Below are 922,746 nucleotides of genomic sequence, written 5' to 3'. Positions count from 1 at the left end.
GTGTCAGCCAGCGCGTTCAGCATCACGAAATCGTGGATAATGCCCTGGAAGCGCACAGCCGTAACGGGAACGCCTGCTTCGCGAAGCTTATTCGCATAGGCCTCCCCTTCATCACGAAGCACATCGGCTTCACCTGTGATAATCAAGGCTTCCGGCAGACCGCTAAGCTGGTCCAGACTGGCCCGCAGCGGAGAGGCCGTAATCTGTGCCCGCTCCTCAGGATCGGTGGTATATTGATGCCAGAACCATTTCATGCCTTCGCGCTGGAGGAAATATCCTTCTGCGAACTGATGATACGATTCAGTATCGAAGGAAGCATCTGTAACCGGATAGAAAAGCAATTGCTTAGAGATGGCCGGACCGCTGCGTTCTTTAGCCATCAGGGTGATGGCAGCAGTCATGTTACCGCCGACACTGTCCCCGGCGACACTCAGCCTGGATGCATCCAGTCCGTACGTGGAGCCTTCACTAGCAATCCATTCCAGGACTGCGTAGATTTCTTCAATGGCCGTAGGATATTTGGCTTCCGGGGACAGGCTGTATTCCGGGAATACTATTGGCGTTTCGTAAAGAGCCCTTAAACCATTGGTAATAAAGGTTTTTTTCGAAGTTAATTACATGCAAAATCACTCGAAAATCACAACAGCCTCAAATTCTACAGTTTCAGAAGGTCGCCGAACTCAATATTCAGCTTGCTGGCATCGTCCTTTTTCATCTTGTTCGTGACATGTGTATAAATTCTAACGGTGGTTTTATCGTCTTCATGACCGACTCGTTTCATAATGTTCAGCAGATCGACACCAGCCTCGGTGAGCATACTGATGTGAGTGTGCCGAAAGATATGAGGCGTAGCATGTTTCTTGATGTTTGTATATTTTAAGAGCCGGGCCATTCGTTCGTTCACATCCATCGGATTATAAGGGTAGCCATTCGGCCTGCAGAACACAAAATTCTTTGTATGGTGCTCCCCAAACTGATCCTTGTACCTTTGATGGGTATATCGCTGCCGTTCCTGGTAAGTCTGTAGCAGCTTGATGATGGCCTGATCTAAATTGAATGTTCGTATGGACCCTTTAGTCTTAGGCGGCGTTAACTTATATTCCGTCATGTTGTTGTTCGGGTTGTACAGCGTTTTAGTAACTCGAAGCATGGTTGTCTCAAAATTAATGTCTGTCCACTTCAGGCCACATAGTTCGCCTGACCTAAGGCCGGAGAAGGCCAGGAGATAAAAGGTCTCCATGTCTCGTTCCAGTCCATGGTTCGTCGCAGCATCCAGGAAGATACGCAATTCTTCGCGCTCCAAGTAGGAAGCCTCGATGTCTTCCCCTTCAATCTCTTCAACGGTCAGCGGCTTGGATTTGATGATCGCACCTTTACTCGGGTTATCCTTCCTCAGTCCTTCCTTAACTGCCCATTCAAAAATCATATTTGCTGCGCTGTCTACGATTTTGATTGTATTGATCGCATAAGGTTTGTAGATGTACTGGCCGGGGTTCTCTTTGTCTTTGACTCTACGCCCTGCGGTGCTCATCTTATCAATCATGCCTTGGTACTGCTTCTTGGTTATTTTCGATATAGGCAAATCGCCAATGTATCCGTTTAGGAGCGTAATCCCTCGGTCCCGGACATCCATGGTAGAATCTTTGTCAATCTTCTTGCTATACTCCTCGCGCCATTCTGCAGCTGCTTCAGCCACCATAACCTTCTTAGCCTTCTTCATGTTAATTCCGGCTGCAAGGCGGTCATACTCTTCCTTACAGGCTGCCTTAACCTCGCCTATGGTGTCCCGCACCCGGGGAATCTGCGTCCGTTCACCGGTCACTGGATCGGGCGGACCCTCAATGACCAGACGCCACTTGTAGCCCTGTTTGTTGTTGGCGGGTATCTTCTTGGGGACGGGTACGGAGTTGCGCTCCTTTTTGGGCTTGATCATTGGGGGATCGCTCCTTTAGTTGGTTTTTCTATTTACGATTGCATAAAAGAGATTGAAAATAACCCAAAATCCTATAGATATTGAAGTGAAGATTACATAATTAGAGTTGAAACCACTAGAGATAAATTCTTTATACAGCCAGTAAGCTTGCGATAGGAATGGCATGCAAAGAGTAACGAAAAAACCTACGATTCCGGCGTTTGACAAGGCTATAATCAGAGACCAAATATATACTATTGATCCTAATACCCAATAGGAAAAGGCTAGTAAAATTCCCATTGATAAAATTAGGTTAACAAGAAAACCTCTCTTATCTTGATCATCGTTGACTTCTGTAGAAACATGAAGTTTAGTAGTTTTTAGATATGTTCTTTTTACTCGTTTGGAAAAAACAAAGTATGGTATCCAAATAGCAGCATAAATAACAGACCCGTATATTCCAGAATAAAGACCATAATCATCGTATATGATATCCCCCATATCACGTTCGATTGCAACTTTTAACGCAAATAAAGTTAGTTGTAATGCAACGTTGAGCGATATGTAGATGATGGATAATATTTTGAACTTAATGTTTTTTCGTATGCAGAAATACAAGATTGCCAAAGCGAGAAAAATAATCAATATTTGAGTCGATAGTTCAAATACAGAAGAAAAATGTATTAATTTATTATAGTATTCACTCTCTGGGGAAATGATCATTTTAAATCGTTCTGTGTTGAATAATAAAACATTATCATATGCGAACCTTATAGTTTTATATAAGAAGTACAATAGACCGAATACATAAAAATATAACCATCCACCAAACCCACACAAAGGTTCTTTGACAACCATTGCAGTCTGTGTCTTTGGCCTGTTTCTTCTAATCCTCTTCACAAAAATATCAACCAAGTATCCAATTAGCGCTGAAATACCTCCAAATCCAGCAACAAAAATAATAGCATTAAACGTATCTACTTGGTCTCCAAAATAAGAAGAATAAACAAATGCCCCAATCACCATTCCAAATATAGCAAAAATACCAACCATCCAATAATTCCCCTTATAATGCACATAGGCTGTGCTATTTTTCTATAAAAACCCTGTCAGAAATTATGCAATGAACTTATCATCCCCTTATCGTAATATAGTGTCATTCTGAAAAAAAAAGGAGAAACCCTACACCATGAAAATACTAGCAGTCAAACAAGAGGGACGCACCGGTGAAGATAGCGACTTCCGGGAACTGGACCTCATCGAAGAGATCAATGCGATCACCTTATCCCAACGCTCCAGTAACTCAGCCAAGATCCTGGCATTTGACACCAACGATGGAACCTACCTCCCGTTGACCACCCTGGCGGATATCGCCAAAATATGCGGTCACTATGGCTATGAGATGATGGGTGATGCAGTAGTTAACACCCGTAAAATAGCAAAAACAGAAACAGTTCGCAATAATGGGTCTATAGTTACATTTATCGGAGGCCGGAGAATAAAAGTAAAGAAACAGGTATAGTAGCGACTGAATAAGCCGAAGTCAACCCCTATAATGGTGCTATAGGGGGGTGACACAGGTTTATTTTTTTCGACATCAAATGACAGCATTTTCATGATATTATTTGATATAGTTTATGTATGTCCCACGAGTCATTTTGGTTTTGGTGCAAGCACGAAATATTGAATCCTTACGAAATATCGTAATTCCCGGTGGGAGTAGCAAAGCTACTCTGCTTACCGCCATTCCCATTCAAACAGGTCATCCACACTACAACGGAGGTGATAAGCGAACAACACAGCTCTTTTGATAGAGATGTTGTAAAATCTAAGGTTGCAGATTTCCGATATTCGCGGTTCACTCACTTCGGTAACGATTGACAACCATTTTTGGTCCTTGCCGATGCGAATCAGCAAATCGGGAATGCGGCAGCGCACGGGAACGGGTTCCATCGCACGGCCACCTTACTTTATATTTAATTTGAAATGCGTACAACCGTCTCATTGACTTAATCAGCAATACGCACAAGCTTCTCATTTACCGAACACTTGTTCTTGTGTTAAGATTGACAATATTCCGCCTCCAAGGATGGTGACATCTATGAAAGAAGAGTTTGTAATCTTGTGTGATGAGCTTGAAGAATTGGACGAGCAAGACGCTGAAGACGTTTATAGGTTTATGCGAAAATGTATAGAGGAATATGTTAGTCCTCAGCAACAATTCTGATCATTTTTTCCAATACTTCTTTCTTATGCGGATCGCTAAGGTCAATTTTATATTTATTCACCATCTCTTTAATCACATATTCTGTGTAGTCAGCTTTATAAATAGATGGTGAATCCCCTAAATCGCCTTCCTTTATGTCTGTTCTTCCTAGTAAATAATCTGTTGATACATTGTAAAATTCTGCAAATTTATTAAGCGTTTCGTTGTCTGGCTCCCTAGATCCATTTTCATATCCCGAATAAGTGGTTCTTGCCATCTTTAACTTTTGAGACAATTCCTTTTGTGTTAACTTCTTTTCTTTGCGCAACAACGACAACCTCTCGCTAAGCACCGAATCACCTCATTTCTATAATTCATTATACCGACGCAAATTGAATCATAAAATAAACTCTTCAAATCTCGTCAAAAAGGTAAAAATACGTGTTGACATGACGCAAAACGAGTCATATAATAAAGACATCCCCACAGGACGCAAAACGAGTCAAGGAGGTGTGCATCATGCGTCATTGGTTGGTACAGTTCAGAAAAACTAAGGGTTTAACGCAGCAGCAGGTTGCTGAAATTACTGGAATATCTAGGAGCTATTATGCTGATATTGAGCAAGGCACCAAGGGGGCCAGTGGAAAAGCAGCTAAGCTGATTGCAAATGCACTTGGTTTTGATATGAACCTTTTTTTTGCAGATGTTGGACGCAAAACGAGTCAGAAACAGGAGGTGATCTAAATGGCCGTAGTCGTGATGGACAGCGAGGACCTAGCCGCCCTGATCCGTCAGGTGGTGGTGGATACCATCGAAACGCACGCGGTGAAAGTGGAAACCGAGCTAAAACCTTTCCTAAGCCGGACCGAGTTCATGAGGCTAATGGATATCGGGGAAAGCAAGACAGCAGAGTTGTTCAACCGGCCGGACTTTCCAGTAACGAGAGAATTCGGTCATCCGAGAGTTATGACAAAGCTGCTGCTGCAATGGGCTGAAGAAAATACCGAGTGGGTGAGCAAGAATGCCGGAGTTGGATGGAACGCAAGGAAAGCAAGATGAGGGAAACCCGCCGAGCATGTACACACTGCGGCGGGCTGGGGAAAACGTGTGGGGGATAAGGGTTGGTGACCTCTTATCTAAAGAATAGCATAGAGGTCGCCCTTGTCCCATGAGAATACGGCATATGCAAAAATCTCATGAAGGGAGGGTTGACGATGGTAGTCGGATCAATTATGCGCGCATGCCGAGAAAGAGCGGGACTCACGCAGGAAGATATGGGCGAAGAGATGCAGATGGATCAGGCGACAATCAGCCGAATTGAAAACGGACGCCAGACGCCGGATGTATCCACATTCAAGGAATGGGTAGACAAGACGCAATCACAGGAAGTCATGGTTGCTTACTTTTACGGCATTGAAGGCATCAAAATCATACAGCACATAATGAATCAATCACAGGAAGTGAGGGCTTAACAGATGGAATACGATTTCAGAGCAGCGCGGGATGAAATTACCCGGACCGTTAGAATCTACCGGGCGTTGAACGCTAAGGGGATGCTAACACCTGAGTTAGATGCATCGCTGAAATACAAGACGTTCACCTTAGAACGTGAGATTGCAGAGGCCAGACATAAAAAAATAGCCGCCGGGCATGGCAGCCATTTCTTCGGATCAGTAAATTTTCTTAACCCAATTATACCTGAGTCGGAGCAGGTGAGCAAGGCATGACAGAACAGGATATCAAAGATTTCGCCGTAGCACTGGCCCACGAGTACGTGAGGGTCCGGCAGGAGTGGTTTGACGCAATATTCAAAGTAAATGATACCCGGTGGGACCGTGATAAGGAAATCTGGCATTACATGATCGCCCTGGAGCTGAAGGAAAAGACACAAGCCAAATGGGATCAAATGTTCCGGGTATGCGAGGAACTGCTGCCCAAAGAGATTAAAAACGCATTTGAAGCTGAGCTATCCCAAATCGAAATGAGGAGGTTTAGACCATGAGCATGGTAGCCATCCACAAGATTCATCGTCAGTTGGCCTTTTACACGCTGATGTGCACGGACGTCAAAGGGAACATGATCATCGGAGAAGCCGAGATGAAACTGATCATGCCGCTATTGAAGGATAATCTGCTGCTGGTGTTCAACAACGACTCGCTTAAGGCCCTGTCCTTCATGGCCTACGAGATGGGCGACACCGAATGGCACATGGACATATGCGAGAAACTGGACGCACTGGAGGCGAGCTTACTATGAATGACGAGGAGCTGCAGGAGCAAGAAGAGCACGAGGAACTGGCCGAATGGTGGCCGACACTGACGGAGCAATACGAATACAACGGCATGAGCATCAGCGACTTTATCTAAGGGGTGAGCGTGATGGACAAAAATACTTACATTGAATATCTGCGCAATCAAGCGTACTGGATGGAGCAATATGCGAAGGACCTGGAGAACGGAGAAGGCCAGAATAGCTGGTGGACGGTTGACTTCCCGGTATTCCGACCGGATGAACTTCAAGAGGAGGCGAAAGCGCAATGAGAACAAACCGATTAGTCAGTACTCTTGAAATGTCCCATGATGATTGGCTGCAATGGCGCCGTACCGGGCTTGGTGGGTCGGACATCGCCGCCATCTGCGGGCTAAGCCGTTACAAGTCTCCCATGGAGGTGTACCTGGATAAGCTCGGGGAGATCCCGCCGATCGAGGACAATCCAAAAATGAAGGCTGGACGCATCTTGGAGCCGGTGGTCGCGGATTGGTTCGCGGAAGAGACCGGGATGAAGGTTATTCGGCAGAACGCTATCTTCCAACATCCCCGACACCCGCACATGCTGGCAAACATCGACAGATGGCTACCAGGACAGAACGCCGGGCTTGAATGCAAGAACACCGGGGAGTATGCAAAAGGGGACTGGGAAGGCACTACAGCCCCTACAGAGTACATCCTGCAAGCGAATCACTACATGGCCGTCACGAATGCGGACCGCTGGTACATCGCGGTACTGATAGGCGGCTGGGACTTTCAATGGAGAGTCATTGAGCGTGACGAAGAACTCATTAAAAACTTGATTACTATAGAAGAAGAATTTTGGACCAACAACATTTTAGCACAGCAGCCACCAGCGCTCAGTCATCAGGACACGAATTATCTGAAGACCACTTACAAAGACAGTGTTGCCGATTCAACGGTAGATTTACCCGAAGAGGCTTATCCCATCATAAAGTCTCTTGCAGAGGCCCGGCAGCTAATCAAAGTAGCCGAGATGCAGGAAGAGACAGCGAAGAACCAGATCAAAGGCATTATGCAGAACAAGGAACAGGCTTACTGGCAAGGCGACCTTAAATTTACGTGGAAAGCAAATAAAAAAGGCATCCGGTCCTTCCGGGTGATCGGAGGAGACGAATAATGGCAGTAGATCCGAAGGTAGTTAATCAGAAAGACCTTGGTGCTCAACTGGCAGCAAAGGCTGGAGCTCAACCTCCGGCCGAGAAGCCAAAGACGGTGTTTGATCTTATCCAATCAATGGAGAAAGAGTTCAAGCGCGCTTTACCTGAACATGTAGGCGTTGAACGATTTGTCCGCGTGGCAATTACCGTAGTGAGAACAAACCCGAAACTAATGAAATGTGACGGAATGAGCATCGTAGCGGCTCTGATGCAATCTGCTCAACTTGGGTTGGAGCCAAACACCCCTTTAAAAGAAGCGCATATCATTCCCTATAAAAATAAGAGAGTAGTAGACGGCCGCGATACTTGGGTGGATGAAGCGCAGTTCCAGCCAGGATACCGGGGAATTGCGAAACTGGTATGGAATAGCGGCCTGGTTTCTGAACTGGAGTTTGACACGATTTGCGAGAATGACACTGTTGTTTACGAGAAAGGAAACAACGGAACATTCAAGCACACTCCAAATTTCAAAGGGGACCGTGGCGAACCATACGCTTACTATGCCTATGCAGTAATGAAAGGCGGCGGGTTTGTTTGCACGGTTATGAGCAAGGATGCGGTTTTAAAACATGCTCTGAAATTTTCTAAATCACAGAAAAATAAAGAATTGTATGGTCCTTGGAAAGATGATTTTGATTCTATGGCACTGAAGACCGTTCTGATGGCCTTGTGTGATAAAAAGCTTCCAAAGAGCACGACACAAGAATCTGTAAATCTGCAAAGGGCTATCTCTTCAGATGGAACAATTAAGCGCGAAGTGGCAGACGACATGAGTGAGGTTATCGACGTTACTGATTTTTCAGCACAGGGTTACGAACCGGAAGTTACCGAAGGGCAAGAAGAATTACCGCTTACTGAATAGGAGGCGACATCATGCCAGCATACAGCAAGGCACAGCAGCTATACAACAAGCGCCAGACGCTCACAGCGAAGCAACGCGGGGCAATCAGTAATGAAGTGTACGCCGAAGCAGAAGAACGCGCTGACGGATGTTGTGAGAGCTGCAAACGTGGCGACCCACTCCAGGCAGCGCACCTCATGCGGCGCTGGAAGATCCCGCGAACGACAGCCAAGGACATTGCAATGCTCTGCGCGGACTGTCATTTTTGGGGCGATAACACGAAGGAAGGCCGCGAGTGGCTGGAGGAATACAGACAGAAGCTTTATCAGGCGGGGTGAGATTATGGACTTCATAGAGGAAATGCAATCATTCACGATTTGGCTAGAAACAAATCCGTTGGAACCATCAGCACAAACTTTGTGGATGCACCTTATGGTGTTAGCAAATAAGAGCGGATATCCAGAGTGGTTTGCCGTGCGAAATCCCCTGTTACAGGCGAAGGTTGGCATTTCCGAAAACACCTTGAAGAAGCACAGGAACATCTTAATTCAAAAATGCAGGATTGAATACAAGGACATGGGGAAGCAGCAGGCAGGAAAGTATCGCATGTTAAGTCTTACCGCAAATATTGCGGTAAACCCTGCGGTAAATTGTGCGGTAAGCTATGCGGTAAAAGGTGCGGTAAACCCTGCGGTAAGCGATCCCTTATATAAAGATTTTAAAGACTTTAAAGATTTTAAATCTACTGCTACTGCTGCTACTATCCGCGAGGAGACATTTGCCAAAGCCCATGAACGAGTCTGGAAGAGGTCACTTACACCTTTTCAAAACGATCACCTGGGAAAATACCTCGACGATGATCATTTCGAGGAATCGGTGATCATACGGGCCATCGAAAGGGCAGCGCTAAACGGAACGGGGTACAAATTCGGCCTTATCACCAAGATTTTAAACGACTACGCTGCATCCGGGGCCAAGACGCTGATGGCTGCCGAGGCGCTTGACGAACAGTTTGAGGCTGCCAAGGCTGGCACCAGCCGCATATACCCGGCCCGGGACTCGAACGTGAGCCGCCGGCAGCGAGACCTTGATGACTTAGAAAAACGCCTAGAGGAGGCTAAGAAACGTGAACGAAGCGGAAGTAATTATGCTGCTGCAGGAGATACGCAAGGAATACGAATGGGTGGATACCAGTGACCGGGAAATCGCACGATTGCTGAGATACCTGGATGACATCCCTTACGAAATTGCTCAGTCCAACGTGGTTCAGCACATCAAAACCAACCCCAAGCGGGCGCCGAAGATCGCAGAGATCCGGGGAACCTGGGGGGAAGAACAAGACCACATCCGCCTGAAAGAGCAGACCGCCGAGCTACTGGCCCAGCGAGAACAGGCAGAGAAAAACATCAAGCTCCCGCCGGCGGGGCAGAAGGAGGCACTGTATGCAAGACTGGGCATCACACCAAGAACTGCCGAATAGCCTTGAGGCCGAAGTAACGATCATCGGATCGCTGCTGATCGACAAGACCGGAGACGCAGCCAACGCAGCCTCCACCATCAACCCGGATGCCTTTTACGATCCTCGTCACCGGGCGATATTCAGCGCAATGATCACACTGCAGCAGGCTGGAGAGCCGATAGAACTTGCTTCGCTGGCAGCCAAACTCAACCACAGTAAGCAGCTGGAAGAGATCGGCGGGGTCAGCTACCTTACCAAAATCGCCCGTCACATCGACACCCCGGCCACCATCGGGCACTATATCACGCTGCTCAAGCAAAAGCACACGCTGCGGCAGGCGATCCAGCAATCGGATGAGCTCAAGATGCTGGCCTACAGCAGTGACGATGTGAATCAAGTTGCAGCTAAGGTGCAGGAGACCGCGTCACTGATCACGGACCAGACGATTACACAGCAAGGGTTTCAGCCGATCAAGGATGTTGCAATGGAGACGTTCCAGGAAGCTGAGAACCGGGCGTTCAACAAAAAAAACGGAGTGTCCAACGGACTACCTACCGGATTTACCGACCTTGACCGCATGCTGGGGGGGCTCAGAAAGCAAGACCTGATCATCGTAGCCGCCCGGCCATCTGTCGGGAAGACAGCATTTGCTCTGAATGTCGGTCAGAATGTGGCAGGAATCACCGATGAGACGGTAGGCATCATCAGCCTTGAGATGTCAGCTCCACAGTTGGTGCAGCGTATGATCTGTGCTGAAGTGAACCTGGATGCCACCATCATGCGGAACGGAGATTTCCAGACAGATGATGACTGGGGGAAGCTCACTCTAGGCATTGCAGCGCTGGCGGAGCGAAAAATATTCTTCGACGATAGCCCGGGAACCACAGTTTTGCAGATTGCATCGAAGTGCCGGCGGTTGAAACGGCAACATGGTCTTGGATTGATCATCATCGACTATCTGCAGCTGATCTCCGGCAGTGGCAAGGCTGGATCAAACCGGCAGCAGGAAGTATCCGAGATATCCCGGACGCTCAAACAACTGGCCCGGGAACTGGATATACCAATCATCGCCTTATCGCAGCTTAGCCGCGGGGTAGAGCAGCGCCAGGATAAACGTCCGATGATGTCAGACCTTCGGGAGTCCGGAGCCATAGAGCAAGACGCAGATATCGTGTCCTTCCTGTACCGCGATGACTACTACGATCAGCAGACAGAGAGAAAGAACATCATCGAAATTATAATCGCAAAGCAGCGGAACGGTCCGGTCGGAACGGTGGAACTGGTGTTCCTGAAGAATTTTAATAAGTTCGTTAATCGCGAGTTTTATCAAGAACAACCGACGCCTCACCCGGACATTGACAATAGACGCTGGTCAAAATGAGGAGGAAACGAGCATGAAGAACGGTAAGCGACCCACCCGCAAGCAAATGACCGAGTTGAAGAAGGCCGGCTTAATTCCGGATAACTGGCTCATCGAACGGGACACGACAGACCGTCTAGTGGTCATCAACCGGTACAGCGGCAAGGTCCGGGACGTCCGGCGGTGGGCGTGATGGGAACACAAGCAGAACGGCTAATACTAACCGGAACAGCACCCAGCGTAAACCACATGTACCGAAACGTGATGCTCAAAGGAAGGCGCTGCCGAGTGTTAACAGCTCAGGCCCACATATGGGTGGAAGAAACCATTATGAAATCAGTGCTATGGCGAAAGCAAAATCAATGGTCCATGGCAACGGGAAAAGTCGTAGTACGCATCTGGTATTACTTCCCGGACAAGAAGAGGCGCGACACACACAACACTTTAAAGGCCCTGCTAGACGCCTTAGAAGCCGCCTACATCTACGAGGACGACAAATATGCACTGCCGTGGATCATGGACTATCAAGTGGATAAAGAGAATCCGCGCATCGAAATAGAGTTTGAGAAAGTATGACGTTGATTTGCCCAGACTGCGGGAGCGACATGATAGAAACGGAGCCGGACGTACACCGGTGCTGCTGCGGATTTACCGCTGAACAACTCACGATAGGGGATGAAGCGACATGCAAACATCAATCAAACTGCGAGACGATAACGGACGAATTGTAGGCACGGCACGGGTGGAGCAAGACAAGACGCTTCCGCAGGTTGGCACGGACATTGCAACAGCTGTAGCGCTGCTGTGGGTGGCGTGGGAGGCAATCAAGCTGCTGGTGCTGTTACTGCTCTGAGGCAGCATAACAAGGGAGGAAACAGGGATGAAGGTAACGATAGTGACGGTTAATAATCCGATGTGCGCAAATGATTACGAATTCGATTATTCCAAAGCTGAGTTCATGGAAAAATTCGATAGTGAGGTTAGCGATGTTGGGTATTTTGCGGATGAAACGACTCAAGGAATAACAATTATGATAAATCCTAAAAATTGCTCATTCATAGAAGTAAGGGAGATCGAACGCGAATAATCAATGCGCACAGCTAATACAAGCCCCACACAGACGTTATAACCGCAAGGTCAGGCACGAGTTAGGGTCAACCATAATCAGCGCTCTACGGGGCACACAGAAGGTGAGAGGGTGAAGGGAATGAGTGAGTTTACTGGATGGGGAAGATCAAACGAAATTGATTTTGGTGACTATGTGAAGTATCCGCATGGAATGAGCCGTGAATTGCACATATACAAGGTTGTAGGGTCGTTCCAATCAAACGTATGGAGAGACACGCCGGATTGGTTTCAGGCTGAAGAAACTCCACACAGTACAGTAGAGAAGGTGCTGAATATCATCCACTGTGGAATTGACGAAACGAAGGTGTTACGTGTCAGAGAGAGCGATTGTATCAAGATCCGGCCGAAGGCCATCGAGTCGGACGAATCCGCTCAGGCGCAAGCCGGGGGCCGTATCGGGGGTTCCCATGAATAAACTAACAGAGATACGCGAATACACAGCAATGTGCAAAAAGACAGGATTCAGATACCACGGAGCAGTTGAGAACATCGAATACCTCCTCTCTCTCCTAGAAGAAAAGGACAAAGCCCTAGCGTTCTACGCAAACAGGGAAAACCACGCATGGGAGATGGACGAATATAGAAATGTGATCCCAACGCAAATAATGTTGGATGGCGGGAAGATCGCCCGTAAAGCCCTTTGTACATCCTATAACAACGAAGGAGAGGTATAGATGACACCAGAACGGTTGAAGGCAATAAAAAACATGATGGAGGAAGAGTATGCAAGACCAGACTCACCATACAGTGGCAGATTCGTTGCAAACGCACCTTATGCCATCGCTGACCTTTTGGCTGCTCTAGAAGAGACCCAACAACAGAACAACCGTCTGGAAGTTAAGCTCCAAGCCAGCAGAGACAGCGTGTATCCCCTATCTGTAGAACGGGACGAATACAAGTTTGAGTTAGCAGAGGCCCAACAGACCATAGCCCGGGCAATCCAAATCTACGAAACAGCAGACATGGAGTCGGACTTTGATCATGTGCTAACCGGAATGTACGAAACGTTGAAGGGTGGGGAGACACAGCCATGACACAGGTACAGACAATCAAAACCTTCGAGTTGCTGATCCCTGCTGAATTCTTCGGGAAACTTCTGAGTGAGACGCGAGATGCCGAAACTGCCGGTGCAGCCAAGTACAACTATTTTCTCGAATACAGCGATTGCCTTCCAGATGTGACCTTTGGAGATTTCGTTCGCAAGGTGAAGGTCAGAACTATCGGAAGTAGACAGGTTGCTCCACCAATGCCTGAACCAGACAACATTCTGCCGGAAGGGAAAACATGCGGATCATGCCAACATTGGAATCGATGCAGCGCCTTAATAGGCTGTTTGACAGGCGATGAAACCACTTGTGATTTCGCACCAATCCGCTATAAAGAAGCGCCAATTTGCCACCGAGAGAGGGCAGAGGCGGCATATATCACGCTACAAGGGGTGCAGAATGAACAAAATCATCGTTGATTACATTACAAAAAGATCGCATTGCACATGCTGTGAACAGAGGTTACCACAGGTTAAAACTAGCAAGGTCAAACAGTTCACGATTAGAACGGAAGATGTGACAGATTGGGCGGAACAAGAATATTGGGAGAGTTCATATGTCGGACCTGAAGAATTCGCTGAAATGGTCAAAGAATTCACGAATGAAATTATCCAATTCCACGCCGCTGATATGTTTGACCTTGTTGTCATAGAGAAAACGGAACTGGATAGAGTGAATGAGTTTATTGTGCGAGAAGTTTTGCAACAGGCCGTAGGCCACCATCCGGCGGAATAAACCCAGGCTTTAGCCGGGGGCCGAAACAGATCGGGACAGAGAGGGTATACAGCCCTCCTCTCCCACTAAGGGAGGATATAACGATGAATAAAGATGGAATGTGGATGGTTTATGACAGCGAGGATGGACTGATTTGTGTGCTGAACTACGAAAAGTCCCTTGAAGAATACGAAGAGGCTGTGCAGCGCGCAAAAGATTATGTCTCAGATAATGGTGAATTTGATCCTGCTTTATCCGAAAGAGTCATACTGGCAAGAATTGAACGAGATTTGCGGCCGGAGCAAGTAGAAGATGAACTATTCGATTGGAAAGAAGATATTGATGAATTCACGCCGGTAAAGGTAGGGGAGGAAGCCCAATGACACCGAGGGACTGGCAAAAGGATATGGAGCGCATCGAGTGGATGAAACACGCTCGAACTTTATGTAATCAACCGATTTGGCAAGAACAAACTCCACAACTGCCTGAGCCACTAGATATCGCGCTTGAGTACTGGCTGAAAGAAGCTAAAGTATACAAATTATCCTACGAGGGTGTGTTGAAATACGCGGGAATGGTTGAGGACCGGGAGAAACAACTACAGGCCCTGTTGAACGACACATTAGGATGTCTGGTAATGTACAACGGGTCGGATAACGAGCATGTGAGCCGGATTACAGCGGCCTATCGCACCCTATACCCAGATACCCCAGCACCCAAGGAGGGCAGTCATGATGAAACTGATAGCTAAATGCTTCACATGTGAAAAAGAACATAACATTGGCAGATGGTCTGCTAAAAAATATGGTGTTCACTGTGACGCTCCTGGTTGTAATGGCTTTGTCATCAGCCCATCTGGTAAGGTGCAATTCAAGATCGAAGGTGAAATAGAACCTGGAGAGCCAACGCTGCAGTTGGTTGAGGAAGGAGATAACCAATGACACCAGAGTGCGAGAAGTGCGGGGACAAGAAATATTTGCGGGTTGAGGGGACAAACATACTTGTTCCGTGCCTGAAATGCAATCCTAACGGGAAAATGCAGGTTGTCGATCTGGAAGAATGGACTCCTGAGGAAGAGGTGTAGGCCGTGTTCATATTCAGAATTGGGAAATGTAGCGCATGCGGACGAACAAAGCCACTTAAGGGAACGAAGAACAAACGTTGTTATGACTGCACTCTTTCTGGATTCACTAAAAAGTCTAAAAATATTCCGTGGAAATCGGAGGATAACCAATGACATTTAGTAAAGGTGACTTAATTGAATTTCAAACTGGCGGAGTCGGGAAAATCATTCGTATTGCGAAAGACAGAAGTTGGGCAGACATTGATTGCGGACCGTGGTCGAAGAGAGTTCCGGACCCAGATAAGCACCTAAAACCGATTGTTGAACAGGAGACTGCCCAATGACACTCACAAGGGAAGAGATACTGAATGAGCCGCCAGGAATTCAATTAGATCAATGGGTATCCAAGTATGTAATGGGTTATGAAACGAGAAGGTACTATCGGGCTGATGATCCGCAATCGTTTGATGAATTTTATATTGTTGATAACAAAAAGTACGAGAATGTTTACTATACCAGCGAGTGGCAACCTTCAAAATACATTGATGTAGCATGGAAGGTGGAAGAAAGAATCAAGGAATTGGCGAACGGCGCACCGATGTACACCGGATATTACATGACTGAACTGCAATTGATTGTCGGTAATAAAGGATTTGATATGGTGCATGCCACACCTGAACAGCGCTGTAAAGCAGCACTATTAGCCGTACTGGGCTTATAACGGCCGTCAGGCCTCCGATTCGACCGCACTACTTAGCGTAGCGGAGGCCGTATAGGGCTTAACTTATAAGGGGGCAGAGACACACCTCTGGTTGCAAAAACAGCGAAATTTAATAGTTTGGTTGCGAAGAGCATTTTAGGGGGCATAGACCCCAAAGGGAGAGGATACACGTGAGAGAGATTAAGTTCCGGGCGTGGGACACAGAAACCAAAGAAATGAGCTACGACTTCTTGAACAAGCATTGGCTGCGGGTGTGCATTGAATCTCCTTATGTGGAGTTGATGCAATACACTGGACTCCAGGACAAGAACGGCCGGGAGATATACGCAGGGGATCTGGTTCAGAATGAACGGTTCACCGCATTGATAGTATGGTCAGATCATCACCAGTGGGGATACAAGATTGTAAGAGGCGAGACGCTTTTAATAAACGCGGAGTTTCCACTGTGGCACGAAGACGTTCCGACAAGATATACGTGTAGCAATTTGGAAGTCATCGGAAACATTTACGATAGTCCAGAACTACTAGAGGTATAAGGGGGAGAAGAGGCATGGCTAGAAAAGTAATTGTTCATACGTTTTATTCAGGCGGTAAGGCAGTTTTTATGTCCGAGTGGTACGAACCGCTAGATGAGCATAATTTGCGGCAGAAAGCAGCAGAAGCTAAGGAAAGAGGATACGGAGAAATAGATACGGTCACTGACAGCACTGGTAGGCTTGTGAAACTTTCATAATTGAGGGGGAGAAGAGGATATGAGCGATAAAGTGAAATTGACGAAGGAAGAGGCAGCAATTGTACAATCACTGTTGGATGAAGGAAGATCCAGTGTTGAATACACACTTAAACAGCAGGTCTTTGATCCGAATCAATGGTCAGGAAAGTTGTTGCCGCTTAGGAAATTGTCATTTGACAGCCTAGTACGTGCCTTTTACATCGGATATGAAGTTGATGAAACGCCAGAGGAAAGACTGATCATGCTGGTACAGCACTATGAACAGAGACTGAAAACAGCAACAAGTTCACAGGAAGCAGAATTTTTTGATGGCAAGTTAAAAGGAATCAGAGAGGCACTTAGCACGTTGAATATAGAAATAAAATGGATAACCGAATAGCGTAACTCATAGGCCGAAGGCCATCGAGTCAGACCGAATAAGCACAGGCGGAGCCGGCGGCCGGATAGAATTTATCCCATCTGGCTCCCCATAAAGAAAGGAACAACCCATATGTTCTGGAAAAATTTCAAAGCAGAGTTTAAGAAAAACGGCAGGCAGTTAATCATTCCGAGTATCGTACTGGCCGGAGCCCTTGTTGGTTTATTCATCGCAAAATATTGGTAGGGGAGGAAACAGACAATGCCTAACGACAATCAACTTAAACCTTGCCCATTTTGCGGCGGGGTAGCAAGAATCACGGTTAGTGACGCAGAAGGAAACAGACGGGATGAAGAGTATGAACTTGACCCATGGTCTGGACTATCATTCCGAATTTCACATGCTCACGAAGAAAATGAAAACTGCCCAATTGCTGTTTATGAGGTAGATGGGGCGGAATTAGGAGCTTATTTATACGAAAGTCGAGAAGAAGCGGCAGAGGCTTGGAACAATAGAAAAGAGGTCAAGGAGGAGACAGACAATGGCTAAGGCGATCGACGGGGACAAACTAATCGGATTGCTAGGGTACTTGATCGAGGCAACTGACAGCAAATTAGAGAAGAATTTACTTTGGAGTATCTTAGAAGATATTGAGTCTGGTAAATGTGACCCCACACCACCAGTACAGCCAACACTTCAAAGAGGAGACAAGGTGCGGCATAAGGATTTTAAAAATCGAGGTCCAGGCGTAGTCATGTTGGCGATGGGGCAAAAGGCTCAAGTGTATTTTGAGAAAACGGAGATTGGTCAACCCGTAAAGGCCTATTACCGTTTAGACAAACTGGAGGTAATCCCCGATGATCCCTCCACTTAAACAGGTCACCGGATGGCCCGGATACTTTGTATCACAGGATGGGCAAGTTTACAGCACCAAAGACAGCACATCACGCAATTACAAGCCCGTTAAAGTCAATAAGTATGGCAAAGTGGCAATGCATCGCCCTGGGCAGTACAAGCACAGCAAACCAGCAGAGTTGGCAGCAGAGGCGTGGCGGCCGCGATGGTACGACAAACAGGCATAACAAAACCCCCTAATCCGTGGCAGGGCGCGGGGGCTGAGATCCTCACCAACATTATACCAAAAAGGTGAGGGGATAACGACATGAGTAAACACGCACAGCAATTAACTTTTGACCTGCCGGCAATGGACAGCACCGAAACCCGCCGGCAAGTGGAAGAGTACTTGGAAACGATGTTCATCTACCGGCAGGTAGGCTTCATCCGCAGAGAGGCTGCAACAACAGCCAATTGTGAACCGCGCTATCACGGCAACACATACACCGTCAGCAAGTCAGCAGAGGACGTAGCGCTCTACAACGTGAGTAAGGAAGAGGAATTGGAACGGAAGGCGCAGCTGCTGGATAAGGCGCTGTACAGACTCACTAAGACGGAACGGGAGCTCATCGAAAGAAGATATTTGCGGGAAAGAGAAGTATACGACTATAATGTGTGCGACGACATGCACCTGGGTGAACGGAAATACCGGAGGGTGAAGGCCCGGGCGATGTACATCCTGGCGTATGCGCTGCGGCTGGAAGTGTTGATTGATCCGGTAGAAGAAAAAGTGTCCGCATCATGACCGATTAATGACCGGATATAGACCGATTGCACACAATTAAATGTGATAAGATTGTATCGTGGGGATACAGGGCGAGGGCTTAGGCTACTCGCTTTTTTGTTGTCCAAAATGTGCGAGAGGATGTTGAACATGAACTTTGGATCAGCATTGGAAGACTTTGAAGGATGGGTATAAGGTAGCCCGTAAGGGATGGAACGGCAAAGGGATGTTCATTTACTATGTTCCTCCTGGTGAATACCCGGCACAAACGGAAGCGGCCAAGTCAATCGGTGACACTGCAGCCTACAACGCTTATCTCGCCATCAAGAATGTAAATGGGACAGTGAGCACATGGGTGCCATCAATCAATGACTGCTTAGCAGAGGATTGGGAGGTTGTCGCATGAAACTGCATCGAGACGGAACAATTGAAGGCACTCCAGAAGAAATTATGAAGTATCAGCAGCTTAAACCCTTGCAATTAAAGCCATTGGATGCAACAACAAGCGTTAGATCGCCATTGAGTGGGGCAGTAACAGGACAAACATGTCTATCATCTCAGCAATCTTCGGCGAGATATGACGCAAATGCGCAGACTACTTCTGTATGAGTCTCCATAAATGCGGGTGTTATATCGTAAAAACGTGGGAATGAGGTGGAAACAGTGACTTCATATCAGTTCAGTGTATGGAAACGCCGGAGAGCCCGCAGGGCGAAGGAACGGGAAGAGTATAAAGCGAGTATCACAAGGTTGCTGGAACAGATGCCAATACCGAAGGGGTGAACATAATGGCGCGCCCAAGCAAATATAAAGAAGAGTTTGCACAGCAGGCATATAAACTGTGCTTGCTTGGCGCGACAGACAAAGAGCTGGCAAACTTCTTCGAGGTGGATGAGGCAACAATTAACCGATGGAAGCTCAGTAATGAAGAATTTTGCGAGGCCCTAAAGAGTGGAAAGTTCATTGCGGATTCTAATGTGGCTGAAAAACTGTACCAAAGAGCTATCGGATACCAACATGTGGAGACGATCACAGCCTCCTATCAAGGACAAATCACCGATACTCTGGATGTGACGAAGTATTATGCTCCAGACCCAACCTCAGCTATATTCTGGCTGAAAAACCGGCAGCCGAAGCTATGGCGTGACAAGCCGGACAGCGAAGAACGTGTCAAGAAACTCATCGCGCTGCTTACTGGGCTGAACATGAGTAAAGAGGAAATAGACGAACTGATGGAGGAACTCAAATGAGCATTGACCTCCAGCAGTATACAGACCCATTCGAACGCAAGTTGATACAAATGGTGCTGAACAAGCGCAGAGCCTCAGCGAAGACCGTAGAGGCCAACAACGCTTATGACTGGATCGTCGACAATGAATACCGGAACGAGAACGGCGTCCAGATGGAATTCGCCGATCGGTCCTTCATGATCGCACCGCTGCAAGATCAATCCCGGCTACTCGCTGTACTGAAATGCTCCCAGGTCGGATTCAGCACCATGAGCATATTCAAAGCAGCTTTCCATAACATCAAGTTTGGCCACAACATCATCTACACGCTGCCTACGGACTCGGATGTGCAAGAGTTCAACAAGGCCAAAACTAACCTCATCTTAAGCAACAACAGCAGCATCAAAGACAATATGATTGACGACAGCCTGCATGTGAAATCGTTCCGCACCTTGGACGGTTCTAACGTGGGCTTTACCTTTTTCAAGGGGACATTCGGGACATCGGCGGCGATCATGCAGACGGCAGACATCCTCATCAAGGACGAGTTTGACCGAAGCAATCAGCCGGTGCTCAACCAGTACAAGTCCCGTATCAAGGCCAGCAGCTACGGTGCAGAGTGGGAGTTCAGTAACCCCTCATTCCCGTTGTTCGGCGTGGACTACACATGGCAGCTCAGCGACCAGAAGCATTACATCTACTGGTGCCCGCGCTGTGGGCATGCCTCATACATCACCTACGAGCCGGAGAGCTTTGACGGTGGCAATACTCACTACGTGGATAAAGAACGCCGTGAGTACGTCTGTGGCGGCTGTAATGAGGTGCTAGATAGACGGGCGGCGGACAAGGAATGGGTACCAAAGTGGAGAGACAACCCGGACGAGATTAGCGGCTATTGGATCAGCCAAATGATGGCCCCGTGGATATCTGCAGCAGAACTCATTCGTGACGAAAAGCTCATGTTGCCGGATGTCTTCGCTAACTTCGACCTGGGCAGGCCGTATGCCAGCAACAGCAACACCCTGGACCCGTCCAACATCATCAAAAATGTTCAATATGACGAGACCGGATATGTACCGAAGGTCACACCGGGCAAGCTCAATGTGGTGGGCGTAGACCAAGGGGGCACAGATGACAATCCGAAGTTCTACTGTGTGAAGGGTACAGAGATAGGGATCAATGAGATCGTCATGCTCAGCAGCAAAGAGGCCATGCACAATTACATGCGTATGAACAATATCGGCGTGATGGTGATCGACAATGCTCCCCGGCCGGCATGGGCTATCGAGTTGGTAGAGGCTTTCCCGGGCAAGGTGTACCGGTGTGTATTTGACTATGCGGATGAACGCAAGCATCTATTTGAGACGGACTATAGGACGCGCATCGTCAATGTACACCGAACCAGAGCCTTTGACAACCTTGTGGACCAGTACATCACCACTAACCGCAAGATCTACATTGACGGCATGGAGCCGAGCTTATCCAGCATGCAGGGCAGCACGGAGAGCCTATGCAAGCACTGGAGAGCACAGCGCAAGGTTGGTGGCAACGGCGAGACGGCAGAAGATCGCCAGAAGAACAAGGACCTGAAGCTGGACCGGCAGGGAAATGTACGTCCAATGTGGGTCAACGATGGGGCTGACCACTTCAGCCTAGCTGACGTTTACAACCGGGTCGCGCAGCTAATCGCATTAAGACAGTTAGGAGGTGAGCAGTGATGGAACGTATCCAGGAAGACGATAACCAGAAGCTGCGTAAGCGATTCTTGACGGACCTGGACACCAGCAAGAAGTTCATGGACCCGATACACAAGCAGATGGACAAGAACTATGACATGTACCGCAACCGCTGGAGTGACACATCTGTTCCGTTCCGAGTGTCTGACCTATATGACTATGTAGAAACAGTTGTTCCCATACTGACCAACAGCCGCACACGGAGCCGAGTCAAATCAGAATTCCCCGACTACGTCAAGCACGCCGAGGGGATGACCTTCATCCTCGACAACACGTATGACGTCAACAATTGGGATTACAACGCCCAACGCATCGCACGTATGGCTGAGATCTACCGATCAGCTGCAGCGTACGCCGGGTATGATGACAAGGCCAACAATGGCACTGGTCAACTCATACTTAAAGAGATCAACATCAGATGGTGCTACCTTGACCCCGCAGTGACGGAGCTTAAGGACAGCAGCTTCTTTTTTTATACCGAGCCTATGCGCCGGACCAAGGTCATCAGCATGTACCCGGACAAAAAGAAGGACATCCTGAAGTCTATCCGCGACCGCAAAGAGGACGGAAGCATCAACAGCGGAGACAGCCGTTCCAAGACGTGGTTTAAGGAGCTATTCAGCAGCATTCGTAGCTTCGTTGTTCCGGACGGTCCGAATAAGTTCACCGCGCCTTCAGCGGTATTTGACGGGCTGGCAGAACTGGATGAGAACGAGAAGCGAGCGAACAGCGTGGCCTTCATCCACTACTGGTACCGGGACGATGACGACAAATGGCGCGTAAGCTACTGGGCTGATGATGTGATGCTCGAAGACCTGGATAATCCCTTCTGGCACGAGGATCTACCGTATCGGCTGTACAACCCTACTGAGGACATCCTGTCTTCCATTGGGATACCGATTGCTGAGCAGTTCGAGCAGTTGAACTGGGAAAAGAATGTGCTCATGTCCGAGATCATCCGCAATGTGCGGCGCCAGAACGACCCGCCAAGCGTGTATAACACCACCTTTGGCAACATCAAGGACCCACGGGATCTGCAGAACAAGTCTAGAGATGGCGCGCCGATTGGTGTTAACAACCCGGACATGGTGCCACTTAACGCCATATATGACCTGCTGACTGTGCCGGCCGTAGCTGCAGGAGCGTTTAACCTACGTGCTGAACTTGATGCCATGCTGGACAAGACCACGGGCACCAACGACACCATGCGCGGTATGGGCGATGCTACCAGTGGTAAAGAGGTGGCGCTGAAGCAAGAGGCAGCTTACACCCGCATCAAGACCAAGGTAGACAACTTCGAGAAGTTTGTTAAAGAACTCTCGCAACTGACCATCATCAACGCCATGCAGTATCTCAACACCGCCAAAGCGTACCGGGTAAAAGGCGACTACAGGAAGTATCAAATACCCGAGCAGCCGCCAATGCAGCAGGATCAAATGATGATGCCGGAGGGGCCGGAGGAACCAACCTCGCCGTATGACGTCAAGCCAATACAAGAGGGTGTGGACGAGCAAGGTCAACCGGTAATGAACACCAAAGAGTTCTTCTTATATGCCAACCCCAACGAATGGACGCAAGGCACACCGGATGATGATGGCGATCCTGAGACCACCACGAAAGACGAGGTAAAGAAGGCGTACCGCATCATACAACTGACTGTCGAGGTAGAGGCGGGATCATCCTTGCCACAATCCCGGATGGCTCGTAGGGAGGAAGCAAAAGACCTGTACACGATGCAAGCCATTGACCAGCAGGCGCTCCTGGAAGCCTATGACTGGCCCGAAGCAGAGGAGGTTATCCAACGTATGCAACAGGCAGCCAAACAAGCCGCCGCGGCTCAGGCAGCGCAACAGCAGGCTGAACAACAAGCCCAAGCGCAGCAGAAGCAGGTGGAAATGGAGTTCAAGGCACAACAGGACGCACAGAATCAGCAGCATCAGCAAGCCATGAACCAGCAGAACAATCAAGCCAAGATGCAGCAGATCGAGGGCAAAGAGAAGGCAAATCGTCCTGACATCGCCGCAGGGCTGGATAAGATACGAGAGGCAGTACCCGAGTTAGCCGGTGCCAGTGACGAGCAGTTGCTTCAATTGGTAGCCGGATTAGGATCACAAGCACAATAACGCAGGCCGTTGGTGAGAATCCAGCGGCCTTTTTCATGCAGTTAAACAGGCATCGAACAACCCTGACGGGACTCGAGAGGAGATCAATGCAATGGCTGAAGACAACGTAATTGAAGGCTGGGACTTTTCCGGGATTGCGGCCACAGATGAAGAACAACCCGACACGGGCTCGGATGTGGAGACAGACACGGCGGACGAACCGGCAGACGAAACACCAACGGAAGAAGGCGCAGAAGAAGCGCACGCTGAGGAATCTGAGCAAGAAGATCCCGCATTCGGAGACGACACCGAAGTGGACATGGGCGAGGGACGCCAAGCCTTGAAGCTATCGGAACTAAAATCCGGCTACATGCGGCAAAGTGACTACACCAAGAAGACGCAAGAGCTTGCCACCCAGCGCAAAGAGGTGGATTCACAGCTTGAACAGGTGAAACCCATGCAAGACTGGCTGAATTTCGCAACGAGCAACCCCTACTTGTGGACTCAAATCAACACCGCGATTCAGCAGTTCCAGCAATCGGGCTTTGCTGACTTCGAGTCTGTGATGCAAGACGCTGAATATTCCAAGTGGATCAACGGTTATCAGGCCGAAGTATCCTCGCTTAGCAAGCAGCTCGATGATTACAAATCCAAGTACGGCGAACTGGAGTTCAGCACCACCATGGACAAAACCATCGGCGAACTGCGGGGCGAATACGGAGACCTGCTGACACCAGAGCATGAAGCTGAACTGCGGCAGCAGGCCAAGGAGCAGGGCATCAGCCCGGACATGCTCAAGCGCATCGCTAAGGGCGACCTAGCCGAGAAGAAGCTGGCCCAGACGCAGGAGAAAGGCAAGAAAAGCCGCCGTCAGATCGAGGCGGAAGTGACGCAGAAGCAGCGGGAGAACCGCCTGCCACCACAGCCAAACAAACACGGCCAGAAGCCGGGAAAACAAGCGAAGCCACTCTACTCATCCTTTGAGGAAATGGCTCAACATATGACAGGAGGATAACAAAATGGCAACATATGCAGATCAAATCACAGCGTCCTGGTTGGCGGAGATTCCGCGCCAGATGTACGACCAAATCAGTAAGTCGTCTCCACTCATGTACATGCTGATGCGCAAGAAGAAGACATGGGACATGGGCGGTGATGTCATTCAGCCGCACCTTAAGACCTCCCGCAGTACATCGAACGGTTCTTACCGAGGGTATGACACACTGGACATTACGCCGCAAAAGACCCGCCAGCCGGCCACGTTCGGCATGAAGCAATACTACGGGAACATGATCATTTCCGGGTATGAGCAACTGGGCGACAAGGGCGAAAATGCTATCTTCAAACAACTTGCTATTGCCACGGACGATGCCCGTGATGACCTGTTGGACAAGTTTAACCAGGACTTGTTCGGTACTGGCGCAGGTAACGGTGGGAAGAACATCCTCGGCCTTCAAGCGGCAGTGGATGATGGTACGGTTGTAGGCACATACGGAGCTATTGACCGGTCAACCAATACCTTCTGGAGATCCTACGCCAATAACACAACCGGCTCGCTGACTACCGCTAAGATGCGTACAGCGATTACCCGTGCATCCCTAGGCGGTGGTAAGGGCGGCATGGACAAGATGCCTGACTTCATCGTTACTGACCCGGCTACGTGGGAAATCTTCGCGAACATGGTGGACGGCAAGACGACCATTCAGCAGCCACTCGGCAAGATTGGCGAGACGTTCGCTAACCTTGGATTTACTCAGGTGTCCTTCCAAGGTATCCCGGTGGTGTTCGATGAGTACTGCCCAACCGGCACAATGTACTTCATCAACTCTAATTTCCTTCAGTTCTGGGTTAAACCGGGCCGAGACTTCACCCCATCGGAAATGGTTAAGCCGGCCAACATGGACGCTAAAGTCGGTCAGATCTTCTGGGCAGGCGAGTTGATCAATACTGCACCACGTAAGCACTCTGTGCTGCGCGGCATCACAGCTTAAGGAGGGCAATCACATGCCAGATATTCAAGCAACATGGAAACAGACAGCCTTTGCTAACACCAGTGGCGTAGCATCCACAGTCGGTCAAGAGTTGACAGTGGAATTCTTGTCTGCCAACCCTACCAATGTGGCAGGCGTTAATCGTATTTGGTACAACACGACAGACTTCAAACTGTATGTCTATGATGGTACAACTCAAAGGGCATCTGCAGCCCTGGCTTAATCCGAACAATCCGCAAGGAACTCGGGCCGCAACTCTGTAATGGGAGGGGCGGCCCTTATTTTAATTTACAGGAGGCTACAACCATGAGCGAAGTATCCAGAGTATATGAATCAGATGAATACCGTGACGAGCAGCGCCGATTGGAGAACGACCAGCAGCGCCTAGCCGAACTGGTAAAGGTCTCAGCCAAGAAGGAAGTATACCCGGTGTGGGATAGCGTGGAATATGATCTGAGCGGTAAAAATACGGTACAAGTCAAGAGAGGCATTGCAGAGGTATGGAAAGAAAGCTACCCGGAAGCTGGAATCAGCTATGAAAAGGTAGAATCCAAGCAATCCCGGGCCAGCCGCACACCGCAAGACCCTTTGGAGGACAACAACCGCGGCACCGCATTTGCTGATCTGAAGAAGGATAAGAAGGATGGAGAGTAACCGGCGGCCCAACTTTACAGACTGGAACGTAAACATTGGCGGTATGACCATGGCAACGCTGGATTCGGCCACCCATAGGGCTCCGGTTGATGTCGGAGGCACATCCGTCCTGATTGCTCCGGCTAATCCGGCCCGTGTGTTCTGCGCTGTAGCTGTGGCTGATCCAATCACAGATGGTAAGGCGCTCTTTATCTCGCTTGGTGCAACTGCAGTAGCGGATAAGGGGTATCCCATCACAGCACGCGGCGGATACTGGGATTGCAGCCTGATGCAAGGCAACAACTGGACAGGCGCGATCTACGCCATTTACACCGGGACAGGCACAATTAAAGCGCTTGTAACGGAGGGGATAATCAATGCTTCGTAATCCAAATGTGACTAATAACAACACGACGAATGTCACTAACCCGCAACTGGAAAGTCACTTATCAGACGGCACCAAGGCGGTGCTTCAGGAGTATGTAGGTGAGGCTCTGACCACTGGAGGGATTGCTACGTTTTACCTAACGAACGATCGTACATCCGCAGGTGCCGCCCTATTCACCTCATGGGTTCGTGTCGTGGCGTCTGTTGAGATCAGCGGAACAGACATTATGGAGTGTAAGACAACAACATCGGCTGACCGTAAGACGGTGACAGTTAAGGTGGATAAACTGATTTCAACGTCACTCATCACAGCCCTGATACCTGCTGTGCAAGCAGTGAATGGAACAAAAGTAATGCTGATAGCAAAAGGGGTGTAGCCATATGGGGCGCAGCACAGTGAGTCAATTGATTGCACGAGGCAAGGCAGAGAACGGGTATAACAACAGCGGGATTGACCGGGATGACGCCTGGGTGGACTTTTTCAACGATGCCCTGGGGGATCTGGTCGATGATCTGCAGCTAAGGGTCCCGTTATCACTCACCTATGATGGATCAACCCGGCAGATCGTCCTTCCTTCGGACTTTTACGGCTTTGCTGAGCTGTATGATCAGTTTGGATGTCCTGTGCGAGAGCGCCCCGATTATGGTTCAGACCTGTATTGGTGGCCGGAGGGATATTTTATCTTGGACATCGGTGGGAATAAGGTCGTTGACCTGTACCGGTACACCTCAGCCCAATCATTTCAAGGGTTGTACATCCGGTATCCAGCGTACATACCGTACACCACGGTAGGACTGGAGAGTTTCCCGGAGGTTCCAACGGTGGGCGAGAAGGCATTAATCTTCTACGCGATCGGCAAAGCACTACGGAACAATAACCAAATGGGTCAAGCGCAGGAATACGAACGCCTTTACGAACTGGAACGCAAGAAGATCCGCAACGCCACAGCGAGAGCGAGGGGATACTGATGGGACGTTTGGACATATCCGGAAGCCCCACGGTTGAACTGGAGATACCGGCATTCGGTGGGCTCAACACGGCGAAGACCTTCAGCGAAATTGAAATGTCAGAATCGCCACGCATGCTTAATAACCTACCGGGAAAAATCGGCGGGTTAGCCAAAAGAGCAGGCAGCGTGCCCTTAACAACTACTGCCATAGGATCTATACCCACCCTAGCCAACCTACGCAAAGCTGGGAACAACACCATCCTTGCAGGCAGCGGGAACACTCTTTACAAATACAATGCCGGTGCATGGACCGCACAGACCATGACAGCCGCGCTGAATAGTGCCGCGTTTGACTGGGCACAGTTTCGCGATGCCACAGCGCAAGAGGTACTGATGATCGCGGACGGAACCGCACTGAAATACTACAACGGCACAGAGGTCAAGAACGTCACTCCGGCACCCGATGATACAACGCCTACAGATGCACCAGCTAACGTCTTAGCAGCCCGCAACCCTATCGGCGTATTGGTCCACAACAACCGGTTGGTAATCTGGGAGGCCAACAGCGACACCCTATTCAACAGCAAGGTGGGATTCTTCGACTACTTCCGGCAGACGGACTTTCAACGGTTCGTCCGGCAAAATGACTATATTCAGACCTGCGTGACCTATGCAGGCGCACTGCTGGTATTCATGAGGTATAACATCGGCGTACGGTTTGGTGATGGCTACAGCGCAACACCAACCGCAGACGATTGGTCGCAGGACTTCGTAGACACCTCAGACGGCTGCGTAAACCCTCGCAGCGTTCAACTGGTCGTTTATCCAGATGGGCGAGAAGAGGTATTCTACCAGAGCGACAAGGGCGTACACGCAGTGTATACCATTGACACCTTGTCTCTTGATACATCAGCCCGTTACTCTACCCGGAGTGTCACAAAAAATCAGATTGATTTCAAGGCGCTAGGGTTGACCAAGGCAGAGTGGCATGCGGCATCATCGTATTTCTACGACCAGCGGTACTGGCTCATATACAAAAAGGCGGGAGTTTATCACGGACTTGTCTTTGACGCCAACACCAGCCAGTGGTATCCGGTGGACAACATCAAGGCACAAGCATTTCTCAATGATGAAGATTACCTATATTTCGCTGCTGAAGACGGGCACCTGAAGATATTTGATGATGAGCTCACCGATGATTGGAACGATGCTGCCAAAACATCCGGAACACCGATCAACTGGTACTGGCATTCCAAACTGATGACGCCGAAGCTCACAGGGTTTGACCACTTCTGGGATATCCTGCTGATCGAGGCCCGGCAGCTATACGGAACGTCCACCATAGACGTAGAAGTCAACACGTACCGGTCCAGGTATCAGGTTACAGGGGCGATTAAGACGGAGATCATGATTGTAGGCGTGTCCCGTATCGGCGAGGCGCAGATTGCAAACCAGAACCTGACCGACTTTGTGAACAACGCCAAACGCCTCCGCACCTGTGATAACGGCCTACGTGGTCAATACGCTCAGATCAAACTATCCAATCCCCGCAGTGAAAAGGTTGAAATATACAACATTAAGTACGAAGTACGCATGATGACAAAGTATTAGGGGGTGCAGTATGGCTCAGATTGATAAAGTTCAACTACAGTCCTATTATCAGAATCCAGGTGACATCTACAGTGACACAGACTCAGAATCGGTATCCGAACTTATAGCAGATCAACATAATGAGTCTGATGCACGTTTAACTGCAGCAATTGCGAATGCAGTAGCTCCGGGGGCTGTGGATACGGCGAAACTAGCAAATCGGTCAGTAACCCGGCCAAAGATCGGAGTCGGCGCGGTTGGTTCAACTGAGCTTGATCCAGCCCTATTACAGAACTTCGGGGACATTGCGGTGCAAGCAAAGTTTGTACAGGTTGATGCGCAGTTGGCGGATAAGACGAACCTTGAAGGATACCAGTATACCGAAATAACTACGACAGAATACGGAGCGCATAACACCACCTACTTTATCACGCGGATACCAAATACAGATTCTGAGGGACAACTCATCCGGCTGGAGCATGGGATAGCTTTAGACAATATGGCGGGGTATAGCTTGGAGACGGCTCGGTCATTTGCCAATCGTCACCGGGCAACAATTGCGGTTAATGCAGGTATCTTCAACACCAGCACCGGGGCGCTGCAAGGTACATCTATTATCAATGGCACAATTGTTAATAAAGAAAGCTCCGTGTTCTGGCGGTTAGGTATCAAAGCAGATAATACCCTTGTACTATTCCAGCCATCAGCAACAGCTCAAGACATCATCGATGCAGGCTGTCCGAATTGTATTAGTGCCTTTTACCCTCTGATTATTAACGGGGCTAGTGTAGGCACTGACATTTCCTCCTTGATCGACAACTGGGCTGATCCTTATCCTCGCCAGATCATTGCACAGATCTCTTCAACAAAAGAGATATTGATCTTCAGTTGTAACGGTAAAGGGGTTGGCGGCAATGTGGGACTCACTTACCCACAATGCATTGAAATCCTTCTTGCACAGGGCGCCACTCTCGCTTATGCGCTGGATGGCGGCGGTAGTGTGTCTACCGTAAAGAGCAGTGTTCTTGTTAATCAAGCTACAGACAACCGGGGATATACAGAGCGGAGTGTTGCTGACTTTCTCTATGTGACGAAAAATCACCCTGCCAACTTTACAGATACACTCAATAAAGAGTTGGGCAAAATATATAAGGCACTTGCTGACCAAAAATTAATGATGGCTGACACCACGAATCTAACCTACGATTACCTGATCTTCGAGAACATCCTTAACGGTACTCTTGGCGGTATTACTATGCGGGCCGACGGGGTCAACAAGACTAAACTTTATCTGCAATTGGCTGCATTGAGATACTACAACTATGTCACGGGTAAAAATACGGTTGAGTTTAATGACACCTTTAAGCCGGGAAGATTTAAGATGAACGAGCTAACTTATTACGCACCCCCAGACAACATCACTTCATCTAATGCCCAGGCCGTTACCAACCTGAATGACATCAAGGAGAGAAATGAGCTGTTTGTTATCGCGGCCAATGTTTCTAATACTCCAGGAGTAGGAGACGGTATATGCGTTACTCGCTACTTCTCGTCAAGTTCCTGCGTCCAGGAGTACCGTCCCATCAACGGAGGGACATACAAAAAAAGATGGTTCTTAGGCGGGTCATGGGGCGCATGGACTGACATATAGGGAGGATTAGAAATGGCACTAACAATGAAGATTCAATCAAGTATGGGGCTTGAAATTCCAGAGGCTTATATCAAAATTGACAGCCTGTCAGGTAATAAGAACATGCTCCAAATCAATGTAAAAACCTATGTATCGCAGACGGCAGCGCAGGAGGATAGGGTCCCCGTGGAGGATACGTATAAGTCATTTACGCCTTCGGTTGAAGAGGATGCAAAGAATTTCATTAAGCAGGGTTATGAGTTTTTAAAGAGTCTTCCCGAGTATGACGGCGCTATTGATATCCTTGAATAGTAGGATCAAACTGCGCACCACCAGCCCTCACTAGAGGGCTATTTGCTTTTGAAAGGAGGCCTCACATGTCCACAAGACTTGAAGAAATCCAAGCGGCCGTTAGGGCCAAACAGCAAGCCGGTCAGCCTGTATTTAGCACACCAGTCGATGCGCCCAAAATGCCTACTGTAACCGGTACAGTGACACCGCCGCCAACAACGTCCACTATTAGCCCAGGCCTACCACCGGTGACCAATACAAACTATTCTTCTGGTGGCACATCGGCCAAAACTACTTACACCGCGCCCCCGGCAGCGCCCACCACGAACTATGGCGGCACGGGAAACGCACTGAATGAGATCCTGTACAGCAAGAAGCAGTACGATGCCGGGAACAAGGGATGGGCCGCCCAGAACGCACAGCAGTACTATTCCCAGCTTGATCCGAGCGAATCCGCAGCAGTGAGCAAAATGAACACGCAGCAGCTGACAGACTACATTAACAGCAAGAACCAACCAGCAGCAAATACAGGTGGAGATACAGCGGCGCCCGTTCCTAACATTCCTAACTACGGCATGAACACCGGATTTGTGCCGGCCGCACCTGCTCAAGCACCGGACTACACAAATATCATGGACACCATCCGTAACAGCTACATGTCAGACATCAAATCGCAGTCCCTATCCATCCAGCAGGCGCTTGACAAGGCGATTGCAGCGTCTCAGCTCAACGTCAACCAGAACAACAACCAACTGCAGGAGCATATCCGGGGGCTCACCAACCAGAAGGCGCAGCTTGACGATGCCGCCCAGCAGTTGCAGAACCGCCGTGGTGGCTTCTACTCAGGCGGGTTAGACTATCAACTTAGCGGCATTAACAAGAACACCCAGCAAGCCACCAGCGATGCACAGAGGGACGTAGCGACCCGTAACGATGCCATCTATGCCAACAACTCCCTGCTAGCCCAGCAAGCCGCAGACACCATCAAGCAACTGGAGACGGCAGCACCGGATAAGATTCGCGAGTTGATCCGTCAGGCCATTAATGATGAGCGTAGCTTCGGCCTGCAAGAGGGAGCACTGACAGGCTCTTACAACGGGAATCCGACTCTTGCCGCCCAGCAGTTCCAGTGGGGCCAGCAGGTGGATAGTGCGAACCTTACAGGTCAGTTTAATGGGCAGAAGACACTCGCCGGGCAGCAGCAGGCGTGGAACCAGCAGCAGGACACTATCAATAACAACGCCCAGTATGGCGGCACGTACAACGGCAACAAGACCGTGCAGCAGCAACAGCAAGAGTGGCAGAACCGGTTCAATTACGGGCAGACTATCGGCCAGTTCCAGAATGGGCAGCAGACGCTGGATGCGAAAAATCAGGCGTTTAACCAAAATGTCACCATGGCGCAGCTTACCGGATACCTGCCCGATGGCACGCCTACAAGCGCCCAACAGCAGCAGAACCTTGCTAACCTCTGGAATGTGGCAGATGCTACCGGCGTGATTCCGGACTCTCTAGCAACTATGTACGGGCTTCCTAAAGGCACACAGACCCAAGCGGCCTTCCAGTTTGCACAGCAGCTTGCGATCAGCCGCCAGAATGCGAATACATCCAGTAATAGCAATGCCAATAGCAACGCGAATGCTCAGTTTAATCAGCTGATGGATGTGTGGAAAGCCACGGGCACGGCTCCGGCAGGGCTTGAAGCATATGGAGTAAGTCAAGGCGCAGCATATACAACAGGAGCAGCAGCGAAGGCCGCAGAACCTAAAGTTTATGAGGACTACCAAGCCAATATTGACAAAGTTGCCCAGCGCGACAAGAAGGGCAATATAACTAATCCTGAAGCGGTGAAGAAATACATTTCCGGTTCTCCGATGTCGAATTATGAAAAATACAGAGCTTGGATAGCAAGTGGGTTAGAATGGCCTTCAAACGTGGAGATTCCTTCGCCGGGGGAGTAATAAGCCCTACGGCTTCGGCTAGTGGGGCTAAACTAAATAGTAATCTGGGCGGTGCCCTCAAAAATACTGGTGATATTTTCGCTTCAGTCGGTGCTAAATATGGCATAGATCCTGCACTATTGGCAGCTATAGCAGTACATGAAACTGGTAACGGAACCAGTAATGCCGTGAGAAATAAAAATAATGTCGGCGGAATGATGGGAAAGAACGGATTAATGACGTTTGATAGCATCGAGCAGGGAATTGACAAAATGGCATCCAACCTGAAGCGAAATTACTTTGATAAAGGATTGACTACCATTGAGCAGATTCAGAGGAAATATGCTCCAATAGGGGTGGAGAATGATGCTAAAACCAATGTTAATCAGTATTGGGTCAGTGGAGTAAGCAAGTACTACAAGCAGTTTGGAGGCGGTTAAGGATGGCGAAACAATCAGCAAATGATTTCTTCAAAAGCATGAGAGGCTCAAACTCAACCGCAACCGAAAGCGCGGATGATTTCTTTGAGAAGATCCGCACCGGGCAGCGTGAGGAGATTAATACCCAAGGATCACAGATTCTGAAGGATACACTGCAAAGTGTGGGGATCTCTCAGCCTACGCCGTCCCTAATCACTCCACAATCCAAAGACGTCACTCCTTATGCTGTAGACTTCAAAGCCGATCAAACTGCGAAAAAGTCCCAAACAAAGCCTAAAACGAATTTTGAACAAAACTTTGGAGACATCCTGCCATCTGCTTCATCGGTCAATACCATGGAGACACCGATCCAGACAAATTTGAAAGGGAAAGTACCGGCAGCAGAGCTCTTTCGACAGACTGCAGGTGGACCGGAGAACGCCTCACAGATTCCAGGGATTTCACAGTATGAGATCAATAAAAAGGAGATTGAAGAGGACACCGCGCCGGAAGCAGTCAAAGCTTATGCGAAGATTATGAACTACATCACATACGGAAATCCATACGGTTTAGCGTTTTCGCGTGCATTTGCAGGGAATTCCGGTGCAGCCCGTAGAGACACAACCCAATTCCCTGTCATCGACAAGGTGACAGATGCTATAAACGACTTTATTACGCCTATTCTCGTCCCTTCTGGCGCACCGATTAATACAGGACCCAATGTTGGTGCATACAATGTAGCAGGAAAGGCTTTATCTAACAAACCAGGACAGGCCGTCATAAATACGATTGCAAAAGGAATTGAAAAGGTTGTGCCTCGGGTAAACCCTAGCACTGCGCAGAACATTGCTAGACAGGGTCTTACGGAGACCATAGCAGGTCCACTACAAGGCGTAGGCGTGGGATTGCTGAATCAACAGGACAGTAATGAGGAAATTATGCGTAACGCCCTCTATGGGGTTGCTGGAGGTGCTGTGCTTGGTTTTGGAGGAGCGGCGGCAGGTGAAGCACTGGCGCCTATACTTAACAGGTTCAGAAAAAGCGGCATTCCTGAAAATGAGATTGCGGAGATTGCCCCAGAGCTTCTCGCACTGCCTGAAGCTAATCCAAGAACAGTACGGAAACAGTTGGCTGGAGAGATCAAGACGTCATCATCTACCGATTCAATTGTTACACCATACACCCCACAGCTAAATGCAGCATCGCCAGAGACTCAGGCAGCTTCTGCGGCTCGACAGGCATCCCAATCCTTTGACCCGGTTGAGCTTAACACTAGATATGCGCAAGAAGTCATCGACGAATATAAGCGTTTGAAGGACACAAATGCCAAGAAAATCAGTAATAAGAGGCTATATGATCAGGCCCGACAAAACGTGGATGCCAGCCGGCCAACAGATACACAGTTAACCACTCAGAAGCTGAAAGACACCCGGGTGAATGGGGATTCCTATTACGCAGGCGATCCTACTATTAGAAGCACTGAAATGACGCGAGAGCAGCAACTGATGAATAAGGTTAACGCCAAGCAACCATTAACCCAGGAGGACATTGATTTTGCATTAGGACCGGAATGGGACAATAACAAGCTATTCCCGGAATCAACACCGACCGAGTCCACTTATATGAAGCCACGTAAAGATATTAGGACTAATGAAGAATTGATGATGGCTAATGAAAAATACAGAGTTCGTAACGCCATTTCTGACCTGGAAAACAATCTTGCAGAGGGTAAAATAAGCAAGAGCTATTTCGATGAAAGAGTCAATGAACTTGGCACTGGATTAGAACGAGCATATGAGGCTACTGTAGTAGTAAACCCAACCAATAAACCCTCTGCTAAACCTGTTGCCGCAGCTAATTCAACAAAAAAAATAAACACTACAGTTAATAATAAAGGCGCAGCAGGCGAGAGACGGTTCGCTCAAACACTTAGAAACTCTGGAAAAGTTCCTGAAGCCGTCCAAAGAATGAACACCAAATACAATCCGATTTCTAATGAGGGAACATTAGCACAAGCGAACAAACGCATAGATAGAAACATGGACACAGCAACAAAATACGTCCTGCGCGAAAAGGTGGGCGCCACGGCAGAGAGTGTGACTACAGCACAGAGACTAATCCAGGAGTACACCAAAGCAGGAGACCACGAAACTGCCGCGCTGATTGCAGAGAAAGCGGCATCTGACCTTACTAACGCCGGACAGACCATTCAAGCTGCGAGCATGTGGGACAGACTATCGCCAGAGGGGATGTTACTGAGAGTACAAAGAGAGATTTCTAAAGTTAATGAAACCTTGGGCCCAGCGGAAGAAAAAATATCTCTTTCAGCAGAAGATGCAGCTAAAATCACCAATAAGGGAGAGCAATTGCAGGGCGTTCAGAAGGTCCGAGATATTTCACAGGAAGTATTGGATATGGTCAGCAGCAAAAAGCCCGGAGAATTACTTACTGCAGACGAAAAAAAGTTGATATCTGATTTTGAAAAGCAGGTCAAATCAGTTAACAGCTCTGTTAAACCATTCCTTAAGACAGCCCGCCAGGACGCAGAAAAGATTGCAAAAATCAAACCAGAGAACCGGACTCGTGACCAAGTGGTTCAATACCTTGATCAAAAGGCTGCGGAAGCGCAAGCTCGAATTGCTAAACGCCGAAACATTGGCATTGCTGCTCAAGCAAACAACCCTGTTGTCGATTACTCTATTATTGCAGCTGCTAAAATCGCTCGTGGTGTTAGAACATTCTCAGATCTGACAGAAGAAATGATCAAGACTGTGGGACAAGGCTATAGTAAATACGCCGATGAGGTGTTTACGAAGGCGACCCAACGATTTAGACGGGAAAATGGGCTACCTACGACTACTGAACTTGAAAGAGTTATCCGTAATGCTTCTAAAGATTTTGACGAAGAATCAAAGAATGCCCTTCGCCGGATGGCTGCAGAAATTGGATACTATACAGATGAGAATCTGAAGCGTGAACTTACTCAGGACTTGCAGCAAATTATGAAAACATATGGACGGTCAACTCTTGGAGAAAAGATTGCTGGTATTCAGACGGCTGGGCAACTGCTTAGTGTTCCTACGTTCCTTCGTAACACTCTGGGTAACGCTGGGCAGTTTGGTTTAGAAAAAGTTAATAAAGTATCGGCTGTTCCGATTGACTGGGCTCTGTCTAAATTCACAGGGAATAGGACAATTAAGTTCTTACCAAAGAATCAGGAAAAACTTTGGAAAAACTTCGCATCAGGAACTAATTCAGGGTGGAGAGAAGTTAATTCTATGGGCACGCTGGATAGTTACAATGTGAAGCCAAATGTTTTCAGCGACAAAAACCCACTTAAGTATTTAACGAAGCTTACAGGAGCTTCGCTTCAAGGGATGGACTACGCTGCATACAGAGCAGCTTATGGTGATGTGATGGCGACCTATGCAGAACAGTTAGGCAGAGCGCAAGGGATGACGAAAAAACAGATTAAGGCGAATATGCCGGAGTTACTTTCCCGGTTAGATGAAAATATTATGTCAATCGCTGACCAAGCTGGATTATATGCAACATATCAAGATGAAACACTACTCTCAAGAGCAGCCCAGGGAACAAAGAAAGCCTTAAATGCTACTTCAGATAAGGTGTTTAAGGCCGCAGTAGAAAAGGGCTTAATCCCCCGGTCCTTCTCACTTGAGGGTTTTGGCTTGGGAGACATTGTGCTTAAATACGCAAAAACCCCTGCGAACCTAGTAATGAGAGGTATCGATTACTCTCCTCTTGGTTTCATTCGAGCGATCGGTGAATTTATACCATTGCTTAAAAATGGAGGCAAGAATTTCAATCAGTATAATGCGACTCGCGCAATTTCAAGGGCGATTACCGGTACAATTGGCCTTACTTCAGTTGGTTATGCGATGGCTGACGTGGGGCTGTTAACCGGAGCTGCGAGCAGTGATGCAGATAAACGTTCTATTGAAGAGCAATCGGGACAGGGGGCGTATAAAGCTAATCTATCCGGGATATACCGCTGGATTATGAGCGGATTTGATAAGGAGGAGGCTAAATTTAGAAAAGGGGATAGAATGATTGATTATGCTTGGCTCCAGCCGGCTGCAATCTCGCTAGGAATGGGTGTTAATTTCCGGGAAGCCCAGAATGCGAAAAAACCCGGAGAACGGATAAGTAACGTTGAACTTGCGAAACGCTCTATTGTTGGTGGTCTTCGCACAGTGCTTGAAAATCCTATGGTAACAGGTTTATCGGACGTGGTTGGCGGTGTTAGCGATCTGATCACAAGACAGGATACAAAGAAACTGACTGGTATTGTAAAAGGCATCCCTTCATCCTTTGTTCCGGCTATATTCGGTCAAGCAAGAAATGTCGTAGACAACAAGCAAAGAGTCACTTATGATAAAAATGTATTGAAAGAAATGCTGAATTTAGTTAAAAACAGAACCCCTGGGTTATCAAAACAGTTGCCGGTTTCTTATGATTCTTTGGGCAACGAACGTCAGCGGATTCAAGGTGGAAGAGAGAAATCAATCGGTCAATACCTCAATAGTTTCCTTAATCCAACCAGACTCACGACTTACAATGTTTCGCCTGAAGCAAAAGTCATTCTGCAAATTCTGAATGATTCTAATGACTCAAGCGTTCTGCCTCGTGTCATACAGAAATATGTTGATTTCACCAATGAACAAGGACGCAAGGAGAGGTATCCTCTTAGTAAAGAGGAGTATTCAGATCTACAGAGAAAAACGGGCCAGCGAGTATTGGAAGAAATTCAATATGAACAAGATTACCTGTCAGATACATCCGTAGATATTGAAGATCGTGCTGCTGTATTAAAAAACATCATTCAAGATGTAGGGGCTGAAATTCGCGATGAATTTCGTGAGGAAAAGGGGTTAAACGATAGTGAATAAAATCATCAAAATGCTTAGAAATCCGAAAAACGGCGGCAGAAATTTGAGTAATGCTGAAATCGTTTATGGGGGAATCGTCTTAATCCTAGTAGTGTACATGATTGTAGACTCTGCGGTTAATGGTTACGTTTCGTATAACCCCGGATTTTGGTGATAATTTTGTCCTACATGTTACTTAAGGGGGAGTAATAGTGGAATCAAACTTAATAAACTTTCTATTAGAGAAGGGCTCCTATGGGGCCCTTTTTATCGTGCTATTTATCTATGTCATGCGGTCCACAGACACCAGGGAGAAGGCAGCACAGAAACGGGAAGACGAGAGAGACAAACTATCCCAGAGACGCGAAGAGACGCTGCAGCAGATCATCAACAAGTTTGCTGACAACATCATCCCCGCAATCAAGCAGATCGATGAGCGAATGGAGGATATGAATGAAGCTCACAAGAGTCTTAAAATGGTCGATTGCCGGGATTGTCCTCTGCTACGGGATTATCACAGTAGCTCAAACCTTGGACTATTTGACAAGGCAGAGCGCTTATATCCAGCAACGCGACAGAATGCACCAGCGGGTTGAGGCGGGCCAAGACATCACCGAATCCAAGAAGATAACCGCATACTTGCAGGGCCGGGCAACTCGCGGACTAACCGCGATGAAGAGCTCGGCTCTTTATTTTTCCGCCGGCACCGGAATATTGATTGCAGCCTATTGGCTACTCAAAAAGGAGGATTCACATGTTAACCCTGGATCAAGTACAGAAAAAGTCATTATCACGGCTGAACGGATTACACCCGGCAGTTAAAGCGGCTACAACAGCCCTCATCGAACGATCATACGCCCGTGGTGTGCCGATCATCATCACGCAGGGATTGCGTACCAAGGCCGAGCAGAACGCCTATTACGCCAAAGGGAGAACACAGCAGCAGCTTGATGCGGCGGGCTTGTCACACGTGAAGGCACAACCAAAGGAAGACCGAGTAACCAACGCCATTGGGGGTACCAGCAATCACAATTACGGTCTTGCCATTGACTTCGCCCTGTTGCTGCCTAATGGGTCCAGCGTTTCCTATGACATGATCCGGGATGGTGACGGCGATAAGGTGAAGGACTGGGACGAAGTGGTGCAGGAAGCGAAGGCACTGGGCTTTAAATGGGGCGGTGACTTCACCAGCATTTTTGATGGACCGCACTTTGAAATGACCTTCGGTCTCGGCATCAAGGATCTGCAGGCCGGAGCCCAGCCCACGGAGACACAGACTGCAGTAGCGCTGGCAAGAATCGAACGATACATGAAGGAGGCGGAAGATGTGAAGGTAGATAAGGCGGCTACAGTGGTCAACGGGAACCGGCTAAGCGCAGACAGTGTTCTGATTGAAGGACGGGTGTACGCGCCCCTGGCAGCCATTGGAGAGGCTATCGGGGCTAAGGTGGAGTGGAACAACGTGACAAAGACGGCGACCATTACAATGAAGGGAGCGAAGTAACATGAACGACATGCTTGCACAAGTCATGACCTTTGCTAGTGTGCTGTCAGTATTTGTGCTGGCTTTGGTCCAGCTCGTTAAGACCAGTATCAACATCAAACGTAACCTGCTGCCGGTGATTGGCCTGTTCATTGGGATGTTCGTGGGCGCCGTTGGGTTCCTGTTCACGGACCTTGACCTAATCCCCCGGCTCTGGGCTGGGGCGCTGGCCGGACTATCCTCAACCGGACTGTTCGAGTTGGCCTTCAAAGACCGTCCAGGAAGCACAAAGGAATAGCCTATGGACGTTAGCGGGCTGACAGCGTTCTACACCGGATCCCCGTGGTATGTTGTGCTGCCGGTGATCCTGACCATCGCCCTACTGTTCTATGTCCGCCAAAACAGCCAGCTACGGAAGGCACTGGACCAGCGGGCGGACGAAGTGAACAAAGAACGTGAGCAACTGCTGAACCTGCTTCTAACGAAGAAGGAGGACGGCACACATGAAAATACTCCGCATGTTTAGAGCACGCCGGCAACTGGATCGCCTGGAGCACGCCGCCAACCAATACAAAGAGGTCCGCAAAGCAGCCGAGAACAATGACATCCGGCGCTTATTGGACCTCAAACAATCAGGATATGGCAGAAAGGGGGCTGACCCACATGCAAATCGTTGACCTTACGTTGGTCGCTCTGGAGCTGATTGCAGCCTTTACGTTTGGTCGGTACGTATTCCGTTACCGTAAGTATTTCATCGGCAAGGGGCCCCTGCGTACCCGTAACCTTTACCTGCGTAGCGTATGGATCACCTACAGCGCCGTAGCTATCATCTGCATTAATCTGGTGTGGGGCCGGCTAAATATCGTCTTTGGATACAACGTAGATAGCCTGTCCAATACAATCCGTGAGTTTGTGCTGATCCTGACGCTGGTGCATCTGGTGTTTGCCGGACTCACACACAAGGACTTGTGGGATAATAACGAGGAATGATAAAATAGTCATTCGAAGGATTTATATTGCGTGTCCATTCGAAGCCTCTGCCCAGTGCAGGGGCTCTTCTATTTTAATCACAATAAAATCACAATTTATAAAAAGGATACATAAGTAAGCTGAATTAAAATCACTCAACTATGTCCACGAGCGGATAAAAAAAGGACTTAACGGAGCTATAAAAAGCTCTGAAAAGTCCATTACAGTATTCCGGGAATACCACGGCGGCGCCCGTACCCACAGTCAGCTCGCGGATGAGCCGGTCATGCGTGTGACTGTTGCCGAAAACCCAGCCTGCTCCATGGATGTAGAGAATGACCGGCAAGGAAGTGCCGGAGGTGCCTACCGGACGGACAATGCGGACCTTCACTTCACCGCCGGGGCCGCCGGTTACGGTCAGATCCTGAAGATCTGCCTCGGGTTTTTCGATATCGCCAGCTTGGACGGTGTTGACCGTTTCGCGGCCTTTTTCCGGACCCAGATCGGGCAGGAAAGGAGGCTTGGCATTATCATCGGCGAATTTCTGAGCTGCAGGTTCAAGAATAACTCTTTTATGATCAGACATAGGTTACAGTCTCCTTCTTCTAGCAGATTAGGTCATGCTCTCCTCATCCATAACCGCCCGACAAGTTTCTGAAACGTAAAGCGAACGGATCGCCCGGGTCAAAGCGTATATCAAGTAGAGAAAGGGGGAGCGATCGTTGAAGGATTATCCCATCACAGAACAACAGGCCAAGGACATGTTTGAAGCACACTCCGCTTATATTTATGGCATTGCCCTTATGATGACCAAGCAGCGGGTGCTGGCCGATGATATTACCCAGGAGACGTTTCTGCGTGCCTTTGCAAAATATCATTTATATGATCCCTCCAGGCCGCTTCGGCCTTGGCTGTACCGGATTGCCGTCAATACGTCCCGTAATCTGTTACGCAGGAAGACCTGGATACAACTGCTGGCGGGCGTTCCTATAGAGGGAAAAGAGCATTCCGCCGAGAGCATCGCTCTGCATAGTGAGAATCAGCTGGAATTATGGCAGGCGGTCAGCCATCTGTCCGCGAAGCTGCGAGAAGTGATCTCCCTGCACTATTATGCCGGATTATCGCTTCCCGAAACCGCAGAGGTATTAAGTATTCCGCTGGGAACCTGCAAATCCAGGCTTCATGCGGCACTGCGCAAGCTGAGAGAATGCGGCGAACTTGACCCCGGTGTGCTGATGATGAAGGAGGGGCTTAAATGACGACAGCTAAGGACAGGCTGGATGTTGAATCCGAAGTATTATCCGCTCATTTACAGAAGGAAGCAGAACACATCATACACAGTATGCCTTCTTCTGTTGATTTTGATCAACTGTGGCAGCTGCATACTGGAGGAGTAGCACAAGATAGAAGGGATAGACGTCAGGCGTCACTGTTCAGGAAGTGGGTCATCGGCGTCACAGCTGCGCTGGCTGTTACAGCCGGATCCATTACCGGAATCGGATTCATCTCGCCCCAGGTTGCAGAGGCGCTGCGCGTCATTCCGTTCTTCGATTATTTGTATGCCAAAGGTGGGGATCGAGAAGAATTGAAGCCCATTGAAGAGAAGCATCTCAGTAATCCGGCAGGTGCACTAATTACCGATAAAGGCATTACCTTCAATCTGGTAGAGGAATACTATGATGGTATTTCATTGGTGATTAATTATGAGGTGACCTACCCATCTTCCTCAGCGCCTATTACCGGCAAGGAAGCGGCAGTCTTCTATAAGCTTAATTTCGAAGGGCATGATCCGCAAAGAATCTCGACCCATGATTTCACGATTACAGGAGATCATACCTTCGTAGGTACAACCCGTCTAAGCTTTGGGGACAAGGATCTGCCGGATCAGCTTAGGCTGAATATGAGTATCGACTGCATAGGGACGACGAGGGGCAACTGGGATGTATCTGTCATGCTGGATAGAGGGAAGAGTGCCGCGCTAAGCACAACGGTCTATCCCAAGAATTTGGATTTCAGGTATGATAACTCACTATATACTGTAGACAAGCTAACATTGGGGCCTTTAACTTCGCAAGTTATTCTGATGAAAAGTTATCCTCATGATTGGCTTAATGTAATGCTTGAAGATGATATTGGAACCTTGTATATGAATAAAGGAGGAGATGGAGCTACTGATGAGTATTATTATTTCAACTTCTCACCGCTTACAGTGTTTAATCCCAAACCGGAATATATGACACTGATCGTCTATGAGACACTAGAAAATGCGCAGATTAAATCACATGAAGATCTTCAACGCTTAAGTGGTTCGCTCCCGCTGACTCTAAAGGGGAATGAGGGAGGAACGGTTACGGTTACGGCAGTTGATTTTGAGGAAAAGCAGACGGTTGTATATTACGAGGTCAGTCAGGTGATGAGCCAGTTAACTGAGCTAACCTTACTGCAAGGACAAGGTGAGCCGATCACACAAACAGGACAGCGGGTTCGGATTAGCCGGGACAAACTGGCATTTAAACTGATTTTCCCGCCCGTGCAGCCTTCAGATCAGCTTGAGATTAGGGCCCGGTACTTCTCCTATCCAGAGGATATACAGCAATTCCGTCTGCGGATTCCGGTTCAGTGGACCAAATAGTTGCTTAACTACAACGCTTATAAAAGAAAGGCCGCGCCTGTCCTGTTATGGATGGCGTGGCCTGTTTGCGGTTGTAGAGGAATTTTACGAACACAATGGGCAGTGCGGAGGCGTGCAGGCCAAAGGGCTGGAAGCACAGCCCACAGGTTATTTTGTTTAATGCACTTAAAGAAATAACGAAAAGCAAAAAGAAGCGGAGGGGAAAATTGGAACTGGAGGAGCGAATGCGTCCGCCTGAAAGCTTTCCGTAGGAAAGCTCGCTATCTACAGCATAGGCTTGGTTTGGATTTCTACCGCGAAGAGCGGTTATAATCAGGAAATCCAAATACAACAGCGGCCGGAGGGCCAAATGTTCACCGCAGCGACGACCAAGCTTTGAGGCCAGCTCTTAAGTATGTGCATTGATAGTACCATCGAGTTCAATCCTTAAGTGTGTAACAGTAAAATCCCCCTCACCGCTCACCCACACGCCTAGCCCCGGATCTCCAATAGTCCACCCCGGCAAACGCCGCCGTAATCAACAGCGGGTAGAGAATCGCCCAGCCTGTGAACGGGAACACGGCAAGTGTGGCGGCGAAGGAAATGACGCTGATCGTTACGCCTGCACGGCTGCCGCGCAAGAGGCGGATTCCGGCGGCACAACCCCCAATATAGGTAAGAATGAAGGTGGCGTTGGGGAAGGTGATCAGTGTGGTTATCGAGAGCGCCCCGCTGCCGTAGAGCGATAATATCAAGGTGAAGCAGAGCGCCAGGAAGCCGATGGCCCCCACAGGCGTCTGATAACGATCGGATATAAGGCCCATCCAGCCCGGAGCATAGCCTTGCCGGGACAAGGCATACGCCACGCGTGAAGCCGCACCTGCATAGGCAATGATCGTCGCCGTGCAGATGAAGAGGCCGGTAAGTCCGGCGATGAAGCCTCCCCATGCCCCCAGCGGCTGGCTGATGATCCATAGCAGGGAGCTATCTGCCCCGCCGTGCAGATAGCTCTGCGTACCTACGGTAGCAAGTGCCGAGAGGAAATACAGGACACCGACAATGATGGCCGCGAGGGTCACACCCGTAACCGCAGCCCGCTCAGGTTCCTTGAACTCTTCCGACAGATGCGAGACTGCTTCCCAGCCGATGAAGCACCAGAAGAGGATCGCCGCCGCCTGCCCGACACTCATCCAGCCATGCGGCGCAAACGGAGTGAAGTGAGCACGCTCCATCCTTGGAAGCGCAGCGGCAAAAGAGAAGACCAGTACGGCAACAATAGCGATCACCACAGCAATTTGCACTTTACCGGCGACCTGCATGCCGATCCAGTTCGTTAGGAGTCCAATGACCAGCATCCCGGCGGCAAGGGCGATTCTGGCCGGATCGCCCCAGCCCATCGCTGCGGTCATGTATCCTGCACCGGTCAATGCGGCGACTGGCGCACCGATCGGAACGGACAGCAGGAAGAACCAGCCGACAAGGGCCCCGGCCTTCGGCCCGAAGGCTAGAGTAACGAAGTGGGAGACGCCCCCGGCGTTAGGGAACTTGGCAGAGAGCAGGCCCATGGATAAGGCAAGCGGAAGAATGAGCAGGGTCATGAAGCCCCAGGCCAGCAGCGAAGCCGGGCCAGCCATCTCGGCTGCGAGTCCGGGGACAATTAATACCCCCGAACCGAGGACAGCCCCGATGTATAAGGCAACGGCCTGAGGCATGCCGATGGTACGTTGTAACGAGGTGTGTTTCTTCATATGTATAATCCCGCTTTCCTTGTATTTAGTTATAGAGTATCAGATAATAGATCCATTGGAAAAACGGAATTATCAAATAACATCCATTCAAAAAACCGATGGATCAAAGGAAGGTCCGCTATGGAATCGAAGCATCTGTTCACCTTTCTCGTTGTGGTAGAGACCGGCAGCTTCACCCGCGCTGCGCAGAAGCTGGATTATGCCCAGTCCAGTATTACCGCACAGATTCAGGCTCTGGAAGCAGAGCTGGGGCAACCCCTGTTCGACCGGATCAGCAAAAAGATTATGCTTACCGATGCAGGCCGCCGCCTGCTGCCCTATGCCCAGGAAATCTCCAAGATGCACACGATGGCTGAGAATGCCCTCCGGTCTGAGACCGAAATCGCCGGTTCGCTGCGGATCGGCGCACCGGAATCCCTGGCGGCCTTCCGGCTTCCCGGAATTATCAAGGATTTTCGCAGCCGTTATCCGCAGGTGCAGATTACCCTTAAGCCGGGGGCCTGCTGGGAGCTGACCGAATTCATCCGCTCCGGGGAGCTGGATCTGGCCTTCCTGCTGCAGCCGGAAACGGAGTATAAGGATATATACTGTGAGACGCTGATTCATGAAGCTATGGCTCTGGTGGCGCCGCTGGATCATCCACTGCTGGAGCTTGCTGAAGTGGAGCCGCATCAGCTGAAGAACGTAACGATTCTGCATACCGAAGCGGGCTGCACCTACCGCACCTTGTTTGAACGTCATCTGAACAGCCACGGTGTCTTTCCTGATCCGAATCTGGAGTTCTGGAGCATTGAAGCGATCAAGCAGTGCGTGATGGCCGGACTCGGTCTCTCTTTTCTGCCGCAGATTACGGTGAAGCGCGAGCTGGCGGAAGGCAAGCTGGGCCGGCTGAACTGGAATGACCAGTCGCAGCGGGTGGCCACCCAGATCGCTTACCATAACAAGAAATGGAAGTCTCCTGCGCTCAGCGAATTCCTCAGAATGGTAGAGAAGCATGCTGCCGGATGGAGGGAAGCTACTGCGGAGGAATGATATAATAGTTGTACTTAACGAGGGAGGGAACAGATCATGAATGAGCTGGAACGAACATACGAAGAAGAGCTGGAGGCCTTCCTGATCTGGATGAAGGATGCCGGTTATACAGCACATACCCAGAAATCCTACCTTGCGGATGTGCGGGAATTCCTGGACCATCTGAACGGCAAGGAGCTGGGAACGGTTAAGAAGCTGCATGTGGTGTCCTATCTGACCTCGGTCCGTGAGCGGGGAGTCAGCGATGCCACCCGTAACCGTAAGCATGCCTCGGTTAACTGTCTGTTCAAGGCACTGTCCGAGCTGGAGCTGTTATCTATTAATCCGGCGGCAGGGATCAAGAAATCCAAGACCGACAAAAACCGTGAGCCGGTCTATCTGGAGGAGAAAGAGCTGGAGCGGTTCCTCTCAGCGGTGGACGGCAAGTACAGAAGCCGCAATCTGGCGGTCTTCCTGCTTATGTCCTATATGGGGCTGCGGGTAGGGGAAGTACATACGCTGAATCTGAGTGATTATAATGTAGACCGACGCACTCTGCGGGTCTTCGGCAAAGGGCGCAAATGGCGGGGCATACCGGTTCCGGAGGATGTAGCCCCGTATCTCGATCAGGCGATTGCGGACCGGCTGGTCCCTTGGCGCAGCAAAGAAGAGGCCATGTTCATCTCGCAGAAGGGCCGCAGATTGTCGATCCGGGGAATTCAGGGCATTGCTGCGGATACCTTCAGCCGCTTCCAGAGTGAGCTGCCCTCTTCCCAGCAGCGTGCCTATTCGAGCCATAAGCTGCGGCATTCGTTCGCCACTATGCTGCTGCGCAAGGGCGCGGATCTGCGGACGGTGCAGGAGCTGCTGGGTCACTCTTCCATTCAGACAACTACAGTCTATACCCATATCACGAGCCGGGAGAAGGAAGAGGCGATGTCCCGACTGCAAATCAGCAGCGCTGATAAGCTGAGTGGTAGCCTGTAATCGAACTGTCTAGCATTATTATCACTTGAACTATGAATTTTTGTTCATATCCTAACGCATAAATTACATGCAATGTGCATTTTAATGATGACAACTTGTCTATGAATTGCTACCATGAGAAAGGGAAAAACGGAGATGAGAAATCAACCGCATAATTCGCTTTAGTCGCTTAACGCGTCTTCGCGGCTTGTAAATGCTTGGATGCTTAGATTTCAAAAAAAGGCCGCCAATCCCTGCGGATTGGCGGCCGGCTCGTTCCGGCTGGAATTATAGCTCCAGCTTGGTAATTTCACTCTTGAGCTTGTCAGCGGACTGCTGGAATAAGCTCTGTTCTTCTTCGCTGAGCGGAAGATCAAGCACCTCACGCACACCGGAGCGGTCCACAACACACGGAGCGCCGAGGAACACATCGGAGACGCCGTTGTAATTGTTCAGTAGTGTAGATACATTCAGAACGGAGCCTTCATTGTTCAGGATGGACGCTACAATGCGGTCCAGTGCAAGCGCGATGGCGTAGGAGGTCGATCCCTTGGCATCGATAATCTCGTAAGCGGCATTCTTCGTATCCTCGAAGATTTCTTTGCGTTCGGCTTCATCGAAGCCCAGATCAATCCCGGCGACATTGGCGAGACTCCAGACCGGCAGCTCGGAATCGCCATGCTCCCCGATGATCTGTCCATGGATGCTGCGCGGGTCAATCTCCTTGTGCTTCCCGATCAGGTAACGGAAGCGGGCGCTGTCCAGTACCGTTCCTGAGCCGATAACCCGTCTGCGGTCAAAGCCGCTGATCTTCAGGGTGGCGTATGCCAGGATATCGACCGGGTTGGTCGCAATCAGCAGGATCGCGTGCTGGTTGTATTTCGTGATTTTCTGGATGATATCTTTGAAGATCGAGATGTTCTTGCGGAGCAGGTCGATCCGGGTTTCACCAGGCTTCTGGGAGGCTCCGGCAGTGACGATAATAATGTCGGCTTCGCGGCAATCCTCATAGGTACCGGCCCAAAGCTTCACGCCTCCTACAAAAGGCATACCATGGTTCATATCCAGCGCTTCACCAAGCGCCTTCTGGTGGTTCACATCGATCAGTACAAGCTCGGGCATGCGCTTACGCAGCAGCAGCGTATAGGCTGTAGTGGTTCCGACTGCACCGGTACCGATGACTACAACACGATTGGGCTTAAATGGGGCCATGTCAAATCTCCTCCAGCATTTGTATTTTGGTAGTATAAGGAAGGCAGAGCCATTCCACTTGCTGTCCAATCTTATCCATCATAATCGCTAGGGATAGTGTTTTCAAGCTATCCGTTTTTCATCCATTACCCGTAATAGGGTAAGCTAACAACGATTTTTCTGTTATCCACTCAACCACTTGACAGGAGCGAACTGAAGTATGGATTTATTCCGCAAAAAACCGCTGGCCATTCCCCAGAATGCCGGAGCGGAGAAGCTTAGCAAGACACTGGGTGCCTTAGATTTGACGATGCTTGGGGTAGGAGCCATTATCGGCACCGGGATCTTTGTTATGACGGGGGTGGCTGCTGCGGAGCATGCCGGCCCGGGACTGGTTCTGTCCTTCATCATCGCGGGGATTGCCTGTGTGCTATCCGCCTTGTGCTATTCCGAATTTGCTTCGACCCTGCCGGTATCCGGCAGCGCCTATGCCTATAGCTATGTCGCCTTCGGCGAATTGCTGGCCTGGGTGCTCGGCTGGGATCTTGTACTGGAATACGGGGTTGCCGCCGCAGCGGTAAGCAGCGGATGGTCCGGTTATTTCCAGGGTCTGCTGGAGGGCTTCGGGATACATTTGCCCACAGCTTTGTCTGGAGCGTATAATGCGGATAAGGGAACATTCATCAATCTGCCTGCCGTCATCATTATCCTGCTGATCTCCTATCTGCTGACACGGGGGGTCAAGGAGACCGCCCGCTTCAACGCAGTGATGGTCGCAATTAAGATCTCCGTGGTGCTGCTGTTCATCATCACCGGTATTTTCTATGTGAAGCCGGAGAACTGGACGCCCTTCCTGCCGTTCGGGATTCATGGCGTGATGAACGGCGCGGCCACTGTATTTTTTGCTTATATCGGCTTTGATGCCATTTCAACCGCGGCAGAAGAAGTGAAGCGTCCGCAGCGCGATCTTCCAATCGGGATTATCTCATCCCTTGCGATCTGTACAGTCTTATATATCGCCGTATCCTTGGTCCTGACGGGCATTGTGCCTTATCAGAGCCTGAATGTCAGCGATCCGGTATCCTTTGCGCTGCGGTTCGTGGGCCAGAATATGATTGCCGGACTGATCTCCATCGGGGCGATTGCCGGAATGACAACCGTTCTGCTGGTTATGCTGTTCGGCCAGACCCGCTTGCTGTTCGCTATCTCGCGTGACGGGCTGCTGCCGAAGAGCTTGTCCAAGGTTAGCGCCAAGACGCATACCCCGGTGCGCAGCACCTGGATGGTGGGCAGCCTGATCGCTGTGCTTACCGGCTTTGTACCTCTGGACAGGCTGGCGAATCTGACGAGTATCGGCACTTTATTTGCCTTCCTGGTTGTGTCTCTCGGGGTCATTATGCTCCGCCGGACGAAGACAGATCTCCGCAGAGGCTTCCGGGTTCCTTGGGTTCCGCTGGTTCCTCTCCTTAGTGCGGCAGCCTGCGGCTATTTAATGTATAATCTCGGCAGAGAGACCTGGATTGGCTTCATCATCTGGGTTGCGTTCGGACTGGTGATTTACTCATTGTACGGCTACAAACGCAGTAATCTGAATACGAAGAAATAATCTTTTAAATACTCATTAATGTAGAAAAGGAGAGAGAGCATTGTCAGCCAAAGCTTCATGTTCCAAGGTTCTAAGAGTGGCGTTGATGCTTCTTATGACTCTGCTGATTCTCTCAGCTTGCTCGTCCGCCCCACCGCCGGAGGCAACCCGGCCTCCTCAGCCGACTGAAGCGCCGGAAGAAGGGCAGATGATTACAGTCATTACCCCGGATAACAAGAATGTCGAACCCGAAAATGCAAAGAAATACCAGATTCAGACGCGGCTGACCGATTTCCGGCTGCTCAACCCCTCTGCAGGACTAGCCTGGGGGGTAACGCGCAATGAGCTTCGAATGTACATGACGCTGAATAACGGCAAGACCTGGGCGAATATCTCTCCAGCTACGAATGTACAATTTCTAAGCAATCCGGTCTACGGCAAAGAGATTTTCTTCACCGACCCCGAGCATGGCTGGATCATCCGCAGCTCGTTCGGCTCCACTGAGACCGTGGTGCTGCGTACCACAGACGGTGGACACAGCTGGCAGATCTCAGCGTTCCCCGATTCCAACAAGCTGTCCTCCATCTATTTCAGCTCCAGCCGCAGCGGCTGGCTGATGACCAAGTGGGATGCAAGTGCGACCAAAGAGAGCAAAGCCTTGTATGCTACTAAGGATGGCGGAGCTACCTGGAATCTGGTGATGCAGAATGAGCAGTATAATCCGAATCTGCCGACTAGTTCCATTCCGCATGCGGGGGTAACGACCGGGATGATCTTTGGTGACGAGAGCCGGGGGTTTGTTATGCTGCAGACCGGCGCTCTGCCCAAGATTTATATGACCAGGGACGGAGGAGCGACCTGGGTATCGGGTTCGGAATTCCTGGTCAATGATAGCTTTGCCGGATGTGACCGGGTGGTTACCGGTGTTCCTGAATTCTTCGGGGAGAATGCGTCGGGAGGCTGGATGCCGGTCGGCTGTCAGAGGGAAAAGGAAGGCAGCATGACCTATAACGGCTATTTTACCGCCAATGGGGGAGAGAACTGGAAATTCACCACTTTCGGGCGGCCGGCGCTATCCGGCATGAACCGCAATGTGGCCCCCGACTTCCTGAATGCCATGACAGGCTGGTCGCTGGAAGGTAATCTGCTCTATAAGACGGTGGACCAGGGAGTGACCTGGACAGCCCTCCCGGCCAGCACGGTGCTGCAGTCCAAGCTCCTGGAGTATCCGGAGGTAGTGAAGCTGCAGTTCATTTCAAATGATGTCGGCTGGCTGCTGATCTCGAAGGAGGAGGACCGCAAGTCGATCCTGCTTCAGACCACTAACGGCGGCGAGAGCTGGCGTGTAATGTAATACTGTACAAGAGGGTGCCCGTTCTGACGGACACCCTCTTTTTTACATTAAATCCGCTTAAAGGCCTCTACAATATAAGGAAAAATCTTATTTAAAATTTTCTTTAAAAGTGTGAAAAAAATCACATGACAAACTTTGAATCCTGTGATATATTTAACACATAGAGAACAAGTTACTTTTTTCACAAACTTCCAACCCGAAGAGGAGAGATTACAATGACAACTTTTGAAACGGATTATATGACTAGAAACCTGATGCAATTGTGCTACAACTGCGATGACGCTCACTTGTGCCAGACTGAAGAACAATGCAAAGCCTGCTGGGCAGAGAACGGCATGATGCCGGAAGAAACGAACGAAACCAGACAACTGTTAGACCTCGTACATGCTTAATCTAACCGCCACTCGGGTATTATAGAAGGCCATTTGAGTTCCCGGCAGTACCGGAGCCTGAATGGTCTTTTTGCCGTTTCTACCGGTGCTGTCTTGCAGACAAGAGGCATATACATGTAGAGAAGCCTATAGGGGCAGGTGTGCTAACTACTTGGGAATAAGGGGGAAGAGACAATGGGAACGGGGAGTGATCCATCCTGGCTGTTCGATTTTACAGGAACGGTATTGCCGGTCTTTCTCGCTCTGGTCGTGGGGATCATCGCTGTGTCTGCTGGCCGGGGATTGCTTCAGTGGAGCCGGAACAATAATGCCCCCCTGCAGTCCATTCCCGCCCGTATCGTGAGCAAGCGGACCGAAGTGCGCCAGCAGCAGTCCCAGGAGGATAGTCTCTCCAGCCGGACCAGCACCACCTACTATCTGACCTATGAAGCTGAGGATGGGGTGCGCAGGGAATTCAAGGTGGAGGGACAGGAGTACGGGATGAGCGCTGAGGGGGATCAAGGCATACTGACGTATCAGGGGACACGGTATCATGGCTTTCAGCGGCGTCCTCACTACTCCACGGCGGAGTAGCTAAGATGGCAATGTATTATAGATGGTGATAGGACCCCCCGGTTCCCGCTGTGGAGCCAGGGGGTTTTTGCGTGTATCCGGCATAGAGACGGAAGAAGAGGAAGCAGGAAATTGGGCGCAGACTGTCACCTCCTGGGCGAATACACATACAATACAGCGAGCAGCAAAAGAACAACGGAGAATCACATAGTTTGCATAGCTTCACCCGTCCATGAAATGAATGTAAGGAGGAGAACGCGTGGCTGTCATCAAAACAAACTCGGAGGACGTAAGAGTGCTTGCACGGCTGATGCGGGCAGAGGCTGAAGAGGATGGGGAGTCAGGCATGCTGATGGTCGGCAATGTCGGCGTGAACCGGATTCTTGGCAATTGTCTGGATTTCAACAACATCCGCAGTGTGAACGACATGGTGTACCAGAGCCCCGGCGGCTTCGAAGCCCCGCAGAAGGGATACTTCTATCAACGGGCGCGGGAAGCCGATATCCGGCTGGCGAAACGTGCGATTGCCGGGGAGCGAACCTGGCCGGCCTCGAATGCGCTCTGGTTCTTCCGCCCTGTCGGCGACTGTCCGGCGACCTGGTACAATCAGCAGAATACCGGACGCTACAAGGCTCACTGCTTCTTCACTCCGACACAGGGAGATTGTCCGGCAGTATACTAGGCAAGACAAGGCAGTTATTACACTTTAGGAGGTAATCCGTACATGATCGTTCAACCGTACCGCCCAGTTCCTTATATGATGGGCAGCAATCCAGCAGGCAGCATGAACAATATGAACAATATGAATAATATGGAGAACATGAATAACATGAACAACATGGGGCACATCGGGAATATGGGGAAAATGGGAAACATGGGGAATATGGGAAACATGGTCGCTATGCCGCCTCAGGTCAGCAGCGGCAGTCCCATGATGCCTGGCGGCACGGTGGTCTCCACAGCCGCACCTGTGTTTGAACAGTCCTATGTGGAGAACATATTCCGCCTGAACCTGGGCAAGGTGGGCACCTTCTATTTCACATATGAGAACAACAAGGACTGGAATGCCAAGGTCTATACCGGGGTGCTGGAAGCTGCGGGCCGTGACCACCTGATTATCAGCGACCGTGCTACCGGCCAGCGGGTAGTGCTGCTGATGGTTAACTTTGATTACGCTACTTTCGAAGAGCCGCTTGTCTATCAATATCCGGGCGTTGTCGGGAATCCGCTTGGAGTGCGCAACTGCTAATCCGCTTTTTTCGGCCATTTATCCATAGAATCATCCAAAAACGGCTGTCCGCCTTGGTTTGAGGCGGTCAGCCGTTATTTATGCTCCCGTACGTACATATGCTGTATTTTTCGAGGGGACACGCATGCTTGCTGTTTCACCTAATATATTTATATAATGAAAGTATTATTTATAATCCGTGATTTTGTATAGGAGATGAGGGCATTGGGGAATTGATACGCAAGGGTTCTTTTAGCGTAATCGAGTCTGACATTTTGAGCAAACGAAGGAGGTGGGCCTATCCAGCCGTACAGATTACGGTGGATAGGAGTATAAATTGAGCGACCCTTTACCCGGTATATTACATGTAGGACTTATTATTTTGCTTGTGCTGCTTAACGGTTTTTTCGTTTCGGTGGAGTACGCGATGGTGAAGGTGCGCAGCGGGCGCATTGAATCGCTGATTGAGGAAGGCAGCAAGAGAGCGCTGGCCGCAAGGAACATCGTCCATAATCTGGATGGCTTCCTGTCGGCCTGCCAGCTTGGGGTAACCCTTGCTTCACTTGCACTGGGCTGGCTCGGTGAACCGGCCGTGGCCACGATTGTGGGGCCGCTGGTCAGGGGTCTGGGCTTTGATGATACTACTGTATTTGTCATCTCCCTGATTATTGCCTTCATGTTCATCACGGTTCTCCATATCGTACTCGGCGAGCTTGCACCGAAGACCATTGCTGTGAATAAGGCTGAGGCAGTGCTTCTGTTAACTGCGGGACCGATGAACGTTTTCTACCGGATCATGTTTCCATTCATCTGGGTGGTTAACGGGCTGGCCCGGGGACTGCTGCGGATCTTCCGTCTGACACCGGCTTCCGAGCTGGCTACTGCGCATACGGAGGAAGAAATCCGCATCCTGATGCAGGAGAGTAACAAAAGCGGCTTGATCGACAACACAGAAATGACACTGGTGGATAATATTTTTGGATTTGCCGACACGATGGCCCGGGAGATTATGATTCCGCGTACCGAGATGATCTGTCTGAACACGCATCTGGAGACGGAGGAGAATCTGGAGATTGCCTTCGATGGAATGAGAACCCGGTATCCGGTCTGTGACGGAGACAAGGACCATATTCTTGGCTTCATTCATATTAAGGATATGATCCGGGAGAAGGCGCCGAGCTATAATGAATTGATCCGTCCGATATTGACGGTACCGGAATCGATTCAGATCAGCAGCCTCCTGAAGGTCATGCAGCGTGCCAAGACCCAGATCGCCATTCTTATTGATGAGTACGGCGGTACCTCGGGGATGGTTACACTGGAGGATATTATGGAAGAGATTGTCGGTGAGATTCAGGATGAGTTCGACGAGGAGCGGCCCGGCATTGAGCAGCTGGGAGAGGATGAGTTCTCCGTTGACGGCCTGATGCTGATTGAAGAGATTAACGACAAGCTCGGAATCCATATGGATACTGATGATTATGATACGATCGGCGGCTGGCTGTATTCCAAGCTGGAGGTTAATCCGCCGCAAAAGGGCCAGTCCATTGAGTTCGACAATCATTTATTCGTGGTCGAAGAAACCGATAATAAGCGGATTTCCCGGATCAAGCTGCTGAAGCTGCAGTTATTGACGGAAGAAGCCGGAGCATAAGCTGCTGCATACAATATAAGCATGGCGCTACTACAGCGCTGTGCTTTTTTTGTTATAAGGATGAATTGTTCTGACCTATCTCCGATTCGGCCGGATTTAAGGCGGGTAAGGAAGTGTAAATACATGTAATCTATCCGATTCAAGAAAGGGGCGGGAGCGTTGAAGCATCCTTTTAACACTTACAATGATCTGCTTGTCCTCTTGTCGGTGGCGATAGCCTTTCTCTCCTGCTTCACGGCGCTCGATCTGACGGAACGTCTGCTTCGCGGCCAGCGGAGCTCCCGGTTCATCCTGCTCATCTCCCTGGTGCTTGGCACAGGCCTGTGGAGCATGCATTTCATCGGGATGCGTGCAATGGATATGGCCGTTCCGGTATCGTATAATCTGCCGCTACTGGCGTTCTCTCTAGTGATTCCCGTGGCAGCTTCTTATATGCTGTTAGCTATGCTGAATAACCCGCACACCCGCAGCAGGGTCTATCTGGCTCTGGGCGGCCTCTTGTTCAGCAGCGGCATCCTGATTATGCATTTCAGCGGAATTCTGTCGATGAGACTTACGGCAACGTATGAGCAAGGCGCTTTCTCAATTATAATGGCGGTATTATTCGCCCTGATCGTTCCGGTGGTCACCGCTTCCTACGATCCGAAGTGGCTGGAGCAGGCCTACAATATGTTCAGCTTCAAAAAGCTGCTGCTTGTCCTGACCCTGACCGGCGCGTTCACAGGCATCCATTACGCTGCCATGGCGGGCGCTTCATTCTCTCCAGGAGAACCGTCCAGTGCAGCCGCGCACGTGCTCTATTTGCAGGATTCGATACTGGGAATGATCCTCTGCGGCTCCTTCCTGTTCATTGTGTCGATCGTCCTTGCTCTGTTGTACAGGGACCGGCAGCGGGTACTCCAGTCAGCCGCCTTCAATGAGCAGCGGTATACTGCGCTGTTCGAGCATAACCCTGATATGGTAATCTGCATTGATCCTGCCCGTAAGAAGATAATCAGTGCTAATCCTGCTCTGCGGGACATTACCGGATATAGCAGCGAAGAACTGGGGAATTATAAGGCGATACTATACAGCGAACGGGATGAAGCTGCCGTACGGGATGCCATAACGCGCGCTTCACGGGGGCAGTCCTCCAAGCTGGAGCTGAAGGTACGGAGCAAAGGCGGGGAGCAGCTGATCTGTAGTGTCACCGTCTTTCCTTTGCTGCATCATACGGAGCAGTGGGTCTATATTGTGGCCGAGGATGTGACTGCCCTGATGAAGTATCAGTATGAGCTGCTGGAGGCCAGGGATACCGCGGAGAGTGCGGTGACGATGAAAAGCGAGTTCCTCGCCACCATGAGCCATGAAATCCGCACGCCGCTGAACGGCATTATCGGCGTCAACCAGCTGCTGTCCGAGGAGATCAGCAATCCTGAGCATCTGGAGCTCCTGCGGCTTCAGAGTACAAGCAGCCATGCTCTGCTGCATGTGATGAGCGATATTCTCGACATCTCCCGGCTGGAGGCGGATGCCCTCTCGCTGAACAAGGATTCTTTCGGGCTGAAGGCGCTGCTCCAGGGCTGTATGGACCTGTTCATGGTGAGCACACAAGACAAGCCGTTATCTCTGGAGCTTCTGATCGAGGAGGGGCTTCCTGACAAGTTCACCGGGGATGCTGCGCGTATCCGCCAGATTCTCATCAACCTGATCGGCAATGCGGTGAAATTCACGCCATCCGGCACGGTAACGGTTAAGGTGGAGTCCTATGGCGTCAGGGAGACCGCTCAGGCGCTGCAATTCATGGTGCGCGACACCGGCATTGGCATCTCACCGGATAAGCTGCAGCTGCTCTTCCAGTCCTTCTCGCAGGTGGACGGGTCGCATACCCGTAAGTACCCCGGCACGGGTCTGGGCCTTGCGATCTGCAAGAAGCTTGTAGACCTGATGCAAGGAGAGATCTGGGCAGAACCGGCAGAAGGGGGCGGCACACAATTCTTCTTCAGAATTAAGCTGCAGTCGCAGGAGCATTCCCCGGAGGTATTTTTCGGCAAGGATACAGGGGAGGGGGAGTCAGCGGAGGAGAATGAAGCCGTATAAGACAGCGATTGCCAACAAGAGAGTTAACATTATATAATTTGAAAGTAACTATTCTTTTATCACGATAGTCCTGAGGACGGAAAGGAACTCTCTTTGAGCAAAACAAAAAAGAACAATGTCACGGCTCCCCAGATGAGCAAGCAGGAGAAGCGCAGGGCAGAGCAGGAGCAGCAGAAGCAGAAAACGAGAATTCTGATCGTGAGTACGGTGGCCATCGTCATTATTATTTTTGTAGGCTTATTTATGCTGGCATCGAAGGACTCTTCGCCTGCCGGTACAGACAGTAAGCCGGTTGCCTTCAATTACAGCGAAATGATGCGGCTTGGCAAGGAGGATGCTCCGGTCAAAATTGTGGAATTCGGCGATTTCAAATGTCCGGCTTGCGCCCAGTTCACCGGTGTGATCAAGCCGCAGATCGTTCAGGGCTATGTCGATCAGAATAAAGCAGCCTTCTATTTCGTGAATCTGGCCTTCCTCGGTACGGATTCCAGAACGGCCTCCCTGGCAGCGCTATCGGTCTATCATCAGAACCAGGAAGCGTTCTGGAAGTATTTCGATGCGATCTATGCCAATCAGGGGAATGAAGAGAAGGAATGGGCTACACCTGACTTCCTGGTGAGTCTCGCCAAGCAGCTGGAGCTGCCGGTGGATTACGACCTGCTGCGCAAGGACATTGACGAGCGTACCTACGTAAGCGAGCTGGAGCGGGATATTCAGCTTGGCACCGATACGGGCGTAACGAATACGCCATCCTTGTACGTGAACGGCATCAAGGTGAAGGAGCCTTTCAATATGGAGGCGATTGACGCCCAGATTCAGGCAGCAACAGTAGCAGCGGGAGCAGGGGCCGCCCAATGACCGCCTTCTCTGCCTTCTGCCGGCGTAACTGTCTCTACTTGGCCTGGTTCGTCTGTATGGTTGCTGTAGCAGGAAGCCTGTATCTCAGTGAGGTACTGAATTACGAGCCCTGTAAGCTATGCTGGTTCCAGCGGATCTTCATGTATCCGCAGCTGTTCCTGCTGGGGATCGCCACCTACCGGGCGGACAAGCGGATCATTCCTTATGTGCTTCCCCTTAGTCTGATCGGCGGCAGCATCTCCATATATCATTATGCGGAGCAGAAAATTCCGGCGCTCAGCAAGGTGCTTCCCTGTACCATCGGCGTACCGTGCAACAAGGATTATCTGAACTGGTTCGGATTTATAACGATCCCTCTGCTTGCACTTATAGCCTTTGCCTTAATCTCCATTCTGCTCTGGACAGGACGCAAAGAGGAGCCTGCGGAGTAAGAAGCTGACGGGCAGAAGGAAGAGAAGAGAATACCCTTAATTTTAGCGAAAAATAATATGCAAAAACCCTGTAAAATCACGTGGTAAAGGGATAATGAAAGAGAATGAAAGATCAAGACATACCGGATGATGAATTTGGTTGTTTTGAGTGCTTTTCATTCTTTTTTCATTTGTTTCCACGCTTTACGGAAGACGTGTTGTAGCTTAATATTAGTCCTTGTGAGAAGTTGAATATGCGCTGAATTTTCCGGAAGGAAAAACGGGGGAACCACACTTTGGCCAAGGCCAAAAGGGGTGAATCGGGGCAGGCTACTTGACCTGTAACCGTAGGGCTACCACAGTCCGAATCCGCCAGCTAACCTCGTAAGCCACTAGTGGGATAATGACCATGCACACTAAGGCATGCGGATCATTTCCGTATGCTTATTTTGGTGCCTGCATTTATGAAATCCACTTATGAAAACAGCGCAGGGAAACCCGTTTCAACTTAACCAAGAGAGGAACTGTTACTACAATGGTAAGCAAGGTAAAACGACTATTGATCGGGCGTCCGATGAAGTCGAACGAACTCGATCATGAAAAGTTATCCAAGGTGAAAGCACTGGCTGTCCTGTCTTCTGATGCGCTCTCGTCTGTAGCCTACGGAACAGAACAAATTCTGATTGTACTGGTGGCCGCCGGGTTCACCGCTATCTGGTACTCTTTGCCAATTGCATTAGCCGTACTGGGCTTGCTGGCCATTCTGATTCTATCCTACCGGCAGACGATATTTGCTTATCCGCAGGGCGGTGGTGCTTATATTGTAGCCAAAACCAACCTCGGGGTTCATACCGGCTTACTGGCCGGCGGCTCTCTTCTGGTGGATTACATTCTGACGGTGGCGGTAAGTGCCTCGGCGGGGACGGATGCAATCACTTCAGCTTTTCCAAGTCTGCATAATCATAGTGTTCTGATAGCGGTATCTGTTATCGTGCTCTTAACGATTGTTAACCTGCGGGGAGTGACCGAATCGGCCTCCTTCATCGCTATCCCGGTCTATCTGTTCGTTGTTTCCATCTTCGTGCTCATCATCTCGGGGGTCTTCAAATATATGACCGGCGGCGCCCATGCCCATGTTCCTGAGATTGGCTCGGCGGTATCGAACGTGAGTATGTTCCTGCTGCTGAAGGCCTTCAGCTCCGGCTGTTCGGCTCTGACCGGGGTAGAAGCGGTCTCCAATGCCATTCCTAACTTCAAAGCGCCCGCGGAGAAAAATGCAGCCAAAACGCTGATGCTCATGGGCCTCATTCTCGGGGTAATGTTCACAGGTATTACGCTGCTCGCTTACTGGTACGGTATCATGCCTGATGAGAAGGCCACCGTGGTCTCACAGATTACCGAATCTACCTTCGGCCGCGGCGGACTGTACTTCTTCATTCAGGGGATTACGGCGGTTATCCTGTTCCTGGCAGCCAATACGGCGTACTCGGCCTTCCCGCTGCTGGCGTTCATGTTCGCCAAAGATAAATATCTGCCCCATGCCTTCATGGTGCGCGGCGACCGGCTGGGCTTCTCCAACGGTATTATTTTCCTCGGTGTCATGTCGGCTGTGCTGGTGGCGGCGTTTCACGGGAATACGGAAGGACTCATTCCATTATATGCAGTAGGGGTATTCATTCCGTTCACGCTGTCGCAGCTGGGCATGATGGTCCAATGGTACAGAACGAAGCCGAAAGGCTGGCAGAGCAAGTTCGCCGTCAATACAGTGGGGATGCTCACTACATTAACGATCACCCTGATTTTCATAATCACTAAATTCTCCAGCGTGTGGATGGCCTTCATCTTCCTGCCGGCTGTTATCATCGTGTTCCACCGGATTCACCGCCATTATATGAATATTGCCGATCAGCTGCGGATCTGCCCGGCTACCGATAAGCCTTGTATCAAAGGAAGCACCGTAGTCGTTCCGGTCGCCGGTGTGACTCGTGCTGTACTGCATTCGATCAGCTATGCGAAGTCATTGACAGATAATGTAGTCGCTGTATATGTAGGCTTCGATGAAGAAGAGATTCACAAGATGGAGCAGAAGTGGGAGGAGTGGAACCCCGGCGTACGCCTGATCGTCCTGCGCTCCCGCTACCGCAGCATTATCCGCCCGCTGGTGAAGTTCATCGATACAGTAGAGTGGAAGACCTCTTCAACGGATCATATTACCGTCCTGATTCCGCAATTCGTGACCAAGCACTGGTGGCAGGCGGTGCTGCATAATCAGACCAGCTTGTTCATCCGCTCTTATCTGATGAATCAGAAGGACATTGTAATCGCGACTGTACCTTTCCATCTGCATAAATAATATAGAAGATTATTGGAAGACGGCTGTTTCTGCTTAATGCGGAGGCGGCCGTTTTTACGTTATTATAAGTTATTGGTTGACATAGAGAATGAGAATCAATATCATCAGTATAGACAAGATGAAGGTAACAGAGCTTTTGCCAATCATGAGGGTAACATACAGGAGGGGTATTCAATGTTTTCGTTCAACCTGCAAGGATCAAGAAGCGGGAAGCTGGCGGTGGCCGGACTTATGACTACAACACTGCTGCTGTCCGCTTGCGGAAATAATAATAGCAACGCAGGCAGTAACGGTGGAGCAGGCACCGCACCTGCGGCAACTGCAGAAGCGACTGCGGAGGCCACTGCGGTACCTGCAGCAACTGCTGCACCCGCTGTGGAGAAGACCGTAACGGATGCAATGGGACATAAGGTGACCGTTCCCGCTAATCCGCAGCGTGTAATTGCTTCTTATCTGGAGGATTATCTGGTAGCACTCGGTGTGACTCCGGTTGCCCAGTGGTCTACGAAGAACGGTACTCAGGCTTACCTTGCTGCTGAGCTTAAGGACGTTCCGCCGATCAGCTATGACCTGCCGCTTGAAGCCGTTACCAGCTTCACGCCGGATTTCCACATCGTCCAGTCGGAGGGCTCGGTTCAGAACGGTCTTTATGACCAGCTGAATAAGATTGCACCAACCTATGTACTCGGCGATGAGGTCAGCAGTGACTGGCGCGCAGCCTTGCTCAAGATCGGTGAGCTGCTCAATAAGACACCGGAAGCGGAGAAGGCTATTGCAGACTATGACCAGAAAGCGGCTTCGGCCAAAGCGGCTGTATCTGCGGCAATCGGCGATGATTCAGTAGCGGTTCTGTGGCTGGTATCCAAGAATTTCTTCATTGTAGATGAGACCCGCAGCAGCGGTGCGGTATTGTATGGCGATCTTGGAGTGAAGCTCCCGAATCTCGTGACCGACATTCCTGCAGAATCCAGAGCACCGTGGAACCCGATTTCACTGGAGAAATTATCTGAGCTGACTGCAGAGCATATCATTCTGGTGAATAGTGACAAGGCAAGCGGAGCTGAGATTACAGAAGGTGCAGTCTGGAAAGGGATTCCGGCCGTTAAGGCAGGGAATGTTCATGAATTCGGCAAAGATACCAGCTGGCTGTACAGCGGCCCTATAGCCAATTCCAAGACCATCGATGATATTCTGAGCAGTTTTGTGAAATAGGTCTTTACCGGCCGGAGAATTGTGCAGGCTTTTATATCCTCAGGATATAGAAGCCTGCCTCTTTTTTAAGTTGAACAATATTCATATCTTTGCGATAATGAGAATCATAATCATCTATATTTCCCTAATAATCCTGATAAGGAGACGGCATATGGCTTCATCCACAGATTCTGCTCTACAAGCTCCTTCTGTTGAAGGGAACACATCTGTCCGGTCGCGGCCGCTTGCCGCTGCTGTTATTCTTGTGCTGGGAATAGCAGCGATTGTCTTCGGCCTGATGGTATCCGTATCGGTCGGTGCGGCGGATATCCGGCTGGCTACCGTATGGGAGGCGGTGTTCCGGTTCAATCCGGAGCTGCCCCAGCATCAGGTCATCCGGGAGCTGCGGATTCCCCGGGCTGCCGCAGGAGCGCTGGTCGGCGCATGTTTTGCCGTTGCCGGTGCGATTATGCAGGGGATGACCCGCAACCCGCTGGCGGATTCCGGACTGCTTGGTCTTAATGCAGGTGCGGGCGTTGGACTGGCCCTGGCTTTTGCCTTCGCGCCAACATTATCCTTCGCTTACATCATGCTGTACTGCTTCCTTGGAGCGGCTGTGGCCTCACTGCTGGTATTCGGGATCGGTTCGCTCTCCCATAGCGGACTGACCCCGCTTCGGCTGACCCTCGCCGGTGCGGCAGTAAGCGCCATGCTGCTGGCGGTCAGTCAGGGCATTGCTATCCTGTTCAGCCTCTCCCAGGATATCGCCTTTTGGATGGCCGGGGGGATTGGCGGAGCGAGCTGGAAGCAGCTGCAGGTAATATCTCCTTGGGTCGCGGCGGCCCTGATCGGTGCACTGATGTTGTCGCGTTCGATTACCCTACTGAGCCTGGGCAGGGATGTTGCAGCAGGTCTCGGACAGCGCACCGGTCTGGTACAGACTACAGGGATGATTATTGTCGTCATCCTCGCCGGAGCGGCAGTCTCCACGGTGGGGCCGATCGCTTTTGTCGGATTAATGATTCCGCATATTACGCGTTTCCTCGTTGGGGTTGACTACCGCTGGATTATTCCCTGCTCCGCAGTCCTTGGAAGCATTCTGGTCCTGGTGGCCGATATTGCGGCCAGGATGATTAATGCGCCATACGAAACACCAATAGGTGCCTTAATTGCAGTATTCGGCGTACCGTTCTTCATCTATCTGGCCAGCAAACGCAAGGGGGAGCTGAAATGAACCGTTCCACCTCATTCCCCCCGGCCAAGCCGCGCCTTTCCAGAGAGGCTGGTATTCTGACACTGCTTGCTGTGCTTATCGTCATTCTGTTTCTGGTCAGTATGAATACCGGCTTAATGCGTCTGTCACCGCTCGAGGTTCTACATACCCTTTCCGGCAACGGCACCAAGCAGCAGCAGCTGATTTTGTTTGATTTCCGGCTGCCGCGCATCGTGATCTCCTTGCTGATTGGTGCAGGCTTTGCGGTCGCCGGAGTGATTCTGCAAGGCTTGTCGCGTAATGCTCTCGCTGAGCCTTCCACCCTGGGGATCAATGCCGGAGCCGGATTCGCCGTACTGATCTTTATCTCCTTTGTACCGGCTACTACAGCAGCTCCGATCCTCGTGCTTCCGCTACTGGCGCTTGCAGGGGCCTCGCTTACTGCAACACTGATCTACTTCCTGTCTTACAGGAGGGAGGATGGGCTCTCGCCGACACGGCTGATCCTGATCGGGATTGCTGTGGGTGCCGGGATATACGCTTTTCAGCTTATTTTGTCATTAAGACTCGACCCGCAGAATTATCAGTTCGTAGCCATCTGGCTGGCCGGCAAAATCTGGGGCGGAGACTGGCGGTTTGTGCTGGCCCTGCTGCCCTGGATATTGATCCTGCTGCCCTTCGCATTCTACAAAGCCCGGGTGCTCAACGTACTGAATCTGGGCGATGAGCTCTCCAAGGGACTGGGCCTGCCGCTCGAACGGGAACGGCGGTGGCTGCTGGCTGCGGCTGTTGCGCTGGCAGGAGCCTGTGTATCGGTAAGCGGCAGCATTGGTTTTGTCGGGCTAATTGCGCCGCACCTGGCCCGCAGGCTGGTCGGCCCGCGCCATCAGATCCTGCTGCCTGCGGCGGCCCTGACCGGAGCCCTGCTGCTGCTTACGGCAGATACGATCGGTCGCTGGATCCTGCAGCCTGCGGAGGTACCTACTGGTATCGTAGTAGCGATTATTGGAGCACCGTACTTTTTATATCTTTTGGCCACATCGAAAGCGTAGTACAGGGATGTATATATTAAAAAAATCTAAGGAGTGTTTATCATGTCGGAACGTTTAAATACAGAGCAGCTGAGCATCGGATATGCGGAGACTATGATTGTAAAGGGGCTGAATCTATCGCTTCCGACAGGGAAGATTACAGCGCTTGTCGGGGCAAACGGCTCGGGGAAGTCCACGATTCTGAAGACAATGGCCCGGATCATGAAGCCGAAGAGCGGCAATGTAATGCTTGACGGGAAGTCCATTCACAATCTCTCCACCAAAGAGGTGGCCCGCCAGCTGGCGATTCTGCCGCAGAATCCTACTGCCCCCGACGGCTTAACGGTATCTGAGCTGGTAGGGTATGGACGGTATCCGCATCAGAAGGGCTTCGGCAGCCTGACGCCTGAAGACCGCAGCATTATTGCCGAGGCGATTGAATTGACCGGCATGAATGAATTCCGTGACCGGCCGATTGACCGGCTCTCCGGCGGACAGCGGCAGCGGGCCTGGATCGCCATGGCGCTGGCCCAGCAGACGGATATTCTGTTCCTTGACGAGCCGACGACCTTCCTGGATATGGCCCATCAGCTGGAGGTGCTTCAGCTGCTGCAGAAGCTCAATGAGCAGGAAGGCCGGACGATTATTATGGTTGTCCATGATTTGAACCATGCTTCGCGTTACGCGCAGCATATGGTAGCGATCAAATCCGGTAATGTGATCAGCGAGGGCGCTCCGAATGAGGTAATGACACCGGCAGTGCTGCGTGAGGTATTCGGCATTGAGGCAGATATTGTGCCTGATCCGCGTACAGGTGTGCCGCTCTGTCTGCCTTACGAGCTGGCTGCGTACAAAGTTGCCGGGCTGTAGGAGAGGAACATGAATGAATTCCTGAGGCAAGAATATAAGTCTAAATTTGACCTCCATCTTGAGGTGCCGGACGGAGCCGTGTATTCCTTCGCTGCTGCTGAGCTGGCAGAAGAGGGCGGGATGAGGGCCTTCATGGAGGCTTACCGGCCGCTGATGAAGGCGCTCGACGATAAAGCAGCCGGTGCGTACTTCGGCGGTTATCTGAGCATTATGGCACTCGCGGTCCAGTATTCCGTGACCGGCTTCTTGTGCTTACCGGACTTCAGCTTACGGAACCTTCAACTGCATCTTGTTCCGGCAGATGGCTACTGCAGAATTGCCTTCTCGCTTCGTGAATGGGGGATGGTACAAGCTCCGGAAGATGAGCCGGGCCGGAAGGCTTGGCGCAATGAGGCGTTAACCAGCTTCTACCAGAACACAGCCGGGCCGCTGATCCGGATGGCTTCACAGGTGAGCGGACTTTCGCCCGGGGAGATCTGGGGACAGCTGCCGACCAAATTCAACTATTATGCGGAAGCCTTTGCCGCTGAACTGACAGATCCGCTCCTGCTTCGCCGGCTGGAGGAGGACTACGCGTATCTGAAGGATGAGCTGCCCGCTGCCGTATTCGGGATGCCGCGGAATCCGTTCCAGGTGAAGGTCCGGAGAATTGAATCGCTCACGGACCCGCAGCAGACGGTTCAGTTGCGTAACCGCTGCTGTATGTATTACCGGACTGAGGGCGGACGGCTGTGTTATACCTGCCCCCGGATGAAGGAAGAGGAGCGGTCCGCACGGCGGGAGGAATTCCGTGCCGAGCGCGCAGCGGCTGGCGAATAGGGTATAATTAGGAATTTCGAAACATAATAATGCTGTATGCAGCTTCGTAACAGGCTCCTGTCATTGACAAGGGAGCCTGTTCGTTGTTAAAGTTGTGGTTGCTGAAGCCGTAATTAACTGGCAGCGAGCACGACATTATCTTGTTTATAGAGTTAGGAGCATGAAGAATGAATATTGACAACATATATGAGGATTTGCAGCCGCTTGTTACAGCAGGCTCACTGAAACGCCGGGAGAGCCTTAAGAATCTGGTCTATACCCGCATGGGCGGCGAAGCAGATATTTTGGCGGCTCCTGTTACATATGAAGAGATCCAGAGCATCTATGCTTATGCCCAGGATCATCAGATCCCGCTTACGATTCTCGGCAACGGCTCCAATGTGATTATCCGGGACGGAGGCATCCGCGGCATCGTGCTCCAGACCTCGGATCTGTCCGGGATGGGCGTCCGCGACGGGCTGCTGTATGCGCAGTGCGGGGCGAAGATTATCGATGTCTCGGGCTATGCGCTGGAGCAGAAGCTGACCGGTCTGGAATTCGCCTGCGGCATCCCCGGCACGGTAGGCGGGGCGCTATATATGAATGCTGGAGCCTACGGCGGGGAAGTGAAGGATGTGCTGCACAGTGCGCTTGTCGTTGACCCGGACGGCCAGCTTGTGACCCTGCACAGCGACCAGCTTCAATGGGGCTACCGCAAAAGTATCTTCTCCAGCGGAAAGTATATCGTGCTGGAGGCCAGATTTGCGCTTCTCCCAGGCGATCCTGCCGCGATTAAGGCGTCCATGGATGAGTTAACCTATCTGCGGGAATCGAAGCAACCGCTGGAGTATCCGTCCTGCGGCAGTGTATTCAAGCGGCCGCCGGGCCGGTTCGCGGGGCAGCTGATTCAGGAGAGCGGACTCCAGGGGACGCGCATCGGAGGCGCAGAGGTCTCACGCAAGCATGCGGGCTTCATTATCAACGCCGACAATGCAACGGCCAGCGATTATATCGGATTGATCCAGCATGTACGCTCAGCGGTGAAGCATAAGTTCGATGTGGAGCTGGAGACGGAAGTGGAGATTATCGGGGAAGAATTGTAGGCGATAGTTGGGGAAGAGAGGGTGCAGTCCTAAGCCGGAATGTTGGCTTAGGACTGCACCCTCCTTAGATTCTTACGGCCGGAGCCGCCGGATAATCAGCGTACAGCCAGTGAATATTTCGCCCGGCTTGTCTGCAGATCCACTTTGGCCTCGGATACCTCATGTAGCACTAGTCCGCTCACGGCCAGCTCATATCCCGGCTGCGGCAGAGGCACCAGCTCACCATCCGCATTCAAGGTACTACCTGTCCCGCGCAGAATGACCGCACTGTCCAGATAATCATCGATGACATCGTCAGCGTTCCGGTAGTCAACGGTCTCCAGCTTGAAATGGACGGTGTCCAGGTCATCCAGCTCCCGTTTTTCGATGACCAGTGTTGTACCCTTGCGGGCTTCCAGCCAATCTATAAGCTTCTGTACGTTTGCTTCCATCGTATGATCCCATCCTTCGGTTAATAGAGATTGTTAATTCTAAGTTACCCCTTTCCATGCAAATGAATCCGTGCAAATTAGTTGAACTATGCAAGGTGTTTGCCGTTCTTCATTCGTGTGTAAACTATTCTTATGCATTGTAATAATGCCAATATCTTATAAGAAGGTGAAGCGGATGGGAAACGCATTGTTATGGGGCGCAGTCTCCGGCTCGGCGGTCTTGATTGGCGCACTCTTGGCCTTATTCCTGCGGATTCCGAATAAGCTGATCGGCTTCATCATGGCGTTCGGGACCGGTGTGCTGATCGGCGCGGCGGCGTATGAATTGCTAGAGGATTCGGCCAGTGACGGCGGACTGGCCCCGACGATTATCGGGTTCACCGCTGGAGCACTGGTGTTCACGGTGTTCGACTGGCTGATCTCGCGTAAAGGCGGAGCCGGACGCAAGCGTTCAGCCAGAGCCTCTTCAGGGAGGAGCGATGCCAAGGGCGGAGGGCTGGCTATTTTTGCCGGAACGGTACTGGATGCGATTCCTGAATCGATCATGATTGGCGCAAGTCTCATTGCGGGTCAAGGCGTTAGCGTACTGCTGGTCATTGCCATCTTCATCAGCAATATTCCCGAAGGCTTGTCCAGCACGGCTGGACTGAAGCAGGACGGCTATGGCAAAGGCAAGATTATGCTGCTGTGGCTCGGCGTACTCGCTATCTCCACACTGGCCTCAGGGGCGGGATATGAGTTCATGGATCACGCAAGCGGGTATACGGAAGCTGTGATTGCTTCTTTTGCCGGGGGAGGAATTATTGCTATGGTGTCCTCCAGCATGATGCCCGAAGCCTACGAAGAAGGGGGGCCGCTCACGGGGTTCATCGCTGCGATGGGACTGCTGTGCTCGCTGATTCTGGATCAGCTGTGAGGGTTGTCAAGCCCGCTGTAATCATGGTATAGTTCAAGACGCATCAAGATAAAGAAGGAATCTGCGCCGCGCGCAGGAGAGGTTCGCGAACTCCCTCTATAAAAAACTAAGCTATTTTTAGTAGAGCCAGGTTTTCGAAATCTCGTTCTTCTTTCCAGTTCAGGCCAGGGGCCTAGGGAAAAGAGAGGGGTTTTTTGTCATGTCAGAAGGCAGAATGCAAGAGGAAATGCAGGAGGTTACCCTGTTGGGCAACCAAGGCACGCAGTACAAGTTCGGCTATGATCCGGGGATTCTGGAGGCGTTCGATAACAAGCATCCCGGCCGCGATTATTTCGTCAAATTCAACTGTCCCGAGTTCACCAGCCTGTGTCCCGTGACCGGTCAGCCGGATTTCGGGGTGATGTATATCTCGTACATTCCTGATATCCGAATGGTGGAATCAAAATCACTGAAGCTCTATCTGTTCAGCTTCCGCAATCATGGGGATTTCCATGAGGACTGTGTCAACATTATTATGAATGATCTGATCTCGCTGATGGAGCCGCGTTATATCGAAGTGTGGGGCAAATTCACGCCGCGCGGCGGCATTTCCATCGATCCTTACTGCAACTGGGGGCGTCCGGGAACCAAATATGAGGCGATGGCCGAGCACCGGCTGATGAATCATGATCTGTATCCCGAGAAAGTGGACAACCGTTAATCCGCAGAAGCCAGCTTCACAGAGCAATCAGGAGGAGAGATCATTATGGTAAATAGAAAAGCATTAGTCGTCTTCAGCGGCGGCCAAGACAGCACTACCTGCCTGGCGTGGGCATTGCAGGAATTCCAGGAGGTTCAGGTGGTCACGTTCAATTATAATCAGCGCCATGCGGCCGAGATTGAAGTCGCTAAGACGATAGCCGCAAGGTTCGGCGTGAAGCAGCATATTCTGGACCTCGCGCTGCTGAACCAGCTTGCTCCGAACGCCTTGACGCGGGAGGATATTGACATTACCGCAGGCGAAGGTGAAGAGCTGCCCAGCACGTTCGTGGATGGACGTAATTTGCTGTTCCTGTCCTTCGCGGCCATTCTGGCCAAGCAGCTCGGCTACTCCAACATTATCACTGGGGTCTGCCAGACGGACTTCAGCGGATACCCGGACTGCCGCGATGTGTTCGTGAAGTCGCTGAATGTCACGCTTAATCTGTCGATGGATGTGGAGTTCGTCATTCATACCCCGCTGATGTGGCTGGACAAAAAGCAAACCTGGAAGCTGGCAGACGAGCTGGGCCAGTTCGATTATGTGCGGGAGCAGACCCTGACCTGCTATAACGGAATCATCGGCAGCGGCTGCGGCACCTGTCCGGCATGTCTCCTGCGTAAGCGGGGTCTGGAGCAATATGAGGCAGAGCGTCAGGAGGCGGGAGTATAATGCGGGGCGAAGTAGCCGTCTGCAAAATTTTCACCTTCGACGCTGCCCATCAGCTCATCGGACACAAGGGAAAATGCAGTAATCTGCACGGGCATACCTACAGGCTGGAGGTAGTGCTGAAGGGTGTGCCGGCCGCGCTGGAAGGGCAGTCGGATGAAGGGTTCGTCATCGATTTCAGCGATATTAAGGCGGCTGTGCAGGGGGCGGTGGTTGGGCGTCTGGATCATGCTTTTCTGGCGATGGGCAATGAGCCTGTGCTGGAGACGCTGAAGGCGACCGGCTCCAAGGTAGCGATGCTCTCCTTCCGCACCACAGCAGAGAATCTGTCTGCCTACATTGCCTATGAGCTGAAGCAAGCGGCGTTGCCGGTGTATTCGGTCAAGCTATGGGAAACTCCGACCTCCTGGGCTGAGGTGCTGGCAGCAGATATCCCCGAGGAGGGACCGGCTTACCGGCTGTATGGAGGCTGCGATGATGAGTAGAATCCCGGTTATTGAAATGTTCGGCCCGACAATCCAGGGGGAAGGGGCGGTCATCGGGGTCAAAACGATGTTCGTCCGCACCTACGGCTGCGACTACCGCTGCGGCTGGTGCGATTCCGCCTTCACCTGGGACGGCTCGGCCAAGGATAAAGTAACAATGCTTACGCCGCAGGAGATTCTCGCCGGGCTGCTGGAGCTGGCCGGGGAGAATTTCAATTGTGTCACCATCTCCGGGGGTAACCCGGCGCTGATCGGGGAGGCGATGGGAGAATTCATCTCCCTCCTCCACGAGCGGGGCATCCAGGCGGCGATTGAGACGCAGGGCAGCCGCTGGCAGGACTGGTTCCATGAGGTGGATGTGCTGACGATCAGCCCGAAGCCGCCCAGCTCCGGGATGCAGACAGACTGGGATAAGCTGGATGAGATTATGCATAGAGTCGCTGATAACGGCAAGGCTGCGCATAGCCTGAAGGTGGTTGTTTTTAACCAGGAGGATTATGAATATGCCCGCAAGGTCCATTTCAGGTATCCGGAGGTCCCTCTGTTCCTTCAGCCGGGTAACGATAACGTCACCGAGGAAGGGGATATTTCATCCCGCCTGCTGGGCAGACTGGAGTGGCTGTTCGGTCTGGTCATTGCCGATCCGCAGATGAACCGTGCACGGGTGCTGCCGCAATTACATGCATTAATATGGCATAATAAGCGTGGGAAATAGTGCGCCCGCTGCCAGGATGAAGCTGAATAGAGTTACTGAAGGCCGGACTTCCGTTACAGGGGAGTTCCGGTCTTTTGCTGTAATAGAAATGGGACAGAATTGTAGCTTCCGGCTGGTTCAATTGTAATATAATTGAACAATAATGTGGGAGAGGGAGGCAATCATTCCATGAATTCGGTAATCAGCAACATGAAGCCCATCCGGCGTTCCAAGCTGCGACTATTTGCAGGGAAGCGGTATTTCACCTGGAAAAGATACTGGAAATGGATCACAGCCAGTGGACGTCTGGCTGCAGAACAGCGCAGTGAAGCTCTGCCGTACGAAGCGGCCAGCCATGCTACCCCGCTGCTGCGCAAATTGCGCAATGTGGATATGCAGCTTCAGCACAACAAAATTGTAAACCTGAGGCTCGCGGTGGCGAAGCTGGACGGGCTTGTCATTCAACCGGGCGAGAGCTTCTCCTATTGGCGCAGGATCGGCAAACCCACACGGAGAAAAGGCTACCTGGACGGAATGGTGCTCCATTATGGCGGGTTCCGTTCCGGCACAGGCGGCGGGCTCTGCCAATTGTCCAATCTGATCTACTGGATGACGCTGCATACGCCGCTTACGGTTACCGAGCGGCACCGGCACAGCTATGATGTCTTCCCCGATGAGCAGCGGACCCAGCCCTTTGGCAGCGGGGCTACCTGTGCCTATAATTATCTGGATCTCCAGCTGCGCAATGATACAGAGCATGCTTATCAGCTTAAGCTGCACCTGGATGAGACTCATCTGCACGGGGAATGGCGCTGTGCAGGACAGCAGCTCTACCATTACGAAGTCTATGAAGATGGCCACCGCATCAGCCTGGAGCCGTGGGGCGGGTATATCCGGCGCAATGCGATCCGCCGCAGAGTGCTGACGCATAGCGGAGAGCTGGCCGGTGACGAAGCGGTGGCCGAGAATCACGCGCTGATGATGTATTCTCCGCTGCTGCACGGATAAATCCGGACGATTTGGGGCTATAACATAAGATAGTGTAACAAGCAGCCCCATTTCAGAAGGAGTGACCTATACCATGAAGGCAGTGACTTATCAGGGAAAGAAGAAAGTTGAAGTGAAGGAGGTCGCCGATGCGCGGCTGGAGAAGAAGGATGACATCCTCGTCCGCATAACCACAACCGCTATTTGCGGATCTGACCTGCATATCTATAACGGAGAAATACCGGGAATGCATGATGACTACATTATCGGACATGAGCCGATGGGGATTGTGGAAGAGGTGGGCCCGGAGGTTACCAGGGTCAAGAAGGGCGACCGGGTCATTGTCCCGTTCAATGTAGCATGCGGGCAATGCTTCTTCTGCCAGCATGAGATGGAGAGCCAATGTGACCATGCGAATGAAGCGAAGGATACCGGCGGCTACCTGGGCTATTCGGATTCATACGGCGGATTCGCCGGAGGGCAGGCGGAGCTGCTGCGGGTGCCTTACGGCAACTTCGGGCCGTTTGTCGTCCCGGAGGACGCGGAGATGGAAGACGAGAAGCTGCTGTTCCTCTCGGATATCGTCCCGACCGCCTGGTGGGGCGTCGAGAATGCCGGTGTGAAGCCCGGTGATACCGTCATTGTGCTTGGCTGTGGCCCGGTAGGCCTGCTGACACAGAAGTTCGCCTGGATGAAAGGGGCATCCCGTGTCATCGCGGTGGATCATGTCGATTACCGGCTCCAGCATGCGAAGCTGTCAAATCACGTGGAGACGGTGAATTTTGAGCAGACCAAGGATGTGGAGCTGAACCTCAAGGAGATTACACGCGGTGGAGCGGATGTGGTGATCGACTGCGTGGGATTGGATGCCAAGAAGACGGTTGTAGAAAAGGTGGAGACAGCCTTGATGCTTCAGGGCGGTTCGCTGGGGGCTTTCCGTATCGCCTCCGAGGTGGTCCGCAAGTTCGGCACCATTCAGTTAATCGGTGTCTATGGCCTGAATTACAATATGTTCCCGCTGGGCCATCTGTTCGAACGCAATATCACGCTGAAGATGGGCCAAGCTCCTGTGATCCATTATATGCCTGAGCTCTACAAGATGATTAAGGAGAACAAGTTCGATCCCACAGATATTATCACCCACCGGCTGCCGATCAGCCGCGCAGAACATGGCTACAAGGTATTTCAGGAGAAGGAAGAGGACTGTATCAAGGTAGTGCTTAAGCCATAACAGGGGAGAGTAGCCTCTGTCAGCTGAGCTTCTATAAGGCATGGAACCCCTCAGAGGCGGTTCTGTGCCTTTGTTTTGCGTTGAATATGAAAAAATGCTGCTTTTTTCGCCGATTTACGTTAAATTAACATAATGAGTCTTACATCCTATGAAGGGGCGTTCTGTCATGCGTACCAATAAACCGCCCGTTCCCGTGCCACTCCTGATGGTAATCGGAATTGTGGCCATCTCTTTTTCTTCCATCTTTATTAAATGGTCCTCCGCGCCCGTATCGGTCCAAGGGATGTACCGCCTGCTGTTCACCTCGCTGCTGATGCTGCCGTTCGCCCGTCCCTATAGCGGGGCACTCTTTCAGCTGCGGCGGAAGGATTGGCTGCTGCTGGGCGTGTCCGGGGTCATGCTTGCCCTGCATTTTCTGTTGTGGATGGGTTCGCTGAATTATACCTCGGTGGCCAGCTCGACGATGATTATGGCGCTGGAGCCGTTATTCATTATGCTCGGTGCGTACATACTGTATAAAGAGCGTAACTCGATCTTTGCTATCCTGGGGATGGCGATTGCTATCTTCGGCGTTACTTTTATCGGCTGGGGAGACATTGGCTTGTCTGCTGAGAATCTGAAGGGCGACATGCTGTCGGTTGGCGGAACCGTAGCGGTAGCCGCACATATGCTGCTTGGACAAAAGCTGGTGGCGCGTATGCCGTCCTATCTGTACAGCCTGATTGTATTTATCGCTGCGGCCGCCGTATTTGCTCTCTACAATCTCGTGACCGGCACACCGTTCTTCAATTATCCGGCCCGGGAATGGGGCATCTTCGTCTTGCTGGCGGTGGTGCCCACCGTCTTCGGCCATATCCTGTTCAACTGGCTGCTGCAATATACATCGGCGACTACTGTCTCGATGAATATCTTGGGAGAGCCTGTCGGCGCGAGCATTCTGGCGTTCCTGTTGTTGGGTGAGCAGCTTAGCGGCCTGCAGTGGGCGGGCGGCGTGCTGGTCATGGCCGGGCTGGGTGTCTATCTGTATGCCGGGCGAAGGAAAGCTATGAAGCTCCGGCAGTCTCTGCCGAACGCTTCCTAGCTATACGCGGACAGACCCGTGAGGCAAACTTGATTACATTTTATAGAACATAGATAAAGGGGTAACGAAAGCAATGAATGAACCTAATCAGAATGAACCGGATGGCCTCAATAAGGAGGCGGCACCTACAAGCGAGGAGCTGTGGAATGAGGATACCTATGCGGCCTGGACCAGCCGGTTTGGAACCCCTGGGGAGGCTGCGGAGAAGCTGTCGAAGGACCCTGCGGGGAAGCTGTATCCGCTGAATACCTATCTCGGTGAAGTGAAGGGCCGGAGGATCATGAACCTGATGGGCTCCAACGGCATGAAGGCGGTGGCACTGGGGCTGCTGGGGGCTGAGGTGACTGTCGCGGATTTCTCGGAGGCCAATGCCCGTTATGCCGGTGAACTCGCGCAGGCGGCCGGAGTGCAGCTTGACTATATCGTATCGGATGTCCTGGAGCTGCCGGAAGCGCATCTTAACGGCTCGTATGATACGGTTTTTGCCGAAATGGGGATAGTTCACTATTTTACGGATTTGGCTCCGTTCATGGCTACGGCCTACCGCTTGCTGGCACCGGGCGGAACGTTCGTACTGCGGGATTTCCATCCGGTAACGACCAAGCTGATCTCCTCCAAGGGGTCGACGGCCAAGGTGCGTAAGCATAAGGTGAGCGGGGATTATTTTGATACGGCGCTTGAAGAGAAGCAGGTGTCCTATTCCAAATACATGCCTTCTTCAGGAGGAGCACCGGAGGCGGACAAGCCGAATGTCGTCTACTGGCGGCGCTGGACGCTGGGCGAGCTGGTTACTGCTGCCGCAGCCAGCGGACTGGTTATAAGAGAGCTGGTGGAGGAGCCTAATCTGTCGTCGGATGTGTACGATAAGGGAATTCCCAAGACCTTCACCCTGGTTGCTGTCAAAAGATAATAAGGTTCACCACCACACGGTATCCCCGTTAGCGCAGTTACACAGGCGCTCCGGGGATACCGTTTATTTGTGCAGAACCCGCTGCCATCCCGGCAAAAGCCTGCTGGAGCGGGGAAAGCGTATAGTCCTTGCGCCAGGCAAGCACAAAGGAGCCGTCAGCCGGAAGAATTCCGGGCAGCTTCGCATAGGCCAGTCGGCCCGCCGCTACTTCACCCTCAATCCCGGAGCGGGAGAACACGCCCACCATTCTGCCTGTGTAGAGCATCCCCTTGACGGCCTCCGGCGAGCCCAGTACCGCATGGTTCCAGACCCTTACGTTATTAAGCTGTGCCCACTGGTCGGAGATTCCGCGCAGGAAGGAGGCGGCTTCATGCTGCACCCAAGGCTCGCGGGCTACGGCTTGGGCGGTCAGCTCCTGCTCTCTGGCAAAGGGATGCTCCGGCGCAAAGACCAGCACGGTCTCCTCTTCAGCAATCACCTGCGTATGGAAGGTATCATCCTGGCCCTCTGCACTATGCAGCACGGCGAGCTGGATCTCCCGGCTGCGCAGACGTTCCCGGATGGCGTCATCCGGCAGCACGGATAGATAGACATCGATCCCGTCATAATGCTGTGTGAATTGGGACAGCAATTTGGGCACAAGATAACTGGCAGGGATATCGCTGGCGGTAAGCTCCAGATTCCCCGAGGCGAGCGAGGTGAACTGTTTGACCGTCCGCTCGGCCTCGGCGCTCAGCGAGACAATACGGACAGCATATTGGTACAGGGCGCGTCCGGCATCCGTCAGCAGGACCCGGCCGCTCCGGTACTGGAAGAGGGAAGCGCCAAGCTCACTCTCCAGACTTTTCATATGAAAGGAGACGGTTGGCTGCTTAAGGTTCATCTCGGCGGCGACATCCGTTACTTTTTTATATTTTTCGATGAGAACTAGGATCTGCAGCTTTACAAGGTTCATGAAGATTCCTCCGGGGATGGGGCAGAAAGACCCCTATTGTTGTTTCGGTATAGATTTTATCTATTCAACTACTCAATTAATATTATAACTTTTATCCTCCGGTTTACAAACTCAGTACTTTTATCTAACGAACGGGCCCTAGAATAAGAAGAGTCAGAAGAGACGCTGATAGACACACAATAATGCTTCCCAAGTGAGTTTTGTACGAAGCAGATGGAACGCAGCAGACACTCACAAAACCTTTAGGAGGAAAACAAACAATGCAATTCAAAAAATCGTGGATCATGGCTTTGACTCTTACCAGCGTACTGGCACTTTCAGCATGCGGCAACGGAAACAACGGGGGAAATAAGGCAACAACCAATAACGGAGGGAATACACCGGCTGCTACAAACACAGAATCCAGCAGCGGTGCGAAGCTGAGCGGTTCGGTCCTGGCATCAGGCTCCACAGCACTTCAGCCGCTCGTAGAGCAGGTAGCTGAGAAATTCATGGATGCGAATGCAGGCGTGGACATTCAGGTTCAAGGCGGCGGCAGCGGAACGGGCTTGACTCAGGTCTCTGAGAAGCAAGTCGATATCGGGAACTCGGATGTATTCGCTGAAGAGAAGCTGAAGGATGCAGCGAAGGCGGCTGAGCTGGTGGATCATCAGGTGGCGGTTGTAGCGATTGCGGCAGTAAGTAACCCGAAGGCAGGCGTAGACAGCTTGACCAAGCAGCAGCTGGTAGATATTTTCACAGGTAAAATCACGAACTGGAAAGAGGTCGGCGGTGCAGACCAGGCCATCCAGATCATCAACCGTCCGGCAAGCTCAGGTACACGTGCTACCTTTGAGAGCTTCGCTCTTGGCACCAAGACAGAGGACCTGAAGGGTTCAATCCAAGAGGATTCCTCCGGTACAGTTAAGAAAATGATCGGCGAAACACCGGGGGCTATCGGTTATCTGGCCCTGTCCTACCTGGATGATTCCGTAAAAACATTAAACTATGACGGCGTTGAGCCTTCAGTAGACAACGTAGTGGCCGGTAAATATCCGGTATGGGCTTACGAGCACATGTACACTAACGGTGAACCTAATGAGACTGTAAAAGCGTTCCTGGATTACTTCCTGACGGATGAAGTACAGACTGGCGATGTGGTAGAGCTTGGCTACATTCCGGCTTCCAAAATGCAGGTATCGCGTGATGTTGCAGGTACTGTAACACCTAAATAAGCTTCACCGGTTCGCAAGGTTAATTGATTTCAACTTTAATGTGATTAGAGGCGGATAAACTCTGCCTCTCTTTTCACTTTAGAAAGAGGGAGCATCTTGAGGGGACAACCAACAAACAAGCGGCTGGAAAAACATCATATAGAAAATTTAATCGGACGTATTTATATGTCCTTTTGTGTGCTGCTGCTCATTGTCATCATTATATCCATGGTCTATTTCGTAGCCTCCAAAGGCGTGGCCAACTTCGTGAGCGGTGAGGTCAAGGTCTCTGAATTCCTGTTCGGCACGAAGTGGTCGCCTGAAGCAGACACACCTTCCTACGGAGCCTTCCCGTTCATCTCGGGTTCCTTCCTGGTCACGCTGCTGGCTGCGCTTATCGCAAGTCCGCTCAGTATCTGCGCTGCGCTCTTCATGACGGAGATTGTGCCGGGCTGGGGTAAAAAGCTGCTGCAGCCGGTCATCGAGCTGCTGTCAGGCATTCCATCCGTTGTCTACGGCTTCGTAGGCTTAAGCGTCATTGTTCCATTTCTGCGGGATACGCTGCCCGGACAGGGCATCGGGGTGGCTGCAGGCGCGCTAGTGCTGTCGGTCATGATTCTGCCGACGATTACCAGCGTGGCTGCAGACGCGCTTGCATCATTGCCGCAAAACTTGAAAGAGTCATCCTTTGCGCTCGGTGCCACACGCTGGCAGACGATCTCCAGGGTCATTCTCCCGACCACCTTCCCGGCGATTATGACGGGTGTAGTGCTTGGTATGGCCCGCGCCTTCGGCGAGGCTCTTGCCGTGCAGATGGTTATCGGTAACGCGCCGTTCGTGCCTCACTCCCTGTTCGAGTCCGCGTCCACACTTACCAGTGTAATCACGCTGGGCATGGGGAATACAACAATGGGTTCACCGCAGAACAATGCACTGTGGAGTATGGCGCTGGTGCTGATGCTGATGACCTTCGTATTCGTCCTGCTGGTGAGAATGCTCGAAAGGAGAAATAAAATTTGAAGCCGAGAACTGCGAATAAAATAGCCACTGTCGTTATCGTAACCTTTGCATTGCTGATCGTAGCCATCCTGGTTAGCTTACTCGGATATATCCTGATCCGCGGTTTCAATCATATTAGCTGGGACTTCCTGACCTCGGCGCCGCAGAAGATCCGCGCAGGCGGAGGCGTTGGGCCGCAGCTGTTCAACTCATTATTCCTGCTGGTGCTGACCTTGATCATCACGGTACCGCTGGGGCTGGGTGCCGGAATCTTCATGGCGGAGTATGCCCGTCCCGGCAAGCTGACCAACTTCATCCGTCTGGTCGTGGAGGTATTGTCTTCCTTCCCGTCGATTATCGTGGGTCTGTTCGGTCTCTTGCTGATCGTCAACACCTTCAATCTCGGGTTCTCCCTGATCTCGGGTGCGCTCGCGTTAACCTTCTTTAACCTTCCGCTAATGGTACGTATCACGGAACAAGCCTTCCGCACGGTCCCTAAGCAGCAGAAGGAGGCAGGCTTCGCACTCGGATTATCCAAGTGGAAGATCGTTACCTCGGTCTTGCTCCCGGTAGCGTTGCCGACGATCATCACCGGCACGATTCTGTCGGCTGGCCGTGTGTTCGGCGAAGCAGCCGCGCTGATGTTCACCGCAGGGATGAGCAGCCCGCGCCTGGACTTCAGCAACTGGAATCCGCTTAGCCCGTCCTCACCGCTCAATCCGTTCCGTCCGGCGGAGACGCTGGCGGTGCATATCTGGAAGGTCAACAGTGAGGGCCTGGCACCGGATGCACTTCAGATTGCAGCGGGCGCTTCAGCCGTCCTGGTGCTGACCGTATTAATCTTCAATCTGGCTGCCCGTTATTTCGGCAGATTCATCTACCGCAAGCTTACTGCATCCAAGAGAATGAGCTAGGCTTGTTACACACAGGGAGGGCACAGGCTTCCGAAGCGAGTTTTGCGCAGAAGAGTCAGAACGTCTAAGCTATCAGAACTTTTAGGAGGAGTAAGGGATGGGAATAGCAGAGCCAGTCGTACGCGAATCATTTCAAACGGAGGATCTGAGTATTTATTATGGGACGTATGAGGCAGTGAAGGGGATTAGCCTTCCTTTTGCCCAGAATACGGTTACCGCATTGATCGGCCCGTCGGGCTGCGGGAAATCAACCTTTCTCCGTTCACTGAACCGGATGAATGACGATATCTCCGGCTCTACGACCAAGGGCAGCATCTGGATTGACGGTGTGGATATCAATGCTACAGGCACGGATGTAATCAAGCTGCGGCAAAAGATCGGCATGGTCTGGCAGAAGCCCAATCCGTTCTATAAATCGATCTACGACAATATCGCCTTCGGCCCGAAATATCATGGCATCAAGGGCAAGCAGGCGCTGGATGAAATCGTCGAGAGCAGCCTGCGCCGCGCCGCCCTGTGGGACGAGGTCAAGGACCGCTTGAAGGATTCCGCTCTGGCGTTGTCCGGCGGACAGCAGCAGCGTCTGTGTATCGCCCGGGCGCTGTCGGTCAACCCGCAGATCCTGCTGCTTGATGAGCCGGCCTCGGCCCTTGACCCGGTCTCGACCGGTAAGGTGGAGGAGCTGATCAAGGAGCTGAAGGAGGAGCTGCGCATCGTAATCGTCACCCACAACATGCAGCAGGCCGCACGGATCTCGGATTACACCGCCTACTTCTATCTCGGCTCTCTGGTGGAATACGACAAGACCGAGAAGGTCTTCACGAACCCCGAGAACCAGATGACGCAGGAATACATTATGGGCCGGTTTGGCTGATTGGGAGACGGGCCGGGACGCGTATAGAAGGGAATAGACAAATTCGATCACACTGATCGTTCAGGACACCATCCAATGCGGGTGGTGTTTTTGGCTGTTCAGGAGATAATCAGCCGCGAGGGGGGCGGACTCAATGTAATCGAAAAACCGATTACATTGGGCGGAGCGAGGGCGTGCGGACTCAATGTAATCGAAAAACCGATCACATTGGGCGGAGCGAGGGCGTGCGGACTCAATGTAATCGAAAAACCGATCACATTGCGCGGAGCGAGGGCGGGCGGACGCAATGTAATCGAAAAACCGATTACATTGCGCGGAGCGAGGGCGTGCGGACCCAATGTAATCGAAAAACCGATTACATTGGACTGGCGCGAGGAGCAGGGACCGGATGTCGCCACACCGCTGTGTAAGCCGTTAACTTTTGTATGAGTAAATATCTCTTGATAAACTAATCTAATTAGTTTATATTTTTACTAATGATATTAGTTTCGAGGAGGAAGTTACGATGAGAGTAACAAGAGAAGGCCATTTGCATCAGCTTACGTGGCTGCCGCGTATTTTTCCAGTGAATTGCTATTTGATCGAGGAAGAACAGGAGCTTACACTTATTGACGCGGGAATGTCCTATAGTCTGCAAGGGATTCTGAATCAGGTTGCCAAGCTTGGTAAGCCGCTGACCCGTATTATTCTCACTCATGGTCATATGGATCATGTCGGGGCGCTTGATGCCTTGAAAAAGGAGGTGCCGGAGGCTAAGGTCTATATCTCGGAGCGGGATGCTGCATTGTTGGCTGGTGACCGCTCGCTCAGAGCCGGTGAGCTGCAGACTCCTATTAAGGGCAGTGTACCCGCCAAAATAGTGACCCGCCCCGACATTCTACTGCATGACGGCGATAGCATCGGCTCGCTGACAGCGTTCAGCACTCCCGGACATACGCCGGGATCGATGTCTTTTCAGGACCAGCGCAGTGGAGCGCTGATCGCTGGTGATGCGTTCCAGACCTTCCGGGCCACGGCGGTGTCCGGCAAGAAGGTTCCCTGGTTTCCTTTTCCGGCTATGGCGACTTGGAGCCCCGAACAGGCCTTAGTCAGTGCCTACAGGCTGATTGATCTTGCCCCTTCTGTACTGGCGGTAGGACATGGTGATCTGCTTATAGCTCCGGTAGAGGCGATGAAGCGGGCGGCTGCGGAGGCCGAAGGGCAAGTAAAGGGAGGAGAGAGGGTACATGGCTAGAGCAGGTCTGGACACGCACACGCTGGTACTGGCTGCCGCAGAGCTGGCGGATGAATACGGGATGGAAGCAGTGACGCTGGCTGCACTTGCCGCGAAGCTGGGTGTCCGTTCTCCGTCACTCTATAATCACATCAACGGGCTTGCGGGGCTGCGTACACTGATGGCGGTATATGGTCTGGAGCAGCTGTATGAGGTCATATCGGAGGCAACGGAGGGGCTAAGCGGAGAGGCTGCAGTACATGCCATGAGTCAGGCATACATCGGATTCACCAGAGCGCACCCGGGGCTGTATCAGACGACGCTAAAAGCACCCGAACAAGGAGACACCGCTCTGGAAGCGGCGGGCGGGAAGATCCTGTCGCTCATCATCCAGGTGATATCCGCATTCGGCTTGGATGAGGAAGGCAATCTGCATGCCGTCCGTGGACTGCGGAGTATACTGCACGGATTCTCCACCTTGGAGCACCAGGGCGGATTTGGAATGCCGCTGGACCTGAATGTCACTCTCACCCGGCTGATTAACACCTATATTGCGGGAATCCGCTGTATGGGATCGGACGCAGACAGCCTGAAATAACAACAAAGAGCAATCTCCAAGTGAGGTTGCTCTTGTTGTCACGGCTTATGTTGCCTAACGGTGTAAATACAGTTTCTGCCTCCCTGTAAAATGTACTCCCCTCGTTCAATATGAACATCATCTCCTAGAACCGTTCTGAATAAATGCAACTCATTCTTGCATAACCCGGTACATACAGCCGCCGCTTCACAGATCGGGCAATGTTTCTCGATGAATAAGAGACTGCCATCCTCCTGCTCCTTAACCTCGGCCATATAACCTTCATTCGTTCGAATCTCAGCCAATTTCTCCAATTTCTCTCTCACATCCGATGCAGCGCCAAGATGCTGAAGATATTGTGCCTGCATATTTTTATTTCGAACATCCAGAAGCTTGTCCAGCCCTTCATTGCCAAATGCCTCTTTCATCGAATTAATGAGACTGATGGATAAATCCGAATATCCGCTTGGAAAAAAACGATTAGCCGCGGGAGTTAATATCCACAGCTTGGTGGGGCGGCCCATGGGACGCGCCTCTTCCACATTGGTAACCAATCCTTCTTCCTTCAGTGCATTCAAATGCTGACGAATAGCCATTCCAGACAACGAAAATTGAGAGGAGAGGGTTATAACATCCATGCCCCCACGCTCCTTTAACAGATCAATGATCGCTCTTCGGGTACTGGTGGAGACATCCTTTTTGATTTGATTCCGGCTCATGGTGCACCTCCTGTTTGAAGCAACTGAATCTACATCACTCCCTACATTTTAAACAAAAATGTTGACAAAGTCAAAGCCGGACTGTAGCTTAGACATTATAAACAAAAATGTTTACTAAGTATCCGGATACGATGTATACATACCAAACTTTCTTGGAGGTCACCATTCATGTCGTCTAATCATCAAAGTATTTTCAGTCCGCGTTACTTTGCACTATCCATAGGAATTATCCTGTCAGTGATGGCCGTTGGATTCGAAGGTCTGTCCGTAACCACCATTGCTCCTTCGATTGCCGGAGACTTGAACGGTCTTAGCTTGTTCGGGTGGATATTCAGTACGTATCTGCTTGCACAGATTATCGGAACGCTGGTCGTCGGTCGGATCATAGATAAAAGAGGCCCTGCTGCACCCTTCACTTATGCGCTGTTGTTGTTTATCGCAGGACTGGTCGCTGCTGCAACAGCAGGCGATATGTATATCATGATTGGATCACGGGCCCTGCAAGGTTTGGGTGCCGGAGCTATGATGACTTGTGTGTATACGGCTATTTCCTTAAGTTACCCGGATGAGTTACGTGCCAAAATACTTGGAGCCTTTGGTACAGCCTATGTTCTTCCGTCCATGCTCGGTCCATATGTAGCAGGCCTTATAGCAGATCAGTGGTCCTGGCGGTTTGTTTTCTGGGGGATCTTACCTGTGCTGGTTGTTTCAGCAGTGCTTAGTTTACCTGCTTTCAGGAAATTGAAAGTGCAGCAGACGGGAGGGGCTAGCGGATCTTCATCTACTTGGATGGCGTTACTCTTAACGATGGGTACAGGCCTTTTCCTGATTGCTCTAAGTATGCTTCCGAGTATGATGGGATTTGTCTTCGGCCTGATTGGCCTCGTCGGTATGATATTACCGCTCCGTCAATTGCTGCCTAAGGGAACGCTTACGCTGCGAAGAGGGATGCCAGCGATTCTGGCAACACGCGGGCTGTTCTTCGCTGCCTATGCCAGCACACAGAATTTCCTGGTATTGGCTCTTATTGATGTGAGAGGAATTACACCTTCTCAGGCGGGTTTAATCGTAGCGAGTGCTGCACTAAGCTGGTGTATCATTGCGTATGTGCAAGGACGTTGGGATGCGGCAGATCAGGGCCGTGGACGTCATATGAGAATTATTCTGGGGGTATTTCTGCTTGCCATAGGGATTGCCATCGTCTTTTGGATACCGGTTGTTTCTATTGCCGTTGCAGTTATGGGTCAGATCATCGCCGGGGTCGGCATTGGATTGGCGCATCCGGTTAGCGGTGTTGTAGCCTTTTCCCAAACAGGGGAAGGCGGCGCGGGCCAAACCTCGGCAAATCTGCAATTTGCGGATTCTTTTACACCCGGTGTAGTTATCGGGATTGGGGGTTCCATCCTTGTAGTGTGTCAGGCTGCTGGAATGTCACTGCAATCCGGCTTAATTGTAGCCATGGGCTTCCATCTCTTGTTGATCGTCATAAGTATCATTGCCAGCACCCGGATCTCACCGCAATCCATCAAGAATGCTGATCCTAAGAAAGAGGGTGTACCGGTCATTGTCCAATGAGGATAAGGAGAAACTTCTTATAGCCTATGACATCATCGGGTCTAAATGGACGATCCATATCTTATTCACTCTTTCTTGCGGTCCGAAGAAATTTAGCGAAATAACCCGGAGTATCCCTTCCATTACGCAAAGAATCCTTTCCCAGCGTTTAAAGGAGCTTCAACATCATAATCTGGTCAAGAGAACCAGTCCGCAGCGCCCTACAAAAACCATGTATGAACTTACACCAAAAGGAGTAGCCCTCGCTACGTTCATACCTTGTTTAATGGACTGGGGTTGCCAAAACTAAACTAAGCTTGTATAGGAGGAATGAAGATGAATATTGAGGTCAGTGAGATCGCAGCAGAGAAAATCGCCGAAATCTTATTAACCGCTGATACAAGGCACTCTTTTCTTAGAGTAGGTGTTGAAGAAGGGGGATGCAGCGGATTGTCTTATACCCTTGTCTTGGATGAGCAGCAAACAGAGGAGGATGTGGTGTTCAATAAAGATAAATTTCGTCTATTAGTTCACACGAAGAGTATTCCATATATCGATGGTCTCGAAATTGACTATGAACAAAGCGGAATGATAGGCGGATTCACCATGAATAACCCTAATGCCAAAGCCTCATGTGGATGCGGGGCCAGTTTTCGAATGGCTAACTATCGGGGCGAAGTTAAAAAATGTGATTAACCTGCAGGAAGTGAATTTTCCCGTTTATAGTGATAAGCTTAATTTGGTGTACAAGCCAGATTGATGTAGGAGGCTGAATGACGTGGGCAGAGCAGGTAAGCAAGAGAATGTAACCACCTTTGAAGAGATGGCTGAGGTAGTCGCCCGACTGGGGATTGTGCCGCTGGCACCCCTGATCCCGGAGCATCCGTCTGTGAACGGGCTGACGCTGGCGGAGAATTGGCATACGGATACAGAGCTGGACCCCTGGCGCTGGCGGGTCAGATTTCCCGGAGAAGGCTTAGCCGGCTACGGAAAATTCATCAAGAAAAAAGCCGTGCTCGTATCCCGCGAGTGGCTTCCGGCTTACTTGGCAGCGTTCGGGCCTCGGCAGTCTCTAGAAGAGCGGTATCAGAGCGGCCTGGCCACGAGAGAAGCACTGACTCTGCTGGAGATTATCCGGGCGAATGAGGGAATAGAGACACGCCAGCTGCGCTCTATGGCGGATATGAAGGCCAAGGAGAAGAAAACGGCTTTTGACAATGCAGTAACGGAGCTGCAAGGGTCTCTGGATATCGTAATCTCCGGCGTGAAGCAACGGGTGAATGCGGACGGAGAGCCGAATGGCTGGAACAGCACCTCTTTTGAAACCTCGGGGCACTGGATGCATGAAGCGGGCATTCTGCCCTTTGAGGGATCGAGAGAAGAGGCGATAGCCTGGTTGCGTTCACGTATGGAAGCGGCGTGGGCACCGGAGGCGGTTGCCTGGATCAACAAGGCGCTGGGCTGGAAGTAGACAAAGAACGGTAGTCCTTCATATGAAGAGGGCTGCCGTTTTTGGCGTTTTGACATGGGATACAAATAAAAACGGCTAATCTCATTCCCGCAGGAGACTGGCCGTAAGCGCTTACGAATATGTGATTGTACTGCGTATCTTGTGTATATTGAAGCAGCCTTACAGCATGGGGCCAAGGTAGGCAACCAGGAAGTACAGGAATCCGAACAGCAGCATGATGTAGGCGGTGTACTTGATGGCGTCGGAGGCAACGATACTTAAGTCTTTGGGAGCCTGGACTTCCAGACGTTCTGTTTCCATAGAATCCGTGTTGTCATGAGTGAAAGTTTCTTTCATCTGAATTCCCTCCTTAGATTATTCATGGACTAAAACATTCCTCTTTTGGAACTGTAAACACTATCTATAATTGTATTGTGACATATTTGTGAACTAATTTCAACAATATTGTGAAAATTCTTTGACTGAATGTTCACATTTGGGCTATTTGGGTTGCTTTGACCCACTTAACTTCACCTTCGGTTGCACTTTATACAATAGATGAGCGCTATTTTCGCCGAAAAAATGGATCTATTGCACTTTATACACTAGAATTTTGAGAAAACGGGGGTTTGGAGCTGAAATCCGGAAATCTGTTGTACGAAATGCAGCAGAAGGTGTTTTAACCGTAGTTTCCGTGAATTCTATTGCAGAAAGTGCAATCAGCCACTCACTCATTAAATCTCATAGCACTCTCATCACATAGCACTCTCAGGGGAAAAGTCCCCTGGTAAACACAAAGACCCCGCCATATTCCTCAAGAGGAGATAGCGGGGTCTCATTCATAGTACAAAGATTAGGCTTACGCCCAGTCTCCATTACGGAAGATCGGGTCGGTGGAGCCGTCATCGGCAATTCCGTCGATATTCATCTCCGGGGAGCCCATCATGAAGTCTACATGAGTGAGACTTTGGTTCATGCCCTTGTCTACAAGCTGTTCCTTGCTCATATTAATGCCGTCCTGCAGGGTGAAGGCGTAGGAAGCGCCAAGTGCCAGATGGCAGGAAGCATTCTCGTCATACAGGGTAGTGTAATAGAGGATGCCGCTCTCCGAGATCGGGGAGTGGAAAGGCACAAGCGCCACTTCGCCGAAGTAGGCGGCACCTTCATCCATGGCCAGCAGGGAAGCGAGGGCTTCCTGGCCCACTTCAGCGGTAAAGTCTGTAACTTTACCATTCTCCAGGGTCAGGCTGAAGCGGTCGATGATGTTGCCCCCATAGCTGAGCGGCTTCGTGCTGCGGACCGTGCCGTTCGCACCCGTCTTCAGCGGAGCGGTGAATACTTCCTCGGTCGGAATGTTCGCCAGGAAGGACATGCCGCGGCTGTTCACCGCACCCGCCTGACACCAGATATGTCCTTCAGGCAATTCGATCGTCAGATCGGTGCCCGGAGCCGTGTAGTGCAGCTTGCGGTATTTCTTCGCGTTCAACAGCTCACAGCGCTGCTTCAAGCCGGCCAGATGGACACTCCAGGCCTGCACCGGATTCTCCTGGTCTGCGCGCACGGCCTTGAAGATGGCGTCCCAGAGCAGTTCAATCTGCTGCTCAGGCGCAGCATCCGGGAACACCTTCGCGGCCCAAGAGGCGGATGGGAAGGCGAGGCCGGTCCAGCTGACCTGGTTAGCCATCAGCATCTCGCGGTAAGGAGCCATAGCTTGACCGGCGGTCTTCTGATGGTCCGCAATGCGGCTTGCATCTACTCCGTTCAGCAAGTCCGGATTCGCGGAGATGACTGTCAGGAATGCCGCTCCGCCCCGTGCCAGATCCTCCAGCTCATCAGCCTGCCACTTCGGCGGCTCCAGGAAGCTCTCGGACGGTGCGAGATCATATCGGGTGCGGGTGACGAATTCATCGGAATAGTTAACCTTGACGAGCTTCGCACCTGCTTCATAGGCCTGGCGTACAATCAGGCGGACCAGCTCAGCCGATACGATATCCGCATTCACGACAAGGGTCTGGCCGGGTTGAATATTAACGCCGATCTTTACAGCGAGCAGTGCGTAATTCTCCAGCTTTTGGTTGAAATCCAGCAATAGCTTCAGCTCCATTCATTATCTAATGAAATGCAATAGCTTATAAAGGGGTTAGAAGGCCCAGTTGCCCTTCTGGAAGACCGGCTCGCGCGTACCGTCAGCGGTAATTCCGTAGATATCCATCTCGGCCGAGCCGATCATGAAGTCAACGTGAGTCACACTGTTATTGAGGCCGCGGTCGGTCAGTTCATCCTGGTTCATTTCTTTGCCGCCTTCCAGACAGAAGGCATAGGCAGTGCCAATAGCCAGATGGTTGGAGGCATTCTCGTCGAACAAGGTATTGAAGTAGAGAATCCCTGATTCCGAGATCGGCGACTGATGCGGCACAAGTGCAACTTCCCCGAGATACTTGGCGCCTTCATCCAGGCTGATCAGATATTCGAGGGCTTCCTGGCCCTGCTCAGCGCTCACACTGGTAATCCGGCCCTGTTCAAAAGTGATCGAGAAGCCGTCAATTACATTTCCGCCGTAGCTGAGCGGCTTCGTGCTGCGGACCGTACCGTTCACGCCTGTTTTCAGCGGAGCTGTGAACACTTCTTCCGTTGGCATGTTGGCGACAAAAGAATGACCTTTGGCATTGATGCTGTCCCCTTGCGCCCATAAATGGCCTTCAGGCAGCTCAATGCTAAGGTCAGTTCCGGGTGCTATGTAGTGCAGACTCGCGTACTTCTTCGCGTTAAGAACATTGGCCTTCGACTCCAGCGTGTCCAGATGCTCCTGCCAGGCGGCAACAGGGTCCTCACGGTCCAGACGGACGGTATGGAAGATGGCCTCCCACAGCTTGTCTACGCGCTGGTCAGCAGGGACCTCAGGGAACACCTTGTCTGCCCAAGGCTGGGACGGGATCGCTACAATGCTCCAGCTGACTTTGTCGGACATCTGCAATTCACGGTATTTCGTAAGCGCTGCGCCCCGTGTCTTCTGGAAGCTCGCAATCCGCTCAGGATCAATGCCTTTGAGGGCATCCGGGTTCTCGGCAATGACCGACAGGAAGGCGGCACCGTTCTCTGCAAGCTCAGTCATTTCACCGGCAAACCAGGTTGGGGCCTTGGTGAATACTTCGGGTGCGGCATGCTCGAACTGCTGGCGGGTAATGAACTCGTCACTCCAGTTCACCTTCACCTGGCTGGCGCCAATGGCATAAGCCTTGGCCGTAATCAGGCGGACGAACTCAGCCGCAGTGATCGGAGCGTTCACAACCAGGATTTGTCCCGGCTGAACATTCACACCGATTTGTACTGCTAAATCAGCGTATTTACTTAGCTTGTCCTGAAGCTCTGTTTCAGTCATTGACATTTCCTCCATTACCATAATTTTTAGCTCTGTATAAGCATTGTACTAAATTATTAACCGCCGGATGAAAAAAGTCAATTACAGCGCAAAAGGAAAGAGAAATGCTGACATATCAATGTTATACTGAATATTGTGGGCATGATCAGATGAAAGGAAGGAAAGAGGATGAACCTGGAAATCACCAAAGCAGAAATGAAACGCGTAGAGGATAGAAGTTTTGTGGGGAGAACGGTATTTACATTAGAGAATCACCGTTCCCCTTATGAGATTACATTCTTCAGCTCTCGTGGAACCGAATGGGATTACAGTCTGAGCTTCGCCGGTGAACCGGGGAGTGAGGAGCAGTTCCTGGAAGTGGATGCGCTGCTGGAGAATGACGATGATCTGTACAATCAGCTGTTGGATGCAGCACTGGATACCCAGGAGATCCCGGAAGAGGAAGCTTAAGCTTATTCCGGATATAACAATGCGACCCCGTCCCGTCTGATTGCCTTGGACGAGCAGGGTCGCATTTTTAATTGTAGAGGAGATTATGATTTTCTTCTGTTACGTATAAGTGGCGTGCAGGCGTGTGGCTCGAATGTATGCGGAAAACAGCATACATTTGCTGGCGCGCAGGTAATCTCATTCACCCGTTTGTTCTTAATAGTCGCCGGCCCTTAACCGATGGTGATATTGCCTTCCGGGTAACGGTATAACTCCTTGCTGTTCTTAGGCTTGAGGGCATAGGCCAGGGTAAGCGGTCCGGTCCGGCCGACGAACATAAGAATGATCACCAGCACCTTGCCGATCGTGGTCAGCTCTGTGGTAAGTCCCATGGTGATGCCTGAGGTACCGAAGGCGGACACCGCCTCGAACAATACACTCAGGAAATCGGCGCTCTCCGTTACGGACAGCAGCATGGTGGAGATAACCACCAGCATTAGTGATAGTAATGTCATGGTTATGGCTCTGTAGACATTCTCCTTCGAGATCCGGTGGCGGAACATGACGATATCCTCTTTGCCCCGCAGCTTGGCGTAGGCGGTACTGGCCAGAATGGCAAAGGTGGTAATCTTGATTCCGCCGCCCGTAGAGCCGGGAGCCGCCCCGATGAACATCAGCAGAATCATCAGGAATTGGGTAGATTCCCGCAGCAGCGGAATCTCAATGGTGGTCACCCCGCCGGAGCGGGGCGTAATAGCTTGCAGGAAGGAGGCCATAATCTTGCCTCCGGCATGCAGCGGCTTCAGTGTAGCGTTCAGCTCCAGCCAGAAGAAGACAATGGCTCCGACCAGAATCAGCACGGCTGAAGTCGCCAGCACGACCTTCGAGTGCAGCATCAGCCGCTTGCGCTTGGGATAGTCGATCACATCGGATAAGACGATGAAGCCAATTCCGCCAAGGAAGATCAGCAGCATGGAGGTAATATTCACAACAGGATCTTCTACATACCGGGTTAAGCCGCTGAACGGCCCGTGAATATCGCCGAACAAATCGAAGCCCGCGTTGTTGAAGATGGAGATGCTATGGAATAGTCCATAATAAGCTGCTTTGCCTATCGGCATATCTACTACAAATCGGGCAGCCAGCAGAATGGCACCGGTCAATTGAATCACCAGAGAATAGATCAGAACCCGGCGGATCAGCTTCACGATCCCCTGCATGGAATTCTGGTTCATGGATTCCTGCAGCAAGAGGCGTTCCTTCAATGAGATTCGTTTGTTCAGGACCAGCGTAATCAGCGTAGCCATCGTTACGAATCCAAGACCGCCGAACTGGAACAGCACCAGCAGCACGATCTGTCCAAAGGTCGAAAGCTGCGTACCCGTATCTATGACGGCAAGTCCGGTTACACAGGTCGCAGAGGTCGCCATGAACAGCGCATCAATGAACGAGATTCTTCCGCCCGTAGAAGCGGCAGGCAGGGACAGCAGCAGGGTTCCGGCAGCGATAAGCAGCACGAAGCCGAGCGATAGTATTTTGGGCGGCGTTAGCTTCAAATGCCCAAAGAAAAGGTTAGCCAAGTTCATTCTCCTGACAATAGGGATAGGATCTGACAAGATTATAGCATAACTTATATTCTCATCCCTAAACAGGCAGGAAATTGACATATTTTATCGAAATCATTAAAGGCTGTAGGATTCAACAACTTGCACTCTATGAGGAGGCTATACTGCTGTGACAAGTCCGATACGCAATCAGATTGGTGCTGTCTTCATCCCGGTTAGTGATATCGAAAGGTCCAAGAACTGGTATTGCAGTCTGCTCGGACTGCCGCTTGAAGGCGAAGTATTATTCGGGCATCTGTATGAGGTGCCGATGCAGGGGCCGGGGATTGTGCTGGACAGCAAAATATTCACAGCCGAAGCCGTGCTGAAGGTGCCGTCCTTCCATCTGCTTACCGACGATATTGATGCCGCCTATGATTATGTCAAAGCCAGCGGAGCTGAGATCCTTACCGATATAGAGAATGACCATTGGTTTAACTTCAAGGACCCGGACGGAAACGTGTTAATGCTCTGCCGTTATATCAGTTAATTAATGAGATTAATTATAAAGGTTAATCTCATTAATTATTGTACAAGAGGAGGATTATAGATGATAAGAGAAGCACGGGCGGAGGACGCTGCCGGCATAGAGGGCTTATACCGGATTCTGCTGCCGGATTCCAGCGATATTCATGTGTCCCCCCAAAGAATAAGTCAAATTGCCGATAATCCGGATAGTCTGCTGTTTGTCTATGTAGAGGGCGGGGAAGTTGCCGGTACGGTTCATCTGCATCTGTGTATGGATGCGCTTAGCGGTGACCGTCCGTTCGCAGTGATAGAGCGTTTTGTCATCATCGAGGAGCTGCGAGGCAAGGGAATAGGAGCCTCCATGCTGCGGTTCGCAGAAGAGGCTGCCGCAGCCAGAGGTGCACTTAAGGTGATGCTGTCAAGCAAGAGCATCCGTAAGGATGCTCACCGGTTCTATGAGCGTCTGGGGTACGACGGAGAGGGAAGCAAGCTTTTCAAAAAATACATATCGCTTCAACCTACAGGAGGAACTGAACGGAAATGAACGTAACCCTAAGGGAGCTCATCCCGAAAGATGCCGCTGCGCTCTTGTGCCTGCAACACAGGCTGGATCAGGAGACCTCCTACATGATGTTTGCTCCAGGGGAGAGACGGACGGGTATTCCTCAGGTGGAGGAGAGAATTGCAGACTACACTAAGGCGGAAACCTCACTCTTGATCGGTGCCGAAGCAGACGGTGAGCTTGCAGGATATCTCTCTGTCGAAGGCGGAACCTTCAGCCGCAACAAACACAGTGCCTATATTGTTATAGGCATTCTTAAGGCTTATCAGGGCATGGGAATCGGCAGCGGATTATTCCGTGAGATGGAATTGTGGGTCAAACGCAGCGGCATCATGCGACTGGAGCTTACCGTGATGCAGCATAATGAACAGGCGGTTGCGCTGTATAAGAAGCAGGGCTTTGAAATTGAGGGCTTGAAGAGAAAGTCGCTGCTGGTGGATGGACAATGGGTGGACGAATATTATATGGGTAAGATCTATAATTAATTGCATTAACTATATGGATAGATAGCCTACACGAACAAAATCACCCTGTGGGTGAATTGCGGGTGAATGATGTAAGAAGTTATGCGGTCCACACAACTCATCTGGTCAGACCGTCCTTCCCCATCCGCCCACTTCAAGAGGCATCCGGTGAATTCAGGGGCAGGAGTACCCCTCATTTGCTTAATGTAATCGGTTTTTCGATTACATTCGGCCTACGTGGCGCCCCCGATCCAAATGTAATCGGTTTTTCGATTACATTCGGCCACGTGGCGCACCCGATCCAAATGTAATCGGTTTTTCGATTACATTTGGCCTACGTGGCGCACCCGATCCAAATGTAATCGGTTTTTCGATTACATTCGGCCTACGTGGCGCCCCCGATCCAAATGTAATCGGTTTTTCGATTACATTCGGCCTACGTGGCCCCCCCGGTCCAAATGTAATCGGTTTTTCGATTACATTCGGCTTACGCGGCGCCCCCGATCCAAATGTAATCGGTTTTTCGATTACATTCGGCTTACGCGGCGCCCCCGATCCAAATGTAATCGGTTTTTCGATTACATTCGGCTTACGCGGCGCCCCCGATCCAAATGTAATCGGTTTTTCGATTATATTCGGCTTACGTGGCGCCCCCGATCTCTGTGCCTCCCTTATCCACAAAAGAAAGAAACTATGATTTCCTAAATAAGAGCAAAGGCGCTCCCCGATAACTCACGGGAAGCGCCTTTTCCTTTACAGCATATCTATAAGACTTACTCGTGGTGTGCATCTGATTCTTCGGTGACCGGAAGATCGATCAGGATCTCCACCTTGCGGATACGGTGGCGGTTCATCTCGCGGGCCGTCAGGATGACATGCTCGTAGGTGAGGCTTTTGCCGACAGCCGGCTCTTCCATATGGCTGTACAGCCATCCGCCGATTGTGGTGACTTCTTCATCATGGAAATCAAGTCCGGTAAGATCCTTGACCTCCAGCAGGGAGACATTGCCGTCGAACAGATAATGAGTGTCGCTCAGCTTCTCCACATTTCTGCGCTCATCCTCGTCGAACTCATCGCGGATCTCACCGACGATCTCCTCCAGAATATCCTCAATCGTAATCAGACCGGAGGTGCCGCCGTATTCATCCAGCAGCAGGGCGATATGCACACGCTCCTTCTGCATACGGGTCAGGAGGGTCTTTACTGGCGTAACCTCCGATACTGTCACCAGAGGCAGGATCAGGCTTTTGAAATCGAAATCAGGATTATTGTCGTATTGCAGGTAGAGCTGCTTGGTATTAATCATGCCAATGATATTATCTTTGCTGCCGTCAGCTACAGGGAAGCGGGTATACTGCTCCTTGCGGATAATTTCAAAATTCTCCTGCAGCGAATGATCGGTGAACAGGCATACCATATCTGTCCGGGGAACCATAATTTCCTTGGCGAGCATCTCATCAAAGGTGAAAATCCGGTTAACATAACCATATTCCGCTTTGTTGATTTTGCCGCTCTCATAGCTCTCGGACAAGATCAGGCGAATCTCGTCTTCACTGTGCGCGTCGCCGTGTTCACTGGCAGGCTTCATGCCGAACATACGGACGAGCAGGTTGGCAGAACCGTTCATGATCCAAATCAAAGGGTACAATATTCTGTAGAACCAAATAATCAGCGGTGCGGTAATCTGACCAATTTTCTCCGGAATATTAATAGCGGCGGTCTTCGGTGCAAGCTCTCCGACCACGACGTGGAGGAAGGTGGCGATAATGAAGGCCAATGCAAAAGCAATGGGCTTACTAACGTTGTGACTCACACCAGCCAGATCAAACAGTGGAATGAGCAGCTGCTCAAAGGCAGGCTCTGCCAATGCCCCGATCCCGAGTGCAGTAATCGTGATACCGAGCTGACAGGCGGACAGATATCCGTCCAGGTTAGCGGCTACCCGCTGTACTGCCAGTGCGTTCTTCTTGCCGTCCAGCACCATTTGGCTGACCTGGCTGCCCCGTAATCTCACTACTGCAAACTCCGTCGCTACAAAAAATGCGGTTAAAATAATCAAAATTGCCACGAGCGTCAAACTAAGTCCTATACCCATATAATCTTTACCATCCCTTTCGTCCCTAAAATAGGTTATACTCATATTATGAGTTCATATGAACCTATTGTACGAACTTTTCAGTGAAATATCAAATGGTGGAGGGTTGCCAGCTATGGAAGCTTTTACACTTAGCCGGATAGAGATGTCCGGACTATTACTGTCTCTAGGGCCCAACTCGGAGCGGAAGCCGCTCCATATTCTGCAGGAAGCCTGGACCAAGTTCCACCGCGACGAGGTGCGGGAGGGGACAAGCCTGCCCGCTTTTCTGTCTACGGATATCCCCCCGATTCTGCAAAAGCTGATCAAAGGCGGCGGCGTCAAAGGGCTGTCCTTGGGTGAAATTGCTTCGCTTGGCGGTCTGATTGAGTATTCCACTTTATCCGTCTCTGCTATGCAGAATTGGGTGAAGCGCGATTTCAAGGAATATCTCGGGTCCCCGCGTGAAGGGAAGAAGTACTCCATTAATCAGGCGGCCATTCTATTTATAATAGATGATCTGAAGGCGGCGCTTGATTTCGAGAGCATCAGGCAGCTCTTTCGTATGCTGTTCCTGGCGCCTGATCGCGATGACGATGATCTGGTAGAGCCGGCACAGCTGTATCACGGGTATGCTGAGCTGTTCGAGGAGATCAAGACCCGTTCCCCGGTGCCGGCTGAGGGGCAGGCTCTGACCGGAAATCCCAAGGAATACCTGTGGAAATCGGACAGCGCAATCAAGTCGGCCATGGACAAAATGATGAAGCGGCTCAGCCACCTGAGCAGAGGGCAGCGGGATGCGGTGCAGAATATGCTGCTGATCGCTGCGATTTCGGTGCAGACCTGTTATTTTCAGGCGATGGCCCGGCAATATTTCAATGCCGTGTTATTCCTTGATTTTTGAATCATCCGCTTCTAGAATGTGTAAGTGATACTAGTCAGAAACTATTGGATTAGCGGGAATCAGGGGAGAGGGGCCTTAAGTCATGTGGAATCAAATGTCGCTGCTGCAGAATCCGAAGCAGCGGAAGCTGCTCTTCAGTGCAGGTCTAAGCTGGATGTTCGACGCGATGGATGTAGGGATGATCTCGTTCGTCGTGGCTGCACTAGCCAAGGAATGGTCGCTGGGGCCGGAAAAGATCGGCTATTTAACCAGTATTAACTCGGTAGGGATGGCGGTCGGTGCAGCCGCAGCCGGAATTATGGCGGACCGCTTCGGCCGCAAATCGGTGCTGCTCTGGACGCTGCTGATCTTCTCGATTGCAAGCGGACTGTCGGCATTCGCCGCAGGTTATGCCGTATTATGTGTGCTGCGCTTCATTGCCGGCTTCGGGCTGGGCGGAGAGCTGCCGGTGGCTTCTACGCTGGTATCCGAGAGCATGCCGGTTAAGGAAAGAGGCCGTGCTGTTGTGCTGCTGGAGAGCTTCTGGGCGGTGGGCTGGATTCTGTCGGCGCTGATTGCTTACTTCGTCATTCCGGATTACGGCTGGCGGATCGCCTTCGCCATTGGTGCGGTACCGGCGCTATATGCGCTCTATCTGCGCAGGGCGATCGATGACTCCCCGAAGTTCGCGGAGATCAAGAAAGCACCTCCAGTGCCTTTGAAGAAGCGTATAGCGGCAGTCTGGTCAGCAGAGCACCGCCGTTCGACCATCATGCTGTGGATTCTGTGGTTCACCGTGGTGTTCTCTTATTATGGAATGTTCCTGTGGCTGCCGACGGTGATGGTGCTGAAGGGCTTCAGTCTGGTCAAAAGCTTCGAGTATGTGCTGATCATGACACTCGCCCAGTTGCCGGGGTACTTCACCGCCGCTTATTTCATCGAGAAATACGGCCGCAAGTTCGTACTGGTCATCTACCTGCTGCTGACAGCCGTCAGTGCTGCCTGGTTCGGGAATTCAACGACCGAGGGCATGCTGATGGCTGCCGGAATCTGCCTGTCGTTCTTCAACCTGGGAGCATGGGGCGGGATGTATGCTTACACACCTGAGCTGTATCCGACTAAGATCCGTTCCACAGGCGCCGGACTCGCCACCTCCTTTGGACGGATTGGCGGCATTATTGCCCCAACGCTGGTCGGCCTGTTGGTCGGCAAGGCGGTCGGGATCGGCTCCATCTTCATGATCTTCTTCGTCACGATTGTAATCGGCGCTCTGGCGGTGCTGTTCCTGGGGAAGGAAACGAAGGGACTGGAGCTAGAGTAGACTGCTTACGGAACAGATTTATACTTAAAAGAACTAACCAGAACTAACAGGCCAGCCGGAAGATTCCGGCTGGCTTTTGTCTTACTTATTTGATATAACCCCTTACTTTTCTGGATTTACCCTATGCAGGGCGTTCCGTATAATCATTAATGTAACCGCTTACTTCACAAATTTGAGGAGGCAACAGATGACAATCAAGGGGACCAAAGGACTTGTACTGCTTCTAAGCTCCATATTGCTAATGACTACGGCTGCATGCTCATCCGGCGGATCGAATGCACCGGACGGTGCCAAGGCTTCTTCCAAGACAGAGGGTTCGGCACCTGCAATTGAGCTGCGTATGACCTGGTGGGGCTCGCAGACACGCCACGATCTGACCACCAAGATGATCAAGCGCTTCGAGGAGAAGAATCCGGGCATCACGATTAAGCCGGAATATTCCGGCTGGGACGGCTATTTCGATAAGCTGTCTACTCAGGTAGCAGGCTCGAATGCTCCGGATATCATTCAGATGGACTATGCGTTCCTGTCCGATTACGCCAAGCGCGGCACCTTGCTTGACCTGACGCCTTATACCCAGGATGGAACGCTGCGGACGGAGGACCATGACAGCAGCATGCTCTCGGCAGGAAGCATTGACGGCAAATTGTACGCCGTTACGCTTGGAGTGAACGCTCCCGGCGTTGTCTATAATGCTTCCGTACTTCAGGAGCTGGGAATTGCGGAGCCGCAGGAGTCATGGACGTGGAAGGATTTTGCGGAGATGGCGAATGCAATTGCTAAGAAGAAGGGCGACGGCTACTATGGGACGCCGGATATTTCGGGCACTACGAACATCTTCGAGGTATTCGTGCGCCAGAACGGGAGCGGCCTGTTCGAAGGGAATAAGCTGGGTGTCTCCCGGGAGGTCATCGATGAATGGTTCAATTACTGGCAGGGGCTGCGGGACAGCGGCGGCGCTACAACGGCAGAGGTAACTGCCGCGATGACGAATGCTCTGGAGACCCGGCCGCTGTCCGTTGGCCAGTCTGCCCTTGATTTTGCCTGGTCCAACCAGCTGATTACCTATCAGAATGTGCTGAAGGATCAGAGCCAGAAGCTGAAGATGCAGGTGATTCCGCATATGGAAGGGGAGCAGAAGATCGGCGAATATCTGAAGCCCGGCCAGTTCATCTCCGGGAATGCCAAGACCAAGTATCCCAAGGAGGTAGCGAAGCTGATCGACTTCATGGTCAACGACCCGGAAGGCACTGCTATTCTGGGGGCTGAACGGGGAGTACCGGTCAATTCCGCAGTGCGGGAGCAGCTGAAGCCGTCGCTTACCGCCGAGGAGCAGTTAATCTTTGATTTTATCGATGTGGTCTCCAAGCATTCCAGTGATATTGACCCGCCTTACCCGCAGGGCTTCTCGGAGATTGATAAGAACTTCAAGAGCGCCAGCGAGCAGATCTCCTTCGGTCAGGCCGGCATTCCGCAGGTAAGCGAGCAGTTCATCTCCGGTGCTAACGCCATACTGGACAAGGCCAAATAAATACAGAGGAGCGAGAGAGCCATTGAGTGCAGATCTGATGACAGTAGATAGACCAGCAGGCATGAAGCGGCGTAAAACAAAGCTGCGCTACAATCAGAACGGGATTGCCCTCCTGTTCCTGTCGCCCTGGCTGCTGGGGCTGGTGTGCCTGACCCTGGGGCCGATGGCGGCCTCACTCTATTTTTCTTTTACAGATTACAGTATTCTGGAGAGCTCCAGATGGATCGGACTGGATAATTTCACAACGATGCTCACTGCAGATCCGTTATTTATCCAATCGCTTAAGGTGACGTTTATCTTCGTATTCGTATCGGTGCCGCTGAAGCTGATGTTTGCCCTGGCGGTCGCTCTGCTTCTTAACAAAGGAATACGGGGCCTCGGCATCTATCGGACGGTCTACTACATCCCTACGCTGCTTGGAGGCAGTGTCGCTATTGCGATGCTGTGGCGCAAGATGCTCGGCGGCGACGGGCTGCTTAATCAGCTGCTGGCCATGGTGGGGATACAGGCACCTGACTGGGTATCGAATCCCAAATACTCGCTGTATTCGCTGATCCTGCTGTCGGTATGGCAATTCGGCTCGTCGATGATCATCTTCCTGTCCGGGCTGAAGCAGGTGCCGCCGGAATATTATGACGCCTCTTCGGTGGACGGTGCGGGCAAGGTGGGGCAATTCCTGCATATTACGCTGCCGGTGCTGTCTCCGGTTATCTTTTTCAATGTCATCATGCAGACGATCACCGCCTTCCAGTCGTTCACCCAAGCCTTCATTATCAGTAACGGCAGCGGGGGACCGGTGAATTCCACCCTGATGTATTCGCTGTACCTGTACAAGAAGGGCTTCTCCTTTTTCCAGATGGGCTATGCCTCGGCGATGGCCTGGGTACTGGTGCTGCTGATCGGGCTATTCACACTCCTGCTCTTCGGCAGCAGCAAGCTGTGGGTGCATTATGAAGATGGGGGGAAATAAGCTATGGATACAGGCAGCGCATCGAAAAGTGCCATTTGGCTCAAGCACTTCATCATCTGTCTGATCGCCTTTGTCATGCTGTACCCGGTGCTGTGGCTGGTAGGCAGCTCGTTCAAGCCGGCGAATATGATTTTCTCGGAAATCTGGTTCTGGCCCCGGCAGTGGAATTTCCATAATTATGTCAGCGGCTGGTTCGGCTTCCAGGGCAGCTCCTTCGCCAAGTTCCTGCAGAACTCGGCTCTGGTCTCTCTGGGGGCCGTGCTCGGTAATGTGATCACCTGCTCCATGGCGGCTTATGCGTTCGCGCGGCTGAATTTCCGGTTCAAGGCACTGGGCTTCGCGCTGATGCTGATGACGATTATGCTGCCGCTGCATGTGACCCTTATCCCGCGTTATATTCTCTTTAACAGCCTGGGATGGGTGAACACCTTCGCGCCGCTTATTCTGCCCAAGTGGATGGCGACGGACGGCTTCTTTATCTTCCTGACGGTACAGTTCATCCGCGGCTTGCCGAAGGAGTTGGACGAAGCGGCAACGATTGACGGCTGCGGCCCGGTGCAAATCTTCAGCCGGATTATTATTCCGCTGGCGCTGCCTGCGCTGATCACGACGATGATTTTCACCTTTATGTGGACCTGGGATGATTTCTTCAGCCAGCTCATCTTCCTTAGCGATATCGGGAAATACACCGTACCGCTCGGGCTGCGGCTGTTCCTGGACTCCAGCTCGCAGTCGGATTGGGGCCCGATGTTCGCCATGTCGGTGCTGTCGCTGGTGCCGTGCTTCATTCTCTTTATCACGCTGCAAAAGTATTTCGTGGAAGGAATTGCGACATCCGGCCTGAAAGGATAGAATCTTGGGAAAAGCATAGGGATGGGGCAGATGCAAAAAAGAATGCTCGGCACCTGGCTGCTGCGGATCAGGCGGAGCAAGCTCTCCACGCTGATGGCAGCCAGTATTATTACGTTCAATCTGATCTTTCTCGGGTTCATTGTCCTGCTGGCCTACCGGACCTTCTCGGATGTAACCTTCAAAGAGATCAGCACCACCAGGCTTGCCCTGCTGAATGAGAGCACGAAGCGCGGCTTCGACTTCATGACCAATGTGTCAGGCACCGCCTACTCTATTGCCGCGAACAAGAGCGTGATTGAGGGGCTGGAGAGTACTCCTGCCTCCAAGTACCAGATGATCTCCAGAAGGCGGGAGATTACGGAGATACTCCAGCATTCGCTGGTGCTGAACGAAGGGGTAAGCTCGATTGAGATTTACAGTGACTTGTTCAGCGGGGTGCCGCAAAGCTCCACGGACCTTGTCTTTCCGGTCTCTTCGATTAGGAACGAGAGCTGGTATCCCCAGCTGAAGCAGGCGGATTCGCTCTGGGTTCCCCTGGAGGGCAGCGGCGGCGAAGACGAGCCTTATCTGATCGGCCATATTCAGCATCTGTTCGGAAATGAAGGAAAAACGATCGGCTACCTCTATATCCGGCTGTCCGCAGACGATATCCTGAAGCAGTTCAAGGATATTCCGGCTGTGCTGGACGGCCAGATTCATCTGGTGGATACAAGCGGTAATCTTCTGCTGCTGGTGAACAAGGAGGAAGGCTCTGCCGGCAAAACTGTACTGGATGCGGATTGGCTCTACCAGCATACGTATGAGGGCAATGAAGGCTATGAGCTGCTGAACAAGGACGGACAGTCCTATCTCGTCCTGTTCTCCAGACCGAGCACCATCTCCTGGCGGTTAGTCCAGGTCATCCCGACGCGTGAGCTGCTGCAGGAGGTTCGGAAGGCGGACAGGCAGGTGATCGGGATCGGACTGCTCTGCCTGCTCCTGTCGGCGCTGCTGGCGTACTTCTTCATCCGCAATATGATCCGTCCGGTACGCAGGCTGATTCAGGAGATGCGGAAGCTGGAGCGCGGAGATTTCCGGGCTAGTATGAGTGAGTCGCTGACGGAGGAATACACGCAGATGTCTTACGGCTTCAACCACATGGTGAACCGGCTGCAGGAGCTGGTGCAGAGCGAGCGGGAAGCAAGCGCCGCGAAGCGGGAGGCTCAGGCAGGGCTGCTGGAGGCCCAGATCAAGCCGCATTTCCTGTACAACACGCTGGATATGATTCACTGGAAGGCGATGGATTACGACGCCCAGGATATCAGCTACATGATCACCCAACTGGGCAAAATGCTGCGCATCGGCCTGAGCGGTGGCAGAATGCTCATCCGTCTGCGTGATGAGTTGGAGCATGCGCGGTGTTATGTCAGCATCCAGCAGGAACGGCTGCCGATTGCTATCGAGTATACGGAGTCGATTGCGGACCCGGCGGTCCGGAGTTATTTCATTCCGAAGGTTATTCTCCAGCCGCTGATTGAGAATTCAATTATTCATGGCAGCCGGGAGCCTGGCTCCGGCCCTTTGCAGATTCACCTGGAGGTCAGGGAGGTTAAGGAGCCGGGAAGCCAGCCTTACCTGCAAATCACGCTGCTGGATAACGGCCGGGGCTTGGCGGAAGGCTGGTCGATGGAGCAGGTGAGCGGCATCGGCACCCGGAATGTGATGAGCCGGATTCAGTTGTACTGCGGGGAACCGTACGGACTATACTTGGCCAACCGGCCGGAGAGAGGGGTTGCGGCTATGATTACGCTGCCAGTCATTGAGACAGAAGAGCAGCTGGAGCGGCTGCTGCGCGATCAGATATGAGCCGCTCTATACTGCTGGTGGATGACGACCCGCATATTCTGAAAGCCCTTACGAGACATGTGGGCTGGGAGAAGCTGGGCCTGACCCTGGCTGGAACAGCGGTCAACGGCCATGAAGCGCTGGAGCTGTTCCGCAGGCTCTCCCCCGATCTGGTGATGACCGATGTCTATATGCCGGGCATGGGCGGGCTGGAGCTTACAGAGGCGCTAAGGGAGCTGGCGCCGGAGCTGCCGGTTATTATCCTGAGCGGCTACGAGGAATTCGAGAATGCCCGGCAGGCGATGCGCTGGGGCGTCAGTCATTTCCTGCTGAAGCCGGCCCGGGTAGACGAGATCGAAGCAGTGCTTCGCGCTGTGCTGCTGGATCTGGATGCCGGAGAGCAGAAGAAGCGGCTGGAGGAGCGTTATCAGCAGGAAATCGGCCGCACGCTTCCTTTTCTGCGGGAACGCCTGCTTATGGAGCTGTTGACCACCCGCTACAGTGCGGAGGAATGTTCCGAGGAGCGGCTCGGATATCTCCAGATTACCCGTCCGCAGCGGCTGGCGGCGGCCAGCATCCAGCTGAACCGGCCTTCGCCGCTGCATAAGCTGAAGGAGCGCGAATGGCAGCTGCTGCGCTTCGGAGCTGGAAATATCTGCCGGGAGACACTCCAACACAAGCTTGCCGGACATCCCTCTGTGCAAGGTCATGTGCTGGACTATTCCGACGATCTGCTGGTGGTGCTGCTGCTGGACCGTGAGGCGGGAGAGCCAATCCCGGTTCTGAAGGAAGTAGTGCAGGAGACGATGGATAAGATCCGGAATTACATTCAGCTTCAGACCTATGCCGGTATTGGTTCGGTCAAATCTGCCATCCATGAACTGATCGATTCTTATCTGGAGAGCAGAGAGGCGCTTGCTTCCGCGGAGTTTCAGGAGACCAGTCCCATCTACGCCTATGAGCCGTGCAAAAGCACCAACCCGTGGACGCTGGAGGACTATTCCCGGCTGCTCCAGGAGTGGAATGAGGTGCTGCTGTGCAGGGATTCATCAAAAGTATGGGAGACCTGGGAGATCATCTTCGGCAGGCTCCGGCAGGAGGACCAGAATAATATTCAGGACATACAGACGGTGTGTGTCGGGCTGTTCACTACGCTGATGTACTATTGGAATGCCTGCTGCCCGGGCCGCACTCCCCCTATGAGCATGTCCGAATTCCTGCAGGCGGTGACGGGATACTATACCTGGAGAAGCTTGACGGAGTGGATGGGGCAGATTATTCCGGCATTCCTGAACGCAGCGTTCACCGAGATGAATGTCAAGAAGAACCGTCTGGTGGAGAGCGTCAAAAGCTATGTGGAAGCCCACTATACCCAGGAGATCAGCTTCATGGGCCTCGCGCAGGAGCTGCATGTGCATCCGAAATATCTAAGCCAGCTGTTCAAACGGATCAGCGGTGAGAATTTCGTCAGTTACCTGAATCAGTACCGGGTGGACCGGGCCATCGAATTCCTGCAATCCGGCCAGCATATGGTGTATGAGATCAGTGAAATGGTCGGCTTCAACAACCCCGCCTATTTCAGTCAGGTGTTCAAGATGATTACCGGGCGCAGCCCGAGTGATTATTTGAAGGGGTGAGGGTGGGGGGGCTATTGCAGCCCGCAGGGTGAGTATAGTATATTCTTATGGAGACACAAACGAACGTTCTCATTGCCCGGCAGGTAACATCAAGTTGCGGTGCGGTGACAGACGCTCTCATCCAAGATCTTGAGGAGTCAGTCTCTCAAGGTCTTTTTATTGATTTATGGCGGGATGCTGGAGGGTGGGCGTATTCCTGCTGTGCAACTGCATCGGCTGCATAGGCTATATGATATAATGTGAGAATTACCAAGACATACGGGTGGGGCGATGAAGCATGGCTAAAGACAGGCAGGGGCTGCATTTCTCGGAGCTGGTCTGGGAGAGTACGGAGCAGAATGTGGCGATTCCGCCGCGCGGTACTGTAGATGAAGGCAGCCGGAAGCCTAAGTCAGAGCCGGTTAAGAAGACAACGTCCGGTTACGATACAGTCCAGCTTAAGCTCTGGGATATGGAAGAGAGTGTGGAGCCGGTAACCACTACAGAGAGCGAGTTCGTCCAGCGTGCACGTGAGCTTGTAGAGCATAAGGAGCCTGCGGCGCTGTTCGTCCCGTTCAAAAGCTATTGGCCCACCTACGGGCATATGACCGGCGCGCAGAGCAGATGGTATTTCTTTTGGCGGGATGAAGTCCGGCAGGGGAGATACCCGAAGACCGATCTCTCATATATCTTCCTGCATATCTATGAGCTGATTAACGGTGTGGGCTGGGACGAGCCTCAGGAGGGCTGCCGTCAGCTCAGTCTGCTGTGGGAGGCCTACCGTGATAGTTACAAACGTCTGGATCAGTACCTTGGCGGGTGGATTGCGGATTTCTCTTTTGTCCATAAGCTGGATATCCCCCTCTCGGAGATTGTGGCCCGTTCGCGCGGACTGGCCGGGGATCTGGCTGAGCTTGAATTGGTCCGCTGCCTGTCGGCTGCCCCGGAGCAGCTTAGGATCGAGGTACTGAGTGTGATGTCGGACTATGATATCAGCAAGTCCAAATTCTATACCGGCGAGGGTAAAATCGCTGCGGATCGTTATATTCCCCAGGTTGTAGCCCTAATTGATGCTTATGTCGCCCGGAAGCATGGCTCGAATCTAATCACGATGTTCCCGCCCGCCCCTCCTGTCGTCCGTGAGCGTTATTTGTTCCGCAGCGCGGTATACGATATCTCCCTGTATGGCTATTCTGTTCTTGTGCCTGTTATTCGGGTCAGCAAGTCCCCGCCGCTGCGCAGCCTGATTACCCGGCTGTTCCGGCTGTCCGAGAATAAGCTGCGGGCGCTGATGGGATACCGGGGAAGACTGAAGGATGTCCGGGTTGATGCTGATATGGATGATCTCGTCACCCGGTTCCTGGAGCGTGAATTCCGCAAGGCGGAGCAGGAAGAGAAGGGGCCGGCAGTGGTCATTGACCAGCAGAAGCTGGAGCAGTTGGCAAGCGACTCCGAGGTGGTGCGTTCCTTGCTTACGGTGGAAGACACCGGGGAGCCGGGTCATGAGGATGACGCGGAATGGATAATTGAGTCTGAAGGAGCACATGGAGGAGCCGGATTGGCTGGTATCGGAAATGCTGTGGATGCGTTTGGGAGAGCTGAATCAGCGGGCGAGGAAAGCGATGCGAATGCGGATGCAAGAGACGGATCAGCAGATGTGAAAAGTGATGCAGAGGCGGCTGAAAGAACCGGGTCAATGCGTGCGGAAAGTAATTCAGAAACCCATCAAAGAGCTGATGAGCAAGCGGAACGGATGCTCGGTATTGAGCCGATAGAAGGGACACGGCAACAGCTTCCGGGTGATTCCCTGTCTGCCGGACAGAAGCTTGCCGATTCTCAGCCGCTAGCCTCAGATAGGGAAGCGGACCGCTGGACATTGTTCGCTTCGGAGCTGACTCTGCTGCAACGGGAGGTCGTGCTGGCCCTGGCAGAAGAGGACGGTCCTGCGAAGGTGCATCGGCTGGCTGCAGGAGCAGGAACGATGGCAGAGCTGCTCTACGATGAGATTAATGAGCTGGCAATGGACAGTCTGGGAGACCTCATTATTGACGGGGAAGAGCTGACCGAAGAATGTCTATCCATGCTGGACTATATAAAGAGGTGAAATTCGTAAAATGAACCCACTCAAAATACCAAAGCGGATGACCACCGCGCTCGTCAATTCGCTGACAGCGGGAGTTGTACCGCGTATCGGTCTTGAACATATCGCCGTCGGCCGCCGGCCGGAGGTGGAGGCGATTCTCCGCGATATGGAGAATATCGCCGATGGCGGAGCTGCCTTCAAGCTGATTACAGGCAAATTCGGCAGCGGCAAAAGCTTCCTGCTCCAGATCATCCGCAACTATGCGATGGACCGCGACTTCGTGGTTGCCGATGCTGACCTGTCGCCGGAGCGGCGGCTGGTTGGCACGAAGGGACAGGGGCTCGCCACCTACCGCGAGCTGATGAGCCATCTCTCGACCCGGACCCGCCCGGATGGAGGGGCGCTGGAGATTATGCTGCAGAAGTGGATCATGACGCTGCAACAGGCGGTGATGCAGGAGAAGGGCTACAGCCCTGACGCGCCGGAGCTGGGCGATGAGGTTGAGCAGCGCATCTATTCGGTTGCTTCCGAGATGCGCGGGCTGGTGCATGGCTTCGACTTCGCTAAGGTGCTGGCCTCTTACTGGAACGGGCACAAGCTGGCCGATGACGGGCTGAAGCAGGATTCCCTGCGCTGGCTGCGGGGAGAGTTCCCGACCCGTACGGAAGCGCGGAAGGCGCTCGGCGTTGGTGTCATCATCGACGATGACAACTGGTATGACTACATGAAGCTGTGGGCGGAATTCACCGGAGCCATCGGCTATAAGGGCTTGCTGCTGTTTATCGATGAAGGGGTGAACCTCTACAAGATTACCAACAGCATCTCGCGGCAGAGCAATTACGAGAAGCTGCTGACCATGTTCAATGATACGATGCAAGGCAAAGCCGAGCGGCTGGGCATCTTCGTTGGGGGAACGCCGCAGTTCGTGGAAGACCACCGGCGCGGACTGTTCAGCTATGAGGCCCTGCGCTCCCGGCTGGTGGCCGGACGGTATGCAGGCAGCGGACTGAACAATTACACAGGGCCGATTATCGCGCTGGACATGCTGTCCCATGAAGAAATTCTGATTCTGCTCCAGAAGCTGCGGGATATCCATGCGCTCCATTACGGATATGAAGCAAGACTGACACAGGAGCAGCTGGTGCATTTCATGGAAGAGGCGGTCAACCAGCTGGGAGCTGATGAACTGCTCACTGCACGCGAGGTGGTGCGCGACTTCATGGATCTGCTGCACACCCTGCACCAGCATCCGGAGCTTTCATTCGAGAAGCTGGTCGGAGAGCGGACTTCGCGGCCTGCCGAGACGGAACAGAATGAGCTGGACGGCTTCCTGGCGGAGTTCGACCTATGAACGATAACCCGTTCTACCGGCTGGCCCCGTTCATCAAGGAATTCATCTACAAGAACCGCTGGGATACGCTGCGCGAGGCGCAGGTCGATGCCTGCCGTGTGCTGTTTGACACGCCGCATCATCTGCTGATCGCTTCAGGGACGGCCTCGGGCAAGACCGAAGCGGCCTTCTTCCCGGCGCTAACGGAGCTGCACCAGCGTCCGTCTGCTTCTGTAGGCATTCTGTATATCGCGCCGCTGAAGGCGCTGATCAACGACCAGTTCACGCGGCTGAACGACCTGCTGCGTGAAGGGAACATTCCGGTCTGGCACTGGCATGGCGATGTGCCGCAGGCGGACAAGACCAAGCTGATGCAGAACCCTTCGGGAGTGCTGCAGATCACCCCTGAATCGCTGGAGGGCCTGCTGATGAACCGCCCGAATGCGATCCCGGCCCTGTTCCATGATCTGCGCTTCATCGTCATCGATGAAGTTCATGCCTTCATGGGCGCGGACCGCGGCATTCAGGTGCTGAGCCAGCTGGCGAGGATCTCGCGGATGGCGGGCTGTCATCCGCGGCGGGTCGGCCTCTCTGCGACCTTAAGCGATTATGCATCCGTCACGGAGTGGCTGGCGGCGGGCACGCGCGAGAGCGTGGAGGTCAGCGCGCCGCAGGGCGGGCGCAAGCTACGGTTGAGCGTGGAGCATTTCTCGTTCCCGGATGCGCGGAATGAGGAGGAAGCCGAGCACCTGGAGCGGGCGCGACAGGCTTATTATGGCTTCATCTATGATCACACACATGTGAAGAAGGCGCTCATCTTCACGAACAGCCGCACCGATGCCGAAGAGGCCATCCTGGAGATGCGGCGCATTGCCGCTAAGCGGGGCGAGCGGGATGTCTTCCATGTGCATCATGGAAGCATCTCCGCGATGCTGCGCGAGGAGACCGAGGCCACGCTCCGTGAGGGCGCAGGGCCGGCTGTGGCTGCAGCGACGCTGACGCTGGAGCTGGGGATTGATCTGGGCGAGCTGGAGCGGGTGCTCCAGCTCGGCGCGCCTTATAGCTGCGCGAGCTTCGTGCAGCGGCTGGGCCGCTCGGGCAGGCGCGGGGACGCCGCCTCCGAGATGATCTTCGTCACGCCCGAGGAGGAGGACGAGGAGGCGCAGCTCCCGGCGCGCATGCCGTGGACGCTGCTGCGGGCCATTGCCGTAATCGAGCTGTACGTACGCGAGAAATGGGTGGAGCCGCTGGCCGTGCGCCAGCTGCCGGTCGGTCTCCTGTATCATCAGACGATGAGCATTCTGAAGAGCATGGGCGAAGCAGAGCCGGAGGACCTGAAAGAGGCTGTGCTGAGCCTGCCGTCCTTCCGCAGCATCGATCCCGCTGATTATGATGACTTTATGGAGTATATGCTGGGCATGGGCCATATCGAGAAGATGGATGAGGGAAGTCTGCTGATTGGGATGGCAGGCGAGAAGATCGTTAACAACTTCCGCTTCTATGCGGTATTCAAGGACGATGAAGAGCATGTTGTCTATAACGGGACGGAGGAGATCGGGTCCATTACCACCGTGCCGCCTCCGGGCTACTGCTTCACACTGGCAGGCAAGCTGTGGAAGGTCGAGGAGGTGGACAACCGCCATAAGGCCGTCTATGTCAAAGGCTCACGCGGCAAAGTGGACACCTTATGGCTCGGTGCAGGCGGAGATGTCCATACCCGGATTATGACGAAGATCCGCGAAGTATTAGGATCTACGGCCCTGTACCCATACCTTGCACCAAGCGCGGCCGCCAGACTGGAACGGGCCCGCAGGCTCGCGAAGGAGAGCGGACTGCTGACGCGTTCAGTTCTGCCAGCCGGGGGAGACTCCATGTTCATCCTTCCGTGGGCTGGCAGCCGCCAGTTCCGTACGCTGGAGCGCCTGCTCAAGAACAATCTGAAGGAGCCGCTTGGCTTGCGCTCGGTCGTGCCGATGGAACCGTATTACATGGTAGTCGCCGGCAAAGTGGATGCAGAGAAGCTGGAGGATGAGATTATCGCTGAGACCGCTGCCGCTACGGATGCACTCACGCTCCTGAAGCCGGATGAAGCCCCTTACCTCGGCAAATACGATGAGTTCATCCCGCATGACCTGCTGCGCAAAGCCTTTTCGCTCGACGGCCTTGATGTGCCGGGGCTGGTCAGCGTGATCAAACAGTGGAAGCAGCCTACGGCATAATGGATATAGGGATAACCAAATAACGGAGGTGAAATCATGAGCGAGATTGCTAAAACACCACAAACACCTTATTACGCAGTGATTTTTACATCGGAACGGACAGATGCGGATACCAAATATGTGGAAATGGCGGATGAAATGGAGAAACTTGCATCCGTCCAACCTGGATTTCTCGGAGTAGAAAGTGCCAGAGAAGGTGTAGGTATTACTGTATCTTATTGGGATTCTCTCGAAGCTATACACAAATGGAAACAAAACGAACGACATTTAGTAGCCCAGCGCAAAGGGATATCTGATTGGTATCTCGCTTATAAAACAAGGGTTTGCAAGGTTGAAAGGGATTATGGATTTGAAAAGGCTTGAATAAGCGAGTATGGGACTACAACAAGAAGCAGCCGATCCTATAGTGACCGGCTGCTTCTTGTTATACGGCGGGAATTATAACTTTTGCACCATATAGCTAGGATTCATTCCACAATCAAGCGCGGAATCTCTGGCTTGCTTAAATAAACCAGCGGAGCTTCTCTCTTGAACTCTTTATAGAGAATTATTCGAAAAAGTAAGCTCAGACGAAGGGTTACTCTAGTTGTGCAATGAAAGAAGAAAGGGTGAGAATTCATGGAAGCAAATATGTTAGAGCGTTTACCAGATCCAACAATGTTACAAAAGCTAATGAAAATCCAAGCATCACTGAATATTATTCTTTGTCAGGAGGAATGGCTTCGTTACCATAGCTATGTTCAAGATTGGAATGAGGGTGTTTCTATGGCGAAAATAGATAATGGATCAGGGGATCATCTGTTTATTTTGTTTTCCCCTGAAGGCTCCATCATAAAAGGCTTCGATCATGAATCCGGATTAAGCCCATATGCGCAGGATGAACATAAAGTATGGCAAGGGATTTATGATGACGTCCCAATGGAACTATTATCTTTACTTGATGATGCTGCAATTGAAAAAGACGATGTGACTTTTTGTATTTGGCGTAAAAACAGTGACACGAACTGGCACAAGGGAAACGTTGAGATTCCAGAAGGTGCAAGCGATGGTTCTGATTTTTTACTGGGCTGTATATTCCATACACCAGAGGATTTTGAGGAATTTGCATCAGATTATTTTGATTTACCCCTATCCTTAGAGGTTGTTGCAAAAATCTACGATGATGTCCCCATTACGGAAGAGATGATCCATATCTTGAATTCAAGCTGTGATGTAAAGGAAGTTCTTCAAGAATTACATTTATTAAGCCCACGGGGTTAGTGAAACTCATCCAGATAGCAAATTGAGTGGCCGGTCACCCTTGCCTTTGTTGGCGGGATATTCATTATCGTGCAGACAGTCATCCTGAATAAAATGTACGCGAAGCCGGGCTTAGAAAATAGTTGAATCTGGAAGCAGCCGATCTATCGTGATCGGCTGCTTGTACTGAAGATGCACTTCAGAAATTAACAAAAAGCAAAAAAGAAGCGGAGGGGAAATTTGGAACTGTAGGAGCGATAGCGTCCGCCTTTGTCACCGGATTTCCACCGCGATTAGCGGTTAAAATCAAGAAATCTGGTGACAACAGCGGCCGGAAGTCCAAATGTTCACCGTAGTGACGACCAAGCTTAGAGTTCAATTCTTTAGTGCTTTTTATAAGCCCGCCCAAGCATACCCTAGAAAAAACAAACCTCATTTCTGCAGTTCCCACCTTGCCCGGAAGCGCTCTACGCGATGATAATTAGCTTATCACGACAGAGGGGGCTTTAATGAATGGTCAACAGAAAAATGAAGCAAACCGCCACCGTCGCGTTCGCCGCGCTAATGGCAGTAAGCCTTGCCGCATGCGGGAACTCGAACAACAACGCCAATTCCAAGGCTAAGGACACCGCCGCACCGAACGCCGCCACAGGCAGCGGCAATGCCGCTGCTACAGACGCTCCGAGCGACAAGAAGGTAACCATTACCTTCCAGAACATCTACCCTGACCCTGCAACACCGTCTTACAAAATGATCCACGAGCTGACTGACCAGTACATGAAAGAGCATCCCAATGTAAAGATTGAGCTGGATACGCTGAACACGGATCAACAGAAGGTGAAGCTGAAAACACAAGCAGCCTCCAAAGAAATACCTGATATTACGATGGTTAACCCTGCCGCTCAAATGAAGCCCTTTGTAGATGCAGGATTATTAGCCCCGCTGAATGATGTGCTCGATCAGAATGGACTGAAAGATACGTACCAAGCGGGTCTGCTCGACTATTACAGCTTCGATAACAATGTGTATGCGCTTCCTGACGGCAACAATATCGAAGTGGTCTACTACAACAAAGACTTATTCGCCCAAGCCGGAATTGCAGCACCTCCAACCACGTTTGAAGAATTACTGAAGGACGTTAAGCTCTTAAAAGACAAAGGGATTACTCCACTGGCTATCGGTGAAAAGGATTCGTGGACCGGCTCATTCCTGTTCATGAACATCCTGCTTCGTACAAACGGCGGTCCTGGCTTCCTGAAAGACGTAGTGGATGGCAAGAAAACATTTGAAGATCCTGCCTTTGTTGAAGCGGTAGACGCGTTCCAGCAACTGGTAGCAGCAGGCGCATTCCCTGACGGGGCAACTTCCATCGATGCAAATGCCGGCGGGAATATTTTCAGATCCGGTAAGGCAGCAATGTGGGTTATCGGTACTTGGGAGACGGGCGCGAATGATGCTTCTTCCGTAGCCGGTAAAGTGGGAGCCTTCCAATTTCCTACGGTTAACGGTAAAGGTGATCCGAACGAATTCATGCTTGCACCGGGCAGCGCATTTGCCGTGTCTGCAAACAGCGAGCATCTGAAGGAAACGAAGGATTTCCTGAACTTCTTCGCTTCTGAATATCCTAAAAAACAGTTCGAGCTGAAGAATGCTGTAGGTATCGGGCAAAAGGTAGACGGTGACCTGAAAGCTGCCGGTTACTCCGAGCTGGCTATCACTGTGGCTGGTCTGTTCAACCAAGTAAAAGGCGGCGATCTGTCCTTTGACAACACGATGAATCCAGCAACTTCACAAGTCCACCTCAGCAGCATTCAGAATCTGTTCGTTCAAAAGATGGATTCCAAGGCGGTAGCCAAAGAGCATCAGGCCGCATTTGAAGCCAATAAATAAGCCTAAGACTTCAGCGTTTCGTATAAACTAAGCTTCACTCAATTTACGCCATCTAACGCATTCCCTGCAATCGTATAGCCGTCCTGCTCGATGCGAAGCCAGCTGATTCAGGCTGCTTCGCATCGGGTTTATCATGCACTTTTTAAAGTTAATAGCATTAATCATTAATGATATGAATGAGTAGATAAAGAAGAATCTGCTTGATTAGGAGGCGGGAAAGATGAAAGTCCTTAAGGTTCCGGCATACACAATCGCTGCCTTCATACTGCCATGTCTGTTGCTCTATGTGTGCCTCGTATTCGTTCCCATACTGGTCTCATTATACACGGGCTTATTGAAGTGGGACGGTCTAACGACCTCTCAGTTCGTCGGCTTCGGCAACTTCAAGAATATGTTCTGGAATGACCCGGTGTTCTGGCCCTCCGTTCGGAGAACGCTGCTGTACGCCGTGGCTTCCATGCTGGAAATCCCGCTCTGTCTGGGGATGGCGATCCTGCTGAACCGCTATCTGCGCAGAGCCAACACGCTGGTGTCGATCTACTTCACGCCGGTTATCTTATCAGTCGTTATTATTGGACAACTCTGGAAGACCATCTATAACCCTACTTCGATGGGGGGCATGCTGAACGGTGTGCTGGTGTCCCTGGGGCTGGAGAGCTGGACGCATAACTGGCTGACCGAGCCTAACATCGCCATGTATTCTCTGTATCTGGTGTCCCTGTGGCAGTATTTCGGCTACCATCTGCTGATTCAGTATACCGGAGTGCAGAACATTCCCGACGAGCTGTACGAAGCGGCCAGAATTGACGGGGCTGACGGCTTCAAGGCGGATCGTTACATTACGCTTCCGTTGATCATTCCGATTTTCAAAATCTCGATCATCCTGGCGTTTATCGGGTCCCTGCAAGCCTTCGACCTGGTCATGGTCATGACTGGCGGAGGTCCTGCGCATGCAACGGATGTCATCTCCACCCATATGTATAACAGTTCCTTCTTGTCCTTCAAGTATGGCTACGGCAGCGCGATTGCGACCTTCCTCGTGGTGGTCTGTCTCATTTTTACCGGCATCATCAACATGATCTTTAACCGGCTTGAGCGAAAATTCGAATAGGAAAGGAGTGCGCGGACCATGCGTAAGCTTAAAAAAGGAATCGTGTATCTTCTTTTTGCCATTCCTGTCATTACCCAGCTCTACCCGCTGCTGTGGCTCCTGCTATACTCTCTGAAGACGAATGAGGAGATTCAGGACGGGAGCTTCTTTTCTTTTCCGCGAAAATTCCAGTGGCATAACTACTATGAGGCTTACACCTCGGGCAGTTATCTGAAGTACCTGTCGAACAGCGTGTTCGTTACCGCCCTTACGATGATTTGTGTCATTCTGCTGGCTTCGATGGCGGCCTATGCGATCTCCCGGTTCCGGTGGAAATACGGCAATGTCGTGATGACCATTTTCCTGATGGGGATGATGATTCCGATGCAGGCCACGCTGCTGCCGCTGATGATTATTTTCAAAAACATGCATATTCTCAACACCCACTGGTCGCTGATTCTGCCGTACATCGCGTTCTCGACTCCCATCGCCGTGTTCATCTTGAGCGGCTTCATGAGAGCTATTCCACATGAGATCGAAGAATCGGCGTTCATCGACGGGGCGAGCGTGTACCGGATCTTCCGCAGCATTATCCTGCCGGTGTCGATTCCGCCTGTCATGACCGTATGTATCTTAACCTTCATCAATATCTGGAACGAGTACATCCTGGCCGCCACGTTCATCTCGTCAGAGAGGCTCAAAACCCTTCCATTCGGGGTCTATACCTTCGTGAGCCAGTATTCGGTCAACTACGGGAATATCGGGGCCTTCCTGGTGATGGGCGCGCTGCCGGTAATTCTGATCTACTTCTTCCTGTCGAATCAGATTACCAAAGGGATGGTGGCCGGAGCGGTTAAGGGATAAGGTGCGGCGTGCCCAATTCTCTCATTGCATAAAAATGGAAAAGTTTTATAATAGGAAACGGCAGAACAGGTGCGTAAAGGGGAGAGTCTTATGAAGCTCGGCTTTCATTCCATTCATCATCGGTTGTTCTTGCTGTTTCTTTTTTGCATGTCCAGTATTCTGCTTATTGTCAGCCTGCTGTACTATAACCGGACTACAGACCAATTGCATGAGAAGATCGGTGATTTGTCGCAAAAAAACGTCGCCCAGAGCGCAGGCTTATTCACGCTTCTCTATAAGGGGTATGACGCCTTGTCCAAATCGCTCAGCAATAACTTCGAGATGATCCGCTTGATTAATGAGAAGACGGACGGGCCGGCGGTGGCCTATATCAATGAGCAGACGGTGACGAATATCATCGGCTCGATTTTTTATTCGCGGGACGATCTGGTGGGTATTCATGTGATCACGGACCGCGGCAAGATCTACAACTATGGCAACTATATGAATGTGGTCGATCCGAATTATAGGCAGGAGGACTGGTACCGGCAATTGCAGGCTTCCTCAGGGAAAATGGTCTGGCTCGGGGTGTACCCGCACTCCCTGATCGACCAGGTGGAGGACAGTCCGGTCTTCGCCTTCGGGCGGCAGCTCTATGACCTGAATGAGCATAAGCCGATAGGCATCGTGCTGTATGAGACGGACCCGCAGCCGGTGCTGGACGCGCTGGAGAATCTCAAGCTGGGCACGCACAGCCAGGTCTACCTGATGTCCCCGGATGGACGGTTTGTCACCTCGGCCACAGATCCGCAGCCGGACACTGCCCGTCTGCCTAAGCTCCCCGCTTCGGAGCATGTGATGGTTCAGCAGGAGCGCGGCCAACTGGTTGTGGCGTCTAAGCTGTCTTTCTCGGGCTGGTGGGTGATGAGTATTACGCCGGACAAGGATCTGAATGTGGAGCTGGTGGAGATGAAGCGTTATCTCTTGATCGTGATCTCGGCGCTCATTCTGGTCTCCACGCTGATTGCTTCGATCGTATCGCAGACCATCTCTTCGCCGCTGAAGAAGCTGATCCGCGAGATGCGCCAGGTAGAGGTGGGGAACTTCGGCGGCATGGTCAAGGTCTCTTCGTATCAGGAGATTAACATTCTGGTCGCTTCCTTCAACCGGATGGTCCGGCGGATCGAGGAGCTGATTGAGCGGGTCAAGCTGTCCTCAGTCAGTGAAAAGAATGCGGAGCTGCACGCCCTGCAGTCCCAGGTGAACCCGCATTTTCTCTACAATACGCTGGATATGATCTACTGGATGCTCGATGAGGAGGGCAATGAACAGCTTGGCGAGCTGGTGCTGTCGCTGTCCTCAATGTTCCGCTACAGCAGCCAGTGGGAAGACGGGGCTGAGGTGAGCCTGAGGGAGGAGCTGGAGCAGATCGGGCATTACCTGAAGATTATCTCGATCCGTCTGGAGGGCCGCCTCGTAATCGTGACGGATATCGATGAACGCTGGCTGAACATAAGGGTCCCGAAGATGACGGTGCAGCCGGTCATTGAGAATGCGGTCAAGCATGGACTGGAGCCGCTCTCGCGTCAGGGGATTCTTAAGGTATACACCCGGCAAGAGGACGACCACCTTGAGCTAATTGTGGAGGATAACGGGGACGGAATGAACGGGGAGCAGCTTGCAAGCCTACAGCAGTCGCTGAATGTGGATGGTCCGGATAGTTCGGGCTCCAGTGGCAGAGAAGGCGGCAAAAGCGGCATCGGACTCCAGAACCTGCACCGCCGCCTGCGGTTCATGTTCGGGGAGGGCTATGGTCTGCAGATTCAGAGCTTCCCCGGTGAGGGGACGCAGGTGGCGATCGTGCTGCCTATTCCAGTGGAAGGAGAGCTGCCGGGATGAATATTCTTATAGCCGATGATGAACGGGCCATCCGTGAAGGCATCAAGCGTACGATTAAGCAGATTAGTGCAGAGCATCAGGTGTTCGTGGCTGAGCGGGCGGAGGAAGCGGTGAAGATTCTGGAAGAGCAGCACATCCATATCGTGCTGACCGATATTCTAATGCCGGGCATGAACGGGCTGGAATTCATGAAAATCTCGAAACGCCGGTATCCGTATGTGAAATGGATTGTCATCTCTGCCCACAGCGAATTCTCCTATGCCCAGGAAGCGGTCCGGCTGGGGGCACGGGACTATCTGCTCAAGCCGATCGGCAAGCATAAGCTGACCGAGCTGATCGACAGCCTGACCATCGAAATCCAGCAGGACAACCAGCTCTCGCGGCAAGGCGAGCGGCTGAAGGCCAGTCTGCGTTTCCTGCGCGAGGGGGTATTTCAGCGGCTGGCCTCCGGGCTGGATATCGGGAATCTGGACATCGACGCGTTCATTGAAGATTATCACTCCTTCTATCTGGTGATGGTTCAGCTGGAGCCTGGGGATCAGAGCGCCCGGCTGGAGCATTTCATTGTCGAGAATGTTCTCTCCGAGCTGATCGAGCGGTATGGGCGGGGCTTCGTGGTCAGCTATGACCGCCAGCACCTGCTGGGCCTGATCTCACCGGGCGAGAGTGTCCGGGTAGAGCAGTTCCAGGAGGAGGTAAAGACGCATCTGACGCATTATTTGAAAATCCCTTTTCAGATGATCTATTCCGGGCGGAGCTGTGACTTTCATACGGTGCCGCAGATCGTGAAGCGGATGCGGGAGGCTTCGGCCTTCCAGGGGCCGCCGCTGGAGCCGCTCAAGGGGAGTGGGGAGAAGGCCATTGAAGTGGCGCTGCACTACATTAAGGAGCATTTCTACGAGGAGCTGTCACTGGAGAGAATCGCTTCGGTGGTGTTCCTGAATCCGGCTTATTTCAGCCAGCTGTTCAAGCAGAAGACGGGGCAGGGGTACAAGGAATATGTCACCTCGCTGCGGCTGGAGCAGGCGAAGCTGCTGCTACTGAATCCGGGGCTGAAGCTGGCCGATATCGCAGAGCGGGTAGGCTACCAGGACATGCGCCATTTTACCCAAATGTTCCGCAAGAAATACAACCTTACCCCCACAGAATACCGCCAGCAGGAGAGCATCAGCATTCTTAGGAGCAAGGGTACTCTGTGAGGATGTCTGCGACTTCGATTCTTCCGTTAATCAACAGCTCTGGGAGCGCATTATTGTAATTACCTTTCCAGTATTCTCTGGCTTGTTCGATTTTACGGGAGAATGGGGCCCCGTCTTCCTTGGGCAATAGACTGCCATCACCTTCAAAAATAGCTCCAGTGACCTTAAGTTTCACGATCTGCAGCACTTTCCGGTGATACGAATCGAATATGCTTTTCCACATCAGGGCGTCTTCATAGCTCTTTGCTGCGTATAAGCAAGACAAACGTGAAGGATACTCAGGATGTTCCTGTAGCCTTACCATTTCAACGATCACCTCTCGAACCGCTCGGATGGTCTGCTCCGCATACTTAACCGTAACATCTGCATCCTCTTTATCCAATTTCAAACCGTCATTAGTATAATTGCCGTGCAGGATTTGAATAACGTCTTCCCCTTTGGAATTCAACTGTTCTTGCTCAAAAAAGAAGCGATACAAGGTGTTTTTCTGCTGGTTGTCAAAATGAATGATTTGATTCAGGGCCATCTTCTTCCGGGTTACAATGTGGTAAACGTATCTTTCGCTTGCTTGCATTGTCTACCTCCTAGTAGAGCATCAGATTTAAACGTGTGAAAATTACTTTTAACTCATCACTTGCTGAGGGTTGCCGTGCCTGATTAGGTGCAAGGGATAGGCTTAATTGCAATCTGTACAACTAAATCACCGGATGTGCCGCTGAATCTCTGTTTAGCTGTATTTCGTACAACTAAAATGCTTCTGTATCCGTCTTTTCGCCCATTCCGCCAAATTTAGTTGTATGGAATACAGTTAAGAGAGGTGTGCCTTCGTTTTCATTGTTTTTAGTTGCACCGAATACACTTATCTCTGAATATTAGCTATGAACGCAGCTTCATACCTTAATGCAATTATGGAATTAAAATAGTGCAGTGGGCATGTTGAGGCCGTTTCACCTAAAACACAACATAACCCATCGTAGTCTGTGCGCTATTGAATAACAGAATAGCTACAACAAACATTATGATGAGGATGGCGTAAATAAAAGTAGAGGCTATTCCGCAGACCAGCCCGGCAATCGCCAATCCCCGGCCTTGCTCATAGCTGTAACGGATCTCCTTGAAGGCAAGTGAAGCCAGAACGATTGCGGTAATCCCAAACAGGATGCCGACGTAAGGTATTACGATGGAGAGAATACCCAGTACCAGTGCTGCAACCGCTTTGCTGTTCGTCCGCTCCTGCGGAGGCTTAGGGTACTGCTGATAGTAATTCTGTTCTCGATAGGGCGGAGGGGGATTATTCATCATCTAACTCCTTCATAGGTAGTGAGCGAGTGCTCCTATTCAACTATCAATAATTAACCCAGTGCTCCAGCGTAACAGCGCGGGTAAGGCCGATGGATTCGGCGAGGCGGATGGAGGCGAGATTGTTCTCAAGCACCTGGTACCTTGGAATGTAGCCACGCTTCAGGGTATGGAAGACTGCTGTACGGACTACACGCTGTGCCAAGCCTCGCTGTCTGGCAGCTTCTATGGTACGTACGCCGCCTATCTCCCAGATTCGTTCCTCATTGCGGTACACCATACATGTACTGAGTGGCGTATCCCCGTCAAATAACGTCACAGCGAACGCCCCGTCTTCAAAATACTGCGTGATCTCCTCTAGCGAATAATCATTCGCCATCCACAGCGGCAGCAGCCGTTCATCGATAGCTTCACTGACCGTGCAGGCCTTATCTGGGCTAAACTTCTGGCTTTTGGCCGAAGAATACGAGTAGAGACTACGGACCCGCCGCAGCGTGAAATAGGGTTCCAGCGCCTGACGGTATGCATCCTCCTGAAGCTTGAAGACCAGGTTGGCGTCCCGCGGCAACCGCTTCAGCAGGGCAGGGAAGACCTCAGGACTGCTGTAGTCCATCAGCACAACGGTGTCAGCCTCCGGGTAGGTCCGGTGATCATAGCCGAAGGTTGCGGCAGGCATAAGCAGCAGCACGCCCCACTCCTCCTGCTGTTCAATCAGCACGCTGTCGATCTGAGCGTGATAAGCCGTCATCATTTTGAGCAGCGTAACATTCTTCAGCGGATTCCGGCGTAATTTCTCCATTATGGCTGTATAGTGACTCATGCGGGATCACTCCTTTTACTCAGATTAATAGATAGTTCAATGTCATCCAGACGCTTGAACAGGCGCTCATACTTGGATAACAATGCAGGATCGTCTACCTGTACACTGGACCTGTAAAAAAGGATATCGCCCGTCCCCTCATTGATCCGGCCCCCTGCTTGAAGAATCTGCTTCAGATGCCTGGCGGTTCCGAGACTGCCGGAGATGAAGTTCACCCCTTCGGGGAATATCTTCCGCAGACTTCCCTCGAAGTAGGGGAAATGGGTACATCCAAGGACCACCGTGCTGTACCGCTTAAGGTCCAAGTGTGTCAGCTCACTTTTCAGATAGGGAATGATTCTCTCTTCGTCAAAATCAAAATGCTCCGCAAACTGAACCAGCCCGGGAAGCGGCAGACTGTCAACAATTTCCCCGTGATCGATACGGTGCACCAAATCATGATACTTCTTCTCCTGAAGCGTTAAGCGGGTGGCGAGTACCAGCACCTTCTTCTGCTTGCCCTCCGATTGTTCAACCGCAGGCTTGACTGCCGGCTCGATCCCGAGGACCGGAAAGTCATACCGCTGCCGCAGCTCTTCGATTACGATGCTGGTGGCTGTGTTACAAGCGACAACCAACGCTTTGATATGCTGACTAGCCATGAAATCCACCGCTTGCAGGATGTATTCCCTGACTTCGTCTTTCGTCTTCTCCCCATAGGGCACATGGTCTGTATCTGCATAGAAGAGGTAGTCCTCTTGCGGCAAGAGCTTAAGCGCCTGATGAAGCACCGTTAACCCGCCAATTCCGGAGTCAAAAAATCCAATTCGCATACGTCCACTCTTTCCGTCATTATTAAAAGGATTCTATTATTCTATCATTAGACTTATTGTAGAACTATAGCGTATGGATAAAAGACCAGACTTCCGCCTCTGTTGCCGGAGAGGAAAGCCTGGTCTACGAGCATAGCAAAGCTGAAATCAGCTCTCGTTCTTGGTCACGCCGTTTAGACTCGGCACGACATCTGCCGCTTTATCAGGAGTCACCATCTGGGGGATTTCGCTGATGCTGGCGTGATTCTGCTGGTTGTTTTTAGAATCGGCGCGGTTGTCTGCACGATCATGCTTCGGGTCTGCACTATTCTTGGGCATACTGTTCACCTCCGTCTCTGCGGGTTAGTATGAGATAGAGGTTTGTATTTTATTCCAGTGGCGGGTACAGGTTATAGCCGAAGGAGGAGAGGGATTATGGCTGAGAAGACTAAGGTTGTAGAGGTGGTTCCGTATGATCCGGCCTGGAAGGCGGAATATAGCAGAATTGAGAAGCGGATGCTGGAGATCGCCGGAGATCTGATTATCGCAGCGGAGCATGTGGGCAGCACCTCGATTGAAGGACTGTGGGCCAAGCCTGTGATTGATATCGATCTGGTGATGGAGAGCTATGACCAGCTGCCGGAGATCATCCGCAGACTGCAAGCGTTCGGTTATGAGCATCAGGGTAATATGGGCATTGAGGGCCGGGAAGCCTTCAAGAGCAACCAGGATGACGGATTCATGAAATACCATCTTTATGTATGTCCCAAGGATGGCAAGGGTTACGTGGAGCATATCCGGTTCCGTGATTATCTGCGCAGCCATCCCGCTGCCCGGGAGGAATATCAGGCGGTCAAGCAGCGGCTGGCTGAAGCGTACCGTTATGATATCGATGCGTATTGTGACGGGAAGACCGCGTTTGTGCAGTCTATTTTGCAGAGGGCGTCACAGCAGCAGGAGTGAGGGTGAGCTACCGGGCAGCCAAGCGGCGAAGCGCAGTCATGAATTAGTCACATTTTCACTGGAATAGAAGGAAATACTTGTATTATTGTGATTTTTAAGGTAAATTATTGGTAAGACTTTCGGATTACAATTCTTCCGGAAGTGCAACCTAATACTTGGTATATGCAAGCCGAAGAGGAGCATTTCCCCCAAATGCTCCTTTTTGCGTGGGCAGGCTGTTAAGGTGCGAATGAAACGGTCTGAAGCACATAGCGGATGAGGAAGAAGGCAATGATCAGTATGGAGAAGGCGCTTAGCAGAAAAGAAACAATCTCTCTACCTGAACGTCTGGTTCGCCGCATTACGGTCACCTCGGAGTATAGGAATGGATTAGCCGTCACAGGTTATGCTCTATCCATCCATATTATACATAATTATTCCAAGACTGTAATACAAGCCAAAACAGGCTGTGCAGACCAGACTTATGTTTGTTATCGCTGCCCAAAGTAAGTTAGAATGAACCTACGCCAAAACAGCTTAGAAATCATTTACTTCAATGGAGGCATTGCCCTATGTCAGATTTTAATACAGAACATGAGAATCAGCCGCTGAACCGGACCCTGTTGAATGAAGCCGGGCTGGACCCCAAGGAACCCGTGGATCTTAATAACTGCGAGAAGGAGCCCATCCATATTCCCGGACTTATTCAGCCGCATGGTGTATTGCTGGCCGTAACTCAGGACACAGCCCCTAGGATTGTCCAGGCCAGTCTGAATACGGGTAAGTTACTGGGAAAAGCTGCCGAAGCACTGTTAGGAACGCCTATGGCTGACCTGGTAGGCCCGGAGCAGCTGAAGATGCTGCTTGAACGCAGTGTGAATGCGAAAGAAACAGCAGATTTACAATATATAGTTATAACAATTAAAGTGGCAGATCAGCCGGAGGACTTCTTCTGCATCATTCACGAAAGTGAAGGGTTGATGATCGTTGAACTGGAGCCTGCCTCCATCGATCAGAGCGACAGCTCCAATGACTTCGACTGGATCCGCACGTTCTTCGGACGGCTGAAGCATACGGCGAACCGTCTCGAAGCCAGCCAGGCCGCCGCCGAGCAGGTGAAGGAGATGCTCGGTTATGACCGGGTCATGATCTACGAATTCGATGAACAGTGGAACGGCAAGGTGATTGCGGAAGCCAAGGAAGAAGGACTGGAACCGTTCCTTGGCCATCATTATCCTGCGTCTGACATTCCGAAGCAGGCGCGTGAGCTGTATCTGCGCAACTGGCTGCGGACGATCGTCGATGTGAACTATCTTCCGGTTCCGATCACCCCGGTGCTGCAGCCACTTACCGGTAAGCCCCTGAACCTCAGTTTGTCCATCCTCCGCAGTGTGTCTCCGCTCCATATCGAGTATTTGCAGAATATGGGGGTAGGCGCAACGACCACCATCTCGCTGATCAATAATAACAAGCTCTGGGGACTGATCACCTGTCATCACTATTCTCCCAAGTATGTCCCGCACCGTATCCGTAATCTGTGTAATTTCCTGGGTGCCTTCTTCTCCAGTGAGCTGTACCAGCGTCAGCAGCTCGACAATTATCAGACGGAGCTGGAACTGCGGACCAAGGCGATGAGAATTGTTGATATTTTCACAGGTAACGTCAGCTCTTCCCGGGTGATTGAACAGCTCGGCGATGAAGAGCAGACACTACTGGGTATGATGGAGGCTTCCGGCGCAGCCGTGTGTTATCAGGACAAGCTGATGCTGTTCGGAGTAACACCCTCCCAGGAGCAGGTGCGGGAGCTTGCCGGCTGGCTGGCAGGGAAGTCGAAGGATTACACCTACTGCACCTCCAGGCTCAGTCTGGAATATGAATCAGCCAAAGCTTACAAGAATAAAGCCTCCGGTGTCATCTATCTCGCCCTGACTCCAGGACACCAGAATTACATGATCTGGTTCAGGCCTGAGGTGGTCGAGATTGTGGACTGGGCCGGAGATCCGGCTAAGGCTGTCATTCAGGAGAATGACGGACTGCGCCTGTCTCCCCGCAAGTCCTTTGAGAAATGGCGGCAGGTGGTTCAGTCCACCTCACTTCCGTGGAGAGAGCAGCATCTTAACATTCTGCCTCAGCTCAAATCTATTCTGCGCGGACAGACCGAGAACCAGCTGCGTCAGGCGGAAGAACAGGCCCTGCAGAATGCCCGCAGTCTGCGCCACAACGAACAGCGGTATCTGCAGCTGATGGATCTGTCTCCGGTAGCCTTCTTCATGATTACCGATGATGTGATCACCTACTGCAATAACCGTGCAGTGGAGCTGATGGGTGAAGAGAAAGGAAAATCCCTGATCGGGCAGCCGTTCCTGAACTATGTGCAGGAGTCTTACCGGCCAGCCCTGGAGCAGCACTTCACAGACCTGAGCCAGAATGTGACCCAGTTCGTATCCGATCAGGGACAGTTCCTGAGCAGCGACGTGCGACCGCTGGACGTAAGCCTGAGTCTGGCTTCGGTCATTCATGGCGGCAGACCATCCATTATGGCGGTGCTTAACACTGGAACTGGTACAGAGGCGAAGGGTGAAGCCTATATGGATGCGGCCAATCAGATGCAAAGCTATCTGACGACCGATTCACTAACCGATCTGCCGAACCGCCAGGCCCTTGTGCATGAGCTGGATCAGCGCTGGGAGGATACGCTGAATACCCGGGAACCCTTGCTGTTGCTGTCGATTGATATCGATGATTTCCATTCCTATAATGCGGTACACGGGCTGAAGGGCGGCGATCTCTGTATCCAGTCGGTAGCCGATGTACTGAATATCATCAGCATCACGCACGGCACCTTCGTGGCCCGCTTCAGCGGGGCGAACTTCATCCTCACGATGGCGGGTGCGTCCGCCTCCCAGGCGGAGCAATTAGCCGAGTCCGTCCGTCAAGGTGTCTCTGATCTGCAGATTCCCCGCGACCGCTTTGAAGAGGAAGGGGTGGTCACTGTAAGTATAGGCGGCCTGTTGAAGGTACCGGTTCCCTCTGACCGCCCGTCTGACTTCATTGCCAAGGCGGAGAAGGCTCTTTATGAGGCGAAGTCTGCCGGGAAGAACCAGGTCGTGTTTTATTAGTACTATCGTGCATCCAGAGAAGAAGCCGGATGAGTCCATATTGGACTTGTCCGGCTTTTTTAGATAGAGTTTATATGTTTTGGGGTCCCCGCAAAGTTTTTGAGTCATCATCTACGCTAAAGCTCCACTTTGTGGGGTTATTTTGCTGTCCTATTCGTCCAATCCCCCGCAGGTAATCCGCATACATTACAGAGTAACCGTTGGTGCTGTCCAGAATCTTGTATACCATCATCCACATGATCCGCATTATCCAGAGCGAGGTGAACCGCATTGTCTGTAGAGAAGCATACACTGGCGGCAGGAACGCCCTATGCCACACCTTATTATGTCATTAGCAGCGGCGTCCCCGGACCTGTATTCATGATCATCTCCGGTGTTCACGGCAATGAGCCGGCGAGCAGCCGTGCAGCGCAAGGCATCGCCAGCCGGCTCAGCCGGGGAGATCTGATGCTGCGCTCAGGGAAGCTGATTATCGTCCCGCTGGTGAACCAAATCGCACGGCGCAAGGGGATTCGCGGGAATCCTGACCTGAACCGTACCTTCCCGCGCGGACAAGGCGCCCCGGCCCGTCATCCGTTGTCGGCAGCCGTATGGCAGCTTGCCTTGCGCTACCGCCCTTCGTGGGTGCTGGATCTGCATGAGGCGAACGGGCTGTCCGAGCTGAATCCGAAGCGGGTCGGCCAGACCCTGATCATCAGCCCGGTCAGCCGGGCGCATGGACTGGCGAAGCAAATTGTGAAGCGGATGAATCAGACGATCACGAATAGAGCTTACCGCTTCAACATACGGCATAGGGAGCGTGCAGGAACTTCCCGGATGGCCTTTCAGCGCCTGCTCGGTGCCCGGGCGGTGACCGTAGAGACCTGCTGGAGCCTGGACTATGCCTTAAGAGTAAGGCTGCAGAGTGAGATCGTCTACCACTTTCTGCGGTCTCAGGGGATGATCGGCTAATTAAGGGGATGACACAAGGGATTGACACAACTGAATATAGTGTATATATTACATATATACACTAGTTACAACAAACACAAAGGAAGCTGATGCTGCTGCATGAATATCGTGATATCAAGTACATCTGGCGAACCGATCTACGCCCAGATTGTGGGGCAGGTCCGCCAGATGATTCTCCAAGGCGAGCTACTCTCGGGTACGCCGCTGCCATCGATCCGCTTACTGGCGAAGGAGCTGCAGATTAGCGTCATTACCACAAAGCGGGCTTATGAGGAGCTGGAGCGGGAGGGGCTGATCAACTCGATTGTCGGCAAGGGATCTTTTGTCTCCGGGGCCGATCAGGAATATATCCGGGAACAGCGGCTGCGGATGGTAGAGGGCAAGCTGAAGGAGATTATTGACGAGAGCAGACAGCTGGGCATGGAATACGCTGAACTCGCGGAGATGCTGAAGCTGCTCTATGAGGAGGAACAGGAATGAGTAATGTAATTGAACTGGACCATGTGACGAAGCGCTACGACCGTTTTGAGCTGCGGGATATTTCGCTACCCATCAAGGAGGGCTACATTACCGGGCTGATCGGCCCGAATGGCGCAGGTAAGACCTCAATGATCAAGATGATAATGGGCTTAATCTCGCAGGACCAAGGGGACATCCGGGTCTTCGGCCAGAACAACCATCAGGAGCAGGCAGCGATTCGGGGGCGGATCGGCTACGTCTCGGATGAGAGCTTTTATTATGAGAATATGACCGTGAAGCAGATGAAGAATATTATTGCTCCGTTCTATCCAGGCTGGGACAACGATACATATCTGAGATTTCAGGAGCAGTTCAAGCTGTCGCCGGGTAAGAGAATCAAGGATCTGTCGAAGGGGATGAAGATCAAGTTCTCGCTCGCCATCGCTCTGTCCCATGGTGCCGATCTGCTGATTATGGATGAGCCTACTTCGGGGCTTGATCCGATCTTCCGCCGGGAGATGCTGGAGCTGCTCAGTGAGCATATCCAGGATGAGAAGAAGTCGATTCTGTTCTCGACTCATAACACCACGGATCTGGACCGCGTTGCTGATTACATTGTGTTCATTAACGAGGGACGGATTGTATTCAATGAGATGAAGGAGAGTCTGAGCGAGCGCTATTTGCTGGTCAAAGGCGGGAAGGAGCTGCTGGACCGTGATGTCCGCCGGTGGTTCGTGGGGCTGCGGGAGAACGGGCTGGGATTCGAGGGCCTGATCAGCAACCGCGCGGAGGGTGAACGTTATTTCAGGGACACCGCAATCTGCGAGACACCTACGCTGGAAGAGATTATGTATTATACGGTAAAAGGGGACGAAGCCCATGCATAATTCCATTGCGCTGATCCGTAAAGACTTCATGCTTACCCGTAAGTTCATCCTCCTGCTGATTCCCTATTATCTGATTATGGGTTATATGAGCGCTGAAGCCTATACGGTGTTCTCGCTGTTCCCGGCTATGCTGCTGCTCATTAACTCCTGTACCATCGATATGCAGCATAACAACCAGAAGTTTTTGGCCACGCTCCCGGTGCCAAGGCAACGGCTGATTCAGGCTAAATATATGACGCTGATTCCATTCTCCTTGTTCAGCCTGACCTGTACGATTCTGCTGTATCTGGTTGCTTTTACGATGGGCAAGTTGGATGAACCGCTGCGCTGGAGAGAGCTGGGAATAGCTACTGCCGCGTTCCCTTTATTAGCCTCAATTTATCTGCCGATGTATTACTGGCTTGGACAAAAAGGGATGCAGATCGTCAACTTCATCTTTATAATGGTGATCATGCTGAATTTCACGGCAATTACCAGCTTGTCTAAACGGTTTCCGGCACTTGCCGAATGGATTAGCACTGGCAGATTGGATAATGTCTTGCTTATTGCCATCGGCGTGCTGGCATACCTCGTCATGATCTATAGCTCTTATCTGATTTCGACCCGGATTTATGTGCACAAGGATATCTAGCTTCATTGCTGGTATCAGCCTCATCCCAAGAATGACCTCAGCTTCCACTGTCCAGTGGCAGTCTGAGGTCATTCTTGATCATTCACTCATGGTTCGCTTAGCGGAAGGTCCCGCCCCGTTCCAGGTTCTCTACGAAGTCCTTGGCTTCCTTCAGGCCCAGATTCCGCGCTTCACGCATGACCTTGATTGCCTGGATCTTCTTGCCCTCGGCTATCAGCAGGCGGATTCTCCGCTCGAGGTCCGGTGCCAGCTCCGGGTTCTGCACGAACATCGGCGCAGGAATATGGCTGGTTCGGCTGAAGGAGGGGTCAGCGGGCATTCCTCCGTAAGGATCTCTTTGATTGAGCCGGGCTTCCAGCTCATTCACACGCCTCTTCAGACTGAACACGCTGAGCATAAGCAATAGCGCCAGCACCAGAGCCAGAATGGCGATGAGATCGATCGTATCCATATTGTCCATAGGTAGTCTCCTTTCAGTAGCAGGTTTCATCAAGGATGCCTGTGCCATTATACTCTACTACCCCTTAGAGAGAAGAATGAACACTTGAGGCCTGATTGTTGATTGTATCCGCTTGGGCGGGACCCTACAATGAGTTACAGGAACAGTACACATCTTGCTTCAACGGTACGCGGATTCCCAATTCATCTGGAGGAGTGATCGCAGTGAACGAAGCTACACATATGAAGGCGATTCGGATACATCAATTTGGAGGGCTAGAAGAGTTAAGGTATGAGGATGCGCCGATCCCCGTTCCCGCAGCAGACGAGATTCTGATTAAGGTGGCAGGGACCGCATTCAATCAGGCAGATGTCAAAATCCGCAAGGGATACCTGCAAGCTATTTTCCCGCATGAATTTCCTTACATTCCTAACTTTGAAGTGTCGGGTACGGTGGAGGCAGCAGGAGCAGAGGTTACGGACTTTCAGCCGGGGGACAGAGTCTATGCTGCGCTCGATATGTCCCGGGACGGTGCTGCCGCAGAGTATGTGGTCACCAAAGCGCAGCATGCTGCGCTGGCGCCAGTCTCCCTGGAGCTATCCGATGCAGCTGCGCTGCCGATTGGTGTCTTAACCGCATGGCAGGGGTTATTCGATCACGGTAATCTGCCGCAGGGTGGGCGTGTGCTGATTGTCGGAGCCGCTGGCGGGGTAGGCATCTATGCGGTGCAATTCGCCAAGCAGCATGGAGCGTATGTTATCGGGACTTCCTCAGCGGCCAGTATGCCGATGCTTCAGGAGCTGGGGATTGACGAGATTATTGATTACACCAAGGAGAGCGTCACGGACAAGCTGACGGACAAGGTGGATCTGATCCTCAATCTGTCCCCTGAGAGCACTGAGGTACTCAACACATGGCTGCCGCTGCTAAAAGAGGGAGGAGCGCTGATCTCGGCAGTGAATCCTGCGGACGAAGCGCTGGCAGCGCAGCTTGGCGTTAAGGCACACCGGCTGTTTGCACAAGAGGATCGTACGCTGCTGACGCGGGTTGCAGAGCTGGTGGATGCGGGCAAGCTGAAGCTCTGGATTACTGAGCGTCTGCCGCTGGCCGAGCTGGCTGCCTCCCATGCCATGAGCGAGGCCGGTAAGCTCCGTGGTAAGGTGCTGATTACGATTTAAGCCTTAGCGATCAGAGTCGACTGCATGAATAAGACCTCATTATAGATCACCGCCAGCTCCTCCGGAGTATAAGGCATCCCGCTGTGCAGCCATTCTTCCGTAATTCCGAGGAAAATAGACGCGGAATGCGCAGCGAGATACTCTGGAGGAACCGCCGGGTGTTCGGCAAATACGCCATTTATCTCTAGCTTCCGGTAGAAGCTGCGTTTGACAACCTCCTTGAATTGCCCCGGAAATGCCGCATCCCCTTTGGCCCCGAGAAATAACCGGAGCCGCTCGCCGTGCTGCTGCAGATACTCAAGAATATGCACCAGGGGCGGATAGGGTATGCCCTTCAGATAATGCTCCGACATCTCTTCGCGTACGATTTTGACAACCATCACCTGCTCCAGACCTGTCAGTATTTCCCGCTGCAGCTGCTCCAGCAGATCGTATTTATCTGTAAAATGCAGATAGAACGTTCCCCTGTTAATATGTGTTCTAAGCGCCAGCTGGCGTACGCTCACCTTGTGAAATCCTTCCTGCTCCATGAGCTGGAGGAAGTTATCCTCGATCAAAGCCCGGGTTCCCGCTGACATCCTCTCATGTATATCGCCCATACTGTGTTCGCCTCTTCCGTTAGCTGCTGAAACTCTATCTTTTTAAAATAGGATATTTAAAGCCAAAATTCAAATGTTAGCTAAGCCAAAGTCTTTCTGTTTACCATAAATGAGATTAAATGGTGTATAATTGTGGGAAAGGGAGGCGATTTTATGTCTGATTTCTTCAATCCGGGACCTCATGCGAATTCGACTGATCCCGGCGGGCACAAAGCCAATCATGACGTTAATGAACAAAAGCTTCATAAAGAAGGGCCTCAGGGATTATGGCGGCAGATCTCTGATCTGTTAATTGCCGTAGGTGTTATTGCTTTAATTATTGTTGTGATCATGTGGATTGTTTGATTAACATCTCCAAATGAGCGGTGGTCTGGAACAGGTATGTAGTTTCTGGATTGCTGCTTTTTTTGTGCTCATCTAAGCCAATAACCCCGAGCCTCTCTTCCCTCGCCATCAGCCCTGCCCTCGATATTCACTCGGGGTTTGGCCGGTGAACTTCTTGAACTGCCGCATGAAATGGACATCGTTCTCATAACCGCAACTTGCAGAGATCTGGCTGACGGTATAGGTGGTGCTCTTCAGTAAATAGGACGCATGGCCCACGCGGTTAAGGATGATGTCGCTGACGGCCGGAATACCGAAGATTTGCTTATAGATCTGCTGAAAATAGGACGGGCTCATGTTCATCCGCTCCGCAAGCTGTTCGACAGAGTACCAGGTGGAGGGGGAACTGAGCACTTCATTTCTCAGGTTCAGGAATGAATCATAGTATTTGCTGACCGGCTGGCTAGACTCCACATGATGCCGCATATCGCTAAGCTTCATGAACAGGCAACGAATAATGGAGTCGATAATCTCCTGGCGGAAGCTGCCGTTCTGCAGATTCTCCCAGTGAAGCTCAATCACTTTTCTGGTGATATAGAGAGGGTCATGGGCCTTCATTAAGGTGTCCAGCGGCAGCTTCAAGCGTTCAAACCAAGCATTCGCCCCCTCCAGCTCGAAGTGAAACCAGTCATGCACCAGCGGCAGCTCTGCGTCTCTGTAGAAGTAGTGGCTGTTTCTGTTATAGATGATGTAAGTATTCGGTTCAGCGTAGACGCTCCGCGTCTGAAGCCTCAGCTCCATCTTGCTCCGAAAGAATACAAAGACGTAATCGCCGGAGCCTTCCGGGCGGTCAATCGTCATGCCCTCTGGATGAATAACATTCGAACCGCACCGCTTTAGGGTGATCATACACAATTCCACCTTTTTGGAGGATAGATCAGTCAATCAATAGAATAATTCATTTTCTTTCCAGGGACAAGGGAGTACTCTGTGATAGTGAATATGGAGAATACTTCAGTAATGAGAAAGAGGGTTCATTCTAATATGACTGGAACAACGACGAAAGCAGCTACGAAATTCTATACCCCGAACTACCCGAGACCCCAATTTGTCCGTAGCCAGTGGCTGGATCTGAACGGAGAATGGGACTTTAGCTTTGATGATGATCACGCAGGCATTGCGGCGCGCTGGATGGATCATTTTCCGGCCACACATACCATTAACGTTCCATTCACCTACGAGACAGCGGCCAGCGGCATCGGTGAGGAGAACTTTCACCCACGGATCTGGTACCGCAAGCAACTCGTCCTGTCCCCGGCGTTAGAAGGGAAGCGGACAGTGCTGCATTTTGAAGGCGTGGACTATAAGGCGGTCTGCTGGGTAAACGGCGGCTATGCCGGAGAGCATGAGGGGGCGTATGCGCGGTTCTCCTTCGATATTACTGATCTGCTCAGGCAGGATGGCGTGAACGAGATTGTGCTGATGGTGACCGACAGCGACAGCTGTCTCCAGCCCCGGGGCAAGCAGCGCTGGGCGGGCCGGAACCACGATTCGTTCTATGTGCAGACCACCGGCATCTGGAAAAGCGTCTGGCTGGAGCATGTCCACGCTACCCGGCTGGATTCAGTGAAAATGACACCCGACATTAACCGCCAAATGCTCCGCTTGGACTACAGCCTGCAAGGCTTGAATGAAGCACAGGATCTCCGGCTGGAGACGGAAATTACGTTTCAAGGGGAAAGAGTGAATAAGCTTAGCCTGCCGGTAGATAGAGCTTCGATGACCGTGGAGGTCAGCATGATGGGCGGCATTAACGGGCCTTGGCTGCAGAACCTGTGGTCTCCGGGGAACCCGAATCTTTTTGACATCGAGTTCGTGCTGTATGCGGGTGAACAGGAGATAGACCGGGTCGGCTCGTATTTCGGTATGCGCAATATCTCGATCAAGGGCGGCCAGATCCTGCTGAACAACCTCCCGCTGTATCAAAGACTGATCCTGGACCAGGGCTACTGGACCGATAGTCATCTGACCCCGCCGTCAGAAGAAGCGCTGATTCAAGATATTGAAGCGATTCTGGAGATGGGCTACAACGGGCTACGCAAGCATATGAAGGTGGAGGACGCCCGGTTCCTGTACTGGTGTGACGTCAAAGGGGTATTGGTCTGGTCGGAAATGGCGGCCGCTTATGAATATAACGACGAGGCGCTGGAGCGGTTCACCAACGAATGGCTGGAGGTCGTGCGGCAGCAGTATAATCATCCGTGCATCATCACCTGGGTGCCCTTTAACGAATCGTGGGGGGTGCAGAATATCCTTCATGACGTCCGGCAACAGACATTCACGGAGGGCATCTATTATTTGACTAAGTCTATCGATCCTTACCGTCCGGTGATTACGAATGACGGCTGGGAGCATACGGTATCTGACATTCTGACCCTGCATGATTATGTAGAGCGGGGAGAAGCACTATATGAAACCTACAAGGATAAAGACTCTATTACCGGCAGCAGCGGTACGTATAACGAGTGGAAGTTTGCTTTTGCAGAAGGTTACAGCTATAAGGGGCAGCCAATCATCATCAGCGAATATGGGGGGATTGCCTTCAAAAGCGAACACGGCTGGGGCTATGGCCATCAGGTGGATAGCGAGGAAGCTTTTCTGGAGCGGTTCGGCAGCTTGACCCGGGCGATTCAGGCCATTCCATTCATCTCCGGGTACTGTTATACGCAGGTTACAGACGTTCAGGATGAGGTTAACGGGTTAATGACTGCGGATCGCGAGCCGAAGGTGCCGCTGGAGCGGATTAGAGAGATTAATCTAGGCCGGGGGATGTAAACTCTTTCAAAAAATCATAGAAGGGGTTGACGAAAGGAGAATATTAAACTATCATTCATAATAGTTACAAAAAATTAATATTTGTCAGGCAGCATTAGCCGGCAAGAAAGGAGACTGAGTTCTTTTTGAAGAAAGGAATCGTATGGCTACTGAGTATTGTGCTATTGCTATCGTTTGGATCTGAAAGAGCATCTGCGGATGACAGCTCCAGACTTGATCAAGAGGTTAATGATGTGATGGGAACTCCATATAAATGGGGAGGAACCAAGGCATCTGAAGGGTTTGACTGTTCCGGATTTATCATATACATATTTGGCAAGTTTAACTTAGATCTTCCGAGAACATCCAAGTCGCAGGCAAGTGCAGGCGAATATGTAGCCAAGTCCGATTTACGTCCGGGAGATCTTGTCTTTTTCGAAACCGGGGGCAACGGCATCTCGCATGCAGGCATCTATGTGGGCGACAACAAATTTGCACATTCTTCAAGCAACAAGGGCGTTACGATCACCAGCCTGTCATCAGGTTACTACAAGGAACGCTATGTTACCGCCAGAAGAACCATTTCTGAGAGCACTTATCAGAAGATGACTGGCAATTAAATATGTAAGACGAAGAGCCTCTAGACTTTCTAGAGGCTTTATTTATATGATTTGACACGCAAAAGAAGTGTGATTATAATGGTCGTAGCAACTATATTCATGACTGTTATAAAGGAGGCCGACCTTGGAGTTAGAACAATATATTGGTGTGAATGTGCAGCGCGCGGCACTTAAATTGAATAATTACTATCAAAAGGTAGTCAATCCGTTTGACATTACAGTAGATCAGTGGGAAATCCTCATCGTACTATGGGAAAAGGAAGGGATTACGCAAAAAGAACTTGCCGAGAGACTGCACAAGGACCAGACTAATGTTGCACGAATGCTGTTCAAGCTGGAGAAGAAGGAATTCATTTATCGTGTGGTTCATGAGACGGATCGAAGGTCTTTGCGTGTATATTTAACGCCTAAAGGACGGGATATCAAAGAAGAAATCCTTACCCCTTCCAATGAGGCATATAACAAAACGATCCAGGGGTTATCCAAAGAGGAAGTTGAGACGTTTCGCAGGGTTCTTACTGTAATCTACAACAACGTAAAAGATCTATAGTCTTAAGAGGAGACTCTCTATAATCAAAGGGAAGAGAGTTTTCTCGGTTATATACTTGCTGCGGCAACTATAGCTGTGACTATTATAATTCCAAAACTTATTCTTAAAAGGAGAATTGTCAGATGGAACTATCAGCAAAAGAAGCAGGGGTCTTCGACGCCAAGTACAGAGCATTGACCATTGGGATTATTCTTGCTGTAACTACCGTTGCGTTTGAAGGTTTAGCCGTGGTTACGATTGCTCCAAGCCTGGCACAAAAATTGAACGGGCTACATTTATACGGCTGGATATTTAGCTCTTTTCTGTTGGCACAAATCCTGGGAACGATGATCATAGGAGCGCGGATTAACAAACACGGCCTATTTGCCTCGTTTGGCCTATCCATACTGTTTTTTGTGATCGGTATCGTGATTGCGGCGACTTCCGTGAATATGATTACCCTAATCATAGGGAGGGTGTTTCAAGGTTTTGGTGGAGGTGCTATCATTACATGTGTGTATTACAGCATCACTTTAGGTTACCCCGATAAGCTGAGAACGAGAATACTTGCTTTGTTTTCCGGCGCATATATTGTACCTGCCTTAATTGGCCCTTATATTGCCGGGCTTATAGCGGAGCATGTCTCCTGGAGACTTGTTTTCTGGCTGGTGCTTCCCTTCATTGGTTTGGCTGTCATGCTGACGCTTCCCGCTTTCCGCAAATTTACAGTTAGAGTGAATACCTCGTCCAAGAATAACCGAAAAGAAGGTTTGGCAGTCCTACTGACTATTGGAGCGGGAATGTTGCTGGCTGGGCTGGGCTTTATAACCGATTGGAAAGGCATGGTGCTGTCGGCAGCAGGCTTACTTATCATGATTCAGCCCTTGCGGAAGCTGCTGCCAGAGGGCACCTTAAGTGCCAGAAGAGGTTTGCCGGCTACGATTGCTTCCAGAGGATTCTTTGTGGCCAGTTATAATGCGACCGAGAGCTATGTTGTCCTGGCTTTGACAGATGTGAAAAAGCTTCCTGCGGATATGGCGGGATTAATTGTAGCCGCAGGTGCATTAAGCTGGTCAGCGGCAGCCTGGATCCAGTCCAAGTTAGATGCCAAGGATCATGGGACGGGACGGAAGAAGCGGGTAACCGTTGGTATTGGATTTATGATTATTGGAGTGGCTGCGGTCATTCTCGCTGTTGGCCTTCCCGAAGGAGGGATCGCATTTGCAGTGATTTCACAGCTTTTCACTGGCTTCGGCATCGGTTTGGCACATCCTACGACCGGAGCGATTGCCCTACAGCATACCAAGACAGGTGAAGAAGGAGAGATTGCCGCCAGCCTTCAGTTTACCGACGCATTTAGTCCGGGACTAAGCATCGGAATCGGCGGAGGCCTTATCGCCGTCAGTCAATCACTGGATTTGGGGTTGTTGACTGGGATTATATTGGCTCTGTCTCTTCAATTGTTTTTCGTTCTTTTGAGTTTTATGCTTTCCTTCCGTATTAAGCAGGCGAAGGGCTTTTTCTAACAGAAAGATTAACAAACTCCAGATCGATAGAAGTATTTCTTATAAAAAATGCCTGAAAGAAATACGGCGCACTATCGCAGCGGATTCAATGATCATCTACGGATTCCATGGAGAGCAGTTTACTCCTTCCGGTGGCGTGGACTCCTTCATTACCAGTGGCTAGTCTCTGCGGCGGAAGAAAGCGTAGAATTCACCCTGCTGGCGCTGCTGCAAATGGGCAAAGGCAAACCTATTGTGGTTGACACGGATATAGCCCCGGAGTTTCTGCGGGCGATAGCGGGTGACGAGCGGATGGTCTATGTATATGCGGAGGATGAGCTGATCCGCCGGGATTATTTCAATCGGGATCATCTGCGGGGGATGCTGGATCTCTTCCCAACCCTGTCAGATCCGGAGCGTGCCAAGCGTGAGACACTGGAGGGGATTATTGAGAATACCCACAGGTCTTTACAGCGGGCAAGACAGCATCATGTGCAGCATTATATAAGAAATGCCCAGACCACCAAGGAAGAGATGCTGGCCAAGATTGAGACGCATTTTGGACTAAACTAGAACCGCCCGGCCACCCTTCATGAGTTGGCTGGGTGTGTTTTCCGAAAGGACACAACTATGAACCTGTCAGAACTAACACAACATACTGCATCCCGCCTAAGTCCAATGCGACTGATCCCATGGGCATGTAGATGACCGTGAATTAGCCTGATCTCTACTCCTATAATCAGACGGCGACGTTGCCCTGGAATCCACCGGGGGGAGTCGCCGTTTTTGTTAGGGTGTGTAGCTCATAGTGTGCCCTGGCTCCTCGATATGCACCATCACCCGCACCAAATAATCCTCCGGATGCTTTATAACGATCTCATCCAGCAGGAATTCCTCGTAAGCATCTCTTTTAATAACATAAGTTCAAAACCTTCACAAGCAGGAAACCTAACCCGGATAGCAGGACCGATCCGATCAAGCCGGCTCCGAAGGCCTTGAGGCCCATGCGTCTAAAAGCAGCTAAATCTACGTTCAGGCCGAGGCCCGCCATAGCCATTGCAATGAGGAAGTACGCAGCAAGTATAAGCTTATCCGTGATTGCTTCAGGGATGATCTGCAAAGTATTGACGGTGCTCATTAGCAGGAACCCCAGGATAAACCACGGAACCGGTACATACCTCCAATTGGAGGGTCCGGCCTTCGGGTTCGCCTGCCTCTCCTTGCGGTTGGCCCAGATTCCGATGATTACAGCGATCGGTACCAGCATAGTGACACGCGTTAATTTGACGATGACTGCCAGATCAACCGCCTGCTTGCCAGCCGGCCCGGTTGCTGCAATGACATGAGCAATTTCATGGAGCGTTGCGCCTGAGAAGATGCCGTAGCCGAGTGGAGTCAGATTAAGGAAAGGGTAGAGAAGGGTATACATCAGTGTGAAAATGGTGCCCAAGATCGCAACGGTTGCCGCGCTGATCGCCGTTTCCTCGTCACTGGCTTTGAGCTGTGGAGCGATGGCTACAACTGCTGCCGCTCCGCAGATCGCTGTGCCGCAGGCCGTCAGCAGTCCCAGTCTGGATTCTACCTTGAACAGCTTCGCAAGACCAATTACCGTACAGATTGCGAACCCAATACAAACCAAGGCGATCAACAGCACCTTGGGGCCAGCCTGAAGGATATCCTTCAGGCTAAGCCGCATGCCGAGCAATATGATGCCATACCGCAAAAGCTTTTTGGAGGTAAAGGAGATTCCGGGTGTTAAATAACTTGGAACGCCTAGCGTGGCTCTCCAGATCATTCCGAGTAGAATAGCTATGACTAATTGTCCCATAATGCACACGAAGGGGAAGGCGGATACGTATTTGGCGAACAGGGCCAGCATTAGAGGCAAGGCGATACCGAGCGCAAATCCCAGCTTTTTCTTTTCTTCCATGTGCACAGCTAAGTGTAGATTCATCGAGGTCACGTCCAATAGGTTGAATTTGGTTCCTTTAAACACTATATTCAGTTATGATTGATTAGGGAAATACGGATTTTAAATGCACATCATAATAAATTGTTATCTTAAAAGGGGCGTGCGATCCATCATGCTTGAATCCCTGGTGGTCTATGTAACAGTTGTGGAGCAGCGGAACTTCTCCAGGGCGGCAGAGCTGCTGCATCTGTCACAGCCTGGAGTCAGTCTGCAGATCCGTAATCTGGAGAAGGAACTCGGTATGAAGCTCATGAACCGGTCACCCAAATGGGTGAAGCTGACGGAAGCGGGGGAGCTGTTCTATAGACGAGCGAAAGAAATGCTGAATCTCTACGAGTCTGTTAAGCTCGATCTGGCCCGGCTGCATGATACCGTCAGTGGAAGCTTACATATCGGGGCTAGCTTTACAATTGGCGAATATGTGTTGCCCCGGCTGTTCTCATCCTTCGCCAAGCAATATCCCGATGTGGAGATGGGGATGACGATTGCGAATTCAACAGAGATTGTCTCTGCCTTGCGGGAGAATAAGATTGAAGTGGGGCTGATCGAAGGAAGCATCGAGGCGGCGGATCTGCAGGTTGTTCATTTTATGAAAGACGAACTGATTATCGTCGCTGCTGAGAATCACCCGCTCTCGCGAACGGGCGCGGTGGAGGTGGGCGTACTCCAGGATCAGATATGGGTGCTGCGTGAGAGCGGTTCGGGGACGCGTTCGTTCAGCAATCATTTTTTGGCACAGGCTGGTCTAAGAATGAAGCGCTCGTATGAGATCAACAGTAGTCAGGGCGTGAAGGAGGCCGTAGCTGCCGGACTGGGGATTTCCATTCTCTCAAAGTGGGTGGTCCGCAGGGAGATCGAGACCGGTAAGCTCTTAGAAATTCCTGTGCAAAGCCTGAGCCTTGAAAGAGACTTCTCGATTGTGCGGCTGACCGGTCATGTTCCCAGCCGGGCGAACGAGGTGTTCGTGGAGAGATTGGTTAAGCTGGATAGTACATTGGTCTGAATAAGTGACGAGGTTATCTAACGGTCTGGTATACGAGGCCTATGGCTCCAGAATCAAATGTTTTGTTCTCAATAAGCTTCAGATTAATCTTCTCCTGGACACCTTGGAATAACGGCAAGCCGCTGCCGATCACGACGGGGGAGACCGTAATTTTATATTCATCGATTAAGCCAAGCTGCATAAGAGTGTGTGCGAACCGGGGACTGCCGAGAATGACGATATCCTCGCCTGGCTGCTCTTTGAGACGCTGGATCTCTTCCTCGACGTCCTCTTTGACCAGTCTGGAATTATTCCATTCAACGTTCTCCAGGGTTGTGGAAAAGACCACTTTGGCTGTCCTCTCAATCCATTCCGCATGATCCCGTTCGTGCTGCGAAGCGGAGGGATCTGCTGTGACGGAGGGCCAATGACTATGCATCATTTGATATGTACCACGACCCCAAATGACCGTGTCCGCAGTACTCAGAATTTCCCTCGCGTGGCTCTCCAGATCAGCATCATAGGCAACCCAGCTAATATCCATTGGGCCGTTCGGGCCTTCTACAAAACCGTCAAGCGAAGCGTGCAGGAATAGAACGAGTTTCCTCATATTCGTTGATCCTCCGATATTCAATTTGGTTATTAGGCTTAGTATAACTCATTATGTTTTGAATATTAAAGATTTAAGATTTAAGGATTGATTATGGAAGAGACAACATATCTTGAAAATTGCTAAAGATAAGGATTTAGGCTGAACTTGGTCAGGAATATTACATAATATGGTATGGAAATAATCAATTTTATAAGCTGGTGTAAGCTGAATATGATATTGTGGTGTTATAAGAATGTTTGTCAGTATACTTAATGATACAATTGTTATCTATGTTTATTGGATAAGGATTTATGTCCGCGGGTAGATGAGACAGTTGATGCGTTATTGGGATGGAAGCGATAAATACAACGTAGCATGTAAACCGTCAAAATCCTGTCAGAGGACGATTAGTACATGATTTAATTATACGATTGAGTCGCGGTTCACTTTTAAATAAGTACTTATTCACAAAACCCGTATTTTGTACATATGTATCTATGTGTATTTTTGCTTCTGAACTCTTCTTTGGCCTTGATTTGTCGGTGGACAAAAACATAGTCCCTTGTAGGACAAGAACATGATCCCATTGCCGACGAGGCCCCCTTTTGGCCACAAAAAAACAACTCCTTAGGAGTTGTTTTTAATAATCCTGTTTCTTAATATAGGAACTCACGTAATTAATCAATTCATAATTTTGGGGGTAATCCATGGATATTCGAGCCGGTAAATATGATTTCATTTTTGGAATAGCTCTCTTTCTTCTTAAGCTATGATTTGGACATTGATGTTCAGGTATTTTAGTGTTAGCTGTATTCTCATAATACATTTTAAAATTTATACCTTTAGCGCGCTTTCCTTTAATCTCTTGGTATTTGAAAGCAATTTTAAAATTGGCTTTTGTGCTCATGAGGATCTTATCCCAATCTGTATGTTTCTTGCCATGCAGCAAAGTATCGTTGGCATATTTAAGACAGTCATAAAAAAATGCTAAACTAAAACGATATGACCATTGTTCTTGAATCCACACCAATGTATCCTTATTAACCTGTTTACCCTTACTACTAAGAACATATTCTTCTAATAATAATTTAATGTCATCAGTTATTGCATTAGTAAGCAGCTCATATCCGTGTCGTCCTCCACTTCGCGCCACAACACTACTTCGGGTATCAGAACTATAAAAATGTTCAGTCTTTAAAAGTGTTTTACGCCAGTTAATATACGCGTAAGCATATGGACAAATATCAGGGAACTCTTCCTCATCACTTTTTAGTAACTGCCAAAATTGTTTTATACAATTAGAATGATTCCTGAGTAGATTCTTTCTTAAATAACGATTACAAGTTTGGAATGTATTCACATTATTATTATATAGATCTTTGTTAAATTGAGTAGAATAATAAAAATCATCTATAAGTATCTTATTGTTATCCTGAGTAAACGATTTCTTTGTATTATTACGTAAAGTTAAAAAAGGATACTTAATCTGTTTCTTTGCTAAAAGCTCCCCAAACATTTGATGGGAGTAAAGTACTCGACGGATAACCGTAGTCTTCTCCTTTAATTATTATTTCCATCGGCACTGAAAATGCTTCACCTACCAGTAATGCAGAACCTGTTATTAAGTAAGAAATGCGTTGTAACTGTGAATCACTAATATATGGTATACTCCTTCTCATTTGTTCTAGGTCAACATTGCTTCTAATTCTGTGAAGAATGAAATTATTACATTGAGATAACACTGTTTTGGATAACTCGCCGGGTCTCTGACTTGCTAAAAACATGAAAATTCCAAATTTCCGCCCTTCTTTTGCTATTTGTTCAAAAATCTTTATAGAATTATAAAAATCATTATCACTTTCGGTTATATATTTATGTGCTTCGTCAAAAATAAAGTGGTAAAGTGAATTAACTTGTTTATTATTTCGAGAACGTTGTTCCTTTTGATTATTATAGATTATTTTTAATACATAACTAGTAAAGAATAGCAAGTCTTTATTCTCAAGACTGGCGACTTTAAATAGAGTAAAACCTTTATCGAATTTACAAACTTGATTGAAATTATTGATTTTTTGCTGGTCATTATCAAACATTGATTTAGAGTATGAGGCAATTAAATTGCTGATACGCGTCATTAAAGTTGAACAGTATGAACGCACTTGAGAATTTCCTTTACTTTCTTCAAATAAAAAAGTCATTTCTATTCCCAACTCTAAATTTTTTAGTTGTGATACTTTACTATTAGAACTTTCCAAAAGAGATAAAATTAATTCGCTACAATCTTCATAATGATATGTTGATTTATTGCGTATAAAGCTTTTAATGGCATCAATGAAAACTTGTTCATCATAACCTTGAAAATTACCATATTGAGAACTATATCTTGTTAGAATACTTTTTATTGTTGGATCAGTTATATTTTGAAGCAAAGACACTATTTTAGTTCTTTTACCTACAACTTCAGTGTGAACATTATTATATAGTTCTAAAGCGCAATATGCCTTAACCCAATCGCAAAAAGAAGCTTCATTATTTTCAATTAGATTGGCTAAACGTAGCCCATTCATTAAAATAGGAAGTTGCACTGCACTAGCTGGCTGTACTAAATTAATCCAATCATCTGGAGATAATGTGTCAAGAGGGATTGAGATGTCTTTTAGTACATCGGTAATAGTTGATGCTTTATCCGGAAGATTATCATACTCATCGTGAACATCAAATATAATAAAATTAGCAGAGTTAATATCTAATGAGAATTCTTCTGCCGTTAAGATTATTTCATTTAAAAGTTTACGTACAGTTGTTGATTTTCCTGATCCTGTGTTACCTAAAACACACATATGATTTGAAAGTAATTTGTCCAATGAGAATTTCGGAGAATAGTATTCATGGCTCGCTAATAAGCCTAAGGTCAACGCAGGGATATTATCTTCAATTTTGAAAATTAAATCCATATCAAGAAAATCGGTAAGATATACATCATTTCCAATCATCGGAAACTTTGATAAGCCAAATTTAAAGTTATCTCCCTTTATCTCTCCTATAGGTATTGCTTCGAAATATGCCTTATTATAAAATTTTGATTCTTCTTCTACATTATCAAATGGCTTTTCCAATTCAGCTAAATTTATAATTTGATAAATGAATTTTTGATGTAATGATTTATATATAGTAACGAAAGAATTTATCCCTTCGCAAATATAAAGATCCCCATGGAAATTATAATTAATTTTATTGGTATCTGGTATTTCTATAACAATTTTATTCGTTGATACCTTACTTATAACTCCTATGCTATTCAGAGTCTGCATTATTAATCCCATCCTCTAGCAGTTGGATAACGTTACTAAAAAAATGACCATCTTCTTTATTCGCATAATTCCCTCCGATGAAATGAAAGTTGCTTTTTTCTTTATGTTTTTCAATGAAAAGCTTAGCGTTTTGCTCGATTTTATTACCAAATACTATTAAGTTGAAATCATCGTGTTGAAGTGATTGCGAAATTAATTGATTGATATGCTCATCGGGAAAACCATATCCAATTACTATTAGTGTTGAGTTTTTTCTTTGCATATGATTTGTGAACTCTCTGAAAAGTTCAGAATAAGGACTTTGTTGAGATTCAAGGTGTTTATGTAACGTTGGATAAATCAAAATTTGTTGGGAATCATTGGTGAATTCATTATTAAAACTGTTGCTTTGCTTTATTATTTGATCTTTCTCATCAAAAATCCAATCAATAGAACCGTGAATTTTAAATAATTTCACAAATCGTCTAACAGCACTCCATTTTTCTTTGTATCTATTCTCTTCATCGACGAGTCTTAAGCGAAATACAGAAGGATCGAAAGTTCTAGAGACATACCCCTTAAATCCGTTGGTATAGTGTATTCCTAGCATTTCAAGTGATACTTCAGAGAACAAATCGTAATTAGTTGTAAAGACGTTAACAGGAGATACTTGCTTATTAAATTCTCGAAAGCTAAAGATGCTCCTATAAAATCTAAGATATAAGTCTAAAGTTACAATAGTATTCAAATCTCCGGGTGTTGATTGTTCATGTTGTTTTACATAATAATCAAGCATTATAGATTTCAAAAGAAATTTTTTTGTTTTTTTGAAGGCGTCTTCTATGCTATTAAAGTATTCAGAATTTGGCTCCAAAAAATTCAAGCCGTGATTTAAGTGGTTTAAAAAACCCTCAATATCCTTACTGTCTCCATCGTACTTCCCCAAAACTTCAGTTAATTGGGGTTCATTTGATTTTAAATCCATAAAGGTTTTACCCATCAATTGAATTGCCGGTAATGAGCAACCAGAACCAAGCAAAAAGTTTAAATTTTCTGATTTACTGCAAATTTGTTTCAAGATATTAGAAATATCTTTCTTTTGATCTTTAAATTCCATTTCGTCATTAATATCCTTATTGTTTCTTAAATGATATAAATGAGGCACTGGGAAGTAGAATGTCATTTTATCTCACCTTTTTGTTTTTTATACTAGTAAGTATAAAATTCGACATAACTCTCCCCATTTCCTTTTATTTTCATTTTAAAAACACCCATTATACAAATATAGAAAATAGTTAAAAGTGGCTATAGCAAACCTACAGTGTCTATAGAAACAGTGCCTGTAGTTATCGATAATAGTAAAATTGTGTAAGTGATAAGTCTAATTCTTGACATAACACAGCTGCAAATAAGCGGCAAGGTGAATATGAAAGCGTTTTATGGTAATTACTCAAAACGGACTTTCATTTTATATACGAGTTTTTCATATACGACTTCTGCTAAAAGTTTAAGGACCGTATAATAGGAAGTGTATATCTTTAAGTCCGTGGAGCTTAATAATTCTAATTTATTTGCTCAGCTATACAATGAATGTGTCGGTAACTCCATTTCACGACCTCCTATTACAGTAAAGTTGTGTATCTATTCCACATGGTTCTTGTAGTTCCCTGCTTTCGTGAATTTATATGCCTAAAGGTACGGGAATATCATGCCTGACCGAAAAAGCAACATAAAAAAGGCCGCCAATTGGCGGCCTTTTCGCTAAGAGTTACTAACCTCAGTTGCCATTTTCATCGTCTGGACCATGTGATATTCTTTCTTTACAATCTCTTCGAGTTTTACGATCGCTTGATCACGAACACTATTAGATGCGATCATTTTAATAACTGTCGTTCTGTAAATTTCCCATAAACGACCTAGCTCCATGCTTTGTTCTGCTAACTGCTTATAGAGATTGGTATGGGACGATTGATCTTCCAGTAACTTAAAAAGCCTGTTATTCTTCTTATGATTCTGTGCAAAAGAACTGCTTCTCAAGGCAAATATGCTAGTCTCGTTCAAATTACCTACAAGTTCTTCGAATTCCGCTACATAATCGGTCAACGCTTGTAGTCCCAACTGATAATGAAGACCATATTGCTCAAGAAAAACGACTTTATCCTCCAATAGATTGCTTCTCATTTCTGAGATAAACGAGTCCTGTACTGAAAAATCATGATTAAAATTCCTGATCGATCCTTCATGCACAGAAACCATTATGAATCTAACTTTTTTGCCGCTTTGAATTAGATTTTGGGTAGATTCCATAATGACTTCAAGTGGAGTTTGATAATCGTGCATTCGCCCTGGAGATAAGCAATCTTCAATTACCGTGTATGCCTCCCCACTGGCACTTTTTCCATGAATAAAGGTCGGATGGATAAAATGTATTTTTCCGGCTTCTCTTCCACTGGAATAAAAAAAGCGGTCCACATCAAGAAAGACATATTTCTTCTTGTCTAAAGCGCCTTGAATCATCTCATCCAGGAAAGGGATATCAGATTGCTCCAGAAGCTGATCCTCAAAGCGAAGATAATGATAGAGCTGTTCCGTGTCATATTGAACCTTCGGAAGCATTAATCCTTGCTGAAGCAAGCTTTCAAAATTGTCTTCGGGGAATGTCTGGTTGATGATTTTTTTCCAGTACTGCGTTTTAAAGGTCAGAGGCAGCTTCTCGAACGATGAATGATGACTAATGAGAATCGCCATCAGGTTATTATTGACACAATCAAGCCATATGTCATTATAAGGCAAAATCCGATGGGTAGGTATCACATGGTCAACTCCCTATGATGAGCTCACTGATTAGGTGGATAGCCAGCTCACATCATTTAACGTACCGTCAGGGCGGAGAATCACTTCCTTCGGAAGAGCATGAGACAGAAAATGAACATTGCCGCAGGTTAAGCCATATGCCCCCATATGGGGAAACGCGATCCAATCCCCCGGCTCTAGAGGCGGGAGCATGACACTGCCTTGCAGCACATCTGCGGGAGTGCACAATTTACCGCAAACATTGTAGGAGATCCGGCCTTCTCCTTCACCGGATTCGTATAGCCTGCGCTCCCCCGCCTTCCAAAGCTGAAGAGGCAGCGGCTGTTTGAAGCTTCGTCCCATCAGGCTGGAAAAAGCCCGGTGATGGGTTCCCCCATCGATAATGGCGAAGGCTTTGCCTCTGGAGAGCTTGGTGTACAGCACTCTGACCGCATAAATCCCCATCGTTGCGGCAATCCGCCGCCCTGATTCTACGAATACCATTTCCAATTCCAGATCCCGGTTGCGCTCTAACTCCCCGGCAAGATACGCTCCGAAGGCTTCGACAGGAAACGGCTCATCGCCTTCAAACATGGGAACACCGAAACCGCCGCCGAGCCCTAAGCATCGAAGCTGCAGGCCGAATTGGTTTCGCACCTGCCGGGTGAGACCGAACATCATCGGAACGCTCTCCCGATAAAAGTCGAGGTGAAAATTTTGCGTGCCCTGATACGTATGCAATCCGATCAGCTCTAGCCCTTCAAGGTTAATGGCGGTGTGCACCGCTTCATTAATTTCACTGTCGTCGATGCCAAACTGGGAGGCAAGTCCGACCGATGACATACGCGAGCCTTTGGCTCCAGTAGACAAATTGACCCTTAACATAACAGGAGCAGTAATACCAAGCGCAGTAGCTTCATCGTGAATGACGAATAGCTCCGGGATGGACTCCGCATTAATCGCGTAGATCCCATGGCGAAGCACATGATGAATCTCGTCCGCGCTTTTGCCCGGTCCGGTAAACACGATGCTGTTCGGATGTACCCCGTTAGAGCGGGCAATCTCATATTCCCCAACCGATGCGACTTCGATCGGCGAACCCCAGCCGTTGATGAGACGGCATACCTCCGGATTGGGGTTGACTTTCATGGAATAATATAGCGTCACATCCTTGGGTAAAGCGTCTCGCAGCGAAAAATAATCGGAGGCCAGCTTTCCCTCGTCATATACATAAACGGGTGATCCAAACGGCTCGGCTGCTTCCAGCCAAAAGGGTTGGCCCACTTCCTGCTGATTAGACAGTTGTTGTGAAACCATAGTCATATGACAGCTCCCCTCCATTCCATGATTGCTTCCTCCAGCCCTTGACGGGCAAGCTTCTCAGCTTCATCGTCCACACCCCAGCTCAGAGCCGAGACCCTGCAAGGCCGGATACGGTCTGCCGATTCCCCATCACGGTGGAAACCATACACGAATGCCCCACCTTGTTCGGCAGAGATCCTTATCGAGGTCACCTTTTCGGCAAATTCTGCAAATGTGACTCCAGGGTGGAGCTTGAAATCATAGGATTGAGTCTCCATTCTAGGAAACCCGCGTTCAAGCAAGTGCTTGCGGATCTTCAGCAAATACGTGACCATGGTCAGACGGGCGTTGATCTCAATAACCGGTATTAAAGTTCCGTCTTCATCCAGTATGGAGTCTACCCCAATGAAACCCTCGTAGCCCCGGGAATGTAAAGATTTCCCTAGCTGTTGCAACTGTTCGGTATAAGCCACGATCAAGGATTCAGGCAGGTCCGGGTGCAGAAGGCTCCCCCTGTAAACGCCTGCATCCGTAATCCTCTGCTCGGTCATAGCCAGGATCTCGCAATCGGTTCCCCCCAGCCAGAGCTGTGCCGTCAGATGGCGCTCGACCGGATGCCAGCGTTCCACCGTCACCACCGGTTGCCCGCCTCCCCGGGAGATCTGCCTCTGTAAATATCCGAGCAGCGTCTCCAAATCCGCGCCCCGATGGATATGGAACAGCGCTTTGCCGGAAGAACCGTAAGCGGTTTTTACAACCAGCCGGGCTCCAGGATGCCGTCCCTCCAACTCGGCGCAAGTACGGCGGATCGCGTCAAGCCCCTCGCATATCCTGCCGTCGCTGACTGGAAAGCCGATTTCTTCGCATAATTTACGTGTTGCGATCTTGCTGTTCAGTTCCACGGACAATCGGGCTGGCGGGCCGATCCAGCTCCCTCCGCTTTCCTTGAGAAACTGCTCCTCCTGCTCGTCCATCAAGTAAGGAACAGCAATCCGGCTGCGAAACTCACCGGTATATTCAGACCGTGTGCCAATCGCGATGGATGGCATGATTATCTTTTCTTCTTCCAAATAAGCTAGGAATTCAGGATCTGGAGCCTCTTTCAGGAGAACAAGATCATCCCGGTCAGCCAAATAAATCTGGTAGAGATCCATTTGCGATACGAGTCGATCTCCGGACGCATTGTTAATATGGGGTAAGCGAATCTCTTGAGCGGCTTTTCCTTGTTCCCAATTGATATTGGAGTACCAGAGCTTCGGTGCGCGCGTTCCGGTCAGATGCTCCACATAAGGTGCGTTATTCATGTTCCCGTCACCTCCACTTTCCCCAGCTTGAGATTGGACTCCAGCCCTTTAAGCCAGCCTAGCTCCGACTTTAAGATTTGAAAGGGTACGGCTCCGAACCATTCCAGAGATACCGGGGCCTGGGTATTGTCCAAGATAAGGCGCTTCATGATGGCTTGGCAGTCCATTTCTCCATCGGCCAAGGATACGATACCTCTGCGGCTGCCGCTCGGAGAATATATATTGTCAGGAGAGAATACTTCGAGCCATTGCCGGGATTCCACATTCTTCAGATGGATATTGACCATCCATGGCTTCAAGCGTTCGTAGGCGGCAAGGGGATCAGCACCCGATTCCCAAATGTGCAGAAAGTCCAAATTCAGCTTCAAGGCAGGGTGGCCGGTTTGCCGGAGCAGTTGAAGTGTGGACTCTAAGCCGTCGGCAGCGGTTCCCGGATGAGTCTCAACCACGGTATAGACCCCTTCCCTCTCTGCTGCGGTGCAGAGGATTTTTAGACGTTCGGTGCAAAGCTCCCAGTCCTTCTCATCAAGAGATTGACTGCTCAGGCTTCCGGCGAAAATCCTCAGCTTATTGGTGTGGAACGCTTTGGCCGCCTGTACGGTGTCCTGCCATTCCTTAAGCAGAACGTCCATTGGGAGATTCCCCATGAGAGGGATATAATCGCTCAGCATGTTGATCTCGAGCCCGTAGCTGAACATTTCATCCAGCATACCTCCCAGCTCCTGTCCCCGTTGGCGAAGCAAAGCCTTGGCATGCACGCCCCACAGTTCTATACCGTTGAAGCCCGTATCAAGAGCATAACGAAGCAGCTCCTGGAAGGATACCAGCTCGTGCCGAAAAGAAATCGTGCATAGATTATACTTCAGTCAGATCACCGCCTATTCCATTCATCCAGGCCAGGAATTGAAGTTCCGCATCCCGAATCTCCCGCAGCCTGGCAAGAGCTGAGCGTAGCAGCGCTTCGTCCCCGATGTTTTTGCGGTATTTCACAAGTATGAAATTCAGTGTCGTCCATAACTTCACGATCCCGCTGATCCGGTTCGTCCCTTCCAGCACCTGCCCCTTGTCCATCACGCCCAGCCCGGTAAAGCTCTTCCATATGGAGGAGCGGAGCTTGGTTATGGAAGCAATGCCGATCGAGTTCTGGCTCAACCAGTTCGACGTTTGTTCCGGGCTTAAAGCTAGAGATTCCTGCAAATCCCGGGCAAAGCTGTCCAATGCGGCGGTACCCGAACTGTATTGAGAACGGACATACATTTCGTAGTTTCGCTTGGCTGCATAGGCGAAGATATCACGCTTGCCGGGAGACTCGAACCCCTTCCCTTCTAGATCCGGCTGAAGCTCGTAGTAAATGATTTCCTCCTCTCCCGGCTCCGCCGATGCCCGCATAAGCTCTTCACCGGTCAGGAAGCCGTTGAAATCGACAATGGGATCGAATACTCTGAAGGCGTTACGCACTTCATCGAAGCTGTCTGCGAGGATATAATGCTCGAATCCGCTCTCCGCCATGCCCAGCATATGGGGTGGGAAAAAATCCAGATCGGATGGGCGGCATTTCACTACCGCACGGGTCCCTGACTGAACAGACTGCTTTAGCGCCTCAGGTCCAGTTCCCTTGTAAACCAGATGGATGCCGTACAGAAAGGGCAAGCTTTTGTTCAATCGCACATGCTGGCTCGCCGTAATAATGCGCGAGACATAATTGACATTCCAGTAATCCAGCAGAAACAGATCAGGGTTGGCCCCGGACCGGTATAAGTGGGTCAGGATGCAGGAAGCTGCACATTCCATCGCCGCCAGCTTCAACATTTCCGGCTTGGCAGCCGGCGTATCCGTATGAGACGTCATCTCTTCATTCTCCTTCTTCATTTGAGGAAATACGGCAGACAAAGGACGGTATTTTGCCGCTGACAGGATCGGCTTCGAGCCTTGAGACGGTTTCTATGGACAATTTCACCGGCTTGCCCGCCGCTTGGTGAAGAAAAGCGGATAACTTGGTCTGTACGTCCCCGAACTCGCTTGGCGGGGCTTCAGTCGCCAGCGAGACGGAAAAAGAGGTGTACGTATTCTGTACGATCTGAAATTGACGGACTCCTCTGGCTGCAGCAAGCTCCCAAAAAAACTTGTCCAAATACCGGAAGACGGCAGAATGCACCTGCGCTCCAGGCAGCCGGATCTGGGAGGTTCGGACGGGAAGCAGCCCAAGAAGGAGACGGCCGGTTTCAGGGTCCCTGCGTATACTTCCGATATCCCCTGTCCGGTAACGGACATAAGGCAGACTCCTCATGATCAGCGAGGTGACCAGCACTTCGCCGAATTCCCCCTCCTCTACATGGAGTCCGGAGGCCGAATCGATAATTTCCACATATACGGAGGACTCATCGATTTCCAGTTGGCCGCTCTGGCTGGCGAACGCGATACACCAGAACTCTTCCAGTCCGTAATAGTCTACGCATGGAACGCGGAATACCTCCTCGATCCGTTCTTTCTGGGAGCCATGCAGCGTTTCGCCCCAGTTCTGGGTAAACAGGAGGGAAGACGGCAACGAATATCCCTCGTCACGCATATATTCGGCCAACGCGCAGAGAGCGGAAGCTCTCCCCTGGATAAAATGAGGATCTTCCCTGATCATCAGCTCTGCATAATGTCTAAGAGACCTGGGCTCCGCCAGCAGACGGTTGCTCAGCAGCAGCATCCGGTGCCTGAGCGGCAGCCCCCACTTTTTTCTATGCTTATACAGGGTCAGTGAGAGCTTCCATATCTCCTCCGGGGTTTTCACGCAGCGCAGCGGCACTCCGGTAGTTCCCGAGGTGAACGATTCGATCACCCGCCCCGCATCGGGATGTTCGAAAAGGGCGCGGTTGCCTGCGATTAAGTGTTTGTCTGTAATCGGCAGCTGATGGAAATCAAAGTCCGCATAAGGGTTATAAAACGGATAAGTCCGGCGCAATTCGTCGGCCAGCTCTTGCAATTGGCCCGGGGTGAACACTTTCATGAAGCCACCTTGCGTTCTACAAAATGCAATACGGCCTGGACGCTTCGGAACGATTCCGGGCGAATATCGTCCACATCCAGCTCAAAGCCGAATGTATCCTCCAGAGCCGCCAGAAGCTCCAGGATTTGAATGGAGTCGATTCCCAGATCATCTACCAAGGCATGGTCCAGCTCGACCTCGCTTGTTAGCCTCTTGGCCACAGCGGCTATCGTATCTCTCACCTTAAAGATTAGATCTTCATGCTCGATGGACATGCTCTTCCTCCTTCACCATAGATTTCAGGGCTTTGCGGTCCAGCTTTCCGCTGGCTGTTCTGGGCAGAGCCGTAACGAAGCGGAATTCCCTGGGACGCAAGGCCGGGGATAACCGCTTTACGCACCAGGCATGAAGTTCCGAGCTGCTGACAGGCTCTGTGGAAGCTTCGGATACGACCACGGCAATCAGACGATGTCCCCATTGAAGGTCTTCTACGGCCGACACAGCAGCGTCCGCCACCCCAGGCAAGCTTAATAGGACGCTTTCGACCGCTTCCGGATACACCGTGTGTCCCCCGACAAGGAGAGCGTTATCGCTTCGCCCGGTCAAGTGCAAATATCCATCCTCGTCCAGATACCCGGTATCCCGGGTATGCAGGCCGAGGGGGCCTAGGATCTCGCGGGTGCGATCCGGATCGTCATAATAGCCGATCATCACATTCGGCCCTCGAACGACCACCTCCCCACTCTCTCCTGTTGCCGCCTCCCTTCCGTCCTGAACGATGGTCAGCTCGACGCCGTTAATGGGTATCCCGGCGGATTGCGGCTTCGTCCTCAACTGCGCGTAGGGCAAATACGAGACGCGCGGAGAGGCTTCGGTCAGTCCATAGGAGGGCGTCAGCCGCACGTGAGGCAGACGGTCAGCCAGACGAAGCAGCATGACGGCAGGCATCGGGCCGCCGACAATGAGCATCTGCCGAAGCGTGAGCAGATCCTCCGCCGACCATTTGGCGGAATGGATTAGAGGCAGGATCGCAGATGGTACAGTACATAAGAAGGTCACCTTGTTCGTACGGACGCACTGGATCATCTCGAAGGGATGCACGAAGCCCCCGCTTAGCACAAGATTGGCTCCGGAGGCCATGGCAGCAAACCATTCCCCAACAATGGTCGAGCAGTACCCCAGTGACTTCGAGAGCAGAACGATGTCCTTGTCGCACAGAGACGTGTAGTCCAGGATTGCGTCCACATTGGACAGCATGTTGTGGTCGCTCAGCATGATACCCTTCGGCTCTCCCGTCGAACCGGAGGAGAGGAATATCATACGCGCGGCCTCTGGCGGCGTGTACCGGCGTACCGGCCGCGGAGCGGCGCTGATTCCTGCAACCGGTCCGCTTGCCATACCTGCATACAGGCAGAATGGCAGCTCTTCCCCTTGCATGTTCCATTCCGCAAGGATTGGAAGCTTCTCTTCCGAGACGAACACAGCTTCGGGTTCAAATTTGCGGATGAGGCGAAGCATGTCCTGTCCCGGCATGTAGCTGTGGATGGGGAGCGGAATGCCTCCCGCCAGAATGACTGCCCCGATGACAGCCAGACACTCCGGCGTCGGAGCCATCCAGACGGCCCCGATAAAGTTCGGTCGCAGCTGCTCCTGCTTCAGCCGTTCAGCGAGCAGGTCCATGCGGTTTCCGAGTTCCGCATAACTTGTCCAATCGGACTCGCCGCTTCGTGCCGCGTAAGTGATTCCCCGGTCATGCCTTCGTGCACGTTGAAACAATTCCCTGAGGGTGCCTGTGCCATTCATACCGTAACCCCCTCTTTATGAGATGCCTGTCCGGCCACAGATGTATCGCGTTCGAAGGTCGATGCCATAGCATAATACTCAGGCGATTGCTTCATGAGCTCTTCGTGGTCGCCTTCCGCCACCAGACAACCGTTCTCCATCACCAGAATACGGTCCGCGTTCATAATGGTTTGCAGGCGATGGGTGGCTACCAGAACCGTCTTGCCCGCCATGACGTGGCGTATGGAATCCATGAGTTCACTCTCCGTAAGCTGGTCCAAGGCGGAGGTCGGTTCGTCCAGGATAAGAATATCGGGATTGTGCAAGAGGGCACGCGCAATAGCCAGCCTCTGCCGCTGTCCGCCAGACAGCTGGAAGCCTTTATGGTCAATCTTCGTGTGGAGTCCTTCCGGCAGTTGATCCAGCAGAGAGCCGAGCCGCGCATTCAGGGCTGCTTGCATGACCAGCTCCTCCGTTGCGTCCAGCTTCCCGACAGCAATATTTTCCATAAGGGTACCCCGGAACAAGTAAGGCTCCTGGAACACGATGCCAACCTTGCGGCTGATCGCGCTGCGGGTCATCTCCTCCAGATTCTGTCCGCCGATTCGAATTTCACCTTCGAGAACGGGCATCATCCCGATAAGCGCCCGGAAAAGGGTGGATTTCCCAGACCCGCTTCGCCCGACGAAAGCATACACCTTGCCCGGAGACAGCGACAGGGATAGATCCTTCAAGATTTCCGTTCCATCGTACCCGACGCGCAGACTGCACACCTCGATATCGGACGGCGTTCCTTCAAGCTGAGGCTCCCTTGCAGGCGAAGCCTGCTTCCTCTCATTTTCCGAATAGAGATCGATCGGGGTCTGGATGAATTGCTCGATTCTGCCCATTGCAACTTCCGCGCCTTGAAGCTCTCTGAAAAAGTTGTTAATCTGCTGTACCGGATTCAGAGCGTTTTGCAGATAGGTTACGGAAGCAACCATCATGCCAACAGTCATAACTTGGTCAAGCACCTGGTAGCTGCCAATCCAATAGATGGCAGCCAGAATCAGGCTAATCACGAAACCACTGATTTGAAACGACATGACGGCATACAGCGTTTCCCGGGTGCTGGCCTTCACCAGCCCCTTGTACATCGTTTCATTCCGCTTCCGTTCCCATCCCTCTAGTCCTAAAGCCCGGATTTCCTGCGAGCTTTCGATCGCTTCATAGAGATAGGCTCCGATCTCTTCATTGTGGGTTCGAACGTCGGACGAATAACGCACCACAGCGTTGCGGAACAGCCCTGGCACCCATAAGAGGAAGGGGATGCTAAGCGTCGCAATGATGCCAAGCCGCCAGTCCATATAGAACAGGATTCCGAGGGATATCAGCATCATAAACAGCTGTGAGGTAATCTCGACCAGAATGTGATTGAGGAAATTACCCATCGTAGCTGTATCCATCCCGAGCAAGGCCGTGAATTTCCCGGGTCCTTGCTTCTGAATTTCCGGAATGGGAATCTGCCGGACATGCTTCAACAGCTCGTCCCGGATATCCAGCATATTACAGATGCCCAGATAGCGGAACAGACCTACGCGGATAAACAGGAACACGATGGAGAGAACACCTATTCCCAAGGAAAGGCTAAGCAGCGGGACAATCAGCTCACGGTTTCCTTCAATCAGCACGTGGTCGATCAGATAGGCGAAGATTAAGGGCTGAAGCATGACGAGTCCCAATTGCAGGAACGTGCAAACATAAGCGATCAAGGTTAAATTCCATTTGATCTTCACGTAGGGAGCAAGACGTCGGAACAGTTTAAACGTGTGCATGATGGTTCCTCCCGGCAAAATGTTGAATAAGCGGCTTCACCCTGCGCATCCATTCCTCCGTGTCACCGGGCGGCTGCCAATCCAGAACCGACAGCGGCGATTCACTCAAACAGCCTGTCGCTTCCAATAAGCTGCAATGATAGATTTCGTTAAGCGTTCTCATAGAAGCTTCCAGCAGGGCGGTCTCCTCCGCCTCACCCGCTATCTGTCCAAGGGGAGCATTCAGGAGCCTCCTGATCTGCGGCATGATGGTTCGATAGTCGTACATTAGAGCGTTGCGCCGCGCGCCTTGCGAGAGATTGCCGTGAAACTTCTCATCCAGCAGAACCTCGGTGCAGCAGCGAACCAGCTCGTCCAGATCGATCTTAGGATGTTCACCGGACCAGTCTACCTGGACAAAGGAACCGTCCTCGCCGTCAACAAGCAGCTCCCGGAAACCGTCCCAGTTGGTGCAGACCACAGGAAGACCGTGGGCTTTCGCTTCCAGGAGGTTGAAGCCAAACGTCTCTCCCGGATCGGTGGAGAGGTTGACTAGAAGCCTGGATTCCCGGAACAGGCGGTCTTTCTCACTCCCGTGGACGGGACCTGTAAATTCCACGGCTTGCTCCAGTCTATATTTCGCTACGATGGCTTCAAGCCGTTCTTGATACCGGTCAGCTTCCTGCACAGCCCCCGTATATTCTCCGGCAATCGTCAATACCGTGTCCGGGACACGCTGCTTGATTTCCGCCATAGCCTCTAAGAGCACATGAATGTTCTTTACCTCTTCCAGCCGGCCGATGGATAACAGACGTTTACCGGCAAGCGGCCGAACCGGCTCCGCGGCCAGCAAGGTGTCGATGCATAACGGGATCTTATGGGCATGCGCATACCGGGGGGAGAGATTAACCAGCGCCTGTCTGCAAGATTCTGTACTGGCAAGCAGCACATCCTGTTCTGTAATCCAAGGCGCACAGGACAGCCAGGTTGTCAGCCAACGGGCGGATGCGACGGAATGGGCGATAACCATGAAGCGAAGCGGAAGCTTGGCGAAGCTCCGGACCAGCATCAGGAAAGGCATGAAATAAGGAGCGTTCACATAAAGCGTATCGATTCCGTATTCCTCGCATAAGCGGGCCAGCCGCTCCGATGCTTGCGGAAGTGAAGACATCGGCTGCTTGGAGAATTGGCGAAGCGAACCCCCGAAGATCTTGGCAAAGCGCACCGGCGGAATGCGGATGAGCTCCGTATATTCAGCCAGGTACCCTGTCCATTGGTCATCAATCACCCGTTCGTTCAACCGGGGGGAATGGCCGTCGAAGCAGCCCACCCTAGGTCTGCACTCAGCATGCAAATCGAGGTTTCCAGCGGTGATAGACATCGGTCAATTCCTCCTTCAGCTGTTGCTCCGTCCTGTGCAGCTGCTCCACCTTATCCACCAGCAGTCCGATTTCCCCGGTTCGTCCCGGCATGGACGTACGGATCGCCAGGTAGGCGAGCGTGCTCCACATTTTTATGAAGCCTTCCAGCTGCGCCTGATACAGCTCCGTACCTTGATTAAGCGCTTCCGAAAAATATTGATACAGCAGCCCGTAGCTGTATTTGCGTTTGGAGAGGATGCCGAGCTGGGATACAGCATCCTTCAAGGCCCCGGGCGGATACATATCGGGCGACTCCACCGTCTGCATAATCCTCCGCCTCACCGTGCCGGTTAGCGACCGTTCACCCGGATCGGTCTCGATTGTATCCTCGAAGATTCTCGCCACCTCGTGAGCGTCCGGCGCATGGAGCCATTCGGGATGAAGCAGCAGTCCCCCGCCCAGCTCATTGCTTAGAAAAGCATCGTGTACATGGCTCGCGGCCACTAACCCTTCCCACTCAAAATAGCGGTCCAATACCACGAATTGATCGCCCCGCATTCCGTGAACGATGACAAAATGGGGCTGATGCATGGTTTGAAACGTTCTTTTTTGATAAGGCATATGAAACAGGTCGAGCTGTACCAAAACAGGAAGCTCCGGATGACGCCGCAGGACCTCCAGGAACTTCTTCAGGTTGATGAGCTTTTCGGCCCCGTAATCATACCACTCCACGGCCCCTTCCCCGTACAGACGGGTGAACAGCTGTAAATATTCGGACGGGGTGATGTCCGCTGAGAAATAGGTCAGCTTGCCGTCCTCCGTAACGCTGAATGGCGCGTCCCAAGCACCGATATAGAGCGGACGTTCATCCCATCCGGCTTGCTCTAAGCCATAACCGAGTCCGTTCAGAAAGCAATGGGCTTGTTTCACGTCAACCCCCGGTTTGAACGGCCCGTTTGGCCAAGATGCGTTGTGAGATCAAGCGCGCGGTGGCGAAGTTCTCCTGCAGAAGCTCGTCGTCCTCGTAAAAAATCTCGTACTGCTGTTCAATCTGCATCATCAGGTTGACCAGCAGCACCGAATCCACGCCTGCATCCTCCAATGGGGAGTCCCCGTTCAATTCCTCCGCCAGCTCCGGTCTGGAGGTCAAATCGGCCACCCGGTCAATCACGAATTGTATGATGGGCTCCCCCTTAAGGGCATGGATGAAATCGACTAAAGAACCGACCGTTTGGAAGACGGCGGGATCCAAATCCTCCTCGGGAACAGTTACGTTGAACACTTCCTCGATGTAGACCACCAATTGGAGTACCATGATCGAATCTACGTTTAAGTCTTCGTACAGCCGGTCTTCCTCTTTAATGACGTCCGGGAGAGCGAGCTCCAATTGTTCGGACATGAGCTGCCTCAATTGAGATACCGTTTGTTCCTTATCCATGAATACCATACTCCTCCTCTACCATTTGTTTTCGCATAACCTTCCCTGTGCTCGTCTTCGGAATATCCTCCGTAAAAGCAATAAAGCCCGGAACTTTATAAGCAGGCAGAAACCGCGCGCACCACCTCTTCACCTCCTCCTGAGACAGCGCATCGCCCTTCCGGACAATTCGGGCTTTGACAGCCTCCCCCCAAACGGGATGCGGAGCCTTGTGCACGACAGCTTCCTGAACGCCGTCCAGCCTTCGGATGACATCCTCCACCTCGGAGGGAGCTACCTTCAGTCCTGACACATTAATCAGATCATCCATCCGGCACTGAACATGAAGCCTGCCGCCCGACCAATAGCCCATATCTCCGGTATGAATCCGGCGTCCGCCTGTGGCAAAGATGATTTCATCCGGCTGCTCCCGGGTTCCGGGCCTTTCAATTGCCATATGTTCCAGCAAAATCCCGGCATCCGTGGAATCGGAGGGCCGGTCGCCAAGCGAGATGCAGCCCGCCTCAGAGCACCCGTATTGCTGGATCACCTCCACCCCTGCACCCCCAAGCCTGTTCAGCAGTTCTGCAGACATCGGGGAACCAGAGGATACCAGCTTTCTAAGAAGCACCTTCTCTCTCATCAGACTGAGCAGAATTTGAAAGAGGAAGGGCACCGCATACACCACATGGCGATCATGCTGCTGCATGAGATGCAGGGCGAATTTGGGGTTCTTGTCCGTCACGATAACCGGCTCTACACCGCGCTTAAGTGCGGAAAGCGTGCCTGTGATGAATCCGAAGGAATGGGATACGGGCACCAGAATGATCGGTGTATCCTCCCCGCTGCAGGGCAGCAGCTTGTTGTAGGCCTCGATTTCCATTTGCACATGAGACCAAGACCGTTCCACTAACTTGGGAGCGCCGGTCGTGCCGGAGCTGAATTGAAGCAAGGACGGCTCCCCGTTAATCCGATCCAGGCGTGAGTGCAGAGGGTGAAAGACGGTGCTGCCTCCTGCGTCGGTCAGCAGACCCGTACAGCCTGCGTCATCGGCTTGACTGAGAGCGGTTTCAATCGGGGTGTCGCCGTTTATCAGAAGCACCGAACCCTCATTCCTAATAATCAGCTCCGTGGCGGCCAGAATATTCGCCGGCTCCTTCATGCATACAGCTGTCCGCCGTTCCTTCCAAACAGAGGAACCCAATAATGCGTATATCGCGTTTATTCGACGTTCCAGTTCATGCTGGTCATAATGTTCTTTATTAACAATGAACATGGGGTCTCCTTTCCCATGAGATTTTTTTACTTCTTTGAGTATTTTCGCCACATAACGACGTTTTCCTTCCCTTGTATTCAGGATTGCTAAAAAGAGACCCTTCCGGCTGGATCTTGCTTAGCCGAAAGGGTCCGCATGTTTCTGTTTACGCTTTTACTTAGCGAGATATTCGATGAACTTTATAAAGATAGTAGCTACTTCAGCGCGGGTGGCATTGGCTTGGGGGGCAAAGAAGTTGCCCGGCTTGCCTGATACAATTCCGATGCTCTGCTGTGCCTGAACGGCCTTCAACGCCCATGAGCTGATATGACTCTCGTCCGCGAAGGACTTAGATTGACTTTCAGGTATCTCATAGCCCTTGTACTTCATGTAATTGTACAGCATCACCAGCATCTGCTCGCGTGTAATCGGTGAATTGGGTTCAAACAGGTCTGCGTTTATACCGTTGACGATGCCGCTTTCGGCCGCCCACTCGACTGCCGCCGTGTACCACTGCCCATCCATCACGTCGCTAAAACGGGAATTCGTGTAGCCGGAGCGGTTGACGTTCTCAAGATTGGCCAGTACCTGCACGTACATCGCACGCGTCATTGAGGTGCCCGGTGAGAACGTCGTGGACGTCGTGCCGTTGAAAAGACCGTAGGTGTAGGCGGAGTTTACGTAGCTGTAGAACCAGTCGTCCATGTTGACATCCCTGAAAGGATTGCCAGACACCACACGGAAGCCCAGCGGGGTGTCGTCATCGAATACAAATTCCGTACCCTCATGGATGTTCAGCGACATGCCTTTGTCTAAGCTGGCACTCGCGCCGCCGTGTAGTGTCACTTCGGCGCTCTTGCCCGCCGGAATGGTCACCTTACCTTTTGAGTCTATAATCGTGCCTTCGGGTACCTTAATCTTCGTCCCACCCTTGGTCGTAATCTCTCCGCCGCCGGGCAGGATAGTATTGCCGTTCTTGTCCGTGACCGCGGGCTTATCCTTCGGTGTGTTCACTGTGTAGGTCGGCTTCAACGATCCAGTGACTGTCCCAGTGCTGGTATTGCCCGTATTGCCGGTATTGCCCGAACTGCTGGTATTGCCGGTATTGCCACCAGAAGCACCGGGTACGCTCGTTTTTCTCTGCGCGAACATCCAATCAAAGACGTCAGTGTAGTCATTGTTCCAAGTCGGCAACTTAGAGGACTGCGCCGTAGGCTTAAGGCTCCACTCTTTGTTGGAACCTACATTGGACAAAGTATCTGTGTACCCTGAAATATTGTTCCACAGAACTGAAGCTTCCATCTCATGGCCGGAAGGAATCCAATTGGTTCCATTAACAGGTGCTTCCGCCTTGGTCCATTGGTCATAAGGCCAGACGAATATTTCATTTCTGTCGATGAACGTGTGCCTAGCGTTTTCCAATAGGGGCATTATATTCGCTATATAAGTTTCCGCCCCTGTTTTTATTGTTGAAGAATCAGTTGTGTTAACGAATGACCAGTATGCAAAGTTTTTAAGAGTTTCGGCTTGTTTCGCGTTGATTGATGGTGGAAAAGACATAGGCGCCGCGGCTGCGAGCAAATCGGGATATGTCGTCAAGAAAGTATTCGTATAAGCGGATCCCATAGAGAAGCCTGCCATGTAGATACGGTTGGGGTCAACAAGTCCCTTACTTACCAGATCATCGATATAAGCCTTTAAGGTAGCGGGTGTTGCCTGAACGTTGTTTTGAGCCCGCAGAGCGATGATATGACTAGCGTATTTAGCGTTCTTCTCCATTTTTTTCATAAGCGCGGTGGCTCCGTTGGCGGACCTGATGGGCGCAAAGGTATCCCCGTCCTGTGTACCGCCGCGGGTAGAACCGTGAGCATAGATGTAAAGGGGAAGCCCTTTTACCGGAGCGCCGTTGCCGTCCTTATGAATATAGAGTCCATACTGCATCGCGTCCGCTTTATCAATTTTGGGACCCACTTCAAATTTGTCGATGATTTCATTGACGGTACCTGACTGTGCGAAAGCCGACTTAACAATGGCAGCCTTGCCATCAAGCTTGATATCGCCACTAGATACAATGCTGTAATTCTGGACGGTGGATTTGGATGCTTCCAAAGTGGATTGTCCGCCGGTTAATGTCCAAAATTCCAATTCTACAACGATGTAGCGGCCTTTAGTAAGTCCAGCTTGATAATCAGGGGAGTTCTGGTTCACACCCTTATACCCTCTGGGTCTAGGTTGGTCATTGACGTATACTCTATTGACGGTGCGTGTGCCTTGATATGCCAGGCTACCGTCGAACAAAGTATTCCTCGCCGATACTGTAAACAGGTTTGAACTAAGGCCGGCACCCACAGCTTCATTTCCCGCACCCAGATCAATGATAACAGCTGTGGTAAATTCTCCGGTGGCAAAGTTATCGTTGTATACGATAAAGTTAAGTAACGTTGCGGCCGGATCGGGTTTGAAGGTAACATGGATTACCTTGTCATCGGTGTTCACATTATTCAAGGTATAGGTATTGTTTGCAATCTCTACAGACTCTCCATTTACAGTTACGGTATCCACGACATAACCGCCGATCGGAGTGAATGTAAAGGATTGGCTTCCGCCGTCAGCTACCCGAATCAAGCCGGATGGCGAGATGGTGCCGTTTAATCCTGCCGTGGCGTTAACGGGGTGTCTGGTTACCGTGGAGCTCCCAAGCAGCAGCAAGCTATTTTTGAAGCTGTCAGAACTGCCATAACCCGCGTCGGGCTTACCTAAAGCGGATACAACCTCATAACGGTCATTCCCTGCACCAGTTGAGTTATTGATGTACACATCAAACGTAATCGGGGAATTGCTCGTGAATTCAATGGTTCTTCTAGGTATCTTCACTTCCGCGATATACCCGGTATCCGTTCGTGTAACTGAACCGTCGCGGCCCTCAGCGGCTTGACCTGAGAAAATACCGCTTGCGCCAATACGCCACTGGTTTGAGCCACTTCTTCCGTCACCAACATAAAATTCCACACTGTCGGTCATGTACTCAGTGCCAGGCGTATGACCGGCACAGACATTCGGGTCTGTAACCACAACGCGTGCATACAGGAAGTCTTCGTCCCAAAATACTTTGGCTTTACCGGTGGCCTTGGGGCCTATTTTCTGGTCGGGTGCGCTACTGTTCTTGATGTCAAACGCTGCAGCTTGTTCCCACAGTTTGTCGTTAGTACCCAATACAGGTGAACCGTATCCGGCAACAGGCCGATGGTTTGCTGCGGTCTGCGCAAACATCCAATCAAAGACGTCAGTGTAGTCATTGTTCCAAGCCGGCAAGTTAGAGGACTGCGCTGTTGGCGCTATGCTCCACGTCCCCATCGTTATGTCATTGTAAAGAACAGCCGCTTCAACTTCATGCGCCACCGAATCACTCAGGGCAGGTGAATGGTTCGGATTCGGTTTCTGATTCGGCTGATCAAATTGATTGTAAGGCCATACAAGAGCCTCATTGCTCTCAAAGCGCGAAGCTTTCGCGTTGATCATTTTTGGCATATTGGTGTTTATGAAGTTAGCGAGGTTAGTCTGGTATACTCCAACGTTATACTCATTGATAAACATCCAATAGGCCAGGTTGGTGTGAACGTAGTTGGCGTTCGCGTTCGGTGAGCCGCTTACCGGAGACATAGGTGCGGCGGACGCGAAGAAGCCGGGATAAGCGTTAATTAAGCTGTTCGTATACTGACCGCCCCATGAGAAGCCCGCCGCGTAAATACGGTTAGGGTCTACTGCACCGCTGGCAACCAGGTCATCTATAACCTTCTTAACATTGGCTGTGGAGGGAGTACTCGTGCCATTATAGGAAATATTCAGGATATGGCTGGCGTATTTCTCGGGGGACTTTTCCATTTTCTTCATCAGAGCGACCGAGCCGTTCGCGGATTTCATCGCCGCTTTTGGGTCAGTCGCAGCGCTTGTGCCGCCGCGTCCCCTGCCGTGGGTATAGACATACAGCGGCAAGCCCCGCGACACTTCGCCGTTTCCATCCTTGTGAAGGTAGAGCGCGTGATTGACCGAATTGCCCGTAGGTGCTGTGAATTGGTCAAGGATCGGATTCACAACTTTGTCCTGTTCAAAAACCGCGTAGTTAAGCGGATCCCCTTCTGTCAGTGGGATCTCGCCGTTTTGGACGACGCTGTAAACCTGTTTTGTTGAGTTCATGTTGCCATCCAGCGTTATATTGCCGCCGCTCTCTGAATAGAACTCAAACTCAACTACGATGTAACGGCCGCGTTCCAGTCCCTCCTGATAATCCGGCGAATGGCTTACCGTCCCCAGATAGCCGCGTACCTTCGGTTCGTCATTGGCGTATACCCTAGTGATCTTGCGCGTCCCTTCAAAGGTTACCGAGTCGCCGTTCAGGGTCGTGTTCCTGGCCGAGACGGTAAACAAGTCCGGATTAAGCTTGGAGCTTTCCGCCGACTTCCCTTCGCCTAAGTCAATGATAACAGCCGTCGTGTACTCGCCACGGGCGAAGTTGTCATTCCATACAATAAAGGGGAGCACCTCCGCGGCCGAATCATTTTTGAAAGTCACTTGAAGGGTATGGTTAGCGGCAACATTTGAGAAGGTATAAGTGCCATCATCGGATAGAGCAACGTCCTCTCCGTCTACCTTTACGGTATCTACAATTTTTCCGTAATCGGGGGTAACCGTAAAGGTTGTGTCTGAGCCGCTGGCTATTCTCAGAACATTGCCGGGTGCGTTCGGCGTTATCCGGCCGCCCGATTCCGCCGTGGCGGTGATTGAGAATCTGTCGTCCGCTCCACTAGCGGCAATGAGATTCAGGCTGTTTGTATAAGAAGCAGCATTGTTGTAAGCCGCGTCCGGAATTCCGAAACAAGAAACGACTTCATAGCGGTCACCGCCCTTTTCCGACGAGTTATTGATATAAACTTCAAAGGTAAACGGGCCTGCCTGCAAGTTCAAGGTTCTTTTAGGGATTCTCATCTCCACGATATATCCTGTGTCCGTGATCTCAGTCCACGCAGCTCTGCCCGGAGCGTTTTGCCCTGAAAACACGCCCGTTGCGCTGATGCGCCATTGATTCGCACCTTGGGTTCCAGCGCCGGCATAAAACTCCAGGCCGTCGTACTGATAATCATTGCCGGGTCCCTGATATAGATTGCTGTCCTCCACGACTACGCGGGCATACAGATAGTCTTGGTCCCAAAGAATCCTGGCTGTGCCTGTGGAATGGGGCCTGGGGTCGCCGGGCACAGTGCTTTTGTTGATGAGATGCTCCATTGTCAGGGCCCACAGCGGGTCGTTTGCCCCGAGTTCGGGAGTGCCAAAAATGGCGGTAGACGTTTCATTTGTCTGCAAGCTTGTAAGATCTGTAGAACTGCTGTCGCTATTAAGTGCTTCTGTATATTCGTTGTTGTCAGTGGCGGCGGCAAAGCTGGCAGGCATTAGTGACGCCACCATTAACAAGCAACATAGGAACACGAGCATTTTGCCAAATCGTTTTGACATCATTGAAAATCCTCCTTTTTCGATCCGTGCACCCACGGCTTACCCATATCGTAAACACCAAGGCTTCAACAGCTTACTTCATCGCAGCGAATATAATAGCGCTTTCATATTTTCTCCTCCATAAATTTGTTATTATTTCACCCTATGCAGAATTTCACAGTTTATTCAAATATCAATCTACAGTGTTGTTATAGTTCTTGTCCTGAGAAAAGGACAAGAACTTGATCCCTTAAAACAGAAAACCCACGCTGGGCGCGGGTTCTAATAGGGCTATGTTCTTGTCCACTGACAAAAGATGTTTGTGTTTGTCAGTAAAAAGTATTTTCGTATAATTTCCCCGTATGCGCATCAAGCACTTCGGGCGTCCGCTCGTACTCGCTACCAATCATTCGATACACTAGTTCGTACGGGGCCTCTTCCGCCCTAGCATTGTGCATCCGTTCCCATTGCAGACGCAGCTTGGCCTGTGCCGTCCATCGGAGGATGGCTTTTTGGGAATCAAATGAAGGCACGGTCTCCAGCTTCTTTAACTGTTCTGGCCTTATCGAGGGGGACATCAAACTTTTGACCCTCCCATTAGAGCGGTCAACAGCTAGTTGATAGCATTCATCCCTGACAGATACGTCTTGAACATATACACCAAAGCGAATGATTTCCAAACGATCTTCGTCGTCGGTCACTTCAGTTAGAAGCTTGAGATACGGCAACATTTCGGCTGCTAGTCCTCGGACATAGTCCATAGCTACTTCTATACATGCGTCCCGATCCCAGGTTAATGGAGCTAGTTGATCTGGTTTAACATGCGAAACAAAGTCAATCAGTTGTCCGGTTTGGCTGTCTACTCGCGCCTTAACCGCTCCCTCCATCTGATCAGCCCAATAGGCCTTCCAAGACCGGTCATTCTTGGCTGGACGCTCTTCATTCTGTTGCTTCCACACCATCAACTTGGTGTTCGAGCCAATATTGTCGTCTTGTACTAACTGAAATTGTTCCTTGTCTACGCCAATCCACTCTTCTAGGCTTCGTGCGGGCGGGAACTCACCTGGCCACTCGTCCAGAGTTCTTGGGTCAGAAGGGACAGCTTCTGCCCTATAGGCTGTCGGAACTTCCTCCTGTGATGATGCAGTATAGATTAGTCCTCTACTTCGGGGGGCGTAAACAAGATGGACCTGATCGTCACCATCCGTGTACACGGCTTTGTCCAATATGCAATATTCCACATGTAGCAAAAAATTCGCCTTCATCCACGCCAACTGTTCCTCTTCTGGTGTGATCATGGTTGGGAGTGCTGGCCCTGGAACGGTTCCGTAGTACCTAAATCCGACCACGCGACCGCTGGGGTGAACCATAATCAGGCATCCCGTCTCAGGAAGCGGCAGCCCCATCGCCTTCTGCTGTCGTGTGTACCCAAACATCCCTTCCATCCACTCCATCTCACAATACGGAAAATTACGCAGTGCGCCGGGATAATGATCTTCCAGGAATTGCTCTGCCTGCTGTTTGAGCTCCTCCTCAGATAGCCGTGTCCCGTTGTCCAATGAGGCCCAGGAAATGGCATAGTCTAGCAAGTTGCCGTCCCTGGAGAGTGTAGCAGAAACGGCGTCATCAGTCCCCGTTTTAACCCATAAGAATCCCGCTTCTCCCTTCCCTGTTCCCCTCAAGGTGTTCTCTTGATAGTCATTGACGATCAAATCATAATCCGGTGAAACGGCAAACTGGTGCTCTGCCTGTTGTCTTAACTGCAGGCGTAATGTATCCAGGTCTCGTTCGGGAAAATCTTGAGCCATTTCGTTGCGCAAATGCTCCAGCCCCTTCCGTAATTGTGTTTTTACAGTACCTAATGGCATGTCCAGGAGATGGGCGATTTGCTGCTGGGTCAGGTCCTTCTTATATTTTAAGAACAGGAGCTGACGCAGCTTCGGATTCAGACTGGCCAATGCACGCTCCAGATCCAGGGTTTGATCGATATCATTAACGACCAATGGCTCTTGCGTCTGCGGGTCTTCGCTCAGGTGAACACGCTTGGATTTCTTCAAATGATTGAGCGCCCGGTTCACCACAATTCTGGTAAGCCAGCTCTCAAACGCTTCGGCTTGCTGCAGCATATGCAGTGACTCATAAGCCTTAACCAGGGCATCCTGAACGATATCCTCCGCATCTTTGGACTCCCGTACATAATGGCGAGCCACTCGGTGCAGCTTATCCGTTCGATCCTTTATAAGAGAAACGAAGGCATCGTGATCTCCGTTTTGTGCGGCATTGATTTGTTGCTGTGCATCGATCATTGTCGTTCACCTCCTGTTATATAGACAGCTAACTCGGGGGTTTGGATTTAATTAATGTAACATTATTCTGGAACTGACCGATCAAGTGACCACCCGCATGCGGCAAGCATGGGTGCCAAAGAGGAGGTCACTCTTGGCGTGTTCCTGCTGAAGCTCCTTCATCCACTGAAGCAGTTCTTCCAGCCCGGTACGGATATTGGAGAACACACAGTCCTTTGTTAGACCACCACATATACATGCTGGGATTCGGGCAGTATTGAGCTTCGCTTTATGTGGCAAGCTCGTTTCACCGCCAAGTTATCATCCATGCCAGGCGCACCCAAAAAACCGACCTAGTAATAAAGGTCGGGTTTAATTTGGAATTTTAGCAAAAAAGATCTATTATACTTTACCTTCAATCAGTTCATGATAATTTACCATTATAGTTTCTCTCCTGTCTCATTAGCAGCAGTTACTCCACTATCGTGACTATTCACCCGTTTCAGCAAATTGTTTGATGCGCTCTCCCACTTGATCACGAACCTGCTGGAAGACTGCCCACTTCTCTTCATCTGTTCCTTGCACTTTTGCCGGATCGTCGAATCCCCAATGCTCACGTTTCACCTGAGGCGGGGTAATGGGACACTTATCTGCTGCATCTCCACATAAAGTAATGACGAGATCAGAGCTGTTCAGCAGCTGCGGATCAATAATATCTGATGTTTGACCTGAGATATCTATACCTACTTCACTCATCGCTTGAACGGCTTTCGGATTCAACCCATGAGCCTCAATGCCTGCACTATACACATTCCATTCATTGCTCAAATATTTCTTGGCCCAGCCTTCGGCCATCTGACTCCGGCAGGAGTTTCCTGTACACAAAAAGTAAATGGTTTTCTTATCCATGAGTCGTTTTCTCCTTTGATTTTAAAATAAGGTCAATGTTATATATAGACCAAGCAGTGTGATGAACAGCGTAGGGATGGTCAAAATAATCCCTGTTTTGAAATACGTGCCCCAGGATATCTTTACTCCTTTGGTGGAAAGCACATGCAGCCACAGTAAGGTAGCTAGAGAACCAATCGGTGTTATCTTCGGTCCCAAGTCAGAGCCAATAACATTCGCATAAATCAAGGCTTCCTTAATCAGTCCGGAAGTGTTCGTAGCATCAATGGCCAGTGCATCGATCATTACGGTTGGCATGTTATTCATTATGGAGGAAATCACAGCGGCAATAAAGCCCATCCCCATCGTTGCTGTGAACAGCCCATGATCAGCCACAGCTTGAATGACATCAGCTAATACATTCGTAAGGCCCGCATTTCTCAGACCATATACGACAACATACATACCGATGGAAAAGAACACAATGGCCCAAGGTGCCCCCTTCACCACTTCTATTGTGGGTACAGTAGGACTTTTCCTTGCCATGAGCAAGAAAAAGATCGCGATGATACCCGCCACGACAGATACCGGAATGTTCAGAAATTCACTGACAAAGTATCCCGCAAGCAGAACCGCAAGTACAAACCAGGATAACTTAAACATCTGCTTGTCTTTAATAGCCGCTTCAGGTTTTTTTAGCTGGGAGCTATCGAAGTTTCGTGGGATACTTTTACGGAAAAAGAGATAGAGCACACTGATGCTTGCCCCTAAGGAAAATAAGGTAGGCATTAACATCCGTCCGGCGTATTCCATAAAGGTTAGCCCGAAAAAGTCGGCCGATACGATGTTCACCAGATTGCTTACAACCAGGGGCAATGAGGTAGTATCTGCTATAAACCCGCTGGCAATGATGAACGGAAAAACCTTTTTCTCATCAAAATTCAGCGCACGGACCATAGCCAGCACAATCGGTGTTAGAATGAGCGCTGCTCCGTCATTAGCAAAAAATGCCGCTACTACAGCACCAAGAATGATGACATAGATAAACATCCGCATTCCATTCCCGCTAGCAGCTTTGGCCATATGTAAAGCAGCCCATTCGAAGAAACCAATTTTATCGAGGATTAACGAGATCAAGATGATTGCTACAAAGGCCAGTGTGGCATTCCACACAATCAGCGTAACATCCAGAACATCATTCAAGCTGACGACACCGGCAATTAAAGCAAGTAACGCTCCGCCGCAGGCAGACCATCCAATGGACAGATTTTTAGGCTGCCAAATGACAAAAATCAAAGTGACTATAAATATCAGACTTGCCAGAGCTACCAATGGTATTCCCCCAGTTTATGTCTAACTCCACCCATCCGAGCACTCCCTTCAAAGAGTTAAGTTTAATCTCAGGCATCATTATATAATTATACACTTATATATTCAATAGAAAACTGTCATTCGCAGCAAACAGCATTAGACGGTTTATTCAAATGCAATAAAAGGTCACTTGCATTCGGGGTAAGATTTAGGATGGCCTTAACATGGGGTTTATCTACTTTATTTAAAGAATAATAGACCCACTGCCCCCTTTTCTGTTCCTTTACCAATCCGCTGCTTTTTAATTTACGTAGATGCTGACTAACGGCTGGCTGAGAAATGTCAAAGAGATCCACGAATTCACATACACACCACTCTCGCTCTTTTAAAAGAATTAGAATTGTGAGACGTGTTTTATCTCCAAGGAGCTTTAAATCTTCTGCAAGATCATTTAATGTATCCAATTTTGAATCTCCTCTCTTCGTATATAAGACAATACTTATATTCTAAAACCTTTATCATCAATTATCAACTAAGCAAAATTTATATTTGCACTTTGCAACTAAATGCAGTATAACTATTTCAAGAGGTGAAAACAATGGAAACTCCAAGAGAACTACTCCAAATCATGAGTCGGCGTTTAGGATTACTCAATAAGGATTGCTGTAGCGTAGGAGGATGTACTCTTTCCGCGGCCCAAAGCCATCTGTTATATGAGATTGATCGGAGTCATAATCCTTCCATGCAACAAGTCGCTGAAACACTTGGCACTGATATTACTACCTTTAGCAGACAAGTGCAGTCTTTGGTGAAAATGAATCTGGTTAAAAAGACACCTGATCCTACAGATCGAAGAATCTATAACCTGTCACTCACTCCTGAAGGTAAAATGGTAGCTACAACTATTGATCAACAAATGAATGAATACCTGAATGAAGCCTTCTCGCATATGAGTGAGTTTGAAGTAGAAACATTGCTACGATCCATTAAGCTTTTTAACGAAGCCATGGAGAAATCCAGCAATTGCTGCGCACCTGTAAAAGGGTGATTTCTCATCGCTTATATTTGCAAATTGCAAGTTTTAGAAAAGGAGTGTTTAATTATGAGCAAGCTTACTAATGACCAGATCCGCCAAAATGTACGGGGACGCTATCAAAAGATTGCTGTAAGAAACGAGACTTCCCCTTCCAGCCGTACTTCTGCTGACAACAGTTGCTGTGACTCCCCATCTGATTTCAGTACCATATCTGCTAAGTTGGGTTATTCCAGTGAGGACCTCGCTGCAGCTCCCGAAGGCGCAAATTTAGGTCTTGGTTGCGGTAATCCACAGGCTATTGCTGAACTGCAGGCGGGTGAACATGTTTTGGACCTTGGGAGTGGCGGCGGATTTGATTGTTTTCTGGCTTCCCGGCAGGTAGGTAATGAAGGCCATGTTATAGGTGTGGATATGACACCTGAGATGATCAGTCGAGCAAGAGATAATGCCCTTAAAGGAAAGTTCAGTAACACCGAATTCAGATTGGGCGAAATAGAGCATCTTCCCGTCGCTGACAATTCGATCAACGTCATTATCTCCAACTGTGTGATTAATCTCTCCCCAGACAAACAGCAAGTATTCCGTGAGGCTTATCGTGTTCTTCAGCCTGCAGGTCGTCTTGCCATATCAGATATCGTAACTACAGCTGAGCTTCCTCCTGAGATCAAAAATGACCTGGATGAATTATATTCGGGTTGTATCTCTGGCGCCTCTTCCATTGCCGATTTGGAGATCATGCTTCAGGAATGCGGCTTTACTGATATCAGCATTGAGCCAAAGGACGAATCTAAAACATTCATTAAAGATTGGGTTCCAGGTGCGAACGTTGACCAATACATCGTCTCTGCTGTAATTAAAGCGAGAAAGTAATCTTAAGGGGATGTTGATATGATCAGTACATTAACTGTCCGTCAGGCCACACCTGAGGATATTCAAAGCATTCTTCGTATCTACAATCAGGGGATCGAGGACCGGGTCGCTACACTTGAAACAGAGACGAAAGATTCCTCATATATGGAATCATGGTTCAATGATCACCAAGGCCGCTTTAGCGTTTGGGTTGCTAAACGCGAAGGTGAAGTCATGGGCTGGGCCTCACTGAACCCATATTCTCACCGTTGCGCGTATAACGGCGTCGCTGACCTTTCCGTTTAATGAGAGTGGTCAAGGATTGTATCGAAAGATGGGCTACCGGCAGGTTGGTGTATTTGAGAAGCAAGGAGTGATGGACGGAGCGTTTATTGATGTGATGATTATGGAGAAGCTACTATAAAAATGAAGATCAAAAGGAGAAGTTCCATCCGCAAACGGAGGAACTTCTCCTTTTGATCTATTCCTACAATCTTACTTTCATGGAGGCTCCGCATATCGGGCCTGTAAACAGGAGGATCTTAAACATTATATCTGATCTTAATATCATGATTAAAGAAGCATTAAGATTCATTTAGCCCCATTTAGGTTGCATTAAAAAGTTAATAAATACGCGATAACTTCAGAAAATCGGGGATGAATGCGAGATTACAAGGGATTTTCTTCATTTTTATATCCTATAGAGTCTTATTTAGTCTCCTAGAGAACTTTCAGCATTTTACAAACAGTGATGCTCAGCGTAAGATTCCTTTTAACAAATGCTGAATTCCCGTCAGGCGGGAAGCAGGGGAACCAAATGGCTGTGACCAGCCGAAATGGGTGAATCCAACGAAGATTGAACTCTTCACTGGTAGGACGACTCTCACCGTCCGAATCCGTCAGCTAACCTCGTAAGCACTGGAGAGAGCCTGCATTAACCATGCTTTTTTGCTGCGATCCCGCAAAACCTTTCCTTTGCACTTGTCCATCGTACAGAAAACCAAATATTCCGTTTGGCTTGAGCATGCTGCTGTATGTGAGAATGAAGCTGAACTGACAGCCTATGTAGCCACAGCTGAGCAGACCCATAATCTGCAGCATTATATGAAATCTATAGACTACCTAGGAGGCATTATTCATGATTAACGCCAGACTGTCACGAATCGAGTTGTTCGCATTTAGCTGCCGCCCTTCCTTCATGCATATTTCAGAGCCTTACGGATGCTGGTATGGGGTGTTGAAGTTAACCTTCGGAGGACAGATCAGCTATGGAAATTGCATTCTTTGTGCGGGTGACAAGCGGTGGATTTAATCAAATGGGGCTCTTTTCTGAAAGAGATATGTCATTGTACTACAGAAGAAGCCACAGAATACGTCCGGATGCACGGACAAGAATGGGCTCCCAATCAACTTAACATGATCAAGACTGCACTCGATAGTATGTTCATTCAAAATGACCAAATCCGAATGAAGGTAGGAGCCGGATCGGAGCGGTATCGCCATCAAAGGACAGAGCAAAGAATCCATTCAATTAATACGGTGAAGAGTCGTCTGAATCCAACCATTTTATTTGCAGAATCGGTATCCTATTATTCACTGCTATAGACATGATCAATTTAAATTATCAAACCTTCAATTGGTCAAAAATCTTAACGAATATTTTTGCAATGTTCTTGGCATCATCGATACCTCTATGGTGAGTACCTTCAAGCGGCAGTTTAAGTATAATCAAGGCTCTCTCCATGCCTACGCCCCGCTTGCGGTCATTTTCCCAACAGGTGGCTTCCAGATCAAAAATGATATAGTTCATATCTGCTCCTTGAAATTCGAATCGATAGACCCATCGCTCCGGGACTATGTCTTTTGTTATACTTCCAAGTGAGGTTTCAAATACTTCATTTCGCACTTTAATATAAACCCACACAGAGGAGCGCAAAGACATGAACTTTTTCAAAAAACTGTTTGGCGGCAAGGAAATGGGCAAATCGGAAGACGGTACTACCATTTATGGTTATGACGCTTCGGATGAGCAGCAGGTTACGCCTCCCGCCAATATTTTGTACATGGAAGATTTAAATGAACATTTTAATCGGGTCTTTCCAAACCGGGAAACCGGCGTGTTCCACGAACTGATTTCAGACGTCGTACATATTGATGTGAATATTATGGAAGCTACACCTGATGAGCCATACCGGGTGCTGTACACCAATGGGATGAGCGATCTGCCGCTGACCCTCCCACAGGAGATCCGTAAAGAGTACAAGCATCTGGAACGCGCGGAGCTGATGATGTTTTTGCCGGCGGACTGGCCACTTACGCAGGAGGATTTTGAAGCGGAGGAGAACTACTGGCCGATCCGGCTGATGAAGATGCTTGCCCGCTTCCCGCATATGTATCAGACATGGCTTGGTTACGGCCATACGATTCCCAACACGGAGGATTACGAGCCATATGCGGATAACACGGAGCTGTCCGGCGTGATTCTCTATGCTCTGCCGGAAGAGGTTAGCACCGTCCATACGAAAGATGGCAATCAGGTTCAGGTTTATTTCCTGGTACCGCTGTACCGGGAGGAAATGGAGTTCAAGCTGGAGTCCGGCATGGACGAACTGATGGCCAGGCTGTTCGAGCTTCCAGAGGATTTCCTCGTTCTGAATCCGAATAGACACAACGCGTGTAAATAACTGCCCGGATGAACGGGCTTGAAAAGGCTGAGCCTAAGTCAAGGATATGACTTTGGGCTCAGCCTTTTTAGGCAATGCTCTGTTCATGTTTCCTAGTACCGCTCATTGATCTGCTCTCCTAACCATGCGCCTTGGCGGACAAGTCTGCGCTGCAGATCCGTGATGTCGATACTGCGCGTTTCCCGTGTGCCCTTCTCGGCCAGAATCGCCGCGGCCGTACCGGAGGCTTCGCCCATGGCAAAGCAATTCGGCATGACCCGGGTGGAGCCTTGGGCCGCTCTATCGGTTGATATCGCTCTACCGGCTACGATTACGTTCTGAATACCGGCCGGAAGCAAGGCGCGATAAGGGATGCCGTGCGACTCTCCCGGCGACAGACGCACCATCGTCATGCCGCTCGTAGGCTTTGCCATATGAATATCAATAAAGTAGGCATTGCGGGCAATGTCGTCCGGGAACGAACGGCACGCCAGAAAATCGTCGGCGGTGACGATATAATCGCCGATGATCCGGCGGGTTTCCCGAATGCCGATCTGTTCGCCCGTCAACGTCAGGAAAGCGTTTTCGAATCCGGGAATCGCTTCCCGCAGCCAACCGGTAATGTGTTCAACAAGTGCGCGGCCTTCGATCGCACCGCGAGTCAGATCATCCGTGTTTGAACCATCTATCCCGAATACATGCCCGAAATTGAAGCCTGCCGTATGATCGTTTAGCCAGGAAATACCGGCCCAATCTCTCGCGACGCGCAATCGCCCTTCGTGCTTCGCTTTGTTGATCGCATGTTTCAGATCGTGGCCGTGCGTCTCAGCACTTGAGAGAAATTTGTTCCGGTCCAGGTTATTCAGGACGAAGCACATCGTCCCCGGCTGCAGCTCTCCATCATCTCCACCTTTGGCGAGCTGCCCGCCCGCAAGATAGGTGAGATCCGCATCGCTGGTTGCATCAATGTATATCTTCCCCTTCACAGCCTGGGTTCCGGTCTTGTTATTAATGATCGCCGCTTCAATGATGCCGTCCTGTTGAAGAACTTGACTGACGAAGGTATGGTACAGCACTTTAACGCCAGCCTCCATCATCTTCTCATCCAATATGCGCTTTAAAATTTCCGCATCAATCGGCACCCAATCCAGGCGATCCTTCCATGCTTCCTGAAACGTCTCCTCCATCTTGCTTTTCATAGCAAGCAGAATTTCCAGCCCAATCCCACGGATTACCGGCTTGATCTGATCGGTATACGGGCAAAATGCAGGAACCTGAGAGACCGTCGCCATGCCGCCCAGGTATCCTCTTTGCTCTATCAGCAATACAGATGCCCCGTTTCTTGCTGCTGCGAGCGCTGCTGCTACTCCTGACGGTCCTCCTCCGGCAACAACAACATCCACTTCCGTGTAGATTGGAATATCGCGCTCGGGTATTTTAACGGTTAGTGCCATATCGGTCATTCTGACCACCTCCACCTGTTTTCTTCCATTGTAGTTTTAACTTACATCAATCGCGGTGAGACTGAACGCTCTTGTTTCTTTAATTCACTCGGGGCTACACCCCAATATTTACGAAACACTCTGGCAAAATAGCTGACATCACGATATCCTGCCGCTTCTGCTGCATCATACACCTTAACGCCGCTGTATAAGAGCTCTTTGGCATGCTCCATACTCCGCTTCAGGAGATATTCCGAAATGGATTTCCCTTCCTCCCGCTTAAAGAGCCGGCTAAGGTAAGAGGGATTGACATATAATCTTTCGGCCAGCGTGTGCAAGGTCAGTTCTTCTTTCCCCAGCATTTCCTCCACGGCCTCGATCATTTGTTTAACGAGCCGATGGCTGGAATGCTTTCGCTCCCGTTCCCGGTATTGGGTAATGCGGCTGGCCACTCTTTTGGACCATTCCACGATTTGCTCTTTGGATAGCAGGGATTCAAAGGATAGAAGCATCGAATAATCCTCTTGCAGCACCTCCTGCATCGACCAGCCCCGCGATTGAATCATACGTGTAAATAAGCTGCTCAAATACAGCAAATGCTCGTATACCTTTTGGGTTGAGACCGCTTGGGAGTATACGTCCTTGAAGTAGCAGTCTATCAGTTCAGCAACCGTTGCCGCGTGATCCGTATGAACCGCGATCTCCAGCTGCTTTTCGAACTCAGCGTCATAGTGAAACGGCTGCTCCATGTTGGTTACGTCCAGGTAAGGAACGAACACCTCATTTCCGTAAATGGCCCGCTCCTGCAGCGCACGGCGTGCCTGCCGGTAGGACAACGTAACATGCTCCCATGAGCCTGGGGTCCCGAGTCCGGCGCTGGCGGTAAGCTTCAGACACTCTTTAACAATGTTGAAGAGACGGGGAACGTGAACATTGATCCGCTGGATGATATCTGGAGCCGGTTCTTCCGGTTTTCCTAAAAAGAGCAGCACGGTTGCTCCGTCCGCATCATTAAAGACCCGGCAGTCTTCATGCTGTAAACATTCAGCCGCTATGCATTCCAGCGAAAACTGCAGCAACGCCTGATCCGAAGACGTAAACCGTTCCCCTTGCTCGTGAATCGGATCGATTTCACATACGGCTACTGCAAACCAGGTATAGAGGGCAAGCTCCAGATTCAGCTCCTCCATATGCTTCTTGAGCTCCCAGTCCGCATACCGGCCCTGTATCCAGTTTCTATAAAAATCATCCTGGAGCTGAGGCAGGCGATCATGCCATTTCCGCTGCAGCTCAATCATGCTGTGCTTTTCCATCAGTTCCTCTCGGATCTCTTCCGCAGCCGCAAGAATAGCCTTCAAAATTTCATCGTCTCCGGCCGGCTTCAGCAAGTACTTCATGACGCCAAGCCCCACAGCAGCCTGCGCATACGGGAAATCGTCATGGCCGCTTAAAATCACGATTTTCATGTTCGGTTCCTGCTGCAGCACCGTTTTCGCCAAGGTCAACCCGTCCATCTCCGGCATCTCGATATCGAGCAGCATGATATCCGGCTTCCTGCGCCCGATCATGGACAGCGCTTCTAAGCCGTTCTCGGCAAGCGCCACTACTTCGATGCCATGCTCATTCCACGGTATATTATTGGCCAGGCTATTCAAAATTCGAATTTCATCTTCAACAATCATGAGATTCATGTTCCGGTTCCCCTCTCTCCTCCCGGCAGCGCTCTGCCGGCAAATCGATGATCGCCGTCGTTCCGTTCCCTTCCCCGCTGACGATCTTCAATTCCGCCGTCTCCCCATAGTAAATGGTGATTCGAGCCTGGACATTGAGCAGCGCAAAAAACTCGGAGTTCTTTTCAGGGGGGGCCGTGTAATCCCCGAACCTGATTCTTGCCAGGGCCTGTTGAATCCACATAAGCCTTGGCCCTGGAATCCCTCTTCCATTATCGGTTACCTGGATGATCAGCCGGTCATTAGACACATCGGTGCGAATGTTCAATGCTCCGCCTTTTTTCCGTTTCTCCAAGCCATGCAAAATGGCATTCTCAACCAGCGGTTGAAGCAGCAGCTTCAGAATATGCAAATGCTGGCTATCCTCAGAAGCGCAGTACTCCACCGTAAATCGCTCGGCAAAACGGATTTGCTGAATCCGAATATAGTATTGAAGGTGCTTGAATGTTTCCTCCACCGTAAACGACTCCTGCCCTTTACTCAAACTCAGCCTGAAGAAGTTCGACAAGTTGAGCACCATCGTACTGATCTCTTCCGCTTCATAATTTTTGGCCGTCCAATAAATCGAATCCAGCGTGTTGTACAAGAAGTGGGGATTGATCTGAGCCTGCAGAAATTTGAGCTCCGTCTTGGTCATTCTGAGCTGTTGCTCATAGATGTCCTTGATCAAATGACGCTGCTGACTCGCCGTTTCGTTGAAAGCCTCCGTTAAATACCCCAACTCGTCCTGCCGCCCGTTCTCCAGCCTGATATTCAGATTGCCTTTACGCAGCTGCCGCATGCCGGACACAAGTCTTGATATCGGAGAAGCAATTCCGCTGTAGATAAACCAGGCAATCCAGACGGCAAGCACGACACTGAGTGCAATAATGCAGTACGCAAAAATTTGCAGCGGCCTCGACTTATCATAAATCTCACGCTCGGGCTGGATCAGCAGCAGCGACCATCCGCTTCGGGGAGAAGTCACCCGCAGAATCAAATTTTTCTCATCTGTTTCCGGGGTTTCCCGGACAAACACACTGCCTGGTTGGACGTCCCTCCATTCGAAAGACAATGTTTCTGCAGGAGCACTCGATACGATTAACCGCTCCCGGGCATCAAACAGATAGACCTTGGAGCTGCTGTTCGCCAGCAAATGGGACAACGAGCGGAGCAGCTGATTTTTGGAAATCGACAGCATGAGGACATTTTCGCCTTTTTCGCCGCGATAGAAATCCATAAGTCTCATCATAATAAGCTGATTCCGGTTATAGATAGGATCCGGGATTCCGGACAAATTTTCTTCATGGCGTTCTGACAAGTAGTATATGCTTGCGCCATTTGCCTTCAGAGCCTCACCGTACCATGGCTCAGGGCCTTGGGATTCACGGTGCAGCAGCCCGAGCTTTGTTGTGATCAGCGAGTTGGAAGGACGATGATAAATCATAGTGTCGCTTAAATATTCATTGACCATAGTTATATTCGTAAGCTCTTTCATGACACGCGTGAAGTCCATAATTGCCCCGGTGGTCAGGGTCTTCTCCTGATGAGACAGCAGGGCGGATAAATTGGTATCAGTTGCGATCAAGGTGGACAGATTGTGGATGCTTTTTAAGGTCAGGTCAACAAACTCCAACGCGGAGTTTGTTGACCTGAGTGTGCGCTCGCCAAGCTCCTGCTCCAAAATCCGCTGAGACTTTACATTGGCAAACATACTGAACGCCACCAGCGGCAGCAGGATAAGAAGAAAATAACAGGTAAGCCTAAACTGAATCGACTGCTTCAAGACGTTGCGGAATTGCGTCAGCCACTTCATACGATTCCCCCACGATTCTGCATGCCTTCATTATAGCTTAGACCCTGTTATCCGTCCTGTTCATTGCTCGTTGACTTCCTTCGTCATTTCCTCGCCGCCGTTTTTCTTCCAGTCTTCAACAAATTGATCAAAGCTGTCTACCGGCTGCTGGCCTATGATGATTTTCGTGAATGCTTCGACCTCCATTTTGGACAGCTTAGGCCCGTATTTACCCATTCCTGGCGTCGGTACGCCCAGATATTGATTACGGATGGCAACCTCGTTAATCTTGTCGACAATCTCATTCAGCTTAAACTCCATACCGAGCGAGTCCAGACGCTCTCTGGATACTTCAGAATTGAACGGTACAATCGCTTCGCCGAGCGTTAGCCGGTAAATATGCTTGTTGTGCTCATCAAAGTTCGTAACCACCTTCCCGTCCTCCATATTCCATACCTCGCCCTCAAATCCGAGCATGAGTGTGCGGTATCCGTCTCCGATCATGAAATCAAGCATCTTAATAACAGCCTCCGGATGTTTGCTCGTAACCGGAATCACATTAAACCCGGCAACATAGCTGTTGCCCCAGGTTCCCTGCTTCCCGTCAGGTCCGGTTGGATATTCGAGGGGAATCCACTCTGCATTGAGATCATTTTTCTGGTTGGTCAGGATCGGGCCGCGGGTATCATACCAGTTCCCGGAGAACAGGCCCACTTTGCCGCTGGCGACTTTCTCGTCAACATTGGCCATCTTATTTAAAGCCCACTCGGGATCAATCAGCTTTTCCTTATAGAGCTCGGCAAGATAGCGTAGTGCTTCCTTCATTTCCGGCAGTGTGCTGGAATTCACCAATTGCCCGTCCCGTTCAGTCCATTGGCCCCGCTGGATTCCCCATGCCCCGATAAACGGAGCTACTCTGCCGAGGTTTTCCTGCAGGATCAGGCCAAACGTATCGTCTTTGCCGTTTCCGTCCGGATCATCCTGCGCAAAAGCGCGAATCACCTGTTTGTATTCTTCCAGCGTTGTCGGCGGCTTGAGCCCCAGACGGTCCAGCCAATCCTTGCGTGCAAACATGATTTCATTGCCCGGGATCGGGTTCAGGCTGGGAATCGCATAGATCTTTCCATCCACAGTGACGACCTTCCAGGCTTCCTCCGGGATACTTTTCTTCAGATTCGGTCCGTATTCGTCGATTAAATCATTCAGAGGGGTAAGGGCTTTCTGCCGGACATAGCTTTCGAACCAATTGGCGTCATAGGACAGGAGCATATCCGGCAGATCATCGGAGGCCATAATCACGTTCAGGGCATCCCCGTAACCGTCCGCAGGAGGCGTGAGCAGCTTGATGTCCAAGCCCGTGTTCTCGCGGATGTAATCAATGTAAGGATTATTGTTCTCGTCCATGCCCGGCGGGAACTTCCGTCCGGCATTGCTTAATACGATATCAATGGCCTGGCGTTCTTCCTTCCCTTCGGCTCCTTCCTTCTTCGTGCCGGATGAACACGCGGACACCAGCAGCATGGAAGTCACCGCCAGAATGGATACGGATCTTTTTACAAAGATTGAGACTTTCATGTGACAATCCCCTCTCTTTTCATGTTACATGCAGTTCTAGCCTTTTACGGATCCAAGCGTAATCCCTTTGACAAAATGCTTCTGCAGAAACGGATACACGAGCAGGATCGGAACTGTGCTGGCAATCAGCGCCGCAGCCTTCAAGGACTCCAGGGCCAACAGGGTGCTGTCGATATTAGCGGAGTACCCGTTGTTATTGCTGATGTTCGATTGATTGAACATGATCAGCTCACGCAGATACACCTGCAGCGGGAAGAGATTCCGGTCCGTCACATACAGGACGGTGTCAAAGAAGGCATTCCAATGTCCGACCGCATGGAACAAGGTAATCGTTGCAATGACCGGCATGGATAACGGAATGACGATCCGGACGAGCGTTCCGATATTGGAGGAGCCATCAATCTTGGCTGATTCCTCCAATTCGGGCGGCACGCCTTGAAAGAAATTTTTCATAATAATAACATTGAACGCACTAACCGCTCCAGGAATGATATAGACCCAGAAGGAATTTAACAGCCCGGTCGCTTTTACGACCAGAAAGGTTGGAATCATGCCCCCGTTAAACAGCATCGTGAATACTATCAGGAACATGATGGCTGATCGTCCTTTAATATAAGCCTTGGACAGCGGATAGGCCAGCATACAAGTGATCACCACATTCACCAGCGTTCCGATGACCGTGCGCAGCAAACTGACCTTGAAGGCGTTCACAAAGGCATGCTCGCGCAGTACCTTCACATACGCTTCGAAACTGAAATCCACCGGCCATAACGTCACCCTGCCCGATGTGATCGCCTGATGACTGCTGAAAGACTGGGCCACGATATGCAGGAATGGCAAAAGCGCAAGCAAAGCAACGAAACCCAGGATCAGGTAATTAAGCCTCGATGCCAGACGTTCTCCCCTAGTAAGCCTCATAGATTCACCCCCTCTACCATAAGCTGTTCTGGCCAAGCTTTCTGGCGGCTTTGTTGGCGAGGACGACCAATACCAGACTGATGACCGATTTGAACAACCCGACAGCGGTTGTAAAGCTGAATTGACCCTGCGTGATTCCGGTCCGGTAGACATAAGTCTCGATCACATCGGCCACATTGTAGACCAGCGGATTGTAGAGCACAAAGATCTGCTCGAAGCCGACATCCAGAACGCTCCCGAGGCGCAGTACGAACAGGATCACGATGGTCCCGATGAGCGATGGCAGGGTAACGTGGATCAACTGCTTCCATTTGCCCGCGCCGTCTACGACAGCGGCCTCGTAGATCTGCGGATCGATCGATGCCAGCGCAGCCAGATAGATGATGGCCCCCCATCCCGCTTCTTTCCAGATATCGCTGACCACCAGCACCGTTCTGAACCATTCCTGACTGCCCAGGAAGAAGATCGGCTCCAAGCCGAGCATGCCCAGAAACTGATTGACGATGCCCGTTGCCGGGGACAGCACGTTGATCAGAATGCCTCCGATGATGACCCAGGACAGAAAATGCGGTAAATAGACAAGCGTCTGGACCCCGCGCTTATACAGCATGTGCCGGACTTCATTCAGCATCAAGGCCAGGATGATCGGACCCGGAAATCCCCAGATCAGCTTGTACAAACTGATCAGCAGCGTATTTTTGAATACCGTGTAAAACTCGCTGTCCGTAAACATATTTTTAAAATGCGTAAGTCCCACCCATTCACTGCCGCGGATGCCGGCAAAGGCGCTAAAATCCTGAAACGCAACGATGATGCCCCCCATTGGCACATATTTAAAAATGATAAAATACGCGAGTCCCGGCAGCATAATCAGGTATAAGTCCCAGTACTTTTTCAGGGCCTGAAACCGCTCCGGCTTTACCGTACGAAGGGGATGGTTCTCGTGCTGCCGATCCGCCGCTGCCAAATCTGAATCCATAGGATACCTCCTTTACCCTTAGTCATAATCTCCTATCCGTGTGACATCCTCATTGTACCTGCCGTTCGGCATTTGCTTTAAGGCCATTTGCATGACCTTTTAGGTGAATTTCTTGACCACTTGGCCGTGAACAACAATATTCCAAACCGAAACTCTCCATCTGCGCAACTTTACATACAAAAAAGCTGGCTAATAAGCCAGCTTCTAGTCCATCCAGTATACTTAGTCTTTTTCTTGTTCTTTCAGGCCTCCCGCCTGGTATCTTTTTCCCAGGAACGGTAGTAATCAATTTTATCCCGCAGAATATCCAAAGTCTGATGAATCGTCTGAACCTGCTCGATTAATTTCCGCTCATGCTCTTCTAGAAGTTGTCTGCGCTGGGGTATGCCCTCATTGCCAAGCCGCATCATATCAGCGAACTGTTGCATAAGTGCGATTGGCATTCCTGTAGTTTTAAGTTTTGCGAGTAATACGATCCATTCAAAATCATGCTCCCGATATATCCGATGACCATTCTCGGCACGAGGTATAGGGTCCATCAGACCGATCCTTTCATAATAACGAAGGGTGTGAACGCTTAACCCCGTCATTTCAGCTGCCTGCTGGATGGTCAGTTCTTTACCGGTCATAACGAGTACGCTCCTTTCAACATCAGTTCAATTGATCAAGCTGTTCTGGGCTAATTTGGAGCTGAAGTGCCCCCAGATTTTCTTCTAATTGCGCTAGACCGCTTGCAGCAACAATGGGAAGAGCTCTCGGATGCTTGTGCAGCATCCAAGCCAGGACAAGCTGATTCGGTGTCGCTCCCAGCTCTCCAGCAACCTTCCTTAGCGTATGCAATCGGGCCATCTGATCCTCTCTCCGGTATGCCTCGGGCAGGACCGCTTCCTTTCTGTTGTACATGCCTCCAAGGAGGGGGGAATAAGCCAAGAGCGTAAAATCATCGTGCTGACTGCAGTAAGCAAGTAAATCCTCATCGGTACTGACCTGCACTCCGAAATCCGCATCCGCTCTAGGCTGCAAATACGTATACCGCTGCTGGATGCAGCAATAGGATTGCCATCCTTTTGACTGACTGACCGCTTTGGCCTCAAGGAGCCTGGACAGCCGGTAATTGCTGCAGCCTATAGCCCTTACTTTACCCGATTTGACCAAGGAATCAAAGGTCTCCAAGGTTTCCTCAAGTTCAGTTTCGTTATCGTCTACATGAGCATAGTATAAATCTACATAATCTGTTCCAAGCCTCAGCAAACTTTCGTCAATTCCCTTCTCAATTGCTTGGCGGCCTAAGCCTTCCATTTTTTCGCTTTTCGGCACGACCGGTTTCGCTCCCACTTTGGTGGCTAAAATGATCTGATGTCTGTTTTTTCTTTCTTTCATCCATTCGCCAAGCAAAGACTCGCTTTCTCCGCCAACACAGCCTTCGTTCCAGATCGCATAATTATTGGCTGTATCCAGAAAGTTTCCCCCTGCTTCAAAAAAATGATCAAGCAGCTGGAAAGAGGTTTTTTTGTCGGTTCGCGATCCAAAATTCAGACAGCCCAAAGAATAAGCACTTACCAGCATTCCTGTATTCCCCAACGTAAAATGTTTCACACGAAATCCTCCCTTTAACATCTATTAAGTTCCACTTACTTGCATCTACGTGACCAGTATATAAGTTTAAGCGCACTCTAAGTCAATACTACTGCTTGCGCTTCGTTTGAAAGCGCCAGCCAGCCTCATCTCCCCGTTACCCCTATCGTAAAGCAGTTATAAAAATAGGCCAACCAGAAATCTCTGGCTGACCCAATAATACGAGATCCGCTAGATTAGCGGTTCTGCTTGTTCATTTACTTGACTAGGTTTAGCGAGGTTCATTTTCGGCGGGATATATCCGAGCTGCCTGCCCATTTTTACAATTTGTCCTCTATGATGAAATTCGTGGGTGATGGTGTGCGAAAATAACCATAACTCGGTTAGCTCTACACTGTCACTATGCCAGGCTGCTGGTTTGGTGGAATCCCATTTGATTTTAAAGTCAGTTAGAAATTCATAAACCAGCTCATCCGTGTTCTTAAACACTTCGCGCATTTTCTCTACATTGTCAACGGATTCCACGTTTATTGTGGGAAGTGATTTGCCAAGGGCGACTCTTTTATATTTAACTCATTCGAAGTATTTTTTTGTATACTTATCTAGCAGAGCCTCTACCTTATTCAATAGCTTAATGCCTTCTGCGCCCTTCTTTTCAGCTGCATTATATTTGGTGAAATTTATTTTGGTCGTCTTCATGCTGTCCCGCATTAAGATGAACGCTTCCAGTTGGAGTTTTGCCCCTGCCAGATGGTAGTTGTAGATTTCTTTCAATTCAGCATTGTTTTTGTTGGGTTTAATGTTTTTCAACCCGGATACATATTTAGTATAGTTGGGCACTACAGTATTGTTTAAAGCCAGGAAGATAGATTTTCTTGTTGAATCGTTTACGATTTTATTATATTTATTAATTGTAGTTATGGCTTTATTTTCATAGTTATTTATGAGATTTAACTGATCAGTATAATCTGACAGATCCTGTGACATGATTTTTGCTTGGATTTCTGCTTGTGTAAGTTCCTTTACAACAACCGGTTTTGTTGGTTCAGGGGTTGGTTCGGGGGTTGGTTCAGGAATGACGGTGTATTCATCCACTACTTGAACAGTGAATACATAAGGTTCAAACTTTTCTCCGATATTAACGGTTAAGGTAGCCGTCCCTTTATTTATTGCATGAAGTTCAGAAACCCATTGTGTTTTTCGGACTACCTTGATTATATTCTCATCCGAAGAGGTTGGAGTGAAGTCATGGTCTGTAACTTCTGCATTGGTCCAGTCAGTGATGGCTATTTCGTAGGACTTCCACTCTCCAACTTTAATCTCAGTAGGTTTGGTCACTTTGACAATATCGGTGATGTTCCTCGCGGCCGCATGGATACTGCCATTCACTGATACAATCGATACTATAATTGCTAGTAATAATGAATAAATCAAACTCTTTCGTTTCATAATATTATTGTCCCCACTTAATTAATAGTAAAGCATCTACCATCTTTGCCAAATCATATCACGAATAGTTTGCAGGCAGCAAAAGCAGCAAATTACTTTCCTCCAATATTATACAACTTAATAGTATGAAGCGTCTCACTAGCAGCGTAAGAAAAGAAGGAATACTCATCCACTTTGCTTCCTAATGAACTTTTTCTAATCAAATCCGGATGAAAGCATAGCATCCAGCCTCCTGAACCGCTATCACTCGGATCGTAGTCAACCGTTAATAGCTCTTCCAGCCACGAAGATCATACTTCCTTCAATGAAATCATAGTAGCGGCGTCCGTATTTGATATCAAAATTCTCACCGTTCTTTAATGATATCGTATAAAATCCGTTTTTACCGGCTGACAAGGTGGGTTTATTTAACTAACGTTCACAATTGGTTCAATCATATGCCTCCACAGGATCAACGCGCTGCGAATCGGCTATATTTGCAACTGCCCGGTACAGATTCGGTGGATATTCGGCGATCCGGTGGCATAGGTACAAGTACCACTCATGGCCATAGGTCAAATAGATCTGAACCGGATAACCGGCTGATTTCAGCCTGCTGCCCAGCTCCGACCGGATGCCGTACAGCATCTCCAGCCTCGCGCCACGCTCCGTCAATAGACCCCGCTGTATCGCTTCCTCTATGATGCGCTCATCATGCGTAGCAACTGAAACCCGGTGTCCGTCTCCGAGCGCCTGTCCCACTAGCTGCAAATACCGCTCATTCAGCGATTCGGATCGGGGTATCGCGACCTCATCCGACTCCTGATAGGCGCCTTTCACGATTCGTATCCGGCCTGGCGAAGCGGATAGCGCGGCCAAATCATCCGGCGTCCGATGTAAATGCGCCTGCAGCGTAATGCCGATATTCGGATAAATGGACACGGCCCGCTTGTATACCTCGAGGATCTGCTCTGTCTTAGCGGACTCTTCCATGCTGATGAATAGCTCCAATTCTGTTCCCTGCGCTCGTTCCGCTAATTTGACCAAGTTCGTATAAGCAAGCTCGGTATCCAGTGTTAATCCGATATGCGACAAATCGAAGGATACGCGGGCGGATGCCCCCTGTTCATTGAGATCATCGATTAGCGCTGTTATTTCCAGAGCGGCCGCCTCGCATTCCTCGGCATTTACCGTATTCTCGCCAATGTACTCTAGCGAAATGGCATAGCCTTTGGCAGTAAGCCTCTGCCCCGCTTCAAGCCCGTCTTTACGGGAGTCGCCTGTTACATACTGTAAAGCAGCCTTTTTCAGAAGCTCGTATAGCAATGGCGATTGCTCCACATAAACCTTGATATCCATTCGTCTGGCGACCGACTTTAATGCGTCTGCCGCTTGCTGTTCCCAGTCTTTGTTATCATGCATATTACGTTTCCCCCTTCTACAAGTATTTCAAGTGTACTTGCGCAGAAGGATGTAATCTTGTAAAAAATTGCTCTTCTAAATCGACATCGCATATTGCCTGGGCGTTGCCCCTACAATTTTCAAGAAAGCCTTGGTAAAATGGCTTTGGTCATAATAACCTGCCTCTGCCGCGATATCAACGATAGGACGTTGCTTCGCCAGCTGGATTTTGGCATGATTGATGCGCAGCAGGTTTTGATAGGCGTGAGGGGGCAGATGGCTCCCTTTCTTGAAGAGCCGGATCAGATGAAAGCGGCTGATTCCGGCTTCCTGTTCCAATTGCTCAAGCGTGACCTGCCCGGTAAAATTCGCCTGTAAGTAGTCTTTGATCCGCTTCACGTATTTTTGCTCCTGAACACCTGATGAGCCTGTGTGCCCCAGGTCATTCTCGTTAGGGTCAACCAAAGCTTGCACCAGTTCAATGAGAGCCGTCTCGGTTTCAAGCGGAGTACCGTTGCCTGCGAGCGCACCCATCGTATGATTTAATCGTTTGCGGCACGCTTCATTCTTGCCTCCGCCCAGCAAGAACGGGATGTGCAGCCGATTAAGCTCCCCCGGTCCAAGCTTGTGCAGCCAGTCGGGGTGGATAAACAACATCTTATAGCGCCATTCCACGTCCGGTGCCGGATGGCAGGCATGCAGCATCATCGGCGGAAAACTGATCATCCTACCCGCTTCCACCTGAATCTGTTCACCGTCGCACCAAGCGTTCGTGTGGCCTGCATCTATGAGCCCGACCGAATATTCTTCGTGAAAATGTCTATGGTAGGCTAGATCGTCCGCCGTACAGTGCTTCCCCTCCAGAAAGGGAAGCGCTTCATCCCGGTAAAACGTAACTTCAGGCATGACTACAGTTCCTTCGTCATAAAACTACTATTCGGATCTGGGATATAATCTGCAAATGGCTCACAATACGTGAAGCCGAAATCTTCATACAGCTTGCGTGCGGGGATGAATGAATCCATGGAGCCAGTCTCCAGACTGATCCGTTTATATCCGCGGCTTATGGCTACTTCAATAATATGAGCAAGAATTTTTCTGGCTACACCTTTGCGCAAATGCCTTTTAGCGGTCCGCATCGATTTGAGCTCAGCATGTTCTTTGTCCAATTCCTTGATCGCCCCGCAGCCCAGAAGCTCTTCATCCTCCCAAGCGCACCAGAAGGTAATTTCCGGCTGCTTCAACCCGTCCAGATTAAGGGCATGAATGCTCTCTGGCGGAGAGTCCTCTGCCATTCCTTGCAGATGCTCTGCAATTAATCCAATCACTTGTGCCCCGCTCAAATCATCTACAAGAATTTTCACTGCAACCACTCCTACGTTAATGTTAGGTATGAATTATACCTGTTAATATTCTGTATTTCATATTACTCCCATGGTAGGTTTTCTGACAACATCTAAAATAAAAAAGCCGCTAAATTAGCGACTTCAATGGGACTATAAATGCTTAACCTTACCACTCAGCAATGCTGCCGTCCCGATGACGCCATACCGGATTTCTCCAGCGGTGGCCGTCCTCCGCCATCTTCCGCACATACTCCTCGTTCACAGTAATGCCAAGGCCCGGTCCGGAAGGAATATGGACATGCCCGTCACTGTAGGCAAAGACGGACGGATCGGTGATATAATCCAGCAGGTCATTTCCCTGATTATAATGGATGCCCAGGCTTTGTTCCTGAATAACTGCATTGTAAGACGTTGCATCCACCTGAAGACAGGCGGCCAGGGCGATCGGCCCAAGCGGGCAATGCGGAGCGACCGCGACATCGAACGCCTCGGCCATGGCAAATATTTTCTTACATTCCGTGATCCCTCCTGCATGGGACAAGTCGGGCTGAATAATGTCAACCACCCCATCCTTCAGCAGATTTTTGAATTCCCAGCGCGAGTACATACGCTCACCCGTGGCGATCGGAGTGCTGGTATGATGTGCGATCTCCCGCAGAACTTCGTTGTTCTCCGGCAGCACCGGCTCTTCTATGAACATTAGACGGTAGGGGTCCAGCTCTCTGGCCAGTCCCCGTGCCATCGGTTTGTGAAGCCGTCCGTGAAAATCAACAGCAATCCCGAATTCCGGTCCGCAGGCCTCCCTAATGGCGGCGACCCGCTCGACGATAGCATAAATCTTGTCATGGGTATCAATGAACTGCATCTCTTCCGAGGCATTCATCTTAATCGCCGTGAACCCGGCAGCCTTCTTCTCCAGCGCCGCCTTGACAACATCGATGGGGCGGTCTCCGCCTACCCAGGAGTACACCCGCATCGAATTGCGGCAAGCGCCGCCCAGCAGCTGGTATACAGGCGCATTGTAGATTTTCCCTTTAATATCCCATAACGCCTGATCGATCCCCGCTATCGCACTCATCAGAATAGCCCCGCCACGATAGAATCCTCCCCGGTACATGAGCTGCCATAGATCTTCAATCCGCTGGGGGTCCTGCCCAATCAAATAATCCATCAGCTCTTCTACCGCGGTCTGCACCGTATGCGCCTTGCCTTCGACCACTGGCTCCCCCCAGCCGGATATCCCTTCATCGGTTTCAATCTTCAGAAACAGCCAGCGGGGAGGAACGATAAAGGTCTCAAATCCGGTGATTTTCATGGTTTTTTTGCTCCTTTGGTGTTGTTCATTCTGGCCTTGCGGACTTCCTCGGCGAAATGGCGGGCCATCTCTGTGATCTTCCCATAGTCGCCCTGCTCCACTGCTTCCCGGTCGACGAGAGCGCTTCCAAGACCGACGGCAACAGCTCCGGCGGCAATGAAGGCTCCTACATTCGCAAGGGTCAAGCCTCCTGTCGGCATCATCTGGATGTGGCCAAGGGGCCCCTGCAGTTCCTTGATGTAGGAGGCACCGAGTGAACCGCCCGGGAAGACCTTAAGCAGGTCTGCACCCGCTTCATGTCCCCTGACTGCTTCGGTTGGTGTCATTACACCTGGAATCGAGATTCGCCCGTGCTGTAAGGTCAGTTCTACAATCGCCACATTCAAATTGGGGGAGAAAATAAAATCGGCTCCTGCCGCGATTGCCTGCTCGGCCTGCGCCAGCTTCAGTACGGTCCCCGCCCCCACCAGCAGGCGATCTCCGTATTTCGCCTTCATGTCTGTGATCAGCCGGTATACTTCCGGGGTATCGGCTGTAATCTCCAGCGCTCCGACTCCGCCGTCTGCCAGTGCCGCAGCAATGTGCTCCACCCGTTCAGGTGCTGGCCTGCGAATAACGGCAACCAGCCCGGAAGTTATCAGCTGCTCAATCCGTCTATCTTTGTCCATGTCCTTCCTCCTCCTCGGGAATGCCCTCACTTACCGGATAATATCCTCCACGCCGCTTCCCCCGGTCAAGAGAAGTTCCACATCCTGCCGGGCCGGGAGACCTTCAACGTCGCCGCTTACCCCGACAACAATGGAACCGACAGCATTGCCGCGCCGCACAGCAGAAGGCAGCTCCTCTCCCTGGAGCAAACCGCTTATAAAGCCTGCGGCAAAACCGTCTCCGGCACCCATCGGATCAATGAGTCTCTTCACGGGAAACCCGGGCTCAGTTCCTGAGATTCGTCCGTTACTGTAATAAGCCCCGTCCGCGCCGAGCTTGATAACGGCAGCGCCGGCACCGGCTTTCAGCAACCGGTCTGCGACCTCTGCAGGGTCACTACATCCTGTCAGGAACTGTCCCTCTTCCATACCGGGGAGCACGTAGTCGGCAAGAGCCGCGATTTCGTTAAGAACACGATAAGCCTCTTCTCTGTTCCACAGCTTCCAGCGGATATTGGGATCAAATACAATGGTTGTACCGTGTTTTTTGGCCGCTTCCAGGGCCCGAAAGGTTAATCTCCTGCACTCATGGCTAAGCGCCGGAGTAATACCCGTAACATGCAGGATGCGGGCACCTTCAACATAAGCCTCATTAAGCTCCTCCGCTTGCATCAGGCTGGCCGCCGATTGTTTGCGGTAGTAGTACACCTGTATTTGGTCCGGGGATATTTGTTCTTTGAAGAACACTCCCGTCGACGCTTCATCTGTAACCCTGACTTCGGAAGTATCAACGCCATGTCCTCTGACGAACTGCCTGATATACCGTCCAAATGGATCATTTCCGAGCTTGCTGAACCAGCCTGTGGTATGCCCCATTCGGGCAAGTCCAATGGCCACATTGGTCTCAGCTCCTGCAACATGCTTGTGAAAACCATTCACATACTCCAGGGGAACCATCCGGTCCGGTGCTAGAAGTACCATGGTTTCCCCAAAGGTTACGACCTCCATTGCCCCTCCTCCTTCTGCTGTTTCACTAATTGAGTCTCCTCGTAAAGATCGTATCTTTTACATAAATTTTCGTTATAGATATGATCTTTACGGTATGATCATATTATCTTGCTCTTCGCCAGTCAATACTAAATCAATGGTCAGACGTATCTGTTTATTGTCACGAAGCTCATATGCTAGAATGAATGTATTCCAAGTCAAAGGGACGGCTAATTATGAAACAGAATAAACAAACCGCGTTTCAAGCGACAATAGAGCTTATGAAGCAGAAAATTATAGGTGGGGAATGGGCTCCGGGAGACCGGCTCCCTACTCTTCAGCAGCTGGCTGTTGATTTCTCTGTTAGTGTCACTACAGTACGTGAGGCGCTGCGGATATTAGAGAGTCAGGGGAATGTCAGCATTGAGCACGGGCGCGGGATGTATGTACGGAATGATCCGCTGCTGCTGGATGATCCGGCGGTCGTCTTAGAGGAATTAGACAACATTTCGATCGTGGATCTGCTGGAAGCCAGACTGCTCATTGAGCCTGAACTTGCCGCTTTAGCCGCGAAGCGGGCCGATCAGGATCAGATCCGCCGGCTGCGGGTACTGGCGGATCGAATGGTGCAGCAAATGGAGGAAGGAGGCTCCTTCTTCGAGACCGACCTCGCCTTTCATCAGTTAATCGCCGAAGGGGCAGCCAATCCGGTGGTGGCGCGGATGCTCCATTCGATTCTTCCCTTGCTGGCCGAAGGACGCAAGCAGACCAATACGCTGCCCAATATGCGGACCAAGGCTTCCAATTACCATGTTCTGATCGCCATTGCCATCGAGGAACGGCAAAGCGAAACAGCCCGGCAGCTAATGGAAAGCCATATTCAGAGTATGCTGACTACCCTTAAGCAGTAGTTATCAAAGTAAATAAGAAGCAGTATGTCCCGTTCCCTTAAAAGAAAAAGACCTGTGCGGGGCACGGGTCTTTTTCTTCTTTACTAACACAGTTCCATCACTAACAGGTTGTGTCTAGTAGTTGGTTCTGTTTAAATGCTGACTCCACCTTGAATTATACAGTTTCGATTTTGAGCCGGCTAAACTCCACTGTGCCCTGGCTAACGAAAACGGCAAGTTTACCATGTTGAATATCGTATATTCTGGCACTCAGCGCCACTTCCCCACCGACATAAATCTCGCAAATTGTATGATCGATAAACACCTTCAGCTCATACTCCTGATCCGGCAGCAGCTTGAGTGGACGTTCCAGTTCCACATCGTAAGGAAAGGTTTTGCCCCCCTCCTCCGTTTGCATTATCGGTCCACGAAAGGTAATCCGGCTTCGTTCGGGTTCCAGCGTGATATAGTAGGCAATATCCAGACCCTTATCTGCCCTTAGCATGATCCCCAGACCCTGAGTCATCTCCGAGAAACGAACGGTTGCAGAAATTTTGCACAAGTCAGGCAGCTCTTCCTGTGAGATACAACCTGCAAAGGCATACGGAGATTCGCAGAGCAGCACATCGTCCGTGATCGACCAATCTCCGATGATTCCCTCAAACTTCGCAGGTACTTTTTCAGCAAAAGCAGAGTCAACCGTTTCCGGAACCTTCACGCCTAATGTCCCATCCGGACGTTGAATAATTTCATGCACAATCATATTGCCGCCCCAATCCCAGGTGTCATAATCTTTGCCTGGAGCTTTGGGCGGGTTCCAGCCGAACAGGTCGTCATCCTTCGTTGGATTCCAGCCGAATAGATAACGCTTCTGCCCATCCGATACCGACTTGGCCGCATAATAAGCCCGTCCATCAAATGCTTCTTCCTGCGGTGTAATCCACGGTCCGTTCAAGGAACGACTCATCCGGTAAAAGGTGCCGAAACGCCCTGTATATGAAGAATAGATCAGGTACCACCAGTCCCCCATCTGGAACAGGTCAGGGCATTCATGCGCTCCCACATGCAGCTTCGGTGCATAGAGCGGTTCCCGGTACTCCCAATGCTTGAGATCCTTGGACGACAGCATACCGGTACAGCCTTTACGGTTAGTCGGTCCTTTGGCCAGTGCGGCGATCAGCATCCAGTATTGCCCTTCTTCTTCATTCCAGAACACAAAGGGATCACGCCAGTCCGCCAGCTCATAAATTTCGCCGTCCGGACCAAAAGTGTCTTCAGGAATCGGCTCCCATGTTCGCAGATCCTTGCTAACGGCATGGCAGGCAAACTGTTTCCCTTCGGGAAAGATACAGTAGAACATGTGATAGACATCGTCCACTTTGAGAATATGTCCGGTCCCGCCTTCGATTTTGCAGGCTCCTTCTTCCCGGTAATTCACAAAATCTTTCGTGCCAAGAAGATGCCAGCCCTGATCAAGACCTTCGCGGTAATTGTCTCTCCACCCGTGCAGATAAAACAGTTTAAACTCTCTATCTTCATAGTAAGGAATTACATCCCCCACCCAAGCGTTGTCTGGACGATAAAAAAATTTTTTCATTAATAATTCCTCCCTCTTCCTTAAGTATGATGATACTCGGTATAAAGCAGAGAAAGCCGGAGTCATGGCGAAGGCGGACATCACCTTGCCTCCCCGGCTTTTCCTTCGCCATTATTGATTGACTGTATCCAGCAACAGCGAGATGATTTGCGCGCTTTCCGCACGATTTACGGTTTCATGTGGCATGAATAACTGGTTGCCGCGCCCGGTAACTAATCCGAGCTCCTGTAAGGCAGCTACTGCATCTACAGCCCATGCACTAATCGTACCGGCATCTTTGAAATTACTCCTTTGACCGAAGACAGGATTCTGCCGTGTATGAAACAAATACGCCTTGTGGATCATGGATGCCATTTCTTCACGGCTTATGGTTTCCTCAGGGGCAAAGGTATCTGTGCTTCTTCCCGTTACAATTCCCGCTTCGTATGCTACGGCAATGGAAGAAGCGTACCATTCCGTGGATTCTACATCTTTGAATGCGGTTAAGTTCGTCCCTGTTATTCCAAGTGCCCGAGTGATCAGGGAAGCGAACTCCGCTCTGCTTACCTTTTGCTTCGGTGCGAAATCCGTCTCACTCACACCCAAGACAATTTGCTTCGCAGCCATTCTTTTGATTACGTCATAGGCCCAATAAGAGGTATGAACATCTTCAAAGGTTTTGTCATAGGTAAGGATGGCAAATTTACTGAAATGGTTCACTTGTGCATTCCATTTACCGTCTGAATAGCTTCCGCCCCTATACTCCAGTCTGCCGTCCGTAGCGATGTTATAGATACCCGTCAGATCCTGGCGGGAATTCTCTTTTGCACTCAGCCTGATGGTGACCGGTTTGGAGAATTTCTCAAGTGTAAGCATCGTTCCATCGGCTTTTACAATAGCCAATTTGAAGTCATAGACCTCTCCTATTGCGGAGATGTCCGCATGATTCTTTTTTCCGGCTTGTGCAAGCAGCTCTTTACTTTGCTCTGAAGATAATGCATCCATTTCAATAGAGATTTTCGACTGCCCAAGCTCGCTGTCAGTAACCAGCGCCTGTAACCCCTTTAATACCTCTGCAGGAACTTCGATTTCCACATCTGTGTTCTTAACTTTCAGAGCATTCTTGCCGTCATTAGCCGCCATAGTCACAGGAAATAGCACCTGCCGCTCGCCCTTTGCCAGTTCGAATGCCAAATTGCCCTGACTCTCCGGTTTGCTTACCGGAACCACCGGCTTCCCCGGAAGATTGCTTGGAACGGCTGTGTCAGTCGGGTTGGCCGTGTGGGCTGGTTCACTTGGAAGGGCTGGATCTGGCGGATCAGTTGGATCAGTCGGGTTATTCGGATTCACCGGATGCTGCACCTTAACCGGTACATTGAAATCATCGACATTAATATGTCCGAACCCGCCTGTGGATTGGTCAACCACCTTAATATAGAGCTCCTCGCCGATATACTGCGAAGCATCCCAGATCTTCCGCTGATACTCCTCATAGTTGGTCGCAGTCTCTTTGAATAGCTCTTTGCCGTCCGATGCCCGGACCAGCGCAACATACAGCTTATCGATATCACGCCCGCCGCTGACCAGGAAGTTGAGCTTGCCGTTCCCGCCAAGGACGAAATTCTGCGATTTCAGCGTTCCCGTCAAGCTGTCACCGCCGGCCGCCTCGTTGAAGCCCCACAAATGATATCCTCCCGGAATTTTATGCGACGGATTGAAGTAGATCGTGTCCCAGAAGAACTTGGCATCGGTCACATGGACATCCTGGAAGGCATCTCCTTCCGTAATCCAGCCTGTTAAGTCTCCTGTAGCAAAATCGTGGTTAGGCAGATCCCTAATATCGGTGTATACAGAGTTGTCCCAGTTGTCAGGCACATCAACGGGAGCAGCCGGTTCACCCGTCAAAGCATTCATATTCCATACTTCCATCGACTTGACTGTAATATCGTTGTCGGCCCAAACTTGCAAGCCCAAGGAATCGTATCTTCCCACGTAGACGCGGGTTGTCAGTTTTTTCTTGTAATTTGCAAAGGCTTCGACAACAGAGCGGTCCAGGAAAATATGCAGCTTCAGGTTCTCTCCGTCCAGATCCACGGCCCCGCCTTGAATCCCGTCTACGCGTACATCCGGATCAATGCTGCTCTTGGTCCGGTCCACATTGAAGGTCCCGTTTGTCTTGTCATAGTAAATCAGTGTCTCCTCCTGACCGTTATCGGAGCGACGCACTTTGAGACCGAATTTCTGGGCTTCACCCGGATCAATTTCCATCACAATCTCCAGCATGTCGCCTTTGACACTCCGGATCAATTGATTGGCGGCAGCCAAATTCTCGTCCGTGAAATCAACCACCTTATCTCCCCGGAGACTCTGCAATTCCTCAATGGGCTCAATGCGCAATTCATCATGCTCATCCAGGCTCAGGGAAACCGGCAGTGCCAGATTATGAGCCCATCCAGCCTGATATTCAGCCTGCGGCGTTCTTACATTTTGCACCATAGAGTATACGACCGTTCTTCCGTCAGGTGTAACCATCCCGCTCTCTGCGGTCAAATATCCATCTCCCACATCCATTTTGGAAGGCGCGTCCTGATCAGGTATAAACTTGTAATTATCTCTATCCCAGGTTCCAATCCAGTAAAAGACTTCAACATCTCTTTGCACATCGTCAGCTGGAGGAACCTGCTCTGGCTTCTCAGGGGGATTAACCATGAAAATGTATTTTTGTTGTCCTGTACTGTCCTCACCTAACGGCAATAATACCGGCAGCTCCCATACCGTACCAAGCTCCGGATAAAGATTTCTGTCACTAACGTATAAAGGCCCCTTATACTCCCAGTTGTACATATCGTCAGACACATACACCAGAGCTGTACCGCTGCTGAAGTCTTGAAGACCGGATGTCACCAGCTGATACCACTTGTCGGTCTCTTGGTCATACCATACAAACGGGTCACGGAACTCATTATGGATGCCGTTGCCGTTCTGCTCCGTTACCGGCTCAGGATATTTCACCCATTGCTCCAGACTAGGGTCGGACAGATCTGCGGGAGTCGCCAGGCCCGTTCTTTGATTTGGTGACAAAGAGTCATTGCCGGCAGTATAGAACAGAACAGGATTGCCGTCACGGTCATACGCTGCGCTGCCTGACCACACACCGTCAGGATCAAGCGTACCCGCTTCCGGCGCAAGTGCAGGCCTCACATTTTCCCAATGCACCATATCGTCACTCACCCAATGTCCCCAGTGGATTTGATGCCAGAATGGCCCCTGCGGGTTGTGCTGATAAAATAAATGATACTTGCCGTTATAATAAATCGGTGCATGTGCTTCATTCATCCAGTTTTGCGGAGGCATCGCATGGTACTGCGGACGGTGCTGATCACCGTCAAACACACTGGGATCCTCGTCAATGTCACCGTTTGGAATCTCAGGAACCACGCCGCCGTGAAGCGCCTTCACATTCTTATACTCAGCAAGGATCTCTTGACCCGTGAGCGCTTTGTTCTGCAGCTTCACTTCATCGATAAGTCCGCTGAACATATTATAGGAGAACAATCCCGCAAACTCTGCAGATTTATTGTTTTTTCCGATAATCAGCTTTTCCGTAGAAGGGGTTATCGGAACGTTGACAGGGGTTGCCCCATAAGCCACTTCTTGACCATTTAGATATAATTTAATGATTCCGTCCGTTTTGTCGAACGTAGCTGCTACGTAATTCCATTTATACTTTTCGAGTGGATGGTCTTTGACCCATACCTGAATCCACTGTCCGCCAATGCCGACCTGCATTGACCATGTGCCGTGCCGGTACATCCCCAAAGCGAAACCTTCGGTCTTATCCTGATCAGACTGGTTCACGATAGCAGACAGCTTGTTTCCGTCTCCCCATTCATAGCTGCGTGGAGCGACCCAAGCCTCAAGCGTTAACGCGTCACTTACTGGAATGGCATCCTTTGCATTAACCTCGATATCATTAGAGTATCCATCGAATAGCAAGGCGCCGCCTTTGACTCCGCGCGGAGTCCATCTTGGATCTTTGGAGTCCATATATCTGGCGTTATTAAATACGTAGTTTACATCATGCTCAAGATTGCTCACTTGCTCAAGCGCCTTTTTTCCTGCGCCTTCATCCAGGTTCATGTAGAAAATGGTTCCCGTACTATTCGCTTGAAAAGCGTCAACGGAGATGCGGGCTTGATCAGATTGATCTATAACTTTGATATACAGACTCTTGTTGTAGTGCTTCTGCATTTTCCAGGAAATTTTCTCATTCGCACTGACTACAGCAGTTTTCTCAAGCAACGCATTAGTGCTGGCATCATATAATGCGACATAGACCTCCTGAGGATTAACGATATCTACAACAGTGAAGTTTATTGTCCCGGTCCCTCGAAGTGTAAAGATATTGGAGGTAATCGAACCCTGTCCTTCCAAAGTGGACTTGGCATAATAGTTACCTTCTTTACCAGCTTGGGCATCATTGTCCACTTGAAAAGCGTTGCCCTGAGCAGTCCAGCTCTCTAAATTTCCGGTTTCAAAGCTGTGATTCTGGATTTCGGTCGGCATAATGTTATCCGCCATAACTCCTTCTTCCGGTACAAGCTCATTGAAGGTGTGGAAGGCGTCCGCAAAGATTACTCCCCAATCCGCGTGAGCATTATCCACGATCTCCACATACAGCTTCTTTCCGATATACTTGGAGAGATCGGCTTTATACTGCTCCATATTCGCAAGTCTCAGGCCCTGTGCCGGATCCGGGAACCCGGACTCGTTAAATTCGGTGTTGCCATACCTGGAAATTAGTTCACCTGTGTCCGCATTGATAACGTTCACATACACTTGATCCGTATGCTTGCCTCCGCCCAGTCTGAAGGTAATCCAGCCTGTTCCGCCCAGCTCGAAGGTACTCGAACGAAGCTTGCCGGTCGCCGCCTCGTTATACTTCAATCCATTTAAATGATAAGTGCCTTCCTGGTTATAAGGGATTTGTTCAACCCAATAGGTGGTTTCGTCCGACACGCTGTTCGGTCCAAACGCTTCGCCTTCGACAACTGTCCAGCCTGTTAAGTTCCCGGTTTCAAAGCCGGGATTCTCAATTTGATAGCGTTTGAAATCCGGCTTGATATCCGTGGCGGTAATTCCTTCCGCAGGCTCGGACTCATGGTACATGAAGAAGGCGTCTGCAAATACCACTCCCCAATCCGAGGTGGCATTATCAACGATTTCCACATACAGCTTTTTGCCCAAATATTCGGAAAGATCCGCCTTATATTGCTCCATATTGGCAAGCCGCAGACCTTGTGCAGGGTTCGGGAAGCCGACATCGGCAAAAGCGCTATTGCCATACCTCGCAATCACTTGTCCCGATTCAGCCTCCACGACATTGATATAAGCCTTGTTTGGATTTTTGGCACCGCCAAGCTTGAAGCTGATCCATCCGCTGCCGCCGAGCTCGAAGATGCTGGAACGAAGCACACCGGTCGCAGCTTCGTCATGCTTCCAGCCGTTTAGATGATAAGCCCCTTCCTGATTGTACGGGATTTGTTCCGCCCACCAGGTGGATTCACCCGATACACTGTCCTGGCCGAACGCTTGGCCTCTGACAACGGTCCAGCCTGATATATCCCCGGTTTCAAATCCCGGATTCTGGATTTGATAGACTGTATCCGTAACTGACAACCCTTCGTCAGCCTGGGTAATTGAATAGACCGCATCCGTAACCGACAATCCTGCGTCAGCCTTAGGGGTGAATGTCTCCCGAGTGCCTACTCCAGCTCCGGCTGCAGCCGAGATTCCGGGAGCTACAAGCTGAAGAACCATCACCCCTGCAACCATTCTGGAGATCCATGCTTTGTTTCTTTTGGCTTCTTTCATCAACGAGCCTCCTTCATCATTTCTTATTCATGAAATCATTCATACGTATTTTTGAAATGACTCTCCGGATACAAGGATGCATAGTCATGAAGTAAGAGAGACGTGAATGAAGCGGTTTCATATCGAGGGAGCAAAGTGGCTTAAGTGTTTGTTGCATTATCCATGGTATAGTAAGGAGCGCCTAGGCGCTCCCATTACCATATAGATTGCATATCCCATATTTCCATGGACTTAACCAGCGGTTCCCCATCGCCCCAGATCTCAAGTCCCAGAGCATCCTTGCGGCTCGGATACACCCGGGTGGTCAGACTTTTCAATCCGTTGGCATATGCTTCGACCATAGAGCGGTCCAAATAGATGTGCAGCTTCAGGTTTTCTCCTAACAATTCCAGCTTGCCTCCTTGAATCCCGCTACACTTTTCACCCGGGTGCAGTGTCGTTTTCGTGCGGTCCACAAGGAACTTAGCTTTATTACAGTCATAAACCAGCAGTGTCTCTTCTTCCCCATCCGGTGTACACCGGACTTTGATTCCGAGTTGTCCGGCATTGCCCGGCTCCAGTTCCAGCTGAATCTCAAGCATGTCGCCTTGTACATCCCCCAGTAGCAGATTAGCTTCAGCCAACGACTTGTCTTGGAGGGATAGCCGCTTGGTGCCCCGCAGCGACTCCAGTTCCTGAATCGGTTCTATTCCCAATCGCCCATCATCTCTTAAATACACGCTTAACGGCAAACCTCCGTTATGAGCCCAGCCCGATTTGTATTCCATCTCTGACGTACGGTCCCCTTGGGCAATTGTGAACACAATATTTCTGCCCGTTTTCGGATCAACCATGCCGCTCGGACCGGTAAAATGGAAATCACCGACATCTATCAGTTGCGGTTCTTCTTGATCCGGAATAAATGACAGCTCATCCTTCTCCAGTTGCCCGATCCAATAGAATACCTCAACATCGGCACCCTTTCCTACAGGACTAACCAGCAGAAGATGCTTGCTGTCCCCTTTGTTGTCAGTGCCTAAGGGAAGAAGTACAGGCAATTCCCAGATGGGGCCAAGATAAGGGAACTTCTGAATATCCGCCTGATAGAAAGGACCTTTATACGTCCAATTCAGCATATCCTGCGAGGCAAATGCTAATGCTGCCCCGCCTTCGCCCTCAATTCCCGATCCTACCAGGGCATACCAGCCGTCCTCATCCTTCCACACGAACGGGTCCCGGAAATCTCCGAATGCGCCCATCCCCTTCTGCTGCACGATGAGCGGCTCCGGGTGTTTAATCCACGTAATGAGATCCGGGTCTCCGTCCTGCGGATAAGTGCTACGGGCAAGTGCGACGCTCTGATTCGGTGAAGCACTATCATTGCCTGCTGTAAAGAACAGAACCGGCAGCCCCTCTGCATCATAAGCCGCACTTCCCGACCAGATCCCATCCGGGGCGAGCTGATCCCTCTCAGGCGCCAGCGCTACAGGGAGATCACGCCAATGCACCAGATCTTCACTCACCCAATGTCCCCAGTGGATATGATGAAAGTACGGTCCTTGCGGATTGTGCTGATAGAACAAATGATATTGCCCGTCAAAATATATTGGCGCATGAGGCTCGTTCATCCAATGTGCCGGAGGGCTGACATGATACTGCGGCCTGTGCCGGTCCGTAAGCAGAGGTATACGATCCAGCTTAATGTCGTCATATTTTAACTTCGGCCGGACGCCTCCTTGTGCGGAATCCAACACTTCCTGATAAAAAGCTGCTGCTTCCTCGTTACTCAGGGCACGGTTATAAATCTTCATCTCATCCATGATCCCGCTGAACATATGAAGGCTGAACACTTCGGCAAGCCTGCTGCCGTGATTATTCCTGCCGATGAACAAATCCGTGTCCATCGCCTCCGCTATGCGGGAACCGCGGGGCACAGCAGCCGATGTGATTACGGTGCCGTTCAGCAGCAGCTTGATTTCACCCGCTTCTCCATCGAATACGGCGTTCACATAAGACCACTCATTCTTGGGAAGTTCATAACCGTCCGGCGACCAGATTTCCTTCCATTCTCCTCCCTCAAGCCCGATTTGGAAGGACCAGGAGCCATGACGGAACATGCCGAGCAGATATCCCTGCCTAGTCTTGTTATTGTAGCGGTTCACTATGGCAGCCAGTTTGCCTTCATGTCCCCACTCATAGGTGCGCGGGGCAATCCATACTCCAATGCTGAGAGCCGATAGAAATTCCGGCTCTCCGTTACGCTCTTCTCCGTGGACAGAATGAGCAATATACGTTGAGTAACCATCGAAGAGGAGAGCACTTCCTGCTACTCCCTGTCTCCACGGCGGAGTACAAGGATCGGTAAACTCCGCATTATTGAATACATAATGAATCTCATCTACCGTCTTAGTGACGCTCTCCATAGCGCTTGCTCCGCTTCCTTCATCGAAAGCCCAATGCATCATTAGTCCCCGGTCACCTTCATGGCCGCTCATTCGTCATTCCTCCCTTGAGACTGCCTTGTACTAACACTTGGAATCTGAATGGACTTCAGCGTATGGATTTGAAGCGAGTTCAGAACAGCCTGTCCTGATTGTGTGCTTACCTGGATATTCTCAATCGGAGCATCCGGGAAAATCTGATCGGTTAGCACAACCAGACCATTAGCTGCATAAACTTCAACTGCATTGCGATCCAGCCAGATGTGCAGCTTAAGCTTGCCGTTCGCAGCGGCCAGCCTGGCACCGTGACGGCTTGCGAACGCCGGGTGGAAATCCGTCAGACCACTTTTTGAACGGTCCGTGAACAGCCATTCCTGAGCAGGGTCATATCCGATAATAATTTCGCTCTGCTGTCCGACAGATTGCAGATGGATATATACCGCGTCCCCGGATAGGATATCAATCTCTCCTTCAATTTCTAAAAGATCACTATTCATCTGCTGTCTAAAAGGAGTCGCCGGCGTAATTGTGATATCGTTCCAGCTCATAGATTCATTCCGCAGCTGCTCTATTTCCCGGACAGGCATTTGGCTCAGCACGACACTTCCGTCCTTACTGGTCAGGGACATGGCACGGGGCAAAGTCATCGCACCTCTCCAGGAGCCGGTAGGCGTCTCGTTGGCATATTTCCAGTTGCTCATCCATCCGATGATTACGCGGCGTCCGTCCTGCTCCGGAATATCGGACCAGGTAACTCCCGCATAATTATCTCTTCCATAGTCAAGCCACAGTATATGATCCGCAGGATTGTCATTGATGAACGTCTTTCCATCGAACTCTCCAATAAAATATTGTGTGCGCGATCCCTCCGGACAATTGGGATGATCTCCGATGCTGATGATCAGCACCCATTTCGAACGCCCGGTGTCATCCACCGGCAGTTGAAACAGATCAGGGCATTCCCAGACGCCGTCATGTGACCCTTCTTCTCTACCGAATTCACCGGTCAGCGACCATTCACGCAGATTCTCGGATGCGTAGAACCGGGCATGATCTCCAGCGACAATCACCATAATCCACCGTTCACTTTCCGCATGCCAGAACACCTTGGGGTCCCGGAAGTCTATCAGTTCTTCCTCGGCCAGCACCGGATTTCCGTTATATTTATGCCAGTTCATGCCCTTATCGCTGCTGTACGCCAGGCTCTGCCGCTGGCGCGGCTGCCCTGTATCCGGATGGTGATCGGCATGCGTAAAGAGCGCGACAAGTCCATCCGAATCTTCAAATAAGCCGCTGCTGTTATTCCAATCCACTACACAGCATCCCGAAAAGATTGCTCCGTGCTCATCCGGAAATAGAGCAATAGGCGCGTGCTCCCATTGAATCAGGTCTTCACTGACAGCATGGCCCCAGTGCATTGGTCCCCATTTATTACCGTAAGGATGATGCTGATAGAATAGATGATAGCTTCCCTCATAATAGACTAATCCGTTCGGATCATTGGCCCAACTGGAGGGTGGTGAAAAGTGAAACCCTGGTCTGAATTGCTCATCATTATTGTGGTTCCCAGACTCTATCATCTGGTTAATCTCTTCTGTCGTCGGCATAGAACCAAGAGCCCCCTTTCGTGTGGTTACTAACGCTCCGCCGGCATTGGAAAAAATCAGCATACTGGTAATTTGCTGGTTGGTCAGCTCCTGCAGGGAACTTCCGCTTTCTAAAAGCTTGTATAACAAACAGCCTAGAAAAGCATCGCCTGCTCCTGTCGTGTCGATTGCTTTGACCTTAAAGCCCGGCACATATCCATCCTGACCAGCCAACCGGTAATAGCAGCCTTTTTCCGCTAAAGTGACGACGAGGAGTCCGATGTCATATTGCTGCTGGAGTTCTTGTACGCCTTTTTCAAGATCGCTGCTGCCAGTAACAAAAGCTAGCTCTTCTTCCGAGATTTTCAACACATCGGCAAAATTCATCCCCCAGAGAATATTCTGTCTGGCCTCCTCCTTACTCTCCCATAACGCAAATCGGATGTTAGGATCAAACGACAGTAGAACCCCTGCTTCCTTCGCTCTGCGGACTGCCGTCCGGGTTGCCGTGCGGGCAGGCTCATGGGTCATCGACAGCGAGCCGAAATGCAGCACCTGACAAGCTTCAATCTGCCCCAGCGAAACATCCTGCGCGTGTAAGAAGGTATCTGCCCCCGGCTTCCGGATGAAGCTGAAAGAGCGGTCCCCCTGGTCATCCAGGTGAACAAAGGCCAATGTTGTACTCGCTTCATTGGTAACCGACACTCCTGTTACATCTACCCCGCTGTTATGCAGTGCATTTTGCAGCAATGAACCGAAGGGGTCTTCCCCAACTTTGCTGATCAGTGCTGATCTGGCACCCAGACGTGAGAGTGCTGCGGCTACGTTTGCCGGAGCCCCCCCTGGATTGCATTCAAACAGCCCGTTACCTCCTGCTGTCTGGCCTGCCGGTGTAAAGTCTATCAACACTTCTCCTATTGCGATGACATCAAGCACAGTTTCTCCCCCACCTAACTTCTATTTATTTTTTCAGATTTGCATTATATCGATCCAACCCTTTTTGATAGATCTCCATCAGTTCATTCAGGCCCATCTTGTCCAGTGTTTTAATGTAGTTGTCCCAAGCCTTATCTGCGCCGCCCTCTACAATGAATCTTCCTCTCTGGGTATTTACATATTTAATCAGCTCTGGCTCGATCTTGTTGATGGTGTCCAGTTCCTCCGGCTCAAAGAAGATACTCGGATAGTTTTCCTTTTCCATATATGGATTGTAATATTGCTCGAGATCTTTAGCGCGCTGCTGAGCCCGGGGTTCCATGTCCACCACTTTACCGAAGTCATCGATAGTAATGACACCAGGTGCGCCCGATCCCGGAGCAACCTTCTGGCGGAATTCACCTGCTGAGGCTCCTTCAGGAAGCGGTAAATTCACCAGTTTTCCGTTTTCGTCCTTCTTGTACACGACATCCAGCGGTCCCCAGTGGATTTGAGCAGCCATGTAAGGCTCATACTGCTGGTCAATCCAGCGCATGGTGATTTCCGGATTGCTGTCCGCTTTGGTAATGGCAAACGACCCTCGGCCTGGACCTCCGCCATTCGCGCGTCCAATCGTTTGCTCTCCATTCGCGCCTTTGAGCGGAGATAAGAGTACATAATCCTTGGCACGTTCGGTTCCGACAACTTCTTCGACTTCCCACCAGATATAAGATCCCAGTGTCTCATCTGTCGTTTTGCCTTTGGCCAGATACTGTGCAGCATCCTGGGTGAAGGATTCCGGATCAATCAGGCCCTGCTTATACCATTTTTCATGGAAATAATTCAGGGCTTCCTTATATTCAGGCTGAGTTGCGGTGAAAATGACTTTTCCATCACGGACGACACGGTGCTCCAGATTATCCGGGAGACCAAAGGCCCCGAATAGTCCGGCAATATCCATGCACCACTGCATATGCATGAAGCTTAACGGGATTTCATCCTGCTTGCCGTTGCCGTTCGGATCTTTTGTTTTGAAGGCAAGCAGCGCTTCCGTGTATTCATCCAGCGTTTCCGGTACTTTTAGGCCCAGCTTATCCAGCCAGCTTTTATTAATGACGTGGAAGAAAGGGTTGGTTCCAAGATTGTTTTCTTCCCAGGACGGCAGCCCGTAGATATGCCCATCCGGCGCTGTGATCGATGATTTGATATCAGGACGGCGATCCAGAAGCGCTTTCAGGTTAGGTGCATACTGATCAATTAAATCCTCCAGCGGAATAAGTGTTCCATCTTTACCGTAATTGATCAGCTCGTAATCAGTGAATCCGGCGGCATAGAAGGCATCCGGCAAATCGCCACTTGCAAGCAGCAGGTTTTTCTTTTCTGTATAATCGGTATCCGGGATGTTCTCCCAATCAATCTTCACATTGGTTTCCTGCTCCAGCCGCTTGAAGATTTCCATCTCTGAGAACTCTGGTGCCAGGGCCGCCTTCGGGGCTACCATTTTTAACGACACGGGTTTGTTTACAACAGGAAGACCAGTTGCATTGAAATTGTCTTTCTGATTGGAATTCTCCGCCTGATTGTTTGTCCCGTTACCGTTACCCGAACATCCGCTCAGCGCAAACGCTCCGGCCAATACCAGAATCCCCGCATTTTTAAATAAAGAACTCATTTTCGATAACCTCCCTTTTATTCATTCCGCCTGCTAATTACTCCTGTTTTGGTTTCACCTATTGCTCTGAATATGCGGTGCATCCCCCCTTTCAAGTACCGCGTCAGAGTACTATCCTTTGATGGAGCCGATCATTACGCCTTTAACAAAGTACTTCTGGAGGAAAGGATACAAAATCAGCAGCGGAAGACTGGATACCATGATGACCCCGTATTTGATCAGCTCTGTCACACGCATCTTGGCGGCATAGGATTCCACATCGATCATCATGCCGGAGTTGACCTGATTCTGGACAAGGATGTTGCGCAGCACTAATTGCAGCGGATACTTGCTCTCATCGTTCAGATAGATCAAGGCATCGAAGAAACCGTTCCAGAAGCCGACCACATGGTAGAGCACCATTACTGCCAGGATGGACTTGGACAACGGAAGAACGATACTCCAGAAGAATCTGGTGTTGGAACATCCGTCAATGGAAGCCGCTTCCCACATTTCGTCTGGTATGGATGACTGGAAAAAGGTTCTTACAATAATGACGTTAAAAACACCGCCTGCCCCGGGAATGACCAGCGCCCACATCGTATTCAGCAGGTGCAGATCCTTAATCAGCAGATAAGTGGGAATCAGCCCGCCGCTGAAAAACATGGTCACCAGCAAAAACCACATAATCACAGACTTCCCGGCCAGATCCTTCCGGGCTAACGGATAGGCTGCAAATACCGTCACGGCTACTCCAATTAATGTTCCCAGCGTTGCATAAAGAATGGAGTTGCCATATCCGATCCAAATGGAGGAGTCACTGAATATCCGTTCATAACCATCCAGTGTGAAGCCTTTCGGGAATAGCCAGACCTCACCGGAGTAAATGTAATTGGGGTCACTGAATGAGGCAACCAGTACAAAATACAATGGATACAGTACTAGCAGCATAATAATGGTCAACAGAATGTAGTTGATGATGTCAAACCATACATCCCCTCTGCTCTTTCGCTTCACTAATTGATTCATCATCATTTCCTCCTTACCACAGACTGGTCTCTGTCATCTTTTTAGCGATCCGGTTAACGGTGAAGATCAGGATAATATTAATAAGGGAGTTGAACAGGCCGACTGCCGTAGAAAAACTGTATTGGGCCTTCTGAATCCCCATCTCATATACATAGGTAGGGATAATATTGGAGGTGGCGTAGTTTAGATCACTCTGCATCAAAAACGCCTTTTCAAAACCGATACTCATAATGTTGCCCAATGCGAGAATCAGCAGGATAACGATCGTCGGCAGGATGCTGGGAATATCTACATACCAGACACGCTTCCATTTGCTCGCTCCATCCATAATGGCCGCTTCATGCAGCTCGGGATTGACTCCCGCAAGTGCAGCAAGATAGATAATTGTGGCGAAGCCTGTTTCCTGCCAGATTCCTGATAAAATATACAAGGGACGGAACCAACCCTCATCAGCCATGAAGAGAATAGGCTGTCCGCCAAACGAGGTAATCATATGATTCACGATTCCGCTGTTTGGAGACAAAAAAACATTGAGCATGCCAACGAGTACTACAGTAGAGATAAAGTGAGGCGCGTAAATCACGGTCTGTACAAATTTCTTATAGGACTTGCCCAGCATCTGATTCAGCATAATTGCGATGATGATTGGAGCCGGGAAGCCAAATAACAGTGAAAGAAAACTGAGTGAGAGCGTGTTTGTGATAATGGTCCAGAAGTTATAGGAATCAAAGAAATCTACAAAGTGCTGAAATCCTACCCATTCACTTCCCCAGATCCCCTGGCTGGGTGAGAAATCCTTAAATGCAATTTGCACCCCATACATCGGATAGTACTTAAATACGAGGTAAAGAATAATGATTGGCAGTAAAAACAGGTACAGTTCGTAATCGCGTTTGAACCTGCTCCATGGTTTGCGTTTTGGTTGGATCATGGAATGATCCACACGGTTGGTTGTTGAATTCACGCATATTCTCCCTTTCGTGTGCAAATATTTTTTTTGAAACGTTTCCAATTTAAATTTAGAAAAACTCAGTCGTTAGATCTCTATCAAGGACTTCATAAAACTGATCTATCTTAATCAATATTGAAACGTTTCCAATTTAGAGTGAAAAACATCAGTTCATAGAGTGCATCCACAGAATAAGCTGAAGTTTTTCGATTAAAGGGATCATGTCGTTTCACCTTGTTTGAATTTAACAGGGATACGATACACTTGTTTATCTAAGGGAATGCCTTCAATCTTGTTATAGAGCAGTCTAATTGTCATACGTGCCATCTCTTCTACCGGTTGCCTGATTGTAGATAGAATAGGATGAAAATAAGGGTTATCCTGAATACCGTCATAACCGATGACCTTCACATCCTCTGGTATACGAATACCCTTCCTGCGTGCTTTGTCAATATAGCTGGCAGCCAGCATATCGGTAATGGCAAAAATTCCATCTACATCGCCATGCTCGTTGAGGAACTCGTGAATATAGGCATTGTCATCTACTATTGGATCCGGCTTCTCATAGATCACATAATCGATACCCAAAGCCTCCGCTTCATGGATAAATCCTTGCCTGCGGTTCATGGTTTCGCTGAAAACGGAAGTAACACTCCCCATAAAAGCCGGTTTCCTGGCTCCTGCTCTCACCAGCTCCCTTAAAGCAAGACGTCCTCCCTCAAAATTATCTGAGGTCACACAGGTAATCTTCTTGTTAAAGTGCCTGTCGATGCTTACAATCGGAATGTTGTTGCTCACATTATTCTCGATATCGTTATAAGTTATGCCCACAATCCCCGCCACTTTGTTCTGCCGGAGCATTTCCAGATAGTACAGCTCCTTCTCAGGCTTACCTCCGCTATTACATAACATAAGCTTAAAGCCTTCCCGATCCAGCTCATCCTCAATGTAATAAGCCAATTCAGAAAAGAATGGATTCCAGATGCTCGGAAGCAGTAGAGCTACCATCTTGGATTTCTGCATCTTGAAATTCCTTGCTACTTCATTAGGGAAGTAATTCAGTTCTTGTATCGCTTCCTCCACTTTTTTGCGTGTCTTGGGTTTAACAGCGCCAGAGTTGTTAATGACTCTGGATACGGTTCCTACAGCAACGCCTGCTAAGTTTGCAACATCTTTAATACTTGTCATATAACACCTCCGAACTCTCTCTGGAAAATATAATATCACCAAAATGGAAACGTTTCAATATTTATTTTGGAAACGTTTCAAAAGGATGAGTCACGAGTGCAGACACACATCGGGGCTGTCTTGCTCCCAGGAATAATGCTGTATACTGACAAGCTTCAGTTCTTTTGAAGCCGCCATGTTCAATTTCAATGTTGCATAATGATTGTTTACTAATTTTATCGCATTAATTGTGATTCTGATCATAGTTGATCCTTACAAACCTAAATATAATGAGAACACTATAATTACATTTATTTCATTTATATCCATTTCGGAGGGTGTAAAAGGATGTAGTTGTAAGTTTCGCGAAAGGGGTTTTGCCGTCTCCACAATTTCCCTCCGTACATTAAGGTTGTTCGCCGCTTAGCCCTAGCACCCCAGATCGCAGCTTGAGTAAGTACACAGGCTTGATAAAGGATGTCTATAAGAACCCGGCATAATTAAAAACCAACCAATTGGATCGGAGGAGTATTCATTATGAAAAAGACTGTAGCTTCACTTCTTGCAGGTGTTGTAGTACTTGGGTCCTTTGCTTCGGTGGGCACTGCGGCTGAAAGCATTGAGCTTAATAATCCCGTAGAGCTCTTCTCAAGCTCTTCCCCTATTTCAATTACGGACCAAGCCTGGAAAGCCCCGGCAGGCTCCGCTTCTGAGGACAAAGTATGGGGATATCTTGAGAATGTTAAAGGGAACCTGCATCTTTCGGCTAAGGAGGATGTCCGGGAGAAATTCAGAATTACAGAGCAAAAAACAAACAGCAAGACCGGCAGCCAGCATTACCGGTTAAGCCAGTATATCTCGGGGATACCGGTATATGGAGCCGATCAGACTCTGCATATCGACAAAGCGGGCAACGTTACCTCCCTGCTGGGAAGTGTAGTGGAAGATGTCTACCAGACCATTCCGCAGCCGCTGATTCAACTCCAAACCATATCCGGAGCAGAGGCCATTCTGGCAGCCAGCCAGGATGCCACGCTGGAACATGGACCGCTAGGTGAGCCGCAAATAACTCCTACAGCGGATTTGTATTATTTTATCGTGGACGGAGAACCTAAATTAGCCTATAAAACGGAAGTGAACGTGCTGGAACCCGAGCCTTTACGGATACGGTACTTCATTTCTGCGGAGAATGGCAGCGTACTGTTCAAATATAATATCTTAGAGAACCTGACGGGTACGGGCACTGGAGTGTTTGGAGATACCAAAACGTTCGAGACACGCCTCTCGGGTTCAACCTACCAGCTCTATGACAGCACCCGCGGCAAGGGCATTGTGACCTATACCGCCAAGAACAAGACTTCTCTTCCGGGGACGCTCTTAACCAGCACTAACAATGTCTGGACAGACAAAGCCGCGGTTGATGCCCACACCTATGCTGAGAGAACCTATGATTATTATCTCCAGCATTTCGGCCGCAACAGCCTGGACAACAACGGACTGCAGATCCGTTCGACCGTTCATTACTATACTTCCTATAACAACGCATTTTGGAATGGTGCGCAAATTGTTTTCGGTGATGGGGATGGATCTACCTTTACACTGCTGTCCGGTGATTTGGACGTGGTAGGCCATGAGCTGACGCACGGTGTGACTGAGAAAACATCCAATCTTGAATACTACGGAGAACCGGGGGCACTTAATGAGTCCTTCTCCGACATCATCGGAAATTCAATTGAAGGTGCGAACTGGCTGATCGGTGATAAAGTGTATACACCGGGTATAGCAGGTGACGCACTCCGCTCACTTGCTAATCCGCCATTGTACGGCCAGCCTGACAAATACAGCGACCGTTATACCGGTACGGCTGACGAAGGCGGTGTGCATACGAATAGCGGCATCAATAATAAAGCTTTCTATCTGGCTGCTCAAGGCGGTACGTTTAACGGTGTAACAGTCACAGGCATTGGCCGTGAGGATGCCGTTCAAATCTATTACAATGCACTTGTATATTATCTTACAACCTCCTCCAACTTCTCTGCTGCACGTACAGCCATCATTCAATCGGCCACTGAATTGTTTGGAGCAGGCTCGGCTCAAGTAACTGCTGTAACCAAAGCTTACAATGCGGTAGGCGTCTACTAAAACAGAATAACAGGCCAATGATCCTGAGGATCATTGGCCTGTATGATGTAAATCAACAATAATAAGCTCTGGATTGATTTACTGAATGGCTCTGTAAATCATCTCAGACAAATCAGTGGCCCATGCCGTGGCTATTGGTTGTTACTGTTGTGGACTGAAATGAAGTGACATCTTCGGCACTTGCGGCAGTCAAAATGGTTAATGAGCTAATCAGCAATACGGTTGTCAATAATAAAAGCTTCTTTTTCAACATTTTCATCATTGAACTCCCCTTCTAAAATATTTCGCATAATTGCATGATACTCTTGTAGCTGTGAAATATTGGCCTCAGCTCTAACAAGCTCATAAAAAGCAATAGCTTTTCTAAAGCCTGTTCTATCAAATAGTTTACCACTTAATACGATATTTTCCAGTGTTAGGTTTATTGCAATAGCTGATTTCCCACGTTTATATAAATAAACTGATAATAGATGAATATATTCTATGTAGTACCTAACATCTACAGCAGGTGAGGTATCATCAGGTTTCTCAACGTCACTTTGCAGTTCTTCTAAGGCCCAGTCCACCGGATAGCTGTATCTTAATGCGGAGTCTAAGATATTTAGCAACCCAGCGGTCAATTCTTCCCTTGCACCCATCTTTAAAAATTTCACGTATTCAGGCAAAACTTCCTCCTTTCCCTCAAGTAGGTCAAGAACGAAGGTGTTCGCTTTAGCGGTATCCTTATAATATTCTATTTCTACCAATGATTCCTCATCTTCAAGTTGAACCCAGCTCAAATCTGAATACTTTTCTATGCAATGTCGGGCGTTTTTGTAATCGCCAAGTTTTTGGAGAGCAATGCCCTTTGCACAAAGACTAAACCCAAAGTAATACACTATAGAACGCTTTAACCTCTGGGCCTCAATTCCCTTGGGGGCTGTAGCATGTATTACTGCGATCATTCCCATAAGTTTGTCAGATATATCTATCATTGCTGTAAAATTGTCTAAGGTGAATGAAGCTTTTAGCATAGCTATTAAAGAGTCGGCATCCATACCATCAAGTTCCAACAACTCCTATTTCACTCCTTACAGTCCATTTTATAGAAATATTAAGTCTTTTCCATCCTGTGGTCAATTAATTTGTTGGCTCTTAAATTGCCATTCCCTCCTCTCAACCCAAAAAACCTGCAACTTGCGCAGGTTTCAAAGATTTCAATCTCCTGTCTCTTCAGCTTCAATCTGCAAGCTCCAGATTTTCTCCAACTGCTGCCTTCACCTGACGTTATATTTAGATGTTTATCAAATCGGCAATAGTACCATGTTCTTGTCTTCTGACAAAAAACAAATTCTAAGGAGTTGCTTTTAATAATCATGGCTGACATCATCAACATTATGGCAATCATAAGCATAACAGTGCCAAACGTAAACATGGGCTGTTTGAATGCCCTCAAGTCCATGTCGTATTAGCCAGCCCCTCGAAAGCTACGGTGGTTAGAACCAGCATAATACCAATCGTCAACGCCCTGTGCTGCCTGTGAAAAATTCCAATCTGATTGTTGTTTGTCTCCTACACCTTCTTTGTAAATTTAAATGTTTAAAAAGTAAATTAGAAATCAAAAAAATGCCGCTTTTAATAGCGGCATTTTCTGAGATTAATTCATTTATTTACAAGTGGTGATATAATTATGCTTTTGGAATTGCCCCTATTTGTTGGAGCAAGCCAAGCATATCGGGTTGACCATACTCTTCAATAATTTGGCCATTAGAGATCCGATAAAAATTCATTGCATTTACTTCAATTTTCTTTCCTGTTGGTGGAAACCCGAGAAACACTCCGTCTTGTGTGCCCTTCATGACAAAATGAGCTGCTATTAGATCCTCTTCTGCTACCAGCTCCTTAACAGTCCATTGTATATCGGAAAAACCAGATCTCATCATATGAATTATGGAGAGATAACCATTTGGACCATTCATTGGTTCTTTTTGCATAGGTACATAAAAAACAGCATCTGGAGAAATCAATTCTTCAGCAAGTTCCTTGCTTGCCGTATTAATGAAGTTCGTGAAACGATGCATCAATTGTTTGTTTTCTGTAATCGTCATATTTAAACCCCTTTCTATTTCGTAAGATATAACGATCTTACCGTTTGCGGTGTTACTTTCCATTAAAAGATGTGCCTCTCCAATCTCCTCGAGTGTAAAGACTCGGGCAATAGGTGGGACTATACCATATTTTTGGAGATGCTCAAATAAAGAGATCAGTGTACTTTCTTTGATAACTTCACTGGTGAACGCTGTAAAATACACACCTGTGGGTATATCCACTAAAGGTTCAAAGGCATCAAGAGTCCATTCATTTCCTAATATTCCTGACATGCAACATATCCCTCGTTCTGAGATGAATTGCAAGGACTCCTTTACAGTTGGTGTACCAACCAACTCTAGAACCTTGTTTACCCCATTTGGAGCAATAGCATACACCTGTTCTCTCAAATGCTCATTATCGAGCAGTACATAGTCTGCTCCAGCTTGTTGGAGAAGTGCAAATTTCTCTTTGTCTCGAGTCGTTGATATAACTGTTGCTCCTACACTCTTAGCTAGCTGAAGTGCTGCTAAGCCTACGGAACTTGTCCCACCACGAATAAGCAGCATCTCTCCTGAAGTCAATTGAAGACATTCAAATAAGGATGCATACGCGGTATAATACATTTCTGGTATCGCTGCAAGTTCAGTCCATTTCATATCCCTAGGAATAGGATACACCTGGTCCGAAGGTATAAGTGCATATTCAGCATAACTTCCGTCAAATGCACGGCCTAACCCTCCCATTAATGAAGCGACGGCCGTTCCCTTTATAAATGTGCTATCAGAAGGGTCTTCAATCTCCCCTACGCATTCGATCCCCATAATACGCGGAAATTGAACGGACGGTGAATGCCCCTGTCTAGTAAACATTTCCGAGCGATTTATTCCAAACGCCCTGATTTTTACAAGTACCCACCCAGGTTTGACTATAGGAATAGGTACTTCAGTGATCTGTAGTTCTTGTGGGGTACAGACCCTTTCTAATACAACTGCCTTCATTATTTATCTCTCCGATTTCAAATGGATTCGTTTCTCAAACAGCATGAATATTGCGTTCGTCACAATGGCAAGTCCTGCTGACAATAAGCCCCCCCACAAAATCTTATCGATATTCATGGTCCGTAATCCATCATTTAATATCGTACCTAGCCCTCCTGCATTAATGAAGGCAGCGATGGTTGCCATGCCAATGGTTGTTACCGAAGCAAGTCGAAGGCCTGCAAACAGAGGCTTGATTGCTAAGGGTACCTGAACTTGAAGTAAGATCTGAAATCGGCTCATACCGACCCCTGTAGCAGCTTCAATAACAGATGGTTCAACATGATTCAAAGCTGCAGTGAACTGACGTAGAAGGATATATTGGTTATAAGCAATGAGCACGGTAATGGCTGTCGTTTTCCCCAATCCGGTCACAGGGATCATGATTGCAAACAAAGCCAAGCTCGGAATAGAATACAAAATTGAAAACATGTAAATGAGTGATCTAGATACCTTATCAGAGGCCAGAGCTAAGATGGTTAAAACGATGGCAATGAGCACAGAGAGCAGCATGGTCAGAATGAGGATCTCCACATGCTCCAATAATGCTTGTACCAACTTATCCGGATGTTTAATGGCATAGTTGATCATGTTAAGTTCCCCCAGAAGCGTTCTTGCTCCTTCGAAGATTGAATGAGTGAGTACACAAAATCATCTGCAGGATGAGTTATAATTTCTCTCGGGGTATCGAATTGACAAACCTTACCCTGATTCATAATCACAACTCTGGTTCCTAGCTTGAATGCTTCATTAATATCATGAGTCACGAACAAAAAGGTTTTTTTCATTCCCCCATGAATCTTTAAGAGTTCATCCTGGAGATTCAAGCGCGTAATAGCGTCCAAGGCCCCAAAGGGTTCATCCAGCAGCATAATATTGGGAGCGGTTGCCAATGCTCGCGCAAGACCGATTCTCTGTTGCTGCCCTCCGGACAATTGTGAAGGATAACGTCGTTTGAAGTTCTCTGAATCTAACCCAACCAAAGCTAACAATTCTTGTACCCGATCTTCGATTTTCTTTTTGTCCCATTTCAAAAGACGAGGAACGGTAGCTATATTTTGTTCAATATTGATGTGGGGGAACAAGCCTACTTGCTGAATAACATAGCCGATTTTCCTTCTAAGTATTACAGGATCAACTCCAGCGATATCCTCCCCAAATATTTTAATAATTCCGTGGGAAGGATCGTTAAGCCGATTCACCATCTTCAATAAAGTTGTTTTTCCTGATCCAGAGGAGCCGAGGATGGTAATAAACTCCCCTTCACTTATCGACAGGTTCACATGATCCACTGCATATTCATTGGAATCTGAATATGTTTTACTCACATCATGGAATTCGATTGCTGTTGGATTCATGTTAACGCCATCCTTATTTAATGGAAGCATAAAATTCTTTGGCCACATCTTCATATTCTTCTTTGTCTACGTCCACTTTCGCGTTTAGTGCGGTTATGGTGTCTGTATCCAATACCGAGCTAACCTTGTTGATCACTTCAGCGATGCCGGAATCCGTTGAAAGCACATTATCACGGATAACAGGCGCCAAGTTATAAGGGGGCCATACTTGTTTGTTATCTTCCAATAGAGTAAACTCGTCTTTGTTTACCAACTGACCTTCAGTGGTATATGCGGGCGCAACATCAGCCTCGTTGTTTCTAAGCACTTCATATTTCAAACTGTTATCATATACTTTGGATGATTTCCAATTGAGTTTGCCATACACTTTCTCCAGTGCTGGAATACCGTCAGCGCGCTGGTCCACCTCTCCTTGGGAAGCAAATCGAATCTCCCCGGCATGTTTTTGCAGGTCAGTAATGGTCTTGATCCCTAATCTTTGTGATACTTCCGTTCGAATAACGAGACCCGCTCCATCATTTGCTTTTGAATAATCGAGCCATGTGATATTGAATTGCTTTTTGTACTCTTCCTTGACTGTTGTATACACTTCATCCGGATCTGTCATCAAATCCATCTGTAATACGGCCAACAACCCAGTACCTGTGTACTCTGGATACATATCGATATCGTTATTAACAATCGATGAATGAATGATAGAACCCGCAATATTAGGAACACGCTCTACTTGGTATCCCGCGTTCTCCAAAGCCAAAGCATATAGCTCCCCGACAATTAAATTCTCAGTAAAGTCTTTTGAACCAATTCGAATTGTCGATCCATGATTATTCGTTTTATTACCACATGCGCTCAACATTATGGACAAAACAAGTGTGATTGAAATGGTTAAAACTAATTTTTTCTTTATGTTCTTTTTCATTTGCGTGAACCTACCTTTGCAAGAATTTATATCTAAACAATACACGTTCAGACACATCTAAAATGAAGCCTATCCCAATAGCCAGAATCGCTACTGAGATAGCACCAATTAAAAGTAAATCCGTTCGATTGAGTCCTAAACCGGTAAAAATGATCTCTCCTAATCCACCAGCTCCAATTTTGGCAGCCAAGGTAGCGCTGGCGATAATTTCAATCGCAGCGGTTTTAATCCCTGTCAAAATCAATGGTCCAGCCACTGGAAATTGGATTTTCCATCTGATTTGTCGTTCAGACATCCCTACACCTTGTGCAGATTCAAGTAAAGACATGGACACACTTTGTAATCCGGATACTGTATTCATTAAGATTGGAGGGATTCCTAAAATAATGAGAGCGACAAGGGCTGGCCTAATTCCAGTACCCATGATAGGAAGCAACAGAAGTAAGATTGCTAGGCTGGGAATGATTCGTAATGTTTGAAATAACGAGATGATCCATTTTTCGGAACGACTGTATTTAGTTGATAAGGTACCTAAGATCATTCCTATAAGTGTAGAAATCATCAATGCCAATAAACTGATCTCTAAATGCTCTTTCCAAGAATTCAAGAACGTTGACATATGATTCGAAAAATAGTCACTCAGTTGCATCCATAAACTTTCTCTCAAACTCCCTCCCCCTTTCATCATTTTCATTTGATTTTTCATCGACAGAATTATAATATAAGCAATGTATTGGTTTTGAAAGTAGGCACCTTTTTGTTATATAGGAACCTATTAGTAACTATTGGAGGCGATAATGTAGTGATTTCAAAAAAAGAGTTGCCGTTGTGTCCCGTCGCAACGACAGTTGGATTGATAGGTAACAAGTGGAAGCTATTGGTTATGAGGGATCTTTTGAAGGGAACTCAACGATTCGGAGAACTTCGTAAAAGTATCCCGGAGATCAGTCAAAAGGTTCTCACTGAAAATTTACGCTCAATGGAAGAGGATGGAATTGTCATTCGTACTGTTTTTGCAGAAGTCCCTCCGAGAGTCGAATACAGCTTAAGTGACTTAGGAAATTCACTGAAGCCAATTATATTCTCTATGGAAACATGGGGACTCGGGTACCAGAAACTCAATGATGAACTTCCGAACGATATTCATCAGAGTGAATGATGTCAGATTGATACTCTCTGCAATATTTCTATTAGCAGTAAAAAAGCAATTCGGATTAAATCCGAATTGCTTTATCTTTAATTACTCCTTTAATCCTTCTGACTCCAGCAGCAGAAGATTGTTCTTTTACAATACGGAACGTTCCTAAGTTTGTGGTATCTTCTACATGAGGCCCTCCACATACTTCACGGCTCCATACTTTCCCTTCGTGATCTTGGATGGTATACACCTTAACGATATCCGGATATTTATCCCAAAAGTTTCCTTCCACATTACTTTCTTTCGCTTCAAGTTTAGGCAGCTCTGAAATAGAGGTAACTGCTTTGGATGAAATTGCATCATTCACATACTTCTCCACCTTAGCTATTTGCTCGGGGGTAAGTTTTTCATCATGGTTGAAGTCAAACCGTAATCGCTCGGAAGTAATATTACTTCCTTGTTGGTGAACATGATCACCTAGAACTTCCCTTAACCCCGCAAGTAGCAAATGAGATACCGTGTGCAGCGCGGTTGTTTCTGCGGAATGTTCAGCTAAGCCACCTTTAAATTTACCTGCAGAAGCAGTTCTGCTCATTTCAGCGTGTTTTTTTGCTGCCTCTGTATAAGACGTCTTATCCTCCATGGTATATCCACTTTCAGTTAGATACTCTTGTGTCAGCTCCAAGGGAAAGCCATAGGTTTCGTAAAAATAAAAGGCATCTGCCCCCGTAACTTTACCCTTATTCTTCAGATGTTTCTGTATTTCAAATTCTCCTTGCTGTAATGTTCTATAGAAAAGACTTTCTTCCTTATTTGCGATTTCAATTACTTTCTTTTTATTGCGGATCAAATCTTCATAAGCTGTTGCTTCATCGATATAAACTTCAGACAACTGACCCACAAAGCTTCCTTGTATCCCTATTTTTTTACCCGCACGGATGGCCCTTCTTAATAGCCTTCTTGTTATATACCCTGCATCACTATTTGCCGGCTCTGCACCGTCATTAATGAGAAACGTAGCCGCTCTCACATGATCCAGTATGATTCTAAAGGACTTTAGATCGTCAGCATAGGATTTACCGCTTAGCTCCATCAACTTGTTCTTGGGATTAAGGAAGAAAGCCGTATTATAAATATCCTTGTCCCCGTTAAGGGCTGTAGCCACCCTTTCTAATCCGCCTCCATAATCCAGATTGGGATTTTGCATTTTTACGAATCCGGTCTCTCCTTTTGTGTAACACATAAATACGTTGTTCCCAATTTCCAGGAATCTGTCGCTTTCAGAAGCAGGATGATCCAGTGGATCACCGCTTGGGTCAAGATCATAAAACATTTCACTATCGGGTCCACCCGGTTCACCAACCGGCATATGGAGAGGACTTCCGGCCCGGCTCCACCAGTTTTCTTTTTCATCGTATAAGAATATTTTCCCGCCTCTAGATGCCCCGTATTGCCAGGGATCATCTTCAATGATGGGTTCTATCCCGACGGATTTGAATTTTGCTGACCAGAGCTGAGTGGCTTCCGTATCTTTCGGTATATTCAATTCGTCACTTCCTGCGAAAGCACTGATATACAGCCTGCCCGGATCCATTCCTAATTCGATGATCTGCCAATGCCAAATGGCATCGATTTGCTTTTGCTTATAGTTAAGTTCATTTGCTTTGAACTCCCAACGGCCTATCATTTCAAAAAATGTCAGATGCGACGTATCTCCTACTTCCTCAATATCCACTGTCCTTAAGCACTTCTGAATATTAGCAATCTCATTGCCGATCGGATGCTTTTCCCCCAATAAATAGGGAACCATCGGCTGCATGCCGCTTCCTGTAAACAACGTTGAGGGATCATTTTCCGGTAACAAGCTAGAAGAAGGCACTTGGCTAGCCCCTATTCTTTTCATAAAATCAACATAGGATTGTCTCAACTCATCTGGTGTCATTGTAAACCCTCCATCAAATATTAGTTATGCTTAAAACAAAAAAGCCCTAAGCTGACATGTTTCTTGTCAACTTAGGGCGAACGATTATGTCCGTGTTACCACCTAACTTCAGATTGCTCTGCGCTCTATCAGTACGGGATTGCTCCGATACTGTTTCCTGAATAACGGTGGAACTCCGTTGAAGCCTACTAAGATTCCTCTGTTCGGTCCACAGCTCCGAGACTGCTTCACTATTAGATCAATGAAGATTCGCACCAACCATCTTCTCTCTGTGAGATCCTTAATAGTTACTATTTCTCATCATAGCCTTTTCGTTTTAAGTTAAAGCTATGCTAGCACAATCAGCTTGCTTCGTCAAATAAAAAGTTACCTGGAGCCGGCGCTTACCATTTGTTTGATCTGCACACGACCTGCCTGTAATAAAGCATCACTGAACTTCTCATCACTAACTGCCCTTGCCAGTGCCACAGTACCCACCATACTGCTCACCAACGCATAACCATTAGAGGGATCGATCCCAGCCATATTTGTAATAAACGCGATGAAACGTTGCAGCTCTTGTGTGTACGCTTGCCTAATATTTTCCGGTAGCTGGGCAACCTCTCCTGATAAAGCAGGTAAGATACAACCGGCTTCCATCTGATCCCGATGCAGAGGGCTTAAGTAAAAATCAATGACGGCCTCAATCGACGTCTGATCTTCATTTTTATTTTGGTCTGCAATTCTCTGAAGTGTGTCGATGGTGTCACTAATTGCGAAGTGACAGGTCTCCATCACAAGCTGATCTTTATTTGCAAAATGGGAGTAAAATCCTCCGTGCGTCAGTCCAGCACCTTTCATAATATGTGGAAGACTAATATTCCGCACGCCGTGGGTGCGAAATGCTTTGGCTGCGCTGGTAATAATATGGCTTCGAACTTTGAGCTTGTGTCCTTTCGGATAAGGCATCCTGCTCTCTCCCTTTTGTATAAGTCTGTATTTATGAATGTTTGTGAACTACCATCCACCTAAGAGGTGGCGGCTTCTTGGTCAATGAAGCTACTGCTCCAAGTTTACCCAAGCTCAAAGGCTAGTCCCTAGCCCAATCATTGCAATATCACATGGCTAGTTTCAGTAGGTTTTGAGCAGCGTTTACATCGCGATCATGATGCACGTTACATTCTGGACAAGTCCACTCTCGCAAGGCGAGATTCTTCACCTCTGCGTTCTTATAACCGCAACAGGAGCAAAGCTGACTACTTGCATAGTGCTTAGGGGCAATAATAAGTTCTCTGCCATACCATTGAGCCTTATATTCAAGCATCGAACGGAACATACTCCAAGCTACCTCGCTAATCGCTTTTGCAAGTTTGTGATTCTGCATCATATTCTTTACACGTAAGTCTTCCATCACGATGACTTGGTTTTCGTTTATCATTTTGGTAGACGTTTTATGCAAGAAGTCTTTACGCTGATTTGCTATTTTTTCATGTAGCTTGGCAACTTTCAGCCTAGCCTTATGACGGTTATGGCTTCCCTTCTTCTTCCGCGATACATCCTTTTGCAGCTTCGCTAATCGCTTTTCAGACGTACGCAAGTATTTAGGATTGGATATGATTTCGCCATTTGAAGTCATAGCAAAGTCTTTCAGCCCAAGATCAACGCCAATCTTCGTATTGCATTTTGGGCAACTGGACGATATCCGTTTCAACCAATACGGAAGCATAATACTTTCCCGTTGGTGTTTTTGAAATCGTGCATGATTTGATCAGCCCCACGAATGGGCGGTGCAGCTTGATTTTAATGCCCGTTTTTAGCTTTGGAATCTTGAGATATCCATCCTCTATAGCCACTGTTCCATTTTGGTTATTCGTTGTGAAGCTATGATTATTCGTCTTCTTGCTCTTGAATTTAGGAAATCCCGTTTTCTTATCCCGAAAAAAATTCTTATAAGCCTTGTCTAAATTCAGTTGTGTATTCGCTAAGGCAAGGCTATCGACTTCTTTCAGCCAGTCAAATTCCTTTTTGTATTGTGCGGGTGTATTCCTCAGCATCGTTTCCGTTTGCTTGTAATGTTCAATTTTATCTGCAAGCATTCTATTGTAGATGAAGCGAACGCATCCGAACACTTTAGCGAAGTAGTGTTGTTGCCCATGGCTTGGATAGATACGGTATTTGTAGGCTTTCAGCAATGGCGATCACCCTTTCACCCCTTGGTTTTCGATGTATTTTTGAATGACGTCTATTGGCGCTCCACCCGTTGTAAGCAAGCAATAGGAGCGTGACCAAAAGGCCTCTTTCCAAAGTGATTTTCGGAGGGTAGGAAACTCCTTCTTGATCAGCCTAGATGATGCACTCTTATAAGCGTTGAGAAATTTAGAAATGTCGGTATTAGGATGAGTTTTCATTAGGATATGAACGTGATCCCTGTCATGATTCCATTCCTGCAAAGTCACATTGTAAGTAGGCTGAATGGATGCAAATATCTCTTTCAGACGTTCGGATATTGGATCTGTAATTACTTTCCTACGATACTTGATGACTAGAATAAGGTGGAAGTGAAGGGAGAACACTGAATGGTTATTCGAGTCTAATTTCATTAATTTCACTGACCTTTCCAAGATACGACTGAATACATTTATTATAGCATCTTAGGCGGTTATAATCCATGTAGATTAGACCGTTTCCATTCATCCCCCACTTAAAGAAGATGGGAGAATTCTGTCAACTGAGGGTTAAAATATTATAATTATCATATTATTTGATGTCAATTTATTATGAAGTGTTGACTCTTTTAAAATATGATGACTATAATATATTACGATCATCATATTTTAATTTGGAGGTACTCATCATGAACTCATTAGAAGCTGTAGATACCCTGGTCATTGGATCGGGGCCTGGCGGTTATGTAGCCGCATTACGTTCATCACAATTGGGTATGAAAACATTCATTGTGGAGCGCCACCAGATCGGAGGGGTATGTACGCATGTAGGCTGTATTACTTCCAAAGCGCTGATTGCTGAAGCGGAGCGTATTCATTTGCGCAGACACTGGTATACTGTTGACGAAGCTTCTTCTTTTCAGGAGGCTCAGTTGTTTAAGCAAGCTGTGGTGGATAAGCAGTCTGGAGGAGTTCGGTTTTTACTTAAAACAGCAGGTGTGACAGTTATCGAAGGAGAAGCCAGCTTGATTGATGCGAATACCGTTGAAATTCATCACGCTGAACAGAATGAGCGCCGAATAGGCTTCAAACATCTCATTCTGGCAACCGGTTCCCGTCCGATTGAAATCAGCGCTCTTCCTTTCGGCGGACGGATTCTTTCATCCACTGAGGCGCTATCGCTGGCCGGTATTCCTAAGAGCCTTGTTGTAGTTGGCGGCGGTTATATTGGTGTGGAACTGGGTCAGATGTTTGCGAGATTTGGAACCAAAGTTACGATGCTTGAGGGCGGTGAACAGATTTTACCCGGATTTGAAGCAGAGATTGTCGCACCTGTCGTTCGTCAACTGAAGAAGGACGGGATAACCATCTTAACGGAAGCTAAGGTTACAGGAACAGACCAATATACGAGTCACATCAATCTACATTATATGCGTCAGGATCAACACCATGTTGTTCAAGCTGAATATGCGTTAATTACGGTGGGCAGGAAACCGAACACAGATGGAACCTTGGGTCTTGAAAATATAGGTCTGTCCCCTACTCCACAAGGCTTGATCGAGATTGACAAGCAGTGCAGAACATCTATCCCGCATATCTATGCCATTGGAGATATTGTTCAAAGCCCTGCCTTGGCTCATAAAGCTTCATATGAAGCAAAAATTGCAGCAGAAGCGATCGCGGGTAAACCCTCTGTCATCGACTACAAAGCTCTTCCGCTGGTTGTGTTCTCTCACCCGGAGATTGCGAGCGTTGGTCTTAGCGAAACGGCGTGTAAACAACAATCGATTCCTGTTGTCGTTGGAAAATCTATTTTTTCTATTAATGGCCGTGCGCTGGCTCTGAAAGAAACCGAAGGCTTTGTCAAAATCGTTGCTCATGCTGTGTCTGGTCTTGTATTAGGTGCACAGATTGTAGGCGCTGAAGCATCTACTCTTATATCTGAGCTATCCCTTGCGATTGAGATGGGAGCAACGGTAGAAGATATGGCCATGACCATTCATCCGCATCCAACGTTAGGCGAAATCATCATGGAGGCCGCAGAACAAGCCCATCGCAGATTGTAACAAACGAAAATTATTGATGCAGGAGGTTTACTTATGGAGAAATCAAACGAAGTATATTGCGTTTCCGACCGGCTTGTTATTCGAAAGTTTGATTTGCAGGATGTACATTCTTTTTATCAATACCGGACGAATCCAGAGGTTTCCCGTTTTCAATCCTGGGATCATTATACGCTTCAAGAAGCTGAAGCATTTATCAGCAGACAAATAGTACATTCCCCGGATCAGCCCGGGACTTGGTTCCAATATGCAATTGCTCTAACGGAGTCAGATCAATTAATCGGTGATTGTGCCATCCACACACTCGCAGATGAACCCCGAATGGTTGAGATAGGATTCACTCTAGCACCTGAGCATCAAGGAAAAGGATACATGAATGAGGCGCTTCGTGTCCTGATTGACTATGTGTTTGGCTTACTAAATAAACATAAGCTGATCGCTTTTACCGATGTAAGGAACACAAAATCGATTCAAGTGCTAGAGCGTTTAGGCATGAGACGTGAAGGACACCTGCTCGAAAATTACATGTCCAAAGGCATTTGGGTAGATGAATTTCAATATGCAATGCTGCGATCGGAGTGGCTTAACAAACAAAACTGATTTCAAAAGAAACTTTCAGGTCAAATAGAAGTTGTTGTATTTACTATTTTCTGGAGACTTTCCTTGATACGATGCGTAACTTCGTTACCATGATAAGTGATCACTTTTTTAATATCCAGCTCTAGCAGTTTGGCAATCGACTTCAACGCAGCAGGATGATCCAACGTGTAATAGTTGTCAAAGGACAGGAGCTTACCAGCTTTTGAATTTAATGCATCGCCGGCAATTAACGTTTGAGTTGGGATATGATATAGCGATATATGATCTGGTGTGTGTCCAGGTGTAAAGACGACTTGAATACCGCCGGCCAGGGGCAGAATATCTCTATCCTTTAGTGCTGTATGAACGTGCACGGACGGTGCAAAAGTTGTACCTCTAATAAGCGGAAGCGCACCCGTCAAATAGGGTACAGTCTCCTCATGTGCGAGCACCGTCACCTCGTTCCCCCTTGCCTGAATAAGCTCCGGCAGACTGCCAATGTGATCGCTGTCTTGATGTGTAATGATGATATGCGTTAGCTGATCAAGTCCAAAGCCTTCCGTTTCAAGTAACTTACGGATCTTATCCAATTGCCCGGGAATGCCAGTATCAACAAGTACAAGATTCCGTTCATCCCACAACAAAGTTGGGTATACAATAAATGATCCCATTTGCAGCTCTATCGCTTTAATTCCGGTATTCGGCTGAGACAGGGACATTCCTTCATCATCCTTTCCTATAAGTAGGTATATTATATTACTTATAGGAAGCCGCAAGTCAACACTTTTTACACTCTCTATTCGGGCAGTCCCTGAAAAGAATTCCCTCGTGTCAGCTTCTGACTCTGATCGGCCCAGCGGATCTGAACCGAACGGGAAGTGAAGATGTCAGGCCCGTCCGATACCTGAAAATGCAAGTGTGCTTCACTGGAGTTCCCTGAATTACCAAGATGTCCGATGAGATCCCCCTGCTGTACGTTATCCCCTTTATTGACGGCTACACTGCCTTTCTTGAGATGTGCTGTGATGCTGTGCTCCCCGTTTCCATGATCAATGACCACAACATTCCCTGCCGGTTCTTCAGCGTTCATCACGCCCGGCGTGTTATCCGGAATGTCATTTTTGACTTCAACCACCTTGCCATCTGCGGCTGCATAGATCGGTTCACCAAAAGCATAATAATTCTCATTGTCCTTTCCCTCACCTTGATAGCTTGAAGCATCCTGTGTGCGGATAATGTCGAGTGCGTAACGCTGGGTTTCATGAGCATAATGATAGTTGGATAACACATCGTTCCCGCCCCAGAACACAAACCATTCGCCCTTCAATGGAAACTGGAATGCAGTTTTGCTCATCGCCTTATCCGTTGCTTCATGCGTTTCAAGCGGCTGAATCAGCAGCCCCGCAATCTGGTGATTTTCGGCAAAAGAGGCTTGAATCCCCTTGGTCCCCGTCTGATCCTTCCATGAGCTTTCAACCAGATTGTTCATTTTAAATTCCGTAACTTTCTCCCATGAAGCAACGCCTTCCATAAAGCTATCGGCAGTCGTCTTGAATTCGTCCAGCGATATGATTTCCTGTAGCTCCGGACTCATCTGTTTGTAGATGTCCTCCTTCGATCCCTTCATTAAGGTATCCATGAAATTGTCTGGTGTAATCATTGCGTCCTCCTCGGCTCCATTCGTAATTTCATCTGATGGGGCGGCACTGGTTGTCTGTTCTACCGGTAATTTCTCTTGTGGTTCAGATGCTTCCGAAGTGCCGCACGCAGACAACATCACACACGTACCAAGCACTACGGCAAGCAGCTTCCAGCTTTTCGAATATCCTCTGGTCATTTCCCTGCACTCCTTTGTTTGAACGATATCTTTACAGTCCAGTGTACGACATCAAGCTTATCTGCCGTCTAACTTACTCTTACGACTATCATAACTTTGCGGCGGGCTACCTCTCCAAAATTAAGCATCCGTTAAGGTTACCGGCAAGCAGCACAGTGTTTCAGAATGGTATGATACTTATATAAAAAGCTTGGAGGCTCTATTTCGCCATGGATGAAGTTTCAATTTTGCTTGTTGATGATGAACAGGCGATTCTGCATATGCTCCGAACGGTATTGCTCAAGGAGCAATTCCTGGATATTGATACGGTCACTACCGGTGAAGACGCAATTGCTGCATGTGAAAAGAAAACCTATCACTGCATCGTGCTGGACGTGATGCTACCAGGCCGAAGCGGGCTGGAAATCTGCCCTTTTCTGCGTCAAATTACAGATGCCCCTATTCTCTTTCTGACTGCGAAAACCACCGATTATGACAAGCTGACCGGCTTTGCGGTTGGCGGAGACGATTATGTCGTTAAACCCTTTAACCCGCTGGAAGTAGTCGCACGGATCAAATCGCTGCTGAGACGATATTTGCCCAGACAGACGGAAGCGGAAAAACTGCCGCGGGAAGGGATCTATGACTATGGGCGCTTCCAGGTTATGGAGCCAGCCGGTGAACTCAGAGTCGAAGGTCAACCCGTGAACTGCCCTGCGCTGGTATACCAGCTGCTGCTATTCTTTTGCAAACATCCCAATCGTATCTTCACCAAGTCTGAATTGTATGAGCGGGTCTGGGGGTCGGAGGCCATTTCGGATGACAACACCGTCATGGTACATATTCACCGGATTCGTGAGCGTATTGAGGCTGATCCCTCCAACCCTGAATTATTGGTGAACGTTCGAGGGCTAGGGTATAAGCTCATTCAGTCCGACATGGGGCATGGGCGATGAGTGTAAGACGCAGATTGATGACGCGGTTCATTGGCCTGCTTGCGGGTACGGTGGTCCTAATCTTGATCATCGGCGGAAGCATTGCTTACTGGGTCATTCAGCAGCTACATGAGGCCAGTCTTGTTGAAGATTTTGCCACTGTCGGGCTCGACCAGCTAATCAGTACAGCAGAGATTTTGCCGGACGGCAGTGTTAAGTATGATCCCGATCTGCTGAAGCGAATCGAGGAGAACAACGGCTGGCTGCAGATTCTCGATGAGCAGGGCCGTGTGCTGGATGCTTTTCATACCCCTCCTGATGTGCCGAATCACTATAAACCTGGAGAACTCATATCTTATTGGCAAGGACAAAAGCTCTTTCCCTACCGGCTATATCTGCTTATCCGCGAAAGAGAAGGCATTAATTTCACCCTGTTGTATGGAGAGAACAACCAGTCTGTAACCATGCTGGAGCAAGCATATAACGGGGGCCGTTATGCCAATAACAAGCTGGAATTGGCATCCGGGCAGCAGGATATCATCCGCTCGGCGGATGCCTATCTTCAGATTTTGGATGAACAGGGACAGGAGATGGCTTCTTTCAACAAGCCCGCAGCAGGCATTCCGGACAGCTACAGCATCCAGGATCTGATTCTGCGTACACGATACCCCATCCGGTATGGAATGACCACAGTGACCAGCTATGATGAGCAGAACCATTCCACCTGGATGCTTAGTGTTCCTCTTGCGGGCAATCCGGCGGGTAGCAACGTGAACCCCTTCGGGTTTATTTTTGGACCTGCCCTGATTGCGCTTCTGGTATCTATTATCGGCTTGCTGATCCTGCTTGCTGTCTGGTATGCCAACCTGTTCGGTTATCCGATGCTCCATATGCTGCAATGGCTGCAGCGGCTTGAAAGGGGACAATATGAGGAGCCGGCCGGCCCCCGCGGCAGGCCGCTTAGCCAGAAGAAGAACGGGAGATGGCGGCGAAACTATCGGGTATATACGGAAGTGTTACATTCCATCCAGACGTTATCCGCTACCCTGAAGCAGGATAAAGAACTCCGCAAACAGACCGACTCTCTGCGGGAGGAATGGATTGCTGGAATTACCCATGATCTGAAGACACCGCTATCCTCGCTCCAGGGTTATGCACACATGCTGGAGGCAGAGAAATACCAGTGGACTACGGAAGAGGTACGCGAATTCGCGGGCATTATGGTGGACAAGTCCATGTACATGGACAGGCTGGTAAGCGACCTGGCCATGACATATCGTCTGCGCAGCGGCGGATACCAGCCTCCTGTTGAGCTAACGGATATCAATGCTCTGCTGCAGGATTTGGTACAGCGTGCTGAGCGGAACCCGGCTTTTGGAGTGGGCCGCATTACGTTCCAGCCTGCCCCGGTTGGGGTACAGGGTTATGTACACGTCCCCTCCTTTGAACGGATCGTTGATAATCTGACCGCCAACGCCTTGCTGCATAATCCGCCGGAGGCGAAGCTGATTGTAAGTGTGCAGCCAGGTATACAGGCAGGCGATTTCATCGTTCAATTTGCCGATAATGGACGCGGTATGGATCAGGAGACGGTGTGGAAGCTGTTCGAACGATACTATCGCGGCACAGATACAGGTGCGCCCGATGTCGGCTCAGGCCTGGGTATGGCGGTAACCAGAGGGCTGATTGAGGCCATGCAAGGGCGAATTGAGGTTCGATCGAATCCCGAAGAGGGGACAGAAATACGTTTGATATGGGATGCCCGTTCGAGGGCTGGAAGAAAATAATCCAGAGGTTCCAATGTGGTATAATCATAAGAAAATATTTGAAAATATATGACGAAGAGGTGTTCTGCTAATGGCATTAACGTCCGCATTCACGAGCCTCAACCTGCCTGTTAAAAACGTAGCCCAATCGAAAGTGTTCTTCACTGGACTTGGCTTTGAGCTCAACCCGCAATATCCGGATAACGAGACTTCGGTAGCCCTCTTGATCGGCGACAACCTGCAGGTCATGCTGATCGATCAAGCCTTCTTTCTTACACTCACGGAGAAGGAAGCCGTCGATACGGGCAAGTATGCGCAGATGACGATTGCTTTGGAATTCGAGAGCCGGGACAAGGTTGATGAAATCGTGAACACCGCACTCTCCTTAGGCGGGAAATTGCACGCTGAGCCTGAAGATCATGGATTCATGTATCATTGGGGCTTCGTGGATTTGGACGGCCATCTGTGGGCGATTAACTATATGAACATGGATGCGGCACAGGGTTGAGGCTAACGACGAATACACTCGTACTAAGGCTGCAAAAGAAAGACGCCGGGCAACTTCCCCGGCGTCTTCTTTGATAGTTTAGTGTTTTAAACCGAATACAATTGTCGGTACAGCGGAATATGGACCGAATGTATGTGAAAAACAACATACATTGTGCTCGCAAGCAGGCATATGGACCGAATGTATGTGAAAAACAACATACATTGTGCTCGCAAGCAGGCATATGGACCGAATGTATGTGAAAAACAGCATACATTGTGCTCGCAAGCAGGCATATGGACCGAATGTATGTGAAAAACAACATACATTGGGCTCGTAAGTAGGCATGCGGCTTGAATGTAAGTGAAAAACAGCATACATTCAGGCCGCGCGAAGGTAATCTTGTTCATCCCTTAGGGTGATTTTGTTCTAATCAGTTTTTTTCAGTATAGGATTTGAAATTGTCCATGATCGCTTGCCAGCCTGCTTGCTGGAGCTCGACGGGGTTGGCGTTTTCCGCATCGAATGTTTGAATGATCTTCGTCTCATCCCCTTGACGGGCGAACGTAATATCCACTCTTCTTCCGTCTTCAATGGTGTAGCTGATTACCTCATGCTGATTCACGACATCGTATACGCCGCCAAAATCAAAGCCCATGCTGCCATCCTTCGCTTCCATGCGTGTCAGAAAGGTCCCGCCGGCCCGCAGATTGTTCTCGGCTCTTGGCGCATGCCAGTCCTCGGACGCCTGATTCCACTTGATGATGTGACCCGGCTCGGTCCAGTAGCGCCATACCTTCTCGATAGGGGCTTGAACCACGGCTTGTACAGTTACTTTCGTCGGTTGATTCGCTTCCATTTCAATAGACACCTCTCTCATGAACTTCGTCGCTTGGTTACTTACCATTGTCTCCCAACTGTTTGTGCAATATCCCCTGGAGTATTACTTCAATGGCCCAGAAGAACCTCTCCTTGGAGGCGGTATCCCCCGAGAATAAATCAGTCTTCAGACTGTTCATGAGCGGAAAACGTACCGGATCTGCTTCATTATAATAACTTTGGGCAGTTTCCATCAGTCCGTTTGCTCTCTTAGCCTTCTCCAAGGCAACGGAAGACACGTACAGGAGCAACAGGTCCGTTCCCCAAGCAGCGGCCGTAGAGGTGATCCCGCCCTTCTGGAGGACGGTAAGTAAATACTCATTCAGACGAAAAGCATGATTCCCAATGGGAATCGTCTGTAGGGATAGCTCCGCTAATCCGGGATGCTCGATAAGCAGCTCCGCATAAGCCTGCAGCGCTTGAAATAACTGCTCCTTCCAATTATCGTCCGTCAGCTCCGGCAGATTCAACTCTCCGAGACCAAGGTCAAGCACATATGAGCTCAATTCCTGCAGATTTTTGACGTAAACATACAGGGAGGAAGGTCCAGTGTCCAGTTGCTTGGCTACCTTCCTCATACTCATGCCGGAGGTCCCTTCCTGCTTCAGCAGCTCATACGCGGTCTTGACAATCAATTCATGACTAAGGGGTTCTTTGGCTGGCCGGTTACGGCGGCTCACAATTTCACGTTTAGGTTTCATCATACTTTTCTTATAACATGCCGGAAGCCAATAGTAAATACATCGCCGAAGATAACATCATCCTTGTTGCTCATACAGGTCTTGATAAGATTGCATGAGTGCTGCGAACTTTGGAGCGGCATTCTCTGAGAAGCTCAGGATGAGATTTTCGTTAGACACATGTGCTTTCTCTGAGGCATACTGGAACATTTTCTCCTCATATTCTTCAATGGCCACAGCTGTCTGCTTGTTCCGTACTATGGCAAGCGCCAGCTCCAGCGCATCCAGCATCGCGAGATTCACCCCTTCTCCGGCAAAAGGAGACATGACATGTGCAGCATCTCCAATCAGCGTGACACCAGCGCTGCGTTCCCAGCGAAACCCGACGGGCAGCATGTAAATCCGTCTGGGTACAACCGCATCTTCGGCATACCGGATATAATTCTTGAGCGGTTCACTCCAATCGTGAAATAGCTCAAGCAGCTTGGCCTTCGTCTCCTGCGGATTATCGTTCCGGATTTCGTCTAACCAGTTCCGCTCTACCTTGAAACTTGCATATACTTTGATCCGTCCGTTGCCGTTCAACTGGCCCAGAATCCCTTTGTGATCATCCAGGGCGAACATCTTGCCACGTGCGTTAAATGCGGCCAGATCCGGGTGATCGGCTGCAATTACGTTAAGCTCCAGCATCGTCAGACCTGAATATTCCACATCTGTATCGGTAAGCAGAGGACGAACGCGGGAAAAGGCACCATCCGCCCCAATGACAAGATCAGCCACTGCGGTATGTCCATTCTCAAAATGAAGCTCCGTCTTACCCTCGCCCAGAGACACCGCCTTCTCCAGTTTATAGCCATACTGTATGGTAGACGGATCTAGTTTGTTTAAGAGCAAGTCACAAAGCACACCACGGTCAATCTCCGGGCGTCTCTGCCCTTCCGAGCTCTCTTCATCGGCCACTTCATCCAGGTATATGGTTCCCGTCTTATCCATGAGCCGGAAGTCTTCGCCCTCAAACCGTGCTGCCTGCAGAAAAGCATCATATAATTCGGCTTCCTTCAAAGCGAGCTGCCCGGACTCTTCATGGATATCTAAGGAGCCTCCACGTTCATGGCTAAGGTCCTCATGTTCACGTTCATAGATTGTCGAGGTAATACCATGCTTTTGCAGAATCAGGGCAAGCGTTAGCCCCCCTGGTCCACCTCCAATAATTGCGATCCGGCGTTGTTCTGTAGAATTAACAGTTGTCATGTGTAGACATCTCCTTTTGTATAGATAGTTATTTTCTTAAGAAACCTGCTTCTTGCCTGCAAAAAACAAAGATAAAACCAATGCACTAACTGCAAACCCCAAAGTAATCCAGAAGGTTGAGCCGAAGGCATGACCTAATTGATCGGGTGAATGCTGTGCGGGAAGTCCCCTGATTTGTTTGGCCAGAAAAGCCATCGTGATGGTAACACCGAAGGAGGACATGATTTGCTGTGCTGAAGTAGTTATGGGCGTAACACGGCTTATTAATTCCTTGGGAGCTGATCGGAGGACATGTGTATTGATCTGCATCATTGTTAATCCTTGCCCAAGCCCTGCAAAAGCAAAGCTGCAAATAATATATAGAGAACTTGTATGGGCATCAATCTGTGTCAGAGCAAGTAAGGAACCGCAAAGTGACAGAATACCCATGATGGCGACCGGGCGAACACCGAAACGGTCAAACAACCGGCCACCGGCATTAATGCCGACAGTAGATAACAGTGCTTGCGGGATCACATATAATCCAGCCTCAAGAGGAGTTAGCCCCCTCACTTGCTGTAAATACAGCGGGAATAACAGAATGCTCCCGAATAAAGCAATTTGATTTAACCAGGCGACAGAAATGCCATGTACAAAGGTAGGCGAACGGAATACTCTTAGCTCCAGCAGCGGGTGCTTTTGCCTAAGCTCATTCCAGATAAAGATGGCCAGTATAACCAGGCCCCAGGCCAGTGGCGCTAACGTCCATAGGTTGGACCACCCCTTCTCACCTGCTTGATGAACAGCAAACACAATGGAAGTAAAGGCAACCGGAGCCAAAAGCGCGCCGATTACATCCAGCTTGTTGTTCGATTTTGCATCCGATGCAGGTAAGTACCTCCAGGCCATGAATAAAGCCAAGATGCCAACCGGAACGTTGATGAAAAAGATCCAGTGCCAATTGATATACTCGATCAGCCAGCCCGACAATAAGGGGCCAAGAATAGGAGCAAGCAGCATCGGGATACCGAGGATGCCCATTACAGATCCTCTTTTGTCAGGTGGAGCGACCATGAATACAGTGGCAATCCCGATTGGAGCCACCATGCCCCCGCCCAGACCTTGGATGATGCGGAAAACGATAAGCTGAGTAGGAGTGGTTGCCATTGCACACAGCACAGAAGCGAGAACGAATAACACAATGCTAACCATAAACATTCGTTTGGGCGAGAAACGGTCAGAGAACCAGCCGGCTAACGGAATGACTGCCGATAAAGACAAGGTGTACGCCGTTATGACCCACTGAATCGTACTAAGATTGGTATCGAAGGCACTTACTAATTTCGGTACAGCTACATTCATGATGGTGCTGTCTAAGATCACCAGGAACATCCCTGAAGCAACTGCGAGAAGTATGGGCAGTATCTGCTTTAAGGAAAAGGCTGCTTGAACACCGCGGCTATTATTTGTCTCTGACATAAACGCTCTCCTCCTTTCCTTTCATAAGCGTATGAATTAGTTAAGTTGATACATTTATAACATAACGAACACCGTTCGTCAAGAACGATGTTCGTTATAGATTGGAGAAAGCCCCCTTCTTATTTCTATTCTCAGAATAGTATAAAGAAAGGGGCTGCTCCCGAAATCGTTTGTAATTATATCAAAATCGTATATGATTCCACACTATGCTTAATTGAAATGGCCTCGTCTTAAAGCTCTTCCGGATTTATAAATTTCACCTCGGGATAACTGTCGTTTGGCCCCTCCAATAGTTGTCCCCCTTCTCCTTTCAATTCCTTATTAAAGAAATCGAGAACATATTGATTTACGACGTCTGATCCTCTTTTACCATTAATATCTCCTGTGATTCCAGTCAGTTTAATCAGTTCAGAATAGAATTGAAGGTCCGTGAAATTGAAGTGCTGGGTACCCTCTATATAAATCGCAGGCCCTCCCTGATTGATCACATTTTTAATAATGTGCAGCTCTTCTTCAAGTTGTTTGGTGACTTCGTTATCCGGATTGGTACCTTTCTTGAAATCTGTCAACCAGTCTTTAAAAACTCCGGATCTTATGAACATAAACGGCTTGTTTAGATCATCTCTATTGTCCACTTCGATCAGTGACCCGTCCATATTGACCCCGGCCTTGATTCTAGGATCTACATAAGTAGTATTAAACGCTGTTGCCCCCCCGAAGGAATGCCCCATTACGCCCAGATGATCTAGATCGATTTTTCCTTTAAATTGACTTTCGATTGCACCTGAATTCAGCTTTTCAATTTCGTCGATTACAAACTCCACATCTTTCGTCCATATCTTACCGATTCTTCTGCGATCTTCTACGGTAGTCGTCTTGGTGGTATAGTCCGTTACACGGCCATCCGGAAAAATAGTAGCAAAGGTGCTATACGTATGATCGATAGTGACCACGATATACCCGTGACTGGCGAGATTCTCGGCCTGTGAAGCATGTAGAACCCGACTGGTTCCCATACCGTGAGATAGCAGTACCACAGGATAAGGACTTGTAGAAGGCAATATTTCTACATTTTCATAAGAGTTGGTTTTACTATACTTCCAGTAATCGAATACAAAGTCTGGTAGGTTTAATGAATTAGAATAGGTCTGGATATACTTTTTGAACATTTCTTTATCTTTGGGAAAAAGAGCTTCACTCTTCTTGTTACTGCTATTTGCAGTAGGGTACCACACTTGAACCATTAGTTCCCTCTTATCGCTAGGATCTTCAGTCAAGACTTCATCTCTGTTCTGATCCGTAAAATGAAAGGTTTGAGTACCCACCTTCTCCGGACCTTTAAGCTTCGGCAAATGAAAGACTGGCAAGTATACAGACAAGCCGGTAGATATGACAAGCAGAATGACGATGATGGAAGATGAACTATATTTCAACAGCTTCCCTGCTTTTATATTCCCTATATTTCCCATCTTGCCTAAATGCCTGAGTATAACGATGAGTATGAGTAATGCCGTCATCATGTATACCAAAAGCAACTGCCATCTGTATCCTTCTACAAATAATTGAACTACCAATATAACGCTGCTTCCTATCCCCAAAACCAGTCCTGTTGTCTTTGCTCCTCTTCTGATAAACAATAGATCTGCGAGCAGCGCGAAACAGGATAGAACTAAAAGTATCTCAAATAATCTCATTTGACACCCTCTCTTTCTACTTCTTCTTTTGCTAAGATGTAAGCTTAACCAATGAAAGTGTACTCCCCGTGACGTCAATATGAACTGAATATGAACGGACAAAAGAAATGCATCAAAAGCTAAAAACCCTCAGGACGCTAGGATAGCGTTCCTGAGGTTTCATCCATTGTACAATGTCTAATGAGCCATTATAAGGGAGGCTGCACCAGTAACAGCTTCCCAAGCAGGATCACCGTTTGATCATACCACTCCGGGTGCTCCCGAATATGCTCGATACTTCGTTCATTGCCGACTGCCTCGAACACTGCCGCCTTGTCTGTCTTGCCGGTATCGAGCTCGAAGCGAACCGTATGTTGCCCGTTCGGGAGCTCCGGCAGGAATACATACTGATTCCGGTTATGATCGTTGTAGAATGTGAAGCGATCGACAATAAAGGGTTCTCCGCCATCCACCGTCACCTTCAATCTGCCGGAATCAGGTCCTCCGATATCGAATAATCCGATACGGGTGCCCTCGAACTGCACCGTAACCGCCTCTCCAGGATCGGCTGCCCGCCACAGGCCGGGAAACAACCAGCTGTACTCGCGAGCTAGAGCAGAATCACCCGATGTAAGATATGACCATCCTGCAGAAAAAGTAGTCAGACTATCCAGTGGCAGCATGGTCGCATACTCCCAAGGATTAGCCGGGACCAGCGGATTCTGAGGCAGGTGATGTACGAACCTTCCCGGCTGATCTTGAAGCTCTCTAATGAGCTCAAAGGACCGGGTGATCGTATCCGTGTAAATCTGGTGTCCTTCGGGAATGGTCGGATGGATCGAATCATGCGTAAAAATAACGGCGCCGGGAATGGATACGTCTTCTCTTGAGGTGAACACGAGTTGTCCCTCCGACACCAGATGACTGACCGCTACGCCCAGATGGATCGAAGGAATTCCATAATAGTCAGCCACTTCCTCTTGCATTAGAGCGCCCCTCTGGTATTTCCCGGACTGGAACAAGGCCACATCCCGCTCCTTCAGCGTATATACGAACAGGATATCGGTAAACCGGCTCCGCTTGCGGATCTGACGGACAATCCCTTCGATCCGCGCCTTGGATTCGGGATCTCCGCCATCGTTACCGACAAATTCAACAAATACCAGATCAGGCCGGTGACGCAGTACATCTGTCTCCACACGGGCACAGCCCAGATCCGAGCCTGTCCCGTTAATACCTGCATTCACCGCGCGGATATCCGCTTTAGGATATTGCCCACGAAGCCAATCCGCCGTCATAACCCTGTATCCTTCAGAACGCGTATTGCTGCCACCGAAATAGACGATGGTGACCGTATCCCCATTTTCCAGCTTCTGAATGACATTAGGGAGCCCTCTTCGAGGGAATACATCCTTCATCTCGACTTCACCTGACCTCACTTATCGTTTTTAGGAGCAAAGCATTTTACAGCAAACACTTCAAAATAAGGCGAACCATACGTTGCATAGAAATCAAAACGGATTCGGGTGACCGCTTTCGCGTCCACCTTATGTTTGTTCAAGGTGAGATAATTGCCGCGGGTTATGATTGTCCGCTCGCTTCCGTCTTCTAAGGTTAAGGTCAACTCATAATCTTGGATCAGAGACTCAATCGGATCGTCGAAATGCTCCAAATTCAGCTGCGGGTTGAAAACAAGCTGGATTTCGTCCACATTTTTGGGGCTGGCCAAACCAAATTCCAGCCATTCCTGTCCTTGCGTACGCTCAGAAATCCAGCTGTTCGGCAGACCATAAGGTCTGGAGAAGCCGTTGACGACATTCCCCGGATTATACATATCCTGGGCTGGCAACAGCTCCTTGAAGCAAATGCTCTTATTGAATTTCTTCAGTCCGGACGGCTCTTCCGGTCTATAATAGAAGCTGACCGCTCCGGTCATTTTCTCTTCATTGCCGTATACGGCAAGGCCCGCCGTACCTTCCAGTACGATGTAGATTTTGTCGTCAGCCGGTTTCTGGCAGCCGAGGTCCAGCGTAATCCAGTCGTCATGACCGGGTGCAACAGCCAAGCTGTACTCTTTCAACCCGCTGACGGGAATATAATTTTCCTTCCGTTCCCCGCCGAACAGCTTCACCTGCAGGGTTTCCGGATGCCCGGACCTGTTTTTAATTTTGATCCGTACGCTTTCAGCTACGGATGTCTGAATCGGCAGGGCCAGACATAACCCTGTCTCCAGGGAAAGCTCTTCGGTTGGATGAAGATTGTCGTAGCTGCGCTGAGATGAAGCACGAATCGTTAATCCGTCAGCGAAGTACGGGTCCAATTCCTCCTGAAGCCCTACAATCGTCTGTCCGTCCCGGAGCAGCAGCGCCTGCAGCTCGCTCATATGATCCTCAGCTATAGCCGCAGGGTCGGCCTCATATTTCAAGCATAACGAAGCAGCCGTTCCCACCGCCTGTCCCATGCAACCGCAGGTTGCCATTACCCTGGTTGATCCGAAGGCCACATGGGTAGCACTTATATTGCGGCCGGCGAACATAAGATTAGGAATATTTCGTGAATATAAACTGCGGAAAGGGATATTGTACAATCCGGGCACGAAATTCCAGGCTGTAGCCGGCCCCTCATCGTAGATGCCCTTATTGGCATGTAAATCCATATACCATCCGCCAACGGATACAGCATCCCCGAAATGCGGCTTTGTGGTAAGATCGTTCTGGGACAGCATGTGATCACCAATAAACCGCCTGGACTCCCGCTTTCCCGGAATCGGGCATACATAATCCAGGATGAGATTGGCTACATCATCAAATTCGCCGCTATTTTTGATATAATCCCAAATTCCGTACACCAGTTTCCGCAGCTCCAAGGCGATGTCTTCATTATTCTTGATAATATCCAAATGCCCGCCGTATTCCAGCCACCACAATCCTCCAAGCCCGTTGATTTTTCTTGGAAAAGACCGGTGGTTTAAGCCTTGTCTGATACTATCGAAAAAAGCCAGCTTCGTAATATCATAAGCAAAGCCAGGTCTTTGGTAGGCAACGGAATATCCTACGTCACGGGCCTGAAACAGGATCGTATCGCCCATGGTGTAATGGTCCGCCACTTCAGGTGCCAATTCTTCCTTATATTCATGCTTCGCCTCTCTCCCCTGCCGGAAGAGAGCCCCTGCCTGATATCCGACAATGCCATCTCCGGAACAATCGATATAGGTCCGGCTTTCGAAACGGAATTTTCTTTCGGAAGCTAATTGAAGACCCTCCACCCACTTAATTCTGCCGTTCTCCATCCCCGTTTCATGCACACATGTATTCAGGAATAGAGCAATGTTAGCCTCACCATAGACCATGTCGAGCAAGACCGTATCCGAAAGTGAAAGCATAAGCTTCTTGTTGTACAACGGATTATAGTGAAAAATCTTCAGCTTGAGCTCTTCCACCAATCCGCCCTCGCGCGCATAATAGGATGGACTGTTTCCGAGATATGCCGACCCGTTGATATGAACCCTGACCTCGCTGCTCGCATTTCCCCCAAGGACCGGCCGGTCATTTATAAGTGAGACCTGCAGCCCTTGGCGTGCGGCAGCAATGGCTGCGCAGATCCCGGCAATACCTCCGCCTACGACGGTTACATCTGCTTTAATTAGCTCCATTTTGATAACCTCCATGATTAGATCCTTCTCTCATGGTAAGCTTTTTGAGGAGCTTTTTTTTACATAATTTCACGAAAAAATTATACGATTGTTGCAAGGTTATCCCGATTCATACCGGGTCATTTTAATCCGGTATTGCTTGGGTGTATCCCCCGTATATTCTTTAAATAATTTGCAAAAATAACCTTCGTTCACAATCCCTACTTCCTCGCACAATTCCAATATTGAATAATCCCGAACATTTAACAGCTCGAGAGCTAATTGGATTTTTTTACGGTTGATGTAAGTGATCACGCCCTCGTTCATTGTTTTTTTGAATAAGCTGCTAAAATACGATGGAGCTAAATTCACTTCCTCGGCAATCGCCTCGAGCGTTAACCGCTGTTTCAGGTTATGCTCTATAAACTGTATAGCACTCATGATTTCAGCGCGGTGTAAAAGCTGGCCGGCGTGTACATAGTCGTAGGTGAAGTCGCCAATATAGGCAAGCTGCTCCCGGAAAGACATACACTCGATGGGAAACTCTGCTACCTCCGTGGTCAGCTTGTTTCCTGATTTAAACTTCACCGTAATGTCTCTGTACAAGTCCCGCAGCATAGGCACCATGATGGACTTATGGATTTTATGGTCCGTAACGAACTGGTTCAGATCAGCAAAGGCCTGCTCCAGCTCATCCTTGGAGACCTTTCTTTTCAGCCCGTCAAGAAATTCAGCCAGCTTCTGCTGAAATTCTTCTTTTCTGTCATTGTGGTAATGGAAGCGGTGCATAGGTGTTTTTACTGCTTTCTCTGTATGATAATAGAAATCATCACTCACCTTTTGTCCCTCCGTGTACGCTTGTTTGATCGATTCCCAGCCCCGGTGCGGACCTCCAAAAGCGACAGATACCCTTACATTCAAGTATTGGTGCAAATGGGAGACGATCTGCCCCCCTAATGCCTGGCAATCATATTCCGTTTCCAGATCACTGCGGTGATTCTCCCAGGAAAGGAAGCCAATAAAACGGTTAGCGGATAAATCCGCAGCTACACCACTGCCCCCATTCATTACCGTTTCCTCGATGATATTCGTAATCGCATACCTCAGGATGCTTTGATCAGACGCTGAATAAGCGTTCCGGAAACTTTCATACCTGTTCATTTCGACAATAAAACAGCAATAATTAGCTTGGAAGAAATGAAACTGCATGCGGTTGGCAAAATCCGATGCCCGGTGAGAAGGAATTTCGCCTCTGATCAGCTCGTTAAAAAACTGCTTGCGGACTCTATATTTATTTTCAAGCACGGATACGTTTAACGATTGAAATTCCGCTTCTTTTTTCTTAAGCTCATTTAAATTCCCGGCTGCCTTATCTAAAGCCCGGTTCAAATCCGCTTCCCTGAGCGGAACCTTAACAATGTACTCCATTACGTTGGCTTGAATCGCTCTCTGGGCGTATTCAAAGGAGGAATAAGCGGTCAAAAGAATGAACTGGGTACGGGGGAGCGTTAGCTTTAGCTGCTCTATCATGGAAATCCCATCCATTCGCGGCATCACAATATCAGATATCACGATATCCGGCTTAAGCTTTACGATCTCCTCTATCCCCTCCAGCCCATTATTCGCTTTGCCCACCAGATGAAATCGCTTATCCCTAAGGGAGAGCTCTTGAAAAAACAATTCCAGCCGCTGAAGGATCAGATCCTCATCATCAACAATGAAGCAGGTGTATTCTCTCACCATCATGCATCTCCTTTAAACAAGCCTGCCGGGAATACGGCCTGAACACGGGTTATTTCCTTAGGTATACTCGTGATTTGGAGTCCGAATTGTTCTCCGTAGTGAAGTCTGATCCGGTCATGAATATTGTTTAATCCGATTCTTTTCCTTTTCACTTCCACATCACTGGGTTCTGAAGTTAAAATATGCTGTATGGTATCAGCCGGAATACCCTCGCCTTGATCAACGACTTCAATGATGACCCTGCCGCCCTCTCTGTACGCATGAATAGTAATAGGGCCTTCGATCCCCCCTCCGTTATAACCATGGAAGATACTGTTCTCCACAAGCGGCTGCAGCAGCATTCTAAATACCGGAAAGTCTGTTAATCCTGCTTCGATATCTTCAATCAATTGAAAGCTCCGGTTATAACGGATGTTCTGGATCGCGATATAATCCGATACATTTTGCAGTTCCTGGCGCAGTGAGACCTTCTCCGAAGCGTCGGCGATCCCGTATTCCAGGATTGAAATCAGAGACTCGATCACCACATCTACTTTCTCAATCTGTCCGAGCCGTATGACATTGCTGATAGAACCAAGCGTGTTATACAGGAAATGAGGGTTGATTTGCGACTGCAGCACTTGAATTTCCAGCTTGCGTTCAAGGTCATGATGAAGCTCTGCTCCCCGGATCAGTTCCACAATTTGCTGCAGCATACGATCGAATGCCCGGGAGAGATCGCCAAACTCGTCGTTTCGGTTAATAGATATAGTAGTTGTCAGGAGACCCTGCTCCACCCGTTTCATTTTTGTTTTGAGTGCGTAGAGCGGAGTCCTTATATATTTGGCAATAAAAAAGGATACGAACAGGCTTAAGAGAAAGCCCGCAGCCAGAAGCTCGATATAATAGGTTTCCAATCTGGACAAAGCCGCTTTCAAGCGTGATTCATCATTGATTGAGATAATGGTCCAGTTGAACTTTTCCGTCGGTTTTTTCAGCAGGGAGACCTGAGTTCCCTCCTTGGTATGCAATTGAAGGCTTGTTTCTGCGGTATCCAGAATTTGTTCCGCTGATGTTTCACCGATTGAAAACGTATGGTCTTGAATATTCAGGGAGCCTTTATTTTCCGAAAATCCGGCAATGATTTTTCCCGATGCGGTGATTAGAGCCAGATTCATTTGTTCTTGTCTATTAATCTTGAACAAGGTTTCTTCAATGGCATTGAGATCCAAATCTACCGCAATAGCCATAGGAAACGGAGTACCGTTCAGATACCGGACCATGGTAACGGTCCAGCCGGAATATTTAGATTTGTAAGGGTCGCTGACAAAGGTAGTCCTTCTGTTCTGGTCAGCGGCAGCAAACAAGGGTTCTCTTTCAGCTAAAGGTTCATCGAATATCCGGGTAGCCGTGCTTCCGCCTAGAATGGATAAATCGCTTTTGATCAGATAAATATTACTGACGTAACTGCTGTTGAGTTCATACAGCTCTCTTAATTGCTTTTTAATTACGTCCGTATTGTCAATATTGGCTTTCACCGATGATTCCACCGAGAACAGGATCGTCTGGAAGGAGGAGAAATTAACGGTGAAATACTGGTCTATCTTGTCAAGAATTTGGTTAGTGTAATACACATCCGTGGTTCTTATTTCCTTCTGGACATAGCGGTAAGATAATTGGCTGATCAAGATGATGCAGCTTAATACAAAGGCAAAGACGATCAAAAATAATTTTAAGGGCAGGCTGATTCTTCTTCGCATCAATCATCTTCCTTCTGCATCGGTATGGAACAAATCATAGCATATGACAATAAAGAGAGGGCTAAGGATAGCCGCTCTCTTCGTTTAATTTTTACTTGATTAAGCCTGCTTCCTTAAATTGTTTGATTACTGACTCCCTATATCTCTGCATGTCAAACTTGGTCGCTAGTGTATCAAGGAAATTGTCCCAGTTCGAAAGAGGTTCCTTGCCAGTCATAAATTTGACCAGGCTCTCATTAATGTAACGCTGGCGGTCAGCTGCCAATGAATCGTTCGGGTCTTCAGTCAATAAGTTCCCGGGCAACGTGGGCGCCACGTATTTCTGATTGTTCTCAAACGCTTCTGCCGTCTTAGGATTCTGGAAGCTGAAGTACTCCGCATCATCCCCGCGGCGCGGCATTCTGTAATGATCGACCCAGAGGTACTTTTCTTTCATGTCCTTCGATAATTCGGAGGTTTTATTTTTGATCTTGCCGTCCACCACATCCCAGTGAATTCCTTTGATTCCGTAGGCAAAATTCGGATAGGCTTCTTGGTCCGTGAAGAAATAATTCAGCATGGACAAGATCCGGATGATTTTCTCCTTATCCGCTTTCTTGGATATGGCCCATGAATTGCCCTGGAAGGATTTTCTCTCTACAATCTGATCACCATAAGGACCTGTCATTGGAGGAATAACGATCCATTCCGGCACCTCTCCGCTGATTTCTTTCATTTTCTGCTGATAATCCGGCTCCAGCCTGCGGGCGTCTCTGATCATGAAGCCCACTTTCCCCTTAAATAACTTTTGGTCGAGCAAATCGGGCGTATTCATCGTCACCCAGTCCGGATCTACAACTTTGGCTTCCATCATTTTATGGATATAAGCGAGCGCTTCCTTCATTTTGGGATCGGTATACAGGAACACCGGTTCATTGTCCTTCACATCAATGGCTGAGGGAGGATTGACACCGAACATCCACATCAGACTATCGAAGCCGTAGGTTTGCAGATTGCCTTCTTTATTCATACCGCCGATGAATCCGTACGTATCGTTCTTGCCGTTACCGTCCGGGTCCTTCTCTGTAAAGGCTTTCATAACTTCAAACAGCTCGTCAGGTGTTGTTGGCACCTCCATATTCAGCTTTGTCAGCCAATCCTGGCGGATGAAGTAGCTTCGGCTGATACCGTTTACATTATCATAACCCGGAACCCCAATGGTTTGTCCCTGATAGGTTACCGCCTCCCAGGAGTCGCTGCTGAAACGTTTCTGCAATTCAGGAAATTGATCAAGATACGGTGTCAGATCCGCAAGAACGCCTTGATCATAATATTGCGCGAGATCCGCCCGGCTTTTCAAGAAGATCAAATCCGGAATATCTCCGCCGGCTATGAGTGTATTTAATTTAGTCGTGGCTTGCCCGGATTGGGGAATCATCATTTCGAGGTCAATGTTTACGGCTTTCTCCAGCATTTGGCGCTGAATATCTTCTTCACGTGGAGGAATCGGAGCAGCCGCATTGAACGTACCCTGGTTAAACATCGTAATCTTCAATTTGGTTTCAAAGGGACTTTGCTGGCCCTCTGAATTCCCCGATGCTGCCGGCGGTTCCTCTTTGGGTCCCCCACATCCTGACAATACCGTTCCCATACCCACTATTGCTGTCAGCATAGCCAATGTAATTGCTTTACGTTGCATAATGACCTCTCCTTTGCTTCTATATTATCACGGTTTCCCCGTAACAACTCAGGTTGGAATGCCTTTTAACCTTTAACCGATCCCAAGAGCACACCTTTGGTAAAATGCTTTTGCATAAACGGGTAGACGATCAAAATCGGAACCGTAGTCACGACAACTGCAGCCATTTGCACAGCGAACGTACTAACCGTGCCGGAATTGGCAAGCGAATCCGCACTTTGTGTGGCGACGTTAAGCAGGATGTTGCGCAAGATCACTTGAAGCGGCATTAGGCCCGAATCATTGATATACACAATCGCATCGAAGTAACTGTTCCAATGCCCGACTGCGTAAAACAAAGAAATTGTGGACAGGACGGGCAGTGACAGGGGTAAAATGATCCGGCATAACGACTGAAGCTCACTTGCACCGTCCACCCTCGCGGATTCCTCGATTTCTGCGGGCAATTGCTCGAAAAACCCTTTGATGATGACCAGATTAAAGGCACTAATAAGCTGTGGAATGATCAGTACCCATGGGCTGTTCAGCAATCCCAGAGAGCGGACTAATAAATAAGTCGGAATTAATCCTCCCCCAAACATCATGGTGAAGACAATGAAGAGCAGGAACGGGCTTCGCCCCGGCAAATATTTTTTGGATAAGGGATAAGCCGCGATTACCGTAAAAAACACATTCAGCGCAGTGCCTGCAATCGTCCGGAACAAGGTGATTTTATACGCCTGCCCGATCCCGTGAGAAATGAATACTTCTTTATAGGCCAGAAAGGTAAAGGTCTCTGGTATAATCACAATTCCTCTTCTTAACACTTCTGATTCCGGGGTCACTGAAACAGCAACCACATAGAGAAAGGGCAGTAAGCACATCAAGGACAGCAAAATCAGAATAAAATAAACGACGGCTTGCCAGACTTTTTCCCCGGTTGTCAAATTGATCATTTGGATCACCCCCTCACCAGATTTGCCCATCGAATTTTTTGGCCAGCTTATTCGCCGCGAGCACTAAACCAAATCCGATGACCGCTTTAAATAATCCCACCGCCGTAGCCAGGCCAATCTTCAGCCGCTCTAGCCCTTCACGGTAGACCCAGGTGTCAATAATGTCGATCTTCTCCTGATTGAAGCTGTTGGCAAACATGAATATCTGGTCAAAACCGGCATCTAGAATATGGCTTAATTTGAGGATCAGCATCAGAATCATAACTCCCCGGATGCCGGGAAGGGTTACATGCCATAGCTGTCTCCATTTGGAGGCGCCATCCATTCTGGCCGCTTCATACAAGCTTGGATCGATTCCTGCTAATGCGGCAAGGTACAATATCGCGCCCCAGCCAATATCCTTCCATATTTCAGATAAGATAATCAGCAGCCGGCCCCAGGCAGGTTCTGTCAGGAATGAGATGGGTTCAACTCCAGCCTCCTTCAAAATCATGTTGAACAGCCCATCCCCCGGGGCCAATAACGCCACCATCATTCCATACACAATGACCCATGACAGAAAATGGGGCAAATAAGTGATCGTTTGTACGATTTTCTTAAACCACTGGGTATACACTTCATTCAGCAGCAAAGCCAGAAGGACCGGAGCCGAGAAGCCGAACAACAGCTTATACAGCGATATGATAATTGTGTTTCTCATGATGTCCCAGAAATAAACGCCGTTCATAAAATCCGTGAAATTTCTAAATCCCACCCACGGGCTGTCCCATAGCCCCAAAGCCAGGTTATAGTTCTTAAAAGCAATAATGATTCCCGCCATAGGAATGTATTTGAATACGGCAAAATAAACTAACGCCGGGAACAGGAGCGCGTACATCACTTTATACTTTTTTATCGTTCTTATCCATGAGTTCCGCTTTTGGGGTAGGGGCATGGCGTCCGCTGCCAATTTCGCTTGCATATCATCACCTCGTCTCTATTTATAGTTGTATAGTAGCACCCCCTGCCCGGATAAATTTCTGTGATTTCTAGAATTTCTTATAAGATATTAATCTGAATTGTGAATGAAGGCTTTACGAAAAAACCCTCAGGACGCTAGGATCGCGTTCCTGAGGGTTCACACGTTGTATATTACTTCAAGCTAAACCGCGCCGAAATCTTTTTCTAAGTTCTCTACAACTACCTCCATTCTGTTAGCTTCTATCCTTAGATTACCCTTTGTGATCTTTAACACACCTTTTTAAAATTTTAGTTATAAGGATAACATCGGGTCAAATGGAATCCGCATTAGCTTGGATAGCCTCATGCTCTTCCAGCAGCTGCTTCAGCTGTTGGCGTTGGCGTTTTTCCCGTTGACGGCGCTCTTTATCCTCCTCCTTGAGCGCTTTAAGCAAGGAGAAGCACATGCCGATCAGAACAATGGCAAAAGGCAGCGCAGCTACAATGGAAGCGGTCTGAAGGCCGCCCAAGCCGCCGCTAATCAGCAGCACAACAGCGATGGAGGATTGCAGAATTCCCCAGGTTAGTTTGACTCTTGCGCTGGGATTCAGCTTGCCGTCTGACGTCAGCATGCCCAGTACAAAGGTAGCCGAATCGGCTGATGTAATGAAGAAGATCATAATCAGGATCGTAGCTATTAACGATACTATGGTGCCTAAAGGCAATTGCTCCAGCATGACGAAAAGGGCGGTGGTCGTGTCTCCTTTAACGGCTTCAGCTAGCTGGACACCATCGAAGAGCTCCATTTGCATGCCCGTTCCCCCGAATACCGAAAACCAGATAAAACCGAACAGACTCGGTATAATCAGCACACAAATGACAAATTCCTTGATTGTTCTTCCTTTGGATACCCTCGCAATGAATGTTCCGACAAAGGGTGCCCAGGCAATCCACCAGGCCCAATAGAATAAGGTCCACGCCCCTACCCAGGTTCCCTTGGAAAAAGGCGTTAACCTCAAGCTCATATTAACGATGTTTTGCAAATAACTGCCTAATGTAGTTGTAAAGGTATCAAAGATAAACGAGGTCGGACCCGTCATCCATACGAACAGCATCAAAAGAACGGCGATCACCAGGTTTGTGTTGCTGAGGATTTTGATACCCTTGTCCAGACCGCTGGTAGCGGAGATGAGGAACAGCACGGTCACAACCGCAATAATTGCAATCTGAGCGGCTACGGTGTTCGGAAGTCCGAATAAATAATGCAGACCTCCGTTAATCTGCAGAGCTCCGAGCCCAAGCGAAGTCGCTACTCCAAAAATCGTGGCAATCACCGCCAAAATATCGATGGCCTTGCCCAGCCAGCCGGAAACGAGCCTTTCCCCTAGTAAAGGGATGAAAGCTGAGCTGATTAAGCCTTTATACCCTTTGCGGAACTGGAAATAAGCAAGCGTCAATCCAATAACGGCATAGATGGCCCATGGGTGAAGTCCCCAATGGAAAAAAGAATAGCGCATGGAGATCCGTGCTGCTTCTGTCGTCCCTCCTGTTACGCCCTCCGGCGGAGATAAATAATGGGACAGCGGTTCAGCCACTCCCCAGTAGACCAGCCCGATCCCCATTCCTGCGCTGAATAGCATCGACAGCCAGGAGACTGTGGAATATTCCGGTTCATCGTCATCGTCTCCCAGCCGGATACTGCCGAACCTGCTGAAGGCTAAATAGAAGGTGAAGATCAAGAAGAACAGAGTCGCCAGCAAATAGAACCAGCCGAAATTATGGATGGAGAAAGTGTACGCGGCATTAGCGGTACTGGCCATCTGGTCAGGCGCCACTGCTCCCCATATGGCAAAAATCGTTACGATAGTAATTGAAATGATAAAAACCATATATGAACCTCCATGAGTAGTGTATGTATACAATAATAAACAAAAAAACCCTCAGGAAAGCATGGAAGGCTTCCTGAGGGGTCCATCCATTGTACTTTTCCGTCAGTGTCCTGCTCAGTTCTGTCTGTTCTCCACCGATTTCATACGGTTCTGGTCGTCAGGCACCCGGTCATGACTGAATTCCTGACCTGCTTCTACTTCCCCATCTTCGGATACAGCCCGGGCAAAGCTAGTGAACTGTCTCTTCTCCTCGTCCTGCTCATGCTTCAGCTTCAAAAGCTCCTTCGGGTCCTGAGTTGTCATCACGCTAACCTCCTGAGAAATCTATTCATGCTGTTTATCTGCACTATAGAAGTTTTTCCATACTATCGGGGTACTTATGCACGAAGCTCACCACTAATGCAAAACACACCGCCAGGTGCCTTAGCGGTGTGTTTTGTCATTTCAGCTAACCTATTGGCTGACCGGCGAGCCTGCGATGATCGGCTTCACGAATACCGATTCGAATTCCTCGGCCAGCATATCCATCAGGATTGCATCATATTTCACGCCTCCGATAATGCGTGCCTGTCTTCTTCTCCCAATCTCTTTGAATCCGACCTTCTTATAGCATTGAATGGCTCTTTCATTAAAGGCGAACGTCCCCAGCATAATGTTGTTCAAATTCAGCAGATTGAATCCGTAATCGAGCAGCAGTCTCATGGCGTCAGAGCCGAAGCCTTTTCCCCAAAACTCCTTATCGCCGATAAAAATCCCTGCCTTGGCATTCCGGTCAACCAGATTGACATCAAACAGCAGGCAGCGTCCAATGGCCAAGTCGCTCTCCAGATCCACAATGCTGAACATATGCGTTCCAGACTTAAGTACATGCTCTATCCCCTCACGCTCCTTGTCCAGAGACGTTAGTAGATAGGCTTCATTCCCAAGCGGCGCTGTTACCTCCAGATCATTGAACCAGCGGGTCCAAGCCTCCGCATCGTCAGTAGCTACCGTGCTTAAGTAACACTTCTTTCCGGTTAATTTCTTATAGTACTTCATGAGCTTCTCTCCTTTTCGGACTCATATGCTGCTGCAGCGGCGAGGCTAATGCTGTCCCCAGATGCAGCGAGTACTGGTCAAATAACAGCCGGGCCATAGCCATGACCTCTGCAGTAGCTTCTTCACTATTGTTAAAGTACTCTGCCAAATTCTCAATAATGTTTTTCATCGCAGTTTTGCCGTCACATGCCTTGATAAATGCGAGAAATACCGGATCATTGCGCAGGGTCTTGGTTTGGAGCTGCTGATCACGCCGTACATACACGATGGTTTCATCCGGGCTTTTCTCCCATACAGTTAATACCTTGTAATCCAGATGAGGGATCGAGCTAAGCAGCTCAACGTCATTATCTATAGGGAAGAAGCTGTAGTTCCGGTCCTTTTTCCAGGCAGCGATTACATGATAGGATAAGCAGCCGCCATAACATAGTCCGCTGCGCTTGTGCTCGCATTCCCGGCACTCATCAAGAATATCAATGTCTGCCAGCAGGCGGGTCCGGCGGTTAAAATACTCCGTGAGGTCTTGAATGCCGGAGAAATCCTTGGTGTTAGCCTTCATGATGGAGTACAGGCTGTAGCATCTCCAGGCTTCACCGCCTTGGGCAATATCCACGACTGCATTGCAATTGAATTTCAGACCTGGCTTAACCAGCATCAGCTCGGCGAGTTGTTCTGGAGTATATGCGCAGGGCGGCAATGATCCACAGTCGGGATTGACCTCTAACCCCAGCGCACGGGCATCCATAATAAAATCATAAACGACATCGGCCAGCTCCCGGAAATCTTGTGCGGGATCAATCTGGAAAGCGGCAGAATCATGGATGTTGGGTGCAGCAATACTATATCTGATTCTCCGGATTCCGAAGGTGCGGGCCATCTCTAAGATATAAGAATAATCGAAAGGATATTTGTAAATGGTAAAGCCAATAAAGGCCGTTTCGGGGTTAACCGCGTCCAGAGCGGCATACAATCTGTTTTTTTGCTTCTCCGTATACATATCGGGCTGTAGCACATTAAACAGATAGACAATCCGCTTTGACTTCTCAAAGGGCAGACCGGCAATGTATTTACGAACCTTCTCAGACCAAGTTCCATTCGTCAACACGTTGATATACTTCCCCCGGACCGACAGTAGCTCCTCCAGCATCTCGGTGAACTTCGGGTGCGTGGTTGGTTCGCCTCCGCACAGATTGGTCACGACATTATGATCAAATTTCAGGATGCTTCGGAACTCATCCAGCGGCATATGCTGGAATTTAATCTCGTCATTGCATTTGGTTTCTGTTGCAAAACAGAAGGGACAGTTCAGATTACAGGAGTTGGTGATGATTACGTTCCCCATTTATGCTACTCCCTCCAGCTTGTGCTCTATATATTCAATCAACTTACCCGCGGTTCTGAACAGATTATAGTCCAACTCTTCCTCGCCAAATTCAAATCCAAATTCCGTTTCGAAATCAACAACAATCCGGATGAAGTTGATGGAATTGATGCCAAGCAGCAGCAGGTCGTCATCAAGCTCCAGGGGCTCCTCTTCGCCAAGCTCCAGATTTCTTTTAAGAATCGATAAGACGCTTCCTTTTATTTTTTGCATTTGTTGCACCTCCGGGAGGAATTTTAGTTAAGTGTCTTCAGTAATTCACCGAAATTAAGGTCATTGCTACGGATGATGCTTTGAAGAAGCTGGGCTATCTGCTTTAATAGCTCATTTACAGCGCTGTATTCATATTGGCTCTCGTTATAGCAGATTAGCAGAGTTAGTGTACTCGCCGGTGTTACATATAATCTGAGAGGAATATTAATTTGCGAGACACGGCCCTCAATGCTCATGGTTATGCCCTCGTATTCCTTTTCCTCCAGCTCCATAGGAATATTCTGAAAGACTAAGGTCCTTTCATAGATCGCCTGCTGAAGCAGATCCATTGCAACACCGGACCATTTGGAGATTTGTTGGGTAGTCGCATACTCGTAAGAACGCATTGCTAGCTGACGGGTCTGAAGCTGCTTCATCCATCCGGTACAGCCTGTTGTCCCGGGGATTGTAATTCTTACAGGAACCACCGTAATGAACAGCCCTGCCATACCTTCAATTCCATCCAGCCCTTCAGATCTGCCGGAGGTTTCCACCCCCATAATGACGTCGCTGCTGCCGGTTGTATGACTAATCAGGACGCCCCATGCTGTCTGGACTAAGGTATTTAACGTCAGGCCATGGTTTTTGGAGAAAGCAGCAGCAGCCTCCATGAAGGATTCAGGCAGTACCAGTTCCTGTGTTACGATATTGAAATCAGAACCTTCCGTTCGCTTCTTGTCTTCCCTTTGCGGTCTTGCAGGCACGTATCCGGCAAATTCCTGCTGCCAGAATTGTCTTGCCGGCTCCAGATCCTGCTGTTGGAGCCATTCAATATAGCTATGAAATGATTTGCTCTCTTCCAGAGCGGGCTCGCTGTGATTCACAAGAGCCTTGTATGCAATCAGCAGCTCATTAATAATTAAATGCATGCTCCAGCCGTCAATGAGCGAGTGCTGAAAGGTCCAGATGAAATAGTGGCTTAACTGATCCGTTCTGGCCAGGCACCCCCGCATTAAGGGGGCCTCTGTTACCTTGAAGCCCCTGCCCCGTTCCTCTGCTATATAAGCCTGTACAGCAAGCTGCTGTTCCCCGGGAGTTAAACAGGACCAGTCCAATTCTCTGATCTCCGGGATAGCTTGCCTGTAGACAACCTGCAGCGGTTCTGGTACCTTCCGCCAGACGAAAGCAGTTCTTAATATCGGATGACGTTTAACCATCTCCTCCCAAGCCCTGAGGAACATTGGGGCATCCATTCCCCCAGTTATCTTGAAGACGAGCGCAAACACATCATTGCCTTTTTTATAAGCGGCAATGTTCTGTGCAAGAATTAAATGCTGCATCGGTGAAAGAGGATATACCGCTTCCGCCTCCGGATACCGCTCCTTAACGCCGTTAATCACCCCGCTGCTTAAGCGACGGCTCTGTTCCGCAACGAATTCGGCCGATATTCTTTGTTCCCGGGCCTTCAAGCCCTCTCTGGCGCTGCGGACGGTTTGTTCTTCCAGAGCAGCAATGGTGGGAAAGTTCATGACTTGCTGTACCCCCACCTTGAAGCCGGATTTGTGCAGCCTGGAGGCTAAGCGGATCGCTTTTATCGAATCCATGGATAATTCATAGAAGTTATCATGAATTCCAATACAACCGATTCCGGTAAGCTCCGTAAGCACCTCAGCGGACAACTGCTGGAACGGAGTGACCGGCGGCTCATAGGGTGCACTTAACGAAGAGCGTTGGTAGTCCGAAGCCAAGGACAGCCCGGTAGTCTCCTTAGCAGCAGGTAATGGATTATAGTCTTCCCCGGATCTGATTCGGTCTTTAAGAAGAACTACCTTGGTATTGTAAGGCTCCCGCTCAAAGGAATAACCAGGCAGGGACATCCGGGGTGGGGAGATATCCATGTATAGAAGCCCCCAGTTCACCTCCCTGCCCTGTAGCCACGGGTTAACTAATTCATGAAGGAAGGGGACGCTGGGTATTAAGCACTCTTCCAGATCTGAGGGATACAACCGCCGGACACTGAGCGGGATTCCCTCCTCTGTTCTCTCGCATATCAGAATGCACCGGTGGACTAAATGCTTCCTGCCCGTCTGCAAAGTATGTGCTGCTGCAAGCAGAGATATATTTGCGTGGCCGTCCAGATAAGCCTCAAGCCGGTCGGCCATTTTTGAGAGCATCTTCCCGGTTAATGCCGAGAGCGGCAGGATATACGGGCCTTGGCCCGTCCCGGTAGGCTGCTCTTTACAGGGGGCTTGCTCCAGGATGATATGCACGTTCGTTCCTCCAATTCCCAATGCATTTACACCTGCACGCAAAGGCTGCGGTCCGCGTTCCAGCTTCATGCATTCATCTGCGACATAGAAGGGGCTGTTAACAAAATCAATATGCTGATTCGGGCATTCGAAATGAAGCGTCGGCGGAATCCGGCGGTGCTTCAAGATCAGGACGGTTTTAATAAAACCTGCAATGCCAGAGGCAGCATCCAAATGTCCGATATTGCTCTTCACGGAGCCGATCCCGCAGAACTGTCTTGACGTTGAACCGAAAGCCTGCGTCAAGGCCTGAATTTCTGTGGGATCTCCAAGTACAGTGCCTGTGCCGTGTGCCTCCACATAACTAAGACTCTCCGGCATAACCCGAGCAATCTTCAAGGCCTGTCTGACTGCAAGGGCCTGAGCCTCTACACTTGGAGCGGTGTAGCCCACCTTTCTGCTCCCGTCATTGTTCATGGCACTGCCCTTAATTACGGCTTGAATATTATCACCGTCTGCCAAGGCATCCTTTAAGCGCTTGAGCACCACAATTCCCGCACCGCAGCCGCCTACAGTTCCTTGCGCCATATCATCAAAAGGGCGGCAATGCCCGTCCGGAGCCATAATCATTCCCTCACTGAAGGTATAGCCTTGCTTGATCGGGGCTGTGATAGACACACCTCCGGCCAGCATTATCCTGGATTCACCTGTAAGGATGGCTCTACAGGCTTGATGAATTGCGGTCAGAGAAGTGGAACAGGCCGTATTGACCACGTAGGCCGGCCCTTTCAAGTCCAGCTTGTAGGCCAAAAGCGTTGCCAGGAAATGAACATGGATATAAGGATACAGCGAGTGATCAAAACGCTCGTCCATATAAGCATGAGCCTCCCAATTGAAATTGGGGGAAGCGCCGACACAAATTCCGATGTTCCCAGGGTACGTATGCGGATTATATCCTGCATCCTCCAGTGCATGCCAAGCACATTCATGGAGAAATCGAATCTGCGGGTCCATCATGTCAGCCTCGAGCGGACTGTATCCGAAAAAATTGGAATCAAAGTATTCCACTCCGCTCACTACACCTCTTGCCGGAACGTATCCGGGGCTGCCGAGCGTTTCTTCATCCCAGCCAGCCTGCCGCAGCTCCTCTGCTTCAAAGTAAGAGATGGACTCCACACCATTTACAAGATTATTCCAGTATTCCTCTACATCTGCCGCTCCCGGAAACCTTCCTGCCATGCCGATTACCGCAACCTCCAGACCTGTATATGCACTAGATGGTGGAAGGTTAGTCATTATGATCACCGGTCAGGCTGTAGATGGTAGCCTGCATTAATTCAATGCCTGCTTCAATGTCAGAGTCGCATTCCTCCAGAGAAGAAGCAGTATGGCTTACATACCCCGCCAAATGGCTGATGGTGGGATGAGCGAATACATCCGCTACCGGAATACTCCGCTGGAACTCCTGCTCCAAGCGGCTGTTCATTTTAAGAAGAAGCATAGAATTTCCGCCGAGTTCAAAAAAGGGGTCATTGGCGCCGACACGGTCCAGTTGCAGAATCTCCTTCCAGATTGCTGCAATCCGCTCCTCAATTCCGGAGGCCGGCGGGCTATATTCCGATTTCAGCTGAAGTAAATCCCGATCGGGGCGGGGCAGCCGCTCCTTATCCAGCTTGCCGTTGACCGTAAGCGGAATGCTGTCAACCTGCAGGATATAGGCTGGAACCATGTATTCCGGCAGATGTTCAGCAGCGTAACGCCGAAGTTCACCAGGCTCGAGTGTGCGGGAAGACACGGCATAGGCGATTAATTGCTTGCTGCCATCACTATTCTCTAGATCCATTACATCGACCACGGTCTCTTGTACTGCAGGAAAGGAAGAGAGAACTCCCTCCACTTCACCTGGTTCGATCCGATATCCCCTGATTTTGAGCTGCTGATCCTCCCGCCCCAGATAGATCATTTCACCATCTGCCATCCTGGCGGTGTCCCCTGTCTTATACATTTTCGTTCCGGCTGCAAAAGGATTGTCTACAAACCTCTCGCCGGTAAGCTTTGGATTTCCAGTGTATCCTTTAGCCAAGCCGTCTCCCGCAATGAATATTTCTCCAGTGACCCCTTCCGGAACGGGCTGCAGGCGCTGATCCAGCAGGTATATGCCTGTGTTCCCTGCGGGCCTTCCTATCGGTACGGACGCCCCTGTCAGCCTGTCCGGGTCAAATAAATAGTGCATGCAGCCAACGGTCGCTTCTGTGGGACCATACTCGTTGAAGATTTCCGCCCGGCCTTCAAAAGCCTGCCATACCTCATTAGCCAATGCGGTTGAAAGGCTCTCCCCGCCGACAATGAACCTCTTGACCGTTGACCCACTGACCTTTCTCCCGCCCAGCAGCTTTAAATGAGATGGAGTCAGCTTCACAGCGCCTACCTTATCGCAGCTGATTACTTCTTCAAGCAGTTGTTCATTCTTGCCATGAAATACGATAATTGCATTGCCGCTAATCAACGGTACAAACAACGAGGTGACGGTTAGATCAAAGGAGAGGGAAGTGAATAAGGCAAAATGCAGCTGTTCACCTCTGACATAGTGTCTGGAAGCCCAGCAGGCATAGTTCGTCAATCCTCTGTGGCTGACTTCAACGCCTTTGGGTTGTCCGGTTGACCCGGAAGTGTAAATAATATAAGCGGTATCCTCCATACCGGCAGCTACTTCCAGATCTGCATAGTCGAAGGCTGAAATCAGCTCTTCATCATCAATCATGACAATCGCTTCTTCGGAAAAGGTTAGCATGTGCGCCTCCTTATTCCATAAGGAGGCTTCTTGAGCAAGCAGCAATACTGCTCCGCTGTCCCGCATAATAAATTGTTGTCTGCCGGACGGATATTGCGGGTCTACCGGAACATACGCCGCTCCCGCCTTCAGCGTCGCCAGGATGGCCGCCACAGCTCCTATAGAGCGTTCCGCCAGTAAGGCTACGACCTGTCCGGTGGCTCCCTTCTGCTGAAGGAGCCGGGCCAGCCGGTTGGAGCGTTCATTTAACTCCTTGTACGTAATGCTGCTGTCACCGCAATAGACTGCAACAGCATCAGGAGTAAGGGCAGACTGGGCTTCTATCAGCCTGACAATACTGCTGTTCCGGGGATAGTCTTCGGCAGTATCATTGAAATGGACCAGTATACGTTCCGTCTCCTCGGCAGTCATCAGCTTAAGCTCACTGACTGAACAGCCGGGGCGTATCAGCGCATCTGCAAGCAGACGCTGATAATAATCTGCGAACCTTTCCACTGTGGAGGCCTTGAACAAGGCGGTGGCGTATTCAAATTCAAAGCATAAGGTCCCGTTTACTTCCGTACATTGCAACGTCAAATCGAACTTCGAGGTATCCCTTTGATAGCTATTGGGAGCGATAGTCAGGTTAGGAAGCATAAGCTCCGGAATATCTGTATTTTGAAGCATAAACATCGTATCGAACAGTGGATTACGGTTTAAGGCTCGTGCCGCACTCACTTGCTCGATCAGCTCCTGATACGGATAATCCTGATGCTCATAAGCCTTCAAGGTCGTTTCTTTTACTTGGCGGAGAAGCTCTTTAAAAGTACTATCAGGTGATACTTCCCCTTTGAGCGCCAAGGTATTAACAAACATCCCGATCACACCCGCCAGATCATCGTGCCTGCGCCCTGCAATCGGGCTGCCGACAATCAGATTCTTCTGGCCTGTAAGTCTGTTAAGCAGCACGAAATACACTGACAGCAGAATCATGAATGTGGAGACCTTTTCTGTGATTGCCAGTTCTTTCAGCGAAGCTGTAACCTCAGCCGGAATAGTGAAGGTTAATGTACTGCCTGCGAATAGGCTGACTGCCGGTCTCGGGTAATCCAGCGGCAGCTCCAGCACAGGGACTTCTCCTTGAAACAGATGGGTCCAATACGCTCTGTCCTTTTCAAGCCCTCCCTTGTTCTGGTCCAGCCAATTCACATAATCCTTATAGCTCACGCTGAGCTCAGGAAGATCAGTGCCGGAATATAAAGCCATGAATTCTTCGATCAGGATTTGAAGAGACACTCCATCTGCAATGATGTGGTGCAGGTTAACGGCAAGCAGCATCCTGTTCCCGGTCTGCCGGATAAGCCCTGCTCTCAGGAGGGGAGCTTCTTCAAGATTAAAGGGCTGCATGAAATCTGAAATGATCGCTTCGGGACGCTCTTCATCCCTGCTGCCGGACAGCAGCATCAGTGAAAATGGAACCTCTGCATGGATACGCTGAACGTACTCGCCGTCCACAAGATGAAAGGAGGTCCGGAATGCTTCATGACGCCGGATTAACTGCCGGAATACCTCTTCCAGTTGCTCCGTATCCACTTCTCCTTCCATCGCCAGCACAGCGCTTAAATTGTATACGGTACTGTCAGGCTGCAGCTGCTGCAAAAAATATAATCTGGCCTGGGCTGAGGACAGAGGGTAGTAGCTCTGTTCTTGTACCTTTTCAATGGCGGCATAATTTATCTTCAAAGCGCTTGTAATAGAATCCGCCTGTTCACGAATGGTCAGCTTTTCAAAAAGCTCATTAATGGATAGCTTCACATGCATTTGCTTGTATACTTTTGCAGCCAGTGCTGTGAGCTTTAGGGAATGGCCTCCCAGCTCGAAAAAGCTGGAATCCCGGCTAATCTGCTGCAAAGGAATTTCCAGAATATCCGCCCAAATGACTGCAAGGGCTTGCTCTGCCTCTCCCTGGGGAGGAAGCTGCTCAGCCGCAATACGCTCTGTATGCAAAAATGCTGATGTATCCACCTTGCCGTTGGGGGTCAGCGCTATTTCCTCCAGCTTATAAAAGGAAGCCGGTATCATATATTCCGGCAAGGAGCCGCGCAAAAATGCTCTGAGCTCTGAATCCGTAACCATAGTTCCGGGGTTCTGCAGCACATAATATGCGCGCAAGGCTTGTTCCCGGTCATCCTTTCCGCCCGCTGCGCTCAGGACAATAGCTTGCTTCATTTCGGCATGCCGCAGCATCGCCTGTTCAACTTCAGCCGTCTCAATGCGGTAGCCTCTAATTTTAACCTGATGATCAAGCCGGCCCGCCAGCTCAATGGTTCCGTCCGGCAGCCACCGGCCTAAGTCACCTGTCTTATAGAGGGTACCTCCGCCAGGAAGATAGGCCTGCCCGCGGAATTTCTCACGGGTCAGCTCCTCCTTGCCGAGATATCCCCGGGAGGAGACGCCTGCTCCTATCACGCATAGCTCGCCATACCTGCCTATCGGCTGAAGATTTCCCTGCTTGTCCAGAATCAGAATGGAGGTATTATCGATGGGTCTGCCGATTCGTACGGTCTCCTCCATCTGTTGATTCCGGTGCACTGCGGATAATACGGAACATTCAGTTACTCCGTATTCTATTGCCAGTTCTACCCCGTTTCCGAGATCTTTAGCTTGGCAGACCAGCGCGGAGGACACTTTGTCACCAGCCAGTACAATGGTCTTTACGGTGGCTAAATCTTCCTGCCTGATGTGCTCAAGCATGGACTCAAGCAGCATAGGCACACAGATGAAATGAGTTACTCCGCCCGTTACAATGGCATCCCGGATACGGTTCATATCCCGGTTCCCGTCTCCGCCCAGAATAATCACACTGGCCCCGGAGATCAGAGGCGTAAAGAAGCTGGCAACAAATCCGTCAAAGGCGCAGGAGAATAATTGCAGGGTAACATCCTGAGGACCTAACTGATAAGCTTCTCTGCGGAACAGCAGCATATTCGCCACATTTCGGTGCTCAATCATTGTTCCCTTTGGATTTCCTGTGGTTCCCGATGTATAAATGACATAAGCCAAGTCTGCAGGGCCAGGCTCCGTCGTGCCGTCTCTATGCTCCTCCATGTGCGGTTCGTCAGTCAGAGGCGGAAGTTCATGAAGAAACAGATATTCAACCTGGGCCAAGCCCTCTACTCGCGGCATATCCCCTGCCGATTCATCACCCAGAACAAGCCTGACCCCGCTGTCTTCAATCATGTATAGAATTCGTTCCCTTGGATACCCGGGATCAATGGGCAAGTAGGCAGCGCCGGCCTTTCCGATGGCGAGCAATGAGACCGCCAGCCAGCGGGAGGGAGAGAGGATGACTCCCACAATACTGCTGCGGTTCACTCCCCGCTTAAGCAGGAGGGATGCCAGCTGGTTAGCCTGCCGGTCCAGTTCTGCATAGGTCAATTCTTCATAGGAGGAACCGTATTGCTGCATTCCCTGTATGCGGACTGCGGTGTGACCCGGAGTTCTCCTGGCCTGCTGCTCAAACAGAGCCGTTATCGTCGCCCTTTCAGGAGCGGGTACAGTCTGGCCTTGAAAAGCAAACAGCAGCTGTTCTTGTTCTTCGGCATCCATAACAGTTATGTCATTAACCGGCAGCTCGGTGTTCAGCAACACCTGACTCAGAACAGATGGATAAGCAATGAACATTCTGCTGATCTGGGAGGCATCCACCTCCGCCGGATTATAGGCGAGCGTGTATTCTATTCTGTTCCCGCTCTTCCGAAGCGTGGTTCTCAATGAGCATTGCTGGAACTCATCCGAGTTCGGCAAATGAAGGGCTTCATACCTGAATCCATACTGGTATACATGCTCATTACTGTCCAGCTTCAGCTCCTCCAACAGCTTGCTTACAGGATAGAACTGATTTGCATAACCGTCGATTACAGTTTGCCTTACCTGCATCAGAACACTTCTGAAGGTAGCTTCGGGACTAAGCCGGTCATGCAGCAGAACTGCCTTGTTGTAATGTTGGGCGCTGTCTTTTAAAGCAGGTGACACGACTAGAATATCTTCGCTACCCATGTAGCGCACAAGCAGCGCTTTGAAAGCAGCCAGCAATAACACATAAAGCGACAAGTCATTGCCTTTGCTCATTTTGTTCAGTTTTTCACATAACTCCTCGTTCAGTTGTACGATTTCATTGCACTCCCCGGAGGCTGTCTCTCCGGTAATAGGTACTGCTGCCGGAAACAACTCAGCTTCAGGGCAGCATCCGGCCAGCTTCGTATGCCAGTATTGTCTGGCCTCATCAAACACTTCAATGGAAGCCAAGCGGTTAATAGTCATCTTCTTACTCTCCTTTTGCCCTAGAGGTCAAAATCAACCTCTACGGTGCGTTTCGTCTCCTCTTCCTCTGAGCTGCACGATTCTATCATTCCGTTGAATTTGTCATATTCATGATAGAAGGTCCGTGCCATTTGAACGACTTCCGTAGCCTTATCATAGTCGATGATCCTTTTAGAGTAGCTGGTACAGTAATTGCAGGAATCACAGCCCTTCTGGCAAAAATGTTCCTTCTCGTAGAAAGGTTTGATGAAGCCTTCTAATTTTTTATTGTCCAGCAAAATTTTGAAATGGTTAACCGAATGGAACATGTTGATAATATCCATTAAATCTCCATCATGGCTTCGGTCAAAATAGCATTTCAAGGTTCTTACAGGGTCGCCCTTCATCACCAGGTGCCGGCCCTGTAGCTTGAAATAACGGATACCGGCTGAAGTGTAATAAGGAATATCCTCAGGCCTTACCCAGGCAATCTTCAGCAGATTCCCAATGTCCCTGTACCTCTGAAGTACACAGCGGTGTTCATAATAGTTCACACTGATCTCACTGGCCGACCCGGTGGAATCTCCGCCAATCTGGTTATAGTGAAACATCCGGTAGACACAGTCCTTCAGACAGATGGGATTGATAATGATCTCAACCTTATCTCCGAAGGCCTTGACGATCTCCCGCAGGGTACCGAAATTGCGGTTAATCGATTCGTCCACAACAATCCTGTCAACACCCATGTCCCGGTAAAAGCTTGCTTTATTTGCATTCGTAATTTGACATAATGTAGAAGATTTTACTGCGAAATCATATCCCGATGACTTTATAATTTCTACCAGCGAAGGTAAGGCTGCCGTAATCGAGCGAACCCCTGCCTGATACAGATCAGCCAGGAAGCTCCGGATTTCCTGTACGCCTTCTCTTGTAAATTCCTTATTATTCAAATAAATGGCGTTAATCGTATAATTAAAATCGATATCCCTAGCCTTGGAATATTCGATATATCTGCGTAAATCCAGCAGGTCAATCCGGGGCAGCTGATTAACGGCCCTTCCTGAAGCCAGCTCATTGTTGACCGTAATATTTCCGTATGTCTCCAGCACCTTCGCATGTGTATACTCTTCATTCATTTGCGCGTACCGGTCAATCGTTTCCATTTTGAAATCAGCGGGAACGCTGTAGTACTCCATGGGTTCACTTCTCCTTTGGCGGAACACTAGGCTCAGCCTAAATATCGAACTCAACCTGCAACTGTAGACGATCACGGTTCAGGGCAGTTATAAGGCTGTCCATTTCTCCGGCTTCCATCAGCTCAATCTGACTCAGCTTCAACTCATTCTCAGTGGATGCGGACATAATATGCTGCAGCACCCTATTCAAATGTACTCCCATGTTCTCTATCTCCGTCTGCGTGTATCTATTGCTGTTATAACTTAGAGTAAGCTCGATTCCGTCCAGCACCGAAATATTGAACACCAGATCATATTCTGCCTGGATAAGCATGGAGTAGGAGGTTACCCGGAGCGCATCATTACCGCAAATCGCAGCATTATCGACCGGATAATTCTCAAGAACAACCATCGTATCAAAGAGGTTACTTCCGCTTCCGGCGTACTTCTTAAGATCTGCCAGAGATACATACTCGAACTCTTCCCGCTCCTGCAGCATCTGCATGACTTGCTTCAGCAGATCAATCACCTTCAGGTTGGGTGCAGTATTCATCCGCAGCGGCAGGGTATTAATGAACAGGCCAACCATGTCCTCTACTTGCTGCACGTGCGGCTTTCTGCCTGACACGGTGGTACCAAATACAATATCCTGCCCGGCATAGTATTTATGCAGCAGGATACCCCAGGCTGTGTACATCAAGACTGCGAGGGTAATTTGATGTTTTTTAAGGAATGCTCTAATCTCTTCCAAGTCAAAGGTTGAAGCCGGAATAAGAACATTTTTAATTGTTTTTTCCGATTCTGGCTTTGGTTGCGGAAGCTGTTCCGCAGCCTTCATCTCCCTGCGGAATCCTTGCAGATATGTCCGCCAGTAGTCATGCTCTGCCTGTATATTTCGTTTATTCAGGCTGCTTACGAACGCCTTATACTTATTTTTCCACGGTGAACCGGGTGTCCTGCCATGGTAGAGCTCATTATAGATCTCGAAAAATTCCTTCAGCAGAATCCCTGTACTCCACCCGTCATAGAGAATATGATGATTGTTGAGAATGACGAGATACCGCTGCTCCTGTGTCTTGCATACTAGAATCCGAAAGGGAACGTCCGTCAGCTCCACCCTTCTGAGGCGGTCCTCGGATAACAGCTTCTCCACTGCATGTAAGGGGGCTTCACCGTCCTGCGCCAGATCAACATATTCTATGACCGGGGGAGCTTCCTTCAAAATAATCTGCACCGGATTCTCGATCAGCTCCCAGCGGAATGTCGTCCGCAGCATTTCATTTATTGCAGCCACCTTCTGCCAGGCTTGTTCGAACAAATGGATACGCAGATCTCCTGTTACCTCCAGGCACATCTGCTCAAAGTAAATATAGCTTGCAGGTTGTTTCAAATGATGAATCAGCATTCCCTTCTGCATCGGAGTCAGCGGCACAATATCTTCAACATTGTCTCTTCGGAGCTTCTTCATAGTTACTCTCCCATTAAGCTGTTCTGTAACTCGTAATTTCCTTCAATTTGGCCCGGTCCAATTTGCCGTTGGCGGTTAAGGGCATCCTCTCCAGCAGGAGCAGCTTGCCCGGCAGCATATAATCCGGTAAATATGGCTTCAGTGCAGCTCTTATTTCTGCCAGTGACAGCTCTTGTGACGAGACAACGCAAGCGACAATATCTGCCGCGACTTCAGAGACCGGTCTAAGGAGTACTGCGCACTCCACGCCCGGATGACACCGGTGGATAACAGCCTCAATCTCTCCAAGCTCAATCCGTTGTCCGTTGATCTTCACCTGATGATCCAGCCGTCCTAAATATTCAATATTGCCATCCGGCAGCAGGCGTCCCAGATCCCCTGTTCTGTACATCCGGCCCGCGGGCCCTTGGACAAAAGCCCCGGCTGTTAACTCCGGCTGATTGATGTAGCCCCTTGCCAAGCTGTCGCCTGTAATACAGATTTCTCCCGGACATCCGTCCGGCTGCCGCTGTCCTTCCTGGACAATCAGAATGTCTGTACAGGCAATCGGCTTGCCGATCGGTACCTGATGAATAGGCCCTTTTTCCGGGCATTCATAATAGGTTACATCGATGGTGGCCTCAGTTGGCCCGTATAGGTTGATCAGCCTTGTATGGTTACGCTGATTCAGAAGGTTATTAAATAGTTGAACACTGGACGGAGTAAGGGCTTCTCCGCTGGCAAATACCAGCCGCAGCGCTGCCAACTGGTCTAATTCCCCGGCTCCGGCCACGTATTTCAGAAATACGTTCAGCATAGAGGGGACGAAGTGTATGACGGTAATATTGTACCTGCTAACCGCCGCAACTATGGTCTGCGGAAACTTCTCGTAGCCCGGCTCCAGCAGGCAAACGGTTGCGCCGGAAATTCCCCACCAGAGAAGTTCCCAGACGGACACATCGAACCCGAAGGGAGTCTTATGGAGTATGGTGTCATTCTTACCTATGGGATAAGCGGCCTGCATCCACATCAGGCGGTTGAGCAGCGAACCATGTTCAATCATCACCCCTTTGGGCGTTCCGGTTGAACCCGAGGTATACATGACATAGGCCAGATCGGAGGAATGGTATTCGTGGATTCCCGTATCCCCGGAGTCAAGATATAGCTCTGGATCATCCAGGCTAAGCTGCTCTCCTCCATAGAGATGCGGCTGAATATATTGCTTCTGGGCCAGCAGAAGGATCGCCCCGCTCTCCTGGAGCATAAAACGGATTCTGGCCTCGGGGAGGGCGGGCGGTAACGGCAGGTAGGCGCCACCCGCCTTCAGAATGCCATATATTCCAATCAGCATCTCAAACGACCGGTCACACAAGATGCCTACAATTGTATTACTTCCCGTCCCTTTTCCTCTTAAGATAGTAGCCAGAGCCTCAGATTTCTCGTCAAGCTGTCTGTATGTCATCGATTCTTCACCCAGCTGAACAGCTGGCCGGTCCGGTGTCCTTGCTGCTTGCCTACGAAACAATTCTTGAACAGTCAGCGCTTCTTCAGGGCGTTCGATCATCATCCTCTCCCTCCATTCCTATGGATAGTAGCAGACGTCCGGACAACGTTTGGCGATAAAGCTGTCTTTGATGGTTTGGCTAAAATCAGAATTATTTACGGAATGTCCGGACATTTCAATAATTTGTTTGAGATTAGCAATGTCATTGGCCAAATATTTAACCGAATAGCCCCGGCCTACCACCTTCAGATGGGTAATCCCAATCTGCCGCAGCTCCTGGACCTTGCACACACCGCAGCCGTCCTTGCCGAAGCTGTCTTTAATCGTTTGCTCCTCACTGCACGCTGTGACCGGATGCTCAGGCGGAAGATTTTTCACCCGGTTTTTCAGATTATAAAAGCGCTCAACCTTGGCAAACCGCTGCTGGCTGTCATTACACCGTGCAATCCGGCTCGGGATATTGCAGCTTGAGACGAATTCATCACTGTGTACACTGTTGCAAAATGACCCGGAGTAAAGACAAAAAGCATTCATGATAAATGCTTCATACTCCATCCCTTGAATGGAGCTGTTATCAATGCAGCTCTTCATATTGTCCACCGTCGTTTTTCTCGGGAATATAAACCGGCTGATATCGAATTGGTTGAAAAATTTCATGCTGACGTGGTTGATTACTTCAAGCTCGCTGCTGATATGAAATTCGCACTTGATTTCCTTCTCCCGCAAATACAGCACAAGCGCAGGATCTCCAATGATAAAGGTACTGAAGCCCATATCCATCAGGCGCTTAATAATATCGAGAATCAGCGGATAATGCTCCTGCAAATAATAATGTGAGTTAAACGTGATTTTGACGGGAACCCGGTATCGCTGAACCATCTTTCCAATAATCCGCATGGAGCTGTACGTCCCGATGTTATAGGACACGATCAGTGTCTCTCTACGGTTCAGCGGCAGGACATTACTGTACTGCTTCAACCATTCATAGGGGACTATGCCGCAAAAAAATTCATCCGCACCTGCCTGCGCCAGCGCTTCATAGCTATCAGCATTGGATAACGGGGCTACTATCTTCAAGCTTGTCCCTCCTTCCTATTCCACTGAAAATACTAGTCTGTCAATTCCGCTGGCTACATATTGACCCAGGACATCCGGCTCCGTCAGCAATGTCCCATCGAACCCGAACACGCTGTTGCCCCGTCCGATCATATTCGCCTGCTTCGGATACAGCTTGCATAGTTCTCCGCAAAATTGCGGACAATGCTCCACCAGCTTCTGCTTATAAATATTGAAATGAACACACTCGGCATAAAGCGGACAAAAGGCAGAGGTATTGATCTGGTAATACGGGAAATGAAGGCTGTGCGCTCCTTCTGGAATGCGGTTACCGGTTCCATGCGCTTCAAATTCGAAGCGGTTGACCCCCCATCTGTTTAGAAAGGTCAAATAATGCGGTGCATTCACATTGTTTTCCTGCAGTTTGTCCTTATGGCGTTCGTAGCCGAACATGAGCGGTGTTCTCGGATCTTTTTTGATTTTGTTGAGCAGCTTGCCCAGAACCGGAATTATAGTCTGTCTATAGGGTTCAAGCAGGATAAAGAGACTCCAGTCATTAACGGTGACTTCAACAGTCTTTCGAGCGGATAAACACCATTCGTTCAAGCTGTCCAGCAAACGCTTTACAGGCTCTAATTGAGCCTCAGTCAAGGAGGGAAGCACAATCGTAACGTCCAATTCTGCTTCTTGGGCTTCTGCCAGCAAAGCAGTAAGCATCTCTTCGTCAGGACAGAGATGAGGACAGTAATCATTGCCGATATAGACCCTTGTCAGCGGCTGCGATAGAAGCCAATGCCGGTCCAGGCTAAGCCGTTCCAACTCGATTTGCATTAACGCTCTATAGCCGTACCGGGACACTTGCTTATATAGCCTGGTGGTATTGACCGCCAGAGCCAGCTGATATTTCACCTGCGGAGACCTGCCGGAAGCCATTCTCATTCTGCTGGCCGGACCGAACCATTCGGCGATTTGATCCTCATAGCTGTCATGGAAATCCGAATCCTGTTCATAGTCATAGAGCTGTGTATTGCTTAAAAAGTCAAGTGATCCCAATCTGCTTTGAACCGGCCCGGAGGCTGCCTGCGGAAATTCCGCCAGTTGGCGCAGGATGCCTGAATAGAAAGGGAAATCTTCCTGCTGGCTTAGATCTACCTTAAGCGTGTAGGTGCAGGAGAATTCCCGCTTCTGAAACTGGACAAGCTCACAATCCGTGAAGCGGAAGGTCTGATATTCGCTCCGGGTCAGATTAAAGAGAGAGACCTCAAGCCCATCCACCTCCGCAAGCTGTTCGTCACTTTCTAAGGTAATCTCATCCCCGCTGATCTTTAAAATCCGATAATCCTGACCGCCTATAAAACCGATAGCCATAAGCGGCGGAATCTCCTGAAATTCCAGTCTCATCTTGTATCCCCTTTGTGAGTTGTTACACGAATATTTGTGAGGCTGTCCTGTCTGCTCACTATTACTCAGTCAGAATGCTATAGACTTGACCAGAGAACGGGAGCTTCTGAAAGCCGGACACCCGCCGGGAAGGCACGAAGGTGTGGATTCCGGTATCATTAGAATAATTAGGCGAAATTTGCAGCAGATACGGCAAATGCCGCGGAACATTCTGGCCGACATATAAGCCGTATCCATTGAAATGCAGGCCGCGGACAAATCCGTTGAACGTTGTCAGTACTTGTTTATTGCAGTAGACGGTTCCTTTTGCCGAATCACAGAATAGAATATCGTTATTAATTTTTAGTAAGGAGTGCGGGGTATTCAGCTGTTCGGCATAAACCTCATCCACAATGAAGCTGTGCATATCCATTCCCATAATAGCGCCGTCGTCCTTGAAAGCACCTCTTGTAAACATCCCGTTCCGGGAAGCCATCGCGATTAGAATCCGGTCGCCCTGAATCAGAATATCGCTAATATGCAGCATTCCTGGCGTACCGTTCACAATGCTTTTCCCGACTTCGATCTGCTCTACCCGCTTTCCGGTCTCCAGATCATATACCGCAATACGGTCCCATGCCGTCTCGATAATGAAAGCGTAGTCTGATCCGCCTACATTACATATATCCATCCCATGGAGATCAGCATCCAGCATTTCTACCGTTCGCTCAACTTCAAAATCAGAATTAAGGTACAAAAGGCCGCGGTCATCCTCCATGGCAACATAGCCGTCCTTATATCTGAGAAGAGTGCGGAAGTCACCGCTAAGCTGCTGACTGTAAGATGAGGCAGCAGTATCGTAGATATAGAGCCCGCCCTTATTCGAGCGGAACGACTCCACCGTAAAGATCACCTTATGGACATTATCGCGTTCAGGGACATAACCGGTATCCAGTTCCTTCAGATCAAAAATATACCTTCCGTCAAATAGCTGGCTCAGCGGGTCCAGTCCCATTTCCTGCAGATGCTTAACAGCCTCAGGGTATTGGTCAGAGAAGATAATGACTTTCAAATGCACTCCATACTGTTCGATGATCCCTGGGAAGCGGGAAGCAGAGATCACGTCAAAGCCGCGCAGCTTTCTCCCCTCCTCCTCTGCACCTTCCTCTTCACTCACAAAAAGCTCAATGCGGGGATACAGCATTTTATTGGATAAGGCGGCATAGTATCTGGCATGTGTGTTCGTTCCGTAAATTACAAATTTAGCCTGGTCCGGGTCGGAGACATGCATGTAGCGGCTGAGACTGTCTCTGCTGTTATAGGTTTCATTTAAAATGCCTCTCGCATAGCGGGTCTGGCATTGTTCTGTGGACATAATTAACCTCCGGTATCTAATTCTATTCTGTAAGCCGTTTGAGCTTTTTAGCTTTACGGGCATAGCTTTTTCCCAGAATCATCTGGCTGATTTCATTGCTGCCTTCGATAATTTCAAAGGTCTTGGAGTCGCGGTAGTATCTGGATACAGAAAAATGTTCATTGCATCCCAGTGCCCCCATGATCTGAACCGCATGGGGAGAGTGTCTGGCTGAAGCGGCTGAAGCGTAATATTTGGCCGCCATAATCTTTTCTGTAGCTTCAGGCAGCCCTTCATCCTTCGACCGGCATGCATCCAGACACAGCAGCTTAGCAGCTTCAAGCTCTACTCCCATGTCGGTAATATATTTGCTGATCGTGCTGTGCTCGGCCAGAAAGCGGTCAAAGGTTCTTCTTCGGAGTGCATGGGCACCACTGTTCTCAAGACATCCCCTAAGTAAACCTACAGCTGCCCAGGCCACGCTGATTCTGCCGAATTCCAGCGCATAGGGAGCCACATAATTAAAAGCAATACCTTCATGGCCGATCATATGGTCTCTTGGTACAATGCAATTGTTAAATTCAAGCACTGCCAGATGGCCTGCCTTGAAGCCAAGCATATGGTTCACGGGAATAACCGTAACCCCCGGCTGAGTGCGCTCCACGATACAAGCCGTCGGCTTGCCGTTCAATTTGCCGAACACGATGAATATATCAGCCAAGCCTCCGCAGGTAATCCAGCGCTTCGTTCCGTTAAGAATCAATTCGTCCCCTTCGGAGCGATATTCCGTAGTGATTCCCTGAATATCACTCCCTGCGCCGGGTTCAGTCAAGGCAAAAGCACCCAGGACAGAGCCCTTTGCCAGACTGGCCATCCATCTCTCCTTCTGCTGCTCCGTACCCCATTTAAGCAGTGTCTGCGCAACCATAGTGTGTACATTAAATAAAGCCGTGAGTGATGCACTGCTTCTTCCTACTGCCTCATTGAGCAGTCCGTAGGTTACTGTGTCCCATTCCTGCCCGCCGTATTGCTGTGGAATCATGCCTCCCAAATAGCCTCTGGCTGCACATTCCGCAATAATGTCCGGGGATAAGGCCTCATCGATGTCCCATTGGTTGGCATAAGGCTCGACCTGGCCTTTGGCGAACTCCTGAAATTCCTTATACCGCTCCAGTTGAATCTCTGTCAGGGAGCTATGCATGATTTACTTCCGCCTGCTTGTTGTTCACAAAGGCAGCGATAGAGCGGACGGATTGAAAATGTTCCATATCCAGATCCGCAATTCTAATTTTGATCTTGAAGCTTTTTTCGAGAAAGGTCATTAATTCAATAGCAAAGAGTGAGCTTACAAGCCCCTCTTCAAAGATGCGCAGATCATAATCCAGATCCGATTGATTGATATGCTTCAGAATGAAGCTGCTGATTGTCTGCTCATAACTGGTTATTTCATAATTCATAATGTATTTCTCCTCTTCTGCATGAATTAGCCGTACACATAAAAGCCTTGGCCGGACTTTTTACCTAAATGTCCTGCATCTGCCATCTTCCGCAGCATCGGACAGCAGCGAAACTTGGAATCCTGATAGCTCTCATATAGCACATCGAGAGATCTAACGACGGTATCGATTCCAATTAAATCAGCCGTTTCCAGGGGACCCATCTTATGTCCATAGCACTGCTTGAATATCCGGTCTACCGCTTCCGGTGAAGCCACTTGATCCATTACGACAAAAGCTGCCTCATTCATAAACAAATGAGAGACCCGGTTGGAGACGAATCCTGGCAAATCCTCTACCAGGATCGCTTCTTTCTCCATCCTCCCCAGAAATTGATTCACGAGCTGTATCGTGGCTTCACTGGTATGATAGCCTTTAATGACTTCAATAGACGGCTTAAGCACAGCAGGATTCATGAAGTGCATGCCGATAACCTGTCCGCTGCGTCCAGTCACGCTCCCTACCTTTGTAATGGAAATACAAGAAGTATTGACTCCAAAACACACCTCAGGCCGGCAAATCTGATCCAGCTTCCTATAGATCCCCTCCTTGATGGTCCAATCCTCTGTCACATTCTCAATGATGAAATCGCACTGGTGAACCTCGGATAGGTCAGTGGTAAGCTTCAAATTCAGTTCTGCTTCCTCCGGTTCCATCAAAGGAAGAGCAGTATTTACCAAAGGAGAGAAACGTATATTACGTATGATCTCCTGAAGGGCAGCCTCAAGAATATCCTCGGATACATCCACGAGTACAACCTGAAATCCATGGAACAGCAGATCAACAGCGATGCTTCTGCCCATGACTCCTCCTCCGATAACCCCCACGCTAGTAATGTTCATTCTTACAGCACTCCCTGCGATAATTAGTTGATTAAGCTTTTGTAGCAGAGTACCTTCCTCATTCTTCGGGTCCGCTCATCCCCCGAAAGACCCTTGGCACTTAGAATCAGATGGAGCGCATGCAGAACATTCTGGAGCTGCAGTTCGGTAGGCCCTCTCTGGTGCAGAATACAGCTCTGATACAAGTCTTTCATTTGCTGATACGGTTCAGCTACGGCAGAGTCATAGCTCTTCATATCCGCATTGTAATTCTTGGTTGCGGCAACAGCAGCGAGACTATTCCGCAGCACTCTCAGATAATCGTCAGGCTCCAGGAGCAGCGCTTGTCGAACTGCAGGAACATCAGCCGGTTTGTCCACGGAATAACGATTGAGCTTCTCTGTATTGATAGCCGTTAAGTAGCAGAGCACGGTCTTAGGCCCAAGCTCCACTATGGAGTCAATGCCTGCGGTAAGCAGGTATTCAATGGAATTCCGCCAGCGCACAGGCTGAATCAGCTGCAGGGATAAATTGTCCTTGATCAAGCCAGCCTGCTCCGGGTAAGGCATTGCATTCCAGTTAGCCACAACCTCCCAACGAGGGGGCGAGAAGCTGTAGTGGTCAAGCACTTTCCGGAGCCGGTCAGCGGCCTGCTTCATGAACATACTATGAAAAGGTCCGCTCATCGGAATGGGAATAACCATTCCCCCGTCATCCTCCAGTCTAGAGGCCACTTGCTCTATAGAAGCCAGTGCACCGGAAATGGAGGCTTTAGCCGGAGCATCTACCGCCGAGACATATACCTCTATGCCTTCATTGCGGGCTTCACTGCAGATCTCCTCTACTCTTGAGGAATCCAGATTGACTACCCAGGCCATAGTTCCTTGTGTTGCAGCGGCAGCCTCATTGATAATCAGCGCCCGCGCTCTTACCATCTCCAGCGTATCCTTGAAGGATATAACTCCTGCGCTGCATAATGCTGTGTATTCACCCAAGCTGTATCCCATAGCTGCAGCAGGCTGCAGACCCGTTTCCTTGGTAAATACCCGGTGACAGGCTATACTTGAGCATACTAATGCAAGCTTGCTGTACTCCAGCTTATTAAGTGTCTCTTCTTCTTCCCGGTCGAAGCAGAGCCGCCGCATATCCATATGGAGCACGTCACTGGCTTCTTCGAACGTTTCTCTAACAATGTCATACTCGTCATACAGTTCCTTGCACATGCCGCTGTATTGCGAGCCTACTCCGGGAAAAGCGAAACATAAACTGTTTGTATATGGAATCTGTCCCTCATGCAATCCCGTTCACCTCACTTTGCATCCTGATACCGGCTGATGCCTGAACCTGTGTCAGCTGTCCTGACTCCATCCGCAGCACCCGGTCAGCTATATGAAAATAACGGTCATCATGTGTAATGACGATGACGCATTTCCCCTGCAGCTTCAACCGCGGAAGCAGGATAGTATAAAAATATTCCTTGAATTCGGGGTCCTGCTCTGCTGCCCATTCATCAAACAAACAAATCGGCCGGTCCTCAATATAGCTGATCAGCAGAGCCAGCCGCTTTTTCTGACCGCTGGATAACTTGAGACTGGAAAATGCCCCATGATTCATCTCTACCTTTCCGTTGAGCTGAAGTTCATGCAAGTGAAGGCTGATTTGCTCCGAATGGGCTTGTGTATCAATTCCGTACAGCTTGTCAAACAAATAATAGTCACTGAACACCGTGGAATAATACTCGCTAAGCTCTCTCGGGTGAGTCCGTTTGCCGTTCACATGAATCTCGCCGCTTAAGGGCTGGTACAGTCCAGTCATTAGCTTAGCCAAGGTGGATTTACCGCTTCCGTTGCCTCCGACTATGAATATAATTTCGCCTGAAGTGCACCTGAAGCTGACGGGTCCCACGGCAAACTCCCGGCCGTCTGCCTGGCTGTACTTGAATTCCACCTTGTGCATAACAATCTCGGTCTGCCCGCAGCGTGAATGGATGTCCTCTGTGAGCAGTGGGGGCGCTTCTTCCCGGAACGCCTCCAATTCCTTCGACAGCTGATTGATTCGCTTCCAGCTGATCCGTACCTTGACTATATTGGGAATCGCATTTAATAACCCGTTAACAGGTCCTGTCATATACAGAAATACAAACACATAGCTCTTCAAGGTGCTGCTCTGAATCTCATCGAACAACAGTGGGAATACAAAGGCGACCACTCCAATGACGAAGGTGAACAGTAGCTCTCCAATAACAAACACATTCGCAAAATTGATATCCCCCTGAATGCGCTTGTTCCTGTACGCTTCGCAGCTCTCCCTGACGTCCCTGCTGAACTCCTGCCGCTTGTCCTTGCTGATATACAGCTCCTTGTACCCATTGATCAGATCGTGAATGAACTTGAAAAAAACATTCTGCATATCACGTGTCTGCTCCCACAATCTTCCAGCCATTTTACCAGCGAGAAAATAGGAGCCTGCAGCTAATAGAATGACGCCTATCGAGACCAGTAAGCCATAGAAATTGATAATGCCCAAGTAAATAAAGCAGCAGAGCAGTGTGACAAAGCTGGTAATTCCGGCAATGAGTACGTTGCTGAACCCGCTAATGGTCTCTGTATCGTTCACCAGTGCCGATTGGATTTTCCCGTCTTCCATGGCTTCGAACTTGGCATAATTGGAATTCATTACCTTGTCAATCAATTCAATCCGTTTGGTGTAAACAATGTCGTTGGCCATAAAGATAACCTTGGATCTGACCAGCCGCTGGCCGCAAACATAAATAACGATACCTGCCACAAAGTAGAGTAGTAATCCGCCCTGAAAGCCGTCCTCCCGGCTTAAAGCCGCATTAATGATGAAGATGATCAGGGCATTGCCCAACCCGCTGACAACACTTAGGATGGAGACTACAAAGATCGAATTGCGTGTATTCCGTCCGAACATTCCGTACAAAATGCAATAGATCCCAAAGATTAAGACGGCTGATAGGAGAGCAGCGGCCGCGTAAGGAAAACTCCGGGGGGCCCACACCATGACAAAGCCCCAAGAGAGGCCGGAGTACATCACCTTAGGCAAGATGGAAAGACAATAGCTCAGAATTGCCGTTATGAGACATAAGACCAGTACCTTGACCCATACACCTTTAACATCGGGCCGCTGCTGCTCCTGCTTCGCTTTTATAAGAAGAGCGGCAATGAAATATACCGTCAATATGCTGAAGCTCAGCATCATCACTATCATTGCACTTGCAAAATAGTCTAAGCTCATGTACGAATCCCGGGATTCCCCCGGAAGCTCTTCACCAGCCAGCAAGCTCATAATGCCTTGGCCAATCTCTTCCGTATAGGCGGAGTTCATGTTGGCAAGAACGGCTACCCCCTGATGCTCCTGCGGACGGATAACAAAAAATGATGAGAAGTTAGGATTAGATCCCCCATGTGACAGCTCCCCTGCTCCTTTTTGATAGCTGTTCCAGCCGAAGGCATAAGAAGAGCCTCTGGCGTTAGGGGCTACTGTCCGGTCTGGAAGATGGGAAGCCTGGACCAGCGGGCTGAAATCAGAGTCTGCTTCGGCTCCAAGCTGTATTTCCAGCCATTTGGCGATGTCTTTCAGATTGGAAATATAATAGCCCGCCGGCGTATTCCCCCGGTAAGTCGGTGCATCATAGGCAGCGGCCCGCAGGAACTGGAACTTATAGCCTGTTGCAAGAGAATTCAGACCTTCCGTCCGGCCTGCGAATGTGTTCTCTAATCCAAGCGGCTTAAGTACATTTACAGTCATGTATTCTTCATAGGATACGCCTGATACGTTCGCTATGATTAATCCTAGAATGTCATAGTTTAGCGTAGCGTATTGATACCGCTCTCCCGGATCAGAATCAAGCTTCTGTCCGGCAAGGGTCCGTACCGTCTCCTCCAGTGCGTTCGGGCTGTTTGAGATGGGAATATCATCAATGGTCCGGGATGGAATGCCGCTGGTATGATGCAATAGTTGACGCAGTGTAATTTCTTTACGGGCGCCTTCATAGCTCATTTCGAACCAGGGCAGGTAAGCCGATACCGGGGCATCCAGGTGAACTCTCCTTTCCTGCTCAAGCTTCAGGATTCCAAGTGCTGTGAACGCTTTGCTTGTTGAACCGAGTTCAAATAATGTGGCATCCGTAACAGGCTCTTGAGTTGCCAGATCAGCGTATCCGAACCCTTTATTGAACACGAGTTCATTTCCGCTTATTATTGCAACTGCAAGGCCGGGGATTCTTCCCTCTTTCATTAAGCCCCGTATATAAGCTTCTATCTCCTGCTCCTTCAAATGGGTTCCCGGACCGGCGAATGCCGGAGCCGCACATAAGCAGCACAGGAAGAGTAAAACAAGCGCTGCGGCCGTATTTCGTATTTTATTCATCCGTTGTCCTTGTTTCCTGCCAAAGCATAATATACTTAAAAAGAGCATCGCTGGATTCCTCGACGGACAGGAGATTAGTGTCCAGAATCATATCCGGCCGCTCCGGCACCTCATAAGGATCAGAGATGCCTGTAAAATGGCTGATTATGCCTTTAAGGGCTTTTTCATATAATTTCTTTGGATCTCTTTGTATGCATGTATCCAGATCTGCCTTTACATATACTTCGATGTAATGTGCATCCCCAATCCGCTGCCGGGCGGCTTCTCTCATTGCAGCGTATGGCGAGATACAGGATACAATCGTAATGAGTCCCGCATCTCTGAACAAATCCGCTACTTCGATAATTCTTCGTACGTTTTCATTACGGTCCGCTGAGGTGAATCCCAGATTTTGATTTAGACCATGTCTTAGGTTATCCCCGTCCAGAACATACACTAGCCGATTACTGTCAATTAGCTTTTTTTCCAGGCTGCCGGATATGGTAGACTTTCCCGCACCTGACAGTCCAGTCAGCCATACTACCAGTCCTGCCTGTCCTGTCAACTGCTGTCTGTCCGCTTGCGTAGTCTCATTGTTGTGCCAGACAACATTTGCACTCTGGCTTGACATTCTGTATCCCTACCTTTCTAAGTTACTCCATTGCGGCAAAGAGACTGTCCAATTCCCTTTGTGTTAACCGGGCCTCCGGAAAATCACTGGGTGTAAACTCCGTTTCCTGCTTACCAGAGCAGTGGTTAATAATATCGGTTAAGGTAACAAGATAACAATCCAGCATAGCAATGAGCTGCTCCTCACTGTAATATTTGCTGCTGCAGGCCAGGCTGACGGTAAGGCGGCGGTTCAGGATATAGACATTGAAATCCATAACCTCCTGTGTGGGGTTCTTATCACCGATTTCAGGACCGCTGTCAACGGGAACTGCCTTAAAATACTCATTCTCCAGCAGCTGATCCAAATCACCTAAGTAGTTGAACCTGATAGGACTGACGGGTGGACGGGCTGTATAGCCCTTTCTGTTCATCAAGACGCCGTAGTCTATCTTGCTTCGGGATACGCTGCGGATCTGTTCCTTAACTGTTATAATCTGCTCAGCCCAATCCTCTACCGCTGCTTGCAGAGTTACCGGGTACATACAGGTAAACCAGCCGACTGTTCTGGAAATATCAATCCCGGCATCAATATCCTCCCGTCCATGACCTTCAAGCTCAACGCAGATTTCACATACCTGCCAATGCTGTGCGCACATGCTTGCCAAGGCGGCCAGTAAGAGATCATTCGTCTGAGTGTGATAAGCCCGGTTCGACGCATGGATAAGTCTCTCCGTGTTCTCTGAATCCAGAGTACAATGCAGGCTATGATGGATTGGCTGCTCTTCCGGATTCAGCTTCCCGCCCTTGCTGAAAGGAACAGCAGGAGGATGCTCCAGCAAGCTGGAATATTGTCCTTCTTGTAGGGATTGTCCATATCTGTCGAGAGACAATGACCATTCCTGGAAGGAATGCGTTTTAAGTGGTAATTTTAAGATATCATTTGCTTTCATCTGTCTTAGCATAGTACCCATGTCCTCCAGGATAATGCCCCAGGAGACCATGTCGACAGCCAGGTGATGCGCCGTCAGAAGCAAAAACGCTCCCCGCTCTCCCAGATGAAACAAACAGGCCTTTAGCAGCACTCCACTGTGAATATCAAAGCTTTGTTTGAGTTGAGTGCCGATTTCCCTTATCCGTATGTCCTGCTCGCGAATCGGATAGCTGCCAAGATCATAGAAGGGAACGGCCTCTGCTGAAGGTGCCGGCAAATCTTGGTTGTAATACAACTGGCCGGATACGGCATCATAGTTCATCCGAAAACTATCATGGTGCCGGATGATTTCCAGCAGCATCTGTTCAAGCTGTTCCGGCTCCAGGCTCTGCTTGATCCGCAGCATAAGCGACTGATTATAGTGATTGGGATCAGGGAAATCCTGAGCCAAAAACCACGAAAGGATCGGCGTTGGTCTAATGATTCCCGCAGCCGGCTGTTGCCCGGACTCAGGCCTTCCCGACCAGTGAACATGCCGGGCCATCTCTCTCAACAAGGGGGTTGCCAGCAGCTCCTTTAGTTTGATTGTGTATCCCGCAGTATTCAATTTGGAGGCGATTTGAATTGCTTTGATGGAATCCCCTCCCACAGCAAAGAAATGGTCATTGCCGGATGCTGTCTCTAATTGCATTACTTCACCGACTACCTGGTATAAGATTTCCTCCTCTGCAGTTAGGGCAGTATCATTGCCGGCACCCGTGCGCTCTGGCCGCACTGGCTTCGGAAGAGAGCGTCTGTTCAATTTACCGGCTCCTGTAAGCGGGAGCTCCTCCAGCTCAATGAAGAATGAGGGAATCATATATTGCGGCAGCTTGGTGGACAGGTATTCCCGCAGCTCTTCTAAAGAGACGGAGCCGTTTTTCACCAGATAAGCGCATAAATATTTCCCCTGCTCTGAGTCCTCCCAATCCTTCACTGCTGCTGCCCGGATAGCGTTATGCTGCAATAAGCTGTTCTCTATCTCACCAAGCTCTATACGATAGCCTCTGATTTTGACCTGATGGTCGTCTCTTCCGAGATATTCAATAATGCCTCCCGTAATAAAACGGGCCAGGTCACCGGTCCTGTACATTCGCTGCTCTGGAACAAACGGATTATCAACAAACTTCTCCTGCGATAACTCCGGTCTGTTCAAATACCCTCTGGCTACCCCGTGCCCGGATATATACAGCTCGCCAATGGCATGTGGAGGAACAGGATTACCGCCCTGATCCAGAATGTAAATCTGTACATTGCCGGCAGGCCGGCCAATAGGAACGGATGGCCCATGATCCAGATCAGGATCATACTGATGTATCATACATCCAACGACAGTCTCAGTCGGTCCGTATTCATTGTAGATTTGCACCTGCGGCTGCCTGAACCGCTGCATTACCTTACTTGCCAGCTCCGTGCTCAGCCTATCTCCGCCAACAATAAATCTCCGTATGGATGAACATGAATAATCCAGATCCCGGATAAGTGACAGATGGGCCGGAGTGAGCTTCAATACTGTCGCCTTGTTATCCCGTATCACTCTATACAGAACAAACTCATCTTCATCGTCACGGTAGACTACGATCTTATTGCCGGTTACCAGCGGAGTGAAAATAGACGTTACCGTTAAATCGAAAGCTAAGGATGAATACAGCGGAAACACCTCGTCATCCTGGCGGATATACATCTTGCATGCCCAGGTTACATAATTACTGAGTCCGCGGTGCTCAATCATGGTTCCTTTGGGCACTCCTGTGGAGCCTGACGTATAAATGATATATGCAAGATCGTCTGGATGAACGGATAATGCGGGGTTGCCGCCTGGGCCTTCAAAAAGCGCTGAGTCATTTAAATGAATAATGATCCCGTTATAGTCCATCGCTTGTTCCCACTCACAATTAATTAACAGAACCGGAACAGCAGCTTCGTTGAGAATAAACCGGATACGTTCTGCAGGATATGACGGGTCCAGTGGGAGATATGCCCCTCCCGCTTTCAGCACTGCAAGAATCCCGATAATACTCTCTAGGGAATGGACGGTGAACAGTCCTGTAACCGTCCGCCTTCCAACCCCTAATTTGCTTAATTTACCGGCAAGCTGATTGCTTTTTTGGTTCAACTGACTATACGTCAGACTATCGTTTCCAAAACTAACTGCAATCTTGTCAGGAAATCTGGCCGCCTGATCCTCAAACAGGGAAATAACGCTCTTGTCTGGGTTATATTCCATCGCTGTGGAATTAAAGTCATAGAGCTCGTAATGCTCCTCGTCTACTGACAATAAGCTTAGACTACCCACAGCGCGTGAGGGATCAGTTAAGACTTTTGTCACAATATGCACGATCCGATCATACATATCCTTGATCTGTTCTTCGGAATAGGCGTCCTTCTGATAATCAAATTGCAGACTCAGCGCACCGGATAGAGACCAGCTCTTGATAACAAGCTGCAGCGGGTATTGCTGCATGCCGTTATAGAACTCCTCATTCTGAACCGAGTAGCCGTTAATCTCAGGGGCAAGCATAGTGTTGTACCAGTTTATACAAGCTTGAAATAAGGACGTATGATTCTGTTTGAATATCTCCACATCTCTGGTTAACAGATCGAAGGGGTATTTTTGATGAAAGAGACCGTCCATCATCGTTCTATGAACCCGCGCTACCATCTGTCCTACTGTCTCCTCGTTACTTAACGAAAAGCGAAAAGGCATTGTGCTTGTGAACATACCGAAGGCGCTCTTCTCTCTCCGTCCGGAGCGGTTCAGCACAGGAATTCCCAATAGCAAGTCAGTCTGACGGAGCATGATGGACGCATACAGCAGATATACAGCTGTAAAAAAGGAATTGCCGGAGCAGCCACACCGGTCCGTATATTCCTTAATTTTCCCGGAAAGCTCTAACGGCAATTCGAATACGGAGCGGCTGCCGTGCAACGATTCACTGTGCCCTGCCAGGGAATCCTGCAGCTCCTGTAAATGCCCGGTCCAAAAAGCTTTGTCTTTGAGGAAGCGCGGAGATTCAAGATAGCGCTGTTCCGTGTCCAGATAATTCAAATAAGAGTAAGAGGTTCCATTCCCGGTATCTTGCCCGGCGTATAATCTTTCATAGTTTGCACCAATCTGCTCCGTCATTAATTTCATTGACCATCCATCCGCAATCAGGTGATGGAACTTAGAGTAATAACCCATTTCGGACCCGGATACTTGAAATAGTGCAAAGTAAAAAAGTGAAGCATCTTCCAATTCAAACGGTGTCGAGGCTTCTGCCTGGCTCCATGTCAGAAGCTCTTGTTCCGGTTCACAGCAGCGTGAAAAATCCAGTCTGTCCAGAGGAATAGGCTGGTATGGATGAACATACTGGCAAGGCCCGTCCTTCCCTTCGGTAAATCTTAATCGTATTCCGTCATGCTCTAGGATGAACAGATGGATAGCTTGTTCCAATAGATCAAGGTTAACTGCCCCATGTATCCGTATGGTCCCGCCAATATTATGAAGACTGGAGCCGGAATGGATTTTATCCACAACCCACACCCGCTTTTGCGGATGGCTTAACGGGTAGAACTTGACATCAGCCTGTCTATCTTCTTCTGTCATGTCGTAACTCCTCGGAATGCAAAGTAATAGGATGTAAACAAAAAAATAATAAATTTAACCATAAGTGTTAAAGGTTGCGCCTACAATAAACATGTAAGGATTATCCGGCAGCTGGATGGAATGCAGCATTCTTGAGCGGTCTAATTGGACTTCACGGACGTACATTACCGTCTCCCAGCCTACTTTTTCATCCTTGTAGCAGAAAGAAGGCATCACCAATGCCGCCGTGTCTACGGAATCACTTTTGAAGAAGCGGTGCCAGTCAAAAAAACCAAATTTCTGTCTCTCTACGTACCCGTCGGAATAGCGCAGTTCGATGTTATCCTCAAATTCGCCCCAGCAGCAAAATCCCAAAAACAAAAGCCGTTCACAATACTGTTGGCATGCAATTGGCAGGACCTGCTCTTCGCAGCTGATTAAGTCCATTGCAGCCGTATCTGTTCTGGGAAAAAGAAAAGGAACACCGCCGACAGGCTGGAGCTGACCATTCGGCATGAATTGACCCGCCAGACTCTCAAAGCCATGATTCAGTATTCCAATGATCCCGAGTTCCGGCCAAGTAACACCCTTCGCATTAAGGTACGGTTCAAGATTGACCGTATGATAAGAACTTGTGTTCAAGCTGAGTTGACATCCTCTCTATATATTGTCTCAGAGCAGCTTCACAGCGCTCTTCATGCAGTATAATTTTGTCAAGCCTTTCGGCAGCTCTCTTCCATTCGTAGGTACCCGTAATTACTGTCTTCATCAACCCGTTCCGCAACGCAAGCCATTTGTTATAGCACTCTTCAAACACTTCAATAAGCGCGTTGTTGGCAGTACTGTACACAGGCGATTGTTCGGAGCATTCCAAAAAATATATGAATTCCAAAAAGCGGCTTCTTACATCAGTCTGTATTTTAAGCAGGTCCCACCATTGGTCCACATAACGGCTCCCTTCTTCCCCCAAAGCCAGTATATCCTTCCGGAACGCGTGCAGACCCGCTAAGCCCGTCATCACGTGCCCGTCTGACCAGCCCGCAATACGGGTCCGGCAATCGGCAAGCAGGTTCAGTACCCTTTGCAGGGTCATATCGAGCTTCGCTTCAGTCAGACGAAATGCATGGGCACCCCATGCAATGAAGCCGTCATTTAGAGCCTCAACCGGCACCCATTCCATCATTTCCGGAATCCAGTCAATGACCAGGGCATGAGTCCGTTCCTGATTGTACTGCTCAATATAGAAGTAATGACCGTCATGCACTCTGTGATAATTGATGGTCCACGGAAGGTACCAGCCGTCCGACTGGGTGAAGAGCCCGCCCCCTTCTTCCATATGATCGATCAGATTGGTATACTCGGCCTGATTCATTTTCATGTGATATATTTCACTTAGGTTGGCGTAGAAAGGCGGATTTTCAGCCCCTTTCTCATAATTCATAAATTCATCCGCAGCATAATAATAGAATCCCCAATTGCCGGAGAAAGTGTACTGATAAGGATGGCCGTTGTTATGAATATGCAGACAAATCAAGTAATCCAGACAATTAAAAATGTCTAATTTCTTCTGGTATACGGGAATTCTTACCGGTGTGCCCGTCATTTTTTGCCTCCTGCTTTATTTCATTAGATTACTATAGTAATTATAAACCCATCAGCTGTAAATGTTTGTCTAAATTGGCTGTTGAATTTTGTCATATTATGAGATCTTTTGCTGATTCCTTCACCTTCACAAGCACTCCATCCCTATTCTCATAGACTCTGCTTTCATTTTTTTCGATCTTGTTCATAATCTCTTCTTCCAGGTTAATCCCCAGAATCTCAGCTAGTCCAATCAGATAAATGGCAACGTCCGCTAATTCTTCGCCGAGGTCGTCTTTCTTCTTCCGGTAAGCTTCGCAGGCCTCAGACAGTTCTCCGTGGGTCAGGCAGAATTCCTGATAAATATCTGTGACATTGAACCCCTTCTCAAGCTTATTCTGATACACTCTCTTCTGGAGTTGTGCTAAATCAATCATGGCTATCTCTCCTATCCGCTAATTTATTGATCTAATCCCATATGCTTGCGTAAATGCACTAGTGACATGGGCCTGATTCGCTTGACTTCGGCGATATTCTCATACAATAGGTGGCTCTTGCCTGCCTGGGCAAACGACTCACGTAAGGCTGCGATCCTGCCTTTTTTGAGATCAAGGAACTGGAAGTCGATCTGCTTCAGATGCTTCATTGCGGTCAAAGGCTCTAGCTCCTTCGCGGTCACGGCTGCTGAAATCTCTCTTAGCTGTAACATTTCAAGCTGCGTTGCGGTCCATAAAGGGTCAATATCCTCCAGGGATTTCATCTGATCGAGTTCAAGCTGTATAAGCCCCGGCATATTCGAAAAGTCACACAAAGCCTCAAGCTTCGGCAAGGATAAGTTCAGGTATGTAAGATTGCTCATGGACTCCAGGGCATCCACCTCCGTTAAGTTGCGGATAGCCGCCAGACTCAGCATGGGGACGGTAGAATCTGCAAGCGCATCCAGTGATCCTTTCAAGATGGAGTCGTGAATGAAGAGGCACAGCAGGTTCGGTAACCGGCGGACAAATTCCAGGTCATGAATCGTAGTCCGCAAGATTAAGGTATCCAGGCTGGCGGCATCGCCTATCGGCGTTAAGTCCTGAAACTGCCCATGGACCGAGAGATATTGTAGCTGCTTGAAGCTTGCGAGGAAGCTTAGGTCTATCGGCTTTTTGGCCGAAATGGATAAAAACTGCAGTCGCTGAAACTTGCCAAGCACACTCAGATCCACACTATGAAACAGATTCAACTCTAAGGCTGTGATGTGCTGTAGTTCCGCTAAGGTCTGCAGCAATTCCTCGGAATAGCGCACTTTCCTGTCGGCTTGGCTAATTGACAAGACCAGATCCGGGCGTTCGGCAAATACATGCTGATCTAATTCCTGCAGATCCTGGAGCTTGTCCACATCGATGACATACGAAATAAGCGCCCGCTGTCTGAGCTCCTTCACCGCTTGATCCATTTTACCTTTTGTCCAAGGTGCTCCATTCATTGAGCTAGTCCATACTCCCATTTCCGTGATCCCCCGTTCCTTCGGATATAAAAAGTCCCGCCTGTTTGTGGCAGACGGGATTTTGATTAAGTCATGCTTATTGAGCGGCAGCCTTATAGCTTGCGCACCACATAGATGAGATTCATGCCGCAATCCAGCGTGCCCGGCAGTTTGGTGAACGCGATCTCCTGTTCGACAAGCAGCTTCCAGAATTCCTGGTCAGCCCGGGCGTTCTCTAAGGCAGCATCTCCAGCTTGCGTATATAGTCCGGCAGAGCTTCTCTCCAGAATATTAACCGGAAACTGTGCAAATAAAGCATCCAGCTCAGAGCTTCTCATCATATGGACGTAATGCTTGCTGGGAACTGGATAATGATCTTCGTCCTGAACCCCTGTATTCATGAGCCATCTTGTAGCATCGATCCCGAACTGGTCCTTCTCATAGCGGATGCCTTCGAGATAATACATAGAAGCGCCGATGAAGCTCATCGACCCGACAATCAGGAGGCCGCCCGGCTTAAGTACTCTTAGCAGCTCCCGGATACCATCCGCCTCTCTGTCCAAGAGATAGTTGATGACACCGCCAATACATACTACTGAGTCAAAAGAAGCATCTGCAAACACGCTCATATCCAGCACATCTAGCACATGGAACGCCTTGATTCTGTCCACCAGGGACAGCTCTTGCATTTTGGACTTGTTGAATTCAATCTGATGGCTGGACAGATCAGCGACGGTCAACTCAGAACACATGGTAGCCAGATCTTTGGTGTACCTGCCTGAACCTGCACCAATCTCCAACACTTGGTCCCCAGGCTTGATATAGCGCTGTAGAATGTCCAGATGCACCTGATACAAAAGCTCGCCGGGACCATCCTTCGTAAGCCGTGTCCATTCACGGTCGCCATAGTTGTCGTACCGGCTTCTCGGGATTTCGGGGTTGTAGCTCATGAAAGCCTCTCCTCTTCATATTCAATTGGGTAATCGGAGTAATATCGCTAATGTCGCTAATATCGCCTGCACTCATACAACCACCTCCTCCTTGGAATCCGTCTGCACTTATTATACTAAGCCTCGGCTTATTTGGCATCCTAAATTCCCCAAATTAAAGTTCCCAAACAAAAGTTCCTCGGTGTGGGATTACCATGACTCCGGAGAAGTTTGGGTCTCCGGCCGTCGCCAGACGTCCCCCTAGTCACCCCATTGTCCTTCTTTGGATAGGTTAGCGTAGTCTATTGCTGTCATTATGTCTCCTCCTCTGATGAATAGCGGCATATACGCTGAAGAAGCCTACTGGCAGCAGGCTCCTCTAGTTAGAACTATAGTTTATTAACAATACTTATTCCAAATTTAAAATCTTAAACTCGCCCGGAGTGTAGGATTGTCCTGCATACTTCCCTCCCCAGTTACAAAGCAGTCTTAATACGGGTTCGAGGGATTGACCCAGCTCTGTCATTGAGTATTCCACCTTAGGCGGTACTTGATTGTACATAGTTCTGCGGATTAATCCGTCTGTCTCCAGTTCCCGGAGCGTTTGGATCAGCATCTTTTGCGAAATATTATGAACAAGCCGCTTCAATTCCCCTGTCCGCTTCGGTCCTTGGATTAAATAGTACAGCACAAGCCCCTTCCACTTCCCTCCGATGACCTCTAGTGTAACTTCCAGTTCACAGTGAAAGATTTTCATAACAATCCATCATCTCCTGAGTTGATACACAAACGTTAAGCTGATTTAGATTTGAGCCACTCCACCGTCTGCGAATAATTCAATGCCGTTCAAATAACTGCTCTCATCCGAGGCCAGGAACATGACTGCATTTGCGATCTCTTCTACCTGCCCTACTCTGCCGAGCGGGACATCTGTTTTGGCCTGTTCCAGGTAATTGTCAAGCTCGGAGCCGAACAATTCATCGTACGCAGGTGTGACGACTGAACCCGGACTAAGGACGTTCATCCGAATCTCTGTCCCTTTCGTATCCAGAATCCAGTTGCGGACGAGTTGTCTGATTGCTGCCTTGGAGGCACCATAGATACTGAACGCGGGTACCCCCATTGAGCCGGCCGTAGAGCCTGTCAGGATAATGGAACCTTTTTGATTAGGGAACAAAGGTAATGCCTTTTGTACGGTGAAAATCGTTCCTTTGACGTTGACATCAAAGGTCTTGTAGTAGTGGGCTTCCGTGATTTCGCCTAACGGCAGGAATGACCCTAGTCCGGCATTGGCAAACAGAATGTCCAAATGTCCCTTTTCCCGCTTGACGGTATCGAATAAGGTGTCCAGATCTTCCAGCTTGGAGATGTCACCTTGAACGCCTGTAACATTCTGACCAATTTGCTGTACCGCTTCATCCAATTCACGTTGTCTGCGTCCTGTGATAAACACGTAAGCCCCTTCTCGTACGAACTGCTCTGCCGCCGCAAGCCCGATGCCGCTTGTTCCTCCGGTTACAACTGCTACTTTCCCATCAAATCTACCCATACTATTATACACTCCTTTTATGATTTGTAGTTCCTATGAACGCTAGTATGGAGGAAAAGTTACAAGAAAAACAGTACCCACTTTTTTGTGATATAGTCACCAAAAGGTGATAATTGAAGCGGTGCAAGCTGTGTTATTCTGCTGAAGCGCTAAATTTTCTGCTTCTCCACCATCTTGTAATACATTCCCTGTTGGACCAGTAATTCGGCTGGACTGCCTTGCTCAACAATTCTTCCCTTATCCACGACCAGGATGACATCTGCATTCTTCACGGTGGACAGCCGGTGTGCAATCACCAGGATCGTCTGCTTCCCTTTCAGGCTCAACAAGGTATCGTTCAAGTCACTCTCTGTCAAGGCGTCGAGAGCTGAGGTGTATTCATCCAGCATCAGAATCCGGGGTTCACTCATGAAGGCCCTGGCTAATAGAATCCGCTGGATCTCGCCGCCGGAGAGATTGTCGCCGTGGCCCTCCACCTTCTTCTCATATTGCTCAGGCATGGCTAGAACAAATGGGTCCACATGGGCAAGCTCAACAGCAGTGCTGAATTTGCGCCATGTCTCTTCAGTCATGTCTTCCTTTTGCAGAGGATAAATGATGTTGTCCAGAATAGACTTGTTCCATAGCACTCCCTTTTGCGGAGAATAGCCGACATATCGTCTTAGTTCATGAATGTCCAGTTCTTGGATCGAGACACCGTCCAGGCAGATCTCCCCTTCATCCGGCTCAATGAACCTGTGGATTAGCTCGAATATCGTAGATTTCCCTGAGCCGCTTAGTCCAACAACCCCCACGAAGGCTCCTGGCTCAATGTCCAGATTAAAGTCCGTGATCCCAAAAGAATCTGCCTTAGCGTACCGGTACGAGACATTCCTCAGCTGCAGGAGGGGGACACGGTGATAGTCGGGAGCTGTGGCTCCCGATGAAATTTTCTCCAGTTCAAGGATGTCATTCAGGTTATTAATAATGACCGTCATGCGGCTCCTATCGATGTTCAGCGTAAACAGCGACTTGAAAATCTGATACAGTCTTGGAAGAATCACAATAAAGGCCAGCAATGTGCCTGGTGAGATGCGGCCTTTTAGAATCAAGAACAGACTATAGCCGTAAATGATGCCCGTAATGATGGAAATGACCGTATCCGCGACCAGGTTCAACACCACATGATGAAATAGCCTAGACTGCCGGGATATCTTCCACGCCTCGTCATTCCACTCCCTCCAGCGTTTCTGCTCCGCCTGTTGTCCGTTACACCTATGGACCGCCTTCAGATTCGTGAAGAAATCATTCAAATAGTTGATGCCCTTATCCAAAATGCCATGATACTGCTTATCCAGGCGCTCCGTCCTGCTCCTGAAGCGCTTGAAGCCATACATACATAGAGGGAATGAGAGGATGGCTGCGAGTGTAAGCTCGGTACTCATGGAGAACATGATCCACAGGGTAGCGATTAGCAGAATAGCATTCGAGACCATGGCCATCAGGGTGTCAATCACGAAAATTTCACATAGCATCCCCACCTGCAAGGTGATCCGGTTAATGATTTCCCCCTTGCCGATGCTGTCCACGTTTCTTGGCCGGGTCTGGAGTACGTCAGAGAACAGCCGCAGGAGCAGATTCTTGGATAAATGGTTGCCCAGCTCATTATTGTAATAAGAGGTGACGCTGTTCAAGGCGGCGTAAATTACGGGAATCAGAATAAGCAGGAGCATATAGAATGCAGCCGTACCGATCTGCTTGTCAGGCAGGATGTCATCGAATAGGTCTTTGAACAGGAGGGGCTGAACAGTCGAGACGAATGCGGCTAAAATATTGAAGAGTAGGATCATAACAAGGATTCTCTTACTATTAGACAATATCTCCTTAATCAATGTCCGGGTCGGATTCATAAGTCCGCATAACCTCCTTCAAAGGGCGCAGCTTATGTAATCATAACGGATCGGGAAGGTGGAATTAACCTGCCTAATAATAGTAAATTACCTTACATATTATAGAATTACTGTCGGTTTACGGTCGCCAAAAAGCCAGCGTTCATAAGGGTTCGCTGGCTTCTCAGTTCTTGTATGAATTACTTTCCTTCCTCCGCCCGCCAAATTCCGGCCGCTGTAGACGAGAAGCCGCACTTCTCATAGAATTCCTTGTGTTCACGGCTATAAGTGAGGGTTACTATGGTCAATCCGCGTCGAATAGACTCGTTCAATAGCTCCTTAACAAGCTGCTGCCCCACTCCGCGCCTCTGATAATCTGGATGGACGATAATGTCCTCCATATATCCGTGCTCCAGACCGGTTCCGGCAACGTAGCCAAAGGCAATGAGTCTCCCTGCGGAATCTCTGGCTCCCGCCCAGAAATTGCATCGCTGAAACAGGGCTGGATAGTCAGAGTCCCTTCTTGACCAGCCCACGGCTTCTCTTAACCCAGGAACCTCCTCAGCACGAATGTTCAAGTTAATTAGAATCATTTTCCAGGTACAACACCTTTGCTTTTTTGTCATAGGCAATCAGTTCTGCGTATCGGCCCCAGTCGATCACAATGTCCAGTTGAAGCGCGGCTTCCTCTGCCTCAAAATGCTTCTCAAAAATCTCCGCGAAAAAGGCCCGTTCCATTTTGTTATTGGATTTTGATTGCAGAATCCAGATGATTTTCTCCATGATAGGAACATGCTCCAGCACCTGGGCCTTGAAAATTTCCTTGCGTATCAGGACGCTTGCATCGGCGAACTGGTGACCCACCTCCGTCAGCTCGATATCTCCTTGCAGAATCGTAGCAAATTGCAGCATTTCCACCGCCTCGACGATGGGCAGGAAATCTTCCAGTTTCAGACTTAATTGATCGGCCAGCTTATACAAATCCACTTGTTGTCCCAAATCCTGGATCAGTTCAATGAAGCCTGTGAGGGCACCTGCCGGAACCGGTTGGATTTTCTCAATGGTATTTTTATGTTCTTCGTTCTGATCGGTAGATTTCACTTCCCTTTGGGTCAGTATGGAATAGATACGGTCCACCAGCGAGGTGAACTGCGGCTCTTGCTTATCCCGCCAGTGCGGCAGCGCAATGGGAATATCGGAGATCACACGGGCGGGATCTCTGGATAAGACGATCGCCCGGTCTGACATATAGACAGCTTCCTCTATACTGTGGGTGACCATAATAATGCATTTGGTAGGGATTTGCCGCTCCGTCCACAGCTCCAGCAAGTCGCGCTTCAGATTCTCTGCGGTCAATACGTCAAGAGCTGAGAACGGTTCATCCATCAGAAGAATATCCGGCTCCATGACGAGCGCCCGGCCGATGCCCACACGCTGGCGCATCCCTCCTGATAATTCTTTGGGGTATGCCCCTTCAAAGCCGTCCAGACCAACCATATCGATGACAGCGAGTGCTTTACGCATTTTGTCGGCTTCGCGCAGCGGTTTGTTCGCAAGTCCCAGCTTCACATTCTCAAGGACCGTAAGCCAAGGGAATAATGCAAACGATTGGAACACCATCCCGACGCCCGGATTCGTACCGGCAATCTCTTGTCCATTATAGAGCACCGAGCCTTGAGAAGGCGGCACAAGACCTGCGATGATGCGCAGAAGCGTCGATTTCCCCGAGCCTGAAGGTCCCAGGATCGAGACTAACTCGCCTTCTTTAATCTGAAGGTTGATATCTTCCAGAATACTCACATTTGCCTGCTTCGGCTGATCATAACGTTTGGTGATTTGCTTTAATTCAATCAATGCTTTGGTCATATTCTACACCTCTAATCCAAGTGATATTTGCTTTCAGCTAAGGCATACAGCTTGCGCCACACCAGACGGTTCACGATCACAACGAGCAGGCACATGACGATAATGCCCCAGATGATCTCCGGCCAGTTCCCGTTCGTGGTGGCTTGCGCAATAAATGTACCTAACCCGGCTGCCTGCAGATCCTGATCCTTCCAGGAGACGATTTCGGAAACGATGCTGGCGTTCCAGGCGCCTCCGCTTGCCGTAATGCAGCCAGTGACTAGGAAGGGGAAAACAGCGGGAAGAATGAGCGTCTTCCAGGTCTGCCAGCGCGTCAATTTCAGAGTTACCGCGGCTTCCTTGAGATCGGAAGGAATGGCCATCGCCCCGGCAATCACATTAAATAATACATACCATTGTGTACCCAGCATCATCAGCGGAATTGCTCCAATCTCCATCGATATTCCAAACTTCAAGTACAGAATCGTGAATATTGGAAACGCCATGTTGGCCGGAAAAGAAGACAGAACCTGCACAACAGGCTGAACAATTCTTGACAGCCGCGGATTCGTTCCGATGAACACGCCTACAGGCAGCGTCCAGAGTACAGCCAGCAGTGTTGAGACGACTACCCTCAGTGCGGTCAGCAGGCCGAGGTACACCACATGCACCAGCTCGCCCCAGCTTAATTGGGCAATCTCGAGAATGCCTGAATACAAATACTTGAGCATCAGCACAGCGGCCGCAGACAGGAATAGCCATTGAAGAGCCTTTTTGACCCTTGACGGGACATGAGGCAGCTTCAACTGTGCGCTTCGGGTGGCAAGCCGCAGGAATCCGTCATGAACGCCGCCGTGCAGCTTACGGTTAAGATAATGAACAAAGCTGGCCCGCTTCAGAAGCTCTAACACCCAGGAGGTTGGTGCTTCGCCTGCTTCCGTCTGTTCATTCTTGAATTTCTGGCTCCAGGCAATAATCGGACGCCAGAATAATTGGTCTACCATCACAATCAGCACAACCATCGTCAGGATCGCATAGATAAGTGCTCTAATATCGCCATCCTCTGCGGCTAGAGCCATGTACGTCCCGATTCCCGGCAGATGCAGATCCTGATTCAGCACGCTGATCGATTCACTGGCCGCCAGAAAGAACCAGCCTCCGCCAAATGACATCATGCTGTTCCATACCAGACCGATCATCGAGAATGGCGCTTCCAGCTTCGTAAACCGATGCCATCCGCCCAATTGGTTCATCGCGGCAGCCTCATTCAGCTCGCGCGGAATCGTCTTAAGGGAATGATAATAGCTAAGGGTCATATTCCAGACCTGGCTGGTAAAAATAGCGAAGATCGAAGCCATTTCCACGCCGAGCAGGCTGCCTGGGAACAAGGCCATGAAGGCCAGCACTGTGGCCGACAGGAATCCAAGTACAGGAACGGATTGCAGGATATCAATGGCGGGAATCATAAACTTCTCTGCAGTCCGGTTATACGCCGCGATGCGGCCGTACACGAAGGTGAAGATCAGGGATGCTCCAAAAGCGATAAACATCCGCAAAAGGGAACGCCCTGCATAATAAGGCAGCCATTTGGGGTCCAGACTGAGCGAAGACAGTTCCTCTGGATCTAGAGGCACCTGCATCCCCGAGCCTAGCTTCGCTGCGGCATACAGGACGGATAACAACAAGGAAATGACGAGAATATCCGCCCAGCCGAAGGTTCTACGCTGATTCCCTTGATGGAAAAAGTTCATTTGCATAATGTACAACTCCAATCTGAGGTAAATAAAAAAACTCTCCGCTGCCTTAGGCAGGGAGAGTTGCACATTCCTTCATTCATAAGAATATAAAGCTATCCTGCTCAGTCAATAAGAGGCGCCAGAAGATAGACTGAATAGAACAGACCTATACTGCAATGGGGGAAGGGTAGGCTTCCTGCTTAACCGGAACATAAAGTTCCTGTAATCGTATATTTGACTGCCGCTGTCCATCGTCTGTTCTCCCCTTCCCGCATCCATATGATAAATGACTAAGTCGCATAGTTAACAATAGTGGCTTCCCCGGTGCGCTCATCGTAGGCAATCCATAATTCATCCCCGGCTTCCACGCCATACACCGGTTCTATAGATTGCCTGATCCGGTAGCTCTGTCCGCCGCGTTCGACGGTGATCGTGGCAAGCGGCCGGTCGCCGGTCGTTCCCCGGTAGTCGACCGACCGGACGCTGGCACTGCCTTGCTTGCCTTGCAGAAGCCGCGATTGAAGCGCAACCTCCTGCGGCTTAGCAGTTACGGGGACTAACGCGCCTACAGTGACTTCCAGATTCTCCGGAACGAACTGGCTGTTCACCTTGCGCAGACTTTCCTTTCCGTTCACCATCACTATCTCAAGCAGCAGCAGATCCTGGCCGGCAATCTTCACCGGCAACCGCTGAACTCTTGTAATTTCAGCCTCTAAGGTGAGCTGGGTTGCCTGATCACTCCGCTCCGCAGGACCATATCTCAACAAACGGGCGTTGCCGCTTGTGATTATCAGATCTGCCCGTTCTCCGGTACGGTAGACGAAGCCGGAGGGCTGCACCACAGGCACACTGTAGCTTTGGCCTGCTGCCTCAAAGTGCAGCAGCAGTGCTTGCCCGCGGTTTACAGGTCCGCAGGCTTCCATCTGTCTTAAGACCGCATCATGAATGATCCGGGGAGGCGCCTGGTTCTTAAGCTCGCTCTCCCGTACCAGGGTCGCCTTATGCTTGCTCCGGTTATAGCTAATCATCACCTGATCGCCTGGACGGATCGGGTTCAGATAAGAAATGACCTGCTTGATCTGGACTTCCTTACTCTGGCCCTGGTCCGTGAAACGGACGGTGAGCCGGACCTGTGGTTGTTCGTTGACCAGCATCCCCGTCTCGGCCATATTAATAACCGTGCCTTGAATCAGAACCCCCTCGGCCAGCTTCTGCCACCGCTTGCGGATGAGAAGCTGTGGCAGCCAGAGTAGTCCCACCACCATCAGTAAAGGAATTGCGAGCCAGATCACCCAGTTCACAACCAGGGCATTCCATGTCAGCACATAGTTCTTGAAGGTCGCTGCAGATAATTGATCCTCCCCGGCAGCCATCTGCCATTGCTGCAGCTCCCCATTGCTGATCTGTCCGCTGAGCCCCTCCTTGACAAGCAGCCAGCCTCCCAATGAATCCGGACTTGAATAGTACAGTGTATCATTATTCGCTTCTTTATAGAAGCTCAGCTTCGGATCTTGCAGCTGATCGTAGGATAATGTCTTAAGCGCGGCATTGACATTCGTAAATTCCCCGGTCTGCCCATGATACAAATAACCGCGCAGGGTACCCTTGATCTCGTCTTCCGTGGTGGACCCAGCAATCAGCGTCTCTTGGTCGTTCAGCGGGAAGAGCCTGGCCTGATAGACCGGCTCCGGCGTCTTGACAGCTTCGCCCCATTTACCCGCAGCCTCATTGTAATAGTGAACCTGTTTTGGATATTCGCTGCTTACCCGCAGTAGCCGGGTATTGTCCAGTCCGAACTGCGCGGCAAACTCCTGCCCTACCCTCTTCTGCGCTTCGGGAGCACTCTCCTGCTCCCCCTTCAGCCCAAGTAGAGGTATGCCATCCTTGCCGAAGAGGGCAGAAGCATAAGCGGTACGCCCGTCCTTGAGTCCCACCTCATAGACGGGCAGAGAATGCTCCTCCTGGAAGCTGAAGAAGGCTTCACGAATGGAGACCGGCCGTGCCGGAAGCCCTGCTGATCCGTTCAGATTCGCGTAGTGGAGCTGAGCCTGGCTGACTTCCGCCACATGGACCGCTGAGCTTTTATCCGCCCCGGCGAATAGTAATCTGCCCCGCCACTCATGCCCGTCGGAGCTCAGAAAGGTCGGGATATCAAAGCTTCCCTGCACCAGCTCTTTTGCGCCATCCGCCGGATCAATAACATTCACCTGCAGGCCCATATTGTCCTTGGTTGCGACCACCAGCTTACCGGCCTGATAAGAGACCAGCCGCTGCCGGTGGATGTCTGAGCGCAGCTCCACCTCCTGCTCAGCTTTATGGGTGCCTACGTCATACAGCGTCGCCATCAGCCCGTTGCTGCTGTCCGTGACCGCAAGCACCTTCTTGCCCTGGTCCAGATAATACAGCGCTTTGACCGGGTGCAGGCGATCCGCTGCACTGCGCACATAACCGGAATAATCGTTCCAGACCAGGAAGCTGAGGATTACCGCAGGAATCCAGAATATTAGCATAAATAGGGCATAAAATGATTTTCTCATCGCCTGCTCCCCCCTCTGCATGTTACGGCGTCTACTATAGCCTTCACCGTAAGGAACGAGAATGAAACGGCCAGAAGCTTTCATGTTGTATAGGATTGCAAACCCAAAAAAGCAGAGCAGCGATTCTCCCGTCACCGGAGTTTCACTGTTCTGCTTGCTTTAAGCATTGTCTATTATCAGCGGTGGCCTCAGGCATCCCGGATACGGTAGACAACAATCGCTGTCGCCACAAAGGACACCATCCAGATCATTACAATACCGGCCCCCTGCACAGGCGTAAGGACATTCAGTTCGCCAGAGGAAGGCAGCAGGTACATGTAACGTCCAGCCGTATCCGGGAAACAGGCCGGCAGAAGCCCCCGCGACCATGGACTGATAATGAAATAATAGCCGAGCAGGATCACCAGGGCCGGAAGGGTTCTTCTCAATAAAGCCCCTATCGCCGCGCTAAGCAGTGTGGTCAAGGTCAGATAGCCCGTTGCCCCCAGCAATGCTTGTATGACTTCATGAGGTTCAATCCCCGCTGCAGGGCCGCCCAGCTTCCTGCCCGCATATAGGACACCGGAGGCCGTAAGGATAAACGCCGCAGGAATCGTAATCAGGGTGAGTGCCAGATGCTTCATCAATAATTGGCGCCCGCGCCAGGGGATTACCGTTAACGTTGTGCGGATCTGTCCGCCCGTATACTCGGAGCAAGCCGCCAAGATCCCCAGAATAATGAACCCTGCCTGAAGATAGCTCATCGAGGCAAGTCCTGTATTCAGGATTACGGGTGCTGCGGCTCCTTCCTGCAGAGAGGCGGAAGTAAAGGCCGCAGTCAAAAGCAGATGAACAAGAAATGTAACCGTAACTGCGGTCCATATCCATGGCAATGTCATCAGCTTGTCCAGTTCAGCCCTAAGGATTCGTATAGTCTTCCTGCCGGATGAGACATTCATGCTGCAACATCCCTCCTATGGAACACAATAGCTGCAATCCCAAGCAGCACGGCCACCCAGGCAAACATGATCAAGCCGCCGGTGAACGGGGTGTGATAGCTGTCGAACAGACTGCCTGTAACCTCGGTCGAGGCACTGTTCTTAGTAAACATAAACATCTCGAAGCCGGCCCGGTCCGGCAAATAGAATGCCAGCTTCGTCACCTTGGCCAGCAGGACACTGAAGGATACCAGCGATGAATTAATCATGAGCACGGTAAGCGGGATCATGCCCTGCTTCGTCAGCAGCGTCAGCCCGAAGGCCAACAGTGCAGTGAAGGTCCAGTAGCAGACGGCACCGGCAAGCCGGGTCCATTCAAGTAGCGGGGCATAGTCACCTAATATATAGTGTGTGGTTGGTACAATCAGAATTACAGCAAGGATACACAGGAGGATGCTGATGACAGATACAGCGCCTGCTTTTGCCAGAAACAACTGAAGCCGCGATGACACAACCATCAGACTTGTGGAAATCTGCTGCCCTCCGGCCCCTTCACTGCTCTCTGTCCGGTACTCGCTGCTGACTGCAAGCACGCCAAGGATAATAACGCCCTGCACACCAAGACCTAATCCGCTGTAGCCCATTTCGGGCAGCCGTGTGCTGACTCCAGCTATAATCGCCTCTTTTTCTGCTATAGCGTCCAAGGCAGCAATGACCGCAGGAGCCAATGCTCCAATAAGCAGGGCGAGCCAAATCCCCGGCAGCGAGAGCAATTTCGAGATTTCTGCATGGAATGCCTTCACCAAGCATCACCTGCCTGTTCAGAGGTCAGGGCGAAGAAGGCATCCTCCAGCGTGGAATGACTGCCGGTTACCTCCTGCAAGGTGCCGTCTGCGACAATTCTCCCCTGCTTAATGATCACCACATCGTCCACCGTTTCGGCCAGCTCGCCCATAAGATGACTGGAGAGCAGCACCGTATTCCCGGCCTCTGCCCGCTTACGCAGAAATGTCCGGATCCAGCGGATGCCTTCCGGGTCGAGCCCGTTCACCGGTTCATCCAGAATCAGAATCTCCGGGTCTGCAAGAAGCGCTGCTGCGATTCCCAGTCTTCTCCCCATGCCGAGGGAATATTGCTTGACTCTAGTGCCCGCTGCCGTGGTAAGACCGACAATATCCAGCACCTCTTCGACCCGTGAGCGGGGCAGACCGGCGGCGCAAGCGATCCAGCGCAGGTGTGCCCGTCCTGTCCGCATCGGATGGGCTCCAGATCCGTCCAGTGCAGCACCTACGGTTCGCAGTGGATGCTGTAATTCTGCGAAGGGCTTGCCATGAATCAAGGCGCTGCCGGCGGTGGCATGATCCAGTCCGAGCAGAATGCGGAGTGTAGAGCTTTTGCCGGCCCCGTTGGGTCCGAGGAATCCCGTGACTCTTCCGGGTCTCGCTTCGAAGGTGATCCCGGATAGAATCTCCTGCGTACCGCGGCGTTTGACTAAGTTATTGATGGTAAGCACCATAACACATCCTTTCGTTATGGTGTTAAGTATACAGATGCAAGGTTACATCCCGGTGGGCAGGCCGTTTACTTCCGGGTTAATTTCAGGTTACATTTTGCCAATGACTACCCGCGTCCCGTGCCCGCTGGAGTTGAAATCAGCCTTCAGGTTCATTGTATTCAACATGTATTGTATGGTAGACAGCCCTATTCCCGCCCCGACAGCGTATGCGGAATGATCCATGCCAGGGCCTTTGTCAGCCACAAGAATCCGTTCCTGCTGCACATCCACAGCGATAGAAGCATATTTGCCGTCCGCTGCATGGCGGATGATATTCTGAAACAGATTATCCAGCACCCGGGTCATCCACCCAGGATCTGCTGTCCAGTGGAAGGTCTCTTCTGCGGGCAGATCGACATCGACCTGAATGCCATGTTCTTCAAAAACCGGATACCACGCAGCAACCGAGGCTCTTACCAGACGCCCCATGTCTGTGGGAGCAGGCTCGAAGGGATATTTTCCTGAGGTAAGCAAGGTGTATGAGAGCAAATCATCCATCAGCTCTCCGGTCCGGGTAATAGTCTGGTTGATCTCGGCTAAAGAGCTCTTTCCTTCTGGACTCAAAGGTTCTTTGTTCAGCCGGGTGACATGTCCCCGCATGATGGTCAGCGGCGTCCGCAGGTCGTGGGACATGTTGGCAATGAGCCGTTGCCGCAGCCCTGCCTCTTCCTGCTCCCGCCTGCGGCTGTCTTCCAGCTGCCGGATCATCCGGTTGAAGGAACCGCCTAACTGGTCTATTTCATCCATGCGGTCCTTTTGAATCAGGACAGGCTCAGGCCACGAATCCACATTAGTTGGAGTAGCGGACATAGCTTCTTGTAAGCGGGTCAGACGTTTGCGGAGTCTCCAGAAGAACAGCCAGGATAGAACAACGAACGCGACAATGATACAAGTGAACATAAGCACTGTAATGTAAAACAGGTTCAATGTATTGAATCTTGGCTCTGTCCCGGAAGTGCCAAAGAAGGATGAGAATACCATCAGCACAAGAGGCGGCAGCAAGATGAACAGAAAGTGCAGCTTCAGAAAATGCCGGAACAAGGAACGGGGCTGCTTCATAGCTTCACCCGGTAGCCGATTCCCTTCAGCGTCTCAATAATCTCCGGGGTCTCCGGGTCGCGCTCCAGCTTGTGCCGCAGCCGGTGGAGATGTACCAGTAACGTCTTGTCTCCAGGGATATAAGCTTCTTCCCAGACGGCTTCATAGAGCTGTTCCTTCGGCAGAACCTGATTCGGATGGCGCAGGAAATACATCAGGATCTGATGCTGCTTCCCTGTCAAAATAATCTCTTCTCCCGTACGCTTGTCATAGATGGTCTGAAGCTTCGTATCCACTTCAATGTGAGTGCCCAGTGTAATGCGGTCCGAAGAGACTCCGCCGCTCCGGCGGATTAATACCTCCAGCCTGGCCACCAATTCATCGGTATGGAAGGGCTTCGTCACATAGTCATCCGCGAATTGTAAGCCCTCTACCTTATCATCGACGGAGGTTCGGGCGGTCAACAGCAGCACTGGAACGGCGGGCGCCGCCTTTTTTAACCGTTTGCCTATAGTGAATCCATCTAAGCCCGGTAACATGATATCCAGAATAACGACATCATACTGCGTAACCTCAGCCTCGGCTCCCTCACCGGATTGCAGCCATTGTACCGAATATCCCCGCTGCTCCAGCTCCTCTTTAACCCAAGTGCCGATTTTCTCATTATCTTCAATATAAAGTATGTTTGTTCTCAAGTGATTTCCTGCTCTCTATTAATCTCTGCTGCTCTCCCTCCATATTATACTGGTTAATCAATTCATCCAATACCACGGATTGCTTAAGGACCGCAGGGTGCTGAAGATCATGATGTTTCTCCGCCAGAATGTGAAGCTGGTTCCGGGCACGTTCAATCCGGACTTGCACGAGCATATTTCTGTTCACCTTAGAATCCTCCCTTTATGCTATCTTAGGGTTTTATGACAGATAATAGGATGTCTTTTGCATTGCACAAAATAACTTCAGAACATAACAAAAGAGGCGCCCCCGAAATGTCAGGAGCACCCCTGTATATTTTCGCGAAAATGATTAAGTTCCCCAACCATGTCCCAGTGTAGTCACCAAGGTTATCGTCGTTGAAATAACAATTGAAACACTACAGGCTGATACACCTCACTTGATAGATTTTTGAATCTTCCCTCCAGTTCCTGATCCGTAAATTCCCTATATTGCTCATAAAGACTCATAAAAACAATGATATTTTTGCTGCTATTGATCGTAATTGATATTTCCAAGCCTTTCAGTACCGTGTTCAATGCCTGTTCCTTACTCTTGCTGTGATTGAAAAAATAGATTGCCAGGTCGATGAGGAATTGCGCGTAGCTCTCTTGCAGGATGGCCTGATTGTATTCACCGAACTCTGTCTTGCTGGATTCATAAGGTATGTATGCCGCGAACCGCTCTAAGATACTGTCGATATTAAGCTTAAATACATTCGCCGCTTGAACCATATAACGCACTGCCACAAATATTTCATCCTCTTGATTAGCTATATAGTCTGCGTACTCATGTATTACATCCAAATCTCCGGACATTAACCGGTACAGATAAGTGTTAGCTACGGCCCATTCCGTAAATTGTGCAATGACCTGCCGGGATTCTTCATCATTCTCCTGAACCCAGCGTTCACCATTTGCATACAATTTCACAAAGGATAATGCCCTCTTGTAGTCGCCGCACTCTTCGCTGGCAGTAGATCTGGCTAAGTATGCGTACAGGATATAATAGTAAAAAGGACGATCAGGACGCTTCACCCTTTCTTCTATTGTGTTAGATCTGCGGCCTTCCAGCTCATATTGAACGGATGCAATCCGGTGCATTTCCTTAGCGAGTTCGTCTACTCTCTTCCACTTGTGTACCAGACCATAAATATGCATTAGCTGTTTCATTGCATCGAGCTGATCGGCTGCGTCTAACCGGTTGACATACAACTCAAATTGAGTGGCTGCACGTAACTTCTCCTCCAGATCCTGTTGTTCTTCTAATTCAATCTGAAATATACGGTACTGGCATAATGCTAACCGTTCGGAATGCTGATACTTTTCGGCTTCGCTCACACCCTGATACAGTATCCTTGCAGCTTGGCTTTTATTGTCCCCATACAAAAGTTCAGCGAATTCAAACAGTAAAGATGCATAAGACAAATCCTCCAGCAGACGGTTCACAATCTGTTCAATACAATCCAAACGATCTAGTTCTGCACATCGGAAAATAAAGGGTCGGATCCTCCGCATGGAGACTACAAAAGAAAAGCATTCATCGATATAGTCTTCAAAAAAATAGTCTTCCGGCAGCTTCATTCCAGCAGTAATCGCAGCAAGCTGTGCCATAGAGATTGGATGTTTACCTTTTAAGATCCGGCTGAGCGTACCTGAATTGAGACCCGCTAACTCTGCAAAATGGGAATGTATCATTTGATTTCTGTTCGTATACGCGAGCAGTTCTTCCCGAATCGAATTGACCGATCCCAAACCAACACACCTCCTCCCATAAAATAGGATTAAAAGCATACGTATAGTTGATACTAAGGCTGAATCAAACGGCGGTCAATATAAAGGGGTATTTTACTAATTATCCCGTTTACATCTATTATTATATACCTAAAAACATTATACGCAATATATTTCGTGTATTATAAAGCGTTAAATTAACGGGTCTCCTCCCCTATCATAAAAACATACCGAAAAGTTGAGGGAGATATTGCATTTTGAGGATAAAGGATGCACGGAAAGCCGCAGGGTATACCCAAGAATCCATCGTACATCAGATTAACGACACTATGAAATGCACCTTGCGCAACTACCAGAATATTGAGTACGGTGTGGTACTCCCGAACGTTACATTGGCGCTTCTAATCAGTCACTTGTGTGGTGTTGATCCCCGTGAAGTAGATGAATGGAAATACTCTATTCAACGTGCAGATGCGCAAAAAAATGGCAATTGAATTTCCAAAGTCAAATTTTTCACGGCAAAAGGTTCATTCTATACGCAAAAAAACCACCGATGAAGGTTCTAAATCTTCACTGGTGGTTTTTGTTTTGTATGAATACAACGTATTAATCCTTATAAATTCTCCTGTAGCTGTCGCGCAAGCGCATACCGTCGCCCTCTAACACAGTGACAACATAATCCTCCAGGTCTTCGGAATAATTAAAATGCACATTGGCCCCTGTATCCAGGAAGACGATCATGACATCCAGGCTGCGGCATTGCTCTAAGATCTGAATGCCGTGATACCGGGCAAACGCCTGGAAATCTCCCCATGTGAGGAATTCGTTATGCTGCTGCCCCTCCTCTTTCCTATCCTCTCCGTGTTCCCCGATGAATTTCATATTCTCGCCTGTGAACTGCAGCTTCTCATCATAAAAAATCTCCAGCAGCCAACGCTTAAATTGAAATCCTAATATTGTGCCTGTGATACTGTTGTGACTTTCTTTGGCGGTGCAAAGTGTGAGCAGCTCCGGGAACTGGAGGTTCCGCTGCCCCGGCAGCTTGAAGAAACCGCCGTGCTTCAGGTATTCGCTGACCGTATAACCCATGCTCTGCATATCCAGGATCATTGGTTCAGCGATAATGCGGTTCAATTTTCTCTGGTTGCCGTAACGGCTGGTGATCTGATCCAGCAGATTATCGCCATGGTCCGCCGAGTATTGGAAAATAACCCGCAATCCGTTGCTCAACTGCGCTCTGACGCTCTTCCGGTTCTGCTTGAAGCTGACAGACGTCAGCCCCAGCCCGGCCACGTAACCCCCGAAATTCTGCCATAGGTGCATGTCCCTCTCCGTAACTCTTCGTCCTCTGCGGCTGAAGTCAAGCTGCGATCCGAAATAGCCTTTTTTTGCGTAAACCACCGTTAACCTGCATTGCCGGAACTCAAATTCCAGGCTGAGCCCGTGCTCACTTCTGTAGCTGACTTGACAGTCAAGCATAAGCTCCTGAAGTGTCCGTCCGTGATTCTCCGGTATTTCCATATAACCGCCGTATGTTATGAAGTCATCAAGCTGGCTGAAGCTGCTTAATTTTCTGGAGGGACTGATGGTCATCACCTCTCTCTCGGCATTAATCGATGGTTTCAATAATAACAGTCTTTCCGAAATCATCATGTACAAGAATTTCAATTAATCTAGACGCTGTGTATTCCGGTGATTGCAGTTTCCCTTCGGCAGAGAGCTGAATGAATTCATTAACATAGGGGAACAGCTCAGCGGGAACGGACCGTATATCCGATTGCAAGCTTGTGTCGATCATGCCGGGATACACTGCTGCAGCTTTTGCCGGATACTTAGCCAGCTTCTGTTCGATGTCTATACACTTGGTAAAAGAGTCTAAACCAGCTTTGGCAGTACTGTAGGCGCTTTGTGAAGGCAGTATGTACTTTGCAGAAGCTGAGGAGATATTCAGGATTCTTTTGTCCACATTCAGATGCTTAGTAAGTCGTAAAAAGTTGGAGGTAATCACCATGGGTGCTAACAGATTCAAGTGGAGGTTCTCTATGATCTGTCCCGTTTCTAACCTATCAATCGGGCTTACAGGCGTCAGCATGGCGGCATTATTGATTAGATAGACGGCTTCCCCGCTGGAATGAAGATCAATTCGGCTGAATATTTCTTCACAAAGCTGATCGAGACCACTGATATCCGTTAAATCATAATTAAAATAATCCATTTGACAATCCAGTTGCTTCGCTCGCTCCATGAGTCCTTGGTTAGCCGTTCTGGATATACATATCAGATGGTGGGACGGGTCGATGAATTGATTAGCCAGGGATTCACCGATTCCTCTGGATGTACCTGTAATAATAATATGTTTCAAGTGTATCTGCCCCCTGTATGTTATTGGTGATCTTCACGAAGTATCATTCTTCGGACAGCCTCTTCCCAAATCAGCTCATATTCGAGATCCATCCTCATCATCTTGCATCTGGATAAATTATCTATAAGCAGAGCAAGAATGGCTGCGTTAACCCCGATGGTTGAAGAAGCAATAAGCCCGTATTCAGCGCCCTTCGACAGAAGTTGAACAAAACCGGTTACAAAATCTTGTTGGATGCTCAAGAATGGAGCTCGAAATTGCTCATCCCGTTCAGCCAGCATGGCAAACTCACTGAGCACCCTTAAAGTGGAGCGATACTCTTCCTCGCCGCTTGGCAGCATGTTTAGACCGCCGCTGATTAGGATTTCTGCAAAATTGTCCTTATTAACGGATTTCGTATCAAAATACGCTGTAAAATGATGATCCCGGAAAATATGCTCAAAGGTCCGGCTGATCAGCTCTTCTTTTGTAGCAAAATGATAATAAATAGAGGATTTGGTGATCCCCACTTTTTTTGAAATTAAACCCAAACTCGTTTTCTCTATTCCATACTCAGCAAAAAGCTCAAATGCTGCCTGGATGATGTAACTGGATGTAATCTCTTTTTTCTTGATAACCCTCAGGCTCCCTTCGATTGAATTAATGTCATTATAAGGATTAACCTAATGAATTGTCAATAATTTAACGACCGATCGTTCAAAAAATAAATTTACGCATAAAATAACCACCTGCAAGGATACAGGTGGTTGTTCTGCTAAATAACGCCTATGCTTATTTAAATAGACAAGAATGTATATGTTCCGGGGTCCCCGCAAAGTACCTGAATAGACATCGAAGCTAAAACCCCACTTTGTGGGGGGATTTTACCGGGAAATACACCTGATAAGGCTCGTACCCGATATCGCGGATTCTTCTGAGCTGAATGCCCGGGTCCTGGCGGGTGGTCTTGAAGAAGTAACGCCAGCTCCCCCACTCCCGTTCGTTCTCCATGGTGATCTCACCGGCTGCATCCGCTAATGGGGTATACAGAATCCGCTCGTTCTCGGTGATGCCGGCCAGCACTTCCGGGCCATAGCGGAACGCGCCGGTCTGCTCGTCGTCGGGCAGAGGGATGAACCGGATGCCCACGGGCAGAATGATGCTGATCCGGTCGCCGTCCTGCCAGTTCCGCAGTATCGTGTAGAAGGCGGAGTGATCCGCAGACTTCCCGTGCAGCTCGCCGTTCACATAGATCACGGCTTCTGACATGATCCAGTCTGGAATCCGCAGATGGATGGCGAATTCACGGGCAGAGGCGGTATGGACGGTGAAGTCATATTTTCTGTAATCTGGCATGTTCTCGTGCAGGGCTGTAATCTCATTCAGCTCCTGCTGCCCGGCTGTGTTCGAGGAGTTCAGCATACTTCCGCTCATATGATCCTGGGATTGCTGAATCCGCACGCTCTCTCCGTGAATCTCGGTGGTCAGCTCCGAACGGAAATACTGGCAGACATAGATATCGTTCTGCTCCTGATAATAGATGCCTCTGTTGAGCGCCGCATTGGCCTGGACCATCGTTCCGTGGCAGCAGAAGAAACTATCTGTCTCCGTACTCCAATCCTTCCGCAGCCCGGCCTTCATCGGCAGGAAGTAGGTGAGCAGCCCGGTTGCCGGATCACTGTGCTTGTTGCCGGTCAGATGGTATTCCTGGTAATAGGCCTGCGCCATAATTCCGTTGTACATATTATATTCGATATACTGCACATAGGCCGGATTTGAAGTGTGCCGGAAAAGAAATTCTGCCAAACGGATCATGTTATACACTGTACAGTGCTCCTGATTCTTATCTCCAAGTCGGGCCTTGATCTTCATCTTCGGCATCCATACTTCACCCGCCGTATTGCCGCCGGTAGCCAGTGTTCCCCGCTCGGTGACCGCACATTTCCAGTAGGCCGTAACGATATCCATCCAGCGCTGCTCGCCGGTGACCTCGTAAGCTCTGGCACAGCCAAGTACCTCGGGAATGGTTGTGTTGGCGTGCATGTTGGTCAGCGGGTCTTTATTCTCCAGTAACGGACGGAACAATCTGCTGCGGTAATACCGTTCCAGCAAAACAGTGTATTTATCGTTCCCGGTAAGCTCCAGCAGATCAGCCCAAGCTTCCAGCATACCGCCTGTCTCCATATCCAGTATGTCATCGAACTTCTCTCTGGTGAAGGTACTGCTCCAATCGACGAACCAGTCGGCGAATCGGTCCGCGATGTCAAGCGCCTTACGGCTCCCGGTGAAATGATGCATATCGACAAGACCCATAAATAGCTTATGAATGTTATATTGCGGCGCCCAGATCGCCTTGCCTTGGGCCACCCAGTGCAGATATTTCTCGGGAATCGGCGCAGCCCATTGCCCTCCGTTGTCCTTCTGGCATTCAGCCAGCTCGTCCAGGATAAGGTCAGCCTTCAGCTTGAGTTCCAGATCACCGGTCTCATGATACCGGATCGCTGCCGCTGACAGCCAGTGTCCCAGGAAATGTCCGCGGATCTGGCAGACCGGCGTCTCCCAGCCCCCGTGCGCATCTTCTGGAATCTCCCTGCCGTCATATCTTCCTGCCTCCACCTTATAGTTAAAGAGGAGATTGTCATTTGTCAGTTTCATCAGATACCGGCGGTTGGCGTCCTCTCTGCGTCTCAAATCATGATCTTGAAGAATGACCTGTTTGCCCTTCAGTTCTCTCATTGCTGCAGCCCCTTAATAGAATGACATTGCTTGCATTGCTTGCACAATGAAATTATAAAGCAGCCCGTCCCGCAAACCAATGATGGATACAACGATAAAATTGATCCATACCGATCAATTCCGGCCGATTGTGCGCTGGATCAGAGCTGCTGCAGATCCTCCTCTGTGACGAACACCGTCTTATCTCCCATATATCAACAATAGTACTATGTTATTCTATCAACACAAATGAGAGCAGACCTCATGTATGGCATGAGAGTCTGCTCTTGAGTGAGTTATTAAGCCTGTCTAACCAACACTTCCGCTAGAGCCTGAAGCGAATAATCGGAGGTGGAGCACAAGAGAATGCTTCCGGCGTTCTGCTGCAGGTACGCATCGTCATACGGGTTACGCAGTACCAGGTTCAGGAGCGGAACGGCCGCCGCAAGCTTCTCGGCAAGTTCGAGCTGGCCCTGGAACAGATGGGCATTCAGTGTTCCCTGAATGACGGTGCGGCCGGCGGCCTTGGCGCACAGGTTCGCAATTTCGGCGGCGTCGGGCTTCATGCTGCAATACTCTGTCTGCACGGACAAGCCCCGGGCTTCCAGCAACGCAGCTAAGCCGATGTCACTACCGCCGGAGTTATCGGCGATGGTGAGCTGCTCCTGGCGCGGCAAGATTAGCATATATTGATGTGCGGCAGTCAGCGGCAGTAATTGCTGCGGATCGCGGCTGATCTTGACCGTGCGGCGCGCATATTGCAGGGCTGCCTCATTCCATCCCTCGCGCGGAATGGGCCGGGCCGCCGCCCGGTATTGCCGGAATTTCGCATAGAGGCGGAGGATGCGGTTGACTGATTCGTCAATTCTGGATTCATCGATGACGCCGTCCAGAACAGCTTTTCGGATACCCGCGATGACCCGCTCCTGGAATTCCGGGGTATGACACATCAGAATCATGTCATTGCCGGCCAGTACGGCCAGTACGCCCACCTCATCCGGATTGAAATTCTTCTTGATCGCGCCCATCTCGATGTCATCGGTGCAGATGATACCCTCAAAGCCCAGCCTGCTGCGCAGTAAGTCTCCGGCAAAGAAGGGGCTCAGTGAAGCAGGCAGTCCTGCCGACTCGGGAATGTTAGGAAATACGAGATGTCCCATCATGATTGAATCGGCCCCGGCTTCGATGGCAGCGATAAATGGCAACAGCGGCCCGTTCATTAATTCCTCCAGCGTCAGTTCACACTCGGGGAGGACGACATGGGAATCGCCGCTGACCTGTCCATGGCCGGGGAAATGCTTGGCCGTTACCGCTACACCTGTCTCGTGCATCCCCTGAATATAAGCCTTGCCGAAGGCGGCCACCACTTCAGGGTCTTCGCCGAAAGAACGCACCCCAACAACCGGATTGTCAATGTTCGTATTCACATCCAGCACCGGCGCCCAGTTCATCGGGATGCCCAGCGCGTGGAGCTGGCTGCCGATGATTTTACCCTGGAGATAGGCGGTCTCAGCATCCAGGCTTAATCCGGCAGCACGGTTGCCGGGAATGTAAGGATAGAAGGTCTTGAACTTGGAGAGCGTGCCTCCCTCCTCATCGATAGACACATAGTAAGGCTGCGGAATGCCGGAGTCTCCGGCAATGGCCTGAACCTCCGCCATCAGCTTCAGCGTCTGCTGCTCATCCTTCACATTATGAGGGAACAGGCCAATCCCGCCGAACCGGTTTCCGGACATCCGTTCACGGAAGTCAGGCTCTGCTGCTGTGGAGGGGGTTCCGACCACACACATCAGGGATATTTTGTCCTCCAGACTCATGGCTGCCGGATCATGCGTTAAATTTGCTTCGTTCAGCTGCATAATTGCTCCATCCTCCTCTCGGTATATTGAGTGCTCATTCTCCCTGGGCCAGCCCGATCTCCCGGTAGAGCGTCCGCTCCAGGTAATCATGCAGATAGAAGCGCGATTTCACGAAATGCTCAGCCATATCCCGGGGCTGGTATTGCAGAAGCGCCTCCTGCATCCGGGGCCGGACCGCTTCGCGTCCGTTATGGTTACGTGTGTAATTGTTCAGCAGAGAACGCCATTCTGCGCTGTCGCCCGGGTACAGCTCCCAGCGGTAGGCATACTTGTGAATCGCCCTGGAGCGGTCGGTGGCCACCTCGAAATCATGCATGATCGCGATCAGCTCAGCGTAGCCGTGATTCCGCTGTACCTCCTCCCGCAGCTTCCAGATGATATCGTAGTAATCCTCTAATTGGTAATTTCCCAGCCGCGCATGACCTGTCTCTGGAGTTATACCATGGAACAGCTCCAGGAAGCGGTCGATGAACGTACTAGCATCTGCCCGCCGGTTCCAGGCGAGATCGGCATGAAGCAGCATCGGATACCAGGTCGTCTCGAACACGCCATAAGGAACGCCAAGGCTGAACGGCCCGGTCCAGTTCGTAGCGACCATACAGCGGATATCCAGCTTCTCAGCTGTCTCTGCCCACTGCAGCAGATTGTCGGTCCGGTTGTCAATGACAGGGTAGTTCTGATGCTCCGCCCAGTCGAAGCTGCGGACCGCTGGTGCACCCATCACCTCAATGCCGAGCGCTCTGAACTTATGGGTCAGGGAAGTAACCTCCGCTTGTATATTGCGGCCGTTATAGATCCAGATCATCGCTGCGCTTCGCGGATCAAGCTTCGCCAACTCCTCGGGCGGGCATTTGTCCAGCATGTCATGCCAGAAGATCGGCTGGCGTCCCCGGCTGGCCGTGAATTCAATCAGGCGGTTCAGGAAGGAGATGAAGGCCCGTTCCCGTACGCCGCCGAATTCCTTCCGGCACGCTTCACATTCGCACAGGCTGTACACCTCGTCACAACCCAGATGAATATAACGTGATTCAGGATGGGCATCCATCATCTCCGCCAGCAAGATTGTAATCAGTTCATAGGTCTGCGGATGGGACGGGCAGATCTCGCCAGTAGATTCCTCTGTCTCCCGTAGATGCTTCCAGGCGTCATGGCGCAGCACATACTCCAGATGGCCGAAGCTCTGCTGCAGCGGAATAATCTCGATATAATGCTCATGGGCCGCAGCCTGGAGCGCCTCCAGCTCTTCCCGGCTAAGCGCGTGCTGCGGATGGGCGAATTCCCCGTGCGTCTGGAATGGGAACTTGTCCTCGTATTCAATGAGCACCGCGTTCGTCTTGTAGCGGGAGAATTCAGCCAGATATTCGATCAGCCGCTCCGGCTTCGAGAAGGTCTGGCGCAGATCGAAATTCATCACCCGAAGCTCCGTATCGGGCCAGTCCGTAATGGACATCGCCGGAATACTGCCGTCCCCGTGCAGGCTCTGCAATTGCAGCAGCGTCTGCAAGCCGTAATAGAGTCCGGGGGCGTCAAGGGCGCGGATTGCTGCACCGCTTGCGCTAACCTCCAGAATGTAGCCTTCCGCCCGGCCCTTCAGTGGGGACAGGTCGGCCTTAGCAGGATCAGCAACCGAAGCCCGGCCGTTAGTCGGTCCCGCTTCTCCAGGCACTGCCTGCGCTGAAGTGCTCTCAGTCTCCTCCGTTCCCTCGATTCTCACAATCTCCTCAATCAGCAGCGAGTATCCCTCGCCTGCTCCCGAGACGGCGGCGGTGACTTCCCTGCCGGGAAAAGCCCGCCGGCAATGAAGCACCAGCCGGGGATCTTCCACTTCCATAGCCAGCCGCAGGCGGAATTCCCCGCCGGCTCTCCATGGCTTCTTCTCTGTACTCCTCACCTGCTTTGGCTCGGGTATTAAGCTAAGCATCGCTCTCTCCTCCTAGTACATCGTCAGGTTTAAATTTATGGATTGGATCAGTAAGGACGAAACCGCCTATTATTGTGATCGGTTTTTCGACTACATTGGGCCTCCGCGCCGTCCCCGGTCGCAATGTGTTCGGTTTTTCGACTACATTGGGCCTACGCACCGTCCCCGGTCGCAATGTGATCGGTTTTTCGATTACATTTGGCTCGCGCGCCGTCCCCGGTCGCAATGTGATCGGTTTTTCGACTACATTGGGCCTACGCGCCGTCCCCGGTCGCAATGTGATCGGTTTTTCGACTATATTTGGCCTACGCGCCGTCCCTGGTCGCAATGTGATCGGTTTTTCGACTACATTGGGCCTACGCGCTGCCCCCGGTCGCAATGTGATCGGTTTTTCGACTACATTGGGCCTACGCGCTGCCCCCGGTCCGAATGTAATCGGTTTTTCGACTATATTGGGCCTCCGCGCCGTCCCCGGTCGCAATGTGTTCGATTTTTCGACTATATTGGGCCTCCGCGCCGTCCCCGGTCGCAATGTGTTCGATTTTTCGACTACATTTGGCTCACGCGCCGCCCCCGGTCCGAATGTGTTCGGTTTTTCGATTACATTGGGCTCGCGCGCTGAGCCTGGTCGCAATGTGATCGGTTTTTCGATTACATTGGGCCGGATGGCCTCATTATGACCACTCCATTACATTTATCTCTGATTGTTCGGCACGAACGCAACGTCCAGCCCTATCGCGTTAATGAAATGGGATCAGTTCTTTTATTCTGTTACTCTCCTAGTCCTTCTTGGCCGCTGTAATCCGGCCATTCTTCCACACTGCCTGAATGTCCAGGGCTCCGCCGTTCCTGCGGAAGCCGATCAGATCTGCTGGCGCACCGGCGGTCAGTCCGACAGCCTGCGGGAGCCCCAGCAGCCGGGCCGGGTGAAGCGAAGCGCAGTCGAGCGCCTCCTCCAGCGTTGCCAACCCGGCCCGGGCCAGGTAGGCCACCTGGTCCGCCAGCATCATGGCCGATCCGGCCAGCAGCCGCGGATGGCCAGCCAGATGCAGCCTTCCTTCCGGCGTCAGCACCACGTCGCCGCCGATATGCAGCCGGTAGGCACCCGGCGCCATGCCGCTCAGCGAGACGGCATCGCTGACCAGAATCGCCCGGCTCTGCTTCACCCGCAGGATCACCTTCAGCAGCGCATCCGGCAGATGGCAGCCGTCGGCAATCATGCAGCCGTACAGCTCATCGGCAGCCAGTTGCTCCCACAGATAGTGAGGATGGCGCGGCAGAGTAAGATGCGTACCGTTGCCCAGATGAGTAGACATCACCGCCCCTGCGGCCACTGCTTGCCGGATCTGCTCCGGTGAGGCTGCCGTATGTCCGATGGAGACCCTGACGCCGGAAGCGGTGCATCTGGAGATGAAGGCTGCGGCTCCCGGCCATTCGGGCGACACGGTAATGATCCGGATCAGCCCCTCCGCCGCCTCCTGCCAGCGGCAGAAGGCCTCCCAATCTGGCGGGCAGATATGCTCCAGGGGATGCGCCCCGCGCGGACCGTCCTCCGGGGACAGGAAGGGCCCCTCCAGATGAATGCCTGCAATCAGCCCGGCGATATCCGGCTGTGTCCGCACGGCTTCAGCAATCACGGATGCTGCCTGGACGAGCTGGTCCGACCCGTTCGTAATCAGGGTAGGACAATACGAGGTAACTCCTCGGGCCAGCAGGCGGTGCGAGAGTCCAGCCACGGTCTCCGGTGCAAGCGGCAGCGTATTGAAGTCAAGCCCCCAGCCGCCGTTCACCTGCAAATCAACCAGCCCCGGCGCAAGCCAGGGCCAATCGGCCATATGCGGACTCTCGGCCAGCGTATGAACCGCTTCAATGACGCCACCGTTAACGTGGACTTCAAGCGGCAGGCCGGTTCTGTAATGTCTTCCCGAAATCACACCGTTCATGAGCCGAAGGCATCCCGGTCCGTGAACAGCGTAATGGCGGGATGAGTCCGTAGGATGCTCGCTGGGCACACGGTACTGAGCGGGCCATGAAGCGCCGCTTGCAATGCGGCCTGCTTGGCCTTCCCGGGTACAATCCCGAACAGATGGCGGCCTGCCATCAAGGCGGGCACGGTCAGCGTCAGCGCATGAGTAGGGACATCGTCCAGCGTGGCGAAGCAGCCGTCATTCACCTGCTGCGTCCGGCAGGCTTCATCCAATTCGACCGCTTTAACAAGCAGCGGATCGGCGAAATCGGCTACAGGCGGATCATTGAACGCAATATGCCCGTTCTCACCGATGCCAAGGCAGACGATATCAATAGGCGCTTCATTCAGCAGCTCCGCGTATCTCCGGCACTCCCCTTCAATATTGCCCGTCCGGCCCAGCAGCTCGATCCGTCCGGGATTGACTCTGCTGAACAACCGTTCCTGCAAATAGTTCCCGAAGCGCTGAGGGGCCTTCTCCGGCAGGCCGATATATTCATCCATATGAAAAGCGTGCACCCGGGACCAGTCAATCCCCTGCTCCCGCACCAGCCCCTCATACAGCTCATTCTGTGACGGAGCTGCGGCAAATACAATGCGGACCGGAGCCTGGGACTTCCCCTGCAAGTCTCTGATTCGCTGCCCAACTGCTCCTGCCGCTGCAGCACCCATCTCGCTGCGCTGGTTATAGACAAGAACGCGCATACGCTCCACTAGATGCTCCGCCGCCGGAGTCAACGTCTCTTCCATGATGAACCCTCTCCTCCTTATTGGGGCGGAAGTGACCGCCCCTTCTCTTTTACAACCCGTCATTAACTAACAGATATGGCTTGTTATCCGAATTCTCTGAACTGGCCAGCGTTACAACGATTCCCGTAGTATTAGGGTCGCTCCACTGAAAGGTCGGCGTAAGTCCAGCCGCCGCTGCCGCGAAAACATAAGCGGTCACATCCGCGCTGTACCACCCGGACCCGGTGACCCGGACTGTTCCGAGATTCGTTCCACCGCTGACAGGGCGGTTATTCCAGGTAATGCCACTCTCGGTCCACTGCGTTCCGGTGTAGCCCTTCAGAGCAAGCGTAACCGGAGAAGCTGGAGCAGCGGTAACATAGACGTTCAGCGTTACGGACTGTACCGCCGTTCCAGAGAGATTCAGTTCCGCCTTCATGAAGGCGATACGGTCCCCTCCGCCCTGTGCATTCGGAAGATCGGCCACCTCCAGCACAGGCTCCTGCCCGAAATTGGCCGAAGGCTGATGCTCATGGACATAAGCATCCATGGTCACCGGGATTACCGGATCTGCCGGGGCACTTCGCTCGATATGCAGCAGATAGAGATCTGCGGTTCCATCCTCGTGATACACCAGGACTGACACATCAGCAGGCTCTGAACCGATCGTAACGGATGCGGCTGTTCCCATTGTTACTGGCATTCCATTTACAAGCACCGCATCCGAGGCCTTGACGGTAACCGGTGTGACCTGCAGCGAAGTTACATTGCTGTTGACTGTTACGGTATAGGCTTTGTCACTTGCAGCAAAAGGCTTATCCCACACTCCTGCCGATAACGTTAATCCACTAAGCCCGCCATGCGACAGTAATGCGGTAGTATGCGGCAGGTCATGGGCGCTGGCATAGTAATAACCGGCTGCCTGAACTCTTCTCGGCTCGAATCCGGCTTGACGCCCCGACAGAATAGCCTCTGAAGTGAAGGCAGCCCGCCCATCCGCTCCTGTAACTGCCGCCGCGTAACGGCCTGCCGAATAGGTGAACCGGCCTTCTATAGCGGCCCCTGCGAGTACCGCCCCTGTGGTATAGTCACGCACTTTCATGGTGGCGGAGGCCGTAGTGCCGTTATACGACAGTTGCATGTCGGTCACAATCATGGGCTGGAGTGTCGTGCTCCCGGTTGTTGCTGACACTTCACCGGAGACCGGCCCGATATTGCCCGCCAGATCACGGGCGGCGATGCGGTAATAATAAGTGGTATCCGGGAGCAGTCCCTTGTCCTGATAATTCAGGCCCCGGGCGAGTCCGGCAATATCCGCAGAGGTTGGCGTGAAGCCGGGTACTGTGCTGCGGTAGATAATGTAGCGGTCTACCTCCAAGTTGTCAGTAGCCATTCCGTAATTCAGCCGTATGCTCTGATAGTCTCCGGAAACGGCGGACGGAGTGCCCGCAGGTGCAGATGGTGCTTCATGGTCTTCCGGCGCTGTCCAGAAGACGCCGCCCGGTCCCCAATATGAAGGTAATGCCCGGTAGGAATCATAATGATGGACAGCGATTCCGCCGAAAGCGCTGCTCTGCCCGGAAGCGGCGTAGACCTTGTCCAGCTCTGCTTCCATGTGGCTGCGGCCTTCCTCCTGGAAGGTAATGGTCTCCGGGTCACCGCTGTTCGCAATATCCAGCGTCTCTACCCCGATGACTACGGAATTCGGCTTGCCGATCGCCTCGGCATAAGCCAGCTCTCCAGCTGCGCCGGCAATGATGCCCGCTGTGCCGTCTGCGGAATCCCGGTAATCCATGATCGAGATATAATCGGAGATATCCTGGATATGCTCGGACAGCCATTTCGTCGTGCCGTTCCACTGGATATTCGCCCCCTGCTCGGAGGAATCATACCATTTAGGGACAGCAGGGCCGAAGGGCAGCTGGATACCGGCTGTATCCCGGCGGTCAATCATTTTTTGCAGACCATCCAGGTACTCCTTTTGCAGGAACTTGCTTGGGTCTTTGAAGTCCGGGGAGATATACGGCTCGATGTCCACATTGATTCCATCGAACTTCTCATCCGCATCCACCGCAAGATTGTAGTTGATAATCTGCTCGATCTCCCGTACGGCATGACTATGGTACCGCTCATAAGCACCCATATAAGCCGGGGAGGTTCCGCCCGCGACAAGGGCATGGACGCTTAAGTTCCGCTCATGCGCCCAGCGCATGAAGGAGCGCAGCTCATCCTCCTGCTCCTCCAGCGCCCGGTAGCCCGCGTAGTTGCCCACAGCCAGATACAGCGTCGTCACCGGCTCTGATCCGAAGGTTGCGGTGTCCGTAACGAAGGACTCCAGCACCTCCCGCGAGCCCGGATTCAGCAGCAGCTTATAGCTCTCCGGCTCCCAGATCCACATAGCCCGGTCCTGGTCGGGCAGAGGCACCGCCGTTTCATGTGTGCCCGCACCGACCTGCGCATAGACGGTCGGGCTGTAGCCGTAGCGTCCGGGCGCATTCGTGGCCCGGGCCTCCAGGCTGATCGTGCGGTCACCGATGCCCGCCGTATTCCAGGCATATACATATTCCGTGCCGTTATAAGCGGCCTGCTGCCACGGTCCCCGGTTCACCCGGACCTGCACGCCCGAGACCGGCGTAGCCGATTCTGCCTGAACGGTGACCGCCACCTGTCCAGTCACGGCAATGCCTTCGTCCGGTCCGGTAATCGTCACCACTGGCGCAACGCCTGCCGGGTTGTTCACCTCAAGGGTGACGGACGGACTCCACACCCCGTAGCGGGTGGTGGTATCCAGCCCGCGCGCCACCAGCTCCACCGGACCGTTGTACCGGGAGGTGTCGAGCGTATAAGACCAGCTGCCGCTGTCATCCCCGTCCGGGTCATCCAGCAGCGCCTCGAACTGGGCCGTCCCGTTCACGTACAACCTGACATCATACAGTCCGGTATAGGTGCCGCTGACCTCCACCGGCCCGCCGGAGGTAACATATCCCCCTGGCGGTTCATCCAGTGTAATGGTACCTGCGGCCCGGGCTGTGCCCGGAACCGCTACTGCTGAGAGTACAACAATCAGACCTACCAAGGGTAGAATCCATCCAAGCCGTTTGCCAGAGCCTTGCAGCCATTGCTTCATAAGCGGCGCCTCCTTTAATGGTCAAGCGATTTCCCTGAATGCCTTGCCTGTGCTTCAGCGGTTCTTCCCTGCGGTCAGTACCCGGTTAGTTGCTGCTCAATTGAATTTTCTGAACACGGTCATATGCTTCCTTGTACGTTGCAAGCAGCTTGTCCACACCCAGATTGTTGATCTCCTCAACATATTTATCCCAGTCCGCCAGCTTACGGGAGCCGGTCACGAATTTGGCAAAGCTCTCATCACGGTGCTTCTTGATCGCCTGTCCGGTGATCGAGATGACTTCATTCTCCTTCTCGGTGAAGGCCGGACGCGGCTGCATGTTGGCCGGATCGTATTTGACGGCTTCTTCATAGGCATGCTTCAGGTCATCCGAGAACAGGGACAGATGGGCATTGAAGTCAATCCACGTATAGGTTCCGCTGGTCTGAAGTCCCGTTGCTTTCCGCATTTCAATCACATCGGTGAATTCCGGCTTGAACTTGATCGTATCGCCTTCCTTCACATACGTCTCGCCTTCCACACCCCAGCTGCTGAGCGTGCGGCCGTCTTCCGAATAGAAAAAGTCCATATAACTCATGATATCTTCGATATTCTTCGAGGTCGAAGCAACCGTCAGACCGCCCTCCATGTAATGGAAGTAAGGATTGAGCTGCTTGCCGCCCTCAAGCCCTGCGGGAGGAGCCATGAACTGCATATTGAATTCAGGGTTCTCCTTGCGCATCGCATTATTGAAGAAGTCCACACGGCTGATATAATCCACGGTTACAAAAGACTTGCCGGTAGACACCATGTCCTGCCACTGCTTGGTCTGCAGGGAGAGGAAGTCCGGCGGAATCAGCCCTTCATCATAGAATTGCTTCCACATGCCGACCATTTCCTTGTAGCTGTCCTCTGTCGGCCCATAGCGCCATTCTTTTGCATCGAAATCGTAGTAAGCCCCTTCGCCCGTTCCATAGTTGACCGTCATATTCGTGTTCATCTCATCGGGGATCTGTCCGTAACGGAGCGACAGCGGGTAGCTGTCCGGGTATTTCGCCTTCAGCGTCTTCAGAGCCGTGTGCAGCTCATCATAAGTCTTGGGAGCCTGAATGCCTTCCTTCTCAAAAACATCCTGGCGGTACATCCAGATCATCCGGTTCGTCTCCCCGAAGCCCTGGTTCGGGAACATATACATCTTGCCGTCAGCGGAGAGCGCCGCCTTCGCCTCATCCGGGTATTGCTTCATCCAGGCGGTCAGATTCGGCAGCTTGTCCATGTATTCCATCAGGTCCACGAGTGCTCCCTGCTGACCGAATTTGTTCGATTCCTTGCGGTTGGGCATATACATCAGATCCGGCAGCGCATTGGAGGCCACCGCGAGATTTAACGCTTCAGCCAGCTTCCCGGATGGTGTCTGCACCTCCAGCGTGACCCCGGTCTGATCCTTGATCCAGCCCCAGACCGGCCAGTCCTTGGAATAAGGGAAGGTGGCATTGTTGTCCAGCAGTGCGGTGAAGGTGTGGGCCTGCTTCGCTTCCGAAGTGGCCGGAGAAGCTTCTCCTCCAGGTGCAGCCGTAGCCGCAGGCGAAGCGGAATTGTTATTGCCCCCGCTGCAGCCGCTCACCAGTATTGCCGCTGCCGCGAGGGGCAGCATTACAGACTTCCATTTGTTCATTCTTCATCTCTCCCTTAAGTAGTAGTTATGGTTCAGACCGGTTCAGCCCTTCACTGCACCGATCATGGCGCCTTTGACAAAATACTTCTGAACAAACGGATATACCGTGAGTATCGGCAGCGTAGAGACCATAATCGTTGCATATTTGAGCGACTCTTCAACGACCTGGTTGTCTCCCCCGATCCCGGTCACATCCCCCGAGCTTGCGCTTCCCGCCAGCACCAGATTGCGGAGCAGCACCTGGAGCGGGAACAGATCCGGAGTGCGCAGATACAGGAGCGGATAGATGAAGTTATTCCACATGCCCACTGCGTAAAATAAAGCAATAGTGGCGAAGGAAGCCTTCGACAGCGGAATGATGATACGCATGAATATCCCGATATCATTCAACCCGTCGATGCGCCCGGATTCCTCCAGCTCCTTGGGAATGCCCGAGAAGAAAGTACGCATCAGAATCAGATTCCAGGTGCTGACCGCGCCCGGCAGGACCATGCCCCATACGGTATCGACCATATTCAGGGAGCGGACCACGAGGAAGGTCGGGATCATCCCGCCGCTGAAGAACATCGTCACGACGATCAGCATCGTGAAGGTCTTGCGCAGCGCCATATCCCGGCGGGAGAGCGCATAGGCCCCGGTAGACGTAACCACCAGCGAGATCAGCGTACCGAGCACGGTGTAGATCAGCGTGTTTTTATAGGCCGTCCAGATCTTCGGGTCTCCAAGCACCAGCTCGTACATCTTCACATTGAAGCCCTTGGGCCAGAACGAGACCGTGTTCTTGATGACATTGATATCGCTGCTCAGAGACACCGCCAGCATGTGCAGGAACGGATAGAGCGTAATCACCACAACGATCAGCAGAAAGAACGTGCTGACAATATTAAACAAGGATATTCTCGGTGATCTCATCACCACACCTCTTCTCTACCATAGACTTGTCTCACTGACGCGGCGGCTGATGTAATTGGCGCTATAGATGAAGATCAGGCTGATGATGCCCATGAACAGGTCAATGGACGCACCATAGCTGAAGTTCCCCTGTTCCATCCCGACCCGGTACACATACGTGCTGATGATGTCAGCTGTATCATAGATCGCCGGGTTCTGCATGAGGAACACCTTCTCGAAGCCAATCTCCAGCACCTTGCCGATATTCAGAATCAGCGTAATGACAATCGCGGGTGAGATGCCGGGCAGCGTGACATGCCATATTTTGCGCATCCGGCTGGCCCCGTCCATGTCGGCTGCTTCATAGAGCTGGGGATCAATCGCCGTTAATGCCGCCAGATAGATGATGGTCTCCCAGCCGATATGCTGCCAGATTTCCGAGAGAACATAGATCCCCCGGAACATCCCCGGCTCATTCATGAAGTTAACCGGTCCGATCCCGAACGTGCCCAGCAGATTGTTAATCAGGCCGCCTGTCGGCGACAGGAACATAATCACCATGCTCGCCACAATGACATTCGAGATGAAATGCGGAAGATAGCTGACGGTCTGCACGAATTTTTTGAACGCAGCCTTACGGACTTCATTTAGCAGAATCGCCAGGATCACCGGAGCAGGGAAACCGAACACCAGCTTGTACAGACCCAGGAGCAGGGTGTTCTTCATCAGCGGCCAAAAGTCAGGATTCTCAAAAAACATCCGGTAATACTTCAGCCCCACCCAGTCGCTGGCCCAGATTCCTTTAAACAGATTATAATCCTTAAACGTAATGACGAGGCCGAACATCGGCGCATACCGGAAAATCAGATAGTACAGCAGGCACGGCAGGAACAGCAGCCATAGCGTTTTGTTATGGTTCCAGGTCCGCAGCAGACGCCCTTGACGCCGGTAAGGATCTTTCATTTCCTTTCGCAAGTTGTCTTGTACTACACTCGTTTGAGCCATAGGCATTCCCCTCTTGTTCTTAATGATGCAGCTCGCTGAATGTCAGCTAACTTCCCCTCTGCTTCCGGGGTTTGTCTCCGAATTATAGCGGCATGTCTTTGGGAAGCGCTATCAGCATGTTATATATCTTTTCGCCCTATTTGCGTATTTCCCTAGAATAGCGTATAAATCAGCAAAAGTGCATATTGTGCGTGTCAGCTTTGTGCCGCTATGATAGGATAAAACGATAACCAAGCGGCTGCACCTGAAGGGGGAATACCTATGAAGAGACCGCTTACCAGCCAATTTGCCCTTAGCGGCCTGTTCGTGAAGCTCATGCTCAGCTTCCTGAGCGTCATCCTGCTGCTGGCTTCATTCAATCTGTTCTCTCATCTATATCTTAGCGGGAAGGTCTATCAGGAGGTGGTCCGGCAGAACGAGCAGAGTCTGAAGCAGACGGTGGAAGGGTACGAGAATCACTTCCGGCTGACGCAGAATATGATTCTGGCGCTGACCCAGTCGGATACGTGGACAGCCAACCTGGGCATTCTCAGCCATCTGAAGGAGAACCGGCGGTATGATATTCTCAGCGAGGTCAAGTCGGATCTGATGACGCTGTACGGGAATCCTTTTATGCACATTGAGAATTTCATTCTGTACTTCAAGGCGGAGGACTATGTTCTTGAGAAAGAGGGACTGAGTACCGCGGCCGACATGTTCGGCAAATATTATTACAGCGGGGAGTATCCGGCAGACTTCTGGAGCGGCCAGACCATGGACAACCAGTATCTGAAGGTCCTCCCTGCCGCCTCTTTTACGGAAACAACAATGAGCTCCACGCGTGCGCTCGGGCGGCTGATGCCGGTTATGATCAAGGCTATTCCTTATGAAGAGGTCTACGGCATTGTGATGCTGAATCCGCAGCGGCTGGAGCAGGCGTACGGGGATGCCGGGAAGAATCCCTTCTATATAATGGATGCGCAGGACCGGCTGCTCTTCTCCACCGCAGAGACGGAGCTGCCGGCGCTGGAGTATGCCGTTACTACAAGCTCGCATGAGCGAATCGGGGATAACTATTATTTCTATCAAAAAGGGGCGCAGACTGGCTTCACCTACGTCCGGGTCACCGAGGTTGCCGCCATCGCGAGCGGGCTGCGCGGCATGCGGCTGCTGCTCGCGGTTCTGCTCGCTGCTGCGGTGCTGGTCAGCCTTCTGTTCTCGCTCCTGTTCAGCTACCGGCTGAACCAGCCGCTCCAGCGCCTGATCGCCGCGTTCGACCGCAAATCCGGCAGCGTCCCCGGCAAGGTGAGCAGCGTCAAGGAGTTCGCCATTATCGGCGACCGCCTAAGCTCCATCCTGGAGAACAACCGGTTCATCCAGAACGATCTGGCGCACAAGAATTCGCTGGTCCGCCAGTATGCTTATACCCATAAGGTGAAAAATATTCCGCTGAACGCAAGTCTGAATGAGCTGGAGGATGCCCTGCATTCCGAACGCCCGTATGCCTCCATCCTGTTCAAGCTCAGCTTCACCCGCCTGCCGGAGGAGCCGGAGAAGCATACGCTGGCGTTATGGCAGCTGATTCAGCGCCTCTTCACCGGGGAGGAATCCGAGAACGTCGCCTTGCAGCCGGAGCAGGATCTGCTCTTGCTGCTGCTCTTCGATCCCGGTCCGCAGAGCGCCATTCTTCAGGTGCTGGGCACGCTGCAGGAGCTGCTGGCAGAGGAGCATTCCCTCTACCTCACGATAGCGGTCAGCCCGGTGTATTCGGGGGAAACCCCGTTTACCGATGCTTACCACAACCTGTCCGAGCTGCTGAAGGAACGCAGACTGAACGGGGAGACACAGATCATCGTGGAGCCGCGGGCCTCGTCGGCTAAGGCGTTTCATCTGAAGGTCACTCACGGGGAAGAGCTGCATAACCTGCTGCAGTCCGGCAGCGAAGAGGCAGTGTTCGGGTGGCTGGATCGCCAGCTGGAGCAGCTGCAGAATAAGGATGCCGCTGCGGAGGATTTCCGGGCTTTTGCTGCGGGAGTGGCAGAACAGACAAGCAAGACCGTCATGAAGCTGAATCTGCCGGAGCTTGAAATGGGGCTGGTCGCGGCCCTGTCCGGTGAGCCGTTCGCCGCCTTCTATTCCACGCAGCAGTATAGTGAATGGCTCCAGGAGCTGGTGACTCCTGTGCTTGCCGCGGTCCGCAGCGGCTCGGAGACCCGGGACCCAGTCATCAGCTTCGTGCTGGAGTATCTGGACAAGCATTACGGTGAGGATATCAATCTGAACATTGTAGCCGACAAGCTGAATCTGACCTCCGGCTATCTGTCGAGCATCTTCAAGGAGAAGACCGGTATCAACTTCAGTGAATACCTCAACACACTGCGGATCGAGCGGGCCAAGGAGCTGCTGGTGAATATCGACCTGCGCATCCAGGATATCGCGCTTCAGGTCGGCTACCAGAATGTGAACTCGTTCATCCGTATGTTCAAGCGTGCCTCTGGCCTGACTCCGGGCGAGTACCGGAAGCGGGTTGGCGGGGATAATCAGGGGCTGGGTTCGGTGGCCGGGGAGGAATGAGGAGGGAGAATCTCAGTTCCTGTCTTTATAAATTATCTCCGTATTACTAACAATAATGTTTCCGTTATTCCCCGTGCCTACGGCTTCACGATCTGAAATAACCGTTGTATCAGGCGGTATAGAATTAGAAGAGCTTCCCTTCTTCTTGTTGTTTTTTACATCATAGAGAAAGTAAGAAGTATCCTTCGCCTTCGGCGCTGAATAGCCCGTGGGCGAAGGCTCTAAAGTATAGGATTTAATCACTGCAATATTAGCATCCCTCCATCCTGTAACCTCCACTGCCGAATCATCATTGCTATCTTGCGCTTGAATGGAAGCAATAAGAAGCCCGTCCTTATCGTAGAAGTGTATGACCTGCGGAGCTATTTTTAAATAATCAATATCGATATCCAGGATTCGCTTGCGGTCATCCAAGGATTGATCCATCCAGGCAATGGTCCCCGCCGGGTTCCACTTTATTTTCTCAGATGGCACATATTGATTCGCCGGCAATGCTACCATGCGTAACGGAACGCCTTTATTATTGTAGAATGTCAATTGTCCGCTCTCATCATCATGGACAAACCGCTCCAACGTTGGAGCAAGAAAGAGAGAAGGCGCTCCACTCGTCGAATGAGGGATGACAGGATATTTCAATAGATGCACATCATCCTTGCCTGTTTTCAGATCAAAGATCCATACATTGCCAAGGTAGCTTTGCAGGAATAGCTTTTGCTCATCCGCTCTCCATTCTTGCTTATAGATATAATCGTAATCAGGTGTAAGCGGCCAAAAGTCTTCGCGGAGACGTTCAATAGCTCCCGTGGTTACATTGTAAGCGGACAAGTGGTATTGTCCTGCCTTCTCCGTCAGCTCCGATTCCAGAAACAACAGATGGTCTTCATCCATTGGAAATAGCATATTGTAACTGCTCATAAATGAATTATTCCAGCGATTGTCTGATGAGTTCAATGTATCGCTCCATCTTACACCTACTTCATCCGTAGAAGGATCATGAGATATTAATGCGTTGATTGCGTTATGGTCTCCGTAAAAGAGGTGCACGGTATTATATTTTATCCCCTGTAATTCAACGGCAGGGCCTCCGCTTAGCGAATAGTTATTTTCCGGCAGACCGATCGGCCTGGCCACAAGATCTCCGGCAGAGTTCCTCACGGCTCTGAACGTCAGATCTTCCAAGCTTGATTCTGCGAACACCTTCTTCTTCAATTCAGCCGTAGCTTCCTTAGTCAGCGTATATCCGGTATGCGTATCTCTCATATCCATAATCATGGCTTGTTCGCTCTCCTCGTTGATCCATAGCTGAAACGCATATTTCTTCTTTGCGGATTCCATAAAGATATCGTAGTTGGCATCAGTCACATTTAGAACCCCTGGTAAGGGGGCTGCACTTTGGATCGCGCGGGTAATCACTTCTATAGATTCTTGATCTGTGTATTCCATGGGATCTTGAGGATTCTCCGGTGCCATGTTGAGTAATTTGGTGACCGTGATTTTCTTGACTGACTCAAAGTCGTAGTTTGTTAGGGTCTGCGTACTGCTGTCGTCATTGGGGCTGGACACGGGATGAACAGAGTTGTTACCTTGTAGGGCTTGGTCATTGTTATCCCCGCCGGTACAGCCCGCCAACGATAGAATAAAAGAAATAGCTACTGCTGGGACTACAAGTTTTCGCTTTATCACATTGAAACCTCCTTCTTTCTTCTATAATTATAGGACGACAAAAATGGGAGATAGTTGCATATTTCCCTGTGTAATAAAAAGAGACCTGCACTAATCCCTAGACATTAGACAGGTCTCTTTTAAAATTGCAATCCCGCAAGGGCGCGGCTATACCGTCCTGCGCCGAAACCGGCTGAATTGGCTCAGCTATCCGAGCTCGCCAAGATTCATTCGTATATCAGCAAGTGTACAAAATCCAACTGTTTGCCGCTAAGTGTAACGACACGCGCCCATGTCCCTACCCATGCGTGAAGTTCTAACCTACTTGCTATCAAGTCATATCATCCCGCAGCGCATCAATGATATTCTCCCGCTTGATTGTGCTGACCGAATACAGCATGGTGACGAATACGATCAGGAGCACGCTGAACACGCTGATTCCGATGCTGACCCAAGGGAAGACATAGTCAATCTGGTCCGCCCCGCCGATGAGCATGCCCCGGTAGATCAGCCAGGAGAAGGCCAGCCCGGCGGGAAGCCCGAACAAGAGCGCCCTCATGCCATAGAAGGCACACTCGAAATTCATCATCTTCTGGAAATTGCGGTCGGACATCCCCACTGAGCGGAGCATCGCCAGCTCCCGGCGGCGCAGCTTAATGTTCGTCGAGATCGTGTTGAACACATTGGCAATCGCGATCAGTGAGATCATGATAATGAAGGTATAGGCGAACACGTTGATGATGAATATCGTATTGCGGCTCTCATCCATCATCGCATACACATTGTACAGCTTATACTCATCCGTAATTTGCGCACCTTGGATCGTCTTCTCCATCTCCGCGACCGACTGTGCCGGATGCTTGGAACGAAAGGTCAGGCCCTTCACTGCCGGCGGACTGTCCGCCGTCTCAAACTTGCCGATGAGTGAATAAGGAGCGATTATCCGGAAGAAGAACGGTTGACTAGAGGCGGGGCTTCCTGTAACCGGCAGGGTATCCGGCGGTACAGTCTCTACGAACGTAACCGTTACGTCATGCCCCTGCCCAGTCTTCGACCCTCCCTCTGATTCAGGGGCAATGGTCAGGGTAGAGGATGAACGCTTGAACAAATTAAGGAACTCGTCAAACTCCTTCAGCCGCTTATCGTCGGCAGGACTCATCGATTTGGCAAAGGCGAGGAACTTGGCGTCCGGACCTGTATATTCCGCTGCGGACAAGCCCAGCCCTTCGAGAATCTTCAGATAGGCCTTGTCATCCAGAAACTGCAGATCTACGGGCAGCGTTGCCTGCTCATCCGACCGGCCCGGCGAAGGAGCATCTGTTTTTCCTGCATTTCCTGCTTTTCCATCATTGACTGCTTTCCCCGAGTCCCCCTCTGTGCCCCAATAGGCATCCGAGAGCTCGCTTGCCTGGGTTGTCCCCGTCACTTTCAGCAGCGTCTGGTAAGAGCTCTCATAGATGCCGCCTGCGGTTCTGAGCTTGTCGTAGAGCGCCAGCATTTCACTGTCTTTCATCGTTGGTGTGGCGAAGCCGATATCATAGGTGGTGAACGCTACTGCCTGTTCCGACATCTGCTTCAAATCAGTGACAAAAGCGCTGGCCGATATAAACAGCACGACGCTTAACATGAGCGACAGCACAATGCTGCGGTAGCGTTTCTTGTTTCTTTTGAAATTCTTAAGTGCAAGGGTGCCTTCGAGACCGTAGATACGCTGCGCCCGGCTGGACGTCTTCAAGGCCTTGGCTTCAACCTTGACCTCGTTCGTCTGGCGGATACTCTCCATCACGGGAGTGCCTGCCGCCTTCCTGGCCGGAATGTAGGCCGAGATCAGAATCGTAACCATACTTAGTGCTGCCGCACACGTAATGGCCGGAACAGACACCTTCAAGCTCAGAGGTACGCCGGAATAGAGAATATTCCCGAAGTTCCTGGATACGGCCATTAGCACAAGTCCCATGCTGCCTATTCCCAAGAGAATGCCAGCCGGTATTCCGGCCGCACCAATACACAGACCTTCGAACAGCACAGAGTTACGCAACTGCTTCGCTGTGGCTCCCACCGATGAGAGAATGCCAAACTGGCGTGTGCGCTCATTCAGGGAGATGGTGAAGGCGTTGTAGATCATGAAGATCGAACCGGTCACAATAATAAAAGCGACGATCCCACCAACCGTGTACAGTAGAGCAGTTAGCAACCCGCTGCTTGAGACGCCCATGAAGCGCAGCACATTATCGTTGTAGATGTAAGTATGGCCTGAAGCGGTGCTGCTTGCGTAAGCCTTCACTTCACGCGGATGCTTCAGGGTAACATATAAGCTGAAGCTGTCCACCCGCTCTGACGGATCGGCTCTGGTAATCAGGGTATAGCCTGGTGCAGCGGATTCCTCAAAAGCAGGCCTTGCGCAGATTCCGACGACCTTGTAGGTTCGCTCTGCACGGGGCACCAAAGCTTCAGCGGCCTTATCCGCCTGATAGGCATCATGCTGGTTCAGCCGCTGGTTGCCGTTCATCCGGTCTCCCACACCCAGTGTGAGCGTGTCGCCCTCCGCGAACTTGATCCCGCCGTTCGCCGCCAGATGTGACGGGACTAGAATCTCACTGCTGTTATCCGGCATTCGGCCGGAGACCAGAGTGACGGGCAAGGTACCAGGGGAAGCTTCGTCTTCACTTACGCCAGCAATGAACAGATAAGGCTTATCCGGGTTCTTGCCGCCGCTAAGTGCTGCATAGCCAATATTTTCGAAGGATGCTGTACGGGCTACGGCCTGATCGTGTGTCCGTTCCTGCAGGAAGGAGGAATCCACAGCCGGGAACCCGATGTGCCAGCCGCCGTATTTGGCAATGGAGCCCTTGATCATATAGCTCTGCAAGGATACGGCGAAGGTGGAGACAGCAGTGATCATAGCGGTGGATAGGATTACTCCGATAATCGTTACAATGGTCCGCGTGCGGCTTTTTTTGAGGCTCTGGAGGGTAACCTTATTGAAAATATTCATGGCCGTACCCGTTCGTCCCGCACAACCCGGCCGTCCGAGATGCCGATAATCCGGTCTGCCTGGAGGGCAATATTCTCGTCATGCGTAACGATGAGCAGGGTCTGCCTATACTTCTGATTACTTAATTTCAGCAAATTAATAATCTCATGTCCATTCCGGCTGTCGAGGCTGCCTGTGGGTTCATCCGCCAGCATGACCGCCGGGGCATTCATCAGTGCGCGTCCGATGGATACCCGCTGCTGCTGTCCGCCCGAGAGCTGATTCGGCAGATGCGTTCTCCGGTCCGTCAGCCCCAGCAGCTCAAGCAAATCGTTCAGCCGCTCCTCGTTGACCTTGCGTTTGTCCATCAGAATCGGCAAGGTGATATTCTCGACCACATCCAGCGTGGGAATCAGATTGTGGAACTGGTAGATCAGCCCGACCTGCCGCCTGCGGAAGATCGCCAGCTTGTCATTGCTCTGCGCATATACATCCTGTCCGTCCAGATAAACATTGCCGCTTGTCGGCACATCAACTCCGCCGATGATGTGAAGCAAGGTAGACTTCCCGGAGCCGGAGGAGCCGATGATCGCCGTGAACTCCCCCTTCTCAATCGTCAGAGACACCTCGTCCAGCGCTGTAACCCGGTTATCTCCCTTCCCGTAGACCTTGCTCAGCTTGTCAATTCTCAAAAACTCCATGCTGCAATTCTCCCTTCACCTGATCTGTCCCTATCATAGAGCCGCAAGCTTACATCTCTGTGACTTTCAGGTGAGAGATCCGTCACTTAGGGAAACGAAGCCTGAAGAGCGCACCGCCTTGCGGATGATTATGTGCGGTAACGGTTCCTCCCTGCCGGGTGATAATCATTTTGCAGAGGGCGAGGCCGATTCCGTACCCTGCATGCTTAGGGTTACTGCCGCGATAGTAGCGATCGAACAGCCGGGGGATTTCTTCCTTGCTGAAGCCCGGGCCGTTGTCATGTACTATCAGCTCGGTATACAGCGGATTGTCTGTGCAGACCAGCTCAATCTTCCCATTCTCCCCTGCGCTTTCCAGGCAATTCTTCAGGATATTCTGGATCGCTTCCGGAAGCCAGGCCGGATCGCCTTGGATCACTACTCCTGAAGGGCAATCGATCCTTAAGTCTACATTGCGCAGCTCCATCTGGATCAGGAACGGACGAACAGCGGTGCGGAGCAGGTCGTTAACGGCGATAGGCCCGCTTTGAAATACAACAATACCCGCATCCAGGCGGGATAGCCTGAGCAGAGAGGTAATCAGCCAATCCATCTGCATCAGCAGCTCCTCGGTCTCCCGTATAAAAGCTTTCCGCTCGTCTTCCGCAGGACTATTCGCAAGCAGCGTCATAATCAGGTTCACCGAGGTGAGCGGGGTACGGAGCTGGTGGGCGATATCAGCCAGGGAATCGGCAAGATGACCCTTTTCCTTGATCAGCTCGCGGTTCTGATCGCGGATGCGCTGCGTCATTTTGGTAATCTCGCTATGTAAGATGGATAACTCGCCCTCTTCCGAATTAGCGATGAACAGATGGTCCGCATTATGCAGCACCCGGTCAATTTCATCGGACAATCTCGCCAGGCTCCTGTATCTGGCCCGGGTAAATCCAACGAACGCTATGCCAAAAGCAGCAGCGCAGCCTATGGCCAGGACGCCCGCTGCCGTGTTCATGACGAATCCAGCCGTTACAGCGGCGGCGGCGAGGAGGACGAACACCACGGCAAACTGCCGGACCTCTCTATTGCGCAGCATCGCTGCCCCCCAGCCGGTATCCCGTCCCCCGCACCGTCAGGATGATCTTCGGGCTTGCCGGATCGCACTCGATCTTCTCCCGCAAGCGCTTGATATAAACAGTCAGCGTATTGTCATTGACGAACTCGCCGGCCGCGTCCCACAATTCATCCAGCAGTCTGCCCCGTGTAATAATGGTTCTGGGATTGTTCACAAATACGAGCAGCAGCCGGTATTCCAGCGCGGAGAGGAATACCTCCCGGCCGTTTTTTTTCACAACTCCGCTGGCCGGATCAACATGCAGCCCGCCGAGATCAAAAGCGGACCCGGAGCGCCCGCTTTTTCGCAGAGCCGTGCCCATCCGCGCGATTAGCTCCCGTGGCCGGAACGGCTTGGTGATGTAGTCGTCCGCCCCCATATTCAGCCCGGTCACCACACTCGCCTCGTCGCCCGAAGCCGTCAGGAAGATGACGGGAATGTCCTGCTCCTCCTTGATCTCCGTGCATACCGTAAAGCCATTGCCGTCCGGCAATGAGATATCAATCAGCGCCAGGTCAAACGTATGTCCGTCAAGCGCAGCCGCTGCTTCCTTGCGCGTAGGCGCGTGCGTGACGGTGAACCCCTCCGAGTGAAGCAGCAGCACCAGGTTGCGCGCAATGGCCGGATCGTCTTCAACCAGCAATATTTGTGTCATATTTAAGGGCCTCCGTTGTAGCCTGTTATGTATAAAAAGGTACTCTTATTAAGAGTACCTGTAAAGAAATCATTAAATTAATACTGGGCAGCCTGCGCCTGATCCGGCGCCTTATGCTTCATGATCGGTAACATCATAAGTGCACCCAGGAGGAACAGGAGTCCGGCTCCGCTGTAAATGGTACTAAGCGGCAAAGCGCTCTTCAGCGCACCCGACAGCGACATGGACACCACCATCATCCCGACGAACATCGGATTCAGCACCCCGTTGACCCGGCCGACAATGGAGCTATTAGACCATCTCAGAATCATCGTACTGATCCCGATATGAATACAAGGGAACATCAGCCCGTTCAGGAACTGGATGGTCAGCGTGAGCGGAATGCTTGTCGAGAACCCGACAATGGTCGTACATACGGCACCTGCCAGCATCCCCATGGCGAGCAGCAGCTGGGGCGGAACTTTTTTGGCGAAGGCGGCTACGAGCCCTCCCCCGATCAGCATGGCTGCACCGTTGACCATAAGCATGTATTGCAGGAACTCCTTGCTTCGGCCAAGCCGCTCTGTAACGATGAACAGATTCAGTGCCTGGGCTGCGCCCACGGCAAGTCCCGCCAGTACAAACGCAAGTCCGAGCATCCGCAGCACCTGGCTCTGCCAGACATACCGGAAGCCTTCGGTGAAGTCCTTACGGAATTGCCCTTTCGCCGCAACTGTCCCGGCTTCCATATGATCCTCCGGCAGACGAATAAGCACGAGCGCCGACAGCAGAAAAGCAACGCCCATTACGGCAATGGAGATCTCAAGGCCGAAGGTGCTGTATACGAAAGTGCCTAATATAGGTCCGAGAACCATGAAGATGGCCATCAGCGATTGGAAGAGCGCCATCCCCTGCTGCAGCTGTTCCTCCGGTACATGGAACTTAAATAACCGCATACTGGAAGGCTGTGAGAACTGCGACAGTATGGCCGAGATGAAGGCAACCAGATACACGGATTCCCACGAACCGAAGTGAATGCTGAGCAGAACGGCGAACACCGATACCGCAGACAGGGAATCACACCAGATCATCGTCCGCTTCGGGCGCCACCGGTCCGCAAAGGTTCCTCCAATGAAGGAAAAAACAAAGATAGGTGCAAATTCAGCTACGCTGATCAGCGAAATGGCGTAGGGATCATTATTGGTCCGCTCCGCAACATAGAGCAGAATGGCGAAATTACGCACCCAGATCCCGATCTGCAGCAGCACACTGGATAATAAAATCGTCTGCAGAAAGCGATTACGGAACAGGCTTGCTGGATTTGCGCTTTGGTCATGCTGATTCAATCGTTTAACCCCCTATTTATCGATAAAATACGCTCAGCTTCTTAAGGCGGGGTTCTCCTTTCACTCTCTATATTATAAGGAGCGGACCGCGATCTTGAAAGCTATAAATGCAGGAATAGACGGGGTCAAGCGATCCTAAAATATTCCTTCAGCCCCGCTACGATAGCAGCCGCTACCCGGTTCTGGAAATCGTCGGAGAACAGGATGGCTTCCTCGGCGGCATTGGACAAGAAACCAACCTCCAGCAGCGTAGCGGGCATGTTGGAATATTTCAATACGATATATTTGTTGTATTTAACCTTGCGGTCCGGAAAGCCGGTGGTCCCTTGCAGATGTCGATGCATGATATCGGCGAAGGCTTTACTCTCCTGGCTGTAATAATAGGTTTCGGTTCCCCGCACCTTGGGCGACCCTGTGACAGAATTGCCATGGATGGAGACGAAGGCATCGGCCTGCAGCTCATTGGCCATCTCTGCCCGCTGCTTGTTGGGCGGATAGGTATCCTCACGGCGTGTCATCACAACATTGAACGCCGGCTCCTGCAGCAGCAGGCGCTCCACCTTCAAGGCGACGCTAAGGTTGAAATCTTTCTCCAGCTTCTTCGTAATGCCGATCGTTCCCGGGTCCGCACCCCCATGGCCGGCATCAATAACAACGGTCTTCTTCCCGTTGCCCGGCTGGACCGGCTCTGCCGGAGGCAATTCGGCTGTGGCAGAGCTCAGATCGACGACCAGGAGCCGGGAGGCGGCATCCTCCTCGATGTAACTGGTATACTTCGTATCCGCAGAGAGCGCAATCACAACCCGCAAGGTGGCGGCGTCCGGTTCGAATAGCCCGTAATACAGCTTGTTGACATTGGGAACGCCGGTAACGGTCTGCTCGCCGGATTGGGTGCGGCTATCCCACGATACTGTCTGTAAGAAATCTGCGGAAAAGTTCGTTCGGGGCAGCTCCACTATAATCTGCAGCGGTTCGTTTCCGGTATGTACAGACGGCTGGACATCGCCGGTAAAAGCAAGCATCAGGCGGTCATCGCTGAAGCTGAGACTATGGACGGTGGAAGTCGCCGCGGCTCCGGCGGGCAGGGGCACCGGCTGGTCCGGGACTTCAGGGCTTGCCGGAGCAGGAGTGATGGCCGGCTGCTCCGGCGGAAGCGGGGCTGAAGTCAAGCCCACCACCTTGAGACTGTTGTCCCAGCTCACCTGGACACCCATGGCTTCGCTGATGAACCTTAGCGGAACCAGCGTGGTTCCGTTACGGTTCCGGGGAGCGGTGGCCAGCGAATGGGAGGCCCCATCGATCAGGGCTTTCTTTTGGCCGATCGTCAGCACTATACTGCCGGATTCCTTCGGGATGGTTACGGTTCCAACCTGTTGATTCCAGAGGACCCCCATTCCCATATTCTCCGCAATGATCCGCAAGGGAACCATCACACTGCCGTTGATCAATTCAACTTTGTCTTTCTTTTGCATAGGGATCGCTTGCCCGTCCAGTATTATGGTCGGACTTGTCTTCACAGCGGCACTGGCCTGCCCGTTGAGCGGGAAGCATAAGAATAGGACAGCCAACAGGAGGAACCAACTACATTTTTTCATAAGTGCATCTCATCCATTTCATCTAATTTGTAGAATTGCTGATTCTTAAATTAGACTCCAATAATTGGAATAGGTTGCGAAATTGAGCATTTATAATTAGTTATATCAAGTGGAAACGGCTTTGCCGTCCTTTTAAAGGACGGTACCGTTTCAGCGAGAAATAGAAGGATAATTATAGCGCAAAGCATATAAATTCTTATCTTTCTACGAAAAAACGGCACCCCGAGGGGCGCCGCACTATAGTATTCCATTCTCCCTACTGGGCTTGCTTCAATTGAACGGTCTTCATGTATTCCTTGAATTCCTCGACGATTTCTTTGTACTTCGTATGGTGCAGGTAATGGGAGCCTACCATTGGGATCAATTTACCCTGTGAAGACTGCTTCGCCTGCTCCTCATGCAGCGGAATCCACTGCTTGTTGTTCTCGTTATTGGATTGTGCGAACAGCAAGACCGGCAAATCCTGCGGGTATTTCAGCTTTGAGCCGTTTTTGAAATTGGAACCAAGGTGGCTAAGCTCATTCATCAGTGTGGAGTTATTGCCGTGTACATTGGTGATCAGTTTCATCTGCTCTTTGGTATGCTCATCATAGTCAAGCGATTTAAACGAATCTCCGCTGAGCTTCGTTAGCAGCCGCATTACACCTGAATCTTTAGCAAACTTCATCGCTCCGAGAGGCAATTTCACATCCATGCCTGGCTGATTGGGCACACTACTGTCAATTCCTACGAAGGCTTGAACTTCATCCGGATAAGCATTTACATATGATACAGCATAGAGTCCTGTAATGGAATGTCCCATCAGAATGTAACGCTTCAGACCGAGCTGCTCCACAGCCTCATGAATTTCACTGATGATATTCTCTGTCGTTCTTTCTTTATCCGTCCCATCGCTCAGGCCATAGCCGAAAGGCTCGATGGCTACGACTTTGTACGAAGGCGTCAATTGATCTATCAGCGGCTTGAAATCAAGCACAGGCGAAGCGGTTCCTTGCCCCGGCAAGAGAACTATGGTCTGTTCACCGCTGCCTTGAATCAGCACATTCATCTTTTTCCCGTCTACATTGACGTATTGCCCGTACGATTCGATCTTCTTCTTCTCTATCCCGTTACTGATGACATTAACGATAAAGGTGATGCCTATGAACAGCACGAGCACTCCGATAATGCCACCTAATATTTTCAACCATAATCTCCGTTTCTTGCGTCCCTTTTCAGGTTTATTTATTTCAGCGGTTCCTGCCATGTCCATCTTCTCCTGTCCTTCTATCTGTAGATTCGCCTTAGCGGTATATGTAGAGTGTACCTGCTTAAGATGTCCTCAACATGACGGGAATATGAACGGAGTATGAACAGGGGGATACTTATCGCGTAATACTCATATTCAATAAGCTGACATCATCCAACTGGTTAACGGGTCTCCCATTGGCTTTGACCAGCGCTGGTGTACCTTTGTAGAGAATATGGCCGTCAGTTATGTCAGCTACCGCTGTAATTGGCATGCTGTAGTTCCTGATAACATCGCTCCCGGTTTGCAGCAGCAGATACACACGGCCGTTCGCCGCCTGGGTCTGGCTGATTTTCCCCTTGCCGAGTTGGCTCGCATGTATAGTCACTTGGGGGAGAGCCATCTTGATTGACAGGTCATAACGGTTGAGTGTCACCGCCTCCTCTGATGTGTGAAGTATAGTGAGCGTATCTCCCTCCAGGATATAATGAGTCCAAGCCCACGGCGCTTGTTCTTTTTCCCTCTTGGCAGCTAACGGCAATTCGTTCACTTCTCCAGAAGCATATTGGTATTCAAAAAGTCTTTCAGAGAACACAACAGAAGTGTTGTCTGTTGCCGCTGGTGTACCATCAGTCCAGATCTTGCTGCGCTCTTTCACCAGAAACAGCACCCTGCTGTTGGCAACTATCGGCTTTTCTTCGGTGATGATCTGTATTCGCAGCTCACGATCCTTTTCGGAAGATTTGCCTAAGGGCAGTTTGACACTGCGGATCGGTGAACCCGTCTGAGCATTATACACGTTGTCGATTATCTCCTGATCTTGGTTCACCTTGTTAACGTTAGTAAGTACATGAATTTCTGACCCAGCCTTCTGTACGTCTTCCACGTTGGCGTATTGTGCGGAATAGGGCTGCTCATCCGTATAATGGACTTGCTTTCGCGTGGTCAGATCCAGCACATCGATGCTCCAGCGAATCTTGCCCTCTTGCTTCAAGTTAGTTGAACCGATAGAAGCCGACTTGGCAAAAATGAGTGCGTCTTGATCCCGGTAATAGCCGCTCGTCCCCTTCTTCCCCCTCATAAATTCTGAATACTCCTCATACAGCGCATTGAACTCGGAATAAGCCTGCGCATCTGAAGGTCCTTTGTTTGTCATCCATTGATCCTTAAATGTTTGCTCAATTCTCTTGCTGCCCGATGCGGACACTTCAATAGCATAAGAGCCTTTCCCGCCCACATAGCTCCCAAGCAGATTCACAGGGGCCGCTTCGGCCGAATCCCCCTCCAGTGTCTGCAACTGATATTCCGGCAGGCGCAACTCTGCCCCATAAGCATAATAAGTTCCAAGCGAAGCCACTATTAACAGAATAAGCGCGCCCGTAATCGTGTAACGTTTCACTAGTCATTCACTCCCTAAACGGTGATCTTCTTCGAGACGAGCCTGAAGCCAAGTGTGAGTGTAAGGCTCATGACAACAATATAAAGGCACAAACGGATGACTGTTATCTCCCGGGGATAGAAATACACATACGGATGTAGGGAGAATGCGAATCCGATTACCGCCGCGCATGAAGCAACATACAAGATTGCATAGATCATACCGGCCAGATGGTAGCTTCGCTCAAGCAATATTGCCGTAAAGATCACAAAGACAGCCAGAATCCCGGTTCCGTAATAGACGGCAAACATTAATCCATCTGGCGGCAGCAAGTATTGCACAAACACCAGGTTAGAAGCGACCGCTTCGGCCAGAAGTGAGGGCATCCGATATTCGGAGGGAACCATCCAGTCGAATAACTGGCGTTCGAGCAGCAGCAGCAACAATTGGAATGAAACCATAGCAAAGACGAATATGAAGATTGCAGTGGCTTTGGCCATGTATACGTGGCGCCTTGCCGCCGGAAGGGTGAATAACCGGTAGGCAAACTTATCTCTGCCAGTCCAGTCACGGTACCAAATCCCAAAGATATACAACCCCAATACGATAATGCTGATCAAAATAGGTATCGTGAACAAGAACTGCGAATCTCCGATGATATCGGCAAATGAAAAGTTACGCGGATGATCTCCCAGGAGGGCTGCCTCTCTCCGCCCCGCAATTCTTAGCCGGGTAGTGTGCACCAGTCCGATCATTTGAATAGTAGCCGTCAGGAACATCAGGCTGAGGATAGCATACCTGAAGCGGTGAACTTCCAGATGGACAAGCTTAAGATATCGATTCAAGGGAGAAGCACCTCCTTCATGATATCAACGACAGATTTGTTCTCCTCCATTCGGACTTGTTCGCATTCAAAACTACGGGCTACAGTTCCATCACGCAGCAATACGGCTTTGTCGATCAGATGCTCGATCTCTCTCACTTCGTGTGTCGTCAGGAGTACACCGCGGTTGCCGACCAGTTCACTGGAGAACACCTCTGCGATCCTCTCCCGAATGAACAAGTCAATCCCGGCAAAGGGCTCGTCCATAATCACATAATCGGAATTCTGAGCCAAGCCGAGCACCAGATTGAACTTCGCGGCATTCCCCTTCGACAAGCGCCCCGCCCGTTCCTTGCCATCAAGATCGAAGAAACGCATAAGTTCGTCTGCCCTCTCCCTGTTCCAGCTGTTATAGAAGTCTTCCATGAACCGAAGTGCATCAGAGAGCTTCATGGAAGCTGGAATAGCCAAATGGTCCGGGATATAGGATATCTGTTCATAAGTATTCGGGCTAATCGGCTTGCCATCAATCTGAATGCTTCCCCCCTGAATCGGTGTAAGTCCCATTACCGTTTTGAGTACAGTGGATTTACCTGCTCCATTAACTCCGATCAGACAAGTGATCTGTCCCTTCTCGGCAGTGAATGTGACATCCTTAAGGACCTCCCTGATTCTGTACCGTTGGCTAACATGCATAAGTTCAATCAAGATTCTTTCCTCCTCTTCCATCATCAACGGAGTCTCCCGGGGGATTCTGGCTGATTTCCGTTTGTGCCTCGGTATATTTCTGTTGAACCACATTCAACAGCTCGTCAAGAGGAACATCGATGTTGCGAATGGAAGCCACGAAGGCCTCAACGGCTGTACCGAGCAGCTCCGCACGGATTTGCCTTAATACATCCAGTTCCAGAGTGACGCGGCTTGGGGAGTTCCCCTCTGTTATAATCAATCGCTGATCCTCCATTTCTTTATAGGCCCGCTGAGCCGTATTCGGGTTGATCTTTAACATTGCTGCCAGCTCTCTTCTGGACGGTATGGTTTGCCCGGACTGAATAACGCCGGTTACGATCTTCTCTTTGAAAAGGCGAACGACTTGAGAATAAACAGGATCACGGCTATTGAAGGAGATGCCGGACCAATCGTTGACTGTGTTCAATATTGACACCCCTTATACTTGCAACTGTGTGTATTAAGTGGTTCATACACTACACAGTGTATTATGCAGTTAATACATCAGATTGTCAATAGTTGGTTAATATCTGAAAATATGTGAACAGAAAAAAATCATCCTAAAGGATGAACAAGATTACCTTCGCGCGAACACAATGTATGCTGTTTTTCACATATATTCAGGTCGTATGCCTGCTTGCGAGTATAATGTATGCTGTTTTTCACATATATTCAGGCCGTGCGCCTGTTTGCGAGCACAATGTATGCTGTTTTTCACATACATTGGTCCATATGCCTGCTTGCGAGTACAATGTATGCTGTTTTTCACATACATTGGGTCCATATTCCACTGTAACAGCCCATTGTATTCGGTTGTAAGCATACCCTCAGCCTTCAGTCACATTCAGCATCAAAGTCCTTCTACGAATCTTTCAAAGAATTCGTATCCACAAATTTACACACACCTTTTCCACAGCAGAAGGAAACTATAGTTTCCTATACAATAAAAAAAGGAGCAGCCCCCTCATTGACCATTCATCAATGAGAGGTGCTGCTCCTTTTCAATCCATCCCCACAATAGACCAGTTATGATCTACCTCCGGTATGATCGTCTGGCGCTCCCTGATGTAATGAACCAGCAGCTCGCGGACGCTGCAATCCGACTCCCAGTGCTTGACGGCGCTGACCAGTCCAGAAGCCTTCAACAGGCTGCTGTAGCGGTAATTGTTAACGGCAAGCTGTAGCTCGTCCGTATCGGCAAGCGGTCTGCCCCGGTAGGCCAGATGGATGATCCGCCGGCCTACCGGCTGGGAGATATCGATCTGATAATTAATCCCGGCAAACATATCGTATAGGTAGCTCGGAACCTCGGGATCAGCGGCAATCTCCGTGTCCCCCTGCTGCCACTGCCGGAAGTGGGCAGCCGAAGCTTCCATATAAGCCCTCAGCTCCTTGCCGGTGACCCTAACGACATACAGTACATTGTCAAAAGGATAAATGCGGTAGACATCTGCATACGTCAGCGGTCCCTGCTTCAGATCCGCCTTGTCGTTGAACAGGCTTGTAGCGGCAACATCTGCTCCGCTGGCCTCCAGCATGGCACGCTGGATCAAGGTAATGACCGCCGTATCCTGCACTCGTCCCGCCGGCAGGCCGGCAGTCTCTTCAGGTTGGAAATCGGCGGCCGCATAGCCCAAGACGCCGCCCTCCCCCTCTATCGAAGAGCCTCCGCCGCCTCCGGCGATGAACCGGAGGGTCTCTTCATGCGCCTCGGCAACCAGATTGTGCAATTCCGGGTCCGGCTCCCAGCCGCTCATATCTACCACCGTGACCTCGCGGCTCACAACCTTAGGCGGGCCGCCGTCCAGCTCCAGCGTCAGGTCGAAGCGTACAACTTCCCGTCCCCGGTCCCGCGGTCCTCCAATGACCGTACTCCCAATCCTCTGGTTCACGGTAATATGCATATGGCCGACCAGCAGCACATCTGCTTCAGGAACAAGCTCCGCAATCCGTCCGGCGGCATCCGAACCGCCCTCTTCATCGAACTCTGCGACCATGCCCGCATGGGCACTGATCACAATCAGGTCCGCCTTCCCTTCCGCGCGGAGGGAGGCGGCAATTGCCTGCGCGGTCTCGGCCATATGTCCGAACCTTAGTCCCTCAACCTTATTTGCATCCCAGCGCGGAACGTTGGGGTTCGTCAGTCCGATGACCGCAATCCGGATGCCTTGCTGCTCAAGGATCACATACGGCTCTGCAAACGGTCTGCCTTCTGCATCCCAGACATTCGCCGCGAGCACCGGGAAGCTCAGCTCCTGCCTGATTCGCTCGATCAGGCCAAGGCCGAAGTTAAACTCATGATTGCCCAGGGTCAATGCGGCATAGCCCATCGCATTAAGTGCTGCCGCGACCGGATGCCTGTCATCCAGCCGCTTATTGTAGACATCGTCAGTCAGCATATTCCCCTGAAAGATGTCACCGTTATCGATCAGCAGAATCTCCGTCCCGCTCTCTCTAAGTTCACGGACGTAAGCGGCTACTCTGGCGAGCCCGTCATTTACGGTATCGAATCCGTCTTCGTAACGGTAGCCCCACAGATTGCCATGAACATCCGAGGTAGCGATAATCACGATCTTGCGCAGGTTACGGCTTGCTGCCGGTTCCATCATCTCTTTTCACCCTTCTCTTTTCTCTATTTCAGAATTGCACCTGCGGTGAAGCTCTTCTCCATCTGATCGCTGAACAGCACATAGGCGAGCAGAATCGGCAGCGTAGAGATCACCATTGCTGCGGCCAGCGGTCCCCAGCTAATGCTGTACTGGCCGCTGAAGTTCATTAGCCCGAGCGGCAGCGTCCGCAGCGATTCCTTCTGGATGAAGGTTGCCGCCATTAGCAGCTCATTCCAAACGGCGAGGAACACGAAGATCGCTACTGAGGCCAGCGGCGGCTTCAGCAGCGGCAGCACGACCTTGAAGAAGGACTTCACCACCCCGCAGCCGTCGATGAACGCAGCCTCCTCCAGCTCCTTCGGCATGCTGCGCAGGAACGCCGACAGCATATAGACGCCAATTGGCAGATTCACAGCAATGTACGGCAGGATAATCGACAGCCGTGAGCTGAGAAGGCCGAGATTCTTCAGGATCATGAACAGCGGAATCAGCGTAGCATGAATCGGTACCATGACCCCCATGAGCAGAATGAACAGAATCAATCCGTTATATTTGAATCTCATCCGTGTCAGCGCGTAAGCCATCATCGAAGCGAACAGCAGCACGCACAAGAGGGTAATCAGCGTAACTGACACACTATTGAAAAAGTATTGATTCACCTTGGCGCTTACCCAGGCTTCTGAGAAATTGCTGAACCGCCATTCTGTAGGGAGCGCCCAGACTACTCCACCTATAATCTCCGAATTATCCTTAAATGCACTGACCACAAGCCAGTAGAGCGGGAACAACTGGAGGACGGCAATGAGGCCCATCAGTAGATAGAGGCCTGTGTTTTTAGTACTCTTCAGCATGTCCGGTCCTCCTTAATATTCAATTTTTTCACGGGTAAGCACTTTATTGAGCACCCAGGCGATGATCAGACACTCCAGCACCATGAACACAGCAAGTGCACTGCCGTAACCAAAGTTCTGCTTCAGGAACGCTTCCTGGAACATTTTCAGGGCAATCATGGTCGTAGAATGCAGCGGTCCGCCGTTGGTCATAACATACACACTTTCAAAAGTCTTGAGCGCATAAATCACGTTCAGCACGACACAGATCCGCAGCACATCAGACAATAACGGAAGCGTGATATAACGGACAGCCTTCCAGCCGACGGCTCCGTCCAGCTTCGCGGCCTCATAGTACTGCTCCGAGATACCCTGGATACCGGCGAACAGGATCAGCATGTTATAGCCTACATAATGCCAGGTTGTTACAATCAGAACAGACAAGAGTGCCGTCTTGGTATCTCCAAGCCAGGCCTGGGCCCAGCTGCCCAGGTGAGCAGCCTCCAGCAGCGTGTTGAGCATCCCGATGTTCGGATCGTAGATTTTGACCCACAGCAGACTGACCATCGTCGTTGACATGACCACCGGGAAAAAGTAAATATTGCGGAACCATTTGCGTCCCTTCATCTTTCGGGAGACCAGCAGCGCCAATCCGAACGAGAGCGGAAGCTGGACGAACACGCCTGTCAGCAGGAAGGCCACACTGTTCCATACCGCCTTCCAGAAGTTTTTATCTGCGGTGAACATCTTGGTGTAATTGTCCAGGCCCACGAAGGCCATAGGGTTAATCCCGTCCCACTCCTGGAAGCTGTAATACGCCGTCATGAGGATCGGCACGAAGTAGAAGACCAGAAATATAGTTAAGCCGGGCACTAGAAACAAAGCGATTAATTTCTTATCCGAGAGCGCTCTTTCCATCACTATCCACCTATCAGAGTGCAGAAAAGCGATGCGGTCCAAGAGACTGCATCGCCTTTCCCCTATTATATTTGTAAAACCTGTCTTACTCTGCCGAACGGAGCAGTGTTTCCAGCTGTGCTGTGTATTCCTCAGGCGTCAGATTGCCGCCATAGAGCTGCTGCGTCATATCGCGGTATTCCTGACCAGTATCTGCCGACAGCAGGCCGAACCACATCGCCTGGGTTTTGGCTGTTTTGCTGATATCTGTAGCATAAGCGGAGAGCTGCTCATTCTGCGACTCCGACTTCACTTCGCTGGCGGCATAGCCCGGCAGGCCTTTGCGTACGAATTCATCATTGAGCTTGAGGGACAGCTTAATAGCGAATTCCTTGGCTTTGTCGAGATGCTTAGAGCTGTTGTTCACGAACAAGGAGTAAGGTGCCGCCGAGTTCTGGAAGCCGATCGTCGCACTGTAGACATCCTCTGCACCAGTCTTCGGGAATGCGATATATCCGAGATTATCGCCCATGGCCTTAGACAGCGCGCCGAAGTTGAAGCTGCCGTCAATCCAGATCAGAGCCTTATCGTTCTTGAACAGCTCCTGGGCATCCAGGTAAGCCGAGCCGAGGAAGCCCTTCTGGAAGGCATTGCTGCTTACCAGGGTGGCTACCTGCTTCGCTGCATCTACAAACGGGGCATCTGTAAACTTCGCATCGCCCTTAATCGCATTGTCTAAGGCGTTAACGTCCTGACGCGCTACGAGCATGTTGTACAGCAGATCGCCCTGCCATCTTTCCTTGCCGCCGAGGGCGATAGGGATGATCCCTTTAGCTTCGGCCTTGGTTACAAGCGCCTGAAGATCGTCCCAGGTTGCCGGAGGCGTAGCGCCCAGATCGCTCATAAGCTTTTTGTTATAGTAGAAGACCAGGGTTGTACTGATGTTGGAAGGAACGGAATAGATATTGCCGTCTTCCTCCTTTACCAGCTGGTTGTCCAGAAATTTCGCGCCAAGTCCCGTGGAATCCAGGGTATCGTTCAGCGGGGCTACCGTTTTCGATTGCAGTACAGGGGTCCGGTAGGACTTCCCGGCATGCTGCTGGAAGACATCCGGCAGCTCATTGGCAGCCAGTGCAACACTGATTTTAGTCTTGTAGGTCTCGTCTTGTATGTACTCATAGTTCAAATCCACGCCGACTTCCGCTGCGGTAGCCTCGGCAGCAGCCTGATACATCGGATCTGCATCGAACATCCATAAGGAGACAGATTCCTTGCCTTCCGCCGGTTTCGCATCCTGATTCTGAGTTGCCCCTTCGTTACCATTGGCTCCTCCGCAAGCACTAAGCACTACACTGCTGAGCGCGATGGATGCTGCAACTACCCCAAGCTTTTTTCCGAACATTTGTGTTGGACCACCTTTCAATATTTCGGGTTTTGACTTACAGGTATCATCTTAACAAGTGAACCGCCGTGCACGAATGGAGATATATTGGTTCTAACAGTAAAATTTTTAGGTATGTCAGATTACTTTACACTCAATTTACGGGGCGTTCCCATGTTAACGGCAGCTTTACATAGGGTTAACTTTAATCAGCGAAAATGTAATCAAATGAAAAAGCCCGGCTGCAAAACACCGGACTCTGAGTATAGCTGCTCTTTATGTATCCGAATAGGAACCGCTGTATACGGTGTTCGGGGTCATTCCGTAACGTTTCTTGAAGCATTTGCTGAAATAGAACGGGTCTTTATAGCCCACCTGCCGGGCAATCGTCGCAATCTTGGGTGCCGGGGCTTCCTCCCCGGTGGCCCCCTGGCTGAGCAGCTTCATAGCCTCCCCAAGACGGACGTTCGTTACATATTCCACAAAAGACTCGCCGGTCTCCTTCTTGAACGCATGGCTTAAATAGCTCGGGTTCACAAACAGGGCGCTGGCCGTACTCTGGAGTGACAAGGTATCCTCGGCATAATGCGCCGTCACATAGGCAATGGTCTTGCCGATTAAGGCCGTGCCGCTGCTCTGCCGTTTCTGCGTACGGGTATCGCCTGCCTGCGGCTCCTGCACATCCCCGGCTTTGATTCTGAGCCGGTTGATATAGCGCTCTGCCTCCCACTTCTCCGTCAGCTGCGTCCGGATCGTGCGGAGGGCCTGTTCGACAGCATCCTCATCGACGGGCTTCAGCAGATAATGGTCCGCTCCAAGCGAAATGGCCTGCTGGGCATAAGAGAAATTATCGTAGCTGGTGATGAAAATCAGCTTGGCCGCCGAATTCAGCTTACGGACTTCCCCAATGAATTCAAGCCCGTTCATATTCGGCATCTCAATATCCGTAATGATGAGATCAATTGGCTGCTCCCCGATGATCTGCAATGCGGCCGTGCCGTCATCCGCTTCTGCGGCCACCTCGAACCCGGCGGCCTCCCAGTCCACCAGACGGATCAGGAGCTGCCTGAAATAATATTCGTCATCCACAATCAGGACGCGGGCTACCGGTGCTGTACTCATAGTCTGACTGTCCCCTCTTCCTGTTCGTTCGTCTGCATAAGCAGCGGCAAGCGCAGCTTCACTTCTACACCCTGGCCTGGCTCAGAGGTCAGAGAGATTCCATAGGCCCCGCCGAAACGCAGGCGGATGCGGTCCTGAATGTTTCGGAGTCCGAAGCTGTACCTCTCCGCACTGTCATGCCCGGACCAGATCAGCCGCTGCTGCTCTTCGCTCATGCCTTTGCCGTTGTCGCGGACGGTGAAGCAGAGCCGGCTCTGTCCATTCGTGGTCTCCGCTTCGCAGGTGATTTCACACCAGCCTCCGTCCGCCATCCCTCTAATGCCATGGTGGATCGCATTCTCGACCAGCGGCTGAAGCAGCATGGTCGGCACCAGGCAGGACTCCAGCCCCGGCTCGATCCATATCCTGTAGTTCAGCTTAGGGAAACGGATCTGCTGAATATACAAGTAGCTCTCCAGATGCTTCTGCTCCTGGGCCACGTTAATCAGCTCCTGTCCATTGCTAAGCGATATCCGGTAGAACTCACCCAGTGCCTTCAGCATCTTGCTGATGTCCTTTGCCCCGGACATCACCGCCATTGAACGGATCGTATCCAGTGTATTGTACAGGAAATGCGGCTTGATCTGCGAATAGAGCAACCGCAGCTCCAGCATCCGTTTGGTCCTCTCTTCCGTCTCCACCTGGACCATCAAGCCCTGGATGCGCTCCACCATTTCATTGAAGGTAGCTCCGAGCCGCCCGACCTCATCCTCAGAATCGGCGGCGGCTCGCCGCTCCAGATTCCCGCTGCCCACCTCGACAATCACCTCGCTAAGCTGGCTGAGCGGCCGGGTCAGTCGGCGGGCGAACAGAATAGACAGAAGCACGGCCGACAGGATGCTGATCAGGCCAAACCCGGCCAGCAGCAGGGCGATTTTCCAGTACCCGTAGGTTAGCTCCGATATCGTCACCAGCTGGACTACCTTCCAGTCATAGGGAGCAAGACTCTGCATGGATACTAAATAACGGTCTCCGGCGATCCTCTGGGTCCGGGTCCCTTGAGAGACTGACTTGACCCAATTCGTGAGGGATTCCTCCGGGACCGGCTGGTTCACCCTTGTGGCTTCATTCGCAGAGATGATTCTTCCGTTCCGGTTAATGACCAGCGTAGCGCTCTCCGGGTTCTGTTCATTATGATAGAGGCGGGCAAGCGTCCGCTCGTCAATGTTGACATAGATATAGCCAAGCGGGGTCCCCTTCTCCATGCTCTTAATGACCCTGCCCACACTGATCATATTCTTATGCTTCATCCCGGACAAAAAGGCAGGCGTAAGCGAATCCGCCCAGACCGCCCCGCCTCTGGCTGCATCGATCTCTGCTTTGGGATAGATTCCCAGACTCTCCCGGGTCACGCCGGTCAGATTGGAGGTGTAATAGAGATTGCCGCTCAAGGATTCTATAATTACGGAATCAATATTCGGCTCGGTTACTAGCATCGCTGCAAGTGTATTGTAGATCGACTTCAGTGCAGCAACATCATTGCCGGTACCGGTATCGCTGCTGAGCAGTTTCTGGGTGTCCTGATTGATCAGCACGAACTTGGTGAAATTCTGGACCGACTGGAACACCGTCTCCATCGACTGCTTAACCAGCTTCACTTCCTGCTGTGAGCTTGCCGTGGTTCTCTCCAGGGTCTGATTGAAGACAATCCGCTGAATGCTGACCATGAAAATCACCAGTGCCAGCAGGACAATCAGGAGGTTGCTTAGCAGAATCTTCCGCCGCAGCGGCATACTTCCGCTGAATAGAAAGGGCATATACGCCCTTAACCTCTTCGAGAGGGATGGATATGGCATGAACCGCTTCATCGTTCCCTCCGTTACATGTATGGTTGTACATGTATTATACACAAATTACAACAACAGAAAAGCAGCGGCTCTCCATAACTTAGAGAAAACGCTGCTTGTAGGGATTGGGCTTAATCAGACTTCCAAGGTATCATTCACAATCTCATTCAGCTTCTTCAGCTCGCTGGCCATCGGTGTAATCACTGACCGGACCTTATGGGCCAGCGGCTTGCCGAGAATATACTTGCTGAAGTTCTCCAGTGTACCCGACGGGCTCAGATCGAGCAGCAGCCGCGGCCCGCCGGCAGTCAGACCCTCCAGGGCTGTGCGGAAATTCATCGGCTTCCTCACCACATCCCACAGGAAGGATTCATCCACCGTCTGCACCTTCCCCCCGGTCATGGCCGATACCAGTGTCACTCCCGGAGCAGGCGTCTTGTAATCGATCTTCTTCATATATGTACGATAAGGCTTCTCCAGTTCATCGATGAACGAGGAATGGAAGGCGTAGTTCACAGGCAGCTTCAGACTGGCCACACCCTGTGCTCTGAGGAACTGCTGGATTTCGTCGGTATGCCCGCTTCTGCAAGCGATAGTGAAGTGCTTGTCGAAATTCACAGCGATCAGTTCGGAGCGGGTGTTCAGCTCGGCGTTCCGGTGATAGAGCTGCACATGATCCAGAACAGCAATCATCGCGCCGTTGTCGCAGGTATCCTCTAGCAGCCGTACTTGCGTCACAATCAGCTCCAGCACCTGTTCAGGCGTCAGTACCTTAGCCACCGCCAGCGCCACATACTCCCCGAGACTGACTCCCAGCGTGTAGCGTGGGGTGATTCCCTCAGCTTCCAGAGTCTCCGCCAGCGCGTATTGCACCATGAAGATTGCAGGATGGGAATAGACAATATTATCGAAGCTGGCGCCCTTACCTCGTGAGTTCTGATACAGCTCTTCGATTACACTCTTGCCGGTCAGCTGATGAACAATCCGGTCCAGGTGTTCCATCGATTGCCGGAATACCGGCTGCTTCCCGAACAATTCAAGCCCCATTTTATTATATTGCGAGCCTTGCCCGGAGAACATAAATACGATTTCGCTATGCATTTCCGTCCCCCCTGATTGTAGAGCGGCTTATTTGAAATCAAGCAGTCTGGCATTATTCTTACGGTTCCTGAATTTCACAAAATGATTGATATCATCAATCTGGAAATACAGATTATTTTTGTAGAGATAGCTCATCTCTTTGCCTGGCGGATCGCCGAAGGAATGTCCCGGGTATACCCGGGTGCTGGGAGGAATCAGCCGGATGAGCCGGTGGATGCTGTTGAACATATCCTCAGCCGAGCCTCCGCTACTGTCGCATAAGCCGCAGCCTTCAATAAATACCGTATCCCCGGAGAACAGATGGTCCTGCCCCCAGTAACAGACGCTTCCCTGCGTATGGCCGGGCGTCACAAGACAGGTAATCCGTGAATCACCGATACGAATGAGGTCCATGTCCTCGACGGTTCGGAGCCGGTTGCAGCGGTATTTATAGTAATCTGCCTCGGTTTTGGAGATGTAGACAGTAGGACGGTAGAGCAGCTCAAGCTTCTTCACCATATTGGTATGATCAAAATGAGAGTGGGTCAGCAGAACAGCCGTGACTGTGGCCTCATGCGAATCCAGAATACGGATCATCTGCGATACATCCCAGGATGGATCAACTACAAAAGCTTTGCGGGAAGTCTTGTCAATACCGAGATAAGCGTAGTTCAGGAAATTCATGCAATGCGTTTTAATCGTAAACAGATCATAGGTTGCTTCCATGCCCGCCTCCTTGAAGATTTGATAGATCTGATTTCCATTATTTATAGGATGAATCTACTAAATTATCATCTACTTTTTCACGAACTGTCAATGAATGTTATTGCTTCCATAGCAAAAAGCCTGCAACCTAGCATTGCAGACTTTTCCAGGATTATTCTCTTTAAGCAGGATACCCGCCCCCTGGCGGTGGCCACGCACCCTGCAGACGGCGGAGCAGAACAATCTCTCCCAGATGGTAGGAGTTATGGGAGGCGATATTGCGCAGCAGTCCGCCCTTGGTCTCCCCGGGAAAATGGGCTAATGGTTCGTCAAGCTTGGCGCTCTGAGCGATAGCAACCGCCTTATCGACACCTTGCAGCAGATGCGCAATGGCCTCTTGAAGCTGGGACTCCTCTGCTGGGGCCTTCTCCGCAGGCCAGCTCTCCTGTACGCTTGTAGGCCGCTGAGGCTGGCCGCCCTCCAGGTGGGTCAGCATGAAATCCTGCCAGAAGCCCATATGCTTCACCAGCTGATAGATGGAGTAAGGAATTCCTTCTATTGTATAACCTGCAAGCTCCAGTGTCAGATCCGGCAAGGCCCGGGCGATCGGAATATGTCCGCGCTCCCCTACCAAAGATTTCACCAGCGCTTGACCAAAAGCATGATTGGATTCGGACATCAGTATGCTCCTCCTATTAATTGCGCGAAATATAATTTACCGAAATTCAATATAGCCGGATTCTGATGATTTGTCAATTCTGATATCGAACCTAATTTGCAACACAAAAAAGCGAAACGTTTGAAGCTCCGTTCCGCTTTTTGATCTCAGGCTATGGTGTTCCATTCCAGTTAACGCTTATAAAGTACGCAGAATACCTAACAGCTCCTCCGACATCCTGCTTACTTCCTCTACAGAAGCATTAACCTCTTGCGTCAGTGCAGCCTGTGCTTCGGTCAAACTAGACATGCCGTTAATGGTGCTGATAATATGGTCGATGCGGTCATTCATCTCCTGTGTGGTTTTCTCAATGTTGTTGGAAGCCATCTTGCTGTGATCTGCGAGCTTGCGTACCTCGCTTGCCACTATAGAGAAGCCCCGGCCATACTCCCCCGCATGAGCAGCTTCAATGGAAGCATTCAGCCCGAGCAGACTGGTCTGATTCGAGACCTCGCTGATGAATTTGGTGATTTCTTTGGTTTCATTCGTTTTTTCTTTCACATCAACTGCAGCCTTGTAGGATTGCTCCTGGACTTCGGCGATATCCTGTGCTTGCTCTGTTACCGATACAATCCCGTGAACAATCTCGTTAATCGCAGTCAGCAAGCCTTCCATCTGCAGGTTTACCCGTCTGATTGTATCCTCTTTATTGAATTCCTGCGTAATATCACGAATCGTTCCTGCTACCCGCAGAGGGATACCCTTCTCGTCCCGGATCGTTTCACCGCCTGCGTGATACCAGCGATACTCGCCATTTTTGGAGCGCAATCTGTAGTTCACTGTATAGTCCGTCTGCCCGGTGTAGTCATTAAGATGATTGGCGAAGGCATCCAGCGTGGGCTGCAGATCCTCCGGGTGTAGCTGGTTGCTCCAGCTGCTTAACAGGTTCGGGAAATCATGCTCGCCTTCAAAACCAATCGTTCGGCGGAATTGCTCCGACCACCAGAACTCATTATCCGGGTTGACCGGATCTCCTGCGATAACCACCATATCCCAGGGTGCTTCCACCAGGGCGCGGTTCACCAGATCATAGCGGACCACCAGTGCGCCCAGCTCGTCCTGTTTGATTTTTTCATCATGAATATCCAGCAAAGCTCCGGCTACCATAATAGGTGATCCGTCAGCGGCACGTACGGTTGTGCCCGTCGCCTGGAACCATTTGTACTCGCCTGCTTTCGTCTTGAGCCGGTATTCAATGTCGTATTTGATCGTGCCCGTCCGGTCCAGCATATGATCTGCGAACAGCTGCAGTACCCCCTCTTTATCCTCGGGATGAAGGCAATTGGACCAGCTCTCCAGCACATTGGGAAAATCATGCTCATCCGTATAGCCGATCATCCGGCGCAGCTCATCCGTCCATCTGAACTCATTGTTAGGATTCACCGGATCACCCTCATATACATCCATCTCCCACAGGGAGATCTCAATCGCTTCAGTGATCATTTCCAACCGAACCTTGTAATAGTCCTCACGCTTATGTATCACGGACGTTAGTCGCGTTAACAATGCTTGCAGTTCATCAGGGACTGCGGCAGAATATATATCGGCTTGCTCTTCTTCCTTGCGCTCAGCCCGCTCCACATAGTTTCGTAATAGGTCGATCAGCTGATGGTCTGTTTGGGGCGGCGCATCTGCGTGTGTGTTTCCTTTGAATCTGTTCAGAATTGGCATGTTCTCTCAGTTCTCCTCATCTCATGGTGTGCGCTGCTTGGGAAAGCTAGATTGAGTATATAACAGGCCTGAACTTTTATATATAAATTCATAGTTAAAATTCGAGATAAAACAGCGGCGGAATAAGACTTGACAAAAGTCTCAGACTGCCGCTGTTATTTGACTAACGTTTTGCATTTTCTCAAAAATTTTCGAAGCAATCTAATCCACTTGGGCTCGTATGCTTGGCTAATTGGAATCCCTTTATAATAAATATTATAAGGATCCATTCCCCATAGTTTTAAAAGTCCTTCAGGAACATCATGCTTATTTACAGGTGAGCTAGGATCTGCTCTGAAAAAATACTCATTACATGCAACACAGTACAAAATCAGCGATTCACCAGAGCCATATGCATAAACATTAAGCTCAGTTATACAGGTTTCACATTTACATATTCGATTGCGGTTTAGCCAATCAAGTAATTGCATGTTATCCCTTCCCCTTAGCTCAAATATACAATGTCAGTCTAATACTTTATTTTATAGATTAGAACTTGTTTTCTATGGATCAGGGAAACAGTTGGATTTTCTACACTTGCTGATGGACGATTAGGCCATAGTAGGATAGCAGTTGGAGAAAAGGCACTTAATTTTTCGCATTTTCTACTAAGGAGCGAGACTGAAGCAATTTAGTTGTACAATTTCCACTTGCTTCCTCCGTTTCTGCCAAAACCAACTGAACAAGATACGTTTATCCACCTACTTGCTGCCAGGTAACATCGACAACTAGGTAGCCCATACCAAAAAGGCACCCCGCTGACGAGGCACCTTACCTTGGATATATAATTATAGACGTTTGAGCTATACTGGATGGCCGGAGAAGGTGCGCTTAAGTCTCCAGCTCCTCCGGGGTCCAGTGCAGCTGAACGCCGAGCTCGATCAGTTGCTGCTGATAGGCCCTTAGATGTTCCGCTGATTCTCTGACTGCCGATGGTTCGACCTGTTGCCTGATGGCATAGGCCGCGAGGGTGCCCGCCGCTTCGCCGATATTCCATTCTGTGGGATGCAGGCGGTAGCAGCCGTTCGCAATCTGGGTCATGGATATGTTCTTGCAAGCCGGGAGCAGGTTCTTGACCCGCACCGGGATCAATGATCCGAGAGGAATCTCATAAGGATGGTTCGGGATATAAAAGGTACGCTGGCTCACTGTCGTGGGATGAAGATCCAGATGATAGCTGCCTACCCCTACGCTATCCTCATAACGCTTAGGCCCGGCCGGGCCGCGCAGCTCCTTGCTCACATCCTGCTCTGCTATCGTATACAATCCGCGGATGCGCCGGGATTCCCGGATATAAGGGGCCTTGGCCAGCCCGTCTTCTGTGCCGAGCACATCTCCGCGCAGGCGCACGCCCGGGTAGCCCTGCCCGCCGTCCATGCGGGGCGCTTCGGTCTGGAGCCAATACACGAGTGAGAGGGTAAGCTGTCTCGCCCCCTCCAGGTGCCGCTCCCGTTCCTCCGGCGATACGCCGATAATTGACCCGGCATAGTAATCGTTCAGTGCCCAGTTCAGCAGAGTGACTTCGCCGTCATTCAGCGGCTCCGTCCAGATGGCCGGGTCTACGATCCGCCGGTAATCCCACAGGGAGACAATCCCCTGCTCATTCGGGAACATTGTGAACTGCTTCAGCTTGCTAGTATCGTCTGCATCTGAAGCGAACCAGCTTAAGATCGGATACTGCGAGAACGAGGGGACATATTCGCGCCAGTAATCATAATCTCTTGGACGCGGAATCGTATAGTCTCCACCCGGCACATAGTCCACCGCCGCCACGTGGGTAATCGACTGCATGTCGAGCGGGTCCTGGGCCTCCAGGGCGTGCGGCTCCCCTGTCTCGCTGCGGGCTTCAGCGCCGCTGACATGCTCCACTCCGGCCAGCGGAAGCAGATCGCCGCACTCTGTGGCATCCAGATAGTAGGCTCCCCGCAGCCTGATCAGGTCACCGCCCGTTCCCTGCCGGACGGTAACTCCAGTAACATAATCGCCTTCGGTATCGGCCGCGACTGGCACCGTATGATAGAGCACCTCGATCCGCCCGGTGTTCACATATGGGGCCAGCATCTCCTGCAGAACAGCAAGTGCCACCTTGGGCTCATGTGCCAGCCGGCTGACCCAACCGTTACCGGGATTCAGTATAGGGTTACTCCTGGCAGCTTCCGTAAGCGGATAATTCCGCCTGTAATACTCCCTGACTCTGCTGCGGAACTCCCGGTAAGACGCGGTACTGCCCGATTCCTCAATCCAGCGGTGCTCATCCGGCGGCACGGCCTGGGAGGTCAATTGCCCGCCCAGCCAGTCCGTCTCCTCTGTCACAAGCACGCGCAGTCCTGCCTTGGCGGCGGCCAGCGCCGCCGCCGTTCCTCCAAGTCCGCCGCCGATAATTACTACATCCGAACGCTTCTCCTGTTCACCAGCCATCTCTCTGTCTCCTCCCTGCCGCAGCAGTTAGATCTGTCTTTCGCCTTCGTCCCGGCGCAGCCGTTCCAGAGCCAGCCGGGCTGCGCCGAAGCAGCCTGCCCGGTTGCCCAGCTCCGCTGGCACGATCCGGCCGGCCAACTCTCCGCCTGCCTTCCCGGCCAGCAGCGGCCACCAGACCGCGCGGCTCTGAATGACCCCGCCGCCGATAATAATCAGCTCGGGGTCTACCGCCGCCCCGATGTTAGCTGTCACCAGCGCAAGATCCGCTGTGAAGCGCTCCAGCACTGCCAGTGCTGACGCGTCGCCCTGCTCCGCCGCCGCCATAATCTCCCGCCCGTGCGCATACGCCCGGCCGGTCTCCTCCAGTGCCAGCCGCAGCAGCGCCTGGCCGGACACATATTGCTCCGCGCAGCCGCGCTTGCCGCAATTACAGGGGCGACCTCCCGGCACCAGCACGCTGTGCCCCCAGTCGCCACCGCTCCAGGCGGCTCCGCGCAGCAGCCGGCCTTCCGCCAGATTAGCCCCGCCGACCCCGGTGCCCAGGGTCAGCATGACCAGGCTCGCCCTGCCGCGTCCAGCGCCCAACCAGGCCTCGCCCAGCAGCGCCGCGTTGGCATCGTTATCGGCCGCCGCAGGCCGCCCGAACGCAGCCTTTGCCCACTGCGTAAGCTGCATCCCCTGCCAGCCGGGCAGATTATCGGTAGCGTAGACCACCTCGCCTGAATCCGCATTTACCCTGCCCGCCGAGCCGATCCCCAGCGCTTCCACCGCAGGATGGCCAGCCAGCAGTTCCTCCACCAGGCTGTGGAGCTGGCCGAGAATAACCTTCCGGCCCAGCCGGGCCTCCGTGTCTCGTCCGGCTTCCGCGAGAATCGTCCCCACTTCATCGGTCACAAGCCCCTTGATGCCTGTCCCCCCGATGTCCACACCTATGACTTGCCGCATTCGCATCACCTCCACTACTCTTTGCGCTAGCACATTGTATGCTGTTTTTCGCATACATTCGCCCCTCTGCCCTCGTAACAGCAAATTGTATACTGTTTTTCACATACATTTGCCCACGCACACTCGCGTTCGTACAATGTATACTGTTTTTCACATACATTGGCCCGTCTGCCCTCGCACCAGCAAATTGTATGCTGTTTTCCACATACATTGGCCGTCTGCCCTCGCACCAGCAAATTATATGCTGTTTTTCGCATACATTTGCCCACGCACACCCGCGTTCGTACAATGTATACTGTTTTTCACATACATTCGCTCGTCTGCCCTCGCACCAGCAAATTGTATACAGTTTTCCGCATACATTCTGCCCACTTGCCCTCGCACCAGCACATCAGCCCCCGCCAATCCCTTAACCGTTACACGGTACATCACGTACCATCGCTTCATTCCCCAAATCCTAATAAATCCGGTCAATGACCGCCCGGGCGGTGAGCTCCTTCATCCGCTTGGTCTCTTCGGCATGGAGCTGCTCCAGCCCCTGGCACAGCAGGTCGATAATGAACAGCTGGGAGACCTTAGCCCCTACGGAGCCGCCTTCCAGCGGGGATTCCTTCCCGGCTGTCAGCAGCACAATGTCGGCAATGGAAGCAATCGGGGACTTGGCATAGTTAGTCATGGCAATGACTTTTGCCCCGTTCTGCTTGGCCTTCATCAGCATGTCATTCGTATCCAGTGTGCTGCCTGATACACTGATGCCAAATGCCACATCGCCCGCCCCCATCGTCACTGCCATCATCGACTGAATATGGCTGTCGGAATTGGCTTCGACACGCCGCCCGATCCGCAGGAAGCGGTTCTTGGCGTCCAGTGCTGTGATGCCGGAAGAGCCTACGCCGAAAAACTGGACATACCGGGCCTGATCCAGAGCGTCTACCGCCTGCTGCAGCTGCTCCCGGTCCAGCATGCCCAGGCTGGATTGCAATACACCAACCATTAAGGCATACAGGTGGTCGGCGTAATCCCCTCCGCCTGCCCCCTGCTCGCCGTCCCCCAGAGTCTGCCGCTTCGGCAGGCCCTGGGCCAGCATCAGCTTGAAATCCTGATAGCCCTTGAAGCCGATTTTGCGGCAGAAGCGCATCACCGTGGTCTCGCCCGTTCCGGCGAAATCCGCCAGCTCAGTCACAGACAGATAGATCAGATTATCCGGATGCTCAAGCACACACCGGGCTACCTTTTGCTCCGACTTAGTCATGGACGGGTAATATGTGTTGATCCGGTCATTCATTTCCATTACGGTTCATCCTCACTTTTCTCGCCGCTGCTGCGAACGGCCGGGTGATCAGCTGCGGCCGGGTAATTGCGGAGCCTACCACCACCGCATAGGCCCCCAGGTCCAGCGCTGCCTCTACTTCGGCGGGCTGGCTGATCCGGCCTTCGGCAATGACCGGAATCTTCAGCCGCTGTGCAGCCTGCTCCAGCAGCTCCAGATTCGGCCCTTCCTGCTGGCGGGAATACGGTGTATATCCCGACAAGGTCGTCGAGACGCAGCTGACTCCAAGCGACTCAGCGTATAGCGCTTCCTCCAGAGTGGAGATATCCGCCATGGAAGCCGCCGGGCTTGCCGTGAGCAGGTCTATGATCTGCTCCAGCGTACAATTCCCCGGCCGGGTCTGCCTGGTCCCGTCAAAAGCTATAATATCGGCCCCCGCTTCCAGCAGCTCCTCAGTCTCTCTAAGCGTTGGGGTAATATAGACGTCCGAATCCGGGTAATTGCGCTTCACGATGCCGATCACCGGCAGCGCAACAGCCTGCTTGATGGCCCGCACATCTGCCGCCCCGTTCGCCCGGATGGCGATGGCCCCGCCTTCCGCTGCCGCCACCGCCATCCGGGCCATAATCTCCGGCCCGTGCAGCGGCTCGTCAGGCAGCGCCTGGCAGGATACAATCAGCCCCAGATGCAGGCTTTCCAGTATATTTTTGCTCAGGGTCCCCACCCTCTCTCCTTATATTATATATAAATTGAACTTGCTACCGCTCCTACAGCTCCCCAATTCCCCTCCGTCACTCTTCCCTGTCTATATTGTTTCAAATTAAATTTATATCATCAGCCCTGCCCTCACGATGGCTCATACTGCACAGTTAAGCCCACCTCGAACATCCGGTTCCATGGCATATAACAATCGGTAATCTTAACCCTTCCCGATGGACTTTCGATCCGTACAGCCAGCTCCTCACTCAGCCGTTCCTGTACACGGGCAGCTACGCGGCCGCGCGGTCCGTCCAGTTCGTATTTGCCATAGCCCATCTCCTGCACCGGGCCCTCACTAAGCTCTCCGCGCACTACTGAACAATAGCATACATCCTCGGCATAGCGGAGCGCCAGGAAATCGAGATGCCCTTGTGTACGTCCGTAGATCAGATAGATCATAGCCTGCGAGATTACGGTCCCAAGCGAATTGGAGCTGGTATTCCAGGCGGCATATCCGGCCAGATCGAACAGGAGGTTCTTCTGCCGCAGCATCTTAACCAGCTTCTGATCACCGCCGTTGGCATAGCCTACGTCCGCAACAGCCACCGGCATCTCCTTGCTCAGCAGAAGGTAGTCCCCGTACTCTACAAGTTCCATCAGGTTCCGGTATACGTCATAACTGTGAAAAGCATGCTTCTGCGACACCGCCTCCTCCATCGTCTCACCCGGCGTGCTGACCAGCAGAACCAGGTCTGCCTCGGCAGCACTGGATGCGATCAGCCCCCCGGCGGCCAGGATCTGATATTTCAGCGTTTCATAGAAAAAGCGGTCCTCGAACAGCGGCGTCACGAATGCCCCCTGCACAGCGGACAAGCGGGGATAGATCATCGGCCTCCGTCCTTCGGCCTTGTTCAGCATCCGGGCGAGCAGCGTGCAGCCTACCTCATCTGCTCCCGGATACATATAGACCTTAAGCTCCAGATCAAGCGCCGTGATCCGTGCCCGCACCTTCTCCTGGTCCTTGGCGGTATGCCCATACGGCGCCGAATCATCCTGCGGAACAATCATGAAGTCAATCAGCCCGTCCCGGACCAGCTCCAGCGCCTGCTTGTTCGCTTCGATATTAATTGCTCTGCGGCTAAGATAATCCTGCAGCACCTCTGCCGGGAGCCGGTGATCAATATCCGCCAGCTCACGAATCTCCTCATCGGTGGCGATTCCCAGCTCCAGCCGGTGGCCGATGAAGCCCTTACGGAAAATCTCCCGGCCCCAGTCGGCATAATAATCCGGTTCCTCGTCTGATAGAGAATACTGCGGACAGCGCATAATCAGCTGGAACGCATACAGCTTAAGCTGCGGATAACGCCGCCGGATCTCCCGCAGCCGCTCCAGGCGCGCAGCCAGCACTTCAAGCTCCAGCTGGTGCAGCCGCGAGGGAATAATGCCGCCGTAGAGCAGCGTATCCAGCGCGACCACCGCCCCATTTGCCCCTTCGCAGGCAGCCTCGAACCAGGACCATAGCTGTTCAACATCTCCAGGGCGTTTCTTCAGCCCCATAATCCCGGCGGGCGGACGCTCTACCCTATAATCTGTTCCCTGAGCCAGCAGATAAGGGAATTCATAATTGCAGGGCCGCTCATCCAGCGGAACCAGAATCAGCTTATGGTGCTTAGACATGCTGGTCCTCCTCCTTTGTCTCCTTCTCCATTTCCGGCAGCTCGATCCCCAGCGCCTTAGCCGCACGCACAGCCGGATCACTGCCGAGCCGCACCCCGTAGCTGCGGCAGGTCTCGAGCCGCTGGAGCACCTCCGCCTGTGCCTGCGGATTCAGCGGGTCCTCCAGTTGTCTGCGCACAGCACGCCACAGTACAGCATCTCCGATGGCCCGGCGCAGCCATGGCCCAGCCTCTTCGATGAACTTAGCATTCTCTAAGCCGCCAAGCCGCACGGCCGTCTGCTCCAGCCGGCTGAAATAAGCGTCCAGCCGGTCCAGATCGCGTTCCGCCAGCGCATCGTCCAGCTCCGGGTAGCCGCCGGAATACAGGCGGCTGTTCAGATTCTGGCGGCAGAAGAACATCATGTCTTCCGCAAGCTCTCCAGCGAATTCACGCACGGACAGTTCCCAGGACAGCTCCGGCATGTAGCGCTCGCTGTTCCACATATAATGGGCCATCGTGTTAAGCGTGATCTTGGAGCATTCCCACTGATTCATCGGATTGGCAACGACCGCTGTATGCCCGTAATTGCCGAGCCGGGAGCTGCGCCCGCGCACCGGATCGAGGAACAGCCGGTCCTTATCGCAGTCATTCACCGGAATATTGTCCCACAGCCACAGTTCATGCCCGTAAAAACTGTAATTATCTTCCGCATGCCCCCGGCCAATCTCCGGAGCGAAGACGAAATAGCCGGTCCAGAACACTTTGACAGCAGGATGAAGCTGCTCCCGGATATCCTTTTTGTACTCCGTATTCCAATACGACCAGTATTCCGACGGACACATCGCCAGGGTGAAGTGCGGCAGACATCCGGCTAAGTAATCATAGACCCGGTTCGTCACATAGGCATGGGCGGTCCCGGAGCGCTCCAGGAACTGCTTGTTATCGCCTTGGAGCACATAATCTATGTCATCCATCAGCAGTGCGAAATGCCGCACTCCAATCGCGATCATAGCCGCAAGCTTCTCCTCCAGCTTCGCGAAGTCGCCATGGCTGCGGAATTCCAGATCATTGCCCGGGCTAATACAATAGTAGAAATCCACCAGATGCTTGTCGCATTCCAGCTTAAGATCATGAATCCTGGTGAACACATCGTCCGGGTACGGCTCACGCCATAGCTTCCGGTGATAGAGATCATCCTTCGGCGCGTACATGAAGGCGTTCATCCGGTGCCCGCTCATATAACTGACCGAATCCATCCGGTCCGCGAAGCTCCATGGCACGCCATAGAAGCCTTCAATAATGCCCCGCACCGGAAAAGAAGGCTCATCCTCCACCGTAACCACCGGCAGGCGGCAGCAATCCTCCTCCACGGTCAGGAGCATTTTCAGCGCATCCAGCCCGTACTTCAGCCCCCGACGGTTAGACGCAGCGACAACAAGCTTCGCATCCTCTCCAATCACCAGCCGGTATCCGTCCGCAACGAGCCCGCCGTCATACTCCAGCATCAGCTGCGCATTGCCTTTATCAGCAGTGGCTACGCCCGGTCCGGCCGGTTCCAGAATTACGATGTCTCCGCCTTCAGCAAGTAGCCCGTTTACATCCTGATTCATCGCATACCGCGAGGCCAGCTCACAGCGCAGCTGCGGGCCCTCTACCACCAGCTCTTTCCCTTGCGTATAATAGTCGCGGAACAGATATTGGCAGTCCCGTAACGAAATTCCCATTGAGTTATGCCTCCTTAGTTAGCCTTTTATCGCGCCGGCAATCCCTTCCATATAATACTTCTGCGTGAACAGGAACACGAGGATGATCGGCAGCACCGAGATCATGGTTCCGGCGGCAATCCAGCCAAAGTTATAGGAGAATTGCCCGTTCAGATACGTAAGCGCCGCAGCGAGCGGATACTTCTCCGAGTCCTCCAGGACGACAATCGGCCACAGGAAGTTGTTCCAGAACGCCATGACCTCCAGTAATCCAATCACCGCAATCCCCGGCTTGACGAGCGGCATGACCAGTTGAATGAAGATGCGCAGCTCTGAGGCTCCGTCCATTTTACCCGAATCCCGGATATCTGCCGGAATACCCAGGAACGTCTGCCGCATCAGGAAGATATTGAACACGGACACCGCTGCCGGAAGAACAACGCCGAAGAACGTATTGCCCAGCTGAAAAGCCTGAATCGTCAGATAATGCACAATCATAGCGGTTGCCGACGGAATAATCATGGTCGAGATCAGCAGCGTGAAGACCAGGTTCCGGCCCTTGAACCGGAAGGCCGCCAGCGGATAAGCCGTCAGACAGGATAGAATAATGTTGAACACGACTCCCAGCAGCGTAATGATGACCGTATTCAGAATGTATCGCGGAAAATTCATGAAGTTCCACACCTGCACATAGTTATCGAACGCAATGAAGGTGGGCAGAATGGCCGGCGGGTTCGCAAACACGTTGCGCCCCGGCATCAGCGAGACACTGAGCAGCCACAGGAACGGCCCCATCATGAACAGGGCAAGCAGGATCAGCAGCAGATAAGTGATTAGAACACGCAAGCTACGCGGCATCAATAGGAATTCACCCCGCCTTTCCGGTTCAGTCTGAATACGAGTACACTAAGCGCTCCCACCATCACACTGACGATCAGCCCGAGCGCCGAGGCATAGCCGAAGTTGAACTGCTCCAGCCCTTTTTGAAAAATATAGACGCTTGAGGTCAGCGTGGACGTCCCCGGCCCGCCCTTAGTCAGAATGTAGACCTCATCGAACACCCGGATCGCGCCCATCACCGAGATCAGCGTGCAGAACAGAATATGCGGGCGCAACAGCGGCAGCGTCACATGTACAATCAGCCGCAACGGCCCTGCACCATCCACTCTTGCGGCCTCATACAGATCTGCAGGAATGCCTTGAAGCCCGGCCAGATAGAGCATCATGTAATAGCCGAGGCCCTTCCACATCGTAATGAACATTAGAACATACAGCGCCGTGCTGCTCGTCGATAGCCAGGAGACCTGCTCACTGATAATCCCTGCCTTCAGCAGCAGGTAATTGACAACTCCGTTATTGCCGAGCAGCCAGCTCCAGATCAGCGCCACCGCAACCATTGAAGTGACGACCGGTATATAGTAGGCGGCCCGGAACATTTTGACTCCAGGAATCCGGCTGTTGACCAGAATTGCCATTAAGATCGAAATGATCTGGATCACCGGCACAATCAGCACATATACCAGTGAATTCCACAGTGAAATCAGGAAATTATGATCCTGGAAGGCCCGGGTGAAGTTCTCCAGACCTACATAATTCGTCTCTGTAATGACAGAATAATCTGTCAACGAGAGCGGTATACCGTAAATAATCGGCCAAAAGGTAAACACCGCCAGAAACAGCAGCCCCGGCGCCATAAACGCCCATGCGGTAAAAGATTCAGACCGAAACCCCTTGTACACCCTCTACACCTCCCACTCCTTCAAATACCCTCAAAATATATCCATCGGGGGAGAAGCTCCCCCGTATCAGCTATGCTTCAGCAGCTTAGGAACCCTGACTGATAATAGTATTGACTTCCTTCTCCACCTTGTTCAGCGTCTCCTTGATATCCGCGCCGTTCATCAGAATCTCCTGCAATCCCCGCGCCAGCGCAGAGTTGATATCTGCGGCGCTTGGAACGCCGACCATGTAATCGGTAGCCTTATCCAGACTCTGCGAGGAAGCCACCTTCGCTTCAGCTTCCAGAGAGCCGTCAGACTCGGTGAAGAACGGATCCTGAATGGACGCCTTGCTCGATGGCAGCGTGTTGGCGGCCTTGGAGAAGGCTGTCTGATTCTCGGCATTCGTAAGGAAGGCAGCGAATTCCACCGCCTGCTGCGGGTTCTTCGACTTCTGCGGCACGACCAGATTCATCGAATTAGAGAGACGCAGGTTCGCCTTGCCTGTCGGCAGCGGGACTGCAATGGTGTTCTTGTAGACATCCGGCGCAGAGGTCTTGATGAAGTTGATGAACGTTGGACCGGACAATTGGAAGGCTACCTGCTCACCGGAGAAATACTGAATCTGCTTGCTGAAATCCGCGTCCTCCTTGAGCACTACCCCTTCCTTCATCAGGTCGCGCATCTGGGTAATCATCGCCTCTGCTTCCGGCGTATTGAAGGCGGCGGCTGTCTTGTCCTCATTCAGGATTGAGATGCCGTCGATGGGGAACAGCTTGGAGACCAGCTGCTGGGCATACCCGGCTGCTCCGGTCTTCTCATGAACCTGACGCGCCCACTCCACCAGCTCCTCGCGGGTCTGCGGCGGGTTCGCAGGGTCGAGGCCCGCCTTCTCCACCAGCTTCTTGTTCATGAACAGCACTTCTGTGCCAGTGTACCAGGGAAGTGCATACGCCTTGCCATCGAATACAGTGGAATTATAAATCCCCTCGAAATAACTCTTCGCCTGCTCATCCGTCAGATACTCGCTCAGATTCAGCAGCGCTCCCTTGCTGCCTAGCTGGCTGGCGAACTCGGTGTTCAGATTCACGACATCCGGGCTCTTGCCGCTGGCCGTGCTGGTCAACAGCCGCTGCGAGATGGCATCATAGGGATAGTCCTTCCACTCCACCGTTACTCCGGGGTGGCTGTCCTCATACTGGGTGATCAGATTATTGAAGTAATCATTGAACGTTGGCTGAAGTGCAATCGTCCAGAATTCAAGCTTCACCGGCTCCGCCGCAGCCGTAGCTTCAGCGCCCGTGCCGGGTTCTCCGGTGCTTCCGGCAGCCGGTGTCCCCTTCGTATTGCCATTTCCTCCGCAAGCCGCAAGCAGCATAGACATGGTCAGCAGCAGCGATACTGTGAAGCCCTTTCTGTTAGTTCCCACACCACATTCCCCCTCAGATTAAGTGTAAGGTGAGCGCCCTTCCCGCGTCAGGCTTCCTGACTTATTGCTCCCTCTTTGCAATGAGTATATCAGAAATTTTAATTAAATGAAGTATTTTTCCTAAAATAAATTAAAAAAAGAAATAATTTTTCTTTTTATGCCCGCAAAACAGCCTCCGCCTGCACCGGAAGCATCTTCCCGGCAGGCGGAGGCTGTGCATAGAATATCCCCTCATTCAGCTCCGGCCTCAGCCAGCCATTGCTTGAGCGTATCGAGATCCCCGATCTCTCCGACTACGATTTTGCTTATCTCGCCCGCCTTATTGATGATATAAGTTGACGGCAGTGCATTGACGCTATACGAGGCAGATATCCTTCCGGTAACATCGATAATGACGGGAAAAGAGAATTGCTGCTCCGCTATATACTCCGATACCGTCCCCTTGGATTCCCCTGCGTTCACGAACAAGGTCTCGACTGGAAGCTCTGCCGATTGGCTTAGTTCATTTAACAGCGGCATTTCCCGCATACAGGGCTTGCACCAGGTCGCCCAGAAGTTAAGCAGTACGACCCGGCCCTTGTATTCGCTGAGACTCACCTTCTCTCCCTGCAAGGTTACCGCTTTGAACACTGGAGCCGAAGCACCTGCGGTCATTCTCCCGGCTGGAGGCTGGCTGGACTGCTGAAGATAAACCCCGATTCCGGCAGCACAGGCAGCGGCAATAATCAGCAAAGTAACGATCCGGCGCAGCTTCATCCCAGCCCCAGACTATGGTGAAAGGCGGCGTACAGCGAACCGAACTCTGTACGGATCTCTGCCGTAGTGCCTGACCCCACATGCTTGCCCTGATTCAAGAAGACAATCTGATCGGCCACCCGATCCGCAATCTCCAGCTGGTGGGTGGAAAAGAGGACCGTATGCCCCTCTTCCCGGATACCCTGCAGCAGCTTCACAAATTCGTTCATCCAGAACGGGTCCAGCCCGTTAGTCGGCTCATCCATAATCAGGAGCGGCGGCTTCGCCAGCAGCGCTTGCGCGAACAGGACGCGCTGGCGCATCCCCTTGGAGAAGGTGGTTACCAGGCTGTTGCGCTTATCCGCAAGTCCGACTAGAGCCAGCACCTCCTCTACCCGCTGTTTGCGTCTGGGAATCCGGCGCAGTGCCGCCCAGAAATTCAGCAGCTCTTCCGCAGACAGCCCGTGGCTGAACTGATAATCATCCGGCATATAGCCGATCTGCATGGAAAAGCGCTTGCGGGATTGCTTCCACTTCAGCCCGTTTACCGTAATTTCGCCTGAAGTCGGCTGTAGAATGCCAGCTACCATCCGCAGCACCGTGCTTTTACCGGCCCCATTCCCGCCGCACAGGGCAAGTATGCTGCCGACTGGAACCTGGAAGCTGATCTCTTCGACCAGTGTTTGCCGCCCTATGAGCTTGGTAATCTCTTTCACCTGAATTAGCGGATTATCCACGGGAACGCCCCCTCTCCCAGATCCAATATACCGCTAAGATGGACAGCAGCACCCAGGCAGCGCAGACCCCGAGGAACAGCAGGCTGCCTCCCGGACGGCTAATCCATTCCACCCACTGATAATATTCCGGCCCCAGAACCGCCCCTCCGCCCAGCTTCACCACCACAAACAGGCGCACCAGCTCAGCCGGATTAAGCATTGTCAGCACAATCAGCGCTGGCTTGATCCAGAGATACGGGAGCAGACCGAGGCCTGCGATCAGGAATGTCGGCCAGCCGATCACCGCGAAGAACCAGACCGCTACAGAGATCGTCAAGGCCTGCCAGCGGTTGCGGGATAACGAGCCGATGATGAGGGCAAGGGTCAGGAACAGCAAGACCAGACCTGCCGAGAAGGCCAGGAACAGGAAGTAAGTGTCCGCCGCAAAAGCCATCCCGAACAGACCGCTGAGCAGCCCCATCAGCCCGTAACCAAACGCTACAATCGTCAGCAGGACAGCGGCTAGCCCGGTATATTTTCCCAGGACGAAGGATAAGGTTCCAATGGGATAGGTGGATAAGAGCTGCCAGCTTCCGTCTTCCCGTTCCGAGGTCAGTGAGAAGGAGCCCAGAAATAACGTCATCAGCGGCAACAGATACAGAATCAGGCTCAGCATGGAGCCCGTAACCGCAGTATAGCCTTCCACCGAGTTATTCGCATGGATCAGCAGCAGCCCGAGACTGAAGGTACAGAACAAGGCCAGGAAGGAATAGGCCCACGGGTTGCGGAAGCCGATCTTAAGCTCTCTGCGGGCGATATGCAGGATGTCAGCCATACTCACATATCCGTCTCTTCGGAATGCGTACCTTCCTCTGAGCTATGCTCCTCCATATGACCTTCTCCGCTCTGCATGTCCATGTTCATCATATCCTTGTTCTGCTTCCATTCATGGGAGGCCAGCTCTCCGGCAGTCAGCACAGTGCCTAGCGCCTGCTCCTTCACGAATGCTTCTGCTGCCGCCTTGTCCTTGAAGCTGATCACTCCATAAGCCATCGGCGTACGCAGTGAAGCGTCATAGACATAGCTCGCCTTGCTGAATTCAACCCAGCTCTTGTCGTTATAGTCGCGGACATAATCCATGCCGATCTGCTCCGTGCCGTTGCTCTTCTTCCACTCATTCATACAGCCGATATCATCGAACTTGTAATTCTTGCCGTCCTTGGTCGTTAGCTGAGTGGCAAAAGCATCATCCTTCACCTGCATATTGCAGACTACACAGATATCGACGTCTTCATTAATCGCTACCGGTTCGTATTTCTTCTGTCCGCAGGCCGCGAGGATCACCAGACTCATTGCTACCATCAAGACCAGACTCCATCGTTTCATAATCGCAGTACCCCCAAGTATATGATTGTAATTACGGATAGGAACAGCAGCAGCCAGCCCGCTACCATGACCGTGCCTTGTCCGCCTGCCGCCTGATCCGGGCTAACTGTACCTGCCTCAAGCTGCATGAGCGGAGCTGAATCGGTGGACCACCCTGCCGAACCGCCGGTGTACATATCGCTCAGGAACGTCATCCCCGGTGACTGGAAAAACAGCTGATACGCTGCATTCCCCGCAACCAATTCCTGATAGAAGGGGTTGATCGCATATTTCAGGTCGCTGACCCCATCCCCCGTGAGATCCAGTCCGCCAAAGGCATCCCAGTAATTCCCGTTCATCTCATTGTCCCTGCTGCCTGTGGCCTGGGCCTCAATGACGTTCGCAACAAACCCGTTACGCTCAAAGCGGTTGCCCTCTGCATTCTCGAACTGCACGCCGATATAGTTGCGGAGCACCAGATTCTGCTGCAGCTTGTTATCCGAGGACTGCTGCATGTAAATCCCCACCCGGTTGCCTTCCACCCGGTTGTTCATAATCTCCGAATTCCGCACATCGTAGAGCAGAATTCCCTGTGAATGCACATTCCGGCTCTGCTTGCGGAAAGAGTTCCCCGACACCACCACATCGGTTACGCCCATCACCATCGCGCCGGTAATGTTGTATTCACCGGTGTTGTTAGTGACCTTCGAGCCATTGATATACATGCAGTGGACCCCGTACCGCAGATAAGTAAGCTTGTTCTGGTCCACCACCGTATTGCGGCTGTTCTCCAGATAGATGCCATCCCGCAGATAAGCGATGTCGTTGCCCCGGATCACAGCGCCGTGAGAGTTATAGAGATCGATCCCGTTGCCTCTCGTTCCCGGTGCTTCTCCTGTGGGGATGAACCAGCTTATTGTATTGTCCGAGATCACCCCGCTATCGGCTTCACGGAGGAGTATGCCGTACCCTGCCGAATGAATGACCAGCCCCTTCAGGGTGACCCTGTCCGCTTCAACGCGTACAGCCGCCGCTTCCCCGTCGTTATTCTGCTGAATCTTCAGATTCTCAAGCCTTACACCGTCTGCCGTGATCTGCACCGCCGCCTGCTCGTCCTTTTCCGTATGCAGCAGAATCGCCTCGCCGTTACCGTTAATCGTCACTCGCTTATCCAGCCGAACCGGTCCCGAATACGTTCCCGGAGCCAGGGTGATGAGATCTCCCTCACTGGCTGAATCGATGATGGGCTGGAGCGGAAGGACTCCGGTGCTGGTGTCTGCGCTTACAATGGTGCCATGATTGAAGGAGCAGAAGAACAGGCATATCATGAACAAGCCTGCCAGCAGTACAGCTCTTACTTTGGTACTACGGGATGGACGAAAGCCTTGTGAGATTAGCATTGTTCACTCCCTCGATGTAGTAATGTTCCCGATTCAAGCTTATAGCCGTGTAATGATAACGCTCCCATTGTAGGTAAAAGGAGATCCGCTGACCATAGCCCATTTTAGCTATCCCGGACAAAAAATGTGTCTAAAATGTGATTAAGTGTCTTGGCCGATCATTTCTTCTTCGTCTTCTTAATCGTATTGTTATCCGTAACGGTATAGATGAAGCGTGCGTCTTCTGCACCGCCGTCATTGTCTGTCACCCGGAAGGTAACCGCGTCCGCAGCGCGCTGCACGCCTCCTGTCCTGAAGCAGAACACCTCATGATCATCCTTGCCCCAGAATGAATTCAGCATACGGAAGCTTTCGCCGTCAATCCCCTTCACCGTGCGGCGGCCGTTGGCATTGTACAGTCCGTGCTTGTCTGCCGCCCAGCTCTCCGGGCCGTGGTCGAACAGATAAACGAAGCTGTCACGGTCCAGCTTCCTGGCCGGATCTCCCCACTGGTACACCCTCTCCCGGTCAACCGCCCAGCTTCCATTCTCTGATAAGACTGTGAAGCTCCCCGGATCGGCTCCAGGTAGCGGCTCCAGAATATAATCCGGGTGACCGAACGGCTGGAAGGTACGGCCGAACCGGGCATGATAGACCTGGCGCTTGTCTTTGGACAGCCCCTGGCTGCCTGTCGGCATCAATACAGTGAAGCTGGCCGGGTCTGCTCCGGCAACCGCATATCCGTTATAAAAGACGTTCTGCGCATCCCTTCCGAACAGGCCCCCGAGGGCCTCGAAGGTCCGTACATCCGCTGCCCGGGCCCGCCTCCAGGTACAGTAGACTCCTTGCGCATCTTGTCCATACTCGTCATCCAGCACCTTAAACGTTACCGGATCTGCCCCTCTCACCAGATTGAAGACCTGGTGCGTCCCTGTCCTTCCGGCAGCACCGCTCTCGGAAGCGTAGAAGACGGCCCGGTCTGTCTTGAACCAATTTCCCTGAATCCGCTTGGCTCTGGCCTCTGGCTTGTCATAGCTGGCATGCCACCAGCCGTACACACTCGGATAAGCATCCATCAGCTGGGAGGCCAGCCCGGACTTGCTGCCGTTGGCATAAGATAAGGATTGATACAGATGCAACACATGGTCCTTGTCCATGCAATAGTCCATATGTGCCACCGCTGTCTCCACATCGATATCCTCCCAGGTATGAAACCGGTCACCGTTCTTCACATACAGACGGTGCTTGTCTTTAGCGAAATACGGTGAGCCCTCCAGAAGCTTAAAGGTCTCAGGGTCTGCTCCGGGGATCTGCTTGTCCTCCAAATAGACATGCAGCGTATCCAGTCCATAGTCATTATCCAGCACACGGAAGGCACCGGCGTCCCCGCTGACTAAGGTGACTTTATTCTTACGTCCGTCAAACCACCATACCCCCCGGACATCCTGCAGATACCCGAACGGCAGCCAGCCGCGATGAAAGGCATGAATGACCGCGAAGCCCTCACTGGTAATGCCGCCCTTAAGCAGCAGAGCGTCTCCTGCTTCCTGCTTCAGCAGAACATGTGCATCTTCGGTTATGAACAAACTATTGGTCATATATCATCCACTCCTTACCCTTCGTTTTGTCTATCATACAACAGTAGTCCCTTCTATAATTAACCACATCCATTCTACATATGGTGTGGATCGCATTGTTGCACATTTTGCAGGATTTCTCTAAAAATGTTATGGGTTACGCTACATTGTTGCATCATTTGCAGGAATTCCGGTGTTTATTGCAACTTAACGCTGACTTTGTTGCATTTCATGCAGGATTTCAGCGTAAGGGGCTTCTATTGGCCAGCATTGTTGCATATTTTGCAGGATTTCTCTAAAATGTTACGGACTACGGAGCATGGAGATGGCTCCCTCACACACACCTTCTCTGCAGAAAATAAAAAAGACCACAACCGGCGGAAGCCGGGTTGTGGTCACTGATTCTGTCTTCTTGCTTATTGCCCAATTGCTTTGAACGACTCGGTCTGGCGGGTAATTCCCTGCTCCGCCGCGAAGCGCTCTATGCTCGATGCGCCGAAGAATCCATGGATGCCCTTCGTCCGCTGAATGACATAAGCCGCATCCTCCGGCTCGGCAATCGGGCCGCCGTGGCAGATAATCATAATCTCCGGGTTGACCGCCCGTCCGGCTTCGATAATCGCCTCGATACGCTCTACACAATCGTCCAGGGTCAGTGCGGTTACTGCGCCGATGGTGCCCTTGGTGGTGAGGCCCATGTGGGCGACCAGAATATCTGCACCCGCCTCTGCCATGGCCCGTGCCTGTTCAGGGTCGAACACATAAGGGGTCGTCAGCATATCCAGCTCATGGGCGATGCGGATCATTTCGACCTCCAGGCCGTAGCCCATCCCGGTCTCCTCCAGATTCTGGCGGAAGACGCCATCGATCAGACCCACGGTAGGGAAATTCTGCACACCGCTGAAGCCCTGCTCCTTCAGCTGCTTCAGGAATACCTCCATCACCCGGAACGGGTCGGTGCCGCATACCCCTGCCAGAACGGGCGTATCCTTGACGACAGGCAGCACCTCCGAGCCCATCTCCACCACAATCTGATTGGCGTCCCCATACGACAGCAAGCCTGCCAGTGAACCGCGTCCTGCCATTCTGTAACGCCCGGAATTGTACACAATCAGCATATCCGCTCCGCCTGCCTCACTACTCTTGGCGGTAATCCCCGTGCCTGCCCCGACACCAAGAAGAATCTTACCCGCCTTCACCTCTTGCTTGAATCTGTCCATAATCTCAGCTCTGGTCTGCTTATTCATTAGTAGCTCCTCCTTAATGTGTGGTTCAGGCCTTCGCGGCCTGCATGAGATCAATCAGCTTCTGGGCTGCTGCCCCGGCAAAGGCCGGATCGTTGATCGCCTCGTCCATTTCAATCAATTCAACCCTTGAGCGGTCCACCTGCCGGCGCAGGGTATCGAACAGCATCCGGTCCTCTTCAGGGCCGTAGAAGGGCTGACCCTCCACATCAATCGCCGAAATACCGCCAAGCGGCAGCATAAGCACCGTAATCTCCGTTGCCATATTGAGCTTCTCGGCGAGCTTCCTGCCGAGCTGTTCATTCTCTTCCACGGTCGTCCGCATCAGGGTGACTGTAGGATTATGATGATAGAATTTGCGATCCTTGAACTTCTCCGGCACGGTATCCGCTGGTCCGAAGTTGCACATGTCCAGGGCGCCCACCGAGACGACCTGCGGAATACGGTTGCGGCCTGCGGCCTCCAGGCGGTGCGGCCCTGCGTTCAAGACGCCGCCGATCAGTTCATCTGCCCATTCGGTGGTGGTTAAGTCCAGCACCCCTTCAATGAAGCCCGCTTCGATCAGCGCCTCCATCGATTGTCCGCCGATTCCGGTAGCATGGAATACCAGCACCTCGTAGCCGCGCTCCTCCAGGTATTTGCGCGCTTCGGTCACACACGGCGTGGTCACTCCGAACATGGTGGCTGCTACCAGCGGCTTTTTCTCCGGTTCATAGTCTGCTTCGAACAGGAGCATGCCCGCGATGGCAAACATTGCATTGCTGAATATTCTCGTCGAGATCGAATTGAGGCCTGAGACATCCACGACAGACGGAATCATCATAATATCGCTAGTCCCGACATAGGGGGCGGTATTTCCGGAGGCAACCGTGGATACCAGCACCTTCGGTACGCCGATCGGCAAGGCTCTCATGGCAGGTGCAACCAGTGAAGTTCCGCCGGTGCCCCCGAAGGATATGATGCCGTCAAATTTGCCCTCCTGGTATAACCGGGGAGCAAGCTTCTCCAGCCCCTTGGACAAGACCTCTGTAGCTAACGCCCGGTCCTTCTTCGCGGCAAGCTCGTCCAGCTCCACACCTGCGGCGGATGCGACCTCCCGGTTAGACACATCGGGTTGAAAGGCTGGCTCGAATACACCGGTATGGATCATCAGGGCTCTGAGGCCCAGCTCCTCTGCAAGCTGCTTGATGTACAGATACTCCTCACCCTTCGTATCAAACGTTCCAGCTATAGCGATCGTCTTCATTCTGTGGCCTCCTCGTATACGAATCATAGATTCATCATACCGGGCAATTTTATGGATGAAAACGCTTTTATGTTCTATGTTTTTGTGTTTAGGTTAGATTTGTACTGCTTGGGCGAGCAGCCCATCAGCTTCTTGAACATTCTGCTGAACTGGGCATAGTCGGGGTAGCCGACCATTGCGGACACCTCGGATAATTGCAGATGCGGGGCCTGGAGCAGGATGGCAGCCTTTTGCATACGGAAGCCGACCAGATAGTTCTGGAAGCTGCACCCTACCTCCTTTTTAAACAAGCTGCTCAAATAACTGCGTGACACATGTGCCACCTTGGCCAAATCCGCGAACACTACTTCCTCGCTGTAGTTCTGGGCGACATACTCTTTGACGAATTCTACGTAATCGTAATGCCGGGTGATGCCGCTGAGCATCTTGACCATGAGATCATCCTCATCCAGCTTGCCCAGGCGCTTGAAATCGCGGGTTATGGCTGTAATCGACTGCTCGGAGGGAATCCGTTCAAAGGCAGAGCCGCCAATGTAGCCCATAATCTGCGTGTTGCTGCTGTACATATACTGGACGTCAACCGGAGTCTTGACCGGGCCGCCGTAGATCATCTTAATGACTTCAGGCTTAACCTCTCCGCAGGCAGTGAGAATACGCAGCGCCTTCGCCTTGGCAGCTTCCAGCGAGACCACCTTCCGTGCCCCCAGCAATCCGCCTACGGTTAGGCCGAGATGCACACAGATCACATCCGCTCCCGCCTCTGCCATCTGGACCGCCTGGGCTTCGTCGAAGACGAAGCCCACCGTGAACAGCTCCTGCTGATGAGCCAGACGTATAGCCTCAACCTCCCTGTCATAGCTGATACCGTCCTCCTCCAGTGCCTCTCTGAACACCCCGTCGATCAGGCCGACCGTCGGATAATTATTCACTCCCGCGAAGCCTCTGGCCTTAATCTCTTCTATATACAGGGACATTTCTCTCGTTGGATCATTCGCATTCAGCCCGAACAGCACCGGAGTGTCTCTAACCAGCGGTACAATCTCCTTCGAGGCAAAATCCATCACCATTTCATTACTGTTGCAGAAGGGCAGGAACCCCGCCAGCGAGCTTCTCCCCATCTGCCGGAACTTGCCGGAGTTCAGCATTAGAATGAAGTCTGCTCCGCTGTCAGCGGCAACCTTGGCTGTAATTCCTGTACCTGTCGAGACACCAATAATATGGTTGCCTTCGCGCAGCTCTGACTGAAGCCGCTCCAGTATGGCTGTTCTGTTCAAGCTCTATCTCCTCATCTCTCCAGCAGAATTCCCAGCAGAACATACGCAAGCATGATCCCGCCGGCTGCATAATCCATTCGTGCATATTTCAGCACCCGATAGGAAGTCCGTCCCTTCCCGTTCCCGTAAGCCCTTGCCTCAATCGTCATCGCCAGCTGCTCCGCCCGCGCAAGGGTGGTGACGAGCAGCGGAATCACTAATTGGCTGTAAGCCTGTATCCGGTTAAAGCCTTTGGTATCCTTGATATCATACCCTCTGGCCTGTTGCGCTACAAGAATGCGGTCCAGCTCCTGGGTAATGGTGGGGATAAAACGAATAGCCAGCATAACCGTCAAGGCCAGCGCTTCTGCCGGAACGCCCAGACGGGATAACGGCTTGCACAGCTGTTCCAGACCTTTGGCCAGATCGAGCGGTTTCGTCGTTAATGTCAGGATGAGAGCAAGCGAGACCAGGAGCAGAATCCGCCAGAGTGCGAAGAGCTCATTCCTGAGCCCTTCCTGGTTGAACAGGAGATGATAGAGCATTGGCAGCAGCAGGATGAACAGAAGCGGCTGCAATGCCCGTAAGAGCATACGAAGCGGAACTCTGGACAAGAGGAGCTGTCCTCCCGCCAGAACTGTCGCAGCAATGTATCCTGTAATAGCCTGGAGATGCATACTGCCAATTGTGAAGGCTACAAGGATGAGCAGCTTGGTTCGCGGGTCAAGCCGGTGGATGACAGAGTCTGAGGGGACATACTGCCCGATTATGATTTTATCCGTCATCGCTCAGAGACCCTTTGCCTGCCAGATAGCATTCACCATTCGGAAAATCTCCGCTTCCCTGTAGCTTGCAGGCTGATGCTTCACTCCAGAACATTCCTCGATGATTCTCAAAAGCTGAATCGGCTCCGGTACAGGCAGACCCGCTTGCTCCATGCACTCCGCATGCTTAAGGAACAGTTCGTTGACCCCCCAATGTCCTAACAACCGCCCCTGCGCCATAACCATCACCTCATCCGAGTATTCGGCAACATCCTCCAGCTGATGGGACAGGAATAGCACAGTCCGCTTGTGCTCCTCCTGCCAGCTTTTTAGCCGCCTGAGCAAGTCGTTCTTGTTCCCGGGATCAAGCCCTGCGGTAGGTTCATCCAGAATAAGCAGCTCCGGCCCGGCGATCAGCACAGAAGCGATAGCCACCAGCCGTTTAAGTCCGCCACTTAGCTGTAAGGGATGCTGCTGAAGCAGCGCTGCGGGTAAGCCCAACTGCTCCATAACCTGCCGGATCGCTTGCTCCACGTTCGCCCGGGATTCGCCCTTCATGGTAAGCGCAAAAGCCAGCTCCTGATTGACCGTTGCCGCAAACAGCTGCTGCTCCGGATACTGAAAGACATAACCGATGTGCGGCACAGCCTTCAGCCTGCCCTGCTGATCCTTTGGCAATGGCTGCCCACGATAGCTATATTCGCCTTTGCTGATCGGTAGCAGACCCTTGAATACTTTGGCGAGGGTGGATTTGCCGGCCCCGGACTGACCGATAACCGAAATCCACTTTCCCTCCTGTAACGTGCAGCTTACGGATTCAAGAATGTCCCGCCCGTTCATCTTCACACTTACATCCTGCAATGCGTAGACCATAAGGTTCTGATCGTCTCCTTCCATTCTGCATGCAGCGGAGCGTCCAGCCCGAGTGCCTGAAATAATCTTACGGCAAAAGGAGGAGCAAGCTGGTGCTCCGTCATGCTTACACTGCTGAACAAGCCGGAGGGCGTCCCGTCAAAAGCCAGCTCTCCCCGGCTAAGCAGCAGCACACGGTCAGAAGGCAGTATCTCATCCATATGATGGGTAATGTGGATGATCGTCTGCCCTTGCCGGTGAAGCGCATGCATCACCTGAAGAAGGTCCTGCCTGCCCTGCGGATCAAGCATGGAGGTGGCTTCATCCAGGATGAGGATGGAGGGCTCCATTGCCAGAACGGCCGCCACAGCAACCCGCTGCTTCTGCCCGCCCGACAGCTGATGCGGAGCAGCATCCATATAATCTTCCATATGAACGGCTTGCAGTGCACGGGTTGCCCGGCTGAGCATTGCGGTTCGCGGGACACGCAGATTCTCCAGCCCGAAGACCACCTCATCCAGCACGGAAGCCGTAATGAACTGATCGTCAGGATTCTGGAAGACCAGTCCGGCCCGCTCGCGGATGCTTACGAGATTCTGGTGCTTCGAGGTACGCAGCGCTCCTATCCTCACCTCTCCGGCTCTTGGCAGCAGTAATCCGTTCATTAGCTTGGCGATGGTGGATTTACCGCTGCCATTCGCGCCGATGATGGCAACGAATTCGCCTTGGCGTATGTCAAAGCTGAGCTGACGGAGAACCGGCTGCCCTCTCCGATAAGCAAAATCGACCTGGTCAAAAACGAGCATGGGCGGAACTTCTTCCTGCACGGCCTTCTTCATGTCAAACCCTCTACCGCGCGGATCTTCATGAGCTGGCGGGCGATTTTGCCGGAACCGGTGTAGCTGAATCCCTCTACGTTAATCAGCTGCTTAGGCAGCTTATAGCTGGCAAGATAGGGGCGGCAATACTTCCTGATCTCATCGAGCGTAAGCCGTTCCTGGCCCTGCCACTGTATCAGTAACGTTACCTGCTCCCCCCAGCGTTCATCCGGTATGCCGAACACCATCGCCTCCCGGATATTCGGATGGCGAAGCAGCACCGCTTCCACTTCTTCCGGGAACACCTTGAGCCCCCCGCTCTTGATCATACTGCCCGCGCGTCCGGCCAGGCGCAGATGCATCTGCCGGTCCTGATATACGTAATCCCCTGTGCGCAGCCAGCCGTCCCGGAATACCCGCGCCGTCTCTTCCGGCAGGAGATGATATCCGGAGAAGATCATATCGCTGCGGATGTATAGCTCCCCCACTGTGCCTTGAGGAACCCCGCGGAACTGTTCATCGCAGATCAATAGCTCTACACCACTGAACGGCTGGCCCAGAGAGTCCTGCGGCTCCGCTCCAGTAAGCTCCAGATAGCTGATGTAGCTGGCTTCAGAAGAGCCGTAATACTCATAGAGCCTAACCCCGTTGAACCTCTCGCGGCACTTAGGTATAGAAGACACAGGCCACTTGCCGCCGGAGCTAATCAAGGCCTGGATGGACACCTCGGCGTTGCTTGACTCCGCTTGGCGCAATAACGCCTCGGTCATAGCGGGCACAACGAACAGAATCATATCCGGTACACGGGAGCACAGGGTGAGCACGTGCTCTGCATCGAATTCCGGAAGGAGATGGAACGTGGCTCTGCTGTACAGGGATTGCAGCAGGGCGAACAGCGACAGCGAATGCACGAACGGCCCGGGCGCAAGCACATGCTGCATCCGGTTCAGGCTGAACGCCTTCTCTGTAGCCTCCAAGCTGCTGAACCACGACTGATGGGTGCGCATATACCCCTTCGGGATACCTGTGGTGCCAGAGGTATACCCGATGAACAGCAGTTCAGGGCTATCTGCGGCTTCAGCCTCCGGCCCGAATCCTGTTACCCAAGCCTCATAGCTGCCGGAGACCTGTCCCCTGCCGAAATATAGCTGAGGAATTCCGCTGTAACGACCAGTCAGATCAGCTGTGAAGCATGCTTCACTGACAATCAGCCCGGGAGCGCATTGCCGGATGACCTGCTCCAGCTCTGCTAGAGACCATTTCGGGTCCAGCAGCACGGGAGTGCAGCCTGCATAGATAGCACCCAGGACAAATTCGGCGAATTCCATGCGGTTACCGGAGAGAAGCGCAACGGTCTGATTCGTGTGTCCGCCCTGCCGCAGACCGCTGGCAACCTGTTGAACCCGCTTCGTGAGCTGCTCATAGGTACAGTCTTCGTGTCCATCTGAAATTGCAATACGGTGAGGGACGAGTGCGGCACGTTCCAGAATGTGTTCTGCCAGATTCACCGGAATCTCACGCCCCCCTCTTCTCCTCAACCGGACTGAACGCCCGGAGCTGCATGGTGATGACAGCGGCCAGCAGAGCCTTGATCAGATCTCCAGGCAGAAAAGCCGCAGACCCGGCAAGTCCGGTCCAGAGCGGAGTATTCGTGATCCAGGCCATGGTCGAAGCGCCGATTAGATTAACGAGCAGAACGCCAAAGATCAGATTAACGGCGAACAGCTTCCAGGCCCGGAGCTTCGGCCAGACCGCTTCAGCGAACCAGCCGATCAGCCCGGCGGCCAGCGGCCAGCTGAACAGATAGCCTGCTGTCGGTCCAACGAGTATGGCCAGCCCGCCGCGTCCGCCTGGTAATACCGGTAAGCCTAAAGCGATAAGGATAAGAAAAATGATCAGGCTGAGTGCACCTGTCCGCCAGCCCAGAAAACAGCCGGCCAGCATGACGCCAAGCGTCTGGGCAGTGACAGGTACAGGAATAATGCCTAGCGATACGGGCGGAACCAAGCCCAGCACCGCGATAAGCGCGGCGAATAAGGCCGCATAGACCAACTCTTTGATTCTCAATTCAATAACCTCCACAAGATAAGATACAGGAATTGGGCGGCCTTCCGGTCAAGGAGTCCAGCCAACAAGCTGAATTATAGTGGAGGACGCCTCCATTGTAAACCATAAATTATTAATAGGTTCACAATGATGATGTGAGTATACCTGATTTTTCTAATGATCCTAAGCATGTTAATATATTTAAAGAGATGAGATCGGAACGTTAGACTTGTGGAGGGTTATAGGCATGACAGTTAAAGAACATATCCTGGCCTTACTGGATAGCAATAAGGGTGAATACTTCTCCGGCGAGGACATCGCCGGGCGGTTATCCGTGACGCGCAGCGCAGTGTGGAAGGCCATCAAAGCGCTGCAGAGTGACGGCTATTCCATTCAGGCCGTCACCAATAAGGGATACTCCCTGTCCCCGCAGACGGACATTCTGTCCGCCGCAGCGGTCGCCAAATACCTGGATGCCAGGGGGCAAACGCTGCGGCTTGAAGTTTTCAAGAGCGTGGCTTCCACGAACGAGCTGGTGAAGGCGCTGGCTTCCGGCGGTGAAGCGGAAGGCAAAGTCATCCTCTCGGAGGAGCAAACCGCCGGGCGGGGCCGGAAAGGCCGGCCTTTCTTTTCCCCTGCGGGGACGGGCATCTATATGAGCATTCTGCTGCGACCCCGGCTGTCGGCGGCAGATGCTACGCTTCTGACTACCTCTGCTGCCGTTGCGGTGGCTCTGGCGATCGAGAGTGTGTCCGGCCTCAGCACGCAGATCAAATGGGTGAATGACGTATTCATGAACGGTAAAAAGGTGTGCGGAATCCTCACCGAGGCTTCCCTGTCCCTGGAGAATGAGTGGCTGGATTATGCCGTACTCGGGATCGGGATCAATGTGGCGCTGCCCGCAGCGGGCTTCCCCGCCGCACTGTCTGAGATTGCAACCTCTGTATACAAGGAGGACAAGCCTCCAGGCGATCTGCGCAACAGGCTTACAGCCGAAGTGCTGAACCGCTTCATGGGCTATTATGAGCAGCTTAAGGAACGGCTGTTTCTGCCCGAATACCGGCAGCGCATGATGTCGCTGGGTGAGACGGTCATGGTTGTTAAGGAGCATCAAGAGCAAGCGGCAACTGCCGTTGATATCGACAACGACTGCCGCCTGAAGGTCCGGTATCCGAATGGCGACGAGGAATATCTGTCCAGCGGCGAAGTTCGTATTCTGCTCTAACACTTAGAAACCACAATTCGCAAGAGTTACATGCGGGTTGTGGTTTTTTGATATGCCGTTGTTCCGGCTCGGATATTTGACATGTGAATCGATTATCGATATAGTGTGAATCAGTTCACACCATGTATTAAAGGAGGAAACGATGCCAAAAAATACGTTCTTTCGATTGGATGAAGCCAGGCGCGAGGAAATATCGAACAGGGCTATGCAGCTTTTTGTGGATCATCTTTACGAGGATATATCGATGAAGATGGTGCTGGATAGCTTGTCTATGCACCCCGGAACCTTCTACCGTTATTTTGAAGACAAAGATGACCTGTATTGTCACTTAATCCGTAATGTGACCCGGAAAAGAGCTGCGTATTTTAATAACAGTACTGAAGATTCCCTGTTCCGGTTTTTCCTTACCGGCTTATTTGGTAACGTGAATGGTACGGTGGCCGAGCCGCTGAATGAGCTGGAGATCAAGCTTACTGAGACTTTTTTACACATTCCCGAGGACATACTGCTGAAAGTATATCTGAACGTGCTAAAGGGCGAGTCCTTCCCCTTGATTAAGGACATTATACGGCGGCTGAGGGTGGACGGATATCTCCGGCCTGATATTGACGATGACCTGATTTCATTTATGTTTGAATCTATGCAGTTTAATTTAGTCATGTTCTATAGGGAATTCGGGATTAAGGATTCTCAGATGCAGCATAAGCTTAGCAAATACTTTGCTGACTTTATGGGTCATGGTCTGCTTGAAGATCATAAATATTCCGAGCTGGTTATCGATATTAAAAAAGCAAAGGAGTAGAAGTGAATGAACAAGCATATGAGAACTTACGAGGTTTTTCCAGCACCTGTTGGCAGCTATACGGTTGGCCGGACTCAGATGGATCTGGAGTACACGGCTTCGGACCATTCCACAAGAGAACTGACAGCGTTCATATTCTATCCGTCTGACAGCAGCGAAGGTAAAGCTACATCAGCATACATGTTTCCTGAAGTCTACGGGTTGTTAAAAGATCAGCCGCTCGTCACCGGGTATGTTACGAGCGATTTTTTCTCCATAGAGTTCAAGACCCGGTGTTACGACGACCTTGCTCTCTCCGCGAAGGAACAGCGCTATCCGGTGTTATTCTATGTCTGCGGCGGGGGCGGCTCTCCGGAATGGGGAACAGTGCTCTGTACAGACTTGGCCAGTATGGGATATGTTGTGGTAAGCATCGGCCATCCGAATAGCACGATGTATAAGCGTAAAGACGGGCGTCTGTTTAATGTATCCAAGGACTTCTCCGATGCCATCATAGCGTTGTCTGAAGATCCGGAGATGCTGGCGCTGGCTGGTACGATGGAGATGAGGCTGGACGATGAAGCTGCCGTTCAGATGTGCCGTAGAGTGCTTGCACTCCCGGTACTTGCCAAGTTAACAGAGTTTAGTGAGTTACAGGCAGAAGATGTGCGTTTTGTAGCCGATGTTCTGCACAAGCTGGACACTGGAGAGCTGGATTCTATCTTTAAAGGCAGACTGCTTGTTGACACCGGCATGGGCATCGTCGGACATTCGTATGGTGGGCTTACGACGGCGATGGTCTGCCGGGACGACGACCGGTTTACCTGCGGGATTGGCTTGGATAGCGGTGCATTCGGTCTCCTCGATAGCGATCTTAATACGCCCTTCCTGCTGCTGTATCGTGAACCCAACTACAACATGAATGCGGTCATTGGCGCTAACAATAGCAGAGAAACCTATTATTTCTCTGTTGACCGGGTTGCGCATTTAGATTACTGTGACATCGTGTTTACCGGTGTTAGTGAGGAACTCAGAGGCAAACGGGATGCGATGGAGATGCGAAATCTGGTTACAGACTATACGAAGACCTTTTTGGATCATTACCTCCGGCAGAAGGCGGCAAGTGTGGAAAGTCTGGCTTACGATGGCGTGGACTTGGTCAGGAAGACCAATAATAAGTGAGCCGTACAGTCTCAATTTTCACCGGCAACAGAGAAATATCTACCCGGCGCTGAAGTCCATATTCTGTCTAAAACGCCAAAAAACCGCACCCCGCAAGCAATGTCTGCGCGGTGCGGTTTTTCAATTACGGCTTATGAATGCTCCAGTGCTAAAATCACTTGCTCCCCTGCGCCTGCTGGGTAGGCCCGTAATTCGCCGCTCCGGTGAAGTGAACATCTTCCGGCGTGGGATACACTTTCGGGATACGCAGATCCCGCTGATACAGTCTCAAATGCTCACCCCGGGGAGCGATATCCACGACATCACAGCCTCTCCAGGATACCTTGTATTCCTCGCCGCGCACGATCTCCTTCACAAGCAGCGTTTCCAGCGGATGCGTAAGCTCAACCGTGTCCCCTGCCCCTACACTGCGGATGACAAGCAGATTTCCTTCCCTCTCAGGTGTGCAGAAGGCTCCGTTAATCTTGATGCTGAGGTTCTGCCCCATCCAGTCATAGACCCTTACCGCAACATCGCACGGCTGCTTGGCTGTAATGGATATATAGCCCTGATCGGGATAGCTCATCGTGACGGCAGCCTCCTCCGTCTCCTTATCCACCGGCATATTGACGATTACCATTCCGTCCTGAAATTCCACCGCCCGGTTCCATACGATCTCCAGAGCCACCGGAGCCATGCCGACGCAGCAGCCCGCAATCGAGCGGAACTTGGATAATGACATGGAATTGACGAGCGAGCCTCCGGTGAAGCCCCCGATCATTCTTTGGTCAATCTCCCTGTAGGTTATGCCTGCTTCGTCAGGCCGGTTGTTGTCTGTGACTACGTAGGAAGATACCTTAAGCTGATTCTCCACCAGCTGGTTCCGCGCAAACAAGGTCATATCCTCCCAATATTCCTCATACCCGGCCAGAATCAGCTCATTCGCACATTCGATCATATCCTTGATGCAGCAGGTCTCGCAATGCTCCTCATGCGGCGGATGCCACTGGGCATACTCAGGCACCCAGCCGAAGGAGGAGGACAGGCTGCGGATATAATCATAGATTCCTTTGCCGGCCTTGATATAGCGCTCTTTCCCGGTAACGCGGCCCAGCCGGACCAGCCCGGAGGCCACCCACCCTGCGGAATGGACATGGCCGAAGAATTCCATCCTGTAATTGAAATATCGCGAAGGTCCGAGCAGATGGTTGGCAATGCCCGTTGCCAGATCAAGCGCGGCCTCATCTCCGGCAATTTCATATCTGCGCACCAGAGAATGTAGGATAATGGCATTGCGTATCGACTGCTCCCCCCGCCCGGTGTGCCTGGACAGCTCGAAGCCGCCGTCCTTCAGGTACACATCATTGGGGAATTCGTACAGCGGTTCCTGCTCCTCATAATCCCCCGACCAGAACGTTCGAACCTTCCGCTCGATCACCAGGGAGCGCATTCCCCTGACCAGCCCGGCCGCTCTGCTCTCCGCCTCCTTATCCCCGGGATCATTCTCCAGCATCCGGTTCAGCGAAGGAAGAATATAGCCCATTTCATGAAAAGAGCTATGATTCGTATGCGTCCACGGATAAGGCTCATGAAAGCGCAGGCCGTGCTCCCCCCAGGACTTCATCAGATGACGGTAAAAGGATTGCTGCACCGCAGCGCCTTCCTCCGTCTTCAGCATTTTGCGCACCGCATCGATGGCCTCATACCAAGAGCCGACCAGCTCCGCATCGTCCACCCGGCAATGGGCAGCCTCGGCTGGCTTCTTATGCGGTAGTATCAGCCAGTAGGGCAGATTGTCTTCCTGCTCATCCACCATAGAGGTCAGATACCCCAGAACGAGCTTGGCGTTGTGTAACGGTGTGAACTTTTCGTAAGCCTGACTTGACATGTTGTCTATCCCTCCGCTGGTTAATCTCCGGTAACCCTAACCTTGAAATCGTCGAAGTCGATGGACGCATTCGCGTAGCCGTCAACACCGAACAGTTGTCCGGTCAGAGTGCTGCCGCCAGTGTGGCGGAAGGCGAAATCCGTAGCAGCCGGAACAGATTCATTGTTGATATACACGCTGTACGTCTTGGCATCCCAGTTCGCTACCATTTTGATGGCGTACCATGTGCCCAGCGAGAAGTCTCTCACCTTGACCTTGTTGGAACCGCCATTTTGCACAAGGATTTTACCGGAATCGAACGCTGTAACCATCGAATAGTTGCTTGTACCGCTATCATTTCTTACCATGGCGCCGTTGGCATACTGGAAGCTGCTGTTTAACCGCACGCGGTACTCTATGACAATGCGCTGATTCCCCGCAGCACTAACCTCCCCAAGATAAGGCAGGAACAGGTTGGCTTTGCCTGATACCGCGGTCGTGGTCAGCCGCAGAAATTTGTTGCCGGCTTCTTCCTGGACTACAGCCGTAGCGCCATTCGTCAAATCCTGCGCAGTAATGCCGTAAGGATATTTGCCTGCTGTATCGCCGGAGAAATCCCGGTACGCCTTATAAGTTATGCCGTTCTGCGTGGTATTCAGCGAATTCAGCAGGGCGGCTTCCGCATTAGCCAGCGCATTCAGTTCTGCATTGAACTGCGCCTCCGTCAGCTCCGCATTGCCGGCCAGCGTCTCCGCTTGATCCACAGCGGCAACGAAGTCCGCATACTTGGCTGCACTATAATTGCCTGCCCCGTTTCCAAGCGGATAAGAGTTATTTGCCAGCTTGCTGCGCAGCTGACTTACGATCTCATCCAGACCATAACCAGGTACAACCTCTACAGAGATAGTGGAGGAGAACTCCTGGCCGCTGATCTTGAGCGTCACAGGAATCTGAACCGTGCCAATGGTGCTGAAGTCCAGTCCTGCCGTCTCGCTGCCGGTCACCTGGGCCTGAACCGTCTGGTTGTGGTAGACGGCATTTACAACGCCCGGAAGCACGGGAACCACGCCTGAAGGTGTCTTCACTGTTGAAGTGACCTGAACGGCATCGGAAGCGGCGATGACTGTTATACGGTGAGTGGTTTGCTTGCCCCCGTATGAGGCAATAATTAGCGCCGTGCCCGGTTGAACGGCATTTACCGTATGGGTAGCCGGGTCGATGACTGCCACGCCTGGATTGCTGCTGGTGTACTGCGCACTTCCTGTTACATCCTGAACTTCATAATTGTTGTAATATGTTGTTGCCCGCAACGGTGAGCTGATCTGGCCGCTGATCAGCACAGGCTCCGGCCCAGTGAGCGCCAAGGACTGTACTGTTTTCGGTTCAGCCTTGACGTTAACTGCAACGGCAGCAGTTTTGCCGTTATAGGTGGCGGTAATCGTTGCACTTCCTGCCCCGGCGGCCGTCACCTGATTCCCTGCTTGAATCACGGCTACGTTCGTATCGGACGAGGTCAGGACCACACCTGCCGTGACAGCAGCATAGGTAGTTCCTGTTACTGTATAAAGGGGCAGACTGCGGGTCTCGTTAAGACCAAGCGTATATCCGGGAGTCCCGAACAGCAGCTCCGATGTATTCAGCCGGGATAGATCCAGGCTGTCGATGTCAGCCAGATTATTCCCCTTGGTGAAGCGGAGAACGTTGTCTCCCTGCTGAAAATAGATTTTCGCCGTGGAGGCTCCCCAGCGGTTCGCGCCGGAATAGACAATATTCATCGACGCTCCGGGCCCGCCGTTGACCGACAGGATATGGGAGGCATCCCCCGCATTCGCCGAGCCGTTGCTGTTGCGCACGGACATCACATAGAAGCCCGCTTCCGGCACGTTGACGTTGAACTGGGCGTAGTCGTAGGCGTTCGCGAGGTTGGTAATTTTCATCCCGCCGGAGGCGGAGCTTTCGCGCCGGACCGCTGGGGATGAATTGCCAGCAGGATCTTTTACAAGCAGAGCTTCTTCAGCTTGATAACGAATCCGGGCTGGCTCGCCTGATGGGATTGCTATCGGACTGTTCGGATTAACGGGCTCTCCTAGGTTCGGCGTATTATCTGCTTTCCAGGTGAACTTCTGTGCTCGGACATTGCGTGTCCAGCCTGAGCCAGGCCAGCGGGCGGAATGGTAGATGATCCAGTCCTCGGTACCGTCCGGTGAAGTCACGATACTGTGATGGCCCGGGCCATAGACACCGTTCGCGCTGGAGAAGATCGGCTGATTACGCTTGGTCCAGGAAGCGGGATTCATCAGATCAGCACTGGTGCTGGCCGTGATCAAGCCGAGACTATAGCTGTCTGTCCAGCTCCCGTTGGCGGAGTAGACCAGATTGATCTTGTTCCCTTTGATCGTAATCTGCGGGCCTTCATTGATCCGGCCGGGTGAGGTCTCCCAGTCATACTCCGGCGTGGACAGGAGCACTCGCTGCGAGCTGATCGTCCATGGATTGCTCATTCTGGCGATATACAGATTCTGAAAGCTGCCATCGGTGTCCTCCCAGCCGGACCAGATGAAGTAGTGCTGGTCACCGATCGTCAGCACAGTGCCGTCAATCGCCCAGCGGTCCGTGGCATCGGTAATCTTGCCTTTGAAGGTCCAGCTTCCGGTCATCGGATCGGCACTGGCATTCTCCATCACATACATACGGTGGTTAGCGTTGGTTCCGTTATCGGCTGCAACGTAGATATACCATTTGTACTGGCCGTCCGTATCTTTGAGATAATGCATCTCCGGTGCCCACACGTTGGAGCTGTACATGGTTCCCTTAACCGGCGACCAAGCCAGACTCCGCTCGCCTGCTTCAATACCGGTAATCGTCTTCGACCTGCGGACCATCACTCCACTGGCATTAACAAAGGTGTTGTAATAATAGCCGTCCGTGTGCTTGTATACCCAGGGATCGGCCCCGGTCTGCATGATGACATTGTAGAAATCCGTCACATTCGTTCCTCCTTGTGCAGCCACTACCGGCTCTGGTAGTGACGTCCCCGACTCTTCCGCCGCAGCTCTCCCTCCCCACTGAGGCAGCATGAGCAGGACCGCGAGGCTGAGCAGCAGAGCTTTGACGCTTGTTCTGGACCACTTCTGTTCTTTCCGGGCTGAATTAACCGCTTTCATTTTTTCATCTCCTTCTCGTTCGAATGATGACTCCGGCTAGCGTACTCATAATACCCTCCAGGACCGCTTAAAAAAATGGACTATCTTAAATTGTTTTTGTAACCGTTTTAGTAGAAAATAATTACATTGCGGCGACGAGCCAGGTCAGTAACCAAACAATTGGATAAACGCAGCTTAATTTCTCGACATCTGGCGATTGCAGGGGAACAAGTGGAAAAAGAGCAACTGCTGCTCACGGATTCAGGCACTTTAAGTAAATAGCGCTTGAGTAAGTGTTGTTTATCCACCTGCTGCGCCAGGCAAGGCCGTATCTCCATCAGCAGGTGGAGTAAATCCAACTGTTCCCCCTTCCCGCCTGAATCATCCTGAAGCCTGCCCTCCCCCATGCAGCCAAACAGGGCACCTCCCGCTAAACGGAGGTACCCTGTCCAAACTCATATACTATTAATTCCTCCCGGCAGCTTCGGAATCTTCACGTTCACGGTTGTCCTATAGCCCAGCCGGCTGTCAACGGTAAGTCCGTAGCCTGCTCCGAACAGATGGCGGAGCCGGTTATGAATATTCAGCAGCCCGATGCCCTGTGCCGATTGCCCGGTCAGAGCCAGCTCCTTATGCTCCAGGCCAAGCTTGGCCTGAAGGGCGGCCAGCTCCTCCGGCTCCATTCCCCTGCCGGTATCCGTAATACAGAAGCACACATCTCCGCGCGCATCCAGGCTCCCGGTAATCTGAAGGCTTCCACCCTGATCCATCCGTTCCAGCCCGTGATAGACCGAATTCTCCACGATGGGCTGGAGGATCATCTTAGGGGTCTGCAGCTCCAGCAAGCTCTCCTCCACATCGAGCGACAAGGAGAATTTATTCTCGTAGCGGATCAGGATGATCTTCATATAAGCTTGTATGCAGTCTACCTCTTCACGGATCTGCACAAGATCATCCTTCTTAATGCTATAGCGGAAGATCTTGGACATGCAGTACGTAATTTGCGCAATCTCCCGGCTTCCATACTCCAGTCCGATGCTGCTGATACAATTCAGCGTATTATACAGGAAGTGGGGATTAATCTGGCTCTGCAGGGCAGAGAACTCCGCCTGCTTCTGGCTCAGCTCGGATTCGTATAGTCTGGCCTGGGTATTGAACATCTCCCGCGTCATTTCGTCCATCTCGTCCATCATCCGGTTAATATCCTGGGCCAGCAGGCCCACCTCGTTGGTGAACCGGACTTTGATCCGGAAGCCTCTGTCCCGCCCTGCCACCTTCTTCATATCCATGACCAATCCCATCAGGGGACGCATCAGATTGTGTAAGAAGAAGCTGCCTGTAATAATCATACTCACAATAATACCAAGGCCAACCATAATGCTGACCTTCCGCATGGGAATCATGTCGGCCGTCAGTTCCTGCACCGGGATCATACTGACCACACGCCACCCGTCAGCCTGCTCCAGCCCCTTAACCTGAACGAGAACCTCCTTGCCGCCGATCGTTGCTTTTACCCCGTTAAGCAATTGGTTCTTGTCCATAGACAGCACATCTTTGATCACATTGCCCCGCGCATAGGAATTGGTGGAGGCAACCACCTCGTCCCGGTTATTCAGAATATACAAGGTGGAGTTCTGCGTTAATTCCGTATTCGCGACCAGTCCCTGCATTTTGTCCATATTGACCATCACCATGCAGTAACCCGTAATCTGTGAGAAATGGACGCCCCCGATCGACTCCACAATGGGAGCAATATAGAAGAACTGATCTGTCCCTGTCCGGTCATCCTTCAGAATGGCGGTGAACTTCCCCTTCTGCCGAAGCGCAGGATCGTTCTTGTACGGGCGGATAAAGGTCTCATACAGGTTAATATAAAAAATATCGCCGCTTGCAGAATCCTCGCTGGAGAGGCGTCTTCCCTGGAGGTCATTGATCATGATGCCGTTCACATAGGAATTGAAGGACCGCATATATTCCATCAGATCCAGGGCATAAGGAGCGCTGTCGAACGCCCTTTTGTAATCATCATCGGCGATGGTGAATTCCTGAATCAGCTTGCTGTTGACCGCAAAGCCGGTGCTGATCCGGATATCATTGAACACCGAATCAATCTTGCGGCGGGTCTGCTCAATCATCTTGTTGCTGTAGGTGACCGCCCGCTTCTGTGTCAGATTCGAGAAGCTGTAGAAGAAGTAGAACTCCATGACCATGAAGATCAGGATGGAGCACACGATGAACAGCCATAGCTGATGCTTCAATTTCACCTTGCCGGTCTTCATGGCCTGTTGCTCCGTTCACTTTCCCTTTTTCTGAATTTGGCGGGCGTCATCCCGCAGTGCTTCTTGAACACCTTATTGAAATAATAGTAATCTACATACCCGGACTGGATGGCAATGCTCTCAATAGACAGGTCTGTCTGCTGCAAAAGCCCGCGGGCTTTCCTGATCCTCAGCTCAGCCACGTATTCAGAGAAGGTTTTGCCCAGATTCTTCTTGAACAATTGACAGCAATACACCTGATTGATGAAAAATTGGACCGACAGCTCCTTCAGATACAGCTTCTGCTCATAATTCCGGTCGATATAGGCGACCATCCGGTTGAAGCAGGAGAGAATATCCCCTTCCTGCAAAGCACGGCTATTCCCTTGCCGGAGCACGGTAAGAACGTCATGCAGGAAGCTGCACAGCGACTCCAGATCCTCGAACCGCTCCTTCAGCTCGGCATAATTCAGGAACTCCAGCTCCATGTCTCTGAGTTCTTCCGAATAAGCGCTCGTCAGAAGTCCGACGGCCTGATTCCATAAGTAGACCACCTCAATCATTCCCAGCTCATGAAGCCTGAAGTATTCCTGCAAGCCCAGGATGTAAGTCTCGATGCTGTCATATTGATTACCATGAACTATAGAGTGCAGCTCATCTATACAGGGCTTCACCAGAGGCAGCTTGGGATTATAATAGTGAAATGCGCCGGAAGCATCATCCACGAATACCCGGGAGGCTGCCAGTTCGGCTTCCTTGATCAGCTTGCTGATCTGCTTAAGCCCGCTGCCGATGCTGCTGATCCCCACCACAGGAAGCCCTGGACTGCCTGCGGCCGCAGGCCATTCATCCGTGATTCCTTCCAGCTCACTCTCCTTCTCTGTGATCAGAACCGCCAGCAGGGTGCTTGCTCCGTTCTCTACCTCCAGCACATGAACCGGCTGCCCGTCCAGCTTCAGCAATTCGCCGAGCTTCGGCCGGTCTGCCTCATAATGGACAGCAAGCACCCGGCAGCAGCCTGTACTCATGCCAGCAGGAAGGCAGCGCCTGATCTCATCTTCATCTGCCGAGGTAAGCGCATCCAATAGAAGATGATTGCGCGCCGCACTTCGCCGGGAGAAGTGCAGGGCGAGCTTCGCCAGGAACGTATCGGTCATATCCACATCCAGCGGCTTCAGGAAGTAATCCAAGGCCCCGTAGCGCAGCGCTTCCTGGGCGTATTCAAATTCCGCATACCCGCTTATAATGACGAATTCCGAGTCTATGCCCTGCGCTTTGGCCCGCTTCATCAGATCGAGCCCGGAAATCTCCGGCATCCGGATATCTGTGACCACCAGATCCGGCTCCTGCAAGGCGATGGCTTCCCACGCCTGATATGCACTTGTGAACTGTCCCGAGATTTCAAAGCCATACTGCTCCCAGTCAAAGGCATTGCTGATCCCTCTAATCGCCCACGACTCATCATCTACAATAATGACCTTGTACATGGATATCCTCCTGAGACTGTGGATTCTTCTGATGTGGTTACACAAAGGAAATGCGGATAAACCAGGCCAATGAACAGCCGGTGGTTTATCCGTATTTCAGGTGTTACTTCTTATTCGCTGTGACTTCCCTGTAGTTCTTCACATTCTCTTCCTGAACCGCTTTACCGCCGGCATCCATGTATTCTTTGACCAGCTTATCGTACAAGGCGTCGAATTCGGACTCCTTGGCCACGATCAACCGGTCAATCATCTGCTTGTTCATATCGCCCAGCGTCTTGCCGTATTTGATGTTGGATTCGTTCGGTACCCCGTAATAGAAGGATGAATAGCCGTCTGTTGTGTTAATTTTGTACGATTCCATAGCGAGTTCCTCATATTGCTTATCCCCGGAGGCCAGGGCTGCGGCATAGGTTTTGACGTTCTTTTCGGTGTCACCCAGCTCAGCGCCGTTAACAATCATCGTATAATCCATGTTCAAATTACTCATCTGCATTTTCTCGCCGGTCTGTGATATCCCTTGCGGAATGCCGTCTTTCAGCGTATGGTGAACGCCTTCTTCACCGAACTGCAGGAAGAACATCACCTCCGGGTCCGCCATCCAGTTCAGATATTTGACCGCCAGCTCCGCGTTTTTGCTGCTTTTAGGAATGAAGGAGAAGATTCCGTTCTCATTATATACCTCTTTGAGGTATTTGCCTTCGGCATTTTTGAAGGTATCCACCGGAACATAGTGGGCATCCGGCGAGTTTTGCTTCAGTGGTTCACGGATTTTCTGGGTCATCGGATAATCCCAGTTGGCGGCATAGAAGCCGACCTTGCCGTTGGTGACATCGGCATCCGCTTGCTTGGTGGTTTTGTCCAGGGCAAAATCGGGGCTGATCAGCTTCTCATTATACAGCTTATTCAGCCATTTGTAGGCATCTTTGTTGCCCGGCTTCAGCCAGTTCGGCGTGGTGACGAATTCCTCCTCTGACATCTGGCCCCAGAAGGATTGAACGAGGTTGCCGAAGGTGTAGTTCATGCCGGCTGCCGCCGTTGCCCAGGGAATGACGCCGTTCACATTGCCCGGGTTCTTGTCGCGGAAGGCCACCAGCGTATTGTATAACTCATCTCTATTGGTCGGAAGCGGCATCCCGAGCTTGTCGAGCCAATCCTTACGGATGAACATCCCGTTCCAGGCCAGCAGGGTGCGCTTGCCCGGGATGGATACCTGCTTGTCGTTATATTTGCCGTAAGCGAGAACGTTCTCCCCGAGATAAGCCTTTAATTGCTGGCCGTGGCTCTCCAGCAGCTCGTCGAGCGTGTAGAGGCCGTCACTTTTGGCAAAGCGGGTCACCAGTGTCCCGTCATAGGTGAACGAGATGTCCGGAGCCTGGCCCGCAGCCATTAATACGTTCAGCTTATCAACCTCCTGGGACCGGGGAACCGGTACATATTCCACAATGGCGTTATTCGGCTTGCCGAAATGCTCATTCACATATTTCGTCCAGAAATTATTATTCAGATCCGGCTGGCCCTGAACCCCTCTGTCGAACACCTCCACCGTCAGCTTTGCAGGAGGATCAGAAGGAGACTTTGCTGCATTAGACGACTCCGGCGCGGCTGTCTCTTTGCTCTCTTTATCATTGCCGCCGCAGCCCGCTGCAACGCCGGCCAGCAGCACGGTGCTGCACAGAACGGCCGATATTTTCTTGATTCCTGTCTTCACGGTATACCACCCTTTCATCTCTTATCATGATAGTAATCCAGATTATAGCTTCCTTGCCCAGGCAGCTTCAACTTCCGCCAGCCAAGCATCCCCCCTTCCCTGGAGTGTACCGCTTCAGCCCTTGATCGCGCCCGTCATTACACCGTCGACGAAATACTTCTGCAGCTTGGGGTAGATCAGCAGAATCGGAATGGTGGTGAACATGACGCTTGCGGCCTTCAGCGACTCTGGCACGATGAACGAGCCGACACTGCCCTCGCCGCCCTGCTGGCTGTCCAGCTGCTGGTTGGCTGAGATGATCTGGTACAGCTTGAGCTGCATGGGATAGAGCTCTTTTTTGGTAATATAAAATAACGCATCCTGGAATCCGTTCCACCGGTCTACGGCATAGAAGAGGCTTAAGGTGGCAATCGAAGGCAGCGAGAGGGGCAGGACAATCCGGAGAAGAATCCCCAGATCCGAACACCCGTCAATGGATGCCGATTCCTCCAGACTCTCCGGAAGGGAGCTGAAGAAGGTTTTCAGGATAATCAGATTAAATACACTCATCGCGCCCGGCAGCACCAGACTCCATATCGTATCCATCATCCCCAGGTTCTTGATCAGGATATAGGAAGGAATCAGACCGCCGCTGAAATACATCGTGAAGACCAGAGCGGACAACAGGAAGTTTCTCCCCCACAGCCGCTTTTTCGTTAACGGGTACGCCGCACAGATGGTCAGGAACATACACACCACCGTGTAAAAAATCGTCAGGACAATACTATAGCCCAGCGTATACAGCATATCGGCATCGCTCAGAATCGTCTTATATGTCTCTACAGTGAAGTCTACCGGCCATAAGCTAACCTTTTGCGAGATAATCGCTTCGTTGGAGCTGAATGATAACGCTATCATATATAGGAACGGGACAATGCAGGTGAACGACAAAGCCACTATAAAGACTATAATCGCAATATCTGCCACACTTGTTTTCCGGCCAATCCGCCCTGCTCGTATCCTACTTGCCGCTCTCACCATATCCCATCCTCACCCAATTTCTTCGCAATATAGTTGGCACCGATCAGCAGGGTCAGACCTACCACAGACTGGAATAGCCCGACGGCCGTTGCCTGGGAGAAGTCTCCCGAGCTGATGCCCACTCTGTACACGAAGGTGCTGATGACATCGGAATATTCGCTGACCAGTGAATTACCCATTACAAACGGGCGGTCGAACCCGATCGATACCATTCGGCCAATCTGAAGAATCAGCAGAATGTTAATCGTAGATTTAATGCCCGGCAGTGTAATATGCCACATTTTGCGGAGTCTGCTGCAGCCGTCCATATCGGACGCTTCATACAGCTCCTTGTTGATACCGGTAATCGCCGCGAGATAAATAATCGTCCCCCACCCGATGTTCTGCCATACCCCCACAGTAATATAGGTGACCAGCCAAGGGGTCTTCTGCGACAAGAATTCAATTTTCGACAGGCCCAGGCTATCCAGGAATAGATTCACCATCCCGCTGTTAGAGAACATCAGATAGACAATCCCGCCGATAATTACCCAGGACATGAAGTGAGGCAGATAGAGAATCGTCTGCGTTAATTTCTTAAATCGGGCCATGCGGACCTCGTTAAGCAGAATCGCCAGGATAATCGGGGCCGGGAAGCCCGCCACCAGATCCAGCACATTCAGGACCAGCGTATTTTTGAGGGCACGGTAGAAGCTGTCCTGCTGAAAAATAAACCGGAACACATCCAGTCCCACCCATTCGCTTCCACTCGTCCCCTGAAAAATATTGTAGTCCTGAAAGGCCATAATCAAGCCGTAAATCGGTGCATATTTAAAAATGGCAATGTACAGGAGTGGCAGCAGCAAAAGGATGTAGAGTAGGGCATCTCTCCTGATCCTGAGCCAAAAGGTGTGTCTTCGCGTGAGTCCGATTTGATCTTGCTGATTGTTTAAAACCGCTTTCATTTCTCCCATCCCTCCGGCTGTATTAAGGAGCTCTCTTGTTCTTTATTATAGCTACCCCGGGAGATATGAAAATGTAATCGCTTAAATGAATTTGGTAATAACTTAAAAGACAGCCCCCGGAGGGACTGCCTTAAGCTTCATTTCATAATCAGATCGATTCTGCCGAACAACAGCTTCACCAGCTCGGTGGGACCCGGCAAGCCTGGTTGAAATAACAGAAGAATGGAAAGTCCCGCCGCAGCAAACGTAATGCCTGCAATCACCTTTCTGGCTTTCTTGTCCTTACTGCCCCGGAATTCAAAAATAATGATCCCGCAGGACAGCAGCAGAATACTTAGGATCATTGCCATTTTCATGCTTCCCACATCCTTGTATGGTTGCTGGAATTCAGGCGTACCCTCCGTCAGTTGGCCGATTGCTCTGGTATGCCTTGGGGCCCGGTTGACCTTCCGTTCCCGGTAATGCTCGTCTTGACGGAGACCTCCACCTGCAGCTCGGGGTACATAGTCTCCCACTGTTCCTTCTTTGCCTTCCACTCTTGCGGGTAATGTTTGCGGAAGGAATCGGCGAATCTGTAAAAGTCGGTCTTCTGCTCCTTTTGGGACATATGGAGTGCCTGATCGGCAGCTTCCTTAAGCCGCTTCTCCCAAGCCTTCTTCAGCGCCAGCACCTTCGACGGATCAGTCAGATTGGCATCAGTTGTATTCAGAACAACCTCTCCACTCGCCACAATCCGGACCTTCATCATCCATTCCCCGTTGACGATGCTTGGCTTCAGCATGGTGGTGATTTGTTTGGACAGGATCGAGAAGGCCCCCTTCTCCCCTTCCAGAGTAACCGGCATGATAATATTATTAAGCTCATTAATCATGAGCAGTACTCCGAGGCTTACCGGTTCTTTTACAGTGAGGGAATAACGGCCGTGCTTATACAGGCTTAACCCCTTGAGTGAGGGGGTTGTCGCATTCGGTCCATCGTTCGGTTCCGGGGGAGCAATCAGGATACGGGTTAGGATGGCCGAACCGCTGGCTCCCTGAATGGATTGGGATAATTCCAGCAGAGTCACACGCGTGCCCAGGTTCATATTCGCCATTTCCCGGAGAGATTCGGAGGTGCTGCGCTCCAGCGGGTCCAGCAGGGCAAGAATATCCTTGGCGGAATCCTTGCTGGAGAAGATATACGCATGTTCGCGGAACTGCGGATAACGGAGGAAGAAATCGACGAATTCACGCAGCCCCTGCTTCCCCGCCTCTTCACTGATCACAATCACCTCACATTGGCCCCAGAACATATGGCGGGCGACCTTCCGCTGCAGCCGGTTCAAGGCTTCCGCAATGTTCACACCTTCAGCAGTGCGGGTCATGGTGACTCCGCTTGCGCTTTCGCCTGCCCCGCCGCTCTCCGAGCCGCCGCTTCCTTTACGCGGAATGAAGATCTGGGCCGTCAATTGTGCCTGGCCGTCTTTATAATCCACACCGGTGGCGAGCACGATGGCCAGGTCATTGATCTCCGTCCGGTCCCAGCATCCGCTGAGCAGTATACTGCTCAGCAGCAGCATAATCATGACTCTGCAGCCCCGCATTGCCCTCCCTCCTTATCATCATCCCTTGCTCAGAAGCTTCAGCCCCTTCTTCAGCAGAGCCAGTCCATAGATTGCGGCGGGAAGCCCCACCAGGAACATCATTGTATATATGTTAGCCGAAGCGCTGATAAGCGCAGCCGCGCCCGCAGCGCCCGTCACTACCCAGTAAGAGAACAACATGCTTACGAAGGCGAGCGGAATCACCAGCGGTTTATAATCGTCCAGCCCGAACCATTCAGCGGCTGAGGTGGCGAAGATGTAGAGAAAGACAGAGATTTTGACAAAGATCCCGAAGATCCAGATCGCAATAATGAGCGCCTCAATATGCTGCAGGAAATCGGCAATCGTAATGTAACGTGCAGCAATCATCACCGGAAAAGCAAAGCTGTCCGTCAAATCACCCATCAGCAGCAGACAGAACAGATTGGTCACCGTCATCGCCATTGTCGTTACGACAAGCGAAACGAGCATCGTCCGGCCCAGATGTTTCTTGCTGTTGATGTAGGGCAGCAGAAAGGCCAGCACAGTATATTCACTGAACCATGCCGCCGGAGCCACCGCACCTTTGACGATAGGAACGAATCCGTTCTCCATGAACGGAAGCAGCTCGGCAGGCCGGAGTTCTCCGGTCAGGAGCACAAAGATCAGGCAGAGCATCACCACCAGGAGCGTAACGAACACCTGGGCGGTCCGGCTGACCACCTCTATGCCCTGCCTTACATTAATCGCGCAGACCGCAACCATCGTCCCCATAATGACAAGCAGCGGCGTCTTGGGAAGTGCATTATTCACAATGAACTCGCCGTATTCCAGAATAATCAGGCCGTTCAAATGGGGCAGAAAGAGCAGAAAACCCAGCCCGATCACCTTGCCCGGCAGCCACCCGGCGATCAGCAGACTGGACTGCATAATGGTCTTGCCGGGATAAAGCCGGTTCAGTCCAAGCGAGATCCCTATAACCGTTACTCCAATCAGCGAGCCCAGGATGGGCGATAACCACATATCATGTCCTGCATAATGCATGGTGATCCCGGGGACAGACAGGATAGCGGTGGCAAGAATCGAGGGAAAAACAAGGAAGGCCAGCTGGGTAACAGATATTTTCCCTTTGTCAGTCAACATAAGAATCCCCTTCTCTGGTGAAGTCCGGCTGCCGTCATTTGCTCCGCGGCTGCGAGATCCACAATACATCCTTCAAGCCCTTGCTGAATGTCGGAGCTGCCGGTGACAGATAGGGCCTGCCGAACGAACGCAGACTGCTAAGATGAATGACCACCAGGATGATGCCGAGCATGACGCCGATCAGCCCCATCGTGCCTGCCAGAATCATCATGGGGAACCGCAGCAGACGGGTTGCGATACTGGCGGAATAACGCGGAACCATGAAGGAAGCAATGCCCGTGATAGCCACGATAATGATCATCGGTGCAGAGACAATTCCCGCAGTGGTGGCAGCCTGGCCTATGATTAGTGCGCCCACGATACTGACAGCGGAACCTATCTGCTTCGGCAGCCGGACGCCGGCCTCCCGCAACGCCTCGAAGGCTATCTCCATAATGAGCGCTTCCACCAGGGCCGGAAAAGGGATCTCCTCTCTCGCCCGCGCGATACTCAGCAGCAGTACGGTAGGTATCATCTCCTGATGGAAGGTGGTGATCGCTACGTAAGCTGAGGGGAGCAGGAGCGACAGAGCATAGAAGATATATCTGAGCCAGCGGACAAAAATACTCATGTAAATGTTCTCGTAGTAATCCTCCGGGGATTGCAGCATGGAGAACATATTGACCGGGGCAATCAGACTGAAGGGAGTCCCGTCGATCAGCAGCGCAAACCGGCCCTCCAGCAGGTTGGAGACCACCACATCCGGGCGCTCCGTGGCAATCATCTGCGGAAACGGCGAAAAGGGCTGGTCAATGATGCCCTGCTCAATATACTGGCTCTCCAGCACATCCTTGATATTTAGGCGGCTTAGCCGTTTGTTGACTTCAGTGACCAGTCCCGGCTGAATGATTCCTTCCACATAAGCGAGGGTGACCTTCGTATGGCTGTACTCTCCAATAGTGTTAGAGTGCAGCTTCAACGCTGGTGTCTTAAGCCGCATACGCAATAAAGACTGATTCATAGCCAGAGCTTCCGTGAACCCGTCACGGGCACCGCGCACAGTGGATTCAGCCGCCGGCTCTTCGGGAGTCCGGGTGGGCACCTTGTATAGAGGAAAGCCCTTACCCGAAGCCTGGCCATCCAGCAAAAGCACAGCTTCACCGTCCAGGATAGCTGTTACGGCTTGTTCTACGGTCCCAATTCGGTGAATCGAGGCGAGCGGAACCTCAGCAGACCCTTGCACAGCCGTTTCAACTGCAAGGCCGGTCTGCTCCAGAGGTGCCAGCAATTGCTGTTCAAGCCGCTCCGTATCACATAATCCTGTACAGTACACACAGAGCGCGGAAGTACGATGAATCGTCTGGAACGAATGGAACACCACATCCTCACAGCCCGCAAACACTCCGCGCAGCACCTGTTCATTCTCTGCCAGCCGCCGGGTCAGCTGGGTCTCCTGTTCTGCTTCCGATGCAGTATTCATCCGTAATCCCTCCCTACGCTATCCTTTGAATTTCATATTCATAGTGATGTTATCCTGTGCTATTGGGGGAAAAATTATGCAAGCCCGGCCTTCCAGGCTTCCCGGTTCAATTCGCCATTCACCGCAGCAGCAGCCAGCGCGCCCGATGCGGCCGCAGCGATGGATTGATGCATCATGGTGGCGGCATCCCCGGCGGCGTAGATCCCGGGCACGCTGGTCTGGCCGGACTCGCCGACTTCAAGGATACCCTGCTCAGATATCCGGCAGCCCAGGGAATGCGGCAGCTCCGTTCCCGGAGCCAGCTCGGGCCGGAAGAAGATTCCGGTACACGGAATTTCTGTTCCATCCATAAGCTTCACATGCTTAACCATGCCTTCCTCTGATGCAATCTCGCGAATAGGAGTATCGAATAACGGAATAGCGTGGGCACGCAATTCTTCGCGTTCTGCTTCTGTCAGCTCATCGGGTCCATTTGTGCAGACCGCAAATTGCTTAGTCCACCCATATAACAACGGAGCCAGATGCATGAGTGCTGCTCCTCTGCTGATGATTACCAGCGGCTGATCTCTTAATTCCCAGCCATCGCAGTACGGACAGACAAAGGCGCTCTTCCCGTAGACCTTGGCCAGCCCCGGAATGTCCAGCCTGCGGTCCTTCATGCCTGCGGCGAACAGCAGCTTCTTGCTGGTCAGCTTAAGCCCTGAAGCCGTCTCCAGCAGGAAGGCGCCATCCGCCCCGGTAATGGACACTACTGTATCTTCAATGTGTGAAACGGATGGATAAGCGCCTAGCTGTTCTATGGCAATCCGCCGGAGTTCGAACGGAGCGATCCCGTCCCGGGTCAGAAAGCCGTGCGCTTCCCGGGTGACCGCATTACGCGGCTGCCCCGCATCTATCACAATCGTCCGTTTGCGTGCACGGCCCAGCATCAGCGCAGCATTAAGCCCGGCTGGGCCACCGCCGATAATTACTGCGTCTGCATTTACTGCATCTGTATTAACTACATTTGCGGCATCATTATTTTTCAGATTCGTCATTTGTAAGTCCTCCCTGTGGTTGGTTTGAGTGGTTGGTGTCTGGTGTGGCGGTGACGGCAGGTCGATTTGTGGACATTAGAGACTTCTGTAGTCCGTGAATATTACAAAAAAATAGACACCGCATCTCCATCACTCACCTGCGTCGCCAGTCTGTATTGCACAACTGCATCGACCAATCTGTACTGCCAATCTGTAATGTACATCTGCGTCGACCAACCTGCATCGTCCAATCTACATCGCCAATCTGCAATGTACATCAGCATCGCCCTTATTAAGGACTATGTGTGTCTATAATAACTTTGAATTTGAATGATGTCAATTGCAGGGATTCTTGGCGCTTAGTCAGCTGCATTCAAACAACCGCTTATGCTGATTGAACAATTGTTAGAAGGATTGCACATTCTCCAGCTCATACCACTCCCTGTCTGCAAGGGGCTGGCAGTGCCCATTGAACTTGGATAGCGGATGAGACTGGGATGTGTATGTTTGCGGGAGCGCATTTAGTTGGATTTTCTCCACTTCCTGAGGAACGTATGGGCCATGCTGGGGAAACAATTGGAAAAATGGCACTTAAATAATCACTCGTTACCTGAAACGGCCTAATCCGTAAGCAGCAGTTGCTATTTTTCCACTTGCTTCAGGACATTTCGCAGAAAGAGGGAAATTAAGATACGTTTATCCATTTGTTTGCTGGCAAGGCAGATTTGCCTTAATCCAAGACGCCTTGATTCGCACTTGTATGGATCTTACACAGGCCAGTCAAGGCTGCAAATAACCGATAATCTCCATTTTACCTCCTACTCTGGACTGAAGGTCGCTAATCCTACGTTCCTCTGCCGCAAAAATCACCGCTGTCGCCGGCCCCCCGGATGCCTGCAGCTTATCCTCTATTCCAGGCACCGGCTGGAAGCCGCAGCCGTTCAACTCCGCGAGTAGCTCCGCTTCATACCCGGCCCCCTTCGAGCCGACCGGATGAATGTCATGGACCTCCGGCGCGCCTGCCAGAAGCTGAAGCTGCCGGAGGGTACACAGGCTTGCTTCCTGCTCCAGAACAGCGCTTCCGACCAGCGGTTCGCCCAGCATCACGATGCAGTCTCCTGTACTTGAACATCCCAGCTTCAGCTGCGTCTCATCCGCCTCCCCTATCACGGTAATACCGATACCGGTCTGGCAGGTCACGAAATTATCCTCGGTGCTGCCGTTCAGATGGGCGGCAGTCAGTCCGGCTTCCTGAAGCAGCCTGTGGATGCCCCGGATAATTTCATTCCCTGTAGGCTCCTTCTCTACCGCCAGGGTGTCGATGACCGTTATGATCTCCGCCCCCACAGACAGCACCTCCATTACTGCAACTCTGGCAGCATAATAGCCTGCGACAGCCGGGGGTGTCTGCACCGCATCCATCGGCTTATTCCCGATGCTGGCGCTGGAATCGCAGCCGATGACCAGCACCCGGCCTCCCCCTCTTCGTACTATGGTCAGATCACGGATTCGCTGAACTTGCGGTTTCATCATCATTTTTTCTCCCCCTGCGGCTTGTCCCTTTCTAATTCCCGTTCCTAAGTGCGGCCCGGTATTCACTCGGCGGCATGCCCGTAGCTTTGCGGAATTGCTTAGAGAAATACAGGGCGTCATTGAAGCCGACCGAAGAGGCTACTTGTTCGATGGTCAGCGGGCTTGCGAGCAGCTCTTTGGCCTTGTCCATCCTTATTTTGAGCAGATATTGCTTGGGTGACATCCCGGTCCGCTGCTTGAAGGCCTTGGATAGATGAACCCGGTGATAGCCGAGCGAAGACGCGATGTGATCAATGCTGAGCTGCTGGTGGAATTGCAGCGTAATCCAACGGATCGCCTGGTCGATCTGCCGGTCGATCATCTCCGGCATTTCAGACGGATGCGGCGGCAATTGATCCAGATTGTCCCGCCCGAAGCGGTGAAGCAGCAGCCGCACCCAGCCGGAAGCCTCCAGGCTCTCCAGCCGTGGATATGCGGATTGCTTGAAGGATTGCCGGATGCCGGTATACAGGCTATGCAGTTCCGGGACATTGCCGGAATGGGCGAAGGGCCGTTCCCTGGTAATCCCTACTGCCCGAAGCTGATCCAGTACGCCGATGCCCTGCAAGGCAACCCAGGCATAATGCCACGGGTGGTCCGTATCCGCCTTGTAGCTGAATAACATGCCGGGGATAATCACGAAGGTGTCGCCCGCCTTGCACTCCGCCGAGAACGTTTCGGTCTCGAACCGGCCGCTGCCCGCAAGAACGGTATGGATCAGGTAGAAATCATGTACGGACGGCCCAACAGTGTGGCCGGGATGCGGCCTCCCTTCCCCGCTGAACAGCACGGATAGCTCCTGCTCCTCCGGCGTCAGGTTGATGCCCAGGGTGAATTCATAATGCTCCGGGTCCATGCAACATTCCTCCATATGTATCTTGTCTTTCTCCATAGCCCGCGCAGCGCTTCTATTCTATAGTGATTATAGTAGAAATCAGCGCAAAAAGCTTCTGTTCCAGCACATTTCTGTCAGTTTCATCCGCAAGCGGCTGTATGACAGAAGGCTTTTCACGCATCTTATAGGAGGCTTATCACTTATGTCTAAAGTTACATTTATCGGTGCCGGAAGTACCGTCTTCGCGAAGAATGTCCTCGGCGATATCATGGCTACACCTGCCCTTCAGGGCTTCGAGCTTGCATTATTCGATATCGATCTTCAGCGCTTAAATGACTCAGCGAGTATGCTCCAGAATCTGAAGAAACGCAGTGGCAGCACGTGTACCGTAACTACCTATACCGACCGCAAGGAAGCGCTGCGCGGTGCCAAATATGTGGTGAACGCCATTCAGGTCGGAGGGTACGATCCTTGTACGATTACGGATTTTGAGATTCCCAAGAAATACGGCCTGCGCCAGACGATCGCTGACACCGTAGGCATTGGCGGGATCTTCCGCAACCTGCGGACCATTCCGGTAATGCTGGACTTCGCGGCCGATATCCGCGAGGTGTGCCCGGATGCGCTGTTCCTGAACTATACGAACCCGATGGCCGTTCTGACTAATGTCATGAACACTTATGGCGGGGTGAATACTATTGGACTCTGTCACAGCGTGCAGCAGTGTATCCCTGGATTATTCGACCACCTCGGCATTGACAAGACAGGGGTTCAAGCCAAGATCGCCGGCATCAACCACATGGCCTGGCTGCTCGAAGTCACCAGAGACGGCGAGGATCTGTACCCGGAGATCAAACGGCGCGCGGCCGAGAAGCAGCTTGAGCCGCACTACGATATGGTCCGCTATGAGATGATGCTGAAATTCGGCTACTATATTACGGAATCCTCTGAACATAACGCCGAGTATCATCCGTACTTCATCAAGCGGAACTACCCGGAGCTGATCGAACGTTTCCAGATTCCGCTGGATGAATATCCGCGCCGCTGCGTGGAACAGATTAAGGGCTGGGAGCAGATGCGCGGAGATCTGGTGAACAACCAGGATCTGACGCATGAGCGTTCCCATGAGTATGCCTCTTACATCCTGGAAGCCATGGAGACGGATGTGCCGTTCAAAATCGGAGGCAATGTGATGAACACGGGGCTAATCACCAATCTGCCGAAGGAAGCTTGTGTCGAGGTGCCTTGTCTCGTGGACAGAAGTGGCGTAACGCCAACCTTCGTGGGTGATCTGCCTCCGCAGTGCGCAGCGCTGAACCGGACCAACATCAACACCCAGCTCCTGACCATAGAAGCCGCTATGACTCGCAAAAAGGACCATATCTACCACGCCGCCATGCTGGACCCGCATACCGCCGCCGAACTGTCGATGGACGACATTGTCAGTATGTGCGACGACCTGATCGCGGCTCATGGTGACTGGCTGCCGAAGTATCAATAATTTCTCCATCACAAAAGCAGCGATCTCCGTTAACAGGGGATCGCTGCTCTACTATTTTTTAGCTGCACCTTCTTGCTGAATCGTCTTTATTTCACATAAATTCGGATTTGATCAGGTGCTGTTCTGGCAAGAACGCGGTACCCTTCGGCAGAAGCGGTTGCTACTCCATTCTCACCAGGCATACAATATTCATTCACCTGACAGGTGCCATCATCACGGACCAGCAGCTTACCCATGGTTCCTACAGCCACCCACTCTGGACGATCCATACGTGACACATAGGTTTGGGAAAGGTCGAATTGGGGATTGATCACAGCAGCTTTCACAGTATACGCATGCGCCAGAACATTGCCCTCGCTGTCTGTCACGGCTTCCACTTCCCGGTCTTCATATTTGACCCTGCCCCATTCATCCTTTTCGTATTTGTCTTTCCAATGCAAAGGACTTGCGTCTCCAAGGACAGAGGGTGTAGCACTGACCACGCCCAGGACGTAATGATCTGCCGGGGTTGCTCTTCTGACCCGCTCCCCATCCGTGGTCACAAAATAACCCGGCTCTATCGGCATTCCATCCACTGTCTCAAACATTTCAGCATAATCCGCCCCAAAATTCTTTACCGTGCCTTGAAGGTATAAATCTCCGGAAGCCGCCTCCAGTGCAGCAGCAAGGCTAGAGGCGGCTGGAGTACCATTGGCTAAATGCCAAGAAGAAGGAAACAGTGTTTCACCATAAGTACCCATAATATGAGCATCAGTGTGTTCTGGCAGAACAACTGTACTGTTCCCTTCAGCATGAGAGTTCTGAGCACCTGCAATTGTACCTGAACCTTCAGCATGAGAAAAGTTTCCATTGGCCTCAGTGAAGGAACCTTCAGCATGAGAAACAAACCCATTTGCCAGCGTTGAGAAGCCTTCTGCATGAGCAGCGGAACCAGCAGCTACAGTTAGGTAGCCTTCTGAGTGGGAATATTCTCCGCTTGCAGTGCTCTGATTGCCTTCCGCATGTGAAGCTACACCCGAAGCAACCGTTTGAGCACCCTCAGCGTGAGATTGCGTTCCGGAAGCAGTAGTTAAACCTCCCTCAGCGTGGGCAGCGTCATTGATTGCAAAGGTCCTGTAGCCTTCCGCATGTGAGGCCGGTCCTGATGCAAGCGAACCATTCCCTTCGGCATGGGCCGTGTCCAAAACTGCAAGGGTCTGGTACCCTTCAGCATGAGCCGCAGAAGCGTTGGCTGTGGTCTGGTACCCCTCAGCGTGAGAAGCAAAACCGCTTGCGGTCGTGGAGTTCCCCTCTGCATGTGAGCAAGATCCGGAAGCGGTTTGATTGCATCCTTCATCTGCCATAAGCCATTCCTCCTAATATTGTGGTTTTTATGGTCCTGCCCTACACAATATTGCGGACTTGATGGAATGGACACGGCATGTCTCCCGGGTACAAAATATTTTTTGTCATGGCTTCCCCGGAACGCCTCTTATATTAGCCCAAAGTCAGCCATCTCCGGTTATGGTGCTCCTGCACCTCAACCGGAGTATCGAAGAATTCGCTGAGCACCTCGGACTTCAGACATTCTGCGGTCTCGTCAGCTTTATAGATTTCCCCTTTTTTAACCAGCAGGGTATGCGTGAAGCAGGGTGTAATCTCTTCGATATGATGGGTCACATACAGCAAGGTGGGGCCGCCTTCCTGTTTCGTGATCTTTTCGATCATCTGCAGCAGCTGCTCCCGCGCAAAAATATCCAGTCCCGTACACGGCTCGTCCAGGATGAGCAGCTCAGGATTTGCAATGAGTGCCCGTGCGATGAGAATCTTCTGGCGTTGTCCCTGTGACAAGGTATCATAAGTGCGTGCGGCCAGAGCCGAGCAATCCAAGAATTCCAGCAGTTCCTCTGCCTGCTTCAGGTCCTCTTTTTCCGTCTTGTCGTATAGCCCGATCGTGGCGAACTTGCCGCTCAGAATGATGTTCAGCGCCGTCTGATGGCCGTACAGCTTCTGCTGCAAAGAGGTGCTGACCCAGCCGATCCGCTTGCGCAGCTCTCTCAGGTCTACATCGCCGAAGCGGTGGCCCAGCACCTCCACTTGTCCCTTCGTTGGCCAGATATAGCCGTTCACAACGTTCAGCATAGTCGTCTTACCTGAGCCGTTCAGACCCACTATACACCAGTGCTGTCCCTTCTCCACCTGCCAATTCATCTCGTGCAGAATCATCGTCTGCTCACGCCGCCAGGATACATTTTCAAGCGATATAATCATGATCTTGATGTTCCCCCTTGCCTCGCAATATTCTTTAATGAAATATTATAGCAGATCAATGTATCCTTGTACTTCAGAATGCGCCCAGGCCAACAATTTTCAAGTACGTATCCTGTTGATCGGCAAAAGACGCCTACAGCAGCTCCTCATCTGTTGCACTGGAGCGCACATCTTACGCTTATGCCAGAACGTTCCCGGGCCGGCAGAGATGCTGTGTAATTGCTGATTGAATTGTATAGATGCAATACGAAAGAACCCGGACGAATGCCCGGGTTCTTTCTTTTGGTAGATAACATGGTTACAGCTACTCACCAGCACTGCCTAGTAGCTCATCAGGTTTAAACGTGTGAGAATTACTTTACTAATGGCATGTTTAGGGGTTACCTCAGCCCGATTAGGGTGGAAGGGATAGGCTTAATTGCAATTCGTACAACTAAATCGTCAAATGTGCCGCCAAATCTCCGTTTAGATGTAGTTCATGCAATTAAAATGCCCCTATACCTGGATTTTCGCCCATCCGGGCAAATGTAGTTGTACAGACTACAATTAGAAGTGGAAAGTCTTCTGTTTCCCTGTTTTTAGTTGTACAAAATACACTTAGCCCTGTTTATTCGTACCGAACGCAGCTCTGTACCTTACCTCATTTATGGAATGAAATCACTTGTTGAATTCTGATGGTCAACTAGTTATTTCGCCCATAGTAAAGCTTCAGGTTCGTTACATCTACCAGGTACAAGATGTCAATGCCCTTCGGGCTGCGGTCTACCGCCAGCCTTAACACCGGGATACCCGGTGCAAGCGAGCTCTCTGTCCAGCCTCCGCCGGTATTCACTGCCATGAACGCACGGTCAGTACCGCTGCTTTTGACATAATAGATTCTGGCTGTTGTACCGGTCCAGGTCACATCGATCGCCGCATTCGTGGGAGCAGCGTTATAGATGGTCTGCAGGTTCCAGCCCCCTGCACCGTAAGTGGCCTGCTTCACAGCAAAGCTAGTGCTGCCCTCCTCACGGTAACGGTAAGCGATTACGGGACGGCCAGCAGAGTCAAGTGTCATCTTGGCACTCTGTACGCCCGGGCCGCCGGGGTCACTGCCGCTTTGCACATAGGCTTCGCTTGGAGCCATAGGCTGCACAATATCCGCCGTAGTCAGGGAGACAGGCGCTGTGACCGGAGTTCCGTCCGCTTTGCTGAATACGCCCGTGGACGGGCTATACTTCATATAGGACAACTGGTGGCGCAGCGGACTAGCGGCGAAGTACGCCCATTCGAACAAGATATGCAGATCGCCGTTTGCGTCGAAGACCAGATCATCCGGATAGACCGACCGATTCAAATGCGCTGCAATGGTCTTGACCTGAGTCCATACGGAGTCGGCATTGTTCCAGCGGAGCAGAACAGCCTCTCTTTTGCCGGCCGGGTCTTTGTCAATGCGCACCAGCAAATACAGATCTCCATTCGGAGCGGTCGTGACTACGGGATAGGTTACCGTCATGCCTGCGGGCAGCTCGTCCGAGTGATTCTGCGGAATCCCGCCCACGGTATCTGAGCGGTAGTAGTGCCAGGGATTGCTGTGCATGGAAGCGAAAACGTGGAACCGCCCGCTCCCGTCTCTGGCTGTAGAAGGCTGGTTGTGCCCGAGATCATCCACATATTCCGCCGGGGTTGTCCCATCCATGAGCGGAAGCTTGCTCCATATCCCGTCGTTGTCTCTTCTTGCAATAGCTACCGTATGCTTGCCGGGGATCGATCCCGGGGCGTTATAAGCCATATAAGCATACTCATAACCAAGCCCGTAAGTGGCAAGAGGGGACCACCATCCCGCCTGATTGCTGGAATCCATCGGAAAAGGCACCTCCTCCAGCACAGCCGCCGCGCTCCCCGCCCCCGCTGGCACTACAGTCAGCAGCAACGTCATCATAAGAGTAAGCATCCATTGTTTGATCTGCTTCAACGATTACGCCTCCCTTAATTCTTGGTCTTACATACATAAATAGATACCGGGTAGCCATGTGAACGCATTACCTGCCTACTGAATGGAATGTTATTGAAGAGAAACGAACACAAAAGAAAAAGACGAATACAAAATTACCGACGAACACAAAACCACCTAAGTGTAAACGCATACATATATCTCCGGTCCCGCCTCCCCGTTCCAGCAACTATCCTGGTGTTCGTATGCCTGGTCCTAGTGTGTGACATGTGCTAATGTACGCAAGTTGCTAGTGTTGCTGTTGCTGTTGCTGGCCCAAGAATAGCATGCTGCTGAAAGGATTGTTACTGTACTATTGCAAGATTGCTGTAACTGAGAGCTTTTATTGTAATAGCTGCACCAAATTGCATGAATGATCACTCTCTTTTACTCTTCGCCTACTTTTAGCGGCATCCTTCGTAGGGAGGTGCACTAGTGCTCCTTATTTGCTCGTTTTGCTCGTATCCGGTACATTCGGGGGCACTAGTGCACTATATTTGCCCCGTCCGGCCCGCATTCGCTGGATTCAGGTGCACTTTTGCTCTTCATTTTCGATTGCCGCCTACTTTCGCTTAATTCAGGGGCACTAATGCTCCTCCCGCCTCTCCTCCATCCCCATTCAGCCCAAGCCATGAGATGCATCTCTTGCAGCACAAAAAGCCCGGTTTCCCGGGCTTTTCCAGTTAATCTCGCACGAACAAGCGCATCATCCGGTCTTCAGCCAGCCGCTCACTTCCCTACAGTCACTGTCATCTTCGCAGATCTGGTCTCGCCTGCTGCGTTGCGCAAGACGGCTTCGTATTCATAGGTTCCGGGGGTTTTGCCGGAGATTGCAGTGACTGCGGATTGGGCATCCGGGGTATGCGCCTGTAGAGTCTGTGTATCAACCAATACTCCATTCTCGTACAGCCGGTATTCCGTTGCATTCGTCCCCCACCACAGATTCATCATCACCGCATAGCTGCCGTCCCCGTCCCAGTTATCGTTGGATAATACCGCTTGCCCAGGAGAGGCATCGGTGACCGTCACCGTCAAGGGTGCGCTCATCACCGATCCATGCAGATTGCTGAGCTCCAGCGTATAGACATATGTCCCGTTCGGTCTGCCGGCAATATCGATCTGCACGGACTGGGCGGACGGTGACTGGTCTGTCAGAGCGCCTTCTTCAATCTTTTCGCCATTCTCATAGAGCTTGAAGCCGGTGCCATTATTGCCCCACCAGAGATTCATCGTAACCGTATAATCGCCGTCCCGCAGGCCCGTATCATGCCCGTTATTATCTGACAGCACCGGCATACCTGGAGCGCTGTCCGCGAGCGGTATTCCCTGACTGATCCATGCAGCCCATCTCGTTAGCTCATTCCCTTGTTCCATCGTAAAAGCCGCAGCGGCCCCAGAGCTGACCTCCTGGCTGTATGCTGCAAGCAGCGTTCTGGCCTTCGCCCCTTCACGCGCCCCCGCCGCTTGCTCCGCCAGCATTAACTTACTGGCGAGCTGCTCTGCAAGCGCAGCTGCACCCGGGTCTGCCGATTCACCCGCGAAGGCACGGGTCAATTCAGCCAGACTCGCAAACGTAGCGTAAATACTATAGCTGAAATCCACACTTGTCTCACGGCCAGCAAGGTCGCTGACGGTGGCCGTTATTTTATGCAGACCGGGTTCAAGTGTATACGCAGGTGCATTCAGCAACTCGCCGCTTGGTTCTGCTACACCGGACACCGTATCGGAAGCCGTATAGCTAAGCTCGACCTGCTGGTCAATCGTATACTGTGCCTCTCCCTGAATAATTACCGCCGGAGGCGAGAGGTCAACCGCTACTGCCAGTGTCTGCTCTGTCTCCTTATTACCGGCTTTATCCACACTCCAATAGGTCAGGGTATGCTTGCCCTCCTCACTTATCGTCAGCTTACTGCCAGTCTGAAGCTCCCCGCCATTCACCTTGAAAAAGGTCTGGTCAATCCCGGACTGCTCATCGCTCGCGGTGAATGTCACTTCCGCCGCCGATGTGTACCAGCCGTTCTGCTCAGCCCCCTTCACTGCCGCAGACGTATGCGGCGGGGTCTGATCCGCTTGCTCTCCTTCCAGAGTAACTAAGGCGGACAACGGAATATTCAGCTCCTTCACCAGCTCCGCTACCAGCTCCGATACCTTAATCGCACCGTTCATCTGCAGATGGGTGTTGTCCTCCGTGGTTCCCGTCCACATGAAGATGGATTTGGTGCCCTCTGTGCCCAGCTCCTGAAAATATTCCCAGCTCGCTTGATTCAAATCAACCAGCAGCGTCCCCGTCTCCTGCGCCGTTTCTCTCATCGCCTGCACGTATGCCGGAAAACTCTTGTTCAGCACCTCTCCGCTGAAATCCCGCCGGTTGACAGGTGTAACCAGCACGGGTACCGCATCTCTCTGCACAGCGCCGTTAATGTAATCCTTCAGATACACCTTGAACTGCTCCGGAGTAAGATACCGTTCCGGGCGGGAAGGTGTGGAATCATTATGCGACCACTGCATGAACAGATAATCCCCTTCATGAATGCCTAGCAGAATATCGTTTAGATATCCGCCGTTCAGAAAGGTTTTGCTGCTTAGTCCGCCGACTGCCCTGTTATCAATGCTGATTTTCTCTGTGTCAAAATAACGGCCCAGCGTCTCTCCCCACCCCGCCTGCGGACGGTAGCTTTCTGCATAATTGGCAACCGTGGAATCACTCGCCAGATAGAGCGTTGGCTTATCAGCCGCCCCCTGCTCTGGCAGCCGCACAATCTTCAGCGCGTTGATCTTTGGCGTACTGCCGGAGAAGCTGAAGTTAAATACGCCATCGATCAGGGCGATATCATACGTGACTTCCTTGAATTGGCCTGAGGGGATGGTGGTGACCGGGAGTTTGTTCATTTGCTCCACCGTAACACCGGTCTGGGTCACTTCTTGCGCATCCCCGATGGTCGTCGTTACCCGGTAATTCGCCGGCTTCATCTCCACTACGAAAGAGGTCCCGTTTACACGGGTGAAGTCCTCTGTCAGCGGGTTGCCGGTTCCCCGGTTCTCGTCCTGGACCAGCGCGGTGTCGGCGAACCCGTATGCGTTCCCTTCCACGTAGGCCCGTTTGGCATCCACCTTCGTATAGCCGTCTGCTGCGCTGCCGGAGCCAAAATCAAATGAGTATGTGCTTACATCACCCGCAGCCTCCCTGGTCAGGGAATCACGCGCAACCTTAAGCATATTCACAGCATGATCGATTTTCGCCTGCGAGGCTGTTGTCCCGATTAGCGCCTCGGCAGCGTTCAAGGCTCTATGCACTACAGCTACAGAAGCTTCCGTGTAGGATGTGAGATCGATAGCCTTCACTTCCTGATGCAGCGCAATCAATGCCGTCATATCGCCTGCCGCCACCGGAAGCTTCGTACCCTCAATCTTCACGTTGTCAATCTGGGTGGTCCAATTCAGCGTGCCTCCTCCTCCTTTTCGCGTACCCAGGAACCGCAAGCCCCTGACGTTATTGTCATAGACTCCCGGACTCAGCGGAATATCGCGGATCGTCTGGGTGACACTTGGGTTAGCGAGACTTGTTAAGGTGAGATCAAGGGTTTTTCCGGCAAAATCAATCTTCAGCTTGACATTCACCCACTGATTCTTGGGAATAGTCGTAGCGGTTCCGCCCCCTGGAATGGCAGTGGTGCCGGTACCATAGTCTGGTGTGTACGGGCCGGTGAAATAATGAATGTTCGTATTCGGGCTTGCCGCTCCAGTCTTGGTGAACAAGGTGAAAATCAGATTCTCATTCGCATCCTGCAGACTTAAATGCCCCTCCGACGGGACAGCGCCCACATTGCCGGAATGCCAGTTGAAATCGACGTTCACAATGTCGCCGTTCACCGCATCGAACAGGCGGAATACCTTGGCGCGGTTGCCGGAGCCGGAACCCGTTACAGACAATACCTTGTTCCCGTTCTCCTCTGTAACCGTCCCCGCCATAGTTCCGGCAGTGCCCGTAGCATTCACCATCGAATATTGTGCTGCGGCCGGGTCACCCTCGAAGTCCTCCGCATATTGCTGCACCTCCGGCTCTGGCTCCGGCTCGGTAATACCAGGATCAATCACGAACGGGGATATGCTGAGGTTCATCTCCTTCACTGCGCCCGCCACCAGACCGGCAATGACCTGTGCGCCATACGTGCTGAAATGGGTATTATCGCTGACCCCGTTCGGGTATTTCGGGTATTCGCCAGGATTGGCATACAGGAAAAGCTTCTCCGTAGCGGTCAGGCCGACACGGTTATACTCCGCAATGCTGAGCTGGCTCAGATCGATCAGGGGCACGTTCAGCGCAGCCGCTGTTTCTTTTGCCGCCTTCACATATTCCGGAAAGCTTACGTTGAATTCCTGAGTGACCGTATTGAAGTCCATGCGTCCTACCGGCGTTAACAGAACCGGAGTGGCCCCGCGCTGCTTCGCTCCGTTCACGTAGCGGGTCAAGTACGCTGCATAATCTGCCGGAGAAGCATAACGGTCAGGAATACCCGCGCTGGCATCGTTGTGGCCGAAGGAGATGAAGAAATAATCGCCCGGTCTGATCCGCTGCAGGATACTATCCAGACGGCCGTCCACCATGAACGACTTGCTGCTTCTGCCGCCGATAGCATCATTTTGGATCGTTACTCCGCTGCTGAAGTAGCTGCCGAATTGCTGGCCCCAGCCTTCCTGCGGAGCCTGCATTCCGCTGTAGGACTGCATCGTCGAGTCACCAGCCATATAGATGGTTGTTCCGGTTCCCGGAGTCTTCTGCGGGTACTTCTCAATCTTGATCTCCTGCACATCGGCCGCCGTGCCGGAGAAAATAAACTCTAACTGGCCGTCCACCACTGCAATGTCATAGGAGTAGAGCAGTGGTGTGCCGGCACGGATTTGAGTGAGCGCCAGCTTTTGCACAAATTCAGATTTGACACCTACACTTGAGTCTCTGTCTTCGCTGCCCAGCTTGAGCGTCACCTTGTAATTGGCATCCGGCAGGTCCACCGCAAACTTGGTGTTCTCCGGCAGGGAAGCGTGGCTCGCGCCCAAGGTGATTCCGCTTATGCTCTCGAAACCATATCCCGTTCCCTCCGTGTAAGGGGTAGCCTGCACAGAAGTTGTTCCTGCTGGCGGCTCCGTACCGAACCCGAAGTGGTAGAGCTGCTCCAGCGGTTGCGGCGCGCCGGTCAGTGCCAGATTCGCTTTAGGGAATGCAGTGGCCTCCGTCCCGAGATAGAAGCCTGTGTGCGGCGGCTGGTTGTACGCTACATTCTGCCAGGCTATTCCCAGCCGGTACACCGGATCTTGCATAAGCGTCGGAATTCTGTAGGTGGTTGGAATCGTGGTGGTATAGAGCCGGAACTCCGTGCTGTCTTCGCTGCGCAGCAGCAGCTCCTCGCGCCAATCGCCCAGGAGATCCGCCTGAAGGGCCGGGTTGCCTTTGGTATGATTATTGGTCAATGAACCGGCTGCCCGGAGAATCTCCTTCAGCTGCTTATTGCGGTAATCCCACTTATAAATCAGCGGAATGCCTTGCGCGGTAGTGTTGTTCCAGTCGTGGTCGAACAGCTCCCGCTGAAGATCCCCGTCCCACCAGATCGCAAAATTCGCACTTCGCGGCACTTCATTCTGTTCATAAATCACCTCACCGTCCGCTGCATAGCCGCGGGATAACGGGTCCATCTGACCATTCACAATCGTGGATGCCCAAGACTCATAACCGGGATGCTCCGGATCGATATCTGCTGACATTCCCCGCCCGGTATCTTTGCCGGTGAATTGTCCCCAGAGGATCTCTCCTGTAGCGGCATCGCGCATCTCCAGTCCGTAAGCAGCATCCTTATGCTCATGCACACTGACAACCTGATACCCTTCCCGGTTCGGATCAAGCTTCCCGGCATGCATCGCATCTCCATGACCAAGCCCGGTGCTGTAGAGCAGTGTGCCGTCATCGTCAATCGCCAGCGCACCGTACATGATCTCATCCCGGCCGTCACCGTCTGCATCCAGTACACTGAGGTTGTGATTACCCTGTGCTTCATATTGTGCGCCAGCTTCGTTCGTGTCAAAGTTCCAGCGCTTCACCAATGCGCCATTCGTGTAGTCGTAGGCGGTAAGTGTTGTTCTTGTATAATAGCCACGGGCCATTAATACGCTCGGCTTCACGCCGTCCAGGTATGCAATCCCGGCCAGGAAACGGTCTACGCGGTTGCCGTATCCGTCTCCCCACGAGCTGACATTACCCCTTGGCGGATCATAGTCAACGGTGGACACCGCAGCGCCGGTCTGGCCGTCGAACAGCGTCAGATACTCCAGCCCGTCCAGGATATATCCGCCGTCATTGCGGTAATCCTTGGTGCCGTCACCGATGACTGTACCTTGACCGTCTTTGGTGCCGTCTGCCGTTTTGACCACGACCTCGGCTTTGCCGTTGCCGTCCAGGTCATACACCATCAGCTGCGTATAGTGCGCCCCGGCCCGGATGTTCACGCCAAGATCAATGCGCCACAGCTTGGTGCCGTCCATTTTGACCGCATCGATGTAGACGTTCCCGGTATAGCCGGCTTGTGAATTATCCTTAGAATTGCTGGGACTCCACAAGAAAACGATCTCATATTCCCCGTCCCCGTCCAGATCCCCGACAGAGGCATCTCCGGCATAATAGGAATACGTCCCCCCGTCTTTGGTCCGGCCATCAGCAGGCTTATCCAGCGGAATCGGCAGATAAGAGTTATGCCACACTGCCGCCCGCTCCGGCTGCATTTCCTCCTTCCCGGCAACAAGCGTAGAAATCTGATATTGCGAGCTGTCCGCACCCGTCGTATCCACATAGTTGGTAGAGTCTACGATCGGAGCCGGGTTCACCTTGATCCCGTTTTTATAGACATTGTAAGCGATTTCATCTGAATCCGTATTCAAGTACCTCCAGCTCACAAAGACGCCGCCATCGGTCAGAACCGCCACCAAGCCACGGTCCAGATATTCTGCCTGCCTGGCAGGAAGATTTCCGGTAGCAGCTGCATGTGCCGGTGCGGGCGGGAGAGCAAGCGGTAAGACCAGCAGACAGGATAATAAGAATGTGAGCAATGATTTCTGAACAGACCTCTTTTTTCTACCCATGGGCTTAACTCCTCCTATTATTCTAAAATCAATTTAGAAATCAGGGGAAACTTGTGCAGATGCTCTCCTAGTTGTCTTCCAGCTTGAGCTTGAGCGTCCCCGCCTCCTTTCCTGGTAACATTCATATGGAGCGTAACAAATAATAGGGATCCGTTCTGCTCAAAAAAAAGCACTTTCAGCCTAGAATCGACTTTTATGAGGGGCAAGCAAGATTCCAATATGTGGTATCATGGTGAATATGTTTGGTTAGGAGGGTGTTTATGGCAAAGGCACACGGAGTTTCAAATGAACGAATGAATCAAGAATATGTACATATTCTTTTCGGCATGTCGGATGCAGGTTCCTTAAAAGTAACGCTCAGTGCCCTTGGCATACGTGAGACAAACCAAGTCCTGGCTTTTAATGAGTCATTCTCAATTGGGCCCTTATCAGGCTTGGACACCATAACCGGAATGCAGAACAGGCAGCTATGGATGATGGAACGTGATGAGAATTACAGCCTTAGTCAGCATCACAACCAAGAGAATCAGCTTGTCCGCATGGTACAGACTGTGAAGAGCATCCCGCACCATGCCAACATCGTCATATGGGTGGCGGATAATGCGCATGACCAGACCGGCCTGCGATTCGTATTGCATGTGTTGCGGGATCGCATACAGCCGGTGCATATAGTTAATGTGACTGAGCTATATCAATCAGCAGGGATTCATGGCTCAGATGGTTTCGTACCCTTTTATAGTGGCGCAATCGATCGTGAGAGTTACTTGCTTATCGTGAAAAAATATAGTCAAGGCGTCCCGCTTGCATCTGATCAGAGAAGGGGATACGAATTGGATTGGCTCAGGCTTGCGGAGGAAAATCAAATGCTGCGTCTGTGGAAAGATGCCGCCATTATTAGCTGTGATGAAAGCGCGTTGGATGAGATAATTCTGAGCTCCGTTACTGAACTGGAAGTGGAGCAAGAGCGCAATCAGGTCAGGAAGGGATACGTTAGTGCAGGGAGTGTCTTTATCCGCGTGTTCGAAGTCTCGCAGCAGCTCTTGGGCACTTCATTTATACTCAGTGGAATGCGGGCATTGGTTAACCAGGGTGTTTTGGTGTCCAGAGGATATTCAGGGGATTTGAATCAATTCTTGCTTAGGCGGGCACAGGTTGATTAAGTTAATGGATTTAAGCTAGTGAAAACAGATGTACCCAGTCACTTGCGTAAGGTTTATCGTGCCCTGATTAAGGTGTATGCGGAAGTACTAGGCTTAACTGCATTACGTACAACTATATCGCCTGATGTACCGCCGAAAATCCATTTAGCTGTATTCCGTACATCTAAAACACCTCTAAAACTCGGTTCTCACCCTTTCGGGCAGTTTTAGTTGTATAGACTACAGTTAGAAGAGAAACTCCTTCCTTTTTACTGTTTTTAATTGCACCGAATACACTTATCACCCAATTTCTGCTCCTAACTATCTACTAACTCCTTTTGTGCGGATGCTCTTGTAGTATGATTACCTAATTCACAGGTTCTGTACAGTCACGAAAATGGTCAAAAAAACAGCGCAGCGGCCCTCCTTACGAGAGAGTCACTGCGCTCTTTGATTACTTCATATACAACTCCACCAGCTTATAACAACGTTCCTTCGTTACAGAGGCCAAGGTCGCCGCGTACTCCAGCCCCTCCATCGTTCCGCCTTTATATTTGGCAGCCGCTTCCTCTGCGGCCTTATCCCGTTCCTTGATCCAGCTTAGCTGCTCCTCTTTCAGTTTCGCCATATCGGCTTCGGGAAGCTGCACTTTTAGCGCCTGGTAGATTTCATTCAACGCCTTGTCCCAGCGCTCATGCTCCTTGGAAGCGGCTTCCTTCATATCAGTCATGACCCCGCTGTCTGACATTGCCTTCAGATCGCTAAGGCCCTCTTCAATCTTATCCAGCTTGTCAAAATAAGTCTGCCGCTGCGAATCCCCCGCCGCCGCACTGGCCTTCGGCGTGGCTTCCGGTGCGGTTGTCTGCGCTGGTGCCTGTGCCGTAGCTTCCGGTGCAGGCTCTGCGGTAGCCTCAGCTGCCGGCTCCGGCGTGACCTCGGGTGTAACCTCAGGGCTTGCCGTCGCTGCTTGTCCGGTCTCTGGAGTAGCCGCCGTACCGCCATTTGCCGCCCCGTTATTGCCGCAGCCAGCCATTAACAGACTGGAGATGAGCATGGTAGTCAGAATTGCTTTTCGCATAAGTCCTCATCCTGTCATTGGTTTATAGTCGAGACTCTCTTGCATATCGGCTTTTAAAGCCGTCTTGAGAGTTATTACCTGATTTCACCCGACTGTAATCATTTTTGTGAGACGCTCGGTGCTGCGGACGGACGCGAATTGCTGCTTGACAGCACTTTGAGATCGGAGTAGTATTTTGAAATACTTCTAAATACAACGAAGCAATACTTACTTTCACAGAAAGGCGGTACACCCATGATTGAAGCATTACGCAAGCTCGGCTTATCCGATCTGGAAGCCCGCTGCTACCTGGCGCTGCACGGCCAGCCGCCCTCCTCGGGCTATGAGGTCGCCAAGCAGGTGTCCGTGTCCCGGTCCAATGTATACGCCGCGCTACGCAGTCTGGTCGATAAAGGAGTCTGCCGGACAGTCGAAGGCGAGCCGGTGACCTTCGCTGCCATTCCGGTCCGGCAGGTCGTTAAGCTGCTTCAGGCGGAATTTGAGCGCACCGCCCACCTACTGGAGAACGAATTGGGCCACCTGCCTGCTGTACCGCCCTTCTTCAGCAACTGGAAGGGAGATGCTCAGGTGGATCTGGCGGTAAAGCGGCTTGCTGCCAATGCCAGCGCAGAGATTCTGGCAGATATCTGGGCGGAGGATCTGCACCGGATAGAAGACACACTGCTTGCCGCCGAAGAACGGGGCATTGCCGTCCACCTGATGGTGATAGGTGACATACCTACAGCGCTGTCGCGTGTCACTGTGCATAGTGTTCCGGCAGGCGGGCCGAAGGCCGCCCGGAACTTCTCGCTCCTGCTGGATAAGGAGACCTCGCTTCTGGGCAGCTTCACCCGCCATTCGCAGGCTTCGGCGCTGGAGAGCAACCATCCGGCTGTGCTGGATGTGCTTCAGACGTCTTATTATCACGATGTCGTGATGATGCGCATAGAGCAGGATTTCGCCCCGGAGCTGGAGGCGCGTTACGGCAAGAATTACGCCTTAATATTCCAGGAACACCCGGAGATGCGCGGGCGGAAGCCGGCCCCCGAATCTGAACCCGATTCTAATCGCTTGGAGGATGACACCCATTGAATACACTGAATACATCGAATGCGAATACTCCACGCTCGTCTGTACTGCATAACCGCTCATTCCTGCGCCTATGGATCGCGCGGATCTTCTCCACCAGTGCCTTCCAGATGCTGTCGGTGGCGATTGGCTGGCAGATGTATGCGCTGACCGGCAGCGCCTACCAGCTTGGACTGGTCGGGCTGGCCCAATTCCTGCCCATGCTGCTGCTGACATTGCCTGCCGGACAGACGGCAGACCGCTATGACCGCCGAACCATAGTGTTCCTGTGCCAGCTTACAGAGTGCCTCATCGTGCTGCTGCTTGTCCTCGGCAGCATCGAAGGCTGGCTCAGCGCGGTCCACCTGCTGGCAGCCGCAGCAGTGCTTGGTGCGTGCCGTACCTTCGAGAGTCCGGCCTCAGCAGCGCTGGTGCCGGACATTGTGGATCGGGAGCAGCTCCCGAAGGCAGCGGCCTGGTCCGCATCTGCTATGCAGACGGCGATGATCGTCGGCCCGTCCCTCGGGGGTGTCCTCGTGGTCTGGGGTACGGCTGCCGCCTATATCGCCTCGCTTGCCGCGCTGCTGGTATCTACTGTGCTGATCTTCTTCGTCAAGACTGTTCATTTCGTCAAGAAGCTGGACGCGGTCAGCATGGACACCTTCCTCAGCGGCCTGCGGTTTGTCTTCGCCCGCAAGATTATCCTGGGTACAATCTCGCTGGACTTGTTCGCTGTACTTCTTGGCGGGGCTACGGCACTGCTGCCGATCTTCGCCGAGGATATTCTGAAGACCGGCTCGTTCGGTCTTGGCCTGCTCCGCTCCGCCCCGGCGGTAGGTGCGATCATCGTCTCACTCATCCTGACCCGCTATTCGGTGGAACGGGCCATCGGCCGGATGCTGTTCGCCTCGCTGGTCGTCTTCGCCCTGGCCACGATGCTGTTCGGCATCTCCCACAGCTTCTGGCTGTCATTGTTCGCGCTCGTTCTGATCGGCGGCTCGGATGTCGTGAGTGTCGTTATCCGCTCGACACTGGTGCAGGTTAATACGCCGCAGGAGATGCAGGGCCGGGTGAACGCAGTGAATTCGTTATTCATCGGCACCTCGAACCAGCTTGGCGAATTCGAGTCCGGCACGATGGCCGGGCTGGTCGGAGCCGTGCCTGCAACCGTGATCGGCGGAGTGGGCACCCTGATTATTACAGTGCTCTGGATGTACCGGTTCTTCCCGGTCCTCCGCACCCAGAAGACGTATACAGCGGAGGAGATTTGAACGATACAAGGGGCTGCCAGATTGGCAGCCCCTTATGGCCGTTCAAGAATGTATATGGTTTTGGGGCCCCCGCAAAGGTTCTGAATAGACTCCGAAGCTTAACTACACTTTGTGGGGATTTTTATTAGTACTCTCCCTTAATCACAAAAAACGATCCCCGTATTGTTCCGGCCAGCTTCGACTTCTGCCGCGCGAACTTGAACTTGTCCGCCAGCTCCTTCGGAATCTCCATCCCCTCCGAGAGCTTGAAGCCGACCGCCCTCTTCTTGGGATCATCCACAGTGTACATTACGTTAAGCGCAAGACCATCCTCATAGAAAACGTAGGCGAACCGGATGTTCTCAACCTGAAATTGCGAGGTTTGGAGTGGCTTGGCAGCAAACTCAAGGCCCCGCTCCTTGCTCAGAATCCCGTTCACGTAATCCAACGTCTCCTGGCTTTCACTGGCCGGAACGACTGTGAATTCATGCTTATACTTGTTCATGAAATAACGCGCCTCATTCGCACGCAGACCCGCCAGCGCTTCAGCAACAGGCGATGACTCCAGACCTTGCACAGACACTTCTTTGAAATCCACTGTATATGGCATAGTTACTTATCCTCCATTACATTATTAATTTCTGAGTACAGGAATCCACATTTCACCATACAGAGAGCCGTGCCTCCGGCCCATCTCCACAGCCGTATTGGGCCCGCCCACGTAGGCGTACCCTTCTGCTTGCGGCAAAGCTTGTCCGAAGGCCAAGCCCGTCAAAGTATTGCTTAATTCCTCCGTTGTCGCTCCTTCGCCTGCCACTACGAGGTATTCCCCCTTCGGGAATTGAATCATTCGGGCTTCCTGCGGAATCTGTGCGGCTGCACCTGCCATTACCCCCGCATAATGCATCATCTTGCCGTTCACCGCTTCGTTCACCACAAACACATAGTCATTCGCCGCAATCCCTTTTAACAAGTCGAGCCTGCCATCTTCACTAACCGCCTGCCAAAAATCCATCTTCTCCTTATAAATCCCGGCATAGTCCGTGTAATCACTCTTAAGATCAACGCCGAGACCAATCACCGTAAAGCTGTCTTTCTCTTCAATAGTATACCCTGCCATTGTCATATCCCGCCTTTATTCATATTTGTGTTCCTCACCTGCTATGTATATGATAACCTTTAACCATGTCAAAAAATGAAACTGTTTAGGAGCCGCCATGAAAAAAGTGGAACGGATCAACATCATCATGCGGTACATTAACAATCGTGCCCATTTTACCCTGACGGAAATCATGCGGGAATTCAATATTTCGCGTTCAACCGCCCAGCGGGATATCCGGGAGATCGAGGCGCTCGGGATGCCGCTGGTTGCAGAGGTGGGCCGGGATGGCGGGTATTCCGTCATGCGTAACTCTCTCCTTCCGGTGGTCCGGTTCACGGATAACGAGGTCAAAGCGCTATTCATTGCCTTCATGGCGACAAGAAACGGCCAGCTTCCTTATCTCAAGAGCCGCCAGTCGCTGACGGAGAAATTACTGGGGCTCATCTCGGAGAATCAGCAGGAAGAGCTTGTGCTACTCAATCAGATCCTGCTGTTCGAGGGCACCCACCCGGGCAATCCCGATCTGCTGGACCTGTCCGATCTCCCCCACCCTATGCTGGACAAGCTGATCCGGCTCCTGCTGGTGGACCGCTATCTGCAGATTACCTGTCAGGATGAACAGACGAACAGGTCTTATTCGGTGTATCTTTTACGTCTCTATCAGGAGAAAAGCCTGTGGCTCATCGAGGGCTTCGACCTGGACGCCTCCAGGAAACGGATCATCCCGGTTGATCAGCTCACTGATGTCATCCCCTACCCGGAACCCAAGAGACTAAGCGCGAAAAAAATTCAGGAGAAGCTGAGCAAGCAGCAGGTGAAGAACAACCTTGTTCTGGAGCTCGGTCCCAGCGCCATTGCCCAATACCGGAAATATCACCCGTTCAGGGTGGCGCTATCCTATACTGACCCCTACCAAACTACCGCTATCCTGAAAATGGAAGTCGAGGTGAACCGCACGGAGGAGCTCAAGGAGTTCACGAATTGGCTGTTATTCCTGGGCGATGACCTTAAGGTGAAGGAAATGCCGGATGAAGTAAGGGAGGAGCTGCAGGATAGAGTAGATCTTTTTTGTACTTAGGAAGCGCACGGCCCCCTACTGTTGCGTTCGCCGCGACCCATTGTAATCGGTTTTCCGACTACATTTCGTCCGTTCGCCTACTTGCTGCTCATTGTGATCGGTTTTTCGATTACATTAGGCTCGTTCGCCTTCCTGCTGCCCAATGTGATCGGTTTTCCGACTACATTGGGCTCGTTCGCCTTTCCACAACCCAATGTGATCGGTTTTCCGACTACATTTCGCCCGTTCGTCTTCGTGCTGTCCAATGTGATCGGTTTTCCGACTACATTGGGCTCGTTCACCTACCCGCGCTCTATTGTGATCGGTTTTTCAACTAGCATTCGGCCCGGCTCCTTCGTAATCGAACTTTCCCATGCCAGTAAAAAGAGCAGCGCCCCATTAACAGGATAATCGCTGCTCTACTCTACTATGCTTACACTCTTATTCTCTTGCTTACAGATTAAGCAGCAAACTCAATACCTTCGCACACTCTGCGCGCGTCGCATTGGCCTGGGGCTTGAGGAATCCGTCCGGAGTCCCCGTGATGAAGCCCAGTGAACCGGCGGCACTCACGGCGTCCTTAGCCCAGCTGTCAATCTTGGCGGCATCGGCAAAAGCAGGCAAGGAACCTGCCGGAGCCTTGCTTCCAGAGCGCAGCTCGTAGGATCTCACAAGTAGCGTTGCCATCTCTTGCCGCGAAATACGCGACTCGGGGGCGAACTTGCCGGTAGTGTCCCCTTTGACGATTCCGGCTGCAAAAGCGGCGGCCACATCGTCCGAATACCACTTGCTGCTGTCTACGTCAGTGAACGAACTCATGCCTTCCGCTTTTAGCCCAAGGGCACGGACAAGCATCGTAACGAATTCGGCCCGGGTCACTTCTCTCTTCGGTGCGAAGCGGCCTTCCCGGTCGCCCTCGATAATATGCTTGGCAGCCATCTCTTTTATCACTGAGTAGGCCCAATCCGCCGGAGTCACATCTGCAAAGCTCTTGTCATACTCCAGTACAGCATAATTGCCGGATTGCCGTACCTGTGAAGTCAATACGGACTGTTCTGTGGTTCCGCCTGCATATTCGAGCGTTCCATCATCTGCCGTGGCATACACACCTGCGAGCTTCGGATTGCCGTTCGCCTGAAGCTTCAGGCGAAGACTGACTGGTTCCGCGAACGAGACCAACGGAGTCTTAACTCCCTGCTGATTCAGCACAGACAGCCTGAGAGTGAACATTTCTCCGGCTGTTCTCAGTTCAGCTTCACTCTTCTTATTAGCCTGAAGTATCCAGGCTGTCTTCTGCTCTGTGGAGCTTGGCTCAAGCCCGATAGACATCATCGAGCCCTTCTGCTGCTGTCCTGCCAACGCTTGAAGCTGCTGAGCAACCTTGCCTGGAATCTCTACAGCCACTGTCTTGCCTTCCACCTTCAGAGCGGCTATTCCCTTAAGGGCCGCAGCGTCAGCGGGAATTCTTACTTCGCTCTGCCCTTCAGCCATTGGAATCACAATCTGGTTCTGGGCATTCACCTTCGGCTCAGTTACAGTCAGAATCTCCGGCTGCGGCGTAGCTTGTGGTGCAGCTGAAGCTTGTGCTGTTGCCAGCGGAGCTGTCCAGCCTGAACCGGAGCCCGTTCCTGGTGCCGTAGTCGGGCTTGGCGCCGGGCTGGCTGCCGGACTTGGTACAGGATTCTCTTCCGGGCTTGTTCCCGGTTCCGTTACTGGAGGTGTCACCGGCTCTGTTACCGGAGGTGTTACAGGTTCACTTGGTTCATTGGGTTCGCTTGGTTCACTTGGTTCGCTAGGAACCTCAGGTGTAGTTGTGCTATTGCGCACGAAGGTCACCTCTTGCAGATAGCCGTAATGATTATCCGAGTCTGTGAGGACTTTGAAGCCCAGCGATGCGCTGCCGTCTTCCCCAATGTGCACATGCTTTAGCGTCAGAGTCCGGGGCTTCAGCCAGGCGCTGCCTGAATAGGTAACCGGCACCGAATACGTCTGCCCCTCGGAGATCACATACATTACCGAACCGGGAGAAGGTTCACCCTTGTCCCCGAAGATTTTGGCCTGGAGGGTATAGGTTCCGGGCTCCAGTCCGGTCATTTCATGAGTAAGGCTGAAGTTAATCGGCTTGTCATCCCCGTAATCGAAGCCGCCTGAAGTCTTGCTGTCTCCGAAGGTAGCGGGCTTGGTGCCGCTCAGATACCAGTCGGACTTAGCGCCGTTCACCGTGAGATTATTGGTGCTGACGGCTCCGGCTTTTTTGACCAGCTTGAAATCATCAATATTCCCCCACTTGTCTCCAGCGTATTTCAGATTAGCGCCTAGTGTCAGCGTTCCATCTGTAACTTCAACGGTATCGATCGTTGGATTACTCCATTGCTGCCAGCCTGTGTTGACGAACGGCTGCTTCTGATTACCCGCAAAAATCTCTGCCGTCTCTTCCCCTCCCCCGCCCGAGACCCAAGCGGATAACTGATAGGTACCATTTTCAAGGCCGGTGACCGTCTGGGAGATTTGGAATTCCGCAGCCCCTGAGCTCCAGTAGTGCAGTGCAGCCGAACCGGAATGGGCATCCGACTCCACATTGACCGCCGCGCTATCGCCGCTTACGGTCCAGCCGTTCAGCCCGTCCTCGAAGCCTGGATTCTGAATGAAGCTTGTGCTTGGCGAGACTGTGATCTCCGTTGAATCTGTAAATCCGCCGTCATACGTAACCGCTGTTACTGTAGAGGTCCCGGCAGCAAGCCCGGAGATGGTTCCTTTATACTTGTCTACCTTGACGATGGCTTCATCCGAGCTGGTGAAGGTTAGCCCCTTATAGGTTGCATTCGCCGGGCTGATTGTTGCCTTAACGCTGCCGGTTCCGCCTACTTCTAGGACAGCGGTCTGCTTCTCTACTTTTACCGACTGAACTGGTACCCGGTTGATTGCCGAAGCACCGTCGATAAAAGCATCCATCGCGAAGGAAGGCTTCCCGTCCGGGTTCCAGGCAGACAGCCCATAGCCGAAGTAGACGCCCTCGGGTGCCCAATAGAACACACCTGTTCCCTGGCCTCCAGGTACAGCCTTTACGCCATCCTGTACAGCAACTAGCATATTGTATACATTATCCACATTCTTGCTCACATCGCCGCCAACCTCGACGACCATGACCTCCTTGCCATATTTTGCAGCCAGAAGATTCATGTTGGAGGATAGTTCATTAATAGAAGAAGTGTAGATAGAATCCGGGTAATAAGATAACCCGATAATGTCATAATCACTGTCTTTAAGCCCTGCCTCGACCAGACCTGCATAGAACGGATCTACACCGGTGTCTGCCCCGTTGGCTCTATGAATAATGATTTTGGTCTCAGGAAAAACAGCCTTGGCCGCATGTGATCCCGCCTGGATCAATTCCACCAGATTCACAGTATTGCTATAGCTGCCCAGCGGATGCATCATCCCGTTATTAATCTCATTGCCAATCTGCACCCACTCGGGGGTTACCCCCGCAGTCTTCAGCGCTTGCATCACCTCTGTGGTGTACTCCGAGACATGTGCTTTGAGCTGCTCCAGATTATCACTGGCCCAGGCGGCCGGAGTAACCTGCTTCCCGGGATCGGCCCAGGAATCACTGTAGTGCAGATCGACCATCACCCTGAAACCAAGAGCGCTTACACGGGAGGCCAGCGTAACCATCTCTTCGGTGCTGTTATGGCCGTTGATCGGATCATCGGATGGATTGACAAAAGCCCGGAGGCGTATCGAATCGATTCCGTGATCTTTTAGAATCTGGAGCAGGTCCTCTTCGTCTCCCTGATCGTTATAGAATTTGTAGCCCTCAGCTTCCATTTGCGGCAGCCAGCTGACATCTGCGCCCTTGGCGAAGGATTGCGGAATAGGAACCGCTCCAGCTTGTGCCGGTAATCCAAGTGCAGTCAGCGACATGATTAGCATTGTAAAAGTAAGAACCGCCGCAAGCCATCTTGTTCTCTTTTTCAAAATATTCCCTCCCTGTATTAGTCTCTCCGTTAGTATAGATGACCAGGAAGGTAACATTAAATTAAGCGAAGCAACGAAAAACTATACTTATTCAATTTTTTCACTGAAATGCGCTTACATTTCACTCTGAAAGACGTATAATATTCTCTATGTGAAATGCTATTCACCCTGGAATATAGATAACGGATCATACCAAAGGAGACCTAGAGATGCTGGATTCAAACACTACCCGTCTAATCACCAAAGCGCTGAGCGCAAGCATTGCCAATAAGGAAATCGCCGGTGCGAACTTCATGGTGATTCAGGACGGACAAGAAAGCTGGTATCACGAAGACGGCTATGCCGATATTGAAGCTGGACGCAAAATGTCCAGAGATTCGATCTTCCGCCTCTACTCGATGACGAAGCCGGTTACTGCCGCAGCCGTTATGCTGCTCCTGGAGCGCGGGGAGATCGACCTGTTCGATCCGGTCAGCCAGTACATACCTGGATTTAAAAATCAGAAGGTGGGGAAGAACGGGGAGCTTGTACCCGTAACTCGTGAGGTTGATATTAACGACCTGCTGAACATGACCTCCGGTCTGGTCTACGGCGGAGCCGACGACCTGGCGGGTCAGTATACGGAGGCGCTGTACCAGGAACTGAACAGCCGCCTGCTGGGCACCAACCCGATGAGCACACTGGAATTCGCCAACAGATTGGGAGAAGGCCCGCTGGCCTTCGAGCCGGGAACCTCCTGGCAGTATGGAACCTCTGCGGATGTTCTAGGTGCATTAGTTGAAGTCGTCAGCGGCATGCGGTACGGCGAATTCCTGCAGCAGGAGATCTTCGGTCCGCTGCAAATGAACGATACCGGCTTTTGGCTGCCCGAAGACAAGAGAGAGCGGCTGGCCTCTGTCTACCAGGATGATGGTGAAGGCGGATTGATACCCTTTTCGGAGAGTCCTCTGGGCGTTAATCATCATATGGACCGGAAGGCGGCTTACGAGGCAGGCGGAGCCGGGCTGGTCTCGACGATTGAGGATGCTGCCAAATTCACCACCATGCTGATGAATCAGGGCAGCTTGAACGGGGTGCAGCTGCTGAAGCCCCGCACCGTTCAGTTTATGACTTCAGCCAGCTTAACCAGCCCGCAGCAGCAAGGCTTCAATCCGTGGCATTCGCTGCAAGGCTACAGCTACGGTAATCAGATGCGCATCCTGACCGATCCGGGTCAAGCCGGAGGGCTCGGCAGCCTGGGAGAATACGGCTGGGACGGCTGGCTGGGAGCTTATTTTGCCAATTGTCCGCTGGAACGCCTGACCATCCTGTTCATGATCCAGAGAAAGGACTCCGGTACCCTGCCCATTACGCGCAAGCTGCGGAATATCGTGCTAAGCGCATTTTAAGCGACGAAGCTGTATGGATTCACTAAATTTGAGAAGCTGGAATTAGGTGCTTCCAGAAACAGATGGATTTTCTCCACCTGCTCATGAACAGAACATCCCTCTCCAGGGAACAGTTGGAAAAAGGGCGCTTAATATACTGTTTTTCCAACTAAATGTGAGAGATCCACTCCTACCATTTGGCATTTGCCCTGTTGGCGGCAATCACCTCAAGGAAGCGGTCGGGATAATTCGTATGCACTCCGTCTACTCCCCAGGAGTAGGCTTTATCCATGTTGAGCTGATAGTTCACTGTGTATGGGATGATCTTGAGCCCCGCCCTCTTCACCTGAGCTACATAAGCTGCGCTGATTCCCTGGAAATTCGGGCTGATGCCTACGGCATAGGTCTTCACGGTATCCAGATAGGACTGAGTCACCCTCGTAGCCGCATAATCATTCCATACCAGCTGGTATAGCGGAATATCCGGGTTAATCGCATGAAGCTGCCGCAGACTGGCTGCGCTGAAGGAGTGAACGGACACCCTTTTGGCGAGATCATATTTCAATATCGTATCATTCAGGATCGCTTCGATCCCGAACTTCGATGCAGGCTCCTTGATTTCGACCATATAGTTGATGTCCTTGCCGAATGTCTCGAATACTTCTTCAAGCGTTGGGACGGTAAGCCCTGTGTATAGATCTCTGGCGAACATCGGGTAGTCCTGATTGAACCATGAGCCTGCATCGAGCTGTTTAATCTGCTCCAGGGTCATATTTTTCACAAAACCTTTGCCGCTCGTGGTACGGTTAACCGTCTCGTCATGTATCACAACAGGAATCAGGTCCTTGGTCAAATGAATATCGAGCTCAATCGAGTCGGCACCCATCTCACGTGCCAGCTCAAAGGCCGGTATCGTGTTCTCGGGAGCATAACCGGATGCGCCGCGATGGGCAATCGTATAGACTTTGTCCGCCGGCTCGATCATCTCCTTCACCTTCACCCGGATGACCGGAGAATACGCGTACAGTGTGGAGAACAAGGAAATACACAATACAATGTGCACTCCGATAAAATAACCCTTATGTCTGAACATCCTCATCATGCTGTTGTCCCCATTTGTGTATGATTTAATCTCCATGATGGAGCCTATCTATAGTATCAGACATATGCGGGGTAAACAATCCATTGTTCACGTATTATCATGTAATACAAAGAAACCAGTTCCCTTAAGCCTTAAGGTCTGGTTTCTTTGTATTTCAGGTGCTGGATGCCATCAACCAGCACATAGTAACCGCTAAGCCAGCATACTATCCAGTTCAGCAGATATCCGGTTCCTGGCCGCATCCACCATGCTAAAATCCATTGCTGCGATATAAATTTCCTTTAATTCATCCCGGTGCACCTTGGCCTCTGCCAGAGCGGCTATTGCCGTTTTCATTGTGGCCTTATATTGTGCGCTTATTTCCTCTAGCGGTCCGGCGAGGCGCTCATCCGTTCCCGGTGCAATAACAGCTTCATACGTATCGATGATTACGTCTCCTTCCCGCTCCGGATAATATTCATGCGGGCTGGTGCTGTCAAAGACCGCAAAATCAAGCTCACGCACAATAACCATATCCAGACTGTGGGGATCGAATCCGCAATGATAGATTTCCGTATCAAAGCCCCTCTTCTCTGCCTCAGCAGCGATTTTGCGGAGTATGGTTGATTTGCCTGTTCCGGCCCGGCCTTTGAGGAAGAAGCGTCTGGATAGTCCTTCGGTCAAATTAGGTACAAAGTCAACCGATCCTGCCGGCGTTGCTGCGCCCAAAAACCGGTGCTTAACATCAGCATGCCTCTGAAGCTGTGCTTCGCCAAACAACTGTTCCAGCATCCGGGCCGTTAATTGATCCGCCTGGCCGAAGTCCATATGCTCGAAGTACATCTTTTCCCATTCGTCATGAATGTTCAGAGCCACCGCAAATCTGCTGTACGCTGCCGCATAGGCATCCGCAGCCTTCCGGTTAAGCTCCTCAATGATCTCCCTTTGACCGATAAGCGCTGCCGAGTCCCACGCTTCCCCCAGGTTCACGTATTCCCGGGCTGCTCCGGGAGCCTTGGGCTCGATCACATGGGGCGCCGTCCCGTCAACAATGCCCACGCCAAGCGCCGGAATAATGACCCCGTCAATGGAATCCTTATCAGATGAACAATGAATCAGCTCAATATCGTATCCCCGCTCCGCCCATTCCGTACCGATTGCTCTCATCAGCGAGGATTTGCCGGTACCGGGACCGCCTTTCAAGATGAATATCCGCCGGAGTCCTTGAAGATTCGATTCGAACAAACTGTAGAAGCCAAGAGCCGTATTGCCGTCTGCAAAATATCTTAAAATTCCCGCAGCCATACACCCACTTCCTTTCCCGTTGCAGCCTGATAGGCTTATAACCATACAATATGCGTCAGGTATTTGTAAGGTTCCAGCAGCGGCGGAAATTCCGTCCATTCCACGTGAAGATGCTGAAACTAAATGCCCGCAGCCGCCATCCGTGCAAGCACCTTCTCCCCTCTCGCTTCCAGCTCCCCGCCGCTGAACTTTGGAAGTACAAGTTCGGAAACGATATTCCCGTCCCTCGTAAAAAGAACCCTGTCCGCCCTGGCGGCGACTTTCGCATCATGGGTCACAAGCATGATGGCTGTGCCCTCTTGGTTGATGCCTGCCAGCAGCTCCATGATTTCCTCTGCGGTCTTCGAGTTCAGCGCACCGGTTGGCTCATCGGCAAACAGAATCTCCGGCGTATTGATTAGTGCGCGGCAGATCCCGGCCCGCTGGAGCTGCCCGCCAGATACCTCAGTAGTATCCCTGTTTTCCAGCCCGGCAATGCCTGTCTGGATCATTAGGTCTCTCGCTTTTTGCACGAGTTCCACTGTATTCCTCTTGCCGTCCTGCACGGCGGGAAGCATGATATTATCCAGCAGATTCAGGTTCCTCAGCATCGTGGGCTGTTGAAAAATAAAGCCCATGCGGGTCCGGCGAAAATCGGCAAGCGCATTTTCCCGGAGCCCGGCTAGTTCCGTATCGCCAAATTTCACGGTTCCCTCAGTAATCTCATCCATGCCGCTGAGTGCGAACAGCAGTGTGGTTTTGCCTGAGCCTGAGGGCCCCATTACGGCAACAAATTCACCTTCTGTTATATCTACGTCTACTCCATTCAATGCCATGGCTTGCTCTGCACCCTTACCGTAAGTTTTCACAATATGGGTACCTGTAATGATGCTGTTCATCTGCTAATCCTCCTTGATATGCCCGGAAATTTGCAAAGCCTGGATGCCGGAACTGCCTAACCTGGTAGCTGCAACGACACAGCCTGCAATCAGCAGGGGCGAAAAAAGATAGACAAACCACGGATTTACCTCGAAATGGAAGGCTGACGCGCCGAAGGACGACACGATCGCCACACCGGCAAGCTCTCCGAGCGTATTTGCCAATAGCGTACCGGTGATGACACCCATCCCCAGCACGGTAACGGAGCGTGTAAGATATTGCCTCCGAATATCCCTGCTAGTGAAGCCTATGGATTTCAAGATGGCAATGGAATAACGGTCCTTCGCCACCAGTAACTTCATGAATAGCGTTGTTACCAGCAGTGTGAGCAGGACGGTTGCCAGAGTTGCGACGATGGATGCCTTTTGTATAGCCTTGCGCATAGGACCAAGCATCTGCCCGATGGTCTCGTCGATCCCGGTAATTTTGGCAAAGGGGAATTGTTCCCGGTACTGTGATATGGCCGCCTGAACACTCTGACGGTCACGGAACGTAACCGCAATTGAGGCGCTTAGAATCTCCCCGTGATTCATCTTGAAATTAGCCTGAGCTGTACGCCCGCCATTCGTGACATCGGAGTAAATTCCGCACACCTTCAGGTGCTTTTCCGTACCGTCAGCGATAACAACGATTTCATCCCCAACATTCATTTCAAGGTCTTCCGCATTCAGTACCGAGACGGCGATCTCCGCTTCCGCTTGCGGTGCACGGCCTTTGGAGTACGTAACCGGAAAAGCGGAATAGTCCCCGAAGGTCACCCGCAGCTTCTCTGGCGTTCCGTCATCCGTTCTCCTCTCTAGCATCCGGCTGGTGAACATAGCATATTTCTCAACGTTCTTATCTTCCGCCAGCCTGGCTGCAACCTCCGCCGCCTTCCCCGGGACATCCTCCACCTGTGTCCGCAGCACTCCGATATTAAGGTCACTGATGCCCATACCCATATTAGTGATGAAACCGGGTGCAGAGATCGTATTGCTGATATTGTACGGCACAATCATAATGAATGAGGAGATGACGAGCACCATCGTCATGGTGACATACAGCTTCTTACGGGACAGCACATCCTTGATGCCTAGAAAGATATTCCGGGTGAACAGCCTGTTGTGACTCAGCCGGAAGCTTCTGCCCGGTTTCGATGATTCCCGTGATGCGCCGAACCTCACCGCCTGCGCCGGGGAGATGTTACGGAAGCGCCGCAGCACACCATTCACATATAGCATGACCACCGCGAAGATGAGCACCGCCCCCGCAAGTCCGCTGAGCAAGCCGGGAAACCGGCTCCCGCTATCACCCATATACAGACGAATATTGTGCATAAAAGGAATCTGGAGTGGCAGAGAAGCCAGAAAACCCAGCACGCAGGCTACACCCGTGATCGCACCGTATTTCGCAAGGTACAGCTTCTTGATCTGTGATACCCGCATCCCGATGGCCTTCAGTACGCCTATTTCCTTGTAATCCTCTTCGATCGTTGCCAGTAGCGTAAAGCGGATACATAAGAAGGCCACGATAATGACCAGCATGCCGATTAGCACCAGCACAGCAATCATAATGCCGTCCGTAATGCCGTTAATCATCTTCACCTGATTGTACGTGATCGCAGGCGGACCGTTGGCCGGGAGACCCGCATCCAGATACGCTGTCTCAAAAGCGGGATAGTTAACCCCCTCAGACAGGCGGAATTCAATCAGGTGCTCCAATTGTCCGAACTCACGGACCCTCTCGAAATCCGTCTGGCTGACCAGGAACCTTTTGGAGCTTACCAGTGCCGCATTCATAGTCGAATCCCGCAAAAACCCCGCAACGTGGAAGGAAATACCGTGGATCGTCAGTGTATCTCCTAGTGCTGCGTTCCCTTCCTGCCTGTAATAGACAGGGACATAGATTTCACCGTCTGCCGGATGAATCACCCCGCCGTTTAAGTCCAGCAGATAGTCGAATTTCTTGCTCTGTACGGAAAGACCATTGTCCTGAATGCTTCCTGCAAGCGAATCGTTCCCGATCACTATCTCTGCACCCTCAATATTTAGGAACTCCTGCACCTGATATTCCTCAACACTTCCATTCGTGTCTGCGAAGCGCCGCAACTGGTCCATATCAACATTGCCTGTATGCATCTGCATGAAATGGAGCGCCTTCGCCGATCGAAGCATGTTATCAATTGCGCCGGACAGATTCACTGTAAGCGATGCAGCGAGCGAGGTTAGCATGGCGGCAACGAGGATGAACGCCATAATCGTGCCGGTAATCAGCTTGCTTTTGCGCAGATCATTTTTAATTAATTTTAGATACATGTCACTCCTCCGTCTATTTGTGACCTTACAGGTTTAACCTTTGGGGAAAATGAGGACGAACTCCTTGGTATAGGGTGAGACTGCGTCTATTACGCTAACTCCCCCGGAATGCTGTTCCATCACCTTGTGCACAATAGCCAGTCCTAGCCCGGTTCCACTGCTGGTGGTTCTTGAAGTGTCGCCGGAGACAAACGGCTCGAAGAGATTTCCGGTGATGGCCTCCGGGATCGCTGCTCCATTATCGGCAATATGGATTGTAATCCGGCTGGGCTCATCCGTCAGTCCTACGAATAACAGGCTGCCTGACGGGTTATGGCGGATTGCATTAGTCAGCAGATTGCCGATAGCCCGGCTAATTTCCAGCGGATCTGCTATATAAAATACGGGCTGGTCCGGTAACTGCAGTTCTAAGCTCATCTGTTTGCTTTCGATTTCACCAAACAAAGCAGCGCAAGATACGCGAAGCAGTTCCACAAGATCAACCTTCGCCAGCTTCAACTTGTATTCAGGCGCACCCAGCTTGGAGTAGGCCAGCAGCTGGTCAATCAATTGGTTCATCTGTCCCGATTTCGCTTGGATCGCCAGATGGTATTCCCGCTGTTTGTCCGGTTCCTCAACCAACCCGCCTGCCAATGCCCCTGCATAGCCGGAAATCGTAGTCATGGGAGTTCTCAGATCATGGGCAATATGCGAGAACAGCTGCATCCGCTCATTCTCCATGCTCATCCGCTGTTCTTCGGCATTCTTCAGCCTTTGGGCCATATAGTTGAACGCATCCCGCATTTCTGCAAATTCCGTTTCCGTCTCAAAATCCAGCCTGGTATTCAAATGGCCCGAGGTCACCGCCTTGAACCCTTCTTCCATCTTCCTTACAGGCTCCATAAGCTTCCTGTTGATCCCGTGCCCGAACAGGACAATCCCGATAAAATACACGGCGGCTGTAATAAGAATCCAGATCACGGACAGCGTGATCTGAAGCGATTCCGTTCCCTTGGCCAGCGGGGAAGAGGCCAGCTCCGCGAAGTTCATCCCGTTCTTCCATGTTAACAGACCGTACAATAGCTCCAGAACCAGGAGCGTCAGCGCAATGCCGAAGGTGTAGCCTATGAATCTGCACATGATGACTCTTCTGAAGCTGCGCTTGTTCTTCATGGATGCACCTCCAGCCGATACCCTAATCCCCGCACAGTTCCAATGGACACCCCGCTGCCGCCGGGAAGCTTGGCGCGCAGCTTACTGATGGCCACCATCACCGTATTATCATCCACGATAGCCGTCTCCTGCCATGCCGCCTCATACAGCTGCTGTTTGGTGTAGACGCGTCCTGGACTTTGCATGAACAGCTTCATCATGTTGTATTCTGTAGCGGTAAGATGGATTGCGGCGCTGCCCAAGCGGAGACTGCAAACAGAAATATCCATACACAGTTCCCCAGCCGTCAGCACCGCCGCTGCGGAATCCGCTGCACCACCGCTATAGCGGCGTAATTGGGCTTTGATTCGGGCAAGCACCTCAAGCGGGTCAAATGGCTTAGTCACATAATCATCCGCACCAAGGTCAAGCCCCAGAATTTTCTCGTGATTCTCTGTCTTGGCACTGACAACGATAATGGGCAGATTGCTGTGCTCTCTCAAGCCCTTAATCAGCTGATAGCCATCAAGCTCCGGCATCATAATGTCGATGACAGCCAGATCAACCCGTGCAGCTGCAGCCTGCTTCAGTGCTTCCCTTCCATTCCCGGCCTGGATCACGGTATATCCATCCTTTTCAACATACAGGCGCAAAAGCTCCCGGATCTCCTGCTCATCGTCAACAATCATAATCGTTTGGTTCATCATTTCACCTCTCCTCCTGCAGGGCTGTAAGCGCATTATGGCGGCCCTACCTTTCAGTTAAACACGGGTAACCTTAACATTGCCTTAAGATTTATCATAGGAAGCGGTTATCCATGCCAAAAAGCGGCATTCCCCATCACCGGATGGTAGAAATGCCGCTTAGCCTATATTCAACTCCCCTTATATTCCCATGAACCGCTCCACACCAGCCAGGTCCATGACGACCATCTGCTTGTTGCCGATCAGCTTGATCAGACCGGAATCTTCGAGCCTGGAGAACTTCCGGCTGATCGTCTCCCGGGTCACTCCGACATAACTGGCCAGCTCTTCGCGGGACAGCGGCAGGTCGATATGAACACGTCCGCCGCGCGGCTTGCCGTATTTCTCACTCAGCTCCATGATCATATACGCGATCCGGATTTCCGGGTCCTTGGTCGCCAGACTCTGCGCCAGATTCTCGGTGTGGGCGAGGCGTTTGGTTACGCTTGAGAGCAGCCGGAGCGAAATATCCGGGTTCTCGGTCATTAGCTGCTCCATATCGCTGCGGGTCAGCAGGCAAATATTGGTGTCCTTCAGCGCATACGCACTGAAGTTGCTAAGCTCGTCGCTATTGAAGATACTGAGTTCCCCGAAGAAATCCCCGTTCGTCAGGATATGCAGAATCTGTTCCTTCCCTTCGGGTGTGATCTTGGATAATTTCACATGTCCCTGCTGAATAATATACAGCGTATCGGACGGCGCGCCTTCGAGAATTAGCGGCTGGCCCTTGGTGAATTTGCGGTGCTTAATCATCGCGCTGATCCGGGTAAGATCCTCATCGGTCAGCGCGGCAAAAATCGGTACCTTGCGTGTACAAGGTTCTGCGGCGTGCTGGCAGGAATGCTCTTTCATACCGTTCCCCCTGTGATGTGAAATGTGAAGCCTAAGTCTCAATCCTCTAATGGGCAATTGTGTTCTTCTCTTCAACCGGAACGAAGTGGCTGGTGTCCTCCCCGCAGACCGGGCAGACCCAGTCTTCAGGCAAATCTTCAAAGGCTGTGCCAGCTGCGACATCCTCATCGGGATCGCCTACCGCCGGGTTGTATATGTAGCCGCAAGGGGTACAGATATATTTTTTCATCGTAATCAGCTCCTGTTATTGTGGTTAGTGAATTAATTCAATACAGCCTGCGCTTCCGCTATAATCTCTTCGATGCTCTTGCCGTCAGCACTACCACTCAGCCGGACGCCTTGCTCAACAGCCGCCTTGTAAGCCAGCGAAGCCGCAGCACCCTGCCAGGACAACGCCCCGACCATGACATGATCCTTCACAAAAATCCGTGTATACGCCCCATTCTCTTCACCGCATACCGACTCATCGCAATTCCGCTCATCGGTGTTGCCGATGGAGAACAAGGACACCCCGAACGCATTGAACAGGGTCACCGGAACCGCTCTGCGGTATACACTCCGGGCTTCAGCCATATTGCTCCCTGCGATCTTGCCCTGTTCCATCGCTCCGCCCCACAGGCCTTCCACCAGTCTACCGAACTCGGCAACGTCACCCGCTGCATAGATATTCGGAGCACTTGTCTGCAGATGTTCGTCCACAATAATGCCGCTGCGGACCTCAATCTCCGATCCGTCTGCCAGAGCAGTATTCGGAACAATCCCAATGGAGTAGACCACGTGGTCACAAGGGAAGTGCGTGCCGTCATTCAGCGTAACCCCGGTGACAACCTCTGTCCCCTCTATGGAAGTCACACCCTCTTGAAGAATCACCTTCACCCCGGATTGCTCAAGGGTCTTTTGCAGACGCTTGGAAGAGTAGCTGTCGAGCTGTCTGCCCATCAGGGCAGGTGCGTATTCAACCACAGTTACCGTATACCCTGCTTCATGAAGCGCCCAGGCGGTCTCGATTCCCTGCACCCCTCCGCCAATGACAGTTACGCGGCTGCCTTCCTTAAGACTGTCCTTCAGCCGGTCTGCGTCAGCTAGCTCACGGATGCTGTGTACATTGGCAAGTCCGGCACCCTGGATGGTTAATGCGCGGTTCTTCGCTCCCATGCAGAGCAGCAGCTTATGATATTCCACGCACTGGCCGTCCTCTGTCTCTACGGTATGGCGCTCCGGGTGGATGGACACGATGCGGGTGGACGACTGTACGGTGATGCGGTTATCGCGGTACCATTTCTCCTTCTTGATCAGTACCTTCTCGCTGTGCAAGTCGGTGAACATGCCCTTGGTCAGCTTGATCCGGTTATACGGCAGGCCGCTCTCTTCCCCGATGATCGAGATTTCCGAATCCGCGTCCTGATCACGGATCGCTTTGGCGGCATGGACGGCGGTTACACCGCCCCCAACGATTACGTAATGCTTCGTCATGTTCGCTTCCTCCTCCCTAGATTGAACTGAGCAGCAGATCCGAGACAAATTCGGTTGCATGCTTAATCTTCTGGACCTTCTCAGGCTCTCTTGGGGAGAATCTTACCCGTACGGGGAACTCCACATGGGTCATGCCGGTGGTTTTGATAACCTCAGAGGTGCTCTGTACAGTCATGTTCGTTCCGTTCAGATAATCTTGAATGACCTCGATCGCTTCTCCGCTCCAGCCGTAGGAGCCGAATGCCGTAGCCAGCTTACCTTCCAGATTCATCTCCTGCATGCCCTTCAGCACTTCCTCCAGGTTCCCGATCATATCCGCATACTTCGTGGAGCTGCCGATGAAGACGGCGTCTGCCGATTCGATGCTGTGCAGGATGTCTGCGGTGCTGCTTTTATCTGCGTTCCAGACTTCAGTCTCAATATTGTTCTCCTTCAGGCAATTCTCAATGATCGCGGCCATCTTCTTCGTGCTGTTCTTGATGGTGGTATAGACAATAACAGCCTTCTTGCCCTGGGTGGTCTCCCGGCTCATTGTAGCGTACAGCCCGATGAACTTAGGAATGTCCTCGCGGATCAGGAACCCGTGGGAGGGTGCAATCATGCGGATCTCCAGATCCTTCACGGCTTCCAGCAGCGTTCTTACATATCTTCTGTGCGGGTGGATAATCGCTGCATAATAGCCTTTGTAATCTTCAGTGATATCGAAGCCTGCTTCATCGCTGAACAGATGCGCAGCTGCCACATGCGTACTGAAAATATCGCAGGGGAACAGGATCTTGTCTTCCACACAGTATGTAATCATCGTCTCTGCGGTGTGGAGGTACGGTGTTTCTTTGAACAGCAGGGTTTTGCCGCCGATATCCAGGGTGTCTCCGTCCTTCACCACCAGAAAGTTGCGGCTGTGCAGCTTATACATCTCCTGCAGCTCCGGTACAGCGATCTCGGTGCAGACAATCGTAGCATTCAGTGCCTGTGCCGCCAGTGCCGCCAGTCCGCCGGAGTGGTCAGGCTCCGTATGGTTAATGACGATGTAATGAATATCCATGAGATCAATCATTCCGGCGAGACACTCGGCATATTCGCGGCCGAATTCCATATCCACCGTATCGATTACGGTCGGCTTGCCGGTTTTGAGGAGATAGGAATTATAGGTGGTGCCTTTGGCGAGAATCAGGCGGTGGAACGGGACTTCACGATTGTCTATTTTGCCTACCCAGTGGATGCCTTCGGCGATTTGTCTGGTTTGTGTACTCATTTGTATTAGCCTCCAATATTTGATTGATAATCCTTATCAGCAACCTCATTCTATTACGCCAGCTGCTTAAAAAGGAGGATTCAAATCAAATTTCGAAAGTTTGTGAAAGCTTTCGTTTGGCCTACTCTTAATGTAGCCGATTCCGCAGAAAAAGGGGTGCGTGTGGTCACAGGCGGGGAGGAAAACTTTAATTTGCTCTCATATTAATCAAAAAAGCCGCTCTCTATAAGATCAGCTTTTCTTGGCGACAAAGGTTATGCAATCAGAGGTTAGCTTGACGGGCTGCCCGTCTCTGTTAATCTCAAAAGCTAAGGATTTTACGATCAGCTGCTCTATCTCCCATCCGGCAAACTGCTGTTTCAATAGTTCGATCATTCTTTCAGTAGACAGATTTACTTCAAACATGGGGTCCAGCTCTTGCTTATTCTCTAGAAGCATTTCCCGGATATTGGACGCGATAATAATGCAATTCGCCCCTCCTGCTCTTGTCCCGGAATTCATTTCACTCAGTTTCTGCTCCAGTACCTGTGCCGACCTCACATGTTCCAATGAAGATACGGCTACGATAATATCATACTCATCTGGCTCAATAGAAAAGTGTTCAATATCAGATAGAATGGGTACAATGTAAGACTCGACACCGAACTGCTGACTGTAACTCTTCAGCTTCGCTGTGGCTGATTCCAGCAGGTCTACACATACCACTTTTCCATTCCTAGGCTTAATCGATTCAGCAATCGGAATGCTGTTCCGGCCAACCCCAGCTCCCAGATCCAGTATGCTTATGTATTCTTGATCCTTATACTGATTAATAAGATTAATAACTGTAGTAACGGGTTTGTGCAGCCAGGAGCCTGGCTCGAATAAATCGTAAGTATCATAACATTGATCATGATATTTCTTCTCTTCCACTCTTATATTGGTTATTCTATCCATTCCCTCACCTCGTAATCTTTGATTCCGTCCACAAAGTAATTCTCCAGTGAAGAGTATTTTCCTCTAACAGCTTCTTCTCAAGCATTCAGCTTCACACTTTTGATGAGATATATTCCTGGTTAGCTTGCTATGTCTAACATTACTCAAGGTGATATAGTTATCCCATTGGTACTGAAGTTATTCCACTTAAGGAGCGATTGTAATGACAGTTGAACGTTATCAAATTCATGTTGCCGATGAAGTTCTGGAGGATCTGAGATACAGACTGGAGCATGTCCGCTGGCCTGGGATGTTCGAGGAAGCTGCTTGGGACAGGGGGACAGATCAGGCATATTTGAAGTCTCTTATTGCCTATTGGCGGGATCAGTTCGATTGGCGGGCCCGGGAAGCGGAGCTGAACAAGCTGGCGCATTACCGCTGCAAGGTGGAAGGGCTGGATATCCATTTTGTGCATGAACGCGGCAAAGGTCCTAATCCCCACCCGCTGATCCTCACCCACGGATGGCCGGACAGCTTCTTGCGCTACGAGAAAATCATTCCCATGCTTACAGATCCGGCGAGCTACGGCGGGAATCCCGAAGATTCCTTCGATGTCATTATCCCTTCTGTCCCCGGGTTCGGCTTCTCAAATGGACTGCAGCGTAAAGGAATTAACAATTCCAACATAGCCGGGCTATGGGCCATATTAATGACCGAGCATCTCGGGTACCGCAAATTCGCTGCGGCAGGCGGAGATATCGGCTCCGGTGTGACCCGGTATCTGGCCTTCAACCGTCCTGAGTTGCTAAGCGGAATCCACCTAACTGACATCGGCCTGATCAAGAATCTGCTAACGGTGCAGGATAAATCGGGGCTGACGGAAGAGGAACAATTGTATATCCGAAACACCTCACAATGGATCGCCGAGGAAGGCGGATATATGCAGATTCAGTCGACGAAGCCGCAGACGATTGCTTACGGGCTTACCGACTCCCCTGTGGGTCTGGCGGCTTGGATCATCGAGAAATTCCGGGCATGGAGTGATTGCAAGGGCGATCTGCGGCAGAGCTTCAGTGAGGATGAATTGCTCACGAATATTATGATCTACTGGGTTACGAATACGGCAGGCTCTTCTGCAAATCTGTATTATGAGAATACGCATACTTTGCCGCCCTTAGGACCTATTGAGGTGCCTACTGCGGTAGCTCTCTACCCTGGAGATGTCTGCCTGCCGCCCAGAGCATGGGCTGAACGCAATCTGAATATTACACGGTGGACCACGATGCCCCGCGGCGGACATTTCACAGCGATGGAAGATCCGGGACCGCTGGCGGATGACATCCGTGAATTCTTCAGACCTTTCAGGGATTAGAACGTGCTTGTGAAAAAAACTGGGGCAGCCTCCGCTTGGGAAGCTGCCCCTGGCTGTGATTATATACCGGCGGTTGAATGCAGGATGTTTACTTTGCCGGTGCTGGAACGATCTCAGCAGGAGCCGGCACCAGCTCGGGAAGTGCCTCTACAATGGCCTCTTTCTGGTCAGGGACTGGTGCAGGGGCAAGCCCGGAATCAGATTGGACAGCGCTTGCTTTCGGCATCGTTACGGGAGCACCTTCAGCAGGGGCTGGTACAAGCTCAGGCAGCGGCTGGGCAATTATCTCTGCTTGAGCAGATCCTGGAGACTGCTCAGCGGGAACCGTTGCAGAATCATCAGATTCAGCTGGCCCAGCAACAAGTTGTCCTGCTTTATATTTCTGGGCGGGGATGGTGCTGCTCTCGGCAGGCTGGGTTCCAGATACTTTGGCTGGCTCGGTTATTTTACCTTCGGGCACTGTAGAAGCTGCAATTTCGGAAGCGGCATTCTCAGAAGAAGTATACTCCGAGTCGGCGACTACTTGCGGTGTCATCTTGGAGGCCAATGCCGCCGTAGAGGTGCCGATCCCTGCAATTAACAGGGCTGCGGTAACCGATAGGAAGAGGGTCTGTCTGTTTAGTTTTTTGACGTTAAGCATATGGGTTAATCTCCTTTGTAATTGTTTGCCGTCACCGGATAATGAGGCGTAGAAGGCTCCGGGTTGACTGGTGGGCCCTGCCATGACATTCAGAATCGTCCCGCCGTAACGTTTGCGGTCGGCATGAGACATCTCTTGCACCACTTCCTGATCACAGGTCAGCTCGCTCCAGGTATGAAGCTCATGACGAACCGTGTGAACTAGCGGGTTGTACCAATGTAATGTACGGACTACAAGCAGTGCAGCTTTGATCCACAGATCCTTCCGCTTCAGATGAACCAATTCATGGCGCAGGACCATCTCCATATCCAGATTGGCATGACTCTGTATAGGCAAATAGATCGACGGTCTCCATAGACCGGCCAGAAAAGGACTGCGTGCGACAGAACTGTACGCTAGCTTCACGCTACATGTGAGGCCAAGCTCCTCCTTGATGCTCCTTAGCATCTTGGCTGGTTCACTATTCTCCGGTACCAAGGTACGGTTACGCTTAAGTACTCTGGTAAACCTGCGGTACGCATACCCTTGCCAGGCGGCAAAAATGACGGCACCTGCTGCCCAGATCCCTAACAGGATATATGCGGTACTTGCGGTAAGTGCTAGAGCAGGCTGCAGAGATTCCGCTACATCCCCGGTTAGCCCCCCACTCTGGAGATTCTGTACACTTGTGGCTACACGCGGCGCGCTTAGGTGTTGGGATAACCACGGCAGGATCAGAGCTATAGGGAATAAATAAAAGACTAAGGCCAGCTTAATGAGTCTGTAACGCCATCGGGCCGGGAAATGTCCGGTCGATAACCTCCCCAGTGCGTAGATGCTGATGGTTACTACACTTCCGGCAACGGTTAGTGAAATCAGAAGATTCAGCAGAGTGTTCATCGTCATCACCTACTTTTCCGAGAACCATTGCTTCAGCTCGTCAATATCCTGGTCCGACAGCTTGTCGCCGTCATACATGGCAGAGATCAGGTTCTTGACCGAACCCTGATACAGCCCGTCCAGGACATGCTGAGTCTCCACCAGCTTATAGTCCTCAGGCGAAATGCCGGGCACATATTTGTTCAGCCGCCCATGCCGGGTAGCCGTCAGAAACCCCTTATCCACTAACCGTGACAAAAAGGTAGATATCGTCTGCGCCTTCCAGTCCCTTCCCTTATGCGCGAACAGGTTCAGCAGCTCCGTTGAAGTGACTGGCGGCGTACTCGCCCAAATGGCTTCCATTAACTCTAACTCTGTATCCGATAGCTTTTGAATCTTGTTCACCGTGAACACCTCATATGTCTGTTATGCGTCCATAACATTATTACTACACTACGTAGTAGTTATAATCTACTACATAATGTAGTGGTTAGTCAAATGTATAGCTGCAATCCGTCTAGAGATTATCAAATTGAACTGAAGCAGTAAAAGACCGCCGGGAAATCCCAGCAGCCTCCACTAGAATGAAATCACAATCCCATGATTCTGTATATTACCGCTGCAGCCTCTTCACGCGTGGTCAAACCCTGCGGTTTGTAAGTACCGTCACCATAGCCCTTGATGATACCGGTCTGCCGCAGATAGTTAACTGCTTCCAGAGCGTACGCTCCGATTTGCTTGTGATCCGTAAAGGACGCGGCAGGGCTGGAAGCCTCCGGCTGCGGTCCGTTCAGACGCATAGCGCGGAACAGCATAACAGCGATCTCCTGGCGGGTAACCGGCTCCATTGCACCGAAGAAGTCCTCGCTCCGCCCGTTAACAACACCTAAAGCCTGAGCCGTAGTAACGGTTTGGTAGTACCAGGCACCTGGAGTGACATCCTTGAACTTCCCTTGGTTATTCCCTCCTTGAAGCTCCAGTGCGGATACCAGCAGTTGAATGAATTCTGCCCTGGTGATCTGCCGGTCAGGTTCATATTTGCCCTCCCCTGTACCGCGAACCAGGCCACGAGCAGCCAATGCCTCCAGGATGATGGAGTTACTAGAGTCCGTATCGGAGAAGTGAACCCCTGCATTGGCAGTGCCATAGAGGCCAAAATTTGGTGTTGTAAATGTAATGCCGCCTGCTCCTGCTACATATTTAGAGTTCTTAATCACTTCGGTTTGCCCTCCACCAGTGACGGAATAGGCGATAGCTTGATGCGACGCTTCTCCCGGCTTCAAGTTGTGTGCAACGGATACCTTCATGGATGCAGACCCGCGTAGTCTTTCTATTTGCTGTCCGTCCACGGTCAGAGAGACCCGGTGTAAGGAATACGTTGTCCATTGCTTATTCATGTCCGCTGGCTGCTGTGAAGTATCTGCAACATGAACGGAAAGCTCCAGCTTTTGGGAACCCTCAGGAATACTATCTACCAGAGAAGCCACGGGAATCGTTAAGGTCACTCCGCCAGCTTGTATGGTCAGCGAGGTTACATGATCCTTCAGCTCTTTTACCGGTAGTTGAAAAGCACTTCCTTTGGTCATAGCATTCTCTGCTGCCAGCTTAAGCACCAGTGCTCCGCTCTGCACACCATCCATGGCTTGCCGGATCTCTCCGTCCCGAAGCTGCGCGTGAATGATTCCATCGGCTCCCGGTTCAGCTTGTACCTGAAGGAGTCCCGGTGAATGAGTAATGATCTCACCACCTACTGTGCCGGGAGTACCTTCACTGCTTCCACCGCTGTTATTATTACTGTTGCCGTTATTGTTGCCGTTATTGCTGCCGGGCGTAGGTTCAGGCGTATCCGTTCCCGCGTTGTCCCCGCTCCGAACCGCATTTACGGTGTAAGTCTTGGAAGTAGTTCCGTCGGCAGCAGTCACTTTGATATCAATCCTGTTGTCTCCTACCTGAAGCCCGCTCCCGCCTGTTACTGTCACTGTGGCCCCGGCATGAGCAGGCGTCCCTGTTACAATCACCTCAGTCTTGGAAAAAGGAAGGTTGATGGTGTAATTCAGCTTATCCTGCTCGAACCCTGAAATATCTGTACCGTCAATACTCAACCGGCTCAAATCGGCATTGCTGCTCAGCTCCGGCTCTTCTTCCCCGCCGGTATTCATCAGCTGAAAGGTGCGGAAGAGAGTCGGGTCCTTCACACCGCCAATGCCTGAGCCCCATTCGATATAACCCTTGCGGCCTGCTCCGTCATTATCATTGACCAGCATCGAGAAGCTCAAGACTTCACCCGGCGCTGGCCGGACCGGGCTGACTTCGCTCCAGGGCAGTGCCAGGGCATAGGAGGTTACCTTATTCTGCTCATCTCTGGTCACCTTGAGCGTTCCTGTGGTCAATATTCCCGTTGCTGCCCCTTTCATGGACAACCAACGGTAAATCTGCGGACCCTCCGGGGTCTGAGAGATCCCGTATTCATACCAGGACTGGCTGTCTCCCGGTACACCGGGAGCAAGGCTGAACTGGATGCTGTCATTCTGCCAGATATTAATTCCGGAAGCCTTATGAGTGAATACATCATCACGGATATCGGCTGTCAAATACAGCTGATCCTTAGCCCAGCGCAGCTGTGCGATTCCACTCAGATCATCCACACCAGTGTACCCCGTCAGTAGAGGCGTTCCGTCTGCAAGATCAATCAGCGCCGGTCTGCCTGTGTCCGACTGATTCGGCATCCGGTTAATATCTATATTCCGCTTCACGTGGACATCCTCGTAACCCTCCAGATCAACGGTCAGCTCCAGAGGATAGTTCACGCCTTCAGAGAATCCCGGCAGTGGAATGGAATAAGGGAATTGGCTGCCCGGTGCGATCTCAGGCAACTTCGATTCGCTGCCGGTAATCTGCTCTTTGCCTTCACCGATAGACCAGGTAATCTTCTTAATGACGAGAGGGTCTGCGGCCGAGCTGTTCGTGAATTGAAGCTGAAGCGATATCCCGCCACCGCTTCCGTCCTTAATATGCGGGACAATCTTCAGGCCTTCATAATACAGCCGCAGATCATCTATGGGTGCTTCAGGCAGCGTTGCCGGATCAAGTCCGGGACCGTTATACGCTCCGATATTCGGCGGAGCATCCGCTGACACGGCATTGCCCCAGTAATCCAGTCCACCATTGTCGGCAATAACAGCTCCGGTCCCGAGTGCAGGCGAGTTGTCTCTCAGCTTATAGCCGTCCACCGTGTTCCAGCCGGTACCGCCGCTGCCTTGGGCGACAAGCAGCGGATTCGCTGTGATGGAATTAGCATTCTCCGGCTCACTTGCAGGATGGTTGCCATACAGCAGATTATGATCGAAGGTGCCGTTCACCCCCGGCAGATTATATCCTCCCTGTCCAAGGTTGTAGACCAGATTATTCTTGAAGGAATAGGGAGCGTTGATATTGCCGCCGTCATCCCATTCATGGTCGATAATTCTGGTGTTCTGCCCTGCTCCGATATAGATTGTATTATTATAGATTTGTGTATCCGGCGTAACCCCGCCCGCGAAGTTGAAGGTGTGCGTCAGATCATTTTGGCTGATATTGTAGCGCACCACATTGTTAGAGGAGCCTGTCAGCACCCCCGGAGTCAAACGCGCATCGACGAAAAGCATGAATCCGCCTTTGTTGCCATGGCTGTAATTATATTGAACCACACTGTCTATGGTATCAATATCCAGATTGAAGCCCTGGCCGTCGCCTTCCGGCTTGTTCGTGTTGAAGGACTCATTGAACTGTACAACGTTATTCCGGCCCCGGGTCGGCCAGATCGCGGCGGAGCCGTTAAATTCACCTTCCTCGGAATAGTTCCCTCCTTCCTCTGCAATGTTATGTTCAATCAATCCCCCATTCACACCAAAGGTGAGAATGCCGTCACTGTCCGCCTGCTTAACATAGTTCCCGCGGATGGTGACATTGACCGTAGCATAATCCGTTCCGTTGAACCGCTGATCCCATACCACAATCCCGGTACGCCCGATCCGTTCCACCGTGTTGCCTTCGATCCATACCCCGTCGAACTTGTCAGTACCCGTTGTTCCTCCGACATAGACAGAGATGCCGCCGAACGCATGCGGACCTCCTTCGGCCCCGGATACGGTAGGATAGCGGAAGCTGCTGGATACATCATGCACATAGTTATCCTTAATGTGTATATTTCTTAAGATTCCTCCATTGGCGTTCTCTACCATAATCCCTTCGCGGTAGACCGTTCCCCTCTCGGAGGCATAGTTGGTAACCTCCAGATCGCGGATCATCCAATTCGAGGCATTGCGTAAATATACGGCCCCGCCGGCCATACCACCGCCATTAATAACCGGCTTGCTTCCGGTGCCGTATGCACCGATAGTGATCAGTTTCTCGTCCGTTCCACTGCCTTTGGGATATAATTGTTCGTTCCAGATGCCGCCCTTCTTCAGCAAGATCCGGTCACCGGCCTCAAAGGTAGTCTGATTGACCACGCTAAATGTCTTCCACGCCGTCTCCGGTGTTCGCCCGTCATTACTATCGCTGCCTGTAAGGGCATCGACGTAATAATCCCCGTCTCCGCCACTGCTTCCGCCGCCTCCCTGCGTTCTATTGGATAAGGAGACCGAGCCTAGCTGCATTTGCCAGGGGGCGGAATCACCGCTTAGTTCGATTTTCAGATAATGAATGCCAGGTGGAATAACCTCTGCAGGCGTATAATTGCTCCCTGTCCAAGCTCCATCACCCGTAGACTGGGGAGCATCTTGAACAGCGGCCAGTTCCGCCCAGCCGGAGGCATCCGCCGAACCGTAGAACTTGATGCTTCCGCTGGAGCCGGCAAAGGAATGCAGGCGGGCTTTGAAGGACTGCAGGTTATGCAGATGGTATACGATAAATTCAGCGGATTCTGCCGTTCTTACCGCCCGGGAAGCATCTCCGCCAAAATAATCGGGATTGCTGGTATCCATGGTCCAGTTATCGCTGTATGCGGAGAGCTGTGAGACATCGTCCAGCTCATCGTTCAACGTTATCGGAGCTAAGGATACATTGGAGAGATTAAGGCTGCCGAGCTGCATCATCCAGGTATCGAGATCGCCGCTGACTTCAATTTTGAGGTAATTAACACCATCCGGCAGTACTCCTGATGGTGTATACATGGTTCCGTACCAGCCCGAACCGGTCGCCGCCGGACTGTCATTGACGGCCGGAAGCTCCGTCCAGTCTGCGGCATCCGCTGATCCGTAGAACTTCACTACGGCGGTTGAGCCGGAGAAATAATACGTTTGAAGCGAGAACGACTGGATGCCTGTCATTGGATAGACTGCATATCCGGCATCCATTGAGGTCCTGACCATTCTGTCAGCATCTCCGCTGAAGAACTGAGGGTTGCTGCTGTCAATCACCCAATTCTCCGAGCGTAACTCCTCTGCCGGAAGGGCCGTGAATTCATTGGTCACCGTCTCTTCAGTATGGGCTGAGACGCCCATTGCGGGGAGCATCGCTGTGCAGATCATCACCAGCGCAAGTATGGTTATTGTCAGTTTTTTCAACATTATTGCGTAATTCCTCCTTAAATTGTTATTGAATCGCCTGCTGTGCCAGATCCTCAGCCATTTGCTTATTCCACTCCACGACGGCTTCGGACCGCTTGTGATCCACAAGAGCTCTGAACTTCTGCTGTGCCAGATCCTGTGCAATCTTATCCTTTACCTGATCGAACGGCAGAACTTCAAGGTCAGCTTCGGACAGGCAGTACAGGAGGTGGACAGCCCTGTTCTCTACAATCAAGCTACTCATCTGTCCCTGTGCAAGCTGCTCCGCAGCAAGTAACACCATTGGATTCTCCAGCGCTGCTGTCCGCCGTGAGGTGCTGGTAACGGTTAGCTCGCGGGCATAGACCCCAAGCTTGTCCGCCTGTTCACGGAGAGTTGTTCCGGTAAGTTCGGTTCCGTTCGATTCTGTTCCGGCCAGTACTGTTGCCTGGAGGTCTTTCATTCTGTCCATGGCCCCGCTCTGATCTTTGTATTCGGATTCCGGTCCGTAGGGCAGCGTAACCCATTCCAGACGGATAGTTCCCTGCCTGGAATATTTCGCAGCCAGATTGGCTTCATATTCCAGTCTCTCCTGTTCAGCAGTGATGACGATAGAGCCATTACGGCGCATCGCATCAATCGTTGCATCCTCAAGATTGCTCATGTAATAGCTGTAGTAAGCCTGTCCATCCAGATGCTTAGGACCATACACCACCTCCTTGTTCACTTCCGCCTGACTCCGCCGTATATTCTCGCGCTCCATTCCAATCAGGAATGCCTCAAAGCTGATGTCTGATATCACTCCAGCTTCCTCTGCAAGCTGCAGCTCTGCTTGCTTGGTCAATAGCTGAGTCTGTGCGTCCCTGATCCATCGTTGCAGCGGAATCTCGCCGGAATAATCGGTAAACCAGAAGTCCTCCGAATAACCGGCATTATAAGTCTTCATGAAATAATCGGCAGTAAGCGCCCGGTTCAGCTGAAGATGCCAGTTGAACTCAGCGGCAGTGGCCTCACGGCCATTGACGATCAGAAGCGGAGCTGCTTCATCGGGCGTTGCCGTGCTCATTGCTCCAATCATTATCAGGCTTCCGGCGATTAATGCAGCCAGAACAGTGGCGAGCACTTTCCTTTTGGAATGAAACCTTTGAGCCATGGGTTGATCTCTCCTCCCCGCTTTTCTGTTAAGCGCTTTCAACACCTTCGATATTAGACATATTGCTCGTGAAAAGACAGGAGTGAAACCTGCGAAATGGTTTGCCATTTCACGATTTGACAGCAGTGTCTGGTTCTTCCTTCCTTAGCTGGAAGCGTCTATAAGGTAGAACAAAGGCAGCCTGGAATATCCGGACTGCCTTGACTGGTTCTTATAGTGGGGCAGGCCCCGGAACCATATTGAAGCTTAAGACTCCGCCTTTCATGATCTCGTCATGCGGCAAGGAGTGATGCTCCCATGGCTTACCGTTCCAGTGAACCGATGCACTATATACATTGGCGGGACTATTATTCTCCGCTTCAATGACCCATTGCCGCCCATTCTCAAGCTGGATGGTAACCTTGTCAAACAGGGGGCTGCCGAGTACGTACTCAGGAATGCCGGGACTTAGCGGATACAGGCCGAGGGCACTCCAAATATACCAGGCCCCCATGCTGCCGTTATCCTCATCGCCGGGCAACCCGTCCATCCTGCTGCTGAACTGTCCGGCCATCGTTTTGCGGACCCAGTACTGTGTTGTGGGCAACGCCCCGAGTCTGGAGAATAGATAAGGGATGTGGAAGCTGGGCTGATTGCTGATGGCAAATTGCCCGAGTCCGGCCGAAGCCATCTCCGACATTTCATGAATTTCCTGTCCATAGGAGCCTACTTTGAATACCGGTTCTTCAGCCATTAGCTGGTCCAGCTTGCGGATGAATGCCTGCTCTCCCCCCATCAGTCCGGCCAGCCCCGGGAAGTCATGGGGGACCGCCCAGCTCCCCTGCCAGGCACCGCCCTCACAGAAGGGATCGCCCCATTGCAGAGGATCAAAAGCCTCTTGCCAGGTGCCGTCCTCATTACGGCCTCTCATGAATCCGACTTCCGGATCAAATAACCGCTTGTAATTCTGCGCACGGCTCATGAAGCGCTCATAGTCATCCATCTTGCCAAGTGTTCTGGCAATCTGGGCAATACAGAAATCCCCGTACACATAATCCAGTGTATTGCTTACACTTTCATGGAACCGGTCATGCGGCAGATAGCCATACTCTAAATATAATTCAAGTCCGCGTCTGCCCAGTCTCTCATCCGCAGCTGGATGGTCTGCGTGCTTCAGCAGGCCCTCATATAGCAGCTCCGCATTGAAGCCTCCGATTCCCTTGACGATGGCATCCGCAGCTGCCGCATCAATCAGTGTCCCGGGCATCGCACTGCGTTCACCCGGAGACAGCCACTTCGGCAGCCAGCCGTTCTCTTCATAAGCCAGCGTCCACGCCTGCATAATCTCGCCCAGTAGAGTTGGGAACAGAACGCTGTACAGCGGGAGGCTCGTACGGTATACATCCCACAGACCGATATCTGAATACATTGGACCTTGGCAAATGCTGCCGTTAAATGGGCTGTAATGGATCTGTTCGCTCTGCTCGTTATATTCATGCCATGTTCTGGGGAACAGGCAGACCCTGTACATGCAGCTGTAAAAGGTGCGGAGATTCTCTTCATCTGCGCTTTCTGCCGTAATCCGGCTGAGCCGCTCTTCCCAGCTTGCCTCTGCTGTGCTTAAGATCTCCCCGAAGCTGCATTCACCAATCTCCCGTTCCAGATTCAGCAGAGCCTGCTCCCCGCTGATGAAGGAGGTACCGCACTTGACCCCTGCAACGCCGGATTCGGGCAGGGCTAATCCTGCATAGGCACCCAGCCGTTCTCCCGTTCCTTCATATGTCCCTAACGGCTGATAATCTCCATTGAAGATGCCCGACTCCTCCATGATCAGGTCTGTATCGAACTGGAAGACGAAATACATGGCGAAGTTATCGGGTACCCCGGCGGTATGGCCTCTGGTATAGCCGGTAATTCTGCGCATCTCCGGCTGGAAGACAAAACGTGACTCCCCCTTCAGGGGCGCTATAATCAGCCTGTTCTGGTGCGGCTCATCATAAGTTATTCTCAGCGCTGCACAGCGTTCGGTGGGCGTCAGCTCCAGCCGGGTCCGGTAACGCTGCAAGTGTACACTGAAATAGTGGGGGGAGACCTGCATCTCCCCCGGTTTGAAGGAGGAGGAGCGTGCGCCAGGGCTGAGCAGCAGCGGCCCGCTCTGCGGCAACAGCGTCAGATGTCCATAGTCCCCGATCCAGGGACTGGGCTGATGGGTCAGGCGGATGCCCTCCAGGTGGCGGTGACGGGGATGGAAGAACCAGGTGCCGCCCGCTTCATGGGTTTGCGGGCACCAAGCTGCCATACCGAACGGCATTGCTGTAAGCGGCAGTGTGTTTCCGTTGGAAAACCGGAAATCCGATTCTGTTCCCTGCATGGGATTCACATAATCTAATAACTTCATACCAATACCCTCCTTAAGCCGGATCGCACCGGCCGGCTCTATAATATCTAGCAGTACCTCTGCCGCTCTAAGTTAAGCGGAATACCTGAATATCCCCGGCTTGCATCTGTACAGTCAGGCGGGTTGTTGCAGACTCCTTCCTGTCCGTCGGCCAAATTTCCGCGTGGCCGCCGGTGAACCAGGGTTCGGCTGAGGTATACACAGCACGCAGCTTAATTTCAGTCGTGGTCTCTTCTTGCCCTTCATTGTGCACATATAGAAATGCGCCCCGGTCCGTTCCTTCGCCCCATTCGGATAGATCCGCACGGACTTTACCGCTTGCCTGCACATAAGTCTCCAGCTTCAGCTCCTGCTGCAGCAGATCCCGTACCAGCTGAAGCGTACCGGGATGCTCATCCTTCCAATAGGCAGCCGCAAGCAAGGTGCCTAACCATACAGCGCGTCCGGTGCCGTAATCGGCGCAGGTTAAGGCAGGCATGAGGTCTTCGGTAAATTGGGCCAGCACCTTCACATGTTCTTCCAGCCCGATATCCGATTTGTAATAGGAACCATGAGCCAGATCGCTTGAGGGTAGCTCTCCTTCCCCGATATGCCCCATCACATTCCGCAGCGGGATCGCCGTCCGGGATTCGAAGGCAACCTGATGATAGCTGTGATCCAGATTCTCGGCAGAGTGAATCCAGGTCTCGCGGACGCCGAACACTTGATCGAATCCGTATCCCGGAACGTTATAGCTATGACAGCCATTCTCTGCCTGAAGAGCACCGAAGGAGCATTCCGAGATCAGAATTCCGCCGTTCTCCACCCACACACGCAGGATGGCGCACAATTTGCGGCTCAGGTAGAGCGGATAAGGCATCCACAGGCAGCGGTATGGCTTCAGTGACTCCTCTGTAACATCAGACTCATGCAGGAACTCAACTTTATAATTAAGCTCATGCAGCAGCTTATGGGCGCCTTGTATGGAGTCGTTGTAGGTATCCAGATGATCATGCGCAGCGAAGTTGGCAATCTGATTCTCCGGGCTGAACAGAATGGCAATCCCGTCCCCGCGGCGTTTGGCCAGCATCAGCTCCCGCTTGTTGCTCTGTACCAGCTTGTTAAGCTGTGCCATGTCCTTGTACCAGGGCGTAGCGCTGCCGTCCAGATAGACACTGCCCCAGGCCGGAGCTTCCTGACCCAATATCTCTGGCCTGTATTGCCAGAACAGATATCCGGTGATGCCGCGGGCAAGCGGGGTCAGAATATGCCGTTTCATCTCCAGAAGATCCGGCTGGCGCGGCTTCATCGCTGTATTGCCCGGCAGCGCGTGAATTTCCGAGTTAATAATCGGTTTGCCCTTGGCAGCCGAGATCAGCAGATCAGCCGACCATGCCGAAGACCCCAGGCTGTTGCCTGTCAGATCACAGGGCTCTGCCAGCTTGAAGTCATCCGAACCGGCCGTAATCATATTGAAGATTGGCGCCGGTACCGTATGAGCCATAACCGGATGCTGCACATCCAGCGACTTCACCACTTGTACCCGCCTCCGCAGCTCCTCCGTCAGCGTGTCCGACATGAACAGCCGCCAATCTATCAGATCGTTGAAGACGCCTTGGCCCCGCGGTGCCTCCACTTCCTCCCAGTCCCCGTAAGTCCGCTGCCACGATTCGTTGAGCGCTTCCAGAGAACCATATTTATGGATCAGCCAGTCGTGAAATGCCGGAATTGAATGCTTGCAATAACAGACCTGGTTGTCAAAAGACAGCTCACGCTTAATCCCCGTAGTCAGCTCCGGCTCATTCCACAAATCCCATACCCAGAGCGCCGGATGATCTTTGAAGGCCTTGACGGTCTCCTCCAGAAAGCGTGCCTTCTCCGCAGCGGCTGGCGCATGATGATAGCAAGGTCCTGGCGCTCCGCCAATCTGGCGGCAGTTAATCGCTCTTGGCTCCAGAATGGAACCGTCAGCTGTGACCATTTTGGAATCCGGATATTTTCTGTAGAACCAGGCCGGAGCCACATCGAAAATCACATTCAAAATGACCTTCAATCCATTCCGGTGAGCTATATCCATCAACTCCTGAATATCATCGAACACGAATGTCCCTTCCCTGGAGACGCTGGACCGCCACTGCACCCAATACTTCACACAATTGAACCCCTGCCCGGCTATATTGCCGAGGTCTTGTTCCCATTGGTCCTTGAAGGGGGTTGGGGAACGGTAATATTGAAACCCGAATGGAACAAATGGATCTTGCATGACGTAACTCCTCCTGAAGCGTTCAATTTCGATAGTCTTTCATCTATAAAAGCGCTTACTGCTTATTCACGCTTAAAGTCTATCACAGTGTATTTTACGAAAGTTAGGATGGAATCCTGTGAAACGGTTTGCGATCCTGACCACCTGATTATTTACGGCTACTCTTAAAGACAATTCATGTTTATACTGACTGTAAGACACAGTAAACTACTACGGGGTGAAAGCTAATGTTGAAAGCGCTTGTAGTCGATGACGAATACCTGGTACGTATGGGCATCACACAAACTATAGATTGGGCAGAATACGGCGTTGAGATCATTGGAGAAGCCAGCAATGGCGAAGAAGGCCTGGAGCTCGCCCTCCAGCACCGCCCGGATGTGATTATTACGGATATCCGCATGCCGTTCATGAATGGTCTGGAGCTTATAGAGCAAATCCGCGAACAGGACATGCTGGTGGGCATTGTCGTCCTTAGCGGCTATGATGAATTTCAATATGCGCAGGCCGCTCTGCGTTATGGCGCTTCCACCTATTTACTGAAGCCCATAAATATAGAAGAACTCGCAGATACGGTACGCTGTGTCGGCACAGAAATTCTGGAGAAGAAGCTGCATTCCAAGCGGTACTCCCAGCTGAACGGGGAAATCGCTTCGATCTCCAAGCAATTCTGGCAGGATCTGCTGCACGGCCAATTGCAGGATGAGGCATTTGTAGCCGGTAAGCTGAAGCTGTTGAACCTTGAGCTCGCACCTGGAGAGGCTGTCATGCCTCTATCTCTCGCCTTCCCTCCCGATAATGGCATGGAGCGGACGGCCGAGGCAACGGGAGCACTGGAGGATGCCGCAGCGGACTTCGTGGAAGCGCATTCTTTGGAGCACCTCTGCCTCTTCCGGGACAGCCATCTGGAGTGGGTTATGGTACTCAGAACCAGAGATATCAACACTGCCGGTGATGCTGCCCGCAGCTTGGGCAAACAGCTGTCCGAATGGAGCCAGCAGCACTTCGGGCAGCCGCTCAGTATAGGTATTGGCAAGCCTGAAAATGATTGGCACAGAATCGCAGACTCGTACCGGCAGGCTGTACTTGCCGCACAGCGGGCCTTAACTGGTGTTGAACGCGTGCTGTATGCCGAGGAAGAGGCCGGAATGCGCTGCCGGCGTGAAATCAGGGAAGCGCTCGCTTTTATCCGGGAGCATTATGCCGGGAATATTACCGTTGAGCGGGTCGCTTCGGCGGTATTCGTGAGCCCGACCCATCTGATGCATCTGTTCCGCAAGGATCTGAATAAGACCTTCTACGAGTGTCTGACGGAATACCGCATCGAGGAAGCCAAGCGTATGCTGCGTAATCCGATGTACCGGGTCTATGAGGTGGGCAATCAGGTCGGCTTTACCGATTCCAAGTATTTCAGCCAGATCTTCAAAAAAATGACCGGTATCCCGCCAAGTGAATATGCGAAAACCTATGGTTAAGCCGAATTTGGAGAAATGGATGAATTCCCGGCTGCGGCGGTTCAAGATCAAGGGCCGGATTGTGATTGTTCTGTTAGCGGGCTTGTCTCTGCATCTGGTGCTGATGCTGGTTATTTTCAATTTCTACTCCTATACCTATCTGCAAAAAGACTTGTACCGCCATGTCGTTCAGACGCAGCGCCAGATTGGACTGAGCGTGGAGCTGATGGCCGATGACATCCAGATGCTGTTCCTGCGGTTTCTGGTGAACAGTGATATCTATCAGATCATCAATAATGACCACCTCCCGGCGGCAGACAAGGAATTGCGGATTGGAACCATTATTGACGATATGCTGGCCGATAATGACCTGGCAGGCAATGTTATCATCCATACCAATGACAATGTGCTCTATTCTTACCAGACCAAGCAGCAGATGCTGGAGGTACCCGAGGCCCTGTTCATCAAGCGTATTCAGGAGAGCAGTATGCCTGTGGTCGGTGAGATCAAACGCGATGGCGAAGGCAATGCCTACATTCCCTTCGGACAGCAGTTCCGCAACTTCAATACGGGGCAGAATATCGGTGTCGTGATTATTTATGTCAGAGAGTCGGCCTTGGCGGCGCTGTATTCCTCCAGCTTCACAGGCATCGGCTACTCCTTCCTGACGTCCGGCAACCGGATTGTTTCCCATCCGGACAAACGGCTGCTGGGCAATTATCTGGAGGAGAGCGCCCCGATTCGTCCGGGTAAGGAAGAAGGCTACCGCACCTGGTCGGAGAATGGCAACACTTATATCATTGCGACCTATCCGCTGAATCCCCGGCTGGCGAGCCTTGGGGTCAGCTGGGAATTCACCAGCGTGATCTCCAGCCACAAGCTGTTTGCGGGAATCGTCAAGGGCAACCGGAATGCGCTCCTGTTCGCCAGCATAACCTTCATTGTGCTGCTCCTGCTGTCCTTCTATCTGGCAGCGCAGATTACCCGCCCGCTGCTGAATTTGAAGAAGAAGCTGGGGCTCTTTGGCAAAAAAGATCTGGCTGCTGTCTATGACCCGCGGGGACAAGTCGATGAGATTAGCCAACTGGAGAACAGCTATTACCAAATGGTGGAGCGGATCAGCCAATTGATGCTGGAGAAGGATGAGGAGAAGGAGAAGCAGCGCAAGGCCGAACTAACTGCGCTTCAATCGCAGATTAATCCTCATTTTCTATATAACACCTTGGATGCGATTGCCTGGATTGCCCGGCTGAAGAAGCAGCCGGACATTGAACGGCTGATTTCCTCCCTGGCTACCTTTTTTCGGATCAGCCTGCATAAAGGGGACAAGTTCGTCACGGTCGAAGAGGAAATCCGTCTGGTGCAGAGCTTCGTGACGGTCGAACAAATGCGGTTCCCGGATAAGTTCGGAGTTGAATATCAGATGGATGAATCTCTGCAAGGCGTCCGCATATTGAAGCTGATTCTCCAGCCTATTGCCGAGAATGCGATCAAACATGGCATCAGCGAGAAGCGCGGCGCAGGCCGGATCTGGATTAAGGGCGAGCTCCTGGGGGAAGAGATCCGGTTCACGGTGACCGATGACGGCGTCGGATTCGCAAATGGGGCCACACTCAGCCAGGCCAAAGAGGATGTGCTGTTTCAGAGCGGATACGGTCTGCGTAATGTGGACGAACGGATTAAGCTGGAATATGGTCCCCAATACGGACTCAGCATCTCCAGCACTCCCGGGCAAGGCACCACCGTGACCATCCGCTTGAAGAAGGAGTTGTCTAAATGATATAAGGGCAGTGCGGCAATTTCCTGGCATTACCATACCTTGACGGGAAATTTGATTTTATTGTTTCGAGTTTTGCCCTGCATCATCTGACGAGTGACCAAATGCTGCTCGCTATTCAGGAGGATTATATTCTATTCCCCAAGCTCATTGATTTATTAGAGGATAGCGGCTGCATCACGAAACACCTTAAAGTGAATCAATTGTTGCATGTTGTTTTAGCAGTACCTATTCGGTAAGGGGAAAACCTTGCCCCAGCGTTAAGGTTCACCACGATAGCTGAAGGGGCGAGTTTTAAGAGCCATCCCGCAAAGGATGGCTCTTTTTTAAAGGATATTTTCCAACTATCTTTGTAGATCGTCATGATTCTCAAAATTTAAATGCCTCTGGTTTTAGGTGAATATAGCTTCTTGAAACTTAATTTCTAGCTCTGCTAAATGACTTAAAGCTTCACCTATCATAAGCCAATCACTGTTTACCGCCAGCGAGTGGCACCTGCCATACACTTCTGACTGCAACAGCTTAATTTCGGCTAAACCACCATTCTCACCTCGGAAGAATTCGCTAAAGTTCAATGCACGTCTTGCCCCTACCTGAAACGCAAAATGTGTCAAATGACCCACCAAACTAGGGTTAATATCGCCACCCAGAATATATCTCTTTAACTCTGCTATGGCATCACTTCCTATTAACCAGTTACGTTCCGAGTATTGTCCTTCTATATCGTTATAAACTTGTCTGAAATACCGGATAGCCTCAACGCATATTTCCTGATGACTCGGGTGCTTAACTCGTTTGGGGGCACACCAGTAATGATAGGTCATATCATGTGGATACAATCGGTATTGAAGATGACTTGTTTTACTTGCTTTTATCAAGTCTTCCATTGGAAGCATTGCATAAGGATATCCTGCAGGGTCATGGAGTCTAACCACTCCATTCTCTATCCCAAAAGCCAGCACATAATGATCGCAGCCATGTAGATAACTATGATTAGGCATATATCTTAAATAACCCATATCCAACGGTCCTAGCAATACTGGATGTTGTTTGATTGCAGTTGTAAGTATTCCTTCAATATTTGAACTATCTATGCTTGAATGTTCGGTAATGGTGAATCCCAGTATATCCAGTGCCTTGCTTACTCCGATATGTGGAACTCCGTTCGAAAAGAATACCATGTTGTCCTCTTTGAACCAGAGCGCTCCAAGTCCAACGCCAGACAAGACTTCAATAGATTCCGCGGGTATTCTTTCCCCGACAGTGTCAAGAAGCATGGAAGTGGAATTGGAATAACAATACGCACCATTTCCTATATAGGTAAACATGAATTTATCCTCCTTCCTCAATTGGCAGACAATAATTACATTTCATTTACCGCGTGAAAACATGGAGGAAGATGAAAAAACGCAATAAGCTTATTCATCCTAGTCCAACCAATCCATCGTATTCCCTCCCTTCAAGGTTATTTTATCGGAAATAAAAAATGAATACCTTGCAATTTCTGCACGAAAAAGTCAGCAAAAAACTCGCCCCTACTTGCGATACGGTTCGCCGTACTGCATGTGCTTGGATCGATGCTGGATTTCTTTTGTGTCGCCTACTCCTTCATCGTTGAATTGATCTTCAGGTACAGCTGGTTCAACGGATTCACAATACTGCTGCTCAGCATAGAGATCAGCAGCCAGAACAATATGAATACTGCGATGTTCAATGCCAGCATTATATATTTGAACGCCTGGAGCTCTGCCTTCATGCCGTCCGCAGAGATATAGGTGACAATCTGATCAGCCGAATCGGGCAGCGGGTAGAGCAGAATTAGGCCACCGGCTGTTTCGCGCACCATGAAGTCCGTTTCGTTCAGGCTGCTCTTTCCCGGTGTGGCCAGCGCTGCTCCGATTTCCTGAAGGCGCACCGGAGGCATGTCCGCTGCCATCAGCAGCTTCCCGTCTTCCTTCAGCAGGTAGACCTCATTCTCCCCGTAGATCGAATTCTTGTCTGACAGGTAGAAGCTGTACAGCTTGCCAATCTCCACTTCAAGGGAGAGCAGACCGAGGACCCGTCCTCCCGCTTCCTGAATTTTCACTTCAAGCAGCAGACGGTCACGCAGATCTGTAGGCGCATTCATCAGTTGTTCGCGGTTCAGGACTGTCCAGCGTAAGGTCTGCTCACGATCTCCCAGGAATTGCTGCATTCCCGGGTCCTTCTTAATCTCGTTGAACGGGAGCAGCCCCGACACATTGCTGGAAGAATAAGCCACGCCTGCTTCACCCCAAATGTAAATGCCGAGTATATCACTGCTGGAAGAACGTATACCTTCCAGTATCGGGGAAATTGCCCCGTCATACGCTGGTTTCTTCAGCGCTTGCTGCACCACCTGATTATTGGAAATCAGCTTGGAGGTCTCTTCCAGCCAGTTCATGAACAGCAGTGTATTCTTATGCTGCTGGCCGGTGTACTGGACAGACAGCTGCCTGAGCATATCCATGCTCCTGTGCTCCATATTGCGGTACAGAATGAAGCTTGAAGCAGAGATATAGACCGTAATGAACAACACCAGGACCAGGCGGATGTTGCGGCCGAACGATCTGAACATAGGGCTTCCCATCCCCTTCCGGTGTTAGAGTAAATCAAGCTGAAATAAGACCCAATTCAACGATAGCTGTAGAATGTACAATTAAAACCAGCCAAAAGGCATAAGAGCAGCGTATACCTGTAGTCTGTGCAACTAAATCAGCCCGAAGGTGTGAGAATCAAGGTACAGTGATAATTTAAATGTACGAAATACATCTAAACGAATAATTGGTTTGAAATCAGGCGTTCTAGTTGTACGAAGTACAATTAAGCCTGCCACTAGTTTAAATCTGACCATATACTAATGCAGAGTCAGATTTAAAAAGGTGGAGTGGGCGCGATGAGGCCTGAAGGACTATAAGAGTGAAGTCATTGAGCCAGATGTATGCGAAAAATCGTGCTCATTATGCTGGAGCGAAGAAAAACCGATCACAATTGGACTGGGTGCACCGCGTAAGCCGAATGTAATCGAAAAACCGATCACAATTGGACTGGGAGCGCTGCGTAGGCCAAATGTAATCGAAAAACCGATCACAATTGGACTGGGAGCGCTGCGTAGGCCAAATGTAATCGGAAAACCGAACACAATTGGACTGGGAGCGCCGCGTAAGCCGAATGTAATCGGAAAACGGAACACAATAGTAGCTGGTTCGAGCTTACTGATTCAATTTACCGTATAAAGTCTGATGCTATACTAGCAGTTAAAGCCCCTAATGTCGATCTCTATCCGGCCTGTGTCACTCTTCTGAACCTCTCCATTCGGCAGAATAACAGTAATGGCTGAGCCGGGTGTCCAGACGGCTTCCAAGCGGAACACTTCGACGCCTTCCTCTGTAGTTATCTCCCAGCTCACGGTGATAAGGCCCTGTTCTGTGCTTACGGCTCCGCTGGCGTATTGTAGCTCTCCGCAATGAGGCTGCAAAATAATGCTATCTATGTCCTGCCGGACCCCCAATATCCCTCTGGTGAATTCAGTAATCGGCAGTGCGCTCCAGGCATGGCAGTCGCTTCTGGTATCCGCAGAGTCGATCTCGGGAAGTGTGGTCAGCCCCAGCTCCAGCTGCTTCATCCAGCGTGTCCATAGCCCGTAAGACCGGTCATACATTCCGCTAAGCTCCAGCGCGCGGAACAGATAATAACTCATCGGCAGCGAGAGCTTAGCCATTGACGTATCGGTCAATACCGTTTGCAGCAGAGCCTCTCCCTCCGCAGCAGACACAGTACCGGCAAGCACTGCCCAGACCTGCGTGTGCTGGCTGAGCTGTACCTCTGGTCCTGCCTCCGGGCTGTCGCGGAAGAGCGGACCGTCCGCTTGTCGGCAGTTATCCAATACCGCAGCGTTGACTGCGGCCTTGCGCTGGCGCAGTTCTGCGGCAAGCTGTGTCCAGCAGCTCACTTCCAGCAGCTCGGCCGCTTGTCCCAGTGCAAAAGCATACATTAGACTCATCAGAGTGGCAGGTGCCTCATTCGTGCAATCCGGAGCGCCAAGCGGCCATTCTTCTACCCAGTCGTAATAATTCCAGTACTGGCGCGGAGTCCGGTCAACCAGTCCTTCCGGCGTCAAGCGCTGATCGAACCAGTCCAGCACGGACAGCATGGCCGTCCGGTAATGCTTCACCAGCGTCAGATCCCTGAAGACCCTGTAGTGGTCATGAATCATTCCGATCCAGTATAGGGAGAAGGAAGGAATGACCTGCGGCAGCACTGAGGGATAGCGGCTTTGCAGCATCCCGCTTGGCAGCTGCGAAGCTCTGTAGTCCTCCATGGCCCTGCGGGCCAGCCTGTCGTCTCCTGACAGCAGGTACGTAAATTCCATCATCAGCCTGGTATCCATTGTGTATTGCAGCTGTTCATAATAGGGAGTGTCCTCATAGGTCTCGTGCATACAGCGCCTGAGCGTCCGCACACTCAGCTCCCAGAGACGGTTATAACGTTCATCCGAGCAGTGAAAGCTTCCTTGCAGCTGGAGCGGATATCCGGTCTCCCTGTAGCTGATTCCGGTTATCCTCAGCGGTTCGGTTCCGGCATGAACCTCCAGCCGCATATAACGGAAGGTACGGAACCAGAACGGCTCATAAACTTCGGGCTGGTCTTCTGTGCCGTAACCGGCTGGCCGGTAGCTGTCGTAACCGCCCCGTAATACCTGCTCCCTCATCTCATCGCGGACGGCTTTGCGGCGGACTTCATCATCCCCTGTCTCTTCTTCATAGCATTCTGCGTATTGGAGTGTAATGAGACTGCCTCCTCCGCCCTGGAGCTTAAGCTGCAGATAACCTGTGGTCAGCTCGCCTGCATCCAGCTCCAGCCAGAGCTGCTGTCCCGCCTGGACAAGTACACCTTCAGCAGCAGGCCCTGCAATAGAAGGGACAGTGCTGCTGGCTCCATCGCGCAGCTCCAGACGATGCCCGGCCGTGAAAAGGGCCTCTCCCTCCCCGCAGCTGCTGCGCATCAGCTTCCAGAAGCATTGTTCCTGCTCATACAGCAGCGGAACCGGACGCCGTTCCAGCTGCCAGGGGGTCAGTTGACCATAGTCATCCCTTACCGGCTGTACTATCCGGGCAGCACTCCAGGCACTGTCATCATATTCCGGCAGCGTCCAGTCCCGGAGTGCTGCGTCCCCGGCGGACTCTTCCAATCCGCCCATCCAGCGCATCATCGGAAACGGGCGGAGCCGGTAGCTGAGATCCCGGATAGCTTTCCAGGAAGTATCCGTAGGCAGTTCCTGCACAAGCTGCCCGTCCGCTGTAATCTCCGCTTCTACTAGCAAACCGCCTTGCTCCGAACGCCATACGGATAAAGGACCGTCTTCCCCCATTTCAAAGGGAGCGGTCCCGGCATAATGAACCACTGTAACAGCAATTACATTGATCCCCGGCTGCAGGATGCCCTCCAGGCTGAATTCCTCATAATATTGTACATGTTCATGCCCCTTGCAAGGCCCCGCCCATTGGCGCTGGCCATTGACGAACAGCCTGTAGCGGCTGTCTCCGGTAATCGCCATATTCAAACTGTACGCCTTGCCTGTACCGGCTGGCAGCTCAAACACTCTGCGGAAATATACCCGCTCATGCCGCGCATCCTTGTCCATAGCTCCTTGCTCTTCCTGCAGCCAGATCCAGCGGGCGCTCCAGTCTCCCCATTCTTTTGCCGCCATGTTATCCGCATCTCCTTTCACCTTCATATAAACGGCATCGCCGCCCTTCAGAAGGACGGCGCCGGTGTTTGACTGTTTTTTTATTTGACTTTATCGAGATAATCCCGCTGGAATTCTTCCGCCGCCTTATCCAGGATCTTCTGCGGATCTGCATTCTTGTCGGTTAGCACGGATTGCAGCACGACATCCAGCTTCTGATACAATTCCTGGGCATTGATGGGCTCCTCCGCCCGCATCCCCTTACTGCCGTTGTCCATATAATCACGGAACATGTCCAGATTCACGTTGTTGTATTTGTCGAGAATTTTCTGTTCCTCCCCAATACGCTTCTCATCGGTCCAGATCCGCAGCCCGTAAGGGCCGATGATCAGCCCCTGATCGCTGAGTGTCTTCTTCTCGATATCCCAGCCGGTCAGAGCCTCCTCTGAGGATTCGGGTGTGAATCCATAGGTCTTCAGCCATTTGAAGCCGGCATCAATCTGCTCCGGGGTTACATTCGGCGAGAACATATACAGGCCGCCCCCCAGCAGGGTAACAGGTTCTCCGATCGGACCTACAGGAAGTGCTGACATGGCAATATTGTCCTTGGACATCTTGGTCTGCTGCTGGATGACCGGAGGCCAGTCGTTGGTGCCGAAGCTCATGGCAACCTGATCAGTTCCCAGCATACGGAACATGTCATTGGTGACATCCACCAGATTGTTATCTGGCAGCACATTGTATTTCCACTTCAGATCCTTCACATATTGCAGCGCCGCGGCAGCCTCAGGAGAATTGAATACCGCCTGCCATTTGCCGTCAACCTGCTTCTCGAATTCCGCACCGTAGGCCCAGGCAATGTTCATGAACATCCAGCCGCCCTGGCCGCTCTTCGTCGGCAGGAACATTCCGGCTTTGCCGGTCTTTTGCTTGATGATCTGCGCCGTTTCCGCCAGCTCCTCATACGTCTTGGGGAACTTCGGAATCCCCTTGTCATCCAGAAGGCCCGCTTCCTTGAAGAGATTCACATTATAGAGCATGCCGATGACATAACCGTCCTTCGGAATCCCGTAATACTTGCCGTCCTTGGTCACCATTTTTAGAAGATCCGGGTTAATGGCCTTGTCATATCCATACTTCTTCATCGTGTCCGTGATATCCGCTGCGTAATTAGCTTTAATGATTTTGCTGGTTTCGGTGAAAAAGGTCTCATATACCGTTGGGAGCTGGCCGCTCGCAGCTTTGGGCAGGAATGAGCTGACGTCATAGCCCCATTCATCCTTGTCCACCGTAATGTTCGGATAATTGGTTTTCATCTTCGCCATGAGCTGTTCATACTGGGCGATCTTGGCTTCCTCATTCGGCTTCGGCCAGTTGCTGACCTTAATCGTTACCTGTTTGCCGGCTGCTGCATTTCCGCTCCCGCCTGTTTGTCCTTCATTGGAGCCGCCGCAGCCGGCCAGTCCGGCGGCCGTAAGCAGGGTGAGCGCCAGGGTTGCGGTTATTTTCTTGTGGTGTGCCATTCTCAAAGTAATTCCCCCTATAATTATTCTTATAGCAATTTTGCTTTTTGTAAAGCGCTTTCTTTAATGCTGAGATCATCTTACCATGCGTCCTTTAGAGCGCCCTACGGGGCAAAACTGTGAAATGGTTTGTGATCGGGTTACATTACCCTTTAATGCTGCCGCCGAAGGCTTGCCCGTTCATGATGTACCTTTGGAAAAAAATAAACAGCACAATCGGCGGCAGGATGGCGAACGTCAGGGCAATAAACTGAATGTCCTGCGGTAATGTTGCTTTCAAATTATAGATAGCCACAATGACCGACCAGGTCGATTTATCCTTTAGTACCATGAAGGGCCAGAAGAAATCCTGCCATACACTATTCATCGTAAGAATCGTAATCGTGGCCATAACCGGGCCGCTGAGCGGAAGAATCACCCGGATGAAGATGCCGATAGTGCTCGCCCCGTCGATCTTGGCCGCTTCCAGCAGCGCCTGGGGAATCGAGTCGAAGAAGTTCTTGAAGATCAGTATCACTACCGGATTCACGGCAGCCATGAACCACATCGGCCAGAAGGTATTGGTCAGATTCACATGCAGCAGCGGGAAATCAATCAGGTTCTTGAACAGCGGCACCATGCCCACCGTATTTGGAACCATCATCGTCCATACAATCAGCACGAACAGAAGCGCGCTCCCGCGCGGCTTCAGTTTGGAGAAGAAATATCCGGCCAGCCCGTTAAAGGTGAGACAGAACAGTACAGAACCGGCAGCCAGGTAAGCTGTATTCAGATAGTAACTGAGGAAATTGAACTCCTGCCAGGTCTCCCACAGCTTGCTGAGATTGAAGGTGCGGGGGATTAAGGTAGGCGGAATCGCATAGAACTCCTTAATGTCCTTAAGGCTTGAGACCATGATCCAGACTGGAGGCAGGATACAGACGGCGGCGAGCGCAATCATCAGAAGGAACAAGCTCCAGTACAACAGGCGCACCCAGGGTGATCTGTATTCAATATTGCCGATAATGCCGTAAGCTTCATTGGTTTTCATGGCTTCTACTCCCTGTTCAATTTCTTATCCAGCCTGAAATAAATAACGGTAAGGACCATCAGGACAAGAAAAGTAATAACCCCCAGCGCCATGGAATGGCCTGCCTCGAAACTGCGGAATGCATAATAATAGCTTTGCAGCATCAGCGTCATGGAAGCATTATTCGGTCCGCCCTCGGTCATGACCAGCGGTTCATTGAAGATCTGAAATACCCCGCTGATCTGCAGAATCATCATCAGTCCGATCATGCTGGAAATTTGCGGAAGGGTAATGCTTCTGAAGCGCCGCCATACATTGGCACCGTCGATCGAAGCTGCTTCATACAGATCATGATTGATACTCTGAAGGCTTGCCAGATAGAGCAGCACCGTCCCTCCGAAGTTCCGCCAGGTGATGGTGAATATGATCAGCATTATGGTCATCTTCGGGTCCTGGAGCCATTGCTGTACCGGGAAGCCCAAGGCACTCAGCATACTGTTCAGCAAACCGCCCTGCCCGGGCTCAAACAGGAACATCCATAACATGGAAGCCGCAATACCGGGAACCATACTGGGAAAAAAGACGGAGAAGCGGAAAAAGGACTTCCCGTGTCTGAGTTCATTAATTACAACAGCGACTACAATCGGGACGGCAAAGCCGATCAGCAGCGACCAGATCACATACATAAATGAATTGACCAGTGTCTGCTGAAATGCCGAATTCTGAATAACATCCTTGTAGTTCTGCAATCCGGCAAAGCTTACAGCATTATAACCCTCGGTGTTGAAGAAAGAGAGCACAATCCCCTTGACGAGCGGTTGCCAGGAAAAAAAGAAAAAGACTAACACCGTTGGCACTATTAATATCCAGGAGGACCAATCTCTGAGCAATCGCCGCAGAGGATTCCCGTTCTTTTTCTTTGCGATAAAAGGCTTTGCTTCATTGATTCTTCCAATCATGCTCCTGTCCTTCCTTCCTCCCGGAACCGTAATTCACTCCGGTCAGGCGTTGTATAGTTGGTATACCTTCTGTACCGGTTAAGCTGCCTGCTCAGGCTTCAGACAGCCCGGAGCTGATGCACAGCACAGCCGCTTCCGCGCGGAAGGCCTCGCTTGCCGGATTGGGCTGCTCCTCCAGAATACGGAGAACCGACTGCGGCTCTACACCAGGCTGCGGCACCCGGGAAGGTGAGACCTCAGTCCAGTCCAGTTCGCCTCTCAGCCTGTAGGACAGCCCATACAGATAATAACCTGCACTTAACGCGTCAGTGGATGGGCTTATCCCCTCCTGCCACGAGCAGACTTCAAGGGGATGCCGCTTGTCCGGCAATCTCCCGGTCGCAAGCGTGATGCGCTTGTTACGGATCACCTGCTTGTTCTGTTCCCATGCCTGCTGGTCCAGGCTCTCCAGCTCCAGCCGGTATTCCATGCCTTGCTCTCCATACAGTGTCCAAGCTACCGGACTGCCTGCGGGTATAATCTTCGGCGCCTCCAGAAAAACCGGCTGACGGGCCGGGCTAAACCGTTCAGCCTGTTCCCATTCTCCTGCAGCCGGACTGCGTCTGCGGTAATGCACCGTTCCTGTGAAGTCAAGCTCCTGATCTTCAAGCAAAGCCTTCAGGCATAGGGCCGCCTGCTCGTAGAGATCCGTACAGTTGTTATGGCCGAAGCGGTAGCCGATCTCATGACGCAGCGGAATGCCATAGCTTCGGACCAATGCGGCAAAAGCAAAGCTGAACCGGCTGAGAGTGAAGGCATCATGTGTACCGTGATTGATCAGCAGCTTCGTACCGCTCGCCTTCAGCCCTTGCAGGAAGAACCCGGATTCGAGTCCGGCAGTTTCCTTCAGAAGGCCGGAGTCACTTTCACCTGTAAGTGTCCACAGAAGAGTCTCAATTGCGGTACTTCCTGTCACCGGATGCCGCCAATTTTGCTTCCAAATATCACGGTAACCGGTGTCCACCTCTGCTACATGCCAGATCAGCGGACAGGCGCCTTCCGCATACTCTCGGATAAGTCCGTTAAGGATGAGCGGCGGTGCATAGCACAGTGTGTAACGTACCCGGTAAGGCAGCCGGTGCGGGTTGCCTCCGGCCAGCAGTGCAGTCAATCCGCCGCGCGAACCTCCCACAGCCACTACCTGGTCTGCATCACCGCCATAGCGGTCCTGGGCGCTGGCAATTGCCGCCCCGATCCCACCATAGATTGAGCCTTGCAGGGAGCGGCTTCCGATGTAGCCTCCGCCGTTCCAGAGAATGCCAACCACGCCTTGGCCCGTACCGGCCAGCGTCTTGCCTATGATCTCCAGAAATGAAGGTCCCACAGTACTGAAGGTGTTCTCATTGGCGTCATAATAACCATTGAACAACAGCGGATACCTCTTGGCGTTCGCCGGATTCCAATAAGGCGGGAGAATATAGGAAGCCAGGCTATACCGGTTCTCCGAATTCAGCAGCCTGTTGCTAATTAGCTGAAATACAGGTGCATCACCTATTAACGCCCCTTCCTCCCTGGATTCATTAACGAAGACCACTGGATATCCGAAAGTCTTGAGCATACGGTCACTCAAGGATACGGCGACCAGATCATCGACGGCATATAGACTGTAACGGTCCCCGATGTAGTGCTCGAATTGCGGAGTTCTCAGTGTTCGCTCCAATTCACCCTCACCAAACAGCTCATAATCTTCCGTGTTATATACATAAGGGCTGTCGGTGTCGCTGTTATAGAGCCTTACATGCTCGGAAATAACCTGCTCGCCCGCTTCGTCCATGCGCAGCGTTCCAATGCCGTCTGTTCCTCCATAGCGGAACCTGCCTCCGCCCTCTGCTGAATCGTTATCCCAGTGCGATACTACCGGGAACATATTGGTAAGCAGCGGGCTGACAAGTACGAACACGCCTTCCGCTGTATTGCTGTTCCAGGCTGCTGCTTCAGCTTCAACGGTATCTTCATAAAGTGTGGACCACCGTGCATTAAGGTAGGTCACCTCGCCGCTGCGCTGACAGGCCAGCTTCAGAATAGAGCGATGCCGTCTTAGATAGTCCGCCACTGCCCGGCTTACCGGAACGGTAACGGGCTCATGCCCGCCCGCTTGAACATACCGGCTTAGCGGTACGAATGGCCCTGGAACATAACATAATGGTCTATTCACGATTCTCCTGCCCCCCGTCCGGTTTGCTTGTGCCCTGGACAGCCAGGAACGATTTGAACTGTATAACCGGCAGGTCCCCGGAGATGCTGTGATTCTTCCCGGCCAGGAATCCTCCCGCCTGTCTCGGCGTGCAGGTCACCGTCACCATTCTTGCCTCACCAGGGAACAAGGTCAGGAACTGCTCGTCTGCTTCCATCCAGTAGCGGTTTCCCTTCTCTTCCGCATGTACATGCAGCAACGCTTCACTGCCTGTATTAGCTACCATGAAGCAGGCTTGCAGACTCAGCTCTCCGGTAACAGCGGGCAGCCATCTATTCTCCTGGCGCACCTGAAGATTGCCGCCTGTAAGCGCTAACGCTGGTGCGTACAGATGCTCCCTGGCGGTAGAGAATACATATACATTCTGCTGCGGTTCTTCTTCACGGTTCATAAAGGACAATCTGACGAAATATAACTGGTCCTCCAGCTCAGGTACTGTGAACTTCAGGGTCCCGGCGCAGACTGCCTGGTCTCTGTCTCCTTGTGTTATGAAATGCTGCCGGTGCAGGCTCCGGCCCGCCGAATCCAGGACCTCCGCATCAGCTTCACACGATTCCCCTTCCCAGCCATGTACGTATACATCTCCCTGGAAACCGGTACCCGGTGTGAGCAGCAGACTCCGGTAGTCCAGTGATACATGCAGTGGACGGAAGGCCTGTTTCATCCAGTGGTAAGCCATCTTCGGTTCACCATAATAATCAACCACATTGGTACAGGACACGTTCGGCCAGGGTTCGTTGAGCTGCCAGACAATACTTCCGCTGTTCCGGAACTTGCGCCGCCGGTTGGCCTCCAGCACGAAGCGGATTCCTTCCGCCTGAATCCACTGGCTGCAGGCGGAGAATTGTGCCAGGTCTGTCAGACTGCCGAATATTTCTTCATCCCGGCTCAGCGTATCCCACCACTCCCCGTGATGTCTCCAGACTGCACTGTTCTCCATGGAGACCGGCTGGCGGTGCGCTGCGCCCAGGAATTTCTCCAGACTCTTGAGTGAACTCAGACCGTCCACCCCAAATTCACTGTGCAGCAGATTATCGTTGCTGCCATATAGCTCATAATGATACGGGTTGCCCATGTACTTCCAGTGACCGTGTACATCATGCCCCTGCCCCTTGGTCTCGCTAATATACTCCACCGGACCGGAAGCCGAGGTTGGCAGGAACAGCCGCTGCGGATCATACTGCTCAACGAGTTCCTTCAGCATTGCCAGATTGGAATCGCTTAAGTCCGAAGGCTTATTCGGCTCGCTCATTAATTCATTGCCGCCGCTCCATATCGTCATGGCGACATGATTACGCTTCGCCTTGAGTGCTGAGCGGGCGGACTGGTGCAGCAGCTCAAGGAACTCCGGCTGCTTGGAAGGAATATTGTCAATCCCCGAGCTCGACTGGATGAATTCCTGCCAGACCATAATGCCGTTCGCATCGCATAGGTCGTAGAAGACCTGCTTCTCAATGATCCCCCCGCCCCATACCCGGACAAGATTGACATGAGCCGCCTTCATGAGACGGACCATAAGCTGATACTGTTCGACTGTTATATTTCCGTAGAGATGGTCCAGAGGGGTCATATTCACCCCTTTCATATAGATCCGGCGGCCGTTGATGACCACTGTATAGGGCAGCGCATTGTCAGGACTGTCAACATTGCGGATATAGTCAAGCTTGCGGATTCCGGTTCGTATAACCCGCGTATCCAGTTCCTTCCCGTCTTCATCCAGCAGCTTCAGTTCAAGACAGTAGAGCGGCTGCGCCCCGTAACCGTTCGGATACCATAGCTCAGGTTCAAGGATATCAAGTGTGGTCTTGAGCACCGCTCCAGCACAGACGGAATGCGTCTGCATCAACAGCAGATTACCTCCGGGATCAGAGCAGGTAATATTCGCCGTCAGTATCCGGGCAGGTTCTGCTCCAGCTGTGGACGGGACGGCTGCCTGTATTTCAATACTGCCAGTCACCTGACGGCTGCCGTCCTCTTCAAAATTAGTATGGGTTGTGATGGACATTTCGCCCCACGAGTAATCCTCATGTATCCTTAGCAGCACATCATCCCAGATTCCAACGTTAACCAGCCGGGTAGAGAAATCCCACTTATAATTGAAACGGCTCTTCTGTGTGAAGGTGGCCGAGGTTTTGCCGATTTGCCCCATTTCATCGGGCGCCTGCTTCAGAAGCACGGAGATCTCAAGCTTCTCCCTAACGGATAGCAGCTCTGTAACATCGTACACAGCCGGATCAAACATTCCTTTATGCTCCCCAAGCAGGATATGATCAGCGTATACCGCTGCTTCATAATCAAGCCCCAGAAAGACCAGCTCAACTCGGGACCCCTTCAACTCCGGTCGTTTCAAGGTCATACGGTACACCCACCAGCGATTCTCTACCCATTCGCAGCTCAAGCTGTTCAAGTCCTCATAGGGATTGGCAATCCAGCCCTGTCTGTAGAGATCGTAATGAACTCCCCCCGGCACCGTTGCCGGCATCCAGTCGGTCACCCCCATTAATTCCTGGCCAAGCTCCATGCTTGTACCCTTCAGCGGCACCCAAGGCCAATATCCTTTGACTTCCCAGTTCAATTCGTTCAACAGAATTTCTCTCATCGCTTCTTCCGTTCCCCCAGACCCTGGTAATTTGGCGCTGCCACTAACCAAGAGCGGCTCTGGCGCCATCCCGTTAATGCGCTTACAATCTACAATACCTGCCGTTTCATTACCAATGATAGCACCGGGCTCCCAAATCCGAAGGCCCCCATATCTGTGAAATCGTTTGTAAATCTGCTCAATTGCGGATGAACCTATAACTTCTTATATTCACACGCAAAAAATGCCCCCAAACTGCATGGGAGCATTTCTCTTTTATGCTTATATGCTTATATGCTTACATTATGAGGTCATTCAGTTAACTGACTTGTCATATTGCAGGTAGACGACATGCGTCTGGAGGTATTCGTTCAAGCCGTGCTTGCCGTCAGCGCCGCCGATGCCGGATTTTCTCCAGCCTGCATGGAAGCCCTGCATCGCTTCGAAATTCTCGCGGTTGATGTACGTCTCCCCGTATTTCAGCCGCTTGATTACTTTCATGGCGACATTCAGATTCTGGGTGTACAGCGATGAGGTTAAGCCAAATTCACTGTCATTGGCAAGAGCAATCGCCTCATCCAGGGTAGAGAATGAAATGACTGGAATGACCGGACCGAAAATTTCATCCTGCACAATCTCCATATCATTCGTAGCATCTGTGATCACTGTCGGCTCGAAGAAACTGCCGGTTCCTGCTACTTTTTTACCGCCTAGGGCGATCTTAGCCCCTTCTTGAACAGCCCGGTCTACCTTCTGCTGAACCGATTCCTGCGCGGCCTTGTTGATGAGCGGTCCCATCTGGATGTCTGTGTCCTTGAGCGGGTCTCCGTACTTCACGGCCTTCATCGCTTCAACCAGCCGCGTAGTGAACTCCTCCTTAATATCTTCATGGACATAGACACGCTCCGCACAGTTGCAGACCTGGCCTGTATTAATGACCCGGGAAGCCACAATCGCCTGAACAGCCAGCCCCAGATCGGCATCCTTCATGACGATGGCAGGCGCTTTGCCGCCCAACTCCAGGCTGACCTTGATGATATTCTCAGCCGCCGCCTCCATAACCTTCTGCCCTGCCGGTACGCTGCCGGTAAGACTAACCATACCTACCTTGGCATTACTGGACAGCTCATTGCCTACTTCCGCGCCTCTGCCAGTAATAAGGTTGAATACCCCCTTAGGCAATCCGGACTGATCCACGATCCGGCTGAACGCCATGGCATTGTTCGGAGATTCCGCGCTGGGCTTCACGACAATCGTGTTGCCGGTGATGAGTGCCGGGGCCATTTTTCTCGCGATCAGGAAGAACGGGAAGTTCCAGGGCAGAATGCCCGTGGTGACGCCAATCGCTCTTTTGAATACAAAAATATGCTCATTATCACGGTCGCTCTGAACGATCTCACCCTCATAACGCCGTGCCCACTCCGCCATATAATCCAAATAATCCGCAGTGAAATGAACCTCTACGGTGGATAATTCCAGGGTCTTGCCGACTTCCTCCGAGATCAGCCTGGCGATGCTGTCCGCCTCTGCCCGAATGCCGTCAGCAATCGCATGCAAATACTTGCCGCGCTCTACCGCCGGAGTCTCCTCCCACGCTGCCTGGGCTTGCTCTGCTGCATCAATGGCACGTATGACATCATTCCTTGTAGCCTTGGGAACCTGTGAGATCACTTCATCGGTTGCCGGATTGGTAACATCCATCCACTCTTTGCCTTCGGATTCCGTAAATTGGCCGTCGATATACATCAAATGCTTGGTCACTGTTTCTCCCCCTCAAGGTAGATTATTCCATTTGCCCAATTACCCAATCATAGTGTAAACGCTATCAATATTTATTGTCAATAAGTTTCACATTTTATATTTGTTTTTGTGTTGTTTTTCATTGACTTATTGAGTTAAGCTGGGGATATAGGTTTTCAATGATGGGAGGGGTAGGAGTGCGAGTCAGTATTTTTTCTACTTGTTTGGTAGACCTTATGAGCCCGAATGTCGGGATTGCCATGGTGGAGGTCCTGGAGCGGCTTGGCTGCGAGATCGATTATCCCGCTTCACAGGTCTGCTGCGGCCAGCCTACCTACAACAGCGGTTATCTGCAGGAATCCAAGCTTGCTATGCAGAACATGATGCTGGCCTTCGAGGCTTCGGATTATGTCGTAGGACCGTCCGGCTCCTGCATCGCTATGTTTCATGAATATCCGAAGATCTTCCGGGGTGACCCCGATTGGGAATTGAAAGCGGTTGCTCTAAAAGAGAAATCCTACGAGCTGACCCAATTCATTGTCAAAGTACTGGGGGTGACCGATGTGGGTGCAACTCTCGAAGGCACCGCAACCTACCATCGTTCCTGTCATATGACCAGACTTCTCGGAGAGAAGGAAACCCCCTTCCAGCTGCTGGAGCAGGTGAAGGGACTGAAGCTTGAGCCGCTCAAGAACAGCGATAACTGCTGCGGGTTCGGTGGAACCTTTGCGGTGAAGATGCCTGAAATCTCGGAGCAGATGGTGGATGAGAAATGCGGCTGTGTCATGGATACGGGAGCGGATATTCTAATCAGTGCAGACATGGGCTGTCTGCTGAATATCGGGGGACGCCTGTCACGTAAGGGTGAGCCTGTAAGGATCATGCATATTGCAGAGGTATTGAATCAACATCAGCCTGTAGTTAGCAAAGGGGGAAGCCGGACTTGAGCCTGCAGACGGATTCACGTAATTTCAGCGAACGGACGACGGATGGCCTTGGGGATTCCTTCATGCGCAGTGCCGTGGGTTCGGCGCAGGACAGTCTCAAGACAAGACGTCTGTCTGCGGCCACTGCGCTCGGTGACTGGGAGCAGTGGCGGAATGTAGGCCAGCTTATCCGCCAGCACACTCTGGAGAATCTGGATTATTATCTAGAGCAGCTTGCCGGCAATATTGAGCGACAGGGCGGGCATATCTATTTTGCAGCGACCAAAGAAGAAGCCAGCTCTTATATCCGGGATGTTATTGTGGGCAAACAAGCCACGAAGATCGTCAAATCGAAATCCATGGTCACGGAAGAAATAGAGCTGAACCGCGTTCTGCTTGAAGCAGGCTGTGAGCTGACGGAGACGGATCTTGGAGAATATATCCTCCAGATGGATGATTGGGACCCGCCCTCGCATATCGTGGCTCCCGCCTTGCATAAGGACCGGAGGCAAATCAAGCGGGTATTCACAGAGAAGCTTGGTTATACAGGCGATGAAACTCCGGAGAATCTGGCCGGATTTGCCCGCACGGTCCTGCGGCAGAAGTTCCTGGAAGCGGAGGTCGGAATCACAGGCTGCAACTTCGCCATAGCCAATCTCGGAGCGATTAATCTCGTCACCAATGAGGGCAATGGCGATCTTACGGCTGCCATTCCCAAGACGCATATCGCAGTAATGGGCATGGAGCGGATTGTGCCGACTCTGGAGGAGATGGAGGTACTGGATAATCTGCTCTGCCGCAGCGCCGTCGGACAGAAACTAACCAGCTATATCACAGTAATGGGACCCTCCATCGCCGGTGAGACAGACGGCCCTGAGGAATTCCATCTGGTAGTCGTCGATAACGGGCGGTCCGATATTCTGGGGAGTGAATTCAACGAAGCTCTTCAGTGTATCCGCTGTGGTGCCTGCCTGAATGTCTGCCCGATCTACCGCCATATCGGCGGCCATGCTTACGGATCGATCTATCCGGGGCCGATTGGGGCGGTCATTACCCCGCTGCTTGGCGGTTATGACGATTATAAGGAGCTGCCGTATGCTTCCAGTCTGTGCGGCGCCTGTACGGATGTCTGTCCGGTGCGGATTCCGCTGCATGAGCAGCTCATTATGCACCGCCAGAATATTGTGAATCAGAAGAGAACCGGAGCTGCCGACCGTATCCAGATGAAAGCCGCCAGCAAGCTGCTCTCTTCCCCTGCCCTGTTCGGCAAAACCCTGCGGTTCGCCCACTCTGCAAGCCGGATGATGAGCAAGCAGGGCCGTATTGTAAGAGGACCGGCCTTGCTTCAGGGCTGGATTCGTTCCCGCGACCTGAAGCAGCCCGTCAAGCAGAAGGACAGCTTCCGGGCATGGCTGGAGAAGCGCAAAGGAGGCTCAGAGCAATGACAGCAACCACAAACACGAGCGCGAACAGAAACACGAATAAGGAGGCTTTTCTGAATACGATTGCCGCCAAGCTGGGCCGGGCACGGAAGTCAGAGGTTCAGCGTCCTGCAATCCGGGAGTTCATTCCTGACAGCTACGGCCCGCTTACCACGGACAATCTGGTGGAGATTCTTAAGGAACAGTGCTTCTTCATCCACACTCAGGTGATTGAGACGACGCGGGAGCTGCTGCAGAGAACGTTAGATGATCTGTTAGAGGCAAATGGCGGCGGGAACGTGATGACTTCCGGTGATCCCCGGTTCAGGGAGTACGGGCTGGCCTTCCCGGATGCGACCGTATGGGAAGAAGCTGCGGGACGGGCGGAGAATATCAGGCGTGCTGAATCGGCGAATACAGCCATAGTCTTCGCCGACTGTGCACTTGCGAAATCTGGAACGGTTGTTCTGGAGAGCCGCCCCGATCAGGGACGGTCGCTCCATTTCCTGCCTGCCCATTATATTGCGGTGGTTGAACGTGAGAAGCTGGTGCTCCGCTCCACGGATGCCGCCGCAGCGCTTAACCGGAGAATTCAGGACGGGGAACCGGTGGGTTCATCGATTAACTTCATCTCTGGTCCCTCCAATTCCGCCGATATCGAAATGAAGCTTGTCGTCGGGGTGCATGGGCCGCTGAGGGCTACCTATGTGCTTATTTAGAACGAATCCTGTCCCTTAAGGACGGTATAGCAGCGATTCTACACGTAGTCCGTGACGTCAAACTCTCTATCCTTGTAATAGAATTTCCGGTCTTCCTCCGTGATCTCACGGACAATTCTGCACGGGCTGCCTACGGCGATCACATTATCCGGGATATCCTTGGTCACTACGCTCCCCGCTCCGATAACTACATTATTCCCGATGGTTACCCCCGGATTCACAATGACATTGCCGCCGATCCACACATTGTTGCCGATGGTGATGGCAATCCCGTATTCATAGCCTGAATTCCGGGAATCGGGATGGACAGGATGTCCTGCTGTGTAAAGCGATACATTCGGAGCGAACATGACATTCTCGCCGATGACCACCTTGCCTACATCGAGAATCGTACAGTTGAAATTGGCATAGAAATTATTACCTACAGTGATATTCGATCCATAATCGCAGCGGAAGGGAGTCTCAATATGCACAAGCTCCCCCGTCTTGCCGAAAAGCTTGCGGATCAGCCCGTCTCTCTCCTCATGAGCGTCTGGAGAAAGTGAATTGAGCTGGTGAACCAGCAGCCTGGCGGCTGTCCGTTCTTCGGTTAATCCGTCCAGCCATGCTTTATAGGGTAATCCTGCAAGCATTCTATCTTTTTGATTCATTAGATTCATAGGTGATTCCTGCCTTCTCTTAGTGTTGTGTGTTCATGGGATAGGTCCAGAAGGCTTCCTGCCCGAAGCGGAGCTGAATCTCCTCCGCCGTCAGCTCCTGATTGCCGACAAGCTCCGCCGCTTGGAATTGCGAACGGTGTGCCTGGATAGAAGCCATCTTCTTGTCCAAGTATGCGGTGACATCGACATGCACATCCGATAGTCCGATATGCTCCTCATGGCCGATGGAGAAGGCGCAACAGTGGACAACCGGCCGATCAGCGGCAGGCAGGCGGTGGACTGCCCGGATGACCGCCGCTCCGGTGGCATCGTGATCCGGATGCACGCTGTAGCCGGGATAGAAAGTAATCACTAGGGACGGCGTCAGCTCCCGAAGCAGGGAAAGTATTGTATTCTCCAGCAGGCGCGGGTCGTCGAATTCGATCATTTTATCGTGGAAGCCTAGCATTCTTAAGTCCTGTATCCCGATAGCTTGACAGGAAGCACGCAGCTCCTCCCGGCGGATCTCCGGCAAGGTTACCCGGTTCGCGAATGGAGGAATCCCCATATTCCGGCCCATCTCGCCCAGCGTCAGGCAGGCATAGGTTACTTCTGAGCCTTGCTCAATATACTTCGCCAGTGTGCCAGCCGCTGTAAAAGCCTCATCGTCAGGATGCGGGAACACCACCAGTATGCGCTTGTGTTCTGTAATCTGTGTGTCGTTCATAGGTTCATTCCTCCCGGTGACATTATAGCTTAGCGAAATATTCGATAACAACCTCGCGGAAAATCAGGCCCGCCTGTGAAATATAGCGGTTCTTATGCCATAACAAGGCGATTTCCCTGACCAGTCCCTCGTCTTCCAGCGGAATCAGACGGATATGATCCTGCGCATTCCTCGCCGTACCCGGGATGAAGGCTAAGCCGATTCCGGCTTCCACCAGGTCAATCAAGCGGGCCGGTTCGTCTCCCTCATACACATAGCGTGGCAGGAATCCTGAAGCCTGGCAGACGGAATCCACCAAATCTCGAATCCCGTAACCTTGTTTGACACCCACAAACCACTCATTCTTAAGCTCTATCAAGGCGAGGCTCTTGCGGTCCGCCAGAGGGTGAGCGGCTGGAACGGCAAGGTAGATGTGATCGTTACAGACCACCTGACATTCCAGCTCTTCCCCTCTGACCGGAGGAGAGGACAAGCAGAAATCAACTTCTCCCCTCTGAAGAAGGGGAATCATCTCCTGCATGGGCAGCATTTGTACGTGAAAATGTATGTCCGGCAGCTTGAGGCGAAACTCCCGGAGAATACCGGGCAAGGTACTCGCGGTGGTTACCGCTAATTCAAGGTTGCTGGACTCCAGGCTGGACAGGTCTTTAAGCTCCTGCCTCCCCTGCTCCAATTCGAACAGCGCCTTCTCTGCACGTTGAAGAAATCGGCGTCCCGGCTCGTTCAACCGCAGCTTCCTCCCGCTCCGGTCAAACAATGGAACTCCGAGATCCTCCTCAAGCCGCTGAATGGTCTTGCTCAGTGAGGATTGGGTAACATGCAGCCTGTGTGCAGCCTCGGTCATATGCTCCAGGCGGGCAACCGCGATGAAATACTGCAATTGAAGAAGCTCCATATCCCGCCTCCATTCATTCCCTCAAGTCTATGAAATCATAACATGAAATGCGTTGGAGTAAATAACTCATATCCTGTACGATAACTGTACAGCACTTGAGGGGGAATAACAATGAATGCACGCAACTGGTGGTTAATGATATCCGTTGGGCTGGGAATCATGCTTAACCCGCTTAACTCTTCGATGGTAGCTGTGGCGATCCCCAGGTTACAGCATGTGTTCGGGCTTGAGTTCACTGTGGTTTCCTGGATCATTTTCTCGTTCTATATTGGCAGCGCTGTTGCCCAGCCTGTCATGGGCAGAGCCAGCGATATCTTCGGCCGCAGGAGAATATTCATGGCCGGACTGGTAATCGTCTTCGCAGCCTCCCTGCTCGCCCCTTGGTCTCCGGGCTTCGGGGGACTCGTTGTTCTGCGGATTATCCAATCTATCGGAACCAGTATGGTGGTGGCTGTAGGGATGGCTATCATCCGGGTGAATATTACAGACAGGCAAGCCTCTGCTCTGTCCGTGCTGTCGATGTTTACATCAGGAGCGGCAGCGGCAGGACCGTTCATCGGCGGGGTCTTGATCCATGTGTGGGGCTGGTCTTCCATTTTCTACATCAACCTGCCGTTTGTAATGGCGAGCTTCCTGTTAGCCTGGAGAACCATCCCGCAAGATAAGCCGCCCGCAGCCTTATTACCCAAGCCGTCCTTGCGGCAATGGATGAGCCGGATGGATGTGCCTGGAATCCTGTTGTTCACTGTGGGGCTGGTGGCTGTACTTGCGCAGATGCTGTCGGCCAAGTCCTCCGGTCATGTCTCCCTATTCAATGTAATCATCGGCCTGTCCGGGTTCATCCTGCTTGCAGTCTTCGTAAGGCATGAGTTAAGAACAGCCATGCCCTTCATTCCTCTGCGTACCTTCGCCGGGTATCCCGGGCTGATCCGTGTCAATGTCGAATTCATGCTGGTTAATCTATTATTTTATTCCGTCTTCTTCGGTCTTCCATCTTATTTGCAGCTCGTTCGTAAGGTCAGTGAATTCCACACCGGGCTTCTGATGTTAAGTCTGGGTCTATGCTCACTCGCCGTTTCTCCAATCGCCGGAAGATGGATCAATGCCTCAGGGCCCCGGCCCGCGCAGGCAGGTTCGGCAATCCTCATGACCATCGGGTCGCTATGGATCGTGATGCTGAATCCGGCATCGCCTGTAATCAGCATCATCCTGGCCCTGGCTGCCTTCGGAATCAGCAACGGACTGAACAACGTCGCCATGCAAGCCGCCTTGTTCAACCACTCGCCAAAAGAGATCATCGGCGTAACCTCCGGCTTATTCAGCACCTCCAGATATTTCGGGACGATCCTCTCCTCCCTGCTCATCGGAATCATTATGGGCGACCAGTTCAGCTTCAGCGGATTCCGGCTGCTGGGAATGATCCTCACCGTGATTGCCCTGTGTCTGCTGTTCATGTCCCGGCGGCGTTCCCGCAAGACTAAAGACTCCCATCACAGTCTTGATGACCGCTAGGGAGCGCTTGGAAGACGGGTCTTACCCCACTGAAAAATCTAGTCTTCGTCCAAAAGCTGCTGCAGCTTGCCTGCAACGGCTTCACTGTCCGGGTATATTGTAGCAGCGCAGGTAAGAATGCGTATTGCTCCCTCCCGGTGGCCGCCATAACTTAAGGTATCAGCAATCCGCATAAATTCAAAATCCGCTTCATAATACTTATCCTGCTCTAAGCGCCGGATACGCTGGTATTCGTTAATGGCCTCACCTGCGCCGCTCGTGACAACGGTCTTGGCAAGATGATGTACCATCGACAGCTTAAGCTGGCGGACCTCCATGCCCAGCAGCAGATCCAGAATAGGACGGGTCACACTGCCCAGCCACACATGGTCACAGTTGGTCATTACAGAGATGCCGAGATTCTCATCCGGCAGCAGAATAAGCTCACTAAGGAATCCGGTATCCCAGCCGGAATGCGAGAGTATCCGTGAGCCATTATAGTGGCCCAGGAACCAGCCCAGCCCCACAGCTTCATGCTCCGGCCCCCAGCCTGTAGCCATAGTAGGGTTCCACATCTGATCATAACTGCCGGGCTGTAAGGCGTTATATCTATCCTTAGCTTTGCCCTGACCGAGCTGCATCAGCATATATTGGCACATCTCCTGCGCATTGGTATACAGTGTGGAGCTGGGAGCATGCGCTCTATTGTAAGGGAACACTTCACTAACGTATGGCCCGTACCCTGCAGAGCTCCTCAGCACATGGGGCGCAGCCAGCACCTGTTCAACCTCCATTTTCAGAAAAGAACTCGTGCTCATCCCAACAGGCTCCAGAAGATGCTGCCGCATATACTCCTCGAAGCTGAGGCCGCTAACCTTGGCAATCAGATCTCCAAGAATTTCATAAGCGATATTACTGTATGCAAAATGAGTACCCGGATCACTCAGCAGGCCGAGATGGCAGATTCCTCTGACATACCTCTCAAGACTCTCTTCATCATATTCAGGCTGGTCCCAGGCATAATCCTCCTCATCCGGCATCCCGGAGGTGTGATTCAACAATTGTCTGACTGTAATCTGATGATAGCGTTCATCATTCATTTTGAAATACGGAAGATAGCTCACTATAGGTGAGTCCAGCTCTACCTGCCCACGCTCTGCCAATTGCATCACAGCCGTAACTACGAAGGTCTTGGAGACGGATGCCTGGTGAAAAAGAGTGCTGTTAGCCACTGGCTCCCCTGTAGACACATTAGCGCTGCCATACTCTCCTGTAAAAAGAATCTTGTCCTCACTAACGATCCCCACCTGCAATCCGGTAAACGGTCCATTCTCCATAAAGCGGGTCAGCATCGTGTGAAGCTCTTGTACTCTGCTCTGATATGTATTCATTCTGGTTCCCCCAGTTCTTATATGTACTGGATCAATATAACATCCGGGGAGCATACAGAATGTGTAAAAAACAGCTTAATCCGAACTTTACTCAGCCTACCCCTCAACCACATCGGCCCGCAGGTCCGTGGCAATCTCAAGGATCACGGGTACAATAGCCTCCGTTGACAAGGCAACGTACAGATCGCCCATATACAGACGGAACGGATACTCCGTCCCCTCATGGCTCCACATGAAAAAATCTCCATCAATCGACATCGTGCTCTCTGCACCTTGTACGGTGTAGACCCCGGAATAGCTGAAGCCGGATTTATCGGCAAAGTATTGCTTGCATTCCTCTAAGGCTAGCGCCTGCTCTGCATTCTCTTCCTGCATGGAACGGGTAATTCGTAAACGCTGGCTCATTGGTGATCCTCCACAATGTTAATATTTAAGCTACTAATCTGTTAGTGTTAACTCCGTTAACTGATATCGGCCGGGTTGATAATCGCGAGAATCTGGTGGTCCTTCCACACCCCGCGGATCTTCACATTCAGCCGGGCAATGCCTTCCTTATGGAAGCCTGCATTCTCCAGCACACGGATGGAGCCGGGATTATCCGGTGAGGCTTCCCCAGTAATCCGGTGGAACTTCAGCTCCTCGAAGGCATAGCGCACGACCTGCTGCACCGCCTCCGTCATATAGCCTTTTCCGTTATAGTCCTTGTCCAGACTGTACCCGATCATACAGCTCTGCAGCGGTCCCCGCACCACAAAAGACAGACTGACAGTACCGATAATCCGGCGGTCAGCCTTGTGAATGACCAGGAAGTCGTATCTCTCATCCGCTGCCCTGAACTCTTCATACTGCGCAAGCTTGTCCCGCTGGTACTCCTCAGTATAGAAATCCCCGCTGATCTCCGGTGAATGTTCTTCAAAAAATTCACGGTTACGCAAATACATCCCCGTCAGCTCCGTGGCATCTCCCGCCTCAGGGTAGCGGATGTATACCCGTTGTTCTGTCATCTTTACGCCTCCATTCTTAATTGCAGCACAATGCCGCTTCCTCCGGCTGTTCCTTGCATTCTGGGAACCGGTAGGTCCAGAAGCGTTCCATACCGTACTTGCCGCAGATTACTGGATCAGTTGGCAGAAGGCTACCAAGCACTTTATCCTCCTGGAACTGGGTGCGGTGCGCCAGAATGGAGTTGATTTTGACAGTGATAAAAGGCGTTACATCGATGACTACATCGGCTGCTCCAATCCGCTGCTGATGGCCGTTCGAGAAGGCGACACTATGTACAACCGGACGTTCCGCTGCGGGCAGCCGGGCCATTGTACGGATCACCGCAGCACCAGTGGCATCATGATCCGGGTGCACGCTATATCCGGGGTAGAACGTAATAACCAGCGACGGGGTAAGCTCCTTCACGAGCGATTCCATCCGCTGATCCAGAAGCGCCGGGTCTTCGAACTCAATCATTTTGTCATGGAAGCCCAGCATCCTCAGGTCTTGAATTCCAATGGCCTTACAGGAAGCTTCGAGCTCCGCTTGGCGGATGGCTGGCAAGGTCGTGCGGTTCGCAATGAGCGGAACGCCCATATTCCGGCCCATCTCTCCCAGTGTCAGACAGGCATAGGTCACCTCTGCACCTGCTGCGATATACATCGCCAGCGTCCCGGATACGAAGTAGGCTTCATCGTCAGGATGGGGAAGTACCACCAGGATTCTCGTATGGTCCATAGATTTATTATTCATGTCTGCTTACTCCTCCAGTATCATTAAAAAGGGCTCCGGCTAAGCTGCAACGCCACGATCAGCTTGCCCATACTGTCATGTCCGGCCAGAATCAGCCGCTCGTTATCCTGCTCATCCACATGGGTCAGGCCTTCTGCATAGATCCAGCCCTTCTCTGTCTTCAAGCCCACCCGGTAGGGTCCTGTCCCTGAGATGGAGCCGTTCGTGTAACGGATCTCGGCATTGCTGATGAACACCGAGCCCGGAGCACGGGAGCTGTCGAAATGGCTGGCATAGGCTCCGTTTGTAAGTTCAAGATGGATATATAGATCCTCAGAGACGAAATCGTCGATCCGGTTCTGAATAGCTTGGGGTTGAATGAGCTGCATAATGTCCTCCTAGAGTGTAAAAGAATAGCTGGTTCCAGTGCATTTATTATACATGAAAAAAAGAGCCTGCCCAAGGAACTCTAAGAATTCCTTAAGCAAGCCTGGAGATGCTAAGAATTAAAGATTAACTATAGAGAAGACCTTATCATTGATAAAATAGACGTATTGGTGGCCGTACACTACATACCCGTCATAAACTTCGTCCGGGTCTCCCCAGGAGAGCAGAAGCTCTGTGATCGTCATGCCGCTGACCGCCCGCTCTTCACGGATGGCTGACCACATTTTATCGCTGATCTTGAACTTCGTTTGCGGATTCTTGAAAAACAGTACCTCTTCGACATACTCACTAGGGTCATCACGAGGTTCAATCTTGAGCGGAACCTCCTGCCCGTTGGCCCGGCGGATGATCATTTCTAAATTACCATTGGCCGGGTTCGGGCGGAAATTCGCGATGGTTGCTTTCTCAAAGTTCTTGAACGGACTATCGGTAATCATGGCGTTGCGGGTCCACACCGTTAGTCCATTATAGTAATACTTCAAATAATCAATATTCTCCATGGTGTACATAGTATTGTCCACAAAATCGTTCAAATCCAGGACCCATTCAGTTCCGGCTTCATTTTGCATCACAAAGTTCTGGTTGTTGTCATCAACGTACTGTACACTTTTCACCCAATGGCTTCCCGGATGTCCATATAAGTAGACCTTTTTGCCAAGCACAATGCCCATCGTTCCAGGCAGCTTGCTGATTGCGTAGAGCATACTGTTGCTCTTATTCTTGCCGTCCTCTGTACTCCAAACGAACAACGCTATGGCGCTGGAGGCATATTTGCCGTCAATCGCTCCGAGCTTGAGCAGGGTTTTGAAGGCTACGTAATTGGTGCTTTTGTACAAAATAGAGTTATCCTTGTTCAGCTTGGCGCTTCCTTTGCTGCCTGTGAGCGTAACGCCAGTAGCATCCGCCGCCACAGTGAAGCCCGGAATCTGTCCGGCCAGCTTAACCGGAACATAGGCAGAGCCATTCACAAGTACAGATTTAACTGGCGAAATAAGCAGGTTGCCTTCGACAAACGTAGCAATTTCCGTGTACGCCGGTGCGGCTGCGGCCGCTGCCTGTCCGGCGCCTCCCGGATAGACCAGTCCGAGCGCAAGCAGCAGAGTGGTGAGCAGTAATGCAAGTTTTTTCATAGATGTTCTAATTCCTTCCCCCGATGTAAGTTAGGTGTCCCGGCAAGGTGCCGGAATCTTCCAGATCAGTACATTCGACAAGAAGTTAATTATTTCCTCTATATAAAATCACTTATCTGTATTCCTTCAGCCGTTCTCTACTTCGGAATACGGATCACAAATACCGTCGGCTCCCCTTCCCTACTCTCCAGTAGCAGCGTGCCCTCCATCTTCTCTACGTTCTTCTTGGCAATGGACAAGCCCAGACCGGTCCCCCCGCTTGCCGTTGTCCGGGATTCATCTCCCCGCACAAACGGATCAAAGATCGTAGTCCACAGCTCCTTCGGAATGCCGACTCCATTGTCCGCAATCTCGATCCTGATCTGTGTATCCTCGGGAATCACGGATACCCGGATGCGCGTCCCTTCGGGATTATAGGCCAGAGCATTAGAAATTAGATTATTAATGACACTGGCGAACAGCTCTGGATCATAACGGGCATAGACCTCTTCTTCGGGCACCTGCACGTGAAGCTCGAATTCTTTTTGCTCAATCTCGCCGTAGGTATCAGCAATAATCTCCCGCAGATGGTCGCCCAGCTCAAGGCGCTCTATCCGCAGGATGAAATCCGGTGAGTCCAGCTTAAGCAGATCCAGCATATGCGTAATGAGCTTCGTGACCTGCACGGACTTGGTGTAGATGTAATTCAAATATTTCGTCTGCCGCTCCGGGTCGGTAACGCGTCCTTTGATAAGGGCCTGCGCGTATCCCTGGATGCTGGTAATCGGGGTCTTCAGGTCATGCGACAGATCGACCATCAGCCGCTGCTTGCTTTTCTCGGCGAGGCGCTTCTCCTCGGTGGTCTTCTCAATCACATCAGCCATGTAGTTAAAGCTGTGGCCGATCCGCAGGAACTCGGTCTCTGCATAGAGAGCGATTCGGGTATTGTAATGCCCTTCCATCATACGGTTCAAGCCTAGATTCAGCACCCGCAGCGGCTTCTTGATCCGTCTGGAGACCCAATAGCTGTACACAAAAATCAGCAGCAGAATCAACCCGCTGACCAGGAATACATAAAAGAACACCGAATGATTCAGATAGGAGACCAGAAACTCGTTGTTAATCGAGACATTGATTACATCGCGGGGAATCTTAAGCAACATCCAGGCTGCCCCGCTATCCTGCTCCGTTACGCTCGTAATAGAATAATAAAAGGGCTGGTCGCTGCGGTTCTCCAGTCCTTGAAACAGGCTGTCCTCGTCATAAACCTGAATCTCATCCTGCTTCTCGCCAACAACACGGATCACCCGCTTGCCGGAATCCAGCAGCTCCAGCCAGCCTCCGCTCTTCAGCAGACGCTCACTCTCCGGCCCTTGGCCCAGCTCCTCCCGGTACGCCGCGGCTTCCACAGACAGATTGGGGTCAGGCGTCATTTGCTCCCGGATAACCTCAGCAATATCCTTTTGTACGAATAGATAGACCACTAACACCAGCATCAGCAGCATACAGTTGAACAGCAGGAAGTCGATGGTCAGCGACGTCTGCAGCGGGCGGTTATCTCTACTTTTCCACGGGTGCTTCAATTTTGTACCCCAATCCCCTGATCGTCTTCAGGTATTCCGGTCTCTTGGAATCTCGTTCGATCTTGTCGCGGATGTTGCTGATGTGCACCATAATGCTGTTGTCCTCATAGACGTAGAAATCTTCCCAGACGGTCTCATAGATCTTCTTGCGTGTAAAAACACGGCCCGGCTGCTGCATCAGCAGCTCCAGGATTTTATATTCGGTAGAGGTCAGAGCGACGGCCTCCCCGGCTACCTCAACCTGACAGGTACTCCGGTCCAGCGTCAGCCTGCCGAGCACGATCTGCTCACTTGGCTTCTCCTCCTCCGGTGCCTTGGCATCGAACTGATGCACCCGCCGCAGCATGGCCCCGGCACGCGCCACAATCTCCAGCGGATTAAAAGGCTTAGCGATATAGTCATCCGCACCAAGCTCCAGACCCAGGATTTTGTCATGATACTGGCTCTTGGCGGACAGAAACAGTACGGGGAAATGCTCATGCTCCCGAATCCGCTTCAGCAGCTGCAGCCCGTCCATCCCCGGCATCATAATATCCAGAAGCGCCAGGTCAATCTTGTTATTCTGCATGAGCTTCAAGGCTTCAATTCCGTTCTCTGCCGTCAAAATGTTATATTCCTTCTCCAGATACAGCTGCAGAAGCTCAACAATCTCCGATTCGTCATCGGCTATGAGAATGGTATACATGGTGAATCCCCCTCTATCTTGTCATGCAAGCCGCGCTCTTTGTAACTATAGCCTGCCATTCTTAATCCAGTCTAAACCAAATCTAAAGAAAAGATAAAGAATTATTACAACTGACATTATAACTCGAAGCTTGGCCGTCGCTGCGGTGAACATTTGGACTTCCGGCCGCTGTTGTATTTGGATTTCCTGAATATAATCGCTACTCGCGGTAGAAATCCAAACTCAAAGGCGGTCGCATTCGCTCCTCCAGTTCCAAATTTCCCCTCCGCTTCTTTTTGCTTTTCGTTTGTAAAACCTTCTTAATAGTTCCAAAACAAATAAAAGAAAAAGGAACAGCCCGCTCAGCCAATGAATGGCTTAACGGACTGTCCTAATAGTAGAGGTTAGTTCAGGCAGAGCTTAACCGTGAAGCTTCACCTTACACCGTAGGTACGGTTCCCCCGTCAATCACGTACTCAGCACCTGTAATGGATGCTGCCCGGTCGGAAGCAAGGAAGGCTACCAGCTCGCCCACCTCCTCAGGGAAGCCGGGACGTCCGATGGGTATGCCACCCAGCGCGTCCATTACCGACTGCAGCGCACTTTCCACACTGCCGGTTACCTCAGCAATGTTCTCCATCATGGCATCAGCTGCTGTAGTCTGAATGAAGCCCGGCGCAACACGGTTCACCCGAATGCCCTGCGGAGAAAATTCTTTGGACAGGCTCTTGCTGTAATTGCTTAACGCAGCTTTGGCGGCTGCATAGGGGATGGTCGATTCGATCAACGGCAGCACTCTTTGAATGGAAGAGATGTGGATGATGACTCCCTTGCCCTGCTCCAGCATGAGCGGAATCAGCCCCCGGTCCAACCGCACAGCTGCCAGCAGGTTCAGATTCAGCGCATCCATCCAGTGTTCATCGCTCGCCGCAAGGAATCCTCCGGGAGGTGTCGAGCTTCCGCCGAGATTGTTCACCAGGATATCAATCCGGCCGAAGCGCTCCTTAACCGCAGCAATTACCCGGTCCACTCCTTCCTGCTTGGACAGATCTGCCTGAACGAACAAATCAGAAGCAGAATCTTCAGCCGGCAGTGTCCGGGCAGTAATCATGACTTTAGCGCCTGCCGCAGTGAATCTGTCCGCGATTGCCTGTCCCATTCCCTTGGTACCGCCTGTTACCAGGACTCTTTTACCTTCGTATTCTGTCAGTGGATTAGCATAAGTTATAGTCATTGTTATGGCCTCAATTCATTAGGGATTCCTCAGGGTAGGCTGCAAGTCCAGCCGTCTAAGGTCTGTATGTCTATCTTAGACTTGATTAATATGTGCGTCTAATTTATTATTTTCATTAAATCCATTAATAATATTAATGTATAAAGGGGCTGTCTGCATGGAGCTTACACAACTGGAGTACTTTCTGACCGTAGCCCGGCTTGAGCATATGACCTCTGCGTCCAAAGCGCTGCGAATTACGCAGCCTGCCTTGAGCCATGCGATTTCCAAACTGGAAAGTGAGCTGGGGGTTCCTTTATTCGAGCGTAAGGGACGCAATGTCCAGCTCAACCGCTATGGGGTTATGTTCAGTTCGCGGGTCGAAGAAGCGCTGCGCAATATCGGGAATGGGGTGCGGGAGATTGAGGAGTCGTCCAATGCGGAGAGTGGAACCGTTCATCTGTCTTATCTGAATATTCTTGGTGTGGACCTGATCCCATCGCTTATCAGAGATTATCAGGCAGACCATCCGAAGGTACGGTTTGATCTGTATCAGGGGAATCACGGGGATATCGACGAAGCGCTGGATAACGGGACCTCGGATATGCTGATTACGTCCAGAGAGACTACGGCTGAGGATAAGGAATGGAAGGTCATCCGCAGATTACCGATTTATATTGTGGTCTCCAGTTCCCACCGGTTCGCCTCGCGTTCTTCATTGAGTCTGTTCGAGCTGTCGGGTGAGCCGTTTGTCGGACTGAAGACGAATTGCGGACTCAAGAGCACAATCACCTCCCTCTTCCAAAATACTAATTTCGAGCTGGCCTCCACCTATGACGCTGAGGATCTGATTACTGTGGCCGGCTTCATCAAAGCCGGGCTTGGCGTCTCCGTGCTTCCGCAGACGCTGGGACTGATGCTTGACGGGCTGGTCTGGATTCCCATCCAGGAACCGGGCTGGGAATGGGAGGTGGGCCTGCAATGGCGCCGGGACCATTATCTGTCCCCCGCCTCCAGAAGGTTCATGGAGTATATTCGGGAAACTAGGGAGGTAGCAGATTTAGCCTTGCGAGTAATACAATAACCCATTAACACATTAACCCACTACAAGCTGAGGGTTTGCCGAGCGTCTGGTAAAGGTACACAGTTGGGCTTAATTGCAATCTGTACAGCTAAATCATTCGATTTTCTACCGATAGTATGTTTAGTTGTATAAGGTACATTTAAAATTCCCTCACAGCCGGGTTTTCGCTCATTCGGGCAATTTTAGTTGTACAAACTACAGTTAGAAGCAGAATGCCTTCCTTTTTGCTAGTTTTAATTGCACGGAATACACCTATCTCCGAATATTAGCTTCAAACGAGGCTTCCGCATTCTAAAGAGCTGCCCCAACCAGCCGCTTCACGGCTGTGGGACAGCTCTACCCAGTCTTTTAACAAATCAATGCCCGAAGCTCTGCAATCGTTGCCCGGTACTGCGGCTGGAAATCAGCAGAATTCATATAACCGCCTATGCTGGTCAAGAATTGTCTGCCTTCAGTGGTCCGGCTCACCTTAGCGGCATCCAGTACACACAGCAGCAGATTACCGTTACCTACGCTGCACTCTGTGAGGAAACTTAGCTTGTGATTACGCTCGAAATTATCGATGGTCTGTACGATGGGATTCCAGCTGCGGTCCGCCTCATCCATGATAAGCGATTTGGAATGCTGGGCGATAGTCCACCACGGGTAGGTGGAATGCGCTTCACTCGGGAAATCGCGCAGCACCGGATGCCCGTTATCGATCAGCAGGCCCATCGTACCGATGGGAACCGGCCGGTTCATGCTCTCCGAGATCGAGCGGAACATCGGGTAGCACCAGAAATCCGTGCAATAATAGCCTTCGATTCCGTTCTGAACCGACTCCGGCTCCGGCATCAGCAGCACGTTGCCGCCTTGCTCCAGCAGGGAGACGGCCTCCTCAGACAGCTCTGTGAACACATAGATGCCTTCAGCTTCAAGCGGGTTATCCCTCTGCTCAGGATATATCCACAAGTCGTAGCTTTTGCGGATATCGGTTCCTTGGACCCGAAGCGCCAGCTCCGCCCGGCTCATCCGGTCAACCGCCGGAAGCTCAATCGCCAGATCACAAATGTCAATGTAGTGGGTTCCGGCAGGAATAAAGGCTCCGGCTGAGCCCGTTGTCCGAACTCCCCCTTCAACCGCAAGCTCCCAGTGAAGCTCGATGGCATCCGGCATACCGCGGCGGAAGCAGCTCAGCTCCACATGGGCCTCGAAGGTCTCCCCGGCGGCGTAGTTATACTTAGGGAATCTTGCCAGCAGCACGGCATCATTACAGAAGGTCCGCCACTCTTCCGGGCTAATCAGCCCCTTGGAATCCATGAAGGCATCCAGAACACCTACCAATGCTGTACCCTGGCCGCTGAAATCCTGGAGATCCAGAAGCTGGAACCCCGCTAACCGGCGGGAACGGAAGGCAGCCTCAAGCTCTTCCTTGTAGCAAGCGACAGCGAGCTGGCCTGAGCTTTTGAAGTATGCATCGGCCAGATGGCCAAGCCCCTTGCTCTCCAGCCGTTCGCGGAAGATGACGAAGTTCCCGGCCTTGAGTGGACCTGTGTACTTCCCGATTTCCTGGAAATCCGGAAACGTAGCATATTGTCCAATCTCATGCGAGATTACCGGAACCTGCGGTATCCATTCACCGGATTCACTGCCGGATTGTACGGCCTTGGCTTCGGTACCGTACTGGATCAGGATCTCGCCGCCTGCCTCGACGGACACTCCTTCACCATTCCCGAAGCCCGGCGGAATAATCTGATCGTCGTAATCCTTCATTGTACTTGGCAGCGAAGTCTGGACATGACCAAGCGGAGCATCGCACATGGCATAGGAGCCTCTGAACAGCCTGTCCCGGGTGAAGCGCACACCGCTGAAGAAATCGTCATGCTCCAGCACCTCCGGCACCCATTGATGATTATTGGAGCCTTGGGTGTATAACGGCCGGTCATCGAATGCCTTGTAGTCCTTCAGGAATGAATCAATCCGCTCCTTGCTGCCCCATAACTCATTGCCTAGCGACATCATGACGAAGGAAGGATGATTGCCGAATTCGCGCAGGATAGCGTATCCTTCGCTGATCAGATAGTCCTGCTCCGCCTGATTATGCCCTTCATCGGTATCTACAGTAATGGTTCCCCAGAACGGCAGCTCCGGCTGCATGTAGATTCCGAGCAGATCGGCAGCGGTGAACGCAGCCTCCGGCGGGCAGCAGGTGTGGAAGCGGTAATGATTGATCCCGTAAGACTTGGAGATCCCCAAGATTCGTACCCATTCCCCCACATCGGTCGGAGCATAGCCGGTGAGCGGGAAGATCAGGCCGTCATGCTTGCCGCGCAGAAAAGTCTTTTCCCCATTAATGGCGAACTTATCCCCCTCAGCCCGGAATGACTTAAGCCCAAAGATCACCTCCTGCCGGTCCACGGTAAATCCATCGCTGCCCTTGAGAACAAGGCTGACAGTATACAGATTGGGAGCGAATTCACTCCACAGCAGCGCATCGGGACCCAGTGCATAGTCTATAGTGAACGGACCCGGTGTGATGACATATTCCTGTTCCTCTACGGAATGTGTTATCTCACTATTGAAGCTATTAGCAGATACCGCGAGTGTAGCACCTTGCATGCTTTCCAGCGTTGCCGAGATCTGCACCGAACGTGCAGGCAGATCAGACTTCAGCCGGATGCCGCTAATCCGGGCTTCCCCATAGAACTGCAGCTCCATCCGGCCGGTAATTCCGTTCCAATTGGTCTGGGTGTCCGGCGAGGTCATATGCCCGCCTTTGGTCGGATAGCCGGTGTTGTCCACCCGAATAGTAAGCGTATGACTCCCGGGCTGCAGCTGCGGCAGCTCATATACATGCGGAGTATTCAAGCTGTCGCGGCTGCCGATCTCCTGACCGTCCAGCCAGAGGGTGGTAAGCCTTGTACGTTCCAGATATAAGCAGCAGCGCTTACCTGCCAGCTCTTCCGGAATCCCAACCTCTCTGGAGTACCAGACCGGTCCTTCATAACGGAATTCATCCGTCAGAGCGCCTACCATAATCTCCTCATTCTTCGGCCCTTTACGGGCGAAGGAGGTAGTTCCCGGCAGCATAATTACATCGGTAAAAGGTAGCACCAGTCCTTGCCCCTTCTCTTCCAGTTGCAGCTTCCATTCGCCTTCAAGGCTGATCTTTGACAGCACAATTATCACTCCTAATCATGGTAATCTCTATACTCTTGCGGCCAGATGCCGCCATGAATCCAGCAGTTCATCACTGTGCATCCAGCTTCCAGTCAAATCCTTAATCAAACGCTCCGGCAGCATTTCCCGGCTTCCTGTTAGTTTCTCCCTGAGCAGGGCTGTTTCCTGCTCCAGCAAAAAGCGCATGCCGGATCATACCGGCACGCGCTCAATGGATGAAGCTGATTCAGTTGTCTACTGAATGGAAATTTTCAAAGCGCACCAACGATAGCATGCGGCACGTAGTGCTCTTCCAGCCGGGCAATCTCTTCAGCTGTCAGCTGAAGGGATAACGCTCCCACCGCATCGGTAATATGCGACAGCTTCGTCGCCCCGATAATCGGCGCAGTGACCGGCTGTTTCTGCAGCAGCCAGGCCAGTGCAACATGGATGCGCGGAACTCCGCGCTCCGCCGCAATGGCAGCTACCTGCTCGACAATCAGGCGGTCCTTATCGGCTGTAGCATCGTATTTGGATCTCTGTACCTGATCCGTTTCCGAGCGCAGCGTAGATTCCGCCCAGTCCCGGGTTAGCCGGCCGGAAGCCAAGGGGCTGTAGGGGATGACCGCAATGCCCTCTTCCTTACAGAGCGGGAGCATCTCACGTTCCTCTTCACGATAGATGAGATTCAGATGGTTCTGCATGGAGACGAACCGGGTCCAGCCGTTCATATCAGCAACATGCAGCGCCTTCTGGAACTGCCAGGCATACATGGCGGAAGCGCCAATGTAGCGGGCTTTTCCCGCCTTCACCACATCATGCAGGGCTTCCATCGTTTCTTCAATCTGCGTAGTATAATCCCAGCGGTGAATCTGGTACAGATCAACGTAATCAGTTCCCAGCCGCTTCAGGCTGTGGTCGATCTCGCTCATAATTGCTTTGCGGGACAAGCCCCCGCCGTTCGGTCCGGTTCGCATAGGGAAGAATACTTTGGTCGCAATCACCACCTCATCCCTGGCAGTCATGTCCTTCAAAGCCCGTCCGAGCATTTCTTCACTCGTGCCGTCAGAATAGACATTGGCCGTATCGAAGAAATTAATGCCCAGGTCCAGTGCGGTACGGATCATCGTCCGGCTCTGCTCTTCATCCAGCACCCAAGGGTGCACCCAGCGCTTGGCATCGCCAAAGCTCATGCAGCCCAGGCATAGTCTGGAGACATCAAGGCCGGTGTTGCCCATTTTTGTATATTCCATTTGCTCGTTCCCTGCTTTCCTGAGAATAGTGTAGATTACAGTCTCTCTTATTGTGCAACAGATAACGGATTGGCGTTATCACAATAGTCGCGAATGATTGCCTAATCCTACTGTTCTCATTAACACTCCCGCCGGATATGCCCTATAATGAAACCATATGAAACTAAGGAGGCTCTCAAGTGACCGAAGCAATCGTAACGCAAAAGCTTGAGCTGTGCCGGCTGATTGAGCGGCATACCGGCCGGGACGGCGCTCATGAAACGGCCGTGCCTGCACTGCAATTCATCCGTTACTCCCAGGCGAGTGAGCCTGCTTACCGGGTGTATAACCCGTGTTTCTGCTTCATTACCCAAGGCGTGAAGGAGATTATGCTGGCCCAGGAGCATTTTGTATATACCTCTTCTGATTTCCTGGTGGCTTCAATGAATTTGCCGGTAGTGGGACAAGTGATTAAGGCGTCCCCGGAGGTTCCCTATTTAAGCTTCAAAATGGAATTCACGCAAAACCAGATTCTGGAGGTCCTCCATGAATCGCAGCTGCAGATTCTCCCCCGGGAGAATGCCCGGCGTGCCTTATTCGTCGGACACATCGACACGGATCTGCTGGATGCGCTTCTCCGTCTGGCGCGGTTGCTCAATACTCCCAAAGACATCCCGTTCCTTGCCCCTCTATATACTAAGGAAATTCTGTATAAACTGCTGCAGGGACCATATGGAGTAACGCTGGCCCAGATTGCCATGGAAGGCAGCAGCACTTACCGGATCAGGGAAGCAATTGAGCAGATTGTCAGCCATAGCGAACAGGCTCTGCGGATCGACGAGCTGGCCGATATCGCCAATATGAGCGTCTCCGCATTCCACCGCAACTTCAAGGAAGTTACGGCTATGAGCCCGATCCAGTTCCAGAAGCAGCTGCGCCTGCAGGAGGCTCGCCGCCTGCTATTAGCCGAGTCTGCAGATGCAGCAGATGTTGCCTTCCGGGTCGGCTACGAGAGCGCCTCACAGTTCAGCCGGGAATATTCCCGTATGTTTGGCGCTCCCCCGCGGGCCGACATCAAGCGGTTGAAGGAACAATTTGAGCTTCCGGTACAGATTTGATACCTGCTTAGTCGAGTACAACCTGCTTAGTTGCAATATTCGCGCAGAATTCGCGGTCATGCTCCACAAACAGGATCGTCGGTGTATATTCCAGCAGCAGCTCCTCGATCTGCATCCGGGAGATGACATCGATGAAGTTCAGCGGCTCATCCCAGATGTGCAGATGCACCTGCTCACTGAGGCTGGCGGCAATCAGCACCTTTTTCTTTTGCCCGCCGCTGTACGTGGACATATCCTTCTCGAATTGCAGCCGCGAGAAATCGAGCTTCCGCAGAATCGACTTGAACAGGCTCTCGTCGATCCCCTGCTCTCTCGCATATTCACTCAGGCTGCCCTTGAGCTGCGAAGTATCTTGGGATACATAAGAGATAGACAACTGGCTGTCCCGTGCGAAGTGGCCGGTATAGTTTATGTCCTCCCCGCAGATCAGCTTCAGAATGCTTGATTTGCCTGAGCCGTTGCTGCCGGAGAGGGAGACCCGGTCCCCCTGTTCCAGAGCGAAGCTAACACTGGAGCATACCGTTTTGTCGTCATAGCGGATCGACAGATCCTCCAGCTCTACCAATTGCTGCTTATGATAAGGAAGCTGTGCAATCTTCAGACTGTCCGCGCTCTCCAGATTACGCAGCAGCTTCGACTTCTCCGCGATGGCGGATTCCTGCCGCTGCTGAAACGACTTGGCACGCTTCATCATCTTGGCGGCCTTGTGGCCGACGTAGCCTTTATCCAATTTGTTGCCGGAGCTCCGGGTGCCATTCTTGGATTTCTCGACTTCATGCGCCCAGCCGCCCGTTCTTTTGGCAGAGTCCGATAAGCGCTTGATGTCCTTCCGCAGCTTCTCATCCTCCGCCAGCTCGAACTGATCCTGTCTGGACTTATTCTCCCACCAGCTGCTGAAGTTGCCCTTCTGGATCTCAATATTGGTCTTGTTAATCGACAAGATATGGTCCACACAGTTATCGAGAAAAGCACGGTCATGCGACACCAGAATATACCCGCTCTTCGTACGCAGATAGTCACTGACCAGCTTCCGGCCCTTCGCATCCAGATGGTTCGTCGGTTCGTCTATGAGCAGGAACTGGTTCTCGCGCACGAACAGAGCGGCCAGCAGCACCTTCGTCTGCTCCCCGTTCGACAGCGATTCAAACGGCCGGTAGAGCGTATCTTCGGACACCCGCAGCAGCGACAGCTCGCGCATCAGCTTCCAGTGCTCCATCTCCGGGTCGATCTCCTGCATGACATCCACGGTCAGAGCAGCAGGGTCAGCCACCGCAAACGGGAAATACTCGAAGCCCACCTGCGATGATATCGTCCCGCTGTAATCATATTTGCCAAGCAGCAGGTTCAGGAAGGTTGTTTTGCCGCGGCCGTTGCGTCCGGTGAAGCCCAATTTCCAATCTGTATCCAGTTGAAAGCTCACATTCTCAAAAATATGTTCGTAAGTGCCCTCATAGGCAAAAGTCAGCTTGCTCACATTAATCAAAGACATACACGTATCCTCCTGTATTTACAAAAATAAAAGCTGCAAGAAGGTTCTCCTCCAGCAGCTCAAATAAACACAGCAAATCCCATACCCGGATACTTATCTCCAGGCGGACTTGAATAAGGATATTTGGACCAGAGTGAAAAGAGGCAGACCCTTCCTGCATATCAACCATAAATTGCGCTCCACAAATAACGCTTGTTTATTGGTCACATTACGCAAGAAATGTCCGCACGATACTCTTCAACTCCAATCGCTTAATTAAGTGCATTCTAACACGAGTCTTCCCGGAGATCAACCCGTTAGTCAGATCAGTCCGTGCTTCAGGAAGCAATTATACAGTCCATCGTTCTCAATAGAATCGGTGATATCATCGGCAATTTCTTTGAGCGGCTCGCGGGCATTGCCCATGGCAATCCCCACCTGGACATATTCCAGCATCTCCAGATCGTTAAGTCCGTCGCCAATCGCCATACTGTCCTCCAGGGGGATATTCAAATGCTGCAGGACATCGGCAATAGCCGCAGCCTTATGAACACCAGGCATCATCAGCTCCCCGCTGTTCTCCCCGAAGATCGGGATGGAGCACTGAATTGCCGTGAAGCGATCCTGTAACTCCTTCTGAATCTGATCAAAGGGCAGGCTGCTCTCCAAGAAGCATATCTTATTAACGTCATCCAGATATAACTCCTCGTCCCCATAAGTAAGTGTTGCGATATAGGGATGGGGCGACAGCCGTTTTCTCTCCTGCGCCTCGGGGTCATTCAGCAAGTCTCCATAGATTCTGCGTTCCAGATGCGGTTGTAAATGGCGGCTGCCGTGAAGTGCTGTATTGGATTCCAGAATGAAATCGACCCCGTTCGCGTTAAAATAATCGATCAAATGCTTCGCATCCTCCGGGGTCACTTTTTTATGATAAAGCATTTCGCCACCGCTCTCCACATATCCGCCTGCCGCTCCAATCAGCCCGTCGAACCCGATCTCCCAGATATAATCATAGATTTCAGCCTTGGAGCGTCCGGTGCACAGGTACAGCAAATGCCCGTTCTTCCGTGCCTGCTGGCATGCCTGCACTGCCGATTCCGGTACTATTCCATTCTCCATGAGAAGCGTTCCGTCTATATCGATGAAAATAATCTTTCTGCTGGTCTGATTCATATCCTCTTCTCCCCTTTGTCTAGTCTTCCACTGAACTATAGGTTATGAAATGCGTTCCAAGTCAAGCGTTATTTCATATGAGTCGCCCGATTCATCCATTCCGGATCTGTCCAAATAAATAGGATAGATTGAACTAATGGCTTTTATGTTTTGGGATGTGCCGTGACTCCAGAGAAGTTTTGGACTTCCGGCCGCTGTTGTCAGCAGATTTCATGATTTATCCCGTTTTTAACGGTAGAAATCCGCAGACTGCTGATGCTGTAGATAGCGAGCTTTCCTACGGAAAGCTTTCAGGCGGTCGCTACCGCTCCTCCAGTTCCAAAATTCCCCTCCGCCACTTTTCCCTTAACTTAAATCCTTAAGTTCAATTTATATAGGCGTTGCAGAAGGCATCTTATCCCATTAGGAGGTACATAATGAGAACATTACCAGAATCCTTAGTAAAAACAGCAAGAGCGGTGCTGCTCGGTACAGCTCTGACGCTGGCCGGCGGTACAGTGATTGCAGGCGTTGGTGGACAGCCCGTAGTTGCAGCGTCGGCATCCACAGCGGATTCTCAGGCGGTCTATAACCAGTTCCGCAAATATGCCAGCAATCCCGCAAGCCTCGCACAGGCACGCAAATATCTTATGAACCATATCTCCAAAGTTGGCTCCTGGTACGGCACGGTAATGACCCTTCAACTGGAGAATGCCCAGAAGGCTGGGCTTGAGCGGTTCTCCGAGAAGCTATATACAGATGCTGTGCAAAAGACATTAATGGATGCCGAAATTAACAACGACATGACCTATACGGAGATCCTGAAGCGGGTGAAAGCGCCTGCGGTCCGCAAGCTGATGGAGGAAATCTGGGAGAAAGGCTACAAGCTGGAGACCAGCGAAGGTATGTATTACGCGGTTATGCATTATGAAGGCTTCAAGGTATTCAAACCCTATATCAGCAAGGATATCGCCGCGTATATTGATATCATGGCAACGGAGAGCAACAAGCCGTCTACCTTCGATGCGGGTATCGTGATCACTTGGGATGAATTGATCGGCAGAGCGGCCATCATGAGCGATTACGTCCAAGATTATCCGAAGTCGAACCGGACCGCGGCCATCCGCAATGAAATGTCTTATACGGTTCCACTAGTACTGCTCGGCTCGGATAACACCCCAGCCTACGATTACGACACGAATGAACTCGACCCTGAGCTGCGCCGGGCCTACGACCAAGCCCTGATGGAGGGGCCGGGTGACAATAAGGTGCTGAATATTCTGGCCAAGCTGGTAACGCTTCTGAATACTTCCGGTAATCAAAAGACGCCTGCGGTTGAATCCTACCTGGATCAGGTGGTAAAACAATATACGGAGCTGTGAATGGTTACAATTTGAACTGAATGATGCTGGCAGGTGAAAATCTGGGAGGCTCAGAGGGCACAATGAGATCGGTTTTTCGATTACATTCCGCACACGTGCCTACGTAGCGCTCCAATGTGATCGGTTTTTCGATTACATTTGCTTACACGCCTACGTAGCGCCCCAATGTGATCGGTTTTTCGATTACATTTGCTCACACGCCTACGTAGCGCCCCAATGTGATCGGTTTTTCGATTACATTTGCTCACACGCCTACGTAGCGCCCCAATGTGATCGGTTTTTCGAATACATTTGGCCTCGGGCCATCACTCCGCAAAAAGGCTGTCCTTCATCAGAAAGGACAGCCTCTTTGTACAACCGCTACACCAAATCCTCTTCCTGCGCTCCAGTAATGACCGTAACAATGCTTGTGCGCAGTTGATCCGCATTCTTGGCCTGATAAGGATCGGCGGCGTAGATGACGGCATCGGCAATATAGCCTTCCGCAATCCGGCCCAGCTCATGGCCGCTTCCGAGAATCCCGGCTGCGTCTTCTGTAGCTGACCGCCACGCTTCAGCGCGGCTCAAGCCATAGTCCAGCAGGGTGTCGAATTCCTGCAGGTTGTAGCCGTGCAGCGCAGGCGTAGCATAATCGGTGCCGAAGCCCAGCCGTACCCCTGCCTCCCTGGCATATCCGAGCGCGATGGCATGAGCATCAGCGGCCCGGGCGGCCCGTTCACAGATAAGCGGACTTAACGCCAGCACTCCCTTCGGATCGGCGGCGATCCGGTAGATTGAAGTGGTCGGCACGTAAGCCACGCCGGATTCGGCCAGTCTCCCGGCCTGATCCCAGGTCATGAACATCCCGTGTTCAATAGATTCCACACCGGCCTGAATGGACCAGTCAATCGTCACCCCGCCCCAGGTATGCACCAATACCTTCTTGCCGTTCGCATGGGCATGACGGACGATGAAGGCGAATTCCTCCCCGGAGAAGTTCGGCTCCGTAACCTTCTCGGTAGGTGCGCCAAGACCGCCGGTTGCCATGATTTTGACCCAGCCTGCCCCGGTCGCGTAGATCTCCGTCAGGCGGTTCTCCAGATGCTTAACCCCCTTGGCATCGGAAGCTCCCAGCATTTCACTGCTGGTCTCTACCCGCAGCGGCTGCTGGTAATACTTCACGAGATGCCGGATCGTGGCTGGCAGAATACCGCCGGCATCGCGGGCTGTAGTTACTCCCGTCCGCAAGGTAGCGGCGAAGGCCTCCGCCTGCATGACCTCAATCTCGCGGGGGTCCCGGCGGAGCTGGTCGTCATGATCAAAGTCGGTCCAGGCCAGATGGGTGTGCAGATCCAGAATGCCCGGACTGATCCATAGCTGCTGCTGCCGGGAGCCTTCCGCCTGTTCCGGGTGCGGACCTACTTCTGCCACTGCGGTGAACCGCCCGTTCGTAATCTCGATATCAAAGCGTTTCTCCGGGGTACCTGCAATATGGATTCCAGTGTACGCCTGAAATTGCGGCTGCTTGAGGATCATTCCGCTTCCCTCCAGATCTGGCGGACGGCCTGCACTGCCGGTTCAGCATCCAGCTTCAGCAGTCTGGCCAGCGTCTGCACCGCTGCTTCGACACTCTCCCGGCTGGCATTCGTTCCGAAATGATTGATCCGCAGCAATTGACCGAATAATTCCCCGTCCCCGGGAGCTACGATACCGACAGGCTGCTTGATCAGCAGAAGCGGCTGCTCGTCAATCCGAACAGTCGTAGTCAGCGTGGAATAATGACTGCTGTCCTTCTGCCAAGGCGCAAGCCCAAGCTCCGCGACCCCTGCGACAGCAGAGGCCGCCGCACGTTCATGCCGCTGGATAACCTGTGGCAGTCCCTCTTCGGCAACAGCCTCCAGGGCTTCGATTAGAGCTCTGGCTTCCAGGACCGGGATATTCGGCGGGACGCGGAGCGGCGCTGCTCCGTCCGGGGACGGCTGCAGATCCAGCAAGGACAGAATGGAATTGCGCGGAGCCCGTTCGTTCGACTCCAGGAAGGCCCAGCCGCGGGGAGAAATACTGACCGCGCTGATTCCGTTAGGACCGGCGAGCGCTTTTTGCGCACCCATTACAGCGAAATCCACCGCCCACTCATCCACAGACAGCGCCTCTCCCCCGACAGCCGACACGGAATCGGTTACCGTAATCAGGTCATGCCTGCGGGCCAGCTTGAAGATCTCCTCCGCAGGGTTCGAGCCGCCTGTAACCACCTCTGCCTGCACCAAAGAAATCGCAACCGGCTGATGCTGCTCAATCGCTGCGGCCACTTCCTCTACTGTAACCACCTGGTCGAAGGGAACCTTCACTTCCTTAACGGTAGCCCCACCACGCGTAAGCCACTCTCCGAACAAGCTTCCGTAAGGTCCGGTTACTACGTTCAGAATCGTACGTCCCGGCGCTGCAATTCCTGCTGCTACCGCCTCAATGCCTAGAATCGCCTCCCCCGGAATGATTACCGGAGGATGCTGTGTCCCTAATAGCCGGGAAAGCTGCTGTGTTAATGTGTCCAGCTCAGATAGCGTGAGTGGTACGAATCCTGTAATTTGACGGTTCATATAATCCTCCTGATGGTATGAATGTTCAATATTGCGGCATCTTGGGCACCGCAGACAATAGCTCCCGGCTGTATTCATGCTGGGGCCGGACGAAGAATTCATCCTTCGAATTCACCTCGACCAGCTGCCCCTGGCGCATCACAGCGACGGTATCGCTGACGGCATGAATGACTCCCAGATCATGGGAGATGAACAGCATCGTCAGATTAAGCTCGGCTTGCAGCGTATGGAATAGCTCCAGCACGCTGCGCTGCACTGAGACATCCAGTGCGCTGGTAGGCTCATCGGCGATCAGCAGACTAGGCTCCACGCTAAGCGCGCGGGCAATGGCAATCCGCTGGCGCTGGCCGCCGGAGAATTCATGCGGATATCTGTCCAGAGATTTGGCATCCAGCTGCACCCGGCTAAGCAGCTCCTTACTTCTGCGCTCAACCTGCGACCGCTCTACAATCCGGTGGAACAGCAAGGCTTCAGCCAGAATCTGCCGGACAGTATGCCTGGGATTCAGCGAAGAATCCGGGTTCTGAAAGATCATCTGAATCTGTTTATGCTGCGCCTTGCTCCGCTTCTTGCCTAACGGCTCCGCACCCAGCAGAAGCTGTCCTTCATCAGGAGTGATCAGTCCGGCAATGACCCGGGCCAGCGTAGACTTCCCGGAGCCGGACTCACCGACAAGCCCCAGTGTGGTATGCCGCGCAAGCTCCAGCCGGATCTGATCTAGTGCGGTGAACCCGCCATAACGGACGGTTATATCCTGTACCTGCAGTGCTACTTCCATGAGATCCCGCCTCCTTCCAGCTCCGGCAGAGGAAGCACCGAATCCATTAACATCTGTGTATAAGCCTCAGCCGGATGCCGCAGCAGGCTATGCGTCTCGCCTTGCTCAATGATCCGGCCTTGCTTCATTACAACCAGTCTGGAGCAGAGATTGGCGGCAATCGCCAGGTTGTGGGTCACAAAGACCATAGCGAAGCCCAGCTCCTGCTGCAGACTCGTAATCGTATCTATAATCTGGCGCTGAACCGTCACATCCAGCGCCGTAGTCGGCTCATCGCAGAGCAGAATGCCCGGCTTGCAGGCCAGCGCCAGAGCAATGACCACACGCTGGCACTGGCCGCCGGAGAGCTGCCCCGGGTAGCGGTCTTTTGTCTTCAGCGACGCTGGAAGACCCAGCCGCTCAAGCAGCTCCAGGGCGATGCGCCGTGCAGCCTTCAGACTGGTTCTCTGTCTGTAATAGACAACCTCCGTCAGTTGCTTCACTACCGGACAGAGCGGGTCCAGTGCTCCTCTGGGGTCCTGGAACACCATGGCACTGCTTACCTTGCTGCGGACCACTCCCCCGGTCTGCTCCACACCACGCGGAAGCAGGCCGAGAATCGCCCGCAGCGTCAGCGATTTGCCGGAGCCGGATTCGCCGACTAGTCCCAGGCTTTCGCCGTGTTCAAGGGAGAAGCTGATGCTGTTGACCAGAATTTCTGTAGACGGGGCCGCGAGTGTCAATTCTTCGAGTTCAAGTACAGGTTGTGTTGTCATCCTTTTCTCCTCCAGATATCGGCCAGTCCGTCTCCCAGGAGAGACAACGCAATTCCCGTATACACGACTGCGAAGCCGGGAACCGCCGACAGCCACCAGGCTGTGGTAATGAAGGGCTGTCCGTCTGCGATCATCGTTCCCCAATCCGGCGTAGGCGGGGCAATCCCTATTCCCAGATAACCCAGCGTAACGATGGCTACCAGGAGTCCGATCATATCCGTCATCAGCACGACAACGGCTTGCGGCAATACATTCGGCAGAAGATGGCGCAGAAGGATACGGTGTCCGGGCAGACCTAGCGTCTGCGCCGAGGCGATCCATTCCTGCTTCCGGAAGGATGCGCTGAGTCCTCTGACCACACGGGCGAATACAATCCAGCCTACCAGAATGAAGGTAATATAGATTCCGCGCTCCCCTGCCCCGCTGGCGAAGGCCACGATAATGACGATCAGATAGAACGGGAAGGCAATAAAAGTGTCCGTGATCAGCGCTATAATTCTATCGGTCCATTTGCCATAGTACCCCGAAATCATGCCCAGCATGACGCCCGTGCAGAACGGAATAATCTCAGCCAGCACCATGATCGTCAGATCCGTCCGGGCGGCATAGATCAATCTGGTGAACAAATCACGGCCAAGCTGGTCGGTACCGAGCCAGTGGGCTGCGGAAGGCGGCTGCAGAAAGGCGCTCAGATTCTGCTCCGTCGGGTTGTACGGACTTAAATAAGGAATGAATATGGCGAGCAGTATAAGTATAGTGAACATAATGATTCCGATCAGCAGTGACGGGGTGTTCAGTACTCTTCGGAGTCCGCTTGCGGGCTTCCCGAGGTCCGGCAGGGTTGTATCTATCTGTGTAGTATTCATGATTTCCCCTTCGTTCTGGGATCAAGCCACCCGGAGATAATTTCGATTAGCAGACTGATAATCACAACAGCCAGCGCACAATAGAGCGCAATCCCCTGAATCACCGGGAAATCCCTGTTTGAGATGGAGGTGAACAGCAGGCTGCCAATGCCCTTGATCCCGAAGACCTGCTCCACAACGAGCGTTCCCCCGATCAGGTAGGACACATTGACTCCCAGCAACATCAGGGTCGGCAATGCCGAATTGCGCAGCACATGCTTGAACAGGATGACTCTGGACGGGATTCCAGCTGCACGGAGAGTGACCACGAATTCGGATTCCAGCACCTCCAGCATTTGCGCACGCAGCGAGCGGACCAGCGTAGGAATCTGTGAAAAAGCAATCGTGACCGCCGGAAGCACCAGACTATGGAGCGTACCCGACCATCCCTCGCCGATTCCCCCTACGGGGAACCAGCCCAGCCGCACACTAAAGAACAGAATGAACAGAATCCCAACCCAGAAGACCGGCATCCCAAGGGTGACCGCTGGAATAATGCGGATCAGATGGTCTAGCAGCTTGTCCTTGTGGGTGGCAGCAACCGTTGCCAGCAGAAGGGCTACAATTATCGCAAGCACCGAAGCAATTACAATCAGCAGTAGTGTGACCGGAGCACGCTCTGCAATCAGCTCTCTCGTCGAGGTGCCGGCAATAATAGAGTTTCCGGTATCTCCCTGAGTGAACAGCAGCTTCACGAACCGGGTGAACTGATCCCATAAGGAGAGATCCAGTCCCAGTGTGTGGTGCATATTCTTAAGCGCCTCAGGTGTGCTGTATTCACCGAGAATCATTTTGGCGGGGTCGCCGGGTACAATTCGGATCAGGAAAAAGACCGCCGTCATTACGCAGAGGATAACAAGTAAGGCTCTTACAAGGGCTAAGGCCAGCCACTTGTAAGAACCGTTGTTTCCAGCTGCACCGCTTAGGGTCAGCTTGGATTTCATCATTTAGCTAGTCGGACATCTTCCAGACGGATGCTGCCGTTAGGCAGAACCACAAGTCCGTCTACAGAAGACCGCGCGCCGATCAGGATATCCGGATAGTACAGCGGAATGTAAGGAACTTCATCGGCAAGCGTCTGTAAAAGCTCGGTGTAGATCGTAGCCCGTCCTTCACCATCAGCTGTCTTCTGGCCTTCATACAGCAGCTTGGTTACCTTCTCATTCGTGTAATGCGTCCAGTACGATTTGCTGAAGCCTTCCGGGTCGGTCTGGAACGCCAAGATCGAGTTCGCTTCCGGGGAATCCGCCTGACCGCTGTTCAGCATCGCCGCGAAATCATAAGCGAAAAAGCGTTCGCGGAAGGTAGCCAGCTCCACCGATTCAATCTCAATCTTGATCCCGATCGCCTGGCCGGCGGCCTGGATAATCTGGGCTTCCTGAGCCCGGGTGCTGTTGCCGGAAGCAACCAGCAGCTTGGTGGTGAATCCGTCAGGGAAGGCCGATTTGGCCAGCTCTGCCTTGGCAGCCGCCGGATCGAAGCTCAGTGCCTTGATCTTATCATTGGCATTGTAAGGAATCGTAGTTGGCAGCAGCGAAGTCGCAGTCTGTGCATAGCCGAAGGTCAAGGCCTTGGTCAGTCCGTCACGGTCAAGCGCCAGTGCCAGTGCCCGGCGGACATGCACATCGGAGAAGTGCTTATCCAGTGTGTTGAAAAAGAGCTGTTCTGTCACCCAGCTGCCGTTCGTTACTACTGTGGTGTCTGCACCGTCCTTGATCTCGCCCGCATTCTGTAGTGACAGGGCTTCAACTGCATTCACTGCCCCCGCTTTAAGCTGGTTAATGGCCTGACTGTCGTCCTGGATCAGCTTATAGACGAGCTTGTCGATATAAGGCTTACCTTCCTTCCAGTAGTTAGTATTCTTGGTGAAGGTCACATCACCTGCCGGGTCCCATGTCTCGATCACGAATGGCCCGGTCCCTACCGGCTTCTTGAAGAATTCCTCTTCGCTCACTCCGCCGAAGTTATTCGGGATGATCCCATTCGAGAAGTTCGACAACTCCGAGATGAATGGGGTGTAGGGTTCTTTTAGCGTGATTACGAGTGTCTTCTCATCCTGTGCCTTCACCGTATCTACCTTGGCCGAGATGGCCAGGGGACCGCCAACCTTCAGATGCCGCTGGAGGGAGAATACCGCATCCTCTGCGGTCACCGGCGTACCGTTCGAGAACTTCAGGCCGTCACGGAGTACGAACGTATAAGTTAAGCCGTCTTCGCTAATTGTATGTGAGGCTGCCAGCTGATCCGTAATTTCACCCTTGCTGTCAAAAGCAACCAGTGACTCAAACACTTTATCAATCGCGAATGCGTTATTCGATGTAATCTGGTTATGCAGATCAAACGACGTTACGGAAGCCGGGCGGCCATACACGAAGGTGCCTCCAGTTGCAGGCTCTGCAGTGCTTGCACTTTCCGTTGCCGCTGGAGCCGTACTGGCCTTAGCCCCATTACTGGAATCTGCAGGATTGGCAGACCCGGAGCAGCCGGCAAGCAGCGATACAAACAATACCGCAAGTGTGCCCAGCCCTGCTGTTTTTCTCATAGAAGCTTTTAAATTAATCACGTGTGATCCACCCTTCCTATAAATCATATATGTTTAGTATGGATTGTATTATGGATCAGACCTTCACTTCTGTCAAACAAAAATTTATCCGGCAAGCCGAATTGAATCATAATGTTCCAATGAAGGAAATGTATTCGCAATCATCCGCCCGTTATGGCTCTCTGAAGGCTATAATCGTCCAGCTCCAGATCTGGCTCTCTGCCGAGTGCCAGCTTCGCCAGCTGATAACCGATATACGGCCCCATCGTAAGTCCTGAGGCTCCCAGACCATTGGCCGCAAGGACTCCGCTCCACCCGGGGACAGCCCCTATGACCGGCAGAAATCCCGGAGTGAACGGACGGAAGCCGACCCTCACTTCACTATAAGTACCGTCCGCCAGTCCAGGCGCTACTTCCAGCCCCTTAGCCAGAATCTCCTGCATCCCGCCGGCGGTCACTCTGGTATTATATCCTTCTACGTCATTCTCATGAGTAGCTCCGATAACAATCTGCTGCCGGGCAAAAGCGAGCAGATATTGATCGCTTGGCGGGATCACCACCGGCCAGACTTCCGTATCTTGTTGGTCAGATACCTGCAAATGCATGATCTGCCCCTTCTGGTAGCTCACCTTGAAGTCAATGCCCAGCGGCATGAGCAGCGGGTTCGCCCATGCGCCTGCACAGATAATAACTTCATCCGCCGGATAATAGTGTCCTCCTGCGTTGACTCCGGTGACCCGGCCCGGTTCAAAGGCAAGCGCAGCGTCACCGCTTATCATGACCGCCCCCTGCTGCTGCGCAGAATGAAGCAGAGCGTCCCGCAAGGCGCGGCCATCCACTCGGGCAGCTCCACTAATATGAACCGAGGCATATCCTTCAGCCAGCAGCGGGAAGCGTTCACGGGTCTGCCCTGCGCTAAGCCGCGTGATGACTCCGATCTCCGGGGCATCTGCCAGCCGCATCCGTGCCCGTTCTTCTATTCTGTCGAGCTTGCTCTCATCCGTATGTATACTAAGCGCTCCAACCCTGGCATAACCGGTATGCGCTTCGCCGCCTTCCTTAAGCTGGCTAATCAGCTCAGGATAGAACCGCGCCCCCGCCTTCGCCAGCCGGTACCAGGCCTGATTGCGCCGCTGCGACAGCCAGGGACAGATAATGCCTGCCGCTGCATCCGTAGCTTGCCCAGGGTCTTGACGGTCTATAATCAGCACCTCTGCGCCCATCACTGCTAACTGGTAAGCTGCCGAGGCTCCGAGAATCCCTGCTCCGATCACGATGACTTTCTTCATCTGTAACTCCTTTCTGGATGTGTATATTATCAGATTTAAACGTGTGAGAATTACTTTAACTAATTGCGTGCCCGATTAGGACGCAAAGGGTAGGCTTAAATGCAATTAATACAACTAAATTGTCTGATACGCCGCCAAATCTCCGTTTAGATGTATTTCGTGCAATTAAAATGCTCCTTTACCTGGATTTTCGCCCATCCCGGCAAATATAGTTGTACAAACTACACTTAGAAGAGGAAAGCCTTCCGTTTCCCTGTTTTTAGTTGCACAGAATACACTAATCGCTTATGGTTCGCTACGAACAGAATGGATTCTTCCTCCGTCCACCCCAATATCAGCTCGTTCATGCTCAGACTTTAACACCCTGAGGTTCATTATTACAGTGTTAAAGCTGATGCTGTACTACTCTCAGCTTACCACAGGTCGTCCATCAGAAGTAGTAACCCGCTCCGCTTACCCGAACAACAGACTAAAAACCCCCGGAATACCATTCCGGGGGAAGTCTGCAGCCCATCTCATTATAGATTCAGTTCTCTGATCCGCTCCGCAAGCTTAGGGAACACGCGGAGTGAATTATTATAAAAGACATCCTCATGATAAGCTTCCGGCACCAGGTGCTTCACGAAGGTAATATAAGCGTCCAGCGGGACCAGCGGCCAGTCGGTGCCGAAGACCAGCCGGTCGTATTTCTCGGCGAACACCAGCGCCCGGCGGAAATGATCGGTATAGGTCTGCTCGGTCAGCAGCCGGTCCACCTTGGCCTGATCGCCGACAATCCAGCCGGATAGATCTGTGTACAGGTTAGGGTTCTTCTCCAGCAGGGCTGCGGTGTCCATCACCCAAGGATCGCCCAGGTGGCAGAGCATGAAGGTAATCTCCCGGTGCTTCAGGAAGGTCTCCTCCATGGACAGCGGATGGGAATACTTCAGCAATCCCTGGTCCGCATAAGTCAATCCGCCATGAATGACCACCGGGAGGCCGTAAGCGGCAGCCAGCTTATAGACCGGATCGTAGATCTCATCCCCCACATTGAAGTGGTAATACCCGGCGTACAGCTTGATGCCAACAACATCGGAGCGCTGCAGCGATTGCTCCAGTGCTTCAAGCTGCCCCTCCAGATGAAGGGTGAGCGGGTTAATACCTACGCAGGTGAACAGATTGTCCGGCAGTGTCTCGCTCAGGTCAAGCAGCATAGGATTCAGGGCAGCGGAATCGGGAAAAGCTCCGGCAACCGTCTCGGTCACTCCCATGCCGACCCCGGCAATGACACCGCTGCGGCGGAACTCCTCCTGGAGTCCCTTGCCGGTATAGTCGATATGCGCCAAGGTCTGCGCCGTTTCGTGGAAAGCTGCAATATTGGAATAATGCACATGTGCGTCAATGATTTTCATAGAAGCTTCCTTTCTCTGACTCACTTCTTGAACCGGATCGACAGCAGATCGCCATAAGCCTGCTCAGGTACCTGGAGATCCGAGATCAGATAGAATTGCGGCTTGCTGAACTGCTCTTTGCCATCCTGCAGATGCAGGTACTCTTCCGCATAAGACGTCAACGCGACGGAATTGACTAACAAGGAAGGTGACGGATGCTTAAATGATGTAACTAATGACAGACGCTGCTGGCGTTCCTTGGAACCCACTTGCAGAATCCCGCTATGGCTGGCATCCTCTGCCTGTCCCCGGCCTGACTTGTAGGTGAGCTCTTGACCTCTGCTGTTCTTAAGATACGCCCTGCCATCCTGTATGCCGGAGGCAGCAGTATAGAAGGTTGAAGTCTCAAGCTTCAATGGGCATAGCGGGCCGCCTGTATTCTGCTCCACATGTACCGTAGAGGCAAGCACCGGAACGCCCGGCAGCAGCATGTAATATTGATGCAGTACGAGTCCTTTGTATTTATCATTCTTCTGAATGGTGACGCTCATCCGTATACCAGACCAGCGGTTCCCCTTGTTATCGGTTAATTCAGCGAAATCAGCCGTTAACGGCTCCTCCATGAAGCTGCGCAAGGCAATGTCGCCCACACTGGTTACGATTCCGCCTACCCATGGATTCCACCAAGACTTTGCAATCGGCTGCGGAAAAGAAGATTCCAGCCATTCCTCGCCCTGATAGGCAAGCGAGAATAACCCCGGTGCAAAGTCAGGGCTGGCCTGTATCCGCAGTATCCCGTTGTCTACAGCCAGTACCTGCGCCCCTTCTGCTACAAGTCTCTCCTGCCGGACACGTTCATCCGCGACAGGCAAGACCAGGAAGGATTGATCCTGCACATAACTGTCCATATCCAGATGCAGGGTCAGCACATCCGGGGCAGCGCCTGCCGGTACTGTCAGCGGCAGAGCCGCTTCTCTGAGCTTCTCTTCCTCTTGAACCGTTAACCGCGCTTCCTCCATGCTGCCTGCTTCGGAAGAGATCCGAATCTCACCCACCAGATAGCTCTTCTTCTGCTCCTGAAGGAGAAGCTTAGCCTCTCCAGCCATGAACGGATTCCCGTTATTCAGGCTCAGCTCCAGCTGCTCTGTAGTGGTCAGTTCCTCAGCATTCCTGTTACCGCTTTGCAGCGCATAAGCACGGAAATCCTGCCAATGGTCCCAGGTTCCCAGAGCGATCCGCAGCGGCTGCGTTTCCTTCCGCCCGCCGGCGGGAATCCGCCCCAGGGAATGCTCCACGGCATGCATCCAAGAGTCCTGAATCAGCTTAAGCTCTGACGGCCAGCTAATCCCTCTGGAGAAGCCTTCATCCGCAGCGAACATCCAGTTCTCCGTGAAATCCTGCGCTTCCCAGTAATCCATGCCGGAGGCTTCTGCCCCTGCGCTCAGATCTATATATTTGCCGCGGTAAGGGATGACGCCTCCATGCAGGTTGAAGCGGAAGCAGTCCTTCAAGACCAGCTCATCCACTTGTTCGGTAGCCTGCGGGTTGTCGATTCTGAAATAACGGGAGACAATCCCGTTGCCGAACAGCTTCACGACCATCGTCAGCAGCAAGCCCTTCCGGATGCCGACCTCATAAGTGGCCTCAAGCACGATAGCCTCTTGATCCCTGGAGATCTTCACATCCAGCGCTGAGAATTTATTGAATTCATTCGTATAAGGCAGTCCAAGCTTCGGATAAGGCAGGTTCATGAGGTATTTACGGTTCTCAAAAAAAGTAAGCCAATGGTTCGTTTTGTTCAGAACGGCGGAATAGCGGCCATTGCTGATGATCCAGTCCTTATCGGTCGGGCCGCCGAAGACCGTCTCTGCTCCGGTGAAGACCAGGCTGAGCTCCTGTTCCAGGATGGCGGCCGCTCCTTCTTCTGCACTGCGGATGCTCACCGTATGGTGCCAAATGCCGTATCCGAGCAGCCGGGCTGCTGCGGTGACGGTTCTCCGGCTCTTGGCAGGAACCTCAACGGTGTACTGCTTTTGACTGAACGACAGAATCTCGTCCTCCGGCAGCTCGAAGCTGAACACGGTGTCTGTGCTGTACTCATTCTCCACTGTCACATCCAGCTCCACCTCTTCGCCCGCGAAAAGCGTTCTGTCCGGTACCTGGAGCTTCACCTTGACCGGGAACTTTGGCTTGATGCCCAGCTTGAATACGGCAGGCAGGCCGTTAATGAGCAGTTCTGCCTCCACCACAGGATGGGTCTGATAGAGATCCTGCTCCTCCTTCACCGGATGGATGAAGAAGCGGCCTTCGATCCGCGCCTCGGATTCGATATCCTGAGCAGCCTCCAGCTCCAAGCGGATTTGCGCATTGCTTTTACCGCTAATCTGGAGCGACAAGGGCTTCCCGCTTTTATTAACGGCTTCATAAATGACAGGGTATTCAGCTCCAAACGGCAGCTCATGCTGCGCAGGAATCGTTACCTGTATCCGGTAATCCTCCGTCTCAATGAGGCGCAGGCCGCGGCCTGTCCGCTCATATTCCATTTTCAGCGACAGGCCATCCTTCAGCCATTCATATGTAAAATAGTCGAAGCCGTTTTCCCCATGACCATCAGGCTCCACCTTGATCTTACGGATGCTGTCGTTATACCAGTCTATCTTCTCGAAATAAGATTTCACCGCTCCGGTCTGAAGCACCGAGGGAATGAAGTTCATCAGGTGAGTCGTGTCATCCCGGTTCTCCCAGAAGAACCCGCTTTTCTTATACGTAGGCACCGCCTTGACATTACCGGGCCACGTATAGAGATCCAGCCGCGGCCAGCCCAGCTTAATCGTCTCTTCGATCGAACGCCTTACCAGCGCCTTGCCCACCTTGCGTCCATGGTAATCCGGTCTCACGTTGAGCAGAGCGATATAGAGCGCCCCGGTATCCTCTTTATAGTGAGAGAAGCTGCAATATCCGATGACCTCTGAGCCGCTTACCGCCAGGAACAACTTGAGCATGGGGCTGTTCTCGTGTTCCCGCAGCACACTTTCCTCTGTCCGGTACGCTCCGTCTCCCCCCCAGCTCTCTGCGCTTCTGTTCCACATCTCGGCAATGGAAGCGGCATGCTTAGCCGGCACATATTCTTCAATCTCGATCTCTTGTAATTCGGGCATTACAGTCATACCTCCTCGGATCGCTATAATTCCTAGCTTCATAGCAATAAATACTACTTGCAGTATATAACAGAACGTTAAGCCGCTGTAAGTTCCTGTTTGATTATAAAAGATTATTACTTAACTCAAGCAAAGGTTAGCCTCGAACCGATCAGATAACCGATCGAGACAAACAGGAGTGACCAGATAAAGGCACCAGCCAGGGTGACCATTAAGTATTTTCGGAAGGACATGGCACTGATGCCGGAGATGTAGCTTGTCACATGCCGGATGCCCGGAACAAAATAAGCGATGAATATCGTCCAGTTGCCGAACCGGAAAAACCAGCGTTTGACATAGGCGAACCTTTTGGGCGTCAGGCCTACCCATTTCCCGTACCGGTCCACGACAGGCTGCCCCACTCTGAGACCGATGGTATAGCTGATCAGCATGCCTGTAATCGAACCTATGAAACAGACCAGAACCGAAAGTGAAAAATCCAGCACCATGGTAGAGGATAGATAGCCAACGAACAGCGTCAGCAGCTCATCGGGAACGGGAAGTCCGACAAGCCCCAGCGCCAGCAGCGCGAATATAGCTATATAACCGTATTGTGAGATCATCTCGATGACCCATGGCATGAACAATCACTTCCTGTTACCGAATTTTTTGAACGAAGGGAACGGAACCCTGCTTATCATCAGTATAGACAACAGTCCCATAATTAAAATGACCATTTCCGGCTTCAGCCGCTCACCTATAAGTGTGGTCATCGACAGAAGCAATCCGGCTGCCGTAATCGGCATGCCCACGAAGCCCTTGGAAGGAGCCGAGATATTGAATCTGGCCAGCCGCAGCGCCCCGCAGATCAGGAATGCGACCGCAGCGACAGGTCCGACCCACTGCACGTTCTCCAGCCGGTATAACAGAATAAGAAAGACGGGAGCGATGCCAAAAGAAATAATATCCGCCAAAGAGTCCAGTTGTTTGCCGAAATCACTGGTGCAATGCAGCATCCGGGCGAGCAGTCCGTCCATAACATCGCATATCGCAGCCAGCAGTATCATTAATAAAGCAAGATCATAACGTTCTTCAATCGTGAATAGCAGGGAAATTGATCCGAAGCCCAGGTTTCCCAGTGTGCACATTGAAGGCAGCCAGCTCCATTTCATGCTGTTCACTCCTTTCCTGACAAGTTAGTAATGGGCGGCTCAGCCTCCAAAGGTTACACTAAAACAGACGCCGTCCGAGGTGTTCATCACTGCATACCTGCAGCCATGCATATCTAAAATCTGCTTAGCAATGGATAATCCGAGTCCGGTCCCGCCCGTCAGACGGCTGCGTGAAGCCTCGATCCGGTAGAAGCGCTCCCAGATATGCGCCAGCTGATCCTCGGGGATTCGCTCCCCTTTGTTGTGTATGGTGAACAGCAGCTTCTTGGGTGAACTCTCCAAGGTGACGGTTATCGTACTGCCCTCTTCAGCATGACGGATCGCGTTGGTCAGCAGATTGCTGAGCACCTGTTCAATCCATGTAGCATCCGCATATACGGGCAATTCATTCGCCGGAATAATGACCACATCCAGCTGCTTATTTTGAAGGGAATGCACCAGTTTATCGGTCACCTTCTCCGTCATTTCGCTCAGCATGAAGGAGCTTTTGCGCAGCTTGATCGTGCCGGACTCCAGCCGGGCAAGGTCCAGCATATCTTTTACCAGGAACTCCATCTTGTCGGCCTCTTCGATAATGACCTTGATGTAATGATCCTGCTTGCCGGCGCTCACCCCATCCTCCAGCCCCTCGGCGAAGCCCTTGATAATGCTAAGCGGCGTCTTCAGCTCATGGGAGGCACTGGCAAAAAAGTCCTGCTGCATCTGCTCCAGCTTCTTCTTCTGCTCCATCTCCTCCACCAGCTGCTGATTCGTCTCCCGCAGCTCGCCCAGTGCAGTGTCCAGACTTTGGGACAAGGTGAACATGCTTCTGGACAGATTGCCCAGCTCATCCTTCTGGCGGATGGAGGCATGGCCGGTGAAATCGAGCGCTACCATTCGTTTGGCCGTATTATTGAGCTTGATCAAGGGCCGGGTCACCATCTTGGAATAGAACAGCGAGAGGACCAGAATCAGCACGAACCCGCCAAGCCCTAAGTATAAAAAGAACCAGCGCAGCGCTTCATTGGAATCCTTAACATCCTGCAGCGAGGTCACTGAGAACAACAGCTCAATCTCCCCGCTGGCCTGCTTCACGGGCAGAATCATCACGGAATTGCGGATACCGCTCCAGGGAGCCGTCCACTCTTCCTTGACCATATTCAGCTTGCCCAGGCTCTCCAGCTGCCCCGTATTTAACGGGAACCAGTCCTCGATGGCCTCGAAAAGGATGCCCTGGCGCGGGTTCCATATTTTCAGATCCGGCAGGACCAGCTCGGTAATCGTCCCGGTAATGCTTGTGTTGCCCAGCTCCGCCTCCTCGCCTACCGGCTGGAACCCCTGTTTGATAATCGTGAGCGGGAAAAACTGATTGCCGAGGTCATTCTCCCCAGTGACAAGCTCTCCCTGGATGGTAACCCGGTCATTCTCTTTCAAATGGGCCGACCGGAGCATATCCCCGAACTGATTCATGAACAAGGACATGGGGATCACCTGAGTCTGGCCTTTATCGTCAATCAGCTTCATGCGGAACGGATCTTCCGACTTCATCCGGCCGTCCAGCTTCAGAATGACCATCTGTGTCTTATTGCGCAGCATGAACCGGACCAGCTCGCGGGAAGTGCGGGTTCTGCCCCAGGCTTCTTTGGTGTAGCTTGTCCCGAAGCTCTTAAGATGCTTCTCTACACGGGACTCCTTCTGCGTCTGGTAGAAGCGGTCGAACAGCAGGAACTGGCTGAGGATTACCATCCCGTAGAAACAGACGAAGAAGATCACGGTCATCACGAACAGTTTGAAGGTAATTCCCCATCTTTTCATTCTTCATCCTCGAATCTGTAGCCGGTTCCAATCACTGTTCGGATGTGGCGGGATTCATACCCCAGCTTGCTGCGCAGTTTCTTGATATGGCTGTCCACGACCCGGGAGTCCCCCTCGAATTCAATTCCCCACACCCGGCTGAGGATGGTATCCCGCGAGACCACATGGCCCTTGTTGCGGATCAGCAGCCGCAGGAGATCATATTCCTTCGGGGTTAGCTCGACATCGGCGCCTTCCACCTCTAGACGGTGCGCCATGGTGTTGAAGATGGCCGAGCCGAATCTCACTACCCCGGATTCTGGCTGATGTGCGCCTTCAACCCGTTTCATCAACGCGGCAGCCCGGGCCACCAGCACCTTGGGACTGAACGGCTTGGTTACATAATCATCGGCGCCCAGCTCGAAGCCGTGTATTTTGTCGTCATCGGCGGATTTGGCGGTCAGCAGAATAATCGGGGTCGCCGATTTCTTGCGGATCTCCCGGCATACCTGAAATCCGTCCATTTTGGGCATCATAATATCCAGAATCAGCAGATCCGGCTCAAGCGAATCGAACCACAGGAGCGCGTCCTGCCCATTATCGGCTTCGCGAACCTCCCAGCCGTCCTGTATGAAGTAATCCGACACCAGCTCACGGATACGCAGCTCGTCTTCGACAAGCAGTAACTTTTTCTTCAATGTACTCCCTGCTTTCAACCCGTTTATACCTCTCAGCATAGTCGAGTGTTATGTCCTTTATGTGTCCTGTTGTGAAATTGGCTGATAATTAAGTGGAAAGTGTGTTCTGAAAAGCATGTTGGAGTTACATGGAAGGCCCTTGGTTTCGAGTATGATATACGTCTTAGCACGGATGAACGCTGCGCAAACGGAACGTTGTTACAATCGCTGTTGTGTCCAGATTTTTTTCATTCCCCTTAGCGGTGAAAATCCGGACACAAAGGCGAACGCTTCGCTTTTCCACAATCGTTCCGCCCGCTCCGCTGTTTGAGTGTAAGGTGCGAGTGCACTTAAAACATACTGAAAGAGATTAGTGTTCTCATGCAACACAAATCTGAAAAAGAAATAGCCGCACTGAACGCCTCAATGAACGCCCCACTGAACGCCTACTGAACACTTCACTGAATATAAATGTTGTACTTTTTGCAGGAACTCCGTTCGTTTGAGCTCAGATCATGCACATTGTTGTATTTATTGCAGGAATTCGGGTAGATTCATAGCTGAGGAGCGCAGATTGTTGTAATTAGTGCAGGAATTCCATCAGCGCGGTGCTGGATCATGCGCATTGTTGTATTCTGTGCAGGAATTCCATCTGTGCGGAGCTGGATAAGGTGCATTGTTGCACTTTGTAACCAATAATATGAACATTCGAAATAAAGCGATACCATGAACGGTCACAAATTCAATAGCGGCTGAAGCAAAAAACGAAAAACAGCAATTCTCTTATAAACGGAGGATCGCTGTTTTCCTGTAATTATAACTTTAAGATACAATATTCGGCATTCGCCGCCTTGGTTACCCGGCTTCAAAGGCTTGCTTGAACTGGCTGTTATACAGCTCGGCATATATCCCTTGCAGCGCAAGGAGCTGTCTGTGGTTACCTTGCTCGGCGATCTGTCCGCCTTGGATGACCAGAATCCGGTCAGCATCCTGAATAGTGCTGAGCCGGTGGGCGATCACGAAGCTGGTGCGGCCCTTCATCAGTGTCCGCATAGCCTGCTGAATATGCATCTCTGTCCGGGTATCCACACTGCTCGTTGCCTCATCCAGAATGAGGATGGCCGGATCGGCCAGGATGGCGCGGGCAATGGTCAATAGCTGGCGCTGGCCGTGGCTCAAGGTGGTCCCGTCCGTGCCCAGCAGCGTATCGTACCCCTGCGGCATCCGCGCAATGAAGCCGCTGACGTTGGCGAGATTCGCGGCCTCTTCCACCTCACGGTCTGTGGCCTCCAGTCGGCCGAACCGGATATTCTCGCGGATGGTTCCCGAGAAGACATGGGCGTCCTGCAGCACCATGCCGAGCTGGCGGCGCAGCCCGTTTTTACCCAGCTCCCGGATATCCCTGCCGTCGATCAGCACCGCACCGCCGCTCACTTCATAGAAGCGCGTCAGCAGGTTGACAATGGTCGTCTTCCCCGCTCCGGTCGGCCCGACCAGGGCGATCGTCTCGCCTGGCTGTGCGGTGAAGCTTACACCGTTCAGAATAGGCACGCATGGCTTATAGCCGAACACTACATCCCGGAACATAACTTCCCCGCGTATCCGCTCCAGCTCCTGCCGCTGCTCCCCGCTGTACTCGGATGGCATATCCATCACTTCAAATACGCGCTCCGCTCCGGCGATTGCCGATTGGATCAGGTTATACTGGTTCGCAAGGTCGGAGATGGGCCGGCCAAACTGCTTGGCATAATTCAGCATACTGACGATGACCCCCACGGTAACCAGCTCATGATAAGCCATCCAGCCGCCAATTCCGGCAATCAGCGCGAAGTTCAGATTGTTAATCAGGTTCATTACTGGTCCTACCAGGCCGGATACGATCTGCGCCTTAATGCTAGCTTGGTTAAGCTCCCCGCTTATTCCGCGGAATCTGGTGACCTCCGCCTGTTCTCTGCGGTATTGCTTAATCACCTTCTGGCCGCTGACCGCTTCTTCAATGAAGCCGTTCAGCTCACCCAGATGCTGCTGCTGATCCTTGAAGTAGATCCGGCTTAAGCCGGTAATCTTGCGGCTCGCCAGCACGACCAGCGGAATGGTTACCAGAGCAACTCCAGTCAACGGCACATTCAGCATCAGCATAATGACCAGAGAGCCGCTAAGTGTAATCAGACTGTTCAGCAGCTGGGTTACACTCTGATTCAGGGAGTTGGAGACGTTGTCAATGTCATTGGTTGCACGGCTCATCAGCTCACCGTTAGCATGGGTATCGAAGAAGCTGACCGGCAGCTCCTGGTATTTGGCGAACAGGTCCCGCCGCAGCTCGTACACCGTGCGCTGGGAGACGGAGGTCATCACATAAGCCTGGACCCACGAGACGGCGCTGCCCAGCAGATAAATGCCACCCAGAAGGAGACAGAACCGGACCAGCAGACTATAATCCTGCGGGAGGATCGCGGTATCAATGGCTTTTCCTAACAGGTAGGGGCCGATCAGGGCAAGAACAGCATTCAGAATCGTGAATACGTAGACCATAATCAGCCCTGTCCGCTGACGGTTCAGATAGGACCAGATGCGGAGGATCGTTGCCTTGCTATTCTTCGGACGTACCTTGGGTGTTACGCCAACACGGCCGGGAGGCCCGCCGCCTAACACTCCAGGTCCGCCGGGAGCCTGCTCCCTTTTACGTTGACTGGACATAGGGCTCCTCCTCTTCCTTCAGCTGGGAGTGACGGATGTCCCGGTAGATCTCGCTGCCTGCCATCAGCTCGGTATGCGTACCCTGTGCGGCGATCCGGCCGTTCTCCAGAATCAGAATCCGGTCGGCATCTATAATGGAAGACACCCGCTGGGCAATCATAACGACAGTAGAGTCCTGAAGCTCCGTCTTCAGCAGCAGGCGGATGCTTGCTTCGGTAACCGCATCCAGAGCGCTGGTGCTGTCATCCAGGATCAGAATGGCCGGCTTAATTAACAGCGCGCGTGCAATGGACAGACGCTGCTTTTGTCCGCCTGACAGGTTCACCCCGCGTTGTCCGAGCTGCGTGTCGTAGCCTTGCGGCATAGCTGTAATGAATCCATGTGCTTCTGCGGCCACAGCCGCCTGCTCCACTTCTTCATCTGTTGCTTCCGGCCGTCCGTAACGGATATTATCCCTGATACTGCCGCTGAACAGCAGGGACTGCTGCATTACGAAGCCGATCCGGCTCCGCAGATGCTTCAGGCTAATCTCCCGGATGTCTGTTCCGTCGATCAAAACGGCACCGGACAAGACCTCATAGAATCTTGGAATCAGACTAACCAGGGTAGACTTCCCTGCTCCGGTAGCCCCCAGAATAGCGATCGTCTCCCCGGGGCTGGCTGCAAAGCTGATGTCCTCCAGCACAAGATTTTCATCCCCGCGGTTATAGGCGAAGGAGACCTTGCTGAACTCAATCCGTCCGAGCGTAATGGCTGCTTGGTCCGCCGCAGGCGCTTCGGTAATTTCACTTGTGGCGGCGAAAACTTCATTCACACGGTCCCCCGACACCTTAGCCCGTGATACGAAGGCAAGCATCGTGCTCAGCATCATCATCGACATGAGCAATTGAGTAACATAGTTAATGAAGGCAATTAGTTCACCAACGGGCAGCGCGCCGTTCCAGTTCTGTAGGCCCCCGAACCAGAGCACGGCAATAATGCTGGCATTCAGAATCAGCATCATAAGCGGCATATTCAGCGCCATCAGACGGATCGCCTGGATTCCGGTATCCGTATAGCCGGTATTTGCGGTATCGAAGCGCTTCTGCTCATGGTCTCCACGGACGAAGGCTTTGATTACACGAATGCCGGTGAGATTCTCCTGCAGTACATTGCTCACCCCATCCAGCTTCTCCTGCATCCGGGCAAATAACGGAAAAGAAAGCCGGATCAGCACAAACAGCAGGATGAACAGCAGCGGAACCGCAGCCAGCAGGATTAGCGCCAAGGACGGGCTGATCCGGACCGCCATGACCAGACTGCCGATCAGCAGCAGCGGTGACCGCACGAAGCTCCGCAGAATCATCTGCACGAAGGTCTGGAGCTGCACGACATCGTTCGTCAGCCGGGTGATCAGCGAGCCGGTCTTCAGCCGATCCAGATTGCGGTTCGAGAAGGTCTGGATATGCTCAAACAGCTTGATTCGCAGATCATTCCCGAAATTCTGTGAGGCGATACTTGCACATATCGCACAGCCCACACCCCCAGTCATCCCGATGATAGCGATTCCAATCATCATTCCGCCTGTTGAAAGGATATGCGATAAATCATTCTTCATCAGGCCTTTATCCACAATGCTGGCCATAAGTGCAGGCTGCAGCAGGTCCATCACTACTTCAACTACCATTAACAGCGGGGCAAGCACGCTCCAGAGGGCGTACGGCTTCATGAAGCCCCTGAGCTTCCACATTCAGTTCACCTTCATCTCATCAGTCGTCGCATCCGTTCGTCCGTTTAGGGTAAATATGTGATTTTATCAGTCATTGGTGTTCTCTGTTTGACAGCAGGCACTTCCGAAGGATACCCTACGGCAAGCACCGCAATAACATCCTGTTCTTGAGGAACACCTAGCACCTCGCGGCCCTTGGCTGTACCGCCGAGTGACGACCAGAACACGCCTGCTCCTGCCGCGTGGGCCGCCAGCATGAAATTCTGGATATAACAGGACACAGCCATGATGTTCTCTTCACGTTCCATTGTGGTAGCGGCAGATTTGGATAAGACTCCAATCAGCAATGGAGCACCGCCAAAATCAGTCTTATGGTTCAGCGCTGCACGGGTCTGCGGCCCAATGAACAACAGCTCCCACGGCTCATTCATCCGGTGGTTCGGAGCATAGCTGGCAGCCTCCAGCCAAGTATTCAGCTCCTCCTCCTTAATCGGGTCCGGCCGGAAGGCTTTGATCGTTCTTCTCGTTTGAATAGTATCGATGATAGTCATAGGTAGTCCACTCCTTCTGTTGTATTTGTATCCACATGGTAATAAGCATATCTCTTTAACACATTAAATTACAAGACTTTATAAGTAAATTGGAATATTATGTATATGTTGCTAATGGCGGTATCCGGCGAATTCATGGGAAATGTTGCTGCATTGGTTGTCACTCAATTGCTCATTTTGGGCAGCAGCATGCTCACACAACTTCAGGCCGACAAATTGTATGTGGTTTTCGGCATACATTGGGCCCGGGCTCCCTCGTACCAGCATATTGTGTGTGGTTTTTAGCATACATTGGGCCCGGGCGCCCTCGTACCAGCATAATGCGTGTGTGGTTTTTAGCATACATTGGGCCCGGCTCCCTCGTACCAGCATATTGTGTGTGGTTTTTAGCATACATTGGGCCCGGGCGCCCTCGTACCTGCACATTGTATGTGGTTTTTAGCATACACATAAGAAAATCATAGTGATTTACTTAATTAGCAAAAACAGCCCAGCAAACTCCGCCTTAGCGGAGCTTCCTGAGCTGTTCTTTTGGAGGAGTTGATCTGTTCATATGTTCATCTGTACTCCGTGCACTCGTTCATCCTAGGCCTTGCTCCAGCGCGCATATTTTCTCATCGTCTGCTGCTTGAAATCATCCCAGACCGGTGTAGACAGATGGGCTTGCTGCATCAGAGGTTCAAAGGCTTGATAGAGCGCTGCAATCTCGCTGAATGAGCCATCGATCAGCTTCAGGAAGGGCAGCTTTTGGACCAGTCTCAACCCTTGGGCGAGCAGTGCCGGGTGCTTCTTCGCCCCGTTAACCAGGGAGGCGGGGTTAACGGGTAAGCCCAGCGTGGAGAGCACGCGGAACCCTTCATCCATTACAGCAACCGCCTGTTTCCAGCGTGCAGAGTCTTTGCTTACTTTTGCCAAATTAAAATCATAGAGATAAATGACCGACATCACCGGGATAATTAAAACAATGTGACTCAAGAGCCAGGCGTTAATATCCTGCGAATAATCCAGCTTATACTCCGTCTTATGGAAGGCTTCTGCAAGCTCCGGCTTGAACGGAACCTCACCCTCCAGACTGCCCAGTACCATCTTGACGCCACCGCTAATAACGATTACGCGCCCGTCTTCCTCACGCGTCCCGCCGTTTATCTGGAAGCCAAACGCAATATTCTGTGGGCTTGTTAAATGAACATCTGTTCATTAGGTTAGCAGCGGGGACTCTACTAGCGCAATTGCCAATGGTGCCAAGGATGTCAATTACTGAAAAAACCCGTGTAAATTGTACATTACCCGCACAGTGCCGTAGGGCCGTATGCAGACAGGTTCATTCCATTATCTGCGTATGAACGGCTACGATCAGCATATCCATATGCCGGGCATGCCGCAGCAGATATTGAACGAAGCTCGTGGAGAACAGGCTGCGCAGGAAGGGTCTGCGGGACTGACCGATAATCACTTGCGTAGTCTGCATGTCATTCATCCGCTGGAGCAGATGCTTGTAGAGATGCTTGCGGCTTCCCGCCTCCGTAATGTCCATTACCCCGCCCAGCCGTTCAGTCAGAGCCTTCAACGTATCCAGACGTTTCTGCTCCTCCGCCGTCTTCATGCGGGCACAGTGCACGTAGTGAACATGCCACTCTGCCTTCAGGCGGTGTGCAATGCGGAAGCCGCGGCGGACCAGCCGTTCAGCCTGCGGTCCTGTGTCTACACAGACGAAGATAACCTCCCGTCTGCTCCAGGGTCCGCGCAAGGCAGGCTCACGCTCCCAGGCCTCCAGCCGCTCATCCACATCATCGGCAATCTCGCGCAGGGCCAATTCACGCAGCGCGATCAGATTGCCGATTTTGAAAAAAGACTCCAGTGCCTGATTAACCTTCTCCTGCGCATAGATCTTCCCTTCCCGCATCCGCTGCTGCAGCATCTGCGGAGTCACATCAATCAGCTCCACCTCACTCGCCATCCGCAGGATGGCATCCGGCACTGTCTCGCGCACACGCACACCGGTTAGCTGCTCCACCGCATCGTTCAGGCTCTCCAGATGCTGTACATTAACCGTGGTAATGACAGAGATCCCGTTCTCCAGCAGCTTGATCACATCCTCATACCGCTTCTTGGTGAGGCTGCCGGGGACATTGGTGTGGGCCAGCTCATCCACCAGCACCACCTCGGGACGGCGGGCGATAATGGCCGCTGTATCCATCTCCGTAAGCTCAGTGGACTGGTAGGCAATCCGCGCTCTCGGAATCATCGTTAACTTGCCCACCTGCTTGCCGGTTTCCTCTCTCCCATGGGTCTCCAGCAGTCCGATAACCACATCGATGCCCCTGCCCAGCAGCAGATTGCCTTCCTGGAGCATTTTGTAGGTTTTGCCTACGCCGGGGGCTGCGCCGATGTACACCTTGAAGGTGCCCCGGCGGATATCCTCGATCCGCCGCTCCAGCTCCCGGCCGGTCAGCCGGTGGAACGGTTCTGCCGCCATCTTCACGGCGGGACGGACCGGCAGAACCCGTTCTCCCTCCTGCTCGGCACGGTCAGCCATCAGGAACACATCAATATTCCGCGTCCTCCGCAGGACACGGCTGGCAATGGAGCCTTGCCACTTCTCCTGCCAGCGGCTTTTCTGTGAATGCCCCATCACAATTCGGGTGACATTGTTCTGAATGGCATAGCGCACAAGCATGGAAGGCAGCATCCGCAGGCGCAGCAGCTCCAGCTCCTCGAACCGGGCCTGAATCCTTTCGGTCAGCTTGCGTATGGAGCGCTTGAATACCTGCTGATCCTTGGTCAGGGGACGTCCGCGCAGGAGGAACGTAACGATTAGCAGGTCTCCGTTCAGCCGTTTGGCAATCTGCTGTCCCCTTCTAATATAGAGGGAACCGTTCCAATGATACTGCGCGGATACCAGAATCCGCTCTGTTGCACCCGAAGGGCCGATCAGTCCTTCGGCCTCGCGATGCTTTTCCAGGGAATCATTGACCCCTTCGGCCATCAGCCGCAGCGACACCTCACGGAGAACGCCAAGGTTACCCCTGAGGGATAGGGCCGGATGCGCACCTTCTCCAAGCACCCCCTCCTCCAGTCGCTTGAGAATCGTCTCCGGCGACACATCGATCAGCCTAACCTCATCGGCGAGCTCCAGTGTATTGAGCGGCACGGTGCACTCCGCACGGATGCCGGTCATTTCATAGATCTGCTCGCCCACACCCGCCAGCTCATAGACATTAATAGTCGTGATTACGCTGATTCCCTGATCCATCAGATAACGGATGTCCGCAAGCCTGGTCGGGAAGCGTGCCTCCGGACGGTTGCGGTGGGCCAGACCATCGACCAGCAGCACCTCAGGATTGCGCTCCACCAGCGCCTCAAGCGGCAGATCCTTCTCCTCCTTGCCGTCCTTCAGCCAGTGAATGCTGGGCACGCGCTCCAGATCGCCAAGCTGCTGGACCGTCTCCGCCCGGCCCATTGTGGAGACCGCACTGATCACCACATCGATTCCCTGTTGCTTCAGCAGCTTGCCTTCCTCCAGCATATGATAGGTTTTGCCGGAGCCGCTGACCGAGCCGATGATGATCTTCAGCCGCCCCCGCTGGAGCTGATAGATAGAATATAGAATCTCCTCAGGAGACTTGCGTTTATAGGGCGCCACGGACTCACCTTCTTTCTATTCTCACAACTCACAACTGGAGGAAGCAGTCTGTGCGGAGGCTTACTTCGCCATCTCCGTCAGCGCCAGATTCAGCTTCAGCACATTCACCCGTTTCTCTCCGAAAAGCCCCAGATCACGCCCTTCGGTATGCTCTTTCACCAGCGCTTCAAGGGTATCTGCCGGAATGCCGGTCAGCTTGCTGATCCGGGGAACCTGCACGAGCGCCGCTGCCGGAGAAATATGCGGATCAAGACCCGATCCGGAATTCGTAATCAGATCCACAGGGAGCTGACTTACAGGGACGCCGGGATTGTCCAGCTTCCACTGGGCAATGGAATCCTTCGTGCGCTGCAGCATATCGGGATTCGATGGGCCATAGTTATTCGATCCCGAGGCTTCAGCTTTGTATCCGATACTGGATACACGGCTCTGGAACATAGCCTGGTTCGTGAAGCTCTGCCCGATCAGCGCAGAACCGACGACTTTCCCGGAAGCATCCTTCAGCAGGCTGCCGTTCGCCTGGGCAGGCATCAGCACCTGGGCAAGCGCGGTGGAAGCCAGCGGATAGATCATTCCGCAGAGAATAATGAATACGATGCTTAACCTCACTGTAGTGAAGACAAAAGCTGCTGGTGAAGCGGAGACCTGCTCTCCGGTTGTCTCATGTGTAGATTGTGTCATGATGATTACGCCCTCCTTATATATTCAATCGTCTGCCGGACCCCTAGATCCATATACTGACGAGCATATCAATCAGCTTGATGCCGGCGAATGGAACAGCGACTCCGCCCAGACCATAGATGACAATGTTGCGCGTCAGTAGTCTGGTCGAACTCATCGGCTTATAGGAGACCCCGCGCATTGCGAGCGGAATCAGCAGCGGGATGATAATCGCGTTGAAGATCAGCGCCGAAATAATAGCGGAGCTTGGGGACCCCAGACCCATGATGTTCAGGGCTTCCATCTCAGGAATAGCGAGCGTGAACATCGCCGGAATGATCGCAAAATACTTGGCAATATCGTTAGCGATGCTGAAGGTGGTCAGCGCCCCGCGCGTCATAAGCAGCTGCTTCCCGATGGCTACAACCTCGATGATCTTGGACGGATCAGAATCCAGATCGACCATATTGGCCGCTTCCTTGGCTGCAGTTGTCCCGCTGTTCATCGCCAGCCCGACATCGGCCTGAGCCAGTGCGGGAGCGTCGTTCGTTCCATCCCCGGTCATGGCGACCAGCTTGCCCTCGTTCTGCTCCCGGCGGATCACCGCAATTTTATCCTCCGGAGTACTCTCAGCTATAAAATCATCCACCCCGGCTTCACGGGCAATCGTGGCGGCGGTCAGCGGGTTATCCCCGGTACACATAATCGTCTTGATCCCCATGCTGCGCAGCTCGTCGAAGCGCTCCTTCATCCCGGGCTTAACGGTATCCTTCAGATAGATTAGCCCGAAGATCCGGTTATCTACAGCAACCGCGAGCGGAGTGCCGCCCAGCCGGGCGATAGCATCCGAGTTGCTGTCCAGATCGGCCGGTACGGCACCGCCTTGCGACAGCACCCACTTCTTCACGGAGTCGACCGCTCCCTTGCGCACAGAGCGTCCGTCCCGCAGATCCATCCCGCTCATCCGGGTCTCTGCCTTGAACTCAATGAACTCGCCGCCGTCCGCGAGGCTGCTATCATACTGATGCTCCAGCTTCTTCGCCAGCTCCAGGACAGAGCGCCCTTCGGGCGTCTCATCCTTCAGTGAGCTGACCGCCGCCCAGGCTGCAAGCTCGGCTACAGTTGCTTCCCCTACCGTGACGAACTCACTGGCCATCCGGTTGCCGAAGGTAATCGTCCCCGTCTTATCCAGAATCATCGTGTTGATATCCCCGGCAGCTTCCACCGCCTTCCCGGACATCGCCAGGACGTTGAACTGCGTCACCCGGTCCATTCCCGCAATCCCGATGGCCGACAGCAGCCCGCCGATGGTGGTCGGTATCAGGCAGACGAGCAGTGCGATCATGACCGGAATCTCCAGCTTCACCCCGATATAATCCGCGATGGGACGCAGGGTGACTACGACAATCAGGAAAATAATCGTGAGGCTGATCAGCAGCGTGTTCAGGGCAATCTCATTCGGTGTCTTCTGGCGCTTCGCCCCTTCGACCAGCGAGATCATCCGGTCCAGGAACGATTCTCCCGGATCACTGGTGATCCGCACCTTGATCTGGTCGCTGACTACCCGGGTACCGCCGGTCACGGAGCCGAAGTCGCCTCCGGCTTCCTTAATGACCGGAGCCGACTCCCCGGTGATGGCCGATTCGTCCACAGAAGCCAACCCCTCGGTCACTTCCCCGTCGCCGGGAATCAGTTCTCCCTGGCTGACGACCACGATATCGCCTTTGCGCAGCTCAGAGGCCGGTACTTGCTTGATCCCTGATCCCGTCAGCTTATTGGCGGTGATGTCCTGCTTGGTTTTTTTGAGCGAATCGGCTTGTGCCTTACCCCGGCCCTCCGCCAGCGCTTCTGCGAAGTTAGCAAACAGCACGGTGAACAGCAGGATGAAGAACACGGTAATATTGAAGCCTACCGCATGCTCCGCATGGAAATACCCCGGCGCCAGCACCATAAGCAATACGATAACCGTCCCAACCTCCACGACGAACATGACCGGATTCTTCATTAGCGTCACCGGGTTCAGCTTCACCAGACTATCCTTGGCAGCACTTAGCAGGATGGGACCCGTCAGCAGCTTCTTTCTGTGTACAGTACTCATTCTCGTCTCTCCCTCTCCCTACCGTAAAGTCAAATATTCTGCAACCGGACCGAGGACAATCACCGGCAGGAAGGTCAGTGCGCCGATAATCAGCACCGTACCGATCAGGATGCCGGTGAACAGGCCGTTGTCTGTGCGGAAGGTTCCAATGGTCTCCGGCACCGGCTTCTTGCGCAGCAGGGAACCGGCAACCGCCAGCATGGCGATCATCGAGACATACCGGCCCAGCAGCATGACCACCCCGGTGGTGATATTCCAGAAGGAAGTATTGTCCGCCAGCCCTTCGAAGCCCGATCCATTATTGGCCGCAGACGATACGTATTCATATAGCACCTGGGTCATTCCGTGGAAGCCGGGGTTACTGATACTGCCTTTACCGAGCTCTGTCAGAAAAGCCCCCGCCGTCGGCACCAGAATAATCAGCGGATGAATCAGAATCGCGATGGCGATCAGCTTCATCTCCCGCGCTTCAATCTTGCGGCCCAGGAACTCCGGCGTCCGGCCCACCATCAGCCCGCACAGGAACACGCCGAGGATCGCATACATGAGCATATTAATCAGCCCGACACCTTTGCCGCCGAACACATTATTCAGCATCATGAGGGTCAGCGGGGTAATACTGCCAAGTGGCGTTAGCGTATCATGCATATTGTTCACACTGCCGGTGGTTGCCGCCGTTGTAACGGTGGTGAACAGCGCCGACTGTGCGATGCCGAACCGGACCTCTTTTCCCTCCATACTGCCCTGTGAAGCATCTATCCCCATGGCGTTAATCGCAGGGTTGCCCGCACTTTCCGCAGCGTAATTCACTCCGAGCAATACCACGAACAGCGTCATCATCGCGCCAAAGATCATCCAGCCCTGCCGCTTGTTCCCGGCGAACTTCCCGTACATATACGGCAGAGATGCGGGCAGCAGCCACATGGAGAGGATCTCCAGCACATTGCTCAGCGGACCCGGATTCTCAAAAGGATGCGCAGAGTTGGCTCCGAAGAAGCCCCCGCCGTTCGTGCCGATGTGCTTAATGGACTCCAGGGAGGCCACCGGACCGATAGCAATCTGCTGGGTCTGCCCTTCAAGCGTAGTGACTTCCAGCGTAGGCTTCAGGGTCTGCGGCACATGAAGCGCTACAAGCGCCAGTGTTACAAGCAGTGCCAGCGGAATGAAGATCCGGATATGCGCTTTGACGAAGTCCTCGAAGAAGTTCCCCACCGAGCGGCGGCCTGTAATCCCTCTGACAAAAGCAACCGCGACCGAAAAGCCGCTGGCCGCCGAGGTGAACATCAGCATCGTCATGACCGCCATCTGTGAGAAGTAGGACACGCCCGTCTCCCCGCTGTAATGCTGCAAGTTCGTATTGGTGATGAAGCTGATCACCGTGTTGAAGGTAAGCGTCTCTTCCATATTGCCAATCCCGCCCGGGTTGAGCGGAAGACCCTTTTGCAGCCGCAGGAAAAGATAACTGAATGCCACCAGTACAAGGTTCGTTACGATGAAGCTGAGCGCATATTTCTTCCAGGACATCCCGCCCCGCTGCTTCAGCCCGATCAGACGATAAATTCCTTTCTCCGTGGCACCAAATACCCGGTCTGTCCGGTTCGGTTCATTAGAGAATACATGATATAGATAAGTGCCCACCGGCTTCACCAGCAGTACGAGTATTAAGATGACGACTATAATCTGCACAATCCCCACGGATGGCCCTCCTTAGTAGTTAGAATTTCTCAGGATGAATCAAAGCATAGCCCAAATACAGAAACAGCAGCGCAGTAGCTGCGAGGACAACCGCTATTACTCCGTCCCCCCTTGCTCATCGGTCACACGGCTGCACCATTGTACAAACGCATAGAATACCGTGAATATCGCTGCCAGCATTGCCGTCATATACACATCCATCATCGTCTTTACCACTCCTCACCTTATGGTAATCTCTCTCTCTTGTAACTTCCGGTCTAGCGTATCATTTCTCCCATTAGTTCAGGGTAAGGGTTTCCTCAGGCGCATTAAGATTGTATTAAGACTTCAGGAGGAATGGTAAATCTCTTCACCCAGCACCCTGTTGACCGCCCCGATAAAAGCACCATAACCCCCGTCCGTTTCCATCCGGTGCGGGAGCGCCCAGGCAAGGATCACTTCCGTCTCCTGACGATCGAACTCGAAGCTGGTCACAAGCAGCTCACTGACCTCACGGGCCGAAGCCCCGCAGGCAAACTGGTATGCCGCAGCGTACACCCCGCTATTCTCATAGGTGCACTCTTGCAGCAGATCAATCCGGTCATAATGCCGCTTGATCAGCACTAGCAGCGCCGTCAGCACCGTCACCCATCCGATATTTCTCATCCACACATCCATCTCCATGCCTTCTCTCCAGTATGTTAACTTCAGAATTCAGCGTACCACTCCCGCCATTAGTTCAGGATTAGGGTTTGGTTCTACAGATTAAGATTACGTTAAAATACCGGAACGCTGCTCCAGCCGCTCTCGCATCATCCGCCGGAACGGCAAAAAAACCATGCCTGCAAAGGCATGGTTAGGAACACTATGAAACACGCTATACGGCTTCCGTAAGCCGGTTCAAATCACTCGGCTGTCGTCTCCCGCCTGCAGCATCCGGTAGCCCACACCGATATGGGTCTGGATCACCTTGGGCTGGGAAGGGCTGCGCTCAATCTTCTTGCGGAGCGTAGCCATGAACACACGGAGCGCCGGAATATCATACGTAGGACTGCCCCAGATTTCATGCAGGATATAATTATGGGTCAGGACCTTGCCGACATTCTTCGCGAGCAGGCACAGCAGCTTATACTCAATCGGCGTCAGGTGGATCTCATCATTGTCCAGCCAGACACAGCCCGCCGCATAGTCAATCCGCAGATTTCCGTTCGCAAAAAAGGCCGAATCCTTCATCAGCTTCTCGCTGTCCCCCCGGATTCGCCGCAGACTGACCCGCAGCCGGGCGAGCAGCTCCTCCACGCTGAAGGGCTTGGTCAGATAATCATCGGCTCCGGCATCCAGCGCTTCGATCTTGTCGCGGTCCTCACTGCGGGCACTGACCACGATAATCGGAAGGTTCGACCACGCCCGGATCTTCCGGATAATATCCACACCGTCCATATCGGGCAGACCGAGGTCCAGGATCATCAGGTCCGGCTGACTGGATACGGCCTCCAGGATGGATGCCTCCCCCGTCTCTGCGGTATGGTATTTATAGCCCTGAGTCTCCAGAGTTGTGGTAATCAGCTTGCGGATCGGCTTGTCGTCTTCGACGACCAGAATCATGGGTTTATTCATGGACATTCACCTCCTCTGCCAGCAGGGTGAAGCGGAAGACCGTTCCCTGCGGTGCATGATCTTGTACTTCAATATGCCCGCCATGGGCATGAATAATTGATTTGCAGAGCGCAAGGCCCAGGCCCAGACCGCGCCTGCCATCTCCCCGCACATTGTCCGCCGTATAGAACATTTCGAACACCTTGGCCTTCGCTTCCGGGGATATCCCCGGCCCATCGTCAGCGACCTCGACCACTACTAGCCCCTTCTCCTGTCTGGCGGATAGGGTAATATGTGAACCCGACCCGCTGTACTTAATCGCATTATCCACCAGGTTGATGATCACCTGAATGATCAGCCGTGAATCCATCCGGGCCATCAGCAGTTCCTCTTCGAGCACCACCCGGATCACATGATCCTCCTTGTTGCGGTTCACATGCAGCAGCGCTTCCGCGATCACTTCCTCCAGCAGCTCCGCCTGAAAGTTCAAATGAAGCGCGCCATTATCAATCCGCGTAATCGACAGCAGATTCTCCACCAGATTGATCAGCCAGATCGAATCGTCATAAATATCGTTGTACAGCTCCTGCTTCTGCTCCTCGCTCAGCACCGCCGAATTGCCGATCAGGATGCCCGCGTTACCGGAAATACTGGTAAGCGGCGTACGCAGATCATGCGAGATTCCGCGCAGCAGATTGGCACGCAGCTGTTCCTGCCGGATTTGCAGGGAGCTTTCTTTTTGCAGCTCATTCAGCTTGTCTTTCTCCAGCGCGAGGGCGCATTCGCCTAGCATGGCAATCATCAGACTTGACTCGAACACCTCCAGCGGCTCTTCCTGCTGCATCACAATTCCTGCTACTGCAAACACCGTATCGCCGCTTCGCACCGCATGATACAGACAATGGGCCGCCGAGAAGGTATCGGTAGACGCTCCGGCCCGTTTGTTGTTCCGCAGCACCCATTCCGCTACCTCGCGTTCCGCTTCCAGCTTCGCCTTTTGAGCGTCAATCGTACTTCCATCCTTGTTGTACAGCAGCGGCTCCGAGAGCCCATCGTCCACAACCTCATAGATGATGATGCTCCGGTCCAGCAGTTTGAGCATTTGCAGCGCGGTCTCGCTCAGAATGGCGGGCGTGTCTTTGGCCTGCTGCAGCTTCCGGCTGGTCTCCAGGAGCACCTCGGTGCGGTAGGCTTTTTGTGCCGATTCTCTGGCCTGCTCTTTCACCCGCAACGTCAACGTACTGGTGATGAACGAGGCGGCCAGCATCACGAGGAAGGTCACCGGATACCCCGAGTCATAGGCCTGAAGCGAGAAATATGGCTCAGTGAAAAAATAGTTAAAGACCAGCACGCTCAAAATCGATGTCACCGCGCTGTACAGCCGTCCTTTTGTAACCATCGCATCCAATAGAACACCCAGAATATAGACGGTGATAATGTTCGCTTCACTGAAGCCGAGCACCTTGAACCACAACCCGATGATCGTGCAGACCAGCAGAATCCCCAGGGTTTTGCCCGTATCAGCCAGGGTGAGAAGCGGAGGTCTGGCATATTGCGGAATTTTGGATTGCAAGGCAGACTCTTGATCCGGGATGATATAGATGTCGATATTCGGGGCAGCAGCCGTCAGTTTATCTACAAAACCCGAACCGACGGACCAGCGGCTGCGATTCTGCGACCGGCCCAGGATGATTTTGGAGACCCGGCTGGTTTTGGCATATTCGGCGATCTGTGCCGGCACATCCTCCCCGTAGACAGTGGCAACCTGCGCATTAAGCTGTTCGGCCAGCCGCAGATTCTCCCGCAGCTCCGACTTGTTCCTTGCCGTTAACTCTTTCGTTCGAGAGGTCTCCACGTAGAGAGCAGTGAATTCCCCCTGCAAATCTTCGGCCATTCTCGCCGCTGTGCGGATGACCTTCTTGTTGGATATTGCCGACGACAGGCAGACCAGGATATGTTCTCTGCTGTACAAGTTGGCTTCCACTGCCCGTTCCCCTAACCTGCCCTCATAACGTTTGAATTGATCCGCCCTGTACCGTTGAGCCAATTCCCGCAAAGCGATTAGCTTCTGGGGAGTGTACAGATCACCGGCCTCCTGCCGGAGCTGCTCCGTGGAAAAGATTCGCCCCTCATGCAGACGCTTCAGCCAAATGTCCGGACTGATATCAATGAACTCGATCTGGTCCGCACGCTCGAACACACTGTCGGGAATACGCGCTGGCTCAGCCATTCCGGTCGTGGATGCTACAACATCGCTCATACTTTCCAGCTGTTCTATACTAACCGTAGTGTAGACATCTATTCCCGCGCGCAGCAGCTCCTCCATATCCTGAACCCGCCGCTTGTGGCGTACACCCGGAGCATTGATGTGGGCCAGCTCATCCAGTAAAATCAAGTCCGGCCTCCTGCGGATCGCCTGGTCCAGATCGAATTCCCGCCGGGTGGTCCCGTTTACAGGAATGTCCAGCGGCGGCAACAGCTCCAGTCCGTTAATAAGCTCCGCTATATCTGCTCTGTCATGGGCTTCAATGTAGCCTGCCAGCACCTGTTGGCCGTTTTTCTGCTCCGTATGGGCAGCCTCCAGCATCGCCCGGGTCTTCCCTGCTCCCGGTACATAACCGAAGAATATCCTCAGCCTTCCGCGCCGCTTCTTCGCTGTATTTTCCCCTATCATCTAAAGGTTTCCTTCCCTCTAAGCCCATCTATAGGCCAGCCATTGTACACTGTAGCGTTAGTATAGCATGTGCATAATGAGCATAGTATTATGGATTCGGCTGTGGCATTAAGATTGCATTAAGATGATCGACCATGCAGCAGCGCTGTATCACATTGCCCATACGCATTACTCCCCGCCGTAACTACTGTGCCATCCTTCTGTAGACCGAGCGTGTGGGTGCAGCCTGCCGCTATGGCAACGATATCCGTCCAGCCGCTTACCTCGCATTGTCCGTAATCATTCCAGCCTGTAGCCGTCACCGTACCATCCCATTGAAGACCTACCGTATGATGACTGCCAGCCGTGATGGCCTTAATCTTGCGCCAACCGCCTACTTCACCCTGTCCGCGCTTGTTCAGACCTGTAGCTACTGCTGTACCGTCTGCTCTAAGTCCGGCCGTATGAAGATAACCCGCTGAGATCATCTTCAGCTCCTGCCAGCCATTCACATTCCGCTGCCCATAGCGGTTGTTCCCCGCCGTAATAGCCGTACCATCGGCCTTGAGTCCAACTGTGTGCCAGTCTCCTGCGGTAACCGCAACGATATCCGACCAGCCACTGACTTCACATTGACCCTCGTTGTTTCTTCCCGCCGCAACCACTGTTCCGTCTGTCTTCAGCCCGACCGTACGCCGCCAGCCTGCCGCAACCGCAACGATATCGTGCCAATCGTCCACGTTGCATTGATTATGCTTATTCCAGCCTGCAGCGATCACCGTTCCATCCGATCTTAGCCCTACTGTATGCGAATTCCCTGTATGAGCATTGCCCGCTGCAACCGCAATTATATTACGCCAGCCGCTTACCTCGCATTGCCCGTATGTATTTTCGCCGCAAGCCCGCGCGGTTTCGTCCGGCAAGAGCAGAACAGAATGGCGGTATCCCGCCGCGATGGCGGATAATGAATCAGTATGCATATGGATGTTGCTCCTTTGGTTTTTTTTCGCGTAAGGATCTCATAATGGTATTGCTAGTATTGCAAAATATTTGTTACATTTCAACGCTCTTGTGAAGGGCATTCTCTATGGCCTTGAGATAGGCTTTACTTGTAAGCGTGGCACCGCTGATGCTGTCTACCTGAAGCGATTGAGCCTGGATCACTCTGCCGAACAATTCATCTGCCGACGCCGCAGGCTGATTCTCCGCATGCTCCAGGAGCTGGATCGCTGTAACTTTGTGCGCTGTGACGGTAACCAGCACCTTATTCGCCCTCCATTTATACATTCCGCCAGCATATTCACCTGTATACTCACCTGCATGCAGCTTGTTGAAGTTCACTTGATCGATCTCTACGTTTCGCGCTTCACGGCGCTCTTTTTCTGTATACAGCAATGCCGCGCCTGAGCCGATTAGTCCCACGAGAATCACGGTTAGGCACACCAGCAGCAGGTTGCGTTTCCACTTCTTTTTCATGTTGACCCTCCTGGTTATGAATGAATATATTTAAGTTCATTCATTATTAAGCGCGTTTAGCCATTCTTTTACCGATTCTGTCAAACAGATGTCCAGCCAAACTTTTGACAGGACCCAGAGAGACCGGATAATAATACGCCGCTTCAAACCAACCGTTAGCCTGGTAATGCCGGTAATCTTTTGACCGCTCATCCAGCATATGCTGAATACTGGTCCGGGACAGCCGGAACATCAGCAAGCGGAACAATGTGGGAGCCGGCGGTGCCGGACACATCAGTCCTTTGTAGAAGCGGGCCGCAGACTTGCGGATTCTCACTGCATTCTTCTGCGCGGCTGCCGGGGTAACTGGCTCCATCGTACTAAGCACACACCCTTTGGTAACCTGGAAACCCAGATTCTCTCCCATGCTGCTAAGATATTTGACAATCGCATTCCCGCCGTGAATCCCCTGATTGACGATCGACGTATACGTCTTGCCAAAGAACTGCGGCCTATGGAACACATACGCCAGCCGGTCCAGCAGATTCTTCATCGATGCCGAGACATGGAAGGCGTAATTGGGAGTCGCCATAATCACACCGTCCGCACGCTCCAGCTTCTCGATCAGCACATCCCTGTCATCTTTGAGCGGACAATATTCTTCGCCCTTACTGAAACAGGTTTTGCAGCCCCGGCAGAACTCCAGCCTATAGTCCTTGAGGAAAATATACTCAAACTCAATCTCCCCGTAGGTTCGGAGCTGTGCTTCAAACTCACGGACCGCTCTGTACGTATTGTTCTTCTGCTGATTGCCGATGATTGCGATGACCTTCTTCATGATTGTCCCTCCAGAATAGAATGCAAAATAGTAGTTCTCTTGATACCAGCCCAGATTATGAATGAATTATTTTATATTCATTCATAACGTATATTAACATAGATATGCGCTGTTGTCTGTACGGACACGGCTTGATTTTGAACGATTGGTGAAGAGCTTCCGGGCCAAAAGAAAGAAGCCACAAGCAGCAATCTGCTCATGACTTCCTGATCCTTGTATTCTAAACGCTTTTCACCGCCACGAGCCTCTTGTGAAAGCTATGGAACCATCGTAATCAATATATACATTTTGAACATTAGGATTACTCAAATACTCGATCTCAGCATAAAACAGGGGAATCATCACCATTTGATCCATGAGTATTTTTTCCGCAGAGGCAAAGAACTGAATACGTTTAGCAGGGTCTGTTACCTGGTTAGCTTGCTGCAAATAACGGTCATATTGTGTATTACTCCATCCGGTGTAGTTGGAACCACTCTGTGAACTGAAAAGATTTAACATAGTATACGGATCATTGTAATCAGCAGTCCAGCTCCCTCTCGCTATAGCATAATTCTGATCATCACGGTTATCCAACAGTTCCTCAAAGCTCTGGACTTCTATACTTGCTTCAATTCCCAAATTCTCCCGCCAATCCTTGATTACATTTGCAGCGATATCTTCATGTAAGGAGCTTTTATTTACAATAATAGAAAATGTTGGAAGTTTAATTAATCCCGCTTCCCTTAATCCCTCCTTCAGCAATTCCTTGGCAGCCGCAACATCCTCTTCAAAATATGCCCTGTCGGACACCTCCGAGCGAAAATTAAATTTGGTGCCATGAATACTTAGCGGCACAAATCCAAACGCCGGATGTCCGAAATTCAGCCCTTCCCGGTTAATAGCCATACTCAATGCCTTTCGGATCTTCAAATTGTTAAAAGGAGGTTTATTGACATTGAAATGATAAAAATAGGCGGTAGAGTCTGCCGCTTTGCGTATTACAAGGTTGGGTTTGTTATCTAATGCTGCATAATCTAATGTTTCATACGCTCCACCGTTACCAGCCCAATCAATCTCATCATTTATAAAAGCCGTAGTCGGATTATCTTGCCAAAGCAGTTGAACCTCTGAAAACTTAATCTCCTTTGCCGCATAATAAATAGGATTTTTAACTAGAGAAATTCCATTACTTTTCCATTCTTTTAACTTGTAGGGACCATTGGTTACCATAGTTGAAATATTTGATGCCCATTTGCTATTGCTCTTAGCGATTTTTGAATAAACAGGGAAATAGGTGCAGTCTGCAAGCATCTGAATGAAATACGAGGATTTCTCCTTCAAAGTCACCTGAAGTGTAGTACTGTTCAATGCCTTAATACCAACAGAAGAAGGATTCTTCAAGGTTCCTTGATAGTATTGCTCTGCATTATTAATGACGAACATAGTATACGAGTAGATACTATCGTTATCGTCAGCTGGGGATAACGCCCGCTTCCACGCATATTCAAAATCCGAAGCCGTTACTTGCTGTCCATTGCTCCATTTCGCGTCAGCACGAAGTGTGAATGTATAAGTCCTTCCATCCTTTGAAAGGGACCAGGATTTTGCTACTGCAGGTACAGCTATACCAGAACTATTCAAGCGGAACAATCCTTCATACAATCCTTTGATAGTCGTAATGCTCCCTGCATCCGAAACGACAGCCGGGTCAAGATTACTAGGCAAATTTTTCATACCAATACGCAGCACCTTATCTGCTTGTAGAGCTGACGCAGTGCCCATCCCTTCTGTGAGCATAACACTCCCAATTAAAACAATCACAAAAATGACATAAAACAACCTTTTCATCAACGTTTCTCCTTTACCAACACATTATGTATTCGGTAATAGGATAACACGGAGAACTGATATTACGCAGTTGTAAATAATCACAAGGAGAATCCAGTGAACCGTTACAATGAAAAGGAGCTCCGCAGAGCCCCCTTATCAATCTTTGTAACTACTGGATCAACAGCCCAAACCCGCTCTGAATAAAATACAAGCTTGGATACGCAATATTGCTGGTCGTCAGGTTGTTGAAGGTCGCCGAGCCGTTGCCGGTATACGTGTAGATTGCCGCTCCCTTATGGGCACCGGAGAATCGTGAAGTGGTTACTCCATCGAGACCGGTGCCGTTAATGTTAATGTTGTTAAATACGATACCTGAGAAGCCGCCGCCGTATCCGAATTGGATCGCATCGCGCTGGGTGTTGATGATGTCGATGTTGGTGAAGGTAACGTTCTTGATCGGGTCACTTGAAGCTTCGAGATCAATTGCGCCGCGTTCCCCGTCATACAAGTCACGGCTGGTGCCGCTGTTAATAATCGTCGTATCCGAGAAAATCATCCCCGTATTGCTGTTGAAATGCGCCCCCGGGAAGGTCGTATTCAGCCGGATACCGGAGCCGCCCACCGTGTCGATAATGTAGTTATGATCCGCCTTGTGACCGCTGCCCCCGAAGATGCCGATAGCGCCGGCACGCCAGTTATTCTCAATTGTATTATACGAAAAAGTGTTATTCACCCCATCCGGCGCACCGAACGTATTGCTCGGCCAGACAGCCAGTCCGTCGTCCCCGTTATTGCGCACATTGGTATTGCGGACAGTAGAATTGCTGGTCCCCTGGGAGAAGTTGATGCCGTCTGCCAGATTGTTGCGGATGCGGCTGTTCTCTACAAGCAGATTGTTCGCAAAAATCGCCGGTGTCCGCGCATAATCCCCCACCCACATACCGCATTCAAAATGCTCAATCCATACGTCATGGATGACCGAATTGTTGCCGAAGTTATCCATCAGGCCTTTGTAGATGGCATTCTGGTTGTAGCGGGACCGCAGATTCGAGTTCATATACAAGTTGCTGAAATCCAGCTTGCCCTGGACGCGGAAGGAGATACCCCCGCCAGCCGCATTGGGATTCGTAAATTGCAGATTGGTGTGCCAATAGCCTGCACCGGTGACCGTGAAGTTGTTGATCATATTGCTAACCGAGCCAATGACCCACATGCTGCTCAGATTAAAAGTTCCAGCTGGAATGTAGAGTGATTTCCCGCTGGAGACGGCGGCTGTAACCGCACTGTTGAAGGCGGCCAGATCATCCTGCCCGTCATTAGCAACCGCACCATAATCAGTCACTGATATAGCATTGGCCGGACGGGCAATGGCTGCCGGTACAGGTTCAATCTCCAGGAAATCCACCCCGTATTCAAGGCTGTCTCCGTTGTTCTTCTGGATACGGATGGTGTCTCCGGGCTGCAGAGGGGTGTCCATCTTCCAGTGAACTTCATCGAACCGGAATAGCGGACGTCCAGCACTTGGCGCATCACCCGGCTGATCTCCAGAAAAGTATTGCCAGGCATAATAGGAGGTGAGCGGAATGGTCTTGGCCTTGGTTCCATTCACATATACGTCAAGCGCACCGGTAAGACCCATTCCGTCTGCCGAATCCGGCATCGTGAATCTCATGGTGACTCCGGCACCGCCTTGCCCCGCTCTCACTGTCCACTGTGCATAAGCTCCGTTAGAAGGTAAAGCCACATAACTCTGTCCCGAAGCTTCGGAGGCAATCAGCGTCTGATCGAAATTGGGAGCGGACTTCACCACCGCAGCTCCTCCGCGGGTCGCATCCTGTGTATCATATCGGCTGTACGGAACACTTGCGCCGCGCAAAGCATATACAACCAGATTCACAGTGTTCACGTTGTTGGCCTGCTTCGTTGTTACCTCATTAGCATCTGCTGCAATGGTCGTAGTGACGGTGTAATTGCCGTTCACTGCACTCCATGTGCCGGGAAGCGACACATTGACAGAAGCCCCGGCAGCAATCACGCCGGTGTAGGAGCCGGTAAAGGTCTGCACGGTTGAGCCTGCGGCGTTCTTCAGGGCTACTGTGATGCCATGGGCGCCGCCTGCGGAAGCAAGGTTGCCCTGATTTTTTAGACTGACGGTGAAGGCCACGTTACTCCCCGCTGCCGGTGTTCCCGGTGACCAGGAAGTCGTCCCGACAAGGTCGGAGCTGGAGACTGGAGCAATTACCAGCGGCGAAGAATTCGTATAGCTGTTGTTGCTTTCGTTCTGCTCAATAATCTGGCCCGCTTCATCTACCTTGGCACTAAGCGGATAAGTTCCGGCTGTTAGCGTTCCGGCATTCAAGGAGACTGTAGCTGAAGCCCCGGCAGCCAAAGCCGCAACGGGTGCCGAACCCGCCAGCTCGTTGTTCAAGTAGAAATTGACAGTGGTGGCTGCCGCTGCGGCATTGCCAATGTTTTTTACCGTTGCATTCAGAGTTACACTGCCTGTCTCCACCGGAGAAGCAGGAGTCCAGCTCATGCCTGTAATCGTAAGATCCGGGTTCGCTGCCGGTGTGCCGAATACCTGGAATTCAGCAATTTGTCCGGCTGGTGCACCGGAATTGGCGGCGATAGCAAGCTGAAGCCGCTTAACAGTTGCCGTCACGGGGATGGTCACCGTGTTGCCCGAAGCCGGATTGAAGGTATAGCTCTGAGCTGAAACGAGGCTACTGAAGGTTGTCGTATTCTGATTGTGTCCGAGCACTTGAATGTTCTGGGTCCGGGCCGCCCATTCGGCTGCCGCATTCAGCTTCAGCACAATCGAAGTGATCGAATGATTGGCTCCAAGGTCGAGCGTAAGGGCGCTTGGATTCCCGCTGCCTTCCCAGTAAGTTGTCGTGTTATTGTCGTTCGCATTCGCGGCAACGAAATTCTGCGTGCTGGAGGAGGCGCTGATCGCCTTACCAATGGCGATGTTCCCTCCAGGGGACACCGTTGGTGTAGGCACCGGTGTTGCTGTCGGTGCTGGTGTTGGTGAGGAAGTTGGTGCCACCGTAGCTGTAGGGGCCGGGGTAGTTACCGGCGTTGGCGTAGGGGCAGTTGTTGGAGCTACTGTAGATGTAGGTACAGGCGTTGCGATGATTGCAGACGCTACCGTAATTAGATCCAAATTAACGTTGCCCGTATCCCCCGCATCGTATTTGTAAGCAATGCTGTTACTGCCAGCATTCAGCGGGAGGGCTTCAGCCTTCGTACTCCAGGTGTCCCAGTTCGCCAGGTTCGGCAAGGTGGTCTGGCGCTGCTTAACTCCGTTCACGTAGATACTGATCGTCTTGTCGCTTCCGCTTGCATTGGCATACTTCAGTGTAACGTTCCGTGTACCCGCAGCAGGTACATTTACCGTGAAGGTGGTGGCTGGACCTTGGGCCAGATAGTTGTCCACAAAGCCTGTGCCGGAGTATCCGGCATGGTCCGTGTTCACTTGCGCTCCGCCGGATAATGCAGCAGCCTCTGCTTCATAGGTGCCTGCTGGAACCGGTGATGCAGTAGGGCTGGCTGTAGGGGCAGAGGTTGGGGTGCTGGTACCGTAGATTTCAAGCTCAGACAACTGGCCCGCAGGCCATGCCGTATTCGTACTGAACAGCAGACGGACATAACGTGTGCTGGCAGCATTGAAGTTCACCGTGACACTGTTGTTCCCCACCGCAGGGTTGAAGACATATGCGGCCGAAGCAACGATATCCGTGAAGGTAGAGCCGTTCGTACTTCCCTGAACAGCCAGCGTCTGCGTCCGGGTCTCCCAGCTTGCCGGAAGCTTCAGCACAAGCTGGTCTATACTGGTGAGCGTACCCAGATCGACCTGAATCCACTGGGGAAAAGCATCATTTGCGCTCTCCCAATACGTATTCTGATTACTGTCCTTAACGTTATCCGGCGTATAATTCTGGGATTGCCCGCTGGCGGTAATGGTTTTGTTAAGTGCCAGATTCGGTCCGCCCGCTGCCGACGAACGGGTAAGCGGTCCAGCCGCCATGAATAGCGTTGAGATGAGCAGCGTAATTACAAGAGACCATGTAACAGACTTGTTGCGCATTCTATTCCTCCTTAATCTGATGTGGAACGACACACAGTGATATTCACAGCCCTCTAATGATAGCGATTACAACTGTTGAGATCCCTTTCCCGCCCTCCCCTCGCTGCAATACACACTCATTATAGGTTTAATGCAGAGCACTCTTTAAGAGCTATTTCTACGGAAAAGATAGGTGATTCTATGAAACTGATCATTGAGCAGGATGGACTAGAATTAAGATAACAAAAACAGGTCACTTATGGTGGTATCTAACCATTAGTGACCTGCTTAATTTATAGGAATTGCATGTAAAGAAACCTAGTAGCCCATTATTGATATTCTACCGTGCCTAAGAATCTCAGGTAATTGGATTGAATTGTAGCTTCAACAATTTCCCCAGTATACTTAAAGTTATAAAGCAAAATTACTGTATTAATATCATTTGACAGTTCTTCCTGCAATAGCGCATCAAATCTTGGGATAATTTTATGATCATAAGAGAATCCTTCAAGTAATTGATCCACATCTTTACTAACTTCTTCATAATATTCTGCTTCTCTTACAGCATCATCATACCTACTAATCTCAAAATGTTTAGCAAATATTGATGGAATAAAATCTCCGTCAACTGAATAAGAAACAACAAGTAAATTATCTAGGTCCTCGGAAGATCGAACATTTCCTACCCATAAGGACACAAATCCTTCCTTTTCCATTCCAAGCCTCCTCTAAGCATTATAAGTATCATATATATATTCTGAATATTCACTACAGCTATAAATCATGTATACAACCTCCGGATTTTACTTCTTTTAACTCGCTTGCTTCATAATGAAGTAAAACTTTTGACTGTCAAGTATATTACTAGCACACATTATAGATCTTTTGGATTTTTGTAACACCAATTTCCATCATACTTATTCGCTATCTTTTGTAAGTCATTTAAACTATAGAACCAATCATCTTCCATCCATATTTTCGAATCTGGATATTTTTTCTGAAATTCAAATAGAATATTAAATAATAGGTCTTCGTTGTCACAAAAATCATCTACTACTATTGCTTCAAAAAACTCAGAATCTTTTCCTAACCAATCGAAGGAAATGCTTTGAAATTCATAAGGCTCATCATAAAAATCAATACATAATTGCCTTGATGTACTTTCAACAAATGGTCGATCACTTATATTTGCTCTGACGTGTTTTAATTGTTTGTTACTATTTTCTTTCTTGTAAGTAATTCCATAAAATAAATTTAATTCAGCACAAAAATCTTCCGTATATTTCAAAAGATCAGTTAACAGAATGTTACTGCCAGTTTCAAATAAGACATATGCAGAAATCCCCATTATTCAATCACCTTCCCTAATTCTTCTAAAGAGTTAACTATTATTATGCCTTTTTCTTTAAGGTAGTTAATCTTAGCTAACGTTTCAGGATTTGTAGTTGTGATGGCTTCATCAATATAAACAATAACTTTCTTGCCCTCATAATTAAAAAATTGAGGATGATTCGGATCAATGAGCCTATCAATTTGATCTATCTTAATTGCTGATGCAGATTTCTTCATTTCAATAATTTGTCTGCTTGTTACTGCATCTAAATCAGTAATTTTTTTCCTGTATCATCTAACACTTCTTGCCCAAAGCCTATTATCTTTGTTTTTTGCTGAACAAATTCTCCAACTTTTCCTTCGATAGCTTTCCCGGCATTCAAACTACTTTTTGCGCTTTCAATTGCAGTCGAAATATTCTTAGGGTTTTGTTCAATCCATTTAATATTAACTCCACTTGGGTTTCTAAATTCAACTTCTAACCCTTTATTCGTTTTCGTTAGTTCTGGATCATTTAATTTTCCCGTCCCCTCAACTCTACCGCCCCCACCCTCCAACCCATCCATATACCGCTGCTGCACCGGCGTCTTCGGCAAGGCTGGCATATCGGGGATCTCTCCTATCTTGAAAACAAACCCTTCCGGCGTTTGCACTGCCCGTCCCAGATCCGGGAGCTTTTGCTTAATCCCTTGCAGGGCATCCTTCGCCGCTTGGCTGACGGCGTCTTCTACCTCGCCTAGGACTTTCCCCACTTTGCCTGCTTTGGTGACCTGGAATCCGGGGACCAGAATCGACGCAACCGAGCCCAGCATTCTCGCTTTCTCTTCCGGGGTGCCCTCGTCAAACTGATGATACGCCATCTTCGCCGCTTCCACCAGCACTTCGGGATGGTCAATTAGATATTGCGCTTGCTGCTTCATTTCTGTGGTGGTTTTGACCGGGTCCACAACTAGCTTGAAAGCAAAGGTTGCCGTATCCGCCACGCCCATGACGACCTCTTTCACCAATCCTTCGGTAAAAGCCAGCACTACATCTCCCGACTGACGGACCTTGCTCTCCCATTTCGTGAGGCCGTACGTCTTATCCAGCCACCCCAGATAACTGGTGTACATGGGGGTGAGATATTCATTCGGCACATAGACTTTCGCCTGATAAAAGTCCCAGGTGGTCTCATTTTCCTTGTTGTCTGCGGTAATTGGCGTGCCGTCCGGCAGCGTAAGCGGCGGCCCGTTCAACCGCCGCTCCGCTTCGATCTGCTCCTGAACCTGCTTAAGAGCCGCTGCGATCTGAATTTCCTGCCGCTTGGCTGCAAGCTGACCCCGCGCATACGCTCCGGCGGCAGTCTTCTCCATCGCCAGCCGCAGCAGCAACAGATATTCTTCGTTATGTAGTAAGGGGACCTTGTCCGCCGTAATGGACGGATCATACTCGCAGGCTGTAACCGCTGGTTGTCTGTAGTGGGCGCTTAGATCCTTGCCGGATTCATAGTAGATCTTGGCTACGCCTAGAGAAGCCAGCTTCTGCCGGGCCTCTTCGGCCTTCGTATGAACAGCCTCCATCTGGGCTTGATTGCCGAACGCCTGATACACTTTGAAGGCCATCTGTGCCTTGGCGATCTCATTCCGCGCCGCGAAGATATCGTTCAGCTTACTTTGTGCAGCTATACTCTCTACGGTCAGCAGGCCGGAGGTCTGAATGACATTCCTGAGCTGCTGTACCACCGGGTCCCTGCTGAGTTCATCCTTTCCTGATAGAGCAGCAATCGAAGTGATGAGGTTCGTCGCACTTCGCTGCACAAATTCGGGGATGGAGACCCGTCCGGCGGCTGGTTGCAGCCCCAAGCTGCCGAAAGCCGCGAGCAACAAATTAAATTGGCCTGTCAGCTTGTCCGCCTGCCGCTTATTCTCTTCCTGCAGCTCCGATACGCCTCTTAGGGCCACCCGGATGATATCCTCTAATTTCTCCGCTTCTACGGTTAATTCATTAATCATGACCTGGGCCCTGACCAGATGGTCGCCCATGGGAATGCCGCCCCAGCTACTGGACTGGCCCTTTAATTGAAGATATAACCGGTTGGTGTCCTGACTCACCTGGCCAATCTTCGACTGCAGGCGCCTGACTTCATCTTCGTTAAATACTAGCTTCCTGGAAGACACTATGATCCCTGCTTCCTTCTCCAGAATGGATTCCAATGTACAATATTAGGATTCAAAATATACCCATAAATGATATACATATCCCTTTATTATCGGATTTATTTTCCATTAAGTGAATAGAAGTAAATTCTTCAATGTGTCCATAGTTCCACTGGAAATCAGATATATAAGTCCCGGATATACCATGCATCGCAGGCATAATGCTCGGAACCGGCCAGCGGACCATCCAGCGGGCTGAACCCGTGCTTGACATAGAAACGGCCAGCGGCCTGCATCGTCAGCAGCGTCTCCAGGTAACACTTGCGGTAATGCTGCTTAGCGAAGGCAAGCGCCGTATTCAGCAGCTTTGCTGCAACGCCTTGGCCGCGGATGGCTGCGGACAGGTACATTTTCTGCAATTCACAGATCTGCTGTGCCTCGTCAAAAGCCGCAATCCCGCAGCCGCCCAGCACCTGCCCATCCACTTCAATAATCCAGTAAGCCCGGTTCGCCGCGCTATTATAATAGGTATATAAGTCATGCAGGCTATCATCTGCCCAAGCCAAGCCTTCGCGGTTGCCGCCGAATTCAATCAGGCACTCCCGGATAATTCCCTCAATGGCTGCATTATCCCTGCGCTCAATGGGACGGATGGTAATCATATCGTTGTCCTCCTCTTACCCTCTATCTGCTTCGTTTCCTGCTTCGATGTATAGTGAACCTATCATATCATTTGCTGCTGATTGCTGTCATTCACTCGCAATAGCTAGGTCACCCTCTCCGGTTTGGCTCCTTCCCCTTGAACGATTCGCCTGCTATACTGGGATTTGCAAGCAGGATAAGGAGTGAGACAGATGAACAAGCTGGTTTTTTTCCTCGGACCTGGAGGGGCGGGCAAAACCACACTAGCCAAGGCTGTTGCAGCCCGGCGTCCGGCGGCAGTGTTCGATATGGACATTCTGCTGCGTCCGGCAGCAACCGCGATCATGACTATGCATGGGCTTGATCCTGACGACAGGGATTCCGATGAGTATAAAAGACTATGCCGCGACCTCGGCTATCGCATTACTATGGATGCAGCGCTCGATAATATGGGCCTGTCCAGTGATATCTACGTGGTGGGTCCCTTTACCAAAGAAGCGGCCGATCCGGAGTGGATCGGCCGCGAACTGGCGCGCATCGGGCGCACACTGGAGGAAGTCGAGGTCAAGGTAGTCCTGGTAGGACTTGCGGATGCAGCCATGTTCCGTGAACGGCTTGAAGGCAGGCATTCCGCGCTCGACACCTGGAAGTTCGCCCATTGGGAGAATTTCAGCGCTTCTCTAGGCTCCCGTACCGTAGCCTGGCCGCTCCCGCCTGAACAGGTGGCGCAGATCGACAATTCCCATCCTGACCGGAATGTCGCTGTAGCGGCGGTGGAAGCTTTTATTTATGGAGAGGAACCTACTGCTTAACCGCATGAATATAATGAATCGTCTCAAAAGCACTTAGTGCATCACTCCGGCCGCTGAACAATCTCTCATTGATCTCTGCCGGAGACAGGTGCTCATAGACCAGCAGCCCGGCCTCGGCCAGCAGCTCCTCTATCTCCGAATAGCTGAACCAGGATTGCATGGGCTCGCCGCTGGCAGCAGCCATTTGCACCATTTTGGCCACCCGGCCGGACACACCCTGCTCTTCCATTAAATACTCATCTGCATAATCCAGAACGATAGAGCTACCTGAGGGAACTTTTGCGAGCAGCTCCTTAATCAGGCGGGCATTCTCCTCCTTGGTAAGGTAGTAGGATACCCCCAGCAGGCTGAACAAGGTCTTAGCTTCGGGATCGAATCCCCGATTAAGCAGACTGGAATACGAGAATTCGCCCGTGAAGTCGATGGGGACGAGATGAAGATTGCCCGGAACCTCAAGCTGTGCGTCCTTAAGCCTCTGCTGCTTGGATGCCTGGGTAGCAGGAGCATCAACTTCAAAAATCGTGAGCTGCTCCATAAGCGTAGGATAACGGTAGGCAAAGCTGTCCAGCCCCGCGCCAAGAATTACATACTGCTTCAGCCCGAGACTCACCTCATGCAGCACAATAGCCTCACAGTAGGCAGCACGTGCCAACGGTGTGGGCGATAACTGGACCTGGACAATCCATCTCAAGATGGCTTCAGGATCGTCCGGGTACCTCTCCGCGATCTCGGGACTGAAGAATGCAATTCCCTGCACCATATTCCTGCGGATATCCGCGAACTCCTGTGGTGAAATCAGCTTCGGCGCCACATCATCATTGAATATCTTGGGATTGTCATATTGACTGTGATAAGCTCGGCCAAAAGCGGCCACTAAGGCAGTCATGCTGGACTTGTTCTGCTTCATTGATGGTTCCTCCATGCAAAAATAAGATTCCCCTGGCCAGGAGAACCTTATTATATACACAAACTATTAATATGTAAATTATAGCATAAAAAATATTTTTTGTCAATGATAGATGTTACAATATTCCTTGTTCATCCCTGATCTAACGAGCCCATTAGCTGGAAAAAGAAATCGGCCTGTGTTCAGTTCTGGGGCTAAATACCCGTATTCCCAGTCTGACATCGTATTGAATACATATAGATAAGCTTGTCTGTTGTGCATATTGCAACTCTCCCATCACTATTTGATATAGCTTATTATAGTAAAACTTCCCTGACAGATGGTGTCAGGGAAGATGGGTAGGTTGTTACAAATATGAAGGGACTGTCCCAAGAGCCATGAAACGGTCGCTTAGGGCAACTCTTTAATGCGGAGTAGAATCTACGTTAGCACTTGGGTGGACGCTCCGCAAACAGAACGTTGTTCCCATCGCTATTGTGTCCAGATTTTTTTTCATCCCCCTTAGCGGTGAAAATCCGGACACAAAGGCGAACGCTTCGCTTGTACACAATCGTTCTGCCCGCTCTGCTGTTCAAGTGAGAATTGGCACTTTTATCCTTAAAAGCAAACAAAAACTTGCGACAACTGAAGAACAACCGGGTCTTCGGGAGATTTCTGCAAAGGGCTATCGCCGCCTCAGAGAAAATCACTTTTGAGACAGCCCCTTCCCGTTAACTCAGCTAGGCTCTACTCTAAGATAAGCACCAGCTTCTCTGAAGCTTGCGATCTCCCCGCTGCCGACAGCGGCACAGAGCGCCGCTCCCACCGCCGCTTCCTCAGCATGTTCACCAAGCTCAAGCGGTAGCCCGAAGGCCGCTTCGGCCTTGGCGCACAACACCGGATTCGCCCGCAGCGCATTGCCTGAGCCTATAAGACAGCTGAATGTGCCCGCGCCCTGCTGTTCCAGATCTGCAAGGAAGCCGTGCAGTTCATCTACCATCCCTTGCAAAAAAGCATGGGCTAGCCCGCCGGGAGTAAAATTCTCCAGCGTGATCCCCTTCACACTGCCGCGCTTCTCCGGGTCTGTCCTTGTCCCCAGGAACTGTGTGTTCACCGTAAGCCCTGTGATGCCGCTTCCCGGCACCTCTTCATTGAGCAGCCTGGACATCAGGGAATAGACATCTGTCGGCGCTTCTCCGGTGTATGAGGTGATCAGTTGCCGGAAGAATCCCTCCAGCAGGGCATAAGACTTGCCGCCGCTCAGGGCTGCGCCAACCATCAGCACCCCGCCGCCAGGGAACGGTCGTACCTCCATCGCGGAAGGAGCTTTGGCGCAGTCAGGCAACCAGGCCGAGAGCTGGCTCCCTGTGCCAATGTTCAGCAGTAGAGATTCTCCGGGCTGGGGCACACTGCCCAGGAAGCTGGCTTGATTATCCCCGAGCGAGGTGTACACGGGAATGCCTTGTGGTGTGCTACCGATTGCCGTCCCGGAGGGGACGACCTGCGGCAAAAACGAAGGGTCGATCCCGGCTAAATGAATCGCGGTTCTATCGAAATCCCCTGTCCCCTGACTGAAGCCCCCGATCCCCGCCGCCTGCGTTGCATCGATCCGCGGCACATCACTGTTCGCCAGCCTCATCGCAATATAGTCCGCAATCGTGCAGAAGCCGACTGCATGCTCAGGGACAAGCTGTCGGCACACATTATAGTAATGGGTAGCGAGTCCATAGCCGGGAGCTACAGTGTACCCGGTAATATTGCTGAGCTGCTGCGCATAGGTAGGACTGCGCATCCCTCCGGTGAGCTGTCCCGCCCGTCCATCCTGCCAGGTATACAGCGGACCGATTGCTCTCCCATTTGTATCCAAATAGACAATTCCATGCATCTGCCCGGTTAGGCCAATTCCTGCTACTTCCGGCTGCTGCGCCAGCAGACGGTCAAGTATATATTCCATATGCTTCACAATCAATTCCGGGTCCTGCAGCCGCTCCCATTCCTGATTCAGGCTGAAGGGCAGGCTCGCTTGTGCTTCCGTAAGGCTATGCAGAATCGTACGTTTCTCCAGATCGTAGAGCAGCCCGGAGATGGATGTGGTTCCGATATCTAGTCCGGCCGTAATCATAGGCTCCATCCTCTTCCCTGTTGTATAGCCCATATGTTAATCCTTCGCGAAGGACAGCGTCAACCAGGCGCATAAAACACTATGAAGCAAAAGATACTAGACCAGAGAAAGATAACTATACACGGAGGTACATATATGAGACTTCACAACAAAGTAGCTGTAGTAACCGGGGCGGCATCCGGGATGGGGAAGGCGATTGCCGTCCTGTATGCGAAGGAAGGGGCCAAGGTCGTAGTGGCGGATATTCATTTGGAAGCTGTGGAGACGGTGGCCGGTGACATTAAAGCTGGCGGTGGGGAAGCCCTAGCGGTACAAGCCAATGTTGCAAATGAGTCTGATATTCAGAATCTGATCGACAGTACAGTCAACACTTACGGCACTGTAGATATTCTGGTGAATAATGCGGGGATCATGGATAACTTTGAACCGGCGGGTGATATTGAGGATGAGAGCTGGGAGCGGGTTCTCGCTGTCAATACAACTTCGGTGATGCGTGCTACGCGTAAGGTACTGCCTATTTTCCTGGAAAAACAACAGGGTGTTATCATTAACGTTGCCTCGGTAGGCGGTCTGTTCGGTGCCCGTGCCGGGGCGGCTTATACAGCCTCAAAGCATGCAGTTATCGGCTTTACGAAGAATACCGGATTCATGTATGCTGCCAAGGGAATCCGCTGCAATGCGATTGCGCCGGGCGGTGTGGAGACCAATATTGGTTCAACCATGACCCATATCAATCCTTTTGGCATGGAACGTACACAGCCGGGCATGGCGCTTAATCCACGGATGGGCCAGCCCGCAGAAATCGCGCAGCTCGCTCTGTTCCTGGCTTCAGAAGAAGCAGGCTTTGTGAATGGGGCAGTCATTACCGCAGACGGCGGATGGACTGCTTATTAGTAAAGGCCATCCCCCGCATGCTACGGGAAGATGGCCTCTTTTCTTAAACTACCTTTATTGCTTCAGCTCCGTGCATCCTGCACCCTGATATTGCTCCCGAACAAGGTGGAATCACTCGTCAGCTTGTAGGCCGGATACCCGGCCTCTGCTTCGAGGCGCATCACGTCATCGAACAGCAATTCCTGCTGGCGGTCACACAGGAAGGTGAACGGCTCGGTCTGAAACACAATATCCGTTGGCGAAGGCTCGCTGACTACCCGGATGACCAGTATGCCATTACAGCCGCAGTCCTCCGTATCGTAGAACATTTTGAATTGCCCGGGCTTCCCGGCCAGACTCTGCTCCAGCCGTTCGCGGGTCATTGCATTAAGCTCAATCTGCATCTGTAAGTTCTCCTTTCAGGACAATCATCCCGGCATGCTATAACTTTAAGCGACAAGTATAATCCCTAAGCTGGACAGACCCGTGTGACAGCAGTCACTAAGAATGTGAAAATGTGACTTTCAGCGTAAACTGCCACATCGGCGATGAATTCCTCCCCCTGAATATAACACAGAAACAGGCGCTGCCATAACCCGGCCTATACCAGTAGCAGCTCCCCATTGTAGTCAGTTTTCCACACATCCCAAAAAAGCGTGCCATCCGCATTCCTGCGGTGCACGCTCTCTTCCGTTAATGCAAATGCTTTCGTTAATCCGTATGCAGCGCTCCCTGCGGCTTGCCGGAACCTGAGTTCCCGGCGGGCTCTCTGGCATCACTTTTGCCACCCAGCTTGAACACCAATATCCCGCCTACGATAATAAGCACGCCGATCAGCTGGTTGAACGAGAACGGAACCTTTGCCAGGCCCAGCCAGCCCAGTGAATCCCAGAGCAAGGCGAAGCCGAGCTGGGCAGTTAGTACAATCGAGATGGCATAGGTGGCGCCAAGAATTCTGGTGGCCTGGACCAGGCAGATCACGACCCCCACGCCGATCATTCCGCTTAACCAGTACCAAGGCTGCATGTGCTGCAGCGTGAACATATTCTTCCCTTCCATAATCAGCCCCATGACAAGGGAAGCGGCGAAGCCCATGCCCAGCACTAGTGTAGTGGTCGACCAAGAGCCTGTATGCTCATTGACTTTGGCGTTGAAAATATTCTGTAAACTGACCAGCGCCCCCGCGATCAGTGCAAGTACTAATCCTGTTAACATATCTCTTGCCCCCTTCGTTTAGAACTTCAGTACGACTACCCCGAGAATCATCATCCCGATGCCGATAAACTGCGGCAGCTTCATCTTCTGCCGGACTACGCCGAACCAGCCCCGGATATCAATGATAAACGTCAGGCAGAGCTGGGCAATCAGCAGCGCCGAGATCGTCAGCGTAACCCCAATGTTCTGAATCGCCGTTACCTCACTGAAAATCACGAAGGCGGCCAGACCGCCGCCGCTGATGTATAGCGGATGTACCTTACGGAAGCCGTGCTTTTTGCCGTCCCGTACCACCAGCGCTATCGCTAACGCCATAATGAATCCGGTAAGCTGGGTAATGGTGGCCGCCTGCCATGTGCCGATATCCTGACTGATTCTGGCATTGGCTACCCCCTGAAGTGTAATGCAGGCTCCGGCCAAAAATGCGAATAGTATCCCTCTCATCTGACTCTCTCCTCTTTTTGCTTCTCTGTACTTATTAAAAGCCAGTTCGCCGGATTCGGGAAGGACATATGTCCTATTCGGTAAAAGTGTGCTTGCCGCGCCGCCTGCATCGCCCTGCTAAAGAGACAACAAGCCCGTTTCAGGCCGGGTTCCGGCTCAAAACGGGCTTACTCTCTCTTCTATATTCAGGAGATGAGGCTCATCTCCCGCAGCTTGTCCATGATGATGACGCTGACCGCCGATACCCGGTCTATGTCCTTATAGGTTAACCAGGCCAGCTCTTCAATCTCCGAAGCCGGGGCAAGCTCACCTGTGAAATCTGCGGTAAGGCAGGTCATCCGCACGAGCACGCCTTCCGCTTTGCCATGGGCCGGAGCCTCGAAGCTTCCGAACTCCGCAATCGTCTCCGGCAGGATCTGAACGGACAGCTCCTCTTCAACCTCACGGATCAGAGTCTCGGCATCACTCTCGCCGGACTCCCGCTTGCCGCCGGGGAAATAATAGGTGTCCTTGCCTGCGGAACGCGCGCCCAGTACCTTGCCGTCCACAACATAGATCCAGGCTACCTTATCTATTACATTAGTCATTGTCAATCTGCACCTTTCCTTCTACGTCACGCTGACACGGTACTGCTCGTTTAAGAACCGTGTACCCGTTCCTGCTTGCTGCTTGAATATGCATATGCTGTCCGGCCTCTTCCCAGGGTACTGCATACCCCTCACCCTTGGCGCAAAAAATAGACGCCGAGGAGTAGGCCGGATCTGCATTTTTATTATAATTCCGCTGCTCCACCACCGCCTTGGTCTGGTGGCAGGGCTCATATCCTGCTACTCTGAGCGACATCGATCCCTTGCCCTGCGTCATCGCCGCCAGTCTCACTCCGTAATTCATGAAGCTTGCCGCCGGAACTGTGCCGGTAATTACAGCCTTGGACGGTGTAATATCCGGGGGATTGAAGCGGCCTCCGGCTTGCTGGATATCACTCATAACCTTTCCCACATCGTCCGGATCTATCCGGATTTTCAGGTCGTAGACCGGCTCCAGCAGCAGATTCTCTGCCTGCTCCAGCCCCTGGCGCAACGCGCGGTAAGCCGCTTCCCGGAAATCGCCGCCGCTCGTATGCTTATTATGCGCCCTTCCCGTAAGCAGGGTGATCTTCAGATCCGTCAGCGGGGAACCGGTCAGCAGGCCGTGATGGCCGCTCTCCAGCAAATGCTGCTCAATCTGATGCTGATAGCCTGCCGCCAGATCATCCGGGTGGCAGCGATTAATGAACGTGATCCCGCTCCCGCGTTCCCCTGCCTCAAGCATCAGATGAACCTCGGCGTAGTGGCCCAGCGGCTCGAAATGCCCGCAGCCATAGACCGTACCGGCAATAGCCTCCTTATAGAGAATCTCCGGCGCGCCAAAAGAGATCTTAAGCTGAAACCGCTCCGCCACAATCTGCTCAAGAATTTCCAGCTGTATCCCGCCCATCACTTGAATATGCAGCTCCTGAAGATCTTCATCCCAGCTTACATTCAGTGACGGATCTTCCGCGCCGAGCTGTCCGAAGGCATGCATCAGCTCCTTCAGGTGCACGGGCGGCTTGAAGAGCACCTTGGATTTCAAGGTGGGAATAAGTCCGCTGCCCTGCGCGTCCTGAAGTGCGCCCACTCCCGCACCCGGAAGCACGGAGCTTAGGCCGACAACGGCGAACAGCTCCCCGGCGGCAGCCCAGTCAGCAGCGCTATAAGCAGTACCGTTGTACTTACGGATTCCGGTAATCCGTTCGGAAGTTTGTTCCGCTTCGGGTCCATACGCCAAGCTCTCGCGGTTCTTCAGGACTCCCTGCAGCGCTTTGATGTAGGTGATGCGGGTACCTCTGGCATCGTGGCGGATCTTGTAGACCCTCCCGGCAAAAGGCAGCGTATAATCGTACTCCGTGAACGTGAGCGCATCCAGTACCTCCAGAAACTCACCCACACCGCGATCCAGCAGTGCTGAGCCCTGCATACACGGAAAAATCTCTCCACGCTTCACCATAGACCCCAGCGCACTGCGGCAATGGCTCTCCGTCAGCGTGCCTTCAAGATAAGGTTCCAGCAGTATCTCCTCGCGTTCGGCAAGGAACGATTTCATTTCCTCGGTCCACGCAGCTTCCGGCTGCTCCGGCAACAACAAAGCATCGCCACTAAGCAGCTGCCGGATCTCTTCCAGGACCCGTTCAGGATCACTGCCTGCACGATCGGTTTTGTTAATGAAGAACAGGGTGGGAATCCGGTGCTGGCGCAACAGCTGCCAGAGCGTTTCGGTGTGGCTCTCTACACCCTCCACCGCGCTGAGAATCACCACTGCATAGTCCAGCACTTGCAGACAACGCTCCATCTCCGGGGAGAAATCGACATGGCCCGGCGTATCCAGCAGGAAATAGCGGGCATCCTTATAGGTGAACTCCGCCTGATCGGCGAAGACGGTAATCCCACGTGCTTTTTCAATCTCATGGGTATCCAGGAAAGTATCCTGATGGTCCACACGCCCCCTGCTGCGGATGGCTTCGGTATGGTAGAGCAGCTGCTCGGCGAAGGTCGTCTTCCCGGCATCTACATGGGCGAGCAGTCCGACAGTTATATTCATACAGTACCGCTACACCTCTCCACGGATATATGGAACCACCTCTGACTGGTAAAAGGCAGCCAAGCGCTCCATATCCCCTGGGCTGAAGGAGGGTACATCCAGAGTGGCCAGATTATCGTTCACCTGAGACTCATTCTTGAAGCCCGGAATCACACAGCTGACGGCCGGATGGTCCAGAATCCAGCGCATAGAGGCCTGTGCCATATTGCCACGTCCTTCAGTGATCCACTCCAGCTTCTGCGCCAGTTCTACACCTTTAACAAAAGGCAGCCCGGCAAAGGTTTCGCCCACATTGAACTGCTCCCCGTTCGCGTTGAACTTGCGGTGGTCGTTGTCCTGGAAGGTACTGGACGGCGTGAATTTGCCGGTCAAGAGACCGCTGGCCAGCGGCAGGCGCACCAGGATGCCTGCACCCTTGGCAGCAGCCTGCGGCAATAGCTCCTGTGCCGGCTGCTGGCGGAACAGATTGAAGATCACCTGCAGCGCCGCAACGCCAGGATACTCCAAGCAGAGCAAGCCCTCCTCGATAGTCTCAACGCTGACGCCGTAGTGACGGATTTTACCCTCGGCCTTCAACTGGTCCAGCGCCGCGAACACACTCCCATCACGCAGAATCTCCATCGGCGGACAATGGATCTGATACAGATCAATCGCTTCCCGCTCCAGACGCCGCAGACTCTGCTCACAGTATTCACTGATCCGGCGCGCGGAGTAATTCTCCGGGTCATGGATATCACCGGCGCGGCAGAACTTCGTGGCAATATGTATCTCATCCTGCTTGCCCCGGGTCGCCTTGGCGAGCAGCTCCTCCGCATGGCCTCCGCCATAGACATCTGCGGTATCGAAGAAATTCACGCCCTGCTCCATCGCCGCCTGCAAGCCTCTCAGCCCGTCCTCATCCTTGCTATTCCCCCAGTCCCCGCCAATCGCCCAAGTGCCAAAGCTGACCTCACTGACAGACAGACTCGTGTTTCCCAGTTCGCGGTATTTCATTCTATGAACCTCCGTTTATGAGTTTGTGTGGAACCGTTCACAACTCTTCTTATTATGAAGGGTTTGGGCGGTCAGGTCCAGTTGGCAGCCGGATTTCACTCGAAGCTTGGCCATCACTGTGGTGAACACAACATTCACATGGACTTCCCGCCTGCGATCTGGACGATCTTCTGAATCGCGCCGGGTACTTCATCGCTGTCGTTGATTACAAACAGATACTCCGTCTCATGGACGGCATAATCCACTAACGTCCGGGTCAGAGCATTCTTGAGCGTATTCGCCCCTTGCTTGGGCAGCAGACTTTCGTACCGGGTATTGATGAATTCAGCCAGATCATCCCGGTCAATGACAACCGATTCAGGTAAGCACCGCTCTAATTCTCTGGCAAATGTGGTCTTCCCGCTATGTGTTTTACCGACTGTAAGGATTGCTAACCTCTTCATCAATACCGCTCCTCTACGATAAAAGTACGAAGCTCTTTCGTTCTCTCTCTGCGGGTAAGACTATCCTTCCATGACAAAAGCAAATACCGGATAACTCTCCACCGGCTCGAAGCCGAGCCTCAGCGCGAGCTTATGTGAAGCCATATTCTCATGCGTTGTTTCCCATAAGGGAAGCATTCCATGAACGAGATAGTGACTAATTAACGATACAGCGGCGAGTGTAGCATAGCCCTTCCCGCGCTCCGATTCTGCATAAGTATCTACATCAATGAAGTACCTGTTATTCACGCTGAAGCCGTTATTTTTGCAAATAGAGACCACTTCATCCCTGATCTTCACTACAGCACCAGTGGTTGTCAGCCCAATGAACCTGTCCTCTCGTACAGACCCCTTATGGGTGAGCACGGGAAATTCCTCGCAGGCGACAGATAGATCTCCATCCAAGGGGATAGCAGCACGCCTGTTTTTTAGCTGAACAAATCGTTCGCTATTGAACTCATAGACCGACTCCATATGTCTGTCTACGCTCAGCCCGGCAATCTCCAGCTTCAATAGTTCCGTCCATGAATCACTATCATCCGTATAGATCTCGAACCATTTCTCTTGCCTCTGTCGGCAATCAGGTACGACTACCGTCTGCAAAAAAACCATCAGCTTCAGCCGGTTGATCTCAGTACTGATATCTCCGGCAGCATACATCCATCTCCCCGTAGCCCATACCACAGCCAGTGTTGGTGCTTCCGTATGATCAGCAAATACCCGCCCGGGATAATTCTCCAGCAGGACGGATAAGGCGGGAAGGTGATGCTTTTTACCGGCATAAAAATCATAAACTGCAGCAAAATTCTCAGGTTGCAGCTCCAAAAGCTTATTCAGCTCATTCATTACGCTTCCCTCCATGTATGTATCTCACTTCAATACCGCAGCACCAGTACAAACCGCATACCCCGCTCAAGCGGCTCCGCGAAGATATCGCCGCCCATCTTCTGCAGCAGCTGCTTGCAGATGAAGAGGCCGAGGCCATTGCCCGGCTTGCCGTCCGCATTGGACCCGCGCCAGAAGCTGGTGAAGATATGGGGCAGCTCGCTCAGGAGCAGCGGCTCTCCCGAATTCTCGATCACAATCAGCTGGCGGTAATCCTCCTCGCGGAAGGTAATAGAGATCGACCTGCCGTCTCCATACTTAATGGCATTCTCAATGAGATTATTCAGCACCTCATGCAGCCGTTCTTCGTCTCCAAGCAGCAGCTTGTCCTGATAAGCACCTGCAGTGAGCTCCACCTTCAGCAGCTCCAGCCGCTCCTTATGGTTACGGATGACCTTGCCGACCAGCCCGCTAAGATAGAACTCTCCCGGGGCCACCTCTATATTCTGCAGAGAAGAGACGGAAGCGGTGATGATCCCGCCGATCAGCTGCTCCATATGTTCTGCTTGCTGACCAATCAGCCGGGCGGCCGATTGCCGCTTGACTTCGCTGTCATAGAGGCCGTCCGCCAGGGCGCTGGCGTAGAGCCTGATCGTGGCGACTGGAGTTTTAAGCTCATGCGAGAGGGACGCGATCAGCGTCTGGCGGTCCTTTTCCAGGCGGAGATTCGTCTCTTTCTGGGCATCCAGTGTCTGCCGCAGCAGGTCCAGCCCCCACACGAACCGGCCGAAGTACCGGCTACGGTGCTCCTTCATACCTATGCTCAGCTGCCCCCTGGATAACTCATAAGGCAACTCCTGCAGAGTATGGAACGGCCGCAGAATTTGCTTACGGATGTAGAACAGCAGCACCATCACGGCTCCAAGCGCCGCCAGCAGGAACAGATCCAGAACCAGAAGTGCATGAACATCCGGCCCGGGCATCCGGTAAGAGAACCTTAAGTATCCTGCGATTTGCTGATCCGCATACAAGGGCTTGACCGTGAATTCATTGGCATCCCCCACCCCGATACCGGCAAAAAAGCGCTGAACCTCATCCGGCCCCGCTTCCTTCCCGATCCAGCTTAAGCCGTTCACGTAGGTATACCTGTTCAGATCAGGCAGCAGTTCCTCCGGAGGAATTCCTCGCTGCACCTGCTCATAGATCCGGTTGATCTCTATCCGGTAAGCCTTCCCGGCCGTCCCTGTCTCCCTGGAGGATACATATCCATTAAGAGCCGCTATGAACGTCAGTCCGAGAAGTAACGCCCAGAGCATCAGCCTGTTAAATGCCTTCATATTTATATCCCACTCCCCAGATGGTAACGATGCGCCTTGGATCTTTGGGGTTATGTTCGATTTTGTCCCGCAGCTTGTTCATATGTACGGTCAACGTGGACGGCTCACTGAAGCTGTCTGCCCCCCATACCTGCTGGAACAGCCACTCCTTGCGAAGCGCTTTGCCCTTGTTGCTCATCAGCAAGACCAACAGCTCGTACTCTTTGGCTGTCATCCCGAGAGGCTGGCCGCTTCTATATACTACTCTTGCGGTCTGATTCACTGTAAGTTCGCCATCCGTCAGCAGCAGCTTGTTCTCGTTCATCTCATAACTCCGCCGCAGGTGCGCCTTGACCTTCGCCGTCAGCAGAGGAGCCGAGAAGGGCTTCTCCAGGTAATCGTCCGCACCCAGTTCAAGCCCGATAATCTTGCTCTCATCCCCGTGGCGTGCGCTCATGATCAGAATCGGCAGATTGAACTTCTCCCTGGCGATTCTGCATACGGCGAAGCCGTCCAGCCCCGGCAGCATAATATCGAGCAGCAGCAGCTTGACGGCATTCGTCTCCAAATAAGCCAAGCCCTCTTCCGCAGAGGCCATACTGCATACAGAATATCCTTCCACCTGCAAAAAATCCTTCATCACCTCCGCCAGCTCCGCATTATCCTCAATGATCAGAATATCCGCCACGGCTCTCTCCTCCTGCTGCTTGCAGCTTCCTACCAGCCCATCTCCATCAGCCAGCCGGTCAGGCTGCGTTCACGTTCCCTCGGGCCTTGCTCCGGCATATATTTGCCCAGCACATGCTCACCCTGAATATTGCCATCTACCATATACAGCACCTTATCACTCTGCGCGGCTACCTTTACATCGTGTGTAACCACCATCAGTGTTGTTCCTTCCCGGTTGATCCGGCAGAGCTCGGACATGACCTCCTGTGCGGCTTTGGAATTGAGCGCACCTGTCGGCTCATCCGCGAACAGCATAGCCGGCTTGTTGATGAGCGCCCGGCAGATGCAGGCCCGCTGCAGCTGTCCGCCGGACACCTCTGTAATGTCATGGCCCGCTGTCTCCATAATGTTCAGCTTCCGCATCAGCTCATCGGCATATTGATTCACCTCGCTGCGGCTGCGTCCCTGTCCGCCTCTCTTGCCGCTCAGCGACTCATAGCCTGATAGAATAATATTATCATAAACCGAGAGATTGCTCAGCATATGCATCTGCTGGAAGATGAAGCCCATTTTGTGCAGCCGCAGTTCAGCCATGCCCTTCTCAGAGAGCTGCGAGAGACTCTCCCCGTCAAATACCACCTCGCCCGCCGTAAGCCGGTCCATCCCGCTGACGGTATAGAGCAGCGTAGACTTGCCCGAACCGGACGGCCCCATGATAGACACGAACTCCCCGGCATGAAGCGAGAAATTGATATTCCGCAGCACGTTATTCTGACTTTTATTGACGATATAGGTCTTACATAGGTTGGTTACTTCCAGTACTGCTGCCATTTCGCCACTCCTTCTTTTCTTTTAATATAAACGCTTGGATCTATTTACAAGAATCACAAAGTTATAAACATTGAGCTTAATCGTCGCTGCGGTGAACATTTGGACTTCCGGCCACTGTTAGGTTTGGATTTCCTGATTTGGACCGCTGCTCGCGGTAGAAATCCAAACCTAAAGGCGGACGCTACCGCTCCTCCAGTTCCAAATTTCCCCTCCGCTCCTTTAGCTTTTTGTTATTTCCCGTGATTCTTATTCTAGAATCCAATCGCCTATTCCTTATTCATATTCCATATCTGCACACGCTTGATCTGGCCGCAACTGGTGTACACTGCCAGCATGACCACGGCAAGGATCAGCAGCGGATACAGCAGATAGACCTGAAGCGGAAGAATATTTAACTGGAGGCTGGTCAGTCCGAAGATCCGGAAAATGAGACCCAGTAGGCGGCTGCCTAGGGTATTCGCAGCGATTACGCCCAGCACCAGCGAGACGGACATAATAATCAGAATGCGCAGCGCCTGCCACCGCCGGATCGCGGCATTCGTGAAGCCGATGCTTTTCATGACAGCAATGCCGTGAACCTCCTTCGCAATCATCAATCGGACGAACAGGCTGGTGATGAAGAACGTAATGAGGCAGATGATTGCCGTAAGCAGCCCGTTGATGCTGTGAAGCTGGCCCATGAAGCCGCCCGTGATCTCTCCCAGCAGTTCAAACGAGGTTTTGAAGCCTTGTTCCGGGAATTGCTGCTGAATTTCCTTCATCATCCCTGCCTTCGCTTGCTCCGGGGCATGGAGTTCGCCGGAGAACATGTAAGCGGGTATTGTCTTCAGCTCATAGTCCCGTGCAATCCAGACCGCGTACCCTTCGTTGGAGATACTTTGAAACAGTCCGCTGATCATGAAGGTCCCCTGAACCCCGCCGATTTCAAAAGTAATATTGTCGCCCACCCGCTTCCCGTATTTCCCGGACATGATGGTCGTAATCGCAATTTCATTCTTCAGCAGCGGGGCCGTTCCCTCCAGAATCTCAACAGACCCGTTCTGATCATTCTTCTGGCCGTTGATCCGCCGGTTGGCCTGCCCGTTATCGGAGATATATTTGGTACTTACCGTATAATTCGCTGTAAGCGTGACCTCGAAGCCCTGATCCTTCAGCCGCTTGGACAGGAGTGCCTTGTCCTGTTGGATCTTCTCAACGGGTTTCTCTGCCACGACGGTTGAGCTATAAAAATCCGCACCAATTGTACCTAAATATTCCAGGAACTTAGGAGTTACAATGGTATTGGTCAGATTGACCGGGATCAGAATGATCGCGGAGCTTAGGATCAGCGTCAGGATCAGCGAAGTGTAGCTCTTGAGCCGGTTCAGCACATCGCTCAGCGCGAGGAAGAACGGGGGCCGGAGGAAACGGCTTTTGTGTAAATGAATGCGCCGGGATGCCTTGAAGCGTTCGCCGGTCTGGCCTTGCCGGATTGCATCGATGGCCGAGGCCTTGTTAATCTTGCGCATGCAGAGTAAGCAGAACAGCAGAATGAATGCGATCATAACCACCGTGCTAAGCGCCGAGATCATTATATTGGTGCTGCCTCCGGGTAAAATCATATATTGCGAGGTTTTGCGGGACATCAGCGCAGTCAATGGGAGACTGATGCCGAGTCCGAGAACGCCGCCGAGACAGGCCAGCCCTGTATATTTTGTCAGGTAGAGCTGCTTGATCGCCCGGTTCCGGAACCCGATGGCCTTCATAACACCAATCTCCTTGTATTCATCCTGCAGGGTGGAGACAATGGTGAAGCGCAGGGTCAGAAAAGCAATGAAGATCAGAAACACGCTAATCGCAAACATCATGGCCGAGATCATCCGGTCCGTCATATAAGTCATCTTGACCAGCGCCTTATCCACCTCGAAGCTGATGGGCAGATCACTGTTCGCAAAAGAAGATGATATCTCAGTAGACGCTACACCCGGTGCCGCCACGAAGCTCCATAGATTCATCCGTTTATCTTCGGGCACCAGCTTCTCTATTTCCTTGAAATCCTCTGCTGACAGCATGAGGCGCTTCAGTCCCAGCAGATCTGCCCCCATGAACGCATCCTTGAAGTAACCGTTCACCGTGAACGTTCTCGTAATCTCACCGAACTTAAGCTTCAGCTGCTCTCCCGGTACGATACCACTGCTTAGCATCAGGCTGGCCGGAAGACCGATCTCCCCTGGGCGAAGTGAATATCGCTCATTGTCTTCACCGAAGACCAGGTTCACCTGCTCAGGAATGGCGGACAGCACGAAGCTTACATTTCCCGAGAAGCTCTTGCGGCCTTCAGGCATCGTAACCTGATTCAGTAAGAGATTGAGCTGCCGTTCTGTATAAGCTGTCTCCACCTTCTTTTCCTGCTTGACCCAGTCTTCTACTGCCGAGTTATAGACGGGGTCATTGGCCAGCGTGATATTAAGATCCGCCACCTTGCTGGCTTCGATGAAGCTGCCCAAGGCGCTGGAGGTGGAATACATCAGGCTGGAGCTGCTTGCGGCTAGTGTGGAGGCCAGGATGATGAGGATCAACAGAACGGTATTCATCACCTTTTTACGCCGCAAATCCTTTTTTAGAATAGTCAGGAACACGTTAATTTTCTCCCTTCGTCAAGCTCTGTCCTGATTATAAGACTTCAAATGTTAAATAATCCTTAAGTCGGTCCAATCCTTGCTTACCCTATGAAAACAGCAAAAAGAGCTACGGAATAAACGCTCCATAGCTCCTTAACTGCCCTACCTCAGAATTGCCCTTTAGCAAAATTGTAAAATGCCAGTGCGTCTTCCCATGCCGGGAATCCGGCCTGAGCCAGCTTGTCGCTGCCCCCGCCCTTGCCCTGGTATCCGCCCAGATGAGCCTTGAAAAATGCCCCGCACGAGAATTCCGCAGAGCCGCTATGCGCGAGTACGGCCTTATTCTCCGCCGCACTCAGCAGCAGCACCGGAAGGTCGGTCAACGCCGTCAGCTTCGCAGCCAGACTCTGTAGATCCTTAAGCGTTCTCCCGTCCGACATATGCGTGAGCACCCGGCTGCCCTCTTCCATAGAAGCTAACAGGTCCCGGGCCAGATAGCTGTCGTTCTGCTCCTTCACGGCAGCCAGCTCTGCTACCAGCAGCTTCTGCTCCTGCTCCCATTTGCTGATCCGGTCCATAATTTCGTCCTTGTTCGTATTGAATTTGGCCGACAACAGACTCAGGATTTGCATTTGATCGTTGAATTCCGCAAGCGCCCGGCTCCCGCATTTGAAGGTAATCCTGATATTGCCCTTCTGCTTCTCGGACCGCAGCAGCTTGATCATCCCAATCTCCCCTGTCGAAGACACATGGGTGCCGCCGCAGGCGTTATGCTCAACACCTTCAATCTCGACAATCCGGATGTCCTCCGTTACCTTAGGAAGCTTCACCAGCGGCAGCTTGGCCATTTCCTCTGCGGTCACGAAGTAGCTGGTAATTGCGCGGTTCAGATAGATCTGACGGTTCACCTCTTGTTCAGCCTCCGCCAGCTGCGCCGCAGATAGTTCCGGCAGATCAAGATCAATCGTGGCATAATCGCTGCCCAGGTGGAAGCTCTGTGTCAGTGCCTGATACAGCTCGCGGAATACCGCCGACAACAGATGCTGGCCGCTATGCTGCTGCATATGGTCGAATCTCCGGCTCCAGTCGATGGCGCAGTCTACTTCAGTCTGCCCGGGAAGCTGCGCTACTTTATGCAGTACCTCCTGATCCTCCAGCACCACATCCAGTACAGCAATCCCGCCGATGGTACCCGTATCGCAGGGCTGTCCGCCGCCGTGCGGGTAGAAGGTCGTCTCCGCAAGCGTCACATAGCTCCCGTCTTCACGCTCTATCGCGGAAGTGATCACGGTACTCCATTCTTGAATATAAGCTGAATCATAATATAGCTTCTTGGTCATCCCTTAAGCTCCTCCATTCGCGTCCGTTGCAGGTCCGAAGAACTTCTCCATGACCACGTAATCCTTGCCGCCTTTGCTGAACACTTCATCCGTTCTCTGCATGCCGAATTTCTTGTAAAAGCCTGCCTTGTACGTTCTGGCATTACAGAAAATCCGCCGCACCCCCGCCTTCTCCGCTTCCGCAAGAACCGTCTTCAGCAGCTTGCTGCCATAGCCCTGGCCCTGCTCCAGCTCCAGGGTAGCGAATTTGCGGAACTGTGCATCTGTGCCGTTGACGAAGAGGGATAACACAGAAACCAGACGCTCCCCCACATACAGCCCGTAATGCTTGCCTTGATCGTCATCTGCCAGCTTAATATAATCCGGCTCCCGCTCAGGCCACATCACTTCATGCCTAAGCTTCCATACTTCTTCCTTATGTATAAGCTTGATCTCCATCTCATCCACTCCATTAGTTGTGCTTAATGCATCGTATCCCATATTTGCTTGCCGATCAATATGACAGTGACTGTAATGAATAACGGCCGAATATACGCTGCCCCTTTGCGGATCGCCATCCGGGAGCCGACAATGGCTCCAATCACCATCGGAATCCCCAGAATCAGCCCGTGGGTGTAGCTGACAGAGCCCAGGGCAATGAATGTAAGCAGGCTTGTGATGTTGCTGGCGAAATTCAGGATTTTGGCGTTGCCTGCGGCGGTGACAAATTCAAACCCCATCATCAGAAAAGCGAAAATCAGAAACGACCCCGTTCCCGGGCCGAAGAACCCGTCATAGAAGCCGATTATGAGCGCTGCCATGCTTCCCGCCAGACGTAATTTACCGTTGCTGGCAGAGAAGGTGGAGACGTCTCCCCAGGCTTTTTTGAACAAGGTGTAGATTGTAATGACCACCAGCATCACGATCACCAGCGGCTTCAGGAACTCGGAAGGCACCTGACGGACAGTCAGCGTTCCGGCCATCGCTCCAATGATCGACAGCGGGATCAGCGTCCGCACCAGCTTGAAATTGATTTTGCCGGAACGCACGAACGAGGCGGTGCTGGTCAGCGAACACATCGAACCGGCCAACTTGCTGCTGCCGAGCAGCAGGTGAAGCGGAATCCCCACCGACAGCAGGGCCGGAATCGCGATCAGTCCGCCGCCGCCCACTACAGAATCAATTAATCCAGCCAGAAATCCACATACCACCAATATAAGAACCATACTGAGTGTCCAGTCTTCCATTACTGAGTCATTCCCCCTGTTACTCTAATCTATTTCCATCCGTGAGCGGCATACCAGACGCCGTCCCTGAATGTATTCCAGGCCTCCTGTACGAACGGGATGATATTCTCCGGCAGCGCATCCACCGGGAACCAGCTTACCTCATCGCATTTGTCCGGCTCCATGTTGTGGATCACTCCAGTCCACTGCTCCGCCCTGAAAAAGAAATCCACCCGCTCATCCCCGGAGGTCCGCAGGTACATCGTTCCGATCAGGGTAAGATCGGCGGGAGCTATAACCGCACCGCATTCTTCCCGGACCTCGCGGATGGCGGCGGTATGAAGCGGCTCGCCGCCATCCAGCTTCCCGGCAGGCAATCCATACTCCCCGTCATGATGTCCTGTATTCTTCCGTCTCAGCAGCAGGACTTGCCCGTCCTTAATCAGAAATACATGAACCACACTGACTAATCGAAAGACTTCCATTCCAATTCTTCCTCTCCATTCTCACTGAACAAAATCACCCTTACGGGTGAATGAGATTACCTGCGCGCCAGCAAATGTATACTGTTTTTCACATACATTTGGTCTATGCGTCTCCGTGCGAGTACAATGTATGCTGTTTTTCACATATATTGGGTTCATGCGCCTTCGTGCGAGTACAATATATGCTGTTTTTCACATATATTTGGTCCATGCGCCTCCGTGCGGGTATAATGTATGCTGTTTTTCACATACATTGGGTCCACAACAGGAGGAAACTATAGTTTCCTGTAAAACAATACGAAAGAATAAGCGGACAAGCCTGGAAATCGGCTTGCCCGCTCATTCAAGTTACCGCTATTCTATTCTTCCGAATCCACGTTGTGGTAGACCTGCTGCACATCGTCCAATTCTTCGAGCGCATCGATCAGCTTCTCGAACTGAGCCTGCGCATCTTCAGGAATAGCTACATAGTTCTGCGGGAGCAGCGTCAGCTCGGCTACGGTGAATTCCGTGATTCCCGCGCCTCGGAAGGCTTCCTGTACCGCATGGAACTGATCCGGCTCAGCATAAACGATTACCGCCTCGTCTTCTTCCAGCACATCGCGGACATCCAGGTCTGCTTCAATCAGCAGCTCCATCACCTCATCCGCTGATTTGCCTTCTACCCCGATTACTGCTGTCGGATCGAACATATACGTAACCGATCCGCTGACGCCCATGTTGCCGCCGTTCTTGCTGAACGTGGAACGGACCAGCGGAGCCGTACGGTTGACGTTATTCGTCAGCGCATCGACTACAATCATCGAGCCGCTTGGACCGAAGCCTTCATAGCGAAGCTCAACGTAGGTCTCATCTCCACTGCCTTTGGCTTTCTCCAGGGCACGGTCAATAATCGCCTTCGGTACATTGTAGGTCTTGGCACGCTCCAGAACGACCTTCAGTGCCCGGTTGGATTCCGGATCAGGCTCGCCCTTCTTCGCCGCCACATAGATTTCTACCCCGAACTTGGCGTAGACCTTACTTGTATTCGCATCCTTGGACGCTTTCTTTTCCTTAATATTATTCCATTTACGACCCATATCGTTACCGCTCGCTTTCCAACATTTGATTAAAAACAGTCTTGTATATTATACCTCTGTTCGATCGATCCCGTAAAGGGCCGTCCACACTCCTTCACAAATCCAGCAGATTCAACATCTGCTCTGTGCCGGCTGCCTGGATTAGCCAAGGCAGACGCGGCCCCTCCTCTGCACCAAGCACCAGCTGATAGATGATGGTGAACAGTCTTTTTTGTTGGATGCGCATCGTCTTTTTGTCTTCATGATGGCAAATGGCGTAGATTTCGGTCATCAGCTGCGTCTCGTCCAGCTCCCTGCTCCGCAGCAGACTGCACAAGCTCCGCAGCCATCTCAGTTCCACTCCAGTAAGGGAGTGATAATATGCATAGTTGGGCGAAGCTTGGATCGTCACCAGCTTGTGCGGCATCCAGTTCCTGATCCAGTACTCCGCACGGTCCGCCACCCTCTGAAGCCGGAGTTCATCAATCTCCACATTATTTATGTTGAACATCTCCCGGAGCTTGTCCCTGTCGAAGTTAATTAAGGGAAGCAGACTGGCTACCTGGCCGAAGCTAACGTTGCTTCCAGCACTCACCGGGGAGTCGCTTCGCAGAGACAGCTCCAGCGCACCTGCAAGATCGCCCGTTAGCGTGCCTGCTCGTGCTCCCGCAGCATACCGCTCGAACTCCGCATAGTTGCGCAGCACATCCTCATCCAGCCCGATATGAAAGGCGGCATTCGGCTGGTATTTGGCGAACAGGAACAGAATGTTCTCCGGGGCGTAGACTCGGAGCAGATCATCTGGAGTGTAATTGTGCCCGGAGGAGCTAGACATTTTAGCGAAGCTACCTTTGATGCTGATGAATTCATATGGCTCATACACCGGCGGCGGATACCCGAAGATCTGCTCTGCGATTACTGCAGCCACATTATAGCTTCCTGTCTCTGACGAATGGTCCCGGCCGCCCGGCTCGAACACGACCTGTTCCTGCTGCCAGCGCATCGGCCAGTCGATTTTCCAGTGCAGCTTGATGTTGTCCGCCTGCGGAATATGTACGGTATCGCAATGACCACAGCCGCAGCGGTAAGCCACGGTCTCCGCCGTGTCGTTGTAATCCAGAATGGTAGTCGAGTCTTTGCCGCATTGCCCGCAATAGAGATGGATGGGATAGAATGCCGCCCGCTCATCCGCCGAACTCTCACCTGTCTTGAACGACATCAGGATATCGTATATCTCACCCCGTCGGCGCAGAGCGTGCAGGATCTGCGGATGATAACGGCCTGACTGGTATTCCCGGCTCTGATAAATGAACTCCGGCTCAATCTCAAATACCTGGAGCGCCTGCTCGAATTCCGACTCGAAATGTGCCGCATACGAAGCATGACAGCCATACGGACAAGGCACCTGCGAATAAGGCAGCCCAATATAATGAGCGAAGCCGGGATCTATATGGGCTGGAACTTTACGGAACCGGTCGAAGTCATCCCACGAGAAAATAAACCGCACCTCCTTCCCCGCCCGCCGCAGCGCCTTCGCCACAAATGCAGTCGTCACCACCTCGCGGAAATTCCCGATATGAATGGACCCGGACGGACTGATCCCAGATGCACATACATACGTCTGCCGCTGCGGATGCTCCGCGATTAACCGGTTTGCCATTTTTTCTGCCCAATGCATAATGAATCACCTCTACTGATAGTATGAATCTTACTTGGAGCCTGCTTGACTGCGCTCGGAGCTGCCCGCCTGTGAACGCAAAAAAGCTCCCGCCCTCAAGATCAATATCTTGAGGACGAGAGCTTGGATAAGCTTCGTGGTACCACCTCTGTTCACGGACAAGTTGCCTGATCCGCCTCTTCGGGTACGGCCATGACGCTTATACCCTATCTCTGTAACGGGAGAACCCGGCATACTATCCTTGGACACTTGTGCCCAATTCCCTATGCAGCTCGGAGACTTTTTTCAGATCAGGCGCTTCGCTGCTCCCTTTCACCACTCTGGAGCTCTCTGTGAACGCTGCCGCCTGCTTACTCTTCTCTTCATCGCTTGTTGCTGTAAGTTGTTATGTGCAATAATACTGCGGGAGGGAGAATGTGTCAATTACTAAATTTAAAATAACCTATAATAGCTGTCAGGGATTTCGCTTGAGCATCTGGAACCAAAGACAGAACTCCAGAAAATTCATCACTCTAAGCCCATGCCATACTTTTATTCGCTATTTTTGATAAAATCATAAGGAATACATGGCAAGCTCAGTTTTGTTAGTAACTTCTGCATTAGATGGGTCTCGTCTCTTCTTATCTGTGTCCTGAACAAAAAAGGAGGATTATTTATGAAAAAAAATCTATTCTTCACCTTCATTAGCTTTTTATTTCTTATTGCTTGTTCTTCTCAACAAAAATATTCTAACGTGAATGAAGCCATAATGTCCCTTGAAAAAAACATTACACAAATTGAATCACCTGACGACTACATTCTTGACGGTATTAAACCTGTTAGCTATAAACTGAGTAATGAGGAAATTATAAAAGTTTACGCTTTCGGATCGGAGGAGGAACGAAAAAGTGGAATAAAGCATTTTGAAGAAAGTATTCAGCTTCTTAGTTCCCACGCACCAATTGTCTACCAATCTGGAAAATATTTAGTTCTGTATTACCCTCTCGTCGATTCAAAAACTCGAACACCCAAGCTAAACGAAACAGAGTTTGGAGTAAAAATAGAAAAAGCTCTCAACAGTATGTAAAGGAATAGCAAAAAAATTGAAGTTTAGGGCTATGCGACTAATAGAATCGAATGTCCCGGCTCCTATGGCCCAATCGATCAGCTCTCTTTGGAGGAGGGTTATTTGTAGTTAGATGCATGCCTTATAACATTCTATTGATCTACAACTGCAAGCACACAGAACACAAGCCATCCGCAGCAAACAAATGGAATAACGTATCTTATTTCCCTCGTTTCTAATAGTTTCAGGTAAACAAGTGGAAAAACAGCAACTACTGGATCGGGATATACCACTATGGCGGAATATGCGAGAATTTAAGTGTTGTTTATCCAACTGCTGCCCCGGCACAGCCATACATATCATCAGCAAGTGGAGAAAATCCATCTATCCTCCGCCCTTAGCCTGGCGATCCCCGCAAAAAGGAGGATCGCCCCCCCGGCAATCCTCCCCACTAACCTACACCCAAACCTCATTCGCCGTCTCAATCACCAGCCGCAGCTTATCCCACTGCTCTTCTTCCGTTAAAATGTTGCCTTCCTCCGAGGAGGCGAAGCCGCATTGTGTGCTTAGGCACAGCTTGTTGATGTCTACGTACTGGGCAGCTTCTTCGATACGCGCAATGAGCTGCTCCTTGCTCTCCAGACCGCCATGCTTGGTTGTCACCAGTCCCAGCACCACGAACTGATCCTTAATGAAGCGCAGCGGCTCGAAGTCACCGGAGCGTTCGTTGTCGTATTCGAGGAAGAACGCGTCCACGTTCGTATTCGAGAAAAGCTCCTCGGCGACCGGCCCGTACCCGCCGGCGGCGAACCAGGTGGAGCGGAGATTGCCCCGGCATACATGCAGGGCAATGGTCATGTCCGCCGGGCGGCCGGCAATGCTCTCATTAATCAGCCGGACGTAATCTTTTGCCAACTGATCCGGGTCAACGCCCCTGCTGCGCAGGTGAGCGCGATGTCTGCCGCTGCACAGCGTCCCCCAGGTGGTATCGTCCAGCTGCAGATAACGGCAACCGGCATCATAGAAGGCCTGAATCGCCGTCCGGTACACCTGAATGATATCTCCGTACAGCGTTTCGGTATCAGAATAAATCTCGTTTCCGTTATACTCCTGCACGAAATGGAACAAAGAGGGTGAAGGAATCGTCATTTTGGCCAGCGTCTCTCCGGCCATCTGCTGCAAGGTACGGAATTCCGCGACCATGGGATGGTCTCCGAAGGCGATTTTACCGGTAATTCTGAAGCTCTCCGCCCGGTTCGTCTTCTCCTTGGAAGCGCCGGGAGTACCGCCAAGAGTGATCTTTCCAGTACCCTCAATCCCCAGGAAGAAGTCCAGATGCCACCAGGAGCGGCGGAATTCGCCATCGGTCACAGCCTTCAGCCCAAGCGCCTTCTCCTGCTGCAGCAGCTTTTCAATCTCTATATTCTCAATCTCCGCCAACTGTCCCGCGGTTAGTTCACCTTCCACATGCAGGTTGCGTGCATTCTTGATCTCCTCTGTACGCAGGAAGCTCCCGACAATGTCGTAGCGGAAGGGCGGTGCATTTCTTGTCGATCCGATCACTGGACTGCTCATACGTCCCTCCTGCTCTTATAGTAAGAAAGATTCAAGCTCGAAAACATTACCCGACACCAGATCATTCAGAATATCAATGTATGTAGACATAATCTCACTCGGTTTGCGGTCCTTGTGGGCGATCCAGCCGACAGAGAATACTTCCTTGCTGTCAAAAGGAATCGTAATCAGCCCCGCATCATCCAGCTCAGAGGCCATAATCCCGGTCCCCACGGTATACGAATCACTTCCGAGCAGCAAATGAGTCAGTGTGGCCCGGTCCGTCACCTTAATATTCTTCTCAATCTGCGTGAAGCTAAGCATCTCCTCCGAGAAATGCAGCGAGTTGTTATCCCCCTGCTCAAAAGTAATGTAAGGATACGGATGAATGTCCTCGGCCGTAATTCTCTCTTTTGCAGCCAAAACATGCCCTTCCCGCACATATACATGCGGATTCGTATTGAACAGCGGAGTGAACTTCAGGTTCCCGTCACTGAACAGCTTGTTCATGATCTTATAGTTGCTCTCGTTGATATACAGAATCCCGATGTCGCTGCGCAGGGTACGCACATCCTCGATGATCTCATAGGTCTGCTTCTCTCTCAGGCTGAAATTGTATTCCTGCACCTTGCTCTCCTTCATCAGCTTCACAAAAGCATCCGTAACAAACGCATAATGCTGTGTAGATACCGAGAAATAGATCGGGCTGCGCTTCTTGCCGGTATAGCGGTTCTCCATGAATTCAGTCTGCTCAATAATCTGCCGGGCATAGCCCAGGAATTCCATGCCTTCCGCCGAGATGCTGATCCCCCGGTTATTCCGTTCGAAAATCGTGATGCCAAGCTCGTTCTCCAGCTCCTTGATAGCATTCGAGAGGCTGGGCTGCGACACAAATAGCCGTTTGGCCGCTTCATTCATAGAGCCGCTGTTCGCAATCTCAATTGCGTAGCGGAGCTGCTGCAAAGTCAAACCTTTTCCCCCTCCGATCATGGACTTCACCTGGCAGGTTCAGCAAAATAAGAATTTACTTGTTATCCTAGCACACCTGCCGCGTCTGATCTACTATTGATTATGAAGCAGGGAACCTAGCGTATGTTACTGGGTGCGCTTCTTGCCTGCGTCGATCTTGGCCGGGTCCAGCCCTTCCCAGATATTCTTGATCTTCGCGTTCTCGGGGTCATCGAATACCAGGAATGCCGTCGGCAAGTAACGCTCCCCATACTGCGAAGAGGGCTTGTTGACAATCTCATTGTCCTTCACCAGCACCGTCGAAGATCCCCCGTCCAGATTGGCCGCAATGACCGCCCCATGCTTCAGCATAATCTGCTGCACATCATACAGGTTCGCCCCGATGCTGTAGCCCGGCTGCCGCCCGTCAATTACTACGAAGATGAGCGCACCGTCCGCCCGTTGGCCCATAGCTGTTCTTGGCGCGATGCCCCAGCCTTCGGCGGCATTCTTAATCTGGCCTTTACCGTTCACAATAATCCGTGGCTGAAAAGAAACCGCCTCCTGCACCCCCATCTTGCTGAGCTGATCCAGAGTGTAGTTACCGGCGACCATTTTGCCTTCCTTATCGATGCCGACAATCTGTGTGGATTTCTTGCCGCCCAGTCCATTGTAGAACAGCTTCCCTTGCGAGATCACCAGCCCGATCGGCTTGAAGCCATTGCCCTTCCAGTTCGGATCGGCGAAGCCGCCGCCGTTCACCCCGGCGATAGCCCCGGTCCGCGCCACCATGCTGGATACCTTTTCCCCGGAGCCGATTTTGCTAGGCACACCCAGGCGCACCTTCTTGGGATCGTTCACAATCATGACATATCCGCTATAGCCGCTGCCCGTGACTTCTTCAATCTGGACGAGCGGAGTATGCTCGGCTTCCTTTATAGGCTCAGGCTTGATCTCATGGGTATCTACCTCGTCGCCCATCTCCTCGAAGCGCTTGGTATAATCGCTGACGCGGTGCTTCAGTTCCTCTTCGCCGATAATATATTTGGCCCAGTGCCGGTGTTGAGTCGTAATCAGCGTATCTGCGATCAGGAAGCGCGTATTCTGGGCCGATGGTGCAAAATAGAGCCAGCCTCCGGCTGCTATAACCAGAATGAAACAGACCATGAACACCCTGAAGAGTGTGCGGAAGAACCCTCTTTTCTTGCGCTTCGGCGCCGGTTTCTTCTTCTTGCGGACAGTAGAACGTTGTGGTAAAGAGCTCACTTCTGAAATCCTCCCTAACATACCGATAATGGTTAAGTCTATAAACTCACAACTTCCATGATAGACGAAATCTCTGATTTAAAAGTTTCAGTTTGTTTAACTCTGTCCAGAAACTGTAAACTAGTTCATATAAGCGCAGGCCGGCCCAATTAAAACATAGGAGGACAGCGGTATGAAACAGCAATTCATCACAGCCTTGGAGCAGAACAATCTGGACAGCATCCGGCAAATACCTAAAGGCGATCTGCACAACCATATCACCCGGGGAGGCAACAAACGGTATATAAGTGCCTGGTGCGGTACGGCTATACCGGAATGTCCAACATATAAGGATCTTGGGGAGATGAACCGGTGGAATGCCCGCTATATCAAGCCTTTACTGACTGGGCGAATCGGTTATGAGAAGCGTATTGAGGCGTCCTTTGTTCAAGCGAAGTCAGACGGTGTTCAATTGCTGCATATGAGTGTGACGATGGGGGAAGAAGAATGGTTTGACGGCTCTATAGCAACACTGATTCAGACCATCCAGGGCATTCACCAGCGGTTTGCACCAGAGATTCATTTTGTCCCGGAGCTTGCTTTTCTCACCCATACGCCGATTCAAGAAACCATTGAGATGCTCGAACAATATCTGGAACATAACTACTTTAAATCCCTCGATATCTTTGGCGATGAGTTTGCCGTTCCCGGATTTAAGCAGGTGTTCCGCATGGCGAAGCAACAAGGGCTAATTCTCAAAGCGCATGTTGGGGAGTTTGGTACATCTGATCTGGTAAAACAAGCTGTGGAGGAACTGGAGCTCGATCAGGTTCAGCATGGCATCGCAGCTGCACAATCACCAGAGACGATGAAGTGGCTTGCCGACCATCATATCCAGCTTAACATCTGCCCTACCAGCAATGTTCTGCTTTCCCGGGTGGCCAATTATGCGTCACATCCCATCCGCAAGCTCTATGATTATGGCGTCACAGTCACGGTGAACACTGATGATATGATTATTTTTAACCAGAGTGTGTCGGACGAGTTCGTTAATCTGTACCGCGCCGGATTGTTCAGTGTGGAGGAGTTGAATACGATCCGGGAGAATGCGCTTACGGACGCAAACCGGAAATAAGGACAGGTGCTTGCATTCCTATACGCAACGCCACTATTCTATAAGTGAAGTTATACTTAATCGTAATATAAGGAGGGTTATAATGAACGCTTTTCTTACTGAATTTGAACAACGGATTCGCGAGGGCTTGGTGGCTGACCTTGAAGCTATATTGGCCGAAGTTGCACATGAGAAGGTATATGTCTGCGCAGTCGGGACCGATAGCGACTTTGTCACTCTGTTCCTTGCTGTCAATACAGAGCAATCACTTGCCAGACATATTGCCGATATGACAAGTGAAGGCTTATGTGATGATGCTGAAACAGAGCTTTATTACAAATGGGCAATTTCCGAATTTCAATATGGTGAGCATTCGCATTTCAATCATATCAGCCGTTTTTTATATGCAGAGGATAATGTATACCAATATAAAGATGAAATGGTCAAAATCATTGCCAAGGTTGTTAATGAAACCAAGGACGATTTATTCAAAAAATATAATCAAACCAAAGAGGACATTACCTTCTTTGTATCCATGACCGACGATGAGCTGGCTGAGGAATTAGAAAATGAATCGGTGTCGCTTATGACAAATCCTGAATTAGTTTCTGAATTTTTGGCACGCTATGATGCTGAAATCTAAAGAAACCTAATAGCGGCAGCCCGGACATTAATATCCCTGACTGCCGCTATAGTAATGGTAATTCGTGCTCTACCTTGATTTTGTCAAGTATAGAGTAAGCTCATCATCCACCCGCACCTGACTTCCAGGAACCACAGGCTTGTTGTCATACATGAGTCCCCGGCCATCCGGAATGTAGCCGCGTTTGGTGTACAGCCTTTGGGCCGTACCGTAGCTGGCATACAGTCCAAACCCAATGCCAATCGTATCGAATGTAGCGAACACTTCTGCTTCGAGAGCTTCCATCAGCACATTCCCTATGCCGCGTTTTCGTAAGGTAGAGATCACATCGAGATTCTGAATCTCTGGAATATGATTCTCTGCAAAATAAGGATAGTGTGACGTATACACGATATGTCCCCAACCTGCAAACTCATTCTCATGGAAGGCTAATAGCGTAAGCCGTTTATTCTCTACGTTCTCCTGCCAACAATGTTCAATATACTCTACGGGTTTGCTGACATCATGCGGAGCCAGCCCCTCATGTATTAATGTAATGTCCTCGGACTTCATCCGGCGGACCCTTATAGTTGTACTCATAAAATCAATCCTTCCTTTCCAGTTGCACTGTGCCTATCCCCTAAGTGTACTTTGTACAATTAAAACGGTCCATTATTGCGCCGGGATTGATTTAATTGCACTTTGTACATTTAAATTCACCCTTATTCGGTAAAAGAGGGCTTTCGACCAATTATAGTTGTACATAATACATTTAAGCTTACAAATCCAGATTTACACCGTCATTTAGCTGCACGGAATACATCTATTTGCTGCATGCCCTCCGTAAGTACGTGTACAATCTGCATTCCTCTTAACTCGTACCATAATTCCTCTCAACTCGTGTTACGCTGCTTACTTAACCACATAATAGCTGTGAAAAGAAGCCGCGCATTCCTGCACGGCTTCCCCTTCTTGTCCATTCTATGCGTGTTACACTTCAGAATGTGGATGAACAATGCCTAACCCTTAACGGGTCAGAATACCAGGCTCACCCATGTCTCCCCACGCCGCCGCCGCTGCTTGCACTGCCGCCACCGCCGGAATTGCTATCATCGTCGTCATCGTTGGAGGAATAACGGCCGGCTCCGCCGCCGCCCGAGTATCCGCCACCGCCACGATTCCGGTCATCATCATCATCATCGTCACGCGAGGAATACCGCCCCGCTCCCCCTCCGCTCGAAGAACCGCCGCCCCCGGAGTTACTGCCCCAGAAGCTGCTGGAGCTGGATGAGCTGCTTCCTGAGGAGGAGTGATGGTGCGGCCGCCGGTATCTTCTTCTCTGGCTGTAGCCATAACCGGGCTGGCCGGTCCAAGCGCCATAACGCCGGATATTGCGCGGGTTATGCGGATTTATCCGTATCCCGTAACGGGCAACATAACGGTTGCGCGCGGCAGCCGCGAGACTGATTAGCGCGACAAGAACCAGGAAAATCCCGAGAATCATCATCCCCTTCGATCTGGAGACAGGCACCAACTTCACAGGTTCCTTCGCTGTCACAGGTGCTTTGCTGACAGTAGAGGCTGCTGCGGATGCGGAGCTGCCTGCGGCTTGTCCCGAAGCAGCATCTGCCCGCGCAAGGAAGAAGCCGTAGAAGGCATTCGCTGTCCCCGTTGCTCCGCCTGCGTAATCTTTTGCCGCAAACTTAGGCTCCAGCACCTTATCCAGAATCCCGCTGATCCGCTCATTCGTCAGCACTCTGTCGATCGACTTGCCCTGTAGCACATGATAGTTATCCCCGCCGATATCCAGCACCAGCATCACATCTCTGGGACCGGCAGCAACCCCGGCGAACTTCGCATAGGTGTAATCCTGCAGGCTCTTGCCGCCAGTATTCTTAACGGTTACCACATAGATTCCGCTCCCGGTGGTAGCCGCGTAACGGTTGCTGGACTGGTTCAGATAATCCTTGGTGACTTGCGGGAGGACTCCGGCATTGTCCGAGACATAGCTTCGGGTGCCTAGTGTTTCCGAGTAGCTTCCGCCGAGCTTCTGAATGAAGGCGCCATAGGTTTTATGGGCACCTGCGCTATACTTCTTGGCTGCGAAGTCCGGCTCCAGCGATGCCGAGAGAATCTTCGAAATTACACCACTGTTCAGTTCATTCTCCAGTCCCTTGCCGGGAACCGCCCAGTAATCATCGTCCTTAATGGAGAGCAGCAGCAGCAGTCCATTATTCTTGTCCGCTGAGCCGACTCCCCATGAATTGAACAGCGAGGTCGCATATTTCTCCATAGAGACGCCGTTCGTCGAATTCACCGTAACCAGCACTACCTGCGCTCCGGTCTCCTGATAGAGCTTCACCCCATAGTTGACCATGTAATTCTCAGTCTTCTCATCAATTACGCCTGCAAAGTCATTCACATAGAATGATTCTGAATGTTTCGGAACAGCAGCCTCCGCCCGCCCGGGTGCCAGCGGCAGCAGAAGCACAATCATCAGGATGGCGGTAAGTGCTGCTTGTATACTTTTACGATTCATAGTTACCCCTCCGGCTTCTCAAATCTCTTCTATTACTATATCGGTTACGCACGGGATGGACGTATAGTTCCATCTCTCTTATGTGTATGTCCGAATCTAGTAATTATTCAAAAGAGTCTGCCGGGCTTACTCGTTATTAAACCGGTCCGGGTGAGAGCCGAAGCGCTGATCGCGGTTCAGGTCGTTGATCCGGCTGATCTCCTCTTCTGACAGCTCAAAGTCAAAAATATCGGCATTCGCAATAATCCGCTCCTCCTTGACCGACTTCGGAATCGTCACGATTCCGTTCTGCAGATCCCAGCGCAGGATGACCTGCGGCAGCGTTTTGTTATGATGGGCTGCAATATCAGCCAGCACCTCATTGTCCAGCAGATGCCCTTGGGCCAGTGGGGCCCAGGCTTCAATCTGAATGCCCTGTGCCTTGCAATATTCCCGGAGCTCTTGCTGGTTAAGCAACGGACTTTACCGTCCGCATACAGCTTCTCAAGGGCGCGCCAAGTGTCTTTGTATTTGGCCCGGATCGGCCAGTGTACCAGATACAGGTCGGCATAATCCAGTCCCAGCTTGCTTAAGCTCTGGTCAAATGCAGCCAGCGTAGAATCATAGCCTTGCTCTGTATTCCATACCTTGGTGGTGATGAACAGCTCCTCACGCGCAACCCCCGATTCACGGATAGCCTGTCCGACCCCTTCTTCATTTCCATATACGGATGCGGTATCAATACTTCTATAACCGGCCTTGATGGCTGCTTTGACCGAATCAATAACCTCCTGGCCCTCTTGTACCTTGAAGACACCCAGCCCGAACCATGGCATTTCTACACCGTTAGCTAATTTCGTTGCCGATTTTAAGTTCATCATAATCACACTACCACCTGTCTATTGGATTGGTTAGATTAACTAGAATAATGAAGCAGGGATCAGCTTGCGCCCGCCTTTGATCAGGGTCGAATCCAGGGCATCCCCTTTATCTCCGCCAAAATACAGCTGCCAGTACACGCCGAAGCGGATGCTGACATCATTCTTGACCAGCTCCGGCGGCGTGACGATCAGCCACTGGAACTTCAGCGCCTTCGAGATCTCGAAGACCGGATCAAGCACGTTATTCGAGACCATCTCACCGAACGGGTTATCGTACAGGAAGACTGTCCAGCCTTTATTTTCCCGGTTAACACGCTTGTGGGTCATTATCATCATCGCCACCAGCAATTGAACAGACTGGCGCTGTCCGCCGCTGCCCACCGCCTCATCCAGCGCGCCGCGGTTGATGACCTCCCAATCGGAATAATGATAGTCCTCGGGAGCGGCATACAGGAAGTAATTCTCCGTCACCGGCTTATACACCTGCAACACCGGGAAACGGTTCTGCAGCGCCGCGTATACCATGCGTCCATCGTTAATCAGCTCTCTGACAGCTGAAGCCGGAACCTGCTCCATCTTCGGATACTTCTCCAGCAGGCTGCTGATACAACGGTTGAAATAGTCGCTGACCAGCGCTTCGATGTCATCGGTCGTACGTGGAACGTTAATATTCTTGTAATTCAGCTTAACCAGCGGGAAGGCATGGCCGCTCTCATTGTGAATGATCATCCGGCGTTCCATCCGCTTCAGAATATCAACGATCTGCACCACACGCTTGGCTGCCCGGCCTACCCACAGCTTGCGGGACAGCTCCATATCCTCTTTATCGCTGCGGATGCTCTCCATCTGATCACGTGAGCTCTGAAGCATGGAATCCAGTACCTGCAAGGCGATAGCGAAATCATCCCAGTGAACATTGTTCAGGCGTTCCTGAATCTTGGTCTCAAGCTCTGCATTCCAGCCGGACTTAGCCACCTTGCCGCTTAGGTCAGTCTTCTCTTCCTTCACCTTGCGGGAGATATCTGCCCGCTGGCTGCGGCTCTCCTTGCTGCGCTGCAGCCAATCCTCCACCAGCGTCTCGCAGCTCTCCCGCACCTTCAGCTGCAATTCTTCCGGCACCTCCCGGAGGGATACACGGTGCTCGACATGGGAATCCATGATCCGGCTCTGATTGCCCAGAACGAGCAGCCATTGATCCATGGAAGCCAGCGCCTGCTTACTGGTATTCAGCAGATGCTCATTCTCCCGGCCCCGCAGACTGATCTCTTCCTCCTTCTGTTCCAGAGGCTCATGCCACAGCTCTACCGTCCGCTCATGCTTCTCCTTGATCGCCTTCTCGGACTTGCCCAGCTCTTTGCGCAGGCTGTCAAGCTCGGTCTGGCAGCGGATAAAGGAATCACGGAGCTGCTGATAGTCCTCGTCCAAGATCATCGTGTCACTCTTCTGGCGGACTCTGGCGGACTGAATCATGTCCGGTGACTCCTGCGGCTCAGGGGCAGACGGCCATCCGGCATCTACCTGCTGCACAGCAGCTTCCAGCTCAGCCAGCTGTTCTCTTGCCGCCTTGATCTGGGCTGTTCTTGTGCGGATCTCCAGCTCATTCTGGCTTAGCGACTGCTGAAGACTCTCAACCGTACTGAGCAGCTGCAGCAGCTTGTCCTGTACCGCCTCATTTAGTACTTCATCGGCAGCAGCTTCATCTGCCTTAACATCCGCCTCAGCATCAGCACCCTGAACCTTCGCACCCGCAAATTCACCGGGGAACTCTATGTCCGGGAACCAGTTCTGCAGCCGCGGGAATACAGAATAGCGGGCATCCCCGATCCATTTCTCGCGCTGCAAGGCGAGACTGTCCATCTCCGCCTTCAGCCGGGCGAGCTGCTGGTCCTTAACCGCAATCTCTTTGCTGAGATTATTCTTCTGTTCCATAGACTTGTGCTTGTCTGTATAGTTCTGCTCGTGCTTCCGGCTCCGCTCACTCCACTCCCGCAGCGCCGCCGCCCGGGTCTCCTGCTCGGACTTCTCCGCTTCACAGGCTGACAGGTCTCTGGAAATTCCAGCCAGAACCTCCTCATAGCGTGCCTGTTCTGCATTCATTTCATTCAGCTGGCTCCGAAGCTCCTGCAGCAGGGTCTCTGCACTCTTCTGTCTAATCCGCAGACTTGCGGTATGCTCGCCCTGATGCAGGCGTTCATATTCCTGCCGGGCGGATCTCAGCTTGGCAAGATACGTTTCCTCCGCCTGAAGCTCCTCCTCCTGCTCACGGAGTCTGGAGGCCATCCCCCGCTTCCACTCCTGGAAATGATCCGGCTGCAAGACCATTTGCGGCCCTTGATGCGCCAGCAGCAGGAAGGTGTCTGCTCCGCCCTCCAGCCTCATCTCCTCACGCACGAAGATCGGGACCGGAGCCTTAAGCAGAAGCTCCTTAAGCAGCTCCGGCTGCAGCTTAGCCGCTTCACGCTTCGTGACAATCAGGCCGTAAGGAAGCAGCGGATGGCGTTCCAGTTCCTCCTCGCGGACCAGATAAGGCTGATCGTTCAGATACATGGTGCCGGTCATGGAGCTAATCTTGAGGGCATCCAGCGTATCCTTCACCGTTACGATATCATGGTTAGGCAGCCAGTAGGTTTCCTGCTGCAGCTCAACATCCAGCAGCTGCTGATAGTAATCCCGCCGCAGCCGCTTCGTCTGCTGCTCGGTATCCTCCAGCCTGCGGATGAACCGCTCCTGGATTAGAGGCTTCGCTTCGAATAGAGCTGTCGCGCCCAGCAGCTGATGCTCCTCATACATCTCCAGCAGCACTACGAGCTGTGACCAGAGCTGTGATTCCTTGTTCATCTGGGCTTCGATGCGTCCGGTAAGCTCCTCTGCCTGGGCCTCGGCCCCCAGCAGCTTCTCAGCCAGCCGGGTATGCTGCGTATGCAGGAGCAGCTTCTGGTCTTCAGCGGTCTTACGCCGTTCGTTCAAGGCCTCAATCTGCTCAGTCAGCCCTCTGGCCGCAATCAGCGTCCGCTGTAGGGCGGCTGCCGGTGAGTGGGCGGCTTCCTGTCCGTGGCGGGAAGCGAACACACCCAGCTCCTCCGTATATTGACGGATCATGGCTGTTAATTCTTGCAGCTTCCCATCCAGCCTGCCAAGCTCCAGCAGTAATTCCTCCCTGCCCTTGCGCAGAATCTGTTCTTCCGCTGCATGGGAATGCTGCTGTCCGCTGTAGAACAGGCTCTTCGCCTGCCATAGCCGGTAGACCTGCTCCCACTGTACCCGCAGCTCCTGCTTGGCCCCTTGAATCACCTCTTGGCGCTCCTTCATCGCAAGCGACCCTTCGATGGCTTCAATCTCCTTCTGCCACTGCTCCATCTGGCGGAGCTGCAGCTTGCGCCGGGCCAGATAATGGGCAACCTCCAGCGACTTCTCCCGCTGCTTGGATTCTTCCAGACGCTGCTTGGCCCGTGTCTGATTGTCAGAGACCGCTCTGAAGTGCTCCTGCTTGCCGTCATGCTCTTCCTTCAGCCGCAGGTACTTCAGATTATCGCTCTCGAATCTGAGCGTCTTCGCTTCCAGATAATGTCCGGCCAGCTCATCCGCCGTTCTGCGGCGCTTGTCTTCCGCCTGCTTCAGTTCATCATGAATAACGGTATAGAGCTGCGCTCCTAGCCTCTCGGTCTCCCGGAAGCTGAGGTCCGCCTCCGTTCCGAGTTTCACCGCTTCATACAGAGGAGCCGCAAGAGAGGTGAACTCGGCAAAAGCCCGCTCCCGCTGCTCCAGCATCGGCAGCCGCTGTGCAACCGTAGCGGTATCCACGAACATCCGCTGAAGCGAGCCTTCATCCTCGCGCATACTTCCCCCAAGACTGGAACCAATCTCGGGGATAATCAGCCGCTCGAACAGATTATGATTGGTGAAGGCGTCATTTTTCTGGAAATAGCCCTTGATGCCGCCCTCTTCCCCGTTAATTCTGCGCATATTGCGCCATTCATCAATATGGATATCATGATCAGCCAGGTAGGCATAGTATTTCTTCAGATCGGAGCTGCTGCTACCGTAGACATTAATCTCACCCCGCCGCTCCCGCACAAACTGCTGAATCGTTTCGAAGCTCGCAGGAGTGTTCAGTTCATGATCATATAAGGGCAGGGTGGATAGTGTAAGCTCAGCCGTCTCCTCATATTTCAGCAGCGCGTATAGGAGATAATCCACTTTGATCTCAAGCTGGTCCATGGAATGTTGAGCAGTCATCGCGATCCCGGTGGTGACATACTCCGTCCGCTCCTTATCGTCGAGCCGCCATTCGATCGCCACGTGGAAGGTGTAGGGCTTCAGCTGTTTTTTGTGATTATGGAAGAAGGCCTCGACCTGGTTCTCATTATCCTTACCCCAGGCCGCTCTAGGCATCAGCAACTGGAAAATCGACTGCAGCAGCACGCCCTTCCCCCCGCCGTTCATCAGCGTAATCAGGGTATTGGCCGGGCCTTCTTCATTACAGAGATCAAGGATCATATCCTCATATTTCTTCAGCATCTTCTCGTATTTCAGTCCGGCGATGCGGATTCGCTCAATGCGCGGCATGGGCTTCACCCTCCTGTTCGCTGAGTGTGCGGCCAACCAGAGCCTTCAGCTCTTTGTACCGGTCCACATCGTGGTAGAGATAACGCATCCGCTCGTACAGCTCTTCCCTTGGGAAAATCCGCTTCTCATTCTCGGAAATGAACACCAGATGCTCCTCCTCCAGCAGCTTCATCCCTTCGTGGATGAGGCCAATCCGGGAGCCTGCACCGCGGGTCAGCGAATCGCCCTCCTCCTGGCTGCGGGTCTGCATATAGAGGCTGGTCCATACTCTGTGCATGGCCTGGATATCCAGCCGCCACTGCTTGCTGAAGCTGCCGTCTTCATCCATACCGATCCAGCCTTGGAACAGCTCGGATACCTGATCAGACAGTTGTATGTAAGACATGCTGTCCTGTCCCGGCTTGAAGTGCTGCTCATCCTGGTCCATCTCCGCCAGAAAGACGAGGATAATAACGTTAATGATATGTAGATGCGTCTTGCGCTCAATCCGTGAATACTTATTGCGCAGCTGAGTGAAGTTGCTGGCGAATCCGGAGCCGATCGGACTCACGAGCAGGTGCAGGCGGTGACCGGAATTCATAATCCGGCAGCCGGCTTCTTTGGCTACGTATTGCAAGGCATCATAAGCGGCGGTATCCTGCAGACATTCGGCGGCAGCGGGATCATCCAGCGGAATCACCTTGCGCTTAAGCAGGTCGAAGAACAGCCGGGAAGCCTGCTGAACTTGCTCTAGGGAATAACTCATATCCGAATCATCTCACTTCTCTCTACTATAGTAATGGTATAAGGGCTGATCTCAAGACCAGGGATACAGATGCGGTCCTGCTGCTGTGAAGAGATGATGGTCCGCAGCCTTGCGCCGCGCAGCACCGCCAGCTCCGGGTGGTCCAGCATCAGCCGCTGAAGCAGCTTCTGGCATTCGTCTGCCACCCCGTGGCCCTCTGCTTCCTGTTCCTCGACAGTAATTACGGTATGGAAAAATTGCACCCACAAATCCACGGCATCCGGGCAATCCGCCCAGCGCCGTTGCTCCTGCTCCGTGAACACCTCGGCAGTGAAGGTGAAGCTGCCGTGCGCAGCCACTCCGGCTATGACCGGCAGCCACAGCTCGCATACCTCGGTCCAGGGAATACCTCTGGGCACATAATGGATGTCCTCGTCTTCCCCAGCTTCCTCCGTCACATCCGGCGTATCCTCCGGCAGGAAACCAACCTCCTGCTCTTCCCAGGCCCAGGCCAGCGGATAGATGAAATCCTGGCTGGGCGAGAACAGCCCGCTGATCAGCGTCTCCAGGCTATCCCCATCCCGCAGCCCTTCGGGCTTCACCCATTCCTCCCACACATGGGTGCGGAAGTTGAAGCCCGCTGCTCCCCAGAATAATTCCGGGAAATTCAGCCGCAGATTCGTCTCCGCTTCGAAGATGCTCAGCACGACCTCGGCCAGCTCGTCATGCACCCGCCGGGACAGCTCCACCCGCTCGGAGAGCTGACGCAGCTCATTGAAATCAATGACATCCTTCTCATCATTGGCCAGCCGGGCCAGCGAGCGGTGGATATTATCGAAATGCTTACGTTCCTCGTCAAACTGCTGGTGGATCTCCTCCAGCCGCTCGTGCCGCTGAGTGCCGTATTCGCTGAAGATATGCTTCGGATTACGGCGCAGGGCATTGCGGTATTCCTGCTGCTGCTGTGTCATTTTGCGTACGCGGGAGATCAGCTCATTCACATCCTGCATCGCCCGGGTAACCCGTCCATGCTTGATATGCATCTGAATCTCCAGCAGCTTGATGCTGACCTGGAACTCATCGATAATCTCGTGGCTCATGAAGATCAGCTCCATCGCATACTCGGAGAGCCGGTAGATGGTCGTCCCGTTCTCCTCCCAGCTGATACGCGTAGCATCCTCGTCCACAGTGAAATACTTGTATTTCTGGACCCCGATCTGCCGGGTGTGATCATCGTAATAATGGGACTCGAAATCCCCGCCGCTGCCGCTCCACAGCAGTCCGTCTACCAGCCGTTCGACCGATTCCGGGCTGCCGAGCTTCTCTATGCCGAAGCGTTCAAGTGAGCTCCAAGCAAGATCCACCAGGTCCTCCCGGGCCCGCTGTTCATTCGATTCCAGCTCCAGATAATAGACCTGCAGCAGCACACTAAGCGCAATCATTTCCTTATACGGCTGCAGCTCACCCAGATTCATGCCTGCGCCCAGACTCCACAAGGGGTTCAGCCGCTTGTTCCGTTCTCCGAAATCATTCCAGTTCATGCTCTTGCCAACCTCGCCATCACTTCATAATTTCCCTACAACATAACATAAACCCATATCCGCACCGAAGGGTGAAGGTTGGGCCGGAACATACACAGTTATAGACGGTTTGTTCATGCTCAGAACCCCGAGATAATGGGAATGTATGTTTCTATTCTCATGTCATTCTATTATATCAATGTTTCATAGATATGGCTATTTGCAAAATAAATAGAGGAGCCCGCGTAGGGACCCCTCTATGTTAAAATGCTATTTGTATTTCTCATTCAATAAATATTGCAGATTCTTCTTCACCGCAGGCCATTCCTCATCGATAATGCTGTACAGCACATTGTCCATAACAGCGCCTTGAGCGGTGATCCTATGCTTGCGCAGAATACCCTCCCGGACCGCTCCAATTCGCTCAATGGCCCGCTGGGAGCGCAGATTGTGACTGACAATGGAGAAGTCCACCCGGATCAGGCCCAGCACTTCGAAGGCATATTGCAGTAAAAGCAGCTTCGACTCTGTATTCACCGCAGTTCTCCAGTATTCCGGTGAAATCCAGGTGCAGCCAATCTCTGCATTGCGATGCGTACGGTCCAGATGCATCAACCGCGTGGTCCCTACGATCCGGCCGGATGGCTGCTCTATCATGACATAAGGTATATCCTTGCCTGCCGCCTGATTCTCCAGAGCCGTATCCACCAGTTGTCCTGCCTCTTCCTCTGAGCTGACCTGCCTCCAGGTGTACTCCCAGATCAGCGGATTGTGCAGCAAATTCTTAAGCTCAAGCTTATGCTCCTCCGCCAAAGGCACAAGCCGGATTACGCCACCTGCAAGCTGGCCTGCTTCTATTACTGTCAACTGACTTCCCCCTATATCTTTTTACCTGTTATGCTTTTCAACTATTATATATGAAGCGATTTATTCCCAACCGTCAATCTTAGCTGTCAGTTGCTGAATGAACTCCTGGGCGGTCAGTGTGAATAATGTGTTCTCCGCACGGCTTCGTACCGAGATTGTTCCGTCATTCTGCTCCTGGTCTCCCAGCACCAGCATATAAGGGATTTTCTCCAGCTGCGCTTCACGGATTCTGTAGCCCAGCTTCTCATTCCGGGAATCTGTCTCCACCCGCAGTCCGGCTGAAGCCAGCTGTCTTCTGACCTGCTCGGCATACTCGTCATGAACCACAGAGACTGGCAGCAGCTTGACCTGCACCGGAGACAGCCACAGTGGGAACGCTCCGCTATAGTGCTCTGTAAGAATACCCATGAACCGGTCAATAGAGCCGAACACCGCACGATGGATGACAACCGGACGATGCTTGTTGTTATCTTCGCCAATGTAAGTCAGGTCGAACTTCTCAGGCATCTGGAAATCCAGTTGAATCGTACCGCATTGCCAGCTCCGCTTCAGGGCATCGAGGACATGGAAATCAATCTTCGGTCCGTAAAAAGCGCCATCCCCCGCATTCACGCGGTACTCGATTCCATTCTTCTTCAGTACACGCTCCAGCGACTCCTCCGCCTGATCCCAGAGCTCTTCGGAACCCATATAGTCCTCCGGGCGTGTAGACAGCTCGACTTTATACTCGAATCCGAAGATCGAATAGAACTGATCGATCAGCTCCAGCACCCGTGTAATCTCAGATTCAATCTGCTCCGGCAGCACGAACAAATGGGCATCATCCTGGCAAAAAGTACGGACCCGCATCATCCCGTTCAACGCACCGGAGGATTCATGGCGGTGAACCTGGCCGTATTCCGCAATGCGGATCGGCAGATCCCGGTAGGAACGGAGGCTGTTCTTGTAGATCAGCATGTGTCCTGGACAGTTCATCGGCTTCAGCGCAAAGTCTGTCTCATCCACCTTCGTGAAATACATCTCATCCTTGTAATGATCCCAGTGCCCGGATTGCTCCCACAGACGGCGGTTCATCATCAGCGGCGAGCGGACCTCCTCGTACCCGTCCGCGCGCTGCAGCCTGCGGGAGAAATCCTCCAGCGCTGTGCGGATCAGCATCCCTTTGGCCAGGTAGAACGGCATGCCCGGCGCTTCCTCGGAGAACATGAACAAGCCCAGCTCCTTGCCCAGCTTGCGGTGATCCCGTTTCTTCGCTTCCTCCAGCAGGTGCAGATGCTCCTCAAGTAGAGCTGTGCTCAGGAAAGCCGTGCCGTATATCCGCTGAAGCACCTGATTGTCAGCATCCCCGCGCCAGTAGGCACCCGCTACACTAAGCAGCTTGAACGCCTTAATCCGGCCAGTGGAGGGCAGATGCGGCCCCCGGCATAGATCCGTGAATTCGCCTTGCTCATACAGGCTGATGACCGCGTCCTCCGGCAGATCCCGGAGCAGCTCCAGCTTCAGCGGCTCTTCCAGCTGTTCAAAGAACTGCACCGCTTCCGCCCGGCTGACCACCCGGCGCCGGATCGGCAGGTTCTCCTTGATGATCTTCCCCATCTCCCGCTCAATCGCAGCAAGATCCTCGCTGGACAGAGGCTGGTCAATATCTATGTCGTAATAGAAGCCGTCCTCGATCACCGGACCAATGCCCAGCTTCACGTTCCGTTCTCCATAGATCCGTTTAATTGCCTGGGCCAACACATGGGCTGTGCTGTGTCTGTGAATCATCAGCCCGTCGCTGCTGTCTGCTAACACAATCTCCACGAGGCTGTCCCCTTCAACCGGACAATCAAGGTCAACGAGTCTGCCATCGATTTTGCCGGCTACTGCATTCTTCCTTAGACTTACGCTAATCGACTCCGCAATCTGCGCAATTGTGGTGTTACGCGAATACCTCCTATTTGCTCCATCCGGCAGCTGCACTTGAATCTCCATGATTATGGCCTCCATTTCTTCAGTGTATATTCGTAAATGTAAACACAAAAAAACGCATCTCATCCCGGAAAGGGACGAGTGCGTCTTAAGCTCGTGGTTCCACCCTAATTCGACTATACGTCACTTCACCCCCGGCTGTTCGGCGGAAACGTGATCAGTACAATCCTCATGGCATCCGTTAACGGGGATGGGTCGGTGGCATTTACAGCCTCGCTAACAGCAGGAGGGTTCAGTGTCACGGCTATAGAGGGGTAACATCCGGCTGGTCTCTGTAAGAAGCTCTCACCTTGCACTTCTCTCTCTGGTCAGTCCTCACGGGATATCCTGTCTCTGGTCATTGCCTTGGTTATGGTGTTGCTGGTTACATAATACGCACGGTCTTTGCCAGAAGTCAATACCACGCAGAAAAAAACTTAAAATCCGCTTCCCGCTTGACCGCTAAATTATTTAATCCTTTACTCCCTTAATCCCTCAGCCCGTGGGCCTTATCCGTTAAGCTCAGTCCGCTGCAACCGCAGAATAATATCCCCTACTTCTTCCACCGTTTGCGCAATAAAATCCGCTCCGGCCGCCGATAATTCCTCCTCGGAACCATAGCCGAACAACACGCCCACAGAGGCTACGCCGCAGGCTTTTGCCCCAATAATGTCATGCTCCCGGTCCCCGATCATCAGCGACTGCGTAGCAAGAAGATTATTCTCGTCCAGCACGTATTGAATGACCTCGCGCTTCTTCGAGCGTGTCCCGTCCAGATTGCTGCCTGCCGCATACTTGAAGAACCCGTCCAGCTCATAATGGCGCAGGATCTGCTCAGCGAATACAATAGGCTTGGAGGTCGCCACATACAGCTCGAACCCCTTGGCTCTCAAGCTCTCCAGCAGCTCTGGAATGCCTGGAATCACATGGTTCTCGAACATCCCCAGCGTCCGGAAACGCTCCCGGTAGAACTCCACAGCCTGTGCCGCTGCCTCCGCCGTGAAGCCCTGAATTTCAATAAAAGAATCATATAGCGGCGGACCTATGTATGGAATCAGCAGGTCGGGATGCTCCACCTCGATGCTGAATTGGTTAAGCGCATACTCCACGCTTTTGGTAATGCCTTCCTTGGGGTCAGTCAGTGTGCCGTCCAGATCAAATAAGATGTGCTTCAAGCCGTTCTTCATCTCTCCCGGATGCTCCCTTCGTGTGCAATTGCTATCTATCATACCTTTCTTCCTGTTTATTTTCTATAGATTTGCCTTTTTAGTCTTTTTGGATTGAATAGACATGTGAAAGAGCCGGTTGCCTGCTTATATTCAGGGCCGGCTCTATATGCGATAGCTCTCATTTGCTGATGATTGAGGAAGCTGTGCTGCTTGAAGCCTTCGGCTCTATCTTACCAGGCCACGCGAATAATTAGACCTTTAGGGTCACCGACTTCCAGATAGGCTGCCTGGCCGTTAACATCGTCATACGGGAAGCCATAGGCTAAGCCGCTGATGCTATGATCATGCCAGAATTTCGCATAAAAGTTGGCGGGAGCCGCATTGTAATAGTTCGCTACGTTGTTCCAGTTACTAGTGGTGTACACATGGCGGTTGATCGCAGCGGAAGTGGCGGCATCGATTAACGAACCGTCATTGCGCAGAATATCCTGGGTGCTGTAGCTGGAATAGCCTGCAAAGTAATTCGCGTTGGCACCGCCGGCCTTGAACGATCCATGGACTGGAGCAATAATCCGGTAAGGCGCCTGATCGGTTGCAAGTGATTTGAAGGCAGCGGGAACTTCATTTTGGTATTTGGTGAAAATTCCTGCACGTGTTTCCGATTCCAGCTCGCCTACCGTCTTGTCATAACCGCCGGACAAGCCGACCAGCCGATGCTGGATCGGGAAGCCGAAGGCATCTACACGGGTCGTATTGCCATGGTAGCCTGTAGCATCCACCGTGAATTCAACGAAGTCGAAATAGAGATTACGGTTAGGATCGGTTGGATTATCGATATCCGGTCCGGCAAAGCCGTCGTCATAGGTCTTAATATACAACGGCGTGCCAACACTTAGGAACATGCGGCCGGAGGTAATTTTGGGCAGCGTTACCCAGTTGGTCTGGCTAACCGTATGATAAATATTGGCATAGTTGACCCCGTTCTTGGTCAGATGGCCGGAAGCATTATTCAGCGCATTCGAGATCGGAATGAGATTGCCGCTAAGATCCAGATAACTCCATTTGCCGTTGGCCGGGTTGATGCCGATGACGCCCCAATAGACCTGGTTATCGGGGTAAGCGCCTCCCGTTCCATTCATGACTTTGACAGACACGGAGCCTCCCGGCGGTGTCGGAATAGAAGAGGCAGCGATAGAATAGATCGAACCGGAAGACCCGGAAGGCGGAGTAGTCGGCGCTGCAGTGGGCGCGGTTCCCGCAGTGTAGTTGAACCAGCCGGTATCATAAGCCGGAGTCCCATTGTTGTAGGTGAAGAAGTACGAGAGTGCTGTGCCGCTGGCGACACCTGTAACCACCTGCTCATAACGCGCTTTACTGTTGTTATAAGTCATTCGGTAGTTTAGCTGGGTTCCCGAGTTCACCTTGTAATGCACATCGGTCCAGCTGGTACTGACCGTAGATTTGAACCAGATGGTAGCTGAGGTTCCCGACAGATCTACCCCTTGGGTATAATCAGCTGCGGCTGCTTTGGAATTGAACAAGGGCAGGCAAGAGAGCAGAAGCACGAACGCAAGCATCGTCATTAGCCATTTTTTGGACATTCTTAGATTCCTCCTGAATAATATTGGCATTGCAGCACTTCCCTTCAACTACAGGAGCTATAGAGCATTCTGTATTTCGCTGAGCTGCTTATTCTATCCCCTGTTCCCTCCTCTCTCTTCCCGCTGCATCAAAACCAGAATTACCAATGCTTGTATCCGTTTACAAATATGATTATAGTTGCACAATCGGCAATTGAGTAGGCACGGAATTTCGGATTTAGGTTCCCATATTTTGGTTTTTGGCATAATGATCTATAGCTTAACCCACAGGATGCTGCGAAAATAGTAAAAAGCCCGCAATTCCCAGATGCCGGGTAATCACAGGCTTTGTCTAACGGATATTCACGAATCACTTGTGCCAGTGCTGCGAAATAAAGGTATCCCGTCCGGATTGCTCACGGTCCTCTTTATAATGCTTCGGATTCTTCTTATGATAGTCCTGATGATAGTCTTCTGCCGGATAGAATACCGGCGCAGGCAGAATCTCCGTCACCACCGGAAGCTCGAATCTGCCGCTGACTGCCACCTGCTCCCGGGAAGCAAGTGCAGCCAGCCGCTGCTCTTCCGTATAATAGAATACCGCCGTGCGGTACTGCGATCCCCGGTCCTGAAACTGTCCGCCGTCATCCGTCGGGTCAATCTGCGGCCAGAATAGCGCAAGCAGGCGCTCATAAGGGAACAATTCAGGGTCATAAGTGATCTGCACTACCTCATAGTGACCGGTTGTACCGGTCTTCACCTGCTCATAAGTAGGGTTCTCTACCGTACCTCCGGCGTAACCTGATACGATTCCGTGAATACCGGGAAGCTCTTCGAACGGTGTAACCATACACCAGAAGCAGCCTCCGGCAAACATTGCCTGTTCCATAGCCACACTCCCACTCCCTGTCTCTCTTCTGCTGACTCTAGGTAAACCCTGTACTGAAGATAAAACCTAACGATCTGAAAGTCAATTTGATCGCTAGTACTGATTGCCCTTAGATAAACTTAAGAAATAGAATATTTATTCTATTGATAGTTCAGAAAGAGAATAATTAAACTTCAAGTATGTTCGGAATGGAAATTCCTTTTTGCAGAATAATGACTAAAATATAGTTTTTCTATTGTCTATTTCACCACAAAATCTATCTTTTTGATACTTGGAAGTGGAATACAAATTCTGTTAATTGACAATTCCTTGCAGGGGTTGTACTATTTTATAGAATGATTTTTCCGCTAGTGAGGTGTAATGATGGGTAAACGCGATGATATTCTTCAGGCAACCCTTGATTTAATTACTGAAGAAGGCTTACAATCTGTTACTTTTGCCAAAATATTTAAGAGGGCCAATGTAGGCTCCAGCACATTCTATCATTATTTCGAGAACAAGGAGCAGCTGGTCAATGAGTTGTACCATAAAGTCCGCATACATAAAAATGAGTTCGTCATGAACGGCTATGATCCCGGCTTAACCATCTATGAGCGTGTGAAGAGCCTTCTGAAGAATACGGCCAACTATTCGCTTCAATACCCCAAAGAGGTTGATTTCACAGAGAACTATTGCTCCTCGCCCTATATTTCCGAGGACTTGCGGAACACGCTGGCCCCCTCAACCTTAGAGATATTCTCCATCATTGAAGAAGGCCAGCGGCAGGGAATCATCCGGGAAATGAATGTCTGTCTGTGCTACCAGCTGATCTACGGGATATTAATTGCTGTCATCAAAGGATACCTGGACGGAAAATATCCGCTTAACGAGCAGCAGATTCAGCAGACCATTGAAGCCTGCTGGCTTGCGATTAAGCTGTAGCGGCTAACACAAGTGGAAACGGCTTTGCCGTCCTTTTAAAGGACGGTACCGTTTCAGCGAGAAATAGAAGGATAAGTTATCGTATGAAACATATAACTTCTATATTTCAAATAAGGCCATCCCTTAAGCAGAACTCTGCCTAAGAGACAGCCTATTCCGGCATCAGCCGGTTGATGAATGCTAGAGCTGAGGGACCAGATTCCGGCTGCCCGAGGACTTGTAGATCTCTGCAATCAGCGTGAGCGCTTTGATGCCCTCAGCACCGTCAATCCAGAACCTGCGGCCTTCACGGATGTGGGTGTAGAAGTCATGAATTAACCGTGAGTGCCCGGTGCCCCAGTACGATTTCCCGCCGCTGCTGATGCTCTGCGGCTCGCAGAGCAGCGTCTCCTCACCCTCTTTCCACAGATAGAGACTGTCACGGCGCTGCTGCAGGGTCCCTTGCTCGAAGACCAGCTCCAGCTCCACCGGCGAATTGGCCTGATACGCATTGGTTCCGTAGAAAAGTCCGCGCGCCTTGTTTTTGAAGTCGATACACGCATGTGCGCTGTCCTCGACCTCAATGACATCGTTCAACACATCGGTGCTGACACTCCCTTTCACGGCAGCGATGTCACCGCCGAACCATTGCAGCAGATCCAGGGTATGGATAGCCTGATTGATCAATACCCCTCCGCCTTCCGTAGACCAGCGGCCTCTCCAGGGACTGTTCGTATAGTACTCCTCAGTCCGGGTCCAGGTTACCAGACCCTTCATACAGAGGAGATTGCCCAGGCTGCCGGAATCGATTACTTGTCTGATCCGCACTGAAGGTTCATTATAACGGTTCTGGAACACTACACCCAGCTGACCCGCTGCATGCTCCGCCGCCTCCTGCATCAAGAGGGCCGAAGGTACATCCAGCGCCATGGGCTTCTCGGTTAACACATGCTTGCCGGCCTTCAGCAGCTCTACCGCCATTCCGGCATGCAGATGATGCGGCGTGCAGAGATGGACAATGCCGATATCTGCACGCTCCAGCAGCTCCCTGTAATCCGTCAGGCCTTCACATTCGTAATCCTGAGCAGACTGTGCTGCCTGAACAGGATCACTGTCCACCACGGCTACCAGCCGCGCATTCTGGATGGAAGCAATGGCTCTGGCATGCAGCGGGGCAATCGCCCCGCAGCCGATAATCGCTGCTCCATTGGTATTCATCTTAACCACCTTCCGATCTTCTGATAGCTGTAATGCAACTATTTGAGCGTATCCGGGGTCAGATTCACCGCTTGACGCTGCGCCTCCAGACACAGCTCAGCAGCCTTGAACGCATGCTCCTGCGTCATCGCCTTCTCCGTCCGTTCCAGGCAGTCCAGAATCAGCTCACCGAAGAACGGGAAACCGATCTTCCCGGCCACATGCTCATAATGCTCTCCCTCGCCGTCTACCCAGTAGACATGGTCCGGTGTGCTGGAGCGGCCGATATCGCTGTATTTGCGCAGTTCAATATAGCCTTCCGTGCCGAGAATGATCGTCCGGCCATCGCCCCAGGTTCCGAGTCCTGACGGAGTGAACCAGTCCACGCGAAAATACTGCGTAGCCCCGTTATCCCCAACCAGCGTAGCATCCCCGTAATCCTCCAGCTCCGGGTAAGCCGGATTGTTGTAGTTGGCGACCTTACTGTGCAGTACCTTGGCATCACGGCAGCCCGCGTAGAAGAGGAACTGTTCAATCTGATGGCTGCCGATGTCACAGAGAATGCCGCCGTATTTGTCACGCTGGAAGAACCATTCCGGCCGGCTGGGTGCATTTAACCGGTGCGGCCCCAGTCCCATCACCTGAAGCACACGGCCAATCGCCCCCTGCTGCACCAGCTGACCGGCATAGACAGCGCTCTCTACATGCAGTCTCTCACTGTAATACGTCATGTATTTCCGCCCCGTCTGCTCCACTTGAAGGCGTGCTGCCGCGAGCTGGTCCAGAGAAGTGAACGGAGATTTGTCCGTGAAATAATCCTTCCCGTGTGCCATCACCCGCAGACCGAGCGGACCGCGCTCCGAAGGAACGGCCGCTGCTGCTACGAGCCGGACCTCAGGATCTTCAAGAATCTCTTCAGCAGAGCGTGCGGCTTTGACGCCGGGATACTTGTTCAGGAATGCTTTTACCTTCTCGGGGTCAGGATCGTATACCCACTTCAGCTCGGCTCCCGCCTCCACCAGCCCGTTGCACATCCCGTAGATATGCCCATGATCCAGTGCCAGCGCAGCAATTACGAATTCACCCGGTCCCACGACAGGCTTCGCCTCATGTACCGGAGCATGCATCATTCCATCCTTGCGGCTCATGCTTGCACCTCCAATCTGGAGTGCAGATGCCGGAGGCTGATCTCCAGGCTCTCGAACGGATCACGCTGGCACACATCCTGCTCCACGATATGCCATTCCACCCCCGTCTTGCGGCAGGCATCAATAATCGCTCCATAGTTCATATTGCCTTCGCCGATCTCGGCAAACACTGCCTTACGGTTCAGAATAGTCATATCCTTGAAATGCACGGCCTGCATTCTGCCTTCCACCTTGTGAATCCACTCTACAGGATCTCCGCCCCCCGCCTGAACCCAGTACAGATCCAGCTCGAACCCGAAGACCTCCGGATCACTGTCCTGCAGCAGCACATCCATACCGGTCAGACCGTCAAAACGTTCAAATTCAAAATCATGATTATGATAAACGAATTGCAGGCCATACTCTTCCTTAAGTGTACGTGCAATGCCGGAAGCCAGCTTGGCGAAGGTACGGTAGCCCTCCTGGCTGGTCTGATATTCCGCAGGCAGCGAGCCAAGACCGATGTATTTGCAGTCCCACAGCTTATGTTCGGCGGCGAGTGCATCCAAATCATTCACCAGCCGGTCCCAGGGAACGTGTGTCGCACATATTTTCAGATTAAATTCATCGGCATATTCCTTCACCAGCCTAGGGTCCATGGGACCGATCCCGGAGATCTGGATAGCCTGGTACCCGATGCTGCTCACCTTCCGCATGCTCTCCCGCAAGGCTTCCGGCGTCTGGGTATATTCACGCAGGGTATACATTTGGGCGGCAATCGTTGAACGGTTCATTGTATTCATCCACTCCTAGATAAGTTTAATTGGCGTAAGAGAGTAAAGTTAATCTAGTGGGTACCCGATACATCAAGGGCTTTCTGGCTGACCGGAGCTTTCTGAAAAGTCGAATTCTCCACCTGCTCCATCAGCTTCTCATAGAACAGCTCGCTGTCGATCGGCAGGTCCACCCAGTTGTCGGTCCACGCAGACAGATACATGGCATTGGACAGGGTCAGCCCGTGAATGCCCTCTTCCCCCAGAGCCAGCAGCGGCTCATCATGCAGAATCGCATTGGTGAAGTTGCGCAGAATCCCCTTATGCTGCTCTCCATTCCCGGCTTCCACGGGAATCTCGCATTTCCAGCATTCCGGCGCTCCGAAGCCCCCGGTATATTCCGCATTGAACTTCGGCTCAGGGGTGCGAAGGCGGAAGAAGGTCAGCGTGCCGTCTTCGATGACGATTTTACCGTTGTCGCCTGTAATCTCGAACCGGTTCGTCCCCGGTGCTTCCCCTGTAGTCGTGATAAACAGCCCGGTTGCGCCATTCTCATACTCCACGTAGGCGGTCACATCATCCTCAACCTCAATATTCCGGTACTTCCCGAACTGGCAAAAAGCGCGTACCCGCTTAGGCATCATTCCGGTAGTCCACTGCCAGAGATCAAGCTGGTGCGGGTCCTGGTTCAGCAGCACTCCGCCGCCTTCCCCGCCCCAGGTCGCCCGCCAGCCGCCGGAATCATAGTAGCTCTGAGAGCGGTACCAATTGGTGATAATCCAATTCGTGCGCCGGATCTCTCCCAGCTCCCCGGACTGAATCAATTCTCTCAGCTTCTGATAGAGCGGATTCGTCCGCTGGTTATACATAATGCCGAATTTGCGGTCAGACTTCGCTGCGGCGTCATTCATCTCCTGTACTGCCTTCGTATAGACACCGGCAGGCTTCTCAATCAGAACATGCAGCCCGTAGCCCAGCGCTTCAATCGCCAGCGGCGGATGGTCATAATGCGGGGTGGCAATCATTACAGCATCAATGATCCCGGACTTGAACAGCTCCTCCGGCGACAGAAAGCGCTGCACATGATCCGGCAAATGCTCCTCTGCCCATTCCAGCCGCTCAGGGCTGATGTCGCAGACGGCGGTTAGCTCGGCCCCCTTAATATCACTCAGCAGACTCTGTGCATGGGTCCGCCCCATACCCCCAACGCCAATAATTCCATAACGTACCTTATCCATCTCCCATTCCCTTCCTGAAACAGTTTATGTTATGAGGATAACCCTATTTGCCGGTGGTGAACATGACTGTAATTAAGGTATATTTGTATAATAATAAGATGTATTAGATAAATGGAAGCGTTATAATAGATTTATATCCTTAATGGAGGAGCCCAGACATGAATATGATTGCGAACGGCAATTTGACCGGACGCCTGCTGCACAACCTGACGGTTACCGTTACCCATGCCCAGTTAACCAGCAGATATCCGGGATGGAACCGGACGAATGAGACCCCTGCCTTCAACCGGCTGTATTATATTGATTCCGGCGAAGGCAAGGTGATTATCAACGGAGTGGCGTACTATCCGAGACCCGGACAGCTGATGATTATGCCCGCAGGCTCTACCCAGACCACGGATACTTCACGTGATGATCCTTATACACGCTACTATTGCCACTTCGATGCGCAGATTGGGGAATGGCCGCTGTTTCATTCGGCGAATAAGCTCTACATCTGTGATGTGCCTGATCCGGAGGCCACCCGGACGATGTTCGCGGAGATGATTGAATGGTTCCAGGATACCGGCTTCCTCGCTACCCTGCGGACGCAGGCCGCGCTGCTTACGCTGCTGTCCCTCTGTCTGGAATCGGGGGGCTATAGCAATTTCCTTGACGATCTGACACATACGAGCGACCAGGGCAAGCTGGCGAATGTGCTGGGCTACATCGATCAACGGTTAATGCGGCCGCTGACGGTCGAGGAGCTGGCAGAGCGGGTCCATCTGCACCCGAACTATTTCATTCCCTATTTCAAGAAATTCATCGGCGTTCCGCCGATGCAGTACGTCCAGCTGAAACGGATGGAGCTCGCGAAGAGGCAGCTCTCCTACACCGATTTCAGCATCTCCAGTATCGCCGAGCAGGTCGGCATGGAGCTGGCCCACTTCTCGAAGGTGTTCAAGAAGTCAACCGGCGTATCCCCGTCTGCTTATCGGAGCAGTACGCGGTAGGATGCACCGGAAGGTGCCAGAACAAATACGCACCAGCACCGAATGTATGCTGTTTTCCGCATACATTAGGGTCACGCGCCTGCGTACCACTTATCCACAACAGAGGAAAATCATAGTTTCCTCAAGAAACAAAAAATCAGCATGCCTCTGTAAGAAGCCTGCTGATTTTTTGAAAATATAATTTATAGGTTTCCGAAACGGTACCGTCCTTTAAAAGGACGGCAAAGCCGTTTCCACTTGTGCTTTTCCAAGCCATGAATGGTATGCTGCGCTCCTGCTCTCTACTTGATCCCGAAATACGCATCCGCATTGTTGTAGCATATATTCTCAATGGTCCGGCCGATCAAGGCATAGTCTCGCGGCAGGTCCCCCTCTTCCATCCACGTGCCGAACAGGTTGCAGAGAATGCGCCGGAAGTATTCATGACGCGTGAAGGATAGGAAGCTTCTGGAGTCAGTCAGCATGCCGACAAAAGGGCTGATCAGGCCAATGCTGGATAGCGCCTTCAACTGCTGCAGCATGCCCTCCTTCTGATCATGGAACCACCAGCCGGAACCCATCTGCACCTTGCCCTTGATGCCATCACCCTGGAAGTTACCGATTGCGGTGGCTATCATCTCGTATTGCGAAGGGTTCAGCGTATAGACGATGGTCTTCGGCAGCTGTCCGCTGGCATCCAGCTCATTCAGCAGTGCGTTGAGACTGCGGGCCATATTGAAATCCAGAATCGAATCGAAGCCGCTGTCCTTGCCGATGGCACTGAACATCCGTGCGTTGTTGTTGCGCAGCGCTCCGATATGCAGCTGCATGCTCCAGCCCCGCTCATGATAGAGCCGGCCTAATTTGATCAGCGTATGGCTCTGGAACTTCTGTTCCTCCTGCGGGCTGATCTCTTCCCCTTTGAAGGCCCGGGCGAATATGTAGGCCGCTTCATGCTCTGTAGACTGGGCATGCGGCAGCTCACCGAAAGCCTGATCCGACAGCCGGCAGCCATGCTTATGGAAATAATCGATCCGCGCGGTCACAGCCTGGAGGAATCCGGAGTAATCGTGGATCTCAATACCGCTCGCCTCACCAAGCAGGCCCACGTATCCGGTGAATCCTTCATCACGGATATTCAGCACCCGGTCCGGTCTGAAGGTCGGGGCAACCACCGTCTGAAGCACATTGTCCTTCTTAATCTGAATGTGATGCTCCAGTGAATCAATGGGATCATCCGTTGTGCAGACCACATCGACATTGAGTTTTTTGAGAATCCCCTGCGTAGTCAGTTCATCTCCCTGGAGCTGCTCATTGCAGCGTTCCCACACACTGTCCGCAGTCTCCCCGGAGAGCAGCTCGTCGATCCCGAAGTAGCGCTTCAACTCCAGATGAGTCCAGTGGTAGAGCGGATTGCCCACCATCTCAGGCAGGGAACGCGCCCAGACCATGAATTTGTCTTTGTCCGGCGCATTCCCGGTAATTAGCTGTTCGTCAACGCCCAGCCAGCGGAGCGCCCGCCACTTGTAATGGTCCCCAGATAAGGCGAGATCAGCGATATTGCGGAACCTGCGGTTACTGCTGATCTCCTGCGGATTCAGATGACTGTGAAAATCATAAATCGGCATTGCAGCGGCATAATCGTGATACAGTCTCTGTGCACTTGGACTTAACAGCAGCCAGTCGTCATGAATAAAAGATGAGGTACTCATATTGTTATCCAGCCTCTCGTGTATGATATTGACGGGCCACGGATACCGTCCTGAAGCGGACAGCAGGCGCTTCTGCCCATTCGCACTACCATACTACCATACAAGTATGGTAGTATGGTAGTGCTTACATTAATCATTAACAGGAGGGTTACACGATGGAATACACTATCGGTACACAAGCACTCTCCACAAGGGACATCGTGTATCGTTCACTGAAGAATCAGATTCTGCTGCTGGAGCTGCCGCCCGGAACCGGGATTTCGGAGAAGGAGATTTCGCTGAAGTTCAGTGTCAGCCGCACTCCGGTCCGTGAGGCTTTTGTCCGTCTGGCCCAGGAGGGCCTGCTTGCTGTATACCCCCAGCGGGGAACGGTGGTCTCCCTGATTGATTCCGAGCTCGTGGAAGAAGCCCGCTTCATGCGCGAGCATCTGGAGCGGGCAGTCATCCGGGAATCGTGCAGCGCCTTCCAGGCCAGGAATCTTATCGATCTGAAGGCTAATCTGGACAAGCAGAAGCTCTGCATCGAGGATCAGGACTATAAGGAAATGTTCATGCTGGACGAAGAGTTCCATCATGTGATTTTTATGGGCTGCAATAAAAAGAATACCTGGGAGGTCATCCAGCAGATCAAGGTTCACCTGAACCGCAGCCGGATGCTCAAGCTCACGGCAGATCACAACTGGGAGCATCTGTACCGGCAGCATTATGGTCTATATGAAGCCATTGAGCAGCATAATATTCAGCAAGGGGATCAGCTTATGCAGGAGCATATGGCCCTGACGATCGCCGATCAGGAGATGCTGATGGAGAAATATCCGCAATATTATAAGCAAAGATCCGCAGACTGATATAACCTGACGCAAGATCATACTTTCACCAAGAAGGGTTGGATCACTATGTCCGAGTTGGCATTACAGCCTGCACTGGCAGGCAAGACCGCTGTAATTACCGGAGGAGCCGGAGCCCTCTGCAGCGCTATGGCGCTGGAATTGGCCCGGCAAGGCGTGAAGGTCGCCATCCTGAACCGTACGGAGGCCAAAGGGGCAGCTCTGTCTGCACAGATCACTTCCGGCGGCGGTCAGTCCCTGGCCTTGGCCTGCGATGTTATGGATGCCGGGAGTGTCCGGCAGGCAGCGGATGAGATCCACAAGCACTGGGGTCCCTGCGACTTGTTGATCAATGGAGCCGGGGGCAATCAGCCTTCGGCGATTACCACCAAGGAGACCTTAGAACCGGGAGACCTGGAGAATCCCGATGTCGTCTCCTTCTTTGATCTGTCCGTGAGCGGGTTCCGAACGGTCCTTGACCTCAATCTGACCGGAACATTAATTCCAACCCAAATCTTCGCCAAGCAAATGCTCGGACGCCCCGGAGCAGCGGTGATCAACATCTCCTCCATGAGCGCCGCATCGCCACTCACCAAGGTTCCGGCTTACAGTGCGGCCAAGGCAGGCATCAACAACTTCACACAGTGGCTTGCGGTTCATCTGGCAGAGTCCGCCATACGGGTGAATGCCATCGCCCCCGGCTTCTTCGTCACTGCACAGAATGAACAGCTGCTGAAGAACCCGAACGGTGAACTAACCGAACGTTCGCTCAAAATCATCTCCCAGACCCCGATGCGCCGCTTCGGCACACCGGAGGATCTGCTCGGCACCTTGCTCTGGCTGGCCGATGAGCGCATGTCCGGGTTCGTAACCGGGGTAACCATCCCCGTAGATGGCGGGTTTATGGCCTACTCGGGCGTGTGAAGGCATTCTGCAGCGGGAAACCGGCATTCAAAAAAACTGAACCCCGTCCCCAGGGTTCAGTTCCAATTAATTAAGGCTATGCGCTTCAACCAGCACGCCATCCTCCAGATGCAGCACCCGGTCGCACCAGTCCAGCATTCGTTCGTCATGAGTAACCATTACAGCAGCCTTGCCTTCGCTCCGCACCTCGTCTGCTATCATCCGTACCACTTCCCGGCCGCGGCTGTAATCCAGGCTGGCTGTAGGCTCGTCTGCGAACAGAATAGCCGGCTTGTTCATCCAAGCCCGGGCAATCGCCACCCGCTGCTTCTCGCCCCCGGACAGCTGTTCGGGATAATGGTTGCGGCGTTCCCAGATCTCCAGACGCTTCAGCAGATAGGCGGAACGTACCTTCGCTTCCTTTTGGCTGAGCTTAGCCAGCTTCGCGACATAGAGCAATTGTTCCTCTACTTTCAGGAACGGCAGCAGCTGCGCACTTTGGAACATGAAGCCGATTTTTTTCAGCCTCAGCTCCGTTAGTGCCCCCTTGTCCTTGTCACGCAGCGATTCACCGTCGAGCAGGATCTCTCCGCTGGTTGGCGTGAGCAGCGCACCGGCTGCGGAGAGAAACGTGCTTTTCCCGGAGCCGGATGGCCCCAGTACTGCTATGAATTCTCCCTCGTTCACCGTAAGGTCCAAGTGGTTCAGAACGGTCATCGCCCCGTCCCCATCCCCGTAAGTCTTGGTTACCTGCTTCATCACTAATTTCGCACTCATGCTCCAGTCCTCCCTATCGCTTCCAAGGCATCCACCTTAGCTACTCTTGCTACCGAAATTAACGAGCCCAGCAGGGACATCCCTATGAACAGCAGACTGGTCATCGCCATCGTCTGTCCGTCCAGCTCAAACGGCATCGTGTCGGGCAGGCCCATATTCATCCCAAGCGTAAGCAATATGCCCAGCACCAGACTGGCGACAGACAGCAGCATCACTTGACCGATTACACTCCAGGCCAGATAGGACATCTTGGTCCCCATCGCCTTCAGGATACCGAATTGGCTGGTCTTCTGGATCGTAATGACATAGAAGAATACAGCAAGAACTACTGCGGCAATCACGAACAGGAACACAATCATCATCAGCAGCGAATTCTGCTCGGCGGAGTAACCGGGAACACTGGCGACCGCCTGCTTTTGCGTAATTACCTCTACGGACTGTAGCTGATCTGCAATCTGCCCAGCTTGAGCCGCCGTTACATCCAGCGCGATCACATTGTACGGGGCATTGGCCTTGCCTGAACCTCCGCCTCCCTGAACCATTCCTTGCTTCATCGCCTGCCAGTCCAGCTGATTGATATAGACTACCGGAGTATGGCTGTAGGAGCTGTCCTTCACGAAGCCGGTAACCGTCCAGCTCATGCCGGAAGCCTGATCACGGATCGTACTGCCAATGGTAACGCCGGACTGTTCCAGCTTGGAGTCTGCAACCGCGCTGCCTTGAACCTCATTGGTGAATCCGGCGCCTTCCTTTACTTCAGGAGCCAGCATGCCCGTCATATCTACGGCAAAAAAAGTAATATCCGCCTTCACATCCGCACCGGCAGCTGTAATTGTACTGGTCTGTACACCCAGCGGAGTCGCGTTCGCCTCTCCGGCTACTGACCGGGCAGCCGCAAGCTCCGTATCCGTTAACTGTGAACGCCTGAAGGTATGATCCGCATCGCTCTGCACGGCAAAGTAATTGGCGGGCATATTTTTCAGCGCCGAAATGTTGGCATAAGCAAGACCTCTAGCCAGGCCGGTGACGAACAGCACCAGGAACGAGACCAGCAGCATAATCACCATAATGAGACTGTAGCGTGCTTTGGAGTGCCTCATCTCCCGTATTGCCAAGAACATATAACCACTCCTTCTAATCTGTATATCCACAGTTTAGAGAGTGAAGATGAACGGAGTATGAATAAAGAATTACACTATATAGATTGAAATTGCTCCTCCAGTTCCAAAATTCCCCTCCGCCACTTTTCCCTTAACTATAAATTATTAGTTCAACCTATATAGTGTCAGGGTGGCAGGGAAGAGTGACAGTGAACGTGGTCCCTTCCCCTACTGTGCTCGTAACCTCGATGGTTCCGCCATGTGCCTGGACGATCTTTTGGGCAATGGCCAGCCCCAGCCCGCTGCTGCCCGGCTCACGGGATCGCGACTGATCCACCTTGTAGAACCGGTCGAAGATCATCGGCAGCTGCTCCGCCGGAATACCCGCCCCGTTGTCGGTCACTGTTACAATACATTGCTGGCCCTCCACATGGGCTGCAATACTGAGGGTCCCGCCCGCCGGGGTGTATTTGATCGCATTCGTCACCAGATTCATCCACACCTGATAGAGCAGATTGGAATCGCCCGTAAGCCGGATTTCTCCGGCATGCAGCCGTACCGCCAGCTCCTTCTCCGTAAGATGCCATTCCATAATCTGAATGACCTGGCGCAGTTGGGCGCGCAGATCGAAGCTTCTCTTCTGCAGGGCATTCTCATCGTAATCCAGCGAAGACAAGGTGAGCAGTTGTGTACTGAGCATGGACAACCGCCGGCTCTCATCCCCGATAATGGACAGATACTCCAGACGCTGGGCTTCTGGCAGAGTACCGTCCTGGAGCGCATGGGCGAAGCCCTGAATAGAGGTTAGCGGCGACTCAATCTCATGCGAGACATTGGCGACAAACTCCTGTCTTGCCCGGTTTGTGCGTTCCAGCTCACGGCTCATCGTCATGAAGTGGGAAGCCAGTTGGCCGATCTCGTCGCGGCGGGCGGTGTAGAGCTTGATGTCATAGCGCCCCTTTGAGATTTTGAGCGTGGCCTCGGTCAGCCGGGTAATCGGCCGCACCACATGAAATACCGTAATCAGCATGAACCACAGGCTTAGCAGAATGATAACCGCAATAATCACGACAAAAAAGATCCGCAGCTCCCCGAACTGCACCTGAGCATCCGGACGCATGAACAAGGCATAGGTCTCTCCGTTAATATGGACCGGCACCCCAATGGAATTGCTGAGCTGGTTATCGAAGAACCCTGTCACGAACAGCTGGCCGGGGAAATTACCCACCCCATGGTAAATCTCCCCGGCCAGCACACTGCGCAGCGCTTCCTCCTTGAGGTCATTTTTACGGAAAGGCAGGCCGTAGAAGCGTTCCTCTCCATCGGCATTGACCAGATACATTTTGTACCCCAGGGAAGCCGTACTCAGGAGATATTCTTCCACAGCATCCGGGTGATCCTCAATGAACTGCTGCAAACCTATGGCCATCCGGGTCAGCTTAGCATCATTCTTCGGCTTGACCTGGGACTGGTAATACAGGTTGGAGACCAGAAATCCCAGCACACTGCTGATCATAATCACCGAGCAGAAGATGATACTCATCCGTACATAGAGCGATCTCATGAATTCACCATGTCCACTTTGTAGCCAATTCCCCGGACCGTGCGGATGATAAAATCATTCTGGTATTCACTGAACCGCTGACGCAGGCGCTTGATATGCACATCCACCGTCCGCTCGTCCCCTTCGTAGTCCGCTCCCCAGACCAGCTCAATCAGCTCACCACGCGTGAACAGGCGTCCCGGATATTGGGCCAGCTGGGCCAGCAGTTCGAATTCCTTCACCGGCAGCAGCAGCACCTCTGTCCCGTCACTGATCTCGTAATTCTTACGGTCGATCACCAGCGAATTCAGGCGAATCCGGTCATCTGAAGCGATGGAATAACGGCGGAACAAGGCCTTGATGCGAAAGATCAGCTCCTCCGGTTCAAAAGGCTTGGTCACATAATCATCCGTCCCGTGCAGATAACCCTGCTCCTTATCACTGAGCTGCTGACGGGCCGTCAGCAGAATGACGGGAATGTCATAGTTCTCCCTTATGTATGCACACAGCTCCAATCCGTCCATATGCGGCATCATCACATCCACCACCGCCAGATCGACCGTCTGCTCCTTCATGCGTGCCGCCGCTTCCAGCCCGTCTCCGGCTTCTATCGCTTGATATCCTTCTCTGGTAAGAACATGCCGCAGCAGCGTGCGGATATGAACATCGTCGTCGGCTACCAGTATCTTTTTCAACTTACATACGCTCCCTCCGGCTTGCCTGATCAATGTCATCATACTAGCAACAAACCCTGCTCAAAACAATAGGACTCCACACCAACAAGCTCTGTTAGGTCGATACGTTCTACACTATAAAAGGCAGAATGCTGTCCCGCAGCGGAGTGACTGGTCTGCCCATAAGCCGCTCCAAATCCCCGGAGGTGGAAGCCGTATCCAGCTTGCTCATAAAAGCATAGATCCAGTGCTGAATTCCGTCATCCTGACGGTGCACCACCGGCTTGCCGGCAACCTCTGTCAGAACTTCGGCCAGATCGCCAAAATCCCAGGTCTGCGGAGCGGTCAATTCATAGATCCGGTTGCCTGTTCCCTCTTCGGCAAGTACAGCAGCAGCAGCCAATGCAAGATCCCGGCGGCCTGCCGAGTTAAACTTCCATTCTCCCGGTGCCGTCACCAGCTCTCCGCTGGAGAGGGCTTCCTTCAGCCCCAGCACCCCTACGAAATCAATATAAAGAGCATTGCGCAAAAAGGTATATTCCAGCCCGGACTCTATAATCGCCTGTTCCGTCAATGTATGCACATTATCCGGCTTGCTCTGATCTGTTCTCCGCCCTGAGAATGCAAAACCAGTATATAGGATATGCCTCACACCGCTTCGTTTGGCCGCATCAATCACCCGCTTATGCTGGGACAGACGAACATTATCATCCGTATGCGAGCTGGAGATCAGCAGGAGCCGGGAAATCCCGCGAAAAGCTTCATTCAGTGTTTCCGGCAGATCATAATCCACCTTACGGACTTCAATTCCCTGCTCCCGGATAAGAGAAGCTTGCTCCACACTTCTTACTCCGGCAATGATTTGCCCTACAGGGATGCGGCTACGCAGATTCTCAAGAATCAGACTTCCCAGTTGCCCGTTTGCTCCCGTAATCAATATTGTCGTCATAGGCGATAACATCCTTTCCTTATTGGAATCAGATTTCTTCACATATCCACCGGCATACTCCAGCCGCTATATATAATCTCTGTCTGCGGGCAGCCTCCCGGCATGCGGAACATTCCACACCTTCTATCCTCTGCTCAGCTTATTCAGCAGCTCCAGCAGCAACTGCAGCTCCGGCTCATCCAGCCGGTTCATTACCGCCGCAACGGCTTTCCGGTTCCCCGGCAGCTGCTCCAGCAGCAGGCGCTTACCTGCTTCAGTCAGCGAAATGACTGTCTTACGGCCATCCTGTGCGTGAGCCGCCCGCGTAATATAGCCATCCTTCTCCAGCGGAGTCAGCAGCAGGCTGATGTTGGCTTTGGTTACCGCGATTCGCTCAGCAAGCAGTGAGGGCAGAATCGATCCCCCGTGCTTCGCAATCTCAACCAGTACGCGGATTCTTGCCCCGTTCAGCCCCTGTACCTGCCAGTATTTCTCGGAGACGGCCACAGTGCCCGCTGTCGCTCCCACCAAGGCGAAAAAAACCTCATTTTCAAGCGGCAGCTCAAGCACAATCTTTTGTAAATCATCCATTAGCAGTCGTCAACTCCATTTAGTTAATAGCTTAACTATTTCTACAGATAGATTAGCGGATTCCGGCAGGAATGTCAAAAGAAAATGAATAACTCCTCCATAACCCGAAAAAAAACCCCTATCTTCCCTAAGGAAGGTAGAGGGTTCAATCCTGCCACATGCAGGTTTCCGTTAGATCAAAACAGGCTTAGCCGCAGGTGACACCTTGTCTGCACCAAAGCTCATGCTGCCATCCAGCACAAGTTCCAGCTTAATCAGCTCTGAGCGGCTGGCCAGGCGGATCGGCGGTCCCCAGGTTCCGTAGCCGGAGGAGACAATGACATGCAGCTTGTTTTTGAGCAGGTAGCCCCAATCCAGTTCGAACAGCCGCCGGGTAATCCAGTGATTCGGTGCAATCTGCCCCCGGTGGGTATGTCCTGACAGCAGCACATCCACTCCAGCCTCCGAAGCGATCCCGAAGCCAGTCGGCTGATGATCCATCATCAGGATCGGCTTGCTGCGGTCCACTCCATGTAGAAGAGTCTCCACGCTGAGCCGTCCACCCTCCATGTGCTCGGCAGTCTTGTCTTTGCGCCCGACCACGAAGACTCCCGACGTCTCCACCACTTCATCCTGTAACACCTGAATGCCGACACTCCGCATAACCTCCGTATACTGCGCAATCGAGCCGCCGTAGTATTCGTGATTCCCCAGCACGGCGTAGACTCCATAACGTGCCTTCAGCTGCTTCAGCTGCTGCTCCATCCCATTGCGGAGAAAAGGCTCAATGCTGTCATCCAGCACATCCCCGGCCAGCAGAATGATATCCGGGTTCATCGCGTTCATCTCCCTGACCATTCTGCGCAGATGGCGGTTGCCGACAATGTTGCCCAGATGGAGGTCGGAGGCTACTGCTACTGTTAGCGGAACACTGGTTCCGATGGATTTTTCCACCTTAAGCCGGTGGGTCCGCACCACAGTACTCCAGGCATTCCGCGATCCCCAGATCAGGAAGATTGCGAGTAATACCAGCAGTGTAGTCCCTGCTTCCGTTACGAATGCGGAAAGTCCTACGCCTGCGAGCGCCAGCACACCATAGAGCAGATCGGTCAGCGGCAGCATGATCACGGCGAACTCCATACAAGCCAGATAATAAGAGCCAATCACCTTGAACAACCTGCCTACCGGTCTCAGCGCCTGCGGCAGCGGCACCCGGCCAATCATATAAGAGAAGGAAATGACAAGAAAGACAGTCCAGTACGCAGTAGTATTCATCCCCGGCAGCCATGCCTGGAGCAATACGGACAGATGCCATCCAATGTAGACATTCACCAGTCCAAGCACCAGCACCATGACCGCAGCCCCGGCCAGCATCCGCATGTTTTTCACTTCATTCCACTCCCTTAAAGTAAGTTTCTATACGATCTACTCCAAATCATAACACAAAGTATTCACCGAGTATAAACTGTGCCGCCAACCTGTGATAAACCTGAGTTCCCCTTGGACAAAAAAGAAAGACAGCCCTGAGGCTGCCGTTAAAGGAATGTGTGCTTTCGCTTATTGTCTCAGTTCCTTAATTTCTTCAAGCAATAAGCCGGTGGCTTCGGAAATGGTTTGCAGGTCTATGCCGCGCTCCAGAAGTTTAATGGCAATTTCTTTACTCGTCTCGGACTTGGCTCCTTCAATACGGGAATGCTCATCGCTCAGCGCCTTCATCCGGGCATCATAAGCCATTCGCGCGGCCGCATCCTGGCTCAGAAACTCCAGGGTGTCCATCGCTTTTTTCAGCATCGGCTCTTTCTCAGCCAACCTTTCCACCATTCTCCGTCTCGTCTCGCCCAGCCGTTCCCCGGCTCCGTCCGGGTGCAGCGGTTCTCCCCACAGTAGCCCGTCCCCCTCATACCGGGGAAGCACATGCATATGATAGTGGGTCAGATCGTTGAATTTACCGCCGTCTGCAATAATTCTGATCCCGTCCGGCTGGTAAAGAGATTTGAGCAGCGCGGAGAGCTTTTGTGAAGCCTCCATAACAGCATGTGCAGTCTTCGCATCCATCTCATCGACGTCCCAATAGTGCTTTTTCGGCAGAATCAGGGTATGGCCTTCATTGAAGGGCTCGATATCGAGTACACAGGTGATATATTCATTCTCATAGACGATATTCAGGTCAGGCTCAAGCCCGTTCGCAATTCTACACCCCAGGCAATCCAAGATGATCCTCCCCCCTTAAACACAATGAATACTATGATAATATCAACAGGCAATAGGGTTCATTGAAGTATTTTGGTAACTCTTATAGAAATGTGATCGGTTTTTCGATTACATTCGGCTTACGCGGAGCTCCCAGTTCAATTGTGATCGGTTTTTCGATTACATTTGGCCTACGTAGAGCTTACAGTCCAATTATGATCGGTTTTTCGATTACATTCGGCTTACGCTACCCACCCGGTTTCAACTGCGTTTATTTTCTGTTAAAATATGTTAAGTGGATGAACAGACGACGTTCTGTTTTTAGGCACGCTGCTCATTTTCATGCTGAAGTTGTGCCTTGAAAGACATGTTTGTTTTCGTATACATCCGGTCCAAGCAGCTAATATAAAAAAAGAAATGCCTTACAGCATTTCCTTGTTCCCGATCATTCAGTTAGCCCGCCCGGTTTCCTTTGGCAGCGATGCATTCACCGATTAGCTTGTCGCATTTGTGAATGTGATTGATCAGCCAATCCGTCAGCGTCCGGTTCAGCTTGATCGTGGATAATACGGATACCCCTTTGGTCTTAATCGTCTCCTCCAGTTCCAACACCGTCTGCACGAATTCAGCGTGTGTCTTCTGATGCTCCGTCAACTCCGGGAAGTCGATATCCTTCATCAGCTGCTCTTCACTGCCGAAATGCTCCACGGTGTAATCCTTGAGGAACCTCAGCGTCTCTTCGATCTTTTCTTTGCCCTGCTGGTTGCTGCAAGCGTCAAAAAAGTCGTTCAGCTTCACCAGCAGCTGCCTGTGCTGACAATCAATCTTTTCTACTCCGATATCATACGAATCCTTCCAGCTAATCATGGGCTCACCCTGTCCTTTGCCATAAACACAATAGTCAAAATATAACTAATTGTCTGCTTTTCCCTATGAAAGTTCTATTAAGAACATCACAAGGCAGCGTTGCCGGACAGAAGGGCATTCTCAAAATAAATTCCATTCCCGGTTATACCGGTACAGCTTCGAGGGACGGTGTCCGGCATCCCGGGTGCTCTGATCCGTCTCGATGACCCGCTCGGCGATTTTGCGTCGGAAGGCGGCGGCGAGCAGCTCTTTGCCGAGGATAATCTCATACACACGCTGCAGCTCGGACAAGGTGAACAACGGCGGCATGAGATTGAAGATAATATCGGTATATTCCGCCTTGCCGCGCAGACGTTCGATGGCATACTGCACCATGAGCAGATGGTCAAAAGAAAACCCCGCGCTGCGCACGATCTCACGGCTGACCTGTCGGACATGCCCTTGAATAGTCTCGGTAAGCTTGACCACCCCGCTTAGCTTCTCCTGCTCACTCTCCAGTATAATCTCCACCAGTGTCTCCTGACGGACGTCCTGCTCCAGCACCTCGCGGCGGGTCTCCAGAATGTGGTACGAGACATCGAACCAGGCAGCTGCGGCTGCATCATCCCCTGCCTGTACGTCCAGAGCCTTGCGGTCCACGAGCGCCATGTAGGAGCAGCTGATCACCCTCATCCGCGGATCACGGTCTACATCGCCCCAGGTATACAGCTGCTCCATGTAGATATTATCGATATTAGTCTCGCTGTACAGCTCCCGGCGGGCTGCTTCCTCTACGCTCTCACTGATCCCTACGAATCCTCCCGGCAAGGCCCACTGTCCCAGAAAAGGATGCTCCCCGCGCTGAATCAGCAAGAGCTGTAAGGACTTATCCGCCAGCTTGCGGTAGTTATTCTGCTCCCGCTCCATCACGGTGAAAATCAGCATATCGACGGTGACAGACGGACGTTCGTAGTTGCCCGCATTATAATTCTGCAGGAATTGCTCCTCGTTCAAGCCTTTAGAGTCGGTTACGGGTGGATTTGGCATGGATATTCTCCTTGTCTTGAATCGATTAATAGGATTCGGTTGTTAATAACATATTGATATTATATACATGGTAATGGAATGCGGGCAAGTCCGGGCCACGGCGAAGAACGTTTTTTCCCAATCTATATAAGACGTACTCAAGGTTTGAACTTGAAGCTTGGTCGTCGCTGCGGTGAACATTTGGACTTCCGGCCGCTGCCCGCCCCCAGATTTCTTGATTTAAACCACTATTCGTGGTAGAAATCCGGTGACAAAGGCGATCGCTATCGCTCCTACAGTTCCAAATTTCCCCTCCGCTTCTTTTTGCTTTTCGTTAATTTCTTTAGTGCGCCTTATCTAGCACAAAAAAATGCCCCACCCTAAGGCAAGGCAGTTCATGTAACCTATTCTTGTTATACACCTGATGATCACAACGGTTCGATGTGGACGAGTACGGTTGAGACCTGATGACGGTCCTTAAGCTGATCTTCGATCTCCTCCGTAATATCGTGACTCTGCACCACATTCAGATTGGAATCCACCAGTACTGTAGTATCGACCAGCACATTATTACCGTGAATACGGGCTTTGATATCCTTAATCGACTCCACACCTTCAATCTCAGCTACCGTCTGCTTCATCAGTTCCAGCTTACCGGCATCGAAGCCGTCGGTGAGGTCATGTGTAGCTTTGCGGAAAATATCCCAGGCCGTCTTGCAGATCAGCAATCCGACAATCGTAGCTGTGAGCGGATCTAACCAGGGAATGCCGAACTGTGAGCCGATAATACCGACGAAGGCTCCCATGCTGACCAGCGCATCCGAACGGTTATCCTGCGCCACTGCATGCATGGCATTGCTGTTCAGCTTGCGGGCAAGCCTGATGTTGTACCGGTATACTGCGATCATAACCACAGCACAGGCAGCTGCCGTCCACGCTGCAATCAGATCAGGGGTCTCCAGCACAGGCTGAATGAATTTGTTCACACCCTGATAGAGCACTTGGAAGCCTACAGCAATCATGATAAAAGAGGCGACCAGTGCGGCAACTGTCTCTGCTCTGAAATGACCATAGCCATGGTTCGAATCCGGGGGTCTGCGGGAAATCCTGAGTCCGGTCAGAATGGCCAGGGAAGCAATAATGTCGGTGCTGTTATTCAGCCCGTCAGCCAGGAGTGCCTGAGAGCCTGACACCGTTCCTATGAATAATTTGACTGCAGATAAGAGTATGTATGCTAAAAGACTTAGCCATGCTCCTTTTTCACTTTGTTTGATATCGCTGTAATTTTCCAAGAAAAAGGACCTCCAAAGATTAGTATTGTTCCATACTACACGCTGACTTACGGGTGGGTCTAGAGAAACAGTGTTGCCGGACAGCGCAAGAGTTAACCCCGCTAAATAGAGTTGGGAGCCCGGAAGTAAGTTGCCACTTCCTACATTCTTTGCCCTTGTTCAACTTTGCAGCCTATCTGCTGCTGACAGGCCGTGTAACTTTTCTCGCAAAACGTAGTCTAAGTATATGGAGACCTTAGGTCGGCCAAGCAGAAACGGCGTTCCCGTCCTCTCAAGGACGGTACCGTTTCAGCGAGAAATAGAAGGATAAGTTATCGTGTGAAACATAGAATTTCTTATATTTGCACAAAAAAAAGCGGCTTCCCCCTCTTCAGGAGAATGCCGCTAAGCTTGCGTATGAATGGTTACCCTAGCTGTCCTCTACTCCGCTGGCGGTGTAAATGAACGTCCTGCAAATTCTGCATCCAGCATATAGAAGGCATTGCTGTCGGTTTCGATCCGTTTGAGCTTGGCGATAATGTTGCTGAAGAGTGCCTCTTCTTCCACCTGCTCATCGATGAACCATTTCAGGAAATAGATCGTCGCATGCTCCCGTTCATCCAGGGCCAGATCCGCCAGATGATAGAATTTCTTCGTGTTCTGCTGCTCATGGGCGAAGGCATGCTCGAATGCATCCAGCATGGAGCTATACTCATTGTTCGGTTCAGGCATCGCCGCAAGGGTGGCCCGGTAATCGCGGTCATTCAGGAATTTGTAGATTTTCATGGCATGGAACCGTTCTTCTTCAGCCTGCACCAGAAAGAAATTGGCGAATCCGTCCAGGCTCTCACCGGAACAATACGCAGCCATCGCAAGATAGACATGAGCAGAATAGAATTCGAAATTCATTTGTTCATTAAGCGTGTTCATTAATTGCTCTTTCATTGACAGGTCACCTCATCCTATAGTATTGATTATGCTTGAAGCAGTTCATATGTAATGTCTTATTCATTCTATCATCCTTATCCGCCAAACCGCAATCGAAAGGAAGATTCCCCCTATGAAATGGTTCAGCCGTCAAAAAATAAACAATACTTCCCCCCGCCGCGCTCTCCTCCTGCTCGCCGCCTCCGCCTGCCTGCTGCTGGCAAGCGGCTGTGAGGGGAATGGAAATGCTGCACAACAGACAAACGCAGGCTCCTCCCAGGCAGCGGTGTCAGCCTCTCCGGCTGCCGCACAGACGCCTGTGCCTGTGGCAACCGATGCCCCAGTGACCCCGTCACCTGAGGCTTCGGCCACTCCTGACCCGGTCTCCCGGAAGCTCGCCGGAATGAATCTGGAGGAGAAGATCGGGCAGATGCTGCTGGTCGGCATCCAAGGCAAGGCGGCAGGAGCTGAAGCGAAGAAGATGATTGCCGAAGATAAGGTCGGCGGAATCATTCTGTATTCTAATAATGTCGGCAGCCTGAAGGAGCTGGTGCAGCTGACTAACGCTCTGAAGCAGAGCAATGCAGGGAATCCCGCACCGCTGTTCATGAGTGTCGATCAGGAAGGCGGTAAGGTCAGCCGTCTCCCCGATGACTATGCCACCTTCCCTTCGAACGCTGCTGTCGGCAGCGGAGACGATGCCACCGCTGCCGGAACGATGGGCGAGCTGCTTGCCCGGGCGGTGAAATCCTCCGGCTTCAATATGGACTTCGCGCCGGTGCTCGACATCAACAGCAACCCGGATAATCCGGTAATTGGTGACCGTTCCTTCGGCAGCAACGCAGAGCTGGTCACCCGGCTCGGCATTGCCGAGATGCAGGGGCTCGAGCGTGAAGGCGTTATTCCCGTGGTCAAGCATTATCCAGGCCATGGCGATACCTCGGTAGACTCACACCTGGAGCTGCCGGTCATCAACAAGACTGAGACCCAGCTGGCAGAACTGGAATGGCTGCCATTCCAGGCAGCGATACGGGAGAAGGCTGATGCTGTAATGGTGGCCCATATTCTATATCCGAAGCTCGACCCGGACAAGCCCGCCTCCCTGTCCCAAGTGATTATCAGCCAGCAGCTCCGCGGGCTGATGGGATACGAAGGGGTAGTTATTACGGATGACATGACCATGGGCGCAATCATTAAGAATTACAGCCTCCCTGCTGCGGCAGTAGAATCTGTATTGGCCGGCAGCGATATCCTGCTGGTCGCCCATGAATACAAGAACGAGCAAGCCGTACGCGCCGCACTGCTGGACAGTGTCAAGAATGGCCGCATCTCCGAAGCACGGATTGACGAGAGTGTCTACCGTATTCTGGCGCTGAAGGCCAAGTATCAGTTAACGGACGAAGCGGTGCCCTTGCCTGATCTCGCCGGACTGAACAGTGACATCCAGGCTTGGCGTAAGCCGTATCAGCAGAACAAGTAGTTAACAAGCGGAATCGGTACACTCTCAACCATTTATATACTTAGGGGGAGTTTACTCCACTAACCCGTGGGATGAACCGTCAGAGTTGGAAAAAAGGCACTTAATTAAGCCGAAACCATGCGCTGTGGGGAAGCAGTTGGAAAAAGTACATTTTATCCACCAAGCCCCATAATCTCAGCAGAATTCGGTCTGATTAAGTGTTATTTATCCAACTGCTATAAGTAATTGTTCCTGCGACCATAAATTAGATGTACTATTTCCACTTAGATGATCCGCCGCGCGCCACTCACGCCTATACTTTCTATTCAAAAAGCCCCAAACCCGGCAATCAACCAGGTTTGGGGCTATATACGGTTTGGGCCCATCAACTGCTATCAACTACTGCAGAACTACCGTGTCTCCTGCCTTCAGTCCCGACAGCACCTCTGTTTTATCGGTCGTTTCCATTCCAGTCTTGATCTCTTTGCGTTCGTATTGGCCGTTTCCTTTGTCCACCATAACGAAGGCCAGATCCCCTTCACGGATGACGGCGATATTGGATACAACTACCGCCTTCTCTTTGCGTGAGGTCTCGACGTCTCCGCTAAGGCTGAGGCCGCCCATCAAATGCTCGTCCGGCTGCATGGAGATGACCACCTCGAATTGCGGAAGCTGACCGGCTGTGTTCTGTCCGGTGGTCGTCGTGGCGAACTTGGCCACTCCGGTTACCTCTCCGTCCAGGACCAGATCTTTTACGGCGGTCATCTTCACCTTTACCTTCATGCCCTTTTTGATACGGAAGATATCCTGCTCCCCGACCTGTGCTATGAACTCTACTTTGTTCGTGTCCACAATCTTACCGATGTACTGATTGTCGGTGACGGTCTGCGGCCGTTCCGTACTGCTGTCGAAGAGGAAGATGCCGTTCTCCGGAGCATGGTATACCGCAGTGCTCAGCTTCGCCTTCTTCTCCGTAAGCTCTTTGGCTTGAATCTCGGCGTTCACCTGGTTCAGCTCATCACTCAGACGGGCGGTTTCCTGGGCAGCCAAGGCCTTCAGCCGTTCCGCTTCCGTACCGGCCGGGGCAGAAGAATCATCCTCCTGCTGCGCGACAAAAGCATTCAGTTCCCCCTCCAGCTTCGCCTTGCGGGCGGCTGCCTCCGCCGAGGCAATCTCATTACGGAGTGTGCTCTGATCCAGGGTGAAGAGCACCTGGCCCTTCTTCACCTGTGCCCCGTTCTCCACCTTCCAGGCAGTCACCTTGGAAGCAAAGGGGGCATACACCAGCGTCTCCTTCTGGTATTGCGATCTGCCTTTGATCTGCACTGAGCTGGTTAACGTCTCTTCCGTTACCGGGAAGCTGATCACCTGCATCGGTTCAGGCGGGAGATCAGCGGTCTCATCCGCCTTGAAGAATTTGGTATATCCGAAATAACCGGCAGTTCCGATGATACCTAAGATTATGATCCATTTCAGGCTCTTCTTTAGAGTCCTCTTCATCGTTTCGGCTTCCTTTCTAGCTTAGGGTTAGTCTCGTTTAATAGCGGTTAATGCATCGGTTCTGGAGGCACTGATCGCCGGATAGATCCCCGACAGTACACCCGTCATAATAGCAAAGGAGATTCCGACCGGCAGATTCATCGCCGGAATGAAGAAATTCATCCCGTCCCCTGCACTGCCTACCAGCTTGTTGAGCCCCATCACAATGAGATAGGAGAATGCAACACCCAGCATGCCCCCGAGCAGCCCCAGAAGCGCAGCTTCGGTAATGAACATGTTACGGATCTGCCCCATGTTAGCCCCCAGGACCTTCATAATCCCGATCTGGCGACGCCGCTGGTGGGTGGACATGGTCATGGCCACTATGATGGAGATGGAAGCGATGATCAGGATGAATACCCCGATTCCGAGAGCCGCCATTTTGATCATATCAAATTGCTCCTTCAGCATCTCCTGCTGGAACAGATTGTCTTGAGCGTTCAGGGACAGCTTCTGAATCATCTGCTCCACCGGCTTAATGTTCGCCACATCGTCCACCTTGACTGTAATCGAGTTATAGCTGCCCTCCGGCGGGAGCGTAAGCACACTGGTGGTGGAATTATCGAACGCAAGCTCCTTGGAGAGCTGCTGTGCGGTCTCGGGAGACACATACATAATCTTCTCATAGGATGACCGCAGTTCATCCATACCCTTGGGAAGCGCCAGAATTCCGGAGATCTGCAGGGGCGAGCTAAGCTTGAACACCGGGGTTGTAGAGCTATAGTCCTGCGCCTGAATCTGAACCTGCTTGCGGTACAGTTCAGTAGGCACAGTGGCCATTTTGTCATATTGCTGGTACAGCTCCTGATTGAACGGATCCGCACTCATCTGATCGAACAGCTTCTGCCGGGTCTCCAGGTCAATCAGGCCCAGTGTAGCCCCGTGATTGAGCACAATGGATCCGAGCTGACCATTCGCCCCTCCCTGCTTGAACTTGTGGTCGTACGCCGTCAGCTTCTGTAAATCGGCGACAACCACCTGAACATCGGAGATCTTGTTGTCTATGGTTACCATCTGCAGATATCCTGCTTGATGAAAAGGCGAAGCCGCCTTCACATGATTCAGCCCCTGGATGATCTTCAGCTTCTGATCGGTCAGCTTGCCGGGGTCGAGGTTCTCATTTACCTCACCCGATCCGCCGCCTCCGCCTCCGCTCTTCCCGTTCGTTGGAAGTCCTCCGCCCGGTGAGACCATAATCTCATCCATTTTGAAGTTGGCATTAACCTGTTCAGTCACATAGACCTGTGCAGACTGGCCTACGCTCAAAGCCACGATAATTGCTGCGCAGCCGATGGATATCCCGGTCATACATAGACCAGTAACCACCTTGCGCCGTTTGACCTGTTCCCAGGCCATCCGTGAAATGTCTCTGATCTTCACGGCTTCCCTCCCTCTGCAGGATCAGCTTCCTCAGCGGTCTGGTGTTCAGGTTCCTCAGCCGGCGGATCTTCATCCGCTCCTGCTGTCTGCGGTACTGGCTCTACAGCTTCCTGTTCAGCTCCTGCAGCTAATTGTTCTTCAACCTCTACCATGGTCTGCGGTTCAGCTTCCTCAGCGATTTGCTCTTCAACCTGTACTTCTGTCTGCGTCTCAAGCTGCGGTTCTTTTTGCAGTTTTATATCTGCTTGCGGTTTTGCCTGCGATTCAGTGACCAGGAAGCCGTCTTTCAGCGTGAAAATCCGCTGCATTTGTTCAGCCACCTTGTATTCATGAGTAACGACGATAAAAGTCGTCTTCATCGTCCGGTTCAGGTTCAGCAGAATACCGATAATTTCTTCTTCAGTCTTGGAATCCAGATTCCCCGTCGGTTCATCGGCGAAGATGACCGACGGCTCTGTGATCAGCGACCGGGCGATACTGACCCGCTGCTGCTGTCCTCCGGAGAGCTGCGAGGGGAAGAGATCTGCCTTGTCGGGAATTCCCACCTGCTCCAGCAGCGCCAGCGCCTTGGCCTTGCGTGCCCTGGGAGAGACTGACTGGAAGACCAGCGGCAGCTCCACGTTCTCGCGGACCGTCAGGCTGGTAATTAGCTCATAGGCCTGAAAGATAAATCCGATATTCTTGCGGCGGAACTCGGCCAGCTTATTCTCGCCCATTTTCACAATGTCCTGATCAGCAATGTAGATATGACCTTTCGTGGGCTTCATCAAGCCGGCCATCAGGTTGAGAAGCGTTGACTTCCCGGAACCTGAACTGCCCAGCAGGGCAACCATCTCTCCTTTTTTGACGGAAAAATTGATTTCATGAAGAACGGAGGTCCATTCATTACCGCTTTTGTACGAATGCGTAATATCTTCAACACGCAACATGGAAGCTGCTCCTTTTATAAAAATATAAGAATGTTTTAGTTGAGCGAATGAAGATTATTCCTGTGTCTTGTTCGGAACCACGTTGGTGACTCCAAAGGCCTGGCTGCCCAGCATCAGACGTTCACCCTGGAATTCATCATAGAAGGCTAACTTATAAGCGCCACCGTCCATCGACTTGTACACGGGTCTGCTGAGGGAGAAGGAATACTGGTTGTTCGTCCCTTCAATCAGGTCTGTGCCCAGTGTAAGAACCTTCTCGGTAGCGATGCCGAACGGATCGGTAATCTGCAGAATCAGCTTATGCTCCAGCACACCTGCATCGTAGAGGTTATCCTTCCTCAGGCTGTAGTTCATAGTAATATCCAAGGTATCCGATGACTTCACCCGCTTGCCTTCAGAGGTCAGAACAGAAATCGTATAAGGATATAATGCCGTTGATTCCAGCGTATTCTTCGGTACGTTAGCCTGCGGATTCAGCTGCAGCGCTGCCACATTGACGAATCCGGTCGCTTCCTCCTTGGCCTCGATCAGCTTACCCTCTTTGATACCGGAACCGAGGTAGAGTAAGACATCCGCGAGGTCTGTAGCCTTAGGCACCTTGGCCCACAGGACCACGAGCTGCTTGGCACCCGGAGACGCGCTGTTCTCCGACTGGCTGGTGCCCGCTTCGAAATACTGGCCGTCCTTGGTCTTATAATAAGCCTGGAGGCGGGCCATTTTGCTCTGTCTTTTCTCTTCACTGCTAAGATAGAGCTCTGTGTATACCAGATTGTGGCTCTCCCCTTGATAGATCGTTGTCCGGTTCTCCTGTACACTGGCCGTTTTGCCTTTGCCGCTAATGGTGTAGCTCTTGCCCTTCTCGATGGTCGGAATACTGTTAATCGAGTTGTTGACGCTGACATCCAGGAACGGAACGGTCTCTGAATTCTGTGTGCCGTTCAGGGCAATCCGCATATTCTGAAACTCTGAGGTATAGGCAATTTTGCCGAGTACATACAGATCCGCAGACTTCCCTGGCGCAAGGACAGAAGCATCCTTATTGTCCATATACAGCTCTGTAGTCACGGGCAGATTCTCTTTATCCAGCTTAATGGTTCCCTTCAGCTCAGGCAGCGTAAGAGACACGTTCTGGGTATTGGTGATTCTCAGTCTGGCAGCTACGATATCATCATCTCTCCAAGGATAACGCTGCAGAGATTGAATACTGTACGAGAAGGATCCGTATGAATTCGTGGTCATATACTCCTGGCCGGTCGTTACCTCCGTACGCAGGGCATAAGGAATGACGAAATAGGCTACCGGGAAAACCATTTTGGCAGTCGGTGTTGCAGGAGGCGAAGTGGACGGCGTTCCGGTATTCCCGGTATTTCCGGTTGTCTCGCCGGTTCCGCCCGGATCAGGTACACTTGTGCTCTCGGCGCCTACCGATTCGATCATCATCAGCTGCAATCCGGATTGATCCACTTCAAGCGGTACGCGGACCGTAAGCGGTACAATTTTGGTCTCTAGCGGCTTGAGGGTGACTCCGCTTACACCTTTGGAATTCACCGGAAAAACCTTGCCCTTCACCGATTTGACCGCCAGGTCGTAGCTTGGCAGGGTTACCGCCTTGTTGCCGGTATTCTTAAGCTGCATCTGGAACGTCCATACCGCATCTGCATCCTGTGCGTACACATTGGCATTGCGGAGCAGCGTGTCTACCGTGTTGTTATTGACTACAATCTTTTTGACTACCCCGCTGCCCACTACCAGATTAGGCGAGCTTGCTGCGGGCAGCTTATAAGAAGATTTAGCCAGCTCCAGCTTCGTGGTCTCGTCTCTCTGCGTGAATTGCAGCTTCATATTATCTGTTTTGAGATAGGCCGGGATTTCCGTAATATAATAAATGCTCCGTTTCTCCTGCGGTTGAATCTTGTAATCCGCCTGTGTACCGCTCAGCGCCAGCTCGAAGGAGGTGCCGCTCGCAGATACCAGATACGCCGAATAGCCCGGATCACTGAGGACTTTATTGCCCTTGTTAGTCAGACTGACCCCTACTTTGGCATAGACCTTGCCGCTGTATTTATAGAGCTGGAGGGAGTCTGCACTGGCCGCGACGGGAATGTCGTTCATGACTGTACTTAGGCTTGTTCCAACTGCAGCCGTAGTTGAATAATTAGCGGGCACTCCAAAAGATCCCGTCTGCTTCAGATACCCCTTTGTCTTGGCATCCCAGACCAGCATCGAGATTTTGATCCCCTGCAAAGAGGAGGTTTGTCCCACATTTACATAATAGGTCACGCTAAGGGTTTCTTTGGCGCCGACTTTCTTCTTCAGGGCATCCGCACCTAAGGGATTACCTGGAAGTACTGATCCTCCCGGAGTGACAACGCGTGAGAAATAATGCATTAGGCTTGCGCTTGAATTGCCGGAATTCGTATATTTAAGTGTGTATGACAAGATGTTTCCGCTGGACTGGCTCCATATGTTGATATTCTCTAGTACTGCGGTCACTCCGGCACCCATGGGAACGGAATTGAACTTGAATGCCGCCGGAGCGGATACTGCGGGGGCCTTCGCCGCCGGGGCTGCATGTGCAGCAGGCGCAGTGATGCTGCCAGCCACCTGGCCGGCAACGAGTGAACTCACCAGCAATGCAGCATATGTAACTCTATACTTTCTCATTTATTTCCCTCCAGATGTATTTACTAGCAATAGTATAGTTGCTTGGCGCGTGGAATTTGTATCCACTTTGTAACCCTTTGTTTCCATTTGTAACTTTTTGTCACCTAACCAAGGCTATCGCGGCGTGAATTCTGCCCTAAATGTAACAAACTTTCTTAATACTTGGTCCTAAAATGGCTTGATTCTATGAGTTGAAGGAACGTCTGTATTGGTTCGGCGGCATCCCTTCGAGCTGTCTGAACACCTTGATGAAATAACTGGATTGTTGAAAGCCGCTTTGCAGTGCAATTTGCGCAACGGACAACTTGGTGGAGGCCAGCAGCAGCTTGGCCCGGGCCATCCGGCAATCGCTCAAATACCGGTTCGGCGTCTTGCCCATAATGCTGCGGAACAGGCGGAGAAAGTGGTAGCTGCTATAACCGGCAAGTCTGGCCATAGACTCCAGCGTCCAGGGCCGCTCACACTCACTATAGATCCTGTCGGCGGTAAGCCGGATGGAATGCCGGATCTCCAGCGGAACGGAGCCGTGGAGCGGCTCGGTGTTCTGCATCAGCGTAACCAGAATCTCATAGAGCAGTGTGGAGAGGCGCGGTTCACTCCGGGTCTCATAGCCTGCACTGAGCCGGTACATTTCCTCGAAGAGCGCTTCATAACCGGTGCCGGGATCGAAGGTGAAGAAGTAGCCGCGTGACTGATCCGCCTCCTCCAGCATAGGCAGAGGCATCGCCGTGGCGAAGTGCATCCAGCGCACATCCCAGGCAGCTCCGGGATCAGAACCGTACTGCTGATAAGCCCCTCTGGGAAAAAGAAACCCGCTGCCCCGCCTCATGGATATCCGCTCCCCTCCCTGAAATACATACCCTTCTCCCCCGAAAACCATGTGGAGATTATAGCTGTTCAGGAACCCCTCACTTCTGCGCTCTGCATGCTCCGGGAAGTCGCTGTAATGCCCCAGCATCTCCGGATAACATACATAGTGGGCATAAGCAGGCTGCGGCAGAACCCAGTGTTTTCTCATGTAAATCTCCTCCTGCCCTGCGCTGAATCAAGCACGCAATATAATGATATAATAGCAATATTATGTTATATAAGTGGATACACTGCTGATAATACAATAGATTGGTAGCTTAATGAAAGCATATTTTTACACTTGGAGGTTAAGATGAAGAAACCTGTTGCAGCAGAACGATTTGAACTGGGCGTCTGCTATTATCCTGAGCACTGGCCTGAATCCATGTGGGCTGACGATTACCGGCGTATGGTTGAAACCGGATTCACCATAGTACGTCTGGCTGAGTTCGCCTGGTCCATTTTTGAACCGGAAGAAGGCGTGTTTCAATACGATCTGTTTGACCGTGCGGTCGACATGGCACACAGCTACGGGCTGAAGGTCATTCTGGGAACGCCTACGGCCACTCCGCCTGCCTGGCTTACCGAGAAGTACCCTGAGGCCTTGAATGTTACTTATGAAGGTGTGACGCTACAGCACGGCATGCGCCGCCATTACAATTACAGCAGTCCCAAATACCGTGAGCTCTGTGCCCGAATTGTAACGAAGCTTGCTGAACATTACGGCAATCATCCGGGTGTTGTCGGCTGGCAGATTGACAACGAGCTGAACTGTGAGATCAATGTATTCTACTCGGAGAGTGATCATCAGGCCTTCCGCCTCTGGCTGCAGGAGAAGTATGTCACCTTGGACAAGCTTAATCAGGCTTGGGGCACGGTGTTCTGGAATCAGACCTATACGAGCTGGTCACAGGTCTGCCTCACCCGGCCTACTCCTTCACCGAATCAGCCGAATCCGCACCAGGCTCTGGATGAGAAGCGCTTCATCTCTGATAACACCATCCATTTCGCCAAAATCCAGGCAGATATCCTCCGGGAATTGGCTCCTAATCAGTGGGTTACCACCAACGGGCTGTTCGGACATCTGGACAGCCATGAGCTGAATGACGAGCTGCTGGATTTCTTCAGCTATGACTCGTATCCGCAGTTCTCCACCATCGGCTTCGATCCGGCAGAGGTGAACCCGATGCTTGACCGCGGCTGGGGACTGTCCCTGTCGGCCGTACGTTCGGTCAGCAGCAACTTCTGTGTCATGGAGCAGCAATCCGGTCCGGGGGGCTGGGTCAACCGGCTGGACATGCCTTCACCGAAGCCGGGACAGATGCGGCTGTGGACCTACCAGTCCGTCGCCCATGGCGCTGACATGCTGCTCTATTTCCGCTGGCGGACCGCCACGATGGGCAATGAGATCTATTGGCACGGCTTGAACGATTACCATAACCAGCCTAACCGGCGGGTAAGGGAAGCGGAGCAGATCGGCCGCGAGCTGGCAAGCATCGGGCAGCAGTTCATCGGCAGCCGGACTCAGGCGAACGTTGCTATCGTGCGTGATTATGACAATGAGTGGGACGGGGAATATGATGTCTGGCACGGCCCGTTCATGTGGCAGAGCAACAAGGAATGGTTCAAGGCTTTGCAGCGGAAGCATATTCCGAATGACGTTCTGTACCTGCGCAGCCATACCACCCTTGCAGAGCTTGCCCGTTATGAAGTGCTGGTGCACCCGCATCCGGCGATTATGACCGATGATACGGCGGCTCTGCTCGACCAGTATGTACAGCAAGGCGGGAAGCTGGTCTTCGGCTGCCGCACAGGCTACAAGGATATTACCGGACAATGCTACATGCGGCCTTTTCCCGGAGCGGCGCAGGAGATGTGCGGGGTAACCGTGGAAGAATTCACGCTGGTCAAAGGAACGCGCAAGCCTACCTCCATCCGCTGGAACCATGATCCTGAGGCGCTGACCGGTGCAGATGCCTTCAATGACATCCTGCATGTGGAAGAGAACAGTGTGGAGGTCATGGCAACCTATGCGACCGACTACTATGCCGGCAAACCGGCGGTAACCCGCAACACCAGGGGCAAAGGCGAAGTATGGTATTACGGCGCCGTGTTCAATGAGCCTGCTGTGCTGCAGATGCTTGGCAGTCTGGGGCTGGTCTCGCCAGCCGCCGATTGGGCGGAGCTGCCGCCAGAGGTTGAGTTGCAGATTCGTGCTACGGGGGAAGACGCCTCTTCCGGTGTCGCCTTCCTGCTCAACTACAGCGAAGAACCGGCACAGATTGTGCTTAAGACAGCCAAGACGGACCTCTTAAGCGGCCAGACCCTGTCAGGGAGCTATACGATGGAAGGGTTCGGCGTACTCATCTTGAAATAACCACGAACTCCAAAAGGGTTCCGCTGCCGCAGATCGCTCTGTGGACGGCGGAACCCTTTTTACAGTTACAACTAATATTCCCTTGCAATTCGCTATGAATTATTAGATATTAATACAATGTATTTATTATCGGCGATAGTAGAGTATCCGATGTAACTCTGTGAATAGGGTCGAATCCCGGAGGTTCCGTAAAACGAAAATACACCGGCCAGAAGAGTGTGTTCCTAACGGACCTGAGATACCCTATCCCCAGTCAAACGCCACTTTTTGCGGTTTAACGGACTGAGTTGGATTAGAATTGAAAGTAGACGACAGTTAACGGACGGAGGGATAATAAGGGCAACGGAGGTGCATCCCTATGGGAGAAAAACGACAACGGTATAACGAAGAATATAAGAAGCAAACGGTAAAGTTCATTCAAGAGCAGACGAAGAGCATAGGGGACATCGCGCAAGAGCTGGACATTCCGAAAAGTACGCTGCACCAGTGGATGGGGCAATACCGGGAGCTAAAGAATGAACCGGTAGCCAGTATGGATCGGGTACGGGAACTCGAAGCCGAGCTCCAAGAGATGCGCCGTCAGCTCCAAGAGAAAGACAGTCGACTTGCCGATACAGAGGAAGAATTGGCAATCGTAAAAAAAGCAGTGCACATCTTCAGCAAACCAAGGAATTAAGATTCCAGTTTATGAAGGACCATCGCTCCGCATTTCGCTTGGAGAAGATGTGCAGTACCCTACAGGTATCCAGGAGCGGATATTACAAGTGGCTGAACGCCAAAGCCAGTGTGCAAGCCCTCCGCAAGGCTGCTGTTATGGAGCGAATCCGGTACCATTTTGACGACCATCAAAAACGGTATGGAAGTCCGAAGATCACCCGCCTGCTGCATCAGGAAGGCTATACGGTCACGGAACGCACAGTGAGTGTGTACATGCGAGAAATGAAGCTCCGCTCTATTGTATCTAAGCCATACCGAGTGCAGACGACCGATTCCAAGCATAATAATCCCATTGCACCAAACACACTGAACCAAGAGTTTAAGGTGCTTAAGCCCAATACCGTATGGGTCACCGACATCACGTATATCCCTTGTCGTGGAGGTCGCTTATACCTAGCTAGCGTCATGGATCTATGCACGCGAGAAATTGTAGGGTGGCGGCTGTATAACCATATGGAGACGAGCCTGGTCTTAGACGCGCTGCAGGCGGCTTACACGGCGAAGCGACCCGGCGAGGGCCTACTGCACCACTCTGACCGAGGGTCTCAATATACCTCAAAAGAATATGTCGACCAACTAAAGACATACCACATGAAATCCAGCATGAGCCGTAAAGGAAACTGTTACGATAACGCCTGCATTGAGTCTTGGCACAGTATTTTAAAGAAAGAGCTCATCTACTGTAATCCGCGCTTCAAAAACCCGGAACAGGCATATGATGCTATTTTCCAATACATTGAGTTCTATTACAATCGCAAGCGAATGCACAGCTCACTGGGGTATCTTTCCCCCGCCCGCTTTGCTAAGCAATTCACTAAAAAATCCGTTGCGTAACAGTCTACTTTCTTGACAGAAGTCCAGAGGAGCCCTTATCGTCTCTCTACGAGAGGTTTAGAGTAGAAAATCCAGGAATAAGCTTCATGAGGTCCGTTACTTGCCCAAGTGGTGACTTTATACTAGAATAAGCGCACCTCAGTCCGTTACGTCAGGCCAACTGTCCCTAATGGACAACTCTCGTCTTCATCTGGGAATGACACCTGTAGGTTGGCTCCACTCTTGTACTCATTCAGGTATGATAGCGCCCCATCTACTAGTTTAAATCGGACACTATACTAGTCATTATTCCATGAACCAGAAGGAGCATGCCCATGAAGCCAGAATCCATTCATCAGGAGCCGCTTTCCGGCGGCAGCCTGGTTACAGATAGCCCAAGTGTGCCGGAGAGCAGCGATACGTTCTGGCAAGGGGTCAAGGACTGCCTCCCCACTCTGCTCGGTTATCTCAGCATCGGGTTCGCCGCAGGCGTTGTGGAGAAAACAGCGGGGCTGACCCTTGCCGAAATCGCCATGATCTCCATCATCCTGTACGCCGGTTCGGCCCAGTTTATTGCCGCTGGCATGATTGCCGCCGGGAGCAGCGCCTCCGGTATTGTCATTACGATTCTGCTGGTTAACCTGCGGCATCTGCTGTTAAGCGCAGCATTGTCGCCATACTTCCGGCATCTGACTCCGCTGCGCAACCTGCTGATCGGCTCACTTCTTACAGATGAGACCTTCGGCGTAGCCATTCAGAAGAGCGCCGCAAGGAAGCAGATCAGCGAGAGATGGATGCACGGCCTGAATATTACCGCTTATCTGAACTGGTTCCTGGCCAATATCGCCGGCGCTATTCTCGGTCAATGGATATCCAGCCCCGAGAAGTGGGGACTGGATTTCGCCCTGCCGGCTATGTTCATCGGGCTGCTGGTCCTGACCATTATGGGACGGCGCAAGTATAGACTGGATATCACTGTCGGCTTAGCGGCTGTTGTTGTTGCCGTGCTCGTCTCTGTGCTGTGGTCACCCAGCATGGGCGTTATAGCTGCGGCGCTGGTAGCCTCAACGATTGGAGTGGTGATGGAACAATGGAAATAAGACTGGAAATTGCCATAATCATTCTCGGAGCCGCGCTCGTCACCTTCATTCCGCGTGTCCTTCCGCTGATGCTGCTAAGCCTGATCACGATCCCGGAATGGGGCATGCGCTGGCTGAGCTATGTGCCGATTGCTGTCATGGCTGCGTTGGTTGCCCAAGAGCTGCTCGTAACCGGCGGCAGGTTCGCAGTCCTATCCACCAATGTGGAGCTAATCGCCGCCCTCCCTACCTTCTGGGTAGCCGTCAAGACCCGCAGCCTGCTGGCCACCGTATTGACCGGTATTGTGACGCTGATGCTGCTGCGGCTGCTGTTCTGACCCTGTTCACTGGATGCACTGTATGATCACTTTCTGACTACGGGTGCTAATCTTGCCTGCCCTCCAGCTGCAATACTCTCTTAATGAAGCTGCCTATGTTCCCGATGGCCTGCTGCGCTTCAGGAAGCATGGCAGCCATCAGCTGAAAGGCGCACCACATGTTCTTCCAGATTTGAAGTTCTACTGTGATGCCCGCCGCCTTTGCCTGTTCAGCCAAGCGTTCTGCATCACTCAGCAGCACCTCATGATCTCCCGCCTGTATGAGCAGGGGCGGCAAGCCCCGGAGATCCATTCTTAATGGTGATAATATTGCAGGCCACGCACCGCCATAGTCCCCCATATATTCCTCAATCATTCTCTGATTCGCTTCCCGGCTTCCTGTCGGGTCCGTTCCCGCACGGCTGTCATAAGACTCCCCGTCCAAATGAATAAGGTCGGCATGGGGAGATAGCAGGCATGCACCGGCAGGGAGCTTATCCCCCTGGTCCCGCAGCGTAATTAATGTCATCAGCGCAAGCGTGGCTCCGACGGACTCTCCGCAGACTATAATATTCCCGGCAAGAACGCCCCGTTCCAGTAGCCAGTGGTACGCTGCAAGGCAATCCTCATTGGCTGCAGGGAAGCAGAACTCCGGTGCAAGCCGGTACTCCACAGTTAAAATGGCAATTCCCCCAGCTGCTTCAGATAGACGGGCTGCAAGATCCCTATAGATCTCGCAGCTGCCAGACACAAACCCTCCGCCGTGATAATAAAGAATTACCTTGTTCTCCGCGGGTTGCGATTGTCCTTCAACTTGTAGACTTTTCTCCTCCGCTCTGACCCACTCTCCGCTGAAGGTCTCCACCTCAACCGGTTCAACCTTCACGCCTTCAAGAAAGGGTAATTGCCTGGAAGCTTCGAGAGCCGCCGCACGGATCTCCTGAATCGATCTTCTGGAGTAACTATTATTGCTTTTCAGATAAGCTGTAATGGCCTGCAACTGTTCAATTGGGGTACTGCTCGGATACAACATACGTGTAATTCCTCCTGTTATCCTGGGATGCCCATACTATAAACCCTGTAGCAGTGTACAGAGTCAAGCGGCAATCCCGGCAGAATTACAGGTGGCAACAGATCAATCATTCATGTTCAACATATTAAGAGTATCCTGCACGCCCGGGTGCCTGTCCTGAACCAGAAGGCCGGACTTCAGTGCTTCAAGCTGTCTGCGTATCTCGTTCCGCCGGGCAATCTCCAGATCGACAGCGGCGATCTTCCGCTCAATGACTTGGGCGAAATCACTGATGCCAATGCTGCGGTCTGCCGATTTATCAAGTGCTTTCTTAATCTCCTTAAGCGTGAATCCGCAGCTCTTGGCATTACGGATAAAAGCAATCCGGAGGAGCGTCTCCTCCGGATACAGCCGATACCCGCCTGCTGAACGCTGCGGCAGCGGAATCAGCCCGTTTTTCTCATAAAACCTGAGCGTCTCCATATTAATCTGAGCCTCTTTAGCCAGCTCACCGCGCAGATAAGGGGTCATGCCTGCCGCTCCTTTCCAGTATTCGCTGAACATAATGATTCAGCTACAGCTTCAGCTGCTCCTTAAGCGCCGCCGCCTCAGCGGCAGTAAGTTCAGGCAGCTCCTCCTCGGTATAGCGGGCCTTGTGGTATAGGCCCAGCAGACGGTCATTGACAGAGGCATCTCCGCCAGAGTGCTTGCTCGAACGCTTCTGGCCTTGCGACCAGGCGGCTACATCAGCTGCTGTCTCCTGCGGGGTCAGGTAGGGCTTCACCTCATACCCTTCCGCATGTCTGGCCCGCAGCCAATGCCGGTAGAGCCAGCGGATGCGCTCACGGCTTCCGTCCATCCCTTCCCAGCGGTCCCGGCGGCTGGCAGGTGTCAGCTTGGAACGAACGTATTGGCGGAAGTCCTGGACGGTCTGCTCCCAGTTGAACAGGCTGGTCTCCTCATCCTGATACCCGGCAGCCGCAGGAGTCTCTCTGCGCAGCAGGGACAGCAGCCTGTCTATCGCTCTGCGCAGGATGCCTCCTGTATTTCTGTACAACCAACGCAGGATAAAATACAGTACCGCAAGAATGGCTGCCGCTCCTAGAATATAGAAGCCTATATTTAGAATCATCGATAGCAAGCCCGGTTCACCCGGCTCCGCTGCCGGCATGGCAGGGATGGCCTCAGGCGGTGCTTCTGCCGGCGGTGCCTCCCCGGAACCGGAGGATAACCGGCTGAGCCAGGCGAAGAATGCCCGCACCATATTCCACAGCAGCATCCCAACCGCCCGTCCGCCCCCCGCAGCAAGCAGTGCTGCCAGGATAATAAAGCCAATCACGAATACCCGGTTATGCCGCCGCAGTCCTTGAGGCAGATTTCCTGCACCTCCGTTCAAGGAGCTATAACGCAGGTGGGTGCTGTTCGTAGCCAGCAGTGCCAGGATCAGGCACAAGCTGCCGCTCCAGGTGAGCACCGGCGCACTCGGCTGGAGACCGGGGATGCGCGAGAAGGCAATCGAAGCGACAAAATACAGCATGATCCCGCTGATATACAGCCACAGCCGGTTCACCCGTGTGGCCGCTGTCATGCCAAGGAAGGCAGACACAGCCGCTCCGGCTGCCAGCGGAAGACCTATAAGTGTCAGCGTACCGGTTAACGCCGCAGATATAGCTCCGAGAATTAGCGCCGCGAGCAGCTGCTTCCAGCGGCGGTTGCATATCTCTCGCAGCAGCACACCAGCTGCGGCCAGTACCGGCAGCAGATAGATCCAGCGCAGCGCCTCGGCCTCCGGCTGGAAATAAGTCTGGAGCACCAGCCATACCGGGAGCAGCAGCAGCCATTCGATGAAGGCTGCCATCCATATGGCGTAATTTTCTTTGAAGGCATCCGGGATTCGGGAAGTCATAGCTCACCGCCCCCTTCAGAAGGAATATCCAGCCACTCTACACCGTTTCCGAGGAAGCTTAAGCCTGAGGCTGCCAGCTGAAGCTCTGCCCCCCGGTGACAGGTAATGATCAGATAATCCTTATCTGCCTCCCCCTTGTCCGCTTCAATCTCCATCAGCCTGCTCATCGGCACGGTCCGGTCCAGATTCAGTCTGGCCAGCAGGCCAAGGAACTCCTCGGTATGAACAATGGACCAGGTGTCCACCGAATCTCTCGCCCCGCTCCCCTCCAATCTTCCATTGCTGAGCAGCCGGACCTCAATCCCGTGGCTGATCGCATACTCGGCTACAGTCGCCGCATAGCGGATTCCCAGCTCTATACGCTGCACATCGGTAACCGTTCTCCACATGGACTCACTCGTCTCCACGTTCAGGCAGATGACCAGCCGGGAATCGGCGGTGTAATCCTTTTGATGCACCTGCATACTTCCCGTACGGGCTGTCGCTTTCCAGTTAATGCTCGCCAGAGAATCCCCGGCGCTGTATTCTCTTGTACCGGCGGTCAGGAACGGATCTTCGACAATCCAGCGCTTGACCGGCAGCTCTCCAAGCCAGCTGTGAACCGGCAACGGAAGGTCATGGAAACGCAGCAATCCGGGGTAGACCAGCAGCTCCAGATGAAGCGGGAAGGTCTTAGCGCTGCGGCTCAGTCCGAACAGATCGCCGGTAGTCATGGTTGCCGTCTCCAGGACGAACAGCCCCCGCTCCCTGCAAGTGATATTATGCCGCCGTTTGATATGGCGAAAAGACCTCAGGAAGAACAGGCTGACATGATTCTGGGAAATCTCTCCGCTGCTGATGCCCAGATTCTCCTGGTTACCGAATTCAAGCCCCTTAGCTATGCTGGATTCCAGCCGCAACCACGGCAGCGGCAGCAGCTTCTTGTTCATGATCTCCTCAACCATCTCTACCTGTTCACCGGCGTACACCGCTTTGGCAGAGAAGTAACGGGTATAGCTGACCTTCTTCAGCGCATGCCGGTCATAGACCAGCGAGATCAGGACCAGCAGGATGAACGTGCTTGCAATGAACCACGGCAGCGACATGGATCACTCCACCCTTCCGCCTCTGGACAGGACAGCAGGTTCAGCCGGGACCTCAATTTCACGCAGCACCTGAAGCACTACCTCTGCCGACTGGCCTTCACGGACTCCGGGACCGCGCTGAAGAATCAGCCGGTGCGCCAGCACAGGGACCGCAACCTCTTTGATATCATCCGGGATACAGTAGCTTCTGCCCTGGATCAGTGCGTATCCCTGCGAAGCGCGCAGCAAGGCGAAAGCTGCCCTGGGGCTTGCTCCCAGCCGGACCGCCGGGGAGGTACGGGTAGCCTCAACCACGCGCATCATATAAGCGAGCAGCTCGTCACTGACAGTAACCTCCGCAGCCAGACGTTGAACGTCCTGAATCTGCCGGGCCGTGGCCACCGCAGCGGTATCTTCCAGCGGGTTATTCTGGCGGAACCGCTGGAGGATATGTACCCCTTCATCAAATGTAGGATATCCGCTGGTAATCCGCATGAGGAACCGGTCCAGCTGCGCTTCCGGCAGCGGAAAGGTCCCCTGGCTGTCCACCGGATTCTGGGTAGCAATGACCAGGAACGGCCGCTCCAGCTCATGCGTCACGCCGTCAATTGTAATCTGCCGCTCCTCCATACACTCCAGCAGGCTGGACTGGGTGCGCGGCGTGGCCCGGTTGATCTCATCCGCAAGCAGAATGCTGGCAAATACCGGACCGGGACGGAATTGAAATTCGCCGCTCTTCTGGTTATAGTAATTGATGCCGCTTAAGTCAGACGGCAGCAGGTCGGGCGTGAACTGAATCCGCTTGAACGTGCAGTCCAGGGAGCGGGCCAATGTTTTGGCGAGCAGGGTCTTTCCGGTACCCGGCACATCCTCCAGCAGCACATGACCATTGGCCAGCAAAGCGGTCAGCAGCAGGTTCACACCGCTCTCTTTGCCCACGATAACTTTTGCCAGATTGCTTCGGATCGATTCAATTAGAGCGGTTGCTTCTTGAAGATTCATGAATAATAACACCATCCTATTCCATAAAAAGGTATGTACATATAAACTAATCATACCAGAAAGCGCCTACATTATATAATAGCGGAAATTGCAGCCCTGGCTTATGCCTGCGGCTGCCGCTTCTTCCGGAGCATTAACGCAAAGAAATAGTACATCGGAATAAACTCTACAATCAGCCACACAAGAGCCATATTGAAGGAGTAATAGTCATGATCATACCGGGCCAGATTTCTGGAATAGAGATAGGCAATCGTTACAGAGCAAACTGTCAGGCCGGGAATCAGCAGCTTCTTCGCTCTCTGCCCGGTAAGATATGCAGCACATTTACTCGCTACATAGATCAGAAATGAACTGTGAATGAACATAGAGGCGGACCAGATTCCAATCAGCAGGGGATCGGAATTGCCCAGAAGCTCGTTGTTGGACGAGCTGCGGACGAGCTGCAGATAGGGGAACGTCAGCTCTTTGCCCAGATAGGCTCCGAAATTCAGCAAGGTCATCACCCAGCCCAGCAGAATCGTCAGCATGACGCACATGCCCCCAAGAGCCAGCTTTTTCATGGTGCTCTTGCTGATTTTGAGCTCCGGGGCAACAAACAGGAACACCACCCATTCCCCCAGCCAGGACATGACGGTTAACGAGTCCTTGAAGGCGATGAACGGATCATGGTAATGGAGAAACGCCGGGAGAATGGCGTAATTGGCATGCTGGATGAACAGATAGATGCTCAGCATCGTCGAACCTACGAAAATAATCGATATGCCGTCAGACATATACACTATAGAGGTGACTCCGAGATGAGCCGTGTACATAATGACCAGTCCTATAAGGAGCTGAATCAGCAGCGGCGGTGTTCCGCGCAGATAGTTAGATCCGAAGAACAGAACAAAATTCTCGATATCATACGAAGCATAGTAAACACACCAGCATAGCAGCAGAAGGACTATAACCCGGTGCATCCACTTCCCCGTAATCTCTGCTCCGAAATCCACCCAGCCCGTCCCGGGCTTCAGCTTCCCGAGCTGAACGGTGAAGAACAGCGGAATCAGCGCCAGGGCACAGCCGGCCACAATCCCGATCCACCCTTGATAGCCGGAGGATTCAATGAGGCCGGGAACTAGAAACATGGTACTCTGGGAGCCCAGATATACGATTGAGAACCTGGTGATTTGCCATTTCGATGTCTGCATAATGTTCTTCCCCTTATTTTTCTGAACCGAAATCCTCGATAACGAATTTCGCGGTCACCTTAATCCGGGCTTCCGAGGTATAGTAGTCTTTCCAGCGCTCCCGCAGCTTCTTCCATTCCGCCGGATAATTCCATTCCACCAGCATACCCAAATGCAGCACATCCACACCCTCCTGCCGAATACGGTCAAGGGCAGCCGTGATTTCTCCGGCCACCTTCTGTTCAAGCTTGCTCAGCAGCAGGGGGCTGAGCTTGTTCGCATCGCGGTGCTCGGAATCCTTGAAGTAGGTGATGCTGGCGTGTCCTTTTATTTTCACATGAAACAACGGACCTTCCGGGGTCATGCTTACGGAGGAAGCTGCGGTGTTCCTGAGGAAGATTGCATTTGCAGCTCCTGAGCCGTCATCATCCCAGTCTATCGAATATACCGGGAACGCGATTTGTCCGGCGAGATTCCCAGCAGCCCAGGCCAAGGCTCTGCCTTCACTGACATTCATCAGACCTCTCATCTTCAACTCCTGGAACAGCATTACGCCGCCGACCCCAACCCAGTACTCCTCCTTCTTCTCAGCGTTATCACTCTTTAGTCCAAAGGATAAATAATCCATGGCATACCCCATATGCGAGGCCTCCGAGAGCATGCAGTCTCTGATCGTAGTGCTGAACAGGAGGTTTTCTTGGGCAATATTGCTGAGTACCTGATCCGGTAACTGTTCGAAGATCGGAGACAATTTGGGAATCTCGCTGGCTTTGCCGGGTGCAGCCATGATGAAGGTTCCCAGGGGGATCTCCGGCTGCCTTTTGAACCATTCAAGCATTTCCCCAATGCCTTCCCTTGCATACTCCTTCCCCACGACAACAATCTTGATATGGGAAATCTCAATCTTGCGGGACAGATCCTTCTGAATCAGGATTACTGCTTCCGGTATAGTGGCGGCTGTCTTGGTGATCATCGAATATGCCTTGCCGTCAGACGCGCCGCTCCCTCCCTGGGTCCCTGACATCAGACGGTTCGGCAGAGGCGAGCTGATTGTGACTTCAACGGTACCCGGCTCCTTCCCTTGGTCAATGAATATTCCATAGATAAAGGTCAATTTATCAAGCTCTGTTTTGGACCAGCAGCCGGTCAGATTGAAGAGCAGCAGCAGTGCCAAGCCCAGCTTGACGGCTCTCATGGCTTCTGCCTCCTTTTATTTGTGCTGTCGGTAAAAGAGCTGCTCCGCTTATTCATATACTGGGAGGGGACGCGAAACAAGGTATCTCTCCAGTCTTCAAAAACAAGCGGCGCCAGCGGCTGCAGGTAGGGTGAGCCAAAGGACCGGAGATGGGCTAAATGCCCATAGATCATAAATACCGCAATAAAGACACCGATCAGTCCCAAGGTTCCGCCCAGAATGAGCAGCACAAAGCGCAGCAGCCTGAAAGTCAGTCCAAGCTCCAGATGCGGAATGATGTACGAAGCGATCCCGGTAATGGACACTACAATGACCATCGGTGCCGAGACAATTCCCGCCTGGACCGCCGCCTGTCCGATAACGATACCTCCGATAATGGAGACAGTCTGACCCACTGGCTTCGGAATACGGGTCCCGGCTTCACGCAGGGCTTCGAACGTAAGCTCCATAATCAGCGCCTCCGTCAGGGCAGTGAACGGGATATTCTCGCGGGCCGCAGCTATCGTTATCAGCAGATCAGAGGGAATGATCTGTGAGTGAAAGGTTGTAATGGCGACATATAATGACGGCAGTATCATCGAGATCAGCGAGAAAAAGAGGCGGACCAGCCGGATCCAGCTGCCTGCATAAAAGCTCTGGTAATAATCCTCGGAGGATTGCAGCAGCGCAAAAAAAGTTACCGGCGCCAGCAAAGCGGACGGTGTGCCGTCCTGCAGAATGCCGACTCTGCCTTCCATGAGCGAGGCGGCGACAGAGTCAGGGCGTTCCGTATATTGATAGATCGGAAAAGGGGAGAATTGCCCCCGGGACATATGCTCCGCCAGATAGCTGATGCCCAGAATTCCGTCCACATCGAGACTGCCCAGCTTCTGTTCCATTTCCGCCAGAATTTCCGGCTTGCAGAGCCCCTCGAGATAGACCAGATATACATCGGTCTTGGTGTATTTGCCGATAGCGAAATGCTTGGTCTTCAGATCCGCATGCTTGATCTTGTGGCGCAGCAGCGAGAGATTCGTCTGAATATCCTCGATAAAAGCTTCCTGCGGACCGATCACCACCAGCTCGTTCTGTGATTCGGACACCGCCCTTTTCTGATAGTGGGCAATCTCAAAATAATACACATACGGCAAACCTGCGATGCTGAGTACAGGATTCCCGCTGACGATCAGCTCCACCACCCGGCCGGGATGATAGGCCTTGATATAAGGAATCGCGAATGCAGATCCGTGATCCAGACGTTCCATGAAATCCGCCCAGTGCGGCTCCGCATTGGCTTCTGCCTTCAGGGGCGTGGCGACAAATTCCTGCAGGCTTAGGGTATCCACGATGGAAGGAATATAGATCAGCATACAGGAATGCCCGTAGACATTAATAGACTGGTAGACCGCATCGCTGCAATCTGTCAGCTGCTCCTTGATTAGCTCCAGCATATCCTGATCAGGCAATCTGGCAGCCTCCTTCCGGTAGTGGGGATTCTGCCTTAGTATTCCAGCTCGTTCCTGGATTTATGCCCGGACATGCTAAAGAAGCCGGATCACCGGCTCCTGCTTGTGAAACTGCTCATGCTGTTAGTTCTGGATAAAAGGCTTCAGCTTCTGCAGCAGCTCCTGCAATTGCTCTGAACAATTTGTGTACATTTGCTTCGCCGCTTTGTTCTTGGTGGACAGACCGAACAGCTCCAGATCGGCTTCACATTTCTTCAGCAGCGCATACAGCTGAGGCTTATCCTGCGGCTGCGGCACCTTGACTTTGTCAGCATAGAGATCCACGGTAAGCTCACCATAAGAGTCTACCTGCCCGAGGAAAACATCCTTCACGGTCAGATTCAGCTTTTCCAGCTCGGTCTGCAGCCACTTCCGGGACAGATTCAGCGTATCCAGAGGCTCGTCCAGAATCTCACCATCCATAATCACAGCGAGTGTTTCCTTCTCCGGGGCGACCTTTATCCCCAGATCCTTGGGGGTGAAGGGCTGATTCTCCTTGGTCAAAAGCACATTAATCGCACCATCCGATTCCATAATCGCAAATTCCACATCGGCTAACTTGAAGACATCCTTTTTGCGCAATTCCTCCAGCAGCTCATCGACGCTCAGACGCTCTTTTTTCATATTATTCTCGAGAATCTTGCCGTCCTTAATCAGCACCGTCGATTTGAAGTCAATGAAATCCCGGGCCTTTTTGCTCTTGATTTGCAGATATTCAATTCCCAGTGAACAGGCAACCCAGACGCCTAAGGCAATCAGGCCCAGATGCCAGGTCTTATCCGTGTCCAGCGAGATATAAGCAGCCAAGCTCCCCACTGTAATTCCCGTAATATATTCAAAAAAAGACAGCTGCGAAACCTGCCGTTTGCCGAGTATCTTGGTTAGAAAAAACATTACGACCACAGCAAACAAGGTCCGCAAGACAACCTCCAGCGCTTCAGGCATTCGAATAACCCCCTGTATTGTGATATTTCAAGTTCTGTGTTGTCAGACATTCCGCTTCAGTATTTGTCAAACCAGGGGTGAATTAACCACAAGATTTCGTGCCGTCTGATTATGCTCTCGTGAGGCTGGAGTGATTTTCCAGAATATGAGCTGCAGGAATGCAGATACTAAAAACCGTGGATTATGATCCATTTCTATGATATGGAGGAGGGTATACCGATGACTGTCGCCTCACAAGTCAAGACGTGCGTAGCTTCGCTAAAAAGCGCCCAGGCCAGCCTGGAGCAATTCGCCATGGAAACGCAAAATGAAGAAGCCAAGACCCTGTTTACCAATGCCGCCGAGCAGACTCAGCAGATTGTTCAGCAGGTAGAAGGACGCGTTACCCAGCTTGAAAAGGAAGAACCGCAATACCGGGGCTTCTAGCCCGGGCGGGTTGATTGAAAGAAGGACAGGCTGATCTCGATGCAGCGCATTGTGCTGGGGAGATCAGCCTTTTTGCTGGCGGCGGATGTTATTTTCACACCTTAACTGCATCCACAATCAGGGAGACAAAGCCAAGCCTTCCCTCTGTATTGCGGTGGTCGAAGCGCCTGGAACGGTAGATAAACCCTCCGCCCTCATCCCAGTAGTTATAATGAAACTTCCCGGATTCATCGCAATACTCCAGCAGTTTGACCTCTAAGCCGCCAGCCGTGAACATGCCTCGCAGGGTATTGTAATTATGTACGATGCGGTGGGACGCCGCCGGATGATCCAGGGGACCCGGTCCTCCGACCTGTACAATTTTCTGATAAGCTTCATCCGGAAAATACCCATCCGGCACAGCACAGCGGATATACCCGCCAGATGCCAGATAAGGATAGCAGATTCTTGCCGCCTGTATCCCCTCCTCATACGTCAGATGCTCCCAGACATGCTCCGCAAGGATTGCTTGTATGGAGTTTTTCTTGAACCTGACAGCCCACTGTTCTTCTTGCAAAAGATTAAGCTCCCTCTCCTCCGTATGCAGCCACCCCTGGTTATGCGAACTTCCGCCGCTCCCAATCACAACTCTTAACCGCTCATCCATCGAGATCACCCCTTGTTAGTTACATCCACTATCTGCTATTTATTCTAATCTTCATTGTAAGGATCTGGAATACAGCGATGTTAGAAAGATATGGAGTTATGTGACTTTTAATATAACAAGTATTATTCAGACTGTCATTGATAATAGTTATCATTTAAAATGAGGAGTAGACAGATAACGGAGGGGAATATCGCATCATGCACATCAGCAATCAATTATTACTTTGGGATCAAGCTGCAATTACACTGGTGGATATCCGGCAGAAGGAGTTAGCCCAAGGCGAAGTTCTTCCTCCATTTATAATACCTGCCAATATATTTTTGCTATCGGTACAAGGAAGCGCACAAGTTCAGTCAGACCAGGCTGAATTTGCTTGGACAGGATTTCAACTTTTACATAGCGGCAAAGGGGCCATCCTAAGCATCGTTCCCATAAAAGATAAATTTATTTACTATATCATTTACTACAAAGCCTTGCTCCATGAAGCGAATCCTCTTCAAGAGCAGTATTGCTTTAGCCCTGAGGCTCCGCTTTTACTCTATAACAAAATTCAGCAGATGCATCAGAAATGGGATCAGCCGGAAGAGCGTCTTCATGTAAAAGCACTTTTTTACCAATTCGTTCATCTGACGTTAAAGGAATTGCGCCTGCAAGAGCATGAGACCGAGGTCAGAACAACTTCTGTTGCAGTGCAGGTAATCACTTATATCCGGGAGAATTATGCGGAACCTATTACCTTAGATTCACTTGCGGAAGTGTTCAATTTCAGTGCTTATCACCTGTCATCCTTATTCAAAGAGCATACAGGCGTCAGTCCGATTGATTACTTAATCCGCTACCGGCTTGACCTTGCATCAGAGCTTCTAATGACAACTAATGCTTCAGTCGGGGAGATTGCGGCGAGTGTCGGGTATAAAGACGTGTATTATTTCAGCAGGATTTATAAAAAGCGTAAGGGTGTAGCCCCTGCTTATCATAGAAATAGCGAGCTGCTGCAGCACAAAGTTGCTGAAAGTCCATTAAACTTCCCCACATCCTCTATTTCTGATAATGTTACTGATCTGTATATTAATAATGATAATCATTATCATAATACGGACAAAGGGGAAATACATATGTTTACATCAAAACCAACCAGATCTGTAGCCATGGCTGCAATCCTGCTGTGCGGCTCCCTGCTGCTCAGCGCTTGCTCCAACGGCACGAACACAGCGGCGAAGAATTCAAGCAACGCAAACAATAAAGTTAATCAGGCAACTCCGATTGCCTCAGAAGAAAGTCCGAAGACGCGGATCGTTTCCACGCCAAGAGGAGACATTGAAGTACCCGCAGAGCCGGTAAAAGTCGCGGCAGACCAATATATGGGTCATTTATTGAAGCTGGGCATTGTCCCTATCGGGGCAAGAACATTCATGCTCGACGAAGGCTGGATGGACAAGGCGGAGATTCCACAAGAAACACTCGATACGATCGAAGATTTAGGGGAATTCCCGATGAATCTGGAGAAATTGACCATGCTGGAGCCAGACCTCATTATCGGTTCCATCGAAGATTACGTTGACCAATATGAGAAGATCGGCACCACTGTTTTTCTGCCATACTGGGAAGAGTTGTCAACAGCCGGGCCACTTGATAAATTCAGACGAGTAGCCTCGATATTCGGAAAAGAACAGCAGGCTGAGGATTGGATTGCGGAATACGAACAGAAGGTTGTTGAAGCAAGGTCAAAGGTATCTAACGTCATCAAGGAAGGGGAGACGGTATCCATCGTTCAGTTTGCCGAAAAAACAGTATATGTGTTAGCAGCAACGGGCGGAAATTATGGTTCCTCCACTATCTACGAAATGCTGCAGCTGCCTCCAACAGAAAGTGCCTTACATATGAAAGAGGGGTTCGAATCAATCTCGCTTGAGGTGCTTCCTGAATACTTAGGTGATTATATCTTTGTCTATAATGGCGATGCTGAGATTACGAACCAAGCAATGGAAAGTGATATATGGAAAAGTGTACCTGCTGTGAAGAAGGGCAAAGTATTTTTATACGGGGATAATTATCATGATGAATTCGTCATGGAGGACCCCTATTCTTTGGAGCAGCAGCTGGATACGGTTGTGAACTTGTTACTGGGGACGGATAAATAACCAGAATTGAGAAGACGGCGGTAAAAGAAAAGGCATGGGGCTTTCCCCATGCCTTTTTGCATTCCATTTTGCTTCTTCTGCTAAAATCCCCTACGCCTTACTCCCCGCCAGCTCAGCGCCCTCTATGAATTCGGCAATGCTCAGCTTGCGGCCTGTCCGCGCACTCTCCAGAGCGCCCAGCACCATGGCCATGCTGTAGCGGTTATCGTGGCAATCCGTCTCAGCCGGACGGCCTTCGGCCAGCGAATGGAACATTTCATCGAGACAGCCCTGATGGAAGGTCTCCTCCATCTGTACCTCCGGCGCTTCCACCCGCTCGAATTCATGGAGGAACTGGCCGGAGTGTTCACTCCCGGCACTAATCACCTCGGCATATGGCAGATCCCGGCCATCCCAGACCGCAGCGCCCTTTTCACCTTGAACCCGCCAAGAAGCTTCCCAGGATGTAGGCGCACCTTCCGCACACCAGGAGCCTTGATAGCAGAACACGGAGCCGTCCGACATTTCAAAAATACAGACCGCCGCCGCATTCCCTGCATACCACGATCCCGGCGGATTGAACTCCTGGCAATAGACACTTACCGGATTAGCGCCGCTGATATAGCGGGCCTGATCGAAGGTGTGGATCGCCATATCCAGCAGCAGTGGGCTATCCATCGCATCCCGGAAGCCGCCGAAATGCGGAGCCAGGAAGAAATTCGCGCTGATTGAGCCTGTCCGCCCTATAGCCCCTGAAGTGATCAGCTCCCGCAAAGAGCGGATGCGCGGATCATACCGCCGGTTCTGCATCACCGCATGGCTCCTGCCGGTACGTTCAGCGATGCTAACGATCGAATTGCACTGCTCCATCGTCTCCGCCAGCGGCTTTTCCGCGAACACATGGCAACCAGCCTCAAGCGCACTGCTGGCAATATTGTAATGGCTGGCCGGCACTGTCACATCAAATACCAGATTAGCCGCTGTATCGGCAATCGCCTGTTTCACATCAGTAAATACCGGACAAGTAAGCCCGTGCTTCTCTGCCATGGCCTGAGCGGACTCCCGCCGGATATCCACGAGCGCTACAATCTCTATTTCATCAGTATGCTTCAGTGCATAGGTAATCCACTCATTAGCCATTGCCCCGCAGCCCGCCACAACCACACGATGTCCTGCTGTCATCACTCTTTCCTCCAGTTACACCGGGTTCGGGATGAAGCTGCCGCCCCGGCAGGTTTTGAGATAATTCAGTGCATGAACCTGACCGGTCATCTCCAGATCGTCACGATAGACAGGGTCATGCCAGCCTTCAATATCAATCGTGCCCTTGTATCCAGCTTGACGGAGAATCGAGATCACATCTGTCCAGTTCGTATCCCCGAAGCCCGGCGTCCGGTGCCATACATACGGCTTAGGCCCGTGGATTCCGTATTCCTTAATAATATCCCAAGCAATAGTTGCGTCTTTGCCGTGGACATGGAAGATCTTGTCCGTCCATTTGCGCAGCTGCGGGATCGGGTCAATCAGCTGCACCATCTGGTGGCAGGGCTCCCATTCCAGGCCGAGATTATCGGCATTGACCGCGTTGAACATTTTCTCCCAGGCTGTAGGGTTATGCGCAATATTCCAGTCCCCTGCCTGCCAGTTCCCATCCATCGAGCAATTCTCAAAAGCGATCTTGACTCCGCGCTCCGCCGCCCGCTTCGACAGCTCACCGAACACCTCAGCGAACTTCGGAATCGACTCATCTATAGATACGCCGGGCAGACGTCCGGTGAAGCCGGAGACCAGGTCCGTCCCGAACAAATGGGCATGGTCGATCAGCCGTTCCCAGCTGGCCACCGTATCCGCATTGTCTCCTGTTCCTGTAAGCGGATTCCCGAATATGCCGACTGAAGAAATTGTGAAATCATGCTCTGCAGCCAGTTCACGCACCCGTGCCGCTGTTTCTGCCAAATCAGTAGTTCCTGTAGTCTGCCAAAAGGTTAAGCTGAAGGATTCGAATCCATGCCCTATAATCTGCGGAATGACTCTGACTGCATCCCCGCCCCCAACCAATGTTCCAATTCTTAATGTATCCTGCATCTTGTATGCCACTCCAATATTGGTTTATAGTTAATGCAACATTCCTAGTATATCGCTCATATTGGGCAAAATCTCTACTTATCTTGTGCTAAACTAGCTGAATCTTGCGGGAGTTGAATAAAGATGACCTATCCGAAGGAACTTAAGGAATATCCCAGGCTGGAAGAGAAAACGTATCCGTTCCGTCTATTCTTCAACACCTGCCGGGAGGTATCGCCTGAACAGAACATCCTGTTTCTGCACTGGCATGAGCATTTCGAGATCATTATTATGCGCGAAGGCCAAGCTATTTTTCATGTGGACAGCAAGCCATATGAGGCCGGTCCGGGGGATGTCCTGATGGTGCCGTCTGGCGGGCTTCATGTCGGCTATAGCCTGTGCAGCGGTGACCTGTCGTATGTCTCCATTGTGTTCCATGCCTCGCTGTTCAAGGACCGGAACCAGGATTCCCAGCATGAGCAATTTGTAGCTCCGTACCTCAATAATCTGAATCAGTTCCCGGTTATGCCTGCCGCCCAGCAGCCTGAATGCGCCGCGTATTATCATTTGCTGGAGCGGGTGATTGCCGAAGTGGAGGCGAAGCAGCCGGCTTTTCAGCTTGTGGTAAAGAATCAGCTGCACCTGTTCTTCACCCTGATGTCCCGGGCCTTCCCGGCCCGGCAGCGCAGCGAGCGGGAGCACAGCGAACGCCATTCAATCCACCGGGAGCGCTTCAAGCCGCTGCTGGAACACCTGGAGAACCATGCAGATCAGAAGATGTCGATTGAGGCTGCTGCCAGGTTCGTGAATCTGAACCCTTTTCATTTCTGCAAAACCTTCAAGAAGCTCACCGGGCGGACGTTCATCGACTATGTGAATTTCTGCAGAATGGATGAGGCGCAGCGGCTGTTGCTGGAGACCAATCTGACGATTACCGATATCTCAGGCCGGGTCGGCTGCGACAATCCGAATTACTTCACCAAGCTGTACAAGCAGTACAAGGGTCTAACCCCTTCTCAGGCACGGAAACAGGAGTAAATCCAAGTGTGTGCTCCGGCCGACCATCAGGCTTACATGGCACGCACAGTCCAATTATGGTCGGTTTTCCGACTACATTTGGCCCGCACACCGCTCACAGTCCAATTGTGGTCGGTTTTCCGACTACATTTGGCCCGCACACCGCGCACAGTCCAATTGTGGTCGGTTTTCCGACTACATTTGGCCCGTACACCGCTCACAGTCCAATTGTGATCGGTTTTCCGACTACATTTGGCCCGCACGCCACTCACAGTCCAATTGTGGTCGGTTTTCCGACTACATTTGGCCCGCACACCACTCACAGTCCAATTGTGGTCGGTTTTTCACACACATTTGGCTAACGCCCCATCGCCTCCCTGACATTCAAAAAAACACCGCAGGCCATCAAGCGCCGGCGGTGTTTCCCTGTCTTCCCTTACATCTCTGATATCTGCACCCAGCGCCGCTGTTCAATCGAACGCTCGACCGCTTCAAGCACCGCCTGGCATTTCACGCCATCATTGAAGTTCGGCTCCGGCTGACGGCCTTCCTCAATGGCATTCGACAGCTCCAGCATCTCATGGATGAAGGTATGCTCGAACCCGATGGTGTGGCCCGGTGGCCACCAGGCCTCCGCATAGTCATGGGACGGATCGGTGGCTAGTACCCGGCGGAAGCCCTGCACATCCTCGTCATCCGAGGTCAGATACACCTCCAGCTCATTCATCCGCTCGAAGTCGAACTTCACACTGCCCAGACTGCCGTTGATCTCGAAGGAATTGGTCGAGCGGTGTCCGGCTGCGAAGCGTGTCGCCTCGAAGCTGCCCAGCGCACCGCTGCTGAAGCGGGCCAGGAACAGCGTTGCATCATCCACGGTTACCGGACCGCGCGGCGCATCCTTGCCTGCCTTGGCACTCAGACCAGTCATCTCCGTTGCCAGCGGCCGCTCCTTGACGAAGGTCTCGCTCATCCCGATAACCTCCTCCACATCCCCTACGAGGAAATGGGCCAGGTCAATCAGATGCGCCCCCAGATCACCATGCGATCCCGAGCCTGCAATCTCCTTCTGCAACCTCCAGACCAGCGGGAACTCAGGGTCCAGAATCCAGTCCTGCAGGAACCACGCGCGGAAGTGATAGATTGTGCCCAGCCGGCCGCTCTCGATCAGACGTTTCGCCAGCCGCACCGCCGGGGAGAAACGGTAGTTGAAGCCAATCATATGCGCAATTCCAGCCTTTTCAGCAGCCTCCAGCATCTCGCGGGAATCCTCCAGATTCAGCGCCAGCGGCTTCTCGCAGAAGATATGCTTGCCTGCGGCCGCAGCCGCCAGTGCAATCTCTTTATGGGCATTGCTTGGCGCATTAATATCGACCAGATCAATATCGCTGCGTGCGATCAGCTCCTTCCAGTCAGTCACACTCTCCGACCAGCCAAGCTGTGCTGCCGCCTCTGTAACTGCTTCCTCATTGCGTCCGCAGATGACCGACATATGCGGCTTAACTGCCTTGGGGAAGAACATCGGCAGACTGCGGTAAGCGTTGCTGTGGGCCTTGCCCATGAATTTATAACCTATCATTCCAATGCGTAGCTGTTTCATTTGGTGCCTCCTCACTGAATAGACTACTCGATGTACACGCATACATTTTCTCATTCAGGCCGCGCTTAAGTCAAATCCCTTCTTCCCGGACGTTTAGATCTGGCTTACATAACCACAATTAAAAACGCCCCTATTGCCAACCGGCAGCAAGGGACGTTCCTCGTATATAGCGATATCATTTTCAGTTAACTGCCCATGTTGTAGAACTTAGCAAGCCCGCCTTCCGAAGTTTCACGGTACCTGCTGTTCATATCTAAGCCTGTCTGATACATAGTCTGAACAACCAGATCAAAGGATATTTTACGGGTACCCGATAAGAATTTGGCCAGACTCAGCGCATGGATTGCCCGCATCGCACCGACCGCATTCCGCTCAATGCAAGGGATCTGAACCAGTCCGTTAATCGGATCACAGGTTAACCCCAAGTGGTGCTCCATGGCCACCTCCGCCGCATACTCAATCTGGTCGATCTCCATCCCGGACAGTTCAGCCAGTGCAGCCGCTGCCATAGAGCAAGCCGTGCCCACCTCCGCCTGGCAGCCGCACTGAGCGCCGCTGATCGAGGCGTTATGCTTGACCAGATTGCCAATGAGCCCGCCGACGGCCAGCGCCCGGAGAATCTGTTCGTCCGGGACCTGCAGCTTCTCCTGCATATAACGGAGCGAGGCGGGAACAACACCGCAGGCACCGCAGGTTGGAGCCGTTACGACTGTACCGGCAGCCGCATTCTGTTCATTGACGGCAAAAGCGTACGCGCTGACGATCCGGTTCTCCCGCGTCTCTGGGCTCTCATCCACAGTCCCCTGATGATACAGATATTTCGCCTTGCGCTCGACATTCAGGCCGCCCTCCAGAATACCTGTGACAGACAGTCCTTCGTCGATCGACCGCTTCATCGCTTCCCAGATGCCTTGGAGGAATTCCCAGATCTGTTCGCCTTCATACTGCTCGACGTAATCGCTCAGGCGGATATGATTCGCTTTGCAGAAGGCACTGATCCCGGCAAAGCTGTTCTCCGGGTAGACATCAGGTCCCCGCGTCTCCTCCCGCCCATCAATCACGATCTCCCCGCCGCCGATACTGGCAACACGCATGGAGGCTGTTTGCTGACCGTCTTTGTAAGCGAACAAGTCCATTGTATTGGGATGAGGCAAATCAAAGTCAGGCTGCGGAACAAATTGAACCTCCGTCCGGACGGGAAAGAGTGCCCGAATAATAGCCTTGTCCGTCATATGGCCTTTACCTGTTTTGGCAAGTGAACCATAGATCCGTGCCTTGAACTGGTCTGCGTCTTCATTTTCTGCTTTGAAGATTCCGGCCGCTTTCTCAGGTCCCATGGTATGGGAGCTGGACGGTCCGCTGCCAATCTTAAATAGCTCAGTCAACGATCTCATAGCACCCTTATCCCTTCTCAGTTGTCATTCCTCTGAAAACGTTCCTTAAGCTTCATCAGCCGTTCATGAATCCCCTCTTCATCAATCGCCATGTCAACCAATTGGTGTGTAAGCTGAAGACCCTGATTCTCTACCAAAGCTTGTTTCCACGGGTGCGACACAATCGAATGCGTCAGATGTCTTGTAGAGCGGGGGGCCTGCATGATCAGCTCTGCCAGCTCCCATGCCCGTGGAAGAAGCTGTTCACGAGACAATACCTCACTGACCAGACCGAGGTCCAGTGCCTCCTCTGCAGTAATGTTCATCCCCGTGTATGCATAGTATGCCGCTTTCTTGGTTCCAAGTATCCTTTGAAGTGCCAGGACGATTCCATCTCCGGGCGGAACACCGCCCAGATAATGGGCATCGAAAACGGCCGTGTCTTCCGTACAGATGGTAATATCACAGAGCGTTCCCAATTGCCAGTGTGCACCTGTGCCATTGATCGCCCCAATCGTGGGGATGTCGATGCAATGAACCATATTTTCAATCATCCGGAGTGATTCATGGTACATTTCCAGCTTCCGGCGATTCGGCCAATCCATGAATTTCGTATTCCAGACTTCAGGAGTGCCGGTCTGCCACAGCTCTCCTGTCCCTGTTAGAATCATGACCTCATTCTCAGGATCACGGCCAATATCTGACCATACATGACCATATGCGGCTTGGACCGGCCAGTCGAATTGTAAAGATCCCCCGTCAGTGTGCATGCGCACTTCGAGTATACCGCCGCGGCGGGTCATGAGGAATAAGTCCTTGTACTTCTCCGAGTACTCTTCGAGCCGGGTAGGTCCCGTCATCTTTCTATTGAACATCGTTGCCCATCAGGCGTCCTTGCATTTTCTTCAGCCGCTCCAGCGCTCCTTCTTCATCAATAGCCATATCGTACATCTGGTGGGCAAGCTGGAATCCCTGATCGGCGACCAGAGCCTGCTTCCATGGCCGGGAGATAATGGAGTGAGACAGATGTCTTGTTGAACGCGGTGCCTGCATGATCATCTCCGCCAGCTCCCATGCGCGCGGAAGAAGCTTTTCACGGGGCAGGACTTCACTAACGATACCCAGATCCAGTGCGGTCTGACCATTGATATTCTTGCCGGTGTAGGCGTAGTAGGCTGCTTTCTTGAACCCGATCATGCTCTGCAGTGTGAGCAGCATTCCATCTCCCGGAGGCGTGCCTCCCAGATAATGCGGATCGAAAAAGTCCGCGTCTTCCGTACAAATGGTAATATCGCAGAGCGTTGCAAGCTCACAGTGCGTTCCCGGCCCGTTTACCGCCCCGATGGTCGGAATATCAATGCAGAAGATCAGATTTTCAAGCAGTCTCAGCGATTCATGATACTGTTCGAGCTTCTTTTGCTTCGGCCAGTCCATGAATTTCGTATTCCAGACCTCAGGGTCGCCAATCAGCCATTTATCCCCGGTTCCCGTAATAATCATGACTTCGTTCTCAGGGTCACGGCCAATATCTGACCAGGCATGAGACCAGGCGGTATGAGCTTCCCAATTGTGCGTGTACGAACCTCCACCCGTGTGAAGACGCACTTCAAGGATTCCGTCACGGCGGGTCATTAACAGGAATTCCTTGTATTTCTCCGAGTACTCTTCGAATTTGGTGGGTCCAATCATACGTCTCTCTGTCATTGTAATTCCTCCTAAGTTTGGTTTAGAGCTTAACTGTTACTTTCAAGCCAGTCTATGGCAAAAGCTGCGTAAGCCGCAGCCCCTCTATGAAGCACCTCATCCGAGAACATCGTCTTAGGATGGTGTACAGGGTAACTATAACCTTCTTCGGTATTGCCTGCGTTAAGAAACACCGTGGTACTTGGCACCGCCTGTGAGACAAAGGCGAAGTCTTCCGAGCCCATTAATTTGCCGCCGGGTACCAGCTCAGTGATACCAATATAGGAGCCGGCGCCAAAGGTATTTTCGATTGAAGCCCTCATTTGCTCATTAAGTCCGCCATCCGTCTTCACCTCAGGACAACCCCGCGTATAGATCACTTCCACCTTGGCCTGAAAAGTTTCTCCGATCCCTGCGGTAATTGCGCGGATACGGGTTTCCACTTTATCCCGCAAAGCGGCGTTAAAGGTGCGTACACTGCCCTTCAATCTGGCCGTATCGGGAATCACGTTGTTCGTAGTTCCGCCTTCCATCACGCCAATGGTAAGGACTGCATTATCAATCGGCGAGATTTCCCGGCTAAGGATACCCTGCAGTGCCAGATGAAGATGAGCAGCCACATTCAAAGGGTCTATTGCGGACTCGGGCATAGCGCCATGTGAGCCCCTCCCCCGGATGATGATTTCGAACCAATCCGACGAAGCAGAGATCGCTCCATCTTCCTCAGGTACTACAAATTGTCCCAGAGGCAGCGGCATTCCGGTCAACACGTGAAGCATCATGGCAGCATCCACCTTGGGATTGTCGAGAATCCCGCTTTCGAGCATCATCTGTGCCCCGTGCAGCGTCTCTTCACCCGGCTGGAACATCAGCCTAACTGCCCCGCGAAGCTGCTGTTCGCTCGCCTTCAGAATCTCCGCCGCTCCCAGCAGCATGGAAGTGTGCATGTCATGACCGCAAGCATGCATGTTTCCGCTCAACGATGCGTAAGACAAATCCGTTTCTTCTTGAATCGGCAGCCCGTCCATATCCGCTCGGATCAGAACCACCTTCCCTTCATGCTGTCCGCCAATGGTAACTGTTAGCCCAGATTCCCCGACGAGAGTGGGCTTAAGCCCCATAGACTCCAGTGCCTCTTTCACGTAGGCTGTTGTCTTGGGCAGACTTAGATCAAGCTCTGGAACCGCATGAAGATGATGCCTGTACATGACCATTTTGTCCTGCAGCTGATGAGCCATACTCATTAAGTCTTCAGCTTCTTCACTCACAATGAACATCTCCCAAAACATAAATTAAATGAACGTTAGATTAGAGTGACCATTCCCCCTTTATCATTTTAAGACTTTTTAAGAACACTTTTATCGTACTGGCATTTTCATACCCTGTCAAGAGATATTAAGACATTTTAAGAACATTATTTTGAGAGGCTGCCGGAACATTGTAATATCACATTTATTGTGATATAACTCTTTTGATTGAACTGTTCATGAAAGGAATCTATTATGAAAATCAAGCTGGGTATTATCACGCCAGAGTCCCATATGGATTATTTCCGCGCCATTGAAGAAGAAATGCGGCCCCTATGCCAGTTCCGCTTCCTTACCATCAGCAATTTCCGGGAAACAACGGACATCTATCTCAAAAACCTGGATTCAGTGGATGGATTTGTGATCAGCGGGAGGATGCTTTACGAGGCCATTGACAAGGAATGCCTGGATGACAAGGTACCTGTTCACATTCTGCATGATGATGAGAACCTGCTGTACAGGGAGCTTTTCCGGTTGCTGGTTACAGAACCTGGACTTGATATCTCCCGGATCTATGTGGATTATGCGTATATCATCGAATCCTTCAGCGAATTCCAGCAATACCTGACTCATGAGGGAAAGCCCGTGGACAGCGGAGATCTGTCCGAACGGGTGGAGACCATGCTGGAGAACCATATCAGTCTGTGGGAAGACAAGAAAATAGATCTGTCCATCACGGCCTTCGGCCACTTTGTTCCGGAACTCCAAAAGCACGGCGTCAAATATATCTTAATCCGGCCCACTTTGGAGAGCGTTAAAGAGACCATCAGCGAGATCATCAAAGAGATTACCATCCTCAAGCTTAAGAACCAGCGGGCAGTGGTAGCATGTTTATCGGCCCAATTGGCTGAGCCTGCATCTGAAGAGCAGCTTCAAGAGCTGAAAGTCCTTGTCGGCAGGTTTCTGCGCAGCGTGAATCTGGCAGACACGGCCCAAATCTCAGATGGCTATGTCAGACTGTACACCACCTTCGGCAATTTCATGAGAATCACCTCTAACGCTCATAACTGTTCCCTGCTGGAGTATCTGGAGGAGTGCATACAGGGCAAGGTAAAGATCGGCTGGGGCTCGGGGCATGAATATTTTCAAGCGAACGTCAATGCCACCAAGGCTCACAGACAGGCGGAAGCCTATACGGGCAGCAGCAGCTTTTTTATAGACGAGAATCAGAAGGTTGCCGGCCCCATGCGGAGCATGAATGTCATCCAGTTCTCCGAACAGGGGGACCCGGACATCCTCGCGTTAGCCAAAACCATCGGAATCAACAACATCAATTTGCAGAAAATCATGTCCTACGCAGAAATCATGCGAACCAATAAATTATCCTCTGAGGATGTTGCAGAGTGCCTGTCCATGACCGTCAAAGGTGCAAACCGCATCCTTAACAAAATCGAGGAAAGCAAACAAGTACAAACAGTATTTGAAAAAAGAGACAACAGTAAGGGGCGGCCCAAAAAATACTACGAGCTGTTGTTTCTCGACAATGAAGGGCGCAAATTAAGCGGATGATACGCGGATGACCATTGGTAAAAAGGCATGTTTTCAAAATAGAAAACATGCCTTTTTTGCGCTTTTTACCAAGTTAAATGGCTCCTTGGCTGGAAGACCAGTGCTGCACATGCTGTAAGAATCGCCGCGTGGCAGGTGAAGCATATTTCATCGAGTTGACTGCGATGCCCAGGGAACGGAAGCTCCGCTCCTCCAGCTCAAGCATGGCTACACGCTCATACTGGAACCGGGTGACCAGCTCTGGAAGGATGCTGATGCCCAGGCCTTTTTCCACCATGGCAATAATAGCGTAATCGTCCCCGGCCGAGAACTTGATGTTCGGCTTAATCCCGGCCTTCTCCAGCACCCGCTGCACATCATAATCCGAGCCGGGCTTCGGAATGATGAAGTCCTCGTAGGCGATCTGGGCCAGCGGCATATAAGGGGCCTTACTCAGCGGATGGCCGAGCGGGAGGATCGCCAGCATCCGGTCCTGCTTCAGCGGAATGACCTCGAACCGCTCCCTTGTAGGCAATGAGAGGAAGCCGCAATCAACCACCCCAGCCTCGATCCACTGCTCAATCTCCAGATAACCGCCCTCCATCAGCTTGAACTCAATGTACGGATATTCCTCACGGAACTGCTTGATGATATCCGGCAGCCAATGGACAGAGACACTCGTGAAGGTTCCTATCGTAATCGTCCCCGTCTCCAGACCATGAATATCCGCTACCTGCTGCTTCAGCTGCTCATTCCAGTTCAGAATCTCCCGGATCGGCTGCATCACCTGCTCCCCGTTTACCGTCAGCTTCACGCCTGATCGGCTGCGCACGAGCAGCGGGAACCCGAACTCCTGCTCCAGACTGCTGATCGTATGGCTGATGCCGGATTGGGTAAAGCCCAGCGCCTCCGCTGCCTTCGTAAGACTGCCCAGCTCCACCACTTTCAAGAACACCTCGTACTTAATCAGACTCATGTCCAGCCCCCTCACTTAGCATGACATTTTCTCATGTATCCTATGATAAACATTCAGTTACCTTATGTATTCGAGCGTATTATACTATACTCACTTGAAATAAAGAAGGATGATGACTGAATGAAGCCGCTTAAGGCCGAGCTAATGCTCATTGTAGTAACACTGTTCTGGGGCTCCTCCTACCTGTTCATGAAGCTGGGGCTGGGTACACTGGGAGAATTCAATCTGATCGCACTGCGCTTCGGGCTGGCCTTCATCCTGGCGGGACTGCTGTTCCGCAAACGGCTGCGCAGTGTGGATGCCAGAACCTTGAAATACGGAGCCTTGCTCGGCTTCCTGCTGCTTGGCGTATTCACTTGCATCACCTTCGGGCTGAAGACGACCACGACCTCTAATGCCGGATTCCTGGTTGCGTTGACCGTTGTCTTTGTTCCTATGCTTGAGGTTCTGGTGTTTAGAAAAAAAGTCGCGCCCCCGCAAATCTTCGGCACTGTGCTCGCCATCAGCGGCATCGGGTTGCTTACGCTTAATGGCTCGCTGCAAATCCGGCCCGGTGATCTCCTCTGCATTCTGTCAGCAGTATTCTATGCGGTGCAGATTCTCGTGACGAGCCGGGCGGTTAAGACCTGCGACTCACTGAATATCGGCATTCTACAGCTCGGCTTCGCCGGGGGCTATGCCCTGATTCTATCTGCTATCTTCGAGACGCCTTCGCTACCGTCCACCCTCCCGGGCTGGATCGCGATTCTGGCTCTGGGGATCTTGTGCAGCGCTTGCGGGTTCATCCTGCAGCCGGTTGCCCAGAAGTATACTACACCGACCCGCACTGGTCTGATCTTCGCCCTTGAGCCGGTATTCGCTGCCTTCTTCGGCTACTTGTTCGTACACGAACAGCTTTCGCTCCAGGGCTACACCGGTGCCGCCCTTGTGCTGCTGGGCATTCTGGCCTCTGAGCTGCTGGGCAAGCTGCATATGGTTCCTCCGGCAAGGCTACTGAGGAAGCGGCGGGCGCATCTGTAGCTCTTCTTCTGCTAGATTGAGTGGAAATGGAACAAACATCTTAGACATCCGTCCACTTTTGGGGCATCCTACGAATTCAGGGGCACTAGTGCTCTTCATTTGCTCCTTTCGCCCATATCCCGCGAATTCAGGGGCACTAGTGCTCTTCATTTGCTCCTTTCGCCCACATCCCGCAAATTCAGGGGCACTAGTGCTCTTCATTTGCTCCTTTCGCCCACATCCCGCAAATTCAGGGGCACTATGGACTCTTCATTTGCTCCTTTCGCCCACATCCCGCGAATTCAGGGGCACTAGTGCTCTTCATTCATCTACCTTCAGCCTTGAGCTGGTCCAGCATCCTCCCATGCACCCCCTCACCCGCACATTGTATTCAGTTTTCCACATACATCCGGCTCGCACCCATGGCCCCTCTATATCTCTTATCCCCACCTGAGCGTTCAAAAAGCACAAAAAAAACGTCCCCCTGCCAACCGGCAGTCAGGGACGTTCTTTGTTAGTCTATAACATGTGTCGCCTATAACAGCTATGGCCGATTAATGCCCCATCATCATGGCGGCATCCGTCTGCTGTTCTTCAGGAGAAGGTGCAGCGCCTGCTGTCTTCGGACGGCGCAGAATCAGACTGAGGACCACTCCGGCTACGGCGATGCAGCCCGAGAGGAAGAAGACATCCCCGAAGCCCTGTACGGCAGCGGCAAGCGGATTGCTTCCGGCCGTCATTTTACCCATATGCACCGCAATCTGGCTGGTCAGGTACCCGGTCATGCCGGCAACAGCGAACGATACCACAACCTGCTGGGCAGCGGCGGTAAGCGGGGTAACCCGGTTCACCCATTCACGCGGCGCAGAGTTCAGAACATGGGTGTTGACCGGCATCATCGACAGACCCATTCCCAGGCCCATCATGACCAGAGACAGTATAATAACAGGAAGACTGGTGTCAACTGTAACTCCTGAGAGCAGGAACAGTGCCGTCGATATAATACTGAGACCTACGAACACTAGCGGACGCGCTCCGATCCGGTCGAACAACCGGCCGCCCAGCGGCATCCCTACTCCGGAAGCCAGCGCCTGTGGAAGCAGGATCAGCCCGGTCTCCAGCGGTGTATAATTGCGGATCTGCTGGAGGTACAGCGGAACGAACAGCATGGAGCCGAACAATGCCGCCTGTGTGACCCAGGACAGAATAATCCCGCGCGTAAAGTCCGAGGAACGGAAGACGCGCAGCTCCAGCAGCGGATGCTTTTGCAGCAGTTCAACAATGACAAAGACGATCAACGCGGCTCCCCCAACCGACAAGCCTAGGATAGCCCCGGTTGAGGTCCAGCTCTCTCCGCCGCCCTGATTGACGCCATAAGCCAGCATCGAGAACGCGAGCGGAGCCAGAATGATTCCGAGGATATCGAGGTGGGCTCTTCCCTTTTTCTCGGTCACCGGCAAATACTTAAGGCCAAGAATAATACCCACAATACCGATAGGCAGGTTAATCAGGAAAATCCAGTGCCAGCTCACATACTCCACCAGATAACCTGCGAGGATCGGGCCAAGGGCCGGAGCCAGCAGCATTGGAATACCGAGCATCCCCATGATCGAGCCTCTGCGTTCTGCCGGAGCGAGTCTGAAGACCATCGCCATCCCGATCGGAGCGACCATGCCGCCGCCAAGACCTTGAATGACGCGGAACAAGACAAGCTGCCCCGAAGTCTGAGCTACCGAGCATAACACAGAGCCAAGCACGAACATGGCAATGGTCGTTAGGAATACCTGCTTGGACCCGAACCGGTCGGTCATATAGCCTGCCAGCGGAATTACAGCAGCGAGCGCAAGCGTGTAGCCGGTAATCGCCCATTGAACAGTCTTCAGGTCCGTATCGAAATACTGCACCAGATTCGGAACGGCCACATTGACTGCGGTGCTGTCCAGAATAACCATGATCATGCCGACAATAATCGCCAGCAATGATGGAATTATAGCTCTCAACGAGAACGGCGCCTCTGCGGCGGCGGTGTTACTTGGATTCATAGGTTTTGACATTCTCTTGTCCACTCTTTTCTCTATTCATGATTAGTTATACTTGTGAAAATACAGCTCAAACAACCCATCAATCTGCTCCTCCAGCGGGGCCAGCTTGAAGATCTGCTGAAGATCCTCACGCTCCTTGGGGAGACTGCTCACCATAATCACCGGAAATACAATGGCCCCGTAGATCTGCATCGTCATCGTCATCAGCTTGTCACGGTCCTGCTCTCCGGTAATCTCGGCAAGTGCATCAAGAATCCGTTCAATTCTCATCAGCTTGGAATATTTCGCATATTCATCGTGGGAGCCCATAATATGGTGTCTCTGATCCAGCATCTGCCGGGCCATCCCGGGATAACGGCTAAGATTCATAATGTAACGGGTAAAAAACAGCTTCATGCGCTCCTTCGGCGGCAACGAAGTGTCCTCCAGTGCCTTAAAAGCATCGTCAAAGGTCGCCACGAGCTGCTTCACAGCATCGCCGAACAGCTTCTCCTTGGAGCCATAGTGGTAGTTCACCAGGGCCAGATTGGTCTCAGCTCTTGCCGCGATACTGCGCAGGGTAATGCATTGGAATCCGTCCTCACGGATCAGCGCAACCGTGGCATCGAGGATAAGTTGCTTCGTATCTTTATCTGAAGAATCAGCTTTGTTGCCCAATTTAACCATAATGCAGCTTGTCGCCCTCCTCTGTCACAGAATCTTAATCATTGATCTAATCAACGATTTAAACATTGTTTAATTCGAATTTAAAATTACTCTCTTTCCGGCATTCTGTCAACAGAAAGTTAAAGGGAGAATTCCTGCAGCTATATTTAAGCCGTGGAATTCTCCCTTGGGAGCAGAGTTATGTCTTATGAGAATCTAGGATGGGGCCGGGCCGGCCAATACTTCACTGGCTGCCTGGACCGGCGTTAGAGTTAGCTTGGTGAGCTTGCCTGAAGCGCCCAGTTCCAGAGTCAGTACAGCCTCCGCTTTGGTGAAGGACAATACGCTCACAATCGTGATTACTCCATCCTGCTGTGTGCTGGTGGTCGATTTCACTCCGCGGTAACTGCCCGCCAGCATGTTAATCCCTTCCCAGCTCTGCTGGAGAACCGGAAGAACAGCGGGTTCTGCGTCCTTGGCGTAATACCGCTCCTTCAGTGCCGGATAGTTACCAGCTGCCAGCAGACCTGCTACGGCACTTGCCATTACCTCCCGTGTGTATACTTCAACCTGAGCGGTTTCCGGATTATAAGAAGTAACCAACCCGATCGCTGCAAAAAAAGACAGCGGCGCGTACGCCTTTTTTTGTTTTAACTCAAAGCCGCCTGTAAACGGTACTTTGTTCTTGCCGTCCAGCACAAGCTCCTTACCGGATAATCTGAACTGAACACTCTCTTGGAACCGTTCCAGCAGGAACGTCCCGGTAGCTCCACTGAAGGTGACCTTATATTTGAGGGCCTCTACCGTCTCCCGCAGCGGGAGCATGACGTCCGGTCCGTTGGTATAGGCCGATGTCTCACCCGTCTGCAATTCCTGACCGTTCACGATAATCCTCAAGCTTCCGGCGGCACTAACGTTATTACTGGTCAATACACCTGCTCCTGCTGCAAATAACATTACACTAAGGAATACGGCTACGATTCTTTTGAACAAATCGATCCCACCTTTCCTATATTCGAATATTATGCACGCATGCTTCAGAGATTAACCTTGCCTAATTCATTAACCGTTATATACTGCTTTGGAACAGCCCTACTCCACTTTGAAGTTGAAATATTGCTTCGGGTAAGGCTCCTTGATCAGTGTGAAATGCCACCATTCCTTGGCGTACGGCTTGAAGCCCTGCTTCACCATCGCATCCTTCAGCAGCTTCCGGTTCGCATGTTGGGTGCTGCTGATGAGATTCGTATTATAGTAAGAGATTTCGCCGAAAAAATCATAAGGACTGCCCATATCCACCAGCTTGCCTGTACTCTTCTGAGCCAGCGTCAGGTCGATCGTGCTGCCCCGGGAATGCCCGGATTTCTTGGCGATGAAGCCCAGCTTGAACAGATTCCGCTTGTCCAGCTTCGGATAATACTGCGCCTTCATCTTCAGATCACCGGCGTCTTGTGACCAGCGCACGAAGTGATTAACGGCTTGCTGCGGACGGTAAGCGTCATAGACTCTCAGGATATAGCCTTTCTGTTCCAGATCTTCGCTAACCTTCTTCAGCGCAGCAGCGGCGGTCTTCGAGAAGATCGCGAGCGGGGCCTTATATCCGTCTACCCTGGTGCCGGTAAAATTATTCTCACTATAGTAACGGATCTCATATTGCGCCGAGGGAATAACCTCATCCAGATAGACAAAACCGCCGGGGAGATTGTATTTCTTCACAACTGTGCTTGGTGTAAACGGTGTCTCAGGAGTCACGGGTGCTGCTGTTGCCGTTGTCATGGCGCCCAGAAACACAGCCCCGCTTACAATTATTGCGCCTAACAGTAATCCCAGTCTTGTGCCTCTATATCTCAGCTTATTCACAATGTTTACTCCTCACCTGCCTCATCCCATATTTACCCTTCCAGTATACGGTGCAGCCCCAGGGAGCGTCTATAGCGAAGATGGAGCTTGACCCGCTGGGAGCATATCTTTACGCCTATAGACCCCCATCAGCAGCCCGAGAGCCGCGAATTCAATGAACACATGCTGTCCGTAGCTCAGAAACGGGAACGGTATGGAGATCAGCGGCATTCTGCCGGTGAGAATAGTCAGGCCATAGATTAGACGAATGGAGAGCATCAGAGCCAGTGCCAGAATCAGTGCCCGTCCATAGGTATCGCTTACGGTGCGTGCAGAGGATAACATTCTGAGCACAAACCAGCAGACCAGCACAAGCAGCAGCAGGCCGCCGGCCCAGCCGAAGCTCTGAACCAGGTACACAGGGAAAAAATCTGTATACGGATAAATCAACCCGTTCTCTGCTCCATCGAACCCCTGGCCCTTCCAGCCGGCGGAGGTAAGCGTACCCTGTATGATCCCATTAATATAGCCTGCACCTGTCACTACATCATAGAAGGCAGCAATGTTCCGGTCACTCAAATGAAGTTGACTCCAAACATAGAGGGCAAGGCCAGATACACAGCTTGCGGCAACAACCACCGCTCTGCCCCATCTCCGGGTTATCCACACATATAATGGTAAAGCAACCGCCAGATATACAACCAGTTCGGCAAAAGAAGATATGACAAGATAGATGGCCGCAGGCAGCAGCAGCAAGCCTACCTCCTTCCAGTTTCTAATCCGGCTGCCTGAAGCATTCTGCACCCCGGGTCTTTTCAAGATCCCTGCCAGTCCGACTATAAAGAGATAAGGACTATATCCAATGAGATCGAACGGGAAGCCCAGAATGAAAGCATAACGCCTCGTACCGTTTATCATATTCGGATTAAACCACATACCGACGGCAATCAACAGCAGCGCTCCGCCATAGATCCACCCCGAGGCCCGCTGCAATTGCTTGAAATTGATGAAGAACATTCCGGTCATGGCTATAAGACCAAGGATGATAAAAACAGATTGACGCAACATTAGAGCATTAGGAATAAGATCCCCAGTAAACCCCGACTCCACAGCCGCCATCCCCAGCAGACTTACGGCCGACAACAGAATAACACCCGCCAGCAGCGACCAGGGAATCCTGGGCTTGTGAATCTGGTGCAGATCCCGGCCGATGGCCTGCGGGTCTCCCATTTGCCTGATCGCATATTGTCGCGCCTCTTCTTCGGAAGCACCAAGCTCCAGCCGCTCCGACACCAGGTCTGTGAAGTGTCCGCTAAGCTCGTCCCGGATTTCACTGTGCATCCCTTTGGCTCTAACCTCTGCGCATACTGTATCCAGATAACGCTCCAGTTCCTTCTTACTCTGTTCCATCAGCCGCTGCCCTCCCCCAGAACGGTATCCATGGCACCCTTGAACAGTGCCCATTCCGCCTTCTTCTCCTGCAGCTTGTGCTTGCCCTCATCCAGTAGCCGGTAATACTTGCGTCTGCGTCCGTCTACCTCCATCCAATACGCTTCCACCCAGCGTTCACTCTCCATCGCATGAAGAATCGGGTAGAGCGTACCCTCCTTCAAGGCAAAAACTCCCTGCGAGCGCTGCTCCAGCTCCTTAATCAGCTCATACCCATACAGCGGCCTGTCGAGCAGCAGCGTGAGGATCATCGTCCCCGTGCTCCCCTTCAGCATTTCTTTGCTGACCTTCATCGGCATTTCCTCCTGTTTGTTTTGCCTATACATCGTTAATCTATGCTTAATATACAGTATTAACCAAATGAAGTCCAGCCTTTCCGACATCCGCCTCCATACATTACACGCACAAAAGAACCTCTCCCGCCAAATGGTTGCCCATTTTAGCAAGGAGAGGTTCTTATTCAATTCCATGATAATTAATGCATAGAAGCCTGAGTCTTGTGCGATACGATGACACGCTTAAGGAAGAACGCAATCACCAGACCTATAATAGCCATGACCATCCCGAAGATGAAGGCATTCTGCACTCCATGAGTGAAGGCAGCGCCGATGTTCAGCGGATCAGCCGGGTTAGTGACGGTCTGCATGTAGCTTTTGGAGCCGGAGGTCATGATGCTTACCGCCAGCGCTGTACCAATCGCACCCGCTACCTGCTGAAGTGTATTCATAATGGCTGTACCATGCGGATAGTATTCCAGCGGAAGCTGATTGATACCATTCGTCTGTGCAGGCATCATAATCATGGAGATTCCGATCATAAGCACACTGTGAAGCACGATCACGAAGACAACGGTCGAAGTAGCTGTAATTCCCGAGAAGAACCACAAGGAGACGGCGACGAGCGCCAGTCCTGGGATAACCAGCCATTTCGGACCGTATTTGTCGAACAGACGTCCCATGACCGGCGACATCAGCCCGTTGATGATTCCGCCCGGCAGCAGCAGTAATCCTGCCTTGAAGGCTGAATACCCTTGTCCCTGCTGCAGATACATAGGAAGAATCAGCATCGAGGAGAGAATAACCATCATACAGATGAAGACCATCAGTACCCCAACCACGAACATCGGGAACTTGAAGGCGCGCAGATCAATCATAGGCTGCTTCATCGTCAACTGGCGGATACAGAACAGAATAAGGGCAATCGCACCGATCACGATGGCGATAATAACCTTCGGACTTCCCCAGCCTTCCGCTTCACCGGCACTGCTGAAGCCGTAGACAATACCGCCGAAGCCGAAGGAGGACAGAATAATGGACAGGACATCAATCTTAGGCTTCGTCACTTCCGTGACGTTCTGCATGAAGAGAATTCCGCTAATTAGAGCCATTACCAGGAACGGCAGGGACAGCCAGAAGATCCAGTGCCAGCTCAGGCTCTCAATCAGCAGACCGGCAATCGTAGGTCCAATCGCCGGAGCTACCATGATTACCAAGCCGATAAGTCCCATCGCCGCCCCTCTTTTCTCAGCGGGAATGATGATTAGAATCGTATTGAACATCAGCGGCAGAAGCAGCGCGGTTCCCATCGCCTGCACCACTCTCGCAGTGAGCAGAAACTCGAAATTCGGCGAAATCGCCGCAAGGAACGTGCCCAGAATAGAGAAGCATAAGGCAGCGACGAACAACTGTCTTGTGGTGAACCACTGCAGCAACATCCCTGAGATCGGAACCAGAATGCCCAGCGTCAGCAGATAGGCGGTAGTCAGCCACTGCGCCGTCGATGGTGTAATTTGCAGGACATTCATAAGATCACTTAAAGCTACATTTAGGGCGGTCTCACTGAACATGCCGATGAAGCCGGCAATCAGCAGGGAGATCAGAATGGGTAAAGTCTTGAATTGCCGGGGCTTACTTGAACCCTTGTCAGTCATAGTTGCATTCACTCTCGTATCCTCCTGGTATCTGTGTATATCTCTCTAGGGTCTTGCGTATTACGGTTAAGCCAGTATTGCCGGAATGCACTCTGCTGCTGCTTCCAGCGGTTGAATATTTCTGCAGGTCAACGCCTGCAGCAGCGCCCCCTCGAACAAGGAGACCACCACCGAAGCTTTGCACTCTGCCGTTTCCTCCTGTACCCCCTCCCGGATCAGACGCTTCGCAATAATATCCTGCCAATCCCTGAAGACACACTGGCAAGCAGTGCGCAGCTCATGGCTGACACAGGAGGTCTCCACGGCTACCCAGAAGCTGAACGGAACCAGTCCTTCAAAAGAGGATTTCTCCGCCTCATTTGCCATAGACATGATGAAATTCTGCACAGCCTGAGCCGGCACCGCTTCACTCTCCATATAATGGCGCAATAAACGGGCTACCTCTTCACTAGTCCGGTTAATGCAGGTCAGGGCCAGCTCCTCTTTGCCGTGGGGAAAATAATAATACAAGGAACCCTTGGGCGATTCGCTGTCTTTAATGATCTGATTCAGTCCGGTAGCATGGTACCCCTGTGTAAAAAACAACCTGGAAGCCGTATCCACAATGGCTTCGCGTGCATTAGGCTTGTTCGACAAGCTCTACACTTCCTTATCTTGACGATCCAACCATTATAACAATTGGTCTACATAATAAAACCACAAAAAAACTCCTCCTGTCAATGGATAATAATTTTAAATTTTAATTTTCACTGTTGGTTCATAAGACTTAAGGATTGCCACGCATCCGTTCTGCCGCTATAATCGAATTAAAATTAATTATTCCAATGTGAAAGGTATGATTAAAATGAGTCAAAAGCCTGCAATGCAGGGAATTCCCCGCCCGCTAGTGAAGCTCAATCAGGCCTTCATTGTCATATCTGTATTACTGGCCTTGCTCACAGATATCCACTGGATTCTCGCCTTCCCGCTTGCTGCCGGATTATCAGGTCTAATCTTCGGATATCATCCCGTCATCAGGCTATGCAGCCCGCTGCTGACGAAGCCACGCTCCGCCTATGTGCTTGAAGACCCGGAGCAGCAGCAATTCAACCAGAAGATTGCCGTCTTCTGTCTGGCAGGCGGACTGGTCAGCTTTCTGGCCGGATGGACGATCACCGGATATATCTTCACCATGATGGTCGGAATCGCAGCAACGGTTGCCATTCTCGGCTTCTGCATCGGCTGCTTCATTCATTATCAGTGGAGAATGTACACTTACAGACGCAAGCAGGCCGGGCTTCACAAATAATCCGGGATTTCCTTCCTGCTGCATACCTCTACCCCTTGTACAGAACAGGCCAGCCAGTCCTTGCAGCAGTGGAACACTACTGTCAAGGCTTGGCTGGCCTGCGCCCTCATCCATATTAAGAATCAGGCCTTGGGAAGCGCCTGCCGGAATGAGACGGACTAAGGTGTAGCCCGTTCAGCGTTCCCTGCCTGCCACATCCCAGCGGTGACGGAACTTCTCGAGGCGCGGATGGACCTCAGCCGGCGCTTCGGAGAGCAGCAGACGCAGCTTGACGATCCACTCCTCGAAGGAGGAGAAGGAGGCGAACAGATTCGCCATATCTGGAGTCAGATAGAGAAAATACGGCGCGGGGTAAATGTCGCTGATATGACGCAGTGCCGAATCCAGCGGGGTATACTTCTTACGCTTACCTTCGAGGCTCTCTACCGTGATGAAGGACTGTCCCTGCTCTTTTTTCCACGCATGCAGCCGGTCATCCCGCTTATACCAGGCCTTCACCGGCTCCTTCGTCATCCGCCGGACGGTTTCTTCATGCAGCGGGTAGAGCACCAGCTTCGTGAACTTGCGCTCCACTGCCGTCTCCGCCGCCTTAAGCAGCTCCATATCCGATATATGCTCGAACGAATCATAGAAGATCAGCGTTCCCTTACGCTCACTGGCTGGCGGGTCATAGCCATAAGGCATATGTTGTATGTCACGTGTCATCATATTACCTCCCGTGTATTACTGCCTATAGCATATCATGCTACCCGGGACGGCGTACAATTCTGCAAGCTTGTCATGAAAAAGCACTGCTGCTCATTTCCCTTGGCTTCATCCGCTAACCCAGCTCTTCACGGAACCATTCTATGGTTTCCCTAATGGCCCTCTTATACGATGTCGGATTGTATTCGGGGAACCGCATCATGAATTTATTATCATTCAGCAGAAGCGGATACTCGAATTCGTATAGAAGCTCATGGAATTCGCTTATTTCCTTATTGAACATACCGGCTAATCCGACTGCCCAGCTCGGCACCGCACAGCACTTTCCCGGACTGCCAGCCGCATGGTGGATATTCATCAGAAATTGCCGCCCCTCAATAGCTCCGGAGCCGGACACATGCCACTCCCCCTGCTCACCGCTCTCCGCCAGCAATACAGCTGCTCTGGCCGCATCCCGGATATAGACCAGATCATGCGGAACGTCCAGCTTCACCGGCCACTTAATCGTCTTCGCCTGGAGGGCTCCGCTAAAGATCGGTCCGAATAAGCGGTTCGTGACATTGGGACCGTAGTAATTCGGATATCGCGGAATCACGTAACGGAATCCCCGCCGTTCAGCCTCCGTCTTCAGCAGCTCCTCCAGTTGATTCCGCAGCTTCCCCTTGCGGGTTCGTGCCTCCTTCGGATGGCGTTCATCCGCCGGAAGATATTGGAGCTTGCCGTAACCGTAGATATTGCCCGGAAATACCAAGGTCTGGCCGGACTTAAGCTGACGGGTTACCCGCTCCAGCGCCTCTGGCATGACAGAGTACCAATCCTGATACGGTACATTAAGGCAGAAATAGACGGTTGTTACCCCATTCAGCGCTTCAGCAAGCACCTTCTCATTCCTTACATCTACTGCCGCCAGGGTCAACAGCGGGCCCTTCAGCCTGCGTAAAGCCTGGCTGGAACGGTGGTAGGTAGCCTTCACCAGTCTGCCCCGTGACAGTAATTCTTGTGTGATGGAATGGCCCAGACCGCCATTGCCTCCAATTACGAGATTCATAACATTAACGGCTCCTTAACGAACGCATGAATACCTTCAGCAAGCTGCATGACGGTCCATTCAATCTGCCCGTGAGTATGGTTCGCAGTCATGATGAACCGGAATATCCATGTTGCTTCCTCAAGAGATGCAGGATATATATACCAGTAAATATGCCACTGTACCCAGTATACCGCCTTCAAGTTCCTGTATTCATTGGGTTAATTTGACGATTAATGTCGATTTCAAGCTTTTATATGGACATATGGTGAATTATTGAAAATCAATAGTTTTGCATCAGGCAGGTGCGGCCAGTAGCACGCGAATTTCCGCTCAATTAGAATGGTCTAGTTGTACATGCTTCTGTTTCTGATAAGCATATACAGCCGCACCCAGCGTACCTGCACGGCTGCCCAGTTCAGCCTGAACAATCCGGCACCGGCTTGCGGACAGCTTCAGCGCATGGGCATTTACAGTATCGCGGACACTGTTCAGGAGACGGTCTCCTGCTGCGGCCATGCCGCCCCCGATAATAACCAGCTCCGGGTTCAGCAGATTAATCACATTCGCCAGCCCGTATCCCAGCAGCTCCCCCGTCTCATGCATAACCTCAATGGCCAAGGGGTCTCCAAGATCATAAGCCTCTGAGATCATCTGCGCCGTAATCTGCTTCTGGGTCTGCTTGGTCCAGGTCTGAATCAGGCTGACCCTACCTGCCTCCAGCTTCTCCTTGAAGGTATTCACCATCCCCACCGCAGATACATACCGCCCCAGGCATCCAGAGCTTCCGCAGCGGCAGGGCCGTCCCTGCCGGAACATATTCATATGTCCGATTTCACCAGCGCTGAAGGTTGTCCCGTAGAGCACCTTGCCGTCATGAACCATCCCGGAGCCGAGGCCGGTGCCAAGTGTGAGCAGAATCAGATGCTTATGCCCTTGTCCGGCACCATTGTGCCATTCTCCGTAGAGATTAACCCGCACATCATTATCTATGTAGACCTCGAAGTCGTAGTAAGGCTTCATTTCGTTGACCACATGGACCTGCTCCCAGCCGGGAAAATTCGGTGAGAAGACCGACAGGCCCTCCTCCGGGTCGAGCAGACCAGGGATTCCCATTCCCATACAGGCAATCTGCGACTCGTAAATTCCGCTTCCTGCACATAGCTGTGTAACAGCAAGCCTGATCCGCTCCAGCACATGTGCCGGACCCTTCTGCGCTTCTGTGGGTATCGACAACTCCTCCAGGGCTGTGAAATGCTTATCAAAAAGGCCTGCCTTGATATTGGTTCCGCCCAGGTCAATGCCGACTATGTATTTATCCATTCTGTCCCATCCTTCTTTCCCTATTAGAATGCTGTACCTCTCTTCTCTTATTATGCGCTTTCAGCATTTAGATAAGTAGCATTTTCCGAGCATCTGGATAGTACGTTTCACTTGAAAGCGAACATCCTGCGGATAGCGATTGCTGTTATTTTATTGACAAAGAGGGCTGCCCCGGCAGCCAATTCAGAAGCTGCGGGACAACCCTCACTGTATATCTATTTCATTCCATTCTCTTAAGAACCGGCACCCTTGTACCGCTTGACACCGAAGCTCCAGGCCATCAGGCCGATGCTGAGGAAGACCACGCCGACCAGCGGGGTCAGCAGCGCCATCGTCCGCATCTCATCGCGGTGCAGGAACAAGGCTGCCGGATATATCCCGACAAAAGCAAACGGGATGATCCAGGTAAGCAGCACCTGAATCGCCCGGTTGTAGATCGTTACCGGATAACGTCCGTACGTCTGGATGTTATACATCAGCGGCAGAATGCCTGTAGGCGCATCCGAATAGAACGACAACGAGGTCAGTGTCGTATAGATCCCTGTATAAATGGCTACAGCGCTGAGCGTCAGAAGAATCAGCATCGGCAGGGTCCACCATTCAAACGGCAGGCCCAGATTGCTGCCGCTGATCGCCATCACAATCAGCCCGATGAAGGAGCCGAACAGGGATGGCGGGTCCACATTCTCCAGGAAGATCTGGAACAGGTTATGCGCCGGACGGGTCAGGATGCGGTCCATTTCGCCTTTGACAATATACCGCTCACTGAAGCCCCACATATTGACGAAGCAGCTGAACACGCCGAATGGAACCATGAAGAAGCCGTAGACGAACACCACTTCGTTCTGATTCCAGCCGCCCAGGCTGTCAGTATGCATGAAGATGACCAGGATGAAGATAAAGTTTGTCGCCTGGAACAGCAGGTCGGAAATGACCTCCACCCAGAAATCCGCGCGGTAGGTTAACCGTGTTTTTATATAATTCTTCAGGTATTCAATCAATAAGTCCAGGTAGTACATAGCTCAGCTTAACCCCCCTGCACGAACAGCCGCTGACGCGCTGCGTGATTTAGCCAGACAATCGGAATGAGCAGAATCAGGAACCAGATGACCTGGATACCCAGCACATTCCAGATGCCCACCCCCTGCACACGGCCTGTAAATACAGAACCCGGCAGATAGGTAATCGCTTGGAAGGGAAGTACCTTAAGCACGGAGGACAACCAGTCCGGGAATAAGGTAATCGGCACAATCAGCCCCGAGAACAGATCCACGACCACACGCTTCATGCGCATCATCCCCTCATTGTTCTCCACGAAGAAGGCAGACAGGCCTGTGATAATATTAATCTGCGAGCTGATCAGGAAGCTGAAGAACAGCATGACCAGGAACCCGGCCCAAGCCGAAGGCTCCGTAGGAAGCTGTACCGGAAACAGCAGAATGGCAATCACCATGCCCGGGATCATCAGCATCATGAAGCGGAACAGGCCTTCGCCGAGGCCCTGCATCATTTTGACCAGAACATAATTATAAGGCCGGATGAACTGGATCGCGATGCTTCCGTCACGGATATCCGTGGAGATCTCCCGGTCCAGATTGTTGAAGTAGAAGGCCCGCGCCATCCAGGACACCGCCACATACGTGGTCATCTGCGCCCCGGTAAAGCCGCCGAGCGATTCACCATCGCCATAGATCGCTCTCCAGGTGAAATAGTTCACCCCGATATTGAGCGTGTAGATCAGAATCCCCGAATAGTAATTCACCCGGTAAGCAAGCATCGTCAGGAACCGGATACGGATAAAATCAAAATAAGCGCCAAGCAGCAGCCTCCGCCCATTCTCCCCGGAACCGCCCCGGGAACCTCCGGAGGAGGGAACTGCCGTTGCCAGCTTCTCAGACATGGATAACCTCTTTCTCATCGCTGAGAGCGGCGATCCGCTCCTCCGGCTTCTCTGCCGAGCCTGACTGATAAATACTGCGGACGATGTCATCCGTATTTGTTTCGATGATTTTGATGTCTGTAATATCGGCCTGTCCGACGACCCGGCCCAGCACATCCGATACATTCAGCTCCAGTGGAATCCAGACCTTCGCCGCCAGCTCATTCTCTGCGGTCCAGGTCACCGGCATGCCTTCCGTCCAGCCGATCAGCTGCTGCAGCTTCGTGGCTGTTCCGAACTGGAATTGCACCTCACGCCCGGTTCCCCAGCGCTGCTTCAGATCATCCAGACCTCCGTCATAGATAATCCTCCCGTCATCCAGCATGATGACCCGCGAACAGAGCGCTTCGATATCCTGCAGATCATGAGTCGTCAGCAGGATGGTTGTGCCATGCTCCCGGTTCATATCCTTCAGGAATTCGCGGATCTCCGACTTCACGACAATATCCAGTCCAATCGTGGGTTCATCCAGGAACAAAATGGACGGATTGTGCAGCAGTGCCGCTACAAGCTCGCAGCGCATACGCTGGCCCAGGCTTAATTTGCGGACCGGACGGTTCAGCAGATCCTGAAGCTCCAGGCGTTCCACCAGCTCATCCAGACGTTTTTTGAAGTCCTGCTCGGACACGCGGTATACCTTGCGCAGTAGCTGGAACGACTCAATCACGCCGATATCCCACCAGAGCTGGCTGCGCTGTCCGAAAACAACGCCGATGTTCTGCACGAACTTCTCGCGCTCCTCGTACGGCACGAAGCCGCCGACAGTCAGACTGCCGGCGGTAGGGACAAGAATTCCGGTAAGCATTTTGATCGTAGTGGACTTCCCTGCCCCGTTCTCCCCAATATATCCGCAGATTTCACCTTCGGGAATGCTGAACGAGATGTCCTTCACTGCTGTTACTTCGGAATATTGCCGCTTAAACAAATCAGCGAAGGCCCCTTTGAGGCCCTCGCGGTTTTTTTGGACTTTGAAGGTCTTGCGCAAGTCCTGCACTTGTATAGCATTCATAGGTTACCTCACTAAGCTAAGTATTGGGTTCAGTACCCCATTATAATGGAACGGATGCATATCCGTCCAGCCTGCTTATTTAGCCACTCTTCCCTCAAAAAACTCTGCACCCGGCACAGCCTCCAGATGTCCAGAACGGGCCACCTTGGTCCGCAGGTACTTCTCATTGAAGGCCGATACGTCGCCCCATAGCGGCACCCGCTTCACTGTATTCATTCCGGCAGCCCGTAGTGCTTCCAGCTTCTTCGGATTGTTGGTGATCAGAGTCACAGGATGGCTGCGCAAATGCTGAAGCACGCTGATCGCATCTGTGTAATCTCTGGAATCATCGGCGAACCCCAGCTCCAGATTGGCCTCTACTGTATCATACCCTTCTTCCTGAAGAAGATATGCCATTGCTTTGCTGAACAGGCCAATGCCTCTTCCTTCATGATTCGCCAGATAAAAGAGGGCCCCGGCGCCATGCTGGGCAATCATCTTCATCGACTGGTGCAGCTGGAAGCCGCAATCGCAGCGCTTGCTGCCGAAGATATCCCCGGTATGGCAAATGCTGTGCATCCGGATCAGCGCATCCTCGGAATGCTCGAAATCTCCGTAGACCAGGACACTGGACTGCTGTCCATCCGCAAGCTTCATCGATGACAACCGGCTGATGAGCAGCTCGGTAGCCTCCTTGCCTTCAGCGCGCTGAAGCTCTTCGTCCGTCACATTCAGCCAGCTGTACCATTTGAAGGTGATCGTCTCCCCGTCCAGATTGACAGGCAGGGTAATAGGTCCGACCAATATATTCGTGGAGTTTTCCATAGGAATCCGGCTGATTTTGTTCTGTAGTATAGATAGGATATCTGGGTTGATCATAAGAGCACCGTCCTAAAAGTTTGATAGCGTACGCTTCTTAGTAACTATTTGTAAGTTAGTTTATCATTGTAATATAACTTCGTCAAGTTATAATATATATTTAAATATTTATAATTACTTATTGTAAGTTTATGATATAATGAATGCTGAGGTGATCCTTATGAATGATTTTGAGATGTGCCCCCGGTTTGAGAAAGCTGTGGATGTGCTGAGTAAGCGGTGGGTCGCCCTGATCGTATTTGTCCTGATGGATGGTCCGCGGCGGTTCGGAGAAATTGAGCATTGCTTGTCCAACCTTAGCGGCAAGGTCTTGTCAGACCGGTTGAAGGAGATGGAGACGGAAGGGATCATACAGCGCACTGTATATCCTGAGATGCCCGTACGAATTGAATATTCGTTAACCGATAAAGGTACGGCCCTGGCTCCCATTCTTGGAGAGATCGGTAACTGGTCTACGGATTGGATCGAGATCGGCGTGACCAAATGATTTCCGCACGGCACGCGAAGCAGCGCCCTTGAAGCTCCTGAACGGGAACCTTCGGGGCGCTGCTTTGTTTGATTTTATAATAAGCTTGTTCGATTCCTACAGATCCTTACGCTGAAAGCGCAGAAGCCCCAGCCCAAAGATAACCACAGTGTAGATTGCAGCGTATACGACAAAGGTATTAGACGGAAATGAATTGAAATTCATCAGACTAAGCGCCCCGCTATCCATCGATAACATACCATTCATATCCTGTAAGCTGAACAGCTCGACAGTCATCCGGCGCTGCAAGGTATCTGCGGGCATAATCATCGAGATCATTCCGGTCAGATTATTCAGCACCTTCAGTCCGTCGTCCTCCAGTCTCAGCGAACCGCTAAGCTTATCTACCATCCCTCCGAGAAATCCCGCCCCGTAGAGCATTGTCATGAACACACCGTTGCCAAGCGCCGAGAATAGTCCTGAACCCAGCATGGATACGGAGATTAACAAGGGAACTACAGAGGCGAACAGCAGGAATGACTTCGCAAGCACGACTGCATCTCTGGGAACATTCGCGTGGGCACTTGTAATCAGCAGAATTGCAGTGAACAGAATGAGGGCATACATCGTTCCCAGCGTGACAAAGCCCAGCCAGCGGCCAAGATACCATTTCCAGCGCGGCAGCGGCCGGGGTAACAGAGCCTGCATGACCCCCTGCTCCGCTTCACCAGCAATCACCGAGAAAGAGCTGAAGATCGCCAGAAAGGCAATAACGAACGCGCCGAAGAAGAAGCCCAGACTCAGAATAAAAGCGCCGTTCATGTACTGCATGAACAACCCGCTGTCATTTCCCAGCGTTCCGGCCCCTTGATCGTTCGTTCCTACGGTATCGGCCACAAACCAGAAGGCAATCAGGAACACCAGGGTAAGCAGGAGGGTTAGCAGCATCACTTTTTTGCGCAGCATTTCTTTCCAGGTCATTGCTAATATGGTTCTCATTCCTTCTCCCCCCTATGACTGAGCCCGGCTACCGCATCCATGAACCAGTCCTCCAGCCGTTCAGTCTGGCGGCTTACCTGGTACAGCGTCATCCCTTGCTCCACCATCAGCCCGTTCAGCCAGCCAGCCTGTTCCTCATGATCCAGCTCCGCCTCCAGCCACACGACGCTTGAATCTGACTCCTCCTGTGCCGGATCATAGCCCGATTTACCCGCCGCAGGCACGGATTCCCGGATGGATAGCCCTGTATGCTCATTAAGCCAGGACAGCAAAAAAGGCGTGTATCCGCCCACTTTGAAATGCCAGCTTGTCCGTTTGTTCAGCATCTCCGCTACTTTGCCGTGCCGCAGGACCGCTCCGTTACTCAGCAGAGCCATCCGGTCGCACAGCACTTCAACATCCTCAAGTAAATGAGAGTTGAGAAAAATAGTAATTCCCCGGTCCTTCAGCCGCTGCAGAATCTTCCGCACTTCCATTCTCCCGATGGGATCAAGGGCTGAAGAGGGTTCATCCAGGAACAGAATCTCCGGGTCATTCACCAGCGCACACGCAAGACCCAGCCGCTGCTGCATTCCCTTGGAATAATGCTTAACCCGGTCCCTTCCGCGCAGCCCGATACCTACCTCCTGCAACAGGTGAGGGATTCTCTGATCCATGACGGATTTCGGAATCCGGCACAGCTTGGCATGAAGCCTGACCACCTCTTCACCGGTCAGCCAATCCTGGTAGCGGTACAGCTCCGGCAGATAGCCAATTTTCATTTTGGCTTCCATAGAGCCCAGCGGATGGCCCAGGATGGAAGCATGGCCGCCTGTTGGTGAGATGAGTCCAACCAGCATTTTGACAAAAGTACTCTTGCCGGCACCATTGGGGCCGAGGAAGCCGAAGGCTTCCCCTTTCCCAACAGTCAAGGTAACATCCCGGCAACCGCGCCCGTTCGGATAAGCTTTGGTCAAGGCGTTCGCATCAATCGCAGGGATACTGCTCATTGTGTGATCAACTCCTGTACCTTCTGAATGAACTGCTCGCGCTCAGGATAGATATCTCCGCCGCTAAGCTGCAGAAGCTGCCCCTTCTGAACCCAGACAGCCGTATAGCTGTTGCCGTTACTGAACTTCATTTCAGTAAGAATGACCGGCGTACCAGCCACCGTAATCTGTTCATCATGATTGCCCTTAATCAGCGGCATCGGCAGATCGCCGGACAAAATCCGGCTCTTCTGCAGACTGCTTCGCAGATTGTCGGGAATCAGCGGGAAGTTCACAACGGCATCAATCGCTTCGTCCAGATCCACAGAAGGATCTACGGTAACGACAGGTGTGTTCATCTGTGACAAGGCTCCCCAGTGCTGATCGCTGCCCAGATCGTAGTTCACCTGCTCGGGGATATGAAGCGTAATCGGCTTGCCATCTACAGATGCAGGCAGCAGATTGTCCGAGCCCAGGCGTTTCAGTGCCTTGTTCACTTCATCCACCTTCAGGTTCAGTGTGATATCATGGGACCCGCTGACCTGAACAAACTTGACTGAATCCATAACGGACCCCTTCAGCGGCTCGTAGCCCAGCAAGCCTTGGATATCCTTGAGCGGAACATTCTCCTTCATCTCACCATTGGTGATGGAGATGTCACCGAAGGCCTCAAGGGATTGCTCAATATTGCCATTGCCATTGCCATTCTGAATTATCTGATAGAACATATCCCGCAGATCGCCTTCTTCAACAACAGTAGCCTCCTGCATCTTGAACTGGTTCAGCAAGGCTGCCATGGCTGTATTCCCTACCGGAGTAGCCAGAATTGCTGCGAAAATCGCTACGCCCGCTGCCGCAGCGGCCCACTTGCGGCTGCGGCTCATCATAGGCCGGCGTGACTTCCGCCCTGTATTCTGCACTGGCTCCGCTGCTGCAAGGTTACCCGCCTTAGCTGCCTGAAGCACAACATCTGCTTCCGGTTCTGTTCTATCTGATCTATCAGCCTTGACAGTCTGTTCCTCTATAGGGGTCTCTTGCTTGCCCCATGTAGCCCACACCGGATTGACCGGCTCGTCTCCCAGCTTCTCCTGTAATTTAGCCCAAGCTTCATCTGTGCTCTGGGGCTGTATCTGCCCGTTTGCTCTATTCATGGTTTCTTTCCTCCCGGATCTCATTATTCTTGCGGAATGGATTTCACCGCATGGTGTTTCAGTTTGGCTGTCGCCCGGCTTAACAGGGTTCCGACTACTGGCGGCTTCACTCCCAGCTCCCCGGCGATCTCTGCATAGCTGTAGCCCGAATACTTAAGCAGCAGGGCCTGCCGGTCCCGTTCGGGAAGATCCTCCAGCCAGCTCCGCACATCTTCCTGATCCAGCTTGCTGAGGACTACTTCTTCCCCTGTAGGAGCAGAAGCCCCCGCATCATATAACAGCTCCTGTTTGTTGATCAGACGCCGCTCTCTCACCCGCTGGTTCAGATAATCATATCCGATCCGTGTTAGCACTCTATGCAGCCATGCCCCCAGAGCCGCGGGATCATCCGGCGGATTTCTGTAGAGTCTGATAAAAACCTCCTGCGCCAGATCATCGGCAGCACTCTCGTCCCTCACAAGTGCCGCCAGCTTGCGCCGCACACTCGGGTAATGCTCATAAAAGATTAATTTGTATGGGTCTGATTCCGGAATATTCATTAGGTAAATCCTCCTTATCCGCTGCAGCTATATGTAAGACGAAGGCTAAGGCGGATTTGTATCACCTTGCCTCAAGATTTCTCTCCAGCAAGTTCCCGATCCGCTGCGCCATTACGTCTGGAGGGAGCGGCTGTCCATTCTTGAACCACCATTCCACTACCCCAACGATCGCCGATCCTAGAAACTGGATGTCCACGTTTCTGATGTTGGCTGAATCCTTGTCGCTCCCTTCAGACAGGCTGTTATCCTTCTCCAGCTCGCCGAGGAAGAATTCAAGAAACCGCCCGCGGAAAAACACGCTGCCTTTACTCCCCAGCAAAACAGAGAAGAACATCGAATGCGTCTCAAAATATTCAAACCACACCAATCCCATTTCGGTATATCCGGCGGCATCGTCTGAACTTTCGCAGATTTCGCGTATATTGCTGATATGCTCTTCTATGAGCTTGTCCAGAAGATCAAATTTATCTGTGTAGTGTAGATAAAGGGTTCTACGGCTGACATCCGCTCTATCAGCAATGTCCTGTATTGTAATTTGATCAAAATCCTTTCCCAGCATCAGCTCAATAACAGCCTTTTTCAGGGCTTCCTGGGACTTGCGTATTCTCCGGTCGATCTTTAACATTCTATCCTCACCAGCTTTCCTGAAGATTACTGCACAATTCCGTTGAAGTCGTGAATTAATGCACAGAATCAGGCTTTTTAAGACTTGTATCGATTCTTGTTCTGCTTATTATTATACATACATGCTTATTAATTCACGACTGTGCATTTAAAGGAGAATATTATAATGAAACTTGCAATTATCGGAGCCACTGGAGGAACTGGAAGAAAAGTAATGGAGCTGGCACTTGCAGCAGGACACGAGGTGATAGCTGTGGTACGCAGACCGGAGGCGCTCTCCCCTGCAGCGGGGCTCACTATCCGGCAAGGGGATGTATTCGACAGATCCAGCATGATCCTGGCCCTCGCCGGAAGCGAAGCGGTCATCAGCTGTATTGGTCCTCCAAGCAACTTCTCCCCGGATGCTGCCGGCAAGAAGGGCCTTGTAAATCTTAAGGCAGGCAAAAATGTCATGGCAGCGAACTTCTCGCCGGGTACCGTCATGTCAGAAGGAATTCCAAATATCCTTGCAGCCTGTCGGCATCATGGAGTTCAGCGGCTGGTGATGCAGAGCGGGATTAATCTGAGTGACGGGAGGGAGTTGTCACTCGTCAACCGCTGGGCTGTCCGCTTGATGCGCCGCATGTTCCGCAAAGCGATTGAGGATAAGGCAGCCGCTGAACAAGCAGTAATGCGCAGCGGATTAGACTGGGTAATCGTACGGGCATCCGTGCTTAAATACGCAGAGAGTTCTTCTAATTATACGGCAGGCCCATCGGCCCGCATCCATCCGCTCCAGGCGCTGCCTTATGCTGCCTGTGCCGATTGCCTGCTGCGTGCGGCAGGCAGCGAACCGTCCTGGACCCGCAAGGTGATCAACGTCGGACGATAAGGAGCAAGCGGAAGAATGAGCAAAGTATAGAAGAGCCTATACAAACGCACAGAAATAGCCCTCCCGCACGCGGTAGGGCTGATATCTGGTGTATATCCATAAAAAGGTTGATCTCACCAATAAAATATAGTAGTTTATTAGGTGTAAACTATTATAAATTGAAAGGTGGAGCTAAGGATGGAACAGAAATGTATGGAAATGATGATGAACATGTGTATGGAAGACATGATGTCGAAGATGAAGAACATGAAGATGTGCATGGAAACCATGAACGAAATGGGCATGATGAACATGGATATGGGTATGGACAAGATGATGACTCAAATGCAGCAGTGCGATGAAATGATGACCATGTGTATGACCATGATGCGTAATGGAATGGAAATGTCCAAGTAAGTCCAAGTACACGACGGCAAGCCCTTGAGAGTGAATCTGCGAAATTCACCTTTACTGTGCATGTCATGGCTGAGCAGACTAACTGCATGCCATTTTTATGTATAACTATATTATCTCTATATCTACCTCTTCATATCTCCGATTATTACTTCTCTATCTAATCTTGATATACCGTGCTTGAAGCTGCTTGGCCACGTGAATCCGCTCCATCTTCAGCTCCCAAATCCGCTCTTTCCACAGAGCGCTATCCGGTGTATCCTCATGCTCTCTCAGCTTATCGAATAATTGCATCAGCAGTCCGTTAATATCATCGAACCGCGTCCATAGCGCTCTCACGCTATCCACTTGTTTCTTTTCTTCGACAAGCGCCTCATAGTTCTTCAATTGCTCCAGGAGATCAGCCTGCCACTGTTCATCGTTAATTGCCTTGGCATAATTCAGCAAATCCAGATAATCATCTATTGACAAAGGGACCGACTCCTTTTTTCTTTATACCAAGTATTATACTCGGTATTGTAGATATTGCAATAGCCTGCGCACAAAAAAACAGACATCCTGTGAAGGATGCCTGCATGGAATTCCCTATTTTGCTGTGCTAACCAGCTTCAAGCTACATCAGCTTCTTAATATCATCCTTGAGTTGCTCGGACTGTGGTCCAAATACAATCTGTACAGCCCCCTGACCAAGCCGCATGACTCCCGATGCACCAAGCTGCTTGAGCGCGGAATCCTTAACCGCCTTGTCATCATTCACGTTAAGGCGCAAGCGGGTGATACAAGCGTCAATGCTACGGATGTTCGCAGGACCGCCGATGTTCTCCAGAATCTTGGCGGCTCTGGAAGAGGACGACGCGGCTGTACCGCTCTTGGACAGATCAATCAGGTCATCTTCCGTCTCATCCTCGCGTCCGGGAGTTTTGAGGTTGAACTTGACGATAATGAACCGGAACAGCACATAATAGAGGACGAAGAAGCCAAGCCCAACCGGAATCAGCACCCACGCATTGGTGGAGAGCTTCATGTTAAGCAGGTAGTCAATGAGCCCGGCGGAGAATCCGAACCCCAGCTTCACATCCAGCACATACATCAGGAATCCGGCAAAACCGGTCAGCAAAGCGTGTACCAGATACAGCAGCGGTGCGAGGAACATGAAGGAGAATTCCAGGGGCTCCGTAATCCCTGTCAGGAAGGAAGCAATCGCCGATCCGATGAAGATGGACGCAACCATTTTGCGTTTCTCCGGTTTGGCTGTATGAATGAAAGCCAGGGCTGCACCCGGCATAGCGAACATCATAATCGGGAAGAAGCCTGTCATGAACATTCCCGCAGTCTTATCTCCGGCGAAGAAGCGCGTCAGATCTCCGTGAACAATATCCCCTGCAGCGTTCGTGAAATCACCCAACTGGAACCAGGCGATAGCGTTGATTACATGATGCAGGCCGAACGGAAGCAACAGACGGTTAGCTGTCCCGAATACAAATGCCCCTGCACCGCCAAGACCAACAACCCAAGTGCCGAAGTCACTGATCACATCCTGAATCGGGCTCCAGATCATCCCAAACAGCACTGCGAGAATCATGGTGGTTATGGCCGTAATGATAGGTACGAACCGCTTACCTGCGAAGAAGCCAAGCCAGTCCGGCATTTTGATATTATGATATTTCTTGTATAGGTAAGCAGCCCAGGCTCCGGCAAAAATCCCGCCCAGCACGCCCATATTCAGCTTCACATCATCGGCGATGAACGGCATTTGGGCTGGAAGTACCTTAAGAATACTGTCCAGCACCTGATAAGCAATGAGGGCAGATAGCGCGGCAACCGCATCCCCTGCGAACCCGATCGCTACCCCAATTGCAAAAATCAGCGCCAGATTACCGAAGATTGCACCCGCACCTGCATTCAAGAAAGGAGCCACATACTGGTTGAGAAATCCCCCTACGGTACTGCCCAAATGGAAGTCCTTCTCATAATTAATCAGTCCGAACCCTTGCAGTATCGCTGCCGCCGGTAAAGTTGCGACTGGAAGCATCAGAGATTTCCCTAACTTCTGTAGAAAAGCCAACATAATGAAATCATCCCCCTGGTTTCATATTAAGTACATATATGTTCTAAGGCTGTGAAGCTACTGCTGTTGTAAGAATACTGCTTGTTCCTGCCGTAACCTGGCCGTAATGGCAATCCACTTCCGGGATGTCCTCCCCGTTGCCCGTTACAATTACCGGAGTGATCGTACGATAACCCGCAGCGCGGATTGCCTCCAGATCAAATTCGATCAGCGTCTGCCCTGCCTGCACTTCATCTCCGGTGGCAATATGGCTGATGAAGCCTTCGCCCCGCAAGCTGACCGTATCAATTCCGATGTGCATCAGCAGTTGCAGACCAGAGGCATGCTCCAGGATTAGAGCGTGATTGGTTTTGACCACATGCGCAATTTTTCCGTCAAAAGGGGCCGTTAAACGTCCCTCTATAGGTTCTATGGCGATGCCTTGGCCCATATGCCCACCGGCAAAGGTCTCATCCGGCACTTCCGTTAACGGTACGGACAGTCCGCTGACCGGAGCGTATATCTCCAGGCGGGTTACCGCCTCAGTAGGTTTCTCTTCTTTTTTAGCTTTCCATCTCGAAAACATAAAAGTCACTCCTTGCTGCTGCTATTTATTCTTCTCTATGGTCTGGAACAGCCGGTGCAGATGCATAGCCAGGAAGCAGATTTCTTCTTCGGGTACGTCTACACTGAGCTTGCCTTGCATGACTTTGCCCATCCTTTGCGCGAGCTTGTATTCATCCTTGTATTCCTTCTTGATATGCTTCACAAAAGGATTGTCGATGAGCGAACCCTGCAGAATCCGTTCAATCGAGAATCTCAAGTGAACCATCAGCCGGACATGATTCATACTGCCCTGCTCAAAGCGGATCTTGCGTTCACTGCGGATCATCTCCATCAGTTCACTGACAATGTTGGAGGCCTTCACAAGCTGGCCCACTGGCACATTGCTGACCGCAGAATAGACGTGGTAAGTAAGGAAACCGACCTCGTCCTCAGGAATCTGCACTTCAAAGCCTTCGCTGATCTTCCCGGCCGCCTTGGAAGCGATCTCAAATTCCTTGGGGAATGTCATCCGGGTCTCCTCCAGGAATGGATTCACAATGTCCATCCCGCTGCGCAAGCGGAAAATGGTGAATTGGATATGGCTGGGGAGCGCCAAATAGATCTTGTCGTTTAACTTGCCGGGAAACTCACGGGCGATATCAGAGATAATCTCATCCGTAATCCTCATGACCTTGGGATCAATGTCCTCCAGCAGAATCTGATACTGACTCCATTCCTCCCGGTCCTCCAGCCGAAACAGCTTTTCAATCCGGGGATCATCCGAATCAATAACACCCGTATCCTTAAGCGCAAACCCGATGCCCTTGCCGATAATTACATATTCCTTGCTCTTCTTGCCGCCCTCTACCATTACGACATTATTCCCAATCACCCGCAGCACCTGAAATTGTTCAGTGTCCCTCGCCAAGTTCCCCCTCCTTTCCGCCCATATCCTGATTTTTTGCACAAAAAAGAGCCAAGACTGGACTCAAAGTATTGAGTACGAATCTTGGCTCATGCCCTGTTAAGGTAACACGCCACTGCATATAAATGATCATTTATGAACCCATCATAAAGCATACCTTGTATTCCCGTCAATGGGTTTTTGGAAAAGTCAAATGTACCGGCACATTCGTGTAATGACGTCCTGTATCAATACCGGCTTGCTGATGAAATCAGTGGCTCCGGCGGCCAGGCAACGCTCACGGTCTTCCTTCATCGTTTTGGCAGAGACCGCAATGATCGGGAGGTCGGTGAGATGCATCTCCTCACGGATAATAGACAGCGTGTCATAGCCATCCAGAACCGGCATCATAATATCCAGGAGTACGATATCCACCTCCGGCTGCTCTCTAACCACTTGAAGACATTCATAACCCGTCTGAGCGGTCATGATGATCATTCCGTAAGGCTCCAGACCCTTCTGCAAGGCATAAATATTGCGCATATCATCATCCACAATCAGGACAGTTCTGCCTTGCAGCATGGCATATTCTTTCTCGAACAGGGAGTCCCCGCTATTACCCGGCTGCCCTGTAACATGAACGGTTCTGGAGTGCTCCGACCCGGCTGCAGTCTGAGCCAGCTCCGCCGGATGGAACGGTTCTTCTTCACTGTCCAGTTCACGGCAAGGGAGATACAAGGTGAATGTACTGCCCTTGCCCTCTTCGCTCTCCAGGCTGATATGCCCGCCCAATAGCTGAGCCAATTGCTGGGAGATGGACAAGCCCAGACCGGTTCCCCCGAATTTGCGGGCAGTCGTTCCGTCCACTTGGCGGAAGGCCTCGAAGATCAGCTCACGGTTCTCTTCAGAGATGCCGATTCCGGTATCCTGGACAGCAAAGGCCAGTACCGGCCCCTCTGCTATGTAACTCTGATCTGAATATTCCGCCAGCTTGGTAATCTCCATGGTAACAGAGCCCTGCTCCGTGAATTTGAAGGCATTGGACAGCAGATTCCGCAGAATCTGGTGCAGGCGCATCTCATCGGTGAAAAACAGATCCGGAACCTCAGGGTTCAGAGTTACGTTAAACTCCACATTCTGCGCTTCTGCAAGCTTGCCGAAATAACCCTGCAGCAGCGAAGGCAGCTCGGTGAGATTGACGGCATCCATTTCCACCAGCATTTTGCCCGCTTCCACCTTGGAAAGATCCAGAATATCGTTAATCATACTAAGCAGATCACTTCCGGAATTGTAAATGACAGAGGCATAGCCCAGTTCTTCCTCGGTTAACGTATGATTGCGGTTTTCCGTCAGCAGCTGTGAGAGAATCAGCATACTGTTCAGCGGTGTCCGCAGCTCATGCGACATATTGGCCAGGAATTCAGACTTGTAGCGCGAGCTCTGTTCCAGCTGTTCATTGTACCGCTCCAGCTCGATCGCTGCATTCTCGGCTACATATTTCTGATTCTCAAGCTCCTTGTTCACGGTTAGCAGCTCGCTGGTCTGACTCTGAAGCTCCTCCGTCTGCATCTGCATCTCCTCGGACTGAGTCTGCAGCTCTTCGGATTGAACCTGAAGCTCTTCGTTCATCACCTGTGATTCATGCAGAAGCCTCTGGATCTCCATCCGGGTCTTCACCGAATTCACGGTAACCCCCATCATGTCCAGCAATTCCTTCAGCAGCTCGAAATGGTAAGGCGCCCAACGGGTCAGCGCAGCAATCTCCAGTACAGCAACAGTCTTGTTCTCAAAAATAATCGGAGCAATCACAGCGAACCTCGGCGGCGTTCTGCCCAGAGCGGAGCTGATGGAGATATAGTCATCAGGCAATTGCTCAATCACATTCATCCGCTGATCCAGCGCACATTGACCTGCCAGGCCTACTCCCGGCTGAATAACCTCGGGCCCGATGCGTTCTTCCTTATTCTCTGCGCCTGCATAGGAATAGATGCGCTCGAACAGTTCCTCGTTATTCACGACGTATATACTGGCATACTGCATTTCCAGCATAACCGACAACCGGCTGACAAAAATTCTGCACAGCGAAGGCATATCAATGGTCTCTTGCAGGGCAATCGACATTGAGGTGAGCTGTTCACTCGTCCACTGCTCCCGCTGCACGTTATCCAGCAGCCCGTTCGTCGCTTCGCCCAGGTCATAGATTTCATCCAGCGTCTTCACCTTAATGCGCTCCGAGCGGTTACCGCCGGAGGCAATACTGTTGATGGCCTGTATGACGCTGTGCAACGGATTCACAATGCTGGCCGAGAGCAGATAAGTGATGAGCAGCGCAAGTACGACCACCAATCCCCACAATATGTACATGGTAATCAGCAGCTTATGATTGCTGTCCTTCAGGTTGCTGATCCGGTCGTTCGTGAGCGTACGTTCGATGTCACGGAAGTAATCGGACTGGGAACGGATCGTATCGACGAGATTTTTTCCCGTATCGTTGCGAAAAAAAGCGTTGACCGCTTCCGTATGACCATTCTTCTTCAGCTCAACCACATGCTGTCCGGCAACATCGACCCACTTCTCGATATTATCCGTAATCGTGTCCAGATTCCGTACCTGCTTCGGGTTATCGGCAATGAGATTATTCAGCTTCGCTGCATTAATCCTCCACTGCACCAGCCCGTCATTATACGGTGCCAGATAGGACTCATCATCGGTAAGGACATATCCCCGCTGTCCAGTCTCCATATCGAGTACATTTTTCTCAATTTGATATGTAAGTTCATGAACTTCTATATCATGATCGCTCAAGAACACGGTTTCTTTCTCCAGGCTGTTAATCCGGCCAGAGACTATAATCAGAAATAGCCCCAGCATTAATAATATGATGACATATCCAAGTGCGATTTTGCCGCGGATCTTCAAGCTCCAAGCATGCTTCTCCGGCAATGGTCCTACCCCCGTCCAGAGTTATACTTATGCTGCATATTGTTGTCTCTCACGCTGTGGCTGCACAGGGCTTACAAATACCCCTCCGTGCGGGGAATGGGCAATCTGTCCTTGAGCTGACGCACATTGGCTTCCAGCTTGATGATAATATCTTCGAGATCCTGCGGATCAATGCCCTTAATAATCGGCACAGGGGCCGGAGTGGTTGCGGTCTTCACCTCTGCCTTCAGCTCTTTCATCTCAATCTGCTGCTCCTGCCATTTATCCATCAGATCCGCTATGGTAGCATAGAACCGTTCATAATCCTTAATGACGCTGTCCAGGAACGTATCCACCTCTTCGGCATCATAGCCGCGAAGCTTCATACTGAATTCCTTTTCATGAATGGTAAGTGCATCAAGTGTAATACCGAGCTGGCTGAACAGCTTTCTCTGCTTATCCAGCCGCCGTTTCATATGTTCGTCCATTTCATAACCTCCAAGTGTATGCTGCATTCATCCGGCAGGTATTATTATAACAGGGTGAAAGCAGCATGAAAATATCACTAAAGTTACAATTCAGCATAGGGATGCCTGCTGATTGCCCTATAACACATTAGGGTAAGGAAAGATTACGACAGTATAACTACTAATCAAGCTGAAAGGAAGATGACAGATGAGCCACTTAACCAAAGACCAATTGACTAAGCTTAGAGCCTCGCTTGAAGAACGCAAGGCTGAACTGGAACAGCATTTCTCCGGCAATGGAGCAGAAGACAGCCTGCTTGGCGATTCCCTTATCCTCTCAACGGGCGAGCTCTCTTCGGTCGATAACCATCCCGCCGATACAGGAACAGAGACGTTTGAACGCAGCCGCGACCTGTCCATCAACACCTCGCTATCCGAAGAATTAACGGAGATCGAAGCTGCTCTTGCGCGGATGGATAACGGAACGTACGGCATCTGCGAAGCCAGCAAGCAAGAGATTCCTTATGAGCGGCTTGAGGCCATCCCCTACACCCGCTATACCGTGGAGCATGCCCCAACCAGCCGTGACACCGGCGCACGCCCTGTGGAAGAAGAGGTTATGACCCCGCCGCCAGCCGGTGCAGGCGAAGGACGTCAGCAGAATAGCGGAAGATTTGATGACGCCGGTGCCTGGGAAGCCGTCGAGGATTATGGCAGCGCAAGCTCGCCGGTAACCCCGCCGGGCCAGGATTCTGAAGATGAGGATTCCTGAGCCGGCTGTTCACGACTTGTGAGGCTTCTGGATAGACTGATATAGATGAGTCCGCCGGAACGTGGCCAGATCGATATGCATGAGCCCGCCAGCTCGTGGATCTCCCATCAGAAGTTGTCTGCTACTGCCTTATTAAGAATACCAAGACAACGGTCCAGATCGGCCTTCACCTGCTTCTTATATAGTTTGGCCTTCTCCTCCCCGTCCGAAGTGAAGTGATACAGGACAATCTCCTGAAAATCGACCTTCGGATCGCTCCCCTTAAGCTGCTTGGTACGGTAAAGTATCCCTTGCTGCACCAACTCATGCAGAGCGCGGTAAATTTCACTTTGGGGAGGCGAATAGCCATGAGCTTTGAAATCTCTGCGCAAATCCTCCAGCATCTGATAACCATACCCCTTGTGTTGCTCCACCATTGTAATCAGATATACCTTTATAAACGCCCGCTGAGCAATCATAAACGCCATAAGACACCTCCCGGGGTGTTTTTTTGTTAGAATCCTTAGAGAAGAACAGCCATAGCCCCTTGTCACTTAATTCCGGCAGTCAAATGATGTGGGTAGCATTTCCAGCTACAACTCTAGTATAAACTCTATTTCCCAGTTTTCACAACAAGTTATATTTTATAGTTTCATTTTTCCGGTGCGGAGTTTAGGTTTACTTTTTCCGTTTTGAAGAAGATAGGTACGCATATGGTGAGACGGTTAGATGGTATTAGTAGATACGGCTGGTGTTTTTATGTACTCTATTGTGAATTTTTCATGTAATGAAATTATATTAATAGAGTGCGACTTTAACTTTCGGCGCCTGACACCCGTTGCTTATTACCTCTGCAAAATAAAGGTTATTGTGGACGCAATAAGTCTTTTATTAATATTTGGGGTCATTATTATGAATTTTTCATATGATGAAATGACATGAATAATCCCCCCCTCTCTGCCTCTCCACAGACGATTACTCTTATTTATTTTGTTGTAATTGCAACAAAAATCATGTATTATTTTAAAACTATAGGCTTGGAAAATACATGATCAATGGGGCTGTGATTATGAAGGAGATTCTACGCGAGGTTGGAATGATTGCCCGGTCACTGGACTCTATCAGCAATATCGAATTTAAGCAATACGACCTTACCAGGGGGCAATATTTGTATCTGATGCGGATCTGTGAGCATCCGGGGATGATCCAGGAGAAGCTGGCTGAAATGATTAAAGTGGACCGGACAACGGCTGCCCGCGCTATACAGAAGCTTGAGATTAACGGTTTTATTGAAAAAAATGAAGATCGGCACAACAAAAAAATCAAGCGGCTGATCCCTACAGAGAAAGGGCAGGCCGTCTACCCTCTGCTCAAGAGAGAGAACGATTATTCTAATAGCGTAGCGCTGTCCGGCTTCTCCGAAAGTGAGGCTGAAACCCTGGTAAAACTCCTACAAAGAGTCAGGTCCAATGTGGAAAAAGACTGGGAATATGTAAAAAAGGGAAACAAACGGGACTATTGATTATACAAAAGGAGAATTATAGATGACTATTTTGATAAAGAGATGCTCTTCCGATGATCTGGAGACCTTGCAAAAAATCAGTATCGAAACGTTTACGGACACCTTCAAAAATCAAAATTCACCAGAAGCTATGGAAGCTTATTTGAAAAGAGCATTTCGTACAGAGCAATTAAAAAAAGAATGCGCCAACCGCCATTCTGAATTTTATTTCATCTATTATAATGAAGAAATTGCCGGGTACCTGAAGGTTAACGCCGATGATGCCCAAACTGAACATATGGACAAGGACTCGCTTGAAGTGGAAAGGATCTATATTAGAAGGCCCTTTCATAGGCTGGGGCTAGGGAAACAGCTGATTGAGAAAGCGGTGGAAATCGCGGCCGAAAAGAATAAGAGGAAGCTCTGGCTGGGGGTTTGGGAACAAAACGGAAACGCAGTTGCCTTTTATACAAAATTGAATTTCGTACAGACAGGAACTCATTCTTTCTATATGGGTGACGAGGAGCAAACAGATCTGATCATGACCAGAATCATCCTCTAGCACAATTAATTTAATCAGCACAAAATCAAGCACAAAGAACTGCCTGGGCATGTTCGCCGCAGGCAGTTCTTAAGTATGCTATAGGAGCGGGCTTAAGCCTGCTCTAATTTTTAGATTTTGTCGCGGTTGTAGAGGTCGGGGTCACGGTCTGCATTCATCGAGCCTCTATTGCCCAAGGTATTGCCAACCGTTGTGTCCCTAGGGACCAGATCAGGGTTAGTTGCTCCGCGGTCAGCCAGCGTATCCTCCGGATACAGGCTGTCGTACCGGCCGGAATTGAGTGAACGGTTACCCCGGAATACCGTATGGATATCTCTTCCACGGCCGTTGTCATCGACCAGGACGAGGATTTTGCCGCTGTCGATGTAGCCTTCGTAATCTCTGGCCTCATCCTCGGGAATGCCGAGTCCGATTAATCCGCCCACCAGACCGCCTGCTCCTACTCCAATGGCAGCCCCTGTTAACGTAGCTGCGATTGGGCCTGCGGCAAGGATTGGACCAATTCCCGGAATGGCCAGCGCACCGATCCCGGCCAGCAGTCCGGTAATTCCGCCCACTACGCCGCCGGTGGCCGCACCTGTAGCAACGCCTTCCGGCGCCATCGTTCCTGTATCCTCGGAGATGTGTTTCAGGTCATCTCGATCCTTCGTAATTACTGAAATCTCATCGTTCGTGAAGCCTTGACTCTGCAAACTTTCAATTGCTCTGGTTGCTTCTTGTTCCGTATCGAATACGCCAATAATTTTCTCTGTCACTTGAAGCCCTCCTTCGTAATTGTTGTTCGCTACTCTATTACCCGTTCACGCGGTGCCCAAACAGGAAAAGCATCACCGGATGAATTAATACCTGATACCCCTCTCATTCTATTTGGTAGGACGGGTACGGTTGGTCGGTACTGCCTCCAGCGGATTATCCGGCCAGTAGTGCTTGGGATAACGGCCTTTCAGATCTTTTTTCACCTCGAAATAGGTGTTCTGCCAGAAGCTGGCCAGATCTGAGGTGATCTGCATCGGCCTTCTCGCCGGAGACAGCAGGTGCAGCAGCACCGGGACCTTCCCTCCGCCGATCCGCGGAGTATCCGTCTGCCCGAACATCTCCTGCAGCCTAACTGCCAGTACCGGCGCCCCGGGATTACTGTAATCCAAGGGAACCCGCGAACCGCTCGGTACCGTAATATGCGTCGGCGCCTCCTTGTTCAGCTGCTGGCGGCTGTTCCAGTCCAGCATCCCCTCCAGCGCCTGCACCAGCTTCACCCGCTGTAAATCACGGAGATTCCGCATCCCTTGTATAAAGGGTGCCAGCCATTCCTCCAATGTATCCGTCAACGCCTCATCCGACATATCGGGCCAGTCGGCCCCCTGCGAGTGCATGAAATCCATCCGCTGCCGCAGCTGGAGGGTTCCCTTCTCCCAAGGCAGCAGCTGTAGCCCTTCCGCCGCGATCACCTTCAGCAGTACGCTCTCCGTCTCCTCGGGAGTAGCCCGCTCATGGGTCGTCTGCTTCAGAATGAGCGCCCCCAGCCGGGTCACTCTTCGCGCCTTCACGCTTCCGCTCTCACTGTCCCAGTAGACTTCGCGCTCCTCAAGAAGGCTGTCCGCATGATGCTTCAGCAGGTCCTGCTCGGAGAGCGCTGCGGCAAGCATAATCCGGCTCTGCCCGGCACGGTCATCCACGCCGGGTGCCACGATGTAGGGCGAGCGCGCCAGCGGCTGCCCCTCGCGCATCGCCGCCCCCCGGCCGCCGGAGAGCAGGAACGCGCCATTGCCGCGCTCCTGCCCGATCCGGTCGGGATAGGCGAACGACAGCAGCAGGCCGCTGCGGCTGATGTCGCCGGGCCCTTCGCCCGGCGCTGCCTGCAGCTGCGCCAGGAAGCTGCGGCTCTCGCGCTGCACCGCGCGCAAGGCCGCCGGGTCCGCTCCGCCGCTGCTGGCGGAGCGCTCGAACCCGAGCAGCGCCTCCACGCGCAGCGTGAGGTCGCTGTCTAGAGCCGCGGGACCCCGGAAAAGGTCCCGCTCCTGCAGCAGCGCAGCGAGCCTGGCGGCGAGCGGCGCAGCTGCAAGGTCTGCCGCGCGCAGCAGCATATGCGCGATGCGCGGGTGCGCGCCAAGCACGGCCATGCTGCGGCCGTGCGGCGTAATGGCGCCGCCGGCGTCCAGCGCGCCGAGCTGGCGCAGCAGCGCCATGGCCTGCGCGTAAGGCGCGGCAGGCGGCGCGTCCAGCCAGGCGAGCGCTCCCGGATCGCGCACGCCCCACAGCGCCAGCTCCAGGGCGAGCTGCGCCAGGTCGGTCTCCATGATCTCCGGCACGTTGTCGTCCGGCAGATGATCATGCGCCTCACGGCTCCACAGCCTGTAGCAGACGCCTGGTGCTGTCCGGCCTGCCCGGCCGCGCCGCTGATCGGCCGAGGCCTTCGAGACCGGCACCGTCGTTAAGCGCGGCATGCCGGTACGCGCAGAGAATACCTGCGTCCGGCGCAGCCCCGTGTCAATCACCGAGCGTACCCCTTCGATTGTCAGACTCGTCTCGGCAATGGAGGTTGCCAGTACGACCTTCCGTTCGCCTTCCACTGCAGGAGCCACCGCCGCATCCTGCTGCGGCTGCGGCAGTTGGCCATAGAGCGGCCGCAGCACCGTTCCCGGCGGCAGACTTCCTGATGCCAGCTCCTGCTCCGTCCGGCGGATCTCCCGCTCGCCGGGCAGAAAGACCAGCACATCCCCCGGCTGCTCAGCAAGCGCGCGCCGGACAGCGGCGGCTGCGGATTTCTCAGCGGTAGCATTGCCTGCCTCCGGCACATAGACCGTCTCCACCGGATACGTCCGGCCCGGACAACGTACGACCGGCGCTTCGCCCAGCAGAGAAGCTACGCGTTCTCCGTCCAGGGTCGCCGACATCACCAGAATGCGCAGATCCTCGCGCAGCACACTCTGCGCTTCAAGCGCCAGTGCCAGTCCAAGATCCGCATGCAGACTGCGCTCATGGAACTCATCGAAGATCACAAGACCCACATCCCCCAGCGAAGGATCGCTCTGGAGCATTCGCGTCAGCACGCCTTCCGTCACAACAACAATGCGTGTATTCCGCCCCACCTTGGTATCCATCCGCATGCGATAGCCTACGGTCTGACCCACACTCTCCCCCAGACAGGACGCCATATAAGCTGCGGCCGAACGCGCTGCCAGGCGTCTGGGCTCCAGCATCAGAATGGTTTTACCGGCCAGCCAAGGCTCCTCCAAAAAAGCAGGCGGCACCGCCGTTGTCTTCCCCGCTCCAGGTTCGGCAATCAGAATGGCCGCTGCACGGTCTGTCAGAATTCTCTTCAGGTCAGGGAGCACCTGCATAATCGGAAGCTGCTTCATTTCATCTCTCCATCATCTGCTAAAAGTTAAGTTAAATCTCCATCTCCCTATCATCGGCGAATTCATTCCAGATATCAAGCAGTTCGTTACTGCTGTAGGAGGATTTACCCGTTCAACAATAAGCTCCCATCTAAACTTTCGCACAAAAACCCCCGGTTCCATGAACCGGAGGCCTCATACTTACTTCAATACTCGTCTACTCACCCGTTTCCTCACCCACTACTCCCTACCATCCCGTTCCACTCCGCCCAGCCGCTGCCCGATCGCGTCCCCGTAATCTGCATATGCAGCATTGCTTTCCAGACCCCGTTCCTGCAAAAGCATCTGAAGACGCAGCCGCTTCAGGGAGAGCTTGCCCTCCAGCTCCTTGCGTTCCCCGGCAGTGCTGTTGCCGCTGGTGTGACAAGCCATCAGCAGCTCTTCGAGCGTCACACACTCTGCGCGCAGCGTGACTTCCTCGGGCAGCAATCCGGCGTTCTTCATAATCTTGTAGGACATCCGCAGCTCCTCGGGTACGCCCGAGAGATCCTCCAGCTCCAGCGGCTTGCCGTGCCCGGGCAGATTGGAGAACTCTCCGCTGCGCATAGCTTCCTGAATTCTTTGTTCTGCAAGCCAAGATAATATAGCCATCCACACCGTTCCTTTCATCAGCGCCCCGGTGCCCTTTTATATTGCAAACGGCACATTCTGCTACAGCTTTGTCCTTATTTTAGCACGGGTGCTGCTGAAATTCATTCCCGGTTTGCCTGTAAGTTATCGCTTCTTATCACCAGGCAGAAAGCTATTTCTGCTTATGATATCCGCGCTCCCCGTAAGGAGACAGCTGCTCCAGCCATTTACTCTCCATGTCCGGCAGCATCTTGCGGTACTTCTTCAGCTCCTGCACATCGGCCACGAAATCCTCCTCCGGCTTAATCTGCTCCAGCACCTCGAAGCGGAAGCCCGCTTCCCCGCGTTCATTCCAGTCTTCCTGCAGTGCCTTATTGTCATGGCCTTTGATATCCAGCATGAACTTATGCTTATTCCAGACCCCGTCCAGATTCAGGCTGCTTCCCACATACATTTTGTCATTGCCGGTGTTCACAATCCGGTATACCCCCATCGGCCTGTGCGAGTGTGCGTAATTATATCCCAATTCCTTGCGTCTGGTTTTATCCGTCATTATTTCTCTCCCCTTCTTCTCTCCGTTATAATTTCACCCAGTAGCTGCTTCCGTCTTCTTCACGGTCCAGCAGCCCGTAATCGATCAGATACCGCCGGAGCGTCACGTAATCGGGGTAAGCGGCTTCGAGCACCGCATTGATTTCCTTCTCACTATACTTGCGCCCGGTCTCAAAACGCTGCAGCAAATGGCGCAGGATAGCCGCCTTCCGCTTCTGCCGCTTAGGGAACTCTGACAACGGGCCGTCCGGCCCCTGTTTGAAATAGGTGCCCAGAATCTCGGCGTTCTCCTGCTCGGTAATCGCGAACCGTTCATCGACCATCACAGCCGTACGCGGAATACTCACAAAAGGCGATGAAGCTCCCGGCTTCTCCTCCGCCAGCTCCATAACCGCCAAAAACAGCTTGGCCTGCTTCACCTTCTCGCGAAGCGTGAACCGGTGGTTACGCACCGTGGAGGTGCTGCCGATCCCCAGCTCCTTGGCTGCTTCTGCATCGCTAAGACTTTGGCGGAAAGCCTGCAGCAGCCCCTTCTGCAATTCGGTTAACCCGCTCAGCTTCTTGTCCAGCGTCAGCAGCCAATGGAACATCCCGCCATGAACCCTGTTCACATGCAGAGCTGCGAACTTCTCCGCTTCGTAATACTGCCCTTCATCCTTATAGATCAAGCCCTTCTCGAAGGCAGCTCCGCAGACCAGACAATAATACTTTTCCGTCCGCTCTTCCGTCTCCACATTATAGCCCTGCTTCAATTCTGCAATGGACGCATTCCAGAATTTCTCCGATATCCGCACTGCTTCATTCTCTTCTGCCAACTGGACCACCACACCCTTTGTTTACTTTTATATAGACATATTATCATTTTGTTTGTTATTTTACAACCATCTAATTAGATTGTTTATAGCAAAAGAAAAACACCGCCAATCATGGCAGTGTCTCTATATCCCGGAGGATCTCTATTTGTCAGTTCTTATAATGCAGCAGAAGCCTGCTTCAGCAAGGTAGACAGCAGTTCATAATCAACAGCCTTGCCCTCCGTCAGCTTGGTTGTGAGACGATCCCCACTCCCCGCCTCGAATTGGCCTTCAGGCACTTCCAGCGCTGCTGCGTTGAAGATGGAGAAGCTCACCCAGCCTTTGGCGGTAGAGAGGACAGCGGCATATTTCCCGTTTTTGAGAAAATGCGGTTTGCCATACTGAATTCGTTCCGCTACCTCCGGTATAGCCTCGTGAATGACCTCACGCAGCTTGGAGCCTATCTCCGACTGCCAGGGCAGCTTGATCTGAGCAATGTAATCCGTCACTTCTTGGTTCATGGAATCACCTTTTCCTGGAGAATGAACTTAAGACAGCAGCGACTCCGCACCGTCAATCACAATCTGCGAGCCGGTAATATGAATGGATTCATCCGAGGCCAGGAACGCGACCAGATCGGCCACATTTTCCGGCTTGCCTGGTCCGTCAGCTAGCGGCTGTGCTCCTTCAGGGAATTCAATTGGAATAACAATCGACTCCACATCATCGTTCCACTCCGTGCTCTCGTCGATATTCGTGGCGATCGCTCCCGGACAAATGACATTGACCCGGATTTTGAACTTGGCCAGCTCCAGTGCAGCCATCTTCGCGAACGCGACCTGTCCCGCCTTAGTGGTGCTGTATGGTGACCAGCCGAAGCTGGTAAATCTGCTGTTGCCGTTGATCGAGCTGGTAATAATAATACTGCCTTTGCCCTTCTCCTTCAGATGGGGAATGGTGTATTTCAGTGTCAGAAAGGTGCCTGTCAGGTTGACAGAGAGGGTCTTCTCCCAATCATCCACGCTCAGCTCCTCTATCGGCCCCACCACTCCGTTAATGCCCGCATTGGCGAACACAATATCCAGGCCTCCGAAATGCTCCACAGTCCTGCGCACCGCTTCCTCCATCCGGCCGGCATCCGAAGTATCCACATCAATAGCTAACGCGCAATCCCTGCGCAGCTTATTCAATTTCTGTTCAAGGATTGAAGTACGTTCGTTCACCAGATCGAACAAGGCGACATTCGCACCTTCACGTGCCAGCTGAATTGCTGCCGCTCTGCCGATTCCCGAGCCCGCACCTGTGATTATGGCTGTTTTCCCTTGAAAACGCTGCTTTTTTGCTATATTGGGGCTCATATGTACACTCTCCTTCCGTGAATACCATTCTGCATGTAATGGCTCTGTTTCAAGATTACCCAAATGATGCTTGATTATAATCATGTTATGCAAAAAATTGCACAAGCTCAGTGCAACATGCACAGCCTATCCGCTTGATAAGCCCCTGCATATCTTGTCTGCAACAGCAAAGACCCCGCAGCTGCGGGGTCTCCTCTGACTCATTCAATTCTCCAGCTGCCGTACATCCACCTTAACCGTAAGCGTGCCCGCTGCTCCGCGGTATACCCCTTTGACCGGAACGATATCCTTATAATCCCGTCCATGCCCAAGCTTGATATACCGCCAGCTTACTTCAGCATTGTTGGTCGGATCGAAGCCCAGCCAGCCCGTACCCGGAATATGTGTCTCCACCCAGGCATGCGAGGCCTGCTCGAAGTTGGCGTTGCCCCCCTGCAGGTCCCCGACAAAATGGTACCCGCTCACATAACGCGAGGGCAAGCCGACACTGCGGCAGACCGCAATCATCAGATGTGCATAGTCCTGGCAGACTCCGCGCTTTAGCATCAGTGCTCTTTTCACTGTAGTGTTGACGCTCGTCGCCTCGGGATCGTACGTAAACTGCTCGTAGATGGTGGACGACAGCTTCCGGGTCCATTCGTACATATCCTCGGCTTCCTCAAAAGGATGCTGCGACGCGAATTCCACCAGCTCCGGCGTCACCTCGGTGTACCGGGTAGGCAGAATAAACTCAATATACCGGTTCTGAAACTTCTCGTCATTCAGCAGCTTCACCTGCTCCTCCAGCGGAATATGCGGAAGATCGGTGCCTTGCGCCTTGTCGAGCGTGACCACGGTCGCTTTGGTGTGAATCACCATTTCCGTGTGCGGCTTGTTCACCGAATAGGCATGGACCCGGTTGCCGAAGAAATCCTCATAAGTCAGCAGATTAGCCGGCGGATGCACCTCCACCTCATGGTGATAACAGGATTGCCGGTAGTTCGTGCGCGGCGTCAGCCGGATCTCATTGACACTGTCCGTCACCGGCTCGGGGTAGCTGTAGGTGGTTGTATGGTTGATCTGTATTTTCATACCGAGACTCCTTCACGGCGAAAAAAAGCACCGTCCATCGTTCGGCCGAGCCTCTGACAGGATATCATCAGTGACTCCAGCACATCCAGGGTCAGGTCCCCGGACATCTCTTCCTTCTCCATATAATCCAGCTCCGCCTTGATCTTGCCCGCCTGACGGATCACCTTCTCATGCCCTGAGCCCTTCTCTGAAGAATCCAGCTCCAGCTTGGACAGATGCTCCTCCAGCTTGTGGAAGGAGAAGCGGATTGAACGCGGGAAGAGCGGGTTCACGATCAGGAATTCCAGAATGCATTCCGGCGACATATCATCGGCGTAATACCGGCGGAAGGACTGATAGCCGCTCACCGATTTCAGCACAGCCTGAAGCTGGGTATAGATGGAATTGATAGCCTTCGACTTGCAGGATACCGTGACGGTCTGCAGGATACGTGTCGTATTCTCCGCCCGTTCCAGAAACCGGCCGCTCTCGATGAAATGCCATTCATTGCCCCGGAGCATCACCGATTGCTCCGCGCCGAGGAACATCGCCGCCCGCTCCTTGACCTGCTGATAGAATTGATGCGGGCCGCGCATGATATCCGTTACTGACTGTTCACCGAGCCACAGGTTGAAGCCATTGATAATATCCCACAGCTCACTCGGCAGATGCTGGCGCAGCGTGCGCAGATTATTCCTGGCCTGATGCACACAGGAGAACAAGGAATTGGTATTCCCCATGTCCAGTGTGATGAAGGATAAGACGTCCTGTTCACTGAAGCTTTCAAACTGCCGCAGATATTCGCTTCGTACCCCAAGTGCATCAATCAGGCGCGACCACTTGTGGCCCTCTTCCTGGTAATCCTCTTCCTGCTGGATATGGTAATGTACATCGATCAGCCGGGCGTGATTCTCAGCCCGTTCAATATACCGGCCGATCCAGAATAGAGCCTCCGCATTGCGATTCAGCATTCTAGCCCCCCCTTTACCTTAGAAAAGTCTCTAGGCCATTACCCAGGTATCCTTCACTCCGCCGCCTTGGGAAGAGTTCACGACCAGCGAGCCTTCGCGCATCGCCACCCGGGTCAGTCCCCCTGGAATGACATGCGGCTTGCGGTCGGCCCCCATCAGCGCAAACGCTCTAAGATCAATATGCCGCGGAGCCATACTGCCCTCCGACAAGACCGGCGCACGGGACAGTGACATGATCGGCTGGGCGATATAACGCTCCGGTTCCGCCAGTATTTTGAGCCGGAAGTCGATAAGTTCCTGCTTCGATGCCTCACTTCCGATCAGCATGCCGTAGCCCCCGGAGAGAGACGTCTCCTTCACCACCATTTCAGACAGATGATCCAGCACATACTGGCGCTCTTGCGGCCGTGACAGCAGATAGGTCGGCACATTGCCCAGAATCGGCTCTTCATTAAGATAATAGCGGATCATATCCGGCACATATACATACATGGCTTTGTCATCGGCTACCCCGGTTCCGGGCGCATTGGCAATCGCGATATTTCCTGCCCGGTAGGCATTCATCAGACCTGCAACCCCAAGAAGCGAGCTAGGCTGAAAAGCAAGCGGATCGATGAAATCATCATCCAGCCGGCGGTACAGCACATCCACTCTGCGCAGACCGTTCATCACCTTCAGGTAGATTTTGTGGTCCTGAGCGACCAGATCACGGCCCTCAACCAGATGAATGCCCATCTGCTGTGCCAGAAAAGCATGCTCATAATAAGCCGAATTGTATTCCCCCGGTGTCAGCAGGGCAATGACCGGGTCCTTGGTCCGGGACGGGGACAAGCTGCGCAGCACGGACAGGAAACGGTTCAGGCTGTGATCCACATCGCGGATGGAGCTGGCAAACGACAGCTCAGGAAACAGCTGGTTCATGAGCGATCTGCCTTTGAACAGATACGAGAAGCCCGAAGGTGTACGCAGATTATCCTCAAGCACATAATATTCGCCGTCATGATGGCGGATCAGATCGATGCCTGAAGTGGTGATGTACGCACCGCCGGGTACACGGAGTCCGGACATTTCCGGCCGGAAATAACAGTTCGAGATCACCATCCGCCGCGGCACAATTCCGTCCTTCACAATATATTGCTCATGGTAAATATCATGAATGAACAGATTTAGTGCGGTAATCCGCTGTACAATCCCCGCCTCCAGCCGTTCCCATTCCCCCTTGGGGATAATGCGCGGAATCATATCGAAGGGAATCGTCCGCTCCATAGGCTGATCCTGTGCCGGGTTGTACAGTGTAAAAGTAATGCCTTCTTCCATCATCCGACGCTGCATCAGCTTCTGCTTGCCTTGCAGCTCTTCGGGGCTCATCCCGGAAAACATGCGGTTCACATGCTTGTAATGAGGCCGGACGTTCCGTTCATCCGCATACATCTCATCATAGAAATGCTGCAGCGGATACGGAGACAGACCGGGCAAAGGATCTAGTTTGGACATGAGCCCGACTCCTCTCGGATCAGTATAATGTGTTATGTTTCTTAACAAATAAGTTCAAATTTTAAAAATTCACCACGAAAATATGATTTACTACCTTCATAATACGTAAATAATATTATCCATGTCAATATATATAACAGCAAAATGGAGTTTCTGAACCATCCTGCCACTTTGGAATCGCTTCCTTTCTCTTAAACTTGCTTTTCGGGGTGCTGCATGATGATTCCACATCCAATTGTATGCGGGGATGCTGACAAGCAGTACTATTATGAATTTTTCATATGATGTATTTTTAATATAATTTCAGCGTATTCTTTGAAACGCCAAAAGGGGAGTAAGCCGAAGGATGGTTATGTACTGGTGGAGGCTCCTTTCGGCAGAGGAGGATATGTCCGTGGCGGGGGATTCTGCGCGGGAAGCCAAGAAGCGGCAGACCCGCAACAACAGGTGGACAAACGTATCTTAATTCTTCGATTTCTGAGGGATAGGGGAAAGCAAGCGGAAAAACTACAACTGCTAGTGTTAGTATCAGCCACATTGACTGAAATGCGCTCAATTAAGTGTTGTTTTTCCAACTCCTGCCCTAACAGAGACCTTTCTTTCATCAGCAAGTGGAGAAAATCCAACTATTTCCTCTTCCCCTCCCCTCTCAGCGGGTCCAATCCGTTCAACAAAAAACCTCCCCGGGAATATTTCATTCCAAAGGGAGGTTGCTTCGCAGCTATCTATTGTTGTGGTTATTCTTCCGAGTCCGCTTCTTCCGAGATCATGCCTGCGAACAGGGCATGCACGAACTGGTCGGAATCGAACGGCTGAAGATCTTCCATTTTCTCGCCCAGACCAACCAGCTTCACCGGCAGGTTCATTTCCTGGCGGATCGCTACCACGATTCCGCCCTTCGCCGTACCGTCCAGCTTCGTCAGTACCAGGCCGGTCACGCCGCTCTTCTCGCCGAACAGCTTGGCCTGGGTGAGCGCATTCTGCCCGGTGGTGGCATCCAGCACCATAAGCACCTCATGCGGGGCGCTTGGAATCTCGCGCTGAATGACACGGAAGATCTTGTTCAGCTCTTCCATCAGATTGCTCTTGTTCTGCAGCCGGCCTGCTGTATCGCAGATCAGCACATCCACACTGCGCTGCTTGGCAGCCTGAACCGCATCGAACATCACCGCTGCCGGGTCCGATCCCGACTGCTGCTTGATCACATCCACTCCGGCACGCTTGCCCCACACCTCAAGCTGCTCAATGGCTCCGGCACGGAAGGTGTCGCCTGCCGCCAGCAGAACCTTCTTGCCTTCCTGCTTGTAGCGGTGCGCCAGCTTGCCGATGGTCGTCGTCTTCCCGACTCCGTTCACGCCGACGAACAGGATCACGGTAATGCCATCCGGATTCTCGTTCAGACTGTTGTCATCATCTCCGCGCAGCAGCTCCATCAGCTTGCGGGAGAGAATCGGCTGAAGCTCTGCCGCGTCCTCGATCCGCTTCTGCTTCACTTCGGCACGCAGCTCCTCTACCAGATTCATGACCGTATTCACGCCGACATCTGCGCCGATCAGAATCTCTTCCAGCTCCTCATAGAATTCTTCATCTATCTTTTTGCGGCGGATAATCAGATCCGAGACCTTCTCAACGAAGCCCTTGCGTGTTTTCTCCAGACCGTCGCGGAACTGTTTCGTTACGCTTTCTGTTTTACCGGAAATGCTGTCTTTAAGTTTTTTGAAAAAACTCATAGGCTTATGCTTCCTCCTAAAGGGTTATAGGGATCACTTCATGAATCCTGCGTCTATATAAATTGTACTATTGTTTTTATGTTATAGGATTAGCCGTGACTCCAGAGAAGTTTTGGACTTCCGGCCGCTGTTGTCTGCAGATTTCATGATTTTTACCGTTTTTAACGGTTGAAATCCGCAGACAAAGGCGGTCGCTACCGCTCCTCCAGTTCCAAAATTCCCCTCCGCCACTTTTCCTTTAACTTTTATTTTTTGGTTCAATCTGTATCGTTAAGCTATCTCTGCCTCTTCATCCTCCAGCCGCACGGATACGAGCTTGGACACGCCGCCTTCCTCCATCGTCACGCCGTAGAGTACGTCTGCTTCCTCCATCGTTCCCTTGCGGTGGGTCACTACGATGAACTGAGTCTGCTCCGAGAACTCGCGCAGGTACTGGGCGAAGCGCACCACATTGGCTTCATCCAGCGCCGCTTCCACTTCATCCAGCACGCAGAACGGCACCGGCTTGACTTGCAGAATGGCGAACAGCAGAGCCATCGCGGTTAAGGCGCGTTCTCCGCCGGAGAGAAGCTGGAGATTCTGCAGCTTCTTGCCCGGCGGCTGGGCAACGATATCAATCCCTGTCTCGAGCATATGCTCAGGGTCCAGCAGCTGCAGATCTGCCCGCCCGCCGCCGAACAGCTTCGTGAACACCGTGCCGAACTCGCGGCGGATGGCATCGAAGGTCTGCTTGAAGCGCTTCGACATCTCCTCTTCCATCTCATGGATGACATGATACAGCGTTGTTTTGGCTTCCACCAGATCATCCTTTTGCCCGCTTAGAAAAGTATACCGCTCATGCACCCGCTGATACTCTTCAATCGCGCCAAGGTTGACCTCGCCCAGACCGGAGATGCTGCGCTTCAGACGCTGCACCTCCAGCTGTGCCGCAGGCACATCCTCCGGCACCGGATAACGCTGCTTCGCCAGCTCGTAGCTCAGCTCGTAGTCATCGCTCAGCTTGCGGAGGATATTGTCCAGTTCTACATCCAGCCGGCCAACGGCAACCTCCGTGGAACGGAGCTTGTCTTCGACCGCCCGGAGCGCCTGACGCTGGTCTTTGGTCTCGCCTTCGGCCAGCTCCAGCTTGCGCGAGATCGCCGCGCGGTCGGCACGGGCCAGGTCAAGCCTCGCAGACGTATCTTCCTTGCTCAGCCGCAGACTGTTGACCTCTTCCTTCTGCTTCACGGTCTCCCGTGCATTCTCTTCCAGATCCTGCTCGATGGTCATAAGCAGGCTGCGGCTCTGGCGCAGCTCCTTCTCCTGGGAGCCGGCGTCCTGCCTCATCCGGCGCAGCTGCTCCTCCAGCGAGAAGATCTCCTGATCCAGCTTGCCCTCCGTGACCTTCATCCCGGTCAGCTTGCCCTGCAGCTCTTCCTTGGCCGATTCATTCGCCTTGCGGTCCGACTCGGCACTGCGGATTGCTGCGTGCGCCTCCTGCTCTTCCTTCTCCAGCCGGGACAACTCTGCTTCCGCCTGCTTGCGGGCCTCATCCAGCCCGCGTACCTCCTGCTCGAAGCCGCTGCGCTCCGCGCCCGCGCCCTCGACCTGCTCCTGCACATGCCGCAGCTCCTGCTCCAGCTGCTTCAGATCGCCGGATACGCGCTGTTCCTCCAGCCGCTTCTCATCACCGTCATGCCGCAGCTGCTCCAGCTTCTGGGAGCCTTTGTCCTGTTCAGCGCGCAAGCGGCTGATCCCCTGCTTCAGCTTGGCAATCTGCTGCTCGCTCTCTTCAATCTCGCCGGAGAGCTGGTCAAGCTGACGCTTGCGGCTAAGCAGGCTGTTGTTCTTTTTATGCTGGCTGCCGCCCGTCATTGAGCCGCCTGCATTCACCACATCGCCTTCCAGCGTAACCACTCTGTAGCGGTATTGGCATTTGGCCGCAATGCGGTTCGCCTGCTCCAGACTCTCAGCGATTACGACATTGCCGAGCAGGCTTCCGATAATGCTTCCATACTTGTCTTCATAGCCGACCAGCTCCGAGGCGATACCGACAAACCCTTCAGCACCTTGAACCATGCTGCGGTCACTGCCGGTAATCTGCCGGGGCCGGATCACATCAAGCGGGAGGAAGGTCGCCCGTCCGAGCTGACGCTGCTTCAGGAAAGCAATCGCCTGCCGGGACACCGCTTCATTCTCCATAACCACATGCTGCAAGGAAGCGCCCATGGCGGTCTCAATCGCCATTTCCAGCTTTTCGGGAACGGAGATCAATTCGGCAACCGCCCCGTGTACACCGCTTAGCTGTCCTTTGCGCGCGCCCTTCAGCACCTCTTTGACCCCAAGCATGAAGCCGTCAAAATCATCCTGCATTTCCTTCATCGTCTCATGCCGGGACACCTGGGCTTCGCGCTTCTGCTCCCATTTTCGCAGGCCGCTCTGCGTCTCTTCGAGCAGCTTCTGCCGTTTGCCGGTCTGCTCGCTCTCCGTAATGTATGCGCCGCGCAGCAGCCCGATTTCCTTGCCTAGCGCGGCAATCTTATCCTTCAGCCCGCTCTGTGCAGAGACCAGCTCCTCCAGCCGCGCTGTCCACTTGCCGCTCTCCTCCTGGCTGCGGCTCATCCGCCGCTCCAGGCTCTCCTTCTGCTGATCCGCATAGCGGATCTCGTTGCGCGCCTGAGCCATCAGGTTCATCAGCTCAAGCAGAGCGCTCTTCAGCTTCTCTTCCTTGCTCTGGCTGATGCCTCCGGCCACACCCTGCAGCTTCGATTCCTCATCCGCCAGCTGTGCCCGCAGCTCCGCAAGCGTCTGCCTGGTCTGCTTCAGCTTATGCTCAAGCTCCGCCAGCTCACGCTGCCGCCCCTCAGAGCGTTCGCCTACAGAACCCAGAGTCTGCATGAGCTGTTCCCGGTTCTGCTCCAGATTCCTGCGGCGCTCCTTCAGCAGCTCTCCGTAGCCTTCGCTCTTCTCGTTGGCTTCGCTGCTGCGCAGCAGCTGTTCCTGCAGCTTCTCCACTTCCTGCTCCAGATTACGCAGCTCCGCCCGGCCGCTCTCCAGCTTGGCATCATGGGCAGAGACTATAGTGGACAGCTCCAGCTGCTCCGTCTTAAGCACCTCCAGGCGGGCGTTGCCCTCCTGCCAGGATGTATGTATGCCTTCGATCTGATGCACATATACCGAAATCTCCAGATGCTTTAGCTGCTCCCGCAGCTCCTTGTATCTTATCGCCTTCTCGGACTGGTCCTTCAGCGGTCCCACCTGATCCTCCAGCTCGCTGATCAGGTCATGAATCCGCAGCAAATTCTGCTCGGTCTCATCAAGCTTGCGGCCGGCATCCTTTTTGCGTGACTTATATTTAACAATACCTGAAGCCTCTTCAAAGATCCCCCTCCGGTCTTCCGAACGGGTACTGAGAATCTCTTCAATCCGGCCTTGTCCGATAATTGAATAAGCTTCACGGCCGATACCGGTATCCATGAACAGCTCCGTAATATCCTTCAGCCTGCAGGCCTGCTTATTGATCAGATATTCACTGTCGCCACTGCGGTGGACACGCCGGGTCACGGTCACCTCGCTGAAATCCAGCGGCAGCACATGATCCTCATTATCCAGCGTCAGCGAGACCTCACCGTAGTTGACCGCCTTGCGGGCATCACTTCCGGCAAATATAATATCCTCCATCTTGCCGCCGCGCAGGGATTTGGCACTCTGCTCCCCAAGCACCCAGCGGATGCCGTCGGATATATTACTTTTGCCGCTGCCGTTCGGGCCGACTACAGCCGTTATTCCGCGCACAAATTCCATCTCTGTTTTGTCGGCAAATGATTTGAAGCCTGCTAATTCAATCCGTTTCAGAAACATAACTCGCTACTCACCTCTGACCCATTATACCATAGTGTTTCCTTGCCAAAACAACCCCATAAAGTGGTGCACCTGCTTCGATGTTTACCCCAAAACATATCATTTCTGATCTTTCGAAAAAGAGCAGCAAAAGTCTGACTTCCGCCGAACCGCCGGCATTCAGACCATTGCTGCTCTACTCCGCATTTCAGATGTTCATCTGTGCCTTCAGGCACCATCTTCCTTCAGTAGCAATAATGCCGCCGCCGCTGCCTGCTGCTCCGCTTCCTTCTTGGAGCGGCCGCTGCCGCTGCCGAGTGAACGGCTGGCCATATATACTTCTGAGACGAACTCACGCTCATGCGCCGGTCCGCGTTCTTCAATAATCCGATATTCCAGCGTACCCATCCCATGATGCTGTATCAGTTCCTGAAGCTCTGTCTTGAAGTCGCTCATCTGCATTTGCAGCTTACCGTCGGTTTCCACCAGCGGAAATACGTGATTATCCAGGAATCTCCGGGCCGTCTCCAGTCCCTGATCGAGATAGAGCGCTCCCACGAAGGCTTCGAACACATCAGCCAGCAGAGCCGGGCGGGTACGTCCGCCCGTAAGCTCTTCCCCTTTTCCCAGCAGTACATACCGCCCGAAGCCCAAGGTCTCGGCGAACCGGACCAGCGACGGCTCACAGACAATCGCAGCACGCAGCTTGGTCAATTCTCCCTCGGGCCTGTCCGGGAGCAGATTATACAGATATTCGGACACCGTCAGCTCAAGCACCGCATCACCCAGGAACTCCAGGCGCTCGTTGTCCTGATGCTGATTGAACCGGTGTTCGTTCACATAAGATGCATGGGTGAAAGCCTGCTTCAGAAGTACAGGATCGTGAAATTGGATTTGAAGTTGGCTTTGTAACTGCTTCAGGTCTCCTTTCACTGCACTGTCTCCCCTTACTTATTATATTTTTTGAGAATAACGGTCGCGTTATGTCCCCCGAATCCGAAGGAATTCGACATCGCGATATTCAGCTCCGCCTGACGTGGCACATTCGGAACATAGTCCAAATCGCAATCCGGGTCAGGGTTGTCCAAATTGATGGTAGGGGCAATCATACCCTTCTGCAGGGACAGCCCGCAGATAATCGCTTCCACCCCGCCGGCAGCGCCAAGCAAGTGGCCTGTCATCGATTTGGTTGAGCTGATCGCAACCTTGTACGCATGCTCTCCGAGCGCCTTCTTCACAGCGGCTGTCTCAGATTTATCGCCTACCGGTGTAGATGTACCATGCGCATTGATGTAGTCGATATCCTCAGGATTAATACCGGCATCACGGATCGCCATCTTCATGCAGCGTGCTGCACCGTCAGGATCAGGCTCCGTCATGTGGTGGGCATCGGCGCTGAGACCGTATCCGATAACTTCGGCATAGATCTTGGCTCCGCGCTTCTCGGCGTGTTCCAGGGACTCGAGAATCAGGATTCCCGCACCCTCGCCCATGACGAAGCCGTCACGGTCCACATCAAACGGGCGGCTGGCCTTCTCCGGCTCGTCATTGCGGGTAGACATGGCTCTCATTGCACAAAAGCCTGCCATTCCTGTAGGACGAATGGTGGCTTCCGCACCGCCGCAGATCATCGCATCCGCATCACCGCGCTGGATCAGACGGAAGGATTCTCCGATGGAGTGGCTGCCTGTTGCACAAGCGGTCACTGTCGTTGTATTCGGTCCCTTGGCCCCGAGATTGATCGACAGCTGGCCGGAGCCCATGTTGGCAATCATCATCGGAATGAAGAACGGGCTGACCCGCTTCGGGCCTTTTTCGAGCAGCAGGTTGTGGTTATCTTCCCATGTGCCGAGGCCGCCGATTCCAGAGCCGACAGATACCCCGATCCGCTCTGCATCGATATCTTCACCGATCGTAAGTCCGCTGTCCTTCAGCGCATCTTCACCGGCAGCAACTGCGAATTGTACGAACCGGTCCATCTTGCGGGCTTCCTTGCGGCCGAAGCGTGCTTCCGCATCGAAATCCTTGACCGAGGAAGCAATTCTTGTTGGATATTCACTGACATCAAAAGCTTCAACCAGGGATACTCCGGACTTGCCGCTCATGAGGCTATCCCAGAACGTCTCAAGATCCTTACCCAGCGAAGTCATTACACCCATACCAGTTACAACTACTCTATGATTCAAACATAATCACCCCGTCTATAGGCTGTGTACCTCTACAATGTGTAAACGCAAACATACCAGATGTCTATATAAACTGCAGTCGCCGCAGGATTAGTTAATCTGCGGTTCTGTTATTATCACTGTAAAATGAGGAGAAGTCCCGCCCTGGCAGGAACGGGACCCTCAATCATATGACTCTAGGTATGAGATTGTATGTACTTCACAACTTCACCCACGGTCGTAATTCTCTCTGCATCTTCATCAGAGATTTCCATGTCGAATTCATCTTCCAATTCCATTACCAATTCTACAACATCAAGAGAATCAGCACCTAAATCATCTTTGAAAGACGCTTCTAATGTTACCTCTGCTTCATCGGCACCTAAGCGGTCGATGACAATGCGTGTTACACGCTCCAATACATCGGACATCCGGTTCACCTCCTCTTTTGGTATTATACGAGATATGAAGTCAAAATACCATAGAGCATAAAAAACGCTGCCCTGGCTGCCTCTGTCCATCTTCACCCGTAACGATCTAACGCCCTGCGAAGCCTTACATGTACATTCCGCCATCCACATGAAGCGTCTGGCCTGTCATGTAAGCTGCCCCTTCCGAAGCCAGGAATACCGCCGCATTCGCAATGTCCTCCGCCCGCCCAAGCTCTCCCAAGGGAATCCCCTTGATCAGCTCGCTGCGAACCTCATCGGACAACTCGCGGGTCATGTCGGTATCAATGAAGCCTGGTGCGATGCAGTTCACTGTGATTCCACGTGAAGACAGCTCGCGGGCCGCAGACTTCGTCATGCCGATTACCCCTGCCTTGGCAGCGGTATAGTTCACCTGTCCGGGATTCCCCGTCACGCCCACAACCGAGGAAATATTGATGATCCGGCCATAACGCTGCTTCATCATCGGGCGGGTTACTGCCTTCAGGCAGTTGAAGACGCCCTTCAGATTCGTCTCGATGACCTGATCGAATTCTTCCTCTTTCATACGCATGATCAGATTGTCCCGGGTAATGCCCGCATTGTTCACCAGGATATCGATTTTCCCCCAGGTCTGGATAACCTCTTTGACCAGGTTCTCGGCGTCACTGCTGCGGCCGACATTCCCCTGCAGAGCGATTCCTTCCGAGCCCAGCTCGTGAATCCGGGCCACGGTCTCTTCAGCCGCCTGAAGGCTGCCGGAATAGTTCACCGCGACCTTCACGCCATGAGCAGCGAGTGCCAAGGCAATGCTGCGACCGATCCCCCGGGACCCTCCGGTTACAAGGGCGGTCTGACCTTTTAGTGCTGCAAACATGCTATGTTGTCCCCCTTCGATAATCATGCGGCTGCGGTTAGGCCAAGCTGCTTACCAGCCAGCCTGCACGCTCTCCAGACTGTTGATATTCACAACCTTGACCTTTCTGTCAATCTTGCGAATCAGGCCAGCCAGCACACTGCCGGAGCCAATCTCTACAAAAGTATCTACACCTGCGCCAATGAGCCATTCCACGCTATCCTGCCAGAGTACCGGAGAATATACCTGTTCTACCAGCAGCTTGCGGATTTCTTCAGGGTCTGTCACCGGAGCAGCGGTGACATTGACCACTACCGGCATAGCAGGAGCATTGAAGGTTACCTTCTCGAGCTCAGCAGCCAGCCGCTCAGCCGCACCCTTCATTAATGAGGAGTGGAACGGCCCGCTAACCTCCAGCGGAATCGCCCGTTTGCCCCCGGCTTCCTTCACACGCTTGACCACCTCATCTACACCGGCTACGGAACCGGACACCACAATCTGTCCCGGACAATTGACATTCGCCAGTTCAACGGGAGTACCCGCTGCTGTAATACTGCGGCATAATTCCGTAAGCGCCTCACGGTCTGCTCCAAGCACCGCTGCCATAGCCCCCTGTCCTCCGGGAACTGCTTCTTCCATGAATTGTCCGCGCAGACGGACCAGCCTTACAGCATCTTCATAGGAGAGCACGCCGGCTGCCACAAGAGCGCTATATTCGCCAAGACTGTGGCCTGCCACATAATCCGGCGTAACCTGGAGGCCGCTTAGCGCTTCCAGATAAGCCACACTGGCTGTAACCAGTGCCGGCTGCGTGTTCACCGTCTGCTTAAGCTCGCTGTCCGGCCCTTCAAATACAAGCCCGCTCAGCGGAAATCCAAGCACCTCGTCACCCTTTTCAAAGACTGCACGGCTCTGAGGCAATGCTTCATATACATCCTTACCCATACCGATTGCCTGTGCACCCTGACCGGGAAAGACAAATGCGATTTTGCTCATGAGGGTTAAAGCTCCTTCCCGTTAGCTGCAGCTCCACCGGAGAAGAGCTGCATCGTTGCTATTATTAATTCCGATTATTCACTAGTAATGCCCCGATTCTTACCAGATCAGCACAGAAGCGCCCCAGGTAAGTCCGCCGCCGAAGCCAACCATAAGCACTGCATCGCCTGCCTTCATCCGGCCTTCCTCAGCTGCTTCTACAAGAGCCAGCGGAATGGAGGCAGCGGAGGTATTCGCGTATTTATCAACGTTGACTACAACCTTCTCCGGCGGCAGATCCAGACGCTGCATAGCGGATTGAATAATCCGGATGTTGGCCTGATGCGGCACGAACAAGTCGATATTCTCCTTAGACAATCCCGCCTTGGTAAGCACACGCTCCGTAGCCGATCCCATGACGCGAACTGCGAACTTGAAGACCTCGCGGCCATTCATATAGATGAAGTGCTTCTTGTCTTCTACGGTCTGCTGGGAAGCCGGGAGACGTGAGCCGCCCGCTTCCAGATTAAGCAGGCTGCCGCCAGAGCCTTCCGCCCCAAGATCGAAGGACTGGAAGCCGCGTCCCTCCGGAACCTCGCCGACGATTACCGCACCGGCACCGTCACCGAACAGCACGCAGGTGTTGCGGTCTGTATAGTCTGTAATACGTGACAGCGTATCCGCACCGATCACCAGCGCATTGTTATACATTCCATTCTGGATAAAGCCCGTGGCTGTAGCCAGGCTGTAGACGAATCCGGAGCAGGCTGCCGACAGGTCAAAGGCGGCTGCGTTCTTGGCCCCCAGCTTGTCCTGAAGAATGCAGGCAGTGGATGGGAAAGCACTGTCAGGTGTAACTGTAGCGACAATAATCAGATCGAGCTCCTCGGCCTTCATGCCTGCGGATTCCAGTGCCTTCAGGGCCGCTTCATAGGCCAGATCAGAGGTAGCCTGCTCCGGGGCCGCAATATGCCGTTCCCTGATTCCTGTGCGGCTGACAATCCATTCATCATTCGTTTCGACGATCTTCTCCAGATCGCTGTTGGTTAATATTCTCTCAGGCACATATTTCCCAGTCCCAATAATTCCTACCGGACGTAATTGTCTCATGTCTTCACTCACTTCCCGCTAATTTCCTTCGATATACTAGGCACCAGATCCGCCTTCAGGGCAATCCGTGCCTGTCTTACCGCATTCTTCACCGCATTGCCGTCGGACGAACCATGCCCCTTGACTACCAGGCCGCTAAGACCAAGCAGCGGCGCTCCGCCATGTTCCTTATAATCCATCTTGCCCTTCAGGCTTCTAAGCTCCGGCATCAGGATCGCCGCACCCAGCTTCGTCTTAAGCGATTTGCTGAACTGCTCCTTCAGCAGAGAGAACATCGCGCCGGCTGTTCCTTCCAGCGTCTTCAGAAGTATATTACCGGCGAAGCCGTCACAGACCAGCACATCGCAGCTTCCGGTGAGCACATCCCGTGCTTCCACATTGCCGACAAAATCAATGCCCTGCAGCGCCTCCAGGAGCGGATAGGCTTCCTTGGTCAATTCATTGCCCTTGCCCGGCTCAGTCCCGACGTTCAACAGGCCTACCCGGGGCTTCGCAATGCCGTGCACTTTGTTGCGGTATATGCTGCCGATCTGGGCATACTGTGCCAGATGCTGCGGCTTGGCATCCATATTGGCGCCAAGATCCAGAGCCAGCACACCGACATCATCCAGCGTAGGAATCATCGGAGCCAGCGCAGGCCGTTCGATCCCTTCCATTCTTCCGACTACCAGAAGTCCTGTGGTCATTAAGGCTCCGGTGTTGCCAGAGGAAATCATGGCATCGGCCTCACCCTCGCGGACCATCCGTCCGGCTACGACCATGGATGAGTCCTTTTTGCGGCGGACCGCCTTCACCGGCTCTTCATCCGAACCGATCACATCCCCCGCATGACGTACGGTAACGTTAGAAGGCTTAGTCTTCAGCAGCGGCTCAAGCCGCGCTTCATCACCGACCAGTACGATCTCTATGTCATTCCACTCCGCAGCCGCTGCCAGCGCGCCCTCCACATTACATTCAGGAGCATTATCCCCGCCCATGGCATCAATGGCGATCCGCACTCCGGTTTCCCCCTTCGCTGTACTCTTCAGTTGCTGAACGATACACTATAAAATGGCCTTGAAATACCAGCTCTTCTCCGACATATGTAAATACATCCACTTCAGCCTTGCCGTTCCGGCCCGCAAGTGAACGCACCTGCGCCTTGGCAATGCATTTCTCACCCAGCCGGACCATGCGCACAAACCGGATGTCGGCCGAAGCCGTTAAGGCAATCTCATCATTAATTATAGCTACTGCCAGCGAATTCGCCTGGCCGAAGACGTAGTGGCCACGGGCAATCCCGTTGCGGGAGAACACATGCTCATCGCGGATCTCGAAGATCGAAATCCCGCTCTTATCCAGCTGCAGATCCACAATATCACCGACCACTTCATCGGCTGGCAGGGAACGCACCTGATCATAGGAATGCTCCGCCATCTGCTTCATCCGCTCACGCAGCTCGGGAATCCCCAGCTCCAGCCGGTCCAGCCGGATCGTCTGGATACTCACCTTCAGCTGGCGGGTCAATTCCCGGTCCGTTACAAACGGGTTCCCTTCTATTATAGCCAGCAGCTGCTGCTGACGTTCCTTCTTGGACATCCGCTCGATAGCGGCTCACCTCCCGGCACAGGCCTGATGTGCAGCTTTCCGGCCCGTAAGAGTGGCCGCTGTAATCATATCTCTCTGTTCTACCTTATCAATTAGAACCAGGTACTAATATGTAGTATAAAGCATGCCGGCGCAAAAATAAAGCTTTGGCTTGAAAAGCGCCTGAAAACCCGCGCAGCGCAAGGCATATAAGCTCCGCCCCAGCTTTATTTTCACATAAAAATAGCACTCCACCGGCAGATGAAGTGCTACTCTTATGTGCAAACTATTGTTTGATGATTTCTCTTGCTTTGTATGTTCCGCAAACTTTACATACGTGGTGAGCAAGCTTCAGCTCTCCGCATTGTTCGCATTTCACCATACCTGGAACAACCAGTTTAAAGTGAGTACGACGCTTGTCACGGCGAGTCTTGGACGTTCTGCGTTGTGGTACTGCCATTGTTAGACACCTCCTGATTTTGTTGTAACCCAATTCCTTGGGATTTGTTCTTAGTCATCTTGCCTGGTAAAGAATCCTTTCAACGCAGCGAGTCTTGGATCGATCACTGTGTTGTCGCAACTGCAGGTGCCTTCGTTCAAGTTCTGTCCGCATTTCTGACAAAGACCAAGACAGTCTGCCTTGCACAATACCGAATCCGGTAAGTGCAGTACGAAATTTTCTTCCACATACGGGATAAGATCCACAATCTCATCTTTGATGTAAATGAGTTCCTCATCTTCATCTTCCGGAAGAATTGGCTGCTTAAGCCACTTGAAGGTCTCAGCGAAAGGAATGTTCAGCTTACTCTTGACCTCAACGAGACAACGTGAACATAACATGTCCACTTCTCCGTTCAGTGTTCCCACCACGTTCACACTATCGGTTCCCGCGGGCAGCGCTTTAAGGTCTACTGAGAGTGGTGCAACAGCAAGTATATCCTTGCGCCCTGTGACAACCCCGCTGACATCCACAACTTCGTGGAGGACCAGAGGCTCGTCGGCATTCGCTAATTTGCGAAAGTGAATGTTCATTCTTATCACTCCAAACAAACAAAATTTATTATACCTATTATTCCCTGAGTTTGTCAACCATTTTCCCTTTATATTGTTTCAGGGAGCGTGACAATTTATGATATACAATATATCTTCCAGAATGGGGCGTGAAGCAACTGTGGCAACTGTAGGTATTATAGCCGAATATAACCCTTTACATAACGGGCATGTCCATCATTTCACAGAGGCCAAAAGAATATCGGGAGCGGACCGCTCCGTTGTCATTATGAGCGGACCGTTCACCCAGCGCGGCGAGCCGGCGGCGGTCAGCAAGCGCGCCCGTACCGAGATGGCGCTGCACATGGGCGCCGATCTGGTCATTGAGCTGCCGGTGGCGTACGCCGTCCAGCCGGCGGAATGGTTCGCCTTCGGAGCGGTGTCCCTGCTGGAGGCGACCGGCGTCGTCGACAGCCTGTGCTTCGGCTCCGAAGCAGGGACTTTGGGCGTGCTGCTGCCTCTGGCCGGCTTCCTGGCCGAAGAGAGCAGCGCGCTTAAGGAGGAGATCCGCGCGCGCCTCTCTGAGGGCGCGGGATTCCCCGCCGCCTACAGCGCAGCGGCGGCGGCGGCCTGGAAGGCCTCTTTCCTGGGAGAGGAGAAACCGGAAGATGCCGAAAGTATATTGCGGCAGCCCAACAACAGCCTCGGCCTGCACTACCTGATCGCGCTAAGGCGGCTGGGCAGCGTGATCAAGCCCTTGACCGTGCCGCGTACCGGCGCGGGCTTCCACGACCCGCTGGAGGGCGGGTCGGCCATTGCCAGTGCAACAGCCATCCGCAGGCTGCTGCAGGAGGGCGGATCACCGGCGGATTACATGCCGGAGTACGCCCTGTCGATCCTGGAGCGGGAGCGTGACGCAGGCCGGGGCCCGGTACGGCTAGAAGACTTCGCCGGGCCGCTGCGCCATGTGCTCTATACGCGCTCCGCTGCGGAGCTGCACACAGTGCAGGATATGAACGAGGGCTTGGAGAACCGGCTGCTCCGAAGCATGCGCCAGCTGGATAAGTTCACAGTCGGCGGTCTGCTGCAGGAGCTTAAGAGCAGACGGTATACCCTTACCAGGCTCCAGCGTCTGCTGCTTCACACCCTGCTGAACCACAGCAAAGCAGAGCTGTCCCCCTCCGTTCTCTCCCGGGGTCCCGGCTACATAAGAGTTCTTGGCTTCCGCGAGAGCGGACGGGAGCTGCTGAAGCAGATGAAGCAGACAGCGGCGCTTCCGGTGATTACAAGCCCTGCCCGGTGCACCCATCCCATGCTGGAGCGTGACCTCCAGGCGGCTGCTGTGTTCGCCGGGGCTTATGCCGACCCGCTGCGCAGCGATCTGTACAGTGATTATCTTGAGCCGCCGGTCAGGATTTGATGACCGGCAGCTCCTGCATGTATTTCAGGGCATCGGGTAGGGTTGAGACAGGAACCAGCTTCATATTCGTGCCGATCTGATCCGCTTTTGCCTTGGCCTCGTCGTAGTTCTTAAGCGGAACGAAGAAGATCTCCGCCCCCTTGCGATCGGCCGCTACAATCTTATGCTTCACACCGCCGATTGGCCCCACGTTCCCCTCGGGATCTATCGTACCCGTGCCTGCTACCTTCCGGCCCTTAGTGAGATCCCCCGGCGTAAGCCGGTTGTAGATTTCCATGGTGAACATCAGACCGGCAGAGGGTCCGCCCACGTTAGTATCCACGAAGCTGACGGCTTTGCCTTCCTGCTTAGGCTCCACTTTTTGAACCGCACCAATAACGACTCCAAAGCCCGGCCGGGCAACCGCAGCTTCTTTATCCTTGACCCCCACCAGCTTGACCTGCTCCTTGATCTCTTTGCCGTCACGCTGGAGCGATACCTCCACGCTATCTCCAATCTGATGAACCGACAGCAATTTGGACAGCGCGGCCGGATCGGTTGCCTTTTGTCCGCCTACACTGATGATTTTGTCCCCCGGCTTGAACCGGTCCTGATTAGCAGTCTCTGGTACCGAGAACACATACAGATAATCCACGACATCCTCATAAGGTACACCTGCCGCATGATAGGCCGCCTGCACGGCATAGGACTGCGAACTATTCATATAGAATACCTGCTCCGCAGCATACTCCTGCTCTGTCTTATCCTGCAGGCGGGTTTCTTTCAATACTACCTCGGCATTCGAGTTGAACACAGAGGCGATTAGAAGAGCCACATTCGCATAGCTTGCAGAGACCGTGGTCATCATGAAGGTTCCTTGCTCCTGCGGATCGGCATTCTCAACCTTGATCATCGGTGCCACCTCGGAGGCGCTTCCCGGCTGATATACAATGTAAGGCGTGTTCATAAAGACGACAACATAGAGAATGACCACGAATGAAAATAAATAGGCTGAAGCGCGGATGCCTACCCGGCGTTTGTACTGCCTCAAGTCTCTTCCCCTTCTTTCCTGCGGATGATGCCCCGGCACTTAGAATGTGGTACCTTAGCCTGGAGCTTCACTCCGGCTGTGGCATGATGGTTGTCTCCCCTGCATAAATTGATAACAAGATCTGCCCATGTCCTAAGCTATGAAGAGGGGATAACTCTAATGATAAACTTTAGATCCAGACGCTTCCTGTCGGGTTCAGCTCCATTTATACCCGGGGCTGCAGCCATTCTGCTAGCTATAGCAATAATCATAGCACCTGAAGCCTCATTCAAGGCTTCACTTACGGGCCTTACGCTCTGGTGGACCCTGGTCTTTCCGGCGCTGCTGCCCTTCCTGATCCTCTCAGAGATGCTGAGCGCATCCGGCTTCGTGCATGGTATCGGCGTCCTGCTGGAGCCACTGATGAAGCGTTGCTTCCGGCTTCCCGGGGCGGGCGGCTGGACGCTGGTGCTCGGCCTTACCGCCGGCTTCCCGGCAGGAGCCGGAGGAGTGATGCAGCTGCACAAGCAGGGGGACATTACGGACAAGGAGGCCGGACGGCTGGCGGCTATCGTGCATTATGCCAGTCCGGTCACACTGCTTATTGTAGTCGGGACAGCATTCCTGCACAGTCCAGCCGCCGGGTATGCCTTGCTGGCCATCCACTGGCTGTCAGGGATAGCCGCAGGTATTCTATCCGCCTGCTTCAATGGCTCCCGTAAGATAACCTCACCTATTCCGCTTCCGCAAGTTCTTCCGCAAGTTCCGCAAGAAAGAGATTCCAGCCTGACGGGCAGCCGCCCCCGCAGCAAAAAAGCATCCTTGCCCCGGCGTATCCATCAGGCAGCAGCGGATGCCCGTTCAAGGGATGGACGGGGCTTCGGCAAGGTGCTCGGTGAATCCGTATCCTCCGCCGTACAGAGCCTGATGATTATAGGCGGCTATATGATTATGTTCGCAGTTGTCGTCAGTATTGTTACCCGGCTGTTCCCTCAGCTGCCTGCTCTGGTTACAGCAAGTATGCTTGAGATTCATCTCGGGGCCCGGTCAATGACTTCAGCCGCAGCAGGACTTGAAGGTTTTCTAATAGGCGGTCTTCTTGGCCCGGCACTGCTGTCGGCCGGATTGGCCTGGAGCGGCATTTGCGCCCAGCTCCAGGCACTGACTGTGCTGAAGGCAGCGAATGTCCGCTTCCTTCCGTTCACCGCAGTCAGGTTGCTGCATGGACTATTTGCCTTTGCGTTCACGCTCCTGCTGTGGACACCGCTGCTCCATATTCAGTCTGCGGTGCTGCCGGTTCTAGCCGGCTCACCCCCGGCCGTACAGCTGCAAGACATAGGCACTTCACTGAGAATATGGACTCTAGCCCCACAGATCCTGGGACTTATGGCCCTGCTTGTTATGCTGCTGTTGTTGCTGTCTGCTGCCGTGAAGCTGTTTACTTCGAGCCGCCGTCCATCCGGCTGAACTTCAGCTTCATGGCCTGCTCCACCTCAGGGGTTACAAAATCCGAGACCTTCCCGCCGAAGTGGGCAATCTCCTTCACCACACTGGAGCTAAGGTAGGAGTATCTCGGATTAGTCATCATAAATATAGTTTCCGCTTCAGGGTCAAGGTTATGATTAATGGAAGCATTCTGCAGCTCATATTCAAAATCCGTAACGGTCCGGATTCCACGGACAATAACCTGCGCATCCTTTTGCCTCACATAGTTAACCAGGAGATCACGGAAGCTGTCCACTTCAACATTCGGTATATCTGCTGTCGCCTGACGCAGAAGCTCTGTCCGTTCCTCGACCGAGAACAACGGATTCTTACTCAGGTTGTTCAGCACCGCCACAATCAGCCTGTCGAACTGCTTGGCGGCCCGGTGAATAATGTCCATATGGCCCAGCGTAACCGGATCGAAGGTTCCCGGATAGATAGCGACACGTTCTTTTCTAATTTGCAGACTCATCATTAACCTCCTTGCCGCTTGCGGCAGCCTCTGGAACAGCAGCTTCATACCGGTAGATAGAGATCGTAACCTCTCCATAGACAGATTGCTTCGTTCTAACGAACCCCGGTATATCCTCGGGATAGGTATACCCCGATTCATGCTCCAGCACGATCACTGCATCAGGGTTCAGCAGCAGCTTGTCCGCCAGCGTAACCATCAGCTCGTCTGCATGCTTCATACGGTAAGGCGGATCCAGAAAAACAAGATCAAATGCTCTCCCCCGCTTCCCGAGTGCACCAAGCGCTCTTCCCGCATCATTGCGGTAGACCTCAGCCTGCGCTTCCAGCCGGGCCGCCTTCAGGTTCGCACGCACCGTGTCAATCGCCTTCTGCTCCATGTCCACAAACACCGCAGCTTCCATCCCTCTGCTTAGGGCTTCAATTCCCAGCCCTCCAGTACCGGCATACAGATCAAGCACTGTACCTCCTTCAAAATAAGGCCCGATCATACTGAATAACGCTTCCTTTACTTTATCGGTAGTAGGCCGTGTGCCATTGCCTGGAACACTTTTAAGCGGCCTGCCTTTTGCACTTCCCGATATGACTCTCACCGATCATCCACCTGCTTTTTAGCTTTTGTCTCTACATTACTATGCCGTTACAGGGCATAAGTCCAAGCCTATAGTACCACAATTATTCCATGAAATAAAAAGATTGTCCGACTTTGTCACAATGCGGAGCAGAAGAATATTCGCAAGCAAATGTATAAAACTCCCGCATCCGGGTCATCCTGTAATTATCGACATCACAAAATGTCGTAGACAACCGCGGAGCAGGCTTACGTTTCCCCATAAGCTCTTCGTCCGGTTTCTCCTCTCCCATGAAAGAGGCTCCCGAAAGGGAGCCTCGATTTTTGTTTTACGCAAAAAAAGCCCCCGCCTTGAAATCAAGATACGTGGGCTTGCTGTGTATATAGTTATATAATCCGCTTCAGTTTGGCTTCCTGCTCAATGGAGCGCGCTGAGAGCAGTTCGATAATTCTGTGCTGATTCTCCAATAAAGACTCGACGTTGATGAGCCGCTCGTTTGTTTCCAGCACAGCACGTTTAATCTGTTCCTGATCTTGCATCATTGTTTGCAGATCTTGTTTCATTGTTTGCTGATCTTGTTTCATGTTCTGCTGCTCTGTCTCTATTCGATCCAAACGCTCCTTGACGGTTCCTAATTCCGCCTTAACGGGCTCCAATTCTTCGCGAAAAACGGATCTTAATACCTGCACCAAATCATTATCCATGTGCTCCGCTCCTTCAAACTTAATATATAGATTGTACCAGAATCCAATTTATTATTCTACATCATTTGACCTTGTCGATCTTGACAAATATACATATCTATTAGTCACATTAGCGAATAAATTCAATCCGTCCGGACAAGGTTACATATATAGTATAGGAATATCAGATAGATTCAGGAGGAACCGCTATGAAGAAGTCCTTGTATAAAAAGATGTCGTCCCTCGCCCTAGTCATCCTATTCAGCGGTGCCATTGGACTGACCGCAGGCTGCAACACTTCGGCTAATCAGGCCACCCCAACTCCCGCCGGGACAGCACAGCCGACAGCAGCGCAACCCACGTCAGCACCAGCCACTGAACCCTCCACCGGGAAGGCGTCCGTGAACTGGGAATCTGCGATCCAGCAAATCGCGACTACGGATACGGAGGCCACGCAAAAAGCAGATGCCGCGGAAGTTTTGGCGAAATCGTACACTCCGTCGGCTGTGGAGCTTAAGGATTTTGAATCCCAGATCGTGGAGGAGTACACCGCCGGGAATTATCTCGCGCATAGCGAGGATGCCGGATACATGCTGACGAACCTGTTCAAGGCTACCGTTGTTGAGCGCAATCACCCTGACGGTGAGGCTATTAAGAAGTTTGCCTTTGACTTTTATCAGAACACTAAGAATGTCTTCCGCGGAATTGATGCTGTGGACAGCGAAGCCGTACAATCGAATGAAACGCAGATGGACAAGGCGTTGTCGGAGATTACAACCAAGTAAACCTCCTTATGTCTCCGGCATGGGACCTCCCGTATTTATTGACAATTCAGGAATGATGGTGATACCGTTCATTAGGGTAAGGGAGCTCAGGGCTCCCGCATTCATCATAAGAATTCAATTGATCAGGAGGTCCCATGTTCAAAAAAACAATCCTTTTCCCCGTCATCAGCATGCTGCTTCTCAGCTCTGCCCCGTCTTCATCCGCAAGTGCGCAAAGCTTGTACTCCGATGTCAACGAGCAGAAATATTCCTGGGCGATGGAATCCATTCTTTTCATGACGGATAACGATGTGCTAAAAGGGTATTCCGACGGCACCTTTAAACCTGAAACAACGGTTACCAAGGCCGAGTTCTCCGTTATGCTCTACCGGCTATTCGATAAATACCGACCCAATGTAAAGCCCTTATTTTATGAACAAAAAGTTACCAGCTACCTTGATGTCCCCAAAGATCACTGGGCCTACAAAGAAATATCTGAGCTATACAATTCCTCTGCGGCCAGCGGCGGCGGGATTTCCCAAAACCCTTCAACAGGCAAGTATACCTTCCAACCTGAAGCCCGGCTGACACGACTCAAGCTAACGTCTATGCTCTACCAATTATTCGCTGAAGATTTCGACAAGGGTGCGAATACCGATGATCCTGACAAAGAGTTATACCAGCGGTTAAGTAAATTCAAGGATATTCCCTTGAGAAAATTCAATACTCAGAATGCTATGGATCAATACATGGATACAGAAAGAGCAAGGGCCGGCACCAGATGGGATACATACATACCCGGGGATGAGCTCTCCCCAGCGATTTTTTATACATACCAAAATGGATCTATCTCGCTAATTGGAGATTTCACCTTTCTGCCGGTATACGCCATTGCAGCGATGGACTCCCAAAGGATTATTACAGCAGATTCCCGTGGATACTACAGACCACTCGCCCCTGTTACCCGGGCAGAACTGGCAACGATTCTGGACCGCGTCTATCTGTTGTTTGAGAAGAAAGGGGTTCTGCAAAAATACAGCAATAAATAGCCTTAAGCGTTGATTCATCAAGCAGGGACCCTAGTCAACAAAAATAGCCCGGCCTCTTACAGTGCCGGGTAATGACATCTATTTTCCGATCAAATTCGGCCGGACTCCTTCAATAAAATAAAATCATGACCACGCCGGGTCAATTTGATGTCAGTAGTTCTGACTGTCACGATTCCGCTGCCTGACCGGGAGATCTTAATATTCTCCACCATCCGGCTGTCGATAAGCTCCTCCATAATATCGGCGAAGGCCTCGGCTCCGAGTTCCATTACCTCTTGATTAACCGCCTGTTCCGCTTCAATCCGCTTGAGGATGGCATATATCTTTTCCTTCTCTTCCATCGTACACCTCTTTCATGCCAGCACTAATTGCCCTGAAGACAATGACCTCTATTATCGCACATCCATTCGGGGCAAGGCGAATTTAAATTTACCGTCATGCAGCATAGCTTGTCCATCCTGCATCTGCAACAAGAGCAGTCCCGGTAATCCGGGACTGCTCTTACTGATTGGATCTCCTAGTAGAAGCAGGCACTCAGAATAATAACGAGCAGGATATAAAGAACCAGAATCGCACCTGTAGATGTCCAGGGACCTACTCCACACGTATTCACGCCGCCTACATTGCCACCGTATCCGCAATCTGCACCCATGAGATTACCTCCTTCATAATGTTGACTACAGAACAGCATATGAGCCGGTTGCCTCATCAGATTGGGCGAAACGGACATAATTTGGGGCGTATGTACAAGGGCATCCTGCCCGCCCTCCTTGCGGGCAGCCCAGGATGTCCCATGCTATTGCTTAATCGGATACCAGGATTCCATCGAAGCTCTCCGGACCTACACGGATTGTACCCAGAAGGTTCGAGCTGACAAACGCAGTATACGTTAACTGCGGAGTAATTGTCGGAAGGAAATCATCTGCAGAGAATGTGATAATCTGTGGAGCCAGAACACTAAGATTGAAGGTAGAGGTGGCGGAATAGACCAGCGGGTCAGTTGGTAGTGTTCCTCTAACAATTGTTACAGTTATGCCTAGCAGCGCAAGCGGAAGCTGCAACGAAATGGTTCCTTTTAGTATTACGCGAGGGTTCGTGCCTACCCCTGCAGTGATCAGCCCAATTTGCCCGAACAGCTGCGGAGTATTAATTACTAGGATAGGTATTGCAATAGAGTTAGCAAAACTAGCATTCTGCGAGGTTCTTCCATCAACATAAGTTCCCATATCAAGCACCTCCTTTCTTCTTAATTAATATATTCGCGTTCCTTCTAAATCGCTTGGATGATATCACCATTACTTATTCCCCATCTTATATTACCGCCTGAAGCCGCCGCTCTACTAATCTTCTTTGGTAGTCCCGCTCCGCTTATTGAACGCCAGTTCAAACAGCCCCGTTGCCGATAATCCGGCCAAGCCTCCGGCCCATAGACGAAGAATGAGATTCATGTCTGTAAAAGGGTACGCAGCCGCTCCTACCAGCAGGCCGATGGCCAGCCCCACAGCAGGAACCACGTTGCGCGGAAGATTAACGCTGTTCTTGACGAACTGGACCAGCGCCATAACGAATACCGCCAATACGGATGCAAAAGCTAGTACATTGTTAAGTGCATCATTGTACATAACGGCTACACCCCCTTGCTTGTAATCAGCAGACCGGCGCGGTTCAATACGGTCAGCATCCGGTAGAAATCATAGCTGCCTCCTGACGGCGTATCCAACAGACCGGCGGCAGACGCGGCCTGTACCGCAGGCTCAGCCCAGGCCGGCACATTCATTACTGTGCGGCCCTCAATGACCGCCAGCCGCTCCGTGACACCTTTAATGGCCTGGCCCTGCTCTTGAACGCCGGCCTTCAGTGTATCTCTGCTGACAGACAGCCCTGCCAGCAGCTCCTTCAGTTCCCGCAGCTCGGTTTCCAGCGCCGCAATTTTTTGTTTATCTTCAGCTGACATCTCTTCATCCTCCTTCAGCTCGTCATATTGATACAGGTTATATGAATCCATAATCTGAATCAGCTTGGACGCATAACCCGGGTCCGTTGCGTAGCCTGCAGCAGCAATCTCGCGGGCGGCTGTTTTGCCGTCGACTCCAATAGCCTTGCTGTACAGCTTGGGGTTCCAGGACACTCCCCCAGTAATCAGTGCGGAATGATCCGCTATAGATTCTCCCCAGTTATGATAGGAACGGAACTGGGCAGTCACCTGTACAGCTTGGCCGTTCCTGTATTCCGTTGTCGGAAGCGCCAGGCTGCCCGCAGGCCCGCTGCCCTTGATGCCGAACAGATTGCCTGCCTTCAGCGTCAAGCCGCTCGTTCCCCAGCCGGATTCCAGTGCCGCCTGGGCAATCGTCAGCGAAGCTGCGATACGGGTGCGCTGCATATCCGCTACTGCGAAAGAAGCGATCCGGGCGATAAATTCGGAGTTCGTCATTGCTTCACTTCCTTTCCTACTATATTAAATGCCCCGCCCTGCCAAACTGCCTGTGCTTATCCCTGTTATGATGTATATGGAAGTGAGCTGCACCTTATACGCACGCAAACAGCGCCGGAGCAGGTGCACCGGCACTGTTTCAATAACCCACTATATTCCCTTCCACTAAAATACGCTAAGGATAATAATCAGCAAAATAAACAACACCAGTATGGTAGCCGTTGACGTTCTCAGACCTCCACTCATCCGGAGCCCTCCTTTCTTACGCACATGCCCAGCTTTGATTCCTCTACATCATATGCCTGTAGTCCCAAAAAAACTGGGCGAACGCACAATATGGGATTTATATGTAAAAAAAGTATTGTTAAATCTTCCATCCTGGCTTAAACTAGTAATAATTAACTATATCGGAGGGACTAATTTACTATGCCTTCATATTATTTCAAGGAAATTTGGACACCGCTGAGCTGGATAGGCATTAAGTTTTTCCGGGACGACGAAGGATTTCTGTGGATAAAGAGATGGTCTAATCCACGTAAGCGGTTACGCTGAACGTAATGAGATAACGTCAAACAACCTTTTTTCCGGCACAAGAGAAGCATCCCCGTCCTGCCGATAAAAGGTTGTTTGTTGTTTCTGTCTGCTGTTGATTGCTGATGCTAAGATGCCGCCTCGAAGGTAATCCGGTTCTTCCCGCTCCGCTTGGAGATATACAATGCTTCGTCTGCAAGCCGCAGGGTCAGGGTGGTATCTCCGCCGTCCGGAGTCCATACAGCAGCACCTACGCTGCAGCCTACACGAAGCTCCTCGCCTTTAATCAGAATCGGCTGGTTGATCTTGCTGATAATCCGCGAAGCCACCACCTCCGCTTCCTTCATCGGTTTGCCCGCCGAGGTATTCAGAATAATCACGAATTCATCGCCGCCCAGCCGGGCAACGATCTCATTGTCCCGCGTACAATCCATCAGCCGGAAGGCCACCTCCTGCAGCAGGGCATCTCCAACCGCATGGCCGAAGCTGTCATTCACTTTTTTGAAGCCGTCCAGATCCATGTACAAAAAGCTTAGTGTCGTCCGCTTCTGCTTGGCCTTACTGACCGCATGGGCCAAAAACTCATCCAGTGCTGCCCGGTTGGGCAAGCCGGTAAGCTTATCATGCAGCGCCATATCCGACATATAGCTCAGCTTAGTCTCTGTCTTGGTCAGGTTGTTCACCAGACTCCGCAGGGAGGCCGACAGAATCGCCACATCCTTGAACCGGGTAGAGGCCGGGATCTCCACATCGGCACCGGAGCTGAGCAGGTCGGCTGTACGGGTGATATCCCTCAACGGTCGGCTGATCCATCCGGCCAGCAGCCAGCCGATTAGTGCGAAGGCCGCAGCGGTCAGCAGACCGCTGATCAGGATGAAGCGTTCAAGCTGATGGACTGAGGCAAAAGCGATGTCTGCCGGCTGACGGACAATGACCGTCCAGCCAAGGCCCGGGTAGTTCATGTAACCATCGCCATAGGCGTATCCCGTTAAATAGGAGTCACGGCCCCGCTCCTGTTCGATCACGTATGAGCTCTTACCGCTGCGGGCCTGCTGCAGGACCGCGTCCGTCATTCTTTTGCCGGTGAGCGCTTCTGGTCCCAATAGAATGGTGTCGTCCTTCTTACTGACCACGAACACCTCCACGCCCTTAAGCCGTTCCTTGAGCGGATTCACAATGGAGGCCTCGACCTGACGTGACCACTCCCAGCTAAGATGTGCCGCCAGCACGCCGCTTGTCTGTCCTTGCTTGTCCATGACCGGCACACTCACATCAACAAACTGCAGGGCTTCCCCTGTAGGAGTAGGCAACAGCTTAGAGAGCAGCACCGCATCGTGGACATCCCCGACGAAGGTTCCCTTAAGCGCCTGCTGAAAGACAGGCCTCTGGCTGATATTCGTTCCTTGTAGAATCCGATCCGTGGAAGCAACCACATTCCCTGTCTTATCCAGGAAGCCCACCCAGGTGAATACCGGCAGACTCTTCTTCAGCTGATTCAGCAATCTGCCGGCCTCTGCTTGTTCAACGGGCTCCTGAAAAGCATTCAGCTTACTCAAAACTTCTATTTCACCGGAACGTGACCACATGAACTGATCAAGCTTCTCGGACATTTGATTGGCCTCTGCGGCCAGGGAGCTGCCGATACTGACTTCCACAGAAGTGGTGGAGCGGTTGCCGATCACATAGCTGAGAATAGCCGTGAGCAGAATGATAATAACCGCAAATGCTGCTGAAAATAAAGTGCGAAGACTTAATGACATGTACACTCTCCTCTTCCGATGACCTTGTTCATGCTTCCGACCACTGAAGATATCTTGCGGCAACATGTCGAACTGGGTCGATATTTCTTTATCGGAAGAGTCCGGCAGAAATATAATACAGCTTCCGGCACACAGCCGTTTTTTCTTGAGTCGTTACCCTACCTTCGCTCCCATAGAACGGGCCAGCAGCACAGCCTGCTCCACATCCAGCCGCACTCCTTTGAGCTCCAGGCTCTTCAGGTCAATCCCCTCCAGCTTGGCGTCACGCAGATCGGCCCCTGTAAGCTTGCACTGCGCAAGCTGCACCCGGCTTAAATCCGCCCCGCGCAGATCCGCCTTTTGCAAATCGCAGCCCTGCATGTCTGCCTCGGTGAACCGGATGCCCCGCAGATCCTGCCTGCTGAGATTCAGATGGCGCAGATTCGTATAGGCCCAGTCCCCTCCGCTCAGTGTGATTCCGTCCATATAGGCATTGGCGAAATCCGATCCGACCATCTTGCAGTTCTCGAACTTCGCCACGAACAGATTGGCTCCGGTGAACTTGCAGTTGGTGAACGCGCCATCCGTGTGCAGCGAAGCATTCAGCAGGGCACCGGTGAAATCGCAATCGACAAACCGGCAGCCGGTGGAGGTCATCTCTTCCATAGAAGCTCCCCGAAAGGAGCAGCGCTCAAAGGTGCAGCCGTTTATTTCTCCATCCTGCAATGCTGCGTAATCAAAATTATGCTCATTAAAGGTTTCATTATGGTATTGATACATAGTTTAAGCACCTCTTTATCTGGGTATTGGAGCAAAGGTATGGTATAACAGATACTATATAATTCTTTAAATATACTACTTTAGGAGATTGTCCAAGTGTAGCCGTTTCGATATAATAGCAAATAAAATAGCGGAGGTAAATGATGGATGACTCCAGCAGAAAAGAACCATTCCGATATGTAATGAACCAGCCCATCGATTGCTGGCTTGAAATTCCCGCCAGTAATTCGGGACCGGGAGCGGGCAAATTGACTGAGGGTATCCTGCTTGACCTTAGCCGCTCCGGCTGCAAGGTCCGCACCTCGCTGAACCTCCGCTTCACCGCAGGGGATACGAAGCTGATTATTCATTTTCAGCTGGCGGAAGAGAAGCTACAGTATGAAGGCAGTGTCCGCTGGGGCTGGATGTTCGGTCTCGGGCAATACCAGTATGGGGTAAGGCTGGACCTGCAGGAAGACGAGGAAGAACAGCTGCTGCGGGAGCTGGAGCTCTGGACCAGCGGAAGAAGCGCGCAAGGCTTGTAGCCTTTGCGCTCCCTAATAATGCATACAAACGCAAGCAAGGCTGATTAGGAGCCTTGCTTGCGTGAAATAGGAACGATGGATTATCCCTCTGCTACACTTCTCTTTATACTTCGATTCGTCTCTTCACCAGTGCAACCATTCCATAGATCATCAGGCAGACCACCGCCACTTCAAACAGCAGCGCCCCTTGATCAACCGGAAGGTATGGTATAATAAATTCACTGCCGGATTGGGGCTCTCCAGTGTAAATCTCGAAGTTAAAGGCAATATCCAGACCAATGAAGTAGGTGTCAAAGAGCAGCTTCTCCAGATAACCTATTCCGTTCTGCAGCAGGACCAGAAGGACGATGCCAAGCCAGACTCTCCCCTTCATGCGCAGACTAAAGGCTACTGTAAAGGAGAACATCACCATCACCATGAGAAAAAGGCTGGACCAGACCGATTGAAGCAATGCTCGGAATCCAACCGTCAATAGATTGCCGGGCAGTAAATCCACCGTGTACAGCAGCTTGAGGATTCCTAGATGGGCTAGGCCGAGGAGGATGACCACCCCAATCAGCAGCAGCGCCAGCAGCATGGGAGACAGGACCGTCTGCAGCGCAGTAACCGGCAAAAGCCGCCGCTGATAGGATTTAAGATTACGGAAATATCCGGTAACGGCTGTAAATATCATTGCGATGGCCAGTATACAGTAAATAACCAGATTCAGGGAGGCCAAGTCTGCGTCTATCCTAGCACTGGAGATCCACAGCCCGGCCTGCACGAGTAAAGCAATGACGATGAAGACGAGAATACGTTCTTGTCGGCGTTTAAGATCATATTTTAATAGCTTCAGCATTCGGCAAACACCTCTCTGAACAGCTCATCTACACTCTTCCCGTGCTCCTGTCTCAGTTCTTCCACCGGACGATGCAGCACAATCTCCCCCTCCTTCAGGAAAATCACCTCATCAAAGATCCGTTCGATATCCGTCACCAGATGGGTGGAGAGCAGAATACTGCTGTCCTCCTCATAGAACTCCATCAGCGCATTCAGAATCTTGGTCCGTGCCACCGGATCAACGCCTCCAATCGGTTCATCCAGCAGATATAATCTGGCCCGGCGGGAGAGTGCTAAGGTCAGCTGCAGGCGTTCGTTCATCCCTTTGGATAACGTCCGCACCTTATCCGCTGTACGCAGCTTCATGAAATCCAGCATCCGCAGTGCCTTAGCCTGATCGAAATCCGGGTAGAAATCCTGCTGGAATCTCAGCGCATCCCCGATATTCATCCATGACTCCGTGACCGGCACATCCGGCATGAAGGAGACGAGCTTCTTGCTCTCTACGCCCACGGGCATCCCGAGGACTGAGATCCGGCCCGAGGCGGGCCAGGCGAGTCCTGAGATCAGCTTCATGAGCGTGCTTTTGCCGCTGCCGTTACTTCCCAGAAGGCCGGTGATGGTGCCGCTGCCCAGCTTGAAGGAGACCTGGTTCAGCGCGTGTCTAGGGCCGAACTGTTTGCTTACATTCTGAATGTCAAGTATATCGTCCACTCTTCTTACTCCCCCTGTTCTTGGTCCCGCTGGTGGATGTTCTCTGCTACTGCAGTAAGTATATCTTCGCCCTGGAAGCCTAGCTCCTGCATTCCGCGGATAAAACGGTCCAGCACATCCTGTGCCATCTCCTTTTTGACGGTCAGTATCGTCTCTTCGCTTCCGGTCACATATCTGCCCATGCCGCGGCGGGTCTCCACGATGGTCTCACGCTCCAGTTCCTGAAATGTTCTTTGCACGGTATTCGGGTTAATCTGCAGTTCAGCGGCCAATTCACGGACAGAAGGGATCTTGTCTCCAGGCTTCAGCTTGCCGGTGATAATCTCTCCCTTGATGTAATTCATGATCTGGAGATAAATCGGCTGGTTATTATCGAATTCGATCCCCATCAAGCAACATCCCTGCGTCTGAAGACGGCGAAGCCTGCAAGCAGGAACAGTGTCATGTAGATGCACAGCAGGATAATGGAGAAGGTCAGTGTCATTCCCTGCATCGGCGCACCGCCATCCTTGTAGGCTGCGAGATTAAGATTAGGGAACAGCACATATTTGTAGAACTCACGGGAAATGACCAGCTTGTCGATGGTGGTGGCGAAGATGGTTGCTCCAATGGTTACGCCAGTCGATTTCGTCAGAATCCCCAGCATGAAGCCGATCGTAGCGTAGACGATGCAGTACACAGTTGAATACAGCAGCGAAGTTAGGATCTCACCGATTCCCGCTTCCCCTCCGCTGAGTCCGAAGAAGACCGCTCCTGAGAGGAAAAGCCCCACCGTCGCAACTACCTGCATGCTAAGTGTATAGAGTAGTACAGTTACATATTTGGAGGCCAGAATCGCCGTGCGGCTGCGGGCACGGATCAGCAGAAATTTGATCGTCCCCTGGCTGTATTCCCTGGATACAATTCCCGCCGTCCCGACGATCACCAGGATGGCCAGAAGCTGGCCAATGCCTCTGGGCTGCAGGGAATCCGCTGTAAAATCTGCCGCTGAAGCATACATATCTGCGGCAAATGTACGAGTCATATAGCCCACTGCCAGCGACAGCACCAGCAGGATGACGTAAGGAATGATATTGCTGCGTTTCTTCGATATTTTGAGCCATTCATTCAGCACAAGCAGATTAAATTTACGCAATGCGGTTGCCCCCTGTCCATTTCAGGAAATCCTCTTCCAGACTTTGTCTATTCTCAGTAATCCGGTATATCCCGACCTTGGCTTCGCTAAGTGCCGCCACCAGCTCCGGTACGGCTCCATCCGGCAGCTGCACATGCAGCTCGGAATGGGCTTCATCCGCTCCAGTGACCTTGACGCCCTGCAAGGCTCCGGCCACAGTCCGTGCAGCTTCAATCTTGTCTACCCGGATGGCAAGCGCTACCTCACTCTGCGCCTCTGGTGCTTCCGTAAGCTGTGTCACCGTTACAAGCTTGCCGTTCTGAATGACCACCGCGCGATGACAGATCTGTTCAATCTCAGCCAGCATATGACTCGAGATTAGAATGGCAATGCCCTCTACCTCTGCTATTCTCCGCATATAGTCGCGCATCTCCCGGATGCCGGCGGGGTCCAGCCCGTTAGTCGGCTCATCCAGAATGAGCAGCTTCGGCGAGTGGAGCAAGGCCTGAGCAATCCCCAGACGCTGGCGCATACCGAGGGAGTAGGCCCGAACCTTCTTGTTCATCGCCTCCTGCAGCCCCACCAGCTCCACGACCTCCTTGATCCGTGATACCCCGGCTCCATCACTCATGCGTAAATATTGCAGCAGGTTGTCGTACCCGGTCATATGCGGATAGAACTCAGGATTCTCAATGATCGCCCCGATCTGTGAGATCGCCTGCTTGAATTCCTTCCGGATGCTGTGTCCATGAATCAGAACATCCCCTCCGCTCATGCGGATCAGTCCGGTCATCATCCGGATGGTGGTCGTTTTGCCGGCGCCATTCGGTCCCAGCAGCCCGACAATCTCTCCCTTATGGATCTTGAAGCTTAGATTATCTACAATGGCCTTCCCTTTTATCAATTTGCTGACGCCTTGCATTTCCAGTACGGTTTGTTCTTGCGCAGGGCCTGACGGCTCCTGAACATTATGAGCGGTTGAATTCATGACAGCCTCCTTGTGCGGATCGGTATAGGTGGAGTATTAATTCCACGGGTTATTGCTAAGCTGGAACATGTGTATTTTCAATGTTGTATTGGTGTGTTAGTTAAATAGTACACTAGTAATTTTGGTTTGTAAAGCAGGTTTGTGAAAAATTTCCTGAAGCACTGTGTAAACAGGCTATCCGTGCAGGGGTTCTAACCATACCAATCTCTATCAGCATACATAGAATAGTATTGCAGGTGGCAGTATCATGCTGCTTTTGCCAAAACGGCTTCAAGGAGGAATACACATGAATAAAGAGGTTCATATCTCGCAGACTTATCCAAGACTGACAGTGTACAGCGAAGAAAACTTCCGGGGAAGAAGCAGAATCTACAGAGGCAATCTCGGCATCCGCGATACGGACAATATTCTGGATGGCATCGAAAGTCTCCGCTTCTTCTCCACCAGCAGCAATGCTACGCTCGTCCTGTTCAGCAGAACCCGGTTCAGAGGCAGCTTCCGCGTGCTTCGCGGCAACCACAGCATCCGTGATCTGGATGATTACATCTCCGGCAATGACGTAGAATCGATCATCTCTACCAACCAGAGACTGACGCTGGACCAGATCCGCCGTATCCGCAGCAGCGGGGAACTTCCTCCAGGCTACCGCTTAATCTAACAGAATAGGCACGCTGAACAGGGCACCCTCTGGTATCGCCAGCCGGAGAGTGCCCTGTTTGGTATTGGATTATCGTGATTAACGTACTTTTTAGCACAACTAAATGATTCCTTTTTCGTTAAAGTTATAGGGGGTGAGATCATGCGGAGTATTTGCTTTTCCATTCTGGTATCTATTTTTCTGATGAGTGGATGTAGCAACCCAACCGGAGAGCGAATCATAAACATGAATTACAGCTTCAATGAACCACATCTTTTTCCGTTTGAGATCAATGAAGTTCGTACTGAAATCGCAGTTGATAACCCGTATGTGCTACAACAGTATGTTTTTCATTATAAAAACAAGCAGACCCTGCAAGAAATAAGATACATCCTGAGCAAGGTTATGAGTGCACCAGAGAAAATTTCCACCCAAGGCAAGCAACGCTTAGAACTTGATAATGGAAAAGAAGCATACTATGACGAAGACGAAACTACTCAATCCATCTGGTGGGAGGGGGAGAACGGATTTTTGGCGCGATTTGTATATTATATCAACGGAAATCTAGATCCGATCCACACTAATAAATTAGAGGTCTCCGCCTTTATAGACTTAGCTAATCAAATTCAATAGTATCTTCAGACCAGATCACCGGGCCGGCAGTATATACTGTGAAAACTAGCATTCCACGAGGAGGACCAACAGAATATGAAGCCACTGGATATCCATCCAACAGCGTTGTATGAGCAGGTTCAGTCCGACATTGGCAGCTTTCAGGTCTTGAGAAACTACAGACCGAATAGTGTGAGAACCGGGGTTTGGAAGCTGCAATCCGATCAGGACTCTAAATGTTATTACTTAAAAACGTACAGCCGCAAACAGAGATGGCATCCTGAGGTTTATGCATACCGTCACTGGATAGGTCAGTTGAAACCGTATGTACCAGAGTTAATAGCTGCTTACGAGGGGGAGGGCTGGCAGGCTATACTAATTACTGCAATCGACGGGTCCATTATGAGAGAGACGCCACTAAGCCCAAGTGCTGCTAAAGCTGCTTTTTATAAGGCTGGTGAGTTAACAAAGATTCTGCATCTATCGCAGACAGGCCGCTGGTTCGGCCGCCCCGATCAATATGGGAATCCGATAGAGCTAAGTCACCATGCTGACCCGGTGCAGTATGTTGCTGATGCAATACAGGACTTAACTTCTCGGTGTGTTGTTGAGGGGCTATTGCAGGCCTATGAAATAAGGTTAACCGAATGGGCACTTCAGAACGTTCATGTATTCCGGCATAGCAGACCTGTTCCTATTAGCTGGGACTCCACACCAGGCAACTGGCTGGTGGATGAGCAGGGTATTTTGACAGGAATGATAGACTTCGAGAATATGCTGTGGGGGCTGGCTGTGGACAACTTCTCCATTCTGTTCGCCAGATATTTCATAGATCATCCATCAGCCAGAGATTCCTATTTTGCAGGGTATGGACCTGAAGTGCTTAAGGACCAGTCTGCTGAAATACAAATATGCTGCATCAAAATGGCTCTCGGCGATATCTGCTGGGGCACTCACAATCATCAACCCGAGGTCGTCCGATCTGGCAGAGAGCTTATGAAAAGAATACATAATCAGCAGCTTTTCCTGTAAGAAAGCTTGAAGGCAGTGCAAGTTCCATACAGCTTCCCGCCTACATCGCAGCTACCTCTGCCGCCAGCTCACGGACCTGCTGCTGCAGGACATTCACCTCATCCGTTCCTTCCCAGTAACGGGTGGCGAAATGCAGGAATACGTCTATCTTGCGCAGGAGCATGAGCACCGGAATCGCCGCCAGTTCCTCAGGAGTCAGCGTAACCCTGCGGTTATAACCCCGCCAGAAATCACGGATGATCCGCTCCGAGTCCTCATGACTGAGCAAGGCCGACAGAATCACAGCAGCATCCATAACCCTTAAATCCCGGGTGCAAAATTCAAAATCCAGCAGCGCTGTCACCCGGGCGGTATCCGCTCCATCCACCAGCAGATTGGAAGCGTTCAGATCGCCGTGCACCAGCTGATGCGGCAGGCTCTGAAGCTGTTCCAGCGAGTCAGCCACATTGTCGTAGGCATCCACTAATAGGGTCAGCTCCGGCAGCAGCTCCTTCAGAGACTCGGGCGGGTCCGTCACCAGACCATGCAGCGCTTCACGGGTGCATAGCGGATACGAGGTCCGCAGCTCATAGTATGGACGGTATACGGACGGGATGCCCGTATCTATCTCAGCCAGCGCAGCGGACAAGATGCCTGCCGCTTCTCCGAAGGACTCATAGTAATCCGCAGCTTGCCCGGACGGGGATTCCCCTTCAATATAAGCAAACAAGCAAGCGAATTTCCCGCTCTCTTCAAGTTGAACCAAGGTCTCTCCACTGGCAGTACGGATCGGAAGAGGTGTACTGAACGGCAGACCCGCAGCGGCCAGCTTCAGCAGCACCGTATGTTCAAATTCTATTTTGTTCCTGTCCTTATGGGTGTCATAGATACGCAGCACAGCGCGGCGTTCCCCGCTCTCCACGAAATACGTTGTATTATTCCATCCTCCGCTCCGCTTGCGCAGCGAGCCCTTCCATTCAGGCCAGACCTGACTCACTATAGCTTCCGTAGGCTTATGCCCCTTTCTATTAGGTTCAGAAGCAATTGTAGAATCCGGGTACGGCTATGTCAAATCTACTAGGATTGGGGCGGTTCGCTAGCCTCTGATCCAGTCGCCTTTTTTAGCTGCAAAAGACAATTATACAAAACAAACTATCAGATTTACATATATTACTGTATCAAGAGAAAAGGAGGACTTCCAAATGCCAATTTATACTATCGGTGCAGTGCCCAACCTTGAGCCTACCGGAACAGTAATATCGCAATTCGTCGAGCTTCGAATCACCAACACAACCGTTGCAAGGCTGGAACCTATTGTAGTCAATGCTTACAGTGTCGCAGATTCCGGCCCGGAGGGGATAGCTGAAACTCTGAATTTCACAACAACGTTCGGGATTGCCGCTCCAAATGGTGTGGTTACGCTCATCATACCAACGACAGTGGCCAATTACAGTATCACCGTTTCTTCACCTGGTGCTCCCGGATTCGTGAACGACATCTCGCTATACGCAGTAGCCCGGGATGCAGCCGGCTTCATAGTGTTTGATCAGGTATATCCATTCGGAGACTGGAACATCATCGGTCCCGTCCTTAGTTAACTTCATTTCATTGCTCAGGCGAGTCCTGAGCTTTTTTTGTTTCTGGTAAAACTGTACAGAATAGCAGCACGCTCACTATCACGATCACTCCTGATCTGATAAGCCTATGCTTGCACCACTTCAATAATATGCGGAATGCCTGATTATCCGCTATAATGTAATCCATACAATACAAGCAAAGGATGGGATACATATGGACGCAACCGTTAGCAAACGCTGGCTGCTCGCCAGACTCTACGAGCCGGAACAGACCATCGTAGACTGCCGGTTCACATTAGGCCAGCCTAAGGCCGGCAGAGACAGCTATCAACAAGAGCATATTCCGGGCGCGATCTATCTGGATCTGAAACTGGATCTGTCCTCTCCGGTGAGCGAGCATGGCGGTCGCCATCCCCTGCCTGACCCTGAAGTGCTGGCTGCACGGCTCAGCAAACTCGGAATCGGTAATGATACTCGCATTGTCGCCTACGACGATGAGAACGGCATGAACGCCGCCCGTCTGTGGTGGCTGCTGCGTTACCTGGGGCATGAGCAGGTATTCATTCTGGAGGGCGGCTTCAGCCAGTGGAAAGAGGGTAAATATCCGGTGACGGATCATCAGCCGGTGCGGGTGCCTAGTACCTTTACAGCTAATGTTCAGCCGCAGATGCTGGCGGGAGTTGAGGAGGTGCGCGAGGTATCGGAGAAGACAGTTAATAATGCTGGCGCTGAGTCTGAGAGTGACGTCAACGTTGCGGATGCCGTGCCTGCTCTTCCCGTGCTGATCGATTCCCGGGCCAATGACCGCTATCACGGCCAGAATGAGACCCTGGACCCGGTCGGCGGGCATATCCCTGGGGCGGTCAACTACTTCTGGAAAGACACGCAAAATCCGGACGGTAGCTGGAGGAGTGCGGAGCAGCTTGAAGAACATTTTGCCGGACTGGACAAAGACCGTGAGGTCATCGTCTACTGCGGCTCCGGCGTAACTGCCTGCCCGAATGTACTGGCGCTAGAAAAGGCCGGATATACGAATGTGCGGCTGTATGCGGGAAGCTGGAGTGACTGGATTAGCTATGAAGATAACCCGGTGGCCACAGGAGACGAGTAAAAGCCGATTGACCGCATCGGATTTGAGTTTTGGGGCTGTGACAGGTTGCCGGAAGGCAGGCTGCTCACGGCCCTTTTTCGGCATTTTCGCGCGCGCTGTTCCAGAGATCGACAAGCTGGTAATTTGAGGATTGACAATATGACAAGTTAAATTTAAAATAATCACAGCGGAAAAGTATGATTTAATTTATTATAAACTAACCATAGAAGGAGATTTTTAAAATGACCGCTCTCCAAACCTTTAAAGCATCTGCGCATTTGCAAGACGGAGTCCAAGTGAAAGTAGCATCCCGAAACTTTGAATTTATTATTGACGAGCCCAAAAGCTTGGGCGGAACTGATACCGGTATGAATCCGGTCGAAGCTTTGCTGGCCTCGCTGGGAGCATGTCAGTCTATCGTGGCCAGAGTGTATGCGCCTAAATTCGGCGTGAACCTCAAGGATTTCTTCGTGGATGTAGAAGGCGATCTTGATCTGGATGGCTTTTTCAACAAGTCGGAGGTGCGCCCGGGCTATTCAGAAATTCGGTATACCTTCCGTATTAAAACAGATTCACCCAAAGAACAGGTTGAAGAATTTGTACGATTCCTGGAAAGCAAATGCCCAGTTGGAGATACGCTCGCAAACCCGGTTAATCTCAAGCTGGAAAGCATTATCATCGAAAGCTAAGCAACCGTTCAGAACCGAGAAGCTTCCACACTATGACCTCTTGCCACGGAGCACAGAATGGGACCAGGGGTAGAGACCGTATAGGCGCAAGTGCACGATCTACGGACAATGTACAAAGCGGATCATGGTTACGTATATTAAAAGCAATATCACGGCTTTTTAGTGAAAGCTGTCTTTTAAAGAGGTGAACCGTGTGCCTATTAAAACAGGTAGCCAATACATCGAACGTATCGACCGGCAAAATATCAATATCTTTTACAAAGGAACACGGATCGAAGGCCCTTTATCCAAGCATCCCGCATTTCAAGGTCTCATACAAACCCAAGCCGAAATGTACAACATGCAGTGTGATGAGCGTTATTTAGCACAGATGACCTACCCTTCACCCGATACAGGAGAGCCTGTCGGTCTATCTTTTCTTCCACCCAAGAATGCTGAGGATTTACAGCGCCGCAGAAAAATGATTGAACTCTGGTCCAACTGCCATCATGGGTTTTTAGGACGTTCCCCGGATTATATGAATACAGCCCTCATGTCTCTGTTTACAGCTGCCGATATCCTTGAGGAGCTGAATCCGAAATATGCTGAGAACCTCAGGAAGTACTATGCTTACTGCCGGGATCATGACATTACCTTATCCCATGCCTTCATCCAGCCTCAAGCAAGCAAAATATCCGGCCAGATTGATGCTACAGAGGATTCTATCGCTGCTAAAGTCGTTGAAATCAATGCTGAAGGGATGATTGTAACCGGTGCTTTTATGATGGCAACACAAGGGGCTACATGCGATGAAATGCTTGTATTCCCAACGCCTTCCCCCTCGTTTGTGGATGATGATAATCCGTTCGCGTTTGCCTTCGCCGTGCCTAATGATCTGCAAGGGATGACTTTTTTTTGCCGTGAAAGCTACGCAGCTTCATCTGCCTACGACCATCCGTTAAGCTCAAGATATGAAGAAATGGATACCTTAGTCATATTTGACCGCGTTCTTATCCCTCATGACCGTGTATTTTATTACGGAGATGAAATGTACTGTTCCCGATTGTTCGGCGAGAGTCACTTCCATACGCATATGGCCCATCAAATCATCACCCGCTATATTGCAAAAACAGAGTTCTTTCTCGGGTTGCTGGAATCTTTGGCGGAAGAACAAAACGTTATCCCTGAGCCCCATACTATTCAGCCTATTTCCAGAACGATAACCTATTTGGAGACCTTCAAAGCCTTAAGACTCGCTTCTGAAATAGGCGCTTCCCCGGACAAATTCGGATATCTCGTTCCAGACAAAGGTCCACTTTTGGCTTCGTCCGTTCACTTTTCGGAGTTTTATCCGGACCTGATTGAAATGGTTCAACATCTCAGTTCAAGCGGTCTCATCATGATCCTCTCGGAGTCCGACTTCGATACAAGCGCTGGTGCATACCTCAGTCAGTATTTGAAGGGTACGGCTTCGGAGGCGTGGTTCCGAAACGCTTTATTCCGGCTTGCTTGGGAACTCGGAGCGGGTGCATTCGGCGGGCGACAAATCCAGTTTGAGCGGTTATTTTTCGGCAGCTCCCACACACTGGCCTGGCGCATGTACAACAGCTATGATAATCACGAATCCTTCCGTCAAATCATTCACGAGTTCATTGCACCAGAAGAAACCCGATTCGTTATGAGGGGAAGCCGGTAACTCAAAGACACTCTTCTCATTGTTCTGAGGAGAGTGTCTTTTGTCAAAAAAATCATCATTTCAAAGTCTGATGTCTCCATTTCCGGGGCAGCTTCAGATCCAGCCGGCTTGTCCACCAGCATCTCCATGGACAGTACCGTTCCCCCATTCGCATAGGGCTTGAATTGTTCAGGCATTGCAAAACCGAAATCCTGATAGACCAGCTTGCCCAAGGTTCCTCCTTCGCCTCCAAGCACAGCTCAGCCATAGCTGTCATAGAGAGGGGCTGGCGATAATATTCCCGGATATAACGGGCGATCTGTTCAGCCAGATCCGGTTCCGTCTGATGCGCTCCCGTACCCGTCCAGCATGACTTTGGCGTCTCCCTGATTCGTGAACACAAACGCACTTGAAGGCAAAGTATAACTCTGAAGCTTCTCTCCCGGCTGCATGATCACATGACGGATATCCAACACTTTCACAGGCACATGATTCCATAATCGTATTCTTTCTGACCACTCCATAAAAGCACCTCTATAACTAATAAGCTTACATATTTGTATAACTCTCTTCATTTATCCTTGATCCGCTTGAGCAATCAGCTTGGTCATTTCCTCTGCCTGCAACAGAGCCGAGAGCGGGTCGGACAAGAAGTAGTTCTCCCATTGCAGCTCTATGATCCCGCAGCCGGCTGCTCGGTGAAGTTCAGTCATATCCGGCATGTGCCCCTCCCTCCCACTCTGTTTGCTTCTTAGAACCAGCAGATAATCCTCCGTGTATTGGGCAATGTCCTGCCGATCAATCCAAATCGACTCATGTCCTTGCTCGAACAGCTCCTGCCACACTTTCCATGGCGGCTGCAGCCCCAGCACTTCATAGGCAGCTCTCCCGCCCCGGGTGGCTGCATTGCCTATAACCCGAATCTCCTGACTCCAATTCGGGTCAATCACAGTGAATGTCCGCCGTTCCGGACATTGCCGCAATATCGCATTCCGCACATAAGCTGCCCGTGTCTCATATTCGGCACTCCACTTCGCCGCTTCCTGAGCGCGGTTCAGAATATGCCCCATAGCGGCGATCCCTTCCCCGGCCGAACGGAAATGATCACTCTGAAAGACTACTGTAGGAGCTATCCTCGCAAAGGAAGCAAAGGCTGTCTTGTCCCAGGTAATGATCAGATCAGGTTCAAGTTCAAGCACCTTCTCTATAGATACCCGGTTGTGGTTGCCGATATCTTGTACCTCAGAACCTATATACTGCCCAAGCAGCCGGTTGCTGTCCAACAAGGTATGCGGGGCTCCCACAGGTGTCAGACCCAGAGCCAGTACTTCTCCCAGGCTCCAATCTATAACTACCCGCTCAGGCTTGTCCGGAATAATAATCTCACCCATCACCGTTTGTATATTTCTTCTTTTGTGCCCGATACCCGCCATAGGGGAAGTACTCCCTCTTGTCTGTTCTATAAGGGGCTCATGGGCCATCTGTATAGTGCGCGGTTGCAGGGTTATCCCGTCCTGTATGCCTTCTCTTTCACAATCGCTGATCTGCCGCCTGTAATAATCGGGAGATACACCCTCGTGCTTCTTGAAAAAACGGCTAAAGGCATAGGCGTTGGCATAACCTACCCGCTCTCCGATTTCCTGCAAGGTTGCTTCCGTATGCAGCAGCTCATAGGCTCTATTCAGACGAATACGCGCCAGTACCTGCCCGGGGCTTGTCTGCAGCTTGCTCTTAAACAGTCTGGTTAATAATCTCGGACTGCAATGGGTCACAGCAGCAACATGTGCTACAGTCAGGGGTGTACCGTAATGATCCTGCATATATCGAACAGCCAGACGGGTACGGTCAGGACCAAAGATGCTGATCTCCTGCTGCTGCATCTGCTGCAGCAGCTCGTAGAGCCACTGGTAGAATATCGCCGTGACTTGAATCCGTTCAAGAAAAGCTATATTTCCCCACTTCTCATGCAGCCTGGAAGCAAGCTCCAGTAGCGGGAGCGGATAATGCGGCTTCAACCCATATTCACACTGTAAGGTTATGCCGGGAAGCTGCTCATCCAGAGGTTCCTGCACCTCCCCCTCAGTCTCAGCCAGCATATACATGATTGAGTACAGCTCAATCCCCGTGTCAGCCTTCATGCGCACAACGGCGCCTTTACTTCCGTGCAATACATACCAGCCATCCAATGCATGAGGCGTCTCATCCAACCACAGCTGTCCCCGTCCCTGCACCAAAATAAAGGTATGGGAGGACAGCCGCTGCTCTCTGTATTCCCTTCCCGGTTCCATGCCTGATTGACGGATATCCAGCAGACGGACCGCCTGATTATCCCAAAGCTCAATATACCCCTCTATATTCATAAGAAAACTCCAGTCTCAATACTTGAACACTTCAAGATTCGTTATCATCTGTCCCCATAGTATATGATAATGATTCTCAGTGCAATGCCTCCCATGTTCCGAAACAGGTATGCCGAATGTTCCTGATTGGTCATTGTGTAAATAGAGACCACCTTCTATAGTGATAATAGTTCTCAATAAGAAAGAGGGTCGAACATTATCAAAAGGTTCAATTTGTACTACATAGCCTTATTGTGTATGCTGGCAATGGCTATATTGCTCACAGGATGCTCTAAGCAGAATTCCAGCCGTCCAGGGAATACAGCCGACCATTCACAGGATAAGCGTATTCTCTCAACTGTAAAAGGAGATGTGGAGGTCCCTGCACACCCTTCCCGGGTGGTTGTGGACTGGAACATTGGCGATGTACTGGCTGTTGGGTTGACACCGGTAGGCGTTCCGGGCAGTTTGCTGGACTACGGGGAATTCCTGCGCAAGCCGCTTGAAGGTGTAGAAGATATCGGCAACCATAACGAGGTATCCTTGGAGAAGATCATTGAGCTTAATCCGGACCTGATCATTACCTGGAACCAGGAGGCTTATGAAGCTTATTCCAGAATCGCCCCTACTGTCGTATTCATAGCCGATGATTATGACTCCATGCAGGCAGAGGTCAGCGCAATGGGAGAGATTCTTAACCGTCAGGAAGAAGCTGAGAAGTGGAACAAGTCCTTCGGGGAGCGGACCCAGGCCGCCCGTGCCAAAGCACAGGCCGCTGTACCGGCTGGCGCAACCTTCACGATAACGGATTTTAACTGGTTAAAAAGTGTGGGTATTGTAGGCAAAAGTGCAAACCGGGGCGGCAAGGCCGTCTACGAGCTGCTTGGACTGACTCCTGCTGAGAAAGTAAAGACGGAGCTCTTTGATCAGAATAAGGAGAGCATTGAAATCAGCTCCGAGGTATTCGGGCAGTATGTAGGTGATTATCTGCTGGTGATGAAAACAGTAGGCGCATCTGACGAGACCCTTCCCGGGATATGGAGCGAACTGGATGCAGTACGTAACGGCCAGGTGTATGAGCTGGATATTCATCAATACCTAAGCTCAGACCCGTATACCTCTATCCTGCAAGCGGAGGATATTGCCGAACGACTGGCCAGTAAGCAGACGATGCTCCAGTAATGTAAGAAATAAGCGCACAATAGCAAACGGGGTGCAAAGAATGAACAGTAAGGATGGAATCCCGCCTGCGGGAGCCTTCGGACAGCTTGATCAGATGTGGTTCAGGCTTCGGAGCAGCGAGCAGAACAGCAGTCTCACGGGAGGGTGTTCACTCCGACTGCAATTCCTTGAATCGCATCTGCTCCTGATTCCAGTTTCGGGCCGGGGCTGGATCACTGTGGACGGCAAGTATGGCGAACTCAGAGCGGGAGCTGCCTTTGTCTGCCTGCCGGGGCAATTAATCGAAGCCTGCCTGGACGGTTCAGACGAACCGAATATATACATTTTGCGGTTTGATGTATTTAGCCAGCGGAATCTGCCTGTACAACCGGGCCGGATAAGCTCAACGGAGCCCCAGCTCCCCTTCTCCCTGGAAGGAGAAACAGCGATGTCTTCAACTGTTACATACAGCAAACACTGTGAGGCTATCACCGCTTCCCTTGGCAGTACAGACCCCTTACAGCAGCTGCTTGCCCAGAGCAGATTCTATGAGCTGCTGTACAGTCTGCTCAGCGATGTCAGGCAGTCCGAGCCAGACGATACCGATACGATTATGGAACGGGTCAAGGCCTATATAGAGCAGCATTACCATGAAGAGCTTTCGATCACCCTGCTGGCGGGCGAGGCAGGCATTAGCGTAAGGCATTTCATCCGGCTGTTCAAGCACAAATATGGTCTTAGCGCCATCGAATACCTGACCGAATACCGGATCAGACAAGCAAGAAGTCTTATGCTTCCGCATTCGAATTATGAATTAAAGGATATCGCCGCTTATGTCGGTTACAAGGATGTTCCTTACTTCCGGCGCAAGTTCAAGCAAATTACCGGTGTAGCTCCGGCCACCTTCATGCGCAATGCCAAGCTGAAGATCGTTGCCTACCACGGCAGCCTGATTGGGGCGTTGCTTACGCTGAATATTATTCCCTGCGCCGCACCGGCTGACCATCCCTGGACAGAATATTACCGCCGTAAATATGAGACAGATGCGGTTCTGCCGCTTGCCCAAGATGACGCTATCCGCATCCAGCAGCTTGCTTCCCTCCGCCCTGATTATATTCTGGGGCTGGAGCAAACGCTAAGTCCCGCCATGCAGCAGCAGCTTCAAGAGCTTGCCCCCACTTCGCTTGTTCCCCGGCTCCAAATGGATTGGCGGACGGAATTAAGCTTCATCGGACAATCTCTTGGCAAGTCGGAGGAGGCAGCGGCTTGGTTAGGCACCTATGAACGCAAGGCGGAAACAGTCCGTGCAGAGTTGGATTATAAGCTTACCAGGGGCAAGCTGCTTATCGCCCGAATATCCGGTCAGACCCTCACCGTATTGTCTAACCGAAGCCTGGCCGAGGTGTTCTACGATGATCTGCATTTCATCCCCGCTCCCCTTGTTAACCGCAAGCTAAGCCGTCAGACCTTGACACTTGCGGAACTGAAGTCTGCGGATGCGGACAAGCTATTGTTGATCGTAGACGGGGATGCCGCCTCTCAGGCCATTTGGTCAGAAATCCAGCATCAGGAGTTGTGGAAGCTGCCTGATCCCGCCGGATATTCGCGCGTTGAGCTTCTCCCTCCCTTCCCCTGGACAGAGTATACCCCGTTCACACAGGAGCTGATTCTTGACCTCGCGCCATCTCTGTGGCGCAATCGGATATGAAATATTGGCGCGATCATCTATAGTCGAATCCAAGGGATTGTTTTATACTCCTAACAGTGATATTGATTCTCACTCTCATGTGAGATGCAAGGTATCGAAACTCAGGAGGTTATAGAATTCATGCGACAGATAAGAACAGGAATTGCATTCTTCACGGCCGCTCTGCTAGTACTGGTAATGGCAGCTTGCTCTAATAACGCGGGACAGGCCGAGGTAGAAGCTTCAACAGAAGCGGACTTTCGTCTGGTAAACAGTGAGAAGGGCGAAATTAAGATCCCGGCCCATCCGACCAGAGTCGTCGGCCTATCCGTAGTCTACCCGGAGTTTCTGCAAGCGTTAGGCGTTACACCCGTTGCTGTGCAGAACTACCAGGAAGAATTCCCAACCTATCTGCAAGAGCCTTTCAAGGATACGCTGAAGATGGGCATTGCCAAAACTCCGAATTTTGAAATGATACTGTCTTCCAATCCAGATCTTATTCTTGCTCCTGCATGGTGGGCAGGCAAGGATTATGACCAGTTATCCGGAATCGCACCGACGGTTCTGCTGCCCGAGCGTCAGGACTGGCGCGATGAACTGAAGGACATCGCCGCAGTGCTGGACAAGAAGGAAGCTGCCGAGAAGGTTATACAGGAGCTGGAAGACTATGAGGCCAAGGCCAAGCTGAAGCTTGACGAGCTGGTTGGCAACGAAACCGTGTTGTATGTGAGGGTTATGCAGAATAGCCTCGTCCTCAATGGAGATCAGGTGGACCGCGGAAAGTTCATTCATACCACCCTTGGTCTGGAGATGATTCCGAATTTCCCCGAGCAGTCTCCGTCCATCTCTCTGGAGAAATTACCGGAGTACAACCCTGACCACCTTATTATTCAGTTGAACCAAGAGGATAATGCTGAGATTAAGCAAACCTATGAAGATATGCTGGCGAGCCCTTTATGGAAGAATATGAACGCGGTTAAAAAGAATCAGGTCATTACGATGGGGGACAAGGATTGGTTTAACGTGGGCATGTCTCCAATGGCAAACCGCTATGCGGTTGACGTGGTTCTAGAGGCCTTTGAAGGCAAGTCGAAATAAAGGGGATTTCAGGATGTGCGATACTGGCAGGTTCCAGAGGGCTGAACGTTACTACATCTCCCCCGAAGCTATTGAGAACGCAGTGGTTACTTTACGACTGACCGAATTATGTATGCCCGCACATGCTGAGCATCTGCTTACCACTTATGCTTCCATGCTTGGGACTGAGGATAAACGTATAGCGGCAGCCATCTTCTGCACATGGATCGCCGGGATCTGCGGAGCCAAATACGCACTGCTCACAGCCGCAGACCCGCTGGCTCATGCCTTGCGACTGAATAACCTGTCTGTGCAGCTCATCCGCACGGAGGGGTATCCCGAATTCGCCTTTTTTATCCACGATCAGGGGAATGGGACCTATGACCAGGATGGAGATGGAAAAGAATTATCCGGCGAGCTCGGCATGTTCTACAGCAGTGTTGTCAGACCGGTTATTGCTGCGCTTGCCGAGGCTTCACAGACCAAGCCAGTGATGCTGTGGAAGCAGGTGTACAGTCAGTTGTATACCTTCATGGAAGAGGAAGCCCAGGATGCAGCAAGTGAGGGCCGCCGCGCTCAGATCGCCGAGCAATTCAAGACTGTGACCTGGGCGCTGAAGCCGGAGGAATTCGGACTTCGCAGCAATCCATTCCGTATTACCCCCAAGTTCCGGACGGACCCCCACCCTCCGCATGATACGGTATCTGTTAAGGCTACCTGCTGTCTGGCCTATAAGCTCAGAGCGGATCATGGCTATTGCGGCGGATGTCCTATACTTCCCGCAGTACCCGGAGAATTATAAGCTGAGAACTCTGCTGCCCGAGCCGGAATGGAGCTACAAGCTGCCAGAAGGCTACACCCTATTCAACTCAAATCAATGTCTGCCACCCTTCAAATGGCTACCGGACCGGGATATTTTCCCATCCGGTTTTTTTATGCAAATTAACATACTTCACTCTACAAGAATATCCGCCATATTCCGACATATTATTTAAGAGCTTTCGCTCTAATACATATCCGGGAGATGACCTATGTCACAGCTAATTCAAAAACGGCCAGTCCGTTCAACCAGCATCGCCAACACATTGGCCATTGTGCTGCTAGTCATTATTCTTGTCGTCTTCTCGATCCTGGGTACCTTCTTCTATTCCAGCACCCGAAGCATTCTAGTAAGCCAGCAAGAGTCGATGCTGATGACCAAAACGCAGGGAATTGTCAGCCAGTTCGATGCTCTGTTCAAGGAGAAGGGCTCACTGGTCAAACAAATGTCCACCAACTCGATTTTTCAAAAATATATTGAGAGCACTACAGCAGATCAAATCACCACTTCCCCCCACGCCGCAGAAGCACTCGCCACACTGGCGGACATTGTAAAGTCTGAGCCCTCCTTCGCCGATGCCTGGGTGGCCGGGTTATCCGGGAAGGGATATTTCCTCCAAAATGACGGTCTGACCTCTAAATCGGACTTTGATATCCGCGCCCGCCCCTACTTCAAGCCTGTATCCGAATCCAAGGGTCTCTACTATTCTGAACCTTACGCCGACGTCATTAGCGGCAAAATGCTGATGGGCATTTTCTATCCGATTCTGAATGAGAGCAGCCAAATGATCGGCTTCATTGCCGCAGATATTGCTTTCGATGACATCCCGCAGATCATGCAGAGCTACTCCTTGGGAAGCACCGGGTTCTCCATTCTGGCTACCCGCTCTGGCGATATTCTCTACCACCCGGATGAAGCCAAGGTACTGAAGGAGAAAATCACAGAGAGTCCGGGCGATCTAGGCGCCATCGGTAAAAAAATGATTAACGGCGAATCCGGCGTATCGCTCATTGATGATAATGGCAACCCCCGTTATATCGGCTATGCCACCAGCATGGATACCGGATGGTCTGTAGGCTTAACCATTACCCGGCAAGAGGCGCTTAGCGAGCTGACGTCCTTCACCCGGACGACCATCACCGGTTTTGCTGTTGCCGCTTTGATCCTGGTGTTCATCTGTTATCTCACACTGCGCTACCTGTTACGCTCCATTCCAAAACTGCTGGCCGCTATCCAACGGATTGCAGACGGAGACCTGACGGTTCAGCTCAATGATGCCTCTCGCAATGAAATCGGACAGATTGCTCATGGCATTGCGGGCATGGTCCAGAAGATTCAGAGCATGATTCAGGTGATTCATAATACGACTCAGGTGCTGACCCAATCCTCCCAGAACCTGCAAGCCATCTCTACCAAAACCGCGATAACCATGAACGAAACGGCTACGGCCATTAATGAAATTGCGAATGCTACCAACTACCAGTCCGCTGAATCCGAGAGCATTCTCCACAAAACCGGTGCATTATCCGATCAAATTGACGAAATCACCAGTGATGCCCAGACTGTAGGAACCATGGTACAGACCTCAGCAGAGCTCAGCAGTTCCGGTCTTGACTTGGTGGAGCAACTCTCCAAAGCTGCAGAAGACAATCACAGATCTACACAAGCGATGTCATCGCTCATTGAGGATATTGATCTGAGCCGTCATGAGATTTCGGGTATCGTAGGCACAGTGAATCAAATAGCGACACAGACCAATCTGCTCGCCCTTAATGCTTCCATTGAAGCGGCACGGGCAGGTGAACATGGCAGAGGCTTCGCGGTGGTAGCTGGTGAGGTGCGTAAGCTTGCCGAGCAAACAGCCCGGGCTACTGAAGAAATCTACAAGAAGGTCAGCGCCATTGAGGAAAAAACAAGCCTATCCGTAGAACACACTACTCTTGGCCTTACGATTGCGGAGGAGAATGCCAAATCTGTCGAGAATGCGAAGCAGGTCTTCTTCAGCTTGAACAGTGACCTGGAGGAGCTGAAGGTACGGATGCTGCAGATCAGCAATAACACCTCGATTGTCCACAAGCACAAGGATGAGATTCTGCAGGCGATTGAGGTCATATCTTCGACGACCGAGGAGAATTCTGCCTCCACTGAAGAGGTAAGTGCCAATACACAGGAGCAGCTCGGCAGTATTGAGCAGGTAGCTGAACTGTCCAGAGAGCTGAGCGAAATCTCACAGAGGCTGGAGGAAGAACTGCGGCAGTTCAAGCTGGAGTAACGGGGTATGCAAAAAGATCGCCAAGTAAGAGATTCACTTGGCGATCTTTTTGTCATGCGGAGGTCTAAGCCTGGTTCGGTGCTATTTTAACATGTACTTGGTAATCGTCTTAGGCGCATAGCTCCGCGTAATGTACAGCTCCCCATCTCCCGCATAAATGTAATTATGCCCGGTTTCGTAGTCGTGCCAGCTTGTGGAGAGATGATATTTGATCTGCAGGTTCGCCGGGTCTAGCACATAGAAATCCTCCTTGGCAATATCCCCCTCAAAGGTCTCAGGATCAACGACAGCCGGACGCTCCTGCCATTGGTACTGCTTCTCGACCGTAATCTCGCCCGATGGTGTTATCCGGCAGTACCATTCGCGGTCCCCGGCTTCACCGATCTGCTGCTTGCCGAGTAATTGGTTGTCTTTGCTGTACAATTTGTAGACGTTGTCGCTCTGGATCAGATAGTTGTTGCCGGTCGTATCGATCCGATCCATCTTGTTCACAGGACGCACCCACTTCTTGGTGCCGTTAGTGTCATAGCCGAATAACAGCCAGGTATCGCTACTGCTCATCTTAATCAGGAACGAACCGCCGCGAAGCGGATACACCTGGAAATCAGGATATTTAACTGCTTTGGGAGCGGTGTAGGCAGCCAGCGGTTTCGTCAGAGCATCCAGACTCCGGTATACGCTGACTCTGTTTGTATCCAGCTCCTTATGTACCACATAGCCGTTCGGCAGCACATCAATCACCCCTGAGGCCCATTTGCCGGTCAGCTTAAGCTTGCGTACCTGCTTCCCGTCCTGACTGTACTCGGTAATACCACGAGAAGCTACATTGCCGCTAACCAAGGTTCGAATCACAATATTTCCGTTATCCAACACCACCGGCGAGTAGGACCCGGTTATGGTTTTGGTCCATTTCCGTTTGCCGTTCGGATCAACAACGGTAAGATCATAGGGTTTGCCGCCCCACATTTTATAGAAATAGCTGTAGCCGTTACTGGCAGAATAAAAACCATTAGCAGTAAACGGCTTGTCGTTGGCCATGTCCGAATAGTCATATACCCAGTTGGCAGAACCGTTAATGCGGTCAATGGATGCGTACAACATGCCCGAAGACTTCGTCTTGGAAGGGGCTACGGTTACGGTCTTGACCAGCGGAATGAACATCCGATTCTTACTCTGTAAGGTGTCTATAGTGCCCCAGAAGGTAATGCCATCCGGCAGCGTATAGCTCCATTCCGGCTTCGGGAGCTGTTCCATGACTTTTGCCGCCGATGAGCGTCCAGGAAGCAGTACCTGTGCCGCCAGTAATAGCGCAAAGCCTGCGGTGAAAAATTTCAATCGTTTTGAATTCATAACTCCTATCCCTCTTTTACTATGTATTAATGTTCCAACCTGAATTATTATATGACCACCTAGACAATAAGGACAGGTTATAAATGGATGCTATCTAACCGGTGTGTCCGGCCGCATTCCCGGCGCGTTTGCCAGTACCCGGGGCTGTCCATTACAATGACAGTAATCAGGCAGACAATGCCTATTCCCGGGAGGAGAGTATGACATGGTAGCATGGGACCGTGCCGCATGGGGGCAATTAACGGTTGAAGAGAAAAGGCACGCGATGCAGGGAGTGCTTAAACAGCTGCCCGCTGGCTTCAAGTGGCTGCGGTTAGAGAGGTTCGAACGTTACGGCCAGTCCATAGAAACGGGTGTCTTCGTATATGAGGGCAGTGAATACGTGTACGTGCCGGGCGACACGGTGACCCTGGGCCGCTCAGAGGTACATATGTATGCCGAGATGTCTCCCGTCCGCGAAGCTGTGATCGGGCCATTGCTCGTCCAGCGCCAGCCTGCTTCAGCAGGCTGGTACGAATGTCCGCTGGACCGGCTGGACCCGGAAGAAGATGAGGATGTGCTCGAAGCTATCGAAGAGTTCCGTCAGGGGCCGCACACCAGCTATGAGTACTCCCAGTATTTCCGGCTCGAACGGGACGGGGAACAGATCGTAGTGTTCCTGTTCGACGACAGCGAATCGTTCGAAGAATGGTGCGAGTCAGAGCTGCCGGAGGGCTTCACCCTGCCGACTGAGGACGAATGGGAGTATCTGTACGGCGCAGCTGCACGAACGCTGTTCCCGTGGGGCGACGAGATTGACGAAACCATGCGGCTCAGACATGTGTCCGGTTCAAGTGTGGCTAATGCTGAGGACCCGTATCCGCTGGAGCTGCCGAATGCGTTCGGCCTATGCTTCCCCGGCGATCCTTACAAAAAGGAGCTGGTCCTCACACCGGACGGTATCACCGGCAAAGGCGGCGACGGCGGCTGCAATCTGCACGGCGGCCAGGGTGTTGCCCTCGGGTATCTCCCAACCGCGACCGCTTTCCGCGATCCTTATGAGAGCGAGCTTACATGGGAGGATCTGCTGGATTGCCTGGTGTACCGGCGGGTTGTGAGGTTGTAGGTATAAGACAAGCAAAAGCCACTCTGCGGGTGAAGGATGTAAGAGCTATGCGACCCATGGGGCTTTGGGCTGACCATTGTATTCGGTTTTCCGCATACATTTGGCTCATGGGGTAGCGTCAAGAAGTTTGTGTAAAAGAGTAGAAGTGCCTCCCCCGGGTTACGGGTTGGGATGTAGTGTTTCTGGGGGAGGGGGAACCCCGACCCCCAGAAACTGGATTTCTCTGTTACGCCTCTTCCGGTGTGGGCAAAGAGGGGTAGCGTGTTTCGAATAGCTCTTTTAGCTTCTTTTTAACGGCATCCACTCCAAAGCCTTGGGCGACCCGCCCTGCATGACGTTCATTGTATTCCAGCATCTCCAGGTACACGATTTTCTCTGCGGCATCCATGTTTGTCAGACTGTTCATCGGTTTCAGACGCTTGCGGATTTCCTTGTTCATCCGCTCGATGGGGTTCGACGTGTAGATCGCTTTACGGATCGACAGCGGATAGTTGTAGAACGTCAGGAGTGTGGATAACTGTTCCTCCCAGGACCTCATTTCCTTCGGATACAGCTTGTTCCACTTCGCTTTGACCGTATCAAAGTTAGCCCGGGCTACCACTTCATCCGGTGCCGTATATACGGTTTTCAACGCCTCCATGACATCGGTTTTGTGCTCCACCCGAATTTTATGAAACGTGGCCCGCACTTTGTGCACTACGCAATGCTGTACATCCGCCTGAGGATAGGTCTCTTTAAACGCCGCATCCAGTCCCGGTAGCCCGTCAAACACACCCAGCAGGACTTCCTGCGCTCCGCGGTCGTACAGGTCTTTGAGTACCTCCCGCCAGCCATTCGAACTCTCTTGGCCACCCACGTAGAACCCGAGAATTTGACGCTGGCCCTCCTCGTCAATTCCCATCGCAAAGTAGACCACTTCACCACGAACCGTGCCCCGTTTCAGCTTCACGTACAGCCCATCTAAATAGATGACGGAGTACCGTTTGCTCAGTGGCCGCTTTTGCCACTGGTGGATATCGTCCAGCACTGTAGCCGTAATATTGCTGACCGTCGTTGGGGAGTAGTGGCTGCCAAACATACTTTCAATGAACCGGGCCACATCCCGCGTACCCATGCCCGATTTATACATTTGGATGACGGCCTCTTCTAACCATCCGTCCCGCCGCTGGTACGGCTCAAACAACTGCGTCTGGAAAAGGCTTTGGCGGTCCCGGGGCACCTGAAGATCCTCGATATGGCCGTATTTCGTGTGTAAATCTCGCGTATAGTAGCCATTGCGACTATTGCTGGCGCCGGCTTCTTCACTCTCCATAAACCCCTGGATTTCGGCGCGCAACAGGCGTTCCATGTTGTCTTTCACAAAATCTTTAACAAGTTTTTCAAATAGATTATTCAGAGAACTTTCGGGTAAAATATTCATTGGTAGGGTTCCTCCTTGGTGGTTTCGCAATCCCGAGGATACCCTACTTTTTTGGTGCCTGACTAGGCTCCAAATCTTGGTACACAACTTACTTTACGCCATCGCTCATGGGCTACGTGGCTGCCTATTGTATGCTGTTTTTCACATACATTCGGACCATATGCCTGCGTACCAGCAAATGTATGCTGTTTTTCGCATACATTCGGGTCACATGCCTGCGTGTCAGCACAATGTATGCTGTTTTTCGCATACATTCTATTTCCTACACAAGGACAATAGCCGCCCTTCCTTCGCATCATGCGGAGCCGGGCGGCTTATTAGATTCCATTATTAAAGTAAATACAACTTCATCGGCTAACGGCTTCACACACCCTGCGATACAAGCTCTCTCTGGGCTGAAGCAGCTCCTTCTGTGTCCGAATCCGGGCTCTTATCCAGTTCCTCCACACGTGCCACATTCAGTTCCTGCTCGTTCTGATGAAGCTCTTTGACCATATTCCTGTAGATATGGGCTTCTTGACGGTCCAGTCCGTCACGATTCTCTTTCATGATCCAGGTTTCCACGGTTCGCTTGAGAATTTCGCCTTTTCGTTCCAACAGTTTCGTATAAGTCAACGTTTCTTCATTCCCTTCCTGATGCTTAGAGTTCATACGCCGGGGTAATCTCAGATGTGACTTCCGGCGTAACGTCTACTATTATACGGGAAAGACCCGGCTCACCCAATGCGGAGCATCCGGACTTACATCGGGTGAGCTGCGCTCAGCGTAGAAGAGGCTGACTCAGCAGGCAGGTTCGCAGATGTTCGGACAGATGCTCCCATATACGGCAAGATAGAAGCAGAATTCGCCTACAAGTCAATATGTGTTCGGTTTTCCGCATACATTCTGTCGTGTCCGTACTACCGCTTCAGCTCCGCAGCTCCACACGGAACACGCTGCCTCCGCCAGGGCAGTTCTCAGCCCGTATGCTGCCGCCAAGCGTGTCTATCAGCTCCTTGGCAATGGCAAGCCCCAGCCCGTGGCCCCCGGCCTCCCGCGAACGCGACTGGTCAGGGCGGTAGAAGCGCTCGAAGATCCGGCTCAGGTCTTCCGCAGGAATACCCACGCCTGTATCCTGCACCTCCAGCGCCAGCCACGTGCTGCTGTTCTTCTGAATGAGCGCAGCCCGTAGAATGACGCAGCCGCCTGCGGGTGTGAACTTGATGGCATTCTCCAGCAGAATGACCATGAGCTGCACCAGCTTCTCCTGATCCTGCTTCACCGGAAGCTCCGCCGGAGCTTCGAGGGTAAGCCGGATCTGCTTCGCTTCGGCCAGCACGCCCAGGCCGGAGAGCGTAAGGGCCAGGACCGGCGCGAGGTCGAAGCGCCGGAGGACCTGCTCCAGCAGCCCGGCATCACTGCGGGCCAGCAGGAGCAGGTCACGGGTCAGCGCGGTCATCCGCTGGACCTCCGAATACATCCCGTCCACCACATGACGGGTGAACGTCTGTTCATTGATGCTGTCCTCCAGCTTCAGCGTCTCGATGGAGGACAGCATCACGCTCAGCGGCGTGCGGAGCTCATGCGAGGCGTCCGCCGCGAAGTGCTTCTGCCGGTCGTACGCCTCGCGGACCGGCACCATCGCCTGCCGCGACATCACCCGGCTGAAGACGGCGGCCAGCAGGATGAATACCGCTGCGATGGCGGCCAATACGCCGAGAAGCCAGCGGAATAACTGCTGCTGGAAGGTAACATCTTTACCGGCATACAGGATGCCCGCAGGCTGCCCCTTATGCTCGAAGACCCGGCTGCCGAGCAGATAAGCAGCCTGCGGGCTGTCCTTGGGATCATTCCCCTTATGCAGCAGGCCTGGCCCCTGCACCAGCTCCACTATCGCAAGTCCCTCCGCTGTCTTGCCCGCCCCGGAATCTGCCAGCTTCAGCACTTGCTCCTTCAGTCCCGGCTGAATCTCGCCGCTTCCCAGCAGACCGCCCTCCGTATTCAAGATCACGTAGAATGACTGATCCGCACTGAGCGTAAATTCCTGATTCCCCGGCCCATGGTCCCTCCCTTGCAGCAGTTCATCGAACATAGGTCCTTGCAGCTGCTTCACCTCGGTATCCAGCAGAGAATTAAGCCGCTCCTTCTGGTTATTCCAGATCAGGAGATGCAGAAGCAGATAGATGATAAGGAAGGACAATAGCAGAAATACGCTCATCACCGCACTGTACCGCCAGGTAAGGCGCTTTTGGGTGCGTACGAACAAGTCATTGCCGGAGCGGCTGGCCCCGGAACGAAAAACATTAAATTTCAAAGCTATACCCCACTCCCCGGATGCTGTGAATGTGCTGCTGTTCTCCGTCCAAGAGTGCCAGCTTCTTACGGAGCAGCTTGACCGTAGCATCGATGGTCTTGAGCGTAACCTCAGATTCCATCCCCCAGATCCGGTCCAGGATCACCTCGCGGGCAAGCACCGTGCCCTGGTTCTTCAGGAGCAGATCCAGGAGCTGATACTCTCTGGGCGTAAGCTGAACTTCCTGCATCCCTGCCGCAATCCGGTGGCTGTTCCGGTCCAGCACCAGCTCTCCGATCCGGCATGTGTCATTCTCCAGCGGGAGGAAGGTTCGTCGGCCCAAGGCCCGGATCCGGGCCAGCAATTCATCAATTTCGAACGGCTTCACCAGATAATCATCCGCACCCGCATCGAGTCCGCGAATCCGGTCCTCCAGCGAATCTCTGGCCGTCAGCATCAGGATTGCCCCGGGATATCCATCCTGACGCAGCTGACGGCACACCTCCCGGCCATCCCGCTCCGGCAGCATCCAGTCCAGCACCAGCACATCATAGCCGGAGACACTGGCGAGATCATACGCCTCATCCCCGGAAGTGACCCATTCAACGGTGTATGCCGCTTTCTTCTTAATCATATGTACGATCAGTTCACCCAGCCGGGTATCGTCTTCCGCGAGCAAGATCTTCATGGGGTCCTCCCCTTCCTCTCATCAGGTGCTTGTGTCCTGTACATTTGTCAATATATCAAGATACCACATTCCAGTGAAAATCTGGTGAAAACAATGCAGTTGCCCTTTCTCCGTATTTTCACACTGGGAGTATAGAGTAAGTCGCAAGCCATACATTACCCCTAGCGGGAAAGGATGATTCTACGATGACTTCACCACGTAATCTATTCACTCCAAAAGCAAGCAAGCTGCTTGCAGGCACCTTGACGGCAGCACTCCTCCTAAGTACTGGCGGGCTGAGCGCCTTCGCCGCCTCTTCCCCATCGGCTACTAGCGTTTCGAGTCCAGCCCCGCTGCTTCCGGCTCCTGAAGCTGGCCTTCCGCCTGCCGGTACAGAGCAGCTTAGCCCGCCAGCCGGACCACCCGACGGCCCCGGCTTAGGCGGTCCCGGTCTCGGCGGCATCGAGACCAGCGACCTGCTGGCCACGCTTGGCCTGTCGGCCAGCGGGCTGCGCACAGCGCTTGAATCGGGAAGCTCGCTTAGCGCAATTGCCAAGCAGAAGAACGTGGATTCTCAGAAGCTGCTCCAGCTCACCGCAAATGCAATAGAGGCCAGACTCAGCCAGGAATATAAGGATGGACGTATCACCGAGAGCGTGTATAAGAGCCGCCTCAGTGAAGTCTCCAAGCGTGCGGCGTCCCTGCTGAACCAGACCCGGCCGAAGCCGCTGGTGCCCGGTTCAGCACCGGCAGATACGGCTGAATTGCCGCCGCTCGGGCCTGGGCTGGAAAGTCTTGACCGCTCGGAACTCGCCGGACTGCTGGGCATCAGCACCAGCCAGCTTGCCTCCGGTCTCGGCAGCGGACAATCCCTTGCCGAACTGGCAGGCACAAGCGGAACCAGTACGCAGAAGCTGATGGATCTGGTCGCCGCTGCCCTCACCCAGGATTTGAAGGAACGCCTGGCCAGAGGAGACCTGTGGGCGGATGAATATTCAGCTGAACTGGCGAATGTACAGACCCGGGCTGCTGATCTGGTACAGCATGTGCATCCCCAGCCCCCGCATCTCCGGCAGAATGACAAATAAGTCCGGAGATTAAGCGGAAAATACAATACCGGAGAGCCTGTGTCTAATGATGCAGGCTCTTCGTGTTGAAAGGATTTTCCAGCAGGTGCTAGAATAAAAAGTCGTTTCCACTCGAATTCTGTCAGGGAATTAGCTTATAATGATCACACTGCGACTTGACCGAGGATGGAACAAGACCAAGCAATCCAGAATAACCCCAAGGAGGAAGTCCATTGTATAAGGTGCTGATTGTAGATGATGAAGTTTTTGTGCGGAAGGGCTTGATCCGGATTCTGAGCGAATGCTCGCCGCAATTCGAAATTTGCGGTGAAGCCGAGAACGGGGAGCAAGCGCTTACCCTGATTGAACAATTGAACCCGGAGCTGGTGATTGCCGATATCCGTATGCCCGTGCTGGACGGGCTGGGACTGATCAAGAAAGTGAAGACGGAGCTTGTGCAGGAGCCGATTTTTATTATTTTGAGCGGATATGCCGACTTCTCCTATGCCCAGCAAGCCTTCCGGTACAATGTGTCGGATTATATCCTCAAGCCGGTTGACGAACAGGAGCTTACGGTTGCGCTTGGCAAAATCGCCCATATGCTGAACAAGAAGCAGCTCCTCTCTATCACCCGGGAAAAGCCTCTGGTCGAGACGGTCATCGAAAGCCTGCTGCAGACAGAACCGGATGATCAGGTCATGGGGCGGATCGCCTATGCGCTGGAGCTTCCTCTCACCTCTTCCTATACGTATCTCATCGCAGAAATGCACGATCAGCTCCCCGCCGGAGAAGTCGATTACCTGCCTGCCCTGAAGGACTCGCTGCTGCGTTATTTCCGCCAAGAGGCTCAGACCCTGCTTCTTCATGTGCGCACGAACAATCAATACGGGATGATCTTGCCCGGCCAGTGGGTGGATGAACCCCATCCTTCCCAATGGGGAGGCTACCGTACGATGCTGGATACACTGGAGCGGGAGCTTGGAACAAGCATCGCTTTGTTCGTTGGCCGGAAGGTAAGCCATCTCAAGCAGATTGTAGCCTCCGGGGCCAGTGCGGAGCAATGCCTCCAGTACCGTTTTGCCGCCGGCTTCGAGGGCATTTATATGGCGGACGAGCTGCTGGAGCTGCCCTTATACTATTTCGATATCGATGAAGGATTGCACAGCAAGCTGATTTACGAGGTCGAAGCCAATGACAACAAGGGTTACAGCTCAACTGTGGATGCTATTTTCACCATGTTCCAGGAGCGCCACTTCGCCCCCGGGGCGGTGACGAACACGATCCGGCGCAGCATGATTGCCATCATCAACATTATCCGGCAGCTTGAAGGTGACGAGAACGCACTGCAATGGATGACCGAGCTGCTCAACTGGCCGCTGAAATACCGTAATTTGAAGCAGCTGAAGCAGGTATTCCAGCAGTTTATCGCCGAAGCCGCAGAATATATCGCAGAGAAGCGCGGCGGCAAGAGCGAAGGCAATATTGAAAAAATCAAAAAATACATCGACGGGCATTACCGTGAAAATATCTACCTCAAGGGCATTGCCGCCGATTTCGATATGAATCCGGTCTATCTTGGACAGTTATTCCGCAAAACCTACGGTGTGTATTTCAATGAATACCTGCTGACCCTGCGGATTGAGGAGGCCAAGCGCCTGCTGCGGCAGACCAAGAAACGGATGTACGAAATCGCGGAGCTGGTCGGCTTCCAGAATGCGGATTATTTTGCCACCCAGTTTGAAAAGCTTGAGAATATGACGCCGACTGATTATCGCAATATGATGATTGGGCAGTAAATAAGGAGGCTCCCTGCCGTGTTCAACTTCCGTCTGAATCATATGAAGCTTAGAAGCAAGCTGATTGTCATCTACATTGTATGCGTGTTCATTCCGATCATCCTGACCAATGTAATGTTCTATCAGGTGACCACCGCCAATATCAAGAATCAGAAGACCGCAGATGCCGAGCAGGCGATGAATCTGCTGCAGGCTGAGCTGAGGACCGTAATTGAAGATGCAGCAGGCATATCCTACCTCTACTCCATTGACCGGCAGCTGATCCAGCATCTGAATACCACCTATGCTTCAACGGACCGCTATGTGGAGTCGCTGAACGCCATATCGAATCTGTTCAACCGGACTGACAAAGAGAACAAGGTGCTGAGCTCCTCGGTGATTATGACCGACAATCCAACCGTTCTGGCCTCAGCCCATATCATTAAGCTGGAGGACAGTATGCGCCAGCAGGACTGGTATAAAGAGATCAGCCAATTCAGCAACACACACCCCCATCTCTATGTGACGCCCGACAGCATCAGCGTGATCCAGCGGCTCACTGACCGCAGGCTGGAGACGTATGAGCATGTCCTGAAAATTGACCTGAACATGAACTATATCCGGCAGATTCTGGATCTTTCCAGCTTCAGCGGTGATTTCTATATTCTCGACCCGTCGGGCCAGGCCCGCTTCGGCCGTCTCTCCAGCGGTCAGCCCAGCGGGCTGATTACTGCGGCGCACACCCTGACCCCAACTGAGATTCCCAAGCCAAAGCAGGCGATTGTGATCGACAAGACTTACCAGAATAACCGTTACCTAAGCGGCTGGTCGATTTACGGCGTCCTGGATGAGACCCTTATTTTGTCAGATGTCAGACAATCCGGGCAATTTATCCTGTGGTTTGCCGGCATTAACTTCCTGGTTCCCACCATTGTAATTATGATCATGTCCCGCTCTATCCACACGCGTATTAAGAATATCCTGAAGCATATGAAGTCTGTAAAAGACAAAAACTTCGGACTAATTCCCTATCACCTGGAGCGGGATGAGATCGGTGAGCTTACCGTCGAGTTCAACCGGATGAGTAAACGCATCGAGAACCTGATCAATGATGTATATGTAGCAGAAATACAGAAAAAGGAGCTTGAGCTGCGGCAGCGGCAGGCTCAGCTGCATGCGCTGCACAGCCAGATCAACCCTCACTTCCTGTTCAATGCGCTGGAGACGATCCGGATGCGCAGTATGATGAAGGGCGAGACCCAGACGGCCCGGACGATTCAGAACATGGCGAAGATTTTCCGCAAATCAATCATGTGGAAGAGCAGCTTCGTTACGATCCGCGAGGAGCTTGAATTAATAGAGAGCTTCCTGGAGATTCAGAAATACCGCTTCGACAACAAGCTTGAATATCACATCGAGGTGGACCAGTCGCTGCTGAACATTGAAATTCCGAAGATGGCCTTCCTTCCGTATGTGGAGAACGCCAGTATTCATGGGATTGAGAATATAGCCGGCATCGGGTATATCAACATCCAGATCGCCCAGGAGAACGGGCAGATTGTCTTCGTCATTGCAGATAACGGCGTGGGCATGGACCAGGCGAAAATCAGTGAGCTTATGCATTACCTGGAGGATGAGTCTGCCATGGGTGATTCAATCGGGATGAAGAATGTAATCACCCGGCTGAGGATCACCTACGGGGAATCGTTCACCTTCTCCATCACGAGCGAGCCCGGAGCGGGAACCCGCATTTTGCTGCGTCTGCCTCTGGAGAACAAATAAATATAGGGTATACCTTAATTATTCAAAGACTGATCTAAGGTTTGCCCTGTAACAAAGTTAAACGCTTTCTTTTATAATGAGGTTGTTCAATAGCACAAAGTAAAGAAAGGGGATATGAAATGCGTACAAAGAAATGGTTGCAAACCGGACTGGCTGCTGTTATGGCTTCAGCCCTCCTCATTGCCGGCTGCTCGGGCGGTAACAATGGGAACAAGAACAGTGCCAGCGGCAACGACGGCGAGGTAAGCACTGAGCCGGTAACGTTCACTTACTTCGGCTTCGGGGCCAACAAGGATACCATGGCCAGTGATACTACCATCGGTAAGAAGCTTCAGGAACAGACAGGTGTAGACTGGAAAATGGAATACGTAGTTGGCGATGGAAGCACCAAGTCCGGGGTTATGATTGCCGGAGGGGACTATCCGGATGTCATCTCTCCAGTCGGCGAGCTGGCCAAGCTGCTCGATGCCGGTGCATACATTCCGCTCAATGATCTGATTGAGAAGTATGGCCCTAATATCAAGCGTGTCTACGGCGATTATATGAACAAGATCACCAATGAAGACGGCAACATCTATATCCTTCCCTTCACTGCAAATGTAAACGGATACTTGTCACCCCCGGACCCTAGCAGCACCTTCTGGATGCAGAGACGCGTCCTTAAGGAGTTCGGTTACCCGGAAGTGAAAACGCTTGACCAGTACTTTGACCTGATTGAGAAATACCAGGCCAAGTACCCTAAGGTGGATGGTAAAGACACCATCGGCTTCGCCACCTTCGCCGGTACAGCCGGTGAATTCTTCACCATCACCAACCAGCCAATGCATCTGGCCGGTTATCCGAATGAAGGCGGCGTCCTGGTGGACATGGAGTCTCATGAAGCCAAGCTGTATCAGGGAACCGAAGATGAAAAGCGCTGGCTGGCCAAATTGAACGAAATGAACGGTAAGGGTCTGGTTGACCCAGAGACGTTCACAGCGAACAAAGACCAGTATCTGGCGAAGCTGACCTCCGGCCGTGTGCTCGGATATGTCAACTATTCCTGGCAAATCAACGACGCCACTAACAACCTGAGATCCGCTGGCAATGACGACCTGCGTTACGTTGCCCTTCCTATCGTATTTGACGAAGGCATTAAAGACGCTTATGTTGATCCTCCGTCCTTCGTGAACAACCGCGGGCTGGGCATCTCTGTCAGCGCGAAGGATCCGGTCCGCATCATCAAGTATTTCGACAACTTGCTGACCGACGAGAACCAGAAGCTTGTAGAGTGGGGCATTGAAGGCGAAACTTACACTAAGAACGCTGAAGGCCGCATGGTGATGAGCGAAGAACAGCTGACAAACCGCAACGACAATGATTTCAAACGTAAATTTGGCTTCGCTTATTTCGATTATGAATGGCCGCGTTATGGCGACAACTCCGTGTATGATGACGGCAACGCCCACGTTCCGTTCAACCAGCCGGAAGTTGCAGCTATCAACTACACAGAAGGCGACAAAACACTGCTGAAGGCATACAACCTGAAGACCTTCTCCGACTTCTATGCCGAGCCGGTAGAGCGTCCATGGTACCCTGCTTGGAGTATTGAGAAAGAACCGGGCTCCCCTGAGCAGCTCTTCAGCCAGAGAGCCGGCGATTTGCAGCAGAAGTACTATCCTCGTATGGTGCTTGCTGCCCCTGGCCAATTTGAAAAGGTCTGGAGTGAATACCTGGCCGAATACAACAAGCTCGATGCTAAGGGCTACGAAGAATTCATGACTAACAAGATCAAGGACCGCATCGACGGCAAATGGTAAGCGTCCGCTTCCCAGATGCAGCATGATGAACCGGGAAAAGTGAAGCTCGCCTTCACTTTTCCCTTCTACACTTACACTTGTTAGCAAATAGAGAATATGGAGCTTGGAAAGGGGACGGTACAGGTGGGAAAAACCGCTGTGCAGTTGGCAAAATCGAATAATACCGGCACTTCGCGCTTCAAAACCTTTTTTAAAGAGCTATCTAAACAGAAAATGCTGATGCTGATGTCATTGCCCTTTCTGTTATGGGTGATTGTATTCAAATACCTCCCCCTATGGGGATGGACGATTGCTTTCCAGAAATTCAAGCCAGCCAAGGATCTGTTCGACCAGAAGTGGGTCGGCTGGGACAATTTCAAGTTCCTGTTCCAGGAACAGCAGTTCTATCGCGTACTTCGTAATACTCTGGTTATGAGCTCTATTAACCTGGTACTGGGTTTTGTAACGGCTATTGTTCTGGCCCTTCTGCTTAATGAGCTGCGCAATGTATTCTTCAAACGCACCGTTCAGACGATCAGTTACCTGCCCTACTTCATTTCCTGGGTCGTAGCGGCCAATATTGTACAAATGGCACTGGCACCGGAAGGGATCATCAATGTGCTGCTGGTCAAAATGCAGCTTATTGATCATCCAATTCTGTGGCTGGGCGAAGGCAAGTATTTCTGGGGAATACTCGGGGTTACGGAAGTCTGGAAGAATGTCGGCTGGAATACTATCATCTATCTGGCAGCCATCACCTCCATCGACCCTTCTCAATATGAAGCGGCTGAGATTGACGGGGCATCCCGTCTACAAAGAATGTTCTATATTACCCTGCCGGGTATTAAGCCGGTTATCGTACTGATTCTGATTATGAATTTGGGCCATATTCTGGAGTCCGGCTTCGAGGCGCAGTACCTGTTAGGTAACGGGATGAACCTCGACTATTCGGAGAATCTGGATATCTTCGTACTGAAGTACGGGATGCAGATGAATAACTTCGGGCTAGCCACCGCAGCAGGTATGTTCAAAACGCTGGTCAGCTTCATCTTCTTGATCGCAGCCAATAATATCGCCAAGCGTATGGGCGAAAGCAGATTGTATTAGAAAGGAGGACACAAGTAATGGCTAAATCCAAAACCAATTCATACCGGAATTCTTCGTTGGGTGACCGAATCTTCGATATATGCAATACGATCTTCATGATTCTCTTGGTCATTGTTACCCTCTATCCGTTCCTGAATATGTTTGCTCTATCGTTCAATGAAGCGAATGACTCTGTCCGCGGGGATATTTATATCTGGCCTCGTGAATGGACGCTGCGCAACTTCGAGTATGTATTCAGTGAATCCAACATCTTCTTTTCAACGTTTGTCTCTGCAGCACGGACGGTCATCGGCACTGTGGTCTCCGTATTCTGTACAGCGATGCTGGCCTATACGGTAAGCCGTCCGGAATATAAGCTGAAGAAGTTTGTGTCCGTCACGTTTATTTTCACCATGTACTTCAGCGGCGGTCTGATTCCAGGCTACCTGCTGATCAAAGAGCTGAACATGCTGAACAGCTTCTGGGTCTATATCATTCCGGGCATCATCGGCGTATTTAATATGATCGTCATCCGCTCCTTCATTGAGGCACTGCCTGAGGGACTGATGGAATCGGCCAAAATCGACGGCGCAGGCGACTTCATCACCTTCTCGCGCATTGTGCTTCCGCTGACCGTTCCGGCGCTGGCTACCGTCTCCCTGTTCGTAGCGGTCTATCAGTGGAATTCATGGTTTGACGTCTTCCTGTACAACTCCTCCACGCCAAGCCTGAGTACGCTGCAATACGAGCTGATGAAGATGCTGTCAACATCCAACACCGCGATGTCCAGCTCCTCGGCAGCCGATGCCTTTGCGAACGCGCAGGGCAATAAAGCGACTGTTACACCGACCTCTATCCGTGCAACGATGACCATTGTAGCGAGTGTACCGATTATCATCGTCTATCCGTTCCTGCAGAAGTATTTCGTTAAAGGGATGGTTGTCGGCGGGGTAAAAGGCTAATTGTAAAAAGCTCTGCACATAAACAAGCGATCTTCGGAAGGCCATCCGCCTTGTCTGAAGACCGCTTGTTTTTTTAATTACTTTTGCTTGCCATCGAATACGGACCAGCGGGCATTCGGGTCAATGCCATCGCCCCCGGCACAACTATGACAGATATGATTCAACAATGGGTCTCCATCAATCCTGAGATTATCGAGCAAATCAGTGCCAAGACGCCCCTCCGGCGTCCGGCTGAACCCATAGAAGTCGCTCAGGCTGCGGCCTGGTTGCTTAGTGATCAAGCATCCTCCGTATCAGGGGTCATCCTGCCGGTAGACGGCGGGCTGAGTGCCTAATGGCCGCTCACCCTCCCCTTTTCTATCCGGCTAATACTTGTCTCAGGAGCTTATAATCCATACATTGGTAAACCGAAACAGTAATGGACTATAATATACAGGTAAAGTAGCCCGATGACGTTCATATTAGTAGTTGGGAGAACGGGGAGTGAACTGTCTATGAATATAGCCGCTAAATTCGTGCAGCGTTTCAGAGAATACGATAACCGGAATATGCTTAAAGCCTATCGTGACAAAACGGAGAAAATCCGCACACGGAATTTGCAGGCATGGGATGACACCAAGCTTCAGGAGGAGTCCTTCAGGCTCCAGCAAGCTGCCCAATCCGGCATAGCTCTGGACGAGCTGCTTGTCGATGCCTATTCATTAGTCTGTGAGGCTGCCTCAAGAACACTCGGCTTACAGCCTTATGATGTCCAGATCATGGCCGGGATCGCCCTGCATGAACGAATGCTGATCGAGCAGCACACCGGTGAGGGCAAAACCCTCTCAGCCGTAATGCCGGCCTATCTGAATGCACTGACCGGCAAAGGCGTTCATGTGCTGACCTTCAATGATTATCTGGCCCGGCGGGATGCGCAGTGGATGGGTCCCATTTACCGCTTCCTGGGACTATCGGTGGATTCGGTTCAAGCGGGCATGAGCCTGACTGAGAAACGGGCTGCCTACAGGAGCGATATCACCTATGTTACGGCAAAAGAAGCAGGGTTCGATTACTTGCGAGATACCATTGCGCTCACGGAAGCCGCTACGGTACACCGCCCTTTCCACTACGTCATCGTGGACGAAGCCGATTCCTTGCTGCTTGATGAAGCGCGGGTACCGCTTGTAATCAGCGGAGAATCTGAGGTCAGTCATAGCGACGGCATGCGATACGCGGATCTGGCCCGGCAGCTGCTGGCTGGAGAGCATTACGATTATGACGAATTCCAGCGGAACGTATACCTGAACGATGCGGGTGCTGCCAAAGTAGAAGAGTTGCTGGGATGCGGTAATCTCTATGATAGCCGGAATAGTCAGCTGCTAACCTCACTGAATTGTGCACTGCATGTGGAGACCTTATTAACGAAGGATATTGATTATATCGTCCGTGGTGGCGCTATCGAGCTGATCGAAGAGTATACAGGACGCGTGGCAGAGAACCGTTATTTGCCGGACGGGCTGCAAGCGGCATTGACAGCGAAGGAAGGACTGAAATGGACCGCAGGCGGGAAAATACTCGGTACGATCACTATTCAACACTTCATTAGCCTATATCCTGAAATCTGCGGAATGACGGCTACAGCCTGTGCCTCCGCTATGGAATTCAAGGATATCTATGCTCTGCAGGTGGTACAGATTCCGCCGAACCGGCTGAACATCCGGACCGATTACCCGCACCGGATCTACACGCACAAGGAAGCCAAATATCAGGCGCTTGTGCAGGACATCTCCTCTATTCACAGGGAGGGCCGTCCCATTCTGATCGGGACCGCAAGCGTTGAGGAATCGGACATGCTGGCTGCGGAGCTTGCGGCTGCCGGGGTTCCCGTTCAGGTGCTGAATGCGAAGAATGATGCTGAGGAAGCTGATATTATTGCCAGAGCCGGAGAACTGGGCGCCGTAACGGTCTCAACGAATATGGCGGGACGCGGTGTCGATATCCGGCTCGGCGGCGGTGATCCGGTACAGGCAGACGCTGTCGCCCGGCTCGGCGGCTTATATGTCATTGGCACCCATGTGAACGAAAGCATACGGATTGACAACCAGCTTCGCGGGCGTTCCGGCCGCCAGGGCGACCCGGGGGCTTCTGTCTTCTATGTCAGTCTGGAAGACGATCTGATGCGCCGCTTCAGCTCCCCTACCCCAGCCCATGCGCTCAGACAGCAGGAAGCTATTGAAGAGCCTTTGCTTGGCCGTAAAATCGCAAGTATTCAGCAAATTGTAATGAGTCAGAACTTCGATATCCATAACGAGCTGAACCGTTATTCGGATATGATCGAGGACCAGCGGCGGATTCTCTACGCAGAGCGGCTCAGCATTCTGCTGGGCGAGCAGCCGATGAGCCCTGCGGAGCAGCGGGTACGGCTATTCTATATCGATGAATGCTGGGCTGACCATCTGGCCTTCGTCTCCTATCTCCGCGAAGGCATTCACCTGGAGAGCATCGCCAGCCGCAGCCCGATCGATGAATTTCATACACAGATTACCGGAGCGTTCGATCAGATCCCGGGCAAGATCAACCGTGCGGAAGAGGCGATGCTGGTCAGGCTTGGAGGGTCCAATGATCCGGCTGAATGGGAACGGCTGGGCCTTAGGAGCCCTGCTTCGACCCGGACTTATATCATTAATGATCAATATCTACAGAATAAGCGCAGCTCATGGACGGGAACGACCGTTGTAGCTTTTTGGCTTCGTCCCTTTGCACAGAAGGTACTATCCCCCTTCATTAAGCAACCGAAATACTAATAGGGCTCATATTGCAGAAGTGGAAACGGCTAGGCCGTCCTTAGGAGGATGGCCTAGCCGTTTGAAGTTAGTACAGAGAATGAAAGGTATTCTGTCGATACCCTACGAGCAGATAATCGCCGCACCTGTGGGTGGGATTTAAAACAAGTGGAAAAACGTATCTTAATTTTCACTTGTTTGTTGAATTCAGGAAAATAAGTGGATAAACAGCAGCTGCTATTATCCATTTTCGCTATTAGACGTTCTTGGAGACGAATTAAGTGCCCTTTTTCCAATTGTTGTCGTCGCAGGGCTCCAGCCTCCTTCAGTAAATGGATAAAATCCATCTATTTCCTGCTAGTAGAGCGTCAGAGTTAAATATATGGATTGCTGTAAAAAAGGCTTCGAAATAGAATCTAATGTATTCCGTACAATTGAATGTTGAACAAAGGCCTGTTTTCACCCAAAACACAAGATTCTACTGTATACAATACAATAGAATCTCATTTTACGGTCAGTAATCCGTTTTCTATTGCAGGAAATACAATCACCTACTTGAATGCTACTTAACTGTAGAACTCCCAGAATACAAGCTGGGCCAGTAGAATTGCCATCATCACCATGGGCACGATGACAGACCAAGGATAACGGGCCGTTGAAGCAGGCGACGGAGTCAGGTGCCTCTTCCTGGTTAGAAACAGCGCAGCGATAAGCAGTGCAGCCAGTCCGGTTAGCCCAATATTCACTATAATCTGCGGATACACCTCCGCATAGGCACGTTCATTGTTGCTAAGCATCCGTAAGGCCAGCACCAGATTGTTCACCACCAGACCGGTACCGGTTAAGGTCAGTCCGGCCGTCAGCTTCCGGTTGGCGGATCGGGGTGCAGGACGGTTACGCTGTGCTCTCCTTTTGCGTAGAAGCATCTGTACCAGCCACACGAACGGAGCAATAACAAAATAGACGATAGCCAGCGCTGCAAGTGCTGCACTGAGCAACAGGACCGGCATGGACCGGCCCGGAGACAGCGGCAGATAATCGGAGGTGTACACCGAGACAGCCTCTACCTTCCCGTCCTTCATTGTGGCATACAGCATCGGCCAGGCATCCAGTCCTGAATCCCCGCCCGTCTTCTCATAGAGGTAAGGCTCAACCTGCTTATAGCTTCCGCTCATCCCGGCAAGTGACACCTGAAGCTGATCTGCTCCCTGAGGCTCAAGCTTCATCATCGTCAGATATGGGAACAGCTTCATGAAGCCATGGCCGGGACGGCGCGCCGCGACGAATCGGCCTTCCACCTCTGACACGTCCGGCAGAACCGCTGCCTCCGTCTGCGCTCTCTGCCCCACTACCGCTTTGGTCAGACCATGTACAATGTGGGATTCGCCCGCCTGATTCGTCATAATCACAACTGCAAACCGGTCTTCAGGCACAAGCATAAGGTTGGTGGCAAAAGCAATTGTGTTCCCGCCATGTCCCAGCGTCCGGTGTGCCCCGGGATACTCCCAGAACCCGTGGGCGATGCCCGGCATGCCTTCTGCAGCAGAATGACTCCGGGTCAGCATCGTACCAAGCGTACCGGGCTTCTTGAACAGCGGGGATTGCTCTCCGGCTGCGGGCATGAAGGCCATGGCGAACTTGGCCAGATCCTCCGCAGTCCCGTTATTTCCGCCGTTCGGGTACATGGACATATAATTCCATGAGCCTTGTTTGAAGGAGCCTTGTCCGGCGAAGAAATACCCTTTGGCCTTGAGCTTCAGCAGTTCCGGGCGGTCTTCCACCACGGAATACGGAATGGAATGCTTCATGCCCAGCGGCTCAAAAATATGCTGCTGGACGTATTCATGATAAGGCTGCCCGCTGATTCTCTCCACAATATAGGCAGCCAGTGAGTTGCCGTAGTTCGAATAAGCGACTACCTCTCCCGGTCTGTAGATCTGTGCCGGCTGAGCCAGCTTCAGACCTTCTTCCAGTGACCGCACTTCCTCAGGCGACTGGTAAGCCATATCGAACATATACTCTTCAAATCCGGCATTGTGGTTCATCAGATGAAGCATGGTGATCGGCTCGTCATACTCCAGCTTGGTCAGGAAATGCTCCGGCAAAAGCTTACGGATATCTTCATTCAGATCCAGCTTGCCCTGCTCAGCCAGTTGCATTACGGATGTCCATACGGCGAGCTTGCTGATAGAGCCCCATTCCATGACCGTATCCGGAGAGACGGGGATCTGTTGTTCTACGTCGGCGTAGCCGTACCCCTTGGACAGCACGACCTGTCCATCCTTCACCATGACAACGGACGCACCTACGGTCTGCTTTCCTATGTACTCTTTTACATAATCATCTACAAAAGCTTCCAGCCCGGTCAACGGTATGCCGGATGGGGTAGCTCCACCTGCTCCAGTGCTGCCTTGCTCTGCGGCAAATGCTGTAATACCGCCCGATAGCAGCAATAGTGCCGAGAGTATGATTGTGAACGTTCTTTTCAACAAATAAGACCTCTCCTTTAGTCGAGTAAAATCCTGCAGCTCTCCTATTCTAACAAAAAACCTCGCCAATTACCGGAAAATTTCCTTCTGGCCGATTTCCCTGATAGTATCTATAGTAGAAACAGCATCAGCCTCTCTATGGAAGAAGGGACAGACTATGAATAAATTTCATACCACGTTAGCTTATATAAATGAAGCATTGTACGCACCGGCCCGCTTAACTGTCGCTTCCATATGTGAAGAAACACAGAACGCCGAATATGGAGCCGGTCTATTTCAACTGGGTGATCTTTCTGTCCGGTTTCGGGTTGCCAAAATCACCCCCACGAAGACCGGTCAATTTGTCGCGATGTGGGAAAAAAATGCCGGGCGTAAAAACCAGGCCTTCTCCTATGCCGATGCCCCTGATTTGCTGGTCATCAATACCTTCCATCCTGTCAGCGGGGAGCTTGGACAGTTTGTCTTTCCGAAGGACCTGCTGAAAATGCATGGCGTGCTGGCAACCAATCATACACCGGGAAAAATGGCGATACGGGTATATCCAGCCTGGGATACTGTAACCAATAAACAGGCTTTAGCAACACAGAAGTGGCAGCTCCCTTATTTTGGAATAGTCGATCCCATGAACCTTCACCAGATGCAGGGGTTAACCCAGTTGTATCTGCCAGCCATACCGTTTAGAATTTAACAGATCACACCTGCATCGGAAAGGAACTACATCTATGATTCTATTCATACACCGCAAGGACCTGCGGACTTCTGATCTGCCGGCCTTCGATGCCATAGCTTCGGCGCAGGAAGACTCGCTGCATGTATTAATACTGGAGCCGTTCCTGCTCCGGAATAAGCGTTATCTGGAGCATAGCGGACAGAATTTCCTTCAGCATGTTGCCCGTCTTCAGCAGGAATATGCGACACAAGGTAAGCTGCTACATCTCCTATATGGAGAGCCGGAGGCGGTCTTACAGCGTCTGGCCGGAGTACATCCTATCCAGGAAGTCAGCATCCATGCGGATTATACCCCTTATGCGCTCACCAGAGACCGGCTGCTGCAGGATACCGCCTATGCGCTGAACCTCCGGTTCCATGCCCGGCATGACAGCATGCTCTGTGATCTGGAAGCATTCATGGACTGGTGCGGCCGGAGTGAGCCGTTCAAGGTGTTTACTCCCTTCTACCGCCGCTGGCGTACTTTTCTCGCGCAGCGGTTCCAGCCACCGTACGCTGCCGGGCTAAGTAGTCTGCGAACCGTTGCTCTTCACCCGCAGCTCGCAGACGCCTTCCAGCTTCCCGAAGAGATTGCCCGGGAGCTTACAGTGCTGGCTCCCGCTGCAGAGCAGATGAACCCGGATCATGTGCTCGAGAGTTTCCTTCACGCGGACCTGCAGGATTACAAGATCAACCGGGATCATTACGCACATGAACGCACCAGCCGGATCAGCAGGCATTTGAATACGGGAGCGATCTCGGCACGGAAACTATATAGCAGACTTACTGAAGAAGAGGGTATCGGCGAAGATTGGCTGAGACAGTTAGCCTGGAGGGATTTCTATCTGGGTCAAGCACGGCTGGACCGGGATTTCTTCAATTATGAGAATGTATATGATCTCTCTGTGCTGGGGACACAGCACTTCGAGGCCTGGGCTCAGGGCAGGAGCGGCATTCCGGTCATCGATGCAGCTATGCGCCAGTTGAACGCAACCGGCTGGATGCCTAACCGGCTGCGGATGATAACGGCCATGTTCCTGACGAAGAATCTGGGCTGTCCCTTCATCTATGGCGAGCGTTATTTCCGGCTGAAGCTAAGCGATTATGACAACGCCCAGAACCGTGGCGGCTGGCTGTGGAGCTCTTCGCTCGGCTTCGATGCCTCTCCCTATTTCCGGGTAATGAATCCGGTCACCCAATCCCAGACCCATGATCCCGGCGGCAGCTATATCCGCACTTGGCTGCCGGAACGCGAGGACTGGTCTGATAAGGACATTCACCTGCCCGCCGAAGATGCCATTGTGGATCTGAAGCGGTCCCGGGCATACGCCATCGAAGTCTACAAGGAGATCATGCGGAGCCGGCAAAGCTGAGGAAGCCGAGGAAGCCACCGGCTTACAGCAGGATCAGAATTCTTTGTTCCGGTGAATCCGCACGGAAATCAGATACGACACCGCGAACAGGAGAACAGCAAGGAGCAGGGTGACATACCCGGTTTCAGGACCATTATAGTTCACATCGTCCATATACAGGTTCAGCAGCATCCACACCAGGAAACGAAGGCCCACCGCTAGCCCTGCCGATATCATCACCATCTGCTCGCTTTTTTCCACACCGAATTTAAGAATGACCGGATAATAGATCGCCAGGGTGGAGATAGATAAAGATAAACCGAAGGTATACCCGGTGGACAGGTTCAAATGTGCTATGTCTCCCTTGCTTACATAGGTTAATGCCAGAGTAACCAGACTTACAGCGGTGCCCATGAGCATTAACATCAGGAAGGACAGGTACTTCGCATTGATGACCGTTCTCCTTCTGATCGGCATGGTGAGTTCAAACCGGTTCCATTTAGAAGCCTCATCCATCTGCAGGGAGGCCCCGATGCTCAACACAAAAATCCAAATCTGCGCCGCGATGACTGCATTCAGTACACTGTGATCCACCCCGGCAAAGGAAACCAGCGACAGAAGCAGCGCAATGCCGAGGGAGGATTTGATGTTATTTTGCAGTGAGTAATAATTATTTAACAGCAGCCCGCGCATATTATTTCTCCCCCTTTACGAGCAGCAGCAGAATTTCATCAATGGATACCTGATCCACCGTAATCCCGCTGTATTGTTGCCCGAAGCCTCTTCTGTCCTTCACCAGCACATCGGTCTGATGCTCCTTCACCCGGTAAGCCAGCCTGTCACCTTCAGCAATACGCCGGAACTGGTCGCTGGTGCAGCGGGCCACGCCGTAGTCATAGATCAGCTCATCTTTCATCGCAGTCAGAATGATCTTCCCTTGATGAATAAAGGTAATATAATCGGCGATCTTCTCCAGATCGCTTGTGATATGGGAAGACATCAGTATGGCGTGATGCTCGTCCTCAACGAACTCCAGGAATACCTCCAGAATCTCCTCTCTGGTTACCGGGTCCAGCCCTGAGGTAGCCTCATCCAGAATCAGCAGCTTGGGATGGTGCGACATGGCGGCGGCTATGGCAAGCTTCATCGTCATGCCCCGGGAGAATTCCTTGATCTTCCTATTCATGGGCAGAGCGAACTTGTCCGTAAGCCTCACATAGAGCTCCTGATCCCATTGCCGGTAGATTCCGCGCATCACCTTAGCAAGCTTGCCGGGGGTCAATATCGTCGAGAAATTAGCTGAATCAAGCACAACCCCGATGTCTTCGCGTAAAGCAGTATCCCTATCCGTCATCTCCTGGCCTAACAGCCGGATCGTCCCGCTGCCCTTATGAACCGTGTTCAGAATAGATTTGATTGTTGTCGTCTTCCCTGCTCCATTCTCACCCACGAACCCCATAATGGTTCCGCTGGGAATTGCTAATGATACATTGTCCAGCATAAAGCCGGAGTCGGCATATGACTTGGTCAGTCCGGTGATTTCCAAACTAAGATTCATGGTTTCCCTCCGTATACAAGATAGTGAGCATATCTACTATCTGTTCTAGTGTGATTCCGCCTGCACGGGCGAGCTCGGCTGCTGCGATGAGATGCTCCTCCACTTGCTTCTGCTGCTCTTCCTGAAACAGGGCCTGGCTCACGGCGGAAACGAAGCTCCCCCGGCCAACCGTAGTCTCAATGAAGCCGTCTCGCTGTAAATCCTCATACGCCTTCTGTACGGTGATGACACTGACTTGAATGGATTTGGCCAAGGCACGCATCGAAGGTATGGGATCTCCTGCCTGAAGCTCTCCGCTCATAATCTTGCCTTTGATCTGCGAGGTGATCTGCTCATAAATGGGCTTGTTCCTGTTACTACTGATGATGATCTCCACACGCTGCCTCCTTGCGTGAACAGTGTACTTATTGTACCAGTACAATATAGCAGATCTACAGGTATTTGTAAATCTTTATCCAAAAAAAGAGCTAACCCGTCTCGGGTCAGCCCTGTCAACTTACTGGTCTACGTTAGAAAACTGCACTTGAATGGACACTACCTCCGAGCGCGACCCGATGCGGATCGGCGGACCCCAGAAGCCATAGCCTGAAGACACGATGGTATGAAGCTGCCCCTTCTGCAGATAGCCCCAGTCATTCTCGAACACTCTGGAAGTGATCAGGTTGGCTGGCGCGATCTGCCCTCTGTGGGTATGGCCGGAGACCATTAGGTCAACGCCCTGCTCCTCTGCAATCCCGAACTCCACCGGCTGATGCTCCAGCATGAACACCGGCTTGGAATGATCTATGTCCTTGGTCAGATCAGCCAGCTTGGCCCGCTCCTTATCGCTGTAGTCCTTCCGTCCAATCAGCGTCAGCCAGCCGCCGACCTCGACGTCTTCATCATAGAGCACCTGCATCCCGCTCTCCTTCAGCAGGCTGATGATCTCCTCCGTCCCGCCCTTGAACCGGTCATGATTCCCCAGGGAAGCATACACTCCGAGCGGAGCTTCAAGCTTCGCCAGCACAGCGCCGAGTCCCTTCTCCCTATACGGCCTGACATCATCATCCACGATATCGCCCGGGAGCAATATTAGATCGGGGTGCAAGGCGTTAATCTCCTGTACCATCCGCTCCGCATGGAGTTTGCCGGATAAATACCCGAAATGCATATCCGAAGCCATCACGATATGAAGCTTACCGCTGGCCGGACCCGGCTTGTCAATCTGTACCTCGTAGGAACGCACAACCGGGCTGTATGCATTATAGCTTCCATACCCGAGCAGGCTCACCAGCGCCACCAGCGTTAGAATACCGGACCACTTCTGAACGGCACGGCGTGGCAGCCTGACCAGCTTCGTGAGCCAGACCATAAGGTGCACTAGCGGCAGCAGCATGAGCAGCAGGCTGAATACGGCCAGCCAGTAACTGCCAATGACGCTTAAGACCGCTGACCCCGCCACCACTCTGGAGAGGATCAGCGAGCTGGCCAGGAAGATCAGCGCAATGATGTAGAACAGCCTGAACCGTCCGGAGACGACCGGCTTGATCCAGCCCCAGCCGCTCCAGCCAATATAGAAGACAATTAACGCGTATAAAGCAATGAATACTAGCCCAATGATGATAAACATGTTAACCACCTTATCTAATTTTCGGATAACATATTATCTCATGGCACCTTGGTCTTTTCCACTATAGGGACAGCCGGGCTTATTTAAGCTTATCAACCACTGCCTCTGCTGACAGCTTCCCGGAGGTCAATGCCCAGGCATTATTGGCGCCAGAGGGGGAGTCATCTCCCATGACACCGCCAACAACCTCGCCTGCTGCATAGAGTCCGGAGATAATCTGGCTGCTCGTGTTCAGGACTTCAAAGTCCGCGTTCACAACCAGTCCCCCCATGGTTGTAGCGAAACGCGGTTTCTGCTCTACCAGATAATAAGGGCCTGATCCAATAGCTTCCTTCATGTAATCCGCTGAACGCCCGAAGTCCTCATCCTTGCCGGCCTTAACGAAGCCGTTATAGCGGTTAATGGTGTTCTGCAGCGCACCAGCATCCATTCCGGCAGCCGTTGCCAGCGCTTCAGCCGTCTCGGCATGGAAGAAATACGGCTTAGTTGAACCATTGTTCTTCAGCCATGTCTCAATATCACCCTGTGAGATTCCTGCTTCGCCCAGACTGGTCTTGAACACATCGAAGGTTGCCTGATCCATCAGCAAGTATAGCATCTGATTCTGTTGCGTAAGTTCCACTTCCAGAATGCTGCGATTACTGGATTTCTCATTCACTACTCTATCTCCGGCACTATTCACCAGAATTCCGCTCTTTTTGAATGCAGCGATATTGCCGACAATGGTAGATTTCGCAATTCCCTCAGATACCTCAACTCCATTGGGGTAACGTTTCCCGTACTCCATCAGGCGGGTTGCGGCATCGATGCCTTCACCCTTGGCCATTACAATTCCGTCTCCAGTCGAGGAGGTCGGACCATAGTATAGAGCGGTCTTTAACTGATCGGAGAGCAGGTCTTTATTATTACCATAACCTCCGGTAGCCATAATCACTGCCTTAGCTGTAATATTGTAGGTCTTCCCGGTGCCGTCTTTGGCAACGACACCTGTAACAGCCCCACTATCATCTGTAACCAGCTTCTCTGCTCTGGTCTCCAGGTGCAGCTCCACACCCGACTCTTCGACCTTCTGGCGAGCCTGCTTGGCGAATCCGGGTCCGCCCTGATCGTAGGCAAGCTCCCGGTCATGACTGTACTCTGCCAGCTTATGCAATCCGCCTGCCATATCGTATTTAATCCCCACATATTGATTCAGCCAGTCTGTAGTCTGCCCGACGTTGGCTGCGAACAGCTTCAATAACTCGGCAACGTTCTTATTGCCCCCGTTGGCAAGGAAATCCGTCACGATGCTGTCGGCACTGTCGTCGGTAACTCCAGCTTCTTGCTGAAGCTTGGAGAGTCCAACCACCTGATTGCCGCCGCTAATCGAGATGGCCCCGCCGATGTAAGTCATTTTCTCCAGCAGGATGGTCTTCAGTCCAAGCTCATCTGCACGCAGGGAAGCGGACATGCCTGCTGCTCCGCCGCCGATGACGACTACATCTGTCGTCAAGTCCTCTACCTCGGTCGATTCCACTTTCTTCACATCATTGTTCAGAACCAGCGGATCTACACCGGCTTGGGTTACGCAATCGGCGACGGCGGCCAGGATCGCATCACTGGTGACGGTTGCCCCGGAGACGGCATCAATCTTCAAGGACTGGTTATCGACAATAGCCTTCGGAATCTTGGTAACGGATGCGTCACTGACCCCTTCGGTCTCCTTGAAATTCACTACCTTCACAGCGTCGATGGCATGCTCCGAGAAGGTAACTTCCACCTGCACCGCACCGTTTTTCCCGTCCGCAGATCCTGTATAGGTTCCGGCCTTATAGGTGATGCCCCCGGCATCTTTAGAACTATCTTCATTTTTTGTACCTGAACATCCTGCCACAGATAAGATCACCAATGACACCAACAGCATAACCGACAGCATCTTCTTTACATTCTTTTTTCTCATTTGTACTCCTTCTTGGAACCATTTTTGTTAATATATAAAGGTCGCGATACGCCACTATACTTCAGAACCCACTATACCTTCAGATAGGATGATCACCCATGACTATTGCACAGCTTCAATATTTTTTGACAATTCGTAAATACCTGAGCTTCTCCAACGCAGCGGATGAGCTGTGCATCACCCAATCCGCGATATCCAAACAGATCAAATCCCTGGAAGGCGAGCTGAACACCCTGCTGTTCGACCGAAGGACACGGACGATCAGCCTGACGCCTGCCGGAGAAGACTTCGTATTATATGCCGAGAAGATTCTGGCCAATTACAATGAGATGATATCGAACATGAAGAAGCATGAGCTGCTCGAAACAGGCCATATATCCATTGCAACCATTCCCGTGATGTCACAATATGGCATGACTTCAATCATAGCCGGGTTTACAGGAATGTATCCGCATATCAAATTGCATCTGATTGAAAAAGAAAATGATATCATTGTATCCATGCTCCGCAATGGCGAGGTGGATGTAGCATTCATGCGCACTAATTATATTCCGGAGGGCATCGCCGAGGTTCATCCGCTGGTGGATGACTTCTTAGTGCTGGTAGTCTCCAAGGATCATCCCCTGGCAGATCAAGCCTCCGTGGAGCTGGCCCGGGTGCAGACCGACAAATTCATTCTGCTTAACTCGACTTCGGGTATATATACTACCTGTGTGGAAGAGTGCCGCAAGGCCGGCTTCACGCCTGAGGTACTCTTCACCAACAGCCGGATTGAGACTATTATGGAGCTCGTCGCCGAGAATCTCGGCGTAACCCTGCTAATGAATCAGATTGCCCGTTATGTGGATCATCCCAAGCTTAGCATCGTGCCGCTGGCCGATCCGGTTCTTAGCTCGTTTGCCATGGTGAATCCCAAGAATAAACAGAATACAGACAGCATCTCGGCATTTATTGACTATGTAATTCAATCATCATCCTGAACTTGCATTGTAACAAATTTCACATTCTCCTTCGGAAATAAAATGTACCTAAGGCGCCAAGGCATGATTACATTCTAAACGCGCGGTCGCCATACAAACAATTCCAATATAGAAAGCATCTATTCCATAATGGAAAATAACCTGACCTGAAACGGTTCCCTGGAGGATTTCATCATGGCAAAACCTTTCTTTCCGCGGCTGGAGGGAAACAGCCGGGGCTGCTTGACCTTTGAGCCTTTTTTCCTGATTCCCTACAGCATGTTCTCTACCTATGCCACCCTGTACATGTATGAGCTTGGATTGACCGAGCTGAACATCGGCTGGATAACAACCATCGGACTCTTAGTACAGGTATTCTCCTCTTTGCTCAGCGGATACTTAACAGACCGGCTAGGACGCAAGTGGGCTATTCTGTACTTTGACCTGCTTAGCTGGAGCCTCGCCACCTTGTTATGGGCCTTCTCACAGAACCTGTGGTTTTTCGCCGCAGCTGCAGTGATTAACGGCTTCCAGCGTGTGCCGCATATCGCCTTTTACTGCCTGATAGTTGAAGATACCCGACCCTCTGACCGGACCTATGTATTCACATTACTGCAGATCATCGGGGTGATCGGAGGCCTGTTCGCACCGCTGGGCGGTCTGCTTGTCCACCAGTATGGAATGGTCACGGGCATGAGAATCATGTACGTGCTGGCCTTCCTCTTCATGACCTTCCAGTTCGTGGGCCGTCATCTGACTACCCGGGAGACCGAGGCAGGCATCCGCAAAAGGCAAGAGACCCGGGAACTCGGCCTTAGAGAGAGTATGATTGAATACGGCGGCGCCTTCCGTGATTTGGGGGCTGAGCGCAATCTGCTGCTGATCTTCGGCGTATACATTCTGTTCAACTTCCAGGCTACGCTGAAAAGCACCTACCTGTACCTCTATCTGGCAGATTACATCCAGCTGGACAGCGGCATCCTGTCTATGTTCCCGGCGGTGTCCTCTGTCATCATGCTGCTGACCCTGTGGCTCTTGATGCCCAGAATCCCGGATCAGAGCGAAAGCCGAGCCATGATGGCAGGCTTCGGTTTATCTGCTCTGTCGAATGCCATGCTGGTTCTATACCCATCAGCGAGCTTCATCTGGATCGGGCTGAGCACCATTCTGGCAGCCGTAGGCCTGATGATCAGCTCTCCTTATCTGGAGGCAGCCGTGCAGAACGCCATTGATGATGAGAAGCGGGCCAAGGTGTTCTCCATGCTGTCGGTCCTGATCCTGGTATTCACCGCACCTGCGGGTATTATCGGAGGCTGGGCATACAAGCTCGACCCGAGAATTCCGCTGTGGCTGGTAACCGCAGCGTTCGTTGCCTCGTATGTGCTTCTGCACCTGTACCGCAGACAGACGGCATACAAAGACACTATTCCGCAGCAAGCTCAGCAGTAAGCAAACAGGGATGCCCCTCGGACCAATTACGGCCGTTGGGCATCCCTGTTTGTACTTTTATACTAATCTATGATGAGGATGAATCGGTCTTCACCTGTTCCTGCTCTTTCTCCAGCGCCTCCTTGAGATCATCCTGGACGCGGCGGCTCCAGAGCGGAACACCGGAGCGGTAAGCCGCCCGGCCGGTCAGATGAGCGGAGAGCGGAGAAGTCATGAATACGAACACGATTCCGAGCAGCAGCTTCGCACTGATGAAATCGAGGAAGAAGGCGAAATAGAGGAATGCGCCGCTGAGTACACAGAGCACACCGAGCGTAGCACTTTTGGCGGCGGCATGTGATCTTAAGTAGACATCGGGCAAGCGAATCAGACCTACAGAGCTGACTGCGCTAAGCAAGGCTCCGGTCAGAATCAGCAAGACAAACACATACTCAATGACCGTCTTGATCAGGTCCATGTTCAAACACCACCCCCCTTTCGATATATCTGGCCAAGGCCATCGTCCCGATAAAAGAGAGGATTCCAATCAGCAGAATATATTCAATATAGGCTTGCGTCTTGAACAGGACCGAGAGGACGGCGACCATCGCCAGCAGATTGATACCGATGGTATCGAGTGCGGCTACCCGGTCAGGCAGTGACGGCCCCTTGACCAGCCTCCAGGCACAGATAGCAATGGAGATGACCATGATCGACAGCGCCACCATGAGAATCGATTGAATCATGAACGGGTCACCTCCAGAATCGCGCGTTCAAAGGTATTACGGATATTCGCATCGAACTGCTTCACATCCTGTATGTCCATGGCATGAATGTATAAGGTCCGGTTGTCTTTGGACACCTCCAGCACGACGGAACCCGGCGTAAGGCAGAGCATAGTAATCAGCACCGCCACCTCCCAGTCCGATTCCAGCTCCGTATGGTACATCAGGATAGCCGGGCGAATATTGAGATTCGGGCGAAGAACCGCCTTCACCACTACATAACTGGATGCCACCAGCTCCCGCAGCAGCAAGGCCACCAGCTTCAGAATTGCCCATATTTTACCCAGGTACAGCCGTCCGTCGAAGAAGCGCCGCATAACCACCAGTACGGCCACCCCCAGCACATAGCCGATGATGAAGCCGGAGGCCGTCCAGTCATTATTCAGGAACATCCACAGGAAGGCGATCATGAGATTCAATAATATTTGAAAGGCCATCTTCATCTACTCCTTATGACAGCATTAATGTACGCTGCCGGATCAGCGAGGACTGCGCCGGCCTGCCCCACATAGCCGTTCACCCACTCGGCGCCTATGCCCATCAGGATGACGAGCACAAACAGCGCCGCAGCCGGTACCATCATAGCTTTGTAGCGCAGAGGACGGATTTCTTCATCGCTCTTCTCGCCTCCCCAGAATACCTGCTGGAAGACTTTGATCAGCGAATACAAGACGACGAAGCTGGAAGCCAGAGCGATAAGCGCAAGCGCGGTATGCTGCTCTCCGAAGCCGCTGCGGACCATCATGACCTTCCCGGCAAAACCGCTCAGCGGAGGGACGCCGACCAGCGCCAGCGTCAGGACGAAGAACATCCAGCCCGTCCACGGATACCGGCGGATCAGACCGCCCATCAGCCTCAGCTGCTCCGTCCCCGAAGCTGCGACAATCAGCCCGCCCAGGAAGAACAGCAGTGCCTTGGCAACCATATCGTGCATCAGATAGAATACGACCCCGCTCAGCGAATCCTGGGTAGCCACAGAGATACCGAAAGCGATGAAGCCGACACTGATGACAATATTATAATTAAAGATCCGGCTTAGATCATTATAGGCGAGTGCCCCTATGGCTCCAAGAATCATAGTGGCCCCAGCCATCCAGCCGATCAGCGAATGGGTCAGGCCCATATCATGGACAAAAATCAGTGAGAACGTTCTGGTGATGGCATACAGCCCCACCTTGGTAAGCAGTGCGCCGAACAATGCCCTTACCGCCTGCGGAGGAGCACTGTACGAATCCGGCAGCCAGAAGAACAGCAGCAGGCCTGCTTTGAGCGAGAACACCAGCAGCAGGAGTACGGCAATCACATTCATGACTCCGCCCTGCCCGGCCTCTCCCACACGGATGGCCAGATGAGCCATATTAAGCGTGCCTGTCGCCGCGTACAGATAAGCAATCGCCGCTACGAACAGGGTGGAGGAAATTACGTTGACAAGGATATACTTGAGCGTCTCCCGCAGCTGTATCCGGGTTCCACCCAGAACAATCATGGCGTAGGAAGCAACCAGCAGCACCTCGAAGCAGACAAACAGGTTGAACAGGTCACCCGTCAGGAACGAGCCGAACACACCGGTGAGCAGGAAATGGAAAAATGTATAGTAGTAGAACCGCTCCCGCTCCTCACCGATGCTTGCGAAGGAGAAGAACAGACAAGCCGCCCCTACCACCGCAGCCGTCAAGACAAGCAGCGCTGCGAACATATCAGCTACGAAGACGATGCCGTAAGGCGGAATCCAGCCTCCCATATAGAGCGTCTGAATCCCATCCGTATGGACCTGGTACATAATGATAAGCGCTACTGCGATGTTCACCAGCACACTGATGGCACTGAGGATACGCTGCAGCTTAATTCGTTCCTTGAGAAAAATCAGGATGACCGCCGTAAAGGCCGGGATCAGCAAAGGCAGTACCAGCAGGTTGTTCATGGTCTCTCCCCCTTGCTTCCTTCCACATCATCCGTTCCCGCCGAGCGGTAAGCCCGGTAGGCCAGAACGATGAAGAACGCGGATACCCCAAAGCTGATTACAATGGAAGTCAGGATAAGCGCCTGCGGCAGCGGATCGACATAACTGTCCGCCTTCTCCCCAAGCAGAGGTGAAGCGCCCGTCTTCAGGCCCGCCATCGTCAGCAGCAGCAGATGAACGCCGTGAGTCAGCAGCGTCGTCCCGAGCAGGATGCGGAGCAGACTTTTGGACAGGACCAGATAGACACCTACGGTAAACAAGACACCGATCGCCAGGGCAATAAGGATCTCCATTAGTTATCCCTCCCGATCGTAAAGATAATATTCATCGTGACACCAATCACCGAGAGGTAGACTCCGAGATCGAACAGCATCGCCGTGGTTAGCTCCGTCTTGCCCATGACCGGCAGTTCAAAGTAACCGAAGGCCTGGGTCAGGAACGGAGCATCGAAGACAAAGGAACCGATTCCGGTGAGAAAAGCGATCATAATCCCGACTGCGATTAACTTGCGGTAATCGACCGGCAGCACCTTCTCCACAAACTCCGTACCGAAGGCAATCGCGATCAGCACCAGCGCCGCCGCAGCCATCAAGGCTCCGATAAAGCCGCCGCCCGGCTGATTATGACCCGCGAAGAACAGATACAGGGAGAACGTGATGATGATCACGAAGGCTACCTTTGCCACCGATTGCAGCAATACATCATTGCTGCGGGTATAGCGGCGCGTGCTCTCATCCGGTTTGTTTCTGGTCAGAACAGGCGTATGATCCTGATCCAGCTGCAGCTTGATCATCGAGTAGATGGCCAGCGACGCCAGCCCCAGCACCGTAATTTCGAACATGGTATCGAAGCCGCGGAAGTCCACCAGCAGCACATTGACAATGTTCTTGCCGCCGCCAAGCTTGTAACTATTCTCCACATAGTAGGTTGAGATAGACTCGAACGGACTGCTGCCTAGCGCGGCCAGCGCCACCAGCGTCATCGTGATCCCGAAGCCTAAGGCGATGATCAGCCTCGGCACCTTAACCCGCAGCTTGACCTTCTCCCGCTTCAGCTTCGGCAGATGCCGGAAGCAGAGCAGGAACAGCGTGACCGAGACCACCTCAACAATCATCTGGGTGAGGGCCAGATCGGGTGCGCGGAACAGGATGAACAATAGCGTTACCATGTAACCGACCATTCCGGTAAGCAGAATCGCCGAGACTCTGGACTTCGCGAATGGTATGGCGAGCGCACCGGTCAGCAGGACCAGTACGGCAACAACTTCAAAGAAGGTGACCGGAGCGTAGTTCCCCTGGCCAAACGTAATGCCCTCCGAATACAGCATAGTACCGCCTACTACGGCGATAATCAGGGTGAAAATATACATCAGATAATGACGCATCGAACCGGTCATGTATAGCCCTGTCACTGCACGGGACAGTCCCTCCACGAGCCGGATACTCCCGTCATATACCTGTGTCAGCGTGAGGCCGCTGCGCCATTCCTTATCCACGAGGCTGAACCGGCCATATACGCGGTATACGATAATCCCGAGAAGGATCACGCCCAGCGTCATCCAGACCTCGGCGGTGAATCCGTGCCAGAAATAGATGTTGACGTAAAAAGGCGAGCTGGCTGCAAGCTCCGGATGAATGGCATTCATTCCCGGAACGATCAGTGTCTTGGACAGGATGTTGGGGAAGAAGCCGGTGATAACGGCCAGCAGTGCCAGAATTACTGGCGGAAGCAGAAGGCCGAAGGGCGCTTCATGCGGTTTTTTGTCCAGCTTCTCCGGCTGATATTTCCCGAAGAAGGTATGGAAGACCATAATCATGCTGTATGCAAAGGTAAATATGCTTGCAATCCACGCCAGCACCGGGAATATGGTAAAGAAGGCCCCGGGGCTGAAGATATCCAGCTGTCTGATATTCAGCACAGCCGTGAAGAACATTTCCTTGCTCAGGAATCCGGCAAACGGCGGAAGACCCGCCATTGAGAAGCTGCCGATCAGCGCTAATGTGAAGGTTACCGGCATCAGAGACACCAGCCCCCCCAGCTTGCGCAGATCACGGGTATTCGTCTCATGGTCGACAATTCCGACCACCATGAAGAGCGAACCTTTGAATATGGCATGATTAATTAAATGAAAGAGTGCTGCCGTTGTTGCGGCGGTATAGAATACAGCCTGTTCCCCTGTATAAAAGGAAGCTGCCGATCCCATGCCGAGTAATCCCATAATCAGACCGAGCTGGCTGATTGTAGAATAAGCTAACAGAGCCTTCAGGTCCGTCTGCTTCATCGCCTGGATCGATCCATAGATCAAGGTGATCAGGCCGACGCCCGACACTATCCAAAACCACTCATGTTGCCCCGCAAACACCGGGCTGAACCGTGCTACCAGATATAAACCGGCTTTGACCATGGTTGCTGAATGCAGATACGCACTGACCGGAGTCGGCGCTTCCATTGCATCAGGCAGCCAGATGTGGAACGGAAACTGGGCCGATTTGGTGAAGGCACCCAGTAGAATAAGCAGCATTGCGGGGATGAAAAGCGTTTGTCCGCTGATGTCGCCCACCTGGCTCCAGATCTCGCGGATGCTGAAGGTACCTGTCATCACATATAGCATCAGGAAGCCTGCGAACATCGCCAGACCGCCGAAGACAGTGATCAGCATCGACTTTTGCGCGCCGTAGCGTGATTTCTGTCTCCGGTGCCAGTAGGCAATCAGAAGGAAGGATGAGACACTCGTAAGCTCCCAGAATCCGTATAACACCATCAGGTTATCGGATAGGACGACTCCCAGCATAGCTCCCATGAACAGCAGCAGATACACATAGAATGGAGTCAGCTCTTCCTTGCGTTTGTCCAGATAAAAGATGGAATAGATAAAGACCAGGGTGCCCATTCCCGTGATTAACAAGGCGAACAGCAGGCTTAATCCATCCAGATGGAAGACCAGATCAATCCCAAGGGAAGGAATCCATGACAATGTCTCATATCCGAGATCCCCTCCCTTGATGACCGGAATACGGGTAAAGAAGTAGATAAATAACATCAGCGGTGCGGCCAGTACAAGCCATCCTCTATGGAGCTTGCGTACCCTCCCGCGTAGAAGCGCTATCATCAGGGCCATAAGAAACGGAACAAGAACGGTTATATGCAGCAAAGGCAAGCCTCCTTTTCCCTTCAGTGGTATAGGTTGTGAACACTGGTACTTACTTCCTGACAACAAGACCGGTTATAGCGGATCGGCCAAGTTCCCTTCACAGATATGCAAATATCTTGCTTTACCATCTTGCTCAATTTTGAACAAGCCATTCTCAAACTCGGTGTGCAATTCGTGGAAGTATTTCCCTTTAATGAAGTCTGTACCTTCCGGCTCATCGCTGAGCTGATACATTCCCTCGTTCTTCACCAAATAAGCGGTTACCCCTTCTTCATGGGTCTCTTCAAGACCAGCGCGCATACGCTGAACTGCAACTACATGCAGATCCATCATCTTCATCTTGCTGATCAGTTCATTGACGAAGTTGCGTTTAGTCAGCTCCTGCCATAAGGTCTGGGCCGATTGCCCGATGATAACCTGAGTGACTTCATGTTCTTCTGCCGCTTCAACGATCACATCCGTTGTCTTGCGGCCGCGGCGCTTGCGCACCATGAATTCAGCACCGGCTTCTTCAGCCAGACGCTTCCAGACCGCCATATACATTTCTTTGCTTTGATTATATTCATCACTGTCTGAACTATCCACATTGAGCACATACAGCGGTGCCCCGATCAACTCGGATAACTGGACTCCACGCCGGATCAAACGCTCGCCATGCGGGCCGTAATGAACACATACCATAATCTTTTCCTTGTGAATGACTTTCGCCCTCCTGTTAACATGGGCCGGAAATACAAAAGGAGCCTAATGGCGTTAGGCCCCTTTCTGTTGTTTCAAACCCTGAAAGTTATACCTAAATTATATCTATTCCGATGCTGTTTGTAAAGTTTACGGACAAGACTTGGACAAAACAGAAGCGTTTGTTCCGGGTGGCTGCCGCTTCAATTAAGGATGGCGGAGGTGAATATCAGTACCCTTCCCTCCGTGTTAAGCACTTGGGTGCAGTTCCCTGCTGCGGAAGGCCCTCCATACCGGGAGCGGGTCGCCGCTTGAACCTCTTACGGCAGTATCTCCGTATAAATCCCCGCATAAACATATGAGCACCTTAGCCTGATCGACGTCCGGCAGATGGAGCTGAAGCAGATGCTCCAGCGTCTCCGGAAGCTTCTCACCCACCAGGGAGTCTCCGTATTCGCCGTTGTCGTGAAGAGCCATTCCTTGAAGGTCAGAGGCTACAATCAGCGCCTCCACCTCCTTCGGCAACCCCAGAATCACTCCCCTGTATATTGGTAAACATTCATATACAATTCCTTGGCTGCCGCGTGCCGCAGTGACATATGGAATGAATTCGAGCGGTTCTTCCGCAATCGTGACGATCTTAAGCCTTTCTCTGCCCGCCTTACTCTTCTTCATTCCGTGCCCGCACTTCTCGCTGAATGCCAGGCCTCCAGAATAGAGAACGGCGCTTTGCTGCTGGCAGAACCGCTGCCTTCTTTCGTCCACAGCGGCGGGTAATAGCCCATCACTTGGCCCGGTTCAAGCTGCTGGATCTCCTCTTCCCAGCCCACCCAGCGGAATGTTTCGTAGAACAGATCCAGGTCCCCTTCTGCCAGCCAGCCGATGAAGCCCGAATAGGTTAGCTCCGTTGTCTCCCACTTCAGGACATCCGGGGCATAATAATAGATATGACCCGTCTGCCCGAACCGCCCCGTATCCAGGCCGAAGAAGCCGCCGGCCGCATCATAGGCCACAATTAGTATTCCCGGCAGCGGAGGAATATTGTCCGCTGTAGACAGGCCATTCCATGAGGTCAGGCTTCCGAAGATGCCTTCGGCTCCCGCGCCAAGCAGCGTAATCCAGCCATGCTCGAACACGATTCCTCCTGTCTCGTAGGCTATCGCTCCCAGATAGGATTTCGTGCTGACCTGCAAGCGGACCAGCGTCTGTACCGCGTGTTCCGCTTCTGCCGCCTCCAGCCGGTAGGTATGCGGCCCTTGGCTCAGCAGCTCCCTGATCTCCTCCCAGGCATGGTTCTCCACATCTACTAAATCTGCTACAGATAATAAGTGCATATGCTTACGCCTCTCTCTCAATGCATTATGCTGTTTCCAATATTTATATATACCCTATTCAGTGGGAACTGCAATCCTGAATTGACCAGAGGTTTATTAACATTCCGCCGCATATAGCTGGCATATTATGTGAGGTTCATAGAATTTCTTAATGAGTATGCCAAAAATAATTGATTGGCAAATTGATGTCAGGTTTTATAGAATTCTTTTAAATTCTAATTAATACGGGATAGCCCGAATTACAATCAGACAGGGAGTGCTTGCCAAAGTGTCCATCGTTCCTACACTAACGTCAGAAGTATCCAATGAGGCTGTGCAATACGTGCAGCGGATCTATGCAGAGGTCCAGAAGCGCGACCCGCATGAGCCGGAATTTCACCAGGCTGTCCAGGAATTCCTGGAGAGTATCACCCCCGTTCTGACCCGCCACCCGCAGTATATGAAGCACGGGATTCTCGAGCGGCTGGTTGAGCCTGAGCGCAGCATCTCCTTCCGTGTCCCTTGGGTGGACGATGCCGGTAATACCCAGGTTAACCGCGGCTTCCGCATTCAATTCAACAGTGCCATCGGTCCCTACAAAGGCGGCCTGCGCTTCCACCCTTCCGTCTATCTCGGAATTATCAAGTTTCTGGGCTTCGAGCAGATTTTCAAAAACTCGCTGACCGGCCTGCCCATGGGCGGCGGCAAGGGCGGCAGCGACTTCGATCCCAAGGATAAATCGGATCAAGAGGTTATGCGCTTCACCCAGAGCTTCATGACGGAATTGTACCGCCACATTGGACAGGATACAGATGTTCCTGCAGGGGATATCGGTGTAGGCGCGCGCGAGATCGGCTATATGTTCGGCCAATACAAACGGATTCACGGCGGGCATGCTGCCGGTGTTCTTACCGGAAAAGGGCTGCTCTATGGCGGCAGTCTGGCACGCAAGGAAGCTACCGGCTATGGCTGTGTATACTTCGTGCAAGAGATGCTGTCATCGAACGGAGCAAGCTTCAAGGACAGCAAGGTGGTCATCTCCGGTTCCGGGAATGTCTCCATCTATGCTATCGAAAAAGCTCAACAGCTGGGAGCCCACGTAATTGCCTGCAGTGATTCGAACGGTTACATTCATGATCCTCAGGGCATCAATCTGGCTACCGTCAAAAGACTGAAGGAAACAGAGCGCCTGCGCATCAGCGAATATGTGAAGGAGCACCCGCATGCCGAGTATGTTGAGGGCTGTAGCGGGATCTGGAGCCTGCCTTGCGACATCGCTCTGCCGTGTGCCACGCAGAACGAGCTGGATTTGGAATCCGCCCGGACGCTGATTCTGAACGGAGTTAAGGCCATCGGTGAAGGTGCCAATATGCCGACCACTCTCCAAGCGGTGGAGCTGTTCCTGGAGAACCAGGTGCTGTTTGCTCCTGCCAAGGCCGCCAATGCCGGCGGCGTAGCGGTCTCGGGCCTGGAGATGAGCCAGAACAGCATGCGTCTGTCCTGGACCTTCGAAGAGGTGGACGAGAAGCTGCAAGTCATTATGAAAAATATCTACAGCAGCACCGTTCAGGCAGCAGAGGATTACGGCGTCGCCGGTAACCTGGTTGCCGGCGCCAACATCGCCGGGTTCCTGAAGGTTGCCGATACCATGCTGGCGCAGGGTATCGTGTAACCTGTTATAGACTAATTGATACAAGAAGAGGTGTCCCTGAGCCATTCGGCTGGGGACACCTCTTTTTAGGTTGAGGCATAGGTAACTGATCATTTAAGCTCGCACCCGGCGGATTCAGGTGCACTTGTGCTCTTCATTACTCTCCCTCAGCCGTACTGGGCCCCACCAACGGGATTTATCCCGCTCATTGTAGCCTACAGCAGCTCGCGCCGCAGTTCTTCTGCCGATCTTGGGGACAGGTGGCCGAGCGGAATGTCGAATACCGTCTTGGCTCCTGTCTGGCCTTCCTGCTTCAGACGCACAGCAGCACGGGCATAGGCAGCCAGGACGCTGGCGGTGAATTCCGGGTTGCTGTCCAGCTTCAGCCCGAATTCGGCGATCTGCTTGCTTCCGCCTCCGGTCACTCCGCTGCGGATGACGAAGCCGCCATGCGGCATTCCTGAATGCTCAGCAGCAAGCTCCTCGTCCGTAATGAATCGAACCGTTGTGTCGTAATCGGCGAAATAGTTCGGCATCTCTACAATCGTCCGGGTAATGGCATCGCGGTCAGCTCCTGCTTCAGCCACTACGTAGCATTCCCGGCGGTGCTTCTCGCGGGTGGACAGCTGCGGGGTCTCGCCTCCGCGAATGCTGTCAATAACCTCCTGGACCGGCACGGTATATTGCACGCCTGCCTTGACACCGGGAACCCGGCGGATCGCATCTGAATGCCCCTGGCTGACTCCTGTACCCCAGAACGTATAATCTTCGCCTACCGGCAGGATGGACTGCATCAGCAGCCGGTTCATAGAGAACATGCCCGGGTCCCAGCCGGTGGAGATCACACTTACGCTGCCGCCTTCGCGGGCAGACTTGTCCACCGCAGCGAAGAAATCAGGGATTTTGGCATGAGTGTCAAAGCTGTCCACCGTATTAAATAACCGGGCCAGCTGCGGAGTCTGCTCCGGCAGATCTGTTGCGGAACCGCCGCACAGAATCATTACATCAATCTTGCCTATGTACTGCTCGGCGGCTGAGATGTGCTCGGTGCGCGTTCCTGTGATGTCTGCCAGCTGCTGCGGATCTCTGCGGGTGAATATGGCTACCAGCTCCATATCGGAGTTCTGCTCAATGGCCTGCTGTACCCCTTTACCCAAATTTCCGTATCCGACGATGCCTACTCTAATGGTTGATGTCATGTCTGTAATATCCTCCCTTGCCGGTTAACCCGGAGATATGAATCCTTCAAAAGTTAAGTATATATACATTACACAAAATGTAAACATTAAGTTGCACAGCCGCACCGCCAGATTATTGTCCCGTTCCCCAAAAACCCTCCAGAATGAATTTCAACTATGCCCACGCCATAGACTAACGCCCCGCATACATTAACCTAGTCAAAGTCATTTTCATGTATGCCAATATTAGCTCAAAAGGAGCTGGAAACCAGTGAACTCAGCAACGAAGCTTACCGGACGCGTCATCTACAAAGGTGATCCGGGTTATGAGGCCGCGCGCAAAAATTGGGACCCGCATACCGACCGATTCCCCAAAGTATTCGTGTTCGCCCAGAAGACTCAGGATGTAGCCAATGCTATCAAATGGGCCAACGAGCACCGGATTCCCATCCGGCCCAGAGGCGGCAGACATGCGCTGGAGGTCAATCTGTCCCAGGTGAACGGCGGAATCGTCATTGATGTCAGTGAAATGAACAGCATCAAGCTAAACAAAAAAACAGGGACAGCCGTCGTCGGAGCCGGAAATACAGTGGGGAGAATCGCCCATACGCTTGCCCGGAAGGGGTATATGGCACCTTTCGGGGACAGTCCTACCGTGGGAATCGGCGGCATTACACTTGGCGGCGGCATCGGCCCGCTTCAGCGTACCCTTGGGCTCGTCAGCGATAATCTGGTGGAGCTTGAAATGGTCGATGCCAAGGGCAGAATTATTATTGCGAATAAGAAAAGTAATGCCGATCTGCTCTGGGCTTCCCGTGGCGGCGGCGGAGGCAACTTCGGCGTGTGCACCCGTTACAAATTCAAAGTACGCCCGGCTCCTGCTACAGCAACGGTATTCCGCATCACCTGGCCCTGGGGCCAGTTCGAGAAGGTCCTTAAGACCTGGCAGCGCTGGGCTCCCTCTGTGAATACCAGACTGGGCAGCGAATTATCCATCGGTCCCAAAAAAGGCGGAAATGTCAGCATGCTGGGACTGTTCCTCGGATCTAAGGCTGAGGCTGTCCGCCTCTTGAAGCCCATTACAAGTGTAGGAACCCCTACGATCCAAACGATCCGTTCCCTGCCTTATCCGCAAGTGGTCAGCTTCTTGTTAGCTCCCGATCCGGTACAGACTCAGCGCTTCAGCAACCAGTTCTCCAGCGCCTTTGCAAGGAAACCGTTCCCGGATCAGGCATTCAAGCCGATGCGTGAGTTCCTGGAGAAGGTGGAGGGGAAAGACGCCGGGTTCTTTTTCCTCAACTGGGGTGGGGCTGTAAGCCGTAAATCTCCTAAATCTACTGCCTTCTACTGGCGAAAGGCCAAATTCTACGTGGAGTGGAACAGCTCATGGATCAAGAAATCGGATGCCGCCAAAAATATATTCTACGTCCGCAACACCCGCCGCAAGCTGCAGCCGTTCATCGTGGGAAGCTACATCAATGTGCCTGACCAGGGCATCAAGCATTCCGGCCCGGTCTATTATGGAACGAACTATGCCAGATTACGCAGAGTCAAGGCGAAATATGATCCCGGGAATGTATTCAACAATCCGCAGAGTATCCCGCCAGCCCGAACTACAAGCTAATGGCGGGCCGGTAAAGATGAAACCTGTATGAATTGAGCATGAAAACATAAAGCAGCGGTTCTCCATCCCAAGACGGGAGAACCGCTGCTTTATTGATGTATAAGCTATACAAGAGTACCAGACTTATTGGGCTGAATTCGCCAGGAATTCATCAATCTGACGCTGCACCTCTGCGATGATGGTGTCGATACCGGCTGCCTTAACCTGCTGCTGGAGCTTGGCCAGACCCGCGTCTACATCCTTCACCGTTCCGTATTCCAGCGGAATGCCGTATTGCAGCATCACATTGCCGACATTGGCCACTTCGGTCTTCACCTTGCTGTTGTCGAAGACGAAGGTCTCCAGCGGATAGTGATACACTTCACCTTCCCATTTGTCAGTCAGGGCGTTCGCTTCATCCGGGAAGGAAGCATTATCACGGTTCAGCGGGGAGTTGAAGCCCCAGTTGGAGAAGCCGGTGTAGTTGGCATTCTTCTCGGCGTTCGTGAATTTATCTTCGCCGACCGGATTATAGTGTACAGCACTAATGCCGTTCATGATCAGATCATGCAGTTCCTTATCGTTCTGGAGCAGATCAATCATCATCAGCGCACGTTCCGGCTGCTTGGAGGTGGAGTGAATCGCTACGCCGTTCTGCGTAGAGACGGCAACGGATTTTTTCTTATCCGGGTTAATATCGGCCAGAGCCAGCTCATACGGGGAGTTCTTCTCCCGCATATCGGTCATCAAGGCGCCAAGCGTACCCAGATTGTGGGTGATGGAGGCTGCCTTGCCGGCCTTGAATTCCTGCTGATGATCCAGCTTGCTGTTCAGTGCGCTCTTCGACCAGGCGTTGTTCTCGGCCAGATCTTTATAATAGTAGACAAGCTCCTTGAATTCAGGAGTCTCATATAAGTTGAATACCTTGCCGGCCGGATCATCCAGCTTGAAGCCCATCGGCAGATCGAGGTCGAACAGATTCCATTCGTTCTGCTGCTTGAGCAGGATCCGGTCCAGATTATGCAGCTTCCAGTCTCCGGTCTCCGGTACGAATGGGGTAACCCCCTTCTCTTTACCGGATATAGTCTTGAGATAGTTGGCGTACGCCTCCGGGCTGTTGATCTCCGGCAGATTATATTTTTTGCGCAGGTCTTCGCGGTACAGAATCAGCTTCTCCACGGTTTCGCCACGGTTCTGAGGCACCATATACAGCTTGCCGTTCACCTTCGCCTGACCCCAGGCTACCTCAGGCATCGCCTTCCAGGTCATCGGAGCATATTTCTCCAGCATCTCGTTCGTCAGCTCCAGGAACCCGCCCTTGAGTGCCTGGTCGTTATAGCCTGCCCAGTTGGCGGCATAGATCAGATCGAAGTCCTCGTTAGCCGCCAGCTTAAGCGGATATTTCTGCGCCCAGTCGGACCAGTCCAGGAATTCGGCTTCCAGTGTGGCGTTGATTTTCTCCTTCAGCTTCTTATTGATCTCTCCGAATACCTGATCGTAATCAACCGGCTTCGGACCTACGAAGATCATCTTCAAGGTAACAGGCTGGGATGTATCCACAGTGCCGGAATCTGCGGCGGGCTGATTGGTTCCGGCAGCTTCCGTTGCTGCAGCTGAGGCCTTCGGCTCCGCTGCGTTCCCTCCGGTATTGCCGTTACCGCCTCCGCACGCGCTAAGCAGAGAGATCATCAGGATACTGGACATCAGTGTCATTGCTTTTTTCTTATTCACTAGAATTTCCCCCCAGCTATATGTGTGTAATCGCTTACAAGAACAGTATAATAAAAAATCCTCGCCCCGCTAATATAGGCATTCAACGATAACACATACTTTTGCAACGACTTTTAGGGCGGGATAACATAATATTCCTGCATGGGCCTATAATAAAAAAGATCCCGGGCAACATCCGCCCGGGTCTGTATTCACATCAGCTTCTTAATCTCATCCAGCGGCAAATCAACGGCTTTGGATACCGCCTCGGGAGTGAATCCGTTGAGCAGCAGCTTACGGATAATCTCCGCCTGGCCTTTCTCCATACCTTCCGCTATGCCCTCTTCATAACCCCAACGCTTCCAAGCTGGCATTAGTTCCATAATGGCTTCCCCCTCCTCCGGATAGTGATCTATTAATTCTCTTAGAATCTCCTCATCCTGTGCCCGGTCCGGCTTAAAGTACAAATCTGCCACGGACATGATCAGTGCCAATCGGCCCTGATCCAGCCGCGCTCTCAGCTTCATGAACATCCGCAGAAATTCCCGGCGCACTTCTCTTGCTTCTCTTGTAGTATAACCCATCTTCGCCAATAACGCAGCAGCCACAGCATTATCTGAATCGATGAACCGCCGCCAGTTCTGCTTACGCAGCTCCACCTTAAGAAACTGGAAGCGCAGAATGTTGTGTTCCGGGATGGACATCTCCAGCGTGTCCTGTTCCTCCCTGACCTCATCCGAGGTAAAGATCGCAATAGGGATAATGAGTTTGTGATCTTTACGGTATCGCTCAAACAGGCGGCTGAAATAAATAAACATCCGGTCACGAAATTCATGATCCTTGTACGATTGCGGCTCCAGGTGAATTAGAATGTAACCGTCCAGCCCTTTGTAACGAGTCTCCAGCAGCAGATCCAGCTCCCGCGCCTCCTCGCCAACAATATCCACCAGCAATTCCTGCATCAGAAATCGGGTCTCACTATAGTCGAGCACATCGCCCAGCTCAGGAAAGAACAAATCAATGAATTCCTGATAAAAAGTTTCCAGCAGCTTTTTAAAAGCCTCATCATGCGGTATAGAAATCTCTATCGCCTCCCGGGTCAAGTGTCGGACTTCTCGCATGTAATTATATTCCATAATTCAGTGGTTGTATATAATAAAAGGAACATACATTCGCATTTAAATGTGCTAACCCTGCTCCATAGCGTCATGCTTTCATTCTCAAACCTCCACCTCAATAGAAGAAAATCCCTATCTAAGTGTTTTTTGTTTTAACCACGCTTGTATGGAGCAGCATGGTTGCACTTCGTGCAGGATCTCCCTAAAATCTAACAACAAAAAACGGCACCGTCTTACCAGCCGGGTGAGGCTGATTCAGACAGTGCCGCCCCTAAGGCAACAGAGATGATAGTGATCTGCTGCTTATTTCTCCAGGAATCCGGTAGACGGATTGGTGATGAAGAAGCCTTCCTGTGGCACATAGAAATACTGAATCCAGACGCCGTCGAGCAGCGGTTCGCGAGTATCCAGCAGAATCTCGATATCCTTATCTGTAGCAACCACTTCATCGTGCTCAGTAGGTGTATCCAGCGCTACATCATAGTGTCCGTGATCTCCGTGATTCTGGGTGATGACCACGCGGATTTTCTTGCCTTCCGCTTCCGGGCTGTTCAGCATATCTTTTAGAACCTTAGCTGCATTGCGGTTAATTTTTACTTTCATCCTCTGGCGACCTCTATTCTACTTAGTATGAAATCAGAAATTCATTATAACATATTATAAGGTGCTATAGATAATTAAGTGGTTATTCCAGTGAGTAGACTACAGATCACCACTTCAGCCAAGTGGAAACGGCTTTGCCGTCCTTTTAAAGGACTGTACCGTTTAAGCGGGAAATAAAAAGCTGCTCCAATCAGCCATATTTCACGGCTTGCGGGACAGCTTCTCATATGTGTACTTCTATTATGAAGCGTTCTGGTTCGACAGGGCGGCTAACACTTCATTCGTGACGTCCTTCCCGCCCTTGAAGTTGGTGATGAACGCGCCGATGGAATAGATCGGGCCCCAGGGAATCCCCCACCAGCCCACTAGGAACGTCAGCAGGGTGTACTTCAAGCCTTTTTTGACGGAGCCCTCGCCCGCCTTGATGAAATAGATGTCCGAGCTACGTCTGAATGTCATCAGGACAACAGAGAAGCAATACGTGTAGATCACGAATTTGCCGCCTTGCTGAATCTGGCTCATTATATTGCCGCCGTCCATGTTCTCGATCCCTTTTATGATCATAGGAAATCCCCTTTAATGGTTGTTAATAATCATATACCGTAGGGATGACAGACTGAAACAGCAGACAGATATTTGTAAAAGTGAGCTGACGGCAGACGCGGATTACTCCAACTCAGCTCCATTACTGGCGATTACCCTTTGATACCAGAAAAAGCTGTCTTTGCGGGAGCGGTCCAGCGTACCCTTGCCTTCGTTATCCTTATCCACATAGATGAAGCCGTAGCGCTTCTTCATCTCTCCGGTGCCTGCACTGACCAGATCGATGCAGCCCCAGGAGGTGTATCCGATCAAATCCACGCCGTCAGCCAGCGCCTCACCCATCGCCCGGACATGCTCCCGCAGATATTCGATCCGGTAATTGTCCTTAATTGAACCATCTGCTTCTAAGGTATCCACTGCGCCAAGGCCGTTCTCCACCACCATCATCGGCAGTCCGTAACGGTTGTAGATATTATTCAGGGACCACCGCAGGCCTTGCGGGTCAATCTGCCATTCCCACGCGCTTGCCTGCAAATACGGGTTCTTCAGACCCAGCGACATATTGCCGCCAACCGACTCCTGATCCGGGGCTGCACTCACGCAGGTGGACGAATAGTAGCTGAAGGTGTAGAAGTCCACACAGCCTTCCTTAAGTATCTGCCCGTCACCTGCCTCCATCTGCAGCTCAATCTGCTTCTCCTGGAAGTATCGCAGCGCGAAGCCCGGATAAGTGCCTCTCACCTGAACATCGGAGCAGAGGAAATTACTCAGATTATCCTTTTGCTGGGCCAGCAGTACATCCTCGGGATTACAGGTCAGCGGGTAAGAGCACATGTAGGCAATCATACAGCCGATCTGAAAATCCTTATGAATCTCATGTCCCAGCTTCACGGCTCTGGCACTGGCGATGAACTGGTGATGGAGCGCCTGGTATCTTAGCTGCTCATTGTCGGTTTGCGCAGACGCAGTCAACTCGGCATTACCCTCCGGCTTCATCGCCCCGGCCATGAATGTCCCGAACGGCATCGTGAGGATGTTGATCTCATTGAAGGTCAGCCAATACTTCACGCTGTGCTTGTAGCGGTTAAAGATCACCTCGCAGTAACGGATGTAGAAATCGATCGTTCTGCGGTCCGCCCATCCGTTATAAGCTTCAGCCAGATGGTAAGGTGCTTCATAATGCGAGATCGTCACCAGCGGTTCGATCCCGTGCTTGGCCAGCTCGGCAAACACCCGGTCATAGAACTGCAGCCCTTCTTCACTTGGCATGGCATCATCCCCGTTCGGGAAGATTCGCGACCAGGCGATGGACATGCGGAACACCTTGAAGCCCATCTCGGCGAACAGCGCGATATCCTCTTCGTACCGGTGATAGAAATCAACCGCTTCATGACTCGGATAATTAGCCCCGGCTTCCAGCACCGGAGTAATTCTCCGGGAGACCGTATGCGTTCCCGCGGTCATGACATCTGCTGTGCTTAACCCCTTGCCTCCCGCATCGAACCCGCCTTCGAGCTGATTCGCAGCCGTTGCCCCGCCCCACAGGAAATTTGCCGGAAAACTTCTGTTGTTCACACTTACATTCACGTTCTTATTCATATTCGTTCCTCCTGAGATTGAATTAGGATAACGTTTAGATCATGACAGTCAGCAGATTCTCCCGGTAATCGACGCTCTTCTGGTCCGTCTCAATAACGTCGAGATACTCACCGGAATTGGAGATGATCACAGGCGTAGTCAGCGTATAGCCCGCCTCTCTGATCGCGGCAACGTCGAACTCCATGAGCAGCTGGCCTTTGGTGACGGTATCTCCTTGCTTGGCCCGGGGGGTGAAGTGTTTGCCCTTCAATTTGACCGTGTCCTTCCCGACATGAATCAGAATATCGACCCCGTTATCACTGGTGATGCCGATCGCATGGCCGGAGGCGAATAAGGTGGTCAGTACCCCGTCAACGGGAGAGTACACCTTGCCTTCCAGCGGTTCAATCGCTATCCCTTTGCCCATTGCGCCAGTAGAAAAAGCTTCGTCCGTCAGCTCCGACAAGGCTCTGATCTGGCCCTTCAGCGGACTTCCCACCGTCTCCTGCTTCACCAGATTGCTCCGGGCAGTCCCGCCGCTCTTGCTGTCCACTGCTTCCTCATCCTTGAACCCAGAGAAGAAGACAAGAATGAACCCGAGAATGAAGCTGATTACAATGGCGGCAATCGCGCCGTAGAAGCCTTTATCCATCCCGTCAGGGCTAATGTAGCTTGGGATACCGAAGATCCCCAGACCGCCGAGAATATAGCCTTTGGTGCCCATCAGACCGACGATACCGCCGCCGACCGCCGCCGCGACACAGCTTAAGATGAACGGCTTCTTGCGCGGCAGCGTAATCCCGTAAATGGCAGGCTCCGTAACTCCGAAGATCCCTGAGATAATAGCCGGAATCGACAATGACTTCAGCTTGGCATTCTTGGTGCGCAGCATAATCGCCAGCACAGCACCGGTCTGGGCAAACGAAGCGCCGAAGGAAGCCGCCAGAATCGGATCGGATTTCAGTACAGCCATGTTATTGAGGGCAATCGGCACCAGACCCCAGTGCAGCCCGAAGATCACAAAGACCTGCCAGAACGCGCCTACCAGCAGCCCCTCAATAACCGGACTAAGGTTGTAGAGGAACAAGGTTCCCTGCCCCAGCAGCTGTCCGGCCCAGGTGGAGACCGGTCCGATTGCAATCAGCGCCAGCGGAACGGTGACCAGCAGGGTGAAGAATGGGACGAGGAAGGTACGCACCACGCTCGGCGTCACTTTTCGGAAGAAGGCTTCCAGCTTGGAGCCAATATAAGTCGAGATGATGATCGGAATAACGCTGGAGGTATAGGACATCAGGATGACCGGAATCCCCAGGAAGGTAATGTACACAGGCGATTCAAAGATCGTTCCGCTAAAAAGCGTGTACAGCGGTTCGCCCGCCGCCGTGATCGTGCCAAAGGACGGGTACACCAGCGTAGCGCCTATCGCCATCCCGATAAAGATGTTGGCCCCGAATTTCTTAGCCGAGGTATACCCCAGGAAGATCGGGAAGAAGTAGAACAGGCAATCCCCGAGCGCATTCAGAATCTGGTAGGTCCCCGACTCCTTGGTGAGGAGTCCCACAGTTAGAAACAGGGCGGTGAAGCCCTTAATCATCCCGGTCGCTGCCAGTACACCAAGGGTCGGCGAGAATACGCCGGAGATCATGTCGATGAAGCTGTTGAACAGACCCATTTTCTCACCGGAGGCTGTCTCTGATCCGCCTTCCTGCAATCCGCCCGCTGTCATCACCTGGGCATAGACCTCAGACACATGATTGCCGATCACGACCTGATACTGGCCGCCGCTCTGAATTACCGTTACAATTCCGTCCATGTTCTTCAGCACATCTGTATTGGCCACCGCCTCATTCTTCAGCTTGAAGCGCAGACGGGTCACGCAATGGCTGAGTCCGTTGATATTCTCCTTGCCGCCGACATGCTTGATAATATCCTTGGCTAGTGCCTCATATTTCATAGTAAGTCCTCCCGTTTCCTGATGAATGATAAGCAAAAGGCGAAACCATCCCGGCAGCTTCCTGCCTGATTTGGTTTCGCCTGCATGACCAGTAACAATCCAAGTGGTTTTATTCAGTTTGTCTTTGTGTTACCCGCTGAATGTGAATCGTCAGATACAGGATTTCTTCATCCAGGAGCTTCAGGTCCAGATACTTCTCAATTTTGAGCACACAGTGATGCGCCTTCCTGTATTTCATCCTCACCTGCTTGAGCAGAAAATCGTCCACGGACTCCTCAGACTCCTGCTTGCGCGAGCGCTGGAAGAAATAACGCAAATGGGTGATGAACCGTTCGTAGCTGACGGTATTCTCATCAATCTCGTTGTTATAGGAATACTTCACAATATTGAGGATGTCATCAATCTGCTGGGTCTGCCTGGTAAGATCTGCAATCTTGTTGCCTGAGCTGTTCATTTGCGCATTAATCAGATGGAGTGCAATGTTCCCGGCCTCATCCTCCGGTAGGCGGATACGGGTATCCTGCTCAATCATCCCCATAGCATGGTGTCCGATGGCATACTCCCTCGGATAACAGCGCTGAATCTCCCAGAGAAGCGGATTGTCATTATGGATGCCCTGCTCATGAAGCCTCAGCGCATGAGTCAAATGATCCGTCAGGGTCACATAGATATAATCGCTCAGCCGGGCCTTCAGCGTCTGCTTGGCATACTCGATAATGTCATAGCTTAAGGCTACATATTCGGCGGGGGCATCCGCCATTAAGGCCTTGAATTTCTCGGACGCGTCATTTCGCTTCAGTACAAATGTCTTCTCGATCAGGGATACATCCACCGGATCGCCCGGGCTCTTCTTGAAGCCAATGCCGCGTCCCATAACAACCAATTCATCCTTACCTGAATCCTTGGCAATAATGGCATTGTTATTGAAAATCTTCTCGATAATCAACCAAGCTGCCCTCCTTTACCCCGAATTTCATTTGGCACTGCTTACAGGATGTTAGGCGGGTCAAGGTTCCTTGCAGCGTCCCGCAGGGTCCTTAACATAAAGAAAGGCAAAACCCAAAACACGTGACCATGTTTTGGGTTTTGCCTTTGCAGTAACAATCCCAAATTCAGAATAGCACTGAATTTCACTTTTGGCAACAAAAATGTTTGCGCTTACAAAAATCCGATCCGAAAAAAAAGAGTGTCCCCTATTCACTGGGAACACTCCTCTTCTCTACGCCTGAGCTCAGACCGATGACGAACTCACGCTCTGAGCATTACCCCACCGCAGCTTATACAGCTCCGGCAATACCACACCCAGCAGCACCAGCACCACTCCGGTCCATTGCAGAAGACTTACATGCTCTTGCAATACGAACGAGGACATTAAGACAGCCACAGGCAGTTCGACGGCGCCCAGAATACCGGCCATCCCTCCGCCGATATGCGGAACCCCGATGGCGAACAGCAGCGGCGGGATAAAGGCGCCGAACAAGCCCAGCAGGAAGCCGAACAGCAGCAGCGGTCCCCATAGCATACCGTTAAACAGGAAGGTCGGCGGGAACAGGATACACAGCAGCACTAGGCCGCCAGTGACCATCCAGGCGCTCCGGTAGGCCGGATGGGCCGAAGGAACGGCTTTGCCGCTGAAGATAATGAACATCGAATAGCTGACTGCCGATAATAATCCCAGCAGCAGCCCCAGCAGGTTAAACTCGGCAGCTCCCTGATTCAGAATACCTGCGGCCAGCAGGGTTCCGCCGAACAGCAGGATCAGCGTCAGCACCGTGATTTTGTCTGGGCGCTGACGTTTGCTTACCGCCTGAATCAGCACACTGATCCAGGTGAACTGGAACAGCAGGATAATCGCCAGCGAAGCCGGAATATACCGGAGCGACTGGTAGTACAGCAGACCCGTAACCACGGTTGGCGCACCGGCCATCATCAAGAGCAGTCTATGCTTCCAGGTCAGCCGGGTGGGAGCCGCTTTGGCGGACGCCGCAACGTTCGCTGTGCTGCGCTGTTTGCGGTTCGCTCTAAGCTTGGTATATAACGCGAGCAGCCAGGCGAGAATACAGCCGGTTAAGAGCTGAGTGCCGACCACCTCTCCCAGCTTGTAACCTTGCCCGTAAGCCAATACAACAATCGTTGATAAAATGCCGTAGCTCATAGCGCCTACAAGTACGGAGATTAAATATTTCATATCTTTCATGTCTGTTATGCCTCCTGAATCTTCTGATCTGAATGTTGCTGCGTCAAGGTCAAGGACCGCAGAGACGCAAAAAATCCTAACTCCGGGACAGGGACCGCTGGTTCATGGTCCTTATCATCGTAGTTAGGAAGAGTAGGCTTCCTGTAGAAACCCTCGCCCTGTGATATCTGAATGGCTGCGAGGTTATACGAGAACAATATAGAGTTATGAAATTATTGCCTGGTTGACGACTCTTTGTATGTTACACGCCAAGTGAGCTGACGTCAACCTATATTTCTTTTAAATTTGAAATTCACCGTACGTAGACCTCTTTTTAATCAATTCTCCAGCCAATGAACAATAACAAACACAGTCCCCCCTCTCCCAAATTATGATAAAATATAACTCAATTCAGCAGTTCATTCGAAAGGAGCCTTACATATGGTGAAGACCCGTCCTCAATCCGGCGCGATCGTAAAAATTTGAAACATTGACAAGTTTCGATACGTAGCAGTCTGTAATAGCCTTCATTCCAATCCCATTTCATGTGATTCAAGCTGCTATCCCCAAATATACTACTACGGAGGAGGTGTAGATCCTGAACAGATCCGGGCCCGTTAAGCTATTCGGCATGATTGCCGGAGTTGTCATCTTAAATGTCATTGTTCTATCTCCCGGCCTGCTAGGTGTCGAGATCGGCGGAAGCCCGCTGGAAACGGCATCGGCAGTAACCCTGCTAATCATCAGTCTGCTGGTCGTCCTATACGGCAGTTACACCTTGCTCTTCAAACCTCCGGCTGCCAAGCCCGTCAGCGTGCAATTAGAGACGCGGGAGGATTACATTGCCGGCCTCGGCCGTCACCGGAATGTGAAGGTGCTGAAGGATGATATCTCCCTCGCCTTGGACCAGATGGAGCGGATTGAGAAGAAGAAGACCGCACTGCTCCAGGTGCTGGGCCGCAGGTTCGATCCGGCTGAGCTCAGCTTCCGCAAGTTTCATTCCGTCATTATGGAGGTTGAGAAGCTCTTCTACCTGAATATCCGGGGGCTTCTGAACAAGCTTAGTGTATTCGATGCCGCGGAGTTCGCCAAATTCAGCGCCGATAACGCGTCAAGCCGGTTCTCCAGTTCCCTGATTCAGAAGAAAACTGCGCTATACAATGAATATCTCTCTTATGTCAAAGGCTGCCTCGGGGCCAATGAGGAAATTCTGTTGAAGCTGGATCAGCTGCTGCTGGAGATTACCGAGCTGGGCAGCGCAGATTATAGCAATGTGGAAGAAATGCCATGCATGCAGGAATTAACCGCCCTGATCGGGCAGACGAAACTCTATCAGTAAGGAAAGGGAGATGAACCTATGAGGAAAGGCAAAACACTGTTCATACTCGGCATTATCGCCGCATCCGTCTTCGCACTTGTCTATTTCGGAATTACCTTAACGTCCAATCTGGGCAAATCCAAGACAGAAATCTCTGCCGAAGACGCCGACAAAAGACTCAACCGCATCTATAAGGATATCAACGTGACCAGTGCTGAGCCTGTAAAAGGGCAGATCGATCTTGATCCGGCATCCATCGGCGATTCGTTGCCCGATATCTCCAAGTTCCCCATCTCCATAGAGAGCACCACGGATAGCTTCGTCGAGATTTTCTCCTCCACGGAGAAATCAGGAACAGGCAATGACGGCTGGCTGAATGAGGTCGCCGCAGACTTCAACGCTGCCGGTATTACAATAGACGGCAAACCCGCCTCAGTCAAAATCCGCAACATCGCTTCCGGCACAGCCGCTGATTATATCCGGTCCGGCAAATATGTGCCTGACGCCTTCACCCCCTCTAATGAGCTATGGGGCGAGATGGTCAAAGCCAGCGGCGTGCAGGCCGAATTGGTTACGAAGCGCCTGACCGGCAACGTAGCCGGAGTGGTAATGAGCAAACAGAAATACGATCAGCTGGTCGATAAATACGGCTCAATCAACGTGAAGACGATTACTGATGCCATTGCGGCTAATGAGCTGGCGATGGGGTACACCGATCCTTTTGCCAGCTCCACGGGGCTTAATTTCCTGGTCACCGCACTGAGCACGTTCGACAGTACGGATCTGCTGGGAGACAAGGCGGTTCAAGGCTTCGAGAAGTTCCAGGCCAACGTGCCCTTCATCGCCTCCACCACCCTGCAAATGCGGGAAGCGGCGAAATCCGGCATGCTGGATGCCTTCGTCCTTGAGTATCAGACCTTCGTCAATGCGAAGGATCTGACCAGCGGCTATGTATTCACCCCGTTCGGGGTAAGACATGACAGCCCGCTGTATGCACTCGGGCAGCTGCCGCCGGAGAAGCTGGCGATCATTAAGAAATTCGGCGAATTCGTCCAGCAGGATAAGTACCAGAAGACGGCTGCGGACAAGGGCTTCAACGGCCTGGCGGACTACGTCTCCGAGCTGGCACCGGTTGACGGTGCCATTCTCTCCTCAGCCCAGAAGCTCTGGAAGGAGAAAAAGAACGGCAGCAAACCGATTGCGGCAGTGTTCGTAGCCGATGTCTCAGGCAGCATGGCCGGCGAGCCGCTGAACCGTCTCAAGGAGTCTCTGCTGAAGGGCCAAAAATTCCTCGGCAAGGACAACAGCATCGGCTTTGTCTCCTATTCCAGTGATGTGACCATCAATCTGCCCATAGGCAAATATGATACCAATCAGCAGTCCATGTTCGTAGGAGCGATTAACAGCCTTCAGCCTGTGGGCGGCACGGCTACCTTCGACGGGTTGGTGGTTGCGATGAAGATGCTGAAGGATGAGCTGGCGGTGAACCCGGATATGAAGCCCCTGATCTTCGTGCTTAGCGACGGGGAGACCAACGAAGGCCATTCCCTGGATGATATCCGCGGCCTGATCGAGACTTACAAAATTCCGGTATACACCATCGGGTATAATGCCAATATCAAGGCACTGGAGAGCATTTCAAGCATCAACGAGGCGGCCAATATCAACGCTGACACAGAGGATGTAGTTTACAAAATCGGAAACCTGCTCAACGTGCAAATGTAGACTTTATATTCTGAAGGAGGGTTCATATGTCATTCACCATGGAAATTCCCAGCCCCGAGAAGCTGAAATCGGTCATCGAGGAGCAGGTCCAGCCGGAGCCGGAGGAAGTCACCCGGCTTAAGGAGCAGGCGATTAATAATGTCTCCAGTATCCTGGAGCTGGACTTCGAGTCTCTCGAGAAACGCAAGGCCGTGCTGCAGTCGATTGACAGCTTCGGGATGGGCACCATGCGCTCCTCGTCGGAGAAGAACTCCCTGCTTCAGGTATCGGTGGGCAATCTGTCCAAGACCGGGGATGAAGGCGGCCAGGTCGCCAAGGGATTAACCGAGCTGCATCAGCAGCTCAAGGATCTGGACCCCAGCGCGGTCGATTTCGCCAAAAGCGGGTTCCTCGGCAAGTTTTTCCATCCCCTGCGTAATTATTTCGCCAAATATCAAAAGGCCGATGCCGTCATCTCAGATATTATTCTATCCCTGGATAAAGGCAAAGCCGTGCTGAAGAATGACAACACGACACTTGAGATTGAACAGCAGACCCTGCGGGAGCTGACCAAGCGGCTTAAGAAGGAGATTCAGCTCGGCATCCTGATGGATGAGGAAATCGAGAAGCAGATTGAAGCTGCCAAGCAGCGCAGTGAAGATGAGGATAAGGTGCGTTTCATTACGGAGGAGGTCCTGTTCCCGCTGCGCCAGCGGGTGATGGATCTGCAGCAGATGCTCGTGGTCAATCAGCAGGGCATTATGGCCATCGAGGTTGTCATCCGCAACAACAAGGAACTGATCCGCGGAGTCGACAGAGCGAGGAATGTTACGGTATCTGCGCTCAAAATTTCGGTTACAGTCGCCAGCGCCTTGTATAACCAGAAGATCGTGCTCCAAAAAATCGAGCTGCTGAACCAGACCACCGACAATCTGATCAGCGGCACCTCCAGAATGCTAAAGGAGCAGGGTGCAGCCATTCACAAGCAATCGCTCGAAACCAGTATTTCGGTCGATACGCTGAAGCAGGCCTTCACCGACGTCCTCTCTGCCCTGGATTCGATCAGCACCTACAAGCAGGAGGCGCTCCCCAAGATGCGCGAGACGATTATCCAATTCCGGGAGCTGGCAGATAACGGGGAACAGCAGATTCAGCGGCTGGAAAAGGGCAATACGCTCGGGCTGTAGCATCACTCCCCATATTTAACGCAAAACAGAGCATGGCGGCGGATACGCCGGTGCTCTGTTTTTTTGCTGTCTATTTTCCTTTTGCTGTCTACTTCCCTTTATTCAGTAAGCCTGTCACCATTCTGCTCAACGTCCCTTGATCGATGAAAGGAGCGAGGCTTGCCAGCAGATCCGGGCTGAGCTGATCCGCTTCGACTTCACCAAGCAACTTCTCAAGCTTTCCCCTGTCCAGAAAAGGAGCGAGGCCTGTGAGCCGGTTTCCATCGACAGTACCTTCTGCCACCCGGTCCACTAGAAGACCTAACGTCTCCCTGCTAACAAAGGGGGCCAGTCCTTGAATGGAATTCCAGCTGGGGCTGTCCCCTCTGGCTTGCTGCACCAACCCGTCCAGCTGTTCCCGTTCCAGAAACGGGGCGATGCCCACAAGATTGTTCACCTCTCTGGAACCCTCTGCTGATTGATCGACCAGCCGGCTTAAGGTGCTGCTGCTAACAAACGGGGCAAGTCCGGAAATGACATTCCAAGCTATTTCTTTCTTTTCAGCTTGACGAACCAGTTCATCTAGTGTACCTGTTCCAAGGAAAGGAGCCAGCCGCATGATCACCTCTAGCTTAATCACGCTGCTGTCTATGCCTTCTGTAACCTTTTGCAGAGTACTTGCTTTTACAAACGGCGCTATTTCTACCAGCTCATCCATCTCCAGCTTACCGGTATTGACCAGCTCTGCCACCTGGCCCGGCCTGTTCTCTGCGAACTTCTCAACAATCAAGCCTATGTGCGGGTGCTCCCGGCTGTCTGCGTGGTCTCCTGCATTCAGAATATCGTCTACCGTTCTGCCGAATAACCTAGCAACCTGCGGAAGTGTTCCAATATCCGGCAGCGAGTCGCCCCGCTCCCATTTCGATACCGCCTGATGACTTACATTCAGTTGATCGGCAAGCTCCAGTTGGGTCCAGTCCTGGTCTTTGCGAAGCCGCGATATATAAGCCCCAATTCTACGCAAGTCGAGCATGATATCCCTCCGAGATTATAAAATGTACAGTGCACACTGTCGAAAACAGCATAGCATTTCAGCATGCACAATCCTATCAATTGCTGGTTGAATGGCTGCATACCCTCTGATTCAACTGCCGGTAGAATGTGCTTTTAACATTAAATGGGTTGTATACTATTCCTTATTATTGTATATTTATTCAACCGGCAATTATTGCTGATTTCTCATCTACCGGGGGATACACCGATGCATTTTTTGAATATCAACCAGCTTACTTCAGAGCAGATTCTGGATATCTTTGAATTAACCGACCGGCTTCGTCTGCGAAAATCAGAACCGCTGCTCGCAGACAAAACCATGATTCTCTTCTTCCCGCAGACCAGTCTGCGTACAAGGGTCAGCTTCGAGAAAGGCATCAGTGATCTGGGCGGGGCCTGCATTACCTTTCCGCCGGAGACGCTTGACAAGAAAGAAGCGCCGGGCGATATCGTCCGCTACCTGGAGAACTGGGGGGATGGCATCATTGCCAGAATCCCGGATCTGTGCAAACTGGAGGAGCTGTCTGCATACGCCTCTGTTCCCGTTATTAATGCAATGACCGCACATAATCATCCCTGCGAGATTATGGCTGACCTGTATGCTCTGCGCACCCTCCGGGACAACTACCGGGAGCTGACCTACACCTTCGTGGGACCGCCCGGCAATATATCAAGAACCTGGCTGGAGGCGGCGCAAGCCCTGAATCTATCCTTCCATCATGTATGCACGCCAGGTCATGAGATGGACAGCGGCAATCACCCGGGCTATACCTTTCATACGAGCCTGGACAGCGTGCTGCCGGAGAGCGATGTGATTCTTACCGATTCATTGCCCAAGGATTTCCTGACCCCGGAGTATATCGGCGCCTATCAGATTACACTGGACCGGATGAAGCAGACAAGACCCGGGGCACTGCTGAACCCCTGTCCTCCCTTCTTCCGCAATGAGGAGGTCAGTGAAGAGGTGATTGCTTCGCCTTATTTTGCCGGATTCGGGTTCAAGAAAAGCCTGATCTACCTTCAGCAGGCCATCCTGATCTATTGCTTATCGCACTGATTCTACCTGACCATGAGTCCCAGCCTACCGGTTCATTTTCTCTTTCATGCAAAGCTTTTAGGGCTTAAGCTGTATATTTGAAACTGCCCGTTTCTCCGATATCTTATTAGAACAGGATTTGTTCGTATGTTTACCACATTGGCTGAAGGGGAGAATGACTATGAAGGCTTTACAATTACTATCCAGAAAAACAGGTGTCCTTCTGCTCGTGCTGCTACTGGCGGCACTCGGTACAGTTGGGGGCGGCAGACAGTCACATACGGCAGCAGCGGCAGCTTCTGCGAAATCATATGTGTACTATGTCTCTGACGATGTTTTATACCGTGTGACCACAGATGGAAGTGAGACACAGAAGATCGTTGAGAATTATGACGGCAACGGATTAGATTCAACCGGCAAATATCTGTATTTTTATTATGATGACGGTATGGGAATTCAGCGGCTATCTCTGAGCGATCCCGATGCTTTAATTACCAGCTTCCTCGGGGACCGGAATATCCTCTTTTACCTGTTCGAGGGTCCCTATCTGTACTTCCTGGATGATACAGGACACATCTACCGCACCTTGGCCGACGCTGACGATGATTCACAGCTTACCCTTATCGCAGACAATGCCGATGTGAATTTCCGGGCCTTCGACGTCTTGGGCGGGCGAATCTATTATAATGCGCTGAAGAACAACACTACCTGGGTTGCTTCGAGGTCCCGCGACGGGAGTGGAGCCATTCAGTGGATTGCCAGCGGAGCGATTCAGAAGAGCAAATTTTATCATCCTTATGCTACAAGTATTAACCTTATGATTGACAACAAACCTGCCGAAACCGAGTATTCTCTGAACTCAATGGTGCTCTACACTCTCCCTCTAAGCGGTGGAGCTCCCAAAGCAGCCAATGCCAAAAACCCGCTTGAATCCAATGCCGCCACTGCCGGTAGCTGGTCCGACCATTATTTTCTGTTCAACAAAGGCATTAAAGTGGACGCTGCTGGCGAGGAGCTGGATTATAACACCGGCAAAGGCTTCCTGATGGATAAGAACGGGAAGATCCTGCAGCTCAGCCAGAACAGTGTGACCAGCATCAGCGAGATTGCTGCGAATAAGCTGGTTTATGCAGATTCCAAAGGCAAAGCCTACATCAGCACGCTGGCCAACGGCAAAATCATCGCCTCCAAGGCGCTGCCGCTGACGAATGTTCAAGATGTCAGAACGGTTAAGAACGGAACGACGCTCACCACCGTATTGTTCACCGCAGCCGATGCTTACGTCCTGAATGCCGATTCATCCTTGACCAAAATGACGGGCGTTGAGTCCGATTACTCTGTAATTACAGACAACATTCCCGGCTTGTATTATATCAATGGTCTGGATAACGACTGCCTGTACCGGTACAGCAATGACGGCAAAACCAAAATCAAGCTGTCCACTGGTCCGGTTAGCTACTTAGCACTGGTCTCCGCGAAGTAATATACAGAGAGAATAAGCCGGAATTTCCGATATCGGAAGTTTCGGCTTTTTTAAGATGCGAATAGATAAAGTTCAGTTTATAACAGAGACTTGCCTATGAAAAGACTTCATTCCCGGTATACATTGGGAGTAGGCGTTATAGATAATTACAGAAAGCAGGCTGGCAATGAATATATCTATCAAGCTAACCGGACCGGATGAAGCCTATATCATCAAAAATATGTTACCGCTCTATCTGCATGATCTGTCGGGACATTACGGACTTGTGGAGGGGCATCTTCCTAACCGGCACGGTATCTTTGAGGATACGGACGAATACCGGACGCTGGCAGATCAGTATGACGTGCAGAATATTTGGTGGGACAAGCCGGGCATTCTGTACCCTTTTCTGATTCAAGCTAATTCGATGCCGGCAGGCTTCGCCCTCATCGCCACCCCTCCTCACTGCGCGCAGGGCGTTGATTATTTCGTGAACGACTTCTTTCTACTGCAGCCCTTCAGAGGGACAGGAATCGCGGAAGAGGCGGCGGTGTTGGTGTTTGAACAATTCCGGGGTGAATGGGAGCTGTTCACGAATCCGGCGGCGAAGAATATAACCGGACAGAAATTTTGGCGGAAGACCGTCTCCCGCTATACACAGGGGAAATATACCGAAAGAACCGGAGAGACTTTTGACGGCAATAAGCTTGCCTTCAGGTTTGATAACCGGGGATTACAACCGCTCTAACCCAACCGCCAAAAGGCTGATCCGCCGGACATACCGGCAGTCAGCCTCTTCCACATGCAAGGATTCACGGCAGGATTGGCAAGTTAATCTCCTTGGTATTCTTGCCTTCTCCGGTCTTCATAATCATGTTCATCGATTCCGGCTTATCCAGCAGATTGCTGCCGAAATAATGTTCAAAGCCCTCATAGGTTCCAGTACCTGTCGGTGACCATATCTCGGTGGTTCCGTACTTGGCTGTCGACTGAATTTCATTCCTGTGTACTGCGCCAGATATCTTTTGCCTGTTCTCCCATGTAATCTCAGACTCGTTTTTAATTTTGACTACAGTGCGGATCATCAAGGGAGAGAGCTCAACCTGCTCGAGCGTCACTTGAATCCCCTCCAGCATGAAATCCTCCCCCGGCCGGACAATGACTGTCTGCTGCTTTTTGAATTTCGGGTCAAGCTTGAAGCTGATCTTGAGTCTCGGGGAATAATGCACATCGGCTACATTGACACCCTTCGCCAGATCTTTCATTTTCCCTTTATCCATTGAGGCAATCTGGAAATCCGCTTCCAGCTGCTCCGGGAACGGCTTGCTCCGGTCCAGAAGGATGGCGCCGCGCCCGTAAAAAACACGCTTATCATCGTGTCCATTGTTTTTAGCATGGGCGCCGATCCCACCCCCGTTCTCAAGATCATAGCCGGTTGCCGGATTCTTGATTCTCGCACTGTTAACACTATAGATCTCCTGTCCTTCCGCGACATTTGCTGTATACAAAAAGATGATTTTATTCTCATCCGCCGTTACTGCATTCAGGGTAATCCGGTAATCCCCGCTGGCTGCGCTTTGATTAATTTCCTGAATATAGCCGTGCCGGATGGCCGTATCCAGTGTAGGTGCCTCTGAATCAGAAGAATAGAGCCGCTTGAACATTTCCAGCCCGCCCCAGTTCACTTCTCCGGCAGGTCCGGCAGCACGAGGTGCCGCATCATGAATGACCGGAATGAGGAACAGAATGATTGCGGCAATCGCGGCTGCGGCGATTCCGAGGAAGGAGCCTTTGGTGAGTCTGCCCTGCCAGCTTTTTCGGCGTCCGCGCTCGATTCCCGCCTGAACAGCCTGCCTAATCTCATTGCCTCCGGCGTCTGCTCCGGCTTCCTTGTGTATACGTGCCGCATCCGTCAGCATCGCCTGCTCTTCCCTACTATTGTCCATCCCACTCACCCCGGTTCTTCATAATGGTCCTAAGCTGCTTCAGCCCTTTGTGCTGCCAGGTTTTGACGGTTCCCTCCGGCTTGCCCAGCAGGACTGCGATTTCGGCCAAGGTCATGTCGTTATAATATTTGAGCAGCAGCACATGGCGGTATTTCACCTTCACCTGCGAGAGCGCCCACTGCATTTCCATAGATTCGGTACTGTTATGAATGACGGCCTCCTGCATATGTTCTGCCGCTGTGGGAACCGCCTTCTTCATTCTGCGCTGCTCGTCTATGCAGACATAGATTAATATTCGGATCAGCCAGGTTTTGAACGCGCCTGAGTCCTTAAGGGTCCTTCGCTTCATCCACGCCCGGCAAGTCGTCTCCTGCAACGCTTCCAGCGCGTCATTACGGTTGCCCAGATAACTGTAGGCAATAGAATATAACTGGTCGCTGTGCTCCATCAACGCTTTGACGAAATCTGTCTCTTCAAGCGGCACAGCGGCAGTGACCCGCTTCATCTCTGCGCCTGACATCGTCATCTCTCCCTCTCCTCTCCATCTTTTTTTACATGAATTAGACGGAGAGGTTATGCAAACAGTTTTAGTCTGCGGTAATTATTTTATAATCCTCATGAACAACAGAAAAGCCGCAATCCCCGCTGCCGGGAATATTGCGGCCTTTCTTGTTATAAAGGAAACTATAGTTTCCTTCTGCTATGAAGAAGGTGTGTTGGACCAAATGTATGTGAAAAACAGCATACGTTGTGCTCCCAAGTAGGCACTCGGCCTGAATGTATGTGAAAAACAGCATACATTGCGTTCGCAAGCAGGCATATGGCTCGAATGTATGTGGAAAACAGTATACATTGTGCTGCGCGCGGGCGTATGGCCCAGAATGTATGTGGAAAACAGTATACATTGTGTTCGCAAGCGGGCGTATGGCCCGAATGTATGTGGAAAACAGTATACATTGCACTGGTGCGAAGGTAATCCTATTCATCCGTTAGGATGACTTAGTTCTGTAGATTACTTCACTTCTCGATAGGACACACCTAGAGCACCCAATTCCCCTTGCGGAACACCGGCTCGATCGTACCGTCGGCCAGTTCCCCGTCAATATCAAGCGCATCGGAGCCGACCATGAAATCGACATGCGTGAGGCTGACATTGGCACCTCTGGACAGCAGCTCTTCGCTTGTCATGGAGGTACCCCCTTCTATATTAACCGGATATGCGCTGCCCAGTGCGAAATGACAGGAGGCATTCTCGTCAATTCCGGTGTTATAGAATACTCTGTTCAGCCGGGAGATCGGCGAGTCATGCGGCACCAGCGCCACTTCTCCGAGGTATGAGGCTCCCTCATCCGTATCCAGCAAGGAAGTCAGGTGCTCGCGGCCGGATTCAGCGTCATAGGCGGTAACCTTGCCGTCCGTGAAGGTAACGGTGATTCCGTCGACGAGCCGCCCGTTCAGGTTCAGCGGAAGCGTACTCTTGACCGTGCCATTTACACCGGTGCGATGGGGCATCGTATAGATCTCTTCTGTAGGCATATTCGCTACAAAATAGACGCCGCGCGCATTCTCCCCGCCGCCGCCCCGCCATAAATGGCCTTCCGGCAGCTCGACACGCAGATCCGTGCCCGGAGCGCGGTAATGCAAGCTTTTGTAACGCTTGGCGTTCATACGGTCCTGGCTCTGCTTCAGCTCACCGATATGACTGCGCCATGAAGCCACCGGGTCTCCGCTGTTCACACGGTTCATCTGGAACACCGCTTCCCACATCGCATCGATCCGCTCTTCCTCCGGCAGATCTGCGAACACCTTGTTCGCCCAGGCACGTGTCGGCGCCTTGATCAGCGACCAGCTGATTCTGCTGTTGCGGGTGTAGGCCTGGTACTTCTTGCGCGCAACCGCAGCCGCCTTAACGGCAGTGGAGACCTTGGCCGAATCGATCCCGCGGAATAATTCCGGGTCCGGCACCTTTATATGTAATATAGCCCCGCCTTCTTCAGCGAATCCCTCCAGCATATCGGCATGCCACTGCGGATAATACCCGAACGATTCCTCAGGAGCCTTCTCGTAACGGATGCGTGTGACCGCTTCATCGTCCCAGTCTACAAGCACGTATTTCGCTCCGGCGTCATAGGCCTTGCCTACAATCAGCCGGGTAAGCTCCGCAGTCTCCAGGGGGGCATGTACCATCAGCACTTGTCCCGGCTGCACATTCACACCGACCTTCACTACCAGTTCTGCGTATTTCTCCAGCATCTGCTCAAAATCCTTCATTTCTTCTCTTCCTCCATATCTTCTCTGTCTCTGTACAATTATAGCGGAAGACCGGGAAGATGGCACGTACTCTAAGTTCTATGTACAACCGGAAGCTGAGCATGATGTAACGCTTAAGCTTCCGGCAACGCTGCTCTACTGCTTATCCACCTGCAACAGCTGAATGGTCTTCACATCGTACGTATGGGCAATTTTCTCCTCTGCGATCACTTTCAGCTTCGTCAGGCTGGCAACCTTGGCCGGATCTGCCCGGGAGAGCAGCCGCCACAGTTCGGGGTCGGACAGGGTCTGATAGAGCTTGTCGTCATCATATTCCTTGCGGTTTTGAGTGACCAGCTTGACCTTGTAGCTGCCGAACACTGCCTCAGTCTGCCCCGCTTCATTGATATGGACAAGAATCTCCTGCCGGAGTCCGGCCAGCTCCTTTTCCAGCTCCTTCTGCTTCGCCTTGAGCTTGTAATACTGTTGAACCTTCTTTTCCATATAGTCCTCACGCTCCTCTCCTAACATGTCTATGCAGGAAAGAACGGTTAGAATGATTAATTCTGTTGAGACGGTTTAGGTTTAATTCTATAATGAAGTCGTTGTGACAAAATACTGACAGCAGGTGAACCCATGTTCCAGACTTATCTATTTCCGATTTCCTATGCATTCATGGCTTTTCCGGTTGCGGCGCTGTTCTTCACCTTGCCGCTGCTGATCGTGCAATACCGCCGGCACGGCTATATCAATAAAATCCGGGCCTTGGTGCTGTATTTGCTACTGCTGTACCTGCTTAACGCATTCTTCCTGGTCCTGCTTCCCTTGCCTGATTCCAGGCATAATGCAGCCCCCGCCGGGAGCATGCTCCAGTTCGTGCCGCTGCAGTTCATCCAGGATATTCTGCACAATACGCCAATTACGCGCAGCGACCCTTCCAGCTACCTTAATGTGCTAACCGGAGCGGATTTTCTGCTGGCGGCCTTCAATGTACTGCTGACCGTACCCTTCGGTATGTTCCTGGGCTACTACTTCCGCACGCGCTGGGTGGTCTGCATTATTCTGTCCTTTGCGCTGTCGCTGTTGTTCGAAATTACGCAAATTACAGGCATTTACGGGTTCTTCGACCACCCCTACCGGATCTTCGATGTCGATGACATGATCACGAATACGCTGGGCGGCATGATCGGATTCAAGCTCTCCCTATGGATCTCCGGCCTGCTGCCGAGGATTGAGAAGCTTGACAGCCAAGAGGACCTTTCCGCCAAAAGAGTGACCTACACCCGCCGCGCCCTTGCTTTCCTGCTGGATTCCATCCTGCTGCTCGCGGTGACCATTCTCCTCAATCTGCTCTCGCTGAGTATTTCGTTGTGGGCAGTTAGTATGGTCTATTTCCTGAGCATTCCTCTGCTCACAGGCGGGCGCACCTTCGGCAAATGGGTCGTGCGTATCCGGCTTAGGAGTGAAGACGGCGGCCCGGCCAGACCCTGGGAGGTATGGGCACGATATGGATTACTCTATGGCGTCTTAGGCGGAATGAATTCCCTGATGCCTGACTCCTCCTTCTTCGTCTCTATCGGCACAGCGCTGGCTGCTCTTGTGAAAATAGTCATCCTCTTGGCAGATTTGGCCTTCTTCATCCATTTGGTGCTGCGACTGATTAAGCGTGACCGTCCGCTCCTCTACGAGGAGCTTAGCAGAACCCGCAATATAATCAGCTGGCCGAAGCGGCATCAGGCAGCGGCAAGCGAGACCGTGGACAACACTACAAACAATGAATAGAGGTACAACACTTATGAATAATAACGATTTCACCCGTATATCCACTGATCTAGACAGGCTAGATTGGTTAATAGAAGCAGACATCACCAGCATTCAGGAGCAAATGGCACAAGGTAACCTAACCTCCGAAGTGCTGGTAGGCTGGTATTTGGAAAGAATCAACCGGTTGGACGGTCTGCTCCGCTCCGTACTGGAGGTGAATCCAGAGGCTCTTGCGATTGCCGCGAGGCTCGACCAGGAACGAAGGGATCAGGGCATCCGGGGACCGCTGCACGGTATTCCGGTCTTGGTCAAAGATAACATCGGCACAGCAGATCAGCTGCACACCAGTGCAGGAGCCTTGGCGCTTGCCGATTGCATAGCAGCAGAAGACGCTGAGCTTATCACACGGCTAAGGGCAGCCGGGGCAGTGATTCTGGGCAAAGCCAATATGACCGAATGGGCCAATTTCATGTCGCCTACCATGTGGGCCGGATACAGTGCACGCGGCGGGCTGGTACTTAATCCCTACGGTCCCGGGGAGCTGTTCATTGGCGGCTCCAGCTCGGGAAGTGCGGCAGCTGTTGCCGCTAACCTTGTCACCGTGGCCGTAGGAACGGAAACCTCCGGCTCCATCATCAGCCCGGCGGCTCACAACTCCCTTGTCGGCCTGAAGCCTACTTGGGGACTGGTCAGCAATAAGGGAATTATACCGGGAATCGGCAGCCAGGACAGCGCCGGTCCCATGGCCAGAACCGTCAAAGACGCCGCACTCCTGCTGCATGTGATGGCCGGGAACGACGGCTCTTCCTCCTCTGCTGCCCTGGATTATTCGGCAGGGCTGGAAGTAGATGCACTAACAGCCAAGCGGATCGGAATTCCGCGCTTCTATTATAGTGATCTGGATACTGAAGCGCTGGACATGATGGAATCTGCCATAGCGGTCCTGCGGGAGCTGGGGGCAGAGATTATCGACCCTGTGGAGCTGCCCAATCAGAATCAGAATGCTGAATGGAACCCTACGATTCTACAATATGAGTTCAAGCACGGCTTGAACCGCTATCTGGGAAGCCTGCCGGAGTCGGCTCCTGTGCATTCTCTGCAGCAGCTGCTTGATTTCAACCAGCAGCATAGCGGACAGGCGCTGAAATACGGCCAAGGAAAACTGGAATGGCTGAATTCCTCCGGGGATGACATTACTGAGCAACAATATCTGGAGCAGCTGCAGTCTTCCCGTTCATTAGCCGGTAAGCAGGGAATTGATTATGCCCTGGAGCATTACAGTCTGGATGTGATCCTCTTCCCCGGAGATCATGGATGTGAACTAGCAGCAAGAGCAGGTTATCCGCTGATTACAGTTCCGGCCGGCTACACCGACTCAGGTATTGTTACGCCGGGCAGCTATCTTACCAAGGGACCGCAGGGCATCACCTTCTGTGCCTCAGCCCATAGTGAAGCTATGCTGCTAGGGATTGCGTATAGTTACGAACAGGCCACGAAGCACAGGCGACCGCCGGTGCTCGAGCCAGGTAGCGCGTCAGAATAACCTGGTTAGCCTCCGCTCAGCCGCTGACACAACCACAAGAGGCGGTATCCCGAACTCCGGGATACCGCCTCTTTTTATATCATAGATATACACTCTGTCTATGCTCCCGCCGTATCCGCCAGATGGAGGACCACCGGGCAATGATCGCTGCCTAGGACATTACATTCAATTCCGGCGTCCAGCAGACGCGGGGTCAAGCGCTCTGAAGCGAGAAAATAATCGATCCGCCAGCCCACATTCTTCTCTCTGACCTTAGGCATGTAGGACCACCAGCTGTAGGCACCCTCCAGCTCAGGATAGAACCATCTGAAGGTATCCACGAAGCCGGCTGCGAGCAGCGTGGTCATTTTGCCGCGTTCTTCGTCGGTGAAGCCTGAATTCCCCCGGTTCGATCTCGCATTCTTCAGGTCAATCTCCTGATGCGCCACATTCAGATCCCCGCACACGACAACCGGCTTATGCTCATCCAGCTTCAGCAAGTAGGCGCGGAACCGGTCCTCCCACTCCATCCGGTAATCCAGCCTCGACAGATCGCGCTTGGCATTCGGCGTATACACATTCACCAGATAGAAATCAGGGAATTCCAGGGTGATAATCCGCCCCTCATCCTCCGTCTCCTGCTCCAGTCCATATCGTACGGATAGCGGCTTGATTCTAGTGAATACAGCCGTACCCGAATATCCTTTTTTGAGCGCATAATTCCAGTACCCGGCATATTCTTCCCCGTGGTCCAGAACAATCTGTCCCTTCTGGAGCTTCGTCTCCTGCACACAGAAGATATCTGCGTCAACCTCCCGGAAATACTCGCTAAACCCTTTATTCACACAAGCTCTCAGACCGTTCACATTCCAGGATACCAGCTTCATCGTTGTCATTTCCCCTTACCTGTCACTAGATTACATCCAGTGTACCATAGATCCGGGTTGTCTATTTGTCTATGAATCTGCCGGCATCCTATTGAAATGTGTGAATCTCCCATGGCATACGTTACAGCAATCATAGTTTTGCCGAATATACTATCCTATCACAAGGAAAAGGAGGACATTACAATGGCTATCCTATTACCGCAACAATTCTTCAATCTGCCGGCTTCCGTAGGTAAATCTTACTATGAAAATCTGGCAGGTGGCATCAACGCAGCTGTGACGGTAAACAACAATTCCGGGTTCCCCGTGGATCTCGTTATTTACCGCGTCAACGCTCCAGTGGTCACTTATCTGATCCCTGCATTTAACAGTCTCACTCTATCTGTTCATGCACTGCTTGTCGCTGGACTTCTCAGCACAGCTGCCGGTGCAGTCTTCGGCACCATCGAAGTGGCAACCTCTGATTTCTAATCTAATGTAAGAGTATCCCCTCATGCTCTGTTGACTATTTTTGGACTTCTCGCTATTCCGGGGAGTCCATCTTTTTGTCGTTTCAGGACAAATACGATCCATTCCGCTTATTTGATTGAATCTCTCAATTCAGAAATATATTTTACAATCTTTAGATTAATCTCTCATTTATATAAAATTTATGATATAGTTGATGAGAAAATGATAAAATATACCAGAAAAGAGGCTATTATGAAAAAGATTTTTCTGCTTTTATTTGCGGTGCTCATGATCCAGCTCCCTATTGCTTCTGCAACATTTGCATTTGGAGAACGTCTCACGGTTCGCGAAAGATTTATTGGGAATGCGAGCCCGCTAGTATCAAACAACATGAAATATATCCTGAACTTTATGCCTTCAGGAGATATACAGTTATGGAATAATCACAAACGCACCATGATATGGCACACCAATACCAGCGACTTTAGAATATCCCAGCTCGTCATTGATCAATATAATGGCAGACTTAAGTTAATGGATTGGAATAATACTCCATTTTGGACGTCAGACAATAATGCATGGGCTACAGCGTGGTACGGACAAGGGAATGTACCAGTCAACCTCGTGGGTGACCTGCTAATCGTTCAAGATGACGGAAATTTAGTTCTTTACAACACACAGAACGTGGGTTTAGGCTGGTATCCTGTCTGGGCTTCAAATACAGCCGGTCAATAAGTATCATCAAGTCCTCCTAGTAACATGAACGCAAACTTTTCAGCCCTTTCCCTTCCCAGCAGGAAGTGTAAAGGGCATTATTTACGTTCCGGGACATTTCCCATGCGCCTCGCTGCGGGTTGGCCCCGGCTGTTAGGCGACTGGAGATGTTTTGTGCGCCGTTTGGGCGGATGGTATGTGCTTTTACAAGGCAGTCTCTGATTCAGGCATAGGTCCGATATAAGTAGATTGTGGCCGGAAAATCCGGTTATGGGCTGACTGCTCCAGCAAATGGGCCGTCCAGCCGACAATTCTTCCCGCTGTGAATGTAGGCGTGAAGATCTCAGGCGCCAGCTCCAGCGCCTTCAGAATAGCCGCAGCATAGAACTCGACATTGGTGAACAGGCGGCGGCCCGGCTTATATTCCTCCAGAAGCGCTATCGCTGTAGCCTCCACATGAAGCGCAAGATCAAAGGAAGCATCCTTGCCGACCATCGTAAGGGTCGCAATCTGCAGGGCTTCCGCCCGCGGGTCCTTGGTCTTGTAGATCCGGTGCCCGAAGCCCATCAGCTTCTCCCCGGCCTCAAGCTTCTCTCTCAGCCAAGGCTCCGCGCGTTCCTTCGTCCCGATCTCCTCCAGCATCGATATCACTTCATACGGCGCGCCGCCATGCAGCGGACCCTTCATGGCCCCGATCGATCCGGCTACGGCCGCGCACATATCCGATTCCGTGGACAGCACCACCCGCCCGGCGAAGGTAGAGGCATTCATGCCATGCTCCATGCACAGGATCATATAGGCGCTAAGCGCCTTTACATGAGCCTCTTCAGGCAGCTTGCCTGTGAGCAGATACAGATAATTCGCGGCATGGCCAAGCTCAGGAAGCGATTTCAGCGGCGGCAAGCCCTGAAGGCTGCGGTACCGGTAAGCTATGATCGCCGGTAGCATTGCCGTCAGCCGCACGGCTTGCTTCAGTGTGGGCGGCCAGGTAGCGTTCTCCTCATCCCCAAGCGCAGCCACTGCACTTTGTAATACCAGCATCAGCGGTACAGACGCCGGATACAGATCAAGCATCTTGCAGAGATAATCAGGAATCGTTCTCTCCGCTGCCATTTGAGCCTTTAGCTGCGCCAGTTCCTCCGCATCAGGCAGATGTCCGTTCCAGAGCAAATAAGCAACTTCCTCATAGCTTTTGCTCACCGCAAGCTCCTTGGCCCAATATCCGCGGTACACCAGGTACCCTTTCTCCCCATCTACCAATCCGATTGCTGTCTCTCCGGCAACTACGCCTTCTAATCCCGTTACTTTAGCCATTATATCTTTACCCCTTTTCCACTCCCGCAGGAAGAAATTCATCATATTAGGAGTATAAACTGCTAAATCCATATTGCATATTTATAGTTTTTTATGAATCAATAAGAAAATTCTATCACCTGTATTACTTAGGTTCCATAAGCTGCTTCAGCTTGGCTTCTGTACCAGAGTCACCGGCTGGCGTGTAGATGCTACAGCGCAGATCCGCTGCACCTTGTACTTGTAGGGAGGTTAGATGGAACAGCATTTTGCCGGCTTTGGCATGCCGGAATTCCAGTACAACATCCGGCGCGGAGCTGACCCGGCTCTCTTCCCATAAATGATTGAATTCAGGATGCCGCTCCTTCATCTCCGCAATGAATTCATCGTACCAGCGGTCCTCCAGGTATTGCCCGTAGTAGGCGCGGAAGATCGATAGGTATCCCCGGACGAACTGCTCCCAATTCACCGCCAGCCGCCTGAACTCCTTGCGCTCGAACAGCAGTGAGATCATATTGCGCTGCTGCGGAGCCAGCTTGGCGAAATCAAGAAACACATGCGCCGCTGCCTCATTCCAGCCGACAATGCCGCAGTGCCGGTCCGAGATGATTGTCGGGCAGGTCTTCAGCTCCTGCAATATCTTCTGCAGGGACGGATGAATCACCGAAGGCTCCTCTTGGGTATAGTCTGCGACTGCCGGTCCGTTCTCCAGCGCCAGAGCGAACAAGTAACTCCGCTCATCCTTCGTCAGCTGTAATGCTGCGGCAATACAATCAAGAACAGATGGAGATACTTTAATATCCCGCCCCTGCTCCAGCCAGGTATACCAGGTGCTGCTTACTCCCGAGAGCTGCGCCACTTCCTCGCGCCGGAGCCCGGGCGTCCGCCTGCGGGTGCCCTCCGGGAGGCCCGCCGCTGCCGGGGTAATGGCCGCGCGTCTTGCTTTCAGGAATTCTGATAATGCTTGAAGCCTGTTCTGATTGGACATCATACTTCCTCCTGCCTTACAGTTCGCCTGTCTGTTAGTGTAGTAGTAATTATACTAGTATAAACTACAACTTGTAATAGGATAAGCAACATGAAAAAATAAGCTTATTCAGATTAACAGGAGGAATAGAAGATGGAACGTGTCGTGATTACAGGAATGGGTGTCATCTCCCCGCTTGGCAATACCGTGGACCAGTTCTGGAGCCGCCTTACGGCAGGAGAATCGGGGATTACGCCGATTGATTCTTTTGATACCACTCACTTCAAAACCAAGATTGCTGGCTCGGTACAGGCCTTCGACCCGGATGCCAGATTCGGCCGCAAGGAGGCCCGGCGGATGGACCGGTTCAGCCAGTTCGCGCTTGCTGCCGCAGAGGAAGCCTGGACGCATTCCGGTCTCCGGCTGGAGGAGCTGGACCGGGAACGGCTGGGCGTCTATGTAGGCTCCGGCGTAGGCGGTATCCAGACATTGATGGATCAGGGCGAGCTGCTGCGTTCCCGGGGACCGGAGCGGGTAAGCCCTACCCTGATCCCGATGCTGATCTCCAATATGGCGGCAGCCATGATCAGCATCAAGCTGGGGGCGCAGGGGCCTACACTCTCGCCGGTGACAGCCTGTTCCATCGGGAATACGGCCATTGGCGAAGCCTTCCGCCTGATCCGTTATGGCGGGGCCGATGTAATCATCGCCGGAGGGGCGGAAGCGGCGGTGACCGAGATTGCCCTGGCCAGCTTCGGGAATGCGACTGCTTTGTCTACCCGGAACGGGGAGCCGCAGGGGGTCAGCCGGCCTTTTGACCGGAACAGGGACGGATTTGTCATTGCGGAGGGCGGAGCTATTGTGATCCTCGAATCCCTTTCCCATGCCCTGCGCAGAGATGCCGTCATCTATGGCGAGGTTACCGGATATGGCGCCAGCTCGGACGCTTATCATATGGTAGCCACCCATCCTGAGGGGATAGGAGCCTATCAGGCAATGAAGCTGGCACTCAGCGAGGCCGGAATTACTCCTGGGGAAGTAGATGTCATCAGCGCGCACGCGACCAGCACAATCGTCGGAGACCGTTCGGAGACCCTGGCGATCAAGAAGCTGTTCGGAGAGCAGGCCTACCGGATTCCCGTCACGGCGAACAAATCGATGACCGGACATGCCCTCGGCGCAGCCGGCGGTCTGGAAGCTATTGCCCTGCTCAAAAGCCTGCAAGAAGGGCTCATCCCGCCGACGATTAATCTGGAGCAGCCGGATGAGTACTGCGACCTGGATTATGTCCCTAACGTAGCCCGCCAAGCGGAGCTGAAGATCGGGATCTCCAATTCCTTTGGCTTCGGCGGCCACAATGCTGTAATCGTTCTGCGCAAGTATGAAGCATAATCGCAGCTAATTCCTATGTACAGCAAACAGCGGATCTCCCATTCCAAGGGAGGTCCGCTGTTTGTAATGGTTAAAGCCAGGATGCCGGCTGTAACTTGACTGTTCATGGGATCAGGTTACTTTTTCTCCGGTGACACATGGCTGCCCCAGACTGCAACGCCTTCCGCGGAAAGTGCCGTGAAGGTCATTACCTCGCTTGAGGCCGCTTCATTCCACTCCCGCAGGAACACCCCGCTGTACTCCGAACCCTCTATCGTCAGCTTCGCCATATGATCCTTGCTCAAGGACCATGTACCTGTTACTGCCCCGCTTATCGTACCGTCTGAGTTCAGCTCTACCAACTGCGACTCCGCCAGCTCAGCCGTAATCTCCTTGCCGTGGTTCACCAGCATGTAAGCACCCGTCACATCCTTGTCAGTGTACTTGCCTATCTTCTCGCCTCCGTAACGGTGTGGTGCGACAACAGGCCAGCCTGCTTCATTCATGAACATCTGATGAACCCGAACCTCATGCTGCTCCCCAAGACCCGGGAACCGGGTATGGAAGATCAGATAATACTGCCCGCTTGTCTCGTCGTAGTACGCCGAATTATGTCCAGGGGAGACATAGCCTGTACCTGATCCGGCGGCTTCTTCAGCTGTATTCACAAATTCATAATTCCCCATCAGCTTCACGCCGTAAGGTGCGTAGGCCGGATCATCGAACAGCACTCCCGGCGTCCCCTGCGCATCCAGCATAGCCTTACCTTCCGAGTCCTCGAACGGGCCAGCCGGATGCTTGGAACGCGCTACACGGATATTATAGCCGCCATTCGCATCAAGCCCTCCGTAGGAGAGGAACAGATAGTAATAATCGGTCTCCGGGCTGTATAGCATATACGGCCCTTCAATCCGCGCATGATTCCCTCCGAGCAGCTTCTTGCCGTAGCCCTGGCCCTCCAGCGGGAAGCCCGTAGCCGGGTCCAGCTCCAGGATGAAGATCCCGCCCGAGTAGGAGCCGTAGACCATCCACAGCTTGCCGTCTTTATCAAAAAACACATCAGGGTCCACCACATTCGGCTTCTCCGTGGCATCGTACACCTCTCCATCATCCCCGATGCTGGACATTCCCGACTTCAGAATAATGCCTTTATTCTTGTAAGGACCTTCAATCTCATCGGCTACGGCAATACCTAGCGCCGACAGCGGGGAATCCCCCTTGCAGGCATCGTAATACATGTAGAACTTGCCGTCTGCCAACTGAATGACATCCGGTGCCCACAGCGTATCCGACTGGGCCCAGCTAAGCGTCTCGCTAAGCTCCTCCGTTACATTCGGTATCAGCACATTATCGTCCGTCACGCCGGAAGAAATCTGCGTCCACGACATCAGATCCTTGGATTTGGCCGAGGCCAGATGCGAACCGAACACGTAATACGTATCCTCCACCTTAATCACAGAGGGATCGTGTACAGATACATTCCCGAACTCCGGCGGCCCCTCCGGATTCCCTCCACTGCATGCTGACAGTAGGGATAAGGATATCAACGCCGTTAAGGATCTTTTTCTCATCTCATCATAACCTCCCTATGTATACCCTTACATTTTGCTGGGCAAATGAGATTAAGTCAATACTTTTATTTATATTAGTTAGTTTTGTTTTAGGTTTATATGAAATATAATTCCCCATATAACAAAAAAACGCCAGGCCGATTATGGCCTGACGCTGATCTAATCAAACTTAGTATTCGCTGCTGTTGCCGACAAGTACCGGCTCTGGATAGGCATTGCTCAACACGCGGCGCTGCTTCTTCACGACATCCGGCGGCTCCACCGCTGGTGCCATCGGATGCATCAGCCAAGACTTCACAAGATGGGAGTCCGATACCTTGTACATTGGCGGTTCCTTCTCCATGTCAATCGCCATTGCATACGTGCTGCGCAGGGCGAAAGCATCCCCCTTAGGCGGCTTGATCAAGTCGGGTGGTGTGCCCGGGATCGCTGTAAGCATCGAGCCTTTGCTCTCCAGACTTGGCATGGAAGCCAACAGTCCCCAAGTGTACGGATGTCTTGGATCATAGAAGATCTCTTCTGCAGTACCCATTTCAACGATCTGTCCGGCATACATTACAGCTACACGGTCAGCCATTCTTGCCACAACCCCAAGGTCATGGGTGATGAAAATGATCGCTGTATCAATCTTCTTTTGCAGGTCCTTCATCAGATCAAGGATCTGTGCCTGAATCGTTACGTCAAGCGCGGTTGTCGGCTCATCGGCAATCAGGAGCTTAGGGTTAGCCGCCAATGCCATAGCGATTACAACACGTTGGCGCATCCCGCCGCTGAATTCATGCGGGTACTGCTGGAAACGGCGTTCCGGTGACGGAATACCTACCAGATTAAGCAATTCAACGCCACGTTTGTAGGCAGCTTCCTTTGTGATATTCTCATGCTTGAACAGCACTTCCGTAATCTGCCGGCCAACCTTCATCATCGGGTTGAGTGAAGTCATCGGATCTTGGAAGATCATTCCGATTTCTTTGCCGCGGATTTTTTGCATCTGCTTCTCACTCTTGCCGATCAGATCTTGTCCATCGAACAGAATCTGTCCACGCTTATATTCGCCCGCAGGCTGAGGAACCAGCTTCATGACGGCTTGCGAGGTTACGCTCTTACCGGAACCGGATTCGCCAACAATCGCCAGTGTCTCCCCTTTATTTACATGAAAGCTGACACCACGGATTGCTTGAACTTCTCCTCCGCGTGTTCTGAATGATATAGCCAGGTCTTTTACCTCTAAAAGGCGCTCCATCCTGTCACCCTCTCTGTTTCTTTTCAAGTTATGATAGTGATTCCAAAAAACACGCAATACTATTATTTTATCTACCTTTAGGGGCTTACGTCAAGATTTTTCTGAAAACGTCACCGTCAAAAATCATCATTCTTCGCTATGCTTATGCCTTGTCCGCTTCTTCATCAATCCCCATACAAGCGGCGGTGTTAGAATCAACATGAGCAGCAGCGACCACCCTATGTCAGCTTCACTGACAACACCCTCATGAAGGAGACGGTAAAAAGCATACAAGGAATACGGAAATATCACAAGCAGTGCTGTCACAACACCTGGGGTATACAGCTTCAGAACCATACTTTGTGCCAAATGTGTGAAGACATGCAGCAGCAGCGCAGCGAGGACAGCTAAGTAGAGCCAGTAGAACTCTAAAAATACCGCAACAAAGGTTACCCCTACTATCAGAATATACACGAAGAGCACATCCATGGCAAAATTCCTCGTAGTCATGCCCATCATAGGTGCCATACGCTTCCGCAATGAGGGGGAAAGCGATGCGGTAACAGCCGGTCCATGTTTGTTCCCCCAAGACTCCACTGTAAGAATCTCTTCAAAATCATGAAACATAAAGACTACAGGCAGCAGCCACAGCAAGCTTATTACGTCCATATGTATTTGAAGCCAGTTCAACATCATAACATCCGTCCCTTTGCCGTGAAAGTTGTCATCCGGTATGTTCTCTGCTGTCACTGTCCTGCTTGCGGGGATAACACTCGATAAAGTAAATTATATCCTAGGACCACCCAGGAAAGCGAGGTAACACTAAAATGATCATAAAACCAAGAACCCGCGGGTTCATCTGCACGACTGCCCATCCGGCAGGCTGTGCGCAGCAGGTACAGGAGCAAGTGACCTATGTACTGAATCAAAAAAGGTTTACAGGTCCCCGCAATGTGCTCGTTATCGGCGCTTCAACCGGTTACGGGCTTGCTGCCCGAATTGCAGCAGCCTTCGGTGCTGGAGCAGCCACTGTAGGTGTCTATAGGCCGAGTACAGCCAGCGAGACCCGGACCGCCTCCGCAGGCTGGTATAATTCCGCAGCGTTTGAGGAGATGGCCCACACGGCGGGCCTGCGCTCTTATAGCGTGTGCGGGGACGCTTTTACCGCTGAGACAAAAGAACGGACCATCAAGTTGATCCGCAGTGAGCTTGGACAGGTTGATCTGGTCATCTACAGTGTAGCCTCGGCGCGCAGAACAGACCCGCAGACCGGAGAAGTTCATCAATCTGTGTTGAAGCCGATCGGCAGCCCTTATACCAATACAACCGTTAATTTCCATACCGGAGAACTAAGCACCGTACAGATTGAACCGGCCACCGAAGCTGAAATCGATGCTACTGTTCATGTGATGGGCGGAGAAGACTGGCAGCTATGGATTAAAGCGCTCCGGGATTCCGGGGTTTTGGCAGCAGATGCGGTCACTCTCGCCTTTTCCTATGTAGGTCCAGAGCTTACACAGGCTGTCTACCGCGACGGGACCATCGGCCGGGCTAAAGACCATCTGGAAGCTACAGCCTTACAGCTGAATGCAGAATTATCACGAACTGGCGGCCGCGCCTATGTGGCAGTCAGTAAGGGTCTGGTGACCCAATCCAGCTCGGCGATTCCTGTAGTCCCGCTATACATTTCAGTACTCTATAAGGTCATGAAGGAACAGGGAGTGCACGAAGGCTGTATTGAGCAAGCCTACCGGCTGTATACCGGTTTCCTGTACAACCCGGAAGGGACTCCGGTAGATGCGCAAGGGCGTATCCGGATAGATGACCATGAGATGAGCCACGCTGTGCAGACCGAAGTGGACCGGATCTGGCCCATGCTGAGCACGGAGAACGTCTACGAATATTCCGATCTGGCCGGTTACAGACGCGAGTTCTTCCAGCTGTTCGGTTTCGAATCCGGCGGCGTTGACTATGAAGCTGACATCAGCCCGGTTGTTGCCATCCGGAACAGCAGCTACTGATTGCTGACTGACATTCATCTGGTCTGTTGTACACAATCTCAAGAGGCCGGAATCTCAGAAGAGATCCGGCCTCTTGTGTATCCTATAGTACCAGAGCCGAGAACCGCTTCCAGGACTCAGCGAGATTGTCATGCGCCCAGTTCACATGATTCTCATCCTTGTACTGGCGCGAATAACATTCTATAAGCATGATAAGGTCCAGATACAGGTCATATAGCTGCTTACGCAGCCCTTCATTCCGGCTGGCAAAAGCCGACCCATACCCTTCATAGAACGCTGCCGAGCTCTCGAAATGCCGGAAATAATACTCCAGCAGCACATCGCCCCACATCGCCCGCTCCCAGTCAATGATGGATACGATTACCCCATCCCTTACAAAGATGTTGCCGTTCCACAGATCCCAGTGCACCAGGCGCGGCTGCGTCACTTCATCCAGAGCAGGCAGATACAGCTCCAGCACCTGTTCTATTTCCTGCTGATCTGCGGGCAATCGTGCACCCAGTCTGACCGCATCCTGAAGCAGGTTCAGCAGCATAGACCGGAAGGTCTCCCTCCAGGTGAGCCCGCTCCCGTCAGACTCTTTGCCGAACAGCCCGAAGGCTGGCCCTTCAATCGCATTGATTCTCCGCTGATACTGACCCAGCTCGTATTCAATGGAATACCGCTGTTCCTCAGTGAGACTCTCCTTCACCTCGTTATACGGCTGCCCTTCAATCTTCTCCATGAAAAAATACGGACACGGAACCAGCTGCAGACTGTCGTCATAGCTGTACACTTCCGGCACAGGCACACCGCCAGCAGCACGTACCAGCCGGAGAGCCTCCACCTCAGCACGCATGATATCCTTCTCGTAGCTAAGAGTCTCTGTCTCCGGGTCCGGAGCCACCTTAAGAATGACGGAGCGGCCGTCGCTAAGCTCCAGGTCATAAGCCGTATTGAAGAATCCGGCAGTCAACTCCCTGCTGCTGGCGATCTGCACATCTGTCCCAAAGGCTGCGGCAGTCAAGAGACTAAGCTGCCAGTCGTTCAATTGGACTTTAGTGAAGCTCTCCACCGGTTAGACCCACCACATCTCAGACAGCGGCTCTTCGATCAGCACCTGCTTGAGATTGTCAACCGCTTTGGAGAAGCCCTCTTCAATGGACATCAGGCCGTCTTCATGCTCAATGCTGACTACAAAGTCGTAGCCTACCAGACGCAGTGCGCTCATCATATCTGCCCAGACCTTGACATCGTGTCCGTAGCCTACGGAACGGAACTGCCAGGCGCGGTCCAGCATATTCGTATAGGACTGCATGTCCGTCAGGCCATGCTTGTTGACGTTCACCGGATCAATAACGGTATCCTTCGCATGGAAGTGATGGATCGCACCCTCACGGCCGAGAATATGAATGGCCTGTACCGGATCAATTCCCTGCCACCACATATGGCTCGGGTCAAGGTTCGCCCCTATGGCATCCCCGGCAGCTTCTCTTAATCTCAGCAGGGTAGCCGGAGTGTGTACCGAGAAGCCTCCGTGCAGCTCAAGACCAATCTTCACATCATGTGCAGTGGCGAAGGCCGCCTGCTCTGTCCAATAAGGAATGACCTTGTTCTCCCACTGCCAGGCCAGAATCTCCTGGTAATCATTCGGCCATGGGGCAACCGGCCAGTTCGGATATTTCGCGCCTTCATGATCGCCCGGACAGCCGGAGAAGGTATTCACAACCTTGACGCCCAGCTTCTGTGCAAGCTTCACGGTGTCTACAAACACTTCGTGATCCTTGTCTGCCAGCTCCTTCTGCGGGTGCAGCGGGTTGCCGTGGCAGCTTAGCGCGCTGATGATCAAGCCACGGGATTCAATCGCGTGCTTGAATTCCTGAAGGGCCGCTTCATTCTCCAGCAGCTCTTTGGGATTGCAGTGGCTGTTTCCAGGGTACCCTCCGGTACCGATCTCAACGGCTTTCAGTCCTTTGGAGACCACATAATCCAGTGCATCCTCCAGCTTGCGGCCGCCGAACAACACCATAAATACTCCAAGTTTCATTTGCAGATTCCACCTCTCCTAAGGTTGTATTGAAGCCTGCTTAAGCTCCGTAGATATCGAAATTCTTAACCGTCTCGTTACGCTCTGCTGCTTCAAAGATCGCCTCAATCAGTCTTAGCACACGAAGCACCTCAGCATTCTTGACAATCGGCTCCGCCGTGCCTTCGATGACAGCGGCCAGATTATCATAGAAGCTGGAGGTCATCTCTAATGCCGCAGGCAGATCTTCAAGGACGGTCGAGCCTTCAGAAGGCGGGGCCATCGTCTTGGTCAAGCCTACACCTGCGCGGATCGGTGTCGGTTCAATCTTTTCCGATTCGTGGTTGGGGGCTACAATTCTGCCTCTCAGCGACCAGTCTTCAATAATAGCGGTTCCCCCGGTGCCCTTCACATACCATCTTGGCATCGTGATGAAATTGGTTGTCCCTACCTCGACGATGGCTCTGATGCCGTTCTCGAACCGCAGCACCGCATCGAATCCGTCATCCACGTTATTGCCGAGGATAAAGCTCAGACTGCTGCTGACACTGCTCACCTTGCTGTCAATCATGAACAACAGCTGATCCAGCAGATGCACGCCCCAGTCCAGCAGCATCCCGCCGCCTTGCTCCTTCACATGACGCCAGTCGCCGGGAATTCCGTTGGCACCATGCACCCGGGATTCAATCTGAAAGAGTGATCCAATCGTCCCCCGCTCATACATCTCCCTGATTACGCGGAAATCCTCATCCCAGCGTCTGTTCTGGTGCACCATCAGCACCCGTCCGGCCGCCTCCGCAGCAGCCTGCATCTCGATGAATTCAGCCGAGGACATGGCAACCGGCTTCTCACAGACTACATGCTTGCCGATCTGAAAAGCCTGAAGGGCAATGTCCTTGTGTACATCATTCGGTGTAGCGATCAGAACGATGTCCACAGCCGGATCTGCCAGCAACTCTTCATAACTGGAATACGCGGTGTAGCCTGCTTCCTCAGCCAGGGCGCGCCGCTCTGCCAGCAAATCGAAGGCACCGGTCACTACCACCCGGTCACTCTCTTTGATTAGTTGGGTATGGTAGCTTCCCATTCCGCCGTAACCAACGATGGCTACAGTATGTTTGATTGAACTCATGGATTCCACTCCTGTTTGTCTAATAGTCGCGTGACCCGGAGAAGCTCTTAGTTGTCAGAACTTCCGTCGAAATATACGGCGCGTCCGGTACGTGCTGATTCATACACTGCTTCAAGAATCTGGGTAACTACGAAGGCCTGCTCCGGCAGAACCACCGGGTCCTTGTCTTCTCTTACGGCTTCCAGCCACAGACGGGCTTCACGGTCTGCTTCATTCTCTGCAGCTCCGCTGTAGAAGGCGACACCGCCGGAGGACAGGTCCACCTTGGTCTCATACAGGCGGCCGGCACGTTCGCCATTCAGACGCAGCCCGTCCTTCATATCCGCTCCGCCTTCCGTTCCGGCAAGCATGGTCTTGGCTTCACCGAATTCGGACACATTCAGCGCCCAGCTGGATTCAAGTACAATTGTAGCACCGTTCTCCATTGTAATGAAGCCGAAGGCGGAATCTTCAACCTTGAATTGCTCAGGGTCCCACGGACCGAAGGCATTCGCGGCGTTCTTCTTCTGGCCCAGCTTATGGAAAGTGGAGCCTACTACCATACGCGGCTTATAGTTATTCATCAGCCAGAGTGTCAGATCCAGCGCATGGGTACCAATATCGATCAGCGGACCTCCGCCCTGCTTCTCTTCATCCAGGAACACGCCCCAGGTTGGAACCGCGCGGCGGCGAAGCGCAATAGCCTTACCGTAATAGATATCGCCAAGCTCCCCTTCTTCACACAGCCCCTTCAGATATTCACTGTCTGCGCGGAAACGGTTCTGATAAGCAATAGACAATTTCTTGCCTGTACGCTTGGCGGCATCCAGCATTTCCTTAGCCTGAGCAGTGGTCTTGGCCATCGGCTTCTCACACAGCACATGATTGCCGGCTTCCAGTGCGGCAACCGTAATCTCGGAGTGGCTGTCATTCGGCGTGCAGACATGTACGATATCGAATCCGCCCGTTGCCAGTAGCTCACGAAAATCGGTAAATACAGCAGCGCCTTCCGAGCCGTAGGTCTTGGCAGCCTCCTGGGCACGTTCTTCCACGATATCACAGAATGCCACCATTTCGGCATCCTCCTGACGGGCAAGGCTTGGCATATGTTTGCCGTTTGCGATACCACCGCAACCGATAATAGCAATTTTGAGTTTGTTAGACATGAATACTTCCTCCTTGATTCTCGTATGTTTTGATCCAGTTCAAGCTGTCAGCGACACTACCAAGCGGCGAGCGGCTGCAGAAGTCCTGCTCCACCACTGCCCATTCCACACCAGCGCCAGCTGCTGCTTCAATGATCGCAGCCAGATCCACTTCACCTTCGCCGAGTACTACAGTCTCCGGTGAGCCGTCTTCTTTCTTCTTCAGATCCTTGAGGTGGATGATCGGCAGGCGTCCTGCATACTTACGGATATATTCTGCCGGATCATATCCGCCGTAATACACCCAGCATGTATCCATCTCTACTTGAAGCTGCTCAGCAGGCACCGCTTCGAACAGATAATCAAAGGCCGGCTGGCCGTCAACCTTCTCCGTGAATTCAAAATCATGATTATGATAAGACAGAACAGCACCGGCAGCCTTGCATTTCTCGCCGATGGTCCGCAGACCCGCGGCTACCTCCGGCCAGTTCCGTTGTTCTTCTGTCAGATAAGGCACGATCAGATTGCGGTTGCCGATCTCCAGATTGAAGGTGATCTCCTGCTCCGTATCATTCAGCATCGCATCGTACGGACGGTGTGCTCCGACAGCAACAAGCCCTGTCTCTTCAAGCAGCGCCTTCACCTGCCCGGCCGTACGGCCGAAATAGTGGAAGAACTCCACACCGCTGTAGCCCAGCTCGGCTACCTTACGTATAGTTCCCTCGAAATCCTGTTCCAGTTCTTCTCTCAGCGTGTACAGCTGCAGTCCAACCTTAAGCATTGTTATTCCCACTCCTTATATGATCCGGAGTTATCCTGTTCTTGCTGCCGCCGCACTCCCGGTTACCTTCCCTGAAGCGCATCACCTGAACAAACGGGCTGTAAACATTGGAGAACGCAGCGTTCTCATGGTTTCATCCACTGCTTCCAGAGTTTGTAAATGTAGCGATTAGCGCCGCAATACGGCCTTCTCCACATCATTTATATGTTTTTTGCTTAGCTACATGGTAATATGAAAGCGTATATAATAAAATGAATAATATGATTAAAACATGAACAATCTGCTTATCATTTATTAGACTAGGAGGGACACATGACAACATCTGCCGCTTGCCACATTCTATCCGCCGGATTCTCCTTCCACCGCAAACCATTTCATATGTCACGCAGCGAGGGTGTACAGTATTATCTGCTGCGGCTCCAGACTGAAGGGCGCAGCCGCACCAGGGAGAACGGAGCCATTACGACCGTTGAGAGCGGTGATCTCATGCTGTTCGCACCGAATGATCCCTACTACTTGAGTATCGACAAGGAAGTCTATCCCGTCGGCAAGCCGAGGATCGAGAGCGGTGACTATCATATCTTTTGCAGCGGCCCGTGGATTGAAGAATGGTGGGGACGCAAGCAGCGACCGGCGGTACTCCGCCTGCCGATGAGTGATCATATTCTAGGCCTCTTCCGCCAGCTTGTGCTGGAACAGCGCCGCTTGTCGGACTCCTCTCCGGATATCTCTGCTTGTTATCTGCAGATTCTGTGTATGGAGATTGACCGGCTGATGATTGATCAGCCCGCGATCTCACCGAAGGCTTACCTGGCTTACCGGATGAAGCAGTACGTTGAAGAGCACGCCTCTTACGCCTTCCGGCTGGAGGATGTGGCCGCACATGTGGATATCTCTGTCTCCCGGGCGGTTCATCTGTTCAAGGAAGCCTTCGGCACCACGATTGTCAAATATGTAAATGATGTACGGCTGGATATGGCCCGGGAAAAGATTACGTTCAGCCCCATGCCGCTGGAGCATGTCTCCGAGACCTGCGGTTTTGCGAACTATACCTATTTCCACCGGATTTTCCGCAGCCGGTTCGGCATGTCGCCCAAGGAGTACCGTATTCACAGCAGGGCACAGGTATAAGTATTACCCCGCTGCTCCCAGGCATGCAAAAGGAGCGCCATCATGGAAGATCCGCTCCTTGTGTTTGACCTTATTCAGTTGCTGGCGTTTGCCGGGTGTAACTCTGACATGCTGAGAGATGGCCCCGTAATCCTGATTGAGTCTGCGGTTTCTTTCTGCACACCATGTGCCTGAGCGCTCTGCCTTAAGCAGCGCCTTCTGCGTTCTTGTCCGTGCCATAAGCGGCGACACTCCTTGTCAATCGTATATTCAGTGCGGCTGCACTGTCTGTTCAATTTTAACACAATATCTTAATCGCTGCCCGGTACTCTTCACTATAATCATCTCTTACCGCATGTTAGCTCCTTGTTGCCTAAAGCGCGGCTTGCAGTAGAACAGCCTGTTACAGTATCCTTGAGGAGCAAGCTACATACCTGTGATCATAGGAATACAACCGGAAGAATGAGGAGGAACACTATTATGAAATATGATGTGCTGTATGACGGCGCCTTCGCCATGCTTAAGGTCCTGCTGGAGCCGGGCGAGAGCGTTAAGGCGGAGATGGGTGCGATGGTCGCCATGTCACCGAATGTGGAGCTGCGGGGCACCGTGGACGGCGGAATTATGCGCGGCCTGGGCCGCATGCTGAGCGGGGAGAAATTCTTCTTCCAGGAGCTGACCGCCACGCGCGGACAGAGTGAGGTGCTGCTCTCACCCGGTTCCATCGGGGATGTACAGGCCATTGAGCTGGACGGGTCGTACAAGCTGATCGTACAGAAGGACGGCTTCCTGGCGGGAACCCAAGGCATTCAGGTCAATACCAAGATGCAGAATCTGACCCGCGGCCTGTTCTCCGGCGAAGGCTTCTTCATTCTGGAAATCAGCGGCAGGGGCACCGTCTTCCTCTCCTCCTTCGGAGCAATTCACGCCATTAACCTCGGGCCGGGTGAAGAGATGATCATCGATAACGGACACCTTGTAGCTTGGCCGGACTATATGGATTACAAGGTGGAAAAAGCAGCCTCCGGCTGGCTGAACAGCTTAACCAGCGGCGAGGCCCTGGTCTGCCGGTTCCGCGGCGAAGGGGTGATCCTGGTTCAGACCCGCAATCCCGGCAGCTTCGGAACCTGGATCAAATCCTTCGTTCCGAACCGCTCCTAGCAGCGGCATTTCGCAGATTCCTTATACACCAGTGGAAACGGCTTTGCCGTCCTTTTAGGGACGGCACCGTTTCAGCGAGAAATAGAAGGATAAGTTATAGAGTAAAACCTATAACTTCTTATATTAGCAAGAAGGCGCAGGCTGAACTTCAGCCCTGCGCCTTCTGTGCGTTGCAGTTGTGCTTATGAGACGGCGCGGCAGTCCTTGTCGCCCTTGCAGCCGTTCTTTTGACAGCTATTATAGGTGCCTTTGAAATCGAGACGGTGATCAGTCACACTGAAGCCATATTCACGGGCTACCCGCGCCTCCAGCTCCACCAGCCAATCATCCTTGATCTCTTCCAGCTTACCGCATACATTGCAGATCAGGTGATGATGCATATGCACATGATCGTCGTCGCGCAGATCATAACGGGCGACGCCGTCGCCGAAATTCATTTTTTGCACAATATGAAGTTCACACAGCAGCTCCAAGGTACGGTAGACGGTCGCCAGCCCCAAATGCGGGTAACTGCGCTTGACCAGCATATATACCTCTTCCACGCTTAGATGATCCTTCTCATTATCCAGCAGCACCCTCACTATCGCCTCACGCTGTGGTGTAAGCTTATAATTATGAGCCGCAAACTGCTGGCTGATATTTGCCACTCGGTTCACCCGGGTTCCCACCTTTCCGGAAGCAGAACAATTCCCGCAGAATAATTAGTAATCGTTACGATATAAGCATAACAAACTTGCCCGTCAAAGAAAAGTCCTGACACCAGTATAACACCACTTGCCCGTAATAGCCCCCCCTCTGCCGCTCCACGCACAGATAATATTTCTGCCGAAACCGGGTCCGCCCATTCCGAAGTGCCCGCTATCCCCATACTCTATATCAAGATCACATAAAACCTATAGGTGCTTATATTGAAACGAATCTGTAAAAAAGTGAGGATGATCCGGATGGCGAAAGTACAACCTAAGCAGACGCAGCGGCTTGTAACAGCCCGTGTACTGCGCAGCGTAGCTGCGGCCATGCTGCCGTTCTACCGGAAAATTGCCGGAAACCGCAGTTATGCCAGGCAATGGACAACCGCGATTGTCACTGCCGACCTGGACCTGATGGGCAGCTTGCTCCACAGTATCCCCGCACTTGCGGATGCGGAGAATTACGGAACGAACGGGATCGGTTATTTCATCTCTTTCCCTTTCCCGCTGCCTGTTGCCTTCTATACCAATGGCACGACGATTCCGCCGGGAACCGCTCAGTTCACCTTCAATACAGACGCCCACCGCTGCATAGCGCGTTCCATCATCCCGTTGTACCGCGAGCTTGCGGTTAACCGGAGCTTCGCGGAAGCGATGGCTGCCGCCATCCGGCGTAAGGACAACCGGGCGGTAAGGGCGATGGTCCGCAGCCATGTGAAGACAACGTCACTGAAATCCGTAACGATTGAAGAAAGCGGAATAGCCCTGCTGTTCAAGACCAGATTCAGCCGGTACCCCTACCGCAATCTGCTGTTTCAGGAAATGATGTAGCTGGCCGGACCTGTAGACCGGGATACATTCGCTTGCAACCTTTTCTGATCTCATTACGTTAGAGGAGTTGATACAGGCCAAACGGCCCAACCCTATAATAGAGGTGGAATTCAGATGAGTATGAAAAAAAACACGATCGCAGCTATTACAGCAGTAACCCTCCTTTCCTTCTCTCTTGGCGGACAAATTTTCGCAGCCGGCAGCAGCTTCAAAGATATCGGCCAGGTTACCGGTAAGGATAAGATCAACTCTCTGAAGGAGCAAGGCCTGATCAAAGGAATCTCCGACACCCAATTTCTGCCGGCATCCACAGTAACTACAGCGCAAGGGATACAGTTTATCTCCGGCGGTCTCCAGCTTAGCCTGGCAGCGATTGATTTCAATAAGGCACCACAGGCAAGTGCGCTGTTCTCCAAAGTAAAAGACAATGCCTGGTACGCCGAAGCCTTCATCAATGCCCATTATAATGGTGTGAATATCCCGGCCAATATCGATCCGGCCAAGCCGATTACCAAAGAGCTGTATACCAGTATGCTGGTTCAAGCTGTGGAAAAGGCCGGTAACCTGCCGATGATAAATCTTGTCCCAGTTGAACTTACAGATGCAGACGCGCTGGACCCTTCCTATCAGGGCAGCATTCAGCGGGCGCTGAAATACAAGATCACTGCCCTCGATGCCAGCGGCAAGTTCAATCCGAAGAGCAATATTACCCGCGCTGAAGCAGCAGTAATGCTGTATAACACGCTGGACTACTTGAAGTCCGTTAGCGATGGCGGCACACAGAAGTAAAGGAAAGTTGGATTCGTTCATACCGCTTTATCCGCGTATGATAGATAATAGGCTGCCCCGGAAGCCGTTACGGCTAGGGGCAGTCTTGTTTTTTTATTGTATTTGTAATGGAGTATAAATTACGGCGACGCTTAGGAGCACGCTCCGCAAACGGAATGTTGTTCCAATCGCTCTTGCATCCAGATTTTTTTCATTCCCCTAATCGGTGAAAATCCGGATACAAAGGCGACCGCTCCGCTTCTCCACAATCATTCCGCCCGCTCCGCTGTTTAAAGAGGGGAGTTACAAACACGGATTCAAGTGCACTTCTTCGTTTACGTTCGCCTACCACCTCATCTTCGCGTAAACACAATTTATGCTGTTTTTCACATATATTCAGACCGTGTGCCTGCTTGCGAACACAATGTATGCTGTTTTTCACATACATTAGCTCATGAACTGTTGTACCAGCCATTTGCATTCGGTTTTATGCATGTACACTATATCCGCAATGGACAGTAACTATAATTTCCTACAAAACAATAAAAAGACAGACTAGGACTCCCCTCCCGGTCTGCCTTAATATACTCCGTCCCGCAATCACTCTTCCCCGCTGAGCCGGTTCAGGAATTGAAGTGCGCGCGGGTTCTTCGTCTGCTCCAGTACCTCCCGGGGGGTTCCCTGCTCCAGAATGACTCCGTTATCCATCAGGATGATCCGGTCGGCTACATCGGCCGCGAATTTCATCTCATGGGTGACGATAACCATCGTCATCCCCTCCCGGGCCAGCTGCTTGATGACCTTCAGCACCTCGCCGACCAGCTCAGGGTCAAGCGCCGAGGTCGGCTCATCGAACAGCAGCACCTCCGGCGAGACCGCCATGGCGCGGGCTATCGCTACACGCTGCTGCTGGCCGCCGGACAGCTGATGCGGATACGCATCTGCCTTGTCTGCCAGACCCACCTTGTCCAAGAGTGCCAGTGCCTTGCTGCGCGCTTCCTCCTTGGAACGCTTTTGCACCGTGATCTGTCCCTCCATGACATTGCCGATCGCCGTCATATGCGGGAACAGATTATAGGACTGGAACACCATTCCTGTCTGCTGGCGCAGGGACAGTACGGTACGCTGTGGAATTTTGGCGCCCGGGGTGAAATCCAGCTTAATCGTGTTCAGCGTAAGACTGCCCTTGTCAGGGGTCTCCAGCAGGTTGAAGCAGCGCAGCAGCGTGGTTTTGCCGGAGCCGGAAGGTCCGATAATGACCATGACCTGGCCGTGTTCAACGGCGAGATCCACACCTTTCAGCACCGCAAGCGGCCCGAAGGACTTATGTAAATCGCGTATTTCAATCATGCGTATGCCTCCTTAACCTTAACTGGCCGAATACCGGTCCAGCCGCTTCTCCAAGTAATTCTGCAGCGCCGACAACACGGAACAGAACAGCAGATAGAACAACGCCGCTTCGCAATAAAGCAGCAGGGGTTCATAGGAGGTCGCGACAATCTGCTGGGCTTTTCGGAAAATCTCAACATAAGTAATACTGGCCGCAAGCGAAGTATCCTTAACCAGGCTAATAAAAGAATTCGATAACGGCGGAACCGACACACGGGCCGCTTGAGGCAATATCACCCGGCGCAGAGCCTGCTTCCGGCTCATTCCCACCGAGAACGCGGCCTCCCACTGGCCTTTGTGGATAGACAGAATGGCGGCGCGGACAATCTCCGAGGAATAGGCCCCGACACTGAGCGTGAACCCGATGACAGCGGCGATGAATGGATCAAGCACAATCCCGGCGGCGGGCAGTCCATAGAAAATAATAAACAGCTGCACCAGCAGCGGCGTTCCCCGGATCACCCAGACATAGAACCGGGCGATGAGCCGCGGAAGCCTCCAGGAGGACAGCCGGGCAAGTGCCGTAATTACAGCCAGCAGCAGACCCAGGATGAATGATACCAGTGCTAACGGAAGGGTAAAAGCCACCCCTGCTTTGAACAGAGGCAGCAATGAATCGAGAAATATTTGTATTTGGCGGTCATCCATCATTTCGATACGTCAGTGCCGAAGTACTTCTCGGAGATCTTAAGGTAGGTTCCGTCGCTCTTCATATCGGTCAGTGCTTCGTTCACAGCCTGCACCAGCTCGTCATTCCCTTTCAGGAAGACTGCGGCACTATGCGAGCCTTCGGCAATCTCATCCACCTGCTTGATCTTGACATCCGGCTTCTGCTTCTTCAGATCTAGGAAAGACAAGCCGTCATTGACAGTGGCGTCAATCCGTCCGGAGAGCAGCAGATCAATCGCCTGGTTGAAGCCTTCGGTAGATACGATCTCGGCACCGTTGTCTGTGGCGATTTTGCCGAGGTTGCTGGTGAGCGACTGGCCGGCTTTTTTACCCTTGAGATCAGCAAATGTCTTAATATCCTGATTATCCTCCGGCACGATCAGCACAGCCTTGGAGACAATATACGGATCGGAGAAATCATATTTCACTTTGCGCTCATCGGTGATAGAGACTTCATTAAAAATCACATCGAAGCGCTTCGCATCCATCCCGGCAAAAATCCCATCCCATTGCGTCTCAATGAACTCCGGCTTCACACCCAGGCGCTTGGTGACTTCTTCGGCGATCTCGACATCGAAGCCCGTCAGCTTGCCGTCTGCATCATGGAAGGTGAACGGTGCGTAGGTCCCTTCCGTTCCGATGCGCAGCTTGCCGCTGGCTTTGACGGCTTCCAGGCTGTTCTGCTCCCCGGAAGCTGCACCCTCTGTAGCCGCAGCCGTAGGTTCAGCCGGAGTGTTGCCGCCCGTTGCTGTCTTGTCCGTATTGTTGCTTCCGCAAGCCGCAGCCGTGACCATGGTCAGGAGCAGCATAATAGTTAGACTTAGTTTTTTCATTCGATGAATCCCCTCTCGTATCTTCTATTGTATTGATTTTCCATAGCTTAGCTTGCCCCAAATTCTGCTCCTGCATCAGGATATTCAGAACAGAAATCAACAAAAAAAAGCGACCCTCCGGCAAAAGGAGAATCGCTGCTCTATGGATGTTACAAGCTCTGCTTCTGTGTGGGCATAGCTATACGTGCATGATTTCCGGTGCCGCCTTTTCCTTGGAACGCTCAGCTCCGGAATGGCGGCCCCGGCGCAGCAGCAGTCCAAGGACCGCACCGCCAAGTGCGACAAACATCATAATGTGGAACGTGTCCGCGAAGCCCTGCGACAATACCGTCTGCTTAGCCAGCAGCAAGGCATCCTGCGAAGCGCCTGCGGTACTCTTTCCGGCAGCGGCAGCGGCCTCCTGCATCTCGGTACCGCGCGCCGTTGTTCTTGCCGTCAGAATCGTAACCAGCGTCGAGACGGCCAGCGAGGTAATCACCTGCTGCATCGAATTCGTCAGCGAGGTTACCCGGTTCACCAGATGACTTGGTGCCTTGTTGAGCAGATGCGTATTCATCGGCATCATCATCATACCCATTCCGGCCCCGCACATGATCAGCGGAAGGATCAGGTCGCGGCTCTGCGTGGTAAGATCCACATGGGAATACTGGAATAACGCACCGGAGACCAGACTGAGACCGCAGACCACGAGCCAGCGCACACCGATCCGGTCGAACAAGATTCCGGCAACCGGCATCATCAGCCCGGAAGCGATCGCTTGCGGCAGCAGCGTCAGGCCGGTATCAAATGCGCCGAAGCCGCGGGCCTGCTGCAGAAATTGCGGGAGCAGGAATAACGCGCCATATAAGCCGAACTGGGCAATCCACTGCACGATGATCCCTGTCGTGAAATCAACGGATTTCAGAATCCGCAGCTCCAGCAGCGGTGTCTTGGAGCGCAGTTCAGCGATGACAAAAGCGATCAGCGCCACAGCGCCCAGCAGCAGCCCGATCAGCGTCTTCTCAGAGGTCCAGCTCTGCGCGCCCTGGCTGACCCCGTAAGTGAGCGAAGCAAACGCCAGCGGGCCAAGAACCATACCGAGCTTATCCATGCCGGGCACGCTGTTCTTCGCCGCATTCGGCAGCTTGCGCAGTCCGATCAGCACAGCAATGATGCCAATCGGAATATTAATGAGGAAGATCCAGCGCCAGGAATGGTATTCAACCAGCCAGCCCGACAATACCGGACCTATAGCGGGTGCGAACAGGACGGGAATACCCATAATCCCCATGACAACTCCAACCTTACTTTTGGGGGCCAGTCTGTACACATAGGCCATCCCGACAGGGAGCACACAGCCACCGCCAAGTCCCTGAATGACCCGGAAAACAATCAGCCATTCGGCGCTGCTTGGTGTAGCGCACAGAATCGAGCCTATCGTAAACACAATTACCGCCGTCAGGAAGACCGTCTTGGCCCCGAACCGGTCAGACAGCCAGCCTGACAGCGGAATAACTGAAGCCTGAGCCAGCATATATCCGGTAACTACCCACTGCAGCGTATGCAGGTCCGTCTTGAAATCCACCACCAGCCTGGACAAGGCTACATTCATCGCCGTACTGTCCAGCACAACCATAAATACTCCGGCAATAATGGCCAGCAGCGGAACCAGAATGCTGGACAGCCGGAAATCGGCTTCCTGCTTCAAGGTCTGATCCATGTCTCTTCTCCTCCTGAGCTGTCCGCGTTCAACATTGACCTGCGGGCAGATTGTTCTATATAATGAGTGAACGGACAACTGTCCGTAAGTGCAATTCATAGTCTACGGACAATTGTCCGTTGTGTCAATTCTTTTATTTATTTTTCTGTAAATCGCTGATTTATTTCTGAAAGGGGTTCTCATGAAAAAGCCAGACACCGATGCTGCACAGCTCCCGCGCTCAGCTCCGCAAGCCAAAGAATCCGCTCCGCCCGAGTCCGCCGATCCTTATGTACAGCGGATTCTTGAAGCTGCCCGCCAGTTGTTCACCGAGAGCGGACTTGAGGCAGTCAGCATGTACAGCATTGCCAAGCGGGCAGGCATAGGACAAGGCTCCCTGTACCGCCGCTTCACGGACAAGGGTGAGATCTGTTCTGCACTGCTGAAGGGCAGCACAGATCAATTCCTGTCCGGGCTGGAGCAGCAGGTGGCTGCCAGTGCCGGTGAAGCTCCGGCTCTCGCTCAGCTGCAGAGCAGCATTGAGCAGATTGCCGATTTCATTGAGCAGTATGCTGAGCTGCTGAATATGATCAAAGCCGAGTTCACCGGTAAGAAGCAGCTGACCCAGTTTGAGCATCCTTTTTTTCAGCGGCTGGGGGTGATGATGACAGAGCTGCTGCAGCGTGCTGCGGAGGGCGATGAGATTATTGACATTGATCCTGCCTTTGCGGCCACGGCCTTAATCTCTGTCCTCAGCCCTGATCTGTACCTGTATGAGCAAAAGCGGCACCACTCCTCCAAGCTGGACATCTCCCGGGGCATCGTCACCTTGTTCGTGACCGGTCTGGCGAAGCGCTGACCGCCTGCTCTTTACAAGAGGGGAATTTGTGGTATATTAAGTAGCAATTACGAATTCAATAACACCTGTTAATTCACTAGGGGAGTCGGCCGACTGAGACGGAGCTTAAGCTTCGGACCCTTTGAACCTGATCTGGATCATACCAGCGGAGGGAAGTGGAGCAGAATGTATCAGTGGTTCCCGTCACAGGGCCGCAGCCGACTGTACCTTCCGCCCCATTCATTGCCTCCGGGAATGAATGGGGCTTTTTTGTGCTCCGCGCAGGTTCTACTTCAATCCGGGGAGGCTTGTACATAGTCTTATGATCAACATTAGCAATCTATCCTATGCTTTCGGGACCGGTTCGTCCCGGACACCCGTCTTCTCAGGGCTATCCATGAATGTGCAGCGCGGCGAATTCATTTCTGTCGTAGGCGGAAGCGGATGCGGCAAAAGCACCTTGTTCAAAATCATCGCCGGCCTGCTGGAGCCGGACAACGGCAGGATTACGCTGAACGGAGCCGAGTCCGCTACAGCAGCGAAGAGGCTGGGCAGTGTGGCCTACATGCCGCAGCAGGATCTTCTCCTGCCTTGGCGGACCGTAATGGACAATTGTCTGCTGCCTTGGGAACTCAAGCGCAGCCGTCCCAAAGCGGCCGCCGTGGCCGAGATTCGTACCCTGCTGCAACGCTTCGGCCTAGAGGGAACCGAAGGGGCTTATCCCCAGGAGCTGTCCGGCGGGATGCGCCAGCGCGTGGCGGTACTCCGCACCGTGGCGGCGGGGAATGACCTGCTGCTGCTCGATGAGCCGTTCGGGGCGCTCGATGCCATTACTAAGCGCTCACTGCAGCGCTGGCTGCTCGAGTTATGGGCGGAGCTGGACAAGACGGTGCTGTTCATCACCCATGATCTGGAGGAGGCTCTACTGCTCAGTGACAGAATCTATCTAATGACGGGCAGTGGCGGCGGCGGGATGCAGGAATTCCCAGCCGGTCTACCCCGTCCGCGCCATCACAGTCTGAACTATCTACCGCAGTTCGCCGCCCTGCGCCAGGAATTGGAGCTGAAGCTATATGAGAACCGCCGCTCCTAGAAGATTGCTCCAGCACTACGGTCCGGCTTCCCTGCTCGCCCTGCTGACGCTTGCCGGCTGGGAGACTGTAGCCCGGCTGGGCCTGGTTCCTCCCTTCATTCTTCCGGCTCCGTCTGCGGTCTGCAAGGCCTTGCTGGAGGAACGCCGCCTGTTATTCGGGGTGCATCTGCCGGCTACACTGCTTGAGGTACTCACGGGCTTCGCACTGTCTGTGGTCTGCGGCTGCCTGCTGGGAGTCGCCATGCACCTGTTCAGTCCGCTGGCCAAGGCGCTGTACCCGCTGCTGATCATCAGCCAGACGGTTCCGCTGATCGCGCTCTCTCCCCTGTTCATCATGTGGTTCGGCTACACCCTATGGAGTAAGGTCGCCGTTGTCTTCCTGACCGCTTTCTTCCCGGTGGTCATCGGCACCTATGACGGCTTGTCCAAGAACACGGACGCCTACCGGGAGCTGCTGCTGACATATGGCGCGAACCGTTGGCAGATTCTCGGGAAGGTGGGCGTTCCGCTGGCCCTGCCCTCTTTTTTCTCCGGACTGAAGCTGTCGGCTGTGTACTGTGTGATCGGTGCAACCATCGGGGAATGGCTTGGAGGCAGCCAGGGGCTGGGCTATTTCAGCCGCAGAATGGCAGGGAATCTCCAGAGTGCCAAGATGTTCGCCGCTGTTGTCTTGTTATCCGTGCTCGGTATCCTGCTGTTTCTGGCTGTCGCCGCACTGGAGAAGATTATTCTGAAGAAAAGAGGACGTTATTCATGACTACTATCCGCTATTTCCGTTATCTGCACCATGCGATTTCAAGGCCAACCGTTCTACTGTCTGCTCTGCTGCTCTGTATGCTGCCCGTCCTGGCAGGCTGCACCAATACGAACAGTCCGGCGGCCTCCGGCTCCCCGGCGGGGACTACAGCCACTTCTGAAGCTGGGACTGGAGCCGAAGGCGCAGTCCATAAGCTGACGATTATGCTTGACTGGTATCCCAATGCTGTCCACTCTTTTTTGTATGCGGCAGAGGCTGAAGGCTATTTCGCTGAGGAAGGTCTGGAGGTTGATATTCAGATGCCGGCCGATACCAATGATGCGCTGAAGCTTGTTGCTGCGGGAAAGGTGGATCTGGCACTCAGTTACCAGCCGCAGGTATTGATGGCACGGGGGGAGCAGATTCCGGTCAAGTCGATTGCTGCGCTGGTGCGCCACCCGCTGAATCATCTCATGGTAGCTGCAGACAGCGGCATTACCCGCCCGGGAGAGCTGTCCGGCAAGCAAGCCGGATATTCCTCCGTCCCGTTGTATGAAGCCATGCTGAACACGATGGTCAAAAGCGACGGCGGGGACCCTTCCTCCCTCAAGCTGGTGGATGTCGGCTATGAGCTGATCCCTGCTCTCTCCACCGGACGGGTGGATGGCATTATGGGCGGGTTCATCAACCATGAGCAGCTGATTCTGGAGCAGGAAGGCCATCCGGTCCGCTCTTTCAATCCTGTGGATTACGGGGTCCCGGATTATTATGAGCTGGTGCTGGTCGCCAGTGAGAAGGGACTGCAGGATTCACAGGGCTTTTATCACAAATTCGTGGATGCCATCAGAAAAGGCCAGCAGTATACTGCCGATCACCCGGATGAAGCGCTGAAGCTGCTGCTTACCCATCAGGAGGATACCGCACCGCTGGATGAAGCCATTGAGCAGCGCAGTCTGGAGATCCTGCTGCCGCTGATGGATGCCGGTTCCCAGCCCTTCGGCTATCAGGACAGCGCATCATGGGAGAAGGTGAACCAGTGGCTGAGCGAGAACGGTCTGCTGGCTGCCGAAGTGGATGTTAAGAATGCTTTTATTAATTTTTAATTACATCTTTCAGGAGGAATTCATATGTCTTATCTGTCAAAAGTACGCCAGGCGAACCCGCTGGTGCATAATATCACGAATATCGTAGTTGCTAACTTCACAGCTAATGGGCTGCTGGCCCTGGGAGCTTCGCCGTTCATGGCCGATGCCATTGAAGAAGTAGCGGATGTCGCCGCCATGTCCGGCGCGGTTGTGCTGAACATCGGTACACTGAATGAAGCTGCCATTGCTTCCATGATCGAAGCCGGAAAGGCTGCGAACCGCCACCATGTACCGCTCGTGCTTGATCCCGTTGGAGCCGGTGCTACCGCCTACCGCACGGATGTTACAGCTAAGCTGCTCAGTGAGCTACAGCTTACTGCGCTGCGCGGCAATGTGGCCGAGGTTGCCAATGTGGCCGGGGAGAGCTGGGCTAGCAAAGGCGTGGATGCCGGAGCAGGCGAGGGCGATGTAGTAGCTCTAGCCATTAAAGCAGCGCAGAAGCTGAACTGTGTCGTAATTATCACCGGCAAGGAAGACATCATCACAGATGGCAAGCGCACTTATATCGCCAGCAACGGGCATTCCATCCTGACCCGGGTAACCGGAACCGGCTGTCTGCTCAGTGCGGTGGTGGGTGCATTTCTTGCCGTAAGCGGCGGGGAGGTGCTTGAGGCGGCGGCCGAGGCCCTCTCCTTCTACGGCGTGGCAGCAGAGCTTGCCGCTGAGGCGGCTGAAGCCCAAGGTCCGGGCAGCTTCCAGACCTTGTTCCTGAATCAATTGTCACTAGTGACCCCGGAGCAATACAGCAGCCGCTCACGGCTGAAGCTGCTCGAAGCCTAGAAAGCGCACCTCAAAGGAGAGAACAAGATGACTAGCATACGCAAAGCGTTGACCATTGCCGGCTCTGACAGCGGCGGCGGGGCCGGGATTCAGGCGGACTTGAAGACGTTTCAGGAGCTGGGGGTGTACGGCATGTCTGCACTTACTGCACTCACCGCCCAAAATACATTAGGAGTCCAGGGCGTCTATCCGATGGAGCCGGAGACCGTTGCAGCCCAGTTAGATTCGATCGGCAGTGATCTGCCGCCGGATGCCATTAAGACAGGGATGCTGTTCAGCAGTGACATTATCCGCGTGGTTGCCAGTAAAGTGCAGCAGTACGGCTGGCAGCAGAAGCTGGTGATCGATCCGGTCATGGTCGCCAAGGGCGGCTCACAGCTGCTGCTCCAGGAGGCAGTACAGGCGCTGATTACAAGCCTGCTTCCTCTCTCGCTTGCCATCACCCCCAATCTTCCAGAAGCAGAGATGTTGACAGGTATGAAGATTGAGAGCCGGGAAGACCGGGAACAGGCGGCAAGACTGCTTCATCAGATGGGACCCGAGTACATTATCTTGAAAGGCGGACATGACTCCTCAGGAGATGAGGCCGTGGATCTGCTCTATGACGGACGGGAATTCCAGTATATGTCCAGCCCGCGGATTGCGACGAAGCATACTCACGGAACCGGCTGTACCTTCTCGGCTGCGGTGACGGCGGGTCTTGCGCTGGGCCGCTCCATGCCTGAAGCGGTCCATACCGCCAAGGCCTTCATTCAAGCGGCGATTGAGGATAGTCTGAATATCGGGGCCGGGCAGGGGCCGACGAATCATTTTGCTTATGGGAACCGGATGAGATCAAGGGGGATACCGCTATGACACGGATAGACATCGAGGATATGCGCAGACTGCTGAAGCTGTACTTCATTATGGGCAGTGTGAACTGCCGCCAATCACCCGAGGACACTTTAACCGCTGCTGCCGCTGGGGGCATCACTCTGTTCCAATTCCGGGAAAAGGGTCCTGCTGCGCTCAAGGGTGCCGCACTGCTCCGTCTAGGGCAACAGCTCCGGCAGATCTGCCGGGCCTATAACATCCCGTTCATCGTGAACGATGATCTGGAGCTTGCCGCTGCGCTGGATGCCGATGGCATTCATGTCGGCCAGGATGATCTGCCTGCCAGGCTGATCCGGGAGCAGCTCGGTGAGCATAAGATCATCGGAGTCTCCGCACATAATCTGACGGAGGCCCGGCAGGCTATCGCGGACGGCGCCGATTATCTCGGAGTCGGTCCTGTCTATCCTACTTCGTCCAAGGATGATGCCCAGGCCGTCCGGGGAACTACTGTCATAGAAGAGCTAAGACGAAGCGGCCTGAGCATTCCTGTGGTGGGAATCGGCGGCATCACCCTGGAGAATGCCCCACCGGTAATCCGGGCGGGTGCGGATGGTCTCTCCATCATCTCGGCCATTGCCGGAGCTGAGGATATACGCGAGACTACGCGTAGATTCGCGCAGCTCGTCACCGCTCCTTCTTCATAATTTAAAACCAGGCACGCTGCGGGTGGAACGATGCTGGTGGAACAATGCGGGTGCCTCATGCCACGCATAGGGTGTACCTCACTTTTCCACCCGTCTGCTTTGTGACGACATATAGCATTAACCAGGGCGCATACCCATTGTGTTCGGTTTTCCGATTACATTCGGCTTACGTGGCGCTCCCAATCCAATTATGATCGGTTTTTCGATTACATTCGGCCTACGCGGCGCATCCTGTCCAATTATGATCGGTTTTTCGATTACATTCGGCTTACGCGGCGCGCCCTGTCCATTTGTGATCGGTTTTTCGATTACATTCGGCCTGCTCAGTGCGCCCAGTCCAATTGTGATCGGTTTTTCGATTACATTCGGCCTACGCGACACGCCCTGTCCATTTGTGATCGGTTTTTCGATTACATTCGGCCTGCTCAGTGCGCCCAGTCCAATTGTGATCGGTTTTTCGATTACATTCGGCCTACGCGGCGCATCCTGTCCAATTATGATCGGTTTTTCGATTACATTCGGCTTACGTGGCGCGCCCAATCCAAATATGATCGGTTTTCCGATTACATTCGGCCTACGCGGCGCTCCCAATCCAATTATGATCGGTTTTTCTACTACATTCGGCTTACGTGGCGCTCCCTGTCCAATTATGATCGGTTTTTCGATTACATTCGGCTTACGTGGCGCGCCCAATCCAATTATGATCGGTTTTTCGATTACATTCGGCTTACGTGGCGCGCCCAATCCAATTATGATCGGTTTTCCGATTACATTCGGCTTACGTGGCGCTCCCAATCCAATTATGATCGGTTTTTCGATTACATTCGGCTTACGTGGCGCTCCCGGTCCAATTGTGTTCGGTTTTCCGCATACATTTGGCTTACGCGGCGCGCCCTGTCCAATTATGATCGGTTTTTCGATTACATTTGGCTTACGCTACCCCCTCTGTCCCCGCGTAATCTGCCCATAACAATAGTAGAATAGAATTGTCCGTCTGCCAGCCGCTTGTCTCTGCGCAGGACACCCTCGACCTCGAAGCCAAGGCTCTCATAGAGCCGGATCGCCTTGTCATTCCTCTCCAGAACCTTCAAGCTCAGCTTATCCAGACTGATGGTATCCGCCCAGCCGATAGACTGCTCCAGCAGGCTCCTGCCGATTCCATATCCCCAGAATTCCTGCAGCACCCCGACTCCGAACTCGGCCTGATGGGCCAGCCTGCGAAGCGGCCTTCCTTCACATCTGGCGAAGCCCGCCAGCCTGTCCTGAACCTCGGCAACCAGGAACAGGTTCGTGCCGCTGGCCGTATCCGCCGCTATAAGCGACCCGAAGCCCTCCGGGCCGATGAATGCTTCCCCCTGAACCCGGTCTAAATTCTCCGTCTCCCCGTCGATCTTCAGCCTCAGCGCGGACAACTGGAGGGCATCTTGCGGTGAGGCGGATCTCACCGTGTAGCGGAGCCCTTTATTTTCATATCCCTGTGCAACAATAATCATTCTGCTTCTCTCCTCCCAAGCTTAAGGCTGCAATCTCGTTCTCCGGTTCATACCAACCTATCCAGTTTAGCATTTACTTCCGGAAAATCCAGGCGTATAATGCCCATGACAGACATGTTGCAGGATTATTTTTACATATATAGTATCCCTAAAATTCAAGCAAAGCTGGTGACCCTATTGTCGAGAGGCTTCAGAGCCATGGGACCCGGAGGAGGCTTCGGGCATGGCAAATTAAAGTTCAATGAGGAGGAGGCGAAGCCGGATATATCCAAAGCGCTGCTATTACGCATCGTCAAATATTTCGCTCCGTACTGGAAGCAGACGCTGCTGGTGATGACCGTGCTGTGCATCTCCGCAGTGCTGGGGCTGCTCCCTCCTATCCTGATTCAGCAGATCATTGACCGGGCGCTCCCGGACAAGAATCTGCAGCTGCTCTTCCTGCTGGTTGCCGCCTCGCTGGCTACAACGGTTTTGTCAGGACTGCTCGGTGTGCTGCAGAATTATTTGAACTCTTTTATCTCCCAGAATATTGTCCATGATATGAAAAACCAGATGTACCGCCATCTGCAGAGCATGCCGCTGCAGTTCTACTCAGGCGTCAAGCAAGGCGAGGTCATCACCCGGATGACCAGTGACATTGCCGGAATTCAGGGCGTCTTCAACAGCACCATCGTCAATTGTGCCAGCAATCTGTTCATTCTGATCTCCACAGCGTTAACCCTGTTCATCATGAACTGGAAGCTTGCGCTGCTAGGCATCCTGGTCATTCCCTTATTCATCGTGCCGACCCGCAAAATGGGCAATGTCCGCTGGAAGCTGGCCAAAGAGACGCAGGAGAAGATCTCGGAGCAGAATCAGATCATTGAAGAGACGCTCAGCCTCAGCGGGTACATGCTTATGAAGCTGTTCACCAGAGAGGACACCGCACTGGCAAGCTTTCAGACCGTAAACGCCCAGGCGACACGGCTGCAAATCCGCGAATCGATGGCCGGCCGCTGGTTTATGCTGGTCCTTACCACCTTCACCAGTATTGGGCCGATGCTGATTTATCTGTACGGGGGTTATCTATTCATCCAGGGAGAGCTGAGCATTGGAGCAATTATCACCTTCGTGGCACTGCTGAGCAGATTGTATATTCCAGTTATGCAGATGACCAATCTCTATGTCGATGTGAACCGTTCGGTGGCGCTGTTTGAACGGATTTTTGACTATTTTGATATGGACCCGCTGATTGTGGATGCTAAGCTGGCTCTTCCAATCCGGGTTGAGGGACAAGACATCGTCTTCGAGCAGGTGAATTTCGCCTACGCCCCGGACAAGCCCGCTCTGAGCGGGATCTCCTTCACGGCAGTCGCCGGATCACTGACTGCCCTGGTCGGACCCAGCGGAGCAGGCAAAACCACCATTACCAACCTGATTCCCCGGCTCTATGAGCTGGATTCAGGCGTGATCCGTATCGGCGGCAAGGACATCCGCGAGTTCACGCTGCATTCGCTTCGCTCACAGATTGGCCTAGTCACCCAGGACACGTACCTGTTCAACGGGACGATCCGCGAGAATCTGCTCTATGCCAACGCTGAAGCCACGGAAGCCGAGCTGACGGCCGCCTGCGAAGCTGCTTTTATTCATGATTTCATTCTGAAGCTGCCTGAGGGCTACAACACGGTTGTCGGCAACCGGGGAATCAAGCTGTCCGGCGGCGAAAAGCAGCGGATGTCCATCGCGCGCGTGCTGCTCAAGAATCCGCCCATCATCATTATGGACGAGGCCACCTCGTCGCTGGACACGGTATCGGAATATTACATCCAGCAAGCCATGCATGAATTGCTGCGCGGCAAGACCAGCATGGTCATCGCCCACCGTCTATCCACCATCATGGCAGCCGACAATATTCTGGTTGTTCAGGACGGCAGAATTGTGGAGTCGGGGCAGCACGCTTCCCTGCTGGCAGAGAATGGGGTATACCGTGATTTGTACAACAAGCAGTTTCAGCGGGAAGATTCATAAGCCAATAGCGCGGCCGCACATAAAAAGGGATTCCCGGAGCAGCATCACCTGCTCTGGGAATCCCTTCTCTTCCTGTCCGCGATCAGTCCGGCTTATCGCGTAGTACGCAGCGGCTTCAGCTTGTCCATCCAGCCGCTGATTTGTTCTGCCGTCTCCGTGCTGCGCAGCAGCCGTTGATATTCGTCCACATACCCGCCGTCACCGGCAAGCTGTCCGGCCCACTCATGGAACTCTTCGAACCGCGTCAGCGCGACACTGCGCTGCCCGAGAATCAGGTAGGCGTTCAGCAGCTGCTCTAACGTCTGCTCGGACGGATTGTTTTTATACTCCTGCTCACTGAGCTGAAGCTGATCTACCGCATATTGCTTGGTTAGCAGCTCATCCGGCACATAATTCGTCCCTTCCAGCTGGTAGATGCCCATCAGCGCCGGACCCAGGGGGGATTGACCCGGATAAGGGCTGGCCAGCAGATCCTCGCTCCCGTCCTGATCCACATCCTCATAATTCACGCTGAACAGATCGTTAACCGTTACCTGCATCGTTCCGTCGATCTCTTCGACCACAATTGACGCGTAGGCGGGACGGTTGTCCATCAGACTGAACAAGAAGGTATTCCGGTTGTTCTGCACCACGGCTTCAGCCCAGAGCTGCTCCTCCTCATTCCAAATGCCGCCGCCTTCCAGGGTAAGCCCGGCCTTCTTGCTGTCAAAGACCATTTTGCCCTCCTTAACGATGGCGAACTGTGTATAGCTGAACTCTCCCTTATTCCAGTAATACACCTGAAAAATCTGCCCGTTCAACTGAACCGCATCCATATGTACGAATCCCGAATATTCATCTGCAATCTCAGGGGACACTTCCGCGAGCGCTGCGGCAGCCGCGTCTTCCTCCTGATGCCCTCCAGGTGCTGCTGAGAGATCCGCTGCCGGGGAAGCGGCTGGCGCTGCAGACGGATCTGCTGATCCGCCATCCCCTGTTCTTGAGCAACCCGCTATGATCGCTAAGGCTATCAATAAGCTAATAATCCGCATGTAATCCTCCTAAATGTCGTGTCGTGGTAGCATGACTTCCTGTATACCTGTCCGGGAGCCCACTTCGGAAGCCGTACTGGTATGTGAGTTGCCCCTAATCTTCCAGTCTGGCATGAAGCTCTTCGAGCTCTTCCTCCGTCAGCCGTCTCCACTGCCCTTGCGGAAGACCACTGAGCGTGATATGCATAATCCGTATCCGCTCCAGGCGGAGCACACGGTAGCCCAGCGCCTTGCACATCCGGCGGATCTGCAGATTCAGCCCTTGGGTCAGAATAATCATGAACTCCTGATCCGAGATCCGCCGGGTGAGGCATGGCTTGGTCCGGGTCTTCAGAATATCTACACCCGCTGACATCTCCGCCAAAAAGTCTTCCGTGACCGGCTTATCCACGCTCACCCGGTACTCCTTCTCATGACTATGCTCGGAACGCATCATCCGGTTGACAATCGACCCGTCATTGGTCAGCAGAATCAGCCCTTCCGAGTGCTTGTCCAATCTGCCGACGGCAAAAATCCGGGAGGGATAGTTGATATAATCTACGATATTCCCTTCCACATGCCGGGCGGCTGTACAGGTAATGCCTACCGGCTTGTTCAGCGCCAGGTAGACCCGCTCCTCCCGGTCTGGAGTCACAGTAATCCCGTCTACAGCTACCGTATCTCCAGGCTCCACGCTTGCTCCAGGCGTACAGACCTTCCCGTTAATCGTGATCCTTCCGGCGGCAATCAGCCGGTTCGTCTCTCTGCGCGGATAGATACCGGTCTCACTGATGTATTTGTTAATTCTCATGAAGTACCCGCTTTCAGGTCCTACATATGAAAGAACACCTGATTCACATAGCCATCAGATGTTGCCTCCAACCTATAACCCTTATATTTGGTAATTATCAATGGGCAGATGTCCGCTTATTTAGCGCCTCCGGTTTTGTTGCTGCCGCTGCTGCTCTTAGCCGGTTTGGCTCCTTTGGCACCTGGGCTTCCGGGAGGGCCGCTTCGGGCCGGCTTCACGGGTTTTGCCGTCTTATTCCAGCGGGTCCAGCCCTTGCTGCCTGTTCCTCTGCCTGTGCCGCCGCCTTTACTTTTTGCCACAATATCACTCCGTCAATATTCAGTTTTCGTCGTACATTACTCTATCTTACCATTATTTCGGGCGGATTGTCAGGCCCAACTGCAAACAGCCTGCGCGGAGAGCCTCCGGCAGGCTGCATAACAGGTATCTATCCAAGAGCATAGAGTGGCTTATTTAGGCTGAATATATCCTTCGGCCTTAAGCAATTCAGCGATCAGTACCGCACCGCCGGCAGCGCCTCTCACCGTATTGTGGGACAGGCTGACGAATTTGTAATCGTACAGTGAATCCTCGCGCAGGCGTCCTGCGGAGATGCCCATGCCGTTCTCAATATCGCGGTCCAGACGGGTCTGCGGACGGTTCTCTTCCTCAAAATACGTGATGAACTGCTTAGGAGCACTCGGCAGACCGAGCTCCTGCGGACGCCCCTGGAAGCTGTTCCAGCGTTCCAGAATCTCCTCGCGGGAAGGCTTCTGCTCAAAGGAAGCAAAGACAGCCGCCATATGGCCGTCAGCCACAGGTACACGAATACACTGTGTGGTGATTACCGGCTGCTCGCTTGGTACGATCCCTTCACTGGTTACCTTACCCCAGATCCGGAGCGGCTCCTGCTCGCTCTTTTCTTCTTCCCCGCCAATGAAAGGAATCACGTTATCTACCATATCCGGCCAGTCCGCGAAGGTCTTGCCTGCACCTGAAATCGCCTGATAAGTGGTTACAACCACCTTGGAAGGCTTGAACTCATGAAGTGCATTCAGAGTAGGCATATAGCTCTGAATGGAACAGTTCGGTTTCACGGCGATGAAGCCGGTCTCTGTCCCCAGACGTTTGCGCTGCTGGGCGATAACCTCCAGATGCTCCGGGTTGATCTCGGGAATCACCATCGGAACATCAGGTGTCCAGCGGTGTGCCGAATTGTTGGAGATCACCGGAGTTCCGGTACGCGCATAAGCTTCTTCCAGCGCCTTGATCTCTTCCTTCTTCATATCTACGGCGCAGAAGATCAGATCCACATCCGCAGCCACTTCCTCTACCTTGGAGGCGTCTTGAACCATAATGCCTTTGACTGCTTCTGGCATAGGGGTGGAGAGCTTCCATCTGCCTTGAACAGACTCCTCATAGGACTTGCCGGCTGAATTCGCGCTCGCCGCAATCGCCGTTACCTGAAACCATGGATGATTCTCCAAAAGTGCAATGAAACGCTGGCCGACCATACCGGTACCGCCAACAATACCCGCTCTGAGCTTCCTCGACATAAGAAATTCATTTCCTTTCAAGCAGCGCCTAGCGAAAGGTGCTTTTTAATAACCGATTATAAATGATAGCGGCATGTTACACAATATGTGATTATAAAGTAAGTGTTTCCTCTTCTAATAAAATTACCGCGTCATCCCCAGCCGCTTCGCCAATTCACCCAGCTCCTGGCCCTTCAGTGCCCCTTCCACCAGGACAGGCAGCAGTGCCGGAGTACAGGCGAAGCAAGGGGTTCCGTCACGGGCGAGCTGAGCGGCCAGCCGTTCATCATAGGAAGGCTTACCCTCATCGGAGAGGGCCAGCAGCGTCATCGTCCGCACCCCGGATTCCCGCAGCTCGCGCATCCGCCGGACCAGACCGGCCTGATTGCCGTTCTCGTACAGATCCGATACGATAATGAACAGCGTCTTCTTCGGCTCCTCGATGAACTGCTCGCAATACTTCACCGACTTATGAATATCCGTTCCGCCCCCGAGCTGGATGCCGAAGAGCATGTCAACAGGATCATTCGCACATTGCTCCGTCAAGTCTACCACCTCGGTGTCAAAAGCAACGACACGCGTGTTCAGCGCCGGGATACTGGCGAAGATCGAGCCGATCACCGACGCCCAGATCACAGAGCTGGCCATCGAGCCGCTCTGGTCAATATCCACGATAACCGTCCATTCCTTGCTGCGGCGGGCCCAGTCGAAATAAAAGAAGCGCTCGGGGATAATCATCCGCCGCTCCGCATCATAATGCTTCAGATTGCGCTCGATCGTCCGTTTCCAGTCCAGTCCGCTTAGTGAAGGCAGCGGGGAATGCTGCCGCTTATTAAGCGCTCCGGTAACCGCACGGCGGATATCGGTCTCCAGCAGCTTGACCAGCTCATCCACAAGCGCCTGGACCAGCATCCTTGCGGTTTCTTTGGTTTTCTCCGGGATTTTGCCCTTAAGTGCCAGCAGCGTACCCACCAGCTGGATATCCGGCTTCACTGCCGCCAGCAGCTCCGGCTCGAAGAGCAGCTGCTTCCAGCCCTTACGCTCCATCGCATCAGTCTGAATGACCGAGACCACATCCTCCGGGAAGAAATTCCGCACATCTCCGAGCCACTTGGACAGGTTAATCGCAGCATGTCCCGAGCCTGCACCTCTGCCCTTCGATGCGGCAGCGGCACTCCCTTCTGCCTTGCCTGCGCCTGTCTCATTATAGATAGCCGCCAGTGCCGCATCCATAATCAGCTCTTCCTCACTTAGCGTCCGACCGCTGCCTTGACCGTAGCCGGGCAAGGCCTCTTCCGCTTCCTGCCCCAGAATCAGCCGCCAGCGTGTAAGGGCACCGTTCTGATTATCCTCCTTCAGCTCTTCCTTCAGCTCTTCTTCACCCATCTATAGATCCCCGAAGTCAAAATCATTCAGATCATCCAGCATTTTGGCTTCCTCCTCCTTCAGTTCTCCTGTCAGAATCTCGGCGGCCTGCTCTGTGTTCACGCCCCACAGCTCACCCAGCAGCTCAGCGATCATCGTCTTCTCACGCGGGGAGAAGGTACTGAACGCCCGGCGCAGGAAGACCAGCGCACGCTTGAATTCCTCATCCTCCAAGGCGTTGATATAGTCATTTAGCTGCTCCCACAGGCTCATTCGCGACAACAGACCATAGCGGTTACGCATGGACAACCCTTCGAACCAGCCTGCCCCGAGGTCCGCCGGTATCCCCGGAGACAAGCGGCGCGACACCTCCGCCGCTACTTCCCCGGCAGGGATGGCTCCACGCTCCATCAGGATCGCGCAGGCGAAGCCCGACAGCCGCGGGTTGCGGTCATCCCGCTGCGCCAGCTGCAGCAGCTCCTGCAGCCACAGAGCTGTATCCGCAATCTCGCTATGCTCCTGCGAGATGTTATTCAGGTCATTCATTGCACTTATCATCAGCGCCGCCGCTTCATCATTGCAGCCGCTGGCATCCAGCAGGAACAGGCAGCCCCGGCGGAACAGCTCCTCCAGCAGCGGTACGAACGGGGCCGTATCCACCTTGCGGATGTCGCCATAACCGATGATCTTGGCCAGCTCGCTGGCCGCTGTGGCAATCGAGACGACATCGCGGCTATCCACCGCAAGGCGCTGCAGCACGCGGCTGCTCTCCTCCATCTGCGTGGTCATGGCACATTCGCAGGCGGTGACAATCAGCGCAGAGGCCTCAGCGATAGAGCTGCATTCCAGCAGCTTCTCGCGCAACACGTAGGCTGCCGCCACCTCAATGGTCTCGCCCAGCAGTGTAGACTCCACGATCTCAATCTCTACCTCCGGCGCCCACTGGAGGACCCAGTGCTCTGCCCAGGTCGCCCCGGACTGGCCGCTCGGCACATTCCGGGCGAAGTGGATGCCGAGCAGCTCCAGCCGGTGGAACAGCACCGAGCGGTGCAGATCGAGATAAGCCGCTTCACTGCTTGACACCCGGCGGTTCTCGCGCAGATCCAGCGTCAGGTCGCTGGCTACAGTCGATCTGTACTTCTCCAGCTTGTAGCGCTTCAGCAGCCGGTTCAGGTCATCCTGAATCGGCGTCTGGCTGACGCCATCGGCCAGCCTTCCGATATTCGTACCGACATCCACCCGGGCCAGCGAATCGGCGATAACGGCCAGATCACCGTGGCCGAGCAAGGTCTGTGCGGCATCGCGCAGATCGCGCAGCGTAGGTGCGCTTCCACCGTGCAGCGCCGCCAGCGACTCTGCCAGCCGCACCGCTTCAATGACTTCGGCAGTGGAGCGGTGTGTCCCTGCTCTGCGCACCATCCGGGCCACAGAGGAGAGATAGAGATGGGGCAGCTCCTCAGCGCGGCCTGAGGCCATCAGCTCCCACATCATCTGGAAGTAGTGCGGAGCCGTGTTGCCCGCACCGTAACCCGACATAGTGGAGAGCTTATAGTAGGAATACGGCATCAGCGTCAGCTTGGTAGAGCGTGTAGGCAATGACGCAAGCTCCGTATCGCTCATTCCCTCCGAGAGATCAGCCAGTGCGGCGGCGTGGTATGCACCGCAGATCACAACAATCTTCTCCGGCAGATGCCCTTCTTCAATCTTGAGCTTAATTCTCCGCCTCATATAAGATTCGCGCAACGCGTTATAAGCATATTCCCGCGGCTGCTCTGCACGCTCCGTGGACTCCGACAGCTCCCGCATCTGGGCAGAGAAGGCCAGAATCGCGGCTCGGTATGCGCCGCTGCTGGCGTTATGCTCGTAATTACGCTCCCAGTACATATCATAGTCATGCTCACCGGCAAGCCGGGCAATCCGGCTGTATACGGACTCCGGCTCACTGACTTCCTCTTCCGCCGGCTCCCCCTGTTCTTCAGCCACAGCCGCAAGCTCCGGGCGTCCGCCGGCATCCTGCCGTAACGCGTCCTGCAGCCCCAGCGTTACTGAGGAAGGCAGGTCGATGAACTCTGCCTGTGCTCCATGCTCCTGCGCCCATTTCATCCCCTGATATTCCGGGGAATACACAGCGAACGGCCAGAGTACCGTCCGTACGGGCAGATCCTCGGTGAAGGCCAGAATAGCTACCGGCGGCTTCGTTACCGCATGGGTTAAATGACGGATCTCTCCGCTTGCATCACTCGGCCCCTCAATCAGCACGGCGGTCGGCTGCAGCTCGTTCAAATATTCCAGGACATGCCTGGCACCGCCCGGAGACAGATGCCGGACTCCGAAGACATGAACGCCGGCAACCGCTGCCCTGCTCACTCGTTCATCTCCTTGCAGGCTTGATAGAGTCCGCGCCAGTCCGCTCCTTTTTTCTTCATTACATTATCCAGATATTCCTTCCACACCAGCTTATCCTTGTCGTCATCCTTGACGATCGCCCCTTGGAGTCCCGCTGCCAGATCCTCGTCGGTCAGTTCTCCGCTCCCGAAGCTTGCTGCCAGAGCCATGCTGTTCGTCAGCAGCGAGATGGCTTCTGCCGTGGAGATTACACCGGCTGGAGTCTTCACCTTCTCCTTCTTGTCGAGCGTCATGCCGCTGCGCAGCTCGCGGAAGATGGTGACCACCTTCAGCAGCGCTTCATCCGCCGGAACAGCAGCCTGCAGCTCATAGGAGGAGGCAATCTCGCCGACACGCTTCTTCACAATGGACAGCTCCGTCTCAAGGTCCGATGGCGCAGGCAGCACAATGATATTGAAGCGCCGCTTCAGGGCAGCGGACATTTCATTGACTCCGCGGTCCCGGGTATTTGCAGTGGCAATAATCGAGAAGCCCTTGCGGGCACTGGTCTCCTTGCCCAGCTCCGGCACAGAGATCGTCTTCTCCGACAGAATTGAGATCAGCGCGTCCTGTACCTCGGAAGCACAGCGGGAAATTTCCTCGAACCGGGCAATGCCGCCATCCTCCATCGCCCGCATAATCGGGCTCTTGACCAGCGCTTCCGGCGTTGGACCGTTCGCCAGGAGCATGGCATAGTTCCAGGAATAGCGTACATGCTCTTCGCTTGTTCCCGCTGTCCCCTGAACAACCATGCCTGAGTTGCCATAGATTGCCGCCGCCAGATTCTCGGACAGCCAGGATTTCGCCGTGCCCGGCTCTCCGATCAGCAGCAGTGCACGGTCGGTGACCAGTGTGGCAACCGCCATCTCGATCAGCCGGGTGTTGCCGATGTATTTCGGCGTAATCACGGTCTTGCCCGCCTTGCCGCCAGTAATGAACGTGAGAACTGAACGCGGGGACATCTGCCATCCGGCCGGAATACGCCCGGTGTCCTCCTTGCGCAGAGCCTCCAGCTCATCCTGGTACAGGATTTCGGCAGGCAGACGCATGTAATCCTGAAGCTGATCTTGTTCTGTTGACATGTACACCTCTCCTTGCAACTGTTTTGTGAAAAGCTAAAGTTAAGAATGTATGGCTTCGAGGAACAGGGTAGCTGTTATAAGGGTCAGGTATTCTTGGCACTCCGCAGGCTGGCCAGCACATATTCCAGCTGCTGCTTGCATTCATATCTATAGTTGGGAATAACCGCTTCCACACGGCTGGCATAGCTGGCAGGGAAGCGCTCCATCATTTTAAATATATACAATTCGAAGGTATACGGGTTATGAGGACTCTTAGTCTCCAGGGCACTCATCAACAGTTCCAGACGCTCCGGCTCAGGCACCCCGGCCCTTTCCAGTCCCTTGAAGATGTTGGGAATGAAATCACTGGCACGGCGTTTGGACAGGTCCTGCAGCTTATCAACCAGAAAGTTCCGCACGCCCTTGTGACCCGGCCGGGCAAAGGCACTGGCCAGATTCACAGCATTGTGCTGGATGAACCAGTCCAGCCAGCGGGGGTCCCAAGCTGCGGCAATCTCCTGAGCCGGAAGCATCTCCCTGCTGTAAGGCTGTCTGATTCCCGCTGCATCCCACTCTACTTCATAATTCCGCCGGCGGATATCCACAACCTGATCCTCAATGGTATTAATCAGCAGCTGGGAGCGCTGAGCCGCATCCTTGGCCTCCTTACCCACAAGCGCTTTGAGTTTATCCAAGAAGGTTCCGCCGGCGAACCGGTCGAATAGCTCCTTCGGACTTATAGACTGCTGGGCGGCATGGAAATAATGCGGCAGGAAACGCACGCTCCGCTTCTCCAGCTCTGCAAGCTCTGCCAGAGCAGCACCGTCTGGAGTTTTCTCTTTATACAAGGCTGCGTGGTCCAAAAGCGGAATCCAGCCCAGTGACGAGAACCGGGGATACTCTTGAAGGATATAGCTGTAGATTTCATCCAGCTGCTGACTCCGTACCCGGCGAAGAGCGGTAAGGAAGGGAAGAAGCTCATTCCATATCTTGTCTGTCAGCTTCACGCCGTCATTTTTCTGCGGGGCTGCCTGCAGCTCTTCCATGAATAATGCCGCCAGACGGGCACTCACCTCTGCGGAATGCCCGTCCGCCAGCACTCTGCCCAGAATCTCGCGGTCCTTCTTCTGGATGAATGCCTCAACCAGCCGTTCCCCTCCCTGTAACGTACCGCCTGCCGCCAGCGCCGCATAGGCCGCTTCGCGGATGGCTTTCTTCTTGTCAGTGGACCACTCCAGCAGGTTGGGCGTGAATTGTTCATAACCGCCCAGGCATCTGATGGCTGCAGCGCGGACCTCCTCACTTCCACTCTCGGCAGCGTGGAAGATCTTATCCAGGTATTCGTCTGCACCGACCTTCCAGATTACCTCCAGTTTGCGGACCTCACTTCTTCCCCCTGAGAGATTAAGACTCTCCAGCAGGTGGCTGGCAATGACCGGCCCGTAGGACGGGAGAATATGATTCATCGCATATTCCGCCAGCTCCGCATACGGGTCGTTCAGCGCAGAGACCGCCAGCGGCAGCAATCGCAGATCCTGGAAGACCCCATCCTTATACGCATCCACTACAATCTCATATCTGCCGCTTCCGGTAGTGGTGAGTGCTTCCAGCACAGGCGCAAGCTTCCGGTAAGTCTGATTCGTCTGCAGGGTGAACTTCCGAACCGGCAAGGGTCCGGGAGTTCCATCCACGGTTGTCGTTCCCTGAGTATACAGAACGGACTCCAGCAGCAGGGTATTCTCCTGCAATTGAATGCCCGGGGCAGGACCGTCCGGGCTCCCCGGTTCAATCAGTGCCGTGATTCCCTCGCCTAGCTTCTTAAAGACCGGTGACCGCTCGCCTAGCTGCTGAAATTGCGGAAGCAGCCGCTTCAGGCGGAAATCTTCGGCCGCCAGCTCACTTCCGGCAATATACAGTCTTCTGTATTCCTGATGCAGCTCCTGCAATAACGCTGTGCTCATGGATTGTCCTCCCATATGAATAAAGGTTTGTGGATAATGTTAAATTACTCTAGTACAGCAGACGAACGATCTCTTCGTCCTTAATGACACTTAGCGGCTGGGCACGCAGACGTCCCTGGTCCAGGTCATGCTCGAACATGACCAGAACTGTACAATCTTCGCGGGCGCCTGCCGGAAGGAACGGCAGCAGTTCCACTGTGCCCTGCGGCATCGACGGAATATCCTCCAGAAGGAGCCTTGTTCCTTCCCCGTCAGTCATAACATACTGGCCGTTCTCTGTGACGCCCAGAGCTGCGGCATGCAGCAGCATGACCGGCTGCTTGTCGCTCAGCGGGTTCTTGATCTGGTTCTTCACCTTCTTGAAGACCTCGGAATATGAACGGTGAGCCTTGGCGGCCGCCCGCTCAAGATCCGTGCCTTGCACCGGTCTTGAAGACATGGACTCGTATCTAATCCGGGCATTCATATCCCCGGGATAGGTGTACAGCTGTGGAACCACGGCAATGTCGAAGAAGCTGTCTTCCTCGCGCATCAGCTTCGCCGCCTTGTAAGGGCGGTAGTTAAAGGTCCGGCGGATCTCCCCGGCTTCCGCAGAGAGATCCAGCCAAAAGCCAAGGTCTACGAACTCCTGGCGGGCCGCATCGTTGTAGCTGTAGAAGGATAACTGCAGCAGCTCTGCCCCCTCTTTTACCAGCCCGTATTCCTTCAACTCGCTAAGCTGCCAGGCATGGCCCAGCCATTCATCAATGGTGGATTCATGATCCAGCGCCAGCTCCGGGTCCTCGCTCCGGGCCAGCAGATACGTCCGGCCCTTCTTGATAAATGCGTGTAGCCGTGTCAGCTGCTCCACCGCATATGTATAGTTCTGCTCCTGATCCTTGCCGCTGAACATCAGATTCGCGAAGCGGCGCAGCTCAATCTGGGCACCGGACAAATAATAGTTCCCGAGCTGCTTCACATGCCCCTGAAGCGTCTTGGCCGCAGACTTGTCAATCGTGGACAGGCCGCTGCGTACGAAGGAGAGCACCAGCTTTTCCAGCAGATCAAGCCCTTCGAGCTGCGCGTTGATTTTTTTCTTCAAGGCGGATTTGTTAACCTTCTTCGGCTTGGGGTCTGCTCCTTCAGCCGCCTGCTTCACCTTGTTCTCTTCCCGCTTCTCCGCCTTCTCGCGCTTCGATGCGATGTCTTCGGGAACCGGAGCAGGTGTGAACGTCTGGCCTTCGGTATAGGCATACAGCAGACCTAGTGCGTGCTTGCAGGGGAATTGGCGGCTGGGGCAGCTGCAGCGGAAGACCGGGCTGTCTGCTGCGATGAAGTCCACTGAGCACTCATAGGGCGTTTTGCCGCTTCCGGCACATTTTCCGAATAATAGCTCTCCGTTCTCCGACTGATGGAGCTCCACAAAGCTCTTTTTGCGGACCAGCCCCTGGCCGTTCTTGATCGCAGCAGCATTGGGTGCAAGTGAATCGACGTACGTGGATGTTAGCTCTGGCAAATTAGATTCCTCCCGGCTGAATTAGGATTGTAAGCAGAATGAATGAACGTGCATACGGGGCACAAGTATTTATTACCCAGCTTCACATGGAACGACTACAAATAAGATCATATGTTTGCATTTATTTTAGCAAATCTTAGCGTCCGATCCAATAGAGTAACCGCTTTCAGATGAAAAATGGGTGATAGGTCCTAGATTCGCTTCTGGTCAAGCTCCGTTCTAAGCGGTTTATGTAAACTCTATAATCGAACAAAAGTCGAACAAAAAAACGGCCAGCCCTCCTAAAAGACAGCTGCCGTTCCTGCTTCCCCGCAGGGATATTTTATTTGAACCAGCCCTTCTCCTTAAACCGCGTAATCGCCTCAATCCGGTTGCCCACATCCAGCTTGTCCAGAATGACCGAGATATAGTTGCGGACCGTACCCGTGGTGATATAGAGCTGGCTGGCGATCTCCTTCGTATTCTTGCCGTCGGCGATCAGCCCCAGCACTTCCTTCTCGCGCTCGGTCAGCGGATTCGCTTCCTTGCTGTAGGCTTCATCCATCAGCTCCGGCGCGTACATCCGTTTGCCGTCCATGACACTGCGGATCGACAGCGCCAGCTCCTCGCTGGGACTATCCTTAAGCAGATAGGCATCCACTCCGGCCTTGACCGCACGCTCGAAGTACCCTGCCCGGGCAAATGTGGTCAGAATCATGATTTTGCAGCCTGCCCCCTTCAGGGCTTCTGCCGCTTCCAGGCCCGTCATAGCCGGCATTTCAATATCCATAATACAGATATCCGGCTGCAGCTGCTTCACCAGCTTCACAGCCTCTTCCCCGTTGCCCGCCTTGCCGACTACCTGCATGTCTTCCTCCAGGTCCAGCAGCGCCGACAGTGCTCCCAGCAGCATCCGCTGGTCTTCGGCTATCACGATTGATATCATTGCGCGTTCACCTCCATGTCCGGCTGCTGCGACGCATTCGGCACCTTAATCACTAGTGTAGTTCCTTCATCCTGGATCACTTCCATCGAACCATTCACGAACTCAAGCCGCTCCCGCATTCCCTGCAGACCATGCCCCTTATGATACAGCTTGGTCCCCTCAATCCCTCCGCCGTTGTCCTTCACCTTGATGACCAGATCGGTCCGTGAAGATTCAATCTGTATCCGGCACAGCGAGGCGCCGCTATGCTTCACCACGTTGGTTACCGCCTCCTTCATGCACATGCTCAGTACATTCTCGGTAATCAGCGAGGTATTGGTCAGAACGGGATCACCCTCCAGTATATAACCGATCTCCGCCGCCTGGAGGAATTGCCGGATGCGCACCAGCTCATCTTCAACCCGGATGCCCCGCATCTGTGTGATCATCTCCCGGACTTCCTTAAGCGCGCTGCGGGCGGTTACACGGACATCGTTAATTTCGATCATGGCCTGTTCCGGATTCTTGGTGATCAGCTTGCCGGCCAGGTCACTCTTGAGTCCGATCAGTGACAGGCGTTGTCCCAGCGTATCATGCAGATCCCGGGAGATCCGCTGACGCTCTTCCATGATGCCCAGCTCGGAGATCCGTTTGTTGGCATCCTCCAGCTGTTCCTCCAGCTTATCCTGCCTATTGCGGTTATAGGTTGTGACCGGAAGCAGCACCACAGCAATGATACTGACCAACACGAACGGCAGCTGCGAGAGGAATACGGGATTGCGCATAATCAGCTCATAGTTAATGGCTACAATCGTCGTCAGCAGATGGATCGGATAGAGGGTGAAGAAGGCCGCTCTTTTCTGAATATTCCCGATAAAAAAAGCCAGAAACAGCGCAAAGTACATGTACCCGAACAGCAGCGTCATCGTAACAGAAACTATCATCTGCACACTGGTCCAGAAATAGACCACCCAGCCCCTGGACTTAAACGACAGCACGTAGCAGGCGAAGAAGACCATAATCATCAGGATGCCATACACCCAGCGGTCCGCGGAGGAGGATCGGAAGATAAAATAGAACGGAAGAATGTAAAAAACAACCCATACATAAGGGCTCAGTCCCGTACTTTTATGAAAAATATGATGCCACTTCTGCATGTTAGCCATCCTTTTTGCCAGCAAGTTTATACCCCCATTTTAACATAAACCAGCCTCCGACCGGCAACTTCCTTCGAAACAACCTGTGTGTATTCTAAAAAGAAAGACCAGACCCGGCATCCTGCTCCCCGGATCTGTCTTTCTGCATGTTATCATGTTACCGCTTCTATTCGCTCTGGAACCCCGGTTTGATTACCTTCAGCCCCTCTTTCACGGCAGGCTCACTCTTACGCAACCGCTGCTTCAACTGCTTGAAGCTGAGAAAGACCTTATGCTCTTCATCCCAAAGACGGTATTTCAGCGCTTCGAGACTGGTGCTGAGTGTAATGGTGGTTGCCTTTTGCAAAGGCGGGCTGGCATTGTGAGCCAATTCCAGATTATAATTCGGCACCTTCGGACTCAAGTGATGCACATGGTGAAATCCGATATTGCCGGTAATCCATTGTAGCAGCTTCGGCAGCTTATAGTAAGAGCTTCCTTCTACAGCGGCGTTCACGTAGCTCCACTCTTCATCATGCTCGAAGTAAGTATGTTCGAACTGGTGCTGTACATAGAACAGCCAGATGCCGAGGAAGCCGGACACGAACACAATCGGCAGCTGTACCAGCAGGAACGCCTGCCAGCCTATGAGCAGAATGATTCCAGTATATAGACCCACAATAGATACATTGGTCAGGTACGTATTCATCCGTTCCTTGCGTCTTGCCCCTTTGGCATTGAACCGGTACTGGATGAGGAATACGGCAATCGGTCCGATGACGAACATTACCAGCGGGTTACGGTAGATCCGGTAATAGAGCCGCTGGAGCGGCTTAGCAGCCACATATTCATCCACCGTCATGATCCAGATATCCCCGATGCCTCTTTTGTCGAGATTGCTGCTTCCGGCGTGATGAATCGAATGACTGTGCTTCCACTGGCGGTAAGGGACCAGGGTAAGCACACCGGTGATGGTGCCGACAATATCATTGGCCTTGCGGTTCTTGAAGAACGACCCATGACAGCAGTCATGAAAAATAATAAAGGTGCGGATGACAAAGCCGGCAGCCGGAATAGCGAACAGCAGCGTCAGCCAGTAGGACACGGATAAGCTTAAGTAAGCGGCGGTCCATAATAGCACTAGCGGCCCAAGCGTATTAATGAGCTGTTTTATGCTCGTGTTGAGGTCTGTTTTCTCGTAAGGGGCTACGCTTTTCTTCAATGTAGAGAGCTGGGGTATCTGGTTGTTGGTCATCGGGATCGGTTCCTCCTCGGATGCATCCATTCAAGGATACTTCTTATATTTCCAGTATAAAGAAAGAAGTGTCATCCCCGTAAGTCATAAATATCAACTCTGATGTATGACAAATGTCATAGTCGGCTCTGGAGTGCTTGTCTGCCCGCCTCCTTCGTTCTGAGCAGCGGCAGCAGAATCAGCACCGCAATCAGGAACAGTATGCCGCTCCCGGTGAAGACTGCAGATAGGGAGAGCGTGCCTTTGGCGTAGCCGGCTACAGACATTCCTATCACCATGAAGCCCATGAACATCGGCCCCATAATGCCGCCCACCCTGCCCATATAAGCAGTCTCTGTGTGACGGAGCAGCAGGGTATTGATACCGATATGAATACAAGGGTAAAAGAATCCGCTAACCGTCTGGAGCACCAGCGTGAGCGCTGTGTGATGCGACCAGCCTACCCCTACCGTTCCTGCCGCACTGATCAGCAGGCCTAGGGATAACATTGTCTGCGGCTTCATAGTTTTGCCTTTACTCATAATAAACATTCCACCCAGCAGCATCGCCGCTCCATTCGCCATCATCACCCACTGCAGGAAGCCTTTGTCTCTGCCCAGATTCTCCATAATGATGAAGACACCCAGCGGCTGAACCAGTCCGGCGGCAAGCCCGGCGAAGGCAAACGTTACTCCAAGGTTCTTCAGTACCCGGCTTGCACGCACATAATTCAGTCCGGATATCATCTCCGCCAGGAACCCGCTGCGGGCCTGTCCGGTCTCCTCCATCCGGTCAGCGGGCAGCTTGACCAGAATGAGTGCCGAGCCGATGAACATCCCGCCCATCACAGCAAGTGAGGCCTCAATGCCGTAATGACTATAGATGAAGGTGCCGATCACCGGACCAATGACCATGAAGAAGGCTGTAAGCGACTGAAACATGGCCATTACACTCTGCAGCTGCTCTTCAGGCACATGCTGCTTAAGCAGCTTCATCGCTGAAGGCTGTGAGAACTGGGACAAGACGGCCGACACCATTGTTGCAAACAACAGGGCGTGCCATGAGCCTGACATGACCACCAGCAATACAACAAAGATTGAGCACGCGGACAACAGATCGCTTACGATCATGGTCCGTTTGGGACGCCAGCGGTCTGCGAAGGTTCCCCCGATGATGGCGAACAGAAACAGCGGGCCGTATTCAGCCACCGAAATGAGCGAGACATAATAAGGATCATTCTGCGTAATCTCCGTCACATACAGCAGAATCGCAAAATTCCGCACCCATACCCCGAGCTGCAATAGCACATTTGACAGCATAATCGTCCGTACATACTTGTTACTTAACACGTTAACATCCTCCATCATTCAAAATAGACTAAATAGATAAACATCTAATCTGTATATTAATATATAGATGTTTTATTTATTTGTCTATATATTTAAGGATAATATTATAATTCGTCTATTGATTACTTATAGTAGCATGATTAATCGTTCCAATACAGAAGCAGTAATGATGAACGAAAAGCAGCCCCTGTTCGCCACCTTAGTTGGATTTTATACACTTAATAAATCCGTTTTTCTTTCCGCAAGAAGATTAAGTGGATTTTTGTCATCTAATTCGACCCCATTCCGCTAAAGCTCCAATTTCGCTTCCAGTAAGTGTCGTTTATCCAACTGCTTCACCGGTTCCAAAGATTTCGGCTGAAAGAGTTGGAGTTTTTCCACTTATATAAGACGCACTTAAGTTTTGAACTTGAAGCTTCGCCGTCACTGCGGTGAGCATTTGGACTTCCGGCCGCTGCCCGTCACCAGATTTCTTGATTAATCCCACTCTTCAAGGATGTAGCAAATTAATCAGCATTAACGCCTTGAACGACAAAAAAAGCACCCACTAGCTTAGGTGCTTAGTCGCTTAGGTGCTTAGATTCTTAGTTGCTCAGACTCTTAGGCCGATTCCTTATCCGGCCTTTATGTATATCCTGCGTTTACTCAGCTTCTTGCCTGCCGGTCTGCTAAGCCTGCTTCACATGCTCCTCACGGTACTCTGTGGGCGTCTTGCCGGTCGCTTTTTTGAATACCTGGGTGAAGTATCTCGGGTCCTGATAACCGACCAGCGGTGCGACCTGATACACTTTCACATTGCTGCTGCGCAGAATGTATTTGGCGTTCTCCATCCGGCAGTGGGTGACGAATTCGAGGAACGTGTAGCCGGAGATTTGCTTGAACAGGGTGCAGAAATGGCTGATGCTGAGATCGGCCACCTCGGATACCTCCTCGATGCTTAGATCCTTATGGTAATTGGATTCAATGTACCGCTGGACCTTCTCAATGATGCTCCGTCCGTCCTCCCGGGCTGCGGTCTTATGACTCTGCTCCAGCCAGTCGCGGAAGGTGGTCTTCAGGACATTCATCATGTCCGGCAACGTGCCCAGTCCGTTCAGCTTGCTGAACAGCCCTTCAATGGACCAGTCATTATGCGTATTCAGATGTTCGAATTGCCGGTATAGCACCACACTCATCTCAATCATCAGGCGCTCCGCCAGCGGCTGGGGCAAGCTCTGGGCTTCAATGAATACGGACATCTCGTCAAAAAGAGTCAGCATACGTTCCATATTCAGAGTACGGATGCTCTCAAGCAGCGACAGCTCCAGCTCCTTCGGATACTGCACCTCCCGGTTGCCTGCCGCTGCTGTCTCCTCTTCCAGGAAGACACCGGCCTGACCGGAATAGAAGCGCTGGTACAGCGCCTGGGAGGCTAACGGGTATACCGTGCTAAGCTGATCAATCCCGCTGGTGCTTCTGCTGATGCCGACAGAGCAGTTCAGCTTGGAGTAGCGCTTGATTCCGGCTATAAGCTGCTCCCCGAGTTCCCGCTTACCATCATTCAGGCTGGCCGGGAAGAGCAGAATCCATTCTCCGTTATAGAACGGGAAGATAGACAATGCCCCGTTCGTAAGCGACCACTCCTCCAGGATATTGCGCACGGCAAACAGCCACAGACGCTTCTCCTCGGCGCTCCATTTCGCCGTCAAGGCCGCGTAGTCGTCCAGACGGACCACGGCCATGAAGTATTCTCCCTCCAGCTCGCTGTTCTCCAGCCACGCAAGGTGCTGCAGCGGCCGCGGATTGCCCAGCGTGAATTCGGCCAGCATGCGCTCGCGGGCCAGCAGCGACAGGGTCTGCACTGAGAGCATTAGCTGCTCATTCTCCTTCTGGCGGTCCAGGCGCTCCCTGGCCCGCTTAAGCATCTCCACCAGCTCGTCATGGTCAATCGGCTTCAGCAAGTAATCAAAGGCCCCCAGCCGCAGGGCCTCCCTGGCATATTCGAATTCCCCGTAGCCGCTGATGAAAATGAAGATCAGCTTGGCGCTGCGCGGCAGAACCTCCTTCATCAGCGTGATCCCGTCAATCACCGGCATACGGATGTCGCTGATAATGATGTGTGGTGCGGTCTGCTGAATCTGCTGCAAGGCGGCCTCCCCGTTCTTCGCTTCCCCCACAATGCTCAGGCCCAGCTCATCCCATGGAATCGCAACCTTCAGGCTGCGCAGTATAATCGGCTCATCATCTACGAGCAGTACCTTATATTTCTCCTGCTGCTCCTTCATCACTTACACCCCCAGGCTTATTGACCCGAAGAACTCCGGATCAGATTCCAATACTGCTTGGACGCATCCTGCAGCTGCTGCAAGGCCTGCTCCGCCTGCAGCCCTCCGTCAATCATCTCCTCGATGACACTAAGGAAGGTCTTCTTCACTTCAGGCGATAACAGATTGTCATACGGGACGAAGCTCTGCTCATTCTCCTCCATCATATCCATCACCTGGGCAAAGACCGGTCCGGTCTTCTCCGGGTCAAATGCAATCCGCATCGACGGAATTCGGAGACCCTCATAGACAATCCGCGTCTGAATCTCTTTCGTATAGAAGCCCTTCATCAATTCAAGTGCCGCTGTCCGCTTCGCTCCGGTGAGGCTCGAAGACAGCCCGATGCCAATCGTATACCCTCCGGCGATAGACGGCTCTGTGCCGGCCTCCCGCGCGGGGAAGGAAATGACTCCAACCCGGCTCTGGAAATCGTCCGGGGCATTGTCCCCCGAGAATAAATTGATATCCCAGTTGCCGTTCAGATACATGGCTGCCCTGCCTTCAGTGAACAGACGGACCGCACCCTCGGTGGAGGTATCATTAGAGTCCTCACTGAAATAGCCTGCCTTCACCCATCTGTTCAGATGCCGGAACGCTTCCAGGTAGCCACTGTTCTGGAAGCTCGACATATCCTCGCCAGTAACCAGCTTCTGAATCAACTCCGGTCCGGCGTAGCGGTCCATCAGATAATGGGCGAATATCCCCGCAGGCCAGCGGTCTTCATTCCCCAGCGCAAACGGGATATACCCCGCTGCCTTCAGCTTCGCCATCACCGTATCCAGCTCGGCCAACGTAGCCGGAGTGTTAATGCCTAGCTTGGTGAAGATTTTTTTATTGTAATAGAGCGGTTCCGCATTGCCCTCGATAGGCAGTCCGTAGATATGATTGTTGAACGTCCAGAGATGCAGATCCTTGAACTGGTTGCTGAGACCGTTCTGGGCAGTGAAATCGGTCAGATCCATCAGCCGGGCTGAACGCACGTAGGGCTCGATCTCCGCTCCGCCGAACAGGACGAACATATCGGGCGGTGTGCCGGTTACCATCTCACTCTTCAGCTTCTGCTCCCGGTGGATATTCTGGTCCAGCCCCTCGAAGTTCACCTTCACATTCGGATGGCTCTCCTGGTAGCTGCGCACAACCTCCTCGAAGATCGCCAGCAGCGGCCGGTCATGCTCCTTGATCCAGAAATGCCGGAAGGTCAATGTGATCTTCTCGGGCGAAGTATCCTCAATCTGCTCCCGGTCCTCCTGCATAATGAACCATACGGCGCCGGACATCAGCACAATATAGAGGAGAATCCATCCCCAGTTGGTCAACCATCGGAGCACATGTCGCTGATCTTTCATTTGGCTTCTCCCTCTCATGACGGCTGTATCCTCGGAATCCGGATGCAGATGGCTGATCCGAAGCCCGGTGAGGAGCAGACCAGAATGCCATAGGGATTGCCGAACCGGATGTTCAGGCGCTCATGCACATTTTTCAGCCCAACCCCGCTGTCGCTGTATTTCTTGGGATTGCTCCGCTCCTTGTTCCACTGGCTCATCAGCACCTCAAGATCGAAGCCCGGCCCGTTATCCTTCACAATAATGATAATATCCTTGCCGTTCTCCTGGGCGGTGACTGTAATGGTCCCGTGCTCCTCCATCTGCTCAATGGCATGATACAAAGCGTTCTCCACAATCGGCTGAACAATCAGCTTCTGGGTCATCACGTATTTCAGCGGCTCCGGCAAGTCCAGCTCATAGGAGAATTTGTCCTCGAACCGGAACTTCTGGATATCCAAGTAATGGCGGACATGCTCGAACTCCATCTGCAGCGGGATCAGCTCCTGATTCTGGCTGATGCTGATCCGCAGCAGCCGGCCGAGCGAGATGACCATTTTGCTGATATCCCGGTTGCCTGCCAACACCGCCATGGAGTTGATCGATTCCAGTGAATTATAGATGAAATGCGGGTTGATCTGGGCCATCAGCGCCTGCATCTCCGCTTCCTTTTTGCGTCCCTGCTCGGTCTGGACCTGGTCAATCAGCTCATTGATCTGCGAGCTCATCCGGTTGAAGCCGTCAATCAGGGAATCGCTCTCATCATTGGCCCGCAGCGGTACCGGAATCGGGGTGAAGATCCCCTGCTTGACCCGCTTCATGCCGTTCACGGCGCTGTTAATGCTGCGGACAAGCCTGCGGATGAAATAACGGTCGAACAGGAAGGCCGACAGCAGCGACACCATGCCGAGAATAATCGCAATATTGCGGATGGAGACCGATTCAGAGGAGATCAGGTTCATCGGCGTAATGGCCGCCAGATACCAGTCCGCGTTATGTGAAGGCAGGAAAGTGATCAGTGACCGCTCCCCTTGATAATTGTCAATGTAATAGTCCTGCTCCTGGTTATAATTCTCCTGCAAAAAAGGAAAATCCGTCCGTTCCCCGATATGCTCCCCGGACTTGTTAAAGACGATATTGCCCTGCTTGTTGACCAGCAGGATATCCCCTTTCTTCAGGGTCGCAGCCTCCCAGAAAATCTGATCAAGCAGATCCGGCTTCACATATACAACCAGATAGCCGATATCCTCCAGCGAATAATAGTCCTTAATCACTCTGGCATGGACCAGCACCGGCTTATCGCCGCTGGCCGAGCCGTTCTCTCCGGGACCGGACCAGACAGGACGCCCTTCGGCAGCCTCCATGGCTCCGAACCAGACCTGCTTGTGCATATCCGCAAAAGACATCGGCGCATTGTATTGGTACAGCAGCCGGTCTTTCCCGTACAGGCTGAACGAGGTGATCATCGGATGGTTAATCAGCAGGTTGTTGATTTCCTGCTTGCGGTCATAGGTGAGGACAAAATTCTGCTGCTTCAGCGACTGCTGGATCGCAGGCTGCGTAATAGCTGAATTGGTGATCGATGAAATCTCACTGAGGGCGAACTTCAGCTTGCGGTCCGTCTCCAGCAGGGAGATCCAGTAGAAATTACTTGATTTCTTCTCCATAGCATTCGAATAATTCACATACGTCACAATCCCCATGACAATCACGGGAATGAATACAAGAAGAATAATAGCGAACAAGATTTTGCGGCGGAGCTTCATGACGGGTCCCTTCCTCCTGCGGTCTCTGTCCAAATAGAAGAATTCATAGGTTTCACACGATAACTTATCCTTCTATTTCTCGCTGAAACGAATGCCGTCCTTCAAAAGGACGGCAAAACCGTTTCCACTTGATTATTATTCTTCACAGCATTCTGTAAATCCTCTTACTTATTGAATAGACAGACAGTTAACTCTTGATGGCACCTGAAGTCAGTCCGGCAATGACCCAGCGGCTGAACAGCAGGAAGACAACCAGCAGCGGCAGCGTGGCCGTGAACGTAGCGGACATAATCATCCCGTAATCAAGACCGTCACGTGTAGTGAACAGCTGCTGCAATGCAATCTGAATCGTGAAATGCTCCTTGTTCTTCAAGACCACAAGCGGCCAGAAGAAGTCATTCCATACCGTCATGAAATTCAGAATACCCAGGGTAGCCATCGCGGGTGTAATGACCGGAACGGCAATCCTCCAGAAAATCCGGAAGTGGCCTCCTCCGTCAATACGTCCGGCTTCAATCAGCTCGGTAGGCACGGCCGAGGAGATGTACTGCCGCATCCAGAAGATGCCGAAGGCATTGACCATAGCCGGAACAATCAGCGCTTTGAAGCTGTCGATCCAGTGAAGCTTGGCCATAATGACATAGGTTGGCAGTACGCCGAGCTGCTGGGGAACGATCAGGGTGGCAATAACGAATACGAACAGCACGTTTTTACCGGGGAATTCATATTTGGCAAAAGCATACCCGGCCAGCGTACAGAAGAACACGACCGAGACCGTCACCATGGACGAGACGAACAGCGAGTTGCCAAGCGCCTGGAAGAAGTCCGATTTGTCCAGCACCCGCTTGAAGTTCTCGAAGAACTGGTCTCCGATGGTGAGCAGCGGCGGTACGTGGAACACGGCTCCCTTGTCATTGGTCCCGACCACAAACATCCAATAGAACGGGAAGATGGAGACCAGTGCTCCGAGAATCAGCAGAAGATAGAAGCCCAGCTTGCCGAGGAAGCCGAGATCATCCGGTTTTTTTCTGAACATACGCAGTGTGCTCACGCTTTTTTCCCTCCAGTCTGTCTGCCGCCGCCTCTGGAGATCAGCATATTGAGGACAGAGAACAGAATCGTAACGAGGAACAGCAGAACCGCTGTAGCCGCCGCTGTACCGAAGAAGCCGTTCCGGAAGGCCTCACTGTACAAATAAGTAACCATCGTAATCCCTTCCTGCCGGGTAGATCCGGTGCCGGATTGGCCGAGGAAGACATAAGGCTCTGTGAAGAGCTGCAGCGCACCAATGGTGGATTGCAGGGATACGAAGATAATGAACGGCTTAAGCAGGGGCAGTGTAATGAAGAAAAGCTGCTGTCTGCGGTTAGCCCCGTCGATTTTGGCCGATTCGTACAGATCCATCGGAATACTCTGCAGGCCCGAGAGGAACAGGATCGCATTGTAGCCCGTCCAGCGCCACATGACCATCGTGGAGATGGCAATTTTGACCCCCCACCAGCCGGAGTTGAAGGCCATGCTCTCTAACCCGATTCCGTTAAGCAGCCAGTTGATCATCCCGTTATTACCGAACAGCGTACTGAATACCAGTGTAACCGCCACGATCGAAGTGATATTCGGCATGAAATAGAGGATGCGGAAGGTCTTCTTGAATCGGGTCATCCCCGAATGCAGCAGCACCGCCAGAAGCAGCGCCAGCATAACCTGCGGCACAGTACCCATCAGCCCCATAATCAGCGTGTTGCTGAAGGAGATCCAGAAGGTCGGGTCCGTGGTGATCAGCTCGAAGTTTTTGAAGCCGACGTATTTCATTGGACCTAAGGCATCCCACTTGAAGAACGATAAATAGAATGTGAAGAAAATTGGATATAGTCCGAATATCGAGAACAGAATAAAGAACGGTGAAATGAAAGTATACGCAGTGATGCGGCTCCGTCTTTGTTCAGTGAAGAAAGGTCGTTTGCTCTCGGCATGCGGACTCGTAATTACGGGCTCAGCCATGTCACACCTCCAGAGAATTCATATCTAAATCCGGATTCACAGAGAGATTACTCCGTGAATCCGGACATTTGGGGAAGTCTGTTCCCCGCATATTACAGGTTAGCCGCGTTCTGCAAGCGTTTTTGACTGTTTGACAGCATCGTCCCACTCTTTGGCCGGATCGGCTTTCTTCTCCAGCACGTTCTTCAGTGCATTCTTGAAGAAGGTATCGGTCTGGTCATGCAGCGGTCCGTAGTATACCGGCTTCACGCGGTTAGCCGCTTTGCCGAATTCCACCGCCGTCTGCTGTCCGCCGAAGAAGTCATCCTTGAAATCCACGAACGCAGGATCTTCGTACAGTGCAGGGATAGAAGGCATCAGGCCTTTGGTCTTGAAGGATTCCAGCTGGTTATCCTTGTTCACGAGCCACTGGATGAAATCATAGGCTTCCTTGGAGTGCTTGCCTTCCTTCGGCAGCGTGATGAACGAACCGCCCCAGTTGCCGGCGCCCTCAGGAAGCTGGGCAATTCTCCATTTGCCGGAGGAGTCCGGTGCGTTGCTCTTGATATTGCCGGCCATCCAGGCCGGACCCATCACGACAGCGAACGATCCATCGTTCATGCCTTGGCCCCATTCAGGCGACCAGAGCATGACATTGCTGATCCAGCCCTCTTGAATGCCTTTAACGGTAAAGTCATACGCTTTCTTCACTTGCGGATTGGTATCGCCGATGAAGCTGCCGTCTGCTTTGCTGAAATAGATCTCGTCCGCCGACTGGTCACGAAGCGCATTGTACGTCAGGTCGGTCAAGTCGGAGAAATACTTGCCTGTCTTGTCTTTGAACGCTTTCGCTACCGTAGCGAATTTGTCCCATGTATCGATGGCTGCGCCGAAGCCCTCAGGATCGGCCGGCAAGCCGGCGGCTTCAGCCAGGTCAGTACGGTAGTAGACTACTGTAGGGCCGATATCCGTCGGAAGTCCAAGCTGGAAGCTGCCGTCGATGGAGGAAGCCTGCTTCCATTTCCAGTCGAGATAGTTGGCCTGGATGTCTTTGGCTCCGAGGTCATTCAGGTTGTAGAATTTGTCCTGGGCTCCCAGGAAGCGTTCCATGAAACCGATCTCAAGCTGGAAAATATCAGGTGCGCCTGAACCCGCCGAGAGTGCTGTGGTCAGATTGTTGTGGTGAGCCGTCTGGTCACCGGTATTCTGAATTTTAATGGTTACGTTAGGGTGTTCCTTAGTGTAGGCAGCCGCCAGCTCTTCATAGTTCACGTTGCCCAGCGTCCAGAACGACAGTTCGACCTTCTCTGCTGGCTCTGTCTTGTCTCCTTCAGCTGCGGGTGCTGCTGTACTTTCTCCCTTGTTACCTGAATTCCCTTCGGCAGCCTTGTTGCCGCCGTTGTTACTTCCTCCGCACGCCGCAAGTGAGCTCATGAGCATGATGGAGACCAGCGCCAGCGCCAGGTTCTTTGTTTTTTTCATTCCTCTGTACCCCTCTCAAAGGTTTCTTTTACAAGATTCAGTGTACCGTAGGCCACTGTTTTTTTTGAGGAGGCATATTGCCGATTTATGGTGGAAATACTTACGATTCTAAATTAGGAGAGTTTTTATCCTTACAGTATTTACAAATCATTGTAAATTACCGATAGTTTAAAAGGTAGACGTACAAAGGGGGATTTTAATGTTTAGATCAAAAAAGCTTCTGATTTCCATCGGAATCATCGCTTTATTAGAAATTGCTATTTTTACAGGCATGTCCTTGAGAGAAGCCTTAGGGATGAACTTTCTTCTTGCATCACTTGCTGTAATTATTTTTTGGTTCGTTGGAATGTTTAAGCCGACCATTGTTCGCTGGGGAAATCGAAAAACAATTACCAAGTATTCTGCTGTTATGTTTATTATATTTTTTATTTTGTTCGTGATTGCAATTCCAAAAGCCTCTCCCTTGGAACAAGCTACTAATAAGACTGATGACCACACGGAAGTTCTTGACACTTATGTACTTAAATCTGAAACAACTCAGAAGAATGCTGAACTTGCCAGCTTGTCTATGAATGCAAATGCCATTGAAGCAAAGGTCACCGCTGTTACTGATGGTGATACCTTTACAGTCAAATTAGACGGAAAGTCTGAAAAGGTGCGGCTCCTTCTAATCGACACTCCTGAAACAAAACCTGTACAGCCCTTCGGGCCAGAGGCGAGTGCGTTTATAACAAAGTTGCTTACGGATAATACAGTCAGACTTGAATTCGATGTATCCGAACGCGACCAGTACGGCCGTCTCCTTGCTTACGCCTATATCGATGATAAAATGGTAAATGAATTGCTGCTGGAGAAAGGTCTTGCACGAGTCGCTGTCTTTCAGCCGAATGTGAAAAATGTTGATCAGTTCAGGTCTATCCAGAAAAAAGCTCAAGCAGCAAAATTAGGGATATGGAGCTTAAAAGATTACGCAACTGATAAAGGATATGATGATACCGTTGTGGCTAAAGCTACTATCCAGCCAACTGCCACAGTTAAACCGTCACCTAAGCCCACAGCCACACCGAAGCCTACCGCTACTAAAAAACCTGTTCCAGCTAAAACTCAAAAACCTGCAACTACTAAAAAACCGAAACCAAAAGCAACCCCGCAACCAGTTCAAGATGTTTACTACAAGAACTGTTCTGCCGTGAGAGCAGCCGGTGCTGCGCCGATCTATGCCGGAGAGCCTGGATACTCTAGAAAGCTTGATAAAGATGGTGACGGAGTAGCGTGTGAATAGATTTAACCCCGGAATAACTATCCGGGGTTTTGTTATGTACTTCTCGTATCACATCATCAATTTTAATCAAATCTACAATCGCAATATTATTAGCATTCAGTTCCTTCATAGGTCGAACTAAAATTTATCAAATGATATAATTGCTGAAGCAGCAGTTATCCCTATCTAAAGGAGATTTATTCCATGCCCATCAACCGACCACTACTCACTGACCAGGATCTGCAGGAAGCGATTGACCGCAAGCTGCCCGTCCGCGTCTTCCAGGATGACCATCTGGTGAATTCCGGCGCTACTATAGTGCGGTTCACGGATTCGGATGTTGTGATTCAGTCGCGGGTCAGTGATTTAACGTATTACTCGCGCAGCCGCTGTGAATTCTTTGAAGTCCGGCCTTAAGTGATGAATGCCCGGGCCTTGGACACGTGTGAGCTGTGCGGCCGTTCTCCTCTTGCAACTACCGTTCATCATCTGATTCCCCGCGAGAAAGGCGGCAGTCTGCTCCCGACTGCCCTTCTGTGCAAGGCTTGCCACCGGCAGATTCATGCCTTGTATACCAACAGCGATCTCGTTGTTCTTGGTCTTACGACACTGGAGGGACTGCGCAGCGACCCGCAGATTGCCGCTTATCTGAAATGGATCATGCGGCAGGCGCCGGGCTCCGAACCCAAGCTGCGTAAATCAAAGCGCGTTCGAAGCAAACGTTAATCTGCCGGATGGCAGGATGATGCTGGTGCTCTGAGGTGCAAAGCGCAGCAACTGGAAAAAGCTTTGCCGCCCTTCTAAGGGCGGTACCGTTTTCGCGAGAAATACAAGGATAATGTACAGCGTGAAACATAGACATTCTGTTCTTAACAAGGCATCCTAGCAGAGGCTTAGGATGACCTGCGTGCGAGCACAATGTATGCTGTTTTTCACATACATTCTGACCATATGCCTTATACCAGCCGATTGTATTTTGTTTTTAGCATACATTCAGCCTTAACCGGTGAAATCTGATATACTCCTGATAATAATTTCTTAAGCAGCAAAAAGGTGCCTTCCGAGTTCCGGGAGGCACCTTTTTGCTGCTTTTGCTGAAGGTTCTATGATTTGCTGCGATGTCTTCTGCATAAAATAGTTCTGCGGCTCTATTGCTTGCTTATTTCTTCATGTCGCCATAGCTGCTCAACTTCTCGTTAAGGACCTCCTGAAAGCTCTGGACTTTGTCTTCCTGTCTCTGCGCTTTGGGATGGACAACGGGCTGAGGTCTAAAAAACTGATGATTAAAAGCCATAAGGTTATGTACGCTCATACTCATTGAAGTTCAACCTCCTTCCATAATCTTCACCTTATTTGCGTGAGTGCGAAGCATCTTAACCCTTATATAAACCGCTCTTTCCAGTCCTAAACAGTTTTATCTCAGAAAAATGGAAATAGCGGACCCGGACTTGAAAACCAAAGTCCGGGTCCGCTGCTGAGTATCATCCTATTCATTCATCAACCCGACTAAATAATGGCTATAACGAAAAATCAGTCACGCCTTTCTTAGCGGCATATTTCAGCGTATAGGTTCCTCCGCCCTCAAAGGGCATCGTGGCCAGTTTGATCCGGGTATAATCAAGCCTATACTCTCTTAATACTTTTTTGATCAGAGCTATACCCCGTTGTTCATCCGTAATGACACAAAAGATATTAAGTACAAATTGCTGCGGGTCTGATACCGTTTTGCCCATCTCAGCCCCGTCTACATAGCCGAGTTCAGCATCAGCCAAGTGTACATTCAGATATTCCGTTACTTTATCCCTCAACCATTCATCGCGCTGGCTCCCTTTAATGCTTTTCAAGGGATATTGTAAGACAACCCAGCATTTCTGATTCATTCCAGTTCACTCCCCGTTTGAGTTAATGAAGAGCTGCCCGAATGCCGGGTTACTTCTTCAAGGCAGCCCAGGAGGCCTCATTCAGCAGCTCCAGCTCCTCCGGCTCCAGCCGGAAGGTCATGGTGCCGATATTCTCCCGGGCATGACGGACCTTGGAAGCGCCGGGAATCGCAACTACGGTGTCGCCATGATAATAAATCAGCCAATTGAGCGCAATCTGTCCCGGTGTACATCCGTATTTGTCAGCCAGTGCGGTTAGGGAGGTGATCAGCGGCTTGCTGCGCGCCAGGCTTTTATCGTCCAGGCCGGACATCATCCGCCGGGACCGCGAGACAGCTGCCACCTGAGAAGGATCATTGTGGAAGCGACCGGTCAGGATGCCCTGCTGAAGCGGGGAATAGGCGATGATCGAGATACCCAGCTCCTTGGCCGCAGCAATGATGCCGTTCTGATCGATGCTGCGGTGCAGCAGATTGTATTTCACCTGATTGGAGACCAGGGTAAGTTCGTAGGTCTGCAAGATACGGTGCGCTTCCACCATCTGCTTAGCTGAGTAATTGCTTACCCCGACATACCTGATTTTGCCGGCCTGTACCAGTCCCGCCATTGCTTTCATCTCACTGGCAATCGAGGATAAGGAGAACGGCTGGTGGATCTGGTACAGATCAATGCCTCTGCCTCCCAGGCAAGCAATCCGCTGATCAATCGTGGAGGTAATCGAGCGCGCTGTCCGCAGCATCGGCCACCATTTGGTGGCAATCAGCGGAGCCGCATGCGGGCTGCCTTCCTGCTGAAGCTGATCCAGCACATGAGCCAATGCTTCCTCCGATTTGCCTCCACCATAGATTTCTGCGGTATCCACCCAGTTCATGCCGCCTTCCAGGCTGACCCGTACGATATCCAGAATATCCGCGTCTGTGATATTGCTCCAGTAGCGGCCTACGATTCCGCTTCCCCGGCTGAACTGCCAGCAGCCCAGGCCAAGCGGCGATACCGATAGCTCAGAGCGTCCCAGAGGACGCAGCTGGACCTTGCTTGCCAATGTCTCCACGGTTCATCCTTCTTTCCAAGTGTTAGTTGAATACACTGTTATATAAGAGCTAATCTAGCGATGAGACAATCTGACTGTACACAAAGCTTATGACTTCGGCAGCAGCCTGTCAATGACAGCAGTGCAGGCAGGAGCTGGGGGCTTATGGATCACTGAAACTGGATAACCGGCCCCCAGTCTCTTTTATCGTGGCCTCTAAAAAGGTTGATATGGTATAATTACCCTGCCTATTCGTATCCAATTTGCAGGAAACACAAATGAACCACAAAAGTAATGGAGGGAATTCATATTCATGATTAAAATTCTAGGTTTCCTGCTGCTGTACCGTCTGCTCGGCAATCCCTTTCTGGCCCTGATCATTCTGCTCGTCGTTCTATATTTCGTAGACCGCCGTTATGTCGGCATTCTACCCAGCTTCTCCAAGCCTTTCCGCCGCAGCCGCCAGATGTCCAGGCTGCGGACAGCCATTGCCCAGAACCCGAACGATGTCACCGCCAAATTCGATCTGGCCCGGCTGCTGATTGAGCGCAAGCGCTACAGCGAGGCCAAGGAGCTGCTGACGGCCATCGCCGACCGTTATGAGACCTCGGCTGAATACTGGGTGGAGCTCGGATACGCCAACCTCAAGCTGGGCCAGCTTGCCGAAGGCGAAGCCCAGATGCTTCAAGGCCTTGAGATCAACCGCAGAGCCCAATATGGACAGCCTTACCTCCGTCTGGCCGAGACCTTCCGGCATATCGACCAGGACAAGGCGCTCCATTATGTGAGCCAATTCCAGGAGATCCAGACCTCCTCCAGCGAAGCCTATTATCTGGCCGGCTCCATGTACAAGACACTGGGCCGGACAGACGATGCCAAGCGCGCTTTTGAGGAATCGCTTGCCGTCTACCGTTCCTTGCCCAAATACAAGAAACGCCAGGAACGCGGCTGGGCGCTGCGCAGTTATTTTGCGAAGCTGCGTTAGGTATCTTCGCTATATTTCCAGCACAAATAGCCTCCGGTCCAAGTGTATTATGGAAACCGGAGGCTATTATGCTATTTTACGGGTATTTGGTTTTCACATACGTTCTGAAGTTTCTCTCTCTCACCAGTCGCTTGTAAGGAGTTGCATTGTTGCATTTTTTGCAGGATTTCTCTGTAAATGTTACTGGCTAGGGAGCAATGTTGCATCTTTTGCAGGATTTCCGGCGGTTAGAGTAAGTTAGTGCTGGATTTGTTGCATTTTGTGCAGGATTTCCGCATAGAGCGCTTCTATGGAGCAGCATTGTTGCACTTTTTGCAGGATTTCTCTATAACTGTGAATGGCAATGGAGCATGTGAGCCACACTTCATCGCAGCAGCGTCTATTGTATTATTATCCCGCTTCAAATCACTCCGGGGATGTTGCTGTAACCCCCCGCGCCGAATCCCAGATCCGCTGGAATTCAGCCAACAGCTTCTCGCGGCCGATCTGGCCGCCGATGTAAGCCTGCATCTGCACACTCATCTGCGAGGTGGTTGCCTCGTATCCCGGGTAGCGCTGCCATAGCCAGGGAAGTGTCTTGCCGGCCTTCATGTACGACATAATGTCGTCAGCGAGTGGTCCTAATCGGCCTTCCGGGACCGGTATGCTCTTAAGAGCGGGAATCAGCCGAGCATCGTCCACGACGAACTTCTTGCCAGCTTCAGAGCTGGCCAGCCAGCGCAAGAACGCCTTGGCCTCCTCCTTCATCACCGAGTTCTTCAGCACGACCCAATAATTCGCCACCCCGATCTGAAGCTTATCCATCCCCGCGCGGTCATCGTTCACCGGCATGGGCAGGAAGCCGATGTCCAGACCCGGAGCCAGCTTGTCCAGCTGCAGCTGTGTCCAGCTCCCCTGCTGCATCATCGCTGCCTGACCGTCGGCAAAATGCATCACCTGGGTATAATAATCCGTCTGCAGCGGTGCCTCCTGGCCATACTCCAGCGTGAGGTCAATCAGATCCAGCCAGCTGTCAAATATGCTGTTACCGGTCAGCTTGGCACTGCCGCTGCTGACCTCATCAATAAAATCGGCCGGATCAGGCTGCAGAGCAAAGGCAGTATTCAGCAGGTGATTACCGAGTACCCACCATTCCGCATAGCCGTTCTCGAACGGCCGGATGCCGGCCGCTTGAAGCTGCTCCGCCGCTGCTCTCAGCCCGCTGAGCGTCACCGGCGGGGTTTCAATGCCCGCCTTGCGGAACAGGGTCTTGTTGTAAATAAACCCCCAGCCTTCCATAGCAAGCGGCATCCCGTAGATCCGCCCGTCCTTCATTGTGGCGGGTCTGGCCAGCTCCTGTATCTCCTCCGCCCACGGTTCACTGCTCAGATCCTCCAGGTACTCCTCCCACAGATCAAGATCCGTATACCCGGCCACGAAGAACAGATCGGGCTTGTCGCCGGAGTTAAACCTCGTCTTCAGCTCCGCGCTGTAATCACAGCCCCCGCCGCAGGTGTCGAGCTCAATAGGTACGCCGGTTTCATCCTGATACTGCTGCGTCAGCGCATTCAATTGCTCCGCCATCTCCACCTTGAAGTTGAAGATTTTCAGCGGCCGCCCGGAGTTCCCGGCATCTTCCACCTGAGTTCTCCCGGCATCTGACTCATAGACGACGCCGTTTCTTCCCCCGCAGGCCGTCACTGCAACAGTGAGCAGGAGCATGACTGCGATTAACATCACCTGCCTGGAACTCATTATCTCTCGTCTGGATCTCATCATCGCCCGCCTGGATCTCATCGCATCGTCTCCCCCTTCGCCGCAAGCTGGCTGGCTTTACAACCAGTATAAACGCCATTCCCAGCGGGAAGATACGAAGAAATATTTACCTGCGCTTTATCTCGGCCTGCGCCTTATCTAGGCCAACGCTCTTCCTTGGACGCCAGCGGCCCGAACGGCTGGTGCGGCTCCGTCTGGTACCAGTAGGCAACCGAGGCCACATCGTCTTGACGCTCGAACAGGCCTTTTTTATAGACTCCAATCTGCTGTACCGTCACTTTAAAATCCTCATGGAACCGGATCGGGTCCAGAATATGCCAGCGGTAGAACCCGCGCATCGGCGGCGCGTCGTCGTTATGATAGAAATTATGAACCTCCTCATCGTGAGCGGAATAATACGGGTAGCCCATGTAAGGCGTACAGTACGTGTTCTCCACGGTCCTGCCGTTCTGCTGTGTTGCAAAGCTCCAAGCGCCCCCGAAATAATCCTCCATCCCCGTGCCGCAGATCGTCGGATATTCATCGTCTCCGTCGATGTACATCTTCAGTTCGCCTTCCCCCCACCAATACCGCTCCAGCGTCGTCAGCGCGATATAGGTTCCCACGTACTGTCCGCGGCCCTTCACATGGTCCAGAATAACGTAATCCTCCGCTTTGCTCGTGATCCGCTGCCGTCTCCACTGGGCGTGAAAATAGGCGGTCTCTTCTGGCAGTTCATCATGCAGGCAGTAATCGACCTGATAAAAAAGAGCCGGAACCTTGGCTTCATGCTGGTTCTCAATTTCAATTCTCGCCTTACGCCGGAACGGCATCGGGAAGTAGCAGTTGAAGCCCCGTGTCGGATTGACGACCATCGCCTGGGAATTGACGGTGCAGCCCCTCCCGAAGCCGTTGCAGAAGAAATCCCCGAGTGGACTTTCCACGGAAGGCTCTGTCTCATCGTCCCAATACATGCGCAGCACCAGGTCCCGTAAGACAAAGGTGTCCGCTTCCGTCCGGTCAGTGACGGTAATCCAGATATGTTCAATAATGCCCGGGCCATCAATTTCGGCCAGCAGGGCAGTGGCTCCAGGCGCAACATCCCGGATGCAGGGCGAGCCTTTGCGGGAAGGGCCGAGATGGCTGGCCGCCATACCTCCCTTACCTTTCTCCCCTTTCGGATTCTCTGCGTTAACGGCCCGGCTGCGGCCGGCTTTGAGCAGGGGAAGCGCCGACAGCCCTCCCAGAAACGGATGTTCAACCATAGTAACAGACTCCTCTCATTTTCTTTTTCTAATCATCAGCTAATCAGCCCTTAACTCCGCCGGCCATAATTCCCTCCATAATCTGTCTCTGGAAGATCGCTACGAACACGATAATCGGCAAAATAATGATCCAGCCCATCGCGCTGACCAGATCCCACGGCACGGCGTACATATTGTCTCTTAGTGGCAATTGCGTAATGGCCGTGGACAGCACCGAGATTCCATTGGAGTAGAACAGCGGCGTGAAGAAGTTATTCAGGCAGGTAATAAAGTTGACGATGCAGACCGTCGCCAGCGCCGGACGGAGCAGCGGAACGGTAACGTAAATCAGTGACTGGACAAATCCGCAGCCGTCAATCGCCGCCGACTCCTCGATCGAAACCGGGATATCGTTCAGATAGTTTTGCAGAATCAGAATGGTGAACGGAAGAATGCCGCTGATATACAAAATAATCAGTCCGGTATGCGTATCGTACAGATGCACGCTGCGCAGGAAATCGTACAGCGGCCGGGCGGTGACGACATCGGGAATCAGCATGGAGGCCAGCAGGAAGCCGGTGGCAATGGCAAGCCCCCTGGTGCGGAACCGGGCGAAGCTGAAGGCAGCCATCACGGACACGATCATCCCGATCAGAATCGACAGCCCGACGATAATGGCAGTATCCCAGATTTTCGGCAGCAGTCCCACGTTCTCAATCAGGTAGCGGTAGCTGGCAAGTGTCGGATGGTCCGGCCAGTATTTAATTGGTTTCGAGAACAGCTCCCCCGCCGGGGTAATAGACGAAATAAAAATCCACCAGAGCGGAAACAGAATCAGAAAGGCAACGATCAGCGCCAGTCCCCACATGAGCAGGGTGAGCGGCAGCGGTCTGTGGTTGTGAGTGGTCATCATACATCGCTCCTTAGTAATCTACGCGCTTGGCGGCCGACATGCTGAGCCCGCTGAGCAAGGCCATGACCAGAAACAGTACGACCGCAATGGCGGCAGCATAGCCCGTGTTGAGATTCGTAAATGCCTCGGTCGTTACCCGGTAGGCGATCAGTGCCGTGCTCTCTCCGGGTCCCCCGCTCGTCATCGCATACACGACATCAAAGGACGTAATCCGCCACATGGTGAAGAAAATGCTCAGCATCAGAATGTTGCGTGACAGCAGCGGCAGGGTGATGCTGAAGAAGGAACGGACCGGGCCTGCCCCGTCGATTTTAGCCGCTTCATACATTTCCGAAGATATAAACTGCAGTCCGGCCAACACCAGAATGGCGAAGAAGGGCAGATCCTTCCACAGATCAACGGCAATAACCGCAAAACGCGCCGTATTCGTATGGATCAGCCAGTCCAGCGTAAAGCCAGGGTTAAACCAGCGGACAAAATCGTTAATCAGCCCGTACTCGTTATTGAACGCCCACTTCGAGGCCATAGCGATGACCACCATAGGCATAGCCCAGGGCAGCAGCACTATCGTCCGCAGCACCTTTTGCCCGGCGAATTTCATGTTGAGAATCAGCGCCAGCGCAATGCCGAGCACGATGTGGCCGAGCATGGAGCCTGCAACGAATATAGCTGTAAATTCAATAGAAGTGATTACCTTGGAATCCTGAAACAACTGAATAAAATTATCGAAGCCAACGAACTCGTGAATCCCCCGCAGCAGCTTGACATCATACAGGCTGATGCGGAACGTTTCAATGATGGGATAGATCGTGGTGAACACCCGGATGATCAGCGCGGGGAGCACTAGCATCCACGCTATCACCCAGTATTTTCGGCTGGCATACATGGACAGCGCCCCTTTCCTGCGGCATTACTGGTAACGTTCAACCGCATCCTGCGCTTTTTGGCAGAATTCGTCCAGCGTGATTTTATCCTGAATATAGTTCTGGAACAGCGTGCCCATCTCGGCGATGAACTCCATTGTCTGCGGCAGCATAGGGCGTCCGTGAACCTCATTAGTGGACTGAATTTCTGTATAGATGTCCTTAATATCGCCGGTCACGGCTTCGTTTGCAGCAACATCTGCTCTGGCCGGGTAGCGGTCAAAATTCTTCCAGCTGTTCAACTCGCCGTCCTCGCTGGCTGCGTACTTCAGAAATTTGATCGCCGCCGCTTTGTTTTTGGAAGCCGAATTCAGCACATAGCTCCAGGAATCCGTGAAAATGCTGCGTTTCGCAAACTTAGGCATATTGACCATATGGATTTGGTCGGGACCATACCGGTTCGCCTGCTTATAATCCGTACCTGTCCCCCACATGAACACTGAGGCGTATTTGCCGTCGATAAACTTCTGGTTCATCTGCTCATATTTGTCCGCGATCTGATCGACCGGCGTTACCTTCCACGTGTTGGCCATGTCATACATGAACTTGACCGCCTCCCGGCTGTTCTCATTGGTCCAATCGTAGTAGTCGCCCCCGAACAAATTGACGAAGGTGGCAATTTCGTTGAAGACGTAAGTCTTTTCCCAGGAGCCGCCGTACCCGTACTGCCCGTCCTTGGTCGAAGCCTTCAGGAACTTTTCAAAATCCTCCTTGGTTTCGATCGAGGTCATCCCGGCCGCATCCAGCTTCTTCTGGTCGATCCACAGTCCGAGATACCCTGTATAGCTTGGCACGCCGAGCACATCGCCTTTAGCGGAGGTCAGCATATCCTTCATGTAGCCCTGCGGAAGCTGCTTCATAATATCCTCTGTCAGCACCGTATCCTGCAGCGGGTCCAGCCAACCGGCGTTTTTGAAAGACGTAGCCATTTCGTCATTGACTTCCAGAATGTCCACCGTACTGTCCCCGGAAGAAAGAATCGTGGAAATCTTCTGCTGGCGGGTATCCGAATCGGTCGGCGCGGCGACCCAGTTGATTTTGACCCCGCTTTTCTCCTGCGCTTCCTCCAGCCAGGCCTGAAAATTCGGGTTGGTGGATTGAATGGTATAGAGCGTAATTTCATCCTTGCCGCCTGCTGCACCGGAATCCGCGCTGTTCGCGCCGCTTCCTGCATTAGAGCCTCCGTTCGAGCATCCGGCCGTTAATACTGCCAGTGACAGCGAGCCTGCCATCAGTAGAGAAGACCATTTTTTCATGCCTTAACCTCCCTGCGTTTATCTTGTAAGCGCTTTACACGATCAGTATACTAACTTTACCGGGAACGGGAATACAGCCGGTGTTGACCAAAAATGTGTAAGATTGTGACCCTATTGACCCTTCCTTGGAAGCGGTGCTAGACTGTAGACCAATCTGCGGAATAAGGAGGAACGCCATTGCGGTACCGTAGCTTCCGAGGCAGTATACGCTACAAGCTGAGTGTCTTTCTGATGGCCGCCATTCTCGTGCCGATCGCAGCCTCAATTCTAATCTCCTATTTCTACACCAAGCACTCCTTGAAGAATGACGCGATCCGCGAAAATTCAAATACGGTCCGCCAAGGGACCACCAGCCTGATGGGGCAGCTGAACGCCATGAACAATATCTCGCTGAACGCCTACAATAACCTCAGGATGACGAATAGCCTGTACAACATTCTGGTGCAGGGCCGGAGCGACTTCATGGTGGAGAATAATATATATTCCGGTCTTCATGCCATCGAGCAATCCAGCAGGGACATTCAACAGGTCTATTTGTATTCGGATCTTGCCGACCAGTCCTGGCTGCTGATTGACGGCTACCTGAAGCGCGAGCCGGGCAGCGGCGGATTAGACGGCCATTTCGTGCAGCCGGTTGACAAAAACGATCCTTATCTGGAGCCGCCCCATCCTTCACATAATTACGGCATGGAGGAATTCCCGTACAGCCCGTCCAACACCGTATTTACGATTCACCGTCCGGTGTACCGGGCACCGCTCAAGGAGCGGATCGGGGTGCTGTCAATCGACTTCAAGCTGGATGAATTCCGCAGCATTATGAACATGCTCTATGATAAAGGACAAGAGAATATCTATCTGCTGGACGACACCGGAACTGCCGTCTATACGTCCAGGGAAGATGAAATCGGCACCAAACCTGATTATGCCTGGCTGCAGCATGCCCGGTACAGCTTCGCGGGGGCCGGCCACTTCTACTGGAACAGGGACGGGGACTTCAATGGCATCGTCGTATTCGAGAAGTTCGAGCTGATCGGGCGTATCTGGACCGTCGCTAAGCAGATCCCGGACAGCTACCTGTACAGCAACGCGGCCAGCGTGCTGCGCATTAATATGCTTGTGCTGCTGACCTGTCTGTTCATTGCGATCGCAGCTGCGCTGTTAGTTTCGGTCATGGTGACCGCTCCGATCAAGCGGCTGACCGAATCGATCCGCAGGATCAAGCTCGGCAAGCTGCAGTTCGACGGCGATCCTGACCGCAGCGACGAGGTTGGCGTGCTCGGGAGCGCAATCAAGAACATGGTCGATACGATCGACAATCTGATTATGCGGGAGCTGAGGCTGGAGCTGGCCAACAAGGATAACCAGTTAAAAGCGCTTCAGGCTCAGATTAATCCGCATTTTATTTTTAATACGCTGCAGTCTATCGGCTCTGTGGCCCTGCACCATAAGGTGCCCAGGATTTACGAGCTCACCTCTTCCCTCGGTCTCATGATGCGCTACAACATGAACACAGAGGAGCCGGTCGTGCCGCTCTCCAAGGAGATTGCCCATGCCCAGGCTTACCTGGAGCTGCAGCAGCAGCGGTTCAAGGACAGGCTCCGCCACCGCATTGAGATCAGAGGGGAGGCTGACTTAAATACACCGGTTCCCAAAATGATTCTGCAGCCGCTTATCGAGAACTGCTTCAAGCACGGCTTTGAAGGAGCGGAGCAGGCCGAGATTGGCATTGTAGTCGAAGTCAGCGGTGACACGCTAAGTATTACAGTCTCCGACAACGGTCCCGGCGTCACCCCGGAGCGCCTGCTGGAGCTAGAGCGGCAGATAGCCGGTGAACAGCCGGGCGGCACGGAAGGCGACAGCATCGGGCTGATGAATGTCGTCTCCCGGCTGCGCTTGTTCTTTAACGATCAAGCAGATGTAATACTTGGGCATGCGGAGCCTCACGGTTTCAACGTGCAGATTAGAATCCCACTGACGGAAGGGGCGTAACACCATGAAAGTGCTGATCGTGGACGATGAAGCCGACGTAAGAGATTCTATCCGGCTGCTTGTGGACTGGGAGGAATACGGCATTACGGACATTCTGGAGGCCTGCGACGGGGAAACGGCGCTGACACTGATTATGCGCGAGCGGCCGGAGATTATCTTTACCGATATGAAAATGCCCAATATGGACGGCATGGCGCTGCTGCAATGGATTGAGGACGAATCCCCGTTCTCCAAGCGGATCGTGATCAGCGGTTATGACGATTATGCTTACATCCGCAACACCATCAAGCATGGCGGAATGGACTATCTCCTGAAGCCGATCAACCGCAGCGAGCTGCTTGAGGCAGTCAATAGTGCCGCAAACGCATGGCGCAAGGACGAGGAAGCGCGCAGTCTCAACATCCAGCGGGAGGTAGAGATCAACAAAACGCTGCCTATGTATTGGGACAAAACACTCTCGGCCCTCGTCTCCCAGCCTGGCTCCCAGGCGGGAGCCGCTGACGAGCTAAGTGCTGCCTTCGGATGGCCGGCGGGGGCGGAATGCCGGGTTGTCCTGCTGCTGACCGATCCGCTTCCGCGCACCGTCCTGGGCAAATTCGGGCGCAATCCGGATCTGCTGCATTTTCTGATGGGCAATATCTGCAACGAAGTAATCGGCCCGGTCCGTAACGGTTATGCCTTTAAACATACAGACCCGAATTACGGGCTTGTCCTCCTGCTGACCGGGGAGCTGGGGCAGACCGATGCGAAGCTGAAAGCGATGAATGACGCGCTCTATAAGGTGCTTGGGGCACGTTTCCGCTTTGCCTGCGGAGGCATTGTCTCCTTCCCGCACGGCGTTAACACCGGCTTCCAGCAGACGCTGCAAACGGCGCGCGGAATCTCCTTCCTGGACGATACTCCGCTGATCTATCATTATGGCGGGAACCCGTCTACGCCGCGCGCTGCAAGGACTGTGCTGGCTGACTATGCCAGCCGGATCACGACAGCGGTCCACCGGGGGGACACTGCCCAGATTGGACAAGTAATCTCCGCCTGGATGGATGCGGTAGGCAAACGGCAGGCGGTCACATGGGAGGATCTGAAATACTGGCGTTACGAATACGGGCTGCTCAGAAACCGGCTGCTTCAGGACAAGACACCGATGGCCGGCGAGCCTGCCCCCTCTTCCTTCCCCGGGCTGTTCCCGCTGGATGAGAACGGTCGTCTGTCCCTGGAAGAATGGCAGCGGGAGTGGACGGAGGCGTTCACAGAAGTCGCTGACACCCTCAAGGAATCCCGGCTGCAGGAGAACAACGCGATTTATGAGATCAAGCGCTATATTGACCAGCATTACATGGATAATCTGACGCTCCAGCAAATCGCCGGCGAGTTTTTTCTTAGCCGCGAGTACGTTTCCCGGCGCTTCAAGCAGGTGTTCCATGAGAATATTTCGGAATATCTGGAGCGTGTCCGGATCGGTCATGCCAAGCTGCTGCTCGCCGGAGGGGAGCATAGAATAACCTCCGTCGCCGAGATGGTCGGCTACCAGGACGGCCGGTACTTCAGCAAAATCTTCAGTAAGCATACGGGGATGACGCCTAGGGAGTGGCGTAAGGAGCCGGAGACTTAGGCTGGATCAGAAGTTAAGCATCTCGGCATTCTTTCTAAGCAAATAGCCTCCGGTCCAAGTGTATTATGGAAACCGGAGGCTATTTGTGCTATTTTACCGGAACAGTGACCTCCAGCTCGGGAATGTACAGCTTCTGTCCATCCTTCCAAATGGTAGGCTTAATGGTGATGCGGTCCGGGATCGTCTCAAACGGTTCATAATTAAAATTCTTGTATAAGAAATTGCCTTCGCCCGTCCCGCCTTCGCCGCCGAGTTCCCTAACTTCCCGCCCTTGCTCGTCTGAAAGCTCAAAAAAGACCGAGAAGTGACCATTCACCTTATATTTATCCGGAATGTTTGCTTCTATTGCCGTAATGTGCGCCCCTGGTTCTCCTTGTATTTCTGCCGTCAGCTGAGTTGAAGTAGTACTTACCTCCAGCCGTTTAATCATCAGTTTAATGTGATCATGAGTTTTCAGGATATCCGGTGTAAGAACGAAGCTCTCCGATACTTGGCGGGTTACGGGGAACTCAAAAATGAACGGGTCGGCAAACCCGGGAAGATAGACAGACATTTTTAAATCAAAGGTGTCCGGAAGCTGCAAATTCCCTGAATTTAGAGCTGTAACAATGACAGAATCGGGTGCCTCCGGCCCTCCGGGTGCAATCCCCCCTCCCGTATTAACAAGCTCTCCGTTGACATAGAAATCGATGGGCCGATTGAGACTGCCTGTCTTCGGATCAGGGATAGCCCATGAATCTGAAAAAGACTTGTGCTCATACACGCCCTTCGACCGGGTCAGCACCAGCGACAGACGGCTTCCGTCATACATTTGTTCCGATACGGTTAGCGTCATCCCGTCCTGTGTAACGGTCTGCTGAACATTTGTGGTTAACCCTGCTTCATTTGCTTTTCGCAGCCCGGCATCTCCTGCAAGCTGGAATACGCTTGACATGAACGGCAACTGCTTCAAGGTCTCTGCCATGGCCGGTGAGATAAATCCCAGGCTAATCAGGAGCACCAGCCCTCCGGCCACAGATGCTGCACTGATCATCACCCGGGACAGCCACCGGGGCATTCTTTTACGTCTAACGGTCTCTTGATGTTCTGAAGCCGCCTCCAAGCGAGTCTCATCCTTCCCACTGATGATCTGGTAAGTCTCCTCCATACGCAGATGCACAAGCTCCGGCAGTTCAGGAAGAGTCTCTTCCTGAAGGTCTGTCAGCCTGCTTTCCAACCGCTGCTGGCTCATCCGTTCACCTTCCTTTCTACAGGTTGCTCCAGGGATTGCTGTAACGTCTTACGGGCGCGGTGCAGCCTGGTCTTGACGGCGCTCTCTGACAGCTCAAGCAGCCCGGCAATCTCTTGTACAGTTAACCCCTGATAATAATGCAGCTTAACAATGGTACCTGATATCTCTTCGAGCCTGCCAATGGCCTGACGCAGATCCATCTCTTCTGCGAACGAAGATATGACTTGTACGCTCTCCGGCGGATCGGGCATGACGACTACCCTTTCCCGTCTGCGCAGAATCAAGTTGCATTCGTTGATCAGAATACGAAATAGCCATGTGTTGAAATAAGCCGCTTCTTTCAGTCCTGAGATGGCTTTAAAAGCTTTCAGCACCGTCTCTTGCATCGCATCTGCACAATCCTCGTCACTCCTGACCATGGACTTAGCCATACTGTACATCCGCCGCTCCTGCCTCTTTACCAGCTGGATGAAGACCTCGCTGTCACCCGCCTGGGCTCGCCTGACCAGATCCTCTTGTCCGTTATTCAAATATGATTGCCCCCCTTCTTCCGGGAAGCTGCCGCATCCCCATTCAGTGCTTTCTTTCATATACTCTTTAGATGATGTACAAGCCGATAAGGTTACATCGAAGCTTATATTTTTTCTACGCTTGTTCATGAACAGGAACGCACGAATTCGGTTTTCCGCATACATTTGGCTCATGAGCCACGCGACCGCCGATTGTGTTCGGTTTTTCGCATACATTTGCTCCATATCCGCCACGCCAGCCTATTGTGTTCGGTTTTTCACACACATTTGGCCCACGCGCCCACATAGCACCGAATGTGTTCGGTTTTCCGTACACATCTGGCCCATGTGCTCACTCGACCCCCGATTGTGTTCGGTTTTCCGCATACATGCCAAACTGATCAATCTTAAGAGCACATATCCTCGGACAGATGTAAATCATAACTTCCCCAACAGCAAAGAACAGGCTCCGCTTAGTAGCGAAAGCCTGCTCTTTGCTGTTTCATCCAACGCTAACTTACTTGTTACATATCCAGCGTTCTAGGCTGATCCTCCCCGGCCGCCGGACGGAACGGCCACCAGTTAGCCCGGCCGAACATCCGCACCATCACCGGCACGAAGAATGGCAGGAATACCAGTGCATACAGTGCCAGACCGGACAGTACAACCGTGGCAATCTGCATCATCGACAGGACCCCGGACGGGTACATCGAGGCGAAGGTACCGCCCAGAATCACTACAGCCGAGAGAATCACAGTTCCCATATTGCGCATAGCGTGCAGAATGGCTTCACGCACATCCCAGGTTTTATTCTCGTTGAAGCGTGCCATCAGGAAGATACTGTAGTCCACCCCGAGAGCAATCAGCATGACGAAGCTGAAGAACGGAGTCGTCCAGGTGATTCCCGAATAGTTCAGTAGATGGACGAAGATCGCTTCCGTGATACCCAGTGCCGTAAAGTAAGTGATTAACAATGAGGCAATGATGTACAGCGGCATAACCATCGAGCGGAACAGCACCACCAGAATGATGAAAATACCGCTTAGCATCAGAATTACTGTACGCGTGTAATCTTCATTGGAGATGGTCTGCAAATCATTGTAGGTGCTGGTCACGCCGCTCATGGCTGTTTCCGCATTCTCCAGCTTGGTGCCGGCCACGGCACGGTCCACCGCTTCCTGAATCTGTCCGACGCTGTCAATAGCCTTCGCGCTGTATGGATTACCTGCGAAGACCACATCCAGGGTCATGACCTTGCGGTCCCCGGACAGATAGGTATCGAATACCTGCTGCATGCCCTTGGCCTCAAGCGCCTCTGCCGGAACCAGGAACCCGCTCAGCTCATCATCCTTGGCATCCTGAATCTGCTTGAGATAATCCTGCGCCGAGCTTAAGCCTCCGGTGATTTGCCCCAGACCATCCGCACTTTGCGTCAGTCCGTCCGTCAGCTGTCCAAGCTGGCCTGTAAGCTCACCGAACCCGTCGGCAAGCTGCTTCTGCCCGCCTTGCAGCTGTGTAAGCCCGGTGGTGATCGCCGGAAGCTTGTCGACAATCTGCCCCTGGCCGTCTGCCGCCTGCTTCAGGCCGGTTTGCAGCTGGCCGATACCAGCTACCAGCTGATCCAGCCCTTTCGCCAGCGCAGCCTGCCCCGCTGCCGCTTTGGAATACCCGGCGTTGGCCTCGGTCAATCCGGCCGCCGCCCCGCTCAGCTGGGCCGAGATCTGGCCCAGTCCTCCGGCAAGTCCCGCAGCTCCCGTACCGCTCTGCGTAACTGTACCTTTGATCGTCTGGTAGTTCACATCCTGGAGCAGCTCAGGGTAGGCGGCTTCCAATCCAGTGAAGGAAGCGCCCAGACCGTTAAGCGCATCTGCCACGCCTTGAAGCTGTGTCTGCAGACCGGTGAGGCCCCCGTTCAGCGCGGTCAGGCCGCTGCCGATCTTCTTGTACCCTTCGAGCAGCGCGGCATTGGCCTGTGCCAGCTGCTTCGCGCTGGCCGCCGCCTGCGTGAGGCCCGCTTTAATCTCGCCGGCTCCGGCCGAGCCGCTGCGGATGCCGCTCTCGATCCTCGACAAGCCGTCGCCCAGCGCATCAATCCCTTTTTTAAGCTCGGCTGTGCCCTCTGTCAGCTTGGCGCTGCCAGAAGCCGCTTCTGTAAGCTTAGGCTCATTCTCCTTCAGCTGCTTACTCGCTTCGTTCAGCCCGCTCTGGATTTTGGTTAAGCCTTCATTACTTTGATCAAGACCGTCTGACAGAGTTGCCACCTGAGTAGGAATCAGGAAGTCATTAATTTGCTCCCCGGTTGGCCGTGACATGCTGCGTACAGCTTTGACACCCTCTACCTTTTCCAGCTCACGGCTGATCTTCTCCGCAAGCCCCATATATTCAGCGGTATCCATCCGGTCATCGTTCTTGATCACTATCTTGCCAGGCATGGATTCGCCCGGACCGAAGCTCTCAGAAATAATATTGAAGCCTTTGACCGAAGCGTAATTCGGCCCGATCTCATCCATGTTGTTGAACGACAGCTTCCCGCTGTAGGTAAGCAGGAACGGCGCAACAATGGCAGCTACAATCAGCAGCGCAGCCCAGGGTCTCTTCAGGGAGAACGAACCGGCCGCTCCCCAGATCCGGCTCTCACTATGTTCCAGCTTGCCGCGTGACGGCCAGAACAGCTTTTGACCCAGCACCGCCATGAAGAACGGAACCACAGTCACGAGGGCCAGCAGCATAACAGCTATGCCGACAGCCACCGCCACCGCCGAACGGTAGAGCATGAACTGGGACAGGCCGATGGCCAGGAAGCCGACGAAGACCGCCAGTCCTGAATAGAAGACTGTTCCTCCGGCTTTCCGGTAAGTGGCGATAATAGCACTAGTAGTATCCTCAGACTGGACAAGCTCCTCCTTGAACCGGCTGATCAGCAGAATGCAGTAATCGGTCCCGATCCCGAACATAACGGCCACCATGAATATCTGTGTGAAGGTCGACAGCGGGAAATCAAACCGGTCCACCAGAAAAGCCACAATCGACTGGGACACGATATAACTCAACCCCACCGTTAACAGCGGTACAAACGGCGCCACGACAGAGCGGAACACCACGAACAGGATCAGCAGAATAAACACGACAGTGATGTATTCCGACTTCTTCAGCCCGGCTTCCGAGCTGGCAATCGTATCCTCTGTAATCAGTCCTTCACTGGTCATGTAATGATCCGCAGTGACGTTACCCAGCAGCTCAGCAGACTTTGCCGGGAGCTCCTTGACTGCATCTTCTCCGCCTTGCACCGACAAAGCGACCATAATCGTCTTGCCATCCCCCGCAATCAGCGTATCCTTAAGCTCAGGCTGTGAGAACGGATCTGTGATCGTGCTGAGCTTCAGGGAATCCTTATTCTCCGCCAGCCGCTCCACACCCTGCTTAATACTCTCGGTGTCTGCAGCTTCAAGCCCCTCCGGCTTATGGAACACCAGTGCAACCTGATGCACCGTTTCCCCGTCTTTGGCAGATGCCACTTCCTTCATAATCTCGGCCGCCCTTGATGAAGTGTAGCCAGCCGGTACTGAGATTTGCCCCTTCTCCCGGACCAGATCCGACATCCCGGGTGCTGTCAAGAATAACACTACTGCCACAGCCAGCCATACCGCGATAATGGCCCATCTTGCCTTCAAAATCGTTCTCAATTGCTTTTCCCCCCTGCATCCTGCATCAGAAATGCCAGCTTCTCAAACATCGTAATAAACTGCTCAATATTGTTATCCTCGAAATGGAACAAATAAGGGGAGATAACCTCCTGCATTTGCTTATCAGAGGTATAGTAGACGCTCTTCCCATGCTCCGTCATGGTCAGATACACCTGCCTGCGGTCATTCTCGTCCCGGGTCCGCTGGATCATCCCCGCTTCATCCAGCCGGTTGATAATGGCAGTAATCGAGCTTTTGCCTACGGCTACAGCTTCAGACAGATAAGTCGAGGTGCACTTCTCCTGCCCGCTGATCAGCCTGAGAATAAGGAATTGATCCGTCGTCAGACCTTCTCCAAAAATCTCCCGGAGCCTCGCGTTGATCTGCCTGGTGACAACCATATAGGCATCTACGTAGCGGTTGATCCATTCCTCTGCATCTTTCTTCAAAGCTGCTTCCACCTTTCCGGATAATAGTTCACCTATAGAATAGTTTTATAGTAAAACTATATTGTCCTTTGCGTTAAAAGTCAACTGGTTTCATGAATTTTACATTGATATTCATCAGGGGGATTAAATAAGCCTCATGGACGCAAAAAACCACCCTGCACGCAAAGTGCAGAGTGGCTAATATTGTAATTTTCACCTATTGCCTCTCCCGATACCGCTCGGCCCGCTTACTCCTCGTCCTCCGTCTCTTCCACCTCATAGACACAGCGGAACATTTCGATGCCAGCAGCGTTCTCGCCCAGGCTGTAGACCATGAAGCCCAGACTGCGGTAAAAGTCAGCGGCAATCTCGTCCTCGGTCTCCGCTATCAGGTAACGCGGCTGACGGGAGGTGACCAGCTCAAGAATCATGCCGCGCGCATATCCTTTACCCCGGTTCTCCGGGAGCACTGCGATATGGCGGATGTCGAGCGAGCCGTCTTCCGTCTCTTCAAATCCGGTGAGTCCGAGCAGCAGCCCGTCCTCTTCCCAGCCGCATAGCTGCATCGCCGCCTGCTCCCTGTATTCTGCCGAAGTGCGCTCCAGCGCATCCGGGTCATCTATAACCGCATAAGCCAGCAGCTCATTCACCTGCGGTGTGCCGACCAGCGGCTTCAAATCAATCAACATATGTCTCATCCTCCTAAAAGTATACCTGGCCCCAGACTACAGCTATCCCCGCACCAGCCGCAGCAGCGCGTACCCCGTCCACACACCCAGCAGGTTAAGCAGCAGATCATCGATATCCAGACTCCCGACATGCAGCAGCATCTGCAAGAGCTCCAGCACCGTAATACCCATTGCAGACAGAAGCGTCAGCCGGATAAAAGAGCGGTAGCCAGTGACCACCAACGGAAGCAGAATGCCAAAAGGCGCAAATACCGCCACATTCCCCAGAAGGTTCACCAGCCTGTTTGCGTACGATAATCCATTGGCCATATCAAAGTATAAACGCACCGTACGCAGCGGTTCAAGATTGTAGCGGAGCGGCCCGTCCAGCTGAACGGTCCGTCCGAACCCGATGAACATCCAGTAGAGCAGTATTCCGCTATAGGCGATCAGCAGCAGCCAGGCCAGGAACCGGCGTCCGGGCGGCAGCGCCTGCTTGGCTGTGGAGGCCTTCCCCTTCCGGCGGCTGGCCTGCGGCTTAGCGATCCTGGCCACCTTCAATAATCTCAATCGTGCCGTCTTTCTTGCCGATAATCGCCAGATCTGCAATTCCGATGAAGAGGCCGTGCTCGACAACTCCCGGAATACGCTGGAGGGCAAGCGCCAGCTCTGCCGCCGATTCAATCGCTTCAAAACGGCAGTCCGCAATATAATTGCCGTTATCCGTCTTGTACAGGTCTTCTCCGCTGCGCCGCAGCTCCGTCTTACAGCCCAGCTTAGCGAGAGCGGCAACCGTCCACTCCCAGGCGAACGGCACAATCTCCACCGGTAACGGGAACTTCCCGAGCGTGGTCACCGCCTTGCTCTCATCGGCCACAACGATCATGCGGGCGCTGCCCATAGCGACAATCTTTTCCCGCAAAAGCGCACCGCCCCCGCCCTTAATCAGCTGCAGCGCCCCGTCCAGCTCATCCGCCCCGTCAATCGTCAGGTCGAGGCTGTCCACATCACTGAACGCTACCAGCGGGATGCCCAGCTCACGGGCCTGATCCTCAGACGCCTGTGAAGTAGCAACGGCTGTAATCTGCAAGCCCTCGCTTACCCGTTCCCCCAGCTTGCGGATGGCCCAGTAAGCAGTGGAGCCTGTTCCCAGGCCCACCCTCATACCGTCCTTCACATATTCGACTGCCTTCTCCGCTGCCAGCTGTTTCACATTGATACTCATTTTATTCCCTCCATGTTATCCGTTATAATGAACGAAGTGGAATGGGCTGTGCCCGTCCACAAGGAATTCTTAGCCTTACTAATCAGCCTGACACTAATAATCCATCAGGAGGCATCCGCATGAGAACCGAGAACCAAATCCAATCCAAAATCAACGAAATGACGCTCCAGCGCAGATCCCTGGAGTCACGGCTGGCTCCACTGCCCCCCGGTGACCCGCAGAGGGCCGCGCTAGACGCCCAGCTGACCAGGCTAGAAGATCTGATTCTAATGCTGGAATGGGTATTGAACGCACCCGTAGGCAAGTATCACGCCTGACTTCCGGGCTTCTGCCCCGACAGGCTTTTGCCGTAACACATACTATCCGGATCACCTGTTCAGCTATAATTCCCAAGCATGGCCCCATATAGCCCGGCATTCTCATGCTCGAAGCAGACGAAATCGATCTGCCGCAGCGGGAGCTCTGCCGGGTTCTTCGCGCGGACATATAGAACTACGGCCTCCAGCGCCGTCTTGCAGGCCAGCTCCTTCGGGAAGTTGTAAATGCCCGTGCTGATATTCGGAAAAGCGAGGCTCTTCACCCCATGGGCGCAAGCCAGATCAAGGCTGCTCTTATAGCATCTCGCCAACACAGCCGCTTCACCAGCCGTACCGCCCTTCCAGATCGGCCCCACCGTATGTATCACCCCGCGAAAAGCAAGCCGTCCCGCACTGGTGAGCGCTGCTTCGCCGGGAAGAATACCTCCCTGCTTCTGGCGGATTACCGCACATTCCTCCGCAATTTCCGGGCCCCCGGCCCGGTGTATAGCCCCGTCCACTCCCCCGCCTCCATACAGACCGGAGTTCGAGGCATTAACGATCATCTCCCCCTGCCATGAGGTAATGTCGCCTTCATGCACCGACAGGACTACATCATTAATGTTGATCTGCATAGCTGGTCTCCTCCTTCGCCGCAGTCTCCAGCGCCTGAATCAGTTCCTTCTCGCCCCTGCGGGCAGCCTTCCCCGAAAAAGAATCATACGTAAGCCGGCCCCCCTGCACTGCGGCCTGGCGGAGAATGCCCAGCATATAATTCTGCGCATCAGATAACACCAGCTCACCCGTACCAGCGGCAACCCTGCACAGGGCACGGGTTGTCCCTGCCTCTGCCTCCGGCAGGTCCTCTTCCCCGGGCTCAACCACCGTGAATTGGAACAACGGCACCGCCTCCGGCAGCTCCTCTCCCGCAGAGAACCTCTGATTATATACCGAATACATCAGATTGCCGGTATGTGCTCTGGAAGCATCCGTCTCTTGCTCCGCAAGAATTCTGCTGTTCTGATATGCAATAATTCCGGCTGTGACCAGCAGAAACAGCACCACTCCCGCAATTAAAGTATACATCCCTGTCACCAGCCCATCGCCTGTAATGAACAATACCGCTTCTATAGTATCATGGACAGAAGTACCCGTGAATGGTCCTTGCCTGTGTAAAAAACATTTTTTGCGCCGATTCCATAAAGTTATTTTGAGAGATTCAAATTAACAGTTGAAACTTCACGTGGCATGTCTCATAATGAAGTGGAGCCTGCTGTTTTGTCAAATCCATACGAAATCAAGGGAGGATACCTGGAAATGAAATTTTTCTTGGATACCGGAAATATTGAGGAAATCAAACGTATTACCCGCCTCGGATTAGTGGATGGCGTAACGACGAACCCGTCGCTGATCGCCAAGGAAGGCAGATTGTTTAAGGATGTAATCAAAGAGATCGTAGCTATTGTCCCTGGTCCTGTAAGCGCTGAGGTTATCGGTCTTACGGCTGAAGAGATGCTTAAGGAAGCTTACGAGATCGCAGAATGGGCTCCGAACGTGGTCATCAAGCTGCCTATGACCGAAGATGGTCTGGAAGCTTGTTATGAACTGACCAAAAAAGGCATCAAAACCAACGTAACCCTCGTATTCTCCGCTGCTCAAGGCCTCATGGCCGCCAAGGCAGGAGCTACTTATATCAGTCCGTTCGTCGGACGTCTGGATGATATCGGTGTAGACGGTATGAAGCTGATCAAGGATCTGAAGACGATTCTGACCAACTACGACCTGAAATCCGAGATCATCGCCGCCAGTATCCGCAACATCGCCCATGTGGAGCAAGCTGCCATTGCCGGCGCTCACATCGCTACCATCCCGGGCTCACTCCTGCCATCACTCTGGAAGCACCCGCTGACCGACAATGGTATCGAACGCTTCCTGAAGGACTGGGAGAAGGTTCCACAGGTTTAAAACAAAGCAAATCATTCAAGCCCCCTTCCGCATCATGCGGAGCGGGGCTTTTTTGGTGTTGTCAGATTGGAAGAACCCCATTCATCCTTGACTATTTTACTTGTTATGCTTATTATTGTTGTAACAAGTAAATACAAAGGAGCAGTTCATTTATGACTCTTTCCTCTCCACAGCAATTCCTCGGCTTCCTGCTGGGCTCGACCCACCGGAGAATCTCAGTGAGCTTCGCCCGGGCGCTGAAGCCGTATGACATCACACCCGAGCAATGGTCCACCCTGCTGATGATCTGTGACCGCAGCGGAGTCAACCAGAAGGAGGTTGCCGTTGCCTCTGCCAAAGACCAGCCGACTACCGCCCGGATCGTGGAGCTCCTGCTCAAGAAAGGCTTCATTACCAAAACGGCCAACCCCGAGGACCGCAGGGCGTTCCAGCTCTCTGCCACCGGAGAGGGACGGGCGTTAATTGAGAACACTATAGCACTGGAACAGCAGACTATAGATATGGCTGTAGCCGGGCTCAAGCCGCAGCAGCTTGAAGATCTCCGCAGTATGCTGGAGCAAATCTATCACAACACCGGAAATATACATCAGGAATAGGAGTCTACCCACTTGAATCAATCCTCTGAACGTCTATGGACCACATCCTTCATCACACTGACCCTTTGCAACCTTCTGCTGTTCATAGGACTGCAGATGACCTTATCTACCCTTCCCGCTTATGCGGAAAGTGCCTTACATGCTTCACCCGTGCAGGTTAGCCTTGTCACCAGCCTGTTCGCCTTCAGCGCCATTGCCTCCCGCCTCTTCTCGGCCAAGGCCATGGAGAAGGGCGGGCGCAACCTGCTGATCTTCCTCGGCCTTGCCATTGCCCTCTCTGCGGTGGCGGGCTATTATTTCGCAGGCAGCATCCTCACCCTGCTGCTGTTCCGCATCCTGTTCGGCATAGGCTTCGGCATGGCCAGCACGGCGTTCCCGACCATGGCCTCCGATGTCATCCCCATCCGCCGGATGGGCGAGGGCATGGGTTATTTCGGATTATCCACCAGCCTCGCCATGTCGGCTGGCCCGCTAATCGGACTCAGCCTCCTGCAAGGACCAGGCTTCGGGTCCCTGCTGCTGGTGACGGCTGTCGTGCTTGCTCTGATCCTGCCGATGGGCTTCCGCCTGGCGAAAACACTGCCTGGCGGACATCTGGAGCCGGCCGCAGTTCCGGCTGCAGCTGCGGGAAGCAATCCATACCGCAGGCTGCTGCTCCCCTGCCTGCTTAACTTCCTCTTATCCATCTCTTACGGCGGGCTGCTGGGCTTCCTGGCGCTCTACGGGCAAGAGAAGCACCTCCAGCATATCGCTTACTTCTTCCTGTTCAATGCCGTAGCCATTGTCGTGATCCGGCCGCTCTCCGGCAGAATTTACGACCGCTATGGCGCGGCTGCCTTGCTCATCCCAGGAAGCCTGTTCATTGTCGCCGGTCTGCTGCTGCTCTCCTTCGCCTCCACAACGGCGGGCTTGTTCCCGGCCGCTCTATGCTACGGATTCGGCTTCGGCTCCATGCAGCCTGCGCTCCAGACCTGGATGATCCAGTCTGTCGAGCCGCGCCAGCGCGGGTTAGCCAACGGAATGTTCCTGAACTCCCTGGATCTCGGTGTAGCCATCGGCTCCATGCTGCTTGGCGCTGTCGCCATGTTCACCAGCTACGCCGTAATGTACCGGTATTCGATATTGGCGCCTCTCCTGCTGCTCGCTGTCTATCTTCTGGTACTCGTGACCCGGCAGAACAGTAAGCGCAAAGCTGCCCTACAGGGATAGCTGGAAGCTACACTTTCGTGGAATAGACAAAACCGCCTCGCGTCACACGCGCAGGCGGTTTATTTTGTCTGTACAACTGTTACTCACTTCTCCTGTATACCAGCCGTAACCGTTTCACGCACAGCAGCAGGCAGGAACGGGCTTGGCTGTCCCAGACTGTAGATATGAAGCAGATGCATCGCCCGGGTACAGGCAGTATAGAACAGCTTACGTTCATGTTCACGCCCGTATTTCTCAGCGGAACCGTCATAGATAATTACGGCATCGAACTCGACGCCCTTGGCAAGGTAGGCCGGAAGCACCAGCGTCCCTTTTTGAAAATTAGGCGTTTCCTTCGTGACCAGCCGCACCGGCAGCCGCTTCTCCAGTTCACGGTATACCTGTGCGCTCTCTTCTGCTGTCTTGCAGATTACAGCCACATAATGATAGCCCTGGGCATGAAGCTTAAGCACATCCTGCTCCACTGAGGAGAGCAGATCGTCTTCACTGTCCACCAGCGTCAATAGCGGCTCCTCCCCCCGGCGGTTAAAGGGTACGATCTTCTCGCCGCCGGGAATCATCGCCCGTGTGAATTCAACAATCTCATACGTAGACCGGTAGCTGCGGGTCAACGAGATCACCTCGGTGTTCTCTTCGCCGTAGATGCTCACCAGTCCGGCCAGATCTCCCAGCACCTCGCCTTGGGCATAGATCGCCTGATTCAGGTCGCCCAGCACGGTCATTTTGGCCCGGGGAAACAGGCGGCGCATGAATTCGAGCTGGAACGGCGAGTAATCCTGCACCTCATCCACAATAACATGACGGATCAGCGTGTTCGTCCGGAAGCCCTGGCTTAGCTCCTTCAAATACAGGAACGGCGTCGCATCTTCATAGGCCAGCTCGTTGCCCCTAATCGCAGCCAGCGTCTGCGCGCAGATCTCATCCCATGCTTCAGGCAGCGGCTGGCGGGTATCCAGGCTCTCTATCAGCTCACGACCCTCGAATAAGCGGCTGTACAGCGCCTTCACATCCACGAAGCGTCCGCGCTTGGTCCAGCCGCGCAGCGGCTTGAGCCGCTGGCTGACCACGTAGCGGGCAAGCAGGATTCGCTCCGCATCATAATCATCGAAGCTGTCGTTATGCCCTCCGCCCTTACGGCGCATCTGGTTATAGGCCCGCTGATAATCGCTGTTGTCCATCAGCTCAATCTGCTCATCTACCCATGCCGCACTCCGCTCTTCTGCGCCGAAGGCCGCAATTTTTTTGAGCAGCCAGCCCGTCATCAGCTCAATCCGGTTCGCCAGCTTGATGCCCGGGTCATAGCTGTAGAATTGGCGCTCCATCTCTTCCTTAGTGGCAACAGCCTTTCCTTGGAACATCAATGGTTTGAACAGCATGCCTTCATGCTCCAGGAGATTCACATATTGCCGGATGGCGCTAAGGAAGGCTACCGACGATTTATATGCAATACCTTCCCGGCGGATGTAGGCTTCCTCCCCGTCCGGGGCATTCAGCAGACTCTCCGTCTGGCTGAACACATCCTCCAGCTGAAATTCCTGGCCCAGCCGGTGCTCCAGGTACATCTGGAAGGTGGTCTGCTGCATGTTCTCTTCCCCCAGCTCAGGCAGCACAGTAGATACATAGCTATTGAACAAGGGATTCGGCGAGAAGAGCAGCATCTGATCCGCCTGAAGAACCTCACGGTACTTGTAGAGCAGATAGGCTACCCGCTGGAGCGCCGCTGACGTCTTGCCGCTCCCGGCGGCTCCCTGCACAACCAGCATCCGGCTCCGGTCATTGCGGATGACTGCATTCTGCTCCTTTTGGATGGTGGCTACGATCGATTTCATCCGGTCATCGGCGCTGTGGCTCAGTACCTGCTGAAGCAATTCATCGCCGATAGTGACGCCCGTATCGAACATGACTTCAATCTCACCGTTATCAATCACGAATTGCCGCTTAAGCTCCATGGTGCCTGTAATCTGTCCGCCCGGCGTCTCATAGGATGCAGGTCCCGGCGCCCCGTCATAATACAGGCTGGAGATTGGCGCACGCCAATCGTAGATCAGGAAGGTTCCGTTATCTTCCATCAGCGAACCGATGCCCAGATAGATGGTGTCAGCCGCAGCATCCCCCGCCTCCGAGAAATCAATCCGGCCAAAATAGGGCGATACCACAAGCTTTTTATATTTTTTGAGCGCCTTGCTGGATTGCAGATGATGGCGTTCGCGTTCGTTCAGAATCTGTGCCTGCTGCCGCAGACTGGTTGAAGTCTCCCCCAGGTCGTCGGGGCTGCTGAAGTTCACTGTAACCTCTTCCCAGAAGTCTTTGCGCATATCCACGACATCCGTGCGGTGGAGTCCCAGCTCCTCTGACAGCAGCCGGATATGGGTAGACAGCAGCCTCGTGATACCGTTTACCCGCTCCTGCTCCTTTTGCCACTCGTGATCATGTTTATCCAATTCATTTCATCCCCTTCGGAAGGTTGACTAACAATGTTACCAACTCTGTAGTCGTTTTACAAGTTTTTGCTATATTCAGCTTGTGCTCTATATTTTCTCGTTCAGCACTACACTTTCCTTGTCTTCTGCATTCATCCGGTGGATCTGGTCAGCCACCTTATCCAGACGCTCCAGCTGATAGCCGTAATCATAGATGGCCGCAGCCACCACCGACAGCCGAAGCTGCCCGGATTTCTGCGGATCATACCCGTTAATGGCGGACTTCAGGAAGCGGTCATTGTCTTCCGCCAGCGGCTCGGAGTCATTGGCTCCCGGCTTCAGTTTATCCTCGAATTTCAGCAGAATGTACTCATGATACTTAATCAGCTGCTCCAGATGGCGGTCGAACAGCTCATCCGTTTGCTCCGTCCGGTCGGCCTGGAAATAATGCCGGTCAATCGCCTCAAGCACCTGATAGCCCTTTTGCAGGGAATTCAGCAGGTTTTTGTAGACTACCATCTGCCTCGTCTGACTGTATTTAGCCCTGCGGAGCTGCTTCTGCTCCTCCTCGAACAACGCGTATTTGTCAGCCAGAGCTTTAATCGCGCCCTCCAGGCCGTTCTTCTCATCCCGGAATACACTTTCCTTCATCTCATGCGACACTGCCGTCCGCAGCAGCAGCGACAGGCTGGTGAACACATTCTCGATCTGTTGGATGTACTGCTTGCGAGGCTGGGGCGGAAATACAGAAATATTGATAATAAAAGCCGACAGAATCCCGGTCAGGGTCAGCAGGAACCGGGTTAACGCGAACTGCCACTGGCCGGATGCCTCCATGACGGAGATGACGGTGACCAGCGTCAGGCCGATGGTGTCGGCGCGGTTCATTTTCATGCTAATCATAATCACCAGGATACATACCAGTCCAACCGCAATCGGTTCATTGGAGAGCAGCATTCCGCCAAGCAGCGCGATCACCGCCCCCATCGTGCTGGTCTGGATCTGATCGAGGAAATACCGCCATGATCTGTATATGGAGGGCTGCATAGCAAAGATTGCCGCAATAGCCGCACCGACAGGAGAGGCGAAGTTGAATAGAACGGACAGATAAAGAGCAAGCGTTACGGCCATTCCTGTTTTGAGTATGCGGGCACCGAAAGCCAAGTCCATCCCTCCCAAGAGCTTGAAGCTTATCATAATTACTGCGGATGTTCATCCTTTATGTATATCTTGTTATTACCCATGAACTGCGCTGGCGAATTTTAGTATGTCTTAAGCCGGGCTTCAGGATTCTTTCAGCTTTCAGGGAATACTGTTATACCGGGTAGTAACTACAACCAACAGAAGAGGTGTATCCATGAAAAAAACGACCCGAACCCTAACCGCATGGGCAGCAGCCATGATGCTTGCCCTGTCTCCAGCCGCCGCCTTCGGTGAGCAGCTTCCCAAAGGCAGAGCCACCCCTCCCCCGGCCTCACCGCATACCGGCAGAGAGCATACCCCTCCCCGCAGCGGGGACCGGAATCTCAGGGCCGGAGGCCATTTCATTATCAGCGAAACGGCCGAGCTGCTCGGAATGGGCCGTGAGGAGCTGATTGCCAGCCTGAAATCGGGTAAGACCCTGGCGGGTCTGGCCCAGGAGAAGAAGGGCTGGAGCGAAGAGCAGTATGTCCAGAAGCTGAGCGATGCCGCCAGCCTGAAGCTGGATGGATTCGTCAAGGATGGGAAGCTGACGCAGGAAGACGCGGCGAAGCTGAAGCCGGGCCTGCCAACGCTGATCAAGCGCAGCCTCAGCCGCGTAGCCCAGCTTCACCAGGGCAAGCCGTCACCGCCGCCGGCTGCAACGAAGGCCCCCTGAACTATAAGGCATCGTCACCAAGGAAGACAAGCCAGACCGTCCTCCTAATGATAGAAGCAGTATGCAACAGAACAGGCACCGAATGCCCGGAGTAACTACTTCCGGGCATTCTTTGTGTTACGCGGATTCGCCTTGTAATTCCGGTAAGCCTCGAAGCAGGCTGCCGACAGCATCAGCCAGGCTCCGCTCGCGGCGTAGCCGCCGATTACATCACTCGGATAATGCACCCCCAGATAAATCCGGCTCCAGCCGATCCCCCCGGTCATCAGCACAGTGAACAGAATCAGCAGTAACCGCTCGCTCCGATTATGCATATGCCGCCACAGCAGGTAGGCAATGACCCCGTATAACGAGAAGGCCGCCATTGAATGTCCGCTGGGGAAGCTGTAGCCTGTCTGCTCAATCAGCCTGTGAATGGTGGGACGCTCCCGGTGGAACCACAGCTTCAAGAGCGTGTTCAGCAGCTGGGAGCCGAGGCCCACCCACAGGAACAGGGCAAGCTCCAGGCGGTGTTTCAGCGCGAAGAACAAGATGAGCATAGTCAGCAGAGAGATCCCGACCGCCAGCTTCGAGGAGCCGACCAGGGATAAGCCTTTGGCCAGCGCCGTCAGCGGCGGAGATTCCATCGATTGCACGAACCGGATCACCGCATGGTCGAAGCCTTCGGCCCCACCCAGCTTAACCAGCAATGCGATCAGGATAAAAGCCAGCAAAAACCATATAAAACGCCGGAATCCGCGGGACCAGTAATGATAATATAGCATAACTACCCCCTTGTCTATTTGTCAGGCCTTATGAACACATTTCCTGGGGAGGTCTGTCCCGTGTTATAATGGCCTGGAGAAATTATTTTAATTAAAGATGGAGTGCTGCCAAGTGGAAAGTCTAAAATTGCAGGAACGTTTGTTGAACCAGTGCATCTCAACAAAGATGCCTGTGACGATCTTTACAACTAACGGAGTCAAAATGCAGGGACTGGTAACCTCTTATGACGCTTATACGATCACCTTGCAGGGTCAAGGTGACGGGAGACAGAATGTACTCTTCAAATCGGCAGTCTCTACCGTGGTGCCGCTGAAGCCCGTCTCACTCAAATAAGCTGTCTGCACGGCGCACATTCTAACCTAAGCTACTACAAATGAACCGTTCAGGAACTCAAAAGGAACACCGGAGCAGCATCCCGGTGTTCCTTTTGCCGTTGTCTCCTTAGGGCCAGGCTGCCAGTCCTACGCAGGGAAGACCGCCGGCATCACGCACACCGGCTTCGACAGCTCAGCTGTATTGCCGGTGAAGCTCAGGCGGCCGCTGCCTTCGTCCAGGGAGAAGACAACCAGATTATTGCCGTCCCGGTTGGCAACAATCAGATATGCACCATCCGGTGTAACCGTGAAATGGCGGGGATGTCCGCCTCTGGTGGATACATGCTCTACCAGGGTCAGCCCGGCCGTCTGCGGATTCACAGCGTACTGAACGATGCTGTCATGTCCGCGGTTGGAGCCGTACAGATATTTGCCATCCTTGGAGAACGAGATCTCTGCACAGCTGTTCTGGCCGGCCCCATATCCATCAGGCAGTGTGGATACGGTAGCAGCCGTCTTAAGGGTTCCTGCCGCAGCATCATACAGGAAGGATGTCACCGTGCTATCCAGCTCATTAATGACATAAGCGGACTTCCCGTCTGGATGGAACACGAAATGCCGCGGTCCTGCCCCGGCATGCAGCGGGGTATCTCCAATCGCTTCAAAGGTTCCCGCTTCTGTATCTATCCGGTAGCTGCGGATCAGATCCAGTCCCAGATCCGAGACGAACAGGTAGCGTCCATCAGGGCTGAAGATGGCCGAATGCGGATGCGGACGGTCCTGGCCCGGAGTCGCCCCATGTCCTGTATGCTGAGCGATATCCGTCAATGCTACAGGCAGTCCGTCCTGATCCAGCTTCAGCAATCCGACCGATCCCCCGTGATAGCTGCACACGACCAGATGTTCATTCCTCGCGTCCCGGTTAATGTTACAGGTCGTGCTCTGGCCTGTGCCTTCGGAAGGCATAGTCTGAATCCGCTGCAATTCGGTCAGCTTGCCTGTCTCAGGATCGATAGCGAAGGTTATAACCTCCCCTTCCTTTCCGCCCGTACCGTTCGGCTTCTCCCCTATGGCATACAGCTTCCGCCCGGAAGGGTCCACATTGACAAACGTAGGATTCGTCAGGCCTTCTGCGGTATCCAGCCGCTCCAGCGTGCCTCCGGCTTCACCGTCAAAGGCAAACACCTGGACTCCGCTCTCTTCTGCGGTGGCATATGAACCGGTAAATAACAGCAGCTTCGTCTTCTCGTTCATCTAGAATTCCTCCTCAAGTTAAATAGCCATCTATATAATTTACATTTTTTCGTGAGAGATGACAAATGCAACGGAAAAAATGACAAAAAACATTTCAAAAATAAGACTTCTCAAAACAAACAGAGTATGATATAATGAAAGCGCTAACATTAATGTTATTAATCAAGATAAAGGGGGAACACGAATGAGCAGCCTGCTGGAAGCCAGAAATGTATATGAGGACTTCGAGGTGGAGACAGACATTCTGTTCTTTAAGGTCGGGGACCATGACCTGGTCATTTTTCACGGCAGAAACTACAATATTAAAAAGAGAATGACTGCCGAGCAACTGAACCGCTTATTGTCGAGCAACAGCTATTATCATGTGTACGGTGGCTGCTACGTGAATCTGAACAAGATCAGTTCCATCGAGGACGACTGCATCTACTTCGGTGAAATGGGCCTCTATGCCAAGTCTGTACGGGTTCCAAGACGCAAGCAGGAGAACATCCGTCATCTGCTTAGGGGACTGAGCTCTTAAGCCGGAGCGTTATCCGCACACCTCTTGCACCTTGGTACTATTCTATTCGAATCATTACAGTCTCTCTCATCAGGCCGGAGCGCATATGGGGACACCCGTGCTGCTCCGGTTTTTCCTGTGTTTTACCTGTTTCTTAATGGAATATTAAAAAGTAATTGTGCTTTTTTATACTTTCTTAAGGTTTGGAATTCTGTTTTCTGGTAAAGTTGTAGAAAGACAGGCACCACCTATATTGAAGGGAGTCATTAATTATAATGGACAAAAAAGATTTCAATGAAAATGACAAGCTAGAAAACGGCATTACGCCGGAAGAGAACGACGCTTCTGTGAGTACTCCGGAAGAAGTTATTGAACCTGCCGGAACAGCCCCTGTACCGCAGGAACCTGTACGAACAGCTCCAAGAGTTGAAGAAAGCGTTCCCGTGATGAACAAAGTCGGCGGCGGCGGTACTCCTCCTTCCTCACCTGCTCCATCCGGCGGCGGCAAAGGCTGGATGATTGCATCGCTCGTATTGGCAGCAGCGCTAATCGTAGTGCTGATTGTACAACCTTTCAAGAAAGATGACAGCAAAATTGCTGTTGCTTCTGTGAATGGAACAGACATCACCAAAGCGCAGCTGTATGATAAATTGGTTGAAGCCGGCGGGGAATCGACCCTGCAAAACCTGATCACCACTACACTGGTGGGCCAGGAAGCCAAGAAAGCCAACATTAAGGTTACCGATGCAGACATCAATGAAGAGATCGAGAACCTCAAAACCCAGTTCGGCGGCGAGGAAGCTCTGAATAACGCTCTGCAGCAGAGCTCGATGACCATTGAAGACCTGAAGAAGCAAATGCCGCTCCAGGTTGAAATCCGCAAGCTGGTAGAACCGAAGGTAACGGTTACCGATGATGAAATCTCCAAATACTTCGAAGAAAACAAAGCGAAATACAATCAGGAGGAAGAAGTTCGCGCTTCCCACATCCTGGTGAAGACCAAGGAAGAAGCTGATGCCATCGTTAAGCAGCTCAAAGAAGGCGGAGACTTCGCTGCACTGGCTAAGGAAAAATCCGCTGACACCGGCTCGAAGGACAAAGGCGGCGATCTTGACTTCTTCAAACGCGGAGACATGGTTGCTGAGTTCTCCGATGCTGCCTTCAAGCTGAAGGTTGGCGAAACCAGCGGTGCAGTGAAATCCGATTACGGCTACCACATTATTAAGGTTACCGACCGCAAGGAAGCCAAGGAATATACACTGGCCGAGAAGAAAGACGAGATCAAAAAGACGCTGATGTCCCAAAAGGTATCCGAGATGTCCGCTACCTGGCTCGCTGATCTGAACAAGAATGCCAAAATCACGAATACTTTGACCGATAAACCGGATGCATCTGCTACTCCGGCAGCCAGTGAAGCACCTGCTGCTGCAACGGAAGCTCCTGCTACGGAAGCTCCTGCAACGAAATAACGAATAGCGCAGTGGTGTACAAGCTATACTTACAAAGAGGACAGGCGGATAACCGCTTGTCCTCTTTGCTTATGTCCAGATGGACGCCTCACCTACGAAGTCCAGGCAGAGCGGTCAGTGATCCTTTTTGCGGATCTGCTTATCGTGATTCTCGCCCCACTCCTTGGCTTGTGCAGTGGCAATGGCGATGGCCCGCCCCTCCTCATATCCGTCCTCCAGCAGCGCATTGGCGATCTCTACCGCTTTATTGCGTACAGGCGCCGTGAAATTCTTCAGTGAATCCGGGTAGTTCTCCTTGTTCCATGGCATGACAAAAACCTCCTTGATCGGGCTATACTCATACTTAGCCGGATCAGGGAGGTTCTAAACTGCTTACCGCAGGGTTTGCTTATTTAATTACCTTCACGCGCTCTTCAATCGGCTGGAATTCCTTCTCGCCTGGAGGAGTCAGGATGTTACCGAATGGCATCTGGGCAATCAGCTTCCAGTCCGCAGCAATACCAAAGGTCTCCTTCACTTCATCATCGATCAGCGGGTTATAGTGCTGAAGGGAGGCTCCCAGACCTTCTTCGGCGAAGGCAGTCCATACTACATATTGCAGAATCCCGGAGGACTGGTTGGACCAGATCGGGAAGTTCTCAGCATACAGTGCAAAGTTCTCCTGCAGGTGCTTCACCACTGCCTGATCTTCATAGAAGAGCACAGTGCCGTAGCCGGCTTTGAAAGAGGACAGCTTCTGAGCTGTGCCTTCGAATTGTTCAGTAGGAACGATCTTACGCAGGGTTTCTGCTGTAATATCCCACAGCTTATCATGTTGTTCGCCCAGCAATACTACAGCTCTGGAGCTTTGCGAGTTGAAGGAAGTTGGGCTATGTAGAACAGCCTCTTCTACAATCTTCTGAATTTGTTCATCAGAGATTGGGGATTCTTTACTGATGGCGTATATGGAACGTCTGCCTTTTACCGCTTCAAAAAAAGTCTTAGACATAAAATAACTACCTCCATTTAATTAAGTAACTTACTTTTTTTAATCATAACACTTTTCCGACCTGAATACAACACATCATTCACAACTTTTTCCTGTACCAGCTCTTTATTTGTATAACCGCTCTTAGTGTCGCTGAATTGCGTTCATTTATGCACCTTCCACTATTTTCTATAAGCTATTCTGGAGGTTTAGAAACAACAGCTAACATATCGTATATACAACCCGGTCATAAATAAGCTACAATGATTCAGCTAAAATATAGAAAGAAGGTTAAGCTATGCGCGTCTCGCTTCATAACCGCACAATCCATGCGGTGAAGCTCACCTTAATGATGCTCCTCTCCTCCATCCTCATCCTCAGCGGGTGTGAAGACTCCGCTTCTTCTGCCTTGAATACTGTTCCAGCAGTTGCTGAGGCCGTGACCCCTGCTGCAGAACCCGGAGAACCTGTATCCTTCTGGGTCGCCACCGATATGCATTATCTGGACAAAGCCCTGGAGGACGGCGGTCAAGCCTTCCAGACCTATGTCACAGGCGGCGATGGCAAAATGCTTCCTTACAGCGATGAGCTGACCGAAGCTCTGGTCCGGGATGTGGAACAGAACAAGCCGGCCTTCCTCATTCTGAGCGGCGACCTCACGAATAACGGTGAAGCTGGCAGTCATAAAGAGCTGGCCGCGAAGCTGCACCGGATGGAGGCTGCGGGAACCCGAGTCTACGTGACTCCAGGCAACCATGATATCAATAACCCCTGGGCCAGATCGTTCGACGGTGACAAGCAGGTCGTTGCCAAGCATATTAATGTAGAGGATTTCCTGCGCATCTATGATGATTTCGGATATAACGAGGCGGTCTCGCGGGATGCGGACAGCTTAAGCTATGCGGTGAAGGCATCACCCGGCCTGTGGCTGCTGATGCTTGATAGTGCCCAGTATGCACATAACGAAGAATATAATTTTCCGCAGACCGACGGGCGCCTGCTGCCCTCCACCCTTGCCTGGATCGACGACAATGTGAAGCGGGCCGCTCAGGAGCATGCGTCTGTGATTACCGTGATGCATCATAATCTGCTGAGCCATACCTCCATGGCCGTCTCCGGGTTCAAGCTCAATAACAGCCAGGAGACGATGAAGGCTTTTCGCAGGAATGGGCTAAACCTGGTATTATCCGGGCATATTCATATGCAGGATATCCGCCGCGATCCTCCAGAAGCCTCGATAGATCCGGCTTTACCTGTCTATGATATTGCTACAAGCGCCTTCGCGGTGAATCCGCACCAGTACGGCAGAATGACCTTCGATCCCGCTTCACGGGCCGTGACCTACCACACCGCTCAAGTAGATGTTGACGGCTGGGCCAAAGCCAACCACAAGACTGATCCGAACCTGCTGAACTTCAAAGCGTATGCGGAGCAAATTTTTGCAGAGAACTCATATGACAAAGCGATGAAACGGCTTAAGGAGAGCAGCTTCACGGAGGCGCAGAAGCAGTCGATGGCTGAGGTGATGTCGAAGCTGAACGTGAAGTATTTTGCCGGGAACGCTGCTGATTCGCTGGAGGAGATCCGGGCGATGCCGGGATTCAAGCTGTGGGAGAGTATGGAGGGCGGCTTCATGTCCGGATATATCCGCAGTATGGCGGAGCACGCAGAAGTGAGCAATACCTCGCTGGAGATGGTTCTGACTACACAATAGCAGACAGCAAAGCCTCCCTTACGTTCGGCAATTCCTTGTGTGAATTGGTAAATAGTTAAGATTTGAAATCCAAGCAGGGTCGGCGCTGCGGTGAACATTTGGACTTACGGCCGCTGTTGTCCCCAGATTTCTTGATTTAAACCACTCTTCGTGGTAGAAATCCGGTGACAAAGGCGGTCGCTATCGCTCCTACAGTTCCAAATTTCCCCTCCGCTTCTCTTTGCTTTTAATTTACGGATAACAGGGCTATGCCTTACGCTTACTTTGCGGTTCGCACTGGAGTAATTAGAAAAAAAGTTGAAGAAAGATCATTCTTCGGGTGTATGACCATCGGGCTCATTTTGCCGGTGAATCGCAAGCGTACGAACTCACTACTCGTACCATTTAGGATGTCTGCCACATACTTTCCATTTAGCGAGATCGTGAAATCCTCCCCGTTCTTCTCGAGTATAGATACCTCGTCCTCTATATCTCCGATTTCTGCGGTTTGGGATAACAAACGTAGTCTGTCGGCAGTGGTCTCTAACCTTATAATACTTTCACTCGCCAATACCGTCGTCCGTTCGACGGCTTTTAACAGAGGCGCTGTTCCAATTGTAATCTCTGATATAAAAGTGTGCGGAATCACATGGTGCAGGGACGGGTACTCCCCCTCAATTAAAGCAGATTGAACCATAATATGGTTAGCTGTGAATCTAACATGACGGTTGGTTACTTCAACTTCTGTTGTTCTGTCCTCGCCGTCCATGATTTTAACCGCTTCAACTAAATTTCTGCCAGGTACAATAATATGCCTCTCTATCTCAGCATCATGTTCCACATCTATAGTCCGGGAAGCCAGACGAATACCGTTAGTAGCCGTTAACTGTAACCGATGATTTCTATACTGAAAAGATACCCCGGTCAACACAGGCCTATGTTCTGATAAAGAAGCCGCTCCTGCTACTTGTAGGATAGAAGCCTTCAACAGTTGATTATTAACTGCTAATTTAAGTACAGCATGATTCTCAGCAGGATGTATCGCCGGATAATCTACAGCATCCATTCCACATAACCGAATTTGTGTATGTTCTGAGGAGATAGTGAGCCGTAAGGATCTGTCGACTTCCAAAGTAATCATCCCAGCATCAGACTTACGTATGATTTCGCAGAAATACCTTGCCGGTACAACCACTTCTCCAATTCTCTGAACCGTCAAAGAGGTATCTTCCCCGGGAATTCGATACTGGATAGTCATACTGCTATTGCATGTCGTAACTACTAGTTCATTGGTTAGAGCTTGTATATGAACCCCTGCCAGTATGGGAATCTGTTGGTTTGCAGGTACAGCCTTAAGCACTTGCTGAAGAGCTTTGAGAAGAATATCCTTGCTTACGTTGATCCGCACTGGCTTCACCCGCTTCCATAAGCTACATTACAAATCGGTAGACTCAATCAGAGATCGGATAAGCTCCGATCGGGACAATTTATGCTCTGCGCAATGTTGTTCAACCTTCTCCCAAAGCTCACTAGTTAAGGTTACCGAGACTTTTTTCGTTACACCTATGTTCTTGCGGCCTGCTCCCTCCCGGGGACCTCCTCTTGCAGACATGAACCCTAATTGACCTTCTTTATTAGAAAGACCTATTTTTAGATCATTTTGAGTCAATTTAATTAGTCCTCTCTTTTTTTGATTTAGGTTACCTATTTCAATATTTCTATTATTATTTTACCACATGACTTATGGGCTTACAATGTTACGAATGAATGATGAACCTGGCTGTATACCAAAAAACTGACCTCGCAATTAAGCAAAGGCCAGTTCAACATGGAGCGTTCCATGAGTTATACGGTTAAGTCACCATCCAATCACCATTCCTCCCGCCGCACCGGCTACCACAACCAACCAAGGCGGCAGCTTCCAGAAGACCAGCATTACGAACAGAATGACAACGAGGGCAAAGTCCAGGGGCGCGAGGATGGCTGTCGTCCACAGGGGGTCGTACCAGGCGGCAAGCAGGATTCCGACCACAGCGGCATTGATTCCGGTTAAGGATCCTTGCATCCGGGGGCTCCTTCTTAAGCTGTTCCAAAAAGGCAATGCCCCCGCAACCAGCAGAAAGGCTGGCAGGAAAATCGCGAGCGTGGCCACGATGGCCCCGGGAACACCGGCGGTCATTGCCCCAAGATAGGCTGCAAAAGTGAACAACGGACCCGGTACAGCCTGCGTGGCCCCGTATCCCGCCAGGAATTCGGCTTGGCTCACCCAGCCGGCAGGAACAACTTCTTGTTCCAGCAGCGGAAGCACGACATGTCCACCGCCGAACACTAAGGCACCAGAACGATAAAAGCTGTCAAATATCGCTAACGGTCCCGCCTCAGCCGTCCCTCTAAGGAACGGGAGCACTATCAGGAGTACGCCGAACAATGCTAAACAAACGATGCCAGACGACCGGCGGATGGGGATCGGAAGATTTGTCACGTTCTCCGTAGAACTGTGGCGGTACAGCCATACCCCGGCTATGCCCGCTACAGCAATCGTGAGAATCTGGCTGTAGCCCGTCTGCCATGATAATGTAACACCTGCCGCTATAACCGCGATGGCTACTCTTTCCCGGTCCGGGGTCAGCTTCTGCCCCATGCCAAGGATGGCCTGGGCAACAATTGCTACAGCTACGATCTTCAGACCGTGAATCCAGCCTGCATCGGCAATATCATAGCCCTGCAGCAGGAAGGCAAACGCGACCAGCGCAAGGACGGAAGGTAAAGTGAAGCCCAGCCAAGCCACTATACCACCCAGCCAACCTGCCCGCACCATTCCAATGCCAATCCCCACCTGACTGCTCGCGGGACCCGGTAGGAACTGGCAGAGCGCTACCAGATCCGCGTAGCTCCGTTCATCCATCCATCTCCGGCGGCGGATATATTCATTGTGGAAATAACCCAGATGGGCGACCGGTCCGCCGAAGGAGGTAAGACCCAATTGGGCCGATACAAACAGGATCTCAAGTAAAGCTCCAGCTTTCCCCTTCCGATATTCTCCCGGTACCGTCTGTTTCTCTGCTTGCATACCTGTTGCTCCCTTGCCTCCAGAATGTATACCTCATTCCAGATTATCATCCGCGTTCAAGCATTGGATAAAAGGTGCAGCAGTGTTTCGTAAATATGCAGTGAAAATCGGCATTTAAGGAGTCAGCTTGACACTCTCCAGCCGGTCAATCAGCTTACGAAGGCCAGCTTCATCCGCTCCATAAGGGCGGACATCCTCTCCAAGCAGCTTATCCATCTCTTCTCTGGCGAACGTGAAGCTGTAAGTTATGCCTTCATCAGCAAGTGAGTAATTAATAATATCCGCGTTATCAATCAGGCTGAACAGCAGGATCGAATTATGCAGGAGAGGCTCCCGGCTTAACGCCTGAAGCTCATCGTTCCACATTCCCTTAATATCGTTCACTGTATAATTGATGGTTAACTCATACGGGCGGGAGCCGGTTGTCAGCTCAATGCCTGCCCTCTCCAGTCCCTGGGGCAGCGGCATTGCACCAAGCAGCGCTGTGACCTTGCTGGCGTCGCCAATATACTTTGTCTTATTCTCCAGCAGCTGATCCACCGTATAACCGGAATATAGCTGCTGCGACGGACGATGCACAGGCTTGGGATTAGCGGTACATCCAATCAGCAGGATCACAAGGACGAGGGTAAAAGCGGCCACACTCCCCGAGGTCGGCTGGCGGTAAGCAAGAATATGCTTAATCCGTGCCTTTACACTGCTCTCTCCAAAAGCCAGCGGACTGCCGGTCATAAGACCGCTCCGGCGGGTTGAAAATCCAAGCAGGGAGCCTGAGTAGCTGCTTTTAACCTGCGGACCCAGCTTCCGGATTACCGCCTCATCGCAGGACATCTCCATATCCTTGCTCATGAGCACAAAAGACAGCCACATCAGCGGATTGAACCAATGGAGAATGACCAGCAGGAACATCAGCGGCTTGATCAGGTAATCCCGCCGGTTAATGTGAGTCTGCTCGTGCAGCAGGATATGGGACAGCTCCTGTTCACTCATCCCGGCCGGGATGTAGATCTTTGGCTTCAAGAAGCCGAATACGAACGGAGTCATGATCTGGTCCGTCTCAAAGACATGCCCCTTCACAATTGTTGCTGTACGGACACTGCGCATGACTCTCATATAAGAGAACACGCTGTACAGGAGCAGTACTATGACACCTGTCAGCCAGATCATACTGCCGGCCCACAGGATGACTTGCACCGGATTCACGCTTGCTGACGGTGCTACGGGCGGAAGCAGACTGTTCCACAGGCTTCCTGCTGAACCTGTTCCGGTGTCCAATGCAGGTTGCGCTTGCCTCCCTATATTTTTCGGAACGAATTGCAGCTGCCCTGTGCCGGACGAGCCTGCAGGCCCTGCCAGCCTCAGGATACTGAAGCTTGAAGTGAAGCTGACAGGCAGGATCAGCCTGATCATTACTGCGGACCATAGCATATAGGAGAAGATCTTGGGGGCGCGCCGCAGCAGAACTCTCGCCAGCATTACGGCGACGGCTACATAGCTGGCAGTAATGCTCATGTTCAGAATGCTGATCCACAGATCTGTCATTGGGAGGCCTCCTCGATAATCCTCTTCAGCTCTGCCGCTTCCTTCGCGGACAATTTCTTATCCCCGAGAAAAGCAGTCAAAAACTGCGGCAACGACCCGCCAAAGGCTTTGTCCACTACCGTCTGGCTCTCATGCCGCTGCGCCTCCGACTTCGGGATGACAGCTGTGACCATGGCCCCCTCGTTTCTGAGAATTCCCCGCTCACATAGCTTTCTTAACACGGTATAGGTCGTGGATTTCTTCCAGCCCAGCGCCGAGAGGCTCAGCTTCACCAGCTCTGTAGAATTAATCGGCTCATGATCCCAGATCAGGCAAGCGAATTTATATTCAGCATCATATAATTTGTAGGGCTCCATCCTGTTCACTCCTTATAAGTTTATTGCAGTAGACCTAATGACGTTAAGTCTATTGCAATAAACCTATATTGTCAAGGAGGCGCCAGGTAATCCCGCAAAAAAAAACCGGAACCGCCTGATTGCTCAGGGGTCCCGGTTTTTTGACTAGAACGTTACTTCTTACGGACGTTCAATCCAGATATAGCCGTCATCATCCACTTCAACCGTGGCGTGCAGGCCTTCAGCCAATACACGCAGCGGCACATTAGCATCTCCATACTCATCTACGAATACGGCTAACGGAAGCTTCACGGTCTTGCCGGCAATTTGTGCCTGCGCGGAACCAATTTTGAATACGAGCTGATCGCCGTATACATCGTCGGTAACCTTAATCGACTTGTTAGGCCCATCCCACTCAACCTTAGCGTCCAGATCCTCTGCCACATAGCGCAGCGGTACATAGGTAGTGCCATTCTTCACGACCGGATAATAGTAATCGTCGTCCGGTGCGATCATCAGGCTCTTGGAGGTAATTGCCATCTCCTCTTTGAGCAGCTTATAGACGGATGAATTGGCATCGAAGCTTCTCAGCGTCTCACCCGGCGTAAGATCTCCCTTGGAGTAATCAATTGCGCCTGTCGTGCTGATCGGATCAGCTGTTACCGGACCATTCACATTCCAAGTCTCGGACACCAGCTTCATGTTGATGCTCTGCAGCGGCAGATATTCATCGGCCGGAAGAGCAACATTGAAGTCAATGTTCTGTTTGCGGACATGGAAGCCGCTATCCACGAAGATATCCGCAGTCAGCTTCGTATCCTTGCCGAGAACAGTCTTGAGTTCAGGGGTCGATTCATAGAGATTCTCCAGTTGCTTGTCATAGACGAGCAGGAGAGCATCCACCGCCAGCTTGGCCGCATCATGCACTACGGTGACTACCCCTTCTTTGTCTTCCAGCGGAATATCGCCCAGACCGATGCTGTTCAGATCTTCAGCTCTGTCTTTGATCAGCGGATACATGTAATCATAGAGTCCGTTGATCAGGGCAGTGAAGCCTTCGGTATCCTTAGACACAGATCTCAGGAAGCTCTTAAGCAATACCGGAAGCTCTTCCCCTGTAATTTCCGTATGTAGCTTCGTCAAGCTGGTTGGCTGGCCGTATACGGATTCATTTACTGATGTCACTGTGATCGCACCCGGATTCGGAAGATTCTTGATCACAAACTGGGAGGCCAGCTTAGTGAATTCCAAGGTCTTGGCAGGATCGGTTGCTTCCAGGCCGAGCAACATTTCATTGCTCTGAAGCGGCATGTAGAACGGCTGCTTCGCGCCTTCTGCGGTGAAGACCAGGTTCTTCTGGTCGGTGAAGAGTGAGAAAGGAATCTTGAACTCCTTGTAACCCACAACTCCCGTGGCCGAGACATTGCCGTTATCCTGAACCTTCACATGGCCAAGCGTAAGCGATAAGGAATTAATAAGATCAACAACTTCGCGGTCCTCTGCGGTGATGCCTGCAGCAGGAACAGCGCTCAGGGTCATCGTAGTGCTGGATTCAGAGGATTTGACATCCAGATCCCCCAGCAGTGCCTTATTGACATCGAAGCCGCCAACCGCCTGGCAGCCTGACAGAATCAGCAGCAGGGCGAGAATCGGCACCAGCCATTTGGTTCTTGCTTTCATTTTCTTCATAGCATGTCTCCTCTAGCTCATAATTTGGCAACGTACCCATCATCTCAGAGGAGCATCAATTTGTAAATACAGCACCTGGAAATGATGAACCCTCATACGCTAAATAAACTCCGCCATTCTATAAATACCCATTCTTTGAAAAAGAGAAACTTTACCAACGCAAGGATTGCTAAATGGGCCGGATAAAAGCACCACCAGACCCAGCGCGGCAGACGCTTCTTCTCCAGCAGCACCCAAAAACTCGGGGTCAGCGCAATCAGAAGGGTCGGAATAATGCTGGCCATCTGCACCAGCCAATTATAATAGAACAGATAGAATACATTCAGCGCCAAATGCGCCAGCACCAGCACATAAGAACGGGTATACCGGAAGATCAGCACCAGCAGCAGGCCGTAAGCGTTATAGTCCAGCGGCAGAGCATCCATCAGCAGCACAGCTACAACCACTACCGGAATACCCGCCCACAGATTCGGCAGCTTATCAAGCAGGGCAAGGACCAGCGCTGAGATCAGCAGGGTAAAGACGACATTCCAGCCTCCCGGATGAATCGCCAGATTGTACGGAATCTGTGCCAGCACCGCAATGACAAGCAGCCGCCGCAGATAGCGGGGTCTGGAGGAGGTATGGATATAGCCTTGCACCAGCGCGTAGCAGTAGATCGGGAAGGCAATTCTCCCCACATATCTCCAGGCAAGCTCACCCGGGAAAAAGATCAGCCCAACATGGTCAATCAGCATGGTCAGCATGGCAATAATCTGCATCTGTAGCCTCCTGTACTATATAAATTGAACTAATGGTTTTTATGTTTTGGGATTAGCCGTGACTCCAGAGAAGTTTTGGACTTCCGGCCGCTGTTGTGTTTGAATTTCCTAAATTAAACCGCATTACGCGGTAGAAATTCAAACACAAAGGCGGTCGCTTCCGCTCCTCCAGTTCCAAAATTCCCCTCCGCCACTTTTCCTTTAACTTAAATTTTAGTTCAATCTATATAACATGAAATATAAAGCACCTTAGGTGCTATTATCCATGCCAGAGCCGTATGCTGCAAGCTGTGCGGGAGAACTTGTACGACAGGCAAGCCGGAGCCGCTCCCTCTGGAGCAGTTCCGGCCGGGTTCTATCTTACTATCAGGCTGTCTTCGACTTGTTATAGATATCAAAGCCTACCGCCAGCAGCAGCACCAGTCCCTTGATCCCCTGCTGCCAGTCTACGCCGAGGCCGACGAGCGACATACCGTTGTTCATGACGCCCATGACCAGACCTCCGATAATAGCACCGACTACGGTTCCGATTCCCCCGGACGCGGAGGCTCCGCCGATGAAGCAGGCAGCGATAGCATCCAGCTCGAAGTTCGTACCGGCCTTAGGGGTAGCCGAGTTCAGCCGGGCCGCGAAGACCAGACCGGAAAGGGCAGCGAGTACACCCATGTTGACGAATACCCAGAAGGTCACCCGTTTGGTTTTGACGCCGGAGAGGCTTGCTGCCTTCTCATTGCCGCCCAGGGCATAGATATGCCGCCCCATGGTCATGTGGTTCATGACGAAGGAGTACAATACGATCAGCACCATCAGAATCACAAGGATATTAGGAATCCCGTTATATTGTGCCAGAACATAGGTGAACAGGTTGATGACGATCACCAGCGCAGCAGCCTTGGCAACGGACATCCAGACCGCAGACCGCTCAAAACCGTACTTCACTGTGATCCTGCGGCTGCGGATTTCCTGATAGATCACCAGCAGCGACAACAGAACACCGATGATCAGGGTCAGCACATTCAGCGAGCCCACGCTTGCGACATCAGGAATGAACCCGGAGCTGATCTTCTGAAAAGTCTTCGGGAAAGGTGCAATCGACTGCCCGTTCAGCACGATCATCGTCAGGCCCCGGAACAGCAGCATGCCCGCCAGGGTAACAATGAACGCCGGGATTTTGACATAAGCGACCCAGAAGCCTTGCCAGGCCCCGACCAGCGCGCCCATCAGCAGCGAGATGACTACGGCCAGCACCGGATTCAGCTCCATATCCACCATCATAATGGCCGACAGGGCACCGATGAAGGCAGCTACCGAGCCGACCGAGAGGTCGATATGCCCAGTGATGATTACCAGCACCATCCCGATAGCCAGCACCAGTATGTAGCTGTTCTGCAGAATGAGATTGGTCACGTTCAGCGGCTTCAGCAGAATGCCGTCGGTCAGAATTTGAAAGAACACCGAAATAAAAATCAAGGCAATGATCATGCCGTATTGGCGGATATTTTTTTTGAACAGTTCACTAATGGCTCCCATGCGGTGTTACCCCCTGCTTCGTGTCATAAATTTCATCAAAAGCTCCTGCGACGCATCCTTCCGCTCGACTTCCCCGCTGATCCGCCCTTCACACATGGTGTAGATCCGGTCGCACATCCCGATGATTTCCGGCAGCTCGGAAGAAATGACCAGCACGCCCTTCCCCTCTGCGGCAAGGCTGTTGATGATGGAATAGATTTCGTATTTGGCCCCGACATCGATACCCCGCGTAGGCTCATCCAGGATCAAAACATCCGGCTGGGCGTAGATCCATTTGCTGAGTACCACCTTCTGCTGGTTGCCGCCGCTGAGATTCACGGTTTTTTGCAGGATGCTGGGGGTCTTGATATTCAGCTTCTTGCGGTATTCCTCTGCGACCAGCACTTCCTCGTTCTCATTAATGACGCCATGGCGGGAGAGCTTCTTCAGGCTGCTGAGCGAGATGTTCCGCTTGATATCGTCGATCAGGATCAGGCCGTAATGCTTGCGGTCCTCGGTCACGTAGGCTAACCCATGCTCTATCGCCTGGCTGATGTTATTCAGGTGTACTTCCTTGCCGTGCATAAAAGTCTGGCCGCTGATCCGCTTGCCATATGACTTGCCGAACACACTCATCGCCAGCTCCGTGCGCCCTGCGCCCATCAGCCCGGCAATGCCGACCACCTCACCCCGCCGGATGTGGAGATTAATTTGATCCAGCATTTTGCGGCCCGCCTGTGTCTCATGATAGACATTCCAGTCACGGATCTCGAAGATCGTCTCTCCCAGATCCGGTGTGCGCTCAGGGTAACGGTTCGTCAGATCGCGCCCGACCATGCCTTTGATAATGACATCCTCTGTAACGGCATCCTGCTTCATATCCAGGGTCTTGATGGTCTGTCCATCCCGCAGAATCGTGACGGAATCCGCTATTTTCTCGATTTCGTTCAATTTGTGGGAAATGATAATCGAGGATATCCCCTGCTTCTTCAGCTCCAGAATGAGCAGCAGCAGGTTCTCGCTATCATCCTCATTCAGCGCCGCTGTCGGTTCGTCGAGAATGAGCAGCTTCACTTCCTTGGAGAGCGCCTTCGCGATCTCTACAAGCTGCTGCTTGCCGACACCTATCGTAGAAACTCCTGTAAACGGCGATTCCTTGAGGCCGACGGTGGTTAGCAGCGCCTTGGTCTTGACCGTCGTTTCGTTCCAGTTGATCACCCCGCGTCTGGCCTGTTCATTGCCGAGGAAGATGTTCTCCGAAATCGACAAATACGGAATCAGCGCCAGCTCCTGATGGATAATGACGATCCCCAGGCCCTCGCTGTCCTTGATATCCTTGAACTGGCATACCTGCCCCTGGTAATAGATATCCCCTTCATACGTCCCGTGCGGATACACTCCGCTAAGCACCTTCATCAGCGTGGACTTGCCTGCCCCATTCTCTCCGCAGAGGGCGTGGATCTCGCCTGCCTTCACCTGCAGATTGACTGACGAGAGCGCTTTGACGCCGGGGAATGTCTTGGTAATACCTTTCATCTCCAAAATAATTTCGCTCATGTGCCTCTCACCCAGCTTTCCTTGTGACTGTGCAGCGGTTCTCCGGCGGCGCTCCTTGCTCCGAAGCTGCCGCCGGTACCCGCCAGACCTGCGCTATGACGGCTATTGTCCCAGCTGATCCTTGGTGTAGTACCCGCCGTCCACCAGCACTTTATCCACATTGCCCGCATCCACAGAGACCGGCTCCAGCAGGTAGGACGGGACGATTTTGACCCCGTTGTCGTAGGTGGTGGTATCGTTGACTTCAGCTTCGGTCCCCTTCAGCACACTCTCCGTCATCTCCACTGCCTTCTTGGCCAGCTCGCGGGTATCCTTGAATACTGTCTGGGTCTGCTCTCCGGCCAGAATGGACTTCACGGAAGCCAGCTCGGCGTCCTGTCCGGTAACCACCGGAAGCTTCTTGTCACCGGAGCCGTAGCCTACCCCCTTGAGCGAAGACAGGATACCGATGCTGATGCCATCGTATGGAGACAAGACTGCGTCCAGATTATCGCTCGCATAGTTCGCACTCAGCAGGTTATCCATCCGTGACTGGGCGGCAGCGCCGTCCCAGCGCAACGTAGCTACCTTATCCATCGTAAGCTGCTTGCTGCGGACCACCAGTTTACCGGAATCGATATATGGCTTCAGAATCGACATGGCGCCGTCGAAGAAGAAGTAGGCATTGTTGTCATCCGGCGATCCGCCGAACAGCTCGATGTTGAACGGGCCCTTGCCGTCCTTCAGGCCAAGCTTCTCTTCAATGTAAGAGCCTTGCAGCACACCCACCTTGAAATTATCGAAGGTTGCATAATAGTCTACGAATTCACTTTTTTTGATCAGACGGTCATAAGCGATCACCTTAACGTTGGCGTCATGCGCCTTCTGCAGCACGTCCGTCAGCGCCTCACCGTCAATTGAAGCGATTACAATTGCGTTCACACCTTTGGTGATCATGTTCTCAATCTGCGAGACCTGATTCTCCACCACATCCTCCGCATATTGCAGATCTGTGCCGTAGCCCAGCTTCTCGAACTCCTTGACCATGTTGTTGCCGTCATTCACCCAGCGCTCCGAAGATTTGGTCGGCATCGCGATGCCCACCTTGCCCTTCGATGTATCCCCGCCGCCGGAAGAGCTGCCAGCGCTGCTGGATGAATTACCACTGTTGCCGCATGCAGATAAGATGAGTACCAGTGTTAGCAGAAGCGTGATCATTGAATATTTTTTCATTCCTGCACTACCCCCTGAACTATTCTGATGTCTTCCACAGGTGTTCCCGTGTGACAAATCGAGTATAGCAACCGGGGGCAGGTGCCGTATTTACACTGAGGCTACTGTTTTTGTGAAAATATAACTTTTTATATGCAAAAAGGAATGCCCTCTCGCCTATAGATGGCTACTGAAGCATTCCCCACTATTCATTCTGTATCTTCAGTTACTTGCGTACCTCAGCCTGCACCCCTTTACGGAACTGCAGCGGCGCCACACCGGTCTGCTTCTTGAAGGCCGTGCTGAAATAATGCTGGGTCTCATAGCCCGACTGCTCCGCCACCTCGTTAATACTGAGGTCGGTTGAATGCAGAAGCTGGGCGGCCCGGCGGATACGGGTCTGGGTCAGATACGTGCCGAAGGATTGGCCCAGCTCCTGCTTGAACAGGCGGCTCAGATAGACCGGGGAGGCTTGAAGCAGGCCTGCTGTGGCCTCCAGGGTAAGCTCGCATTCGCTGTAATGCTCCTGGATATGCTGCTTCGCCCGGCGGACGAGCGGGGACAGCGGCTGCTCCTTGACCAGCGCCACCCGGCAGCTCCGGTAAGCGGCAGCAAGCTCTGTAATCTCTCCCTGGATCAGCCGCGTGCCGACTTCAACAGCGATTTTGAGATGGCTGCGCACTGCGGCCTCCACTCCGGCCAGGATGCGCTCACAGGCGGCATCCCACAGCAGGATAACGATCAATCCGGCGGCGTCCCGGAACATCACCTTGGGATACGGGTCCAACAGCTCGGCGGCGATATTCTCTATGGCGAACAAGAAGAGCTGCCGCTCTTTCTCCTTCATCGCCGGATGCTGGCCCTCCCACCTCCAGCGGATGATGCCGATCAGCTCCGGCCGCTGCGGCGGAAGCTTGAGGAATTGCAGCTGCTCCCGGATCTCCGCCTGGCTCAGATTACCATCCAGCCATTCCTGGCAGAAGCGCTCGCGCAGCAACGGGAAGTTCTTCATCAGCTGCCGGGAAGCCTGCTCCAGATGCTGGCTCTGCTGCCGCTCGGACTCCAGCTCATCGCGGACGCCCCGCAGCACCTGCATCAATTGCTTCGGCTCCGCAGGCTTGAGAATATAATCATTCACCTGCAGCCGGATCGACTCCTGGGCATAGGCGAATTCATCGTGGCCGGTGATCACAATAATCTTGCAGCCGGGCAGTGCCTCCCGCAGCCGCTTCATCAGCTCCATGCCATGCATAATCGGCATGTTCAGATCCACCAGGGCGATATGAATGGCATTCTCCACGGCCAGCTCCAGCGCCTCTTCCCCGTCTTCTGCCTCTGCCGTCACCTCCATGCCCAGGCTATCCCAGTCCACGCATTGCCGGATGCCCTCCCGGATAATGCGCTCATCATCGGCAATGATTACTTTCCATTTCTCTATCATCTGCGGATCATCCTCCTCTGTCCTAATCCTTCTCAGGGTAATGCTCACGAACAACCGGATGACATACGGTTACAAGAGTTCCCTGCCCCGGTCCGCTCTCAATCTGGATACCGTACGGCGCTCCATAGGTCAGCCTGATCCGCGCCTGCACATTCAATATGCCGTAGCCGCTTCCTGCGGTGCCTGTTACAGCCATGTCCGTCTCCGTACGCTCCAATTCTTCTGCGCCAACCGCTTCGAGCCGCTGTCTGAGCTCCTTCAGCTTATCCGCAGACATCCCTGCACCATCATCGCGTACGGTAAGATACAGGTCGTTGTCCCGTTCTACAACTGCAATGGAGAGGTGGCCGGGGCCGCGTCGTTCCTTGATGCCGTGATAGATCGCGTTCTCCACCATCGGCTGCAGCAACAGCTTAAGCACGTACAGCTCCTGTAAGTGCGGCTCCACTTCAATGGAATAGGTCAGCTTGGTGCTATAACGAACATGCTGAATTTTCAGATAGCTGACGATATGCTCCAGCTCATCGGAGAGCGGTATGATATCACTCCCTTTGCTTAAGCCCAGCCGGAACAGCCTGGAGAGGGACTGGACGACCTCGGCGATATCCTCCGCTCCCTTGCTGCGGGCCATCCAGTGAATCGTATCCAGCGTATTGTACAGAAAATGCGGCTTGATATGCGCCTGGAGACTGCGCAGCTCCGCCTCACGCTTTTGCCGCGCCTGAAGCTCGGTCAGGGATAGCAGCCGGCTAATCTGGGCCAGCATCGTATTGAAGCTGCGGCCGAGCAGCCCGATCTCATCGGATCGGCTGCCCCAGTAGCGGATCGTCAGATCACCGGACTGTGCCTTGCTCATGAAGGAGGCCAGCTGGCCGATAGGACGGGAGATCGAATAGGCCAGATAGAATGAGGCGGTCATGCCCAGCATACAGACCACAAATACAAACGTGACAACATTGAACGTAATCTCGCGGATTCCATAAGCCGACTCATCCATCGGGAACACGCCCATCGTGGTCCAGCCGGTAAACGGCGAGGTCCGGTAGATCAGCTGAAGCTTGCGGCCGTCTACTGTCTCCGAGGTAATGCCCGAGGACTCGGTGAACAGACCTGCCGGGATGTTACGCATTAAAGGGTGCTGCGGCGCGTAAATCATCTCTCCGCGATTGTCCACCACCGTCAGATATCCGGTTTTGCCGAGCGTGACATCTCTAGCCGTCTCCGCGATCACCCGCAGCTTCAGATCCACCAGCACCACACCCTGGACCACCTGCGTCTCAGGATTCACAATGGCCCGTACAGCAGAGACCACCTCGCTCTCCTTATAGTCCACATGGGACCTGACCGCACGGCCATACGGATGCCCGACGATCAGGAAGATCCCCTTATTCTCTGCCGCCTGCTTGTACCAGCTCTCCTCCGTCAGCCGGGTACCGGAACGGGTATACATCTCGTTGCTGATGAAATCGCCTTCACGGTTGACCAGCATGATGCCTGCTATCTCGGAGCTGAGTGTGGTGAATCCCTGCAGAAATTTGCGGATATTGTATTCCGCCGATTCCCCATTGCCCGCTGCGGGGTCCGGCTGTGCCGGAGCCGGTGACGCCCCCTTCAGGAACTTCTGGACGCCCGGATCGAACGAGATCAGGTACGTAATTTTCTGCAGATTCTCCACATCACTCTCTATGGCGGTATTTACCTTGCGGATGAGCTGCATCGTGTTCTCGGTACTCTGCTCCTCCACGATCCTGTCCACCGTCCAGCCAATCAACAGCCCCAGTCCAATGGAAGGCAGAATGCTAATCAGCAAAAAGTGAATAATCAGCTTATAGCGGATCGGCATATTATTCAGCTTCAGCTTCTCCATGCTCACGCCGGTCTTGTGCATCCCAGGCTCCCCCTCTGCCGCCTATTTGGCATAATAATTGTCCACATTCTGCCGCGTGACCACATCAATTCCGGTATCTACAGAATCGGGGACAGGCAGGGGCTTGTTATTGGCATAGGCCTCAGGATCAGCCTCCAGATCACGGTGCAGATGAAACAGCTCGGTCAGCGACCAATAACCCATATTCCAGGTGCCCTGGGCCATGGTTGCGGCAATCTTGCCTTCCTTCACCAGATCGAGTGTGCCTTTATCCGTATCGAAGCTGATAATCTGCGGGACCGGTCCGCTCCCAGGGGCGGCATCCACAGCTTCCGCGACCCCGATGCCTCCATTACTTTCCGTGGCAAAAATTCCCGCCAGCTGCGGATAACGCACCAGCAGCTGCTCGGCAGCCTCCCTGGACGCCACCTGATCTCCCCGCCCATCCTTAACCGCCACCAGCTTCATCTGCGGGTATTTGCTGCGAATTGTGTCCGTGAAGCCGTCCGTCCGCTCCTGGTGATTATGCTGATCCGGTGTGGTGATAATAGCTACCTCGCCCTTGCCCCCGGTCAGCTCGGCCATCTTATGCGCCGCCTTCGTTCCGGCATTATAATTGTCCGTTCCCAGGAAGGAATACGCCTTGCTGCCCTCCGCTCCCGAATCAAACAGCACCACCGGAATACCACTCTCCACAGCCTTGTTAATCGTCGCTGTAAGCAGCTTGGAATTCACGGCCGAGATGGCAATTCCCGCCGGCTTCTTGGCGATGGTCTGCTCCAGCACCGTCATCTGTTCACTCGCATTATGCTGGGTGGAGCCGTGATACTCGACGGATACATTAAGCTCCTCTGCGGCGTCCTCGAAGCCCTTCAGCACGCTTTTCCAGTAATCTATGCCGATCTGGAACGTAACCATCACGTATTTGTCCTCAATATTGCCGCGCAGTCCCGCAGTCTCCCACGGGTCTGCCGCATTCCCCTGCTGCTTGTAATTCAGCACGTAGAGTACGAAGATGCCGATTAGCAGCACGTAGACAAGCCCAAGCTTTTTCACATATGTAACCCCTTTCATAACAATGAATGCTGAAGGCCCTAGGTCCCCAGGTTCTTCCATCTATGTCCAATCTAGTCTACTGGCTTGGCAGCCGTTCCGTCAATTACGTTACTGGGCCAATAGTTAAAAACTCGTTATCTGCTACGACATTTTATGTCGTACCGCTTGTTCTATACTGGACAGGTACCATCAATTCAATGAAACGAGGATTACAAGAATGTCAAAAACCAAACGCGGACGGGTACTCTGGACCCTTCCTTCCCGTGGACGCGGCACCTGTCCGGTCTGCGGGACCACCCGGATCAAGCTGCTCTACACCAAAATAAAATCCGACGGCAGCGCCCTGAAGGTCTGCAAGCGCTGCGACAAAGCGACGCAGGTTAGAGTGGACGCAGCAACCAAGTAAAATGACGCAAGGATGCCCCCTGCTTCATGCTTCGTGCATGGATGCCGGAGCATCCTTGTTTCTTTGAGAGGAACGCTCACGCTGGTCTAAAGCACCATCTCCAGCTATACTGGAGGCTGACAGAAAGGAGCGGGAGCAGCATGAGCCATATTCACCGGATTCAGTGGTTTGACCAGCAAGTCCGCCAGCTTACTTATCCGAACAGCAGCAAGCTGGCGGAGCAGTTCGAGATTTCCAGGCGCCAGGCCCAGCGGGATATTGAATACCTGGCGGAATCGCTGCGGGCCCCGCTCCGCTATGTAGCGAAGCAGCGCGGATATATCTATGAGGACAACAGCTTCGTGCTCCCACATCTGTACATTACGGACGAGGAGCAGCGGGTGCTGAAATATCTGGCTTACCGGTATAGTCACTATGATTATGAGAACGCCCAGACCATCCGCAAGGTGGGCGGTCTGCTGGAGCGGTTCACGGCGCAGCCGCTTGCGGACAGGGAGATTAAGCTGCCTGTATTTGAAGTGAATCCCCACCGACTGCAGGTCATGGAGATGCTGGAGCAGGCTATTCAGGCCCGCAGGGTGGTCCATGTTCTCTACCTGAACGGGCAGGATCCCCCGCAGGAGCTGTATCTCTGTCCCCTACAGCTAAGCCGGCGGATTGAAGATGATTATCTCGTGGCCGCTGTGGAAGGAGACGGGCGGAGTGAGTATTACAACCTGTCGGGCATCCGTGAGCTAACACTGACCAGCAGGGTTTTTATAGCCGGGGAGAACGGCCCTGCAGCTCCAGCCGGGCAGGCCAGATCCTTGAAGCCGTTCACGGCAAGAATCCGGTTACCCGGAATACCCCGGGAGCCGTCTTGGGGAGGTTACCAGCTTCGCGCCGCTGACAAGGATATCTACGAAGTTGATTTTTATGATACCAGCGCGTTCATTGCACATCTGCTCCACTCGGAGTGGAGTGCCCTCCTGGCCCCGAAATGGCTGAAGGAGAAGCTCCGCAGCATCTGTGAGACAGTAGTGAGCCGCCTGGATGAACAGGAGAATGAACATTGAGCAAACGAACAGGTGTAATCCTTGACGTCCGGATGCAGCGTGAATCGAAATCCTTTACCGATGCGCTCTATGCCGTACTGACTGCCGCCGGGTTATTCGAGGGTCCAAAATTCATGCTCTCCGGGCTAAGCGGCATGGCCTTCAAATTCACCGTACATGAGAAGCTCCTCCCCATGTCTGTTACGGCTTACGGACAGTGGGGCACAGAGCATCGCCGGGCTGTCGACAACCTCGGGATCTTCTTGGTGGATGACGGCGGGAGAACCAGACATGATTCCTTCGGGGCGTATCAACGGATCGCTATTGACTGTGTCAAGCAGAGTCTGGACCGCGGTCTGGCCTGCCTCTACTGGATACCGGAATTCGGAGTGATTCATGGTTATGATGAGGATGACCGGGTGTTCTATGTACAGGATGGCTGGTCCGATGCGACACAATATGTGCTGTATGATAACTTCGGCCTTAACTTCACGCCCTTCTGGGACTGTATGTATGTCGGAGAGCGGGTGATGATTCCGTTGCAGGATACTGTACTTGAATCACTTCGGCTTGCGCTGGAGGATTGGGAGACTCCTCACAAAACACTTCCTGACTTAAGCCTCGGTTCAGGCCGCCTGGCCTACAGCTTCCTGATCCGGGCGCTTCAGCAGGGCGGATTCGACAGCTACGGCGCTATTTACATCCTTGAATCGTATATGACTTCACGGATCGAGATCTCCGCTTATCTGCAGGAGGTTCAGTCCGTATTGCCGGGGCTGGAGGAGGTTCAACACTTGTATGCTGAGCTGGTGGAGGGGCTGAGGGGACCGTTCACGGCTGCAATCTCTGAGAAGAACAGCGGCAAGCTGCTAATGCAAGTTCAGCTTCCCTCCCTCTGCTCTGCTTTGAAGAAGGCCTTGGAGCTGGAGGAACGGGCGATGCAGCAGGTTACAAAAATTTCTGGGCAGTACCCGGACCGGAAGCGGTCCACACTGCCCAGATGGGGGGCGCACACCGCACGATGAATGAACATCATAATAAGCACGCTTCAGCCGCTGCGGATCAGCCGCGTGTGCCGCCCGCTTCTTCTTTTGCAGATGCGATGCACCAGGTCCTGTCGGCCAAAGGCTGGTTCACACTCTCCAAGCCCATGCTGGCCGGAATGACGGCCTTATGTTTCCGTCTGTCGGTACACAGGCAGCTTCACCCGGATTCTGCTACGGCATATAACTGGGCGGCTGAACATTGCGTAGCAGCAGATCTGATTGGTATTATCGCCATGCAGGGTGCAGGCTTTAACTTCAGCCCTACCTTCCCTCTCTATCAGAAGCAGGCTATTTCAGAAATCCGCAGATCACTTGAGCAAGGCACCGGTGTGGTCTGCTGGAAGGACCGTTTCATAGTGATTACCCGCTGTGATGATGAACGGCAGCTTTTCTATTACACAGAGAATGCTTCTGCCGCAGAACTGGAGCTGCCTTACGAGCAATTCGGAAGGAATGAATCGCCATATTGGTATGGCCAAATCTATGAAGGCCAGATCCGCAAGGATATCGTTCAGGTGCTCAGAGAGTCCTTCATCCAGGCGGTGTATAAGGCAGAGGTTCATGATCTGATGCTGCCGGAATCGCAATATGCCTGCGGTTTGCAGGCCTATGATGCTATGCTGGAAGCCTTGGCGGACAACACCTATGATGCTGCCGGAGCTTATGAGACGCTGCTCTTCTATGCAGGTTTGAAGCAGGACACTGCAGCCTACGCAAAAGAAGCCAGCCAATATTGGCCCGAAGTTGAAGGCGTTGCAGAGCATTATGCAGCTCTGGCTGCTGTCTATAATCAAATAACGCACAGTCTATGCAAGCAGACTGTACAAGCTCCAGAGGGTCCATGTTCGCTGGATGCCCAATCTCTGCTTCCACTCCTCCGGGAAGCGAAGCGTATCGAGACCGCAGCGATCCAGTCCATTCGTCTGCTGCTGCGGGAGCCGATTGAGAACCGCTTCCATGATGTGGGGCTGCGCTAAGCCACGGCGGAGTGCTCAGAACATCAGCGACTCCGCATATTTCTCCCCTTCCAGCAGGTCATATTCGACCAGACGGTAGTCATCCAGCAGCGCCTGCTGCTCAGGGGTCAGCTCCTGCAGAATTCCGGTATCGCCCGGCCCGATTAGCACCTTCTTGCTAAGTCCCGGAATTTCCGCCCGTACCTGCTCCAGCAGCTTATAAAAGGCCGGCAGCGTCTGCCCGGATAACCGGAAGACCGCAGGGCCGAGAAAGGCCGGGCTAAGCGTCCCGAGCGGCTCTTTCCCGATCTCAAAGTTAGCGAGTACCAACAGCTTCGTCTCATGCTTCAGCCTTGGCTCCTGATCCCAGCCTGCTGCGGTATAGATCCCGGCGCTGAGCGCAGGCAGATGATCTCCCCAGAACACCGCGATGGTGGACCGCTTGATCTTCAGCAGCTCCTGCTGGAGATAAGCCATGGCCTCGTCTGTCAGCTTGGTATCCTGCACATAAGTCTCCAGCTCATCCTTCTGCTCTGGCAGTCCGCCTTGAACGGTGATGGTATTCGGTCCGTTCAGGCCTTTGGTGAAAGGAAAATGATTCTGCATCGTCACCAGATGCAGGAATGCCGGGCCCGATGCCTCTTGAAGCTGCCGGACCGCCTCCTGTACAGCTGCTTTATCCGAGACATACCCCTCTGGAGTCAGGCGGTCAGCGTCCGGCAGATCCTTCTCACTTGTGAAGCGGTCGAACCCCAGCACCGGATAGACACGGTTACGGTTATAGAAGGTATCATCGAACGGATGCAGCGCCAGTGCCTCATACCCTCTGTCCTTCAGAATACTGACGATCGACGGCAGGGAGGACATTTTGACGATGCGCTGTTGATAAGGAATCGTTCCATCCCCCAGAAAATACATCGACAGCCCGGTCAGGGCCTCGAACTCCACATTAGCCGTATTGCCGCCGAATTCCGGGGACAGCAAATAACCGGACGGCGTCTGGCCCGCCACCCCATGGATGAACTTCAGCGGATCTTCGCTAAGCGTATATCCGGGCAGGCGCGTAGGGTCGAAGAACGCCTCATTCATCATAAACAGAATGTTCGGCTGCTCCCCTGGCGCGGCCTGTGCCGGCGCCTCCGGCAATGCCGAATACTTGGCAGCTACCGCCTCAACCGCTTCGCGGGTGTAGCCCTCCGGCTTGTCCATCAGGCTCTGCCTCAGATTCCCGGCGAACGCATACACGAACCCGTTCTGCGTATAATTCACCTTCTGATTCCAGAAGATGTTCTGATAGCTCATTGCTGCAACAACCGGAGATTGACCGGTGACCAGCACAAGAAACCATGCGCTGAGCCCTACAGAGATCCCCGCCAGCGTCACGCGCAAGGACAGTCTGATCCGGTTCTTCGGCAGCTTAATAATCACAAGGACCAGACCGGCAACCAGCAGAACAGCGGTCCCTATAGCAAACGGAGAGATCATCCCGCTGGTAATCTTGCTCATTCCTTCGGCATTCTTCAGCAGCATCAGATCCCACGGAAACAGCGGTTCTCCTCTCGTAGCCAGCTTCTGATCACTGGCAATCCCCAGCAGCACGAACAGCGCCGAGATCACCGCCGGCCCCGCATACGCATTCGGCACGATCACTGAGCTTAAGAGCAGGATGAAGAAAATAAACAAACTTCCGGTACAATACAGCCAAGGATAAGCGCCAACCCACTTTAGCGCATGAAGCACATCCATCCGAAAAGAAGCAGCCTGCAAAAACAAATTCAGCCCAAATCCTATAGCCAGTAAAATGATCAACAAATACAACAAACGCTTCGATGGCAATATCCGAGACAAGTTCATTCACTCCTAACTATTAAAGGAGTAGTATACGCCTTTAAGCTTAAAACCGCCTTAAAATTCATTTCCCAAATGAGTACAACGCTACAAAAAAGAGCAGCATCCATACATCAGACGCTGCTCTTCTCTTTTCTTTTCTATTCTCATCCCAGCGGGATAGACTGAAAAGGATAATAACTAATTAGGCCAAGGATTGAAGGGGGATTTTGGAACTGTAGGAGCGGTAGCGTCCGCCTTTGTCCCCGGATTTCCACCGCGGTAAGCGGTATAAATCAAGAAATCTGGGGGCAACAGCGGCCGGAAGTCCAAATATCCACCGGAATGACGCCTGTGCCTAAGCCGCCTAAGCCTACTTCACGTATATCCGGCTGCTCTCCTCCCAATATTCCCCAGGCTCCAGCCCGAACAAGCCGATGTCATCAGCAGGCAGATCCACCTTTGGCGCATTCACCAGGTTGATCTGCGGCTCAGGACAGAAGAAGCCTTCGGTTGCTCCGTTGTTCCAGATCATCCATTGCTTATACGAGGTACCCACATCATACACCAGCGTAACTCCGGCCTTGCGGTCGGTCAGCTCCATCCGGTTCCGTCCATTCTGGGCGGCTGCGGTATAGTGGTTGTCCATAGACGCGTAGAATGGATACAATCCTTCGCCGCGCAGAGCTACCTCATCAGCAGTCAGCTCCTGGAATTTGCCGGTTGGCAGCATCCGCTCGTTAAGCTCCCAGCGTTCGCCGATCGTTAGCTTAACACGGTAATCCTGCGCGCTGCTGCCTGGGGCGAACGGAGCATTAATAGCGGTATGGAACGCCAGCAGGCAAGGCATCAGCACATCACCGTCATTGTGGACCAGCAGCTGCTGGGACAGGCCGCCTTCACCGAGCGTGTAGCGCAGCTTGATCGTATATTTGAACGGCAAATACTGATAGGACGGATGGTTCTCATCCACCTTGATCGCTACAGTGACGAAGCTTTCGCTTGTGCCGGTACCGAATTCCTCTACCTCCCATGCTGCTGTATGTAGGAAGCCATGCAGATGATTGCCGGTTTTGGCTTCATTGACAGGCAAATGATAGGTCTGTCCATTCCACGGGAACTCTCCATCCTCATAGCGGTTCGGCGGAAACAGTACAGGAATGCCGTGAATGCCCGGGTTCGCCTTGAATGCTTCCATCTCTTCCGCGCCAGGCTCATGCAAGAAACGGTAACCGCTCTCAGTATCCCGGAAGCAGATCAGATTCCCGCCGATGCCCGGCAGAATAGCCGCTTCATAACGGCCGGCCTTCAGCCAGACAGCGGCTTCTCCCTCATAGTGTCCTTCAAATGCTGTAATCGGTGTCATTACAATAATCCCCTTCCATATGATCAAAATGACTCTCTCATAGATAGAGTACCACATCTGCCGGAATGGCAACATGCCATTTTTACAGCTGCTCGACTTCGACACTCATGACATGCTCGATTTTTTTCACATCATAATAGATTTCCGTAGCATAATCCTTGTCTGGTGCAGAAACGACCATGTCGATCATCTGCCTGCCATCCTCAAGATCCTTGATCTTCATTCGCCGGATGGTCCGGCCGGTTTTGCGCGTTTTGCGCTGGTCGGTCATGACATGCCGCTGCTCAATCTTCTGAATCACATCCGTCAGGATATAGTTCGGTTCCATAATGATTTTGATGGAGATCTCGTGCTTGTTCAGCACTTCAGGTCCGATGGCTTTGATAAGCAGAGGCACAGCGTTAACCGCGAACATAAGCAGTATAACCGCATAACCCGCCTCTACATAAAAGCCTGCGCCAACTGCAATTCCGATACCGGATGCCGTCCAGATCAGCGCGGCCGAGGTTAAGCCGGAGATCGCATCTCCGCCTCTGCGCAGAATAACACCCGCTCCCAAAAAACCGATACCGCTGACAATCTGCGCTGCCAGACGCATCGGGTCCATATTGGGATGATCCGGTCCGCCGAATTTGTCATACGCATGAATAGATACCAGGGTTACCAGACAGCTGGCGATGCTGATGACCATACTGGTCCGGATTCCCAGCGGTTTCTGTTTCAATTGGCGGTCAATGCCGATGAACAGCCCGAACAGCATGGCCACAAGCAGCTTGATGATTGATTCCATATGCAGCAGGTCCATATTCATAATTTATTTTCCTCCTTCCTCGCCCGTCATGGCACATAGAATCAGTATACCTGAAATGCGCTGCAACTTTTACTGAAATTTTCTGCTGCCCGGTCAAAACAAGAAACGGACGCCTATCCCCGCTAACCGGGATCTTCAGGCAGTACTGCCTAAGGCTCCGGCAAGGAACATCGTCCGCTTCAGAGAAGACTTCACTTATCCCATCATATGAGCGATGAGTGACTTATAGAAGGATTAGCCGTGCAGGAGGGATTCCGCTCCGTCACAGTAGATTTCCGTACCCGTGATATGATCCGAATCCTCAGAAGCCAGGAACAGCGCCAGCTTAGCCACCTGATCCGGACGCCCCGGCCCCTTCTCCAGCGGCTGCCCGCCATCCGGGAATTCCACTTCAATCTGCACTTCCTTAAGATCATCTGAAGGATAGGTATTATCATCTATATTCGTGGTAATCGCTCCCGGACAGATAGCGTTTACACGAATCTTGTACTGGGCCAGCTCAAGAGCAGCCATTTTCATAAAAGCCACCTGCCCCGCCTTGGTCGTACTATATGCAGAGAAACCGACATTGGAGAATACCCGGTTACCGTTGATCGAGCTGTTGATCAGAATGCTGCCGCCCTTCTCTTTGAGATGGGGGATGGCATACTTGACAGTGGCGAAGGTGCCCCGCAGATTAATCTGAATCGTCTGATCCCAGGACTCGATGTCCATCGTCTCAATCGGTGTCATGGCCCCGTTAATCCCGGCATTGGCGAAGACCACATCCAGCTGTCCCCACTTCTCGATAACCTGTTTCACAGCATGCTCCACCTGCGGCGGATCAGCGATATCGCATTCAAACACTGCAGCTTCCCCGCCCTCCTGCGTGATCTGAGCGGCCACCTTCTCTGCATTCTCCACCGTACGGTCCAGAAGTGCCACCTTGGCTCCGCTTCTGGCGAACTCCAGCACAGATGCCCGGCCGATGCCCGAGCCGCCTCCTGTAACAATCGCTACCTTGCCTTCCAGTTTCTTCGCAGTCATATGTCCAGTCGCCTCCATTTGGTGTTTGATGTTCAAGTTATGTTCTTTCCCTTAACTTTACCTCTCATACCCGGAAGTGAATCGGACCAGGGACACCTGAAAATGACAAAAAGCTCGATCCGCTACCGGATCAACCGGCTGCAGATCAAGCTATAACGCTAAAGACTGATGATCCCTAATCAGCCCAGCATCATCCGGTCGTCAGCCAGCTTATGGCCGCTGATCGCTTCGAATTCGCCAAGCAGACGCTCTACCGTCAGATCCTTTTTGCGCGTCTCATCGAAATCGAGGATGATCGAGCCTTTGTCCATCATGATGAGCCGGTTGCCCAGGCGGATCGCCTGATCCATGTTATGGGTAACCATCAGCGTAGTCAGCTTCATCTCACGGACAATGGATTCCGTAAGGGTGGTGATCAGTTCGGCGCGCGAAGGGTCAAGCGCAGCTGTATGCTCATCCAGCAGCAGAATCTGCGGCTGGGTGAAGGTCGCCATCAGCAGGCTCAACGCCTGCCGCTCGCCTCCTGAGAGCAGCCCCACCTTGGCGCGCAGCCGGTCCTCGAGGCCGATGCCCAGGCGGCTGAGCTGTTCGCGGAACAGCGTACGTCTGTGCGCATTGACACCCAAGGACAGCCCGCGGGGTTTGCCCCGCTTGTAGGCCATGGCCAGGTTCTCCTCAATCGTCATATGCGGCGCTGTCCCGGCCATCGGGTCCTGGAAGACCCGGCCGATCCAGCGTGCGCGCTGGTATTCCGCCAGATGGCTGATCGAGCTGCCTTCAATGCGCGCTTCCCCCAGATCGGGCTTCATCACGCCTGAGATAATATTCATCAGTGTAGATTTGCCGGCACCGTTACTGCCGATAATCGTTACGAAATCGCCCGCGTTCAGTTCAAGATCGATCCCCAGCAGCGCGACCTTCTCATCCGGCGAGCCGGGGTTGAACAGCTTACATACATTGTCAAGCTTCAACATTGG

At 51.9% G+C, this 922,746-nt stretch carries 819 protein-coding genes, 10 pseudogenes, 4 riboswitches and 2 other annotated features (2 of these 835 running past the window's edge); of the genes and pseudogenes, 270 read left to right on the top strand and 559 right to left on the bottom strand.

Annotated features, from left to right (window positions below):
• From MKY12_RS16225 to MKY12_RS16215, 3 genes and pseudogenes are all read right to left on the bottom strand, one after another.
• A pseudogene (locus tag MKY12_RS16225) lies at positions 1 to 557 on the bottom strand (alpha/beta hydrolase) (its annotated part extends 52 nt beyond the left edge of the window); the annotation flags it as partial.
• Between the two features lie 98 nt (positions 558 to 655).
• Positions 656 to 1,933: a site-specific integrase gene (locus MKY12_RS16220; protein WP_339314699.1), complete on the bottom strand. Its 1,278-nt coding sequence runs from the start codon at positions 1,931 to 1,933 to the stop codon at positions 656 to 658.
• A gap of 15 nt (positions 1,934 to 1,948) precedes the next feature.
• Positions 1,949 to 2,965, bottom strand: a complete 1,017-nt coding sequence (locus MKY12_RS16215; RefSeq protein WP_339314697.1) for a DUF2569 family protein — start codon at positions 2,963 to 2,965, stop codon at positions 1,949 to 1,951.
• Positions 2,966 to 3,101: 136 nt separating this feature from the next.
• Between MKY12_RS16215 and MKY12_RS16210 the strand changes: the two genes are divergently transcribed.
• Positions 3,102 to 3,434, top strand: coding sequence for a hypothetical protein (locus MKY12_RS16210; RefSeq protein WP_339314695.1), 333 nt, complete (start codon positions 3,102 to 3,104; stop codon positions 3,432 to 3,434).
• 682 nt (positions 3,435 to 4,116) lie between these two features.
• On the opposite strand, the gene MKY12_RS16205 is transcribed toward MKY12_RS16210, so the two are convergent.
• Positions 4,117 to 4,470, bottom strand: coding sequence for a helix-turn-helix transcriptional regulator (locus MKY12_RS16205; RefSeq protein WP_339314693.1), 354 nt, complete (start codon positions 4,468 to 4,470; stop codon positions 4,117 to 4,119).
• A 167-nt stretch (positions 4,471 to 4,637) separates the two neighbouring features.
• On the opposite strand from MKY12_RS16205, the gene MKY12_RS16200 reads away from it, so the two are divergent.
• The 57 genes from MKY12_RS16200 (at position 4,638) to MKY12_RS15920 (ending at position 40,868) form a co-directional block, all read left to right on the top strand.
• Entirely contained in the window at positions 4,638 to 4,862 is a 225-nt protein-coding gene (locus MKY12_RS16200) for a helix-turn-helix transcriptional regulator (protein ID WP_339314691.1), read from the top strand.
• Positions 4,863 to 5,177: a DNA-binding protein gene (locus MKY12_RS16195; protein ID WP_339314689.1), complete on the top strand. Its 315-nt coding sequence runs from the start codon at positions 4,863 to 4,865 to the stop codon at positions 5,175 to 5,177. It abuts the gene before it with no gap.
• A gap of 155 nt (positions 5,178 to 5,332) precedes the next feature.
• Positions 5,333 to 5,590 carry a helix-turn-helix transcriptional regulator gene (locus tag MKY12_RS16190; RefSeq protein WP_339314687.1) on the top strand — a complete coding sequence of 86 codons (258 nt, stop codon included), beginning with the start codon at positions 5,333 to 5,335 and terminating at the stop codon, positions 5,588 to 5,590.
• A 3-nt stretch (positions 5,591 to 5,593) separates the two neighbouring features.
• Positions 5,594 to 5,845, top strand: a complete 252-nt coding sequence (locus MKY12_RS16185; RefSeq protein WP_339314685.1) for a hypothetical protein — start codon at positions 5,594 to 5,596, stop codon at positions 5,843 to 5,845.
• Entirely contained in the window at positions 5,842 to 6,120 is a 279-nt protein-coding gene (locus tag MKY12_RS16180) for a hypothetical protein (protein WP_339314683.1), read from the top strand. Before MKY12_RS16185 ends, MKY12_RS16180 begins: the two co-directional genes overlap by 4 nt.
• Positions 6,117 to 6,374, top strand: coding sequence for a hypothetical protein (locus MKY12_RS16175; protein ID WP_339314681.1), 258 nt, complete (start codon positions 6,117 to 6,119; stop codon positions 6,372 to 6,374). The genes MKY12_RS16180 and MKY12_RS16175 overlap by 4 nt, the downstream gene beginning before the upstream one ends.
• A 122-nt stretch (positions 6,375 to 6,496) precedes the next feature.
• Positions 6,497 to 6,658: a hypothetical protein gene (locus MKY12_RS16170; RefSeq protein WP_339314679.1), complete on the top strand. Its 162-nt coding sequence runs from the start codon at positions 6,497 to 6,499 to the stop codon at positions 6,656 to 6,658.
• On the top strand, positions 6,655 to 7,527 hold the full coding sequence (locus MKY12_RS16165; protein WP_339314677.1) for a YqaJ viral recombinase family protein: 873 nt from the start codon (positions 6,655 to 6,657) through the stop codon (positions 7,525 to 7,527). Before MKY12_RS16170 ends, MKY12_RS16165 begins: the two co-directional genes overlap by 4 nt.
• Positions 7,527 to 8,429 carry a recombinase RecT gene (locus tag MKY12_RS16160; RefSeq protein WP_339314675.1) on the top strand — a complete coding sequence of 301 codons (903 nt, stop codon included), beginning with the start codon at positions 7,527 to 7,529 and terminating at the stop codon, positions 8,427 to 8,429. The genes MKY12_RS16165 and MKY12_RS16160 overlap by 1 nt, the downstream gene beginning before the upstream one ends.
• Positions 8,430 to 8,440: 11 nt before the next feature.
• On the top strand, positions 8,441 to 8,746 hold the full coding sequence (locus MKY12_RS16155; RefSeq protein WP_339314673.1) for a hypothetical protein: 306 nt from the start codon (positions 8,441 to 8,443) through the stop codon (positions 8,744 to 8,746).
• A 4-nt stretch (positions 8,747 to 8,750) separates the two neighbouring features.
• Positions 8,751 to 9,605 (top strand): DnaD domain protein, encoded by an 855-nt coding sequence (locus MKY12_RS16150; protein WP_339314671.1) that lies wholly within the window; start codon positions 8,751 to 8,753, stop codon positions 9,603 to 9,605.
• A complete protein-coding gene (locus MKY12_RS16145; protein WP_339314669.1) occupies positions 9,535 to 9,888 on the top strand; it encodes a hypothetical protein in 354 nt (117 codons plus the stop codon). The genes MKY12_RS16150 and MKY12_RS16145 overlap by 71 nt, the downstream gene beginning before the upstream one ends.
• Positions 9,851 to 11,248, top strand: coding sequence for a replicative DNA helicase (dnaB, locus tag MKY12_RS16140; protein ID WP_339314667.1), 1,398 nt, complete (start codon positions 9,851 to 9,853; stop codon positions 11,246 to 11,248). The genes MKY12_RS16145 and dnaB overlap by 38 nt, the downstream gene beginning before the upstream one ends.
• A gap of 46 nt (positions 11,249 to 11,294) precedes the next feature.
• The gene (locus tag MKY12_RS16135; RefSeq protein ID WP_339314665.1) at positions 11,295 to 11,420 is read left to right on the top strand and encodes a hypothetical protein; all 126 of its coding nucleotides are present in this window, start codon (positions 11,295 to 11,297) and stop codon (positions 11,418 to 11,420) included.
• Complete coding sequence (locus MKY12_RS16130) at positions 11,420 to 11,803, top strand: RusA family crossover junction endodeoxyribonuclease (protein ID WP_339314663.1); 384 nt, start codon at positions 11,420 to 11,422, stop codon at positions 11,801 to 11,803. Before MKY12_RS16135 ends, MKY12_RS16130 begins: the two co-directional genes overlap by 1 nt.
• 109 nt (positions 11,804 to 11,912) lie before the next feature.
• The gene (locus MKY12_RS16125) at positions 11,913 to 12,080 is read left to right on the top strand and encodes a hypothetical protein (RefSeq protein ID WP_339314661.1); all 168 of its coding nucleotides are present in this window, start codon (positions 11,913 to 11,915) and stop codon (positions 12,078 to 12,080) included.
• A 27-nt stretch (positions 12,081 to 12,107) separates the two neighbouring features.
• Positions 12,108 to 12,314, top strand: a complete 207-nt coding sequence (locus MKY12_RS16120; RefSeq protein WP_339314659.1) for a hypothetical protein — start codon at positions 12,108 to 12,110, stop codon at positions 12,312 to 12,314.
• A gap of 192 nt (positions 12,315 to 12,506) precedes the next feature.
• A complete protein-coding gene (locus MKY12_RS16115) occupies positions 12,507 to 12,770 on the top strand; it encodes a hypothetical protein (protein WP_339314657.1) in 264 nt (87 codons plus the stop codon).
• Entirely contained in the window at positions 12,763 to 13,029 is a 267-nt protein-coding gene (locus MKY12_RS16110) for a hypothetical protein (RefSeq protein WP_339314655.1), read from the top strand. Before MKY12_RS16115 ends, MKY12_RS16110 begins: the two co-directional genes overlap by 8 nt.
• Entirely contained in the window at positions 13,030 to 13,389 is a 360-nt protein-coding gene (locus MKY12_RS16105) for a hypothetical protein (RefSeq protein WP_339314653.1), read from the top strand.
• Positions 13,386 to 13,820 (top strand): hypothetical protein, encoded by a 435-nt coding sequence (locus MKY12_RS16100; protein ID WP_339314651.1) that lies wholly within the window; start codon positions 13,386 to 13,388, stop codon positions 13,818 to 13,820. Before MKY12_RS16105 ends, MKY12_RS16100 begins: the two co-directional genes overlap by 4 nt.
• Complete coding sequence (locus MKY12_RS16095; protein ID WP_339314649.1) at positions 13,801 to 14,136, top strand: hypothetical protein; 336 nt, start codon at positions 13,801 to 13,803, stop codon at positions 14,134 to 14,136. Before MKY12_RS16100 ends, MKY12_RS16095 begins: the two co-directional genes overlap by 20 nt.
• Before the next feature lie 83 nt (positions 14,137 to 14,219).
• Positions 14,220 to 14,498 carry a hypothetical protein gene (locus tag MKY12_RS16090; protein ID WP_339314647.1) on the top strand — a complete coding sequence of 93 codons (279 nt, stop codon included), beginning with the start codon at positions 14,220 to 14,222 and terminating at the stop codon, positions 14,496 to 14,498.
• Complete coding sequence (locus tag MKY12_RS16085) at positions 14,495 to 14,866, top strand: hypothetical protein (RefSeq protein ID WP_339314645.1); 372 nt, start codon at positions 14,495 to 14,497, stop codon at positions 14,864 to 14,866. Before MKY12_RS16090 ends, MKY12_RS16085 begins: the two co-directional genes overlap by 4 nt.
• Positions 14,847 to 15,056 carry a hypothetical protein gene (locus MKY12_RS16080; protein ID WP_339314643.1) on the top strand — a complete coding sequence of 70 codons (210 nt, stop codon included), beginning with the start codon at positions 14,847 to 14,849 and terminating at the stop codon, positions 15,054 to 15,056. The genes MKY12_RS16085 and MKY12_RS16080 overlap by 20 nt, the downstream gene beginning before the upstream one ends.
• Positions 15,057 to 15,348: 292 nt before the next feature.
• Positions 15,349 to 15,522, top strand: a complete 174-nt coding sequence (locus MKY12_RS16075; protein WP_339314641.1) for a hypothetical protein — start codon at positions 15,349 to 15,351, stop codon at positions 15,520 to 15,522.
• A complete protein-coding gene (locus MKY12_RS16070) occupies positions 15,519 to 15,899 on the top strand; it encodes a hypothetical protein (protein ID WP_339314639.1) in 381 nt (126 codons plus the stop codon). Before MKY12_RS16075 ends, MKY12_RS16070 begins: the two co-directional genes overlap by 4 nt.
• Before the next feature lie 170 nt (positions 15,900 to 16,069).
• Positions 16,070 to 16,435, top strand: a complete 366-nt coding sequence (locus tag MKY12_RS16065; RefSeq protein WP_339314637.1) for a YopX family protein — start codon at positions 16,070 to 16,072, stop codon at positions 16,433 to 16,435.
• Positions 16,436 to 16,449: 14 nt separating this feature from the next.
• Positions 16,450 to 16,632 (top strand): hypothetical protein, encoded by a 183-nt coding sequence (locus MKY12_RS16060; protein WP_339314635.1) that lies wholly within the window; start codon positions 16,450 to 16,452, stop codon positions 16,630 to 16,632.
• Between the two features lie 19 nt (positions 16,633 to 16,651).
• Positions 16,652 to 17,011: a hypothetical protein gene (locus tag MKY12_RS16055; protein ID WP_339314633.1), complete on the top strand. Its 360-nt coding sequence runs from the start codon at positions 16,652 to 16,654 to the stop codon at positions 17,009 to 17,011.
• Positions 17,012 to 17,251: 240 nt separating this feature from the next.
• Positions 17,252 to 17,539: a hypothetical protein gene (locus MKY12_RS16050; RefSeq protein ID WP_339314631.1), complete on the top strand. Its 288-nt coding sequence runs from the start codon at positions 17,252 to 17,254 to the stop codon at positions 17,537 to 17,539.
• The gene (locus MKY12_RS16045; RefSeq protein WP_339314629.1) at positions 17,532 to 17,864 is read left to right on the top strand and encodes a hypothetical protein; all 333 of its coding nucleotides are present in this window, start codon (positions 17,532 to 17,534) and stop codon (positions 17,862 to 17,864) included. The genes MKY12_RS16050 and MKY12_RS16045 overlap by 8 nt, the downstream gene beginning before the upstream one ends.
• Before the next feature lie 288 nt (positions 17,865 to 18,152).
• Entirely contained in the window at positions 18,153 to 18,629 is a 477-nt protein-coding gene (locus MKY12_RS16040) for an ArpU family phage packaging/lysis transcriptional regulator (protein ID WP_339314627.1), read from the top strand.
• A 136-nt stretch (positions 18,630 to 18,765) separates the two neighbouring features.
• Entirely contained in the window at positions 18,766 to 19,014 is a 249-nt protein-coding gene (locus tag MKY12_RS16035) for a DUF2829 domain-containing protein (RefSeq protein ID WP_339314625.1), read from the top strand.
• Entirely contained in the window at positions 19,011 to 19,217 is a 207-nt protein-coding gene (locus MKY12_RS16030; RefSeq protein WP_339314623.1) for a hypothetical protein, read from the top strand. Before MKY12_RS16035 ends, MKY12_RS16030 begins: the two co-directional genes overlap by 4 nt.
• Before the next feature lie 179 nt (positions 19,218 to 19,396).
• On the top strand, positions 19,397 to 19,858 hold the full coding sequence (locus tag MKY12_RS16025; RefSeq protein ID WP_339314621.1) for a hypothetical protein: 462 nt from the start codon (positions 19,397 to 19,399) through the stop codon (positions 19,856 to 19,858).
• A complete protein-coding gene (locus MKY12_RS16020) occupies positions 19,855 to 21,555 on the top strand; it encodes a phage terminase large subunit family protein (protein ID WP_339314619.1) in 1,701 nt (566 codons plus the stop codon). The genes MKY12_RS16025 and MKY12_RS16020 overlap by 4 nt, the downstream gene beginning before the upstream one ends.
• Positions 21,555 to 23,696: a hypothetical protein gene (locus MKY12_RS16015; protein ID WP_339314617.1), complete on the top strand. Its 2,142-nt coding sequence runs from the start codon at positions 21,555 to 21,557 to the stop codon at positions 23,694 to 23,696. The genes MKY12_RS16020 and MKY12_RS16015 overlap by 1 nt, the downstream gene beginning before the upstream one ends.
• Positions 23,697 to 23,787: 91 nt before the next feature.
• A complete protein-coding gene (locus MKY12_RS16010; protein ID WP_339314615.1) occupies positions 23,788 to 24,690 on the top strand; it encodes a hypothetical protein in 903 nt (300 codons plus the stop codon).
• A 4-nt stretch (positions 24,691 to 24,694) separates the two neighbouring features.
• Entirely contained in the window at positions 24,695 to 25,666 is a 972-nt protein-coding gene (locus MKY12_RS16005) for a phage major capsid protein (RefSeq protein ID WP_339314613.1), read from the top strand.
• A 13-nt stretch (positions 25,667 to 25,679) separates the two neighbouring features.
• On the top strand, positions 25,680 to 25,889 hold the full coding sequence (locus MKY12_RS16000) for a hypothetical protein (protein ID WP_339314611.1): 210 nt from the start codon (positions 25,680 to 25,682) through the stop codon (positions 25,887 to 25,889).
• Positions 25,890 to 25,972: 83 nt separating this feature from the next.
• Positions 25,973 to 26,320 (top strand): hypothetical protein, encoded by a 348-nt coding sequence (locus MKY12_RS15995; protein WP_339314609.1) that lies wholly within the window; start codon positions 25,973 to 25,975, stop codon positions 26,318 to 26,320.
• Positions 26,310 to 26,687 (top strand): hypothetical protein, encoded by a 378-nt coding sequence (locus tag MKY12_RS15990; RefSeq protein ID WP_339314607.1) that lies wholly within the window; start codon positions 26,310 to 26,312, stop codon positions 26,685 to 26,687. Before MKY12_RS15995 ends, MKY12_RS15990 begins: the two co-directional genes overlap by 11 nt.
• On the top strand, positions 26,677 to 27,063 hold the full coding sequence (locus tag MKY12_RS15985) for a hypothetical protein (RefSeq protein ID WP_339314605.1): 387 nt from the start codon (positions 26,677 to 26,679) through the stop codon (positions 27,061 to 27,063). Before MKY12_RS15990 ends, MKY12_RS15985 begins: the two co-directional genes overlap by 11 nt.
• 4 nt (positions 27,064 to 27,067) lie before the next feature.
• Positions 27,068 to 27,655 carry a hypothetical protein gene (locus MKY12_RS15980; protein WP_339314603.1) on the top strand — a complete coding sequence of 196 codons (588 nt, stop codon included), beginning with the start codon at positions 27,068 to 27,070 and terminating at the stop codon, positions 27,653 to 27,655.
• The gene (locus MKY12_RS15975; protein ID WP_339314601.1) at positions 27,655 to 29,247 is read left to right on the top strand and encodes a hypothetical protein; all 1,593 of its coding nucleotides are present in this window, start codon (positions 27,655 to 27,657) and stop codon (positions 29,245 to 29,247) included. Before MKY12_RS15980 ends, MKY12_RS15975 begins: the two co-directional genes overlap by 1 nt.
• Before the next feature lie 10 nt (positions 29,248 to 29,257).
• On the top strand, positions 29,258 to 30,877 hold the full coding sequence (locus tag MKY12_RS15970) for a phosphodiester glycosidase family protein (protein WP_339314599.1): 1,620 nt from the start codon (positions 29,258 to 29,260) through the stop codon (positions 30,875 to 30,877).
• Between the two features lie 12 nt (positions 30,878 to 30,889).
• Positions 30,890 to 31,168, top strand: a complete 279-nt coding sequence (locus MKY12_RS15965; RefSeq protein ID WP_339314597.1) for a hypothetical protein — start codon at positions 30,890 to 30,892, stop codon at positions 31,166 to 31,168.
• Between the two features lie 227 nt (positions 31,169 to 31,395).
• Positions 31,396 to 33,108 (top strand): hypothetical protein, encoded by a 1,713-nt coding sequence (locus tag MKY12_RS15960; protein ID WP_339314595.1) that lies wholly within the window; start codon positions 31,396 to 31,398, stop codon positions 33,106 to 33,108.
• Entirely contained in the window at positions 33,069 to 33,527 is a 459-nt protein-coding gene (locus MKY12_RS15955) for a glucosaminidase domain-containing protein (RefSeq protein ID WP_339314593.1), read from the top strand. Before MKY12_RS15960 ends, MKY12_RS15955 begins: the two co-directional genes overlap by 40 nt.
• A gap of 2 nt (positions 33,528 to 33,529) precedes the next feature.
• Positions 33,530 to 38,416 (top strand): hypothetical protein, encoded by a 4,887-nt coding sequence (locus tag MKY12_RS15950; RefSeq protein WP_339314591.1) that lies wholly within the window; start codon positions 33,530 to 33,532, stop codon positions 38,414 to 38,416.
• Positions 38,417 to 38,848: 432 nt separating this feature from the next.
• On the top strand, positions 38,849 to 39,217 hold the full coding sequence (locus MKY12_RS15945; RefSeq protein WP_339314589.1) for a hypothetical protein: 369 nt from the start codon (positions 38,849 to 38,851) through the stop codon (positions 39,215 to 39,217).
• On the top strand, positions 39,150 to 39,899 hold the full coding sequence (locus tag MKY12_RS15940; RefSeq protein ID WP_339314587.1) for a M15 family metallopeptidase: 750 nt from the start codon (positions 39,150 to 39,152) through the stop codon (positions 39,897 to 39,899). The genes MKY12_RS15945 and MKY12_RS15940 overlap by 68 nt, the downstream gene beginning before the upstream one ends.
• A 1-nt stretch (position 39,900) precedes the next feature.
• Positions 39,901 to 40,176 (top strand): holin, encoded by a 276-nt coding sequence (locus MKY12_RS15935; RefSeq protein ID WP_339314585.1) that lies wholly within the window; start codon positions 39,901 to 39,903, stop codon positions 40,174 to 40,176.
• 3 nt (positions 40,177 to 40,179) lie between these two features.
• Positions 40,180 to 40,404, top strand: a complete 225-nt coding sequence (locus MKY12_RS15930) for a hypothetical protein (protein ID WP_339314583.1) — start codon at positions 40,180 to 40,182, stop codon at positions 40,402 to 40,404.
• Positions 40,382 to 40,555: a hypothetical protein gene (locus MKY12_RS15925; RefSeq protein WP_339314581.1), complete on the top strand. Its 174-nt coding sequence runs from the start codon at positions 40,382 to 40,384 to the stop codon at positions 40,553 to 40,555. Before MKY12_RS15930 ends, MKY12_RS15925 begins: the two co-directional genes overlap by 23 nt.
• Entirely contained in the window at positions 40,542 to 40,868 is a 327-nt protein-coding gene (locus tag MKY12_RS15920) for a hypothetical protein (protein WP_339314579.1), read from the top strand. Before MKY12_RS15925 ends, MKY12_RS15920 begins: the two co-directional genes overlap by 14 nt.
• Before the next feature lie 205 nt (positions 40,869 to 41,073).
• Here the strand turns inward: MKY12_RS15920 and MKY12_RS15915 are convergent.
• A pseudogene (locus tag MKY12_RS15915) lies at positions 41,074 to 41,433 on the bottom strand (alpha/beta hydrolase); the annotation flags it as partial.
• A gap of 136 nt (positions 41,434 to 41,569) precedes the next feature.
• Here MKY12_RS15915 and MKY12_RS15910 point away from each other — a divergent pair.
• Both MKY12_RS15910 and MKY12_RS15905 read left to right on the top strand, forming a co-directional pair.
• Positions 41,570 to 42,106 carry a sigma-70 family RNA polymerase sigma factor gene (locus MKY12_RS15910; RefSeq protein ID WP_051478105.1) on the top strand — a complete coding sequence of 179 codons (537 nt, stop codon included), beginning with the start codon at positions 41,570 to 41,572 and terminating at the stop codon, positions 42,104 to 42,106.
• Entirely contained in the window at positions 42,103 to 43,479 is a 1,377-nt protein-coding gene (locus tag MKY12_RS15905) for a DUF4179 domain-containing protein (RefSeq protein ID WP_339314577.1), read from the top strand. The genes MKY12_RS15910 and MKY12_RS15905 overlap by 4 nt, the downstream gene beginning before the upstream one ends.
• Before the next feature lie 4 nt (positions 43,480 to 43,483).
• Here the strand turns inward: MKY12_RS15905 and MKY12_RS15900 are convergent, their stop codons facing one another.
• Entirely contained in the window at positions 43,484 to 43,804 is a 321-nt protein-coding gene (locus tag MKY12_RS15900; protein WP_339257258.1) for a hypothetical protein, read from the bottom strand.
• A gap of 127 nt (positions 43,805 to 43,931) precedes the next feature.
• Entirely contained in the window at positions 43,932 to 45,206 is a 1,275-nt protein-coding gene (locus tag MKY12_RS15895; RefSeq protein ID WP_339257256.1) for an amino acid permease, read from the bottom strand.
• A gap of 120 nt (positions 45,207 to 45,326) precedes the next feature.
• Here MKY12_RS15895 and MKY12_RS15890 point away from each other — a divergent pair, with 120 nt between their 5' ends.
• Both MKY12_RS15890 and MKY12_RS15885 read left to right on the top strand, forming a co-directional pair.
• Positions 45,327 to 46,238, top strand: coding sequence for a LysR family transcriptional regulator (locus MKY12_RS15890; RefSeq protein WP_036726540.1), 912 nt, complete (start codon positions 45,327 to 45,329; stop codon positions 46,236 to 46,238).
• A 36-nt stretch (positions 46,239 to 46,274) separates the two neighbouring features.
• On the top strand, positions 46,275 to 47,204 hold the full coding sequence (locus MKY12_RS15885) for a tyrosine-type recombinase/integrase (protein WP_051478107.1): 930 nt from the start codon (positions 46,275 to 46,277) through the stop codon (positions 47,202 to 47,204).
• A 267-nt stretch (positions 47,205 to 47,471) separates the two neighbouring features.
• Here MKY12_RS15885 and MKY12_RS15880 read toward each other — a convergent pair whose 3' ends face one another.
• On the bottom strand, positions 47,472 to 48,395 hold the full coding sequence (locus MKY12_RS15880) for an L-lactate dehydrogenase (protein ID WP_036726543.1): 924 nt from the start codon (positions 48,393 to 48,395) through the stop codon (positions 47,472 to 47,474).
• A 199-nt stretch (positions 48,396 to 48,594) separates the two neighbouring features.
• Between MKY12_RS15880 and MKY12_RS15875 the strand changes: the two genes are divergently transcribed.
• From MKY12_RS15875 to murB, 17 genes are all read left to right on the top strand, one after another.
• The gene (locus MKY12_RS15875; RefSeq protein ID WP_036726545.1) at positions 48,595 to 49,980 is read left to right on the top strand and encodes an amino acid permease; all 1,386 of its coding nucleotides are present in this window, start codon (positions 48,595 to 48,597) and stop codon (positions 49,978 to 49,980) included.
• Between the two features lie 85 nt (positions 49,981 to 50,065).
• On the top strand, positions 50,066 to 51,313 hold the full coding sequence (locus MKY12_RS15870) for a hypothetical protein (RefSeq protein WP_036726547.1): 1,248 nt from the start codon (positions 50,066 to 50,068) through the stop codon (positions 51,311 to 51,313).
• A gap of 215 nt (positions 51,314 to 51,528) precedes the next feature.
• Positions 51,529 to 51,705 (top strand): hypothetical protein, encoded by a 177-nt coding sequence (locus MKY12_RS15865; RefSeq protein WP_179090460.1) that lies wholly within the window; start codon positions 51,529 to 51,531, stop codon positions 51,703 to 51,705.
• A 174-nt stretch (positions 51,706 to 51,879) separates the two neighbouring features.
• Positions 51,880 to 52,278 carry a DUF2500 domain-containing protein gene (locus MKY12_RS15860; protein WP_076079279.1) on the top strand — a complete coding sequence of 133 codons (399 nt, stop codon included), beginning with the start codon at positions 51,880 to 51,882 and terminating at the stop codon, positions 52,276 to 52,278.
• 238 nt (positions 52,279 to 52,516) lie between these two features.
• A complete protein-coding gene (locus tag MKY12_RS15855) occupies positions 52,517 to 52,939 on the top strand; it encodes a cell wall hydrolase (RefSeq protein ID WP_036726550.1) in 423 nt (140 codons plus the stop codon).
• A gap of 174 nt (positions 52,940 to 53,113) precedes the next feature.
• Complete coding sequence (gene gerQ / locus MKY12_RS15850) at positions 53,114 to 53,506, top strand: spore coat protein GerQ (RefSeq protein WP_339257508.1); 393 nt, start codon at positions 53,114 to 53,116, stop codon at positions 53,504 to 53,506.
• Between the two features lie 316 nt (positions 53,507 to 53,822).
• Entirely contained in the window at positions 53,823 to 55,139 is a 1,317-nt protein-coding gene (locus tag MKY12_RS15845) for a hemolysin family protein (protein ID WP_339257251.1), read from the top strand.
• Between the two features lie 159 nt (positions 55,140 to 55,298).
• Positions 55,299 to 57,218, top strand: coding sequence for an ATP-binding protein (locus MKY12_RS15840; RefSeq protein ID WP_339257249.1), 1,920 nt, complete (start codon positions 55,299 to 55,301; stop codon positions 57,216 to 57,218).
• Between the two features lie 93 nt (positions 57,219 to 57,311).
• The gene (locus MKY12_RS15835) at positions 57,312 to 58,076 is read left to right on the top strand and encodes a thioredoxin domain-containing protein (RefSeq protein ID WP_339314575.1); all 765 of its coding nucleotides are present in this window, start codon (positions 57,312 to 57,314) and stop codon (positions 58,074 to 58,076) included.
• Positions 58,073 to 58,507 (top strand): disulfide oxidoreductase, encoded by a 435-nt coding sequence (locus MKY12_RS15830; RefSeq protein ID WP_339314573.1) that lies wholly within the window; start codon positions 58,073 to 58,075, stop codon positions 58,505 to 58,507. The genes MKY12_RS15835 and MKY12_RS15830 overlap by 4 nt, the downstream gene beginning before the upstream one ends.
• Before the next feature lie 226 nt (positions 58,508 to 58,733).
• Positions 58,734 to 58,893: riboswitch (cyclic di-AMP (ydaO/yuaA leader) on the top strand.
• A 128-nt stretch (positions 58,894 to 59,021) separates the two neighbouring features.
• Complete coding sequence (locus MKY12_RS15825; protein ID WP_339314571.1) at positions 59,022 to 60,839, top strand: APC family permease; 1,818 nt, start codon at positions 59,022 to 59,024, stop codon at positions 60,837 to 60,839.
• Between the two features lie 174 nt (positions 60,840 to 61,013).
• Positions 61,014 to 62,051 (top strand): ABC transporter substrate-binding protein, encoded by a 1,038-nt coding sequence (locus tag MKY12_RS15820; RefSeq protein ID WP_339314569.1) that lies wholly within the window; start codon positions 61,014 to 61,016, stop codon positions 62,049 to 62,051.
• Between the two features lie 151 nt (positions 62,052 to 62,202).
• On the top strand, positions 62,203 to 63,264 hold the full coding sequence (locus MKY12_RS15815) for an iron ABC transporter permease (RefSeq protein WP_339314567.1): 1,062 nt from the start codon (positions 62,203 to 62,205) through the stop codon (positions 63,262 to 63,264).
• Positions 63,261 to 64,295, top strand: coding sequence for an iron ABC transporter permease (locus MKY12_RS15810; RefSeq protein ID WP_339257239.1), 1,035 nt, complete (start codon positions 63,261 to 63,263; stop codon positions 64,293 to 64,295). The genes MKY12_RS15815 and MKY12_RS15810 overlap by 4 nt, the downstream gene beginning before the upstream one ends.
• 42 nt (positions 64,296 to 64,337) lie before the next feature.
• A complete protein-coding gene (locus MKY12_RS15805; protein WP_036726562.1) occupies positions 64,338 to 65,144 on the top strand; it encodes an ABC transporter ATP-binding protein in 807 nt (268 codons plus the stop codon).
• 9 nt (positions 65,145 to 65,153) lie between these two features.
• Positions 65,154 to 65,963 carry a (2Fe-2S)-binding protein gene (locus MKY12_RS15800; protein ID WP_339314565.1) on the top strand — a complete coding sequence of 270 codons (810 nt, stop codon included), beginning with the start codon at positions 65,154 to 65,156 and terminating at the stop codon, positions 65,961 to 65,963.
• A 167-nt stretch (positions 65,964 to 66,130) separates the two neighbouring features.
• The gene (gene murB, locus MKY12_RS15795; protein ID WP_339314563.1) at positions 66,131 to 67,045 is read left to right on the top strand and encodes a UDP-N-acetylmuramate dehydrogenase; all 915 of its coding nucleotides are present in this window, start codon (positions 66,131 to 66,133) and stop codon (positions 67,043 to 67,045) included.
• Between the two features lie 95 nt (positions 67,046 to 67,140).
• Here the strand turns inward: murB and MKY12_RS15790 are convergent, their stop codons facing one another.
• Positions 67,141 to 67,476, bottom strand: a complete 336-nt coding sequence (locus MKY12_RS15790; protein ID WP_339314561.1) for a hypothetical protein — start codon at positions 67,474 to 67,476, stop codon at positions 67,141 to 67,143.
• Positions 67,477 to 67,651: 175 nt separating this feature from the next.
• On the opposite strand from MKY12_RS15790, the gene MKY12_RS15785 reads away from it, so the two are divergent.
• The 9 genes from MKY12_RS15785 (at position 67,652) to MKY12_RS15745 (ending at position 75,188) form a co-directional block, all read left to right on the top strand.
• A complete protein-coding gene (locus MKY12_RS15785) occupies positions 67,652 to 68,392 on the top strand; it encodes a ZIP family metal transporter (protein ID WP_339257230.1) in 741 nt (246 codons plus the stop codon).
• Positions 68,393 to 68,464: 72 nt separating this feature from the next.
• Positions 68,465 to 68,508, top strand: a riboswitch (PreQ1 riboswitch).
• Positions 68,509 to 68,591: 83 nt separating this feature from the next.
• Positions 68,592 to 69,092, top strand: coding sequence for a preQ(1) synthase (gene queF, locus MKY12_RS15780; protein ID WP_036726570.1), 501 nt, complete (start codon positions 68,592 to 68,594; stop codon positions 69,090 to 69,092).
• A 45-nt stretch (positions 69,093 to 69,137) separates the two neighbouring features.
• On the top strand, positions 69,138 to 69,803 hold the full coding sequence (queC, locus tag MKY12_RS15775; protein ID WP_036726571.1) for a 7-cyano-7-deazaguanine synthase QueC: 666 nt from the start codon (positions 69,138 to 69,140) through the stop codon (positions 69,801 to 69,803).
• A complete protein-coding gene (locus tag MKY12_RS15770) occupies positions 69,803 to 70,285 on the top strand; it encodes a 6-carboxytetrahydropterin synthase (RefSeq protein WP_036726573.1) in 483 nt (160 codons plus the stop codon). Before queC ends, MKY12_RS15770 begins: the two co-directional genes overlap by 1 nt.
• Positions 70,278 to 71,000, top strand: a complete 723-nt coding sequence (gene queE, locus MKY12_RS15765) for a 7-carboxy-7-deazaguanine synthase QueE (RefSeq protein WP_036726574.1) — start codon at positions 70,278 to 70,280, stop codon at positions 70,998 to 71,000. The genes MKY12_RS15770 and queE overlap by 8 nt, the downstream gene beginning before the upstream one ends.
• A gap of 168 nt (positions 71,001 to 71,168) precedes the next feature.
• Entirely contained in the window at positions 71,169 to 71,987 is an 819-nt protein-coding gene (locus MKY12_RS15760; protein ID WP_036726576.1) for a VanW family protein, read from the top strand.
• Positions 71,988 to 72,060: 73 nt separating this feature from the next.
• Positions 72,061 to 73,197 carry a zinc-dependent alcohol dehydrogenase gene (locus tag MKY12_RS15755; protein ID WP_339314558.1) on the top strand — a complete coding sequence of 379 codons (1,137 nt, stop codon included), beginning with the start codon at positions 72,061 to 72,063 and terminating at the stop codon, positions 73,195 to 73,197.
• A 166-nt stretch (positions 73,198 to 73,363) separates the two neighbouring features.
• Positions 73,364 to 74,278 carry a DMT family transporter gene (locus tag MKY12_RS15750; protein WP_339314556.1) on the top strand — a complete coding sequence of 305 codons (915 nt, stop codon included), beginning with the start codon at positions 73,364 to 73,366 and terminating at the stop codon, positions 74,276 to 74,278.
• A 73-nt stretch (positions 74,279 to 74,351) separates the two neighbouring features.
• Complete coding sequence (locus tag MKY12_RS15745) at positions 74,352 to 75,188, top strand: class I SAM-dependent methyltransferase (protein WP_339314554.1); 837 nt, start codon at positions 74,352 to 74,354, stop codon at positions 75,186 to 75,188.
• Between the two features lie 37 nt (positions 75,189 to 75,225).
• On the opposite strand, the gene MKY12_RS15740 is transcribed toward MKY12_RS15745, so the two are convergent.
• A complete protein-coding gene (locus tag MKY12_RS15740; protein WP_339314552.1) occupies positions 75,226 to 76,143 on the bottom strand; it encodes a LysR family transcriptional regulator in 918 nt (305 codons plus the stop codon).
• 260 nt (positions 76,144 to 76,403) lie between these two features.
• On the opposite strand from MKY12_RS15740, the gene MKY12_RS15735 reads away from it, so the two are divergent.
• The 7 genes from MKY12_RS15735 (at position 76,404) to MKY12_RS15705 (ending at position 81,934) form a co-directional block, all read left to right on the top strand.
• Positions 76,404 to 77,357 carry a phosphate ABC transporter substrate-binding protein PstS family protein gene (locus tag MKY12_RS15735; RefSeq protein WP_339314550.1) on the top strand — a complete coding sequence of 318 codons (954 nt, stop codon included), beginning with the start codon at positions 76,404 to 76,406 and terminating at the stop codon, positions 77,355 to 77,357.
• A gap of 96 nt (positions 77,358 to 77,453) precedes the next feature.
• Entirely contained in the window at positions 77,454 to 78,356 is a 903-nt protein-coding gene (gene pstC / locus MKY12_RS15730) for a phosphate ABC transporter permease subunit PstC (protein ID WP_200869555.1), read from the top strand.
• Positions 78,353 to 79,249, top strand: a complete 897-nt coding sequence (gene pstA, locus MKY12_RS15725; protein WP_036726586.1) for a phosphate ABC transporter permease PstA — start codon at positions 78,353 to 78,355, stop codon at positions 79,247 to 79,249. Before pstC ends, pstA begins: the two co-directional genes overlap by 4 nt.
• 97 nt (positions 79,250 to 79,346) lie before the next feature.
• A complete protein-coding gene (pstB, locus tag MKY12_RS15720) occupies positions 79,347 to 80,123 on the top strand; it encodes a phosphate ABC transporter ATP-binding protein PstB (RefSeq protein ID WP_036695365.1) in 777 nt (258 codons plus the stop codon).
• Positions 80,124 to 80,213: 90 nt separating this feature from the next.
• Positions 80,214 to 80,552, top strand: coding sequence for a hypothetical protein (locus MKY12_RS15715; RefSeq protein ID WP_339257212.1), 339 nt, complete (start codon positions 80,214 to 80,216; stop codon positions 80,550 to 80,552).
• 76 nt (positions 80,553 to 80,628) lie between these two features.
• Positions 80,629 to 81,357: an MBL fold metallo-hydrolase gene (locus MKY12_RS15710; protein ID WP_339257210.1), complete on the top strand. Its 729-nt coding sequence runs from the start codon at positions 80,629 to 80,631 to the stop codon at positions 81,355 to 81,357.
• Entirely contained in the window at positions 81,350 to 81,934 is a 585-nt protein-coding gene (locus MKY12_RS15705; protein WP_209873878.1) for a TetR/AcrR family transcriptional regulator, read from the top strand. Before MKY12_RS15710 ends, MKY12_RS15705 begins: the two co-directional genes overlap by 8 nt.
• 38 nt (positions 81,935 to 81,972) lie before the next feature.
• Here MKY12_RS15705 and MKY12_RS15700 read toward each other — a convergent pair whose 3' ends face one another.
• On the bottom strand, positions 81,973 to 82,632 hold the full coding sequence (locus MKY12_RS15700; RefSeq protein WP_339257204.1) for a metalloregulator ArsR/SmtB family transcription factor: 660 nt from the start codon (positions 82,630 to 82,632) through the stop codon (positions 81,973 to 81,975).
• A 168-nt stretch (positions 82,633 to 82,800) separates the two neighbouring features.
• On the opposite strand from MKY12_RS15700, the gene MKY12_RS15695 reads away from it, so the two are divergent.
• The 3 genes from MKY12_RS15695 to MKY12_RS15685 all read left to right on the top strand — a co-directional run bounded on the left by MKY12_RS15695 (position 82,801) and on the right by MKY12_RS15685 (position 85,657).
• On the top strand, positions 82,801 to 84,207 hold the full coding sequence (locus tag MKY12_RS15695; protein WP_339257202.1) for an MFS transporter: 1,407 nt from the start codon (positions 82,801 to 82,803) through the stop codon (positions 84,205 to 84,207).
• 315 nt (positions 84,208 to 84,522) lie between these two features.
• Complete coding sequence (locus tag MKY12_RS15690) at positions 84,523 to 84,882, top strand: iron-sulfur cluster assembly accessory protein (protein ID WP_339257200.1); 360 nt, start codon at positions 84,523 to 84,525, stop codon at positions 84,880 to 84,882.
• Between the two features lie 82 nt (positions 84,883 to 84,964).
• Complete coding sequence (locus tag MKY12_RS15685) at positions 84,965 to 85,657, top strand: hypothetical protein (protein ID WP_339257198.1); 693 nt, start codon at positions 84,965 to 84,967, stop codon at positions 85,655 to 85,657.
• 159 nt (positions 85,658 to 85,816) lie between these two features.
• Here MKY12_RS15685 and MKY12_RS15680 read toward each other — a convergent pair whose 3' ends face one another.
• The 3 genes from MKY12_RS15680 to MKY12_RS15670 form a co-directional block, all read right to left on the bottom strand.
• Positions 85,817 to 85,993 (bottom strand): hypothetical protein, encoded by a 177-nt coding sequence (locus tag MKY12_RS15680; protein ID WP_155991496.1) that lies wholly within the window; start codon positions 85,991 to 85,993, stop codon positions 85,817 to 85,819.
• Between the two features lie 502 nt (positions 85,994 to 86,495).
• Positions 86,496 to 87,725 (bottom strand): aminopeptidase, encoded by a 1,230-nt coding sequence (locus MKY12_RS15675; RefSeq protein WP_339314883.1) that lies wholly within the window; start codon positions 87,723 to 87,725, stop codon positions 86,496 to 86,498.
• Between the two features lie 51 nt (positions 87,726 to 87,776).
• Positions 87,777 to 89,021: an aminopeptidase gene (locus tag MKY12_RS15670; RefSeq protein ID WP_200869557.1), complete on the bottom strand. Its 1,245-nt coding sequence runs from the start codon at positions 89,019 to 89,021 to the stop codon at positions 87,777 to 87,779.
• A 162-nt stretch (positions 89,022 to 89,183) separates the two neighbouring features.
• Between MKY12_RS15670 and MKY12_RS15665 the strand changes: the two genes are divergently transcribed.
• Positions 89,184 to 89,465 carry a hypothetical protein gene (locus MKY12_RS15665; protein ID WP_036726604.1) on the top strand — a complete coding sequence of 94 codons (282 nt, stop codon included), beginning with the start codon at positions 89,184 to 89,186 and terminating at the stop codon, positions 89,463 to 89,465.
• A gap of 212 nt (positions 89,466 to 89,677) precedes the next feature.
• Here the strand turns inward: MKY12_RS15665 and MKY12_RS15660 are convergent, their stop codons facing one another.
• Complete coding sequence (locus MKY12_RS15660; protein ID WP_339257194.1) at positions 89,678 to 91,030, bottom strand: TrkH family potassium uptake protein; 1,353 nt, start codon at positions 91,028 to 91,030, stop codon at positions 89,678 to 89,680.
• Between the two features lie 148 nt (positions 91,031 to 91,178).
• Between MKY12_RS15660 and MKY12_RS15655 the strand changes: the two genes are divergently transcribed.
• The 3 genes from MKY12_RS15655 to MKY12_RS15645 are packed head-to-tail and all read left to right on the top strand — an operon-like array spanning position 91,179 to position 92,563.
• Entirely contained in the window at positions 91,179 to 91,538 is a 360-nt protein-coding gene (locus MKY12_RS15655; protein WP_339257192.1) for a VOC family protein, read from the top strand.
• 60 nt (positions 91,539 to 91,598) lie between these two features.
• Entirely contained in the window at positions 91,599 to 92,060 is a 462-nt protein-coding gene (locus MKY12_RS15650; protein WP_036726608.1) for a GNAT family N-acetyltransferase, read from the top strand.
• Positions 92,057 to 92,563, top strand: a complete 507-nt coding sequence (locus MKY12_RS15645; protein ID WP_036726610.1) for a GNAT family N-acetyltransferase — start codon at positions 92,057 to 92,059, stop codon at positions 92,561 to 92,563. Before MKY12_RS15650 ends, MKY12_RS15645 begins: the two co-directional genes overlap by 4 nt.
• A gap of 252 nt (positions 92,564 to 92,815) precedes the next feature.
• Here MKY12_RS15645 and MKY12_RS15640 read toward each other — a convergent pair whose 3' ends face one another.
• Both MKY12_RS15640 and MKY12_RS15635 read right to left on the bottom strand, forming a co-directional pair.
• Positions 92,816 to 93,223 (bottom strand): hypothetical protein, encoded by a 408-nt coding sequence (locus tag MKY12_RS15640; protein WP_339314547.1) that lies wholly within the window; start codon positions 93,221 to 93,223, stop codon positions 92,816 to 92,818.
• A gap of 92 nt (positions 93,224 to 93,315) precedes the next feature.
• Positions 93,316 to 94,638, bottom strand: coding sequence for a hemolysin family protein (locus MKY12_RS15635; protein WP_339314545.1), 1,323 nt, complete (start codon positions 94,636 to 94,638; stop codon positions 93,316 to 93,318).
• A gap of 115 nt (positions 94,639 to 94,753) precedes the next feature.
• Here MKY12_RS15635 and MKY12_RS15630 point away from each other — a divergent pair, with 115 nt between their 5' ends.
• The 17 genes from MKY12_RS15630 (at position 94,754) to MKY12_RS15550 (ending at position 117,406) form a co-directional block, all read left to right on the top strand.
• Entirely contained in the window at positions 94,754 to 95,521 is a 768-nt protein-coding gene (locus MKY12_RS15630) for a DUF1836 domain-containing protein (protein ID WP_339257187.1), read from the top strand.
• 82 nt (positions 95,522 to 95,603) lie between these two features.
• Positions 95,604 to 96,821, top strand: coding sequence for an MFS transporter (locus MKY12_RS15625; protein ID WP_036726620.1), 1,218 nt, complete (start codon positions 95,604 to 95,606; stop codon positions 96,819 to 96,821).
• A 187-nt stretch (positions 96,822 to 97,008) separates the two neighbouring features.
• Positions 97,009 to 98,352, top strand: coding sequence for a sugar ABC transporter substrate-binding protein (locus MKY12_RS15620; RefSeq protein ID WP_339314543.1), 1,344 nt, complete (start codon positions 97,009 to 97,011; stop codon positions 98,350 to 98,352).
• A 61-nt stretch (positions 98,353 to 98,413) separates the two neighbouring features.
• Positions 98,414 to 99,322, top strand: coding sequence for a sugar ABC transporter permease (locus MKY12_RS15615; protein ID WP_245368239.1), 909 nt, complete (start codon positions 98,414 to 98,416; stop codon positions 99,320 to 99,322).
• A 3-nt stretch (positions 99,323 to 99,325) separates the two neighbouring features.
• Positions 99,326 to 100,174 carry a carbohydrate ABC transporter permease gene (locus MKY12_RS15610; protein ID WP_339314541.1) on the top strand — a complete coding sequence of 283 codons (849 nt, stop codon included), beginning with the start codon at positions 99,326 to 99,328 and terminating at the stop codon, positions 100,172 to 100,174.
• A gap of 30 nt (positions 100,175 to 100,204) precedes the next feature.
• Positions 100,205 to 102,019, top strand: coding sequence for a histidine kinase (locus tag MKY12_RS15605; protein WP_339314539.1), 1,815 nt, complete (start codon positions 100,205 to 100,207; stop codon positions 102,017 to 102,019).
• Positions 102,016 to 103,635 (top strand): response regulator, encoded by a 1,620-nt coding sequence (locus MKY12_RS15600; protein WP_339314537.1) that lies wholly within the window; start codon positions 102,016 to 102,018, stop codon positions 103,633 to 103,635. The genes MKY12_RS15605 and MKY12_RS15600 overlap by 4 nt, the downstream gene beginning before the upstream one ends.
• A 277-nt stretch (positions 103,636 to 103,912) precedes the next feature.
• Positions 103,913 to 105,718 (top strand): TerB N-terminal domain-containing protein, encoded by a 1,806-nt coding sequence (locus MKY12_RS15595; protein ID WP_339257176.1) that lies wholly within the window; start codon positions 103,913 to 103,915, stop codon positions 105,716 to 105,718.
• A 10-nt stretch (positions 105,719 to 105,728) separates the two neighbouring features.
• A complete protein-coding gene (locus tag MKY12_RS15590; RefSeq protein ID WP_339257174.1) occupies positions 105,729 to 107,048 on the top strand; it encodes an ATP-binding protein in 1,320 nt (439 codons plus the stop codon).
• Positions 107,045 to 109,246, top strand: coding sequence for a DEAD/DEAH box helicase (locus tag MKY12_RS15585; RefSeq protein ID WP_339314535.1), 2,202 nt, complete (start codon positions 107,045 to 107,047; stop codon positions 109,244 to 109,246). Before MKY12_RS15590 ends, MKY12_RS15585 begins: the two co-directional genes overlap by 4 nt.
• A 36-nt stretch (positions 109,247 to 109,282) precedes the next feature.
• On the top strand, positions 109,283 to 109,609 hold the full coding sequence (locus tag MKY12_RS15580; protein ID WP_339314533.1) for an antibiotic biosynthesis monooxygenase: 327 nt from the start codon (positions 109,283 to 109,285) through the stop codon (positions 109,607 to 109,609).
• Between the two features lie 255 nt (positions 109,610 to 109,864).
• Positions 109,865 to 110,506 (top strand): hypothetical protein, encoded by a 642-nt coding sequence (locus MKY12_RS15575; protein ID WP_339314531.1) that lies wholly within the window; start codon positions 109,865 to 109,867, stop codon positions 110,504 to 110,506.
• A gap of 492 nt (positions 110,507 to 110,998) precedes the next feature.
• Positions 110,999 to 112,375, top strand: coding sequence for an extracellular solute-binding protein (locus MKY12_RS15570; protein ID WP_209873932.1), 1,377 nt, complete (start codon positions 110,999 to 111,001; stop codon positions 112,373 to 112,375).
• A 220-nt stretch (positions 112,376 to 112,595) separates the two neighbouring features.
• Positions 112,596 to 113,486, top strand: a complete 891-nt coding sequence (locus tag MKY12_RS15565) for a sugar ABC transporter permease (RefSeq protein ID WP_036726672.1) — start codon at positions 112,596 to 112,598, stop codon at positions 113,484 to 113,486.
• An 18-nt stretch (positions 113,487 to 113,504) separates the two neighbouring features.
• The gene (locus MKY12_RS15560; RefSeq protein WP_209873933.1) at positions 113,505 to 114,329 is read left to right on the top strand and encodes a carbohydrate ABC transporter permease; all 825 of its coding nucleotides are present in this window, start codon (positions 113,505 to 113,507) and stop codon (positions 114,327 to 114,329) included.
• 90 nt (positions 114,330 to 114,419) lie between these two features.
• The gene (locus MKY12_RS15555; RefSeq protein ID WP_339314529.1) at positions 114,420 to 116,207 is read left to right on the top strand and encodes a sensor histidine kinase; all 1,788 of its coding nucleotides are present in this window, start codon (positions 114,420 to 114,422) and stop codon (positions 116,205 to 116,207) included.
• Complete coding sequence (locus MKY12_RS15550) at positions 116,204 to 117,406, top strand: response regulator (protein WP_339314527.1); 1,203 nt, start codon at positions 116,204 to 116,206, stop codon at positions 117,404 to 117,406. The genes MKY12_RS15555 and MKY12_RS15550 overlap by 4 nt, the downstream gene beginning before the upstream one ends.
• Here the strand turns inward: MKY12_RS15550 and MKY12_RS15545 are convergent.
• The 5 genes from MKY12_RS15545 to MKY12_RS15525 form a co-directional block, all read right to left on the bottom strand.
• A complete protein-coding gene (locus MKY12_RS15545; protein ID WP_339314525.1) occupies positions 117,384 to 117,980 on the bottom strand; it encodes a DUF2441 domain-containing protein in 597 nt (198 codons plus the stop codon). The two genes, MKY12_RS15550 and MKY12_RS15545, sit on opposite strands and share 23 nt — an antisense overlap.
• A gap of 377 nt (positions 117,981 to 118,357) precedes the next feature.
• Complete coding sequence (locus MKY12_RS15540) at positions 118,358 to 118,705, bottom strand: DUF4190 domain-containing protein (protein ID WP_339314523.1); 348 nt, start codon at positions 118,703 to 118,705, stop codon at positions 118,358 to 118,360.
• 46 nt (positions 118,706 to 118,751) lie between these two features.
• Complete coding sequence (locus MKY12_RS15535) at positions 118,752 to 119,525, bottom strand: GNAT family N-acetyltransferase (protein ID WP_339314521.1); 774 nt, start codon at positions 119,523 to 119,525, stop codon at positions 118,752 to 118,754.
• On the bottom strand, positions 119,522 to 120,337 hold the full coding sequence (murI, locus tag MKY12_RS15530; protein ID WP_339314519.1) for a glutamate racemase: 816 nt from the start codon (positions 120,335 to 120,337) through the stop codon (positions 119,522 to 119,524). The genes MKY12_RS15535 and murI overlap by 4 nt, the downstream gene beginning before the upstream one ends.
• Positions 120,338 to 120,484: 147 nt before the next feature.
• A complete protein-coding gene (locus MKY12_RS15525; RefSeq protein WP_339314517.1) occupies positions 120,485 to 120,664 on the bottom strand; it encodes a hypothetical protein in 180 nt (59 codons plus the stop codon).
• 87 nt (positions 120,665 to 120,751) lie between these two features.
• Between MKY12_RS15525 and MKY12_RS15520 the strand changes: the two genes are divergently transcribed.
• Entirely contained in the window at positions 120,752 to 121,279 is a 528-nt protein-coding gene (locus tag MKY12_RS15520; protein ID WP_339314515.1) for a GrpB family protein, read from the top strand.
• Between the two features lie 218 nt (positions 121,280 to 121,497).
• Here the strand turns inward: MKY12_RS15520 and MKY12_RS15515 are convergent, their stop codons facing one another.
• On the bottom strand, positions 121,498 to 121,620 hold the full coding sequence (locus MKY12_RS15515) for a hypothetical protein (protein ID WP_339314513.1): 123 nt from the start codon (positions 121,618 to 121,620) through the stop codon (positions 121,498 to 121,500).
• Positions 121,621 to 121,830: 210 nt separating this feature from the next.
• On the opposite strand from MKY12_RS15515, the gene MKY12_RS15510 reads away from it, so the two are divergent.
• The 5 genes from MKY12_RS15510 (at position 121,831) to MKY12_RS15490 (ending at position 127,305) form a co-directional block, all read left to right on the top strand.
• Positions 121,831 to 124,377 (top strand): diguanylate cyclase, encoded by a 2,547-nt coding sequence (locus tag MKY12_RS15510; RefSeq protein ID WP_339314511.1) that lies wholly within the window; start codon positions 121,831 to 121,833, stop codon positions 124,375 to 124,377.
• Positions 124,378 to 124,647: 270 nt separating this feature from the next.
• Positions 124,648 to 125,328 (top strand): succinylglutamate desuccinylase/aspartoacylase family protein, encoded by a 681-nt coding sequence (locus MKY12_RS15505; RefSeq protein WP_339314509.1) that lies wholly within the window; start codon positions 124,648 to 124,650, stop codon positions 125,326 to 125,328.
• A 99-nt stretch (positions 125,329 to 125,427) separates the two neighbouring features.
• Entirely contained in the window at positions 125,428 to 125,808 is a 381-nt protein-coding gene (locus MKY12_RS15500; RefSeq protein ID WP_209873956.1) for a GntR family transcriptional regulator, read from the top strand.
• Positions 125,805 to 126,674 (top strand): ABC transporter ATP-binding protein, encoded by an 870-nt coding sequence (locus MKY12_RS15495; protein ID WP_339314507.1) that lies wholly within the window; start codon positions 125,805 to 125,807, stop codon positions 126,672 to 126,674. The genes MKY12_RS15500 and MKY12_RS15495 overlap by 4 nt, the downstream gene beginning before the upstream one ends.
• Positions 126,667 to 127,305, top strand: a complete 639-nt coding sequence (locus tag MKY12_RS15490) for an ABC-2 transporter permease (protein WP_339314505.1) — start codon at positions 126,667 to 126,669, stop codon at positions 127,303 to 127,305. Before MKY12_RS15495 ends, MKY12_RS15490 begins: the two co-directional genes overlap by 8 nt.
• Positions 127,306 to 127,402: 97 nt before the next feature.
• Here MKY12_RS15490 and MKY12_RS15485 read toward each other — a convergent pair whose 3' ends face one another.
• The gene (locus tag MKY12_RS15485) at positions 127,403 to 127,765 is read right to left on the bottom strand and encodes a ribosomal protein L7/L12 (protein ID WP_339314503.1); all 363 of its coding nucleotides are present in this window, start codon (positions 127,763 to 127,765) and stop codon (positions 127,403 to 127,405) included.
• 203 nt (positions 127,766 to 127,968) lie between these two features.
• On the opposite strand from MKY12_RS15485, the gene MKY12_RS15480 reads away from it, so the two are divergent.
• Positions 127,969 to 128,922, top strand: coding sequence for an NADP-dependent oxidoreductase (locus MKY12_RS15480; RefSeq protein WP_339314501.1), 954 nt, complete (start codon positions 127,969 to 127,971; stop codon positions 128,920 to 128,922).
• On the opposite strand, the gene MKY12_RS15475 is transcribed toward MKY12_RS15480, so the two are convergent.
• Complete coding sequence (locus MKY12_RS15475) at positions 128,919 to 129,521, bottom strand: TetR/AcrR family transcriptional regulator C-terminal domain-containing protein (protein ID WP_339314499.1); 603 nt, start codon at positions 129,519 to 129,521, stop codon at positions 128,919 to 128,921. The two genes, MKY12_RS15480 and MKY12_RS15475, sit on opposite strands and share 4 nt — an antisense overlap.
• 153 nt (positions 129,522 to 129,674) lie before the next feature.
• Between MKY12_RS15475 and MKY12_RS15470 the strand changes: the two genes are divergently transcribed.
• Positions 129,675 to 129,866, top strand: a complete 192-nt coding sequence (locus MKY12_RS15470) for a hypothetical protein (RefSeq protein ID WP_339314497.1) — start codon at positions 129,675 to 129,677, stop codon at positions 129,864 to 129,866.
• Between the two features lie 108 nt (positions 129,867 to 129,974).
• On the opposite strand, the gene MKY12_RS15465 is transcribed toward MKY12_RS15470, so the two are convergent.
• Entirely contained in the window at positions 129,975 to 130,754 is a 780-nt protein-coding gene (locus MKY12_RS15465) for an AraC family transcriptional regulator (protein ID WP_339314495.1), read from the bottom strand.
• Between the two features lie 135 nt (positions 130,755 to 130,889).
• Between MKY12_RS15465 and MKY12_RS15460 the strand changes: the two genes are divergently transcribed.
• From MKY12_RS15460 to MKY12_RS15440, 5 genes are all read left to right on the top strand, one after another.
• Positions 130,890 to 132,680, top strand: a complete 1,791-nt coding sequence (locus MKY12_RS15460) for a sugar-binding domain-containing protein (protein ID WP_339314493.1) — start codon at positions 130,890 to 130,892, stop codon at positions 132,678 to 132,680.
• Positions 132,681 to 132,805: 125 nt separating this feature from the next.
• Positions 132,806 to 133,279 (top strand): C40 family peptidase, encoded by a 474-nt coding sequence (locus MKY12_RS15455; protein WP_209873978.1) that lies wholly within the window; start codon positions 132,806 to 132,808, stop codon positions 133,277 to 133,279.
• A gap of 124 nt (positions 133,280 to 133,403) precedes the next feature.
• Entirely contained in the window at positions 133,404 to 133,829 is a 426-nt protein-coding gene (locus MKY12_RS15450) for a MarR family transcriptional regulator (protein WP_036726721.1), read from the top strand.
• A 122-nt stretch (positions 133,830 to 133,951) separates the two neighbouring features.
• Positions 133,952 to 135,334: an MFS transporter gene (locus MKY12_RS15445; protein ID WP_036726723.1), complete on the top strand. Its 1,383-nt coding sequence runs from the start codon at positions 133,952 to 133,954 to the stop codon at positions 135,332 to 135,334.
• A 48-nt stretch (positions 135,335 to 135,382) separates the two neighbouring features.
• Positions 135,383 to 135,886 carry a hypothetical protein gene (locus tag MKY12_RS15440; RefSeq protein ID WP_051478119.1) on the top strand — a complete coding sequence of 168 codons (504 nt, stop codon included), beginning with the start codon at positions 135,383 to 135,385 and terminating at the stop codon, positions 135,884 to 135,886.
• A 337-nt stretch (positions 135,887 to 136,223) separates the two neighbouring features.
• Here the strand turns inward: MKY12_RS15440 and MKY12_RS15435 are convergent, their stop codons facing one another.
• On the bottom strand, positions 136,224 to 137,267 hold the full coding sequence (locus MKY12_RS15435; protein WP_339314489.1) for a YeiH family protein: 1,044 nt from the start codon (positions 137,265 to 137,267) through the stop codon (positions 136,224 to 136,226).
• A gap of 127 nt (positions 137,268 to 137,394) precedes the next feature.
• Here MKY12_RS15435 and MKY12_RS15430 point away from each other — a divergent pair, with 127 nt between their 5' ends.
• The gene (locus tag MKY12_RS15430; protein ID WP_339314880.1) at positions 137,395 to 138,288 is read left to right on the top strand and encodes a LysR family transcriptional regulator; all 894 of its coding nucleotides are present in this window, start codon (positions 137,395 to 137,397) and stop codon (positions 138,286 to 138,288) included.
• Positions 138,289 to 138,301: 13 nt separating this feature from the next.
• Here the strand turns inward: MKY12_RS15430 and MKY12_RS15425 are convergent, their stop codons facing one another.
• The 22 genes from MKY12_RS15425 to MKY12_RS15320 form a co-directional block, all read right to left on the bottom strand.
• A complete protein-coding gene (locus MKY12_RS15425; RefSeq protein WP_036726730.1) occupies positions 138,302 to 138,877 on the bottom strand; it encodes a dihydrofolate reductase family protein in 576 nt (191 codons plus the stop codon).
• A gap of 622 nt (positions 138,878 to 139,499) precedes the next feature.
• On the bottom strand, positions 139,500 to 140,375 hold the full coding sequence (locus MKY12_RS15420; RefSeq protein ID WP_036726732.1) for a hypothetical protein: 876 nt from the start codon (positions 140,373 to 140,375) through the stop codon (positions 139,500 to 139,502).
• The gene (locus MKY12_RS15415) at positions 140,341 to 142,170 is read right to left on the bottom strand and encodes an ATP-binding protein (protein ID WP_339314486.1); all 1,830 of its coding nucleotides are present in this window, start codon (positions 142,168 to 142,170) and stop codon (positions 140,341 to 140,343) included. The genes MKY12_RS15420 and MKY12_RS15415 overlap by 35 nt, the downstream gene beginning before the upstream one ends.
• Positions 142,154 to 143,332, bottom strand: coding sequence for an SIR2 family protein (locus MKY12_RS15410; protein ID WP_051478121.1), 1,179 nt, complete (start codon positions 143,330 to 143,332; stop codon positions 142,154 to 142,156). The genes MKY12_RS15415 and MKY12_RS15410 overlap by 17 nt, the downstream gene beginning before the upstream one ends.
• Positions 143,333 to 143,910: 578 nt before the next feature.
• Positions 143,911 to 144,963, bottom strand: coding sequence for a hypothetical protein (locus MKY12_RS15405; protein ID WP_339314484.1), 1,053 nt, complete (start codon positions 144,961 to 144,963; stop codon positions 143,911 to 143,913).
• A gap of 30 nt (positions 144,964 to 144,993) precedes the next feature.
• Positions 144,994 to 146,265: a hypothetical protein gene (locus MKY12_RS15400; RefSeq protein WP_339314482.1), complete on the bottom strand. Its 1,272-nt coding sequence runs from the start codon at positions 146,263 to 146,265 to the stop codon at positions 144,994 to 144,996.
• Positions 146,262 to 147,548 carry an ATP-grasp domain-containing protein gene (locus tag MKY12_RS15395; RefSeq protein ID WP_339314480.1) on the bottom strand — a complete coding sequence of 429 codons (1,287 nt, stop codon included), beginning with the start codon at positions 147,546 to 147,548 and terminating at the stop codon, positions 146,262 to 146,264. Before MKY12_RS15395 ends, MKY12_RS15400 begins: the two co-directional genes overlap by 4 nt.
• Positions 147,545 to 148,357, bottom strand: coding sequence for a sugar phosphate isomerase/epimerase family protein (locus tag MKY12_RS15390; RefSeq protein ID WP_339314878.1), 813 nt, complete (start codon positions 148,355 to 148,357; stop codon positions 147,545 to 147,547). The genes MKY12_RS15395 and MKY12_RS15390 overlap by 4 nt, the downstream gene beginning before the upstream one ends.
• A gap of 46 nt (positions 148,358 to 148,403) precedes the next feature.
• Positions 148,404 to 149,396: a hypothetical protein gene (locus MKY12_RS15385; RefSeq protein ID WP_339314478.1), complete on the bottom strand. Its 993-nt coding sequence runs from the start codon at positions 149,394 to 149,396 to the stop codon at positions 148,404 to 148,406.
• A 4-nt stretch (positions 149,397 to 149,400) separates the two neighbouring features.
• Positions 149,401 to 150,543 carry a hypothetical protein gene (locus MKY12_RS15380; RefSeq protein ID WP_339314476.1) on the bottom strand — a complete coding sequence of 381 codons (1,143 nt, stop codon included), beginning with the start codon at positions 150,541 to 150,543 and terminating at the stop codon, positions 149,401 to 149,403.
• The gene (locus MKY12_RS15375; protein WP_339314474.1) at positions 150,540 to 150,797 is read right to left on the bottom strand and encodes an acyl carrier protein; all 258 of its coding nucleotides are present in this window, start codon (positions 150,795 to 150,797) and stop codon (positions 150,540 to 150,542) included. Before MKY12_RS15375 ends, MKY12_RS15380 begins: the two co-directional genes overlap by 4 nt.
• Positions 150,781 to 152,325 (bottom strand): class I adenylate-forming enzyme family protein, encoded by a 1,545-nt coding sequence (locus tag MKY12_RS15370; RefSeq protein ID WP_339314472.1) that lies wholly within the window; start codon positions 152,323 to 152,325, stop codon positions 150,781 to 150,783. Before MKY12_RS15370 ends, MKY12_RS15375 begins: the two co-directional genes overlap by 17 nt.
• Positions 152,322 to 154,118, bottom strand: a complete 1,797-nt coding sequence (locus tag MKY12_RS15365) for an ABC transporter ATP-binding protein (RefSeq protein WP_339314470.1) — start codon at positions 154,116 to 154,118, stop codon at positions 152,322 to 152,324. The genes MKY12_RS15370 and MKY12_RS15365 overlap by 4 nt, the downstream gene beginning before the upstream one ends.
• Positions 154,105 to 155,478 carry a glycosyltransferase family 4 protein gene (locus MKY12_RS15360; RefSeq protein ID WP_076075025.1) on the bottom strand — a complete coding sequence of 458 codons (1,374 nt, stop codon included), beginning with the start codon at positions 155,476 to 155,478 and terminating at the stop codon, positions 154,105 to 154,107. Before MKY12_RS15360 ends, MKY12_RS15365 begins: the two co-directional genes overlap by 14 nt.
• Positions 155,441 to 156,388: a DUF6005 family protein gene (locus tag MKY12_RS15355; RefSeq protein ID WP_339257086.1), complete on the bottom strand. Its 948-nt coding sequence runs from the start codon at positions 156,386 to 156,388 to the stop codon at positions 155,441 to 155,443. The genes MKY12_RS15360 and MKY12_RS15355 overlap by 38 nt, the downstream gene beginning before the upstream one ends.
• A gap of 1 nt (position 156,389) precedes the next feature.
• The gene (locus MKY12_RS15350; protein ID WP_339314466.1) at positions 156,390 to 156,896 is read right to left on the bottom strand and encodes a phosphopantetheine-binding protein; all 507 of its coding nucleotides are present in this window, start codon (positions 156,894 to 156,896) and stop codon (positions 156,390 to 156,392) included.
• Positions 156,889 to 158,037, bottom strand: a complete 1,149-nt coding sequence (locus MKY12_RS15345) for an AMP-binding protein (RefSeq protein WP_339314464.1) — start codon at positions 158,035 to 158,037, stop codon at positions 156,889 to 156,891. The genes MKY12_RS15350 and MKY12_RS15345 overlap by 8 nt, the downstream gene beginning before the upstream one ends.
• Before the next feature lie 267 nt (positions 158,038 to 158,304).
• On the bottom strand, positions 158,305 to 163,641 hold the full coding sequence (locus MKY12_RS15340) for a sugar-binding protein (protein WP_339314462.1): 5,337 nt from the start codon (positions 163,639 to 163,641) through the stop codon (positions 158,305 to 158,307).
• 305 nt (positions 163,642 to 163,946) lie between these two features.
• Positions 163,947 to 165,923, bottom strand: a complete 1,977-nt coding sequence (locus MKY12_RS15335) for a sigma-70 family RNA polymerase sigma factor (protein WP_339314460.1) — start codon at positions 165,921 to 165,923, stop codon at positions 163,947 to 163,949.
• A gap of 468 nt (positions 165,924 to 166,391) precedes the next feature.
• The gene (gene arsC, locus MKY12_RS15330) at positions 166,392 to 166,811 is read right to left on the bottom strand and encodes an arsenate reductase (thioredoxin) (RefSeq protein ID WP_339314458.1); all 420 of its coding nucleotides are present in this window, start codon (positions 166,809 to 166,811) and stop codon (positions 166,392 to 166,394) included.
• Between the two features lie 21 nt (positions 166,812 to 166,832).
• Entirely contained in the window at positions 166,833 to 168,122 is a 1,290-nt protein-coding gene (locus MKY12_RS15325) for an arsenic transporter (protein ID WP_339314456.1), read from the bottom strand.
• Positions 168,123 to 168,238: 116 nt separating this feature from the next.
• Positions 168,239 to 168,565, bottom strand: coding sequence for a metalloregulator ArsR/SmtB family transcription factor (locus MKY12_RS15320; protein ID WP_339314454.1), 327 nt, complete (start codon positions 168,563 to 168,565; stop codon positions 168,239 to 168,241).
• 134 nt (positions 168,566 to 168,699) lie between these two features.
• On the opposite strand from MKY12_RS15320, the gene MKY12_RS15315 reads away from it, so the two are divergent.
• From MKY12_RS15315 to MKY12_RS15300, 4 genes and pseudogenes are all read left to right on the top strand, one after another.
• Positions 168,700 to 169,149, top strand: coding sequence for a MarR family winged helix-turn-helix transcriptional regulator (locus MKY12_RS15315; RefSeq protein ID WP_339314876.1), 450 nt, complete (start codon positions 168,700 to 168,702; stop codon positions 169,147 to 169,149).
• Positions 169,150 to 169,203: 54 nt separating this feature from the next.
• A complete protein-coding gene (locus tag MKY12_RS15310) occupies positions 169,204 to 170,007 on the top strand; it encodes an arsenite methyltransferase (RefSeq protein WP_339314452.1) in 804 nt (267 codons plus the stop codon).
• Positions 170,008 to 170,025: 18 nt separating this feature from the next.
• A pseudogene (locus MKY12_RS15305) lies at positions 170,026 to 170,410 on the top strand (GNAT family N-acetyltransferase).
• Positions 170,411 to 170,756: 346 nt separating this feature from the next.
• Positions 170,757 to 170,919: riboswitch (cyclic di-AMP (ydaO/yuaA leader) on the top strand.
• 205 nt (positions 170,920 to 171,124) lie between these two features.
• On the top strand, positions 171,125 to 171,298 hold the full coding sequence (locus MKY12_RS15300; RefSeq protein WP_339314450.1) for a hypothetical protein: 174 nt from the start codon (positions 171,125 to 171,127) through the stop codon (positions 171,296 to 171,298).
• A gap of 312 nt (positions 171,299 to 171,610) precedes the next feature.
• Here the strand turns inward: MKY12_RS15300 and MKY12_RS15295 are convergent, their stop codons facing one another.
• On the bottom strand, positions 171,611 to 171,796 hold the full coding sequence (locus tag MKY12_RS15295; protein WP_339257064.1) for a hypothetical protein: 186 nt from the start codon (positions 171,794 to 171,796) through the stop codon (positions 171,611 to 171,613).
• Between the two features lie 130 nt (positions 171,797 to 171,926).
• Here MKY12_RS15295 and MKY12_RS15290 point away from each other — a divergent pair, with 130 nt between their 5' ends.
• Entirely contained in the window at positions 171,927 to 172,670 is a 744-nt protein-coding gene (locus MKY12_RS15290; RefSeq protein WP_339314448.1) for a suppressor of fused domain protein, read from the top strand.
• A 92-nt stretch (positions 172,671 to 172,762) separates the two neighbouring features.
• Here the strand turns inward: MKY12_RS15290 and MKY12_RS15285 are convergent, their stop codons facing one another.
• From MKY12_RS15285 to MKY12_RS15210, 16 genes are all read right to left on the bottom strand, one after another.
• Complete coding sequence (locus tag MKY12_RS15285) at positions 172,763 to 174,127, bottom strand: FAD-dependent oxidoreductase (protein ID WP_339314446.1); 1,365 nt, start codon at positions 174,125 to 174,127, stop codon at positions 172,763 to 172,765.
• Positions 174,128 to 174,153: 26 nt separating this feature from the next.
• Entirely contained in the window at positions 174,154 to 175,782 is a 1,629-nt protein-coding gene (locus tag MKY12_RS15280; RefSeq protein WP_339314444.1) for a response regulator, read from the bottom strand.
• The gene (locus MKY12_RS15275; protein WP_339314442.1) at positions 175,763 to 177,616 is read right to left on the bottom strand and encodes a sensor histidine kinase; all 1,854 of its coding nucleotides are present in this window, start codon (positions 177,614 to 177,616) and stop codon (positions 175,763 to 175,765) included. The genes MKY12_RS15280 and MKY12_RS15275 overlap by 20 nt, the downstream gene beginning before the upstream one ends.
• Positions 177,617 to 177,676: 60 nt before the next feature.
• Entirely contained in the window at positions 177,677 to 179,170 is a 1,494-nt protein-coding gene (locus tag MKY12_RS15270; protein ID WP_339314440.1) for an extracellular solute-binding protein, read from the bottom strand.
• A 36-nt stretch (positions 179,171 to 179,206) separates the two neighbouring features.
• Entirely contained in the window at positions 179,207 to 180,088 is an 882-nt protein-coding gene (locus tag MKY12_RS15265; RefSeq protein ID WP_339314438.1) for a carbohydrate ABC transporter permease, read from the bottom strand.
• Positions 180,089 to 180,101: 13 nt separating this feature from the next.
• On the bottom strand, positions 180,102 to 180,956 hold the full coding sequence (locus tag MKY12_RS15260; RefSeq protein WP_339314874.1) for an ABC transporter permease subunit: 855 nt from the start codon (positions 180,954 to 180,956) through the stop codon (positions 180,102 to 180,104).
• Between the two features lie 353 nt (positions 180,957 to 181,309).
• Positions 181,310 to 181,696, bottom strand: coding sequence for a MerR family transcriptional regulator (locus MKY12_RS15255; RefSeq protein ID WP_339314436.1), 387 nt, complete (start codon positions 181,694 to 181,696; stop codon positions 181,310 to 181,312).
• Between the two features lie 22 nt (positions 181,697 to 181,718).
• Positions 181,719 to 182,663, bottom strand: a complete 945-nt coding sequence (locus MKY12_RS15250; protein WP_339314434.1) for an aldo/keto reductase — start codon at positions 182,661 to 182,663, stop codon at positions 181,719 to 181,721.
• A gap of 210 nt (positions 182,664 to 182,873) precedes the next feature.
• Positions 182,874 to 183,167: a DinB family protein gene (locus tag MKY12_RS15245; RefSeq protein ID WP_235191927.1), complete on the bottom strand. Its 294-nt coding sequence runs from the start codon at positions 183,165 to 183,167 to the stop codon at positions 182,874 to 182,876.
• 48 nt (positions 183,168 to 183,215) lie between these two features.
• A complete protein-coding gene (locus MKY12_RS15240; RefSeq protein ID WP_036726779.1) occupies positions 183,216 to 184,091 on the bottom strand; it encodes a hypothetical protein in 876 nt (291 codons plus the stop codon).
• A gap of 429 nt (positions 184,092 to 184,520) precedes the next feature.
• On the bottom strand, positions 184,521 to 185,492 hold the full coding sequence (locus MKY12_RS15235; RefSeq protein WP_339314430.1) for a proline dehydrogenase family protein: 972 nt from the start codon (positions 185,490 to 185,492) through the stop codon (positions 184,521 to 184,523).
• Between the two features lie 75 nt (positions 185,493 to 185,567).
• Positions 185,568 to 186,377 carry an AraC family transcriptional regulator gene (locus MKY12_RS15230; protein WP_036726783.1) on the bottom strand — a complete coding sequence of 270 codons (810 nt, stop codon included), beginning with the start codon at positions 186,375 to 186,377 and terminating at the stop codon, positions 185,568 to 185,570.
• A 2-nt stretch (positions 186,378 to 186,379) separates the two neighbouring features.
• Positions 186,380 to 186,835 carry a GNAT family N-acetyltransferase gene (locus MKY12_RS15225; protein ID WP_036726785.1) on the bottom strand — a complete coding sequence of 152 codons (456 nt, stop codon included), beginning with the start codon at positions 186,833 to 186,835 and terminating at the stop codon, positions 186,380 to 186,382.
• Between the two features lie 148 nt (positions 186,836 to 186,983).
• Positions 186,984 to 188,132: a galactonate dehydratase gene (gene dgoD, locus MKY12_RS15220; protein ID WP_036726787.1), complete on the bottom strand. Its 1,149-nt coding sequence runs from the start codon at positions 188,130 to 188,132 to the stop codon at positions 186,984 to 186,986.
• Positions 188,129 to 188,800 carry a bifunctional 4-hydroxy-2-oxoglutarate aldolase/2-dehydro-3-deoxy-phosphogluconate aldolase gene (locus MKY12_RS15215; protein WP_339314427.1) on the bottom strand — a complete coding sequence of 224 codons (672 nt, stop codon included), beginning with the start codon at positions 188,798 to 188,800 and terminating at the stop codon, positions 188,129 to 188,131. Before MKY12_RS15215 ends, dgoD begins: the two co-directional genes overlap by 4 nt.
• A 30-nt stretch (positions 188,801 to 188,830) precedes the next feature.
• The gene (locus tag MKY12_RS15210; protein ID WP_339314425.1) at positions 188,831 to 189,787 is read right to left on the bottom strand and encodes a sugar kinase; all 957 of its coding nucleotides are present in this window, start codon (positions 189,785 to 189,787) and stop codon (positions 188,831 to 188,833) included.
• A gap of 260 nt (positions 189,788 to 190,047) precedes the next feature.
• On the opposite strand from MKY12_RS15210, the gene MKY12_RS15205 reads away from it, so the two are divergent.
• Entirely contained in the window at positions 190,048 to 190,677 is a 630-nt protein-coding gene (locus tag MKY12_RS15205) for a FadR/GntR family transcriptional regulator (RefSeq protein WP_339314423.1), read from the top strand.
• Positions 190,678 to 190,831: 154 nt separating this feature from the next.
• On the opposite strand, the gene MKY12_RS15200 is transcribed toward MKY12_RS15205, so the two are convergent.
• The 8 genes from MKY12_RS15200 to MKY12_RS15165 form a co-directional block, all read right to left on the bottom strand.
• Positions 190,832 to 192,253, bottom strand: coding sequence for a glycoside hydrolase family 32 protein (locus MKY12_RS15200; RefSeq protein WP_339314421.1), 1,422 nt, complete (start codon positions 192,251 to 192,253; stop codon positions 190,832 to 190,834).
• Positions 192,254 to 192,364: 111 nt separating this feature from the next.
• Positions 192,365 to 198,106 (bottom strand): GH32 C-terminal domain-containing protein, encoded by a 5,742-nt coding sequence (locus MKY12_RS15195; protein ID WP_339314419.1) that lies wholly within the window; start codon positions 198,104 to 198,106, stop codon positions 192,365 to 192,367.
• A 194-nt stretch (positions 198,107 to 198,300) separates the two neighbouring features.
• Positions 198,301 to 200,580: a GH32 C-terminal domain-containing protein gene (locus tag MKY12_RS15190; RefSeq protein WP_339314417.1), complete on the bottom strand. Its 2,280-nt coding sequence runs from the start codon at positions 200,578 to 200,580 to the stop codon at positions 198,301 to 198,303.
• The gene (locus MKY12_RS15185) at positions 200,577 to 203,048 is read right to left on the bottom strand and encodes a PfkB family carbohydrate kinase (RefSeq protein WP_339314415.1); all 2,472 of its coding nucleotides are present in this window, start codon (positions 203,046 to 203,048) and stop codon (positions 200,577 to 200,579) included. Before MKY12_RS15185 ends, MKY12_RS15190 begins: the two co-directional genes overlap by 4 nt.
• Positions 203,049 to 203,073: 25 nt before the next feature.
• Positions 203,074 to 204,699, bottom strand: a complete 1,626-nt coding sequence (locus tag MKY12_RS15180; protein WP_339314413.1) for an ABC transporter substrate-binding protein — start codon at positions 204,697 to 204,699, stop codon at positions 203,074 to 203,076.
• A 111-nt stretch (positions 204,700 to 204,810) separates the two neighbouring features.
• Positions 204,811 to 205,707: a carbohydrate ABC transporter permease gene (locus tag MKY12_RS15175; RefSeq protein ID WP_209874147.1), complete on the bottom strand. Its 897-nt coding sequence runs from the start codon at positions 205,705 to 205,707 to the stop codon at positions 204,811 to 204,813.
• Between the two features lie 13 nt (positions 205,708 to 205,720).
• Complete coding sequence (locus MKY12_RS15170; RefSeq protein ID WP_209874230.1) at positions 205,721 to 206,638, bottom strand: ABC transporter permease subunit; 918 nt, start codon at positions 206,636 to 206,638, stop codon at positions 205,721 to 205,723.
• A 237-nt stretch (positions 206,639 to 206,875) separates the two neighbouring features.
• Positions 206,876 to 207,844: a LacI family DNA-binding transcriptional regulator gene (locus tag MKY12_RS15165; protein WP_209874150.1), complete on the bottom strand. Its 969-nt coding sequence runs from the start codon at positions 207,842 to 207,844 to the stop codon at positions 206,876 to 206,878.
• Between the two features lie 516 nt (positions 207,845 to 208,360).
• On the opposite strand from MKY12_RS15165, the gene MKY12_RS15160 reads away from it, so the two are divergent.
• Positions 208,361 to 209,965 carry a M4 family metallopeptidase gene (locus MKY12_RS15160; protein WP_339257030.1) on the top strand — a complete coding sequence of 535 codons (1,605 nt, stop codon included), beginning with the start codon at positions 208,361 to 208,363 and terminating at the stop codon, positions 209,963 to 209,965.
• 206 nt (positions 209,966 to 210,171) lie between these two features.
• On the opposite strand, the gene MKY12_RS15155 is transcribed toward MKY12_RS15160, so the two are convergent.
• The 6 genes from MKY12_RS15155 to MKY12_RS15130 form a co-directional block, all read right to left on the bottom strand.
• The gene (locus MKY12_RS15155; protein ID WP_339314410.1) at positions 210,172 to 211,020 is read right to left on the bottom strand and encodes a hypothetical protein; all 849 of its coding nucleotides are present in this window, start codon (positions 211,018 to 211,020) and stop codon (positions 210,172 to 210,174) included.
• A 612-nt stretch (positions 211,021 to 211,632) separates the two neighbouring features.
• Positions 211,633 to 213,033, bottom strand: a complete 1,401-nt coding sequence (locus tag MKY12_RS15150) for an ester cyclase (protein WP_339257026.1) — start codon at positions 213,031 to 213,033, stop codon at positions 211,633 to 211,635.
• Positions 213,034 to 213,036: 3 nt separating this feature from the next.
• Positions 213,037 to 213,663 (bottom strand): ABC transporter permease, encoded by a 627-nt coding sequence (locus tag MKY12_RS15145; protein WP_339257024.1) that lies wholly within the window; start codon positions 213,661 to 213,663, stop codon positions 213,037 to 213,039.
• Positions 213,660 to 214,430: an ABC transporter ATP-binding protein gene (locus tag MKY12_RS15140; RefSeq protein ID WP_339257022.1), complete on the bottom strand. Its 771-nt coding sequence runs from the start codon at positions 214,428 to 214,430 to the stop codon at positions 213,660 to 213,662. The genes MKY12_RS15145 and MKY12_RS15140 overlap by 4 nt, the downstream gene beginning before the upstream one ends.
• Positions 214,431 to 214,443: 13 nt before the next feature.
• The gene (locus MKY12_RS15135) at positions 214,444 to 215,349 is read right to left on the bottom strand and encodes a glycine betaine ABC transporter substrate-binding protein (RefSeq protein ID WP_339257020.1); all 906 of its coding nucleotides are present in this window, start codon (positions 215,347 to 215,349) and stop codon (positions 214,444 to 214,446) included.
• Between the two features lie 10 nt (positions 215,350 to 215,359).
• Positions 215,360 to 216,016, bottom strand: a complete 657-nt coding sequence (locus tag MKY12_RS15130) for an ABC transporter permease (RefSeq protein ID WP_155991508.1) — start codon at positions 216,014 to 216,016, stop codon at positions 215,360 to 215,362.
• A gap of 135 nt (positions 216,017 to 216,151) precedes the next feature.
• Here MKY12_RS15130 and MKY12_RS15125 point away from each other — a divergent pair, with 135 nt between their 5' ends.
• On the top strand, positions 216,152 to 216,508 hold the full coding sequence (locus MKY12_RS15125) for a helix-turn-helix domain-containing protein (protein WP_017688258.1): 357 nt from the start codon (positions 216,152 to 216,154) through the stop codon (positions 216,506 to 216,508).
• 55 nt (positions 216,509 to 216,563) lie between these two features.
• Here the strand turns inward: MKY12_RS15125 and MKY12_RS15120 are convergent, their stop codons facing one another.
• From MKY12_RS15120 to tnpA, 4 genes and pseudogenes are all read right to left on the bottom strand, one after another.
• Entirely contained in the window at positions 216,564 to 218,429 is a 1,866-nt protein-coding gene (locus MKY12_RS15120; protein ID WP_339314408.1) for an alanine--tRNA ligase, read from the bottom strand.
• A 69-nt stretch (positions 218,430 to 218,498) separates the two neighbouring features.
• Positions 218,499 to 218,742, bottom strand: a binding site (T-box leader).
• Between the two features lie 53 nt (positions 218,743 to 218,795).
• Entirely contained in the window at positions 218,796 to 219,377 is a 582-nt protein-coding gene (locus MKY12_RS15115) for a TetR/AcrR family transcriptional regulator (protein WP_339314406.1), read from the bottom strand.
• A gap of 148 nt (positions 219,378 to 219,525) precedes the next feature.
• A pseudogene (tnpB, locus tag MKY12_RS15110) lies at positions 219,526 to 220,600 on the bottom strand (IS200/IS605 family element RNA-guided endonuclease TnpB).
• A 6-nt stretch (positions 220,601 to 220,606) separates the two neighbouring features.
• Positions 220,607 to 221,008 (bottom strand): IS200/IS605 family transposase, encoded by a 402-nt coding sequence (gene tnpA / locus MKY12_RS15105; RefSeq protein WP_339257503.1) that lies wholly within the window; start codon positions 221,006 to 221,008, stop codon positions 220,607 to 220,609.
• A 254-nt stretch (positions 221,009 to 221,262) separates the two neighbouring features.
• Here tnpA and lpdA point away from each other — a divergent pair, with 254 nt between their 5' ends.
• Together lpdA and MKY12_RS15095 are read left to right on the top strand one after the other, a co-directional pair.
• Positions 221,263 to 222,639, top strand: a complete 1,377-nt coding sequence (gene lpdA, locus MKY12_RS15100) for a dihydrolipoyl dehydrogenase (RefSeq protein WP_339314404.1) — start codon at positions 221,263 to 221,265, stop codon at positions 222,637 to 222,639.
• A gap of 33 nt (positions 222,640 to 222,672) precedes the next feature.
• Positions 222,673 to 223,236, top strand: coding sequence for a GNAT family protein (locus MKY12_RS15095; protein ID WP_036726811.1), 564 nt, complete (start codon positions 222,673 to 222,675; stop codon positions 223,234 to 223,236).
• A gap of 20 nt (positions 223,237 to 223,256) precedes the next feature.
• Here MKY12_RS15095 and MKY12_RS15090 read toward each other — a convergent pair whose 3' ends face one another.
• Both MKY12_RS15090 and MKY12_RS15085 read right to left on the bottom strand, forming a co-directional pair.
• Positions 223,257 to 223,934, bottom strand: a complete 678-nt coding sequence (locus MKY12_RS15090; protein ID WP_036726812.1) for an MBL fold metallo-hydrolase — start codon at positions 223,932 to 223,934, stop codon at positions 223,257 to 223,259.
• 77 nt (positions 223,935 to 224,011) lie between these two features.
• Positions 224,012 to 225,052, bottom strand: coding sequence for a M23 family metallopeptidase (locus MKY12_RS15085; protein ID WP_339314400.1), 1,041 nt, complete (start codon positions 225,050 to 225,052; stop codon positions 224,012 to 224,014).
• 209 nt (positions 225,053 to 225,261) lie between these two features.
• Here MKY12_RS15085 and MKY12_RS15080 point away from each other — a divergent pair, with 209 nt between their 5' ends.
• The 3 genes from MKY12_RS15080 (at position 225,262) to MKY12_RS15070 (ending at position 228,240) form a co-directional block, all read left to right on the top strand.
• The gene (locus MKY12_RS15080) at positions 225,262 to 225,987 is read left to right on the top strand and encodes a response regulator transcription factor (protein WP_339257006.1); all 726 of its coding nucleotides are present in this window, start codon (positions 225,262 to 225,264) and stop codon (positions 225,985 to 225,987) included.
• Complete coding sequence (locus MKY12_RS15075; RefSeq protein WP_339314398.1) at positions 225,984 to 227,753, top strand: HAMP domain-containing sensor histidine kinase; 1,770 nt, start codon at positions 225,984 to 225,986, stop codon at positions 227,751 to 227,753. Before MKY12_RS15080 ends, MKY12_RS15075 begins: the two co-directional genes overlap by 4 nt.
• 70 nt (positions 227,754 to 227,823) lie before the next feature.
• Positions 227,824 to 228,240 carry a VOC family protein gene (locus MKY12_RS15070; protein ID WP_209874168.1) on the top strand — a complete coding sequence of 139 codons (417 nt, stop codon included), beginning with the start codon at positions 227,824 to 227,826 and terminating at the stop codon, positions 228,238 to 228,240.
• Positions 228,241 to 228,652: 412 nt separating this feature from the next.
• Here MKY12_RS15070 and MKY12_RS15065 read toward each other — a convergent pair whose 3' ends face one another.
• From MKY12_RS15065 to MKY12_RS14750, 64 genes are all read right to left on the bottom strand, one after another.
• The gene (locus tag MKY12_RS15065; protein WP_339314872.1) at positions 228,653 to 229,078 is read right to left on the bottom strand and encodes an SRPBCC family protein; all 426 of its coding nucleotides are present in this window, start codon (positions 229,076 to 229,078) and stop codon (positions 228,653 to 228,655) included.
• Positions 229,079 to 229,115: 37 nt separating this feature from the next.
• Complete coding sequence (locus tag MKY12_RS15060) at positions 229,116 to 229,799, bottom strand: helix-turn-helix domain-containing protein (RefSeq protein WP_339314396.1); 684 nt, start codon at positions 229,797 to 229,799, stop codon at positions 229,116 to 229,118.
• Positions 229,800 to 229,856: 57 nt separating this feature from the next.
• Entirely contained in the window at positions 229,857 to 231,029 is a 1,173-nt protein-coding gene (locus tag MKY12_RS15055; RefSeq protein WP_339314394.1) for an NAD(P)/FAD-dependent oxidoreductase, read from the bottom strand.
• A 36-nt stretch (positions 231,030 to 231,065) separates the two neighbouring features.
• Positions 231,066 to 232,487, bottom strand: coding sequence for an MDR family MFS transporter (locus MKY12_RS15050; RefSeq protein ID WP_339314392.1), 1,422 nt, complete (start codon positions 232,485 to 232,487; stop codon positions 231,066 to 231,068).
• Between the two features lie 230 nt (positions 232,488 to 232,717).
• Positions 232,718 to 234,181 carry an alpha/beta fold hydrolase gene (locus tag MKY12_RS15045; protein ID WP_339314390.1) on the bottom strand — a complete coding sequence of 488 codons (1,464 nt, stop codon included), beginning with the start codon at positions 234,179 to 234,181 and terminating at the stop codon, positions 232,718 to 232,720.
• 188 nt (positions 234,182 to 234,369) lie between these two features.
• Positions 234,370 to 235,578 (bottom strand): GDSL-type esterase/lipase family protein, encoded by a 1,209-nt coding sequence (locus tag MKY12_RS15040; RefSeq protein WP_339314388.1) that lies wholly within the window; start codon positions 235,576 to 235,578, stop codon positions 234,370 to 234,372.
• A 17-nt stretch (positions 235,579 to 235,595) separates the two neighbouring features.
• Complete coding sequence (locus MKY12_RS15035) at positions 235,596 to 237,812, bottom strand: FAD-dependent oxidoreductase (RefSeq protein ID WP_339314386.1); 2,217 nt, start codon at positions 237,810 to 237,812, stop codon at positions 235,596 to 235,598.
• A gap of 99 nt (positions 237,813 to 237,911) precedes the next feature.
• Complete coding sequence (locus tag MKY12_RS15030; RefSeq protein WP_339314384.1) at positions 237,912 to 239,537, bottom strand: response regulator; 1,626 nt, start codon at positions 239,535 to 239,537, stop codon at positions 237,912 to 237,914.
• Positions 239,534 to 241,273: a histidine kinase gene (locus MKY12_RS15025; protein WP_339314382.1), complete on the bottom strand. Its 1,740-nt coding sequence runs from the start codon at positions 241,271 to 241,273 to the stop codon at positions 239,534 to 239,536. Before MKY12_RS15025 ends, MKY12_RS15030 begins: the two co-directional genes overlap by 4 nt.
• 91 nt (positions 241,274 to 241,364) lie before the next feature.
• Complete coding sequence (locus tag MKY12_RS15020; RefSeq protein ID WP_339314380.1) at positions 241,365 to 242,951, bottom strand: extracellular solute-binding protein; 1,587 nt, start codon at positions 242,949 to 242,951, stop codon at positions 241,365 to 241,367.
• Positions 242,952 to 243,016: 65 nt separating this feature from the next.
• On the bottom strand, positions 243,017 to 243,886 hold the full coding sequence (locus MKY12_RS15015) for a carbohydrate ABC transporter permease (RefSeq protein ID WP_339314378.1): 870 nt from the start codon (positions 243,884 to 243,886) through the stop codon (positions 243,017 to 243,019).
• 13 nt (positions 243,887 to 243,899) lie between these two features.
• Positions 243,900 to 244,847, bottom strand: a complete 948-nt coding sequence (locus MKY12_RS15010) for an ABC transporter permease subunit (protein WP_036726841.1) — start codon at positions 244,845 to 244,847, stop codon at positions 243,900 to 243,902.
• A gap of 310 nt (positions 244,848 to 245,157) precedes the next feature.
• Complete coding sequence (locus tag MKY12_RS15005) at positions 245,158 to 246,714, bottom strand: BCCT family transporter (RefSeq protein WP_339314375.1); 1,557 nt, start codon at positions 246,712 to 246,714, stop codon at positions 245,158 to 245,160.
• A 114-nt stretch (positions 246,715 to 246,828) separates the two neighbouring features.
• On the bottom strand, positions 246,829 to 247,017 hold the full coding sequence (locus MKY12_RS15000; protein WP_036726849.1) for a hypothetical protein: 189 nt from the start codon (positions 247,015 to 247,017) through the stop codon (positions 246,829 to 246,831).
• A gap of 150 nt (positions 247,018 to 247,167) precedes the next feature.
• A complete protein-coding gene (locus tag MKY12_RS14995; RefSeq protein WP_339256977.1) occupies positions 247,168 to 247,752 on the bottom strand; it encodes a GNAT family protein in 585 nt (194 codons plus the stop codon).
• Complete coding sequence (locus MKY12_RS14990) at positions 247,739 to 249,094, bottom strand: radical SAM protein (protein WP_339314373.1); 1,356 nt, start codon at positions 249,092 to 249,094, stop codon at positions 247,739 to 247,741. Before MKY12_RS14990 ends, MKY12_RS14995 begins: the two co-directional genes overlap by 14 nt.
• Positions 249,095 to 249,346, bottom strand: a complete 252-nt coding sequence (locus MKY12_RS14985; protein ID WP_339256973.1) for a phosphopantetheine-binding protein — start codon at positions 249,344 to 249,346, stop codon at positions 249,095 to 249,097.
• Between the two features lie 23 nt (positions 249,347 to 249,369).
• Positions 249,370 to 252,870, bottom strand: coding sequence for a condensation domain-containing protein (locus MKY12_RS14980; protein ID WP_339314371.1), 3,501 nt, complete (start codon positions 252,868 to 252,870; stop codon positions 249,370 to 249,372).
• The gene (locus tag MKY12_RS14975) at positions 252,863 to 258,667 is read right to left on the bottom strand and encodes an amino acid adenylation domain-containing protein (protein ID WP_339314369.1); all 5,805 of its coding nucleotides are present in this window, start codon (positions 258,665 to 258,667) and stop codon (positions 252,863 to 252,865) included. The genes MKY12_RS14980 and MKY12_RS14975 overlap by 8 nt, the downstream gene beginning before the upstream one ends.
• Positions 258,668 to 258,687: 20 nt before the next feature.
• Positions 258,688 to 259,842: a U32 family peptidase gene (locus MKY12_RS14970; protein WP_339256967.1), complete on the bottom strand. Its 1,155-nt coding sequence runs from the start codon at positions 259,840 to 259,842 to the stop codon at positions 258,688 to 258,690.
• Between the two features lie 37 nt (positions 259,843 to 259,879).
• Positions 259,880 to 261,289, bottom strand: a complete 1,410-nt coding sequence (locus MKY12_RS14965; protein ID WP_339314367.1) for a condensation domain-containing protein — start codon at positions 261,287 to 261,289, stop codon at positions 259,880 to 259,882.
• A 13-nt stretch (positions 261,290 to 261,302) separates the two neighbouring features.
• Positions 261,303 to 262,835: an amino acid adenylation domain-containing protein gene (locus MKY12_RS14960; protein WP_339256964.1), complete on the bottom strand. Its 1,533-nt coding sequence runs from the start codon at positions 262,833 to 262,835 to the stop codon at positions 261,303 to 261,305.
• A gap of 15 nt (positions 262,836 to 262,850) precedes the next feature.
• Positions 262,851 to 263,849, bottom strand: a complete 999-nt coding sequence (locus tag MKY12_RS14955; RefSeq protein WP_339256962.1) for a U32 family peptidase — start codon at positions 263,847 to 263,849, stop codon at positions 262,851 to 262,853.
• 15 nt (positions 263,850 to 263,864) lie between these two features.
• Positions 263,865 to 265,229: a hypothetical protein gene (locus tag MKY12_RS14950; RefSeq protein WP_339256960.1), complete on the bottom strand. Its 1,365-nt coding sequence runs from the start codon at positions 265,227 to 265,229 to the stop codon at positions 263,865 to 263,867.
• A 61-nt stretch (positions 265,230 to 265,290) separates the two neighbouring features.
• On the bottom strand, positions 265,291 to 266,583 hold the full coding sequence (locus MKY12_RS14945) for a hypothetical protein (protein ID WP_339256958.1): 1,293 nt from the start codon (positions 266,581 to 266,583) through the stop codon (positions 265,291 to 265,293).
• A 22-nt stretch (positions 266,584 to 266,605) separates the two neighbouring features.
• Entirely contained in the window at positions 266,606 to 267,763 is a 1,158-nt protein-coding gene (locus MKY12_RS14940) for an acyl-CoA dehydrogenase family protein (RefSeq protein WP_339256956.1), read from the bottom strand.
• Positions 267,756 to 268,019 carry a phosphopantetheine-binding protein gene (locus tag MKY12_RS14935; protein ID WP_339256954.1) on the bottom strand — a complete coding sequence of 88 codons (264 nt, stop codon included), beginning with the start codon at positions 268,017 to 268,019 and terminating at the stop codon, positions 267,756 to 267,758. The genes MKY12_RS14940 and MKY12_RS14935 overlap by 8 nt, the downstream gene beginning before the upstream one ends.
• 26 nt (positions 268,020 to 268,045) lie before the next feature.
• A complete protein-coding gene (locus tag MKY12_RS14930) occupies positions 268,046 to 268,900 on the bottom strand; it encodes a 3-hydroxyacyl-CoA dehydrogenase family protein (protein ID WP_339256952.1) in 855 nt (284 codons plus the stop codon).
• Positions 268,901 to 268,923: 23 nt separating this feature from the next.
• A complete protein-coding gene (locus tag MKY12_RS14925) occupies positions 268,924 to 270,177 on the bottom strand; it encodes an ACP S-malonyltransferase (protein WP_339256950.1) in 1,254 nt (417 codons plus the stop codon).
• Entirely contained in the window at positions 270,170 to 273,271 is a 3,102-nt protein-coding gene (locus MKY12_RS14920) for a cyclic peptide export ABC transporter (protein ID WP_339256948.1), read from the bottom strand. The genes MKY12_RS14925 and MKY12_RS14920 overlap by 8 nt, the downstream gene beginning before the upstream one ends.
• The gene (gene cysC / locus MKY12_RS14915; RefSeq protein ID WP_339256946.1) at positions 273,264 to 273,881 is read right to left on the bottom strand and encodes an adenylyl-sulfate kinase; all 618 of its coding nucleotides are present in this window, start codon (positions 273,879 to 273,881) and stop codon (positions 273,264 to 273,266) included. Before cysC ends, MKY12_RS14920 begins: the two co-directional genes overlap by 8 nt.
• A gap of 22 nt (positions 273,882 to 273,903) precedes the next feature.
• Positions 273,904 to 278,421, bottom strand: a complete 4,518-nt coding sequence (locus MKY12_RS14910; RefSeq protein WP_339256944.1) for an amino acid adenylation domain-containing protein — start codon at positions 278,419 to 278,421, stop codon at positions 273,904 to 273,906.
• Between the two features lie 54 nt (positions 278,422 to 278,475).
• The gene (locus MKY12_RS14905; protein ID WP_339256942.1) at positions 278,476 to 279,042 is read right to left on the bottom strand and encodes a hypothetical protein; all 567 of its coding nucleotides are present in this window, start codon (positions 279,040 to 279,042) and stop codon (positions 278,476 to 278,478) included.
• The gene (locus MKY12_RS14900; RefSeq protein WP_339256940.1) at positions 279,008 to 280,003 is read right to left on the bottom strand and encodes a hypothetical protein; all 996 of its coding nucleotides are present in this window, start codon (positions 280,001 to 280,003) and stop codon (positions 279,008 to 279,010) included. Before MKY12_RS14900 ends, MKY12_RS14905 begins: the two co-directional genes overlap by 35 nt.
• Before the next feature lie 91 nt (positions 280,004 to 280,094).
• The gene (locus tag MKY12_RS14895; protein WP_339256938.1) at positions 280,095 to 280,418 is read right to left on the bottom strand and encodes a MazG-like family protein; all 324 of its coding nucleotides are present in this window, start codon (positions 280,416 to 280,418) and stop codon (positions 280,095 to 280,097) included.
• 23 nt (positions 280,419 to 280,441) lie between these two features.
• The gene (locus MKY12_RS14890) at positions 280,442 to 281,473 is read right to left on the bottom strand and encodes a hypothetical protein (protein ID WP_339314365.1); all 1,032 of its coding nucleotides are present in this window, start codon (positions 281,471 to 281,473) and stop codon (positions 280,442 to 280,444) included.
• A 92-nt stretch (positions 281,474 to 281,565) separates the two neighbouring features.
• Entirely contained in the window at positions 281,566 to 282,402 is an 837-nt protein-coding gene (locus MKY12_RS14885) for a class I SAM-dependent methyltransferase (RefSeq protein ID WP_339256934.1), read from the bottom strand.
• Positions 282,403 to 282,790: 388 nt separating this feature from the next.
• A complete protein-coding gene (locus MKY12_RS14880) occupies positions 282,791 to 283,138 on the bottom strand; it encodes a helix-turn-helix domain-containing protein (protein ID WP_339256932.1) in 348 nt (115 codons plus the stop codon).
• 45 nt (positions 283,139 to 283,183) lie between these two features.
• Positions 283,184 to 283,930: an SDR family oxidoreductase gene (locus MKY12_RS14875; protein ID WP_339256930.1), complete on the bottom strand. Its 747-nt coding sequence runs from the start codon at positions 283,928 to 283,930 to the stop codon at positions 283,184 to 283,186.
• A gap of 149 nt (positions 283,931 to 284,079) precedes the next feature.
• A complete protein-coding gene (locus MKY12_RS14870; RefSeq protein ID WP_339314363.1) occupies positions 284,080 to 285,819 on the bottom strand; it encodes an ABC transporter ATP-binding protein in 1,740 nt (579 codons plus the stop codon).
• Positions 285,820 to 285,998: 179 nt separating this feature from the next.
• Positions 285,999 to 286,334 (bottom strand): GNAT family N-acetyltransferase, encoded by a 336-nt coding sequence (locus MKY12_RS14865; protein ID WP_339314361.1) that lies wholly within the window; start codon positions 286,332 to 286,334, stop codon positions 285,999 to 286,001.
• 43 nt (positions 286,335 to 286,377) lie between these two features.
• Entirely contained in the window at positions 286,378 to 287,664 is a 1,287-nt protein-coding gene (locus MKY12_RS14860; protein WP_339314359.1) for a nitrate/sulfonate/bicarbonate ABC transporter ATP-binding protein, read from the bottom strand.
• Positions 287,665 to 287,675: 11 nt separating this feature from the next.
• Complete coding sequence (locus MKY12_RS14855; protein ID WP_339314357.1) at positions 287,676 to 289,400, bottom strand: ABC transporter permease subunit; 1,725 nt, start codon at positions 289,398 to 289,400, stop codon at positions 287,676 to 287,678.
• A gap of 269 nt (positions 289,401 to 289,669) precedes the next feature.
• Entirely contained in the window at positions 289,670 to 291,889 is a 2,220-nt protein-coding gene (locus tag MKY12_RS14850) for a hypothetical protein (RefSeq protein ID WP_339314355.1), read from the bottom strand.
• Between the two features lie 215 nt (positions 291,890 to 292,104).
• Positions 292,105 to 292,854 carry an ABC transporter permease gene (locus tag MKY12_RS14845; RefSeq protein WP_339314353.1) on the bottom strand — a complete coding sequence of 250 codons (750 nt, stop codon included), beginning with the start codon at positions 292,852 to 292,854 and terminating at the stop codon, positions 292,105 to 292,107.
• Positions 292,851 to 293,636 (bottom strand): ABC transporter permease, encoded by a 786-nt coding sequence (locus MKY12_RS14840; RefSeq protein WP_339314351.1) that lies wholly within the window; start codon positions 293,634 to 293,636, stop codon positions 292,851 to 292,853. The genes MKY12_RS14845 and MKY12_RS14840 overlap by 4 nt, the downstream gene beginning before the upstream one ends.
• Positions 293,633 to 294,349: an ATP-binding cassette domain-containing protein gene (locus MKY12_RS14835; protein ID WP_339314349.1), complete on the bottom strand. Its 717-nt coding sequence runs from the start codon at positions 294,347 to 294,349 to the stop codon at positions 293,633 to 293,635. Before MKY12_RS14835 ends, MKY12_RS14840 begins: the two co-directional genes overlap by 4 nt.
• A gap of 87 nt (positions 294,350 to 294,436) precedes the next feature.
• Positions 294,437 to 295,447 (bottom strand): HAMP domain-containing sensor histidine kinase, encoded by a 1,011-nt coding sequence (locus tag MKY12_RS14830; RefSeq protein ID WP_339314347.1) that lies wholly within the window; start codon positions 295,445 to 295,447, stop codon positions 294,437 to 294,439.
• Positions 295,444 to 296,121 carry a response regulator transcription factor gene (locus MKY12_RS14825; protein WP_036726867.1) on the bottom strand — a complete coding sequence of 226 codons (678 nt, stop codon included), beginning with the start codon at positions 296,119 to 296,121 and terminating at the stop codon, positions 295,444 to 295,446. The genes MKY12_RS14830 and MKY12_RS14825 overlap by 4 nt, the downstream gene beginning before the upstream one ends.
• Positions 296,096 to 296,308, bottom strand: coding sequence for an aspartyl-phosphate phosphatase Spo0E family protein (locus MKY12_RS14820; RefSeq protein ID WP_339314345.1), 213 nt, complete (start codon positions 296,306 to 296,308; stop codon positions 296,096 to 296,098). Before MKY12_RS14820 ends, MKY12_RS14825 begins: the two co-directional genes overlap by 26 nt.
• 182 nt (positions 296,309 to 296,490) lie before the next feature.
• Complete coding sequence (locus MKY12_RS14815; protein ID WP_339314343.1) at positions 296,491 to 297,894, bottom strand: helix-turn-helix transcriptional regulator; 1,404 nt, start codon at positions 297,892 to 297,894, stop codon at positions 296,491 to 296,493.
• 585 nt (positions 297,895 to 298,479) lie between these two features.
• Positions 298,480 to 299,499, bottom strand: coding sequence for a hypothetical protein (locus MKY12_RS14810; RefSeq protein ID WP_339256906.1), 1,020 nt, complete (start codon positions 299,497 to 299,499; stop codon positions 298,480 to 298,482).
• Positions 299,483 to 300,235 carry a (S)-benzoin forming benzil reductase gene (locus MKY12_RS14805; RefSeq protein ID WP_339256904.1) on the bottom strand — a complete coding sequence of 251 codons (753 nt, stop codon included), beginning with the start codon at positions 300,233 to 300,235 and terminating at the stop codon, positions 299,483 to 299,485. Before MKY12_RS14805 ends, MKY12_RS14810 begins: the two co-directional genes overlap by 17 nt.
• Before the next feature lie 20 nt (positions 300,236 to 300,255).
• Positions 300,256 to 300,816 (bottom strand): helix-turn-helix domain-containing protein, encoded by a 561-nt coding sequence (locus tag MKY12_RS14800; protein WP_339257491.1) that lies wholly within the window; start codon positions 300,814 to 300,816, stop codon positions 300,256 to 300,258.
• Between the two features lie 256 nt (positions 300,817 to 301,072).
• Positions 301,073 to 302,950: a beta-L-arabinofuranosidase domain-containing protein gene (locus tag MKY12_RS14795; protein ID WP_339314341.1), complete on the bottom strand. Its 1,878-nt coding sequence runs from the start codon at positions 302,948 to 302,950 to the stop codon at positions 301,073 to 301,075.
• A 278-nt stretch (positions 302,951 to 303,228) separates the two neighbouring features.
• Entirely contained in the window at positions 303,229 to 304,788 is a 1,560-nt protein-coding gene (locus MKY12_RS14790) for a glycoside hydrolase family 3 protein (protein WP_339314339.1), read from the bottom strand.
• A 34-nt stretch (positions 304,789 to 304,822) separates the two neighbouring features.
• Positions 304,823 to 306,709: a DUF4838 domain-containing protein gene (locus MKY12_RS14785; protein WP_339256898.1), complete on the bottom strand. Its 1,887-nt coding sequence runs from the start codon at positions 306,707 to 306,709 to the stop codon at positions 304,823 to 304,825.
• Positions 306,702 to 307,343: a hypothetical protein gene (locus tag MKY12_RS14780; protein ID WP_339314337.1), complete on the bottom strand. Its 642-nt coding sequence runs from the start codon at positions 307,341 to 307,343 to the stop codon at positions 306,702 to 306,704. The genes MKY12_RS14785 and MKY12_RS14780 overlap by 8 nt, the downstream gene beginning before the upstream one ends.
• A gap of 145 nt (positions 307,344 to 307,488) precedes the next feature.
• Complete coding sequence (locus MKY12_RS14775; RefSeq protein ID WP_339314335.1) at positions 307,489 to 308,652, bottom strand: amidohydrolase family protein; 1,164 nt, start codon at positions 308,650 to 308,652, stop codon at positions 307,489 to 307,491.
• Complete coding sequence (locus tag MKY12_RS14770; RefSeq protein WP_209870935.1) at positions 308,649 to 309,425, bottom strand: glucosamine-6-phosphate deaminase; 777 nt, start codon at positions 309,423 to 309,425, stop codon at positions 308,649 to 308,651. The genes MKY12_RS14775 and MKY12_RS14770 overlap by 4 nt, the downstream gene beginning before the upstream one ends.
• 49 nt (positions 309,426 to 309,474) lie before the next feature.
• A complete protein-coding gene (locus MKY12_RS14765) occupies positions 309,475 to 312,531 on the bottom strand; it encodes a DNRLRE domain-containing protein (RefSeq protein WP_339314332.1) in 3,057 nt (1,018 codons plus the stop codon).
• Positions 312,532 to 312,616: 85 nt separating this feature from the next.
• Positions 312,617 to 314,185 (bottom strand): extracellular solute-binding protein, encoded by a 1,569-nt coding sequence (locus MKY12_RS14760; protein ID WP_339314330.1) that lies wholly within the window; start codon positions 314,183 to 314,185, stop codon positions 312,617 to 312,619.
• Between the two features lie 42 nt (positions 314,186 to 314,227).
• Complete coding sequence (locus tag MKY12_RS14755) at positions 314,228 to 315,097, bottom strand: carbohydrate ABC transporter permease (RefSeq protein ID WP_209870928.1); 870 nt, start codon at positions 315,095 to 315,097, stop codon at positions 314,228 to 314,230.
• Between the two features lie 15 nt (positions 315,098 to 315,112).
• The gene (locus MKY12_RS14750) at positions 315,113 to 316,039 is read right to left on the bottom strand and encodes an ABC transporter permease subunit (protein ID WP_245368063.1); all 927 of its coding nucleotides are present in this window, start codon (positions 316,037 to 316,039) and stop codon (positions 315,113 to 315,115) included.
• Between the two features lie 303 nt (positions 316,040 to 316,342).
• Here MKY12_RS14750 and MKY12_RS14745 point away from each other — a divergent pair, with 303 nt between their 5' ends.
• Complete coding sequence (locus MKY12_RS14745; protein WP_339314328.1) at positions 316,343 to 318,634, top strand: AraC family transcriptional regulator; 2,292 nt, start codon at positions 316,343 to 316,345, stop codon at positions 318,632 to 318,634.
• Positions 318,635 to 318,646: 12 nt separating this feature from the next.
• On the opposite strand, the gene MKY12_RS14740 is transcribed toward MKY12_RS14745, so the two are convergent.
• From MKY12_RS14740 to MKY12_RS14515, 46 genes are all read right to left on the bottom strand, one after another.
• Complete coding sequence (locus MKY12_RS14740) at positions 318,647 to 320,317, bottom strand: hypothetical protein (RefSeq protein WP_339314326.1); 1,671 nt, start codon at positions 320,315 to 320,317, stop codon at positions 318,647 to 318,649.
• A gap of 310 nt (positions 320,318 to 320,627) precedes the next feature.
• The gene (locus MKY12_RS14735) at positions 320,628 to 323,291 is read right to left on the bottom strand and encodes an FtsX-like permease family protein (protein WP_339314324.1); all 2,664 of its coding nucleotides are present in this window, start codon (positions 323,289 to 323,291) and stop codon (positions 320,628 to 320,630) included.
• On the bottom strand, positions 323,288 to 323,971 hold the full coding sequence (locus tag MKY12_RS14730) for an ABC transporter ATP-binding protein (protein ID WP_036726914.1): 684 nt from the start codon (positions 323,969 to 323,971) through the stop codon (positions 323,288 to 323,290). The genes MKY12_RS14735 and MKY12_RS14730 overlap by 4 nt, the downstream gene beginning before the upstream one ends.
• Before the next feature lie 82 nt (positions 323,972 to 324,053).
• Positions 324,054 to 325,043 carry a HAMP domain-containing sensor histidine kinase gene (locus MKY12_RS14725; protein WP_339314322.1) on the bottom strand — a complete coding sequence of 330 codons (990 nt, stop codon included), beginning with the start codon at positions 325,041 to 325,043 and terminating at the stop codon, positions 324,054 to 324,056.
• Positions 325,030 to 325,716 (bottom strand): response regulator transcription factor, encoded by a 687-nt coding sequence (locus MKY12_RS14720; protein ID WP_339314320.1) that lies wholly within the window; start codon positions 325,714 to 325,716, stop codon positions 325,030 to 325,032. Before MKY12_RS14720 ends, MKY12_RS14725 begins: the two co-directional genes overlap by 14 nt.
• Before the next feature lie 77 nt (positions 325,717 to 325,793).
• Positions 325,794 to 327,041, bottom strand: coding sequence for an MFS transporter (locus MKY12_RS14715; protein ID WP_339314318.1), 1,248 nt, complete (start codon positions 327,039 to 327,041; stop codon positions 325,794 to 325,796).
• Positions 327,042 to 327,166: 125 nt separating this feature from the next.
• The gene (locus tag MKY12_RS14710) at positions 327,167 to 328,636 is read right to left on the bottom strand and encodes an N-acetylmuramoyl-L-alanine amidase (protein WP_339314316.1); all 1,470 of its coding nucleotides are present in this window, start codon (positions 328,634 to 328,636) and stop codon (positions 327,167 to 327,169) included.
• Between the two features lie 256 nt (positions 328,637 to 328,892).
• The gene (locus MKY12_RS14705) at positions 328,893 to 329,882 is read right to left on the bottom strand and encodes an alpha/beta hydrolase (RefSeq protein WP_339314314.1); all 990 of its coding nucleotides are present in this window, start codon (positions 329,880 to 329,882) and stop codon (positions 328,893 to 328,895) included.
• A 118-nt stretch (positions 329,883 to 330,000) separates the two neighbouring features.
• Positions 330,001 to 331,263, bottom strand: coding sequence for a hypothetical protein (locus tag MKY12_RS14700; RefSeq protein WP_339314312.1), 1,263 nt, complete (start codon positions 331,261 to 331,263; stop codon positions 330,001 to 330,003).
• A gap of 14 nt (positions 331,264 to 331,277) precedes the next feature.
• Positions 331,278 to 332,087: a hypothetical protein gene (locus MKY12_RS14695; RefSeq protein WP_339314310.1), complete on the bottom strand. Its 810-nt coding sequence runs from the start codon at positions 332,085 to 332,087 to the stop codon at positions 331,278 to 331,280.
• Positions 332,084 to 332,773: an ABC transporter ATP-binding protein gene (locus tag MKY12_RS14690; RefSeq protein ID WP_339314308.1), complete on the bottom strand. Its 690-nt coding sequence runs from the start codon at positions 332,771 to 332,773 to the stop codon at positions 332,084 to 332,086. Before MKY12_RS14690 ends, MKY12_RS14695 begins: the two co-directional genes overlap by 4 nt.
• Positions 332,766 to 333,221, bottom strand: coding sequence for a GntR family transcriptional regulator (locus MKY12_RS14685; RefSeq protein ID WP_339314306.1), 456 nt, complete (start codon positions 333,219 to 333,221; stop codon positions 332,766 to 332,768). Before MKY12_RS14685 ends, MKY12_RS14690 begins: the two co-directional genes overlap by 8 nt.
• Positions 333,222 to 333,795: 574 nt before the next feature.
• The gene (locus tag MKY12_RS14680) at positions 333,796 to 335,403 is read right to left on the bottom strand and encodes a 5'-nucleotidase C-terminal domain-containing protein (protein ID WP_339314304.1); all 1,608 of its coding nucleotides are present in this window, start codon (positions 335,401 to 335,403) and stop codon (positions 333,796 to 333,798) included.
• A 23-nt stretch (positions 335,404 to 335,426) separates the two neighbouring features.
• Entirely contained in the window at positions 335,427 to 336,254 is an 828-nt protein-coding gene (locus MKY12_RS14675; RefSeq protein WP_036726921.1) for a carbohydrate ABC transporter permease, read from the bottom strand.
• 12 nt (positions 336,255 to 336,266) lie between these two features.
• On the bottom strand, positions 336,267 to 337,151 hold the full coding sequence (locus MKY12_RS14670) for a sugar ABC transporter permease (protein ID WP_339314302.1): 885 nt from the start codon (positions 337,149 to 337,151) through the stop codon (positions 336,267 to 336,269).
• 85 nt (positions 337,152 to 337,236) lie between these two features.
• Complete coding sequence (locus MKY12_RS14665; protein ID WP_339314300.1) at positions 337,237 to 338,532, bottom strand: extracellular solute-binding protein; 1,296 nt, start codon at positions 338,530 to 338,532, stop codon at positions 337,237 to 337,239.
• A gap of 255 nt (positions 338,533 to 338,787) precedes the next feature.
• The gene (locus tag MKY12_RS14660) at positions 338,788 to 339,633 is read right to left on the bottom strand and encodes a response regulator (protein WP_339314298.1); all 846 of its coding nucleotides are present in this window, start codon (positions 339,631 to 339,633) and stop codon (positions 338,788 to 338,790) included.
• Positions 339,630 to 341,429, bottom strand: a complete 1,800-nt coding sequence (locus MKY12_RS14655) for a sensor histidine kinase (protein ID WP_339314296.1) — start codon at positions 341,427 to 341,429, stop codon at positions 339,630 to 339,632. Before MKY12_RS14655 ends, MKY12_RS14660 begins: the two co-directional genes overlap by 4 nt.
• Before the next feature lie 165 nt (positions 341,430 to 341,594).
• The gene (locus tag MKY12_RS14650) at positions 341,595 to 342,560 is read right to left on the bottom strand and encodes an acyltransferase domain-containing protein (protein ID WP_339314294.1); all 966 of its coding nucleotides are present in this window, start codon (positions 342,558 to 342,560) and stop codon (positions 341,595 to 341,597) included.
• A 27-nt stretch (positions 342,561 to 342,587) separates the two neighbouring features.
• On the bottom strand, positions 342,588 to 343,265 hold the full coding sequence (locus MKY12_RS14645; protein ID WP_036726939.1) for an MBL fold metallo-hydrolase: 678 nt from the start codon (positions 343,263 to 343,265) through the stop codon (positions 342,588 to 342,590).
• 160 nt (positions 343,266 to 343,425) lie between these two features.
• Entirely contained in the window at positions 343,426 to 343,923 is a 498-nt protein-coding gene (locus MKY12_RS14640) for a DinB family protein (protein ID WP_076075354.1), read from the bottom strand.
• A 177-nt stretch (positions 343,924 to 344,100) separates the two neighbouring features.
• Positions 344,101 to 345,633: a PAS domain-containing protein gene (locus MKY12_RS14635; protein WP_339314291.1), complete on the bottom strand. Its 1,533-nt coding sequence runs from the start codon at positions 345,631 to 345,633 to the stop codon at positions 344,101 to 344,103.
• 155 nt (positions 345,634 to 345,788) lie between these two features.
• Entirely contained in the window at positions 345,789 to 346,103 is a 315-nt protein-coding gene (locus MKY12_RS14630) for a hypothetical protein (protein WP_155991517.1), read from the bottom strand.
• 400 nt (positions 346,104 to 346,503) lie between these two features.
• On the bottom strand, positions 346,504 to 348,090 hold the full coding sequence (locus tag MKY12_RS14625) for an FAD-dependent oxidoreductase (protein WP_339256839.1): 1,587 nt from the start codon (positions 348,088 to 348,090) through the stop codon (positions 346,504 to 346,506).
• A 27-nt stretch (positions 348,091 to 348,117) separates the two neighbouring features.
• Positions 348,118 to 349,035 (bottom strand): ROK family protein, encoded by a 918-nt coding sequence (locus MKY12_RS14620; RefSeq protein ID WP_339314289.1) that lies wholly within the window; start codon positions 349,033 to 349,035, stop codon positions 348,118 to 348,120.
• Positions 349,036 to 349,492: 457 nt separating this feature from the next.
• A complete protein-coding gene (locus tag MKY12_RS14615) occupies positions 349,493 to 350,326 on the bottom strand; it encodes a MurR/RpiR family transcriptional regulator (protein ID WP_339314287.1) in 834 nt (277 codons plus the stop codon).
• Positions 350,313 to 351,020, bottom strand: coding sequence for an N-acetylmannosamine-6-phosphate 2-epimerase (locus tag MKY12_RS14610; protein ID WP_209871083.1), 708 nt, complete (start codon positions 351,018 to 351,020; stop codon positions 350,313 to 350,315). Before MKY12_RS14610 ends, MKY12_RS14615 begins: the two co-directional genes overlap by 14 nt.
• 131 nt (positions 351,021 to 351,151) lie before the next feature.
• Positions 351,152 to 352,681 (bottom strand): DUF4127 family protein, encoded by a 1,530-nt coding sequence (locus MKY12_RS14605; protein ID WP_339314285.1) that lies wholly within the window; start codon positions 352,679 to 352,681, stop codon positions 351,152 to 351,154.
• On the bottom strand, positions 352,674 to 354,386 hold the full coding sequence (locus tag MKY12_RS14600; RefSeq protein WP_339314283.1) for a beta-N-acetylglucosaminidase domain-containing protein: 1,713 nt from the start codon (positions 354,384 to 354,386) through the stop codon (positions 352,674 to 352,676). Before MKY12_RS14600 ends, MKY12_RS14605 begins: the two co-directional genes overlap by 8 nt.
• An 18-nt stretch (positions 354,387 to 354,404) precedes the next feature.
• The gene (locus MKY12_RS14595) at positions 354,405 to 355,223 is read right to left on the bottom strand and encodes a carbohydrate ABC transporter permease (protein ID WP_339314281.1); all 819 of its coding nucleotides are present in this window, start codon (positions 355,221 to 355,223) and stop codon (positions 354,405 to 354,407) included.
• Positions 355,223 to 356,104, bottom strand: coding sequence for a sugar ABC transporter permease (locus tag MKY12_RS14590; RefSeq protein ID WP_036727002.1), 882 nt, complete (start codon positions 356,102 to 356,104; stop codon positions 355,223 to 355,225). Before MKY12_RS14590 ends, MKY12_RS14595 begins: the two co-directional genes overlap by 1 nt.
• 85 nt (positions 356,105 to 356,189) lie before the next feature.
• Positions 356,190 to 357,512, bottom strand: a complete 1,323-nt coding sequence (locus MKY12_RS14585; protein WP_036727004.1) for a sugar ABC transporter substrate-binding protein — start codon at positions 357,510 to 357,512, stop codon at positions 356,190 to 356,192.
• Between the two features lie 231 nt (positions 357,513 to 357,743).
• Complete coding sequence (locus MKY12_RS14580; protein WP_339314279.1) at positions 357,744 to 358,268, bottom strand: redoxin domain-containing protein; 525 nt, start codon at positions 358,266 to 358,268, stop codon at positions 357,744 to 357,746.
• The gene (locus MKY12_RS14575) at positions 358,265 to 358,984 is read right to left on the bottom strand and encodes an ABC transporter ATP-binding protein (RefSeq protein WP_339314277.1); all 720 of its coding nucleotides are present in this window, start codon (positions 358,982 to 358,984) and stop codon (positions 358,265 to 358,267) included. The genes MKY12_RS14580 and MKY12_RS14575 overlap by 4 nt, the downstream gene beginning before the upstream one ends.
• On the bottom strand, positions 358,977 to 359,798 hold the full coding sequence (locus MKY12_RS14570; protein ID WP_339314869.1) for an ABC transporter permease: 822 nt from the start codon (positions 359,796 to 359,798) through the stop codon (positions 358,977 to 358,979). The genes MKY12_RS14575 and MKY12_RS14570 overlap by 8 nt, the downstream gene beginning before the upstream one ends.
• A 2-nt stretch (positions 359,799 to 359,800) precedes the next feature.
• Entirely contained in the window at positions 359,801 to 360,349 is a 549-nt protein-coding gene (locus MKY12_RS14565) for a nitrous oxide reductase accessory protein NosL (protein WP_339314275.1), read from the bottom strand.
• On the bottom strand, positions 360,346 to 361,728 hold the full coding sequence (locus tag MKY12_RS14560; RefSeq protein ID WP_339314273.1) for a NosD domain-containing protein: 1,383 nt from the start codon (positions 361,726 to 361,728) through the stop codon (positions 360,346 to 360,348). Before MKY12_RS14560 ends, MKY12_RS14565 begins: the two co-directional genes overlap by 4 nt.
• 158 nt (positions 361,729 to 361,886) lie before the next feature.
• On the bottom strand, positions 361,887 to 363,305 hold the full coding sequence (locus MKY12_RS14555) for a DKNYY domain-containing protein (protein WP_339314271.1): 1,419 nt from the start codon (positions 363,303 to 363,305) through the stop codon (positions 361,887 to 361,889).
• Positions 363,306 to 363,700: 395 nt separating this feature from the next.
• Complete coding sequence (locus MKY12_RS14550) at positions 363,701 to 364,531, bottom strand: phosphoenolpyruvate hydrolase family protein (protein WP_036727015.1); 831 nt, start codon at positions 364,529 to 364,531, stop codon at positions 363,701 to 363,703.
• A gap of 25 nt (positions 364,532 to 364,556) precedes the next feature.
• The gene (locus tag MKY12_RS14545; RefSeq protein WP_339314269.1) at positions 364,557 to 365,774 is read right to left on the bottom strand and encodes a Tm-1-like ATP-binding domain-containing protein; all 1,218 of its coding nucleotides are present in this window, start codon (positions 365,772 to 365,774) and stop codon (positions 364,557 to 364,559) included.
• Between the two features lie 74 nt (positions 365,775 to 365,848).
• On the bottom strand, positions 365,849 to 367,048 hold the full coding sequence (locus tag MKY12_RS14540) for a phosphoenolpyruvate hydrolase family protein (RefSeq protein WP_339314267.1): 1,200 nt from the start codon (positions 367,046 to 367,048) through the stop codon (positions 365,849 to 365,851).
• An 11-nt stretch (positions 367,049 to 367,059) separates the two neighbouring features.
• Positions 367,060 to 367,812, bottom strand: coding sequence for an energy-coupling factor transporter transmembrane protein EcfT (locus tag MKY12_RS14535; protein WP_339314265.1), 753 nt, complete (start codon positions 367,810 to 367,812; stop codon positions 367,060 to 367,062).
• A gap of 3 nt (positions 367,813 to 367,815) precedes the next feature.
• Positions 367,816 to 368,688 (bottom strand): ATP-binding cassette domain-containing protein, encoded by an 873-nt coding sequence (locus MKY12_RS14530; RefSeq protein ID WP_339314263.1) that lies wholly within the window; start codon positions 368,686 to 368,688, stop codon positions 367,816 to 367,818.
• Positions 368,640 to 369,482 carry an energy-coupling factor transporter ATPase gene (locus MKY12_RS14525; RefSeq protein WP_339314261.1) on the bottom strand — a complete coding sequence of 281 codons (843 nt, stop codon included), beginning with the start codon at positions 369,480 to 369,482 and terminating at the stop codon, positions 368,640 to 368,642. The genes MKY12_RS14530 and MKY12_RS14525 overlap by 49 nt, the downstream gene beginning before the upstream one ends.
• Positions 369,479 to 370,969 (bottom strand): AMP-binding protein, encoded by a 1,491-nt coding sequence (locus tag MKY12_RS14520; protein WP_339314259.1) that lies wholly within the window; start codon positions 370,967 to 370,969, stop codon positions 369,479 to 369,481. Before MKY12_RS14520 ends, MKY12_RS14525 begins: the two co-directional genes overlap by 4 nt.
• 7 nt (positions 370,970 to 370,976) lie before the next feature.
• Positions 370,977 to 371,528, bottom strand: coding sequence for a biotin transporter BioY (locus tag MKY12_RS14515; RefSeq protein WP_209870832.1), 552 nt, complete (start codon positions 371,526 to 371,528; stop codon positions 370,977 to 370,979).
• Positions 371,529 to 371,754: 226 nt separating this feature from the next.
• On the opposite strand from MKY12_RS14515, the gene MKY12_RS14510 reads away from it, so the two are divergent.
• The 3 genes from MKY12_RS14510 (at position 371,755) to MKY12_RS14500 (ending at position 374,695) form a co-directional block, all read left to right on the top strand.
• Entirely contained in the window at positions 371,755 to 372,732 is a 978-nt protein-coding gene (locus tag MKY12_RS14510; protein ID WP_339314257.1) for a biotin--[acetyl-CoA-carboxylase] ligase, read from the top strand.
• A 142-nt stretch (positions 372,733 to 372,874) separates the two neighbouring features.
• Positions 372,875 to 373,534 (top strand): TetR/AcrR family transcriptional regulator, encoded by a 660-nt coding sequence (locus MKY12_RS14505; protein ID WP_339314255.1) that lies wholly within the window; start codon positions 372,875 to 372,877, stop codon positions 373,532 to 373,534.
• 18 nt (positions 373,535 to 373,552) lie between these two features.
• Positions 373,553 to 374,695, top strand: coding sequence for a choline esterase (locus tag MKY12_RS14500; RefSeq protein WP_339314867.1), 1,143 nt, complete (start codon positions 373,553 to 373,555; stop codon positions 374,693 to 374,695).
• Positions 374,696 to 374,849: 154 nt separating this feature from the next.
• Here MKY12_RS14500 and MKY12_RS14495 read toward each other — a convergent pair whose 3' ends face one another.
• From MKY12_RS14495 to MKY12_RS14430, 14 genes are all read right to left on the bottom strand, one after another.
• A complete protein-coding gene (locus MKY12_RS14495) occupies positions 374,850 to 376,562 on the bottom strand; it encodes a hypothetical protein (protein ID WP_339314253.1) in 1,713 nt (570 codons plus the stop codon).
• Between the two features lie 20 nt (positions 376,563 to 376,582).
• Positions 376,583 to 379,705: a family 43 glycosylhydrolase gene (locus tag MKY12_RS14490; RefSeq protein WP_339314251.1), complete on the bottom strand. Its 3,123-nt coding sequence runs from the start codon at positions 379,703 to 379,705 to the stop codon at positions 376,583 to 376,585.
• 434 nt (positions 379,706 to 380,139) lie between these two features.
• Positions 380,140 to 381,963, bottom strand: a complete 1,824-nt coding sequence (locus MKY12_RS14485; RefSeq protein WP_339314249.1) for a sensor histidine kinase — start codon at positions 381,961 to 381,963, stop codon at positions 380,140 to 380,142.
• Positions 381,960 to 383,429, bottom strand: coding sequence for a response regulator (locus MKY12_RS14480; RefSeq protein WP_339314247.1), 1,470 nt, complete (start codon positions 383,427 to 383,429; stop codon positions 381,960 to 381,962). Before MKY12_RS14480 ends, MKY12_RS14485 begins: the two co-directional genes overlap by 4 nt.
• A 103-nt stretch (positions 383,430 to 383,532) precedes the next feature.
• On the bottom strand, positions 383,533 to 385,137 hold the full coding sequence (locus MKY12_RS14475) for an extracellular solute-binding protein (RefSeq protein ID WP_155991530.1): 1,605 nt from the start codon (positions 385,135 to 385,137) through the stop codon (positions 383,533 to 383,535).
• A 114-nt stretch (positions 385,138 to 385,251) separates the two neighbouring features.
• Positions 385,252 to 386,157 (bottom strand): carbohydrate ABC transporter permease, encoded by a 906-nt coding sequence (locus MKY12_RS14470; protein WP_339314245.1) that lies wholly within the window; start codon positions 386,155 to 386,157, stop codon positions 385,252 to 385,254.
• On the bottom strand, positions 386,151 to 387,101 hold the full coding sequence (locus tag MKY12_RS14465; protein WP_081751225.1) for an ABC transporter permease subunit: 951 nt from the start codon (positions 387,099 to 387,101) through the stop codon (positions 386,151 to 386,153). Before MKY12_RS14465 ends, MKY12_RS14470 begins: the two co-directional genes overlap by 7 nt.
• A 137-nt stretch (positions 387,102 to 387,238) precedes the next feature.
• The gene (locus tag MKY12_RS14460) at positions 387,239 to 387,457 is read right to left on the bottom strand and encodes a hypothetical protein (RefSeq protein ID WP_339314242.1); all 219 of its coding nucleotides are present in this window, start codon (positions 387,455 to 387,457) and stop codon (positions 387,239 to 387,241) included.
• Positions 387,458 to 387,504: 47 nt separating this feature from the next.
• Positions 387,505 to 388,683, bottom strand: coding sequence for a Ger(x)C family spore germination protein (locus tag MKY12_RS14455; RefSeq protein WP_339314240.1), 1,179 nt, complete (start codon positions 388,681 to 388,683; stop codon positions 387,505 to 387,507).
• An 18-nt stretch (positions 388,684 to 388,701) separates the two neighbouring features.
• Positions 388,702 to 389,805: an endospore germination permease gene (locus MKY12_RS14450; RefSeq protein ID WP_339314238.1), complete on the bottom strand. Its 1,104-nt coding sequence runs from the start codon at positions 389,803 to 389,805 to the stop codon at positions 388,702 to 388,704.
• Between the two features lie 34 nt (positions 389,806 to 389,839).
• On the bottom strand, positions 389,840 to 391,264 hold the full coding sequence (locus tag MKY12_RS14445) for a spore germination protein (RefSeq protein ID WP_339314236.1): 1,425 nt from the start codon (positions 391,262 to 391,264) through the stop codon (positions 389,840 to 389,842).
• A 74-nt stretch (positions 391,265 to 391,338) separates the two neighbouring features.
• Positions 391,339 to 392,301, bottom strand: coding sequence for an NAD(P)/FAD-dependent oxidoreductase (locus MKY12_RS14440; protein ID WP_339314234.1), 963 nt, complete (start codon positions 392,299 to 392,301; stop codon positions 391,339 to 391,341).
• Between the two features lie 759 nt (positions 392,302 to 393,060).
• Positions 393,061 to 393,816: an AIR synthase related protein gene (locus tag MKY12_RS14435; protein ID WP_339256782.1), complete on the bottom strand. Its 756-nt coding sequence runs from the start codon at positions 393,814 to 393,816 to the stop codon at positions 393,061 to 393,063.
• Between the two features lie 28 nt (positions 393,817 to 393,844).
• A complete protein-coding gene (locus MKY12_RS14430) occupies positions 393,845 to 394,708 on the bottom strand; it encodes an AraC family transcriptional regulator (RefSeq protein ID WP_339256781.1) in 864 nt (287 codons plus the stop codon).
• A gap of 181 nt (positions 394,709 to 394,889) precedes the next feature.
• Between MKY12_RS14430 and MKY12_RS14425 the strand changes: the two genes are divergently transcribed.
• Positions 394,890 to 396,188 carry an alpha-glucosidase/alpha-galactosidase gene (locus MKY12_RS14425; protein ID WP_339314232.1) on the top strand — a complete coding sequence of 433 codons (1,299 nt, stop codon included), beginning with the start codon at positions 394,890 to 394,892 and terminating at the stop codon, positions 396,186 to 396,188.
• A gap of 86 nt (positions 396,189 to 396,274) precedes the next feature.
• Here the strand turns inward: MKY12_RS14425 and MKY12_RS14420 are convergent, their stop codons facing one another.
• From MKY12_RS14420 to MKY12_RS14405, 4 genes are all read right to left on the bottom strand, one after another.
• Entirely contained in the window at positions 396,275 to 397,531 is a 1,257-nt protein-coding gene (locus MKY12_RS14420; RefSeq protein WP_339314230.1) for a peptidase G2 autoproteolytic cleavage domain-containing protein, read from the bottom strand.
• A 133-nt stretch (positions 397,532 to 397,664) separates the two neighbouring features.
• Complete coding sequence (locus MKY12_RS14415; RefSeq protein WP_339314228.1) at positions 397,665 to 398,438, bottom strand: ABC transporter ATP-binding protein; 774 nt, start codon at positions 398,436 to 398,438, stop codon at positions 397,665 to 397,667.
• Between the two features lie 682 nt (positions 398,439 to 399,120).
• Positions 399,121 to 400,392 carry a BNR-4 repeat-containing protein gene (locus MKY12_RS14410; RefSeq protein ID WP_339314226.1) on the bottom strand — a complete coding sequence of 424 codons (1,272 nt, stop codon included), beginning with the start codon at positions 400,390 to 400,392 and terminating at the stop codon, positions 399,121 to 399,123.
• 747 nt (positions 400,393 to 401,139) lie between these two features.
• Positions 401,140 to 407,535 carry a GDSL-type esterase/lipase family protein gene (locus MKY12_RS14405; RefSeq protein ID WP_339314224.1) on the bottom strand — a complete coding sequence of 2,132 codons (6,396 nt, stop codon included), beginning with the start codon at positions 407,533 to 407,535 and terminating at the stop codon, positions 401,140 to 401,142.
• Positions 407,536 to 407,795: 260 nt separating this feature from the next.
• On the opposite strand from MKY12_RS14405, the gene MKY12_RS14400 reads away from it, so the two are divergent.
• The gene (locus MKY12_RS14400) at positions 407,796 to 408,695 is read left to right on the top strand and encodes a DUF1835 domain-containing protein (protein ID WP_339314222.1); all 900 of its coding nucleotides are present in this window, start codon (positions 407,796 to 407,798) and stop codon (positions 408,693 to 408,695) included.
• A 433-nt stretch (positions 408,696 to 409,128) separates the two neighbouring features.
• On the opposite strand, the gene MKY12_RS14395 is transcribed toward MKY12_RS14400, so the two are convergent.
• Positions 409,129 to 409,752, bottom strand: coding sequence for a lysozyme inhibitor LprI family protein (locus MKY12_RS14395; protein WP_339314220.1), 624 nt, complete (start codon positions 409,750 to 409,752; stop codon positions 409,129 to 409,131).
• Between the two features lie 234 nt (positions 409,753 to 409,986).
• On the opposite strand from MKY12_RS14395, the gene MKY12_RS14390 reads away from it, so the two are divergent.
• Together MKY12_RS14390 and MKY12_RS14385 are read left to right on the top strand one after the other, a co-directional pair.
• Positions 409,987 to 410,823: a helix-turn-helix domain-containing protein gene (locus MKY12_RS14390; protein ID WP_339314218.1), complete on the top strand. Its 837-nt coding sequence runs from the start codon at positions 409,987 to 409,989 to the stop codon at positions 410,821 to 410,823.
• A complete protein-coding gene (locus MKY12_RS14385; RefSeq protein ID WP_339314216.1) occupies positions 410,820 to 412,070 on the top strand; it encodes an MFS transporter in 1,251 nt (416 codons plus the stop codon). The genes MKY12_RS14390 and MKY12_RS14385 overlap by 4 nt, the downstream gene beginning before the upstream one ends.
• Before the next feature lie 124 nt (positions 412,071 to 412,194).
• Here MKY12_RS14385 and MKY12_RS14380 read toward each other — a convergent pair whose 3' ends face one another.
• Positions 412,195 to 412,659, bottom strand: a complete 465-nt coding sequence (locus tag MKY12_RS14380) for a phage tail protein (protein WP_339314214.1) — start codon at positions 412,657 to 412,659, stop codon at positions 412,195 to 412,197.
• A 24-nt stretch (positions 412,660 to 412,683) separates the two neighbouring features.
• Positions 412,684 to 413,169, bottom strand: coding sequence for a GyrI-like domain-containing protein (locus MKY12_RS14375; RefSeq protein WP_339314212.1), 486 nt, complete (start codon positions 413,167 to 413,169; stop codon positions 412,684 to 412,686).
• Positions 413,170 to 413,266: 97 nt separating this feature from the next.
• Between MKY12_RS14375 and MKY12_RS14370 the strand changes: the two genes are divergently transcribed.
• Positions 413,267 to 414,229: an HTH domain-containing protein gene (locus MKY12_RS14370; RefSeq protein WP_339314210.1), complete on the top strand. Its 963-nt coding sequence runs from the start codon at positions 413,267 to 413,269 to the stop codon at positions 414,227 to 414,229.
• Between the two features lie 77 nt (positions 414,230 to 414,306).
• Here MKY12_RS14370 and MKY12_RS14365 read toward each other — a convergent pair whose 3' ends face one another.
• Complete coding sequence (locus MKY12_RS14365) at positions 414,307 to 414,510, bottom strand: hypothetical protein (RefSeq protein WP_339314208.1); 204 nt, start codon at positions 414,508 to 414,510, stop codon at positions 414,307 to 414,309.
• 151 nt (positions 414,511 to 414,661) lie between these two features.
• Positions 414,662 to 418,186, bottom strand: a complete 3,525-nt coding sequence (locus tag MKY12_RS14360) for a glycosyl hydrolase 53 family protein (protein ID WP_339314206.1) — start codon at positions 418,184 to 418,186, stop codon at positions 414,662 to 414,664.
• Between the two features lie 209 nt (positions 418,187 to 418,395).
• Between MKY12_RS14360 and MKY12_RS14355 the strand changes: the two genes are divergently transcribed.
• Positions 418,396 to 419,574 carry a serine hydrolase domain-containing protein gene (locus MKY12_RS14355; RefSeq protein ID WP_339314204.1) on the top strand — a complete coding sequence of 393 codons (1,179 nt, stop codon included), beginning with the start codon at positions 418,396 to 418,398 and terminating at the stop codon, positions 419,572 to 419,574.
• Between the two features lie 169 nt (positions 419,575 to 419,743).
• Here MKY12_RS14355 and MKY12_RS14350 read toward each other — a convergent pair whose 3' ends face one another.
• The 11 genes from MKY12_RS14350 to MKY12_RS14300 all read right to left on the bottom strand — a co-directional run bounded on the left by MKY12_RS14350 (position 419,744) and on the right by MKY12_RS14300 (position 431,541).
• On the bottom strand, positions 419,744 to 420,646 hold the full coding sequence (locus MKY12_RS14350; RefSeq protein ID WP_339314202.1) for a glycerophosphodiester phosphodiesterase: 903 nt from the start codon (positions 420,644 to 420,646) through the stop codon (positions 419,744 to 419,746).
• Between the two features lie 201 nt (positions 420,647 to 420,847).
• Complete coding sequence (locus MKY12_RS14345; protein ID WP_339314200.1) at positions 420,848 to 421,939, bottom strand: PRK06851 family protein; 1,092 nt, start codon at positions 421,937 to 421,939, stop codon at positions 420,848 to 420,850.
• A 119-nt stretch (positions 421,940 to 422,058) separates the two neighbouring features.
• Positions 422,059 to 422,817 (bottom strand): ABC transporter ATP-binding protein, encoded by a 759-nt coding sequence (locus tag MKY12_RS14340; RefSeq protein WP_339314198.1) that lies wholly within the window; start codon positions 422,815 to 422,817, stop codon positions 422,059 to 422,061.
• Positions 422,818 to 422,820: 3 nt separating this feature from the next.
• Positions 422,821 to 425,151 carry an FtsX-like permease family protein gene (locus MKY12_RS14335; protein WP_339314196.1) on the bottom strand — a complete coding sequence of 777 codons (2,331 nt, stop codon included), beginning with the start codon at positions 425,149 to 425,151 and terminating at the stop codon, positions 422,821 to 422,823.
• Between the two features lie 33 nt (positions 425,152 to 425,184).
• Complete coding sequence (locus tag MKY12_RS14330; RefSeq protein ID WP_339314194.1) at positions 425,185 to 426,303, bottom strand: HAMP domain-containing sensor histidine kinase; 1,119 nt, start codon at positions 426,301 to 426,303, stop codon at positions 425,185 to 425,187.
• Entirely contained in the window at positions 426,300 to 426,989 is a 690-nt protein-coding gene (locus MKY12_RS14325; protein WP_339314193.1) for a response regulator transcription factor, read from the bottom strand. The genes MKY12_RS14330 and MKY12_RS14325 overlap by 4 nt, the downstream gene beginning before the upstream one ends.
• Positions 426,990 to 427,166: 177 nt before the next feature.
• A complete protein-coding gene (locus tag MKY12_RS14320) occupies positions 427,167 to 427,877 on the bottom strand; it encodes a Crp/Fnr family transcriptional regulator (protein WP_339314192.1) in 711 nt (236 codons plus the stop codon).
• A gap of 46 nt (positions 427,878 to 427,923) precedes the next feature.
• Positions 427,924 to 428,106 carry a rubredoxin gene (gene rd, locus MKY12_RS14315; protein WP_076075525.1) on the bottom strand — a complete coding sequence of 61 codons (183 nt, stop codon included), beginning with the start codon at positions 428,104 to 428,106 and terminating at the stop codon, positions 427,924 to 427,926.
• A 32-nt stretch (positions 428,107 to 428,138) separates the two neighbouring features.
• Positions 428,139 to 429,350 (bottom strand): FAD-dependent oxidoreductase, encoded by a 1,212-nt coding sequence (locus tag MKY12_RS14310; protein WP_339314191.1) that lies wholly within the window; start codon positions 429,348 to 429,350, stop codon positions 428,139 to 428,141.
• Between the two features lie 16 nt (positions 429,351 to 429,366).
• Complete coding sequence (locus tag MKY12_RS14305) at positions 429,367 to 430,605, bottom strand: FprA family A-type flavoprotein (protein ID WP_339314190.1); 1,239 nt, start codon at positions 430,603 to 430,605, stop codon at positions 429,367 to 429,369.
• A gap of 231 nt (positions 430,606 to 430,836) precedes the next feature.
• Entirely contained in the window at positions 430,837 to 431,541 is a 705-nt protein-coding gene (locus MKY12_RS14300) for a class I SAM-dependent methyltransferase (RefSeq protein WP_339314189.1), read from the bottom strand.
• Positions 431,542 to 431,743: 202 nt separating this feature from the next.
• Between MKY12_RS14300 and MKY12_RS14295 the strand changes: the two genes are divergently transcribed.
• Entirely contained in the window at positions 431,744 to 432,892 is a 1,149-nt protein-coding gene (locus MKY12_RS14295) for an epoxide hydrolase family protein (protein ID WP_339314188.1), read from the top strand.
• Between the two features lie 88 nt (positions 432,893 to 432,980).
• Here MKY12_RS14295 and MKY12_RS14290 read toward each other — a convergent pair whose 3' ends face one another.
• The 6 genes from MKY12_RS14290 to MKY12_RS14265 all read right to left on the bottom strand — a co-directional run bounded on the left by MKY12_RS14290 (position 432,981) and on the right by MKY12_RS14265 (position 445,690).
• Positions 432,981 to 434,417, bottom strand: coding sequence for a M56 family metallopeptidase (locus MKY12_RS14290; protein WP_339314187.1), 1,437 nt, complete (start codon positions 434,415 to 434,417; stop codon positions 432,981 to 432,983).
• 3 nt (positions 434,418 to 434,420) lie between these two features.
• Complete coding sequence (locus MKY12_RS14285) at positions 434,421 to 434,795, bottom strand: BlaI/MecI/CopY family transcriptional regulator (protein WP_209870719.1); 375 nt, start codon at positions 434,793 to 434,795, stop codon at positions 434,421 to 434,423.
• Positions 434,796 to 434,980: 185 nt separating this feature from the next.
• Positions 434,981 to 439,939 (bottom strand): S-layer homology domain-containing protein, encoded by a 4,959-nt coding sequence (locus MKY12_RS14280; RefSeq protein WP_339314186.1) that lies wholly within the window; start codon positions 439,937 to 439,939, stop codon positions 434,981 to 434,983.
• A gap of 25 nt (positions 439,940 to 439,964) precedes the next feature.
• Positions 439,965 to 441,071, bottom strand: coding sequence for a hypothetical protein (locus tag MKY12_RS14275; RefSeq protein ID WP_339314185.1), 1,107 nt, complete (start codon positions 441,069 to 441,071; stop codon positions 439,965 to 439,967).
• 211 nt (positions 441,072 to 441,282) lie between these two features.
• Complete coding sequence (locus tag MKY12_RS14270; RefSeq protein WP_339314184.1) at positions 441,283 to 443,448, bottom strand: GH92 family glycosyl hydrolase; 2,166 nt, start codon at positions 443,446 to 443,448, stop codon at positions 441,283 to 441,285.
• 67 nt (positions 443,449 to 443,515) lie between these two features.
• Entirely contained in the window at positions 443,516 to 445,690 is a 2,175-nt protein-coding gene (locus MKY12_RS14265; protein ID WP_339314183.1) for an alpha-amylase family protein, read from the bottom strand.
• Positions 445,691 to 445,917: 227 nt separating this feature from the next.
• On the opposite strand from MKY12_RS14265, the gene MKY12_RS14260 reads away from it, so the two are divergent.
• The 3 genes and pseudogenes from MKY12_RS14260 to MKY12_RS14250 form a co-directional block, all read left to right on the top strand.
• Positions 445,918 to 447,162 carry a response regulator gene (locus tag MKY12_RS14260; protein ID WP_339314182.1) on the top strand — a complete coding sequence of 415 codons (1,245 nt, stop codon included), beginning with the start codon at positions 445,918 to 445,920 and terminating at the stop codon, positions 447,160 to 447,162.
• Entirely contained in the window at positions 447,155 to 448,921 is a 1,767-nt protein-coding gene (locus MKY12_RS14255; protein WP_339314181.1) for a histidine kinase, read from the top strand. The genes MKY12_RS14260 and MKY12_RS14255 overlap by 8 nt, the downstream gene beginning before the upstream one ends.
• 20 nt (positions 448,922 to 448,941) lie before the next feature.
• A pseudogene (locus MKY12_RS14250) lies at positions 448,942 to 449,157 on the top strand (class I SAM-dependent methyltransferase); the annotation flags it as partial.
• A 153-nt stretch (positions 449,158 to 449,310) separates the two neighbouring features.
• Here MKY12_RS14250 and MKY12_RS14245 read toward each other — a convergent pair.
• The 9 genes from MKY12_RS14245 to aldA all read right to left on the bottom strand — a co-directional run bounded on the left by MKY12_RS14245 (position 449,311) and on the right by aldA (position 464,688).
• Complete coding sequence (locus MKY12_RS14245; RefSeq protein ID WP_339256712.1) at positions 449,311 to 450,246, bottom strand: hypothetical protein; 936 nt, start codon at positions 450,244 to 450,246, stop codon at positions 449,311 to 449,313.
• A 272-nt stretch (positions 450,247 to 450,518) separates the two neighbouring features.
• On the bottom strand, positions 450,519 to 451,514 hold the full coding sequence (locus tag MKY12_RS14240) for a hypothetical protein (protein ID WP_339314180.1): 996 nt from the start codon (positions 451,512 to 451,514) through the stop codon (positions 450,519 to 450,521).
• Between the two features lie 672 nt (positions 451,515 to 452,186).
• Positions 452,187 to 454,646, bottom strand: coding sequence for an alpha-L-rhamnosidase N-terminal domain-containing protein (locus MKY12_RS14235; RefSeq protein WP_339314179.1), 2,460 nt, complete (start codon positions 454,644 to 454,646; stop codon positions 452,187 to 452,189).
• A gap of 80 nt (positions 454,647 to 454,726) precedes the next feature.
• The gene (locus MKY12_RS14230; protein WP_155991609.1) at positions 454,727 to 456,154 is read right to left on the bottom strand and encodes an extracellular solute-binding protein; all 1,428 of its coding nucleotides are present in this window, start codon (positions 456,152 to 456,154) and stop codon (positions 454,727 to 454,729) included.
• Between the two features lie 139 nt (positions 456,155 to 456,293).
• Positions 456,294 to 457,178, bottom strand: a complete 885-nt coding sequence (locus tag MKY12_RS14225) for a carbohydrate ABC transporter permease (protein WP_036728412.1) — start codon at positions 457,176 to 457,178, stop codon at positions 456,294 to 456,296.
• 5 nt (positions 457,179 to 457,183) lie between these two features.
• Complete coding sequence (locus tag MKY12_RS14220) at positions 457,184 to 458,116, bottom strand: sugar ABC transporter permease (protein WP_081751282.1); 933 nt, start codon at positions 458,114 to 458,116, stop codon at positions 457,184 to 457,186.
• 91 nt (positions 458,117 to 458,207) lie between these two features.
• Positions 458,208 to 460,310 (bottom strand): hypothetical protein, encoded by a 2,103-nt coding sequence (locus MKY12_RS14215; protein ID WP_339314178.1) that lies wholly within the window; start codon positions 460,308 to 460,310, stop codon positions 458,208 to 458,210.
• Positions 460,303 to 462,948, bottom strand: coding sequence for a glycoside hydrolase family 2 TIM barrel-domain containing protein (locus MKY12_RS14210; RefSeq protein WP_339314177.1), 2,646 nt, complete (start codon positions 462,946 to 462,948; stop codon positions 460,303 to 460,305). Before MKY12_RS14210 ends, MKY12_RS14215 begins: the two co-directional genes overlap by 8 nt.
• A gap of 294 nt (positions 462,949 to 463,242) precedes the next feature.
• Positions 463,243 to 464,688 (bottom strand): aldehyde dehydrogenase, encoded by a 1,446-nt coding sequence (gene aldA, locus MKY12_RS14205; RefSeq protein WP_339314176.1) that lies wholly within the window; start codon positions 464,686 to 464,688, stop codon positions 463,243 to 463,245.
• 176 nt (positions 464,689 to 464,864) lie between these two features.
• Here aldA and MKY12_RS14200 point away from each other — a divergent pair, with 176 nt between their 5' ends.
• From MKY12_RS14200 to MKY12_RS14190, 3 genes are read left to right on the top strand one after another with little or no spacing between them, the layout of a single operon-like run.
• Complete coding sequence (locus MKY12_RS14200; protein WP_339314175.1) at positions 464,865 to 465,614, top strand: (Fe-S)-binding protein; 750 nt, start codon at positions 464,865 to 464,867, stop codon at positions 465,612 to 465,614.
• Positions 465,611 to 467,038 carry a LutB/LldF family L-lactate oxidation iron-sulfur protein gene (locus MKY12_RS14195; RefSeq protein ID WP_339314174.1) on the top strand — a complete coding sequence of 476 codons (1,428 nt, stop codon included), beginning with the start codon at positions 465,611 to 465,613 and terminating at the stop codon, positions 467,036 to 467,038. Before MKY12_RS14200 ends, MKY12_RS14195 begins: the two co-directional genes overlap by 4 nt.
• Complete coding sequence (locus MKY12_RS14190) at positions 467,035 to 467,733, top strand: lactate utilization protein C (protein ID WP_339314173.1); 699 nt, start codon at positions 467,035 to 467,037, stop codon at positions 467,731 to 467,733. The genes MKY12_RS14195 and MKY12_RS14190 overlap by 4 nt, the downstream gene beginning before the upstream one ends.
• Before the next feature lie 38 nt (positions 467,734 to 467,771).
• On the opposite strand, the gene MKY12_RS14185 is transcribed toward MKY12_RS14190, so the two are convergent.
• The 3 genes from MKY12_RS14185 to MKY12_RS14175 are packed head-to-tail and all read right to left on the bottom strand — an operon-like array spanning position 467,772 to position 469,993.
• On the bottom strand, positions 467,772 to 468,383 hold the full coding sequence (locus MKY12_RS14185; protein ID WP_339256690.1) for a sugar O-acetyltransferase: 612 nt from the start codon (positions 468,381 to 468,383) through the stop codon (positions 467,772 to 467,774).
• 28 nt (positions 468,384 to 468,411) lie between these two features.
• Positions 468,412 to 469,098: a bacillithiol biosynthesis deacetylase BshB2 gene (bshB2, locus tag MKY12_RS14180; protein WP_339314172.1), complete on the bottom strand. Its 687-nt coding sequence runs from the start codon at positions 469,096 to 469,098 to the stop codon at positions 468,412 to 468,414.
• A gap of 22 nt (positions 469,099 to 469,120) precedes the next feature.
• Entirely contained in the window at positions 469,121 to 469,993 is an 873-nt protein-coding gene (locus tag MKY12_RS14175; RefSeq protein WP_036728425.1) for a LysR family transcriptional regulator, read from the bottom strand.
• Positions 469,994 to 470,104: 111 nt separating this feature from the next.
• On the opposite strand from MKY12_RS14175, the gene MKY12_RS14170 reads away from it, so the two are divergent.
• Entirely contained in the window at positions 470,105 to 471,505 is a 1,401-nt protein-coding gene (locus MKY12_RS14170; protein ID WP_339314171.1) for an MFS transporter, read from the top strand.
• A gap of 38 nt (positions 471,506 to 471,543) precedes the next feature.
• Here the strand turns inward: MKY12_RS14170 and MKY12_RS14165 are convergent, their stop codons facing one another.
• From MKY12_RS14165 to MKY12_RS14125, 9 genes are all read right to left on the bottom strand, one after another.
• Complete coding sequence (locus MKY12_RS14165) at positions 471,544 to 472,875, bottom strand: serine hydrolase domain-containing protein (RefSeq protein ID WP_339314170.1); 1,332 nt, start codon at positions 472,873 to 472,875, stop codon at positions 471,544 to 471,546.
• A 96-nt stretch (positions 472,876 to 472,971) separates the two neighbouring features.
• Positions 472,972 to 473,280, bottom strand: coding sequence for a hypothetical protein (locus MKY12_RS14160; RefSeq protein ID WP_339256680.1), 309 nt, complete (start codon positions 473,278 to 473,280; stop codon positions 472,972 to 472,974).
• Between the two features lie 56 nt (positions 473,281 to 473,336).
• Positions 473,337 to 473,879: a GNAT family protein gene (locus MKY12_RS14155; RefSeq protein WP_209870647.1), complete on the bottom strand. Its 543-nt coding sequence runs from the start codon at positions 473,877 to 473,879 to the stop codon at positions 473,337 to 473,339.
• A 16-nt stretch (positions 473,880 to 473,895) separates the two neighbouring features.
• Complete coding sequence (bshB2, locus tag MKY12_RS14150) at positions 473,896 to 474,612, bottom strand: bacillithiol biosynthesis deacetylase BshB2 (RefSeq protein WP_339256677.1); 717 nt, start codon at positions 474,610 to 474,612, stop codon at positions 473,896 to 473,898.
• A 23-nt stretch (positions 474,613 to 474,635) separates the two neighbouring features.
• Positions 474,636 to 474,980 (bottom strand): YojF family protein, encoded by a 345-nt coding sequence (locus MKY12_RS14145; protein WP_036728435.1) that lies wholly within the window; start codon positions 474,978 to 474,980, stop codon positions 474,636 to 474,638.
• A 117-nt stretch (positions 474,981 to 475,097) separates the two neighbouring features.
• Positions 475,098 to 476,168, bottom strand: coding sequence for a hypothetical protein (locus MKY12_RS14140; RefSeq protein ID WP_339314169.1), 1,071 nt, complete (start codon positions 476,166 to 476,168; stop codon positions 475,098 to 475,100).
• Positions 476,169 to 476,305: 137 nt separating this feature from the next.
• Positions 476,306 to 477,730 (bottom strand): HAMP domain-containing sensor histidine kinase, encoded by a 1,425-nt coding sequence (locus tag MKY12_RS14135; protein WP_339314168.1) that lies wholly within the window; start codon positions 477,728 to 477,730, stop codon positions 476,306 to 476,308.
• Positions 477,708 to 478,415: a response regulator transcription factor gene (locus tag MKY12_RS14130; RefSeq protein ID WP_339314167.1), complete on the bottom strand. Its 708-nt coding sequence runs from the start codon at positions 478,413 to 478,415 to the stop codon at positions 477,708 to 477,710. The genes MKY12_RS14135 and MKY12_RS14130 overlap by 23 nt, the downstream gene beginning before the upstream one ends.
• Positions 478,416 to 478,833: 418 nt before the next feature.
• Positions 478,834 to 479,628 carry an SDR family oxidoreductase gene (locus MKY12_RS14125; protein WP_339314166.1) on the bottom strand — a complete coding sequence of 265 codons (795 nt, stop codon included), beginning with the start codon at positions 479,626 to 479,628 and terminating at the stop codon, positions 478,834 to 478,836.
• A 157-nt stretch (positions 479,629 to 479,785) separates the two neighbouring features.
• Here MKY12_RS14125 and MKY12_RS14120 point away from each other — a divergent pair, with 157 nt between their 5' ends.
• On the top strand, positions 479,786 to 480,691 hold the full coding sequence (locus MKY12_RS14120; RefSeq protein ID WP_339314165.1) for a LysR family transcriptional regulator: 906 nt from the start codon (positions 479,786 to 479,788) through the stop codon (positions 480,689 to 480,691).
• A gap of 348 nt (positions 480,692 to 481,039) precedes the next feature.
• Here the strand turns inward: MKY12_RS14120 and MKY12_RS14115 are convergent, their stop codons facing one another.
• The 3 genes from MKY12_RS14115 to MKY12_RS14105 form a co-directional block, all read right to left on the bottom strand.
• Positions 481,040 to 483,850 (bottom strand): beta-glucuronidase, encoded by a 2,811-nt coding sequence (locus tag MKY12_RS14115; RefSeq protein WP_339314164.1) that lies wholly within the window; start codon positions 483,848 to 483,850, stop codon positions 481,040 to 481,042.
• A 27-nt stretch (positions 483,851 to 483,877) separates the two neighbouring features.
• Positions 483,878 to 484,027: a hypothetical protein gene (locus tag MKY12_RS14110; RefSeq protein ID WP_339314163.1), complete on the bottom strand. Its 150-nt coding sequence runs from the start codon at positions 484,025 to 484,027 to the stop codon at positions 483,878 to 483,880.
• 74 nt (positions 484,028 to 484,101) lie between these two features.
• Positions 484,102 to 485,082, bottom strand: a complete 981-nt coding sequence (locus MKY12_RS14105) for an aldo/keto reductase (protein WP_339314162.1) — start codon at positions 485,080 to 485,082, stop codon at positions 484,102 to 484,104.
• 179 nt (positions 485,083 to 485,261) lie between these two features.
• Here MKY12_RS14105 and MKY12_RS14100 point away from each other — a divergent pair, with 179 nt between their 5' ends.
• Positions 485,262 to 486,179, top strand: a complete 918-nt coding sequence (locus MKY12_RS14100) for an AraC family transcriptional regulator (RefSeq protein WP_339256662.1) — start codon at positions 485,262 to 485,264, stop codon at positions 486,177 to 486,179.
• A gap of 7 nt (positions 486,180 to 486,186) precedes the next feature.
• On the opposite strand, the gene MKY12_RS14095 is transcribed toward MKY12_RS14100, so the two are convergent.
• From MKY12_RS14095 to MKY12_RS14085, 3 genes are all read right to left on the bottom strand, one after another.
• Positions 486,187 to 487,668, bottom strand: coding sequence for an Lsa family ABC-F type ribosomal protection protein (locus MKY12_RS14095; protein ID WP_339314161.1), 1,482 nt, complete (start codon positions 487,666 to 487,668; stop codon positions 486,187 to 486,189).
• Positions 487,655 to 487,837, bottom strand: coding sequence for a hypothetical protein (locus MKY12_RS14090; protein WP_339314160.1), 183 nt, complete (start codon positions 487,835 to 487,837; stop codon positions 487,655 to 487,657). Before MKY12_RS14090 ends, MKY12_RS14095 begins: the two co-directional genes overlap by 14 nt.
• A gap of 131 nt (positions 487,838 to 487,968) precedes the next feature.
• The gene (locus MKY12_RS14085; protein WP_339314159.1) at positions 487,969 to 488,820 is read right to left on the bottom strand and encodes an HAD family hydrolase; all 852 of its coding nucleotides are present in this window, start codon (positions 488,818 to 488,820) and stop codon (positions 487,969 to 487,971) included.
• A gap of 416 nt (positions 488,821 to 489,236) precedes the next feature.
• Between MKY12_RS14085 and MKY12_RS14080 the strand changes: the two genes are divergently transcribed.
• Positions 489,237 to 490,181, top strand: coding sequence for a hypothetical protein (locus tag MKY12_RS14080; protein WP_339314158.1), 945 nt, complete (start codon positions 489,237 to 489,239; stop codon positions 490,179 to 490,181).
• Between the two features lie 360 nt (positions 490,182 to 490,541).
• Here the strand turns inward: MKY12_RS14080 and MKY12_RS14075 are convergent, their stop codons facing one another.
• The 35 genes from MKY12_RS14075 to MKY12_RS13905 form a co-directional block, all read right to left on the bottom strand.
• Positions 490,542 to 491,696: an amidohydrolase family protein gene (locus tag MKY12_RS14075; RefSeq protein ID WP_339314157.1), complete on the bottom strand. Its 1,155-nt coding sequence runs from the start codon at positions 491,694 to 491,696 to the stop codon at positions 490,542 to 490,544.
• Positions 491,693 to 492,757 (bottom strand): aminotransferase class V-fold PLP-dependent enzyme, encoded by a 1,065-nt coding sequence (locus MKY12_RS14070; protein ID WP_339314156.1) that lies wholly within the window; start codon positions 492,755 to 492,757, stop codon positions 491,693 to 491,695. The genes MKY12_RS14075 and MKY12_RS14070 overlap by 4 nt, the downstream gene beginning before the upstream one ends.
• A 25-nt stretch (positions 492,758 to 492,782) precedes the next feature.
• Entirely contained in the window at positions 492,783 to 493,535 is a 753-nt protein-coding gene (locus MKY12_RS14065; RefSeq protein WP_209870602.1) for an ATP-binding cassette domain-containing protein, read from the bottom strand.
• Complete coding sequence (locus tag MKY12_RS14060; RefSeq protein WP_339314155.1) at positions 493,526 to 494,290, bottom strand: ABC transporter ATP-binding protein; 765 nt, start codon at positions 494,288 to 494,290, stop codon at positions 493,526 to 493,528. Before MKY12_RS14060 ends, MKY12_RS14065 begins: the two co-directional genes overlap by 10 nt.
• The gene (locus tag MKY12_RS14055; RefSeq protein ID WP_155991610.1) at positions 494,287 to 495,156 is read right to left on the bottom strand and encodes an ABC transporter permease; all 870 of its coding nucleotides are present in this window, start codon (positions 495,154 to 495,156) and stop codon (positions 494,287 to 494,289) included. The genes MKY12_RS14060 and MKY12_RS14055 overlap by 4 nt, the downstream gene beginning before the upstream one ends.
• Positions 495,153 to 496,142, bottom strand: a complete 990-nt coding sequence (locus MKY12_RS14050) for an ABC transporter permease (protein WP_339314154.1) — start codon at positions 496,140 to 496,142, stop codon at positions 495,153 to 495,155. Before MKY12_RS14050 ends, MKY12_RS14055 begins: the two co-directional genes overlap by 4 nt.
• Positions 496,139 to 497,737: an ABC transporter substrate-binding protein gene (locus tag MKY12_RS14045; RefSeq protein ID WP_339314153.1), complete on the bottom strand. Its 1,599-nt coding sequence runs from the start codon at positions 497,735 to 497,737 to the stop codon at positions 496,139 to 496,141. Before MKY12_RS14045 ends, MKY12_RS14050 begins: the two co-directional genes overlap by 4 nt.
• A gap of 161 nt (positions 497,738 to 497,898) precedes the next feature.
• Entirely contained in the window at positions 497,899 to 499,026 is a 1,128-nt protein-coding gene (locus tag MKY12_RS14040) for an FAD-dependent oxidoreductase (protein WP_339314152.1), read from the bottom strand.
• 518 nt (positions 499,027 to 499,544) lie between these two features.
• On the bottom strand, positions 499,545 to 500,417 hold the full coding sequence (locus MKY12_RS14035) for a TatD family hydrolase (protein WP_339314151.1): 873 nt from the start codon (positions 500,415 to 500,417) through the stop codon (positions 499,545 to 499,547).
• A 20-nt stretch (positions 500,418 to 500,437) separates the two neighbouring features.
• Positions 500,438 to 503,554, bottom strand: a complete 3,117-nt coding sequence (locus MKY12_RS14030) for a GNAT family N-acetyltransferase (RefSeq protein WP_339314150.1) — start codon at positions 503,552 to 503,554, stop codon at positions 500,438 to 500,440.
• 125 nt (positions 503,555 to 503,679) lie between these two features.
• Complete coding sequence (locus MKY12_RS14025; protein ID WP_036728489.1) at positions 503,680 to 504,174, bottom strand: DedA family protein; 495 nt, start codon at positions 504,172 to 504,174, stop codon at positions 503,680 to 503,682.
• A 6-nt stretch (positions 504,175 to 504,180) separates the two neighbouring features.
• Positions 504,181 to 504,705, bottom strand: coding sequence for a CDP-diacylglycerol--serine O-phosphatidyltransferase (pssA, locus tag MKY12_RS14020; protein WP_036728490.1), 525 nt, complete (start codon positions 504,703 to 504,705; stop codon positions 504,181 to 504,183).
• Between the two features lie 39 nt (positions 504,706 to 504,744).
• On the bottom strand, positions 504,745 to 506,499 hold the full coding sequence (locus MKY12_RS14015) for a HAMP domain-containing sensor histidine kinase (protein ID WP_339314149.1): 1,755 nt from the start codon (positions 506,497 to 506,499) through the stop codon (positions 504,745 to 504,747).
• Entirely contained in the window at positions 506,496 to 507,176 is a 681-nt protein-coding gene (locus MKY12_RS14010) for a response regulator transcription factor (RefSeq protein ID WP_339314148.1), read from the bottom strand. The genes MKY12_RS14015 and MKY12_RS14010 overlap by 4 nt, the downstream gene beginning before the upstream one ends.
• A gap of 834 nt (positions 507,177 to 508,010) precedes the next feature.
• Positions 508,011 to 509,852, bottom strand: coding sequence for an ABC transporter ATP-binding protein (locus tag MKY12_RS14005; protein WP_339314147.1), 1,842 nt, complete (start codon positions 509,850 to 509,852; stop codon positions 508,011 to 508,013).
• Entirely contained in the window at positions 509,836 to 511,581 is a 1,746-nt protein-coding gene (locus tag MKY12_RS14000) for an ABC transporter ATP-binding protein (RefSeq protein WP_339314146.1), read from the bottom strand. Before MKY12_RS14000 ends, MKY12_RS14005 begins: the two co-directional genes overlap by 17 nt.
• Positions 511,582 to 511,625: 44 nt before the next feature.
• On the bottom strand, positions 511,626 to 512,111 hold the full coding sequence (locus MKY12_RS13995; RefSeq protein ID WP_339314145.1) for a nitroreductase family protein: 486 nt from the start codon (positions 512,109 to 512,111) through the stop codon (positions 511,626 to 511,628).
• Between the two features lie 585 nt (positions 512,112 to 512,696).
• A complete protein-coding gene (locus tag MKY12_RS13990) occupies positions 512,697 to 513,197 on the bottom strand; it encodes a hypothetical protein (protein ID WP_339314144.1) in 501 nt (166 codons plus the stop codon).
• A gap of 235 nt (positions 513,198 to 513,432) precedes the next feature.
• Positions 513,433 to 515,754, bottom strand: coding sequence for a universal stress protein (locus MKY12_RS13985; protein WP_339314143.1), 2,322 nt, complete (start codon positions 515,752 to 515,754; stop codon positions 513,433 to 513,435).
• A gap of 60 nt (positions 515,755 to 515,814) precedes the next feature.
• On the bottom strand, positions 515,815 to 516,435 hold the full coding sequence (gene kdpC / locus MKY12_RS13980) for a potassium-transporting ATPase subunit KdpC (protein ID WP_339314142.1): 621 nt from the start codon (positions 516,433 to 516,435) through the stop codon (positions 515,815 to 515,817).
• A gap of 43 nt (positions 516,436 to 516,478) precedes the next feature.
• Positions 516,479 to 518,512: a potassium-transporting ATPase subunit KdpB gene (kdpB, locus tag MKY12_RS13975; RefSeq protein WP_339314141.1), complete on the bottom strand. Its 2,034-nt coding sequence runs from the start codon at positions 518,510 to 518,512 to the stop codon at positions 516,479 to 516,481.
• A gap of 18 nt (positions 518,513 to 518,530) precedes the next feature.
• Positions 518,531 to 520,207 (bottom strand): potassium-transporting ATPase subunit KdpA, encoded by a 1,677-nt coding sequence (kdpA, locus tag MKY12_RS13970; RefSeq protein ID WP_339314140.1) that lies wholly within the window; start codon positions 520,205 to 520,207, stop codon positions 518,531 to 518,533.
• 327 nt (positions 520,208 to 520,534) lie between these two features.
• Positions 520,535 to 520,852: a hypothetical protein gene (locus tag MKY12_RS13965; RefSeq protein WP_339314139.1), complete on the bottom strand. Its 318-nt coding sequence runs from the start codon at positions 520,850 to 520,852 to the stop codon at positions 520,535 to 520,537.
• 234 nt (positions 520,853 to 521,086) lie between these two features.
• The gene (locus tag MKY12_RS13960) at positions 521,087 to 521,803 is read right to left on the bottom strand and encodes a response regulator transcription factor (protein WP_036728515.1); all 717 of its coding nucleotides are present in this window, start codon (positions 521,801 to 521,803) and stop codon (positions 521,087 to 521,089) included.
• Positions 521,796 to 524,456, bottom strand: a complete 2,661-nt coding sequence (locus MKY12_RS13955) for a sensor histidine kinase KdpD (protein WP_339314138.1) — start codon at positions 524,454 to 524,456, stop codon at positions 521,796 to 521,798. Before MKY12_RS13955 ends, MKY12_RS13960 begins: the two co-directional genes overlap by 8 nt.
• Positions 524,457 to 524,575: 119 nt before the next feature.
• Entirely contained in the window at positions 524,576 to 525,415 is an 840-nt protein-coding gene (locus MKY12_RS13950) for a chromosome condensation regulator (protein WP_339314137.1), read from the bottom strand.
• A 73-nt stretch (positions 525,416 to 525,488) separates the two neighbouring features.
• Positions 525,489 to 525,911 carry an FMN-binding protein gene (locus MKY12_RS13945; RefSeq protein WP_209870546.1) on the bottom strand — a complete coding sequence of 141 codons (423 nt, stop codon included), beginning with the start codon at positions 525,909 to 525,911 and terminating at the stop codon, positions 525,489 to 525,491.
• 46 nt (positions 525,912 to 525,957) lie between these two features.
• Positions 525,958 to 526,728: an NAD(P)H-dependent oxidoreductase gene (locus MKY12_RS13940; RefSeq protein ID WP_339314136.1), complete on the bottom strand. Its 771-nt coding sequence runs from the start codon at positions 526,726 to 526,728 to the stop codon at positions 525,958 to 525,960.
• 231 nt (positions 526,729 to 526,959) lie between these two features.
• Positions 526,960 to 528,558 carry a peptide ABC transporter substrate-binding protein gene (locus tag MKY12_RS13935; protein WP_339314135.1) on the bottom strand — a complete coding sequence of 533 codons (1,599 nt, stop codon included), beginning with the start codon at positions 528,556 to 528,558 and terminating at the stop codon, positions 526,960 to 526,962.
• A 151-nt stretch (positions 528,559 to 528,709) separates the two neighbouring features.
• A complete protein-coding gene (locus tag MKY12_RS13930; RefSeq protein ID WP_339314134.1) occupies positions 528,710 to 532,630 on the bottom strand; it encodes a discoidin domain-containing protein in 3,921 nt (1,306 codons plus the stop codon).
• Positions 532,631 to 532,938: 308 nt separating this feature from the next.
• The gene (locus MKY12_RS13925; RefSeq protein WP_339314133.1) at positions 532,939 to 533,325 is read right to left on the bottom strand and encodes an immunity 22 family protein; all 387 of its coding nucleotides are present in this window, start codon (positions 533,323 to 533,325) and stop codon (positions 532,939 to 532,941) included.
• A gap of 158 nt (positions 533,326 to 533,483) precedes the next feature.
• Positions 533,484 to 533,957 (bottom strand): hypothetical protein, encoded by a 474-nt coding sequence (locus MKY12_RS13920; RefSeq protein ID WP_339314132.1) that lies wholly within the window; start codon positions 533,955 to 533,957, stop codon positions 533,484 to 533,486.
• Positions 533,957 to 534,178 (bottom strand): hypothetical protein, encoded by a 222-nt coding sequence (locus MKY12_RS13915; protein WP_339314131.1) that lies wholly within the window; start codon positions 534,176 to 534,178, stop codon positions 533,957 to 533,959. The genes MKY12_RS13920 and MKY12_RS13915 overlap by 1 nt, the downstream gene beginning before the upstream one ends.
• A 29-nt stretch (positions 534,179 to 534,207) precedes the next feature.
• Positions 534,208 to 536,097, bottom strand: coding sequence for a hypothetical protein (locus MKY12_RS13910; RefSeq protein WP_339314130.1), 1,890 nt, complete (start codon positions 536,095 to 536,097; stop codon positions 534,208 to 534,210).
• Positions 536,098 to 536,255: 158 nt separating this feature from the next.
• On the bottom strand, positions 536,256 to 536,738 hold the full coding sequence (locus tag MKY12_RS13905) for a GNAT family N-acetyltransferase (protein WP_339314129.1): 483 nt from the start codon (positions 536,736 to 536,738) through the stop codon (positions 536,256 to 536,258).
• A 192-nt stretch (positions 536,739 to 536,930) separates the two neighbouring features.
• On the opposite strand from MKY12_RS13905, the gene MKY12_RS13900 reads away from it, so the two are divergent.
• Positions 536,931 to 537,530, top strand: coding sequence for a hypothetical protein (locus tag MKY12_RS13900; protein WP_339314128.1), 600 nt, complete (start codon positions 536,931 to 536,933; stop codon positions 537,528 to 537,530).
• Here the strand turns inward: MKY12_RS13900 and MKY12_RS13895 are convergent.
• The 3 genes and pseudogenes from MKY12_RS13895 to MKY12_RS13885 form a co-directional block, all read right to left on the bottom strand.
• Entirely contained in the window at positions 537,520 to 538,437 is a 918-nt protein-coding gene (locus tag MKY12_RS13895) for a class I SAM-dependent methyltransferase (RefSeq protein WP_339314127.1), read from the bottom strand. The genes MKY12_RS13900 and MKY12_RS13895 overlap by 11 nt on opposite strands.
• Before the next feature lie 168 nt (positions 538,438 to 538,605).
• Positions 538,606 to 538,698 (bottom strand): annotated as a pseudogene (locus MKY12_RS13890) (glutamine amidotransferase); the annotation flags it as partial.
• Between the two features lie 454 nt (positions 538,699 to 539,152).
• Positions 539,153 to 540,547 carry an FGGY family carbohydrate kinase gene (locus MKY12_RS13885; protein ID WP_339314126.1) on the bottom strand — a complete coding sequence of 465 codons (1,395 nt, stop codon included), beginning with the start codon at positions 540,545 to 540,547 and terminating at the stop codon, positions 539,153 to 539,155.
• Between the two features lie 126 nt (positions 540,548 to 540,673).
• On the opposite strand from MKY12_RS13885, the gene MKY12_RS13880 reads away from it, so the two are divergent.
• Entirely contained in the window at positions 540,674 to 541,432 is a 759-nt protein-coding gene (locus tag MKY12_RS13880) for an SDR family oxidoreductase (protein ID WP_339314125.1), read from the top strand.
• Positions 541,433 to 541,494: 62 nt separating this feature from the next.
• On the opposite strand, the gene MKY12_RS13875 is transcribed toward MKY12_RS13880, so the two are convergent.
• The 18 genes and pseudogenes from MKY12_RS13875 to lysS all read right to left on the bottom strand — a co-directional run bounded on the left by MKY12_RS13875 (position 541,495) and on the right by lysS (position 559,168).
• Positions 541,495 to 541,815: an iron-sulfur cluster biosynthesis family protein gene (locus MKY12_RS13875; RefSeq protein WP_339314124.1), complete on the bottom strand. Its 321-nt coding sequence runs from the start codon at positions 541,813 to 541,815 to the stop codon at positions 541,495 to 541,497.
• 307 nt (positions 541,816 to 542,122) lie between these two features.
• Positions 542,123 to 542,626, bottom strand: coding sequence for a DMT family transporter (locus MKY12_RS13870; RefSeq protein ID WP_339256575.1), 504 nt, complete (start codon positions 542,624 to 542,626; stop codon positions 542,123 to 542,125).
• Between the two features lie 18 nt (positions 542,627 to 542,644).
• Complete coding sequence (locus tag MKY12_RS13865) at positions 542,645 to 543,070, bottom strand: DMT family transporter (protein WP_209990314.1); 426 nt, start codon at positions 543,068 to 543,070, stop codon at positions 542,645 to 542,647.
• Between the two features lie 185 nt (positions 543,071 to 543,255).
• A complete protein-coding gene (locus MKY12_RS13860) occupies positions 543,256 to 543,657 on the bottom strand; it encodes an NUDIX domain-containing protein (protein WP_339314123.1) in 402 nt (133 codons plus the stop codon).
• Complete coding sequence (locus MKY12_RS13855) at positions 543,650 to 545,686, bottom strand: translation factor GTPase family protein (protein WP_339314122.1); 2,037 nt, start codon at positions 545,684 to 545,686, stop codon at positions 543,650 to 543,652. The genes MKY12_RS13860 and MKY12_RS13855 overlap by 8 nt, the downstream gene beginning before the upstream one ends.
• Before the next feature lie 9 nt (positions 545,687 to 545,695).
• On the bottom strand, positions 545,696 to 546,679 hold the full coding sequence (locus MKY12_RS13850) for an aldo/keto reductase (RefSeq protein WP_339314121.1): 984 nt from the start codon (positions 546,677 to 546,679) through the stop codon (positions 545,696 to 545,698).
• A 233-nt stretch (positions 546,680 to 546,912) separates the two neighbouring features.
• Positions 546,913 to 547,122 (bottom strand): annotated as a pseudogene (locus MKY12_RS13845) (ATP-binding protein); the annotation flags it as partial.
• A 60-nt stretch (positions 547,123 to 547,182) separates the two neighbouring features.
• Positions 547,183 to 548,007, bottom strand: coding sequence for a GNAT family N-acetyltransferase (locus MKY12_RS13840; protein WP_339314120.1), 825 nt, complete (start codon positions 548,005 to 548,007; stop codon positions 547,183 to 547,185).
• Positions 548,008 to 548,036: 29 nt separating this feature from the next.
• Positions 548,037 to 549,323 carry a HAMP domain-containing sensor histidine kinase gene (locus MKY12_RS13835; protein WP_339314119.1) on the bottom strand — a complete coding sequence of 429 codons (1,287 nt, stop codon included), beginning with the start codon at positions 549,321 to 549,323 and terminating at the stop codon, positions 548,037 to 548,039.
• Positions 549,310 to 549,990, bottom strand: coding sequence for a response regulator transcription factor (locus MKY12_RS13830; protein ID WP_036728619.1), 681 nt, complete (start codon positions 549,988 to 549,990; stop codon positions 549,310 to 549,312). Before MKY12_RS13830 ends, MKY12_RS13835 begins: the two co-directional genes overlap by 14 nt.
• A gap of 29 nt (positions 549,991 to 550,019) precedes the next feature.
• Positions 550,020 to 550,802: an ABC transporter ATP-binding protein gene (locus MKY12_RS13825; RefSeq protein WP_339256561.1), complete on the bottom strand. Its 783-nt coding sequence runs from the start codon at positions 550,800 to 550,802 to the stop codon at positions 550,020 to 550,022.
• 266 nt (positions 550,803 to 551,068) lie between these two features.
• Positions 551,069 to 553,420, bottom strand: coding sequence for an ABC transporter permease (locus MKY12_RS13820; RefSeq protein ID WP_339256559.1), 2,352 nt, complete (start codon positions 553,418 to 553,420; stop codon positions 551,069 to 551,071).
• A gap of 149 nt (positions 553,421 to 553,569) precedes the next feature.
• Positions 553,570 to 554,742 (bottom strand): alanyl-tRNA editing protein, encoded by a 1,173-nt coding sequence (locus MKY12_RS13815; RefSeq protein WP_339314118.1) that lies wholly within the window; start codon positions 554,740 to 554,742, stop codon positions 553,570 to 553,572.
• Positions 554,743 to 554,745: 3 nt separating this feature from the next.
• A complete protein-coding gene (locus MKY12_RS13810; protein WP_339256555.1) occupies positions 554,746 to 555,180 on the bottom strand; it encodes a GNAT family N-acetyltransferase in 435 nt (144 codons plus the stop codon).
• Positions 555,181 to 555,203: 23 nt separating this feature from the next.
• Positions 555,204 to 555,968 (bottom strand): TSUP family transporter, encoded by a 765-nt coding sequence (locus tag MKY12_RS13805; RefSeq protein WP_339314117.1) that lies wholly within the window; start codon positions 555,966 to 555,968, stop codon positions 555,204 to 555,206.
• 29 nt (positions 555,969 to 555,997) lie between these two features.
• The gene (locus MKY12_RS13800) at positions 555,998 to 556,432 is read right to left on the bottom strand and encodes an NUDIX domain-containing protein (RefSeq protein ID WP_339314116.1); all 435 of its coding nucleotides are present in this window, start codon (positions 556,430 to 556,432) and stop codon (positions 555,998 to 556,000) included.
• Positions 556,433 to 556,791: 359 nt separating this feature from the next.
• Positions 556,792 to 557,511, bottom strand: a complete 720-nt coding sequence (locus MKY12_RS13795; protein WP_036728630.1) for a YebC/PmpR family DNA-binding transcriptional regulator — start codon at positions 557,509 to 557,511, stop codon at positions 556,792 to 556,794.
• 94 nt (positions 557,512 to 557,605) lie between these two features.
• Complete coding sequence (lysS, locus tag MKY12_RS13790) at positions 557,606 to 559,168, bottom strand: lysine--tRNA ligase (RefSeq protein ID WP_339314115.1); 1,563 nt, start codon at positions 559,166 to 559,168, stop codon at positions 557,606 to 557,608.
• A 108-nt stretch (positions 559,169 to 559,276) separates the two neighbouring features.
• Positions 559,277 to 559,543, bottom strand: a binding site (T-box leader).
• Positions 559,544 to 559,823: 280 nt separating this feature from the next.
• Between lysS and MKY12_RS13785 the strand changes: the two genes are divergently transcribed.
• Positions 559,824 to 560,234: a hypothetical protein gene (locus tag MKY12_RS13785; protein WP_339314114.1), complete on the top strand. Its 411-nt coding sequence runs from the start codon at positions 559,824 to 559,826 to the stop codon at positions 560,232 to 560,234.
• A 435-nt stretch (positions 560,235 to 560,669) separates the two neighbouring features.
• On the opposite strand, the gene MKY12_RS13780 is transcribed toward MKY12_RS13785, so the two are convergent.
• The 3 genes from MKY12_RS13780 to MKY12_RS13770 all read right to left on the bottom strand — a co-directional run bounded on the left by MKY12_RS13780 (position 560,670) and on the right by MKY12_RS13770 (position 564,002).
• Complete coding sequence (locus MKY12_RS13780; RefSeq protein ID WP_339314113.1) at positions 560,670 to 561,788, bottom strand: 5-methyltetrahydropteroyltriglutamate--homocysteine S-methyltransferase; 1,119 nt, start codon at positions 561,786 to 561,788, stop codon at positions 560,670 to 560,672.
• A 15-nt stretch (positions 561,789 to 561,803) separates the two neighbouring features.
• On the bottom strand, positions 561,804 to 562,736 hold the full coding sequence (locus tag MKY12_RS13775; protein WP_339314112.1) for a LysR family transcriptional regulator: 933 nt from the start codon (positions 562,734 to 562,736) through the stop codon (positions 561,804 to 561,806).
• A gap of 126 nt (positions 562,737 to 562,862) precedes the next feature.
• Positions 562,863 to 564,002 (bottom strand): phosphodiester glycosidase family protein, encoded by a 1,140-nt coding sequence (locus tag MKY12_RS13770; RefSeq protein WP_339314111.1) that lies wholly within the window; start codon positions 564,000 to 564,002, stop codon positions 562,863 to 562,865.
• A 151-nt stretch (positions 564,003 to 564,153) separates the two neighbouring features.
• Between MKY12_RS13770 and MKY12_RS13765 the strand changes: the two genes are divergently transcribed.
• Together MKY12_RS13765 and MKY12_RS13760 are read left to right on the top strand one after the other, a co-directional pair.
• Positions 564,154 to 565,095, top strand: a complete 942-nt coding sequence (locus MKY12_RS13765; RefSeq protein WP_339314110.1) for a hypothetical protein — start codon at positions 564,154 to 564,156, stop codon at positions 565,093 to 565,095.
• An 82-nt stretch (positions 565,096 to 565,177) separates the two neighbouring features.
• Positions 565,178 to 565,717, top strand: a complete 540-nt coding sequence (locus MKY12_RS13760) for a DUF4303 domain-containing protein (RefSeq protein WP_339314109.1) — start codon at positions 565,178 to 565,180, stop codon at positions 565,715 to 565,717.
• A gap of 69 nt (positions 565,718 to 565,786) precedes the next feature.
• Here MKY12_RS13760 and MKY12_RS13755 read toward each other — a convergent pair whose 3' ends face one another.
• The 11 genes and pseudogenes from MKY12_RS13755 to msrA form a co-directional block, all read right to left on the bottom strand.
• A complete protein-coding gene (locus MKY12_RS13755) occupies positions 565,787 to 566,296 on the bottom strand; it encodes a GNAT family N-acetyltransferase (protein ID WP_339314108.1) in 510 nt (169 codons plus the stop codon).
• A 448-nt stretch (positions 566,297 to 566,744) separates the two neighbouring features.
• A complete protein-coding gene (locus MKY12_RS13750) occupies positions 566,745 to 568,235 on the bottom strand; it encodes a TPM domain-containing protein (protein WP_339314107.1) in 1,491 nt (496 codons plus the stop codon).
• Between the two features lie 126 nt (positions 568,236 to 568,361).
• Positions 568,362 to 569,098, bottom strand: a pseudogene (locus tag MKY12_RS13745) (aldo/keto reductase).
• A gap of 36 nt (positions 569,099 to 569,134) precedes the next feature.
• Positions 569,135 to 573,661 (bottom strand): hypothetical protein, encoded by a 4,527-nt coding sequence (locus MKY12_RS13740; protein ID WP_339314106.1) that lies wholly within the window; start codon positions 573,659 to 573,661, stop codon positions 569,135 to 569,137.
• Complete coding sequence (locus MKY12_RS13735) at positions 573,648 to 574,406, bottom strand: DUF6063 family protein (protein WP_036728653.1); 759 nt, start codon at positions 574,404 to 574,406, stop codon at positions 573,648 to 573,650. The genes MKY12_RS13740 and MKY12_RS13735 overlap by 14 nt, the downstream gene beginning before the upstream one ends.
• The gene (locus MKY12_RS13730) at positions 574,403 to 575,926 is read right to left on the bottom strand and encodes a hypothetical protein (RefSeq protein WP_339314105.1); all 1,524 of its coding nucleotides are present in this window, start codon (positions 575,924 to 575,926) and stop codon (positions 574,403 to 574,405) included. The genes MKY12_RS13735 and MKY12_RS13730 overlap by 4 nt, the downstream gene beginning before the upstream one ends.
• Before the next feature lie 249 nt (positions 575,927 to 576,175).
• Entirely contained in the window at positions 576,176 to 576,772 is a 597-nt protein-coding gene (locus tag MKY12_RS13725) for a GNAT family protein (protein WP_339314104.1), read from the bottom strand.
• Positions 576,773 to 576,832: 60 nt separating this feature from the next.
• On the bottom strand, positions 576,833 to 578,746 hold the full coding sequence (gene thrS, locus MKY12_RS13720; protein WP_339314103.1) for a threonine--tRNA ligase: 1,914 nt from the start codon (positions 578,744 to 578,746) through the stop codon (positions 576,833 to 576,835).
• Between the two features lie 485 nt (positions 578,747 to 579,231).
• Positions 579,232 to 579,951, bottom strand: coding sequence for an HAD family hydrolase (locus MKY12_RS13715; protein WP_339314102.1), 720 nt, complete (start codon positions 579,949 to 579,951; stop codon positions 579,232 to 579,234).
• Between the two features lie 170 nt (positions 579,952 to 580,121).
• A complete protein-coding gene (locus MKY12_RS13710; protein ID WP_339314101.1) occupies positions 580,122 to 581,492 on the bottom strand; it encodes a glycoside hydrolase family 64 protein in 1,371 nt (456 codons plus the stop codon).
• A 349-nt stretch (positions 581,493 to 581,841) separates the two neighbouring features.
• Positions 581,842 to 582,360, bottom strand: a complete 519-nt coding sequence (msrA, locus tag MKY12_RS13705) for a peptide-methionine (S)-S-oxide reductase MsrA (RefSeq protein WP_339314100.1) — start codon at positions 582,358 to 582,360, stop codon at positions 581,842 to 581,844.
• Positions 582,361 to 582,720: 360 nt separating this feature from the next.
• Between msrA and MKY12_RS13700 the strand changes: the two genes are divergently transcribed.
• Positions 582,721 to 583,281 (top strand): TetR/AcrR family transcriptional regulator, encoded by a 561-nt coding sequence (locus MKY12_RS13700; RefSeq protein ID WP_339314099.1) that lies wholly within the window; start codon positions 582,721 to 582,723, stop codon positions 583,279 to 583,281.
• A gap of 180 nt (positions 583,282 to 583,461) precedes the next feature.
• Here MKY12_RS13700 and MKY12_RS13695 read toward each other — a convergent pair whose 3' ends face one another.
• The 4 genes from MKY12_RS13695 to MKY12_RS13680 are packed head-to-tail and all read right to left on the bottom strand — an operon-like array spanning position 583,462 to position 587,595.
• Positions 583,462 to 584,478, bottom strand: a complete 1,017-nt coding sequence (locus MKY12_RS13695; protein WP_339314098.1) for a Gfo/Idh/MocA family oxidoreductase — start codon at positions 584,476 to 584,478, stop codon at positions 583,462 to 583,464.
• A 38-nt stretch (positions 584,479 to 584,516) separates the two neighbouring features.
• A complete protein-coding gene (locus MKY12_RS13690) occupies positions 584,517 to 585,605 on the bottom strand; it encodes a Gfo/Idh/MocA family oxidoreductase (protein ID WP_339314097.1) in 1,089 nt (362 codons plus the stop codon).
• Positions 585,602 to 586,378, bottom strand: coding sequence for a sugar phosphate isomerase/epimerase (locus MKY12_RS13685; protein WP_339314096.1), 777 nt, complete (start codon positions 586,376 to 586,378; stop codon positions 585,602 to 585,604). The genes MKY12_RS13690 and MKY12_RS13685 overlap by 4 nt, the downstream gene beginning before the upstream one ends.
• A 53-nt stretch (positions 586,379 to 586,431) precedes the next feature.
• Positions 586,432 to 587,595: a Gfo/Idh/MocA family oxidoreductase gene (locus MKY12_RS13680; RefSeq protein WP_339314095.1), complete on the bottom strand. Its 1,164-nt coding sequence runs from the start codon at positions 587,593 to 587,595 to the stop codon at positions 586,432 to 586,434.
• Positions 587,596 to 587,753: 158 nt separating this feature from the next.
• Here MKY12_RS13680 and MKY12_RS13675 point away from each other — a divergent pair, with 158 nt between their 5' ends.
• Entirely contained in the window at positions 587,754 to 588,587 is an 834-nt protein-coding gene (locus MKY12_RS13675; protein WP_327196478.1) for an AraC family transcriptional regulator, read from the top strand.
• Positions 588,588 to 588,868: 281 nt separating this feature from the next.
• Here MKY12_RS13675 and uxaC read toward each other — a convergent pair whose 3' ends face one another.
• A complete protein-coding gene (uxaC, locus tag MKY12_RS13670; RefSeq protein WP_209870386.1) occupies positions 588,869 to 590,278 on the bottom strand; it encodes a glucuronate isomerase in 1,410 nt (469 codons plus the stop codon).
• A 155-nt stretch (positions 590,279 to 590,433) separates the two neighbouring features.
• Between uxaC and MKY12_RS13665 the strand changes: the two genes are divergently transcribed.
• Together MKY12_RS13665 and MKY12_RS13660 are read left to right on the top strand one after the other, a co-directional pair.
• Positions 590,434 to 591,126, top strand: coding sequence for a GntR family transcriptional regulator (locus MKY12_RS13665; RefSeq protein ID WP_339256501.1), 693 nt, complete (start codon positions 590,434 to 590,436; stop codon positions 591,124 to 591,126).
• A gap of 48 nt (positions 591,127 to 591,174) precedes the next feature.
• Positions 591,175 to 592,029, top strand: a complete 855-nt coding sequence (locus MKY12_RS13660; protein WP_339256499.1) for an SDR family oxidoreductase — start codon at positions 591,175 to 591,177, stop codon at positions 592,027 to 592,029.
• Between the two features lie 66 nt (positions 592,030 to 592,095).
• Here MKY12_RS13660 and MKY12_RS13655 read toward each other — a convergent pair whose 3' ends face one another.
• The 12 genes and pseudogenes from MKY12_RS13655 to MKY12_RS13600 form a co-directional block, all read right to left on the bottom strand.
• Entirely contained in the window at positions 592,096 to 592,785 is a 690-nt protein-coding gene (locus MKY12_RS13655) for an ABC transporter ATP-binding protein (protein ID WP_339314094.1), read from the bottom strand.
• Positions 592,782 to 593,906: an ABC transporter permease gene (locus MKY12_RS13650; protein WP_339314093.1), complete on the bottom strand. Its 1,125-nt coding sequence runs from the start codon at positions 593,904 to 593,906 to the stop codon at positions 592,782 to 592,784. Before MKY12_RS13650 ends, MKY12_RS13655 begins: the two co-directional genes overlap by 4 nt.
• A gap of 154 nt (positions 593,907 to 594,060) precedes the next feature.
• Positions 594,061 to 595,428 carry a HAMP domain-containing sensor histidine kinase gene (locus MKY12_RS13645; protein WP_339314092.1) on the bottom strand — a complete coding sequence of 456 codons (1,368 nt, stop codon included), beginning with the start codon at positions 595,426 to 595,428 and terminating at the stop codon, positions 594,061 to 594,063.
• A 17-nt stretch (positions 595,429 to 595,445) separates the two neighbouring features.
• A complete protein-coding gene (locus MKY12_RS13640; protein ID WP_036728695.1) occupies positions 595,446 to 596,123 on the bottom strand; it encodes a response regulator transcription factor in 678 nt (225 codons plus the stop codon).
• Positions 596,124 to 596,232: 109 nt separating this feature from the next.
• Positions 596,233 to 597,051, bottom strand: coding sequence for an SDR family oxidoreductase (locus MKY12_RS13635; protein WP_339314091.1), 819 nt, complete (start codon positions 597,049 to 597,051; stop codon positions 596,233 to 596,235).
• 123 nt (positions 597,052 to 597,174) lie between these two features.
• Positions 597,175 to 597,621 (bottom strand): MarR family transcriptional regulator, encoded by a 447-nt coding sequence (locus MKY12_RS13630; RefSeq protein ID WP_339314090.1) that lies wholly within the window; start codon positions 597,619 to 597,621, stop codon positions 597,175 to 597,177.
• Positions 597,622 to 597,792: 171 nt separating this feature from the next.
• The gene (locus tag MKY12_RS13625) at positions 597,793 to 598,980 is read right to left on the bottom strand and encodes a metallophosphoesterase (RefSeq protein ID WP_339314865.1); all 1,188 of its coding nucleotides are present in this window, start codon (positions 598,978 to 598,980) and stop codon (positions 597,793 to 597,795) included.
• Positions 598,981 to 599,490: 510 nt separating this feature from the next.
• Positions 599,491 to 599,811 (bottom strand): annotated as a pseudogene (locus MKY12_RS13620) (HIT family protein); the annotation flags it as partial.
• A gap of 432 nt (positions 599,812 to 600,243) precedes the next feature.
• Positions 600,244 to 600,657 (bottom strand): bacteriohemerythrin, encoded by a 414-nt coding sequence (locus tag MKY12_RS13615; protein ID WP_081751292.1) that lies wholly within the window; start codon positions 600,655 to 600,657, stop codon positions 600,244 to 600,246.
• A gap of 120 nt (positions 600,658 to 600,777) precedes the next feature.
• Positions 600,778 to 601,683: an NUDIX domain-containing protein gene (locus MKY12_RS13610; protein ID WP_339314089.1), complete on the bottom strand. Its 906-nt coding sequence runs from the start codon at positions 601,681 to 601,683 to the stop codon at positions 600,778 to 600,780.
• A gap of 407 nt (positions 601,684 to 602,090) precedes the next feature.
• Complete coding sequence (locus tag MKY12_RS13605) at positions 602,091 to 602,954, bottom strand: cation diffusion facilitator family transporter (protein ID WP_339314088.1); 864 nt, start codon at positions 602,952 to 602,954, stop codon at positions 602,091 to 602,093.
• A gap of 420 nt (positions 602,955 to 603,374) precedes the next feature.
• Positions 603,375 to 603,878, bottom strand: a complete 504-nt coding sequence (locus MKY12_RS13600; RefSeq protein WP_036728710.1) for a ferritin — start codon at positions 603,876 to 603,878, stop codon at positions 603,375 to 603,377.
• 115 nt (positions 603,879 to 603,993) lie between these two features.
• On the opposite strand from MKY12_RS13600, the gene nagZ reads away from it, so the two are divergent.
• A complete protein-coding gene (nagZ, locus tag MKY12_RS13595; RefSeq protein WP_339314087.1) occupies positions 603,994 to 605,340 on the top strand; it encodes a beta-N-acetylhexosaminidase in 1,347 nt (448 codons plus the stop codon).
• 378 nt (positions 605,341 to 605,718) lie between these two features.
• Here nagZ and MKY12_RS13590 read toward each other — a convergent pair whose 3' ends face one another.
• The 5 genes and pseudogenes from MKY12_RS13590 to MKY12_RS13570 all read right to left on the bottom strand — a co-directional run bounded on the left by MKY12_RS13590 (position 605,719) and on the right by MKY12_RS13570 (position 612,849).
• Positions 605,719 to 606,819: an efflux RND transporter periplasmic adaptor subunit gene (locus tag MKY12_RS13590; RefSeq protein WP_339314086.1), complete on the bottom strand. Its 1,101-nt coding sequence runs from the start codon at positions 606,817 to 606,819 to the stop codon at positions 605,719 to 605,721.
• Positions 606,820 to 606,846: 27 nt separating this feature from the next.
• Positions 606,847 to 608,238, bottom strand: a complete 1,392-nt coding sequence (locus MKY12_RS13585) for an ABC transporter permease (protein ID WP_339314085.1) — start codon at positions 608,236 to 608,238, stop codon at positions 606,847 to 606,849.
• A 266-nt stretch (positions 608,239 to 608,504) separates the two neighbouring features.
• Positions 608,505 to 609,167: pseudogene (locus MKY12_RS13580) on the bottom strand (ABC transporter ATP-binding protein); the annotation flags it as partial.
• Positions 609,168 to 609,221: 54 nt separating this feature from the next.
• A complete protein-coding gene (locus MKY12_RS13575; RefSeq protein ID WP_339314084.1) occupies positions 609,222 to 611,831 on the bottom strand; it encodes a hypothetical protein in 2,610 nt (869 codons plus the stop codon).
• Positions 611,832 to 612,015: 184 nt separating this feature from the next.
• The gene (locus tag MKY12_RS13570) at positions 612,016 to 612,849 is read right to left on the bottom strand and encodes an AraC family transcriptional regulator (RefSeq protein WP_036728714.1); all 834 of its coding nucleotides are present in this window, start codon (positions 612,847 to 612,849) and stop codon (positions 612,016 to 612,018) included.
• Positions 612,850 to 612,993: 144 nt separating this feature from the next.
• Here MKY12_RS13570 and MKY12_RS13565 point away from each other — a divergent pair, with 144 nt between their 5' ends.
• The 5 genes from MKY12_RS13565 to MKY12_RS13545 all read left to right on the top strand — a co-directional run bounded on the left by MKY12_RS13565 (position 612,994) and on the right by MKY12_RS13545 (position 618,004).
• A complete protein-coding gene (locus tag MKY12_RS13565) occupies positions 612,994 to 615,057 on the top strand; it encodes a beta-galactosidase (RefSeq protein ID WP_339314083.1) in 2,064 nt (687 codons plus the stop codon).
• A 358-nt stretch (positions 615,058 to 615,415) separates the two neighbouring features.
• Positions 615,416 to 615,733: a transposase gene (locus MKY12_RS13560; RefSeq protein ID WP_036725045.1), complete on the top strand. Its 318-nt coding sequence runs from the start codon at positions 615,416 to 615,418 to the stop codon at positions 615,731 to 615,733.
• Positions 615,734 to 615,744: 11 nt separating this feature from the next.
• Complete coding sequence (locus MKY12_RS13555) at positions 615,745 to 616,608, top strand: IS3 family transposase (RefSeq protein WP_339311273.1); 864 nt, start codon at positions 615,745 to 615,747, stop codon at positions 616,606 to 616,608.
• Between the two features lie 314 nt (positions 616,609 to 616,922).
• On the top strand, positions 616,923 to 617,687 hold the full coding sequence (locus MKY12_RS13550) for an AzlC family ABC transporter permease (RefSeq protein WP_083684804.1): 765 nt from the start codon (positions 616,923 to 616,925) through the stop codon (positions 617,685 to 617,687).
• Positions 617,678 to 618,004 carry an AzlD domain-containing protein gene (locus MKY12_RS13545; RefSeq protein WP_339314082.1) on the top strand — a complete coding sequence of 109 codons (327 nt, stop codon included), beginning with the start codon at positions 617,678 to 617,680 and terminating at the stop codon, positions 618,002 to 618,004. Before MKY12_RS13550 ends, MKY12_RS13545 begins: the two co-directional genes overlap by 10 nt.
• 46 nt (positions 618,005 to 618,050) lie before the next feature.
• Here the strand turns inward: MKY12_RS13545 and MKY12_RS13540 are convergent, their stop codons facing one another.
• The 9 genes from MKY12_RS13540 to MKY12_RS13500 all read right to left on the bottom strand — a co-directional run bounded on the left by MKY12_RS13540 (position 618,051) and on the right by MKY12_RS13500 (position 627,760).
• Positions 618,051 to 619,016, bottom strand: a complete 966-nt coding sequence (locus MKY12_RS13540; protein ID WP_339314081.1) for an alpha/beta hydrolase — start codon at positions 619,014 to 619,016, stop codon at positions 618,051 to 618,053.
• A 102-nt stretch (positions 619,017 to 619,118) separates the two neighbouring features.
• Positions 619,119 to 619,559 (bottom strand): MerR family transcriptional regulator, encoded by a 441-nt coding sequence (locus MKY12_RS13535; protein ID WP_339314080.1) that lies wholly within the window; start codon positions 619,557 to 619,559, stop codon positions 619,119 to 619,121.
• Positions 619,560 to 619,569: 10 nt separating this feature from the next.
• The gene (locus MKY12_RS13530; protein ID WP_339314079.1) at positions 619,570 to 620,901 is read right to left on the bottom strand and encodes a hypothetical protein; all 1,332 of its coding nucleotides are present in this window, start codon (positions 620,899 to 620,901) and stop codon (positions 619,570 to 619,572) included.
• A complete protein-coding gene (locus MKY12_RS13525; RefSeq protein WP_036728723.1) occupies positions 620,898 to 621,986 on the bottom strand; it encodes a DUF58 domain-containing protein in 1,089 nt (362 codons plus the stop codon). The genes MKY12_RS13530 and MKY12_RS13525 overlap by 4 nt, the downstream gene beginning before the upstream one ends.
• 3 nt (positions 621,987 to 621,989) lie before the next feature.
• Positions 621,990 to 622,967 carry an AAA family ATPase gene (locus MKY12_RS13520; RefSeq protein ID WP_339314078.1) on the bottom strand — a complete coding sequence of 326 codons (978 nt, stop codon included), beginning with the start codon at positions 622,965 to 622,967 and terminating at the stop codon, positions 621,990 to 621,992.
• 101 nt (positions 622,968 to 623,068) lie between these two features.
• Positions 623,069 to 624,157, bottom strand: a complete 1,089-nt coding sequence (locus MKY12_RS13515; protein WP_339314077.1) for a GerAB/ArcD/ProY family transporter — start codon at positions 624,155 to 624,157, stop codon at positions 623,069 to 623,071.
• 13 nt (positions 624,158 to 624,170) lie between these two features.
• Positions 624,171 to 625,331 carry a Ger(x)C family spore germination protein gene (locus tag MKY12_RS13510; RefSeq protein WP_339314076.1) on the bottom strand — a complete coding sequence of 387 codons (1,161 nt, stop codon included), beginning with the start codon at positions 625,329 to 625,331 and terminating at the stop codon, positions 624,171 to 624,173.
• A complete protein-coding gene (locus tag MKY12_RS13505; RefSeq protein ID WP_339314075.1) occupies positions 625,328 to 626,776 on the bottom strand; it encodes a spore germination protein in 1,449 nt (482 codons plus the stop codon). Before MKY12_RS13505 ends, MKY12_RS13510 begins: the two co-directional genes overlap by 4 nt.
• A 123-nt stretch (positions 626,777 to 626,899) precedes the next feature.
• Complete coding sequence (locus tag MKY12_RS13500; RefSeq protein WP_339314074.1) at positions 626,900 to 627,760, bottom strand: DUF421 domain-containing protein; 861 nt, start codon at positions 627,758 to 627,760, stop codon at positions 626,900 to 626,902.
• Positions 627,761 to 627,979: 219 nt separating this feature from the next.
• On the opposite strand from MKY12_RS13500, the gene MKY12_RS13495 reads away from it, so the two are divergent.
• Positions 627,980 to 628,186, top strand: a complete 207-nt coding sequence (locus MKY12_RS13495; RefSeq protein ID WP_339314073.1) for a DUF1657 domain-containing protein — start codon at positions 627,980 to 627,982, stop codon at positions 628,184 to 628,186.
• Between the two features lie 94 nt (positions 628,187 to 628,280).
• Here the strand turns inward: MKY12_RS13495 and MKY12_RS13490 are convergent, their stop codons facing one another.
• Positions 628,281 to 628,832: an SAM-dependent methyltransferase gene (locus MKY12_RS13490; RefSeq protein ID WP_339314072.1), complete on the bottom strand. Its 552-nt coding sequence runs from the start codon at positions 628,830 to 628,832 to the stop codon at positions 628,281 to 628,283.
• Positions 628,833 to 629,029: 197 nt separating this feature from the next.
• On the opposite strand from MKY12_RS13490, the gene MKY12_RS13485 reads away from it, so the two are divergent.
• Positions 629,030 to 630,973 (top strand): AraC family transcriptional regulator, encoded by a 1,944-nt coding sequence (locus MKY12_RS13485; RefSeq protein WP_339314071.1) that lies wholly within the window; start codon positions 629,030 to 629,032, stop codon positions 630,971 to 630,973.
• Positions 630,974 to 631,063: 90 nt separating this feature from the next.
• Here MKY12_RS13485 and MKY12_RS13480 read toward each other — a convergent pair whose 3' ends face one another.
• Together MKY12_RS13480 and MKY12_RS13475 are read right to left on the bottom strand one after the other, a co-directional pair.
• Complete coding sequence (locus tag MKY12_RS13480) at positions 631,064 to 632,134, bottom strand: Gfo/Idh/MocA family oxidoreductase (RefSeq protein WP_339314070.1); 1,071 nt, start codon at positions 632,132 to 632,134, stop codon at positions 631,064 to 631,066.
• A 15-nt stretch (positions 632,135 to 632,149) separates the two neighbouring features.
• Positions 632,150 to 633,037, bottom strand: coding sequence for a sugar phosphate isomerase/epimerase (locus MKY12_RS13475; protein ID WP_339314069.1), 888 nt, complete (start codon positions 633,035 to 633,037; stop codon positions 632,150 to 632,152).
• 123 nt (positions 633,038 to 633,160) lie between these two features.
• On the opposite strand from MKY12_RS13475, the gene MKY12_RS13470 reads away from it, so the two are divergent.
• The gene (locus tag MKY12_RS13470) at positions 633,161 to 634,054 is read left to right on the top strand and encodes an AraC family transcriptional regulator (protein ID WP_339314068.1); all 894 of its coding nucleotides are present in this window, start codon (positions 633,161 to 633,163) and stop codon (positions 634,052 to 634,054) included.
• Between the two features lie 415 nt (positions 634,055 to 634,469).
• Here MKY12_RS13470 and MKY12_RS13465 read toward each other — a convergent pair whose 3' ends face one another.
• From MKY12_RS13465 to MKY12_RS13445, 5 genes are all read right to left on the bottom strand, one after another.
• Positions 634,470 to 635,630 carry a Gfo/Idh/MocA family oxidoreductase gene (locus MKY12_RS13465; RefSeq protein WP_339256440.1) on the bottom strand — a complete coding sequence of 387 codons (1,161 nt, stop codon included), beginning with the start codon at positions 635,628 to 635,630 and terminating at the stop codon, positions 634,470 to 634,472.
• Positions 635,631 to 635,815: 185 nt separating this feature from the next.
• Entirely contained in the window at positions 635,816 to 637,024 is a 1,209-nt protein-coding gene (locus MKY12_RS13460) for an L-serine ammonia-lyase, iron-sulfur-dependent, subunit alpha (protein ID WP_339314067.1), read from the bottom strand.
• A gap of 17 nt (positions 637,025 to 637,041) precedes the next feature.
• Positions 637,042 to 637,878: an enoyl-CoA hydratase/isomerase family protein gene (locus tag MKY12_RS13455; RefSeq protein ID WP_339314066.1), complete on the bottom strand. Its 837-nt coding sequence runs from the start codon at positions 637,876 to 637,878 to the stop codon at positions 637,042 to 637,044.
• Entirely contained in the window at positions 637,868 to 638,707 is an 840-nt protein-coding gene (locus tag MKY12_RS13450) for an enoyl-CoA hydratase/isomerase family protein (protein WP_339314065.1), read from the bottom strand. Before MKY12_RS13450 ends, MKY12_RS13455 begins: the two co-directional genes overlap by 11 nt.
• Positions 638,708 to 638,736: 29 nt before the next feature.
• The gene (locus MKY12_RS13445) at positions 638,737 to 639,963 is read right to left on the bottom strand and encodes a M20 family metallopeptidase (protein WP_339314863.1); all 1,227 of its coding nucleotides are present in this window, start codon (positions 639,961 to 639,963) and stop codon (positions 638,737 to 638,739) included.
• 225 nt (positions 639,964 to 640,188) lie between these two features.
• Between MKY12_RS13445 and MKY12_RS13440 the strand changes: the two genes are divergently transcribed.
• A complete protein-coding gene (locus MKY12_RS13440; protein WP_339314064.1) occupies positions 640,189 to 641,502 on the top strand; it encodes a transcriptional regulator in 1,314 nt (437 codons plus the stop codon).
• Between the two features lie 73 nt (positions 641,503 to 641,575).
• On the opposite strand, the gene MKY12_RS13435 is transcribed toward MKY12_RS13440, so the two are convergent.
• On the bottom strand, positions 641,576 to 642,457 hold the full coding sequence (locus MKY12_RS13435) for a LysR family transcriptional regulator (protein ID WP_339314063.1): 882 nt from the start codon (positions 642,455 to 642,457) through the stop codon (positions 641,576 to 641,578).
• A 120-nt stretch (positions 642,458 to 642,577) separates the two neighbouring features.
• On the opposite strand from MKY12_RS13435, the gene MKY12_RS13430 reads away from it, so the two are divergent.
• Positions 642,578 to 643,477 (top strand): DMT family transporter, encoded by a 900-nt coding sequence (locus MKY12_RS13430; protein WP_339256431.1) that lies wholly within the window; start codon positions 642,578 to 642,580, stop codon positions 643,475 to 643,477.
• A gap of 533 nt (positions 643,478 to 644,010) precedes the next feature.
• Here MKY12_RS13430 and MKY12_RS13425 read toward each other — a convergent pair.
• The 8 genes from MKY12_RS13425 to MKY12_RS13390 all read right to left on the bottom strand — a co-directional run bounded on the left by MKY12_RS13425 (position 644,011) and on the right by MKY12_RS13390 (position 651,997).
• Positions 644,011 to 645,498: a DHA2 family efflux MFS transporter permease subunit gene (locus tag MKY12_RS13425; protein WP_036728772.1), complete on the bottom strand. Its 1,488-nt coding sequence runs from the start codon at positions 645,496 to 645,498 to the stop codon at positions 644,011 to 644,013.
• A gap of 42 nt (positions 645,499 to 645,540) precedes the next feature.
• Complete coding sequence (locus tag MKY12_RS13420; RefSeq protein ID WP_339256428.1) at positions 645,541 to 646,155, bottom strand: TetR/AcrR family transcriptional regulator; 615 nt, start codon at positions 646,153 to 646,155, stop codon at positions 645,541 to 645,543.
• 204 nt (positions 646,156 to 646,359) lie between these two features.
• The gene (locus MKY12_RS13415) at positions 646,360 to 647,136 is read right to left on the bottom strand and encodes a stalk domain-containing protein (protein WP_339256426.1); all 777 of its coding nucleotides are present in this window, start codon (positions 647,134 to 647,136) and stop codon (positions 646,360 to 646,362) included.
• Positions 647,137 to 647,235: 99 nt separating this feature from the next.
• On the bottom strand, positions 647,236 to 648,003 hold the full coding sequence (locus MKY12_RS13410) for a M15 family metallopeptidase (protein ID WP_339256425.1): 768 nt from the start codon (positions 648,001 to 648,003) through the stop codon (positions 647,236 to 647,238).
• A gap of 69 nt (positions 648,004 to 648,072) precedes the next feature.
• Positions 648,073 to 649,392 carry an FtsW/RodA/SpoVE family cell cycle protein gene (locus MKY12_RS13405; protein WP_339256423.1) on the bottom strand — a complete coding sequence of 440 codons (1,320 nt, stop codon included), beginning with the start codon at positions 649,390 to 649,392 and terminating at the stop codon, positions 648,073 to 648,075.
• Entirely contained in the window at positions 649,392 to 649,724 is a 333-nt protein-coding gene (locus tag MKY12_RS13400) for a PadR family transcriptional regulator (RefSeq protein ID WP_036694109.1), read from the bottom strand. The genes MKY12_RS13405 and MKY12_RS13400 overlap by 1 nt, the downstream gene beginning before the upstream one ends.
• Before the next feature lie 182 nt (positions 649,725 to 649,906).
• The gene (locus MKY12_RS13395; protein WP_209871028.1) at positions 649,907 to 651,361 is read right to left on the bottom strand and encodes a DHA2 family efflux MFS transporter permease subunit; all 1,455 of its coding nucleotides are present in this window, start codon (positions 651,359 to 651,361) and stop codon (positions 649,907 to 649,909) included.
• Positions 651,362 to 651,427: 66 nt separating this feature from the next.
• Complete coding sequence (locus MKY12_RS13390) at positions 651,428 to 651,997, bottom strand: TetR/AcrR family transcriptional regulator (RefSeq protein ID WP_036728785.1); 570 nt, start codon at positions 651,995 to 651,997, stop codon at positions 651,428 to 651,430.
• Positions 651,998 to 652,205: 208 nt separating this feature from the next.
• Here MKY12_RS13390 and MKY12_RS13385 point away from each other — a divergent pair, with 208 nt between their 5' ends.
• A complete protein-coding gene (locus MKY12_RS13385) occupies positions 652,206 to 652,649 on the top strand; it encodes a DUF4395 domain-containing protein (protein ID WP_339314062.1) in 444 nt (147 codons plus the stop codon).
• Between the two features lie 174 nt (positions 652,650 to 652,823).
• Here the strand turns inward: MKY12_RS13385 and MKY12_RS13380 are convergent, their stop codons facing one another.
• From MKY12_RS13380 to MKY12_RS13350, 7 genes are all read right to left on the bottom strand, one after another.
• The gene (locus MKY12_RS13380) at positions 652,824 to 653,354 is read right to left on the bottom strand and encodes a hypothetical protein (RefSeq protein WP_339257469.1); all 531 of its coding nucleotides are present in this window, start codon (positions 653,352 to 653,354) and stop codon (positions 652,824 to 652,826) included.
• A gap of 115 nt (positions 653,355 to 653,469) precedes the next feature.
• Positions 653,470 to 654,402, bottom strand: a complete 933-nt coding sequence (locus MKY12_RS13375; RefSeq protein ID WP_339314061.1) for an NAD-dependent epimerase/dehydratase family protein — start codon at positions 654,400 to 654,402, stop codon at positions 653,470 to 653,472.
• Positions 654,403 to 654,714: 312 nt separating this feature from the next.
• Positions 654,715 to 655,704 (bottom strand): ROK family protein, encoded by a 990-nt coding sequence (locus MKY12_RS13370; protein ID WP_339314060.1) that lies wholly within the window; start codon positions 655,702 to 655,704, stop codon positions 654,715 to 654,717.
• A 233-nt stretch (positions 655,705 to 655,937) separates the two neighbouring features.
• Positions 655,938 to 656,723, bottom strand: coding sequence for an ABC-2 family transporter protein (locus tag MKY12_RS13365; protein ID WP_339314059.1), 786 nt, complete (start codon positions 656,721 to 656,723; stop codon positions 655,938 to 655,940).
• A gap of 8 nt (positions 656,724 to 656,731) precedes the next feature.
• Positions 656,732 to 657,526 (bottom strand): ABC-2 family transporter protein, encoded by a 795-nt coding sequence (locus MKY12_RS13360; protein WP_036730060.1) that lies wholly within the window; start codon positions 657,524 to 657,526, stop codon positions 656,732 to 656,734.
• A gap of 70 nt (positions 657,527 to 657,596) precedes the next feature.
• The gene (locus MKY12_RS13355; RefSeq protein WP_036728804.1) at positions 657,597 to 658,652 is read right to left on the bottom strand and encodes an ABC transporter ATP-binding protein; all 1,056 of its coding nucleotides are present in this window, start codon (positions 658,650 to 658,652) and stop codon (positions 657,597 to 657,599) included.
• Between the two features lie 75 nt (positions 658,653 to 658,727).
• A complete protein-coding gene (locus MKY12_RS13350; RefSeq protein WP_339256414.1) occupies positions 658,728 to 659,510 on the bottom strand; it encodes a GTP cyclohydrolase II in 783 nt (260 codons plus the stop codon).
• Between the two features lie 160 nt (positions 659,511 to 659,670).
• Between MKY12_RS13350 and MKY12_RS13345 the strand changes: the two genes are divergently transcribed.
• The gene (locus MKY12_RS13345; RefSeq protein ID WP_036728810.1) at positions 659,671 to 659,997 is read left to right on the top strand and encodes a helix-turn-helix domain-containing protein; all 327 of its coding nucleotides are present in this window, start codon (positions 659,671 to 659,673) and stop codon (positions 659,995 to 659,997) included.
• A gap of 96 nt (positions 659,998 to 660,093) precedes the next feature.
• On the opposite strand, the gene MKY12_RS13340 is transcribed toward MKY12_RS13345, so the two are convergent.
• From MKY12_RS13340 to MKY12_RS13320, 5 genes are all read right to left on the bottom strand, one after another.
• Positions 660,094 to 660,975, bottom strand: coding sequence for an ABC transporter permease subunit (locus MKY12_RS13340; protein ID WP_339256413.1), 882 nt, complete (start codon positions 660,973 to 660,975; stop codon positions 660,094 to 660,096).
• On the bottom strand, positions 660,972 to 661,964 hold the full coding sequence (locus MKY12_RS13335) for an ABC transporter ATP-binding protein (RefSeq protein ID WP_339256412.1): 993 nt from the start codon (positions 661,962 to 661,964) through the stop codon (positions 660,972 to 660,974). The genes MKY12_RS13340 and MKY12_RS13335 overlap by 4 nt, the downstream gene beginning before the upstream one ends.
• On the bottom strand, positions 661,961 to 663,094 hold the full coding sequence (locus MKY12_RS13330) for a hypothetical protein (RefSeq protein ID WP_339256410.1): 1,134 nt from the start codon (positions 663,092 to 663,094) through the stop codon (positions 661,961 to 661,963). The genes MKY12_RS13335 and MKY12_RS13330 overlap by 4 nt, the downstream gene beginning before the upstream one ends.
• 23 nt (positions 663,095 to 663,117) lie before the next feature.
• On the bottom strand, positions 663,118 to 663,633 hold the full coding sequence (locus tag MKY12_RS13325) for a sigma-70 family RNA polymerase sigma factor (protein WP_036728818.1): 516 nt from the start codon (positions 663,631 to 663,633) through the stop codon (positions 663,118 to 663,120).
• A 61-nt stretch (positions 663,634 to 663,694) separates the two neighbouring features.
• Positions 663,695 to 664,258 carry a TetR/AcrR family transcriptional regulator gene (locus tag MKY12_RS13320; protein ID WP_339314058.1) on the bottom strand — a complete coding sequence of 188 codons (564 nt, stop codon included), beginning with the start codon at positions 664,256 to 664,258 and terminating at the stop codon, positions 663,695 to 663,697.
• Between the two features lie 165 nt (positions 664,259 to 664,423).
• On the opposite strand from MKY12_RS13320, the gene MKY12_RS13315 reads away from it, so the two are divergent.
• Complete coding sequence (locus MKY12_RS13315) at positions 664,424 to 665,128, top strand: NAD(P)H-binding protein (protein WP_339314057.1); 705 nt, start codon at positions 664,424 to 664,426, stop codon at positions 665,126 to 665,128.
• A gap of 177 nt (positions 665,129 to 665,305) precedes the next feature.
• Positions 665,306 to 665,524, top strand: a complete 219-nt coding sequence (locus tag MKY12_RS13310) for a hypothetical protein (RefSeq protein ID WP_339314056.1) — start codon at positions 665,306 to 665,308, stop codon at positions 665,522 to 665,524.
• A gap of 153 nt (positions 665,525 to 665,677) precedes the next feature.
• On the opposite strand, the gene MKY12_RS13305 is transcribed toward MKY12_RS13310, so the two are convergent.
• The 6 genes from MKY12_RS13305 to MKY12_RS13280 form a co-directional block, all read right to left on the bottom strand.
• Positions 665,678 to 665,992 (bottom strand): hypothetical protein, encoded by a 315-nt coding sequence (locus tag MKY12_RS13305; RefSeq protein WP_036728829.1) that lies wholly within the window; start codon positions 665,990 to 665,992, stop codon positions 665,678 to 665,680.
• A gap of 142 nt (positions 665,993 to 666,134) precedes the next feature.
• Complete coding sequence (nagE, locus tag MKY12_RS13300) at positions 666,135 to 667,589, bottom strand: N-acetylglucosamine-specific PTS transporter subunit IIBC (protein ID WP_339256402.1); 1,455 nt, start codon at positions 667,587 to 667,589, stop codon at positions 666,135 to 666,137.
• A gap of 43 nt (positions 667,590 to 667,632) precedes the next feature.
• Positions 667,633 to 668,154 (bottom strand): PTS glucose transporter subunit IIA, encoded by a 522-nt coding sequence (locus tag MKY12_RS13295; protein ID WP_339314055.1) that lies wholly within the window; start codon positions 668,152 to 668,154, stop codon positions 667,633 to 667,635.
• A 21-nt stretch (positions 668,155 to 668,175) separates the two neighbouring features.
• Positions 668,176 to 669,042, bottom strand: a complete 867-nt coding sequence (locus MKY12_RS13290) for a PRD domain-containing protein (RefSeq protein WP_036728836.1) — start codon at positions 669,040 to 669,042, stop codon at positions 668,176 to 668,178.
• Positions 669,043 to 669,228: 186 nt separating this feature from the next.
• Positions 669,229 to 671,961 carry a CHASE3 domain-containing protein gene (locus MKY12_RS13285; RefSeq protein ID WP_339314054.1) on the bottom strand — a complete coding sequence of 911 codons (2,733 nt, stop codon included), beginning with the start codon at positions 671,959 to 671,961 and terminating at the stop codon, positions 669,229 to 669,231.
• Positions 671,962 to 672,032: 71 nt separating this feature from the next.
• The gene (locus tag MKY12_RS13280) at positions 672,033 to 672,428 is read right to left on the bottom strand and encodes a DivIVA domain-containing protein (RefSeq protein ID WP_339314053.1); all 396 of its coding nucleotides are present in this window, start codon (positions 672,426 to 672,428) and stop codon (positions 672,033 to 672,035) included.
• Between the two features lie 187 nt (positions 672,429 to 672,615).
• Between MKY12_RS13280 and MKY12_RS13275 the strand changes: the two genes are divergently transcribed.
• On the top strand, positions 672,616 to 673,179 hold the full coding sequence (locus tag MKY12_RS13275; protein WP_339314052.1) for a TraR/DksA C4-type zinc finger protein: 564 nt from the start codon (positions 672,616 to 672,618) through the stop codon (positions 673,177 to 673,179).
• Positions 673,180 to 673,286: 107 nt separating this feature from the next.
• Here MKY12_RS13275 and MKY12_RS13270 read toward each other — a convergent pair whose 3' ends face one another.
• Positions 673,287 to 673,646, bottom strand: coding sequence for a helix-turn-helix transcriptional regulator (locus MKY12_RS13270; protein ID WP_036694148.1), 360 nt, complete (start codon positions 673,644 to 673,646; stop codon positions 673,287 to 673,289).
• Between the two features lie 581 nt (positions 673,647 to 674,227).
• Between MKY12_RS13270 and MKY12_RS13265 the strand changes: the two genes are divergently transcribed.
• Positions 674,228 to 674,680, top strand: coding sequence for a MarR family transcriptional regulator (locus MKY12_RS13265; RefSeq protein WP_339256393.1), 453 nt, complete (start codon positions 674,228 to 674,230; stop codon positions 674,678 to 674,680).
• A gap of 22 nt (positions 674,681 to 674,702) precedes the next feature.
• Positions 674,703 to 675,221 carry a GNAT family N-acetyltransferase gene (locus tag MKY12_RS13260; protein WP_339314051.1) on the top strand — a complete coding sequence of 173 codons (519 nt, stop codon included), beginning with the start codon at positions 674,703 to 674,705 and terminating at the stop codon, positions 675,219 to 675,221.
• Between the two features lie 110 nt (positions 675,222 to 675,331).
• On the opposite strand, the gene MKY12_RS13255 is transcribed toward MKY12_RS13260, so the two are convergent.
• The 22 genes from MKY12_RS13255 to MKY12_RS13150 all read right to left on the bottom strand — a co-directional run bounded on the left by MKY12_RS13255 (position 675,332) and on the right by MKY12_RS13150 (position 699,086).
• On the bottom strand, positions 675,332 to 675,976 hold the full coding sequence (locus MKY12_RS13255; protein ID WP_036728847.1) for a general stress protein: 645 nt from the start codon (positions 675,974 to 675,976) through the stop codon (positions 675,332 to 675,334).
• 108 nt (positions 675,977 to 676,084) lie between these two features.
• Positions 676,085 to 678,577, bottom strand: a complete 2,493-nt coding sequence (hrpB, locus tag MKY12_RS13250) for an ATP-dependent helicase HrpB (RefSeq protein ID WP_339314050.1) — start codon at positions 678,575 to 678,577, stop codon at positions 676,085 to 676,087.
• Positions 678,578 to 678,796: 219 nt separating this feature from the next.
• Positions 678,797 to 679,207 (bottom strand): DnaJ family domain-containing protein, encoded by a 411-nt coding sequence (locus MKY12_RS13245; RefSeq protein WP_339314049.1) that lies wholly within the window; start codon positions 679,205 to 679,207, stop codon positions 678,797 to 678,799.
• Positions 679,208 to 679,358: 151 nt separating this feature from the next.
• A complete protein-coding gene (locus tag MKY12_RS13240) occupies positions 679,359 to 679,739 on the bottom strand; it encodes a GIY-YIG nuclease family protein (protein WP_036728853.1) in 381 nt (126 codons plus the stop codon).
• A gap of 25 nt (positions 679,740 to 679,764) precedes the next feature.
• The gene (locus MKY12_RS13235) at positions 679,765 to 680,553 is read right to left on the bottom strand and encodes a DUF2087 domain-containing protein (protein WP_339314048.1); all 789 of its coding nucleotides are present in this window, start codon (positions 680,551 to 680,553) and stop codon (positions 679,765 to 679,767) included.
• 155 nt (positions 680,554 to 680,708) lie between these two features.
• Positions 680,709 to 681,053, bottom strand: coding sequence for a DUF1801 domain-containing protein (locus MKY12_RS13230; RefSeq protein ID WP_036728856.1), 345 nt, complete (start codon positions 681,051 to 681,053; stop codon positions 680,709 to 680,711).
• Between the two features lie 27 nt (positions 681,054 to 681,080).
• Positions 681,081 to 681,890: an SDR family NAD(P)-dependent oxidoreductase gene (locus tag MKY12_RS13225; RefSeq protein WP_036728859.1), complete on the bottom strand. Its 810-nt coding sequence runs from the start codon at positions 681,888 to 681,890 to the stop codon at positions 681,081 to 681,083.
• 204 nt (positions 681,891 to 682,094) lie between these two features.
• Entirely contained in the window at positions 682,095 to 682,961 is an 867-nt protein-coding gene (locus MKY12_RS13220; protein ID WP_339314047.1) for a transglutaminase family protein, read from the bottom strand.
• Positions 682,958 to 683,911 carry an alpha-E domain-containing protein gene (locus MKY12_RS13215; RefSeq protein WP_339314046.1) on the bottom strand — a complete coding sequence of 318 codons (954 nt, stop codon included), beginning with the start codon at positions 683,909 to 683,911 and terminating at the stop codon, positions 682,958 to 682,960. The genes MKY12_RS13220 and MKY12_RS13215 overlap by 4 nt, the downstream gene beginning before the upstream one ends.
• Before the next feature lie 30 nt (positions 683,912 to 683,941).
• Positions 683,942 to 685,405: a circularly permuted type 2 ATP-grasp protein gene (locus MKY12_RS13210; RefSeq protein ID WP_339314045.1), complete on the bottom strand. Its 1,464-nt coding sequence runs from the start codon at positions 685,403 to 685,405 to the stop codon at positions 683,942 to 683,944.
• A 737-nt stretch (positions 685,406 to 686,142) separates the two neighbouring features.
• Complete coding sequence (gene ftsY, locus MKY12_RS13205; protein ID WP_036728871.1) at positions 686,143 to 687,135, bottom strand: signal recognition particle-docking protein FtsY; 993 nt, start codon at positions 687,133 to 687,135, stop codon at positions 686,143 to 686,145.
• Between the two features lie 270 nt (positions 687,136 to 687,405).
• Positions 687,406 to 690,975, bottom strand: coding sequence for a chromosome segregation protein SMC (gene smc / locus MKY12_RS13200; RefSeq protein WP_339256379.1), 3,570 nt, complete (start codon positions 690,973 to 690,975; stop codon positions 687,406 to 687,408).
• A gap of 207 nt (positions 690,976 to 691,182) precedes the next feature.
• Entirely contained in the window at positions 691,183 to 691,887 is a 705-nt protein-coding gene (gene rnc / locus MKY12_RS13195) for a ribonuclease III (RefSeq protein ID WP_036728876.1), read from the bottom strand.
• Between the two features lie 14 nt (positions 691,888 to 691,901).
• Entirely contained in the window at positions 691,902 to 693,140 is a 1,239-nt protein-coding gene (gene fabF / locus MKY12_RS13190; RefSeq protein ID WP_081751295.1) for a beta-ketoacyl-ACP synthase II, read from the bottom strand.
• A 176-nt stretch (positions 693,141 to 693,316) separates the two neighbouring features.
• A complete protein-coding gene (gene acpP, locus MKY12_RS13185; RefSeq protein WP_036694165.1) occupies positions 693,317 to 693,550 on the bottom strand; it encodes an acyl carrier protein in 234 nt (77 codons plus the stop codon).
• Between the two features lie 124 nt (positions 693,551 to 693,674).
• Positions 693,675 to 694,424 carry a 3-oxoacyl-[acyl-carrier-protein] reductase gene (fabG, locus tag MKY12_RS13180; RefSeq protein WP_036728883.1) on the bottom strand — a complete coding sequence of 250 codons (750 nt, stop codon included), beginning with the start codon at positions 694,422 to 694,424 and terminating at the stop codon, positions 693,675 to 693,677.
• A 51-nt stretch (positions 694,425 to 694,475) separates the two neighbouring features.
• Positions 694,476 to 695,399: an ACP S-malonyltransferase gene (gene fabD / locus MKY12_RS13175; RefSeq protein WP_339314044.1), complete on the bottom strand. Its 924-nt coding sequence runs from the start codon at positions 695,397 to 695,399 to the stop codon at positions 694,476 to 694,478.
• Between the two features lie 99 nt (positions 695,400 to 695,498).
• Positions 695,499 to 696,488 (bottom strand): beta-ketoacyl-ACP synthase III, encoded by a 990-nt coding sequence (locus tag MKY12_RS13170; RefSeq protein WP_155991613.1) that lies wholly within the window; start codon positions 696,486 to 696,488, stop codon positions 695,499 to 695,501.
• Positions 696,489 to 696,496: 8 nt separating this feature from the next.
• The gene (gene plsX, locus MKY12_RS13165; RefSeq protein ID WP_339314043.1) at positions 696,497 to 697,486 is read right to left on the bottom strand and encodes a phosphate acyltransferase PlsX; all 990 of its coding nucleotides are present in this window, start codon (positions 697,484 to 697,486) and stop codon (positions 696,497 to 696,499) included.
• Entirely contained in the window at positions 697,470 to 698,066 is a 597-nt protein-coding gene (fapR, locus tag MKY12_RS13160) for a transcription factor FapR (protein ID WP_036728893.1), read from the bottom strand. The genes plsX and fapR overlap by 17 nt, the downstream gene beginning before the upstream one ends.
• A 274-nt stretch (positions 698,067 to 698,340) precedes the next feature.
• Positions 698,341 to 698,514, bottom strand: a complete 174-nt coding sequence (rpmF, locus tag MKY12_RS13155; RefSeq protein ID WP_019911234.1) for a 50S ribosomal protein L32 — start codon at positions 698,512 to 698,514, stop codon at positions 698,341 to 698,343.
• Between the two features lie 50 nt (positions 698,515 to 698,564).
• Positions 698,565 to 699,086, bottom strand: a complete 522-nt coding sequence (locus MKY12_RS13150) for a DUF177 domain-containing protein (RefSeq protein WP_339314042.1) — start codon at positions 699,084 to 699,086, stop codon at positions 698,565 to 698,567.
• A gap of 139 nt (positions 699,087 to 699,225) precedes the next feature.
• Here MKY12_RS13150 and MKY12_RS13145 point away from each other — a divergent pair, with 139 nt between their 5' ends.
• Positions 699,226 to 700,464, top strand: a complete 1,239-nt coding sequence (locus MKY12_RS13145; protein ID WP_339314861.1) for a nucleotidyltransferase family protein — start codon at positions 699,226 to 699,228, stop codon at positions 700,462 to 700,464.
• Here the strand turns inward: MKY12_RS13145 and MKY12_RS13140 are convergent.
• Positions 700,454 to 701,494, bottom strand: coding sequence for a SepM family pheromone-processing serine protease (locus MKY12_RS13140; RefSeq protein WP_339314041.1), 1,041 nt, complete (start codon positions 701,492 to 701,494; stop codon positions 700,454 to 700,456). The two genes, MKY12_RS13145 and MKY12_RS13140, sit on opposite strands and share 11 nt — an antisense overlap.
• Positions 701,495 to 701,653: 159 nt before the next feature.
• On the opposite strand from MKY12_RS13140, the gene MKY12_RS13135 reads away from it, so the two are divergent.
• Positions 701,654 to 702,940 (top strand): nucleoside recognition domain-containing protein, encoded by a 1,287-nt coding sequence (locus tag MKY12_RS13135; protein WP_339314040.1) that lies wholly within the window; start codon positions 701,654 to 701,656, stop codon positions 702,938 to 702,940.
• Here the strand turns inward: MKY12_RS13135 and coaD are convergent.
• The 4 genes from coaD to MKY12_RS13115 form a co-directional block, all read right to left on the bottom strand.
• Positions 702,912 to 703,430 carry a pantetheine-phosphate adenylyltransferase gene (gene coaD / locus MKY12_RS13130; RefSeq protein ID WP_339256363.1) on the bottom strand — a complete coding sequence of 173 codons (519 nt, stop codon included), beginning with the start codon at positions 703,428 to 703,430 and terminating at the stop codon, positions 702,912 to 702,914. The genes MKY12_RS13135 and coaD overlap by 29 nt on opposite strands.
• Positions 703,414 to 704,022 (bottom strand): 16S rRNA (guanine(966)-N(2))-methyltransferase RsmD, encoded by a 609-nt coding sequence (rsmD, locus tag MKY12_RS13125; RefSeq protein ID WP_339314039.1) that lies wholly within the window; start codon positions 704,020 to 704,022, stop codon positions 703,414 to 703,416. The genes coaD and rsmD overlap by 17 nt, the downstream gene beginning before the upstream one ends.
• An 82-nt stretch (positions 704,023 to 704,104) precedes the next feature.
• Positions 704,105 to 704,293 (bottom strand): single-stranded DNA-binding protein, encoded by a 189-nt coding sequence (locus tag MKY12_RS13120; protein ID WP_143803648.1) that lies wholly within the window; start codon positions 704,291 to 704,293, stop codon positions 704,105 to 704,107.
• A 94-nt stretch (positions 704,294 to 704,387) separates the two neighbouring features.
• Positions 704,388 to 704,705 (bottom strand): hypothetical protein, encoded by a 318-nt coding sequence (locus MKY12_RS13115; RefSeq protein ID WP_339314038.1) that lies wholly within the window; start codon positions 704,703 to 704,705, stop codon positions 704,388 to 704,390.
• A gap of 188 nt (positions 704,706 to 704,893) precedes the next feature.
• Between MKY12_RS13115 and MKY12_RS13110 the strand changes: the two genes are divergently transcribed.
• Together MKY12_RS13110 and MKY12_RS13105 are read left to right on the top strand one after the other, a co-directional pair.
• Positions 704,894 to 705,469, top strand: a complete 576-nt coding sequence (locus MKY12_RS13110; protein WP_339314037.1) for a hypothetical protein — start codon at positions 704,894 to 704,896, stop codon at positions 705,467 to 705,469.
• Positions 705,470 to 705,603: 134 nt separating this feature from the next.
• Entirely contained in the window at positions 705,604 to 706,497 is an 894-nt protein-coding gene (locus MKY12_RS13105; protein ID WP_339314036.1) for an S-layer homology domain-containing protein, read from the top strand.
• 89 nt (positions 706,498 to 706,586) lie between these two features.
• Here the strand turns inward: MKY12_RS13105 and MKY12_RS13100 are convergent, their stop codons facing one another.
• The 8 genes from MKY12_RS13100 to MKY12_RS13065 all read right to left on the bottom strand — a co-directional run bounded on the left by MKY12_RS13100 (position 706,587) and on the right by MKY12_RS13065 (position 711,978).
• Positions 706,587 to 706,838 (bottom strand): hypothetical protein, encoded by a 252-nt coding sequence (locus MKY12_RS13100; RefSeq protein ID WP_339314035.1) that lies wholly within the window; start codon positions 706,836 to 706,838, stop codon positions 706,587 to 706,589.
• 176 nt (positions 706,839 to 707,014) lie between these two features.
• Positions 707,015 to 707,149, bottom strand: a complete 135-nt coding sequence (locus MKY12_RS13095; protein WP_268748465.1) for a hypothetical protein — start codon at positions 707,147 to 707,149, stop codon at positions 707,015 to 707,017.
• 151 nt (positions 707,150 to 707,300) lie between these two features.
• A complete protein-coding gene (locus MKY12_RS13090; protein WP_339256352.1) occupies positions 707,301 to 707,723 on the bottom strand; it encodes a hypothetical protein in 423 nt (140 codons plus the stop codon).
• 114 nt (positions 707,724 to 707,837) lie between these two features.
• On the bottom strand, positions 707,838 to 708,119 hold the full coding sequence (locus MKY12_RS13085) for a holin (protein ID WP_036728921.1): 282 nt from the start codon (positions 708,117 to 708,119) through the stop codon (positions 707,838 to 707,840).
• 5 nt (positions 708,120 to 708,124) lie between these two features.
• The gene (locus MKY12_RS13080) at positions 708,125 to 708,928 is read right to left on the bottom strand and encodes a glucosaminidase domain-containing protein (RefSeq protein WP_339314034.1); all 804 of its coding nucleotides are present in this window, start codon (positions 708,926 to 708,928) and stop codon (positions 708,125 to 708,127) included.
• Positions 708,929 to 709,093: 165 nt separating this feature from the next.
• A complete protein-coding gene (locus tag MKY12_RS13075; RefSeq protein WP_245368211.1) occupies positions 709,094 to 709,174 on the bottom strand; it encodes a YjcZ family sporulation protein in 81 nt (26 codons plus the stop codon).
• Positions 709,175 to 709,587: 413 nt separating this feature from the next.
• Complete coding sequence (locus MKY12_RS13070) at positions 709,588 to 711,219, bottom strand: diguanylate cyclase (RefSeq protein WP_339314033.1); 1,632 nt, start codon at positions 711,217 to 711,219, stop codon at positions 709,588 to 709,590.
• A 153-nt stretch (positions 711,220 to 711,372) separates the two neighbouring features.
• Positions 711,373 to 711,978: a pentapeptide repeat-containing protein gene (locus MKY12_RS13065; protein WP_036728930.1), complete on the bottom strand. Its 606-nt coding sequence runs from the start codon at positions 711,976 to 711,978 to the stop codon at positions 711,373 to 711,375.
• Positions 711,979 to 712,226: 248 nt separating this feature from the next.
• Here MKY12_RS13065 and MKY12_RS13060 point away from each other — a divergent pair, with 248 nt between their 5' ends.
• Positions 712,227 to 712,502, top strand: a complete 276-nt coding sequence (locus tag MKY12_RS13060) for a PilZ domain-containing protein (RefSeq protein WP_235218399.1) — start codon at positions 712,227 to 712,229, stop codon at positions 712,500 to 712,502.
• A 103-nt stretch (positions 712,503 to 712,605) separates the two neighbouring features.
• Here the strand turns inward: MKY12_RS13060 and MKY12_RS13055 are convergent, their stop codons facing one another.
• From MKY12_RS13055 to MKY12_RS13035, 5 genes are read right to left on the bottom strand one after another with little or no spacing between them, the layout of a single operon-like run.
• Positions 712,606 to 713,340, bottom strand: a complete 735-nt coding sequence (locus tag MKY12_RS13055) for a hypothetical protein (RefSeq protein WP_076077763.1) — start codon at positions 713,338 to 713,340, stop codon at positions 712,606 to 712,608.
• Positions 713,334 to 714,035, bottom strand: coding sequence for an ABC transporter ATP-binding protein (locus MKY12_RS13050; protein ID WP_076077761.1), 702 nt, complete (start codon positions 714,033 to 714,035; stop codon positions 713,334 to 713,336). Before MKY12_RS13050 ends, MKY12_RS13055 begins: the two co-directional genes overlap by 7 nt.
• Before the next feature lie 5 nt (positions 714,036 to 714,040).
• A complete protein-coding gene (locus MKY12_RS13045) occupies positions 714,041 to 714,424 on the bottom strand; it encodes a GntR family transcriptional regulator (RefSeq protein WP_076077758.1) in 384 nt (127 codons plus the stop codon).
• Complete coding sequence (locus MKY12_RS13040; protein WP_339314032.1) at positions 714,424 to 715,170, bottom strand: ABC transporter permease; 747 nt, start codon at positions 715,168 to 715,170, stop codon at positions 714,424 to 714,426. Before MKY12_RS13040 ends, MKY12_RS13045 begins: the two co-directional genes overlap by 1 nt.
• Complete coding sequence (locus MKY12_RS13035) at positions 715,163 to 716,137, bottom strand: ABC transporter ATP-binding protein (RefSeq protein ID WP_339314031.1); 975 nt, start codon at positions 716,135 to 716,137, stop codon at positions 715,163 to 715,165. Before MKY12_RS13035 ends, MKY12_RS13040 begins: the two co-directional genes overlap by 8 nt.
• Positions 716,138 to 716,423: 286 nt before the next feature.
• On the opposite strand from MKY12_RS13035, the gene MKY12_RS13030 reads away from it, so the two are divergent.
• From MKY12_RS13030 to MKY12_RS13020, 3 genes are all read left to right on the top strand, one after another.
• Positions 716,424 to 716,795 (top strand): hypothetical protein, encoded by a 372-nt coding sequence (locus MKY12_RS13030; protein ID WP_339314030.1) that lies wholly within the window; start codon positions 716,424 to 716,426, stop codon positions 716,793 to 716,795.
• A 225-nt stretch (positions 716,796 to 717,020) separates the two neighbouring features.
• A complete protein-coding gene (locus tag MKY12_RS13025) occupies positions 717,021 to 717,407 on the top strand; it encodes a hypothetical protein (RefSeq protein ID WP_155991614.1) in 387 nt (128 codons plus the stop codon).
• 75 nt (positions 717,408 to 717,482) lie between these two features.
• Positions 717,483 to 718,418, top strand: coding sequence for an aminoglycoside phosphotransferase family protein (locus MKY12_RS13020; RefSeq protein WP_339256332.1), 936 nt, complete (start codon positions 717,483 to 717,485; stop codon positions 718,416 to 718,418).
• Between the two features lie 40 nt (positions 718,419 to 718,458).
• Here the strand turns inward: MKY12_RS13020 and MKY12_RS13015 are convergent, their stop codons facing one another.
• Complete coding sequence (locus MKY12_RS13015; protein ID WP_339256330.1) at positions 718,459 to 719,394, bottom strand: phosphotransferase; 936 nt, start codon at positions 719,392 to 719,394, stop codon at positions 718,459 to 718,461.
• Positions 719,395 to 719,599: 205 nt separating this feature from the next.
• Between MKY12_RS13015 and MKY12_RS13010 the strand changes: the two genes are divergently transcribed.
• From MKY12_RS13010 to MKY12_RS12995, 4 genes are all read left to right on the top strand, one after another.
• Entirely contained in the window at positions 719,600 to 719,995 is a 396-nt protein-coding gene (locus MKY12_RS13010) for a hypothetical protein (RefSeq protein ID WP_036728963.1), read from the top strand.
• A gap of 193 nt (positions 719,996 to 720,188) precedes the next feature.
• Entirely contained in the window at positions 720,189 to 721,085 is an 897-nt protein-coding gene (locus MKY12_RS13005; RefSeq protein WP_339256328.1) for a sulfurtransferase, read from the top strand.
• 221 nt (positions 721,086 to 721,306) lie between these two features.
• Positions 721,307 to 721,753 (top strand): OsmC family protein, encoded by a 447-nt coding sequence (locus MKY12_RS13000; RefSeq protein WP_036728968.1) that lies wholly within the window; start codon positions 721,307 to 721,309, stop codon positions 721,751 to 721,753.
• 193 nt (positions 721,754 to 721,946) lie between these two features.
• Complete coding sequence (locus tag MKY12_RS12995; RefSeq protein WP_339314029.1) at positions 721,947 to 723,428, top strand: 4-hydroxyphenylacetate 3-hydroxylase N-terminal domain-containing protein; 1,482 nt, start codon at positions 721,947 to 721,949, stop codon at positions 723,426 to 723,428.
• Here the strand turns inward: MKY12_RS12995 and MKY12_RS12990 are convergent.
• The 3 genes from MKY12_RS12990 to MKY12_RS12980 all read right to left on the bottom strand — a co-directional run bounded on the left by MKY12_RS12990 (position 723,374) and on the right by MKY12_RS12980 (position 725,767).
• On the bottom strand, positions 723,374 to 723,640 hold the full coding sequence (locus tag MKY12_RS12990; protein WP_339314028.1) for a hypothetical protein: 267 nt from the start codon (positions 723,638 to 723,640) through the stop codon (positions 723,374 to 723,376). The two genes, MKY12_RS12995 and MKY12_RS12990, sit on opposite strands and share 55 nt — an antisense overlap.
• Before the next feature lie 90 nt (positions 723,641 to 723,730).
• Complete coding sequence (locus MKY12_RS12985; protein WP_339314027.1) at positions 723,731 to 723,931, bottom strand: hypothetical protein; 201 nt, start codon at positions 723,929 to 723,931, stop codon at positions 723,731 to 723,733.
• 51 nt (positions 723,932 to 723,982) lie between these two features.
• Entirely contained in the window at positions 723,983 to 725,767 is a 1,785-nt protein-coding gene (locus MKY12_RS12980; RefSeq protein WP_339314026.1) for a helix-turn-helix domain-containing protein, read from the bottom strand.
• A 246-nt stretch (positions 725,768 to 726,013) separates the two neighbouring features.
• Between MKY12_RS12980 and MKY12_RS12975 the strand changes: the two genes are divergently transcribed.
• The 5 genes from MKY12_RS12975 to MKY12_RS12955 all read left to right on the top strand — a co-directional run bounded on the left by MKY12_RS12975 (position 726,014) and on the right by MKY12_RS12955 (position 732,763).
• Entirely contained in the window at positions 726,014 to 726,928 is a 915-nt protein-coding gene (locus MKY12_RS12975) for an ABC transporter substrate-binding protein (RefSeq protein ID WP_339314025.1), read from the top strand.
• Positions 726,929 to 726,968: 40 nt separating this feature from the next.
• Positions 726,969 to 728,615 carry a helix-turn-helix domain-containing protein gene (locus tag MKY12_RS12970; RefSeq protein ID WP_339314024.1) on the top strand — a complete coding sequence of 549 codons (1,647 nt, stop codon included), beginning with the start codon at positions 726,969 to 726,971 and terminating at the stop codon, positions 728,613 to 728,615.
• A gap of 120 nt (positions 728,616 to 728,735) precedes the next feature.
• On the top strand, positions 728,736 to 729,692 hold the full coding sequence (locus MKY12_RS12965; RefSeq protein ID WP_339314023.1) for an ABC transporter substrate-binding protein: 957 nt from the start codon (positions 728,736 to 728,738) through the stop codon (positions 729,690 to 729,692).
• Positions 729,693 to 729,705: 13 nt separating this feature from the next.
• A complete protein-coding gene (locus MKY12_RS12960) occupies positions 729,706 to 730,473 on the top strand; it encodes a (2Fe-2S)-binding protein (RefSeq protein ID WP_339314022.1) in 768 nt (255 codons plus the stop codon).
• Between the two features lie 229 nt (positions 730,474 to 730,702).
• On the top strand, positions 730,703 to 732,763 hold the full coding sequence (locus MKY12_RS12955) for a methyl-accepting chemotaxis protein (protein WP_339314021.1): 2,061 nt from the start codon (positions 730,703 to 730,705) through the stop codon (positions 732,761 to 732,763).
• 81 nt (positions 732,764 to 732,844) lie between these two features.
• Here the strand turns inward: MKY12_RS12955 and MKY12_RS12950 are convergent, their stop codons facing one another.
• Positions 732,845 to 734,113, bottom strand: a complete 1,269-nt coding sequence (locus tag MKY12_RS12950; RefSeq protein ID WP_339314020.1) for a hypothetical protein — start codon at positions 734,111 to 734,113, stop codon at positions 732,845 to 732,847.
• A 205-nt stretch (positions 734,114 to 734,318) separates the two neighbouring features.
• On the opposite strand from MKY12_RS12950, the gene MKY12_RS12945 reads away from it, so the two are divergent.
• Positions 734,319 to 735,218, top strand: a complete 900-nt coding sequence (locus MKY12_RS12945; protein ID WP_339314019.1) for a hypothetical protein — start codon at positions 734,319 to 734,321, stop codon at positions 735,216 to 735,218.
• A gap of 226 nt (positions 735,219 to 735,444) precedes the next feature.
• Here MKY12_RS12945 and MKY12_RS12940 read toward each other — a convergent pair whose 3' ends face one another.
• From MKY12_RS12940 to MKY12_RS12925, 4 genes are all read right to left on the bottom strand, one after another.
• Positions 735,445 to 736,638, bottom strand: a complete 1,194-nt coding sequence (locus tag MKY12_RS12940; RefSeq protein WP_339249823.1) for an IS256 family transposase — start codon at positions 736,636 to 736,638, stop codon at positions 735,445 to 735,447.
• 363 nt (positions 736,639 to 737,001) lie between these two features.
• Entirely contained in the window at positions 737,002 to 737,235 is a 234-nt protein-coding gene (locus MKY12_RS12935; protein ID WP_339314018.1) for a hypothetical protein, read from the bottom strand.
• Positions 737,236 to 737,545: 310 nt separating this feature from the next.
• The gene (locus MKY12_RS12930; RefSeq protein WP_339314017.1) at positions 737,546 to 738,931 is read right to left on the bottom strand and encodes an ATP-binding protein; all 1,386 of its coding nucleotides are present in this window, start codon (positions 738,929 to 738,931) and stop codon (positions 737,546 to 737,548) included.
• Positions 738,921 to 739,598 (bottom strand): response regulator transcription factor, encoded by a 678-nt coding sequence (locus MKY12_RS12925; RefSeq protein ID WP_339314016.1) that lies wholly within the window; start codon positions 739,596 to 739,598, stop codon positions 738,921 to 738,923. The genes MKY12_RS12930 and MKY12_RS12925 overlap by 11 nt, the downstream gene beginning before the upstream one ends.
• A gap of 185 nt (positions 739,599 to 739,783) precedes the next feature.
• On the opposite strand from MKY12_RS12925, the gene MKY12_RS12920 reads away from it, so the two are divergent.
• From MKY12_RS12920 to MKY12_RS12885, 8 genes are all read left to right on the top strand, one after another.
• Positions 739,784 to 740,665: a hypothetical protein gene (locus MKY12_RS12920; protein ID WP_339314015.1), complete on the top strand. Its 882-nt coding sequence runs from the start codon at positions 739,784 to 739,786 to the stop codon at positions 740,663 to 740,665.
• Positions 740,666 to 740,886: 221 nt separating this feature from the next.
• Positions 740,887 to 742,440 (top strand): response regulator, encoded by a 1,554-nt coding sequence (locus tag MKY12_RS12915; protein WP_339314859.1) that lies wholly within the window; start codon positions 740,887 to 740,889, stop codon positions 742,438 to 742,440.
• An 18-nt stretch (positions 742,441 to 742,458) separates the two neighbouring features.
• Positions 742,459 to 744,201, top strand: coding sequence for a sensor histidine kinase (locus tag MKY12_RS12910; RefSeq protein ID WP_339314014.1), 1,743 nt, complete (start codon positions 742,459 to 742,461; stop codon positions 744,199 to 744,201).
• A gap of 119 nt (positions 744,202 to 744,320) precedes the next feature.
• On the top strand, positions 744,321 to 746,000 hold the full coding sequence (locus MKY12_RS12905; protein WP_036729007.1) for an ABC transporter substrate-binding protein: 1,680 nt from the start codon (positions 744,321 to 744,323) through the stop codon (positions 745,998 to 746,000).
• A gap of 144 nt (positions 746,001 to 746,144) precedes the next feature.
• Positions 746,145 to 747,086 carry an ABC transporter permease subunit gene (locus MKY12_RS12900; RefSeq protein WP_235191993.1) on the top strand — a complete coding sequence of 314 codons (942 nt, stop codon included), beginning with the start codon at positions 746,145 to 746,147 and terminating at the stop codon, positions 747,084 to 747,086.
• 17 nt (positions 747,087 to 747,103) lie between these two features.
• The gene (locus MKY12_RS12895) at positions 747,104 to 748,027 is read left to right on the top strand and encodes a carbohydrate ABC transporter permease (protein WP_036729010.1); all 924 of its coding nucleotides are present in this window, start codon (positions 747,104 to 747,106) and stop codon (positions 748,025 to 748,027) included.
• 83 nt (positions 748,028 to 748,110) lie between these two features.
• Complete coding sequence (locus MKY12_RS12890; RefSeq protein ID WP_339314013.1) at positions 748,111 to 748,362, top strand: SDR family oxidoreductase; 252 nt, start codon at positions 748,111 to 748,113, stop codon at positions 748,360 to 748,362.
• Positions 748,363 to 748,521: 159 nt separating this feature from the next.
• Entirely contained in the window at positions 748,522 to 750,810 is a 2,289-nt protein-coding gene (locus tag MKY12_RS12885) for a DEAD/DEAH box helicase (protein WP_339314012.1), read from the top strand.
• Positions 750,811 to 751,355: 545 nt separating this feature from the next.
• Here the strand turns inward: MKY12_RS12885 and MKY12_RS12880 are convergent.
• A complete protein-coding gene (locus MKY12_RS12880; protein ID WP_339314011.1) occupies positions 751,356 to 753,281 on the bottom strand; it encodes a serine hydrolase domain-containing protein in 1,926 nt (641 codons plus the stop codon).
• Positions 753,282 to 753,435: 154 nt separating this feature from the next.
• On the opposite strand from MKY12_RS12880, the gene MKY12_RS12875 reads away from it, so the two are divergent.
• Together MKY12_RS12875 and MKY12_RS12870 are read left to right on the top strand one after the other, a co-directional pair.
• Entirely contained in the window at positions 753,436 to 753,966 is a 531-nt protein-coding gene (locus MKY12_RS12875) for a MepB family protein (RefSeq protein WP_339314010.1), read from the top strand.
• A 34-nt stretch (positions 753,967 to 754,000) separates the two neighbouring features.
• A complete protein-coding gene (locus MKY12_RS12870) occupies positions 754,001 to 755,359 on the top strand; it encodes a deoxyribodipyrimidine photo-lyase (protein ID WP_339314009.1) in 1,359 nt (452 codons plus the stop codon).
• Between the two features lie 33 nt (positions 755,360 to 755,392).
• Here the strand turns inward: MKY12_RS12870 and MKY12_RS12865 are convergent, their stop codons facing one another.
• From MKY12_RS12865 to MKY12_RS12845, 5 genes are all read right to left on the bottom strand, one after another.
• The gene (locus MKY12_RS12865; protein WP_339314008.1) at positions 755,393 to 756,031 is read right to left on the bottom strand and encodes an ABC-2 transporter permease; all 639 of its coding nucleotides are present in this window, start codon (positions 756,029 to 756,031) and stop codon (positions 755,393 to 755,395) included.
• A 1-nt stretch (position 756,032) separates the two neighbouring features.
• On the bottom strand, positions 756,033 to 756,896 hold the full coding sequence (locus MKY12_RS12860) for an ABC transporter ATP-binding protein (protein ID WP_339314007.1): 864 nt from the start codon (positions 756,894 to 756,896) through the stop codon (positions 756,033 to 756,035).
• Complete coding sequence (locus tag MKY12_RS12855) at positions 756,886 to 757,272, bottom strand: GntR family transcriptional regulator (protein ID WP_339314006.1); 387 nt, start codon at positions 757,270 to 757,272, stop codon at positions 756,886 to 756,888. The genes MKY12_RS12860 and MKY12_RS12855 overlap by 11 nt, the downstream gene beginning before the upstream one ends.
• Before the next feature lie 120 nt (positions 757,273 to 757,392).
• Positions 757,393 to 758,505, bottom strand: a complete 1,113-nt coding sequence (locus MKY12_RS12850) for a metallophosphoesterase (protein WP_339314005.1) — start codon at positions 758,503 to 758,505, stop codon at positions 757,393 to 757,395.
• A gap of 79 nt (positions 758,506 to 758,584) precedes the next feature.
• Positions 758,585 to 760,444 carry an FAD-dependent oxidoreductase gene (locus MKY12_RS12845; protein WP_339314004.1) on the bottom strand — a complete coding sequence of 620 codons (1,860 nt, stop codon included), beginning with the start codon at positions 760,442 to 760,444 and terminating at the stop codon, positions 758,585 to 758,587.
• Positions 760,445 to 760,542: 98 nt separating this feature from the next.
• On the opposite strand from MKY12_RS12845, the gene MKY12_RS12840 reads away from it, so the two are divergent.
• Both MKY12_RS12840 and MKY12_RS12835 read left to right on the top strand, forming a co-directional pair.
• Complete coding sequence (locus MKY12_RS12840; protein ID WP_339314003.1) at positions 760,543 to 761,424, top strand: LysR family transcriptional regulator; 882 nt, start codon at positions 760,543 to 760,545, stop codon at positions 761,422 to 761,424.
• Between the two features lie 174 nt (positions 761,425 to 761,598).
• Entirely contained in the window at positions 761,599 to 762,852 is a 1,254-nt protein-coding gene (locus MKY12_RS12835) for an MFS transporter (protein WP_339256273.1), read from the top strand.
• Between the two features lie 67 nt (positions 762,853 to 762,919).
• Here MKY12_RS12835 and mnhG read toward each other — a convergent pair whose 3' ends face one another.
• The 9 genes from mnhG to MKY12_RS12790 all read right to left on the bottom strand — a co-directional run bounded on the left by mnhG (position 762,920) and on the right by MKY12_RS12790 (position 770,739).
• Positions 762,920 to 763,309, bottom strand: coding sequence for a monovalent cation/H(+) antiporter subunit G (gene mnhG, locus MKY12_RS12830; RefSeq protein WP_076077665.1), 390 nt, complete (start codon positions 763,307 to 763,309; stop codon positions 762,920 to 762,922).
• Positions 763,284 to 763,577, bottom strand: a complete 294-nt coding sequence (locus tag MKY12_RS12825) for a Na(+)/H(+) antiporter subunit F1 (RefSeq protein WP_209873390.1) — start codon at positions 763,575 to 763,577, stop codon at positions 763,284 to 763,286. Before MKY12_RS12825 ends, mnhG begins: the two co-directional genes overlap by 26 nt.
• Positions 763,574 to 764,053 carry a Na+/H+ antiporter subunit E gene (locus MKY12_RS12820; protein WP_209873388.1) on the bottom strand — a complete coding sequence of 160 codons (480 nt, stop codon included), beginning with the start codon at positions 764,051 to 764,053 and terminating at the stop codon, positions 763,574 to 763,576. The genes MKY12_RS12825 and MKY12_RS12820 overlap by 4 nt, the downstream gene beginning before the upstream one ends.
• A gap of 2 nt (positions 764,054 to 764,055) precedes the next feature.
• A complete protein-coding gene (locus MKY12_RS12815) occupies positions 764,056 to 765,537 on the bottom strand; it encodes a Na+/H+ antiporter subunit D (protein ID WP_339256268.1) in 1,482 nt (493 codons plus the stop codon).
• Positions 765,534 to 765,869 carry a Na(+)/H(+) antiporter subunit C gene (locus MKY12_RS12810; RefSeq protein WP_036729053.1) on the bottom strand — a complete coding sequence of 112 codons (336 nt, stop codon included), beginning with the start codon at positions 765,867 to 765,869 and terminating at the stop codon, positions 765,534 to 765,536. The genes MKY12_RS12815 and MKY12_RS12810 overlap by 4 nt, the downstream gene beginning before the upstream one ends.
• Positions 765,869 to 768,733, bottom strand: coding sequence for a Na+/H+ antiporter subunit A (locus MKY12_RS12805; RefSeq protein ID WP_339256266.1), 2,865 nt, complete (start codon positions 768,731 to 768,733; stop codon positions 765,869 to 765,871). The genes MKY12_RS12810 and MKY12_RS12805 overlap by 1 nt, the downstream gene beginning before the upstream one ends.
• A 66-nt stretch (positions 768,734 to 768,799) precedes the next feature.
• Positions 768,800 to 769,408: a hypothetical protein gene (locus MKY12_RS12800; protein WP_076077653.1), complete on the bottom strand. Its 609-nt coding sequence runs from the start codon at positions 769,406 to 769,408 to the stop codon at positions 768,800 to 768,802.
• A 246-nt stretch (positions 769,409 to 769,654) separates the two neighbouring features.
• Positions 769,655 to 770,080, bottom strand: coding sequence for a hypothetical protein (locus MKY12_RS12795; RefSeq protein WP_339314002.1), 426 nt, complete (start codon positions 770,078 to 770,080; stop codon positions 769,655 to 769,657).
• A complete protein-coding gene (locus MKY12_RS12790; protein ID WP_339314001.1) occupies positions 770,077 to 770,739 on the bottom strand; it encodes a DUF2625 family protein in 663 nt (220 codons plus the stop codon). Before MKY12_RS12790 ends, MKY12_RS12795 begins: the two co-directional genes overlap by 4 nt.
• A gap of 274 nt (positions 770,740 to 771,013) precedes the next feature.
• On the opposite strand from MKY12_RS12790, the gene gdhA reads away from it, so the two are divergent.
• A complete protein-coding gene (gdhA, locus tag MKY12_RS12785; RefSeq protein WP_339257461.1) occupies positions 771,014 to 772,390 on the top strand; it encodes an NADP-specific glutamate dehydrogenase in 1,377 nt (458 codons plus the stop codon).
• Positions 772,391 to 772,584: 194 nt separating this feature from the next.
• Here the strand turns inward: gdhA and MKY12_RS12780 are convergent, their stop codons facing one another.
• Positions 772,585 to 773,568, bottom strand: a complete 984-nt coding sequence (locus MKY12_RS12780) for a diaminopimelate dehydrogenase (protein WP_339314000.1) — start codon at positions 773,566 to 773,568, stop codon at positions 772,585 to 772,587.
• Between the two features lie 250 nt (positions 773,569 to 773,818).
• On the opposite strand from MKY12_RS12780, the gene MKY12_RS12775 reads away from it, so the two are divergent.
• Complete coding sequence (locus MKY12_RS12775; protein WP_339313999.1) at positions 773,819 to 775,171, top strand: FAD-binding oxidoreductase; 1,353 nt, start codon at positions 773,819 to 773,821, stop codon at positions 775,169 to 775,171.
• 123 nt (positions 775,172 to 775,294) lie between these two features.
• Here the strand turns inward: MKY12_RS12775 and MKY12_RS12770 are convergent, their stop codons facing one another.
• The 8 genes from MKY12_RS12770 to MKY12_RS12735 all read right to left on the bottom strand — a co-directional run bounded on the left by MKY12_RS12770 (position 775,295) and on the right by MKY12_RS12735 (position 784,844).
• On the bottom strand, positions 775,295 to 776,881 hold the full coding sequence (locus tag MKY12_RS12770) for an ABC transporter substrate-binding protein (RefSeq protein ID WP_339313998.1): 1,587 nt from the start codon (positions 776,879 to 776,881) through the stop codon (positions 775,295 to 775,297).
• Between the two features lie 191 nt (positions 776,882 to 777,072).
• Positions 777,073 to 777,981 carry an Rpn family recombination-promoting nuclease/putative transposase gene (locus tag MKY12_RS12765; protein WP_339313997.1) on the bottom strand — a complete coding sequence of 303 codons (909 nt, stop codon included), beginning with the start codon at positions 777,979 to 777,981 and terminating at the stop codon, positions 777,073 to 777,075.
• A 300-nt stretch (positions 777,982 to 778,281) separates the two neighbouring features.
• Positions 778,282 to 778,581 (bottom strand): heme biosynthesis protein HemY, encoded by a 300-nt coding sequence (locus MKY12_RS12760; RefSeq protein WP_036729071.1) that lies wholly within the window; start codon positions 778,579 to 778,581, stop codon positions 778,282 to 778,284.
• A 240-nt stretch (positions 778,582 to 778,821) separates the two neighbouring features.
• Complete coding sequence (locus MKY12_RS12755) at positions 778,822 to 779,145, bottom strand: hypothetical protein (RefSeq protein WP_339313996.1); 324 nt, start codon at positions 779,143 to 779,145, stop codon at positions 778,822 to 778,824.
• A 102-nt stretch (positions 779,146 to 779,247) separates the two neighbouring features.
• Positions 779,248 to 780,723, bottom strand: a complete 1,476-nt coding sequence (locus MKY12_RS12750) for a 6-phospho-beta-glucosidase (RefSeq protein ID WP_339313995.1) — start codon at positions 780,721 to 780,723, stop codon at positions 779,248 to 779,250.
• Positions 780,724 to 780,757: 34 nt separating this feature from the next.
• Positions 780,758 to 782,656, bottom strand: coding sequence for a beta-glucoside-specific PTS transporter subunit IIABC (locus tag MKY12_RS12745; protein WP_339313994.1), 1,899 nt, complete (start codon positions 782,654 to 782,656; stop codon positions 780,758 to 780,760).
• Between the two features lie 109 nt (positions 782,657 to 782,765).
• On the bottom strand, positions 782,766 to 783,602 hold the full coding sequence (locus MKY12_RS12740) for a PRD domain-containing protein (RefSeq protein WP_339256248.1): 837 nt from the start codon (positions 783,600 to 783,602) through the stop codon (positions 782,766 to 782,768).
• Between the two features lie 285 nt (positions 783,603 to 783,887).
• On the bottom strand, positions 783,888 to 784,844 hold the full coding sequence (locus MKY12_RS12735) for a DMT family transporter (RefSeq protein ID WP_036730119.1): 957 nt from the start codon (positions 784,842 to 784,844) through the stop codon (positions 783,888 to 783,890).
• Positions 784,845 to 785,463: 619 nt separating this feature from the next.
• Here MKY12_RS12735 and MKY12_RS12730 point away from each other — a divergent pair.
• Genes MKY12_RS12730 through MKY12_RS12720 form a run of 3 tightly spaced genes read left to right on the top strand, consistent with a single transcriptional unit; the run spans position 785,464 to position 789,041 of the window.
• Complete coding sequence (locus tag MKY12_RS12730) at positions 785,464 to 786,171, top strand: hypothetical protein (protein ID WP_209873353.1); 708 nt, start codon at positions 785,464 to 785,466, stop codon at positions 786,169 to 786,171.
• Positions 786,172 to 786,189: 18 nt separating this feature from the next.
• Entirely contained in the window at positions 786,190 to 787,875 is a 1,686-nt protein-coding gene (locus MKY12_RS12725) for a VWA domain-containing protein (RefSeq protein ID WP_339313993.1), read from the top strand.
• Between the two features lie 26 nt (positions 787,876 to 787,901).
• Positions 787,902 to 789,041, top strand: a complete 1,140-nt coding sequence (locus MKY12_RS12720) for a toxic anion resistance protein (RefSeq protein ID WP_339313992.1) — start codon at positions 787,902 to 787,904, stop codon at positions 789,039 to 789,041.
• Between the two features lie 88 nt (positions 789,042 to 789,129).
• Here the strand turns inward: MKY12_RS12720 and MKY12_RS12715 are convergent, their stop codons facing one another.
• Positions 789,130 to 790,053, bottom strand: coding sequence for a helix-turn-helix transcriptional regulator (locus MKY12_RS12715; RefSeq protein ID WP_339313991.1), 924 nt, complete (start codon positions 790,051 to 790,053; stop codon positions 789,130 to 789,132).
• Positions 790,054 to 790,281: 228 nt separating this feature from the next.
• Here MKY12_RS12715 and MKY12_RS12710 point away from each other — a divergent pair, with 228 nt between their 5' ends.
• The 3 genes from MKY12_RS12710 to MKY12_RS12700 all read left to right on the top strand — a co-directional run bounded on the left by MKY12_RS12710 (position 790,282) and on the right by MKY12_RS12700 (position 793,319).
• A complete protein-coding gene (locus MKY12_RS12710; RefSeq protein WP_339313990.1) occupies positions 790,282 to 791,130 on the top strand; it encodes an ornithine carbamoyltransferase in 849 nt (282 codons plus the stop codon).
• A 160-nt stretch (positions 791,131 to 791,290) separates the two neighbouring features.
• On the top strand, positions 791,291 to 792,592 hold the full coding sequence (locus MKY12_RS12705) for a DUF5050 domain-containing protein (protein ID WP_339313988.1): 1,302 nt from the start codon (positions 791,291 to 791,293) through the stop codon (positions 792,590 to 792,592).
• A gap of 166 nt (positions 792,593 to 792,758) precedes the next feature.
• Entirely contained in the window at positions 792,759 to 793,319 is a 561-nt protein-coding gene (locus MKY12_RS12700) for a hypothetical protein (RefSeq protein ID WP_339313987.1), read from the top strand.
• A gap of 64 nt (positions 793,320 to 793,383) precedes the next feature.
• Here MKY12_RS12700 and MKY12_RS12695 read toward each other — a convergent pair whose 3' ends face one another.
• The 4 genes from MKY12_RS12695 to MKY12_RS12680 form a co-directional block, all read right to left on the bottom strand.
• Positions 793,384 to 794,517, bottom strand: coding sequence for a DUF4179 domain-containing protein (locus MKY12_RS12695; RefSeq protein WP_339313986.1), 1,134 nt, complete (start codon positions 794,515 to 794,517; stop codon positions 793,384 to 793,386).
• A complete protein-coding gene (locus MKY12_RS12690; RefSeq protein ID WP_339313985.1) occupies positions 794,507 to 795,043 on the bottom strand; it encodes a sigma-70 family RNA polymerase sigma factor in 537 nt (178 codons plus the stop codon). Before MKY12_RS12690 ends, MKY12_RS12695 begins: the two co-directional genes overlap by 11 nt.
• Positions 795,044 to 795,555: 512 nt before the next feature.
• Positions 795,556 to 796,788 (bottom strand): aminopeptidase, encoded by a 1,233-nt coding sequence (locus tag MKY12_RS12685; RefSeq protein ID WP_339313984.1) that lies wholly within the window; start codon positions 796,786 to 796,788, stop codon positions 795,556 to 795,558.
• Between the two features lie 135 nt (positions 796,789 to 796,923).
• On the bottom strand, positions 796,924 to 797,271 hold the full coding sequence (locus tag MKY12_RS12680) for a hypothetical protein (RefSeq protein WP_339313983.1): 348 nt from the start codon (positions 797,269 to 797,271) through the stop codon (positions 796,924 to 796,926).
• Between the two features lie 132 nt (positions 797,272 to 797,403).
• Between MKY12_RS12680 and MKY12_RS12675 the strand changes: the two genes are divergently transcribed.
• Together MKY12_RS12675 and MKY12_RS12670 are read left to right on the top strand one after the other, a co-directional pair.
• Positions 797,404 to 798,549 carry a VanZ family protein gene (locus tag MKY12_RS12675; RefSeq protein ID WP_339313982.1) on the top strand — a complete coding sequence of 382 codons (1,146 nt, stop codon included), beginning with the start codon at positions 797,404 to 797,406 and terminating at the stop codon, positions 798,547 to 798,549.
• Positions 798,550 to 798,562: 13 nt separating this feature from the next.
• The gene (locus MKY12_RS12670; protein WP_339313981.1) at positions 798,563 to 800,074 is read left to right on the top strand and encodes an amidase family protein; all 1,512 of its coding nucleotides are present in this window, start codon (positions 798,563 to 798,565) and stop codon (positions 800,072 to 800,074) included.
• A 98-nt stretch (positions 800,075 to 800,172) separates the two neighbouring features.
• On the opposite strand, the gene MKY12_RS12665 is transcribed toward MKY12_RS12670, so the two are convergent.
• A complete protein-coding gene (locus MKY12_RS12665; protein ID WP_339314857.1) occupies positions 800,173 to 800,940 on the bottom strand; it encodes an exodeoxyribonuclease III in 768 nt (255 codons plus the stop codon).
• Between the two features lie 183 nt (positions 800,941 to 801,123).
• On the opposite strand from MKY12_RS12665, the gene MKY12_RS12660 reads away from it, so the two are divergent.
• The gene (locus MKY12_RS12660) at positions 801,124 to 801,411 is read left to right on the top strand and encodes a hypothetical protein (protein ID WP_036694360.1); all 288 of its coding nucleotides are present in this window, start codon (positions 801,124 to 801,126) and stop codon (positions 801,409 to 801,411) included.
• A gap of 231 nt (positions 801,412 to 801,642) precedes the next feature.
• Complete coding sequence (locus MKY12_RS12655; protein ID WP_339256221.1) at positions 801,643 to 802,125, top strand: hypothetical protein; 483 nt, start codon at positions 801,643 to 801,645, stop codon at positions 802,123 to 802,125.
• Between the two features lie 183 nt (positions 802,126 to 802,308).
• Here the strand turns inward: MKY12_RS12655 and MKY12_RS12650 are convergent, their stop codons facing one another.
• Together MKY12_RS12650 and MKY12_RS12645 are read right to left on the bottom strand one after the other, a co-directional pair.
• On the bottom strand, positions 802,309 to 803,418 hold the full coding sequence (locus MKY12_RS12650) for a citrate synthase/methylcitrate synthase (RefSeq protein WP_339313980.1): 1,110 nt from the start codon (positions 803,416 to 803,418) through the stop codon (positions 802,309 to 802,311).
• A gap of 124 nt (positions 803,419 to 803,542) precedes the next feature.
• Entirely contained in the window at positions 803,543 to 804,385 is an 843-nt protein-coding gene (locus MKY12_RS12645; RefSeq protein WP_339313978.1) for a helix-turn-helix transcriptional regulator, read from the bottom strand.
• A gap of 132 nt (positions 804,386 to 804,517) precedes the next feature.
• Here MKY12_RS12645 and fabF (MKY12_RS12640) point away from each other — a divergent pair, with 132 nt between their 5' ends.
• The gene (gene fabF, locus MKY12_RS12640; RefSeq protein WP_339313976.1) at positions 804,518 to 805,756 is read left to right on the top strand and encodes a beta-ketoacyl-ACP synthase II; all 1,239 of its coding nucleotides are present in this window, start codon (positions 804,518 to 804,520) and stop codon (positions 805,754 to 805,756) included.
• Between the two features lie 116 nt (positions 805,757 to 805,872).
• Here fabF (MKY12_RS12640) and MKY12_RS12635 read toward each other — a convergent pair whose 3' ends face one another.
• The 3 genes from MKY12_RS12635 to MKY12_RS12625 form a co-directional block, all read right to left on the bottom strand.
• Complete coding sequence (locus MKY12_RS12635; RefSeq protein WP_339313975.1) at positions 805,873 to 807,306, bottom strand: glycoside hydrolase family 43 protein; 1,434 nt, start codon at positions 807,304 to 807,306, stop codon at positions 805,873 to 805,875.
• A 169-nt stretch (positions 807,307 to 807,475) separates the two neighbouring features.
• A complete protein-coding gene (locus MKY12_RS12630) occupies positions 807,476 to 808,546 on the bottom strand; it encodes an ABC transporter ATP-binding protein (protein ID WP_036729120.1) in 1,071 nt (356 codons plus the stop codon).
• A gap of 126 nt (positions 808,547 to 808,672) precedes the next feature.
• Positions 808,673 to 809,194: an HXXEE domain-containing protein gene (locus MKY12_RS12625; RefSeq protein ID WP_209873302.1), complete on the bottom strand. Its 522-nt coding sequence runs from the start codon at positions 809,192 to 809,194 to the stop codon at positions 808,673 to 808,675.
• A gap of 158 nt (positions 809,195 to 809,352) precedes the next feature.
• Here MKY12_RS12625 and fabV point away from each other — a divergent pair, with 158 nt between their 5' ends.
• On the top strand, positions 809,353 to 810,546 hold the full coding sequence (gene fabV / locus MKY12_RS12620; protein WP_339313974.1) for an enoyl-ACP reductase FabV: 1,194 nt from the start codon (positions 809,353 to 809,355) through the stop codon (positions 810,544 to 810,546).
• Positions 810,547 to 810,628: 82 nt separating this feature from the next.
• On the opposite strand, the gene MKY12_RS12615 is transcribed toward fabV, so the two are convergent.
• The 5 genes from MKY12_RS12615 to MKY12_RS12595 are packed head-to-tail and all read right to left on the bottom strand — an operon-like array spanning position 810,629 to position 815,588.
• Entirely contained in the window at positions 810,629 to 811,600 is a 972-nt protein-coding gene (locus MKY12_RS12615) for an aminoglycoside phosphotransferase family protein (RefSeq protein ID WP_339313973.1), read from the bottom strand.
• Positions 811,601 to 811,603: 3 nt separating this feature from the next.
• Positions 811,604 to 812,572 carry a sugar phosphate isomerase/epimerase gene (locus MKY12_RS12610; RefSeq protein ID WP_036729128.1) on the bottom strand — a complete coding sequence of 323 codons (969 nt, stop codon included), beginning with the start codon at positions 812,570 to 812,572 and terminating at the stop codon, positions 811,604 to 811,606.
• A 40-nt stretch (positions 812,573 to 812,612) separates the two neighbouring features.
• Entirely contained in the window at positions 812,613 to 813,683 is a 1,071-nt protein-coding gene (locus MKY12_RS12605) for a Gfo/Idh/MocA family oxidoreductase (RefSeq protein ID WP_339313972.1), read from the bottom strand.
• A 47-nt stretch (positions 813,684 to 813,730) separates the two neighbouring features.
• Complete coding sequence (locus MKY12_RS12600; protein ID WP_036729132.1) at positions 813,731 to 814,828, bottom strand: Gfo/Idh/MocA family oxidoreductase; 1,098 nt, start codon at positions 814,826 to 814,828, stop codon at positions 813,731 to 813,733.
• Complete coding sequence (locus MKY12_RS12595) at positions 814,821 to 815,588, bottom strand: sugar phosphate isomerase/epimerase (RefSeq protein ID WP_339313970.1); 768 nt, start codon at positions 815,586 to 815,588, stop codon at positions 814,821 to 814,823. The genes MKY12_RS12600 and MKY12_RS12595 overlap by 8 nt, the downstream gene beginning before the upstream one ends.
• A 312-nt stretch (positions 815,589 to 815,900) precedes the next feature.
• Between MKY12_RS12595 and MKY12_RS12590 the strand changes: the two genes are divergently transcribed.
• Positions 815,901 to 816,719: a helix-turn-helix domain-containing protein gene (locus tag MKY12_RS12590; protein ID WP_036729137.1), complete on the top strand. Its 819-nt coding sequence runs from the start codon at positions 815,901 to 815,903 to the stop codon at positions 816,717 to 816,719.
• Positions 816,720 to 816,722: 3 nt separating this feature from the next.
• Here the strand turns inward: MKY12_RS12590 and MKY12_RS12585 are convergent, their stop codons facing one another.
• A complete protein-coding gene (locus MKY12_RS12585; protein ID WP_036729140.1) occupies positions 816,723 to 816,938 on the bottom strand; it encodes a hypothetical protein in 216 nt (71 codons plus the stop codon).
• A 240-nt stretch (positions 816,939 to 817,178) separates the two neighbouring features.
• Here MKY12_RS12585 and MKY12_RS12580 point away from each other — a divergent pair, with 240 nt between their 5' ends.
• Positions 817,179 to 817,859 carry a TIGR00266 family protein gene (locus tag MKY12_RS12580; RefSeq protein ID WP_036729143.1) on the top strand — a complete coding sequence of 227 codons (681 nt, stop codon included), beginning with the start codon at positions 817,179 to 817,181 and terminating at the stop codon, positions 817,857 to 817,859.
• A gap of 182 nt (positions 817,860 to 818,041) precedes the next feature.
• On the opposite strand, the gene MKY12_RS12575 is transcribed toward MKY12_RS12580, so the two are convergent.
• A complete protein-coding gene (locus MKY12_RS12575; protein WP_036729146.1) occupies positions 818,042 to 818,515 on the bottom strand; it encodes a transcriptional repressor in 474 nt (157 codons plus the stop codon).
• Between the two features lie 288 nt (positions 818,516 to 818,803).
• On the opposite strand from MKY12_RS12575, the gene MKY12_RS12570 reads away from it, so the two are divergent.
• Positions 818,804 to 819,379 (top strand): hypothetical protein, encoded by a 576-nt coding sequence (locus MKY12_RS12570; protein ID WP_036729149.1) that lies wholly within the window; start codon positions 818,804 to 818,806, stop codon positions 819,377 to 819,379.
• A 114-nt stretch (positions 819,380 to 819,493) separates the two neighbouring features.
• Positions 819,494 to 820,168, top strand: coding sequence for an S-layer homology domain-containing protein (locus MKY12_RS12565; protein ID WP_036729152.1), 675 nt, complete (start codon positions 819,494 to 819,496; stop codon positions 820,166 to 820,168).
• Positions 820,169 to 820,747: 579 nt separating this feature from the next.
• Here the strand turns inward: MKY12_RS12565 and MKY12_RS12560 are convergent.
• The 4 genes from MKY12_RS12560 to MKY12_RS12545 all read right to left on the bottom strand — a co-directional run bounded on the left by MKY12_RS12560 (position 820,748) and on the right by MKY12_RS12545 (position 824,737).
• Entirely contained in the window at positions 820,748 to 821,497 is a 750-nt protein-coding gene (locus MKY12_RS12560) for an amino acid ABC transporter ATP-binding protein (RefSeq protein ID WP_036729154.1), read from the bottom strand.
• An 18-nt stretch (positions 821,498 to 821,515) separates the two neighbouring features.
• Positions 821,516 to 822,184 carry an amino acid ABC transporter permease gene (locus tag MKY12_RS12555; RefSeq protein ID WP_036729156.1) on the bottom strand — a complete coding sequence of 223 codons (669 nt, stop codon included), beginning with the start codon at positions 822,182 to 822,184 and terminating at the stop codon, positions 821,516 to 821,518.
• Positions 822,184 to 823,038 carry an amino acid ABC transporter substrate-binding protein gene (locus tag MKY12_RS12550; RefSeq protein WP_339313969.1) on the bottom strand — a complete coding sequence of 285 codons (855 nt, stop codon included), beginning with the start codon at positions 823,036 to 823,038 and terminating at the stop codon, positions 822,184 to 822,186. The genes MKY12_RS12555 and MKY12_RS12550 overlap by 1 nt, the downstream gene beginning before the upstream one ends.
• Before the next feature lie 178 nt (positions 823,039 to 823,216).
• A complete protein-coding gene (locus MKY12_RS12545; RefSeq protein ID WP_339313968.1) occupies positions 823,217 to 824,737 on the bottom strand; it encodes a DHA2 family efflux MFS transporter permease subunit in 1,521 nt (506 codons plus the stop codon).
• Positions 824,738 to 824,918: 181 nt separating this feature from the next.
• Between MKY12_RS12545 and MKY12_RS12540 the strand changes: the two genes are divergently transcribed.
• From MKY12_RS12540 to thiE, 7 genes are all read left to right on the top strand, one after another.
• Entirely contained in the window at positions 824,919 to 825,575 is a 657-nt protein-coding gene (locus tag MKY12_RS12540) for a TetR/AcrR family transcriptional regulator (protein ID WP_339313967.1), read from the top strand.
• A 68-nt stretch (positions 825,576 to 825,643) separates the two neighbouring features.
• A riboswitch (TPP riboswitch) is annotated at positions 825,644 to 825,746 on the top strand.
• A 130-nt stretch (positions 825,747 to 825,876) separates the two neighbouring features.
• Entirely contained in the window at positions 825,877 to 826,647 is a 771-nt protein-coding gene (locus tag MKY12_RS12535) for an ABC transporter ATP-binding protein (RefSeq protein WP_339313965.1), read from the top strand.
• Positions 826,628 to 827,404 (top strand): ABC transporter permease, encoded by a 777-nt coding sequence (locus tag MKY12_RS12530; RefSeq protein WP_339313963.1) that lies wholly within the window; start codon positions 826,628 to 826,630, stop codon positions 827,402 to 827,404. Before MKY12_RS12535 ends, MKY12_RS12530 begins: the two co-directional genes overlap by 20 nt.
• A complete protein-coding gene (locus MKY12_RS12525) occupies positions 827,401 to 828,486 on the top strand; it encodes an ABC transporter substrate-binding protein (RefSeq protein WP_339313961.1) in 1,086 nt (361 codons plus the stop codon). The genes MKY12_RS12530 and MKY12_RS12525 overlap by 4 nt, the downstream gene beginning before the upstream one ends.
• Before the next feature lie 18 nt (positions 828,487 to 828,504).
• Positions 828,505 to 829,308, top strand: a complete 804-nt coding sequence (gene thiM, locus MKY12_RS12520) for a hydroxyethylthiazole kinase (RefSeq protein ID WP_339257454.1) — start codon at positions 828,505 to 828,507, stop codon at positions 829,306 to 829,308.
• 27 nt (positions 829,309 to 829,335) lie between these two features.
• Complete coding sequence (thiD, locus tag MKY12_RS12515; RefSeq protein ID WP_339256191.1) at positions 829,336 to 830,163, top strand: bifunctional hydroxymethylpyrimidine kinase/phosphomethylpyrimidine kinase; 828 nt, start codon at positions 829,336 to 829,338, stop codon at positions 830,161 to 830,163.
• Positions 830,160 to 830,825, top strand: a complete 666-nt coding sequence (gene thiE, locus MKY12_RS12510; protein WP_339256189.1) for a thiamine phosphate synthase — start codon at positions 830,160 to 830,162, stop codon at positions 830,823 to 830,825. The genes thiD and thiE overlap by 4 nt, the downstream gene beginning before the upstream one ends.
• Positions 830,826 to 830,942: 117 nt before the next feature.
• On the opposite strand, the gene MKY12_RS12505 is transcribed toward thiE, so the two are convergent.
• Positions 830,943 to 831,620, bottom strand: a complete 678-nt coding sequence (locus MKY12_RS12505) for a hypothetical protein (protein ID WP_339313960.1) — start codon at positions 831,618 to 831,620, stop codon at positions 830,943 to 830,945.
• Between the two features lie 125 nt (positions 831,621 to 831,745).
• Positions 831,746 to 832,318, bottom strand: coding sequence for a GNAT family N-acetyltransferase (locus MKY12_RS12500; RefSeq protein ID WP_339313958.1), 573 nt, complete (start codon positions 832,316 to 832,318; stop codon positions 831,746 to 831,748).
• Between the two features lie 198 nt (positions 832,319 to 832,516).
• Here MKY12_RS12500 and MKY12_RS12495 point away from each other — a divergent pair, with 198 nt between their 5' ends.
• The gene (locus MKY12_RS12495) at positions 832,517 to 834,325 is read left to right on the top strand and encodes an ABC transporter ATP-binding protein (RefSeq protein ID WP_339313957.1); all 1,809 of its coding nucleotides are present in this window, start codon (positions 832,517 to 832,519) and stop codon (positions 834,323 to 834,325) included.
• A gap of 92 nt (positions 834,326 to 834,417) precedes the next feature.
• Here the strand turns inward: MKY12_RS12495 and MKY12_RS12490 are convergent, their stop codons facing one another.
• The 20 genes from MKY12_RS12490 to MKY12_RS12395 form a co-directional block, all read right to left on the bottom strand.
• A complete protein-coding gene (locus MKY12_RS12490; RefSeq protein WP_339256181.1) occupies positions 834,418 to 835,356 on the bottom strand; it encodes a hypothetical protein in 939 nt (312 codons plus the stop codon).
• Positions 835,357 to 835,450: 94 nt separating this feature from the next.
• The gene (locus MKY12_RS12485; RefSeq protein ID WP_339256179.1) at positions 835,451 to 836,146 is read right to left on the bottom strand and encodes a pseudouridine synthase; all 696 of its coding nucleotides are present in this window, start codon (positions 836,144 to 836,146) and stop codon (positions 835,451 to 835,453) included.
• Between the two features lie 116 nt (positions 836,147 to 836,262).
• Positions 836,263 to 836,448, bottom strand: a complete 186-nt coding sequence (locus tag MKY12_RS12480) for a DUF3934 family protein (protein WP_036729188.1) — start codon at positions 836,446 to 836,448, stop codon at positions 836,263 to 836,265.
• Positions 836,449 to 836,595: 147 nt separating this feature from the next.
• Positions 836,596 to 837,681, bottom strand: a complete 1,086-nt coding sequence (gene asd / locus MKY12_RS12475) for an aspartate-semialdehyde dehydrogenase (RefSeq protein WP_209873247.1) — start codon at positions 837,679 to 837,681, stop codon at positions 836,596 to 836,598.
• Between the two features lie 123 nt (positions 837,682 to 837,804).
• On the bottom strand, positions 837,805 to 839,046 hold the full coding sequence (locus tag MKY12_RS12470) for a VWA domain-containing protein (protein ID WP_339256177.1): 1,242 nt from the start codon (positions 839,044 to 839,046) through the stop codon (positions 837,805 to 837,807).
• Complete coding sequence (locus tag MKY12_RS12465) at positions 839,047 to 841,392, bottom strand: DUF5682 family protein (RefSeq protein WP_339256175.1); 2,346 nt, start codon at positions 841,390 to 841,392, stop codon at positions 839,047 to 839,049.
• Positions 841,389 to 842,492: an AAA family ATPase gene (locus tag MKY12_RS12460; protein WP_076074576.1), complete on the bottom strand. Its 1,104-nt coding sequence runs from the start codon at positions 842,490 to 842,492 to the stop codon at positions 841,389 to 841,391. The genes MKY12_RS12465 and MKY12_RS12460 overlap by 4 nt, the downstream gene beginning before the upstream one ends.
• Before the next feature lie 83 nt (positions 842,493 to 842,575).
• Complete coding sequence (locus tag MKY12_RS12455) at positions 842,576 to 844,432, bottom strand: HEAT repeat domain-containing protein (protein WP_339256173.1); 1,857 nt, start codon at positions 844,430 to 844,432, stop codon at positions 842,576 to 842,578.
• A gap of 49 nt (positions 844,433 to 844,481) precedes the next feature.
• Positions 844,482 to 845,927 carry an SWIM zinc finger family protein gene (locus MKY12_RS12450; RefSeq protein ID WP_339256171.1) on the bottom strand — a complete coding sequence of 482 codons (1,446 nt, stop codon included), beginning with the start codon at positions 845,925 to 845,927 and terminating at the stop codon, positions 844,482 to 844,484.
• Between the two features lie 322 nt (positions 845,928 to 846,249).
• Positions 846,250 to 846,852 carry a response regulator transcription factor gene (locus MKY12_RS12445; protein ID WP_036729204.1) on the bottom strand — a complete coding sequence of 201 codons (603 nt, stop codon included), beginning with the start codon at positions 846,850 to 846,852 and terminating at the stop codon, positions 846,250 to 846,252.
• Entirely contained in the window at positions 846,849 to 847,988 is a 1,140-nt protein-coding gene (locus tag MKY12_RS12440; protein WP_036729207.1) for a sensor histidine kinase, read from the bottom strand. Before MKY12_RS12440 ends, MKY12_RS12445 begins: the two co-directional genes overlap by 4 nt.
• Before the next feature lie 166 nt (positions 847,989 to 848,154).
• Complete coding sequence (locus MKY12_RS12435; RefSeq protein WP_036730133.1) at positions 848,155 to 849,222, bottom strand: fatty acid desaturase; 1,068 nt, start codon at positions 849,220 to 849,222, stop codon at positions 848,155 to 848,157.
• 116 nt (positions 849,223 to 849,338) lie between these two features.
• Positions 849,339 to 850,550 carry an MFS transporter gene (locus MKY12_RS12430; protein ID WP_339256168.1) on the bottom strand — a complete coding sequence of 404 codons (1,212 nt, stop codon included), beginning with the start codon at positions 850,548 to 850,550 and terminating at the stop codon, positions 849,339 to 849,341.
• A 322-nt stretch (positions 850,551 to 850,872) separates the two neighbouring features.
• Positions 850,873 to 851,037 carry a hypothetical protein gene (locus MKY12_RS12425; RefSeq protein ID WP_339313956.1) on the bottom strand — a complete coding sequence of 55 codons (165 nt, stop codon included), beginning with the start codon at positions 851,035 to 851,037 and terminating at the stop codon, positions 850,873 to 850,875.
• Between the two features lie 181 nt (positions 851,038 to 851,218).
• The gene (locus MKY12_RS12420) at positions 851,219 to 852,814 is read right to left on the bottom strand and encodes a response regulator (protein WP_339256166.1); all 1,596 of its coding nucleotides are present in this window, start codon (positions 852,812 to 852,814) and stop codon (positions 851,219 to 851,221) included.
• 17 nt (positions 852,815 to 852,831) lie between these two features.
• Positions 852,832 to 854,199: an extracellular solute-binding protein gene (locus MKY12_RS12415; RefSeq protein ID WP_339256164.1), complete on the bottom strand. Its 1,368-nt coding sequence runs from the start codon at positions 854,197 to 854,199 to the stop codon at positions 852,832 to 852,834.
• A 14-nt stretch (positions 854,200 to 854,213) separates the two neighbouring features.
• Positions 854,214 to 855,941 carry a sensor histidine kinase gene (locus tag MKY12_RS12410; RefSeq protein ID WP_036729213.1) on the bottom strand — a complete coding sequence of 576 codons (1,728 nt, stop codon included), beginning with the start codon at positions 855,939 to 855,941 and terminating at the stop codon, positions 854,214 to 854,216.
• A gap of 187 nt (positions 855,942 to 856,128) precedes the next feature.
• Entirely contained in the window at positions 856,129 to 856,992 is an 864-nt protein-coding gene (locus MKY12_RS12405; RefSeq protein ID WP_339256161.1) for a carbohydrate ABC transporter permease, read from the bottom strand.
• Positions 856,989 to 857,942, bottom strand: a complete 954-nt coding sequence (locus tag MKY12_RS12400; RefSeq protein ID WP_036729218.1) for a sugar ABC transporter permease — start codon at positions 857,940 to 857,942, stop codon at positions 856,989 to 856,991. The genes MKY12_RS12405 and MKY12_RS12400 overlap by 4 nt, the downstream gene beginning before the upstream one ends.
• Positions 857,943 to 858,041: 99 nt before the next feature.
• A complete protein-coding gene (locus MKY12_RS12395) occupies positions 858,042 to 859,403 on the bottom strand; it encodes an extracellular solute-binding protein (RefSeq protein ID WP_339256159.1) in 1,362 nt (453 codons plus the stop codon).
• Between the two features lie 199 nt (positions 859,404 to 859,602).
• Between MKY12_RS12395 and MKY12_RS12390 the strand changes: the two genes are divergently transcribed.
• From MKY12_RS12390 to MKY12_RS12380, 3 genes are all read left to right on the top strand, one after another.
• Entirely contained in the window at positions 859,603 to 860,685 is a 1,083-nt protein-coding gene (locus MKY12_RS12390; RefSeq protein WP_339256157.1) for a thermonuclease family protein, read from the top strand.
• Between the two features lie 183 nt (positions 860,686 to 860,868).
• Complete coding sequence (locus MKY12_RS12385; RefSeq protein WP_209873220.1) at positions 860,869 to 861,081, top strand: hypothetical protein; 213 nt, start codon at positions 860,869 to 860,871, stop codon at positions 861,079 to 861,081.
• A gap of 3 nt (positions 861,082 to 861,084) precedes the next feature.
• Positions 861,085 to 861,390: an HNH endonuclease signature motif containing protein gene (locus MKY12_RS12380; protein ID WP_339257452.1), complete on the top strand. Its 306-nt coding sequence runs from the start codon at positions 861,085 to 861,087 to the stop codon at positions 861,388 to 861,390.
• 433 nt (positions 861,391 to 861,823) lie between these two features.
• Here the strand turns inward: MKY12_RS12380 and MKY12_RS12375 are convergent, their stop codons facing one another.
• From MKY12_RS12375 to MKY12_RS12365, 3 genes are all read right to left on the bottom strand, one after another.
• The gene (locus tag MKY12_RS12375) at positions 861,824 to 861,982 is read right to left on the bottom strand and encodes a hypothetical protein (RefSeq protein WP_209873214.1); all 159 of its coding nucleotides are present in this window, start codon (positions 861,980 to 861,982) and stop codon (positions 861,824 to 861,826) included.
• A 199-nt stretch (positions 861,983 to 862,181) separates the two neighbouring features.
• Positions 862,182 to 862,544 (bottom strand): hypothetical protein, encoded by a 363-nt coding sequence (locus tag MKY12_RS12370; RefSeq protein WP_339256154.1) that lies wholly within the window; start codon positions 862,542 to 862,544, stop codon positions 862,182 to 862,184.
• A gap of 49 nt (positions 862,545 to 862,593) precedes the next feature.
• On the bottom strand, positions 862,594 to 863,595 hold the full coding sequence (locus MKY12_RS12365) for an aldo/keto reductase (RefSeq protein ID WP_339256153.1): 1,002 nt from the start codon (positions 863,593 to 863,595) through the stop codon (positions 862,594 to 862,596).
• Positions 863,596 to 863,887: 292 nt separating this feature from the next.
• On the opposite strand from MKY12_RS12365, the gene MKY12_RS12360 reads away from it, so the two are divergent.
• Positions 863,888 to 864,559, top strand: a complete 672-nt coding sequence (locus MKY12_RS12360; RefSeq protein ID WP_339256151.1) for a tetratricopeptide repeat protein — start codon at positions 863,888 to 863,890, stop codon at positions 864,557 to 864,559.
• 405 nt (positions 864,560 to 864,964) lie between these two features.
• Here the strand turns inward: MKY12_RS12360 and MKY12_RS12355 are convergent, their stop codons facing one another.
• Positions 864,965 to 866,275 carry an ABC transporter substrate-binding protein gene (locus MKY12_RS12355; RefSeq protein WP_339256149.1) on the bottom strand — a complete coding sequence of 437 codons (1,311 nt, stop codon included), beginning with the start codon at positions 866,273 to 866,275 and terminating at the stop codon, positions 864,965 to 864,967.
• On the opposite strand from MKY12_RS12355, the gene MKY12_RS12350 reads away from it, so the two are divergent.
• A complete protein-coding gene (locus MKY12_RS12350) occupies positions 866,259 to 866,456 on the top strand; it encodes a hypothetical protein (RefSeq protein ID WP_339256147.1) in 198 nt (65 codons plus the stop codon). The genes MKY12_RS12355 and MKY12_RS12350 overlap by 17 nt on opposite strands.
• On the opposite strand, the gene MKY12_RS12345 is transcribed toward MKY12_RS12350, so the two are convergent.
• The 4 genes from MKY12_RS12345 to MKY12_RS12330 are packed head-to-tail and all read right to left on the bottom strand — an operon-like array spanning position 866,449 to position 870,629.
• The gene (locus MKY12_RS12345) at positions 866,449 to 867,558 is read right to left on the bottom strand and encodes a glycoside hydrolase family 172 protein (protein ID WP_339256145.1); all 1,110 of its coding nucleotides are present in this window, start codon (positions 867,556 to 867,558) and stop codon (positions 866,449 to 866,451) included. The genes MKY12_RS12350 and MKY12_RS12345 overlap by 8 nt on opposite strands.
• Before the next feature lie 43 nt (positions 867,559 to 867,601).
• The gene (locus tag MKY12_RS12340) at positions 867,602 to 868,450 is read right to left on the bottom strand and encodes a carbohydrate ABC transporter permease (protein WP_339256143.1); all 849 of its coding nucleotides are present in this window, start codon (positions 868,448 to 868,450) and stop codon (positions 867,602 to 867,604) included.
• Between the two features lie 10 nt (positions 868,451 to 868,460).
• On the bottom strand, positions 868,461 to 869,336 hold the full coding sequence (locus MKY12_RS12335; RefSeq protein WP_036729248.1) for a sugar ABC transporter permease: 876 nt from the start codon (positions 869,334 to 869,336) through the stop codon (positions 868,461 to 868,463).
• Between the two features lie 24 nt (positions 869,337 to 869,360).
• Complete coding sequence (locus MKY12_RS12330) at positions 869,361 to 870,629, bottom strand: extracellular solute-binding protein (RefSeq protein WP_339256141.1); 1,269 nt, start codon at positions 870,627 to 870,629, stop codon at positions 869,361 to 869,363.
• A gap of 177 nt (positions 870,630 to 870,806) precedes the next feature.
• Between MKY12_RS12330 and MKY12_RS12325 the strand changes: the two genes are divergently transcribed.
• Both MKY12_RS12325 and MKY12_RS12320 read left to right on the top strand, forming a co-directional pair.
• Positions 870,807 to 872,618 (top strand): histidine kinase, encoded by a 1,812-nt coding sequence (locus MKY12_RS12325; RefSeq protein WP_339256139.1) that lies wholly within the window; start codon positions 870,807 to 870,809, stop codon positions 872,616 to 872,618.
• Positions 872,619 to 872,622: 4 nt separating this feature from the next.
• Positions 872,623 to 874,230: a response regulator gene (locus MKY12_RS12320; protein WP_339256137.1), complete on the top strand. Its 1,608-nt coding sequence runs from the start codon at positions 872,623 to 872,625 to the stop codon at positions 874,228 to 874,230.
• Between the two features lie 88 nt (positions 874,231 to 874,318).
• Here MKY12_RS12320 and MKY12_RS12315 read toward each other — a convergent pair whose 3' ends face one another.
• The 7 genes from MKY12_RS12315 to rpiA all read right to left on the bottom strand — a co-directional run bounded on the left by MKY12_RS12315 (position 874,319) and on the right by rpiA (position 881,968).
• The gene (locus MKY12_RS12315) at positions 874,319 to 875,461 is read right to left on the bottom strand and encodes a DUF4179 domain-containing protein (RefSeq protein WP_339256135.1); all 1,143 of its coding nucleotides are present in this window, start codon (positions 875,459 to 875,461) and stop codon (positions 874,319 to 874,321) included.
• The gene (locus MKY12_RS12310; protein ID WP_339256133.1) at positions 875,458 to 875,991 is read right to left on the bottom strand and encodes a sigma-70 family RNA polymerase sigma factor; all 534 of its coding nucleotides are present in this window, start codon (positions 875,989 to 875,991) and stop codon (positions 875,458 to 875,460) included. The genes MKY12_RS12315 and MKY12_RS12310 overlap by 4 nt, the downstream gene beginning before the upstream one ends.
• Positions 875,992 to 876,494: 503 nt before the next feature.
• The gene (locus MKY12_RS12305) at positions 876,495 to 879,653 is read right to left on the bottom strand and encodes an MMPL family transporter (RefSeq protein WP_339313955.1); all 3,159 of its coding nucleotides are present in this window, start codon (positions 879,651 to 879,653) and stop codon (positions 876,495 to 876,497) included.
• Positions 879,650 to 880,102: a MarR family transcriptional regulator gene (locus MKY12_RS12300; protein ID WP_339313954.1), complete on the bottom strand. Its 453-nt coding sequence runs from the start codon at positions 880,100 to 880,102 to the stop codon at positions 879,650 to 879,652. Before MKY12_RS12300 ends, MKY12_RS12305 begins: the two co-directional genes overlap by 4 nt.
• 227 nt (positions 880,103 to 880,329) lie before the next feature.
• Positions 880,330 to 880,770: a GNAT family N-acetyltransferase gene (locus MKY12_RS12295; protein ID WP_339313952.1), complete on the bottom strand. Its 441-nt coding sequence runs from the start codon at positions 880,768 to 880,770 to the stop codon at positions 880,330 to 880,332.
• Between the two features lie 42 nt (positions 880,771 to 880,812).
• The gene (locus MKY12_RS12290; RefSeq protein ID WP_339313951.1) at positions 880,813 to 881,304 is read right to left on the bottom strand and encodes a VanZ family protein; all 492 of its coding nucleotides are present in this window, start codon (positions 881,302 to 881,304) and stop codon (positions 880,813 to 880,815) included.
• On the bottom strand, positions 881,288 to 881,968 hold the full coding sequence (rpiA, locus tag MKY12_RS12285; RefSeq protein WP_155991641.1) for a ribose-5-phosphate isomerase RpiA: 681 nt from the start codon (positions 881,966 to 881,968) through the stop codon (positions 881,288 to 881,290). The genes MKY12_RS12290 and rpiA overlap by 17 nt, the downstream gene beginning before the upstream one ends.
• Before the next feature lie 125 nt (positions 881,969 to 882,093).
• Here rpiA and MKY12_RS12280 point away from each other — a divergent pair, with 125 nt between their 5' ends.
• Positions 882,094 to 882,291 (top strand): hypothetical protein, encoded by a 198-nt coding sequence (locus MKY12_RS12280; RefSeq protein ID WP_036729275.1) that lies wholly within the window; start codon positions 882,094 to 882,096, stop codon positions 882,289 to 882,291.
• A 59-nt stretch (positions 882,292 to 882,350) separates the two neighbouring features.
• On the opposite strand, the gene MKY12_RS12275 is transcribed toward MKY12_RS12280, so the two are convergent.
• Together MKY12_RS12275 and MKY12_RS12270 are read right to left on the bottom strand one after the other, a co-directional pair.
• Positions 882,351 to 882,905 carry a macro domain-containing protein gene (locus tag MKY12_RS12275; RefSeq protein ID WP_339313949.1) on the bottom strand — a complete coding sequence of 185 codons (555 nt, stop codon included), beginning with the start codon at positions 882,903 to 882,905 and terminating at the stop codon, positions 882,351 to 882,353.
• Positions 882,889 to 883,356 carry a hypothetical protein gene (locus tag MKY12_RS12270; protein WP_155991622.1) on the bottom strand — a complete coding sequence of 156 codons (468 nt, stop codon included), beginning with the start codon at positions 883,354 to 883,356 and terminating at the stop codon, positions 882,889 to 882,891. The genes MKY12_RS12275 and MKY12_RS12270 overlap by 17 nt, the downstream gene beginning before the upstream one ends.
• Positions 883,357 to 883,587: 231 nt before the next feature.
• On the opposite strand from MKY12_RS12270, the gene fsa reads away from it, so the two are divergent.
• The 3 genes from fsa to MKY12_RS12255 all read left to right on the top strand — a co-directional run bounded on the left by fsa (position 883,588) and on the right by MKY12_RS12255 (position 886,040).
• Positions 883,588 to 884,235 (top strand): fructose-6-phosphate aldolase, encoded by a 648-nt coding sequence (gene fsa, locus MKY12_RS12265; RefSeq protein ID WP_036694437.1) that lies wholly within the window; start codon positions 883,588 to 883,590, stop codon positions 884,233 to 884,235.
• A gap of 152 nt (positions 884,236 to 884,387) precedes the next feature.
• On the top strand, positions 884,388 to 884,831 hold the full coding sequence (locus tag MKY12_RS12260; RefSeq protein WP_076074509.1) for a MarR family transcriptional regulator: 444 nt from the start codon (positions 884,388 to 884,390) through the stop codon (positions 884,829 to 884,831).
• Positions 884,832 to 884,843: 12 nt separating this feature from the next.
• A complete protein-coding gene (locus MKY12_RS12255) occupies positions 884,844 to 886,040 on the top strand; it encodes an MFS transporter (protein WP_339313948.1) in 1,197 nt (398 codons plus the stop codon).
• Positions 886,041 to 886,123: 83 nt separating this feature from the next.
• On the opposite strand, the gene helD is transcribed toward MKY12_RS12255, so the two are convergent.
• On the bottom strand, positions 886,124 to 888,481 hold the full coding sequence (gene helD / locus MKY12_RS12250; protein ID WP_339313947.1) for an RNA polymerase recycling motor HelD: 2,358 nt from the start codon (positions 888,479 to 888,481) through the stop codon (positions 886,124 to 886,126).
• Positions 888,482 to 888,568: 87 nt separating this feature from the next.
• A complete protein-coding gene (locus tag MKY12_RS12245; protein ID WP_339313946.1) occupies positions 888,569 to 889,624 on the bottom strand; it encodes an aromatic acid exporter family protein in 1,056 nt (351 codons plus the stop codon).
• A 193-nt stretch (positions 889,625 to 889,817) separates the two neighbouring features.
• Between MKY12_RS12245 and MKY12_RS12240 the strand changes: the two genes are divergently transcribed.
• Complete coding sequence (locus MKY12_RS12240; protein ID WP_339313945.1) at positions 889,818 to 890,318, top strand: hypothetical protein; 501 nt, start codon at positions 889,818 to 889,820, stop codon at positions 890,316 to 890,318.
• Between the two features lie 95 nt (positions 890,319 to 890,413).
• On the opposite strand, the gene MKY12_RS12235 is transcribed toward MKY12_RS12240, so the two are convergent.
• Positions 890,414 to 891,082, bottom strand: coding sequence for a phosphatase PAP2 family protein (locus MKY12_RS12235; protein ID WP_051478326.1), 669 nt, complete (start codon positions 891,080 to 891,082; stop codon positions 890,414 to 890,416).
• 112 nt (positions 891,083 to 891,194) lie between these two features.
• On the opposite strand from MKY12_RS12235, the gene hfq reads away from it, so the two are divergent.
• Positions 891,195 to 891,416 (top strand): RNA chaperone Hfq, encoded by a 222-nt coding sequence (gene hfq, locus MKY12_RS12230; protein ID WP_051478328.1) that lies wholly within the window; start codon positions 891,195 to 891,197, stop codon positions 891,414 to 891,416.
• Between the two features lie 128 nt (positions 891,417 to 891,544).
• Here hfq and MKY12_RS12225 read toward each other — a convergent pair whose 3' ends face one another.
• A complete protein-coding gene (locus MKY12_RS12225; protein ID WP_339313944.1) occupies positions 891,545 to 892,651 on the bottom strand; it encodes a lactonase family protein in 1,107 nt (368 codons plus the stop codon).
• A 184-nt stretch (positions 892,652 to 892,835) separates the two neighbouring features.
• On the opposite strand from MKY12_RS12225, the gene MKY12_RS12220 reads away from it, so the two are divergent.
• Both MKY12_RS12220 and MKY12_RS12215 read left to right on the top strand, forming a co-directional pair.
• Complete coding sequence (locus MKY12_RS12220; protein ID WP_036729308.1) at positions 892,836 to 893,171, top strand: LytTR family transcriptional regulator DNA-binding domain-containing protein; 336 nt, start codon at positions 892,836 to 892,838, stop codon at positions 893,169 to 893,171.
• A gap of 254 nt (positions 893,172 to 893,425) precedes the next feature.
• On the top strand, positions 893,426 to 894,619 hold the full coding sequence (locus tag MKY12_RS12215; RefSeq protein WP_036729311.1) for a peptidylprolyl isomerase: 1,194 nt from the start codon (positions 893,426 to 893,428) through the stop codon (positions 894,617 to 894,619).
• A 114-nt stretch (positions 894,620 to 894,733) separates the two neighbouring features.
• On the opposite strand, the gene MKY12_RS12210 is transcribed toward MKY12_RS12215, so the two are convergent.
• Both MKY12_RS12210 and MKY12_RS12205 read right to left on the bottom strand, forming a co-directional pair.
• Complete coding sequence (locus MKY12_RS12210; RefSeq protein ID WP_036729313.1) at positions 894,734 to 894,928, bottom strand: hypothetical protein; 195 nt, start codon at positions 894,926 to 894,928, stop codon at positions 894,734 to 894,736.
• Between the two features lie 79 nt (positions 894,929 to 895,007).
• Positions 895,008 to 895,607, bottom strand: coding sequence for a nitroreductase family protein (locus MKY12_RS12205; RefSeq protein WP_036729316.1), 600 nt, complete (start codon positions 895,605 to 895,607; stop codon positions 895,008 to 895,010).
• Between the two features lie 277 nt (positions 895,608 to 895,884).
• Here MKY12_RS12205 and MKY12_RS12200 point away from each other — a divergent pair, with 277 nt between their 5' ends.
• A complete protein-coding gene (locus tag MKY12_RS12200) occupies positions 895,885 to 897,300 on the top strand; it encodes a metallophosphoesterase (RefSeq protein WP_339313943.1) in 1,416 nt (471 codons plus the stop codon).
• A gap of 259 nt (positions 897,301 to 897,559) precedes the next feature.
• Here MKY12_RS12200 and dnaN read toward each other — a convergent pair whose 3' ends face one another.
• From dnaN to MKY12_RS12135, 13 genes are all read right to left on the bottom strand, one after another.
• Positions 897,560 to 898,687 (bottom strand): DNA polymerase III subunit beta, encoded by a 1,128-nt coding sequence (gene dnaN / locus MKY12_RS12195; protein WP_339313942.1) that lies wholly within the window; start codon positions 898,685 to 898,687, stop codon positions 897,560 to 897,562.
• A 27-nt stretch (positions 898,688 to 898,714) separates the two neighbouring features.
• On the bottom strand, positions 898,715 to 898,891 hold the full coding sequence (locus MKY12_RS12190; RefSeq protein WP_200869585.1) for a ribbon-helix-helix protein, CopG family: 177 nt from the start codon (positions 898,889 to 898,891) through the stop codon (positions 898,715 to 898,717).
• Positions 898,892 to 899,137: 246 nt separating this feature from the next.
• Positions 899,138 to 900,349 (bottom strand): chromate transporter, encoded by a 1,212-nt coding sequence (locus MKY12_RS12185; RefSeq protein WP_339313941.1) that lies wholly within the window; start codon positions 900,347 to 900,349, stop codon positions 899,138 to 899,140.
• 114 nt (positions 900,350 to 900,463) lie between these two features.
• Positions 900,464 to 901,891 carry a M56 family metallopeptidase gene (locus MKY12_RS12180; RefSeq protein ID WP_339313940.1) on the bottom strand — a complete coding sequence of 476 codons (1,428 nt, stop codon included), beginning with the start codon at positions 901,889 to 901,891 and terminating at the stop codon, positions 900,464 to 900,466.
• On the bottom strand, positions 901,888 to 902,247 hold the full coding sequence (locus MKY12_RS12175) for a BlaI/MecI/CopY family transcriptional regulator (RefSeq protein ID WP_036729328.1): 360 nt from the start codon (positions 902,245 to 902,247) through the stop codon (positions 901,888 to 901,890). Before MKY12_RS12175 ends, MKY12_RS12180 begins: the two co-directional genes overlap by 4 nt.
• A 159-nt stretch (positions 902,248 to 902,406) precedes the next feature.
• Positions 902,407 to 903,915 carry a copper amine oxidase N-terminal domain-containing protein gene (locus MKY12_RS12170; protein ID WP_339313939.1) on the bottom strand — a complete coding sequence of 503 codons (1,509 nt, stop codon included), beginning with the start codon at positions 903,913 to 903,915 and terminating at the stop codon, positions 902,407 to 902,409.
• A 92-nt stretch (positions 903,916 to 904,007) separates the two neighbouring features.
• Positions 904,008 to 904,676 (bottom strand): TraX family protein, encoded by a 669-nt coding sequence (locus tag MKY12_RS12165; protein WP_339313938.1) that lies wholly within the window; start codon positions 904,674 to 904,676, stop codon positions 904,008 to 904,010.
• A gap of 366 nt (positions 904,677 to 905,042) precedes the next feature.
• Entirely contained in the window at positions 905,043 to 906,206 is a 1,164-nt protein-coding gene (gene mmsB / locus MKY12_RS12160; RefSeq protein ID WP_036729333.1) for a multiple monosaccharide ABC transporter permease, read from the bottom strand.
• Between the two features lie 6 nt (positions 906,207 to 906,212).
• Positions 906,213 to 907,742 (bottom strand): multiple monosaccharide ABC transporter ATP-binding protein, encoded by a 1,530-nt coding sequence (mmsA, locus tag MKY12_RS12155; RefSeq protein ID WP_339256086.1) that lies wholly within the window; start codon positions 907,740 to 907,742, stop codon positions 906,213 to 906,215.
• Between the two features lie 102 nt (positions 907,743 to 907,844).
• Entirely contained in the window at positions 907,845 to 908,954 is a 1,110-nt protein-coding gene (gene chvE / locus MKY12_RS12150) for a multiple monosaccharide ABC transporter substrate-binding protein (protein ID WP_339256084.1), read from the bottom strand.
• Positions 908,955 to 909,159: 205 nt separating this feature from the next.
• Entirely contained in the window at positions 909,160 to 910,374 is a 1,215-nt protein-coding gene (locus tag MKY12_RS12145; RefSeq protein ID WP_339256082.1) for a response regulator, read from the bottom strand.
• Positions 910,375 to 910,396: 22 nt separating this feature from the next.
• Positions 910,397 to 912,262, bottom strand: a complete 1,866-nt coding sequence (locus MKY12_RS12140) for a sensor histidine kinase (RefSeq protein WP_339256080.1) — start codon at positions 912,260 to 912,262, stop codon at positions 910,397 to 910,399.
• A gap of 21 nt (positions 912,263 to 912,283) precedes the next feature.
• Positions 912,284 to 913,297: a substrate-binding domain-containing protein gene (locus tag MKY12_RS12135; protein ID WP_339257446.1), complete on the bottom strand. Its 1,014-nt coding sequence runs from the start codon at positions 913,295 to 913,297 to the stop codon at positions 912,284 to 912,286.
• Between the two features lie 217 nt (positions 913,298 to 913,514).
• Between MKY12_RS12135 and MKY12_RS12130 the strand changes: the two genes are divergently transcribed.
• From MKY12_RS12130 to MKY12_RS12115, 4 genes are all read left to right on the top strand, one after another.
• Positions 913,515 to 913,703, top strand: coding sequence for a hypothetical protein (locus tag MKY12_RS12130; protein WP_036729349.1), 189 nt, complete (start codon positions 913,515 to 913,517; stop codon positions 913,701 to 913,703).
• Positions 913,704 to 913,843: 140 nt separating this feature from the next.
• Positions 913,844 to 914,758, top strand: a complete 915-nt coding sequence (locus tag MKY12_RS12125) for a WYL domain-containing protein (RefSeq protein WP_339256078.1) — start codon at positions 913,844 to 913,846, stop codon at positions 914,756 to 914,758.
• Entirely contained in the window at positions 914,755 to 915,762 is a 1,008-nt protein-coding gene (locus MKY12_RS12120; protein WP_339256076.1) for a hypothetical protein, read from the top strand. Before MKY12_RS12125 ends, MKY12_RS12120 begins: the two co-directional genes overlap by 4 nt.
• Positions 915,759 to 916,760, top strand: a complete 1,002-nt coding sequence (locus tag MKY12_RS12115; protein WP_339256074.1) for a hypothetical protein — start codon at positions 915,759 to 915,761, stop codon at positions 916,758 to 916,760. The genes MKY12_RS12120 and MKY12_RS12115 overlap by 4 nt, the downstream gene beginning before the upstream one ends.
• A 15-nt stretch (positions 916,761 to 916,775) precedes the next feature.
• Here the strand turns inward: MKY12_RS12115 and MKY12_RS12110 are convergent, their stop codons facing one another.
• From MKY12_RS12110 to MKY12_RS12085, 6 genes are all read right to left on the bottom strand, one after another.
• The gene (locus MKY12_RS12110; protein ID WP_339256073.1) at positions 916,776 to 918,485 is read right to left on the bottom strand and encodes an LTA synthase family protein; all 1,710 of its coding nucleotides are present in this window, start codon (positions 918,483 to 918,485) and stop codon (positions 916,776 to 916,778) included.
• Between the two features lie 454 nt (positions 918,486 to 918,939).
• A complete protein-coding gene (locus MKY12_RS12105) occupies positions 918,940 to 919,932 on the bottom strand; it encodes an aldose 1-epimerase (RefSeq protein ID WP_339257444.1) in 993 nt (330 codons plus the stop codon).
• A gap of 82 nt (positions 919,933 to 920,014) precedes the next feature.
• Positions 920,015 to 920,737, bottom strand: coding sequence for an MgtC/SapB family protein (locus MKY12_RS12100; protein WP_036730147.1), 723 nt, complete (start codon positions 920,735 to 920,737; stop codon positions 920,015 to 920,017).
• A 240-nt stretch (positions 920,738 to 920,977) separates the two neighbouring features.
• Positions 920,978 to 921,769 (bottom strand): SDR family NAD(P)-dependent oxidoreductase, encoded by a 792-nt coding sequence (locus MKY12_RS12095; RefSeq protein ID WP_076074436.1) that lies wholly within the window; start codon positions 921,767 to 921,769, stop codon positions 920,978 to 920,980.
• Positions 921,770 to 921,948: 179 nt separating this feature from the next.
• Entirely contained in the window at positions 921,949 to 922,743 is a 795-nt protein-coding gene (locus tag MKY12_RS12090; RefSeq protein WP_076074433.1) for an ABC transporter ATP-binding protein, read from the bottom strand.
• Positions 922,730 to 922,746 carry the end of an ABC transporter permease gene (locus MKY12_RS12085; RefSeq protein WP_036729369.1) on the bottom strand. The gene runs 913 nt beyond the window's last position, so the window shows 17 of its 930 coding nt (coding positions 914-930); its start codon lies off the right edge, out of view; its stop codon occupies positions 922,730 to 922,732. The genes MKY12_RS12090 and MKY12_RS12085 overlap by 14 nt, the downstream gene beginning before the upstream one ends.

The organism is Paenibacillus sp. FSL M7-0896 (assembly GCF_037975415.1).
GTDB lineage: Bacteria > Bacillota > Bacilli > Paenibacillales > Paenibacillaceae > Paenibacillus_AQ > Paenibacillus_AQ silagei.
This window is presented reverse-complemented; position numbering and strand designations above follow the sequence as displayed.

Excerpts from the sequence above, each read along its gene's own strand:
- MKY12_RS16220 (WP_339314699.1), bottom strand. The coding sequence starts at position 1,933 with ATGATCAAGCCCAAAAAGGAGCGCAACTCCGTACCCGTCCCCAAGAAG.
- MKY12_RS16215 (WP_339314697.1), bottom strand. The coding sequence starts at position 2,965 with ATGGTTGGTATTTTTGCTATATTTGGAATGGTGATTGGGGCATTTGTT.
- MKY12_RS16210 (WP_339314695.1), top strand. The coding sequence starts at position 3,102 with ATGAAAATACTAGCAGTCAAACAAGAGGGACGCACCGGTGAAGATAGC.
- MKY12_RS16200 (WP_339314691.1), top strand. The coding sequence starts at position 4,638 with ATGCGTCATTGGTTGGTACAGTTCAGAAAAACTAAGGGTTTAACGCAG.
- MKY12_RS16195 (WP_339314689.1), top strand. The coding sequence starts at position 4,863 with ATGGCCGTAGTCGTGATGGACAGCGAGGACCTAGCCGCCCTGATCCGT.
- MKY12_RS16190 (WP_339314687.1), top strand. The coding sequence starts at position 5,333 with ATGGTAGTCGGATCAATTATGCGCGCATGCCGAGAAAGAGCGGGACTC.
- MKY12_RS16185 (WP_339314685.1), top strand. The coding sequence starts at position 5,594 with ATGGAATACGATTTCAGAGCAGCGCGGGATGAAATTACCCGGACCGTT.
- MKY12_RS16180 (WP_339314683.1), top strand. The coding sequence starts at position 5,842 with ATGACAGAACAGGATATCAAAGATTTCGCCGTAGCACTGGCCCACGAG.
- MKY12_RS16175 (WP_339314681.1), top strand. The coding sequence starts at position 6,117 with ATGAGCATGGTAGCCATCCACAAGATTCATCGTCAGTTGGCCTTTTAC.
- MKY12_RS16170 (WP_339314679.1), top strand. The coding sequence starts at position 6,497 with ATGGACAAAAATACTTACATTGAATATCTGCGCAATCAAGCGTACTGG.
- MKY12_RS16165 (WP_339314677.1), top strand. The coding sequence starts at position 6,655 with ATGAGAACAAACCGATTAGTCAGTACTCTTGAAATGTCCCATGATGAT.
- MKY12_RS16160 (WP_339314675.1), top strand. The coding sequence starts at position 7,527 with ATGGCAGTAGATCCGAAGGTAGTTAATCAGAAAGACCTTGGTGCTCAA.
- MKY12_RS16155 (WP_339314673.1), top strand. The coding sequence starts at position 8,441 with ATGCCAGCATACAGCAAGGCACAGCAGCTATACAACAAGCGCCAGACG.
- MKY12_RS16150 (WP_339314671.1), top strand. The coding sequence starts at position 8,751 with ATGGACTTCATAGAGGAAATGCAATCATTCACGATTTGGCTAGAAACA.
- dnaB (WP_339314667.1), top strand. The coding sequence starts at position 9,851 with ATGCAAGACTGGGCATCACACCAAGAACTGCCGAATAGCCTTGAGGCC.
- MKY12_RS16135 (WP_339314665.1), top strand. The coding sequence starts at position 11,295 with ATGACCGAGTTGAAGAAGGCCGGCTTAATTCCGGATAACTGGCTCATC.
- MKY12_RS16130 (WP_339314663.1), top strand. The coding sequence starts at position 11,420 with ATGGGAACACAAGCAGAACGGCTAATACTAACCGGAACAGCACCCAGC.
- MKY12_RS16125 (WP_339314661.1), top strand. The coding sequence starts at position 11,913 with ATGCAAACATCAATCAAACTGCGAGACGATAACGGACGAATTGTAGGC.
- MKY12_RS16120 (WP_339314659.1), top strand. The coding sequence starts at position 12,108 with ATGAAGGTAACGATAGTGACGGTTAATAATCCGATGTGCGCAAATGAT.
- MKY12_RS16115 (WP_339314657.1), top strand. The coding sequence starts at position 12,507 with ATGAGCCGTGAATTGCACATATACAAGGTTGTAGGGTCGTTCCAATCA.
- MKY12_RS16110 (WP_339314655.1), top strand. The coding sequence starts at position 12,763 with ATGAATAAACTAACAGAGATACGCGAATACACAGCAATGTGCAAAAAG.
- MKY12_RS16105 (WP_339314653.1), top strand. The coding sequence starts at position 13,030 with ATGACACCAGAACGGTTGAAGGCAATAAAAAACATGATGGAGGAAGAG.
- MKY12_RS16100 (WP_339314651.1), top strand. The coding sequence starts at position 13,386 with ATGACACAGGTACAGACAATCAAAACCTTCGAGTTGCTGATCCCTGCT.
- MKY12_RS16095 (WP_339314649.1), top strand. The coding sequence starts at position 13,801 with ATGAACAAAATCATCGTTGATTACATTACAAAAAGATCGCATTGCACA.
- MKY12_RS16090 (WP_339314647.1), top strand. The coding sequence starts at position 14,220 with ATGAATAAAGATGGAATGTGGATGGTTTATGACAGCGAGGATGGACTG.
- MKY12_RS16085 (WP_339314645.1), top strand. The coding sequence starts at position 14,495 with ATGACACCGAGGGACTGGCAAAAGGATATGGAGCGCATCGAGTGGATG.
- MKY12_RS16080 (WP_339314643.1), top strand. The coding sequence starts at position 14,847 with ATGATGAAACTGATAGCTAAATGCTTCACATGTGAAAAAGAACATAAC.
- MKY12_RS16075 (WP_339314641.1), top strand. The coding sequence starts at position 15,349 with ATGACATTTAGTAAAGGTGACTTAATTGAATTTCAAACTGGCGGAGTC.
- MKY12_RS16070 (WP_339314639.1), top strand. The coding sequence starts at position 15,519 with ATGACACTCACAAGGGAAGAGATACTGAATGAGCCGCCAGGAATTCAA.
- MKY12_RS16060 (WP_339314635.1), top strand. The coding sequence starts at position 16,450 with ATGGCTAGAAAAGTAATTGTTCATACGTTTTATTCAGGCGGTAAGGCA.
- MKY12_RS16055 (WP_339314633.1), top strand. The coding sequence starts at position 16,652 with ATGAGCGATAAAGTGAAATTGACGAAGGAAGAGGCAGCAATTGTACAA.
- MKY12_RS16050 (WP_339314631.1), top strand. The coding sequence starts at position 17,252 with ATGCCTAACGACAATCAACTTAAACCTTGCCCATTTTGCGGCGGGGTA.
- MKY12_RS16045 (WP_339314629.1), top strand. The coding sequence starts at position 17,532 with ATGGCTAAGGCGATCGACGGGGACAAACTAATCGGATTGCTAGGGTAC.
- MKY12_RS16040 (WP_339314627.1), top strand. The coding sequence starts at position 18,153 with ATGAGTAAACACGCACAGCAATTAACTTTTGACCTGCCGGCAATGGAC.
- MKY12_RS16030 (WP_339314623.1), top strand. The coding sequence starts at position 19,011 with ATGAAACTGCATCGAGACGGAACAATTGAAGGCACTCCAGAAGAAATT.
- MKY12_RS16025 (WP_339314621.1), top strand. The coding sequence starts at position 19,397 with ATGGCGCGCCCAAGCAAATATAAAGAAGAGTTTGCACAGCAGGCATAT.
- MKY12_RS16020 (WP_339314619.1), top strand. The coding sequence starts at position 19,855 with ATGAGCATTGACCTCCAGCAGTATACAGACCCATTCGAACGCAAGTTG.
- MKY12_RS16015 (WP_339314617.1), top strand. The coding sequence starts at position 21,555 with ATGGAACGTATCCAGGAAGACGATAACCAGAAGCTGCGTAAGCGATTC.
- MKY12_RS16010 (WP_339314615.1), top strand. The coding sequence starts at position 23,788 with ATGGCTGAAGACAACGTAATTGAAGGCTGGGACTTTTCCGGGATTGCG.
- MKY12_RS16005 (WP_339314613.1), top strand. The coding sequence starts at position 24,695 with ATGGCAACATATGCAGATCAAATCACAGCGTCCTGGTTGGCGGAGATT.
- MKY12_RS16000 (WP_339314611.1), top strand. The coding sequence starts at position 25,680 with ATGCCAGATATTCAAGCAACATGGAAACAGACAGCCTTTGCTAACACC.
- MKY12_RS15995 (WP_339314609.1), top strand. The coding sequence starts at position 25,973 with ATGAGCGAAGTATCCAGAGTATATGAATCAGATGAATACCGTGACGAG.
- MKY12_RS15990 (WP_339314607.1), top strand. The coding sequence starts at position 26,310 with ATGGAGAGTAACCGGCGGCCCAACTTTACAGACTGGAACGTAAACATT.
- MKY12_RS15985 (WP_339314605.1), top strand. The coding sequence starts at position 26,677 with ATGCTTCGTAATCCAAATGTGACTAATAACAACACGACGAATGTCACT.
- MKY12_RS15980 (WP_339314603.1), top strand. The coding sequence starts at position 27,068 with ATGGGGCGCAGCACAGTGAGTCAATTGATTGCACGAGGCAAGGCAGAG.
- MKY12_RS15975 (WP_339314601.1), top strand. The coding sequence starts at position 27,655 with ATGGGACGTTTGGACATATCCGGAAGCCCCACGGTTGAACTGGAGATA.
- MKY12_RS15970 (WP_339314599.1), top strand. The coding sequence starts at position 29,258 with ATGGCTCAGATTGATAAAGTTCAACTACAGTCCTATTATCAGAATCCA.
- MKY12_RS15965 (WP_339314597.1), top strand. The coding sequence starts at position 30,890 with ATGGCACTAACAATGAAGATTCAATCAAGTATGGGGCTTGAAATTCCA.
- MKY12_RS15955 (WP_339314593.1), top strand. The coding sequence starts at position 33,069 with ATGGCCTTCAAACGTGGAGATTCCTTCGCCGGGGGAGTAATAAGCCCT.
- MKY12_RS15950 (WP_339314591.1), top strand. The coding sequence starts at position 33,530 with ATGGCGAAACAATCAGCAAATGATTTCTTCAAAAGCATGAGAGGCTCA.
- MKY12_RS15945 (WP_339314589.1), top strand. The coding sequence starts at position 38,849 with ATGAAGCTCACAAGAGTCTTAAAATGGTCGATTGCCGGGATTGTCCTC.
- MKY12_RS15940 (WP_339314587.1), top strand. The coding sequence starts at position 39,150 with ATGTTAACCCTGGATCAAGTACAGAAAAAGTCATTATCACGGCTGAAC.
- MKY12_RS15935 (WP_339314585.1), top strand. The coding sequence starts at position 39,901 with ATGAACGACATGCTTGCACAAGTCATGACCTTTGCTAGTGTGCTGTCA.
- MKY12_RS15930 (WP_339314583.1), top strand. The coding sequence starts at position 40,180 with ATGGACGTTAGCGGGCTGACAGCGTTCTACACCGGATCCCCGTGGTAT.
- MKY12_RS15925 (WP_339314581.1), top strand. The coding sequence starts at position 40,382 with ATGAAAATACTCCGCATGTTTAGAGCACGCCGGCAACTGGATCGCCTG.
- MKY12_RS15920 (WP_339314579.1), top strand. The coding sequence starts at position 40,542 with ATGCAAATCGTTGACCTTACGTTGGTCGCTCTGGAGCTGATTGCAGCC.
- MKY12_RS15905 (WP_339314577.1), top strand. The coding sequence starts at position 42,103 with ATGACGACAGCTAAGGACAGGCTGGATGTTGAATCCGAAGTATTATCC.
- MKY12_RS15895 (WP_339257256.1), bottom strand. The coding sequence starts at position 45,206 with ATGAAGAAACACACCTCGTTACAACGTACCATCGGCATGCCTCAGGCC.
- MKY12_RS15890 (WP_036726540.1), top strand. The coding sequence starts at position 45,327 with ATGGAATCGAAGCATCTGTTCACCTTTCTCGTTGTGGTAGAGACCGGC.
- MKY12_RS15885 (WP_051478107.1), top strand. The coding sequence starts at position 46,275 with ATGAATGAGCTGGAACGAACATACGAAGAAGAGCTGGAGGCCTTCCTG.
- MKY12_RS15880 (WP_036726543.1), bottom strand. The coding sequence starts at position 48,395 with ATGGCCCCATTTAAGCCCAATCGTGTTGTAGTCATCGGTACCGGTGCA.
- MKY12_RS15875 (WP_036726545.1), top strand. The coding sequence starts at position 48,595 with ATGGATTTATTCCGCAAAAAACCGCTGGCCATTCCCCAGAATGCCGGA.
- MKY12_RS15870 (WP_036726547.1), top strand. The coding sequence starts at position 50,066 with ATGCTTCTTATGACTCTGCTGATTCTCTCAGCTTGCTCGTCCGCCCCA.
- MKY12_RS15865 (WP_179090460.1), top strand. The coding sequence starts at position 51,529 with ATGACAACTTTTGAAACGGATTATATGACTAGAAACCTGATGCAATTG.
- MKY12_RS15860 (WP_076079279.1), top strand. The coding sequence starts at position 51,880 with ATGGGAACGGGGAGTGATCCATCCTGGCTGTTCGATTTTACAGGAACG.
- gerQ (WP_339257508.1), top strand. The coding sequence starts at position 53,114 with ATGGGGAAAATGGGAAACATGGGGAATATGGGAAACATGGTCGCTATG.
- MKY12_RS15830 (WP_339314573.1), top strand. The coding sequence starts at position 58,073 with ATGACCGCCTTCTCTGCCTTCTGCCGGCGTAACTGTCTCTACTTGGCC.
- MKY12_RS15825 (WP_339314571.1), top strand. The coding sequence starts at position 59,022 with ATGGTAAGCAAGGTAAAACGACTATTGATCGGGCGTCCGATGAAGTCG.
- MKY12_RS15820 (WP_339314569.1), top strand. The coding sequence starts at position 61,014 with ATGTTTTCGTTCAACCTGCAAGGATCAAGAAGCGGGAAGCTGGCGGTG.
- MKY12_RS15815 (WP_339314567.1), top strand. The coding sequence starts at position 62,203 with ATGGCTTCATCCACAGATTCTGCTCTACAAGCTCCTTCTGTTGAAGGG.
- MKY12_RS15810 (WP_339257239.1), top strand. The coding sequence starts at position 63,261 with ATGAACCGTTCCACCTCATTCCCCCCGGCCAAGCCGCGCCTTTCCAGA.
- MKY12_RS15805 (WP_036726562.1), top strand. The coding sequence starts at position 64,338 with ATGTCGGAACGTTTAAATACAGAGCAGCTGAGCATCGGATATGCGGAG.
- MKY12_RS15800 (WP_339314565.1), top strand. The coding sequence starts at position 65,154 with ATGAATGAATTCCTGAGGCAAGAATATAAGTCTAAATTTGACCTCCAT.
- murB (WP_339314563.1), top strand. The coding sequence starts at position 66,131 with ATGAATATTGACAACATATATGAGGATTTGCAGCCGCTTGTTACAGCA.
- MKY12_RS15790 (WP_339314561.1), bottom strand. The coding sequence starts at position 67,476 with ATGGAAGCAAACGTACAGAAGCTTATAGATTGGCTGGAAGCCCGCAAG.
- MKY12_RS15785 (WP_339257230.1), top strand. The coding sequence starts at position 67,652 with ATGGGAAACGCATTGTTATGGGGCGCAGTCTCCGGCTCGGCGGTCTTG.
- queF (WP_036726570.1), top strand. The coding sequence starts at position 68,592 with ATGTCAGAAGGCAGAATGCAAGAGGAAATGCAGGAGGTTACCCTGTTG.
- queC (WP_036726571.1), top strand. The coding sequence starts at position 69,138 with ATGGTAAATAGAAAAGCATTAGTCGTCTTCAGCGGCGGCCAAGACAGC.
- MKY12_RS15770 (WP_036726573.1), top strand. The coding sequence starts at position 69,803 with ATGCGGGGCGAAGTAGCCGTCTGCAAAATTTTCACCTTCGACGCTGCC.
- queE (WP_036726574.1), top strand. The coding sequence starts at position 70,278 with ATGAGTAGAATCCCGGTTATTGAAATGTTCGGCCCGACAATCCAGGGG.
- MKY12_RS15760 (WP_036726576.1), top strand. The coding sequence starts at position 71,169 with ATGAATTCGGTAATCAGCAACATGAAGCCCATCCGGCGTTCCAAGCTG.
- MKY12_RS15755 (WP_339314558.1), top strand. The coding sequence starts at position 72,061 with ATGAAGGCAGTGACTTATCAGGGAAAGAAGAAAGTTGAAGTGAAGGAG.
- MKY12_RS15750 (WP_339314556.1), top strand. The coding sequence starts at position 73,364 with ATGCGTACCAATAAACCGCCCGTTCCCGTGCCACTCCTGATGGTAATC.
- MKY12_RS15745 (WP_339314554.1), top strand. The coding sequence starts at position 74,352 with ATGAATGAACCTAATCAGAATGAACCGGATGGCCTCAATAAGGAGGCG.
- MKY12_RS15740 (WP_339314552.1), bottom strand. The coding sequence starts at position 76,143 with ATGAACCTTGTAAAGCTGCAGATCCTAGTTCTCATCGAAAAATATAAA.
- MKY12_RS15735 (WP_339314550.1), top strand. The coding sequence starts at position 76,404 with ATGCAATTCAAAAAATCGTGGATCATGGCTTTGACTCTTACCAGCGTA.
- pstB (WP_036695365.1), top strand. The coding sequence starts at position 79,347 with ATGGGAATAGCAGAGCCAGTCGTACGCGAATCATTTCAAACGGAGGAT.
- MKY12_RS15710 (WP_339257210.1), top strand. The coding sequence starts at position 80,629 with ATGAGAGTAACAAGAGAAGGCCATTTGCATCAGCTTACGTGGCTGCCG.
- MKY12_RS15705 (WP_209873878.1), top strand. The coding sequence starts at position 81,350 with ATGGCTAGAGCAGGTCTGGACACGCACACGCTGGTACTGGCTGCCGCA.
- MKY12_RS15700 (WP_339257204.1), bottom strand. The coding sequence starts at position 82,632 with ATGAGCCGGAATCAAATCAAAAAGGATGTCTCCACCAGTACCCGAAGA.
- MKY12_RS15695 (WP_339257202.1), top strand. The coding sequence starts at position 82,801 with ATGTCGTCTAATCATCAAAGTATTTTCAGTCCGCGTTACTTTGCACTA.
- MKY12_RS15690 (WP_339257200.1), top strand. The coding sequence starts at position 84,523 with ATGAATATTGAGGTCAGTGAGATCGCAGCAGAGAAAATCGCCGAAATC.
- MKY12_RS15680 (WP_155991496.1), bottom strand. The coding sequence starts at position 85,993 with ATGAAAGAAACTTTCACTCATGACAACACGGATTCTATGGAAACAGAA.
- MKY12_RS15670 (WP_200869557.1), bottom strand. The coding sequence starts at position 89,021 with ATGTCAATGACTGAAACAGAGCTTCAGGACAAGCTAAGTAAATACGCT.
- MKY12_RS15665 (WP_036726604.1), top strand. The coding sequence starts at position 89,184 with ATGAACCTGGAAATCACCAAAGCAGAAATGAAACGCGTAGAGGATAGA.
- MKY12_RS15660 (WP_339257194.1), bottom strand. The coding sequence starts at position 91,030 with ATGAACTTGGCTAACCTTTTCTTTGGGCATTTGAAGCTAACGCCGCCC.
- MKY12_RS15650 (WP_036726608.1), top strand. The coding sequence starts at position 91,599 with ATGATAAGAGAAGCACGGGCGGAGGACGCTGCCGGCATAGAGGGCTTA.
- MKY12_RS15645 (WP_036726610.1), top strand. The coding sequence starts at position 92,057 with ATGAACGTAACCCTAAGGGAGCTCATCCCGAAAGATGCCGCTGCGCTC.
- MKY12_RS15635 (WP_339314545.1), bottom strand. The coding sequence starts at position 94,638 with ATGGGTATAGGACTTAGTTTGACGCTCGTGGCAATTTTGATTATTTTA.
- MKY12_RS15630 (WP_339257187.1), top strand. The coding sequence starts at position 94,754 with ATGGAAGCTTTTACACTTAGCCGGATAGAGATGTCCGGACTATTACTG.
- MKY12_RS15625 (WP_036726620.1), top strand. The coding sequence starts at position 95,604 with ATGTGGAATCAAATGTCGCTGCTGCAGAATCCGAAGCAGCGGAAGCTG.
- MKY12_RS15620 (WP_339314543.1), top strand. The coding sequence starts at position 97,009 with ATGACAATCAAGGGGACCAAAGGACTTGTACTGCTTCTAAGCTCCATA.
- MKY12_RS15615 (WP_245368239.1), top strand. The coding sequence starts at position 98,414 with ATGAAGCGGCGTAAAACAAAGCTGCGCTACAATCAGAACGGGATTGCC.
- MKY12_RS15610 (WP_339314541.1), top strand. The coding sequence starts at position 99,326 with ATGGATACAGGCAGCGCATCGAAAAGTGCCATTTGGCTCAAGCACTTC.
- MKY12_RS15605 (WP_339314539.1), top strand. The coding sequence starts at position 100,205 with ATGCAAAAAAGAATGCTCGGCACCTGGCTGCTGCGGATCAGGCGGAGC.
- MKY12_RS15600 (WP_339314537.1), top strand. The coding sequence starts at position 102,016 with ATGAGCCGCTCTATACTGCTGGTGGATGACGACCCGCATATTCTGAAA.
- MKY12_RS15595 (WP_339257176.1), top strand. The coding sequence starts at position 103,913 with ATGGCTAAAGACAGGCAGGGGCTGCATTTCTCGGAGCTGGTCTGGGAG.
- MKY12_RS15590 (WP_339257174.1), top strand. The coding sequence starts at position 105,729 with ATGAACCCACTCAAAATACCAAAGCGGATGACCACCGCGCTCGTCAAT.
- MKY12_RS15585 (WP_339314535.1), top strand. The coding sequence starts at position 107,045 with ATGAACGATAACCCGTTCTACCGGCTGGCCCCGTTCATCAAGGAATTC.
- MKY12_RS15580 (WP_339314533.1), top strand. The coding sequence starts at position 109,283 with ATGAGCGAGATTGCTAAAACACCACAAACACCTTATTACGCAGTGATT.
- MKY12_RS15575 (WP_339314531.1), top strand. The coding sequence starts at position 109,865 with ATGGAAGCAAATATGTTAGAGCGTTTACCAGATCCAACAATGTTACAA.
- MKY12_RS15570 (WP_209873932.1), top strand. The coding sequence starts at position 110,999 with ATGGTCAACAGAAAAATGAAGCAAACCGCCACCGTCGCGTTCGCCGCG.
- MKY12_RS15565 (WP_036726672.1), top strand. The coding sequence starts at position 112,596 with ATGAAAGTCCTTAAGGTTCCGGCATACACAATCGCTGCCTTCATACTG.
- MKY12_RS15560 (WP_209873933.1), top strand. The coding sequence starts at position 113,505 with ATGCGTAAGCTTAAAAAAGGAATCGTGTATCTTCTTTTTGCCATTCCT.
- MKY12_RS15555 (WP_339314529.1), top strand. The coding sequence starts at position 114,420 with ATGAAGCTCGGCTTTCATTCCATTCATCATCGGTTGTTCTTGCTGTTT.
- MKY12_RS15550 (WP_339314527.1), top strand. The coding sequence starts at position 116,204 with ATGAATATTCTTATAGCCGATGATGAACGGGCCATCCGTGAAGGCATC.
- MKY12_RS15545 (WP_339314525.1), bottom strand. The coding sequence starts at position 117,980 with ATGCAAGCAAGCGAAAGATACGTTTACCACATTGTAACCCGGAAGAAG.
- MKY12_RS15540 (WP_339314523.1), bottom strand. The coding sequence starts at position 118,705 with ATGAATAATCCCCCTCCGCCCTATCGAGAACAGAATTACTATCAGCAG.
- MKY12_RS15535 (WP_339314521.1), bottom strand. The coding sequence starts at position 119,525 with ATGAGTCACTATACAGCCATAATGGAGAAATTACGCCGGAATCCGCTG.
- murI (WP_339314519.1), bottom strand. The coding sequence starts at position 120,337 with ATGCGAATTGGATTTTTTGACTCCGGAATTGGCGGGTTAACGGTGCTT.
- MKY12_RS15520 (WP_339314515.1), top strand. The coding sequence starts at position 120,752 with ATGGCTGAGAAGACTAAGGTTGTAGAGGTGGTTCCGTATGATCCGGCC.
- MKY12_RS15515 (WP_339314513.1), bottom strand. The coding sequence starts at position 121,620 with ATGCGGCGAACCAGACGTTCAGGTAGAGAGATTGTTTCTTTTCTGCTA.
- MKY12_RS15510 (WP_339314511.1), top strand. The coding sequence starts at position 121,831 with ATGTCAGATTTTAATACAGAACATGAGAATCAGCCGCTGAACCGGACC.
- MKY12_RS15500 (WP_209873956.1), top strand. The coding sequence starts at position 125,428 with ATGAATATCGTGATATCAAGTACATCTGGCGAACCGATCTACGCCCAG.
- MKY12_RS15495 (WP_339314507.1), top strand. The coding sequence starts at position 125,805 with ATGAGTAATGTAATTGAACTGGACCATGTGACGAAGCGCTACGACCGT.
- MKY12_RS15490 (WP_339314505.1), top strand. The coding sequence starts at position 126,667 with ATGCATAATTCCATTGCGCTGATCCGTAAAGACTTCATGCTTACCCGT.
- MKY12_RS15485 (WP_339314503.1), bottom strand. The coding sequence starts at position 127,765 with ATGGACAATATGGATACGATCGATCTCATCGCCATTCTGGCTCTGGTG.
- MKY12_RS15475 (WP_339314499.1), bottom strand. The coding sequence starts at position 129,521 with ATGGGCGATATACATGAGAGGATGTCAGCGGGAACCCGGGCTTTGATC.
- MKY12_RS15470 (WP_339314497.1), top strand. The coding sequence starts at position 129,675 with ATGTCTGATTTCTTCAATCCGGGACCTCATGCGAATTCGACTGATCCC.
- MKY12_RS15465 (WP_339314495.1), bottom strand. The coding sequence starts at position 130,754 with ATGATCACCCTAAAGCGGTGCGGTTCGAATGTTATTCATCCAGAGGGC.
- MKY12_RS15460 (WP_339314493.1), top strand. The coding sequence starts at position 130,890 with ATGACTGGAACAACGACGAAAGCAGCTACGAAATTCTATACCCCGAAC.
- MKY12_RS15445 (WP_036726723.1), top strand. The coding sequence starts at position 133,952 with ATGGAACTATCAGCAAAAGAAGCAGGGGTCTTCGACGCCAAGTACAGA.
- MKY12_RS15440 (WP_051478119.1), top strand. The coding sequence starts at position 135,383 with ATGCCTGAAAGAAATACGGCGCACTATCGCAGCGGATTCAATGATCAT.
- MKY12_RS15435 (WP_339314489.1), bottom strand. The coding sequence starts at position 137,267 with ATGAATCTACACTTAGCTGTGCACATGGAAGAAAAGAAAAAGCTGGGA.
- MKY12_RS15425 (WP_036726730.1), bottom strand. The coding sequence starts at position 138,877 with ATGAGGAAACTCGTTCTATTCCTGCACGCTTCGCTTGACGGTTTTGTA.
- MKY12_RS15420 (WP_036726732.1), bottom strand. The coding sequence starts at position 140,375 with ATGTTTGGGGAGCTTTTAGCAAAGAAACAGATTAAGTATCCTTTTTTA.
- MKY12_RS15415 (WP_339314486.1), bottom strand. The coding sequence starts at position 142,170 with ATGCAGACTCTGAATAGCATAGGAGTTATAAGTAAGGTATCAACGAAT.
- MKY12_RS15410 (WP_051478121.1), bottom strand. The coding sequence starts at position 143,332 with ATGACATTCTACTTCCCAGTGCCTCATTTATATCATTTAAGAAACAAT.
- MKY12_RS15400 (WP_339314482.1), bottom strand. The coding sequence starts at position 146,265 with ATGACTATGGTTTCACAACAACTGTCTAATCAGCAGGAAGTGGGCCAA.
- MKY12_RS15395 (WP_339314480.1), bottom strand. The coding sequence starts at position 147,548 with ATGAATAACGCACCTTATGTGGAGCATCTGACCGGAACGCGCGCACCG.
- MKY12_RS15385 (WP_339314478.1), bottom strand. The coding sequence starts at position 149,396 with ATGACGTCTCATACGGATACGCCGGCTGCCAAGCCGGAAATGTTGAAG.
- MKY12_RS15380 (WP_339314476.1), bottom strand. The coding sequence starts at position 150,543 with ATGAAAGTGTTCACCCCGGGCCAATTGCAAGAGCTGGCCGACGAATTG.
- MKY12_RS15375 (WP_339314474.1), bottom strand. The coding sequence starts at position 150,797 with ATGTCCATCGAGCATGAAGATCTAATCTTTAAGGTGAGAGATACGATA.
- MKY12_RS15370 (WP_339314472.1), bottom strand. The coding sequence starts at position 152,325 with ATGAATGGCACAGGCACCCTCAGGGAATTGTTTCAACGTGCACGAAGG.
- MKY12_RS15365 (WP_339314470.1), bottom strand. The coding sequence starts at position 154,118 with ATGCACACGTTTAAACTGTTCCGACGTCTTGCTCCCTACGTGAAGATC.
- MKY12_RS15360 (WP_076075025.1), bottom strand. The coding sequence starts at position 155,478 with ATGTCTATCACCGCTGGAAACCTCGATTTGCATGCTGAGTGCAGACCT.
- MKY12_RS15350 (WP_339314466.1), bottom strand. The coding sequence starts at position 156,896 with ATGGATAAGGAACAAACGGTATCTCAATTGAGGCAGCTCATGTCCGAA.
- MKY12_RS15345 (WP_339314464.1), bottom strand. The coding sequence starts at position 158,037 with ATGAAGGAGCCGGCGAATATTCTGGCCGCCACGGAGCTGATTATTAGG.
- MKY12_RS15340 (WP_339314462.1), bottom strand. The coding sequence starts at position 163,641 with ATGATGTCAAAACGATTTGGCAAAATGCTCGTGTTCCTATGTTGCTTG.
- MKY12_RS15335 (WP_339314460.1), bottom strand. The coding sequence starts at position 165,923 with ATGATCGATGCACAGCAACAAATCAATGCCGCACAAAACGGAGATCAC.
- arsC (WP_339314458.1), bottom strand. The coding sequence starts at position 166,811 with ATGGATAAGAAAACCATTTACTTTTTGTGTACAGGAAACTCCTGCCGG.
- MKY12_RS15315 (WP_339314876.1), top strand. The coding sequence starts at position 168,700 with ATGGAAACTCCAAGAGAACTACTCCAAATCATGAGTCGGCGTTTAGGA.
- MKY12_RS15310 (WP_339314452.1), top strand. The coding sequence starts at position 169,204 with ATGAGCAAGCTTACTAATGACCAGATCCGCCAAAATGTACGGGGACGC.
- MKY12_RS15300 (WP_339314450.1), top strand. The coding sequence starts at position 171,125 with ATGATTAACGCCAGACTGTCACGAATCGAGTTGTTCGCATTTAGCTGC.
- MKY12_RS15295 (WP_339257064.1), bottom strand. The coding sequence starts at position 171,796 with ATGAACTATATCATTTTTGATCTGGAAGCCACCTGTTGGGAAAATGAC.
- MKY12_RS15290 (WP_339314448.1), top strand. The coding sequence starts at position 171,927 with ATGAACTTTTTCAAAAAACTGTTTGGCGGCAAGGAAATGGGCAAATCG.
- MKY12_RS15280 (WP_339314444.1), bottom strand. The coding sequence starts at position 175,782 with ATGAATCTCATGATTGTTGAAGATGAAATTCGAATTTTGAATAGCCTG.
- MKY12_RS15275 (WP_339314442.1), bottom strand. The coding sequence starts at position 177,616 with ATGAAGTGGCTGACGCAATTCCGCAACGTCTTGAAGCAGTCGATTCAG.
- MKY12_RS15270 (WP_339314440.1), bottom strand. The coding sequence starts at position 179,170 with ATGAAAGTCTCAATCTTTGTAAAAAGATCCGTATCCATTCTGGCGGTG.
- MKY12_RS15265 (WP_339314438.1), bottom strand. The coding sequence starts at position 180,088 with ATGAGGCTTACTAGGGGAGAACGTCTGGCATCGAGGCTTAATTACCTG.
- MKY12_RS15260 (WP_339314874.1), bottom strand. The coding sequence starts at position 180,956 with ATGCTGCCGGGACTCGCGTATTTTATCATTTTTAAATATGTGCCAATG.
- MKY12_RS15255 (WP_339314436.1), bottom strand. The coding sequence starts at position 181,696 with ATGACCGGTAAAGAACTGACCATCCAGCAGGCAGCTGAAATGACGGGG.
- MKY12_RS15240 (WP_036726779.1), bottom strand. The coding sequence starts at position 184,091 with ATGAAACGAAAGAGTTTGATTTATTCATTATTACTAGCAATTATAGTA.
- MKY12_RS15235 (WP_339314430.1), bottom strand. The coding sequence starts at position 185,492 with ATGCATGATAACAAAGACTGGGAACAGCAAGCGGCAGACGCATTAAAG.
- MKY12_RS15230 (WP_036726783.1), bottom strand. The coding sequence starts at position 186,377 with ATGCCTGAAGTTACGTTTTACCGGGATGAAGCGCTTCCCTTTCTGGAG.
- dgoD (WP_036726787.1), bottom strand. The coding sequence starts at position 188,132 with ATGAAAATCACCGGATTTGAGACCTTTATCGTTCCTCCCCGCTGGCTG.
- MKY12_RS15215 (WP_339314427.1), bottom strand. The coding sequence starts at position 188,800 with ATGGACAAAGATAGACGGATTGAGCAGCTGATAACTTCCGGGCTGGTT.
- MKY12_RS15210 (WP_339314425.1), bottom strand. The coding sequence starts at position 189,787 with ATGGAGGTCGTAACCTTTGGGGAAACCATGGTACTTCTAGCACCGGAC.
- MKY12_RS15205 (WP_339314423.1), top strand. The coding sequence starts at position 190,048 with ATGAAGCAGAAAATTATAGGTGGGGAATGGGCTCCGGGAGACCGGCTC.
- MKY12_RS15200 (WP_339314421.1), bottom strand. The coding sequence starts at position 192,253 with ATGAAAAAATTTTTTTATCGTCCAGACAACGCTTGGGTGGGGGATGTA.
- MKY12_RS15195 (WP_339314419.1), bottom strand. The coding sequence starts at position 198,106 with ATGAAAGAAGCCAAAAGAAACAAAGCATGGATCTCCAGAATGGTTGCA.
- MKY12_RS15190 (WP_339314417.1), bottom strand. The coding sequence starts at position 200,580 with ATGAGCGGCCATGAAGGTGACCGGGGACTAATGATGCATTGGGCTTTC.
- MKY12_RS15180 (WP_339314413.1), bottom strand. The coding sequence starts at position 204,699 with ATGAGTTCTTTATTTAAAAATGCGGGGATTCTGGTATTGGCCGGAGCG.
- MKY12_RS15175 (WP_209874147.1), bottom strand. The coding sequence starts at position 205,707 with ATGAATCAATTAGTGAAGCGAAAGAGCAGAGGGGATGTATGGTTTGAC.
- MKY12_RS15170 (WP_209874230.1), bottom strand. The coding sequence starts at position 206,638 with ATGATCCAACCAAAACGCAAACCATGGAGCAGGTTCAAACGCGATTAC.
- MKY12_RS15165 (WP_209874150.1), bottom strand. The coding sequence starts at position 207,844 with ATGACAAGTATTAAAGATGTTGCAAACTTAGCAGGCGTTGCTGTAGGA.
- MKY12_RS15160 (WP_339257030.1), top strand. The coding sequence starts at position 208,361 with ATGAAAAAGACTGTAGCTTCACTTCTTGCAGGTGTTGTAGTACTTGGG.
- MKY12_RS15150 (WP_339257026.1), bottom strand. The coding sequence starts at position 213,033 with ATGAAGGCAGTTGTATTAGAAAGGGTCTGTACCCCACAAGAACTACAG.
- MKY12_RS15145 (WP_339257024.1), bottom strand. The coding sequence starts at position 213,663 with ATGATCAACTATGCCATTAAACATCCGGATAAGTTGGTACAAGCATTA.
- MKY12_RS15140 (WP_339257022.1), bottom strand. The coding sequence starts at position 214,430 with ATGAATCCAACAGCAATCGAATTCCATGATGTGAGTAAAACATATTCA.
- MKY12_RS15135 (WP_339257020.1), bottom strand. The coding sequence starts at position 215,349 with ATGAAAAAGAACATAAAGAAAAAATTAGTTTTAACCATTTCAATCACA.
- MKY12_RS15120 (WP_339314408.1), bottom strand. The coding sequence starts at position 218,429 with ATGACACCAGATGAGTTGAGACAATCCTATGTTGATTTTATGAAAAGA.
- MKY12_RS15115 (WP_339314406.1), bottom strand. The coding sequence starts at position 219,377 with ATGCCTTATCCGAAAGGACACAAGCTCAAAGTTCGAAGCCATATTATT.
- tnpA (WP_339257503.1), bottom strand. The coding sequence starts at position 221,008 with ATGAAATTAGACTCGAATAACCATTCAGTGTTCTCCCTTCACTTCCAC.
- lpdA (WP_339314404.1), top strand. The coding sequence starts at position 221,263 with ATGAACTCATTAGAAGCTGTAGATACCCTGGTCATTGGATCGGGGCCT.
- MKY12_RS15095 (WP_036726811.1), top strand. The coding sequence starts at position 222,673 with ATGGAGAAATCAAACGAAGTATATTGCGTTTCCGACCGGCTTGTTATT.
- MKY12_RS15090 (WP_036726812.1), bottom strand. The coding sequence starts at position 223,934 with ATGTCCCTGTCTCAGCCGAATACCGGAATTAAAGCGATAGAGCTGCAA.
- MKY12_RS15085 (WP_339314400.1), bottom strand. The coding sequence starts at position 225,052 with ATGACCAGAGGATATTCGAAAAGCTGGAAGCTGCTTGCCGTAGTGCTT.
- MKY12_RS15080 (WP_339257006.1), top strand. The coding sequence starts at position 225,262 with ATGGATGAAGTTTCAATTTTGCTTGTTGATGATGAACAGGCGATTCTG.
- MKY12_RS15075 (WP_339314398.1), top strand. The coding sequence starts at position 225,984 with ATGAGTGTAAGACGCAGATTGATGACGCGGTTCATTGGCCTGCTTGCG.
- MKY12_RS15070 (WP_209874168.1), top strand. The coding sequence starts at position 227,824 with ATGGCATTAACGTCCGCATTCACGAGCCTCAACCTGCCTGTTAAAAAC.
- MKY12_RS15065 (WP_339314872.1), bottom strand. The coding sequence starts at position 229,078 with ATGGAAGCGAATCAACCGACGAAAGTAACTGTACAAGCCGTGGTTCAA.
- MKY12_RS15060 (WP_339314396.1), bottom strand. The coding sequence starts at position 229,799 with ATGAAACCTAAACGTGAAATTGTGAGCCGCCGTAACCGGCCAGCCAAA.
- MKY12_RS15055 (WP_339314394.1), bottom strand. The coding sequence starts at position 231,029 with ATGACAACTGTTAATTCTACAGAACAACGCCGGATCGCAATTATTGGA.
- MKY12_RS15050 (WP_339314392.1), bottom strand. The coding sequence starts at position 232,487 with ATGTCAGAGACAAATAATAGCCGCGGTGTTCAAGCAGCCTTTTCCTTA.
- MKY12_RS15045 (WP_339314390.1), bottom strand. The coding sequence starts at position 234,181 with ATGAGATTATTTGAGATACTTTTAGTTCTATCCTGTTTCGCGCTGCTC.
- MKY12_RS15040 (WP_339314388.1), bottom strand. The coding sequence starts at position 235,578 with ATGAAGGATGTATTCCCTCGAAGAGGGCTCCCTAATGTCATTCAGAAG.
- MKY12_RS15035 (WP_339314386.1), bottom strand. The coding sequence starts at position 237,812 with ATGGAGCTAATTAAAGCAGATGTAACCGTCGTAGGCGGAGGTATTGCC.
- MKY12_RS15030 (WP_339314384.1), bottom strand. The coding sequence starts at position 239,537 with ATGATGGTGAGAGAATACACCTGCTTCATTGTTGATGATGAGGATCTG.
- MKY12_RS15025 (WP_339314382.1), bottom strand. The coding sequence starts at position 241,273 with ATGCGAAGAAGAATCAGCCTGCCCTTAAAATTATTTTTGATCGTCTTT.
- MKY12_RS15020 (WP_339314380.1), bottom strand. The coding sequence starts at position 242,951 with ATGCAACGTAAAGCAATTACATTGGCTATGCTGACAGCAATAGTGGGT.
- MKY12_RS15015 (WP_339314378.1), bottom strand. The coding sequence starts at position 243,886 with ATGATCAATTTGACAACCGGGGAAAAAGTCTGGCAAGCCGTCGTTTAT.
- MKY12_RS15010 (WP_036726841.1), bottom strand. The coding sequence starts at position 244,847 with ATGCAAGCGAAATTGGCAGCGGACGCCATGCCCCTACCCCAAAAGCGG.
- MKY12_RS15005 (WP_339314375.1), bottom strand. The coding sequence starts at position 246,714 with ATGGTTTTTATCATTTCAATTACTATCGTAACGATTTTTGCCATATGG.
- MKY12_RS15000 (WP_036726849.1), bottom strand. The coding sequence starts at position 247,017 with ATGACAACTCAGGACCCGAAGGAGCTTTTGAAGCTGAAGCATGAGCAG.
- MKY12_RS14995 (WP_339256977.1), bottom strand. The coding sequence starts at position 247,752 with ATGAAGTACTATAAGAAATTAACCGGAAAGAAGTGTTACTTAAGCACG.
- MKY12_RS14990 (WP_339314373.1), bottom strand. The coding sequence starts at position 249,094 with ATGGGGAACGTAATCATCACCAACTCCTGTAATCTGAACTGTCCCTTC.
- MKY12_RS14985 (WP_339256973.1), bottom strand. The coding sequence starts at position 249,346 with ATGCAAAAAATAAAAGGAAGCGTCTTATCGATTCTTAAAAGAAATCTG.
- MKY12_RS14980 (WP_339314371.1), bottom strand. The coding sequence starts at position 252,870 with ATGACTAACCTTCCACCATCTAGTGCATATACAGGTCTGGAGGTTGCG.
- MKY12_RS14975 (WP_339314369.1), bottom strand. The coding sequence starts at position 258,667 with ATGACTATTAACCGCTTGGCTTCCATTGAAGTGTTTGATGAGGCCAGA.
- MKY12_RS14970 (WP_339256967.1), bottom strand. The coding sequence starts at position 259,842 with ATGGAGTACTACAGCGTTCCCGCTGATTTCAAAATGGAAACGATTGAC.
- MKY12_RS14965 (WP_339314367.1), bottom strand. The coding sequence starts at position 261,289 with ATGAAGAAGCTCCGAAGAGACAATGTTGAAGATATTGTGCCGCTGACT.
- MKY12_RS14960 (WP_339256964.1), bottom strand. The coding sequence starts at position 262,835 with ATGATGATCGAACGCCCTGAAGAAGCGCTGACTGTTCAAGAATTGTTT.
- MKY12_RS14950 (WP_339256960.1), bottom strand. The coding sequence starts at position 265,229 with ATGAGACTGGAATTTCAGGAGATTCCGCCGCTTATGGCTATCGGTTTT.
- MKY12_RS14945 (WP_339256958.1), bottom strand. The coding sequence starts at position 266,583 with ATGTCCACAGAACAATGCCAGACCCGCTATGCGAGAGGCATTTTAAAT.
- MKY12_RS14940 (WP_339256956.1), bottom strand. The coding sequence starts at position 267,763 with ATGCATAGCTCCCTGACAGAGATTCAACTGGAGCGGTATAAGGAATTT.
- MKY12_RS14935 (WP_339256954.1), bottom strand. The coding sequence starts at position 268,019 with ATGAATTATGAAATAACCAGTTATGAGCAGACAATCAGCAGCTTCATT.
- MKY12_RS14930 (WP_339256952.1), bottom strand. The coding sequence starts at position 268,900 with ATGAACATTACTAGCGTGGGGGTTATCGGAGGAGGAGTCATGGGCAGA.
- MKY12_RS14920 (WP_339256948.1), bottom strand. The coding sequence starts at position 273,271 with ATGAATAAAATACGAAATACGGCCGCAGCGCTTGTTTTACTCTTCCTG.
- cysC (WP_339256946.1), bottom strand. The coding sequence starts at position 273,881 with ATGTCAAGCCAGAGTGCAAATGTTGTCTGGCACAACAATGAGACTACG.
- MKY12_RS14910 (WP_339256944.1), bottom strand. The coding sequence starts at position 278,421 with ATGACAGAAGAAGATAGACAGGCTGATGTCAAGTTCTACCCGTTAAGC.
- MKY12_RS14900 (WP_339256940.1), bottom strand. The coding sequence starts at position 280,003 with ATGACGGGCACACCGGTAAGAATTCCCGTATACCAGAAGAAATTAGAC.
- MKY12_RS14895 (WP_339256938.1), bottom strand. The coding sequence starts at position 280,418 with ATGATTGATTTAGCACAACTCCAGAAGAGAGTGTATCAGAATAAGCTT.
- MKY12_RS14890 (WP_339314365.1), bottom strand. The coding sequence starts at position 281,473 with ATGGGAGTATGGACTAGCTCAATGAATGGAGCACCTTGGACAAAAGGT.
- MKY12_RS14885 (WP_339256934.1), bottom strand. The coding sequence starts at position 282,402 with ATGAGCTACAACCCCGAAATCCCGAGAAGCCGGTACGACAACTATGGC.
- MKY12_RS14880 (WP_339256932.1), bottom strand. The coding sequence starts at position 283,138 with ATGAAAATCTTTCACTGTGAACTGGAAGTTACACTAGAGGTCATCGGA.
- MKY12_RS14875 (WP_339256930.1), bottom strand. The coding sequence starts at position 283,930 with ATGGGTAGATTTGATGGGAAAGTAGCAGTTGTAACCGGAGGAACAAGC.
- MKY12_RS14870 (WP_339314363.1), bottom strand. The coding sequence starts at position 285,819 with ATGAATCCGACCCGGACATTGATTAAGGAGATATTGTCTAATAGTAAG.
- MKY12_RS14860 (WP_339314359.1), bottom strand. The coding sequence starts at position 287,664 with ATGACCAAAGCATTGATTGAATTAAAGCAAATCACCAAACGTTATGAT.
- MKY12_RS14855 (WP_339314357.1), bottom strand. The coding sequence starts at position 289,400 with ATGCAAATGAACTTTTTCCATCAAGGGAATCAGCGTAGAACCTTCGGC.
- MKY12_RS14850 (WP_339314355.1), bottom strand. The coding sequence starts at position 291,889 with ATGCTAATATTCTGGATTCCTGCGGTAATCCTCAGCTTCCTGGTCTGG.
- MKY12_RS14845 (WP_339314353.1), bottom strand. The coding sequence starts at position 292,854 with ATGAATGTCTCATCCGGCAGGAAGACTATACGAATCCTTAGGGCTGAA.
- MKY12_RS14835 (WP_339314349.1), bottom strand. The coding sequence starts at position 294,349 with ATGGTGCTTACCATCAATAACTTAGTCAAACGCCGCGGTACGCAGGAG.
- MKY12_RS14830 (WP_339314347.1), bottom strand. The coding sequence starts at position 295,447 with ATGAAGCAGCCCCGTTCCTTGTTCCGGCATTTTCTGAAGCTGCACTTT.
- MKY12_RS14795 (WP_339314341.1), bottom strand. The coding sequence starts at position 302,950 with ATGAGAGAACTGAAGGGCAAACAGGTCATTCTTCAAGATCATGATTTG.
- MKY12_RS14790 (WP_339314339.1), bottom strand. The coding sequence starts at position 304,788 with ATGCAGCTGAACGAAGCAAATTTAACGCATGATCCGGCAGCCATGAGT.
- MKY12_RS14785 (WP_339256898.1), bottom strand. The coding sequence starts at position 306,709 with ATGCTTAGCTTAATACCCGAGCCAAAGCAGGTGAGGAGTACAGAGAAG.
- MKY12_RS14775 (WP_339314335.1), bottom strand. The coding sequence starts at position 308,652 with ATGAACGGTGTGATTTCGGGAAGACATTACAGAACCGGCCTGCCGCTT.
- MKY12_RS14770 (WP_209870935.1), bottom strand. The coding sequence starts at position 309,425 with ATGGAAGAGACGTTGACTCCGGCGGCGGAGCATCTAGTGGAGCGTATG.
- MKY12_RS14765 (WP_339314332.1), bottom strand. The coding sequence starts at position 312,531 with ATGAAGCAATGGCTGCAAGGCTCTGGCAAACGGCTTGGATGGATTCTA.
- MKY12_RS14760 (WP_339314330.1), bottom strand. The coding sequence starts at position 314,185 with ATGAACAAATGGAAGTCTGTAATGCTGCCCCTCGCGGCAGCGGCAATA.
- MKY12_RS14755 (WP_209870928.1), bottom strand. The coding sequence starts at position 315,097 with ATGAGATCACCGAGAATATCCTTGTTTAATATTGTCAGCACGTTCTTT.
- MKY12_RS14750 (WP_245368063.1), bottom strand. The coding sequence starts at position 316,039 with ATGAAAGATCCTTACCGGCGTCAAGGGCGTCTGCTGCGGACCTGGAAC.
- MKY12_RS14745 (WP_339314328.1), top strand. The coding sequence starts at position 316,343 with ATGAAGAGACCGCTTACCAGCCAATTTGCCCTTAGCGGCCTGTTCGTG.
- MKY12_RS14735 (WP_339314324.1), bottom strand. The coding sequence starts at position 323,291 with ATGAATATTTTCAATAAGGTTACCCTCCAGAGCCTCAAAAAAAGCCGC.
- MKY12_RS14730 (WP_036726914.1), bottom strand. The coding sequence starts at position 323,971 with ATGGAGTTTTTGAGAATTGACAAGCTGAGCAAGGTCTACGGGAAGGGA.
- MKY12_RS14725 (WP_339314322.1), bottom strand. The coding sequence starts at position 325,043 with ATGCTGCGCAATAGAGAGGTCCGGCAGTTTGCCGTGGTGTTCGTCCTC.
- MKY12_RS14720 (WP_339314320.1), bottom strand. The coding sequence starts at position 325,716 with ATGACACAAATATTGCTGGTTGAAGACGATCCGGCCATTGCGCGCAAC.
- MKY12_RS14710 (WP_339314316.1), bottom strand. The coding sequence starts at position 328,636 with ATGAAAAAATGTAGTTGGTTCCTCCTGTTGGCTGTCCTATTCTTATGC.
- MKY12_RS14705 (WP_339314314.1), bottom strand. The coding sequence starts at position 329,882 with ATGGCAGGAACCGCTGAAATAAATAAACCTGAAAAGGGACGCAAGAAA.
- MKY12_RS14680 (WP_339314304.1), bottom strand. The coding sequence starts at position 335,403 with ATGATGGAACCGGCAGCAAGCCGTAACCTGCGCAAGATCGTGATTATC.
- MKY12_RS14675 (WP_036726921.1), bottom strand. The coding sequence starts at position 336,254 with ATGCTGAAGAGTACTAAAAACACAGGCCTCTATCTACTGATGGGCCTC.
- MKY12_RS14670 (WP_339314302.1), bottom strand. The coding sequence starts at position 337,151 with ATGGAAAGAGCGCTCTCGGATAAGAAATTAATCGCTTTGTTTCTAGTG.
- MKY12_RS14665 (WP_339314300.1), bottom strand. The coding sequence starts at position 338,532 with ATGTTCGGAAAAAAGCTTGGGGTAGTTGCAGCATCCATCGCGCTCAGC.
- MKY12_RS14660 (WP_339314298.1), bottom strand. The coding sequence starts at position 339,633 with ATGAGTACAGCACCGGTAGCCCGCGTCCTGATTGTGGATGACGAATAT.
- MKY12_RS14655 (WP_339314296.1), bottom strand. The coding sequence starts at position 341,429 with ATGCCCTTTCTATTCAGCGGAAGTATGCCGCTGCGGCGGAAGATTCTG.
- MKY12_RS14650 (WP_339314294.1), bottom strand. The coding sequence starts at position 342,560 with ATGCATAGCGAAATCGTATTTATGTTCTCCGGGCAAGGCTCGCAATAT.
- MKY12_RS14645 (WP_036726939.1), bottom strand. The coding sequence starts at position 343,265 with ATGGAAGCAACCTATGATCTGTTTACGATTAAAACGCATTGCATGAAT.
- MKY12_RS14640 (WP_076075354.1), bottom strand. The coding sequence starts at position 343,923 with ATGTCCGAATCCAATCATGCTTTTGGTCAAGCGCTGGTGAAATCTTTG.
- MKY12_RS14635 (WP_339314291.1), bottom strand. The coding sequence starts at position 345,633 with ATGCCAATTCTGAACAGATTCAAAGGAAACACACACGCAGATGCGCCG.
- MKY12_RS14630 (WP_155991517.1), bottom strand. The coding sequence starts at position 346,103 with ATGCAATTACTTGATTGGCTAAACCGCAATCGAATATGTAAATGTGAA.
- MKY12_RS14625 (WP_339256839.1), bottom strand. The coding sequence starts at position 348,090 with ATGGCTGGTGAACAGGAGAAGCGTTCGGATGTAGTAATTATCGGCGGC.
- MKY12_RS14620 (WP_339314289.1), bottom strand. The coding sequence starts at position 349,035 with ATGCGGCAAGTCATAGGTGTGGACATCGGGGGGACAGGCATCAAGGGG.
- MKY12_RS14615 (WP_339314287.1), bottom strand. The coding sequence starts at position 350,326 with ATGGAAATGAATGACCGGATCAACACATATTACCCGTCCATGACTAAG.
- MKY12_RS14605 (WP_339314285.1), bottom strand. The coding sequence starts at position 352,681 with ATGTCTAAGCACCATAAGCTGATTCTGGTTCCGCTGGATGAGCGGCCC.
- MKY12_RS14600 (WP_339314283.1), bottom strand. The coding sequence starts at position 354,386 with ATGGGAATTTCGTTACGGGACTGCCAATATCTGTTCCGCGACTATTAT.
- MKY12_RS14595 (WP_339314281.1), bottom strand. The coding sequence starts at position 355,223 with ATGCCGCGTAGCTTGCGTGTTCTAATCACTTATCTGCTGCTGATCCTG.
- MKY12_RS14580 (WP_339314279.1), bottom strand. The coding sequence starts at position 358,268 with ATGAAGCTGCGCCGGATCGTTACTTTGCTGATTATTGCCGCTGCCTGT.
- MKY12_RS14570 (WP_339314869.1), bottom strand. The coding sequence starts at position 359,798 with ATGGCTGACATCCTGCATATCGCCCGCAGAGAGCTTAAGATCGGCTTC.
- MKY12_RS14565 (WP_339314275.1), bottom strand. The coding sequence starts at position 360,349 with ATGAAACGATGGAGTCTGGTCTTGATGGTAGCAATGAGTCTGGTGATC.
- MKY12_RS14560 (WP_339314273.1), bottom strand. The coding sequence starts at position 361,728 with ATGCTAATCTCACAAGGCTTTCGTCCATCCCGTAGTACCAAAGTAAGA.
- MKY12_RS14555 (WP_339314271.1), bottom strand. The coding sequence starts at position 363,305 with ATGACCAATAGTTTGTTCATAACCGAAGATGCACATGTTCTGCTGAAG.
- MKY12_RS14550 (WP_036727015.1), bottom strand. The coding sequence starts at position 364,531 with ATGAATAAGCAGACCAGAGCTGAGATTATGGACAGATTCAAGCAAGAG.
- MKY12_RS14545 (WP_339314269.1), bottom strand. The coding sequence starts at position 365,774 with ATGAAGACGATCGCTATAGCTGGAACGTTTGATACGAAGGGTGAGGAG.
- MKY12_RS14535 (WP_339314265.1), bottom strand. The coding sequence starts at position 367,812 with ATGACGGATAAAATCATAATCGGGCAGTATGTCCCCTCAGACTCTGTC.
- MKY12_RS14530 (WP_339314263.1), bottom strand. The coding sequence starts at position 368,688 with ATGGAAGGAGACGATCAGAACCTTATGGTCTACGCATTGCAGGATGTA.
- MKY12_RS14525 (WP_339314261.1), bottom strand. The coding sequence starts at position 369,482 with ATGAAGAAGGCCGTGCAGGAAGAAGTTCCGCCCATGCTCGTTTTTGAC.
- MKY12_RS14510 (WP_339314257.1), top strand. The coding sequence starts at position 371,755 with ATGACAGTTAAAGAACATATCCTGGCCTTACTGGATAGCAATAAGGGT.
- MKY12_RS14505 (WP_339314255.1), top strand. The coding sequence starts at position 372,875 with ATGCCAAAAAATACGTTCTTTCGATTGGATGAAGCCAGGCGCGAGGAA.
- MKY12_RS14500 (WP_339314867.1), top strand. The coding sequence starts at position 373,553 with ATGAGAACTTACGAGGTTTTTCCAGCACCTGTTGGCAGCTATACGGTT.
- MKY12_RS14495 (WP_339314253.1), bottom strand. The coding sequence starts at position 376,562 with ATGTCAAGTCAGGCTTACGAAAAGTTCACACCGTTACACAACGCCAAG.
- MKY12_RS14490 (WP_339314251.1), bottom strand. The coding sequence starts at position 379,705 with ATGAAAGCGGTTAATTCAGCCCGGAAAGAACAGAAGTGGTCCAGAACA.
- MKY12_RS14485 (WP_339314249.1), bottom strand. The coding sequence starts at position 381,963 with ATGAAGACCGGCAAGGTGAAATTGAAGCATCAGCTATGGCTGTTCATC.
- MKY12_RS14480 (WP_339314247.1), bottom strand. The coding sequence starts at position 383,429 with ATGTACAAGGTCATTATTGTAGATGATGAGTCGTGGGCGATTAGAGGG.
- MKY12_RS14470 (WP_339314245.1), bottom strand. The coding sequence starts at position 386,157 with ATGGTGAGAGCGGCAAGTAGGATACGAGCAGGGCGGATTGGCCGGAAA.
- MKY12_RS14465 (WP_081751225.1), bottom strand. The coding sequence starts at position 387,101 with ATGAAAGCGGTTTTAAACAATCAGCAAGATCAAATCGGACTCACGCGA.
- MKY12_RS14460 (WP_339314242.1), bottom strand. The coding sequence starts at position 387,457 with ATGAAAATGGCAATGATCCTAAGTATTCTGCTGCTGTCCTGCGGGATC.
- MKY12_RS14455 (WP_339314240.1), bottom strand. The coding sequence starts at position 388,683 with ATGCGGGGCTGCAGAGTCATGATTATGCTGCTGCTGAGCAGTATACTG.
- MKY12_RS14450 (WP_339314238.1), bottom strand. The coding sequence starts at position 389,805 with ATGTTGACTGACAAAGGGAAAATATCTGTTACCCAGCTGGCCTTCCTT.
- MKY12_RS14445 (WP_339314236.1), bottom strand. The coding sequence starts at position 391,264 with ATGAATACTGCATCGGAAGCAGAACAGGAGACCCAGCTGACCCGGCGG.
- MKY12_RS14440 (WP_339314234.1), bottom strand. The coding sequence starts at position 392,301 with ATGACGAATCTGAAAAATAATGATGCCGCAAATGTAGTTAATACAGAT.
- MKY12_RS14435 (WP_339256782.1), bottom strand. The coding sequence starts at position 393,816 with ATGATGATGAAACCGCAAGTTCAGCGAATCCGTGATCTGACCATAGTA.
- MKY12_RS14430 (WP_339256781.1), bottom strand. The coding sequence starts at position 394,708 with ATGGACCCGGAGCATTATGAATTCACCCTGGGCATCAACCTGACGCCG.
- MKY12_RS14425 (WP_339314232.1), top strand. The coding sequence starts at position 394,890 with ATGTCTAAAGTTACATTTATCGGTGCCGGAAGTACCGTCTTCGCGAAG.
- MKY12_RS14420 (WP_339314230.1), bottom strand. The coding sequence starts at position 397,531 with ATGGCAGATGAAGGATGCAATCAAACCGCTTCCGGATCTTGCTCACAT.
- MKY12_RS14415 (WP_339314228.1), bottom strand. The coding sequence starts at position 398,438 with ATGATTATATCGCTTGAAAATGTATCCTGGCGGCGTGAGCAGACGATG.
- MKY12_RS14405 (WP_339314224.1), bottom strand. The coding sequence starts at position 407,535 with ATGGGTAGAAAAAAGAGGTCTGTTCAGAAATCATTGCTCACATTCTTA.
- MKY12_RS14400 (WP_339314222.1), top strand. The coding sequence starts at position 407,796 with ATGGCAAAGGCACACGGAGTTTCAAATGAACGAATGAATCAAGAATAT.
- MKY12_RS14395 (WP_339314220.1), bottom strand. The coding sequence starts at position 409,752 with ATGCGAAAAGCAATTCTGACTACCATGCTCATCTCCAGTCTGTTAATG.
- MKY12_RS14390 (WP_339314218.1), top strand. The coding sequence starts at position 409,987 with ATGATTGAAGCATTACGCAAGCTCGGCTTATCCGATCTGGAAGCCCGC.
- MKY12_RS14380 (WP_339314214.1), bottom strand. The coding sequence starts at position 412,659 with ATGCCATATACAGTGGATTTCAAAGAAGTGTCTGTGCAAGGTCTGGAG.
- MKY12_RS14375 (WP_339314212.1), bottom strand. The coding sequence starts at position 413,169 with ATGGCAGGGTATACTATTGAAGAGAAAGACAGCTTTACGGTGATTGGT.
- MKY12_RS14370 (WP_339314210.1), top strand. The coding sequence starts at position 413,267 with ATGAAAAAAGTGGAACGGATCAACATCATCATGCGGTACATTAACAAT.
- MKY12_RS14355 (WP_339314204.1), top strand. The coding sequence starts at position 418,396 with ATGCTGGATTCAAACACTACCCGTCTAATCACCAAAGCGCTGAGCGCA.
- MKY12_RS14350 (WP_339314202.1), bottom strand. The coding sequence starts at position 420,646 with ATGTTCAGACATAAGGGTTATTTTATCGGAGTGCACATTGTATTGTGT.
- MKY12_RS14345 (WP_339314200.1), bottom strand. The coding sequence starts at position 421,939 with ATGGCTGCGGGAATTTTAAGATATTTTGCAGACGGCAATACGGCTCTT.
- MKY12_RS14340 (WP_339314198.1), bottom strand. The coding sequence starts at position 422,817 with ATGAACAGCATCATTACAGGTACCCATATTGTGAAAACTTACGGTAAG.
- MKY12_RS14335 (WP_339314196.1), bottom strand. The coding sequence starts at position 425,151 with ATGTATCTAAAATTAATTAAAAATGATCTGCGCAAAAGCAAGCTGATT.
- MKY12_RS14330 (WP_339314194.1), bottom strand. The coding sequence starts at position 426,303 with ATGAAGAACAAGCGCAGCTTCAGAAGAGTCATCATGTGCAGATTCATA.
- MKY12_RS14325 (WP_339314193.1), bottom strand. The coding sequence starts at position 426,989 with ATGATGAACCAAACGATTATGATTGTTGACGATGAGCAGGAGATCCGG.
- MKY12_RS14320 (WP_339314192.1), bottom strand. The coding sequence starts at position 427,877 with ATGAAAGAGCATTCCTGCCAGCACGCCGCAGAACCTTGTACACGCAAG.
- rd (WP_076075525.1), bottom strand. The coding sequence starts at position 428,106 with ATGAAAAAATATATCTGTACCCCTTGCGGCTACATATACAACCCGGCG.
- MKY12_RS14310 (WP_339314191.1), bottom strand. The coding sequence starts at position 429,350 with ATGACGAAGCATTACGTAATCGTTGGGGGCGGTGTAACCGCCGTCCAT.
- MKY12_RS14305 (WP_339314190.1), bottom strand. The coding sequence starts at position 430,605 with ATGAGTACACAAACCAGACAAATCGCCGAAGGCATCCACTGGGTAGGC.
- MKY12_RS14300 (WP_339314189.1), bottom strand. The coding sequence starts at position 431,541 with ATGGATAGAATAACCAATATAAGAGTGGAAGAGAAGAAATATCATGAT.
- MKY12_RS14295 (WP_339314188.1), top strand. The coding sequence starts at position 431,744 with ATGACAGTTGAACGTTATCAAATTCATGTTGCCGATGAAGTTCTGGAG.
- MKY12_RS14290 (WP_339314187.1), bottom strand. The coding sequence starts at position 434,417 with ATGACGATGAACACTCTGCTGAATCTTCTGATTTCACTAACCGTTGCC.
- MKY12_RS14280 (WP_339314186.1), bottom strand. The coding sequence starts at position 439,939 with ATGTTGAAAAAACTGACAATAACCATACTTGCGCTGGTGATGATCTGC.
- MKY12_RS14275 (WP_339314185.1), bottom strand. The coding sequence starts at position 441,071 with ATGGCTCAAAGGTTTCATTCCAAAAGGAAAGTGCTCGCCACTGTTCTG.
- MKY12_RS14270 (WP_339314184.1), bottom strand. The coding sequence starts at position 443,448 with ATGAAGTTATTAGATTATGTGAATCCCATGCAGGGAACAGAATCGGAT.
- MKY12_RS14265 (WP_339314183.1), bottom strand. The coding sequence starts at position 445,690 with ATGCAAGATCCATTTGTTCCATTCGGGTTTCAATATTACCGTTCCCCA.
- MKY12_RS14260 (WP_339314182.1), top strand. The coding sequence starts at position 445,918 with ATGTTGAAAGCGCTTGTAGTCGATGACGAATACCTGGTACGTATGGGC.
- MKY12_RS14255 (WP_339314181.1), top strand. The coding sequence starts at position 447,155 with ATGGTTAAGCCGAATTTGGAGAAATGGATGAATTCCCGGCTGCGGCGG.
- MKY12_RS14245 (WP_339256712.1), bottom strand. The coding sequence starts at position 450,246 with ATGTTTACCTATATAGGAAATGGTGCGTATTGTTATTCCAATTCCACT.
- MKY12_RS14240 (WP_339314180.1), bottom strand. The coding sequence starts at position 451,514 with ATGTTCAGATCGTTCGGCCGCAACATCCGCCTGGTCCTGGTGTTGTTC.
- MKY12_RS14235 (WP_339314179.1), bottom strand. The coding sequence starts at position 454,646 with ATGGCGGCAAAAGAATGGGGAGACTGGAGCGCCCGCTGGATCTGGCTG.
- MKY12_RS14225 (WP_036728412.1), bottom strand. The coding sequence starts at position 457,178 with ATGAAAACCAATGAAGCTTACGGCATTATCGGCAATATTGAATACAGA.
- MKY12_RS14220 (WP_081751282.1), bottom strand. The coding sequence starts at position 458,116 with ATGATTGGAAGAATCAATGAAGCAAAGCCTTTTATCGCAAAGAAAAAG.
- MKY12_RS14210 (WP_339314177.1), bottom strand. The coding sequence starts at position 462,948 with ATGAGAGAAATTCTGTTGAACGAATTGAACTGGGAAGTCAAAGGATAT.
- MKY12_RS14190 (WP_339314173.1), top strand. The coding sequence starts at position 467,035 with ATGACAGCAACCACAAACACGAGCGCGAACAGAAACACGAATAAGGAG.
- MKY12_RS14185 (WP_339256690.1), bottom strand. The coding sequence starts at position 468,383 with ATGAATCAAAAAGATAGAATGCTTGCAGGATTACCCTATAAAGCATGG.
- bshB2 (WP_339314172.1), bottom strand. The coding sequence starts at position 469,098 with ATGAACGACACACAGATTACAGAACACAAGCGCATACTGGTGGTGTTC.
- MKY12_RS14175 (WP_036728425.1), bottom strand. The coding sequence starts at position 469,993 with ATGGAGCTTCTTCAATTGCAGTATTTCATCGCGGTTGCCCGCCTGGAG.
- MKY12_RS14170 (WP_339314171.1), top strand. The coding sequence starts at position 470,105 with ATGAATGCACGCAACTGGTGGTTAATGATATCCGTTGGGCTGGGAATC.
- MKY12_RS14165 (WP_339314170.1), bottom strand. The coding sequence starts at position 472,875 with ATGAATACATATCAGAGCAGAGTACAAGAGCTTCACACGATGCTGACC.
- MKY12_RS14160 (WP_339256680.1), bottom strand. The coding sequence starts at position 473,280 with ATGAGCCAGCGTTTACGAATTACCCGTTCCATGCAGGAAGAGAATGCA.
- MKY12_RS14155 (WP_209870647.1), bottom strand. The coding sequence starts at position 473,879 with ATGACAGAACAACGGGTATACATCCGCTACCCTGAGGCGGGAGATGCC.
- bshB2 (WP_339256677.1), bottom strand. The coding sequence starts at position 474,612 with ATGAATAATAAATCTATGGACCATACGAGAATCCTGGTGGTACTTCCC.
- MKY12_RS14145 (WP_036728435.1), bottom strand. The coding sequence starts at position 474,980 with ATGCAGCTCATTCAACCCCAAGCTATTCAGAACCGGATCGACGATTTC.
- MKY12_RS14140 (WP_339314169.1), bottom strand. The coding sequence starts at position 476,168 with ATGAAAAAACTTGCATTACTGCTCACCACTCTGCTGCTTGCGCTCGGA.
- MKY12_RS14130 (WP_339314167.1), bottom strand. The coding sequence starts at position 478,415 with ATGTATACCATTCTCATAGCCGATGACGAATCGGAGATTGTTGAGCTT.
- MKY12_RS14125 (WP_339314166.1), bottom strand. The coding sequence starts at position 479,628 with ATGACTATAACTTATGCTAATCCACTGACAGAATACGAAGGTAAAAGA.
- MKY12_RS14120 (WP_339314165.1), top strand. The coding sequence starts at position 479,786 with ATGGAGCTTACACAACTGGAGTACTTTCTGACCGTAGCCCGGCTTGAG.
- MKY12_RS14105 (WP_339314162.1), bottom strand. The coding sequence starts at position 485,082 with ATGGAATATACAAAAATGGGCAACACCGGCCTTGATGTCTCCAGACTA.
- MKY12_RS14095 (WP_339314161.1), bottom strand. The coding sequence starts at position 487,668 with ATGTCTTTGATTAATGTGAGCAAGCTGACTTTTGCCTATGAGGGCACT.
- MKY12_RS14090 (WP_339314160.1), bottom strand. The coding sequence starts at position 487,837 with ATGGTTGATATGCAGGAAGGGTCTGCCTCTTTTCACTCTGGTCCAAAT.
- MKY12_RS14085 (WP_339314159.1), bottom strand. The coding sequence starts at position 488,820 with ATGAATCAGACCAGCAGAAAGATTATTTTCATCGATATAGACGGAACG.
- MKY12_RS14080 (WP_339314158.1), top strand. The coding sequence starts at position 489,237 with ATGAGAACATTACCAGAATCCTTAGTAAAAACAGCAAGAGCGGTGCTG.
- MKY12_RS14075 (WP_339314157.1), bottom strand. The coding sequence starts at position 491,696 with ATGATCCTCAAGCAGCCGCAATTTCAGGCGTACACTGGAATCCATATT.
- MKY12_RS14070 (WP_339314156.1), bottom strand. The coding sequence starts at position 492,757 with ATGAACCGTCAAATTACAGGATTCGTACCACTCACGCTATCTGAGCTG.
- MKY12_RS14065 (WP_209870602.1), bottom strand. The coding sequence starts at position 493,535 with ATGGAAGTAGCACTGCAGGTACAGGATATAACCGTCCGTTATGGCGGG.
- MKY12_RS14060 (WP_339314155.1), bottom strand. The coding sequence starts at position 494,290 with ATGACAACACAACCTGTACTTGAACTCGAAGAATTGACACTCGCGGCC.
- MKY12_RS14055 (WP_155991610.1), bottom strand. The coding sequence starts at position 495,156 with ATGAATACTACACAGATAGATACAACCCTGCCGGACCTCGGGAAGCCC.
- MKY12_RS14050 (WP_339314154.1), bottom strand. The coding sequence starts at position 496,142 with ATGATGAAATCCAAGCTGACCCTAAGCGGTGCAGCTGGAAACAACGGT.
- MKY12_RS14045 (WP_339314153.1), bottom strand. The coding sequence starts at position 497,737 with ATGAGAAAAACAGCAGGGCTGGGCACACTTGCGGTATTGTTTGTATCG.
- MKY12_RS14040 (WP_339314152.1), bottom strand. The coding sequence starts at position 499,026 with ATGAAGAAAGTCATCGTGATCGGAGCAGGGATTCTCGGAGCCTCGGCA.
- MKY12_RS14035 (WP_339314151.1), bottom strand. The coding sequence starts at position 500,417 with ATGAAAATCATTGACGCACATGTGCATTATTCCAATATTGCAGCTTTC.
- MKY12_RS14030 (WP_339314150.1), bottom strand. The coding sequence starts at position 503,554 with ATGCCCGAATTACAAGAGATCGAGATTGAAGAATATGTGCCGGCTAAG.
- MKY12_RS14025 (WP_036728489.1), bottom strand. The coding sequence starts at position 504,174 with ATGCCATGGGTCATCGAGATGATCTCACAATACGGTTATATAGCTATA.
- pssA (WP_036728490.1), bottom strand. The coding sequence starts at position 504,705 with ATGAAATGGAGCTGGCTGCCTTCAATGTGCACACTGGGAAACCTGGGC.
- MKY12_RS14015 (WP_339314149.1), bottom strand. The coding sequence starts at position 506,499 with ATGAAAAGATGGGGAATTACCTTCAAACTGTTCGTGATGACCGTGATC.
- MKY12_RS14005 (WP_339314147.1), bottom strand. The coding sequence starts at position 509,852 with ATGTCCAGTCAACGTAAAAGGGAGCAGGCTCCCGGCGGACCTGGAGTG.
- MKY12_RS14000 (WP_339314146.1), bottom strand. The coding sequence starts at position 511,581 with ATGTGGAAGCTCAGGGGCTTCATGAAGCCGTACGCCCTCTGGAGCGTG.
- MKY12_RS13995 (WP_339314145.1), bottom strand. The coding sequence starts at position 512,111 with ATGACTATCATCGATACTATTCAAACGAGAAGAACGATCAAAGCCTTC.
- MKY12_RS13990 (WP_339314144.1), bottom strand. The coding sequence starts at position 513,197 with ATGGTACTGGGCAGTCTGGAGGGTGAGGTTCCGTTCAAGCCGGAGCTT.
- kdpC (WP_339314142.1), bottom strand. The coding sequence starts at position 516,435 with ATGACACAATCTACACATGAGACAACCGGAGAGCAGGTCTCCGCTTCA.
- kdpB (WP_339314141.1), bottom strand. The coding sequence starts at position 518,512 with ATGAGTACTGTACACAGAAAGAAGCTGCTGACGGGTCCCATCCTGCTA.
- MKY12_RS13965 (WP_339314139.1), bottom strand. The coding sequence starts at position 520,852 with ATGAGAAATATCGGATGGGTGACGGTGCTGACGGCGCTGCTAGTGCTG.
- MKY12_RS13960 (WP_036728515.1), bottom strand. The coding sequence starts at position 521,803 with ATGAATAAACCCATGATTCTGGTCGTCGAAGACGACAAGCCGATCCGC.
- MKY12_RS13955 (WP_339314138.1), bottom strand. The coding sequence starts at position 524,456 with ATGATAGGGGAAAATACAGCGAAGAAGCGGCGCGGAAGGCTGAGGATA.
- MKY12_RS13950 (WP_339314137.1), bottom strand. The coding sequence starts at position 525,415 with ATGCATACTGATTCATTATCCGCCATCGCGGCGGGATACCGCCATTCT.
- MKY12_RS13945 (WP_209870546.1), bottom strand. The coding sequence starts at position 525,911 with ATGAAAAAGAAGTGGAAACGCAACCTGCTGCTGGTGTGCCTAACCGTG.
- MKY12_RS13940 (WP_339314136.1), bottom strand. The coding sequence starts at position 526,728 with ATGAAGAAGGTCATCGCAATCATCGGCAATCAGCAGAAGAACAATACG.
- MKY12_RS13935 (WP_339314135.1), bottom strand. The coding sequence starts at position 528,558 with ATGAAAAGGTTGTTTTATGTCATTTTTGTGATTGTTTTAATTGGGAGT.
- MKY12_RS13930 (WP_339314134.1), bottom strand. The coding sequence starts at position 532,630 with ATGCGCAACAAGTCTGTTACATGGTCTCTTGTAATTACGCTGCTCATC.
- MKY12_RS13925 (WP_339314133.1), bottom strand. The coding sequence starts at position 533,325 with ATGGAAAAGGAAGGATTTGTGTCCTTATGGGTAGGAAATGTTCGATCT.
- MKY12_RS13920 (WP_339314132.1), bottom strand. The coding sequence starts at position 533,957 with ATGGGGATTTCTGCATATGTCTTATTTGAAACTGGCAGTAACATTCTG.
- MKY12_RS13915 (WP_339314131.1), bottom strand. The coding sequence starts at position 534,178 with ATGAAGAAATCTGCATCAGCAATTAAGATAGATCAAATTGATAGGCTC.
- MKY12_RS13905 (WP_339314129.1), bottom strand. The coding sequence starts at position 536,738 with ATGATTACCATCCGTCCCATTGAGCGCAGGGATAATGCAGCCATTGAG.
- MKY12_RS13900 (WP_339314128.1), top strand. The coding sequence starts at position 536,931 with ATGAACAAGCTGGTTTTTTTCCTCGGACCTGGAGGGGCGGGCAAAACC.
- MKY12_RS13895 (WP_339314127.1), bottom strand. The coding sequence starts at position 538,437 with ATGAAGCAGAACAAGTCCAGCATGACTGCCTTAGTGGCCGCTTTTGGC.
- MKY12_RS13885 (WP_339314126.1), bottom strand. The coding sequence starts at position 540,547 with ATGGAGCCTATGATTACGGCCGGACTAGATATCGGAACCACATCCATC.
- MKY12_RS13880 (WP_339314125.1), top strand. The coding sequence starts at position 540,674 with ATGAGACTTCACAACAAAGTAGCTGTAGTAACCGGGGCGGCATCCGGG.
- MKY12_RS13875 (WP_339314124.1), bottom strand. The coding sequence starts at position 541,815 with ATGCAGATTGAGCTTAATGCAATGACCCGCGAACGGCTGGAGCAGAGT.
- MKY12_RS13870 (WP_339256575.1), bottom strand. The coding sequence starts at position 542,626 with ATGTTAACAGGATTAGTACTTGCACTGATCGCGGGGGCGCTGGTCAGT.
- MKY12_RS13865 (WP_209990314.1), bottom strand. The coding sequence starts at position 543,070 with ATGAGAGGGATACTATTCGCATTTTTGGCCGGAGCCTGCATTACACTT.
- MKY12_RS13860 (WP_339314123.1), bottom strand. The coding sequence starts at position 543,657 with ATGACTAATGTAATAGATAAGGTAGCCTGGATCTATGTTGTGGACGGC.
- MKY12_RS13855 (WP_339314122.1), bottom strand. The coding sequence starts at position 545,686 with ATGAATATAACTGTCGGACTGCTCGCCCATGTAGATGCCGGGAAGACG.
- MKY12_RS13850 (WP_339314121.1), bottom strand. The coding sequence starts at position 546,679 with ATGAAATACCGCGAACTGGGAAACACGAGTCTGTCTGTCAGTGAGGTC.
- MKY12_RS13840 (WP_339314120.1), bottom strand. The coding sequence starts at position 548,007 with ATGAATGAGCTGAATAAGCTTTTGGAGCTGCAACCTGAGAATTTTGCT.
- MKY12_RS13835 (WP_339314119.1), bottom strand. The coding sequence starts at position 549,323 with ATGAAGGCATTTAACAGGCTGATGCTCTGGGCGTTACTTCTCGGACTG.
- MKY12_RS13825 (WP_339256561.1), bottom strand. The coding sequence starts at position 550,802 with ATGGCAGCAGTACTGGAAGTAACCAACCTATGTAAGACCTATATCGTC.
- MKY12_RS13815 (WP_339314118.1), bottom strand. The coding sequence starts at position 554,742 with ATGACCAAGAAGCTATATTATGATTCAGCTTATATTCAAGAATGGAGT.
- MKY12_RS13810 (WP_339256555.1), bottom strand. The coding sequence starts at position 555,180 with ATGGAGATCAAGCTTATACATAAGGAAGAAGTATGGAAGCTTAGGCAT.
- MKY12_RS13805 (WP_339314117.1), bottom strand. The coding sequence starts at position 555,968 with ATGGAAGACTGGACACTCAGTATGGTTCTTATATTGGTGGTATGTGGA.
- MKY12_RS13800 (WP_339314116.1), bottom strand. The coding sequence starts at position 556,432 with ATGGAAGTCTTTCGATTAGTCAGTGTGGTTCATGTATTTCTGATTAAG.
- MKY12_RS13795 (WP_036728630.1), bottom strand. The coding sequence starts at position 557,511 with ATGGGTCGTAAATGGAATAATATTAAGGAAAAGAAAGCGTCCAAGGAT.
- lysS (WP_339314115.1), bottom strand. The coding sequence starts at position 559,168 with ATGCATTGGGCAGAAAAAATGGCAAACCGGTTAATCGCGGAGCATCCG.
- MKY12_RS13785 (WP_339314114.1), top strand. The coding sequence starts at position 559,824 with ATGAAAAAAAATCTATTCTTCACCTTCATTAGCTTTTTATTTCTTATT.
- MKY12_RS13780 (WP_339314113.1), bottom strand. The coding sequence starts at position 561,788 with ATGAGCAGTCCAGTGATCGGATCGACAAGAAATGCACCGCCCTTCCGC.
- MKY12_RS13770 (WP_339314111.1), bottom strand. The coding sequence starts at position 564,002 with ATGTTAGGGAGGATTTCAGAAGTGAGCTCTTTACCACAACGTTCTACT.
- MKY12_RS13765 (WP_339314110.1), top strand. The coding sequence starts at position 564,154 with ATGAAACAGCAATTCATCACAGCCTTGGAGCAGAACAATCTGGACAGC.
- MKY12_RS13760 (WP_339314109.1), top strand. The coding sequence starts at position 565,178 with ATGAACGCTTTTCTTACTGAATTTGAACAACGGATTCGCGAGGGCTTG.
- MKY12_RS13755 (WP_339314108.1), bottom strand. The coding sequence starts at position 566,296 with ATGAGTACAACTATAAGGGTCCGCCGGATGAAGTCCGAGGACATTACA.
- MKY12_RS13750 (WP_339314107.1), bottom strand. The coding sequence starts at position 568,235 with ATGAATCGTAAAAGTATACAAGCAGCACTTACCGCCATCCTGATGATT.
- MKY12_RS13740 (WP_339314106.1), bottom strand. The coding sequence starts at position 573,661 with ATGCCGCGCATTGAGCGAATCCGCATCGCCGGACTGAAATACGAGAAG.
- MKY12_RS13735 (WP_036728653.1), bottom strand. The coding sequence starts at position 574,406 with ATGAGTTATTCCCTAGAGCAAGTTCAGCAGGCTTCCCGGCTGTTCTTC.
- MKY12_RS13730 (WP_339314105.1), bottom strand. The coding sequence starts at position 575,926 with ATGAACTGGAATGATTTCGGAGAACGGAACAAGCGGCTGAACCCCTTG.
- thrS (WP_339314103.1), bottom strand. The coding sequence starts at position 578,746 with ATGGAGATTCAAGTGCAGCTGCCGGATGGAGCAAATAGGAGGTATTCG.
- MKY12_RS13715 (WP_339314102.1), bottom strand. The coding sequence starts at position 579,951 with ATGATAGATAGCAATTGCACACGAAGGGAGCATCCGGGAGAGATGAAG.
- MKY12_RS13710 (WP_339314101.1), bottom strand. The coding sequence starts at position 581,492 with ATGTCCAAAAAATGGCTAATGACGATGCTTGCGTTCGTGCTTCTGCTC.
- msrA (WP_339314100.1), bottom strand. The coding sequence starts at position 582,360 with ATGGAACAGGCAATGTTTGCCGGAGGCTGCTTCTGGTGTATGGTTACA.
- MKY12_RS13700 (WP_339314099.1), top strand. The coding sequence starts at position 582,721 with ATGATGGGTAAACGCGATGATATTCTTCAGGCAACCCTTGATTTAATT.
- MKY12_RS13695 (WP_339314098.1), bottom strand. The coding sequence starts at position 584,478 with ATGAATACCAATGGAGCAGCGATTATCGGCTGCGGGGCGATTGCCCCG.
- MKY12_RS13690 (WP_339314097.1), bottom strand. The coding sequence starts at position 585,605 with ATGAGCCGCAAGGATGGAATGATGCATGCTCCGGTACATGAGGCGAAG.
- MKY12_RS13685 (WP_339314096.1), bottom strand. The coding sequence starts at position 586,378 with ATGAACCGTTCAACGATTGCCGCCCAAATGTATACCCTGCGTGAATAT.
- MKY12_RS13680 (WP_339314095.1), bottom strand. The coding sequence starts at position 587,595 with ATGGATAAGGTACGTTATGGAATTATTGGCGTTGGGGGTATGGGGCGG.
- MKY12_RS13675 (WP_327196478.1), top strand. The coding sequence starts at position 587,754 with ATGAATATGATTGCGAACGGCAATTTGACCGGACGCCTGCTGCACAAC.
- uxaC (WP_209870386.1), bottom strand. The coding sequence starts at position 590,278 with ATGAGTACCTCATCTTTTATTCATGACGACTGGCTGCTGTTAAGTCCA.
- MKY12_RS13665 (WP_339256501.1), top strand. The coding sequence starts at position 590,434 with ATGGAATACACTATCGGTACACAAGCACTCTCCACAAGGGACATCGTG.
- MKY12_RS13660 (WP_339256499.1), top strand. The coding sequence starts at position 591,175 with ATGTCCGAGTTGGCATTACAGCCTGCACTGGCAGGCAAGACCGCTGTA.
- MKY12_RS13655 (WP_339314094.1), bottom strand. The coding sequence starts at position 592,785 with ATGAGTGCGAAATTAGTGATGAAGCAGGTAACCAAGACTTACGGGGAT.
- MKY12_RS13650 (WP_339314093.1), bottom strand. The coding sequence starts at position 593,906 with ATGTTCTTGGCAATACGGGAGATGAGGCACTCCAAAGCACGCTACAGT.
- MKY12_RS13645 (WP_339314092.1), bottom strand. The coding sequence starts at position 595,428 with ATGAGTATCATCTTCTGCTCGGTGATTATGATCAGCAGTGTGCTGGGA.
- MKY12_RS13635 (WP_339314091.1), bottom strand. The coding sequence starts at position 597,051 with ATGACGACAATATTGATTACGGGAGCAAACGGGCAACTGGGAAGTCTG.
- MKY12_RS13630 (WP_339314090.1), bottom strand. The coding sequence starts at position 597,621 with ATGGATGATTTACAAAAGATTGTGCTTGAGCTGCCGCTTGAAAATGAG.
- MKY12_RS13625 (WP_339314865.1), bottom strand. The coding sequence starts at position 598,980 with ATGCGGATGCTGGCCGGGGCTGCGGTCATGGTGCTGGTGCTTGGACTG.
- MKY12_RS13615 (WP_081751292.1), bottom strand. The coding sequence starts at position 600,657 with ATGATTAGCTGGAAGGATTCGTATGATATCGGAGTAGAAAAGATTGAT.
- MKY12_RS13610 (WP_339314089.1), bottom strand. The coding sequence starts at position 601,683 with ATGCCAAATCCACCCGTAACCGACTCTAAAGGCTTGAACGAGGAGCAA.
- MKY12_RS13600 (WP_036728710.1), bottom strand. The coding sequence starts at position 603,878 with ATGAAAGAGCAATTAATGAACACGCTTAATGAACAAATGAATTTCGAA.
- nagZ (WP_339314087.1), top strand. The coding sequence starts at position 603,994 with ATGAAATGGTTCAGCCGTCAAAAAATAAACAATACTTCCCCCCGCCGC.
- MKY12_RS13590 (WP_339314086.1), bottom strand. The coding sequence starts at position 606,819 with ATGAAGAGGACTCTAAAGAAGAGCCTGAAATGGATCATAATCTTAGGT.
- MKY12_RS13575 (WP_339314084.1), bottom strand. The coding sequence starts at position 611,831 with ATGAGAAAGTATAGAGTTACATATGCTGCATTGCTGGTGAGTTCACTC.
- MKY12_RS13570 (WP_036728714.1), bottom strand. The coding sequence starts at position 612,849 with ATGAGAAAACACTGGGTTCTGCCGCAGCCTGCTTATGCCCACTATGTA.
- MKY12_RS13565 (WP_339314083.1), top strand. The coding sequence starts at position 612,994 with ATGAAGAAACCTGTTGCAGCAGAACGATTTGAACTGGGCGTCTGCTAT.
- MKY12_RS13560 (WP_036725045.1), top strand. The coding sequence starts at position 615,416 with ATGGGAGAAAAACGACAACGGTATAACGAAGAATATAAGAAGCAAACG.
- MKY12_RS13555 (WP_339311273.1), top strand. The coding sequence starts at position 615,745 with ATGAAGGACCATCGCTCCGCATTTCGCTTGGAGAAGATGTGCAGTACC.
- MKY12_RS13550 (WP_083684804.1), top strand. The coding sequence starts at position 616,923 with ATGAAGCCAGAATCCATTCATCAGGAGCCGCTTTCCGGCGGCAGCCTG.
- MKY12_RS13545 (WP_339314082.1), top strand. The coding sequence starts at position 617,678 with ATGGAAATAAGACTGGAAATTGCCATAATCATTCTCGGAGCCGCGCTC.
- MKY12_RS13540 (WP_339314081.1), bottom strand. The coding sequence starts at position 619,016 with ATGTTGTATCCGAGCAGTACCCCAATTGAACAGTTGCAGGCCATTACA.
- MKY12_RS13535 (WP_339314080.1), bottom strand. The coding sequence starts at position 619,559 with ATGTTCAGCGAATACTGGAAAGGAGCGGCAGGCATGACCCCTTATCTG.
- MKY12_RS13530 (WP_339314079.1), bottom strand. The coding sequence starts at position 620,901 with ATGACTTCCCGAATCCCGGATGCCTTCAAAGAAAATTACGCCATATGG.
- MKY12_RS13525 (WP_036728723.1), bottom strand. The coding sequence starts at position 621,986 with ATGTCGCTGCCGTGGTTCATTGCAAGCACGTTCATCCTGCTGGTCCTG.
- MKY12_RS13520 (WP_339314078.1), bottom strand. The coding sequence starts at position 622,967 with ATGAATCTTCAAGAAGCAACCGCTCTAATTGAATCGATCCGAAGCAAT.
- MKY12_RS13515 (WP_339314077.1), bottom strand. The coding sequence starts at position 624,157 with ATGCAGACATCGAAATGGCAAATCACCAGGTTCTCAATCGTATATCTG.
- MKY12_RS13510 (WP_339314076.1), bottom strand. The coding sequence starts at position 625,331 with ATGAGAGCCGTCAAGCTGGGCTTGGCACTGCTGCTGCTCTTCAATCTG.
- MKY12_RS13500 (WP_339314074.1), bottom strand. The coding sequence starts at position 627,760 with ATGCCTGAAGCGCTGGAGGTTGTCTTGCGGACCTTGTTTGCTGTGGTC.
- MKY12_RS13495 (WP_339314073.1), top strand. The coding sequence starts at position 627,980 with ATGACTGTCGCCTCACAAGTCAAGACGTGCGTAGCTTCGCTAAAAAGC.
- MKY12_RS13490 (WP_339314072.1), bottom strand. The coding sequence starts at position 628,832 with ATGGATGAGCGGTTAAGAGTTGTGATTGGGAGCGGCGGAAGTTCGCAT.
- MKY12_RS13485 (WP_339314071.1), top strand. The coding sequence starts at position 629,030 with ATGCACATCAGCAATCAATTATTACTTTGGGATCAAGCTGCAATTACA.
- MKY12_RS13480 (WP_339314070.1), bottom strand. The coding sequence starts at position 632,134 with ATGACAGCAGGACATCGTGTGGTTGTGGCGGGCTGCGGGGCAATGGCT.
- MKY12_RS13475 (WP_339314069.1), bottom strand. The coding sequence starts at position 633,037 with ATGCAGGATACATTAAGAATTGGAACATTGGTTGGGGGCGGGGATGCA.
- MKY12_RS13470 (WP_339314068.1), top strand. The coding sequence starts at position 633,161 with ATGACCTATCCGAAGGAACTTAAGGAATATCCCAGGCTGGAAGAGAAA.
- MKY12_RS13465 (WP_339256440.1), bottom strand. The coding sequence starts at position 635,630 with ATGAAACAGCTACGCATTGGAATGATAGGTTATAAATTCATGGGCAAG.
- MKY12_RS13460 (WP_339314067.1), bottom strand. The coding sequence starts at position 637,024 with ATGAGATCGTTGACTGAGCTATTTAAGATTGGCAGCGGACCGTCCAGC.
- MKY12_RS13455 (WP_339314066.1), bottom strand. The coding sequence starts at position 637,878 with ATGTTCAATAGAAAGATGACGGGACCTACCCGGCTCGAAGAGTACTCG.
- MKY12_RS13450 (WP_339314065.1), bottom strand. The coding sequence starts at position 638,707 with ATGACAGAGAGACGTATGATTGGACCCACCAAATTCGAAGAGTACTCG.
- MKY12_RS13445 (WP_339314863.1), bottom strand. The coding sequence starts at position 639,963 with ATGTTCATTGTGAGTGAAGAAGCTGAAGACTTAATGAGTATGGCTCAT.
- MKY12_RS13440 (WP_339314064.1), top strand. The coding sequence starts at position 640,189 with ATGAAAATCAAGCTGGGTATTATCACGCCAGAGTCCCATATGGATTAT.
- MKY12_RS13435 (WP_339314063.1), bottom strand. The coding sequence starts at position 642,457 with ATGAGTCTGATTAAGTACGAGGTGTTCTTGAAAGTGGTGGAGCTGGGC.
- MKY12_RS13430 (WP_339256431.1), top strand. The coding sequence starts at position 642,578 with ATGAAGCCGCTTAAGGCCGAGCTAATGCTCATTGTAGTAACACTGTTC.
- MKY12_RS13425 (WP_036728772.1), bottom strand. The coding sequence starts at position 645,498 with ATGAATCCAAGTAACACCGCCGCCGCAGAGGCGCCGTTCTCGTTGAGA.
- MKY12_RS13405 (WP_339256423.1), bottom strand. The coding sequence starts at position 649,392 with ATGGAACAGAGTAAGAAGGAACTGGAGCGTTATCTGGATACAGTATGC.
- MKY12_RS13400 (WP_036694109.1), bottom strand. The coding sequence starts at position 649,724 with ATGAAGGTCAGCAAAGAAATGCTGAAGGGGAGCACGGGGACGATGATC.
- MKY12_RS13395 (WP_209871028.1), bottom strand. The coding sequence starts at position 651,361 with ATGACTGACAAGGGTTCAAGTAAGCCCCGGCAATTCAAGACTTTACCC.
- MKY12_RS13385 (WP_339314062.1), top strand. The coding sequence starts at position 652,206 with ATGAGTCAAAAGCCTGCAATGCAGGGAATTCCCCGCCCGCTAGTGAAG.
- MKY12_RS13380 (WP_339257469.1), bottom strand. The coding sequence starts at position 653,354 with ATGACACGTGACATACAACATATGCCTTATGGCTATGACCCGCCAGCC.
- MKY12_RS13375 (WP_339314061.1), bottom strand. The coding sequence starts at position 654,402 with ATGAATCTCGTAATTGGAGGCAATGGCGGTCTGGGCCATTCCATCACA.
- MKY12_RS13370 (WP_339314060.1), bottom strand. The coding sequence starts at position 655,704 with ATGGATAAATACATAGTCGGCATTGACCTGGGCGGAACCAATATCAAG.
- MKY12_RS13365 (WP_339314059.1), bottom strand. The coding sequence starts at position 656,723 with ATGTACTACCTGGACTTATTGATTGAATACCTGAAGAATTATATAAAA.
- MKY12_RS13355 (WP_036728804.1), bottom strand. The coding sequence starts at position 658,652 with ATGAATGCTATACAAGTGCAGGACTTGCGCAAGACCTTCAAAGTCCAA.
- MKY12_RS13350 (WP_339256414.1), bottom strand. The coding sequence starts at position 659,510 with ATGATCAACCCAGATATCCTATCTATACTACAGAACAAAATCAGCCGG.
- MKY12_RS13345 (WP_036728810.1), top strand. The coding sequence starts at position 659,671 with ATGAATGATTTTGAGATGTGCCCCCGGTTTGAGAAAGCTGTGGATGTG.
- MKY12_RS13340 (WP_339256413.1), bottom strand. The coding sequence starts at position 660,975 with ATGAGAACCATATTAGCAATGACCTGGAAAGAAATGCTGCGCAAAAAA.
- MKY12_RS13335 (WP_339256412.1), bottom strand. The coding sequence starts at position 661,964 with ATGAGCAGTATCCCTGCGATTGATGCGAACGCCTTGACCAAAGCTTAT.
- MKY12_RS13330 (WP_339256410.1), bottom strand. The coding sequence starts at position 663,094 with ATGAATAGAGCAAACGGGCAGATACAGCCCCAGAGCACAGATGAAGCT.
- MKY12_RS13325 (WP_036728818.1), bottom strand. The coding sequence starts at position 663,633 with ATGAATATTCCGGAATCAGACCCATACAAATTAATCTTTTATGAGCAT.
- MKY12_RS13320 (WP_339314058.1), bottom strand. The coding sequence starts at position 664,258 with ATGTTAAAGATCGACCGGAGAATACGCAAGTCCCAGGAAGCCCTGAAA.
- MKY12_RS13315 (WP_339314057.1), top strand. The coding sequence starts at position 664,424 with ATGAAACTTGCAATTATCGGAGCCACTGGAGGAACTGGAAGAAAAGTA.
- MKY12_RS13310 (WP_339314056.1), top strand. The coding sequence starts at position 665,306 with ATGGAACAGAAATGTATGGAAATGATGATGAACATGTGTATGGAAGAC.
- nagE (WP_339256402.1), bottom strand. The coding sequence starts at position 667,589 with ATGTTGGCTTTTCTACAGAAGTTAGGGAAATCTCTGATGCTTCCAGTC.
- MKY12_RS13295 (WP_339314055.1), bottom strand. The coding sequence starts at position 668,154 with ATGTTTTCGAGATGGAAAGCTAAAAAAGAAGAGAAACCTACTGAGGCG.
- MKY12_RS13280 (WP_339314053.1), bottom strand. The coding sequence starts at position 672,428 with ATGGACGAACATATGAAACGGCGGCTGGATAAGCAGAGAAAGCTGTTC.
- MKY12_RS13275 (WP_339314052.1), top strand. The coding sequence starts at position 672,616 with ATGAGCCACTTAACCAAAGACCAATTGACTAAGCTTAGAGCCTCGCTT.
- MKY12_RS13270 (WP_036694148.1), bottom strand. The coding sequence starts at position 673,646 with ATGGCGTTTATGATTGCTCAGCGGGCGTTTATAAAGGTATATCTGATT.
- MKY12_RS13265 (WP_339256393.1), top strand. The coding sequence starts at position 674,228 with ATGAAGGAGATTCTACGCGAGGTTGGAATGATTGCCCGGTCACTGGAC.
- MKY12_RS13260 (WP_339314051.1), top strand. The coding sequence starts at position 674,703 with ATGACTATTTTGATAAAGAGATGCTCTTCCGATGATCTGGAGACCTTG.
- hrpB (WP_339314050.1), bottom strand. The coding sequence starts at position 678,577 with ATGAAGCAGCTTCCGATTATGCAGGTGCTCCCTGACCTGAAGAGAATT.
- MKY12_RS13245 (WP_339314049.1), bottom strand. The coding sequence starts at position 679,207 with ATGGCTATATTATCTTGGCTTGCAGAACAAAGAATTCAGGAAGCTATG.
- MKY12_RS13240 (WP_036728853.1), bottom strand. The coding sequence starts at position 679,739 with ATGACGGATAAAACCAGACGCAAGGAATTGGGATATAATTACGCACAC.
- MKY12_RS13230 (WP_036728856.1), bottom strand. The coding sequence starts at position 681,053 with ATGAACCAAGAAGTGACGGATTACATTGCTCAGATCAAGCTGCCCTGG.
- MKY12_RS13225 (WP_036728859.1), bottom strand. The coding sequence starts at position 681,890 with ATGAGCCCCAATATAGCAAAAAAGCAGCGTTTTCAAGGGAAAACAGCC.
- MKY12_RS13220 (WP_339314047.1), bottom strand. The coding sequence starts at position 682,961 with ATGAAAATACAGATCAACCATACAACCACCTACAGCTACCCCGAGCCG.
- MKY12_RS13215 (WP_339314046.1), bottom strand. The coding sequence starts at position 683,911 with ATGCTGAATCGCAATGCGGAGGCTCTATTCTGGATCGGCCGGTATATT.
- MKY12_RS13210 (WP_339314045.1), bottom strand. The coding sequence starts at position 685,405 with ATGTCCAAACTAGATCCTTTGCCCGGTCTGTCTCCGTATCCGCTGCAG.
- ftsY (WP_036728871.1), bottom strand. The coding sequence starts at position 687,135 with ATGAGTTTTTTCAAAAAACTTAAAGACAGCATTTCCGGTAAAACAGAA.
- smc (WP_339256379.1), bottom strand. The coding sequence starts at position 690,975 with ATGTTTCTGAAACGGATTGAATTAGCAGGCTTCAAATCATTTGCCGAC.
- acpP (WP_036694165.1), bottom strand. The coding sequence starts at position 693,550 with ATGTCCGATGTATTGGAGCGTGTAACACGCATTGTCATCGACCGCTTA.
- fabG (WP_036728883.1), bottom strand. The coding sequence starts at position 694,424 with ATGTTTGCAGCACTAAAAGGTCAGACCGCCCTTGTAACCGGAGGGTCC.
- fabD (WP_339314044.1), bottom strand. The coding sequence starts at position 695,399 with ATGAGCAAAATCGCATTTGTCTTTCCCGGTCAGGGTGCACAGGCAATC.
- MKY12_RS13170 (WP_155991613.1), bottom strand. The coding sequence starts at position 696,488 with ATGAGACAATTACGTCCGGTAGGAATTATTGGGACTGGGAAATATGTG.
- fapR (WP_036728893.1), bottom strand. The coding sequence starts at position 698,066 with ATGTCCAAGAAGGAACGTCAGCAGCAGCTGCTGGCTATAATAGAAGGG.
- rpmF (WP_019911234.1), bottom strand. The coding sequence starts at position 698,514 with ATGGCAGTACCACAACGCAGAACGTCCAAGACTCGCCGTGACAAGCGT.
- MKY12_RS13150 (WP_339314042.1), bottom strand. The coding sequence starts at position 699,086 with ATGAACATTCACTTTCGCAAATTAGCGAATGCCGACGAGCCTCTGGTC.
- MKY12_RS13135 (WP_339314040.1), top strand. The coding sequence starts at position 701,654 with ATGATAAACTTTAGATCCAGACGCTTCCTGTCGGGTTCAGCTCCATTT.
- coaD (WP_339256363.1), bottom strand. The coding sequence starts at position 703,430 with ATGAGTCTGCAAATTAGAAAAGAACGTGTCGCTATCTATCCGGGAACC.
- MKY12_RS13120 (WP_143803648.1), bottom strand. The coding sequence starts at position 704,293 with ATGGGAGAGGAGAAACCGGACGAAGAGCTTATGGGGAAACGTAAGCCT.
- MKY12_RS13115 (WP_339314038.1), bottom strand. The coding sequence starts at position 704,705 with ATGGATAATGATTTGGTGCAGGTATTAAGATCCGTTTTTCGCGAAGAA.
- MKY12_RS13110 (WP_339314037.1), top strand. The coding sequence starts at position 704,894 with ATGAAGAAGTCCTTGTATAAAAAGATGTCGTCCCTCGCCCTAGTCATC.
- MKY12_RS13105 (WP_339314036.1), top strand. The coding sequence starts at position 705,604 with ATGTTCAAAAAAACAATCCTTTTCCCCGTCATCAGCATGCTGCTTCTC.
- MKY12_RS13100 (WP_339314035.1), bottom strand. The coding sequence starts at position 706,838 with ATGGAAGAGAAGGAAAAGATATATGCCATCCTCAAGCGGATTGAAGCG.
- MKY12_RS13095 (WP_268748465.1), bottom strand. The coding sequence starts at position 707,149 with ATGGGTGCAGATTGCGGATACGGTGGCAATGTAGGCGGCGTGAATACG.
- MKY12_RS13090 (WP_339256352.1), bottom strand. The coding sequence starts at position 707,723 with ATGGGAACTTATGTTGATGGAAGAACCTCGCAGAATGCTAGTTTTGCT.
- MKY12_RS13085 (WP_036728921.1), bottom strand. The coding sequence starts at position 708,119 with ATGTACAATGATGCACTTAACAATGTACTAGCTTTTGCATCCGTATTG.
- MKY12_RS13080 (WP_339314034.1), bottom strand. The coding sequence starts at position 708,928 with ATGACGAACTCCGAATTTATCGCCCGGATCGCTTCTTTCGCAGTAGCG.
- MKY12_RS13075 (WP_245368211.1), bottom strand. The coding sequence starts at position 709,174 with ATGAGTGGAGGTCTGAGAACGTCAACGGCTACCATACTGGTGTTGTTT.
- MKY12_RS13070 (WP_339314033.1), bottom strand. The coding sequence starts at position 711,219 with ATGTCATTAAGTCTTCGCACTTTATTTTCAGCAGCATTTGCGGTTATT.
- MKY12_RS13065 (WP_036728930.1), bottom strand. The coding sequence starts at position 711,978 with ATGTATCAATACCATAATGAAACCTTTAATGAGCATAATTTTGATTAC.
- MKY12_RS13055 (WP_076077763.1), bottom strand. The coding sequence starts at position 713,340 with ATGCTGAAGCTATTAAAATATGATCTTAAACGCCGACAAGAACGTATT.
- MKY12_RS13045 (WP_076077758.1), bottom strand. The coding sequence starts at position 714,424 with ATGGGGATCGAATTCGATAATAACCAGCCGATTTATCTCCAGATCATG.
- MKY12_RS13035 (WP_339314031.1), bottom strand. The coding sequence starts at position 716,137 with ATGAATTCAACCGCTCATAATGTTCAGGAGCCGTCAGGCCCTGCGCAA.
- MKY12_RS13030 (WP_339314030.1), top strand. The coding sequence starts at position 716,424 with ATGAATAAAGAGGTTCATATCTCGCAGACTTATCCAAGACTGACAGTG.
- MKY12_RS13025 (WP_155991614.1), top strand. The coding sequence starts at position 717,021 with ATGAATTACAGCTTCAATGAACCACATCTTTTTCCGTTTGAGATCAAT.
- MKY12_RS13020 (WP_339256332.1), top strand. The coding sequence starts at position 717,483 with ATGAAGCCACTGGATATCCATCCAACAGCGTTGTATGAGCAGGTTCAG.
- MKY12_RS13010 (WP_036728963.1), top strand. The coding sequence starts at position 719,600 with ATGCCAATTTATACTATCGGTGCAGTGCCCAACCTTGAGCCTACCGGA.
- MKY12_RS13005 (WP_339256328.1), top strand. The coding sequence starts at position 720,189 with ATGGACGCAACCGTTAGCAAACGCTGGCTGCTCGCCAGACTCTACGAG.
- MKY12_RS13000 (WP_036728968.1), top strand. The coding sequence starts at position 721,307 with ATGACCGCTCTCCAAACCTTTAAAGCATCTGCGCATTTGCAAGACGGA.
- MKY12_RS12985 (WP_339314027.1), bottom strand. The coding sequence starts at position 723,931 with ATGGAGTGGTCAGAAAGAATACGATTATGGAATCATGTGCCTGTGAAA.
- MKY12_RS12980 (WP_339314026.1), bottom strand. The coding sequence starts at position 725,767 with ATGAATATAGAGGGGTATATTGAGCTTTGGGATAATCAGGCGGTCCGT.
- MKY12_RS12975 (WP_339314025.1), top strand. The coding sequence starts at position 726,014 with ATGGCTATATTGCTCACAGGATGCTCTAAGCAGAATTCCAGCCGTCCA.
- MKY12_RS12970 (WP_339314024.1), top strand. The coding sequence starts at position 726,969 with ATGAACAGTAAGGATGGAATCCCGCCTGCGGGAGCCTTCGGACAGCTT.
- MKY12_RS12965 (WP_339314023.1), top strand. The coding sequence starts at position 728,736 with ATGCGACAGATAAGAACAGGAATTGCATTCTTCACGGCCGCTCTGCTA.
- MKY12_RS12960 (WP_339314022.1), top strand. The coding sequence starts at position 729,706 with ATGTGCGATACTGGCAGGTTCCAGAGGGCTGAACGTTACTACATCTCC.
- MKY12_RS12955 (WP_339314021.1), top strand. The coding sequence starts at position 730,703 with ATGTCACAGCTAATTCAAAAACGGCCAGTCCGTTCAACCAGCATCGCC.
- MKY12_RS12950 (WP_339314020.1), bottom strand. The coding sequence starts at position 734,113 with ATGAATTCAAAACGATTGAAATTTTTCACCGCAGGCTTTGCGCTATTA.
- MKY12_RS12945 (WP_339314019.1), top strand. The coding sequence starts at position 734,319 with ATGGTAGCATGGGACCGTGCCGCATGGGGGCAATTAACGGTTGAAGAG.
- MKY12_RS12940 (WP_339249823.1), bottom strand. The coding sequence starts at position 736,638 with ATGAATATTTTACCCGAAAGTTCTCTGAATAATCTATTTGAAAAACTT.
- MKY12_RS12925 (WP_339314016.1), bottom strand. The coding sequence starts at position 739,598 with ATGAAGATCTTGCTCGCGGAAGACGATACCCGGCTGGGTGAACTGATC.
- MKY12_RS12920 (WP_339314015.1), top strand. The coding sequence starts at position 739,784 with ATGACTTCACCACGTAATCTATTCACTCCAAAAGCAAGCAAGCTGCTT.
- MKY12_RS12905 (WP_036729007.1), top strand. The coding sequence starts at position 744,321 with ATGCGTACAAAGAAATGGTTGCAAACCGGACTGGCTGCTGTTATGGCT.
- MKY12_RS12895 (WP_036729010.1), top strand. The coding sequence starts at position 747,104 with ATGGCTAAATCCAAAACCAATTCATACCGGAATTCTTCGTTGGGTGAC.
- MKY12_RS12885 (WP_339314012.1), top strand. The coding sequence starts at position 748,522 with ATGAATATAGCCGCTAAATTCGTGCAGCGTTTCAGAGAATACGATAAC.
- MKY12_RS12875 (WP_339314010.1), top strand. The coding sequence starts at position 753,436 with ATGAATAAATTTCATACCACGTTAGCTTATATAAATGAAGCATTGTAC.
- MKY12_RS12870 (WP_339314009.1), top strand. The coding sequence starts at position 754,001 with ATGATTCTATTCATACACCGCAAGGACCTGCGGACTTCTGATCTGCCG.
- MKY12_RS12865 (WP_339314008.1), bottom strand. The coding sequence starts at position 756,031 with ATGCGCGGGCTGCTGTTAAATAATTATTACTCACTGCAAAATAACATC.
- MKY12_RS12860 (WP_339314007.1), bottom strand. The coding sequence starts at position 756,896 with ATGAATCTTAGTTTGGAAATCACCGGACTGACCAAGTCATATGCCGAC.
- MKY12_RS12850 (WP_339314005.1), bottom strand. The coding sequence starts at position 758,505 with ATGTTTATCATCATTGGGCTAGTATTCATTGCTTTATACGCGTTAATT.
- MKY12_RS12845 (WP_339314004.1), bottom strand. The coding sequence starts at position 760,444 with ATGAGAAAAAAGAATGTAAAGAAGATGCTGTCGGTTATGCTGTTGGTG.
- MKY12_RS12840 (WP_339314003.1), top strand. The coding sequence starts at position 760,543 with ATGACTATTGCACAGCTTCAATATTTTTTGACAATTCGTAAATACCTG.
- MKY12_RS12835 (WP_339256273.1), top strand. The coding sequence starts at position 761,599 with ATGGCAAAACCTTTCTTTCCGCGGCTGGAGGGAAACAGCCGGGGCTGC.
- mnhG (WP_076077665.1), bottom strand. The coding sequence starts at position 763,309 with ATGGACCTGATCAAGACGGTCATTGAGTATGTGTTTGTCTTGCTGATT.
- MKY12_RS12825 (WP_209873390.1), bottom strand. The coding sequence starts at position 763,577 with ATGATTCAATCGATTCTCATGGTGGCGCTGTCGATCATGGTCATCTCC.
- MKY12_RS12820 (WP_209873388.1), bottom strand. The coding sequence starts at position 764,053 with ATGGCCTTTCAAATATTATTGAATCTCATGATCGCCTTCCTGTGGATG.
- MKY12_RS12815 (WP_339256268.1), bottom strand. The coding sequence starts at position 765,537 with ATGAACAACCTGCTGGTACTGCCTTTGCTGATCCCGGCCTTTACGGCG.
- MKY12_RS12810 (WP_036729053.1), bottom strand. The coding sequence starts at position 765,869 with ATGGAGATCCTTATTGCCCTGGCGATCGGTGTCTTGTTTACCGTAGGT.
- MKY12_RS12800 (WP_076077653.1), bottom strand. The coding sequence starts at position 769,408 with ATGGTATGTGTTCATTACGGCCCGCATGGCGAGCGTTTGATCCGGCGT.
- MKY12_RS12795 (WP_339314002.1), bottom strand. The coding sequence starts at position 770,080 with ATGAAGAAGAGTAAGGCGGGCAGAGAAAGGCTTAAGATCGTCACGATT.
- MKY12_RS12790 (WP_339314001.1), bottom strand. The coding sequence starts at position 770,739 with ATGCACTTATTATCTGTAGCAGATTTAGTAGATGTGGAGAACCATGCC.
- MKY12_RS12780 (WP_339314000.1), bottom strand. The coding sequence starts at position 773,568 with ATGACATCAACCATTAGAGTAGGCATCGTCGGATACGGAAATTTGGGT.
- MKY12_RS12765 (WP_339313997.1), bottom strand. The coding sequence starts at position 777,981 with ATGCGAGAAGTCCGACACTTGACCCGGGAGGCGATAGAGATTTCTATA.
- MKY12_RS12760 (WP_036729071.1), bottom strand. The coding sequence starts at position 778,581 with ATGAAAGTAAAAATTAACCGCAATGCAGCTAAGGTTCTAAAAGATATG.
- MKY12_RS12755 (WP_339313996.1), bottom strand. The coding sequence starts at position 779,145 with ATGATCATAAAAGGGATCGAGAACATGGACGGCGGCAATATAATGAGC.
- MKY12_RS12750 (WP_339313995.1), bottom strand. The coding sequence starts at position 780,723 with ATGAATAAGAACGTGAATGTAAGTGTGAACAACAGAAGTTTTCCGGCA.
- MKY12_RS12745 (WP_339313994.1), bottom strand. The coding sequence starts at position 782,656 with ATGAAATATGAGGCACTAGCCAAGGATATTATCAAGCATGTCGGCGGC.
- MKY12_RS12735 (WP_036730119.1), bottom strand. The coding sequence starts at position 784,844 with ATGAAATATTTAATCTCCGTACTTGTAGGCGCTATGAGCTACGGCATT.
- MKY12_RS12730 (WP_209873353.1), top strand. The coding sequence starts at position 785,464 with ATGATTGCCGGAGTTGTCATCTTAAATGTCATTGTTCTATCTCCCGGC.
- MKY12_RS12725 (WP_339313993.1), top strand. The coding sequence starts at position 786,190 with ATGAGGAAAGGCAAAACACTGTTCATACTCGGCATTATCGCCGCATCC.
- MKY12_RS12720 (WP_339313992.1), top strand. The coding sequence starts at position 787,902 with ATGTCATTCACCATGGAAATTCCCAGCCCCGAGAAGCTGAAATCGGTC.
- MKY12_RS12715 (WP_339313991.1), bottom strand. The coding sequence starts at position 790,053 with ATGCTCGACTTGCGTAGAATTGGGGCTTATATATCGCGGCTTCGCAAA.
- MKY12_RS12710 (WP_339313990.1), top strand. The coding sequence starts at position 790,282 with ATGCATTTTTTGAATATCAACCAGCTTACTTCAGAGCAGATTCTGGAT.
- MKY12_RS12705 (WP_339313988.1), top strand. The coding sequence starts at position 791,291 with ATGAAGGCTTTACAATTACTATCCAGAAAAACAGGTGTCCTTCTGCTC.
- MKY12_RS12700 (WP_339313987.1), top strand. The coding sequence starts at position 792,759 with ATGAATATATCTATCAAGCTAACCGGACCGGATGAAGCCTATATCATC.
- MKY12_RS12695 (WP_339313986.1), bottom strand. The coding sequence starts at position 794,517 with ATGGACAATAGTAGGGAAGAGCAGGCGATGCTGACGGATGCGGCACGT.
- MKY12_RS12690 (WP_339313985.1), bottom strand. The coding sequence starts at position 795,043 with ATGACGATGTCAGGCGCAGAGATGAAGCGGGTCACTGCCGCTGTGCCG.
- MKY12_RS12685 (WP_339313984.1), bottom strand. The coding sequence starts at position 796,788 with ATGAAGGATTTTGAGCAGATGCTGGAGAAATACGCAGAACTGGTAGTG.
- MKY12_RS12680 (WP_339313983.1), bottom strand. The coding sequence starts at position 797,271 with ATGGAAAAGAAGGTTCAACAGTATTACAAGCTCAAGGCGAAGCAGAAG.
- MKY12_RS12675 (WP_339313982.1), top strand. The coding sequence starts at position 797,404 with ATGTTCCAGACTTATCTATTTCCGATTTCCTATGCATTCATGGCTTTT.
- MKY12_RS12670 (WP_339313981.1), top strand. The coding sequence starts at position 798,563 with ATGAATAATAACGATTTCACCCGTATATCCACTGATCTAGACAGGCTA.
- MKY12_RS12665 (WP_339314857.1), bottom strand. The coding sequence starts at position 800,940 with ATGAAGCTGGTATCCTGGAATGTGAACGGTCTGAGAGCTTGTGTGAAT.
- MKY12_RS12660 (WP_036694360.1), top strand. The coding sequence starts at position 801,124 with ATGGCTATCCTATTACCGCAACAATTCTTCAATCTGCCGGCTTCCGTA.
- MKY12_RS12655 (WP_339256221.1), top strand. The coding sequence starts at position 801,643 with ATGAAAAAGATTTTTCTGCTTTTATTTGCGGTGCTCATGATCCAGCTC.
- MKY12_RS12650 (WP_339313980.1), bottom strand. The coding sequence starts at position 803,418 with ATGGCTAAAGTAACGGGATTAGAAGGCGTAGTTGCCGGAGAGACAGCA.
- MKY12_RS12645 (WP_339313978.1), bottom strand. The coding sequence starts at position 804,385 with ATGTCCAATCAGAACAGGCTTCAAGCATTATCAGAATTCCTGAAAGCA.
- fabF (WP_339313976.1), top strand. The coding sequence starts at position 804,518 with ATGGAACGTGTCGTGATTACAGGAATGGGTGTCATCTCCCCGCTTGGC.
- MKY12_RS12635 (WP_339313975.1), bottom strand. The coding sequence starts at position 807,306 with ATGAGAAAAAGATCCTTAACGGCGTTGATATCCTTATCCCTACTGTCA.
- MKY12_RS12630 (WP_036729120.1), bottom strand. The coding sequence starts at position 808,546 with ATGGAGCGCCTTTTAGAGGTAAAAGACCTGGCTATATCATTCAGAACA.
- MKY12_RS12625 (WP_209873302.1), bottom strand. The coding sequence starts at position 809,194 with ATGGACGTAATAAGCTTGCTGTGGCTGCTGCCTGTAGTCTTTATGTTT.
- fabV (WP_339313974.1), top strand. The coding sequence starts at position 809,353 with ATGATCATAAAACCAAGAACCCGCGGGTTCATCTGCACGACTGCCCAT.
- MKY12_RS12610 (WP_036729128.1), bottom strand. The coding sequence starts at position 812,572 with ATGAAACTTGGAGTATTTATGGTGTTGTTCGGCGGCCGCAAGCTGGAG.
- MKY12_RS12605 (WP_339313972.1), bottom strand. The coding sequence starts at position 813,683 with ATGAGTTCAATCAAACATACTGTAGCCATCGTTGGTTACGGCGGAATG.
- MKY12_RS12600 (WP_036729132.1), bottom strand. The coding sequence starts at position 814,828 with ATGTCTAACAAACTCAAAATTGCTATTATCGGTTGCGGTGGTATCGCA.
- MKY12_RS12595 (WP_339313970.1), bottom strand. The coding sequence starts at position 815,588 with ATGCTTAAGGTTGGACTGCAGCTGTACACGCTGAGAGAAGAACTGGAA.
- MKY12_RS12590 (WP_036729137.1), top strand. The coding sequence starts at position 815,901 with ATGACAACATCTGCCGCTTGCCACATTCTATCCGCCGGATTCTCCTTC.
- MKY12_RS12585 (WP_036729140.1), bottom strand. The coding sequence starts at position 816,938 with ATGGCACGGACAAGAACGCAGAAGGCGCTGCTTAAGGCAGAGCGCTCA.
- MKY12_RS12580 (WP_036729143.1), top strand. The coding sequence starts at position 817,179 with ATGAAATATGATGTGCTGTATGACGGCGCCTTCGCCATGCTTAAGGTC.
- MKY12_RS12570 (WP_036729149.1), top strand. The coding sequence starts at position 818,804 with ATGGCGAAAGTACAACCTAAGCAGACGCAGCGGCTTGTAACAGCCCGT.
- MKY12_RS12565 (WP_036729152.1), top strand. The coding sequence starts at position 819,494 with ATGAGTATGAAAAAAAACACGATCGCAGCTATTACAGCAGTAACCCTC.
- MKY12_RS12560 (WP_036729154.1), bottom strand. The coding sequence starts at position 821,497 with ATGATTGAAATACGCGATTTACATAAGTCCTTCGGGCCGCTTGCGGTG.
- MKY12_RS12555 (WP_036729156.1), bottom strand. The coding sequence starts at position 822,184 with ATGGATGACCGCCAAATACAAATATTTCTCGATTCATTGCTGCCTCTG.
- MKY12_RS12550 (WP_339313969.1), bottom strand. The coding sequence starts at position 823,038 with ATGAAAAAACTAAGTCTAACTATTATGCTGCTCCTGACCATGGTCACG.
- MKY12_RS12545 (WP_339313968.1), bottom strand. The coding sequence starts at position 824,737 with ATGGATCAGACCTTGAAGCAGGAAGCCGATTTCCGGCTGTCCAGCATT.
- MKY12_RS12540 (WP_339313967.1), top strand. The coding sequence starts at position 824,919 with ATGAAAAAGCCAGACACCGATGCTGCACAGCTCCCGCGCTCAGCTCCG.
- MKY12_RS12535 (WP_339313965.1), top strand. The coding sequence starts at position 825,877 with ATGATCAACATTAGCAATCTATCCTATGCTTTCGGGACCGGTTCGTCC.
- MKY12_RS12530 (WP_339313963.1), top strand. The coding sequence starts at position 826,628 with ATGAGAACCGCCGCTCCTAGAAGATTGCTCCAGCACTACGGTCCGGCT.
- MKY12_RS12525 (WP_339313961.1), top strand. The coding sequence starts at position 827,401 with ATGACTACTATCCGCTATTTCCGTTATCTGCACCATGCGATTTCAAGG.
- thiD (WP_339256191.1), top strand. The coding sequence starts at position 829,336 with ATGACTAGCATACGCAAAGCGTTGACCATTGCCGGCTCTGACAGCGGC.
- thiE (WP_339256189.1), top strand. The coding sequence starts at position 830,160 with ATGACACGGATAGACATCGAGGATATGCGCAGACTGCTGAAGCTGTAC.
- MKY12_RS12500 (WP_339313958.1), bottom strand. The coding sequence starts at position 832,318 with ATGATTATTGTTGCACAGGGATATGAAAATAAAGGGCTCCGCTACACG.
- MKY12_RS12495 (WP_339313957.1), top strand. The coding sequence starts at position 832,517 with ATGGGACCCGGAGGAGGCTTCGGGCATGGCAAATTAAAGTTCAATGAG.
- MKY12_RS12490 (WP_339256181.1), bottom strand. The coding sequence starts at position 835,356 with ATGCGGATTATTAGCTTATTGATAGCCTTAGCGATCATAGCGGGTTGC.
- MKY12_RS12485 (WP_339256179.1), bottom strand. The coding sequence starts at position 836,146 with ATGAGAATTAACAAATACATCAGTGAGACCGGTATCTATCCGCGCAGA.
- asd (WP_209873247.1), bottom strand. The coding sequence starts at position 837,681 with ATGTCGAGGAAGCTCAGAGCGGGTATTGTTGGCGGTACCGGTATGGTC.
- MKY12_RS12470 (WP_339256177.1), bottom strand. The coding sequence starts at position 839,046 with ATGGGTGAAGAAGAGCTGAAGGAAGAGCTGAAGGAGGATAATCAGAAC.
- MKY12_RS12460 (WP_076074576.1), bottom strand. The coding sequence starts at position 842,492 with ATGTCAACAGAACAAGATCAGCTTCAGGATTACATGCGTCTGCCTGCC.
- MKY12_RS12455 (WP_339256173.1), bottom strand. The coding sequence starts at position 844,432 with ATGAGCACAGCGTTATTGCAGGAGCTGCATCAGGAATACAGAAGACTG.
- MKY12_RS12445 (WP_036729204.1), bottom strand. The coding sequence starts at position 846,852 with ATGATATCAATCGTGATAGCCGAAGACCAGCGGATGCTGCTGGGAGCA.
- MKY12_RS12440 (WP_036729207.1), bottom strand. The coding sequence starts at position 847,988 with ATGCAGAAGTGGCATCATATTTTTCATAAAAGTACGGGACTGAGCCCT.
- MKY12_RS12435 (WP_036730133.1), bottom strand. The coding sequence starts at position 849,222 with ATGACCAACAACCAGATACCCCAGCTCTCTACATTGAAGAAAAGCGTA.
- MKY12_RS12420 (WP_339256166.1), bottom strand. The coding sequence starts at position 852,814 with ATGAAGGAGCAGCAGGAGAAATATAAGGTACTGCTCGTAGATGATGAG.
- MKY12_RS12415 (WP_339256164.1), bottom strand. The coding sequence starts at position 854,199 with ATGAAAGATCAGCGACATGTGCTCCGATGGTTGACCAACTGGGGATGG.
- MKY12_RS12410 (WP_036729213.1), bottom strand. The coding sequence starts at position 855,941 with ATGAAGCTCCGCCGCAAAATCTTGTTCGCTATTATTCTTCTTGTATTC.
- MKY12_RS12400 (WP_036729218.1), bottom strand. The coding sequence starts at position 857,942 with ATGGCTGAGCCCGTAATTACGAGTCCGCATGCCGAGAGCAAACGACCT.
- MKY12_RS12395 (WP_339256159.1), bottom strand. The coding sequence starts at position 859,403 with ATGAAAAAAACAAAGAACCTGGCGCTGGCGCTGGTCTCCATCATGCTC.
- MKY12_RS12390 (WP_339256157.1), top strand. The coding sequence starts at position 859,603 with ATGTTTAGATCAAAAAAGCTTCTGATTTCCATCGGAATCATCGCTTTA.
- MKY12_RS12385 (WP_209873220.1), top strand. The coding sequence starts at position 860,869 with ATGCCCATCAACCGACCACTACTCACTGACCAGGATCTGCAGGAAGCG.
- MKY12_RS12380 (WP_339257452.1), top strand. The coding sequence starts at position 861,085 with ATGAATGCCCGGGCCTTGGACACGTGTGAGCTGTGCGGCCGTTCTCCT.
- MKY12_RS12375 (WP_209873214.1), bottom strand. The coding sequence starts at position 861,982 with ATGAGTATGAGCGTACATAACCTTATGGCTTTTAATCATCAGTTTTTT.
- MKY12_RS12370 (WP_339256154.1), bottom strand. The coding sequence starts at position 862,544 with ATGAATCAGAAATGCTGGGTTGTCTTACAATATCCCTTGAAAAGCATT.
- MKY12_RS12360 (WP_339256151.1), top strand. The coding sequence starts at position 863,888 with ATGATTAAAATTCTAGGTTTCCTGCTGCTGTACCGTCTGCTCGGCAAT.
- MKY12_RS12350 (WP_339256147.1), top strand. The coding sequence starts at position 866,259 with ATGACTGCGATTAACATCACCTGCCTGGAACTCATTATCTCTCGTCTG.
- MKY12_RS12355 (WP_339256149.1), bottom strand. The coding sequence starts at position 866,275 with ATGTTAATCGCAGTCATGCTCCTGCTCACTGTTGCAGTGACGGCCTGC.
- MKY12_RS12345 (WP_339256145.1), bottom strand. The coding sequence starts at position 867,558 with ATGGTTGAACATCCGTTTCTGGGAGGGCTGTCGGCGCTTCCCCTGCTC.
- MKY12_RS12340 (WP_339256143.1), bottom strand. The coding sequence starts at position 868,450 with ATGATGACCACTCACAACCACAGACCGCTGCCGCTCACCCTGCTCATG.
- MKY12_RS12335 (WP_036729248.1), bottom strand. The coding sequence starts at position 869,336 with ATGTATGCCAGCCGAAAATACTGGGTGATAGCGTGGATGCTAGTGCTC.
- MKY12_RS12330 (WP_339256141.1), bottom strand. The coding sequence starts at position 870,629 with ATGAAAAAATGGTCTTCTCTACTGATGGCAGGCTCGCTGTCACTGGCA.
- MKY12_RS12320 (WP_339256137.1), top strand. The coding sequence starts at position 872,623 with ATGAAAGTGCTGATCGTGGACGATGAAGCCGACGTAAGAGATTCTATC.
- MKY12_RS12315 (WP_339256135.1), bottom strand. The coding sequence starts at position 875,461 with ATGAGCCAGCAGCGGTTGGAAAGCAGGCTGACAGACCTTCAGGAAGAG.
- MKY12_RS12295 (WP_339313952.1), bottom strand. The coding sequence starts at position 880,770 with ATGTTGATTGATTTGAAGCCGCTGGTCGGCACACCGCAGGTGAATGAG.
- MKY12_RS12280 (WP_036729275.1), top strand. The coding sequence starts at position 882,094 with ATGAGAACCGAGAACCAAATCCAATCCAAAATCAACGAAATGACGCTC.
- MKY12_RS12275 (WP_339313949.1), bottom strand. The coding sequence starts at position 882,905 with ATGCAGATCAACATTAATGATGTAGTCCTGTCGGTGCATGAAGGCGAC.
- MKY12_RS12270 (WP_155991622.1), bottom strand. The coding sequence starts at position 883,356 with ATGTATACTTTAATTGCGGGAGTGGTGCTGTTTCTGCTGGTCACAGCC.
- fsa (WP_036694437.1), top strand. The coding sequence starts at position 883,588 with ATGAAATTTTTCTTGGATACCGGAAATATTGAGGAAATCAAACGTATT.
- MKY12_RS12260 (WP_076074509.1), top strand. The coding sequence starts at position 884,388 with ATGACTCTTTCCTCTCCACAGCAATTCCTCGGCTTCCTGCTGGGCTCG.
- MKY12_RS12240 (WP_339313945.1), top strand. The coding sequence starts at position 889,818 with ATGAAAAAAACGACCCGAACCCTAACCGCATGGGCAGCAGCCATGATG.
- MKY12_RS12235 (WP_051478326.1), bottom strand. The coding sequence starts at position 891,082 with ATGCTATATTATCATTACTGGTCCCGCGGATTCCGGCGTTTTATATGG.
- MKY12_RS12225 (WP_339313944.1), bottom strand. The coding sequence starts at position 892,651 with ATGAACGAGAAGACGAAGCTGCTGTTATTTACCGGTTCATATGCCACC.
- MKY12_RS12220 (WP_036729308.1), top strand. The coding sequence starts at position 892,836 with ATGAGCAGCCTGCTGGAAGCCAGAAATGTATATGAGGACTTCGAGGTG.
- MKY12_RS12215 (WP_036729311.1), top strand. The coding sequence starts at position 893,426 with ATGGACAAAAAAGATTTCAATGAAAATGACAAGCTAGAAAACGGCATT.
- MKY12_RS12210 (WP_036729313.1), bottom strand. The coding sequence starts at position 894,928 with ATGCCATGGAACAAGGAGAACTACCCGGATTCACTGAAGAATTTCACG.
- MKY12_RS12205 (WP_036729316.1), bottom strand. The coding sequence starts at position 895,607 with ATGTCTAAGACTTTTTTTGAAGCGGTAAAAGGCAGACGTTCCATATAC.
- MKY12_RS12200 (WP_339313943.1), top strand. The coding sequence starts at position 895,885 with ATGCGCGTCTCGCTTCATAACCGCACAATCCATGCGGTGAAGCTCACC.
- MKY12_RS12190 (WP_200869585.1), bottom strand. The coding sequence starts at position 898,891 with ATGTCTGCAAGAGGAGGTCCCCGGGAGGGAGCAGGCCGCAAGAACATA.
- MKY12_RS12185 (WP_339313941.1), bottom strand. The coding sequence starts at position 900,349 with ATGCAAGCAGAGAAACAGACGGTACCGGGAGAATATCGGAAGGGGAAA.
- MKY12_RS12180 (WP_339313940.1), bottom strand. The coding sequence starts at position 901,891 with ATGACAGATCTGTGGATCAGCATTCTGAACATGAGCATTACTGCCAGC.
- MKY12_RS12175 (WP_036729328.1), bottom strand. The coding sequence starts at position 902,247 with ATGGAGCCCTACAAATTATATGATGCTGAATATAAATTCGCTTGCCTG.
- MKY12_RS12170 (WP_339313939.1), bottom strand. The coding sequence starts at position 903,915 with ATGAAGAAAATGAAAGCAAGAACCAAATGGCTGGTGCCGATTCTCGCC.
- MKY12_RS12165 (WP_339313938.1), bottom strand. The coding sequence starts at position 904,676 with ATGCAGATTATTGCCATGCTGACCATGCTGATTGACCATGTTGGGCTG.
- mmsB (WP_036729333.1), bottom strand. The coding sequence starts at position 906,206 with ATGGGAGCCATTAGTGAACTGTTCAAAAAAAATATCCGCCAATACGGC.
- mmsA (WP_339256086.1), bottom strand. The coding sequence starts at position 907,742 with ATGAGCGAAATTATTTTGGAGATGAAAGGTATTACCAAGACATTCCCC.
- chvE (WP_339256084.1), bottom strand. The coding sequence starts at position 908,954 with ATGAAAAAATATTCAATGATCACGCTTCTGCTAACACTGGTACTCATC.
- MKY12_RS12145 (WP_339256082.1), bottom strand. The coding sequence starts at position 910,374 with ATGATAGAGAAATGGAAAGTAATCATTGCCGATGATGAGCGCATTATC.
- MKY12_RS12140 (WP_339256080.1), bottom strand. The coding sequence starts at position 912,262 with ATGCACAAGACCGGCGTGAGCATGGAGAAGCTGAAGCTGAATAATATG.
- MKY12_RS12130 (WP_036729349.1), top strand. The coding sequence starts at position 913,515 with ATGTCAAAAACCAAACGCGGACGGGTACTCTGGACCCTTCCTTCCCGT.
- MKY12_RS12125 (WP_339256078.1), top strand. The coding sequence starts at position 913,844 with ATGAGCCATATTCACCGGATTCAGTGGTTTGACCAGCAAGTCCGCCAG.
- MKY12_RS12115 (WP_339256074.1), top strand. The coding sequence starts at position 915,759 with ATGAATGAACATCATAATAAGCACGCTTCAGCCGCTGCGGATCAGCCG.
- MKY12_RS12110 (WP_339256073.1), bottom strand. The coding sequence starts at position 918,485 with ATGGATGTGCTTCATGCGCTAAAGTGGGTTGGCGCTTATCCTTGGCTG.
- MKY12_RS12105 (WP_339257444.1), bottom strand. The coding sequence starts at position 919,932 with ATGACACCGATTACAGCATTTGAAGGACACTATGAGGGAGAAGCCGCT.
- MKY12_RS12100 (WP_036730147.1), bottom strand. The coding sequence starts at position 920,737 with ATGGACCTGCTGCATATGGAATCAATCATCAAGCTGCTTGTGGCCATG.
- MKY12_RS12095 (WP_076074436.1), bottom strand. The coding sequence starts at position 921,769 with ATGACTGCGAAGAAACTGGAAGGCAAGGTAGCGATTGTTACAGGAGGC.
- MKY12_RS12090 (WP_076074433.1), bottom strand. The coding sequence starts at position 922,743 with ATGTTGAAGCTTGACAATGTATGTAAGCTGTTCAACCCCGGCTCGCCG.